Genomic DNA, 897985 nt, shown 5'->3' on the forward strand with positions numbered 1-897985 from the left:
GCCGGCGGTCATGCCCTTCAGGTCGGCAATGGCCATCTTGATGGCCTCGACACCGCCGGCGCCGTCGATGTCCGCGTAGACGCTGGACATGTCGGTCAGGAAGCCGATCTTGATGACGTCGCCCGAGATCTGCGCCTGGGCGCCAAAGCCGCAGGCGGCCAGTGTTGCGGCAATGAGGGTCTTCTTCATGATGTCTCCAGTTGAAGGTCGGGTTAGACGCTGAGCAGCTCGTCCATCTTGGCCTGGTGGGCCGGCAGGTCGGCTGCGGGGAAGGACAGCACGACTTCGCCGTGCTCGATGACGATGAAGTGGTCGGCCAGCGGGGCGGCGAAGCGGAAGTTCTGCTCCACCATGACGATGGTGAAGCCTTGGGCCTTCAGCGCGCGGATCATGCGGGCCAGGGCCTGGACGATGACGGGGGCCAGGCCTTCGGAGATCTCGTCCAGCAGCAGGATGTCGGCGCCGGTGCGCAAGATGCGCGCCACGGCCAGCATCTGCTGCTCGCCGCCCGACAGGCGCGTGCCGGGGCTGTGCTTGCGCTCGGCGAGGTTGGGGAACATCGCGTAGATCTCGGTCTCGCTCATGACCTTGCCGCGCTTGGCCTTCAACAGCGGCGGCAGGCGCAGGTTCTCTTCGGTCGACAGGCTGGCGAAGATGCCGCGCTCTTCCGGGCAGTAGCCGATGCCGAGGTTGGCGATGCGGTGGGTGGAGAGGTTGATGGTCTCTTCACCGTGGACCTTGATGGAGCCTTTTCTTGCTCCGGTCAAGCCCATGATGGCGCGCAGCGTCGTGGTGCGGCCGGCGCCGTTGCGGCCCAGCAGCGTGACGACCTGGCCGGGCTGCACGCTGAGGTTGATGCCGTGCAGGATGTGGCTTTCGCCGTACCAGGCGTTGAGGTTTTGGATTTCGAGGGCTGGGGTGGCCATGCTTGTCAGCTCGCTGGGCGAAGAGCGCGGCTCATCGTTGCATTGCCGGGAGTCCGTCCCGGCGGCCGGGTAACTTTCTTCTGCGGGGCCAGAAGAAAGTCACCAAAGAAGAGGCCCTGAACCGCACACCATCGCGACGACGCCATGAGAGGCGCGCGAAAACAGACAGCGGTATCTGCCCAGACGCGACCCGCTGCGCTCTCGCTGCTGTCCCTATCACCAGCACCAATCACCGCAACAGAGGGCCGCTGAACGCGCGGCTGCACGCCGGGCTCACCAGAAACCCCAATGCAGCGTCGCTCGGGCGACGCGGTATTTCCTGATGAGCTCAATGCGCCCCCACCAATTCAGTCGCCTCGGTGCCCATATAGGCCTCCAGCACGGCGGGGTGCTTGGACACGGTGGCGTAGTCGCCCTCGGCCAGCACGGCACCGCGCGCCAGCACGGTGATGCGATCGGCGATGCTGGCCACCACCTTCATGTTGTGTTCCACCATCAGCACGGTGCGGCCCTCGGCCACGCGCTTGATCAGCGCCGTCACGCGGTCCACGTCTTCATGGCCCATGCCTTGCGTCGGTTCATCCAGCAGCATCAGCTGCGGCTCCATGGCCATGGTGGTGGCGATCTCCAGCGCCCGCTTGCGGCCATAGGGCAGGTCGGCGGCCTTCACATTCGCCATGTCGCGCAGGTCGACGAGCTCCAGCAGCGACAGCACCTTGGCGTCCAGCGTCTTCAGGCCGGTCAGCCCCTTCCAGAAATGGAAGCTGGTGCCGGTGAAGCGCTGCAGGCCGATGCGCACGTTCTCCAGCACGGTGAGGTGGGGGAAGACGGCGGAGATCTGGAAAGACCGGATGACGCCGCGGCGCGCGATCTGGGCCGAGCTCTCGCCGGTGATGTCATTGCCGGCAAACACGATGCGCCCGCGCGTCGGCGTCAGGAATTTGGTCAGCAGGTTGAAGCAGGTGGTCTTGCCGGCGCCGTTGGGGCCGAGCAGGGCATGGATGTGACCGCGCTGCACGCGCAGGTTGACCGAGTCGACGGCGGTAAAGCCTTTGAACTCCTTGGTCAGGTCCTGGGTCTCGAGGATGAATTCGCTCATGGACTTCCGGGTTGGCTGCGCGACTCTAGGCCTTGAAGCCTGACGCTGGCTTACGGGCATTCACGGGGTCTGGTCCGCAGAGAGGAAACGTTCGATCAAACCGATCTGCTCGGGCGTGTTCAAGGCGGGTGCATGGCCGCAGCCGGGGATCAGGGCGACGGCTGCGCGCGGGCCGCGTTCGCGCATGGCCTGGGCGGTCTCGGCGGTCAGCAGCGTCGAGTCCTCGCCGCGCAGACAGAGCACGGGCAGGTCGAGCTGGTCCCAGGCCTCCCACAGGCTGTAGTCCTCGGGATGGTGATCGAATTGATCGGCCATGGCCGGGTCGTAATGCGTCGTCACCCGACCGTCGGGCAGCCGGCGCAGCGAGGTCTCGGTGAGGTGGCGCCACTGCGTGTCGCTCAGGTGACCAAAGCTGGCGTAGATCTCGCGGAAATAGGCCTCCAGTTCGCTCACCGTGGCAAAGCTCGGCGGCTGGCCGGCATAGCTCTTGATGCGCGCCAGGGCCGGCGCGGCCAGCTCGGGGCCGTTGTCGTTCAGCACCAGGCGCTTGATGCGGCCGCGCAGCCGGGTCGCCGCGCCGAGCGTCCCGATGGCCCCACCCATTGACGTGCCGACCCAATGCACCTTGGTCAGGCCGAGCTGGTCCATCAGGGCTTCCGCCTGCTCGACGTAGAAGCTCAGGCAGTATTCGCGCGCCGGGTCGACGGCCCATTGCGACAGGCCGCGGCCCAGGGTGTCGGGGCAAACGACATGCCAGCGATGGGCGATGGCGGACGCGAAGTCGTCGAAGTCGCGGCTGCTGCGCGCCAGGCCATGCCAGGCGATGACGGTGGGCGTGCGCGGGTCACCCCATTGCGTGACGTGGATCTCGCGACCCAGGCAGTTCAGGTAACGCGATCTCATGATGTTTTCTTTTCTCCCCTGGCGCGCGTCCACGCCGCGAGCCGCAGCCGCCCGACGATGCCGCCGGGGAAGTGGTAGACGGCCAGCACGAAGAGCAGGCCCAGCCACAGCAGCCAGCGGTCGGGCGAAACCAGCGTGCTCAAGACAGGCACGCCCTCGACCAGCAAGCCCGCGCCTTTCAGCAGGGCCTGCAGATAGTTCTGCGCGACGATGAAGAGCACGCTGCCGATGACGGCGCCGTAGATGGAGCCCATGCCGCCGATGACGACGATGAGCAGCAGGTCCAGCATGATTTCCATGCTCATGGCCGTCTCGGGGCCGGTGTAGCGCAGCCACAGGGCCAGCAGGGCGCCGCCACAGCAGGCCAGCAGGGCTGCGATGACATTGGCGCCGGTGCGATAGACGACGGTCCGATACCCGATGGCCTCGGCCCTGAACTCGTTCTCGCGGATGGCCTGCAGCACGCGGCCGAAGGGCGAGTTGACGATGCGCAGCAGCAGCGCGATCAAGGCGGCGACGGCGACGAAGAGCAGGTAGTAGGTCAGCAGCCGGCCGTCCAGCATGACACCCAGGACCGGGGCGTCCATGAACTCCGTCGACGGCTTCAGCGCCTCGGGCAGCTGGAAGTTCAGGCCGTCCTCGCCACCGGTGAAGTCGCTCAGCTGCGAGGCCAGGGTCATGAAGGCCGAAGCGACGGCGAGCGTGATCATGGCGAAGAAGATGGCCTTCACGCGCAGGCTGGCCAGGCCCATGGCCAGGGCCAGCACGGCGCTCAGCGCGAGGGCCGCGATGAAGCCCATGCCCAGCGACGTCCAGTCCGACCCCAGCCGTGTCGACGCGATGGCGATGCCGTAGGCGCCGATGCCGACGAACATCGTGTGGGCGAAGCTGACGATGCCGGTGTAGCCCAGCAGCAGGTCGTAGCTGGCGACGAGCAGGATGAAGACCAGGATCTTGGCTGCGACGTTCAGGGCCTGGGTGCCGGGGAAGATGAAGGGCGCACCGAGCAGGCCGAAGAAGCAGGCGATCAGCAACGCGCCGAGGATGCGGCTGCGCGGCAGGTCGTGGGAGAGCAGCGAGCGGATCATCACTTGGCTCCCACCGGGTAGAGGCCCTGGGGACGCCAGAGAAGAATGGCAACCATCAGCCCGATGTTGGAGAACAGCGCCGCCTTGGGGGCGATGAAGCCGACGTAGTTGGCCATCAGCCCGACCAGCAGCGCGCCGACCAGGCAGCCCACCGTCGAGCCCAGGCCGCCGATGATGATGACGATGAAGAGCAGCAGGTTGACCTGGGCGCCGATCTGCGGCGTGACGCCCTGCTGCACCAGGCCCCATAGCACACCGCCCAGGCCCGCCAGCGCGGCGCCGGCTACGAAGACGCCAACGAAGAGGCGGCGCACGCGATAGCCCAGGGCCTCGACCATCTCGCGGTCCTGCACGCCGGCGCGGATCAGCAGGCCGATCTTGGTGCGGTTCAGCACCAGCAGCAGTGCGATGAGCACGGCGATGCCGATGAGCATGGACAGCACGCGGAACTTCTCCACCGCCACGTCGCCCAGCAGGAAGATGCCGCGCAGCGCATCCGGCATCGGCAGCGGAATCAGCTGGGCGCCCCAGGTCGCCTTGATCAGCTCCTCGCCAATGATCATGCCGCCCATGGTGATGAGGATCTGCTTCAGGTGCTGGCCGTAGACGGGCCGTACCAGCACGCGCTCGAAGACCACGCCGACGGCAGCGGCGATGGCCATGCCGGCGAGGCAGGCTGTTGCCAGTGCAGCGAGGTTGGCGAAGACGTCTGGGCTGCTGGCCCACGGCGCCATCGCGGCGAGCACCGTGGTGGCCATGAAGGCACCGAGGGCGATGAAGACGCCGTGGCCGAAGTTCAGCACGTCCATCAGGCCGAAGACCAGGGTCAGGCCCGAGGTTATGACGAAGATGATCAAGCCCATGGCGATGCCGGCCAGGGTCAGGTTGAGCCAGGTGCTGGCGCTGCCGGTCAGGGGCAGGGCGAGCAGCATGATTGCTGCAAGAAGTGCGAGGGGGCGTGGGTCGAGTTTCATGGGGCGTCCGTCAAAAGGGTGCTCTTGCGAAGAGCCTTCTGACCCGGTGCAGTGCCGCGTCGCTGGGGCGACGTTCCGAACGGTGATGTTCGTCGCGTCGCCCGAGCGACGCTGTCTTTGGCTTTCTGGTGAGCCCGGCGTGCAGCCGCGCGTTCAGCGGCCTGGTGGTGCGATGGATGGCGTTGGTGATAGGGACAGCAGCGAGAGCGCAGCGGGTCGCGTGTGGGCATGGACCAATCCGAGCATCGCGAGCGCATGCCGCCACTCGAGTGCGGATTGCGTTGAGCGCTTCTCTTTTGGTGACTTTTCTCTGGCGCGTCAGAGAAAAGTTACCCGCCCTCGCGGGGCGGATTCCCGCGGCACTGCACCGGTTGGGGAGGCTCGTCGCAAAAGCAAACCCACTCATTGGTGCGCTCCCAAAGACAACCCCAGCAACCGTTGCTGCAACCCCGCATCCGCAATCAACTCAGCCATCGCCCCGCGATGCACCACCTTGCCGTCATCCATCACCGCCACCTGGTCGCCCAGCTCCGCGGCGACCCGAAAGTTCTGCTCCACCAGCAGCACCGTCGTGCCAGCGCTTGCTTTCACCGACCTCAGTGCTTCAATCAGATTCAGCACGATGGCCGGCGCCAGCCCCTTGCTCGGCTCGTCGATGACCAGCAACTCGCGGGGCTCGATCAGCGCGCGGGCGATGGCCAGCATCTGCTTCTGGCCGCCCGACAGCTTGCCGGCCGGATGGCCCCAGAAGGTCTTCAGCGCGGGGAAGAAGCCAAACAGCCAGTCCAGGCGCGACGCGTCCAGCTCGGCCAGCTTCTTCGCGCCGCGTGCCGCCAGCAGCAGGTTCTCCGCCACCGTCAGCTCGCCGAAGATGCCCATGGTCTCGGGCACATAGGCGATGCCGCGCGAGGCGATGTCGGGCGTGGCCATCTTGGTGATGTCCTGGCCCTTGAACGTCACCGAGCCGCTGCTCGCCGTCCACAGGCCCATCAACGTGCGCAGGGTGCTGGTCTTGCCGGCGCCATTGCGGCCCAGCAGCATCGTCACCTGACCCGCGGGCACGTCGAGGTCGACGCCGTGGAGGATGTGATACGCCCCGACGTGGGTGTGGACGCCCTTCAATTCAAGAAGGTTCATGCGGCCACCCCAAGATACGCCTCTTGCACGATGGGCGAGGCGATGACGGTGTCGGGGTCGCCGTCGGCCACCAGCTTGCCCTGGTGCAGCACGATGATGCGGTCGGCCAGTTCGCGCACCACGTCCATCTTGTGTTCCACCAAGAGCAGGGTGTGCTTCTTCTCGGCCTTCAGTGCGCGGATCAGGTCCAGCACGACGGGCACTTCGTCCACGCTCATGCCGGCGGTCGGTTCGTCGAAGAGATAGACCTTGGGGTCGAGGGCGATCAGCATGGCCACTTCCAGCTTGCGCTGGTCTCCATGCGGCAGGCTCGCGGCCAGGTCGTCGGCGCGCGAGGCCAGGCGCACGCGCTCAAGGATGGCGCGAGCCTCGGCTATCAGCTCCTTGTGCGACAGCCACACCGACAGCATGCGCAGCCCCTTGCCCTGGCGCGCCTGGACGGCCAGTCGCACGTTCTCCAGCACGCTCAGGTGGGCGAAGAGCTGGGTCAGCTGGAAGGCCCGACCCAGGCCGCGGCGGGTGCGCACCGGCGCGGGTTGGCCTGTCAGGTTCTCACCATCCAGCCAGACCTCGCCGCTGCTCGCCGGCAATTGGCCCGAGATCAGGTTGAAGTAGGTCGTCTTGCCTGCGCCATTGGGGCCGACGATGGCCGTCAGCGTGCCGGGCTGGAAGGCGCAGGACACGCCATCGACGGCCACATGGCCGCCGAAGCGGATGGTGAGATTCTTCGTTTCAAGCATCGGTGCTCATGGACAGGTGCCGATCACGTAGTAGGCTGGGCCGGTCTGCTTCAGCGTCGTCGTCGTGAAGGTATTCCACAGCCCCATGTTCTGGTTGCTGCCCTTGGCGTAGGTGTAGCCGCCGGACTGCGTCGCGCGGCCGGCGGTCGTGTGGGCGTAGTTGCTGGATGTGTAGCAGGTGGCCGCCGTGCCCGACGTCGTGCCGGTGGCGGGTGCGGAGGTCGTGCCCTCGGCGCCCGCGGAATCGACGGCGCGCACCGTCCAGCTGTAGGTGGTTGCCGCGGCCAGGCCGGTGTCCGTGAAGTTGGTCGCCGTCACCAGCGAGGCGTTGGCCTTGGTGCTGGCGCGATAGACGTTGTAGCCACTCGCACCGGTCACGGCAGCCCAGCTGACGACCATGCTGCTGGTGGTGGCGCCCGAGGTCGCCACGCCGGTCGGCGCCGGCAGCGTGGTGCCGCCACCTCCACCGCCGCCACCCGAACCGGTGCCGGAGGCGACGCGGTCCACCATGGCCTTGAGGGCCGTGATCTGCACGCCGCTCTTGCGGGCGAAGTCGGCGCCATACCAGCCTATCCAGTCCCAGCAGGCATTGGGGTTGGCGAGCGAGCCGCTGGCGGCGGTGCTGTGGCTGGTGTTGTCGACCTTGGTCTGCGGGAACAGGACCACGATCTTGTTGGTGTCGGCCCAGCGCGTGTAGCCGGTGTTCTTGATGAACTTGTCGCCGATGTTGCCGTAGCTCTGCTGGCAGCCGTGCAGGGCCACATGCAGCTTGCACTGGCTGGCGCCGCCCGAGCATGCGGCCGGCACATAGATCCAGCCGGTGGCGGCCATGCCGGGGTTGCCGGCGCTGTAGGCGGTCTGGTCAAACTCGATGTAGTTGGCCGCGGCCGGCGCATCGTTGCGGGCGTTCAGCGTGCCGTAGAACTGTGTGAGGGCGGCCTTGGCGCCGTCGTAGCCGCAGTTGCTGATGTAGGGCGAGGCGGCGGTCGAGCAGCTGTTGTTGCCGGTGGCGTCGAAATCGGTCGGGAAGACATGGGCCGTGCCGGCCCGCTTCACGTACTGAGGCGTGGCGCCGTTGTTGCCGTACTGCGTGTTGACCGCATCCATCGGGTTGGGGCCGACGGTGGTGTCGCTGCTGCCGACGAAGAGGTAGACCTTCTGTGCCGCGACATTGGCCTTGGCGTCGATGCTGCTGCCGCTCCAGTTGTTGATGTCGCCCTGCATGGTGCTGAGCTGGCTGGCGCTGATGCTGGCGTTGTACATGCAGGCCGTGTAGTTGCTGTGGCCCGCGCACATGTACGGGCCGCCGGCGAAGACGCCGACGCCCTTGAAGGTGGCCGAGTGGGCATAGCCCAGCTGGTTGGCCATGAAGCCGCCCGAGGACAGGCCCGACACCGAGATGCTGCTGGTGTCGATGTTGAGGGCGGGCAGGGTCACGGCGGCGTTCGCCGCGCCCGTGAGCGCAGCGGCCAACAGCCAGAGTGTTTTCTTGGGTCCGAACGACATGGGTTTGTCTCCTTCGAAGGCTTTGGATGGGTACAGCTCTTCTCAGGCCCCGTGATGTCCGGGGCTTCCTCGATGCGTCGTGTGGGGTGCGGGAGTGGGGCGGATCAGCGCTTGTTGCGGATCGGCACGTTCATCTCTTCCGGCTTGATCTCGCGCACCAGCTCCGGCACGCCCCAGGGGAAGGCGGGGTCGACCTTGATGCGGAAGTGGTACATGGACTGCAGGGCCTGGTGGTCCTCCGCGCGGAAGGTCATCTTGCCCTTGGGCGTCTCGAAGCTCATGCCTTCCATGGTCTTGATGAGCTTGTTGGTGGCCGTGTCGCCATTGGTCTTCTTCAGGGCCTCGACCAGGGCGATGGCCGCGCTCATGCCGCCAGCGGTGAAGAAGTCGGGCGGCTGCTTGAACTGCTTGTAGTGGTTGGCCACCAGCCATTCGTTGACCGGGTTCTTCGGGATGCCGAAGTAGTAGTAGGTGGCGCCTTCCATGCCGGGGAACTGCTTGTAGGCCGTCATGGCCGGCAGGATGTTGCCGCCCGAGCCGACGGCGATGCCGTAGCGCTTCTGCAGGTCCAGTGCGGCCAGCGCGCCGAAGGGCGGCGTGGCGCCGGCCCACACGACGGCGATGACCTTGGGGCCGGGTTTGTCCTTCAGCGCGTCCACCAGGCGCTGGATGCCGGCGGTGAAGTCGGTCGTCGCCGTGGGCAGGTATTCCTCGTGGACGATCTTGGCCTTCTTCAGCGCTTCCTTGTAGGCCTTCACGGCGTCGCGGCCGAAGGCGTAGTCCTGGGCCAGGATGCCAATGTTGAGACCCTGGATGTCTGACGCGACGGCATTGCCGATGGCATCCTGGCTGGAGTTGCGGCCGGTGCGGAAGATGTATTTGTTCCACTTGTCGCCGGTGATGGAGTCGGCGACGGCGGGCTCCACCAGCAGGATCTTCTTGTACTCCTCGGCGACTGGCAGCATGGCCAGGGCCACGCCGCTGGACGACGGCCCGACGGCGATGTCGGCCTTGTCGTCGCCATAGGCCGCGGCCAGCAGGCTCTTGCCCACATCGGGCTTGCCCTGGTCGTCCTTCTCGATGACGACGAGCTTCTTGCCCGCCACCGTCATGGTGCCGCCGGTGGCGTAGTCCAGGCCCATCATGAAGCCGGTCTGCGTCTGCTTGCCATAAGCCTCCAGCGGGCCGGTCTTGCTGTAGACGTGGGCGATGCGGATTTCGTTGCCGGCGGCCGGGGCCAGGGTCGGCAATGCGAGGGCAGCAAGGCTGATCGCAAGGGCAAAGCGGCGCATGGTGAAGCGCATGGGGCTTGTCTCCAGAAGTTCGTCAGGCCTGCTCTGTCGGCAGACGTTCAGCTTCCCTTTCTGCAAGGGCCGTGCCCGGCGGGGAAGGGTCGCAGGGGGCGGTTTCTCTACGGGTTCACCCGCGAATATGGCGGGTTTCGGCTCGACGGGGGTGTCTGAATGCCAGGCGGCGTCTGAAATGTAGACACGAATCAACGTGTCGTCCTGGTTCTGGTCAGAAGATGCCAAGCGAATTGAGAGATGAGCATCAGCAGCGCGATGGGCAGCACCAGAGTGGCGTAGAACAGCTGTGCAAAGTGGCGTTCAGTCTGGGGCACCCACCATTGCACCCAAGCGTGATAGGCCAGCAGCAGCACGCAAAGCGCCGTTAGCGGCCCCCACATCCACGGTCGAAGCCGAGGGCTCAAACCGCCAATCAACGCGAACGGTATCTGCGGTGTCGCCATCAGCAGCCAGTGCATGCTCACCTGCGCCGTCCAATCGGAGAGCGAAGACCAACTGATGCGGGTGATGGCCAACGCGAGAGGTAGAAGGAGGCCGGCGGCCGCGGCCCTGGAGAAGCGCGTACCTGGAAAGGCCCGCCTCATGTTTCGGCGGCCCGCTCCAGCTCCGGCCACCTCGCCAGCCTCTCATACAACGACGCCCGCGAAATCTGCAGCAACCGCGCGGCCGCCATGCGATTGCCGCCCGTCGCCTGCAGCGCGCGGGCAATCGCGTCGCGCTCCAGCGCTTCGATCAGCTCGGGCAGCGGCGCCACGGCCTGTGCCGTCGTGACGGCGGGTGCGACCGGTTGAGATGCCGGCGCGGCAGCGACTGCCGTCGCCATCGGCGCCACCGCTCCGCCCTGGAAATGCGCGGCCGTCAGCTGCATGTCGTCGCTCATCAGGCTGACCTGCTCCAGCGTGTTACGCAGCTCGCGGATATTGCCGGGCCAGGCCTGCTGCATCAGCCATTCGATGGCGTCGGGGCTGAGCAGCTTCTGCGGCATGCCGCTGCGGCGAGCGATGTCTTCGCCCAGGGCCTCGGCCAGGGCCTCGATGTCGTCCAGGCGCTCGCGCAGGGCCGGCACGCGGATGGGCAGCACGTTGAGGCGGTAGTAGAGGTCGGCGCGGAACTGCCCGGCGGCGACCATGGCGGCCAGGTCGCGGCTGGTGGCGGCAATCACGCGCACGTCCACGCGCATGACGGTGTTGCTGCCCAGCGGCTCCACCTCCTGCTCCTGCAGCACGCGCAGCAGCTTGCTTTGCAGCGCCAGCGGCATGTCGCCGATCTCGTCCAGGAACAGCGTGCCGCCGTCGGCCAGCTTGAACTTGCCGTCGCGGCCCTTGCGGTCGGCGCCGGTGTAGGCGCCGGGGGCGACGCCGAAGAACTCGGCCTCCAGCAAGGTCTCGGGCACGGCGGCGATGTTGACGCCCACCAGTGGCCGGTGGGCGCGGCGCGAGGCCGAGTGGATGGCGTGGGCCATCAGCTCCTTGCCGGTGCCGGTCTCGCCGAGCAGCAGCACGGTGGAGTCGGTCTGGGCCACGCGGCGGGCCTGGCGCTTCACTTCCAGCGCCGCTGGGCTGGCGCCGATGAAGCTGGCGATCGTGTACTTGGGCCGGCGCTGGGCGGCGAGCTGGCGGCGCGTGTCCTCCAGCTCCTGCTGCAGCCGCGCAAACTTCTGGATCAGCGGCTGCATGGTTGTCTCGGGGTGGTCGAGAAGCACGAGTCCGAGCGCTCCGATCACTTCGCCGTCGTCGTTGCGCAGCGGCAGCCGGCTGACCAGGAAGGTGCCGGCCTTGTTGGTCAGCAGGTCGACGAGGACGGGCTTGCCGTTCTCCAGCACCTGCAGCATCTGCGTGTTGGGGACGACGTCCTCCACCCGCTTGCCGACGAACTCGTGCTCGTCGTTGAAGCCCAGGGCCGGCAGGAAGCGCTTGTAGCCCTCGCTGATCCAGACGACGCGGTGGTTGCGGTCGATGACCATCATCCCTTCCGTCGACCGCGCCAGCACGTCGAACATGGACCGCGCGGCCAGGCGCAGCAGCCCGTTGACATCCTGGGGGATGCCGGCGGGCGCGGGTGTCTGGTTTTTGGACAGGGGCATGACGGCGGGAATGTAGCGCGGCGGGCGGTGGGCGCCACTTGGCGTATTGATGCTGGTGCTCGGTACTTCGGGCGGGTGGCGAGTGTGGCGCCGGGAGTCCGCCCCGGCAGGGCGGGTAACTTTTCTCTGACGCGCCAGAGAAAAGTCACCAAAAGAGGAGCGCTAACGCAATCCGCACTCGAGTGGTGTCTTGCGCTCGCGATGCTCGGAACTGGGCCATGCCCACACGCGACCCGCTGCGCTCTCGCTGCTGTCCCTGTGACGACCATCACTGATCGCCGCTTCACCACCGTTAACGCCGGCTGCACGCCGGGCTCATCAGGAAATACCGAACAGCCGCGTCGCCCGAGCGACGCTGCATTTGGCATTTCTCGTGAGCCCGGCGTGCAGCCGCGCGTTCATCGGACTGGTGGTTCGATCTTTGGTGCTGGTGATAGGGTCAGCAGCGAGAGCGAAGCGGGTCGCTTCTTGCCGCTACGCCAGCGGGTGTTTTCGCGCGCCGTTCATGGCGTTCTGGTGCTCGTGTGCGGTTCAGGGCCTCTTCTTTGGTGACTTTCTTCTGGCCCCGCAGAAGAAAGTTACCCGGCCGCCGGGACGGACTCCCGGCAATGCATCGAGTAACCACACTCTCCGAGAAGGCAACCCACTAACCCAACGTCAGAACTTGAAGGTGCCGCCAATCGTGAACGTCCGCGGCGGGCCGTAGAAGGCGTCCAGCACGCCCAGGGCGGCGATGTTGTAGCCGTCGGTCTTGTAGGCCTTGTTGGTCAGGTTGTTGCCCTGCAGGAAGAAGCTCAGCTTGGCATCCTTCTCCCAGATCAAGCCGGCGTTGACCAGGGTGTAGGCGTCCTGGGCCAGGGCCTCGGACAGGTCGGTGGTCGGGTAGACCTTGCTGCGGTGGCTGACGCCCAGGCGCGAGCGCAGCGTTCCGATGCCGAGCTTGGCGTTGTGTTCGACGTTCAGGCTGGCCTGGAACTTGGGCGTGTTGCTGAACTTCTTCTGGTCGGCCACGTTGACGCCGCGGTCGATGTACTCGTCGTACTTGGCGTTCAGCGTGGCCAGGTTGCCGCTCAGGCGCCAGGCCTGCGTCGGCATCCACAGGAACTCGAGTTCGGCGCCCTGCACCGTCGCCTTGCCGGCGTTGGTGAAGTCGCCGAAGAAGCCGGGCTGGCCGGTGGGCGTCGTGTAGCTGGTGAACACCGACAGCTGCACATTCTTGTACTTGTTGTGGAAGACGGCGGTGTTCAGCTCCAGCCGGCCGCCGTCCAGCACCATCTTGGCGCCGAGCTCCAGCGAGTCGAGCTTCTCGTCCTCGAAGGGCCGGCCCGACGACGGGAAGGAGACGGTGTTGGCGCGGATGTTGTAGCCGCCGCTCTTGAAGCCGCGCGAGGCCGTCGTGTAGAGCTTGATCTCCTTGCTGGCCTTGTATTCGAGGGACAGGCGCGGCGAGGTGTTGGTGACCGAACGCTCCTTGTCGAAGTTGGCCGGCACGGCGATGGGCGTGCCGCTGAACTGGTCGTTGGCGAAGGCCTGGTTCAGCACGACGGCGCGCTTGTCCTCGCGGGTGTAGCGCAGGCCGGCGCTGACCGAGAACACCGGGCCGAGGCGCCAGCTCCAGTCGCCGAAGATGGCCTTGCCCTGGGTGAAGACTTGGCCGTTGGTGGTGCCGAAGCTCAGGTTGAAGAAGTTGTTGCGTACCGTGCCGCCGGCGCGTCCGTCGAAGTAGTACAGGCCCACGACGCCCGAGCTGTTGTCGCCTTCGTAGACGGCCTGGAGCTCGTGGCTCTGCGAGCTGTCGTGGTACTCGGCGCGCACATCGGCGATCTTGGCCGGCAGGCCGTCGAAGTCGATGGAGGTGTTGGTGTCCGACTCGCGATGCGCCAGGATGTACTTCAGGCTCCAGTCGCCGCTGGCGCCCCAGTTCAGCGTCAGCGACTCGCCCTCGCTCTTGGTGCCGTTGGCGTTGGGCATGCCGCTGGCGATGTCGTAGCGGTTGGTGCCGGGCGGCGTCTTGGCGGGGTCGAAGGCGTTGACGGCCAGACGCTGGAAGCCGCGCATGTGCGAGTTGTCCTGGGTGCGATCCACCGACACCTGGGCATTGAAGCTGGAGCCGGTCGGGAACCAGCCCATGGACAAGCGGCCGCTCATGGTCGACTGGTCGCTGACCGGCGTGCCGTCGGTCGTGTCCCTGCCGTAGCCCTCGCGGTTCAGGCTGGCGCCGGCCACACGGAAGCGGATCTGGCCATCGTTGACCGCCGTGCCGACGCCGGCCTTGGCCGTCACCTGGCCGTAGTTGCCGATGGCCAGCGTCACCTGCCCCTCGGTCTGCGTGGGAAGCGGCTTGGACACGTATTTCACCGCGCCGCCGATGGTGTTCTTGCCGTACAGCGTGCCCTGCGGGCCGCGCAGCACTTCGACACGCTGCACGTCGTAGACATCCAGCAGCGCACCCTGCGGGCGAGCGATGTAGACGTCGTCGAAATAGATGCCCACGCCCGGGTCCACGCCCCACAGCGGGTCGGCCTGGCCGACGCCGCGGATGAAGGTCGTGATCGTCGTGTTGCTACCGCGGGCGGCGTAGATGGTCAGGTTGGGCACCTGGCCCTGCAGGTCGCCGAGGTCCTTGATGGCGAGCTTGTCGAGTTGATCGGCGGTCAGCGCCGTCACGGCCACGGGCACATCCTGCAGCGACTCCTCGCGCTTGCGTGCCGTGACCTTGACGACGTCCAGCGTCGTGATCGCGGGTTCGGCGGCGGTTTGCGCGGCAGCCGGCAGGGCGATCGTGGCACCGAGGGCGGCGAGGACGGCGAAATGCAGAGGCGAACGCGCAGGCTGGCGTCGGGTCATGGCTTGTCTCCTGGTTGTTGTGTGCGGAACCAGGAGCCCAAGCGCAAGAGGCATGCCCGCGCCAATTCGGGGCGAGTTACAGGCAAACCCTTGCGAGCTAACCCGCGATTTGGGCGTCTGAAGAGGCGGCACTGTCCGGATTCCAGTCATGGGCGCCGGCCACCGCTGTCCGGAAACCGGACGACAACCCCTGGGGGCTGCAGGGCCGCGCGGGCGCCGCTATCCTGCGCCGCACCCCATCCACCCCCCGGAGACAACGATGCTCAAACGCCTGCTTCCCGCTGCCCTCGCTCTTGGTTTCAGCGTCACGACGGCCCTCGCCGCCGGCCCGCAGCTCAAGGGCCAAGCGCCGGGCTGGTATCGCCTGCAGCTGGGCGATTTCGAGATCACCGCGCTGAACGACGGCACCCTGGACCTGCCCGTCGACAAGCTGCTGCAGCAGCCCGCGCCCAACACGGTCAAGGCCCTGCAGCACGCCTACCTCGGCGTGCCGCTGGAGACCTCGGTCAACGCCTACCTGATCAACACGGGCAGCAAGATCGTCCTCGTCGACACCGGCGCCTCCGGCCTGTTCGGCCCGACGCTGGGCCGCGTGCTGGCCAACCTGAAGGCCTCGGGCTACACGCCCGACCAGGTCGACGAGATCGTCATCACGCACATGCACGGCGACCACATCGGCGGCACCGGCGCCGACGGCAAGGCCAACTTCCCCAACGCCACGCTGCGTGTCGACAAGCGCGACGCCGATTTCTGGCTGGCGCCCGAACAGGTCGCCAAGGGCGACGGCGCCAAGGCCATCGCCGCCAATGTGAAGGCCTATGCCGACGCTGGCCGCTTCAAACCCTTCGAGGGCAGTGCCGCAGGCGTCGAGATCGTGCCCGGCGTCAAGGCCTATCCAGCCTACGGCCACACGCCCGGCCACAGCAACTACGTCGCCGAGAGCAAGGGCCAGAAGATGATGTTCTGGGGCGACCTGATGCACGTCGCCGCGGTGCAGTTCCCCGAGCCGGCCGTGACCATGAGCTTCGATTCCGACCCCAAGGCCGCTGCCCCCGCGCGAGAGAAGGCCTATGCCGCCGCCGCCAAGGACGGCTACTACGTGGCCGTGACCCATGTGTCTTTCCCCGGCATCGGCAAGCTGCGCGTGGATGGCAAGGGCTACGACTGGCTGCCGGTCAATTACTCGGCCAATCGTTAAGCCCCTCGCCCAAGGAATACCTTGGCCGGTCCCCCGAGGGGGACGGCGATGCAAGCGGCATCGGGCCGCTTGCACATCGCCAACGCGGGCCGGCTAGGGAGCGGCCCGGCGCTCGGCCCGAAAAGCAATTGCTCAGCCGGCCGAGACGCGGTCGCGGCCGGCGCGCTTGGCCGCGTAGAGGGCGGCGTCGGCGCGCGCCAGCAGGCCAGCCGCGTCGTCACCCTTGCGCCAGCTGGCCACGCCGATGGACACCGTGACTGCAACGCCGGGCACCAGCGGTGCACCGGCCACGGCCAGGCGCAGGCGCTCGGCGGTGTCCAGCGCCAGTGCGGCTGACGTGCCGGCCAGCACAACGGCGAATTCCTCACCACCGTAGCGCGAGCAGACGTCCGAGCGCCGCAGCTGGGCCTGCACGCGCTGGGCGAAGGCGCGCAGCACCGCATCACCCACCGCATGGCCGTGGGTGTCGTTGACGGTCTTGAAGTGATCCAGGTCCAGCATCAGCACGGCGAAGGGTCGGCCCTCGCGCTCGGCCATCGACAGCTGGGCGGCCAGGGTCTGGTCCAGCGAACGGCGGTTGGGCATGCCGGTCAGCGCGTCGGTCGCGGCCTGCTCGGCCATGGCGGCCAGCGCTTCGCCCAGCTGCGCGGCCAGCGCGGCATTGGCAAGTTGCAGGCGTATGCCTTCGACGACGCGGGCGCCGATGCCGTGCAGATAGAAGCACAGCAGCCCGAGCAGCAGGGCCAGGCCCAGGGCGGCCATGTCGATCAGCGCGGGCGTGGGCACGCGCAGCAGGGCCGTCAGCACCGCCAGCCACAGCCCGCCGCATTGCGCAAAGTAGACCGGGATGCGGGTGATGTAGACCGGCGCGTTGACGGCCGACACGCCGCACAGGATGGCCGCCAGCGAGGCATTGAGGATGGCGTTGGCCCCCATCAGCAGCGGCGCCATGGCGCCCCAGCAGGCACCGTCGATGACGGCCACGGCCAGCAGCAGCAGGTGGTGGCGTTTGACGTCGGTGCCCTGGCGCAGGATGCGCAACAGCAGCACATGGCCCGTCACCCATCCCGCCAGTGCGAGGCCCAGCCAGGCCAGCAGGGCGGGCTGCGAGACCTGACCCCAGCACACCCACACCACCAGCCCCCAGCCCAGCGGTGTTGTGAGCAGCGTGCGGCGCAGCGTCGCCACGCATTGCGCGAACGCGATGCGCTGCACTTCGGTGTCGTCGGGCTCGGCAGCTGAGGCGGAAGGCGGCGGCGATGCGCTCATGAGCCTCGAGTATCAGCCGGGATCAAGCCCCCAGCAGCTCACCGACGGGCTGCAAGCCCTCCACCCGGTCGCACACCGCCTTGGTGCTGGCCAGGATGGGCACGCCCAGCAGCAGTCCCCACAGTCCCCACAGCCAGCCGAAGGCCAGCACGCCGATGAAGACGGCGACCGGGTTCATGCGGCTGCTTCGGCTGCTCAGGTAAGGCATCAGCAGATTGCCCGACAGCGTGTGTACGCCCAGGGCAATGCCTGACACCAGCATGGCCATGTCGACGCTGCCGAACTGCACGAAGCTCATCAGCCCCGAACTGGTCGTCAGCAGGGCCGCGCCGATGTAGGGAATGAAGTCCCCGACGAAGGCGACCACGCCCCAGACCGCGGCGTGTTCCACGCCCACGGCCATGAAGGCCAGCCAGATGGTCAGGCCCACCATCGCGCTGGTGAAGGCCTGCACCATCAGATAGCGCTGGATCTGAGCGCCGATCTCGTCCAGGGTCTGGACCGTCAGGCGGCGCTTGGCAAAGGTCGGGCCGGCGAGGTGCACCAGCTTGCGCCGGAAGGTGTCGCCCGCCGACAGCAGGAAGAAGGCGATGAAGACCACCACGGTTGCCGCACCTGCCATGGCCAGCAGACCGACCGTGCCGGTCCAGAGATAGTCGTGCAGGTTGAAGCGCGGCCTCTCGACGACGACGCGGGTGATACCGCGCGAACTGGCGCTTGCCGGCGCCGGCGCGCTGGACTCGGCCGCCTGCTCCAGTTGCGTGGCGGCCTTCTGCACCTGGTCCAGCGCACTGCTGGCGCCGGGCCGGCGCGCCGCCAGGGCGGACTTGACCTTCTCTGCCGCGACCGGCAGCGATTCCAGCAGCTTGCTGGCGTCGTCGGACAGTGCATAGCCCGTCCAGCCCACGCCGCCCACCAGACCGAGCAGCAGCAGGGCCGAGGCCAGGGCGCGCGGCAGGCGCAGCTTCTGCAGCCGGTCGACCAGCGGATTCAGCGCATAGCTCAGCATCACGCCGAGCAGCACCGGCACGAAGAAGGCACCGGCCACATGCAGGGCGAACAGCACGGCCACCAGCGCCAGCAGTGCCAGCGACATGCTGCGCACGTCCACCGGCATGTGCAGGCGCAGCGGCTCGCCGGCGGGCAATGTCGTTTCAATGAGGGGCGGCTGGGTGCTCATGGCGCCACAGCGTACGCGCTGTTACACCCACTGGGGCGGACGCATCAGCGCGTCGAGGCGCCGTCCGACATGGGCGCGTTGTGGCCGCCGACAAGCCGCGACGCCGGCTCGGGCCGACCCTCACGGCATGAGTCGTTTCACCCACAGGTTTGCGCGCCAGACGGCCCGCCTGCTGCTCAACCCCTGGGCCTTTGCCTGGCAGACGCTGAAGGCTTTCCGCGCCAACCAGGGCCTGCTGCTGGCCGGTGCCGTGGCCTATTACGCGCTGCTGTCCATCGTGCCGCTGATGATCCTCAGCGTCATCGCGCTGTCGCACTGGGTCGAGCAGGCCCGGCTGCTGCAGACGGTGGGTCATTACCTGGAATGGCTGATCCCGGGCCAGTCGGCCGCCATCGTGGCCGAGCTGGCGCGCTTCCTGGACCACCGCGAGGTGATGGGCTGGGTGCTGCTGGCCAGCATGCTGTTCTTCAGCTCCCTGGCCTTCTCGGTGCTGGAAAGCGCGATGTCGGGGATCTTCCATCACCGTCGCCAGCAGCGGCGGCGCCACTTCCTGATGTCGGCCCTGATCCCCTACGTCTACATCCTCTGCCTGAGCCTGGGCCTGTTGCTGGTGACCCTGGTGGCCGGCCGCTTCCAGGCCCTGGGGCAGCGCGAAGTGGAGTTCCTCGGCTTCATCTGGTCGCTGGACGGCGTGTCCGGCGTCATGCTGTATCTGCTGGGCTTTGCCGGCGAGGTCTTCGTACTGGCCTCGGTCTACATGGTCATGCCCGGCGGGCGGCCTTCGCTGTCGTTGGCCCTGATCGGTGCGCTGGCCGCGGCCCTGCTGTGGGAGCTGTCGCGGCATGTGCTGGTCTGGTACTTCGGCACGCTGTCGCAGATCGGCACCGTCTACGGCTCACTGACGACGGCCATCGCCGTGCTGCTGAGCCTGGAAGTGGGCGCCACGCTGCTGCTGCTCGGCGCCCAGGTCATTGCGGAGTTTGAGCGGCTGGGGGAGGCGGTGGAGACCTGAGCATCCGCACGATGGTCGTCAGGTTGATGACCGCGATGACCACCTCCAGCGCCGTGCCGCCGATGGAGCCGACGATGACGTTGTTGGCGATCCACAGGCCTGTGCCGCACATCATCAGCAGCCGCATCGGCACGCCCTGCAGCGTGAACAAGGCGATAGTGCCCAGGCACGAGGCCGTCAACGGCAGCCAGTCGCTGGGTTGGTGAGCGATGGCCAGGCCGAAGCCGACATTGGCCGCCACGATGGCGACGGCCACCCACTTCGCGCGGGTGTAGAGCGACACCAGCGAGCGCAGCATGGACAGCGACGAACTCGCCACCGCCGTCGGGTTGCCCAGCAGCGCGAAGTGGGCGATGTAGGCGATGCATTCGCCCGTCATGAAGAGCTTGAAGCGGCGGTCGTCGGTCTGCAGGAAGCAGGCGACACCGAGCACGAAAGCGACATAGCCCAGCAGCTGGGCGAGGGAGAACCAGTCCGACATCGGGCGGGATTGTCGACGGGCCGCGCTGTTGCCGGATCAACAGCGAACTGTTGATTTCGCAGCAGTCTGCTGATTGGCGAGCAGCGAACAGGCGTCGCTTTCAGCCCTCTCTCAAGGCCCGTTTTCATGGGAGAAATGGCGCTGTTGAGCGGGTCGGCACAGCCCTTGCGATGTGAGCACCTGACATGACAGGTCAGGCCCTCTCACCCATGCTTGCTCCCATCCGCGCTGAAGCCCCGCTGCACCACGGCCCCGCCGCGGTGCGGCTGTACAGCCGCATCCGCGAGGACATCCGCGCCCGCATCGTCAGCGGTGCCTGGCAGCCCCACGACCGCCTGCCGTCCGAGAGCGAGCTGATGGGCCTGTACGGCGTCAGCCGCATCACCGTGCGCCAGGCGCTGAGCGACCTGCAGAAGGAGCGCGTCATCTTCAAGGTGGCGGGCAAGGGCAGCTTCGTGTCGCCCACCAAGCCCTTCCAGGAACTGGGCCGGCTGCAGGGATTTGCCGAGGCGATGGGCGCCCTGGGCCACGACACCTACAACCGCGTGCTGGCCGTGAGCACGGTGCCCGCGACTGAAGAAGTCGCCCAGCGCCTCTTGCTCACGGCCGGCGAACCCGTCACCGAGATCCGCCGCGTGCGCCATGTCGGCGCCCAGCCGGTGTCGCTGGACCTGACCTGGCTGCCGCTGGTGCTGGGCCAGCGCGTCGCCCGCGAGGACCTGGCCGTGCGCGACATCTTCGGCATCCTGGAGGCCGACTGCGCCACGCCGCTCGGCCATGCAGACCTTGTCATGGACGCGCAGCTCGCCGACGACGAACAAGCCGCCCTGCTGGATGTGGAGCGCGGCTCGCCCCTGCTGCATATCGAACGTCTGACCCACGGCGCCGATGGCCGACCGCTCGACTACGAGCACCTGTACTGCCGCGCCGACAACTTCCAGTACCGCTTGCGCCTGCAACGCAACGCCACATTCCGATGAACACCATAGAAACCGAAGTCGACGTCCTCGTCATCGGCGGCGGCACCGCCGGCCCGATGGCGGCCGTCAAGGCCAAGCAGGCCAACCCCAAGCTGCGCGTGCTGCTGCTGGAGAAGGCCAACGTCAAGCGCAGCGGCGCCATCAGCATGGGCATGGACGGCCTCAACAACGCCGTGCTGCCCGGCCATGCCACGCCCGAGCAGTATGTGCGCGAGATCACCGTCGCCAACGACGGCATCGTCAACCAGAAGGCCGTCATGGCCTATGCGGCCAACAGCCACGCCATGGTCGAGGAGCTGGACCGCTGGGGCGTCAAGTTCGAGAAGGACGAGACCGGCGACTACGCCGTCAAGAAGGTCCACCACATGGGCAGCTATGTGCTGCCCATGCCCGAGGGCCACGACATCAAGAAGGTGCTGTATCGCCAGCTCAAGCGCACGCGGGTCGAGATCACCAACCGCCTCGTCGCGACGCGCCTGCTGACGCATGAAGGCCGCATCGCAGGTGCCATGGCCTTCGACTGCCGCACGGCGGACTTCCACGTCATCCGTGCCAAGAGCGTCGTGCTGAGCTGCGGTGCGGCCGGGCGCCTCGGACTGCCGGCCAGCGGCTATCTGTTCGGCACCTACGAGAACCCGACGAACGCGGGTGATGGCTACAGCATGGCCTATCACGCAGGGGCCGAGCTGTCGGGCATCGAGTGCTTCCAGATCAACCCGTTGATCAAGGACTACAACGGCCCGGCCTGCGCCTATGTGACCGGGCCCTTCGGCGGCTATACGACCAACGCCCAGGGCCAGCGCTTCATCGAGTGCGACTACTGGTCGGGCCAGATGATGTGGGAGTTCTACCGCGAGCTGCAGGGCGGCAACGGTCCGGTCTTCCTGAAGCTGGACCACCTGGCGGAAGAAACGATCAGCCAGATCGAGACCATCCTGCACACCAACGAACGCCCCAGCCGCGGGCGCTTCCACGCCGGCCGCGGCACCGATTACCGCGAGCGCATGGTCGAGATGCACATCTCCGAAATCGGCCTGTGCAGCGGCCACTCCGCCTCGGGCGTGTGGGTCAACGAGCATGCGCAGACGACGGTGGCCGGCCTGCATGCCGCTGGTGACATGGCCAGCGTGCCGCACAACTACATGCTGGGTGCCTTCGTCTACGGCAAGCTGGCCGGCGAGAGCAGCGCCCGGTTCTGCGCCGAGCATGATTTCGCACCGGTGGATGCGGGCCAGGTGGAGGCCGAGCGTGCCCGTGTGCAGGCTCCGCTGCTGAGAGAGAACGGCCTGCCGCCCAACCAGGTCGAGTTCAAGCTACGCCGCATGGTCAACGACTATCTGCAGCCGCCCAAGGTCACGAAGAAGATGGAGCTGGGCCTGGAGCGCTTCGAGGGCATCCGCGAAGACCTCAAGCTGCTGCAAGCGCGCGACCCGCACGAGCTGATGCGGGCGATGGAAGTGCATTTCATCCGCGACTGCGCCGAGATGGCTGCGCGCGCGTCCCTCTTCCGCACGGAAAGCCGCTGGGGCCTGTACCACGCGCGGGTCGACTACCCCGAGCGCAACGACGCAGACTGGATGGTGCACGCGCAACTGCACAAGGGTGCGGACGGCCGCATGACCTGCTTCAAGCGCGCCATCGAGCCCTACATCGTGCCCATCGCCCAGGCCGAGAGCACCGCCTACAGCCGCCTGCGCATCCCTGACGCCGTCCCGGCTTGAGAGGACTTCCCATGACCACCATGACCATCCCCATCCGCCCCCAGGCGCTGACGCCCACGCAGGTGCCCGTCACCGTCGATGCCGACAAGTGCATAGCCCACAAGGGCTGCACCGTCTGCGTGGACGTCTGCCCGCTGGACGTGCTGGCCATCGACCTCAGCCAGGGCACGGCCTATATGAAGTTCGACGAGTGCTGGTACTGCATGCCTTGCGAGAAGGACTGCCCCACCGGCGCCGTCCACGTCGAGATTCCCTATCTGCTGCGCTGACCTCCACCACCATGAAGAAACTTGCTCTCCTCGCTCTGTCTCTCGCGCTGGCTTCCGGTGCCGATGCAGAAACCATCCGTGTTGCCATCGGCACCCAGGACACGACGATCAACTGCGCCACCGGCGGCCTGCTGATCCGCGAACTCCATCTGCTGGAGAAATACCTGCCCAAGGATGGCAAGTACAAGGGTGTCACCTACGACATCCAGTGGAAGAACTTCACCTCCGGCGCGCCGCTGACCAACGAGATGGTGGCGGACAAGCTGGACATCGGCTCCATGGCCGACTTCCCGGGCTCCAACAACGGCGCCGCCTTCCTGAAGGCTGGCAAAGCCAGCCTCTTCCTGACCGTGCTGTCGGGCAGCACCCTGGGCAGCGGCAACGGCGTCGTGGTGTCCAAGCAGTCCACCATCACCTCACTGTCCGAGCTGAAGGGCCGCACCATCTCCGTCCCCTTCGCGTCCACGTCGCACGGCATGCTGCTGCGCGCCATCGCGTCCCAGGGCTGGGACCCGCAGAAGGACGTCAACATCATCACGCAGGCGCCTGAGGTGGCCGGCCCTGCGCTGCAGGCCAACAAGATCGAGGCGCACGCCGACTTCGTGCCCTTTGTCGAACTCTTCGAGCATCGCGGCATCGCGCGCAAGATCTATGACGGCGCCCAGGCCAATGCGCCGACGTATCACGGCTCGCTGGTGGCTGCGGACTACGCGAAGAAGTACCCCGAGATCGTCGTCGCCTTCCTGCGCGCCGCGCTGGAGGCCGACAAGCTCATCGCCGCCGAGCCCGAGAAGTACAGCGAGCTGATCGAGAAGGTCACCGGCATCGAAGCCGCCGTGAACTATCTCTATCACGGGCCTCTCGGCCTGCAGACCCGCGACAACACCTGGAAGCCCGAGTACCGCAAGGCCCTGGCCACCTCCATCGAGACCCTGAAGCTGATGGGCCGCGAATCGCCGCTGAAGGCCGAGACCTTCATCGATGACAGCTACATCCGCGCCGCCTTCAAGGCCTCGGGCCTCGACTACGAAGCCAAGCTGAAGAACTACGACAAGCTGGCGTTGAAAGCCAACGACGCGGTGACCGGCAAACCCATCACCGACTTCCAGCGCGTGGCCGGCATCTGGCTGGTCGGCGAGCCCAAGGTGCGCCACTACGCCACCATCGAAGGCGCGTTGGCTGACCTGCGCAAGCTGGAAGCCGAAGGCAAGAAGGCTCGCGGTGTCTATGTGCACGACCTCGTGCATCGCATCAAGCTGCTGGCACCCAACGCCTCCTTCGTCGCCGACGCCAACGGCCAGCTGAGCGCCTTCCTGCAGAAGGACGCCGCCAATGCCTATGCCGCCGCGGTGAAGGGCAAGGCGCTGGACTTTGCGGGTGCCCAGGCTGTCGCCAAGGCGAAGTGATGCCATGAGCGCCGTCCTTCCCGCGCCTGCCGAGGCCGCACCTCGCCCGCTCTGGCGGCCGTCGTTGACGCGGCTGTCGCTGCAGCTGCTGTCCCTCGTCGGCTGCCTGCTGGCCTGGCAGCTGGCCTGCGCCTGGCGCATCAACCTCGGCTTCGTCACCTTCGCCAACACGCCGCGGCCGGCCGAGGTGCTGGAGGCGGCCTGGCAGCTGGCGCAGTCGCCCAAGCTCTGGCCGCATCTGTCCAGCAGCCTGATGCGCGTCGGGGCCGGCTTCGGCCTCGCCGCATTCTTGGGCATGGGCCTGGGTCTGCTGATCGGCCGTCTGCCGCTGGCCAACAAGCTGCTGCTGCCGCCGCTGGAGGTGCTGCGCCCCATCCCCGCCGTCGCGTGGATTCCGCTGGCCATCCTGATGTTCCCCTCGTCCGAGGGCAGCATGATCTTCATCACCTTCGTCGGCGCTCTCTTCCCCATCCTGCTCAACACCATCCACGGCGTGCAGCACGTGGACGCCCGCCTCATCGCTTCCGCAAGAGGCCTGGGCACGCGCGGCTGGCGGCTCTTCACCGAAGTCGTCGCGCCGGGTGCCGCGCCCAGCATCGTGACCGGCCTGTCCATCGGCATGGGCACTTGCTGGTTCTGCCTCGTCACCGCCGAGATGATCGCCGGGCAGTACGGCATCGGCTACTACACCTGGGAAAGCTATACCGTCCAGGCCTATCCCAACATCGTCGTCGGCATGCTGGTCATCGGCGCCCTGGGCATGGGCAGCAGCGCCCTCGTCATCTGGGCAGGCGCCAGGCTCATGCCCTGGCAGGGAGGCAAGCGATGAACGGGCGCATAACCGTCGAGCATCTGTCCATCGAGCTGGGCGAGGGCTCGGCCCGCTTCGAGGTGCTGCGCGACCTGTCGGTCACCATAGATCCCGGCGAGTTCGTCTGCCTGCTCGGCCCCTCGGGCTGCGGCAAGTCCACGCTGCTGGGCGCGCTCGCAGGCCATCTGTCGCCGTCGCACGGCCAGCTCTCGCTGGACGGCGAGGCCATCACCGGCCCCGATCCCGACCGTGGCCTGGTCTTCCAGCAGCACACGTTGTTCCCGTGGAAGACCGTCCTCGACAACGTCGGCTATGGCCTGAAGATGAAAGGTGTGCCGCGCGCCGAGCGCGAGCAGCGGGCGGCCGAGTTGGTTCAACTGGTCGGCCTGCAGGGCTTCGAGCGCCGCTACCCACGCGAGCTGTCGGGCGGCATGCAGCAGCGTGTGGAGATTGCCCGCGTACTCATCAACCACCCGCGCGTGCTGTTGATGGACGAGCCCTTCGGCGCGCTGGATGCGCTGACCCGCAGCCGCATGCAGGAGCTGCTGCTGGAGCTGTGGACGCGCATGCGCACCACGGTCGTCTTCGTCACCCACGACATCGACGAGGCCCTCTTCCTGGCCGACCGCGTCCTTGTCATTGGTCCGCGGCCCGGCCGCATCGTCGAGGAGCTGAAGCTGGACTTCGCCCGCCCGCGCAGCGCGGCGCTGCTGACCGAGCCCGAGTTCGTGCAGCTCAAGCGCCGTTGCCTGGCCCTGCTGCGCGAGGACGGCCACGCGCCGCCGCTGGAGCGGCTGACACCCCTTGGCACGCCACGCTGGCGCTTCGCGAACTGAGCCGACATGACTGATCTGATCGACCCCGAAGTGCAGGAGCTGCTCGAACGCCTGGCCGATGCCGACCCCGGTGTGCGCCGCGTCGCCGTGCTGGACTTTGCCGACATCGAGGACGCCGCCGTGCTGCCGGCACTCGCGCAACTGCTGCGAAACGACCCCGACCCCACGCTGCGCGCCGAGGCCGCTCGCGCGCTGGCCGGTTGGGACGAACCCGCTGTTGTCGACGCACTCGCTGCCGCCTTGAGCGACACCGCTGAAGTCTCGGGCGCCGCCGCCCAGGCCCTGACCGAGCTGAAGGACCCGCGCTCCGGCGAGCGCCTGCTGGCCCATGCCGCCTCGCCCGATGCCTTCATCAGCGCTTCTGCCTTGCGTGCCCTGCGCGAACTTCGCGTGCCTGCCGCGGCGACTCCCGCGTTCGCCGCCCTGCAACACGCCGACGCCAGCGTGCGCCGCGAGGCCGTCGCCGTGCTGGGTTGGCTCAAGCATGCGCCGGCCCTGCCGCTGTTGACCCGCGTCGTCATCGCCGATGCCGACACCGAGGTCCGCCGCGCCGCCGCCGGTGCCCTGGGCCTGGCGGCGCCTGAGCAGATCGCCAGCGTGCAGGCCGCGCTGTGCGAGTCGCTGCAGGATGCTGCCTGGACGGTGCGCGAGGAAGCAGCGTCGACGCTGGGCAAGCTGCGCGCCATGGCCGCTGCCGCCGCGCTGCGTGCTGCGATGGAAGACGACTACTGGCAGGTCCGCCTGCGCGCTGCCCGGGCGCTGGGCCGCATCGCCGACACGCAGGCCCTGCCCGTGCTGAGCCAAGCCCTCATCCACCCCGCCGGCAATCTGCGCAAGGAAGCGGCCATCGCCCTGGGCGACATCGGCGACGCTGCGGCCGTCCCGGTGCTTCAGGCCGCCGCTGCCGACCCCGACCCCGAGGTCCGCAAGGCCGTGCGGCTGTCGCTGCAGCGCCTGGGGGCGCCCGCGGGAGTGGACCGATGACCGAGCTGCCCGAAGCGGTCGACCTGACGCCCGCCATGCTGCGCCTGCGCTGGCGCGACGGCGCGACCGAACTGCCCGCTGCCCGTCTGCGCGCCGCCTGCCGCTGCGGTGACTGCCGCGCCGGCCGCAGCCGCAGCGATGAGCGTGCCGCGCAACTAGCCGACGCGCGGCCGGTGGGCCAGTACGCGCTTCAGCTCGTCTTCAGCGACGGCCACGACCGCGGCATCTATCCCTGGGTCTGGTTGCGCGAGCTGTCATCCGTCGACTCCACCGCTGCCGGCTTGTCCGGCCAGGCTCCGCCCTCGCTGAAAGCCTTCCAGGCCCAGTTCACCCACTTCAGCAGCGAGGCCGCCAGCCACAGCGCCCAGGCCAGCATCAGCACACGGTAGAGCCAGACCGGCGCGCTCAGCACCCAGGCGCCGGCCGTGCGGTCGGTGAAGCGGTCGTGCAGCCAGCTCAGCTCGTGGCTGGTGGAGTTCGGCCCGGCCACCAGCAGGTCGGGGTAGCCGAGCAGGCCGGTGCGCAGTACGTCCAGCAGGGCGCCGACGGCGAACAGCGTCCATAGCACCAGCAGCAGCTGCACGAGGATGCGCAGCCACCGCGCCGTGTTCGGCAGGGACTGCGTCCAGCGCCGGCGCGCCTCCAGTAGCGCGAACCAGCCGGCCAGCAGCACCAGGGCCCACAGCGATACCGGTGCCACGCCCAGGGCCAGGATCAGCCAGGCCGGCCGTGCCATCACGCCCGGCAGACCACGTGGCGCGAACCAGGCGATCACCAGCACGACGACCAGCACGCCCCAGATCAGCACAGCCGGGCCCATCAGCGGCCCGCCGACGGCCAGCACGATGCGGTCCTGGGGCACGTCCAGCGTCAGCGCGTCGTTGACGCCGGGCAGGCCCAGGGCCAGGCCCGAGTGCTGCCACCAGAAGCCCATGCCCTCGGGCGCGCGCCAGCGCAGCTGCACGTCCTGCGGGCCGGGCGTCAGCGGCAGGGTCACGGCGCCGTCGCGCAGTTGCAGCGGCAGGGTTTCGCCGCGCAGCTTCACCTCCAGCAGTTCGGCGCCGGCGGTCAGCTTGATGGCGTGCGGGCCGCCGAGACTGGCGCGCAGCTTCAGGCTCAGCTGCACATCGGTGCTGCGTTCGCCGGGGTCGAGGGTGGTGCGAACGCTGTCCAGCGTCAGTGTCTGGCCAGGAACGCCGGCGGGTTTGCGCACCGCCAGCTGCAGCGTCTCGCCGGGCCAGGGCCGCCACTCGGGTTGCCATTGGCCGCCCTGCTGCAGGGCCGTGGCGGGCAGACCGCTGGCCTCCACATGCCATTGCGTGGAGGCGTCCACCGTCCAGCGCTCGACCTGATTGGCCTCCTTGCCGGCCAGCAGCGTCAGCGCCTCGCTGGGCTTGAGGCTGCTGGCGACGTCGGCCTCTTCCTCACCGCCGAGCTGCAGGCTGGCCACGCCGCCGTCCACCGTCACGCGGGCATCGCTGACGGCCTCGCCGGGCAGCAGGGCCCAGCGCACGCGCAGCGGCGCGCGGCTGGGGGCCAGGCGCTGGATATGGGTCTGCACCTGCCAGCGCAGGCCCAGTTCCAGCAGGCGCTCGACGCGCACCAGGGGCGGCAGGGCGTCGCGCTGGGTGCCCGCATCCTCGCTGCGGGCGCTGCCGGCGCCGGCGGCGCGGCTCAGCGTGATGGCGCCGGTGCTCTCGCCGCGTGGGTCCAGGCCGGCCAGGGCCCAACCCTTGAGATCGCTCTGCAGCGCGCGTGGCGGCAGCGGCAGCGTGATGTCCAGGCTGCTGGCACCGCCCACGTCGGCGCTCAGCACCACCTGGTGAACGCCGGCCGGCACGGCCACCAGCAGCCGGCCTTCGTCGTCGCGTCGCGTCGCGGCGGGCTGGCCGTCCATCGTGACGCTGCCGGGCTGCCAGCCCGTGCCCTGGCCGGGCAGGGGCACGGCGACCAGGGCCTGGGCGTGGATCTCGGCGCGCAATTGCACCGTCGAGCCCGAGGCGCTGACGAAGAGGCGGGCCAGCTCGGCACAGCGCGGCAGGCAGTCGGGCGGCGCGGCGAGCTTGTCTTGCAGGAGTTTGAGCTGCTCGGCGCTGGGCCAGTTGGCGGCCTGGGCTTCGCTCGGTTGAGGCGTCAGGCCCAGGGCGAGCAGCAGGGCGGCCGCAACGGCGCCCGCTCGTGGTGAACGCAGTGGCGGCTTCAAGCCGGTGACGACGATGAGGGCCAGGGCCAGCAGGGCCAGGCCGCCGAGCTTCATCAGCGCTGTGGCCCACGGCGGCAGCAGCCACAGCCGCAGCGTCTGCTCGGGCGTGACGGGACCGCTCCAGCTCAGTGTGTGGACACGCCAGTTCCAGGTCGGCAGGCCGGGGCCGGTCTGCACGCGCGCATTGGGGTCGACGCGCTCCATCGGGGCGCGCTTCTGCACGAGGCTCTCGTACCTGCTCGGCGGCGCCGACTGGACGGAAACCTGGAACGCGGGCGGGGGCAGACGTTCTTCCACGATGCGCACCTCTCTCGGCCCCGTGACCGCCGCGACAGCACCCGCCGTCCAGGGGACCTGCTCCAGGCTGGGATAGATGGACTCCCTGACCTGCTGCACCGCGAAGGGCAGCAGCAGCAGGGCCAGCATGCCCGCCACCGCGAAGCGGCCGCGCGCAAACGCCATCTGCGCGCGGCCCGCGGGCAGCGCGCGGGCCAGGGCCGTCAAGGCCAGCAGGCCGAACCACAGCACGGCCGGCGGGCTGCCGGGCGTGTGCCAGGTCAGCACCAGGGACAGCCCGAGCAGCACGCCGACGCGCCAGCCCAGCAGGCGATAGGCCGCCAGCGCGGCCAGCAGCACGAAGAAGAAGTCCCACAGCGTCCACAGGCCGATCCAGGCGCCAGTGGCGCTGCTGGGCCCCTGGGCATGCAGCAGGCGCCAGCCGGGCGGCAGTTGCAGCTGGGCGCGCAGCTTGTCGACGCTGACGCTCCAGCCGCTGGCCGGCAGGGCGGTGTCGATAGGCCAGCGGCTGTCGGCTTCGATGGCGGTGTTGCGGTCGCGCACCTCGAAACCGGCGGGGCCGTCGGCGGCCAGGCGGGTGATGGGCTGGTCGGCACCGTTCAGGGCCGCGCGGCCGAGCTGGCCCGGCGCGGGCATGGCCAGGCGCGAGCTGGCCGACAGCTGGCCCTCGAACTTGTCGCTGGCGGTCAGGCCGTGTCCGTCGAAGTCCAGCCACAGCCGGCGCTCCAGCTTCAATGCATCCGGGGCCGGCTTGGCATTGCCGCGCTGCAGCTCGGTCAGCTTCAGCGTCTCGCCGGGCTTGAGGCGGAAGGCCGGCAGGGCGCGCCAGGCATCGGGCATCTCGACCTGGCGCGGGTCGACGCTCGTCGGCCCCTCGGGGCGGATCAGCCGCAGGGCCGGCGCCGCCTTGACGACCCAGACCTCCTCGTCGGACGCGCCCTCGGGCAGTTTCAACGCCTGCACCGGCGCCATCAACCGCGACCGCAGTTCGATGTGCCAGTTGCCCGGCCGGGCCTGCACGATGAGACGGCCGTCATCGGCCAGGCGGGCCGGCAGCGGGCTGTCGAGCTGCATGGCGCGCAGGCCCGGCAGCAGGGCCTGCGGCAGCTCCACCACGCGGGCGCGGCCGGCCACGCGCAGGTCGAAGGCGGTGGTCACGGTCAGCGGCAGCTCGTCGTCGATGAGGCGCACGGTCTGCACGCTGACGCTGTCGGTGGCCTCGGCGGGGCTGGCCACGGCGCGCAGCCAGATACGGCCTTCGCCATCAGGCGCGCGTGCTTGCGTGGCGCCGTCGCTGCTGACGACGATGGTGGCCAGGTTGGCCGGCACGGCCAGGTTCTGCGGCATCTCGGCCCAGGTGATGCGGCCTTCGACGACATGGGCACCAGGTGGCAGCCAGACGGCAGGGTGTTCGCTCGCCTCGACGACGGCCAGGGGCTTGCCGCCGGCCTTGACGTCCTGCGGCCAGGCGCCGGCCTCGCCGGGCAGCACGATGCGGGCCGGTGCGCCGTAGACCTGCACCTCCAGCTTGAACGTCGCCTCACGCGCGCCGGCGCCCAGTTGCAGCCGGCCGGGCCAGACGCAGACCGGTGTCTCGCCTTCGGCGCTGCCCGCCGGGCAGCCCAGCGGCGGCTGGCCTTGCTGGGCCCAGGGCAGCCAGTCGCGCGTGGCGGCGGGCAGCTCGGCGGGCGTCAGCGGCGCGGCCTGGGCGACGGTGGCGGCCACAGCCAAGGCCATGGCAAGGCGGCGGATCAGGCGAGTCGGCATCGGCATCTCCCCTTTTGGCGACGGGTGTCAGTCGGCTTGCAGTGTCAGCGCCAACAGCATCCAGGAGTCGGCATTGCTTGCGGTCCCATCGGTATCGAACACCACCGGCCCATGCTGCATCACCCAGACGGTGTCGCCGACGCGCAGCAGCGGCTGCCATTCGCGCTGCTGCCAAAGCGTGCAGGCACCCTGGCCGGGCAGCGGCTGGTAGATGCTGCAGTTGGCCTCGTAGCTGCGCACCGCCTCCAGGCGCCCATCGGCCAGCAGGCGCCACTCGCGGCGGCTGAAGTCGAAGGCGGTGGGCGGCTGGCCTGCTTCGGTGTACTGGAGCCCGAAGCGGCCGTCGCTGCGCGGCTGGTAGTAGGTGCCCGGGCTGTAGCTGGCAGTGACGTTGGACGCGAAGCTGTGCTGCCAGAAGGCGCGGTCCAGCGTCGGAATGGCCACCGGGATGACGCTCACTTCCACGGCCGTCTGCGGGCTGCCGTCCGCTCCCAGGTCCTGGATCAGCCAGCGCGCATCGCCGTGGGCGCCCTTGCCCAGCAAGGTGTACAGATAGGAGTTGCGCGCGAAGTCCACGCGCAGCTTGCCGTCCACCAGGCGCCAATTGCCCTTCAGGCCCGAGCGCGACAGCGTCAGCTCGGTGGCCGAAGTGATGGTCGCGATGTCCTGATGGGACTCCACCGCGTCCATCAGGAGGCTCAGCGACGAGGGCACACCGGCCCACTGGGTGCCGACCGCGAAGTCCTCTGCCTTGAAGGCCGGCGTGGCGGTCTGCCGGCGCATGAGGTCGCTGCTGTCGACTTGCCGCACGCCGAGCACCTGACCGGGCGCCCCCCGCATCACCCGCCCCAGCCGCGTGACCCTGGCGAGCGACGCGCCCTGCGGGCCGCCGACATCGCTGAGGACCAAGCCCGTGCGGATGAGCTGGAAGGGGACATCTTCGGAGATCTGCAACTGGCCCAGGTAGGTGTAGTCGTAGGGGCGGTAGCTCTCGACCGGGTACTGGTCGTAGGTGACGGTCGTCGAGTGAGCGCCAGCGGTCCAGTGCACGGCGCGCGGCCGGTCGGTGACGTCGGTGCCGGTGCCGTCGGCGCGCAACGTCAGCGTGCGCACGGCCTGGGACCCGGCCTCGTCGCCATAGCTGTAGATCAGCGTCACCGGGGCGCCGCTGGCTGCCGGTGAAGGCGGTGGCGCGTTGAGGGCGGTGTCGCCCAGCGTGGCCTGGCGGGCGGCTTCGAAATCGACGGCCTTGTCCCGTCGCAGGCTGTTGCGCAAACCGTTCAGTGCCGTGGCGCTGTTCAGCAGCGCGCGGGTGTCGGCCACGCCGGCCGGCAGGGCGACACCGCCGTCGATGACGAGCTTGGCCGTGGCGGCCACGTCCAGCACGGTCTGCGGCCCGAGGCGCTCCAGTGCCGCCGTCAGCTCGGCATTGGTCTTGGGCTGTGCGCCTGCTTGAGCGATGAGGCCGGCCTGGGCCGCGCTCAGGTGCGTCAGGTTCAGGGCGGCGTTCTGCTCGGCGGCCAGCTTGCCATCCTTGGCCGCGGCGGCGAGGCCGCCGATCTCACCGGGCAGGCTGGTCAGCACGACCTTGGACTGGGTGCCGGCGCCCGTCGCGGTGAGCGTGACGAAATCGCCGGGCTGGCTGCTCCTGACGGCGATGGTGTAGCGGCCATTGGCATCGGCGGTGGCCGTGAAGCTCTGCGCGCCGACATCGGCCTTGACTGTGGCGTTGGCGACCGGCGCATCGGTGACCTGGCCCTGCAAGGTCAGCGCGGCCTCCACCGTCACCTTGACCGTGGCCGACTGGCTGGCCGTGCCGACGCTGAGCTTGTAGCTGAAGCTGTCGGAGCCGAAGAAGCCGGGGCTGGGCGTGTAGGTGATCTTGCTGCCGTCGACGGTGGCCGTGCCGTGCGCGGGCGCACTGTCCACGGCCACGCTGGCGCTGCCATTGCTGACAGTGTCGTTGTCGGTCACGCCCAGCGCGGTGCCGGCGTTCCAGGCCACGGTGTAGGCATCCGCTGCCGCCACGGCAGCGGGCGCGGGGGCTGGCGCCGGCGAGGGGGCCGGAGCCGGTGCGGGTGCGTCGGACCCACCGCCGCCGCAGGCGGCCAGGGTCGAGATCAGCGCGGCGCCGAGGGCGTGGCGGAACAGGGCGCCATCACGGCGCCCGAACTCGTTGGACATGCGGGACTCCCTGATTCATCGGTTTTTTGCGCCGCGATTGAACCAGAAATGTCCCGAGCCTCAGATCAGGGCTTCACCCGCACGATGCGGCCGTGGGCTTCCAGCACCAGGTAGAGCAGGCCGTCCGGGCCCTCGCGCACATCGCGCATGCGGCCGGCGTCGACGAAGAGCTTCTCCTGCTCCATGGGCCGGTTGTCGGCGTCGAGCTTGACGCGCTCCAGATAGCCGAACTTCAGCGAGCCGATGAAGAAGTTGCCCTGCCAGGCCGGGCCGTACTTGGCGCTCTTCAGCCGCACCAGGCCCGAGGGCGCGATGGACGGCACCCATTTGACGATGGGCTGCTCCATGCCGGCCTTGGCGAAGATGCCGTCGCCGACCTTGGTGCCGTCGTAGTTCAGGCCGTAGCTGATGACGGGCCAGCCGTAGTTCAGCTTGGGCTTGATCAGGTTGAGCTCGTCGCCGCCCATCGGGCCGTGTTCGTGCTCCCAGAGCTGGCCCTTGTCGTCCAGGGTCAGGCCTTGCGAATTGCGATGGCCGTAGCTCCAGATCTCGGGCAGGGCGCCGGGCGTGTTCACGAAGGGGTTGTCGGCCGGCACGCTGCCGTCCTTGCCGACGCGCACGATCTTGCCGAGGTGATTGTCCAGGGTCTGGGCGCTGTCCCGCTGGCTGAAGCGCTCGCCCATGCTCAGCATCAGCTTGCCGTCGGGCATCTCGACGATGCGGCAGCCGAAGTGATGCCTGCTCTCAATCTTGGGCTTCTGGCTGAAGATGACCTTGACGTCGGTCAGGCGCTTGCTGTCTTCGCTGAGGCGGGCGCGGGCCAGGGCCGTGCTGTTGGTCTTGTTGGCACCGGGCTCCGAGAAGCAGAAGTAGATGGTGCGGTTGCGGGCGAAGTCGCTGTCGGTGACGACATCCAGCAGGCCGCCCTGCACGACGGCATCGACGGCGGGCACGCCGGTGATGGGGGCGCTGGGCTTGCCGCCGGCCTTGGCCGTGCGCATGGTGCCATCACGCTCGGTGATGAGGAACTGGCCGTCGGGCAGGAAGGCCACGGCCCATGGGGTCTTGAGGCCTTCGACGACGGTTTCGAGTTCGGGGGCGGCCTGGGCGAGGCTGGCTCCCAGGGCGAGGAGAAGGGGGAGGAGACGCTGGCTCATCGGAGTCGGGGGCGTGGGCGCGGGGGACGCGCATCATCGCAGTTGATGGCACGGCATGCCGTTTGCCGGGCATGCCGCCATGCAGCGCTACCTCAACCGCAACGGTGACTCCGGCGTCGTCGCCTATGAACTCGGCCCGGCCAGCATTGCGGTGCGTTTTGTCGACGGCTCGGTCTATGTCTACGACGCCGGGAGGCCGGGTGCCGAACAGGTCGACGAGATGAAACGACTCGCCCAGGCCGGGCGGGGCTTGAGCGGCTATATCAGCCGTTGCGTGCAGCAGAACTTCGCGAAGAAGCTGCGCTAGGCGCGCTTCATCACCACCAGCAGGCCATCGACGGCCTCGTCGCTTTCCTTGCGGATGGCGCAGCGCGTGGACGATTCCGTCGTGAAGCCGTGGGCCGCAGCCAGACGTTGAAGATAGGTCAGCGAATGGGCATAGCGCCGCTTGGCGCCCAGGGCGAAGTCGCTGCCGTCCTCGCAGGCCTCGACGGAGAAAGCGAACAGGCCACCCGGGCGCAGCGCGGCCGCAGTCGCGGCGAAGACGGCCTCGAGGTCGCCGATATAGACGAAGACATCGGCGGCGACGGCGATGTCGAAGCGCCGCGGCTGACCCTCCAGCGCCGCGACGATGTCGCCCTGCACCAGCTCGTCGTACAGGCCCAGCTCCCGCGCCTTGGCCAGCATCAGGCCGGACAGGTCGACGCCGGTCAGGCGGCCCGCGAGAGGTTGGAGCAGCGGCCCGCACAGGCCGGTGCCGCAGCCGAGGTCGATGACCTCGCCTCCGGTCGGCGGATGGGCGCGCTGCAGTTCCGCGCACAGCAACTCGGGCGTGCGATAGCCCAGGGTCTTGACGAGGTGGTCGTCGAAGTTGTGGGCATACATGTCGAACAGGGCCTCGACATAGCCGGCCGGCGCTGTCGACGGCGCGCTGCCGACGCCGAGGGCGGCGAGGGCGTACTGGATCTGATCGACGTCCTTGCCCAGGGCCAGGGCCTGCTGGAAGGCCGCGATGGCCTGCGAGCGGCGGTGCAGGGTCAGCAGGCATTCGGCGCGGCCGATCAGGGCCTCGGGGTAGGCGGGCTGCAGGGCCAGGGCGGCGTCGAAGCTGGCCAGGGCTTCCTCGGGCCGCTCCAGCGCGCGCAGGCTGGTGCCGCGGTTGCGCAGGGCCTTGGCGTCGCCGGGCCGCACCGCCAGGGCGCGCTCGAAGGCCTGCACCGCTTCCTGGTGGCGGCCCAGGCTGCCCAGGGTGTTGCCGAGATTGGTCAGGGCGGGGGCGCTGTCGGGGCGCTGGGCCAGGGCGCGTTTCAGCAGGACCAGGGCTTCATCGAAGCGGTCGGTCTGGCCGCAGATGACGCCTTGCAGGTGCAGGGCGTCGAAATGCGTCGGCGCCGTGCGCAGCACGCGGCGGTAGAGCTGCTCGGCCTCGGCGAGGCGGCCTTGCTGGTGCAGGGCCAGGCCCCGGTCGAAGTCGCTGGGTTTGGCGGCCATCGCGCTTCAGTCGTCCCAGAGCGTGCTGATCAGGCCCAGGCCGACCGCTACCAGATCCACCGCATAGACGCTGCCGATCTCCGGGCGGTAGCCGCTCTGGCGCGACTCGCGCTCGGCGCGTGCACGGTCGCGCGCGAGCATGGCCAGCGCATCGGCCACGCCCTCGGGTGTCGGGCCCTTGGCCGCCGCCTTGGCATAGCCGGCCAGCGCCTGTTCAACGGCCTGCGGGTCCAGCAGCGACAGCGCCGAGCGGCAATGCGAGCAGGCGTCTTCCTTGCGCAGGTCGACCGGCGCTCCGCAGTTGCTGCAGTTGATGGTGCCGACCTTGGCCGCGATGTCGGCGATCTCGGGTCGGGTCAGCTGGCGCACAAAGCCCTTCTCGATCATGAAGGACGAGAAGCTGCTGAAGCGGCCGTGCTGCTGGGGGCAACGGTGGGTGATGTAGCGGCCGCTGCGCACGATGTCGAAGCCCTGCACGAGGGTGCTGCGGCATTGCGCGCAACTCAGCCTGGCCTTGAGCGGATGGCGCGGCTCGCCCTGGTGGCGGTGCATCTCCCTGAACACCGTCGCGATCGCCTCCGGCGCGAGCTTGAGGTTCTCCTGGTGATCGAACCAGATGCCGTGGCAGGCGAAGCAGAAGTCGATGTCGACGCTCGCGCCATGGTGGGCGGGCAAGGTGCGCAGCTGCATCGCGTCGCCGCAGGAGGGGCAGGGTCGGGAAGAGGCCATGGACATGGCGGCATGGTAGCGAGCCGTTACATGCGCAAGCGATCAAGGGATTCCGCTGCGGGGAAGGGACTGCTGCAATGCGCGCCGTTTGGAGCTCTTCACCTCAACATGCCTCGCCTGTCTTGTCTTGGTCTCTTCATGGTCCTGTCCGCATCCGCGTTGCCGGCCGTCGCCTCACCCGTCTTGGAGGTCAACCCCGGCCTGTGGGCCTCGGACAGTGAGATCTGGATCAACGGCCAGTCCATGAAGCCTGGCCTGACGGCCTTGCGGGCCAAGCTGCGCAGCCGCCTCGCCGACGCCCAGAAGGCCGAGATGGACAAGCAGCAGGCGGCCGAGAAGCAGGCCTGCCTGACGCCCCAGCAATCCAGGATCGACCTGGCGGCCTATCTGGAATCGGCCCTCAGCGGCTCCGGCCCCTGGAAATGCGAGACGACCGCCAGCAAGCTCAACACCAGCGAGGCTGCCGGCAGCTATGTCTGCCGCACCGGCGGCGGCGGGCTGACCCAGGGCAAGTTCAACGCCACCTACGGGCCCACCAGCTACCGCATCGAGCTCAACGGCCGTGGCAATGCCGTGGACGGCCGCAACGGCAATGCGCTCAGCAGCGACGAGGTGGACCAGCGCATGCTGTCCACCGGCCGCTGGCTGGGCTCGTCCTGCTGAGGGCTCAGAGGCGGCTGCGCCGTTTGCGCCAGGAGATGGCGCCCAGGCCGACGAGCATCAGCGCGACCGTGCCGGGCTCGGGTACCGGCGAAGTCGAGAAGCGGTAGTCGGCGCCTGAAGCCGAGGTCAGCGCATAGCCGCTGAGTTCGACGCCATCGACGGTCAGGATGGTGATGCCGCCCCAGTACAGGGTGTGGCCGAAGGCGGCGGCCGCGCGAGCGTCAGCGCTGATGAGGGGTGAGGCCGATGTCTGCTGGTAAGGCCGTGCCGCCGACTCGGCCTGCGTGATGGCTGTCATCGTGATCGCACCGATGGCCCAGCCGTCGTTGCCGAAGCTGATGGGCGCCGTGACCGTGAAGGCGCCGCCCGCCGGGTTGCTGCTGTTCGACGTGCCGTTGGTGGCCTGCAGCACGCCGCCGCTCAGGCCCACGTTCTGGCCGAAGAAGCTCGCGCTGAAGTTGTAGCTGGCACCGGCGTTGGTCGAGCTGTTCGCCGAACCGTTGGCCGACGCGCCCAGGCCGCCGGAGAAATAGAGGGTGCCCGTCAGCACGCCGGTCTTGCCGGCCGGTCCGGCAATCGCCATCCAGTCGACAAAGCCCGCGCTGGACCAGCCGTTGCCGGCGTGGCTGTCGAGGCCGGTGCTCTGGGTGTCGGCGTTGGACGTGATGCGCACGCTGCCGGAGCCGGCGGTGGCCAGGCTGCCGGCGTTGACGCCGGTCGAGACGGAGGCGCAACCCGCCGAGGCGCTGCTGGCGCCGACCAGCAGGCCGCTGTCGCAGGCATTGCCGGCGAAGTCGGTGCTGGTGGCCTGGGCATAGGCCTGGGCGGCCGGCAGGGCGGGCAGGGCCTGGACGGCGCCGGCCGCTGCCAGCGCGACGGCGACAAGGGTTGGGCGGGCGAAGGGGGATGCAAGGCCGGGCATGGGCGCCTCCCTGGGTTGGGGTCGCCCAGCAAACCACGGCCGCCCGCCGCCGCCAATCCCGACGCTCGCCTATGCCCTCAAGGCAGAGGAAGAAAGGGCGTGCGATCGGGGGGCGGGATGTCCGGTTTTTCGAAAACCGACCGCCGTGGCCGCGGGCCAAGTCCGCGGCGCCCAGCTACCGGCTCACCATTCACCGCCTCGAGCTCCTCGGCCGACGTTCGGGTGACACGGCGCGCGTGGCTATCCAAGACGCGTTGGCAATGGCTGTTTTGCTGGACTCAATCCAGGCCTTAGCATCGCCGCCCGATGTGTATTGACGGGCAAGTGGTGAGCGAATGAAGTGGCGTTGCTGGCTTGCAGCGATGATGTGCGTGTTGTGCTTGGCTGCGCCTGTCTTGGCGGAGGTCGATGACCGTAACGTCGTCGTCGGGCGGGCCGACGCAGATGCCAGTGGTGCCTGGCCGGTGGGCTTGTGGGTGCGTGATGGGCGGCATTCGCACTTCATCGTGCGAGCGCCTCGCTCACTGCTCGGTGAGTTTCCGGGCCAACATTGGCAGTCCGTCGATGCCGAAGCATTGATGGACCTGGAACGGTTTGGCGCCCCGCGGTTGGAAAAACACCAGGGATTCGATCTATGTCCCGCGGGTCAGAAATGGGGGCGAATCGGGCCTTCACCGTCATTCCATTGGCCTGGCGAACGAACGGAACTGCGGCATGCCTTCTGTGCGGCTTCGAGTTGCGCGCTGCCGGCCTGGCGCATCGACTTGCCGAGCAGTGATCAGCTGCCGTTGCGGCGCTTGCTGCCCGGCATCGCAGCCCACCAGACCGACTGGCTTGTACTCTACGTGGCGGGCGCCGACAAGGGTTTCGCAGTCAGCGGCGCGAGTGCTTTGCGGGCGTTGGAGTTCCCCATCGAGGTTCCTGCTGACGCAGGTCGTCACTTTCCTGCCATCGTCACGGCGATCGTGGAGGAGGCGGCCAAGCGTGAGAGAAGGCAGAGTTCGTCGCTGCTGATCGCGACGAACACAATCGCCTACCAGCAGGTGGTGAAGTACGCGCGCGGATGGAGCCCCAGCGATGCGCAGATTGAATCGCTAGGACTTGCAAGGCACTTGAGGCATCAGGGCTTGTTGGTCAGGACGCTGCTGCGCTTGCAGCCTCATGATCGACCCGTCGAGTTGCGGGTGCGCCCTGCTGCTGATGTGGCGGGGAATCTGGATGTGCTGTTGGCGATCAATTCGCAGCCCATCACCCCTGAGCGCTGCCGCAACCAGTTGCGTGATTTGAGCTGCACTTCCGCATGTGCAGATGGCAGGCTGGACGGACCCTATGGTTCAGGATTGGACCTCGACGCCTTGCCTCCAGCCGAGCGCCTGCGCGCCTGCATGCAGCGTTGTGCGCAGATGAAGGCTGGCGTGTTCGATGCAGCCATGCGCGGCCTGATCGACGACTTAGCCGCGCAGCAGCGGAGCGTCTGGAGCGATCTGGAGAAACTGACCGGTCGCTCGGCCGGCAGCTGGCAGGCCCGCTAGCCTCAGCCATCCAGCCTTTGCTGGAACACCAGGCCCGCGTGCTCGCGCAGCGCGTGGAACTTGATCTTGGGCCAGTTGGCTTCGATGGCACGCAGCTCCGGCGCGTACTCGACCAGCACGGTCGGCGCGTCCACCGCGTCGTAGGCCATGCGGTGGTCGTTGGCGTCGATGAAGCGCTTCAGCTCGGCCGGCTCGTCGCAGGTGACCCAGCGCGCCACCTGGAAGCGGCTGGGCATGATGCGGGCCTTGCAGCCGTATTCGTGCTCCAGGCGGTGGGCGACGACTTCGAACTGCAGCTGGCCGACGGCGCCGAGCAGCAGCACGCTGCCGGCGATGGGCCGGAACACCTGGATGGCGCCTTCTTCGCCGAGCTGCTGCAGGCCGGCCTTGAGCTGCTTGGTCTTCAGCGGGTCGGCCACTTCGACGGCGCGGAACATTTCCGGCGCGAAGAAGGGCAGGCCGGTGTACTGCAGGGCCTCGCCTTCGGTGATGGTGTCGCCCAGCTGCAGCACGCCGTGGTTGGGGATGCCGATGATGTCGCCGGCGAAGGCTTCGTCCAGCAGCTCGCGCTTCTGGCTCATGAAGGTCACGACGCTGTTCGGGCGCAGGCTCTTGCCGGAACGCACCACCTTCAGGTTCATGCCGCGTTCGAACCGGCCCGAGGCCACGCGCACGAAGGCGATGCGATCGCGGTGGGCGGGGTCCATGTTGGCCTGGATCTTGAAGACCACGCCGGTGAACTTGGGCTCCTCCGGCTGCACGGTGCGCTGCATGGCCTGGCGCGAATCCGGCGGCGGCGCCAGCTCGACGAGAGCGTCCAGCACCTCCTGCACGCCGAAGTTGTTGACGGCCGAGCCGAAGAACATCGGCGTCTGCTTGCCCGTCAGGAAGTCGTCGTGGCTGAACTCGGGCGCGGCTTCGCGCACCAGCTCGATCTCGCCCTTGGCGTTGTCGTACTGCATGCCGAAGCGCTCGGCATAGGCGGGGTTGTCCAGGCCTTCCAGCACTTCTTCCGTGCCGGCGGCGCGGTCCTCGCCGGGGGCGAAGACGCGCATGCGCTGCTGGCGCAGGTCCATGACGCCGTGGAACTGCTTGCCCATGCCGACCGGCCAGGTGAAGGGCACGACCGTCATGCCCAGCTCGCGCTCGATCTCGTCCATCAGCGCCAGCGGCTCCTGCACCTCGCGGTCCATCTTGTTGACGAAGGTCAGGATGGGCGTGTTGCGGGCGCGGCAGACCTGCAGCAGGCGGCGGGTCTGCGGCTCGACGCCGTTGGCCGCGTCGATGACCATCAACGCCGCGTCCACGGCGGTCAGCACGCGGTAGGTGTCTTCCGAGAAGTCCTGGTGGCCCGGGGTGTCCAGCAGGTTGATGACGCAGTCGCGGTATTCCATCTGCATGACCGACGAGGCCACCGAGATGCCGCGCTGCTTTTCAATCTCCATCCAGTCCGAGGTCGCATGGCGGCTGGCCTTGCGCGCCTTCACCGAGCCGGCGATCTGGATCGCGCCCGAGAACAGCAGCAGCTTCTCCGTCAGCGTGGTCTTGCCGGCGTCGGGGTGGCTGATGATGGCGAAGGTGCGGCGGCGGCGGACTTCCGTCTCGATGCGGCTGGCGATGGGTTCGGACATAGAGGCTGGAGCGGGACTAACCGGCAATTATCGTTGCCAGCCTCCACGGCCACCCTTCAGGCGGCAAACAGGGCCGGCCAGCGGGCGCGCAGCGCACCCGGCGCGTGCTGCCAGGCCAGGCACAGGAAGCAGATGATCATCAGCGTGGGGTATTCGCAGCCGTCGTCGCTGCCCGACGAGAACCAGCCGTTGGGCCAGTGGTAGACCGGGATGCCGACCATGTAGATGGCGGCAAAGCCCAGGCTCAGCGGGAAGACGAAGCGCCCGCTGGCCAGCACGATGGAGGCCAGCATCTCGTAGGCGGTGACCGCCGGCCCCAGCCAGCGGCCCAGCGGCACCCCATGCTGTTCGACATAGACGCCGAAGCCCAGCGCGTCGCCATGGACGAAGCGCACCCAGCCGTGCAGGGCGACGAAGAGCGCCACCGTCAGGCGCAGCAGGGTCAGCGGGGCGATGGGAAAACGCGAGCGGAAGTCGGACATGACAGACCTTTCAGGAGTCGGGGTGAGGCAGGGCCGGACCCTCTCTAAGCGATGGCCGGCTGGCCCGCATGCTGTGGATTGCCCCCTGTTTTGTCCTGAATCGGTTCTGAATCAGTCTGATTCAGCTTGCGCGGCCGGGTTTTGGGCGCCTACATCCCGCGAAAACGCCCCCGGTGGGCGCGGCTGACCGGCAGCGGCTGGTTCAAGCCCTTCAAGTGCACCCACAGTTCGCCGTCGTCGCGGCGCTCGATGCGTTCGATGGCGCGGGCGTTGACGACCGAGCCGCGGTGGATCTGCCAGAACAGCTGGGGGTCCAGCTGCTCCATCAGCTCGCCCAGCGAGGTGCGCAGCAGCAGGTTCTCGCCATCCTGGCTGAGTGCCCGGGTGTGGCGCAGCTCGGAGCGCAGCGCGGCCAGCTGGTCGACGTCCAGCAGCTTCATCGTGTTGCCCGTCCAGGCCTGCAGGAAGCGCAGCCGGCCCGCGTCCGCGCCGGCCTGTAATCGCTGCACGGTGGCGGCCAAGCGGGCGGGCGTGACCGGCTTGCGCAGATAGTCGACAGCGGCGTGCTCGAAGGCTTCCAGCGCATGCTCGGCATGGGCTGTCACGAAGACCAGCCGCGTGCCAGCGGGCGCCAGGCCGGCGAGCGAGATGCCGTCGATGCCCGGCATGCGGATGTCGAGGAAGGCGATGTCGGGGCGCAGCTCATCGAGCAGCCGGCGCGCCTCGGTGCCGTTGCGGGCGCGGCCGACGATGTCCAGCTCGGGCCAGGCCTCGGCCAGCAGCTGCTGCAGCTCGTCGAGCAGCTGGGGTTCGTCGTCGGCGATGAGGGCGGTGGTCATGGCAGGGTCAGCGTGGCTTCGGTCAGGCCGTCGGCGTTGGTGGCGAGGGTCAGCGCGGCGTGGTCGCCGTGCAAGGCCTGCAGGCGCTGGCGCAGATTGGCCAGGGCCAGGCCATGGCCGGCCGGCTCGCCAGGGTTCAGGGGGCAGCCGCTGTTGATGACGCGCAGCTGCAGATGGCCGTCCTGCCGCAGGGCCTGCACCCGCACCTCGCCGCCGCTCTCGCTGGGCTCGATGCCATGCTGGATGGCGTTCTCCACCAGCGGCTGCAGCATCAGCGGCGGCAGGGGCAGGCCGCGCAATGCCTCGTCGACCTCGACGCGCCAGCTCAGCCGCCCGCCCAGGCGCAGGGCCATGATGGCCAGGTAGTGCTCGACGATCTGGCATTCCTCGCCCAGCGTCGACTCGGTGCGGCGCACGCGCTCCAGGGCGGTGTCCAGGAAGCCCGTGACGGCGTCCAGCAGCGGCAGGGCGCGGTCCGAGCCCTGGCGCACGAAGCTGCGCAGCGTGGCCAGGGTGTTGAACAGGAAATGGGGCTCGATCTGGGCCTGCAGCATCTGCAGCTCGGCCCGCAGTCGCGCCCTTTCCTGTTCGACGCGCCGCACCGCGCGCAGCCGGCGCAGGCCCTGCAGCAGGGGCAGGCCCAGCAGCAGCGTGCCAAAGCCCAGGTGCAGCCAGGCGCGGATGAGGCGGGCCTCGGCGCTCAGTGGCAGCGGCGTCAGCACCTGTTCGACGGCCCAACCCAGGGCCGCGCCCAGCAGCAGGGCCAGCGGCAGCAGGCTGGGCAGCTCACGGCGATGACGCGCCAGCAGGCCGCTCAGCCCGTCGGTCGCTGCATGGCCCAGCCACAGGCCCAGGGACAGAGCCCAGGCCGGGTGGCCGCGCCACCAGACCGCGGCCAGGCTGAACAGGACCAAGCCGGCCAGCAATGGGCCGGGCCGCTGCCAGCCCAGGCCTTCCTCGCGCAGGGCCTGGGCCAGCTCGCCCCCCTGCCAGCTCAGGTCGCGGCTCAAGAGGGCGTCAGGTTGCTGGGCTGGCGCGGCAGCACTGGGGCGCCGCTCTGGCCCGTCGTCGGCACATCGCTGGCGACGACGTCGATGGCGAACTGCGTGGCCTGCAGCTGGCCGGCGCCGTTGAGCAGGAAGCCGAAGCTCAAAGCCGTGGCATCGGCCGGGATGTCCAGCACGACCTGGGCCGTCTGCCAGCCGAAGCTGCCGCGCAGCGGCCGGTCGTTCATGTTGTCGAAGGCCGTGCCGGCGCGCTGGCCGCTGTCGGCGCGCATCCACAGGCCGCCCCAGGCCTCGAGCTGCTCGCCATGCAGGCGGGCGCTGAGGCGCACGCGCTTGCCGGCGTAATCGGCGCCGGAAATCTGCTGCATCAGCGTCGAGTAGCCCTCGGTGCCGGCCTTGCAGCTCAGCGTGAAGGCCTTGGCGCTGGGGCCGCCGGAGGCCGGCAGCACCTGGCCGCGGCAGGTCTTGGCATCGCCGGTCTGCAGCCAGCCGGCCGGCAGTTCCGGCGTGACGGCCAGGGCGGTGGCCAGGGTTCCCACCGCGGTCGCGGCGGCCAGTGCATAGGTCTTCATCGATCAATCTCCCGTTGCAGACCCGGATCGGTCTGAACGCAGGCTAGGGCCGCCGGGGGCTGCCGCCGAGGCGATGGGGCGAACGGTCGTTGAGCGTGCAGCAAGGGTCAAAAAGCCGACATCAAGACGGGGGATGAGCCGCGCAAAGCGCTGGAGCGCCGAAGCCTGCTGAATTATCGTTGCCGGGTCTAGCCAGGTCGGGGGGCGCGATGGACAAACAGGTCGACATGAAGCGGGTCCAGGAACTGGTGGCCGACCTGCGCGAGCCGCGGCCAGCCATCTTCTTCACGGACCTGCTGCTCTGCGCGGTGCTCGGCTGGGCCTGCTTTGCCGTCGCCGTGTTGCCGGGGCTGACCGGGGTGCGGGCGCTGGCCTTCGTCGCGGCGGTGCTGCTGCTCTACCGCAGCCTGGCCTTCATCCACGAGATCTTCCATCAACAGGGCATGAAGGGATTTCGCCTGACCTGGCATGCGCTGTCGGGCGTGCCGCTGCTGATCCCCTTCATGCTCTATCTGCCCATCCACCAGGGCCACCACAACAAGGCGACCTACGGCACGAAGGAAGACGGTGAGTACGACCAGTTCCACAACCGCGCCGGCAGCGCCAGCGCCAAGCTGTTCGCGCTGAACCTGGCGCTGCCGCTGGCCCTGTGGGTGCGCTTTGGCCTCCTGACGCCGCTGGCCGCCGTGCTGCCGCCCATCCGCGAGAAGATTATCCCGGAGTTCGTCCACATGGCCCTGCGCATGCCCTTCCGGGCACCGGCCATCAAGGAGAGCGCCCGCGCCGAGGCGCTGAAGATCGAGTGGTGGTGCTGCGCCTGGGCCTGGACGCTGGTGGCCGTCGGGTTGTTTGCCGGTTGGGCCTGGGTCGCGGCCTGGGCACTGCTGGTGATCGCCATCGCGACGCTGAACACCATCCGCGCCATGGGCGGCACCCATCTCTACGTCGAGGAAGCCGAGGGGCGCGATGCGCGCGGCCAGCTGCTGGACTCGCTGAACGTCGATTCCAACGGGCCGATCTCGGTGCTGCTCTGCCCCGTCGGCCTGCGCTTTCATGCGCTGCACCATGTGGCGCCCTATCTGCCCTATCACGCCATGCCCACGGCCCACCGCCGGCTGATGGAGCAGCTGCCGGCCGGCTCGGAGTACCACCAGGTGACGGTGGGCTCCGTGGCCGAGGGCGTTGGCCGGCTGCGCCAGGCCACCCGCGCGGTCAGGCCGTCGGCAGGAAAGGCTTGACGACGCCGAGCACGCGCTCGACGTAGGCCTCCTTCTCGCCCACCGGCGCCGCATAGGTCAGCGCGCTGCGGGCGGCGTCCAGGCCGGCACGCGAGGCCATGACCCAGGCGGCCAGGTATTGCGAGGCCAGGCAGCCCCCGGCCGTGGCGATGGGGCCGCGGGCGTGGAAGGGCTCCTCGACAACGCGCACGCCGGCTTCCACCACCCAGGGCTTGGTGGTCGAGTCGGTGCAGGCGGGCATGTCGGCCAACAGTCCCAGCCGGGCCATCAGCAGCGTGCCCGAGCACTGGCCGCCGATGAGCTGGCGCACCGGGTCGAGCTGCAGCCGGTCCAGCAGCACGCGGTCGTTGGCGATGGCGCGGGTGTGGATGCCGCTGCCGAACAGCACGACATCGGCCTCGTTGGCGAACTCCAGCGGCTGCTGGGCCGTGACGGTGACGCCGTTCATCGACGTCACCTGGGCGCTCGGGCTGGTGATGGCGGCCGACCAGCCCTGGGCGAAGAGCCGGTTGATCAGGCCCAGCGCGATGAAGCTGTCGAGCTCGTTGAAGCCGTCGAAGGTGAGGACGGCGACCTTCATCACTCCTCCAGCAGGCTCCTGAGCATCCAGGCAGTCTGCTCGTGGACGGTCAGGCGCTGCGTCAGCAGATCGGCGCTGGGCTCGTCACCGGCCTTGTCGACGAGAGGGAAGAGGGCGCGCGCCGTGCGGGCGACGGCCTCGTGGCCCTGCATCAGCACCTCAACCATCTTCATGGCCTTGGGCGGCGTGGCTGGTGCGTCGGGCAGGCCGCTGAGCTTGGCGAACTGGGCATAGCTGCCGGGCGCCGGGAAGCCCAGGGAGCGGATGCGCTCGGCGACGGGGTCGACGGCGTTCCACAGCTCGGTGTACTGGGCCATGAACATCGCATGCAGGCTGTTGAACATCGGCCCCGTGACGTTCCAGTGGAAGTTGTGCGTCGTCAGATAGAGGGTGTAGGTCTCGGCCAGCAGCTTGGACAGGCCGGCGGCGATGGCTGCGCGGTCCTTCTCGTTGATGCCGATGCTGATGGATGGGGCGGCGGATTTCTTGGCCATGGGCGACTCCGTGAACGTGATGCGGCGAGCCTAACGGATTCAAGCGTTGCCGGTGTGTACAGGGGTGGATGGACGGCGCGCGGGGCCGTCGATAGAGTCGGCGCCAGGGTGAGGCAACGGCGCCGCAAGACCTGGCAGCCGGCAACTGGAGGGATCCCATGCTTGCAAAGTTCAAGTCCCTGCGCGCGCAGCTCGTCACGCTCGCTGTGGGCGCCATGATGCTGGGCCTGCTGGCCCTGGCGGTCGCCAACTACCTGACGGCGCGCAGCCAGGTGCTGGGCGACCTGCAGAAGAACACCCTGGGCCTCGCCCAGGCCCAGGCCCAGGCGATCTCGGACTGGGCCGCGTCCAAGGCGGCCGTCGTGAAATCCACCATGCCGGTGGCCGCGGTGCCCGAGGGCGATGCGGTCAAGTTCCTCGTGCAGGCGCACGACTCCGGCGGCTTCGACAACAGCTACGTCGCCTTCGCCGACAAGCGCATCCTCTTCAATGCGCCCCAGACCCTGCCCGAGGGCTATGACCCGACCGGCCGGCCCTGGTATCTGCTGGCCGCCGGCGCCAGCGGCGCGGTGCTGACCTCGCCCTACAAGGACGCCGCGACCCAGCGCATGGTGGTGACCTTCGCCGTCGCGGTGAAGGAGGGCGGCAAGGCGACGGCCGTGGCAGCGGGCGACGTCTTCCTCGACAACGTCGTCAACATCGTCAAGTCCATCCGGCCGACGCCGAGCAGCTTTGCCTTCCTGACCGACAAGGACGGCAATTTCATCGCCCACCCCGACCTCAAGCGCGGTGGCACGCCGGCCAAGGATGCAGTGGCCGGCCTGACGGCGGAGCGGCTGCACCAGCTGGCCGGCGGCGCCAAGCTGGAGTCCGCCGACATCGACGGCGTCAGCCATGAGCTGCTGGCCACCGAGGTCAAGGGCACCGACTGGGTGCTGGTCATCGCCTTGAACAAGTCCGAAGCCCTGGCCGGCCTGCGCGGCCTGGCGATCAGCTCCCTGCTGGCGGCGGTGGTCGTGCTGGTGCTGGCGGGCCTGGCCATCGGTGGCCTGGTGGCTGCACGGCTGAAGCGGCTGGCGCAGCTGAACGAGGTCATGCAGGACATTGCCTCCGGCGACGGCGACCTGACGCGGCGCGTCAGCACGGCCGGCGAGGACGAGCTGGCCGAGATCGCCGGCAGCTTCAACACCTTCGTCGACAAGCTCAGCGGCGTGCTGCGCGAGATCCGCGACAGCAGCGAGTCGGTGCGCACGGCCTCGCAGGAGATCGCCGTCGGCAACCAGGACCTGTCGGCCCGCACCGAGCAGACCGCCAGCAGCCTGGAGCAGACCTCCAGTTCCACCGAGCAGCTGACCGACACGGTCAAGCTCAACGCGGAGCGTGCGCAACAGGCCAACCAGCTGGTGGTGGCGGCGTCGATGGTGGCGCAGCGCGGCGGCGACGTGGTGTCGCGAGTCGTGACGACCATGCAGGAGATCAGCAGCAGCTCCAGCCGCATCGCCGACATCATCGGCGTCATCGACGGCATCGCCTTCCAGACCAACATCCTGGCCCTGAATGCTGCGGTGGAAGCGGCGCGGGCCGGCGAGCAGGGCCGCGGCTTTGCCGTGGTGGCCTCGGAGGTGCGCTCGCTGGCGCAGCGCTCGGCCGATGCGGCCAAGGAGATCAAGACGCTGATCTCGGCGTCGGTGGAGCGTGTGGAGAGTGGTTCGCGCCTGGTGGCCGACGCCGGCGCGACGATGACCGAGATCGTCACCTCGGTCGGTCAGGTCACCGGCATCATGCAGGAGATCGCCGCCGCCAGCAGCGAGCAGAGCGGCAGCATCAGCGAGGTCAGCACGGCCGTCGGCCATCTGGACTCGCTGACGCAGCAGAACGCCGCCCTCGTCGAGGAATCTGCGGCCGCCGCGGAGGCGCTCAAGCAGCAGGCCGAGCGCCTCGCGGCAGCGGTGAGTGCGTTCCGGCTGGCGGGCTGAGACCCGGAGGGCCTCAGTGGCCCAGCCAGCGGCCGATCAAGGCCAGAGCGACGAGGCTGCCGCTGGCAAAGACAAACCAGCCGAAGCCGCGCTGAGCGGTGCGTGCGACTTGCTTCATCTTGTCGTTCTCCTTCAGGCGTGAATGTCGAAACGGTCCAGGTTCATGACCTTGTTCCAGGCGGCGACGAAGTCCTTGACGAACTTCTGCTTGGCGTCGGCACTGGCATAGACCTCGGCATAGGCGCGCAGCACCGAGTTGCTGCCGAAGATCAGGTCGGCGCGCGTGCCGGTGGCCTTGACGGCACCGGTCTTGCGGTCGCGTCCCTCGAAGACCTCGGTCGTCGCGTCGGTCGGCTTCCAGACCGTGCCCATGTCCAGCAGCTTGACGAAGAAGTCATTGCTCAGCGTGCCGGGCTTGTCAGTGAACTGGCCGTGCTTGCTGCCGTCGGTGTTGGCGCCGAGCACGCGCAGGCCGCCGACGAGGACGGTCAGCTCGGGGGCGGTCAGCGTCAGCAGCTGGGCGCGGTCGATCAGCAGGGCCTCGGTGGAGGCGCCCAGATTGCCCTTGCTGTAGTTGCGGAAGCCGTCGGCCAGGGGCTCGAGCGGGGCAAAGGATTCGACGTCGGTCTGGGCCTGGGTCGCATCGACGCGGCCCGGCGTGAAGGGCACTTCGACGGCCACGCCGGCCGCCTTGGCGGCCTGCTCGACGCCGACGACGCCGGCCAGCACGATGACATCGGCCAGCGACGCCTTGCCTGAGGCCTTCTGGATCTCGGCCAACCGGGCCACGGCCTGGGCGACCGGCTGGTTGACGGCCCAGTCCTTCTGCGGCGCGAGAGCGATGCGGGCGCCATTGGCCCCGCCGCGCTTGTCGCCACCGCGGAAGGTCGAGGCCGAGGCCCAGGCCACCGAGACCAGCTCGCCAACGGACAGGCCCGAGGCGGCGATCTTCGCCTTCAGGTCGGCGATGTCGCCGGGCGTGGGGTGATGGATGGCGGCCGGCAGCGGGTCCTGCCAGATCAGGTCTTCCTGGGGCACTTCGGGGCCGAGGTAGCGCGCCTTGGGGCCCATGTCGCGGTGGGTCAGCTTGAACCAGGCGCGGGCGAAGGCATTGGCGAAGGCCTGTGGGTCGTCGCGGAAGCGCTGCGAGATCTTGCCGAACTCGGGGTCGAAGCGCAGCGTGAGGTCCGTCGTCAGCATGGTGGGCTTGTGGAACTTGCCCGGGATGTGCGCGTCGGGGATGTCCTCGGGCGCGTTCTTGGCCACCCATTGCTTGGCGCCGGCGGGTGAGGTCATCGGCTCCCACTCGAACTTGAACAGGTTGTCGAAGAAGTGGTTGCTCCACTGCGCCGGCGTCTGGGTCCAGGTGACTTCCAGGCCGCTGGAGATGGTGTCCTTGCCATGGCCGCCGCCGAAGCCGCTGGTCCAGCCCAGGCCCTGCGATTCGATGCTGGCGCCCTCGGGTTCGGCGGTCTTGTGGTGCTCGGGTGCGGCGCCGTGGGCCTTGCCGAAGGTGTGGCCGCCGGCGATCAGCGCGACGGTCTCTTCGTCGTCCATGGCCATGCGGCCGAAGGTGGCGCGGATGTCCTTGGCTGCGGCCAGGTAGTCGCCGCTGGCGTTGGGGCCTTCGGGGTTCACGTAGATCAAACCCATATGAGTCGCGCCGACGCTGGCAATCAGGCTGCGCTCGCCCTCGAAGCGCTTGTCGTCGGCCAACCATTTCGTCTCGGCGCCCCAGGCGACGTCCATGTCCGGTTCCCAGACGTCCTCACGGCCGCCGGCGAAACCGAAGGTGCGAAAGCCCATGGACTCCAGGGCCACATTGCCGGCAAGGATGAAGAGGTCGGCCCAGGAGATGGCCTGGCCGTACTTCTGCTTGATGGGCCACAGCAGGCGGCGGCTCTTGTCGATGTTGACGTTGTCGGGCCAGGAGTTCAGCGGCGCGAAGCGCTGCTGGCCGCGCCCGCCGCCGCCGCGGCCGTCGGTGGTGCGGTAGGTGCCGGCGGCGTGCCAGGCCATGCGCACCATCTGCGGGCCGTAGTGGCCGAAGTCGGCGGGCCACCAGTCCTGGCTGTCGGTCATCAGCTGGACCAGGTCGGCCTTGAGCGCTGCGTAGTCGAGCTTGGCAAAGGCCTCTGCGTAGTTGAAGTCCTCACCCAGTGGGTCGGACTTGCTCGAATGCTGGTTCAGCAGGTCGACGCGGAGCTGTTGGGGCCACCAATCGCGGTTGCTGGTGCCGCTGCCGGCGGCGTGGTGGAAGGGGCACTTGCCCGCGGTGGTGTCTCCGGCTTGCGTCATGTCAGCTCCTTTGGGGGTCAGGGAAGGAGAAGCTTAGTGACGGCTATTCGGTCCGTGGGTTGAATAGACCTAAGCTACCGATAGCCAAAATTGAGTGGCGCTCTACACACCCAGGCGCGTCAACTCGCTCTCCACCTGCGCCAGCCACACGCGCAGGCGCTGGCGCTCCAGCAGGCCCAGCTTGGCGCCTTCGCTGCTGGTGGCGTTGCGGGCCGACCAGAAGCTCGCGTCGGCTGCGTCGATCTTGCGCAGCACGGCGTCCTGCAGATGCTTGAGCGGCATGGTGCGGGCGCCCAGCGCCAGCGCGCGCTCGAGTTGGCCGGAGCGCTCCAACTGCGAGAAGTCGTCGCCGCGCAACTGGTTCAGCACCAGCACATAGCGCAGGCGGTCGCCGAAGCGGTCGAGCAGGCGGGCCAGCAGGTCCACCGAATCGCGTCCGGCGTCCATCACATGCCAGTACTGCACGGCCACGCCGGACTCGGCGGCCAGGTCCAGCACGCCGGATTCATCCATCCAGCGCGCCAGCGGCGCATGCGTCTGCGCGGCCAGGTCCACCAGCACGCGCCGGCCCGGCTCGGCCAGGGCGCTCTCGACGATGGCGTCCAGCGCCTCGAAGCTGTCGACCAGCGCGGCCGAGGCGTAGTCGGCATAGAAGCGCAGCAGCGCGCCGTGCGAGCGGTCGGTGTCAAAGCCCGTGAACGGGATGCCCTTGTCGATGAAGTACTGCGCCAGCAGGCGCGACAGCAGCGACTTGCCCACGCCGCCTTTTTCACCGCCGACGAAGTGGATGGCACCGGCCGTGGTGTCGACAGGAGGGTGGCTCATGGCGGGAGGCGCGCGGGGGCGCGAGGGTGAGGACCCGTGCAGTAGAACATTGTGCGGCGCAGCATTGCCACCGCAGCGCTTACTGGGACAGCCGGGCTACGCCTTCGAGCTGGCAGGCGTAGATGGCGTTGCGCAGGGCCGCGATGGCTTCGTAGCGCGTGAAGCTGCGCCGCCAGGCCAGCACGACGCGACGCGTCGGGATGGGATCGCTGAAGGGCACGAAGCGCAGATGCGGCGTCGGGTCGCGCGGCACCGACAGCTGGGGGACGACGGTCACGCCCATGCCCGAGGCCACCATGTGCTTGATGGTTTCCAGTGACGAGCCCTCGAAGCTGCGGCGTATGCCCTCGGCGTCGCTGCTGAAGCGGGCGAACTCGGGGCAGACCTCCAGCACATGGTCGCGGAAGCAGTGGCCGGTGCCCAGCAGCAGCATGGTCTCGCGCTTGAGCTCCTCGGCCGAGATGGTCTCGCGCGTGGCCAGCGGGTGCACGGCCGGCAGGGCGACGACGAAGGGCTCGTCGTAGAGCTGAGCCGTGGCCAGGCCCGCCTCGGGAAAGGGCTCGGCCATGATGGCGCAGTCCAGTTCGCCGGTGCGCAGCATGTCCAGCAGCTTGACCGTGAAGTTCTCCTGCAGCATCAGCGGCATCTGCGGGTACTGCTCGATGGTGTGCTTGACCAGCTCGGGCAGCAGATAGGGGCCGATGGTGTAGATGATCCCGAGGCGCAGGGCGCCGGCCAGCGGGTCCTTGCCGCGCTTGGCGATCTCCTTGATGGCGCCGGCCTGGTCCAGCACCGACTGGGCCTGTCGCACGATCTCCTCGCCCAGCAGCGTCACCGACACCTCGCTGCCGCCCCGCTCGAAGATCTTCAGGTCGAGTTCTTCCTCCAGCTTCTTGATGGCGACCGACAGCGTCGGCTGCGACACGAAGCAGGCCTCCGCCGCGCGGCCGAAATGACGCTCGCGGGCAACCGCGACGATGTAGCGCAACTCTGTGAGGGTCATAGGCCCGAACGCTACACTGCGGCCGCCTCGGGGGGTGCCCCAGGGTTTTCCAGGAGACGCCAGCCATGACAGACCGCAAGCCCATGACCCTGCCGCGCCTGGCGCAGATGCACGCCAGCGGCGAGAAGATCGCCATGCTGACCTGCTATGACGCGGCCTTTGCCAGCCTGCTGGACGAAGCCGGCGTGGACATCCTGCTGATTGGGGACTCCCTCGGCAATGTGCTGCAGGGCCGCGGCTCCACGGCCCCGGTCAGCCTGGAGGACATGGTCTATCACACCTTCTGCGTGTCGCGCGGCCACAAATGGGCCTGGATCATTGCCGACCTGCCCTTCGACAGCTATCACGTCAGCAAGGAAGAGGCCTGGAAGAGCGCCGCGGCCCTGGTCAAGGCCGGCGCCCACATGGTCAAGCTCGAAGGCGGCGGCTGGACGGCCGAGACCGTGCGCTTCCTGAGCGAGCGCGGCATCCCGGTCTGCGTGCACCTGGGATTCACGCCGCAGACGGTCAACGCCCTGGGTGGTTTCAAGGTGCAGGGCCGCGACGAGGAAAGCGCCGCCCGCATGAAGCGCGAGTCCTGGGAGGCCGTCGAGGCCGGCGCCGCCATGCTGCTCTACGAGATGGTGCCGGCAGCGCTGGCTGCCGAGATCACGGCCGAGTCGCCCGTGCCCGTCATCGGCATCGGCGCCGGCGTGGGCACCTCGGGCCAGGTGCTGGTGCTGCACGACATGCTCAACATCACGCCCGGCCGCAAGCCGCGCTTCGTCAAGGACTTCATGACCGGCAAGGACTCGGTGCTGGCCGCGGTGAAGGGCTATGTCGAAGAAGTGAAGGCCAAGACCTTCCCGGTGAACGAAGTGCACGGGTTCTGAAATGAAACTGCCCCTCGCCCAATCTCGCCACGCTGAACGCGGGCGAGCCTGGTCGGTCCCCCGAGGGGACGGCGATGCTCGCGGCATCGAGCCGCAAGCACATCGCCAGCGCGGGCCGGCTCGGGAGCGGCCCAGCGCTCGGCCCGCAATACCGGAAAACTGATATGCAAGTGATCCACACCATCCCCGAACTGCGCGAAGCCCTGGCCCTCCACCGCCAGCGCGGCTTCGTGCCCACCATGGGCAATCTGCATGAGGGTCATCTGCAGCTGGTGCGTCAGGCGCGTGAGCTGGTCGGCCCGGCCGGCGCCGTGGTGTCCAGCATCTTCGTGAACCGGCTGCAGTTCGCGCCCCACGAAGACTTCGACACCTATCCGCGCACGCTGGAGCGCGACTGCCAGCTGCTGGAAGGCGCGGGCTGCGACATCGTCTTCGCGCCCAGCGAGAAGGAGCTCTACCCCGAGCCCCAGGGCTACAAGGTCAGCCCGCCGACCGAGCTGGCCGACGTCCTCGAAGGCCATTTCCGCCCCGGCTTCTTCACGGGCGTCTGCACCGTCGTGCACAAGCTCTTCAACATCGTGCAGCCGACGCTGGCCGTGTTCGGCAAGAAGGACTACCAGCAGCTGATGGTGCTGCGCCGCATGACGGCGCAGATGGCACTGCCCATAGCGATCCACGGCGGTGAGACGCGCCGCAGCGCCGAGGGCCTGGCGCTTTCGTCGCGCAACGGCTATCTGAGCGAAGCCGAGAAGGTGGAGGCGCTGCGCCTGTCGCGCACGCTGAAGGCACTCATCGCCCGCTGGCAGGCCGGCGAGCGCGACTTGGCGGCCATCGAGGCCGATGCCATGCAAGCGATGCGTGATGCCGGCTGGGCGCCGGACTATCTGACGCTGCGTCGCCAGCACGACCTCGGGGCCGCCGTCGAAGGCCAGCCCCTGGTCGCTCTGGGCGCCGCGCGGCTCGGGACCACGCGGCTGATCGACAACCTCGAGGTCAGTTGACCGCGGTCAGCTCGACGTCGAAGACCAAGGCGGCGTTCGGCGGCACCGCGCCTCCCGCACCCGCGCTGCCATAGGCCATCGCGGCCGGGATGGTGATGGTGCGCTTGCCACCGACCTTCATGCCCGCGATGCCCTGGTCGAAGCCCGGGATCACCGCGCCGGTGCCGAGCGTGAAGGTGAATGGCGACTTGCCGACCGAGGTGTCGAACTGCGTGCCCTTGCTGTCGGCCGTTGCGCGCACGTCGAAGAGATAGCCGGTGTAGTTCACCGACACGGTCTTGGTCGCGTCGGCTTGCGCGCCGCTGCCCACTGCGGTGTCCGTGACCTTCAGCGCGGTCACGGTATTCCAGCCCATGGCGTTGGCGTTGGCGCCGTTGTCACCGCGGCTGCACGCCGCGAGACCGAGGCTGGCGCTCAGGGCGAGCAGGAGGGCGGAGCGGCGCAAAAGCAGCAGGGGCATCGACAACCTCGTGATCAGTTGATGGCGGTCAGCTCGATGTCGAAGACCAGGGCGGCGCCGCCGGGGATGCTGCCCTGGCCCAGGTTGCCATAGGCCAGGCTGGCCGGGATGGTGATGGTGCGCTTGCCGCCGACACGCATGCCCTGGATGCCCTGGTCAAAGCCGGTGATGACGCTGCCTGCGGTGCCGCCAGTGCCGAGCTTGACCTGCAGGCCCGTCTTGCCGACGTTGCTGTCGAACTGGGTGCCCTTGGTGTTGGCAACGCGCTTGTCGTAGATGTAGCCGGTGTAGGTCACGGTCGCGGTCTTGCCCGCGTCAGCCGAGGCGCCGGCACCCATGAGGGTGTCCTGCTTTGCCAGTGCGGTGACGGTCGTCCAGCTGTTCGGGTCCACGGCGACCAGTTCGATGTCGAAGACCAGCGCGGCATTGGGCGGCACAGCCGTGCCAGAGCCGGTGCTGCCGTAAGCCATGGCGGCGGGCACGGTCACGGTGCGCTTTCCGCCCACCTTCATGCCCTGCGTGCCCTGATCAAAACCAGAGATGACGGCGTTGGCGCCGATGACGAAGGGATAAGGCGTGCCACCGACGTTGGTGTCGATCTTGGTGCCCTTGGTGTCGGCGACACGCACGTCATACACATAGCCGGTATAGGTCACCTGCACGGGTTTGCCGGTGTCGGCCGAGGCGCCGGTGCCGACGGTGTTGTCCGTCGTCTTCAACGTGGTCACTGCAGCCCAGCCGTTCGGGTCGCTGTTGGCGGGCGTGCCGGAGCTGCCGCCACCACCGCCACAGGCGGTGAGACCAAGGCTGGCGCTCAGGGCGAGCAGAAGGGCGAGGCGGCGGGTGCGAAGCAGGGACATGGGGAATACGACCAAAGGGTGGAACAAAGCGCCGCTCGTGGCGGCGGCGCGGACTATAGCCAGCACAGGTAAAGGCTTGTAAGCAGAGTCAACATGACGCGAAGCCTGGCGTTGATCCCATCGAATAGACCGTCACCGGAGAAGTCCATGCGCCTGCCCACCCGATTCTTGAGCCTCGTCCTTGCCCTGGGCACGGCAGCCGCGCTGAGCGCCTGCGGTGGCGGCGTCGAGATCGATGTCGGCGGGGGTGGTGGAGGTGGGGGCGGCGGCGGTGGCACGCAGTACCCGCGCCCCAATCCCAACCCCAATCCGCCCACGCTGTCCTGCAGCGCGGCGGGCCTGGCCGCGTCGGCCGCGAGCAAATGGGGCACGGTCTGCATGCTGACCAGCAGCGGCGAGATCGTCGTTGAGCTCTACGACACCTACTCGCCGCAGACGGTCGCCAACTTCTACAAATACGTGTCCGCGGGCTTCTACACGAACACGCTGATCCACCGCGTCGACCGCGACTTCGTCATCCAGGGCGGTGGCTACACCAGCGGCATGTTCACCAAGACGCCGCTGTACGCACCCATCAAGCTGGAGAGCAACAACGGGCTGTCCAATCTGCGCGGCACCATCGCCATGGCCCGCCGCAGCGATGCCGATTCGGCGACCAGCCAGTTCTTCTTCAACGTCAACGACAACACCAGCCTGGACTACCAGAGCCCGGCCAACCCGGGCTATGCCGTGTTCGGCCGCATCATCTCCGGGCTGAACACCATGGATGCCATCAATGTCGTGCCGACCTACACCTACAGCCCGACCGACATCCAGCCGCGCACCGAGGTGCTGGTGTATTGGGCACAGAGGCTGAAATAACGGAAGTGAGCCCCTCGTCCAAGGAGTACCTTGGCCGATCCCCCGAGGGGATGGCGATGTTTGCCGGATCGACCGGCAAGCACATCACCTGAGCAGGCCGGCTAGGGAGCGGCCCGGCGCTCGCCCCGCAAGAAGGCACGACGGCCGGGTGATGAGGTGCCACCCATCTTGGCGGCTCGCCATTCGTCAGCGCGGCTCGCCGTTCGTCCTTTGACGCCGGCGGGCTTGGCGCGGTCTCGCCAACATGGCTTCCATCGCAACCTTGATGGAGAAGACGCCATGATCCGCAAGACCTCCTGGACCGGCCTGTTCGCCGCCGCCGTCGGCATCGCCACCGCCCTGTGGGTGAGCCACAGCCAGGCCGCGACGGTCGAATATCGCGATCTGCGCGTGGACGTCGTCGGCCAGGGCCGGCCGGTGCTGATGATCCCGGGTCTGAACAGCGCTGCGTCCACCTGGACCGAAACCTGCGCCGCCCTGCAGCCCGGCGTGCAATGCCATATCGTGCAGCTGCCCGGCTTTGCGGGTGCCCCGGCCGTCGCGACGGACAACTTCCTGAACGGCATGCGGGACCGCCTGCTGGCCTATGTCGACGACCGCAAGCTCGACAAGCCCATCGTCATGGGCCACAGCCTGGGCGGCGTGCTGGCCCTGCAGATGGCCGCCGAGAGACCCGGCCGCATCGAGCGCCTGGTCATCGTCGATTCCCTGCCGTTCCTGGCCGGCATCCGTGGCATGACGCCCGAGGCCGCGCGGGGCATGGTCGCCGGCATGCGCCAGCAGATGCTGGCCGGCAACAAGGAACAGTGGGAAGCCGGCGTGCGCCAGGGTGCGGGCGGCATGAGCCGCAGCCCGGCCAATGCCGAGCGCATCGTCGCTTGGGGCCTGGCCAGCGACCGCAACACCACGGCGCAGGCCATGTCCGAGCTGTGGGGCGAGGACCTGCGTCCCCTGCTGCCCAAGATCACCGCGCCGACCCTGGTGCTGGGCGCCTGGGCCGCCTTCGAGCCCATGGGCTCGACGCTGGACAGCACCAAGAAGATCTTCGAGACCCAATACGCCGGCCTGAACGGCGCCCGGGTGGCCATGAGCCAGCGCGGCTACCACTTCCTCATGTGGGACGATGCCGACTGGCTGGTCGGCGAGGTCAAGGGCTTCCTGGCTTTTGCCAAGTAAAAGCACAGGACAGCGGAGGCCCATGAACATGCGCAGGCGCAGCGTCATCCAGGCGCTGGTGTGGAGTGGCTATGCCGGCCTCTCGATGGCGATGATCGCCAGCTTCGGCGCGCTGAGCGGCTCCCTGACCTTCGTCATGATCTTCGTCGCCGCCGGGCTGTGGGCCTGCAGCGAAGCCCTGCGCGCCCTGGCCCTGCGCCGCGGCTGGCTGGACCTGCCGGTCCACAGCCTGCTGCTGCGGCTGTTCCTGCTGCCGCCGCTGTTCGCCTTCGGGCTGCAGGTCCTGACCTATCTCGTCAACTGGGCGGGCCTGTCGCTGGGCCTGCTGGAGTTCCCGCCCGGCATGCCGCGCGGCGGCGTGGTGATGGTGAGCTACACCATGAACACCAGCGTGCTGCTGTGGCTGTGGCTGGCGGTCTGGATGGGGGTGCAGATGCTCAATCGCTGGCGATCCGGCGAGATCGCCAAGTGGCAGGCCGAGACCGCCGCGCGCGAGCTGGAGCTGCAGGTGCTGCGCGCCCAGATCAACCCGCATTTCCTGTTCAACGCGCTGAACAACCTGCGCGCCCTCATCAACGAAGACCCGGCCCGCGCCCGCGAGATGCTGAGCCGCCTGTCCAACACCCTGCGCCACACGCTGCAGCACAGCGCCAAGGAGCGGGTGCCCCTGGCCGATGAGCTGGCCGTCGTGCGCGATTACGTGGCGCTTGAGCAGCTCCACCACGAGGAGAGGCTGCGCGTGGATTGGCAGGTCGACCCGGCAACGGACGGCGCCAGCGTGCCGCCCATGCTGCTGCAGCTGCTGGTGGAGAACGCCATCAAGCATGGCATCGCGCGCACCGCCGGCGGCGGTGTTGTCGACATTGGCCTGAAGCGCGATGGTGCGCGGCTCGCCGTGGCGGTCAGCAATCCCGGGCAATGGGCGCCGGGCTCGTCGGACGGTACCGGCCTGGGCCTGGCCCATCTGCGCGAGCGACTGGCGCGTGCCGGCGGCGATGGGGCCGACTGCCGCATCGCCGCGGCGGATGGCCGCGTGACGGTCACGGTGGAGCTGGCGGCATGAGCGCCGCGCCGGGCCGTCCCAAGCAAGCTCGCTCCCGCTTGGCGGGACAGCGCGTAGCGCGAAGGGTGCATCAGTGAGGATCTATATCGTCGAAGACTCGCGCCTGGCCCGCCAGGAGCTGCGCACCCTGCTCGCAGCCATCCCCGACGCCGACATCGTCGGCGAGGCCGCCGAACTGGCGCCGGCGCGCGAAGCCATCGACACGCTGCAGCCTGAACTGCTGCTGCTTGATGTCGAACTGCCTGGCGCCACCGGCTTCGATCTGCTGGACCAGCTGGAGCACCTGCCCCTCGTCGTCTTCACGACGGCCTACGACCAGCATGCCCTGGCCGCCTTCGAGCGCAATGCGCTGGACTATCTGCTCAAGCCCATCGACCCGCTGCGTCTGGAGGCGGCACTGGCCAAGGCGCGCGAGCGGCTGCGGCCGACACCGGTCGTTGCGGTGGCGCCGGGGGCCTTCAAGGGCGCCGACGACATGGTCTTCCTGCGCGATGGCGAGCGCTGCTGGTTCGTGCGCCTGGGCGACATCGCCGGCTTCGAGTCCTGCGGCAACTACGCCCAGGCCTGGTTCGACGGCCAGCGCCCGCTGATCAACCGCACGCTGACCAGCCTGGAGGAGAAGCTGGACCCCCAGCTCTTCTTCCGCGCCAGCCGCAGCCATCTGATCAATCTGCGCTGGATCCAGGGCATCGAGCCCTGGAGCAACGACGGCTATCGGGTGCTGCTGCGTGACGGCCACCAGGTCGAAGTGTCGCGGCGCCAGGCCAAGCTGCTGCGGGAGAAGCTGGAGCTGTAGCGCCATCGGTCTGTTGTGCAGCCTGTCCCCGGCGATCTGCAGTCCGTCGTTCAATGCGTGACCGCGTCGAGGGCGTCGGGAAGGATGAGGGCTTCTTCACACCTGACCCTGAGAACTCGAATGTTCCGTCTCGCTTCCTTTGTCGCCGCTTCGATCACCGCCGCCCTGCTCAGCGCCTGCGTCTTCGCGCCGCCCTCCAACACGCCGGCCGACACCAACGCCGTCGCGCGCATGAGCGAGCATGCCGTCTCCGCCTGCGGTGCCGGCAATGTCAAGGAGGTGAATGCGAAGAGCTTCACTTGCAAGTGAAGCCGCGCCTTCCTAGGCTTTAAGGAACTCCGCCTTGGTCCCGAGCCAGCGCGCGACCTGGCGCCGCGCCGCCTCGGGGTGCTGGTCCAGCAGCCGCGGCGCCAGCGCGCGTGCGGCGACCAGCAGCGGCGCGTCCTCCTGCAGGTCGGCGAAGCGCAGCAGCTCGGCGCCGCTCTGGCGCGAGCCCATGAACTCGCCGGGGCCGCGGATGTCGAGGTCGCGCCGCGCGATCTCGAAGCCATCGGTCGTCTCGGCCATGGCCTTGAGCCGCGACTTGCCGGTGTCGGACAGCGGCGGGCTGTAGATCAGCACGCAGACGCTGGCCTTGGCGCCGCGCCCGACGCGGCCGCGCAGCTGGTGCAGCTGGGCCAGTCCGAAGCGCTCGGCATGCTCGATGACCATCAGGCTGGCATTGGGCACATCCACGCCCACCTCGATGACCGTCGTCGCCACCAGCACGCTCATGCGGCCGCTGGAGAACTCGGCCATGACGGCCGCCTTGTCGCTGGGCGACATGCGGCCGTGCAGCAGGCCCACCGATGTGCCCGGCAGCTGTTCGCTCAGCTCGGCATGCGTCTCGGTCGCGTTGCGCAGGTCGACGGCTTCACTCTCCTCCACCAGCGGACAGACCCAATAGACCTGGGCCCCATCGGCCACCGCCATGCGGATCTTGTCGACCACGTCGTGGCGCTTGGACTCGGTGAACACCTTGGTCACGATGGGGCTGCGGCCGGGCGGCAGCTCGTCGATGGTGGACACGTCCAGATCGGCGAAATAGGTCATCGCCAGCGTGCGCGGGATGGGCGTGGCGCTCATCATCAGCAAGTGCGGCTCGAGGTCCATGGCCTTGAGCTTGTTGCGCAAGGCCAGGCGCTGGGCCACGCCGAAGCGGTGCTGCTCGTCGATGATGGCCAGGCCCAGTTTCGCGAAGCGCACCTTGTCCTCGATGACGGCATGTGTGCCGACGATGAGCTGGGCCTCGCCCGAGGCGGCGGCGTCCAGCATCTTCTGCCTGGCCTTGCCCTTCACGCTGCCGGTGATCCAGGCCACCTTCAGCCCCAGCGGCTCCAGCCAGCCGATCAGCTTGCGGAAATGCTGCTCGGCCAGGATCTCGGTCGGGGCCATCAACGCGCATTGCCAGCCGGCATCGATGGCCACGGCGGCGGCCAGGGCGGCGACCACGGTCTTGCCTGAGCCGACATCGCCCTGCAGCAGGCGGTGCGTGGGCTGCGGCCGCGCCAGGTCCTGGGCAATTTCCTCGGATACGCGCTGCTGGGCAGCGGTCAACTGGAAGGGCAGGACGGCGAGCAGCTTCTCGTGCAAGCCGCCCGGCCTTGCGCGCAGTGCGGGCGCAACCAGCAAGGCCCGTTCGCGCTGGGCCTGGAGCTGCGACAGCTGCTGGGCCAGCAGCTCCTCGAACTTGAGCCGGTGCCAGGCGGGGTGGTGGTGCTCGTGCAGGGCCTCCTGCGAGGCGCTGGGTGGCGGGTGGTGCAGGTAGTTGAGGGCCTCCTTCAGCGAAGGCAGCTCCTTTGGCACCACGCCGGCCGGCAGGATCTCACGCAGGTCGGCGCGCGCCAGGCCCGAGGCCACGGCCTTGCGCAGATAGGCCTGGGGCAGCTGGGCCGACGACGGATAGACCGGCGTCAGCGATTGCGCGAGCGGCGTGCCTTCCTCCACCACCTTGACGACGGGATGCACCATCTCGCGGCCGAAGAAGCCCACGCGCGCCTCGCCGCGCACACGCAGCCGCGAGGCGGCGGACATCTGCTTCTGCTGCGACGGATAGAAATGCAGGAAGCGCAGCAGCAGCGAGCCGGTGTCGTCCTTGACCCGCACCAGCAGCTGCCGGCGACTGCGCAGCTCCACCTGGCAGTCGACGACGACGCCCTCTACCTGGGCCGCCTCACCCTCGCGCAGTGCGCCGATGGGCGTGAGCTGGGTCTCGTCCTCGTAGCGCATCGGCAGGTGCAGGGCCAGGTCGATGTCGCGCAAAAGGCCGAGCTTTTCCATCGCCTTCTGGGGCGCTGACTTGGTGGCGGGCTGGGGCGTGGCGGCGGCCTCGGACATGGGCGGCATTTTGCGTGCGCGCGGCCTCGGATTTATCGGAAGGGACCTGCCCCCTCGTCTGAGCGGGTTGCAGGGCAACACCGGGGTTTTGCACCACAATCCGACCCCACACAAAAACGGCCCGAATCAGGGCAGGGAGGATCTGCGATGCAGAAGGTGACGCCGCGCTTGCGCGCTTTGGGAATGGGAATGCTGGCTGCAGCGGTGCTGACGGCCTGCGGTGGTGGAGGTGGTGGCAGCGAAGCGCCGCCGCCGGTGGTCCAGCCGACAGCCATTCCCGACAACCTGGCGATCACCGCTCCTGCCGTCGTTGAGACGTCGGGTGCTACCGCCTTCACCAGTTCGGCCGCCGGTCTCAGCGGCTTGACCTTCGCGTGGACCTTTGGCGACGGCACGAGCAGCACGGATGCCAGTCCCAAGCACGACTACACCAAGGCCGGCGACTTCGAGGTCAGCCTCAAGGTCAGCAATTCGGCAGGCACCAGCAAGGAAGTCAAGTTCAAGGTGGCCGTCAACAACCGCGCTCTGGTCAAGAGCCTGAGCTGCAGCGCCGAGAACCAGGGCGGCTGGTGCTGGCAGGCACCCCGTCCGAGCGGCAACTCGATCAGCGACTTCTACTTCCTGTCCAGCCAGCTGGGCTGGACGACCGGCGACGCCGGCGAGATCCTCAAGACCACGGACGGTGGCAAGAACTGGACGCGCCAGTCATCGGGCATCTCCGCGATGATGACTACCGTGCGTTTTGCTGACGCCAACAACGGCTGGGCTTTGGGTGGCTATGGCGCCGTGCTGCACACCACCGACGGCGGCGCCCACTGGAGCATGCAGAGCGTGAGCCCGGCGGACGGCTTTGCTCCCGGCCTGATGGTGGTGAACGCCTCGACGGCGGTCCTCACCTCGCCCAGCAGCGTGATCACCGCCACGACCGACGGCGGGGCCAGTTGGTCGCAGGTCAACCTGAGCGGCTATTCGACGAGCGTGACACCGGACGGCACAGTGTGGGCTGTCAACTACGCGGGTCTGCGCAAGTCCACGGACATGGGCAAGAGCTGGACGACCGTACGCGACTACCCCAGCCAGGGCACACCAACCCTGATCGTGAAGGGATCGCTGGTCCTGGTCATCCAGCAGATCTATGCCTATGACCCGGTCAAGGGCCCGACCTACACCCCCGTCGTCCATCGCAGTACCGATGCGGGGGCGACTTGGGAGCTGCTGACAGCCCAGGGCCTGCCGTCCAGCAACTATGGGGTCTACGGTGCCGATTTCTTCGATGCCAACAACGGCGTCATGTGGATGTACTCGGCGCTCTACCGCACGACGGACGGCGGCCGGACATGGGCGCCAATGGACGTGCCGGCGGGGGCGCAGACCTACAGCATCGATATTCGCGCCCTGCTGCCCGGGGTGCTCTATCGGCGCTTCTACGATCAGAATTCCCAATACGTCCATCAGGTCAGCGAGGATGCTGGCACCACCTGGCGCAATATCGCCGTGCCGACACGCTACAGCTCCAGCTCCGGCTGGCCCGCTCAGCAGCTCCAACGCCTGGATGCCAAGAACTGGGTCGCCCTGGCTGAGAACAACGTCTGGGTCAGCTCAGACGGGATGGCGAGCTGGAGCATCGTGCGGGGCCAGTCCTCGTCGACATCGCCCCGCAACTACAACGCACTGTGGTTCCAGGACGCCAACCGCGGGCTGGCTCTGACCCAGTACGGCGAACTGCTGGAAACCAAGAACGGGGGCTTGGACTGGGCCGTCAAGCTGGCGGGTTTGCAAGGCTATGGCCAGGGTGCGCGCATCCAGTTCGTCGATGCCAACAAGGGCTGGCTGCTCTCGGGCGATGGCAGGCTCTACATGAGCACGGATGGCGGCGAGCGTTGGAGCGCGCCGCTGACCTCCCTGGCCTACACCTTCCGCAGCGTCCATTTTGTCGATGCCAGCAACGGTTTCGCCGTAGGCGCCGACAACAACAGCTACCAGAGGCGCTTGCTGGCCACGACGGATGGCGGCCAGAACTGGACGATGGTTGCGCCGCTGACCGAGGATTTCGCAGCACTGCATTTCACCAGCGCATTGCAGGGCGTGATGGTGGGTGGCAACGGGCGCATCGTCTCCACGGCGGACGGGGGCAAGACATGGGTCGGTCGCTACAGCGGTACCAACACGCCGCTGACCAGCATCGCGGCCAGTGAAGCGGGTCTGTGGGTGGTCGGCCAGTACGGCGCCATGCTGAATTCCAAGGACGGCGGTGTGACCTGGACCTTGTCCACGCCGTTGACGACGGCCAGCCTTCAGAAGATCCGCTTCCTCGACAGCCGCCAGGGCTGGATCGTCGGTACGGGTGGCACCGTGCTGTCCACGCAGGACGGTGGCAAAACCTGGAAGAGTCAGGAGGCGGGGACCCGCGTCACCCTAACCGACGTGTTCTTCGCGGACTCCCGCTCGGGTTGGATCAGCGGTGAAAACGGCACCCTGCTGGTGACCGGCACCGGCGGCAACTGACGCCACCGGCAGCGCTGCTTCAGCGGAAATAGCGCTGCCTCAGCTGCTCATAGCGCCCGTCGCGCTTCATCGCGTCCAGCGCGGCCTGCAGGCGTCTGGCCACCGCCGGGTCGGCCTCGGGGCGCAGGCCGTACCAATAGGCGCGCGCGACGTCCAGTTCCATCACGGGCTGCAGCGTCGCGTAGTCCAGCTTGTGCTGGCGCATGGCCCAGGCGGCGGCCCAGTCCAGCAGCACGACGAACTCCATGCGGCTGGCCAGCAGCTTGCGCACATTGGTGGCGTCGTCCAGCCCGTGTTCGAGCTCGATGCCCGGCTTCAGCCCGGCAGCCTGCAGCAGGCGGTCGGCGGCCGAATCGCGCACCACACCGATGCGGCGCTCGCCGAGGTCGCTGAGCTGGGGCAGGCTCAGATCGCCACGTTTGGCCAGCCGGTAGATCAGCACGCGTCGCGGCGCGATCGGCCCCACCCACTGGTACTGGGCTTCGCGCTCGGGCGTGCGCGTCAGCGAGAACAGCACGCTCGTCGACTGGGTCTCGGCCATCTGCACGGCGCGCTGCCAGGGCAGCACCTGCAGCTCCAGCGGCAGGCCGGCAGCGGCCGCCATCTTGCGCAGCAGCTCGACGCTGAAGCCGCGCACCTCGCCGCCGTCCTGGTAGTTCAGCGGCGCCAGGTTCTCGGTGAAGCCCACCAGGGCGCGCTCGGCCGGCCCCGCGGCCGCCGCGGCGGGCAGGCCGAGCAGCATGGGTAGAGCGGGCAGGGCAAGACAACGACGGCGCTTCACGGGGCCGCGAGTCTAGGATGACAACGCTGACGTCCGTATGACGTGGCGGGCACTGCCGTGGAAAAAGGCGCGGCCAGGGCCGATGGGACAATGCCTGTCTTCCTTGGCACGGGTCTGTCCGGCCCTCCAACGCGTCCATGAGCCTCTCTTCTCCCGCCGCGGCCTACACGGTCGCCGATTTCGATTTCGACCTCCCCCCCGAGCTGATCGCCCAGCATCCCGCCGCCGAGCGCAGCGCCTCGCGGCTGCTGGACGCGAGCCGTGCCGAGCTGGTGGACCGCGTGTTCCGCGAGCTGCCCGGCCTGCTGAACGCGGGCGACCTGCTGATCTTCAACAACACCCAGGTCATCAAGGCGCGCCTGTTCGGCGTCAAGTCGACCGGCGGCAATGTCGAAGCCCTGGTCGAGCGGGTGCTGCCCGGCACCCAGGAAGTCTGGATGCATCTGCGTGCCAGCAAGAGCCCCAAGCCGGGCAGCCGCGTGCGCTTTGCCGACGCCTTCGAAGCGGAGGTGCTCGGCCGCTGCGGGCCGGACAACGGCCTCTTTCACCTGCGCTTTGCGGGCGACCCCTTCGCGCTGCTCGAGGCCCACGGCCATGTGCCGCTGCCGCCCTATATCGCCCATGCCGACGGCGAGGACGATGTGCGCCGTTACCAGACGGTGTTCGCCAAGGAACCCGGCGCCGTGGCGGCGCCGACCGCGGCCCTGCACTTCGACGAAGCCCTGCTGGCGCGCCTGGCCGAGCGCGGTGTCGAGCAGGCCCACGTGACCCTGCATGTGGGCGCCGGCACCTTCCAGCCGGTGCGCGTCGAGGCCCTGGCCGACCACAAGATGCACAGCGAATGGTTCGAGGTGCCGCAGGCGACGGTGGAAGCCGTGGCCGCCTGCCGCGCGCGTGGCGGCCAGGTCGTCGCCGTCGGCACGACGACGCTGCGTGCGCTGGAGTCGGCCGCACACAGCGGCCAGCTCGAATCCGGTGCCCGCGAGACCGACATCTTCATCACGCCGGGCTTCAATTTCCGCGTCGTGGATCGTCTCGTCACCAACTTCCATCTGCCCAAGAGCACGCTGATGATGCTGGTCAGCGCCTTCGCCGGCTACGAGCACATCCGCGCCGTCTACGCGCATGCCATCGCGCAGCGCTACCGCTTCTTCAGCTATGGCGACGCGATGCTGATTTCGCGCGCCCAGGCCACGCGGCCCTGAGCCGCTTCATCGACGGCGGCCGTGAAGGCCGTCCGTGCCGTGACGGGCAGCGAGAAGCGCATGTGCACGCGCGCCTCGTGCCTCACGTCGGCGAGCACGGCGCCATGCTGCTCGGCCAGCCGGCGCAGCCGGCCCTCCAGCTCGTAAGGCAGCTCGCAGCCCACTTCGACCTGGGCCACGCGCTCTACCTTGTCGGCCGTCAGCAGGGCCTGGGCGATACAGTCGGTGTAGGCTCGCACCAGGCCGCCGGCGCCAAGCTTGACGCCGCCCCAGTAGCGCACCGCCGTCGCCAGCACGCCGTCCAGCCCCTGGTGGCGCAGCACGTCCAGCATCGGTCGGCCCGCGGTGCCGCCGGGCTCGCCGTCGTCGTTGGCGGCCGAGTGGCCACCGGCCAGCAGGGCCCAGCAGACATGGGCTGCGCCGGGGTGGGCGGCGCGCAGTTCGGCGACGCGGGCCAGCGCCGACGCGCGGTCGGCGCAGGGCTCGACGCGGCCGAGGAAGCGGCTCTTCTTGACGATGACTTCGTGTTCGGCCGGCGCGGCCAGGGTCAGGGGCATGGCGCGGGATTGTCCCGCCGCCTTCAGTCTCCGGTGTAGACCGCTGCCTTGGCGCCTTTTTCGCCGAGATGACGCTTCAGGGTCTCGTGGACATTGCCGTCTGCCAGCATGGACTGCAGCGCGCGTCGCAGCCGCAATCGATCCGCCTCGGGCAGGGTCCGCAGCATGGCCAGGGCGACGGCATTGCGCTCGTTGGGCGTGACGTCCACGGGCACGAGTTCATCCGGGTCGTCGAAGGCGGCCTGGGCGATGCCCCAGCCGCTGGGCAGGGCCAGCAGGGCGTCGGCACGGCCAGCCTTGAGCATGCGCGCGGCGGTCTTGAAGTCGCCGGTCTCGACCAGACGCCCCTGGCTGCGCATGCGCGCGACCCAGGCGTCGATGGTCGGGCCGTGGGCATAGCCGCGCACGTCCAGCAGGCGCAACTTGGGGTCGGCCTCGAAGGCGGCGATGCTGGGAATGCGTGCCGCCAGTTCGCGACTCATCAGCACCTGGTAGCGGCCCTGGGCATAAGGCACCAGCTCGGCGATCTCGAGACGTTCCGGACTCAGCAGCGCCGACAGCGTCAGCTGCACCCGTCCACGCCGCATCTGGTCCCAGATGCGCACGCGCGACTCCACCACCATGCGCAGCTGGCAGCCCGAGCGGCGCGCCAGCTCGTCGAACATGTCCTTGTCGATGCCGGTCGGCCCCGTCTGCGGGTCTTCGTAATAGAAGCGGGCGTAGGGATAGAGAGCCGCGGTATACGGGCCGCAGGCTTGCGCAGCCAGGCCTGTGCAGGCCAGCATCAACCCTGCGAGCAGGGTGGGGATCGGCGCGTGAGTCATGGGCCGCCGGCTGGTGGTGTGGCTGCAGACTAAGGCGGTCATGGATTGCCTGGCATCGATCGCAACCCTGATGGCGAGGCTGCTAGGGGGGGCTGGCCGGCAGGCCATAGGCCTGCCGCAGCTTCTCCAGCGCGCCATTGCGGCGCAGCTGGTCGAGGGCGCGCTGCAGGGCCTCGGCCGGCGCGGGGTCGCTGTCCGTGCGCAGGCCGAAGCAGTAGTCGGCGCTGGTGTCGAGCACGGCCACCTCGCGGATCCGGTCCGCCGGCTCCTTCATCTGGTGCAGCTGCCAGTAGATGTTGAGGTCGCCGATGACCAGCAGGTCCATGCGGCCGGCCATCAACTTGCGCACGCTGGCCTCGTAGCTGGGCGAGACCTCCAGCTCCTTGCCCGGCTTCAGGCCTTCGGCCAGCAGCTGTTCCAGCGTGGCCGTGCCGGCGGTGGCGCCCACATGCAGTCCGTCCAGCTGGTGCAGGCCGCGGAAGTGGATGTCGCTGCGGCTGCTCAGGCTGTAGATGCCGACCCGGCGCGGCAGGATGGGGCCGACCCAGCGGTAGCGGTTCTCGCGTTCGGGCAGCCGGGCCAGCGGGAAGAGCAGGCTGCCCGGCGTTTCGAGAAAGGACTTCTCGGCACGCATGCGGGGTTGCAGGGCCAGATTGAGCTCCAGACCGGCCAGATCGGCCATGCGGCGCAGCAGGTCGACGGCCAGGCCGGCCGCCTGGCCATCCTGCTCGAAGCTCAGGGGTGGCAGGGCGTGGCAGAAGGCCGGCAGCGGCGGCCGTGCGGCCAGAGCAGGCAAAGGCAGGGTCGTGGCGAGTGTGAGCAGGGGCCGACGGCGCAGCATCTGGGGTGTCCTCTACGTGACCGTGGCGGAGATCCTCATCGCGGTCCAGTGTAGGCGGGGCTTTTGAGCGCTGCGACAATCCCCGTCCCATGCTGAAGTTCGACCTCCTCAAGACCGAAGGCCGCGCCCGCCGCGGCACGCTCACGCTCAACCATGGCGTCGTGCAGACGCCCATCTTCATGCCCGTGGGCACCTATGGCACGGTCAAGGGCGTCACGCCGCGCTCGCTGGAAGAGATGGGCGCCCAGATCATCCTGGGCAACACCTTCCACCTGTGGATGCGGCCGGGCCTGGACGTCGTCAAGCAGTTCGGCGGCCTGCACCGCTTCGAGAGCTGGAACAAGCCCATCCTGACCGACTCCGGCGGCTTCCAGGTCTGGAGCCTGGGCGCCATGCGCAAGATCAGCGAAGAGGGCGTCAAGTTCGCCTCGCCCGTCAACGGCGACAAGCTGCTGCTGACCCCCGAGGTCAGCATGCAGATCCAGACCATCCTCAACTCCGACATCGTCATGCAGTTCGACGAGTGCACGCCCTACGAGAGCAAGGGCGTGCTGACGACGGAGCGCGAGGCCAAGTCGTCCATGGAGCTGAGCCTGCGCTGGGCCAAGCGCTGCATCAGCGAGTTCGATCGCCTGGAGAACCCCAACGCGCTGTTCGGCATCGTGCAGGGCGGCATGTACACGAATCTGCGCGACGCTTCCCTGGCCGGCCTGGCCGAGCTGGACCTGCCCGGCTATGCCATCGGCGGCCTGTCGGTCGGCGAGCCCAAGGCCGAGATGCAGCGCATCCTGCAGCACACCGGCCACCAGCTGCCGGCCAACAAGCCGCGCTATCTGATGGGCGTCGGCACGCCGGAAGATCTGGTCGAGGGCGTGTCTCAGGGCATCGACATGTTCGACTGCGTCATGCCCACGCGCAATGCGCGCAACGGCCATCTGTTCACCCGCTTCGGTGACCTGCGCCTGCGCAATGCCCGCTACAAGGCCGACGAGAAGCCCGTCGATGAGACCTGCACCTGCGAATGCTGCAAGGGCTTCAGCCGCGCCTATCTGCACCACCTGGACCGCTGTGGCGAGATGCTGGGCCCCATGCTGACCAGCGTGCACAACCTGCACTATTACCTGGCCCTGATGCAGGAGATGCGCGACGCGCTGGATGCCGGCCGCTTCGAGGCCTGGCGGGCGCAGTTCCATGCGGATCGGGCAAGGGGAATCTGACCCCTTGGTGAAACGCGGCGCGGCCCCAAGATAGCGGCATGCTGAAAACCCTGTTCGCCCCGCTGCGCTGGTTGATCAAGGTCGTCCTCGCCCTGCTCATCCTGTTCGAGGAATGGGGCTGGGAGCCGCTGCGGCGCGTCTTTGCGCTGATCGCCAAGCTGCCGGTCATCCGCCAGTTCGAGGCCCTGCTCAAGCGCCTGCCGCCGCGCTGGGCCTTTGTCGTGCTGATCCTGCCCAGCCTGCTGATCCTGCCCATCAAGCTGCTGGCCGTCTGGCTGGTGGCCCAGGGCCGCTACGGCCTGGGCGTGGTCCTCGTCATCGGCGCCAAGCTGGTGGGCACGGCCCTGCTGGCCTGGCTGTTCCAGCTCATCCAGCCGGCGCTGATGCAGCTGCCCTGGTTCGCCCGCTTTTATGCGCGCTGGACGCGCTGGAAGGCCGACCTGCTGGTCTGGATTCGCAGCAGTGGCGTCTGGCGCACGGCGCGGGCCATCAAGCTGAGGGTGAAGCGGCTGTTCAGGCGCGGACGACAGACGCCGCAGGCTTGACGAAGCGCAGGCGCTGCTCGCGCTGGGCATCGATCTCGGCGCGAATCTGTTCCAGCTCCGCTTGGCGCTCATCGCGATAGAACAGGTTGTAGGCCTCGAAGGGGATGAGGCACCCGTCGGGCCGCGCGATGTGGATGCAGCTCTTTTTCAGCGCGCGGATGTCCAGCGACTGGGCGTCCATGAACTGCACGATCAGCACGCGGAAGACGTCGCGGTAGCTGAGCTGGGGCGCGTCAATCTTGGGCAGGCAGCACAGCAGCTCCGACAGGCAGTTGGACTGGCTCTCGGGCGAATGGTTGGTCGAGAACAGCTTGAAGACCGAGGCCTTCAGCGCCGGGTCGCCCTCGAAGACGATGGTGCTGCGGTCGCCGGACAGCAGCGTGGCGGCGTCCAGATAGCGTGTCAGCGGTGCCAGGCCCTCGGGCGTGCGCAGGGCGTAGGCCATGGCCAGCGTGTCCGGGTTGCAGGGCACGGGCAGCACATCGGCCGGCGTGAAGATGCCGCTCTGTTCGGCGATGCGCCGGCGCAGTTCGCTGACGGTCAGGCGATGCTTGGCCGCGTCGTAGGCCTCGACGCGGCCGGCATTCTGGATGGGCTGCAGCGTCACACCGCGCACGCAGGCGTAGCTTTGCCCGTGGCGGATGACGTCGCCGATCTCGTCGTCGTTGACGCCCCGCTTGACCGTCATGACCAGCGTCGTCGACAGGCCCAGCGCGTTCAGTCGCGCCAGCGCTGCCTCATGCGGCCCTCGCAGATCGGCGCCGCGCAGGTCCATCAGGGCCTCGCGCCGGAGCGAATCGAATTGCAGATAGACCTCGAGGCCGGGCGCATAGCCCGCCAGCCGCTCGGCAAAGGCCGCGTCCTGGGCGATCCGCAAGCCGTTGGTGTTGACCATCAGGTGCTTGATGGGCCGGGCCTTGGCGGCGTCGAGGATGTCGAAGAACTGCGGGTGCAGCGTCGGCTCTCCGCCGGAGATCTGCACGACGTCGGCCTCGCCCTCGCTGGCGACGATGGCGTCCAGCATGGCGATGACCTCTTCCATGGAACGGTGCGTCAGCCGCTCGGGGCCCGAGGCGGCGTAGCAGGTGGGGCAGCGCAGATTGCAGTGGTCGCTGATCTCGACGATGGACAGGCAGCTGTGCTGCATGTGGTCGGGGCAGAGGCCGCAGTCGTAGGGGCAGCCGTACTTCATCGGCGTCGCGAAGCGCTGCGGCATCTCGGGCGGCTTGATGAAGACCTCGCGGCATTGGCGGTACCAGGCCGCGTCGTCGCTGACGAGGACGCGCTCGGTGCCGTGAGCCGGGCACCATTTGTCCATGTAGACGTGGTCGTCCTTGATGACGATCTTGGCTTCCACGTGGCGCAGACAGGTCGTGCAGACCGACTGTGTCGTGTCGTAGAACAGATAGGGGCGGTTCTTGCGGTTCATGGCGTGGCCAGGGCGGGTTGGCGCCAGGCGCGGGCGACGAGGGGGGTGTAGACGATCAGCGCGACCAGGCAGGTCCACTGGATGCCGGACAGGCCCAGCGGGTACACGACGGGCACGGGCTTGAGGAACTCGACGGCGAAGCGCCAGAGCAGATAGCTGCTGAGGAAGAGCTTGAAGGCCAGGCCGGGCGTCGCGAAGCGGCTGCGGTGCAGCGAGATTCCCAGGGCGAGAACGACGACGATTTCGTAGAGCTGGGTGGGATGGCGCGGCATGCCGTCGCCGAAATCCACGCCCCAGGGTAGCGAAGTAGGGAGCCCATAGGTGTCGTCATGCAGGCCGGCGAGGAAGCAGCCGACGCGGCCGATGGCGAGACCGAGGGCGATGGGCAGCACCATGGCGTCGCCGGTGCTTCGCGTCTGGCCGGTCAGTTTCTTGGCCAGTTCGACGCCGATGAGGCCGCCGACCAGGCCGCCGACGATGCTCTGGCCCGGCCAGATCAGCGTGCCGCTTTGCCACAGGGCTTGGGCGACGTCGGGGCGCTCGATGAGGAAGACCAGCTTGTTGCCCAGGGCCGCGCCGAGCAGCAGGCCGACGAGGACGCCGAAATTGCCTGGTGCCAGTGCGCCGCCGCGGGAATGCTGGCGCAGCGTGCTGCGCCACATCGCGGCGCCGAGGGCCATGCCGGCATAGGCGAAGGCGCTGTGGACCCAGGCGGCCGTGGCGGCGTCGTTGATCAAGGTTTGCCGCGCAGCGCGCGGGCCAGCTGGCGCCCGATCGTGCTGGCGGTGTCGTCACTCATGTTTGGCAATTCCCGTTTCACGCGGCGGCGGGGTCAATCGTCGCTGCTGGACATGCGGATCAGCTTTCGTACGCACAGCCACGCCAGCCCGCCGCCGATCAATAGGCTGGGCAGGGAGATGAAAAGAATGGCGCCCGCAAAACTGCCGTGCTTCGGCGGCGAAATCGTTTCGGGGATGGCCATCACCGTGAAGACGCCGCCGCACAGGCCAGCCAGTCCGAAGCCCAGGGTGGCGATGATCAGCAGGACGACCAGGACGACGCGGCCGAAAGGCGTGCGTGCGTCGCTCACGACGCCGTCCCCGCCAGCAGCCCTTGCACCCGGGTTTGCAAGCCTTCAGGCGACACCGCGGCCGGCGCCATGGACTCACCCACCGTCAGGCTGACCGGGCTCCAGACGCCCCGCCGCATCGGCTTGACCATGGCCTTGCCGCCCTCGACGCGCGAGAAGAAGCTGCCCCACAGATTGCCCAGGGCCATGGGGATGACGGGCACCTCCGGCAGGCCTTCGATGAGCTTCATGACGCCGCCCTTGAAGGGCTGCAGCTCGCCGTCGCGGGTCAGGCCGCCCTCGGGGAAGATGCAGACCATCTCGCCGTCTTCCAGCACCGCGCGGGCGGCGGCGAAGGCGGCTTCGTAGGTGGCCGGGTCGGCCTTCTGCGACGCGATGGGGATGGCCTTGGCCAGCTTGAACATCCAGCCCAGCACCGGGATCTTGAAGATCTGGTGGTCCATCAGGAAGCGGATGGGGCGGGGGCTGGCGGCCATCAGCAGCACGGCGTCGACGAAGCTGACGTGGTTGCAGACCAGCACGGCCGGTCCGGCGGTGGGCAGGCGCTCGTCGTGGACGACCTTGAAGCGGTAGACCAGGCGCGTCAGCACGAAGGCGGCGAAGCGCAGCAGGTACTCCGGCACGATGAGGAAGATGTAGAAGGCCACCACGGCGTTGGCGATGCCGACGGCCAGGAAGATCTGCGGAATCGTCAGGCCCGCGCCCAGCATGGCGCCGGCGATGACTGAGCTGGCGATCATGAAGACCGCGTTCAGGATGTTGTTGGCCGCGATGATGCGGGCGCGGTGACTGGGCTGGGCGCGCAGCTGGATCAGCGCATACATGGGCACGCTGTACAGGCCGGCGAACAGGGCCAGCAGCGTCAGGTCGGCCAGCACGCGCCAGTGGGCCGTCACCGCCAGAAAGGCGCTGACGCTGTAGGGCTCGCTGGCCGGCAGGCCCGTGGCGGCGAAATAGAGGTCGATGGCGAACACGCTCATGCCGATGGCGCCCAGCGGCACCAGGCCGATCTCGACATGGCGCTTGGACAGCATCTCGCACATCAGCGACCCGATGCCGATGCCGATGGAGAACACCGCCAGCAGCAGCGACGCGACCTGCGGGCTGCCGTGCAACACCTCCTTGGCGAAGGCCGGGAAATTGCTCAGGAAGACGGCGCCGAAGAACCACATCCACGAGATGCCCAGCAGCGAGCGGAACACGGCCAGGCCCTCGTGCGCCAGCTTGAGGTTGCGCCAGGTCTCGGTGAAGGGGTTCCAGTTGATGACCAGACCCGGGTCGGTCGACGGGCTGGCGGGAATCGCCTGCGCCGTCACGCGGCCGGCGACGGCGAGGGCCAGGCAGGCCCAGGCCACGTGCTGGGGGCCCACGACGGGCGTGTCGACCAGGATGCCGCCCAGCAACTGGCCCAGCAGGATGGCCACGAAGGTGCCCATCTCCACCATGCCGTTGCCACCTGTCAGCTCGCGCTCGTTGAGCTGCTGCGGCATGTAGGCGTACTTGACCGGGCCGAACAGCGTCGAGTGCAGGCCCATCAGGAAGACGCACAGCAGCAGGGCCGGCACATTGGCCGCGTAGAAGCCCCAGGCGGCAATCACCATGATGGCGATTTCCAGGCTCTTCACCAGCTGCATCAGCCGCGCCTTGTCGTGCTTGTCGGCGAGCTGGCCGCTGGTGGCCGAGAACAGCACATAGGGCAGGATGAACAAGGCCCCGATGACCAGGCCGGCCATCTTGGACGGCAGCCAGTCCAGCTGCAGCTGGTAGGTGATCATCAGCGTGAACGCGAACTTGAAGACGTTGTCGTTCGCGGCGCCGAGGAATTGCGTCCAGAAGAAGGGCGCGAAGCGGCGTTGCTTCAACAGCGCGAACTGATTCGGATGTTCTTGGCTCATGGCTTGACCAGTTGCGGAGAGTCGGACAGGTTGGCGCGCGCCAGCCACGCGAACATCGAGTCCACGGTCACCGTGTCGATATGGCTGGTGAAACGGCGCGCGCTCGGATGATCGTCGAAAGCGATGTTGGCCTGGGTCATGCGGCCGCCCAGGCGGGTCAGCGTGGACAGGTGCAGGTCGGTGGGCTGGTAGCCCTGGGCCTTCAGCCAGGCCTGGGCGTCGCGGCGGGTGTAGATGGCAGATCCGGCGCTGCCGGCCAGCGTCTCCAGCACCCACTGGTTGCTCTGCTGGTAGGTGGTGCCGAAGGCGTAGGCCACCATGCTGTAGCGGCGCTCGTTGAAACGCGCGACGAGGCCGTTGTCCGTCAGCACAGGCAGCAGGGCCTGCTGCAGCTGGGGCTTGAGCACGACGAAGGCTGCCTCATAGCGCTTGGGGTTGTCCATGAAGAACTCGCCCAGGCCCTGGCGGTACAGGGCCGCGTGGTCGGTGCCGCAGTGGTTGAGCTTGTGCATGACGCGCCAAACTCCACCATTCGGGGCGGGCTGCTGCGAGCTGTCCTTGTAGACAAAGCCGAGGTGGGACCACTGCAGGCCGTATTTGGACAGGTCCTGCCCCGCGCGGGCCAGCAGCACGACCTGGGCGCCGCTGGCATCGAGCTGGCGGGCCGTGGCCTGGGCCAGGTTGAGCCCTTGCTCGATCTGGCGCGCCGTCGGCTGCTTTTCATCGCAGGGCCGGCCGGCTTGGGCCGCCGTGGCCACAGCCAGCACGGCGATGGCAGCAGCTGTTCTCAACGACTGACCTGCTCGTTGTAGAGCAGGGCCTTGCCGATCTCGTTGGGGATGAAGGCGATGACATCGCCGGCCACCGACAGCACCGTGCCCGCGCCGATGACCGAGACCGTGACGGCGGCACCGGTGGACACGACCACACCCTCGGCCAGCTTGCCCGCGGCCCTGATGCTGATGCGCGCGCCGTCGGAGGCGCGCTCCAGCACCCAGACCGTGGCCCCGCCGACGACCTCGACGCTGACGACGACCAGGGTCACGCCGGCCGACAGGATGCCCACGGGCAGGGCGCTCAGCGCGACACCGGTGGCGCTGACCGCGCCCACCGACAGCACGACGGGGGCGATCGACAGCACGGCGCTGGCCTCGGACGGGGATCCAGCGTGGGCCGGCAGGCTCAGCGCCATGCAAAGGGTGGTGACGGCGAACAGCTGCTTCATGGTTTGCTCCCGGGTTTACTGGCTGGTGCTGGCGTCGCCGGCCTGCATGGCGTCGCGGCGGCCCTGCATGCGGGCTTCCATCATGTCGGCTTCGTGGGCGTCGCGCAGCATCTTGGCCAGCGTGAAGACGTTGGAGATCAGATAGAGCCAGCAGACGCCGAGATAGGCCTTCCAGACGGGCTGGATCTCCATGCGCCACAGGCCCCAGCCGGTCAGGCTCATGGCCAGCACGAAGCCGGACCAGACGACCAGGCGCCACATCGGCGTGTCGACCTGACGCTCCTGGTTGTCGCGGATGAACTTGGCCAGGGCGAAGGCCGTGGACAGGCAGAACACATAGCCCATGACCATGAAGGCGCGGTCCAGGTCCTGGCCCGGCAGCCAGGCCAGGCCGGATCCGCACAGCATCACGCTGAGGCCGAATGAAACCCAGACCTGCAGGCGCCAGGCGCTGGTGTCACGTCGGATGTAGGGGGTTTGGGCCATGGTGAGGTCTGCTTGTGAACGAATGTTGCGATGGCCGCGATCTTGCGCGATGCCGGGAGTGCCGGCCTCGGGAATAGTTCCAAGGCGCGTGGCAAGCGCCGCAAAGTAGCGCTTCATGACACCGCCGGGCGCTCGAAGTGGGGTCGAGTCGCAAAAATCGATGCCGACAGCCGGGCGCCGCGCCAGCTCGCGAGGCGCTTCAGGGCCAGGTCGAAGAGCAGCGGGTTGTGCTCGCGCAGTCGCTCCAGCGGGGCGGCGTCGGAGGCTGCAATCAGGCCGGCGCTGACCAGGGCCGGCAGGCGGATGGCCGCCGGAATGCCGGGCAGGGGGTAGTCGGAGCCATGCAGCAGGCGCGAGTGCCAAGCCTCGCGCATCATCAACGTGCGTGCCACCTCGGGCTTGCGGTTGGCCTGCAGCACGACGGAGATGTCGCCCATCAGCAGCCCACCCCAGTCCTCGTCCATCAACCGCTCGAAGAGGGAAAAGGCCGGCACCTCGTGGGGGCGGTTGCGATCCAGGTCCAGCGCCAGGCCGAGCGACGCGCAATGCGCGATGACGACGCGCACGCCCTGCTCCAGCGCCGCGCGCACCAGCAGCGGGTTGCCCAGCTCGTCGCGCCTGGCGCCGGGCACGGCGTGCTCCTCGCCGCAATGCACGATGACGGGCAGGCGGCTGGCGGCCAGGCGCTCGTAGAAGGGGCGCAGCCGGCGGTCGCGCAGGTCGATGTTCATGCTGGACGGCAACCACTTCAGCGCCACGGCGCCGTGGGCCAGGGCGTGGTCCAGCCGTGCCAGTGCATCGGGCCGGTAGGGGTGGATGGAGGCCACCCAGGCAAAGCGATCCGCATGGGCCGCGGCGACGCCGGCGGCATAGGCATCGGGCACATGGAAGGTGGTGTGGGCGGCTTTCGGCTGCCCCGCCTGGTCGCAGGCCTGGTCGAAGGCGAACAGCATCCAGCGCGCGCCGGCCGGGAAGTCGTCGGCCAGGGCCTTCAGCCGCTCGACATAGGCGCGGTCGACGCTGGGCGCATCGGCCGGAACGCAGGCCGCGTTCAGGATGAAGCGCTTGCGCAGCATCTCCACCGGGTGCCACCACTGGCTGAGCTGGGCGTTGACGGTGCAGCCCGAACCCGAGTCGCCGGTGCCGAGCAGATGGGTGTGTACGTCCCAGAGCTGGGTGGGGTCCAGGCCGTCGAAGGTGCGGGCCAGCAACGGCTTCAAGTCTTCAGGGATGCCGTTGCGGCAGGCATTGAGCAGGCCGGCGCGGGCCGGGCCGGCGAGGGAGGTGAACAGGCCGGCGGCGGCGCCGCAGCACAGGAGATGGCGTCGGGTGAGCATGGGATTTCAGCCGCTGATGCGTTCGTGATGCAGCAGTGCCTTGCCCGACGCGTTGGGAATGAAGCCCACCACGCGCTCCCCGACGGACAGCAGGCCGCCGGCGCTGCAGGCCGTGAGGAACACGACGCCCATTGGGGCCAGGGCGGTGCCTTCAGCCAGGCGGCCGGACATGCGCACGCTGAAGCGGGCGCCATCTGCGGGCCGTTCCAGCAGCCAGCTGAAGCCATGGCCCTCTTCGTAGATCCCCAACACGGTCAGCACGGTGCTCGTGGCGAGCAGCCCTTGCGGCGTCAGTTGCATGGGCACACCGCTGGCGTCGATGATCGTCGCGGACAGGACGAAGGTGGGTAGCGACCAGGCCATGTAGTCGGAGCCGGTGGGCGCTTGCGCGCTCGCGGCGGATGTCAGGGCGGCGAGGACAAGGGCAGACAGGGTCTTCATCGGCGTGCAGAGGTGTTGAGGGCCGCGATGCTCGAGGCCTGCGGGCCGCCAACCGCCGGAAATCGCATGCAGTAGCGCGCCACGATCTGCGCCGGTTCGTCATGCGCTACCGTTGGCACCCATGTCGAGCACGCAATCCCTCGTGGCCCTGATCAAGGCCGAGTTGAAGACGCGCGGCCTCAGCTATGCCGAGCTGGCGCGTGAGCTGGAGTTGTCGGAGTCCAGCGTCAAGCGCATGCTGGCGCCGGGTGGCGAGATGCCGCTGTCACGCGTGGACGAGATCTGCCGCGTGCTGGGCCTGGAGTTCGCCGAGCTGGCCGCCCGCCTGGTGCGCGAGACGCCGACCCAGCGCGAGCTGAGCCTGGAGCAGGAGAAGGCGGTGGTGGCCGACCCCAAGCTGCTGCTGGTGGCCATCTGCTGCCTGAGCCAGTGGCCGCTGGAGAACATGCTGACGCGCTACCGCATGGCCGAGGCCGAGATCGTCGCGGCGCTGGCCAAGCTGGACCGCCTGGGCGTCATCGAGCTGCGCCCGCACAACCGCTACAAGCTCAAGGTCGCCAAGACCCTGCGCTGGCGGGCGCAGGGGCCGGTCATGCAGTTCTTCAGAGAGCGCGTGATGGCCGACTTCTTCGCCGGCGGCTTCGACGGCGACGGCGAGTTGCTGACCCTGGTGCACGGCGAGTTCGGCGCCGGCCATGCGCGCGAGCTGGCCGAGCGGCTGCAGCGCGCGGCCGACGACTTTGCCCGCCAGCATCTGCTGGACCAGAAGCTGCCGCCGTCCGAGAAGCGGCCCTACAGCGTCGTCATCGGCCTGAGGTCGTGGATCTTCGAGGCCTTCCGCGACCTGGAGAGAACCGGTTTGGGCCGGCGGCGAAGCTGAACCGGGTTCAGCGCATCACGCGCCCCCGTGCCGTCGCGAACGGCTGCACGTGCCCGCTGACCTCGATCTGCAGGCCGCCGTTGCCGAAGTACAGCCGGCCCACCTTGGCGCCACTGCTGAACAGCGTGATCTCGCCGTTGCCGTTGCTCAGCGCACCGTTGGCGCCGTTGAAAACCAGGGCCAGGCTGCCCGCCGCCACGTAGGGGGTGCCGGCCACGTCGAAGGCGAGGTTGACGTAGCTGAAGTGCGTCTCCGTGAGGCGCTGGTCGCTGCTGCGCGTCGTGGTGGTGACCGAGAGGCTGCCCCCCGTCACGGTCGCGCTCAGTGCCAGCAGGTTGTTGACGATGCGACTGCCGGCGACCGGCGTGAGGATGACCGTCTGCACGACGCTGCCGCCGTCCACCAGGCCGGCCAGCTTGACGCCCGCGCTGCCCGTCACCGTGTAGTCGCTGCCGGCACTGGCATCGGCCATGCGCAGATCGCTCAGGGTGACGGTGGCGGAGCCATTGATCGGCGAGCCCAGGCTGGTCAGGCTGTAGTCGGCGCTGGCGCTGCCGTTGTAGCGGGTGCCGTCGTCTACGCAGTCGGTGAAGCGGGTGGCCAGCACGCCGCCGGCCGGCAGGGCCTGCCCCACGGCGGGCGTCACGCCGCCCAGCGTCGTGCTGACACTGCCGCTCTGGCAGACGGCGGCGCTGCTGCGCACACGGCCCTGGTCGTCGCTCACTTCCAGCGGCGCGCTGGCGGCCTGCAGCCAGATGCCGCTGGTGCCCAGCAGGCGCATCAGGTTGGCCTGGTCGGCTTCGGTGCTGCTGGGCGCCTGCACCGTCAGCTGCGCGGTCGTGCTGACGACCTCGCCCTGGGAATTGCTGACCCGCACGCTGTACAGAGTGCCGCTGTCGCCCAGCGCCAGCACGGGTGTGGTGTAGCTGGCCGAGGTGGCGCCGCCGATGGCCGTGCCGTTCTTCAGCCACTGGTAGGTGGGCGCGGGGTTGCCGCTGGCGAGCACGACGAAGCTCGCCGTCTGGCCGGGTGCCGTGGTGACCGCGGCGGGCTGGCTGCTGATGCTGGGCGCGGCCAGCACCGAGGCGGTGACGCTGAGCGTGGCCTCGGCGCTGGTGGCGCTGCCGTAGGCGTTGCGCACCACCAGGCGGTAGCGGGCGCCCTGGTCGGCCAGCGTCAGCGCGGGCGTGGTGTAGGTCGCCGCCGTGGCCCCGGCGATGTCCGCGCCGTTGCGCTGCCACTGATAGCTGAGCGGCGCGCTGCCGGCGACCGTGGCGGTGAAGCTGGCGGTGGCGCCCACGAGGGCGCTGGCGCTGTGCGGCGCTTCGGTGATGACCGGCAGCGTGGCGGGGTCGACGTGCAACAGGGCCGCTGCGCTGGTGACCTGGCCGAGGCCGTTGCGCACCACGCAGCTGTAGCGGGCGCCATCGTCTGCCAGGCGCGCGGTGACGCTCAAGGTGTCGAAGGTCTCGCCGGGCAGGTCGGCGCCATTGCGTTGCCACTGGTAGCGCAATGCGCTGCCGCTGGCATTGACGCGGAAATTGGCGCGTTGGCCGGCCACCACGGTGCGATCCGCCAGCGTGCCGAGCAGCTTGGGCGCTGCGGCGTCGGTGAGCACGAGGCAGTTGGGCAGCGTGACATCGGTGGCCGACGGGCCGACCGCCAGCGCGGAGCTGTTGCGTTCACCCGCGATGGCCACCAGTTCGGCCAGCGAGCTTTTGCGGATGGCGACGCGGAACTTGCCGGCGGCGTCGGTCACGGCGGCATCCATGCCGGAATAGTCCAGGCCCGTGGCCTGCACATACGCCCAGGCAGTCGGCTTGCCGGCGCTGTCGTTGACGCAGCCGTTCACGAAGATGGTGTCCATCTCCATGTCGGCATTCCAGCTGCTGAAGTGGCTGACCGTGCCTTCGTAGTAGCTGCCGTCCACGGTCGTCTTCAGCGTGGCCTGGCCGTCCTGCACCCACTGGCCGGTGGCTTCGTCGAGATGGAACAGCGGCACGCTGGCCGGCGGCGTGGCCGAGCGGCTGGCCAGCGGGATGCGCACGGTGGCGGTGGCGCCGGCCTTGAGGTTGAGCTTGTTGCCGGCGGCGTCGCGCAGGTCCACGTTGATGGCGCCGAAGCTCTCGATCGCGCGGCCGCTGCTGGCTACATAACGGCCTGGCATGGCGGCGGGGTCGCGGGCGGGGTCGATGACGCTGAGCCGTGCGCTGAGGGTGCCGGTGGCCGCAGTGCTGCTGCCGTCGATGACGAAGGCGTTGGCCGGCAGGTCCACGCTGGCCAGCGAGTTCGCGGCGCGCAAGGTGCCGGGTGCCTCGGCGCTGAAGGTCTGCGCCTTGCCGGCGGCAACCAGGCGCTGGGTGATGTTGGTGCTCTGGTCGGCCGTGACGGGCAGCGGCAGCACCGCGTCGAGATGGCCGTCGGCCTGGATGCGCAGCACCACGGCGCTGGCGGGCGCGAGAGTGCCGAGCGTGAAGCGGCCCTGGGCATCGCTGACCGTGCTGGTGCCGGCGGCGGTGATGCGCGCGCCGGGCACCGGGCTGGCATCAGTGGCGCTGAGCACCTGGCCGCTGATCTGGCCGGTGGCTGCCGGGGCAGTGGGCGTGGGCGCTGCTGGGCTGCTGCCGCCACCGCCGCAACCGCTCAACAAGGCGGTCAGGCAAAGGCTGGCCAAAGCGCCGCGCAGGCGCTGGGAACTGAAAGGCATGGAACTCCCTGGTCTGGACTGCACCGGCGCTGTTTCGCACCTGACGGCTCCGCGTTGACGCAGGGCGGGCGCAGTGTAGGAAGCGCCCCGGTGGGATTTCAGGGTTCTCCCTAGAACCGCAGGCCCCGCGATCCAGGGGGCATGCCGGGGGTCACCAGAACTCCCAACGCCCGGTCGAAATGACCCAGATGCCCAGCAGGCCGTTGGTCACCGCGTGGGCGATGACGGCCGTCCACAGCTTGCCGGTCTTTCGGTAGAGCAGGGCGTAGGCGAGCCCCGCGACGACGGCGGCCAGCCACAGCGTGTGGGCCAGCGTGAAGACGAAGGTGGAGATGACGATGGCCTTCATGCCGACGGCCTGCGGGTCGACGCGCTCGAAGCCAGGATGCTGTACCCAGCGCATCAAAAAACTGCGCCAGAACAGCTCTTCCATCACCGGCACGACCAGGGCCGCGCCAATGAGTCGCAGCACGATCAGCGGCCAGATCAGCCGGCCATCGGCATCCAGCGGCACGAAGCTGGCCGTCGCCGAGCCGAGCTGCATCCACGGTGCGTCCAGCTGCACCCAGATGGCGAAGACGGCGATGCCGACGACGACGGCCCAGCCGGTCTCGCGGGCCTCGGGCAGGTTCTGGCGCGCCAGCTCGCCATAGCCTTTCCAGTAGTACGCCAGCAGGCCGGCGACGACGAGGGTCTGGGCGCCGTAGATCCAGCGCGAGTCCAGGCCGAGGTCCGCCGGCAGATAGCCGCGCAGGGCCAGGAAGGCCATGAAAACGAAGAAGGGAATGCAGCGGGCGAGGGCAGCGGGGCTGAGTGCGGGCGAGTCGGCAGGCATGTCGGGGCCCAGCTTAGCCCGAGGTCACGGTGGTCCGGTGACCCGGCCCCCCCAAGGCTCAGGGGGCTGCCGTCGATTTGAGCAATCCATCCTTGAAGGCCACGAAGACGCCATTGGTCCAGCCGAAGCCGTCCTGGGTCTCGTACTCGCCGCCGCCGCCGGGCCTGTCCTCGGCGACGTCGTATTTCTCCAGCAGCCGGCCGGTGGCGAGATAGACGCGGTGCACGCTGGCGCACCAGCGCGCGGCGATGTCGCGGGCCAGGGCGGCATGGCCATAGCGCTGCAGGCCCTGGGCCGCCATCCATTGCAAAGGCGCCCAGCCATTGGGGGCGTCCCACTGCTGGCCGGTGACAAGGGCCGTCGTCAGCAGGCCGTTGGCGCCCAGCAGATGGCGCTGCACCTGGGCGGCCGTGGCGTCGGCTTGGGGCGGTGTGGCCATGCCGAGGTAGAGGGGCACGAGGGCGGCGGCGGTCAGCGGGCGCGGGTCGGCGGCATTGCGCCAGTTCAGATCCGAGAAATGGCCGGTGTCGGCGCGCCAGAAGCGCGTCTGCAGCAGCTGGCGGCGTGTGCCCGAGCGCGCCTCGAAGGCGCGAGCCGTGGCGGTGTCGCCGCTGCGGGCGGCGCCCAGCGCGATGGCGTTCTCCAGGCCGGCCAGCAGCGCGTTCAGGTCGACGGGTGCCAGCGCTGTCGTCTCGATCGTCGCGATGTCGGCGGGGTCGGCGCACCAGCGGCCGGAGAAATCCCAGCCGCTTTCGGCGCCGGCGCGCAGGTCACGCCAGACGTCGGCGGGAGGTCGGCCGGGAGCGGCATCGGCCGTCAGCACGTCCTCGCGCCAGCTCTCCTCGCGCGGTGTGCAGCGGTCGTCCCAGTAGCGGTTGAGCAGGGCGCCATCGGTCGTGCGCACGACGCGGCGGTGGGCCTTGCCCGGCACCAGCGCGGCCTCGCCGGCCATCCAGAAGGCGTGTTCGGTCTTCAGCGCATCCAGATGCGCGGCGAAGCCGGCGGCCGGGTCGTCCGCATGCAGCAGTTCGACCATGCGAAAGAAGAACGGCGGTTGGCTGCGGCTCAGCATGTAGCTGCGGCTGCTGTTGGGAATGAAGCCGTGGGTCGCGATCAGGTGGGCGAAGTTGGCGAGCATATGCTCGGCCAGGTTGCGCCGGCCATCGGCCACCAGGCCCAGCATCGTGAAGTAGCTGTCCCAGTAGTACAGCTCGCGGAAGCGCCCGCCGGGCACCACATAGGGCCGGGGCAGGGCCAGCAGGGTCTCGCCTTCCTGGGCCTGGGCATGCTCGCGCACCAGCAGCGGCCACAGGGCCTGGATGTGCTCGCGGACGCCCAGGCGCGGGCCGACCGGCGCGTCATGCCCGGGCAGCTCGAAATGGGCGTGCACGAAGTCGGACAGCGAGAAGCCGGGCAGGCGGCGCTCGGCCTCGAAGCGGGCGCGGATCAGCGAGGGCGAAGTCTTGGGCCGTGCGTCGACAAAGCTCTTGCCATCGCCGAAGACGCGCGTCATCTGCACGGCGACGAAGAGCTCGCCATAGAGTTCGTGAGGCGTCGCGGCTGCCGCTTGGGCGGGGGCGACGGCATGGGTGGGCGCGATGGCGAACAAGTCGCCCGGGCGCTGCGAACGGGAAGTCATGTGGACGAAGCGAGATGCCGGCGCAGCCGGGTGAGCGAGACCGCCAGCGCCGCGACGGGCACCAACAGCAGGCCGAAGGCGGTGGTGCCGTCGAAGGCGACGAAGAGGCGGCCGGTGATGAAGCTGCCGAGCGTGCCGCCGAGTGCCGAGAAGACGACGATGAGGCCGGTCATGGCCGCGTGCTGGCGCTGCGGCAGGGCGCTCAGCATGGCGGAGTTGATGGCCGGGTAGATGGGTGCCAGCAGCAGGCCGGTCAGCGGCAGCAGATAGGCGGCGGGCGGGGCGTTGAACCAGCCGACGTCGCCGGTCAGCGGCTGCGCACCTCGGGCCATCGGCAGCGCGACGAGGATCAGGCCTGCAATGCCGACCAGGCAGGCGATGACGACGGCAAACCAGCCCAGGCGGCCGATGACGGCGGCACTGGTCAGGCGGCCTAACGCAGTCGTCGCCGGCATGATGACCGCGAGGCCCACGCTCATCGCCGCCGGCAGGTGCAGCACCTCATTGTTGAAGCTGGGCAGCCAGGTCGAGATGCCCTGCTCGATCAGCACGTACAAGAATGCCGACAGCAGGAAGACGACGACCAGGGCCAGCTTCAGCAGCGGTGCCATCGCGACGAGGTCTTGGCGCAGCGTCGTGTTGGGCGACCGGATGGGGCCTTCGTCCAGCGGGCTGACCAGCAGCAGCAGGAAGGCGCCAGCGGCAAATGCCGCCAGCAGCCAATAGACCTGCAGCCAGCCCTGGCCTTCGGCATGAGCCGCCTGGCTGAACAGCAGAAAGCCGCCCAGCACGCCGACCATGAACAGGCCTTCGAGCAGGTTGGTGAAGCGCGCGTGGCCGGCGCGGTCCTGGGTGACCAGGCCGATCATGGAATAGGCCGAGACCTTGACCAGGGCGAAGCCCGCGCCCAGGGTGCAGAACATCAGCTTGATGGCCCAGAAGGCCGACAGCACCGGCATGGCGAGGCAGGCCGCGCCGACGGCGGCCAGGGCCAGCAGCATGGACTTCTTGAGCCCGAGCCGCGGCAGCAGCGAGGCAACGAGGAAAGACGTCAGCGCAATCGGCAGGTCCTTCCACGCGTCCAGCAATGCTGCCTCGGCGCGCGCCACGCCCAGGGTCTGCACGACCAGCAGGTTGACCGCGCCCACGCTGTTCAGCAGGGCGCCGAACAGCATGTAGGTCAGGATGATGGCGAGCTTGATGCGCAGGCCGCCGCTCGACAGGGAGACTGCAGGTGTGGTGGTCATGTCGAGTGGGGCTTGGAGTTCAGGCGTCGCCATCTTGGCGCGTCCTCAGAACTGGAAGCCGACGCTCAGCTCATAGGCCCGTCCGAAGAGCGGCCGCGCGAGGAAGACGCCGTCCTGGCCCACGCCCTGGCCCGGCACGCGGAAGTTGCCTTCCGTCAGGCCGACCTTGTTGGTCAGGTTGGTGCCGGTCAGGCGTACTTCCAGGCCGTTGTCCATGGAGAACACGGCGCCTGCGTCGATCGTCCGGTAGGCCGGCAGCTTCAGCGTGTTGGTCTGGTCGGCGAAGCGCTCGCCCACATGGCTGAAGGTGGCGAAGGTGCGCAGCTGGCCGAAGCCGGTCTGGGTCTGCCAGCTCGGCGTCAGGCGGGCCTGGAACTTGGGCGCGCGCTCGACGCGGTTGCCGCTGAACTGCTGGAAGTCCTTGTACTTGGCATCCTGCACATTGCCGGTGGCCGCGATCTCGAAGCCATAGCCGGGGCGCAGGGCCAGCTCGAACTCGACGCCCGTGGCCTTGCTGTTGGGACGCAGCACGACGTTGCCGGCGTTGGTGAACTGCTGGGTCTGGGAGTTGGTCAGCTTGTTGGCGTAGGCCGTCAGGAAGGCGCTGTAGAGCTTGGTGGCCGTCTTCAGGCCGATCTCGAACTGGGTGATGTCCTCGACCGAGTCCTTGGTCTCGTTGGCGCCGCGGCCGCGCAGCACGTCGAAGTCGGGCAGGCGATGGCCCTTGTTGACGCGCACGAAGGCGCTGAAGTCGCGCGTGAAGGCGTAGTTGGCGCCACCGGTGAAGGACGAACGGCTGAGCTTGCTGTCGATCAACGTGTTGGTGCCGTTGAAGTAGGACAGGTTGTTGTTGTAGATCGTCGTCGGGTCGGCATCGAGGTCGCCGCTGCTGACGTTGGCAATCGTGCCGGTGATGCGCTGGGTCTCGCGGCGGGCGCCGAGGTCCACGCGCAGCTCCTTGGTCAGCTGCCACTCGTCGGCGATGAAGAAGGCGCGGGTGTTGCCGCTGTAGTTCGCGTCAAGGTCGAAGGAGAAGGGCGGCGTGACATAGCCGTTGCGCGAGGCCTTGACGCCGTTGTCCAGGGCCACGTCGATGAGGCGGGCATGGGACTGCACCGTCATCAGCTGGGCCTGGCCCAGGGTCCACACGTCGTGCGAGCTGTAGCTGGCGAGGTAGAGGCCCAGGGTCAGGTTGTTGCCCGGGGCGATCTCGCGCGACAGGCGGGTCTCGTTGCTGGTCGAGCGCAGCGCCTTGTCGACGGCCCACATGCCGTTGACGATGACGGGCGTGTTGCCGGCGACGGTGCCGCCGCCATTGGTGAAGGTGGCGGTGCCCGTGACGGCGGCCTTGCCTGCAGCGGCCACGACGGCTGCATCGCCGTTGGCGGCCGTCACCTGCGAGGCGATGTAGCTGGACAGGGTCTGCGGATTCGCACCCGAGAACAGCGCGTAGGTCGGCGTGTCGCCGGTCGTGTGGCTGAGCTTGTTGGTCAGCGTCCAGTCGCCCAGCTTGGTGTCGAAGTTGGCACCATAGGTCTGCACATCGGCACCGCGGCCGTCGGCCAGGTCCTTGGTGACGGTCGTGCGCTGGATCTCGGGCTTGCCGTTGGGAAGGGTGCGGCCGGTGGCGCGGCCCGTCTCCAACACGATGTTGCGCAGCTCGTTGCCGTAGAAATAGTCCTTCAACGCATCGAAGCCGGGATAGCTGGACGCGCTCTTGCCGTCCGCCGAGCCGACGACCGGAATGGCCGTGAAGAAGGCGTTGCGGTCGCGCAGGGCGCGGGCATAGAGCTGCAGGCTGCCGTTGTCGAGCTTGCGGCTCAGCACCACGCTGGCCTGGCCGCCGCTGTCGGCGGGGAACTGGGTGTCGCGCACGCCGTCGCTTTCGCGCCAGAAGCCGCCCACCATGATGTTCCACTGGTCGCTGAGCTTGCCGGCATAGACGCCGTCGACGCGCTTGAGGTTGCCCGTGCCGGTGGTGACGCGCAGGCTGGCCTCAGGGTTGCGGCCGTCCTTCTGGATGAAGTTGACCGTCACGCCGGGCTGGCCGCTGCCGAAGATGGGGCTGGGGCCGCCGCGCAGCACTTCCATGCGGTCGATGGTGTCGTCCAGGCGGAACAGCTGCGAGTGCTCGAAGAAGCTCAGCGTGGGCAGGTGATATAGCGGCGCGCCATTGAGCTGGAAGGTCGAGTAGGGGCCGTCGCCCGGCGTCGGGAAGCCGCGCACGCGGATGTTGGCGCCGGCCTGGCCGCCGGACGTTTCCACGAACACGCCAGGCACGGTCTTCAGGATGTCGGCAGTGCTGGTGGGCGCGGCCTGCTTGATCTGTTCTTCCGTCGCGGTCGTGATCGAGAAGCCGGCTTCCAGCTTGCGCACGCCTTCGCGGCGGGCCGTGCCGGTCACGACGACGGCTTCGAGTTCCTTGACCTCGGGGGCCTCAGCGGCAGTTTTTGCGGCGGGCTTGGCCGCTTCCTGAGCGAAGGCGGCACCGCACAGGCTGGCGGTGGCGAGGGCGATCAGCTGCAGGCGGAACAGCGGGGCGCGGTTGCGCGCCACGGCGTGGGAGCTGGGCATGGTTGTCTCCGGTGATGGTTGTTTGTTCTGCGTCCCGAAAGCCGTCGCGGCCGTCGCCGACTTTCGATGGAGTGGACTTTGATGGCAAATGTTATCGATGTCATTTGGGTTTTTACCAATGTGGCTTGGCGCTGACATCGATGACATCGATTGCGATCGGACCCGCCCGTCGTTTTTGATGCGGTGGCTTGTTGGACCGGGGCAAACCCCGACAATCCGCGCCCATGAGCACCCAAGACCTCACCGACGCCGAGTTCGCCGAACTCGACGAACTCCTCGCCGCCACGCCTGAGCCCCTGCAGCCGCTGGACGCCTCCATGCTGGACGGCTACCTCTGCGGCGTCATCGTGCAACCCCGCCTCATCGAGTCCGACGAATGGCTGCCCAACATCTTTGACTACGACGGCGGCCTGCTGCCCGAGACCGTGGATGCCGGCTGGCTGGACAAGCTGACCCAACTCGTCGAGCGCCGCCACGCCGCCCTGAACCGCGGCCTGGTCGAGGACGGCTGGTTCGACCCCGTCATCCTGGAGGTCGATGAAGAGCAGGAGCCCGATCCCCTGCCCGAGGACGCCACCGACGAGGAGCGTTCGGCCCGCGCCAGCTACGACGAGCTGGGCCCGATCTCGCGCGCCCTGATGCCCTGGGTCGCCGGCTTCCAGCATGCGGCCCTGTGCTTCCCCGAGCTGGCCGACATGCCCAACGAAGACGTCAGCGCGGCCATGGCCCGCCTGTACCGCCACCTGCCGGCCGAGACGGCGGAGGAGAAGGAAGTCGTCGCGACCCTGAACCGCGAGCATCCGCTGAAGGACCTGGACGACGCCATCGAGGAACTCGTCGTCACGGTGGCCGACCTGGCCGACCTGACCGAGGCCGAGCGCTACCGCGTGGACACCATCAAGCGCGACACGCCCAAGGTGGGGCGCAATGATCCTTGCCCTTGCGGCTCGGGGCGCAAGTACAAGGTTTGCCACGGTAGCAACTGATGCGCTTCCAATTGCTCTCGGATCTCCACCTGGAGACTGAGAGCTACGTTCCCACGCCCGCGCCGGGCGCCGAGTTGCTGATCCTGGCGGGTGACATCGACACGACCTGGCGCAGCTTCGAGCTGTTTCGCGGCTGGCCGGTGCCCGTGCTCTTCGTGCCGGGCAACCACGAGTACGACCGCCGCGACGTGGACGAGGCGCGCGAGGCATTGCGTGCCCACGTGAAGGAAGTCGGCCTGCGCATGCTCGACGACGAGTCCGTCGTCATGACGGACGCGCAAGGCCGGCGCGTGCGCTTTGTCGGCTGCACGCGCTGGTGCGACTTCGACGCCTTCGGCCCCTCGGGCCGCGATCGCGCGATGCGGGCGGGGGGCTATTTCCAGAACGTCATGCAGTCGACTCGCTTTGGGGAGCCCTTCGGTGTTGATGCTGTGCGCGTGCTGGCGCTGGAGCAGCGTGCCTGGCTGGCCGACGAACTCCAGCGCACGGGAGATTGGGACGCGACGGTGGCCATCACCCATTTCGCGCCCAGCCTGAAAAGCGCCGACCCGCGCTACGGTCGTCAGCCCGGCACGGCCAGTTTCTGCAACGACGACGAAGACCTGCTGCCGCACGCCAGCCTGTGGATCCACGGACATCTGCACTGCCGCCACAACTACCGCATTGGCGACACGCGCGTCATCAGCAACGCGCGCGGCCACAGCAAACGCGGCGAGGCCGATGGCTTCGATGGGCAGAGGGTGTTCGAGGTGTTCCCGGCTTGAGGTTCAACGGCTAGGTAGCTGATTTCTCAGAGGCCAAGCCCGGAATGCGAAAGCAGGGGTAGTCAATTCAAACCAACTGCTGCTTCAGGCTGAAAGCCGGTATCGCCATTAAGCTGGAGACGAGCAAGGGCCTGCTTGACCTTCTTGGTAGTCAGCCTCGGTTCGAAGCTGCCGAACATTGGAGAATGTTCCAATCAATCTACGAATCAGTATGCCGCCAAGATCACTTCCCACTAACGTTGGCGCGTGTGTGATGCTATTGCCTCTGGCCCTGTGCGCCCTCACCGCCTGCGGCAAGAGTCAGGCCACCAAGGCGGCAGAAGCTAATGAGGCGGCCTACCGTGAGAAGTACGCCAAGGCCGAGGCTCTGTTCAAAGAGCGCTGTAAGACCGCCGGCGTAGTCATCAAGCGCACCGTCAAAGACGTGGAAGGCATTGAGCTGACCAAGGTCAAGAAGCCGATTCCCTGGGGCGGGACGGAGTACTTCGATCCGATGTATCCCGAGGCAGCAATGGCGGGCGAGTCTGGAGGGGACGACTACATCAAAGAGTTCTTGATGACAGAGGTGCGGGACCGGTTGATTCCGGACCGGCGGGGGATGCTGACTCCCGACAACGGACCGAACTGCGAGCGTTGTATGCCGCTGATCCTGGGCTATAAGTTCGTCGAGTACAGGGACCGTGCCACTGGCAGGCTGTTTCGGGCGTCATTTCCGGGAGGCGCGCGCCGCGCCGACTGGCGGGTTGACTTCAAGCGCGACCACATTCCAGCATCTAGTACGCGATATGCCCTTGATTACGAAGACTTGGTCGACCCCGAAGACCGTGAACTCTGGATCTCCGGCACGAGGCTTAAAGTAATTGATAAACAGTCAGGTGAAATGATCGCTGAGTTGACCAAGTTCGTGTGGGATGCGGGCTTTGGGGGAGGCGCCACGGGCCGATGGCCATGGGCACACGCCGCGAGTACTCTCAGTACGGTATGCCCCAGCTATCCAAACAGACCGGACCATTGGGACAACCGCTATTTCGTGGACACAATTCTTCATCCGAAGCAGGAAGATTGATCTCGGCGGCGGAAGAGGTTAGGTGACGCTGAACCGGCATTGCCGACGACAACTGCCAGCCGTCGGTGCGGGCTCTTGGCCGACAGCCTACATCGGCCGGAGTCAATCCGAACGACAGCTGCCGCTGCAAAGCGGGCGGCCACCGCACTTAGCCTGCTCAATGACCGTGGTGCGTGTACTTGCCAATCAGGCCCACCACAAAGACCACCCAACCGATACCGAAGACGAGCCATCCGATCTTGGCCCACGGCGGCGGCTGGATGATCTGATCCCGCCTGGTGAAGGGCAGAAGGCGCCAAATCCAGTTCACGGGGTCGAAGCAGGCCCCGAAGAAAAGGATGGCGGCCCCTGCGGCTTCGATGGCCCGAAACGGCTTGCCGTTTGCCTGATCGGCGATGGCAAAGTGGACGGCGAACAGGCTAGCGCCAAAAAGCAGCGCCGCGGCAATGATCTCTAGGGCGACGGAGCGAGGGGGCAGGTCGGAGGGCATGGGCGGGCCGGCGATTCTTGCCCAACTTCAAAGCTTGCGGCCGTGCCGCCTGGCTATGGGTGCTGCCAGCCGCTCCAGGCTGGAAGCGGACTGTCTCGTCTTACGTCAGCTGCTTTAGGCGGTTTCGACGCTCCAACAGGCAAGCCGCGATGGTTGTTGCAAGTCCCGCCAGGAAGAGCCCGATCGTCATTTCGTTGTCGCTGCCGCGCTGGCAGGCAACGAATGCCGAGGCAGAGGCTCCGGCAAATAGGAATATCCAACTCGTCCATCTTTCCAGACGTCTAAGCAGACATAGAACGTACATCGGTAGACCGACCAAGAGCGTTGCCGCATACGCATACGGCAATGTAATGAGGCCGAAGACGACGCCAACCTGAAATTTGTGGTTCAGGTCGTGCTGCGAAACGACGCAGGCCGCAATGAAAAGCGCAACGGGAAAAGCCACCACCCAAACTAGAGGCGCGAAGACAAATACCTTCCATGGGAAGACGTACTCGTTGACTGTCATGGCATCGATTCTGCCTAGGTGGGGGTGTCCGCTTGCGCTGCATCGCCGACATCCAACGGCGTCGCTGCTTGTCCTATCCGCCGTTTCTCTTGGCGGGTCGGGGCGTGCATCGCGGCTGGATGTGGCCGCATCGGTGAATATCCTCGGGTCGCGTTACCAGTCGTCGTCTACGCCCGGAGACGACTGCGTCAGCGTCCTCGCCGCCTATGGCGAATCTGAAGCCAGCCTGAAGCCTTCCCAAGGTTTTGAAGCTTCAGGCCTTGCGCCCCGCCGGGGCATCGCCAATGGGGTGGTTGTCGTCCCTAGAGTGGTTTTCGGCCCGCGCTAGACGGGTCTCGTGACGACTACTACGGAGACAACCCCATGCAAACGACACCGGCGCTGCGTCGCCTGATTTCCTGCCTGCCGTTCTTGATGCTGGCAACCACTGTTCACGCCGCCACCTTCCAGGCCGAAAGCGCCGCCCTCAGCGGCGGCGCGTCCACCGCGACCGACCACACTGGCTACACCGGCAGCGGCTTTGTCGGCGGCTTCGTCGATGGCAACAAGGGCAATGCCCAGACGAACTTCACCGTCAACGCGGCCACGGCCGGCAACTACACGCTGAAGCTGCGCTATGCCAACGGCACCGGCTCGGCCAAGACCTTGACGCTGTATGTGGACGGCGTGTCCAAGGGCCAGGTCAGCCTGGGCGCCACCGCCAACTGGGACGACTGGCTGGTACAGACGACCACCGTCGCGCTGACCGCCGGCAACCACAGCATCGCCTACAAGTTCACCGGCGCCGACAGCGGCAACGTCAACCTGGACAAGCTCGATGTCGACGCCGTCGTCACCGGCAGCGGCGGCCGCGAGGCAGAGAACGCCACGCTGAGCGGCGGCGCCGTCGTGGCGACCGATCACACCGGCTACCAGGGCAGCGGCTTTGTCGGCGGCTTCACCGATGGCAACAAGGGCAACGCCCAGGTCGCCTTCGCCGTGACGGCGGCGAGCGCCAGCAGCCATTCGCTGAGCCTGCGCTATGCCAATGGCACGGGCGCGGCCAAGACCTTGACCGTCTATGTCGACGGCGCCTCCGCCGGCCAGGTCACGCTGCCCGCCACGGCGAATTGGGACACCTGGGCCACGCAGACGTCCACCGTCACGCTGAGTGCTGGCGCCCATACGGTCGCCTACAAGTTCACGACCAGCGATAGCGGCAACGTCAACCTCGACGCGCTGGACGTCGCGGCCGTCACCGGTGGCGGCAACCCCAATGTCACGCCAGCCGAGGCCGAGACCTGGTTCATGTCCGGCGGCGCCGCGGTGTCGACCTCGGTCAGCGGCTACAACGGCAGCGGCTATGCGGCCGGCTTCTCCAGCAGCGGCGCGCGCGCCATCCGCACCGTCTTCATGAGCGGCGACGGCAGCGCCACCGCCAGCCTGCGCTACCTCAACACCAGCGGCAGCGCTCGCACTCTGGATGTCATCGTCAATGCCGCCAAGGTCGGTACGGTCAGCATCCCGGCCAGCAGCACGTGGGCGACGCTCAGCCTGCCGCTGACGCTGCGCACCGGTCACAACACCGTGGGGCTGCAGTCTGCATCGGCCGGCGCTGACGTCGGCATCGACAGCCTCAGCGTGGCCGGCGAGCTGACGGCCGCCGCGCGCGGCGCCACCGTGCGCACGACGCTGTATGAAGCCGAGGCCGCGTCGACCAACGCCACCGTGATGACCGCCGGCCGTACGCCCTTCACCGTGCAGTCCGAGTCCAGCGGCCGCAGCCTGGTGCGACTGTCCAACACCGGCCATCAGGTCAGCTTCACGACCACCCAGCCCACCAACTCCCTGGTGCTGCGCTATTCCATCCCCGACGCGCCGGGCGGCGGTGGTCAGTCGGCGACGCTGGCGCTGTACGCCAACGGCACCAAGGTGCAGGACCTCACCCTGACGTCGACCTATGCCTGGGTCTACGGCGCCTACCCCTTCCGCGACGTGCCGTCGGACGGCACGCCGCGCCACTTCTACGACGAGATCCATGTGCCGCTGGCGAGTTACCCGGCCGGCACCGTGTTCAAGCTGCAGAAGGACGGCGGCAATACCGCGGCCTACTACGACATCGACTTCATCGAGACCGAGGTCGTGCCGGCCGCCTATGCCATGCCGGCTGGCGCCTTCTCCATCACCAGCTACGGCGCGGTGTCCGGCGGCGGCGACGCGACCTCGGCCTTCCAGCAGGCCATCGCAGCGGCGCAGCCGAGCGGCGGCGTGGTGTGGATTCCCGCCGGGACCTTCAAGCTGAGCTCCCGCATCAACATCTCCGGCGTGACCATGCGTGGCGCCGGTCCCTGGTACTCGACGGTGGAGCTGGGCAACGACGGCCACGGCGGCCTCTACGGCACCGGCAACAACGTCAAGCTGGCCGACTTCCTGATGCTGGGCAAGGTCACGCTGCGCGATCCCGACGGCCAGGTCATGACCGACGCGCCGCTGGAAGGCAACTTCGGCACCGGCTCGATGTTCCAGAACCTCTGGTTCGAGCACACCAAGGTCGGCATGTGGATCGACTCGGGCACCAACGGCCTCTACGCCAGCGGCCTGCGCATCCGCAACACCTTTGCCGACGGCGTCAACATCCACGCCAATGTGCAGAACGTGGTGATGGACCAGAGCGTCGTGCGCAACACCGGTGACGACGCGCTGGCGATGTTCTCGGAGGGCGCCGCGGTGACCAACTCGGCCTATCTGCGCAACACCGTGCAGTCGCCGGTGCTGGCCAATGGCATCGGCATCTACGGCGGCTACGGCAACCGCGCCGAGTACAACGTCATCAGCGACACGGTCGTCGGTTCTTCCGGCATCACGGTCAGCTCGCGCTTCAGCCCCGTGCCCTTCAGCGGCACCACGCGCATCACCGGCAACACGCTGGTGCGCACGGGCGGCTTCGAGCCCAACTGGAACGACCAGTTCGGCGCGCTCTTCCTGTTCGCCGACACGTCCAGCATCACCGCGCCCCTGGTCATCAAGGACCTCGTCATCCAGGACAGCACCTACTCGGGCATCTACATCAGTGGACCGAACCAGGTGCAGGGCGCGTTGTTCGACGGCGTGACGATCACGGGGGCCGGCACCTACGGCATCCAGATCAAGTCAGGCGGCAATGCGACCTTCCAGAACGTGACGGTCAGCGGTGCAGCCCAAGGCGGCTTGAGCAACACGGGCGGCTTCACGCTGAACCGCGGCTCCGGCAACTCCGGGTTCTAAGCGTGCTTAACCGGCTTGATCCTTAGAGCCCAAACCACGCCGGCGATCAACAGCAGCACGCCTGCCAAGGTCGCCGGCGGCGGGGTGCGCCGGTTCCATGCGAAGGCATAGGCCAGCGCCGCCAGGGTCTCGAAGACGATCAACTGGCCCGATAACGAGGTCGGCAGCCGCTGGCTGGCCTCGTTCCAGCACAGCGTGCCCAGCCACGAAGAGCACAGGCCGATGGCCGCCATCAGGCCCACGTAGGCCAACGGCCTGTCGCCGAGGGGGAAGGTGTAGTCGGCCGGGATCAGCGTCCCTGGCGCCAGCAGGCAGACAAGGGCGAGCAGCAGCACGCCCACCAACGCCATCGGCAGCGTGACCAGGCCTTGCGCCGTCGCCCACGCGCGCGGGCTCCGATCGGCATGTGCCCTAAGCCAGTCGGCATTGCGAATGGGATACCAGGTCCAGCAGGCCACGGCGGCGATGGCCAGCAGCGCGCCCTCGGCATAGCGGCGCGGGTCGCCGGCCTCGGCCTGCAGCGTGGCCAGCTCATCGCGGTTGACGCAGGCCAGGCCCGCCGCGATCAGCAGCAGCGATGGCGCCAGCCTGGCCCACGGCAGATGGCCGTCGCGCACGCGGTTGCGGTGGTTGGCGCAGATGGCGATGACGACCGGCAGCGTGCCGATGATCATGGTCGGCAGCGGCGCGCCGGCGCGCTGGATGGCGGCCGACAGGCACAGGTAGTAGAGGAAGTTGCCCACCAGGCTGAGCTTGGCGGCTTCCCACCAGTCGCTGCGGGGCAGTTCGCGCAGCGCGCGGCGGTCCAGCAGCAGGGCCAGGGGCAGGGCAATCAGTCCGAAGGCCAGGTAACGGCCCACCGTCAGCAAGGCGGGGGCATAGCCGGGCAACATGATGGGCGCGACAAACACCAGCCCCCACATCAACCCCGCGGCGAGGGCAAACAGCAATCCAAACAACATGCCGGCATCTTCCCCCATGCCGGCGTCACATCCGGGCGCTAGGCTCTTTCAACGATGCGCCATGCCTTCGTCTTCAGTCTCGTTCTCGTCACCTGTGCCGCAGAGGCCGGCCGGCCTCTGCAGGCCGACGACGCCGCCGTCATGGACCCGCACGCCTGCGAACTGGAGGGCGCGCATGGCGACTGGCGCCTGGACGGTGGCGGCCAGCGCCAGACCAGCCTGCAGCTGGGCTGCGGCATCGGCTGGGGCAGTGAGGTGGCGTTGAACGCCATCCGCCCCCGCGAGCTGGCGCTGAACGGCAAGACGATGCTGGCCAGCACGGCCTGGGCCGATGGCGATGCCCAGCTCACCCTGGGCTGGAGCCTGTCGCACCGTCATGTCGAGACGGCCTGGCGGCGCAGCAGCGCGGGCTTGACCCTCATCGGCAGCGCGCCGCTGACGCGTGACCTGACCCTGCATGCCAACTTCGGACACCAGCGCGACGAGCTGCTGCAACGGCGCAGCACCACCTGGGCCCTGGCCGTCGAGCATGGCGGCTTCGGCGAAGGTGGGCGTTGGCAGCCCATGGCCGAGGTCTTCGGCGACGACCGCGGCAAGCCCTGGGCCAATGCGGCCCTGCGTGTCGCCGTGTTGCCCGATCGCCTGTTTGTCGATGCGTCCTATGGCCGCCAGTTCGCCGGCGCGCGGGCCCGCCTGAAGACGGCTGGGTTCAAGCTGGCGTTCTAGGTCCTGAACCAGTTCATCACGGCTTCGCGCTGCTCGGTCGTGTAGTGCAGGCCCAGCTTGCTGCGCCGCCACAGCACATCCTCGGCGCTGCGGGCCCATTCGAACTCCACCAGATGGCGCAGTTCGGACTCGAACAGGCCCGGTGCGATCTCGGCGCCCGGCGGCGCCGCCAGCAGCTCGCGCGCCACGCTGCCATAGCTGCGGGCCACGCGGCGCACACCGTCCCGGGGATAGGCCGCCTGCAGCTCGGCGGCAAAACCGTCGATGTCGACGCCGTGCGCCCCCAGGTCGCCACCGGGCAGGGTGGCGCCGGCCGTCCAGGGCTTGCGGGCCTGAACGTTGTGGGGTGCCAGCATCTCGCTCACCTGGGTTGCGCCGTCCTCGGCCAGCTTGCGATAGGTGGTCAGCTTGCCGCCCCAGACATTGAGCAGCGGCGCGCCGCCGTCCTTGTCGGCCTCCAGCAGATAGTCGCGCGTGACGGCCGAGGCCGAGCCGCCTTCGTCCAGCAGCGGGCGCACGCCGGCATAGGTCCACAGCACGTCGGCCGGCTGCACCGGCTGGGCCAGGTAGCGGCTGGCCTGCTCGCAGAGATAGGCCACCTCGTCCTCGGCGATGGTCGCGCGCGACGGCGGCTCCTCGTGCTCGGGCAGCTCCACATCGGTCGTGCCGATCAGCGTGAAGCGGCCCTGGTAGGGAATGGCGAAGATGATGCGGCCGTCGGCGTTCTGGAAGATGTAGGCGTGGTCGTGGGTGAAGCGCTGGTTCACGACGATATGGCTGCCCTTGACCAGGCGCAGGCCGCGCGCCGGCAGGGGCTGGCCATCGGTCTTCCGGGTGTGGTCGCGCAGAAAGCGCTCGGCCCAGGGGCCGGCCGCGTTGATGAGGGCGCGGGCTTGGAGCCGGCGGCCGTTTTGCAGCGCGATCTGCCAGCCCTGCGCACCGCGCACGGCCTCGGTCACGGCGCAGCGCGTCAGCACCTCGGCGCCACGCGTTCTGGCGTCCTGGGCGTTCAGCACGACGAGGCGGGCGTCGTCCACCCAGCCGTCGGAATAGACAAAGCCGCGCGTGAACTCGGGCTTCAGCGGCGCGCCATAGACGCTGCCGGCCAGGCGCAGACCGTGCGAGCCCGGCAGCAGCTCGCGGCGCGCCAGGTGGTCGTAGAGGAAGAGGCCGATGCGGATCATCCAGGCCGGGCGCAGATGTGGCGCATGCGGCAAGACAAAGCGCAGTGGCTGGATCAGATGCGGCGCACTGCGCAGCAGCACCTCGCGCTCCTGCAGGGCCTTGCGCACCAGCGAGAACTCATAGGTCTCCAGATAGCGCAGCCCGCCATGCACGAGCTTGGTGGACGCCGACGAGGTGTGCGAAGCCAGGTCGTCGCGCTCGGCCAGCAGCACGCGCCAACCCCGGCCGGCCAGGTCGCGGGCCAGGCCCGTGCCGTTGATGCCGCCTCCCACCACCACGACGTCAAAATGATCCATGCAACCACTCTAAGTGAATGACGGCCATGGACGCACTGCTCGCGTTGGATCAGGGGACTTCTAGTTCGCGTGCTCTAGTCTTCGGGCGCGACGGGCGCCTGCTGGCGGTCGCCCAGCGCGAGCTGCCGCAGCATTTCCCCCAGCCGGGCTGGGTGGAGCACGATGCCGAAGAGATCTGGACCCACCAGGTCGAGTGCGCCCGCGAGGCCGTGGCCAAGGCCGGGGTCAAGGTGGCGGCCATCGGCATCACCAACCAGCGCGAGACCGTCGTGCTGTGGGACCGCAAGACCGGCCAGCCCCTGCACAAGGCCCTGGTCTGGCAGGACCGGCGCACGGCGGCCTTCTGCGAGCAGCTCAAGAGCCAGGGCCTGGAGCCCCGCGTGCGCGAGCTGACGGGTCTGGTGCTGGACCCGTATTTCTCGGCCACCAAGCTGCGCTGGTTGCTGGACAACGTGCCCGGTGCCCGCGAGCGCGCTGCCCGCGGCGAGCTGGCCTTCGGCACCATCGACAGCTGGCTGCTGTGGAAGCTGACCGACGGCAAGGTGCACGCCACCGACGCCAGCAATGCCTCGCGCACGCTGATCTACGACATCCATCGCGGTGAGTGGAGCGACGAGCTCCTGGCGGCCTTCGACATTCCGAAGAGCCTGTTGCCCGAGGTGAAGCCTTCGTCCGGCGTCTTCGGCCAGGCGACCGAATTTGGTGTCCCCATCGCCGGCATCGCGGGCGACCAGCAGGCCGCGTTGTTTGGACAGGCAGCGTTGACCCCGGGCCAGGCCAAGAACACCTATGGCACCGGCTGCTTCCTGCTGATGCACACCGGCACCCAGGCGCGCACCTCCACGCAGGGCCTCATCACGACGCGCGCGGCGCAGGTCGATGGCACGGCGCAGTACGCGCTGGAGGGCAGCGTCTTTGTCGGCGGTGCCGTCGTGCAATGGCTGCGCGACGGGCTCAAGGCCATCGGCGGCAGCGGCGAGGTGCAGGCGCTCGCCAGCAGCGTGGCGGATGCCGGCGGCGTCATGTTCGTGCCCGCCTTCGCCGGCCTCGGCGCGCCCTATTGGCGGCCCGATGCGCGCGGTGCGCTGCTCGGCCTGACGCGCGGCACCACACAGGCCCATATCGCCCGCGCCGCGCTGGAGAGCATCGCGTTCCAGAGCGCGGCGGTGCTGACGGCGATGAACGCCGATGTCGATGCGGCGGACCGGCTGACCGAGTTGCGCGTCGACGGCGGCGCGAGTGCCAACGATCTGCTGATGCAGTTCCAGGCCGACCTGCTCGGCATTCCGGTGCTGAGGCCCAAGGTCATCGAGACGACGGCCTTGGGTGCAGCGCTGCTGGCTGGGCTGGGGACCGGTGTCTACGAGTCCACCGAGCAGATCGGCGCCATCTGGCAGCTCGACCGCGCCTTCGAGCCGCGCATGTCGCGGGATGAAGCGGGGGCGAGGCTGGCGGAGTGGGACAAGGCGGTGAGGCAGGTGTTGGCGGAATGATGAGGGCTTGGGGAGAACGACGTGCTTGAATGGCTTAGGCGACTGGGTGCGCCGAAAACGGGCCCGGACTATCGGCACGTCGATTCCCGCCACAAGGCCGAGGCGTTGTACAAGCGAGGCGAACTCAAGAAATTGCTCCTTCTCCCCATGGAATTTGGCGGGCAGGACGAGCCGCCGAATGTCGTCTACGTTCCAGCGTTTGCGGTCGAGTTGAAGAGCCGCCTGGATCTGAGCACCATCCGACCGATGGCCGAAAAGGGCTTGGTTCGCAAATACACCGCAACGCCAGCGTACGAGGGCAAGAGCGTTGTTCCGAGCGCCATACGCATCTCTGCGACTGAACCGGGGCGCTTTGAAGGCGTCGTCAGCATTTGGGGAAAGGCACTTCAGCAGGAATCGGAGCCGGTTTCAGAAGATCGGGCGCTGGAGCAACGCGCGTTCTGCTTGCCGGAAGTGGCTGTCGAAGGCCTTGGACCCGACGAGTTTGTCCGCGCCTACATCGCTGACTATGAACACTGGAACAGCTTCGCCAACGACGCTTACACCCAGGATCCCGATGCCGGCTTCGACTTGGCGGAGTCTGCCTATGCCTCGCTGATAGCGAAGTATTGCCCTCCAGGTTTTCAGCACCAGCCCGTTGCCTTTGGCAGTGACGCATCTCATGACAACAGCCGAGAGGTCGTGCTTGGCGTTGAACTCACGCCGCAAGGGTGTGTTGTCAGGACGAAAAACACCAAGCTCATCGGAACGCTCGCCATCGCGAACGACTACGAATATCACCTCAAGAAAACAGCCGAGCGGTGGTTTCTTGTCAGCCTTCTCTACGTTGATCAGGAGGGCAAATATGAAGGGCTCTGACCAGGAGTTCCGGGCGGGCCGAGGCAGGACGAGGCTGGTGTGGAGCAGGGACTGTGCGAGGCTTGCGGCGCTTGCTGCGGCGATGTTGGCCAGCTCCGATGCCGCCGATGCCGTCACGAACACCGGCTCCTGGGGCAAGAACCGGTTGAACCAGACGGTCGTGGTCAATATCGGCGACATCATCACGTTCAAGAACGATGCCAAGGGGCACGCTACCAACAAGCAGGTGGCGGCTGTCGCATTCGAAGGGGAATGTGCCTGGGTCGGTGAATCACCGGTGACCGGTGGCCCGGAAGCTCTGGATTGCCGGCAAGGTAAATCATCACCCCTGACCGGTGCCTACTTCAGGATCCGTTTCAGTGAGACGCACAGCAATATGTGCAGGCGCGGGACCGTCATCTACGAATGCGTGCAGGGTTGTGAGCCTCGACGGGTTCCGCGGCTGTTCGTGGAAGAGCCCGAAGAGTGTTGAAAGGCACGCGAGGGTGTCGACGTATTGAATGACCACCAACAAGCGCTGACGATATGGAATTACCGTTTGATTTTCGCGAGGCGGAGAAGTCGTTTGCCTGTTTCAACCAGCCGTCGAGTTACATCGATCCGGATCTCTATGAGCCCGAGCGAATCGACTACGAAGAGATGCTGGGCGGCAAGCCGCGTGAGCAACTCACCGCATTCGACTTTGGTACTAGCGCGTGGGGGCCACTGTGCTATCTGACGCCGGCAGCGAAGGCCTACCTGCTTCCCCGCCTGATGGAATTGGCTGCACCAGACTCCAGAGACAAGGCGGGAGATCTCTTCATGATGCAGTTCATCAACCATTTCTCCGAAGGACCTCGACATCCAAGCCTCTCATTGCTCGATGCAAGCCAACGTGCGGTCGTTGCCCACTTCCTGGAGCATTTGGCCAGTGAGTACGGTGAGTTCGTTGCGCAAGAGTGCTGGGACGACGTCCTTGCCGAGGGCATTCGCAATTGGCGCGGTGTGTAGCTCCTGCACTTTCCGCCGGCACACCTTCCGGTTCAGTTTGCTCGGCGATCTTCAATAGCTCCTCATGCGCCATATTGCTTCGCTCACCTTCAGCGATTCCCTCGTCAGGAAAGCCACCTTTGCTTTCTGGCGCCGAACGGTCGGAGTTGGTTTTCCTTTGGTGCTTGCCGTCTTGGCTGCATACGTCGTCTGGCTTGGTGCGAATGGAGACCGCAGCTGGGGCGTTGGCGCGCTGGGTGCCGCCGTGTCGATCGGCGTCGTGTTTTCAGCAGCGCTCTATGTCTTGCATTACAGGAATGGGCGGCAGAAGCTCCGCGATATGGGGCGGCCGATGGCTGAGATCGCAGCAGACGACGAGGGCTTCACCGTCAGCTCTGGCATGGGAAGCTCGACGCTCAAGTGGTCAGCCGTTCAAGCGGTGTGGCGCTTCGAAGGGTTCTGGCTGGTGCTTTTTTCCAAAGCGCATTTCATGACACTGCCTCTCGGTGAATTGGCGCCAGAGATGCAGGCCTACATCCTTGAACGCGTCACGGCCAGCGGTGGAAAGGTCGACGCCTGACCTCCGTCAGCGCGACTCAGACATCCAATGCGGTCGCGCGCCCCACACCCTCCCACGCCGCCAGATCCTTCAGCAACTGCTCGCTGTGCGCCCGCACCGCGTCAATCGCATCCGCGCCCAACTGCAGCCGCAGCGGCGTGACCTTGGCCTTCAGCGCCGCATCGATGGCCGCTGCCGCTTTGTCCGGGTCACCGGCCTGGGTGCCGTCCATGCCCTTGGCAAAGCTGCGCGTGCCGCCCACGATGTCGTCATAGGCCGGCAGCACGGGCATCTGGCGCAGCACGTCGGCGCCGGCAAAGCCGGTGCGGAAGGCGCCGGGTTCGACGATGAGGACCTGGATGCCGAAGGGTGCGACCTCCTGGGCCAGGGCCTCGGACAGGCCTTCCAGCGCGAACTTGGAGGCCGAGTAGGCGCCGAAGCCGCCGAAGGACATCTGGCCGCCCATGCTGGACAGGTTGACGATGGCGCCGCTGCGCTGCTCGCGCATCGTCGGCAGCACGGCGCGGGTCACGGCCACGGCGCCGAAGAAGTTGGTTTCCATCTGGGCGCGCAGCTCGGCGTCGGGCGTCTCCTCGACGGCGCCGACGAGCCCAAAGCCGGCGTTGTTGAGCAGCACATCGATGCGGCCGAAGCGCTCCAGCGTGGCGGCGACGGCCCGTTCGGCGTCGCCAGCGGCGGTCACGTCCAGTGGCAGCACGAGGACGCGCTCGGGGTTGCTTTCGGCCAGCGCCGCCAGGCGGGCCGGCTGACGGGCGGTGGCGACGACGTTGTAGCCCTGGCTCAGCGCGTATTTGGCGAAGGACAGGCCGAAGCCGGACGAGGCGCCGGTGATGAACCAGGTGGGGCGTTGGGTTGCAGTCATGGGGGCTCCGTGGGGTGGTGGGTTGCGACGGAGTCCAGTGTCTTGAAACGATGTGATCGGATAAAGACGTCGAAATTGCATGGGTCATGCGATATGGTTCATGAATGAACCGTGAGCTGCTGGCCCATCTGCCCATCGTTGTCGCCGTGGCCGAGAAGCGCGGCTTTGCGGCTGCCGCTCAGGCCCTGGGTCTGAGCGCGTCGGCCGTCAGCCATGCGGTGCGGGTGGTGGAGGACGCACTCGGCGAGCCGCTGTTCGCGCGCACGACGCGCAGCGTGGCGCTGACCGAGGCGGGGCAGCGCTTTCTCGCCAGCGTCGGGCCGGCGCTGGAGGACATTGGCGCGGCCGTCGAGGGCTTGAGCGCTGCGCGTGGCGAGGTGAGCGGCGTGCTGAAGCTGAACTCCTCGCGCGTGGCCTCGCAGATGGTGCTGCCGCCGCTGCTCGCGAAGCTGGCCGTGGAGCACCCGAAGTTGATGGTGGAGGTGCACGATAACGACGCCCTCGTCGACATCGTCGCTCAGGGTTTCGATGCCGGCATCCGCCTGGGCGAGCAGGTGGCGCAGGACATGGTCAGCGTGCGCCTGACGCCGCCCTTCCAGGCCATCCTGGTGGCCTCGCCGGATTACGTCGCCCGCCGGGGCGTGCCGTCTCGTGTGGCGGAACTGGCGGTGCACAACTGCATCGGCTTTCGCCTGCTGGCGGCCGGCAGCCTTTACGACTGGGAACTGCGTGAGGCCGGCGACACGCTGGCGGTGCGTACGACGGGCAGCGCCGTCATCACCGACGCCAGCTTTGCGCGCGATCTGGCCCTGGCGGGCGTCGGCATCGCCTATATCTTCGAGCCCCTGGTGCGGGAGCAACTGCGCAGCGGAGCGCTGCAGCAGTTGCTGCCCGCGTCGGCCTTCGAGGAGCCGGGGCTGTTTCTCTACTTCCCGCGGCGTGCGTCGCTGGCGCCCAAGCTGCGCGCCTTCATCGACGCCGCCCGCTCAGGCGGGCTCTGAAGCTTCGCCGCTTTCCTGGGCCAGGAAGACGATGAGGATGATCCAGCCGATCAGCGGGACGAAGGCGATCAGCTGCCACCAGCCGCTGCGGCCGGTGTCATGCAGGCGGCGCGTGGCGGCGGCCAGCTGGGGCAGCAGGCAGGCGAGCACGAAGACGAGGCCTGCCCAATGGCTGACCATGCCCAGCACGACATTGCCGATGAAGACGAACAGTGCGAACCACCAGTATTCCGAGCGGCTGGCGCGGCCCGAGAAGTCGACGTATTTGTTGAAGCAGACTTTGATGGAGTCCTGGAAGGTCATGACAGCCTCTCCCCGAGGTGGTGTTGAGTCGCCGGCATGCTAGGTCACCTGGTGACCTTCCTCACCCCTCAGAAACCCAGGCTTTCGCCCAGGCCGGCCAGCGTCGCGATGCCCAGCAGCGCAAAGATGACGGCGGCCACCGTGTGCACCAGCTTGACCGGCAGCTTCTGGGCCAGCTTGCCGCCGACCAGGACGGCGGGCACATTCGCCAGCATCATGCCGGCCGTCGTGCCGGCGACGACGCCGATGAAGTCGGCCGGGAAGCGCGCCGCCAGGGCCACGGTGGCGATCTGGGTCTTGTCGCCCATCTCGGCCAGGAAGAAGGCGACGACCGTCGTCACGAAGACGCCATGGCCGGGCTTGGGCGTGTCGTCCTCGTCGAGCTTGTCAGGGATCAGCATCCAGCCCGCCATGGCCAGGAAGGACAGGCCGAGGATCCAGCGCAGCACCACCGGGCCGATGATGCCGGTCAGCCAGGAGCCCAGGGCGCCGGCCGCGGCATGGTTGAAGATGGTCGCGACGAAGATGCCCAGCACGATGGGCACGGGCCGCTTGAAGCGGGCCGCGAGCATGAAGGCCAGGAGCTGGGTCTTGTCGCCGATCTCGGCGAGGGCCACCAGGCCGGTGGCGATGAGGAAGGCTTGCATTGAGCGGGATTTTCCCAGGTGCTCCTGACATGCGCTGACAGCCAACCCGGCGCAGCATGAGGACATTGCACTTCAAGAGGTCGCCATGAACTTTGCCTACACCCTCGTCTACGTGCCCGACGTCGCCGCATCGCTGGCCTTCTTCGACAAGGCCTTTGGCCTGAAGGCGCGCTTTCTGCACGAGAGCGGCGCCTATGGCGAGGTGGACACCGGCGCCTCCGGCACCAAGCTGGCCTTCGTCGACCACGCCACCGCGCGCGACAGCGTGCAGCACGACTACGTGGCTGCCGATTCCAGCACCCAGCCCCTGGGCATGGAGATCGGCTTCACGGTGAACGATGTGCAGGCGGCCTACGACCGGGCCATCGCCGCCGGTGCACGCGCCCTGGCCGCACCCGTCACCAAGCCCTGGGGCCAGACCGTGGCCTATGTGCGCTGCCCGGACGGCACGCTGGTCGAGCTCTGCACGGCCATGGGCTGACTCCGCCCTTTCGCAGGGCGGCTTCGCCCCGTCGCGGCGCGTGCGACGAAAAGCTGGTCTTGAGCCAGGGATGCCAGCGGAGCACTGATGGTGCCCAGGGTGGCCAGTTCAGCCTGCGGGGTGCCGCGGGCCTGGAAGGAAGCATAGATGGCCATGATGATGTTCGACGTCGTTGTCGCTGACCCCTGTCTTCTGCAAGGGTCGTGCCCGCTGCCACACAATGCCTGGTTATGCGCCGCGCCGACCGCCTCTTCCAGATCGTCCAGCTCATCCGCGGACGCCGTCTCACGACGGCCGACTACCTTGCGAGCCGCCTCGAGGTGTCGATGCGCACGGTCTACCGCGACATCGCGGCCCTGGGCCAGCAGGGCGTGCCCATCGAGGGCGAAGCGGGCGTCGGCTATCGCATGCGGGCGGGCTTCGACCTGCCGCCGCTGATGTTCAGCAAGCAGGAAGCCCAGGCCCTGGTCGCGACGGTGCGCATGGCCGAGTCGCGCCTGGACGCGGCCCTGGCCCGGCAGGCCGAGAACGCGCTGTCCAAGATCCTCGCCGTGCTGCCGCTGGACGCCCGTGCCGCGGCGGAGAGCCTGGCCCTGTACGCGCCGCTGCCGGCCCTGGACCCCGCCACCAGCGCCCACCTGACCGCCATGCGCGAGGCCACCGAGGCGCGGCGCAAGCTCAAGGTCGGCTATCTGGACCTGGGCGGCGTCAAGAGCGAGCGCATCGTGCGCCCGCTGGCCTGCCTGTTCTGGGGCCCGGTCTGGACCCTGGCTGCCTGGTGTGAGCTGCGCAACGATTTCCGCAGCTTCCGCGTCGACCGCGTTGAGACGCTGGAAGTGCTGGAGGAGCCCTTCCGCGACGAGCCGGGCAAGACGCTGGCGGACATGAACCGCAAGCGCGAGGCGCAGGACAACGGCGGGGCCTGAGCCGCTACGCGGGCTGGCCCGCCAATCGGCGTGCGATGGCCTGAGCCTGCTCCAGGGTCTTGCCCGGCAGGCAAAGCGAGAGCCGGTCGCTGAGCTTGCTCGCCACCTTGGCGTAGGTGACGACCTCGCCGTCCAGGACCACGGCAAGCATGGCGCCGACGTTCCCGGCACTCCAGCGCTCGAGCCTTGCGGCCGCGGCCTTGCTGAAGCGCAAGCGCACGGCCGCATCTTCCGCGCCTTGTTCCGACGGCTGGCAGTCCCAGTAGGCTGAAACGCCATTCAGATCCTTCGCCGACAGCAGGGGTGCATCGGCCACCCAGATGGGATCCCCCATGCTGCCCGGCGTGCTGAATCGAGTCGATGCGGGAAATGCGGCCGCCGAAGCGGGCGCAACGTGCAACGCCAGTCGAGGTGCTTTGCCCGCAAGGAACTGCGGATCGACGCGCGACTCCTTGAGAAAGCTTGCCAATTGCTCCAGCCGCGCTCGCGCCTCCAGAGGCACGTTCATCTGCCAGCATCCTTGGTCATTCGACAGGTGGTAGGTGCGCTCCTGCGCCACCTCGCGACCTTGTGCAGCAAGCCGGTAACGGACCGTGACGACCTCGCCCAAATACCGGTCCTCCCGTCGTTCGGTGACCGCAAGGTCCAGCAGTGAAGCAGGAGCCGCTCTTGCTGCGCCGGCGACAAAGTACGCGCCGACGAACTCGGCATCCGTCATCTGCGTGGCGGCTGCCGAAGCCAGGTCTTCGATATGGAGTCGCCGCCTGAGTTCTCCCGAACTTGGCGCGTATCGGTCATCCAGCAACTGAGCCAGGCGTGTGCGAAAGGATGCCAGCGACTTTGGCGCCAGCAGGGGGATGCCTTCCTTTGGCGCCTGAATGGACGATTGCACGAAAGCCGTTGCTGCAGCTTCCGCTGTTGCAGCGCATGGCACTTCCGCCGCACCAGCCCAACCTGCAAAGCCCAAGGCCAAAACAGTGACGGAACGGTGCATCAAGGACATCTGGGGCACAGGTTGCATGAGGCTGATCGATCTACGTGTGGTCCAACAGCGCGCCCTTGTCGGCCAGCAGTTCGCGCAGCAGCGACCGATGGCATCTCGCCTCGTCCTCGCAATAGCAGCCCACCGAGAAATTCGTCTGCGCCGACAGTGTCGCCAGCAGCGACAGGGCGTGCTGGGCTTCGGGCTCGGCCATCTCGGCGGTGTATTTCTTCTTGAACGCCTTCCACTCGGCCTCGCTCACGGCCGCCTGGCCCAGCTTCATGGTCTCGACGCTGGGTGCGAGATTGGGAAACCAGACGTCGTAGAAATCGCGCGCTGCGAACTCGGCCTTGGGCACGCCGCGCGGCGGGCGGCGCACGGTGCCGATGCGCGTGCCTTCGCCTTCAGCGCGGGGGCTGCCGAGTCTGACGATGCGGATGGGCATGAGAAGCTCTTTCAGGGCTGGCGTCCGAGGACGCGGATGACCTCGTCCTCGGAGATGGGCTTGGCGATGAAGCCGTTCATGCCCGCCGTCAGCGCCGCATGCCGTTCCTGGTCGAGCACGGCGGCGGTGAAAGCGTGGATGGGCAGCTTGGCCGTCGCCGGATCGGCGCGCAGCAGCTGGGTCGCCTTCAGGCCATCGACCTTGGGCATGTGCAGGTCCATCAGCACGCCGTCCAGCCGGCCAGCCTGCTCGCGCGCCAGGCGCACGGCCTGCTCGCCGTCCTCGGCCTCGACGACCTCGGCGCCCAGGCGCTGCAGCAGGGCCGTGATGATGAGGCGGTTGACGGGGTTGTCCTCGGCGACGAGCAGTCGCTGGCCGGCCAGTGGGTAGCGCGGCGGCAGCGGGATGCGCTTGCGCGTCGCCGTGTCGTCGATGGTGTGGCTGGTGGGCAGGGCCAGCTCGGCCCAGAAGCTGGAGCCGCTGGCGCCGTCGCTCTGCACGCCGACCCGGCCTTCCATGCGCGTGGCCAGCTCGCGGCAGATGGACAGGCCCAGGCCGGTGCCGCCGAAGCGCCGCGTTGTCGAATCGTCGGCCTGGGCGAAGGGGCGGAAGAGCCGGCCCTGCAGCTCGGCCGGCACACCGATGCCGCTGTCCTGCACGACGATGCGCACGCGATTGGCATCGGCCGCCGCCAGCTTCAGGCGGATGTGGCCGCGCTCGGTGAACTTCAGCGCGTTGACCAGGAAGTTGGCCATGATCTGGCGCACCCGCAGCGGGTCGCCGACGACGAGGCGGGGCAGGCCGGGCGCGAGCTCGATCTGCATGTCCAGGCCGCGCTCACGGCCCAGGGCCGCGCAGCCTTCGAAGCTGGCCTGGGCCAGCGCATGCAGGTCGAACTCGATCTTCTCCAGCTCCAGATGACCCGCCTCGATCTTGGACAGGTCCAGCACGTTGGAGACGATCTCGTTGAGGGACTCGGCCGCGCCAACGAGGTGGGTGAGGTATTTGTCGCGATGGGTGTCGTCGGGACTGCCGTGCTGCAGCAGCCGCGCCAGGCCCAGCACGCCGTTCAGCGGCGTGCGGATCTCGTGGCTCATGGTGGCAAGGAAGGCGCTCTTGGCATGGCTGGCGGTCTCGGCCTGCTGCTTGGCGGCGCGCAGCTCGCCCTCCTGCTGGCGGCGTGTCGTCACGTCCTCGGCCACCCACAGCGTGGCGTGCTCGGCGCTGCTGTCGTCGCGGGCGGCCAGCGTGGTGGGCAGGCCGCGGGCATTGAACTGCACCGTGATGCGCCGGCCGTCGGGGCGGATGCAATCGCGCTCGAAGGCGAGGGCGCTGCTGGCGATCTCGTGGGCCGAGGGCAGGCACAGGGCGCCCGCCACCAGTTGCGGCTCGATGCCGCCGAAGATTTCCTGCCAATGACGGTTGACGCGCCCGAAGCGCTCGCCGCGCGTCAGCGCGATGCCGACGCTGGCGTGGTCGAGGATGGCGTCGGCCTCGATGCGGGCGCGCTCACGCTCCGTGATGTCGCGGGCGATCAGCATGGTGGCGGGCTCGCCCTCCCAGTCCAGGGTGGCGGCCGACACCAGCACGTCGCGCCATTCGCCATCCACCAGCAGGGCCGAGCGGAAGTCGCGCACGATGCCCGAGGCCGCCAGCTCGGCGGCCAGGCGCTGGGGTTCGCTGCTGTCGGGCCACAGGCCCAGTTCGCGGCCCGAGCGGCCCATCAGCTCGTCGCGGGTCATGCCCACCAGGGCGCAGAACCCGGAATTGGCGAAGCGGATGCGTCCGTCCTCCATATGGGCCACGCAGATGGCGTCGGGGCTGGCGCGCAGCACGCGGTCCAGCATGTTGGCGGTGCGCTGGTGCTGTTGCAGGGCCAGACGCTCGCCGGTGATGTTGTGACTGACGCCGCGCCAGCCGATATGCGTGCCGTCGGCATCGAAGACCGGCTCGCCCGAGGTCAGCGCCCACAGGATGCGGCCGTCGGGCGTGCGAAAGGCGTTGACGCGGTCGCGGTAGGCGCGCTTGGCGCGGATGTCTTCCAGCAGGCCTGGATAGTCGGCGTCGCGCACCAGCACGACGCCGCCGGGTTCGCCCATGCGCAGGAAGGCCTCGCGCTGGTGGCCCGACAGGGTCTCGAACTCGTCGGACAGCATCGTCACGCGGAACTTGGCATCGGCTTCCCAGGCCCAGTTGTGCGCGGCCTGCACGAGGTGGCTCAGGCGCGCTTCCTCGTTCAAGGCCTTGCGCAGTGCGGCACCGAGCACGCGGTTGATGAGCAGCGCCGAGAGCAGGGCCGTGGAGGCATAGAGGCCATGGGCAGCGATGCGGTCCCCGAGCGTCACCCGCAGCGGCGCGCCAGCGCCGGGGATGCGGCCGCTGGCCTCCAGCCAGGCCAGCACGCCGACGGCGCTCAGGTACAGGGCGGTCAGCGCCATGGCCGCGCGGCTGCCCGCCAAGCCGCCGCCCAGCGTGATGGCCATGCAGGCGACGGCCAGCGACACGGTGTGCACGCCCAGGCCGACCTGCACGGCATGCACGGCGATGGTGGCCATGGCCGTGGCCAGCGTGACGACGCAGGCTGCGTTGGGATGGCTGGCGCGGCGCAGCAGATGGCCCAGGCCGGCGGCAGCCAGCATGCCCAGGGCAATCATCAGCCGCTGGCCCGACAGGGCCGTGGTGCGGCCGGCGGCGAATTCGAAGGCGGCCAGTGCCGTCATCGCGCCGCCCAGGCAGGCCAGCACCGTCGTCAGCACGCGCGCGGCGAGGTCGTGCGGCGACTCGCGTGGGCGCGCCGGGGCGTCCAGCGTGGAGTCGAAGGTACTAGGGGGCGCTGAAGCCATTGCGGGCGTGGGTGCCGTCGCAGAAGGGTTTGGTCTGGCTGCCACCGCAGCGGCACAGCCGCGCCTGCGCGACGCGGCACACCATGCGGCCGGTGCCGCTCAGCACTTCGATGGGGCCGCGCACCTGCAGCGGACCGTTGGGCTCGGGCTCGATGTCGATGCGGCCGTCGCGTACTGCCGGCATGTCGGTGGGCAGGCCCAGCAGGCCGGTCTCTGGCTCGCCCGTCGCAGCGAAATGGATGTCGTGGTGGCTGCCGTCGCAGAAGGGCTTGTTCTTGCTGGCGCCGCAGCGGCACAGCGTGGCGCGTGTGCCGATGGACTGGCCGCGCAGCAGCAGCTCGCCGCGAATGCCGTAGGGCCCGGACTCGCGCACCGACAGCAGATTGACAGGCGGCGGCGTCTCGTCCGCCTCGCCGTCCTTGCGGCGGTACTGGATGGCGCCCGAGGGGCAGGCATGCGCGATGTCGACGAGGCGCTCGACGGGCATGGCGTCGGGATAGAGCCACGCCCCCTTCACATTGGCGAGGAAGACCTTGGGTGCGCCGGTCACGCAGAAGCGTGCATGGATGCAGCGCTGGGCCTCGAAGCGCAGCTCCAGTTTTTCACCCTGCACAACTTCGACGCCGTCGACGGTCTCGGTCGGCGGGGCTGCAGGTGCGGGCGCTGCGGCCGGTGCCGGCGCAGCGGCCCGGGGGGCAGGGGCGTTCAGGTCCAGCCCGCGCTCGGCGCGCTCGTACAGCGTCTGCAAATGGCGGGCCGCGCGGCCGGTGCGTTCGGCGCCGAGCTCGGCATGCAGGGCGGCACCGGCCTCGGCCAGCTGGCCCAGGCGCTCGATGAAGAAGCGCCGCGCCGACGGGCCCGGCGGCAGGGCGGCCGCGTCGCGCAGGGCCGTGAAGCTGGCGCCGGCATGGCAGCCCGGGTTGCTGGGGCCGGCGGGCAGGCGCGCGGCATGCTCGGCCAGCGGCGTGAAGGCACGCATCAGGCCGAGCCCGAGGTCGATGCACAGGGCCTTCTCGGCCGACGGGCCGGGCAGCAGATAGGCCTGGGCCAGCAGGCGCAGCATCAGGCCATAGCTGGCATTGGCGATGTCGACCGTGGTGGCGGCGGCCGGGTTTTCCAGCCAGACCCGGCCCTCGGGCCGCGGCGGGCGGCGCAGCACCGGGTTGGTGGCGGCCGGCCAGGCGGGCTCGAAGTCCGGGTTGGCCTGGCGCAGCGCGGCCAGCTCAGTGCGGATGGCGGCGAAGCGGTGGTAGTGCGAGGTGTCGCTGTCGCTGGGCGCGCCTTCGCCCTGGCGCACGATGGCATCAAACGCCGCCAGCGCCGTCTTGCTGCACAGCACGTGGCGGGCGCCGCCGAGGTTGAGCTCGTTGGGCCCGAGCTGCAGCCAGCGGTCGCCGCAGAAGGCCGTGCCTTCGCCATGCAGCTCGACGAAGGCCGCCAGGTCCTCGCTGAGCTGCTGGTAGAAGTGGCCCACGGTCTCGTAGTCGCAGGCCATGGGTGTGACGCGCGGCACCGTCGAGCCGCGCACGAACAGGCGCTCGGCGGCAAAGCCCTCGCCGTCCTGCTCGGTGCTGCCCTCGGGGCGCTCCAGGAAGATGAAGTGCTGCAGCGTCGCGTCGTTGAAGGGCGCGAGCTTGACGACGACGCGGGCCGGCAGGTTGCCGGGGTCCAGCGGGAAGTTGCCGCGGCCGATGCGCGGCGCGCCGCCCAGGGCCGCCGTGATGTTCCAGACCGCGACGAGGTGGCCCATCTCCTCGATGGCCACGGCGGTGATCTCGCGCCGCCAGCGTTCCACGGCCTCGGCCTCGTGAGGCTTGAGCCCTTCGGCTTCACCCTGCTTCAGGCTGAAGGCCGCATAGAGGTAGGTGCACATCAGGTTGTGCTCCAGCTCGGCGGCCTCGTACAGGCAATGCAGGAGTTGTTCGCGGCTGGGGGCCGCGGTGGGCGTCGTCATGGAAGCGCATCCTCGGGCTGGCTGCGCCAGACATTAGCACGCGCCGTGCGGGCCGAGCGCCGGGCCGCTCCCTAGCCGGCCCGCTCCGGCGATGTGCTTGCCGGTCGATCCGGCAAGCATTGCCGGCCCCTCGGGGGACCGACCACACACGCCCGCGTTCAGCGAGGCGAGGGTGGGCGAGGGGCGTCTGGTCAGGCTGTGCGCAGGCGGGGAAGCCAGGCCAAGGGATCGAAGCGCGCGGCCGGTGCCTCCACCCAGCGGTGGAAGGGCAGGGCCAGGCCGTTGGCCAGCAGCCAGGTGCCGACCAGCAGCACCACGCCGGCTTCGGGCGTCGCGCCCGGCAGATGGGCCAGCAACGCATTGCCCAGCAGCAGCACCGGGAAGTGCAGCAGGAAGAGGGCGTAGGACGGTGTTGCGGCGCGGGCGAAGGCTTCGGCCCAGGCGGCCGGCAGCAGCGGCACCCCGCGGGCGTGGCGGGCCTGGGCCCAGGACAGCCACAGCGCGGTGGCCAGGGCCAGGGCGAGGCGGTCGCGCCAGTCCAGCATCAGCGACGCGAGGATGGCGACGGCCAGCAGCCACAGGCCGGCGCGGCGGTGGCGCCACAGGCCCAGCCAGTGCACCAGGGCGCCCAGGCCATAGGCCGCGAAGAAATAGAGGCCATAGGCGTCCAGGTCGGGCTGGCGGTTGAAGACCCAGGCCGAGGCCAGTGCCAGCACGGCGACGAGGAGGGGACCGACGACGAGACGGCTGGGGTGGCGCCAGCCGCGGCGCGCCAGCCACATCAAGCCGACGAGCAGGGCGAACAGCTGCAGGTCGATGGCCACATACCAGGCGCCTACCGTCAGGGCTTCGTAGCCCAGCACGTCGTGCAGCAGCAGGGCATGGGCCAGCAGCTGGCCCAGGCTGATGTCGGTCGGCACCAGTTCGGGCCAGGACGAGGCGATGAGGCCGGAGATGCCCAGCGTCAGGGCCAGGGCCGCCAGGAAGGGCAGCACCAGGCGCAGATAGCGCCGCCACAGCAGCTCGGGCACGCCGGCCTGCAGGGCCTGACCGCGCGGCGACAGGCCGCGCGCGCTGAGGTAGCCGCCGACGACCAGGAAGATCTGCACCGCCATGCGGCCGTACTGATGCATCGCACTGGCCAGCAGGGGCAGGGCGGCATGGGCGGCGCGGGCGATCGGGCCGTAGCTGACCAGGTGGTGCAGCACGATGATCTGGGCTGCAACCGCCTTCAGGACGTCGATGTGCGGCAGTCGTCGGGACGGGTTGGACATAAAAAGAACGGGCCTGCTGGGGGCAGGCCCGTTGTTTCGGACTTGTGAAATTGTACCGGCGTCACACCGGGGAAAACCCGCTTGTTTCAGGCCGTCACGAACGTGACCTGGAAATTTGCAATATCTCGTCAGCTCAAGCGGCATCGCGAGCGGGCCCCGCGGCCAGTGCGGCGTGGAAGCGCGCGAGGAAGTCCTGGGCCAGTTGTTGCGAGGCGGTGTCGACGAATGGAGCTCCGATCAGCGCTAGCGCGCCACCGACACTGGCGGTCACGTCATAGCTGAGCACGGTGTCCCGCGCTGCCACGGCCTGCAGCTGGACCAGGGCCTGGCCCTTGCCATGGCCGGCGGCGTCGCCCGCCCCTTCAAAGCTCAGGCGGTAGCTCTGCGGCGGCATCAGCTCCGACAGCTGCAGCCGGCCCTGGAACCTTGCCTTGACCGGGCCGACCGCCACGGTCATCAGCACGTCGAAGGCGTTGTCACCGGCGGGCGTGATGGCTTCGCAGCCCGGCAGGGCGGCTTGCAGCAAGGCGGTGTCGTGCAGCGCGGCCCAGGCCTGGGCCTGGGAGACGGGCAGGTGCTGCTGGCCGGTCAGGTTCATGTGTCGATCCGGGTGGTGGGCCACCAAAAGGCGCGGCCCGCCGAGGGGTGTCGGCGGGCCGCGCGCGAGAGGCCGGGGGGCTTGTTACTTGCCGACGGTCAGCTGGTTGTCGACCGACTTGACGCCGTCGACGGCCTTGGCGATGGCCTCGGCGCGATCCTTCTCGGCCTGGGTCGCGACCTTGCCGGTCAGCTCCACCCAGCCGTTGGCATCGGTCTCGACGTGGACCTTGGCCAGCGACGAGATCTTGGCCGTGGCCAGCTGGGTCTTGATCTTGGTCGTCACGACCGAGTCCTTGACCCAGACCTTGGCGGTACCGGCGGGCTTGTCGTCCGCGAAGCTGGCCAGGGGGACAACGAGGGCGCCGACGACGACGAGGGAGGCGAGTTTCGAGATCTTCATGGCTGGGGTTCCTTTCATCGGAAGCGGCAACACCCGATGCGCACCGCTGAAACCGAAATCTAAGCAGCAGCCCACCGCACGCGGGGCGGACGCGGTGCCGCCCGCCTGTAGGACGGCGGCTATCGCTTCGGCGCGGCCCGCAGTCGGGCTATGTCGTCGCCCTAGGTCCGGCGGGGCAGCAGCAGGCGGCGCAGCGTGACACTGCCGAGCGTGACCCCCGCGAGGGCGATGCCCCATTGCGTGGGCGACAGGGCGTCCGTGTTCAGGTCGAGACTGAGGGTGGTGTTGTAGGCCGCGTGCAGCAGGATGCCGGGCCACAGCGAGCGCGTCCTCTCGTACAGCCAGCCGATGACGAGGCCGACGACGGAGGCCGCCACGCATTGGTAGATGTTCATGTGCGACAGGCCGAACAGCAGGGCCGAGCCCAGGATGGCCGGCCAGCGCTCGTACTGGCGCAGAAAGCTGCGCAGGATGATGCCGCGGAACAGCATCTCCTCGACCAGCGGCGCAATGAGGCAGGCCGTCAACGTGGAGATCCAGCCACCCGCGGCCATGCGCTCGAACATGGCGGCATCCGCGGCGGACATCGGGAACAAGGCGACCACCAGCGTGCCCAGGGCGATGTTGCCCAGGGCGAGCGCCGGCACCACGCAGAAGATGGGCAGGGCCAGCAGGCCCACGACCGCCGACGGCGAGCTGCGCGATTCGTGGAAGACGGCGGCATAGCCCAGGCCGGCCCATTGCATGACGGCCGTCAGCACCAGGCCGTTGGCCAGCACGACGACGACGCTCATCAGTTCGTCGGGCTCGATGCCGAGGACGGCCTTGGCGTCGTAGAAGGCGGCGCCGATGAGGAACTCGGCGGCAAACAGGCAGGCCACCAGGAAGGCGGCCTCGAAGGCGTTGGGAAAGGTGTCGCGCGGCTGCGGCATGCATGGCGGGGGGCGGCACGGGGCAGCCTCTTCCCTCTCCCTCGTTATCGGTTGGCGGCCGCGCACTCTAGCGCCCGCCTTTCGGGCGGCGAGGCGGCCGCCGCCACTGTTTGCAGCTCTTTACACGCGGATGGGAAGGATTGGGCGTGCGGCGCCGTTGTCGGGTTGAAGGGCCGGATCGGCCGGCCCGCACCACTCGACGAGAGCGCCATGAAATCGCCCTGCCTCCTCCTCACGACCCTGCTGCTGGCCGGCCTGGCCCATGCCGAAGAGACCGCCCCCAACGCCGACAAACGCGCACTGAACCTGGCCGTGCAGCGGGATGGCCAGCGCAACCAGAGCACCGCGGCGGCGGTCAGCCTGCCGGTGGGGCAGAACGCCTGGTTGCAGGCCGGCGTTGGCCAGTCGCGCAGCCGCGACGTGGTCAGCGACACGACCTACCGACCGAAGCAGGCGTCGGTCGGCGGCGGCGTGGCCGGCAAAGCCTGGCAGGCCGGTGTCAATGTCAGCCAGCGACGTGATGGCGATCGGCTGCGCCAGAACGATGTCGCCGTCACGGCCGACTGGAAGCCGGCCGACGGCGTCAATGTCGGCGTGGACGGGGTCAGGCGCAATGCCCGCGCGCGTGGCACGACAACATCCGGCGGCGGCACCACACCGGTCGAGCAGCGCCTCAAGGGCCACGGCGTGGGCGTGCACGCTGCCGTGGCGGTGACGCCGCGCCTGAGCGTCTACGGCGCCACCCTGCGCAATCGCTACACGACGACCACGACGCAGACGACGGGCGGTGGCGGCCTGCTGTCCGGCGTGCCTCTGCTGGGCCAGCGCGTCACGGCCGTCAACCGCGACGAGGCGGCGCTAGACCGCAGCCACCAGCTCGGTGCGACGTATCGCGTCAGCGAACGCGTCGCCTTGAATGGCGAGCTCTTGCAGGACCGCCTGCACGACGGCGGCAACGTGCGCAGCCTGCAGATGAAGGCTGCCGTTGCGGCCGGCGCGGGCTGGACGATCACGCCCGGCATCGGTCGCAGCCATGGAGCGCAGGGCGGTGGCAACTACGGGTTGCTGGGGGCGAGCTACGCGTGGTGAAGCGCTTAAGCTGGCCGCTTCGAACTCGGGAAGCGGATATGAATTTCACCAAGATCATTGGCGTGCTGCTGCTCGTCGCCGGCGCGGCCAGCCTGGCCATGGGCAGCTTCAGCTACACCAAGGACAGCACCGTCGTGAAGCTGGGGCCGCTGGAACTGACCGCCAAGAAGAAGGAGGAGGTCAACCTGCCGGTCTGGCTGGGCGTCGGAGCCATTGCGGTGGGTGGCCTGCTGTTGCTGCTGGGTGGCCGCAAGTGATGGTCTCGCCGCAAGACGTCCTGCGCTTCTGGTTCGAGGAGATCCAGCCCGCCCAATGGTGGAAGGTCGATCCGGCCTTTGACGAGTGGGTGCGCAGCCGCTTTGGCGAGCTGCATGAGCAGGCCGGGCGTTGCGAATTGTTCGGCTGGCGCACGACGCCCGAAGGCCGGTTGGCCGAGGTCATCGCCCTGGACCAGTTCGCCCGCAACATCCATCGCGGCACGCCGGGTGCCTTTGCGGCCGATCCGTTGGCCCTGGCGCTGGCGCAGGAGGCCGTCGCCGCGGGCGACGACCTGAAGCTGCCCGTCGAGCAGCGCGCCTTCCTCTACATGCCCTATATGCACAGCGAGTCCGTCGCCATCCATGCGGCGGCCGAACCGCTGATGCGCGAGCGGGCGCCGGCGCATACACACGAGTTCGAACTCAAGCACAAAACAATAGTCGACCGCTTCGGGCGCTATCCGCACCGCAACGCCATCCTGGGCCGCGCGTCGACGGCCGAGGAGAGCGAATTTCTCAAGCAGCCCGGGTCGAGCTTCTAGACATCGAGCAGATAGACAGTTGCGGCCGCGCGCTCCTGCCCACTGTGGCCGGACAAGGCCTTGTCCCATTCAGTGCCGCTGGCGCCCGTGGACGACGTGGCGCTGCGTGTCATGACGGCGACCTCTTCGGTGCCGGCGTCGAACTCCCCCACCTGCTCGCGGCTGTCGAGAAACAGCTTGGCGACCGGGCCGGCGCTGGACCCGATGACGAACAGGTAGCGGGAAACCTTGCGGTGATCCTGCTGCACATGTCGTGCCGGCAATTCATGACCAAAGCCTTGACTCATCGGGTCTCCTTGCGCAAGTCGAGCCATTGTGCGCCGCTCCGCGCCGGAGTAACCCTGAAGGCCGGGCTTCGTCGGGCGTGATCCAATCCGGAAATTGGAACCGATTCCAAACAAGCGACGGCCAGCAGCCCTGGCGAGGAAAAGACATGCAGTGCAAGCGAGTGGTGATGGGGGCGCTGGCCGCCGGCCTGGCGACGGCGGTCCTGGCGGGAGGTACGCCCGACTTCGGTCCCAACGTCCACATCTTCGACCCGTCGACGCCCGGCATGCAGCAGCGCATCGACGAGATCTACGCCGCCCAGCAACCCAACCATTTCGGCCCTCGCCGCGATGCCATCCTGCTCAAGCCGGGCACCTATCAGGACCTGCGCATCCCGGTGGGTTTCTACACCCAGGTGCTGGGCCTGGGTGCGCATCCGGACGATGTCCATGTCATCGGCGACCTGCGCTCGACGGCCTTGCTGGACAACGACAACGCGACGCAGAACTTCTGGCGTGGCGCCGAGAACTTCGCCGTCACGCCGACGCTGGGCATCGGCGACAACACGATGCAATGGGCGGTGTCCCAGGCCATCCCGTTCCGGCGCATGCATGTGCGCGGCAATATCCGCCTGAACCAGAACAAGGGCTGGGCCAGCGGCGGCTGGTTCTCGGACGTGCTGGTGGACGGCCAGGTCAATTCGGCGACGCAGCAGCAATGGTTGTCGCGCAACAGCCAGTGGGCCTGCTGGACGGGCTCGAACTGGAACATGGTCTTCGTCGGCGTCAGGGGCGAGCCCGCCGGCGAGTTCCCGACGCCGGGCCAGCGCTACACCAAGGTCGCGCAAGTGCCCCTGGTGCGCGAGAAGCCTTATCTCTTCATCGATGCCCAGGGCGGCTACGCGGTGCGCCTGCCGGCCCTGCGACGCGACAGCGTCGGCATCTCCTGGGCCGATGGTGCCGTCGCCCCGGGCAAGACCCTGCCCATCGCGAAGTTCTTCATCGCGAAGCCCGGCCACACGGCAGCCCAGTTGAATGTCCAATTGGCCGCCGGCAGGCATCTGCTGTTCACGCCGGGCGAGTACCTGCTGACCGAGACTCTGCAGGTCAAGCGCGCCGGCACCGTGGTGCTGGGCATCGGCTTCCCGACGCTGCGCTCGGACAACGGCCAGCCGCTGGTGAAGACGGCCGATGTCGACGGGTTGACCATTTCGGGACTGTTCCTGGACGCCGGCAAGCAGGATTCGGGCGTGTTGATGGAAGTGGCGCCCGTGGGCGCCAAGGCTCGCCACAAGCGTGACCCCATCATGCTGCACGACCTGTTCTTCCGCATCGGCGGCGCCGCCGCCGGCCAGGTCGACACGGCGCTGCGCATCAATGCCCACGACACCCTGGTCGACCACACCTGGATCTGGCGCGCCGACCATGGCGAGGGCGTCAGCTGGACGAGCAACCCTTCCGCCCATGGCCTGTGGGTCAACGGCGAGGACGTGACCATCTACGGCCTCTTCGTCGAGCATTTCCAGAAGGAGCAGGTCGTCTGGCAGGGCAATGGCGGGCGGGTCTATTTCTACCAGTCCGAGATCCCCTACGACCCGCCCACGCAGGCCGAATGGACGGGCCCGACGGGCCGCGGCTATGCCGCCTACAAGGTGGCCGACACGGTGACCCGCCACGAGGCCTGGGGCCTGGGTGCCTACAGCGTCTTCCTGAAGCCCGACGTGGTGCTGGACCGTGCCTTCGAAGTGCCTGATCCAGTGAAATCGCCGGGCGTGCGCATGCACCACATGATCACGGTCTGCCTGGTGGACAAGGGCAGCATCGAGCATGTCATCAACGACGCGGGCGACGCGGCGCGCTGCCGCGGTGGCAGCAACACGGCGACGCTGAAGAACTATCCGTGAAACGACACGCTGTCGGCTTCGTCCGACAGCGGCTTGCGCCGTCGACAACTTTTGGTAACGCCCTGCCGCCCTGAGACTGAGCGCACCTCAAACAAGGAGAGCGCCATGGGTGCCACCAAGATCATTGCCATCCTGCTGCTCGTCGTCGGCGCAGCCAGCCTCGCGATGGGCGGTTTCAGCTACACCAAGGACAAGACCGTCGTGAAGCTGGGTTCGCTGGAGGTCTCGGCCAAGGAGAAGGAGCAGGTCAACATCCCGATGTGGCTGGGCGTGGGCGCCATCGCCATCGGTGGCCTGTTGCTGGTGTTCGGCAGCCGCCGCTGACCCCCCAAAAAAGCGGGCGCCCGAAGGCGCCCGTCAAGGTGTCATTACCGGAACGTTCAAAGGAACAGGGTCAGCCAGCCTCTCGGGCGAGGCGCTCTTCGATGCGCGCCTTGACGGCGGGCAACGCGGCGGGCAAGTGGAAGGCGAGCTGAGCGAACAGCTCGTCGTGCAGCTTCATCTCGGCCTGCCATTCGGAGGCGTCGATGCGGGTGACGGTGTCGAACTTCTCCTGCGAGAAATCGAGCCCGTCCCAGTTCAGGTCACCGTAGCCGGGCGATACGCCGAAGACATGCTCCTGGCCACCGCCCGTGCCTTCCAGGCGGTCCAGCATCCACTTCAGCACGCGCATGTTCTCGCCATAGCCGGGCCAGACGAACTTGCCGTCGGCGCCCTTGCGGAACCAGTTGACGCAGTAGATGGCGGGCAGCTTGGCGCCCGAGGCTTCAAGCTTGGCGCCCAGGTCCAGCCAGTGCTGGAAATAGTCGGCCATGTTGTAGCCCATGAAGGGCAGCATGGCGAAGGGGTCGCGGCGCACGATGCCCTGCTGGCCGGCAGCGGCGGCGGTCGTCTCCGAGCCCATGGTGGCGGCCATGTAGACGCCTTCGGTCCAGTCGCGTGCTTCGGTCACCAGCGGCACGGTCGTCGAGCGGCGGCCGCCGAAGATGAAGGCATCGATGGCCACGCCGGCGGGGTTGTCCCAGTTGGCGTCCAGGGCCGGGTTGTTGGTCGCGGCAACCGTGAAGCGCGCGTTGGGGTGGGCGGCCTTGGCGCCGGTTGCCTTGGCGATCTCGGGCGTCCAGTCCTTGCCCTGCCAGTCAATGGCGTGGGCCGGCGGCGTGTCGCTCATGCCTTCCCACCAGACGTCGCCGTCGTCGGTCAGCGCCACGTTCGTGAAGATCACGTCGCGCTGCAGGCTGTCCATGCAGTTGGGGTTGGTGTGCGAGTTGGTGCCCGGGGCGACGCCGAAATAGCCGGCCTCGGGGTTGATCGCGTACAGGCGGCCATCAGCGCCCGGCTTGATCCAGGCGATGTCGTCGCCGATGGTGGTGATCTTCCAGCCGTTGAAGGCGGCCGGCGGGATCAGCATCGCGAAGTTGGTCTTGCCGCAGGCGCTGGGGAAGGCGGCGGCGACGTGCATCTTCTTGCCGGCGGGGCTCTCGACGCCCAGCACCAGCATGTGCTCGGCCAGCCAGCCCTGGTCACGCCCCATCGTCGAGGCGATGCGCAGCGCGAAGCACTTCTTGCCCAGCAGGGCGTTGCCGCCATAGCCCGAGCCGTAGCTCCAGATCTCGCGCGTCTCGGGGTAGTGGACGATGTACTTGGTCTTGTTGCAGGGCCAGGACACATCGGCCTGGCCGGCTTGCAGCGGCGCGCCGACGGTATGCACGCAAGGGACGAAGTCGCCGTCGGTGCCGAGCAGCTCGATGACTGCACGGCCCATGCGGGTCATGGTGCGCATGTTGACGGCCACATAGGGGCTGTCGCTCAGCTCGACGCCGATGTGGGCGATCGGGCTGCCCAGCGGGCCCATGCTGAAGGGCACGACGTACAGGGTGCGGCCGCGCATGCAGCCCTTGAACAGGGCCTGCTCGCCGGTCTGCAGCAGCCCGCGCATCTCGGCCGGGGCCATCCAGTTGTTGGTCGGGCCGGCGTCTTCCTTGTTGGCCGTGCAGATGTAGGTGCGGTCCTCGACGCGGGCGACGTCGCTGGGATCGGAGTTGGCCAGATAGCTGCCGGGGCGCAGGGTCGGGTTCAGCTTCTTGAAGGTGCCGGCGGCGACGAGCTGGTCGCACAGGCGCTGGTATTCCTCGGCGCTGCCGTCACACCAGTAGACGTCGGCGGCCTCGGTGAGGGCGGCGATCTCGGCGACCCAGGCGATCAGCCGGGCGTTCTTGACATAGGCAGGCAGGTTCAGCCGCAGCCCCTGCATGGCGGGTTGGTTCATGGCGAAAGCTCCAATCATGGGAATGTGTTTGGGGCAGCCTGCAAGCTGGCCCAAGCACACCGAACCTGAGGAGGTGGATTGTCGAATCCAATGTAATCACGCCGTAACCACCCGGGTCGGTGGGGTCATGCAAAACAGGAATAACGCCATGCTGCCATGGGCGCAAAGCTCACGGCGGTGGCGAAGCGGGCCTAGGGTTTGCGCGAAGGCGGCGTGAAACTTCGTGCAACTTTGGCGTGGCTAGCGCTGTCATCGCGACGCTGATTCAGGCGGCTGGATGGCTGCGGTGCTGGCGAAAGCCCGCTCTTATCATTCGGCACAAAGACAAGCCTCCGCGCGCCCCCGGCCAGCGCGGACGGCAGCCAGGGAGGGTGCCACTCGGTCTGATCCGCTGCGCGGGTCGGGCAGACGCGTGTTCCGCCCGGCCTTCAAGCCTTGGACGACCGCGATGACCGATCACCTCCCTGCCTTCGACATTTCGCCTCGCGCCTTGCGACCGGGGCTGACGCGCGGACTCATGGCTGCCCTGCTGGCCTTGCTGACGGCGTGCGGTGGTGGCGGTGGTGGCAACACGGGTGGCGGTGGCAATACCGGAGGTGGCGGCAATACCGGAGGTGGCGGCAGCATCAACACCGCGCCAACCGCCGTCATCACGCAGTCCGGTACCGCCGAGGTCGGCAAGACACTCAGCTTCGATGCCGCCAAGAGTTCAGACGCCGAGGGCGACAGCCTGCGCTACGCCTGGACGCTGACGACCGCGCCGGCCAACAGCAAGGCCGTGCTGGATGCACCCGACGGCGCGAAGACCAACCTCGTGCCCGACCGCGGCGGCATCTACGAGGTGAGCCTGGTGGTCAGCGACGGCAAGGCCGACAGCGCGCGCGTGCGCCAGAGCGTGACCGTCGCCAGCAACAACCACGCGCCGGTGGCCGACTACCTGATCTTCCAGCCGCTCATTCCCGGCGAGTCCATGCTGCTCGATGCGAGCCGCAGCCACGACGCCGACGGCGACGCGCTGACCTTCAAGTGGACGGTGCTGAGCACGCCGCCCGGCGCCTCGGCCAGCTTCACCGACGCCACCAGCGCCAAGCCCGAATTGGTGGCGCAGCAGGCGGGAGACTATCTGCTCAAGCTGGAAGTCAGCGACGGCGAGTCGACAGACACCCGCACCATCCCGGTCATCGTCAACCACCGCCCGATCGTGCGAGTCGCCAGCGTGCCCCTCGCCGTTCCTGGGCGCGAGGTGGTGCTGGACGCCAGCGCCAGCTCCGACCCCGACGGTGACCCCCTGACCTTCCAGTGGGGAATCGCCTCCGTACCGCGCGGCAGCCAGGTCACACTCAGCAGCGCCAGCAGCAGCAAGGCCCGGTTCACCCCCGATGTCGGAGGCACCTACGCCTTCTGGGTGGACGTCAAGGACAAGTACACCGGCAACCGCTCGTCGAATCTGTATTTCGTGACCGCCAACAACCCGCCGGTGGCGCGCATCACCGCACCGGCTTCGGCGCGCTTGAACAGCACGGTGACGCTGGACGCGGGCAAGAGCAGCGACGTGGAAAACAGCCCGCTGGCCTATGCGTGGCGCCTGACCTCCCAGCCCGCCGGCAGCCAGGCGCGACTGGACGACCCCGCCGCGCGCCAGCCCAGGTTCAACGTGGATGTGGCCGGCAGCTACGGCGTGTCGCTGGTGGTCAACGACGGCCTGTCCGACAGCGAGTCGGACAGCGCCACCATCACCGTCGCGGCTGCAGGCGAAACGCCGATTGCCTCCGCCGTGACGATGACACCGCAACCGGCCCTGCCGGGCCAGGACGTCCAGTTCACCGCCCGCATGACCGATCCCAAGGGCCTGGCCCTGAGCTACCGCTGGCAGTTCAGCGATGGCACCACGGCAAGCGGTGCCAGCGTCACGCGTCGCTTTGCCAGCGCCGGCAGCTACGACGTCAGCGTCGTCGCCACCAACAGCCAGGGGCTGAGCGCCGATCCCGTGCGCGTGACGGCGCGGGTCGTGGGCCAGATCCTCGGCAGCCTGTCTCCCGCCTGCACGGGTGCCAACTGCGGCGCGGTCGGCGTGAACCGCTACACCGGCTCGGGCACCGGCATCTGGGCACAGACCAACACCACGGCCGAGGACCAGGGTTTCAACCTGGACATCGACAACGTCGCGCCGGGGCGCTCCATCATGCTGCTGATCTCCAATGGCAGCTCGCGTGCCGCGCCCAGCCTGCCCGACTTCGGTCAGGCTGCCGCCGGTGCTGTTGCTGCCAAGGCCAGCCTGCGGCGAACGCAGGCGGCACCCGGTCCCGCGCAAAGCCGGCGCGATGAGGCGCACGGCAAGCTGCAGCAGCGCAACGAGGCGCTGTTGAAGGCCTACGCCAGATCCGCGGCGCCGCTGCGCAAGGCCCTGGGCGCCAAGGCGCTGGCGACCGGGCGTGCAGGCGCGCCTCCAGCGCTGCACAGCCGCCGCACCTGGCAAGGCAGCCTGGGCGAACCGGCCTACGACGCCAGCGTCGAAGCCACATGCGCGCTGCCTGGCGGCCGCAATGCGGTGTTCTGGGTGGACACCACGTCGCTGACCAACGGCCTGGTCAGTGCCACGACGATCAGCGACTTTTCCAATTTCTACTGCGGCAACTCGGGCGCCTACGCGCAATTGACCGCGCTGACAGGCGACGTGTGGGGCGCCAGCGCCGACGCCACCCTGATCGGCGACGACACGCTGCAGGACGTCAACATCCTGCTGGGCGATCCCAAGAGCGATGTCGGCTGGGGTGGCTATTTCTCCTTTGCCAACAACTTCCGCAAGAGCCAGGAACCCAGCTCCAACGAGGCGCTGGTGTTCGTCCTCAACATGCGCATGCTCGCCACGTCCAGGAACTACCTGATGTCGTCGCTGGTGCACGAGAGCATGCACATGGTCAACGCCTTCCAGCGCACGGTGAAGCTGGGCATCACGCACGAGTCATGGCTGGAGGAAACCACGGCCATGATGAGCGAGGACATCGTCGTCCCCGGCCTGCTGAAGAATGAGCATGGCCAGCCCTATGACGACATGGCTTCGGGCCGCCTGCCCTTCTTCATGTGGATGGCTGGCGGCGTCAGCTACACCGCCGACCCGAACGGCACCAACCTCTACACCTATGCCCATGGCGGCGTCCTCGGCGCCTTCGTCACCCGCCGCTACGGCACCGGCCTGTTCAAGCGCCTGCTGACGGATTGCAGCGACTACGCCCCGGGCCAGGACAGCTACACCTGCTTCGATACCGCCATCAAGAACTCAGGAGGCACGAACCTGGCGACCGAGATCGTCCAGATGGCGGCCAGCGTCATGTCGCCACTGTCGCCGGCGCAGTCGCCCGCGGGCTACGGCTTTGCGCAGCGCTCGGACGGCATCTATCTGCTGCCGACGCTGGACCCCACCTACATCCAGGGCGTCCACCAGGACCATTCGCCCGCGCTGAGCGGCACTTTCGGGGCCACGACCTTCGTCTATATCAGCGACGCGGTGCCGGCCGGGTCGACCCGCTATCGCCGCAGCGGCGTCATCGTCCCGCCGGGAGCGACCTTGCAGCTCGTCATCCGCTAGGCCTGGAGCCGCGCGGCCAGCCGGCCCAGCACCAGCAGCGCCAGGGCCGCCGTGAAGGCGGCCAGGCCCGCCAGGCCCGCCAGGCCGAACCGGTCCGCCAAGGCGGCGAACAGCGGTGGGCCGCTGACCGAGCCCAGATTGCCCAGCTGCACCAGCACGCCCGAGGCGCGGGCTTGCTGGGCCGGGGCCGGGTTGAGCTGCGGGATCAGAGTCGAGGCCGCGCCGCCGCCCAGGCCCGCACAGGTCAGCGTCAGCAGGGCCAGGGCTTCGGTGGGGATGCCGGCCGCTGCGGCCACGGCCAACATCAGCGCCGAAGCGGCGAAGGCCAGATAGGCCCAGCGCACCAGGCCCGGCCCACCCTGGAAGCGTCGCGCGGCCCAGCCCGCCGCGAGCGTACCGGCCGTGGCCATCAGTGGCAGGGCGGCCTGGAAGCCGGCCTGGCCCTGGCCGCTGAAGCGCGGCACGAAGGTGATCAGCGCGATGGTCGGGAAGGCATAGAAGAAAAAGGCCAGGCCGGGCAACGCCGTGTGCAGGTCGGCATAGACCTCGCGGTGCAGGGTCAGCACGCTGAATCGCGCGGACGGCGATGCAGCTGGCGTGGCGACGTCGGCGACCCAGAACCGCACGGCTGCAGCCGCGAGCAGCAGCAGCGCGGTGTGGCCGGCGAGGGCCGCACGTGGCGCCAGGCCTTCGGGCAGCGATCGGTCGAGGGCAGCCAACAGGGCGAAGGACAGGCCCACCACCGTCGCCCACAGGCCCATCACGCCCGTGCGGTGCGCCGGCGCGCTGGCGTGGATGAGCAGGGTGGGCGTGGCCACCATGATGGCCAGATGGGCCGCGCCCTCGGGGATGCGGCTGGCCCAGAACAGGCCGAAGGGCGGCAGCAGGGCCTGCAGGCCGGACAGCAGGGCGCCACCGACCAGGCCGATCAGCAGCAGGCGTCGGTAGCCCACCCGCGGCGCCAGCAGGCCCGTCACGACGCCGCAAAGCAGGCCCACCACACCGACGGTCGACAGCAGCAGGCCCATGCCGGCCGGCGAGGCGGCATAGACGGCCTGCAGGCGGGTGAATTCGATGGAGATCTTGGCGAACTGGCCGCCGGCCAGCACGCCGCAGGCGCACAGCAGCAGCACGATGGCCCAGCGGGTGCGGGCGGGGATTTCAGTCATGGGGGTGGCGGGGAACAACACGCGATGTTGCCAGCAGTCCTGGGGAATACTCGACCCTGACGCACCAATTCAGCGGCAGCACCTGTCGCGTTCACCGGAGAAAAGATGAAGTCCGCCTTGCTTGCACTCGTGCTGCTGCTGATTCAAGGTGCAGCCATCGGCCAGCAGAAGACATTCGACTCGCATGTCCATCTGTGGGCGGGTGAAGCCTCGATCCGCGACTACGAGGCCCAGCTGAAGGCGGCCGGCCAGTCGGTGGACGGCTTCGGAGCCATGTGGTTTGGTGGGCCCAACCAGGCGCCGGCGGGCGAAATCGAGAAAACCCGCGCCAGCAATGACGGTCTGATCGCACTCGCCGCGCGGCATCCGGGCATGCTGCCGATCGCGACGGTGCATCCCTATGACGGCCCCGCCGCCGTGACCGAGCTGGAGCGGGTCGCGTCGCGCGGCATCAAGGTGTTGAAGCTGCATGCCCACACGCAGAAGTTCGACGTCACCGACCCGCGCGTGCTGACCCTGGTCAGGCGAGCCGGCGACCTGGGCATCGTCGTGCTGATGGACAACGCCAGCATCCTGCCGGGCGACTGCGAGAACCTCTTCAACCTGGCGCTGAAGAGCCCGAAGACCCGGTTCATCTTTGCCCACCTGGGTGGCCTGAACTTCCGCTTCTGGAACATCCTGGCCCTGGCTCGCACGGCCGAAGGCCTGTTCGCGGACAACATCTATTTCGACATCTCGGCCAGCGTGGTCATCGCAGCGGGTTCACCCATCCAGGACGAATTCGTCTGGACCCTCCGCAATGTCGGCGTCGACCATGTGCTGCTGGGCTCGGACTTTCCGCAGCTGTCCCTGCCGCGCACGCTGGCCGCCTTCGATCGCCTGGGCCTGAGCGAGCAGGAAAAGGCGCAGATCCGCTACGGCAACGCGCGCAAGCTGTTCGGGCTGAAGTAGGGGCGCGGTGGCCTAGCGTCCGTGCCAGCGCATGGAGGCGCGCCGGATCACTTCGGGCAGCAGGTGGTTCTCTTCCTCGACGCGCCTCAGCCAGGACGCGTCGTTGCCGATGCCGTTGATCTCGCGGCGCACGTACTGCAGGGCGGCTTCGGCATGCAGGTCGCCGGCATGGGTGTCCAGGCGACTCAGCACGGCGATGAGGTCGTCGCGCAGCACGCGGTGTTCGCCGCTCTCGGGGTCGACGAAGGTGCCGTCCAGGCCGAAGCGGCAGGCCTGGAAGCGGTTGAAGGTGTAGGGCAGGTAGTCGTCCTCGCTGAGCTTGAAGGGCTTCTCGACCGTGATCCAGCGCGCCAGGCACTGGATGAAGCCGGCAATGGCCGCGGCCTTCTCGATGGTCAGCGGCGTGTCCAGCACGCGGACCTCGATGGTGCCGAACTCGGGCTTGGGGCGGATGTCCCAGTAGAAGTCCTTCATGCCGGAGACGACGCCGGTGCGGGTCATCTTGGTGAAGTAGGTCTCGAAGTCATCCCAGGTCTGCACAAAGGGCGCGCGGCCCGACAGCGGGAAGGCGAACACCGAGTTCAGCCGCGCCGAGTCGAAGCCGGTGTCCTCGCCCTGCACGAAGGGCGACGAGGCCGCCAGCGCGATCAGGTGCGGGATGAAGCGGCTCATGCCGTGCAGCAGCACCAGGGCCTCGTCGGCGCTCGGGCAACCGATGTGCACATGCTGGCCGAAGATGGTGAACTGCTTGGACAGATAGCCGTACAGCGACGACAGCTCGTGGAAGCGCGGCGTCTCGAAGATGCGCTGGCGCTTCCAGTGCTGGAAGGGGTGGGTGCCGCCGCCCACCAGGCAGACGTCCAGGCGCTCGGCGCAGTCCACCAGCGCATCGCGGATCTGGCCCAGCTCCGACAGCACCTGGCCGAAGCCGGTGCACACGCCGGTCGCCAGCTCGATCATGCTGCTGGTGATTTCCGGCTTCACGTCGCCGGGGATGCTGCGCTTTTCCATCAGCCGCAGCAGGTCCCCCGAGACCGGCGCGAGGTCGTAGTCGTTGGTGTTGACGATCTGCAGTTCCAGCTCGACGCCCAGCGTCAGCGGCTGCGATTTGGAGAATTCACCCAGGCTCATTCGCCGGCCTCCTTGTTGTTGTTCTTGCGGCGCTTGGGCGCCGGCGGCAGTTCACCGGCCAGGCGAAGCGCGAACTGCACGGCGATGGGGCCGATCAGCTCCAGCACCGCGATGGCCGCCAGGATGATGGGCACGGCACCGGCGGCCAGCTCGGGCTCGGCGCGCATCAGCTCACTGAGCATGACCAGGGCCGTGGCCGACAGCGGCGTCATCGTGATGGACAGGGCCAGGCCCTGACGCCAGCTGGCCTTGGCCATGGGCGCCAGCGCGACGATGGCGATGGTCTTGGCGATGAAGCGCGCGGCCAGCAGGGCCAGGGCCGCAAAGCCGCCGGCGACCAGGATCTTGGGCGACCAGGCCGAGCCGACGATGACGAAGAGCATCAGCACCAGGGCTCCGCCTGAAGTGCCGAAGTGACGCGGCCAGACCCAGGGGCGCTCGCTGGTGTTGCGCAGCAGCAGGCCGGCCAGCAGCGGCATCAGCAGTGTCGACACGCCGATGGCGCGTGCCGCGACGATGGCGAAGGCGACGAGGCCGAACAGCAGCAGGGCCGCACTCTGGTTGCGCAGGTCCAGGCGGCGTGCCGCCAGATAGGTCGCCCCGGCCAGCAGGGCTGCTACGCCCAGGGTCGTCAGCAGCGAGATGGCCAGGCCTGCCAAGGCCTGTGGCAGGCTGCCGCCGTCGTCGGCCGCCCACCAGGTGCGCATCAGCGTCAGCGCGATGACGGCATACAGGGTGTTCAGCGCCGTCAGCACCGTGGCGCGCTGCGTGACCTGACCCTCGGCGCCCAGTTCGAGCGCGACGCGGCCCGACACGGCGGCCGGTGCCGGCATGGCCAGGATGGCGCAGGCCACGGCGGTCTGCCAGCCGACGTCGAAGAGGCGCAGCACCAGCGCCACCGCGATCGCGCTGAACAAGGCCTCGGCCAGGCTGGTCAGGGCCAGGCCGGGGTTGCGCACCAGCCAGCGCAGATGCACGCGGCAGCCGATTTCGAACAGCAGCAGGCCCAGGGCCAGGTCGGTGACGGTCTGGGCGGCACCGGCCAGCGGCATCGCGACGCCATGGCCGAAGGCGGCCGCGACGCAACCCGCCAGCGTGTAGCCGACCACGCGCGGCAGCCGCGTGGTGGCGGCAATGAATTCGCCGGCCAGGGCCCCGGCGAGCAGCACACCGACGACGAACATCAGCGCGCTGGACGGGGGCACGGCCAGCCCGGCCCAGACCCTGGCGCCGCTGTCGAGTGCATTCATAAGTCTCCCTTTGGAGGTTTTTGCGTAAGCCTAGATCGGCGGCCTGTCCGCCCTTGTAGGCCAACACGCCGAAAGCCTCCTGGACAATGCCCGCCATGCAAGTCTTCAGCGTGAACACCGCCCGCGTCGAACATTTCGTCGCCACTTCCGGCCAGGCCCTGGACTCGGCCATTCGCAAGCGCCAGCGTGAGGGTCGCGTGGCCGTGGGGTCGCTGTCGCTGGAGGGCGACGAGCAGGCCGACCTCAGCGTCCATGGGGGGTTGAGCAAGGCGGTCTATGCCTATCCGCAGGAGCACTACGCCTTCTGGCAGACGGTGCGCGGCCAGGCCAAGGTCGAGGGTGCGCTGCAGCCGGGCGATTGCGGCGAGAACCTGACGCTGTCGGGCCTGCTCGAAACCAAGGTCTGGATCGGCGACGTGCTGCGCTTCCCGGACTGCGAGCTCGTCGTCTCCGAGCCGCGCTATCCCTGCTTCAAGTTCAATGCCCACATGGGCTTCAACCAGGCGGCCAAGCTGATGACCCAGAGCGGCTATTGCGGCTTCTATCTGGCGGTCAAGAACGAGGGTTCGATTGCCGCGGGCGAAGGCTTCCAACTGATTGCAGGTCCGCGCGAAGTCGGCATCGTCGAGCTGTTCAAGGCCAAGATGAAAAAGGCCGGCTGATGCAGCGTCGCGCGCTGCTTGTCGCGGCAAGCCTGGCGCCGATGGCCGTCCACGCCGGACCAGTGCTGCAGGTCGGACCGCGGCGCGCCGTCAGGACGCTGGCCGCCGCGGCGCGGCAGGCGCGGGACGGCATGGTCGTCGAGGTCGATGCGGGCGAATACGTCGGCGACGCCGCCACCTGGCCCCAGCAGGGCCTGACGTTGCGCGCCGTGGGCGGCCGCGTGAGCCTGGTTGCGGCGGGCGCCCATGCCCAGGGCAAGGGCCTGTTTGTCATGACAGGCCGGCGCCAGCGCATCGAGGGTTTCGACTTCATCGGCGCCACGGTGCCGGACCGCAACGGCGCCGGCATCCGCCTCGAGGCCGGCTCGCTGACGCTGGTGGACTGCGGCTTTCGCGACAACGAGAACGGCTTGTTGACGGCCAACGACGACAGCATCGAGCTCGACATCGTCGATTGCGACTTCGGTGCCATCGCGGCGCGCGGCGGGCAGACGCACAACGTCTATGTCGGGGCCATCAAGCGCCTGGCGGTGATGGGCAGCTACTTCCATCACGGTCAGTTGGGGCATCTGCTGAAGAGCCGCGCGGCGGTCAACCACATCCTCTACAACCGGCTCTCCGACGAGATCGGCGGCCGTGCGAGCTATGAGCTGGAGTTTCCCAATGGCGGCGTCGCCGTCGTGATGGGCAATCTCATCATGCAGAGCTCGACAACGGAGAACCCGCATGTGATCTCCTTCGGCGTCGAGGGCGCGAAGTGGGAGAAGCAGGCCCTCTACCTCGTCAACAACACGCTGGTGGACCAGAAGCCCAGCGGCGGCATCTGGCTGCGCGTGACGCCGCCCCAGGCTGAGGTGGTGCTGGCCAACAACCTGCTCGTCGGCGCGCCCAAGCTGGCGGCCGAGGGGCATTGGACGCGGCGCGCCAACTTCAGCGCTGACTGGGACGAGTTTGTGCGCGCGGCGCGTGACGACTACCGGCTCAAGCCCGAGTCATCGCTGCGTGGCAGGGCGGCCGACGCGGGCGAGGGCGGTGGCCTCAAGCTCTCGCCGACGCGCGAGTACCGCCATCCGCACACCAGCGTGGCCCTCAGCGGGCCGGCGCGCCACCCCGGCGCCTTCCAGTCCTGAGGGCGATGACGCCCAGACCCGCCAGCAGCAGGGCCAGGCTCTGCGGTTCGGGAACGGCCGTCGTGAAGCCGAGCTGCTGGCTGGCCACGCGCTGCAGGGCGCGTGCCGTCGTCGCATCGATGCCGAGGTCGATGGCGGCCTGCTCGCTCGCGCCCAGGCTCAGCGGGTCGTGGCCGGTGATGCTGCCGAACAGCGTCAGCGCCGACAGATAGGAGCCGTATTTGCTCGCGTGGGTGCGTTCTAGCCACCACAGGTTCAGCGCGCCCGCCGTCTCGGCAAAGCTGCCGCTGGCGTTGTAGAAGCCGCCGCCCTGGGCCAGGCCCTGGTTGACGGCCAGCTGGAAGGCGTCGCCCACCGGCACGACGCCGGCAAAGCCCGGATTGGAGGCGGCCTTGGCGTAGAAGGAGTTGTGCAGATCGGCCGTCATGTCGGCCAGGCTGCCGTAGTAGAGCGTGGCGTTGCCACCTGCGGCGCTGGTATCGACGATGGGGCGGCCGTCGACACTCGTGATGTCGGGCGTCGTGATCTTGTGGGCCTCGACCATGTCGGGCCGGGCCCAGCTCTGCTCCAGATAGATCTTGGTGCCGCTGCTGGCGTTGGGGTTGGCCGCGATATTGCGCGTGGTGTTGCAGCTGCCCGAGGACAGGCCCGTCGCCGTGCAGGCCGCCAGGCTGCCGAACAGCGTGGACTCCTTGTAGCTCTGCGCCGCGCCGTTGTGGATGAAGCGCTCGAACTGGTCGGCGTAGGCGTTGAAGGTGGCGAGGTTGGCGTTCTTGCCCTTGCCGGCCGGCAGGGCGGCGTCGCTCTGCTCCTGCAGCACGACGCTGTCCCATTTCTGCGTGGCGACGTTCTCGCGCAGCTTCCAGTCGCTGTTGGCCGTGTCCAGGAATTGGCCGCGCAGCGAAGCCGCGTTGCGCGTGGACAGCGACACGTCGTAGGCCATGCCGGCCTCGTCGGTCATCTTCTTGAAGATGCCCGGCACGCCGCCCCAGGGGTGGGGCTCGAAGCTGCCCTGGCCAGCGGTGCCCAGGGGGTAGCTGTTGGTGCCCGCGGGGTTGATGGCGTTGAAGCCGGCCGTCAGGTCGTGCACGGCGGCGGCGTTGTAGCTCAGCACCGGGTCGACGCGGCCGAAGGTGTAGCTGTTGCCGACGAAGAGGATCTTGATGGGGTCGGCCGCGAGGGCGGGCCCGGCGAGGCTGGCCGTCAGGGCCAGCGCCAGAAAGCGGTTCATGCGTGTCTCCAGTTCTTATGGGGTCGTCCCAAGGACGGGTCCCAGTCTGGAGAGCACGCAGTCAGTCGTCAAATATCTGAAACATCGCGCCGCCATATCGACGGCGTATGAATCAAGCCCGCTTCAGCGCCGGGTAGTCGGTGTAGCCCTGGGCGCCGCCGCCGTAGAAGGTTTCCTTCTGCGGCGCTGCCCAGGGCAGGTCGTCGCGGATGCGCTCGACGAGATCCGGGTTGCTGATGAAGGGCCGGCCGATCGCCACCGCGTCGGCCTTGCCTTGAGCGACGGCGTCCAGGGCCATGGCGCGGTCATAGCCGTTGTTGGCGATGTAGGGGCCGTTGAAGCGGCGGCGCAGCTCGGCGTAGTCGAAGGGGGCGATGTCGCGCGCACCGCCGGTGGCGCCTTCCACCACTTCCAGGAAGGCGAGCTTCAGCGGCGCCAGTTGCTCGGCCACGTAGTTGAAGAGGGCCTGCGGGTTGCTGTCCTGGCCGATGTCGTTGCTGGGCGTGACCGGGCTAAGACGCAGCGCCGTGCGGCCCGCGCCGATGGTGGCGGCCACGGCCGTCATGACCTCGATCAGCAGGCGGGCGCGGTTCTCGATGCTGCCGCCGTACTCGTCGTTGCGGTCGTTGGCGCTGTCGCGCAGGAACTGGTCGAGCAGATAGCCGTTGGCGCTGTGGATCTCGACGCCGTCGAAGCCCGCCGCGATGGCGTTTTTGGCCGCCTGCACATAGTCGGCGATCAGCTGCGGGATCTCATGCGTCTCGAGGGCGCGCGGCTCGGCCGTCGGCACCAGCTCGCCATGGGCCGCATAGGTCTTGGTCTTGGCGGCGCGGTTGGTGGACGACACCGGCGGCTGGCCGCCCGGCTGCAGGCTGTTGACCGAGATGCGGCCCACATGCCAGAGCTGCACGACGATCTTGCCGCCCTCGGCGTGCACGGCGTCGGTGACCTGCTTCCAGCCGGCGATCTGCTCGGGCGAGTGGATGCCGGGGGTGTCGAAATAGCCCTGGCCGTCGGGACGGATCTGGGTCGCCTCGGTGATCAGCAGGCCGGCGCCGGCGCGCTGCCGGTAGTACTCGACATGCAGGGCGTGCGGGATCTGCTGGGTGGCGCGGTTGCGCGTCAGCGGCGCCATGACGACGCGGTTGGCCAGCTGGATGTCGCCGAAGCGGACGGGGTCGAAGAGGGTAGGCATGGCGGGGAGATAGGGACGAGATGGATGGTTGCAAGTCTGGCTTTCGTTGCCTTTCCCCGTCCCGGCGGGGTTGATCCCGGATGTGTTAGCGACAATCGCCCCATGCTCGCCTACCGCCACGCCTTCCATGCCGGCAACCATGCCGACGTCCTCAAGCACCTCGTGCTGACCCGCGTGCTGCGCTACATGGCCGAAAAGGACAAGCCCTACACGCTGATCGACACCCACGCCGGCGCCGGTGGCTACTCGGTCGAGGGCCGCTATGCGCAGAAGAAGGCCGAGTATTCGGACGGCGTCGCCAAGCTCTATGACCGCAAGGACCTGCCCGCGCCGCTGGCTGACTACATGAGCCTGGTGCGTGCCTTCAACCCCGACGGCCAGTTGCGCCAATACCCGGGTTCGCCGGCGATCGCCAACTTCCTGCTGCGCGAGACCGACCGCCTGCGCGTCTACGAGCTGCACTCGACCGACCACCGCATCCTGACCAGCTATCTCGAGGCCCGGCCCAACACCCAGGTCAGCGACCGCGACGGCTTCTCGGCCATCAAGGCCGAACTGCCGTCGCCGACGCGCCGCGCGGCCCTGCTGATGGACCCGTCCTACGAGATCAAGACCGACTACGCCAAGGTGCTGTCGGCCCTGCGTGAGGCGCTGGAGCGCGCGGCCGACACGGTCACCATGATCTGGTACCCGCAGCTGCAGCTGCTCGAGTCCACCCAGCTGGTGCAGCGCTTGAAGGCCAGCGCCGACGCCGCGGCCAAGAAGGGCTGGCTGCATGTGCGCCTGACCGTGGCCCAGGCCGATGAGCGCGGCTTCGGCATGATGGGCAGCGGCATGTTCATCGCCAACCCGCCTTTCACGCTGCACGACGAGCTGGCCGAATGCCTGCCTCTGCTGGTCGAACGCCTGGGCCAATACGACGGCGCGAACTACGTGCTGGAGCAAAAGGCAGCATGACGGAGTCCAAGCCGGTCACGATGGAGCAGATCGCCGCTCTCGCCGGCGTGTCGACCATCACCGTCTCGCGCGCGCTGCGCGACAGCCCCTCGGTCACGCCGGCCACGCGCGAGCGCATCAAGACCCTGGCCGAAGCCGCGGGCTACCGCTTCAACCACCATGCGCGCAATCTGCGCCTGCGCCGCAGCCACATGGTGGCCGTCATGCTGGAGATGCAGCCCGACACCGACCGGCCCATGACCGATGCCTACCCGCTGCAACTGCTGGGCGGCATCACCCAGGAGCTGACCTCGCGCGGCTACAGCGTGCTGCTGTCGGCCCTGCAGAGCCCGGGCCAGGGCATGGCGGCCTCGGCCGACGGCCTCATCCTGCTCGGCCAGGGCGCCAACGGCTCGGCGGTCAAGTCGGCCGCGGCCATGGGCCTGCCCATGGTGGTCTGGGGCGCCGAGCATGGACGCAGTGATTCCGTCGTCGTCGGCGGTGACAACGCCCATGGCGGCGCATGCGCGGCCGAACGCATGATTGCGCTGGAGCGGCGCGAGCTGCTCTTCCTCGGCGATGTGCGCCATGCCGAGATCCGCGACCGCCAGCAGGGCTTTGCCAAGGCGCTGAAGAAGGCCAACCTGAAGTGCCAGACGCTGACGCCGGCGGCCTTCACCTTCGGCGCCGGCTTCACGGCCGTGCAGGCCCATCTGGCGAAAGGTGGCAAGGCGCCGGACGGTCTGTTTGCCGCCAGCGACCTGCTGGCCATGGGCGCGGTGCGCGCCTTCACCGACGCAGGCCTGGCCGTGCCCGACGCGGTCTCGGTCATCGGCTACGACGACTCGCCGGCCGCCCAGAGCTTTGCGCCGCCGCTGACCAGCGTGCGCCAGGACTGGCACCACGGTGGCGTGCTGCTGGCGCGCAAGGTGCTGGACCTCATCGGCGGCCAGGATGCGGCCAGCGAGATCATGCCGACGGAACTGGTGGTTCGGGCGACCTGAGGGGCCGGTGTTGCAGCGGCATCGCATCGCCATCGTCGCGTTGCTCCTCGCAAGCAGCGGGTGCGCTACGAAGAACTTGTCCGTTGAACAGCGAGGCTCCTGCTCCATTCTCAAGCAGGCAGGCTACAGCGCATCCGTTCGAATTGAAGCCTCCAGCATCAAGTGGCTGAATGCAGGTCCATCTGCAATGACGCGCGTCTCCAGCATCGCACTTGCCCCATCTGATCAGGACAAAGAGGCTGGCATCGTCGCCATGTACCTGGACCTTGATTCGACGGCAGTCGTTGAATCGTGCCAACGAATACTGGCTGACAAGAGCAGTTGTGTTTTCAGAGACGGTTCACTTGTTGCGTCGGGCTTCAGCTTCCGTGCAGTGGGTGAATCCAGGGCTGAGCCTCAAGCTGTTCTGGCACGCAGCAAGGTGTATTGGTCGATGGTTTCTGCCTGCAAGTAGGAGCCTTCCCTCGCGAGCGTCACGTCCGTCATGAAAGCGCGCGAAGGCCCGCCGGCCGACCCGCTCAGTCCAGCACAACCTCAGTGCGAATGACGCCGGCCCGCTCCGCGCTGGCCGACAGTGCCAGCCGCGTGCCCACCGGGGCGCGCACCACCCACTCGGCCACCGCGCGGTCGCCCGTGGGCTGCTTGTTGGGCAGGAAGGCGAGCTGGCTCTGCTTGGGCGCGTGGCCCTCGAGCTGCGGGCCTTCCATGCGCTCCTTGCCATTGACCAGGCTGATGGCCGGGTCGCCGCTGGGCATGTGGAGTTCGAACATGATGCCGCGCACCGTCTTGCGCTCCAGCGCGCGCTGTGTCACATAGGCCGGCAGATAGCCCGCATTGGCCACGGCCATGCGCACCCGCCACATGTCGGGACCCAGGGCGCGCACCTCGGTGCGGATCAGCTCCAGCTTGGGCAGGCTCATCGCGATCTGCGTCATCCAGGCCGGGAAGCGCGCGGCTTCACGCTCGCGCAGGGCCGGCGGCGGGTTGCGCCAGAAGTTCATCTTGTCCCAGCCGCCGATCTCCACGGAGCCGAGCTGCGGATGCTGGAAGGGCGTCCACGCGACGTGGGCCTGGCCGCCGCACTTCTCGTCGCTCCACTTCAGCAGCTTGAGGTCATCCTCGACCGGATGCTCGCGGTACCAGTCGATGAACTTCTCGACCTCGACGCCGGCCTCCTTGCTCGGCGACCACAGCTCGACCACCCAGAACAGCGCACCCAGGTGCTCGTAGACCCAGTCCTGGGTGCCGGTGATGACGTCCTTGGGGTGGTAGCGGAAGTCCTCGTAGATGCTGACGGCCGGGTAGCCGGTGTGCTTCTCGCCCAGGGCCGAGAAGTTCTTGATCAGCCACAGGTCCTCCGGCGTCATGTCCTTGTCGCTGCGCGTGCCGCAGGGGCGCAGGATGACGCCGCTGTGGGTGTGATAGCTGATGGCCGCGCCGATGTTGGGATGCTGGGTGATGAAGTCCACCATGGCGCGCACCTCGGGCTCGCTGGTGGGGTAGGGGCCGGCGCCCAGCTGCTCGTACTCCTGGCGCCATTCGCCGGGGAAGTTGCGGTTCAGGTCCAGGCCTTCGCGGTCGGGGTTGACCTTGATGGTCAGCCCGTCGTGGTTCTTGATGAAGCCTTCGGGGATGAGGCGGTAGTACTCGCCGCCCTGCTCGCCCGGTTCACGCGCCACCATCAGCCGCGGATCGCTGGCGTGCTTTTTGTAGCCGCCATGCGGGTCGGGCACGCGCATGGTCAGGATGCGGCCGTCGCCGTCCACGTCCTCGATGGTCAGGCCGTCGACTGCTTCCTCGGTGTAGGGGTAGGGGCGGGTCGAGCTGCGGATGTGGCGCGGCCGATCCGCCAGGGCCAGCTCGGCGCCATCGGGGTTCAGGCGCGGCACGATGTAGAGGGTGCGCGAGTCCAGCAGGCGGTTCACCTGCTGGGCCTCGGCCGAGCTGCCGCCGTGCAGGTTCAGCAGGTGGTGCACGTAGTACAGGCAGGTCGTCGACGCGGTCAGCTCGGCCGCGTGGATGTTCCCGTCGATCCACATCGCCGGCTTGTCGATGTCCATGCCGCTGGCGAGATTGGTGATGACGATGACCCAGATGTCGCGGCCTTCGTAGCTCTTGCCGATGGAGCGCACCGACACCAGGTTGGGGCGGGCCTCGGCGTAGGCGAACAGCAGGGCCGTCAGCTCGTCATAGCGGTAGAAATGGTCGAAGCGTGGGTTGGGCAGGGCGGTGGGCATGGCGCGGCGTGTCTCTGGGTGTGGCCCCAAGAACTAGGGGTCTGTGGAATGCCGCGGATTGTCTGAAGCCGGCCGACGCGCTCGCCCAAGGGTTTGCCCTTCATTGACCTTTGAACAAGGCCTGGAATTGCCGCGACACCGGCAGCTTGTCGTCGCGCCCGCGCAGGGTGACGACCATGGTGCCCTCGTCGACACGGATGGCCTTGGCGATGCAGCGGCTGTTGACCAGCACCGAGCGGTGGATCTGCCAGAACTGCTCCGGGTCGAGCTGGGTCAGCAGTTCGCGCAGCGGCGTGCGGATCAGTGCGTCGCCGCCCTGGTGGACGACGCGGGTGTAGCGCTGGTCGGCCTCGAAGTAGATGATCTCGTCGGGCTGGATCAGCTGCACCTCGCGGCCGACGCTGGCCTGGATGGGACGCATGACAGGCCGAGCCTGGGGCAGGCTGGCCAGCAGGCGCTGCAGGGCCGATGTGTCCGTGGCCGGCTGCGTCAGCCGGGCGCGCAACCGGGTGAGCGTCTGGCCGAGGCGTGCGTCATCGACGGGCTTGAGCACATAGTCGACCGCGCCGGTATCGAAAGCCGCCAGGGCCTGATCGTCGAAGGCCGTCACAAACACGATCAACGGCGGTGTTGCCAGGGCTGACAGGCGGCGCGCCACTTCCAGGCCGGTGAGGCCAGGCATGCGGATGTCGAGGAAGGCCATGGCGGGCTCGTGCGCCAGGCAGTCGTCCCAGGCCTCGGCGCCGTTGCTGCTGGCGGCGACGATGTCGAGTTCGGGCCAGAGGCGGGCGAGGGCGGCGCGCAGTTGTTCGCGAGGCGCTTCCTCGTCGTCGGCGATCAGAGCGGTGATGGCATTCATGCGGTCAGGGTGGCGATGCAGCCGGGATGCGCATCGGCCAGCGTCAGCGTGGCGTGAGGGAAGGCGGCAGCCAGACGGCGCCGCGTGTTGGACAGGCCGACGCCTTCGGTCCAGCCGGGCGTCAGGCCCGGGCCGTCGTCGCTGACGGTCAGCACGAAGCGGCCGTCTTCCTGGCGTGCGGCGATGTCGAGACGGCCGCCGCGCAACTGGGGCTCGATGCCGTGGGCGATGGCGTTCTCCACCAGGGTCAGCACGATGCCCGGAGGCAGCTCGACGTCGAGACCACCGGGCACGTCGATGCGGAAGACCAGGCGCGACCCCAGCCGGGCCTGCATGATGGCCAGGTAGCGCCTGACCATCTCGATCTCGTCGTCCAGCGACTGCAGCTCGCGTTCGAACATCGGCAGCGTGGCGCGCAGATAGGCCGTGAAGTCGCGCAGCAGCTGCGCGGCGCGGGCATCGCCCGTGTCCACCCAGTGCTGCAGCGAGGCCAGGGTGTTGAACAGGAAATGGGGCTGGATCTGGGCTGCGGCCAGGCGGGTCTGCAGGCGCAGGGCGGCTTCCTGGTCGGCCAGTTCGCGCAGCCGGGCCTCGATCTGCTGCACGCGAAAGACCGTCAGCATCCACCAGGCGCTCAGCACGCCCACCAGCGCGACGACGATGCTGACGTTCTCGCGGACCAGCCAGTCCTTGTGCCCCTCGCGGATCAGCAAGGCGATCAACGCCAGGACGACCAGGGTCGCGCCATAACAATACAGGTTCAGCCTCGCGCGGGTCGGCCGCTTCCAAAGCGAGCGTGCGACGAACAGCGTCGAGACCGACAAGGCGCACAACATCCCCCACCACAGGGCCTGCGTGAGCCAGCCCCTGCCGTGCTGGGTCCACACCATGGCCGGCAGCAGCACCAGCAGGTTGACGGCCACATAGCTGTCCACGGCCACCGGCCAGGGCTGCGTGCCGGCCTTGGCCATTTCCTCGGTCGTGAAGACGCGCATCGGGCCGGGGTAGAACCACTGGCGGATGTGCTGGGGGCTGAGCAGGGAGGACATGGCAGACGAGTCTAGGCGCGCCCGCCCCCCGGCCTGCGCAGGCGGGCGGCGAATGGCGGACTGGGCCGCTTGAACTGCAGAGTCGACCGATCGGTCGGGAAAAGAGCAGAATGCCGCCCATGCCTTCCTGGACCTCCCTCGAACTGCAGCGCGGCGACACCGGCGTGGCCACGCTGACCATGAACCGGCCGGCCGTCTTCAACGCCTTCGACGAGACGCTGATCGCCGAACTGGACGACGCCTTTGCCCTTCTCGGCGACGACGCCGGCGTGCGTGCCATCGTGCTGGCGGGTGCCGGCAAGCACTTCAGCGCCGGCGCCGACCTGCAGTGGATGCAGCGCGCCGCAGCCGCCTTGCAGGAAGACAACCTGGCCGATGCACGCCGCTTCTCGGCCATGCTGGCGCGCATCGCCGAGTGCCCCAAGCCGACGATCGCCCGCGTGCAGGGCGCGGCCCTGGGTGGCGGGGTCGGCCTGGTGGCCGCCTGCGACATGGCCGTCGCGTCCGAGGCGGCGAGCTTTTCGGTCAGCGAGGCCCGCATGGGTATCCTGCCGGCCGTCATCGGCCCGCATCTCGTCAATGCCGTCGGTCTGCGCGAGGCGCGCCGCCTGGCGCTGACGGCCAGCCGCATCGATGCCGCCGAGGCCCAGCGCGTCGGCCTCGTGCAGCGCGTCGTGCCAGCCGAGGGCCTGGACGCCGCCGTCGAAGCCTTCATCGCCGACCTGCTGGCCTGCGGCCCCGCCGCCCAGGCGGAGATCAAGCAGCTCTACGCCCGTCTCGCGCCCGGCCCCGTGACTGGCGAGGTGCGCGAGCTGACCGCGCAAACCATCGCCCGCGTGCGCAAGACGCCCGAGGCCCGCGAAGGTTTCGACGCCTTCCTCGGCAAACGCAAGCCCAACTGGACATAGCACGCATGACTTCCCTGAACGACTCCCGCATCCTCGTCGTCGGCGCCGGCCTGATGGGTGCCGGCATTGCGCAGGTGGCCGCCCAGGCCGGCCATCGGGTGGCTCTCTTCGACGCCCGCGTCGGTGCCGCCGAGGCGGCCAAGGCCAAGCTCGCGCAGACGCTGGAAGGCCTGGCCGCCAAGGGCAAGCTGACGGCCGAGGCCGCCCAGGCGACGCTGGCGCGCATCACGCCGGTGGAGGCCCTGGGCAGTGCCGACCTCGTCATCGAAGCCATCGTCGAGAACCTCGACATCAAGCGTGCGCTGTTCGCCGAGCTGGAGGCTTTGCTGCCCGCGGACGCCGTCATCGCGACCAACACCTCGTCCATCTCGGTGACGGCGCTGGCGCGCGGCATGAAGCATCCCGAGCGTCTGGTGGGCATGCATTTCTTCAACCCCGTGCCGCTGATGAAGCTGGTCGAAGTCGTGTCGGGCCTGGGCACCTCGCCCGAGGTGGCGCAGGCCATCCACGAGCTGTCGGCGCGCTGGGGCAAGACGCCGGTGCGCACCCGCTCCACGCCCGGCTTCATCGTCAACCGGATTGCCCGGCCCTATTACGCCGAAACGCTGATGCTGCTGCAGGATCGCGCCGCGGCGCCTGAACTCATCGACGCCTGTCTTCGCGCCGCAGGCTTTCGCATGGGCCCCTGCGAGTTGATGGATCTGATCGGCCACGACACCAATTTCGCCGTGACCAATTCGGTCTTTGCGGCCAACTTCTTCGACCGCCGCTTCACGCCCTCGCTGGTGCAGCAGGAACTGGTGGACGCCGGTTTCTTCGGCCGCAAGAGCGGGCGCGGCTTCTACCGCTATCCCGAAGGCGCACCGGCCCTGCTGCCTGCCATCAGCACGCCGCCGCGCGCCGCCCGCCTCGTCGTGCATGGCCGTGGCGCCCTGGCCGAGCGCTTCGTCGCCAACCTGCCCGAGGCCGTGCGCGAACTGGACAGCGACTGGGTCGGCCTGGCTGTCGACGGCCGAGAGCTGCGCCTGACCGACGGCCGCCGCGCGCGCGACTTCGGCCCCGGCACGGCCGTCTTCGACCTGCCGCTGGCGCCGAGTGGCGACATCGCCTACGCAGGCGATGCCCAGACGGCCGAATGGCTGACCCGCCTGGGCCTGGTGCCGCGCCAGGTGGCCGACATGCCGGGGCTGGTCGTGGCCCGCACCATCGCCATGCTGATCAACGAGGCGGCCGACGCGGTGGCCCAGGGCGTCTGCGACGAAGCCGGCGCCGACGCGGCCATGAAACTGGGCGTCAACTATCCCGCCGGCCCCTTCGAATGGCTGGCCTTCTGGGGCGCCGCGCCCGTCGTCGCGCTGCTGGACCGACTCGATCAACACTACCGAGGCGAGCGTTACCGCGTTTCGCCATATCTCCGATGAGCACACAAGCCTTCATCTGCGACGCGATTCGCACCCCCTTCGGCCGCTACGGCGGCGCCCTGTCTTCCATCCGCACCGACGACCTCGGCGCCCTGCCCATCAAGGCCCTGATGGCGCGCAATGCCCATGTCGACTGGGCCCAGGTGGCCGACGTCCTCTACGGCTGCGCCAACCAGGCCGGCGAAGACAACCGCAACGTCGCCCGCATGGCCGCGCTGCTGGCGGGGTTGCCGGTCGATGTGCCGGGCAGCACCATCAATCGCCTCTGCGGATCGGGCCTGGATGCCATCGGCACCGCGGCCCGCGCCATCCGCGCCGGCGAGGCCGGGTTGATGATTGCCGGCGGCGTCGAGAGCATGAGCCGCGCGCCCTTCGTCATGCCCAAGGCTGAGTCGGCCTTCAGCCGCGCCAACGCGGTCTATGACACCACCATCGGCTGGCGCTTCATCAACAAGCAGATGAAGGCCCAGTACGGCGTGGACTCCATGCCGGAGACGGCCGAGAACGTGGCGGGCGATTTCGGCATCGAGCGCGAGGCCCAGGACCGCATGGCCCTGGCCTCGCAGATGAAGGCCATCGCCGCGCAGAAGCGCGGCTTCTTCGAGCGCGAGATCGTGCCCGTTGAAGTACCGCAGAAGAAGGGCGATCCGCTGCGCGTGCTGCTGGACGAGCATCCGCGCGAGACCAGCCTCGAGGCCCTGGCCAAGCTCAAGGGCGTCGTCAAGCCCGAGGGCAGCGTGACGGCAGGCAATGCCAGCGGTGTCAACGACGGCGCCTGCGCCCTGCTACTGGCCAGCGAAGCCGAAGCCGCCCGCCACGGCCTGAAGCCCCGCGCCCGCGTCGTCGGCATGGCGACTGCCGGCGTCGCGCCGCGCATCATGGGCATCGGCCCCGCGCCGGCGACGCGCAAGGTGATGGCGCTGACCGGCCTCACGCTGGCGCAGATGGACGTCATCGAACTGAACGAGGCGTTCGCTGCACAAGGCCTGGCCGTACTGCGTGATCTGGGCCTGGCCGACGACGACGCCCGCGTGAACCCCAACGGCGGCGCCATCGCCCTGGGCCACCCGCTGGGCGCCAGTGGTGCGCGCCTGGTCACGACGGCCATCAACCAACTGGAAGTGATCGGTGGGCGTTATGCGCTGTGCACGATGTGCATTGGCGTTGGCCAGGGGATCGCGCTCGTGATTGAGCGCGTCTAAGGCGGCTCTCTGGATCAGCCACAGAGGCACTGAGACACAGAGAGCATTCGGCCGGGATTCCTCCGTGCCTCTGTGCCTCTGTGGCGGTGATCCTGCTACTCGAAGAACAGCCTGGAGATGCCCTTCAGGCTGACCAGGTTGCCCGGGTTGCTGGTCTCGTTGAGCACGCCGCTCATGCGGGCCAGCAGGCGCGGGCTCTTCTTGGCGCGCCAGATCAGCAGATCGGCCAGCCAGGGATGGTCGTTCACGCGGTTGGCGCGTTCGTATAGGTCGAACTTGGGCTTGAGGGCCTTGAGTCCGGCCTCGTAGGCGGCACGCGTGGCGGCGTCGTCCTCGTGATGCCTGATCAGCGCGTCGGCGGCCAGCATGCCGGTCTCCAGGGCCTTGCCAATGCCCTCGCCGGTGAAGGAATACGTGCTGCCCGCGGCCTCGCCGGTGACGAGCAGGCCGGGCCGCGTCCACTTCGCACCCGTCAGCGTGCAGCGCAGCGGCGCCCCCTTGAGCTCGCCGACGAGTTCGCCAACGCGCATCAGTTCCGCCGCGGGCGCGTACTTGGCCACGAAGGCGTCGAAGATGGCGCGCAGGTTGACGTCTTTCTTCTGGCCCTTGCCGCCCAGGTCCTTGTGCGAGTCGGTCACGCCGACACCGATGTTGAAGTGGCCGTCCGGCGCCGGGAAGATCCAGCCGTAGCCCGGCTGCACCGACTTGTCCCAGACGACTTCCAGCGCCTTGATCTTGCCGACCATCTGCGGCGCCTTCACATAACCGCGCAAAGCCACGCCACTGGGTGTGTGGCGCTCGCACATGCCGGCGGCCGTCAGCGCCTTGGGCACGGCGCCGGTCGCCAGCACGACCCAGCGCGCCGCCACCTCGACGATCGCGTCACCGCGCTTCAGCCTGGCGCCGACGACGCGGCCGTCGGCCTCCAGCGGCGCCTCAAAGCGCGCCTGCTCGAAGCGCGCGCCGGCTTCCTGCGCGGCCCGCAGCAGCAGGGCGTCGAGTTCCTTGCGCGGCAGTACGGCCAGCGAGCCCGGCACGTCGATGCGCCCGCCGCGCGGTCCGATGCAGCCGACATGCGAAAGGGGCTGGGCGCGGCGCATCACCTCGTCCAGCAGGCCGAGCCGGGCGAGGGCCTGGTGGGCGTCGGGGATCAGGCCGTCGCCGCAGGTCTTGTCGCGACCCGGCGGCTGCTGGTCGACCAGCAGCACGGCGACGCCGGCGCGGGCCAGCGTGCGTGCGCAGGCGCTGCCGGCGGGGCCGGCTCCGATGATCAGGACCTCGCAGTCCGGCAGGGGAGCAGGGCTGGCGTCCTCGTTTGCAGCAGTCAATTCGGTCGGCAATTTGCTAGGGTCGGCGATTCTAGAAGTCGCCGGTGGTGCACATAACACCCTGACCCACCGCCTGACCGTTGGCCCAGCAGGGAATTTGTGTGGTCATGTGACAACGCCCGTGAGGACCTACACCCCTCGCCAGGGGCAGTAAAACCCCTAGGTTTCTGTTGTGTAAAGCACAAGGAACGCCGCCTTGCCGAGTCTATTGGGGCCTACCCGGATCGGCCCGACTGCCGGCAGTCGCCAGACTCGCGCCGCGAAAAGGCGTTTCTCCGCGAGGGATTCGCGTTTCCATTTCACCTGCAACACACGCGTTGAGAACGTCCTCACGAAGGAGTAGTCATGTTTAAACGAAACGCCCGAAGCGCCGCAGCGCTGGCGATGATCGGCACGCTGAGCGCTGTCTCGGCAATGGCCCAAGAAGCCACGGCCGAAAAGCTCGAGCGCATCGAAATCACGGGTTCGCGCATCAAGTCCGTCGGCGCCGAATCCAGCAGCCCGATCACTTCGGTCGGCAAGGAAGACATCAGCATCAAGCAGCCGGTTGCGGTTGAAGAACTGGTGCGCGGCCTGCCCGCTGCCTACCCCGCCATCGGCCCGAACGTGAACAACGGTTCGAACGGCACGGCCTCGATCGACCTGCGCGGCATGGGTTCCAACCGCACCCTGGTCCTGATCAACAGCAAGCGCATCGTCCCCGCGACGCTGGGCGGCGTCGTCGACACCAACACCATCCCGGTCTCGCTGCTTGAGCGCGTCGACCTGGTGACCGGTGGCGCATCGGCCGTGTACGGCGCCGACGCCGTGGCCGGCGTGGTGAACTTCATCACCAAGCGCAATTTCTCGGGCGTCGAAGCGACGGCCCTGTACAGCGCCTCCGAAAAGGGCGACGCCCAGCGCTACAAGAACGACCTGACCGTCGGTGCCAACCTGGCCGACGGCAAGGGCAACGTCGTGGTCCACATCGGCACCACCCGCACCAGCCCGCTGACCCTGGCCCAGCGCGACTTCTCGCCGGTGGTCATCTCGTCGGCCAGCGGCAACCCCGGCGGCTACTCCGGCACGTCCGTGCCGGCAGTCTGGGGCGGCATGCCCTCGCCCATCAACGGCTCGCGAGTGATCGACTCGGGCAGTGGCCTGCTGCGCGCCGCCGCCACGGGTGGCCCGCCGGACGGCTACAACACCAACCCGCCGAACTACTTCGAGACCCCGCTGACCCGTACCCAGGTCACGGCTCTGGGCCGTTACCAGGTCAACGAGAACGCCGAGTTCTATTCGGAAATCTTCCACACCCGCTCCAACGTGACGCTGAATCTGGCGCCGTCGGGCACCTTCGGTGTTGGCCTGGACATTCCCATCGGCAACCCCTACATCACGCCGGCCGTCCGCAACCAGCTGTGCGCCGCCTACGGCATCTCGGCTGCCAACTGCGTGCCGGGCAACGCGACGACCTTCCGTGCCACGATCGCCCGCCGCTTCGTCGAAGCCGGCCCGCGTATCTACAGCTACGACAACACGACGACCCAGTACACCGCGGGTCTGCGTGGCGACATCCCGATGTTCGACGGCTGGAGCTACGACGCCTACTACCAGTCGGGTCGTTCGGACCAGATCCAGCGCACCGGCAACGGCTTCTCCTTCTCGAAGCTGCAGCAGGCGGTGAAGGCCACCAACACGACCACCTGCACGGTCAACACAAACGGTTGCGTGCCGATCAACCTGTTCGGCGCCGCGGGCACCATCACCCCGGAAATGCTGGCGTTCATCTCCACGCCGACCTTCCAGACCACCCGCGTTGACCAGACCGTCATCGCCGGCTCGGCCAGCGGTGAAGTCGCCTTCGCCAAGAGCCCCTGGGCCAAGAACCCGCTGGGCATGGCCGTCGGTTACGAAGACCGCAAGGTCTTCGGCGGCAACGCCTCCGACGCCGTCGTGCAGACGCAGGGCGAACTGCTGGGTTCCGGCGCTCCGACGCCTGACCGCAGCGGTACCCTGAAGTTCCGCGAGCTGTACGGCGAAGCCACGATGCCCATCGTGCAGAACAAGCCCGGCATCCACGCCATCAACCTGGGCTATGGCTATCGCCACACCGAGTTCGACTCCATCGGTGGCGTGAAGAGCTACGGCAGCTGGAAGAAGTCCATGGACTACTCGCCCATGAAGGGCCTGCGTTTCCGTGGTGAGAGCCAGCGCGCGACCCGCGCCCCGAACGTGAACGAGCTCTACGCTCCGGTCACCACGGGCCTGTCGACGCTGTCGGTCGACCCCTGCCAGGGCAATCGCATCGTCGCGGGTGACGCTGGCAAGGCCGGCTCGCTGACCAACCTGTGCCAACTGACCGGCGTTCCGACGTCGCAGATCGGCGCGGTGGCGGCTCCGTCGTCCAACCAGATCAACAACACCGGTGGCGGCAACCCCAACCTCGGCCCTGAAAAGGCCAACACGACCACCCTGGGTATCGTGTGGGAGCCCGAGTTCGTCGAAAGCCTGTCGCTGACGGTCGACTACTGGAAGATCAAGATCAACGGCGCCGTGTCCAACCCGACGTCGGCCCAGGTCATGAGCGGCTGCTATGACGCCACCCAGAACCCTGGTCTGACCTACAACTCGTTCTGCCAGCTGATCCAGCGTGATGCGCTGAACGGCGGCCTGAACGGCACGGGCAGCAAGGGTGTCAGCACCCAGTCGTCCAACCTCGGCTACTACGACTTCTCCGGCGTCGACCTCGGTGCCGCTTATCGCCTGCCCATGGCCAAGATCGGCATGCCCAATGCCGGTCGTCTGGACCTGAGCTTCCAGATGAGCTACATCAAGAAGGCCGACATCAAGACGCTGCCGAACGTCGCCACCATCGAGCAAGCCGGCCACTACGGCATCGACGTGGGTACGCCCTACTCCAAGGTGCGCTTCAACTCGCGCGCTTCCTGGACCATGGGTGACTACGCCGTCGGCCTGAGCTGGCGTCATATCGGCGGCGCTACGGTGCAGCAGGACCTGGCCGGCAGCTACGTCGCAGCCTACGAGAAGATCAAGGCGTTCGACTACTTCGACCTGAACGGTTCCTGGCAGCTGACCAAGAACGTGAAGCTGTCGATGACGGTCAACAACCTGTTCGACAAGCAGCCCCCGTTCATCGGTACCGGCATCGGCCCCGGCGCGTCCAACTTCGGCAACACCTTCCCGGGTGTCTACGACATCATTGGCCGTCGCTACACCGCTACCGTGCAAGCCAACTTCTAAAAAGCCTTCGGGCTCAGCCACTCCTCGAGGTGGCTGCATCGAACGGGCCCCTCGGGGCCCGTTTTTTTATGGCCACCGACAATGCGGTCTCTCCTTTCTCCATCTCTCCATGGCATCCATCCATCCGGCTTCCGCGCTGGGCCAGGGCCTGCGCGCCCTGGCTTCCGGTCAGACGGCCGCCGCCCAGGCCTTCCTCGAACGCGCGCTGCGCGAGACGCCGGGCGCACCCGAGACACCCGCTGCCCTGGGCCAGATCGCCGCCCAGCGCCGGCAATGGGCCGAGGCCGAGGCCTGGTTCCTGCGCTCGCTGCAGTTGCACGCCATCCAGCCGCGCGTGTGGCTGGCGCGGGGCCAGATGCTGGAGATGCTGCAGCGCCCGGCCGATGCCGCCGAGGCCTTTGTCCAGGCCACGCTGCACCAGCCGGGCTGGGCGGCGGCCCACTATGAACTCGCGCGCATCCGGCGCGAACTGGGCCAGCGCCCCGTCGCCCTGCAGGCGGCTGCGCAGGCCGCGCATCTGGCGCCCCAGGATGCCAACACGCTGCAGTTGCTGGCCATGCTGCAGGAGGAGGACGGCGCGCTGCCCGCCTCTCTGGCGACCCTGGACGCGGCCTTGCTCCTGGCGCCTGAGCGCGCAGCCCTGCATCACAACCGCGGCGTCGTGCTGCACCGCCTGGGTCGCCATGCCGAAGCCCTGGCTGCCTACGAGCGTGCTGTCCTGCAGGGCCTGGACGTGGCCGAGGCGCACTACAACCAGGGCAACACGCTGCAGGCCCTGGGCCGCGCGGACGATGCCCTGGCGGCCTATCGTCGCGCGCTCGCCCGGTCGCCTTTGCACGGCCTGAGCCTCTACGACCTGGCGAAGTTGCGTTGGGTCCTCGGCCATGCCGATTTCACCGCCGAACTCGATGCCGCCGAACTCGCCGCGCCGGCGTCCGCCGTGCCGCCCAGCCTGTTGGGCTTGCTGCTGCTGCGCGCCGAGCGGGGCGAAGCGGCCGTGGCCGCGTTCCGCCGCGCGGCTGCGCTGGAGCCCGGCAACGGCGCCTTTGCGGACGGGGAGGGGCAGGCGCTGTGCCTGCTCGGCCGGCATGACGAGTCCTGCGTGGCGCACCGGCTGGCCGTGTCGCTGGCACCCGAGGACGTGAACGTGCTCGGCAATGCCGCACGCAGCTTCTACGCAGCCGGCCGTGCCGCCGAGGGCCTGGCCCTGGCCGAACGCGCGCTCGCGCTGGCACCGCAGCACCAGCACGCGCTGGCCCTGGTCGGCACCGGCTGGCGGCTGACCGGTGACGCACGCGCCGACTGGCTGAATGACCTGGAGCGCTGCGTCGCCGTCCTCGACGTCGAGCCGCCCTCCGGCTGGGCCGACATGGCCAGCTTCAACACGGCCCTGGCCGAGGAGCTGACGCGGCTGCACACCGATGCCGAGGCGCCCATCGACCAGACCCTGCGCCACGGCACGCAGACGCGCGGCAATCTCTTCGACCTGGACCTGCCGCTGGTGCAGGCGCTCAAGGCCCAGATCGGCCGGGCCATCACGGCCTGGCTGGCGACGCGGCCTGCCGAGCCGGGCCACCCTTTCCTCGGCCGTCGCAGCGCGGGCTGGCATTTCACCGACAGTTGGAGTTCGCGACTGCGCAGCAGCGGCTTTCACACCAACCATGTGCACGGCCATGGCTGGCTGAGCAGCAGCTACTACGTGGCCACGCCGCCCAGCGCGCTGCGCGAGGGCAGCCGCGACGGTTGGATCAAGTTCGATGAGCCCGACCTGCCCGAGTCGGTGCGCTCAAGCCTGCGGCCGCGTCGCATGGAAGCGCCGCAGCCGGGTCGCCTGGTGCTGTTCCCGTCCTATCTCTGGCATGGCACGACGCCTTTCCAGGACGAGGCCTACCGCCTGACCGTGGCCTTCGACGTGCTGCCGGACTAGTCGACGCGGCGCACGCGCGGCGAGGTGTTCAGGCCCTCGATGTCGAGGTAGTAGGAGCCCAGCATGCCGCGCTTGACGCTGACCTTGCGGGCCTTGGGCGGCAGGGCGACGGAGGTGCCGTCGATGACCAGCCAGGTCTGGCCGTTGTCCAGCTTGATGCGCGAGTTGGGACCCCAGCCGGCGAAGCTGGGGCTGAGCATGCTGTCGACCGACGCCACCGCATCGGGGCGCTTGGACTCGGGCAGGCCGAAGGCGGCTTCGCCGCTGCGGGCCGGCGCCGGCGCAGCCACGGCTGCTGCGGCGACCACGGGCTGGGCCGGGCGAGCCACGGCGGCTGCCGGGACGGGCGGTTGCGGCGGCACCGGCGGCGTCTTGAGGGCCGCATCGGCCAGTGCGTCATAGCAGGCCAGGCGCGCGCCGCTGTCAGTCATGGCGCGGCAGCGCTGCAGGCCGTCCTGGGCCAGGGCCGGCAGGGCGGCGATTGAAAGGGCAATCAGGGTGAAGGTACGCATGAGCCAAGCCTAGCAGTTGCAGGCTCGGCTCAGGAACGGGCAAAGCCCGGGCGCTCAGTGCGCCTGCTTCACCTTCAGGCGCCAGGCATGCAGCAGCGGCTCGGTGTAGCCGCTGGGCTGTGCCTCGCCCTTGAAGACCAGGTCCAGGGCCGCCTGCATGGCCGCGCCGTTGGGGTTGGCGGCCAGCGGCTGGTAGGCCGCGTCGCCAGCGTTCTGGCCGTCCACCACCTTGGCCATGCGGGCGAAGGTCTCGCGCACCTGCTCGGCCGTCACGACGCCATGGCGCAGCCAGTTGGCGATGTGCTGGCTGGAGATGCGCAGCGTGGCGCGGTCTTCCATCAGGCCGACGCCATTGATGTCGGGCACCTTGGAGCAGCCCACGCCCTGGTCGATCCAGCGCACCACATAGCCCAGGATGCCCTGCACGTTGTTGTCCAGCTCCTGCTGGCGCTGCTCGGGCGTCCAGTCGACCTTGGGGGCGACGGGAATGGTCAGCAGCGCGTTCAGGATGCTCTCGCGCTCGGCAGCGAGGTCGACCTTCTCCAGCTCCTGCTGCACGGCCGCCACGCTGACCTGGTGGTAGTGCAGGGCATGCAGGGTCGCGGCAGTCGGCGACGGCACCCAGGCCGTGTTGGCGCCGGCCTTGGGATGGCCGATCTTCTGCTCCAGCATGGCCGCCATCAGGTCGGGCATGGCCCACATGCCCTTGCCGATCTGGGCCCGGCCGCGCAGGCCGCAGGCCAGGCCAGTCAGCACATTGCTGCGCTCATAGGCCTGGATCCAGCTCGAGGTCTTCATGTCGCCCTTGCGCAGCATGGGGCCGGCGCGCATGGCGGTGTGCATCTCGTCGCCGGTGCGGTCCAGGAAGCCGGTGTTGATGAAGGCGACGCGGCTGGCGGCCGCGGCGATGCAGGCCTTCAGGTTGACCGAGGTGCGGCGCTCCTCGTCCATGATGCCCAGCTTGACGGTGCTGTCCGGCAGGCCCAGCAGCTGCTCGACGCGGCTGAACAGCTCGGCAGCGAAGGCCACTTCGGCCGGGCCGTGCATCTTGGGCTTCACGATGTAGACCGAGCCGGTGCGGCTGTTGCCGCGGCGCTTGAGGTCGTGCATCGCGATCGTTGTCGTGACGACGGCGTCCATGATGCCCTCGGGGATCTCGCTGCCGTCGTCCAGCAGCATGGCCGGGTTGGTCATCAGGTGGCCGACATTGCGCACGAACATCAGCGAGCGACCATGCAGAGTCAGCGTACCGCCGCCGGGCGCCGTGTAGACGCGGTCGGCATTGAGGCGGCGCGTGAAGCTCTTGCCACCCTTGGCGACTTCCTCGGTCAGCGTGCCGAGCTGGATACCCAGCCAGTTGCGGTAGGCCAGCAGCTTGTCCTCGGCGTCGACGGCGGCGACCGAGTCTTCCAGGTCGAGGATGGTGGACAGGGCCGACTCCAGCACCACGTCGGCCACGCCGGCCGCGTCGCTCTTGCCGATGGCCGTCGAGCGGTCGATGCGGATGTCCAGGTGCAGGCCGTGGTGGACCAGCAGCACGCTGCTCGGCGCGGCGGAATCGCCCTGGTAGCCGGCGAAGGCGGCCGGGTTCTGCAGGCCCGTGGCGGCCCCAGAGGCGAGGGCGACGACGAGCTGGCCGTTCTCGACGCGGTAGCCGGTGGCCTGGGCATGGGTGCCGGTGGCCAGCGGCGCGGCCTGGTCCAGCACCTGGCGGGCAAAGGCGATGACCTTGGCGCCGCGCACGGGGTTGTAGCCGCCGTCACGCGTGGCGCCATCGGCTTCGGAGATGGCATCGGTGCCGTACAGGGCGTCGTAGAGCGAGCCCCAGCGCGCATTGGCCGCGTTCAGCGCATAGCGGGCGTTCAGGATGGGCACGACGAGCTGGGGGCCGGCCTGCAGGGCCAGCTCGGCGTCGACATTGGCGGTGGTGGCCTGCACCTGGGCGGGCGGCTGGACGAGGTAGCCGATGCGTTCCAGGTGGGCGCGGTAGGCCGGCATGTCGGCGATGGGGCCGGGGTGGGCCTCGTGCCAGGCGTCCAGCTCGGACTGCAGGCGGTCGCGCTCGGCCAGCAGGGCGCGGTTCATCGGGGCCAGTTCATGGGCCAGCTTGCTGAAGCCGGCCCAGAAGGCGTCGGCGGCGATGCCGGTGCCGGGCAGCACTTCGGTGTCGATGAAGCGGGCCAGGTCGGCATCGACCTGCAGGCGGTGAAGGGTGGTGCGGGGCATGGCGAACAACTCCTGCGAGAGGCAACAACGAATGCTCGCAATCTAGCTGCGTCGCGTGTCGGGATTCGCTGCAGGCCACACCATTCATCTGTGACAAAAACGCAAAGATCTTTCCTGAAACCGCTGTCTTTGTGTTGTCGCGCCAGCACAATCTGGGCATGGACAAGCTCAAGCAGATCGAGTCCTTCGTCCTCGTCGCCGCCAAAGGCAGCCTGACCGCGGCGGCGCAGGCGGAAGGGTTGGCGCCTGCCGTCATGGGCCGCCGGCTGGACGCGCTGGAGGCCCGGCTGGGCGTCAAGCTGATGCTGCGCACCACGCGGCGGCTGACGCTGACGCCCGAGGGCCAGGCCTTCCTGGAGGACTGCCAGCGCCTCATCGCCTCGTTGGCGGATGCGGAAGCCGCGGTCAGTGCCGGTGGGCTCAAGGCCAGCGGCCATCTGCGCGTGACGGCGCCGGCCGGCTTCGGCCGCCGCCATGTCGCGCCGCTGGTGCCGGGCTTCCTGGCCGAGCATGCCGACCTCAGCCTGTCGCTGAACCTGAGCGACCGCGTCGTCGACATCGTCCATGAGGGCTTCGACTGCGCCGTGCGCGTCGGCGATCTGCCCGACTCCAGCCTGGTCAGCACGCGCCTGGCCGACAACCGGCGCCAATGCGTCGCGGCGCCCGGCTATCTGAAGCGCGCCGGCACGCCCAGGCACCCGGACGAACTCGGCCGCCATGCTTGCCTGACCCTGAGTTCCGAGGCCAGCCAGGTGCGCGGCTGGGCTTTCCAGATCGACGGTGCCGTCCAGCATCTGCGGCCTGAAACCCGAGTCCAGGGCCGCCTGGACTGCAGCGACGGCCAGGTGCTGCACGACTGGTGCGTGGCCGGGCTGGGCATCGCCTGGCGCAGCACCTGGGAGGTCGAGGCCGACCTCGCGGCCGGGCGGCTGGTCAGCGTGCTGGACGCTTTCGCGGCGCCGCCCAACGGCATCTATGCGGTCTTCCCGCAGTCACGCCATCTGCCACTGCGCACACGGCTGTGGGTGGAGCATCTGCGCGCCCATTACGGGCGAGCGGACTACTGGCGCTCTTGAATTTGCGGGCCGAGCGCCGAGCCGCTCCGGTCGGGACTTCATACCGGTCGCAGGGCCTGTTCTCGGTCGGGTCTCAGTCCCCCAACTGCACCTTGGCCCGCTTGCCCGCCCACGCATCGAATTTGCCCGCATAGGCCTCCTCGATGCGGTTGCGCTTGACCTTGAAGGTGGGCGTGATGAAGCCGTTGTCGACCGTCCAGGGCGTCTTGATCAGCACCAGGGTGTCGAGTTGCTCGTGCGGGTCCAGGCGGGCGTTGACGTCGTCCAGGTGCTTGCTCAGCTCGGCCATCAGTGCGGCCTTGTCGGCTTCGCTGGTGGCGCGCTGGATGCCCTGCGGCGACAGCATGGCGATGCCCAGCGGCTGGCCCATGTTGGCGCCGGCCACGCAGCAGGCCTCGATGTTGGGGTTCATGCCCAGCTTGTCTTCGATGGGCGCGGGGGCGACGTATTTGCCCTTGCTGGTCTTGAACAGGTCCTTGACGCGACCGGTGATGCGCACGCAGCCATCGGCGTCCTGCGTCACCTTGTCGCCGGTGTGCAGCCAGCCGTCGGCGGTCAACGCGTCGGCGGTCAGGCCGGGTTCCTTGTAGTAGCCCAGCATCAAGGCCGGGCTGCGCATCTGCAACTCGCCATTGGCGGGGTCGATGCGGGTCTGCACGCCGGCATAGGCCGGGCCGACGGTGCCGCGCTGGTTCTTGCCCGGCAGGGTCATGTGCGACAGCGCCAGGTTCTCGGTCATGCCATAACCCTCGTTGACCGGCAGGCCCAGCGTGCCGTACCACTCGAGCAGCGCCAGCGGCATGGGTGCCGCGCCGCCGACGGCGATGCGGCATTGGTCCAGGCCCAGGGCCTTCAGCACCTTCTTGCGCACCAGGCCGCCGATGATGGGCAGGCGCAGCAGCTTGTTCATCTTCTGCGGCGGCATCTTGGCCTGCACGCCCTGCTGGAACTTGACCCACAGGCGCGGCACGCTGAAGAAGATGGTCGGGCGGGCGCGCTGCAGGTCGGCCGTGAAGGTGTCCAGCGACTCGGCGAACCACAGCCGCATGCCGGTCTTCAGCCAGCCATGCTCGACGAGGACGCGCTCGGCGACGTGGGCCAGCGGCAGATAGGACAGCATGCGGTCTTCGGCCGTCATCGGGAAGCGCGCCAGGCCCTCGGCCACGGCCCAGGCGAAGCCGCCGAAGTTGTGCATGACGCCCTTGGGGTTGCCCGTCGTGCCCGAGGTGTAGATCAGCGTGCAGAGCTCGTCGGCATTGCGCGTGACCTCGCCCTTCATCGGCTCGGTGCGGGCGCAGATGGCGTCCCAGCTTTCATAGGTCTTCTTGGCGTCGTCGGGCGACAGCGCATAGCTCACGCCGGGCAGGCTGGGCAGCACGCCGGGCTTCATGCCTTCCCAGCCGTCGAGCTTGCCGACGAAGATGAACTTGGCCTCGCTGTGCGTCAGGATCTGCGCGATGGTGTCGGCGGCCAGCGTGGGATACAGCGGCACCGAGACATAACCGGCCATCCAGATGGCGAGGTCGGTCATCAGCCACCAGGCGCAGTTCTTGGACAACATCGCCACCTTGGCGTCGGCCGGCCAGCCCTCGGCCTGGCCCTTGGCCTTCAGGAAGGCCGCCATGCGGCGCACCTGGTCACCGACCTGGGCCCAGGTGAAGTCTTTCACCTCGGGGCCACCCATGGGCTGGGTCAGGGCGATCTTGCCGCCTGACGTGCGCTCCCAGTGGTACAGGCGTTGCAGGGCGAGCGTGTCGGCGGCGATGGTGGCCATGGGTGCGTCTCCTCGGACATTCTTTTCGGGAAGCGCAAAGTTAACCGCGTGTAAACGCCGCCCCACCCCGGGTAAACACCTTGCGGCGTGACAGCCTGCCCAGAGGGCCTAGAGGCAAGGCTCTAGAACTGCCCGTCCCAATGGCCGGGCTTGCCGCCTGCGTCCAGTTCGCGGCGCAGCTTGTCCAGCGGATGGCTGGTGATCCAGGCGGGGCGCAGCGCGTCGGCGCGGGCCAGCGTGGCCTCGGCGGGCTGGCCGGCCAGGCGCTGGCTCAGGGCCAGGTCGAGCTGGGCGGCCCAGTGGGGCAGGGGTTCGGGTTGGGCCAGGGCATCGAAATAGGCGACACGCCGGCGCAGCGGCTCGATGCTGGCCAGGGCCGCGCCGCGCTGTCGGGCCAGTTCGCCCTGCCATTGGGAGATCAGGCTTTGCAGGGCGGCATGGCGTTGCAGCCAGGGCTGGGCTTCGCCGTCCTGCAGTGGCGCCAGGGCCATGCCGGCGAGGTCGGGGCGCTGCAGGGCCAGGGCCGCGCGCACGACGTTGCCGGTGGCCTCGACCCAGTTCGGACCGGTCAGCACGGGCGAGGGCTTGAGGGCGTCGGTCAGGCGCTTGATTTCGTCAGCGGCGCCTTGGGTCTGACCGGCGTTGACGCGGGCGAGCAGGGCCGCGGCGGCCAGCGGCAGGCGCAGCGTGGGATGGTCGGCGCTGTGCAGGCTGGCGGCCAGGGCCTCGTGCACGGGCAGGGCCTCCGCCCACTGGCCGCGCTCGGCCAGCTGGCGGGCCAGGTCGCTGCGCATGCGCTGGGCGCTGACGTTGCCAGGCCCGAGCAGGGCGTCGGCGTCGGCCACGATCTGCTGTGCCACCTCGACGGTGGCCGCGGGCCGGCCCAGGCGCGCCTGCGCATTCCACAGATGGCGGCGCAGCTGCAGCGCAAAGCGCGCGCGGTGGGGTGGCGGGTTGGCGATGGCCGGGGCGACATCCAGCATCAGCTTCTCGGCGTCCTGCAGCCGACCCTGGGCCAGGCGCAGGTGGTAGACATAGGTGTTGAAGTACTGCGCGTCGAAGGATTCGGGCGCATGCAGCTTCAGCATCAGTGGATACGCCTCGGCGCGCACGCGCTCGGCGTCCTCGGGCCGCCCGGCCTGGGCGTAGGCGACGATGAGCTGGTAGAGCAGCTCCAGCCTGTCGTTGGTCTCGGCACCCTGGCGTTCCAGCGCTGCCAGCAGGGGTTCGCCGCGTTCGATGACGCCCAGCGGTGAACTCAGCGAGGTGTCCAGCCGCAGCCGCAGGCGCAGCGCGCGCAGGCTGGCCGGCGCGTCGTCGCCCCACAGCTTCTGGGTCAGCGCGACCAGTTCGTCCGCCAGCGGGATGGCGATGTCGAAGCGGTTCATGTCCGCATAGGTGTCGCCCATGACCTCGAGCACGCGGGCATGGGTGACCGGATCGTCAGCAAAGCGCGTCGCCAGTTCGGCGCGGCTCTTGTCCAGCAGCTCCAGCACATTGGGGATGTGGCCGCCGTGCTTGTCGGGGTTGGCGCTGGACAGCAGCTCGGTCAGGAAGCGCGTGACGGCCTCGCTCTGGCGCGCAGCGGCCTGCGCCTCGCGGCGCTGCCACAGGCTGACCGCCAGACCGGCGCTGAGGGCCGCGAACACCAGCGTGGCGCCCACGGCCAGGGCGGCGTTGCGGCGCAGCCAGAGCCAGACGCGATGCCGCCAGTCCTCGGCGCGCACGCTGACGGGGCGCTGGCCCAGCCAGCGCTCGAGGTCGTCGATGAAGCTGCCGACGCTGGCATAGCGCTCGGCCGGGTTCTTGCGCAGGGCCTTGGCGGCGACGGCCTCCAGGTCGCCTGCGGCGCGGTCGGCGTCGAGGGGGCGGCCGGGACCGGCCTCGTCGGGGGCGCCGTCGACCGAGCCGGTGGTGCGTGTGGAGCGCGTGATGCGCTGGGCCTCGCTGTGCAGTACCGCGTGCTCCAGCGCCGTGCGGCCCAGGCCGCGCTTGCCGAAGGGCAGGTCGCCGCTGGCCAGCTCGTAAAGCATGACGCCCAGGGAATAGATGTCGCTGGCCACGCCCACCGTCTCGCCGGTGATCTGCTCGGGTGCGGCATAGGCGGGCGTCAGGCGCCGGCCGGTGATCTGGGTCAGCTGGTGGTCGGACTGGTGGCCGGAATCGTCCAGCAGGCCGGCAATGCCGAAGTCCAGCAGCTTGGCTCGCCCCTGCTCGTCCACCATGACATTGCCGGGCTTGAGGTCGCGGTGCAGGATGAGCTGGGCATGGGCATGCTCGACGGCCCGCGCCACGTCCAGCAGCAGCTTGACGCGCTCCGCCAGCCCGAGGTTATGGGCGCGCACATGCTCGGACAGCGTCTGGCCGGGCACGTACTCCAGCACCAGGTAGGCGCGGCCGTCCTGCTCGCCGGCGTCCAGCATGCGGGCGATGCCCGGGTGGGTCAGGCGGCCGAGCAGGGCGCGTTCGCGGGCGAAGCGGGCGGCCAGGCCGGGGCTGGCGCGGTCGGCGCGCAGCAGCTTGATGGCCGCCTCGCCCTGGTAGAGGCCATCGGCCCGTTCGGCCCGCCAGACCTGGCCCATGCCGCCTTCACCCAGTTGCTCGGCCAGGCACCAGGAGCCCAGGCGGTCGCCCGGCTGGGGCGGCGTGGTCGAGGTCGTCGTCGTCTCGCTCAGCGCCGCGACCAGGCGGGTGTTGTAACCCGGCACGTCGACGAGGACGGTGGCGTCGGTGTCTTCGTCCTCGGGCAGGGAGGCCAGCATGCGCGCGAGCCGCGCGGCCAGCGCCGGCGGCTGCAGGCCGGCCAGGCGCAAGGTGCGTTCGGCGGCCGGCAGCTCGGCGAGCTCGTCGAACAGCGCCGACAGCTGCTGCCAGTCCGAGGCCTGCAAGCCCGAATTCATCAGTAGACGGAGTTGGGCGGGTCGCCGAGCAGTTCCTGCAGCAGGGCGCGCGCCTTCAGCAGCTCGCGGTTGATGCTGCGCGTGGACAGGCCGCGCACGGCCGCCACCTCGGCGATGGACAGGCCGGCGAAGCCCACCATCTCGATGAGCTCGTAGAGGCTGTTGTCCAGGGCCTTCATTCGCTCCAGGGCCTGGTCCAGGCCGAGCATGTCGACGGCCTGACTCTGCACCGCAGCCACGTCGCTGGCGGCCGACAGCGTGACCATGACGGCATCGCCGCCGCGCTTGTCGCGGCCCTCGGTGCGCAGATGGTCGATGACGACCGAGCGCAGCACCCGGCCGACATAGGCGAAGAACTGGCCGCGCGTCTCGCCCTGCAGGCCCTGCTGGTCGGCCATGCGCAGAAAGCCCTCGTGCACCAGGGCCGTCGTGTCCAGGCCGGCCATGCGGCCATTGGGGCCGCTCTGCGCCAGGCGGATGCGGGCGACGCGCTTGATCTCGGGGTAGAGCAGGGCGTAGAGCTGCTGCAGCGCCGCGGGGTCGCCCTTTGACGTGCCGATCAGCAGTTCGGTGACGTCAGCCACGTCAGTCTTCCTGGAAGGCCGCCAGGGCGGCGGTGATGTCAGCTTCGCTGGCTTCGCGCTGCACCGGCGCATCCGCCACCCAGCCTTCGCGCTTCAGGCGGGCCACCCACTGGCCGGCGTCGCGGCCCTGGTCGAAGCCGCTGCTCTGCAGCAGCAGCTCGCCGCCGGCCGACAGCAGCTTGAAATAGAACTTTCCATCGGCCTCGCGGTACTGCTTGAAGACCGGCAGGGCCGCCTTCTCCGTCTTGGCCACGGCCGTCGTCGCGGTGCTCGTGTAGGGCCGCAGGCCACAGGCTTCGCGCAATGTCTTCAGGAAAGGCACGGCGATGGCGCGCGCCTTGGCGGCGCCGGCCTGCAGCGTGGCTTCCAGCTTCTCGGGGTGGGCCATCAGCTCGGCATAGCGCTCGCGCATCGGGCCGATCTGGCCTTCGATGAGGGCGACCAGCTGCTGCTTGGCCTCGCCCCAGCCCAGGCCGCCGCGCAGGGCGGCGCGGAAGGCGGCGCGCTGCTCCGTCGTCGCAAAGGCGTCGTAGATGGTGACGATGGCCTGGCCCTGCGGGTCCTTGGGTTCGCCGGGCAGCTTGCTGTCGGTGACGATGCGAGCCACCGCGTCCTTCAGCGCCGCGCTGCCGCCTTCGAAGAGCGGAATGACGTTGTCATAGCTCTTGCTCATCTTGCGGCCGTCCAGGCCGGGCAGCAGCTCCATCTCGGCGTCGGTCACGGCCTCGGGCAGCACGAACATCTCCTTGCCCTGGCCGAAGAGGTGGTTGAAGCGCTGGGCCACGTCGCGCGCCATCTCGATGTGCTGGACCTGGTCCTTGCCCACGGGCACCTTGTGGGCGTTGAACATCAGGATGTCGGCCGCCATCAGCACCGGGTAGCTGAACAGGCCCATGCTGACGTTGGCGTCGGGCTCCTCGCCGGCGGCCACGGCGGCGTCCACCGCAGCCTTGTAGGCGTGAGCACGGTTCATCTGACCCTTGGCCGTCACGCAGATCAACAGCCAGGTCAGCTCCGGGATTTCGGGCACGTCGCTCTGGCGGTAGAAGGTGACGCGCTCGGGGTCGAGGCCAGCGGCCAGCCAGGTGGCGGCGATGGCGCGGCTGGAATGGGCGAGGCGGTCCGGCTCGTCGCACTTGATCAGCGCGTGGAAGTCGGCCATGAAGAAAAAGCTCTCCACGCCGGGCTTGCGGCTGGCTTCAATCGCCGGGCGGATGGCGCCGACGTAATTGCCGAGATGCAGGGTGCCGGTGGTGGTGATGCCGGTCAGGACGCGTTGGGCGGACATGGTTTGGTGAAAAGTAACCAAACCGGATTGTGGCCTCAGCTGCGCTTGCGCGAAGGTGGGGCCGCCACGGAGGCGCGCCAGGTCACGGAAATGTCGAACTGGCGCGAGACCGGCAGCTCCTGGCCATAGCAGCGGTTGAGCAGCCAGTTCAGGCCGGCCAGCGTCACCTCATGGCTGGGGATGTGCACCGAGGTGAGGCGGGGCGCGGCGAATTCGGCGCTGGGAGAGTCGTCATAGCCCAGCACCGAAACCTCGTGAGGCACGGACACGCCGCGCTCCTGGAAATGCGCCAGCAGGCCGATGGCCATCTCGTCGTTGGCGCAGAACACGGCCGTGGGCAGGCGCTTGAGCTTGAGCAGGGCCTCGGCGGCGTCCCAGCCGGCCTGGTTGGAGAAGTCGCCGGGCACGGTGGTGATCTTGGACGTGTCCAGGCCGCGCAGGGCCAGCCCGCCCATGAAGCCGTTCAGGCGCGCCACGTTGTCGGGCGAGGTCGTCGGCCCGGAGACGATGGCAATGTCCTTGTGCTTGTGCTGCAGCAGGGCGCGCGCCGCCTGCACGCCGCCCTGCACGTGGTCGGCCGTGAAGCACTGGTCCTTGATGCGGTCGAAGTGGCGGTTCAGCACGACGACCTGGCGGGCCGCCGGCCCGAGGGCCTTGAGGTCTTCGTCCTGCATGGCGTTGGACAGCACGATGAGGCCATCGCAGTCGCGGTCCAGCAGGAAGCGCATGCCGTCGTTGGTCTCGACGCGCTCGTCCTCGATGCCCTCGCCGAAGGCCACCACCATGTGCAGGCCCTGGGTGCGCAGCACGGTGTCGATGACGCGCAGGATGGGCGTGTAGTAGGTGCCGCGCAGGAAGGGGATGTAGACGCCGATCAGCTTGGACGTGCCGGCGCCCAGCGAACGCGCCGTTTGCGAGGGCCGGAACTTCAGCTGGGCGATGACCTTGCGCACCCGCTCGGCCGTGGCCGGCGCGACGGAACCGTTTCCGCTGATGACGCGTGAGGCGGTGCCCACACCCACGCCGGCCAGCCGCGCTACATCCTTGATCGTTGCCATTCGCCCTCTGCTCTTGTGGGGCTGGATTGAATCACAAGGGGCAGATGGGTTGAGGGTCGGCAGGCTCGGGCAAACGCGCGGTTGGCACAGCGGTTTCCTTGCCGCTCAGGCCGCCGCCGACCGGCCACCAGGGCTTGGTCTCGTGGGCGCTGAACTGGCAGGGGCCGGCGGGCCAGGGGAAGGACAGGCGGCCGGTGAAGCCCGCCCAGGGCTTGCCGTCGGCCGCCGCGACGAGCACGTCGGTCAGGCCGGCGCCCTCGGTACCGGGCTGCCAGGCCGCGATGAAGGCATCGCTCTTGTTGGCCAGGTCGTTCACATAGAGCGGCCGGCCCGAGTACAGCAGCGTGATGACGGGCTTGCCGCGGCCGGTGACGCGCTGCAGCACTTCGGCGTCCTGGGGGTGGCGGCGGCTGTGGCGCAGGTTCTCGGTGATGCGCACATCGCCTTCGCCCTCGGCATAGGGCGTCTCGGCCAGCACGGCGATGACGGCGTCGAAGCCCTTCGGATCGCTCTTGCTGCCGTCGGCGTCGAAGGTGACGTTGGTGGTGCCGAGACGCTGGCGCAGTGCGGCCAGCAGCGTCGTGCCCTGCGGGTAGTCGACATTGGTCGTGTCCCGGCCCTGCCAGGTCACGCTCCAGCCACCGCTCTGGTGGGACAGGCTGTCGGCCGCTGCACCGACGACGAGGACCTTGGCGCTGGCCTTCAGCGGCAGCAGGCCGGGCTTGTTCTTCAGCAGCACCAGCGACTCGCGCACCGCGCGGCGCGCCAGCTCGGGCGCCTGCATGGCCTCCATCGTGGCCGGCACGGGGCTCGGCACCGACATGCTGAACTTCACGCGCAGGATGCGGCGGACTGCATCGTCGATGCGGGCCATGGGAATGCGGCCCTGCTCGACGTCGTGCAGCGTGTTGGCGTAGAAGGCCTTCCACTTGAAGGGCACCATGACGACGTCGATGCCGGCGTTGATGGCTTCGGGGCAATGCTCGGGTGTGCAGCCGGGTATCTGGCCGACGCCGTCCCAGTCGCTGACGATGAGGCCGTCGAAGGCCAGGCGCTGCTTCAGCACGTCGGTCAGCAGGGTCTTGTTGCCATGCATCTTGCCGTGCTCGACATAGCCGGCGCTGTCGGTCCAGCTGCTGAAGGAGGCCATGGCCGTCAGCACGCCGGCATCCAGCGCGCCGATGTAGCCGGCGCCATGCACGTTCGCCAGATCGCCCGGCGAAGCCTGGGTCACGCCCTGGTCGATGCCGCGGCGCGTGCCGCCGTCGCCGACGTAATGCTTGGCCGTCGCCAACACGCCGCGGCCCTCCTTCAGGCCTTCCTGCAGACCTTCCACCGAGGCCTGGCCGAGCTTTTTCACCAACGCCGGGTCGACGCTGAAGCTCTCATAAGCGCGGCCCCAGCGCACGTCCTGCACGACGGCCAGCGTCGGCGCAAAGACCCAGTGCAGGCCCGAGGCGCGCACGGCACGGGCGGTGGCGCGACCGATGTCCCGCACCAGATCGGCGTCGCGCGTCGCACCCAGCGCGAGGTTGTGCGGGAACAGGGTGGCGCCGCGCACATTGTTGTGGCCGTGGACGGCGTCCGTGCCCCAGATCAGCGGGATGCCCGGCGTGGCCTCCAGGGCCGCGGCCTGGAATTTCTCCGACAGCGCGCGCCACTGCGCCGGCGTTGCGGCGCGGTCCTCACCCGGCCAGGCGCCGCCACCGTTCAGGAGGGTGCCGATGGCGTACTCGCGCACTTCGTCGGGCGTGATGGCGCGGATCTCGGGCTGCACGATTTGGCCGAGCTTCTGGCGCAGGTTCAGGCCCTTCAGCGCCGCCTCGACCCGGGCTTCCACGGCCGCGTCGCGCACCGGCTTGCGTGCTGGCCAGGCCTGCACGATGGAATCGGTTTCGCTGGCGCCCGCGGCGGTGGCCGTCAACAGGGCCGCGGTGAGCAGAAGGGGCAGGGGTTTGCGCATCGTCATCTTCGGTTGGGGCCGCGACGGTAGTGGGTGAAGCAAAAAAACGTCAACCCCCGGGCCGACGAGATTGACAGCCCCGACTGTGCCGCATTAGATTTGCGCCGCGTTTGGAACCGGTTCCAAAATTGATGACCACAGTGCCACAGAGCACGAGGCATCAAGAGCAAAAAGGCCGGCCGAGCAGCGAACAAGACGAACCAGGAGACCCAAGATGAGCAAGCAATCGCAGCGCGCCACGACGCGCGCCCTCACGCCCCAGCGGCGCCTCCCCCTCACGCCCGTGGCCGCCGTCTGCGCCGGCCTGCTCAGCGTGCCGCTGCTGGCCGCGGCCCAGACTGCGCCGGCCGCCGACCCGAAGCTGGAGACGGTCACCGTCACGGGCTTCCGTGCCAGCCTCGAGAACTCCATCAGCACCAAGCGCAATGCCGACGCCATCGTCGAAGCCATCTCGGCCGAAGACATCGGCAAGCTGCCCGACGTGTCCATCGCCGACGCCATCTCGCGCCTGCCCGGCCTGACGGCCCAGCGCGTGGCCGGCCGTTCGTCGGTCATCAGCATCCGCGGCATGTCGCCGAGCTATGGCGTGACGCTGCTGAACGGCCGCGAGATCGTCTCCACCGGCGACAACCGCTCGGTGGAATACGACCAGTTCCCGTCGGAGCTGATCAATGCCGCCACGGTCTACAAGACGCCCGATGCCAGCCTGTCGGCGCAAGGCCTGTCCGGCACCATCAACATGAAGACGCTGCGCCCGCTGGACTTCTCCAAGTCGCAGATGGTGGTGGGCGCCCGCATGGAGCGCAATTCCAATGGCTCGCTGAACCCGGAGATCTCCGGCACCGGCAATCGCCTCAGCGCCTCGTGGGTGACGCAGTCGGCCGACCGCACCTTCGGCGCGGCCATCGGCTTCGCCCACCTCGATTCGCCCAACCAGGAGAAGCACTACAAGAGCTGGTGGTGGGCCAACACCAACAACTGGGGCGCACCGCTGCCCGGCGCGCCGCTGGACGCCGTGGCCCTGCAGGGTTTCGAGCTGGGCGCCGCCTCGTCGCGCCAGAAGCGTGACGGCCTGATGGGCGTGCTCGAGTACAAGCCCGGCAACGGCTTCCACAGCACGCTGGACCTCTACTACTCCAAGTTCGACCAGACCGAGGCGCGCCGCACGGTGATGTCGGACATGGCGACCTGGTCGGGTGCGGGCTGGACCAACGCCCAGACGAGCATCGTCAACGGCGACAAGCTCATCACCAGCGGCAACGTCGTGAACACGACGCCGGTGGCGCTGACGACCTACAACAAGCGCAAGGACGACATCCGCGCCGTCGGCTGGAACAACGAGCTGAAGCTGGGCGACTGGAAGCTGGTGGGCGACCTCAGCATGTCCAAGGCCAAGCGCGACGAGCAGAACGGCGAGGTGCAGGCCGGCTCCAAGAACCGCGTCACGCTGAACAACGCCAACATCGTCACCGGAGACGGTCGTTCGACCTTCCAGCCCAACTTCGACTTCTCCGATCCCAAGAATGTCTACCTGACCGACCCGGCCAACTGGGGTCGCGATGGCCGCAGCCAGTTCCCCAAGGTGCGCGACGAGATCAAGGCCTTGAAGCTGAGCGCCGGCCGCAACTTCGACAGCTGGCTCAACAGCGTCGAGGGCGGCGTGGACTACTCCGAGCGCGACAAGTCCATGAATCGCACCGAGGTCTACTACAACCTCAAGAACAACCGCACGCCGGTGTTGATCCCGTCCAACCTGCTGCGCGATCCGACCGACCTCAGCTTCGCGGGCAGCAACATCCGCATGGTCAATTTCGACCTGCCGAGCGTGCTCAACCTCTACGACGCCGTGCCGGCCTCGGCCGACCAGGCGCCCGGCCGCGTCTGGTCGGTGCATGAGAAGGTGACGGCGGCCTACGGCAAGCTGGGCATGGAGTTCGACTGGGGCATTCCCGTCCATGGCAGCCTGGGCCTGCGCATCGTGCACGCCAAGCAGTTCAGCAACGGCCTGCTGTGGAACCCCAACACCAAGGCCAGCGATCCCACGACCGGCGGCACCAGCTACACCGACACCCTGCCCAGCATCAACCTGTCGGCTGACCTGACCCAGGACACCATCCTGCGCTTCGGCCTGGCCAAGGTGCTGGCGCGCCCGAACATGGAGGACATGCGCGCCGGCTTCTCGGGCATCAACGTCAGCAGCACCGACCGCACCTGGTCGGCCAGCGGCGGCAATGCCAACCTGGAGCCCTGGCGCGCCGATGCGGCGGACCTGTCCGTCGAGCATTACTTCAGCAAGCGCAGCTATGTGGCGGCGGCGGCCTTCCACAAGCACATCAAGAACTTCGTCTACTCGCAGAGCGTCCTCTTCGACTTTTCCGGCTTCCCCAACCCGACGACCTACACGCCGATCAGCAACATCGGCCTGCTGAACACCAAGGCCAACGGCCATGGCGGCATGGTGGCGGGAACGGAGCTGAGCGGATCGCTGGACGCAGGCCTGGTGAGCCCGTCGCTGGACGGCATCGGCGTGACGCTGAGCTACTCCAACACGCGCAGCTCGCTGCATGAGGACAACAACCTCAACAACCCGCTGGACGGCCTGTCGGGCGTGGCGACGAACTTCGTCGTCTATTACGAGCGCGACGGCATCTCCGCCCGCATCGGCAGCCGCCATCGCTCGGCCTTCGTGACGACGGTGCGTGGCACCTTTGGCGAGAACGTGCCCAGCATGATTTCCGCCGAAACCATCCTGGATGCGCAGCTCGGCTATTCCTTCGAGAGTGGCGCTTTCAAGGGCTTGTCGCTGACACTGCAGGTCAACAATCTGCGTGACCGGCCGTACCGGACCCGCGTCGGTATCTCCACCGGCGCCGTGGATCCGACGGCCACCCTGCCCGAGCGCTACACGTCCTACGGCCGCCAATACCTGCTCGGCGGCACGTACAAGTTCTAAGACTGTTTCCTGTTCCCGAACCCGCGCCGGCCCCCGTGGCCGGCGCCCTCACATCCGAAGCATGAGCTCCAACAACGCCCCGATCCGCAAAGACTTCCCCGCCGACTTCCGTTGGGGCGTGTCCACCTCATCCTTCCAGATCGAAGGCGCTGGCCAGGAAGACGGCAAGGGCGAGTCCATCTGGGACCGCTTCTGCAAGCAGCCCGGCCGCATCCGCGACGGCAGCAATGGCAACGTCGCCTGCGACCACTACCACCTCTGGCCCCAGGACCTGGACATGGCCAAGGGCCTGGGCGTCAACGCCTACCGCTTCTCCGTTGCCTGGCCGCGCATCCTGCCTAATGGGAGTCTTGGCCGCGGCGCCGTGAACGAGGCCGGTCTGGCCTTCTACGACCGGCTGGTCGACGGCATGCTGGAACGTGGCCTCGACCCTTGGTGCACGCTGTATCACTGGGACCTGCCCCAGGTGTTGCAGGAGCAGGGCGGCTGGACGTCGCGCGAGACGGTGGCCGCCTTCCTCGAATACACCGACATCGTCACCCGCCGCCTGGGCGACCGCGTCAAGCACTGGATCACCCACAACGAACCCTGGTGCTCCTGCATGATGGGCTACTGGGAGAACATCCACGCGCCCGGCGGCACCAGCTTCGCCGACGCGCTGCAGGCCAACCACCATGTGGTGCTGTCCCACGGCCAGGCCATTCCGGTCATCCGCAAGAACTCGGCCGACGCCAAGGTCGGCATCACGCTGAGCCTGCACCCCATCACGGCGGCCTCGGACAGCGCCGAAGACCTCGCCGCGCTGAAGCGCCACGACGGCCTGCGCAACCGCTGGTTCCTCGACCCGCTGTTCGGCCGCGGCTATCCGGCCGACACGCTGGAGTTGGTCGGCGACGCCGCGCCCGAGATCGTCGAAGGCGACCTGGCCGCCATCGCCACGCCGACCGATTTCCTCGGCGTCAACTACTACTTCCCCGAGATGGTCAAGGACGACCAAGACCCGAAGACAGGCGGCCCGATGCGCGCCAGCCTCGTCGAGAAGGAAGGCGTCGAGCGCACCGGCTTCGGCTGGGAGGTTTCGCCCCAGGGCCTGGTCGACCTGCTGACCCGCCTCCAGCGCGACTACAACCCGCCCGTCATCCAGCTGACCGAGAACGGTTCCACTTTCGAGGACGTGCTGACGCCCGACGGACGCGTCCACGACAAGGAGCGCCTGTCCTATCTGCAGCGCCACCTGGCCGCGCTGAAGCAGGCCATAGCCGCCGGCGTGCCGGTCAAGGGCTACTTCGCCTGGAGCCTGCTGGACAACTTCGAATGGGCCGAGGGCTATCTGCGCCGCTTCGGCATCGCCTATGTCGACTACGCCTCCCAGAGGCGCATCCTGAAGGACAGCGGCCTTTGGTACGGCCGGTTTCTGAACGAATAATTAACGCGCAAGCGGCCGTTTGTTCAAGGGTACAGGCGGTTTCTAAATGAAATATTACAGGGTCAACACTCAGGCGCGCCAGACCGCGCCGGGGCAAACTGCGCAAGCTGCCCCACAAGATCCGGAGACAAGATGAAGTTCCCCTGCCATGCCCTGGCCGCCGTTGCGCTGCTTGTTGCAACCGCTTCCAACGCCGCCGAACCCCTCAAGGCCGAGGTCATCCACTGGTGGACCTCGGGTGGCGAATCCGCCGCCGCCAAGACCCTGGCCGAGGCCTACAAGGCCCAGGGCGGCATCTGGGTGGACACAGCTGTCGCCCTGGGCGAGCAGGCCCGCTCCGTCGCCATCAACCGCATTGCCGGCGGCAACCCGCCGACGGCCGCGCAGTTCAACACCACCCAGCAGTTCCGCGACATCGTCGACCAGGGCCTGCTGAACAACGTCGACGCCGTGGCCCAGCGCGACGGCTGGGACAAGTTCCTGCCCGAGACCGTGCTGCAGGCCATCCGCGTCAACGGCCACTACTACGCCGCGCCGGTCAACATCCACAACATGAGCTGGTTCTGGTTCTCCAAGGCCGCCTTCAAGAAGGCCGGCATTGCGGAAGAGCCCAAGAACTTCGACGAGCTGTTCGCGGCCCTGGACAAGCTCAAGGCCGCCGGCCTCGTGCCCCTGGCCCATGGCGGCCAGCCCTGGCAGGACGGCATCGTCTTCACCGCCACGCTGGCCCACTTCGGCGGCCGCGACCTCTACCTGAAGATCTTCCGCGACCGCGACCCCAAGGCCATCCAGGGCGAAGAGTTCAAGAAGGTGCTGCTGGCCTTCAAGCGCCTGCAGAGCTACACCGACAAGGGATCGCCGGGCCGCAACTGGAACGACGCGACCGCCATGCTGATCAGTGGCCGCGCCGGCGTGCAGATCATGGGCGACTGGGCCAAGGGTGAGTTCGCCCAGGCCAAGCAGGAGGCCGGCAAGGACTACGGCTGCGCGCCCGGCTTCGGCCCCAAGGCGCCCTACATCATCCAGGGCGACGTGATGGTCTTCCCCAAGACCGACAAGCCCGACCAGGTCAAGGCCCAGCAGCTGCTGGCCAGCGTCATCACCCAGCCCGCCACCCAGGTCGCCTTCAGCATCAAGAAGGGTTCCATCCCCATCCGCACCGACGTCGACGTCAGCAAGATGGACATGTGCGCCCAGATGGGCGTGGCGGCCATGAAGGACAAGTCGCGCCATCTGGCCAACGGCGAGATCTACATCACGCCCGACCAGAACGGCGCCCTGCAGGATGTGCTGACCAGCTACTGGAACCGCAACATCCCCGTCGAGAAGGTCCAGAAGGACATCGTCTCCGCGTTGCGCTAGACCACCCCCTAGGCCTGACGGCCGCCCCCTCAAGGGGGCACTGCCAGCGGCCCGGCAAAGCCGGTTCCGCGGCAGTCGCTGGAGGGACGGCGCGGCTGAGCCGCAGCCTTGCAAGACAGGTTCCTATGACATCCAAGTTCTTCAAACGATGGTCTGCCTGGACAGCGCTGCTGCCCCTGGCTCTCATCGTCTGTGTCGGCTACATCGGCACGGTGCTGTGGACGCTGAGGACTTCGGTCTCCAGCTCCCGCACCTTCCCGAGCAGCGACTTCGTCGGCCTGCAGCAGTTCGAGCGCCTGCTCGACAACGACCGCTGGCAGCACGCCATCCATAACCTCGCGGTCTATGGCGTGCTCTACATCGTCGCCGCCATGGCCATCGGCTTTTTGCTGGCCGTCTTCATCGACCAGAAGGTGCGTGGCGAGGGCGTACTGCGCACGGCTTTCCTGTACCCGTATGCGATGTCATTCGTCGCGACGGGTCTCGTCTGGCAATGGGTGCTCAACCCCGACAGCGGCCTGCAGAACGCGCTGCAGCAGATGGGCTGGAAGGACTTCAGCTTCGACTGGATCGTCGACCAGGACATGGTCATCTACACCGTCGTCATCGCCGGCACCTGGCAAGGCGCGGGGCTTGTCATGGCGCTGATGCTCGCCGGCCTGCGCGGCATCGACGAGGAGATCTGGAAGGCCGCCAAGCTGGACGGCATCCCGACCTGGCGCGTCTACCTGTCCATCGTGCTGCCCATGATGGGCCCGACGCTGGCGACCGTCTTCACGCTGCTGGCCACCGGTGTCGTCAAGGTCTTCGACACCGTCGTCGCCATGACCCAGGGTGGTCCCGGCACGGCCAGCGATGTGCCGGCCAAATTCATCATGGACCATCTGTTCGGCCGCGCGAATCTGGCACTCGCCTCGGCGGGCGCCGTGATGCTGCTGTTGACGGTCCTCGCCCTCGTCGCGCCGCTCGCCTATGTGCGCAGCCGCAAGCAAGCACAGGGAGGCCACTGATGAGCACGCGCAAGAAAGCGACCGCCAAGATGACGCAGATCTGGGCCCGCATCGGCGTCTACGCCTTCCTGATCTTCGCCGCGGCCTTCTTCCTGCTGCCGCTGTACGTGATGCTGACGACCTCGTTCAAGAGCATGGACGAGATCCGCCTCGGCCAGATCTTTGCGCTGCCCTCCAGCATCACCTTCGACGCCTGGCGCGCCGCCTGGAGCGAGGCCTGCACCGGCGTCAGCTGCGAAGGCGTGCGCGGCGGCTTCTGGAACTCCGTCACCATCGCCGTGCCATCCGTCGTGCTGCCCATCCTGCTGGGCGCCATCAACGGCTATGCGCTGAGTTGGTGGAAGCCCAAGGGCAGCCAGTGGCTGTTCGGCGTGCTGATGATGGGCGCCTTCATCCCCATCCAGGTGATGATCTATCCCCTCGTCAAGCTGGAAGCGGCCATCGGCATCTACAGCAGCCTGCCCGGCATCGTCGTCGTGCACCTGGTGTTCGCCATGCCCATCATGACGCTGCTGTTCCGCAACTACTACGCGGGCCTGCCGGCCGAGCTGTTCAAGGCGGCGCGGGTGGACGGCGGCGGCTTCTGGCGCATCTTCATCCAGCTTGTGCTGCCGATGTCGACGCCCATGCTGATCGTCGCGGCCATCATGCAGATCACCGGCGTGTGGAACGACTACATCCTGGGCCTGACCTTCGCCGGCCGCGACAACCTGCCGATGACGGTGCAGCTGAACAACGTCATCAACACGACGACCGGCGAGCGTCTCTACAACCTCAACATGGCCGCGACGATCCTCACGTCTGCCGTGCCCCTGTTGGTCTATCTGATTTCCGGCCGCTGGTTCGTCCGCGGCATTGCGGCAGGAGCCGTCAAATGAGTGGCGTGAACATCCAGGGCCTGAGCATCAAGTTCGGCGCCAACGAAGTCATCAAGGGCCTGGACCTGCAGGTCCATGAAGGCGAATTCCTCGTGCTGCTCGGCCCCTCGGGCTGCGGCAAGTCGACGCTGCTGCACAGCATCGCCGGCCTCATCGACGTCAGCGGCGGCAGCATCCACATCGGCGGCACCGACATGACCGATGCCGAGCCGTCGGAGCGTGGCATCGGCATGGTCTTCCAGAGCTATGCGCTGTACCCGACCATGACGGTGGAGCGCAACATGTCCTTCGGCCCGCGCGTGGCCGGCGTGCCCAAGGCCGAGATCGAGAAGCGCGTCAACCGCGCTGCCGAGATGCTGCAGCTGACACCGCTGCTGAGCCGCAAGCCGGCCCAGCTGTCCGGCGGCCAGCGCCAGCGCGTCGCCATCGGCCGCGCCCTGGTGCGCGAGGCCGGCGTCTTCCTGTTCGACGAGCCCCTGTCCAACCTCGACGCCAAGCTGCGCGCCGAGTTGCGCCGCGAGCTCAAGCTGCTGCACCAGAACCTGGGCAACACCATGATCTACGTGACCCACGACCAGGTCGAGGCCATGACCCTGGCCTCGCGCATCGTCGTCATGAAGAGCGGCGTCATCCAGCAGATCGGCACGCCGGCCGAGGTCTACGAGACGCCGGCCAATCTCTTCGTCGCCGGCTTCCTCGGCGCGCCGGCCATCAACTTCGTGCCGGCCACGGTCAGCGCTGACGGCCGTTCTCTGCAGGGCGTGCTGCCGCTGCAGCTGGCCGAGGGCTGCGTGAAGGCGGGCCAGAAGCTCGTGCTGGGCATCCGCCCCGAGCATGTGCGCCTGCAGTCCGACGGCCGCTGGCGCGCGACGGTGCAGCTGGTCGAGCCCATGGGCAACCACCAGGTGGTGTGGATGAAGCTGGGCGAGCAGGGCTTCTCCGTGCTGGTGCACGACGGCCGCCGCATCACGGCGGGCGAGGAGCTGGCCTTCGACATCGACAAGACCGCGCTGAATATCTTCGACGCGGGCACCGAGCAACGGCTGTGACCGCGCTGCGCCGCATCGTCATCGTGGGCGGCGGCAGCGCCGGCTGGATGTGCGCGGCGGCGCTGGCGGCGCGCCTGGGGCCACAAGGGCCCTGGCAGATCACGCTGGTCGAGTCCGACGACATCGGCATCGTCGGCGTCGGCGAGGCCACCATCCCGCCCATCCGCGGCTTCAATGCGCGCATCGGCCTGGACGAAGACGAGTTCCTGCGCGAGACCGGCGGGACTTTCAAGCTCGGCATCGAGTTCGTCAGCTGGGGTGCCGTCGGCGAGCGCTATATGCACGCCTTCGGTGATGTCGGTCGGTCGCTGGACGAGCTGCCCTTTCACCAGCACTGGCTGCGCCTGGGGGCCAAGCTGCCGCTGGCCGAGTTCTCCATCAACAACCAGGCCGCGCTGGCCGGCCGCTTCATGCGCCCGCGGGCCGACATGGCGGGCTCGCCGCTGGCCGAGATTGCCTACGCCTTCCACTTCGATGCTTCGCGCTATGCGGCCCTGTTGCGCCGGCATGCCGAGAAGCAGGGCGTACGGCGCATCGAAGGCCGCATTGACCATGTCGAACGCAACGACGCCGGCATTCGCAGGCTGTATCTGCACGACGGCAGCGAGCTCGAAGGCGACTTCTTCCTCGACTGCTCCGGCTTGCATGCCCTGTTGATCGGCAAGACCCTGGGCGTCCCGTTCGAGGACTGGTCCAACTGGCTGCCCTGCGATCGCGCCTGGGCGGTGCCGACGGCCAACCACGGCCCGCTGCTGCCTTACACGCGGGCCACGGCGCATGAGGCCGGCTGGCAATGGCGCATCCCGCTGCAGCACCGCACCGGCAACGGCCATGTGTTTGCGAGCGCCTTCACCGACGAGGCCGCGGCGCGCGACACGCTGATGCGCAACCTCGACAGCGAGCCTGTCGCCGAGCCCCGTCTCATCAAGTTCCGCACCGGCCGCCGCCAGCAGGCCTGGGTCGGCAACTGCGTCGCCATCGGTCTCTCGAGCGGCTTCCTGGAGCCGCTGGAGTCCACCAGCATCCACCTGATCCAGAGCGCCGTGCTGCGGCTGATTGACCTCTTCCCGAGCGAAGGGCTGGAGGCGGCCGACATCGCCGAGTACAACCGCCAGACCGCGGCCGAGATGGCGGCGGTGCGCGACTTCATCATCCTGCACTACAAGCTGACACGCCGCGACGACTCGCCCTTCTGGCGCCACTGCCGCGCCATGGCCGTGCCCGAGTCGCTGCAGGCCCGCATGGACCTCTTCGCCAGCCACGGCCGCCTGTTCCGCCACGGCCAGGAGCTGTTCTCCGAGCCCAGCTGGCTGCACGTGCTGATCGGCCAGGGGCTGATGCCGCGCAGCCACCATCCGCTCGCCGCGACCCGACCGCGTGAGCAGGCCCAGCAATTCGTGGACGACGTGCATCGCGTCGTGCGCCGCTGCGTGGACGTGATGCCCGCGCATGCCGATTTCCTCGCCGACATCAACGCCGTGAACCAGCGGCACTCATAAACAAACGAGACATGAAGACACTGCTTTTGACGCTGACAGCCGCGCTCGCCGGCATTGCTAACGCTGCTCCTGTACGGGCCTTTCTGACCACGGCCGACCAGCAGCAACTGCTGGCACCGAGCGCCGTCGACAAGGCTGCGAAGGCGGGCGATGTCATCCGCGTCGATCCCAAGCGCCAGCACCAGCGCATCGCCGGCTTTGGCGCCGCCATCACCGAGGGCTCGGCCTGGCTGATCCGCCATGGCATGAGCGACACGCAGCGCGACGCCCTGATGCGTGAACTGTTCACCCGCGAAGGGAATGACGGCAAGGGCCTGGGCTTCGAGTTCACGCGGCTGACCATCGGCGCCTCGGACTTCTCGCGCCGCCACTACAGCCTGGACGACATGCCGCCGGGCCAGACCGACCCTTCACTGGCCCACTTCTCGCTGGCGCCCGAGCGCGAGGACGTCATCCCTGCCGTCAAACAGGCCCTGGCGCTGAATCCCAAGCTGCAGGTCATGGCCTCGCCCTGGAGCGCGCCGGGCTGGATGAAGACCACCGACAGCCTGGTTCAGGGCCAGCTCAAGCCCGAACACTACGCCTCCTTTGCGAAGTACATGGTGCGCTACGTCGAGGAAATGAAGGCCGAAGGCGTGCCCATCTTCGCGCTGACGCTGCAGAACGAGCCCCACTTCGAGCCCGGCGACTACCCCGGCATGCGCATGACGCCGCGTACCCGTGCCACCGTCGTCGGCCAGCATCTCGGCCCGCTGCTCCAGGCCAAGGGCATGAAGACCCAGCTGCTGGAGTGGGACCACAACTGGGACGAGCCCTGGAGCCCGCTGTCCATGCTGTCCGACGCGACGGCGCGCCAGTACGTGTCGGGCGTGGCCTGGCATTGCTATGCGGGCGATGTGTCGGCGCAGTCGCAGGTGGCGCAGCAGTTCCCCAAGCTCGACGTCTGGTTCACCGAATGCTCGGGCGGCGAATGGAAGCCGCAGTGGGCCGAGACCCTGCCCTGGATCACGCGCAACCTCGTCATCGGCAGCACCCGCCATGGCGCGCGCGGCGTGCTGATGTGGAACCTGGCCCTGGACCCGCAGTACGGCCCGCATCTGGGCGGCTGCAAGGACTGCCGCGGCGTCGTCACCATCGACCCCAAGGACGGCAAGGTCACGCGCAACATCGAGTACTACGCCTTCGGCCACGCCAGCCGCTTCGTGCAGCAGGGTGCGCGGCGTGTGGACTCGGACGGTGGAGCCAAAGGGCTGGACCACGTCGCCTTCACCAACCCCGACGGCAGCACCGCCCTCATCGTCAGCAACTCCGCCGCCGAGGCACGCCGCTTCACGGTGCAGGCGCCGGGCCAGCGCTTCAGCTACGAGCTGCCGGCCAGCGGCGTCGTGACCTTCACCTGGTGATGCGCACCGCCCTGTTTGCGGCCCTGCTGGCCGCCGTCTCGAATGTCCAGGCGCTGGAACTGGCCGGCGTGTTTGCCGATCACATGGTGCTGCAGCGTGACATGCTGCTGCGGGTCTGGGGCCAGGCCGAGCCGGGTCAGAAGGTCCACGTGCAGATCGCCGGCCGAGCCGCCGATGCGGTGACCGGCCGGGATGGCCGCTGGCAGGCCAGCCTTGCGCCGCTGAAGGCGGGTGGACCGCACGAGCTGCAGGTCAGTGCCGGCTCAGAGCAGCGCAAGCTCTCCGACGTGCTGATCGGTGATGTCTGGATTGCCGCTGGGCAGTCCAACATGGAGTGGCGCCTGGCCGACTCCAATGGCGCAGCCGCAGAGATCGCCGCCGCCGGCGAACACCCGCAGATCCGCCACGCCAAGATGCCGCATCGCGTCAGCCTTGCGCCTCTGCGCGATGCACCGTCGCTGCGATGGGATGTCGCCAGCCCTGCCACGGCCGGTGACTTCAGTGCGGTGGCCTGGCATTTCGCCCGCCGCGTACAGGCTGACGCCAAGGTCCCCATCGGCATCCTCAACCTCAGCTGGGGCGGCACCCATGTCGAGACCTGGACCAGCCCGCGCGCCAATGCCGGTGATCCCGAACTGGTGGACGTGATGCGGGCTATGCCGGCTGACACGGCGAGCTTTGTGAGGGACCGCCAAGCCCAGATGCTGGAGCGCGTGCGCGCCTTCCAGGGCGGGACGCCCGCTGTCGTGGCGGGTGCCGATCCTCGCTTGGACGACACCGCCTGGCCCACGCTGAACACGCCCCAGGTCTGGGAAACCCAGGGCCTGCGCGGCCTGGACGGCCGGGTCTGGATGCGTCGCCACGTCAACTTGACGGCTGCCGAAGCTGCCGGCACCGCGACGCTCCACCTCGGCCCCGTCGACGACTGCGACGAGACCTTCGTCAATGGCCAACCGGTTGGCAAGACCTGCGGCTGGGAAGCGCCGCGCACGTATCCGCTCGCAGCCGGGCTGCTGCGCGAGGGTGACAACCTCATCGCCGTGCGCGTCACCGACACCGGCGGCGATGGAGGCATCCACGGCGCCCCGGCGAATCTGCGGCTGGAAACGGCAGCCGGCTCCAAGCCTCTCGCCGGCCGCTGGCGGGCCCGTGTCGAAGCCTTGCAGGCCATCGAGGAGATCGGCCCCAACGACCTGCCCAGCCTGCTCTTCAACGGCATGGTCCAGGCCTTCACACCTTTCGCGGCCAGGGGCGTGATCTGGTACCAGGGTGAGACCAACGCGCCGCGCGCGGCCCGCTATGCCCAGGCCTTCCCGCGCCTCATCAACGACTGGCGCCTGCAGTGGCACGAGCAGGGCCAGCGTGGAGCGCTGCCGTTCTATTTCGTGCAGCTCTCGTCCTACGGCCCACGCCCACCCCTGCCCGAGGGCAGTGCCTTCGCCGAGCTGCGCGACGCCCAGCGCCAGACGCTGAAGCTGCCCGCCACCGGCATGGCCGTCAGCATCGACGTGGGCGACGCCAACGACATCCACCCGCGCGACAAGAAGACGGTTGGCGAACGCCTGGCCCGCATTGCCCTGGCCAACAGCTACGGCCAGCCCATGCCGTTCAAGGGGCCGACGCTGCGCGCCAGCCGGAAGCTGCCTGACGGCAGTTTCGAGCTGAGCTTCAACGACGTGGCCGGCGGCCTGGCCACGCGGGGCGGAGGCCCGCTGCTGGGCTTTGCCGTCGCCGGCACCGACCAGCGCTTTGTGGCCGCCCGCGCGGAGATCACCGGCCCCGACCGCGTGCGCGTCTGGAGCCAAGCTGTCGCCAAGCCTTCAGCGCTGCGCTATGCCTGGGGCGACACGCCGCTGGAGGCCAATCTCGTCGACGGTGCCGGCCTGCCCGCGACGCCCTGGCGCAGCGACCGCTGGCCGTTGGTCACGCGTGACATCCGTCCTGAGTTCTAACGACCCGGCGCGTGGCTGAGTCCACGCCGGGAGGCCCATCCTGGCTAGGATGGGTCGATGACGGGATCCCTGCTGATCAGCACCAGCTTGATCGCCCTGCTGGGCGTGGCGCTGCTGGTGCTGGCCCGTCTGGAGCCCGGCCACCCCCACATCAGCGACTGGGGCTGGAGCCATGTCTTGCTGGCTGCGGGCCTGACGCTGGGTATCGCCCTGGTGCCGCCGGATCAGGAGTCCTTGCATTACAAGCTCCAGGCCACGGTGGCGACGGCCGCCATCATCGCGTCGCTGGCTTTGCAGCTGGCGGGTGCGGCGCGCTACCGCGGCCGGGTCTGGCGCTGGCGCCTCCATGCGCCTCTCTTCCTGGCCCTGCTGGGCTTCATCCTGGGGCTGGCCCTGGTGCAGCAGCGCTATGCCGTCGTCGTCGCGGCCTTGACCCTGACCGGTGGCGCCTGGCTGGCCGCGGCCTGGCTGTGGCAGGGCGGGGCGCGCGGTGAGCGCTTTGTCGCCATCTGCTTCGCCGCCTCGGGGCTGGTCCATCTCAGCGGCCCGCTGCTGGACCCGCTGGCGCGCTCGCCCATCACCCACATCCTGGGCACCTATGTGCAGGCCGTGCTGGCCATGGCCCTCATCCTGCTGTCGGTGCGCCGGGCCCATCACGAGACCCAGCTCGTCAACGCCCGCCTGCGCCAGCTCTACGAGCAGTCCATGCAGGGCCTGGTCGTGCTGCGTGACGGCCGCGCCGTCTACGCCAATCCGGCCGCCCTGGAGATGTTTGGCTTCGACCGCATCGACGGCGTTCTGCCGGTCGATGTCCTGATCGCCCCTCATGAACTCGAAGCCTCGCGAGCCCGCTATGCCCAGCTGATCCAGCAGCGCGCGGGTCATCTCATGTGGGAGGGCGAACGCTACCGCCGCGACGGCAGCGCCATCTATCTGCGCGGCAGTTCCAGCTATATCGAGTGGGAAGGCGGCCCGGCCCTGCTGGTGCTGATGCTGGACGACACCGCCCGCCAGCGCGCCACCGAGGCCCTGCGCCGCCAGGCCCTGCACGATGAGCTGACCGACCTGCCGAATCGCCATGCGGCCCTGGCCCGCCTGGCCGAGCTGACGGCCCCCGGCAGCCCGGGCTTCGTGCTGTTGTCGGCCGACCTGGACCGCTTCCAGCTCGTCAACGAGAGTCTGGGCCACGAGACCGGCGATGCGCTGCTGCAGGCCATCGCCACGCGCCTGCGCGAGGCCCTGCCGCCCGATGCCGTGCTGGCGCGCCTGGGCGAGGACCAGTTCCTGCTGCTGCAGCCCGGTGTCGACGACGACGCGGCGGCGGTGCTGGTCGGTCAGCGCCTGCTGGCGCTGATGAACCAGCCCTTTGCAGTGGCGCACCGCGCCCTGTATGTGCACCTGTCGGTCGGCATGGCGCGTTTCCCGGTCCATGGCCGGGATGGGGCCGCCCTGCTGGGCGCAGCCGACATCGCCATGCACCAGGCCAAGCAGCAGGCGGGTGCGGCCGTCGTCGCCTTCCGGCCCGGCATGGCCGCGGCTGCCGGCGGCCTGCTGGAGATCGAGCAGGCCTTGGCCGCGGCCATCGAGCGCGAGGAATTCCAGCTCGACTACCAGCCCAAGTTCGAGGCCGGCACGCGCCGCCTGGCCGGTTTCGAGGCCCTGGTGCGCTGGCAGCGGCCCGGGCGGGGGCGCGTCAGCCCGGTGGATTTCATCCCGGCTGCCGAACGCACCGGCCAGATCGTGCCCCTGGGGGTGCTGATCCTGCGCCAGGCCGCCCAGCAATTGCGCACCTGGCAGCAGCAGGGCCTGGCGCCCCGGCCGGTGGCGGTCAATGTGTCGCCGCTGCAGTTCGAGGACGCCGGCTTTGCCGACTGGCTGCTGGACCTGGTGCGGGCCCATGGCGTGGATCCGGCGCTGATCGAGGTCGAGATCACCGAGACCGCGGCGATGACGCATATGGACCGTGTGCTGCCCCAGCTCGCGCGGCTGCGCGAGGCGGGCGTGGGCGTGGCCTTTGACGACTTCGGCACCGGACAGAGCTCCCTGACCCTGCTGCGCCGCCTGCCCATCACGACGCTGAAGCTGGACCGCAGCATGATCGACCCGCTGCCCGAGCCTTCGGCGGGCGCCGTTGTGCGCGCCGCCTGTGTGCTGGCCCAGGCCCTGGGCCTGGCCATCGTTGCGGAAGGCGTGGAGACCGAGGCCCAGGCGGCCGAGGTCGAGGCCCTGGGCTGCACCCACATCCAGGGCTGGCTGCTGTCCAAGCCCCTGGGGCCAGATGCCGCGGCGGCCCTGCTCAGCGAGCCGTCACTGAGCCATTAGCTCGCCCATGCGGATCGAGCCCCCCGGCTGCCAGGCCGGGTTGAACTGCAGGCCGCTCTTCTCGAACAGCATGACGACGGTGGAGCCGAGCAGGAAGCGGCCCATCTCGTCGCCCTGGGCCAGCGTCACCTGACCCGGTGTGTAGTCCCATTCGCGCACCGGGCCTTCGCGCTTGATCTGGCCCTGCCAGACGGTGGCCATGCTGCCCACGATGGTCGCGCCGACCAGCACCAGCACCCAGCGGCCCAGGGTGTCGTCGTCGAAGACGCAGACCAGGCGCTCGTTGCGCGCGAACAGGCCCGGCACGCCGCGCGCCGTCGTCGGGTTCACCGAGAACAGCTCGCCCGGCACGTGCACCATGCGCACCAGTTGGCCGGCGGCCGGCATGTGGATGCGGTGGTAGTCCTTGGGGCTGAGGTAGAGATTGGCGAACAGGCCGTCCTTGAAGCGCGCCGCCAGCTGGGCGTCGCCGCCGACCAGGGCGGTGGTTGTGAAGTTCTGGCCCTTGGCTTGGTAGATCTGGTCGCCCTGGACGTGGCCGACCTGGCTGATGGCGCCGTCCACCGGGCAGATCAGCGGTGCCTGGGCGAGCGGCCGTGCGCCGGGCTTCAGCGCCCGGGTGAAGAAGTCGTTGAAGGTCTTGTAGGCGTTGATGTCCGGGTCGGCCGCCTCGGCCATGTTGACGCCGTATTTGGCGACGAAACGGCGGATGGTCGAGGTCGTGATGCCCCCCATGGGCTTGGACGCGTAATGCCCGGCCAGGCGGGTCATGGCCAGCTTGGGCATCAGGTACTGCGGCAGGACTTTCAGGCGATCGGACATGGGCTTGGGGCCGTGTGGGGTCGCGGATTCTAGGAGTCGGCCTGCCCGAGCTGCCCTAGGGAGAGCGCCAGGGCGCCACCACGCGGCGCAGCGGTGCGCTGGTGGTGGCCTGCACGTCGCCGTCCAGCAGGCCGCGGCGTTTCAGGTGGCGGATGGCGGCCTGCACCGTGGACTTGGCCAGGCCGGTGCGCGTCGCGATCTCCTGCAGGCTCAGCGCCACGGCGTCGTGCTGGCGGCGCTGGGCTTCGCAGGCCAGGCAGAGGTAGACGAGGAAGGCCGAGGGCCGACGGTCATGGCCGCAGAGGTCGGCCATCAGCGTGTCGACGACATAGGCGTCGAGCAGATGGTCGCTGGGCGGTGGGGCCTTGCGCATGGTGATGAATGCTATAGCAGCCATCGAACGGCCGGGTCCGGCGCGCTTCCAGAATGTGCACACCTGCAACCGCCCTTCGCCACCATGATCACCCACGTCAAGTTCATCGGCGTCCCCGTCGCCGACCCGGCCCGCGCCCTGGCCTTCTACCGCGACCAGCTCGGCTTCGCCGTCGCCACCGACCAGCCCATGGGGCCGGGCAAGCGCTGGATCGAGCTGCGCATCGCCCACTCGGCCACCCGCGTCGTGCTGTTCACGCCCGAGGGCCACGAGGACCGCATCGGCACCTTCTTCAACGGCTCCATCGCCTGCGACGACGTCGAGGCCACCTACCGCCAGCTGCAGCAGCGCGGCGTCGAATTCGTCGAGCCGCCGACGGCCCAGCCCTGGGGGACGTTCGCCAAGTTCAAGGATTCGGAGGGCAATGTCTTCGTGCTGTCGTCCAGCTGATCGCTGACGAAAGGCGGCGCATCTTCCGGGCGTGCGCTGCGGGAAAACACAGACGCTGGACAGGGTGCCGTGCGGTCATGATGCGCGCCGCCGCGCCTGTGCCGGGCGGCGGCGAACCCCAATGTCGCCACGGAGAAAAGTTGATGCGTTCACGCCTTGCGCTCGTCGTGCTGCTGGGCCTGGCCTTGCTCGCCGGCTGCGCCGCCAAATCGCAACGGCGCTTGAACATGATGGACGGCGCGCTGGGCGCCGGAGCGGGCCGCATCCTGGTCGCGATGACGGATGTGCCCCCGGTCGACACGCGGTTTCCAGGCGCGGAGTGCCTGGAGTGCGGGTCGGTGCCGGCGGCCAATGCCAGCCTGACCCATCACGTGCGCGCGCTGCCGCGCGAAGGCGTGGCTGAACTCAAGGACCGCGCGGCGGAGCTGGTCCAGGCCAGGGGGGCAACGCCCCTCGTGCTCATCGAGGCGCTGCAAACCAAGTCATTCCCCGACATTCCCGGCCCGGCGCGCCACATGGCGCCAAAGGACTTCCGCGGGCTGCGCGACAAGCTGAATGTGGACAAGCTGCTGCTGATCCAGGTGGACGCCCTGGGCGTGCACCGCAACTATTCGCGCTCGGCGAATGCTGAGCCCAAGGCCGTCTTCGAGGGGCACGTGCTGCTGGTGAACCTGCACACCAACCAGCTGGAGTGGTATCACACCATCAAGATCGCGAAGGCGGCAGAGGGTGCCTGGGCCGAGCCCCCGAAATTTCCGCGCCTGACGAAGGCCTATTTGCAGGCCTTGGAGCTTGGCAAGGAAGAAGTCCTGCGGCTGCTGCGTTGACACGCGGACGAGGGCGCAACCCGAAAGGTCTTCGTGCCGTCATCCCGTCGAGGTCTCGGCGGGAGACGTGAATTTTGCTGGTCGGCTCTGCGGGAAAACACAGGCGCTGAACCCGACGCGCAGCGGCCATCATGCGCGCCGCCACGCCGTCGTGGGGTGATGGCGAACAAAATTTTCCCAGGGAGAAGAACTCATGCGATCACGTCTCGCGCTCGTCGCGCTGCTCGGCATTGCCTTGCTTGCGGGTTGTGCCGCCAAGCCGCAAAAGCGCGTTTCCATGGCCGAAGGGGCGTTGGGCGCCTCGGCGGGCCGCATCGGCGTCGTGATGACGGCCCTGCCCAAGGTCGATACCCAGTTTCCGGGTGCCGGCTGCCTGCTGTGCCTCGCCACGGCATCGGCGATGAACTCCAGCCTGACCGACCACGTCCGGACTTTGCCGCCCGAGGATGTGGCCGGACTGAAGGACCGTGCGGCGGCCTTGATCAAGGCCAAGGGTGCGACGCCTGTCGTGTTCCCCGATGCGCTGCAAGTGCAGTCCTTGCCCGACTTCTCCGGTACCGACCCCAACGCGGCGCAGAAGGACTTCCGTGGGCTGCGCGACAAGCTGAATGTGGACAAGCTGCTGCTGATCCAGGTGGACACCATCGGCGTGCACCGCACCTATTCGGCCTATGTGCCGACCGCCGAACCCAAGGCCGTCTTCGAGGGCAAGGCGCTGCTGGTGGACCTGAAGACCAACTCACTGGAGTGGTATCACACCTACAAGTTCGTGAAGGCGGCCGACGGCCCCTGGGACGAGCCGCCGAAGTTCCCGCGCCTGACCAACGCCTATTTCCAGGCCCTGGAACTGGGCAAGGACGAAGTGCTGCAGCCGCTGCAATGAGGTCGTTGCGTCAAGCAGTACTGGCCTGCCTGCTGGCCGGTTCGGCGGGCTTGGCGAGCGCGCAGGGGGCTGTCGACGCTGCCAACCTGCGCTGGTCCGTCGGCGTGGCGCAGCAGCCGGAATTCCATGGCGTGCTCAACAAGGATGGCGCCGGCATGAAGGGCGGGCAGATCCTGTACCCCGGCGGAGCGGGTCTGGCGGGCCTCTTCGTTGCGGTGCTGACGCATGCGGCGATCAATTCGTCCGTGCAGACCGCCGAGATGAAACGCCTGCAGGACAAGGCCGATGCAGTGCTCGTGCCCTATGCGCAGGCGCTGCAGTCGCTGTCCACCGACGACCTGATGATGCGTACGCAGGAGGAGGTGTCGCAGCGAGGGTGGTTGCCCGCGAACGCCTCGCTGGAGTTGAGGCCGGTGTTCCTGATGACGCAGGACCGCCGGGCCGTGCTGATGGATGTCGCGGCGCAATTCAACGATGGCAGCGGCGCCCCGACCAGCACGCTGGGCATGCGGGTCGTTTCGGACCCGCGCGCCGTGACGCAGGAAGCCGATGACTGGGCCGAGGCCGATGGCTACGGCCTGCGTCGCGTCTGCGTCGCGCTGCTGACCCGCGCGGTGCAGCACCTGATCGGGCATTTGGGCAACGCGAACCGGGCGGGCGACGCGAATGCACCGGCGGCGGCGGAGCGCACCGTGCGTTTCGTCGAGGGCGGAGCCCAGCGCATGGAGCGCGCCACCGTGCTGGAGCAGCGCTGCGGCCGCGCGCTGCTGCGCACGCTGTCGAACACGCTGATGTCGGTGCCGCTGGCGGCAACGACGTCCGCCGACGCCGGCTGCGAAACGACGCCGGCGGCCGCGCCCGCTCCGGCGGCCACGGCATCGGCGCCCGCGCCGGGCGCCTGACGGGCCCGGGCGGACAATCCCGGCCATGCCGGATGTCTCCCCGATGCCCTCCCACTGCGTCCACAGCTCCTTCTATCGCTTCACGCCCGTCAGCGATCCGACGGCCCTTGCCGAGTGGCTGCGTGCTGCCGCTGCAGGACTGGGCGGTGTCGTCCTGGTCGCGCAAGAGGGCCTGAGCGCCGCCGTTGCCGGCCCGGCCGGGGTGCTGGAGCGCTTCGAGGCCGAACTGCAGCGGCAGCCCGGCTTTGCCAGCCTGCATTTCAAGCACAACGCCTGTGAACGCCCGCCCTTCAGCCTGCTCAAGGTCTCGGTCAAACGCGAGATCGTCGCCTTTGGCGTGCCGGGCATCAGCGGCGAGGACACGGGCACCCATGTCAGCCCGCAGCGCTGGCGCGAGCTGCTGGACGACCCCGACACCGTCGTGCTGGACAACCGCAATACGTTTGAGTTCAAGCTGGGGCGCTTTCGCGGCGCCATCGACCCCGGCGTGGCGCACTTCCGCGATTTCCCGGCCTATGTCGAGGCCCATAGAGACGAGTGGCAGGGCAAGACCGTCGCCATGTACTGCACCGGCGGCATCCGCTGCGAGAAGACGGCGGCCTGGATGCAGGCTCAGGGCCTGCGGGTGGCGCAGCTCGATGGCGGCATCCTGAACTATCTCGAAACGTTTCCGGACGCGGCTGCCGACTGGCAGGGCGAGTGCTACGTCTTCGACAAGCGCATCGCCATCGACGCCCAGGCCCGCGAGACGGGCACGACGGCCGAGCAGGTCTTCACCGACCCGGCTGACGCCTGGCGCCTGGCGCGGGCCCGGCGCCTGGACCCGGGGGCGGAGGAATGATTCCCACAGCTCGGAACAAAGCTTCCGGGCCCCGGCCGATACGCCTGGCCGCAAACGCCGACAATGCGACCGCGCGCCGCTTGCGCGCACCGCAAACTGTCACTCGATGTCCCACCTGATCGTCCACGGCGGCACGCCCCTCTCGGGCCGCATCACCCCCTCGGCCAACAAGAACGCCGTCCTGCCCATCCTCTGCGCGACGCTGCTGACCAAGCAGCCGGTGCGCCTGCGCGGCGTGCCCGAGATCACCGACGTGAAGAAGATCGTCGAGGTCTTCCGCAAGCTCGGCTCCCAGGTCGAGCTGGACTTCAAGACCGGCATCCTCGACGTCCACCACGAGCACACCCGCTTCGACCCCAACGTCGACCGCCTGCCCGAGGAGATGCGCTCCTCCATCATGCTGGTGCCCGGCCTGATGGCCCGTTTCGGCGCCGCCCGCATCGAGGACGACGTCAAGGGCTGCACCCTGGGCGCGCGCGAAATCGATCCGCACGTCGAGGTTTTCGAGCGTTTCGGCGCCCAGGTCGAACGCCTGCCCGACGGCCTCATCCTGCGTGTGCACCGGCCGCTGACGGCCAATGCCCACTGGACCGACTACGCCTCGGTGACGACGACCGAGAACTTCGTGCTGTGCGCGGCCCTGGCCGACGGCGTCTCCACGCTGACCAATGCCGCCAGCGAGCCCCATGTGCAGGAGTTCTGCAACTTCATGTCGCTGCTGGGCGCCAAGATCGAAGGCCACGGCACGTCCAAGCTGAAGATCTCCGGCGTCGACCAGCTCGGTGGTGCCGACTACACCTTCACCGAAGACTTCCACGAGATCGTCACCTTCCTGGCCCTGGGCGCCATCACCGGCGGCAATGTGCAGGTCAAGAACGGCGCGCCGGAGATGTTCCCGCTGCTGGACCGCACCTTCGCCAAGTTCGGCGTGCAGATCGTGCACGAGGACGGCTGGAGCCGCTGCGTGACCAACGGCCCGCTCAAGGTCAAGGAGCCCTTCACGCGCAACATCCTGCAGAAGGTGGAAGCCGCGCCCTGGCCCTATGTGCCGGTGGACCTGCTGCCCATCTTCGTCGCCCTGGGCGTCAAGGCCGAGGGCAGCGTGATGTTCTGGAACAAGGTCTATGACGGCGCCATGGGCTGGACCTCGGAGCTGGCCAAGTTCGGCGCCCACGCCTTCCTCAGCGACCCGCACCGCATGATCACCTTTGGCGGCAAGCCGCTGAGCCCGACCGAGGTCGAAAGCCCATACATCATCCGCGTCGCCATCGCGCTGCTGATGGTGGCGGCCAGCATCCCCGGCAAGAGCGTGATCAAGAACGCGACGCCCATCCGCCGCGCCCATCCCAATTTTGTCGAGCACATCTGCGAACTGGGAGCACGGATCGAGTGGGTCGAAGGCGACTGATGCGCCGGACGCTGGCGCTCGCGGCCATGCTGGCGGCGACCGCCGCACAGGCCGCGCCGTCCGCTGACACCATCCGCTGGGTGGCCCAGGATGTGCCGCCTCACTTCAGCTTCGTGCAGGGCCGCCCGCCGCGCTCCGTGGCCGAGCTGGGCCGTGGCGAGGTGGACGGCTTCATGCGCGTGCTGCTGGCGCGTATGCCCGAGTTCAAGCACGAGTTCGTCGAGGCCAGCACGGCCCGCTACGAGGCCGAGAGCCGGCGCGGCGAGACCCTGTGCTCGACCATGCATGTGCGCACGCCGGCGCGCGCGGACTGGCTCTACTTCTCGCATCTCTACCCGCCGCTGATCTCGCGCGAGATCCATGTCGTCGTCAGGCGCGAGTCCATGGACAAGGTGACGCGGGGCCGACCGCCGGATGGCCGCCTGGTCCTCGCCGATCTGCTCAAGCGCCCGGATCTGAGCGTGCTGCTGGCCCGCGATCGCGCCTTCGGCACCCATCTCGACAACCCGCTGGCCCAGCATGTCGTGCCGCGCCTGGCCGTGGGGGCCAAGCTCAGCGGCCAGCTGCTGGACATGCTGCGCGCCGGCCGCATGGACTACACGCTGGAGTACCCGACCGTGGTCAAGGACTACCTCGACCGTGTCGGCGACCCTGGCGCCCTCATCGCCCTGCCCGTCGTCGAAGGGCTGAGCACGCCGCTGGCGACGGTGTCCTGCAGCCGCACGCCCGAGGGCAAGCGCCATATCGAGGCCATCGACGCCGCCGTGCGCAAGCTGGCCAGCGAACCCAACCGCGAGGCCTGGGTGCGCGAGTGGCGTGGCGATCGCGCCGAGCCCCAGGACATGAAGCGGCTGAACGCCTACATGGACGAGCGCGCCCGCGGCGGGCCGCGCATCGAGTAGTGGCCCGGCCGCCCAAGCCGGCGCTGCCGCTGCGCGAGGGTGTGGCCGCCAGCGCCGTCTTCTGTCCGCCCGGCCACTGGGCGACGACGACCGCCTTCCTCGTCGAACGCCTGCCGCGCGTGGACGACTGGCCCGAGCGCGTGGCGCGTGGCGACGTGGTGGATGACGACGGCCAGCCCGTCGCCGATACGCCCTACCGCGGCAACCGGCGCGTCTACTACTGGCGCCATCTGGACGTCGAGCCCGACATCCCCGGTCAGGCCCGCATCGTCTTCCAGGACGAGCATCTGCTGGTCGCCGACAAGCCCCACTTTCTGCCCGTCACACCCAGCGGCCTCTATGCGCGCCAGACGCTGATGGCGCGGTTGCGCCAGGCCACCGGCCTGGCCGACCTCAATCCCGTGCACCGGCTGGACCGCGAGACGGCCGGCCTGGTCGTCTTCAACCTGAAGCGCGAGGAACGCGACGCCTACCACCGGCTGTTCCGCGACCGCGCCGTCACCAAGGTGTACGACGCCATCGCACCCGTCGGCCCCGGCCCCTGGCCGCGCGTCCTGCGTCATCGCCTCGAGGAGCCCGACGGCGAGGGCTTCATGCAGATGCAGGTGGTCGAGGGCGAGCCCAATGCCGAGACCTGGGCCGATCTCGTCGAGGTCTTGCCCGGCGGTCTGGCACGCTACGAACTGCGGCCCCACACCGGCCTGCGCCACCAGTTGCGCGCGCAGATGAATGCCCTCGGCCTGCCGCTGGTGGGCGACCGCATCTACCCGCTGCTGCAGCCCCACGAGAACCCGCCGCGCTTCGACGCGCCGCTGCAATTGGTTGCACGCGCAATCTCTTTCACAGACCCTGTCACCGGGCTGCCACGACGCTTCGAACGCGCGCCCTGACAATCGCGCCTTCATGAACGCGCCCAACCCTCAAGCCCAGGTCCAGGAACTGCGTCGCCAGCTGCAGTCCCTGCTCGACGCCGCCAAGGCCAATGAGCGCAAGCTGGACCGCTTCGATGCGCTGGAGCGCCGCCTGATCGCGGTGAGCTCGATGGAGGAGCTGGTCAACCTGCTGCTCGTCGACTGCCGCGACGACTTTGGCCTGGACGCGGCCGAGCTCTGGCTGCTCGACCCCGACGAGGAGCTGCGCCGCGCCTTGCCGGCCCTGCCCATGATCAAGGCGCCCCAGCTGCTGGACAGCCACGGCCCGCTGAAGGATTTGTTCGGTGCCGTGCGCACCACCCGCCTCGTCAACCCGGGCCCGGACGGGGGCTTGCTGATCAAGGCCTTCCCGCCCGAGGCCGGCGTGCGCTCGGCGGCCCTGCTGCCGCTGATCCGCCAGGGCCTCTTGATCGGCAGCCTGCATTTCGGCTCGTGTGACCCCGAGCGCTACGACGCCGCCTCGGGTACCAAATTCCTCGACCGGCTCTCGGCCATCGCCGCCATTGCCATCGAGAGCATGCTCAACCGCGAGCGCCTGCGCCGCGCCGGCATGACGGACGGCCTGACCGGCGTGCACAACCGCCGCTACTTCGACCACCGCAGCCTCATCGAGTTCAGCCAGGCCGTGCGCCACCGCTACCCGCTGGCCTGCCTGTTCCTGGACATCGACCACTTCAAGGCCATCAACGACCGCCATGGCCACCCGGCCGGCGACGAGGTGCTGCGCCAGGTGGGTGGGCTCATCCTGCGCTCGCTGCGCACCGGCGACCTGGCGGCGCGCTATGGCGGCGAGGAGTTCGTCGTGCTGCTGCCGCGCACCGACCTGGCCGGCGCCTGCGAGGTGGCCGAGCGCATCCGCCTGATGGTGCAGGAGGCGCCCTTCGTGACGCCCGAGGGCGGCACCGTCAGCGCCACACTGTCGGCCGGCCTGGCCATGCTGAGCCCCGGCGCGACGAGCTTTGCCGAACTGCTGTCGGCCGCCGACCGCGCCCTCTACGAAGCCAAGCGCGGCGGGCGCAACCGCACCGTGGCCGAGGGCGGCGAAGACCTCAGCGCAGCCATTGCAGCTGCATCGTGAACATGTCGCCGCGGCTGCCGTAGGTCTTGCCCCACAGATAAGCCGCGTTCAGCGTCACCGTGTCGGGCCCTTCGTCCCACAGCGTGGCGAGCAGGGCCGGCCCGGCGCGGTGCGACTGCCGCGACCGCGGCGCCCAGTCGTTCCACTGCCCGACCTCGCTGAAGCCTTCGACGCCGACCCGCCAGCCCGGCGCCACGCGGTAGACGCCGCGCCATTGCAGCTTGAGGCGCGTGTCGCGCTTGTCGCTGTCGTACTCCCAGAAGGCGTTGGCATTGAGCTTGAGCCGGCCGAGGTCGGTCTGCCAGACGGGCCCCAGCTCCAGCGCATGGGTCTTGTCCTCGCGGTTGTGCACCAGCTGGGCGTGAAGGGCCAGGTCATAGGGCTTCTCGCCCTGGGTCAGCATGAATTCGTTGATCCAGTTCCAGGTTTCCAGCTTGGAACCCCGCAGCGTCTCGCCCTCCCAGCTGGCCAGCAGCCGCGTCGTCCAGCGCGTGTTGACGCCATAGCTCAGCCCCAGTTCGGGCCAGAGGGTGGCTTTCTCGTCCGGTGCCTTCACGGTCCAGTAGCGCAGCTCGGCGCCGATGCGCCCCGCCTGGTCGTAAGGGGTGACGACGTAGTAGCCCGGGTCGGCCATGACCGGGCCGGCCAGTGTCAAAAGCAACGGCCAGGGCCAACTTCGTATGGACATGATGCGCACACTCTAGGGGGCTGAATCACAATGGCCGGACTATGAAAACCCTGCTGCCGCTCCTGCTCGCCCTCGGTCTCACCGCCACCGCCCAGGCCGGCCCCGCGTTGGAGCGCATGCAGTCCACCGGACGCATCGTGCTGGCCCACCGCGAGTCGTCCGTGCCCTTCAGCTATCTGCTGCCCGACGGCCGGCCCGTCGGCTATGCGGTGGACCTCTGCCTGAAGGTCGCCGAGGCGGTGCGCCAGAAGCTGAAGATGAAGACGCTGAGCCCGCAGTTCCTGCTGGTGACGCCGGCCAACCGCATCCAGATGGTGGTGGACGGCAAGGCCGACATGGAGTGCGGCTCGACGACCAACAACGCCGAGCGCCGCGAGAAGGTCAACTTCACCGTGCCCCACTACATCACCGGCGCCCGCTACCTCGTCAAGGTCGACAGTGGCATCACCGACCTGGCCCAGTTCGAGAACAAGATCCTGGTCTCGACCAAGGGCACGACGCCGATGAAGTCCATCAGCCAGGCCAACAACGAGCGCGCCCTGCACATCAACCTCGTCGAGGCGCCGGACCACGCCAAGGCCATGGAAATGCTGGCGGCCGGCCAGGCCGACGGCTTTGTCATGGACGACGTGCTGCTCTATGGCCTGGCCGCGGCGCGGCCCGACGCCGCCAAGTACCGCGTCGTCGGCAAATTCCTGACCATCGAGCCCCTGTCCATCGTGCTGCCCAAGAACGACCCGGAGCTCAAGGTCATCGTCGACGAGGAGATGAAGCGCCTCATCACCAGCCACGAGGCGAATGCCATCTACGAGCGCTGGTTCATGAAGCCCATCCCGCCCAAGAACACGGCCATGAACCTGCCGATGAACTATCTGCTCAAGGACTTCTGGAAATACCCCTCGGACCAGGTCCCTTACTAGCCCACCCCTACCGGCTGACGCCGGCCCCTCGAGGGGGCTGAGCCCGGACATAAACAGTCCTGAGGACTGTTTGTGCCTGGCGAAGGACAAAGCCTCTGGCTTTGGCAGCTGCCAGTGGCCTGGCAAAGCCAGTTCCACGGCAGCCGCTTGAGAACGCGCCAGCTTCGCGGCGCGGCATGGAGTACTCCCTGCAGATAAACCCCGAGCGGATGTCTCAAGGGCGGCCGTGACAATTTGTGCGCAGTCACCGCCGACCCATGAGTACCGATTCCCCTGCCGACAACCTGGACCGCGTCAGCCCGCGGCGGCTGGGTTCGCTGCGGCTGAGGCTGGGCCTGGGCGTGCCGCTGCTGACGGTTCTCATCGTGGCGGCCTTCGAGTGGAGCCTGGGCAGCTTCGAAGCGCCCGCCGAGGGCATGGCCCGCGCGGCCTGGCTGGTGCTGCTGCTCAGCGCCGCCCAGCTGCTGCTCATCGAGGCCTTGCTGCTGCGCCCGCTGCGCCAGCTGGCTGCGGGTTGCGAGGCCATGGAATCGGCGCCCATACCCCTGACGCCGGATGCCCCCGCGACGCCCCGCATGACGGCCGAGCTGGACCGCATCGGCCACGCCATGCTGCGCGTGCGCGGCTCGCTGTGGCAGCAGGACCAGGATGCCCGCGAACTGCGCCGCGAGCTGGCCCAGCAGCGCCGGCTGCTGGAGGAGGCCCATTCAGCCCTGGAGGCCAACCAGCGCGAGCTGGCCAGCCTGGCGCGTGTCGACGCGTTGACGGGCATCGCCAACCAGCGTGCCTTCGACGAGGCGCTGCGGCGTGAATTCAAGCGCGCCCAGCGCCTGCGTGGCCTGCTGGCCGTGGCCGTGCTGGACCTGGACCAGTTCAAGCAGTTCAACCTGACCCACGGCACGGCCGTGGGTGACGTGGCGCTGCAGCGCGTCGCGGCCCTGCTGAGCGAGCGCTTCAAGCGCGACACCGATGTCGTCGCGCGCCTGGGCGGCGAGGAGTTCGTCGCCCTGCTGCCGGGCTTCGGCATGGCCGAGGCCCAGGGCGTGCTGGAGTCGCTGCGGGACGAGTTGCGTGCGCTGCGCCTGCCCGATGGCCAGGGCAGCCTGACGCTGAGCGTGGGCCTGGCCGCGGCGAGCCCGGCTCACCCCTATCTGAGCGCGCAGGCCCTGCTGCAGGCGGCCGACGAGGCCCTCTATATCGCCAAGCACGCCGGGCGGGACCGGCTCAGCCTGGCCGCCTGACCTCCCGCCTCACTTGCGGGCGGCATCGATGCGCAGATAGCGCGACAGGATGCGGTCGTAGTCGCTGGCGCCGCCCTTGACCTTCTTGGCCGCGTCCACCCCCTGCTGCAGGCGTTTGAGGTAGTCGGCATTGACGGCGGCATTGCAGGAGAAATAGTTGTCGCTGCCGCGGATCTGGCCGTCGAAGCGGTAGCGGTCCGGCGCGATCTCCAGGCTGTTCAGCGTCCAGCGCATGACGGCCTCGCCGTAGACCCAGCCGTCCACGCGGCCGGCCAGCATCATGCGCGCCGCGATGACGGGGTCGCTGACGCGGTGGATGCGGGCTTCATCGGCGCCCAGTGTGCGCGCCGTCTCTTCGGAGAAGTCGCCGCGGATGACGACGACATCGCTGCCGGCCAGCGGCTTGTCACCGGCCGGCCAGGGCGGCGCCGGAGTCCTGCGCCCCACGGCGAGGTCGGCCGACAGGAAGGGCCCCACCCATTGGTATTGCTTTTCGCGTGCCGGGGTGCGCGTCATCGCCGTCACGCAGGCGGGGGCCGGGCCGGCCAGCACCTGCAGCACGCGGCCCCACGGCAGGAAGAGCGGTGTGCCTTCGGGCAGGTTGGCCTGGGCCTGCGCGGCCTTCATCAGGTCCACCGCGACACCGGCCGGCCCGCTGGGGCCGACAAAGCTGAAGGGAGGGTAGGGCTCGCTCAGCCACTGCACCGTCTGGGCGGCGTCGGGTGAGGCAGGCGTTGCGGTCGTTGGAATTGGCTGGGCCGTGGCGCTGCCCGCAGCCACGGCGCAGACTCCCGCACACAGGATCGGGGCGTTCCGCATGCAGCCTCCTCGTTGTTCTGGCTGATGCGTCGATGCTAAGGGCCTGCCGGCCCGCCGGGAAGGGACTTCAGCGGCCGTGCTCTTGAGCGGCCAGCAGCTGCTCGTTGACGCGGCGCGCGGCGCGCAGCACCAGGGTTTCGTCCAGCTGGGCCTGCGGCGCGATCTGGCTGGCGATGTCGTCGAGCTGATCGGGGTGGTTCAGCAGGGCCCAGGCCACCGTCGAGATGGCAGCGACGCTGCGGCGGGCCAGGCTCTCGGGCATGGTCAGCGAGGCCTGGATCTCGACGTGATGGCGCACGCTGGCGACGGCGGCCGGGGCCAGGCCCCAGCTTTCGCACAGGGCGGCACCGAGGGCGTCATGGCTGACGCCGAAGGCGGTCTTTTCCAGCTCCACCAGCTCGGCGTCGCGCGTTGCCGCACGCAGCATGGCCGGGTAGTGGGTGGGGGCGTGGCGGTACAGCACCGCCTTGCCGCACTCCTCGAACAGGCCGGCCGAGTGGGCCGCCCAGGGGTCCACGCCCAGCATCTGGCCCATGCGGCCCATCAGCAGGCCGCGCTGCGAGGCGCGTGTCCACACGGCGTCCAGTTCGGCCGCGGCCGGGAAAGCGGCGCGCAGGCCCATTTCGAAGGTGATGGCGGCCACCTCGCGCATGCCCAGGTAGGTCAGGGCCTGATGCACGGTCTGCACGCGGCCGCGCAGGCCGTACAGCGAGGAGTTGACCGCCTTCATGACGGCGGCCGCCAGGGCCATGTCGGTCTCGACCAGGGAGGACATGGCCTGCAGGTCGATGTCCTCGGCCGCCATCAGCAGCGAGAGCTTGACCAGGACCTCGGGCTGGGTCGGGATCTCGATGTCCAGATTGCGCAGTTGAGGATCGACGGGCATGGTGAGTGGGGGTTCTTCTGGGGAATGCCCGATGGTAGATCAGCGGAAGAAGGCGTCCCAGGCTGTTTTGAGGATGAGGGCCCCGACGACGATGACGAAAACACCGCGCACGAAGCCGGCGCCATGCTTCAGCGCGAGCCTGGTGCCCAGCAGGCTGCCGGCCACATTGGTCACCGCCATCACCGCCGCCACATGCCACCAGATGTGGCCCTTGCTGACGAAAAGGGCGATGGCGAACGCGTTCGTCAGCAGATTCATCAGCTTGGCCGTCGCCGACGCGTGCAGGAAGTCGTAGCCCAGCAGGCGCACGAACAGGAAGACGAAGAAGCTGCCCGTGCCGGGGCCGAAGAAACCGTCGTAGAAGCCCACGCCCAGCGCGATGCCGCCGGCCACCAGCGCCTCGGCTCGCCCCGTGAAGCGCGGCTTGTGCTCGCGCCCCAGTTCCTTCTTGGCCAGGGTGTAGACCAGCACGGCCAGCAGCACCAGCGGCAGGGCCTTGCGCAGGCCGTCGGGGCTGACCAGGGTCAGGGCCCAGGCGCCGGCAAAGCTGCCGGCTCCCGCCAGCACCGCCGCCGGCATCAGCCGCTTCCACGGCAGGTCCACCCGCTTCACATACTGCAGCGTCGCCCAGCCCGTCCCCCACACCGATGCGCCCTTGTTCGTGCCCAGCAGCGTCGCCGGTGCCGCACCCGGGTAGGTGCTGAACAGGGCAGGCACCAGCACCAGCCCACCGCCGCCCGCAACTGCATCGATGAAACCTGCGAGCAGGGAGGCGAGGGCGACTGTGGCGAGTTCAAGCATGTATGAATTTGATCATCCGCGGCCGTAGTGCATTGATCGGGCCGCGCGCTGGGCCGCTCCCGAGCCGGCCCGTCAGGCGATGTTGACCGGGCTCGATGCCCGGTCAATCGCCGTCCCCTCGGGGGATCGACCAGACAGGCCCGCGTTCAGCGCGGTCTGCTGGGCGAGGGGCCTTCGGCCGGCCCAAAGAAAACGGCCACCAAGGGGTGCCTTGGTGGCCGGTGGGATTGTCTTCGGGGTTACGAAGCAACCTTGTGCGCTTGGCGCTTGATTTGTCTCCTCACAACCCGCCCGGCGGCCCTGGACCAAGCCCGGAACCGCGTCGAGTGGCGAAAATGTATTGCCCCGCGACGGTGCATGACACTGGGGTTAGCCCGGGTTGGTTGGCCGCGAAAGGTGCGAAGAGGCACCAAAACTGTGCGCCGCCCCTCTGTGACCTGGCTGTGTGACAGGCGTGTGGCGGCATCGGGCGACCCAGCAGCTTTGTCGCTGGTGAACAACGCAGCATCCGTCCCGCGAGCCGAGCCGGCGCCCGGACGCCGATGGCACGTCGTTTTCTTCAACGACGACACCCCGTCAGGGGCTGAAGCCGCGACGCCAGAGGCTTTACATCGCCCCCTGAGAATGCGGGTCGGTCAAATCCCGATTGCCCGCCTGCAACCTCCCGATGAACAGTCGCCCTCCCGCTGTACCTTGCCCGACCATGTTCCGACCCCGTCCCGACCGCGCGCGCGGCTTCACCTTGCTAGAACTGCTGGTCGTCATGGTCATCATCGGCCTGCTGGCCGGATATGTCGGGCCCAAGTTCTTCGGTCAGATCGGCAAGAGCGAGGTCAAGGCGGCCCGTGCCCAGATCGACGCGCTGACCAAGTCGCTGGACCAATACCGCCTGGACGTCGGCCGCTACCCCAGCACCGACCAGGGCCTGGCCGTGCTGGTCACCAAGCCGGCCGACGAACCCAAATGGGCCGGCCCCTATCTGTCCAAGGCCGTGCCCAAGGATCCCTGGGGCAATGAATACCAGTACCGCAGCCCCGGCGAGCATGGCGAATACGACCTGCTGAGCCTGGGCAAGGACGGCCGCCCCGGCGGCGAGGGTGAGGACGCCGACCTCACCAGTTGGTAAGCACCATCGTGCCGCAGTTCCAGACTCGCGTGCTGCGCGCGGGCGCCGTCGTTGCGGAGCGCGTCGAAGCGCCCGACCGCGCCGCCGTGGCCGCCGTGCTGGGCGTTGCGCCCCAGCATGTGCTGGAGGTGCGCGAGGTCGCGGCTGCCGAAGCGGCCCGACCCTGGCGCCGCACGGTCAAGTTCCCGCTGCAGCTCTTCAGCCAGGAGCTGGCCGTGCTGCTGGATGCCGGCATTGCGCTGCTGGAAGCGCTGAACACCTTGCGCGAGAAGGAAGGCCAGCCCGGCGTGCGTGCGGCCCTCGATGCCGTCATCGCCCAGATCGAACAGGGCCAGCCGCTGTCCGTCGCCTTGCGCCAGCAGCCGCAGGCTTTTGATGAACTGATCTGCGCCATCGTCGCCGCCAACGAGAAGACCGGCCAGCTGTCCACGGCCCTGGCCCAGCATTCGCGCTATCTGGCCTGGGTTGACGCGCTGCGCTCGCGTCTCGTCGCGGCCATGGTCTACCCACTGATGCTGCTTGGCGTCGGCGGCGCCGTCATCCTCTTCCTGCTGCTCTATGTGCTGCCGCGCTTTGCCGGCATCCTGGAGCAGACCAGCGCCGACCTGCCCTGGGCCTCGCGCGTGCTGATCGAATTCGGCCAGACGGCCGGCGCGCATCCCGGCCTCGTCATCGGCGGTATCGCGGCTTTCGGCTTTGCGGTCTTCGCGCTGCTGCGTCAGCCCATCGTGCGCCAGCGCGCCCAGGCCGCACTGTGGACGCTTCCCGGCCTCGGCCCGCGGCTGCGCGTGCTGGCACTGGCGCGGCTCTACCGGTCGCTGGCCATGCTGCTGGCGTCCGGCGTGCCGGCCCTGGCGGCGCTGAAGATCGTCGTCGACGTGGTCGCCGCCCCCTGGCGCGCCGCGGTGCAGGCCGCCGCCGCCCAGATCGAGCGCGGCGAGCGCCTGTCCGCCGCCTTCGATTCACAAGACCTGGCCACGCCGGTTGCGCGCCGCATGCTGCGCGTGGGCGAGCGCAGCGGCGAGGTGGCTTCGATGCTGGAGCGCGCCGCCGCCTTCCATGACGAGGAGGCCGCGCGCCTGACCGACCTGCTGTCGCGCCTCGTCAACCCGGCGCTGATGCTGATCATGGGCGTCTTGATCGGCGGGATCATCGTGCTGATGTATCTGCCCATCTTCCAGCTGGTGGAGCAGGTGCAATGAGCGCGATCTCGCTCACCGACTGGCTGCCGGCCGAACAGGGCCCCTGGCATCTCGATTTCGAGCAATGGCCGCAGGCGCAGGCCCAGCGCTGGCGCGCCGTGCTGGCAATCGGAGCCGACGGCAAGCGCGTGCTGCTGGCCGAGCGCGACGAAGACGCCATGCTGCTGCAGAGCGTCGAGACGCGACTGAACGCGCCGGTGGGCTGGCAGCGTGCCTCGGCCGAGGCGGTGACGCATTTCCTGGGTGCCGGCGAGGCCGACTTCCGCGCCCTGTCCGACGTTGAAGACGCGCTGACCGCCGTCGAGGACCACACCGAGGAGCTGTCGGCCCTGGCCCTCAGCGAGCAGGCCAGCCCCGTCGTGCGCCTGCTCAACGCCACCATCTACGACGCGCTGCAGGACACCGCCTCCGACATCCACATCGAGTGCACGGCCCGCGGCGCGGTGATCCGCTTCCGCGTCGACGGCGTCATGGCCGTGGTGCGCCAGGTCGAGAGCCCCCAGGTGGCCGAGCAACTGGTGTCGCGCCTCAAGGTCATGGCCGAGCTGGACATCGGCGAGCGCCGCCTGCCGCAGGACGGCCGCTTCAAGCTGCGCGTGCAGGGCCGCGAGATCGACTTCCGCCTCAGCGTCATGCCCAGCGTGTTCGGTGAGGACGCCGTCATCCGTATCCTGGACCGCGCGGCCATCGCGCGTGCCGGCACGCTGACGCTGGACGCCCTGGGCTTTGGCGACGACGAGCGCGCCGCCATCCGCCACCAGGCGCGCCAGCCCCACGGCATGCTGCTGGTGACCGGCCCGACCGGCTCCGGCAAGACGACGACGCTGTACGCGACGCTGGCCGAGATCCACACCGGCGCCGACAAGATCATCACCATCGAGGATCCGGTCGAGTACCAGCTCAGCGGCGTCGTGCAGATCCCCGTCAACGAGAAGAAAGGGCTGACCTTCTCGCGCGGCCTGCGCTCCATCCTGCGCCACGACCCGGATCGCGTCATGGTCGGCGAGATCCGCGATGCCGAGACGGCCCAGATCGCCGTGCAGGCCGCGCTGACGGGCCACCTGGTCTTCAGCACGGTCCACGCCAACAACGCCTTCGACGTCATCGGCCGCTTCATGCACATGGGCCTGGACCTCTACAACGTCGTCTCGGCCCTGAACGCCGTGCTGGCCCAGCGCCTGGTGCGCTTGACGTGCAAGCACTGCGCCCAGCCATTCACACCCGACGCCGCCACGCTCGCAAGGCATGGCGTCATCAATGGCAACTTCATGAAGGGCGAGGGCTGCGGCCACTGCCGCGGCACCGGCTACAAGGGCCGCCGCGCCGTGGCCGAGCTGCTCAAGCTCGACGACGGCCTGCGCGACCTGATCGCCGCCCGCGCGCCCATGTCCGAGATCAAGGCCGCGGCCAAGGCGCGTGGCATGAAGTCGCTGCGCGAGATGGCGCTGGCGTCGGTCTGCCGCGGTGAGACCACCTTCGAGGAGCTGGAACGTGTCACCCTCGATGAGTGAGCGTCTGCGCCAGCAACTGAGCGCGCGCCTGGCCAAGCCGCGGCGCGTCTTCGTCACGCCCGGCGGGGATGAGTTCGCGGCCTGGTGCCGCGACATGCCCGGCACGGCTGTCGAACTGGTCGTCAGCGCACGTGCCCTGCACGAGCTGGTCGTCGAACCCGGCCTGCCGCTGGCCGACCTGGATGCCGTGCAGGCCTATGCCCAGCAGCAGTTCGCCCACTACTTCGGCGCTGCCGCGCAGCGCTATGCCATCGCGCCCTGGCGCCTCGGTGAAGCCGCGGGCGCCTCGGCCCTGCATGGCCTGGACCTGGCTGCTTTGCAAACCCAGGCCGAGACCGCCCGCGTGCGCCTTGCCGCCGTGCGCCCGGCATGGAGCGCGTGGCTGGCGTCCTTGCCCGCCGCGACGCGCGCCGGCACCGGTCGCGTGGTCTGGCATGAGGGCGAGATCGCCGTCCTGGTCCAGCTCGACCGGGGTCGCATCATCGGCCTGCAGTCGCGCCGCGTGCAGCAGATCGCCGATCTCGGCGGCGATGCGCCGCTGGCCGTCGGCACGCCCGCCGACGAATTCATCCCGCAGCCCGGCCCCGCGACGCCCCAGCCCGACTTCCTGCCGCGCAGCGGCCGCTCGCCCATGGCCTGGCCGCTGGCCGCCACCGGTGCTCTGGTGCTGGCGACCGCAGCCTGGAGTGCCGTCGACAGCCATCGCGCCCTCGACACGGCTCAGGCTGCGCGCGATCGCGTCGCCTCGTTGCGCCCAGCACCCGCCCCCAAGCCCGCCGCGCGCGGCCGCGCCGAGCCCGCTGAAAACCGTTCCGCCATCGAAGCCCGTGCCTTGCTGGCCATGCCCTGGGAGCCACTGCTGACGCGCGTGGAGACGGCTGGCGCCGAGGCCAAGACCATTGCCTGGCTGGGCCTGGATGCCAGCGCCGGCCGTGGCGAGCTGCGCCTGGAAGGCCTGACCCCCGACAAGCTGCTGGCCCTGCAGCTGGCCGAGCAGCTCGGCACGACGCCGGGCTGGCGCCAGGTCGTGCTGTCGCGTTTCTCGGCCGCCGAGACCGGCCTGGTCGGCCAGCGCTTCGAGATCAATGCCCGTGTGACGACCGGAGGCGGCTCATGAAGCGTACCGCCCTGATCAAGTCCCTGGGCTGGCCCGGCCTGGCCGGCCTTGCAGCCTTGGCGCTGGCCATCGCCGCCGTCGTGCTCGGCCAACGCTGGGACGCGCAGGCCGTCAAGCTGCAGGCCGAGGCCCGCGAGTTGCGCGCCAAGGCCAGGCCGGCCGCGGCGGCGGCTTCCGCGCCCGTCAGCGTGCAGCAATGGCAGGCCTCGCTGCCGCCTTCCAGCGACCGCCAGCAGCGCCTGGCCGACCTGCTGGAACTCGGCATCCGCCTCGACCTCAATGGCGCGCGTACCGAGCACCGCCTGTCCACCAGCGAGGGCCTGGAGAGGCTGCGCGTGACCATGCCCGTGACCGGCAGCTATGCCCAGGTGCGCCGCTTCATCGCAGCGGCTTTGGCGCATGACCCGGCCCTGAGCCTGGACGCCGTCAAGCTGCGCCGCGTCAGCCCGATGACGGCCGACGTCGATGCAGAACTGCAATGGTCTCTGCACGGGAGGGCCGCGCCATGACGCAGCGTCGTCAGCTCGTGCTCGGCGGCGCCCTGGTGGCGACGTTGGCCGCAACGGCCTGGTTCGCGACCCGCCCCGAAGAAGAGGTTGCGGCCGTCGCCGCGGCACCCGCGCGCCGCCCGGCCGCCGCTGCATCGGCCGTCGTCGCCAAGGCTGCGCCGACCGTGGACGGCCGCCTGCCCTGGGCCGAGGCGCCAGCCTCCCAGCTGGCTGCCTGGCAACCCCCGCCTCCGCCGCCTCCGCCTCCCGCGCCGCCGCCCGTAGCGGCCGCGCCACCGCCGCCTCCTGTCGCACCGCCGGCGCCTTACCAGATGATCGGCCGCGTCGTTGAAGGCGAGGGCGCCAAGGCCGTCGAGGTCGCGCTGCTGACCAGCCCGAACAAGGCTTTGAGCGCCAGACGCGGCGACGTCCTCGACGGCCAGTGGCGTGTCGAGCAGGTCTCCGACAGCGGCGTGCGCCTGACCTGGCTGCCCGGCCAGCTTCCCCAGAACATCGTTTTCAAGGCTGTGCCATGAAGCAGCTCCTTCTTCTCCTGTGCAGCGTCGCGTTGCTGACGGCTTGTGCCAACCCGGCGCTGCGCCAGGCCGAAGACCTCGGCCGCAGCAACCAGTGGCCCGCCGCCCTGCGCGTGCTGGACGACGCCCTCGTCAAGGACCCGACCGACCCGCAGCTGCGCGCCGCCCAGGTGCGCGCCCGCGAGCAGGCGTCGGCCCGCCTCATCCTGCAGATCGAGGCCCTGCGCAGCGCCGGCCGCTGGGACGAGGCCTCGGCACTGCTGAGCCAGCTCGCCCTGGCCGACAGCCGGCATCCGCGCCTGGCCGCCTTGACGACCGAGATCGAACGCAGCCGCCGCCACGATGCTCAGCTCGCCACCGGCCGTGCCGCACTGAAGGAAGGGCGCCTGGAGCGCGCCGAAGCAGTGGCCCGCGAGATCCTGGCCGAGTCGCCCCAACACCCGGGCGCCCGCCTGCTGGCCAGCCAGGTCGCGCAGGCGCGGCCGCTGGAGACGGCCGTCGGTGAACTGGGCCCGGCCTTCCAGAAGCCGGTCACGCTGGAGTTCCGCGAAGCGCCGCTGCGCCAGGTCTTCGAGGCGCTGTCGCGCAGCAGCGGCGTCAACTTCGTCTTCGACAGGGACGTGCGCGCCGATTCCCGCGTGACGGTCTTCCTGCGCAACGTGTCGATGGACGAGGCCATGCGCGTCATCCTCAACACCCAGCAGCTGGACCGCAAGCTGCTCAACGACACCTCGGTGCTGATCTTCCCGAACACATCGGCCAAGCAGCGCGAGCACCAGGAGCTGATCACCCGCACGCTCTACCTGACCAATGCCGACGTGAAGCAGGTCCAGGCCATGGTGCGCACCATCGCCAAGGTGCGCGACATCCACATCGACGAGCGCCTGAACCTGCTCATCGTGCGCGACACGCCCGAGGTGCTGCGCCTGGTCGAGAAGCTGATCGCCTCGGTCGACCTGCCCGAACCCGAGGTCATGCTGGAGGTGGAGGTCATGGAGCTGGCCACCGACCAGGTCGACAGCCTGGGCCTGCAGTGGCCAGAGGAAATGCAGCTGGGCATCAGCGACGCCGCGGGCAACATCCCGTCGCGCGTCTTCATCGGCGGCAAGAACCCCATCAACTTCCGCGCCAGCATCGCCAACCCGACCATCGTCGCCACGCTGCGTGGCACGGCGGGCAACTCCAACATCCTGGCCAATCCCAAGATCCGCGTGCGCAACCGCGACAAGGCCAAGGTCCACATCGGCCAGAAGCTGCCAGTGTTCACGACGACGACCAACTTCACTGGCTCCACGTCCGTCGCGGCCTCGGTCAGCTATCTCGACGTGGGTCTCAAGCTCGACGTCGAACCCACCATCCAGCTCGACAACGACGTCGTCATCAAGATCGGCCTGGAGGTCAGCAACCTGATCCGCCAGGTGACCGGCCCCGGCGGCACGACGGCCTACGAGATCGGCACGCGCAACACCTCCACCGTGCTGCGCCTGGCCGACGGCGAGACCCAGGTGCTGGCCGGCCTCATCAACGACGAGGACCGCAAGAGCGGCACGGGCATCCCGGGGCTGTCGCGCATCCCCGTGCTGGGCCGCCTGTTCGGCACGCAGACCGACACCCGCAACAAGACCGAGGTGGTGCTGCTGATCACGCCGCGCGTGGTGCGCAACCTGGCCGTGCCCGATGCGTCGCTGACGCGCCTGGCCAGCGGCACCGACGCCAGTCCCGGCGCCTTCAGCAGCCTGCTGCGGCGCGAGGCCAAGGTCGGCGTGGCGCCCAGCAGCGGTGCGGCGCCTGCCGCGGCCGCCCCTGCCACCCCCTCGCAGTCTGTGGCCGTTCCAGCCGAGGCCATGCTGAAGATGGACGTCACGCCGCAGATCCCGGCCGGTGGCACGGTTTCCGTCGCGCTGAAGAACGAGAGCGGCCTGCAGATCAAGGGCGAACTGGAGTACGACGCCAGCCGCCTGACGCCGGCCCAGCCCATCCAGGGCAGCACGCCGGGCCGCTATCCCATCGAGCTGCAGCCGCGCGGCGATCGTGTCGTCGCCTTCCGCGCGCTGCCGCCAGCGGCCGGCCAGGTGCTCAACTTCAGCGTCGGTTCGCTGTCGGCCAGCGGCTTGAACGGTGAGTCGGCGCCCGTGCGGCTGGAAGGGTCCGGCCTGCTCACCGTGGATCCGGTGAAGTAAGACCCGGCCATGCGAGCGCGCGGCTTCACCCTCATCGAGATGCTGGTCGTGCTGGCCATGCTGGGCGTGCTCGCGTCTGCGGCGCGGCCCCTGCTCGAGATGTCGGTGCAGCGCAGCCGCGAGCATGAGCTGCGCCAGGCGCTGCGCACGGTGCGCGAGGCGCTGGATGCCTACAAGCATGCCGTCGAGTCCGGCAGCATCGTGCTGAGCCCCGAGGACAGCGGCTATCCGAAGAGCCTGCAACTGCTGGTCGACGGCGTCGCCGACGTCAAGTCGCCCAACGGCCGCAAGATCTATTTCCTGCGCCGCCTGCCGCGCGATCCTTTCGCGCCGGCCGAGTTGGGGGCGGCCGAGACCTGGGGCCTGCGGTCCTACGACAGCCCGCCCGACGACCCGCGTGCCGGCAAGGATGTCTTCGACGTCTACTCGCGCTCGGAGCGCAAGGCGCTGGATGGCTCCAAGTTGAAGGACTGGTGAAGTGATGTTGGCCCCCCGCCTGCGAGTACACAGCCGGCCCCCCGAGGGGGCGCGAGCCGGCCTTGGGACGGCCCAGCGCCCGGCTCAGCAGCGCGGCTTCACCCTCATCGAGCTCATCGTCGTCATGGCCATCGTGGCCCTGCTCGCGTCTATTGCCGCGCCGCGCTATTTCGCGTCGTTGCACAAGAGCAAGGAGACGGCCCTGCTGCATTCGCTGACGACGATGCGCGATGCCATCGACCAGTACGCCGCTGACAAAGGTCGTTATCCCGAGTCGCTGCAGGAGCTGGCCGCGGCGCGCTATATCCGCGACGTGCCAGAGGATCCGCTGACGTCCAGCCGCGAGACCTGGGTCGAGCTGCCGCCGCCCACCGAGATGCAGGCCAACGGCCGTGTCTGGGATGTGCGCAGCGGGGCCGCGGGCCGCAGCGCCGACGGGCGGCTCTACGCAGATTGGTGAGCCCCATGAAGCGGGCCCAGCGCGGCTACAGCTATCTCGCCGTCCTCTTCCTCGTCGCGCTGACGGCCGCCGGCCTCGCCGCCCTGGGCCAGGCCTGGAGCACGGCGGCGCAGCGCGAGCGCGAACGCGAGCTGCTGTTCCGTGGCGGCGAGATCGCGCGGGCCATCGCGGCCTATGCCAAGGCCACGCCCAATCCACCCGAGCAATACCCCAAGAGCCTGGACGACCTGCTCTCGGACAACCGCGCTCTGAAGCCGCTGCGGCATCTGCGGCGCGCCTACGAGGATCCCTTCACCGGCAAGGCCGACTGGGAGCTCGTGCCCGAGCCTGGCCAGCTCGGCGCCTTCAGCGCGGTGCGCAGCCGCTCCGAGCAGCCGCTGTTGCGTGAGACCGGGCCGGACGGCGTGCCGATCAAGCTGGCGCGCGACCTGCTGTTCTCGTCGCGCAACTCTGCGGGTAACCCCCAAGTTCCCGCCGACCCCGCTTCTGCTGCATCGGCAGCGAGCGGCGTGTCAAGGTGATTAGTGCTATGGAATTTCGTACTACCCCGTCAAGTCCACGGACTCGGTGAATACCCCCTCCCCCCTTGCTTGGATGCCGGGCAACTGGGGATGGTCGTGGAATTTTGCTCAAACAGAATCGGCCGCCTAGTTGGGCTTGGTGGCCTTTCTACGCGCAGGCACTCTGACAACCAGACCTTGGTCGATCGGAGTGAAGACAGTGCTTATGCACCGCGGGCTTGCGCAGCATTGATCAACTTTGCAAAGAAAGTGGGTAGTTATGAAGAAGACTTTGACGTCGATCGCTTTCGCAGCGGTGGCCCTTGCCGCTTCGGTCGGCGCCCAGGCGAACGTGGTGCGCGCGACTCTCGATTTCGAGACGCCCATCGACGGCTCGCCCTTTCTGACTTACGCGGGTACGCCGCTGCTGGGCAATGGTGACGAGTTCTATCAGCCGGGTATCGCCGGCCACACGATGTTCTTTGATCCGTTCTCGAACAGCGCTTTGGCCCAGCCCGGCGATCTCGTCGGCGCCATGATCACCGGCACCGACTCCTGCAGCGGCGTGCAGTGCCCGGCGAATAACGCCAGCACCTATGTCGGCGTGGTGGACGATGCCGTGTTGCTGTTCGGCGCCAACGACGGCTTCCGCTTCTCGATCAAGAGCTTCAAGGCCAGCTTCATCGGCAATACCGACCCCGTGGCCGCCACCCCCGGCTTCGTGCGCCTGCAGGGCATGCGCAACGGTGTGTCTACCACGGCCACCTTCGCGCTGACCGGCCTGGACGCCAACAACAACCTGAACTTCGCCACCATCGACACCGGTGCGTTCGGCAACATCGAGTGGGACTACGTCTACGCCTACGGCTTCGCTTGCCCCGCGCCGGGCAGCCCGGGCAGCCCGGGCACCTGCACGGCCTTCGGCACTGATCGCGCCCAGTTCGCGCTGGACGATGTAGTCATCGAGCACGTGCCCGAGCCGGGCAGCCTCGCTCTGCTGGCCGTCGCCGGCCTGGCCGCCGGCCGTGTCACCCGCCGCCGCGCTGCCTAATCGTCTACCCGCCGAAAGGATCATTCAATGAAGATGAAGATGAAGCCCGCCGCACTGGCGACGCTGGTCCTGCTCTCTGGTTTGGCCACGAGCTCCTTTGCCCAGGACCGCAAGACCTACATCGTCCAGCTGAAGGACGAGCCCGCTGCCTCCTACCAGGGCTCGGTCTCCGGTCTGGCAGCCACTCAGCCCGCCGCCGGCGAGACGTTCAAGTACGGCAGCGCTGCCGTGCAGGCCTATGTGAACTACCTTGGCCAGCAGCAGAGCAACGTCATCTCCCTGGTCGGCAACGCCCCCGTGCTGGCCAAGTACAACACGGTGTTCAACGGCTTTGCCGCCAGCCTGACTGAGGATGAGGCCCGTGCGCTGGTCGCCAGCCCGCAAGTGGTCGGCATCTGGCAGGACGAAGCCCGCCAGCTCGACACCATCTCGACCTCCAAGTTCCTCAAGCTGACCGAACCCGGCGGCCTGTGGTCCAAGACCGTCGCCGGCAATGCCCTGAAGGGCGAGAACATGGTGATCGGCGTGGTCGACCTGGGCATCTGGCCCGAGAACCCCGCTTTCTTTGACCGTGTCGACGCCAACGGCGTGCCGAGCAACAACCCGGCCGACACCCTGGCCTACGGTCCCAAGCCGGCCACCTATCTCGGCGGCTGCGTGGCTGGCGAAGGCATCGACCCCGCCAAGCACTGCAACAACAAGCTGATCGGCATCCAGCATTTCAACGCCGGCTTCATCGCTTCGGGCAACACCCCGCACTGGACGTCCTTCGCCTCGGGTCGTGACGACCTGGGCGGCGCCACCGGCCACGGCGGTCACGGTGACCACACCGCGTCCACCGCAGCGGGCAATTCCAACGTCACGGCCATCGTCAACGGTCTCGCCCTGGGCCAGGCTTCCGGCATGGCGCCGCGCGCCCGCGTCGCGGCCTACAAGGTCTGCTACACCTATGTGAATGCCGCCGCGACCGACGGCACCGGCAGCCAGAACTCCTGCTTCAACTCCGACTCGGTGGCCGCCATCGACAAGGCAGTGGCCGACGGCGTCAACGTCATCAACTACTCGATCAGCGGCTCGCAGACCTCGGTCAACGATCCCGTCGAGCAGGCTTTCTACCGCGCTTCGCTGGCCGGCGTGTTCGTCGCAGCCTCGGCCGGCAACAGCGGCCCCGGCCAGGCTGTCGCCCACATCAGCCCCTGGCTGACGACGGTCGCCGCCTCCACGCATGACCGCGCCTTCTCGGCCGATGCCACGCTGGGCAATGCCGTCAAGTACACCGGCGCCTCGGTCAACCCCAACCCGCTGGGCAGCGCCTCGCTAATCCGCGCGGAAGACGCAGGCATTGCCGGCGCCAGCGGCAACCTGAACCTGTGCTTCAGCAACCCGCTCGAGCTGGACCCCGCCAAGGTGGCCGGCAAGATCGTCATCTGCACGCGCGGCAACAACGCCCGTGTCGACAAGAGCCTGGCCGTGCTGAACGCCGGCGGCGTCGGCATGATCATGGCCGACAACGGCGGCGGCCTGGTTGCCGAAGCCCACTCGGTGCCCACCGTGCACGTCACGGCCGCCGATGGCACTGCCATCAAGGCTTATGCCCAGACGGCCGGCGCCACCGCCAGCATCAGCAAGTTCTACATCGGCAGCGTCCCTGCGCCGATGATGGCCAACTTCTCGTCGCGTGGCCCGAACGGCGGTGACAGCAATGTCCTCAAGCCCGACGTGACGGCGCCCGGCGTGGACGTCATCGCCCAGGTGACCCCGGCGCTGACCCAGACCCAACGCGATGGCGTGGCCGCTGGCACCTTCGTGCCCGGACCGGAATGGGCGTCCTACCAGGGCACGTCGATGTCCAGCCCGCACGTGGCCGGCATCGCCCTGCTGCTGAAGCAGGCCAACCCGACCTGGGGCCCTGGCGCCATCAAGTCGGCACTGATGACCACGGCCTATTCGACGCTGGACGACGGCGTGGCTGGTGCTTCCAATGGGCTGCTGCCCTGGTCGCAAGGCGCGGGCCACATCGATCCGCAGAAGGCCAACGATCCGGGCCTGGTCTACAACGCCGGCAAGAACGACTGGGTCAAGTACCAGTGCAAGGTCAACAAGGCCGCGGTCACCCCGGCCAGCGACTGCACCACCATCGGCACGCTGGACGAGACCTACAACCTGAACCTGCCGTCCATCACGGTCAGCACGGTCACGGGCAGCACCATCGTCAGCCGCAACGTCACCAACGTCGGCGCCTCGACCGCCACCTACACGGCTAACGTCACGACGCCTGCTGGCTTCACGACGACGGTCGCGCCGAACACGCTGACGCTGGCGCCGGGTGAAACCAAGTCCTTCACGGTCACCATCGCTACGGCTGGTGCCGCCGAAGGTGTCTGGCAGTTCGGCCAACTGGTCTGGAACGACGGTACGCACGCCGTGCGCGCCCCCATCCAGGCCAAGGCCGGCAAGGCGATCTCGGCCCCGGCCGAGTTCACCGACACCAAGGCCTCGGGAAGCAAGCTGTTCACGGTTCGCACCGGCTTCAGCGGCCGCATGACCGCGCTCAAGGGCGGCATGAAGGATGTGACCATGGGTGCCGAGACGTCGCTGACGCCGCTGGCCACCTCGTCGGCCACGCTGCTGAGCCGTTGCCGCAGCAACACGAACTACGCCTCCATCGCGAAGTACAACTTCACGGTGCCGGCGGGTGCGATCGTTGCGCGCTGGGCGCTGCGCCAAGCCGACACGGGCGGCCCGAACGACGACAACGACATGGTCGTGTCGTTCCCGAACGGCACCACCTCGCTGTATTCGGGCAATGACGGCTCCAACGAAGTGCTGCAAGTCGTCGCTCCTGCTGCCGGCAACTATCGCGTCTGCGTGCTGGCCTATGGCGGTGCTGCGGCCCCGATGAAGCACAAGCTGTCCAGCTGGATCGTCAGCCCGGGCGATGCCGGCGGCCTGAACGCCGTCGTGCCGAGCCAGGTCTACGCGGGCAGCACGGCCACGGTGGGTTTGAGCTGGTCGGGTGTGACTGCCGGCAAGCGCACCGTCGGTGGCGCTCAGTGGCTCGACACTGCGGGCAAGGTGCAAGCCACCACGATCCTGCGCATCTCGACCGACGGTGCCCTGCCGATCCAGAACGAGCCGACCAACATGCCCTCCAAGCTGGTCGACGCCGTCGCTGCGGAGTAAACAGCGCCCAGGCGCTGCGGGGCTTCGGCCCCGAGCAAGGCCACATGCCGCAAGGCGTGTGGCCTTTTTCTTTCTAGATCTTCAGCGGGCGCTGTTGGGCCCGGTCAGTTCGCAGCGCCCGGCCACGCAGGCCGCACCCGGGTCGGCCACGAACATGCAGTTGGACCGCATGCCGCTGGCGTCGACCTCGCGCCGCTGTGCGTCGGTCTGGCGCACGGCCAGCGCCGCCACCTTTTGCGCGTCGGTGCCCTGCGTGGACCAGGCCAGATAGCCGGCGGGGCCGCCGCAGGCCTTGGCCCCCACGGCGACGGTGCGGCATTGCGAGTCGGCGGTGCAGGTGGCGGGGCCGATGAGGGCGCGCAGTTCGCGTCCCAGCTTGGCCGATTCGGGCTCGGCCACGGCCGGCGTCGGTGCTGCTGGTGCGGGCGTTGGGGTCTGCGCGCAGCTGGCCAGGGCGGCACCGGCGAGCAGGGCGGCGAGCAATCGATGAGGTTTCATGTCCCCATGTTGGGCCGCAGGCGGGCGCTTGGCAACAACTAGGATGTCAGCATGCGAGCTTTGTCATTCCTGTTGCTTGGCTTTACCGCGCTGGCGCCAGCCGTGGCCCAGGAGGGCTGCCAGCCCAAGGATGCTGCGGTGCTGGCTGCACTGAATGCCTTGCGTGCCCAGCCCCAGGTCTGTGGCGAGCGCGCCTGGCCGGCCGTGGCCGCTCTGCGTGCCAACGCGGTGCTGGCGCAGTCGGCGCGCCGCTACGCCGTCGAGCTGGCCGGGCGCGACCGCATCGACCACGTCGGCGCTGCCGGCACCTCGCTGCGCACGCGGCTGCGTGAGTCCGGCTATCTGATGCGTTCCGCTGGCGAGAACCTGGCCGGCGGCCCCGAGACGCTGGAAGAGGCCGTTGCCCAATGGCTGGCCAGCCCGGCCCATTGCGAAAACCTGATGGCGGCCGAATTCCTGGACTACGGCCTGGCCTGTGTGGTCGGTTCCGGCAAGTTCCAGCGCTACTGGGTGTTGCACCTGGCGGCGCCCGCGAAGGCGGCGCAGCCGCCTAGATCCAGCCCAGATCAATCGCCCTGAGGACGGCCTGCGTGCGATCGCGCACGCCCATCTTGGAGAAGATGGCCGAGCAGTGGTTCTTGATGACGCCTTCGCTGTTGCCCAGCAGGCCGGCAATCTCGGTGTTGCTGCGGCCGCTGGCCACCAGGCGCAGCACCTGCAGCTCCTTGGGCGACAGCGGATCGGGATGATCGGCCGCCGTGAAGGCACGCTCGCCGCCCTTGGCTTCCATGCGCGTGGTGAGCGACGGCCGCAGCGCCGTGCCGCCGCCGTGCACATCGCGCAGGGCCTGGGCCAGGGTCTCGGGGCTGATGGCCTTGAGCAGGAAACCGCGGGCGCCAGCACGCACCGCCTCGTCGAAGGCGGCGGTGTCGTCGAAGGTCGTCAGCAGGATGACCGGCAGGCGCAGGGCCCGGGCGGCCAGGGCGCGGATCAGGCCGACACCATCCAGGCGCGGCATGCGCATGTCGGACAGGATGACGTCGGGCATGTCTTCGGCCGCGGCGGCAGACAGCCATTCCAGCGCTTCGGCGCCGTCGCTGGCCTCGCCGACGACCTGCAGCTCGTCGTGCAGCGCGAGCAGGCCCTTGAGGCCTTCGCGCACCAGTTGCTGGTCTTCGACCAGCAGGATCTTGATCACACCCATCGCGGACATCTCAGCTCGATTCGAAACCCGGGGCTGGTGCGGGTCACGCACATCTGCCCCCCCAGCTCGGTCATGCGCTCGGTCATGCCCGAGAGACCGTTGCCAAAGCCCTCGGCGCGGCCGTCGCGCCAGCTCGGCGCGCCGCGCCCATCATCGTCGATGCTGACCGCGATCTCATCGCCTTCGCCGCGCAATTCGACGTGAACGCGACGCGCATTGGCATGACGAACGCTATTCGTCACGCCTTCCTGCACGCAACGCAGCAGGGCATGGGCGGCGCGCGGGCCGAGGTCGCGGGCGGCGTCGTCCAGGGCCAGCTCGATGCGCGTGCTGGCAATGCCTTCGGCCAGGGCCTGCAGGGCGGCGGACAGGTCGATGCGCTGCGAGCTGCGCTGCTGCGACACCGCCTCGCGCACATCGGACAGCAGCTGGGCCGCGACGCCTTCGGCCCGCCCCATGGCCTGGCCGGCGCCGGGGGTGTCCTGGCGCGCCAGCAGGGCGCCGCCCAGCTGCAGCTGCAGGTTCAGCGCCGTCAGGTGGTGGCCCATCAGGTCATGCAGTTCGCGGGCGATCTGCATGCGCTCGCTGTAGCGCATCTGCTCGACCAGCAGATGCTCGCCGGCCATCTGCTCGGCCAGCACGGCCTGCAGCCAGCGGCGCTTCTCGGCCTCGGCAGCGGCCATGCGCCCCAGGCCGAAGGCCAGGCCGTGCAGGGCCAGCATGGACGACAGCAGGCCGAACTGGTCCAGCCAGGCGGTGGCCTGCGGCGCCGCATAGATGCCGGTGTTCAGCAGCACCTGGGCAAAGCCGAAGCCCAGGGCCAGGCGCGCCGGCAGCAGCACGGCGGCCAGGGCCGTGACGAGGAAAGGCAGGCCGGGCGTCACGCCAAAGGCCAGCAGGTCGACCAGCAGCAGCCAGGCCAGACGGCGGTTCACATCAGCGACGCCGCCGCCCTGGCTGGCCAGGCGCCACATCAGCGCGACGAAAGCCAGCAGCAGGCCGACGCAGAGCAGCAGCAGGCCGCGGTCATTGGCACCGCCACCGGCCGAGCGCCAGACCCAGGCGACCAGACCGTCATAGGGCTCGGTGCGCGCGCCGAGCAGGGCCGCGCCGGCGCTGACCAGTTCCATCGCGCAGACCACCAGGGCCGCCAGGCGCAGCACGACGCCAGGCTCGGCGAGCCGCGCGAGCAGGCGGTCGAATTTCGTCATGCCGGCAGAGCGGCGGAAATCACCCCGCCGCCCAGGCAGACCTCGCCGTCGTACAGCACCGCGCTCTGACCCGGCGTCACCGCCCATTGCGGGTCGGGGAAGCGCAGCATCAGCTGGCCGCCGGCGTCAAAGCCGACGCTGCAGGGCGCGTCGGCCTGGCGGTAGCGCGTCTTGGCGGCGGCCTGGCCCACGGCCGGCGAGCGGCCGGCGATCCAGCTCAGGTCGTCGGCGACCAGGGCCGGGCTCTGCAGCAGCGGGTGGCCATGGCCCTGCACGGCGATCAGCGTGTTGTTCGGGATGTCCTTGGCGGCGACGAACCAGGGCTCGTGCTCGCCACCACCGCGCTGCGCGCCCTTGTCCTTGAGGCCGCCGATGCCCAGGCCCTGGCGCTGACCCAGCGTGTAGAAGGACAGGCCCACATGCTCGCCCAGCTTGCGGCCGCGCTCATCCTTGATGGGGCCGGGCTGGTGCGACAGGTATTTGTTCAGGAACTCGCGGAAGGGCCGCTCGCCGATGAAGCAGATGCCGGTCGAGTCCTTCTTCTTCGCGTTGGGCAGGCCGATCTCGGCCGCGATGCGGCGCACCTCGGTCTTGGGCAGATGGCCGACCGGGAACATGGCCTTGCTCATCTGCGCCTGGCTGAGCCGGTGCAGGAAATAGCTCTGGTCCTTCAGCGGATCCAGGCCCTTGAGCAGCTGGAACTCGCTGTCGACTTCGCGCACCCGCGCGTAGTGACCGGTAGCGATCTTCTCGGCGCCCAGGCGCATGGCATGGTCGAGGAAGGCCTTGAACTTGATCTCGGCATTGCACAGCACGTCGGGGTTGGGCGTGCGGCCGGCCTGGTATTCGCGCAGAAAGCTCTCGAAGACGCGGTCCTTGTACTCGGCGGCGAAGTTGACGTGCTCGATGTCGATGCCCAGCACGTCGGCCACGGACGCGGCGTCCAGGAAGTCCTGGCGCGTCGAGCAGTACTCGTCGTCGTCATCGTCTTCCCAGTTCTTCATGAAGATGCCGATGACCTCGTGGCCCTGCTGCTTGAGCAGGTGGGCGGTCACGGCCGAGTCCACGCCGCCGGACAGGCCGACGACGACGCGGTGTTTCTTGGGGGAACTCATGGGCCGATTGTCCCAAAGCCCCCTTCAACCCTGGCCGAACAGGCTTTCCGCGCGCTGGTAGAGCACCCAGGAGGTCGCAATGAACTTGTCGCCGCCCCGGGGCCGGTTGCCGCGATGGGTGTGGGTGAAGCCGCCCGGCGCGATCAGCAGGCTGCCGGTGCGCGGGACGATCTTGCGGCCCTGATAGAGGAATTCGGTCTCGCCCTCGGCGAAGTCGTCGTTCAGGTAGATCGTCCACAGCACCGCCCGGTGCAGGGCCTCGCCCTGGTCCAGCTTGGGGTATTGCTCGCAATGCCAGTAGGGGTAGCCGCCCTGGTCGGCCGTGTAGCGCTGCAGATTGATGGCGCCGGGGCGGAAAACCTTGGCAACCAGGCCCATCAGCATGTCGTCGTTCAGCGCGGCGACACCGTCGGCGTCCAGCAGGGCCAGCGTGCCGTCGGGCCTTTGCATCTGCAGCTTCAGCGGCGCCAGGGCCAGGTGGGCGTAGCGGCGCAGATAGTGGCGAAAGCCCTGGATGACGGCATCGTTGAGCTGGGTGCAGGCATCCGCCCACTCGGGGTGGCGGCTGATGGCGATATCCCAGCTGTCCTTCATCGCCACGTCAACACCGCTGCCGGTCTCGCCGCGCTGCAGGCGGTTGCTGGCCTGGAAGCGCTCCACCAGCGCGCGGCAGGCTTCGGGGCTCAGGGCCTGGTCGTAGACCTCGATGAAATCAGGCGTCGTCGTCATGCTGGCATTCTCAGCCGCCGCCCTGGCGCTTCAGCAGGGTCTGCAGCGTCGACTGGCGCAGCATTTCGAGCTCGCCGCTGGCCTGCAGGCGCAGCAGGGCCGCATTGAGCTTCTGGGCCAGCACCGCATGCCGGGCGGCCAGCACGTGGTGGACGGTGTGCTCGTCCAGCACGATGTCCAGGCGCTGCAGGCCGGGGACGCCGGCGGGCCGCTGGGCCGGGCTGCCGGCCAGTTCGCTGAGGATGGCGACGTCGGCCGCGTCGGTGGCCAGCAGCCGCCACAGCTCGCGCAGGCTGCCGGCCTCGACCCGGTGCACGCCGGCGGGCATCAGCTGCTCCACGCGCACGATGCCGCGCAGATGGGCGACGCGCCAGCGCGGCAGGTCGGCCCAGCCCGAGAGCCTCAACGTCGGGTCGCGGGTGTAGGCGCGCAGCTGGACCTGGCCCAGCGCCGTGGCCACGGCGACGACGCCGGGATTGGCTTCGAGATAGTCGCGCGCCCGGTGGGTGTTGGCATCCATCTCGCCGCTGGCCAGCATCAGGCCGGCGCGGCGGGCCGGCAGGTCGACGAACTGCATGGGCTGGCCGACGTCGGCATAGAGCCGCGTCAGCACGGCCTCGCTGATGCCGATCAGCGGATTGGTCGTGCGGTCCCAACTGCCGATCTGCAGCGGCAACGGCTGGGCCTTCGCTCCCAGGCCCCAGCACAGCAGCGCCAGGCAGGCGGCCACGCGCTGGCGGTGGAAGCGGGAGGGCGTGTGGGGCATCCGGTTCGAGGAAGGGCGGAGGATTGTGACGCCCCGGCCTTCAGCCCAGCCGGCGCGGATCGCCCAGCGATGCGTCGGAACTCACGCGTCAGGGCGCCGGCTTGAACAGCTGGCGCAGCGCCAGCAGCGCCGCCGGGTGGTAGATCGTCGCGTGGGTTTCCTGCGGCATGGGCAGATAGGTCCAGGCGACGCCGGGCGCCAGTTCGCGCTTGAGCATGTCGACGAAGCCTTGCGCGGGCGCGACGATGCCGGGCTCCGAGCTGGTGGCCATGAACAGGCGTGGCGCCGCGCCCTTGCGCAGCTGCAGCGCGGCCTGGGCCTGCGCGGTCAGCCCCGCGGCGTTCCACCACAGGCTGGGGTCGAAGGCGATGTAGGTGCTGAAGAGCTCGGGCTCCAGCGCCCAGGTCTCGACGACGAACAGCCCGGCGAGCGACTCGCCCATCAGCACGCGTTCGGAGGTCACGCGATAACGCGTGGCGATGGCCGGCAGCAATTCGTCGCGGATGAAGGCACGGAAGGCCGCCGAGCCACCGACGAGCGGCGCGATCTTGCGATCGCTTTCCTGGGTGGTCGGACCGGTCAGGTCGCGGCGGCGCTGGGTGTTCTCGATACCCACCAGCAAGAAGGGGCGCACGGTGCCGTTGGCGAAGCCGACCTGCAGCAGGCCGGCCACATGCAGGAAGTCCTCGGCCATGCCGCCGTCAGGCATGACCAGCACCGGCAGGCGTGCGGTCGCGCTTTCGGCATAGCCGGGTGGGGCGTAGACGTTGATGCGGCGGGTCTCGGCCAGCACGCGGGATTCCAGCATCAGCGTGTCGCCGATCACCAGCGGCTGGCGGGCGCCGCCGAAGTCGACGGCCCAGGCCGCATGGGCGGCAAAGGCCAGCAGGGCCGCGATGACGCAGCGCAGCAACAGATGGGGCATGGGTGTCAGTCCTTGATCCAGGGCTGGGTCAGCGAGGGGTGGGCGAAGACAGTATCCAGCGGCAGGCGCCGCCCGCTGGCATGGTCGCGCACGCACTGCAGCACCAGCGGGCTGCGGTGGCGGTCCACACAGGCGGCCAGTTCCGTCTCGCTCATCCACAACGTGCGCTGGATGCCTTCGTCCAGCGTGCGGCCGGCGATCTCCTCGCCGACTGCACCACTGAAGGCCAGCCGCACATAGGTGACATCCTCTAATCGAGCCGGGCGGACGAAGCGGGCGAGGTAGACGCCCAGAAAAGCCTCGGGCGTGAAGGCCCGCATCGTCTCCTCCAGCGCCTCGCGCACAACGGCCTCGATGGGGCTTTCGCCCAGCTCCAGATGGCCTGCCGGGTTGTTCAGCATCAGGCCCTCGGGGGTGTCTTCCTCGACCAAAAGGTAGCGGTCCCCCCGCGCAATCACCGCCGCGACAGTGACGCTGGGGCGAAACCTATCTGTACCAGCCATGAAACTTCCTCTCGAATTCCCGCACCAGGGTGGCGCATCCATTGTGTAAGCTGCCGCGCACCCCTGCCCCAGGAGGAGATTCCATGCAGATCGGCGTACCGCGCGAACGCGCGGCCGGAGAGACCCGCGTGGCCGTCACGCCCGAGACGGCCAAGAAGCTGAAGGCCGCTGGCCACACGCTGCGCATCGAAAGTGGAGCGGGCGTCGCCGCCAGCGTCACCGATGCCGCCTACGAGGCCGTCGGCTGCGAGATCGTCGACCAGGCCGCGGCCCTCGGCAGCGAATTGGTGCTGAAGGTGCGTGCACCGGCGGCCGACGAGCTGGCGCTGATGAAGCCGGGCACTGCTCTCGTCGGCATGCTCAACCCCTTCGACCGCGACGGTCTCACGGCCATGGCCGGTGCAGGGCTGACGAGCTTCGCGCTCGAAGCCGCGCCGCGCACCACGCGGGCCCAGAGCATGGACGTGCTGTCCAGCCAGGCCAACATCGCCGGCTACAAGGCCGTCATGATCGCGGCCGACCGCTACCAGCGCTTCTTCCCCATGCTGATGACGGCGGCCGGCACCGTGAAGGCGGCACGCGTCGTCATCCTGGGCGTCGGCGTGGCTGGCCTGCAGGCCATCGCCACGGCCAAGCGCCTGGGCGCCGTCATCGAGGCCAGCGATGTGCGGCCCTCGGTGAAGGAGCAGGTCGAGTCCCTGGGCGGCAAGTTCATCGACGTGCCTTACGAGACGGCCGAGGAGAAGGAAGCGGCCGAGGGCGTGGGCGGCTACGCCCGGCCCATGCCGCAGAGCTGGCTGGAGCGCCAGAAGGTCGAGGTGGCCAAGCGCGTGGCGGCGGCCGATGTCGTCATCACGACGGCACTGATCCCGGGCCGCGCCGCGCCGGTGCTGGTCACCGAGGACATGGTCAAGGCCATGAAGCCGGGCTCGGTCATCGTCGACATTGCCGCCCCCGCGGGAGGCAACTGCCCGCTGACCGAGGCCGGCAAGACGGTCACCAAGCATGGTGTCGTCATCGTCGGCGAGACCAATCTGCCGGCGCTCGTTGCGGCCGATGCGTCCGCGCTGTACGCGCGCAATGTGCTGGACTTCCTGAAGCTCGTCATCACCAAGGAAGGCACGTTCAACGTGCCCCTGGATGACGACATCGTCGCGGCCTGCCGCGTCACCCAAGACGGACAAGTCACGAGGAGCTGAGCATGGAAGTCGTCGACCACACCATCATCAACCTGATCATCTTCGTGCTGGCCATCTACGTGGGCTACCACGTGGTCTGGACGGTCACGCCGGCCCTGCACACGCCGCTGATGGCCGTCACCAATGCCATCTCGGCCATCGTCATCGTCGGCGCCATGCTGGCCGCGGCCATGACCGAGACGCCTTTTGCCAAGGGCATGGGCGTGCTGGCCGTGGCCCTGGCCGCGGTCAACATCTTCGGCGGCTTCCTCGTCACGCGGCGGATGCTGGAGATGTTCAAGAAGAAAGAGAAGAAGGCTCCGGCCGTGGAGGCCAAGCAATGAGCTACAACTTCGTCGCGCTGCTCTATCTGATCGCCAGCGTCTGCTTCATCCAGGCGCTCAAGGGCCTGTCGCATCCGACGACCTCCATCCGCGGCAATCTCTTCGGCATGGTCGGCATGACCATCGCCGTGCTGACGACGGGCGCCCTCATCGTCAAGCAGGCCGGCCACGGCATGGGCCTGGTCTGGGTGCTGCTGGGCCTGGTCGTCGGTGGCGGTTACGGCGCCTGGCGGGCCAAGACGGTCGAGATGACCAAGATGCCCGAGCTGGTGGCCTTCTTCCACAGCATGATCGGCCTGGCCGCCGTGGCCATCGCGGTCGCGGCCGTCGCCGAGCCGGCGGCCTTTGGCATCACGCCGGCCATGGATGCGGCCCTGGCCGCCATCCCGCCGGAAGACGGTGTGGCGCCGCGCACGCTGGCGCCCATCCCGGGCGGCAACCGCATCGAGCTGGCCCTGGGCGCCTTCATCGGCGCCATCACCTTCACGGGCTCCGTCATCGCCTGGGGCAAGCTGTCGGGTGGCAGCAAGTTCCGCCTCTTCCAGGGCGCGCCGGTCACCTTCAAGGGCCAGCATGCGCTGAATGCGGTGCTGGGCCTCGCCTCGGCCTTCTTCGTGTTCGGCTTCTGGCATTCGCAGTCGCCCATCGACTTCGGCCTGATCGTGGCCCTGGGCTTCCTGCTCGGCGTGCTGCTCATCATCCCGATCGGCGGCGCCGACATGCCGGTCGTCGTGTCCATGCTGAACAGCTATTCCGGCTGGGCGGCGGCGGGCATCGGCTTCAGCCTGAACAACGCGATGCTGATCATTGCCGGCTCGCTGGTGGGCAGCTCGGGCGCCATCCTGAGCTACATCATGTGCAAGGCGATGAACCGCAGCTTCTTCAACGTGATCCTGGGCGGCTTCGGTGGCGAGACCGGCGGCCCGGCGGCGGGGGCGGCCCAGCAGCGCAACGTCAAGAGCGGCAGCGCCGACGACGCGGCTTTCGTGCTCGGCAATGCCGAAAGCGTCGTCATCGTGCCGGGCTACGGCCTGGCCGTGGCGCGCGCCCAGCATGCCGTGAAGGAGCTGGCCGCCAAGCTCACCGAGAAGGGCATCACCGTCAAATACGCCATCCACCCGGTGGCCGGCCGCATGCCCGGCCACATGAACGTGCTGCTGGCCGAGGCCGAGGTGCCCTACGACCAGGTCTTCGAGATGGAAGACATCAACGGCGAGTTCGGCCAGGTCGACGTGGCCATCATCCTGGGTGCCAACGACGTGGTGAACCCGGCTGCCCATGTGAAGGGCAGCGCCATCTACGGCATGCCCATCCTGGAGGCCTACAAGGCCAAGACCATCATCGTCAACAAGCGCTCGATGGCGGCCGGCTACGCGGGCCTGGACAACGAACTCTTCTACATGGACAAGACCATGATGGTCTTCGGCGACGCCAAGAAGGTCGTCGAGGACATGCTGAAGGCGGTGGAGTAGCCGGCCCTCAGTGGGCCAGCCAGAGCAGGGCGCCGAACAGCGCGGCGCAGCCGAGGCTGTAGCGGTCGGTCGCGGCAAAGATAAGCGGGTCGTCGTGCAGCCTGCCGCGCTGGGCCTGCATCCACATGCGACTGATCCAGTACAGCACGACGGGCAGGGTCAGCCACAGCCGCTGCGGCTGCGCATAGCGCTGCACGACGACGTCGCTGTTGAGATAGAGGGCCAGCAGCAGCACGGCGCTGAAACCGGACGCCACGCCCATGGCCATGACGACCGGCGCATCGCCCGCGACATAGCCGCGGCCGGGAGCCTCGTCACGACCTGAGGACTGCAGGTCCTGCAGTTCCGAGTAGCGCTTCACGAAGGCCAGGCTCAGGAACAGGAACAGCGAGAAGGCCAGCAGCCAGAAGGAATAGGGCACGCCGGTCGCCGCCACGCCGGCGACGACGCGCAGGGTGTACAGCATGCCCAGGGTGATGCAATCCACGAGCACCAGCGACTTCAGCGCAAACGTGTAGGCCAGCGTGAAGGCGTAGTAGACGGCCAGCGTCATGCCGAAGGCCGGCGGCAGCTGCATCGTGATCAGGGCCGATCCCAGCAGCAGGCCCGTCGCAACGGTCAGGCCGCGTGGCACGCCGATCAGCCCGGCGGCGAAGGGGCGCAATCGCTTGCGTGGGTGGGTGCGGTCGCTCTCCATGTCCATCAGGTCGTTGAGGACGTAGACGGACGACGCGCACAGGCCATAGGCCAGGAAGGCCAGCACCGCCATCAGCACCAGGTAGGGGTCGTCGAAGCGGAAGGCGCCGAACAGCGGCACGAAGACCAGCAGGTTCTTCAGCCATTGATGCAGACGCAGCGCACGCAGCCAGACGCCCAGCGAGGCGCCGGGCGCGGGAAATTCATGCGTGGTCCGTCCGGCGTTCTGATCGCGTGCGGCGGAGGCGACGGCCGGGCTGGCCGAGACGATGACGACGTCGCGTGCGCGCCGCCAGACGGGCAGGTCGTCGCGCGAATTGCCGGCGTAGTCGAAACCGGCTTCGCCAAAGCGCTGCACCAGCCGCGCCGCCTTGGCTTCGCCCGACAGATTGATCAGGCCATCGCTGGCCATGACCTCGTCGAACAGACCCAGATGAGCCGCGACGCCATCGGCAATGCGCTGATCGGCTGCCGTGCAGAGCACGAGGCGGCGGCCGCTGGCTCGTTGCTCGCGCAGCCAAGCCAGCAACTCGGGGGGATAGGGCAGGCCGGCAAAGTCCGGCACCACGCGTTCGGCAATGCGTTGCTTGGTCCAGGCCTTGCCGCGCGCCAGCCATAGCGGCAGGGCGGCCAGCGCCAAGGGGTCGCGCCGGGCGAGCAGCAGCGTGGTCTCGTGCAGCAGGTCCGTCTGGACCAGGGTGCCGTCAAGATCCACCACCAGGGGAGGTTGGGGCATAGGGTGCACAGGGCTGGAAGGGGCGGGGTCTTGCCCGCGGGGGGCGAACTTCTAGGTTGGGCATTCTAGAAACCCGCCTTCGGACGCCTGAAGATGGATCTCTATCGAATCCCCTGACCCAATCGGCGTCAGCCTTCGGTCAGAATCGCCGCAACAAAGAAGGAGACAAGGCATGGAGCCGATCTGGCTGAAGCATTACCCGGCCGCCGTGCCGCGCGACATCAATGTGTCGCTCTACCCCAGCCTGGTCGACCTGCTGGACACCTCGTTCAAGAAGAACGCCGCCAAGCCCGCCTATCTGATGATGGGCAAGAGCATGAGCTTCGGCCAGGTGGACGAGGCCTCGCGTGCGCTGGCCGCCTATCTGCAGAGCCTGGGCCTGGAGAAGGGCGACCGCGTCGCCATCATGATGCCCAACCTCTTCCAGTACCCGGTCGCCGTGGCTGCCGTGCTGAGGGCGGGTTATGTGGTGGTCAACGTCAACCCGCTGTACACGCCGCGCGAGCTGGAGCACCAGCTCAAGGACTCGGGCGCCAAGGCCATCGTCATCATCGAGAACTTCGCCTCGGTGCTGCAGCAGGTCATCCAGAACGTGCCCACCAAGCACGTCATCCTGGCCGCCATGGGCGACATGCTGGGCCTCAAGGGCCTGCTGGTGAACTACGTCGTCCGCAAGGTCAAGAAGATGGTGCCGGCCTTCCAGCTGCCGGGCGCCGTCAAGTTCAACGACGCGCTGTCCAAGGGCCGTGGCCTGACCTACAAGGCGCCCAAGCTGGGTCCGGACGACATCGCCGTGCTGCAGTACACCGGCGGCACGACCGGCGTGTCCAAGGGCGCCGTGCTGCTGCACCGCAACCTGGTCGCCAACATCCTGCAAAGCGAGGCCTGGTACCAGCCCGCGCTGAAGAAGATCCCGGCCGGCGAGCAGGTCACGACCATCTGCGCGCTGCCGCTGTATCACATCTTCGGTTTCAACACGAACATGATGCTGTCCATGCACATGGGCGGCGCCAATGTGCTGATTCCGAATCCGCGCGATCTGCCGGCCGTGTTCAAGGAACTGGCCAACCACCGCTTCCACAGCTTCCCGGCCGTCAACACGCTGTTCATGGCCATGGCCAACCATGCCGACTTCGGCACGGTGGACTGGAGCCGCCTCGTCATCTCGGTGGGCGGCGGCATGGCCGTGCAGCAGGCCACGGCCAAGCTGTGGCTGGAGAAGACCGGCTGCCCCATCGTCGAGGGCTATGGCCTGTCCGAGACCTCGCCTTCGGCCAGCTGCAACCCGACCGACAGCACGGCCTACAGCGGAACCATCGGCCTGCCCATGCCGCTGACCGATCTGCAGCTGCTGGACGACGACGGCAACGAAGTGCCCATGGGCCAGCCCGGCGAGATCGCCATCAAGGGCCCGCAAGTCATGGCCGGCTACTGGCAGCGTCCCGACGAGACGGCCAAGGTCATGACGGCCGATGGCTTCTTCCGCACCGGCGACATCGGCACCGTCGATGAACGCGGTTATTTCAAGATCGTCGACCGCAAGAAGGACATGATCCTCGTCAGTGGCTTCAATGTGTATCCGAACGAAGTCGAGGACGTCATCACCCAAATGCCCGGCGTGCTGGAATGCGCTGCCGTGGGCGTGCCGGACAGCAAGGCCGGCGAGGCGGTGAAGGTCGTCATCGTGAAGAAAGACCCGAATGTCACGGAAGCTGACGTTCGCGCCTATTGCGAAGCCAACCTGACGGGCTACAAACGTCCGAAGATCGTGGAGTTCCGTACCGAACTGCCCAAGACGCCGGTCGGCAAGATCCTGCGCAGGGAATTGCGGGACAAGAGCTGATTGCTTTTTCCCATGGCCTGCGAGCGGTGATGCCGCCCGCAGGCGAGGCCCGATAACGTGCTCGACCTGTTGTATTCCAAGACCGAGGCTGGCCGCGCAGAGATTCGCGCGCGGACCCTGCCGTTGTCGCGCACTGCGCGCAATCTCCTGCTGGTGCTCGATGCGAGCAAGCCTGGCAGCGAGTGGGTGCGCCTGGTTGCCGGCGCCACCGAAGCCGATTTCGAGACCCTGCGCCAGCATGGGCTGATCGCGGCCCAGAACGCCGCCGGCCAGCCCATCGCCGCCCCGCCGCCTGTGGCGGCGCCGGCGCCTGCGGTGACTGCACCTGCGCCCCAGGCTGACGCGGCACCGGCTGCGGCCGGCCATTCACCGCTGCTGGACCGCGCGGCCCTGTACACCTATCTGAGCGGCGCGGCGACCAAGCTGCTTGGACCCTTCAAGGGCTATGCCTTCGCCCTCGAGGTCGAGCGCGCCGACAGCCTTGCCGCACTGCAGGGCCTGGCTCTGCAGCTCGTCGAGCGTGTGCAGAAGGCCAAGGGCGAAGACGCCGCGCAGGCCGTGCGCGACGCCTTGGGTTTGCGTTGATCCTGCGCTGATCTGGGACACTGACGGGTCCCGTCACGTACCGTCCCGCCTTGCCCCGCTTCTTCGTCGACACCCCGCTCGCCGCGACCGATGGCGATCTCGCCCTGCCGCCCGGCGCCGCCCGCCATGTGCAGGTGCGGCGCCTGCAACCCGGCGACGCGCTGAACCTTTTCGATGGCAGCGGCCCCGAATGGCAGGCCGAGGTGACGGCGATGGGCCGCAGCGAGGTGCGCGTGCGCCTCATCGCGTCAGAGCAGCCGCAGCGTGAGCTGGCCCGGCAGGTGACGCTGGCCGTCGTCATGCCGGCCAATGACCGCATGGACTTCCTCGTCGAGAAGGCGACCGAGCTCGGCGCCGTGGCCGTGCAGCCGCTGATGAGCGAGCGCTCGGTGCTGCGCCTGAACGGTGAGCGCGCCGACAAGAAGCGCAGCCACTGGCAGGGCGTGGCCGTCGCCGCGGCCGAGCAGTGCGGGCGCACGGTGCCGACGCGCATCGAGCCCGTCATGACGCTGGTGGCATGGCTCGCCGCGCTGACGCCGGCCGGCGACGACGAATGGCGCGGCCTGCTGAGCCCGCGCGCGGCGTCGCCTCTGGCGCCCTTCCCGCAGCAGCGAGCCCTGTTCCTGAGCGGCCCCGAAGGCGGCCTCAGCGATGCCGAAGAGGATGCCGCCCGCGCCCGCGGCTTCGCCGCCGTGACGCTGGGCCCGCGCGTACTGCGCGCCGACACCGCGCCGCTCGCTGTGCTGTCCTGGCTGGCCCTTTCATGAGGCCCCCACGCGCGCACCTGCGCGCTGCCCCCCGAGGGGGCGCTCCATCGCCTACGGGCGGCCGGGCGGCGCTGGCTTGAACCGCAAGCTCGCCCTGCTGGTCCTGGCTCAGGGCCTGTTCCTGACCAACAACATCTGCTTCATGGCCATCAATGGCCTGGTGGGCCTGGCGCTGGCGCCACGGCCGTGGATGGCGACCCTGCCCATCTGCGCCTATGTGGCCGGCGGCGCGCTGATGGCCCGCCTGGTCGGCCGCCACCAGCTGCGCTTTGGCCGCCGGCGGGCTTTTCAGATCGGCCTGCTGGTGGCCATCGCCAGCTGCAGCATCGCGCTGTGGAGCGTGACGCAGCAGCAGTTCTGGGGCGTCGTCCTCGCGACCCTGGTCGCGGGCTACTACAACGCCGGCGCGGCCCTCTACCGCTTCGCGTCGACCGAGATCGTCGCACCCGAGAAGCGCGAGGTGGCCATCTCCTGGGTGTTGGCCGGCGGCTGCCTGGGCGCCATCCTCGGGCCGTGGCTGGCGGGCGCCAGCAGGAACCTGCTGGTGACGCCCTTTGCCGGCGCCTATCTGATGCTGATCGGCGTCGCGCTGGCCGGCCTGGTGCTGATTTCGCTGATCGACTTCCCGCCGCTGACGCAGCCCGCGCCCGGCGCCGGTGGCCGCCCCAGCGGCGAGCTGCTGCGCCAGCCGGTCTTCATGGTTGCGCTGGCGGCGAGTGCGCTCGGTTATGGCGTCATGAACCTGCTGATGGCGGCCACGCCCATCGCCATGGGCCAGTGCGGCCTGCCCTTCACCGATGCCGGCAAGGTGCTGCAATGGCATGTGCTGGGCATGTTCGTGCCGAGCTTCTTCACCGGCCCGCTGATCAAGCGCGTCGGCGTGCTGCCCGTCATGACGGTGGGCGTGCTGCTGAATCTCGGCTGCGTGGCCTTCGCGCTGTCCGGCCAGGACCTGGACCATTTCCTCGGCGCCCTGCTGCTGCTGGGTGTCGGCTGGAACTTCCTCTACATCGGCGGGACTTCGCTGTTCACCCAGGCCTACCGTCCCGACGAGAAGACGCGTGCCCAGGGCCTGCTGGACACCGGCGTGTACGCGACCATGACGCTGACCTCTTTCTCGTCAGGCGCCCTGGTCACGACGGGTGGCTGGCAGTGGATGAACTGGGCCAGCCTGGTGCCTATCGCGTTGTGCGCGGCGGCCCTGGCCGGTCTCGCTGTCTTTCAACGGCGGTCGTGCTGAAGGTATTCCGTCGCCATCTGCTGGCCGAGCAGGTCGGGCTTGAGGCGCGGCAGTGACTTGATGTCCAGGTCGCGCTGGGTCACGAACAACGGCGTGCCGATGCGCAGGCCGTTGATGACGCCGCCTTCGCCGAAGGTGGGCAGCAGCGGGTAGACGCGCAGGCGCAGCACCAGAGTGCCGCCCTCGTCCTGGAACAGCGCCGTTTCGATCAACGTCTGGCAGCCGAGGTTGTCGGCCTGTTCGAGCAGCGCGGCGCCGGCCGCGGCCGGGTCGGCCTGCACGGCCGGCATGGCCATGGGGACGATGTGCCGGCCCTCGACATCGAGGGTGTTGGCGACGGCGGCATTGAAGCTCTGGTTCAGTCCATCCCAGTCAGGTCCGCCCTCGGTCGGCGGATTGCGGCCCTGGCCGAACACCAGGGTGCAGGGCCCGGCCTGGGCAGTGGCCGTGGCCGTGGCCAGCGCCAGCAACAGGGTGGCGATCAGCTCACGCGGCCGCATCGCCTTCAGCCGGCTTGCGCGCCGAGCCCTTGACGAGGTCGAAGCGGAACAGCCGGCATTCGATGGGACCGTTCCACATCGGTACGCGGCGCGATTCCTTCAGCCGCATCTTGGTCGGCAGCTTCATGTCGGGGCTCAGCATCCAGGCCGTCCAGCCGGCCGGGTTCTCGGTGTACTGGCGTTTCCAGTGCGCCGCCAGGCGCGGGAAGAAGTCGTCACCGGCGTCGCGCTCCTCGCTGCCGCCGGCGTCACGCGTCATGGCCGCCTTGCCGCGCACCTCGATGCGCTCGCCATAGGGCGGGTTCATGACGATGGCACCCGGCACGCCTTCGGGCAGCTGGGGGGCGGGGCGCTCCAGCGCGTCGCCGCCGTTGAACTGGATGTACTGGGCGACACCGGCACGCTCGGCATTGCGGCGTGCGAAGTCGACCATGCGGAAGGCCACGTCGCTGGCGTAGATGGGCACGGCGGGCGGCCGGATGCGGGCGCGGGCGGCCTGGGCCATCTCGCCCCACACGGCCTTCAGCGCCGGGGTGGAGAAGGGGATCTGGCGTTCGAAGGCGAAACGGCGCAGCAGGCCTGGCGCCGAGTCGCAGGCGATCAGCGCGGCCTCGATGGGGATGGTGCCGGAGCCGCAGCAGGGGTCGTGCAGGGCGCTCTCACCGCGCCAGCCGGCGGCGGCCAGCATGGCGGCGGCAAGCGTCTCCTTCAGCGGTGCATCGCCCTTGTCAACGCGCCAGCCGCGCTTGAACAGCGGCTCGCCCGAGGTGTCGACATAGAGCGCTGCGCGCTCGGGGCCGACGTGCAGCAGCACCGGCAGGTCGGGCGAATGGGTGTCCACACTGGGGCGCTCGCCGGTGTGCTCGCGCAACTGGTCGCAGATGGCGTCCTTGATGCGCAGCGTCGTGAAGTTCAGGCTCTTCAGCGGCGAGCGCTGGGCGACGGTGTCGACGCGAATCGTGTGCCGCGGCGTGATCCAGTCGCGCCAGTCGACGCGGCGGGCCAGGGCATAGAGGTCTTCCTCGTGGCGGTAGGGGCCCTCGATCAGCTCGACCAGCACGCGCTGCGCGAGCCGGCTCTCGAGGTTGATGCGCAGCACGTCCTCGGCCGTGCCCAGCACGCCGCAGCCACCACGCAGGACTTCGACCTTGCTGCGCACGCCGGGCGGCAGGAAGCGTTTCAGCTCTTCCTCCAGCAGCGGCTCGACGCCGCCGGCACAGGACACGAACAGGGAAAGTTTGTTGGGCAGGCTCACCGGCGCATTGTCGCCGCGCCATAAACTGACAGCGTTGCCATCAGCGCCTTCCGCCCGCCATGAAGCGATTTGTCCTGATCCTGGGTCTGATACTGAGCCCCATGACCCAAGCCGACACCGCGCCGACGGCCTATCCGCCGCACACGATGCCCGACACCTTGCTGCGGGCGCTGCCGGTCAACGACGACGGGCGCAGCTATCAGCTGCACATCCACCTGCCGGCCTCGTTCGCGAAGGAGCCCAGGCGCCGCTATCCGGTCCTCTACGTGACCGACGGCTACTGGGACTTCGCCACGGTCGTGGCTTCGTACAACAACCTGAACTACGACCGCGTCGTGCCCGAGTTCATCGTCGTCGGCCTGGGCTATGCCGGCGACAAGCCCGACTACGACAAGCTGCGCGGCTGGGAGCTGTCGCCGGTGCGCATGGGCGATGGCGACGGTGGCCATGCCGACCAGTTCATCGCCGCGTTGCAGAAGGACGTCTTCCCGCTGGTGGAGCGCGACTACCGCGGTGACCCGGCCCAGCGCTATCTGGCCGGCAGCTCGCTAGGTGGCCTGTTCACCCTGCATGCGATGTATGCCCACCCCGAGCTCTTCAAGGGCTATATCGCGGCCAGCCCGGCCGTCGTGGTGGGCGGTGACTGGATCATCGGCCGGGCCAAGGCCTATGCCGCGACCGGCAAACCCATCAAGGCGCGGCTCTACGTGACCGGTGCGGAGTACGAGTGGCCGGGCTTCCTGGCCGGCATCCAGCGCTACCAGGCGCTGCTGCCAGAGCTGAAGCATCCGGAGCTGGTCTGGCAGAACCGCACCATCGACGGTGAGCGCCACGCCGGCACCAAGGCCGAGAGCTACACGCGCGGCATGCGCTTCGTGTTCGAGCCGCTGGCGCCGGAGAAGGGGCCGTCGAAAGACTAGGCGCCCGTCGCCGGCTTCTCCGTCGTTGCCGTCTGGCTGGGCTTGGTGGCGGTGATGCGGCAGTGGGCGGCCACCGCGTTGTTGACCGCCGAGATGCTGTTCTCGCTGACGGTGTAGGCCACTTCCTTGCCGTGGGCCTTGAAGAGCTTGTCGGCCGCTTCGCTGACGCAGGCCTGCTTCACCTCGGCCGTGGTCTGGCTGTCCTGGCCGACAAAGGTGTTGGAGATGCTGTTGCCGGCCTCGGCGGCGGGCTTGGCGGCTTCCGGCGGATTCTTCTTGGCCGTGACCGACTTGTAGGTGTCCTTTGCCACCTTGACGGTGTCGGTGACCACGCCCGGCAGTTCGATGCTGACGCAGGCGCTCAAGGCGGGCAGGACCAGGGCGGCGGCGAATACGGCTTTCATTCTTCTGGTGGGCGAAGGCGTCAAACCGGGCATTGTCCCAGCAGGCCATCCGGCGTTCAGGCCGGATGGCTGCGGGCAAACGCTTACTGGCGCACGAAGTCCAGCAGGTCCTGGTTGAGGCGGTCCTTGTGCGTGTCGGTGATGCCGTGCGGGCCGCCGGCGTACTCGATCAGGCGTGCGCCCTTGACCAGTTGGACCGTCGCGCGGCCGGTGGTCTCGATGGGCACGATCTGGTCGTCGCTGCCGTGGATGACCAGGGTCGGCACATCGACTTTTTTCAGGTCGTCGCGGAAGTCGGAGTGGAAGAAGGCCTCGATGCTGTCGTAGGTGGCCTTGGAGCCGGCCTGCATGCCCTGCACGTAGAAGCTGTCGACCAGGCCGGTCGACGGCTTGGCGCCCGGGCGGTTGAAGCCGAAGAAGGGGCCGCCGGCGATGTCCTTGTAGAGCTGGGCGCGGTTGTCCAGCGACGCCTTGCGCAGGCCGTCGAAGACGGCTTCGGGCACGCCATTCGGGTTGGTGGGACTGGCGCCCATGATGGGCACGACCGAGCTCACGAACACCACCTTGGCGACGCGCGCCGTGCCGTGGCGGCCGATGTAGCGGGCCACCTCGCCGCCGCCGGTGGAAAAGCCCACCAGCGTGGCGCGCTTGACGTCCAGGGCCGTCAGCACGGCGCCGAGATCGTCGGCGTACTGGTCCATGGTGTTGCCGACCCAGGGCTGGCCCGAGCGGCCGTGGCCGCGGCGGTCATGGGCGATGACGCGGTAGCCGCGCTCGGCCAGGAACTGCATCTGCGATTCCCAGCTGTCGGCATTCAGCGGCCAGCCGTGGCTGAATACGACGACCGCGCCGTTCTTCGGACCCCAGTCCTTGACGTACAGCGGCGTGCCGTCGGCGGCCGCCACGTACTGGCTGGCCACCGCGGTGGCGGCGCTGGGCGCGGCGGTGGCCTGGGTCTGCACGGCGAAACCGCCGAGGGCGATGGAAGCGGCGAGGGCGAGGCGGGTGATGGCGTTCATGAGGGTTCTCCGAATGGGTTCTTGATCAGGCCTTGGCAGCGGGGCGGACGACTTCGCCACGGCGTGCCGCGTACTCGGCCACCAAGGCGGCATAGCGCTCACCGTGGCGCAGCGCGGCATAGCGCTCGCGGGCGACCTGCAGGGCCGGGGTGTTGGACTGGCCGGTCTCTTCGGCCACGCGCTCGGCGGCGGCCAGGCCCGACTCTTGGTAGACCTTCAGATCGGCCAGCACCTCGGCGCGCGACACGGTGGACTGCACGCTGACGCTCTGGCCCGACTCCGGGTCGGTCACATAGAACAGCTGGGCCTGGGCAGCGGACGCGCCGATGAAGACGGCGGCGCCGACCATCAGTTGCAGAACGGCACGGTTGAGGGCGGGTTGGCGGATCATGTTGGGCTCCTGTCGGTGGGGGGGATGTGTCTGTCGACGGGATGAACTGTGCCCGTGACAGGCGTACCGTAGATGCCATAAAGTACGTTTGACTTTGCAATTCGTACTTCCATGGCCGACCGACTTGCCGCCCTGTTTGCCCATTTCGCCGTCCGCGCCGAGACCTTCCAGTCCGGTCCGCTGTGCGGCGTCAACAGCCTGGAGCCCCAGGCGGGGCGCGGCCAGCTGCACCTGATCCGCGAGGCTGGCGTGGAGGTGCACAACGAAGGCACGCCCGAGCCGCTGCGCGTTGACGAGCCCAGCCTGCTGCTCTACCCGCGCCCGCTGGCCCACCGCTTCGTCACCGACCCGTCCTGCGGCGCCCAGTTCCTCTGCGCCCACATGGCCTTCGAGGGCGGCGCCAGCCACCCCATCGCCGCGGCCCTGCCGCCCTGGGTCTGCCTGCCGCTGGCCTCGGTGCCCGGCTGCGCGCCGGTGCTGGGCCAGCTGTTCGCCGAGGCCGAGTCCAGCCATTGCGGGCGCCAGCTGATGCTGGACCGGCTGTTCGAGGTGCTGATGATCTGGGTGCTGCGCGAGCTGATGACCCAGGGCCAGGTCGAGTCCGGCATGCTGGCCGGCCTGTCCCACCCCAAGCTGCGCGGCGCCCTGGTGGCCATGCACGACACGCCGCAGCGCGACTGGCCGCTGGAAGAGCTGGCCCTGGCGGCCGGCATGTCACGCACCGTGTTTGCCAACAGCTTCCGCGACGTGGTCGGCTGCACGCCGGGCGTCTATCTGCAGCGCTGGCGCATCGGCCTGGCGCAGAAGGGGCTGCGCGAAGGGCGCTCGCTCAAGCACATCGCGATGGATGTGGGTTATGGCGGCGAGGCGGCGCTGTCACGCGCCTTCCGGGCGCATACGGGGCAGTCGCCGAGGGAGTGGCGCAAGGCGGAGATGCTGGGGGGCTAGGGCGATACCGTCTTGTCCACGGGCTCGAAGCGCAATTCCCGGGCATAGCCCAGCAACTGCTCTAGCACCGAGGTACCCAGCGCATTCTTGGCCGGCGGATGCAGCAGCACGAGGCGCACGCCCAGCTCGGGCCTGGCCTTGGGGAAGCGTTCGACCAGTTGCCGCTGGACGAAGACCCATTGGTGATACGCCAGCATCTTGCTGCGCACCTTGGGCTTGGTGACGCCATCCTCCAGCGGACGGTCGATGCTCAAGGCGAGCGTCGCAATGCCGGTAGCGGCATCGACCTGGACGGCATCGACGAAGCCGTAGTCGTTGACGCCCAGTCCGGCCGCGAGAGCCGGACCCACCGGCATTGCAAGTGCGAAGAGGGCGGTGCGCCGCCTCACAGCGCCTTGCGCAAATTCGCCGGCGCGATCTTCATCGCCTCGCGGTACTTGGCCACCGTGCGTCGCGCGCACTGGATGCCCTGTTCCTCGAGCATGCCCGCCAGCGCACTGTCGGACAGTGGCTTCTTGATGTCCTCGGCGGCGACGAACTGCTTGATGAGGGCGCGCACGGCCGTGCTGGAGGCCTCGCCGCCGGTCTCGGTGGACAGGCCCGAGCCGAAGAAATACTTCAGCTCGAAGGTGCCCCAGCTCGTGGCCATGTACTTGGCCGTCGTCACGCGTGAGATGGTGGACTCGTGCAGGCCCAGTTCGTCGGCGATCTCGCGCAGCACCAGCGGCTTCATGGCCAGCTCGCCATGGGTGAAGAAGCCGCGCTGGCGCTCGACGATGGCCTGGCTGACGCGCAGGATGGTGTCGAAGCGCTGCTGGATGTTCTTGATGAACCAGCGCGCCTCCTGCAGCTGGCCGCCCAGCGGTGAGTTGCTGATGCCGCCGCGCGTGGCGCGCAGCGCATTCGCGTAGAGCTCGTTGATGCGCAGCTTGGGGGCGACCTCGGGGTTGAGCAGCACGCGGAACTCGCGGCCGCTCTTGCGCACGATGACATCGGGCACGATGGCCGCGGCGGCACCCTGGGCGAAGCGCCGGCCCGGCTTGGGTTCGAGCTGGGTGATCAGCGTCTGCGCCTCGCGCAGCAGCACCTCGTCGGCACCGGTCTCGCTCATCAGCCGGCGCATGTCGCGGCGAGCCAGCAATTCCAGATGACCCTTGCAGATGAGGATGGCGATGACCTGGCAGGGGCTCTTGGGCAGTGCGCGCAGTTGCAGCGTCAGGCACTCGGACAGGTCGCGCGCGCCGATGCCCGCCGGCTCCAGGCTCTGCAGCAGTCGCAGTGCGATGCGCAGCCGGTCCAGCAGGTCTTCGAGTTCTTCGGCGTCTTCGGTGAAGGCGGCAGCGATCTCCTCCAGCGCGTCCTCGAGGTAGCCGTCCTCGTTCAGCGACTCGATCAGCACATGCAGGGCCGCACGGTCCTCGGCCGACAGGTGGTGGCCGGCGAGCTGCTGCACCAGGTGCTCGGCCAACGTGGTCTCGGCCGATTCCTGGCTCTCGCGTTCGCCGTCTTCGCTGCCACTGCCGGAACTGCTGGGCAGCTCGCGGATGCCGTCGAAGTCGTCGCCCTCGGTGCCGTTTTCCCAGTCTTCGCGCTCGGTGCCGCCGAAGTCCTCGGCATTCAGCTCGGGGGCTTCGGGGGCGTCGCCGCCCTCGGCACCGCTTTCATTGCCGCTTTCGGCGGACGACTCGGCGGGCGCATTGGCGGCCAGCTCGGGCGCGCTGACGGTGAACTCCTCTTCGGTCTCGAGCAGCGGGTTGCTGGCCAGCATCTGCTCGACCTCCTGGTGCAGCTCCAGTGTCGACAGCTGCAGCAGGCGGATGGATTGCTGCAGCTGGGGCGTCAGCGCGAGATGCTGACTGAGGCGTACCTGGAGGGTCTGCTTCATCAACAGCCCTACATGCGGAAATTCTCACCGAGGTACACCTTGCGCACGTCGGCGTTGGCCACGATCTCGTCGGGCGTGCCTTCGGCGAGCACGGCGCCCTCGCTGATGATGTAGGCGCGGTCGCAGATGCCCAGGGTCTCGCGGACGTTGTGATCCGTGATCAGCACGCCGATGCCGCGCGCCTTCAGGAAGCTGATGATGCGCTGGATCTCCAGCACCGCGATGGGGTCGACGCCGGCAAAGGGCTCGTCCAGCAGGATGAAGCGCGGCTGGGTCGCCAGGGCGCGGGCAATCTCGACGCGGCGGCGCTCGCCGCCCGACAGGGCCGGCGCCGGGCTGTCGCGCAGGCTCTCGATGGACAGGTCGTGCAGCAGGCCGTTCAGCAGCTCGTCGATGCGGCCCTTGGACAGGCCCTTGCCGCGGTCGTCCTGCTGCAGTTCCAGCACGGCGCGGATGTTCTGCTCGACGGTCAGCTTGCGGAAGATCGAGGCTTCCTGCGGCAGATAGCTCAGACCCAGGCGGGCGCGCTGATGGATGGGCAGGCGCTGCACCTCGGCGCCGTCGATGCGGATGACGCCGGCGTCGGAGCGCACCAGGCCGACGATCATGTAGAAGCTGGTCGTCTTGCCCGCGCCGTTGGGGCCCAGCAGGCCGACGACTTCGCCGCAGTCCACACGCACATGGACGTTCTTGACCACCTTGCGCACGCCATAGGTCTTGGCCAGCGCCTCGGCCTCGAGGCGGCTGCCGCATTCCGCGGCGGGGCGGCTGGTGACAGGCTCGGCCGCAGTCATGAAGGCTTCTTGGGCGGCGTGAGCGTCGTGGACGGCTGCAGCGGCAGCACGGCCGGCGGTGCCGAGGCGGGCGCGTCGGGCTGGGCGCGCGGCATCAGCACCATGCGCACGCGGCCGTTCGGGTTGGGCGAGGCGCTGCCGCCTTCCAGCGCGAAGACCTCGGTGCGGCTGTCGTAGACGATGACGGCGCCGGTGACTTCGTCGGCCACCGTCGAACCGCGCGTGCGGCGCACACTGGCATTGCCGATGAAGCGCACGGTTTCGTTCTTGGTGTCGTATTCGAGCTGGTCGGCGTGGCCCTCGATGGCTTCGCCGGGGGTGTCGCGGGCCTGGCGGAAGCTGACCGGCTGGCCGGTGGCGCCGCTGGCATAGGCCTGGTGGTAGCCGTCGCGGGTCTCGCGCACGTCCACCTTCTCGGCCTTCAGCATCAGGGTGCCCTTGGTGATGATGACGTTGCCAAACAGCTCGGTGCGCTGGTTGACGCTGTCGATCCGGCCCTCCTTGTCGGCCGTGAAGACCATGGGCTTGAGCCGGTCGGCCTTCTCGGCCTGGGCGGCGGAGAAGGCAAGCACGAGAGCGAGCGGGATCAGGTGGCGGGACATGGCGGCACGGAAGTTGCAGGCCATTCTAGGGGCCGCCAACGGCCCCCAGCCTTTCCCAGGCGACAAGTGCGTCAGGAAACCTTGCCGGACCGTGCCGTCTTGACGAGGAAGTCGGCCACGGCCAGGGCCTGCTGGCCCTGTGCCACCTCGCTCTGGCCCGGTGTGCCGGCCTGGCTGGGCCCGGTGCGCCAGCGACCGGCCACGATGAGTGCCGGCACGCTTTCGACGCCGGCCAGTTCGGCCAGCCTGCCACCCTGCTGAATCTTGGCCTGGATGCCGAAGGAGTTGAAGGCCTGCTTGAACTGGGCCGCATCGACGCCCAGGCGGCTGACCAGGGCGACGATGGCGGCCTCGTCATCGGCATCGACGTGCTCACGATGGAAGGCGTTGAAGATGCCGCTGTGCACGGCCGGCGTCAGCGCACCCATGGCTTCCAGCGCGTAGAACATGCGCTGGTGCTGCTTGAGCACCAGCTGCGCCCCCACCGGCACGCGGCGGAAGCTCACGTCCGCCGGCAACTGGTGCACCCAGGCTTCCAGCAGCGGGTCAAAGGCGTTGCAGTGCGGGCACTTGTAGAAGAAGAACTCGATGACCTCGATCTTGCCGGGCGTGCCGGGCAGGGTCTGGCCCAGGCGCGCGTACTGCTTGCCTTCGATCGGGCCGCCCTGGGCGAGCACGGCAGGCGCGAAGCTCGCGGCCATCAGGGCCGCGGTGGCGTCACGACGCTTCATGCTTTCGTCCTGGCGCGCTGGATCAGGAAGTCGGTGATCTGCAGGGCCTTCTGGCCGAGTTCGAGCTCGGGCAGGCGTTGGCCCGCGGCGGCCTGGCTGGGCGAGGTCAGGAAGCGGCCGGCGACGCCGATGCTGGGCACGCCGTCGATGCGGTAGGCCTCGGACAGCTTCTCGGCCTGGGTGCACTTGGTAACCACGCCGAAGGAGTTGAAGGCCTCCTGGTACTTGACCGGGTCGATGCCCAGCGGGCTCAGGAACTTGGCCTGGCTCTTGGCATCGTCCAGGGCCTGGCCCTGCTGGTGCATGGCATTGAAGATGGCCGGGCGGGCCGCGGCTTCCTTGCCCATGGCTTCCAACGCATAGAACATGCGCTGGTGGATCTTGACGTTGGCGCGGAAGGCCACGTGAACCTTGCGGAAGGCGACGTCGGCCGGCAGCTGTTTGGCCCAGGCCTCGATGGCGGGCTCGAAGGCATAGCAGTGCGGGCAGCCGTACCAGAAGAACTCGACGACCTCGATCTTGCCCGGCGTGCCGGGCAGCGGGGGGTTCAGCACCAGGTACTGGCGGCCCTCGATGGGACCCCCCTGGGCGAGGGCGTTGCTGGCGGCGCCCAGGGCGGGGGCGGTGGCGAGCAGGGCGGAGAAATCGCGGCGCTTCATGGCGGCAGTCATCCTTGAGAAGGGTTTGCGGTCAGCGTTGTACACGAACGAGATTGGCCTCGAAGCCAGCCCCTTCAATCTTGCGTTGCAGGTCCTCGGCGGCCTCGCGGGTGTCGCTGGGGCCCAGGCGCACGCGGAACACGGTGCGACCGTTCTGCTCGCGCTCCATGACCTTGGCGGTGAAGCCCTGGATGGCCAGCTTGGCCTTCTGGGATTCGGCCTCCTCGGGGCGGGTGAAGGCGCCGGCCTGCACGAAGTAGACATAGCCGTCGGCACCCGCGTTGGCGGTCGGCGCCGGGGCCGAGGCGGCCGCGACGGCGGGAGCTTCGGCCTTGGTGGCGGCGGGCTTGGTCGGCGGCAGGGCGGCGGTGGCCGCGGCGCTGGCCGTCGCGGCAGCTGTGCTGGCGGTCGTGGTGGCCGGCGGCGGTGTGCTGGCCACCGGCGCGTTGACGACGCCGCTGGCGCTGCGTGCGGCCTTGCCGGCCAGCGGCGCGTTCGGGTCCCAGTTCTTGTTGCGCTCGGCCTCCTGCGCATCCTGCTCGGCGGTGCGCTGCGGCACCTTGTTCACGAAGGGGATGGGTACCTTGGTGATGTAGAGAGCCACGCCGAGGGCCACGGCCAGGCCGACCAGCAGGCCCACGATGAGGCCGAGGACGAAGCCGCCTTTCTGGTTTTTCTGGCCGGCGGGTTTGGAAGCAGAACTCATTCAGACTCCGTGGTGTCGGGGATATCGCGGCTCATCTGCTCGGGCGCGCTGACGCCCAGCATGCCCAGGGCATTGGCCAGTACCTGGCGGGTGGCGGCCAGCAGGGCCACGCGGGCGCGGCTCAGCTCGGGTGCCTGGCCCATGACGCGCTCGGCGGCATAGTAGGAGTGATAGGCGCCGGCCAGGTCGCGGGCGTAGAAGGCCACGTCGTGCGGCGCGATGCCGGCGGCGGCGCCGGTCAGCATGTCTGGGTAGGCGGCCAGCTTCAGCATCAGCGCCTCTTCGGTCGGCGCGGTCAGCAGGCTGAGGTCGGCCGGACTGGAGAGGTCGCCGCCCCACTTGCGGATCACCGAGCAGATGCGCGCGTGCGCCATCTGTACGTAGAAGACAGGGTTCTCGTCGTTCTGCTTCAAGGCGAGATCGACGTCGAAGACAAACTCAGTATCAGCCTTGCGGCTGACCAGGAAGAAGCGCACCGCGTCGCGGCCGGTCCAGGCTATCAGGTCGCGCAGCGTCACATAGGAGCCGGCGCGCTTGGAGATCTTGACCTCCTCGCCGTTCTTCATGACGGTGACCATCTTGTGCAGCACGTAGTCGGGGAAGCCCTGCGGGATGCCCAGGTTCTGGGCCTGCAGGCCGCCGCGCACGCGGGCGATGGTGCCGTGGTGGTCGGTGCCCTGGATGTTGATGCACTGGGTGTAGCCGCGCTCGAACTTGTTGACGTGGTAGGCCACGTCGGGCACGAAATAGGTGTAGCCGCCCTCGGACTTGCGCATCACGCGGTCCTGGTCGTCACCGTAGTCGGTGGACTTGAACCACAGCGCGCCGTCCTTCTCGTAGGTCTTGCCGGCGGCGACCATGCGCTGCACGGCGGCGTCGAGCTGGCCGCCCTGGTAGACGCTGGTCTCGAGGAAGTAGTTGTCGAACTTCAGGCCGAAGGCCTGCAGGTCCAGGTCCTGCTCATGGCGCAGATAGGCCACGGCGAACTGGCGGATGCTGTCCAGGTCGTCGATGTCGCCGGAAGCCGTGAACTCGCGGTCGTCGGCCTTGACGGTTTCCTTCTTCAGGAAGGCATCGGCGATGTCCTGGATGTAGTCGCCGTTGTAGAACTTCTTGCTTTCTGGGTTGTCCGGGTCGGTCGGCCAGCAGTCGTCGCCGGGCTTGAAGCCCTTCAGGCGCAGCTGCGTGGACTTGGCCAGCGTCGCGATCTGCACGCCGGCGTCGTTGTAATAGAACTCCCGGGTCACGTCGTGGCCCTGGCTCTGGAAGACCGAGCACAGTGAATCGCCCAGGGCCGCCTGGCGGGCGTGGCCGACGTGCAAGGGGCCGGTCGGGTTGGCCGACACGAACTCGATCATCACGTGCTTGTCCGTCGCCGGGCGGTGGCCGAATTTGGCACCGGCGGCCAGCACCTCGGCCACGACGGCCTGCTTGGCTTCGGGCTTGAGGCGGATGTTGATGAAGCCGGGGCCGGCGATTTCCAGGGCCTGAACCCAGGTCTGGAAGGCCGGCTTGGCCTCCAGGGCAGCGATCAGGCGGGTCGCCAGTTCGCGCGGGTTGGCCTTCAGCGGCTTGGCCAGCTGCATGGCAGACGTGCAGGCAAAGTCGCCATGGGCGGCCTGCTTGGGGGATTCGAAAGCCGCCACGGCGTTGGAGCCGGGGGCGATTTCCTGGAGAGAGTCGGTGAGTGCGGCGAGCAGCGCCTGCTTGGCTTGGATCATGGGGGCGATTTTAGGAGGCGGGCCTCGTGCAGCCAGAACGCATGGGGAAGCCGGCCCGCTGACCTAGGGTGCGGGCGAGTCGTGACAGGCCACGCAGAGCTTGTTGCCGTCGAGGTCGCGGAAGTAGGCGCCGTAGTAGTTCGGGTGGTAGTGGGGCCGCAGGCCGGGCGGGCCTTCGCAGCGGCCGCCCTGGGCCAGGGCCAGGGCATGGGCCTCGTCCACCTGGGCGCGGCTGGCCGCGAGCAGGGCCACCATCTGGCCGTTGCCGGGCTCGTGCTCGCCGTCGAAAGGCTTGCCCAGCACCAGCAGCGGGCGCGGCCCGGGGGTGCTCTGCCAGCCGGCCCAGCTGTTGGACGGGTCGCAGAAACGTTCGGTTGCACCTAGCAGCGCCAGCAAGGGCCGATAGAAGGCCAATGCGCGCTCGAAGTCACGGGTGCCGAGAAATATGTGGGAGAACAAGGGCCTTCACCTCCGCTGGGCGGCCCGTATCATGCCCCGCGATGACCGCATCCGCCGACGATCTGCCTGGCCATATCGGCCGCTACCAGGTGCTCAAGCGCCTGGGCGAAGGGGCGACCAGTGACGTCTTCCTGGCGCGCGACCCCTTCCAGGAGCAGGACGTCGCCATCAAGCGCATGCGCGCCTGGGCGGCGCCGCCGGACTCGCCGAGCAGCGATTTCAGCAACCGCTTCTTCAGCGCCGAGGCGGCCCTGGCCGGGCGCCTGCACCATCCCAATGTCGTCGCCATCCTCGATGCCGTGTCCGAGGAGGCCGCGCCCTACCTCGTCATGGAGTACGTGCCCGGCGTCACGCTGAAGCACTTCTGCCGCACCGACCGGTTGCTGCCGCTGGACCAGGTGGTCGAGCTGGGCTTCAAGTGCGCCATGGCCCTGGGCTATGTCTACCGCCAGGGCGTCATCCATCGCGACGTCAAGCCGGCCAACCTGCTGGCCGTGCTGGATGCCGGCGGCCAGGTCGTCGACGTCAAGGTCAGCGACTTCGGCTCGGCCCTGAACCTGCATGCCGACTCCACCCAGATCCACCGCGTCGGCTCGCTCGCCTATATGCCGCCCGAGCAGATCGAGGGGGGCGACGTCGATTGCCGCGCCGACATCTATGCCCTGGGCGCCGTGCTTTACCACCTGATCAGCGGCCGCCCGCCCTTCGATGCGCCGCACCAGATGGCGCTGATGCACCAGATCTACCACCAGCCGCCGCTGCCGCTGATGGGCCAGCGCCAGGGCGTCACCGACGGACTGGACGCCGTCGTGCTGCGTGCGCTGGCCAAGAACCCCAAGGAGCGCTTTGCCGACTGGGAGAGCTTTGCCCAGGCGCTGTCGGCCCTGGTGGCCAGCCAGCAGGTGCCGCTGAACCGGCTCGGCGAGGTGCGCGACTCCGAGCGCTTCAACCTGCTGCGCTCGCTGGAGTTCTTTGCCGAGTTCGGCGATGTGCAGCTGTGGGAAGTGGTGCGGCGGGCACGCTGGAAGCGCTACCCCGTCGGCCACGCGCTGTTCCGGCGCGGCCAGGAGGGCAACAGCTTCCACATCATTGCCCAGGGCGAGGTCCAGGTCTATCGCGAAGGCCGCCTGGTGGCCTCGCTGGGCCAGGGCACGTCGGTGGGCGAGATGGCCTATCTGGCGCCCAACCCCGACCTGCGCCGCCACAGCGCCGAGATCCGCGTCAGCCAGGAGTGCACGACGATCTGCTTCACGCCGGAGTCCGTGGGTCAATTGAGCCCCGAATGCCAGCACCGCTTCGACCGCGGCTTCATCCGCGTGCTGGTGCGCCGCCTGCACGCCGCCCACGAGGCCCTGCACCATCCGCGCCGGATTTTGTGACGGCGATGAAACACGGCTTGGCAGTGTCATGGGCCCATGCTTGAATTGACTCGCCTATCCACCTCCCGAAGAAGGGGTTCCCGATGAAACGAATCGCCATCCTGATCGCCTGTGCCGCTGTCGCCTTTGGGGCCCAGGCCACGCCGCAGCAGGACAAGATGAAGGCCTGCAACGCCGAGGCCAAGACGAATGGCAAGACGGGCGACGACCGCAAGGCCTTCATGAAGGAATGCCTGGCCGCCAAGCCGGCCGCCGACCCGGCCACGGCAGCCTGCGAGAAGTCCGCCGCCGACAAGAAGCTGCATGGCGCGGCCGCCAAGTCCCACATCAAGAAGTGCACGGCCGACGCGGCCGCCTCGGCGCCCAAGTCCTGAGCGGCGCTGACAACAAGCTCCGACAGGAGCTGTAGGACGAGAGCCACCTTCGGGTGGCTCTTTGCTTCTGCGCGGTAGGTTGACTCCCACAGGGGATTGGCCCGCCGGCCGGTTCCGCGCGGGGCCGCCAGCGCCGAAAGTTGGCTCACGTGATTGCCATCCCTTCAGGAGCAAACCATGAGCACGATTGAAATGATTTCCAGCCCCGCCACCGCCTACTGGCGCATCACCCTGCTGTCCGTTGCCGCGGCGGCCACCCTGGCCCTGACGACGGGCTGCGCGGGCATGTCGTCGCGTGAGACCAGCACCGTCGTGGGCGCCACCGCTGGCGCCGTTGTCGGCGGTGTGGTGACCGGCACCACGGCCGGTGCGGCCGTTGGCGCTGCGGCCGGCGGCGTCGTCGGCAACGAAGTCGCCAAGAAGCGCAACCGCTGAGGCGTGAACGACAAAGGCCGGCATCGGCCGGCCTTTGGATGGCGCCGCGAGTTCGCTCATGCCCGCCGACTCGTAGGTCGGCGGTCCTTCGGCAGGCGTCAGACAGGCCGCAGTGGCCTGTCTTCGGTCCGGCCTCAGAACTTGTAGCGCGCCTCGACGTAGTACTGGCGGCCCGATGAGTCGACCTTCTGCGGTTCCAGTTCGCTGTAGCGGTACTGGCCCCGTGCGGGATTGGTCAGGTTGGTGCCGCTGAACGACAGCTCCAGTCCCGGCAGCACCGTGTAGTTGACGCTCAGCGCGACATTGGTGACGGGGGCCTGGATGGTGGGCGCGGTGGGCATGGTGATGCCCTGCACCACCGACAGGCCCTGGCTGTTGGCCGTGGGCGCCGGCGCCGTCGTGCTGTTGACGTAGGCGCTGCGGTAGTTCCAGGCCAGCCGGATGCTGAAGGTGTCCGTCTCGAAATAGCCCACCAGGTTGGCGCTCTTGCGTGAGGCGCCCGGCAGCGGCCGGCCATCCTCGACCTTGGTGTCGGCATAGCTGAGGTTGGACTGGAAGCCGAATCCGCCCCAGATGGGTTGTTCCCAGCTCAGCTCGGCCCCCTGGATGCGCGCGCTCTGGTTGGTGGTCGTGTTGATGGCATAGGTGTGGACGACGTTCTGGTTGTCCAGCAGGTCCACCGTCACGCCGTCCTGGCGCACGGCGCCGGTCTTGGCGTAGTTGCGCAACCGGGAGTCGAACAGGCTCAGCACGACGGCCGAACGCTTGGCGTAGTACCAGCCCAGCGACAGGTCGGTGTTGTCGGCCGTCATCGGCTCCAGTTGCGCGTTGGGACCGTTGACCTGGCAGCCCTGGGCCGTGCAGGTCTGGCTGGTGAAGCCCGCGCCGTAGATGTTGTAGTTCTGGCGGCCGAGGGTGCGCGACAGGCCCAGGCGGGCGATCCACGCGGGTGCCAATTGCCAGCGCAGGTTGAAGCTGGGCAGGATGTGGTCGAAGACCTTGTGCGTGGGCACCTTGTAGTAGATGGTGCCGGTGTTGGCGTTCCACGGCGCGCCGTCGTAGTAGGCGGCGCCGTCGCCCGCCGTCACGATGGCCGTCGGGAAGGCCGCGCAGGGCACCACGGCCTTGCCCGGCTCGATGCGCTGGCACAGGCCGGTGGGCACCGGCGTGGCAATCTGGGCGTCGACAACGGTGCGCGCATAGCGCAGGCCGACGTTGCCGCTCCACTTGCCATCGGCCGTTTCCAGGTTCTGCTGCAGATAGAGGGCGCCCTGGCGCTCGCGCATCTCGATCTCGGCAGCCACGCGGCGCTCGAACTCGGGCGTCGTGGTCTTGGTCTGGCCGTCGTAGAAGGAGCGCAGCACCTCGCGGGGGTAGTAGAAGCCGGTGTTCTCGAAGCCGCTGCCCAGGTCGGCGCCGAAGTCACCGGGATAGCCCACCGCCAGGGACGGGTCCGGCGCGGCCACCGCGGAGGACTTCATCGCCGGTTGCCAGCGGCGGTGGTCGCGATGGTGGTCGGCGTAGCGCGCGCCGAACTCCATGCTCTGGAAGACACCGTTGTTCTGCAGGTATTCCGCGTCCAGCGACAGGCTGTTCTCGCGGTCGACGGTCTTGTAGTGCGTCGGCGTGGCACGGGCAATCAGGCTGTAGCCGCTGCCATCGGCATTGCGCACCGGCTTGGTCCCGTCGCCGGCGCCCTGGTAGGCCCAGGTGGGCGCCTCATTGACTCCCTGCAGTGCGAAGGTGATGCCGGTGCCGTAGCGGGCGAAGGTGATGCCGCGGTCCTGGTCGGTTTCGCCCACGCCGCGCGTGCTGCTGAACAGGCCCTTCACCGTCAGCTCGTTGCTGAGCTTGAGCTTGGCATCCAGGTCCAGGAAGCCGCTGCTGGCACTGGCACCGCTGCGAAAGAAGCCTTCCGAATTGCCGATGTATTGCGGTGTCGTGCCCGGTGCGAAAGCGATGGTGCCGCCGCGCAGCACCTTGATCTTGTCGCCGTAGATGGTGGTCTCTTCGGCGATCACGGGGTTCTTGATGGATGCGAACACCTGCTGGCCGTTGGAGCTGGTGTTCTGCGACGTGGCCGTGATCGCGCCGAAGGGTTCGGCCTTGCCCACCAGCATGGAGTACATCGCGCCCGCGGTCAGCCGGCCGAAGTTGTCCGAATTCATCTTCGACTGGAAGGCCGTGATGCCGAGGTCCACGTTCTGCGTCGGCCGCCACTGGGCCGAGAACATGCCGCCCTTGCGATCACGCACACCCTCGACGAACTCGGTCGACATGCTGCCTGGCAGGCGCACGCCGTTCAGGTCGGCGGCCGTGTAGCCGCTGCCGGCCAGCGACGCATCGGTGATGCCCTTCATCGTCGCCGTGTTGATGACGTCCCAGCCGCTGCTGGCGCCATAGGCGAAGCGCGAGGCCGAGTCGCGGCGCACATAGCGCTTCTCGGCGAAGACCTGGCCGATGATGCCCAAGCGGTCATCCGCGCTTTTCCAGTTCAGGCTGGCGTTGAGCTGGGGGCTGGTCTTGTCCGGCAGGTCGGCATAGACACCGCCCACGCTGACAAGGCCGCCGAAGCGCTGCTTCTCGTCCAGGGGCTTGCGCGTCGTCACGTTGACCGTGCCGGCGAGGCCGCCGTCGAGGATGTTGGCCTGTGAGGTCTTGTAGACGGTCGCCGCGTTCAACACCGAGCTCGGCATCAGGCTCAGCGAGGTGGAGCGGCTGCTGGAGGTCTGGTCGGAGATGTACCAGTCGCCGCCGCTGACCGTGTGGCCGTTGAACAGGATCAGCGTCATGTCCGGGTTGGTGCCGCGCATGGCCACCTTCTCGGCCTCGTCGTAGTCGGTACGCACCGCCACGCCGGGCAGGCGCTGCAGGGAGTCCGCCAAGTTCTTGTCGGGCATCTTGCCCACGTCCACCGCCGTGATGACTTCGACATTGGCCGCCGCATCTCGCTTGGCGTTCAGCGAGGCCTCGGTCGACGCGCGAATGCCGGTGATGACGACCTTCTCCAGCGCCTGCGCGTCGGCCTTGGCCTTGGCGCTGTCGTTGGTCTGCTGGGCCTGCAGCTGCAAACTGAGCAGCAGGCTGGCCAGGCCGACGGCGACAGGGGTGGGCTGGAATCTCATGGTTGTTTCTCCGCGTTGCTGAACGCAAAGATTCTTGCGACGCCAGCCGCGTCGCATCAGGGTCCAAGCCCGCGAAATCGGCACCACAGCAACACTCCTTGCATGACGGAATGACTCAGTGGCATGTGTGCCGGTTATGCCCGGCGGGTCATCTCATCCAACCACGTGGCAGGCGACGCGTCGGCCATCCACCTCGCGCAGCTGCGGCACCTCTTCGCTGCAGCGTGGCACGGCCAGCGGGCAGCGCTTGTGGAAGCTGCAGCCGCTGGGCGGATTCAGCGGGCTGGGCAGCTCGCCGTGGATGACGATGCGTTCGCGCCGGTCGGCCTTGCGCAGGGCCGGCGTGGCGCTCATCAGCGCCCGCGTGTAGGGGTGCAGCGGCTGCGCGAACAGCGTCTTCTTGTCACCGACCTCCACCGCCGCGCCGAGGTACATGACCATGACCTCGTCGGCCACATGCTCGACGACGCTGAGGTTGTGCGAGATGAAGACATAGCCCGTGCCGAACTCGTCCTGCAGGTCCATGAAGAGGTTCAGGATCTGGGCCTGGATGGACACATCGAGTGCTGACACCGGTTCGTCGGCGACGACGATGCCGGGGTTCAGGATCATGGCCCGCGCGATGGCGATGCGCTGACGCTGTCCGCCCGAGAACATGTGGGGATAGCGGCGCAGATGCTCGGGCCTCAGGCCCACCTTGGCGGCCAGGGCGGCGACACGTTCGCGCCGCTCCAGCGTCGTCATGGTCGTGTTGATCAGCAGCGGCTCGGCCAGCGTGGTCTCGACGGTCTTGCGCGGGTTCAGCGATGCAAACGGGTTCTGGAACACCATCTGCACATCGCGGCGCAGGGCTTTCACGTCGGCACTGGCCGTGTCCACGCCGCGGATCTTCAACGCGCCACGCGTCGGCGGCTCGATCAGCGTCAGCTGGCGCGCCAGCGTGCTCTTGCCGCAGCCCGATTCGCCGACGACGGCCAGCGTCTTCCTGGCGGCGAGCGTGAAGCTGACGCCATTGAGCGCCTTCACCGTCGCCTTCGGTTTGAAGAGGCCGCGGCTGACCGTGTAGTGCCGGGCAAGGTCGGTGGCTTCGAGAAGGAGCTCAGACATGGGCCGCGGCCTCGACGGGGAAGAAGCAGCGCACGCCAGCTTCCAGCGCCGGGCGCTCGACGCGGCAGCGGTCCTGCACACGCGGGCAGCGCGGGCTCAGCAGGCAGCCCTCCGGGCGGTCCAGCGCACCGGGCACGATGCCGGGCAGGGCCGACAGGCGCGTCGCGCCCTTGTTGTGCTCTGGGATCGCGGCCAGCAGCGCGTTCGTGTACGGATGGCGTGGCGCGTCGAAGAGCGCAGGCACGGGGCCGGTCTCGACGATCTGGCCGGCGTACATGACGGCCACGCGCTGGGCCATCTCGGCCACCACCGCGAGGTCGTGGGTGATCATGATCAGGCCCATGCCCTGCTCGCGCTGCAGCTTCAGCAGCAGGGCCATGATCTGGGCCTGGATGGTCACGTCCAGGGCCGTCGTCGGCTCGTCGGCGATCAGCAGCTTGGGCCCGCAGGCAATCGCCATGGCGATCATCACGCGCTGGTTCATGCCGCCCGACAGCTGGTGCGGATAGGCGCTGGCGCGGTTGGCCGCGTCGGGAATCTCCACCAGCTCCAGCAGCTCGACGACGCGCTTCCTGGCGGCCGACCCGCGCAGGCCCAGATGCGCGCGCAAAACCTCGGCGATCTGCGCGCCGACGGTGTAGCTGGGGTTGAGGCTGGTCAGCGCATCCTGGAACACCATGGCCACGTCGCGGCCGATCAGCGCGCGGCGCTCACGGGGCGACAGCTTCAACAGGTCGCGGCCTTCGAACTCGATGGCGTCTGCCGTGACCTTGCCGGGCGCGTCAATGAGGCCCATCAGCGCCAGCATGGTCACCGACTTGCCGGAGCCCGACTCGCCGACGATGCCGAGCAGCTCGCCCTTGTCCAGCGTCAGGTCCACGCCGTCGACGGCGGGGAAGTTGCCGAACTGGACGCGCAGATTGCGGATGTTCAGAAGGCTCATCAAGCCACCTTCTTCAGCTTGGGGTCCAGCGCATCGCGCAGCCCGTCGCCCATCAGGTTGATGGCCAGCACGGTCACGAGGATGGTCAGGCCCGGCAGCGTGACGACCCAGGGCGCGCGGGTGATGTAGTCCCGGGCGGACGACAGCATGGTGCCCCACTCGGGCGTGGGTGCCTGCACGCCCAGGCCCAGGAAGCCCAGGCCGGCGGTCTCGAGGATGGCCGAGGAGAAGCTCAGCGTCGCGTTGACGATCAGCGGTGCCATGCAGTTGGGCAGCACGGTGATGAACATCAGCCGCCACACGCTGGCGCCGGCGACGCGGCTGGCCGTCACATAGTCGCGGCCAATCTCGCCCAGGGCCGCGGCCCGCGTCAACCGCACATAGCCGGGCAGGGCGCCGATGGCGATGGCGATGACGGTGTTGACGAGGCCGGGGCCCAGGATGGTGATGACGCAGATGGCCAGCAGCAGGGCCGGCAGGGCCAGCACGATGTCCATCACGCGCATGATGGCCGGCGACAGCCAGCGCTGGAAGAAGGCCGCCAGCAGGCCCAGCAGCACGCCGGGCAGCAGCGACATGGCGACCGCCGCCAGGCCGATGCCCAGCGACACGCGGCCGCCGTGCAGCAGCCGGCTCAGCATGTCGCGGCCCAGCTCATCGGTGCCGAGCAGGAAGCGCGTGCTGCCGCCCTCGGCCCACACCGGCGGCGTCAGCATGAAGTCGCGGTACTGCTCGATGGGGTCGTGGGGTGCGATCAGCGGGGCGAACAGCGAGGCCAGGGCGATGGCCGCGAAGACGATCAGCGCGATCAGGGCGCCACGGTTGGCGGCAAAGCCCTGCCAGAACTCGCGCAAGGGGCCGGGTGGTTCAAGGGGTTTGTCGAGGACGGCGCTCACGCTGAGACTCCGAACACGGCGTCATGCCAATACATCTCAGGCGCCGCGAACCAACTCTCATTGGCGGGACTCAGAAAAATAGCGAGATTGCGCATAGGGAGCTGGTAGCGCCGGTGCAGCGCGAGCATTTCCCTCAAAGCGTCTTCGTTCAGCTGCACCGAGTTCAAATTGACTTCCAAACTGCGCCCCACTCCGGTGACGCTGGATACGCCTGGAATGCTCTCCAGCCAGGAAAAGAAGCTGGCTTCGTCCTGCGATGAATAAAACGTGGGGCCAGCGATCATCAGCTGCGGCACGTTCAATGCCCCCCGCCTCGAATCCTTGGATTCACCACCCCATACAGCACGTCCACGATCAGGTTCACCCCGATGAAGGTCAGGGCCGAGATCAGGATGCCGGCCTGCACGACCGGGTAGTCGCGCCGGCCGATGGAGTCGATCAGCCATTTGCCGATGCCGGGCCAGGAGAAGATGGTCTCGGTCAGCACGGCGCCGGCCAGCAGGCTGCCGGTCTGCAGGCCCACCACCGTCAGCACCGGGATCAGCGCGTTGCGCAGCGCATGCACGACGACCACGCGCGTCGGTGACAGGCCCTTGGCGCGGGCGGTGCGCACATAGTCCTCGCGCAGCACCTCGAGCATGGACGAGCGCGTCATGCGCGCCACCACGGCCAGCGTGCTGGTGCCCAGCACCAGGGCCGGCAGGATGAGGTGCATCAGGGCTGACTTGAAGGCGCCTTCCTCGGTGCTCAGCCAGGCGTCGATCAGCATGAAGCCGGTGACGCGCTCGGGGTCGAATTCGATGCCGATGCGGCCGCTCACGGGCGTCCAGCCCAGCTGCACCGAGAAGAACATGATGAGGATCAGGCCCCACCAGAACACCGGCATGGAATAGCCCACCGTGGCGAGGCCCATGACGCCCTGGTCCAGCAGCGAGCCGCGCTTGAGCCCGGCGCTGACGCCCAGCAGCAGGCCGAAGCCGACGGCGAAGATCAGCGCCGCCGTGGCCAGCTCGACGGTGGCCGGAAACAGCGCCGCGAATTCCTTGCTCACGGGCTCGCGGCTGACCAGGCTCTGACCCAGGTCGCCGTGCAGCAGCTTGCCCACATAGTCCGCGTACTGCACCGGCAGGGGCCGGTCCAGGCCCATGCGCTTGACCAGGGCCGCGTGGGCCTCGGGGTCCAGGCGCCGCTCACCCATCATGACCTCGACGGGGTCGCCGGGCACCAGGCGGATCAGTCCGAAGGCGACGATGGTGATGCCGATCAGCGTCGGCACCAGCGTCGCCAGGCGTTTGAGCAGGAAGCCGAGCACGTCTTACCAGCGCGAGGTGTAGGGGCGGGTCTCGCCCTCGGCAGCGCCGGCCACGCGCATGGAGGAAGGCGTGGACGCGACCTCGATCAGTGCCGCCGTCTCGGCGTCCGGCGTGCCGGAGATGTCGCGCGGCCGGTACTTCATCTGGAAGGTGGCGATGACTTCCTTGGTCATCACGTCCAGCTGACCCGAGCGCGACACGTTGTAGCCGATGCGGGCCAGGCGGTCCTGCAGCCAGGCCACGTCGCGCGGGGCCACCTCGTGCTCCAGCGTCTTGACGACGACCGAGGGGCCGTCGGGCCAGGGGATGAGGCCGGCCTCGGCCAGCTGCTTCCATGGGAACTGCGGGCCGGGGTCCTGCTTGCGACCCGGGGCGATGTCGGCGTGGCCGATGATGCGCTCGGGCCTCACCTGGTGGCGCTTCTGGATGTCGCGCACCAGGGCGATGACCTCGTCGACCTGGGCCTGGGGGAAGGGCGCGTAGACGCGGCCGCCGGGGCCGTCGACATAGCCGGGGTTGACGATCTCGATGCCGATGGAGGCCGAGTTCAGGTTGGTGTTGCCGGCCCAGAAGCTGGCGCCGGCATGCCAGGAACGGCGGTTCTCGTCGACCAGGGCATAGCTGGCCACCGGGTTGTCGCGCACCAGGTAATGGGCCGAGACCTGGCCGCCCGTCGTCAGCACCTTCAGCGACTTCTCCCAGTCCAGCACGGTGTAGTGCAGCACGATGTAGAGGGCGCGGCTGTCCTGGTTCTGCGAGGTGTAGCTGCGGTCGATGTTGGGGGCTCGCACCGGCGCGACAGGCGCGGCGACGGCCACGGGCGAGGTGCTGGCGGGCTGGGCGGCCGGCTTGGAAGCGGCGGGCTGCGTGGGCGGCACGCTGGCGCAGGCGCTGAGCAGCAGGGCCAGGGTGGCGGCAACGAGGGAGGTGGACTTCATGCGTGGGAGGGCGTGGCCAAGCCCGGATTGTTGCAGCGCACTCGCGCGGGCGGCTCCGGGCCAGCCCGCAGGGGCCATGTCGGAGCACGATGCGGGTATGCCTGCAGGTGATGGTTGAATGCGCGCCATGAGCTACGAGACGCTGCACGCCACGCCCACGGCCGACACCTACCGCCACTTGCGCGTGGCTTCGGGGCTGAGCCCCAAGTCGGCCGAGGCCGCCGCGCGTGGCCTGCCCAACACGCTGTTCGGCGTGCAGGTTATCCACGGCGGGGAGCCCGTGGGCATGGGCCGCGTCATTGGCGACGGCGGCACGGCCTTCCAGGTCGTCGACATCGCCGTGCTGCCCGAGCACCAGGGCAAGGGCCTGGGCAAGCTCATCATGGGCGAGATCGCCGCCTGGCTGCGGGACCACGTGCCCGAGGGCGGCTATGTCAGCCTGCTGGCCGATGTGCCGGCCGATGCGCTCTACGCCCAGTTTGGCTTCGTCCACACGGCACCGCGCACCCTGGGCATGGCTTGGAGGAGGCCCAAGCCATGAAGCTGCTGCTCGCTGCCCTGGCCCTGGCTGCCGCCACCGCCGCCCCGGCCAAGACCCTCACCGTCTGCACCGAGGCCAGCCCCGATGGCTTCGACTATTCCCTCTTCCACGCCAACTCGACGGCCGATGCCTCGTCCGAGGCCCTCTACAACCGCCTGGTCGAGTTCGAGCCCGGCACGACGAAACTCATGCCCGCCCTGGCCGAGCGCTGGGAGCTCAGCGCCGACGGCAAGACCTACACCTTCCATCTGCGCGCCGGCGTGGCCTTCCACACCACGCCCTGGTTCAAGCCGACGCGGCCGATGACGGCCGACGACGTGGTCTACAGCTTCAATCGCCAGATCGACCCCAGGCACCCCTGGCATGGCCAGCCCCGCCAGGGCTGGTATTACGCGACGGCGATGCAGTTCGGCCAGTTGGTCAAGAGCGTCACCGCGGTGGACGCGCGCACCGTGCGCATCGAGCTGACGCGGCCCGAGGCGCCCTTCCTGGCCGATGTGGCCATGGGCTTCTTGAGCGTGCTGTCGGCCGAGTACGCCCAGCAGCTGCAGGCCGCCGGCCGCATGGAGGACATGAACCTCAAGCCGGTCGGCACCGGGCCTTTCGTCTTCCGCAGCTATGTGAAGGACGCGGTCGTCCGCTACGACGCTCACCCGGGCTACTTCCGCGGCAAGGTGCAGCTCGACAAGCTGATCTTCTCGATCTCGCCCGACCCCGCCACGCGGCTGCAGCGCCTGAAGGCCGGCGAATGCGATATCGGCCTCTATCCCATGCCCCAGACCTGGGACGAGATCCGCCGCGACCCCAAGCTGCAACTGCTGACCGGCCCCGGCCTGGTCACGACCTTTGTCGGCCTGAACGTCGAGCACAAGCCGCTGGACGATCGCCGCGTGCGCCAGGCCCTGGGGCTGGCGACGGACCGCGCCGCCATCGCCAAGGCCGTCTACGGCGGTGCCGCCAGCCCGGCCGGCAACCCCTATCCGCCCTCGCAGTGGAGCTATGACGACAAGGCCGGCCCGCCACCTCAGGACCTGGCCAAGGCCCGCGAGCTGCTGAAGGCCGCGGGGCTCGCCAATGGTTTTGCGCTCAAGCTGTGGATACGGGCCGGCGCGGGCGCCACCAACCCCAATCCCAAGGCGACGGCCGAGCTGTTGCAGGCCGACTGGGCCCGCATCGGCGTCAAGGTCGAGATCGTCACGCTGGAGTTCGGCGAGCTGCTCAAACGCACCCGCGCCGGCGAACATGATGCGACCCTGCTGGCCTGGGCCTCCGACAACGGCGACCCCGACAACTTCCTGACCCCCAACTTCGCCTGCGCGGCCGTGGCTGGCGGCAGCAATGTGGCGCGCTGGTGCCGCAAGGACTTCGACGCCCTGCTGGCCGAGGCGCGCGAGGTGGCCGACCCGGCCAGGCGCGAAGCCCTCTACCGCCGCGCCCAGGCCCTCTACCGCGACGACGCGCCCTGGGTGCCGCTGACCTATCCGACGACGGCCATCGCGACCTCGAAGCGCGTCGGCAACATGAAGGTCAGCCCCTTTGGCCTCAACAACTACGCCAACGTGGATGTGAAATGAAAAAGCCCCCACGCGAGCTTCGCTCACTGCCCCCCGAGGGGGCGCGTCATCGCCTGCGGGCGGCCGGGCGGCGCTGACATGAAGATCGCCGACATGAACTGGATGCAGGTCGAGGCCTATCTGAAGGCCGACGACCGCTGCCTGCTGCCCATTGGCTGCACCGAGCAGCATGCCTATCTGAGCCTTGCCGTCGATGCCATCCTGGCCGAGCGTGTCGCGGTCGAGGCGGCCGAGCCACTGGGCGTGCCGGTCTTCCCGGTGCTGCCCTTCGGCATCACGCCCAGCTTCATGAGCTACCCGGGCACCGTCACGCTGAAGGTGGAGACCATGGTGCGTGTCGTGCAGGACCTGCTCGACAGCCTGGACCACCAGGGCTTCCGGCGCATCCTCATCGTCAACGGCCATGGCGGCAACCAGCCTGTGGCCGCGGTCATCGGTGAGTGGATGGCCGCGCATCCGCGCACGCGCGTGCGCATGCACAACTGGTGGAGCGCGCCCAAGACCATGGGCTATGTGAAGGCCCAGGACCCGCAGTCGGCCCATGCCTCGTGGATGGAGAACCTGCCGTGGACGCGGCTGGCCGGCGTCACCCAGCCTGAAGGGCGCAAGGCCCCGGTGGACTACCAGCGCTATGCCGTGCTGCCGCCCGATGCGGCGCGCGATCTGGCGGGCGACGGCAACTTCGGCGGCGCCTACGAGAGGCCCGACGCCGAGGTGCTGGAGATGTGGCGCATCGCGGTCGAGGAGACGCGGGCCCTCATCGAAGGGCCTTGGGCTTAGGGGCCGGTCGCAGCGATTGCGAACGCTCGACATGCCCACGGCTTGAAGGCGTCAGGCCGGCGGTGAGCCCGGTCGAAGGCGAGAAGTCCTGAAGGCAAGGCTCTGTTACGGATTGAACGGAGCATCTGAACCAGAATCCGCTCGTCACAAGGGATGGAGAGCTCGATGAGCCCATGGTTGCGCGCGGCAGCTTCGTTATTGCTAACGGTTTTTCTGGCGGCATGTGGTGGGGGTGGCGGTGACAGCACGCCACCCAAGCCCAACACCGCGCCGACGGTCACGGTGGGCGCGGCGCAGACGGTGCTTCTGGGTACCGCCGTGCAGGTCACCGGCACGGGAATGGACGCCGACGGCGACGCCATCACCTATGCGTGGACAGTCAGTTCCAAGCCCGACGGCAGCGCGGTCACGTCCGCTTCGCTCACCGCGGCAGCCACCGACAAGGCCGGCTTCGTGCCCGACGTGGCCGGGAACTATGCGCTCAGCCTCGTCGTCAGCGACGGCAAGGCCAGCAGTGCACCCGCGCTCGTGACGGTCACGGCCCAGGGCGCGGACAAGCTGGCCATCAGCATCAGCGCCGCCGAACCGCTGTCCGGAGCGGTCACGCTGTCGCTCACGGGCCCTGCGACGGGCCCGCAGGTCAGCTGGTACGCCGACCTCAAGGCGATCGGCAACGGCGCCAGCGTGACCTGGGACAGCAGCACGGCCACCAACGGCCAGGTCCAGTTGCTCGCGCGCGTGCCGCTCGCGGGCGGCGGCAGCGTTGACGTGAAGCGCAACGTGATGGTGTCCAACGCCAACATCACGCTGAGGACGCTCAACGTGCTTGACGGGCCTTTCTCGGGGCCGTTCGATATCTACATCCGCGCCGATTCCCCCAATGGCATCGCCAGCGTCACCGGTCGTGTGGACGCTACGGTCATCGGCACACTGACCGCGCCCAATGCCTGCTTTGACGGCGGCGGATGTACCGGTGCCAACAATGCCTACCGTTTCCGGATCGACACCAACGCGCTGGGCTCGGGAGCGCACACGGTGACCTTCGTTGCGGTGGACGGGCAGGGGTTCGGCAAGCAGGTCGTCTTGAACCTGCAGTTCGACAACGTCCCGGTTCTCACGCTGACCGAGCCGCTGGATGGCAGCTTCGTCTACGACACGCTGAAGATTTCCGGCCAGGCCACGTCCGACAAGCCAGGTGCCGTCAAGGTCGATGTCAAGCTGGGCGACCTCCCCATCATCCAGGCCACGGGCCCGACCTTCAGCAGCAACTACGACGTGTCGGGGCTGACGCCGGGCACTTACAAGGTGACCGTGACGGCCACGGACAGCGCGGGCAAGCCCACAACGGCAGAGCGGCAGATCGTGAAGTCATCCAGCGCTGCGCTGGTCTACTCACCCATCCTTTCGATCGGCGCGGGCGGGCGCCTGCTGGCGGCGGATGGCGATCGGGTGCTTTACAAGACCAGCGACAGGGCCGTCCATCTTCGCGACACGGCGGCGGGTACCGACGTGGCCCTGCAAGGGGTGCCGGACGATCCCACCAACTCGGCCAAGTGGTGGTTCGTCGATGGACGTGCCTACACGACGATCACCGTCAGCGCCGCCTGCCCGAAGGGCTGCGTCTATCAGTGGGACACCGATGCAGCAGTGAAGGAGCTCAACGCGGGCAATCCGTGGGCCATGGTCGCTGGATACCCGTACAACCTGGTGGTGCGTTCGGGCTATGTGCTGTGGGCGAACGGGACGAGCAGCTTCACGCTCTATAACGTCGCTGCTGGGACCTACCGGCAGGTCAAGCCGGACCCCGCAACGTCGATCAACCCCTCGGGCTTCGACATGACCATGGTCGGTGGCGTGCCCAACGTGTTCTATTCGGGCAACTCGGGCGACGCTGCCAAGGGGTTCGACACCTACCGCTGGTCCGCCAACACCGGCACGGCCGTCGACCTGTCTTCGGGCGGCCAGAACGATCTCGAACTCGCGTCCGATGGGGTGAGGGTGGCCTGGATACAGGCGCCGCTGGGCAACGCCTCGAGCCGCCAGACCCTGGTGGCCGCGCCGGTGGCCGGAGGCAGCATCACGACGATGTCGACCAAGCTCACCGACCTTCCGACACTGAAGGACGGGGTGCTTGCCTGGCGCGAGGCTTCGCAAGGGGGCGATGCCGACACCCTCAAGGTGGCGACGGCTTCCGCGACGAGCACGTTGAAAGCTGGGGTTCCCGGTACGTACCTCTGGGCCAACGAGGCCGGCTACGTTTTCTACGAGACCGCGGGCAAGCTCTACTACTGGAGCGCCCAGCAGGGCACATCGACGCTGCTTGCGGACACGTCCGCCTATGGGGCCGTGTCATCGGGCAAGACCTTCTACTTCCTGTCCGGCCCTTCGAACCTGCTCTTCAAGGTGAAAGCGAACTGAAGCCCACGCAATCCGCCTGGCCCCGACAACCGTCGCCGACCCGAAGCCGACGCCGTCAACGACGCGCCTGAGCCGCGTTGTTGACGATCATCCAGAGCCTTACTTCGAGAACCAGCCCGCAATGCGCTGGCGCAGGCGCTCGAAGAAGCCGGCGCGCTCGACATCGGCGAGCGCAATGACGGGGGCCTCACCCAGGGGCTTGCCGTTGGCCGTGGCGACGATCTTGCCGATCACGGTGCCCTTGGCAATCGGCGCCTCGAGCACGGGGTTCAGGGAGACCGACGTCTGCACGGCGGCCGCCTGGCCCTTGGGCACCACCAGCGTCCAGGCCTGTGCAAGGCCGGCATTCACCGTCGGCGCCACGCCGTAGGTGACCTTGGCGCTCGCCAGCGTCGCACCGGCCTGCGCAGGGGACGCTTCCTCGAAGTTGGCGTAGCCCCAGTTGAACAGCACGCGGGTCTGGTCGGCGCGGGCCTGCTTGCTGTCGGCGTTCATGATGACCGAGATCAGGCGCATGCCGTTGCGCTTGGCCGATGCCGTCAGGCAATAGCCGGCTTCGTCCGTGTGCCCGGTCTTCAGGCCGTCGACCGTGGAGTCGGTGTACAGCAGGGCATTGCGGTTGCCTTGCTTGATGCCGTTGTAGGTGAACTCGCGCTCGGCGTAGATCGGGTAGTACTCGGCGCTGTTGCGGATGATGGCGGCCGCCAGCACGGCCAGGTCGCGGGCCGAGGCCTTGTTGTTGGGATCGGGCAGGCCGGCCGCGTTCGCGAACTGGGTCTTGCTCATGCCCAGCTTCTTGGCCTCGGTGTTCATCATCGCGACGAAGCCGGACTCCGAGCCGCCGATGTGCTCGGCCAGGGCCTTGGAAGCGTCGTTGCCGCTGGCGATGACCACGCCGCGCAGCATGTCCATCAGGGACGCCTGCGCGTTCAGGGGCACGAACATGCAGCTGTCACCGTCCTTGCCGCCGCGGCACCAGGCGCTCTCGCTCATGGTGACCTTGTCGTCGGGCTTGAGCTTGCCGTTCTTGAGTCCCTGCTCCACCAGGTAGCTGGTCATCATCTTGGTCAACGACGCCGGCGGCAGCGGCTCGTCGGGGTTGGACGAGGCCAGCAGCTGCCCGGTGTTGAAGTCCATCAGCACCCAGGCCTTGTTGGCGAGGACCGGCACCGATTGCCCGTTGGCGTCGGTGGTCATCGCGGGTTCGGCGGCGGCGGCCTTGTCCTTGTGTTTGTGTGCAGCGGCACGCGGCTTGGCGTGCGGGGCGCTGATGGCCGCAGTGGGCGCGGTGACGAGGAGGGCGCTGGCCAGGGCGACGGGAAGCAGGGCGGCAGAGGAGAAGCGGGAAATCATGGAGAAAGATGCGTTTTCAGGGGGCGACAGCCGGACGCATGTTAGGCCCCGGGCCCGTCGGCCTCGTAAGCGCAGCTTTACAACCAGTCAATACCGGCTAGGGAATGGGCGGCAGCTCCGGCGCCGCCAGCCCTTCGAAGGGGTCGGCCCAGGCCGGCAAGGCCATCAGCCTGTCATGCCAGGCCTGCAGGGCTGGGTAGTCGCTCAGCGGCAGGCGGGCCACGTCGTTGTAGGGCAGGAAGACGCCCATGCGGAAGTCGGCGTACGACAGGCCGCTGGCCAGCAGCCAGTCCTGTTGACTCAGGTGGGCATTGAGGATGGAAGCGGTCTCGTGGAAGCGCTCGATGCCGCGCGCCACCGTGCCTTCGTTCAGGGCGCCCAGGCTGTAGCGCAGCTTGGTGCCGCGCTCGAAATGCACCATGTCGCAGGCATGCATGAAGTTGTCGCGGCTCCAGCTGACCCAGCGGATCATGTCCGGCAGCTCCGCTCCCGCGCGCCAGAAGTCCGAGCCCACCAGCTGCGACAGCCGGCAGGCGATGGCATCGGCCTCCCACAACGAGCGACCATCGGTCTCGACCAGGATGGGCACGCGCAGCGAAGGGTTCAGCGGCTTGAACTTGTCCGCCTGACCGGGGGCCAGCGGTGCGGCGAACTCATACGTCACCGGCGCGTTCAGATGTTTCGCCGCGGCGACGGCCAGGCGGGGGTTGGGGTTGCGCGAGAAGTAGAGGGTGGGCTTCATGGCTGGCAGCGTTGTCATCGGGCGCTGCGCAGTGTCTTCAAACTCGCCCTGCAATTCAACCGGCGAGTTAGGCCCGTCGGGTCGCACGCTCCGCATGACTTTGGGACGGCCGCCCCGGTCTGCTTAGCATCGCCGCTGGTCGAACAGGCGCACAGAGGACGCATGATTTCTGGAATCGCTCTGCGCTGCAGAAGTTGGATGGTGTGGGCCTTGCTCCTGGCCGCCGCGAATGGCGCCCTGGCCCAGGCCAAGGTGCCTGCCATCGGGGACGCGCGCTTTCCAGGCGTGATCGGCCTGGCGGTCGATGCCACCGACCTGACCCACAAGGTCTTCCATGTCACGCAGCGGATTCCTTTGCAGGCCGCGGGACCCGTCACCCTGCTGTACCCGCAATGGCAGGTCGCCAGCCATGCGCCCACCGGGCAGGTCGGGCGCGTCGCGGGTCTCGTGGTGCGATGCGATGGGCAGCCCCTCGCGTGGACCCGTGATCCTGCGAACCCCTTTGCCTTCCACGTGCGTCCCCCCGCCGGCGCCAAGGCCCTGGACGTCACGTTCACCTATCTGTCGCCACGCGCCGGCAATCTGGCCATGAGCCGCCACATCGTCAACGTGGGCTGGTCCAACCTGCTGCTCTATCCGGCCGGGTTTGCAGCGCAGCTGATGGCGGTCGCGGCCCAGGTCAGGCTGCCGGCCGGCATGCAGTTCGCGTCCAGCCTGGACGTGGAGGGCCGTGACGGTGACGTCGTGCGGCTCAAGGCCACGTCGCTGGACGCGCTGGTCGACTCGCCGTTGATCGCGGGCTTGCACATGCGCTCCCTGTCGCTGTTGGATCGCCCCGGCGCGCCGGTCATGCTGGACGTGTTTGCGAACCAGGCCGAGGACCTGGCGCTCACCGACACCGCCATCTCCCCCTTCCGCCATGCGGTCGCGGAGGTGCAGAAGATGTTCGGCGCCAACCGGCGCGAGCCCTACCGCTTCCTGCTGGTGCTCGACGAGCGCATGGGCGGTCCCGGTGGCATCGAGCACCGGCGTTCCACCGAGGCCTTCATGCCGGCCAACTATTTCGCCCGGCCCCAGGACAACCTGCGCAACCTGGACCTGGCCGTGCACGAGTACATCCATTCGTGGAATGGCACCCAGTTCCTGCCCGCCGGCATGCACCAGCGCAACTTCAACGAGCCGCTGCAGAACTCGCTGCTCTGGGTGGATGAGGGGCTGACCCAATACCTGGGCAAGGTTGCCGCCGCGCGTGGCGGCATGCGCACGCTGGAACAGGCCCTCGACGATCTCGCCATCGATGCCGCACGAACGCAGCAGCAGCCGTCGCGGGCCTGGAAGCCCCTGCGCGACAGCGTCTACGACCCCATCACCATTTCCGGGCGCGGCATTGAATGGCCGGACTTCACCGGCAAGAAGGACTACTACGTCGACGGCGTGCTGCTCTGGCTCGCCGTCGACCTGGAGATCCGCGCGCAGACGGCCGGTCGCAAGAGCCTTGATGACTTCCTGCGGCTGTTCTTCGCGCCGCGTGCGGACGCTTCTGCAGCGGTTCACACCTACACCGAAGCCGATCTCTACGCCGCGCTCAACCAGGTATCGCCCGGCGACTGGAAGCGCTTCTTCGACGCGCGCCTGGACGCACGGGATGGCGCCGCGCTGGTCAGTGCCCTGGAGCGCGGCGGCTACCGGCTGGTCTACACCGACGCGCCGACCGAGACCTACAGCCAGGATGCGCTGGACCGTGGCGTCGACGACCATGTGTTCTCGCTCGGCCTGTCCGTCGGAAAGGCCGGCCTGTTGCGTGCCGTGCGCTGGGACGGCCCGGCGTTTCGCGCGGGGCTGACGACGGGCGCAAGGCTGCTGCGCGTGAATGGCCAGCCCTATGACGCGCCGGGCTTGAAGGCTGCCGTCGCGTCCGGCAAGCCGGTGGATCTTGAAGCCGAGATCGAGGGGGAGCGCGTCGAGGTTCGCATCGAAGCCAACCCGGGCCTGCGCTACCCGAGGCTGGAGCGCATCCAGCCGGGATCCGCCGTCATCGAGGCGATCTTCACCGCAGCGCCGGCACCCCGCTAGCGCTTGCGAGCGGCTGGCTTCTTGGCCGCCGGCCGCGCCGGCTTCTCTGCATCGGCCGCCACCTGCAGCGGCGCCAGGGCCGCCAGGGCCTCCATCTGCGTCAGCAGGTGCTGCAGATAGTCGGGCGACAGGCCCTGCACCTGTTGCAGCGCACGCGCCACCAGCACCTGGCTGTTCAACGGACCCAGGTGTTCGGGCACCGGCGCGCTGACCTCGGCCAGGCGGCGCGTCAGCCGCAGGGCGGTCCAGGTGCGGCGGTGGACCTGCACATTGCGCAGCTCGGGGTGGGCTTGCAGTTCAGCGAGCAACGCTGTCAGTGGGCTTGTGGTGTTCGCCACCCGGCGCACGGGCAGAGGCGCGGGGTTGGCCTCGGCGCGCTGCAGCAGCTTTGCAACGAGCCGCTCTCGTAGCGGACCCGGTGCCTGGGCGGACGCGCGCCGCGCCAGCGCCTCCAGCACGCGGCGGCGTACCGGATCGACTTCGGCGCGGGCCTGCACCCAGGCGACCGGATCGACCATCACGGCGCGGAGGCGGCCATGGCCCGCTTGGGCCGCGGCGTGGGGGCGATCTCGACGCGGCGGTTCAGGGCCCGGCCGGCCGCGTCGTCGTTGGAGGCCACCGGCTGCTGCGGCCCGAAGGCGGCGGCGAAGACGGCGTCGGGCGGCAGGCCCTCGGCCATCAGCGTGCGCGTGACGGTCAGGGCGCGCTGGGCCGACAGCTCCCAGTTGTCGCTGAACTTGGTCCCGCCCTTGCCGCTCAGCATGCCGCGGTCGTCGGTGAAGCCGCTGACCATCAGGATCTCGTCGCGCTGGCTCAGATAGGTGCGCAGCGGCAGGGCCAGGCTCTTGATCAGCGCGCGGCCGTCGGCGTGCAGTTGGTCCGACCCGATGGCGAACAGCACCGCGCCGCTGATGCCGATGCGGCCGTCCGACAGCGTGATGCGGCCGTCCGCCAAGGGCCCGGCTAGGGCGCGCTCCAGCGCCTCGCGGCGGGCCTGCTCGGCCTGGCGCTGGGCCACCTCGGCCTCCAGCTTGTTGGCCAGGTCCAGCTGCCCGACCAGGGCTGCGGCCAGCACCAGCACGAAGGCGCCCAGCACGCCGGCCATCAGGTCGCCGAAGGCGGCCCAGGCGGGCGCACCCACGCCTTCCTGTTCGATCTCCAGCGGCTCATCCATGGGCGGTGGCCCCCTGCAGCGCGTCCAGCATCTGCTTCTGCGAACCCAGGCAGAGGTCGATGACCTCACGCGCCTGGGCCACGTAATAGCCCAGCTGCTCGTCGCTGCGCGACATGGCGGCGCCCAGGCGCTCTTCCAGCGCAGCCAGGTGCTGCACGAGCTGCGCGTTGGCGCCCTGGAACTGTTCGACGGCGACGCCGAAGCCTTCGCCCAGGCTGCCCATCTCGGCGGCGCTGGCGGCCATCGTCGTCGCGGCTTCGGAGAGGGTCTGGCCGGTGGCGCCGGCCTGCTCCGAGAAGCGCTGGCCCAGCGCTTCCAGCTGCGTGGCGGAGTGGCCCACCAGGGTCTGCACCTGTTGGGCGGCGCCGGTGGTCAGCGCGTTCACATGGGAGGCCGTGCCGTCCAGCAGCGCGGTCACCTGGGTTGCCGCACCGCCGATCAACGCCTCGACCTGCGAGCCGGCGCTGCCCAGCAGCGTGTCCAGCGCGGCGCGCTGTTCGCCGGCCGCCTGCTGCAGCGAGGCCAGCAGCGTCGACACCGTCTGCATCAGCTCGGCGCGCTCGGCCAGGGCCGCGCGGTCCTGGGCCTGGCTCTGCGCCAGCTGCTCGCGCAGCGCGGCGACCACCTCGACGGCGGCGCGCGGCGCTTCACCCGCGGCCTGCAGCAGGGCGCCGGCTTCGCTCAGCGTGGTCTTGGCCTGGGCCTCGGTCTGGGCGACCAGCTCGCGGGTGTGGCTCAGCAGGCCGTCGGCCAGCTGCTGCTGTTGCGCCAGCTGGGTGGCACCGGCCGATTGCAGCTCGCTGCGCCAGGTGGCCAGGCGTTCGGCGTCGTGGGCGGCGTGGGCCGATTGCAGCTGCGTGTGGGCTTCGGCCAGGGCCGTGACGGCGGCCTGGGTCTGCGCAGCGAAACCGGCGGTCAGCTCGGTCAGCGCTTCCTGGGCGCGTTGGCCGCTGGCGGCCAGCAACTGCTGGGCGGCTTCGCGCTGGGCCACCAGCAGTTGCTCGTTGGCGGTGCGTTGCTGGGCCAGGGCCTCGGCCTCGGCGCGGGCCTCGGCACGTGCCTGCGCGTCCAGCTCGGCCTGCAGGGCGGCATGGCGGGTCTGGGTGTCGGCAATGCGGTCCAGCAGGTCGCGGGTCTGGGCGGCGAAGCCGGTGGTCAGCTCGGTCAGCGCGTTCTGGGCGCGGACGCCGCTGTCGGCCAGCAGCTGTTGCGCGGCCTCGCGCTGCGTGGACAGCAGGGCTTCGTTGGCGGCGCGCTGCTGGTGCAGGGCTTCGGTGTCGGTGCGCGCTTCGCTGCGGGCCTGGGCATGCTGCTCGGCGATGCGGTCCAGCAGGGCCCGCGACTGGGCGGCAAAGCGATCGGCGGCGTCAGCCACGGCCTGCTGGGCGGCCGCGCGCTGTTCTGCCAGCGCGTCGATCTGGCCGCGCAGCGTCGCCGCGCGGGCCTTGTCGGCCTCGGCCTGGGCGGCGAGCAGGGCCTGGGCTTCGGTGGCCCAGCGTTCCCCCAGCCGGTCTACGGCCTGCTGCGTGCTGGCAGAGGTGTCAGCCAGCAGCTTCAGTGCCGCTTCGCGCTGCTGGGCCAGGCCTTCGGTCTGGGCCTTGGCGGTGACCTCGCCCTGTTGGGCGATCTGGGCCACGCCGGCCTCGAAGCGCTGGCTCAGCGCGCCGAGCTGGTCGGCCACCTGCGTGCCCACGCGCTCATGCAGGGCCGCGGCCTCGCGGGCGATGCCGGCCATGGCGGCTTCGGCGGCGGGCTGGATGGCGGCGCCGGCCAGGCGGGCGCTCTCGGCCAGGCTGTTGCGCAGCGTGGTGTCCACGCTGGCGGCGAGGGCCGTGTAGGCCTTGCTCGTTTCGCCATGGAATTTGTCGTTCTGCGCGGCGAGCTGGTCTGCCATCTGCTTCGCGTACTGCTGCAGCTGGGCGACGAGTTCGAGCTGGCGCTGCTGGGCCGCTTCGGTGGCCGCAGCCTCGGCGGCCTGCTGCTCCAGCGCGCGGCGGTGCGCGGCCGTCAGCGGGCGCAGCTTGCCGAGCAGGGCGGTGTCCAGATGCGCGGCCACGGCGGCGCGTTCGCGGCGAGCCAGGGCCACCATCAGGCCCAGCATGGCCGAGCCCGTCACGCCGGCCACGCTGGCGCTGAAGGCCAGGCCCAGGCCTTGCACGGGCGCGCCCAGTGCGTTGCGCAGCGCAGCCAGGTCGGCCGTCTGGCCCAGGGCGCTGGCCGTGCTGCTCAGCGTGATGACCAGGCCGATGAAGGTGCCCAGCATGCCCAGCAGCACCAGCAGGCCGGCCAGGGCCGGCGCCAGCGACAGGCCCGGCAGGGCCACGCGCAGGCCGTCCAGGCGCTGCTGCACGGCGGCGCGCAACGTGACAGGCAGCTTGGCGATGACGTCATCGGCGTCCAGCGCCGCATCCAGCTCGCGGCTGGCGCGGCGGAAGGCTGTCAGCTCCCATACGCCAACGGCAAAGAAGGCCGCGATCAGCAGCGTCATCGCCAGCGCCACCGGGTGGTGGCGCGAGGCGGCCACGGCCGCGCCGGCGATGCCCGCGAGGCCGGCGGCCAGGGCGAGGGGGTAGAGGGCGTTCAGGAAGCGATTCATCAGCATTCAGCTTGATGCAGGGCCTGGATCAGGCCCTGCACCGGTTGCAGTCTCAGGTCCAGCTCGGCCCGCAGTGCGCGCTGCAGGTCGGCCCAGAAGCGGGCGCGCCAGCGGCGCGGGTCGGCGGCGTGGTGGGTCTCGGCGCGTTTCGTCAGCAGCGCGGGCAGGCCGGCCAGCAGGGAACGCTCCTGTTCGACGATGGCGCGCTCGAACACGGCGTCCAACTGGGCCAGGCGGTTCAGAGCGCCCGAGGCCTCGGCCAGGCGCGGCCGCAGCCGCTCGCGCAGTGTGGCGACGCGGGCGGCCATGCTGCGCTGCTGTTGGGCGTGGTGCAGGCGAAAAGGGGCCAGCAGATCGGCCAGCGGCATGCCTTCGGGCGCCATCTCGGCGGCGTCGCGCGCCAGCAGCGCGTCGTCGAAGGCGGCCGTCAGCTCGGATTGCAGGCGATCCAGGGCCGCGTCGGCCCAGTCACGGGCCTCGCGGCCGGCCGCGGCGTTGGCGCCAGCGGCCACGGGTGTGGCCAGCAGCTGCGACAGGCCGATGGCCTCGGCCCAGCCCAGCCAGCCGCCCAGGCGCTCCGCCACGGGGCGGGCCGGCGGCGGCGCGACGCCCCATTGCAGCAGCAGCCGGGCCAGGGGCTCGGCGGCGGGAAGCTGCATGGGGAGGACTTGCATGGAGGCGAGTGCCTGCGCGGGCGCGCGAGGCAAAAGGGCGAGATTTTAGTGAAGCCCGCTGTAACGAGCCATGTCGCCCGCTCCGGCGTCGGCGCCGGTGTCGTCACAAGCCCGGCGCAGAATGTCCGGCATGCATTCCCATGACCTGTCCCAATGGCGGCACGACCACGTCTTCGACAGCGGCAACGCGGCCGCCGAGCGCGGCGCACGGGTGGTGATGTGGATCACCGCCGCGACCATGGGGGTCGAGATTGCGGCGGGCTGGTTCTTCAACTCCATGGCCCTGCTGGCCGACGGCTTCCACATGAGCAGCCACGCCGTCGCCATCGGCCTCAGTGCCTACGCCTACGCGACCGCACGCCGCCATGCCCAGGACCCGCGCTATGCCTTCGGCACCTGGAAGATCGAGATCCTGGGCGGCTTCGCCAGTGCCATCTTCCTGCTCGTCGTTGTCGCGCTGATGGCCTATGGCTCCATCGAGCGCCTGTTCAAGCCCGAGCCCATCCACTACCCCGAGGCCATGACCATCGCGGTGCTGGGCCTGCTGGTCAACCTGGTGTGCGCGCTGATCCTCGGCAAGGCGCATGACCACGGGCATCACCACCATGGCCACGACCACGGCCATGCGCACGACGACCACCACCATCACCACGATCTCAACCTGAAGTCGGCCTATCTGCACGTCGTCGCCGATGCCGCGACCTCGGTGGCGGCCATCGCGGCCCTGGCCGGTGGCTGGTGGCTGGGCTGGGCCTGGCTGGACCCGGCGATGGGCCTGATCGGCGCCGTCATCGTGGCGATCTGGGCCAAGGGCCTGGTCGGCGAGACCAGCAAGGTGCTGCTGGACCGCGAGATGGACCATCCCGTCGTCGACGAGATCCGCGAAGTCATCGCCCAGCAGGGCGCGGCCAGCGAGACTGAACTCACCGACCTGCACGTCTGGCGCGTCGGCCGTGCCAGCTATTCATGCGCCCTCAGCGTCGTCACCCACGATGCCCACCTGACGCCCGGTCAGGTGCGCGAATGGCTGGCCGTGCACGAGGAGATCGCGCATGCCACCATTGAAATCCATCGCTGTACCGCTTCCCACTGACCCATGCCCGCTGCCAGCTACTCCAACCTTCCCGCCAACGCCGATATCGAACTGCGCAACCGCTGCACACGCTGGCTCAACGGCCACCGACCGATCAAGTCCATGCGCGACTCCCTGCTCGCGCTGGCCGAGCTGCCCGAAGCCGAACTGCCGCTGGACGTCTACGGCCAGGGCCAGGCCCTGCAGGCGCTGGAGGCCGAGGTGGCGGCCCTGCTCGGCAAGCCGGCGGCGCGCTTCATGCACAAGGGCGTGGCGGCCCAACTCGCCGCCCTGCGTGTGCATTGCGGTGACGGCGACGGCCCGGTGGCCCTGCATCCGCAAAGCCATATCGCCATCGACGAGGCCGAGGCCTACGAGAAGCTGATGGGCCTGCGCGGCCTGCGCATCGGCCGCACGGACCGGCCCATCCGCATCGAGGAGGTGATGGCAGCGCCCGAGCAGCCGGCCGTCCTCACCGTGGAGCTGCCACTGCGCCGCGGTGGCTATGTGCTGCCCGATTGGAACGACCTGGTAGCCCTCAGCCAGTGGTGCCGCGAGCGCGGCGTGCCGCTGCACTTCGACGGCGCCCGGCTCTGGGAAGCCTCGGCCCATTACGGCCGCTCGCTGGCCGAGATCGCCGCGCTGGCCGACTCCATCTATGTGTCCTTCTACAAGGGCGTCGGTGGCCTGACCGGCTGCGTGCTGGCGGGCAGCGAAGACTTCATCGCCGGGATCACACCCTGGCAGAGCCGCCTGGGCGGCAATCTCTTCACCGCCTATCCCTTTGTGCTGAGCGCCCTGCAGGGCCTGCGCACCCAGCTGCAGCACATGCCCGCCTACCGCGAGCGTGCGCAAGGCCTGGCCGCCTCGCTGGCGGCCGAACCCGGCTGGCGCGTGTCGCCCGAGCGGCCTCAGGTCAATGCCTTCCAGCTGCATCTGCCCGTGGCGCCCGAGGCGCTGCGCGAAGGGCTGCTGGCCGTGGCCAGGCGCGATGGCTTCTGGCTGGGCGCGCGGGCCGTGGCCTCGCATCTGCTGGAAGGCGGCGCCATGGTCGAGGTCGTCATCGGCGATGCGGCCGCGGGCTGGCGTGATGACGAGGCCCTGGAGGCGCTGCGCGCTGCCGTGGCCGGCTGATCAGGCCCCGGGCGGGCCGTTGACGAAGTCCGCCACGTCGGCCAGGGCCGGCGCCAGCCAGCGCAGCGGCGCGCCAAAGGCGGCGATCAACGTCATGTGGCCGACGCGGTCGTAGAACTTCACGGTCACCGGTACGCCCAGAGACTGCAGCTTGGTCGCCAGCCCCTGCGTGTTGCGCTGCGGGTTGACCAGCGAGTCCTCGCGCGCCGCGGCCAGGAAGCTGCGCGGCGCGGCCTTGCCGGCATGTTCCAGCGGCTGGGTGCCGGGCGGGTAGTCGGGGTGGAAGAACACCGGCTGGGCGTCGGGGTTGGTCATGGGCAGGAAGTCGTAGGGCCCGGCCAGGCCGATGAAGCCGGCCAGCTCGCGCGGCTTGTGGCCGGTCGGTTGCAGCCAGCGCGCATCCAGCGCCAGCATGGCCGCGTTGTAGGCCCCGGCGCTGTGGCCCATGACGAAGACCCGCTGCGGGTTGCCGCCCAGCTCACCCGCATGGACAAGACCCCAGGCCAGGGCTGCGGCGCAGTCGCGCAGGAAGTCGGGGTAGCGCACCTGCGGATAAAGGCGATAGTCGGCCACCAGCGTCAGGATGCCGCGCGAGGCCAGGGCTTCGCCGACGAAGGCGTAGTCGGCCCGCTGGCCGCGGTTCCAGGAGCCGCCGTAGAAGAACACCACCACCGGCCAGCCGCCCCGCGGTGCGGCACGTGCCGGCTTGTAGACGTCCAGCTGCTGGCGCGGGCCCGTGCCATAGGCGACGCCGGCCGTGACCGTGTGGGTGTTGCCGGGCGCCAGCGCATTCAGCGTCGCCACCGGCGCGCAGGCAACGAGCAGGCCCGCCAGCAGCAGGGCGACAAGCAGGAAGAGGCCGGCTTTCATCATGGGCATGGCCAGCCTACGCGGCCGCAAGGCCTTTGGATGTCGGACGGCACCAAAAGAAACGGCCGCCAGGCATGCCATGGCGGCCGATTCGAGAGGCTGCGAGCCGTCAGGCCCGCTGGCGCTCAGCGGCGCTGACCGGCGCCGGTGGGCGCGGGGCGCGGTCCGCCGAGGTGACGGAAGGTGATGCGGCCCTTGCTCAGGTCATAGGGCGACATCTCCAGCGACACGTTGTCGCCGGCCAGAATGCGGATGTGATGCTTGCGCATCTTGCCGCCCGTGTAGGCGATGACCTTGTGGCCATTCGTCAGCGTCACGCGAAAGCGCGAGTCCGGCAGGATTTCGTCGACGACGCCTTGCATTTCAATCAGTTCTTCCTTGGCCAAATCTGAAGCTCCTTGGTGAGTTGATAAACGAGGGCGAGGCCCCCGGCGGGATGAACCGCCGTCAGTGGGTGCTCGCCCAGGCGAGGCCCTCGGCCCGCGCATAGCGCAAGGCAGCCTGCGGGCTGTTGAACTGCGGCGTGAAGCGCATGACGCGATCCACGCTGGCCATGCCGCGACCGGAGCGGATCGACACCAAAGCGTCGAAGCCGCCGCCCGCGCGGGCCTGGCTCATGGGGGAAACCAGAAAGCGTCCCACCTCGATGTTCTTGTTGTTGTGCATATTGTTCTTCTTTGGGTGGTTGCCGCGCCAGCCCTGCTGGTCGCGGCGGTTGGGCGCGCTGAGCGCCCGTGCACGTATTAGAGCGTGCGAATGTTGGAAGCCTGCGGGCCCTTGGCGCCCTGCGTGGCTTCGAATTCGACCTTGGCGCCTTCGGCCAGCGAGCGGAAGCCGCCGGCGTTCTTGATTTCGCTGTGGTGGGCGAACAGGTCCTTGCCGCCGCCATCAGGCGTGATGAAGCCGAAGCCCTTGCCGTCGTCGAACCACTTCACGGTGCCGGTTTGCGTAGTCATGATGTTTCCTTTGGAAATGTAGAGATGGATAAAAACCCTCCGTCGGCTTCACGCCGTGCGGAGACAGAAACACTCAAGAACACTCACCGGGGGAGTTGCTGAAGCGAGCCGCTCGCGAGAACAGGCCAGAGGGTGGCCGGCGGGGCTGCAGATAAGACCTTGAGGAAACGGTCTTGTGCGAATCTATGACGCCGAATGTACCACGGCGCGCCAAAGCCCTTGTAGGACAGGGTGGAGACAACCCTTGTGCGGCGTCGTTAGGTCACGGTTGTGGCCCGAACGTGCGCGCGCAGGCGGTTTGCCCCTCGTCAAGCGGGCTGTGGCCCGTCGTAGCCCTCGACGATGACGATGTCGGCCGTTGCCGAGCCCTGGCGCAGCGTGATCTGCGGTGCGTATTCGGGCGAGCGATAGCAGGCCAGCGCCACCTCGTAGCTCGGGAACTCGATCACCACATTGCGGCCGCGGCTCGTGCCCTCGGGGTTCTCGAACTGGCCGGCGCGCACCAGGAAGCGGCCGCCGAACTTGGCGAACACCGCGTCGTTGCGTTGCACATAGAGCTTGTATTGCTCGGGCTCGGTCACATCGACGCGGGCGATCCAGTAGGCCTTGGGCATGGGGCTCTCCAGCTGGGGATGGGGTCAGGCGGCAGTGTGCCCCCGAGCGCGTTGTCGGCGCACGGCCGGGTCTTTCGTGTCGTCGTCGCTGGCGGTCCCGGGCAGCAAGCGGTTGGTGTTCCGGCGTGCCCCGGGCCTGGCCAGGGAAGCCGGTGCCACGCAGCGGCCGGCCGCCCAGTGGTCGCGCAGCGTGTCGTGCACCTCGCGCAGTTCCTGGCGCTGAACCTGGAGCCCGCGGATCAGCGCGTCGATCTCGCCGAGGCGCTCGCCCAGCCTGGACAGCATCATTGCTTTCGAGAAGCCCTGCTGCATGTCGAACACCGTGCGCAGGCTGTCGAGCGACAGGCCGAACGATTGCGACAGCGTGACGATCTGCAGGCGCTGCACCGCGTCTTCGCCGTAGACGCGATAGCCATTGCCCGCGCGTCTGGCCGGTGGCAGCAGACCCTGGCTTTCGTAGAAGCGGATCGCCGAGGGGGCGAGACCGGTGCGGGTCGCGAGTTCGCCGATTTTCATGTGTGCCCTGCTTGACCTTCAAGTCGCCTTGAAACCGAGCATAGGCAGCCGCATGACCCTTTCACGTCAGGAGACCCATGAATTCCCACCCCGCCAGCCTGGACAGCTACTTCGCCGCATGGAATGCGCGCGACGCGGCTTCCATCCGCCGCCACCTCGGTGAAGCCTTCGGCGCCAACACCCGTTACCTGGATCCGCACCGCAGCGCGACCGGCATCGACGAGTTCGCGGCCTGCCTGCAGGCCTTCCGCGCCGAATCCCCAGACGCCGTCATCAGCTGGGCCTCGGGCGTCGACTCCCACCACCAGCTGCACCGCTATGCCTGGGAGTTGCACGTCGGCGAGCGCAGGCTCAGCGGCTACGACGTCGTCGAGCTGGATGAAAACGGGCGCATGGCCGCGGTGCTGAGCTTCTTCGGGCCGCTGCCGCCACTGCCATCACTGGCGCCGGCCGCTCAGCCGTAGGCGTAGAACAGTGCCGCGAAGAAGTGGCAGACGCTGCCGCCCAGCACGAAGAGATGCCACACGAAGTGGGCATAGCGCAGCCTGTTGTCGAGCAGGAAGACGACCGCGCCCAGCGTGTAGCTCAAGCCGCCAGCCACCAGCAGGGCCAGGCCGGGGCCGGGCATGCGCTCCACCAGCGGCCCCAGCGCGAACACCACCACCCAGCCCATGGCGAGGTAGATGGCCGTGGACACCAGCGGGTGGCGCAGGCGGTTCAGCAGCTTGATGGTCACGCCGAAGGCCGCCGCGGCCCAGACCGTGATCAGCAGCGCCAGGCCCGGCCCCTCGCGGTGCAGCACGCCCAGCGTGAAGGGGGTGTAGCTGCCGGCGATGAAGACGTAGATGGCGGCATGGTCCAGACGCACCAGCCAGGCCTTGATGCGGCCGTTGGCCAGCGAGGCGGGCAGGGCGTGATACAGCGTGGAAATGCCGTACAGCAGGATGGCCGTGGCCGCGAAGATGGCCGCCGCGGCCACGTCGGCCGCGCCGCCATGGTTCATGGCGCGGATGACGAGGATGGGCAGGGCGGCGATGGCCAGCGCGGTGCCCAGGCCGTGGCTGATGGCGTTGGCGATCTCTTCGCCCAGGGTCTGCGGGCGGTCGCCGGTGACGGAAACGGTGGAATTCATGAGAGCCTCTTACTGCCGAGGATATGTCACCAGCATGCCAGCCCCGCGTGACGGTGCCGACCCAAGGTTTGAGGGGTGCCGGGTGGTAAGAATTCCGGCGGTTCCGCCGCGGCCAGGCCCGTCCTTAAACTGCCCGCCGTGATCGACGATGCCCTCCTGGCCAAAATCAACCAGCATTGCGATGTGGTGCTGTCGTCCGCCAGTGCGGCCGGCGTGCCCAGCCTGTGCTGGGGCATGGCGGGCCGCCTGCTGGACGACCGCCGCACGGTGGAGGCCTGGGTGCGCGAAGACCAGGCCCGCCAGTTCCTCGCCGACGTGCGCGCCACCGGCCGCGTGGCGGCCGTGTTCAGCGAGCCCTACACCAGCGTCGCCGTGCAGATGAAGGGCAGTGGCGCCAGCGTGCGCGCCGCCACGCGCGACGACGAGGCCTTTCTGCGCCACCACGTCGGCAACATGGTGCGCGAGCTGGCGCTGCTCTACATCCCCGAGCAGTTCGCGCGCAACTTCTTCGAGCAGCCCTGGACGGCGCTGGCCGTGGTGCGCTTCGAGGCCGCCGACGCCTTTGTGCAGACGCCCGGCCCGCGTGCCGGCCAGCCGCTGGGCGCCCGCGCGCCGGAGGCCGGCCGTGCGGCTTGACCAGATCCGCGCCGCGCTGGAAGGCGCCATCCCCGCCACCATGGCCACCTGCTCGCCCGAGGGTGAGCCCAACGTCGCCTTCCTGTCCCAGGTGCATTACGTGGACGGCGAGCACGTCGCGCTGTCCTACCAGTTCTTCAACAAGACGCGCCGCAACATCCTCGCCAACCCGCAGGGCCAGCTGAGCGTCATCGACCCCTTCACCGGCCGGCTCTACCGCATGCGGCTGCGCTATCTGCGCACCGAGTCCGAAGGCGCGCTGTTCGAGCGCATGAAGGCCCACCTGGAGGGCATCGCCTCGCACACCGGCATGGCCGGCGTGTTCCGCCTGCTCGGCTCCGACATCTACCGCGTCGAGGAGCTCGAGGCCCTGCCCGGCAACACCGCCGTGCCGGCGCCGCCCTCGCTGCAGCCGCTGGCCGCGCTGCGCAGCATGTGCGAGAAGGTGGCGGCCTGCAGCGACTTCGGCGCGCTGGTTGACACGGCCCTGGACACGCTGGTGGCCGACCTGCAGGTGCGCCATGCGATGTTCCTCGTCATGGACGAGCCGGGCCGGCGCCTCTACACCGTGGGCAGCCGCGGCTATGCGCGCTCGGGCATCGGCTCGGAGATTGCGCTGGGCGAGGGCGTCATCGGCGTCTGCGCCCAGGCGCGCACGCCCATCCGCATCAGCTGGCTGACCCAGGCCTACCGCTACAGCCGCGCCATGCGCGAGGTCGTCAGGCTGGAAGGCTCACCCGCCGAGCTGTCCATCGAGATCCCCTACCCGGGCCTGGCCGACCCGCACAGCCAGCTCGGCGTGCCGCTGCTGCACGGCGGGCGCGTGCTGGGCGTGCTGCTGGTGGAGAGCGAGCAGGACCTGCACTTCACCTACGACCACGAGGACGCCCTGGTCGCCTTCGCCCACCTCGTGGCGGCCACCATGCGCACCCTGGGCGACACGGTCGCCGCTGCCGCCGAGACCGCGCCGGCCGAAACCCGCCCGGCCGAGCTGGACTGCCCCATGGGTGGCCAGCCGCAGGAGCCGCTGCAGCTGCGCTATCACGCGGCCTCGCACAGCGTCTTCTGCAACCAGGACTACGTCATCAAGGGCGTGGCCGGCGCCATCCTGTGGCGGCTGTTGAGCGAACATGCCGCCACCGGCCGCACCGAGTTCAGCAACCGCGAGATCCGGCTCGACCCCGCCATCAAGCTGCCCGACGTCGTCGACAACCTCGAGGCCCGCCTCATCCTGCTGCGCCGCCGCCTGGACGAGCAGAAGCTCGGCATCGCCCTGCACAAGAGCGGCCGCGGCCGGCTCAAGCTGCAGGTCTGCGGCGAACTTCAGCTCACGCAGCTCTGAGCTTGACCCCGGTGCCGCGCCACACATTGGTGGCGAAGCACAGCACCGCCACGCCCACCGTCGCCGAGCCCAGGCCGATCAGCGGCTCCACCGCCGGGTTGCCGCGCATCAGCGCCGCCAGCGCCGACAGCATCACCGGCAGGGCCACCTGGTGCAGCCAGAACTGAATGGCCACCAGCCGCGCGCTCAGGGTGTCGGCCAGGTGCTGCACCACCAGGCCGAAGCCCAGCATGCTGGCCCAGCCCAGCAGGTTGATGTGGGCGTGCACGGAGCGCAGCGAGAAGTCGTGCGTGGCGCCCATGAAGTTGCCCAGGGCGACGCCCGCGACGAGATAGATCGCGGCCATGCGCAGCCACCAGGCGGCGTAACGTTTGTTGGAGTTGTTCATCGCGTGCTCCCTTCAGGCCGTCAGGCCCGTTGCCACCGGGATGCCCAGGCCGCGGGCGAGTTGGCCCCAGGCCTCGTCGTTCAGCCGCTCGCGGGCCAGCGCCAGCACGACGTGGAAGACCGGCGCCGGGGCCTTGGCCTTCATGCCGGCCAGCAGGCCCAGGCGCTCTGCCGGCGCCAGTGCGGGCAGCATCCAGCGCAGCGACATCGTCATCTCGGCCGGCGTCAGCGAGGCCAGCAGCTGGCCGTGGATGGCCATGATGCCGGCGTCGTCCAGATGGGCCCACAGCACCGCGTTGTGCTCGGTCTCTTCCAGGTGCATATGCGCCAGGTTGTGGGCCGAGAACAGGCACACCGCGTGGTACAGCGCATGGCAGGCCGCGGGCCTCTCCTCGGCCGTGCAGCCGGGCAGGGCGCGGGCGTGGTGGCGCAGCGCCTCGATGTCCTGTTCGTGGTCCACATGCTCGGTCGCGATGCGCTGGCTGGCGCCGGGCTGCACGCGCTCCAGCGCGGTGTGCAGGAAGGTGTTCTCGTGCTCCAGGTGCGACAGGCAGAAGTCGGCCGCGGCCTCGACCTTGTCGACGAGCTGCTGCACCGAGGCCGGGTCCTGCGGGTCGACGCCGCCGGCGCTGGTGATGAGGTCGGTCAGCATCAGGCGCACGCCCTTGTGGATGCTGGCGTAGATGTCGAACCGCGGCGCCGTGGCCGTGCCGCGGACGGCGAGGAGTTCCTGGAGTGAGGTGTGCATATCGATCCCTGTGGGTGTGGTGAAGAGGTCGGTCGCTTGTTCTCGTCGACCGTGCAGCCACTGTAGGAATCGGGGCGCCAGCGCGCCGCTAAATGCTTGCTAGCGGAACCTTAAGAGTTTGCTAAGTGGTTGTGGATATTGGTATTTTTTTACATCGCGCAGGTGCCGGAGGTCATGGCGCCCGGGCTGCCGGCGTTCAGCGCCGCCTCAGCCTGGCGCTCTTGCGGGTGGCGACGAAGAAGTCGTCGGGCTTGGTCTTCACCCAGTCCACGAAGCTGCGGATCTGCGGGTGGGCCAGCAGCGCCTCGACGGTGGCGTAATGGCGCGCCAGCTCGGTCTCGGACAGCAAGGCGTGGATCTGCCGGTGGCAGACCCGGTGCAGGAACTGCGTGTGCCGTCCACCCTTGCTCTTGGGCACCAGGTGATGCGCATCGCGCTGCGCGGGCGGGATGGCGCGCTCGCACAAGGGGCAAACGGTGAGCTCGTGTTCAGCGGGGCGGCTGGGCATGCCGATCAGCTCGTTGAATGCGGCGCCGCCGCGGGCCAGGGAAAGCAGGAGAGCATGGGCCATCTTCGGCCGCCGCGCCTGTCACTGCACGGCGGCCCGGCAATCCCGAGCGCGGCAGGGGGACGGCAGGAGCCAGGTCTTGGGACCGCGCCCCGCCCCCTTCATTTCAGCATCAGCGCTTCCAATTCATGGCGATGCCGGTCGGGGCCATCTCGGCGGCCTTGCTGTCAAGTCCAAGCCGAACAGCACCGACTGCAACGCGACCCGCCTGGTTTCAACCTTGTCGAGCTGCTTGCAGGGCAGCTCCTACCGGATTGGGCGCTTGGTACGATGAGCGACGGCTTGCCAATCAAGCTGAAGCAAGGCGAAGCAGCGCGCTCGTTTTGTCCTCTCAGTCCTATGAAAGTTGATCGATGTTCGGACGACGCCGGTTGGCGATAGGCGTTGGCGCAGGCCTGACCATCGGCTTTCTGGCATTGCTCGTGATCGTCGGCACGACCATGTGGCTGGTGGAGCGCGGCAACAGCCTGTTGGAGCAGTCGGCGTTGCAGCGCACGATCCGCATCGCAGCGGTGGATCTGCGCGACCATCTGCGCACTGCGGAGTCGAGCCAGCGCGGCTTCCTGTTGACCGGAAACCAGATCTATCTAGCCCCTTACGACACGGCCAAGACGCAGGCACGGCAGGAGCTCGATGATCTTGGCCGGTTGATTCCGTCGGATGCCCCCAACCGCGCCATGCTTCCTAGGTTGTCGGAATCGGTGGCTGAAAAGATCGCCGACATGGATTCCAGCATTGCTCTGAAAAGCAGCGGTCGCGATGCCGAGGCCATGGCCTTGATCCAGCGCCATCGCGGCAAGGCGTTGATGGACGAAATCAATGTCTTCCTCCTCGGCGCGATATTGATGGCCGACGAAAACGGCACGCTGAACAGCGCAGAACAGCAACGCAATGCATCGCGGCTGCGGTGGATCTCGGCGGGCGCCGCCGTGGTCATCATCCTGGTGGTGCTGGTGGTGGCCTTCACCGTCTACCGCAACGGGCAGGCGCTGAAACTGGCTCGCGACGAAGTGCGGGCTATCAACCTGACCCTGGAAGAACGGGTGCAGACACGCACCGCCGACCTGGCCATGGCGCGGGAACGCGCCGAAGTCTTGCTGGCGGAGGTCAATCACCGCGTGGCGAACAGCCTGCAGTTGGTCGCCGTGCTGGTACGCATGCAATTGCGGGCCGTCACCGACAAGGCGGCCCAAGATGCATTGCGCGAGACGCAGTCGCGGATCAACGCCATCTCGCTGATCCACAAGAGCCTCTACACCTCGGGAGATGTGACCAACGTGGCGCTGAACGATTACCTGGGCGCCATGCTGGGCAACCTGGAAACGGCGATGAAGAAGGACGGCCATACCGCCATCCTGAAATGCTATCTGGAACCCATCTCTCTACACACGGATGCCAGCGTCAGTCTGGGAGTCGCAGTCCAGGAATTGGTCACCAACGCCTTCAAATACGCCTATCCAGAAGACAAGCCCGGCGAGGTGCGGGTCCGGCTGACTCGCTTGGAAGATGGCAAGGCCGAGCTGATGGTCGAGGATGATGGCGTAGGGATGGCGCAGAACGGCGTGGCGGCGGGCACCGGGCTGGGCAGCAAGATCATCCAGACGATGGCGTCGGCACTGAAGACCCATGTGGAATACATCAACCGCAGGCCGGGGACGGCGGCGCGGCTGGTGCTGACGACGGCGAACGCGTGATGGCATGGCGATGAAATTCAGAATGTCTGCGCTGGCGCTGCTGTGGTTCAGCGGCGCGTCGTTTGCCGCCGGCGGCGAGGGGCTGACCGTGCCGGTCAAATTGCCTGCCTACGACCCGGCGCGCGCAGCCTGCAGGGCGCCCACGGGTTTGCAGAAAAACCTGGTCTTCGTCCAGGACAACAAGCGCGAATTTATGCAAGGCGCGGGGCGCGGGCTGGAAGCGGCGGCGCGGGCACGCGGGCTCAGCTACCGCGTTGCCTTTGCCGACAACGACCCCGCGCTGATGATCAAGCAGTTGGGCGACCTCACGACCGACAGAACGGGCGCCATCGTGGTCGCGCCGATCGATCCGCCGTCGCTGGCGCCGGCCTTGAAAAAGGTCATCGGCGCCGGCGCCTATGTGGGCGCCATCGTGCCGCCGCCCGCCACGTCGGTGCTGAACGCGCCGCAATACCTGACCGGCAAGGTCCTGGCCGAAGCCGCCGCCAACTACATCCGCACGCGGCTGGGCGGCAAGGCCAAGGTCGTGCTGCTGACGCATGACGGCCTGCAATTCCTGGCGCCGCGCTTCACCGCCATGCGCGATACCCTGCGGTCACTGCCGGGCGTGACCATCGTGGCCGACATTTCGCCGGCCACGGTCGACAAGCAGGGGGGCTATCGAACCATGAAGACCATCCTGCTCGCGCAACCGAACATCGACGTCGTGCTGGGCGCGGACACGGTGGTGCTGGGCGCATTGATGGCCTTGCGAGAGGCGGGCAAGGCGCGGCCGGACCAGTTCCTGGGCGGTATCGACGGCGAGCAGGAAGCGGTCGTCGAAATCAGGAAGAGTGGCAGCCCCTACAAGGCGAGCATCAGCCTGGCGTCGTCCATCTTCGGATATGCGATGGGACAGCATGCCGCCGATTGGCTGGAAGGAAAATCCATCCCGCAGGCCATGGACATCCTGCCCAGGGCCCTCACCAGCGGCAACATCGCGGACTATGAGCGCGACGCGGCCCACCCCGGCGAGGTCTACGCCGACCCCGCACGCCGCGCGTCTTACCTGACGATGTACGGCAACATCTGTTTCGATACCCGCGACAACTACATCAACTTCCCTTGGTCGTCAGAAACCAGATAGCCTGCGATCTTTCGCAGCATCGCGCAGCCCGCCCGACATGACCGCCCGCCCTTTCGTCATCCTCTACGTCGAAGACAACGAGTACATCCGCGAGTCCTTCGTCGAGCTGCTGGCCACCGACGAGCGCCCTTTCTTGTGTGCGGCTGACGGTGCCAGCGCGCGCAAGGTGCTGCGCGAGCAGCACGTGGACCTGCTGCTCACCGACATCAACCTGCCCGACGGCTCGGGCCTGGATGTGGCCCGCGAAGCCCTGCTGCAGAACCCGACCCTGCCCGTCATCATCTGCTCCGGGCATGACCTGCGGGAAGTCGCCCGCTCGCTCGGCCCCACCGCTTTTGCGCTGAGGAAGCCCTTCGAGTTGGATGAACTCGAGGCGCTGCTCGAGCGGCTTGCCGATGAGCGGGTGGATGGCGGGGCGGGATGACGCCGGCTGCCAGATTTGATCGCGGCGGGTGCTGCCTGCGCCGTTGACGCAGCGAGGACATCCGCTGGGCCGTGAACAGCGCCGGCTCAGGCCTCGGCCACCAGCACGAAGGCTGGGGCCCAGAAGTAGTCGCTGATGTGCTCCAAGCGCGTCACGCGCCAGCCCAGGTTTTCAAGCTTCTCGCGCCACACCGACGCCGGATGCTCCCAGTTCGTCGCGGCGGTCTGGGCATCGAGCTGGCCGAGGAACATCGGGATCAGGAAGCCCTGCGCGACGAGGTCGCGCGTGGCGCCTTCGTACTCGCCCAGGGCGCGCTCGTAGCGGGCCGCGAGCGAGGCCACGTAGGCGTCTGAGCCGCGCACGAGGTCGGGGATGTCAAACTCGACGATGACGAGCTTGCGCACGTGCTCGCGCAGCCGCGCGAGGCCGGCCCAGCGTTCGGGCTCGGGAATGGCCTGCAGCGCGAAGCTGGCCTGGGCGAGGTCCCAGCGGTCATCGGGTTGGAGCTTGGCGGCGAAGGCGCCGAGGCCCTCGTTCAGCGCCTGCACGGGCAGCGCGGGCTGCTCGGCTTGGGCGCGGGCCACGGCGCTGGTCAGCAGGGCGCTGGCGGGCTCCACCAAGGTCAGGCGCTGCAGGGTTTGCGGGTTGGCGGTGGCGGCCAGCGCCGGAAACAGCGCATGGCCGTCGCCGCAGCCGATGTCGAGCAGCGAGTGGGTTTCTGTCGTGTAGTGACTCGCCAACTCCGCGCTGACGCGCTCATACAGCGGCACATTGCCGCCGCCGCGGATGAAGGCTTCGAAGGCGGCGGGGGAGGTGTAGACGTGGGTGTTTTTGGCGCTAGTGGCGTGCTGACGGAGGGCTGTGCTCAGCAGCGGGAGGTCAGTGATGGCGCTCTGCAGCGCAGTACCCGGTTGGATGGCCATGCGGGACTATAGATTTGAGACCTGACCCCGAACCCGGTCGCAGCAGCGGCAGGTCAGTGGTGATGCGTTGCAGCGCGGCGCCCGGTTGAATTGTCATGCTGGACTATAGGTTTGAGACCTGATCCCGCACCGCGCATCACCGGCGCTTTTCGCGCCATGAGTAGGGGCCTTCGGCGTTGTGCGCGCTCCCGAGCTCAACTTTCATTTCAGGAAGCTCGTGGAGGCTCGGTTCTTCCGGATTGGAACTTTTGACCACCAGGTGCAGCTGCATGCGCAGATCCCGGTGCGCAAACATGTTTGGTTCGAGCATCGGCAAAGTGACCGCGCCTCCTGCGCGCGCGACAAGCTTATGAGACAGATGATTTAAGAGCGCAGCGCGAGCCACGTGCCCAATGTTGTCGACTAGCTTGCCGATCTCGACCTTGTGCCTGCTCTCGACGGCGCTCAAATCCTCGCCATGGGCTATCGCGTTGCGGAAGTCGTTCCCTATCTCGTAGAGCTTGGTGTGATCCCCTTTGACCAGCTTTTGAAACAGCAGCTGAATTGCTTGCTTCGCGTACGGACGGTGAGTCGGAACAAGATCGCAGGTCGGGCAGAACAGGTCTCCCTTGCACTTGCTGCAACTGTCCGGGACCTTCGTGGTTGGTTTCTCAACCTGCGCCACGAGCTCGATGGATTGCCAGAAGTACTGAAACTGGTCGTCTGGGTATTGGCTGCTGACGCCGTTCGAAAACCACCTTATGGCTCTTTTGATGGCGATGTCGGAGTTCGCCTCCAAAGCGTTACGCGCCGACTCGACCAGCTCCTCGGTCAGGCATTTGTAAGGCCGATCGTCGACAACAAAGTTGCTCACGTCGATGCAGTCACGGTCCGCTAGCCCTGCGGTCCAATCAACGATGCGGCGCAGTCGGTGAATCCGAAATGTCATGCTCGTGATCAGGCTGAGGTGCGTAAGGTACTCACGAAGCAACTCCGTGCTTGGCGATTCCGCCTGATCGATGTGTTCCCCAGCCATGATCACAATGGCTCGCAACAGTGGCTCGTCAAGCCCTTTTTCTACCTTTAGGTCGCTCAGCTGGATTTCAGCGCCTCTGATCTCAATGCGTAGAAGGCTGCCCGGAATCTCGTCTGCTAAGCATCCGTGAGCCAGTACCTCGAATTCGACTAGAACCCTGTTCATATGAATGCCCCTGATTTACCTAGAGATCAGGCCCGGCAATGGGTCATCGCAGAGCCGTGTTCGCGGTTCGGGGGCAGATCTCAAATCTTTAGCCCTGCCGCCGCTGCCTGCTCTGCCGTCACCTCTTCCTCCGCATCCCGATACCTCGAGTGCCACGCATAGGTTGCCCTCATGGCTGTCAGATAGAACAGGAAGAAAACGATGGTCAGCAACACACCGGAGGCCTTTCCCATCTCGTACCACATCAGCAACTTGCCAATAGTGAAGTAGATGAAGAGGAGCGTGGCGGCCACGCGGCTCTTGCGGAACACGAAGATTGCCAGCACTGCGAATATGGCGGCGTCGACAAGAACGGCAGGGTCCAGCATGTAGGCGAGGTCTTTGTTCGTCGAGGTGGTCACGAAGCCCGCGACACCGAACGCCACAGTGATGCCCGCCGAGATCAGGGCGGCAATGCCCCCGCTCTTGATCGCCTTCGCACAGGACGCCCTGTCGTGAAAGCTGAAGCTGTCCAGGAACGATTTCTTCTCGCCGTATGTGGCCATTGGAGACTCCCTTGTCGATGTGGATAACAGTCGTCCAGGGCGAGTCGTTCGATAGACGGCTCTTGTCGCGTGCTGGACGGGTTTATGTTGCCAGTCCGACTTTTTGCCGGGGCCCCGGCAAACCCGCAAGCAGAGGATCAAACCCTATAGGCCAACCTATCGCTTCAAAACCGATAGCTCCCATTCACGCTCGCCAACCACGTCCTTCCCGGCGCTGACTCAAAGAACCGCCCATTCCCATCGTTGACGATGACCGACCCGGCATAGCGGCGGCCCGTCAGGTTGTCCACACGCAGCAAGGCGCCCAAGTCCCAGGGGCCGAGGCTGAGCTGGTATCCGGCACTTGCCGCCAACGTTGCATAGCCCGGCGCCGCATCGCTGTTGAGGTCGTTGACATACACCTTGCTCAACGCCCGCGCCTCAGCGCCCAGGCGCCAGCCCCCGCTCGACTGCCACGTCAGCGCGCCATAAACCGAAGTGCGCGCAATGCCGGGAATGCGGTTGTCGGCATTGACCTGTTGGTTGGCCGCGGCACAGGGTGTGGCGGTGCAGGTCAAAAAGCCGTCGCGGTAGCGCGCGTCCAGCCAGGTGGCCGCGACTTGTGCCTGCAGCGTGGTGGCGAGATGAAACGAGCCCGACGCCTCCAGCCCACGCCGGCGGGTGGCGCCGGCGTTTTGATAGGTGGCGCGGCCGCCGACATTGGTCTGGGTGACGATCTCGTGCTCGGTGCCAGTCTGGAACAGGGCCAGCGTGATCTCGCTGCCGTCCCAGGGCCGGGCCTTGAGGCCGGCTTCGACGCTGCGGCTGACCGAAGCCTGCAGGCCGAAGTTCAAGCCGGTGGCGCCGTTGGGTCGGTAGGCCAGCTCGTTCAGCGTCGGCGTCTCGAAGCCCTTGCCGGCGGTGGCGTAGACATGCAGGCCCTCGCTGACGGCATAGCTCGCGCCCAGCACCGGCAGCGTGGCCGAGTAGCTGGCGGCGCCGCTGTCGTCAGGGTTGGTGCGGGTGATGTAGGCATCCGTGGACGTGAAGCTGACCTTGGCGCGGCGCACGCCGGCATTCAGCAGCCAGGCCGGCGTGGGCCGCCATTCGGCTTGCAAGTACGGGTCGGCATTGCTGACGTGGTTGGTCTCGTCGCGGCGCAGGGCCCCTTGCACGCCGAGCGTCGTGCCGACGAAGTTCTGGTAGCCCAGGCGGTGCTCGCTCAACTCATCGGCGGCCACGCCGGCGATGACGCTGGCCGTGGCTCCCTTCCAGCGCCAACGCACATCGGCCCCCTGGTAGTCGCGCGACAGGTCGATGACGCCACCGGGGTGCAGGGCGCTCGCCTGCGTGGCGACCGGGATGGACTGGAACTGCGTCGTCGTGCGGTGGCCTTGGTAGACCATCACCCGCAGCGTGTTGCTCGCATCGATGCCGTGCTCCAGCACCAGGCCGCCCTGGGTCTGCTGCATGGTCTTGCGGGTGTCGAAGCTCAGCGCGGACGGGTCGACGCTGCGCGGGTCGGCCTGCCATTGCGCACGCGTCAGGCCCAGCGGGTCCTGCGCCTCGGGCAGCTCGACGCTGTTGGCGATGACGGTGAGCTGGGTGTCGGCGCCGAGCTTGAAGTGGAGCCGCGCATTGCCCAGGCGCCTCTCGGTGGCGCTGTGCTGGCGGTAGCCGTCGGTCTCGAAGCGGCTGGCGCCGAGGGTGTAGCCGATGGCGCCTGCGGTGCCGCTGGCCGACGCAGCCACGCGCTTCAGGCCGTCGCTGCCCAAGCCCACGCTGGCGTCCGCGCGCGTCGTGCCCGTGGGCGCTGCGGAGTAGATGCTGATGACGCCGCCCGAGGAGTTGCCGTACAGGGCCGAGAACGGCCCGCGCAGCACCTCGACGCGGCCGACGGTGCCGAGTTCGACATTGGTGATCTGGCCCTGGCCGTCGGGCAGGGTGGCGGGGATGTCGTCCACATAGACGCGCACGCCGCGGATACCGAAGCTGGCCCTTGCGCCGAAGCCGCGCACCGAGATCTGCCCGTCCTGGGCGTAGTTCTGGCGGTCGCGGGCCAGCAGGCCGGGCACGCCGCCCAGGCCTTCGGAGAGGTTGACCTGGGCGCGGCCGGCGCGCAGTTCCTCGCCGGTGATGCGGTCGATGGAGGCGGGCACGTCGAAGGGCGGGGCCTCGCTGCGCGTGGCGGTGACGACGACGGGGGCCAGGCGCTCGGTCTCCGCGGCATGGGCGGCGAGCACCGGAAGCGCGAGGGCCAGGGCCGCGGCCAGGCGGGTGGAGCAGGGAGCGGAGGAACTGCGGAGCATGGCTCGCCGGCAGGCGGTCGGTGAAAAAGGGCGAAGCATGCCAGGGGCGGCATGCCCCCGGCCGCGGGCCGGGCACGCCGCGCAAGGCGTCAACGCTCAGTGCCCCGAGAGCGCAGCGACCAGGGCCTGGGCGACGGCTTCACTGGAATTCGGGTTCTGGCCCGTGATCAGCTTGCCGTCCTGCTCGACGTGGCTCAGCAGGGGCAGCAGCGCGGAATGGAAGTCGGCACCGCTGGCCTCCATCTCGTCCTGCAGCAGGAAGGGAACGACATCCTTCAAGCGCGCCAGGAACTCCTCGGCATTGGTGAAGCCGGTGGCGCGGCGGCCCTTGAAAAAGGGTTGGCCGTCGGTGCGGCTGGCATGCACCAGCGCGGCCGGGCCGTGGCAGACGGCCGCGATCACCTTGCCGGCCGCATCGTGGCGCGACACCAGGGCGTGCAGGGTCGCATTGCGCGCCAGGTCCACCATGGGGCCGTGGCCGCCGGGGATGAAGATGGCGTCATAGGTTTCGTCCTTGACGGATGCGAGCGTGGCGCTGTGCTGCAGCGCTTCCAGCGGCCGGGCCCAGGTGTCGCGTTGCTCGTCGGTCGGGGCCGTCTTGGGGTCCAGCGGCACGGGGCCACCCAGCGGCGAGGAAACCGTGACGGTGATGCCGGCCTCGGTGACTGCGAGGTAGGGCACGGCGAACTCCTCCAGCCACAGGCCGGTCGGATGGCCGGGTGCGAGTTGCGAGGCACTGGTGGTGACGAAGAGGGCGCGCATGGGAGGCTTTCAGGGTGGCTGCGCCCAATTTAGGCCGTCATCCGCCCGCGCCTTGTAGGCGGCAATGCCGCGCGCAGCGCGACTCAACGCACTCTGCGGTACAGCGTGTTCCGGCTGATGCCCAGGCGCCGGGCCGCCTCCGACACATTGCCCCCCACGGCCGCCAGCGTGGCACGGATGCGGGCATCGGTGAGTTGGCGCAGGTCGTCGGGGCTGGGCCCGACGTTGGCCACGTCGGCCAGGGCCGCCAGTTCGGCCCGCAAGTCCTCGGGCAGCTCGGCGTCGGTCAGTCGTGTGGCGCCGTCGTCCAGCAGGGCCACGGCCGTCCTCAGCGCATGGGCCAGCTGGCGCACATTGCCCGGCCAGCGCAGCCGCGAGAAGGCGGCCATCAGGGCGTCGTCCACCCGCAGCGCGCGGTCCGGCGCTTCGGCCTGCAGCAGCCGGCCCACCAGGGCGGCCAGGTCGCTGCGCTCGCGCAGCGGCGGCAGCGTGAGCATCAGGCCGTTGAGGCGGTAGTAGAGGTCCTCGCGGAAGCGGCCGGCGGCCACTTCGTCCTTCAGGCTGCGATGGCTGGCGCAGACGAGGCGAAAGTCCACCGTCACCGCGGCGCCGCCGCCCAGCGGCGTGACCTCGTGCGTCTCCAGCACCCGCAGCAGGCGGGCCTGCATGGCGAGCGGCATGTCGCCGATCTCGTCAAGAAACAGCGTGCCGCCGTCGGCCTCGCGGATGCGGCCCGGCGCGCCCTGGCGGCTGGCGCCGGTGAAGGCCCCGGAGCGGTAGCCGAAGAGTTCGGCCTCGATCAGCGTCTCGGGCAGGGCGGCGCAATTGACGGCCACGAAGGGCCGGCGAGCGCGCGCGCTGCTGGCATGCAGGGCGCGGGCGAACACATCCTTGCCGGTGCCGGTTTCGCCGCACAGCAGCAGCGGGATGGCAGGCTTGTCGAGCACGCGGCGGGCGCGGGCCACGGTGCCGCGCAGGGCCGTGTCGCCGGTGTCCAGGGCGGCCAGGGCATCCATGGGGCGCCAGTCGGCGTCGGCCACCGCAGGCCGCGGCGCGGCCGGTGCGGCGCGCTGGCGCAGCGTGTGGCCGGGCTCCAGGCGCATCCACAGTGGCGTGGCAGCGGGGCTCCCCTGCACGATGCGGGGCGCGGCGCCCTGGGCCAGCAGGCGGTCCAGTTCGGTGCCGAACACGCGCTCCACGGTGGCGGCGCCAATGTCGCGGCGGGCCAGGCCCAGCAGCTCCAGCGCGGCCGTGGTGGCGCCGACGATCCAGCCGTCCTCGCTCAGCGCGACCAGGCCTTCGGTGATGGTGCCCAGGCCTTCGGCTTGCGCGTGCAGGCGCACGACGATGCCGGCGGCGTGCCGCGCGGTAAAGAGCTGGTGCTCGATCATGCGGGCGCCGGAGCGCGCCAGCGCCAGGGTGTGGCGGTGGTAGCCGCGGCGGTCGCCGGAGATGTCCAACACACCGACCAGCTGGCCGGCGGCGTCGGCGATGGGCGCGGCGGCGCAGGTCAGGAAGCCGTTGCGCTCCAGGTAGTGCTCGCCGCCGTGAACGACCAGGGGCGCGCCCTCGGCCAGGGCCGTGCCGATGGCGTTGGTGCCGCGCCATTGCTCGCTCCATACGGCGCCGGGGCGCAGGGCCACGCGGGCGGCGCGGTCGGCGAACTGGGGCTCGCCGGTGGCGTGCAGCAGCAGGCCCTGGGCGTCGGCCAGCAGCACCAGGCTGTCGCTGCCCTGGACCTGCTCATTCAGGAAGGCCATCACCGGCCGGGCGTGGGCCATCAGCACATGGCGGTGCTCCAGCGCGTGGGCCAGCTGGGCGGCGCTGGCATGCGGCGCACCTTGCGGGCGGCCCAGGGGCTGCAGGCCGAAATCGCGGCAGCGCGCCCAGCTGGCCTGCAGCGGGCCGGCGATGAGGCCGTCGGCGACGGCGCCCGTATCCAGCCATTGGCGGCGGGCCTGGCGGATGCGATCCGGTGGCGTGGGGCTGGGCATGCGGCTTGTCTCCTGGCGGCCCGTCGAAGGCTCTGCACAACTCTGGCGGATGGGACGCTAGCTCGGCGCCCGGGCCCGTCAAGCGATTAAACCGCCCGGGCGGGTGCTGTGCCAATCCGGGGCGGTGTAACAGCGCGGCTGTTCCGTTTCGTGACAGTCGCCGCTGCTTTCGCGCGGTCGGGTGCGCCGCCGCAAGGACTTGGCGCTCCAACCGCGCTGGCATGGGCCTTGCGCTGTAGGCAGTGACCCGCGCAATTGACGCGGGCAATCCATTGCCCACTGGAGACAGCCCATGACCGTTTATGCCGCCCCCGGCCAAGCCGGCGCCAAGATCGCCTACAAGCCCAAGTACGACAACTTCATCGGTGGCAAGTTCCAGCCGCCGGTGGAGGGCCAGTATTTCGATGTCATCTCGCCGATCAACGGCAAGGTCTACACCCAGGCCGCGCGCTCGGGCGCCAAGGACATCGAGCTGGCCCTGGACGCCGCCCATGCCGTCGCCGCCAAGTGGGGGGCCACCCCGCCCGGCGAGCGCGCCAACATCCTGCTGAAGATCGCCGACCGCATCGAGCAGAACCTGGAGCTGCTGGCCTATGCCGAGAGCGTGGACAACGGCAAGCCCATCCGCGAGACGCTGAATGCCGACATCCCGCTGGCGGTGGACCACTTCCGCTATTTCGCCGGCTGCGTGCGCGCCCAGGAAGGCGCGTTGAGCGAGATCGACGGCAACACCATCGCGTATCACTTCCATGAGCCGCTGGGCGTCGTCGGCCAGATCATTCCCTGGAACTTCCCCATCCTGATGGCGGCCTGGAAGCTGGCGCCCGCACTGGGTGCCGGCAATTGCGTTGTGCTCAAGCCCGCCGAGAGCACGCCCATCGGCATCCTGCTGATGGCCGAGCTGATCGCCGACCTGCTGCCTCCCGGTGTGCTGAACATCGTCAACGGCTTCGGCCGCGAGGCCGGCATGCCGCTGGCCAACAGCAAGCGCATCGCCAAGATCGCCTTCACCGGCTCCACGGCCACCGGCAAGGTCATTGCCCAGGCGGCGGCCAGCAACCTGATCCCGGCCACGCTGGAACTGGGCGGCAAGAGCCCCAACCTCTTCTTCGAGGACGTGATGGCGCAGGACGACGCCTTCCTGGACAAGGCCATCGAGGGCCTGGTGCTGTTCGCCTTCAACCAGGGCGAGGTCTGCACCTGCCCCAGCCGCGCGCTGATCCAGGAGAGCATCTACGACAAGTTCATGGAGCGGGCGCTGAAGCGCGTGGCGGCCATCAAGCAGGGCAATCCTCTCGACACCGACACCATGATGGGCGCCCAGGCCTCGTCGATGCAGATGGACAAGATCCAGACCTACCTGGCCCTGGGCAAGGAAGAGGGCGCCAAGGTGCTGATCGGCGGCGACCGCGCCCAGCTGGGCGGCGACCTGGCGGGCGGCTATTACATCCAGCCGACGCTGTTCCAGGGCAACAACAACATGCGCATCTTCCGCGAGGAGATCTTCGGCCCGGTGCTGGCCGTGACCACCTTCAAGGACGAGGCCGAGGCGCTGCAGATCGCCAATGACACGCCCTATGGCCTGGGCGCCGGCGTGTGGAGCCGCGACGGCAGCCGCGCCTACCGCCTGGGCCGCGCCATCCAGGCCGGCCGCGTGTGGACGAATTGCTATCACGCCTATCCGGCGCATGCCGCCTTTGGCGGCTACAAGGAATCGGGCATCGGCCGCGAGACCCACAAGGCCATGCTGGACCACTACCAGCAGACCAAGAACCTGCTGGTCAGCTACTCGCCCAACGCATTGGGCTTCTTCTGAAGCCGCGGTGGCCACGCCCATCCCCCGCGTGCAGGCCACCGCTGCCGCGCAGGCGCTCATCGAGCAACTGCGCGGCCAGCATGGCGAGCTGCTGTTCTACCAGTCGCATGGCTGCTGCGCCGGCAGCGCGCCGATGTGCTTCACGGTCAGTGAGTTGAAGCTGGGTGCCGACGACCAGCGGCTGGGTGAAGCGGCCGGTGTGCCGGTCTACGCCAGCCAGTCCCAGTGCGACTACCTGGCCGGCCTGCAGATGACGCTGGATGTGGCGCCGGGCAACAGCGGCAGCTTCGGCCTGGAGGACGGCTCGGGCCAGCATTTCGTCGCCCACTTCCGGCTGTGGACGGATGAGGAGGTGCCGCGGCTGGCGGCGATCCGTGCCGTGTGAATCAGCGCCGGCGACCGCGCACCAACGGCAGCACGCCCATCGCCAACAGGGCCAGCGGCAGCGTGCCCGGCAGCGGCAGCTGGTTGACGGCCAGCGCCACGCGCAGGTTGTCCAGGCCGGTTTCCTCGTTGCCGCCGCTGGCCTCGTGCGCCTCGTTCCAGGTGAAGGAGGCGATGGACACGTCCGACACGATGCCGATGAAGATCGGCCCGATGACAGGTAGGCCGGCGACGTTCATGCTGTAGCTGCTGCCGTCGCTGAAGAGGAAGTCCAGCACGCCTTCGTCCACGGCCGTGGAGCCGTTGCCCGGGACGGCCTCGAAGCTCATGATGTCCAGCGCGACGGCCCGGTAGGGCAGGGTGTAGTTGCCCTTGTAGTAGCCGTCGCCCTGGGCACGCTGCGGGCCGAAGGCGCTGGCGCGGCGGTCGGTCGCGTTGAAGGCCTCGACGGCGCCGATATTGCTGCTCAGCGTGACACCGGGCAGCAGCTGCACGCCGGTGAGATCGGTGTTCAACGCGTAGCCGGAAAAGTCTTGCGTCTGCACCGGGCCGCTCACGGCGGCCTGCCAGTCGGCCAGCGTGGCGTAGACGGACACGGTCGCGGCCTGGGCCACGCCGAGGACAGAGAGGGCAAGGGCGGTGAAGATGCGGCGCATGGCGGGTCTCCTGGTGGCGGATGGGCCATTGGCTGCCTGTGGCTGCGCCGCGCACACCCCAAAGACTTGGGGGCGCCCCGCGGATGGAGGGGGCGTCATGGCGCGAAGACGTAAAGCCTGTCGCAGCAATCAGTGCCTGCGGCTTCGCAGCAGCGGCATCAGGCCCGATGCCATCAATGCGAGCAAGGCCAGCGGCAGCGAACCCGGCAGAGGCAGGCGATTGGCCGGCGCCCGCATGGCCACGCGCAGGTTGTCCAGGCCGCTCTCCTCGTTGCCGCCATTGCCTTCATGGGCCTCGGTCCAGCGGAAGGACGCGATGGCGCTGCTCGAAATGATGCCGACAAAGATGGGCGCGCCGCTGCCGCCCGAGATGGCGATGTTCTGGGTCGTGCCGTCGGCGAACAGCAAGGACAGCAGGCCGGGGTCGATGGCGGTGCTGGGCACGCCGGGGATGGCTTCGAAGCCCGTGATGTCCAGGGCCACGGCGAGGAAGGGCAGGGCGTAGTTCGCCTCGTAGAAGGCATTGCCGTTGGCGCGCGGCCCGAAGGCCATGGCCGTCTGCGCAAAGGCCTGCACGGGGCCGAGGTTGCTCGTCAGCGTGACGCCGGGCAGCACGGCCACGCCGGTCAGGTCGGTGCCGGGCGCGTAGCCGGTGAAATCCTGCGCCTGCGCCGACCCGCTGATGGCGGCCTGCCAGGTGGCGAGGCTGGAATAGACGGACACGGTGGCGGCCTGGGCCAGCCCAGCGGCGGACAGGGCAAGGACAGCAAGGGTGCGGCGCATGGGGCTCTCCCGAAAGGCGACACGCCATTGAGCGCCCGCGGCCGGGCCCGCGCCCACCCCGAGGTCGTGGGGATGCCCCGCGGATGCAGGGGGAATCGTCCGCAGCCATCATGCGGCCTCGTTCACCTCCGTTCTTGCGTCATGACCGATTCCACCGCCCGCCGCGTCCTGGTCCTGCTGGCCAGCACGCGCGCCGATGGCAATGCCGAGCTGATGGCCCGTGCGGCCGTGGCCGCCCTGCCGGCCGATGTCGAGGTGCGCTGGCTGCGCCTGGCCGAGCTGGACCTGCCGTCCTTCGCGGACATCCGCCACGAGGGCAGCGGTCAGTACCCCGAGCCCGAAGGCGACCTGGGCCGGGTGCTGAAGGACACGCTGTGGGCGACCGACCTGCTCGTTGCCGCGCCGCTGTACTGGTACAGCGTGCCGGCGCCGCTGAAGCTCTACCTTGACCACTGGAGCGGCTTCATGCGCGTGCCGGGCGCCGACTTCAAGCCGCAGATGGCCGGCAAGGCCCTGTACGTGCTGTGCGCCACCAGCAGCGGCGAGGAGCCGCACCTGGCCCGGCCGCTGCTGGACTGTCTGCGCTTCAGCGGCGACTACATGAAGATGCGCTGGGGCGGCAGCGTGCTGGGCGATGGCAGCAAGCCGGGTGACGTGCTGAAGGACGAGGCCGCCGTGGCCGCGGCGGCGCGGCTGCTGGTGGGCTGAGCGACCGCGTTCAGGGGCGGCGCTGCGCCGCCAGCGGCGGGTGCAGGAACTGGGTCTCCAGGCGCTTCAACGTGCCATCGCGCTGCAGAGCCTGCAGGGCTGCGTTGAAACGCTCGACAAGCTCGGGCTTCACCTGCTGCCGCGAGAAGGCAAATACCGGCGCGTCGTCGTCGATGACGATGGGGGTGGCCTGCATCACCGCAGCGAGGCCGAGCTGGCGGGCCAGGAAGGTGGTCGAGTACTCATCGGCAACGAAGGCATCGATGCGACGCATCTGCAGCATGCGCAGCAGGCCTTCGAGGCTGGTGGCCTCTTCCAGGCGGCGCTCGGGGCCGGGTCGCGCCAGCAGGGTTTTCAGTTCGGCGAGATAGGCCGTGCCGCGCTCCAGGCCGAGGCGCAGGTTGGACGCGCGCAGCTCGGCCAGCGTGGTGACGCGCTGGCCAGGCTCCAGGTCGCTGCGCAGGAACACCAGGTTGCGCGTGCGCAGGCCCGGCAGCGAGAAGCGGGCATAGCGCTCGCGGTCGGGCCGGGGCAGCACGCCAGGGACGAGGTCGACGCGGCCCGCTTCGAGCTCGGCCATCGCACGCGCGAAGGGCAGTTCCACGGGCGTCAGGCGGCAGTCGATGCGTGCCAGGGCCGCGCGCGCCACCTCGATCTCCAGGCCGGTCAGGCGATGCTGCTCGTCCTCGTACTGGTAGGGCGGGTCGTGCTTCCAGGTCGTGCGCAGCTCGCAGGCCGACGCGATGGCGGCGGGCAGCAGCCAAAGGCACAGGGTGCGGACGACGGAGCGCATGCCGGAGGGAGCGAGGGGCAGGTCTGACGCAATGTAGCCCTTCGGCCCGCCGTCACCAACGGCCGGCAGGCGTACCTCGCTGGTAACCCGGGCCGCATCCCGCCTGCCTACACTGCCCCGCGGCCTGCAGAGCCGCCCCCGGTGCGTCGCGCTGCGGGACCACACGGATGGATGGAGACAGGGAATGGCCAAGAACAACAACCCGTGGCTGGCCGCGCTGGCCGCTGGTGTGATCGTCGTGGGTTGTGGAGGCGGCGGCGGTTCTGCGGCGCCGGCTCCTGCCCCCGCCCCAGCGCCTGCACCTGCACCTGCACCTGCACCTGCACCAGCTCCTGCCCCGGCTCCAGCGCCGACCCCTGCGCCGGCTCCGGCACCCAATCCCGCCTGGTTTCCGACCGGCACGGCCGAGTCCTTCGCCCAGCTCGAGATCAAGACCACCAATGCCGCGCCCATCCTGACCCGCGAGGACTATGTGACGGGCAGCTACAAGTTCTCCGGCGCCGGCCTGACAACGGCGGAAGGGGTGCTGGAGATCAAGGGCCGCGGCAACTCGACGTGGGACTGGCCCAAGAAGCCCTATCGCCTCAAGCTGGGCAATGCCACCGCGCTGGCGGGCATGCCGTCAAGCAAGCATTGGGTGCTGCTGGCCAACTACGCCGACAAGACGCTGGTCCGCAACGACATGGCGTTCACGCTGAGCCGCCAGCTGGGCATGGCCTACACGGCGCGCGACCAGGTCGTGGAGGTGACGCTGAACGGCGAGTACCGCGGCCTGTACCAGCTGGCCGAGCACATCCGCGTGGCCAAGGACCGGGTCGACATCCCGGAGCTGAAGGCCACCGACACCGGCGCCGACAAGATCTCCGGCGGCTACCTCATCGAGGTCGACTTCCGCATGCACAAGGACTTCTGCAAGGACCCGGACGCGGCGGCCTTCTCGACCTTCTGCGTGAACGGCGTCAACACCCTGCGCGACACGCAGTACTGCGTCGACTCCAAGCGCGGCATGGCGCCCTTCTGCGTGAAGGAGCCCGAGGACATGTTCAAGCCCGAGTGGGCGGCGCAGCGCACCTATCTGGAGAAGTATTTCGCCGACGCGGAAAGCGCGCTGTTCGGTGACGGCTTCAAGGACCCGGCGACGGGCTATGCCCAATACATCGATGTGGACTCAGTGATCGACTACTACCTGATCAACGAGTTCGCCAAGAACGTCGATGGCGCGACCGCCAGCTTCTTCATGGCCAAGAAGCGTGACGGCAAGCTCCACTTCGGGCCCATCTGGGACTTCGACCTCGCCTTCGGCAACGCCGGCTACAACGGCGTGGATAAAGCCACGGGCTGGCACATCCGCCTCTACCCCTGGTTCGCCCGCCTGTTCGAGGACCCGGCCTTCGCCGCCAAGGTCAAGGCCCGCTGGCAGGTGCTGAAGGCCGACGGCAAGTTCGAGCAGATCCTGAGATACGCCGAGGCCCGCGCGACGTGGATGACCCAGGGCCAGCAGAAGAACTTCGTGAAGTGGCCCATCTTCGCCTGGACGACCTGGTACACCCGGGTGGTCCCAGGCAGCTACGACGGCGAGGTCAAGGAGATGCTGCGCTGGCAGCGCGAGCGGCTGAACTGGATGGATGCCGAACTGAGCAAGTGAGCGGCACCCTGCCGCTCAGGGTCGCTCAAGGCCGGGTCGCGTAGCTCTGGGCGCGCAGCGCGTCGGCAATGCCACGGCGGTTCTGCGCCAGCGCGGCCATGCTGAAGTGGATGTGGCCGCTGCCCGGCGACAGGCGGCGGATGCTGTCGATCTGGCCCAGCACCTCGTCGGGCTGCCAGCTCTTGTCGCTGGCGTCGATGCGGCTGGTGAACAGGCCCGGGTGGATGGGCCGGCCCAGCGGGTTGGAGGCGCGCCAGGCCTGCAGCAGTGGCTCGAAAGCCTGGGCGGTCTGCGCGCGTGGCCAGTAGAGCTGGGGCGCGAGGTAGTCCAGCCAGCCCTCGCGCAGCCACAGCTCGACGTCGGCATAGAGCTTGTCGTACTGGCTGAAGCCGGCAATGCCCGCGGGGCGTGCCGAAGGCTTGGGAATGCCGAAGGGGCTGATGCCGACGCGCGTGCCGGGGCGCACCTCGTGGGCCAGGGTGTACAGGCGCTGCACCAGGCTGTTGACGTTGTAGCGGCGCCAGTCGGCACGGCTCAGGCTGCCACCCTGGCTGACATAGCGCTGCCAGCTCGGCTCGTCGGGGAAGTCGATCTCCTGCTTGGTCGCCGGATCCTGGATGGGATAGGGGTAGAAATAGTCGTCGATGTGGATGCCATCGACGGCATAGCGGCTCAGGATGTCGCGCGCGACGGCCAAGGTCTGCTCGGCGGCGGCGGGCTCGCCGGGGTCCATCCAGAGCTGGTCGCCGTAGCGCTTGACCCAGTCATGGTTGCGGCCGATGTGGCTGTCGGCCAGGGCCGACTTGGCCGTGCTGTGGCGGGCACGGTAGGGGTTGATCCAGGCGTGCAGCTCCAGGCCGCGCGCGCGCGCCTCGGCCAGCCAGACGGCCAGCGGGTCGTAGCCGGGATGCTGGCCCTGGGTGCCCGTCAGGTACTCGCTCCAGGGCTCCAGCTTGGATTCGTAGAGCGCATCGGCGCTGGTGCGCACCTGCAGGATCAGCGCATTGAGGCCGATGCTGACGGCGGTGTCGCACAGGGCCTTGATCTCGGCCTGCTGGGCCTCGGCGCTGAGGCCGGGCTTGCTGGGCCAGTCGATGTTGGCGACGGTGGCGATCCAGGCGGCCCGCCATTCGCGGGGGGGCGGCGAGGCCGGGTCGGCGGCGACTGGCGCGGAGGCGGACGGTGCGGGCGCCGGTGCGGCTTCGCCGGGTGGCGTGGGCACTGGCGGCGTGGCGCAGGCGGCGAGCAGGGGGACGCTGGCGAGGCTCAGCAGATCACGACGTTTCATGGCATCAGACTTTCACAAACCACTGCTTGCGATACATCAGCCAGGCGACGGCATACATGACGAGCACGAAGACGACGGCGTGCAGCAGGGAGGCATTCATCGGCGTGAGGCCTGAGTCGCGCAGCGGCGCATACAGCACGCGGCCCAGCGTGCGGCCATCGGCGAACTTGACCGTGTAGAGCAGCTTGGCGACCAGGCCCGACAGCGCGAACAGGAAGAGGGCGTTCATGCCGAAGACGACCAGCGGGTGGAGCACACGTGCCCAGCGCTCGCGGGCCAGCGGCTGCGGCATGGCGTCCAGCAGCCAGTGGAAGACGGCAAAGACCAGCAGGGCCCAGCCCGCCATCGCGAAGACATAGGACGGTGTCCACAGTGACTTGTTGATGGGCATCAGCACGCCATCCAGCACCTGGCCCAGCCACAGTGAGGCCAGGCCGGCGACGACCCAGGTCATGGTCTTCTCGGCGGGTTGGCGGTTGGAAGCCAGCACATAGCCGGCCAGCACGCCCAGCAGCTGCGATGCAACGGCGGGCAATGTCGACAGCAGGCCCTCAGGGTCCCAGGTCTTGGCGGACTTCCACAGATGGCCGTCCAGCAGCAGGCGGTCCAACCAGGCACCGGCATCCTTGCCGGGTTCCAGCAGGCCGACGTGGACGATGCCTTCCGCGTCGGGCACGGGCAGCAGGAGTTGCACGGCCGAGTAGACGGCCATCAGCAGCAGCGCCCACAGTGCGACGCCGCGCTGGCCGCACCAGATGACGATGGGCGCCGCCGCCAGCGTGCACAGGCCCAGGCGCTGCAGCACGCCGGGAATGCGCAGGGTCTCGAAGTTGAAGTTCGGGATCAGGTTGAGAGCCAGGCCGATGCCGATGATGACCAAGGCTCGGCGTGCGGTGGTCATCAGCAGGGCGGTCTTGTCGGCCCCGGCCTGCGCGCGGCGCGCCAGGCTGATCGTCATGGCCATGCCGCTGATGAAGACGAAGAAGGGGAAGACCCAGTCCGTGAAGGTCCAGCCGTTCCAGTGGGCGTGCAGCAGTGGCGCGTAGACGTTGCCCCAGTCGCCCGGGTTGTTGACGAGCAGCATGGACGCGATGGCGAAACCGCGGAAGGCGTCGAGGCTCAGGATGCGCTGCTTCACGTGTCCGCCTTCTTGCCGAAGTTGTCCGGCACCTTGATGAGGGCCGCCATCGCGAAGCTGGGCAGCGTGGCCACCAGCACCCAGGCGAAGAAGGGCACATAGCCGATGTGATCCTGCAGCCAGCCGCTCCACATGCCCGGGATCATCATGCCCAGAGCCATGAAGCCGGTGCAGATGGCGTAATGCGCCGTCTTCTGCGGGCCGTCGGCGACGTGAATCATGTACATCAGATAGGCCGTGAAGCCGAGGCCATAGCCGAACTGCTCGACGGCCAGCGCACTGCTGATGACGGCGAGGCTGGTGGGGTGGGTCATGGCCAGCAACAGGAAGGCGACGTTGGGCACATGCATGGCCAGCACCAGCGGCCACAACGCGCGCTTGAGGCCGAAGCGGGAGATGACCCAGCCGCCAAACAGGCCGCCCAGCGTCAGCGCGGTCAGGCCCACCGTGCCGTAGGCGATGCCCACGGCCTTGGTCGTCAGGCCCAGGCCGCCCTTGTCGACGGGGTCGAGCAGAAAGGGCGAGGCGAGCTTGAGCAGCTGCGCTTCGGGGAAGCGGTAGAGCAGCAGAAAGCCCAGGGTGACGGCGATGCCGGGCTTCCTGAAGAAGCTGGCGAAAACGGCGAAGAAGTCGGCCAGCAGGCCACGCGCTGCGCCGCGGCCCGGGCCACGCACATCGGCCGCGGGGCGGGGCAGCACGACCGCATGCCACAGGGCCAGTAGCACGAACAGGCAGGCCAGCAGCCAGAACACGACGGTCCAGGCCTTCACGACGCTGCCGGTGCGCTCGGTCAGCTCACCGGCCAGATAGACCAGGCCGCCCTGGCCACCGATATTGGCCAGGCGGTAGAAGGTCGAGCGCACGCCGACAAAGGCCGCCTGCTGGTGCTGGGGCAGGGCCAGCATGTAATAGCCGTCGGCCGCGATGTCGTGCGAGGCCGAGGCGAAGGCCATCAGCCAGAACACGGCCAGCGACAGCTGGAAGACATGGTCGGTCGGAATCGTCAGCGCCACGCCGGCCAGGGCCGCGCCGACAAAGAACTGCAGTACCGCCACCCAGGACCGCTTGGTGCCGAACAGCTCGGCCAGCGGCGACCACAGCGGCTTGATGACCCAGGGCAGGTAGAGCCAGCTGGTGTAGAGGGCGATGTCGGTGTTGGAGATACCCAGGTTCTTGTAGAGCACCACCGACAGCGTCATCACGACGACGTACGGAATCCCCTGAGCGAAGTAGAGCGTGGGAATCCACGCCCACGGGGAGCGGTTCATGCCGCCAACGCTTTGCTCACGCTGCCATCGGCGGCATCCAGCAGCGTCCGCGCAGCGTCGGCACCCACGCCGCGCTTGAGCATGACCAGGGCCGTCTTCACATGGTGATCGCATTGCGCCAGGGCCGCCTGGGCGTCGGCTTCGCTGGCGCCACTGGCGCGCATGGTCAGGGCCACGGCGCGCTTGACGAGCTTCACATTGGTGGCCTTCAGGTCCACCATCAAGTTGCCATAGACCTTGTTCAGCCTGACCATCAGGGCCGACGAGAAGGTGTTGAGCGCGATCTTCTGCGAGGTGCCGGCCTTGAGCCGGGTGCTGCCGGAGATGACTTCGGGGCCGGTGTCCAGTGTGATGCCGATGTCGGCCTGGGCCGTGACCGGCGCGCCCGGGTTGTTGGCGAAGCCTATGGTCAGCGCGCCGGCCGCGCGCGCGGCTTCGATGGCACCGAGAACATAGGGGGTGCCGCCCGAGGCCGCCAGCAGCAGGGCGACGTCGTTGGGGCCGGGGTTGAGTGCTGCCATCTCGGCGGCGCCCTGGGCGCGGTCGTCCTCGGCGCCTTCGACGGCGACAAACATCGCGCCCTGGCCGCCGGCGATGACGGCCACGGCCCGCTCGCGAGGCCAGGAGAAGGTGGGATAGAGCTCCACGCTGTCCAGCACGCCCAGGCGGCCGGACGTGCCGGCGCCGGCATAGAGCAGGCGGCCGCCCGCGCGGATGCGCGGCACGGCAGCGTCCACGGCGGCGGCCAGCTGGGGCAGGGCGGCCTTCACGGCGGCGACGGCGGCGGTCTGATCGTCGACAAATGCATCCAGCAGGGCCGGCGTGGCGTAGGTGTCCAGGTCGGGATGCCGAGTGCTCGGTGTTTCGGTGTTCAGCATGGGAGAGGTTGGCAGCAAGCTGCCGGACTCTAGCGGCTCACATTAGGGCATGACGAATGCCACGCGCCATTGCAGTCATAACGGTAGGTAATCAGAATCTGCCGGCTGGCTGTAAGGACTCGAAGCTTCATCCCGACACAAGCTGGCAAGTCGGTTCCGGCAGTTCAGGGCCCGACCTGTGGTGATTACCCGATCTCATCCACTTATCTTTTCTGGAGACCTCCATGAACGCATCCCTGAAGACCGGCCTGGGCATTGCTGCCGCCGCTGCCGCCCTGTTCGCCACCACCGCCATCCCGACGACGGCCGCTGCCGCCGACGGCATGGTCAAGTGCTCCGGCGTGAACAGCTGCAAGGGCACCTCCGAGTGCAAGACCGCCAAGAGCGACTGCAAGGGCCACAACGGCTGCAAGGGCCAGGGCTGGGTCAGCAAGAAGTCGGCCGACGAGTGCACCAAGGCCGGCGGCAAGGTTGAAAAGTAAAGAGTAAACCCACCACCCCCGAGACGCTCACGCGTCTCCCCCTCAAGGGGGCGCAGCCAGTGGCCTGGCAAAGCCAGTTCCACGGCTGCCGCTTGATGGCGTGCGAGCCTGTGGCCGCACGTCAATTCTTTCTGTCGTTATGACTCGTATTCAAGGCTTTGGCCTCGGCTTGCGGACCGAGAATTACGCCGCCTTCGAGGCTGGCGTCGACGCCGCCGTGAGGCCCGACTGGCTGGAGATCATTTCCGAGAACTACCTGGTGCCGGGCGGCCCGCCGCTGGCGCATCTGGAGCGCATCCGCGCTGACTATCCGCTGGTCATGCACGGCGTGTCGCTGTCCGTGGCCGGGCCGGCGCCGCTGGACCTCGGCTATCTGAAGGAACTCAAGGCCCTGGCCGACCGCCTGCAGCCCGGCTGGGTCTCCGACCATCTCTGCTGGAGCGCCGATGCCCACAGCCAGCTGCATGACCTGCTGCCCGTGCCGCTGACGCGTGCGGCGCTGGACCACGTGGGCGGGCGCATCGCCCAGGTGCAAGACGTCCTTGGCCGGCCGCTGGTGCTGGAGAACGTGTCCAGCTATGTACGCTTTGCGGCCGACGAGATGAGCGAGTGGGACTTCATCGCCCAGCTGCTGAAGGCCACCGGCGCCCAGCTGCTGCTGGACGTCAACAACGTCTATGTCTCGGGCCGCAACCATGGCTTCGACCCCGTCACCTATCTGGACGCCATTCCCGTCGAGCCGGTGCGCCAGATCCATCTCGCCGGCCACGAGGACCGCGGTGACATCGTCATCGACACCCACGACCATCCGGTGCGTGACGAGGTCTGGGCCCTGTACCAGCACGCGGTGAAGCGCTTCGGCACCGTACCGACCATGATCGAGCGCGACGATCACATCCCGCCGCTGGAGTCGCTGCTGGCCGAGCTGGCTGTGGCCCGCCGCCTGGCGGCTGAAGCATGAGCGTCATCCAGCAACAGCAGCGCCTCGCCGCCGCCATCCGCGACGGCGCCGACGCGGTCGATCTGCTGGCCGGCGACCATGCACTCGGTCTCGAGGTCTACCGCCATGCCTACCGCGCCCGCCTCGTCGCGGCGCTGACCGACAACTACACCGTGCTGGCCCGGGCCCTGGGTGATGAGGCCTTCGAGGCCCTGGGCCAGGCCTATCTGGCCGCCAGGCCCAGCCAGCACCCGTCCATCCGCTGGTTCGGCCATGAGCTGGCGGCCTTCATGGCCGCGGCCGACGACGAACTCGTGCCCCACGCCAGTCTGGTCGACTTTGCCCGCATGGACTGGGCCCTGCGCGGCGCCTTCGACGCGGCCGAGGCGCTGCCGCTCGACCCCGTGACGCTGGCCGCGCTGGGCCCCGACGACTGGGCCGGCCTGGTCCTGCATCTGCAGCCCAGCGCCCAGCGCGTGGTGCTCTCGCATGCCATCGAGCCCGCCTGGCGCGTGCTGCGCGAGTGGGATCCCGAGTCCGGTGACGATCAACCCGAGCTGCCCGAGCCGGTGCCGCATGAGCATGTGCTGCTGACCTGGCGCCAGGACGGCGAGACCCGCTGGCGTTCGCTGGAGCCGCTGGAGGCGGTGCTGCTGCAGGCGGTGGCTGACGGTGCCCCCTTTGCACTACTTTGCGAACGCGCCGCCACCGAGTTGGGCGATACCGAGGCTGCGGCCCCGGCTGTGATTGGCGCCCTGCAGCGTTGGCTGGCCGACGGGTTGTTGCGAGCGACTTGACCGACCTGGGTGATGGGTCATGGGAGCTTGGCTATCCTGCGCCCATCCGACCACCGAGGTTCACCACCATGTCCCGACTGCTGCTGACGGCCCTGCTGGCCGCCGCCTTCCTCCCGACCGCCCAGGCCGCCCTCAGCGTCGGTGCTCCGGCGCCCGACTTCAGTGCCGACGCCGCCGTCGGTGGCGAGGCCTTCAAGTTCAAGCTGGCCGAGGCGCTGAAGAAGGGTCCGGTGGTGCTGTACTTCTATCCCAAGGCCTTCACCAGCGGCTGCACGGTTGAGGCCCATGAGTTCGCCGAGGCGACCGACAAGTTCAAGGCGCTGAACACGACGGTCATCGGCATGTCCAACGACGACATCGCCACGCTGAAGAAGTTCAGCGTCGAGGCCTGCCGCAACAAGTTCGCCGTCGCGGCCGATGCCGGTGGCAAGGTCATCAAGGACTATGACGTCACGCTGAAGATGGTGCCCGGCACCATGGCCGATCGCGTCTCCTACCTGATCGGCACCGACGGCAAGGTCGCCGCCGTGCATGCCAGCATGAACCCCGACGGCCACATCGACGCGATGTTGAAGGCCGCCGAGAAGCTGAAGAAGTGATCGCCGGCCTCAGCGCGGCCGAGCTGCTGGCGGCCTACCGTTCCGGCGGCCTGTCGCCCGTCGAGGTCATGCGGGCCGTGCTCGCCCACGCGCAGTCGCGCGAAGGCGAACTGCATGCGCTGTGTGCCGTCGAGGCCGAAGCGGCTCTTGCTGCCGCCGCCGAGAGTGAGGCGCGTTGGCGCGCCGGCACACCGCTGGCGCTCGACGGCATCCCGGTCACGCTGAAGGAAAACATCGCCGTGCCCGGCGCGGCCTATCGCATGGGCACCGCGGCGACGGCCGATGACGCGGCGGCCGACTTCGAGGCGCCACCGGCCGCACGGCTGCGTGAGGCCGGCGCTGTCCGCTGGGCGCGCACCACCATGCCCGACTACGGCATGCTGAGCTCGGGCCTGTCCAGCCTCTACGCCGAGCCGGCCCGCAATCCCTGGGACGTCGCGATGACGCCGGGCGGGTCGAGCGCAGGCGCCGCGTCTGCCGGTGCCGCGGGCTATGGCCCCTTGCACCTGGGCACCGACATCGGTGGCTCCATCCGCCTGCCGGCCGGCTGGTGCGGCCTGGTCGGCCTCAAGCCCAGCCATGGCCGCGTGCCCATCAAGCCGGGCTATGCCGGCCGCGTGGCAGGCCCGCTGACGCGCACGGTGGCGGATGCGGCGCTGATGCTGGGTGTGTTGGCGCAGCCCGATGCGCGAGACCCGACGCAGCTGCCGCCGGTCGACTTCATGGTGCGCCCGCTCGATGTGCGCGGCTTGCGTATCGGCCTGCTGATTGACGCGGGCTGGGGTGAAGCCGTGCAGCCCGAAGTAGCCGCCGCCATCCACGCTGCTGCGAAGGCCTTCGAGCGAGCGGGGGCCATCGTCGAGCCGCTGGCCGCCTTCCAGACCCGCGAGATGGCCGATGGCATCGACCGTTTCTGGCGCATGCGCTCCTGGCTGGACATTTCGGCCCTGGCGCCCGAGCGGCGTGCCAGGGTGCTGCCCTACATCCTCGACTGGGTGGCGCCCGCCGCGGGCTATGACGGCGGCACGGTGTTCCGCGGTTATGGCCAGATGCAGGCCTTGCGCGAGGCCGCCAATGCGGCCTGCGAGCCGTTTGACTTCGTGCTGTCGCCGGTGGCGCCCATGCCGGCCTACCCGGCCCATCTCGCCAGCCCGCTGCACGACCCGGCCCGGCCCTTCGAGCACATCGCCTTCACCCTGCCCTACAACATGAGCGAGCAGCCGGCCCTGTCCATCAACGCGGGCTACACGTCGGCGGGCCTGCCGATCGGGCTGCAGATCATCGGCCGCCGCTTCGACGACGCCGGCGTGCTGGCCCTGGGCGCGGTCTGGGAGCAGCTGCGGCCCGCCCAGCGTCCCTGGCCGGCCTGACCGACCTCGACCCTTCCCTAGTCTGACGCGGCCTGCCGCGGGGATCCGTGGCTAGACTGCCTCCGCTGGAGGACACCGCGATGCCACGAGTCCCAAGGACTGCTGCCGCTGTCCGCTGCGGAGTGCGCGCCTGGATGGCGTTAGGGCTCGGTGTGGCCCAGGCCCAGGCGCCCGCCCCCGACTTCCAATGCCCCTCGCTGGTTGCCAGCACGGCACGCCAGCCGGCCTACGGCCCGGTGCCCGGCCAGGCGCGCTGCGAGGGCTTCTACGTGAAGAACGTGTCCCAGCCCTTCATCGAGTTGGTGTCGCTGACGCTGGCCGCACCGGGCAGCTGGGCGGCCGGCGGCGCCGGCCCGTTGACGCTGAGCGCCAGCCGGCGGCTGGACACGCATCTGCTGATCCAGCCCTTGCGATCCAGCCCGTTGTACCGCGTGGATGCCCGGCTCCCGCACGATGCCGGCCTGGCCTGGGACAGCGCGCCCATGCTGCAGGCCAGCGGGCTGGGCCTGCGCGATCTGGGCTTCCTGGCGCTGGCCGGTGGCGATGCCACGCTGCCCAGCCTGGTGCCGGTGTCGACGCAGGCGGGCACGTCCGCCGGCAACAGGGCCTATGCGGTGCTGAGGCCTTCGGTGGCGGTGTCGTCCATCGCCTGGCGCGGCTATCGCATGGCCGGGCCGGAGCTGCCCGACCCGGGCTGGCATGAGCTGAGCGGCCCGCCGCTGTTCGCTTGGGAGCGCATCGCGCTGCCCATCCCCTTGCCGCCCGATGGCCACGGCCTGCGCATCGACGTGCGCGCCCTCGACGGCCAGGGCCAGGCCTTGCCGCTGCTGCAGTTCAGGCTGGTGGGGGCCGACGATGAAGCCCGGCCCTGAACGCGCCGCCCTGCTGGCCCAGCGCGAGGCCCTCGCCGAGCGCCTGTCGCAGGGTCTGCGCGACGAGGCGCCGCTGGCCGCCTTGCAAGAGCTGCAGACACGCCTGCAGTTGATCGATGCGCGGCTGGGCACGCTGGACGACGGCCGGGCCCACGCGTTGCGCCGCCACGGCATCGCGCTGCTGATCGTGGCCGCCCTGGTCTCCCTGGCCGCCTGGGTGCGCGTGCCACGCGTGCCGTTCTCGCTGGAGCTGGAGGCGGGCGCCGCCCAGCTGGCGCTGCCGCAAGCCGGCGCGCTGGCCGGCCAGGCCATCGCTGGTGAACTGCATGCCGAGGGGTTCACGGCCCTCGAGTCGGCCGATGCCGCGCTGATGAGGCGCAGCCGCGCCGATGGTGCCAGCCCGTTGGCGCTGCGTGCCGAGCGGCTGCAGCTCGGCCGCGTCAGCTTCGCTGCCGGCACCGAGCTGTCCGTCGAGGCAGGCTCGCCCGCGGTGCGTCTGGGCCTGGAGGGCGCGCCGCATGCCGTCGAGCTGACCCTGGGTGGGCAGGTGTCGAGCAGCCTGGGCGGTGCGCCGGCCGAGTCTGGCAGCTTTGCGGTGGCCGAGTGGCTCAAGCTCTCTGCCGGCACGACGGCCACGGCCTTGTGGCTGCAACGCGGGGGTGACACGTCTTACCAATGGCACGGGCTGCAGCCTGCGTCGCTGCGCCTTGTCGAGCGGCAGGCGAGCGCCGACGGCCAGGTGAGGCTGGCGTCCTCGCTGCACCGTGGCGCACTGCACCTGCCGGCCACCGAACGCGACCTGCAGCTCGCCGCCGGCAACGGCCTGGTGCTGGAGGGCTTGAAGCTGGATCAATGCGAAGTCGCCGTCGGCGACGCGGTGGTGCTCAAGCTCAGCGGTTCGGCCCGGCACATCGGTGTGCAGACCGGCGACTTCGAGCAGGCGCTCGAGCCCAGCTGGCTGGAGTACGCCGCCCACAACCACCGGCTGGGGCTGCTGTGGAGCGCCGGCGGTCTGCTCTGGGGCATCAGCACATGGCTGCGCAAGCTGCTTGGCGACAAGTCCTGAACGCCGCTGTGCGGGGGCTGGCCGCGCTGTTGTGGCTGGCTGTGCTCGGGGCGGGCCAGGCGTGGGCACAGCCGACGAGCTTTCTGAGCGGCCAGGAACTGGGCGAGCGCCTGCGCGGCCATCTGGTGTGGATCGCTGCGCAAGACGTCGACGAGCATGGTTTCGGCCTCATCGTCGGTGCCGATGAACAGCGCCTGTGGATCGTCACCGCCCGCCATGTCATCGTGCGCACCGGCATGCTGGGCAGCGGCGAAGCCGAGCAGCTCAGCGCGCGCATCCGGCTGCGGCTGTGCAGCGGCGACGGCGCGGCGCTGGAGGCCAGTCTCTGGCCGGCCTGGGACGCACGCGGGGCCGACCTGGCGCTGCTGACCGCGCCCCGGCCAGCAGGCTGGCAGCTGGACCCGCGCGCGCTGGCGGCGCAGCCGGCCGGCGTCGGTGAGCCGGTCTGGTTGCTGGGCAGCAACGACGAATGCGGTCTGGTGCCGGCGCGTGGCCAGGTGCGTGCCGCGGCGGACGCCGGCCATAACCTGCGCATCGACTTCGCCGGCGTGCGCGGCGGCAGCTCCGGCGGGCCGGTGCTGAGCGGCAGTGGCGTCATCGGGCTGATGAAGTCGGCCGAGGACCTGACGACGACGGTGCACGACATTGCTGACGTTCGCCAGCGCGTGCAGGCGACCGCCGGCGCGCCCTGGGGGCTGGAGGCAGCGCGCAACATCGCGCCCACCGATCCCCAGGCGGCCCAGGTCGACCTGGCCGAGACGCTGAACGGCTATCTGCTGGTGCTGAACAACGCCTGGATGCTGCTGCAGCAGCCGACCGTGGCGCGTCCGACGCTGACGGACTATGTCGAGCGCTACAACGTCGCGCTGCGCCGCTTCCTGCGTGCCCGCGAGTCGCACGATGGCAGCCTGGCCCGCCACTGGCCCGAGCCCGTGCTGCCGGCCTGGCGGGCGCTGCGCGAAGAGTTGTGGGCCGTGCACCAGCACTTCTGGCGCATCGACCCGCAGATGGCTGCCATCTTCACGAACCAGCGCACCAGCCCCGAGCTGCGCGCCCAACTGGCCGAGCTCGCGCCCGAGCTGCAGCGACTGGAAAAAGACACCGCGCAATTCCTGCGCCTTCTGGCCAAGGAGCCTTGAACATGTCCACCCACCCCCAGCGACTTTCCCGTGCCGGCGCCGCTGCCGGTGCGGCCCTGCTCAGCCTGTCCCTGCTGTCGTCCTGCGGCGGCGGCGCCGAGGTGCTGCTGATCCCGCTGTTCGAGTTCGGTTTCTCCGGCGTCAGCGGCGCCACGACGGTGCAGGTTTTCTTTCTGCCCGACACGCCCACCACCAGCAGCGGCACTTTCAGCGGCGTCAACATGAACGTCGATGCGTTGCCACAGCTGCACTACGACGGCAGCTATTCGGGCTGCACCTTCAAGCTGACGCTGCAGGCGGGCAGCGTGGCCGCGGCGCCGATTGCGGCGGGCTACCAGGGCCGCTTCCTGACCAACGACAGCATCGAGTTGGCGCCCACCACGGGCGCGGGCCTGCCGACGTTGACGCTCAAGCGCCAGGGCACGAGCGTGCGCCAGATCGGCTGCTGAATCGGCTGCTGAATTCGGGGCATCATGCGGGCCAAGGAGGCCGCCCCATGATCCTCGTCCTTGGCCATGTCACCGCCCGCCCCGAGCACTTCGACGAGGTGTTGAAGCTCAGCCAGCAGCATGTCGAGCGCTCGCGCGCCGAGCCGGGCTGCATCGCGCATGCGGTCCATCGCGACACCGAGAACCCGCTGCGCCTGGTGTTCGTCGAGAAGTGGAGCGACATGGCGGCCCTGCAGGTCCACTTCCGCGTGCCGGCCTCGCGCGAGTTCGGCAAGGCGCTGGCGACGCTGGCGACGGAGGCACCTGGGTTGGAGATTTTTGAGGCCGCCGAGCTCAGGCCGGCGGGCTGAAATCAGCCCCGCGCCAGACTCGGGGGAAACGGCTGCTCCGGCAGGCCGGCCTCACGCAGCACGCGATTGACCTCCGTCCAAGCGGCAGCGGCGTCCGTGCAGACCTGGAAGGGGCGGCTCTGCCGGTAGATGGCCGCCATGTCGAGCACCATCGGGGCGTCTTCGTCGCCCGGCGCGACGAGCAGGATGGTGGCCAGCGGCACCGTCTGGCGCTCCACGAAGCCGCCCACTGTCTCCTTGAATTCGCGCAGGCCCTCGTCGTCCATGCCAAGCGGCCGGCGAAATTCCATCAGGCTGACGTAGCGTTTGTCTGTCGGGATGCGCTCTGCCGCGATATTGGTGCCCCGCTTGGCGGCTGCCATCAGCGCTGCGTCGAACGGGCCCTGGGCGATGTAATGCATGACCCGACCCAGGAAACCCACTGTGACGCGCCCGAAGCCGTGGCTGTCGGGCTGTTCGTGCAGGGGGGCGTTACCTGGGGCGTTCATGGACGTGGGGACCGGCAGATTTTGCGCCGGGCCTCGTCGACCGAGCTTACCGCCGCTTGACGAAGCCCAGCAGCGCCGCCATCGGCAGCACCGAGCGCGGCCGGTAGGGCAGGCGCCACAGCCCGCCGTGGTTGGCGGTGTGCACCAGCAGCTTGAGGGGATGGGCGAAGTCGCGCGCCGGGGTGCGCAACTGGTGCACCCACATCGCGGCCATCAGCGCATTCGTCGTTGCCGGCGCAAAGACTTCGACGCCAAAGGCCTTGGCACCCCGAAAGCCCGCGGCCAGCAGGGGGTTGGAGACGACCGAGGCGGTGGTGGTGCTGGGCGCCACATTGAAGGCGATGCGGTGGCCGTCGGCGCGCGCGACCAGGGCCCGCCATTGCTGCAGCCGCTTGGCCAGTGCGTAGTTGGGACCCTGCTCGACAACGAGGGCGTCCACCAGGCCCCAGTGGCCGAAGTCGCCCGCGTCGATCAGCGTTTCGATATGCGGCGCAAAACCGCGCCCACCACTGGACAGGCGGGCGCCGAACTGGGCCAGCTTCTTCACGACGCCGCGCTCGGCATAGCGGCGCATCACGTCGCGGGCCAGTTCCTCCGGCACGGCGAAGACATCGGTCGGCGTCGCCATATAGGCGAGCTGGGTGCGGGCGTCGGCAGCGCACAGGGCGCCGCTGATGGCGTCCATGGCGAGCGACACGCGCACATGGCGCTCGCCGTCCAGGTAGGCCAGGTTGGCGATGGACAGCGGCTGGCCCAGCGACGCCAGCCAGGCGGCGATCTCGGGCGTGTCGGCCAGCAGGTCGGCGCCGGCGTGCGCCACGTCCAGCGGCTGGCCCTGGGCAACGGGTGCCGTCAGCGTGGCATTGCCGGCGGCAACGGCGGCGGCGATGCGCTTCCACGTGGCGGCGCGGGCCAGGTCGATGCCAACCAGGTTGGCCCGCCATTTGGCCAGCCAGGCCAGCGGCCCGGCCTCGCTGCCGGCGCCGAGCAGCACGAGGTCCTGGTCGGACAGGTCAAACCATTCCGGATGGGCCAGGCAGTCGCGCAGTGCGCTGGCATGCGCGGCCTCGCAGACGCCGGCCTTTTCCCAGCGGTCGATCTGCTTGGCCAGGGCGTCACCCGACAGCTCTCGGCCCTGATGAGGCACGGTCCAGGGCGCCGGGGCCGAATCACCGCCGCCGCGCAAATGCAGGGTCTGGAAGCGGCGCTGGGGTGCGCGCATCGCGTCGGCCAGCGCGAGCGACTTGCCGCCGCGCATAAAGGGCAGCTCGCTCCAGGCTGCGGCCAGGCCGGCGCGTGCCGAGGCGACCACGCCGACGGGTTTGGCCGCCTGAGTCTGCACGAGAGCGAGCCAGTGGGCCGGATAGGCATGGCGCCAGTCGCGTGCGGCGACCGCGGCATCGGCGGCGCCGACATCCAGGCCTCGCAACGCCGCCGCCACGATGCGCTGGCCCGGCGCCCCGGTGGAGCGCTTGCCCTTGGCATCGAGGGGCCATTGCAGGCCGACGGGTTCCGTCATCAGCGGGGTGGCGGTTCTTGGGGGGGCAGGCCGGCCGCGGCCAGGTCGGCGTTGACCAGGGCCCAGGCGGATTCGAAGTTGTCGGCGCGGCGCACCGGCCGGCTGGCCCGCCAGATGTCCATCAGGGCTGGCAGGCGCTCGATGCCGGGGATGCCCGGGCGCACCAGGAAAACGGTGGATACGGCGACGATGCCGCGCGAACCGAAGGCGTCGATGCTGCGGCGCAGCTCCTGCAGCGCATCCGAGTCCATCTGCAGGCTGCCGCGGATCTCCAGCAGGTCGCCGAAGCGGCGGTCGGCCGGCAGGCGCTTGCCGGCCAGGGCAATGGCGCGCTTGACGGCCGCCATCAGCGGCGCGTCGAAAGGCCCCTCGGCCATGGACACCATGACGCGGCCGTGCACGCCCACGCTGACGCGGCCGAAGCTGGGCTTGACCACCGGATGGCGCGAGGGAGGAAGAACGGGGGCCGGGCTCATGATGTGAGACGATTTTGCACGCTTGAAAGCACGCTCGACAAAGGAGTCATGGCAATGTTGACCTTGTACGGCACCAAGGGTTCGGGATCGGCCGCCATCGAGGCGGCGCTGACGCGGGCCGGCCTGGCTTACACCGGCGTCGACGCGGCGTCCTGGAACCCTGGCCCGGAGCGGGATGAACTGTTGAAGGTGAACCCGCTGGGGCAAATTCCGACCCTGGTTCTGGCCGACGGCACCGTGTTGACGGAAAGCGCGGCCATCCTCATCCATCTGGGCCTGACGGCATCACCCGGCCTGCTGCTGCCGCTGGACGCGAGCGCCCGGGCGCGGGCCATCCGCGGCCTGGTCTATGTGGCGTCCAACTGCTATGCGGCCATCAGCGTCATCGACTACCCCGAGCGCTGGTGCGAGCCCTGCGACGACACCATGAAGGCGCAGATCCGCGCCGGCACGCGGGCTCGCCTGCACGAGCACTGGCGGCTGTTTGCCGACCAGTTCGAGATCGGCTTCGACGCCGGCTCGCCCGGCGCCCTGGAGCTGCTGGCGACGGTGGTCTCCAAGTGGTCGGGTTCGCGGCCTATGCTGCAGGCCGACAGGCCGAGCTTCTACGCCCAGCTGCTGCGCGTGGAACAGCACCCGGAAGTCGCGGCCGTCTTCCAGCGCCATTGGCCATAAATTGAGGCCCCTCGCCCAATCCCGCGTCGCTGCACGCGAGCGGGTCTGGTCGGTCTTGCAGACCGCGCTGCGGCAGTGCCGCAGCCCTTCGGCAGGCACATGCCGCCCACTGGGCGCCCTGTGTCCGGCCTCAGCCCCCGAGGGGACGACGATGCTTGCGGCATCTAGCCGCAAGCACATCGCCAACCCGGGCCGGCTAGGGAGCGGCCCGGCGCTCGGCCCGAAACTCCGATTCATCGACCAACAACTACGGAACAGGTATGACCCATCCCATCGACGCCTGGCACGAGCTGGCGAAAGCCCGCAACCCCCGCGCCCTGGCCGCCCTGCTGGCCGACGACGTCGTCTTCCATTCGCCCGTCGTGCACACGCCGCAGCGCGGCAAGCTGCTGGCTTCGCAATACCTCGGCGCCGCGCTGATGATCCTGGGCAACGACAGCTTCCGCTACGTCCGCGAGATCCGCGGCGAGCGCGATGCGCTGCTGGAGTTCGAGCTGGAGCTGGAAGGCGTGGCCGTCAACGGCGTCGACCTGATCCGCTGGAACGGCAACGGCCAGATCGATGACTTCAAGGTCATGATCCGGCCGTTGAAGGCCATCCAGGCCGTGCAGCAGAAGATGGCCGAGCTGCTGGCGAAGATGCAGCAGCAGTCTCAGTAGCGGATCAAGGCACAGCGCACAGGCAGTGCACCGCCGCGACCTTGTCCCACTGGCCGCGGGCGGAGTGCTGGGCCAGCTCCTTCAGGACCGCGAGTTCCTCGCGCACCGGCACGGGCAGGGCATCCAGGCCGAGTGAGGCACTGATGGAGGCGCTGAGGGAGGGTGCCAGCGTGTCGGTCAGCGAGGCCAGCAGGCGCTCGCCGCGGCTGAGGTCGCGCTCGACATAGGCCAGGCGCGGCTTCTCGCCGGCCTTCACTTCCAGCTTGGCCAGCTGCACGGCCGTCTGCACGGCGTCGTCGAACGTGCCCAGGCGGTCCACCAGGCCGCGCTCCTTGGCCTGGCTGCCGGTCCAGATGCGGCCCTGGGCCACGGTGTCGATCTTCTCGGGCGTGCTCTTGCGCGCCTGCGCCGCCAGCGTCGTGAAGCGGCTGTAGGTGTTGTCGATGCTGGCCTGCACGGCAGCCTTCAGGCGCGGGTCCAGCGGGCGGCGCGGGTCGTAGCCGCCGGCCAGCCAGGTCGTCGTGACGCCGCCGGTGTGCAGGGACAGCTTGTCCATCAGGCCTTCGGCCGTGGGCAGCATGCCGAACACGCCGATGCTGCCGGTGATGGTGCCGGCATCGGCGATGACGGCGTCGCTGGCCATGGAGATCCAGTAGCCGCCCGAGGCCGCCACGTCGCCCATGGAGACGACGATGGGCTTGCCGGCCTTGCGCGTCAGCTCCAGCTCGCGGCGCACGATCTCGGAGGCGAAGGCGCTGCCACCGGGCGAGTTCACGCGCAGCACGACGGCCTTGATGGCGTCGTCCTCGCGGGCCTTGCGGATCAGGCGGGCGGTGGAGTCGCCGCCGATGCGGCCCGGGCCGGCATCGCCATCGACGATCTCGCCCTCGGCCACGACGATGCCGATGCCTGGCTGAAGCTTGTTGGGCGTGCCGGCGTCCTTCAGATAGGCCATGTACTGGCCAGCGGACACCTGGCGGAAGCTCTTGCTTTCCTCGTCCTTGGCGCCCTTGGCGATCAGCAGCTCACGCATCTCGTCACGGTTCTTCAGGCCGTCGACGAGCTTGGTCTGCACGGCCAGCTTGGCGACGTCGCCCTGGGCGGCAGCGATCTGCGCGGGCAGGTCGGCAATGGTCTTGGCGATGCTGCCGGCCTCGAGCTTGCGGGCGGCCTCGATGCTGCCCGTGAAACCGGTCCACAGCTCGCCATAGACCAGGCCTTCGGCCTCCAGCGTCGCGGGGCTGGGGCCGTTGGCGGTGTAGGGCTCGGCAAAGCTCTTGTAGGTGCCGACCTTGAGGACGTTGGGCGTCACGCCGATGCGGTCCAGGGCGTCCTTGTAATAGGTGCGGTAGCGGCCGAAGCCTTCGATGCTGACCATGCCCATGGGATGCAGATAGACCTCGTTGGCCTGGGCGGCCAGGAAGTAGGCGCGCTGGCTGTAGCTGTCGGCATAGACCAGCACCGGCTTGCCGCTCTTCTTGAAGCGCTGCAGCGCGCCGGCGACCTCGTGCAGGCCGGCCAGGCCCGCGCCCTGCAGTTCCTCGACGTCCAGCAGCAGGGTGCTGATCTTGTCGTCCTTGGCGGCTTGGTCCAGCACGGCCAGCACGTCGCGCAGCCGGGTCTGGTGCGGCACGCTCTGACCGCGGGCCTGAGCCGTCAGCTGCTCGCGCGGGCTGCCGGAGAACTGCTCGACGAGATTGCCTTCGAGCTTGAGGACCAGCGTCGTCTTGTCGGCCAGCGGCTTGGGGCCGCGCGTCATGATGGCCATGACGACGATGAGGATGAGCGACAGCACCATCAGGTTCATCAGCGCGCGGCGCGTGCCGTCCAGCAGCCACCAGGCCTTGGAGAACAGCCAACCGAGCGTGGAGAAAAAGGACTTCATCGGCAACTACCTTGAGGGTTGATGCGGGCGATTGTGAGGGTCTTCGGCCTTAGCATCCGCCGGTCACGGTTTGTGAGGATTGCCCATGCTTGCTTGGCCCGGCTGGACGCGACGCATCAACGAGCACTTTCCACTGCGCTATCTGACGTGGATGGTCTGCGGCCTGCTGGCCCTGGTCTTTGCCATCGGCTGGATGGGAGGGCTCATCGACGGCGTGCTGGCCATCGTCTTCCTGGGGCTGACGCTGCTGGGCCTGCGCGATTCGCGCCAGACGCGTCATTCCATTCTGCGCAACTACCCCGTCATCGGGCATCTGCGCTTCCTGCTGGAGTTCATCCGGCCCGAGATCCGCCAGTACTTCCTGGAAGGCGACAACGACGCCGCGCCCTTCTCGCGCGCTCAGCGGTCCATCGTCTACCAGCGCGCCAAGGGCGATCCGGACCAGCGGCCTTTCGGCACCCAGCTCGACGTCAGTGCGCGCGGCTATGAGTGGATCAACCATTCGCTGGCCCCGACACATCTGACCAGCCACGACTTCCGCATCACCATCGGTGCCGGCCGCGCCCAGCCCTATTCGGCCAGCGTCTTCAACATCTCGGCGATGAGCTTCGGCGCGCTGAGCGCCAATGCCATCCTGTCGCTGAACAAGGGCGCCAAGCAGGGCGGCTTTGCCCACGACACCGGCGAGGGCTCGATCAGCGCCCACCACCGCGTGCATGGCGGCGACCTGATCTGGGAGATCGGCTCGGGCTATTTCGGCTGCCGCAACGAGGACGGGTCCTTCAGCCCGGAGCGCTTCGAGGCCAGCGCCCGCGACCCCCAAGTCAAGATGATCGAGCTCAAGCTCAGCCAGGGCGCCAAGCCGGGCCATGGCGGCGTGCTGCCCGGCCCCAAGGTGACGGCCGAGATTGCCGCTGCGCGCGGCGTGCCCGAGGGCGTGGCCTGCATCTCGCCGGCCCGTCACAGCGCCTTCTCGACGCCGGTCGAGATGATGCAGTTCATCGAGAAATTGCGCACCCTGTCCGGCGGCAAGCCGACCGGCTTCAAGCTCTGCATCGGCCATCCCTGGGAATGGTTCGCGCTGTGCAAGGCCATGCTGGAAACCGGCATCACGCCGGACTTCATCGTCGTCGACGGTGCCGAAGGCGGCACGGGCGCGGCGCCGCTGGAGTTCACCAACTACGTCGGCGCGCCGCTGCAGGAGGGTCTGCTGCTGGTGCACAACAGCCTGGTCGGGCTGAATTTGCGCGACAAGATCAAGATCGGCTGCGCCGGCAAGGTCACGACGGCCTTCGACATCGTGCGCCTGATGGCCCTGGGCGCCGACTGGTGCAATGCCGGCCGGGGCTTCATGTTCGCCCTCGGTTGCATCCAGGCCCAGGCCTGCCACACCGGCCACTGCCCGACCGGCGTGACGACGCAGGATGCGCACCGCCAGCGCGCCCTGGTCGTGCCGGACAAGGCCCAGCGTGTCGCCAACTTCCACCAGAACACGCTGAAGGCACTGAAGGAGCTGGTCGAGGCCGCCGGCCTGTGCCACCCGCAGGAGATCACGGCCCAGCACATCGTGCACCGCCTGGACAAGCACGAGGTGCGCCTGCTGGCCAATCTGCTGCCCTTCGTCGAGCCCGGCTCCGTGCTGCGTGGCGAGCTGCCGCACAACACCTTCCGCGTCTACTGGCCGCTGGCCAGTGCCCACAGTTTTGCGCCGCAGGGCAGCATCGAGCGAGCGGCCTGACCCCCAATCCAGTGCCGCCGGGTCGCGGGGGAACAGGCCTACAAATTAGGGGTGTGGCGGCCAAAACGCGCACAATGCGGGCGGTTACATCTGCGCCACATGCCGACCGTCTATCTCCTCCGCCTCAGCGAGCCCACGCTGCAGCGCACCCGCTCGCTGCTGCTGCAAGCCAAGGGCGTGGAACTGGCGGGCAGCAGCACCGTGCTGGCCGATGCGCTGGCCGAGCTGGCAGCGCTGCAGCCCGACATCGTCGCCAGCGACCTGCGCCTCGTTGACAGCCACGCGATGCGCGTTGCCCATGAATTGGGCCGTTTGCCGGTGCGACCCCAACTGCTGCTGCTGACGCCGACGGCCGACGATCTGCAGTTGTTCGCTGCCCTGGCCGCCGGGGCCAATGCCTATCACATCGACGATGGCAGCGGTGCCGGCCTGGTCGAGGCCTTGACGCGTCTGCACGGCCGTCGCGCCATGCTCAGCCCCCAGTTGGCCCGTCAGGCCATGGCGGCCTTCGGCATCGAGCGCAGCCCCTTGACGATTGCCCGCCAGGCGGCCGCGCCGCTGGACGCCAGTCCCGCCGGTCGCCAGATCGACCAGGCCAGCCGTCATCTGCTGACGCTGTTGGCCCAGGGCCTGCTGCTGGCCGAGATCGCGACGCTGTGGAAGCTGCAGATCGCCGAGATCGAAGGCCGCGTCTGGCGCCTGGTGCGCCTGCTGCACGTGCGCTCGCGCGAGCTGCTGATCGCTTAGGCCGGAACCGTGTCCGCGAAGCTCTGGCGCTGCGAGAGCTTGTCCATGTGACGCGCCAGGTTGGGGTGGGTCTCGCGCCAGTTGATCTCCGGGAAGCGGAACTCCAGCCAGCCCAGGGCGCAGCCCAGCGAGATGTCGGCCAGCGAGAAATGGTTGCCCGAGCACCAGGCCTTCTCGCCCAGGCCCTGGCTCATCGCGGCCAGCGCGGCGTGGACCTTGGTCATGTTGCGGTCGATCCAGGCCGGGCTGCGCTGCTCCGGCGTGCGATGCACCCAGGTGCGCTCCAGGCGCACCAGGATGCCGGCGTCCATGATGCCGTCGGCCAGGGCTTCCCAGGTGCGCACCTCGCAGCGCTCGCGGCCGCGCTCGGGGATGAGCTTGCCCACGGGCGACAGGGTGTCGACGTACTCGACGATGACGCGCGAGTCGAAGACGGCACCGGTGATGGAGTCCTGGCCTTCCATGACCAAGCAGGGCACCTTGCCCAGCGGGTTCATCTTCAGGATGGCGTCGCTGCCCCAGACATCTTCAAGCACCAGTTGGTAATCGAGCTTCTTCTCGGCCATCACGATGCGCACCTTGCGCACATAAGGGCTGGCGAGAGAACCGATCAACTTCATCGCGGTCATAGGGCAAATACGGGGATCACAAGTCGAAACGATTCTAGCCAGCGCCCCTGGGCGATCCGCCCGTGAAAAAGGCCTGTCGGCTGGGACCGACAGCCACGCAAGCGGGGGTTGCCAGCCCGGCTCGCGGTCGCCAGAGTGTCGGCCGGCCCACCGCGCAGACGGTGATTCGTTCCCAGGGAGATTCCATGCCAGAGCCTGATGCCGCCCCCGCCGCGGCTGCCGAAGCGTCGCCGCCCGTGCCGCGTGTCCTCGAAATCCGCTTCACGGGATCAGGCAGCGAGTACTTCCGCATCTGGTCGGTCAATCTGCTGCTCATCCTCGTCACGCTGGGGCTCTACCTGCCCTTTGCCAAGGCCAGGCGCATCCGCTACTTCTATGCCAACACCCTGGTCGACGGCCAGGCGCTGAGCTTTCACGGCGACCCCTGGAAGATGTTCCGCGGCTTCCTGCTGCTGGTGCTGCTGATGGCGGTCTACAGCGCCGCGGGCCATCTCTCCGGCACCGCGGCCTTCGTCGCCTTCCTGATCCTGTGCGCCGTCTGGCCGGCCCTGTGGCGGGCCTCGCTGCAGTTCCGCCTCGGCAACACCAGCTGGCGCGGCCTGCGCATGCGCTTCGACGGCTCGCTGCGGGACGCCTATCTGGCCTGTGCACCCAGTTACCTGCCGGCCATCTGCCTGGTGGGCGGCGCCACATCGCTGGACCCGGAGGCCCTCAAGGCGGCCGAGGGCTTCACGCCCGGCATGGCCATCTACTCGATCGGCGCGATGTGCATGACGTTGTTTGCCCCTTGGTCGCTGACGCTGTTCAAGCGCTACCAGCACAACGGTTATCGCATTGCCGGACAGCACAGCCGCATCAAGCTGTCGGTGGCCAAGCTGTATCTGCTGTCGCTGAAGACCATGGGCGTGGGCTTCCTGCCTCTGCTGCTGGGCGGCGTGGTGGTCGTGTGCATCGGCGCCGCGGGCGTGCTGGGAGGGGGCCAGAAGACCCTGCTGGCCGGCGTGCTGGTGGGCGTGGGCATCGGCCTGATGTATCTGCTGATGTTCGTCGTCGTGCTGCCCTATGGCGCGGCGCGCATGCAGAACCTGGCCTGGAACGGCACGCGCAGCGAGGCCCTGGCGTTCAGGAGCCGGCTGAAGTTCCGCGCGCTGTTCGGCCTGACGCTGAAGAACTGGCTGCTGACGGCGCTGACGCTGAGCCTGTACCGCCCCTTTGCCGCCGTGTCCACCGCGCGCCTGCGGCTGGAGGCCGTCAGCATCGGCTGCGACGAAGACCCGGCCGACTGGGTCGCCTCTGCCCATGCCGGGCATGCGGATGCGACCGGCGACATCGCCGGCGACTTCTTCGGTATCGACATGGGCCTGTGATGGACGTCGGCCCGCGTCTCACCGCCGACTGGTTCGACGGCCGCAGCGCCCGCGCGCGGCCGGTGGAGGTCTGGCTGGAGGGCGCAACCCTGCACTACGGCGAGCACAGTGTGGCGGTGTCCGCCCTGACCTGGCCCGAGCGCCAGCGCCATGGCCAGCGCCAGATCCTGCTGCCCGCCGGCGGGCTGCTGAGCTTTGCCGATGCGCCGGCCTTCGACGTCTGGGCCAAAGCCTCGGGCCGTGGCGACAGCGTCGTCGTGCAATGGCAGCAGAGCTGGCGCCTGGCCCTGATGTCCGTGGTGCTGCTCGTTGCCGGCCTGACCGCGGCCTATCGCTGGGGCCTGCCCTGGGCCGTGGACAAGGCCGTCGATGCCACGCCGCTGTCGGCCGAGCGGGCCTTCGGCGAGCAGGTGTTGAGCAGGCTGGACGGCGACTGGCTCAAGCACAGCAAGCTCGATGCCGAACAGCAGCAGGGCTGGCGGCAGCGCTGGGCCGATGCGTTGACGCGCGCCCGTGCCGAAGTGCCCGTGCCGCAGCGCTTCGAGATCCACTTCCGCGCTGGCGGCAAGGCCCTGGGCCCGAACGCCTTTGCGCTGCCGGGCGGCGACATCGTCATCACGGACGAACTGCTGGAGCTGCTGGCCGACGAGCCCGACGCCGTCATGACGGTGCTGGCCCACGAGATCGGCCATGTGCAGCATCGCCACGGCCTGCGGCTGATGCTGCGGGCCGGCGCGGTCAGCATCGTCGCCTCGGTCATCATCGGTGACTTCTCGGCGCTGCTGGCCTCGGCCCCGGCGGTGCTGGCGGGCAACGCCTATTCGCGTGATAACGAGCGTGAGGCCGACCAGTACGGACGCAGCCTGGCGCGTGCCGGCGGCGCCGACACCTCGCGCATGGCGGTGTTCTTCGAACGTCTGGCCGAGAAGCACAAGGCGACGGTGGAGAACAGCCCTCTGGCCATCGCGATCTCCACCCATCCGGCTGACGAAGAGCGGGTTCGCTTCTTCAGCGAGCGCTGAAGGGGAGGGGCTGCGAGGCCCCGGGGCGCCGCAGACCCTCCCTAGAATTGCGGGTTTTCCACGATCCGCCGGCCCGCCATGACCACAACCGACTTCAACCCGATCAGCGCCCTCTCGCCGCTGGACGGCCGCTACGCCGCCAAGGTGGCTGCCCTGCGCCCGCTGCTGTCCGAGTACGGCCTGATGCACCGCCGCGTGCAGGTCGAGGTCGAGTGGTTCATCGCACTGAGCGACGCGGGCTTCAAGGAATTCAAGCCGCTGTCGGCCGCCGCCCGTTCGCGCCTGCGCCGCCTGGTGAAGAAGTTCAGCGAGGCCGACGCCGAAGAGATCAAGGCCATCGAGCGGACGACCAACCACGACGTCAAGGCCGTCGAGTACTGGATCAAGCGCAGCTTCGAAGGCCAGCCCGAACTGCTCGCCGCGAGCGAGTTCGTGCACTTCGCCTGCACCAGCGAGGACATCAACAACACCAGCCACGCGCTGATGCTGAAGGCGGCGCGCGACGAGGTCATGCTGCCGGCCCTGGACGGCATCGTCGAGACCCTGCGCAAGATGGCCCACCAGTTCGCCGCCGTGCCCATGCTGAGCCGCACCCATGGCCAGACGGCCAGCCCGACGACGGTGGGCAAGGAGATCGCCAACGTCGTGGCCCGCCTCGTGGCAGCCCGCGCGCGCATCGCCGCGGTCAAGCCGCTGGCCAAGATGAATGGCGCCGTCGGCAACTTCAATGCCCATCTGTCGGCCTGGCCCAAGCATGACTGGGAGAAGTTCTCCAAGACCGTCATCGAGAAGCAGCTCAAGCTGACGTTCAACCCGTACACCATCCAGATCGAGCCGCACGACTACATGGCCGAGCTGTTCGATGCCTTCACGCGTGCCAACACCATCCTGATCGACTGGTCGCGCGACGTCTGGGGCTACATCAGCCTGGGCTATTTCAAGCAGCGCACCAAGGCGGGCGAGATCGGCAGCTCGACGATGCCGCACAAGGTCAACCCCATCGACTTCGAGAACGCGGAAGGCAACTTCGGCCTGGCCAGCGCGGTGCTGACCCATCTGAGCCAGAAGCTGCCCGTCAGCCGCTGGCAGCGCGACCTGACCGACTCCACCGTGCTGCGCAACATGGGCGTAGGCCTGGGCTATGCGCTGCTGGGCTACGACTCGCTGGCCAAGGGCCTGGGCAAGCTGGAGGTCAATGAAGCGGCCCTCGCCGCCGACCTCGACGCCGCCTGGGAAGTGCTGGCCGAGCCCATCCAGACCGTCATGCGCCGCTTCGGCCTGCCCAACCCCTACGAGCAGCTCAAGGAGCTGACCCGCGGCAAGGCCATCACCGAGCAATCCATCCGCGCCTTCATCGAGGGCCTGGACCTGCCCAAGGCCGAGAAGGCGCGGCTGCTGAAGATGACGCCGGGCAGCTATACCGGCCTGGCAGCGGACCTGGCGAAGAAGGTCTGAGGCCTTGCGGGGCAGACCGGGCGTGCGCCAGCAAGCCGCTCTGCCCCCAACTGGCTAGAGATCCAGTCTGAACACGCGAGAGGGCTCGTTGTAGCCCTCGAGCTGTTCCTGGCCCAGCTCGACGAAGCCCAGCTTGCCCAGCAAGGCGACGCTGGGCGCGTTGTCGACGGCGGTGATGGCCATCAGCACCGGCCAGCCCCAGGCGGCCTTGGCATGGGCCACGCAGGCCCGCGCCGCCTCCACCGCATAGCCCTGGCCCTCGTGCTCGGCCAGCAGTGCGTAGCCGAGGTCGGGCTCGGGCAGGGCGGGGCGCTTGAACAGGCCGCACATGCCGACCAGCACGCCGTCCGCGCGCCGCTCCAGGGCCCAGAAACCGTGACCGAGTTCTCGGTAGGCCTTGAACAAACGCCCCTCGGCCCAGGCCAGGGCGTCGTCGACGCTGCGCACGCCGGGGTCGTTGATGTTGCGGATCCAGCCCGGCTCGTTGACGAGGCGCAGCAGGAAGGGGGCGTCAAGCGGTGTGAATTCACGCAGTGACAGGCGTTCGGTATCCAGGATATGCATGAGACAAGACAATAACCGGTCATGCTCCGTTCCCCGAACAGCTGCCAGACCGCCGCCTCGTAGACCCTTCATGAGCCTTGCGCCCGATTCCAGCGACAACCCCGCGCTCAGCCAGGCTTTGCGCGAGCTGGATGTCATCCTGGCCAACGCGGGCGTGGGCGTGGTCTTCGTCAAGGCGAGGACGCTGGTGCGCTGCAATCAGCGCTATGCCGAGATCTACGGCTTCGACAGCCCGGAAGCGGCCGTCGGCACCAGCAGCCTGGAGCTCTATCGGAGCGAGCAGGATGCGCGTGGCCTCGGCGCCCGCGCCTACCCCGTGCTGGCCACCGGCGAGACCTTCCGCGGCGAGCAATTCATGCGGCGCCAGAACGGCGAGCTGTTCTGGGCCCACCTGACCGGCCGTCTCATCAACGTCGAAGAACCGGCCGACGGCTCGATCTGGATCGTCGACGACATCAGCGAGCGCAAGCAGGCCGACGCGGCCCTGCAGGACTTGCACGCCGAGCAGCAGCTCATCTTCGATCACGCCATGGTCGGCATCGTCTTCCTGCGCGGCCGCCGCGTGACGCGCTGCAACCGCGCCTTCGAGCAGCTGTTCGGCTACGAGCCGGGCGAGCTCGATGGCCAGTTCTCGCGGGCCTGGTACCTCAGCGACGAAGACTGGAAGGCCGCCGGCGACGCCTGCTACGAGCCGCTGTCGCGTGGCGACTCCTTCCATGCCGAGATGCTGCTGGGCAAGAAGGACGGCACGCCCGTCTGGTGCGAAGTGCGCAGCAAGGCCATCGACCGCAGCGACCTGTCGCGCGGCTCGATCTGGATCACCCAGGACATCACCGCCCGCAAGAAGGCCGAGCTGGAGCTGGTGCAGGCCAAGGCCCAGCTCGAGGCCCTGGTGGAGCAGCGCACCGAGCAGCTCAGCCAGACCGTCGAAGCGCTGGAGCTCAAGGTCGCCGAGCAGCAGGCCGCCGAGGCCCGCGCCGAGCGCCTGGCCCTGTTCGACGGCCTGACCGGCCTGCCCAACCGCCATCTGCTGGCCGACCGCGCCAGTCAGGCCATCGACATCGCCCGCCGCAACGACGAGCCGCTGGCCGTGCTCTTCCTGGACCTGGACCACTTCAAGAACGTCAATGACTCCCTCGGCCACCGCGTCGGCGACAGCCTGCTGAACCAGCTCGCCGGCCGCCTGCGCGGTGCCGTGCGCGAGCAGGACACCGTGGCCCGCATGGGCGGCGACGAGTTCGTGCTGGTGCTGCCGCTGACCGATATCGCCGGCGCCGCCCACCTGGCCACCAAGCTGATGGGCCTGGCCAGCGCGCCCTTCCATGTCGACCAGCAGGAACTCACCGTCACGCCGTCCATGGGCATCGCGATGTTCCCGACCGACGGCGACGACTTCGACACGCTGTGCAAATGCGCCGACGCCGCCATGTACCGCGCCAAGAAGGACGGCCGCAATGCCTACCGCTTCTTCACGAGCGAGATGCAGGCCCAGTCGGCCCGCGCCCTTCAGCTCGAAAACGCGCTGCGCCGCGCGCTGGAGCGCAACCAGCTCAGCCTGCACTACCAGCCGCAGTTCGCCCTGGATGCCGACGGCGAAAGCCATATCGTCGGCGCCGAGGCCCTGCTGCGCTGGAACCATCCCGAACTCGGCTGGGTCTCGCCGGGCGAGTTCATCCCGGTGGCCGAAACCTCCGGCCTCATCCTGCCCATCGGCGAATGGGTGCTGCGCGAGGCCCTGACCCAGCTGGGCCGCTGGGACGCTGCCGGCCTGCCCGAGCTGACCATGGCCGTCAACCTGTCGGCCGTGCAGTTCCGCCACGACGACCTGCCGGAACTCGTCGGCCGTGTGCTGGACGAGGTCGGCATGCCGGCCGAACGCCTGGAGCTGGAGCTGACCGAAGGCGCCGCCATGGACAACCCGGCCATGGCCATCACCGTCATGAACGAGCTGCATGCACGCGGCGTGCATCTGTCCATCGACGACTTCGGCACCGGTTACTCCTCGCTGAGCTATCTGAAGAAGTTCCGCGTCAGCAAGCTCAAGATCGACCAGTCCTTCGTGCGTGACCTGACCGACGATGCCGAAGACCGCGCCATCGTCGACGCCGTCATCCGCATGGCCAGCGCCCTGGGCCTGCAGACCCTGGCCGAAGGCGTCGAGACCGAAGGCCAGCTGGCCTTCCTGCGCCGCCAGGGCTGCCAGGCCGTGCAGGGCTATCTGTTCAGCCGCCCGCTGCCTGCCGAGGCCTTCGAGCTCTTCGTGCAGAGCCGCCAGTTGACCAGCGTGCTCTGATCCATGAGACAGCCGTCGCTTCAGCCCGGCTGCCAGCGGTGCCTGCACCTGCTGACCGAAAGGCGGGTCGCATCCCGCAATGCCCGGCCTTCGGATGACCCTGGACAATCCGCGGCATGAGTTTTCTTTCCCAACTTCAAGCCTGTTCCCACTCGCGCCTGTGCGTCGGCCTCGACCCCGAGCCGTCCAAGCTGCCGGGGGCCTGGGCCGGCGATGTCTCGAAGTTCTATGACTTCTGCGCGGCCATCGTCGATGCCACCAAGGACCTCGCCTGCGCCTTCAAGCCGCAGATCGCCTACTTCGCCGCCCACCGCGCCGAAGACCAGCTCGAGCGCCTGATCGCCCACATCCACGAGGTCGCGCCCGGCGTGCCGGTCATCCTCGACGCCAAGCGCGGCGACATCGGCTCTACCGCCGAGCAGTACGCCCGCGAGGCCTTCGTGCGCTACCAGGCCGACGCCGTGACCCTGTCGCCCTTCATGGGCTTCGACTCCGTCGAGCCCTACCTCGCCTATGAAGGCAAGGGTGCCATCCTGCTTTGCCGCACCTCCAACAAGGGCGGCGACGACTGGCAGATGCAGCGCCTGGCCGACGTGCCCGGCCAGCCGAGGCTGTTCGAGCACCTGGCCCATCTGGCCGAGACGCAGTGGAACCGCAACGGCCAGCTCGGCCTGGTTGTCGGTGCGACGTATCCGGGCGAGATCGCCCGTGTGCGGGAGCTCGCGCCCACGCTGCCCCTGCTGGTGCCGGGTGTGGGCGCCCAGGGCGGCGATGCCGCCGCCGTCGTCCAGGCCGCCGGCCGCACGGCGCCCCTGGCCGTCAACTCCTCGCGCGCCATCCTCTACGCCAGCAGCGGCGCCGACTTCGCGGCGCGTGCCCGCGCCGTGGCGGAAGCCACCAGACTGTCGCTCGTCTGAACATGGGGCGGACCGGCGAAGAACTCAGCAGCCTCGTCGGGCACGCCGAACCGCCCGAAGAGCAGCACGAGCGCTTGCAGACCAGCATGCGGCTGCAGGCCTCGCGGGTCTTCCTGATGGCCTGCGCGCCGGTCTTCGTGCCGGTGGCTGCCTTGTTCTGGTGGACGCGCCAGCCACATGAGTGGCTGGATGGCTGGCTGCCGCCGGCCCTGTCGCTGGTCATTTCAGTGCTGGCCCTGCTGCGCCTGGCCGTGCTGTCGCGCGCGCCGCGCCGCAAGGAGCAGCCCCTCATCGCCCTGGGCATGATGACGCTGGTGCTGGCACTGCCGGTGGCCGCCGCGGTGTCGCGCGACCTCGGCCTGTGGTCGCTGAGCCTGCCGTTGATGAGCCTGGTCGTCGCCTTCGCGACCGGCTTGCTGGGCCTGTTCGCCGGCATCGTGCTGACCCTGCTCGGCGCGGCCGCTCTGGCCGGCCTGGGTGCGGGTGAAGCCATGGGCTGGGCCACGCATCCCACCGCCTCGTCCAGCCTGGCGCTGCGCGCCATCATCCAGTTCAGCTTGCTGGGCTCGGGCCTGGTGGCCGGCGTCGGCCTGTTGAAGATGGTCAAGCGGTCCCTCGCCGAGGCCGACGAACGCACTGCGCGCTTTCGCGGCCTGCTCGGCATGGCGGTGGACTGGTACTGGGAGATGGACCGCGAGTTCCGCTTCACCCATGTGGCCGAAGAAAGGCCGGGCAGCTCGGGCCTGGACCTGAGCAGCCGCATCGGCAAGACGCCCTGGGAAATCGACGCCATGGGCCTGTCCGATGACGAACTCGACGCCCATCGCGCCGACCTCGAATCGCACCGGCCCTTCCACGGCATGGTGGCGCGCCGTGTCGGTCTGGATGGCAGTTCGCGCTGGGTTTCCATCAGCGGCGAGCCGCGCTTCGATGCGCAGGGCAATTTCCGCGGCTATTGGGGCGTCGGCCGCGACGTGACCGGCGAAGTGGCTGCCGAGCAGACCGTGCAGGCCACCGAGACGCGCTACCGCGAGCTGTTCCGCCGCTCGCCCAGCCCGCTGGTGCTGCACCGCTGGGGGCGCGTCGTCGACGCCAACCCCGCGGCCATGGCCATGTTCGGCTATGCACAGCGCTCCAGCATGATCGGCCAGGACCTGTTCAGCCACTACGAGCCCGGCGACGACGAGACCGCCCGCCAGCAGGCCGCGCGGCTCGAGGGCCTGGCCCCCGGCGCCATGCAGCCCATGGCCGAGTACCGGCTGCGCACGCTGTCGCGCCGCCGCCGCCTGGTGCAGGCCACCAGCGTGCGCGTCGAGACGGCGTCGGGCCCCGCCACGCTGACCTTCTTCACCGACCAGACCGAGCAGAGCCGCGCCCAGGACGCGCTGCGCCGCAGCGAAGGCCTGCTGTCGCACCTGGTCGCCACCAGTCCCGACGTCATCACGCTGACCGAGGCCGAGAGCGGCCGCTATGCGATGGTCAACAAGGCCTTCGAGCAGCTCAGCGGCTGGAACAGCTCGGAGATCCTGGGCCGCACCGCCGACGACATCGGCATCTGGCACAACACGGCCGATCGCACCGCCGTGCGCGACGCCATCCGCCGTGACGGCGTTGCCAGCAATGTGCCCATCAGCTTCCGGCGCAAGGACGGCAGCGCCATCTCCATGCTGGTGTCGGTCGCGCCCTTCGAGATGGACGGCCAGAACTATCTGGTGCTGTATGCCCGCGACGTGTCGGAGAGCGAGCGCACCCGCCTCGTGCACGGCGCCATCCTGGAGAACGCGTCCATCGGCATTGCCCTGACGCGCGACCAGCAGTTCGTGCTGGCCAACCCGCGTGTCGAGGCCATGTTCGGCTGGGAGCGCGGCGCCCTGATCGGCCAGCATGGCAGCGTCGTCTGGCCCAGCGTGGAGGACTGGCAGTCCGTGGGCCGCGACCTCGGGCCGCGCCTGGCCAATGGCGAGCAGGTCGAGGCCGAGCGCACCATGCGCCGCCGCGACGGCTCGACCTTCCTGGCCCGCCTGCTGGCCCAGGTGGTCGATACCGCCCACCCCAGCCGCGGCGGCACCATCTGGATCATCGAGGACGTCACCGAGAGACGTCGCGTCGAGGACCAGCTCGCCCATGCCAAGGACGAGGCCCAGGCCGCCAGCCGCGCCAAGAGCGCCTTCCTGGCCAACACCAGCCACGAGATCCGCACGCCGCTGAACGGCCTGCTGGGCCTGGGCCGCCTGGCCCAGCAGCCCGACATCTCCGACACCCAGAGGCGCGACTACCTCAACCAGATGATGGACAGCGCCGAGAGCCTGTCCGGCCTGATCTCCGACATCCTGGACCTGTCCAAGATCGAGGCCGGCCGCCTGACGCTGGAGAGCCAGCCCTTCTCGCTGCGCGAGCTGCTGGCCTCCATCCGCCTGGCCTATCTGACGCTGGCCCAGGCGCGCGGCCTGACCTTTGCCGTCGAGATCGACCCGGCCCTGCCGAGCTGGGTCTTCGGCGACCCACTGCGCACCCGCCAGATCCTGTCCAACTACCTGACCAATGCGCTGAAGTTCACCGAGTCCGGGGGCATCACCGTCGCCGTGCGCGCCCTGCCCGCCAATGCCCGCGGCAGCGCCGGCGAGTGGGTGCACATCGAGGTGCGCGACACCGGTCCGGGCATCGCGCCGGATCAGCAGGCCCGTCTCTTCCAGCCCTTCACCCAGGCCGACGAATCGACGACGCGCCGCTTCGGCGGCACCGGCCTGGGCCTGTCCATCTGCCGCGAACTCGCGACGCTGATGGGCGGCGAGGTCGGCGTCAACAGCGCACCGGGCGAGGGCTCGGCCTTCTGGGCCGAGCTGCCCCTGCCGGGCGCACCGGCCCCCATGGCCCACCAGCCGCGCGAGACCCGCGCTGCCGGCCATGCCCACGACGCCCTGCACGGCCGGCGCGTGCTGATCGCCGAGGACCATCCGGTCAACATGCTGATCGCCGTGGCCCAGCTCGAGCAATGGGGCATGGAGGTGGCCCAGGCCAGCGACGGCCGCCAGGCCATCGAGGCCGTGCTGGCGGCGGCCAGCGTCGGCAAGCCCTTCGACATCGTGCTGATGGATGTGCAGATGCCCGTCATGGGCGGCCACGACGCCACCCGCGAGCTGCGCAAGCATTTCAAGGCGGGCGAGCTGCCCATCGTCGCGCTGACGGCGGCGGCCCTGGTCTCGGAGCGTGACGACGCCTTCGCGGCCGGCATGAACGACTTCCTGACCAAGCCCATCGACACGCCCAAGCTGCACCAGACGCTGTTACGTTTGACGTCGGCGCGTTGACAATGCCGGCTCCAACAGGAGGAGCCCATGACCGCACCCGCACCCCGCAGCTTCAAGTACTACGACTTGATCATGGCGGCTTTCGTCTGCGTGCTGCTGTGCTCCAACCTGATCGGTGCGGCCAAGGCGGCCCAGCTGACGCTGCCGGTGATTGGCACGGTCACCTTCGGCGCCGACCTGTTCTTCTTCCCGATCAGCTACATCTTTGGCGACATCCTGACCGAGGTCTACGGCTATGGCCGCGACCGCCGCGTCGTCTGGGCCGGCTTCGGCGCCCTGGTGTTCTCGGCCTTCATGGCCTATGTCGTCGTGCACCTGCCGCCGGCCCAGAACGACTTCATGGCGGCCTACCAGCCGCATCTGGATGCCGTGTTCGGCAACACCTGGCGCATCGTCGCCGGCTCCATGATCGCCTTCGCCTGCGGCAGTTTCGCCAACAGCTTCGTGCTGGCCAAGATGAAGATCGCGACCCAGGGCAGGTTCCTGTGGGCGCGCATCGTCGGCTCCACCATCGTCGGCCAGCTCGTCGACACCGGCGTCTTCTTCCTGATCGCCTTCTACGGCATCTGGCCCAACGAGCAGCTGTTCGCCGTCATCGTCACCCAGTACCTGTTCAAGACCATCTGGGAAGCGGTGATGTATCCGCTGACGGCCAAGGTCGTGGCCTTTCTGAAGCGCGTCGAAGGCGAAGACCATTACGACCGCGGCACCAACTTCAACCCCTTCTCCATGAAGGTCTGAGCTTCAGGCGCTAGAGTCCGCCCATGCTGCGCCGTCTCGCTCTCGTGCTGATGCTGCTCGCCGGCCTGGCCTTGGGGCCGCTGGCGCGCGCGGCCCAGCCCTGCTGCGATCAGGGCGGTTGCGACGCCATGCCGGCCTGCGTGGCTGTCTGCGCGCTGTGTTCCGCCAGCCCCGCTGCGCTGCCCGCGCCCGAGCCGGCGCAGTTCACCGCTGTGCCAGCCTTGCTCGGCCCGATGGCCCTGGCCATGGCCTTTGACGATTGGATTGACGAGATCTGGACGCCACCCGACTAGGGACGCGCGCCTCCACCCCGTTGTTTTTCCAACTTCAAAGGACTTCCATGAAATCCAAACTGATGATCCGCGCCGCTGCCGCGGTCGCCCTGCTGTCGGCCTCGGCCGTCGCCTTTGCCGCCCAGAACTGCTGCGGCGACCTGGCCTGCTGCGTCCAGCAGCTGATGGCCTGCTGCCTGTAATCCAGGCCTGAAGCAAAACGGCGGCCTCGAAGGCCGCCGTTTTCATTCGAGACCGCCGTTCTGTCAGCCGCCCAGCGGCAGGCTGCGCCGCCTTTCGCCGGTCAGCGCGAACCAGGCATTGGCCAGGGCCGGTGCCACAGGCGGCAGGCCGGGCTCGCCGACGCCGGTGGGTGGGGCGTCGCTGGGCATGAGATGGGTCTCGATGACGGGGCATTGCGCCATCGTCATCAGCGGGTGGTCGGGGAAGCTCTTCTGCTGCACCTCGCCGTCGATGATGTCGATGCGCCCCCACAGCGCCGCCGTCAGGCCGAAGACGATGCAGCTCTCCATCTGGCGCACCACGATGCCGGGGTTGACCACGGTGCCGCAGTCGATGGCGCAGACGACACGCTTCACGCGCGGCTTGCCGTTTTCCTTCGTCACCTCCAGCACCTGGGCCACCACGCTGCCGAAGCTTTCGTGAACGGCCACGCCGCGCGCCACGCCGGCGGGCAGGGGCTGGCCCCAGCCGGCGGCCTCGGCCGCGCGTTTGAGCACGGCTTGGTGGCGCGGCAGGCCTTCCAGCAACTGCATGCGGAAGGCCACCGGATCGGCCTTGGCGGCGTGGGCCAGTTCGTCGATGAAGCCTTCCTTGAAGAAGGCGTGGTGGGAATGGCCGACGCCGCGCCACATGCCCACCGGCACGCCGCTGCGCGTGGGGCGGTGGGCGATGCGCGCGTTCGGGATGGCATAGGCCAGCTCGAACAGGCCTTCGGAGGCCGTCTTGTCCGGCGCGTCGCCACGCAGCATCAGGGCGGCCGGCGCGCGGCCGTCGGGGAAGGCGTTGCGGTTCAGCACATCCAGTGTTGGCGCCAGGCCTGGCATGACGCGCTCAGCCCAGCGCGGCACGATGGCGTCGGACGCATTCGTGATGGCCAGGGCCAGCGGCTGGCCCTGCGCGTCCAGGCCGGCCTGCAGCACCGCCACTTCGGCCGGGCGGTAGAAGTCGTGCGTCATGTCCTCCTCGCGCGACCAGACCAGCTGCACCGGCAGCCCGCCCATCTCCAGCGCGATGCGCACGGCCTGGGCGATGAAGTCGACGTCCAGGCGCCGGCCGAACCCGCCGCCGAGATAGGTCACGTGTACGGTCACGGCTTCGAGCGACACGCCGGCGACATGGGCCGCCACGTCGCGCGCGAAGCCCGGCACCTGGGTGGGCGCCCAGACGGTGACGTGGCCGTCCAGCACCTGGGCCGTGCAGTTCATCGGCTCCATCGTCGTGTGCGACAGATAGGGCGCGCTGTAGACGGCCTCCAGCTTGGTCGCGGCGCCGGCGAGCGCGCCCTGCACATCGCCCTGCTTCAGGAAGGCAAAGCCCTCCCCGCCTTGATGGGCTCGCCTGGCCTCGGCCTCCAGCGCGGCCAGGATGTCCTTGGAGTCGAGCCGGCCATTGGGCGGCGGCTGCCAATCGACCTCCAGCGCCCGGGCCGCCTCGCGGGCATGCCAGGTGGTGCGCGCGACGACGGCATAGGCCGCGGTCGAGCCGGCCAGGGGGCCGAGTGAAACGACCCGCAGCACGCCGGGCCGGGCGCGGATGGCGTCGACATTGGCCGGGCCGATGCCACCGCCCAGCATGGGGCAGTGGCGGATGGCGGCGAAGACCTGGCCCTGCTCACGCACGTCCAGGCCGAAGCGGGCGCTGCCGTTCACCTTGGCCGCGAGGTCGGTGCGCGGCAGGGCCTGGCCGATCTGCGTCCATTGCTTGCGGTCCTTGAGCCTGACCTCGCCGGGGGGCGTCAGCGCGGCCTGCGCGGCCAGCTCGCCATAGTGGCTGAGGGCCCCGCTGGCGTGGTGGATGGTGCCGGCCTTGACCGTCAGCTCGTCCACCGGCAGCTTGTGCTTCAGGGCGGCAGCGCCCAGCAGCTGCGCGCGCGCGGTGGCGGCGGCCAGCCGCAGCGTGTCCCAGGCGTCGGCGATGGAGGATGAACCGCCGGTCAGGTTCAGCCCCAGCTCGCGCCCCACCTTGGCCGTGATCCAGTGGGCGAACCTGTAGCCGGTGCGTCCCTGGTCGCGCGGGCCGAAGGGGACGCCGCCGACCAGGGCTGCGATATTGCCGTAGATGGCCTCATGGCCGGCTTCCGTCAGCCGCACCGTGTGCAGCGGCACGTCCAGCTCCTCGGCCACCAGCTGGGCCAGCGACGTGTGCACACCCTGGCCCATCTCGCTGCGGTTCATGGCCAGCACGACGGCGCCGTCGCGGGCGATCTTGATCCAGCCGTTCAGCCCGACTTCGCCGTCGACCGCGGGCAGGGTGTGAGCGCCGCCCAGGCGCGCGCGCGGCGGCATGAAGCCCCAGCCGACGACGAGGGCGCCGAGCGCGCCGGCGCCGGTCAGCAACCAGGTACGCCGCTTCATTTCTTCAGGCCCCTGGTCGCTTGCTTGATGGCTGCACGCACGCGGGGATAGGTGCCGCAGCGGCACAGATTGGTCATGGCCGCGTCGATGTCGGCGTCGCTCGGGTTCCTGTTCTTCGCCAGCAGGGCGGCCGCCGCCATCAGCATGCCGCTCTGGCAATAGCCGCATTGCGGCACCTGCTCGGCCAGCCAGGCCAGCTGCAGGGCGTGGGGGTGGTCCTTGTCTCCGAGCCCTTCGATGGTCGTGATGGCCTTGCCCTGGCAGGCGCCGAGGGGCGTCACGCAGGAGCGCGTGGCCTGGCCGTCCACATGCACGGTGCAGGCGCCACAGGCGGCGATGCCGCAGCCGAACTTGGTGCCCGTCAGGTTGAGGCCGTCGCGCAGCGCCCACAGCAGCGGCATGGCCGGGTCGCTGGCGATTTCGGGCAGGCTCATGGCCTGACCGTTGACTTTCAGTTCCATCGGGCGGGCCTGGGAGTGGGAGGAAACATCAACAGAGCGCCCCAGGATAGCGGCGAAGGCCGAAAATACCGGCATGAGCCTCCCTCAAGATGCAACAGCGCCCGATCTGCTGTTTGCCCTGCTGCCCGACGGCGGCATCGCCCCCGATGGCCCCGACACGCTGGCGCCGCTGGCTGCCGCCCTGCACGCCCAATACCCCAAGGCGCTGACGCTGAACCTGCACCCGCCGCTGCGCGATGCCGAAGGCCGCTGCCGCTGGTGGCCGGAGTCGGAGCCCAGCCCGGAGGGCGTCAGCGCGGCCCTGCCGCATCTGCTCGAGCGCCTGCGCATGGAAGCCAAGAAACTGGACCTGCCCTGGCAGCGCGTCGCCCTGGCCGGCGTCGGCGACGGCGCCTTGCTCGCCCTGGAGGCGGTGCAGGCTGAGAGCCAGTTGGTGGGTCGTGTGCTGGCCTTTGCCGGCGGCTATCTGGCCCGGCCCGAGCATGCGCCCCAGGATGTCTGCGTGCACCTGCTGCACGGCCTGGCCGACCAGCGCTTCCCCTACCGCCATGTCGTCGACGCGGCCCAGGCCCTGGTCGACCTCGGCGCCGACGTGACGGCCGACCTGCTGCCCCACATCGACCACAGCCTGCACCCGGCCCTCATCGAGAAGGCCATGGAGCAGCTGCGCACCTTCATCCCGGCGCGGCTGTGGCGCGAGGCCGTCATCGCCGCGCGAGAGAACGAAAGGCCGGGGGCCTAGTGCTGCGCGAGCCGGCCCTGGCCGCCATCGGCATCTACCAGCGCTATGTCTCGCCCTACAAGGGCTTCTGCTGCGCCTATCGCGCCCATACGGGCGGCCCCAGCTGCTCGGCGCTGGGCACACGCGTGATCCGGCGCCATGGCCTGCTGGCCGGCACAGTGCTGCTGCGCCGGCGGCTGAGGCGCTGTGGCGAGGTGTACCGGCACTTTCACCCGACAGGCCCGCGGCCGTTGGCGGCTCAGCGCGGCGACTGTGACGCCAGTTGTGATGGGCCGGGAGATGGTTGCGATGGCTGGGACTGTGATGTCTGTGATGGCTGCGATGCCTGTGACTGGCCGGATCGCAAGCGCAAGGACAAGCCGACCGCCAGCAGGCGGCGCCACAGCGCCAGTTCACGCTGGGACGAGTCGGCCGACAGCGACGCCAGCCGCCGCCGCGATGGCTGATCGGGCGACGGCGGTCATTGCTTGTTGTCCGGATCCCAATGCTCGGCAAGCTTGCCGTTCTCGATGCGGAACATGTCGAACCAGGTGGTCGTGTAGGTCTTCTTCGCGTCCTTGGGGTCGGGCAGTTCACTGACAAAGCTGAGCACGACGAGGTCGCCTTCGGCGGTGATGGCCACCAGCGGCGCCTTCACGCGGTCTTCGATGGGCTTGGGCTTGGCCACTTTGGGGAACACGGCAACGAAGCCGGCACGCCCCGTGGGCACCTGCGGGTTGTGCTGGATATAGGACTCGGCCAGGTAGCGGTCCGCCAGTTCCATATGCCCGCCCTCGAAGACTTCGCGCCAGAAATCGTAGACCAGGCGCTTGTTGGCCGCCAGCTTGGGGTCGGCGCTGGCCAGCAGCCGGGCGTGGTCGGGCTGGGCCTGGACGGGCAGCTGGGCGAGGACCGGTGACGCCAGTGTGGCGGCCACCAGGCCGGCGAGAAAGGCTTTCTTCATGAAGGGCTTTCGACGAGGGGCAGCCAGTCTAGGCAGGGCGCTGGGCGGAGCCGCAGGTCATGGTCCCTGCAGGTGAATGCCGTTCGCGGTATGGTCGCGGCGGATCACGAACAGGCACATGGACAACCTCGATCTCAATGTTCTGCGCACGGCCGCCGGCTGGCGGGCCGAGGCACGCGGCGTCGTGCTGGGCACGATCACCCGCACTTGGGGTTCGGCACCGCGGCCGGTCGGTTCGCTGGTGGCGGTGCGGGACGATGGCCAGATCGCCGGCTCGGTGTCGGGCGGCTGCATCGAGGACGATCTCGTCGCGCAATTGCGCGCCGGCAGCCTGCAGATCGACAGGCCGACGCCGCTGCGTTATGGCGTTGGCGCCGAGGAGGCGCGCCGCTTCGGTCTGCCCTGTGGCGGCACGCTGGAGCTGATGCTGGAGCCGCTCGGGCCGCAGTCCGGTGTCGACGCCCTGCTGGCGCGGCTGGAGCGCGGCGAGCGTGTGCGTCGCACCCTGGACCTGGCCACGGGCAGCGCCACCCTGACCGATGCCGAGCCCGGTGCCGATACCTTGACGCTGTCCGAGACCCATCTCGTCAGCCACCACGGCCCGCAGTGGCGGCTGCTCGTCATCGGCGCCGGCCAGATGACCGACTACCTGGCCAAGATGGCCCTGGCCCTGGACTACGGCGTCACCGTCTGCGACCCGCGCGCCGAATACGCCGACGGCTTCGACATCGCCGGCGTGACGCTGACGCGCGACATGCCCGACGATGTCGTCATCGCCTTCAAGGCCGATGGGGCGACCGCCATCGTGGCCCTGACCCACGACCCCAAGCTCGACGACCTGGCGCTGATGGAGGCGCTGAAGGGCGCGGCGTTCTATGTTGGCGCCATCGGCTCGCGCGTCAACCAGGGCAAGCGCCGCGCGCGGCTGAGCGAGCATTTCGGCCTGACCGAGGCCGAGCTCGACCGCCTGCACGGCCCGGTCGGCCTGGACATCGGCGCACGCACGCCGCCCGAGATCGCGCTCAGCATCCTGGCCGAGATGACGGCGGTGCGCTACCGCGCTGCAGGAGCCAAGGCCGAAGCGGGATGCAGGCTTTGAGGTGGGCCGTCGCCGCCCTGCTGGGCCTGGGGGTCTGGTGGAGCACCGCAGCGCTGGCCGCGGCCGTGCAGCCTCTGGACCTGGGGCCGGTCTCGGCCTATCCGGGCGCGCTGGCTGTGTCGCGTGACGGGCGCTTGGCAGCGCATGTCGACGCCAGCGGCGGCGTGCGGGTGTGGGATGCCGTGACGACACGCCCCGTCGAAGGCCTGCCCGTGGGCCAGCCGCCGGCCAGCAGCGTGGCGCTGAGCGCTGACGGCGAGCTGTTGGTGGTGGGGCATCCTGATGGCCGCGTTGTGCTGTGGCAGCGCGGCCGCGCGGCACCGCTGCGCGAATTCCGCGGTCATGCCGGCCGCATCCTGGCGCTCGACATCTCGGCGGACGGGCGCAGGCTGGCCAGCGGCAGTGAAGACGGCACAACGCAGCTCTTCGACCTGCAGACGGCGCGGCGCCTGCAGGTGCTGGATTCCGTCTACAGCGGCCATCCTGGCGAAGGTGTGGCCGTGCCCGTCGCGGTTGCGTTCGCCGCACAAGGCCGGCTGCTGCTGACCCACGACTGGCAGCGCCGCCACTATGACGTCGGCCGCGTCACGTCGCTGTGGGACGCCGAGCAGGGCGTGGAGCTGGCGACGCAGGAGGTGGCGCCGCCGAACGGCGACGAGGCGTTGCAGTCGGGGCAGGCCCTGGGGGCAGGGGGCTGGTTGCTGGCCTACACCGGCCAGAAGCAGCTGATGGCCCAGCGGCTGGACGGCTGCTCGGCGGCGCGGCCGATTGCCCCCGCCGTCGAAGAGCCCGCGGCCGCGGGCCGCTACGCTGATGCAGTGGTGGTCGACCCGCTGGGGCGCTGGGTGGCCACGACGCACGGCGCCGACGCGAAGTTCTTCGCCGCGGCAGGCGGCCGAGCCGGCATCTCCTTGCCGCTGCCCGGTCGTGCCCTGGCACTGGCCCCGCTCGCGGATGGCCGCTCCCTGCTCGCGGTGCTGGACACGGCGGCGGCCAGCGGCTCAGGCATGACGCTGCTGCGCGCCGATGCGCCTGCGCCCAAGCCGGCACGGCTGTATCGCATCGCCGTACCCGCCGCATTGCTGGCCTTGCCGGCCCTGCAGGTGGCCGCCGATGCGCAGCCCTGCGCGGTCAGCGATGCCGTGCGTCGCCGCCAGCAGTTCAGCATCCCGGAGGGCCTGGTGCCACTTGCCGTGGCCCAGAAGCTCACGCCCAACCTGCCGCCCCCGCCCGGCGCCGAGCCCCGGCCGCTGGGGGCGGTGCAGCGCCTGCATTTCAATGGGCAGGGACAGTTGCTCGCCCTTTACTCGGATCGCGGCGACACGCGGCCCGGTGTCAACGTCTGGAGCCTGTCCAGCGGGCGCACGGTGCTGGCGCGCGACATCGCCCGACAGAGCGAGTCCCAGCCCCTGTGGCTGGGTGTGGATTGGGTGGTGGTCGACACGCAGAACCACCTGGTGCGCGCGATCACGGGCCAGCGGCTGCTCGCCTCAATCCACGGCGATGGCTGGCTGGACGCGCAGGTGACGGCGGACCCCGAGACCGGCCGGCTCTACCGCATCGCCGGCGCCGGCGTCGAACAGGTGGCGGCCGATGGCCAGCGGCTGCCCTCGGTGCGCGCCCGTGGCGCCATCGCCGCCCTGAGCGCGCGCAACGGGCGCTTGCTGGTCATCTACCGCAACGGCGGCGTCGAGCTGTTTGGCGGCTCGCCGCTGGCCTCGGTGCTGTTCCGGCCGGCCAGGCCGCGCGCACCGGATGCCGACGACGAGCGCTGGGTGCAGCTGATGCTGTCGGCCGACGGGCGCTTTGCGCAGGCCACGATCGATGCGTCGAACTCGGAGACGTGGCCCTACGACCTGGCCTGGCGCCTGGCTGACGGCAAGCCGCTGGGCAGCGGCATCGCGCTGGCGGAACTGCCGCGGGGCGCGAACCGTGTCGCCGCCGCCGACCTGCGAGCGCATCGGCTGGCGGTCTGGGACCTGGACCGCGAGGAGGCCGTTGCGCGCCTGCCGCGCCACCGCAGCCGTGACGCCCAAGGCAACGCGGTGCTGCTGCAGACGGCCCTCAGCGACGACGGCCGGCGCGTCGCCAGCGCGTCGCCGGATGGCCTGGTGCGCATCTGGGACATCGACACCCATCTGCTGCTCGGTGAAGCCCGGGTAGGCGCCGAGGTCACGGCCCTGGCCTTCGACGCCGCCGGCCGCCAGCTGGCCGTGGGCCGGGCCGGCGGTCAGGTCTGGGTGCTGGTCGTCCCCTGAGGCTTCACTTCATCGTGTAGCCGCGCCCGTCCATGCAGGCCTCGACGGCGCGGTTGAACACGCTGACGTCGGCCTGGGCGTTCGGCTGCGTCGTCGCCCAGCGGTTGCAGTCGCGGCGGTCGTTTTCCAGCTGTTCGGGCGGCTGGCCGTTGCGCGGGTAGATGATGGGTTCGGCCTTGGGCGCGGGCGGCGGCGGGGCCGGCATGACCTGGGCCGTGGCAGCCTCGGGCGGCGGCGTGACGACGGCATAGCCCTCGGGCACGGCGCGGTAGTAGACGCCGCCGGCGTAGTAGTAGGGCAGGCCGCCCAGGGTCAGGGTCACATAGGCCGGTGGCAGCAGCGGGATGACCAGGCCGACCGGCGGCAGCACGACGCGGTAGCTGCCGCCGTAGGGGCGGTACCAGACACCGCCATGGAACCAGTAGCGGCCCGGGCCGGCACCGATCATGACGGCGCCATAAGGCACATGCGGCGCCACATAGCCGGGGGCGGGGTAGTAGTGGTCGTGGTGGTAGCGGTTGTCGAACACCATGCCGATGTTGGCGCGCACGCGCACGTCGGCGTGGGCGCTCGGGGCCGAGAAGGCGGCGCACAGCGCAAGGACAGCCGCGGCGGAGGTGTGGAGCAGGGTCTTGGTCATCGTCTTCAACCCGAAGTCAGGGGTGGATTGCCAACGCCATCAGATTGGCGTGGGTGGACTGCCGCGGCATTGCGGCAACGTAAAGTTCCGCGCTTCCTCCTGTCGCCACGCTGTCCCGCCATGATCGAACTGTTTTACTACCCCAGCAACGCCAGCTTTGCGCCCCATATCCTGCTCGAGGAAATGGGCATTCCCTACACGCTGCGCCAGGTCGACCGGGCCAACAACGAGCACAAGTCGCCGGCCTATCTGAAGCTCAATCCGAACGGCGTGATCCCGGTATTGATCGATGGCGACCTGGTGCTCTACGAGACGGCCGCCATCCTGATGCATCTGGCCGACTGCCACCCTGGGTTTGCGCCAGCGCCCGGCACGGCCGAGCGGGCCCAGTACTACAAGTGGATGGTCTGGCTGACCAACACGCTGCAGGCCATGCTGATCCATTACTTCTACCCGGATCGCATGGCTGCCAACGCAGACGAGGTCAAGGCTCGCGCCGAAGCCCAGATCGCGCCGCTGCTGGACCAGATGGACGCCGAACTGGCCCGCCACGGTGGCGACTGGTTCCTCGGCCAGCAGTTCACCGCCGTCGACCCGCTGGCCTTCATGCTGTGCCGCTGGACGCGCATGCAAGCCAATCCGGCCAAGACGCGACCGGCCCTGGGGGCCTATCTGAAGCGGGTCTTCGAGCGCGCGGCGGTGCAGCGCGTGGTGGCCAAGGAAAAGCTGCCTGACCCGGTCTACTGAGTCGGGACCGAGAGCAGTCCACTGCGGACTGCTAGACGCCTGACGAAGGACTAACGCCTTGCAAGGCGTTAGGCATGACCAAGGGCGGCTTCAATGCCTGCTGCGACGTAGGTTGCCAATCCGGGAGCAACGCGGTCGAAGTGCGCCGCAAAGCGCTCGTCGCCCGTGTAGAGCAAGGCGAGTTGCGCATGCATCTCGCGGCTGCAGGGGTAATGCCAGCGGTCGATGTGGCTGCGGTGGGCTTCGACCATGGCCAGGGCCGGCGCCGCAGCGGCGGCCACGCCGGCCTTCAGCAGCACAGCCCAGTCGGCCAGGATGGCGGCTTCCTCGGCGTCCATGATGGCGACGTCGGCCGGCGTGCGGGCGCGGCGGCGCTGCTCGGAGGTCTTCCAATGCGAGGTGTTGCCCCAGCGCGCTTGCGCTTCGTCGGCAAAGGGCGGGGCGCCCGGTTCGGGTTGGGGCGGGGCGATGTTTTTCAGGCTCATGGTGGATGTCAGTTGTTGGACGTCGGCAAGGGCCCGATCCAGGGCGGCCAGACGTGCCTGCATCGCCTGGCTTTCAGCCAGCAGGACTTCGCGCTGGTCCTGCATCTCGGCCTGCAGCGTGGCGGCGTCGGCGGCCAGCAGGTCCGTGATGCGCTCCAGCGCAAAGCCCAGTTGACGCAGCCAGACGATGCGCAGCAGCTTCTCGACATCCGCCTCGCGGTAGCGCCGGTGTCCGGCCTCGCTGCGCGCGGGGGCGAGCAGGCCGAGGCTTTCGTAGTGGTGCAGGGTGCGGACGGTGACGCCCGCGCGTTGCGCGAGTTCGCCGGGGTTGAGCAGGGCTGTCATGGTCGTCTTGTATCGAACGCCGTGAAGTCTGAGACCTGACGCAACGTCAGATGCAAGCACTCAATCCAAGGTTTGACGGTAACGGAGCAAGGCGACGCCACCGGCGACCGTCAGAAAGGCCAGCATCGGCCACAGCTCCGGCAGCAGCTCGGCCGCCCCCGAGCCCTTCAGCATGACGCCGCGCACGATGCGCAGGAAGTGGGTCAGCGGCAGCACCTCGCCCACGTATTGGGCCCACTGCGGCATGCCGCGGAAAGGGAACATGAAGCCTGACAGCAGCATGGACGGCAGGAAAAAGAAGAAGGTCAGCTGCAGGGCCTGGAGCTGGTTCTTGGCCAACGTCGAGAAGGTGAAGCCCACGCCCAGGTTGGCCAGCATGAAGACGCCGATCATGGCCAGCAGCAACGTCACGCTGCCCACCATGGGCACGTTGAAGAGCAAAAAGGCCGCACCAAGGATGACGCCCAGCTGCACATAGCCCAGCACCACGTAGGGCAGGATCTTGCCGGCCATGACCTCGAAGGGGCGCACCGGCGTGGCCAGCAGGTTTTCCATCGTGCCGCGCTCGCGCTCGCGTGTCATGGCCAGGGCGGTCAGCATGACCATGGTCATCGTCAGGATGGTGCCCACCAGCCCGGGCACGATGTTGTAGCGGCTCAGGCCCTCGGGGTTGTAGCGACGCTGGATGCGCACCTCAAAGGGCAGGGCTTGTGGCGCGCGTGAAGCCAGGGCGCCGCGCAGATCGCGGTTGAGTGCGGTCTGGCCCAGCTGGCTCAGCGCCGCGATGGCATTGCCGGCCGCCGACGGGTCGGTCGCATCGGCCGCGATCAGCACGGCGGGCTTCTCCCCGCGCACGACGCGGGCGCCGAAGTCGTCCGGCACGACGACGAGGAACTGGATATCACCGCTCTGCAGCAGCGCGTCGCCGCGTGACTCCGCGATGCCGCTTTCGACGACGCGGAAATAGCCGCTCGTCTGCAGGGCCGCGACCAGGCTGCGTGCCATCGGGCTGCTGTCCTGCGACACGACCGCCGTCGGCAGGCCCTTGGGGTCGGTGTTGATGGCATAGCCGAACAGCACCAGCTGCATGATGGGCACGCCCGCCGCCATCGCGAAGGTCAGCTTGTCGCGCAGCATCTGCTGCACTTCCTTGAGCGCGATGGCGAACATGCGGGCCAGGGCTTGCATCAGGCGGCTTCGCTGAAGTTGTCGGTGGCCTGGCCGACGAGCTTGACGAAGGCGTCTTCGAGATCCTTGGCGCCCGCTTCCTTGACGATGGATGCCGCGCTGCCGCGCGCCAGCACGCGGCCGTAGGCGATATAGACCAGCTCGTCGCAGCGCTCGGCCTCGTCCATGTAGTGGGTGGAGACCAGCACCGTGATGCCCTCCTGGGCCAGCAGGTGGATCTGGTCCCAGAACTCGCGCCGCGCCTTGGGGTCGACGCCGGCGGTGGGTTCGTCCAGCAGCAACAACTTCGGCTTGTGCAGCAGGCAGGCCGCCAGGGCCAGGCGCTGCTTCCAGCCGCCCGACAGTGCGCCGGCGAGCTGCTTCTGGCGCGTCACCAGGCCCAGGCGCTCGAGCGCGGCATCGACGGCTTCCTTGCGGTTCTCCATCGAGAACAGCCGCGCGATGAAGTCGAGGTTCTCGCGGATGGACAGGTCTTCGTAGAGGCCGAACTTCTGCGTCATGTAGCCGACCTGGCGCTTGACTTCGGCGGCCTGGTGGCGGAAGTCCAGGCCCAGCACCTTCCCCTCACCCGCATCGGGCGTCAGCAGGCCGCAGAGCATGCGCAGCGAGGTTGTCTTGCCGCTGCCGTTGGGGCCGAGGAAGCCGACGATACGGCCGGTGGCGACCTGCATGTCGACGTTGTCGACCACCTTGCGGTTGCCGTAGGACTTGGACAGCCCTTTGACGTCGATGGCGAGGTCGGTCATTGCGTCACGTCCAGAGGCTGGCCGGGGTGCAGCTTCTCGGCGTCCTCGGCCTTGATCGGCCGCGCCTCGACGAGGAAGACCAGCTTGTCGCGCTGTTGGTTGGAGTAGATGACCGGCGGCGTGTACTCGGGCCCCGCGGCGATGAAGCTGATACGCGCCGTGATGGCCGTTCCGCAGCCGTCGCAATGCAGGTTGACGGTCGCGTCGAGCTTCAGCGAACCGACGACCGATTGCGGCACATAGAAGCGCGCCTTGCGGTTGGCCGGCGGCAGCAGGGCCAGCACCGGCTGGCCGGCGCCCACCCATTCGCCGGGGCGCATGAAGACGTCCTGCACACGGGCCGGCATGGGCGCGCTCTGGCGCTTCTGCTCGACGCGCCAGGCCGTCTGCGCGCGGCCGCTCTCGGCCGCCTGCGCGAGGGCGCGCGCCGCGTTGCGCTCGTCTTCGCGCGCCGGCAGCCGGCCCACCTGCAGCGCAGCGTCCAGCTCCATCACGCGGGCGCGGGCCTGGGCCAGCACCGTGGCGGCATCGTCCACGCGGGCCTGGGCGACAAAGCCCTTGGCCAGCAGCTCCTGCTGGCGGGTCAGGTCGATGCTGGCCAGGCGCTCGGCGGCGCGGGCCTGATCGAGCTGGGCCTGGGTGACGGCCAGCTCGGGCTGGCGCCGGCCCTTGTCGGCGTCCTGCGCCTGGGCCTGGGCGCTCTGGGCACGCGCGCTGGCCTCGGCGTCGGCCGCGATCTCCGGCGTCGCATCCAGCGCGAACAAGGCCTGGCCGGCGGCCACGGCCTGGCCCGAACGCACGGCCAGGTCGGTGAGCCGGCCGGCGACCGGCGGCGCGATATAGACCAGCTCGGCCTCGGCATAGCCCGTCCAGCCCTGGGGCGGCTTGTCGCTGCAGCCGGCCAGCAGGGCGGGGATCAGGAGCAGGGTGGTTCTCATCATCATCTCCATCAGACGCCGCTCGCGAGCCCGAGCAGCGCCCATTCGATGCGGCGCTGCAGGGCAGCGTCAGACAGCACTTCCTCGTCCACCGCGGCCAGCAGCGCAGGCGGCACGGCGCCGATGGACTTCATGCCGCCGACCAGGATCAGCGGCGCAATGACGGCGCCCATCAGGAAGGAAAAGCGTGTCAGCAGGGGCCGCTGCGGCAGCCGGCTCTGGGCTTCGGCTTCCTGCAGCAGGGCCAGCAGCACGCCCAGATGGCGCGGTGCATTGGCGCGCAGGAAATCCTGGGCAACGACCTCGCCGGCCTGGGCATCGGCCCAGACGCGGGCGATCAGCGGCCGGTGCTCACGCACGAAGCGGGCCACGCCCATCAGCGCGGCGGCCAGGCGTTCCATGACGTCGGCATCGCCCTGCACGTTCAGCGACAGCGCGCTGAACATCTCCTCGTAGTGCTGCTGCAGCAGGGCGCGCAGGAAGGCGTCCTTGCTGCCGAAGTGGTAGTGCACCATGGCCGGGTTGACGCCTGCGGCTTCGGCGACGCGGCGCACCGAAAGGCCAGCGCAGCCCAGCTGCGGATACAGCGCAGCGCCGGCGGCGAGCAAGGCCTGGTCCTGATCCTGGCTGGGGCGGGGCATGACGGCGATTATTAGTCGGTCGTTCAGTAACTGCAAGCCGTCGATGCCGCTAGACTTCGTACCCATCAAGCGCCGATTTGTTCCGGATTGCGGGCGCTCAATAAATGCCGCTAAACAGGGCTCCGATCAACCGGCGTCCCGCAACAGTGGCCGCCGGTTTTTTGTTTTTGGAGTGGGCCATGACGGGCCGTAGCGTCGGCGACGTATCGCCGCAGAGTTTTCATTTCGACGAGCCGCTGCCGCTGCGCAGCGGGGCCAGCCTGCCGGCCTATGACCTGATGGTCGAGACCTATGGCCAGCTGAATGCCGAGCGCAGCAATGCGGTGCTGGTCTGCCATGCGCTGAACGCCAGCCACCACGTCGCCGGCACCTACGCGGGTGAGGCCAAGAGCGAAGGCTGGTGGGACAACCTCATCGGCCCCGGCAAGGCCCTGGACACCGACAAGTTCTTCGTCATTGGCGTCAACAACCTCGGCTCCTGCTTCGGGTCCACAGGTCCGATGCATGTCAACCCGGCGACCGGCCGCGCCTGGGGCGCAGACTTCCCCGTCGTCACCGTGCAGGACTGGGTCGACGCCCAGGCCCGCGTCGTCGAGCGCTTCGGCATCCTGAAGCTGGCGGCCGTGCTGGGCGGCAGCCTCGGCGGCATGCAGGCCCTGGACTGGGCGCTGCGCTACCCCGAGCGCGTCGGCCACTGCATCGCCATCGCGACGGCGCCCAATCTGTCGGCCCAGAACATCGCCTTCAACGAGGTCGCTCGCCGCGCCATCGTCACCGACCCCGACTTCCACGGCGGCCACTTCTACGCCCACGGCGTGGTGCCCAAGCGCGGCCTGCGCGTGGCGCGCATGATCGGCCACATCACCTACCTCAGCGACGACGTCATGGCCGAGAAGTTCGGCCGCGAATTGAAGGGTGGAAAGGATGGAGCTCTGGGCTATTCGACCCAGGACATCGAGTTCCAGATCGAGAGCTATCTGCGCTACCAGGGCGACAAGTTCAGCGACTACTTCGACGCCAACACCTATCTGCTCATCACGCGGGCACTGGACTATTTCGACCCGGCGGCCGAGCATGGGGGTGACCTGACGCGCGCCTTCGCCTCGGCGCGGGCCAAGTTCCTCATCGCCAGCTTCACGACCGACTGGCGCTTCTCGCCCGACCGCTCGCGCGAGATCGTCAAGGCCCTGCTCGACAACCGGCTGGATGTGAGCTACGCCGAGATCGACGCCCCGCACGGCCACGATGCCTTCCTGCTCGACGACCCGCGCTACCACGGCGTGCTGGGCGCCTATTTCGAGCGTATCGCCGGCAACCTATGCCCCGCCGCCCGGCCTCTGGCCATCAAGGGGGTGGCCGTATGAGCTTCGACCCCGCCATCGCGGCCCTGGTGCCGCCGGGCTCGCGCGTGCTCGACCTCGGCTGCGGCACCGGCGAGCTGCTGGAGCACCTCATCAAGCACAAGGGCTGCACGGGCTATGGCGTGGAGCTGGACGACGCCAACCTGCTGGCCTGCATGAAGCGCGGCGTCAACGTCATCCAGCGCAATCTGGAAGAGGGCTTGTCCATCTTCGAGGACCAGAGCTTCGACGTCGTGCTGCAGCTGGAGACCCTGCAGCATCTGCGCAATGCCGAGCAGATGCTCAAGGAGACGGCCCGTGTCGGCAAGCTGGGCATCGTCAGTTTCCCCAACTTCGCCCATTGGCCCAACCGCCTGCAGGTGCTGTTCGGCCGCATGCCCGTCACGCGGGCCCTGCCTTACGAGTGGTACGACACGCCCAACATCCGCGTCGGCACCTTCGCCGACTTTGGCGTGCTGGCCCGCAAGAACCGCCTCAAGATCCTCGACAGCTTCGGCCTGCAGGACGGCGGCGTGGTGCGTTCCATGCCCAATCTGCGGGCCAGCGTGGCGGTGTTCAAGTTCGAGCGCGAGTGAGGTCGGTTCAGCGCGGCTTCAGGATGTCGGCCAGCCGGTCCGGCGTGCCGTCGACGCGTTCCAGCCGCGGATAGCGCGGGCCGCTGCGGCCGTCGAAGCTGACGACGCGGTAGTCGTCGTCGCGCTTGACCAGCCACTCCATCGCCGTGCCGTCATCACGCGCGGCCTTCAGCGCGGCCTCGGCGCGCTCGGGGGTGTAGGCGCGGCCTTGCACGGCCAGCAGCTGGTCACCCGGCGCCAGGCCCTGGCGGAAGGCGGGTGAGTCCCAGGACACCTGCTGCAGCTTGCCGTCGCTGGCGACCGTGACGCCGACCGAGTACAGCATCGAGAAGCTCGGCTTCTTGGGGTGGACGGAAGCGAGATCGAGGGCGCTGCGGGCATCGGCGAAGGCCAGGCGCCAGCCGGTGTGCTCCAGGCCGCTGGGCGCGGGTGCGCCGGTGGCGGGCCGCAGGCCGTCCAGGCGCTCGCGCAGCAGGCCGCGCCAGTCCAGCGGCTGCACCTGGTTCAGCGCGGCGACGACATCGTCGAAGCCATAGGGGCGGGGCCGGCGCTCGCCGTCGCGGGCGGCGACGAAGACGCGGGCGAAATCGTCCAGCGAGCGCCGGCCCTCGCTGCGCTCGCGAATCAAGGCGTCGATGCCCAGCCACAGCCGCAGCGCCGACTCGGGATAGTAGTCGAAGCCGCCGAACCAGTCGCCCCAGCGCAAGTCGTCGGGCCGCGGCAGCATGGCGTCGTTCACCGTGTCCTGCAGCGGCCGCCAGCTGCGGCGCGGCTGCTGGGCCTGGTAGGCGGCCATCAGCGCCAGCGCGCGCTGCACCTGGGCAGGTGTGCTCACGCCGCTGCGCGCGGACAGCACATGGCCCCAGTAGGTGGTCAACCCCTCATAGACCCACAGCAGTTCGTTGCTGGTCGGCGTGTTGAGGTCGTCGCGCAGCAGCGTGGCCGGCCGGCGCAGCTTGCCGTTCCAGGCGTGCACGAACTCGTGGGCGACGAGGTTGCGCATGCGCTCGGCGGTGGCCCAGTCCTCCAGGAAATTGCCGGGCAGCTGCATCTCGGTGGACTCGTGATGCTCGAGGCCGTCGATGGGCAGGGCCTCGGCATTGGCGAGCAGCATGTCGTAGTGGCGCCAGGGCCGCGCGCCGAACAGCGCATCGGCCTGCCGCACGAGTTGGCGCAGCGCCTCGACCTGCGCGTCGCTGGCGGCGATGCGGGCGGGCTCGTCGCCGAACAGGTGCAGCGTCACCGGCCGTGGCGTGCCCGGCGCATCGAGTTCGATGCGGCGGTGGAAGGCGCCGGCGTAGACCGGCGAGTCCATCAGCGTGTCCAGTGGCTCCGGCTCGAAGGCGATCCAGCCTGTCGGCGTGGTGGGCGCGGGGCGCTCGCGCAGCGCGCTGCCCCAGCCCCAACCGGCGGGCAGGCGCAGTCGTGCGTCGACCGTGTAGTCGCGCATGGGCCGGCCGGCCGGATAGAGCAGCAGGCTGGTCCAGGCGACGCCGAGCAGGTCGCGGCCACGCAGCGGTGCCACAGGGCCGCTATCCGCGCCCAGCCACTGGTAGCTGATGTCCAGCGTCGTGGCACCCCGAGGCACGTCGATGTCGAAGGCCTGGGGCTGGTTCGGCGCGCGGCGCCACGGCAGGCGCTGAGCCCCGAGCATGACGACCAGTCCGCCGATCTGGGCCACATGCCCGACCGGCCCGTGATAGCCGGGCAGCCAGAGCGGGTAGAGCAGGCGCAGCCGGCCCTCGTGCACCGGCAGCGTCAGCCCGACCTGGACGATGCCCTGGCCTGTGTTGCTGGCATCGACGTTGACGGTCAGGGTCTCGGCGGCCCGGGCGCCGGCCGTGCCGGCTGCAGCCAGGGCGATCCACATGGCGGTGGTCGCGATCCAGTGCGAGATGGGCTTCATGGCAATCCTCGTGGCAGATGCGGAGTCGAGGCGTTCTCCCCGACACCTGCTCATTCAGACGGAATCCCTGCACCAACCGGACATGGCCGATGCCGCGTAGAGTCGTCTGCCATGCGCCGCGCCCGCTTCCTCGCCTCAGTCCTGGCCGCCGGCATGGCGCCCTGGGTGCGGGCGGCGCCGGCGCCGTTGCGCTTCATCTACCCCAATCTCAACGATATGGGCGAGGCCGGCTTCGGGTATCGAGCCCTGCAGCTGGCGCTGCGCCACTGGGGCCAGCCCTTTGAGCTGCAGCTGGCGCCGGCGGCCACCAACATCCCGCGCTCGCTGCGCGCGCTGGCGCAGGGCGAAGTGAGCGTGATGGACCTGGGCACCAGTTCCGCCTTCGAACGGCAGTTCCAGCCCATTCACCTGCCCATCGATCGCGGCCTCAGCGGTTGGCGGCTGCTCGTCATCCGCGCCGATGCCGCGCCGCGGTTTTCGACGCTGGGCAGCCTGGAGCAACTGGCTGGCATGCGCGCCGGCCAGGGTGCGAACTGGCCGGACGCCGCGCTGCTGCGCGGCAGCGGCCTGCCGGTCGTCACGGCCGATCACATCAGCCTGTTGTTCAAGCTGCTGCAGGCCGGTCGCTTCGATTACCTGCCGCTGGGCCTGAACGAAGTGCACACCCTGGTGCGACGCTACCGTGCCAGCGCGCCCGATGTGCTCGTCGAGCCGCATCTGGCCCTGGTCTATCCCTTTGCACGGCTGTTCTTCGTGCGCCGTGGTGACGAAGCGCGCCGGGCGGCGATTGCCGAGGGCCTGGGCCGCGCTTTCGACGACGGCAGCTTTCAGGCGCTGTTCGCCAACGACCCCGTCACGCGGGGCTCGCTGGCGCAAGCCCGGCTGGCCGAGCGGCGCGTGCTGCAGATTGCCAACGCCGATCTCAGCGAGGCGACGCGCGCTATTCCCGCGCGCTATTTCATCAAGCCCTGATCAGGCCGACTTCTTGTGGCCCTTCTTGGCCGCCTTCTTGTGCTTGGCCTTGGCAGGCTTCTTGGCGCCGGTCTTGACCATGGCGCCCGAGCTGGCGTGGCTGGCCTTGTGGTGCTGGGCCACGCGTGCCTCGGCGGCGGGGGCGGCGAAGGCGGCGGTCAGGGCGATGGCGAGGGCGGCAGCAGTGGTCTGGATCTTCATGGCGAAACCTTTCGGGAGCGGATGCCGTCAGCCTAACTCAGGGCCGGGGCGGCGCCTGTGAGAAGTCCGTCAGTCGGCGCTCGCCGATGCGGCGCGGCCACAGCTAGCTGCCCTTGCGGATGACCTGGCCGTCGTCGGTGCGCTCGTCGTCCTTGAACACGCCCTCCCAGCGGTCGCCGCTGGGCCAGAAGAAGGTGCCCTGGCCATGCTTGAGGCCGCGCGCCCAGGCGCCGTCGTAGCGCTCGCCGCTCTTCCAGGCGTATTTGCCCTGGCCGTTGGCCTTGCCGGCCTCGAACTGGCCCTCGTAGATGTCACCGTTGGGAAAGACCATGCGGCCCGCGCCCTGGGGCAGGCCAGCCGCCATCTGGCCTTCGTACTGGTTGCCATTGGCGAAGCGCATCTTGCCCTGGCCCTGGGGCTTGTCGTTGACCCAGTCGCCCTCGTAGCGCTGGCCGCTCATCCAGACATAGCTGCCCTTGCCATGCGGCAGGCCCTGGCGAATCTGGCCGCTGTAGACATCGCCCGAGGAATAGGTCAGCTTGCCTTCGCCTTCGGGCTGCCCGTCCACCACCGTGCCTTCGTAGTGGTTGCCGTTGGCGAAGGTCATCGCGCCGCGGCCGGTGGCGCGGTCGGCCGCCCAGTCGCCCTTGTAGCGCTGACCACCCACCCAGCGGATCTCGCCGACGCCCTGGCGCTGGCTGTGCGTCAGCGGGCCTTCGTAGACATCGCCGTTCTTCCATTCGACGCGGCCGGTGCCGGACACGGTGTCATCGTCGTTGCGCGTGAATTGGCCGATGTAGTGGGTGTCGCCGGCGACGCGGTCGAAGAGCTTGGGTTCGGGGGGGGGCGCGGCCACCGGTGCGGCAGCGACGGCGATGGGCGTGATCGGCGTGGCGGCGGCCTGGCGCAGCGGTGTCGTGGCGGTCGCAGCGGCAGCGGCCGGCGGTGCGTTGGCGGAGGGCTTGCCGGTGGTGGTCGCCGCCGGCTTGGGCGCCGCAGCCACCACGGTTGCCGGCGCCGCCGTGGGAGCACCCGGCAGCGGCGTGGCCACCCAGGGCGTGCCGCGTTCGCGGGCCAGGGCCTGGGCGTTGTTCAGGGCCAGCTCCTGGGCGCTGCCCTTGCAGAGCCTCGCCGTGTCGCGCCACAGCGTCTCGCCGATCTGGCTCTGGGTCTGGCGCTCGGCCAGCGGCAGGGCGGCGCCGCTGTTGCGTAGCTTGCCGGAGAACTCGCGGGCGCGCTCGAAGGGCGGGGCGCAGAACTCGGCGTTGTGGCCGTCGATCTCGCTTTGTTCGCGGCGGCGCTGGGCGGTCTGCTGCTGGCTGCCGTTGCATTGCTCGGCGGCCAGCTCCCACATGCCCTCGGCCTTGCGGTAGAGGCTGGCGGCGTCGGAGAAACGGCGCTCGCCAAAGGCCGCGCGAGCCAGGTCCTGCAGCGAGGCCGCGTCACGGTGGGCGGTCTCGCACTGGCTGCCGGCCTGCAGCTTCTCAGCCAGGGCGTCGCGGCTCTTCTGGCTGTCGGCCAGGTTGCGCTGGGCGCGCTCGCGGGCCCGGCCGTCGCAGGTGGCGATGGCCGCCCCCCACTCGGCCACGGCTTCGTCATGGAGCTTGACCAGGGCCTGCAACGGTTGGTTCTGCGACTGTGCCGTGGCGGCGCGCAGGTCCGATGACAGCGCGCGGCTGGTCAGCTGGGCGCAACTGGGCGGCGGCGGTGCGGGGGCCGCCTCGGGCTCGGACGCAGCCGGCTCGGGCGCCGACGCTGCACTGGCGGCGGGCTCGGGGGGCGTCTGGGCCTGGGCCAGCGCAGCCGCGAAAACCAGCAGGACTGCGGCCCGCCTCATTTCTTCTTGGCTCCCGATTCGGCCGGCATCTCGAGCATGGCGTCGACCAGGCCGCGCGAGAAGCGGTTGGCACCGGGGTCGTCGGCGCTTTCGAAGCTGAAGCTGCCCTGGGCCGAGGCCAGCGGCATGACGCCGATCTCACGGGCCAGGGATTCGGCCTTGAAGCCGCCGAGCAGGGCGACGACCTCGGCCTCGAAGCCGCGTGCTGCCGCGACCTTGTTCAGCGCCGCGAGACGCTCGGCGTCGAAGAGGAAGGCATTCATGGCCAGGCTGCGCTCGATGAGCTTCTGGTGCAGGGAGAAGCCGGCCAGCGGCGGCGCGCCCAGGGCCGCCATGCGGGTGAAGGCCCAGGCGTCGGCACGCTCGAAGGCGGTGGCGGCGATGCGCGAGATGCCCGACAGCGAACCGCGGTTGGCGGCCGCGGCCTGCATGACGTTGACGACCTGCTGGCGCGTCAGCTGCTGGGCGGCGTCGACCAGGCCTTCGCGGATCTTCTGCGCGGCCAGGGCCTTGCCCTGCTCGATGAGCTGCTGCTTGAGGATTTCGCTGGCCACGTTGGCGGCGGCGCTCTTGGCCGCGCTGATGGCGGCATCGGCCGCCAGCGCGGCCGCCTTGACGCCTGAGGCCAGCGTCACGAGGTTGTAGAGGGTGCCGCCGATCTTCAGGGCGTAGTGGTAGGTCTTCATGCGGGCCCCGCCTTCTTCGGACAGGCCCTGGGTCCACAGCACCATCCACAGCGCCTCGTCGGGCGTGGGTTCGGCCTGGGTCAATTCCAGCGGATGCAGGCTGAGCAGCCAGTGGTAGTCCTGCAGCTCGGGCGTGTTGGGCGGCGCGAAGCGGGTGTAGCCGCGGCAGACCTCGAAGGGCTTGATCTGCACCGCCTTGCCCGCCGTGGTGCCGACGGTGAAGGGCTTGCCTTCGTCCCGCGCCGCAGCCAGCCACTCCAGCAGCTTCTCGCCGTCGTCGCTGTTCTGGCCCGCGACATGGTTGACGCGCGTGCCCATGGGCAGGGGCGAGTCCTGGGTGACGGCGATGACGGTCAAGCGTTCGTCCACCTGCAGGGCGCGAACCCAGGCGACGCGGTCGTTCTCGCTCCATCCGGCGCTGGTGGCCACGGCGAAGGGCAGTTCCCACTGCTTGTCGCACTCCTTGTCCTTCAGCGCCGCGCTGCGGGCGATGGCGGGGCGGATCAGGCGCTCACCGGCGCCATAGGCGCGCATGCCGGCCAGCAGCGTCTCGTCGACCTTGCGGCCGTCGTCGACGGTGAACTTGGGGCCAGAGGCGCAGCCGGTCAGCAGCGCAAGCAGAACAATCAGTAACAGGCGCATGGCGGCGAGCCTAAGCGGTGACCCTGTGGGACGTCGCCCGTAGTTCTACGTAAGCCGCGTGATGCCTTGCCCACAAGCCTAAACTGGCGGATCGCGCCACAAGCGCCAGGAGTACGCCATGAATGCACGTGATCCCAACCTGCCCCTGCAAGCCGACGAGGCGACCGCCCTGGGCAGTTTTGCCGCCCGCGTCTGGGACGAAGAGATCGTTCCCGCCCTGACCGACTACATCGCCATCCCGGCCAAGAGCCCGATGTTCGACGCCGACTGGGAGAAGAACGGCCACATCGAGAAGGTGCTGACCCAGGCCGCCGCCTGGGTGGAGAGCAAGAAGGTTGCCGGCCTGAAGCTGGAGGTCATCCGCATTCCCGGCCGCACCCCGGTCATCTTCTTCGAGGTGCCGGCCACCAAGGCCGGTTCGCAAGACACCGTCGTCGTCTATGGCCACCTGGACAAGCAGCCCGAGTTCAGCGGCTGGCGCAGCGACCTCGGCCCCTGGACGCCCAAGTACGAGAACGGGCTGCTCTATGGCCGCGGCGGCGCCGACGACGGCTATGCGGTCTATGCGTCCCTGACGGCCATCATGGCCCTGGACAAGCAGGGCATCCCGCGGCCGCGCTGCGTCGGTCTCATCGAGACCTGCGAGGAGAGCGGCAGCTTCGACCTGCCGGCCTATCTCGACATCCTCAAGCCCCGCCTGGGCAATGTGTCCCTCGTCGTCTGCCTGGACTCCGGCGCCGGCAACTACGACCAGCTCTGGCTGACCACCTCGCTGCGCGGCATGGTGTCGGGCGTGCTCAAGGTCGAGGTGCTGACCGAAGGCATCCACAGCGGCGACGCCTCGGGCGTCGTGCCGTCCAGCTTCCGCATCCTGCGCCAGGTGCTGGACCGCCTGGAGGACAGCAAGACCGGCCGCCTGTTGCCGGAGAGCTTCCACTGCGAGATCCCCGGCGCCCGCCTGGAGCAGGCGCAGCTGACGGCCGCCATCCTGAAGGAAGAGGTCTACAAGCGCATGCCCTGGGCCTGCGGCGCGGACGGCGGCCCGGTGCTGCCGGTGACGACCGATCCGGTCGAGGTGCTGCTGAACCGCACCTGGCGGCCGACGCTGTCGGTGGTCGGCGCCGACGGCTTCCCCGAGCTGAAGAACGCCGGCAATGTGCTCCGCCCCTACACGGCCTTCAAGCTCAGCCTGCGCCTGCCGCCGCTGGTGGATGGCAACGAGGCCGCGCTGCGCCTGAAGACCCTGCTGGAGGACAACGCGCCCTACAACGCCAAGGTGACTTTCACGCCTGATGGCCGTGCCGGGGCCTATGGCGCCACCGGCTGGAACACGCCCGAGCTGTCGCCCTGGCTCAGCCAGGCGCTGAATGACGCCAGCCAGGCCCAGTTCGGCGCGCCGGTCGGCTATATCGGCCAAGGCGGCACCATCCCGCTGATGAGCATGCTGCAGAAGGGCTTCCCGGCCGCGCAGATGATGGTCTGTGGCGTGCTGGGCCCCAAGAGCAATGCCCATGGCCCCAACGAGTTCCTGCATGTGCCCTATGGCAAACGGCTGACCGCGGCCGTCGCGCAAGTGATGGCAGCGCACCCCTGACCGGATGGACCAGCTCCGCGCCATCAAGGTTTTTGTCCGCGTCATCGACGAGGGCAGCTTCGCCGCCGCGGCGCGGGCGCTGGACCTGGCGCCGGCCGTTGTCACGCGCCTGGTGGCCGAGCTGGAGGAGCATCTCGGCACCCGGCTGCTGAACCGCACGACGCGGCGGCTGTCGCTGACCGAGATCGGCGAGGCCTACCTCGAGCGGGCGCGGCGCATCCTGGCCGACGTGGACGAGGCCGCGGCCCTGGCCGCGTCGGCGACCCAGGAGGTGCGCGGCCTGCTGCGTGTGCTGTGCCCGCCGGCCATCGCCGTGCACCAGCTCGCCAAGCACCTGCCCAAGTTCCACCGCGAATACCCGCTGGTGACGCTGGAGCTGACCTCGCCCGGCCCTGTCGAGACGGTGGACGACGCCTACGACCTGACCATTTTCCTGTCGCGCGAGACGCTGGACGGCGATTTCATCGCCCGGCGCCTGGCGCGCAGCGAATTCATCATGTGCGCCTCGCCGGACTACCTCGACCAGCGGGGTCGCCCCCAGCATCCAGCCGATCTGAAGCAGCACGACGCTCTGCTGCCGCCCACGCCTGCCCTGATGCGCGGCCTGACGCTGCAGCGCGGCGACGGCAAGGAAGAGATCACCTTGCCGATCGTGCCCTCGCGCGCGACGCTGTCGACCACGCACATGGACACCAACTACGCCGCTGCCCTGCACGGCCTGGGCGTGGCGGGCCTGCCCAGTTTCATGGTCGAGGACGCGCTGCTGGAACAGGCCCTGGAGCGCGTCATGCCGCAGTGGCGCCTGTTCGGCACGACGCTGTGGGCCGGCATGCCGACGCGCAAATACGTGCCGGCGCGCACGCGGGCCTTCCTCGACTTCCTGCTGGAAATCTTCGGCGGCGAGGACAAGGATCCCTGGCTGGTGGCCGCGGGTTGCGCCACCTGTCCTTGAGCCGCTCGCCCAGCCTGGCACCGCTGAACGCGGGCCCGTCTGGTCGGTCCCCCTGGGGGACGGTGATGCTTGCGGCATCGAGCCGCAAGCACATCAACTGCGGGCCGGCTTGGGACGGCCCGGCGCCGGTCCGCGCTGAACGCCGGGCAGCTATCTCAGACTGAAGCCGAGTTCGAAGAATTCAGGGCAGCGCGCTTCCAGCGTCCGTTTCAGCGCCCCGAAAGCAACATAGCGGCTGGACGTCTTGGCGATGTGCGCCAGCAGCCGGCGCTCCTCGGCGTGGTGCTGGCTGATCAGCACCAGATGCTGGCGCAGGGCGCTCCATTCGAGCTCGCGCCAGTATTCGCCGAAGTCCGCCGCCAGCTCTTCTTCGAGCAAGCCCTCCTTGCGGCATTCCTCCCAGTGGCGCACGGCCCAGTCGATCTCGCGGGCTTCTTCCCAGGCCAGCTCCGGCGGGCGCAGCAGGGCGGCCAGTTCATCCGTCACGCTGCCCCTGGGGGCGTCGTCGATGAGGCGGTGCAGCACCTTGTCCAGGCCGCTGTCGATGCCGTCCTGGGTGATGCGGGCCAGGCCGGCGCGCAGGGCGGTCGGGTCGGGCGGCGTCAGCGGGGCGGGATGGGCGCGCAGCTCGGCGCAGGCCTCGCGCATCAGGCGGTCGGCGTCTTCGGGGCGGGCGAGCAGGTCGGCAATCAGCTGGGATGTCATGGAGAGGAAGTCCCTCGTGGATAATGAAATTCTAAGAACCGCCGGCCCCGGCATCCTCACCGACTTCGAGCTTTTGCCGCTCTCGCCGCCCGTGCCGCGCTCGCCGACCTCCCCCATCCAAGCCCAGCTGTCCACCCTTGTCGCCCTGGCCCTGTGCGCCTGGGGGCAGGCGTCGGCCCAGCAGGCCGGCACCGAAGAGGCGCTGCCGCTGCGGGGCAGCCGGGTGCTGGGCCCGGCCTCCAAGGGGGCGACCAAGCCGGCCCTGGTCATCAGCGCCGACAAGGTCTCGGCCCAGATGGATCAGAAAGCCGAAGGCCAGGGCAATGTCGAGCTGCGCTACGGCGAGCTGGTGCTGAACGCCGACAAGCTGGACTACGGCGTCATCGATGACCTGGCCAAGGCCGAAGGCCAGGTGCGCATCAACCACAACGGCAATGTCTTCACCGGCCCGCTGCTGCAGCTCTATGTGAGCCGTTTCGAGGGCGAGTTCCTGACGCCGCGCTTCTTCCTGGCCGCCACTGGCGGCGCCGGCAAGGCCCGGGTGCTCAAGTTCCAGGACAGCGAGCACATGAGCGCCTCCGAGGGCAGCTACACCAGCTGCCCGGCCGAGGAGAACCAGGAGCCGGCGTGGCAGATCACGGCCAGGAATCTGCGCCTGGACCTGGCCGCCAACGAAGGCCAGGCCGACGGCGCCGTGCTGCATTTCCTGGGCGTGCCCATCCTGGCCGCGCCCTCGCTGAGCTTCCCGCTCAGCTCGGCGCGCAAGTCGGGCTGGCTGCCGCCCAACATCTTCCTGGACAACCGCAGCGGCTTCGAGTTCGGCGTGCCCTACTACTGGAACATCGCGCCGCAGCGCGATGCGACCGTCACGCCCTTCGTCATGACCAAGCGCGGCGTGGGCCTGGACAGCGAGTTCCGCTACATCGAGCCCAACCACGCCGGCCGCATCAACGTCGACCTGCTGCCCAGCGACCGCGTCTTCGGCAGCTCGCGCTGGAGCCTCAAGCTCAACAACGACGGCCACGTCTTCGGCGACTGGCGCTACCGGCTCAAGAGCGAGCGGGTGTCCGACGACGACTACTGGAAAGACATGTCGCGCCGCGTCGAGAGCCAGACGCCGCGCCTGCTGTCCAGCGACTTCACGCTGAACCGCCAGCGCGAGTTGTCCTGGGGCGTCATCGACACCTATGCCCGCATGCAGCGCTGGCAGGTCCTGCAGGGTGTCGACGCGCCCTTCGACACGCCTTTCCAGCGCAGCCCCCAGGTCGGCGTGCGCGTGACGACGGCGGCCGACGAGGCCGTGCTGGACAGCTTCCGTCCCTGGGGCCGCAAGGCGCGCCTGGAGGGCGGGCTGGAGCTGGAATACAACCGCTTCGACCTGCCGAGCTCGGCCCTTGCCGGCCAGCAGCGCGGCGGCCAGCGCGTCCACGCACTGGGCCATGTGGCCGCGCCGCTGGGCGGCGAGGCCTGGTGGTTCATTCCGCGCTTGTCGGTCAATGCGGCGGCCTACGACCTGGACCGTGCCCAGCCGGATGGCAGCACGCGCATGCACCGCGTCATCCCGACACTGAGCATCGACCACGGCTGGGTGTTCGAGCGCGACACCACGCTGCTGGGCCGCGACTACCGCCAAAGCCTGGAGCCGCGGCTGCTCTACGTCAACACGCCCTACCGCAATCAGCTCAATCTGCCCAACTTTGATTCGGCGCCGAAGGACTTCAACTTCGACTCCATCTACACGGACAACCAGTTCTCGGGCGTGGACCGGGTGTCGGACCTGCACGCCCTGAGTGCCGGCGTGACCAGTCGCTGGATCAGCGCGAACTCGGGCGAGGAGATCCTGCGCCTGGGCGCCGTGCAGCGCTTCCTGTTCCGCGATCAGCAGATCACGACCGAGGGCCCGCCCGTCACCCAGCGTTTCTCCGACCTGCTGCTGGCTGCCGCCGCCCATCTGGACGAGAAGTGGTGGGCCGACGGCACGCTGGAGTTCAACCCTGAGACCAACCGCTCGGTGCGTTCGGTGTTGCGGGCGCGCTATTCGCCGGGGCCGTACAAGACCATCAGCGTCGCCTACCGCCTGGCGCGTGCCCAGAGCGAGCAGGTCGAGGTGGCCTGGCAATGGCCCCTCTGGGGCACGCCCGTCACCTCGCGCGGCGCCGACAGCAAGGCCTGCGGCGGTGCCTGGTACAGCGCCGGCCGCGTGCAGTACTCGCTGCGCGACCGTCGCCTGACGGATTCCGTGGCCGGTTTTGAATACGACGCCGGCTGCTGGGTGCTGCGCTGGGGGGTCGAGCGCCTGTCCACCGGCCGGGCCGAAACCAACACGCGCCTGATGCTGCAACTGGAGCTGGTCGGTCTGTCACAGCTCGGTTCGAACGCCCTCAAGGTCTTGAAGGACAATGTGCCCGGTTACCGAAGGCTGAGCTCCGACCGCTCGCCGAGTTCAGATTTCCAACCATGATGCATCGCCTAGTTCCCCTTGTTCTGGCTCTGGCCGCTTTCACCGCCTCGGCCCAGACGCCCACGCTGCAGCCGGGGGACTACATCGCCGCCGTCGTCAACCAGGACGTCGTGGCCGCCAGCGAGGTCATCCAGCGCACCGAAAGACTGCGCCAGGAAGCCCGCCAGCGCGGCGAGGTCATGCCCGAGACGGCCGGCCTGCGCAAGCAGGCCCTGGAAGCGCTGATCGAGGACCGGGTGCTCGTCACCTACGCCCGCGAGAACGGCAACAAGATCGACGAGGCCGAGTTGGACCGCGTCGTTGCCAACGTGGCCGCGCAGAACAAGCTGACCATGGCCCAGCTGCGCGACCGGCTCAAGCAGGACGGCACCGACTACAAGAGCTTCCGCGAAAACCTGCGCGACCAGATGATGACGGAGCGCGTGCGCGAACGCGAGGTGCAGGGCCGCATCAAGGTGACCGACGCCGAGATCGACGCCTATCTCGACAAGAAGCGCGCCGAGCTTGCCGGCGGTGGCCAGATCAACATCGCCCAGGTGCTGGTGCCCGTGCCCGAGGGCGCGTCGGAAAGCGTTGTCGCCGAGCGCCGTGCCCGTGCCGAAGCGGCGCTGGCCCGCATCAAGGGCGGCGAAGACTTTGCCCGCGTGGCGCGTGAAGTCTCGGAGGACGGCAACAAGGCCCGCGGCGGCGAAATCGGCATGCGTCCGGCCGACCGCCTGCCCGACGTCTTCGTCAATGCCACCAAGGGCCTGAAGAGCGGCGAGGTCGCTCTCGAGATGCTGCGCACCGGCGCGGGCTTCCACATCCTCAAGGTCGTCGAGCGCCAGGGCGGCTCGTCCCTGACGCAGAGCACGCAAACCCATGCCCGCCACATCCTGCTGCGCCCCTCGGCCCAGCTGACGGCCGAGGTCGCGGCCCGCCGCCTGGCCGAATACAAGCGCCAGATCGAGACCGGCCAGGCCAGGTTTGAGCAGATCGCCAAGGACAACTCCGAGGACGGCAGCGCCCCTGAAGGTGGCGACCTGGGCTGGATGGGCGCTGGCGGTTTCGTGCCCGAGTTCGAGGAAGCCATGAATGCGCTGCCGCTGAACGGCATCTCGGGCCCGGTCGTGTCGCGCTTCGGTGTCCACCTGATCCAGGTGCTGGAGCGCCGCACCGTCGAGGTCGAGATGCGCCAGCTGCGCGATCAGGCCCGCAATGCGCTGCGCGAGCAGAAGTACGACGAGGCCTACCAGGACTGGGTCAAGGACCTGCGCACCAAAGCGTTCGTCGAAGTGCGCGAATGGCTGGATTGACCCACCCCGTACCGGCTTCGCCGGCCCCCTCAAGGGGGCACTGCCAGCGGCCCGGCAAAGCCGGCTCCGCGGCAGTCGCTGGGTAATTCATGAAATCTCACATTCCGAGAAAGCGCTTCGGGCAGCATTTCCTGACCGACAAGGCGCTGATCGACGCCATCGTCGACATCATCGATCCGCAATCTGGCGAGACCCTGGTCGAGATCGGTCCCGGCCTGGGCGCGATGACGCTGCCGCTGCTGGCGCGCATTCCCAAGGGTTCGGTGCCCTTGACCGTCATCGAGCTGGATCGTGACCTGGCGGCGCGTTTGCGCAAGCGCGACGACGTCGAGGTCATCGAGAGCGATGTGCTCAAGGTCGACTTCAAGGCCCTGGCTGTGACCAAGGGCGCGAAGTTGCGCGTCGTCGGCAATCTGCCCTACAACATCTCGACGCCCATCCTCTTTCATCTGCTGGAGGCAGTGGACGATGTGGTCGACCAGCACTTCATGCTGCAGAAGGAAGTCGTCGACCGGATGGCCGCCGGGCCGGGTGGCAAGGATTATGGGCGTCTCAGCGTCATGCTGCAGTGGCGCTATGACATCGAGTCGGTGCTGGACGTGCCGCCCGAGGCCTTCGACCCGCCGCCGCGGGTGGATTCGGCCATCGTGCGCATGCTGCCCCTGAAGACGCCGCCGGCCGTGGACCCGGCCCTGCTGGGGGCGCTGGTCGCCAGCGCCTTCTCGCAGCGCCGCAAGCTGCTGCGCCACAGCCTGGGCCACTGGCTGGCCGAGCGCGGCTATGCGGGCCACTTCGACCTGCAGCGCCGGGCCGAGGAGGTGCCGGTCGACGAGTTCGTCGCGCTGGCGCTGGAAGTGCCGCAGCAAAAATGAAAAACGGGACCCGAGGGTCCCGTTTTTGCATCGAGGGTTCAGCGCATCAAGCTGCGTTCAACCACATCGACGTGTCAAAGGCGCTGCACATCATCGGCATGTTCATGCCGAAGTTGGGGTTGCCAATCGTCGCCTTGGCGCTCTTCGGCGCAGGCTTCTCAATAACCGGGGCCACCTCAGCAGCCCGCTCCCATGACCCGTTTTCTTGGGAGCGGGCTACTGAAAAGAATAGAAACAGCGGAAGGCTATTTTCCGGTCGGCCCAGTAGTCGGCCGTATCGCGGAAGACATCGAGCAACTGCTCGCGGGCTTCGCGATCGAATCGCACGTTATCAGGCAACTGCTCCAGCACCACGACAAAGCCCGGCTGGCTGCCGGCCTTGTGGACCAGGTCGGTCATGCAGTCATGCAGGGCGTCCAGGTTCTTGCCGAAGTGAGCGGGAAAGAGGAAGGCCTGCGCGATGCCGTCGAGCACGTCCTGCTTGGACTGCGCCTCCGACAGATTGGCGTACAGGAAATGCTGGCCCGCTTCATGGGCGGCCTGCATCAAGTCCTCGACCCGGTAGGCCCGTATGGCCTGCACGATATTGGGACGGACGGTCTGCAAAAGCATGGTCGCGTTCCTCCTTTCAAGTCACAAAACTGCTGAATCCTCGACCTTCACCGGGCCGCTGCGGCGCGGATGCGCTTGAAGCTGGCATAGTGATCGTCGGTGTAGTAACAGACCTCGGGCGCTGTGGGCGGTGTGCCGCCGCAGATGAGGCGGCGGGCACCCCGCGTGCGGGCGCCAGGAGTCTTGACCGTGTATTCGCGATAGAAGCCGCGAGCCTTGCGGGGAAGCAGGCGCTCGCGATTGCCGAACACCACGCCGTCCTTGGCATGCGGGAACGGGCCTCCGGCGAGAATGAGCCGGTGGGTTTCCTGCGCCTGGGCGGGCAGCTCGCTCAGCTGAATTTCAGCCAGAGCGGGCGTTGTGGTGGGTTGCCTATCGTCGGCAGCCCCCTTGGCTTGCGCACCTCCGGCCAAGCCGGAAAGCAACAGGGCGGTGGTGACCGCCGTGGCGCCGGAGCGCGCCAGCCGCGAGAGCAAAAACACGGGTTAACCCTGAATTCGAAACCACAATGGTACCGAAGCGACCCCAAAAGCTCAAGCCAGACCCCGCCGCCGGACTCTGGAATTGGGTCATGTGAGCTTGCGCTCACATGTGTCTAAGCTATTGTTTTTACTGGGGTCGTGACGGCCGCATGACAAAGTTTTCGAGGGTGAAAACTTCTGTCAATTGAAGGAGTCAGGGCGGTTTTGCCCTGTTCCTCCGTGGAACCGACCGGCACTTCAGCTGCGCGCCGCGTTGGCGTCGGCGACCGTCAGGGCCGTCATGTTGACGATGCGGCGCACGGTGGCCGAGGGGGTCAGCACATGCACCGGCTTGGCCGCGCCGAGCAGCACCGGGCCGATGGCGATGCCACCGCCGGCGGCCGTCTTCAGCAGGTTGTAGGAGATGTTGGCCGCATCGATGTTGGGCAGCACCAGCAGGTTGGCCTCACCCGTCAGCGGGCTGTGCGGCATGATCTGCTTGCGGTAGCCGGCATCCAGGGCGGTGTCGCCGTGCATCTCGCCGTCGACCTCCAGCCAGGGTGCGAGCTGCTGGACCAGGGCCAGGGTGTCGCGCATCTTGATGGCCGACGGGCAGTTGCTGGTGCCGTAGTTGCTGTGCGAGAGCAGGGCCGCCTTGGGTGTCAGGCCGAAACGGCACATCTCCTGGGCGGCCATGATGGTGATCTCGGCCAGCTGCTCGGCGGTCGGGTCGTAGTTGACGTGGGTGTCGACCAGCATGACCTGGCGGCCCGGCAGGATCAGCCCGTTCATGCAGGCATAGGTCTTCACGCCGGCGCGCTTGCCGATGACTTGGTCGATGTACTGCAGATGCGTGGCCGTCGTGCCCCAGGTGCCGCAGAGCATGCCGTCGACTTCGCCCTTGTGCAGCAGCATGGCGCTGATCAGCGTGAGCCGGCGGCGCATCTCGATCTTGGCGAGCTGCTGGGTCACGCCCTTGCGCTCGGTCATGCTGAGATAGGTCTGCCAGTAGTCGCGATAGCGGTGGTCGTTCTCGACGTTGACGATGTCGTAGTCGCGGCCCTGCTGCAGGCGCAGGCCGAAGCGCTCGCAGCGCTCGGCGATGACCTCGGGGCGGCCGATCAGCGTCGGGCGGGCCAGGTTCTCGTCGACGACGACCTGGGCCGCGCGCAGGATGCGCTCCTCCTCGCCCTCTGCGTACGCGACACGCTTGTTGGGCGCTCGCTTGGCCGCGGAGAAGATGGGCTTCATCGTGTTGCCCGAGGCGTAGACGAAGCTCTGCAGCTTCTCGCGGTAGGCGTCCCAGTCGGTGATGGGACGGGCCGCGACGCCCGAGTCCATCGCCGCCTGGGCCACCGCCGGCGCGATGCGCATCATCAGCCGCGGGTCGAAAGGCTTGGGAATCAGGTACTCGGCGCCGAAGGACAGCGTCGCGCCGACATAGGCCGCGGCCACCACCTCGCTCTGCTCGGCCTGGGCCAGGTCAGCGATGGCGTGGACGGCCGCGATCTCCATCTCGATGTTGATGGTCGTCGCGCCCGAGTCCAGGGCGCCGCGGAAGATGTAGGGGAAGCACAGGACGTTGTTGACCTGGTTGGGATAGTCCGTGCGGCCCGTGGCCATGATGGCGTCGCCGCGCACGGCCTGGACTTCCTCCGGCAGGATCTCCGGCGTCGGGTTGGCCAGCGCAAAGATCAGCGGCTTGTCGGCCATGGTGGCCACCATGTCGGACTTCAGCACGCCGCCGGCCGACAGACCCAGGAAGACGTCGGCGCCGGCGATGACCTCGCGCAGCGAGCGCTTGTCGGTCTTCTGCGCGAACTCGGCCTTGTCCGGGTCCATCAGCTCGGTGCGGCCCTCGTAGACGACGCCGGCCAGGTCGGTCACGAAGATGTTCTCGCGCGGCAGGCCCAGCTTGAGCAGCAGGTTCAGGCAGGCCAGGGCCGCAGCACCCGCGCCCGAGGTGACCAGCTTGACGTCCTTGACGCTCTTGCCGACGACCTTGAGGCCGTTCAGGAAGGCCGCGCCGACGACGATGGCCGTGCCGTGCTGGTCGTCGTGGAAGACGGGGATCTTCATTCGCTCGCGCAGCTTGCGCTCGACGTAGAAGCAGTCCGGCGCCTTGATGTCTTCGAGGTTGATGCCGCCAAAAGTCGGCTCCAGCGCGGCAATGCAGTCGACCAGCTTGTCGAGATCGTTCTCGGCCACTTCGAGGTCGAAGACGTCGATGCCGGCGAACTTCTTGAACAGCACGCCCTTGCCTTCCATGACGGGCTTGGACGCCAGCGGGCCGATATTGCCCAGGCCCAGCACGGCCGTGCCGTTGGAGACCACGGCGACAAGGTTGCCGCGCGAGGTGTAGCGGAAGGCGTTGGCCGGGTCGGCCACGATCTCTTCACACGCTGCGGCGACGCCCGGCGAATAGGCCAGGGCCAGGTCGCGCTGGTTCACCAGGGACTTGGTCGCGGCGATGGCGATCTTGCCCGGCGTCGGGAACTCGTGATATTCGAGGGCGGCCTGGCGGAGTTGGGCGCGTTTTTCTTCTGAGCTGGGCATGGCGGACATCACAAAGGCCGACGGGGGGCTGGAATCATGCCACCGCAAGCCGGCCTGGGTCGCTGCGGATGTCCACATGGCGACAATCGCCCGCATGGGTGAATTCGATCTGATCCGGCGCTACTTCCAGCGCCCCGCGGCTTCCGGCGTGGAGGTCGGCGTGGGCGATGACTGCGCCGTCCTCGTGCCCACGCCGGGCGCGCGCTGGCTCATCTCCAGCGACATGCTGGTCGAAGGCCGGCATTTCCTGTCCACGGTCGATCCGGCCCGGCTGGGTCATAAGGCCCTGGCCGTCAACCTCAGCGACCTGGCCGCCTGCGGCGCGACACCCCGAGGCTTCACATTGGCCCTGGCCCTGCCGCGTGTTGACGAAGCCTGGCTGGCCGGCTTTGCGCGCGGCCTGTGGGCCCTGGCCGACGCCAGCGGCATCCCGTTGATCGGCGGCGACACGACGCAGGGGCCGCTCAACATCTGCATCACCGTCTTCGGCGAGGCGCCGCCCGGGCAGGTCCTGCTGCGCAGCGGCGCGCGCCTCGGCGACGAGATCTGGGTGTCGGGGCGGCTGGGCGATGCGCGGCTGGCCCTGGAGGTCTTCCGCGGCACGGTGGCCTTGGACGGCGCGGGCTTCGACATCGTGCGAGCCGCGATGGAATACCCGACGCCGCGCCTCGCTCTTGGCCAGGCCCTGCGCGGCATCGCGACGGCGGCCATCGACATCTCCGATGGTCTGCTCGGCGACCTCGGCCACATCCTCGCGGCCTCGGGTGTGGGCGCCCAACTGGATATCGACGCGCTGCCGCGCAGCAGCGTGCTGGCCTCTCAGCCCATGGCCCTGCAGCAGGAATGCCTGCTGGCCGGCGGCGATGACTACGAACTGGTCTTCACGGCCCCACCCGGCGTGGCGCTGCCCGATGTCGGCGTGCCGCTGACGCGCATCGGCGTCATCGAGGCCGAGCCCGGCCTGCGTGTCGTCGATGCCCAGGGCCTGGACGTCGAGCATGGTTTGCGTAGCTTCGACCATTTCGCCTCATGAGCGGCGCACCGATTCGTCCGACCCCGATCTTCATGCTGCGCCATCCGGCGCGCTGGATTGCGCTGGGCTTTGGCAGTGGCCTGAGTCCCAAGGCGCCCGGCACCGTCGGCACGCTGTGGGCCTGGCTGGTCTTCGTCGTCATCGCGCCGTGGATGAATGACCTCGCCTGGGGGCTGCTGATCGGTCTCGGCACTGTCGTCGGCTGGTGGGCCTGCACGGTCACCGCCCGCGCCCTGAACACCCCCGATCCCGGCTCCATCGTCTGGGACGAGGTGTTGGCCTTCTGGCTCATCCTGTGGCTGATCGGGCCCGTCGGCTGGCTGGGCCAGCTCATCGCTTTCGGCCTGTTCCGCTACTTCGACGCGGCCAAGCCGGGGCCGGTGGGCTGGGCCGACCGCCTCTTCAAGGGCGAGCGGGGGGCGCCGGTCAGCTGGGCCCAGGGTTGGGGCATCCTGTTCGACGACTTCGTTGCCGCCGGCTGCACGCTGGCGGTTTGGGCGTTGTCCCTGGCTATCTGGCGCGCGCTCTTCTGAACGATCATCGGGGCCATGAACACGGACTGGCCCCTGTTCGCGACCGGCGCCGAGCGCGCCGCCAGCCGCGCCGCGCAGGCGTGTGAGCCTGACAGCGCCGAGGCCGCGCTGCGCCTGGCCTGGGACCTGCGGCAGTGCGAGCCGCAGGCCGCGCGCGAACTGCTGGCGCTGTGCCCCGAAGCCGCGCTGGCTCCCTGGCTGCAGGCCCGCCGCGCCCTGGTGGAAGGCGAGCTGGCGCTGGCTGCCTTGCAGCTCGACACAGCCAGCGCCTGGGCCCGGCGCGCTCTGGCGGCCATGCCCGACGACGCGGCGGTGCAGGCCGACGTCGCTTTCCTGCGCTACTGGATCAGTGACGATGGCGGTGACGGTCAGGTGCAGGTCTGGGCCGAGGCCATGCGCGAGGCCGCGCGTGACGAGCCGCGCCGGCGGCTGCTGGCCCTGTGCCTGCTGGCCAACCGGGCGCTGTTGATGGACAACGTGCGCGCCGATGCCGAATGGGCGCCGCTGCTGCCGACGGACACCGCCGGCCTGACCAGCGACTGCGTGGCGGCGGTGGCGGCCTACCACGGCCTGCGCGCCGCCATCGGCGCCGACTTCGACGGCCACCAGGCCTGGCTGCCGCAGGCCTACGAAGCCGCCGTGGACGCCGGCCATGCGCGCCGCGCGCTGACGGTGATCAGCAACATGGCCTATGCGCTGATCCAGGCCAACCAGTACGACCTCGCCCTCAGCTGGCTGCAGCGTGGCCTGCAGCAGTTGCACGGCACCGGCCTGCCGCTGCAGCGGGCCTTGTTGCAAGCGCGCTCCGCCGACGTGCTGCGTCATCTCGGCCAGCTCGATGCCGCCAGCGACCAGATCCGCCAAGCCCTGGAATGCTTCGCCGACGGCGGCAGCCAGCGCGGCCTGGCCATCTGCCTGAACGTGCTGGGCAGCATCGAACTCGACCGCGGCGACCTGGCCGCCAGCCTCGCGGCCCACCAGCGCCTGGGCGAGCTGGCGCGCCTCTCACAGGCGACCGAGCTGATCATCGTGGCCGGCAACGGCATGGCGCGCACGCTGCTGGCGCTGGCGCGCGCGCCCGAGGCGCTTGTCGAGATCGACGCGGTGCTGGAGGTCGCGCGCCGGCAGGCCGCCCATATGCATGTGGCCGTGGCGCTGGGCGTGCGGGCCGAAGTTCTGGCCGCCCTGCCGCAGCGCCAGCACGAGGCGCTGGAGGCCTTCGAACAGGCGCTGGCCCTGGGCCGCAGCCTGCCCAATTTCCAGACCGAGGCGCGGTTGCTGGAAGCCGCTGCCCGCACCCACGCGGCCGTGGGGCACTACGAGCAGGCCTATGGCCTCGCCGCCGACGCGCTGGCCGCGCGCGAGCGCAACTTCAACAACGAGATCGCCAAGAGCACGCGCGGCCTGCGCGAGCAGCACGAGCTGGAGCGCGCGGCGGCGGAGAACGAGCACCTGCGCCGCCAGGGCGAGCTGCTGAAGCGGCATCTGGAGGAGCTGCAGGGGCTGTCCGTCATCGGCCAGGAGATCGCGACGGCGGCCGAGGCGGCCCGCGTGCTGACGGTGCTGGCCCGGCACGTCTTCCAGGCGCTGCAGCCGGCGGGCCTGGCGGTCAGCCTGCTGGACGAGCGCCGCCAGCTGCGCTGTGCGCATGCTGAACCGCCTTCGCGAGCGGACGATGGCCAGACGGCGCAGGCCCAGGCGCTTCGCGAAGCGCGCGAGCTGCATGAAGGCGTGCAGTCAGGGCGTGCGCGGGCCTGCCATCTGCCGCTGTGCGTGGCCGGCCAGGCGCTGGGCGTGCTGTCGGTCTGGGCGGGCGAGGCCGGGTTGGGTGAGCGCGAGCTGTTGGTACTGCGTGCCCTGGCGGGCTACGGTGCCATCGCGCTGGCCAATGTGCAGACCTACCAGCACCTCAGCCAGGTGCAGCAGCGGTTGATGCAGCAGGAGCGCCACGCGGCGCTGGGCGCGCTGGTGGCGGGCGTGTCGCACGAGCTCAACACGCCCATCGGCAACTGCCTGCTGGTGTCCGACAGCCTCATCGACGAGCTGCGCAAGACCGGTGCTGCGCTGGAAGGCGGCACGCTGGGAAGGCGCGCGCTGAACGCGGCGCTGGCGCAGCAGAACGATGGCTTGCAGATCGTGCGCGCCGGCATGCAGACGGCGGCCCGCCTGATCAGCAGCTTCAAGCAGGTGGCGGTGGACCAGGGCTCCGAGGCGCGCCGTCGCTTTGCGCTGGCCCAGGTGGTGGACAGCACCGTGCAGACCTTGCAGGTGGCCTTGCGCCGCGCGGGCGTGTCTGTCGAACAGGTTGTGCCGGCGGAGCTGGCGCTGGACGGCTTTCCGGGCTCCTTGAGCCAGGCGCTGATGATCCTCGTCAACAACGCGATGGCCCATGCCTTCGACGGGCGCACTGGCGGCCGCGTGCGCATTGACGCCGAGGCCGCCGAGCCGGGCTGGATGCTGCTGCGTGTCAGCGACGATGGCTGCGGCATGAACGATGCGGTGCGGCGCCGCGTCTTCGAGCCCTTCTTCACGACCAAGTTCGGCCAGGGCGGCAGCGGTCTGGGCCTGAGCATTTGCCACAATCTCGTCAACCGGGTGCTGGGCGGCGAGATCGACGTGCAGAGCCGCCCTGGCGAAGGCAGCCGTTTCCTGCTGCGCCTGCCCGCCCAAGCCCCCCCATGACCCCGCCGGAGCCCGCCATGTTTGCCGACGACCTCGAGCTGATCGACCGCATCGCGGTGGCCCTGATCCAGCGGCGCGAGCGCATCGGCACGGCGGAGAGCTGCACCGGCGGCCTCATCGCGGCCGCCTGCACCAGCCTGGCCGGCTCCAGCCAGTGGTTCGAGCGCGGTGTCGTCAGCTACAGCAACGAGGCCAAGGCCGAGCTGCTCGGCGTGCCCAAGGGCTTGATTGCGCTGCACGGCGCCGTCAGCGCCGAGGTGGCCGAGCACATGGCGCGCGGCCTGCTGGCCCACGCCCCCATCGACTGGGCCCTGGCCGTCACCGGTGTGGCCGGTCCCACGGGCGGCAGCGAGGCCAAGCCGGTCGGCACGGTCTGGCTGGCCCTGGTGCATGCCGGCCGGCCGGCGCGGGTCTGGCGCGAGAACTTTGGGGGCGACCGCCAGGCGGTGCGGCTGCAGACCGTGACCGCCGGGCTGACGGCGCTGTGTGAAGCGCTGGAAGACCGGGACAACTAACCCAGCTTTGCTATCACGCTCTCGGTCGTGACCGCCGAGGTGTCCGGCGGCTGCCAGCTCTTGGCCCAGGTGATGAACTGCTCCTGCGGCATGGGCTTGCAGATGTAGTAGCCCTGGCCTTCGTCGCAGCCGAGCTTGGCCAGCATGGCCCAGGCCTTGACCGTCTCCAGCCCCTCGGCGACGACGGTCAGGTCGAGGTTGTGGGCCAGCTCGATGGTCGAGCGCACGATGCGGGCGTCGTCGAGGTCGCGCTCCATGGCCATGACGAAGCTCTTGTCGATCTTCAGCTCATCCACCGGCAGCCGCTTCAGATAGGCCAGCGACGAATAGCCGGTGCCGAAGTCGTCGATGGACAGCTTGAAGCCCATGGCATGCAGATGCTCCAGCGTGGACAGGGCCCGTTCGGGGTCGTCCATGATGGCGCTTTCGGTGATCTCCAGGCACAGCGCCGTTGGCGGGACCGACAGGGGCGTCAGCATGGCCTCGATCTTGGCGGGCAGATCCTGGTCCATCAGGTCGCGGGTGGACAGGTTGACCGACAGCCGCAGCGTGAGGCCGGCATCCGCCGCCTGGCGCGCGAACCTGGCCGCGTTGGACAGCACCCAGGCGCTCAACAGGCGGATGAAGCCAGTCTGCTCCGCGAAGGGAATGAACTGCATCGGCGGCACCAGGCCGCGCGTCGGGTGCTGCCAGCGCACCAAGGCCTCGGCGCCGAGGATCTTGCCATGCTGCAGGTCGACCTTGGGCTGCAGGTACAGGCGCAGCTCGTTGTCTTCAACGGCATGGCGCAGCTCGGTCAGCAGCGACAGCGACTCCTGGCTGCCGGCGTCCAGCTGGGCGTGATAGATCAGGCTGCCGCACTGGCGGGCCTTGGCGGCATACATGGCCAGCTCGGCCCGGCCCAGCAGCAGGTTGACGTCGTGACCATGCTCGGGGAAGAGGGCGATGCCGATGCCGGCGCCCAGGTCGATGGTCTCGTTGTCGATCTGCAGCGGGTGCTCGAAATCCTTCAGGATGGCCAGGGCCGCCTCGCTGGCGGCATGCGCATCCGTGTGCGCCAGCAGGATGGCGAACTCGTCGCCCGACAGCCGCGCCAGCACCGAATGGGCCGGCGCGCACAGGGCCTGCAGGCGCTCGGCCACGCTTTGCAGCAGGCGGTCACCGACGTCATGGCCCAGCACATCGTTGACATGCTTGAAGCGGTCCAGGTCCAGCATCAGCACGGCGCCAGGCGTGTCGCTGTTGACGAGGTGGTGCTGCAGGAACTCGGCAAAGCGGGCGCGGTTGGGCAGCAGGGTCAGCTGGTCGACATAGGCCAGGTTGTTGACCAGGGCGTCGCGGCGGCGGATGCCCTCGCGCATGCTCTCCAGCGCCAGGGCCAGCTTGTGCACTTCCTCCAGGCGCGCGGTGGCCGGCACGGGGGTGTCGTAGTCGCCGCCTTCCAGCCGTCGCGCTGAGGCCGACAGGGCCTTGATCGGGTTGCTGATGCCGCGCGCCAGCAGCACGCTGACGAGGGCGAAGACGACGACGCCCAGCACCGTCAGGCCGAGCAGCACGAGCTGCAATTGCTGATAGGGGGCCAGGGCCACGTCCAGCGAACGCAGCAGCATCACGCCCAGGTGCTGCTCGCCCAGCAGCAGCGGCACGAAGCGCGCGCGCATGCGTTCGCCGGCGAGCTCCTGCACGCCGCCGGACGGCACTGCCGTGCCGAGGCTGGCCTGCAGCGCGGCGGTGGGGGCCGCGTCGAGGTTGCCCACCATGGCCTGCCAAGGCTTGCCGGCGGCCTGCTGCAGCACGACGCTGTCCAGTTCGGACAGTGCCTTGAGGTCGTCCAGCACTTCGCGGTCCAGCGAGAAGGCCATCAGCACCCAGCCGACAGGCGCCGGCGTGCGCACCTGGACGGCGACGACCTGGTAGGTCTGGTTGCCCTGCACGGCCAGCACAGCGCCGTCCTTGCTCTGCACCAGCTGGCCCAGGGCCTTGCCGAAGGCGGCGGCGCCATCGCGCGTGGCGGCCACCAGCTGCTGCTGGTCGTCGAAATAGGCGACGACTGAAGCGCCGACGCGCTCGCCCTGGTTGACCAGGGCATCCTTGATGGTCTCTACCGTGCCGGCCTCGGCCAGGGACAGGCCGACCGTGCTGCGAAACCCGTAGTCCTTGGCCAGCAGCTCGGCGGCGTCGCGCAGCTTGCCGGCGCGCTGGTCGAGCAGGCGGCGCAGCACGCGCTCGCCGGTCTGCAGCTCGGCGGCCAGCGAGTCTTCGGCGTTGTGCGTGATGCTGGCGTGGATGGCGCCGAAGCTGATCAGCTGCACGACCAGCAACAGGGCCAGGAAGAGGGCGACGATGCGCCCCTCGAGGCGGCGCAGATTCAGCCAGGCTGGCCAGCGCATCTTGGTGGCGTTACTCGGTGAGAGTCAGGGCGACCGTGCCCCCGCCCGCCGGCACGTCGAGCTTGACGCTCTGCAGATTGGGCGACTTCTGGGCGCCATGCCAGGCCTTGACGATGTGCTCGCCCGCCGGCAGGTCGAAGGCCACCTGGCCCTTGTCGTCGGTGCGGCCGAAGGTGGGCGTGTCGACGACGACGATGTGGGCGCTCATGCGGTCGTGGATGTTGCAGCCCAGGGTCGCGACACCGGGCTTGTCGAAGACGACCGGCTCGGCCGGCGTGCCGGAATAGAGCTTGATGTCGATGACCTTGATCGGCGAGAACGAGTAGACGTGATGCCGCACGGTGTCGAAGTTCGGGAAGTTGACCGACGTGCCCGTCTGCACGACCAGCAGCTGGGGCGTGAACTGGCGATCGCGCTGGCCCATCTCGGCCTTGGCGGTGGTGGTCTTGCCGGTGCGGCCCTTGACTTCGACGGCGACCGCGGCGCTGGCCAGCGGCTGGCCGGCGGGCCCGCGCAACTGCAAGGTCACGGGGACCGCCGATGCAGCGAGCGGGCTCAGCGCAAGGGCAAGAAGGCAGAGGCGGCGTACGGTCGTCATGTCGGCGGGGCTCCAACCCCCACGATAGCCGAATCGCGCCCGACGGGCAGCCAGAACAGCCCCAGTTTTAACGCTTGCGGCTTCGGCGTGCGCGGGCGGCGGCCGGCGCTAGAGAAACCGTCCGGGCGCAAAGGCTGCGGGTGGCCGGACCTGGGTAGTGGCCCAGGCCGTGGCCAACCTGGCCGTCGCCGCCGCCTGCGTCAGCCCCAGATGCCCATGGCCGAAGGCATAGAACAGCCGCTCGTCCGCCGGGGAGGGGCCGATGACCGGCAGCGAGTCGGGCAGCGATGGGCGGCAGCCCATCCATTGCGTGCCGCCTTCGGTGCGCAGGCCGGGCAGGTAGCGTCGGGCGCGGGTCAGCATGGCGTCGGCGCGGGCGTAGTTCGGTGCTGCCTCCAGGCCGGCGAACTCCACAGCCCCGCCCACACGCACGCCGCCCGCGATGGGCGTGACAACGAAGCCCTGGCCCGGGAAGGTCAACTGCCGCTGCAGCGCAAACGCGCCAGGGGGCAGCGTCGTGTTGTAGCCGCGCTCGGTTTCGAGCGGAAAACGCTCACCCAGGCTGGCCGCCAGCCGGTGTGACCAGGGTCCGGCGCACAGCAACACCCGCTGGGCCAGCAGCGGTGAGCCATCGGCCAGCCGCAGCAGCAGGCCGCGGGCTTCGGGCAGCAGCGCCTGGCCCTCGGCGCGGGCCAGCCGGCCACCGCGCGCGAGGAAGGCCTGGGCCAGGCTGTGGCACAGGCGCAGCGGGTCGTTGACGGTCTGCCAATGCGGCACGAACACCCCATGCCGCAGTGCCGGGTTCAGGCCGGGCTGCAGTGCTGCGAGGGCATCGCTGCCCTGGAGGTTCTGAAAGGCGATGCCGTGGGCGGCCCGCTGCGTCCAGCCCGCCTGTGCGGCCCGCCATTGCGCCTCGGATTCGTAGAGATGCAGGTTCCCGCCATCGCGCAATTGATCTTCAGCGCCGGCCAGGCGCAGCAGCGCCGGCCATTCGGCGGCCGATTGCGCCAGCAGGGCGGCCTGGGCCTCGGTGCTGGCGGCCACGCGGGCCGGCCGGCTGGCCCGCCAGAACTGCCACAGCCAGGGCAGCAGGGCGGGCGCATACGAAGGCCGCAGGCTGAGCGGTCCCAGCGGGTCCAGCAGCCAGCGCGGCGCCTGGCGCAGGATGCCGGGCGAGGCCAGCGGCAGCACGTCCGAGAAGGCCAGGGCGCCGGCATTGCCGCGGCTGGCGCCGGCGGCCAGGCGTTCGCGCTCGATCAGCAGCACCTGCTGGCCGGCGGCCTGCAGGCGCAGTGCGCAGGCCAGGCCGACGATGCCGCCGCCGATCACCAGCGTCTGCACCGCGCGTAGGCCGCCCTCCAGCGGCGGCAGCTGCTCCCAGTCTTCGTCCGTCATGCCTGCAGATAGCCCGTCTTGACCGTCGTGTAGAACTCGGCCGCCAGGCTGCCCTGTTCACGGGAGCCCAGGCTGCTGGCCTTGCGGCCGCCGAAGGGTACGTGATAGTCGACACCGGCCGTGGGCAGATTGACCATCACGAGCCCGGCCTGGGCGCGGCGGCGGAAGGCCTCGGCGTGCTTCAGCGACTGCGTGCAGATGCCGGCGGCCAAGCCGAACTCGCTGTCGTTGGCCAGGGCCAGGCCGGCTTCGAAGTCGGGTACGACCGTCAGGCTGGCCAGCGGGCCGAAGGCCTCGACGCGATCCAGCCGCGTACCGGCCCGCGCGGGCATCAACAAGGCTGGCGCGAGGAAATGTCCGGCGGTCGGCCGCGCCGGGCGCTCGCCGCCGCAAAGCACCTCGGCGCCCTCGGCCAGCGCGGCTTCGATCTCGCGCTCGACATTGGTGCGCTGCGCGGCGTCCACGCAGGGGCCGATCTGCGTCTGCGCCTCCAGGGCATGGCCAACGCGCAGTGCGCGTGTCGCGGCCACGAGGGCCTCGCGAAAGCGTGCCGCGATACCGGCCGTGACGATGAGGCGGCTCGACGCCGTGCAGCGCTGGCCGGTCGAATAGAAGGCGCCCTGCACGGCGCAGTTGACGGCCTGATCGAGTTCGGCGTCGTCCAGCACCAGCAGCGGGTTCTTGCCGCCCATTTCCAGCTGCAGCTTCTTCAGCCGCAGGCCGCAGTCGGCCGCCAGCTGCCGTCCCACGGCCTGTGACCCCGTGAAGCTGATGGCCGCGACCTGCGGGCTGTCCACCAGCAGCGGGCCCGCCACGGCACCGCGCGCCAGCACCAGGTTGAAGACACCTGGCGGCAGGCCCGAGCGCTGCACGATGTCGGCCAGGGCCCAGGCACTGGCCGGCGTGCGCTCGGCGGGCTTGAGCACCACGGCATTGCCGTATGCCAGGGCCGGCGCAAGCTTCCAGGCGGGGATGGCGATGGGAAAGTTGAACGGCGTGATCAGGCCCACGACGCCGAGCGGTTCGCGCGTGACCTCGACGCGCACGCCCGGCCGCACCGAGTCGAGCAGCTGGCCGGCCTGGCGCAGCGCCTCGCCGGCGAAGAACCTGAAGATCTGGCCGGCGCGGCCGACTTCGGCGATGGACTCGGGCAGGGTCTTGCCCAGCTCGCGCGCCAGCAGCCGGCCGAGCTCCTCGCGGCGGGCCAGGATCTCGGTGGCGATGCGATCCAGCACCTCGGCGCGCTGCTGCGGCCCGCTGGCGGCCCAGATGGGCGCGGCCTCGGCGGCTGCATCGATGGCGGCCTGCACGCCGGCGGCGTCGGTTTCGAAGGCAGTGCCGACGGGATCGGCTGCGTCAGAGGGGTTCTCGTTGGGCACGGCTGTGCCCCCCTGCCACCACTGGCCGGCTATCAAGCTGCGAAATTGCATGCTCAGAGGGCAGGCAGGCTCGGGCGGGTTGCCAGGGCGTGACGGATGACGGCCTCGACCTGGGCGCGGCGCTCACCGGCCAGCGGCAGGCGCGGAGCGCGCACGCGCTCGTTGGACTGGATGGCCAGGGCTTCGGCAAGCTTGATGTTCTGCACCAGGTAGCTCGACACGTCCAGGTCCAGCAGCGGGCGGAACCAGCGGTAGATGGCCAGGGCCTCGGCCAGGCGGCCGGCCTTGACGAGGCGGTAGACCGCCACCGTCTCGGCCGGGAAGGCCACCACCAGGCCCGCCACCCAACCCTGCACACCGGCGCACAGGGCTTCGAAGGCGAGGTTGTCGACGCCGGTGAAGACGGCGTAGCGGTCACCCAGGCGGGTCAGGATCTCGGTGGCGCGGCGGATGTCGTCGCTGCTTTCCTTGACGGCAACGAAGCGGCGGTCGTCGGCCAGTTCTTCCAGCAAGTCGGTCGTCACGTCGACGCGGTAGGCGATGCGGTTGGAATAGATCATCACCGGCAGGTCGCCCGCCGCCGCGATGGCGCGCAGATTGGCGGCGGTCTCGCGCACATCGGTGTGATAGATGGTGCTGGGCACCACCATCAGGCCATCGGCGCCGGCGCGGGCCGCCTTTTCGGCCAGGGCGCAGGCCTCGCGCGTGCCCGCCTCGGCCACGGTCAGCAGCGCGGGCTTGTTGCCCGCCACTTCCTTGGCCAGGCGGAACACCTGCAGGCGCTCGTCATGGCTGAGCATGGGCCCTTCGCCCAGCGAGCCGCAGGCGATCAGGCCGTCGCAGCCGGCCGCCGTCTGCAGCGCAAAGCAGCGCTGCATCTCGGCGGCATCCAGGCTGCCGTCTGCGTTGAACTTGGTGGTGACTGCGGGAAAGACGCCTTGCCACATGGTCGGGGTGCTCCGGTTCGGTTGAAACTGGCGCGCAGCATATTGCATATTGGATCCAATCTGCAAGATTTTGGATCCAATCCAGTGAACGCCTGGGGTGCCTGGTTCAAAATGATGGCCCATTCGCCCGCACCTTGCCCGCGCCACGCCATGCCCGACACGCCTCCCACGCTCGCCCGCACCACCCCCGGTCCTTCCGCGGGTGACCAGGTCTACGAGGCCCTGCACCGCGCCATCATCACGGGCCAGTTCAAGGACGGCGAGCCCTTGCGCCAGGAAGAGCTGGCGCGCCAGCTGCACACCAGCCGCATCCCCGTTCGTGAGGCCCTCAACCGCCTGGAGCAGCATGGCCTGGTGCAGATCAAGCGCTATCACGGCTACACCGTGGCGGGGCACAGCCGCGCCGAGGTCGAGGAGCTGTGTCGCTTTCGCGCCCTGCTGGAGGGCGAGCTGATCCTGAACGCCGTGCCGCGACTGCAGGCCGGCGCACTGGCCGAGGCCAAGAAGCGCTGCCAGGCCTTCTCCAAGGAGACCGACCCGGTGCGCTGGGGCGAGCTGAACCGCGACTTCCACTGCGCCCTCTATGCCGAGGCCGACATGCCGCATCACCTGCAGGCCGCCGTGGCGGCGCTGGACCGCACCGAGCGCTACCTCGTCGACCAGCTGCAGCTGACCGACGGCCGCGCTCAGGCGCGCGCCGAGCATCTGGCCATCCTGGAGGCCTGCGTGGCCGGCGACGCCAAGGCCGCGGCGCGGCTGACGCGCCAGCACATCCTGGGCGCCTGCGAGCGCTTCTCGGCCTATATGCAGGCGCAGGAGGCGCAGGCCGCCACACCGAAGCGGCGGGGCCGCAAAGCCTGAGTAGAAATCCGCCACAGAGGCACAGAGGCACGGAGGAATACAGAGAGGCAACTTCTTGCTTTCCCTGTGTCTCTGTGCCTCTGTGGCTAGTTTCCGTATTGGCCTGAGGCATCCCGACGCGTCGGGGACTTCCCGAGGTCCCGGGCCCTTGTGCCGATTTCCGCGCCGCGGCTGCGCTGCGCTTCAAGACGTTTGCGCGACGGATTTCTAACGTCCGGTGTGTCGGCTGCCAGGGGGTTTTCTGGTGGCACTTCGACCCACCAGACATAGAGGTCCTCTTGAAGACACTGCCCAAGACAACACTGCTGCTGGCGCGCAGCACCATCGCCGTCACCCTCGCCCTGCAGGCCCTGGCCAGCCAGGCCCAGCAGGCGCCCACCGATGCCAAGGACAGCAAGGAGAAGCTGGACCGCATCGTCGTCACCGGCTCCAACATCAAGCGCACCGACGCCGAGACCTCGCAGCCGCTGCTGACGATCTCGCGCGACGAGATCAAGTCGTCCGGCGCACTGACCGTCGGCGACATCCTGGGCAACCTGACCGACAACGACGGCCGCGCCATCAGCGACCTGAGCGGCGCCAACTCCTGGGCCAGCGGCGCCTCCGGCGTGTCACTGCGCAACCTCGGCACCGGCGGCACGCTGACCCTGCTCAACGGGCGGCGCCTGACGAGCTATGGCTTTGCCGACGGCCTGCAGCTGAACTTCAGCAACATCGACGCCATCCCCGCCAACCTCATCGAGCGCGTCGAAGTGCTGAAGGACGGCGCCTCGGCCATCTACGGCTCCGACGCCATTGGCGGCGTCATCAACATCATCACGACCAAGGACTTCCGTGGCGTGGGCATGGCCGTCAGCGCCCAGCAGTCGCTGCGGCACAGCTTCCTGGCCAAGGACAAGTCGGGATCGGTCACGGTGGGCCACGGCAGCCTGGACGACGACGGCTACAACGTCTACGGCCACCTGGAGATGTACCAGCGCGGCAGCTACAAGGACAGCGACGTGCGCCCGCTGCTGCCCGCCTGGTATGTCGAGCAGAACCCGGCCCGCCTGCAGCTGTCGTCGGGTTCTTTCCCCGGCAACTACAGCGGCCGCTACCCGGCCAACTACAAGGACCCGGCCCTGGCGGGAAAAAGCTTCACGACGCCGGCGCCGGGCTGCGCGCCGGAGAAGCTGGTCGGCGGCGTCTGCATGTACGACTACTGGAAAGACAGCGACGCCCGCCCGGCCACTGACCGCCTGACCGGCATGCTGGGCGGCCGCTACAAGCTCAGCAACGAGCTGACGGCCTTCACCGAGCTGCAGTTCGCCGACATCAAGGCCAAGTACTACACCAATGTGCCGCGCAGCCAGGCCGCAGGCACCGTGTCGACCTGGTACGACTCGCTGAAGGGCGAACTGCAGAGCTTCAGCCACCCGGCCCTGCCGGTGGGCCATCCACAGAACCCGTATGACTTCCCGGTCACGCTGGCCTACCGCTATGTCGACGATCCCGAGATGTTCAAGAACGTCGGTGCGTCCTTCGATCACCGCCTGGTGATGGGCGTGGAAGGCACCCTGGCCGGCTGGGACATCGACACCGCCATCGGCGACATGGGCTCGCGCGCCACCCAGCGCCAGCACCTCTACCTGGACCGCTACGGCTATGCCGACGCCGTCACCAGCGGTGCCTACAAGTTCGGCCAGGTCAACTCGGCCGACGTGCTGAACAAGATGTTCCCGGAGATGGGCTCGACCGGCCACTACCGCCAGCAGTTCGCCGACTTCAAGGGCTCACGCGAGATCTACCAGCTGCCGGCCGGCCCGCTGATGATGGCCGTGGGTGCGGAGCTGCGCCACGAGCAGTTCTTCCATCGCAGCACCGACAACATCCTGCAGGCGCGCATCGTCGGCTTCTCGGGCGTCAACATCGATGGCAGTCGCAACACGGCCGCCGTGTTCACCGAGTTCGCTGCGCCCATCACCAAGGAGCTGGAAGCCACGCTGGCGCTGCGCGGCGACAAGGTGCTCAACGGCTTCGGCGCCGTCACACCCAAGCTGCAGCTGGCCTACCGGCCCGTCAAGACGGTGCTGCTGCGCGGCACGCTGACCCAGGGCTTCCGCGCGCCCAGCCTGCCGGAGACCGGCAATGGGGGCGCCTCCTGGTTCAACAACAGCATCAATGACCCCAAGCGCTGCGACACGGCCCGTGCGCTGCGCGACGCGCTCAAGACCGGCAACGCCGCCGACCAGATCGAAGCCAACCTGGCCTTCAACTCCGGCTGCTCGGTCAGCTTCCCGTCCGCCGTCACGCCCAACCCCGACTTGAAGCCCGAGCGCTCCAACAACGCGTCCATTGGCCTGGTCGTGCAGGCGCTGGACAACCTCAGCGTCTCCATCGACTACTACAACATCAAGCGCCGCGACGAGATCGGCACGCCCGACATCACGCAGATCCTGCAGAACGAGGACAACAACCCTGGCCTGGTTCCGCGCGATGCCGTCTCGGTGCAGGACGGGTTGTGGTCGGCCCGCGCCAAAGAGCTGACCGGCCAGACCATCGCCTTCCAGACCGGCGCCGTCCGCACCATGCGGCTGCAATACCGCAACCTCTACAGGACCCAGGTCAGCGGCTTCGATGTCGACCTGCGCAGCCGCTGGGCGCTGGGCGACTGGGGCAAGCTGGACCTCAACCTGGAGGCCAACGTCCAGTCCAAGCTGCTGTACTGGGACACGGATGCGCAGGCCTGGCGCGTCAACCGCATCGGCTACAACGGCGTGCCGCGCGAGCGCGCCGTGCTCAAGGCCAACTGGAGCCGGGGAGACTGGAAGCTGGGCAGCCGCGTCAACTACAGCAGTTCCACCAAACTGGCCTGGGATGAGTGGGACGACAGCTACTACCAATCCCAGGGTTGCGCCGACCGCGGCGAGCCCGAGAGCAATTGCCGCGTCAGCAGCTGGACCAGCACCGACATGTGGCTGCAGTACAGCGGCCTGAAAGGCTGGACGCTGTCCGCCAACCTCTTCAACGCCTTCAACGAGCAGCCGGCCGTGTTCCGCCGCCCGGCCGGCCTGCCCAACCTGAATGGTCGGGTGCTCAAGCTCAGCGCCGAGGTGAAGTTCTGATGCGCGCGCTTGCCTTGTTCTTTGCGGCGCACGTCGCCGCGGCGGCAACGCCGCCGGCAGACATGCCAGACCCCTACCGCTGGCTGGAAGACGTCGACGGCGACCGCGCCCTGAACTGGGTGCGCGGCCAGCAGCCCACGCTCACGCCCGTGCTGCAGTCGCCCGGCTTTGCCAAGCTGGAGGCCGAGCTGGCCGAGGTGATGGCCTCGCCGGCGCGGCTGGCGCCCGGCGAACAGCTCGGCCGCCATGTCTACAACTTCTGGCGCGACGCGGAGCACCCGCGCGGCATCTGGCGCCGCAGCGCGCCCGAGGACTATTTGAAAGGCCAGCCACGGTGGGAAACCGTGCTGGACGTGGACCGGCTCGCCAAAAGCGAGGACGAGCGCTGGGTCTGGGCCGGGGCGAACTGCCTCGCGCCCCAGGCCCGGCGCTGCCTCGTCTCCTTGAGCCGGGGCGGCGGCGATGCCCACGTGCTGCGCGAGTTCGACACCGTCGAGCGTCGCTTCATCACCGAAGGCGAGGGGGGCTTCACCCTGCCCGAGGCCAAGGGCGGCGCGGGCTGGGCGGACGCCGACACCCTGGGCGTCTACACCGACTTCGGCGCCGGCAGCCTGACGCGCTCGGGCTATCCGCGCCAGTTGAAGCTGTGGAAGCGCGGCACGCCGCTGGCCGCGGCGAAGCCGCTGCTGGAAGGCGGTGTCGACGAGGTGGGCCTCTGGGCCTGGGGCGAGCATCTGAACGGTCGCCAGCAGTTCGTGCTGGAGCGCCGCACCAGCTTCTTCGCCGGCAAGCAGTACCTGCTGCGCGACGGCAGGCTGGTCGAGTTGCCCAAGCCCGACGATGCCCAGGCCAGCGTGTTCGGCAAGCAGGCCTTGATCGAGCTGCGCTCGGACTGGGGTGCCTACCCGGCGGGGGCGGTGATCGCCACGCCGCTGCAGGGCTGGCTGGACGGTCGACCGAAGTTCACGCTGCTGCACGACCCGGCGCGCGACGGCGCCCTGCAAAGCCTGGTGCCACTGCGCGATGCGCTGCTCGTCGTCAGCATGCAGGACGTGCGCCAGCACCTGAGCGAGTGGCGCCCCGCGGGCCAGCAATGGCAGCGCCGCGCCGTGCCCACCGGCGAGCTGGAGAGCCTGTCGGTCCTGGCCCTGGCGGGTCAGACGTCCAACCGCTATCTGCTGACGCGCAGCAGCTTCCTGCAGCCGGCAACCCTCGAAGCGGCCGAGGTCGGCCGGGCGAAGCGGCGCACCCTGCAGCAGCTGCCGGCTTTCTTCGACACCCAGGGCATGGAAGTGCGCCAGTTGCATGCCAGGTCGGCCGACGGGACCTTGATCCCGTACTTCATCGTCGCCCCGAGCGGCCCCCTGCCCGAGGGCGGCCGGCCGACGCTGCTCTATGGCTATGGCGGTTTCGAGATCTCGATGCGGCCGGCCTACAACGGCATCCTGGGCCGGGCCTGGCTGGCGCGCGGGGGCGTCTATGTTCTGGCCAATCTGCGCGGCGGCGGCGAGTTCGGCCCGCGCTGGCACCAGGCGGCCCTGCGCGAGCAGCGCCAGCGCAGCTTCGACGACTTCATCGCCGTCGCCGAGGACCTGCAGCGCCGCGGCATCACGCGGCCCGACAAGCTGGGCATCATGGGCGGCAGCCTGGGGGGCCTGCTGACCTCGGTGGCCCTGGTGCAGCGGCCGGAACTGTTCGGCGCCGTCGTCAGCCAAGTGCCGCTGACCGACATGCGCCGCTATCACGAGATGCTGGCGGGCGCGTCGTGGATCGAGGAGTACGGCAACCCCGACATCCCGGAGCAGTGGGACTACATCGGCAAGTACTCGCCGTATCACAACGCCGTGGCCGACAAGCGCTACCCGCCGGTGCTCTACACCAGCTCCACGCGCGACGACCGCGTCCACCCCGGCCACGCCCGCAAGATGGTGGCGCGGCTGCAGGAGCAGGGCCATGAGGTACTGTACTGGGAGAACACCGAGGGCGGTCACGCCGGTGCGTCGACGCCGGCTCAGCAGGCGCGCTTGTGGGCCTTGAGCTACGGCTTTCTGCAGCGGCGTTTGATGCCGCCGACACCCTAACGCGGGGCGTGGAGCTGGCGGTAGTGCGACGGTGTCAAACCGACTGTGGCCTTGAACTGGCGCGTGAAGGCGCTCTGGTCGGCATAGCCGCAGTCCAGCGCCAGCTCCGCCATGCTGGCGACCTCAGGCGCCGCCAGCCGCGCCCGCGCCGCGTTCACCCGCACCTGCACCAGCATCTCGCGCGGCGTCAGTTGGAAGACGCGGTGGAACATGCGCTCCACGCGGTCCGGGCTCAGCCCCGCCTCGCGCCCCAGCTCGCCCAGCTGCAGTGGCTCGGCAAAGCGCGTGCGGATGCAGGCGGCTATGTGGGCGATGCACTGGTACTGCGGATGGCTGTGGTCGGGCAGGCCGAGGTCGCGCGACAACCCCGCCACGCCGGCCACGTGGCCCGCCGCGTCGCGGATGGGCAGCTTGTGCGTCAGGCACCAGCCGGCGCGCAGGTCCGGGTAGACATGCAGCTCCAGCTGCCGGTGCAGGGCCTGGCCGCTGGCCATGACCTGGCGGTCCTGGTCGAGGAAGGCCTCGCCCATGGTCGCGGGGAAGAGGTCGCGCGCGGTGCGGCCCAGCAGCTCCTCGCGGCCGCCCAAGCCACAGCGCCGCCACAGGCTGCGGTTGGCGCTGCGGTAGCGTCCGTCGCCGTCCTTCACGAAATACACCACGTCGTCGAGCGGCTCGAACAGGTGCTCGAGCAGGCGCAGCGCGTCCTGGCCCAGGTAGGCCACTTCATCGAGCGTCGGTATCTCGGCGATTTCACTCATCTCACCACCCCACCCCCACCATGACTTCCTTCGATGCGGCGCTGAGCGCCCTGCCCGATCTGCGCCCCGGTGTGCAGCCCATCCAGCCCGAGGAATACCGCCAACGCCTGCAGCGGCTGCAGTCCCTGCTGCGCGCCGAAGGCCTGCAGGCCCTCTATCTGCACGCCGGCAGTTCGTTGCGCTATTTCATGGGCACGCCCTGGTATCCCAGCGAGCGCCTGCTCGGCGCGTTGGTGCCTGCGGAGGGCGAGCCGTTCTACATCGCCCCCGGCTTCGAGCGTGATGCGCTGATGGACCGCTGGGGCCTGGCGGCACCTCTGCAGCTCTGGGACGAGCACGAAGACCCCTGGGCCCTGCTGGCGCGTTTGACGAGTGCGCTGCCCTGTGGGGGCCACGGTCTCGCACTGGACGGCAGCCTGCCGTTCAACTTCGCCTGGCGGTTGCAGCGGGCTGCGCCGGGGCTGCCGCTGGTCGACGGCAGCGACCTCATCGCCGCGCTTCGCATGCGCAAGTCGCCGGCGGAGATTGCGCTGCTGCAGCGCGCTTTCGACATGACGCTGCGGGTGCAGCAGGCCGCGCGCTCGGTGTTGCGCGCGGGCATGGATACGCGCGAGGTCGAAGACTTCATCGACAGAGCGCACAAGCGCATCGGCGGTGGCGGCTCGCGCTTCTGCATCGTGCTGTTCGGCACCGCCACCAGCTACCCGCATGGCGTCAAGCACGCCCAGACCCTGGCCGACGACGACGTGGTGCTGATCGACTGCGGCTGTTCCGTCGAGGGCTATGCCTCGGACCTGACGCGCACCTATGTGCATGGCCAGGCCAACGCCGAGGTGAGGCGCATCTGGGCCATCGAGCAGGAAGCCCAGGCCGCGGCCTTTGCGGCGGCCCAGCTCGGCACGCCTTGCGAGGCCGTGGACGATGCGGCCCGCGCCGTATTGGAAAGCCATGGCCTGGGGCCGGGCTATGAGCTGCCCGGGCTGCCGCATCGCACCGGCCATGGCGTCGGGCTGGACCTGCACGAGCATCCCTATCTCGTCCGCGGCAACGGCCAGCCGCTGGAGATCGGCATGTGCTGCAGCAACGAACCCATGATCGTCGTGCCCGGCGCCTTTGGTGTGAGGCTGGAAGACCACTTCTACATGACGGGGCAGGGGCCGCGCTGGTTCACCCTGCCGAGCCCGAGTCTGGAGCGCCCCTTCGGTTGACATGTCGGCGCTCAGAAGCCCCAGCGCATGGGGTCGGCCGGGTCGAACACGACCCAGGCGTCCAGCGTCACATGGGCGCGGCCGCGGATGAAGGGGTGGATGCTGCCGTCCTCGGCGGGCTCGTAGCGGGCCTCGAACACCGAGCCGATGACCGACTCCTGGCGCCACACGGCGCCCGGGGCCAGGTCGCCGTCGGCCGCCAGGCAGGCCAGCTTGGCGCTGGTGCCGGTGCCGCAGGGCGAGCGGTCGTAGGCGGCGCCGGGGCAGAGCACGAAGTTGCGGCCGTCGTTGGCGTCGTCGGCCGGCGGGCCCAGCAGCTCGATGTGGTCGATCTCGGCGCCATCCGTGCCGGTGATGCCGGCCTGTTGCAGCGCTGAACGCAGGGCCAGCGCGTAGGCAGTCAGTGCCTGCGTGCGCTTCGAGCTCAGCGCCTGGCCATGGTCGCTGCAGAGAAAAAACCAGTTGCCGCCCCAGGCGATGTCGCCATGCACGGTCTGGCCGTCGTCCAGCGTCACGGCCACCTGCCGCGCCAGGCGGTAGGAGGGCACGTTGGCCACCGTCACCGTGCCGTCGTCATGCAGCGTGGCCTGCACGGGGCCGACCGGTGTGGCCAGCCGCAGCGTGCCCGGCTTGATGAGGCCCAGGTGGCGCAGCGTCTCGACGACGCCGATGGTGCCGTGGCCGCACATGCCGAGATAGCCGGCGTTGTTGAAGAAGATGACGCCCCAGGCGTCATCGGGTTGGCGGGGTGGGCACAGCCAGGCCCCCACCAACACCTCGGAGCCGCGGGGTTCCAGGATAAGCGCGCGGCGCCAGGCGTCGTGCTCGTTGCGCAGCATGGCCAACCTGTCGGCCATGGAGCCCGAGCCGAGGTCGGGGCCGCCGCTGACGAGGACGCGAGTGGGCTCGCCGCCGGTGTGGGAATCGATGATGCGCGCGCTGTCGTCCATGCCAAGCTTGATTGGATCCAAATATTGGATCCAATATACAAGCATTGACGTCTGCATTCACCCGGGCCGATTCCCAGGTGAGGAAAGTGAGGGTTGTGCGGGCGCCGGGCGACGCCCGGTGCCGCGCTCAGCGCGCGGTGAGGACGGTGCCGCTCTTGCCGCTGGCCGTCTCGGCCAGCATCAGCGCCAGCCGGCGCAGCGCGGCCCAGGGATCGCTGGGCCAGTCGGGGTGGCGCAGGCCCTTGACCAGGCCGTCGCAGACCTGGGCGGCCTGCACCAGCGCGCCGGCCTGGGCGCTGTCCAGGCGTGGCGCGATGCGCTCGATCAAGCGCTCCTTGGCGCCCCAGACGCGGGCCTCGCGCATCGCCATCGGCAGGGGCCGTCCGGCATCCAGCGCATTGCGCACGCGGGCCAGGGCCCGGGCGTCCTCGGCCAGGTTCCAGTGCACCAGCACGGCGGCCTCGCCCTCGGCCTCCAGGCCGTCGAGCATGCGCAGGATGCGCGGCACGGCGCCCGACAGCACCGCCTCGCTGAGCTTGAAGACGTCAAAGCGCGCCACGTCCAGCACGGCGGCTTCGATATCGGCCAGGCTCAGTTCGCCCTTGGGGTGCAGCAGGGCGAGCTTCTGCAGCTCCTGGTGGGCTGCCAGCAGATTGCCTTCGACGCGGTCGGCGAAGAAGGCCAGGGCCTTCTGACCGTCCTCGCCCTCGGGCACCGATTGCCCTTGGGTTTTCAGGCGCTGGGCCAGCCACGCCGGCAGCAGGCGGCGCTCGATTGGCTCGACGCGCAGGGACACGCCATTGCCATCCAGGGCCGTGAACCAGGCGCTGGACAGCTGGGTCTTGTCCAGGCGCGGCAGGGTGACCAGCGTCAGCACATCATCGGGTGCGGCCTCGGCATAGCGCTGCAGGGCCTCGGAGCCGTCCTTGCCGGGCTTGCCGCCGGGGATGCGGATCTCGATGAACTGGCGGTCGGCAAACAGGCTCATGGCCTGTGCCGCGGCCAGCACCGGAGCCCAGTCGAAATAGGCGCCGGCGACCGTGAAGATCTGGCGCTCGCCAAAGCCCTGGGCCTTGGCGGCGGCGCGGATCTGGTCGGCGGCTTCCTGGGCGAGCAGGGGCTCGTCGCCGTGGACGGTGTAGATGCGGGCCAGGCCCTTGCTCAGGTGGGCTTGCAGGCCCTCGGCTCGCAGCTGCATGTCAGGCCGGAAGCTTGACGGCGGCGAGGCGGCGCATCACCTGGGCGATGGCGTCGGAATGCATGGCGCCGTACAGATTGGCGGCCTCCTGCTCCTTGGCCAGGGCCGTGGTCTCGGTGAAGTTCATGTCGCGCGACAGGCGCAGCTCGACCTTGGGCACCAGCAGTTCGCCGGCGGCCGTCCGGATCAGGTAGTCGAACTGCAGGCGCAGCGACCATTCACGGACCTGGCCGACGCTGGTGGACGCGACGACGGTGCGGTCGCGGTACTCGCGCAGGGCTTCCAGCACGACCTGGGCGCGTGCCGGGTCCTCGACGAGTTGCACCGGCGTGCGCTTGATCTGGCGCTTGAGGCCGGCGGCCAGCGGCGATTCCGGCGGGAAGCCGGTCAGCGCCAGCGTCTGGAAGGACAGCACGGGCTCGTGGCGCAGCTCGAAGCCGCAGCCGGTGAGGGCGGTCAGCCCGAGAAGGACGGCGCGACGCTGCATCATCATCAGACGACGATGTTCACCAGGCGACCCGGCACGATGACGACCTTCTTGGGCGCCTTGCCTTCGCTGAACTTGATGAACTCGGGGTTGGCCAGCGCAGCGGCCTCGATGGCGGCCTTGTCGGCGGCGGCCGGCACCTTGACCGAACCGCGCAGCTTGCCGTTGACCTGCAGCATCAGCTCGATCTCGTCCTGAACGAGGGCGGCCTCGTCGACCGTCGGCCACGGCGCGTCCAGCAGGTCGCCCAGTTCAGCGGCAAAGCCAAGGTCCTGCCAGAGCTGGTGGGCGATGTGGGGCGTGGCGGGGTAGAGCACGCGCAGCAGCACCGAGAAGCCATCGCGCACCGCGGCGGCCTGGCCCTCGGCCTTGAAGCCTTCCAGCGCATTCAGCAGCTTCATCGCGCCGGAGACGACGGTGTTGTACTGCATGCGCTCGTAGTCGTAGCTGACCTGCTTGAGCACGTTGTGCACCTCGCGGCGCAGGGCCTTGCCATCACCGCTCAATGCGGCGTAGTCGGTGCCGCCGGTCTTGATGGCGTCGGCATTGCGCGCGCCGAAGTTCCACACGCGCTTCAGGAAGCGGTGAGCGCCTTCGACGGCCGCGTCGTTCCACTCCAGCGTCTGCTCTGGCGGCGACGCGAACATGACGAACAGGCGGGCCGTGTCGGCGCCGTACTGGTCGATCAGAGCCTGCGGGTCCACGCCGTTGTTCTTCGACTTGGACATGGTCGTCATCTCGTACTCGAGCGGTGTGCCGTCCTTCTTCAGCTTGGCGCCGACGATGCCACCCTTGTCGTCGTGGATGACGTCGATCTCGTGGTCCCAGTAGTAGTCCTTGCCACCGCCCTCGGGCTTGTGGAAGAAGGCCCCTTTGAGCACCATGCCCTGGGTCAGCAGCTTCTCGAAAGGCTCGCTGATCGTGACCAGGCCGAGGTCGCGCATCGCCTTGGTCCAGAAGCGCGCGTACAGCAGGTGCAGGATGGCGTGCTCGATGCCGCCGATGTACTGGTTCATGCCAACCCGGCCAGGGTTGGCCTTGTCAGCCCCCATCCAGTACTCGGTGCCGTCCGCGACCATGGCCTGGTCGTTGGTCGGGTCGCAATAGCGCATGAAGTACCAGGACGAATCGACGAAGGTGTCCATCGTGTCCGTCTCGCGCTTGGCCGGCTTGCCGCATTTCGGGCAGCCGACGTTCAGGAAGGCGGCGTGCTTGTTCAGCGGGTTGCCGCTGCCGTCCGGGATCAGGTCATCTGGCAGCACGACGGGCAGGTCCTTCTCGGGCACCGGCACCACGCCACAGGCATCGCAGTGGATGATGGGAATCGGCGTGCCCCAGTAGCGCTGGCGGCTGACGCCCCAGTCGCGCAGGCGCCAGGTGGTCTTCTTCTCGCCCAGGCCCTTGTCGGCCAGCAGCTCGGCGACCTTGTTGACGGCGTCGACATGGCCGAGGCCATCCAGCACGCCGGAGTTGATGCAGCGCGCCTTGGGCTTGTCGCCATACCACTCGGCCCACTTCTTGTCGTCGTAGGCCTGGCCGTCGACGTCGATGACCTGCTTGATGGGCAAGCCGTACTTCAGCGCGAAGGCGAAGTCGCGCTCGTCATGCGCCGGCACGCCCATGACGGCGCCGTCGCCATAGCTCATCAGCACGTAGTTGCCGACCCAGACCTCGACCTGCGCGCCGGTGATGGGGTGGGTGACGAACAGGCCCGTGGGCACGCCCTTCTTGTCTTGCGTGGCCAGCTCGGCCTCGGTCGTGCCGCCGGCCTTGCATTCCTCGATGAAGGCGGCCACCTCGGGCCTGGTCTTGGCCGCGACGGTGGCCAGCGGATGCTCGGGTGCCACGGCGCAGAAGGTCACGCCCATGATGGTGTCGGCGCGGGTCGTGAAGACCCACAGGCGGTCGCCGCCGCCTTCGATGGAATGCGGGAAGGCAAAGCGCACGCCCTGGCTCTTGCCGATCCAGTTCTCCTGCATCAGGCGCACGCGTTCGGGCCAGCCGCTCAGGTAGTTGGGGTCTTCAGGGTTGGCGACCGCCGACAGCAGCTCCTCGGCGTACTGCGTGATCTTCAGGTAGTAGCCCGGGATCTCGCGCTTCTCGACCAGGGCGCCGGAGCGCCAGCCGCGGCCGTCGATGACCTGCTCGTTGGCCAGCACGGTCTGGTCCACCGGGTCCCAGTTGACGACCTGGGTGCGGCGCTCCGCGATGCCCTTTTCCAACATCTTCAGGAACAGCCACTGGTTCCACTTGTAGTAGCTGGGCTGGCAGGTCGCGACCTCGCGGCTCCAGTCGATGGCCAGGCCCATGGCCTGCATCTGGCCCTTCATGTGGGCGATGTTGGAATAGGTCCACTGCGCCGGCGGCACCTTGCCCTTCATGGCGGCGTTCTCGGCCGGCAGGCCAAAGGCGTCCCAGCCCATGGGCATGAGGACGTTGTAGCCCTTCATGCGCAGCTGGCGGGCCAGCATGTCGTTGATCGTGTAATTGCGCACATGGCCCATGTGCAGCTTGCCCGAGGGGTAGGGCAGCATGGAGCAGGCGTAGAAGTGCGGCTTGCTCGCGTCTTCCGTCACGCGGTAGGCGTCGCGCTCCGTCCAGTAGGCACGGGCGGCGGCTTCGATCTCGTTGGGGTTGTAGCTGGGCGCTTCGGTCTTGGCGTTCATACGCCAAATTGTAGGTGGCGCTCTTCGCGCCACCCTTCGGTCACGGTGCCGATGCAGCGGCCTGGGCGACGAAGGCGATGCGGTTCATGCCGGCGGCCTGCACCCAGCCGATCAGCTCGGCCACCTGGCCATAGGGCACGCTGCGATCGGCGCGCAGCTGCACTTCCATCTGCGCGTTGGCACGGCCCAGCTCTGCGATGCGCTTCTGGAAGGCGTCGGGTGTCAGCTCCTCCTCGCGGAGGTAGAGCTTGCCGTCCGGCGTGATGGCCACGGCGATGAAGCCGGGCGCGTCGCTGGGCGTCGCGGCTTCGCTCTTGGGCAGGTCCAGGCGCAGCGACGCCGTCATCAGCGGCGCCGTGATCATGAAGATGACCAGCAGCACCAGCATGACGTCGATCAGCGGCGTCATGTTGATGTCGCTCATCGGGCGCGAGCCCTCCGGTTTTTCCAGCCGGCCGAACGCCATGATCAGTCGTGGTCGAGGAGTTCGCGCAGGTCGTGCGCGAAACCTTCCAGGTCGGCCTCGCAGGCGGCCACCATCTTGCCGAAGACGTTGTAGGCCAGCACGGCGGGAATGGCCACGCCCAGGCCTGCGGCCGTCATGACGAGCGCCTCGCCGACCGGGCCCGAGATCTTCTCGATGGTGATGTTGCCGGCCGCCGAGATGCTGGCCAGCGCGTGATAGATGCCCCAGACGGTGCCGAACAGGCCCACGAAGGGCGCCGTGGCGCCGACCGAAGCCAGCAGCACCTGGCCGAACTGCAGTCGGGCCAGCACCGCATGCAGGGCGTCGCGCAGGCGGCGGGTCAGGCGGGATTCGCGCTTGCCGGCGGCCTCCAGCGTGGCGCCGCGGGTCTCGGCCGTGGCGGCGTCCAGCAGGGGCAGCAGCAGGCCTTCGGTGTCGAAGCTCTGCAGGGCGCTGCGGCCCTCGGGCACGCCGGCGGCGCTCCAGAAGGCCGGCACGGCGCGCACCAAGCCCTTGCGGGCGCGACGCAGCAGCCAGGTCTTCCACAGGATCAGCGCCCAGGCGCTGACCGACATGGCCAGCAGCAGCAGTGCGACCGCGCGGCCGACCAGGTCGCTTTGGGCCCAGAAGTCCGCAACCATGTCAGCCCCTCGCCCGGTGGGTACACCGGACGATCCCCCGAGGGGATGCGGGCCGGCTAGGGGCGGCCCGGCGCTCGGCCCGCTGGCGCCCCATCATGAATTGAATCCGAGCACGTCGTTCATGCCGAACAGGCCGTTGCCCTTGATGACGCCCGCCAGGAAGCGCGCGCAGCGCAGGCTGCCCTGGGCGTAGATGGTGCGGTTGGTGGCCTTGTGGCTGACCTCGATGCGCTCGCCGATGCCGGCGAACAGCACGGTGTGGTCGCCGATGATGTCGCCGCCGCGCACGGTGGCGAAGCCGATGGTGGACGGGTCGCGCGCGCCGGTGACGCCTTCGCGGCCGTAGACGGCGCATGCCTTGAGGTCGCGGCCGACGGCGTCGGCGACCACCTGGCCCATCTGCAGGGCCGTGCCGCTGGGGGCATCCACCTTCATGCGGTGGTGGGCCTCGACGATCTCGATGTCATAGCCCTCGGCCAGCGCGCGGGCGGCCATGTCCAGCAGCTTGAGCACGACGTTGACGCCCACGCTCATGTTCGGCGCGAAGACGATGGCCGTGCGCTCGGCGTGCCTGGCGATCTCGGCCTTCTGGGTCTCGTCGAAGCCGGTCGTGCCGATGACGGCCTTGACGCCCAGGTCGGCGCAGACGGCCAGATGGGCCAGCGTCGCCTCGGGGCGGGTGAAGTCGATCATCACGTCGGCGCCGGCCAGGCCCGCGCGGACGTCGTCGCCCTTGTCCAGGGTGACGTGCAGCGCACAGTCATCTGCCGCCTCGACGGCCTCGATCAGCATCTTGCCCATGCGCCCGGAGGCGCCCATGACGGCGACCTTGATCACGAACCCGACCCAGTCTTGGCGTCCAGCGGCGGGTAGGTGCGGCCCGGGGCCGGGCCTTCGGCGGCGGCCGTGGGAGCGGCGTCGGCGCTCTTCTTGGGCGGCGGCAGGGCGCCGCGCTCGGCTTCGCTCAGCTCCAGCTTGGGCGTCTTGCTGTCGGGCTTGAAGGTGTTGACGGCGGCGACGAACTCGTTCTCGGCCGGCAGATCGTCCGGCACCGTCAGTTCCTTGAGCTTGTCTTCGTCGAAGGTGGCGACGACCAAGCGCTGCTGATAGGCGGCGCCCTGGCGGCGGATGGTGAAGACGTAGTCCCAGCGCGACTCGTGGAAGACGTCGGTCAGCAGCGGCGAACCGAGCAGGTCGCGCACCTGGGCCTTGGACATGCCAGGCTTGACGCGGGCCACCATTTCCTTGGTCAGCACATTGCCCTGCACGACCTCGACGCGATAGGGCGTCACGAAGCCGAGCACCTTTTCACCGGTGACGGTGGGCAGGGAATCCCAGGTGGGCAGATAGGAGCAGCCGCCGAGCAGCGCAAGCAGCGCAAGCAGCGGGAGAGAGGCAAGCAGGGGACGCATCGGGCGGCTGGCTGAAGGGCGGCAAGGGGACGGGAAGCGCCGGCCGGAAGACCGGCTGGCTATGATCGGCGGATTCTAGCGGGGCCCTTTCCGGCTCCGCCGCCCGCCTGCCATGCCCAGCTCCTCCCCCAAGAACCAGACCAGCGACATCAAGAACAGCGGCCTCAAGGCGACGCTGCCACGCATCAAGATCCTCGAGATCTTCCAGCGCGCGGCGCAGCGACACATGACCGCCGAAGATGTTTACAAGGCTTTGCTCGGCGAAGGCGCCGACATCGGCCTGGCGACGGTCTACCGCGTGCTGCAGCAGTTCGAGCAGGCCGGCCTGCTGAGCCGCAACCATTTCGAGACCGGCAAGGCCGTCTACGAGCTCAACGAGGGCCACCACCACGACCACCTGGTCTGCCTGAACTGCGGCAAGGTCGAGGAGTTCTTCGACTCCGGTATCGAGGAGCGCCAGCACGCCATCGCGAGCCAGCGCGGCTTCCAGCTGCAGGAGCACTCACTGGCGCTCTACGCCACCTGCATCAAGACCGACTGCCCCAACAAGAGCTGATCAGTCCAGGGAGCCGTTGTCGATGGCGCGCTGGTGGCGCTCGACGAATTCCTTGTAGGTGTCGATACCGCGCAGCTGCAGGATGGTGTTGCGCACCGCGGCCTCCACCAGCACGGCGAGGTTGCGGCCCGCGTCCACGGCGATGACGACCTTGCGCACCGGCATGCCCAGCACGTCCTCGTACAGGGGCTCGTAGGGCAGGCGCTCGAAGTCGCGCTCCATCGTCTCCTTGCGCACCAGGTGGACGATGAGCTTCAAGCGCATCTTGCGGCGCACGGCCGTCTCGCCAAAGATGGACTTGATGTCCAGCAGGCCGATGCCGCGCACTTCCAGCAGGTTGAGCAGCAGCTCGGGGCAGCGGCCTTCGATGGCGGTCTGGGCGATGCGGAAGAAGTCGACCGCGTCGTCGGCCACCAGGCCGTGGCCGCGCGAGATCAGCTCCAGGCCGAGTTCGCTCTTGCCCAGGCCCGATTCGCCGGTCAGCAGCACGCCCAGGCCCAGGATGTCCATGAAGACGCCGTGGCGGGTGGTGCGGTTGGCGAACAGCTGGGACAGATAGCCGCGCACCAGGTCAATGACGTGGCCGGCGGATTCGTTGGTGCGGAACAGCGGGATCTCGGCGCGGTCGCACATGGCCACCAGGCGCGGCGGCGGCACGGTGTCGTCGGCAATGATGATGACCGGCGGCTCCAGCGTGACGATGCGCGAGATGCGCCGGTCCTGGATCTCGGTGCTTTCCTGGCTCAAATAGGCCACCTCGCGGCGGCCGACGATCTGCACCCGGTAGGGGTGGATGTAGTTCAGGTAGCCGACAAGGTCGGCGGCGCTCTGCGCATCGCGCACGGCGGCTTCGTCGAAGCGGCGCTCGGGGTGGGCGTGCCCGGCGATCCACTCCCATCGAAGGGCTTCGCGGTGCTCTTCAAACAGCCGCTCGGCGCTGATCGAGGTGGGTTTCAATTCAGATCAGGGTAAACGCGAAGCGGCGATCGGCGGCTCAAGCGACGGACTTCAGCGGCTCCCAGGCCGCGATCAGCTTGTGCAGGGTGGCGGCGTCGGGCTCGGCCTTGAGCTGCTCGCGCAGTTCGCGGTCGGACAGCATCTCGGCGATCTCGGACAGGATCTCCAGATGACGCTGGGTGGCCGCCTCAGGCACCAGCAAAAAGATCAGCAGGCCGACCGGCTCGTCGTCCGGTGCGTCGAAGCCGATGGGCTGGGCCAAGCGCAGCACGGCGGCCAGCGGGTTCTTCAGGCCCTTGACGCGTCCATGCGGGATGGCGACGCCATGGCCGAGGCCGGTCGAGCCCAGGCGCTCGCGGGCGAAGAGGTTGTCGGTGACCAGCGCACGGCCCATCTGGTGATGGTTTTCGAACAGCAAACCTGCGTGTTCAAAGGCGCGTTTCTTGCTAGACGCATCCACATTCACCAACACGTTGTCGGCGGGCAGGATGGCGGCGAGACGGTTCATGGGTTGAGGCTCAGCGTTGGGGGCGCTTTCAAAGCGCGGCGTCTGCCGGGCGGGTGGGTCAATCAGAGCGTCAGATTATGGAACCCAGCGCCGTTTTGGGGTGGGCGGTAGACCCTAGACCCGTGGAAAACGCCCCTGCACACCCATGAATGCGGGTTTTTGCGGCACTGCAGCAACAACCGATTGCCCCTGAGCGGCGCTCTATTGCGCATCGCAAAAACAAAAGCGGCCCGAAGGCCGCCGTGAGATGAGTTGGCAGGCTCAGCGTGCCGGCACCTCGAGGCGCTTGGCCGAGGCGTGGTGGTGATCCTGCACCTTGTCCTTGTGGCGGCAGACCTGGCGGTCCAGCTTGTCCATCAGTTGGTCAATGGCGGCGTATAGATCCTCGTGGGACTGTTCCACGAAGATGTCGCGGCCCTTCACGTGCAGCGTGACTTCAGCGCGCTGGCGTCGTTCCTTCTCCTTTTGCTTCTCTACGGTCAGCAGGACGTTGATATCAACAACCTGGTCGAAGTGGCGAGTCACACGGTCCAGCTTGGTTAGCACGTACTCGCGCAGCGCCGGGGTGACTTCGAGATGATGGCCACTGATCGTCAGATTCATAAAGCCTCCTTTCAGAGGGATGGGACGGAAAACAAACCAGAAAACTAAGACGAAGGGGAGGAGGGAGAGGAGGGGTCTTTCGGGTAGCGGAGGTGGGTGGGAGTGGGGGAATCGACGAGCCCAGTTTGCTCGCGAAGCCGCTGCGTGACAAGGGGATGACGGTGACCGTTTGTCGGCTGGAGGGCCTCGTTTTTGCGGCTTCTTTCACGTCTTGCGCGGGTGCAATAATCCTCGGATTCCCCCTACGGAGAGCTTCTTGGACAGCGATCACCCTCGGTGACCGTCCACTCCCGCCGCCGGCCTGTCTGAGGCCCGCCCGCCCGGAGTGAGACGGTTGACTGAATCCCGCCACCCCGGACGGCGCCAGCCGTCGTCCCCCTTCGCCAGCCTTGCTGGAGACGATGCATGCTGAATGTGTTCACGCTGGACAACGGGCGCCTGAAGGGCGGCCTGTTCCAGGAAGAAATCGAAACTGCCGAGGACCTGGCCCAGTCGCGCCCGGTCTGGGTTGACCTGGAGAGCCCGAGCGCCGAGGAAAAGGGCTGGATCCGCGATCGCTTCGGCCTGACCATCCCTGAAGACATCGTCGACGAGGATCTGGAGGAGTCGGCCCGCTTCTACGAGGAAGACAACGGCGAGCTGCACATCCGCTCAGACTTTCTGATCGAGGGCGATGACAGCCAGGATGGCAAGCCCGCACGCAATGTGCGCGTCGCCTTCATCCTCTTCAACAACGTGCTGTTCTCCATCCACAACGAGGACCTGCCGGTGTTCCGCCTGCTGCGCCTGCGCGCGCGTCGCATCCCGGCCCTCATCGAAGACGCCAAGGATGTGCTGCTCAAGCTCTACGACGCCGACGCCGAGTACTCGGCGGACGTGCTGGAAGGCATCTACGACAAGCTGGAGCTTGTCAGCGCCCGCGTGCTGAAGAGCGACGTGACCGATGCCGAGGCCGGCGAAGTGCTGGGATCAATAGCCCGCGAGGAAGACTTGAACGGCCGCATCCGCCGCAACGTCATGGACACGCGCCGCGCGGTCAGCTTCATGATGCGCAGCCGCATGCTGAACGCCGAGCAGTTCGAGGAGTCGCGCCAGATCCTGCGCGACATCGACTCGCTGGACTCGCACACGGCCTTCCTGTTCGACAAGATCAACTTCCTGATGGACGCCACCGTCGGCTTCATCAACATCAACCAGAACAAGATCATCAAGATCTTCTCGGTGGCCAGTGTCGCCCTGCTGCCGCCCACGCTGATCGCGTCCATCTACGGCATGAACTTCAAGAACATGCCCGAGCTGGAGTCGGCCTGGGGCTATCCGTTCGCCCTCGTGTTGATGCTGATCTCCGTCGCCGCACCCTTCATCTACTTCCGTCGCAAAGGATGGCTGAAGTAGTCACTCCCGGCCGTGCATGAAAAAGGCCCGCGTCGTGATGGCGCGGGCCCTGGTCATAAAAGCGGTCGCAGAACGCCTCGAAGCCAACGAGGGAGGGAGGGAGGAGGAGGAGAACGGCTTGCGAGATTGCTGCTCTGATTCAGAGAGGTTGCGCGACCTAAATTCCTGGTTGAACGGAGAGTGCGGCGTCGAGCCGGACTCGGGTTTTCACTGGTGTGTAGCTTGAGAGTGGATGCCGAACGCGGAATTCCAAGGGGCTGTACCGGGTTCCTGTGACGATTGTTGTCCTCGTCTTGGGCTGTCTCACATCACCCCGCGCCGCGGCAGCAGGAATACAAACAGTAGGACGTGTAAGCCGCTTTGTCGAATATTTCCAGGCGTGTTCCGCACGGCCCGACCCGTCGCGGCAGGAATCGACTACCGTCCCCACCTTGTCCAGGGCGAGCCATGAGCGATTCGAGGGCCTGAGATGACTGACCCCGCCAGCGGCATCGGCATCGCCGCCGTCGAGCGCGATACCGGCATCCACAAGGAGACGCTGCGTGTCTGGGAGCGCCGCTACGGCTTCCCGTCGCCCCAGCGCGATGCCTCCGGCGAACGCCTCTACCCGCCCGAGCAGGTGCAGCGCCTGCGCCTGCTGAAGCGGCTGCTGGATGCGGGTCATCGCCCCGGCCGCGTTGTCCCGGCGCCGGCTCAGGAGCTGTCGGTCCTGTTGCAGCCGCCGGTCCCGCCTGATCCGGGCGCCGCACCTCAGGCGCCGGAGATCGCCGCCTGCGTCGCCCTGCTGCAAGTCCATGACGCGGCCGGGCTGCGGAACGCCCTGTCGCAGGCCCTGCTGCGCCGCGGCCTGTCAGGCGCCGTCCTCGAGGTCTTCGCGCCGCTGACCGTCCGCGTTGGCGAGTTGTGGATGGGCGGCCGCCTGCAGGTCTTCCAGGCGCATCTTTTCGGCGAAGCCCTGCAGACCGTGCTGCGGCAGGCTCTGCACACGCTGCCGTGCGCCCAGGGCCGCCAGCCGCGGGCGCTGCTGACGACGCTGCCGGGTGAGGGCCATGCCCTGGGCCTGCTGATGGTCGAGGCGCTGCTGGGCCTGGAGGGGGCGGTCTGCCTGCCGCTGGGCCCGCAGACGCCGCTGACCCAGTTGCCGGTCGCAGCGCAGGCCTACCAGGCCGACGTGGTCGTGCTGAGCTTCAGCGGCCAACTGCCGCAGCGGGCCGTGCTGGACGGCTTGTCCAGCCTGCGGACGCAACTGCCCGCCACCGTTGAAATCTGGGCCAGCAGCAGCAGCCGGGCACTGCGTTTGCCGGGGTGTCCGGAGGGCGTTCGCTGCCTTGACGGGCTGGCCGCCATCGCTGCAGAAATGACACGCTGCCGCGAACTTTTAGAATGCCGCCTCTAGACGAGGATTTCTCATGCTTTACCCCGAACTGTTCAAGCAACTCGAAGCCGTGCGCTGGAACATGGACCGCGACATTCCGTGGGACAAGTTCGACGCATCCCTGCTGAGCGACGAACAGGCCCAGACCATCAAGATGAACGCCATCACCGAGTGGTCGGCACTGCCGGCCACCGAGATGTTCCTGCGCGACAACCGCGAGGACAGCGACTTCTCGGCCTTCATGTCGGTCTGGTTCTTCGAGGAACAGAAGCACAGCCTGGTGCTGATCGAATACCTCAAGCGCTTCCGCCCCGACCTCGTGCCCACCGAGCAGGAGCTGCACGAGGTGCGTTTCGACTTCGACCCGGCGCCGGCGCTGGAAACGCTGATGATGCATTTCTGCGGCGAGATCCGCCTCAACCACTGGTACCGCCGTGCGTCCGAGTGGCACAACGAGCCTGTCATCAAGGCCATCTACGAAACCCTGTCGCGCGACGAGGCCCGCCATGGCGGCGCCTATCTGCGCTACATGAAGCGTGCCATGGCCAAGTTCGGCGACGAGGCCCGCGCCGCTTTCGCCAAGGTCGGCGTGCTGATGGCGAGCGCGCGCCGCACCGCCCAGGCCCTGCACCCGACCAATCTGCACGTCAACGCCAAGCTGTTCCCGCGCGACACCATCCAGAGCCGCCTGCCCGACCCCGAGTGGCTGGAGCGCTGGCTGGACACGCAGATCCAGTTCGACTCGGTCTGGGAGAACAAGGTTGTCGAGCGCATCCTGCACAACATGAGCCTGCTGATGGACCGCAGCTTCGCCACCGTGCAGGAGCTCAACCGCTTCCGCAAGGAAATGGCGGCCCGCATCGTCAATCCGTCTTCGGGCGAAGGCCTGGCACCCGCCTGACACCGCGCGGCGCCAACAAGAAACGGGGCCGCGGCCCCGTTTTGCTTTTGGACGAGCAACCGATCAGGCGCCACGCGCCCGCTTCATCACCACCAGGGCGAAGCCGGCGGCTGCCACGGCGGTCCAGCCCAGGAACTGCAGCGAGGCCAGCTCGGCCAGCGTGCGGCCCAGGTCCTGGGCCATCCACGCCCACAGGTTCTCGCCCGAGGACATCAGCGCCGCCTTCAGGCCATGTTCGTCGCCCACCAGGGTGTGGTTGAGGCGATTGTTCCAGTCGCCCAGCACTTCCAGCGGCCAGTCGATGCTGTAGACCTTGTGCAGCACCAGGGTGACGACGAAACCGCCGACGAAGACCAGGGGCACGCCCAGGCGCTTGAGCCAGGCGGAGGCTGCCATCAGCACGAAGATCATCGGCGCCAGCCACAGCAGCAGCGGCACGGTGCCGATCAGGCCACGCACCAGCAGCGGCAGGGCGGCAGAGATGACTTCGCCCCAGTTCAACGAGAGCGCTTCGCTGAAGCCCACCTTGCTGCCCAGCACCGACATTGCGATCGGGATGCCGAACAGCGCGCCGATGACGGCGCCGCCCAGGGGTGCCAGCCAGGCATGGGCCAGCACCGTTGCGGCTACGCTTTCGCTCGGGCGTCCCGGCAGGGACAGCCAGAACTCGATGGAGCGATCCTGGGCGTCGCGCCGTGCCAGGCCCGGCAGCTGGAACAGCGCCACCAGCAGGCAGACGACAAAGACCGTGGCAGCGCTCAGCAGCAGCATGGCCAGGGCCAGCAGCTCCATGTGCTCGGTCGGCAGGCCCTGCACCTGGCCGAAGGGCAGCATGGCCAGGAACAGCACGGGCGGTGCGAAGGCGGCGATCAGCCAGCCGCGCTTGTGCTGCATCCATTCGCGCAGCAGCAGGGTGGGGAGGTGGGAACTCATGACGGCATCTCCTTGGGGTTTAGGCGGCCTGCTTGCCGTTCAGCGCCGGGTTGCGGGTCAGCGCCATGAAGAGGTCGACGAGGCTGGGGCGCACGCGCTGACCCAGGCTCGCCACATGCTCGGGCGGGGCGCCGTCGAACAGCGAGGTCGTGCGGCCCTGCTCGCGATAGCGCAGCAGCGGGTGGGCGGCGGCCATGGCATCGGCGGCGGCCGGGTCGTGGTTCAGGGCCACGAAGCGGCGGTCGATGTCCTCCAGGCTGATGGACAGCGCCACACGGCCCTCGTCCAGCATGATCACGTCGCTCAGCAGGGCCTCGACCTCCTCGACCTGGTGGGTCGAGATCAGCACGCTGCGCTCACCGTCGCACCATTCGTCGATGAGCATCTCGTAGAAGCTCTTGCGCGACACCACATCCAGGCCCAGCGTCGGCTCGTCCAGGATCATCAGCTTGGCGTCGATGGCGGCGATCAGCGCCAGGTGGGTCTGGGCCACCATGCCCTTGGACAGGCTCTTGATCTTGTCCGTTTCGCTGACGCTGGTGCGCTTGAGCAGGGCGCGGGCGCGCTCGGCCGAGAACTTGGGCTGCAGCCGCGCCATCAGCGTGATCAGCTCATGCACACGGGCCCAGCGCGGCAGCACCGCCACATCGGGGATGTAGCTCAGCTCTGTCAGCAGCTGCTGGCGGTTCTTGGTCGGTTGCAGACCCAGCACGTTCAGCTCGCCCTGCACCGGCAGCAGGCCGACCAGGGCCTTCATCAGCGAGGTCTTGCCGGCGCCGTTGTGGCCCAGCAGGCCGACGACGCGGCCCTTGGGCACGGTGATGGAAACGTCATTCAGCGCCGTCTTCTTGCCGTAGCTCAGCGTGACGTTCTTGACTTCGATGAGGTTCATGTCGACTCCCAGTTCAGATCCTTGGCGGTCAGCCCGAGGCGCTTGAGCTTGGCGCGCAGGGCCGGCCAGTCCTTCTGCAGGAACTGTTCGCGCTCCTGGCGCAGCAGCCGTTCACGGGCTCCCGTCGTCACATACATGCCCAGGCCGCGGCGCGACTCGATCAGGCCGTGGTCGCTGAGCGCTTGCAGGGCCCGCGTGACCGTCAGCGGATTGATGACGTACTGGCTGGCGAGAACGCGCACCGAGGGCAGGGCCTCGCCTTCCGGGGGGCTGCCGTCGAGCAGTTGCACCGCCAGGCGGTCGGCCAGCTGCTGGTAGATCGGCGCCTGGTCAGTCCAGGTGGGAGTCATGGGAGCTCCGAGGTGTGTTGCTGATGTAGCACACCATATCTCCCCGCCCGGTCGGGACCTAGCGGGGCGCGACAAACTGCAGATTCGGGGGGATGAGCCGTACGGGGTGACTGTCGGTTCTCACTCAAGGTGGAACTTTTCTCACCGAAGATGGAACTGCCACGGCCTCCCCGCTCGGCTGCTCCGACCGTCGGCGCTGGTGCGGCACTTAGGTGAGCTGGCTGATCGGTATGCGGCGGCGGCTGCCAGCCGGCGGGCAGCTCGTATCACTGCCGGGATTTCGCTCCGGGCCGAGATGGCTGCGCACTCACTACTTACGCCGCAAGTCTCTTTAAGCCGTCCAGACGGCGTCGCATGCTCAGTTTTTAGAGCTGACGCGTGAGGGAATTAGCCGAAGGCCCAGAGGTGCCGCGCGAGTTGACACGTTAAATCACGGAGTATTAGTTGTGTGCTTCGCAGCACCTCTCGCACTCTTATCTTTTGGCGCAACATTCAGAACTATGCCAATATGACGCACCGACATCGGGAGACCAGAATTCTGATGTTTATGGCTGGAGTAAAAAGAGAAGCTCGGGCGTGTGGGGCAATTTGCTAGAGTCAATTCAGGCGGAGGGTTGTCCTTAAGATAATCACGCCAGGTAGTGATTTTGTCGTTGGCATCCCCAGCTTTAACATAGATGAATGCACCGCCACGAGCATCCTGCCAGTCGAACGGCGAATATCGCGTTGTGAACTGCAAGAAGCCTTCGCGCATGTCGTCGAGCTTTCTATAAACCTTTGCCTCGCTGGTCCAGAACCATTTCTTTGTCGTTGAGCGTATTGTTATGTCGACGCTTCCGCCATGTTGTTCGCCAAACGTCGCCAGGTATCCCATTGATTCAAGATTGCTACCAATGAAATAAGAAATATCGTCTTCGCTTTGATTTTCGAAGCGATGGGGGTTCTGCTCCATACGCTGCACCAACTCATCGATGTCTCTGTGCAGGGTGTCAACAAATTGTGGATAGTTTGAAGCGTTGATGCGTTCAAGCATCCGATCACCACCGGGAGCAAGGCGCATCATTGCTATCAGCTCATGTGCCGACCCGCTCATGAGCCTTCCCGTCCGCTATCAACAGGTTGAATCCAGTCGGCTGGCCTGAACAAAACAGTTATCTGGCTTAGAACGGCCTCGTCCCTAAGCCCAGTCAACGGGTGCGTCAGGTCACTTCTGGCTTCCGCCATTTGATCTGCACTTACATCGACCGGAAAGCCATCCTCTCCAACAATTTCAAAGCGCATCTCCAGTGGGGCGAAAGTGGAAAGTAAGAAATACTGAAGAACGGACGCAAACTGCGCCTCCCCCTCTGATCCAGACTGTGCCGATTTGATGCCCGCCCCATCTTTGAGCATTCCCAGCGTGAGGTTGTGCTTGGTCGGCGGCGTCGAAAGATAAGAAATCAGCCGCAGGCATAGCGTGTACTCTTGCGGGCGCTGTTTCCAGACCCGCTCAACACTCTCGCGAAGTTCGTCGAGCGCGGACATGTGCGTCTCTTTCTAGCAAAAGGACATTGCCTTCGAGGTGGCTCGTAATATGTCGGTCTGAGTTGCAGCTCCCATGACTTCGAAGCCCCCTACGAACTTGTCATTCGAGGCAAGCATTGAGACCGATGATGATATTGCTACAGTTACTTTGCCCCCGGGGTTTTTGAATTCTAATTCCGTTAGAACCTCAAATGGTTCGACTTTATTGCCTACCGCTTCAGTAGCATTGGTGTGATATTTATTTATGCGCAGATCCTCGCCATCTACCAAGGTGCGCAGATGATCGATTAACCCCGTTGCGGTCCGAAGCTTCAGGCTCTTTAATTTGCCCCCGTTGCGAGCGTCGCTGTAAATTTCCCCGATTGCGGGAAACATATTCACAGGCCGCGTCAGCGGTCCAATAAAGGTCAAGGGAGGCAAGCACAAAGTAGCGGTCTGCAGTAGCAACCGGGTCTGCGTCTCCTTTTGCCCTTCGCGGGCTTGGCCCGGTGGCAGATCAATTTGAAACTCCACCCGTTTGAGTTTTGGCCTTATGGCGACTATGTCGAACGCCTGAAAGTATTTGGCTTTAAGGCCTAAGATTCGATCGAACCCGGCGAGGGATGGGGTCGATGCCCCAATTGCTGCTGCTGCGCTTCCCTCAAACAACTGCCGTTCAATATATTCTCGCCTTGAGCAGAACACCAAAATATAGTCGGCGCCCTGTTGGGTGATTTCGCACAATTCCATCTGGTTCCCGACGGCGTGCAGCGATGCCGCAGGGAGAATGAAAGGATAGTGGGTATGAAAAGCGTTTCTTGCCACCTGCGCTGATGCAAGGGCTTTCAGCAAATCGACGATGGCGGAATCATCCAAGTCGTACTGCTGGATGTACCGGTCGCCCGCTAAATTTATGCCTGCATAGTATTGCTGCAAAGCAGCGAGCAGTTCGGGCGCCTGCTTCTTGCCATTGAGAGCGTCATCTATGGCGCTCCAGCCCGTACGGGGGCGTAAATCTTTGGAGCCGAGATACTCGCGCACCGATGGCCATTTTGCCCGTAGTTTCAACGAGCGAAGCAACTCTCCGGTCAGTAGAGCTGGTACCGGCTTAGGTGTTCCTTGATTCATTATTTTCTTCCCTGTATCGCGGTGCGCAACTGCAGAACATGTGCGTTTAAAGACCGCACCAAGCGCATCGCGTAGCAGATCGTACGACTTGCAGTCGTCAACGCCTACCTAGCGTTACCCAGGGATGCCCAATAACAGCGGCGATAGGACGAACGTCTGTGCGTTGGCGCTTACCGCTAGCCACGTCAAGTTGCCGTCACGGAGCGCAGTGGCCAGCTAACGCGTCCACTGGGCTATGTTGAGTTGAACGACCGCTTATGAGGACCGTCAGTCGTGTCGGCGCGTCCTCATGTGGACGCAAGTTGCCGGGCCCTTCGCCCTGATGCACGTGATGTTGCGCGTGTCGCAGCTCGCTCGTGGGATGCGACCGCACTGCGATCGTTCGCTGACAGCGAAAAATTCTGTTCGCTGACAGCGAACTTGGTGTACGCTACGTCCCGTGTTCAGTTGAGAAGATGAATCCAGTGTTGTTCCCGGACCAGCAATGGTCTGCGGAGGTCTTCGGCCTCCAAACTTCTCCCCGGAAGCGGGTCGCGGTACGCGGCCGGTCTCCGCGGGTAGGCCACCGGCGGCTGGACCGCCGGTGGCAGTTAGGTAGAGCAGGGTAAAAGTCGTCCCTCTTCTTTAGTTGCGGGCTGGACCCTTCGGCATGTGGATCGAAGGGGCAACTGAGAAAGGATCGTATGGACAAAGACCATACCGCTGAACATGGACGACCGTTGAAAGTTGGGTTTTGGACGCAGGCCCGGGCAAGACTTTTGCCCCTGCTGAAGAACCCGTTGGTGTTGAAAGCTATCTGGTGGATGTTTCGAGGGGCCTACTGGCTCGTGCGGAAATGGCTGGATGAAGATTAATACCGAAGACGATCAACCCCTGCTTTTTCCTTATGGTGCTATATGCTTCATTCAGCTTTAAGACATCTGCGTAGGTATCACGGCTTAAAGCAGCAAGAAATGGCGAGCAAGCTTCAGATTTCGAAATCATATTTAAGTGAAATCGAATCTGGTGCAAAGGCCCATGCAATAACTGTTGAGCTGCTCAGCAAATACGCTGACATCTTCAATGTGCCCGTTTCTACATTGATGCTGTTTTCCGAGCAGCTTGATTCTGGTAAGCGTAGCGATAAACTGCGTGTAGCTATGGCGGCCAAGGTGATCAAGATGCTGGATTGGATTGACCAGCATGAGCACGACGAACAAGCCGCATAAACTTCAAAAGAAGCGACTCAAAAAAGAGATTCGGCGCGAGCGCAGCGCAAAATACTCTATTTCCGCGTCTCCACTTTATGCTTTAAAGAGTATCCATCGGCTTGCGGCGTTGTTGCGCATGACGGTGGAGGAAGTGCGCAACGTAGGAGAGAACCCAACGTACCGGCACTTTGTAGATGAATCTGTAGCTGGAAAGGTCCGCAAAATCCAGGAGCCTACTGGGCTAACACTGACTTTGCACTACCGGTTCTTGAGACTGCTGGACAGAATTCAACGTCCCGAATTTTTGCATTCTGCGACAAAAGACAGATCCCATCTCTCTAACTCATCACAGCATATTGGTGTGCGCGCAATGGCGGCGACCGATATAGCAAGTTTTTACGAGAATACTACGACGCAGCATCTGAAGAACTTCTTCCTGGGCTTGGGGTGGGCGCGTGACATATCAACTTTGATGTCCACGGCGCTTACGGTCGAAGGCCACTTGGCTACCGGAAGTGCCTGTAGCCCTTTGATGTCTTACTTCGTTCATCTGAAGTTGTTCGAGCGGATTGAAAATCTCTGCGATCAAGCTCAGGTGACGATGACGCTGTATGTGGACGATCTCACCATCTCGGGGAACCACGCAACAAAAACGCTGCTTCATCAGATAAAGGGTGAGTTCAAGCGTGCTGGACTCCGTAGTCACAAGGATCGGTTCGCTCCACCGGGGCGGCCAATGGTGGTGACTGGAGCAACGCCGTCACAAGATCGACTGCTCTTGCGAAATAAGCACCGTAAATCGATATGTGGTCTGCTGAGGGATCTAGCCGACGGCGATGCTTCTGGCCGGTCGGCCCTTGAAGGAAAACTGGCCTCAGCGCTGCAAACCGATCCGATTGGCGCGGCCCCTCTGATGGCCTCGTTTAAGACTACGCTTTCACGGCTCGATGAGGCCGCGAGTTGAAATTGATCAACCACGCGCAATAGTCACTTCTGGCATGCGTCGTTCGAACGCACTACTGATTTGGCGGGCCGCCGAAAGTTGTTAGCCGTGCTGGGTTGAATATCCAGGCGTAGGCGCTGCCGAAAGCGCCATTCAGGATGCCCTGTCCTGTCGCATGTAGGCGGTCATCAAGCGTCCCGGGCGGAAGGCGGAGGACTTGATAAATCGTGGCGACGTACTGCCAAACCAACGAGTTGAAGCTGCCCGACGGGAAGCCGAAGCGTTCGTCCCGCACCGTCGCCATTGGCATGATCCGTTCTTCCAACAGATCTGCCAGCGCCTGGGCTATTCCACCTTCAACGAAGCTGGGGCCAAGGAGCAGCATCATCCGCCAGATGTACTTGCCCCAGTAGAAGGCGGCGTGGGCTTCCCCACGGAGCGCCGAATACCGAAGCATCAGGATCTCGTCACCGCATTCCGAGCTGATGCGGTTCGCCCAAAACGCGGTCATCAAGGCGTCGGCGATGTCGCGCCGCGGCTTGCGAATCCATCGTCGCGCGGACGGGAAACCAGCGCGCTCCTTGAACGCCGCCAGAGAAAGCTCTGCAGATTCAATAGCTTGCATGCGCCATCCCGCCAGGCTCACCGCAAATAACCACCTTAACGTTACCTTGGACGAGGAGGTTGCGCCGCGGCGTGCCTGGCCGTCTGGGAGTGCCTTGAGCCGGAAGGTGACGAGCCATGCTGGCTCGTTGAGACGGATCGGGGCGCCTTTCTCGACAGCTTGTTTGGCACTCAGCCCGGCCGCGCCAGAAGGCTGCGGCAGTTGTGGGCAACTGGCGGCGCTTGCCGCGCCGGCGACGGTCTGCATTCCCTGAGGTTGTCGTCGTGAGCGACATTGCGAAGATCCGCCGCCGCTCGGCGCACGAGCAAGCGCTGGCGAGCACCCGCATCGAGGGCCACCAGCCCAGTGCGGAGTTTTTGCGCGACTGCGAAGCGGTGATCAACGGCGCGATGACGCGCGATCAGGCGCGTGCGGCCAGCTTGGCGCGAGCGTTGTCCAAGGATCGGGAAGCGGCAGCAGACTTGGCGGAAAGTCATCGCTGGGACGCGTCGGACGCCAACTCTGGATAGAGTCGGAACAGGTTTCAGGGGCGGCTATGGCAGACACGTTCGAGGACTTCGTTCGCAGCGGGCGCTTGCAGAAGAACTTCGACGACGCGGTTGAAAAAGCCGCCGACGAAGCTCGGCAGCGAGGTCTGCACAGACCAGTTGAGCCAACGCCGGCCGAGTCACAAGGTGATGAGCGCAAGCAGCGCGAAACGGATCGCGACGCAAAGGGCGGCCTGCTGCGTGACGACATCGATGGTGGGTATCAGGCCGGCTAGGTGTCATGGCGATCACGACATACAACGTGGACCGGAAACTCGATCAGACGCTTGAAGACCTGCGGCGGCACTACGGTGCGGCGTCGAAGGCCGAGGTGCTTCGCAAGGCGGTCGCCATCCTCAAGCTTGCACAAGAACACGAGCGCGCCGATGGATCACTATGGATTCGAGGTGTAGGCGTGCGTACCGTGCGAGTCATCATGCGCTAACTGCGCAATCACTTGCGTCGCCTGATGGATCGACCATCGAGAGCTGACTACATCGTTATCGCGAGATCAAGTTGGCCGGCGACCGCTTCAGGCTGGTCAGAGCCATTTGCGGAGGGCGGGCTAAGCGACCGCTGTGTTCAGCAGCCGAAGTCCGACGGTCAACGGCTCGACTGACCACTGCCTGCGTGCTGGACGGGCGCGTACACAAGGCAATAGCAGCGGGCTGCTTGGCTCTGCGCGCCGTCAACAGCTTCCAGCTATACCTTCCGATGTGATGGCTCTCATCAATCTTGTTGACGTGGCTCTGCGAAGGGATCGGCAGTCGTACCGATCAGGGTGTCGCGATGAGCGGGAAGGAGCCAAACTGGCACCACTTGGACGAGGCGAACAACGCTTCATTAGCCATGTTTCGATCCAAACCTCTACCCGCTAGCCAGGAACAAAAATGGAAAGAAATCGCTGTGAGGCCTTGATCACGGAAAGTACAAGGCAATACCTTGTGCAACGCTACTACCAAGAACCAGCGCTTTTGATGCGGCACCTTGATGCAAGCGCAAGGTTCAGCGCTGGAATGGGCGGATTACCCGCAGACGACACGTATAGCCCACCACTCTTCACTCAGATTAAGAGGGAGGCAGCCGCGTTTGGGGCTCAATTGGGTGTTGCAGGTAATGTTGCTAATATTTTATTTAAATCTTCGGCCAATACTGCAACTGGTCTTGCAGTCGCCTCATCAGCTATCGCCGCTTTCACTGCGGCGGTGGAAGTGCAGGAAGAACAGTATGAGCAGAGAGGGCGACAACTGCTTAACGGTGATCCTCGTCTAGCTGGCGAGGTTGCACGCCGTTTGATCGATCAAACCCGCTTCGCTTGGGGTTTCTTGAAGGAACCTTTCGGAGATCAGTACCCAATGGCCCAATTGCAGGGGAGTAGCAAAGCGTTTTTGGACGCTACTCGCGACGGCTTGCCACCTATTGGACAATTCAATGATGCTTGGTTGTCACCGAAGGCAATAGAGACTTGCCTTGAACAGGCTGGTAATGAAAATCCGATAACCGCCCCACTTCGAAAGATGCACGAGGCTGCTGTGATGGCGGCAGAAGGCGCGGAGCACGTCGATGAAGCCTACTCGCTTGGACTAGAAGATAAGTTGAACGCCTACTACGCTCAATGGCAGCGTTACGGCGCTGATCTCGTAGCCGGCGCAAAGAGCTTGGATGCGGAACAAATAACAAGCCAGGAGCGTGCTGATCGAGAAGAGGCGTGGAAGGCGGGTTGCGGACTAGTCGTTGCGATTGTTGGAGTCGGAAATGCTCCGCTGGCTCGGAAGTTAGATGCTATTGCGACAAACGGCTTGACGATTTCCAAACTCGTCGGGGGCTTGGCGAATGGGTCAATCACCGGGGCTGCCGGGGTCGTGGCGTACTGCAATGTGGTTACTGCTGTCTTCGCAATAGCGAGTGCCGTGATGGCGAATGAGGAGGAGAACCAAGCAATGGCCGGCCTCTTCAATGCCATTCGCGCCCTCGATGAGAAGCTCGAGCGAATATTAAAGGAGCTTGGCGAGATTCGGGGCGGAATTGAAGCGATTCGCAATGAGATCAGAGATGTACACGGCCTCGTTCGCAACGGTGTTGCGGCGATTGCGCGTCTACTTGGAGACCAAGCGCGTATCACATATGTGAATGCGCGGCACGAAGACTTCACAAAACTGGTGGTGCAGGGTGACAAGCTATCTGACCCGAATCTTAATGCCAAAGAGTTTGACGACGCCTTGTCAATATTCGTGGGGATGCTTTATGAGGTGGGTACTGCGCCGCGCCACACGGCGTGGGACATTTTCGATCATGCCAGCCCCCCAAGTCCTGAACTGATCGTGAGAAATCTCCAGCCTGAGATATACAACAGGCCTGGAGCATTCGATGATGACTTTGGTCCAGATGCAAGCAATTGCTTTGCCGGACTGCTCAATAGCCTACAGGGCCATTTCGTCGGCATCCCGCCAATAGAGGGCAATGTTCGATTTGCAGACGAGTTTTTAAGGATGGGGCTAAGTCCCGCAGTTTGGAGTTTGGGCGTCGAAAAAATTGTGATTGCATTTCATGAGCGTCGACGTCGATTCAAGCTTGGTGAAAATACTAATGGCAGATTTTGGGCGTCAGCGAGAGGGAAGACGTTCCTCGATCTGATTTCCGTGGGGAGATGGTTGCAGTCCATATCCAAACAGGCTGCGAGTGAAGACCACTGGAACTGGCTTCTCTCGAATCATGAGAAAAAAGTTCTCGATCTGATGGAGCACTTGAAGGATGTTGTGCGGCGGGGTCTTATAGAAAAAGGCTACCGCGCGTTGGATAGAAGCTGGACTCCACTTAATTCCCCGCGCGGCCAATGTACTGCCAAGGCGTATCTCGACATTCCGATCAGTCTGTTCTTTGGGTTCGGTATAGATTACGAATGGAGATTTCGCCAATTTTCGGCGCTTGTGGATGGTGAACCGGCTCCCAAACCTTCCAATATTGCAATGCTGGGTCCACAAGAGTGGACCTCCGAAACTTACACCTCCGAGACATTTTTGTCTCTCTTTCGCTTGGCGCTTAGTCTGGGAGTGATAGGTGAGGAAAGTGAAAGCCAAATGCTTCAAGGCTTAGATGCCGAGCAGACGGTTTGGATGGGAGGCGGGCTTGGACAACCAACATTTCGGGCCGACGAGCCAGTAGGTGTTAATACGCCGGCAATTACCCCTATCAAAGAAACGCTCAGGTACTTTTTCAAGACGGACCGAGGGTCACTACTTCTCGCGACGGCCTCTACATGCGAGTCTCGACTAAAAATAGTTAGTCAGGCGCCATTCGATTCATCCTTTTTGGAGCAGCTAACAGAGTTCGATCAGATCCAAGTGGCGAGAACAAGGTTCTCGACTTTCCTCGGAGAGGTGACGAAAAATGGCCCCTATTGGAATAACAGCACCAATATTCGCACTGGAAGGCAAATTTCTTACCAGCCGACTGTGGTGTCTGGGTATAAATTCATCGGCGTTGAAGATGAAAATGGGCATATTCGTGGCGCCGGCTTGGCGGTTGCTGAGAACGACAAACCCTTTGTCAAGCCTGCTTATGAGCTGATGCAGCCTGCAACGGTTGCGTGGAATGCAGCATTTGTTGACGATAATGCCTACCGATGTATGCGGCACAAGATTTCCCTGGGTCAGCCGGTGCGGCCTCTTGATGAGCCTGCATTGCTGGAAGCAATTTTAGAAGATGCACCGTTGAAGAGGGCAGAGTACCGGCTTGACAACGGCGGGCGATTCGTATGGTCAGGTTGGAATTGGGATTTATCCGTTGTCTTAATGAACTTATCGGAAAAGGCGATCGACGGATTGCTAACAGTCCATTATGTCGCCGGCGACTCTAATCACAGGCTTTTTGCTCGAGACCTGCGACGAAAAACAGCAGAGAAAGCTAGTGCTCTCAGGAAGGAAATAATCCTTGCGTATGTCGACAAATACGGGAGTGAACTGTTTACAGACTATGTTGTCCCAGTGATGCGTAGCTGGGCTGCCTGTTTTGTCGCCGCATCGAATCGTTACGGAGCATCAACGGGTTTGTCACTAGTTGCTGTGCAAAAGATGTACAGCAAGCGGCCTAAATACTTTAATCAGGCGGAGCTGGCACAGATTGCGGACCTTTGGGGAGTCGGCATCCTTGATCTCGCCTTCTTGGAAACGCAGCAAGTTTTTAATGAGGATGACTGGTTGCCATGGGCGCTGACCAAGCGCTATTGCAGCAATCAGCCTGCGCTGCAGTTTGATTCAGATCCCACTTACTTCGGTGGACTACAGCAAGACTTAGCGATTCTGGGCGATGGTGGTGTCGAGAAATGGGCAAAGGACGCGATGAGCATTTTCTCAACCTTAGACACGGCGAATCGGTTCCCCGCTGACTCTCTCCTCGCGCCGTGTGGAATTTCTTGCGTTGAAAGGTCTCTTGCAGGTATGTTTGAGTTTGTTGCGCCGTACCTTCAACGCCGCGTTGCGAACTGACACGTAATCCCTGATATCGGAATCGGCCGTATAAGCTCCGGAGCGCGAATCCAACTTCATGTGGCGGATGACGCAATCGCTACATGTTGTCAGCCACCCGCCGCCGAGGCATCGTCCAGCCGTCTGGGATGCACCAGTCAGCCGCGGCATGGCTCATTCCATGAGCTAAGCGGTGCCTATCCTCGATGCGCCAGATCCATGGCACATCAGGGTAAGCAGATGAGCGAAACACCACCGGTAGCTGACGACCAAACAAATGAAGCTGGGCATCGGGCGCCGAGCCCAATGGATGCCGAAATCAGGACGGTCGCGCTGGGCCTGAAGCAGGAGCTTCTCAAAGATCTGCCCTTCTTCGGCGCGTGTGGCGTTGCCGTGGGGTGGCCGATGCTTATTCAGTACCGGCTCACGCAGAACGGCATGGGGCCGAAGGATTCGTTGGCGGACGCGCTCTTTTCCGACTTCGTGTCGTTCAACGCTTTCGGGCTTGTGTTCCTCGGCTTGCTGGCCCTCGGCTCAGCCGTCACATGCCTGGCGGCGCTGAACGTCCGCTGGCTTGGATTAGAGCGGGTGGTGGACCACCTGCAGGTAAGGCTGGCTCAATTGGCCAGCTCGATCATCGCGTTCACGTTGGGGCTCTCCGTCACGGCGTTTTTCCATTCCCTGCTCACCGTCACCGCCGGTGGCATCGGGCTGGTCTTGATGATCGCGCTGTTCGTCGCCTTGCTGGTGGTCGGCTTCATCTCGGCCATGCTGGTGGCTAGGCGCCGGCCGCCGTTTAATCGGTGGTGGGTCGGCGTGATGTTCCTTGTTGTCGCCCTCGCCGCCGCGCTCTCGCTCATCTTCTGGGGCGTCAAGTAGGCGCAGACGCTGACCATTGAAGCCGGGCGTGCCCAAGTTTCATCTTGAACGAAACGGATTCCGGAAAGTTCAATCTTCAGTGAGACGGCGGTTCAAGGTGCTGTGAGGTGGTCGCGGCTAAGCCCACGATCCCCGGGGCAGCCACTTTTGGCATGAGTGAGAACCGACAGTGACGAACCGTCGGCGAGCGCACCGACGTTTGAATGTCTCTGCGCGACGCTCGTCCATACTTACAAAATAAGGTTAGTAGAATCCAAGTGGATGGTAGATGATGGCGCCATGCCCGCCACGCCTCTGCTCTCGCCGAAGACCGCCAAGCCCGTCGACGAAAAGCTGACCCTCAACATCGGCTGCGTTGACCTGGGCCAGATCGACCTGTTGGTGCAGGAAGGGTTCTATGCCAATCGCAGCGACCTGATCCGCACCGCCATCCGCAACCAGATTGCAACGCATGCCGACGTGGTGCGCCAGGTCGTCACGCGCAAAAGCATCGTGCTGGGCATCCAGCAGTTCAGCGCGGCGGACCTGGAGCAGGTGCGCGAGGCCGGGCAGAAGCTGCAGATCCGCGTGCTGGGCCTCGCCGTCATCGCGCCCGAGGTCACGCCCGAACTGGCCCTGGCCACCATCGAATCGCTGACCGTGCTCGGCGCCCTCCATGCAAGTCCCGCCGTGAAGACGGCCCTCGTCGGGCGGCTGCTGTAGCGGCGCCTGGCCTCTGAAAGCCCCCATGCACCCCCAGTTCGGCCAGTTGATGAAAGACGCGACCGCGCTCACGCGCGCCGGCGACCTCCAGGCCGCCATGGCGGCCATCACCTCGGCGCTCAACGGCAATGCCGTTGCGGCCGGCACGGCGCTTGAGGCCGCAAGGCACAACGTCATCGACGTCGTCGCCCGCGTTGTCGAAGAAGCCGTGCCAGCACCGGCCGCCACGGGTGTCGAGCAGTTCATCTCCGGTCACTACGTCCATCGCGCCGGCAAGCGCGACTACCGCCTCTTCATCCCGGCAACGCGCTCCGACAAGCCGCGTGCGCTGGTTCTCATGCTGCACGGCTGTACGCAGAACCCCGACGACTTCGCCCGCGGCACGCGCATGAACGCCCTCGGCGCGGAGCACAACGCCCTGGTGCTCTACCCGGCGCAGACGCGCCAGGCCAATGCGCAAGGCTGCTGGAACTGGTTCAAGCACAACCACCAGGGCCGCGGCCGCGGCGAGCCCGCCCTGCTCGCCGACCTGACGCGGCACATCGCCGAAAGCCACAGTGTCGACCCTCAGCATGTCTATGTCGCCGGCCTCTCCGCGGGTGGCGCGATGGCGGCGATCCTGGCCGCGACCCATCCCGATGTCTTCGCCGCAGCCGGCGTTCACTCGGGGCTGCCAGCGGGCGCGGCCCGCGATCTGCCGGGTGCATTGGCGGCGATGCAGGGCCAGGTCAGCAGTGGCCTTGCCGGCGCGGCCAAGCCTGGTGTGCGCATGATCGTCTTCCACGGCGACGCCGACGCGACGGTTCATCCGGGCAATGGCGAGCGGGTGGCGACTGCGCATGGCGCGGCCGTCAGCGTCGATGAACAGACCGGCCTCCAGCATGGCGGCCGTGCCTGCACGCGGCGCCTGCACAGGGACGCACAAGGCCGCGTCGTGGCCGAACAGTGGCGGTTGCATGGCGCCGGCCATGCCTGGTCGGGTGGCGACCCATCGGGCTCCTACACGGATGCGCGTGGCCCCGATGCCAGCGCGGAGATGATGCGGTTCTTCCTGCAGGCCTGACGCATCGCGCGTCCGGCGCTCCAGTTCATAGGCGTTACTGACCGGTCCGCGCTCGCAAGGCCGGGCCCCGGGAGACATGCATGGCGTCGTACACGGCTGGCAGGCTGGGTCTCATTGCCCTCGGGTTCGGGTTTGCCATGCTGGGCTGCCTGCTGGTCGTGAACTTCATGACCGGCGAGAAGAAGATCGAACGACACGTCCAACGCCTTTACGCCCTGGCCGATCCGCAGTTCGCGCGCGAACTGGGCGCCTTGCTGGGACCGCCGTTCATCGAAGGCAACGCAGTGGCCGCGAGGCTCAATGGCGACGAGATTTTTCCGCCCATGCTGAAGGCCATTCGCGAGGCCAAGAAGTCCATCACCTTCGAGACCTACATCTACTGGTCGGGCGACATCGGGCTGGAGTTTGCCAACGCGCTGTCCGATGCGGCCCGGCGCGGCGTGAAATGCCATGTGCTGCTGGACTGGCTGGGCAGCGCCAAGATGGACGAGGCCTTGATCCGGCAGATGACGGAGGCCGGCGTCGAGGTCAAGCGCTTCCATCCGCCGCACTGGTCGCACCTGGCCCGCATGAACAACCGCACCCACCGCAAGCTGCTGGTCGTTGACGGCCAACTCGGATTCACCGGCGGTGTGGGGATCGCGCCCGAATGGACCGGCCACGCCCAGGATGCCTCGCACTGGCGCGATACCCACTTCGAGGTCAGCGGCCCGGTGGTGGCGCAGATGCAGGCCATCTTCCTGGACAACTGGATCAAGGTCACCGGCCGCGTCCTGCATGGCGAGGCCTATTTCCCGGTGCTGCAGGCACGCGGCGGCGTGGCCGCGCAAATGTTCAGCAGTTCGCCGACAGGCGGCAGCGAGAGCATGCAGCTGCTCTACCTGTTCTCCATCACGGCGGCCGAGACCGCCATCGACCTGTCGGCCGCCTACTTCGTCCCTGACGCGCTGACCCACCAGGCCCTGCTGGAAGCCATGGCCCGCGGCGTCAAGGTCAGGATCATCGTGCCGGGCCCTCACATCGACAGCGACACCGTGCGCAGCGCTTCCCGCGCGAGCTGGGGGCCGTTGTTACAGGCGGGTGCGGTGATCGCCGAGTACCAGCCCACGATGTTTCACTGCAAGGTGCTGATCGTGGATGGGCTGCTGACGTCGGTCGGTTCCACCAACTTCGACAACCGCTCCTTCCGCCTCAATGACGAGGCGACGCTGAACGTCCTGGACGCCGACTTCGCGCGCCAGCAGCGCCAGGTGTTCGAGGCGGACCTGCTCAGGTCCAAGGCCGTCACCTTCGCCGAGTGGCAGAACAGGCCGTGGACGGAGAAGCTCGCCGAACGCTGGAGCCGCTTGCTCGCATCGCAGCTTTAAACCCGTGCACGCAAGCGTGTAACGGCGAGCCGCAGTTGCTCGCGCGGTCCTACGCCTGGACTTCGTGAGGCCCCACGCCCTGGACGGATGGCGCGGCGCACCATGCAGAGCCTCCTGGCAGCAGGGCACGGGCTGAGCGCCTGTCACCTTGAACTGCCCTCTTTTCCTCCACCAAGGGTTCTTCATGAACATCACCTCGCGCTTTATTGCGGGTTTCGCGCTGGCCGCCGCCTGCGTCGCTGCCTTCGCGCAAACCTCGCCGGCAGTTCCTGCCTCTCAGCCGACCGCCGTGGGCGTGACGCCCGATACCGCGAGGGCTGCCAACGAGAAGGCCGTCCCGCGCTCCGACGTCGCGACCGTGGTCCGTACCGGCCCGACGGTGGCCGACAAGGCCCGTCAGGCCAAGCCTGACGCGGCGAACGCGCCGTCGAACACGATGGCCAATGGCGGCACGACGGTGGCGGCCAACGCCTCGGTGAATGAGAGCCGTGCGCCACGCGTGGACCGCCACTGATTCCCACTTCTTTTCAATCCTGGAGATTCCATGACCACGACCAATGACCGCCGCCTTGTGACCGGCCTTTTCCCTGACCGCGCCAGCGCCGAAGCCGCTTACGACTCCGCCAGCCAGCGTGGCTACAGCAACGATGACGTGGACGTCGTCATGTCCGACGAGACGCGCAAGCGCCACTTCGTGCCGGCCGGCACCGAGACGGAGCTCGGCAACAAGGCGGCCGAGGGCGCCGGCATCGGTGGCGCCATCGGCGGCACGCTGGGCGCCATCGCCGCGGCGGTCGCTGCCATCGGCACCAGCATCGCGATCCCTGGCCTCGGCCTGGTGGTGGCGGGCCCGCTCGCGGCCGCCATCGCCGGTGCCGGCGCCGGCGCCGCCAGCGGCGGCCTGGTGGGTGCGCTGGTCGGCTGGAGCATGCCGGAGGAGCGCGTCAAGCACTACGAAGAAGGCATCAAGAAGGGCGGCATCCTGATGGGCGTACGCGCCAAGTCGGACGAGGACGCGGAGCACTTCGAGCGCAACTGGACCGAAGCGAAGGGCCAGCACGTCTATCGCTGATCGACGCGCACCCAAGAAAGGCGGCCATGGCCGCCTTTTTTCATGCCGATGGCGGTATCGCGATGTGTGCCGCACCGTCGCAGACGCTGGACCGGTAGAGGTTCCATGTAGGGGAGGCAGTTGAGCTGCGAGTCGTCCTACACTCGTCACCCTAACCCCCTACTTCTTTCGCCCATGGACAGTCGAGAGAGCAGCCGGTTGACGGCGCCTCTTGCACTCCGTGTGGGTGAAGGGGCCGACTCCCGGCAGATCACCGACGCGATCGGCGCGATGTGGGCGGACATCGAGTCCGCGCTGCAGCCCGTTTTCGGTCGTCGCGGCGTAGAGGCCCTGTTCAAGCGTGCCTTGCACCTCACGGCATCCCGGCATGCCTGGCTGGAACCTGCCAAGGCCGGTGGTGATGGCGCGGCATGCGATCTGACTGAGCTGAAGGCGCGGATTGCCGCCCAGCCGCCCGCGGTGGCGGCGGAGGCGGGCAGTGCGCTGTTCACGAATTTCCGAGACTTGCTCGCGTCGCTGATCGGGGCACGGTTGAGCGAACAACTGCTGCAGACCGCCTGGTCAACCTCTTCAAGCGCTCCTGCAGCGCAGGACTCCAAGCCATGACATCCAAAGTAAAGATCAACAGCCTGGCGACCGGGGTCCCGGGGCTGGATGACTTGCTGGGCGGGGGGCTGCCGGAGTTTTCCTTCAATCTCATTGCCGGCCAGCCGGGCTGCGGCAAGACCACGCTGGCCCACCAGATCATGTTCGCGCTGGCCACGCAGCAGCGGCCTGCGCTGTATTTCACCGTGCTGGGCGAGCCGCCGCTGAAGATGCTGCGCTACCAGCAACAGTTCTCCTTCTTCGATCCCGCCGCCATCAACCGCAGCGTGCGCTTCGTCAACCTCTGCGATGAGGCGATGGCCGGCGACCTGGATTTGGTGCTGGCCCGCATCACCGAAGAGGTGGCCGCGCACGAGCCGGCTTTCGTCTTCGTCGACTCCTTCCGCTCGGTGGTGCTGGCGAGCAAGGACGATGGCAACGCGCACGCCCACCTGCAGCGCTTCATGCAGCAGCTGGGCATGCTGATGACGAGCTGGCAGGCCACCACCTTCCTGATCGGCGAGTACTTCACCGACACCGATGCCAACCCGGTGTTCACCGTCGCCGACGGCCTGATCTGGATGCGCCAGAACGTGCAGCGCAACGCCATGGTGCGCAAGATGGAAATCATGAAGATGCGCGGCCAGCCTTCGTTGCCGGGGTTGCATGCGTTTCGCATCACCGGCGACGGGCTGCAGATCTTCGTGCCGAGCAAGGTGGGCACGCCGCCTTCGGATGGCGGCGCGGCGACGCGTGCCCACATGGGCGTGGCGGGCCTGGACGAGATGATGGGCGGCGGCTTGCCGCGCGGCTATTCGCTGCTGGTGGCCGGGCCGTCGGGTTCTGGCAAGAGCATCATGGCCGCGGCCTTCCTGCATGCAGGGGTGGCTGCCGGCGAGACCGGCGTCATCGCCGCCTTCGAGCGCCGGCCCACGCGGATGCACAACCAGGCGCTGGCGCAGGCCATCGCCCAGGATCGAATCGGCCTGGTGGAAAGCCACGCGCCCGACATCTCCATCGAGGAAGTCATGCAGTTGCTCACCGCGGAGGTCAAGCGCCTCAAGGCCAGCCGCGTGGTCATCGATTCGCTGTCGGGGTTCGAACTGGCGCTGGGTCCGTCGTTCCGGGAGGACTTTCGCGAGTCGCTGTTGCGGCTGGTGACGTCGCTGACGGGACTGGGCGTCACCGTGCTGATGACCTCCGAGCTGGAGGATCGCTACACCGACCTGCGCTTCAGCCCTTACGGCACGGCCTTCATGACCGATGCCATCATCGTGCAGCGCTATATCGAGGTGGAAAGCCGTCTGCGCCGCGTGATGGCGGTGGTCAAGGTGCGGGACAGTGCGCATTCCGATGAGTTGCGGGAATACGGCATCGACGACGACGGCCTGAGGATAGGCGACACGCTGACCGGGCAGGAAGGCCTGTTGGGCGGACGGCCATCGACGCGACGCCGAAGTCCATCGATCGACGGGACCTAGGCACGGGCCGTGTATGGGTCCCGAGCACGAGCCTGATCCGTCCCGGCGCATGGCGCTGGTCGCGGAGATCGCTGTGCTCGAGCGCGAAGCCGCCGTCGCGCGCGCCGAGCTTGCCGGCCTGCACGCGGATCTGGCCGAGGCTCACGCTCAGGTCGGCGGCCATCAGATGCACCAGTTGCTGGCGGCCAACGAGCAGCTGGTGCTGGACGCGATGCGCTCCCGCGGCGCGGCGGAATCGGCTGCGCAACTGGTCGCCGAGCTGACACGCTCCAGCGAGCTCGATGCCCTGACCAGCCTGCCCAACCGGCTGCTGCTGATCGACCGCATGGCCCAGGCTTTGACGCATGCCAGGCGCAACGAGAGCCGGCTCGCCTTGCTGTTCCTGGACCTGGACGGATTCAAGGACATCAACGACAGCCGGGGCCACCAGGTGGGCGACGAGGTGCTGCGCGCAGTCGGTCAGTGCCTCACCGCCTGCGTGCGCGGCGTCGACACGGTCTGCCGCCTGGGCGGCGATGAATTCGTTTTGCTGCTGACCGAAATTGCCGAAGCCGCCGACGCCGGCCTCGTGGCCGAAAAACTGCTCTTGTCCCTGTCCGAACTGGCGGTGGCGGGGCTGGCGCCCTTGCCGGTGTCCGCCAGCATCGGTATCAGCGTGTTTCCCGATGACGCGACCGAGGCCGAGGGCCTGGTCGACTGCGCCGATCGCGCGATGTATGACAGCAAGCGTGCGGGCGGTGGTTGCTACCGCTTCTTCTCGACCTTGGAAGGCCACCCGGGCGATGTCCATCCTGGCCCGCAGGATCAGACGACCCGGCGCAAAGCCCCCAACGTCCCCCTGCGTGATGCCAATGAACAGCTCGTGTTGTCGGCCATGATGGCATCGGCGGCTGTGGAGCAGCAGGATCGGCTGCTGACCGAACTGCAGGATGCGGCCAGGAACAAGGACGAGTTTCTGAGCGTGCTCGGACACGAACTGCGCAACCCGTTGGCGCCTCTGCTGACGACGCTGGACGTGCTGCGCATGCGAGGCGGCGGCTACGAGACGATGGAGCACGCCACCATGCGCCGCCACGTGAGCCACATGGTGCGCCTCGTGGACGATCTGCAGGACGTCGCCAAGATCGCTTCCGGCAAGGTCGACTTGCGCGTCGAGCGCGTGCCCATCGAGCACATGGCGCTTCAAGCCATTGCTTTGGCCAAGCCGCTGATGGAGCAGCGCCAGCAGCGCTTCGCGTTTGACAGCAGCCCCGAACGGCTGGACTGCTGGGGCGACCCGGTTCGACTCACGCAGTGCGTCTCCAACCTGCTGATCAATGCCGCCAAGTACACCCCGCCCGGCGGCAGCATTGCCCTCAGGACACGCCGGGATGGCGAGCATGTCGTTCTCGCCGTGAAGGACGACGGGCGAGGCATTTCCGCAGCGGCCCTGCCCGATGTGTTCAACCTGTTCTTCCAGGAGCGCGTGGATGCGGGCGCGCTCACGGGTGGGCTCGGGGTCGGACTGGCCTTGGTGCGCAGCCTGGTCGCTCTGCATTCGGGCACCGTGGCGGCAAGAAGCGCGGGCATAGGGCTCGGCAGCGAGTTCGTCATCCGCCTGCCGCTTGCCCGCGACGAGGACGGGCCGCAGCGGCCGGCAGCGCCGGGCCAGCCCTTCATCGCAGCCCTGCATCCGCCGCGTCGTGTGCTCATCGTCGACGACAACTACGACGCAGCGGATTCGCTGGCCGAGTTGCTGCGCATGTACGGGCACGAGGTGTGGGTTGCCACCCATCCGGTCGCCGCCTTGCAGATGATCGGCGCCGCCGCGCCGGACGTCGCACTGCTGGATATTGGCTTGCCCGGCATGGACGGGTACGAACTGGCGGCGTTGATTCGCCGGCAGAACCCCGAGTTGCAGGTGGCCCTGGTGGCTCTCAGCGGCTACGGGCGCGCAGCCGACCAGCACAGGAGCGAACAGGCCGGGTTTTACGCGCATCTGGTCAAGCCGGTCGACATCGGGGCGCTGGAACAGGTCCTCCAGTCGGTTCATCCCGCCTCCAGCATCGACGCCGCGCCATCCGGCAAGTCCTGAGCCGGCCCGCAGCGGACGACCGCCTGGGCGTGACATCGGCGCCAGCACCTACGCCCGTGCGACGTGGTGTCTTTCATGGCCGGTTCGAGCCAGCGCGCACCATCCGCCATCGCTTCTGAAACGCCCCCGATCGACGCATCGCCGGCCTAAAGAGCCGGGCCAAGGAGGCCCTTGTCCATGTTCATTGAAGCACCGGCCCTTGCCAACGCCACCGGCCTTCGCCCCCGGCCGCCTGCCGGTTCGCCCGTTCTCGAGCCCGCCTCGCTGGCGCTGAACGTCACGCAGTCTTGCCTGGCCGCGCCGTTTGAAGCCCTGCGGTCCCAATATGCCAGCGCCGTGACGGCGGGCGTCGTGCCCAGGTCACTGCTCGCATCCGGCCAGCTGGAACGCTGCCTCGACAACCTCGAAAAGCTATGTCTTGGGCCTTTGGCCCGGCGGCGCTAATCGCGTCTCCGGCAAACGAAAAGGCCCCCATCCACGCCGATGAGGGCACGCCGCTTGCCGTGATCCCAGTCCGGAATCCTCCGGGACCTTTCAAGCAAGCCTGACGCGACTGGGACGCTCTTCCCAGCGCATCTCCCGCCACTTCCCTTTCGCCATCAGCCAGCAGGAATCCCCATGCCCACCACCACCAAGACCTCCGCCAAGGCGTCCAAGGACGCATCCACCCCCAAGCCGGCCGCCCGCAAGACTTCGACCCGGTCGAAGGCCGACGCGACGCCCAACGCCATCGATCTCCTCATCGCTGACCACAAGGAGGTGAAGGCGCTGTTCAAGGACTACGACAAGCTCGTCAAGTCCGAGGCACAGACCGAGGACAAGCAGACCATTGCCTTGCAGATCTGCACCATGCTGACAGCCCACGCCACGGTCGAGGAAGAGTTGTTCTACCCGGCTGCGCGCCGCGTGCTGGGCAAGGACGAAGACCTGGTGGACGAGGCCGACGTGGAACACGCCAGCTGCAAGGAGCTGATCGCCCAGATCGAGGAAGGTGCGCCGGACGACCCGCTGTACGACGCCAAGGTCAAGGTGCTGGGGGAGTACATCGATCACCACGTCAAGGAAGAGGAAGGCGAGATGTTTCCCAAGGTCCGCAAGTCGGACCTGGACCTCGACGCGCTCGGTGAAGACATGGCAGACCGCAAGGCCGAACTGCTGGGCGAAGACGCCGAGAAGCATTGAGAGCCGCAAGGCCAGGCCGACGACAGGCCTGGCTTCAGTCAAGCCACACCATGACCGATTCTTCCGACACCGCACAGGGCCTGGGCGCGATGCCCAGTTCGAACAGCTCAGCCTACGCAGCGCGATCCGGGCTCCTGACGGCGTTCGACCGCTTTGCGTCGACGGTGACGCGCTGGTGCGGCAGCCCGGTTGCCTTTTGCCTGGCTCTGGCCACGGTTGCACTCTGGGCCGCCGTGGGACCGCTGTTCGGCTTTTCCGAGAACTGGCAGCTCGTCATCAACACCGGAACCACCATCGTCACGTTTCTGATGGTGTTCCTCATCCAGCAGAGCCAGAACAAGGACAGCGTGGCACTGCACCTGAAGCTCAACGAACTGCTGGCCGCGCACAAGACGGCCAGCAACCGCATGATCGGCATCGAGACCCTGGACGAGCAGGACCTGCAGGAAGTGGCGGCCTTCTACGCCCGGCTGTCGGAACGCGCCAAGACCGCGGGGCCCGTCAAGGAAGTGCATTCCATTGACGAGGACGGCATGCCCGTCGCCAGACCGCCTTCGCAAGCGACGGTCACGGCGGCCGAACGCAGTTCATCACTCGCCCACCTGGAGACGCCATGATCAATCCCTGGCTCAAGAAGAATCCATTCATGAGCATGTGGCTCAGTGCCGCCAGCACGGTCGCCGGCAAGGCACGTGGCCACGCGACTGCCGTCGTGAGGCGTCAGTCTGGTGCTGCTCTCACACAAGTCAATCAAGCGGTGACCGATTTCTGGATGAGTGCGTGGGATGCCAAGCCCAAGCCGAGTTCCAGGCGCAAGGCGAAACGTTGACGACCATGACCTGCCATCGGATCGTCGTGACTTTGCTGCTGGTGCTGGCGACTCTGCTGGCGTTGCTCTACGTGTCGACATTCGCGCCCGAAGCCGCCTCAGCCCCGGTACCGATGCCCGCGGTCGAACGCGCGCCGTACCGGCCCGTGGGCGCGCCCGGCAACCGGCTTGCCGTCGTCCGGCTGCCGAACGTGAGTTGAAGGCCGATGAAAACCTTCTGCTGCGAACGCTGCACGACGCGCGTGTTCTTCGAAAACGTCTCCTGCGGTGCATGCGACGCTGAGTTGGGTTTCATCCCGGCGGAACTGGCGATGGGGTCGTTCGAACCGGATGGCGAGCACGGCCTGACGCGGCTCTCCGGGCAGCAGGGCCTCAGCTTTCAACGCTGTGCGAATCATGAAGGGCCGGTGGGCTGCAACTGGATGGTGAATGCCGCGCTCGGCGGGCTGTGCCTGGCCTGCCGCACCACCCGTGTGCATCCGGTGCTCACCAAGTCGCAGAACGGCGCCTATTGGTGCCGCATCGAGGCCGCCAAGCGGCTGATGGCGTACAGCCTGGTGTCGTGGGGCCTGCCGTTCCCATGCAAGGACGAAGACCCGAGGCATGGCATTGCATTCGATTTTCTGGAGCAGACAGATCCCGGGAAGAAGGTGCTGACCGGGCACGGCGATGGGATCATCACCCTCAACATCGCCGAAGCGGACGATGCGCGCCGGGAAGAAGTGCGAATACAGCTGCACGAGCCCTATCGCACATTGCTGGGACATCTGCGCCATGAGATTGGTCACTACTACTGGGACCGGTTGGTGCGTGACACCGCCTGGTCGGACAGATTCCGGGCGCTGTTCGGGGACGAACGCGCGGACTATGAAAAGGCGTTGAAGCAGCACTACGCACGCCCGGTCGCCCACTGGCAAACGCAGTTTGTCAGCGCCTACGCCAGCTCCCATCCTTGGGAGGATTGGGCTGAGTGCTGGGCTCACTACATGCATCTGCAGGATGGATTGGAAACCGCGGCGTCGTGGGGGTTGCGGCTGGACCAGGCCGTCCCGGGCAAGGCATCCGTCCAGGCTCGGCCCATCGCCAGCGATGAACCCGATGTGCCGACCCGGGTCGTGAAGACCTGGCTGCCCATTTCCCAGTTCATCAACGCCATGTCCAGAAGTCTGGGCGGGCGGGACAGCTACCCCTTCGTGATGACCGATGCCGTGCTGGACAAGCTCGCGTTCATTCATCAAGTGATCGACGCAGGCGTGAAGGGCGACGTGCCGATGAACTTCGGCCGCAGCACCGCATCGCCTGACGGCAGCGCGGCAGGCCAGCGCGCTTGCCTTGAAAGCATGTCGGCATGATCCGCATCGACCTTCAGGTTCAGCTCAAGTACGAGGTCAGCGCGCCGGGCGCGGACTTCATCTTCAACATCCACCCGGCGTACACCCCCTGCCAAAAGGTGTCCGCCGAGAACCTGCAGATCAGCCAGGACCTCGAGTGGCACATCCAGACCGACCCTGGCACCGGCAATCGGCATCTGCGACTTCAGGCTGCGGCCGGTGAGCTCGAGATCCGCTATGAGGCGACGGTGGAGCTGCTGCATCGCCGCGATCAGCCCGAGGAGCTGCGTGAAGTCCCTGTCCACCTGTTGCCTCTCGACGTGCTGCAGTACATCTATCCGAGCAGGTACTGCCAGTCCGATCGACTGATCAAGCTGGCCACGGCGGAGTTCGGCGACATACCCGCGGGCTATGGGCGTGTGCAGGCCATCGCGAAGTGGATTCAAAGCCGGGTGTCGTTCACGTCGAACACGTCGACCTCGACGACGTCGGCGGTCGACACCTTGATCGAGCGCACCGGCGTCTGCCGCGATTTCACCCATCTGATGGTCGCCCTGTGCCGGGCGCTCAACATCCCCGCGCGGTTCGCGACGGGCACCGACTATGGCGCGGATCCGGCGCTCGGGCCGCCAGACTTCCATGCCTATGCTGAGGTTTACCTCAGTGGCCGCTGGTACATCTTTGATCCCTCCGGCACCGCGATCCCGATGGGCTTCGTCCGCTTCGGCACGGGCCGAGATGCTGCTGACGTCGCCTTCGCAACGATCTTCGGCACCGTCACATCGTGGGCGCCGTGGATACGCACGACAGCGGTTGAAGACAAGGCGGCAGGTTTGGAAGTCCCGCATCACTGTGAAATGGCGCTCTCCACCGACACTGACGCCAGCGTGTCGTGACCACCACCGGCGACACAGGCATCGAGATCGGCACGATGCTTGCTGAGTAAAAGGGCCTGCTGGGCGGTCGTCCAGCGACCCGGCCTCGCGGCATCGCCGCCGGCGAGGCCTAGCATCGCGCTGCCATCCGGGCAGTGCAATACATCAGGGGCGGGGCATGGCCACGATTCCCGACACACTGGACGCACTGCGCGCGGAGCTGGCTTCATTGCAGTCGCAAGCCGTGAACGCACGGGCAGAACTGGCGCGCCTGCGGGCCGACCTTGCCCAGGCACGGACGCAACTGGATGGCGACACCATGCACCGATTGCTGGCAGCCAACGAGCAACTGGTGGTGGACGCCATGCGCGCGCGCGACATGGCCGACTCCACGGCGCTGCTGATGGCCGAGCTGTCGCGTTCCAGCGAACTCGACTCGCTGACCCAGCTGCCCAATCGCCTGCTGCTGGTCGATCGTTTCTCGCAGGGGCTGACCCACGCCAGGCGCCAGGGTGGGCGGCTGGCGCTGCTCTTCCTGGATCTGGATGGCTTCAAACAGATCAATGACAAGCTGGGTCATCGGGTCGGCGACGAGGTGCTGCGTGCCGTCAGCCTGTGCCTCGTCAGCAGTGTGCGGCAGATCGACACGGTGTGCCGCCTGGGCGGCGATGAGTTCATCGTGCTGCTGCCCGAGATCATGGACGCGGCGGACCCGGGCCTGGTGGCGCAGAAGCTGATGGATTCGCTGGCTTCGCTGATGCACGCTGGAGGCGTCCCCGTCCGGGTGTCTGCCAGCATCGGCATCAGCGTCTACCCCGATGACGCCGAGGACATCGAAGCGTTGGTGGATTGCGCCGATCAGGCGATGTACCGCAGCAAACGCGCCGGGGGCGGCTGCTACAGCTTCTTCTCGACTCTCGGCTCCGGCGCCAGCGCATGTTGACCGCGCTTGCCGATCATCGGTAAGCGGGGCCGGTGGCGAGAAGGGATCGGTCTCGTTTACCGAGGGCGGCCTGGCGCTCCTGGCCGAGGGCCGAACGGTTCTTCGCCGCGGAGCTGCGTGCTACGCCCGGTACACCGTCCTTGCAAGCCGGAAAACGCAGAGCAGGTTCTGGGATTGCCGCTTCAGCTGCACCGGATCTCCCGGGGCACGAGAGTTTGAGATGAACAGCAATCAGTCGCAAGGACAGCGTCCGCAGCAGCAGTCCGGTCAAGCCAACGACACGCCGGTGCCGGCCGACGGCAGCGAAGGCAATGTGCCGAACCTGGGCGACAGCAACCGCTCGCCACGACAGCCGCCGCCCGCACCCGGTCGGCCGCCACAGCGCCAGCAGGGCGGCGACCCATGGAGCCGGTCGTTCGCCGAGGACGCGGACGACGAGGGCGACACCCGACCCAACGCCAGCGTCGACGACGGCTCCGCGAGTCGTACCTGAGCGCCGACGATGCCCGCCCGCCGCATCGCGGGCGCCTTCTGCAACCCGCCGCCCCGCGGGACGCCTCGCCGAGGAAAGCACCGTGTCCACAGCCACCCGCACAGCCACGACGTCGACTGACGCCATCCAACTCCTGATCACCGACCACCAGCAGGTCAAGAAGCTGTTCAAGGCTTACCAGCAGCTCATCCACGCCGAGGGTGGGGATGACGAGAGGCAGCTGCTGGCGCAGGAGATCTGCGCCAAGTTGACCGTGCATGCCATGATCGAGGAAGAGCTCTTCTACCCTGCCGCGCGCCAGATGCTGACGGGTGACGAGGATCTCGTCGACGAGGCAGACGTGGAGCATGCCAGCGCCAAGGAGCTGATCAGGCAGATCATCCAGTCGGCGCCGGGTGACCCGCTGTACGACGCCAAGGTCAAGGTGCTGGGCGAATACATCGACCACCACGTCAGGGAAGAGGAAGACGAGATGTTCCCCAAGGTCAGGAAGAGTGGCCTTGACGTCCGCGCGCTCGGTGAAGAGATGGCTGCGCGCAAGGACGATCTTCTGGCCGACATGGCGGGCGCCGAATAGGGCGGCGGTGACTTCAGCGCCGGCCACCCGCTGCTGTGGTCACGTCACCGTAGCTGCGCGGCAGCAGGATGCGAAACACCGTCCCGACGCCGATCTCCGATTCGAGCTCGGTGGTGGCGTTCAACAGATCGCACAGGCGCTTGACGATGGACAGTCCGATGCCCTCGCCCACCTGCTGACTCACCGGGCGCGGATCCTCGGAAGATGGATAGGTTCCGGTGAGATCCACGTTCACATGCGTCACCGCGCCTGTGGCGTGGTCGGTCGCGACCTGTCGCGCCTGTTCGGTGGCCTCTTCGATCGCACCTGCCAGCTGCGAACCCGGGCCCGCGTGAAAGCCCGGCCCGGTATCCCTCACTTCGAAGAACCAGCGATCGAGGTCACTGGACGCACCGTCCCCACACCTGATCGTGACGCCCCCCGTGCGGGTGTATTTGATCGCATTGATGACCAGGTTCTGCGCGATGCGCCGCATCTTCACGGCGTCGCCCTCGACGGGCAGCGCGGCTGGCCCCTCGAAGCGAAGGTAGAGGCCCCGTTCCTGCGCATGGGGCTGCAGGTCCTCGCACAGCACGCCCAGCAGCGTGACGACATCGATGACCTCCAGCTGGAGGTGCTCCAGGCCGCCTTGCAGACGCGCAAGGCTTGTCACGTCATTCAGCAGATGGCTCAGCGAGCCGACGTTGCGATCCAGCAGGCGCAGGAAGCCGTTGCGCATGGGCTCGGAAGCCTTCGGCGAAGCCAGCCCGGCCGTCGCCGTGGCCACGACACCGAGGTTGCCGCGCAGGTCATGCGCCGCCTGCTGCCACAGCCGCGCACGCTCCCTTTCCAGCTCGCGCAGGGATTGCAGGGCCTGCTCGAGGTCACGGATATGGCTGGTCGCCTCGATCTGCTGCAGCTGGAAATACTGCGACACGCTGGCGCCGACGGCGTCGCCGCACTGCTGCGCCCAGATCCTGCGTGCCTCGGCCATGGCCGACGGGCTGATGTTGTGAGTCGCGACCGCGTATTCCTCCAGCTCCACCACCACACATTCGTTCAACCGTCCGAGCTCCCGGGTCACCTCGGCCAGGTCGAAGCCCTGTTGCCAGCGGTGCAGCCCGTGGGCCGCCGCGTCCCCCTGCTGGCGCTTCTGGTCGGCCGCCGCCAGCCCGCCGCCGGCAAGCCTGCGCTCAAAGTCGACCAGCAGCGCCGGAATATGGTCATGCAACTGCGCGCGGGGCAGTGCCGCGCCCGTGGTGAGCGTCGGATCAGACGTCACGGCGATGCGCCACGCCTGCAGAACGGCGCCACGCCGCCGCTTCAGGTATGCGCTGAGTGCCAAATGCTCGGCGGCTTGCATCGGCGCATCCTTGTCCAACGAATTGAGAGCCCATTCTGGGCGCAAACGCCGCGCAATGGTAAAGCCCCTGTTTTGCGGCGGCTGCGTACGCAATCGCACCGACGCTCATCCACCGCTGCGTCACGATCTCGCCGTATTCCAGGAGCCCCATGTTCAACAGCGTCAGCCATGTCTCCATGGCCCATGTGAAGGCCGTAGATGGCGACATCGGCCCCATCGAAGATTTGCTGTTCGATGACCGTGACTGGGTCATCCGCTATCTCGTCGTGGATGCGGGCAGCTGGCTGGCCGAACGCGATGTGCTGATCTCGCCGTATTCCATCAAGCAGCCGCTGGGGCACGACCGGGTGATCGACGTCGCGCTGACGCGCCGGCTGATACACAGCAGCCCGCCCCTGGACATCGAACGAACCGTCTCGCGCCAGCAGGAGCTGGCGTTCGAGCGCCACTATCACTACCCGGCCTATTGGGATGGTGGCGGGCTCTGGGCTCTGGGCGCCAGGCCTTTTCCTTCGGTTGCGCCGCGGCCACTGGCCGATCGCGAGGCGGCCAGCGTCTACCCGGCAGACATGCAGTTGCGCAGTGCCGAGCAGGTATGTGGCTACGAGCTGCAGGCCGCCGGCCGTGGCATCGGCCAGGTGCAGGACTTTGTTTTCGACGACGAGAGCTGGCAGATCCGCTATCTGGTCGTCGACACCCAGAGCTGGTGGCCTCGCGGGAGAAAGGTGCTGATCGCGCTGCCTTGGGTGGACCGTATCGACTGGGCCAGACAGGAGATCCATGTGTCGCTGACGCGGGAGCAGGTCAAGTGCAGCCCCGTCTACCAGGATGTCGCCTCCATCCATCGCGACTACGAGATCCTTCTGCATGCGAACTATCAACGCGCGGGCTATTGGGCCTGAGCCTCAACGCCATTGAAAGGCCGACCATGACCGCACGCGAAACCTATATCGAGAACATCAAGCTCGAGCTCGATGAGCTCAACGATCAGCTCAACTCCTTCGAAACCAAGGTGACCCACGCCAGGCAGGACGCGCGCGAGCGCTATGCCGCGGAGCTGGCCAAGCTGCGCGTGCATTCACGGGAGGCACGGGTGAAGTGGGAGGCGCTGCAGACGTCCGGCGAAGCCTCCTGGCACCAGTGGGTATCCGACATGGACCGCACGCGCGACGCCTTCATCCACGCCTTCCACGATTTCAAAGCGCGCCTTTGACGCCGGAGCCTGCTGTTCCGAGTCGCTGGACGCGGGGCATGCGGATGGGTGGCTGCGATGGCGTTCATGGTGGGCCTCAGCGCAAAGCCATGTGCCGAGATTGCGCGCCGGTACCACCGGCGTCTATGCGACGACAGACCGCGCACATGACCTGGCGTGCGCTGCCGCACCGTCAAGAGGATGCGATCGGTCTAAGGTCGAGTTCGTCTCGGCCGTGCAGTCCCCGATGACCGGACATTGATCCAGGAGATGCCATGAAGAAGTCGATGAAGTCCAAGAGCAAACCCGCAGAACCCGCGGGCCACCCGCCGGTGCTGGACATCAAGCCAGAGGGCCCCAAGGTGTCGGCTCCCATGCCCGAGCGCCACAAGCAATCCGGCCGCAAGGGTCACAAGGGCGGACGATGAGCGTCCTCAACTGCTGAAGCGGTAGCGCAGCTTGCCCAGGCGACCGCGCCAGTAGGTGCGGCGCCCGTCCAGCAGCAGCCAGGCGGCCTCGCCGGCCAGCGGCACGCGCATGCCATCGCGTATCGCCCAGTCTTTCCAACGCCCCTCCCAGCGCGTCATCACGATGGCCCTGCCCACCCTGCGGGCGCGCGCCTCGGACCTCACGGTCTCCACCAGGCCCGCGTCGCCGAAACTGAAGCGCAGCGTCACCGACACCGCACCGTCCGTCAGCGTGGCATCGGCACGTCGAGCGTCCACCGCCACCCACTGCACGCCCTGGCTGGGCAGCAGCGCCGTGGGGTACCAGGGCGCCTCGGCTAGAAAATGCATCAGCTCCGCGCGCGCCAGCTCGCCGCCGCCATCGCGCTGCCGACGGGCCATGTCGATGAAATCCAGCAGCAACGCGTGCAACAGGCCCGCACCGGCCAGGTAGCCATCGTGCAGGCGCACGCTCAGCCCGGCGAACACATCCACGCGGGCGTTCCACAGGAAACCCGGTCCGCGTGTCGCCACATGCTGATCCGCCGTGAAGGGCCGCGAGCGCGCGCTCGCCGGCGACAGGCTGAGGAAGCCGCTCTGCGTCAGGTGCACGCCGCTCACCATGGGCTGGCCGGCGGTCAGTGCTGCGCGGAGGTAGCGCTGGACGGGTGCCGGCAGGTTGTTCAGCTCGGCAGGGTCGAAATGCGACACGCCTGCCGGACCGGGTTCGGCGCCCAGCTTGGCCGTCAACGCAGTGGATCGCTCGCACCAGAGTCGATGGCCTCGCGCACGCAGCCGGGCGATCACGGCAACCGGGGCTGCCACAAGAAGTAAAGCAGCGAGCAGCCAGAGCATGCGGGTGGCCGGTTTCGTTGAGTGAAAGGTCGCGCAGGCTCGCCGGTCCTGCGGACACCGTCTGTGCGTTGGCGAACGCAGGCACCGCACAGACCGCCGCGAGCATCAAGTGCAGCATGGGCGGCGCCGCCTCCCGTCCGTGACACCGTCAAGGCGCCGGGGAACGCACTCTGAAAGCTTTCATGACCTCCGCCACGATCACCGCCACTGCCTCGGCCATTCCGAGCTTCACGCCCGCCGGTTCGGCCCAGCCCGCACCGCTCGAGAACCTGATGGACACGCTGCACAGGACCGGGCACTTCAAATACCTCATCAAGGCCATCACGGCCACCGGCCTGACCAGCCCGTTCCAGGCATCCGGGCCCCACACCGTGTTCGCCCCCAATGACTACGCGTTCGGCAGGCTGGCCATAGAGGTGCTGACCGACTTGTTCAAGCCCGAAGCGAAGGCTCGGCTGACCGCCATCCTGAGGCTGCACCTGGTGCCCCGCCGCGTGACGGCCGCGGTCTCAGGCAGCGGGTCCAACCTGCTGAAGTCGCTGCAAGGCGAGGATCTCGCCATGAACACGACCCAGGGCCTGAGGGTGAACGAGGCCCGCATCGTCGAGAGCGATGTTCAGGCCTCCAACGGCGTGATCCACGTGATCGATACGGTGCTGATGCCTGCCGCAGGCTGAGCCCGAAGGCGGTCAGTGCACCCCGCCATCCAGAGCGGCGTCGGGTGCGAACTTCATGACCAGGCGGTAGCTCGCACGGTCCTGCGCATAGCAAACGCAGGAGGCAGCCTCCAGGCCGGCCCGGTCGCTGACCGTGATCCATCCCCGGTGGTAGCGGATCAACCCGGCTGCCTGCAGGCTGCCAGCCGCCACCGTGACGCCGACACGGCGCGCGCCCAGCAGCTGAGCCATGCCTTCCTGCGTGGCCGCGAAGCCCTCGCTTCGGGACCGATCCTGCCCCATCAGCAACCAGCGAGCCAGCCGCGCCCTCAAGGCGTGGAAATGCAGGCAGGCCGACGTGGTGGTGGATTGCCGCCATTGCACCTGCAGATAGCCCATCAGCAGCCGGCGCAGACCTGGGCTGGCGGGCAGCTCCCGGCGCAAGACCGCGGCGGGCATGTCCCAGGCCTGTCCGTCCTGCTGCACCAGCACGGTCACGGGGCTGGCGGCCACGCCCAGCACCAACTGGGCGCCCAGCACGCCCTCGCTGCCCATCATGCCGACCTGCAGCAGGGGATGGGCCTCCAGCGGGGTGACAAGGGACAGGCAGCCCTGCATCGGGAACAGCAGCGACGGCACCGGCCGATCCTGGACGGCCAGTTGCTGGCCGCGGAGCAGCGGCACCTGGATGCTCTGCTTCAGCAGCCGTCGCTGCTCTGAGGCAGGCAGGCGGTGGAGCAACTGGTTGGTGGGCATGCGCCAGTCTGGGCGCGACCCGATCGCGGCGCTGTGCGCCAGCGCACGCTGGCTAGTGGGTCGGCAGCGGTCGATTCAGCAGGCGGTCGTATTCATCCTTGACGACGCCGTAGCACTCACAGCTGCGCTTCTCCAGGCCCGGTCGGTCGATGACGTTGATGCGCCCGCGCGCATACTCGATCAGCCCGAGCTTCTGCAGCTTCAGCGCCGCCTCGGTGACGCCTTCCCGGCGCACGCCCAGCATGTTGGCGATCAGCTCCTGCGTCATCACCAGCTCATCACCCGCGATGCGGTCCAGGCTCAGCAGCAGCCAGCGGCACAGCTGCTGCTCCAGCAGATGGTGGCGGTTGCAGACGGCCGTCTGCGCCATCTGCGTCAACAGTGCCTGGGTATAGCGCAGCAGCAGATGCATGCCGACGCCATAACGGTTGAACTCGGCCTTGATGGTTGCGGCGCTGAGCCGGAAGCAGCCGCCCGCGCTCTGCACGACGGCGCGGCTGGGCGTGGTTTCGCCACCCATGAAGAGGGACACCCCGACGACGCCTTCGTAGCCCACCACCGCGATCTCGGCCGAGCCGCCATCCTCCAGCACGTAGAGCAGCGACACGATGGCCGTCGTCGGGAAGTAGACATGGCTTTGCGGCCGGCCGGACTCGTACAGCACCTGGCCCAGCTCCAGCGGCACGCACTCCAGCTGGCCCGACCAGCGCGCCCACTCTTCGTCCGGCAAGGCCGCCAGCAGGCGGTTGTTGCGGGGGGCAAGGGCATCCAGCGGTGCAGGCATCAATCCGTTGTGGTGGTCGGGGCTAGGCGTTCACTTTAGCCAGCCTGCAGGCATTCGTGTGTTCGGTAGCGCACATACACGCAGGCACGGTGCAAGTGGTTGCCTGCGTCACTGGGTCAGCGCCAGCAGGACATCGGCATACCAGGCCAGATTGAGCCCCGGGGATGCGTCTGCCGTGGCGTCCCGGGACTTCATGTCCATGCGCGGCGCATGCACGCCCAGCAGCTGCCAAGGCAGGCTGGGGTCGCCGTCGGGGTCGTGGCGCACCACCGGCGCACCACTGCTGCCGTGCTGTAGCGGCGCGTCGGTCACGAAACAGCCCTGGCCCTCGAAGCGCACGCCAAAGGCCGAGGCCACCACGGCGCTGCGCACCACGGGCAGGTGGTGCAGCGTGTCGTGAAAGCCCAGAGGGAACCCCGCGACCAGCAGAGCCTGGCCCAGGCTTACCGCGTGCATATGCACCTGGATGTGGCGGGTGCCAAAGGCGCAGAACTGCGCGCCCCGCGGCATGGCCATGGCAGGGATCTCCAGGGTCGCGACATCGACGTCGCCGCCGCTGTCGCCGGCCTGGCGCCATTGCGGTATGCCGTCGTCGTACAGCGGCAGCGAGATGCGGTGCTGGTGTGTCAGGTCGATACCGGCCGCATGCAGACAGAACTCGAGGCGCTGCGGGCGATGGTCCGCGGCGAGATCGAGCAGTACATGTCGACTGGTGACCAGGAAGAGATGTTGACCGCGCTGGAAGAAGAACCCGCTGGCCGCTGTCAGCGCGCGTGGACCGATGAAGGTCTCGACCTGCGTGCAGGCGAGCAGCAACGGATCCACACTGGTGGCGCGGGACTGGACGGCATACATGGCGGCTCCGGCAAGGTGGCGCCGCCGACCCGCGCAAGCCGGCCCGGGCAGACCGGGCACAGTTCCCGGGCTTTCGATTCGCGGGGCCGACGGCGGCGCCATGCTGCGGGCGGGAACGCCCAGGGTCTGTGCGGTGGCGCACAGGCGCGGGCCTGTTCGGATGAGCACCTGCTTGGTGCGCTATCGAACCGACACCGTGGTGCCAGGCCTCCAAGCTGCCCTGCCAAGGTGGGCATTCAAAGGAGCCGGCATGAAGACATCTTCAACGAAGGGCTTGCCGCCGCCGGCGCGCCACGTCGCCTGGCTTCTCCTGGCTTGCGTTTTCGCCGTGCTGTGGGGCACGCCTGCCAATGCGGAACTGATCAGCACTGCCGACCTCAATGCGGGCCTCGCTCGCGCGGCAGCCGACCTGATTGCGGACAAGACTGCCTGCGACCAATGGACCGGCACCCCGCGCGACGTCTGCCGCGAACGGGCGCTAGCCAAGGAAAGGGTGACCCGGGCCGAGCTCGTGGTTGCAAGCACCGGCACTCGGATGGCGCATGACCACCTGGCTGCCGTCAAGGTGGATACCGCCTACGACATTGCTCGCACGCAGTGCAACGACAAGACCGCAGATGCCAAGCATGCCTGCACCAGGCAAGCCCAAACCCTGCGTACCCAGGGCCAGGCCGACCTGAAACGTCACCAGCACAAGAGCGAGGGTGCGGTCGATAGAGGCCGCGTGAGCGATGACAAGCCGGCCGCGGACAAATGCGACCCGCTGGCGTCAGACGCTGCGGCCAACTGCCCGCCGACGGCAAAGCCGAACAAGGGGGGCAAGAACTGAGCCGCCATGCAGACCGCATGCGGCGCGCCTCATCCGATGGCATCCGGCATGCCGTCAGGAAGGCTATCGAGGGTCGCCACTCATGATTCGCATCGAACTGGAAGTCCAGCTCAAGTACGGCTGTGGCCTTCCAGCAGCTGCAGCTGGCGCACCCGTTCCGCTCGTTGTGCGTGTGCGCGGCAGCGGTCTGGGCGATGTGGGAGTGCAGGCGCTCACGAGACGGGCTGCCCGCAGGGTTTCATGCAAGCTGAAGCGCCCCGCAGCGTCTGCCGCGGGGCGCTTGCAGATGCGGCGGGGCGCTGACCGGGATCAGCGGCGGTGCGGATCGTTCGGCCGGCGGTCGGCGCCGTTGGGCACGCCGTCATGGTCGGCGTCACCGCGAGCCCAGGCGCCGCGCCTGAACTCCCAGCGGCCATCGTGCTCGGCCCATGCGGGGGCGTTGTAGGAATAACCGTGGCGCTCCCTCATCCAGACGCCGCGTTGCCAGACGTGGCGGCGGCCGTTCCAGTTCCAGTAGCCGGGCACCCAGAAGTAGCCCGGACGCGCGGCCGGCACGACTTCCTGCCGCGGCGGCGGCGGGGCCGTGCGAACCCAGATGGTCGTATCGGCCATCGCGGCGGTCGGCACGATGGCCGCGCCGAAGGCGCAGCTGGCGGCCAGGCATGAAGCGAGAAGGGTCTTGCTGAGCATCGCAGATCTCCTGGTTTGAGGAGTTCATTCAACGCCGGCGTGCGGCCGTCCGTGGTCGGAAGACCGCCCATCGCCTTGTCAGCCGTTTCCTGCCGCTCCCAGGCTTCTCCTCCTTTTGGAGGCCCCTGATCCAGGGACAGGCCGACCCCGGTTGTTGCCGACGCGCTGCCGCCCGAGCATCCACGCGCTCGCTGGTTATGCAGTTTGCGAGCACGCGTTCGGGACCGCTTTTCAGGCACCCGGCGGCCACGAACCGGCCGGGCCGTGATCCCGAGTTCATCCACCCGATCAGGGAACCCCATGATGCGTTTTCAATCCAAGCCCCTGGCCCTCGCCGGCCTGCTGGCGCTGTGCTCCTTCGCCCACGCCGGCGACAAAGTCTGGATCAGCCTCGGCGATGCAGCGCTCGCGCAATTGCAGAAACACACGACCGTGACGCCGAGCGCCAGCGTCGCGCCCACGGCGCAACTGGCCGGCGTTGAAGCCACGACGGCCGCCAGCCGCCGTGCCGAAGGCATCCACCTCGTGCAGGTGGACGAGGACGACCTGCTGCACCTGTCGGCCGCGGTGCACAGCGAGCTGCGCCGCTGCGGCGGCTTCATGTTCCACCCCAGCCAGGCCGAGGGCCTGGCCACGCTGCAGCGCCAGTCGGGTGCCGCCAAGCTGGCCGCCGTGGCCGCCGTCACGCGGCCCAGCTATGTCATCGACCAGCAGGCCGTGGTCACGCCGCTGCTCAACCAGATGCAGGCCAGCAATATCGGCCAGACCATCATCGACCTGTCCGGCAACGTCAACCGCTACTACCAGACCAGTGCCGGCGTCGCCGCTTCGGACTGGCTGAAGCAGCGCTGGACGGCGCTGGCCGGTGGCCGCAGCGACATCACGGTGGAGCAATTCACCCATGCGAGCTGGAAGCAGAAGTCGGTGATCGCCACCATCAAGGGCACAGACAACGCGAGCGAAGTGGTGGTGCTGGGCGGCCATCTGGACTCGATCAACCAGGCCGGCACGACCGAAACCACCCGGGCGCCGGGCGCCGACGACGACGCATCGGGTGTGGCCAGCATCACCGAGGTGTTCCGCACCCTGGTCGCCAACGGCTACAAGCCGCGCCGCACGCTGAAGTTCATGGCTTACGCGGCCGAGGAAGTGGGGCTGCGCGGCTCGCAGGAGATCGCCAACAGCTACGCCAATGCCGGCACCAACGTGGTGGGCGTGATGCAGCTGGACATGACCAACTACAAGGGGTCGGTGAATGACATCTACATGTACACCGACTACACCGACAGCGGGCAGAACGCCTTCGTCACCAACCTCATCAAGACCTATCTGCCGACGCTGAAGATCGGCACCGACAAGTGTGGCTATGCCTGCTCCGACCACGCGTCGTGGACGGCCAAGGGCTATTACGCCTCCATGCCCTTCGAGGCGGCCATGGGTCAGGATGACCCCTACATCCACACCGCCAACGACACCTATGCCAACACCGGCAGCCAGGCCGACAACTCGCTGAAGTTCGCCCGCATGGCGCTGGCCTACATGGTGGAACTGGGCAGCGACGGCAGCACCGGCATCCCCGACAAGACCGAGACCTTCAGCGGCAGCCTGACGAAAAACCAGACGCGCAGCTTCGGCCCGTACAAGGCCGGCGTGGGCACGTTCAAGGCCAGCACCACCGGCACCGGCGACATCGACCTGTATGCCAGGCGCAGCACGGTGCCCACCACCAGCAGCTACGACTGCAAGTCGGACGGCAGCACCGCCACCGAGAGCTGCAGCATCAACGTCACCGCCAACGGCGATGTCTATGTGCTGCTCAAGGGCTACAGCGCCGGCAACTACAACCTGACGGTAACCTACAAGCCGCAGTGAGCAAAGGTGGGCGCAGCGCCGCGGCCGTGGCTGCGGCGGGTGCTGCCCACCGGCCAGGACTGCTGCGCCGTCAGCTCTCCAGCGTCTCGTGAAAGGCCATGGCGCCGGCCTTCCAGTAGGCCGCCACCTTCATGGCCTCCTTGGGCAGGCGCTTGTCGACCAGGACCTGGCGCACCCGCGCCATCACCGAAGCCTCGCCCGCCGCCCAGGCAAAGCCTTCGCCGTCGGGAAGGGCCAGCGCGGCGATGGCCGACACCAGCTCGTCGGCGGTCTGCACCCACTCGACTTGCAGGTTGGCACGGCTGGTCAGCAGGCGGCGGTCGCCGGCATCGCCGAGCTGCAGCATGACGATGGCGCGGCTGCCCTCGGGCAGCTCCTCCAGGCGGCGGTGCACGGCGGGCAGGGCCGAGTCGTCACCGATCAGCAGATGCCAGTCATAGTCGGTCGGGATGATCATGGAGCCGCGCGGGCCCCCCAGTGTCAGCTGCTGGCCGGCCGTGGCCTGGCGTGCCCAGTCGGAGGCCGCGCCGCTGCCGTGCAGGGCGAACTCCAGGGTCAGTTCGCGGGTCTCGGTGTCGAAGCGGCGCGGCGTGTAATCGCGGCGGGCGGGCTCGGCGCCGGTCTCATCGAAGAAGACCTTCACATGGTCGTCGAAGGAGTCGGAGCGGAAGCTGGCCAGCGACTCGCCTTTCAGCGTGACGGCGATGAAGTTGGGGCTTAGCTGCTCGACCTGCCGGACCTCGAGCTCGCGGCGCAGCAGTTCATGGCGCACGCGCTGGATGCGGCGCACCGGGGTGGTGGGTTCGGACATGGTGGATGGGTGTTGGTTGATAATGTCATCCATCATGCGCAAACAAGTTGATATTGTCAACCATAAGCCCGAGCTCGCCGAGGAGGTCGTGGAGAGCGTGCACACGGTCATGCACCTGTTCCGCTCCCTGCAGTTCCAGGCGCTGAAGGAGGCGGCGCATGACTTGAGCCATATGGAGGCCAAGACCCTGGGCTTTTTCGCCTCACGGCCCGGCGCCACGCAGAGCGAGCTGGTGCAGCACTCGGGGCGCGACAAGGGCCAGGTGGCGCGACTGATTGCGGGCCTGCGCGAGCGTGGCCTGCTGGAGGCCAGTGCCGACGCAGCCGACAAGCGCAGCGTGCGCCTGCAGGTCAGTGCCGCCGGCAAGGCCTTGCAGCAGCAGGTGCGCAAGCAGGGGCAGAAGGTGGCGGCCCAGGCCGTGGGTGGGCTGGACGAGGCGGAGTGCCGGCAGCTGCTGGACCTGCTGGCCAAGCTGCGCGAAAACCTGGAACGAACCGACTAGCGTTGACGCTTGGCGTGGGCCGCTTCCAGCGCCTGCACCAGCAGGCCGGCGGCGCGCGTCGGCGTCGGATCGTTGCGGTAGATGCAGGCGAAGCTGCAGTCATAGCCCAGCTCGGCGGTGGACACGGCGCGCATGCGGCCGGCCTCGACAAAGGGCCGGGCGTAGTGGTCGGGCAGGAAGCCGACAAAGCGGCCGCTCAGGATCAGCGTGGCCACGCCTTCCTGGTCGGACGCCGTGGCCGCCCGCTCGAGCTTGCGCTGGTGGGTCAAGCGCAGATTGGGTGAGTGATAGCCCAGGCCGGCCAGTTTCTGGCGGCGCAGGTCGCCCCATTTCCACGGCCTGTCGGCGCTGAACCAGGCGTGGCCGGCGCCGGCATAGAGGTGCATCTGCTCGCCGAACAGCGGCCGGTAGGCCAGGCTGTCCGAGCGGCGGTGCTCGGGAATGACGCCGACCTGGAACTGGCCCGACAGCACGCCCTGCTCGATGTCGGTGATGGTGCCGACGTGGATGTGCAGTTGCACGCCGGGTGCCGCCTGGTGGAACTGGGCCAACGCCAGGTCGACATGGCAGGCCGGGTTGCTGACCGTCTTCTCGAACAGCGCCAGATGCAGGTCGCCGGCGATCTGCTGGTGGATGCCCTCGAGCCGGGCGCGGAAATCGGTCGTCGCAGCCAGCAGCTGCAGGGCGGCCGAGTACAGCTCGGCCCCCTCGGCCGTCAGCGCGAAGCCGGCCCGTCCGCGGCGGCACAGCACCAGGCCCAGGCGCTCCTCCAGATCCTTGATCTGCCGGCTGATGGTCGGCATGCCGACGTTCAGCTCCAGCTCCGCCGCCGCCATGCCGCCGCATTCGACAACGGCCTTGAAGACGCGCAGCAGGCGCAGGTCGACGTCGGCAATCTGGCCCGGCAGCAGTGCGCTCTTTGGTTTCATATCAAGTCAAGTGAACATTGATATCTTGCCATTTTCTGAAATAGACGCGACGGGCAGTATGCCGGCATCGTTCGCAGGAGCCTTTGACCATGTCTGACACCACAAGCCACCGCCCCGACGGCTGGATGGACGCCCACTGGATGCCCTTCACGGGCAACCGCGAGTTCAAGGCCAACCCGCGCCTGCTGGTCGGCGCCGAAGGCGCCTACTACCGGACCGACGACGGTCGCAGGATCTTCGACGGCCTCTCCGGCCTGTGGTGCACGGGCCTGGGCCATGGGCGCACCGAGATCGTCGACGCCATCAGCCGCCAGGTGCGCGAGCTGGACTATTCGCCGGCCTTCCAGTTCGGTCACCCGCTGTCCTTCGAGCTGGCCAACAAGGTCGTCGAGAAGCTGCCCGCCGGCCTCAATCGCGTCTTCTTCACCGGCTCGGGCTCGGAGTCGGCCGACACGGCGCTGAAGATGGCGCGGGCCTATTGGCGTGCCAAGGGCCACGCCGGCAAGACGCGGCTGATCGGCCGTGCCAAGGGCTATCACGGTGTCAACTTCGGCGGCATCTCGGTCGGCGGCATGGTGGGCAATCGCAAGACCTTCGGCCAGGGCGTCGAGGCCGACCACCTGCCCCACACCCAGCCGCCCAACGGCAGCTTCTTCAAGGGCATGCCGCCGGGCGAAGGCCCCCACGGCGCGGCGCTGGCGGATGAACTGCTGCAACTCATCGCCCTGCACGACGCGAGCAATATCGCCGCCGTCATCGTCGAGCCCTTCTCGGGTTCGGCCGGCGTCGTCATCCCGCCCGTGGGCTATCTGCAGCGGCTGCGCGAGATCTGCACGGCCCACAACATCCTGCTGATCTTCGACGAGGTCATCACCGGCTTTGGCCGCACCGGCTCGTGGACGGGGGCCGAGGCCTTTGGCGTGACGCCCGACATCCTGACCGCCGCCAAGCAGATCACCAACGGCGTGCAGCCCCTGGGTGTCGTCGTCGCGAAGCAGGAGATCCACGATGTCTTCATGCAGCAGGGTGGGCCCGACTACATGCTGGAGTTCCCCCACGGCTACACCTACTCGGCCCATCCGGTGGCCTGCGCGGCCGGCATTGCCTCGCTGGACCTGCTGGAGCGCGAGCACTCGCTGGAGCGCGTGAAGGCGCTGGCGCCGGTGTTCGAGAACGCCGTGCATGGCCTCAAGGGCGTCAAGCATGTCGCCGACATCCGCAACTTCGGCCTGGCCGCGGGCATCACCGTCGCGCCGCTGCCCGGCGAGCCCGCCAAGCGCCCCTTCGACATCGCCATGGCCATGTACCGCAAAGGTTTTTACGTGCGCTACGGCGGCGACACCATCCAGCTGGCGCCGCCCTTCATCAGCACCGCGGCCGAGATCGACACCCTGGTGTCGGCGCTTGGCGATTGCTTCAACACCACCGCCTGATTTCATTGTGATCACCCATCTCATCAACGGCCAATCCGTCGACGGCGGCAGCCGCTCGGCCGACGTCTTCAACCCCGCCACCGGCAAGGTCGGCGGGCAGGTCCGCCTGGCCGACCGTGCCACCGTCGAATCGGCCATCACAGCCGCCCAGACCGCCTTCCCGGCCTGGCGCAACACGCCGCCGCTCAAGCGCGCCCGCGTCATGAGCCGCTTGAAGGAGCTGCTCGAAGCCCATGCCGACACCCTCTGCCGCCTCATCACCGATGAGCATGGCAAGGTGTTGGCCGACAGCCTGGGCGAGCTGCAGCGCGGCATCGAGAACGTCGAGTACGCCAGCTATGCGCCAGAACTGCTGAAGGGCGAGCACAGCCGCAATGTCGGCCCGGGCATCGACGCCTGGTCGGAGTTCCAGGCGCTGGGCGTCTGCGCCGGCATCACGCCCTTCAACTTCCCGGCCATGGTGCCGCTGTGGATGTGGCCCATGGCCATCGCCTGCGGCAACACCTTCATCCTCAAGCCCTCCGAGCGCGACCCGAGCAGCACGCTGTTCATCGCCCAGCTGGCCCAGGAGGCCGGCCTGCCACCGGGCGTGCTCAATGTCGTCAACGGCGACAAGGAGGCGGTGGACACGCTGCTGACCGACCCGCGCGTGCAGGCCATCAGCTTTGTCGGCTCGACGTCGGTAGCCGAGTACATCTACTCGACCGGCACCAGGCACGGCAAGCGCGTGCAGGCGCTGGGCGGCGCGAAGAACCACGCCGTCGTCATGCCCGATGCCGATCTCGACAACGCCGTCAGCGCGTTGATGGGCGCCGCCTTCGGTTCCTGCGGCGAGCGCTGCATGGCCATCCCGCTGGTGGTGGCCGTGGGCGATGCAACGGCCGACGCGGTGCGCGACAAGCTCGTCGCCGAGATGGCGCGCATGAAGATCGGCTCGGGCCGGGAGTCCGGCTGCGACATGGGCCCGCTGGTCACGAAGCCGCATCTGGACAAGGTGCGCGGCTATGTGGACCAGGGCGTGGAAGAGGGCGCCGAGCTGGTCGTCGATGGCCGCAGTTTGACAGTGGCCGGGCATGAGGGCGGCTACTTCCTCGGCCCCTGCCTGTTTGACCGCGTGCGGCCGGGCATGCGCATCTACGAGGAAGAGATCTTCGGCCCCGTGCTGGGCATCGTGCGCGTGGAAAGCCTGGCCCAGGCCATGGAGATGATCAACGCCCACGAGTACGGCAACGGCACCTGCATCTTCACGCGCGACGGCGAGACGGCCCGCCACTTCACCGACCACATCCTGGTCGGCATGGTGGGTGTCAATGTGCCCCTGCCGGTGCCGGTGGCCTATCACTCCTTCGGTGGCTGGAAGCGCTCGCTGTTCGGCGACCTGAACGCCTATGGCCCTGATGCGGTGCGCTTCTATACGCGGCGCAAGCAGATCACGCAGCGCTGGCCGTCCGCTGGCGTGCGCGAAGGGACGGTTTTCAGCTTTCCGTCCAGCCGCTGACGCCGAAAGAGGCTTCAAGCCAGGCAGGCTCACTTGGTGAGCCTGCCTGGAGACACGATAGGGGCATGACTGAAGCCCTCGACCCCAGTGCGCCACCACGATTGACCCCTGTCGACCACGGCATCCTGGCCCGCGTGCCCGGCCAGGACGTGGCCAGGGCCAGCAAATCCCTGCCCGATCCGGCCTGTGCCATCGCCGATGAAATCTGTGTCGAGATCGATGCTGCACGGGTGGGGCGCGTGCGCCTGACATTCAGGAAGCAGCGCTACAGCAGGCCGCGCGGCAACATCGCCTATTTTTCATGGCTCTGCCGGCATGCCGAACATGTCGTGCCGAGTTGAGCCGGCGGTCCTGGCCACTGACGAATCCACACAAGATTCACCGAGCCCTCGGCGTATCCTGAAGGCCGATTCCAGCCTCCGCCATGAACGCGCCGTTGTTGCCGCAAATCCTGCTCCGGCAGGATTGCCCCCCGCAAACCGATCTGGATCTCGCCACCGAGGGCGTGCTGCGCTATGTGTGGAGCAGCGAGTGGGGCGACATGCTCATTGAAGTGAGAGACGGCGCGGTCTACGTCAATGGCGGACGGGTCGAAGCGGCGCCGGCGTCAAAGCCGCAACGTTGAGGGCAGGGCGCTTGGCGCCACTGTGCCGCGAAGAAGCCGGCGACCTGACGCTCCAGCCGCGACAGCAAGGCGGCACGTCCGCTGAGGTGGCCTTGCAGTTCGGCTTCTCGGAGCCCAGCGACTTCACGCGGGCCTGAGCTCCACATCCACCACCAGCGGAAAGTGGTCGCTCAGCCGCCGCCAGGGCTCGTCGTTGACGAGGTGCACGGCCAGGCCCTGCTCGGCCCAGGCCTGCGGCACGAAGCAGAAGTCGATGTGGAAGGGGCGCTCCGGCTTGCGCAGGAAGTGATGCGTCGCATGGGCCTCGCCGCCATAGGCCACCTGATGATGGCGGTGGTAGGCGCTGACGAGGCCGGCTGCGTGGAGCTGCTCGAAACCCGTTGCCCAGCGCTTGATGCGCGCCGTGGGGCGGTCGAAGAAGGGGCTGCCGTTGAAGTCCCCGGCCACAATGGCCGGGCCGCGCTTGAGCAGGCGCGCATAGGCCGCCAGCCCGTTCAGAAAGGCCCGGCTGTAGCTGGGTGCGGGCCAGGTCCATACGGCCAGCAGGTGGAACTCCGCGCCGCTTTCGCCGTGCGTCACGCGCACGGGTGACACGCAGTTGGGCAGCGCGGCCGATGCCTTGCGCACCGGCGCCAACCGATAGCCGTTGAACGCGCGCACCTGGATGCCCAGGCGCGAGGCGTTCGACGGAAACCAACGCAGGCTGTCCGTCTGCGCAGCGGGCGCCATCGCCTCGGGAATGATGGCGACGTCGGGTTGCAGGCTTTCCAGCGCGGCCATCTTCTTGTCGAAGGGGCCGCGGCAGCAGTTCCACGTGACGATGCGCATGGGCCGACTTTAGGCACGGCCCGTGCCAGAACTGGCAGCAGGGAGTCGCGGTCGATACCGCGAAGGCCTACTTCTTGGGCGCGACGCTCAGGGCCTGTGCCATTTCCAGATGGTGGCGCAGGCCGGGCAGCGTCTTTTCCGCCCAGGCCTTGACCTCGGGGTCCTTGGCGTTCTTGGCGGCGTCTTCGAAGAGCTTGATGGTGTCCTTGTGGGCGTTGACGCCGAAGTGCTTGGCATAGCGCGCGTCGAACTTGTCGTTGTCGCCGGCGTCGATCAGCTTGATTTCGGCCTTCTGCTTGACCGAGGGGCCGTCCGGCAGCTTGACGTTCTTGGTCGCGGCCAGCGCCTTCAGCTCATCGGCCACCTTGGTGTGGTCCGTGACCATCGAGTCGGCAAAGGACTTCACATCGGCGCTCTTGGCCTTGCTCTGGGCCAGCTTGCTCGCTTCGATCTCGGCCGCGCCCGCATGCGCTGCGTCCTTCATGAAAGATGCGTCGGACTTGGCGTGAGCCGGAACGGCGGCCATGGCCGCGATGCAGACGAGCGAGGTGGCGAGCAGGGATTGAAGACGACGCATGGATGACTCCTGGGGTGAAGGGGCCGCGCGGGATGCGCAACCACCCCGATCGGCAAGCCCTGTTCCCGACGGCCCGCGGGCATGTCCATTGCCGTCTGGCATTCGATTGACAGGAACATTCATGCATCACACCCATTACGCCATCCGGGGGCTTCGCGCCTGCATGGGCCTCGGCCTGCTTTGCGCTGCCTTCGCCGCTCGCGCCGATGAAAGCAAATTGCCCGCGAATGCGGACGTCGGCCCCAACCCCACCCTGGTCAAGCCGGTCAAATCCGCAATTCCTACGGTCAATGTTGCACCGGCCGAGCCCTGGAGCGACAAGCAGGCGCCGAGGGCGGCGGCCGGCCTGCAGGTCAGCGCATTTGCCAGCGGGCTCGACCACCCGCGCTGGCTCCATGTGCTGCCCAATGGCGACGTGCTCGTCGCGGAGACCAACGGGCCGGAACGCCCCGACGACGGCAAGGGCATCAAGGGTGCCGCGATGAAGATCTTCCAGAAGCGCGCCGGCGCCGGGCCGAAAAGCGCCAACCAGATCTCGCTGCTGCGTGACACGGACGGAGACGGCACCGCCGACCAGCGGGTCGTCTTCCTGTCGGGCCTGAACTCACCATTCGGCATGGCCCTGGTCGGCGACCAGTTCTATGTCGCGAACACCGATGCCGTCATGGTGTTTCCCTACAAGCAAGGCCAGACGCAGCTGAATGCCGCCGAGGGCAAAAAGCTGACGGATCTGCCGGCGGGCACCATCAATCACCACTGGACCAAGTCGCTGATTGCCAGCCCCGATGGCAGCAAGCTTTACGCGACGGTGGGCTCCAACAGCAATGTGGCCGAGAACGGCATCGAAGCCGAGGAAGGCCGTGCTGCGATCTGGGAGATCGACCGCGCGACCGGCAACAAGCGCCTGTATGCGACCGGGCTGCGCAACCCCAATGGCATGGCCTGGATGAAGACGGGCAGTGCCCAGGTCCTGTGGACCGTGGCCAATGAGCGCGATGAACTCGGCAGCGATCTGGTCCCCGACTACCTGACGTCGGTGCGGGACGGCGGCTTCTATGGCTGGCCCTACAGCTACTACGGCCCGCATGTGGACGAGCGGGTCAAGGCGCAGCGGCCCGATCTGGTCGCGAAGGCCTTGAAGCCCGACTACGCCTTGGGGGCACATGTGGCAGCGCTGGGCCTGACATCAGCGGGCGGCAAACTCCCGGGCGTGCTTGCTGCCGGCAAGGGCGACGCTGGCGTGTTCATCGGCATGCATGGCTCCTGGAACCGCAAGCCCCTGTCGGGCTACAAGGTGGTGTATCTGCCCTTCGCCGATGGCCAACCCGTCGGCCTGCCCATTGACGTGCTGACCGGCTTTGTCGACCAGGACGGCAAGGCCCGCGGCAGGCCGGTCGGCGTGGCGATGGACACGCGCGGCGGGCTGCTTGTCGCCGATGACGTGGGCAACGTCGTCTGGCGTGTCTCGCCGCGGTGAAGCGGGCGAGCCCATCGCCAGCGTCGCGCGCTACCTGAACGGGCACCGGCCGGCGCCCGCCACGCCGGGCTCCTCGAAAGCCACGCCATTGCGCTCGGCGCGCGCCCGCCCGGACAGCTCGTAAGCCGAGCGCCGCGCCCGGTTCACCGATCCCAGCGGCTGGTGGGCCGCCAGGCCGTGCCAGGGGTTGAAGAAGAGCGCGTCCTCCTCGCGGTGGCGCGCCTCCGACGTCATGGGTGCGTGGGCGGCCACGGTCAACTGCGCCACCGGCAGATAGGGGCTGTGCTCCTGTGGCCATTCGACGGAGGCGTCCTCGACGGGCATGGTGTCCAGGTCCCGGCAGAGCTGCACGCGCAGCTCCCAGAACGCGGCGTTGCGGTTGAAGAAGTCCTCGACCGCCAGGCGCAGTCCATCCGGTTGGTCTTTCAGGTCCACCGCCACCCCTTCAAGGGCTTCAAGCTCGGGCGAGACCGGCGCCAGAGAGAACTTGGCGATGTAGTCGCCGAAGCGGAACGGGACGGCGCTGAAATAGGTCTCGCCGAGCGGATGGTGCAGGGGGTGGCCGCCCAGGCCCTTCAACGTTGCACTTTCCGTCCCCATGGCCTCGAGCAGCTTCTCGGTGCCGCGAAGCAGCGCCGACAGCAGCTTCTTCGCGCCTTCGGCCTTGTCGGTCGTCGAGGCCAGCAGCTTCAGGGCTCCGGCGAACTTCTGCGCGTTGGGCTTGTTGAAGGCCGGCGCATTGACCATCAGGAAGTCCTGCGTCGTGGCCTGCTCCGAACCGGCGAGGCGCTCCCCCTGGACGCCGAGCACCTTGAGGGCGATGCCACGGGGCGTGGACACCTTGTCGTCCAGCAGATCACCGGGCGAGGTGGAGATGCGCAGCACCGCCGGGTAGGTGCCCGGCTGCGCGAACAGCCCCTGGGCCAGCAAGGGCGGCAGGTTGTCCAGCACGTGCAGCTTGCCGTACAGCAGGGCGTGACTCTTGGCGTGCACGGCGCGCAGCCCCCGGCCTTCGTCGCGGTAGGTGATGTCGGCGATCTTCTGCAGGCTTTGCTCGATGTCGGCGATCGCGTCCGCCTCGTCGGGTTCCACGCGCTCGACCGACGGCGAATAGGCCACGGGCGGCTGCGCATCGACGTTCAGGTAGACCGGGGCGGCCGAGGCTTCGGGCAGGACTTCGTTCATGGGGCTCTCCAGGGCATGACCCCGCTCAGGGGCATGCGGCGCTCCCGCTCAGGCAGGCGCGGCGGCATGGCGCTTGCCCGCTGTGGGCATCTCCAGCTTTGAAAGAGCACCATGCCCCGAGGCGACAAATCTTCCTACACGGACAAGCAAAAACGTCAGGCCGAGCACATCGAGAGCGGCTACGAGGACCGTGGCGTGCCCAAGGACGAGGCCGAGCGCCGCGCCTGGGCCACGGTCAACAAGGAGACCGGTGGCGGCAAGAAGTCCGGCTCGGGCCGCGGCAAGCCGGAGAACCACGAGCCTTCGCGCAAGGGCGGCCGCATCGGCGGCGCCACGGCGGCCAGCCGCACGGCCGCGGAGCGCTCGGCCTCCGCCAGGAAGGGCGCCGAGACCCGCAAGCGCAACGCTGCGGCGCGCGCCCACCACTGAAGCGTTGCGATGACGGCGCCAGCCGTGGCTCTCACGTGCAAGCGCCCGCTGCAGGCCATACTGGAGAACCGGTAATCCGTACGACATTGACCTCCAAGACTCCGCCCCCCGACCTCTCAGGCTTTGTGCGTGTGCGCGGCGCGCGCGAGCACAACCTGAAGAACGTCGATGTCAACGTGCCGCGCGACGCGCTGGTGGTGTTCAGCGGCGTGTCGGGCTCGGGCAAGTCGTCGCTGGCCTTCGCCACCATCTACGCCGAGGCGCAGCGGCGTTATTTCGAGTCCGTCGCGCCCTATGCCCGCCGGCTGATCGACCAGGTCGGCGTGCCGGCCGTTGACAGCATCGACGGCCTGCCGCCGGCCGTCGCCCTGCAGCAGCAGCGCGGCACACCCAGTGCGCGTTCGTCGGTCGGCAGCGCGACCTCGCTGTCCAGCCTGTTGCGCATGCTGTATTCGCGCGCCGGCCGCTACCCGGCCGGGCAGCCCATGCTGTACGCGGAGGACTTTTCCCCCAACACGCCGCAGGGCGCCTGCCCCACCTGCCATGGCCTGGGCCGCGTCTACGAGGTCACCGAGGCGTCCATGGTGCCCGACCCGTCGCTGACCATCCGCGAGCGCGCCGTGGCCGCCTGGCCGCCGGCCTGGCACGGGCAGAACCTGCGCGACATCCTCGTCACGCTGGGCCATGACGTCGACAAGCCCTGGCGGGACCTGCCGAAGAAGCTGCGCGACTGGATTCTCTTCACCGAGGAGCAGCCCACCGTGCCCGTCTACGCGGGCTTCACGCCGGCCGAGACCCGCGCCGCGCTGAAAAGCAAGACGGAGCCCAGCTACCAGGGCACCTTCATGGGCGCACGCAAGTATGTGCTGCACACCTTTGCGACGACGCAGAGCGCGCTGATGAAGCGCCGCGTGTCCCGCTACATGATTGCCAGCGACTGCCCGACCTGCGACGGCAAGCGGCTCAAGCGCGAGGCGCTGTCGGTGACCTTCGCCGGGCTGGACATCGGCGAGATGGCGCGCATGCCTTTGCGCGAGCTGGCCGAAGCCCTGGGCCCGGCTGCGCGCGGTGACGCCCGCTCGAGCCAGGCCGCCGGCATCAGCAAGACCACGTCCCGCGCCCATGCGGCGCAGCGCGTGGCCGCCGGCGGCAAGGCGCATGCGGCCGCCCCGGACGTCAGGCGCACGCCGGAGCAGTCCGAGGAGAAGCGCATCGCGGCCCAGCGGCTCGCGCACGACATGTTGGAGCGCATCACCACGCTGAACGAGCTGGGCCTGGGCTATCTGTCGCTGGACCGCGGCACGCCGACGCTGTCCTCCGGCGAGCTGCAGCGGCTGCGCCTGGCCACGCAGATCCGCTCCAATCTGTTCGGCGTCATCTATGTGCTGGACGAACCCTCGGCCGGCCTGCACCCTGCCGATGGTGAGGCCCTGCTGGGCGCGTTGAAGGCGTTGAAGAGCGGCGGCAACTCCCTCTTCATCGTCGAGCACGATGTCGAGCTGATGCGCGAGGCCGACTGGCTGGTCGACGTGGGCCCCGAGGCCGGCGAGCGCGGCGGCGAGGTGCTGTACAGCGGCCCGCCGGCCGGGCTGGCCGCGGTGGCGGCCTCGCGGACGGCGGCCTATCTGTTTCCCAAGATCAGGCCTGTTCGGCCGCGGCGCCGCGAACCGCGCGACTGGCTGGAGCTGGCCGGCGTCACGCGCAACAACCTGCGCGGGCTGGGCGTCGAGTTCCCGCTCGGCTGCTTCGTCGCCGTCACCGGCATCTCGGGCTCGGGCAAGTCCAGCCTGGTCAGCCAGGCGCTGGTGGATCTCGTCGGCCAGGCCCTGGGCCACGAGCCGCCGCTGCCCGAGGCCGAAGAGGACGAAGACGGCGATGTCGCCGCGCGGGAAGTGACCCATGGCCACATCGTCCGCGGCGCCGAGCACATCCGCCGCCTCGTCAAGGTGGACCAGAAACCCATCGGCCGAACGCCGCGCTCTAACCTGGCGACCTACACCGGCCTGTTCGACCACGTGCGCAAGCTCTTTGCCGCCACGCCGGCCGCCAAGTCCAAGCGCTATGACGCCGGCCGCTTCTCGTTCAACGTCGCCAAGGGCCGCTGCGACACCTGCGAGGGCGAGGGCTTCGTCAGCGTGGAGCTGCTCTTCATGCCCAGCGTCTATGCACCTTGCCCGACCTGCCACGGCGCTCGCTACAACGAGGCCACGCTGAAGGTGCGCCTGCGCGAGCACAGCATCGCCGACGTGCTGCGCATGACAGTGGACGAAGCCGCGACCTTCTTCGCGCAAGACGCGGCGCTGGCGCGACCGCTGACGCTGCTGCAGCAGATCGGCCTGGGCTATCTGCGGCTGGGCCAGCCTGCCACCGAGCTGTCCGGCGGCGAGGCGCAGCGCATCAAGCTTGCCACCGAACTGCAGCGTGCCCAACGCGGCAGCACCCTCTATGTGCTGGACGAGCCCACCACTGGCCTGCATCCGTCGGACGTGGACAAGCTGCTCGCCCAGCTCAACAGCCTCGTGGACGCCGGCAACACCGTCGTCGTCGTCGAGCACGAGATGCGCGTCGTGGCCGCCAGCGACTGGGTCATCGACGTGGGCCCCGGCGCCGGCGCCGAGGGCGGCCGCATCGTCTGCGCCGGGCCGCCGGAGAGGGTGGCGGCGGAGCCGGCGAGCCGCACGGCGCGGTTCATTGCGCGGGCATTGGGATAGCGTCCGTCACCAGCCGATGATGGCTGCTTGTCGCCGTCCGCCATCAGTGCCGGCGTGTTCAAACCCACAGCCCCCTCTGAGTCGTGCCATGACCTCGATTGCCTCCGACATGCTCGACATGTCCAGCCCCGACCTGAAGCGCCAAGGCTATGAGCTGCTGAACCGCCAGCTGCAGGCTTTGCTGGAAGGCGAGCGCGACGGCATTGCCAACCTGGCGCAGTTCTCGGCCCTGGTCTACCAGGCCGTGCCCGACCTGAACTGGGCGGGCTTCTATCTGCTGCGTGATACGACGCTGGTGCTCGGCCCTTTCCAGGGCAAGGTGGCCTGCGTGCGCATCCCTGTCGGCCGCGGCGTTTGCGGCGCTTGTGCCGCAACGACGGCGGTGCAGATCGTGCCCGACGTGCACGCATTTCCCGGCCATATCGCCTGCGACAGCGCGTCGAACGCCGAGCTGGTGCTGCCGGTGCTGGTGGACGGGAAGCTGGTAGCCGTGTTCGACCTGGACAGCCCGCTGCTGGGTCGCTTTGACGAACACGACGCCGCGGGCTTCACGGCCCTGGTGGCCACCCTGGTCGCCGGGACCGACTGGCCCTAGAAGGCGGCCGGCAGCGAGAAGCGGAAGCTGGCGCCTCGTCCCGGCGCGTCGACCAGGGTGATGCGCTGGCCGTGCAGTTCCAGGATGCGGTGCACGATGCGCAGGCCCAGCCCGCCGTCGCGGCGCGCGCCGCCGACCGTGAAGGGGCGTTGGAACAGCCCTTCGCGCAGTTCGGGCGCAATGCCCGGGCCGGTGTCGGCCACCGTCACGTCCAGCGCCTCGCCGGCCGGCGCCAGCGTGACTTCGATGACGCCGCCCTCGGGCGTGTGGCGCAGGGCGTTGTCCAGCAGATTGCTCAGGGCCCGCTCGATCAGCCCGAGGTCGGCGCGCACTGGCGCCAGTTGCGGCGGAAAGCTGGCTTTCAGCGCGACGCTGCGGGCTTGGGCGCGCAGCTCGAACTTCTGGAACACATCCTGCACCAGGTCAGGCATCGAGAAGGCTTCGGGGTCGGGCTGCACGAAGCCGTACTCCAGCCGCGCCAGTTCGAACAGGCTTTGCGCCAGCTCGCCCACGCGGCGGCTCTGGTCGATGGCGATCTGCAGATAGCGGCGCCGCTCGCCGGCCTCCAGCGTGGCGTCCTTCAGCAGCAGGGTCTCCAGATAGCCGTGCAGCGAGGACAGCGGCGTGCGCAGGTCGTGAGACACATTGGCGATCAGCTCGCGTCTCTCCTGGTCCTGGCGGGTCAGCGCCTGCCATTGCTCGGTCATGCGCGCCACCATCTGGCGGTAGGCGCCGTCCAGCACGGCGATCTCGTCGCTGCTGTGGGTTGCAACCGGCGGTGGCAGCTCGGGCGGCGGGCCGTGGATGTCGAAGCCGCGCACGGCCTCGGTCAGCCGCCGCAGCGGCCGCGTGATGAGGGTGAAGGCCACCAGGCCCGCGGCTAGGCAGAGCAGGGCCACCATGGCGATGGACCACAGCGCCGTCTTCAGCACCGACTGCGTGGAGCCGCGGGCCGCCAGCTGGTCGTGCGCCTCGCCCAGCAGCACCACATAGATGAAGCCGACGTCGCGGTCGCCCACACGCAGCGGCGCGGCGCTGAAGACCTTGCGGCCCGAAGCGCTGCGCGGGTCGTCGCCGAGGATGGGCAGGGCCTCGTCGGCCAGCAGGCGGCGCACGGGCGCCAGGTCGATGCGGTCGCGCTTGACCCGGCCCTCGGGCGCGGCATGGCCGGCGATGCGGCCATCGGGCTCCAGCAGATAGACCTCGACGCTGGGGTTGACCACCATCAACCGGCCGAACAGGCGGCGCACCGCGTCGGGCATCAGGCCGTTGGCGTCGGTAAGCTGGGTGTCGCGCGCAATGCTGGCGGCGAGATCGCGCGACAGGCCCTGCACCACCTCCAGCTCGTGCATGCGGCTGGAGCGCAGCTGCAGCCAGGCCGAGGTGCCGCTGCACAGCAGCAGCAGCACGGCAAAGACGAGCGACAGGCGCTGCGTGACGGTCAGCCTCATGTCGCGGCTCCGCCTTCAGCGAATTTGTAGCCCCGGCCCCAGACCGTCAGGATGCGTTTCGGGTTGGCCGGGTCGGCCTCGACCTTGGCGCGCAGCCGGTTGATGTGGGTGTTGACGGTGTGCTCATAGCCCTCGTGCTGGTAGCCCCAGACGGCATTCAGCAGGTCCATGCGCGAGAACACCTTGCCGGGCTGGCGGGCGAAGAAATACAGCAGATCGAACTCGCGCGGCGTCAGCTCCAGCGCGGCGCCGTCCAGCCTGGCTTCGCGCGCGATGGGGTCGATCTCCAGGCCGGCGATGGCCAGGCTGCCGGCATCCAGTCTTGCGTTCTGCGCCAGCGCATCGACGCGGCGCAACAGGGCGCGCAGGCGGGCCACCAGCTCCAGCACCGAGAAGGGCTTGGCGAGATAGTCGTCGGCGCCGATCTCCAGCCCCAGGATGCGGTGCACCTCGCTGGAGCGGGCGCTGATGATGATGATGGGCGTGTAGCGCGTCATCGCGCGGGCGCGGCGGCAGATCTCCAGCCCATCCACGCCCGGCAGCATGATGTCCAGCACCAGGGCGTCCCAGCCGCCACGCTCCAGCTGGGCTAGGCCGTCGTCGCCGCGGGCGCAGTGGACGACTTCCAGCCCCTCGTCGCGCAGGTGCAGGGTCAGCAGGTCGGCGATATGGGCGTCGTCCTCGACGAGGAGGATGCGGCGTGGGGCGGTCATGCCCGCATTGTGGGCAGGCTTGGCGCTTTCGAGAGTTCACGAATCGTTGAACTCTTCGTGAGGACTTGCTGACCGCCCCGGCGCACCATCACGTCATCGCCTTTTCCAAGGAGTCGCCCGTGATGCCTCGACGTAACCTGCTGGCCCTGGCCGCTGCCCTGCTGACCGGGAGCCGTGTGCAGGCGGCCGAGACCTTCGAGGTCAATCTCACCGACGCGCAGTGGCGCGAGAAGCTGACGCCGCAGGCCTATGCCGTGCTGCGCCACGAAGGCACCGAGCGCGCCGGCACCAGTCCGCTGAACAACGAGCACCGCGCCGGCACCTTTTCCTGCGCGGGTTGCGCACTGCCGCTGTTTTCGTCCAAGACCAAGTTCGACAGCGGCACCGGCTGGCCCAGTTTCTGGAAGCCGCTGGACAACGCGGTCGCCCAGCGCCAGGACCGCCTGTTCGGCATGGTGCGTACCGAGGTGCACTGCCGCCGCTGCGGCGGCCACCTGGGCCATGTCTTCGACGACGGCCCGCGCCCCACCGGCCTGCGCTACTGCATGAACGGCGTGTCGCTGAGCTTCTCCCCTCAATCTGCCTGAGCCTTCCATGCTGCTGATCCTGCTGGCCTATCTGGGTGGCGTGCTGACCATCCTCAGCCCCTGCGTGCTGCCCGTCCTGCCCTTCGTGTTCGCCCGCGCCGGCCAACCCTTCACCCGCAGCGTGCTGCCCCTGCTGGCCGGCATGGCGCTGACGTTTGCGCTCGTCGCTTCGCTGGCCGCAGTCGGCGGCGGCTGGGTGGTGGCCGCCAACCAGTGGGGCCGTTGGATCGCACTGGCCCTGGTGGCCCTGTTCTCGCTGACGCTGCTGTGGCCCAGCCTGGCCGAGCGGTTGACGAAACCCTTCGTCGCGGTGGGCGCACGTCTGACCGAGCGCGCAGGCCATCAGCCCAGCGTCGGCGGCTCGCTGCTGCTGGGCGTGGCCACCGGCCTGCTGTGGGCACCGTGCGCCGGCCCCATCCTCGGGCTGATCCTGACCGGCGCGGCGCTGGAAGGCGCCAGTGCGCAATCGACGCTGCTGCTGCTGGCCTACGCGGCCGGTGCTGCCACATCGCTGGCCGCGGCCTTGCTGCTGGGTGGCCGCGTGGCCGCGGCGCTGAAGCGCTCGCTGGGCGCCGGAGAATGGCTGCGTCGCGGCCTGGGCTTGGCCATGCTGGCCGGCGTGGCCGCGATTGCCCTGGGTGCCGACACCGGCGTGCTGGCCGAGCTGTCGCTGGCCTCGACGAGCAAGCTGGAGCAACGCCTGGTCGAGCGTTTCTCCGGCGAGCGTCAGCCCGAGGGCGCCATGGCCATGAGCGGCGGACCGGCGATGGCGATGCAAGGCAATGAGGCCATGCAGGGCGGCGCCATGATGGCCATGAGTGGCGGGTCCCACGGCGACGCGGCCCTGCCCATCGAGGGCGTGGCCCCTGGCTTCGACGGCGCGACCCAGTGGCTGAACTCCGCGCCGCTGACGGCAGCCCAGCTGCGCGGCAAGGTCGTGCTGGTCGACTTCTGGACTTATTCCTGCATCAACTGCCTGCGTTCCCTGCCCTATGTGAAGGCCTGGGCCGAGAAATACCGTGACCAGGGTCTGGTCGTCATCGGCGTGCATGCCCCCGAGTTCGCCTTCGAGCGCGATATCGGCAACGTGACCCAGGCCACCAGGAGCCTGGGGCTGAGCTACCCGGTCGCCGTCGACAACGAGTACGCCATCTGGCGCGCCTTCAAGAATCGCTACTGGCCGGCCCATTACCTCATTGATGCCCAGGGCCGGCTGCGCCACCACCACTTCGGCGAGGGCGAATACGCCGAGACCGAGCGCGTCATCCAGCAGCTGCTGCGCGAGACCGGCGCGGCCCAGGGCGCGCAAGGCCTGGTGGAGGTGGATGCCAAGGGCGTGCAGCAAGCCGCGGGCGATGCCGGTGCAGTCGCCTCGCCCGAAACCTATGTCGGCTACCAGCGCGCCGAGAACTTCGCTTCCTCGCCCAAGGCGGTGCCCGACCAGGCGGCGGCCTACACGCTGCCGGCCCAGTTGCCGCTGAACGCCTGGGGCCTGGCCGGCCGATGGACGGTGGGCGAGGAGAAGGCGACGCTCGCCGCACCGGCCGGCCGCATCGTCTACCGCTTCAAGGCGCGCGACCTGCACCTGGTGCTCGGCCCGGATGCCGACGGCAAGCCGGTGCGCTTCAAGGTGCTGCTGGACGGCCAGCCGCCCGGTGCCGCCCACGGCATGGATGTCGCGGCCGACGGCAGCGGCACGGTCACCGAGCAACGCCTCTACCAGCTGATCCGCCAGCCCGGTGACGCGGCCGGCGAACGCAGCTTCAGCATCGAATTCCTGGATCCGGCCGTGTCGGCCTATGCCTTCACCTTCGGTTGAAACCCCTCACTTTGGATCACACGCCATGAACCGCCTTCTGTCCCGTCGATGGATCTGCAACTTCGCTGCCAGTGCGCTCGTGCTCGGCACGGCCAGCGCCTGCGTGGCCGCCGAAGAGCCCGTGCGCATCCCGCCACCGGTCAAGGATCCTGCGCCTGCCAATGCCGGCCCGCAGAAGGCGGTGTTTGCCGGCGGCTGCTTCTGGGGCGTGCAGGGCGTGTTCCAGCACGTCAAGGGCGTGCAGCGCGCCGTGTCAGGCTATGCCGGCGGTTCGGCGGCCATGGCCTCTTACCAGCTGGTCAGCAGCGGCCTCACCGGCCATGCCGAGGCGGTCGAGGTGACCTTCGACCCGGCCCAGGTCAGCTACGGAACGCTGCTGCAGATCTTCTTCTCGGTCGCCCACGACCCGACGCAGCTGAACCGCCAGGGCCCGGACAGCGGCACGCAGTACCGCTCGGCCCTGTTCCCGGCCAACCCGGCCCAGCGCGAAACCGCCCAGGCCTACATCGCCCAGCTGGACGCCGCCAAGCTCTACCCCAGGCCCATCGTGACCAAGCTGGAAGACAAGCTCAGCTTCTTCCCCGCCGAGACCTACCACCAGGACTACCTGACCGAGAACCCGCGCCAGCCCTATATCGTCTTCAACGACCTGCCCAAGGTGGCGGCACTGAAGCGGCTGTTCCCCGAGCGCTACCGGGTCGATCCGGTGCTGGTCAAGCGGGCCGGGTGACGGCCTCTCGCAGGCGCTGATGCGCCTCGCCATCCCAGGCGACGGGCAACTGGTTCTTCGCCTGCAGATAGTGGTGGGTGAAGACGCCCAGATAGGCCTGCAGCGCTTCTTCGGCGGCGGCGTCGCCTGCCAGGTACAGGCAGCGTGCGGCGACTTCGCTGGTGCAGAAATGCTGGCTGCAACGGGAGCGGCGCAGCTTGTACTGCGAGGCTTCGCCGGGCACCAGGCTGAGCACAGGCATGTGGTTCAGGTAGGGGCTGCGGCCGAACATCTTGCGCGCCTCGGACCAGGTGCCGTCCAGCAGGATGAACAGCGGTCGCTTGGGGACGCCGCCCGGGCCGGTGGCCGGCGGCTGGACGGCGTGCACCACGCGCTCCGGCGCGGCGTACTCGCCAGGGAAGACGACGTAGCAATCCCAGGTCGGGTCGCTCAACAGGGCCAGCAGCGCCGGGTCCGGCGTCGTTCGTGACCAGCAGAAGGCGAAGGTGTCCGCCACCAGGTCGGCGATCAGCCAGCCGGTGTTGGTCGGCTTGAGCGGCTCGATGTCGGCCATCAGCAGGCACACGGCCGCGCGCGTGTCGACCGGCGTGCGCAGGGCGCACATGCAATGCGTCGGCGCCAGCCGGCAGCCCTGGCAACGCTCGCTCTTGAAGCCGCCGTGGGCAGAAAAGTACTGGGTGGAATTCGCCAGGCGCGCGGCGCGCAGCAGTGACACGGCATGAGACATGCGTTGATTGTCGGAGCAGCCGAGCAGGGCCCGGCGAAGGCGGTCCTGCGGCTGTGCATGGAGTTTCTTCACCCTGTTTGTGCCCGGGCCACGTACAAAATGACCTGAGAAGCCAAACAGGGAGACGGCATTGGGTCATACGGCATGCGCGGGCTGGGTTCGCAGGGTGGTTGGCGGCGCGCTGGCGCTGGGGGCGTTGGCCGCGCAGGCCGCCGAGCCCATGGCGCGGGTGATCAGCTTCAACCCCCAGGGCTTGGTGCCCGCGGTGCAGCAGATCCGGGCGACCTTCAGCGAGCCCATGCTGCCGCTGGGCAAGGTAGCCGGGCCGGACCCCTTCGAGGAGGCCTGCGAGCTCGAGGGTGACAGCCATTGGGTGGACGACCGCACCTGGGTGATGGACCTGAAGGAGCAGGAGCTGGCGGGCCAGTCCTGCGAGTTCCGCGTCAGGGCGGATCTGCGCTCGCTGGCCGGGCGTGCGGTGGCGGAGCCACGGGTGTTCCGCTTCCAGGTGCCGGTGCTGACGGATGACGTCAAGCGCACCATCGCGGAGATCTTTCCCCAGGGCGGCGCCGACTGGGTCACCGAGGACCAGGTCTTCCTGCTGCGCTATTCGCACCCGCTGGGCCGCACCCCGCCCGATGTGCGCTGCGAAGTGCCGGGCCGCCCCGAGGCGCCCGTGCTGCGCGCGTCTGCCGAGGAGCGCGACGCGCAGAAGAAGCGGATCTCCTGGATGCACCTGCCGGACAACGCGTCTGAGGCCGTGCGCTGCCCCTTCGCCCTGCCTTCGGGCGGCAAGGTGACGCTGCGTCTGGTGCGCGGCGCCTTGAAGCCGCAGTTGCTGGAGTTCAAGGTGCGGCCGGCACCCGCCGTGACGGTGGACTGCCGTCGCGTGGCGCCGCAGGGTGATTGCGCGGCCGGTTTTCCCGTCAGCCTGCGTTTCAACACGGTGATGCCGCAAGCGCTGCTGCAGGCCATCCAGGTGCAGGGGGAGGGCGGCTGGCGCGCCGGCAAGTTGTCGGTGCAGCCCGCCAACGCCTACTCCAGCGGCAGCAGCGAGGTGAGCTTTGCGGCCGACACGTTCAAGCCGGCGGCCGAACACCGCATCCGCTGGCCGGCCCCGGCCCTGGCCGACACGGCAGGTCGGCCGCTGCCGCGCCAGCGTGTGCCGACCAGCATCAGGACCCTGCCTGTGCTGGGCATGGCTTATTTTTCGGCACCGGACATGGCGATACGGCCGTTGCAGGCGGACAACCCGGTGCCGCTCCATCTGCAAGGCTTGGGCTTCGAGACGGTGGTGCGCGAAGCGCGGCTCGGCAATGGCGACGACGTCGCGGCGGACAGCGAATTGCTGCGCTGGATCGGTGTGCAGCAGACCAGCGTGGGCGTGGGCCGCTTCTTCTGGGCTGGCGGCCGGGGGTCTTCGCGAAGGTATTTCAGCCCGCACGAGGCGGCACTGCCGAGCACCGCCGCCGTGCTCGCGCAACAGCCCCTCGGGCCCGCGATGCCGCCGGACGCCCGTCGCGCCCAGGTGAATCTCAAGGGCGCGGGCCTGCATGTGCTGGAGCTGCGGGCTTTTGCAGGCCGGGGCGGCGACGCGAGCGTGGAGCCGGTGTATGACAGCGTCGCCGTGTTGCTGACGCGGCTGGCCGTGCACCTGAAGGCCGCCGAGGAGAGCAGCGCCGTCTGGGTCACGCAGGTGGACAGCGGCGCCCCGGTGCCCGGCGTGTCGCTCCGGGTCTACGACTGTGCGGGCCAACTGGCCTGGCAGGGCGTCAGCGACGCGCGCGGCCTGGCGATGGTCGGTCGCAAGCTGAGCTTGAGATGCGGCGACGGCCACTACGGAGGCGATGTGGGCGTGACCGTCGTGGCCCGCCATAACTGGCCCAATGGTGAGCGCGATGTCTCCCTCGCCAACAGCCGATGGGGCGACGGGCTGCTGGATACCGGTAGCTACCGTGTCGCCGACACCTGGGGGCCGGCGGCCATCCAGGCCCACACGGTGCTGGACCGCACGCTGTTCAAGCCCGGCGAGACGGTGGCCATGCGCCATCTGCTGCGCCGCGAGACGGACACCGGCCTGGCGCTGCCGGCCGCGGCCGAACTGCCGACGCATACCAAGATCCTGCACAACGGCTCGGGCAAGGAATGGACGGTGCCTATCAGCTGGGGCCAGCCGGGCGACGGCACGGCCAGCTTTCCCCTGCCGGCCGACGCGCCGCTGGGCGGCTACCGCGTGATGCTCAAGCTCGACGAACCCGCGCCCCACTACGGGTCGTCGGGGCGCACCACCGGGCAGTTCTCCGTCGAGGCTTTCCGGCTGCCCGCCATGCTCGGCCGCATCGACGCGCCTGCGCGCAAGCTCATCTTTGGCAGCACGCCGGCACTGCAGCTGGCCCTGCACTACGCCGATGGCGGCGCTGCGAAGAACTGGCCCGCCACGCTGAACGTCTACGCGCAAAACCAGAGGCGCTCCACCGCGCCGGAAGGTTATGACGGGAGCGGAGAAATGACGGGGTCGCACAACTACATGCCCCCGCCGCAGCCCGTCCAGCTGCTGTTGCACACCCAGGCGCTGCAGCTCGACGCCCAGGGCCGCGCGCAGGTGGCCCTGCCCGTGTTGCCGACGCTCGGGCAGCCTTATCTGTTGCATGCCGAGCTGAGCTACCAGGACCCCAACGGCGAAGCGCAGACGCTGTCACAGGACTTCGACGTGCAAGCCAGCTCGTGGACGGCCGGTGTGCGCACGGTGGGCCCCGCGGTCGTGCAGCGGCCCCTGGAATTGCAGGGCCTGTTGCTGGACGAGAACGGTGCCCGCCTGGCCGGCCAGACGGTGCGCATCACCGCGGTTCACAAGGCGCGCTGGGACTCCGACCAGGTGCAATCCCTGGGCGAGGTCTGCCAGGGCGTCACCGACGCGAATGGCGAGCTGCGGTGCAGCTTCGTGCCGCCCGAGGGTGGCCAGTACCAGTTCACGCTGACGGCGGCGGACACGGCGGGCCGCTTGGCCATGGCGCGCAGCGCCGTCGCGGCTCCGAACGATCGCACCCCGCCGGCCCAGCCGCTGTTCGCTCACGCGAACAAGCCGCTGTATCGCGTGGGCGAGGTGGCGGAGCTCAGCATCACGAGTCCGTTCCGGCGCTCACGCCTGTGGCTGACCATCGAGCGCCAGGGCATCCTGGAATCCCGTCTGCTGGAGCTGGACGCCGCGCAGAGCCGCATCCAGCTGCCCATCCCGCGCGAGTGGTCGGGCAATGTGGCGGTGTCCCTGCTGGCCCTCGATGCCAGCGATGTCGACCGGCCATCGGGCGTCACCGCCATGGCCACCGGCATCGTGCCGCTGGTGGTGTCCACCGATGCGCATGCGCTGCGCATCACCGTCAAGCCCGACCGCCCGCGCTACCAGCCGCGCGACAACGCCAGCGTGCGCATCCACGTCGCCAGCCCCGACAGCAGTCCGCTGCCGGCCGTGCGCCGGCTCAGCTTCGTGGCCGTCGACGAGGCCCTGCTGAGCCTGAAGGACAACCCGACCTGGGACTTGCTGGCCCGCATGCTGCGGCCGCGCCTGCATGGCGTGCAGACGGCCAGCAGCCTGCCCATGAATCCGCCGGTGGATGCCGCCGCCATGCGGCCGTCGGCGGAGACGGCGCTGATGGACATGCTGCTGCGAGCGGCGGAACGCGCGCGGGACCCACTGCGCCTGGAGTCCGCGCCGGCGCCTGTCGCCGCGCGTGCCGCGATGGCAGGAGAAGCCCGGCTGGAAAGCGTGCAGGTGACAGGCAGCCGTGTTGCCGGAGCCGACGAGGCACCGGCGCCCAGCCGCAAGCTGCTCGAGTCGTTGCTGATCTGGCAGGCCGATGTGCCGCTGGACGACAACGGCGACGCCGTGGTGAGCATCCCCATCAAGGACGCCCTGAGCCGCTTCCGCCTCGTCGCCGTGGCCAGCGCGGGCACGGACGACTTCGGCACCGGCAGCGCCGTGCTGGACGTCGTCAAGGACATCCAGCTCACGGCCGGTCTGCCGCCGCAGGTCCGCAATGGCGACCGCTTTGCGGCCCTCGTGACCGTGCGCAACACGTCCGGCGGCGTCATCGCGCTGCAGGCCACGGCACGCCTTGCGGGCCAGGCGGCGCTGCCGGCCCAGCCGCTGCGCCTGGCCGCCGGCGAATCGCGCCAGATCAGCTGGATGGTGCGCGTGCCCAAGGACGTCAAGGCCCTGGACTGGACCTTCGCGGCCCGTGAGAGCGGCGGTGCGAAGCGGCAGGATGTGCTCGAGGTCTCGCAGCAGGTCGAGCCCGCCGTGCCCGTCACGGTGCAGGCCGCCACGCTGTCCCAGGTCGAGGGCAGCTTCGATGTACCGGCCTTCGGCTTCGACAGCGCCCAGGCCAGCTCCGCCCGCGTGTCCGTGCAACTGCTGCCCTCCCTGGCCGGCAACCTGGGCGGTGTGCGGGACTGGTTGACCGCCTACCCCTACCGCTGCCTGGAGCAGAGCGCCTCGCGCGCCATCGGCATGCACGACCGCGCGGCCTGGGATGCGGCCATGGCCAGCCTGCCCCTCTACCTGGACGGCGACGGCCTCGCCAACTACTTCCCTCGCGACCAGTCGACGAACTGGCAGGGTAGCGACACGCTGACGGCCTATCTGTTGAACGTGGCCGACATCTCGGGCTGGTCCATTCCCGACGCCGAGCGCGACCGCATGCTGAAGGCGCTGGAGGGCTTTGCCGCGGGCAGGCTGCAGCGAGCTTTCTGGGCACCACGCGACGACGCCCTGGCCCGCAGGGTCACCGCGATGGCGACGCTGGCCCGCTACCAGCGCCTCACCGCCGCCCAGGTCGAGGCCGTGCGCATCGACCCCGACGAGTGGACCACCGGCATGCTGATCGACTGGCTCACCGTGCTGAGGAAGACCAACGCCACGCCGGCCGCACAGGACGCCGCGCAGCACGCGCTGCGCGCCCGCCTGAGCTACCAGGGCCGCCGCATGGTCTTCTCCACCGAGGCGCGCGACTACTGGTGGTGGCTGATGAGCCATGGCGACGTCGATGCCGCCCGCCTGCTGCTGGCGGTGGCCGACCTGCCCGACTGGAAGCCCGACCTGCCGCGCCTGCTCAGCGGCCTGCTCAGCCGCCAGCAGAAGAACGGCGCCTGGGCCACCACCACGGCCAATGCCTGGGGCACCCTGGCCGTCGATGCCTTCGCGCGGGCGCTGGAGCCCGTGCCGGTGGCGGGCGAGACGCGCATCAGCCTGGGCCGGCAGCAGCAGACCTTCAGCTGGAGCGACGGGGGCAGCAAGTCCCTGGACGCCGGACTGGACAAGGCCAGCGATGCCTTGCACATCCAGCACCAGGGCCCAGGCGCGCCCTGGGCTTCGGTGGAGGTGAGGGCCGCCGTGCCGCTGACGCAGGCCCGCTTTGCCGGCTATCGTGTCAGCCGCAGCATCAGCCCGGTGCAGCAGAAGGTGGCCGGCCAATGGCATGTGGGCGACATCCTGCGCGTGCGCCTGGACATCCGTGCCCAGGCCGACATGAGCTGGGTGGTGGTCAACGACCCGGTGCCTGCCGGCGCCAGCATCCTCGGCGCCGGCCTGGGCCGTGATTCCGCCGCCGCCGTGGCGGGCGAGGAGGGCAGGCTCGGGGCCTGGCCGCTCTACCAGGCGCGCGACTTCACGTCCTTCAAGTCCTTCTACCGCTATGTGCCGCGGGGCGAGTTCAGCCTCGAGTACACGGTGCGCCTGAACAACCCGGGCCAGTTCGTGCTGCCGCCCACCCGCGTGGAGGCCATGTATGCGCCCGAGGTCTTTGGCGAGGTGCCGAATGCCGTGTTCGCCGTCGAGCCCTAGTCCACGATGAACTCGTCGCTGCCGGGGCGATGGCTGCCGTGGAAGACCTGATGCCCCGTGCCGCGCTGCTGCGCTTCGGCCTGGGCCTCGGCCGCGTGGGCGTGGAAGCTGACGAAATCGCCGGGCAGTGCCTCCTTGACCCTCAGCACCATCCAGCCCTTGACCCAACCCGGATGCAATGCATCTGCCTGCAAGCTTTCCATGTTTTCTCCTGACGCGGCTCAGTGCCGCTTGAAATATTGCACCTCTCGCTCGTGCTTCTCCGCCTGTTCGCGCGTGTCAAAGGTGCCCAGATTCCTGCGCTTGCCCGTCTTGGGATCGGGCTTGCGGGAATAGAGGCGGTACTGACCGCTGACGAGCTTGCGGATCACGGCTTGCTCCTTGAGGGACAAGCCCAGTTTTCGCTGCCTCGGCAGCTTTGTGTGTAGGACGAGGCCGCCGGCCGCGCTTCAGCCCAGGTGCAGGCGGGGGCCCTGCGGCCCCGCGGTCGTGACCGCGCCGATGTCGGCCGCGGCGCCAAAGCCATGGCGGCGGAAGACCTCCAGCACCTCAGCCACCGCGCCGGCATCGCAGGACACCAGCAGCCCGCCGCTGGTCTGGGGGTCGGTCAGCAGCGCGCGGTCGACGGCCGCAAAGCCGTCGGGCAGCACCACCTCGGCGCCATAGCCCGCCCAGTTGCGCCCCGACGCGCCGGTGACCATGCCGCGCTCGGCGAGTTCACGCACTTCGGGCAGCAGGGGCACGCGGGCCCATTCGATATCGACATTGGCGCCAGCGCCGCGGGCCAGTTCCAGCGCATGGCCGGCCAGGCCAAAGCCCGTCACATCGGTCATGGCATGAACGCCGTCCAGCGCAGCCAGGTCCGGCCCCGGCGTGTTGAGCTGGGTCGTGGTCGCCACCATCCGCGCATAGCCCTCGGCCGACAGTGCCTCCTTCTTCAGCGCCGCCGACAGCACGCCCACGCCCAGCGGCTTGCCCAGCACCAGCCGGTCGCCCACGCGCGCATCCGCATTGCGCTTGATGCGCTTGGGATGCACCACGCCCAGGGCGACGAGGCCGTAGATGGCCTCGACCGAATCGATGGTGTGGCCGCCCGCGATCGGGATGCCCGCCGCGCTGCAGACCGACTCGCCACCCGCCAGGATGCGGCCGATGACGTCGACCGGCAGCACATTGATGGGCATGCCGACCAGGGCCAGGGCCATGATGGGCTTGCCGCCCATGGCATAGACGTCGCTGATGGCATTGGTCGCGGCGATGCGCCCGAAGTCGAAGGGGTCGTCGACGATGGGCATGAAGAAGTCCGTCGTCGCGATCAGCGCGATGTCGTCGGTCAGCTGGTAGACGGCGGCGTCGTCGGCCGTCTCGATGCCCACCAGCAGCTGCGGCGGTGCCGGGAAGTTGCGCGTGTTCTTCAGGATCTCGCTGAGCACGCCGGGCGCGATCTTGCAGCCGCAGCCGCCACCGTGGGACAGTGAGGTCAGGCGGGGTACGGTGGGAGAGTTTTGATTCATGGTGGCCACCTAAGGCATTGAAGCGATGCGCCGTGCCAGGCCTTGGATGCCGGCATCCGACAGGTCCTCGCACGGCAGGCGCTGGGCGTCGGGCAGGCCGGCGAGATGGCGGCCCTGCGAGCGGGCATAGAGGGGGTCGTAGTGCCGGGCCATCAGGGCCTCGAACAGCGGCGGCAGGGCGCCTTCCAGCGCCCAGGCCTGCCACTGCGCCAGCACCTCCTTGGGCAGCAGCTCGCGCAGCGTGCCCAGCTTGTCGGCCAGGCCCTGCGGGTCGTCACCCAGCCAGGCGTAGTCGCGCAGCAGATAGGCCAGCCGCGCCGCGGGCGTGGCGGCGATCTCGACGACGGGGCTTTCGCGCAGACGCTGCAGCAGCGGCTCGGGCACGGTGATGCGGCCGATGCGCCGGCTCTCGGCCTCGACCCAGACACGGCGCTTCAGGTCCAGGCCGGCGAGGCGGTGCATCAACTGGGTCTCGAAGCCCTTCTGCGACGGTTGCGGCCGGCCCGGCACCGCACCCAGCACCGAGCCGCGATGGGCGGCCAGATCTTCGAGGTCGAGGACCTGCTCACCCTCGACGGCAAGCGCCTGCAGCACCCGCGTCTTGGCGCTGCCGGTGGGGCCGCACAGCACGTGCAACTGCAACTGCGGCGCGCGCTGGGCGATCTGCTCGATGACATGGGCCCGCCAGGCCTTGTAGCCGCCCTTGAGCTGCTGGGCGTCCCAGCCCACCAGCCTCAGCCAGTTGACGAAGCTGCCGCTGCGCAGGCCGCCGCGCCAGCAATAGACGAGGGGGCGCCAGTCCCGGGTCTTGTCATGGAAGAGGCTGTCGAGATGGCGGGCGATGTTGCGCGCCACCATGGCGCCGCCGATCTTGCGCGCTTCGAAGGCCGAGACCTGCACATAGGTCGTGCCGACGATGCGGCGCTCGTCGTCATCCAGCACCGGGCAGTTGATGGCGCCGGGGATGTGGTCCAGCGCGTACTCCGCCGGCGAGCGCGCGTCGATGAGGACGTTGAACTCGCCCAGCTCCTGGACTGTCGTCGGCTTGTGGCTCATGGGCGCAAGCGTAAGCCAACCCCATCGGGCCCTGGAGATCCGGGTCCGGCCAGAATCGCGTCGAGGTATTGCTGAAGGAAGAAAGCAGATGGCCTGGATCGTTCTCGTCATTGCCGGCCTGCTCGAGGTCGGCTGGGCCATCGGCCTGAAATACACCGAGGGCTTCACCAAGCCCTGGCCCAGCGTGGCGACGGCCGCCTGCATGATCGCCAGCCTGTGGCTGCTCGGCATCGCGATGAAGACGCTGCCGGTGGGCACGGCCTATGGCGTCTGGGTGGGCGTCGGCGCGGTCGGTACCGTCGTGCTGGGCATCTTCCTGCTCGGCGAGCCGGCCAACCCGGCACGGCTGATCAGCGTCGGGCTCATCGTGGCCGGCATCGTGGGGCTGAAGCTGTCGTCATGAAGCTCACCGTGCATGCGCTGACGCCCGAGCGCTGGCCCGACCTGGAGGCCGTGTTTGAGGCCCGGGGCTGCTCGGTGGCGCGCGGCTGCTGGTGCATGTACTACCGCGTGACGGGCAAGGGCGCCTACACGCGGCCCAGCGAGGCGCAGCGCCAGCTGGCCCATGACGCGTTGAAGCAACTGGCCGCGCAGGACCCGCCGCCCGGCCTGCTCGGCTATCACGGCGACACGCCCGTGGGCTGGGTGTCGCTGGGGCCGCGCGAGGACTACGCCAAGCTGCGCCGCTCGCCGGCCATGAAGGCGGTGGACGACCGGCCGGTCTGGTCCATCGTCTGCCTTGTCGTGCCGTCGGCCTGCCGCGGGCAGGGCGTCGCGACGGCCCTGCTGAAAGGCGCCGTCGCCTATGCCCGCAAGCGCGGCGTGAAGCTGGTGGAGGCCTACCCGGTCGACAAGGCCAAAGAAGGGGCGCCGGACGCGCCCTGGTTCGGCTCGCTGGCCATGTTCGACGCACTGGGTTTCGAGGAAGTGGCGCGGCACCAGCCGGCGCGGCCCATCGTCAGGTTGAAGCTAGCGAGGTAGGTTCTCGACGGCGGCCAGATGGTCGAGCTCGTCGCGCGCCTTTTCGCGCGCTTCGGCCAGCCGTGCCGTCAGCCAGCCGACGGCAAACCAGGCAGCCGGGTCGCTCGCCACCAGGGCCTGGTAGCGGTCGCGGGCGACGACGAGGTCGTTGATCTCGCCCAGGGCCTGCTGGGCCCCGGCCAGGGCCTGCAGATGGCGGGCGGTGGCCTTGTGCGGCAGCAGCGGTGCGAAGAACTCCAGGGCATAGCGCTGGCGCTTGGCGTGCTTGCGCAAGCTGTGCAGGGCCGTGGGCTCGAGTTCGTCGAAGCGGTGGCAGCCGTCCACCAGGGCCTTGTGCCAGCGGCGCAACCGCTTGCGGGCCAGGCGCTTCAGTGGGTCCGGCGGCGCGTCCAGGGGCGTGTGCAGAGGTTGAAGGCCGGCGCGCCAGGTGATCCAGGCCAGCAGCAGACGCTGGATGGCGTCGCTGCGGATCAAGGCGCAGAGGTCGGTAGCGCCGGCGTCGCCGGGCAGGACCAGCGGCGGAGCACCGGCGCGCTGAAGTTCGGCGGCGACGCCGCTGCCCAGCACATCGCGGTCGCGCGCCTTGCCGAGTTCGGCAAACAGTTGTCGCAAGCCGTCCACCAGGTCCGCGGGCGGCTCGGCCACCCAGCCGCGGAAGGCGCGCAGCGCGCTGCGCAGCCGGCGGATGGCGACGCGCATTTGATGCACATGCCCGGTACGCAGCTCGGGGTCGCCCTCGGCCAGGCCGATGGCATTGCGGCCGACATGGGCCAGGCATTCGTCGACCACGGCACCGAAGGCCTCGAGGGGGCTGGCGTCTTCGTCATAGCGCGGCGTCCTGGCCTTGCGCAGTGGCGGGTGGGCCGAGCCTGCCGCCAGGGCGTGGCCGCGTTCGGCCTTGTTGTGCGGGTCGTAGAGCAGGCCGAAGCGGTGGCGCCAGCGCTCGACCAGGCCGAGCATGGCAACCGGTGAGCCCGACACCAGCTCGAACTCGATTTCGCAGAGCTTGTGCACCACCGTGCCGGCCGTCAGCCGGCCCTCATCCAACGCGATGTCGACCGCGGCGCCGCGCGTGCGCACACAGCGCATCAGGCGGCGCTGCTGGAGCTGGAAGCGCAGGCCCACGGCCTCGGAGTGCAACTCCAGCAGCCGCCGCCCCGGCGCTGTCTCCGCGTGGGCCTGCGGGTCGAGACTGGCGTCGGGGCGTTCGACCTCGTGCTCGAAGCGCTCCAGCGCGCCGGCGCCAGCCGACTTCAACCCCTGCACCCAACGCCGGCCTTCGCGGCGCATGCGCCAGGCCAGGCCGGCACGCGCGAGCTGCCGGTCCGGCGTGTCGAAATAGGCGTCGATCAGCGAGACGCGCCGCGGCGTGCCCCGCGCCGTCAGCTCGGCCACCAGCGCGGCCCGCGCAGCGGCAGGGACGAGGAACTTCAGTTCGATCTCGACGTGTTCAGCCATCGAGGTCATTGTCGGCGGCGTGCGGGCCGAGCGCCGGGCCGCTCCCTAGCCGGCCCGCGTTGGCGATGTGCTTGCTTGTCAACCCGGCAAGCATCGCCGTCCCCTCGGGCGAGGGGCTTCAGGTTCTTCCGAGCGACCGCTCCTGGTCGGCCTTGCGGTCGGCGGCGACTTTCAGGGCGTGCGGGCGCTCGCCGATCAGCTTGGCATAGGGCTTCCAGTCGATGCCGGCGGCGGCCAGGAAGTCTTCGCCATAGATGATCTTGGTCGTCATGCCCACCAGCGGCAGGCTGACCCAACCGGCGCAGTCGGCCAGCGTGAAGGTGTCGCCGGCCAGATAGGGGCCGAACTTGGCCAGGCGCTTGAAGGCCTGGATGTGCTCGGGCAGCACGCGGGCGACGCGCTTCTTGGTGCCGTCGCTGACCTGGCCGCCGAAATAGGCCTCGGCATACAGCTCGCGCACGACCAGCTCCAGGTGCAGCTCCACATAGGTGATCAGTTCGCGCACCTTGGCCGCTTCATACGGGTGGGCGGGGATCAGCTTGGGCGTCTCGGGGTAGGCCGACTCCAGGTATTCGACGATGGCCTGGCTCTCGCACAGCGGGCCGTGGGGCGTCTTGATGAAGGGCACCTTGCCCAGCGGTGAGCAGCTCAGCACGGCCTCTTCGTGGGAATGCGTCTTCACGTATTCCTCGGTGAAGGGAATGCCTTTCTCCAGCAGGACCAGCTTGGCCTTGTTGTAGTAGTTCGAGAGCGGAATGCCGCAGAGGGTGATCATCGAAAGTCTCCTGGTTTGCCGTGTCTGGCTGGGGCTCAGCCGAGCTGAAGCTGGTTGCGGCCCGCGTGCTTGGCAGCGTAGCAGGCAGCATCCACGCGCTGCAGCCAGCGTGGCGGGTCGGCGTCCCGCGTGAGGTCGGCGCGGCCCAGGCCCAGGCTGACGGTCAGCGCGATGCGCTGGCCTTCATGGGTACAGGACGAAGCCTCCACGTGGGCGCGGAACTGTTCGGCATGGGCCTGCGCTTCGGCCAGCTCGCAGTCCAGCATCAGCACGACGAATTCTTCACCGCCGATCCGCGCCGGATGGTCACCTGCGCGACGGAAGTGCTCGCGCAGCAGTTGCGCGAAATGACGCAGGCAGGCGTCGCCGGCCGCGTGGCCGTAGTGGTCGTTGACGCGCTTGAAGTGGTCCAGGTCGGCCGCGACCAGGCACATCGGTGCGTCCACACGCCGTGCGCGTTGCCAGGCCTCGGCCACACGCAGCTCGTAGTCGCGCCGGTTGGGCAGGCCCGTCAGGTCGTCCTCGCGCGTCAGCCTCTCGATGACGGCACGGCTCTCGCGCAGCTGCTGCTCCCCTTCCAGCTGCGCCGCAAAGCCGCGCGCCGAACGCAGCAGGGCCAGCAGCAGGTAGAGGCCATAGATCAGCAGGGTCACGGCCAGCGGGCGCAGCGGCGCCAGCGTCAGCAGCCAGGCACAGGCCGGCAGCAGCAGCAGGGCCAGCGAGACCAGGGCCTGGAGCGGCATCAGGCCCAGGGCCTCGCTGATGGCGGTGCCATAGGCCACCGTGCACAGCAGGCCCGTCAGCATCGCGGTGCTGCTGCCGCCTTCGAGGCTGCCCGTGCGTGCCAGCACGAGGGACCACAGCAGGCAGCCGGCGTGGATCAGCAGCCAGTGGTGGCGCTGCCAGGCTGCCAGCGACCCGTTGTCGGGCACGCGGTGCCGCCGCCGCAGCCACAGCATCAGCACGAACGCCGGCAGCGCCACGGCGTGCAGCACGGCGGCAGGCCAGCTGTAGCCGCCCAGCCCCATCAGCAGCCCGCAGCCGGCCGCATAGAAGGCCGGCCCGATGGCCGAACGCTGATAGAGCTCGGTGCACAGCCGCCGTTCGCGGTAGCTGCTGGCGTCGACGGCGATCATGGGCATGCGCTCAGCCTATCAGCGGTTCACCAGCACGATGCCCACCGCGAGGGCCACCAGGGCGGCCACCAGCCGTGGGCTGATGCCCTCGCCCAGCAGCAGGGCGCCGGCCACCAGGCCAAACAGCGGCGTGCTCAGCGTGAAGACGGACAGCTTGGTGGCGGCGTAGTGGCGCACCAGCCAGAACCAGGCCAGGTAGCTGGCGAAGCTGACGACGACGGCCTGGAAGCCGAACAGGCCGATGAGGCGCGGCGACCAGTGCAGCGGCAGGGGCTCGCCGGCCCACAACGCGGCGGCGCACAGGGCCAGGGCGGAAATGCCCAGCTGGTAGAGCAGGGTCTTCTCGGCCGGCGCCGAGCTGAGCTTGGTTGCGCGGATGGCCAGCGTCGTGCCGCCCCACAGCACGGCAGCGGCCACGCCCAGGGCGTCGCCCCACCATTGCAGGGGCGTGCCGGGCGCCGAGAAGCCTTCCGCGAAGGCAAAGGCCATGGCGCCGAAGGCCAGCACCAGCCCACCCCATTGCCGCATTGACAGCGCCTCGCCGCGTGCAATCCAGGGCATGCCCAGGGCGACGACAAAGGGCGCCAGATAGATGAAGACCACCATGCGCGAGGCGCTGGTGTATTGCAGGCCGACAAAGATGCAGCCGAACTCGGCCGCGAACAGCAGGCCGGCCAGCACGCCGCCGAACAGGCTGCCGTCGCGCTCGAACAGCTGGATTCCGCGCGACATCGACCACAGCCAGACCAGCAGCCCCGCGACGACCGAGCGCAGCCCCGCCTGCCACAACGGCGTGATCTCGGTCAGTGCCGCCTTGGCGGCGACCTGGTTGATGCCCCAGAGCAGGCAGCACAGCAGCAGCAGGGCGATGGCACGGGAGTCCAGTTGGGTCTGACGGGTCATGGCCTCTATGCTGCCAGCATGTTGAAGGTGATCATCATCGGCGGGGGCGTCATGGGCGCGGCGACGGCCTGCTTCCTGGCCCGCGACCACGGCGCGGCAGTGACCGTCATCGAGCGCGACCCGTCCTATGCGCGGGCGTCCAGCTCGCTGTCGTTGAGCTCCATCCGCCAGCAGTTCTCGCAGCCGGTCAACATGGCGTTGTCGAGATGGAGCCTCGGGTTCCTGCGTCGCGTGGCGGAGGAGCTGACCGTGGCCGACGACATGCCGGCGATAGCCCTGGTCGAGCCCGGCTATCTCTATCTCGCCACCGGGCAAGGCGCATCGACACTGCGCGAAGTGAATGCCATGCAGCGGGCCGAGGGCGTCGACGTGGCGCTGCTGAGCCCGGCCGAGCTGGCGGCGCGCTTCCCCTGGCTGGCCGTCGAGGATCTCGCCTTGGGTTCGCTGGGGCTGAGTGGCGAGGGCTGGTTCGATGGCCCGGCCCTGCATCGCGCCTTCCGGCGCAAGGCCAGGGCCTGCGGCGTGGCTTTCGTCGAAGCCGAGGCGACGGGCTTTGAGACAGCGGGTGATCGCGTGACGGCCGTGCGCTGCGCCGACGGTTCAAGCGTCGGTGGCGATGCCTTCGTCATCGCAGCCGGCGCGTGGAGCGCGCCTCTGGGTTCAGCGCTCGACGTTGAGCTGCCCATTCACGCCAAGAAGCGCGATGTCTTTGTGTTGGAGACACCGGCTTCGCTGCCCGGTTGCCCCCTGGTCATCGACCCGAGCGGCTTCTGGTTCCGTACCGAGGGGGCATTGGTCCTGGCGGGCGGCCCGCCGCGCGGCGACGATGCCGACGAGGCGCCGCTGCACGACATCGACCACGGCCTCTTCGACGAGCTGCTGTGGCCCACGCTCGCGGCGCGTGTGCCGCAGCTCGAAGCACTTCGCGTGCGTTCGGCCTGGGCCGGCTATTACGAGATGAATGCCTTCGACCACAACGGCCTGGCCGGCCGGCTGCCGGGGTATGCGAATGCCTTCACCGCCTGTGGCTTCTCGGGCCACGGCATGCAGCAGTCGCCCGCGGTCGGGCATTCGATGGCCCGGCTGATCGCGGGCCTGGAGGCGCCGCTGATCGAGGCGCTGGCGCCGCAGCGCTTGCTGGACGGTCGGCCTCTCCTCGAGGCCAACGTCATTTAACGGTTGCGCACCCGCTTCTTGGGCGGCGGCGGTTCGCTGCGCACCCAGCGGGTGGCCGTCAGCGCAGCCGACACGGCACTGGTCTTGTTGTCCACATAGCCCCAGCCACGCATGGCGATGCGGACCACGGCGTCCGACGGGTCGGCGTCCGGGCCCTTGGGGTGCACGACCCAGACGGTCTTGCAGATCATGTCGGCATGGAACTCGGCCATGCGCGGCAGCTCCGACGCCTGGCTCAGCACGGCCACCAGCATGCGCGCCTCGCGCAGATTGGTCGTAATGCCGCCGGCCAGGGCCTCGGCCAGGGCCGGGTCCAGGGTGCCGACGGTGGGACCGATGAGCAGGGCGGGGTTGTCGGCGCTGACGCCGAGCTTGGCGGCCAGCGTGGGCGGCGGCGTCTGCAGCTTCTTCAGCCACTTGCCGGCTTCCTTCTCGCCAAGCACCAGGGCCACGGCCTCCTCGCCGATCTCGAAGCGCAGCTCCTCGCCGTCGACGCGCAGGTTCTGCAGCGCGGCGATCTCCCATTTGCGCTTGATCGCGCCGCGCAGCACGACGGTGGTCGACTCCAGCAGGGCGTTGACCTCTTCGGTCTCGGAGCCCACTCGGGCGGTGCAAAGGGCTTCACGTCCCATGGTCGTTCTCTCTTTCCAATTCAAAACTGCCCTGCAGGGCGGCCAGCACCTGCTGCAGGCGCGCAGGGTCGGTGCGGTACATCCAGAACCTGCCGCGCACCTCCAGCGTCAGCAGGCCGGTCTTGCGCAGCACCTTCAGGTGCTCGGACACGCTGGCCAGGGCCAGGGACGAAATCTCGGCCAGTTCACCGGCAGCGCATTCTCGGTTGAGGCATTCGCGCACAAAGCCGCGGCGCTCGGCATGGGCCAGCGCGCGCAGGGCCTCGTCGAGTTCCGCTTCAGTCACCCTGGATCAACGTCAGCAGATTGCCCGCCGGGTCGCGCACCTGGGCCTTGCGCACCCAGCCATTGTCGGTGACCGGCATCTCGACCCGGCCGCCGGTCGCTTCGGCCTGATTCAGGGCCTTGGCCAGGTCGGGCACGACGATGCCTATCGTGATGGCGGCGTCGGGTTGTTCGACCAGGGCGCCGTTGGGGCTGCCGGCGGGCGTCTGCAGCTGCGCGTAGCCCGGGCCGCGTGGCGCGATCTGCCAGCCGAACACCTCGGCGTAGAAGGGCCCCAGGCGTTCGAGATCGGGGCCGGCGACGTCGAAATGGCCGATGCCGAAGGCGGTGTGTGGGTGCTGCGTCATCGCGATCCTCCTTGCTGGAGTCGCGATTATTTCGGTGTTGTCCGAAATGTCAACCAGGCCAGGGCGCCGGCGACCACGCCGCTCAGGTGGGCGAAGGGGGCGACAGGGAAATCGAAGCCGGGTGTGTCGCGCAGCACCGGGCCGAGGGGATGCTCCAGGGCGAGCTTGATGACGAGGCCGACGAGCACGGCGGCGCCGATGTAGTGCTCACGGCTGCGGCGCGTGAACAGCGTCAGCGCGGCAATGGCGGCCAGGGCGTGCAGAGCACCCGACAGGCCGGCGTAGTGCTGCAGCTCAGGGCGCAGACACAGGCCGAGCTGGGTGAAGGGCAGGGCGACCCCGCCGGCGAGTGCTTCACGCGGGCCGAGCTGGGCGCGCCAGCCCAGCAGCGCCAGCACCGCGCAGCCGGCGAGATTGGCGGCGAGGTGAATCGGCGTCCAGTGCACGAAGGCGGCCGTGATGGCGCGCCAGGGCTGGGTTGCCACGAGGATGGGCTGCCAGTCCAGCACCTCACGCGGCAGCGGCCATGCCAGCAGGGACAGCGCGGCCAGGGCCGCGCAGAGCATCAGCCAAACACGGCTTGCCATAGGGCGCGCACGGCGTCACGGTGCGCGGCCAGCGGCGCGGCGGCGGCTTCGTCCAAGGCAGTGGACTGCTCGTCCAGCCGGGCCTTGTGCTGCACGCGGCGCAGCTCGCGATAGGCATTGGCAGCGCTGACGCCGACGCCGGCCGGCAGCAGCCCGGCCGCTTCCGCCATGCGCAGCAGCGCGATGTTGCCGAGGTCGTCCTGCAGCTGCGGGTGGGTGGCCGAATGCGCCAGCACCAGGAACTGCACGGCGAACTCGGCGTCCATCATGCCGCCCTCGCTGTGCTTCACATCGAAGAGCTCCGCCTTCACCGGCCGGGCCGCGCGCACCTTCTCGCGCATGGCCTGCACCTCGCGCCGGAGTGCTTCGGCATCGCGCGGCGCCGTCAGCACCTGGCGGCGCACGCCCTCGCAGCGCTCGGCCAGGGCGGCCTCGCCGGCGCAGAAGCGCGCCCGCGTGATGGCCTGGTGTTCCCAGGTCCAGGCGGTGTTGCTGCCGCGGCCGGTCTGGTAGGCCTCGAAATGGGCCAGCGATGTGACCAGCAGGCCCGAGTTGCCGTTGGGCCGCAGCGCGGTGTCGATGTCGAACAGCTCGCCGGCGGCGGTGCGCAGCGTCAGCCAGGTGATGAGGCGGCGCACGAAGGCGCCGTAGATCTCGCTGGCGTTCTCGTCCTCGTCGTCGAAGACGAAGACCACGTCCAGGTCGCCGCCATAGCCCAGCTCCTTGCCGCCCAGCTTGCCGTAGGCGATGACGGCCAGGCGCGGGTCCTTGCGGTGGGCCTTGGCGAAGCGCGCCCAGGCCCAGTGGATGGCGATCTGCAGCACGGCATCGGCCAGCAGCGACAGGTCGTCGGCCACCTGCTCGACGGTGATGCGGCCTTCGACGTCACGCACCAGCGTGCGGAAGACCTCGGCGTGGTGGGCGCGGCGCAGCGTGTCCAGCAGGGCCTCCTCGTCGGCCTCGCCGCTGCGCTCCCATCCCTGCTCGCGCTCCAGCAGGTCGGCGATGAAGGCCTCGCGATCGAAGCGGGCGTTCAGCAGCAACGGGTCGGCGAGCTCGTCGATGACGCCCGGGTGCTGCATCAGATAGCGCATCGGCCAGCGCGCCAGGCCCAACAGGCGCAGCAGGCGCTGCTGCACGGCCGGGCGCTCGACCAGCAAGGCCAGGTAACTCTCACGACGCAGCAGCGGGCCGACCCAGTCGACAAAGCGCAGGGCGGCATCCAGCGAGCATTCCTCGGCCGCCACGGCCTGGGCCGCGCGGTGGAAGAGCTTGGCCAGGCGCTGGCGCGATTCCTCGCGCAGGCCCTGCACGCGCGGCGTCTCGGCGAGGGCGCGCACGGCCGTCGCCAGTTCGGGCGGCAGGCCATTGAGGAAGTCCTCGCCATCCACAGCCGGCTTCGGCCCGCCGCACTGGCCGCCCTTGCAGCCGCCTTGCGGCTTGCCGCCCTCGTGCAGCAGCGAATCGAATTCGGTCGCCACCAGCTCGCGCACCTCGCCCAACTGCTCGAACAGCTCGCAGGCCTCGCGGCTGCATTTCAGGCCGAGAGACGCGGCAATCCAGGCCAAGTCGGCATCGCCCTGCGGCAGGCAATGGGTCTGCTGGTCGTCCAGGAACTGGATGCGGTGCTCGACGCGGCGCAGGAAGACATAGGCCTCGCTGAGCCTGGCCGCCGTCTCGGCCTTCATCAGCCCGCCGGCGGCCAGCTGGGCCAGGGCCTTGACGGTGGAGCGGGTGCGGATCTCGGGGAACTGGCCGCCGCGCACCACCTGCAGCAGCTGCACGATGAACTCGATCTCGCGGATGCCGCCGCGCGACAGCTTGACGTCGTTGGCGCGCTCGGGCCGGCCGGCAGCGCGGGCCTTGGCCTCGCTGCGGATCTTGCCGTGCAGCTGGCGCAGGCCTTCGAAGACGCCGTAGTCCAGGTATCGTCGGTAGACAAAGGGCGTGACGAGGTGGCGCAGCTGCTGGGTGCGCGGGTCGCCCGGGGCGCCCATGCCCGACAGCGGCGCGACGACGCGGCTCTTCAGCCAGGCAAAGCGCTCCCACTCGCGGCCCTGCACGAGGAAATACTCCTCCAGCATGGCCAGGCTGACGACCGGCGGGCCGCTCTTGCCATTGGGGCGCAGGGCCAGGTCGACGCGGAAGACCTGGCCGTCGTCGGAGACGTCGCCGATCAGCGTGTAGAGGCGCTTCGCGACGCTGGAGAAGTATTCGTGGGCGGTGACAGGGCGTGAACCTTGCGTCTGGCCGTCATCTTCGTAAACGTAGATGAGGTCGATGTCCGACGAGACATTGAGCTCGCGCGCGCCCAGCTTGCCCATGCCGAGCACCCAGAAGGCGATGTCGCCGCCCTCGGCGGTGCGGGGTTCGCCGTGGATGGCGTCCAGCTCGGCGCGGGCCGCGGCCAGGGCCTTGTCAAGGGTCACCTCGGCCAGATGGGTCATGGCCAGCGTGACATCCTCCACGCTGGCGGCCTGTTCGATGTCCAGCACCGCCAGGCGCTCCAGCACCAGATGGCGGGCCACGCGCAGGGCGCTGGCCAGCGGGCGGCTGCCGGCCAGTTCCTCGATCAGCGTACCAATGACGGCGCGGTCGGGCAGGCCCGCCGGCAGCAGCGGCAGTTCGGCCGCATAACGGCGGCGAACCCGCTGCACATAGCGGCTGTGCTCAGCAGATGCGGGAAACGTTTGGCTCATGACCCTGTGCTAGATTGCCTGCCGGCCGGTTCTTCACGTGCCCCAAGACAACGTGTCTGACTTCTTCTCGGCCGCCCTCCATCGCTGCAACCGCGCCTCGCGCTGGCCCTTGCGCCTGTGCTGGCACGCCTTGCGCTGGGCGTTGCTGATCCTGGCCCTGCTGTGGGCTTTGGGGGTGACGGCCTGGGCTGTATTGCACTGGGCCATTCTCCCGCACGCCAATGACTGGCGTCCCTGGCTGGAAAAGGAAGCCTCAAAGGCTTTGGGGTTGGAATTGCGCATCGGCCGCATCACGGTCGAATCCAGTGGCTGGCTGCCGCGCATGGAACTGAGCGACGTGCAGGTGCTGGACGCCGCCGGCCGCCCGGCCCTGCGCCTGCCCCGCGTGGCCGCCGTGCTGTCGGCGCATTCCATGCTGGCCCTGGAGCCGCGCTTCTCTCAACTGCTGGTCGACAAGCCCGAGCTGACCATCCGCCGCGATGCCCAGGGGCGCATCTTCATCGCCGGCCTGGGCCTGGACGACACGGACAAGACCGATGCCGGCACCACCGAGGCCGGCATGGACTGGCTGTTCAGCCAGCCCGAACTCGCCATCGTCAACGGCCGCGTGCGCTGGGTGGACGAAAAGCGTGCCGACGCCCGGCCGCTGGAGCTGTCCGAGCTGAACTTTGTCATGCGCAACGGCCTGCGCCGCCACCAGCTGCGCCTGGACGCCACGCCGCCGCCGGACTGGGGCCGTCGCTTCACGCTGCGCGGCCAGTTCACGCAGAGCCTGCTGAAGCGGCCGGGGGAGTTCCAGCACTGGAGCGGCCAGGCCTATGCCGAGCTGCCGCGGGCCGACCTCAGCCAGCTGCGCCGCCATGTCGACCTGCCTTTCCAGTTGAGCGAAGGCGACGGCGCCGTGCGCGCCTGGGCCGACATCAAGAACGGCAGCCCCACGGCGGCCACGCTGGACCTGGCCCTGCGCTCGGTGCGCCTGAAGGTGCTGGATTCGGCCCCCGAGCTCAACCTGGACCACATCGAAGGCCGGCTGGACCTGGCGCGGGCCAAGGACCGCTTGAGCTTCCAGGCTCGCCAGCTCGGTTTTGTCAGCGGCGATGGCGTCACGTGGCCGCGCTCGGACTGGGGCGTGACCCTGCAGCTTGGCAAGGACGACGAGGTGCTGGGCGGCGAGGTCAATGCCCAGCGCCTGGACTTTGCGCTGATGGCCCAGATCGCCCAGCGCCTGCCGCTGGGTGAGCGCAGCCACAAGCTGCTGACGGAACTGGAGCCGCGCGGCGTGCTGACGGCGTTGACCGGCCAGTGGCAGGGCACGCTGGAGGCGCCGCGCAGCTACCGCGTCCGGGCCCAGATCGACGGCCTGGCGATTGCGGCCAAGCCCAGCGAACAGGAAGGCCATATCGGCCGCCCGGGCTTGCGCGGTGCCAGCCTGGAGTTGGACGCCAGCGAGCGCGGCGGCTCCGCCCGGCTGGCCGTGCACGACGGCGAGATCGAGCTGCCGGGCCTGTTCGAGGACAGCCATCTGCCCGTCACGCGGCTGTCCACGCAGATGCTTTGGCAGTTGGCCCAGCCTGCTGGCAAGACCCCCGGCGATGTCGAGCTGAAACTGCGCGAGCTGCAACTGCAGACGCCCGACTTCAGCGGCGACTTCGACGTCAGCTGGAAGCGCGCGGCCGGCGCCACGACGCCCGGCTTCCTGGACCTGAGCGGCAAGCTGCAGCGGGTGGAAGCGACGCGCGTGGCGCGCTACATCCCGGCGCGGCTGGTCAATACGCGCAGCTATGTGTCGCGCGCCGTGCTCGGTGGCGAGGCCCATGGCACCACCGTCAGGCTCAAGGGCGAGCTGGCCGATTTCCCCTTCGACGCGCCCAGGTCCACCGGCATCTTCAAGGTCGTGACCCAGGCCCAGGGTGTCAACCTGGCCTATGTGCCGCCCAGCGACAACGGCGGCAACTGGCCGGCCATGGAGAACGTCGACGCCGAGCTGGTCTTCGACCGCGCCGGCATGTTCATCAAGGACGGCCGCGCCAAGGTGCTGGGCTATGAACTCAGCGACGTCAACGGCGGCATCAAGGACCTGCACCATGGCCGGCTGCTGCAGCTCGACGGCAATGGCCGCGGCGCCGGCGCCGACCTGCTGCGCTTCGTGCGCGCCTCGCCGCTGGATGAATGGCTGGGCCATGCGCTGAGCACCACCACGGCCCAGGGCCCGGTCGGGCTCAAGCTCGGCATCGCCATCCCGCTGGACGACGTCAAGGAGACCACGGTCAAGGGGCAGCTGCAGCCCGGTGGCGTCGACGTCAAGCTGCGTCCCGAACTGCCGCCGCTGGCCGGCGTGCGCGGCCGCATCGACTTCGACCGCAAGGGCCTGCAGCTGGTTGGCGTGACGGCGCGGCTGCTGGGCGGCGACGCCGGCATCGAAGGCGGCAGCCAGCCGGGCGGCGGCATGCGCTTCGCCGTGCAGGGCCAGGCCACCGCCGAGGGCCTGCGCCGCGCCACCGAGCTGGGCGCCGTGGCCCGCCTGGCCCAGGCCGCCAGCGGCCAGGCCGCCTACCGCTTCCAGCTCGCCATTCCCAAAGACGGCCAGAGCGAACTCAGCGTCGCCAGCAATCTGCAGGGCCTGGCCCTGGACCTGCCGGCGCCCGGCCGCAAGGAAGCCGACGCGGTGCTGCCGCTGCGCCTGCTGATGACGCCGACGACCGCCGGCCACGACGAGCTGCGCCTGGAAGTGGGCGCGCCCGCGGCACCGCTGCTGCAGGCCCAGCTGCAGCGTGACATCTCCGGCCCCGGCTCCCAGGTGCTGCGTGGCGCCCTGGCCGTGCAGGACAAGCTGCCGGCCCTGCCGGCCAGCGGCGTGCTGCTGCAGGTCAATGTCGCGGCCCTGGACCTGGACGCCTGGCAGCAGCGCCTGGGCGGCCTGGCCGGCGGTGGTGGCAACGGCGGCGCTGGCGACAGCGACGACGCCGGCCTGCTGCCCAGCCAGATCTCCATGCGCAGCCAGGCGCTGAAGGTTGGCGGCCGCCAGCTCGGCCGCGCCAGCGCCGTGGTGGCGCGCGAGGGCGCCAACTGGCGCGTCAATGTCGACGCCGAGCAGATCTCCGGCCGCATCGAGTTGAAAGGTGTCAAGGGCGGCCAGATCGATGCCGTGCAGGCACGGCTGTCGCGGCTGTCGCTGCCGCGCCAGGAGGCCGATTCGGTCAGCGATCTCATCGATCCCGGCAAGGGCGACGCCGGCAGCAGCCCGCTGCCGTCGCTGGACATCGCGGTCGACGACTTCGAACTGCGCGGCAAGCGCCTGGGCCGGCTGGAGGTGCTCGCGCAGGCGCCGGCGGCCGCGCGCGATTGGAAGCTGGAGAAGCTGCAGATCACCTCGCCCGAGTCCACGCTGACGGCCACCGGCCGCTGGGGTGGCGAGCCCGGCGCCAAGCGCCGCACCCAGCTCGACTGGAAGCTGGACATCGCCGACGCCGGCAAGCTGCTGGAGCGTCTCGGCCAGGGCCAGAAGGACTCCCCCGTCTTGCGCGGCGGCAAGGGCGTGCTGGCCGGCCAGGTGGGCTGGGACGGCTCGCCGCTGGCCCCCCACTTCCCGAGCATGGCCGGCGCGTTGAATGTGCAGCTGGACACCGGCACCTTCCTGAAGGCCGAGCCCGGCGTCGGACGCCTGCTGGGCGTGCTCAGCCTGCAATCCCTGCCGCGCCGCTTCCTGCTGGACTTCCGCGATGTCTTTGCCGAGGGTTTCACCTTCGACGGCGTGACCGGTGACGTGAAGATCGCTGCCGGCGTGGCCCGCAGCGACAACATCCGCATCCGCGGTCTGCAGGCCTCGGTGCTGGTGGACGGCAGCACCGACCTGGCCGCCGAGACGCAGAAGCTGCGCGTCGTTGTCGTTCCCGAGGTGTCGGCCGGCGGTGCCTCGTTGGCCTATGCCGCCATCAACCCGGCCATCGCCTTGGGCGCCTTCCTGGCCCAGCTCATCCTGAGCCGCCCGGTGGCTGCGGCCAACACGCGCGAGTTCCACATCACCGGCACCTGGGACGACCCCAAGGTGGAGAAGGTCGAGGCACTGCCGGGCAGGGCGGCAAGCGCGGCAAGCGCTCCTTAACGAGAAGCTGCTGAGGCGGCGGCCTCCGCCTCCAACGCCTTCAACTGCAACCTCACCCCCGTGTAGCCGCGCAGCTGCGCCCACGCCGATCTCAGCTCGGGCTGGGCCATGAAGAGGGCATCGAAGCTGCCGTCGGCCGCCGCCAGGTTGAGCCCGCGCAGCAGGCGCTCGGCCAGCTGCGGCTTGTCGCGTGCGACGAAGAAATACAGCGGCTGCTTGTATTGCAGGGCCACGCCGGGCAGCTCGGCAAAGCCCAGTTCGGCATGCTGGATCAGCTCGGCATCGATCTCGTCGCGGGTGCGCGGGATGAAGTCGAAGCGGCCGGCCTTGAGCATGCGGAACAGCAGGTCGAACTTGGGCGTCGTCTCGACGGCAAAGCCGTTGGCCTGCAGGATCTGGGTGTCGCTCCAGTAGGTGCCGGCGCCGGCCCGGAAGTGCCGCAGCGCCTGCAATGTGCGCGCCGAGCGCAGCGTCGGCAGGTCCGCCGCCCGCACGAGCAGGAAGCGCAGCTCGTTGGTGCCCTTGAGCAGGTTGAAGCGCACCGGCAGGGCCTGCGCCTCGCGCTCCGGCGTCGTCGTGCTCCAGATGATGTCGAGCTGACCGTCCTGCAGCATCTGGCGCAGGCGTGGCCGCGGCAGATCGGGCGGGGCGTGGACCAAGGCAGGCACCGGCTCGCGGTCTGCGGTCTTGCTCAAAGCCAGCTTCAGCACCTCGATATAGAAGCCGCCGTGGGCGCTGTAGGCATTGGGGTCGGGCAGGCGCAGTGTCTGCGGCACGGCGCCGCCACGGGCCACCGGCAGGGCGGCGGCAAGGGGCAGGCTCAGCAATTGACGGCGCAGGGCTGACAGGGGCGGCATGACCCTCCGATTCTGATCCCGCGACCCGGAGCGACGTGAGTTATCGGCGGGCGGTCCTGAAGGTGATGGACCAGCGCAGCGCATCCACCGGCGCGACGCTGTGCTGCCAGCCCCAGCGCGCCTCGCCCTGCAGCGCGTAGAGGGAGCGCGGTGCGACGTTCAGCTTGACGATGTCTTCGCGCCTGGGGCTGTCCGGTGGATAGGGCCTGAAGCGCAGCAGGGCCTCGTGGCCCAGCGACACGCCGAAGACGTCCTCGAAGTCCGGCACATCGCGATGCCAGCCCAGCGGCGTGCCGGGCGTGTACTCGGCGACCAGCACATGCACGAGGGCATCTGCAGCGATGCCGGCCCAGCGCGCGACGCGTTCGCGCAGCGGATGCAGCTCCGCGATCAGTGGTGCCGACGGCCTCAGTTCGTTGCTGTCGTAGTCGAACTGCCCGCCGAAGCTGACGACGCGGCGACGGGCGGTATAGCTCTTGTACTTCGCCTCTTTCAACGGCAACCGCTTCACGAGTTCGATCAGCCCGGCCTTCCCGGCCGCCGACAGCCAGCCTGCCTCGTAGCGCAGGCCAGCTGGCAATGCGCCCGGCGAGGGCGGGAGGTCGTCGAACAGGCCGGCTTGCATCCGAGGCAGTTCAGGCCGGCGCCCAGGCTTTCAAGTCGGCCGCCGTCGCCTTGGCCTCCTGGCGCACCCAGGTCGCGAAGCGCTTCACGACGGGCAGGGCGGCGGCGTCCTCGCGGATGACGAGCAGGTTGGCGCGCGGCGAGGGCAGCAGCAGCGGGTGGGCCTGCACCAGCGTGCCCGCCTGCAGCCGCGGCAGCGCCAGGGACAGTCGCGTCACCGCGATGCCGAGACCCGCCTCGGCGGCGTCCAACGTGACGGCCGCGTCGTTGAAGGCCGGGCCTTCGGCCGGGGCGGTGATGCCCGCTGCGGCCTGCCACAGCGGCGCGTCGCCGGTCACAAGGCTGAGCAGGCGGGTGGCCGGCCAGCGTGCGGCGTCCGCCCCCAGCTCGCGCGCCAAGGCCGGCGTGGCGACGGCCAGCAGGCGGTCGCCGAACAGCATCTCGCCGCCATCCTCGGGCCGGCCATGGCGCAGGGCCACCAGGGCCAGGCGCGGCGGCGGGCGCACCAGGGCGTAGTCGGTCTGCACGATGAGTCTCACCGTCGGCACGGCCGCGATGAAGCGGTCCAGCCGCGGCAACAGCCAGGCGCGCGCCAGTGAGCCCAGGGTGGCGATCTGCAGCGTCGTGCGCGCCTCTTCCGGCTCGGGGTAGACGGCCTCGTGCAGGGCGGCCAGCGGACCACCCAGGCGGGCCAGCAAGTCGCGGCCTTCGACCGTCAGCCGCATCTGGTTGCCGACGCGCTGGAACAGGGTCTGGCCACACCAGTCCTCCAGCTGGCGCACCTGGCGGCTGATGGCGCCGGGCGTCAGGTGCAACTCGTCCGCCGCGCGGCTGAAGTTGCCCAGGCGGGCGGCGGCCTCGAAGACTTGCAGGGAGAACAGCGGCGGCAGGCGGTCACGCATGGTGTTGAGAAAAACGCAAAGCGGGTGTGTCAAAGCCTCGCTGGTGCGCGGGCGCCGCGAGGCTGACATTGGCGAGACGTTAACGCTTGAGGTTCAACCCATGTCCACGCAGGCCATCCTTGTCCATCAGTTCGGCGGCCCCGAGGTGCTGGAGCTGCAATCTGTTCCCCTGCCTCAGGCCGCCCCCGGCCGGGCCGTCGTCCGCATCGACTACGCCGGCATCAACTTCGTCGACCTCTACCAGCGCGAGGGCCGCTACCCCGGCATCACGCTGCCTTGGCGTCTGGGCCTCGAAGGGGCGGGCGAGCTCGTCGAGGCGGCGCCTGGCGCGGAGTTCAACGTCGGCGACCGCGTCGCCTTCACGACCGGCGTGCAGGGCGCCTATGCCAGCCATCTGGCCGTGCCGCTGGAGCACCTGGTGCGCGTGCCCGATGCGCTGTCCCTGCGCGACGCCGCCGCGACCCTGGAGCATGGCCTGACGGCGGCCATGCTGCTCGACGACGTCGCGCGCCTGCCGGCCGGCGAGCCGGTACTGGTGCACGCGGCGGCCGGCGGCGTGGGCGGCTGGTTGGTGCAGTGGCTGATCGCGCGCGGCCATCCCGTCTTCGGCACGGTGTCCAGCGACGCCAAGGCCGACTGGCTGCGCGGCCTGGGCGCCGTGCCGCTGCTGACGAGCAGCGACTGGGTGTCGGCCGCGCGCGGCGTCGCCGTCGTCTTCGACTCGGTCGGTCGCTCCACCTTCGCCGGCAGCCTGGAGGCCCTGCGCATGGGCGGCCATCTCATCCTCTTCGGCGCAGCCAGCGGCCAGCCCGAACCGGTCGACGTATTGTCGCTGCAGAAGAAGAGCCTGACGCTGACCCGGCCGGTGCTGCCCCACTTTCTGCCCGACGCCGCCAAGCGCCGCGCGCGGGCCGCGACGGTCTTCGAGGCCGTGCTGAGCGGCGCCGTGCAGCTGCGCATCCACGCCGAATTCCCGCTGGCCGACGTGGCCGGCGCCCATGACCTGCTGGCGTCGCGTGCGACGCAAGGCAAGCTCCTGCTCAAGCCATGACATCCAACCTCAAAGACCGCCTGGCCAGCCTCGGCCACACCCTGCCGGAACTCGGCGCTCCGGCCGCCAACTACCTCCACTACCGCGAGGGGAAGGGGTTGCTCGTCATCGCCGGCCAGATCGGCACGCCGGGCCGCGGCGCCCTCGATGCGCAGGCCGGTCGCGCCGAAGCCGAAGTGGCCGCCTTGAAGCTGCTTGCCGTGCTGGATGCTGCCATCGGTGGCGACCTCGGCCGCGTGCGCCAGGTGCTGCGCCTGGGCATCTTTGTCGCCGCGGCGCCGGGCTTCACGGAGCACAGCGCGGTGGCCGACGGCGCGTCCAATCTCGTCGTGGCTGTGTTGGGCGAGCGCGGCCGGCATGCCCGCGCGGCCGTCGGCGTGGCCAGCCTGCCGGCCGGCGCGGCGGTGGAGGTCGAGGCCCTGGTGGAGCTGGTGTCGTGATCGAGCCGCTGCTGCTCAACCATGCCGGCGCCTCGCCGATGTCGGCGGCGTCCCTGGCTGCCCTGCAGGAGCATCTGGCGCTGGAGACCCGCCTGGGGCCCATGGAGGCGGGCGACAGGGTCGCGCCGCAGCTGCAGCGACTGCGCGAAGACGCCGCCCGGTTGTTGAACGCCGGCAGCGACGAGATCGCTTTTCACGGCAGTGGCTCGGCAGCCTTTGGCACGGCCTGGTCGGCCTTCGTGCATGCAAAACCGCTGCGAGCGGGCGACCGCATCCTCGTGGGCCGCCAGGAATGGGGTGGCAATCTGGCGACCTACCGGCGCAGCGGCGCGACCGTGGAGGTGCTGCCCTGCCGTGCCGACGGCAGCGTCGACGCCGAGGCCAGCGCGGCACTGATCGACAAACGCGTGCGCTGGATCTCGCTGACCTGGCTGCCCGCCAATGGCGGCCTCATCAACGACGCGGCCGCGCTGGGACGCGTGGCGCGGGCGGCCGGCGTACCCTATTTCATCGATGCGGGGCAGGCCGTTGGCCAGCTGCCGGTGGATGTGCAGGCCCTGGGCTGCGATGTGCTGAAGAGCGCCGGCCGCAAGCATCTGCGCGGGCCGCGCGGCACGGCTCTGCTCTATGTGCGCAAGGGGTTCAGTGAGCAACTGGAGCCGTCCTGGGTGGATGTCTCGGGCGCTCGCTTCGAGACGGCGGAGCAGCCGGTGGCACTGCGACTGGCCCTGCAGGTGGCGACTGCCGAAGCGCTGGAGATCGGCATCGACGCCATCGCCGCCCACGTGCAGGGCCTGGCCGTGCTGTTGCGTGAGCGTCTGGCTGAGTTGCCGCATGTGCGCCTGCACGACCTCGGCAGCGGTACCCGCTCGGGCCTGGTCAGCTTCACCGTCGAAGGTGAAGCCGCGCCTGAGACCCGGGCCCGGCTGGCCGGCCAGGGCATCCATGTCGGGGCCAATGGCGTGCCCTACACGCCGCTGGACATGCAGGCCCGCGGGCTGGCAGGCATTGTCCGTGCCTCGTTTTCCTGGCTTAACAACTCAACGGACATCGAGCGGCTAGCATCGGCGCTATGAAAGTCGCTGCAGTTCAAATGGTCTCCGGCCCCGACGTGGCCGCCAATCTTTCGGCCGCACGCCTCCTGCTGGAGGACGCCGCCAAGCGCGGTGCCCAGCTGGCGGCCCTGCCGGAGTACTTCTGCCTGATGGGCATGCACGACAGCGACAAGCTGGCTCTTGCCGAGACCGAGGGCGAAGGCCCGATCCAGGCCATGCTGGCCAGCGCGGCGCGCGACCTGGGGCTGTGGATCATTGGCGGCACCTTGCCGATCAAGTCGACCACGGCCGAGAAGGTGCGCAACACGACGCTGGTGTTCTCGCCCGACGGCGAGCGCGTCGCGCGCTACGACAAGATCCACCTCTTCGCCTTCGACAACGGCCGCGAGAGCTATGACGAGGGCCGGGTGCTGGAGCCCGGCAGCCAGCCGACGAGTTTCGAGGCGGGCGGCATCAAGGTGGGCCTGTCGGTCTGCTACGACCTGCGCTTTCCCGAGCTCTACCGCGGCTATGCCGGCGTCGACCTGCTGGCCGTGCCGGCCGCCTTCACCTACACCACCGGCCAGGCCCATTGGGAGCTGCTGCTGCGCGCCCGTGCGGTCGAGAACCAGTGCTATGTCATCGCGCCGGCCCAGGGCGGCCAGCACCCCAACGGCCGCCGCACCTGGGGTCACAGCATGGTCATCGACCCCTGGGGCCAGGTGCTCAGCGTGCTTGCCGAAGGCGAGGGCGTCGTCGTGGCGGACGTGGACCCGGCCCGCCTGACCCAGGTGCGCCAGCAATTGCCGGCCCTGGCGCATCGCAAACTGGGGTAATCCCAGGGCGGTGACTTTCCGCTCGGCGAAGCGGGGCTTCTAGACTCGTCCGCTTCAGTCTTTCCGAGCCCTGCCATGCGTTTCAAACTCGCGGGCGCCGTTCTGGCGCTGTCGACCGCTCTGTCTGCCCTTGCCGCGCCGAGCGCGCCGCTGGGTCCCGTGACGAATCCGCTGTGGCTGCGCCAGTCCAGCATCTCGCCTGACGGCAAGCAGATCGCCTTCACCTTCCAGGGCAATCTTTACCTCGTGCCGGCCGGCGGCGGCACGGCGCGCCTGCTGGTGGCCAATGGCAACCATGTGACGGCGCCGGTCTGGTCGCCCGACGGCAAGCTGCTGGCCTATGCGGCCGACTTGTACGGCAACAACGACGTCTTTCTGGTCGCCGCCGAGGGCGGCCCCTCGCGGCGGTTGACGGCCCACTCGGTCGGTGAGACACCCATCGCCTTCACGCCCGATGGCAAGTCGGTGCTGTTCTCGGCCACGCGCCAGGACGCCCGCGCCAGCATGGCCTTCCCGTCGCCGGCCCTGGGCGAGCTCTACCAGGTCGGCATCGAGGGCGGTCGCCGTCCCGAGCAGATCTTCAGCGAGCCGGCCATGGCGGGACGCTACAACAAGGCCGGCAGCCAGCTCGTCTACGAAGACTGGAAGGGCTATGAGAACGCCTCGCGCAAACACCACATCTCGCCGGTGGCGCGCGACATCTGGCTGTGGGATGCCAAGACCGGCCAGCACCGCAAGCTGACCACGACCGGCGGCGAGAACCGCAACCCGGTCTGGTCGGCCGACGAGAAGTCGGTCTACTACCTCAGCGAGAAGAGCGGCTCCTTCAACGTCTGGAAGATGCCGCTGGACAACCCCGCGGCGACGCGCCAGATCACGAACTTCACCAAGAACCCGGTGCGCTTCCTCAGCGTCGCCGGTGACGGCACGCTGAGCTTCGGCTTCGACGGCGAGCTCTACACCATGGCCGGCGACACGGCCACGCCGCAGAAAGTCGGCATCGCCGTCGCGGCCGATGCCATGGTGCCGCGCGTCGAGAACCTGAAGCTGTCCGAGGGCGCGACCGACATGGCCGCCAGCCCCGATGGCAGCGAGGTGGCCGTCATCGTGCGCGGCCAGGTCTTCGTCACGTCGGCCGAGTTCGGCAACACCCGCCGCATCACCGAAGGCCCGGGCCAGAAGCGCTCGGTCAGCTTCAGCCCCGACGGCCGCAAGCTGCTGTACGCCTGCGAGGTCAACGGCCAGTGGAGCCTTTGCGAGGCGGCCATCGCCGGTGACAAGAAGGCCGTGCCCAGCTTCTTCAACGCGCCGCGCGTGACGACCAAGGTGCTGCTGCAGGACGCCCACCAGAACTTCCAGCCGCGCTATTCGCCCGACGGCAAGCAGGTCGCCTATCTGCAGGACCGCGCGGCCCTGCATGTGCTGGACATCGCCAGCGGCAAGCACCGCCAGGTGCTCTCCAGCGAATTCAACTACTCGTACGAGGACGGCGACCAGTGGTTCGACTGGGCACCCGACGGCAAGAGCCTGGTGGTGCAGTTCGTCGACCGCAACCGCTGGAGCGCCGAGGTGGGCGTGGTGCCGGCCGACGGCAGCGGCAAGCTGGTCAACCTGACCAACAGCGGCTACGAGGACGTGCATCCCCTCTTCGCGCGCCAGGGCCAGATGCTGATCTGGGCCTCCGACCGCCACGGCCTGCACGGCAACGGCGGCGGCGCGCGTACCGACGCCGACGTCTATGCGATGTTCCTGACCCGTGCCGCCTTCGACCGCTACCAGCTCGACAAGGCCGAGTTCGCGCAGCTGAAGCAGCGTGAGGAGGACGAGAAGAAGGACAAGAAGGACGAGGACAAGAAGGACGAGAAGAAGGACGACAAGAAGGCGGTCGACAAGAAAGACGACAAGAAGGACGAAGGCAAGAAGGACGAGAAAAAGCCCGAGCCGGCCAAGCCCGTCGTCATCGAGCAGGAGGGCCTGGAGAGCCGCATGGCGCGTATCTCCACCGTGTCGGGCGACATCAAGGACTTCGCGATGACGCCCGACGGCGAGCAGCTCTTCTACGTCGTCAAGACCGAAGACGGCCATGAGCTGTGGCAGGTGCGCCTGCGCGAGAAGGAAGGCAAGCGTGTTGCCTCGCTGCCCGGCGGGCGCATCGAGGCCGTCAGCCTGGTGCTGGATGCCAAGGGCGCCAACGGTTTCGTCATGACCGGCGGCAAGGTGCAGAAGTTCAAGGTGCCCGGCGACGACGGCAAGGGCGATGTGAAGACCGAAGGCGTCAAGTTCTCGGCCGAGCTGCGCATCGACCATGCCGCCGAGCGTGCCCAGATGTTCGACCACGTCTGGCGCCAGACCTACGAGAAGCTCTATGTCAGCGACATGGGCGGCGTGGACTGGGCCGGCTACCGCAAGGTCTACGAGCGCCAGCTGCCTTTCGTGGCCGACGGCGCCGACTTCGCCGAGCTGCTGAGCGAGATGCTGGGCGAGCTGAATGTCTCGCACACCGGCAGCAGCTACCGCCCCGCCTCGCGCGGTGACGCGACGGCATCCCTGGGCCTGTTCTACGACCCGGCCCACAAGGGTGCCGGCGTCAAGGTGGGCGAGGTCATCGAGGGTGGCCCGCTGGACCTGGCCTCGGCGAAGCTGAAGGCCGGCATGGTCATCGAGTCCATCGACGGCGAGGCCATCGCGGCCGGTGCCGAGTTCGACTCCATGCTGAACCTGAAGTCCGGCAAGCAGGTCGTGCTGGAGGTGCTGGACCCGGCCACGGGCAAGCACTTCGAGCAGACGGCCCGGGCCATCAGCCTGGGCGCCGAGCGCGAGCTGCTCTACAAGCGCTGGGTGCGCCAGGAGCGCGCCCTGGTGGACAAGCTCTCGGGCGGCCGCCTGGGCTATGTGCATGTGCGCGGCATGGACGACGGCAGCTACCGCCAGACCTTCTCCGACGCCATGGGCCGCGCCAGCGGCAAGGAAGCCCTCATCGTCGACACCCGCTTCAACGGCGGCGGCAATCTGCACGACGAGCTGGCGACGCTGCTGTCGGGCAAGCAATACCTGGAGTTCATGCCGCGCGGCCAGAGCCTGGGCTGGGAGCCCGTCGGCAAATGGATCAAGCCCTCGGCCGTGCTGATCAGCGAGAGCAACTACTCCGACGCCCATCTGTTCCCGTGGACCTACAAACATCTCGGCATCGGCAAGCTCATCGGCATGCCGGTGGCCGGCACCGGCACGGCCGTGTGGTGGGAAACCATGCAGGACGGCGCCACCGTCTTTGGCATCCCGCAGGTGGGCTTCCGCGCCCAGAACGGCGACTTCATGGAGCGCGCCCTGGTCACGCCGGACGTCGTCGTGCCGCATGACAAGGCCAAGCTGGATGCCGGCCAGGACCTGCAGCTGGAGGCGGCCGTCAAGTCGCTGTTGAACAAGTGAGCACTGCTGCCGTGATGCCGGTGGCCCAGCCGGGCCGCACCGTGGCCTGGGTCGTGGCCGTGCTGGTGGCGGTCTCGCTGTTCGGCAACTTCTACGTCTACGACTCCATCGGCCCGGTGGCCGATCTGCTGCAGCAGCAGCGCGGTTTTGCGGATACGCAGATCGCGCTGCTGAACGCCATCTACAGCCTGCCAAACGTCGTCCTCATCCTGGTGGGCGGCGTGCTGGTGGACCGTTTCGGCGCGGCGCGCATGACGCTGATCACGGCCGGCATCTGCGCCCTCGGTGCGGCGCTCACGGCCTTCAGCCCCAGCTTCGCGGGCATAGCGGCGGGCCGGCTGCTGTTCGGCATCGGCGCCGAGACCTTCAACATCGCGACGCTGGCCGCCGTGGCCGACTACTTCGGCGGCCGCAGCCTGGCCCTGGCCATGGGTGCCGAACTGGCCGTGGGCCGCATGGGCTCCTATGGCGCCGACATGTCGCCGACCTGGTTCGCCAACGCCTACGCCCAGGGCTGGCAGCCGCCGCTGGTCATCGCCGCCGTCATCGCGGCCACGTCCTTCGTGGCGGCTTTCGCCTACTGGTGGGTGGACCGCGGCCCGCGCAATGCCGGCCTGCTGCCCACGGCCAAGTCTTCCGCCGAGAAGTTCGTCTGGCGCGACCTGCTGCACTTCGGCAAGGCCTACTGGTATCTGCTGCTGCTGTGCGTGCTCTGGTACTCGGTCATCTTGGCCTTTCGCAGCACCTTCTCGATCAAGTATTTCCAGCACGCCCACGGACTGGACCTGGCCGCGGCCGGGGAGATGAACAGCTATGTCTTCCTGGCGGCCATCTTCGCGACGCCGGCCTTTGGCTGGATGTGCGACCGCTTGGGCCGCTATGCGCCCTTCCTGGCCTTCGGCGCATTTCTGCTGCCGGTGTCCCTGGCCGTGCTGGCGCTGACGCACTGGAGCCTGTGGGTGCCGACGGCCCTGATCGGCGTCAGCTACTCCCTGGTGCCCGCCGTCATGTGGCCGCTGACCAGCCGCCTCGTCGCCCCCAATCGCTTCGGCACGGCCATCGGCCTGATGTGGGTGGTGCAGAACGCCGGCATCAGCGGCGCCAACCTCGTCGCCGGCTGGCTCAACGACCGGGCCGGCGCCAGCGCCGCCAACCCGGCGGGCTACAGCGACATGATGTGGTTCTTCGGGTTGACCAGCGTGGCGGGTTGCGTGTTTGCGCTGCTGCTGTGGGCGACGGCGGGGCGGGCGCGGCATGAGCGGGTGGCAAGGCGATGAATCGCCTTGCAGTTGCCTTCATGACCACCTTCGCCTTTGCGACCTGCGCGGAGGCGCTGGAAATCCGCTGCCCCGAAAAGATCCTGACCACGCAGCGCCTGGACAAGCAGGAGGCCGGTTGGCAGGAGTTTGTGCGGCCTAATGGTGACGGCGGCGTCGATGCGTATGCCTACGTGTCTGGAATTTCCATCTATTCCGACGATCCCAAGCTGCTCCAAGAATTGAAGCCTGACAACGAAACGGCCAGGGATCCCAGCTGGAGTTTCATAAAGCCTCCGCCGGGAACCCCGCCGCTGCACATGGCGTGTTACTACTCCCAGACGCGCATCGAGTTCGTCAGGGCCCTTCCCGCGAACGTCAAGAAGTGCACCGCCAAGCGTGGCGGTGTCCTTCAGTGCGATGTATTCAAGCCCTGAGACGTCGCTGCAGTCGAAGCGGACGGGGCGAATTCGAACCTTGGGTGGACTCAAGTGCATCCCAGCGCGATCATGAAAGCGATCCGTCGCTTCCTGCTGCTTTCGCCGCTTCTGTTTGTCGCCTTCTTCTACGTCGGCGGTGTTCTGGGTGTCGTCGTTCAGGAGCTCTTGTTGACCACCTCGACGGAGATGAACCCACTGGTCAGTCGCATTGCGCTTGCCGTTTTTGCTTTGCCCGCCTTCGTGGCGCCGGCGTGGGGCATCTCTCGCTCAGTCTGGCTTCTTTCGCGCAACAGGAGCAAGGTTGAAAGCCTGTGTGCACTCCTGCTTTCCTTGCCGTTCATGCTGGTCGTCATGGGTTCAATTCAGCGGGCCTCAGCAGCATCGCTGATCAGCCAGACCAGCACCGAGGCGGCACTGTGCATTTCTCAGTCGCAGGGGCAGCAGCGCGACTGCAAGCAATCTATGGCCTCAGCGTGACCGGAGCCGAGCACACCATGGGACTTCTGACCTTCACCATCAACCTCACCCTCGACGGCTGCGTCGACCACCAGGAAGGAATCGCCGACGACGAGACCCATGCCTTCTTCACCCGCTTGATGGACCAGGCCGGGGCGATGCTGTGGGGCCGCGTCACCTACGAGATGATGGAGAGCCACTGGCCAGCGGTCGCGCGTGGCGACGTGGCGGCGCCACCGGCGATGCACGATTGGGCGGTCAAGCTGGAGGCCAAGCCGAAGTACGTGGTGTCGTCGACGCGCACGACCTTCCCGTGGACTCACAGCCATCTCATCGGCGGCGACGATCTGCGCGCGGGCGTGCAGAAGCTCAAGGACGCGACCCCGGACGGCGTGCTGCTGGGCAGCGGCAAGCTGGCGGCCGAGCTGGACCGGCTGGATCTGATCGACGAGTACAAGCTTCTCGTCCACCCGAGGATCGCCGGCCACGGGCCGACGCTGTATGCCAGCGGGCTGCCCGCCACGCGACGGCTTGAACTGGTCTCGGCGAAACCGCTGCGATGCGGTTCAGTCGCTATGCACTACCGGCGCGCGCGCTGACCTGGCGGTCTACGGCCGCAGCGTGACCAGATCCCGCAGCAGCAGATCGATATTCGCCCGCAGCGCGCGTTCGTTGGCGATGCGCAGCCTCTCGTTGGGCGAGAGGATGGCCTCGCTGAAGCGGGCCTCGTCGGTGTTGGCGATGCGGCGCTGGTAGACGGTCTTGCCGCTGGCCTTGTCGACCAGGGTGTAGCGCACGGCGGTGCCGACGGTCACGCCCAGGGCGGGCACCATGGGTTGGTCGAGTGGCTCGAGTTCGGCCTGCAGTTCGAAACGCGGCGCCGGCTCGGGCGACAGCGGCTTCATGCCGACGGCCAGCAGCGATTCCTCCAGCGCCTGCTGCAGGGCATCCGCGCTGACCTTGGAGCCCCACCAGCGGCCGGTTTGCTGGCCGCCCTTGACGGTGGCGACGCCGACCTGGCGTTGCAGCGCGTCCGGCACCCAGCTGCGGATCTGCAGCGCATTGGCCGGCGTGACGGCCATGGGCAGGGGCTGGCTGGGCGTGCCGCAGCCGGCCAGCATCAGGGCCAGCAGGGCGGCGGGAAGCAGGGCATGGCGAGACATGGGTGGGCCATGCTAGGCCGAAGCGGTGGGCTCGATGGGCTTAAAAGCGGCGGCCGAGCTGGCCTGTTCAATGTTCAGACAGCGGTTCCGGGGCGCCCAGCGCGGAAATCACCTCCAGCATGCCCTTCACCTTGAAGGGCTTGAGCAGCAGGCGGCAGACATCCAGCTGCTTGAGCCGCAAGGCCAGTTCGACGTCGCAGCTCGACGCGGTCGCTGCCACAAGCACATTGGCCGGATGCGAGGACTCGCCGGCGCGCAGGCGGCGCAGCAGCTCCAGGGCTTCGCCGTCCTCGTCGATGGCGATCAGCAGCGCGTCGTAGCGGTGTTCGAACAGCAGCTTCTCGGCCACGGCCGTGCTGGTGGCCTCCTGTACATCAGCCAAGCCCATCTCGCGGGCCATGGTCGACACGGTGCGGCGCAGCACGAACTGGGGCTCGACGAGCAGCAGGCGGCCGTGGGGCGTGGCCGCAGTCACTGGCGCACCCTTCGGCCTGCGGCCTGTCCCGCCAAGCGGGAACGAGCTTGCTTGGGGCGGCCCGGCGCGGCGCTCATTCGCCACCTTCCTTCTCGCCCTGGCCCATCAATTCAGCCACGACCAGGTCACGCAGGGTGCCGAAGATGGCCCGGTCCAGCATGTCGAAATGGCGCGGCTTGGTGTCGATGAGGCAGAGGGTGCCGATGGCGGCGCCGCCGGGCAGGGCCAGGGGCGCGCCGATGTAGAAGCGGATGAAGGGTGCGCCGGTGACCAGGGGGTTGTCGGCAAAGCGCGGGTCCAGGGCCGCATCCAGCACCTCGAACAGCTCGGGCTGCAGAATGGCGTGGCCGCAGAAGGAGATCTCGCGCGAAGTCTCGCAGGCGTCCAGGCCGACGCGGGCCTTGAACCACTGGCGCTTTTCGTCGACCAGGCTGATCAGCACGATCGGCATGTCGAACTCTTCGGCGGCGAAGCCGACGATGCGGTCGAAGCGCTCCTCGGGCGGAGTGTCGAGGATGAGCAGCTCGCGCAGCACGCGCAAACGCTCGGCGTCGTTGGCGGGGATGGGGGCGGGCAGCATGCGATGGGCAGAAAGGTTAGGTGGAGTCTAGGCCGCCAGAACGACCGTGTGGGCTTGCAGCTGGCCGTCATCAGCGATCAGCAGCTCGCCCGCCGCGATCGGCAGCCGGAAACGCCGCGGGCCTGCGCTGCCCGGGTTGACGAAGAGCACGCCGTCCCTGTGCTCGATGCGCGGCTGGTGGGAATGGCCGGTGATGACGGCGGCGACGCCGGCCGCGCGCGGGTCGATGGCCAGTTCTGCCAGGTCGTGCAGCACCTGCAGGGTCACGCCGCCGGCCTGCAGCTGCGTCGCCTCCGGCAGGGCCCGTCCCCAGGGCGCGTTGTCGTTGTTGCCGCGCACGGCGGTCAGTGGTGCGATGGCGCGGAGCTGGTCCAGGATGACCGGGTCGCCAATGTCTCCGGCATGCACGATGAAGTTGCTGCCTTGCAGCCAGGCCAGGGCTTCGGGGCGCAGCAGGCCATGGGTGTCGGAGATCAGCCCGACCCGAATCACTTCACGTCCAGCGTGTAGGTCACGGCCTGCGACATGCTGGGCAGGATGGCGCCGAAGTTCAGCGTGTAGCGGCCACGCTTGAGCGGGCCCAGGGCCACGTAGTAGCCATTGCCGGCGGCCGGGGCGTCATCGTCAGGCGCGACGAGGAAGCAACCCTTGGTGGCCTGGCGATGTGCGTCCAGGCCTGAGAAGCGTTTGCCGTTGAGGTCCAGCACCAGGGCGGCGGGTGCCTCGGTGGCGGACTCGGCGCGCAGCATCAGCGAAGCGCAGGCCTCGCGCTCGTCGTCGGGCGGGAAGGCGATGAAGTTGGCCAGCGGGAAGAACAGCGTCTTGCCGGCCGGGATGCTGCAGCTGCGCACCGTGCGTTTGGTTCCGTAGGTGCCGGCCAGGAACCACACCGGCCCGGACTGGCCGCTGGCGCACAGGCTGCCGTCGCTGTCGGCTACCGGGCTGTCCTCGTCCTCGAAGGACATGGCCCAGTGCCACCAGCGCTTGGACCATTCCTCCTGGGAGGCGCCAGCGATCGCCTTGTCCGGCGGGATGAGCTGGGCCTGGGCAGGCAGGGCAGCGGCCAGCAGCAGGGCCAGCATGAGGGCGTGTCGCATCGGGTCTCGATTCAGGATTTTCGTTTGCGTTCCATGGCCACTTGCGAGACCTGGAAGCCGAGCTTCTCGTAAAAGGCCGCCACGCCGTCGCGGCCGGCACGCAGCACCCAGGTCATCTCGTCGTTGTCGCCCAGGGCGGCCTGGACTAGGGATCGGCCAACGCCGCGCCCGCGGTGGGATTCGGCAACGACGACCATGGAGATATAGCCATTGAAGAGGCCGTCGGTGATGGCGCGCAGAAAGCCGACGACCTGGCCGTTGTCGACTGCGACGAGGGCGATTTGAGACCGGGATATGAGTTCGGCAAAGACGCCGGCGTCGGCGACGCGATGACCCCAGTGGTTGGCGGCCAGCAGATGCCGCGCCGTCTCGATCTCGTCGTGCTGGATGGGACGGACCTCCACCTCAGCCTCCGAACATCATGCGGTGGGCGAGGGCTTTCTTGAGCGGTGTCGCCATCTCAAGACCGGCCAAGGCCAGACCCCGCAACCCCGGCAGCCCGGGCAGCCGCCAGGCGAAGCTGCGAGCCAGGAAATCCGTCGCGGCGATCATGGGCCAGCGGTCGGGGGCGCGCGCCCAGTCGATGCGGGCCAGCACGGCACCCAGGCCCTGACCGGTTTCAGCCGCTTCCCGCAACGCATCGACCAGGGCCTGGGCATCGCGCAGGCCGAGGTTGAGCCCCTGGCCGGCCACCGGATGCAGGGTCTGGGCCGCGTTGCCGATGCGCAGGGCACGCCCCTGCAGCAGCCGCGTCTCGGCGTTCAGGCCCAGGGGGAAACACTTCAGCGCCGAGATGCCGGTCAGCGTCCCGGCCACGTCGGGCAGCTGCTGCTGGATGACGACCAGGCGCTGGGCATCGTTCAGCGCGGCGATGTCGTCCTCGGCTTGGGGCAGGCACCAGACCAGGGCCGCGCGCGCGCCTTGGGCGTCGTCGGGCAGGGGCAGCAGGGCCAGCGGGCCGTTGCGTGTGAAGCGCTCGATGGCCAGGCCCCGCAGGCCGGGAGCCGCCAGGCGCACCTGGCCGACCCAGGCGTTCTGCTGGTAGTCGCTGGTGATGGACTTGCGCTCCTGCTCGGCAAACACGCCGCCCTCGGCGACGACGGCCAGGTCGAAGCGGTCGACAACCGGGCCTTCACCGCAGTCCAGCTCGACACCGCTGGCGTCGGACCGGATGGCGTACACAGGCGTCGCAAAGCGCGTGAACAGCCTTTCGCGCTGTTGCTCCGCCAACGCCAGCCAGCGCTGCTGCAGCGGCGCGACCAGGGCGCCATAGGGCAGCACGGCGCCGAGCTGGGGCACGCCTTGCTCGGCCGCGCTGATGCGCACCGCGCCGGCGATGGGGGAGGGCGGTGCCTGGCTGACGTGCACGGTCTGGATGGCCTGGGCGGTTTCGGACCGCCAGGCCTGCAGGCGCTGCAGCAGGCGGATGCTGCCCAGGTTCAGCGCCAGCGTGCGGGCGTCGCCGCTGATGTCGCGGTCCAGCGGGCGGGTGTCGAAGAGATGGATTTCGGCGGAGGCCAGGCGCTCGGCGGCGAGCAGGGCGAGGGCCAGGCCAGCAGGGCCTGCGCCAATGACAGCTAACTTCATGGCCTCAACGATACCTGTCGACGATGCGTGCCAGCGTTCCGTCCGCTTGCAGGGCGGCCAGGGCGGCGTCCAGCTCGACCAGCGTGAGCGGCGCATGCGGTGACAGCGCACAGGAGGTGCGCCAGTGCGTGACGACCAGGGGCGGGTGCAGGGCCACCGGTACCTCGCCGCGGCGCAGCAGATATTCCAGGCTGGCCTGGCCGACCAGGGCGTGGTCGATGCGGCCGAGGGCGAGCTTGCGCAGCAGGCTCTCCAGGCTGGGCCCGTCGTCGCGCTTGAAGCCGGTGCCCAGCGCCGCGGCGGCCTGGGTGTACTCAAAGCCGGCAATCGTGCCGATGCGCTGGCCGGCCACGTCCTGCAGCCGCAGCGGCGCGGGGTGGCGCCTGGCCGTGACCAGCAGCTCGCCGTCGTCCAGGAAGGGGTGGCTCCATTGCAGCGGACCGGGCAGCCAGGCGGGCAGATAGGTGCAGATCAGGTCGGCCTCATCACCCGCGATCAGCAGCGGGCCGACGCGGCGGCGCGGCACGACGCGAAAGCGCAGCGGGCGGCCCAGGCGGCGGCCGAGCTCGACGGCGATGTCATGCTGCAGGCCGTCGACGACCTGGCCGTCGCGGATCAGGGCCTGGGGCATCTGCACGCTGCTGTCGACCAGCACGATCAGCGGCGCCTCGGCCGCGGCCGCCAGCCCGGGCGCGCCCAGGGCCAGCAGCAGGTGGCGCCTTGTCAGCCCCAAGGCCGGCCCTTCAGCGGAAGCGCTCGACGATGCGCGCCAGGCTGCCGTCGGCCTGCATGGCGGCAATCGTCGCGTCGAGCTGGGCCAGCGAGACGCTGCTGCGCGGCGACAGCGCGCAGGCGGTGCGCAGCCTGGCGATGACCAGGGGCGGGTGCAACTCCAGCGGCAGCTCGCCGCGGCGCTGCAGATAGTCGAAGGTGACACGGCCGACGAGGGCGTGGTCCATGCGTCCCGAGGCCAGCTTGCGCAGATTGGTGATGACGTTGGGGGCGTCGTCGCGCACAAAGCCCGAGCCCAGGGCCGTCTCGGCCTCGGGGTAGAGGAAGCCCGCCACCGTGCCGATGCGCTGGCCCGTCACGTCCTGCAGCTGGGCCGGGGCCGGGCGGCGCGCGGCGGTGATCAGCAGATCGGCATCGTCCAGGTAGGGGCGGCTCCATTGCAGCGGGCCGGGCAGCCAGCCGGGGATGTAGTTGCAGGCCAGGTCGGCTTCCTGGCCCTGGTCCAGCAGCTGGGCGAGGCGGCGGCGCGGCACCAGGCGAAAGCGCACGGGGCGACCCAGGCGCTGGCCGATTTCCTGGGTGATCAGGACCTGCAGGCCGTCGACGGGGCGGCCGTCCTTGAACAGGGCCTGGGGCATCTCGAGGCTGCCGTCGATGAGGACGTGCAGGGGCGCTTCGTCGGCGCGCGCGGTGCACGTGCCGGCCAGGGCCATCAGAAGCAGGCTGCGCCTTGTCGGGCGTCCCACCATGGTTCTCCGTCGTGCGCCCCGCCCCCGGCGCGCTCGGGGGCATTGTGGCCATGCGCCGCCTCGACCGGCCAGCCCCCGATAAGCTGTGGCTTTTCCGCACCGCCTTCCCCCCCCAAGGATTTCCCATGCAATACCGCCGTCTCGGCCGCGCCGGCCTCCAGGTCTCCGAACTCTCGCTCGGTTCCTGGGTCACGTATCACAACCAGGTCGACACCAAGGCCGCCACCGAGATGCTGGCCGCCGCCTTCGACGCCGGCATCAACTTCTTCGACAACGCCGAGGTCTATGCCCAGGGCGAGAGCGAAGTCGTCATGGGCCAGGCCTTCAAGGCCCTGGGCTGGAACCGCCTGGACTACGTCGTCTCCAGCAAGTTCTTCTGGGGTCTGCAGCGCGACGGCGTGACGACCACCAACCGCAAGGACACGCTGAACCGCAAATACCTGATGCAGGCCGTCGACGGCTCGCTCAAGCGCATGCAGCTGGAGCACCTGGACCTCATCTACTGCCACCGCCCCGACCCCAACACGCCCATCGAGGAAACCGTCTGGGCCATGAGCGACATCATTCGCCAGGGCAAGGCGCTGTACTGGGGCACCAGCGAGTGGAGCGCCAGCGACATCCGCGCTGCGTGGGAGATCGCCGAGCGCCACCATCTGCACAAGCCGGTCGTCGAGCAGCCGCAGTACCACCTCTTCCATCGCCGCAAGGTCGAGCAGGAATACGCCCGCCTCTACGAAGACATCGGCCTGGGCCTGACCACCTGGAGCCCGCTGGCCTCGGGCCTGCTGACCGGCAAATACCGTGGCGGCATCCCCGCTGGCAGCCGTGGCGCGCTGGAGAACATGAGCTGGATGCGCGAGCAGCTGCAGGACAAGGCCAAGAACGACGCCGTCGGCAAGCTGTCCGAGATCGCCGCCGAACTGGGCTGCAACACCGCCCAGCTGGCCATCGCCTGGATCAACCGCAACCCGCGCGTATCCACCGTCATCCTGGGCGCCAGCCGCATCGAGCAGCTGCACGACAACCTGGGCGCTCTGGCCGTCACGCCCAAGCTGACGCCAGACGTTGTCGAACGCATCGACGCCATCGCCAAGCCCCTGGCGGGCTGAAGTAAGGACCCTCGTCCAGTCGCGCCACGCTGCACGCGGGCGCGCCTGACCGGTCCCCGAGGGGACGGCGATGCCTGCCGGATCGACCGGCAAGCACATCGCCCGGGGCGGGCCGGCTAGGGAGCGGCCCGGCGCTCGGCCCGCAAACCACCTGCGATTCAGCACACAGCCGGCCCGGTGCGTGGGAATCATTCACGTTCCCTGAGGGCAAGACCCGGCAAGCCGGGCCTGTTTGCTGACTGAGAATGCCGGCATGAGGGTCTTGACAACAAAAGGGTGCGCTGCAGCCTTGCTGATCGTCCTGGGGCTGCTGGCCACCGCGGCGCAGGCCGTCGTGCCGCGCTTCGAATCCATCGGCGAACCTGGCGCGGTACGGGACAACGTTGTCTCGGCCTTGGCGCTCGACGCCCGCGGCCTGCTTTGGGCCGGCTCGCCCGAGGGCCTGCTGCGCTTTGATGGCTATGTCTTCCGCCGCTATCCCCTCAGCGGCCCCGACGGCCAGCTGCTGCCCGAGCAGTTCGTGCGCGCCATGCTGCCCGACCCGCGCGGCTGGATGTGGGTGGCCGCCGGCAACAGCGGCCTGGTGCGCCTGGACCTGGCCACCGGCCGTTGGGACCGCTGGGCCCGTGACGGCAAGTCGGCCGACGAGACCGCCCCCGCCGCCAACACCGTGCGCACTTTTGCGCTGGAGAAGGACGGCACGCTGTGGATTGGCGGCAGCGGCGGCCTGGACCGCTTCGACGTCAAGGGCCAGCGCTTCACCCACCAGCGCGGCAAGGAAGACGGCCTGCCCGACCCTCGCGTGCAGACCCTGCTGGTCGACAAGCAGGGCACGCTGTGGATAGGCACCTGGCGCGGCCTGGCCCGCAAGGCCGTCGACGGCCCCATCGAGACGCTGGATGTGGGCCTGGGCGACCAGCTCATCACCATGATCAGCGAGTCACTTGACGGCCGCATCATCATTGGCACGGCCCAGGGCCGGCTGCGCGCGCTGTCGCCCAATGGCCAGCCTTTGCCTTTCAGCCCCGGCGCCCAGCCCGGTGCCACGTCGGGCGTCTGGCCCGTCATGGCCATGGCCCAGCCCGACGCCGACGAACTCTGGTTCGGCGACGCCTCGGGCGTGTCGCGCCGCCGCGCCACCGATGGCGCCCTGATCGAGCGCCTGCCCGCCACCGGCGCCGGCAGCGCGCCCCGCAGCGATGTGCGCGCGCTGATGCGCGACCCCTCCGGCACCGTATGGGCCGGCAGCTATGGCGGCGGCCTGATGCGCCATGTGCCTTCGCTGCCGGGCCTGTCCATGGTGCGCGAAGCCATCGGCTCCGTGTCCGGCGGCCTGGATGTGCGCAGCATCCTGCAGCTGGACAACGGCGAGATCTGGCTGGGCACGCTGGCCGGTGGCATCGAGCGCCGCGACCGCGAGCTGAATCCCCTCGGCCTCGTCGCTCAAGGCGGCGGCGGCCTGCCGCCGGGCCGCGTCAATGCGCTGGGCCAGAGCAAGGACGGCTCGGTCTGGGTCGCCATCGACACCCAGCTGCTGCGCTTTGACACGCAAGGCCGCTGGAAGGAAACCCTGCGCAGCGGCAATGCCGTGCCGCGGCGCTTCCAGGCCACCGAGGATGGCGCGCTGTGGATCGCCACGCTGGACGGGCTGATGCGCTGGACGCCCGAGCATCCGCAGATGCGCGCCATCCCGACGGCCGGCCTCGTCGGCGGTACCGGCGAGGTCAATGCCTTTGCCGTGCTGCCCGACGGCAGCCTGTGGGCCGGCGGCGCGGCCGGCCTGTTCCGTGTTGCCAAGCCCGGCGCCGACGACCCGGTCGCCGAATGGGTGGAGCCCAAGGGCCTGACCGGCCAGACCGTGCTCGGCATGGCCGTCGACCTGGCCGGCCGCCTGTGGGTGGACACCGGCACCGGCCTGCACCGCCTCATCGACAGCGACGGCAAGAAGGCGCGCTTCGAGGTCGTCGGGGCCTCCGATGTCGGCGGCGCCTTCGGGGCCAACCTGCTGTTCGACAAGCAGGGCCGCATCTGGTCGCAGCGCAATATGTACGACCCGCACAGTGGCGAGCGCCGTGAGCTGGGGGCGGCCGACGGCGCCGACCTCGGCACCGGCTGGTTCCGCGCCTACGCCAAGCTCGACGACGGCCGCATGCTGTTCGGCGGCGCCCGCGGCCTGCTCGTCGTCGACCCCAACCGCTTCTCGCCCTGGACCTACAAGCCGCCGCTGGTTGTTTCGGAACTGCGCGTCGACGGCGAAGAGCGCGCCCTGCCCATGGGCGGCACCGACATCGTGCTGGCCCCCGGCGAGCGCGGCCTGAGCCTGGTCTTCGCGTCGCTGGACTACAGCCAGCCCAGCCGCAACCGCTACCGCTACCGCCTGCAGGGCCTGGACGCCGGCTGGATCGATGCCGGCACTCTGGGGCGCACGGCCACCTACACCAATCTGTCGCCCGGCCACTACCAGCTGCTGATGCAGGGCAGCAACCGCGACGGCGCCTGGAGCGCCAACGAACTCAAGATCGGCGTCGACGTGCGCGCCGCCTGGTGGCAGACGCGCTGGGCCCTGGCCCTCGCCGTCGTCGCCGCCGTGCTGCTGGTGGCGGCCATCGTCAGCATGCGCACCCGCCTGCTGCTGCGCCACCGCCGCGTGCTCGAGCTGCGCGTGCAGGAGCGCACCGAGGCGCTGGAGGCTGCCAAGGCCGCGCTGACGGCCAAGTCTGTCGAGCTCGAGGAAGCCAGCCTCACCGACCCGCTGACCGGCCTGCGCAACCGCCGCTTCCTGGATCGCCAGATGCCGGCCGACGTGGCCCTGGCCCTGCGCCACTATGAGGCTTCGGCGACCGGCGGCGACGAGGTCGAGAGCGAGCAGGACCTGCTGTTCTTCCTCATCGACATCGACCATTTCAAGCGCATCAACGACGCCCACGGCCACATGGCCGGCGATGCCGTGCTGATGCAGATGCGCGGCCGCCTGGAGCAGGTCTTCCGCGCCACCGACTACCTGGTGCGCTGGGGTGGCGAGGAGTTCCTCATCGTCGCCCGCGGCACGCCGCGCCGCCGCGCGGCCGAGCTGGCCGAGCGCGCCCGCCAGGCCATCATGGCCCAGCCCTTCGAACTGGGCGGCGAGCTGCGCCTGCCGCTGACCTGCTCGGTCGGCTTCTCGGCCTTCCCGCTGTGCACCAGCCTGCCGCGCGCGCTGGACTGGCATGCCGCCATCGACCTGGCCGACGCCGCGCTCTACGACGCCAAGGACACCGGCCGCAACGCCTGGGTGGGCCTGCTGGACGCCACGGCCGACAGCGAGGACGAGCTGCGCCAGGACATCCGGCGGCCGCTGGACAGCTGGGCTTCCAGCGGGCGGCTGACGCTGCTGCGCTCCAGCCGCAGCTAGGGCTGGATTCGAGCGGCGGCGCTTCCTACCATCGCCGCCATGCAAGCGCCCGCCGCCGCCCATCCGCCGCTGTCCTTCGGCCATGCGGCCCTGGTCGGGCGGCTGGTCGACGAACTGCAGGCCAGCCTGCGGCCCGGCGCCGGCAGCAGCACCGAGCCGGCCCTGGTGGTCGGCGTCTTCGGTGAATGGGGTGCGGGCAAGAGCCGGCTGCTGCAGACGGTGGCGGACGCGCTGCCGCCCGGCGATGGCGAGCAGGAGCTGACCGTCGTCGTGCCCTTCAACGCCTGGCGCTACGAGCGCGAGGAGCACCTCCTCGTGCCGCTGCTGAAGGTGGCCCAGCAATGCCTGCGCAAGCGGCTGGAGGACAGCCTGGGCGAGGACATCGGCCGCAACGAGCGCCTGTCCGACCGCTTCGAGCTGCTGGGCGACCTGGCCCAGACCGTCTACCAGCATGGCGGCCGCGACCTGCTGCAGGCAGCGCTGGCGAGCCAGGGTGTCGTGTTCAAGCTGCCCGAGCTCAAGCCCGACACCGACAAGCCCAAACCCTCGACCTGGGCGCGCTGGCGGCAGCGCCGCGAGGCCCTCAAGCTGGCCCGCCGCCTGGCCCTGCCGGCCGACGGACTGAACAGCCTTTACTACGACTTCCTCGAACACCTGAAGTCCGTCACCGGCCGCAACCCGCGTGCCCTGGCCCTGCACCGTGAACGGCTCAAGTACCGCGGCCTGGGCTGGTGGCCGCGGCTGCGCTGGCAGGTCCGCGTCGGCTGGCATTGGCTGGGCTTGGGCGAGTTGCCGGCCGAGCCCGACTTCCGCCTCAACTTCGTCTTTCTCGTCGACGACCTCGACCGCTGCCTGCCCGACAAGGCCGTCGAGGTGCTGGAGGCCGTCAAGCTCTTCCTGGAGGTCGAGGGTTGTGCCTTCGTGCTGGCCCTGGACGAGGAGGTCGTCGAGCGCGGCATCGCGCACCGCTACCGCGACTACGCCCTGCAGGGCAAGGAAGGCATGACGCCCATCACCGGCGCCGAATACCTCGAGAAGCTCGTGCACCTGCCGGTGCGCCTGCCGCGCCCGACGAGGGCCGAGGCCGAGGACTTCCTGCTGCTCAAGCACCCGGCCCTGTTCGGCGCGGAGGGCAAGCCCAACGAGCTGGCCCGCCTGGTGGCGGCCATCACGCCCTCGGTGCCGCGCAAGCTGCACCGCATGATCACGCTGCTGGAGATGGCCGACCGGCTCGGCACCCCGGTCGGCGGCCAAGGGACCGAGCGCCGCCACTGGCTGGCCATCGTCTGCGCATTGCAGCTGTTCACGCCCTCGCTCTACCGCTATGTGCGCCTGCGCGGCCCGACGCTGCTGCTGACGCTGGCCGACTGGCGAGCCGACGCCCGCCTGCGCGATCTGGATGCCCTGCGCGGGGAGCTGGCCAACGACGTGCGTGCAGTGACCTCGCCCGCCGAGCTGAACTACCGACTGGTGCTGCTGCGCCTGCCCGACCTCTGCGCAGCCATCCTGCAGAACCGTTCGGGCTTCGACCTGCTGGAGCTGCTGGCCCAGGTGGGCGAGCTGAGGCAGAAGGCGCCGCTGACGGCGACACAGCTCGGCGCCCTGCTGGCCTTCACCGAGATCAAGGCGGAAGACAAGGCGCCGGAGCCCGCGGCGATGCCGCCCGTGGCCGGCGCTGCCGTCGTGGCTGCGCCAGTGCCCGCCATGCCACCACAACCCCCCGTGGCCGAGAAACCGGCGGCGTCGGACCCCGTGCGAGCCCCTGCGGCCGCAGCCCAGCCCGCGCCGGCGCCTCCTGCTGCCGAGCCCGCGCCCGCCCCGCCCGTCAGGGCCGAGGTGAGGCTGGAGGACGAGCGCGGCCTGCTGGAGGCCCTGGTCTCGGGCGATCTGGAGGTCGTGCGCTTCGCGCTGTCGAAGGAGGGCGAGGCCCTGCGCGGCCGCAGCCTGCCGACGGGCTTCTGGGAGCTGCTGCGCAACTCGCCCTGGTTCACGCGCATCGGCGGCTGGATGGTCGACGGCATGCCGCCCGGTCCTGTCGAGCAGGTGCTGCGCGAGCTGCGCCCCCATCTGTCCCAGGCCATGGCCATCGATCTGCTGCGCACCTATGGCGCGCCGCTGCATGCGGTGCTGCGCCGCCCGAGCTGGGCGAGCCGGGTCAAGGTCGATGAGGATGGCCATTCACCCTTTGTGCTGGCGCCTGCGCTGGACACCGATCTGCGCATCTCGCTGGCGACGCGCGAGGCCGCCTCGGCGGCCGACTGGCAGGTGCCGCGGGGATGGCTGTGCCCGACCGAAGATGTGCTGTCCCACCGCGTGGCGGACTGCCAGGTGATGCTGAAGGTGGGCGCGGACGCACGCTTTGGTGTCTTTGCCCTGCTGACCCTCATTCGTGAAGGCGGTGCCCGCCCGGCGACGCAGCGTCTGCGGTGGATGGAGGCAGGCCACTTCACGGCGGGGTCGCCTTCCAGTGAGCCTGGGCGTTCGCCCGACGAGCGCGCGCCCTTGTCCATCCAGGTGCACACGGGCTTCTGGATGGCCGACACGGCCTGCACCTGGGGTCTGTGGTGGGCCGTCATGCCGGAAGGCATGCCGCCCGGCTGGGACAGTGACCACGATCACGACCCGGTGATGGGGCTTTCTCCGGATCAGGTGCTGGATTTCCTGCGCCGCTTGGAGCTGCTCCTGCCGCCCTGCCAGGCCGCGCTGCCCGACGCCGTCGAATGGGAATATGCCTGCCGCGCAGGCACGAACACGCCCTGGGCCTTCGGCATGGATGTCAATTCGGGGCAGGTGCGCATGCTGAGCTCCGGGCCCGTACCGGTGGCCAGCCTGCCGCCCAACCCCTGGGGCCTGTACGAGATGCACGGCAACGTGGCCGAGATCTGTGCCGACGGGGCCAGCTACCCGGGGTTGGACGGTTCGTTCGCCGGGCCAATGCGGGCCGATCGCTTTGTGCTGCGCGGCGGCTCTTTCGCCGACCCGCCGGCAGCGACTCGATCCGCGGCTGTCCAGATGCTGGAGAGGAACGAGGGTGCGGGCTTTCGCTTCACGCTGCGGGCACGCGAGAAGCCACCCATCGTCGGCTCCTCGGCCGCTGTCTAGGCGCCCGGCGCCGGCCCCCAGCCGAAAGGCGCCGGCAGCACCGCCAGGATGCGTTGGCGCAGCGGCGCATAGGCTTCGTCCACCGCTTGCCCCGCTCGCGGTGCCAACGGGTCCTGGTGGCTGCCGAAAGCCTCGTCCAGCTCGGCCCAGTCTTCGGCGCTGAACGCGCGTGCCGCGTGCGGCAGGATCTCGGTTTCCTCGCGCTTCATGTGGCGCAGATAGCGTGCCGAGTACACGTGCAGCTGCTGCTCGAACTTGTCACGCCGCGCCTCGCCCATCTGCTCCCAGGCCAGCAGGCTGTGCTGCAGCTCGCGGATGGCGCGCTCGCCCTGGGCATGGTCGACCTCCAGGTCGTCCAGCGTGTCGCGCAGCCCGGGCGCCAGCGCCCTCAGCTTGGGAAAGAGCAGCTCGCTTTCCTTTTTGTGATGCAAGCGTTCGGGAAATTCGTCGACATAGAACAGCATGGCCCGCAGTGCGCCGAAGTCGGGCAGCGTGCCGGCCCGGCGCTGCGCCGCCAGCAGCAGCGGCAGCGTGCGCAGCATGGCCGCGAGGGCGTCGTGCTCGGCGCGGATGACGCGCACGGCCAGGGGCATGGGCGTGGGAGACATGCTTCAAGCGTCGCGCCGGAAAGGGCAACTGGTATTGCGCTGGATCAAGCCACGTCCAGGCACCCCCGTAAAATCCCGCGTTTTGCCCTTCCAGCCCAAGAAAGCCCCGGCCATGACCGCAACGACCGCCTCCCCCACCCTCATGGCCAACGCGATCCGCGCGCTGGCGATGGACGCCGTGCAGGCGGCCAATTCCGGCCACCCGGGCGCCCCGATGGGCATGGCCGACATCGCCGTGGCGCTGTGGGCGCGTCACCTCAAGCACAACCCGGCCAACCCGCACTGGGCCGACCGCGACCGCTTCGTGCTGTCCAACGGCCACGGCTCCATGCTGATCTACGCCCTGCTGCACCTGACGGGCTATGAGCTGCCCATCGAGGAGCTGAAGGCCTTCCGCCAGCTGCACAGCAAGACGCCGGGCCACCCCGAAGTGGGCATCACCGTCGGCATCGAGACGACGACGGGCCCGCTGGGCCAGGGCGTCACCAACGCCGTCGGCCTGGCCCTGGCCGAGAAGCTGATGGCGCGCGACTTCAACCGCGAAGGCCACACGGTCGTCGACCACCACACCTATGTCTTCCTGGGCGACGGCTGTCTGATGGAAGGCATCTCGCACGAAGCGGCCGCCCTGGCTGCGTCGTGGAAGCTGAACAAGCTGATCGCCATCTACGACGACAACGGCATCTCCATCGACGGCCAGGTCGCGCCCTGGTTCGGCGACGACACCGCCAAGCGCTTCCAGGCTTATGGCTGGAACGTCATCGGCCCGGTGGACGGCCATGAGGTCGATGCCGTCGACGACGCCATCGGCCAGGCCAAGAAGAGCCAGGACAAGCCGACGCTGATCATTGCCAAGACCCACATCGGCAAGGGCTCGCCCAACCGCGCCAACACCAGCAAGGCCCACGGCGAGCCCCTGGGTGCCGAAGAGATCAAGCTGACCCGCGAGGCCCTCGGCTGGACGCACGAGCCCTTCGTCGTGCCGCCCGAGGTCTACACCGCCTGGGACCACAAGTCCGCCGGCGACCGCGCCGAGAGCGAATGGGACGTGCGCTTCGACAGCTATGCCGAAGCCCACCCGGAGCTGGCTGCCGAGTTCCAGCGCCGCATGGCCGGCGTGCTGCCCGCCGACTTCGCGCAGATCGCTGTCGATGCCGTCGTCAAGGCCCATGCCGAAGCCCAGACCGTTGCCAGCCGAAAGGCGAGCCAGCTGGCCCTGGAAGCCTTCACGCTGAAGCTGCCCGAGATGCTGGGCGGCAGCGCCGACCTGACCGGCTCCAACCTGACCAACACGTCCAGCACGCCCGCCCTGCGCGTGGCCGCCGACGGCACCGTCAACAACGGCCGCCACATCAACTACGGCGTGCGCGAATTCGGCATGGCCGCCATCATGAACGGCATCGCCCTGCACGGCGGCTTCATCCCCTATGGCGGCACCTTCCTGACCTTCAGCGACTACAGCCGCAACGCCATCCGCATGGCCGCGCTGATGAAGACCCGCGTCATCCACGTGATGACGCACGACTCCATCGGCCTGGGCGAAGACGGCCCGACCCACCAGTCCATCGAGCATGTCGCTTCGCTGCGCCTGATCCCGGGCCTGGACGTCTGGCGCCCGGCCGACACGACCGAAACGGTCGTCGCCTGGACCATGGCCCTGGGCAATGCCCAGCGCCCCAGCCTGCTGGCCCTGAGCCGCCAGAACCTGACCTACTCGCCCAAGACCAATGTCGACGAGATCGCCAAGGGTGCCTATGTGCTGGCCGAGCCGGCCAAGGGCAAGGCCCAGGCCGTCATCATCGCCACCGGCTCCGAAGTGCAGCTGGCCATGGCCGCCAAGGCCCTGCTGGCCGAGCAGGGCGTCAAGGTGCGCGTGGTCTCCATGCCGTCGACCAATGTGTTCGACCGCCAGGACAAGGACTACAAGAAGAGCGTGCTGCCCAAGGGCCTGCCGCGCGTGGCCGTCGAGATGGGCGTCAGCGACTTCTGGTGGAAGTACGGTGTGGACGCCGTCGTCGGCATCGATACATTCGGCGAATCCGCGCCGGCCGGCGTGCTGTTCAAGCACTTCGGCTTCACGCCGGAGAACGTCGCCGCCACCGTCAAGGCGGTGCTGAAGAAGAAGTAATGCCGCTGCTCCCTCCTGGCCGGGCACGGCCAGGGAGTGAGTGATGTGGAAATGCCGGGCCGCGCTTGTCGCGGCCTTTTTCTTGTGGACCGGCAGCGCACGGGCCGAGCACGTCATCGGCGTGTCCTATACCTCGAGCGCCTGCCTGAAATACCCCGGTTTCAATCCTTTCTTCCTGCGCGGTGGCGGCATGCCCGACGTGCGCAAGTTCTTCGCCGATTTCCGGTTCCAGGCCGATCCCGCGCTGCCGCCCCAGGTCGATGTCGTGTATTCGAACCTGCATCCGGCGGCGCAGGCCTTCTTCGTCCAGCACCTGGAAGCCGTCCGTTGGACCTGTACCGAGCCGCCCGTGGACACGCAGACCCGTTTCGAATGGTCCTCGGTCAGCGGTCCGCCCGGCGGCCAGCTGCGGCAGACGAAATTCGGCGAGGCCCAGGTGACGCTGAGCCGTTTCCTGGCCTTGATGAAGGAAGTGCCCGAAGAGAGGGTCAGCTTCAACCTCGACGAGATGGGTTGTCCCTTCGTCGTGCGCTGGACGACCTTCCGGCCGGCCGCAGCGAACCGGGCCCGACCGCTCAGCGGCAAGCCCGACCCGCGGCAGGCCGCCTTGCTGCAATGGCTGGCCAGCCTGGAGGTCGATGTGGCCGACGCCCTGCGCGACAAGCTGATCGGCGAGTCCATGGACATCAAGATTCCCTGCGGGCGCATCAATCTCGCGCCGCCGTCAGCAACCGCTGCCAGTTCGGCGGGCTGAAGCCGTCATCCGTGCGACCGTTCATCCCTGAATCGCGGGACAGGCTGCCCTTTCCGCGACGGGATACTCGCGGCCAACATTAAAAAGCCGGGGCAGGCAGCATGCGCCGGTCGACTGGGTTGGCATCGGCGCCCTGATCCCGTTCAGCAGCCGAAAGCGCTGAAATCGCCCTGAAACCACCCCTGGGCGCGAATCACCGAGAATCGCGGCCGCACAGAATTTTTATCCTCCTGGAGACTTTTCCATGACCATCAAGATCGGCATCAACGGCTTCGGCCGCATCGGGCGCATGGTGTTCCGTGCCGCCGTCGCGAATTTCAAGGACATCGAGGTCGTCGCGATCAACGACCTGCTCGAGCCTGACTACCTGGCCTACATGCTCAAGTACGACAGCGTGCACGGCAAGTTCGACGGCGAAGTCTCCGTGGACGGCAACACCCTGGTCGTCAACGGCAAGAAGATCCGCCTGACCGCCGTCAAGGATCCGTCCGAGCTGCAATGGTCGGCCGTCGGCGCCGACATCGTCGTCGAAGCCACCGGCATCTTCCTGGACAAGGCCGGCGGCGAGAAGCACCTGGCCGCGGGCGCCAAGAAGGTCATCTTCTCGGCCCCCTCCAAGGATGAAACGCCGATGTTCGTCTTCGGTGTCAACCACACCAAGTACGCCGGCGAAGCCATCATCTCCAACGCCTCCTGCACGACCAACTGCCTGGCCCCGCTGGCCAAGGTGCTGAACGACAAGTGGGGCATCAAGCGCGGCCTGATGACCACCGTGCACGCCGCCACCGCCACGCAGAAGACCGTGGACGGCCCGAGCAACAAGGACTGGCGCGGCGGCCGCGGCATCCTCGAGAACATCATCCCCAGCAGCACCGGCGCCGCCAAGGCCGTCGGCAAGGTCATCCCCGAGCTGAACAAGAAGCTGACCGGCATGGCCTTCCGCGTGCCGACCAGCGATGTCTCTGTCGTTGACCTGACCGTCGAACTGAACAACGAAGCCAGCTACGCCGACATCTGCGCCGAGTTCAAGGCCCAGAGCCAGGGCGCGCTGAAGGGCGTGCTGGGCTACACGGAAGACAAGGTCGTCGCGACCGACTTCCGCGGCGACGCCCGCACCTCCATCTTCGACGCCGAAGCCGGCATCGCCCTGGACGGCACCTTCGTCAAGCTGGTGTCCTGGTATGACAACGAGTGGGGCTATTCGAACAAGGTCCTCGAGATGGTCCGCGTTGTCGCCGGCTGATCGATAGCCGTTTCGACCTGATGAAACCCCGCAAGACATCATGTCTTGCGGGGTTTCTGCTTTCTTGCGCGCCACATTTGTTTGCGATTGCTTCCCGGGCTCACACATAAACTGGCAGCCCGTCCCGTACGAGCTCGCCGTCATGAAGTCCATGCGTCTGCTGTCGATCGTTGTCCTGGCCGCGCTGGCCTTCCCGGTCCTGGCCCAGACGGCCGACACGGAAGCCCGCGTCATCGTTCGCTTCAAGCCCCAGGCCGACAGCGTGCGCGCCAAGGCCCTGGCCCTGCGGGCGACGCGGACCGAGGCGCGCGAGATCGCGCAGACGCGCGCCACGGCCCTGGGCTTGCGCACCGGCCACCGCCTGGCCGCCGGCATCAGCCTGGACGAACGCACCCATGTGATGGTCGCCAAGGGCATGACCAGCGCCCAGCTGGCCAGGAGGCTGGCGGCGGACGGCGAAGTCGAACTGGTGGCCGTGGACCAGCGCCGCAAGATCAGCAAGCTGCCCAACGACCCGCTGTTCGGCGGTGCCGACGTGAACCCCGAGTCGACGGTCGGCGCGGTCCAGGCCCGCACCATCGACCAGTGGTATTTGAAGAAGCCCGCGGGCCAGGTCGTCTCCAGCATCAACGCGCCGGCCGCCTGGGACACGACGACCGGCACTTCCACCACCATCGTCGCCGTGCTGGACACCGGCGTGCGCATGGACCACCCGGACCTGGTGGGTCAATTCGTCACCGGCTACGACATGATCGGCTTCGGCAGCCCCGGCGCGACGTCGACGGCCATCGCCAATGACGGCGGCGGCGCCGATGCCGACCCCTCGGACCCGGGCGATTGGGTCGAGCAGGCGGACCTGAACGGCGTGCTGGGCAACAGCGGCTGCGACAGCAGCGACATCGGCAACAGCTCCTGGCACGGCACCCGGGTGTCCGGCCTGATTGCAGCGCTGAGCAACAACGGCCTGGGCATGGCCGGCGTCGGCTGGGGCCTGAAGATCATGCCGGTGCGCGTGCTCGGCAAGTGCGGCGGCTATGACAGCGACATCATGGCCGGCATGAAGTGGGCTGCCGGCATTGCGGTGCCCGGTCTCCCTGCCAATGCCAACAAGGCCAAGGTGCTCAATCTGAGCCTGGGTGGCAGCGGCAGCTGCAGCGACCTCTACAAGCAGACCATCTCGGCGGTCAACGCCGCCGGCGCCACCGTCGTCATTGCGGCGGGAAACTCAGAAGGGCTGGCCGTCGGCTCGCCGGGTAACTGCCCCGGCGTCGTCACGGTGGCGGCCCTGCGCCACGTCGGCACCAAGGTTGGCTTCTCCAGCCTCGGTACCGAGGTCACCATCGCGGCGCCTGGCGGCAACTGCATCAACACGGGTCTCAACGACGCCTGCCTCTACCCGATGATCAGCACGACCAACTCCGGCTCGAAGGGGCCGGTGGCCGCTGACAACGCCTACACCGGCAGCTCGGCCTCGGTCGGCACCAGCTTCTCGGCCCCCATCGTCAGCGGCATCGTCGGCTTGATGGCCTCGGTGCGGCCAAGCCTGACCTCGGTCGAGGCCACGCAGATCCTCAAGTCCACGGCGCGCGCCTTCCCGACGACGGGGGGCGGCAGCGCCGCGGACGGCAACCCGCCCCAGTGCAAGGCGCCCAGCGCCACGGCCCAGGACGAGTGCTATTGCACGACCACCACCTGCGGCGCCGGCATGGTGGACGCGGCTGCAGCCGTGGCCGCCACGGTGGCGCTGAACGGCACGACGGTGGCCATCACCCAGAACCCCGCCAGCGGCCTGACCGCCGGCCAGACGCTGACGCTGACAGCCGCGGCGAGCGGGCTGCCGGGTGGCCGCACGGTCGCGTCGACGGCCTGGGTGCTGGTGGACGGCGGCGGCATCGTGACGGCCTTCGCCTCGGGGGCCAACACGGCCACGGCAACGGCCACGCCCTCGGCAGCGGGCACGTTCACGGTGCGCGCCGATGTGACGGACAGCGCCGGTGCGGTCTACAGCCAGTCGTCGACGATCAGCGTGGCAGCGGTGGTGGTGACGCCACCGGCCACCAGCGGTGGTGGTGGTGGTGGTGGCGGTGCAGCCAGCGCCCTGTGGCTGGCCGGTCTGCTGCTGGCTGCGTTGGCGCTGAGGCGCTCAGCTGCTGGCCGCTGAAGCGGCAGGCGCTGCACTGCAGGGCCTGAAGCCGGCGGCCAGTGCCGAGTCCTTGGAGGCCTTGAGGCGGGCCGCCAGCAGGCCGTCGGCCTGGGCGATGACCAGGGTGTGGCGGCTCACCGGCTTCTTCAACTCCAGCACGCGCAGGCCCTTGAGGCCGCGCTTGTCCATGGCCTCGGACTGGGCCGTCGCCTCGGCCTGGGTCGCATGCTTGCTCAGCACGAAGGCCGGCTGCTCGGCCGGCAGGCCTTCCAGCGGCTCGAAATTGATGTGCAGCCCCTTGTAGGTGGCTTCCTTGCGGGCGCGGAACTCCGGGTCGGCCAGCTTGATGGTGGCCACCACCCAGACACCCGCCTGTTCGCTGCTGCGCACCTGGGCGTCGGCGCCTGCCGTCTTCAGCGCGGCCTGGGCGGCGGCCAGGGCGGCTTCGCCTTCGAGCGGGCCCAGCTCCAGGCAACTGCGCTGGGCCGCGGCCACGGCGGCGCTGGCGGCCAGGGGCTGGATGCGTTCGGGATGCTGCTGGGCCGCGACGCGCTGCGGCTCGCGGCCGCCTTGGGCCGGCAGGCCGGTGACGGTATCCAGCCAGCCGCGCGACCAGATGAAGAAGAGGGCGTTCACCGCCAGCAGCACGAGCACGACGATGCGCATCACAAGCGAGTCTCCAGTCTCAGGCTCAGTTCACCGCCGCTCATGGGCAGCAGGCCGGTGGCAGTTTCGAGCAGCAGCTCGCCGCGCTCGCTGACGCCGCGTGCGATGCCGGGCTGCTCGCCGACGCGTACGCGCTGATCAACGGCCAGGTCGCGCCGCGCGAAGGCGGGCTGCCAGGGCGCAAAGCCCAGGGAAGCAAAGTCGGCCAGCAGGGCCTGCAGGGCCGGGGCGAGGCGGTCCAGCGTGGCGACAGCCGTGACCGTGGGGTCCAGGGTCTGCAGGGCTGCGTGGCCGCTGGCGAAGGCGGCTCGGTCGGCGTCGGCGGGCAGGGGCTGCAGATTCAGGCCGATGCCGATGACGACACCGCGGCGCTCTCCCGCCAAAGGCACCGTCTCGATGAGGATGCCGCCGAGCTTGGCGCCGTCCAGGAAGAGGTCATTGGGCCACTTGAGCCGGATGCGCCCGCCGCCGGGGTCCAGCACATCGGCCACCGTGCAGCCGACGGCCAGGGAGAGACCGGCCAGGTCGAGTTCGGTCGGGAAGCTGCGGGCGACCGAAAAGGTCAGGGCAGCATCGTCGCTCTGCCAGGCCCGGCCCAGGCGACCGCGGCCGGCGGTCTGGCGCGAGGCCGAAATGATCAGGGGCCCGCCGCCGTCGCGCAGATGGGCCAGCGCCTCGGTGTTGGTCGAGCCGCATTCGGCGAGATGGCGCCGCTCCATGGGTTCAGCGTCCCGATCGACGCGTCTTGGGTGCCAGCATGGTGCCGCGGCAGGTGAGCGCGCCGCACCAGCAGGCGAACTGCTTCTTGACCTTGGCCGTGTGGCGGTCGTCCAGCACCAGGCCGTAGTCGTAGAACAGCTCCTCGCCGGGCTCCAGGTCGCGCAGGGCCTTGATGAAGACGCGGCCATCGACCTCGTCGGCCTCGCAATTGGGCTCGCAGGCGTGGTTGATCCAGCGCGCGTTGTTGCCGCCGTACAGCGCATCGATGACAAGGCCGCCATCGAGGTGGAAATAGAAGGTGTGGTTGGGCTGGGCCGGGTCGTGCGGGTGGCGTTCGACGGCCTGCTCCCAGGTGATGCGCTCGCCGGTGTACTCGATGATGCGGGCACCCGCCTCGATCGGGGCCACCGCGTAGACCCCGCGGCCGTGCACGCCGGAATCACGAACTTCGATCTTGCGGCGTGGGGTTTTGGCGGTCATCGGCGCTGTGGTACGGTGATTTCATGGGTGCGCGCGTGCGTAGGCGTGCGCGCGAGGCCCGGATTGTAGGCAGGGGATTTGGAGTCCCCCGCCTTTAGGGAAGACCTAGAGAAAGACCGATGAGCAAGACTCTGATCATTGCCGAGAAGCCCTCCGTTGCGCAGGACATCGTCCGCGCGCTGACGCCCGTGGCTGGCAAGTTCGACAAGCACGACGACCACTTCGAGAACGAGCAGTACGTCGTCAGCTCGGCGGTGGGCCACTTGGTGGAGATCGCGGCGCCCGAGGAATTCGACGTCAAGCGCGGCAAATGGAGCTTCGCCAACCTGCCCGTCATCCCGCCGCATTTCGACCTGAACCCGATCGACAAGAACAAGGGTCGGCTGAACGCATTGGCCAAGCTGATCCGCCGCAAGGACGTGACGGCCCTGATCAACGCCTGTGACGCGGGGCGCGAGGGCGAACTGATCTTTCGCCTCATCGAGCAGTACGCCCAGCCGGCCAAGGGCAAGCTGAACAAGCCCATCCAGCGCCTGTGGCTGCAGTCCATGACGCCCGCGGCCATCCGCGAAGGCTTCGAGAAGCTGCGCAGCGACGCCCAGATGCTGCCGCTGGCCGACGCCGCGCGCTGCCGCTCCGAGGCCGACTGGCTGGTCGGCATCAACGGCACGCGGGCCATGACGGCCTTCAACTCGCGTGACGGCGGCTTCTTCCTGACCACGGTCGGCCGCGTCCAGACGCCGACGCTGTCGGTGGTTGTCGAGCGCGAAGAAAAGATCCGCAAGCACATCGCCCGCGACTACTGGGAGCTGCGCGCCAACTTCGACGCCCAGGCCGGCCAGTACGAAGGCAAGTGGTTCGACCCGGCCTGGAAGAAGAACGACGACCTGGAGCGCCGCGCGGACCGGCTGTGGACCCAGGCCGAGGCCGACGAGATCGCCAAGGCCGTGCTCGGCAAGCCGGCCGTCGTCACCGAGGAAAGCAAGCCCAGCACCACCAGCTGCGGCGGCCTCTACGACCTGACGACGCTGCAGCGTGAGGCCAACTCGCGCTTCGGCTTCTCGGCCAAGACGACGCTGTCCATCGCCCAGGCCCTGTACGAGAAGCACAAGGTGCTGACCTATCCGCGGACGGACTCGCGCTTCCTGCCCGAGGACTATCTGGCTGTGGCCAAGGACACGGCCAAGATGCTGGCGACCGAGGACCTGCCCGGTCCGCTGGCCGCGCTGTCCCAGCACGCCGCCACGTCGCTGAAGGAGGGCTATATCAAGCCGACGAAGAAGGTCTTCGACAACGCCAAGGTGTCGGACCACTTCGCCATCATCCCGACGCTGCAGGCGCCCAAGGCCCTGACCGAGGTCGAGGCCAAGCTCTACGACATGGTCGTCAAGCGCTTCCTGGCGGTGTTCTTCCCGCCGGCCGAGTTCCTGGTCACGACCCGCATCAGCAAGGTCGACAACAAGCATCACTTCCAGACCAACGGCAAGGTGCTGGTCAAGCCGGGCTGGCTGGCCGTCTATGGCAAGGACGTCGACGACGAGGACGCCAACCTGGTGCCGGTGCAGCCCAATGAGGTGGTGCGCACCGAGAGTGTCGACGTGAAGGCCCTGCAGACCAAGCCGCCGGCGCGCTACACCGAAGCGACGCTGCTGAGCGCCATGGAAGGCGCCGGCAAGCTCATCGACGATGACGAGTTGCGCGAAGCCATGGCCGAGAAGGGCCTGGGTACGCCAGCGACGCGCGCCGCGACCATCGAAGGCCTGATCAGCGAGAAATACATGCTGCGCGAGGGCCGCGAGCTGATCCCGACGGCCAAGGCCTTCCAGCTGATGACGCTGCTGCGCGGCCTGGACGTGGAAGACCTGACCCGGCCCGAACTGACCGGCGACTGGGAGTTCAAGCTCTCGGAGATGGAGAAGGGCCGCCTCAAGCGCGAGGTCTTCATGGCCGAGATCGCGGCCATGACCGAGAAGATGGTCGCCAAGGCCAAGGGCTATGACCGCGACACCATCCCCGGCGACTACGCGACGCTGAAGACGCCTTGCCCCAAGTGCGGCGGCATCGTGAAAGAGAACTACCGCCGCTTCACCTGCACCGGCAAGAACGGCGATGGCAGCGACGCCTGCGGCTTCTCCATCGGCAAGATCCCGGGCGGCCGCAGCTTCGAGCTGCACGAGGTCGAGGCCTTTCTGCGCGACAAGAAGATCGGCCCGCTGGAAGGCTTCCGCTCCAAGGCGGGCTGGCCCTTCACGGCCGAGCTGGCCCTGGTCTATGACGAGGAAATCCAGAACTGGAAGCTGGAGTTCGACTTCGGCGAGGACGCCAAGAAGGCCGAGAACGACGGCGAGCCGGTGGACTTCTCCGGCCAGGCCTCGCTCGGCGCCTGCCCCAAGTGCAAGGGCCATGTCTATGAACACGGCGCCAACTACGTCTGCGAGCACTCGGTCGGCGCCCACGTGACCTGCGACTTCAAGACCGGCAAGGTCATCCTGACCCAGCCCATCGAGCCGGCCCAGGTGACCAAGCTGCTGGCCGACGGCAAGACCGACCTGCTGGAGAACTTCGTCTCCAACAAGACGCGCCGCAAGTTCAAGGCCTTCCTGGCCTATGACAAGAAGGAAGGCAAGGTCGTCTTCGAGTTCGAGCCGCGCGCCGCGAAGGCGCCGGCTGCCAAGAAGGCTCCTGCAAAAAAGGCTGCAGCCAAGGCCTGAGCCCACTGTTGCGAAGCAACCCCGTCGCGAGCCGACGGGTCGGTTGACAGGACTTATGCTCGCCGCATGGGCCTGAAAGGGCCGAATCGGGAGAGCGGGGGATGGCGTTGACGCCGATCAACCTCGGAATACAGACGCGCCTCACGGCGGGCATCGCGCTGGTCGCGAGCCTGCTGGTGCTGGCCGTGGGTTGGTACTGGACGACGCACGAAGAGGCCGAGCTGATGGCCGGGTTGCGCCAGCGCGAGGCGCGCATGGCCGGCCTCATCGAACGCGGCTTTGCCGGTCCGATCTGGAATCTCGATCACGTCGCCATCGAGAACCTGCTTGATGCCGTCATGGCCGACCCCGAGGTGCATGCCATCGAGCTCAAGGGCCTGGGTCTGCGCGGCGGCCAGGCCAAGCGCAGCCGCGACACCACGACCAGCACACCGTCGCCGGGGCAGCTCAGGCGCGAGTTCACCATCACCTACCAGCCGGCCGCGGACACCGCCGGCACCCAGGTCGCTTCGGCCGTCCTCGTCTTCACCAGCGATCTGGTCGACGGGCAGATCCAGCGCACCCGCCTCTTCGTCGTCGAACTGCTGGCCGTCGTTGTCGTCGGCATCGTCATCGCCAGCTCCCTGCTCGTGCACTGGCTGGTTCGCAGGCCGGTGCTGAAGCTGGGCGCCCTGGCCCAGCGCGTTGCCAAGGGCGATCTCGGCGCGCAGGAGACGGTGGAGCGCAACGACGAGATCGGCGAGCTGATCATGCGCTTCAACGCCATGAGCCTGAAGCTGCGCAGCGCCGCCGACCAGGTGCAGCTCAGCTCCGAAGGCCTGCGCGCCAGCGAGGCGCGCTATCGCAGCCTGTTCGAGAACGCGACCGAGGGCGTGTTCCAGGCCGATGCCGATGGCCGCGTGCTCAGCATGAACCGCGCCTTCACGCAGATGCTGGGCCTGGGCTCGCAAAGCCCGGTGGGGCGGCTGCTGCGCGACCTGACCGGCATCGAGCGCAGCGAGATGCGGCGCGTGGCCGCCGTCATGAACGAGCAGGGCAAGATCCAGCAATGCCAGCTGCAGCTGCGCAGCGCTGGCGGCCGGCCGCTGTGGGTGGAGCTGAATGCGCATTGGGTGGCGGCCGAAGGGGCTGGAGGCGGGGGCGGCCAGCGCCGCATCGAAGGCATGGTCAGCGACATCTCGCTGCGCCGCCAGGCCGAGGCCGAGCTGACGCGCCACCGCGACCATCTGGAAGAGCTCGTCAACGAGCGCACCGCCGAACTCAGCGAGGCCAAGCTGCGCGCCGAAAGCGCCAACCAGGCCAAGGGCCGCTTCCTGGCGACCATGAGCCACGAGTTCCGCACGCCGTTGAATGCCATCCTCGGCTTCACCCAGTTGCTGCAGATGGATGCCGCCATTCCCGCCGGTCAGCAGGCCAAGCTGCAGCTGATGCGCGATTCCGGCCTGCATCTGCTGGAGCTCATCAACGACGTGCTGGACATGGCCAGCATCGAGGCCGGCAAGGTGTCGCTGAAGGCCGCGCCGGTGGACCTGCGGGCCCTGGTCGACATGGCCTGCGACAGCGTGCGCCTGCGCGCCGAGCAGAAGGGCCTGGCCTTTGCGGTGGACGTCGATGCGCGCTTGCCGACCACGGTCGTGGCCGACGGCCAGCGCCTGCGCCAGGTGCTGCTCAACCTGCTGTCCAACGCCGTCAAGTTCACCGACAGCGGCAGCGTGCAGCTGGCCGCCCGCGTCGTCGAACTCGACGCGGCGCACACGCGGCTGCGCTTCGAGGTCAACGACAGCGGCATCGGCATGACGCCGGCCCAGCAGGCGCGGCTGTTCCAGGCCTTCGAGCAGGTCTCCGACGCCTCGCGTCATCTCGGCGGCACGGGCCTGGGCCTGTCCATCAGCCAGCAGCTGGTGCGGCTGATGGGCAGCCAGATCCTGGTGCAGAGCACGGCAGGGCAGGGCAGCAGTTTTGTCTTCGAGCTGAGGCTCCCGCTAGCGTGACCTGGGCAATCGCGGCCAAGCTGCTCGCCATCCTTGTTGCCGTGGCCATTGGCTGGGCCGTCGGCCGCATGCGCTGGCTGGGCGGCGGTGCGGCCGGCAGCGATAGCGACCCCGCCCGCGTGCTGGCCAATGCGGCCTTCTACATCTTCGTGCCGGCCCTGCTGTTCCGCACCACGGCGCGGCTGGACACCTCGACCCTGCCCTGGGCCTTCCTGTTCGCCTTCTTCGTGCCGGTGCTGGCCGTCGTCGCGCTGATCTATCTGTTCGAACGCTGGCGCCGCAAGCCGGGCGAGCCGGTCACCACGCCCAGCGTCAAGGCCATCACGGCGGGCTTCGGCAACACCCTGCAGGTGGGTGTGCCGGTGGCGGCCGGCGTGTTCGGCGAGCGGGGTCTCGCCATCCACATCGCCGTCGTCAGCCTGCACTCGCTGACCATCCTGACCCTGTTGACGGCCCTGGTCGAGCTGGACGTGGCGCGCGGCCGCGATTCGCGCAGCTTCCGCTCGACGCTGGCCCAGACGGTGCGCAACACCGTCATCCACCCCGTCGTGCTGCCGGTGCTGGCCGGCCTGACCTGGCATGCCACCGGCTGGGGCATCCCCACGGTCTTCGACGAGGTGCTGCAGAACCTCGGCACGGCCGTCGTGCCGCTGTGCCTGACGCTGATCGGCATGTCGCTGGCCTATTACGGCTGGCCCAAGTCCTGGCGCGGCCTGTCCGGCCTGGTGACGGCCAAGCTGCTGCTGATCCCGGCCGTCGTGCTGGGCATCGCGCACTGGGGGCTGGGCCTGAACGGCATGCCGCTGGCCGTCATCGTCATGCTGGCGGCCCTGCCCACCGGCTCCAACGCGCTGATCTTTGCCCAGCGCTATCGCACCATGGAGCCCGAGGTCACGGCCGCCACCGTCCTCTCCACCATTCTTTACGTCGCCACGGCGCCGCTGTGGCTGGCCTTGCTGGCATGGTTGTCACCTTGGTAAGCCTCACGGTGACTCCCGGCACTTCTGCCGCGCGCTGAACGCATCGCCCAATCTCCCTTGCACTGCCTGCCCTTCGAGGACCGAACCGCATGAAAGCTCCCGCCCCCCGCCGTCTCGTCGCGCTGCTGGCCCTGGCCGGCGCGCTGTCTGCGGTGCTGCCCGTGAATGCTGCACCGGTCGGCGCCGTCAGCACCGAGGCCGGCCGGCTTGCCGTGCACCAGGAGAAGGTCACGCTGGCCAATGGCTTCGAGGTCATCCTCGTCGAGGACCATCGCCTGCCGCTGGTCGCCTTCAACCTGTGGGTGCATGCCGGCCCGCGCAACGAGGCCCAGGGCCAGACGGGCTTTGCCCACCTGTTCGAACATCTGATGTTTGCCGGCAGCCGGCATGTGCCGCGCGGCGAGTTCGACAAGTTTGTCGATGCCGCTGGCGGCACCGACAGCAACGGCTCGACCAACTTCGACCGCACCAACTATTTCTTCACGCTGCCGTCCAACCAGCTCGAACTGGGCTTGTGGCTGAAGGCCGACATGCTGGGCTACATGATCGACGAGGTCGATTCGGTGTCCCTGGCCAACCAGCAGGACGTGGTGCGCAACGAGCGCCGCCAGAGCTTCGAGAACCGGCCCTACGGCATCGTCGAAGAGGCCCTCTACCAGGCCCTTTACCCGGAAGGCCACCCCTATCGTGCCGCCGTCATCGGCTCGCATGCCGACATCCAGAGCATCAAGCTCAAGGACGTCAAGGACTTCGCCCGCACCTATTACCGACCCAACAACGCGACGCTGGTGCTGGCCGGTGACTTCGACCCCCAGCAGGCCAAGGCCCTGGTGCAGAAGTATTTCGGCTCGCTGAAGGCCGGTGACAAGCTGCCGAAGGTCAAGGTCGCCACGCCCGAGATCACCCAGGAGCGCCGCCTCGTCGTCACCGACCGCATCGAGCTGTCGCGCCTGAACCTGGCCTGGCACACGCCTCCCATGTTTGCGGCCGGCGACGCCGAGCTGGACGTTGCCGCCCATGTGCTGGGTGGCGGCAAGGCCAGCCGCCTCTACGGCCTGCTGGTGCGCGACAAGCAGCTCGCCCAGAGCGTGCAGGTCTCGCAGGACTCGCAGTCGCTGAGCTCGGTGTTCAACATCGAGATCGTGGCCCGCCCCGGCGCCTCGCTGGACGAGATCGAGAAGCTGACGGATGCCGAGCTTGCCAAGCTGGCCACCACGCCGCCTTCTGAAGCCGAACTGAACCAGGCCCGCGCCACCATCGAGACCCAGCTGCTGCAGCGCATGGAGAAGGTCACGACGCTGGCCGATCTCGTCAACCACTACAACCAGATGGCCGGCGACCCTGACTTCGTCGGCAAGGACCTGGCGCGCTATGGCGCCACGACGCCGGCCGCCGTCAGCGCCACCGTGGCGCAGTGGCTGAAGAAGGACCGCCGCGTCGTCGTGCTGGCCCAGCCGGGCGAGCAGGTGCTGGCCGCCGAGGTGGCAACTCCGCCTGCGCCGACCAAGGCCGCCAAGGGGGAGCGTGAGTCGCTGAACGCTCTGGAGTCCTGGCGCAACAAGGCGCCCGGCGCCGGCAAGGCCAAGCCGCTGACGCTGCCGGCCGCGCAGAGCTTCACGCTGGCCAACGGCCTGACCGTCATCTTCTCGCCCAAGCCCGGCCTGCCGCTGGTGAGCGCCAGCCTCACGGTGCGCGCCGGCCAGGGCGCCAACCCGGCGGGCCAGCCGGGCCTGGCCGGCTTTGTGTCGGCCATGCTGCCCGAGGGCACGACGACACGCAGCGCCCAGCAGATTGCCGAGGCCGCCGCGGCCCTGGGCGCGACGCTGAACGCCCAGGCCGGCAGCGAGGAGGCGCGCGTCGAGTTCTCCGGCCTCAAGGCCAGCGCCAAGGAGGGCCTGGCCCTGCTGGCCGATGTCGCCCTGAACCCGGCCTTTGCCGCCCCCGAGATCGAGCGCCAGAAGGCCCAGCGCCTGGCTGCGCTGGCCCAGACGCGCGAGGAAGCCGCGCTGCTGGCCAATGTCGTGGGCAACCGCGTCGTCTATGGCGAGGGCCACCCGCTGGCGGCCAATGCCCTGGGCACCGAGGCCAGCATCAAGGCCGTCGACGCTGCGGCGCTGCGCGGCTTCTGGCAGGGCCATTACCGCCCTGAGCGCGCGGCCCTGGTGGTCGCCGGCGACCTGACCGAGGCCGAACTGCGCGGCCTCATCGAGCCGCTGTTCGGGGCCTGGAAGGCCGCGGGCGAAGCTGCGCCGGCCACGCCGCTGCCGGCGGCCCAGCCCATTGCCGCGCGCACCGTCGTCGTCGACAAGCCCGGTGCGCCGCAGACCGCCCTGGCCGTCGTTGCGCCCGGGCCTTTCGCCTCGACGCCCGACTGGGCGCCGGTCGAGGTCATGAACGCTGCCCTGGGCGGCCTGTTCACCTCGCGCATCAACAACCAGCTGCGCGAGGTCAAGGGCTACACCTACGGCATCTTCTCGGGCTATGCCATGGGTCGCGAGCGCGGCCAGTTCGGCATCCGCGGCAGCGTGCGCACCGACGTGACCGGTGCGTCGCTGACCGACATGTGGAAGGAGATCCAGGGCATGCGCGCCAAGCCCATGGGGGCGGCCGAGCTGAAGCGGGTGCGCAATGCCCGCCTGCTGTCCCTGCCGGGCTCCTTCGACACCAACCAGGCCGTCGTCGGCGCCTATGCCGCCAACTGGACCGTGGGCCGGCCGCTGAGCGCCGTGGCCGACGAGCCCAAGCAGCTGGCCGCCGTCACGGCCGCCACGGCACAGAAGGCCGCGCGCGATCACCTCGATCCGAACCAGCTCATCGTCGTCGCCGTGGGCGACAAGGCCAAGATCCTGCCCCAGCTGCAGGCGATCGGCCGCAAGGCCGAGTTGCGCGATACCGAGGGCAAGCCCCAGCCCTAGTCTGGCCGATTGCGCGCCGGCAGGGCCGGTGCGAGCATGCCTGCTTGGCCCCCGCCGGGCCTGGAGGTTGAATGCGTGCTCGCTCCTTCTCCGCCACCCGCCTGCTGCAAGCCCTGGCCGCCATCGGCCTCGTGGCCTTGGGAGGCAGCGCCGATCGCGCCGCTGCCTTCGATCCGCTGCTGAACAGCGTCGGCGGTGTCTGCGCGCCAACCGCGGCCGGCCAGCCGGCGCTGCTGCAGGCCTTGCTGGCCTCGGCTGCCACCCAGCCCAAGACCGAGACGGCACCCTTCCAGCCGGCGCCCATGAAGGCCGCCGCGGGCGATGTGCCTCTCTACAAGGACCTGGGCCGCATGAGCTTCAAGCTCGGCGCCGCCTCGCCCAGGGTGCAGGCCTATTTCGACCAGGGCCTGCGCCTGTCCTTCGCCTTCAACCATGCCGAGGCCCAGCGCGCCTTCCAGGCCGCGCAGAAGCTCGACCCCGGCTGCGGCCTGTGTTTCTGGGGCGAGGCGCTGATCCTCGGGCCCAACATCAATGTGCCCATGCAGGCCGAGGCCAATGCGCCGGCATGGGCCGCCCTGCAGCGTGCCGTCGCGCTGAAGGACAAGCTGCCGCCGCGTGAGCGCCTGCTGATCGAGGCCCTGCAGAAGCGCTATGCGGCCGAGCCGCCGCAGGACCGCACGCCGCTGGACGCCGCCTATGCCGACGCGATAAAACAGCTGGCGACCCGGTTCCCGGGCGAAGACCTGATGCAGGTGCTGGCCGCCGAGGCCGCCATGGACACCCAGCCCTGGGACTACTGGGAGGCCGCGGGTGCCAAGCCCAAGGGGCGCACGGCGGACATCCTGGCGGGGCTGGAGACCGTGCTCAAGCGCAACCCCAACCACGCCGGCGCCATCCACCTCTACATCCACGCCGTCGAGGCCTCGACGACACCCGACCGGGCCTTGGCGCCCGCGCGCCGCCTGGCCGCGCAGATGCCCGGCGCCGGCCACATCGTGCACATGCCGGCCCACATCTACTACCGCGTGGGCCTGTACCGTGAATCGCTGGAGGCCAACCGCGTGGCCATCGCCGTCGACGAGGCCTATTTCAAGCGCTCGCCGTCCGATCCCCTCTACCGCTCGGCATACTACCCGCACAACATCCACTTCCTGATGGTGTCGGCCCAGATGGGCGGCGCCGCCCAGACGGCCATCGACGCGGCGGCCAAGCTCGACGCCTCCATGCCCGATGACGTGGTGAAGGCCTTCCCCATCATGCAGCCCGTCAAGGCGGCGCCCTACACGACGCATGCCCAGTTCAGCCCGCCCGACGTCATCCTCAAGCTGGCCGCGCCGCCCGAAGACCTGGTGCTGGTGCGCGTCATGTACCACTACGCCCGTGCCCTGGCCCAGGCCGCGCGCAAGGACGCCTCCGCCGCCGAGCAGGAGATCGCGGCCCTGACCACGCTGGAGTCGGCCGACTTCAGCGCCTTCGACGCCTGGGGCATCCCGGCCAAGGCCATTGCGCAGACGGCCCGCCTCGTCGCCACGGCGCGGCTGGCCGATGCCCAGGGCGACCTCAATGGCGCCGCCGCGGCGCTGGAGCAGGCTGTTGCCCTCGAAGAGGGCCTGGCCTACACCGAGCCGGCCTACTGGTACTACCCGGTGCGCCAGTCCCTGGGCGCGATGCGCCTGCGCCAGGGCCGGCTGGACGAGGCCGAGAAGGCCCTGCGCGAGTCGCTGGTGCGGGTGCGCAACAACGGCTGGGCCCTGGCCGGCCTGGCCGAGGTCTACAGGCGCAAGGGCGACGCGGCCGGTGAGAAGAGCGCTCGCCAGGCGTTGAGCAAGACTTGGTTCGGCACGGAGGGCGGTCCCGACCTCACCAAGCTCTAGGTCAAGGCGCCTCGACGAAAATGGCGGCCATGAGCCTGACCGCCTACATGGACGACCTCGGCCGCGCCGCCCGCGCCGCCGCCACGCAGATGGCCGCCGCCTCGACGGCCGCCAAGAACACCGCGCTGCTGGCCCTGGCCCGCCGCCTGCGCGAGGCCGGCCCAGCCCTGGCCGAAGCCAATGCCCGCGATCTGGCCGGCGCTGCCGAGCTCAGCGGCCCGCTGCGCGACCGCCTCAAGCTCGATGCCAAGACCCTGGCCACGGTGGCTGAGGGCTGCGAGCAGATCGCCGCCATGCCCGACCCGGTCGGCGAGATCACCGGTGTGAAGCGCCGCCCCACCGGCATCAGCGTCGGCCAGATGCGCGTGCCCCTGGGCGTCTTCGGCATGATCTACGAGAGCCGCCCCAACGTGACCATCGAGGCCGCGTCGCTGGCCATCAAGAGCGGCAACGCCTGCATCCTGCGCGGCGGCTCCGAGGCCATCCACTCCAACCTGGCCCTGGCCGAGATCGTCGCTGCCTCGCTCGAGGAGGCCGGCCTGCCGCGTGCGGCTGTGCAGCTCGTCAACACGACCGACCGCGCCGCCGTCGGCCTGCTGATCAGCGCGCCGCAATGGGTGGACGTCATCATCCCGCGCGGCGGCAAGGGCCTGATCGAGCGCATCAGCGCCGAGGCCAAGGTGCCGGTCATCAAGCACCTGGACGGCAACTGCCACAGCTATGTCGATGCCGAGGTGGACCTGGAGCAGGCGCTCAAGGTCGTCGACAACGCCAAGACGCAGAAGTACAGCCCCTGCAATGCGACCGAGTCGCTGCTGGTGCATGCGGCCCAGGCCAGAGCCTTCCTGCCGCGCATTGCCGAGATCTTCCACGCCAAGGGCGTGGAGATGCGTGGCTGCGGCCGCACCCGCGCCCTGCTTCCCGCGGCGGTGCCGGCGACCGAGGAAGACTGGTCCACCGAATACCTGGCGCCCACCATCAGCATCAAGGTGGTGGACTCGCTGGACGAGGCCATTGCCCACATCAACCGCTATGGCTCGCATCACACGGATGCCATCCTGACGACCAACCACCCGAACGCGATGCGCTTCCTGCGCGAGGTCGATTCGGCCAGCGTCATGGTCAACGCCAGCACCCGCTTTGCCGACGGCTTCGAGTACGGCCTGGGCGCCGAGATCGGCATCTCGACGGACAAGTTCCACGCCCGCGGCCCGGTGGGGCTGGAGGGGCTGACGTCGATGAAGTGGGTGGTGTTGGGGCAGGGCGAGGTGAGGGGTTGAGCGCTGACCTGGCGGGTTGTTTCGGCGGAAGTGCGTAGCTGCTCGCTGCATTGCCGGGAGTCCGTCCCGGCGGCCGGGTAACTTTCTTCTGCGGCGCCAGAAGAAAGTCACCAAAGAAGAGGCGCTGAGTTCACACCAGCACCACAGGCCTTCCCTGCGCATGGCAACAGCCGCTTGTAGAGAGGGAAGAGGCGACCCGCTCCGCTCTCGCTGCTGACCCTATGGAGAGCACCACGCATCGCAACAGCGGGCCGCTGAACGCGCGGCTGCACGCCGGGCTCACGAGAATGCCAAATACAGCGTCGCTCGGGCGACGCGACCACTGCCACCACCCTCGCCGTCGCCCCAGCGACTCAATACACCGAGCACAGAGGCTCTTCGCAAGAGCTGCCCGAACCGATTCGCTCGCGTATCCTGCGCCAGCACTGATCAGTCCAACTCAGCCCATCACGATGAAGCCCCTGCTCGCGCTGCTGCTGCTCCCCGTCTTCGCCCACGCCGATCCTCTCTACATCACCGTCCCCGGCGAAGCCTTCAGTCTGAAGCTGGACACGCCGGCGCTGACGCGCATCCAGGGCCAGGGCCAGGGCGAGGGCCGGCGCTTCAAGTACATGGCCAGCGGTGGCAGCTCGGGCATCACCATCAGCCTGTTCTCGGAAACCGCCGGCAGCGGCAGCAACGAGGAATGCCGCAGCACCTATTGGAAGAAGACGCAGGACGCGCCCATCCAGTTCAGCGACGTCAAGCTCTATGGCGGCGATGCGGCGCTGTTCGTCAGCAGTGTCATGGAAGCCACCTTGCAGGGCGCCAAGCAGAAGGCGGCCGACGGCCACGCCTATTTCGCCCGCAACGGCCTGTGCATGGACCTGCATGTCTCGCACTACCCCTACCAGCCCGGCAGCGAGAAGCGGGTGGAGGCCGTGTTGCAGTCGCTGGCGCTGGTCCAGTAGATCCCGTCGGGCGCCCTTGTACTGTCGCGCTGCCACCCCCGCTGACGCCGCTGCCTGCGTGACCCTGCGCGGCCTCACGCGCGAGAACGCCATCTCGGTCGCGCAGTTGGCGGCCATGGGCATCACGGCCGAGTCCTGGTCCGCTGCAGTTGCCTCCGGTGAGCTACCCGGTTTTGTCTGCATCGACGACCAGGGCACCCTCGTCGGCTACTGCTTCGGTGACAAGTCCACGGGTGAGGTCGTCGTGCTGGCCCTGCTGCCGGCCTGTGAAGGCCAGGGCCTTGGCAAGCGCCTGCTGAACCTGGTGGTGGGTGCCCTCGTCGAAGCGGGCCATCGTCGCCTCTTCCTGGGCTGCTCACCCGACCCCTCCGTGCGCTCCTACAGCTTCTATCGTCAGCAGGGCTGGAAATCGACCGGCCGCTTCGACAAGAACGGGGACGAGGAACTCGAACTTCTGGTCGCCAGCCCCTAGCTGCGCGCCTCGATACGGGGGGCTGCCCGGGTAGCATCCCGCCCATGACCGACAACCGCAAGGCCCTGGTGCTGTTTTCCGGCGGCCAGGACTCCACCACCTGCCTGGCCTGGGCCCTGGACCGTTATGCCGAGGTCGAGACCCTGGCCTTCGACTACGGCCAGCGCCACCGCATCGAGTTGGACTGCCGCAACACCGTGCGTGCCCAGATCGCGGCCCAGTTCCCGGCCTGGGCCGGCAAGCTTGGCGCTGACCATCTGCTGGACCTGTCCCTGCTCGGCCAGATCAGCGACACCGCCCTGACCAGCGAGCGCGCCATCGAGCTGCAGGCCAACGGCCTGCCCAACACCTTCGTCCCCGGCCGCAACCTGCTCTTCCTGACCTTTGCAGCGACGCTGGCCTATCGCCGCGGCGCGAGCGTGCTGGTCGGCGGCATGTGCGAGACCGATTTCTCCGGCTACCCCGACTGCCGCGACAACACCATGAAGGCCCTGCAGGTGGCCCTCAGCCTGGGACTGGACTCTCCCATGACGCTGGAGACGCCACTGATGTTCATCGACAAGGCCGCCACCTGGCGCCTGGCCGAGAGCCTGGGCGGCGCCGGCCTGGTCAAGCTCATCGTCGAGGACACCCACACCTGCTACCTCGGCGAGCGCGGCGAGTTGCATGCCTGGGGCCATGGCTGCGGCCGCTGCCCGGCCTGCGAGCTGCGTGCCCGCGGCTTCGCGCAGTACCGGGACCAGGCATGACCGCCTGGCAGTGGTTCGGCATCGCCGCCGCGGCGCTGCTGTTCTTCTGGGGCGTGGGCGCCTACAACCGCCTGATGTCGCTGCGCAATGTCATCGGCGAAGCCTTTGTGCAACTCGACGCCCATCTGAAGGACCGCAGCGAGGTCTGCGACAAGTTGTTGGCCGCCGTCGCGCCGCGCCTGCCCAGCGAGCAGGCGACGTTTGACGCACTCACCAGCGCTCAGGCCGAATCCCAGTCAGCGGCGACCGCCTCGCGCGCCAAGCCCTGGGCGCCCGACCCTGTCGGCACCCTGGCCGTCGCCAGCGCCCTGCATGCGGCGGCGCTGACGCGCCTGCTGTCCCTGCTGGACCATCAGGCCGAGCTGCGCAGCGAGACCGAGATCGACGGTCTGGTCAGTGAGTTGAAGCTCATCGAACGCCAGCGTGCCTTTGCCCGCCAGGTCTTCAACCAGGCCGTGTCGCAATACAACGAGGCCCTGCACCAGTTCCCGACGCGGGTGCTGGCGAATCTCTACGGTTTTGGCGAGGCGCGCTCGCTGTAAGGCCGGACGGGGCTGGCGCGACTGCGCCTCATGCGCACCCTGCTCGCCACCCTTCTGGTCTCCCTCAGCCTGTCAGCCACGGCCCAGCCGGCCACACTGAATGGCAACACCCTGGACGGCCAGCCCTTCAGCCTCGATGCCCTGCGCGGCAAGGTCGTCATGCTGTTCTTCTGGAACACCGACTGCGCGCCCTGCATCCAGAAGATGCCGGAGTTGCGCGCCAACGCGGCCGGCTGGCGCGGCAAGCCGTTCGAGCTGGTGCTGATCAGCACCGACCGCGATCGCACGGCGGCCTTGGCCTATCTGCAGACCTTGAAGCAAATCGAGAAGAACGGCCCGGCCATGCCGGCGCTGTGGGCGGGTGACCTGAAGTTCGCGGCGCCGCTGGCGGCACCTGCGGCCGTGCCGTTGACGCTGGTCATCGACACCAAGGGCGCCATCGTCGCGCGCCACGCCGGGCGCATCGCGCCCGAAGCCTGGGATGACGTCGCGGGGCTGCTGCCTTAGCTGACCGCGATCGCGCCCGAGTCGCACATCTCGCGGAACAGCGCGCTCATCGCCGCACCGCTCATGGCGTAGGGGTCGAGCTTGCCGGTCTCGGAATACTTCAGAAGCAGGGCCGGGTTCAAGCGGTGCAGATTGACCTGGCCCATGGTCCAACCGGCGAAGGCGCGCTCGGCGATTTCTTCGTAGCCCAGCAGGATCACGTCGCGGTGGCGGGTGTCCTCGACGATGCGCTTGTAGCGTGCGTTGACGGCATTGCGGCCGCCTTCGAGCACCTGCACGAAGACGCCATCGGTGAAGCACAGCAGGCCGGTGATGCCTTCCGCCGGGTTGTGCTCGCGCGAGGCCTTGAGGATGGCGGCGAGGTCGCCGTCGGCGGGCGCCGCGGTGGCGCGGCTGGCGTACATGAGTCGAACCAGCATGGTGATCAGCCTTTGGAAATCAGGGACAGGAACTCGCGGCGCAGGTTGGCGTCCTTGAGGAAGGCGCCGCGCATGACGCTGTTGGTCATCTTGGACTCGCTGTCCTTCACGCCGCGCCAGTGCATGCAGAAGTGGTCTGCTTCCATGACCAGGGCCAGTCCGTCGGGCTGCACGCGTTCCTGCAACTCGTTGGCCAGCATCGTGACGGCCTCTTCCTGGATCTGCGGGCGGCTCATGATCCAGTCGGTCAGCCGCACATACTTCGACAGCCCGATGAGGTTGGAGTGCTCGTTGGGCAGCAGGCCGATCCACACCTTGCCCATGATGGGGCAGAGGTGGTGGGAGCAGGCGCTGCGCACGGTGATGGGCCCCACGATCATCAGCTCGTTGAGGCGGCTGAAGTTCGGGAATTCGGTGACCGGAGGCGCCGCGGCATAGCGGCCGGCGAAGACCTCGCGCAGGAACATCTTGGCGACGCGCTTGGCCGTGTCCTGGGTGTTGTGGTCGCTGTCGGTGTCGATGACGAGGCTTTTGAGCACCTCCTGCATCTTGGCCTGCACCTCGGTCTGCAACGCATCCAGCTCGCCGGGCTCGATGTAGGCGGCGATGTTGTCGTTGGCGTGGTGGCGGCAGCCGGCCGACACGAGGCGGTAGCGGATGCGTTCGGAAACCGGGGCGTCAGAGGCGGGGGCATTCATGGGCGCGGATTCTCGGCCGAAAGCGTCCTCCTACACTGGCGCGATGTCCCAAAGCCCCCAATCGACCGGTCACAGCGCCCCGCTGCACCGGCTGCTCTCCCAGGCCGCCGACGCGGTCCAGGGCGTGCGCGAGGGCAAGTCCCTGACCGATCTGCTGGCCAAGGCGCCCGCTGATCTGCGCCCCGGCACCCAGGCCCTGGCCTTCACGGCGCTGCGCCGCCTGGGCGCGGCCGAGGCCGCCCGCCAGCAACTGGCCCCCAAGGCGCCGCCGCCCCGCGTCGATGCCCTGCTGCTGGTCGCCCTGGCCCTGCTCTGGCCCGACCCCGAGCCGGCCTACACCGATCACACCCTGGTCGACCAGGCCGTCAACGCCGCCAAGCAGCGCGCGCCGGCCAGCGCCGCCTTCATCAACGCGGTGCTGCGCCGCTTCCTGCGCGAGCGCGAAGCCATCGTCGCGGCCGCCGAACGCAGCCCGCAAGGCGCCTTCAACCATCCCGCCTGGTGGATAGAGAAGCTGCGCCAGGACTGGCCGTCGCAGTGGCAGGCCATCCTGGCCGCCAACAACCGCCCGCCGCCGATGACGCTGCGCGTGCACGCCCAGCGCGCCACGGCGGCCGAGTATGTGGAGCGCCTGGCCGCCGCCGGCATCGCCGCACGGGCCTTGGGCGCCCCCACGCCTCAGGCCGTCGTGCTGGACAAGCCCGTGCCGGTGTCGGCCTTGCCTGGCTTTGCCGAGGGCCTGGTCTCGGTCCAGGACGCCGCCGCCCAGCTCGCTGCGCCCCTGACCCTGGGCGCCGGATTGAAGCCCGGCGCGCGCGTGCTGGACGCCTGCTCCGCCCCCGGCGGCAAGACGGCCCACCTGCTCGAGTTGCAGTCCGACCTGCAGCTGACGGCCTTGGATGCCGACGCCCAGCGCCTGACGCGCGTGCAGGACAACCTCAACCGTCTCGGCCAGCAGGCCACGCTCAAGGCGGCCGATGCCCGCCAGACCGCCACCTGGTGGGACGGATCACCCTTCGACGCCATCCTGCTCGACGCCCCCTGCAGCGCCTCGGGCATCGTGCGCCGCCATCCCGACGTGCGCTGGCTGCGCCGCCCCGACGACATCGGCGCCCTGGCCCAGATCCAGGCCGAGCTGCTGGACGCCCTGTGGCCGCTGCTGGCGCCGGGCGGCCGCCTCGTCTACGCGACCTGTTCGGTCTTCCGTGCCGAAGGTCAGGCCCAGCTCGACGCGTTTTTGCAACGCCATCCCGACGCTATCTCCCACGCCGTGGCCGGGTTCACGGGCCACCTGCTCCCCCTGGCTGACAATGGTCTGCAACCCCAGCCGCCCCTGGACGGCTTCTTCTACGCCCTGTTGACCCGCTCCTGATTTGTTCGCCCGGATCGCCATCGCCGCCTTCTTTGCCGCGCTGCTCGCCCTGCTTCCCGGGCCGGCGCGGGCCGACGGCATCGAACTGTCGCAGCTGGCCACGCGCAAGGCGGATGACGGCCTGGACCTCAGCTTCACGACTCATTTCGAGCTGAGCCATGCCGCCGAAGACGCGCTGCACAAGGGCGTGCCCCTGTATTTCGTCGTCGAGGCCGCCGTGCTGCGCAACCGCTGGTACTGGCGCGACGCCCGCATCGCCCGTGCCGAGCGCACCTGGCGGCTGGCCTGGCAGCCGCTGACCCGGCAGTACCGGGTCTCCAACGGCGGCCTGCACCAGAGCTTCGCCACGCTGGAAGAGGCCATGACCGTGCTGCGCGGCCAGAGCGCCTGGCATATCGCCGAGCCCAAGGACATCGAGGACAGCGGCAGCTACTACCTCGAGTTCAGCTACAAGCTCGACGTCAGCCAGCTGCCGCGCCCCATGCAGATCGGCCTGCAGTCGGGCTTTGCCCTCAGCATCGAGCAGAAGCGCAATTTCGCGCCCGACTTTTCACTGAAATGACCAAGGCCGTGCGCAGGGCCGCGCCAAGCCGGCCTGCATCCCCTCGGGGAATCGACCGGTGTATTCGCCGGGCGAGGGGCCATGACTAAAGTTGCTCGATGGGGCTGGGTCATCACCCTGGTGACCCTCACCGGCGTTGCCGGCGTGCTGGCCTTCGTGCTTATCGTCGGCACCACCTCCGACCGCCGCTTCTTCGAGAAGCACTACCACTGGCTGTACTGGGTCAATGTCGGCGTTGCCGTCGTGCTGACGCTGGTCATCCTGACCGCCGCCGTGCGCCTGGTCGTGCGGGTGCGGCGCGGGCGCTTCGGCAGCCGGCTGCTGCTGAAGCTGGCCGGCATCTTCGCGCTGGTCGGCGTGGTGCCGGGCGTGATGATCTACGCGGTCTCCTACCAGTTCGTGAACCGCAGCATCGAGACCTGGTTCGACGTCAAGCTGGCCAGCGCGCTGGAGGCCGGCCTCAACCTGGGCCGCGGCACGCTGGACGCCCTGGTGGCCGACCTCGGCACCAAGACGCGTGACGCCGCCGACCAGCTCGCCGAGAGCAACACGCCCCAGCTGATCGGCCTGGAACGCGTGCGCGACAAGCTCGGCGCCCGCACCGTCGCCCTCGTCGGCGGCAATGGCCAGATCCTGCTGGAAACCGGTGGCGATACCCGCCAGCTGACGCCCGACCGCCCCAGCGGCGCCATGCTGCGCCAGGCCCGCGGCGGCGCCGTCGCCAGCCAGCTCGAAGGCCTGGAGGACGAGGCTGCGGCCCTGCAGGGCGGTGCCCAGATCCGCGCCCTGGCCCTGCTGCCCAGCACCGAGCTGCGCCTGGGCCTGGGCGAACGCTATCTGATGGTCGTGCAGCGCATCCCGCCCAGCATGCTGACCAATGCGCTGGCCGTGCAGACGGCCAACAGCGAGTACCAGCAGCGCTCGCTGGAGCGCGGTGGCCTGCGCAGCATGTATCTGGGCACGCTGACGCTGGTGCTCATCCTGGCCGTGTTCGCGGCGCTGCTGCTGGCCGTCGCCCTGGGCAACCAGCTGGCGCGGCCGCTGCTGATGCTGGCCGATGGCGTGCGCCAGGTGGCCCAGGGCGATCTCTCGGTGCGGCCGGTGCTGGCCTCGCGCGACGAGCTCGGCGGCCTGACGCGTTCCTTCGCCGACATGACCGGCCAGCTCGCCGATGCGCGCGCCCAGGTTTCGCGCACCGTGGCCGAGCTGGACGCCGCCCGCACCCACCTGCAGACCATCCTCGACAACCTGACTGCCGGCGTTCTCGTCTTCGATGCCGACGCCTGCATCGAGACCGTCAACCCCGGCGCGACGCGCATCCTGCGCCTGCCGCTGTCGGCCTATGTGGGCCGCCCGCTGGCCGACGTCCCCGGCCTGGCCGAGTTCTCCGCCTCGCTGGACCGCCGCTTCGAGCAAAGCCTCAGCGCCGAGGGCGAGCGCGACATGGATCGCGAGCTCTGGCAGGACTCCTTCGAGCTCCAGCTCGACCCCAAGCAGGACCCGCTGAGCCTGCTGGTGCGCGGCGCACCCCTGCCGCATGGCGCCCGCCTGGTCGTCTTCGACGACATCTCCGAGGTCGTCTCCGCCCAGCGCTCGGCCGCCTGGAGCGAGGTGGCCCGCCGCCTGGCCCACGAGATCAAGAACCCCTTGACGCCCATCCAGCTGTCGGCCGAGCGCCTGCAGCACAAGCTCGAAGCCAAGCTGGAAGGCACCGACCAGGCCATGCTGGTGCGCTCGGTGGCCACCATCGTCAACCAGGTGCAGGCCATGAAGCAGCTCGTCAACGAGTTCCGCGACTACGCCCGCCTGCCCTCGGCCCAGCTCACGCCCCTGGACCTGAACGCCCTCATCCACGAGGTGCTCAGCCTGTATGCCGAGCCCCAGGACAAGGGCCGCTTGACTGCCGAGCTGGCGCCGCAGCTGCCGGCCATCAAGGGCGACGCCAGCCAGCTGCGCCAGGTCATCCACAACCTCGTGCAGAACGCACTGGACGCCGTGCACGACCGCGCCGACGGCCACGTCACCGTGCGCTCCTCGCTGTCACTGACCGACACCGGCAAGCCGCGCTCGGTGCGCCTGCACATCGTCGACAACGGCCCCGGCTTCGCCGAGAAAGTGCTCAAGCGCGCCTTCGAGCCCTATGTGACGACCAAGGCCAAAGGTACCGGTCTGGGCCTGGCTGTCGTGAAGAAAATCGCCGACGAACATGGGGCCCGCATCACCCTGCGCAACCTGCATCCCGCTTCCGATGCGGGTTCTCCCCCTGAAACCGGTCAGGAGGGTCTCGTGACCGGCGCGCAAGTTTCGCTATCATTTTCGAATCTGGTTGCCGCCACCGAGCCCGGTGTGCAAGGCGCCAAGACCTAAGGATTCATGGCCACCATTCTTGTTGTCGACGACGAGCTGGGCATTCGAGCCCTGCTGTCCGAAATCCTCAGCGACGAGGGACACACCATCGAGCTTGCCGAGAACGCCACCCAGGCGCGGGCGGTGCGCGAGCGCATGCGTCCCGACCTTGTGCTTCTCGACATCTGGATGCCCGACGTCGACGGCGTCACCCTGCTTAAGGAGTGGGGCAGCGCCGGCCTGCTGACCATGCCCGTCATCATGATGAGCGGTCACGGCACCATCGACACGGCGGTCGAGGCCACCAAGTTCGGCGCCATCGCCTTCCTGGAAAAGCCCATCACGCTGCAGAAGTTGCTGCGCGCGGTGGAGCAGGCCCTGGTCAAGACGGCACCGCCGCGCCCCGCGCCCGCCAGCCCCGGCATGCCCAGCTACGCCCGCCCCGAGATGAGCCCGATGCAGGCCGCGCCGGCCAGCATCTCCGGCAACAGCCACATGCCCGGCAACTCGCTGGCGTCCGAGCAGAGCTTCGAGCTTGACCGCCCGCTGCGCGAGGCCCGCGACGCCTTCGAGAAGAGCTACTTCGAGTTCCACCTCGCCAAGGAAAACGGCTCCATGACCCGCGTCGCCGAGAAGACCGGCCTGGAGCGCACCCATCTCTACCGCAAGCTCAAGCAGCTGGGCGTCGACCTCAGCCGCAACAAGCGGGGTGGGTCTGCGTGACATAGAGCCCCTCGTCCAGCCGCACGCCGCTGAACGCGTGTGCGTCTGACCGGGACCGCGCTGCGGCCTGAGCCCGCAACGCTTCGGCAGGCATGGCGAGTCCTCAGGACTCACCATGTCCGGCCTCAGCCCCCGAGGGGACGGCGCCGTTTGCGGCATTGAGCCGCAAGCGTCGCCAGGCGGGCCGGCTCGGGAGCGGCCCAGCGCTCGACCCGAAGACACCAAGCTTCATCGACTAGGTTGGCGCCCGTTTTCGGTGTGCTATAGTCGCGGACTTCGCTGAACGGCCGTATGGTCGTTTCGGTGAGCAAGACAAGGCCTGGTAGCTCAGTTGGTAGAGCAGCGGATTGAAAATCCGCGTGTCGGTGGTTCGATTCCGCCCCAGGCCACCATCGCTTCATTCCAGACGGTCCCAAGTTAGCCAAAAAGCCCTTGAACATCAAGGACTTAGCCTGAAAAAGGCGGCTCAAGCGGTGCCGTAGGATCCCACAAAGTCTTGTCATTGCGTGTACCCATCGGTGTACCCCAGACTGCTTTTCAACTGCAGTCAATTTTGGGTACACCATGGGGCAACTCAACGAGCTTCAGATCAAGGCTGCGCAGCCGCGCAACACCGAATACCTGCTCGCCGACGGCGACGGTCTGTACCTGCGCGTACGGCCAACCGCCAAGGTGTGGGTCTATCGCTACAAGCGTGACGGCAAGGAAGCCAAGCTAAGCCTTGGGCACTATCCGGCGCTGTCCCTGGCGGCTGCGCGTAAGCGGTCGCGTGCGGAGGCGGAAAAGCTGGCTGGCGGGGTCGACCCGCGGCTAGCGCGACGCGAAGAGCAAGAGCGCGATCGCGTGGCGCGTCTCAACACCTTTGAACTCACCGCGCGCGCCTGGCATGCCCAGGCCTGGAAAGACCGCCAGTGGTCCGCTGGCTATGCGGGGAAGGTGATGCGGCACCTGGAACTCCATATCTTCCCGTGGATCGGCTCATCGGCCATGGAAGCCGTCGCCCCGACAGAGTTGGTCCGTTGCCTTCACCGAATCAAGGACCGCGGCCATTTGGAGACGGCGCAGCGAGTGCGAGAAGCAGTTCTGCACGTCTACCAATACGCAGTAGACGTCGGTACGTTGCCGCCGGCCCAGAACTTCGTCAACAACCGCACTGGCGGCCTGCCAGCCCCTCGAGCACGCCACTACGCGGCGATCACGGATCCGGCGAAGCTCGGGCAGTTGCTACGCGATATCGCGGCGTATCAAGGCAACGTCATCACCCGAGCTGCGCTGCGCCTCTCACCGATGCTGTTCCAGCGACCTGGCCAATTGCGTCTGGCGCATTGGGAAGACATCGACTTCGAGCAGAGGCTTTGGCGTTGTCCGGCTGAGAAGATGAAGATGCGCGAGTGGATGAAGCGTGATCCGCGTACGCCTGCTCACTATGTCCCGCTGCCCACGCAGGCTATCGAGATCCTGCGCGATCTCTTGCCTCTGACCGGACCAACTGGCCCGATCTTTCGAAGCATGGCCAAACGCTCCGAATCTACGCGCTACATGAGCGAAAACACCATCAACGCAGCGCTGCGCACGCTCGGATACGACACGAAAGAGCAGGTCACCGGCCATGGCTTTCGAGCCACGGCGCGGACGCTGATTCGCGAGTTACTAGGCTGGGATCGTGAGGTCATCGAGCGACATCTTGCCCATGTGTCCGACGAGGAGCTGGGCGGCAGCTACGACCGAGCTACTCACTTGAACCAAAGGCGCCAGATGGTCCAAGCGTGGGCCGATCTTCTCGATAATTTGGAAAGTGGCAAGGTACTTGGTCTCAGCGAGAGTTCCTGGGCGCCGGGCAGTCGCGCGGCCGCGCCGATGCCTCGGAAGCGAGGCGCGGAGGCGGCTAGGCGTGTTCCTTAGGGTGTACGGTGATGGCTCGGCTAAAGTCGGTGCCGAGTCTGATGCCGCTGGACCCACCGTGGATTTTCGATGCCTCGCGCATCGGCACGCGTGGGATCGCAAATTCATGTATCTCTAAGCAATCGACGTGCTCGGTGAACCAGAAAACAAGCGCAAGGACCGCGTGCCACGGGTGACCCGACGGTCAGCATTGATGGACGGTGATCTCGGTCCAGAACCGGCCGTCTTGAAGCCCTGTCTTGCTCCGGTGCGCGTTCTTCGTCTCAACCGGGGCGCGATTCGCGTCAAGAGGCGAAACGCGAGTCGGCGCAGCGACGAATTGTGGGTGGGGACGGGCTACAGCGAGGTAGGTTCGGACGACGACGTTCCTCTGTACATTCGTATCGGCGCAGCGAGGCATATCGTTGCTGAATTGGTGTGTTCAGTGATCGGCCGTGCGATTGGCTTGCCAGTGCCAGAACCGTTAATCGTGAGAATTCGCAAAGGCGACCTCCCGTCTTCACGACTTCTCGATCAACAAGCAGAAGAGACGCTTGCCTTTGCTAGTGCCTCGGTCGGTGGCGACAGCTGTGCGCAGCTCCTGCGAGAGGACAGTGAACATGCGCTTCGCTTGGTGATGACATGGCGCCACCTGCTGCCAACGACGGCATTCGACGAGTGGATGGCCAATCCCGACCGGAACTTGGGGAACATAGTCTTCGCCGCGCAGAACCTCTGGCTTATAGACCATGCGCAGGCCCTCGGTGGGAAGGCGGCCGATGTCTCGTCATTGAAATCGCTCCAACAGAAAGCGTTCCCGAATGTTCTGGCGCAGCTGATCGAAGTGGGTTTCCCGCTAGCGACGCGCGCGGGCCACTTGAAGCAGGTTCAGCGTTGGCTCAATGACAGCACGCTCGCCCTCGATCTTGAGGACGCACTTGCCGCGACGGGTGTGCGACGTTGGCACACAAAGCGTGAACGGACCCAGTTACTGGAATTCGTTCGAAACCGACTTCTCATCACCCATTCACTACTGTGCAGCCGCTTGGGACACCCACAATTGAACTTGCAGAATCAGGGCGAGTGAGCGGGCGACGGGCGCTGATTCAGTTCAGCCCTGGCCTAGTCTCTAGCGAGCGTCTCACGGCGGGTGTGGTGCTCCAACTGACCGATGGTTCGGTTCACGTTCGTTCTGCACTGGATGCAGAGAAGGCCGAGCATGCTTTTGGCGGCGCTGGCGTTGCCATGTCGACCTTGGCGCAGGCGATGTGCAGGTCGTTGGCGGAGCACTGGGCGACCATGAATGCGAAGCCATGGGTTCCACCGTTCGAGACGGCTGAACTCGTGCGCGAGGATGCTTTCACTGCTCAAAGCGTTGATGCTGCTGCGGCATTCCTGCTTCAGGAGCAGAGCGCGCTGCATCAGCTGATAAGCGCCTATGCGTTGCCCGCGCAGCAACGAGCGTCGAACATCGTTCGTCGAGTTAGGCAGCAGGTGAAAGGCAACCCACGCACGGAGTACTTGGTGCCGAGGTTCAACAGGCCACTGAACATCGTCGACAACGGGCAACCGCTTCGCGTCGACTTCCTTGGACAGAACCTGGCGTGCTACTTCATGCAGTTGACCGAGAGCCAGCGGGGCATCGAAGGGAGTGCGGAGCGGGCGTTCGGCAAACTCTACGAACTTCAAGCTCTTCGCCGCTTCGTGGATCAGCGACCAAAGGTCATCGGCCTACTGCCAGAGGAGCGTCCCGGGGCGTTCGAGCTGGTTCTCGTGGGAGACCATCGCCACCCGGTGCGGCGCCAAGTTCTGGCTCAAGTCGAAGCGCTTGCAGATCAGAAAGACGTCCGCATGCGGCCTGTGACTGATGTGAGCGCGGCGGCGGCTCACGTCGCCCGAGTCGAGCGGAAGTCCGCCTAGTCCGGGATCGGGCGAAAGTATCCGCGGATGCACCGCTCGTCGCGGACGACGAGCTGGATGTGGCTCTTCTCTGTGAACGTAGTCCCAGGATACAGACTGCCGCCTTCGCTGAACACCGATCGGATGGTGTCGTACTTGTCCAAGTTCTGCGCTTCGCGGACGGTATGCAGGTACTCAATCACTGCACAGTCCAGGAGGCGACGGGCTTTGTCTGGGCCTCCCTGGTTCGCCGGCACTGAAACGTTGGCGGATGAAAGGGCATCGATCAAGAGGTTGTGAGCTTCGCGTAGCTCTTCCAGGAAGGCGCGATCGTGAAGCATGCCGCAGTAGCCAAGATCGATGATCGCGCCCACTACTGCGGGGTCCTCGATTTTTCCGCTCGAAACCGACGGGTTGTCGCGAACGAACTTCGCCCATTCCATCGCCCGCTGCGGGCTGGATTCCCAGAAGTAGATGCCGTTGCCTAGCCAGTCGTAAGGGTTGGTGCTCTTCTTGAGGTGCTGCTTCCCGGCTCCGGCTAGCACGCGCTCGGCGACTGTCTTGTCGCAACCATGGAAGCCGAGGACAAAACTCGGCTGGAACTTATACAGATCCCACATACAGCCAAGCCTAAGAACTCAGCCCTTGAACCGCTTGCTCAGCTTCCCGCCGGTTGTGGCGATACCCGCGCTCTGCAGCGTTGCGAGCGCGAACTTTGGATCACTGCGAAGCTTGTCCTTGAGTTTGTCAATATTAGGCTTCAACGCGGGATCGCTAAGACGAAGCACGCCATGACCCGCCGACGCCTGCAGCGCCATGGCGGACACACCAGCAGCGCCTCTGCTGGCTGGCACCTTGGTTCGGGTCTTCGTCGGGGACTTGGTTGCGGTCGTCATTGTCATCGGCCCAGATGATTCCTTCGCTGCGGCGCAGCATTCTTGGGCACATGGAGTGTCACACGAACGCAAATGCTGTGGCGATCCCCTGGTTAACCGGATGGGCAGTCCGCACGGCTTCGTCGTAGCACTGCGATACACATACTACGAGCGGATCATCGCCGCCCGCCGCCCGCCGCCCGCCGCCCGCCGCCCGCCGCCCGCCGCCCGCCGCCCGGCTGTGCTGGCGCCGCGGACACCAACCTTCAGGCGCATAGATCACGGTTATGGCTACAGCGTGCCCCTGTGGACGGCCCGAGCCACCACCAATGGCGAAAAGCGCAGGTCGTCAGAGGAACTCGCCGTTTATCGTGGCGGCGGCTTCGGCGAGCTTGGTCAGCCGTGCGGCCTGTGCCACGATGAAGCTGCTCAGCTGCCTCGCGAAGGCTCGTTCGTTGTCGTCGATGTAGTCTGCTGCTTGAGCCAGCTGTGGTGCGTGCTCTGTGGCCAGTTTGGCCATCCGCTTCGCATCGCGTCTGAGCAGTTGCCGGTCGATGCCGCAGCGCCGTGCGAAGGTCGCCAGCTCGAATGCGGTTACCTCTTCGAGGGTGAACGCATCACCCCATGCCATGGCAAGTTCGTGGTCTATGCCCGGGTATTGCACGACGCTGACCAAGTCGTACCAAGGAGCCGGCTCCAGCCCCTCGCGATAGACGAAGAACGAGAAGTTCTTGCCATGGGCGTCGCAGTTGCCGATCAGGAACTGGAAAAGCGCCCACCTGAGCAGCGTCATGCGCGCTACGGCTTTGTTGGCCGTCTGCTCGACTCGGTCGAACAGCACTTGAAAGCTCACGCCGTCGCGGATGTTTCGCACGTGCTCGCCATTGCCGAAATTGCGCTCGTACTTATAGGTCACGGGCAGGTCCGAAGCTTGGCAGGCGTCGATGATGTGGAGCCGCTGAACCGTGCCACCGCTGGCATCCTGACGGGCGACGCGGTCGAAGCGGCGGATGACCAGCACGGGTCGGGGCGTCCGGTAGATGCTGACGTCCGCGACAGGCAGCTTCATGCGCCGAGCGAGCGTCATGCAGTAGTGCTCGTTGACGACCAAGTGAGGTGTCAGTGCGCGGCTGGGCTCGGGTTTGAGGATGTGTGTCGAGGCCAGCGGCGGCTCAACCAGGAATAGGCGACCACCTTCGTCCAACGGCTGGTGGGCGTAGACCATCAATTTGTCCTGGACCCCTGCGATAGACATGCGGACCTTGCCATCCCAGACCGCCAGCGGGATCTCGTCGCGTTCGGCCAGCCGCTTGTCCAGCTCTTCGCGAGTCACTTCCCGCGGCGGCATGGCTGCAATGGCCGGCGGGGCTTCGTCCGCACGCCAGAACCGAAAGGCGCCGGTGGTCTCCGTCCCGAGCGCGCTTATGAGCGCATAGATATTGGCCTTCGACACCCGGTAGGTCGTGGCCGTGATGTCGAGTGCGCGTCCCTCGGGCAGCAGGTTTTCAACAAAGCGCTTCACAGCGCCAACGGCGTAGCCGTTGGCTGGAGCCTGAAGGGACAGGGCAGGGGATAGCGGAAACGCGCCCGGCGCTTTGACCCAAGCTGCGTCGTAGTCCAGCGACCAAAGGTCGTTTTTTGGCTCGTGACCCAATGTGGCCACCTTCTGGCCATCCGCCCACAGCACGAGGGCGTGTGGCGGGGGGGGAGAGACAGCGATCTGGGCGCCGGCATCACTCATGGCTGCTCCTACCGGTCGCCATCAATCGACGCAGACTGCATCATTGGATGGCTCTTTGGACCGAGCATCAGAGCGAGACCCAGGCTGTCCAACACCGTTAACAGCTTGTCCACGCGCACGGAGCCCTTGCCGTTCTCCAGCCGAGATAGGAGGTCGACAGACACGCCGCTCAACGAGGCGGCATCGTCAATCCGAAGGGATTGCTCGCGGCGCCGAGCGCGGATGACTGGCCCCAGATCCGTAGGAGAACTGATGCGCAGAAGGTCGCTCGGCAAGGAGGTTTGCGTCATTTCGGATTTCCAGAAATTTGCGTCTTTCATTGTGGTTGAAAAATACCATTAATGGAATTCCGAAATAATAGGCCTTCTTTCGGCTGCCAGCAGTGTTGTATCGGAACTCCGAAACTTGTCTCTTTGGCGGTGCCTGCAGTTCAGAGGACCTCAAATTCCGAAACAGCTTGAAGAGACTGCCTTACCGCATTGCATTTGGCGCGATCCGGTGCCACGGGGGGCTGCTTGCAAGCGTGCCTGCTGCACTCACGCGTGATGACAATCTGGCCACCTCCTCGCGTCGCATCTGACGGAGGGTGTATTGGTTAGCTCGTGGCGTGGAGATCATTCGCGGGGCGCGACTGGCCGCTTCTACGGCTTTCAGCCAGTCCGTGCCACCAATATCAAGGATGCAGGCTCTTCTGCGATGAGCGTCTTGGTATATGAAAGGCCGTTGAAGTCGACCCGCTCACGCAGCATCACCTGGCTGGCCTTGGCGTACCAGAGCCGCTTGATCGGGCCTTCGGGTCGGTTGACGCGCAGGCTTGGAACTCGACCAAGGTATGCAACTTAGGGCTGAAGCATGCGAGCTGACATCATTGCCATCTGGTTGGCTGCAGCACGTAGGCGAGTTGTTGACGATTGATTTCTGGCGACGCCAAGCGTGCTCAGTGCAGCCATCATTAGTATCCCAGCTGCATGTAGAGCAGTACTGCGCATGTTGTGACGGCCGTGCAGTCGGCTAGGAGCGAGCAATGAGCCGATCACGAAGTGCGCCGTATAGAGGTGAGCGGCTAAAGGCGCTACTTGGCGAATGAGTGCTGTTGGGCTCGAGTGATCACCTGGTCGAACATTGCGGCAACACTCTCATCAAGTTGCGCGGAACCCCTGATTAGCGCGGCAACCCTTCTGCGAAGCCTCCAGGAATGATTGCCCGCCAGGCCGATCAAGGCTGCGTCAAGTGCAGGAATGCTGGCAGAAAGAAGAGCAGTTTCAAACGCTTCGAACTCCGCGAGTTCTACGTTTTGCGTGACTGCAGCGGTGCGGATTGCGTGCAGAAGACTCGGCACGGTGTTCTTTGACCTCAGGCTGTAGCTGAGCAAAGGATCGACTGCTGCGAGTGTTGTCAACGCTTCGCTGTAGCGCTCGTTTAGCCCTGCATCGATAGGGCTCATGCTTTCGACAATGTTGCGAAGGTGGGGTAGGAGCGCATCGGGCGCTAGCTTCCGCTGGCGCACAAGCGTCGTGAGGCCATTCATGCGGATGAGGTGGAATCGCACTTCAAGCAAATCAGCCAGCGTCGATGCGATCAAGCGCTGCCGCTCTGCGCGTGCTTTGCGAAGTGCACTGAAGCCTGTCAATGCGCCCCCAAGCACCACGCCTACGAGCGGGCCTACGACACTAAGCAGGTCTTTCAATGCAGCAATGGTTGCTGTGTCCATGGTCCCTCCCTAAGTTTTATTGGGGAGCGAGCATACCGATGGCCGGCACCGATGCGACGAGTGATCAGAGGCGTGCCGCTATGTCGGCGACCACTCTGACGCAAGGCCTCCTCCTTTGTCGCTGCTCGTCGACTCCACCATTTGCTATCAATCCGCGCCGGAAGACAGGCGCTGCATAGGGATGGGCTTTGCGCCTGGGCGCGACTACCGGTTCATCGAGATCAACCGGACACTTCGACGCATACATCCCAGCGTTGTGGTCGATAAGGAGCTGCGAATCGTCGCTTTGGGCGGCCGAGTAGGCGATAACCTTCGTGAAGCAGTTTCTGGCCAAGCGCCTTGGGGCGAAGCCGGCGCCGTGTTGGCCAGCGGGTGTGGGCTGCTGAGTGACCTGGGTGTCGGCCGAGCGTTCATGAATTGGATAGCCAGCGGTGCGCATCGCCGCTGTCACGCTGCCTGCAGCGCCAATCGTCGATTGAGACCAGCACATGGGTCACTACGCAACGTTTGAGTTTCTCGAAGCCGTCAAGTCCGCCCTCTCTTTGCCAATGCGTGGTCGCAATTGGAAGATGCAGCCATGGGCAGAGAAGGCCGTTTCCGACGGCTGGGTGTTCTTGGGGGACCTTGGCGACGCGATGGAGTCTCAGGACCCGCGGGTCTACAACGTTGCGCGGTACATGACGGCGGCTTGCGAAGCGTTTGAACTGCCCATTCGCTACACGATGTCAAAACCGCGCAATCGGCACAGTGATGGAATGCTCTCTCAAAGCCTGTCGACCATAGACGCTGCTGCGCTCATGATCCAGTTTCAAAGCCTCGGCGTCTACTGCTTCAGCGGTCGTGAGCAGTGCGATAGCGTCCGTGGACCGAACAAGAGTCGCGTCCAAACTGACTGCGCGGCTACGGACCTTACGGGGCAGGAGACTCTTCTTCGGCTGCGCGGCTTTGGTGGATCTTGGTACGCAAAACGCAGCACGCCTTTTGGTGCACCGTATCCGCAAAGTCCGCGAATCTCGGGAGACCCAATTGATGAACTCAGCAAAAGCGACTACGCCATTCAACGTGGAATAGACAACACCGTACCTCCGCCAGTCAAGCCTGCACTGCAGCACTTGCAGACCGCCATTCTGCTGCCGGCGACTAAGCGTTTTGGTCCGTTGCGCGTGCTTTCCGGCTACAGATCTCCCGCGCTGTCAGAGGCGATCGGTATTGCAGCGGAAGGCAGCAGTCACGTCAGGGGAGAGGCCGTGGACTTCCAGCCTCCAGACGGCGTCACCTTGATGGAAGTCGCCTGCTGGATCAAGGAAAACCTGCAGTACGACACATTGCTATTGGAACCTGTCAGGAGCGGTCCGGGTGGGGAACTCGGGCCAAAGTGGATCCACGTCGCCGCCGCTGCTGGATCCAACAAGCGCAAGCAATCGCAAATCGATTGCCCCGCTTCCGACCCCTAGCAAGAGATGGCAAGCGCGCGGAATGGCTACGTCGAGCTCTTGAAGCCGGCTACGTGGCCTCGTTGTTTAACGGGCTATCACGAAGAGCACTTGATCTGTTGGCGTTCACCCCGACCGCTGGCCCCGGATTTTGGGTTGCGGCACGAGAGCTGGTCTATCCGCTGCCTAGCTTGGAGCGCGGCTCGTACTCGTGAAGCAGGCGATTCACGCGATTCAACGCATCCGAGATTGCGGCTTCGCTCTCTTCTTTTCCAGTTCGCTGCCACATCGGACGTATCCGAGGGTCTTGAATTACTTTGAGTGCCGACGCGAATGCGTTGAGAGAGGCTCGCAGATCTTCTACACGAGCGGCACTGCTTTTTGATTGGGCGCGACGTTCGAATACTCGACCCAAGTCGGCCAGTGCGCTGGCATAAAGTGACATAGAGGCAACCAGGTTGCGACTGCTTGCGGGCTGGTGCTCGTAGATCTGAATAACCTCGTTCAGGCGCGCGATTCCCAAGTCCCATTCGCCCAGCGCGAGGTGGACCGATCCGAGCACAGCAAGTGGTTCCTCCAAATGATTGAGGCTTTCCACGTTGGCGGGCTCGAGCTGTACCTGCTGTCGCCAGTATGCAATTGCCTTCTCTAGAGGCTGCAGTGCCTCCTTGGCGCGACCCAGTGCAAGCAGAGCTGCTCCATCGGAGGCGTAGCCCTGCGCCATCGCGCCTTCTGCTGATGACGCTTTGCCGGGATCTGCGCGGATGATCTCGTTAAAGACCTTGCGAGCTTCCGCTTGATAGCCGAGCGCCTGCGCCAGGCCTGCCGGTGAGCCATCCGCCTCGGTCATGTACCAGCTCAGGTTCTGATAAACGCTCGCCAGGGAACGCAACGCGGAGCGATTGCCACGGTCCGACTGAAGGACTTCTTTGTAGAGGGTCATCGCACTCTGCATATCCTCAACAAAGCCCTCCGTCGTTCCTGTGAGCGTCAGCGTCTGAGCATGGCTCATCCTAGTCTTCGCCAAAGTCATCCGATCGGTCATGTCTGACGCGGGATTGCGGGCGGCGCGCTCCGCGGCAGCAGACGCCTTAATGAGCCTTTGCAGTGCTTCCTTGGAGCGCCCTTGGGTGAAGTCGACAGTCGAGACTGCCAGATGCAACGCTGCGAGCTGTCGCAGGGCTTCAAGGCTATCGTCAGGATCGAGCAGCGCGATACCAATGTCATATTGGCGAATTGCCTCGGCGGGGTCGCCGAGGTTTGGATAGTTGGGGCGCCCCAGCGCGTCGCCGATTCGCTTGTAGCCTTTGGCCAACTCAAGTCTCAAGCTTGCGTCGAGTTTGGCCTCGTTGCGAATCTTCTCTAGCTGTCGGATAGCACTCTTGACGATGTAGGCACGCGCTTCGGTCGTGCCAGGTATCTCTGCGATCTTGTCATTCACATCAAATAGCAGCGTGTTGGCAACGCCTCGCAATTCCGCTGCGTTTTGCTCCGCTCGATCTCGTTGATGGGTCGCCTCCCGAGCCCAATAGACAGCGACTACCGCACCAGCCAGCAGCAGCACGTTGAAGACGGCAATTGCACCGAGCGTCACCTTCTGTTGGCGCGCAACCGTTCGAACGAGCCGGTAGCTGCGTGATCCCGATCTCGCCGCAACTGCGAGGCCTTCAAGGTATCTGAAGAGATCATCCGCCATGGCCTGAGCGGAGGCGTAGCGTAGCTGGGGTTGCTTACGCAGCGCCAGCAGCACGACAGCATCGAGATCCCCCTGCACGTCGCGCCACTCCGGTGCTCCCCGCGTCTTGAGCACGAAGCTCGGCTTTGCCGGATCAGTTTCACAAATGGCCTCTTGGAGCTTTAACCAAGAAGACGCCGAGGCATACGGACTTTGCTTGGCGAGCAGACGATACAAAACCAGTCCCAGCGCGTAGATGTCGGTGGCGACTCCGATCGGTTCACCCAACACTTGCTCCGGACTTGCGTAGTCCGGCGTCAGCGCTTGCGCCTGCGTCACCGTGCGCCCCGCTCCACTCCCTTCAACGTCAATACGCTTGGCGATACCAAAATCAAGCAGCTTGGGGATCCCGGCGGCAGTGACCAGGATGTTGCTCGGTTTCAGGTCTCGATGTATCACCCCTTGTTGATGCGCGTACTCGACCGTCGTGCATACCGATCGCATCAGCTCGACCCGTTGTCGAAGCGAGATGCCCTCTTGCTGGCAGTAGATATCGATCGGCTGCCCCTCGACAAGCTCCATCACGAAATATGGACGCTCTTCGTCTATCACTCCTGCATCGAGGAGCCTGGCTATGTTGGGGTGATCGAGCGTCGCAAGAATCTTTTTCTCGGCATCTAAACGAGCTGATAACGCCGCATGATCGATGCCGATGGCGTCACGCACAACTTTGATGGCCACACGCTGCTCGTACTGACCATCATCGCGGGTGGCCTCGTAAACCTCTCCCATGCCGCCGTGACCGAGCAGGCGAATCACACGGTAAGCACCGATCCGCCGCCCTTTCCATGCCTGAGAGTTGATCGCAATCGCTTGCTCGGACAGGGCTTTGAGTGATCCATGTTCGAGCAGTCTGCTGGTCACCTCCGCATGTTGCAGCAAAGACACCAGCTCGCGACGGACGCTGGGGTCGTCCGAGCACTCTTCGTCCAAGAACGTAGCTCGCTCAGCCTCCGGAAGCTCAGTGATTCGCTCGAGCAATTTCTTCAGGAGCTGCCACCGTGAGCGACTCTGAGCCAAGTCTTCGTCGTCTTTCGCCATGTGGTCGTCTAGCATCTTCCAAGCTCACGGAGTGGTCGAGTCAGCGCTGGCGCATTCGTTGAAAGTGCAGCCGAGGCGTAGCCGCTGCTGATGCGGCTTGAGTGCCGGTCAGTGAGGCACCTCGCCAAATTTCGTGTTCAGAGTACCACTTACGAAATAGCGTAGTTCCTTATGCTGTAGTCGCCTCCGGGTCCTGATGGGCAACGCCAACGCCGCCATCAAGAAGGACTCGCCTGGATCTAGGCCCTATCAGCAGGGGATGCTGCCATGGTGACTCTTGACGAGGAGAGCGGGGAGAAGGTTGGGGTCAGCGGCTTGCCCACCGGATTCCAGACTTGGCAATCGGGTGTCGGGCGACGTCGTATCTCGCTGCCATCTTCGCCACTGACGCTGCCGAGGCGGATACGGTGAGAGCTTGAGTCGGTGACAGGAAGAGGGCGCGGCCCTATCGCTAGGCCACCGCGCTTCTTTTTGATCGAGTCGGCGCTAGGAAGCGACCGCGATTGCCTGTGTCCGTTTCAGCAATAGGATCATCAAACGGACCAACTGAAGGGACTAATCTTGACGAGCTTGCCTCCACCCCATGCGCCCGTCCACGCTCCTGGAGGCGGCAGCCATGGCTTAGAGGGGTATTACTACCAGGCTCTCGTCTCGGTGTGGGTTGCAGTAGATCTGCTGCTGGTCACAGAGGCTGCCGAGCGGGTTCAGCTGGAACCTGTGAGCCAGGAAGATCTGGAAGCAGACCTCACCAGCCCTAGCGCGCCGGTTGTTGGCGTCGCGGCAAGCGCTCAAGGATATCGGCTCAAAGTTCAGGTCAAGTCCACCACCGGAGAGCCGTGGAACATGAAGACTTTCCGCGCAATCATGCAGCACGGTGGCACGCAGCGACAAGCTGCACGAGATGTCCTACTCAATGACGCGCAGTCTCGCTATCTGCTCATCACGAACAATGTGGCTGTTAACACGCTGCGGTCGATCGTCGTGCCTTCCATTGGTGTTTGGCCGACAGATGCTGAACTGCCTTCGCTGTGGTCCAGCGAAGCACCCGCCGGTGCAGAGGAGGTAAGCAAGCGTGTGGCCATGATCACGGGGGCCGATGAAGAACGAGTGATTTGGAAGCTTCAGCAGCACCTCACCAGTGTTTGCCATATTCCGATGTCCCGTTGGAAAGAATGTCTGAAGGCACTGCATCTTGAAGCCCTGCGACGGATGCGACCAAACTCGGATCACGACTGGCGCCGTTCAGACCTTGAAGAGATCATCAGGGAATTCGGCGGCTATCTGAGTTCCTCTCTCCTGGACTCGCAGTTCGTGAAGCCGCAGACCTGGCTGCGCATGGTGGATCAGCTGACGAACCAATACGTCATCCTCATCAAGGGCGAGTCCGGCACGGGAAAGACTACTTCGGCGCGCGCGTTGATCGCCCACCTGAGGGAGAAAGTTGGCGGCATCGAGGAAGTGCTTGCGACGACGCCGAGTGCAGTCCGCGATTTCAAACGGCGGCCTGTGGTTTTCTATTTGGATGATCCCTGGGGAAAAAGTCGATTTGAGCCTGATGCGGAACCTTGGCGCAATGAACTGCCAAGCCTCCTTCAGATGGCCGGACCAGACACCTTCTTTGTCGTCACCACACGCTCGGACGTGTTTCAGAGCGCCGGTCTTGAGTCCAAGCACACCAGATGGATCGTCCCCCTGGAGAGTTCCGACTACGCACCTCATGATCGATTCGACATGTATCGCAATCGACTTCCGACGCTCAACGAGGTCTTCAGGCCCCTTGTCGCCGCAAGACGAGGAACAGTTCTCGAGAAATTGAAGTCGCCCTACGAGATTGACCAATTCTTCTCAGGTCTCATAGGCATCAACCCTGCTGCAACCGCGGAGGAGCGTGAGGAGCAGATATCGGACGCTGTCCAGTCTGCTCACATCGACGCCATCCAGGGAAATATCAAGAAGCAGATCGGCGCTAGGAACGCGGGCCGATGGGCCATCGTCTTATGGGCTGCGTTGCAAGTGTCGGAAAGCGTCAGCCGTGAGATGGTGAGACGCTTGCAAAACCTGCTGGCTCGGCGGGACAAGTCATTTGAAGACGATCACTTGGATGAGCTGATTAGCTTCCTGGGCGCAGGGAAGACACTGCGACTGAGTCAGGGCATTGTGAGCTTCGGTCATCCGCAGGCCGCGGCGGCGCTTCGCAGCATTGTCATTGCGTCCCCGGTTGTGGCGCAGTCAACATTGAGGTCGATCAGCGATGCGCTGGTCGCAATGGACGATCGCGAAGATCGCCCCTGGGCCGCAGAGGCGCTGGCCAAACTGTCTGCCTCGCTGCCAAAGTCCATCGACAAGCTTGAAGTCTTTGAGGCTACCAACAAGGCCTTGATGAACCAATGGCTCGAGCGGCAATGCCTGACGGGGACTCAAGATTTCGAAGATGCGCTTCGAACTCTTGCAAGAGCTGGAACCCAAGACTTTGTTCCCTCCAACGTTGCGCGATTTCTCGTCGACCTGGGCGTTTACTCGCATTTCAACGATGCATTTGTCCCTTTCCAGCCCGACGAAGACTGGCTCAAGGCTGCGGCTTCTCATCGTTCCACGCAATCGCTGTGCCATAGATACATCGCCTCTGTACTTCCGTTCGCCAACGAGGCCCAGCAAGACGACTTCATTGAGATCCTGGAGCGGATCGCAGGCGACCTGACCAGTGCATTCCTTGAGCCTCTTCAAAGCAACCTTGGGAATGGTCTGCCGTTCCCCTGCCGACAGCAGGTGATAGAGGCAAGCTGCAGGAATCTCGATCTGATGAAGCCGATAGCGGCTGATTGTCTTCAGCGATACCAGCGCGTCGACACGTCGATCTCACCAGAAGAGGAATTCGGAATCGCGGACTGTTGGTATGGCGGAGACTATGCTGCCGACATCGCATTCGATGCCTGGGAGTACGCGTCATTCTTGAGTGACTGCCTGGAGCACTATGTGGGACGTGCTCGAGAAGTTCATGGCTGGAGGGCGTTCTCAGAGGATGAGACTTCGCGAGGGATGGAGCGGTGGTGGCTGGAAGCCTTAAGCAAGCAAGCCGGGGCCGGCGTCTCCAAAGCGGATCCGGAGGAAGTCGTCGCCCTGTGGGTGAGAACTGAGAATACGCCGAGCGAAGCGAGGTTCTGGAGTCTGGCAGAGCCCTTCTGGACGGACCACTTCGCCGGCGCGCTCGTCGATCGCCTCGTCGATCGAGAAATCGGCGAATCCGTCAGGCGCGAAGCTCTGCATCTTGCCTGCAGTCTCGACAGAGAGCCGCTTCTTGAAAACGCGGTCCGAGAGCTGCAGACTCAATGCAATTGGTCGGGACTCCTTGACTTCTTGACCGAGATCAAGCGTGTCAAGGGCGAGTTCCCGCTCGAGGAACCGTTGGCTCGCGCATTGAACGCAATTGAGGCTCCACATCGTGAGCTGTTCAGCACGATCTTGTCGTCTGCATCCGGAAGGCCGGAGGCCGACCATACCCTTCCTCAATTCATTGGCAAGCTTTCTCCCAAGTCAGACTTTGGTCTGCTTGCACTGATTCAGGCGAAGGTGGATTCAGGGCTTGATCCCGCCGAGGAAGTCCGCGGGCTTCTCAATCGATGCCAGACTGGCGATGCGCCGAGCGAGGCCATCAGATACGCTGGACGTTGCCTCCCGTTGGAGCAACTTCATGCCGCTACTCGCCACAAATTTGGAAAGGTGAAATCGGCGGCTGCGAACGCGCTGGAGGCACGGGGCGTCAAAGTCGACAACGAGACGCTGTTGATGTTCGCCGAGAACCGCAGTCAGTATGCCAAAGAGGCAGCCCTCGAGATTGCAAGGTCTCGCCCTGAAGAGGCAAAGTGCGTACTGCAGAAACTGCTCTATGACGTTTGGACAGAAGATCATTGGGACTTCTTTGATCACTCCGTTTTCTTCCCTTTCGCGGAAGGTGCTGCGAACGCGCTGTATAGCCATGGGCTGATGTCGGGGGACGACGAGAGGAGTTACCTCGAGGCCGCGTTCGCGACGAGGTCAAGAAGGGTGCGGCTTCAACTGTTCGAATTCTTGGTCTGCAAGGGGAGCCGAGATTCCCGGATGCGCCTGATGGAAGTTGCAGTTGAGAGGCAGCCTGTTGTCGGCAAGATTGAGGCCGCATCAGCAATTGCCCTTCATGTGGCCGCCATTGAGCTGGATGTTGCGAACGTGATTCAGATTGCACATCTCATTGAACTCGACGCTGCAGTTTCAACTCGCCTTGCCAAGATCGCGGGGAGGCACATCGATGAGCCCAAGGCTCGAGAGTTGGCAGAAGCACTTCGTGCCGATCCCGAGCGCCGAATACTTCTGTTGCCGATGGGGATCGGAGCAGCTGCTAGGCCGACATTGAAAGCGGCAATTGCTGGGATGCTTCCGACCAAACATCCTGCGCATGGCGTGTTCGGGCCAGCTCGCAAAGACATTCCTCCTCAGTGCCTTGCGAGTCTCGGTGGCCATGCGGAAGTTCGCGCGATACGCGGCGCGTTGTCGGATTGGTTCGAACCAGAACAAGACCGGATTTCGCCATATCGGTAGAGCCAGTCCCACACGCTCCGATGTCACGGTAACCGGCGCACCGCTTTGGCTCGTTCCGCTTTCGACCCCTCCACGGCATCCAGCTGCTTTGCTTGGGCTGGCGCCATATCGCGAAGCGCCTTTACATCGATAGCGTCGAATGGCTCGATTTGATGCTCGTTGAGCAGTCGGTGGCCGACTTGACTCCTTGCGAGCGTGTAGATGCGTTGGATCTTGCTGCCAATTCTTTCGGCAGATGCAGAATCAGACGCCAAGCGATGAAGCGCGCGTTTTGCAACTTCTATGGCCTGTTGGCCTACATGAGGCGGGCTGCGGTTCGGACGGAGCGATTTCAGGTTTTCTTTGCCATTACCGAGCGCACTAATAGGGCGCATCAATGACTTTCGAGCGACGTGCCGTCCCTCCAGAAAGCGAACTCAATCTGTTCTGAGCGGTTTGCTCGCCGCCGCCACCTTTGATATCCGCCTTCTGTTGGGCTCTCTTGAACTTCCATAGGTTGGCATCGCCGCGACCTGCCAGACGATCTGGTAGAGAGGCCACCTGGGCAACGGTGAGGCAGCACGGCTCCAGGGAGGCTCCTATCTTGGCCCAGTGTTCGATCTGCCAAGCCGCCGACTTGGATATCAGCAAGCCTTCCTTTCGAGCTGCCTCGAACAGTCCGGCCTTGTTGCGGATTGAGTTGGACGCCATGGTGAACCCTTTGTGGCAGATTACCAACCTGCGCAGGGCATCACTTGGATGGGCGCAACAAGGGGCAACCGAGGAGGCAGTAGACGTGTCAGCCTGGAACGCTTTGGATATCTGCTACGGCGTATTTTTGTAGGAGAGCATCTCAGCGACACGCGCATGCTTGCGCAGCTACGCGGCGCTCAGCAGAACTTCCGAGGCGAAGCGCTTGCGTCACGCCGGCAGGACGCCGTGCTGAAACAGCAGGTGCAGACCTCAAGCAAAGGAGATGTAACTCTGCACGCCGCCTGGCAGGACGGACCTTTCAGTCGACACCTTGGCTGGCGTCGTGGGCTGGCCTGACGCGGGCCTGGTGATCCAGTATTCAGTCGATGTCGACGAGACCAAGGCGCCCAGTTCGTTGATTCGATCAGCTTTCACCACAAGCAGCACGGTGCCGGCCGCTACACCCGCATGCACCTCGTACGTAACGGTCGTCGTCCCGACGATGACGGTCTTGGCGCTGCTGGAGTAATGAGTCAGCACGTGCCAGGTGCCGGTCTCCGCACCGAGCGCTGACGCCGGCAACGGCGTGAGACTGCTGACGACGGCGTAGTCGGGCACGCCGCCGCCGGAGCCGTCGTCGTAGCTTCCTCGCGGATTGAAGGTGCTATCGAAATAGATCTTCTTTGCACGGTGGTAGGTCTCAGACCCGCCGCCACTGTTGTAGGTCAGGTCGACAGTCAGGATGCTGCTCTGTCCCGAAGTGCCTTCGAACGAATCGGAGGTTGGTTGAGAGCGTGTCATGCTCCCTACAATCGTCTGAGCAAGGCCCGCTGCGGTCCGCGTTCCTTGGGCTGCGAGAGAAGTTTGCGCCGCCAAGAAAGCTGCCATCGCCGCAGCTACCGGATAACCATTGGTTGAATGTGTTGGGTCGCCATCGCCCCCGCCCTGCGGGTGAGAGTTTGGCGTTTCGCTGGCGCCTCCACCACCACCGCAGGCCGTCAGAGCGGCGGCCGTAAGACTAGAAGCCAGGCACAAAAGCGCCTCGCGGCGCCCGGGTCTGAAAGTAGACATCTCGGTTCTCCTTGGTCCGGTGGACGGGGTGGAATAGGCCAAGCGGTCGGCTCATCGATAGATGAGTGGCAATCCGCGTGTTTTGGAGGTTATTCCTAGCGATCACCCATGCGGACTACGAAATCTAGTAGGCGAATGGATGGCGCTGATGTATTTGCCGGTTGCCGCCGCCGCCAAAGCCTGCAAGAGAGGATTGCAGACTCCTGGTGTAGTCAGCGGATGAATAGGAGTTCTAGCCGGCTGGTCAGTCGGTGCGGCGCTTGCTGCCGCTGAGTGGCACGAATCAGAAAAATGAGGCGACTGCTCTGCCCGCCAGGCGCTCGGGGAGGGTGGCCTTGGCCGAGGAAAACGGGGTGCAATCCCCAGGGCCATCAGCGAAATGGAGCTGACCTAGGCAGTGACTTGGGAGCTAAGTTGCTGGAAAAGAACTTCAGCGCGAGTTCAGCCACGTGCGCATGAACAGCGGCTCGATCGACATCAGGTGCGTCATGGCAAACGATCATCTCGGGCATATTCTGGCCCTCTGCAGAGCAGAGGCTTCCAAACACGAAATGTCCTACATTGCCCGGCAAGGTCTCGAGAGCTGATCGTCGGATGATCGATGCATAGTGAGCTGCATTTGTCTTTGAAGGCGTGATCTCGTCGCCTGCTCCGACGACGATCCTCACGGGGACCTCAACTTCGTCAACATCCGCCTTAGAGTAAGCAACACCGAGAGCAGGCGCCATAGCAAAGACGGCCTTAATGCGCTGGTCTTTTGCCGACGTGCCCGCCCTCGCCAGAGACTCTCGTGCGACTGGATCCGTGCGTCGCAATTCATCAATTTGCGCAGAATTTTGGTCCTGATAGTCGCATACAGGATCAGTTACTGGTGACCGGCACGCGACTTTCAGCTTTTCAGAATCGAATATCGCTCCTGCAAGCATGATCACCGTGTGTCCGCCCGCTGAATGTCCGGCCGCACCCATGCGACTTTGATCAATGTGCGCACCCATTTCAGGGTCCACAAGAAGCTGATCAACGACGGCGCTCAGATCGCGAGCCCGTTCCCAGGAGAACAAAAAGCCTTGAGGTGCTAGTGAGGGTTCGGTCACTGTGTCGCCGTGGTGATCGACGGCCGCGACGATGTAGCCGCGTGAAGCAAGTGCATACGCGAACCATGCCAAGGAGAGAGATAGGCTTTTTGTCCCGTGCGACAACACCACCAGCGGATACTTTCGCCGAGAGTCGGCGAGCTTGGCATATGAGGCCACAGGCACCGCTTCAAAGAGACGCTTCACCTCTGCGGCCGTCTCGAACGCGGCGTCATCTAAGACAGACCCGCTCGCAGCGGGGTACCAGATGACGGTCCTCAGGAGCCGCGGTCCACTACCCGACCAATTCCTGCGGTTCACGTCGACCCAATTGCGACGAGACATCCCGACGATCTGAGCTGATCCAAGACCCGTTGACTCGCGAGCAGCCAGAGTTTGGATGCCATGCCCGTCCTGACCGTCAGCTCTCGCACTCGGCACCCACGTTGAAGAAGCAAGCACGAACGCTGCGCAGGCGAAATAGATTGGCTTCATCTTCTGAGAAACAACCAGGATGGTCCTTATGGGATGGCTGCCTTGACAGCAACACCTTCTTGCTACGGGCGACAGCTAGCTTTGCTGGTCACGAACAAGACGCGGCGAGCGAGCCGAAGCATCTTCACCGCGACGCAAGGCCGCCTCGACCACGGGAACTCGTAGCGAATCGTGCTGAGGCTTACTCAGAAGATTTCGGCCTCCACTCACAACGAATCGGTCATGTTTTCCAAAATATGCACTCTGTTTTCGGTCTTAGGAACAATGCGATGGAGGGGTAAGGGGGCGAGCTGCGGACGTCGATCACACACTGCAGGCAGGTGGTGGTCTCGAAGTCCGCTTGCTGTAGTGGAGCTGCTATTCGCCGTGCATTCAGCTTGGGCGGGGTGCTCGCTAGACAAACTGGAGATCCCGATCCGTATCGTCGATCACAGACCCGTTGGGACTCTGAACCTGAACGGTACGGACGTGTCTATGCTGATCGACAGCGGCGCCTCCTACAGTTTCCTCACGCCTTCGGTGGCTGCTCAGCTCAACCTTCGGCTCAGGAACCTGCCGGACGGCGTACGCCTATATGGCTACACCGGCGCCATCGAGGCGCGAAGGACTCGGGTTGAGAAAGTGATCTTCCAGGGCAGCACGCTGAACAACGTCGAGTTCATCGTCGGCGGCAACGAACTGGGCTCGGGTATTCAGGGCATTCTGGGCCGCAACTTCCTCGCCATGGCCGATACCGAATATGACCTGGTCCATGGCGTCGTGCGGCTGATGTTTCCCAAGGGCGATTGCGACAAGACCAACTTCGCCTACTGGGCCGGTGAGGCGCCCGTCATCGTGGCTCCCCTGGATATAGACAACCGTGGCCAAGACACAGCCATTCGCGTGATGGCCCACATCAATGACAAGGACACGCGCGCCCTGCTGGACACCGGCGCACCGCTCACGTACATCAACCTCCCGGCTGCCAAGCGCGCCGGTGTGAACGAGTCCGACCTCGCGGAGCAAGGCCGTGTCGGCGGCGTCGGGAAGGGGCGAGTCAACAGCTGGACGGTGCAAATCGCCGCTTTCGAACTGGGAGGCGAGAAGATCAGCAACAGCAAGTTCCGCGTTGGCGATGTCGATGCCCGGCACGAGGACATGCTGATTGGCCTGGACTGGTTTCTTTCCCATCGCGTCTATGTGTCGCGGCTGCAGCGCAAGCTCTACGCCACCTGGAACGGTGGTCAGGTATTCGCCCGCGGGGACGCCACCGGTGAATACGACGCGCGCTACGCGGCTGCACCAACAGAGGTCGCCATCGACGATGCCGATGCGCTGGCGCGCCGCGGCCAGGCATTCGCTGCCCGTGGCGAATATGCCCGAGCACTTGAGGACCTTGATCAGGCTTGCAAATTGGCGCCCACATCAGCAGAAAACTTCCTGGCGCGTGCGCGAGTGCATCTAGCCACAAGGCAGTCGGTCCAGGCGCAAACGGATCTTGACGAGGCGATTCGCTTGAATCCGGGCCTGAGCGATGCGTTGGTCATCCGCGCCTCGCTTTCGGCGGCTCGAGGTAATCGCACTGTTGCGCAGGCAGATTTGCTGTCCTTGGACAAGGCGCTACCACCTTCGTCTCATTTACGCGAGCAGATGGCGCGGACTTATGTGACGTTGGGTCAAGTAACGGAAGCGCTGCGTCAATGGGATATGTGGGTTGCCACGCATGAAACTGATGCCGAATTCGCACGAGTTCTCAACAGCCGCTGCTGGTTGCGTACCCGCCACAACATCGACCTCTCACTGGCGTTGGAAGACTGCAAGTCGGCTGTGAGCCAGGTTCGCGACGAACCGGCTTATCGTCACAACCTGGGTTGGACATATCTTCGACTGAACGATGCGTCGCGCGCCATCAAGGCATTCGATGGGGCCATTGAAATCAAATCCATGCCGACGGCTCTGTATGGCCGTGCATTGGCGCAGCACCGCCAAGGCAACGAGGAAGCCGCCAGACGCGACATTGAAGCCGCGCGCAAGCAAAGACGCCGCATAGACGAGGAGGTCAGGAAGTTAGGGCTTCCTGTTTCAGATGATGCACCGCCAGCGAAGGACTCATAAGTCGCGGTAGCCCGCTTTTGCCTAAGGGGCAATAGCGGGATCTGGTTGAGACCCGCGGCTCAAGCCAATCAGTGGCTGGCTGCACAAGCGTCGTTGAGTGTCATCCTCATTGTTGAGGGACAGCTCACACGTGTTTACACGCATTTTCCACCCTTCGCTGGAAGGCTGAAGATCCAAAGCGGCCGTACGAGATGGGAGTTAGGCGGACTCCGCGCTCCCGGCGATTTCGCCTTATGGAGGAAGCCATGCCTTTGAGTAGCCCCCTCAAGAAGGGGTCGCAAGACCCGTTCGTCAAGATCTTACAGAGCCAGTTAATCGCCTTGGGATACATCCTCCCGCGTTTTGGTGCAGATGGAAGTCTGGGTGACGAAACGCTTCGGGCGTATGGCGAGTTCATGGTGTTGGAAGGGATGCGTGCGGCAACCGACGAGATGCCCAAGGCCATCAGCGTGGCTGGCGCCGCAGCGATAGAACGCGCGTTCGCCGCGATACCGCCTATTGCCAAAGACGAGAAGTTCTTCGACGAGCGGAACAACCATCCGCATGACGGCCGCTCGAAGTCCATGCCATACAGAACCTGGTCCAAGGTGACCGCCATCGTTCTTCACCAGACGGCTACACAGCTTGGAGAGAAGCCGGCGCGTTGGCACTCAGTCCCCATTCACTTTGGCGTGACGCGAGCAGGCAAGACCATTCAGCTCTACGACTTGACGGAGGTCTGCAATCACGCAGGAAACTTCAATCGATGGACGGTAGGTATAGAAATAGACGGATGGTTCGCTGGCATCGAGGGCGACCCTGAAACACTCTGGCAACCTAAACCTCCGGCCGCAAAGAGAACACCCATGGATCTGCCCGCCGTCCAGGCCGAGGCGGCAAAGGCTTGCGTGAAGCGCATCATCGACACGGTGGCAGTGAACGGGGGCAAGATAACGCGCATTCATCCGCACCGTCAGTCGAGCATCGAGCGTCAGTCAGACCCCGGCTCGCTGATCTGGCAGACCGTAGGTTTGTGGGCTCAGCAAAACTTCGGTCTTTCCGATGGCGGGAAGAACTACAAGATCGACGACGGTCGCACCATTCCAGAGGCCTGGGATTCCAGGTATGTCGGCAATCAATACTGACGGCATTGGCTGCGCCCAATTGCCGCTGCCGCTGCCGTTGTCAGTCTTGATCGTGCCTTGCACGCCGGCGTTGCCGGCTGACATTTGTCGAATGCGCCAAGCCGACCGCCGGGGCGTTGCGGTAGAGGTCCATGCGCGTCAGCAAATTTGATGAGGCGCTTCCTGTGCATCCCGTTAGGCTGACTGAACGGCTGTTTGCACAGGAAGAAGCTAGGGAGGGGCCATATGCTTCAAAAGACTTGCCTGAAGTGGATGGCCTTGCTTGCTTGGGGCTTGTCTACGCTTGTTCACGCGGTCGCCGCGGAGGTCGCGCCGCAAGGTGTGCCGCCAACGCTGAGCGTGCAATTGGAGATTCGCGGCGGAAAGGCCGCTATCGCCTCGACAGGGACAACACTTTCGCAGCCGCTTCCCGAGGTCTATAGGCAGTGCGGTATGGCCGCGGACTCGTTGCAGCGGGAGCTGACGAGTCATTTGGAGCCGCTGCTTTTGGGCGGCGACAAGCTGCTGACCCGGCTGGTGCTGCAGTCGCTCTCCGGAGGTGGAACGTCCCCTGATAGTCGCGCCATCGTGCGCGCCCTGGACGCGCTGGCAAAAACCGACGCGGCGACCGACAAGCTGTGGAATGGCGACTTCAGGTGGGTGGAAGGACCGCAACTGGTGCAGGCCTGGGAAGCCGCCCAACGCAAGGCTGGCTCGTCACTGGTCAATGCCACGCTCATGTTTAGCGATGCCTACACCTGGGCGCTGCAGAACCCAGCCTACGCCGATGGCCCGTTGTTGCCGAAGTCTGTCAATGTGGACGAGAGCCCAGGGCGAGAACGTGCGCGCCGGGGGATCGTGGCCTTCGAGGTCGCGCCGCCACTGGTCGACGCGGTGAATAAGCTCAGGCCTACCTACAACGTGGCGCAATGGGATGCAGTGCGGTCCAAGCTCAGCCACAGCGCGTTGGCCCAGTTCGACTGCAAGCTCTGGTACCGCCCCCGCATCGAGACCGCGGTGCGCGACTACCTGGAAGTGCGCGGCATCAGCCTGCAGCTCTATCGCACTGACAAGGATGTGGCGGATGCGGCCGGCTTGGGTGTGGCCTCGGAACCACCAAATGACCAGGCCGCACTGCGCGTGTTGCGCCCGAGGTTCGGCAAGAAGAATTTTGGCGGACGCATCCTTCTGGACCCCGACCCGCTGTTGGCGGCCGTCTATGTGCAGGCGGGAGACCGTGACGGCGAGCGGGTGATGCGGGCACTCAACCGGCTGCTTCCTTCGGCAGACTTCGACCGTATCCGCGCCGCACCTCGCGACTACCTGTGCCGAGGCAAGGCCGTATGGGTGCCGAGCGAAAGTCAGCCTGACGCCATTCAGTTGCCGCTGGACGGCAGCATGGACACGCTCAAAGGCGAGCAGTTGGAAGTGAGGCGCGTCTTCATGACCCGTGCCATGCTGGCGCAGCGGCTGCAGCAATTGAATGGCATCGGACTGAATGCAAGCATCGTGATGGCTGAGGACGTCGCACCGCCAAAAGGCACTCCCAAAGGGGTCAATCTGATGCGAAGGCTGGCGGTGCTGGCCGTAGAACCGCGCGCCGGTGCGGCTGACCTGGCTCCGCTGTCCGTTCCTTCGCTGCGCGCTTGCAGCACGCCGCGCGACGCGAAGCCTCCTGCATCGACTGCCCCGGTCGCCCCTGTCGTGCCGGTCGCGCCAGTCGCGCCCGCCGGTTCCGGCGGAGATGAAGACGATGTGCCCGGCGAGCCGAGTGCGGGCAGCCCTGCGCACCTCTGCCGCGCCAATGACAAGCAGAGCCGCTGCGCAAAGACGCCGATTGCTCCAGCCGTTTCGACGCCGTTGCAGCCGCGCACGGCGCGCGAGGAGCCTGAAGACGCCATACGCAGGAACCACCTGGACTTCAGTGTCGAGCGCCGGCCCGGCAAGCCGTGGCGGCTGGGCACGGCATATCGGCATGAGGGCAAGACGGCGGATGACACCTTTGCACTCGGCTTTGGCCTCCAGAAGCAGGCCTCTGGGGACTTCTCCTACTCGGGCGATTTCGCCAACTTCGCTGGCTGGGGCAGGCGGGTGCAGTGGACGGCCCGCGCTTTCTCGGCCTTCGACCCCGAGGTGGGTATTGACCCCACCCGACCCGACGAGCGGCGCGAGGGCACCGAGCTGCGCGTCACGGCCGACCTGTGGCGCGACATGCGCTACAGCTCGGCGCAACTGGAGGTGGCGCTGCGCCGGGTTGAGATCACGTTTGATGCGACAGGCAGTCAGCGTCAGCGCGTCAGCGCGGTCGATGTCTCGCTGGTGCTGACGCGTTCGCACGAGGGCACGCCGGCCTCGGAGCGTCAGGAGCTGGTGCTCAACGCCAGCGCCGGGCGTGCGGATGGGGAGTATTTCGGCAAGGCCGGGATGACGCTTGCAGTGCGGCGTTTCGTGGGTGCGTTTTCGCAGTGGGATCTGCGCGCGCGCGCGCACGCCGTCAGCACGCACACGCCGCTGGAGGAATGGGTGCGATTCGGCGGCGAGGACACGGTGCGCGGCTACAAGGCCGACAACACGGTCGCGCGCCAAGCATGGGCGCTGCAAAACGAGTACTGGATGCCACTGCCCTGGACGCCGGCATCGCCGGAGTTCGCGAGTAACCTGCGCCGCCACGTGGCATTGGCAGCGTTTCTCGACATGGGCGGCGTGCGTCACGCCAACACTCCGCTCTCGGGAGCGTCCGGGTTCAAGGCCGGCGCCGGCCTCGGCCTGCGCTATCGGCCCTATCCCAGCACAGCCTTAAGGCTGGACGTGGCACGCCCCGTTGGCAATGTTGCTGACAACGACCGCCGCACCCGCATCTATTTCACCGTGACCACGTTCACCTCCATCTGACCCACCCCTTGCGAGGACCATCCCCATGAGAAGCTTTGCTCTTCAGATCGCCGGCCAGCAGCTGAATTTCGACACGGACGGCGACGTACAAGACTCGGCCAAGAACGTGCTGGGCCGCTGGAAGACGGCAGCCAATCGCATCGTCTACACGCCGACCGGCGGCAGTCCCCAGAACATTGATGTGGACTGGGCTTTCAACGACAGGAACCAGCTCACCATCGCCCAGAACGGCACCACGGTGTGCACGCTGGTCAATACGCTGGACGGGTTGGTGGGCTACCACCTTGAGAAGAATGTCCTGTTTGTGGATCCGGATGGGGATCTCGACTTCGTGTTCCAGCTGGACTGCCTGTTTGGCCTCAACGGCGACGGCAACCTCATCGTCTCGATCAACGGCAAGACCTCAGTGCTGGACGGATTCATCGAAGACACGAAATCGCGTTTTCGCTTCCGTTTCGACGACAAGGAAATGCCCAGCTTCCCCAGCAGCCTTGTGTTCTCAGGTATCTGGGAGCGGTTGACAGATCCTACGCTGGCCGACCAGATCCGCCTGCACTTTGCACTGGACGACAAGAAGCTGGAGATCGCGGCCAACCCATTGAACCTGCCCGCGCAGGTACAGGTCAGCCGTGCTCGCAACCACTTGGAGATGGTCTATCAGTCCAAGAGCAGTGGAGAACGGCGCCTGCAGTTCCAGGGCAGCCTGGAGATCAAGACCGGCTTCACGCTGTTTTTCAGCATCGATGACGTGAAGGACGGCGGCGTTCGCCGCTCCGTCATCAAGGTGGAAACGACCTTCGACATGGACATCGCCACCGGCTTCCTACGCCTCAGCGTGGGCCGCAACGTGGCAGGCACAGCGGGCCAAACCATCGAGCTGGGCGGATCCATCAAGACCACGCTGAAGAACGGCACGCTGAGCTTCGACTTTAACTACCGCAAGGATTCTGCTGGCGGACAGTCGACAAAGACCATCGCCGCGGGGCTCAGCTTCGAGTCCAAATCGGGTAACAAACTATTCGTCAATTTCACGCAGGAAGGCAATGCCCGCACCGTCGACGTCACCGGCAAGATCAGCACGGCCAAGTTCACTTTCGATGGCCGAGTGCAGATCAAAAATGACGCGCAGGGCCGCAGCCTCAGCGGGTTTTTCGGTCTGTCCTGGTAAGTCGGGGCAGCTATTACCGACGACGTGCTTTGGTTGTGGAATTGCAGTTCTACACAGCTTCCTGGCTCGGCATACCTATGACGCCTGGAGCCGCGCTGTCATGCGCGGCTGATCGCTAGCGGGGCCGCAAATCCCCGAACGCTAGTGGCGTCGCATCGCGACCACTTAATTTGGCAGTGCAACGATGGCTTCCACCTCGAAGAGCATGGGGTCGATGGCAAGCTTGGGCACTGGAACCAAGGTCTGAGCGGGCAGGGCCTCGCCAAACAACTCCTTCACGTTGGAGGTCAACACGGCAAGCTTGGACATGTCGTGATCGACGACAAAGACTGTGAGTTTCGCGACGTGTCGAGGTTCGGCACCGATTGCGGAGAGCGCGGTACTTAGATTTGCGTAGGCCTGCCTTACCTGCGTGGCGAAGTCTGCAGAGAGCTCACCCCTTGCGTCTTGGCCGCCTTGCCCGGAGATGTAGGCCAGGCGCGATGCGGCAGGCGTGATGACCACCGTGCTGTAGCCGTTTGGCGTCGGGTCGTACAAGTGTTGCGGATTGACGATGGCCAGGCCGAAGTCGGCCGCTGCGGCCTCGTTGATTCCAGTGCTCATGTTGGGGTGACTCATTCGATGGTTATGAATTTGCTCGTACGCTGTACGAGCCGATGCCACGATACAGTCGTACAACGTACCAGTCAACTACATTTATGAAGGTTCAGGTCTTGCCAGAATCGAGCCAGACCATCGTGGACCAGCTATGAATGACAAGAGCAGAACTCGAGGCGGCCTGGCGAAGCGCCAGCACCGCGCGGCGGCCGCACCGCAGGAACCCGACGCCGAGCAACCGTTGTCCAGAGAGCGAATCGGCGCTGTCGCCGTTGAGTTGCTCGATCAACATGGGGTCGAGCGGATGACGATGCGATTGCTGGCCGACAAGTTGAAATGCGGCGTCATGAGCTTGTATTGGCATGTCGCGAAGAAGGACGACGTTCTTGACCTGGCTCTTGACAGCGTTCTGGCGTACGAAGGGCCTAGCCTGGGCCGCTCACAGGACTGGCGCAGATCCGTGCTTCTTGTCTTAGAGGACTGGAGAGCTGCCATGCTGCGCCACCCCTGGTCGGCGCCGCTACTGCCCCGCAGAACACTTGGACCCAGCATATTGGGGAGACTGGAGCTGCTTGCAAGCGCGCTGTCGTCGGCAGGTGTGAGCGACGCCGAGCTGAATCCCGCGATTTGGTCCCTTTGGAACTATGTGATGGGGGCAACCATCACAAGGGCCAGCTTCGGACTGACGGAGGAGGAAATGGCCGACGGTCAGGCTCGGTTGCTCGAGCAGGCTAAGCAGTACCCAACGATTGAACGTTCACGCCTGCTGTTGGACAGCGACTGGGATGGGGCGTTCAAAAGTGGAATCAACTTCCTCCTCGATGGGCTGTTGCCCAACCAGGCACATGCGCAGGGGCGCCAGACCCCCGAGCTTGACAAGGCGGCGGAACCCGAAACAAGCGTCGTCGATGACTCCCCCCAAGCAGCCGCGCGAGCAATGAAGGCGGCGCTGCGTAGAAAAGGGCTTGGGTAGAACGATCCGACGATTAATAGATGCTCAGTGCGCAGGGGCGTTGTGCTTTGAGCAACCCGGAGGCAGTGACCGATGGCGAGAGTTCGGCAATCATTGGGCTTGTGCGTAAACCAATGAGATTGACACTAACGCGCTCTGCCGCAGGCGGTGATCGAGAACCGCCTCTTCGGGCAGGCTGAGCGAGCCGAACCAACGCCAGCTGGCCATCTGTTCCCTAAGACCAGTAGGCTCTCAGGTAGTTGATGGGGGCGTGGTCTGCCAGGTCACGGGTCAGCACGGTGCCGAACCGAAAGGCGTATTGGGCGAGGTAGATGGCGCGGCCGGCTTGTCGATCGTCATCCATCAGCGCCTGCGCCGGTGCGGAATGCCGCACGCCTGATCGATCGATGTACTCGAAACCACCGTCGAGGTGATGAAAGTCAAAGGCAGGTGGGGGAATTTGGGTAACCAGATCACAACAGTCCACGATGCGAGTGTTCTGCACGCCGGCGCTGCCGACGTGGGCTGTGAATTCCGCGTTGCCCACCCGTGGGGATCCGATCGTGACTAACCGGCTGGCTCTTGCGGGAACGGCGAGCAACGTCGCGATAGCCGCACCCAGGCTGTGACCGCAAATGATCAGCTTCTTGGGCTTGGTTGCATCGAGCCACGGCTTGACTTGTGCCCACATGCCCAAAGCAGTATTTTTGAAACCCACATGTACCTCGCCCCGACTGGTGCCGTCCAGATTCCATGGCACCAGGAGGACATGGGCGTCCGTCACCAGATCGCAGATGCGGTCCGGTTGGGTGCCGCGAAAGGCAAGGACTCCCAGGCCCTTCGCGTCGACTGCGCCAAACCCCTGCCCGTCGCTGCCTGCATGCTGAAAGCATGTCGGCGCGCCAAAGCCAGCTAGTGCCAAGGCTTGCGAAAGCCGACGGCCCTCGTCGGCATCTTCGTCATAGCGGTAGTAGGACAGACGCGCGGCTTCGATGGCGAACTGCACCTCTCGAGCTTCGTCCTCGACTCGAAAGCCGTCGGTGAGCAACGTTCCCCGTGATTCGGGTTGGAGTAGAGCCTTGCGGCTGGAATCGTAGGAGATGGTGGGCATGGTCAGCGCGTCGTCCGGCTGGTTGGATCCAGCTTGTATAGCTGCGCGCGATGGGCGGCACATCCTTCAATTTGTGGAGCACGGCGCGGCAGCGTTGGCGTACAAGCGGCAAGCTGTCCACCGAACTCCAGCGAGCTTGGTGCTTACCAACCTACCCGAACATCTCGAGGGACGTATTCATGATGGCTGCCGCGTATTCGCTCGCCGCGCCTTCGGGTGAGCTACGAATCTGGGTGGGTAGCGGCACTGGCGCCCTTCGATGGTTTTGACGCGCCCGACCCCGGGCCCAGAACCGGTTTCCCCACTTGATCACCGCCGCCGCCACATGCGGTCAAAACTGCGAATAGCGCCGTGCAAAGAAGGGCATAGGCCGCGCCGCGGCACGCGCCATCGATATTCAACACCACGGGTACTCCCAGAAGATCGTCACAGCAGTCCGAATCTAGTGCGAGTCCTGATCGCGAGCACACCGAACTTTCGTAACTCCCGCTGCTTCTCTGATGTGTGTTAAGTACTCCAGAGTGCGGCTGAGGGCAAGAACGCCGACTCATGCGGTAGAACTCTACGAACTCGACGTGAGGACCGGCGCATTCCTCAAACCTTTCACCGTCGCCTTGGCGACAGCTTGCTCCCTCATATGTGAAGCGCGTTCGCAATGGTCAGGGCGGGTTTGCAGACGCATGCGCGCATAAGGCAATTCAGCACAAGCATCGGCCGAAGCAGAAACGTCCTTCTTTAACGAACTCTGGTGAAGCCAGGTCAGCGGCGAACGAGACGACGATCCCAAACACAATCCACAGATATAGCCGCGGCGACGACCATTTGTCCTGCCATGCGCGCCATGACAGATGCGCTAGAAGCGCCCATTCGAAAAAGCGCACGGGCGCATAGACGGCCACGTAGGTTAGAGCGAACGAGCCGCCAAGTTCTTGGCGAACGATCAAAGCCACCACGATCCCGAAGCAGAATCCGAAGACACACCTCATAGCGCCCATAAGCAGGCTTGCGCGTAGCAGCTGCAAACCGCTCGGGCGCGCGCTACCCAAATCTGCAATCAATAGTCCGCAGTAACTCCATGCAGCGTAGGCGACTAGCTTCACTGCGGCATACGTAAAAAGCGTCTCACCCACAGGCTTCACCTCCATCTCACGACCTGTATTAATGTCAACGGCAGGGTCGGTAAGGCGTCCCATCCGAGCATCGGTACCAGCAACGGCATCGCCTGGGCGATAGCGTTAAAGCAGCGAGCGTCTCTGCAACCTCGCCTGAGCCTCGCGCACCGAGCCTGACGCCAATCATCGGCTGCATTAGCGTCAATCGCTGAGCGGCAATTGGCTTTGGTTCGTTCAATGGTTAAAGCGCCACTAGCGCATCTCGTGGGCGTCGCATTCATGCGCTCGGTCCACCGGCCGCGACTTTCCAGCCCATCGTCCGGCAAGAACGCAGGCAAAAGCTCCGATGCCCCCGACAACTCGTAGGCGCCAAAGAGTGTGCGCTCCCGGAAAGCGCGAAGTGTCGCCGTAGCATCAAGGGAGCATCCAAGACAGGGCATAGCGCCAATGCTGCAGCTACGACAAATCTCCATGATCGACATCATTGCCTTTACGGAGGGATATTCAGACGATGTGGCATCGTTGATTCTGCCGATCCAGCGGCACGAGTTCGGCCTTCCCATCACCCGCGCAGACCAGCCTGACCTGACCAACATCGCTGCCTTCTACCAACGCGATGCCGGCAACTTTTGGCTCGCTATGGACGGTGCCGATGTCGTCGGCACGATCGCGCTTCTGGACATCGGAAACGGTGCCGCAGCTTTGCGCAAGATGTTCGTCTCTCCTCCGTTTCGTGGTCGCAAGCCGGGGGTCGCCGCTCAGTTGCTCTCCACACTGATCACCTGGAGTCGCAACAGAGGTCTTAGATGCATCTATCTGGGAACGGCCGCGCAGTTCCACGCGGCCCATCGGTTCTATGAAAAGAACGGCTTCCAAGAGATCAAGCCGACGGCGCTACCTCAAAGCTTTCCGAGGATGGCGGTTGACTCTAAGTTCTACCTCAAAGGCCTTTGAGCATGACAGCTCCGCTGTGAATCATCATCTCAGGGATGAAGTTCGGTGCGGCGGATGAGCAGCTCTCGTTGCCGCACCTGAGCTGCGGCACTCACAGACGTTGTGGGAGTCACCGATCAGCGAGGAGGTCGCTTGCTTATCGGTAAGAGAGGGATTTCCTTGCCACCGACGTAGAAAGTACCTTCTGCGCAATACACGGTATAGCCTCCGACCTCAATCCGGTAGTTTTCTACCTGTAGCGAGCGAGACTCCCGCATGCCGCGCATCTTGACGCGAAGACTGCCGTCGACGGTGAAGATGGGTTCCCGAGCGAAGTTCATGGACCGATCCTTGTCTTTCAACGAGGAGCGGAACTCCCGTGTTTGTTCAGGCGACAGTCTTCCTTGACGTTGCATCAACGGGATGGCGGATTCAAAGTCGAAGTACCAAGTGCCGATCAACCTCTGCACATCAGGCTGAGAAATCGGTCGAATGTCTTTTCCATAGACCAGCGTCAGATAAAGAGCGAAGTGCGTATCGACTTGATCGCGCGTCTAGGCCGGCGTCGAAACCGAAGGAAGCAGCGCGAGTAGCAGGCAGACTATGCGAATCATTTGGAGCGCTCTCTTAGGTTGATGACAAATGGCCAAGCTGGATATGACCGACGCGCCGACGAGGCTTGTGCACAACGCAATTTGAGATCTGAGCGTTCGTTGGAGTTCCTACGAAATCTCGTACTCCGCCGATCGTCGTCAGCAACACTTCTCGGCCGGTGGCCGATCGACCTCACACCGATTGAATGGCTGATCAATTCATTTGCAAGATCGAAGCCGGGCATGGACGAAGTCCAGAATTTCCTCATTGTGCGAGGCCCAGCCGCAGAGCAGGGCGACTGGCTCGTGCAACTTCCGCCCCAGGTCCGTGAGGCAGTACTGCGTGCCAGGAGGGATCACCGGGAGAACGGTCCTTTCCACGACGCCGCCGCGTTCAAGCGTGCGCAGAACCTGAGCGAGCATCTTCTTCGAGATGTCTGGAATTTCCCGGCGAATTTCGCTGAACCTTTTGACATGTTCGGACAGGCTGTAAAGGACAACGGGTGTCCACTTGTCTCCGACTAGGGCGAGAAGCCGGCGAGCGGGATAGCGAGGAGGAAACTTTTCGACGTCTTCGTTCATGTGTGGGTTACCTAACGGTGCCTTCTTGCGCACTCAAAAACAAGAACTCAGACTGTCGACATCCTTCAAACACCAGGAGTCATTCCAATGTCGAACAAGCCTGAACTCTGGCCGAACGGAGCGCGACTATGCGTCTCGTTGGCAATGCAATTCGAAGCTGGAGGGCAGCCGATCTCCGGCGCAGGAGGACCGATTACAGAACCAATTGAAGAAGGATTCCCAGATCTCGGTACGAACAGCTGGTTCGACTACGGTGTGCGCGAAGGCATTCCGAGATTGCTGGACCTCTTCGACAAGCACGGCTTGAAAGTTACGTCCTTTATGGTCGCTAAGGCGGTCGAACGGGAGCCGGAATTGGCGCGGGAAATCGTCGAACGGGGGCATGAAGCCGCAGCGCACGGCTTCGAGTGGGCGCCCCAATACAACTTGCCCGAAGCCGACGAGCGGAAGCTCATCAGAGCGTGCATCGACAGCATCGAGCGGGCGACCGGGTCGCGACCCAGCGGGTACGACTGCTATTGGATGCGAGGCAGTGTCCGGACCTTGAGTCTGTTGCAAGAGCTGGCGTTCACTTATCACAACAATGACCTCAACATGGATGAGCCGTGGATACAAGATATCAACGGAAAACCTTTCGTTTCGGTGCCCTACACGGTGCATCTCAACGACATCGTTGCGTATGACCACGTCGGCTTTTCACCGATCGCGTACGAGCAGCAGCTCAAGGACGAATTCGATCAGCTCTACGAAGAAGGCGCTCGCAGGCGGCGCATGATGGTGGTCAGCCTGCACGACCGGTTGTCGGGCCACGCATCGCGTGTGAGATCGTTGGAACGATTTCTCGTCTATGCAAAGGGACACACCGGCGTCTGGTTCGCGCGTAAGGATGAGATCGCTCAGCACGCCCTCGCTACGCCCGATGTGACCCCCAAGCTTCAGCGGGGCCTTGCAGAGTCGACCGGATGGCCCGCCAACACCCTTGAACGAGCTTAGTCATGATCTCTCACATTGTCTTGGTCGGTTTCAATTCGCGCGCGACTGATGCGCAGCGCAAACATTTGCAGGACGCCGTGGAAGCATTTCTCGGTGTCGTGGATGGTCTGCTGCAGATTGCGCAAGGCGCCGACTTCGGTGGGCGGGCACAAGGCTTCGGCTATGCGATCACCATGATCTTCGACGACCGTGCTTCACTGACACGCTTCTACAGCAGCTCCACACACAAGGACTTCACCGCCGAGATACTGAAGCCGGTCGCTAAGAAAATTCTCGTCATTGATTTCGACCACGCGTCTTAACGAGTCGCAGCTTGCTAGTAGCTTCTTTGACGCCGGGATGATCTGTCGAATCTCTAATAATACGGCTACGAGATTACGTAGAAATGCCGTGCTAGCGTTATGGCACGGCAGGTGATCAGAGTCGAGTACGTTCGGCGATGACGGCGCAGGGCCTGCATGGCTTGAGTTCGGCGGTAGGTGCGGATAAAGCTTCCGTCCCACGCTCGGGACGGTGTAACCATGGGAGGCGTGAGCCCGAATAGCGGTCAAGCGTTACCGAGTGGCGGCACGGTCATGTCAAGGGGCGCAGTCGCGGCGATACGGGCTGCAGCTGCCCAATCGCACATGCCCGGGCATGCGCATCAACGCGACCGGCGATTTGAGATCAGGGCGTTCACTGACAACCCTTCGAAGCTCAGCCGTCCACTGGAGTCGCTGGTGAGGACTGGAAACCGGTAACTCTTCGAAGGCACTGTCTGAAGGGGCGCGCGCCGCCATAACTACGACAAGTCGTAGTTTGCGGATTGGCCGTGGTTGCTCATCACGTCATACGTCCCCATACGATTAGACAACTCAGGCCCTGAGGCGACGGGGCCGAGTGACCGAGGCAACAACCCTATCTATTGACATCACATGCCTGACACAGTCCTCATTCGTCCCATCGATCGTGAAGACTACGCTGGGTGGCGACCACTTTGGGACGATTACAACGCGTTCTACGGACGCATCGGTGAGACCGCGTTAGCCGAAGGCGTCACAGCTGCAACTTGGGAGCGATTCTTTGATCCTGAGCGGCCGGTCTGGGCGCTTGTCGCGTGTCACGAGGGGCAAGTCGTCGGCCTTGTGCACTACCTCTTCCATCCGAGTACGAATCGGCTGCGCGATGTCTGCTACTTGCACGATCTGTTCACTGCGCAGTCTTTCCGTGGCCAAGGCATTGGCCGCGAATTGATCTCGGCTGTCTATGACGCTGCTCGCGTGGCCGGTAGCTCACGGGTCTACTGGCACACGCAAATCTCAAACGCCAGCGGACGAGCGCTCTACGACAAAGTGGCCCAGCACAAGGAGTTCATCGTTTATACGCATGAACTCTAGTTTTCTCTTCGGCGTCTCGACACCCCCGCTCGGCTGCTAGTGGTACACGGAAAGCCGGCCAATCAGGAGTCCTTTGGCCTTGCGACTATCGCAGCGGCAGCACTCAGCGCGCGAGGTAATCGCAGCAAGCCTTGAGCATGCGCCGCGCAAAGGCCGCGTCCTTTGCGCTCAAGCCAGATAGCCAAGACTCGATCATCAGCGCGTCCGAGGATGGCTCCGGCGGAGCCTCTTCGAGCAACGCACCGCATGTCGTACCCAGTACCGCCGCCACTCGCTCAAGCGTCAGAAGCGATGGCACATGCTTGCCCCGCTCGAATCTCGAAAGAGTCTCGGTGTCCACCCCGAGTCTCTCAGCCACATCGGCTTGAGTAAGGCCGAGTCCTTTCCGACGGGCCGCTAGGTTGCGTCCCAGACGGCTCGGCAACTCACTTTGGGTCGCCTCGTCAGTTTTATGGCGAGAGCGTCGCTGTTCGGCCATTCTTGTTGGGTTGCTAGTCAACAGCAATGGTTGCCTTACCCGCGAGCGCACGCCAGAATGCAAAGCGTTGGCTATGTAGTCAACGAATTGCACCGATATGGCTTTGTTTTCCTCTGTCGGCGCTGACGGAAGGACTTATGGTCATGCAGTCAATGACACCCAAGGCGGGCGGAGCACGCACTACAGCGTTGTATCGACACGCGGAAGATTCGAGCTTTCTTGGAAGGCCGCTCTGTACCTGGTATGCATGCGCCACCTTCAAGACAGTCCGCTTTGCCATAGCGGACGATCGCGCAGTCAGAGTCACAGGATGGGTCTGGTCGCTTGGGCTACTCGAGCATGGCCAGTACGAGGTCCTTGGAGTCTGGCCCGCCGGCACCGCGTCTACCCGCGTTGCCCAGGACTTGCGTGAGCGCGGAGTCGAGTGGATTGAGGCGATTGCTGCCGAAAGCGACGCGGACATCGAGTCGCTGCTCCCGGATGCGGCGCCATGGCCTTCGGTTGCCGCAGTTTCGAGCGATGACCCATTCAACCGCCTGAGCACTTTTGATTTGCGGCACGCGGCAGCACTTGAAGCTGCCGTCGCCACTGCAGAGCGCTTGCAGAGGAGCGTCGTGCAGGCCGTCAAGCGCCGGGGGTGCTTCGCGGATGAGGCCGCCGCTGTGGCGTTCCTTGCGCGAACGCTTCAAAACATCGACCGAACGCTGTACTAGGAATGGCAGCGCTGCTTGTCAAGAACTGGCGCGATGTGTATGCGCGTGTCCGCGCCGCCTTGATGCGCCGCGGTCGCAGCGCCCATGAGGCCGAAGATCTCGTGCAGGAGGCCTGGGTGCGTTTGGCGTGCTATGAGCGCGAGCAAGAGGTTGCGGAGCCCGAGGCCTTCCTGATGCGGACTGCTCTGAACCTGTCGATTGACGCCCATCGCGCAAACCTGCGACGTGGAGAAGAGGTGGTTCTCGAGGAGGTGGTGCTCGTTGACACATCGCCGAATGCGGAGGAGGTGGCGTTGGCACGCGAGCGTCTGACTCGCTTGAGCGTCTGTCTCGGCCGGCTCACAGACAAGACTCGCGAGATCTTTTTGTCGCGCCGGGTGGATGGCATGACGTATCAGGAAATTGCTCGCCTGTACGGCATAAGTACCAGCACCGTAGAGAAGCATGTCGCCAAGGCCACGCTGCAAGTTACAAGTTGGATGGAGGGCTGGTAGCCTTCGGAAGCATCCGCTTGGATGGTTCAATTGCGCGTGCTTGGCCCACCTCCGTGATCAAGCGGAAGTGCGTGGATCCGGCAGACGCGCTCTGCTTCTTGCGTGACCGCCAGATCCTGGATCTCTCGATAGTCTCCCGTTCAGCGAGAGATGGGCAGGCTCTGCATATCATGAGCCGAGAGGAGAGCGTCTATGGGAACCATTGAGGCAGTGACGGACGCCAAAGTGGCGGTCCTTGTTGATTGCGAGAACACCCAGCCCGATATCCTGGAGCACGCACTGCGCGTCGGGGCCCAGTTTGGCCGCGTCGTCTTGCGCAGAGGCTATGGAAACCACGCAACGCTTGCCAACAAGTGGCAAGACGCATTGGTTCGCCTGGCATTCACACCCTGCCTCCAGTACCAGTACGCGGCCGGCAAGAACACTTCCGACATCGCTCTGGCTTTGGACGCCCTAGAAGCGTTGTTCGATCAGCGCGCAGAGACCTTCTGTCTGGTCACCAGCGACTCCGATTTCGCCTATTTATGTCGGAAGCTGCGGGAGCGCGGAGCGACGGTCCATATTGTTGGAGAGGCGAAGTCACCTGACGCCCTGCGCAATGCCAGTGACCAATTCTTCGAGTGGGCTCCTGCAGAGCCGGCCAGTCCCGTCGACGTGCAGGCGCAGGTCCCCAAGGCGGCGTCTGTGGTCAAGCCGAAACTGCGGCCCAAGTCGGTGATTGCTGCAGTGAGGCTGATGGCAAGCGGCACGGCTGATGGCCGGGTCTATGTCGGTACGCTGGGGTCGTATCTGCGACGGACGGATCCGGCGTTCTCGCCTCAGACGTTCGGGCATTCGGGACTGGTGAACATGCTGAAGACCTACGACTTACTCAATCTGCGCCAGGAGAGCGGCGGGCACTGGACCGTGGCGCTTGCAAGCCCTGAGGGTGCTGCCTCGGTGGTGGCTGGAGAGAGCGATGCATGATTAAGCGGGGAGAGGGCGTCATCCTGAACCTGGGCATTCAGCAGCTCGAATCGGGCTTCTATGAGTTTCACGTGGAGTTCGCAGGCCAGTTGGTGGAAAGCGCTGCTGGATTCAGTTCGATCAGCGAAGCGATCGAGTCAGCGGCAGGCGTGACCGGGGACATTCGAGGCTTCCAGATTTCCTATGGCGGCTTGGTCATAGGGACTTATCCGTTGGAGACATTACGTGCAGATGCAGGAGCGGTTGCACACCGCGCCGTCGAGACGGCGGCAGCCTTCCAGGACGACTGACGGGACCTCAGCGAGGCATTGCCGCGTAGTGCGGCCAAGTTAAGTTGATACAGGTGGTGACTGAGCGAGAGACGTCGTGAGATCGCTCGCGACGGCACGACGCCTCAATGGAAAGTCCGTTCCATACCCGCTGCGCGGCGGCCCTCTGGCGAGTCTCTTTTGTTGTCGTCACCATGCGTGCATGCGTATGACGCGGATGGCCGTGGAGTGTCTTCTGCAGGAGCTGCTCGAAGGGGCGGAGCCCGTGCCCGTCCGCGGCAGCATGGAGAGCACCGCAACCTTGGCTGCTGGCCCATCACAGTTATCTCCAAGGATGCGTTGTGCTGACGCGAGCAGCCCTGCGTCCCGCGATCGCGTGACGGTGGACCTTCGAGGCTTGGGTGATCGACTTCGATCAGCAGCGGCACAGCGCCAGATCCCGTCTGCAGCATGGGTAAGGAAGGCGATCGTGCAAATGCTTGACGACACCGCCGGCGGCAACAGCGGACCGATAGGCGGTGGATCGGGGGCTCAAGTAGTCGCTAAGGTCACGCTGCGCTTGACGCCAGCGCATGCCGCGGCACTTGCCGAGCGTGCTCACGCCTCGGATGTCTCGCAAGGCGCGTATGTCTGCGCGCTGATCGACGGTGAGCCGCCGTCTCCGCTTGCTGCCAATCATCACGCGGCAGTGGCGGCACTGAGCACCTCGACAGACCGGGTCGCGGCGATATCTGCCGATCTCAATGTGTTCATGCGGCTGCTGGGTCGAGGCTCATCAGCGGAACTCGATGCGTACAGAGCAGGCATCGTGTCGTTGGCCAGCGATGTGCGTCAGCATCTCAAGGTGGCAGCCGTACTGATCGCTGAGCTTCAGCCTGCACGGAGGCGGCGGCGATGACACCGAGCCAGCGGGTAGACGGCGTTCTCGTCCAGTGGGGCGAGAGACTGTTCTATCCCTCCAACCGCATCGTCAAGTCGTTGCCACCGCCGCGGCTGGAGACGTTGGTGCGGCGCAAGGCCGCTGTCATTCGGGCGCGCATTGAGGCAACGGTTCGTCGTGGCCCGCAGGTGATGGTCAAGGTGACCGGTGGTGGACGGGGTATGGCGGCCATCGCGGCGCACTTTCGCTACATCAGTAAGTACGGCCGGCTCGGCATCGAGGACGACCGCGGCACAGTGCGCAATGGCAAGGAGGCGGTGCGTGACGTGGTGGACCAGTGGCGATACGGCGGATCGCTGATCGAGAGCTACGGTCATCGGCGAGAAGCCTTCAACATCATGCTGTCGATGCCGGCGGGGACGAATGCCGCACTGTTGCAAAGGGCGGTTCGCGAGTTCGCGCAAGCGGAGTTGAGCGGGCACCGCTACGTCATGGTGTTGCATGAGCATCAGGCCAATCCACATGTTCACCTGAGCGTGAGGGCAGGGGCGGCCTCGGGAAAACGCCTCAATCCCCGCAAGACGGATCTTCACCGGTGGCGAGAGACGTTTGCTGAAAAGCTCCGAGGCTGGGGCATTGAGGCCGAGGCATCTCGCCAAGCCTCACGTGGTGAGCGCCACAGCTCTGATCCGTTGTGGCGATTAAAGGCCACGGGGGAAGGGCGTCTGCGGAATGTGGCCGCGCCGAAGAAGACCGCAAGGGCGTCCCAGGACAGTCGGCTGGATGCCATGCTGAGCTGGGCGCACCTCATGAAGGCGCTTGCGGGGTCCGAGATTGCAGAGGACCGAACGCTGGCCAAGCAAATCGGCGTTTTCATCCGAAGTGCACCCTTCATGAAAGAGCGGGCGCGACAAAGGACGGCGAGTGCGCAAGAGGTCAAGAAGCCGGTGCAGCAGCAGCTTGGTTTTGAACCATCTCAAACTCTTCCTGAGCACAGACGTTGAGACGCGCGTGCTCTGACATGTGCAGCCGAACCCGCGCTCGGGGATGCTCTCCATGCAAATTGGCGTGTCCGTGACGTCTGTGCGGGCCCGGCAGCAAATCAGGTGCTGAAAAATGCCCGGAGGTTAGAACGCTGGCTAAAGGCGAAGCCATAAGCAGATCGACTCGGTGTCAGAACTGCATGCGCCCCCCCTTGAACTCCGCAACCGAGTGAACGTCCCCAGTGGTCGCACAGCGTGCATAAAAATCGACGTAGCTCCCACTGGTAGGCCTCAGGTACAAAAGCTTGCCTTGCTTCGGAGACAAGAGCATTCGCGTTTGAAAAGAGATATAGCTATCATGATTGTGCTGACTCCATTCCACGGCATATGCGTAGTAGCTTCGAGTGCTGCTTGTATTGTGTAAAAAGACGGTATACCCGGAGCTGGTTTTTCCTGTTCCATACTTCACTGGGGCGATGCTGCATTCAAACTGCTTCGCAGCAGCGACGGACGCCGCAGATCGAGTTGGCACATCGGGGTCACTGAAAATCGCTGCGTCGATGGGCGTCATGTCCGGCTCCGCCATGGCCATTGACGTTGCGATCCCACCATCCTTGGGAATCAAGAAAAGCTGGTCACTTGACGCAGCAACGACGCCAGCCTTCTGACTTTCGGTGGTGATGCGCAGGACGCCGGCGTCTGAGTCACCCGCTTCCATGTGATAGCTTGTCGTGGTCACCTGTGTCGCGGTCTGCCCCCGCGCGAGGACACCTTCATCGCCTACGGCAGCGGACGCAGGGAGGAGGGATGCCAGATCGGCGCCAGGCTGGGTCAGTCCTGAAAAGCTCTGCGATGCAAGCAGAGGCTGCATGGCAGCTGCAACGGGAAAGGACGAGGCGTTTTCCGCCGGACTTTCGTTGCCCCCGCCACCGCAGGCCGTTAGCACGACGATGGTGGTGAGCGAAATCAACGCGCATGGGATCTTCAGGTGCTTCCTCATTTTGTCGCTCCATGATTGGTTTGCATTAGTCAGGCGGCATTTGCCCCACCGCCGCTGCAGCAAAAATTACTGCGGCGCCAACAGGATAATTTCAGGGGGGCTGGAGCGTCTCACCGAATATTCGTAGAAGCCGTTACGCCAACGCGTACGCTGTCGGCCAAATGGTGCGAAACGTAAATTCCCTGCAACTGAAGTTACCGTGGCGGGTATTTAGGCCTCGGGCGTCGCGTTTTCAGCGTTCAATTTTCTGGTGGGTCTTTGCTCATTGCCGCGGCGCACCGAGCGAAGGCGCTCCTAGCCGGGCGAATTGAGGTAACGCCCGCCAGTTCCGTCCTGAATTCGGTGATCGATGGAGGCGTCGATGGGTGTCGCAAGGAGTCGGAGTCGTCGCCGTCTGTTTGGCGCCCCTAACTTAGTTATTAATACTTCCGGCTGCGGTTGTGATTATTATTGGGGGGGCGAAATTGCATGCGCGACAATCTGTCCGCGCAGGTTATGCAGTGAACACTGGGCGGCACCAGAGTTTGTAGATATTTGCCCCGATACCGCTCGCCGCTCTAATCAAAAGTGCACTTCTTCTTCCTTCCCTTGTTCGTGCACTTGCGGGGTTACGACTCCAGCATGCCTCAGCAACGATCAAGCTAATGAGTGTGGGGCGGACGCCTTCGCCATAGCCCTCGTCGTCAGCAAAGTGAGCCTCTTGTGGCCTGTCGCTGCAGTGATGGCCATGGCCAATGTGGCCGGCACCCTGCTCGGCACCAAGGTGGCCTTCGAGCGCGGCGTGATGTCGGGGTAAGAGGCGGCGGGCCAGTCTCGACCCGCCGTCTTCGCCGATCCGGCGGAAAATCAGTCGTTGCGCAATGCCAGGGAGCTGGAGAGCATGGTCAAAGGGAGAGCCAACAAGGAGGGCGACGAGTTGGAGACCCTTGAGAGGATCAAAACGCTGGCTGTGCAGGCCATGTTCTCCGACGACGAGTTGATGGATGAATTGGTGCTGAAAGGCGGCAACGCCATGGCGCTCATCCATAGATTGACGTCGCGCCAGTCAGTGGATCTCGACTTCTCAATGCGCGATGACTTTGCCGGTGGCTTCGGCAGCGTCCAGCGCCGGATCGAACGGGCGCTGCAGAAGACCTTCAGGCCTGCTGGCTATGAACCCTTCGACTTCAAGATGGCGCAGAAGCCTTCACAGGTAACGGCAGATTTGGCGGACTTTTGGGGCGGCTACGGCTTGGAATTCAAGCTGGTGACTAACAAGCAGTTCGCGGAGCAAAAGGACGACCTTGAACGGATGCGGCGCTCGGCGCTCTCCATTGGTCAGGGCCGCAAGTTCCTCATCGACATCAGCCGGGTTGAATATGTCGAAGACAAGGAGGCGGTCGACTTGGATGGCTACCGCATCTATGTCTACTCGCCGACAATGATTGCGTGCGAGAAGCTGCGCGCCATTTGCCAACAAATGGAGGAGTACGCACCGGTTGTGAAGCGTAGCAACCGATCGGGCGCGGAGCGTGCGCGTGACTTCCTCGACGTCTTTGTACTCGTGGATGCGTTCGCGCTGGAAATGCTGTCACCGAAGGCTATTGAGATCACGCGTGAGATGTTCAGGCTCAAGCACGTTGAACTCGATTGGCTCTTCTCTTTCTGCCAGAGTCAGCGCACCTGTGCAGCGGCGGCGCTCGGGCGGTCGAATGCCGCCGCTGGCCGACAGGATCTTCTGGATCGATGTGTGCCCACGGTCAAACAGCTTGCCGATCTCATGAAGCGTCCAGCCGTCCTTCCAACGCTTCCACATCAATGCCTTCTGCGTGGCCGTGCAGTACGTTCGTGTCCGGTACTTCATTTGCAACACTCCTTCTGCCTGAGCAGTGGTCAGTGTGTTGCGTCGACCGGTTGAATCCGCCGCCGCTAACGGCGATTGACGGTGTGGAACTGATGTACTTTTGCGCGCTAGGCTGCATTGGTGGGAATGGGTGCTGCTTCCATTAGGCTTGGTGGCCGGGAGCTGGATGAGTTGGGACTACTACAGAACCCGCCGCCACTTGCCGCGCAGGGCAGACCAGTACGACAAATAGCATTGGTCGACAACGCCGTCGACTTCCGCTGCAGAGCTGCCCCCTTAACTCGCTGTCCAACTTCTGGGGAGCAGTTCACTGGTTTGGTGGACGCCATCCTGGCCGTCGTCGACGGTCCGTTCAAGATGAAGGTACTTCGCTTCGACTCAGAACTCAGTTGATGCCGAACTTCGCTTTCAGTTCGGCCAGGCGCTTGCGTTCTCGATCTCCGAAATCGGCGGCCGAGTAGAGCTTTTTGCCGTCAGGACCATCCAGCCGCACTACGGTGACCGTGAAGACAGCATCGTCCGGCACCTTCGCCGTGCCCCATTCGGAGAACATGTTCGGCGCGAGCTTCCAACTGGCCTGCTCACCACTTTCAATGCCCCCAGAGATGGAGTAGTTGAACGTGTCTTTGATCCACGGCACGCTGCGGCCAGTACTTGCCACAGTTCCCTCGAAGTAGGCGCGTGAGACGGGAGAGCCGGTACTGTTCTTGACCGTCAGTTCGATCACGGGCTCACTGCCGCCGATGAAGGCACGTGGGTGCTGATAGAACCGGGAGCGGATGACCTCGAACTTCTTCAACTGCTCGGCAGCCCGGGTAGCGGCAAGACGGCTGGCCTCAAGCTCCTTGATCTCCGCCAACGCCTGGGTTCTCTCACGGGCGAGGCGCTCCTCCTTGATCTTGGTCCCTGCCGAGATGACCTCTGCAGCGGTTTTTCCGTTGACGGCGGCGCGGACCTTCTCTTGCACGGTGGCGGGGCCGCTGCTGTCGCGCATGACCTCTCCTATGTCGATCTGACTGAACGCGAGCAGTTGAAGCGCCTCGTCGAACTCGCCCCGCTTAGCCTCCGGCAGCTTCTCTCGGACGCGCTGCACTGAAACCTTCATCGCCTCGTCGCTCGACGCGTCCAACTTCGGGTCGGAACACCCGGCGAGCAGGGCGGCCAGCGAAAGAGCGAAGACAAGTTTTTTCATATGAGCGAGTTCGTTGAGTTGTGTCGTCAGCGTTGCGGGCAAGAAGCCAGATAAAGAAGCTGCTCCTAATGCTCCGCGTCGCTTGACTGGCCCTGCGTCAAGATGACTTCACCGGCGAGATTGAGACGGCATCGTCAATGGAAAAAGTTACGCAAAGTTAAGGGATTAGCAAATTCTTGTCTTTGCGGATACAAGGCTGCCGCGCTCAGTCCACCAAATGGGAACCAATGATCCACGCTTCGTTTGTCTCGCTAAGAATCAAGGCGGCGCTGCCGCTCGCTTTGCTATTGATCGGAGGCTCCGACCACGTGGTCGCCGGCCTTCGCAAGACTGTCGTTTCGTATGAGCCAGACGCATCGCATCAGACAACTTACAGCTGGTATGACACCTCAACTGAGGCCAATACAGCCTGCGCAATATGGGCGCAATCCAAAGGCCTGGGTTCGAGTTGTGGTGGCATGGGTGGTCCGGGAGAGAACACGGGTGTGGCTGCGGCCGGTTGGGCGGGACGTGATCCCTTCGTCTACTTGGCCAACTACTACTGCGATGACGGCTATGAGTGGGACGAAGGCTTCGTAAATTGCCGCAAGCTGCAAAACGTCTTCAGCTTTTCGAGCAAGCTGCCGTCGTGTTCAGCAAAAGATCCGTATGGCAACCCCATCGAGCCGCTCAACGGCAAGAAGGCCGAAGTTCTCGATCTGGGTATTGGCGTTCGCTATATGCGGCTGTCCTTGGCCTACGACAGCTTGCGCATGGTGCTGGCCAAGCAGCTCTCACAGCCCGTCAACGCCATAGGCGCTATCCCCTCGGTGGGCGGCGAATGGACGCCCAGTTGGGCCGCCAGCATCTACCGCCGACCCGACCAAGAAGCCGGCAAATACGTCCTGCAGTACTTCAACAACCGCGGGAACATCACGACTTTCCAAGGCCCCTCTCTGGGGGTGGGCGCGACACTGACCTCGGCCTCCGATCCCGAGGCGAAGCTGACCATCACGGATGAGTACGGCGGCATCATGGTTCGTGACCCCGCCAATGGGGTCTTAGCCCTCTTCACGCGAGCCACGCCTGAGCGGTTTGCGATGAGCGAGCTGTGGCAACTGGATGGATCCAAGATCACGGTAACCCTCTCCGCGCCCTGGTCGCCCATGTATGTAGGCAACTCTATGGTGAACGGGCTGCCGATCTCCGTGGCGGACCCGTTCGGCCAGTACGCCGTTTTCCGGTACGGCTTGTTCCCGGAGTCGGGTGATCCCCAGATCGACGCCAAGGTCACCAAGATCCTCTCCACCTCCGGCTCGGTCGATCTCGGCTACAGCGCAGAGGGTAGGTTGGACAGCTTTACCTGGGCCGACGGAAAAGTTCAGACCCTCGTGCTCGAATCGACCACCGGCGGTGTGGGTCCGCTATGGACCGGCGTGAAGGACGAAGACGACAAGCGCTTCAGCACCTTCAGCTACGACGCCGACGGCTACGCCACCTCTACCGAAAGAGCCGGCGGTACCAACAAGTTCTCCAGCAGCTTCACGAGCCGCCCGCAGCTCAGTGCCGTGCGAGCGTACGACTCGACCAAAGGCATCTACACCCGCTCCTTCAATCTCACCCTGCCGTCAGTTGCCACTGTCACGGGCCCTAACGGGCAAAGCGTGTCGGTCACGTCCAAGAGCGTGCAGGGTCAAAACGTCCCTGCCTCCAAGTCACAGCCTGCCGGATCCGGCTGTGCTGCGAGCACCCGCTCTCAGGACTTTGACGCCAGCGGCAACTTGAACTGGCAAGAAGACTTCCGGGGCTACCGCAGCTGCTACGCCAATGACCTGACGCGAAACCTGACCAAGACGCGCGTTGAAGGCCTTCCCACGGGCACCGCTTGCGCCGCCTTGCTGGTCGACGGCGCCGCGCTGCCGGCCGGCTCGCGCAAGATCACTGCGGCCTGGCACCCCGTCTGGCGCTTGGAGACCAAGGTGGCCGAACCCCGCCGCCTCGTGACTAAGGTCTACAACGGTCAGCCCGACCCCTTCAACAGCAACACGATCGCGTCCTGTGCGCCCGCCACCGCATTGCTACCGGACGGCAGCCCGATCGTCGTGCTGTGCAAGCAAGTCGAACAAGCGACCACCGATGCCGACGGCAGCAAGGGCTTCAGTGCGACGCTGGATACGGCCCCGAGTGTCCCCAAACGCGAAGAGAAGTGGACCTATGACGCCTACGGCCGCGTCCTCACCTACAGCGACCCGCGCAGCAACGTCACGACTTATGCCTACTTCAGCGACACCACCGCTGACCACACCCCAGGTGATCTGGACAGCGTCACCAATGCTAAACAACAGGTGATTCACTACACCAAGTACAACACCGCAGGCCAGTGGCTGGAGATGACTGACGCCAACAACGTCCTGACGGTTCGCACTTTCGATGCGCGCCAACGCCTCAAGATCAGCACGACAAACGGCGCGCTGACAAGTTACGACTACTGGCCCACGGGGCTACTCAAGACAGTGACGCAGCCCGACCTGAGCAGCGTGAGCTATGGCTACGACGACGCCCATCGCCTCACCACCATCACCGACAACCGGGGCAACAGCATCACCTACACGCTGGACAACAGCGGCATCCGCACCGGCGAGGTCATCAAGGACCCAGCGAACCTCCTGACGCGATCCCTCACGCGCATCCCCGATGCGCTCAACCGGATTCAACAAGTGACCGGGAGGGAATGAGTCATGCGAACTGAACCGATCAAACCCTCCGTGAGCCGCTTGGACCGCCCGGCCACCTCGCTCAGACTGAGCGCGGCGCTGTTGGCTGTACTGTCCGGCGCCGCCGGTGCCCAGACGCTGCCGATCCCTCCGGTGTCGCCGACCCCGGTGGCCAATTACGAGTACGACGCCGAAGGCAACCCGACCAAGCGCGTGGTCGCGCCCAGCACCAAGGCCTGCGCCACCAAGGACGAGTACGACGCCCTCGGGCGGCGCAAGAAGTCCACCAACGCCAAGAATGGCGTGACCGACCTGGGCTACGACCTGAGAGATCAACTCACCTCCGTCACGGACCCCAAGCGACTGATTACCCAGTACAAGCCTACGGGCCTGGGAGACACCGAGCAGCTCATCAGCCCCGACACCGGGACGGCCAACAGCACGTTCGATGCGTCAGGCAATCTGAAGACTTTCACCGATGCCCGTGGCGTGCTGGCCACCTGGGCCTACGACGAACTCGATCGCCCCAAGCAAGTCGTCTACAGCAAGTCCGGCAGCACCAGCCGCACCTTTAGCTGGACCTATGACCAAACCGGGGCGAGCTTCGGCTCCGGCGTGGGGCGGCTCACCACGGCCGCCACGCCCGTTGCATGACAAATATTAAAAGACTTGGTGGGACACAGGCTCTTGAAGCCCTGGATGACCTCAAGCAAGCTTTGTCCTCTAGAGCTATTGATGGCTCACTCGGTTTGGCCTTTGACAAAGCTAGGCGTGAAATTGAACAAGAAATAAAATCTGGTAAAAATAAATAGCACCGGAACCAATGATCAGTTTTTATGGAAGCGCCATGACTAAGTATTTGGTTGCAAAAAGTTCTGTAATAGCAGTATTGACCGCATTGTCTCTTGCCGGTTGTGGCGGCGGCGGCTCCGAATCCGAAACCGCAGGCGGGCCTTGCAATGTTGAGGTCGACGAGCCCGTCCTCACTATTCAAAAGGCTACCAACGCTAGCGGCGGCGCAGCTATCGCGGAAATTCGCCTGACAAATATAAAAATAAACGACGTTGTCCCAGACCCATCACTGTTGGTGATCGAGTCAAAGGGGATGTCAGTGGATGGCGGCGCGCTTGTATGCAAGGCGCCCTGCGGCTTTTGGTCGGGCAAAGCAAAAATATCCTTTACTGCGGCTGCCAACGGATTTCAGTCCAAGAGTTTCATTGTCGACGCGGTCTATTCGACTCAAACGGGAAACTGCCCAGCCCGCTTGACTAATGGCACGAAGATCGAGGTGGCGTTGGCGCCAATTTAGTTTTTTCACGAAAGGGAGAGATGAAAAATAGAATTATTGCGGCTTTGATTGCCGCCAGTGCTATTGCGGCCAATTCAGCACCGATTGAAGATCAAACGGACCAGGTGCTTATAAAATTTGGTGACGCGAGTCCCTCGGCGAAAAGCCTAAAGGATCAAGAATTGGCCATCCTGAAATCGGCGCTGGGCACTTTGGGATTCAGCGCGCGTCATTTGAGAACAATGGATCGTGGTATCCATGTCCTAAAGCTTGATCGATTTACCTCGAGTCGAGCGTTGAGTGCCAGTTTGGCTGTAATCGCCAAAGCGCGTGGTGACGTTGCTTTCTTCGAGCCTGATTTGATCGGCGTGCCGGTAACTTCGGATCCAAAATATTGGGAGCAATGGAGCCTGTTTGACGGCTCTGCGGGAGCCAATGTCATACCCGCATGGTCGACTGGAGCGACAGGCTCGGGAGTCGTTATTGCTATTGTCGATACCGGCTTGACAGCACATGACGATCTGTTTGGACAGACCGTTTCTGGCGGGTATGACTTCGTAAGCAATGCTTCTCTGTCGCGAGACGGAGACAGTCGTGACGCAAACCCGACGGATCCCGGTAACTGGCGCACTGCCGGGCAGTGCACAGGCGATCTTTCCAATGCAGCCAATTCAAGCTGGCATGGAACGATGGTGGGAAGCATCGCGGCGGCGGGAACTGAGAACGGTCGCGGCATTGCAGGAGTCGCGCAGTTTGCAAAACTACTCTCTGTGAGAGTTAGTGGCGCGTGCGGTGCTTACCAAAGTGACTTGGCAGACGGCGTCCTTTGGGCGGCTGGCGGAGCGGTATCTGGCGTTCCGCAGAACAGTTATCCCGCTAGGGTAGTCAACGTTTCTATCGCTGGCGACGGCGCATGCCCCTCTGTATTGCAGTACGCCGTCAGCAGTGCTCGCGCATTCGGTGCGACGGTCGTGGCCGGGGCCGGAAATAAGGGTGTCGATGTAAGCTCAGCATGGCCAGCAAATTGCACTGGCGCTATTGCTGTCGCAGCAATCGATATGACCGGCCAGAGGTGGGTGGAGAGTGCGCAAACGGCCAGCAACTATGGAAGTGGTATCGCTCTGTCCGCCCCTGGAGTTAGTATGTGGGTAGCGACGAACGACGGCTCGACAACGCCTACAACCGATACCTATAAAATGCAGCAAGGCACTTCGCTTGCCGCTCCAGTTGTTTCGGGCTCGGCAGCATTGATGCTGTCGGTTAATCCAGGGCTGAATCCAGATGACGTGTCGATCATCTTGAAGGGAACTGCAAAGGCGTTCCCAGCAACCTGTTCAGGATGCGGCTCTGGCATTGTCAACGCGACGGCCGCTGTGAATGCGGTGCGAAGTGGAACTCCCCAAGGGGCCTTTACCCAGGCGTACATCACACGTACTGGTAGCATGTCCTCTACTCTCGTGCTTACAAATACAGGACCTGGGTGGATCACCGGCATTAAGGCAAGTTGCACGCAATCGGGCGCATCGATTACAACGCCCCCCCAGTCAGCGCTTGGGCCGAACAAGTCGACAACAATAATTTCGTCCAATAGCCCCTATAGCTATACCTGCGGATTCAGAGTCACAGGAAACAACGTAACCAATTCGCCATATCAGAACGGTGCGTTCTAGCCTGCAGGACTATCAATCGGTTGCATCGCGGAGCGCCTGGTAAGAGAGGGCCGGTCAAATTGGTCCATGCAGGCGCGAATGACCGGTCCAGGAAGCTCGAAGCTCGGGTGAGTTAGCGATGGCGAAGAAGCCCGGTCTGACGCAGAGCGCACCAGATCGAGCGCTTGCTCGTTGCGTCGAAACGCGCGATGAACAGCGACCAAGCAGAACCCTTGCAATTCAAGCGTTGAGAGGTTAGTCCGGCATGCAGTTGTCGGCAGCTAATGGAAGGGCTAGATCTTGGCCTCCGCCCGGAGTCGCCTGATGTGCGCAGTCAAGGCAAAAAATTACGCTTAGATGTGGGATTAGCACTCGTGAGGTTGGCGGTTACACATCGGTGTCCATCGCTGCCTCAGCGAGTCCAACGCGCGGGCGAAGACTCTGCGTTGCAAAAGACTTGAAGGTACTTCTTCGCTCCCTCCTGAGCGTCTTTTGCTGATGCCGGCGACCCCACTGGAAATGCGTTGAATCGTCTCGGAAATCAGCCCCGGCCGCTTGATCGACGTCGCGGCCTTTAGAAATTCTTGTAGGTAATTCGTGAGCTTAATGTCTGAACGATTTTTGAATCTCGCTTCGTTTTATTGGCGCGGCATTTCGGCACTGACTGCCTTCAGGAGCGTCTTGTTATTGGCGACTTTCACGTTGCTTTGCGTGGTGGAGGCCAGTGCTTTGATGCCGTCGCAGTACCGCTTAAACAGGCCAACTGGCGGCTTGGTAGCCGACCCTGGCGCGGCCTGTTCAATTTGGCTGAATGATTTCAATGCTGGCAATTCAAACCAATTAAGACTCATTGGTTTTCACTGGATAGGCTTTAAAACATTCCAGGATGCAAATGGAAATTGGCTCCATTTCGATGGGGCAACTACGTTGGACGTTACTTGCTCTGGAACGATGGAGACTTGTGACCACAAGGATGAAGCCGGAGTTTGCACCTCGTGGCGCCCGTATCAATACAACTCTACGAGTACTACCGCCTTTGGCGATTGCCCTGCTGGCACCGCGTGGTCTGAGGCTGCTAGTAGTTGTGTTTGCCCAATGACTTTCGAATGGGAGCCGACAGTAGGTGCCTGCAAATGGGTGCGCGAGAAAAGTCGTGACCGACCCCGTGCTGACACGTGCTATGGGAATCCCATTTATCCCTTGACAGGAGCCAAGTCCAGATCTGTGCATTTGACGACTCTAGCGGGGCTTGAGATCAGCTTGGACTACTCGACCCGTAAGGCACAAGCGCAGGGAACCAATTTCGATCCAGGCCAAGTGCTTCCTCCACCCGCTGGAGCTGGGCCGATGTGGTCGCTCAATATCCAAAAGGCCTTTTATCGCGGCGGCCCTAATCAACAGGTCTATTTGGGACGTGACAAATGGGACATGTTCAACGGCGTCGTCGATGCCGAGGGGGAGTCCAGCGAAAGTTTGGGGCCGGATCTCCGGATGCGCTTCAAAAACGGTCTGTATCTCGTGTCGGATAAGTTGGCTGGCTTGCAATATGCATTTTCAAGTTCCGCAGCCGGATATTCTGAATACGCCACCCCGTTGGTGAGCTTCCAGTCTGTCAACGGTGCGCGAGTTGATTTGCAGCAAGACGTGCCAATCGTGCACCACGATTGGCGCTCCGTCCCAGTGTTGAGAAAGATAACCGACGCATTTGGACGCGAGGTGCAGCTTGAATATGAGCCCCTGCCTACTTATGGAGCGATGCCGCGGCTTGCCAAAATCACAGACTCGAACGGCTCCATCACATTCGCATATAACGCAAAAGGTGTGCTCAGGCTCATCATGTGGCCGGACAACTCCTACCAAGAATTCTTCTATGCGCCTTCGGACGACAAGCCTTGGCTTCTCACCAGCGTGAAAGACGAAAACCATGTGGTCACGGCGTCGTATTCGTATGACGCGCAGGGGCGGGCACTGTCGACGGAGCTGGCTGGCGGCGTGAATCGATATGCCGTGACGCAGTGGCAGAGCACGCCGAGTGCAGTCGTCAGTCGGTCGTATGACGCAGCGGCCGGGATCATCTGGCGCGAAACCAGCTGGAGCGCGCCCGGTCAAGTGGACATGCAAGCAGAAGGTAAGGCAGTCACGATCCAGTCGCGACTGGTGGCCGGCATGCCGCGCATCACGTCGCAGTCTCAACCCGCAGGTTCCGGATGCGCGGCGTCCGTCGAGAAGCGGGACTACGACGCCAACGGCAACGTGGCGTGGAACGAGGACTTCAACGGCTACCGAACCTGCTACGCAAATGACCTGAGCCGCAACCTCGAAACGTCTCGAGTGGAGGGCTTGGCCGTCGGCACCGCCTGCAATGCGGTGTTGGCGGACAACGCGACATTGCCTGTGGGCGTCCGAAAGATCAGTTCGGCTTGGCATCCCATCTGGCGTGTTGAAACCCGCACGGCGGAGCCGCGCCGCCTGACCACGAAGGTCTACAACGGGCAGCCCGATCCCTTCAACGGGGGTGCTACTGCATCGTGTGCGCCGTCAAACGCAACGCTGCCGGACGACAGTCCACTCGTCGTGCTGTGCAAGCAGGTGGAGCAGGCAACCACTGACACCAACGGCTCCAAAGGATTGACCGCCGCCGTGGACAGCGCGGTGACGGCCCGTGTGCAGCAGTGGACGTACAACCAGTATGGACAGGTCCTCACCTACAAGGATCCTCGCAACAACACGACGACCTACGCGTACTACAGCGACACCACGGCGGATCACACCAAGGGCGATCTCAACACGGTCACCAACGCCAAGCAGCAGGTCACGACGTACACCAAGTACAACGCTGCGGGCCAGTGGTTGGAGCTGAAGGATGCCAACAACGTGCTCAGCACCCGCACCTTCGACCTGCGCCAGCGCTTGAAGACATTCCAAACCGGTACGGCGCTGACCAGCTACGACTATTGGCCGACGGGGCTGCTGCAAAAGCTGACCCTGCCGGACAACAGCAGCGTGAGCTATGGGTATGACGACGCCCACCGCCTGACGACCATTACTGACAACCTGGGCAACAGCATCACCTACACGCTCGACAACAACGGGATCCGGAAAGCAGAGACGGTCAAGGATCCTTCGGGAGTCCTGACGAAGTCGCTATCCCGTATCCCTGATGCCCTCAGCCGCGTCCAGCAAGTGACCGGGAGGGAATGATCCATGCCAATTCAACCGATTGCTGTTTCGATGCCGCTATCTACATCCTGGCGAACCCTGAGCACTGGCGGACTGCTTGCAGTCTGTGTGGGCGTTTCAGGAGCCCAGACACTGCCGGCGCCGCCGGTGTCGCCAACGCCGGTGAGCAAGTACGAATATGACGCCAACGGCAACCCGACCAAGCGGGTGGTCGCCCCCAGCACCAAGGCCTATGCCACAAAGGACGAATACGACGCCCTGGGCCGGCGCAAGAAGTCAACCAATGCCAAGAACGGCGTGACGGACCTGGGATATGACCTGCTGGACCAGCTCACTTCCGTCACAGATCCCAAGAGACTGATCACCCAGTACAAGCCCACGGGCCTGGGCGATGTGGAACAGCTGGTCAGTCCGGATACCGGAACGGCCAACGGCACGTTCGATGCAGCCGGGAACGTGAAGACCTCCACCGACGCCCGCGGAGTGCTGGCGACATGGGACTTCGACGAACTCAACAGACCCAAGCAGGTGGTCTACAGCAAAGCAGGAAACGCCAGCCGCACGATCATCTGGACCTACGACCAGACGGGCGCGAGCTTCGGCTACGGCGTGGGACGTCTCACGACGGCCGCGACACCGGATGCCAATACGACGTTCCGCTACGACGCGCTCGGTCATGTGACCATGACAGTGCAAACGGCGAATGGCTATGCGCTCGTCGTCAACTCCGAGTACGACCTGGCAGATCACCTGACCAAGCTGACCTACCCGTCCGGACGCGTCGTGGACTTCGGCTGGGCCAATGGCCAGCCTCAGTCCGTCAAGGTCACCGCTGGCACCACGGCCAAGACGGTGCTCAACCAGATTACCCAGAGCCCCTTCGGTCCTATCAAGAGCTGGGTGTGGCAGTTCGCGGGAACGCCCAAAACTCATACACGGGAGTTCGACACCAATGGCCGCATGGTTAGACACCCGCTGGGCCCCCTGGTCCGCGACCTCACCTACGACGATGCCGACCGCATCAGCCGCTACACCCACTACACCGCTGCCACAGCCGTTGCGGCGCCCGCGTACGACCAAGTTTTCGGCTACGACGAACTCAATCGCCTCACCAGCGTCACAGGCGGCAGCATCAACTACGGCTATACCTACGACGCCAACGGCACGCGGCTGACGACCCAGGCCGGCAGTACGACGCGCACCTTCACCGTCTCCGCTACCAGCAATCGCATAGACAGTCGGACCGATCCGGCGCGCAATTGGGGTTACGACCTCGCGGGCAACACGACCAGCGATATCCAAGCCGGAGCTAGCAGCAATCACACCTCTACCTACGGCCTGGAAGGGCGCTGGGCAGCGATGTCGCAGGGCAGTAGCCTGGGGGCGGTATTCGGCTACGACGCCATGGGGCGACGCGTCACGCGCGGGCAATGGGCGGGCAGCCCCAGCAATCCGAGGACGTACACGCTCTTCGCCTACGACGGCTCGAACCACTTGATCGGCGAGTACACCTCAACGGGAGCACCGATCAGCGAGTACGTCTGGCTCGGTGACATCCCTGTCGCCGTCATCAAGTCTGACGCGACAGCACCAGGCGGTTTTTTGATCTACGCCATCCACACCGATCACTTGGATACGCCGCGGGTTATCGTTGATGCACAGGGTAATGTGCGCTGGCGCTGGATGGGGGAGGCCTTTGGAGCGACACCAGCGGAAGAGCAGCCGACTGCGGGTCTTGCAGCGCTGCAGCAAAACTTGCGGTTTCCCGGCCAGCAGTACGAACCGCTTGGCGGCAGGCACTACAACCATTTCCGGGACTACGACCCGACAGTCGGGCGATACGTCCAAAGTGACCCGATTGGACTGGGCGGCGGCATCAATACGTATGCCTATGTCAGAGGCAATCCGTTGAGCCGTAGTGACTCTCTGGGCTTGCTTGACGTCTTCGTTGGGGGCGCTATGGACGGCACATCGAGAATTGTTGCGAGCTACCAAGAGGCCTACGCGGCCGCCTATGCCGATAGAGCGAGCAGTTATTTCGAGTGGGACCAAGGGAACATGGCTATCGAAGCGATATTGGCCGCAAGACTCAAGAATAAGTGCGAGCCAATAAACATCATCGGACACAGCTACGGTGGTTCGACGGCGGCTTCGATTTCTCGAGCACTGAGAGAAGCCGGAATTGACGTCAACCTGCTTGTCACGGTAGACCCAGTAAGCCGGGTTTGGTCCAGAGGAGCTGGAGCTGCCGGAACCTGGGCCAACGTGAACGCGACACCCAGCTCGTCGAACGGCTTCACGGGTGATGCCTGGGCAGCCTTGGGGGGCAAATGGGGAGACTGGCCGAAGGGCAAAGCAAACCCCTACTACCAAGCGCCGTTCCATCACAACGAGTTCGCCAGCATGCTTGAGTTCGTTCCACCGGGCGGCAAAAGTGCGTTACAGCTGCTGCTCGACGCGAATTCCTCGTCATGCACTTGCCCAGGGAACCAGTAGATATGCGTCGCTTGCTACTGCTTCCAGTGCTTCTTTTGGCGCTGACATCATGTCTAGCCGGCCCAAATGTGCGCGTGTCGACCGTCAGTTTGCTAACAGCAAAGACCGAGGTGGCGGACGATGCGGGCAATGCAATTTATGCCGTTGGCTACTTAAAGACGATATTGACCGCAGACGTTGACCTTGAAGGTCTCGCTGCAGAACATGGCGCGGAGCTTTGGTACGTCGCGGAGACGTGCGAGACGCATGTCAAATTAAGTGCATGGCCATACCTCTTAGCAAATGGCAAGAATGCATACACAGCGCTAGTTGCCTACAAGGATGTCAAGAACGGCTCGTACAACCTAGCGTCGCGTCCTGAAGACATCTGCATGACCGTGGGTATAGGCGGCATGAACCCATTGGCCAACGCTCGGTCGAACGTCATGCGGTATGCGCTTCCAAACGGCCTGACCGACTTGCTGCACTCATACGAATCGGATGGAGGGAGGGTCGACTTGAGGCTCTCTCCTTCGTGTCAAGCGCGAATGTGCCGGCCTACAGTCAAAGCCAAGAAGACGAAATGAGCCTATGACAGCTGGATGGCCTCTACGTCCAAAGTGACCCGATAGGCCTTGACGGAGGTATCAACACGTACGCTTACGTGGGTGGTAACTCACTAAGCAGCATTGCCCCTGCGACTAGCTCCCGACAAGGCTTGCGTTGCACGGGCCGCCAGTGGGACGCGCGCGGCCTGCTGCGCGAGGCCTGGTTGGAAGCGCGCAAGTGCGAGGCCACACATGCGTTGTCGCTGCGAGTGGACGAGGTGGGCCGCTGGTATGACGCTAGTGATCTTCATTTGCTTGACCTGGACGGCTGCGTGGACATCGACATCTGGCCGACTCCGCTGACCGACAGCTTTCCGCTATGGCGCGCCAAGCTGCAGGTTGGGCAGCGTCGCGAGTTCCACATGGCGTCGGTGTCGGCGCCCAAACTCAGTGTGCAGGCCAAGGCGCAGGCTTACACGCGGCTGGCGGACCGGCGTTATTGCTTCGAGCGCCTGGATGAAAGTGGATTCCGTGCAGAGCTGGCGCTAGATCAGGACGGCTTCGTTATTGACTACCCGGGGTTGTTCCGACGGGTGCGGGTTGGCAACACGTAGCGCGCTCAGCTTCCGGAAGCTCGGTGAGGCACATCGAAGAGTCCAAGGCTGGCGAGTTCGCAGAAGCACATCGCGCCGATCACGGGCGACGAATACTCCGTTGCGATGGGGATCGCCCGTTTCTGGCCCGCTCATGGTTCACTTCGGCCCACTAACGGCCCACTAACGGTTCAGTTTGATCCGCTCTCGGCTCAGTTCGACCCGCTGATGAGCTTCGGCTGCACGCTCAATCAGGGCCTAGGGTGAGGAATTCTGCTTAGTGCAGGATAGGCTAGCTGCCAGCGAATGGATGCTAGGTCTCGCGCGCACCGTTTGTTCGCGTCCGCTGCGCGCAGCGCGTAGATTGAGTTGATGTCCGAGCGCAACCTTCGGCTTCATTCGTTCCAGTGAACACGATCTGTCCGTAGCCTGCGGCGAACTTATCTTGAACCCTTCCTGGAACGTGGCGGAAGTTCGAGACCCGTCCTACATTCAACCCTAAGGAATACGGCCTTCAAAAGCAGCGAAGGTGGCAGGAGCGATGTTGAATGCCGCCTAGAACGTCGGCGCACAACACAAGAGTTAGCGCTCATCAGCTGCCATCAAGCACGTTCCTTGGGCCTGAGCCGCTTGTCCGCCTCAAAGGTGTGTGGGCCATTTGAGAGCCGACGGGCGCAGGATTGCTGTCAGGGGAGAAGGAATCATGGATCGATCCAGCCTCAACGGCGCATTGCTTCGGCTTGAACGCGCGTCTTCGCGGGCAAAGGCGAAACTCTGCATCCTCTCGCTATGCCTCCTGCTGCCCTTTAGCTATGGGCATGCCGCGTCAAACGAAGATTTGCAGGAAGCAATTCGGCTCGATGCTGCGGTAGTCCTACTTTATAGGCAGGGTAGGTTCGGCGACGCGATTCAGGAGGCTGAGCAATCGTTGGCGATACGTGAGCGAGTTCTTGACCCAGAGCATCGAGACACCGGCCGCAGTGTTAACAACCTAGCGGCGCTATATCAAGCCACAGCGCAGCATTCGAGGGCGTTGCCGCTATTTCAGCGCGCCGTCGCGATCAGCAAAAAGGCAAATGGGCTCAAGAACGGTGACACCGCCGGAAGTTTGAGCAACTTGGCGGTTGAGTATCGCCTGATCGGCCAATACGCAAAGGCTTTGCCCGTTCTAGAAGAGGCGTTATCCATCAGTGAAGAGGTGAACGGCCCCAACCACGAGAGAACAGGGACGATCGTCAACAACCTCGCGGTTCTCTATGAAGCGATGGGTCAATACGCCAAGGCGGTCTTGCTGCACAAGCGTGCCCTTGAAATTACCGTAAGCCGCAAGGGGATGCTTCATTCAGATACCAGCACTAGCTTGAGCAATCTGGCGGCGGCATATGCATCGATGGAAGACTATGGAAATTCGCTCCCACTGTATGAACAAGCGCTGGAAATTAGCGAGGAAGTCAGCGGCACAAATCATCCGGTCACCGGCTTGTGTCTCAACAATCTCGCGGCGCTATATCGAAGTATGGGGCTTCCAAAAAAATCGATCCCTCTATATGAGAGGGCACTGTCTATCGCTGAGGGAGTCGAGAGCACGGCGGGACAAGGTACAGCGATCGCCTTAGGCAACCTGGGTGGAGCGTATCAGGCGATGCGCCAATACGACACGGCTCTACCCCTGCTCGAGCGGGCTATATCTATTAGCGAGAAAACGTCCGGCGCAGAACACCCTATTACCGCCGTTCACCTGAACAACCTCGCCGTTCTATATCAGGAGATGAGTCAGTTCGGAAAGGCGCTGCCGCTCCTTGAGAGAGCGTTGGAAATCACCGAAAGATCTGTTGGTCCAGAGCATCCAGATATGGGGCGGCGCCTGAATAATATAGCAGGCGTCCACAAGGCAATGGGAAACGATCAGAAAGCGCTTTTGCTATTTCACCGGGCGCTTGTCGTGAGTGCTATGGTTGATTCCTCGGAAATGCGCTGGGTCGTCGCCGCAAATATTGCTGAAATATATTCCACGAGAAATTCCGAGGGAGATCGACGCTCTAAGCCCGAGCTTAGTGCATGGTATGGAAAGCTGGCGGTGAATACATTGCAGTCAACAAGAGGAAGGTTGACCAGCCTCAGCACACAGAATCAGCAAGCGTTTCTCACTTCGAAAGAGCGCTATTACAGCCGGCTATCAGGACTGTTGATTAGTTCTGGCCGGGTCAGCGAGGCATTGGAAGTGCTAAGCATGCTCAAAGAGCAGGACTACTACGACTTCCAGTCGCGCGGTTCCGAGGACGATTCACCTCGTACGCGCGCGAGTTGGAACGAACGCGAGGCGCCTCTCGCCTCAGAGTTTGACGATCTAATGACGCGCTTGGGGGCCGTAGCAGCAGAGTTCAATCCGTTGGAGCAACGGGCCCGCAACCCGAAACTCGCTGAGTTTCTCAGCCCCGCAGAGCGCACGCGCCTAGACGCCCTGCGCACCGAACGCGCCAGTTTGATTGCCGGTTATCAAGCCCTCGCACAGCGGCTCACGAGCGCACTGGCTCCACGTGACGCCGCTCCCGGTGCATTCAATGCGGCAGTCGTCACTGAGCAGTCTCAGCGCCTCCAGCGCGTGGTCACGCACCTACAGCGCAATAGCTCGCGCCCGATAGTTCTCTTGCACTATGTGGTCAATCCCGATCGCATCTGGATAGTCGTACAGCGCGCCCCTCAGGGCATGTCGGCTCCAAGCGATCAGCTCGCCGCGGTGCCAGTAGCAGTGAAGTCTGCTGACCTTCTCAAAGACATAGTTGCCTTTCGTCTTGCCCTTCAAAGCCCACGAGGCGAGCCGCTCGCATCCGCCAAAACGCTGCACAAAGTGCTCATTGCACCGATCAGAAACCGGCTGCCGGAAAACGCCGTTCTGATGCTTGCGCTGACGGGGGCGCTCCGTTATGTGCCCTTTGCTGCGCTTCACGATGGGGAGCACTACCTAGTTGAGCGCCACGCTACGGCGCAACTCAACGACGCCGCCCTGCAAAACCTGGAGCGCGACGTGGCGGAAATATGGAAGCTTGTGGGTTTTGGAATGACGCAGGCGACGGGCGGCTTCAAAGCCCTGCCAGCCGTTCGTGAGGAGCTGGAAGGCAGTCTGCAAGCGCTCAAGGGGCAGGGCACGACTTGGTTCGACGCAGAGTTCACCGAAGTCCGCCTGAATGCAGCGCTAGCGCTGCCCCAGCCGGTCCTCCATCTCGCAAGTCATTTCAAACTTGAACCCGGTGTGTCGCAGAACTCGTTCCTACTGTTGGGCGATGGCCAGCATTGGTCGCTGGACAAGGCGCGCCAGCAGAGCTTTAAAGGGATTGATCTGCTGGTGCTGTCGGCGTGCGAGACGGCCAAGCCCGGAGGTTGGGACGCAGAAGGTAAAGAGGTAGAAAGCTTTGGGATGCTAGCCCAGCTGCAGGGCGCCAACGCAGTGCTTGCCTCGCTATGGAAAGTCGCAGACCCGAGTACGGCGCAGTTGATGCAAGGGTTCTACCGAGTGCGTCAGAGCACGGCACAGATCAGCAAAGCTGAGGCGTTGCGGAAAGTACAACTAGCAATGCTTGGACGCCCCGTGCAACGCGGTACTCCTACCCTTCCTAGCCGTGGCGCGAGTCGTGCGGACTCAGGGCCTCAAAGGTCAGGCGCCAAGAGCGGCTCGGAGGTCCCTTTCGCGCACCCGTACTACTGGGCACCGTTTGTGTTGATGGGGAATTGGCTCTAGCAGCTGGAACTTTGAAGGATAGGCGTCTAAGTTGCCAGGCCTGCACTGGTAACCGGCAGTGGCATTCATGCCGGTTGAGCGATCTGCATTACGCGTTAGGTCGCATCACTGCCGAACCTGAGTCAGATTCGCCTCAGCATCGATCCATGATCTCCGCTGGTCAACACCAGGAAACAGGAAAAACCTTAGCTCCAAGGACAGTCGATCGCTGCTGAACTTGAAGCAGCTTCCATCGCTTTCAGTCTCACAAGCTCGATCGGGAATTGGTCCTTGAGGAGGGTTATGGCTGGCAACCAGGAGCCGGGGAGCCGAACCTTCGAATGCATACCCGGGGCTAGCACGGTACTGTCGGCGAACTTCGACACGTCTAACAACGGAGCCGCCCGCCCGCAGGACTTCGATTACGGCTTGCGCTGGCGAGCTCACCTGCCTTAAGTGACCTTGCTTATCGATTACAAAAGTTGGCAGTGCCGGATCCGCGCGGAGGCCTTGTTCAGTGATGGAGATCCCAAAAGTTGTTCGAACCAGTTGCCCCGGCTCTTCTCCCCTCTCAACAGGACGCGTAAGAAATGGCTGCAACCCCCCAGATTGTGAGGTGAATGCGACAAGGTCGAGTTCTCCCTTAGGAATTGCCGAGAGTGGAAGAACTCTCGCCCGGTTCTGAATCAAACGATCACGGTCATCAGGGTCGACCGGGCGGCTTAGAAACATGGCGACAACTGTGCCGTCGGCCAAGATGACGGGGCTACCGCTGCGCCCTTGGTTAAAGCCCTCACCTGTCAATGCCCAGCCGACCTTATCGTCCAAGGCGGTAGAGGAGATCTCTGCAAACGTGTTGTAGCTATCGATCTGCCCCGGATGAAAGCCTGCGAGCAGGATGCACTTGTTCTTGTACTGTTTCAGCTCGCCCCGCTTCGCAGTAAGTAGGAACTGACGAGCACTCGGCAGCGGTTTGCTAGGACGCAATGCGACAACGTCCAATGTGCTCCGTCCGACAACCTCTGCATCCACTGGCTCGCTTAGTTCGCTGCCTCCAGCAGTTGTGATCCAGCGCAGCTTCACAGACGTCGTCTGTAGTGGGCATTGCGAGGGAACAACGTGCCCCGCTGTGAGAACTAGGCCCGATTTACTGATTACGAAGCCGGTTCCTTCGCCTGTGCATTCGGCTGTGCCAACAGTAGAGACCTTCACAACCACGTCATCTGCCCACGACCGCAACTCGAGCAATGGATCACTCTTATCGATGACGCAGGCGCCTACCGCGGAGTGCAGTAGGACGGACGAAAGAAAGGCTGCTTGCAGGCGACTCATAGGAAACTTGCTGTTCGAAAGCCCTGCAGTTCCTTGTAGCGTGCAGGAGATTTTTGCGCCAAATACTTTGTTGGCATGGCCTTCTCAAACATCCCGTCGTTACGCGTTTCAACGACGTCCAAAGTGTCGCCCGACTGATTGCCACCCATTACAAGAAAGGGCCGATTTGGGTCTCCGCTGGAGCGAACGAAGAATCCAACGTGTCCCTTCCCAGGCTTGCATCCGTCGACTGTGCCGCCAAGAGCCCATACCGCAATGTCTCCCTCCCGCGGCTGTTTGTCAGAAGGCACTTGCTGCCCAAAACAGCGGAACGACCCCGACGACGCGCTCCTGGTTCCCCGCGCGATTTCGTCGCTGCCAATCTTGCCGTTCTTTGACGTGGCTCGTGCGATGCAGTAGTTAACGAAGGCCGCACACCACGCCGTCGCGTCGCCGTCTTGATCCGGATCCAGGGGGCGCACTTGTGTTGCCTTGAACAGTTCAATGATCACTGGGTTGTACATGCGAGGCCAGCCACGGGCGTAGGGCCGCCCCTCCTCTTTGAATTGCGTTTTACCTCGGCCCAAATCTCGGAAAAAATAGGCGACATCAATTGGACGGCAGTCTTTTGGCGCGGCATCAAGAATGGCGCGAGCGAATTCCCTTCTGGCGTCGCCCGGGTCGGCTGTGCCGAGCTTCACGTTCTCCAAATGAACGCTGAAGAAATCGCTCTCTTTGCAGCTGCCGGCGAGCTCCTTGGGAAGCGGTGGTAGCTCATCTTCGGTCTGAGCTAGGGCCTCATGTGGCAGCACTCCGAAAAGGTTGCCCATTACCGACATTCCGAACAAGCGCCGGGTCGTCATTCAGTGGCCTCGCAATAGGGAAATACGATTTTCATGACAAGACTCCTTAGTCTCTGCGCGCATCAACGGTAGCGGCTACCGCGCCTGGCGACAAGCTTTGGAGAGTTGGTCGCAAGGAGGCGCCATCCACAGTTTTGTGGATGCCCTCGCAGCGAAGGCGGGCTGAAATTGATCAGAGAGCGGGCGCTGTGCGTTGTCTATGTTGCGCAACACCCGCCATCGAACCAATAGCATCGATAGAGAGGGAGATGCTCATGAAGGTCTACACGCTCGTCATTGCTGTCCCTCTCATAGGCTGTGGCGCTGCTCAACCTACGAGCAGTGGTGCTCAGGAGCCTGTTCCGTCTGCGGCGACAATCGCGTCGACGCCGGCCAATTTATCGTTAGCGAATTCAACGCTCAGGCTAAGGACCGTACCTTTGCCTGCTCCTCGAAGCCTTGAGGACAAGTACGTGCAATTGGTGCTGTTTGTGCCGACGGCAGGATCCGTCGAGTCACTCGGCAATCAAGAAAGCTTGCTGCGGGTCGCGTCCGCAAATCTTCTAAAGTTCCTCTGGGACCGAAAGCAAACGCTTACGGTCACAGCTAAGCCGATCAACATGAGATCCGGCTCAGAGCTGCCAACAGTGCAGCTCATGCAGGCGAAGTCTGAGAACAACTCGCCCGTGTCTAAGGATCTGGAACCGATGGTCATCAGTCCGTACACGACGGAGATCGATTCCGACCTAACTTTGAAGATACAGGTGGCGCGCGCGGATTCCGTCAACTCCGGAGTTGCGAGTGTCGCAGCTCACGCATTTCAGCTGGCTTCGTCGCTTGCCTCGGGTGGGGTCCTGTCTCGCATTGCAGGCAAGGACTACTCGGCGCAGGCAAAGAAGATAGATGCTGACATCGACAAGTTGCTGGCATCGGGACGTGTTGATCCGTTTTTAATCGCCATAAATCCCTTCACAACTCAACAGCTCGATGTCGTTGCAAGCAATGGCGCAGATGAGCAGTTCTTGTTCTCTGTGAAGCTCGATGCAAAGGACACGTTGATAGGCAGAGGCTCCGGATCATTAGTTTTTCCAACTGACCCCAGCGACATCACAAAATTCAAAGTCGCTGTCACGCCCGCTGAGTCGACCGTGCGCACCGCCATGACATCGTCCGCGGCATCGATCAATGCTGCTACAGCCGACGCTGCTGCGTTTCAAGTCTTCTGCGCCAATGCCCAGGCTCAACTGGCAGACCTTGGCCTAAATCGCTATGACCGAGCGGCCGTCATGTATGCATACCTGTTGAATTCGACATGGAACCGAAGTGTTTCGGTCCGCCCGGCGTCAGATGATGAAGATCGATGTGTCATAGCCACGAGCGATCTTGCGAGCAAGACCAATCTAAAGCTGAAGTCTCATTCAGAGCTTGAGCGCAAGACGACAGATGATCGCGCCAGCTGGCTCTCAAGAGTCAAACAGCAGCTGTGGTCGTCAGCGCTTCCCCTAGCAATGCAAACGAAGAAAGCTGAAGACTGGGAAAAGGTTCTTGCCGATCCTGTCTCCATAAGTGTGACGGGAAAACCTTTCAAGCTTGTATCGACTGACGAGCCAATTGAGCCAGGTGGTGGCTTCTCTATCTCGAAGGAAGAGGCCGCGTCGGCGCTCGCAGCCTCAGATCTTGCTTTCGTGAAGCGATCATTCTGCTTCGCCCTTGACTCAAGCTCCAAGGCGAGCACGTTCCAGACTAGCTGTCTACAAATGACTTCTGACGCCGCAAAGTCGATGAAGATCGAATTCATGGTCAGCCCGTCCTTTGATCCGGCTGCGAATGCCCCTCCGACCATCTCCGGAGTTCGCTTCATCAACAACTGAACGCGGAGATGGAGGTTCACGAGTCCGGACGGAATGCACTACCGTCGGTGCGCCACCAAGTCTTCGCCGCTAAGCGCATCAGCACCTGCTAACAACATCAGCCTTAGCAGGCGGCGGTGCAGGTCTGGAGGATTCATGACGCTGCCGATTGACCCTTCAACCAGCTTCTGGCGGGCGCATCACCTTGTCTGCCGGCTGATAGTGCTGACGGGCATGCTGGCGTTTCTTGCTAGCTGCAGTTCGCAAGCAATCAGCAGACAAGATAACGTGCAGTGGCTTGGAGACCAGTGCGCCGCGTCGCTGGAAGCCGTCGTTCGAGAGCTGCTATCTGAGGCAGCGGTAGCGAGTGCCCGCGCGGATAAAAGTTCAGCCGACCTGCGCGCTGATGCTTATAACGCAGGTCTTAAGACCAGGTATCAGGAAGCCAGATTGCTCCTGGCGATGGCACTGCGCGAGGATTTGAACCGTAAGCCCGCTCCAGTCCAGTCGGATGTAGTTGAAGACCTATCCGCGATAGCTCGAATCGAGATCTGGCGATCAAAGCTGGGTGAAGCAAGCCATCTTGTGGACTGTGGCCTTAGGCTGTCCAAAGAGGAACAAGGCCCTCAGGTCGCTGGGCTACGAGCCCAAAAGGCCGAGATCGAGATCAGTGTCCGGCACCTTGAGCAAGCCGACTTCCTGCTTTGGCAGGCACTGCAGACTCTGCGTCATCCGGAGGCCAAAGCGGTAGGGAATCTTGTGTATGCGCTCAGTTTGCAAGCCAATCTGCGAATTCTGCAGTTGGAGTCGACCGCGTCAGTCGAGCGTTATGACAGCATCGCGGCAATCTATTTGGAAGCATTGACCGCCTTGGATAGGGACCCGGACTGCCCTGCACTGTGCAACACCCGGGCGATCTTGAAAACCGGCTTGGCCGAGGTGACGCGAGGTCCAAAGGAGCGCCTCGTTGAGGCTCATCGAATTGCCGAATCCGCGCTGCAAGAAAAGCTCAAATTAGTCGGACCCACCAACGACTCTATTGCGACGTCCTTTCAGATCCTGGCGCACATCAACGACCGCCTGGGCGAGCACAACAAATCATTGGTGCTCTACCGTCGCGCGCTTGGCCTCTTGCTGTCCGCAGAGAATGAGCGCCCAGAAGACGCTCAGGCAATTTTGTCCCGAATCGCCGAGATTTCGGAAGACGCAGCGGCATTCTGTGAGCGAGCGCGCGGTCCAGAAGGTGCGACTGAGGCAATCATTCTGTATGCGTTGTCGGTCGAGGCGCGTCAGCGAATGAGAAGAGCCGGAGAGGCGCTATCAGAGCGCTATCAGCGCGACCTCACCGTGGCCATTGAAGGGCCATACCGACGACTAGCCAACCTGCTAGTGCTGGCAGGAAGGCTTCCAGAGGCTGAGCAGGTGCTTAGATTGCTGAAAGAGGAAGAGCTGGCTGTAGTCCTTCGTTCCGGCTCGAGTGATCCAAGCCTCGTCAGTGGCACACATGAGCAGGCAGCAGAGTATTCCAAGCTCGCAGCAAAGTCGCTGAAGCAATGGGAGGACCAAGTACGCCTGCAAGCGAAAAGGGTGTCGGAGAGGTCCGCCAGCGATATCGCTCGGCTTGAAGACCTGCGTCGGATGGAAAACGAGGAAAGAGATGACTTTGCTCGATTCGTCGCCGCTCTTACGCCATCGCCTTCTTCGACGCTCTACGCATGGGTGAATCTGCAATCTTCCCGGCTCGGAAGGGCGACTGTTGAAGATCCAACATCATTCGGCATTCAATTCATCGTAGAAGAGTCAGGCCTGGGAATCGTTGTCGTAAGTAAAGGCCATGCGAAAGGGTTCGTACAACCAAACATCACCGCATCGAGCCTTGGCGATCACGTACGGCGCTTCCGCGCTGCACTTCAATACGGCGGCAATGCCGATGAACTTGCATGCGAGCTTTGGGCTGAACTGATTAAGCCGGTCTTGCCGTTTCTTGAGGAGGCGAAGCCGGACACACTAGTCATCTCGGCTACAGGGGTGCTTCGCTATCTTCCTTTCGCAGCGTTGAAGGATCCTGATGGAATGTATCTGGTTGAACGATACGCAGTAGTGAGCTGGGCGGACGCAGGGGATGGGAGAGCTGGCGCTCCCAGAAGTCCATGGTCAGTTGCCGCCTTGGGCCTCAAAACATCATGGGGAAGGTTCGCTTTGCTCCCCGGAGTCGAGCCCGAACTTCGCGCTATCGTTCGCAAGGACGAAAACCCGCAGGGCCTGATCCCTGGCAACTTTTGGTTCGATGAAGATTTCGACCGCAATCGGTTTGAGAGCGTCCTCGAAGGCGACTACAACATTGTCCATGTGGCAAGTCACTTTAAGTTCAATCCGGGTCATCAGGAGACGTCGGTTCTCGTCATGGGAAAAGTCGGGCAGATGCTCAGCATCAGGGACATGCGTGCGTTCGACTTCAGCAAGGTCGATCTTTTGACCCTATCTGCGTGCGAGACAGCACTTGGTGGTGGAGTCGCCAACGGGTTCGATGTCGAAGGACTATCTGCGGTTGTGCTGCAGAAGCAAGGCAGGCGCGTGATCGCGAGTCTTTGGAAGATTGGAGATGCCAGCGCATCCGCGTTCATGAAGCACTTTTACGCGAAGCTTGCTGCTAACCCGCAGATGTCTTTTGCCAGCGCCCTTCAGAAAACACAGCTTCAGTTCCTAAAGGCGGGAACATTGACATCTGAGTCCAATGAAGCAGATGGAGATCTCATTGGATGGACCGAGCCAAAGTACTGGGCTCCGTTCGTTTTGAGCGGTTCATGGCTGTAGGGAGTAGGCATGGCTTCCATGCGTTGCTATGAAGTAACGAGGCTTTTAAGCTGAATCCGATAGCATCGAATGCATGCCACGTCGTCGCCACCAACGCCCTAGTGAATTCAGGTTTCTTGCCCCGATAGTGGCGGTCGCACCGTTTGTGGCGGTCATCTGGTCCGCAGACCAAGCGATGGCCACCGTTTGCACTCAGCTGCTGCGCGCACCGACTTGCACGGCCAGCATGCTTGGCTGGATTTGGGCAGCAACGATCTTGGTGGTGACGGGGGCGACTCTTGCAAGCGCGAGACGCTACTGGCTAGACTTTCACCGAGGTGAGTACTACCTGGACTTGCAACACCCGGACTGGCGCCGCCAGGGGTGGTGAATCCGCTGCGTTGAAGGTACACGGGACTAGCCCGCGTGTATCGCGCCGAGCGCTTGCGCATCAGTGCCCATAGGAACTGTCACGTACATCTGTTGATCCTCCGTTGACCAGGGGCAGATCTGAACGGTCCAAAGCAGCCGCTCCACATGCCGGCTCAAGCCGTACAGCTTTGAATTCGGCAGCAATCCATCGCCTTCATGGAGCGCACGCAAATCCCTGCCTAGCAGGTCCAACCACTGATGGAGGCCGAGAATCCTGAGTTCCTCAGGAAGTCCGTCGCCTGGAAATGAGGCGTCCGCAGGCAAGCCGTCGCGATGCCCGAGCCACTGCGCTGCGTGATCAGCCACGCAGGCAAATTGGTGGAGGGCTACGCTCAGAAGCTCATCAAGATTCGCGTCGATGCGGTACTTCAGACGGGCTGCATCAACCGACGCCTTGGCCGCAGCCAGGCTGTCCATCGTGAGCTGCGCGTAGATTTCGCCGGCCCTTGGATACGCGAAGGCACTCACTTTGGCCCCGAAATACCTTACTGGTGCGCCTAACGCCGCTACGTGTAGTCGTGCTTCGGTGCAATCGACCTGCGCTCCATGCGCGTCATCTTGATGAACTTCATAAAGGGAGCTGTGCGCCGCCTGGGCCAGCATGGTTACCAGCGTGTGAAGCGCTTGCGCGTTGGCGTCTTCATCCTCATGCAGCAGGCCCGCGGCGATACCAGCGTGACAGACGATGTGAACTTTGGGTTCGCCCGCCCGCATGACGTCGACACACATTGCCACAGCTGTCCCATAGTCGCGAGGCGCGCTTGTCACAACGCTCATATTGGGATCGCCGCGGTCCACTTGAGCCAACGCAGCCGCATAGTCACCTGCAAATGTGATGCCGTCCAGGCGGGCCAACGGGATGCCACGAGCCAGTTCCTGGACCACTACCTGCACGACACGTCCCAGTCTCTCAACGGTTTCTGTATCGCCAAAGTCTTTGCAGCTCATGGAGAAGCTGAACGGACCAGCAGCCCCGGGTCCAGCGATCCGCATCGACTCCGCACCCACCGCTGTGCGTGAACTCTCGCGATGGCCAGCCTCGTTGATGGCATCTTGAACAGCAGCATCAATGACTTGAGAGCAGCGCTGCCCGATCAGATCGGACAGCCCGTCCTCGTCCCGAGCGCGATGCGAGATGAAGAAGTCATCGCTGCAGGAAGCGCTGGCGCGGTTGAGCGCGCCGATGTCAATTTCCGGCGTAGCGCCGCTTGATCCAACGAGCAGCCGGTTATGGGCGATAGGCACGACGACCAGATCCATTTGGCAGCCTTCTCGCAAGGTCAGCGGCGCAAATCCATTCTGACCTTCTCGGACCAGTACGACACAGTCTGGAAGGATCGCGCCTTCAACCGCACAAGCTCGCCACTCGAGCGAAGACAGGTCCTCCTCCCACTGACTATGGTCGAGCGCCATAAGCGACTTGTTATGGGCGTCACGAACCATCTTTGAAACGCCCGCTACCAAGAGCGCCATTGCTTGAGAGATCATTTCGCCCTGTTCCTCGTAGAAGGCATCAAAGCCTTCACGGATTAGGTACGCGAAGAGCCTGTCAAGAAGTCTTGGAGGAATTTCGTCAAACTGCGGGAACCCTTTCCGGGCCTCGTCGAAGAGCGCATCGCGAGCGCCTGAGAAACCGTTCTTGTCTATGCTGAGTAAGTCGCGCATGCGCCCGCCATCCGAGACCAGCTGAATAAGCTCATCAATGAGTGCCCCTACGCCCTGCTCGAAGACAGATCGAAGGTGCGCGGTCCTGAGCGCAAGGTGAGCAGTCAGGCGCGCAGCGGTCCTCGGATCAAGCAAGGCCCCCTCGGATGCATTGCGGATGGCAGACAGTTCAGCATTCAGGCCGCCTTCGATGTCGGTGATGAGGTTGTCGAGCGTCGCCGTGTTGCCTTCTGCGAGCTTCGAGTAGAAATATTCGCTGACGCCGACATCACGAATGCTGACGGATCTGGCCTTTCGGCCGTGTCGATGCAGCCAAGTCTTCTCGACGGCCTCTGGAGGGGTGACCAAGAAGCCTCGTTGTAAAAATCTTGGGACGTAATGCTGCCGCTTTCCTGCCATGTGGAACGAGCTGCCTGTTTGCGCTGTTTGAGAGGGAGTTCGGTTCGCTACGTCGCTCGGTCGCTTATCAACGAGACCTGTGGCTTTGGCGAGCTGTTAACTGCATGGTCGAGCTGCGCCTTATCAGCTGGCGTAATTCTCTGACAGTCGCTTTGCAGCATCTTGTAGGCCTGCAAATATCGAGTTAGCTAGATGGGCGGGGAAATCTTTCGGGAGCTGCGCGCTGACTCGTGCGATCACATCGGTGGTACCCGCTGCGACACCCTCTATCAGGTGATCAGCTTCTCGGCCGTCTTCGTCCAATACGCCGTGTCGCCTACCTAACGCGACCCAGTGCCGACGCAGGATGTCGCGCATCCTCCAATGTGCGTTCTTTGAACGCACGGCCATGGCCATCTTGACCCTGAACGATGAAAGCTTCGCCGGTCCCTCCCCAAGGACCGGATAGGCGGACAGCACGTCGTACAGCGGTGTGAGCTGGTAGCGCCCCCCTGGACGTAGGAAGAGGCTGAAATTCTTGGCATGACCGTCGGTTGCGCAGAGCATCCAAAAAAGCAACTGGGACTTGAAGAAGTCTCGTCTGTCTTGCTCGCGGCTCATCGAGCCGCCCAGCACATCGAGGATCCGATCCATGCCAGGCCCGCCATCCGCTTCGTACTTGGCCTCCGGCGGCACACCGGTGGCTTGGCATAAGTCTTCCTGCGGTAGCCTTAGCAGGCGGTTGTCTCCGGATGGATGCGTCCACCAGGCGCGGTCGAAGCGTTCAACGACCAGTGCCTTGACGTCCTCGAATTGCATCGGACGACAGGTTGCTACTGGCAGGCCAAACTCCTTCAGAATCAACGCGCACAGCCACTCGTTCTCGACCGAGTCGCGCATGTCGACTTTCATGCCACCGATCAGACCCAGCGGCAGCTTGAAGATGTGTGTCGTAGGCGTATTGCCGCGAGGGATGCACCATTGACCATCTCGCAGCAGTAAGGCTGTCTTCTCCTGGGCACCAGCGATCGAGATGCGGAAGTCGCCGTCTTCGGCGCCCCAGCCCATGGCGTTTGGGGTCGTTGCTCCCCGAAGGACTTGGGCGATTTGCGCCTCATTCACGGGTTCGGCCTGCAGGGGCGTCGTGCCAGGCGATACCGCCCCATCGGGGAGGATTTCTAGAGCACCTACACAGTCACGGCCGATTTCAGAGAGAAGTTCAAATGCGCCGGTTGATCCCGTGTTGAAGCGTCGGGCTAGTCTTTCCCGAATGTTCTTGCTGTCTGGCAGCAGGTTCTCGAAGTAGGCACGGACCTTGTTGCCTCTGTGTGGGGCGTTCCCTGGGGTGAATGGCAGGGACAGAGACAGTGGCCGTCCTTGCTCGGCCTCAGCCCAGCTCTGGTCGTACTGAAGCGCGTCGGCCGAGTTGGGTGCCAAGCTCCAGGTGCCGACGTAGGCCCCGTTCATCCAAAGACCCAGCGTGCGGGTATGAGAGTTGCGGCCCATGGCTCACCAGACTGGCTTGTCCGTTGAGGGAGGCTGGCTAGGGAGAACGGAGGGCTCGCTATGCGATGTGTTCCCGAGCGCCATTTCCACGCCCAGGATGCTGAACAGCTTCAGCAACTTTGCTGCGCCAACCTTTTCCGCGTTTCGCTCCATGGCCGAGTAGGTTTGTTGCCTTACGCCAAGGCGGAGTGCGACCTCGCTTTGTGTAAGACCGGCTTGCTTGCGGAAGGACTTGAGCAAAGGGGGCAGTTGCTCGGCAGTACGGACAGTGAAGCGAAACATACAAATCCTATGCTGTTAAAACGAATTACAGCTTTTGATGTGTATGTCAAGCTTACCAATGGCATGCTGTTTTTTCAACATACAGCATTGGAGCTGTATATTTAAAATACAGCTTTGGGGCTGTTTTTGGCGGACCTGCTTATGTGCGGCTGGCCAGCCGGCTACGTCAAAAAGGCACGGCGCCGGCCGCAGCAAAGGGACTCAGGCTTGTCGCCCACACGGGGCGGAAATCAAGCCATCCGCATCGACGACCTCAGGCCATCGAGCTGGCGCAGCCTATTAAATCAATGCAGCAATTGCCCACGCCTGAAGACCTCTACTCCGCGCTCGAATGCCTCGGACACGTGCTGGTTGACGAGCGGGCTTGCGGAAAGAGCTCGTGCCACGACCTCGTCTTCCAGAGCCCTTGACTCTTCCAACGTATCGGCATCGATGATGTGCCCGAAGGCTTGAACTTTGTAGGGACCTGTCCGGAATTCCATCGCGGCCAAGTCTCTGCCACGTACGGCGCCTCGCACGCCCTCCATCACGACTGCGGCCAGGCGCTTAGAAAGGCCGAGGCGTTGGGCAAGCCACGCTTCAGCTGCTACAACATCTTCGTTAAGGGATAGCGCCATAGCTTTCAACCACACACTCAACTCGAGCTGATTGCCAGCGAAGATGGTCCCGTCTCTGAGCGTAAATCCCAGGCCGCAGCTGCCGCACCTGTATTCCTCGCGGTGCTCAACGGCTGCGCCAGCTTTGCGGGCTTGATTGATGGCGCCGCAGTGTGCGCATATCGGCCCGTGGGGCCACACACGAGCCTGAACGTAGGCGACAGCCGCGCTCTCGCTCACAAATACCTCTGAAGGGGGAAGGGCGCTCGTACTCATGGGCAGATGGTAAGCCGTACACGCAGCTGACCGCCAACCCGTTCCTTGGGCAAGCCCACATCATTGGGTTGCCGCGTCCAGCGGATGCGGTGGGGGCCCGACGAAGATTAAGCGGGCTTGCCGTGCCGGACTACTGGCGTCGATCAGCCAGATCGGAAGCAGCCGCTGATGCGTCGTTGCACCATCAACGGCCTGCTGTGGCCGCTCGACCTTGCGTTGCAGTTCGCTAGTCAGGAGATCGAAGATCGCTGCGTCATTGATCCATGAGATGAAGGTTGCTCGATTGGTAATTTGCTAACTATTTAATTGAGATGACAAGCTCGTGCCCACCAAGCTCCCGCGTCGGGGATGCGGTAGAGTGTTGGAGAACGTGAGATACTGGCTAGCCACTAGAGGTTGTCTGTGGTTCGAATCCAAAGATCGCCTCTCGGGTCTGGTGTACCCAAAGGTGTACCCGCAAAAAAAGACGAATTGGCTTTTTTGAACGACGTTGTGGCCCTCGTGGAATCATGAGATTCCGCCCCAGGCCACCAAACGCAAACGGCGCCCCTTGTGGGCGCCGTTTTCGTTTGGGGTGGCCTGGGGCGGATGAGACCCGCCGCGTGGTTCGCTCAAGGCAGTCCAGTGGACTGCCTTGGACGTGGCCTTGGGCCACGGGCCGGAGCGCTTTGCGCGCAGGCCGAGGGATCGCTCCGGGCGATCCCGAGCATTTCGCCCCTTGGGCATGTCTTCTTCGGCAGCGGTCCGGTGCCAGCACCGGCTACCCCTGTCCCGGCCCGTTCGCCGGTGTTCGCCGGTCCGCCCATGGACTTGCGACAGTGCCATCCCCGTGGGTTGTTGATCGATCAAGGACCCCCTCGTGGCCGCTGCAAACACCCCCAAGCACGACGAACTGCTGGCGCTCGTCGCCCAGACCCTCTGCACCCGTCCGCTGATCCGATTCGCCGAAGAATCCCGGCTCGATGGCGAAAGCCTGAAGGACGCCGTCGAGCGTTACGAAGTCGATTACGCCTGGCAGGTGCTGGGCTCGGACCGGATGCGCAACGAGACCGTCGCGCTGCTGGAGGCCAAGCTCAAGCAGCCGGCGACCGACGCGCAAAAGGCCTGCGTGGCCGAAGTGCTCGGCGCCGCCGCTGCGGGCCAGGCTTCCGACCTGCTGATGAGCTTTGACAATGATGTGCCCGAACAGCTGGCGTCGATGCTGTGCGCCTGGCATGAGCGCCGGATGCAGGCTGAAGTGGAAGCCGTCAGCTGAGGCGCACCATGGGGTCGCGCATGTAGGTCGGCCATTGGGCCCACCGCGTCCAAGGATGCGGTCCTACACGTCAAGCGCAGCGCAGCTGTGACTATTCGTTTGCGCCTGCCGCGCAAGGGAGTACGCCATGACCCTGCACCGCCTCATCGTGTCGCTGATGCTTGCCTGGACCGTCGTCTGGGCCTTGCTCTACGTCTCGACCTTTCCGGTGGAGGGGGACGTCGCACCGAGCCAAGGGTTGTCAGGCCAACAGGCGGGTCCAGGGGACGCCTCCCCGGTACCGGCGCGAGATACGGACGGCCCGGTGAAGCGGGGTACGGACGTCGACACGCTTCGCCACCTCGCCTGAGGGCCGCTGACCGGCGGTGCCCTACCCCGTGTAATTCCCCTCAGAGACCTCGAAGCAGTTCCAGCATGGGCGCGAGAACCTGTTCGGGCCGCTCGCGATGCGGCAGGTGGCCAGCGTCCGCCAGCAGCTCGACCCGGGCCGGCCCCTGGACCAGGCTGCCGATCAGCTGCGGATGCTGTGCCGACCCGTATTCGTCCTGCGCCCCGTGAATGGCCAGCACCGGGCACGCCACCTTCGGCAGCACGCTCGCCAGCGACCACCCCGCGAACGCCGGGCTTAGCCACGTCCCCAGCCAGGCCTCCAGCACCCAGGCCGCCTTGTCGCCGTGATAGCGGGCCAGCCTTTGCATCTGTCCCGCCTCCTTGAACTGCTCCCGCGCTGCCAGCAAACCTGCAGCGTGCGGTCCTCGACAAAGGCCTGGGCTGATTCGGTGATCAGCGCCTCGCAGCGGCCACCCGGATCGGCCGCGCAGTTCACCGCCATGCCGCCGCCCACGCTGTGGCCGAAGACGACGAAGCGCGTGATGCCCAACTGCTCGAGCACGACAGGGAAGAAGCTGCGCGCCTCGTCGGCGATGAAGTCGAGCGGCATGGCGCCGTCACGCGCATCGGATCGTCCGAAGCCCAGACGGTCATAGGCGACGACGCGGCGGCCAGCGGCCTCGCAAAGCCGGGCAGGAAAGTCCCGCCACAACGCCACGCAACCCAGCGAGTCGTGCAGCAGCACGAGGGGCGCGCCGGTCGCGTTGCCCGCAGGTGACCAGGACCGAGCGAACAGCCGGCCGCGCGGGTGTGAGATCCAGTGATCATCAATTTGCATGGCCGGTCATCCTAGACCGGGGCTTGCGCGCGGCGGTGCCATGGTGCTAACGCTGCTTGTGAATGCAATCAGTTGTCTCTGAAACCTGGCCTCTTGTTTCAACGGATGCGCCGCTTGGGCGTTTGCCGAACATTTGAAACCAACGCCGCCATCGCGTGGAACGTGAGTGAAACGGCCGGCTTTGAAGATTCATCCCGTTCCTTCTGAACTTCAACGCGTCAAGCGACAGCAACGAGACGCAGCGAGTCCGGCGGGCACAACACCTTCTTATCCATCCTCATCAAGGAACTGAACCATGAACAAGCAACTGACCCTGTCCAACGCCGCCCGTTTCGACCTGAACAGCACGGGCCTGACCGAAGCCCAGCTGAAGGCCATCGCCGGCGCACGTCCCGCCGACAAGACCAACATGGTCACGTCCTCCGGCGTCACCAAGTGCTGCTGGGGCTTCTGAGCCCTGTGCTCAGGCCCCTCCCTTTTCACAACCGAGAGATCACCATGCAAAAGACCATCGCCCCCCGTTTCGACCTGCGCAGCACCGGCCTGTCCGAGGCTCAACTGAAGGCCATCGCCGGTGCCCGCCCTGCCGACAAGACCAACATGGTCACGTCGTCCGGCGTCACGAAGTGCTGCTGGGGTTTCTGAGCCCTGCGCTCAGGCCTTCCTCTTTTCACAACCTGGAGATCAACATGCAAAAGACCATCGCCCCCCGTTTCGACCTGCGCAGCACCGGCCTGTCCGAGGCTCAGCTGAAGGCCATCGCCGGCGCCCGCCCGGCCGACAAGACCAACATGGTCACGTCGTCCGGCGTCACGAAGTGCTGCTGGGGTTTCTGAGCTGACGCTCAGGCCCCTCTCACGCTCTCACCTCGAGATCCGCATGCAAAAGATCCTCACCCCGCGCTTTGACCTGCGCAGCCTCGGCCTGACCGACGCGCAATTGAAGGCCGTCGCTGGCGCGCGCCCGTCCGAGAAGACGATGACCGCCACGACGCGTGCGCTGACCCCCTGCTGCTGGGCTTGAGGAGGCGGGCGTGATGACGACAGGGACAGCCTCCACCATGGCCTCGCTGACGAACGCGGCTTGCGCCTTCGTCGCCAGTGCCCGGCGCCGCTGGCCCCTTCGCATCCGCCCGGTCCTGCAGATGGAACGCGCCGACTGCGGCGCGGCCTGTCTGAGCATGGTGCTGGCGGCGCATGGCAAGCATGTGCCGCTGGCCCAGATGCGCAGCGTGCTGGACGGTGGCCGCGACGGCGTGACCGCGCTGGACATCGTGCGTGCGGCGCGCGCCCAGGGGCTGGAGGGCGGCGGTTATGCCGTCCCCACAAAGCACCTGAGCGAGCTGCCCCGCGGCAGCATCCTGCACTGGGAGGGCGGCCATTTCGTCGTCCTGCTGCAAGCCGACGCGCAAGGCGCGCTGCTGCTCGACCCGGCCCGTGGCCGTTGTCGGGTGGGCGCGCAGGCGCTCGCCCATTCCTATTCCGGCATGGCCCTGGTGTTCGAGCCCGGGCCTGCCTTTGTCGCCGATGGCCGCCCGGGCCGCAGCGGCCTGTCCGGCCTGGTGCAACTGGCCTGGCAATCCGGCCAGTGGGGCCGCATCGGCGCCGCCTGCCTGGCGCTGCAGGCCCTGGGCCTGGGCCTGCCGCTGCTGACCGGCGCACTGGTTGACCGCGTGGTGCCGGCCGCCGACCGTGGCCTGGCCATGCTGCTGGCCCTGTCCGCCCTGGCCCTGGTGATCGCGCATCCGCTGGTGGGCCTGCTGCGTGGCCGCCTGTTGCTGGACCTGCGCGAGCGCCTGGACGCCGACCTCGGCCGTCGCCTCATGCAGCATCTGATGCGGCTGCCCTATGGCTATTTCGTGCGCCGCACGGCGGGCGACATGATGACGCGGCTGCAGGGCAACACGGTGATCCGCCAGATCCTCAGCGCCGCGGTGCTGTCCGGTCTCATGGACACCGCCCTGCTGCTCAGCTATGCCGCCTTGCTGGCCTGGCGCTCACCTGGCATGGCGATGGCCGTGGCTGCGATGGGCGCGATGCAGCTCGCCGTCTTCCTGCTGACGCGGCGACAGCGTCTGGAGCTGCTGAGCCGCGCACAGGCCGCGCAGTCGGCCCGTGCCGAATACGAGTCCCTGCTGCTGGCCAATATGGAGACGGTCAAGGCCTCGGGTGCCGAGAGCCGTGTGCAGGCGCACTGGCACGGCCTGTTCGACACCACGCTGGCGATCGAGCGCCGGCGCGGCTGGCTCGACGCCGTCACCGATGCCGCCAGCGCCGCCCTGCGCACCGCCGCGCCGCTGGCCCTGCTGTTCTACGGTGTCGACCAGGTGCTGCAGGGTGAGCTGTCGCTGGGCGAGATGCTGAGCCTGAACGCGCTGGCCGTGGGGGCGCTGGCACCCATAGCCAACCTCGCCGCCAGCGCGGCGCAACTGGGCCTGCTGGGCGCCTATGTCGAGCGCATCGACGATGTGCTGCAGGCCGTGCCCGAGCAGCCACTGGATCACCAGCGCCCCGCACCGGTGCTGAGCGGTGCCCTCAGCCTGCGCAACGTGAGCTTCCGCTTCACGCCGCTGCGCGACGACGTGCTGCACAACATCGACCTGCAGATTCCGGCCGGCAGCTTCGTCGCCATCGTCGGCGCATCCGGCGCCGGCAAGTCGACGCTGGCGCGCCTGATGTCGGGTCTGTACCTGCCGACGGCCGGTGAGCTGTGCTTCGACGGCCAGGACCTGCGCGGCCTGGACCTGGGGGCCGTACGCCGCCAGATCGGTGTCGTGCCGCAGCGGCCCGAACTGCTGGGCGCCAGCCTGCTGGACGCGCTGCGCCTGAGCGCACCCGAAGCCCCGCTGGCCGACGTCGAGCAGGCCTGCCGCCAGGCCGCCATCCACGACGAGATTGCCGCCCTGCCCATGGGCTACCAGACCGTCCTCCACAGCGGTGGCGCCACCTTCTCGGGTGGGCAGATCCAACGCCTGGCGCTGGCCCGTGCCCTGCTGGCCAAGCCGCGCATCGTCGTGCTGGACGAGGCCACCAGCGCGCTGGACAGCCTGTCCGAGCGCCACATCCAGCAGGCGCTGTCGGCGCTGCGCTGCACGCGCATCGTGCTGGCCCATCGGCTCAGCACCATCCGCCATGCCGACCAGATCATCGTGCTGGATGCCGGGCAGGTCGTCGAGGTCGGCCGCCACGAAGAGCTCATGCAGCGCCAGCGCTATTACGCCGACCTGATGACGGCCCAGATGGCCTCGCCCCTTCCCCATGTCGAACGCCGTGAACTGCAAGATGCCTGCCACTGACGAGACCCTGCGCGCCCTGTGGGCGCGGGCCAGCACGCTGGACGAACGCCTGTCGGGCGATTTCCTGCCTGCCCCCGGTGGCGAGGCCGAGGCCGAACAGCGCTGGGCGGCCTGGCAATCCCTGGCGGCCGAAGGCGATGCGTGCCGCATGGCCCGGCGTCTGGCTTTCGACGGCCTGGACGAGGCGCATGTGCGATCCCTGCTGGGCGCCGTGGTCGCGCGGTCCGATGCGGCGCTGCCGCCGGAGTTCGAGCTGCTGGCCGAGGCCCTGGCCGGCGTCGGGGCGACGGCAGATCCGCTGCTCGACGAGGTCCTGTCGCGCATGCCCTTTGGCGAAGTGCTGGAGCCTTTCCTGCGTGCTGCGCAGCGCCGTCTCGATGGGCTGCTCGGCGGCCAGGCCGCGGCGGCCCTGCGCCTGGGCTGCGCGCGTGGCCTGGCCGAGCGCCTGTGCGAGCAGGCCGGGCCGACGCTGGCCGCGCTGTTCGAGGCCGAGCGTGAGCGGCAGCTCGAAGGCTGCTACCAGCGCCTGATGCAGCACACCACCGGCGCAGCGGCCGCCGCCTTCTGGCACATGCATGCCGCGCTGGCCCGCGCTCTGGCACTGGCCGCCCACCACTGGGTGGCCGCCAGTGCCGAGATGTTGCAGCGCTGGCAAGCCGACGCCGACGCCCTCGTGCAGGCCTTCGGGCCGCGCGCTCAAGGGTTGCCCGTGGGGCTCAAGACCGGCCTGGGCGACCCGCATCGCGGTGGTCGCACCGTGGCGCGCCTGCGCTTCGAGAGTGGCCTGGAGCTGTACTACAAGCCGCGCAGCCTGGCCCTGGACCAGGCCTATGCCGACCTGTTGGAGCGGCTGCGCGCCAGCGACGTGCCTGAAGGTCTGCAGGTCGACCTGCAGGTGCCGGCCTTGCTGGCCCGCCCTGGCTATGGCTGGGTGGAAGGCGTGGCGCCGCTGCCGGCGCGAGACGCTGATGCGGTCGAGCGCCATTTCGAGCGTGGCGGTGCGCTGCTCTGCCTGGCCCATCTGCTGGACATCACCGACTGCCATTCGGGCAATGTCATCGCGGTGGGCGAGCACCCGGTCCTGATCGACCTGGAGACCGTCTGCCACCAGCGTGCCCGCGACCTGGACGAGCGCTATTCCGACGCTGAGCGCCGTGCGCGCCAGACGCTGGCGGCCTCGGTGCTGGGCTGCGGTCTGTTGCCCGAAGCGCGCATCGAGGGTGAGCTGCGCGTCGAGCTCGGCGGCCTGTCGCCGGGGCCGGATGCCGTGCTGCACACCGAGGTGACGCATTGGGTGGACCTGGGACAGGACAGCATGCGGCTGGAGGCGTCGCCGCAGGCCGTTGGCGAGGGGGCTCACCAGCTCATGCTGGACGGCTCGGTGGTGTCCGTGCGCGACCATGGCGCCGCGCTGCGTCGCGGCTTCACGCGCATGGCCTGCCAGGCGATGGCGAAGCGCGAGGCCTGGTGCACCCCCGGCGGGCCGCTCGACGCCTTGGCGGCCTGCGAGGCGCGCTTCGTGTTCCGCGGCACCCTGGTCTACGGCGCCTTGCTGAACCGCTTCACCGCGCCGGACTTTGCCCAGCAGGGCGTGGACCGCAGCCTGCTGCTGGAGGCCCTGTGCCGTCCGCTGCTGGACGCCGACATGGCGCCGTCGATCTGGCCGCTGCTGGCGGCCGAGCGGGCCGCGATGGCGCGGCTGGACGTGCCGCATTTCCACGCGCCGGTGGCGGAGGCGGTGCTGCATGTCGAGGGCGGTGGCGCCATCGCGGGTTATCTGCAGGACGCCGGCATCGACCGCCTGCGCGGCAGGCTGATGGGCTTCGGCGAAGCCGACCTGGCACGCGAGCTCGGCTTCATCGACAGCGCGCTGGTGCGCCCCTTGGCAGGCGCTGCCGTTGCGCCGCCGGTGCAGGCCGCGCCGCCTGTCGATGCCGCCGCGCTGCGCGCCGCGGCCATGGAGCTGGTCGAGCGACTGGAGGCCACGGCGGTCTGGGGTGATGACGGCTCCGCAACGTGGCTGGACGCGTCCCTGGATGCCCGCCACGACTGCCTGAGCTGGCGCACGCTGCCGCCCTGGCTGGGCGATGGCGTGGCCGGCCTGGCCTGTGTGCTGGCCGCGCTGGAGCGCAGCGCGGCAGTCGCCGAGCGGGTGCGCGTCCGCCGCCTGCGCCAGGGCGCGCAACGGCATCTGGCGCTGGGGCTGGCCCAGATCGCCTCGCAGCCCTTGGGTGGCGTCACGGGTGCCCCCTCCGTCGCCTATGCCCTGGCTCATGTCGCCGCGCTGACGGGCGACCGCTCGGCCCTGGAGCTTGCCGGCCGCGTGGTGGCCGGCATCCCGCTGCAGGCCATCGCGGCGGACGAGGTGCTCGACGTTGTCGGCGGCGTGGCGGGCACCCTGCTTTGCCTGGCCGCCGCACGCCGCCTCGCGGAGGAGGCAGGCGAAACCGCGCTGGTCCAGGCCGCGACGCTGCGCATCCGCGCCTGCGCTGCACGCCTGGCCGAGGCGGGCGCCGCGTCACCTGGCAGCCTGCTGCCCACCGTGGCCGGGCGGGTGCTGACCGGCCTTTCCCACGGCCAGTCGGGTTTCGCGCTGGCCATTGCCCGCCTGCGCGAGGACGACGGCGCCGCCGCCCTGCAGCCGCTGGCGCGGGCCGCGCTGGCCTTCGAGCGCGGGCAGCGCGATCTCGCCGCCGGCAACTGGTTCGACCTGCGTCCCGGCGTGCCCGATCCCTGCAGCTGCGCCTGGTGCCACGGTGCCCCAGGTATCGGTCTGGTGCGGGCCGTGCTGCGCGCCCAGGGTCGTGCCGATGCGGCCCTGGCCGAGGACCTGAGGATGGCGGCGCGCAGCACCGCCGCCGAGCCCGACGCGGTGCTGGATCACCTCTGCTGCGGCAACCTGGGTCTGGTGGCCTGCACACAGCAGCTGGCGGAAGCCCTGGATGACCCAGCGCTGATGGAAAGCGCCCGCCAGCGCGCTGGCCGCGTGATGGCGCGTGCGCAGGCGCGCGGTGGCTACGCCCTGTTGCTGGGGGCACCCGCGAGGCAGCAGGGCCTGGGCCTGTTCACTGGCCTGGCGGGCGCCAGCTATGCGCTGCTGCGCCTGGCCGAACCGGGCTTGCCGGCGGTGTTGACGCTCGATTGAGGCGACCGGCCATACTTGGGTCGATGCTTCCTGCGCGCGCTGTCTTCCCGCTGCTGGCACTGCTGGTCGCTGCCACGGCCCAGGCCGCCTGCGACCGCTCGCCGCTGCCTCGTGCGACGCCGCAGGCGCCGCACCGCATCCTCTTCGTCGGCAACAGCTTCCTGTACGGCCATATACCGCCGGTGCTGCGCTACAACGCGGCCCGCGTGACCGATCTGAACGGCATGGGCTATGGCGGCGTGCCGGCGCTGTTCAAGCAGCTTGCCGACGACGCCGGCCTTTCGGTCGAGGTGAGCAGCGAACTGGTCGGCGGCCAGACGCTGCAGTTCCACTTCAGCAGCAAGCGCGCCCTGATCACCAGCCGTCCCTGGGACGTCGTCGTGCTGCAGGAATACAGCACGCTGAACCCGCAGCGGCCGGGCGATGCGACGGCCTTCATCGCCGCAGCTGCGCAGCTGGAAGCCGCGGTGCATGGCGTGAATCCGGCCGCGCGGGTCTATCTGCTGGAGACCTGGGCGCGGGCCGACCAGGTCTATCGCACGCCCGGTGGCCGCTGGCATGGCAAGTCGCTGGAAGCCATGCAGGCCGACCTGCGCGCCGCCTACGTGCAGGCGATGGCGCGCGCCGCCTGCATCGCAGCCGTCGTGCCCGTCGGTGACGCCGCACTGCGCGCGGTGCAGGAAGGCGTGGCCGACCGCAACCCTTACGACGGCATCGACGCCGGCAAGTTCAATCTGTGGGGCGAGGACGGCTACCACCTCGGTGCCTGGGGCAGCTACCTCGAGGCCCTGGTGCTCTTCGGCCACCTCAGCGGGCTGGACCCCGCCAGCCTGGGCCCGGCGAGCCGCGCCGGCCGCGAGCTGGGGCTCAGTGCGGCGCAGATCGAGGCCGCGCAGACCATCGCTTCGCGCCAGCTGCGCTCACGTTAGAGAGGGATCGGCTAGGGCTTGCCCGGGGCGTGGACGGCGCCACAGATGGGCGCGGCGCGCCTACCATGCCAGGGCCGACAACGGCGTCGGATCGCCGACGTGCCCCACTCCCCGAGCATGCCTTCGAGAACGTTCCGGACCTCAAGCCTCGCCCGTCAGCTCTGGGCCTGCCTGGGCGGCTTGCTGCTGTCGCCGCTGGTGGGCGCGGCGCAGTTCCGGGTCGACATGATCCAGTTCACGCCCTGGGCCATGCCCAACCCCGACAAGGCGGCGGCCGCGCCCTATGTCGGCATCGTGGTGGACTTCCTGGACGAGTTCGAGCGCCGCAGCGGCCACACGACGCAGCGCGTGCTGACGCCCTATGGCCGCGTGGAGCTGGACCTGGAGTCCGGTGCCACGGATTTCTCGGTCATGGCCTGGGGCGATGCCCGCGCGCGCTATGCCAACAAGGGCACCTGCCTCGTGCCCATGGACTTTGGCGTGCGGGCCCGCAAGGGCGTCGTGGTCCAGGCCTACGCCGACCTCTACAAGATCACCACCAGCGCATCGCGCGGCCTCAAGATCGACCCGCACTTTGACGAGGACACCAAGGCCCGCAAGGACATGGTGCTGGACTACACCACCGGTGTGAGGAAGACCGCCTCCGGACGGGATTCAGATGCCGTGGGCGGCTCGCTGTCCACCATCAACTACCTGATTGCGACGCTGGGTCTGGAGGACAGCTTCGGCGACACCCTGGTGCTCAACACCACGCACCTGGCGGTGGCCTATTCCAAGCGCTCGCCCCAGGCCGGCCTGGAGGCCGAGGTGAACGCGGTGTTCAAGTCCATGGTGGACGACGGCACCGCCCGGCGCATCTACGGCAAGTGGCTGGGCCAGCACTTCGGCGGGCTCAAGAACGAGGGCCGTGCGCCCAGTTGCAGCAAGAACTGAAGCGCAGCGCGCCTACCGGCCTTGCAGCGCCCGCCGTGCCGACAAGGCCATGAAGACGGCGAACACGACGACGACGACCAGGCCGCTCGTCAGCGACGAGTGCTCGGCGATGAGGCCGATCAGCGGGGGGCCGGCCATCATGCCGAGATAGCCCACGCCCGACACGGCCGCAATGCCGTGGGCCGACGACACGCCCGGCACCTGCGAGGCCGCGCTGAACAGCACCGGCACGACGTTGGACAGGCCCAGGCCGACGAGGGCGAAACCGACCAAGGCGACGACAGGGGAGGGCACTGCCAGCGCCAGGGCCATGCCGGCGGCGCCGAGCACGCCGCTCGCGCGCATCAGCTGCGTGCCCGACAGGCGGGCGCGCACCCAGTCGCCACCGAAGCGGCCCGTCGCCATCGCACCACTGAAGCTGGCATAGGCCAGGGCCGCCGTGCTGGCCTCACTGGCGCGTTCCTGCTTCATGAAGAGCACGCTCCAGTCGTACATGGCACCCTCGGCGATCAAGCCCATGGAGGCAAGCACGCCCAGCAGCAGCAGCGGCCCGCGCGGCAAGCTGAGCGGATGCTTTTCCTCGGCGGCCTTCTCGGGCACCGGCAGCATGGCGCGGCTGCCCACCAGCACGACGACGGCACCGAGGCCGGTGGCCACCAGCAGATGGGCCTGGGGCGAGAGGCCCAGCGCCGGTGCGACGCTGCCCAGGCCGGCGCCGGCCATGCCGCCCAGGCTGAACATGCCGTGGAAGCCACTCATCAGCGGCTTGGCGGCCAGGCGCTCGATCTCGGTGGCCTCGGTGTTGATGGCCACGTCGACCAGGCTGCCGGTGATGCCGAACAGCAGCATGACGGCCAGCAGGGCGGCATAGGCCGACCCGGCCAGCAGGCAGGCGATGGAGGCGCAGCAGGCCACGCCCATGACGGCGGACACGGCGCGCGGACCCCAGCGTCCGACGACGCGGCCGGCCTGGGCCAGGGCCATCAGCGCGCCGACACCGCCGGCCAGCATGGCGATCGCCAGGGCCTGTTCACCGAGGCCGTAGTGGCCCTTGACCGTGGGCACGTGCACGCCCCAGGTCGCGAACATGACGCCCAGCACGAAGAACTGCGCGCGCAGGGCGCGCGACGCACCGACGACGGAGCTCACTTGGCGGCGCTCGTGCTGCTGATGCGGGCGAAGAAGTCGTAGACGCCCTGGTCGCCCATCTTGCGGGCGTCGGCCAGCTCGCCACCCTCGGTGGCGTAGAGCAGCTTGCCCTGGGGCGACAGCACGGCGACGGCCGGGATGCCCTTCTTCAGCGGCACGCGGTAGGCCTCGGCGATGTCGACATTGCGCTCGAAGCGGCCGACATCGACCTTGACGACCTTGAAGCTCTTGGCGATCAGCGGCGCGCTCGCGCCATGCTTGAAGCTGTTGTCCAGCATGCGGCAGTCGCCGCACCAGTTGGCGCCGAAGACGACCAGCACCGGCACCTTGGCCTTCTCAGCCTCGGCCAGCGTGGCCTTGATGGCGGCTTTGGCGCCCACCCCTTCGTCATAGATGGGCGGCGGGCCGCCGGCGCTGGCGGCGACGCTGGTGGCGAGGAGGAGGGAGGCGGTCAGGAAACGCATGGCGAGGCAGTATGGGGCAGGATTTTGGAAGCGATTCCAATGGGGCTATCGAGAGGCCTGCTCGAAGAAGCGCCAGATCACGTCGTTGGCGTCCAGGGCCTGCGAGGCGGCCTCCTTGCCGCGCCGCACGTTGGACGCGCCCGGCCAGGAATGGCCGCCGGTATCGGTCGCGCAGAGCTGCACGGTCACGCCGCCCGAGCAGCCACTGTGGGCTTCGCAGTACGCTCCATCTTTGGCGCCTGCGACCTCCAGCGTGCGCCGCGGCGGCGCGGCGCAGTGGTCGCGCTGCACCCAGCGCGAGATCGTCTCGGGCACGGAGATGAAATTCATCACCTTGCTCTCGTCGCGGAAGGCGCCTGCGCCCGCACCGCCATTGAAGAGCACATGGTCATCGTCCTTGGCGTGGATGTGCAGGACGGAGATGGGGCGGCTGGGCGTGCAGCTGGCCGTGGCATCGGTGCCGGCCACCGAGGCGACGGCGCGGAAGACGTCGGCGGCCTCGCAGGCCAGGCGGTGGCTCAGCATGCCGCCGTTGGACATGCCGGTGGCGAAGACGCGCGCGGCGTCGATGCTGTACTTGGCCTGGATGGCCGTAACGACGGCGCGGGCAAAGGCCACGTCGTCCACGTTCTTGTCCCGTGCATCTCCGCAGCAGCCGCCGGCATTCCAGGTGGCGAACTTGCCTGACATCGGACCCGGCAGCTTGCTGTAGCCGTTGGGGAAGGCGACCACGAAACCGGCCTCGTCGGCCTTCTTCTGCAGGCCGTATTTCGAGTCATCGGCCATGTACTCGGCGTGACCCCCACCTCCATGGAAGGCCAGCACCAGCGGCGCGGGCCGGCCGGCGTCATAGCCCGTCGGCAGGTGGACCAGCACCTTGCGCCCTTGCACCTGCAGTTCCTGCAGATCGCCTTTGCCGGCGCGGCGCTGTTCCATGCGTGCCTTGATGCGATCGCGCAGCGTCTCCTGGGCTTGCGCTGCGGGCAGCAGCACCAGGAGAGCGAGCGCGAGGGCACGCATGGGCTCAGCCTCCGCCGCCGAGCGCCCGGTAGAGCGCCACCAGGTTCTGCGCGCGCTGGCTCTGCACCTGCACCAGGGTCTGCTGGGCCGCGAACAGCGAGCGCTGCGCGTCCAGCTTGTCCAGGGCGTTGGAGACGCCCGCTGTGTAGCGCTGCTCGGCCGCGTTCAGGCGGCGCGTCTCGGCATCGACCTGCGCAGCCAGGGCCGCGCGCTGCTCGGCCAGCGTGGCGCGACCGGCCAGGCCGTCGGCGACCTCGCGGAAGGCGGTCTGGATGGCCTTCTCGTACTGGGCCAGGGCAATGTCGCGGTTGGCTCGCGCGCCCGCGAGGTTGGCGCGGTTGCGGCCAGCGTCGAAGAGGGGCTGCACCAGCGAAGGCGCGAAGCTCCAGGCCGAGTTCTTGAACAGGTCCGACAGATGGCCGCTGGCCGTGCCGACGCTGCCGGTCAGCGTGATGCGCGGCCAGAAGGCGGCACGGGCGGCGTCGATGTTGGCGTCGGTCGCGCCGAGCTGGAACTCGGCCTGGCGGATGTCCGGCCGGCGCGTCAGCACCTCGCTGGGCAGGCCGGCGGGCAGTTCGGCCAGGGGTTCGAAGTCGGCCAGGTCGCCGGTGGGCGCGGGCAGGTCGGCCGGCAGCGGGCCACCGATCAGCAGGGCCAGGGCGTTCTCGTCGAGCTGGCGCTGGCGCTGGGCCTGGGCATAGACGGCGCGCGCGGCCTGCCAGGAGGACTCGGCGGTGCGCAGATCGATCTCGGCCGATACGCCGCCTTCGAAGCGCTGGCGGGTCAGCGACAGCGACTGCTCGCGCGTGCCCAGGGTGTCGCGCGTGATCTTCAGCAGGGCCTCGTCGGCCTGCAGGGCGATCTCGGCATTGGCCACGCTGGCCACCAGGGCGGTGCGAACGGCCTGCTGGTTGGACTGGGCGGCCAGCACTTGCGCTGCGGCGGCCGCGCTCAGGCCGCGCAGGCGGCCGAACAGGTCCAGCTCATAGGCTGAGACCTGCAGGCCGGCCTGGTAGAGGCTGTTGATGCCGCCGGCTGCCGTCGGCGTGCGCGAGCCGCTGATGCCGGCATTGACCGTGGGCCAGAGGTCGGCGTCGCGGGCCGCGGCGCTGGCGCGGGCCGTCTCGATGTTGAGGGCCGCGATGCGCAGGTCGCGGTTGTTGGCCAGGGCCAGCGGGATCAGCTTCTGCAGCCGCTCGCCCTTGAAGGCCTGGGCCCAGGGCAGGTCGACGGCGGTGGTGTTGCCGGGGCCGCCGGCCTGCGGGAAGGCCTGCGGCACGGCCGCCGCGGCGGCTTCGGAAGCGACGGGACGCTTGGCCTCGGGTCCGGCACAGGCGGCCAGCAGGGCGGCCAGCGCGATCAGCGACAGGGAGTTCTTCATTTCTGGCTCCCCGATTCCTCTTCCACCTCGTGGGCATCGCGCTTGCGCTGCCGCTCGCTGCCGGGGAAGAACTTGCGCACGACGACGAAGAAGACCGGCACGAAGAACACGGCCAGCATGGTCGCGGAGATCATGCCGCCCATGACGCCGGTGCCGATGGCACGCTGGCTGGCCGAGCCGGCGCCGCTGGCGAGCACCAGCGGCAGCACGCCGAGGATGAAGGCCAGGGAGGTCATGACGATGGGGCGGAAGCGCAGGTGGGCGGCTTCGCGCACGGCGTCGTAGATGCTCTTGCCATGGGCCTGCAGGTCCTTGGCGAACTCGATGATGAGCACGGCGTTCTTGGCCGACAGGCCGATGATGGTGATCATGCCGACCTTGAAGTAGACATCGTTCTCCAGGCCGCGGAAGGTGGCACCGAGCACGACGCCCAGCACGCCCAGCGGCACGACGAGGACGACGGCGAGCGGGATGCTCCAGCTCTCGTACAGCGCGGCCAGGCACAGGAAGACGGCCAGCAGCGAGAAGCCGAACAGGATGAAGGCGGTGGAGCCCGAGAGCTTTTCCTCGCGCGACTGGCCGGTCCATTCGTAGCCGAAGCCGTCGGGCAGGGTGGCCGCGATCTTCTCCATCTCGGCGATGGCCACGCCGGTGGACACGCCCTTGGCCGGCTCACCCAGGATGCGCATGGCCGAGTAGCCGTTGTAGCGCACCGTCTGCATGGCGCCGGTGACCCATTTGCTGGTGGCGAAGGCGCTCAGCGGCACCGACTGGCCGGCACTGTTCAGCACGTTCAGGCGCAGCAGGTCTTCGGGCTGCATGCGTGCCGGCGCGTCGGCCTGCACGATGACGCGCTGCAGGCGGCCGGCGTTGGGGAAGTCGTTCACATAGCTGGAGCCCAGCGAGGTGCCCAGCACCGCGGTGACGGCACCGATGTTGACGCCCAGGGCCTGCGCGCGCTCGCGGTCGATGGCCAGCTCCAGCTGGGCGGCGTCTTCCAGGCCGTCGGGGCGCACGGCCGTCAGCAGCGGGTTCTTGGCCGCCGCGGCCAGCAGCTGGTTGCGCGCGGCCAGCAGTTCGGCCCGCGTGTGGCCGCTGCGGTCCTGCAGGCGGAAGGCGAAGCCGTTGGCGCGGCCCAGGTCGCGGATGGGCGGCGGGCTGGTCGGGAAGATGATGGCGTCGCGCACCTTGGCCAGGGCCGGGAAGGCGCGTGTTGCCAGGGCTTGCGCCGAGTGCTCGCTGCCATGGCGCTCATCCCAGGGCTTGAGCGTGACGAAGGCCAGGCCCGCGTTCTGGCCCGAGCCCGAGAAGCTGAAGCCGACGACGCCGACCATGCTCTCCACCTCGGGCTGCTTGAGCATGTAGCTCTCGACCTGCTTGACGACGTCCAGGGTGCGGGACTGCGTGGCACCGGGCGGCAGCTGGATGTTGACGAGGATGTTGCCCTGGTCTTCATTGGGCACGAAGGACGTCGGCAGCTTCTGGAACACCAGCACCGCCGCGGCGATGACGGCTGCGTAGACGATGGCCATGCGCGCGCCGCGGTAGATGAACTTCGAGACCCAGCCTTCGTAGCCCTTGGCCGTGCGCGAGAAGCCGCGGTTGAACCAGCCGAAGAAGCCGCGCTTCTCCAGGTGGTGGCCGGCCTCGACGGGCTTGAGCAGGGTGGCGCACAGGGCCGGCGTCAGCGACAGGGCCAGGAAGGCCGAGAACGCGATGGCGCTGACCATGACGGCCGCGAACTGGCGGTAGATGTTGCCGATGGAGCCGCTGAAGAAGGCCAGCGGCACGAACACCGAGATCAGCACCACGGTCACGCCGACGATGGCGCCGGAGATCTGGCCCATGGCCTTGCGCGTGGCCTTGAGGGGCGAGAGCCCCTCCTCGCTCATGATGCGCTCGACGTTCTCCACCACGACGATGGCATCGTCCACGACGATGCCGATGACCAGGACCATGCCGAACATGGTCAGCACGTTGATGGAGAAGCCCAGGGCCAGCAGCGTGGCGAAGCTGCCCAGCAGTGCGATGGGCACGACCAGGGTCGGGATGACGGTGTAGCGGATGTTCTGCAGGAACAGCAGCATCACCAGGAACACCAGGGCCACGGCCTCGATCAGGGTCTCGACGACCTGGGAGATGGAGATGTCGATGAACAGCGAGCTGTCGTAGGGGATGCTGGCCTTCACGCCCGACGGGAAGTAGGGCTCGAGCTGCTTCAGGCGCTGCTTGATCAGCTTGGCCGTCTGCAGCGCATTGGCCGACGGGGCCAGCTGCACGCCCACGCCGACCGACGGGTTGCCGTTCAGGCGCGTGGAGCGGCCGGTGTAGCTGTCGGCGCCCAGCTCGATGCGGGCCACGTCCTTGAGGCGCACGGTGGAGCCATCGGAATTGGCGCGCAGGATGATGTTGCCGAACTGCTCGACGCTGGTCAGCTGTCCGCGCACGACGACGGTGGCCGCGATGGGCTGGCTGGGCAGGTTGGGCAGGTCACCGATGGAGCCGGAGCTGACCTGGGCGTTCTGGGCCTGGATGGCCGCGTTGACGTCCGACGGCTGCAGGCGGTAGCCCACCAGCTTGGCCGGGTCCAGCCAGATGCGCATCGCGCGCTCGGTGCCGAACAGCAGGCCCTGGCCAACGCCGGGCACGCGCTGAATTTCGGGCAGCACGGTGCGCGAGGCGTAGTCACCCAGGGCGATGGGATCGAAGGCCGGGTTGTCGCTCGACAGGATGATGAAGAGCAGGAAGTTGGGGTTGGCCTTGTCGACCCGCACGCCCTGCTGGATGACGGCCTGCGGCAGGCGCGGCTGGGCGCGTGCGTAGCGGTTCTGCACGTCCACCTGGGCCAGGTCGGGGTTGGTGGCCGGGTCGAAGCTCATCGTGATGGAGCCGGTGCCGTCGGCTTGCGCGACGGCCTCCATGTAGATGAGGCCGGGCGAACCGTTCATCTCGCGTTCGATGACGCTGATGACCGAGTCCTCCAGCGTCTGCGCCGAGGCGCCGGGATAGGTCACCGACAGCACGATGGACGGCGGCGCCACGGGCGGGTACTGCGCGATCGGCAGCTGCGTGACCGCGACGGCGCCGATGACCGTGATGAAGAGGGCGATGACCCACGCGAAGATGGGCCGGTTGATGAAGAACTGCGCCATGGAGGATCAGCCCTTCGAGGCGGCCGAAGCAGGAGCAACGGGTGCGGCCGCCGGCGCCGAGCCTGCCGGCGACCACGGCACCGGCCGCGCCTTGCCGCCGGCCTTGGTCTTCTGCAGGCCGTCGACGATGACCTTCTCGCCGGCCTTCAGGCCGCTCAGCACCAGGGCCTTGCCGGCCTGGGCGGGGCCCAGCTTGACCGGCCGGGCGCTGACACTGCCGTCCTCGCCCACGACCAACACGCTCTCGCCGGTGGCGCTGCGCGCCACGGCCTGCTGCGGCAGCCAGACGCCGTCGGCGACCTCGGCCTGGGCCAGGCGCACACGCACATACAGACCCGGCAGCAGCACGCCCTTGGCATTGGGCAGCTCGGCGCGCAGCGTGATCTGGCCGGTGGCGGCGTCGACGCTGAGGTCGGAGAACAGCAGCTTGCCGGTCTCGGGGTAGACGCTGCCGTCTTCCAGCAGCACCTGCACGCTGGCGGCTTCCTTGCCGCTGGCGCGCTGCAGCCTGCCTTCGGCCAGGGCCTGGCGCAGGCGCATGACTTCGGCGGCCGACTGCGTGAAGTTCACATACAGCTTGTCGATCTGCTGCACGACGGCCAGCGGCGTGGCCTCGCCCTGGCCCACAAGGGCGCCTTCGGTGACGAGGGCGCGGCCGATGCGGCCAGAGATGGGCGAGGTGACGGCGGCATAGCCGAGGTTGATCTGGGCCGTCTGCACGGCGGCCTTGCCGGCGGCGACGTCGGCCTTGGCCTGCTGGGCGGCGGCCTGCGCGTTCAGGGCTTCCTGGGCGCTGACGGCCTGGGTCTTGGCCAGCGGCGCATAGCGGTCGGCCAGGGCCTGGGCCTGGGTCAGATTGGCTTCGGCGCGGGCCAGGGTCGCCTGGGCACTGGAGAGGGTCGCGCGGTAGGGGGCCGAGTCGATCTCGAACAGGGCCTGGCCGGCCTTGACGTCCGAGCCTTCGGTGAAGAGGCGCTTTTGCAGGATGCCGGCGGCGCGGGCCCGCACCTGGGCGACGCGGAAGGCTTCCAGGCGACCGGGGAGTTCGGTGGCCAGATCGGCGCGGCCCGGGGTGACGGTGACGACGCCCACTTCGGGCGGCGGCGGCGCGGCGGCCGCAGGCTTGTTGTCGCCCCCGCCGCAAGCCGTCATCCCCAGACCCGCGACCAGCGCGGCCAAGATGCTCAGACCCGCACTGTTACCCCATGCCAACTTCATCTTTGCGTCCTGTTCGATTGCTTCTCGACGGCCTGCCCGGCGCCGACGTTGGCGCTTTCGGGCAAAACCTTAGACTTTATCCATGCAATCGCTTTCACGCCGGTGAAGCAACGCAAAGCCCCGCGATCTCAGATGTTGGCGGTTTTCAGCGCCATCAGGCGGGCGCGCTGCACGGCGCGGCCGATGTCCGGCCCCTTGGCGCCGCGGGCGATGGCTTCGGCGCTGGCGGCGGCGAGGTCGACCCGCTGCGTCGCCGCCAGGTCGGCCGCGAGCCGCTTGCGCTGTGGGTAGTCGCGCGCCTCCAGGCCGAGACGGCCGCGGGCGTCGCATTCGCAGGCCCACAGCAGTTCGGCGAAGCGCTCGGGCCGGCGCCAGGCGTCGCAGCGCTCCATCAGGCGCAGCCGGGCCTCCGCGGTGAAGCCCTGGCTCTGGTGCACATGGGTGTGTTCGCGGGCGACCAGTTCGGCCAGTTCGCGGCAGTCGCTGGGCACCTTCCAGCGGGCGCTCACCTGCGCGGCCAGGTCTTCGCTGCGCTTCTCGTGGCCGATGTGGCGCGGCAGCTCTTCCTGGCGCGTCGTACCCTTGCCGAGGTCGTGGCAGAGGCAGGCGTAGCGCACCGTCAGCGGCGCGCCTTGCAGGGCGCATTGGTCCAGCACCATCAGCAGGTGGATGCCGGTGTCGATCTCGGGATGGTGGGCCTCGGGCTGGGGCACGCCGAACAGGGCGTCGACCTCGGGCAGCAATTTGGCCAAGGCGCCGGCCTGGCGCAACACCTCGAACATGCGCGAGGGCTTGTTCTCCATCAGGCCGCGCGACAGTTCCTGCCAGACGCGCTCGGCCACCAGGGCGTCCACCTCGCCGGCGGCCACCATGGCACGCATCAGCTCGATGGTCTCCGGCGCCACCGTGAAATCGGCAAAGCGCGCCGCGAAGCGGGCCAGGCGCAGGATGCGCACCGGGTCTTCCCCAAAGGCGGGCGACACGTGGCGCAGTACCTTGTCGGCGATGTCGCGCTGGCCGTCATAGGGGTCGATGACCTGGCCGGCCTCGTCCTGGGCCATCGCATTGATGGTCAGGTCGCGGCGCGCCAGGTCCTGCTCCAGCGTGACGTCGGGCGCCGCGTGAAAGGCGAAGCCGTGATAGCCGGCGGCCGTCTTGCGCTCGGTGCGGGCCAGGGCCACTTCCTCGTGGGTCTCGGGGTGCAGGAAGACGGGGAAATCCTTGCCCACCGGCTGGTAGCCGGCGGCGAGCAGGTCCTGGGGGGATGCGCCGACGACCACCCAGTCGCGGTCCTGCACGGGCAGGCCCAGCAGGCGGTCGCGCACGGCGCCGCCGACGAGATAGGTCTGGAAGGTCTTGGACATCGACCGCATTCTGCGGCCACACTCAGGGGCATGAAGCCCCCACGTCAACTTCGTTTCCTGCCCCCCGAGGGGGCGTCAGTGCCCTACGGGCGGCCGGGCGGACACCGATGAAGACCCTCAGCGAGCATGCCGCCTTCGGCGGCGCCCAGCGCTTCCACCAGCATGACTCGGCCGAGATCGGGCTGCCCATGCGCTTCGCCCTTTTCACGCCGCCCGAGCCCAGGGCCTTGCTGGTCTATCTGGCCGGCCTGACCTGCACGGAAGAGACCTTCACGATGAAGGCCGGCGCCCAGGCCGTGGCGGCCCAGCTCGGCCTGGCCCTGCTGATGCCCGACACCAGCCCCCGCGGCGCGGGTGTGCCGGGCGAGAGCGACAGCTGGGACTTCGGTGTCGGTGCGGGCTTCTATCTCGATGCGACCCGCGAGCCCTGGGCGAAGCACTGGCGCATGGAGAGTTGGCTGATGAAGGAGCTGCTGCCGCTGGCGCAGCGCGAGACGGGTCTCGATCGCGTCGGCATCTTCGGCCACTCCATGGGGGGCCATGGCGCCCTGACACTGGCGCTGCGCCACCCGGGCCGCTTCGGCTCGCTGTCGGCCTTCGCACCCATCTGCGCGCCCATGCAATGCCCCTGGGGGCAGAAGGCCTTCACGGGCTATCTGGGCGAGGACCGCGCCGCCTGGGCGGCCCACGACGCCAGCGAGCTGATGCGCCGGCAGGCGACGGCGCCCTTTCCGGGCGGCATCCTCATCGACCAGGGCCTGAACGACAAATTCCTGGCCGAGCAGCTGCATCCCGAGGCCTTCGAAGCCGCCTGCGCGGCCGTGGGCCAGCCGCTGACGCTGCGTCGCCAGGCCGACTACGACCACGGCTACTACTTCATCGCCAGCTTCGTCGACGACCACCTGCAGCACCACGCCAGCCAGCTGCTCCCCTAACTTCTTTGCAATTCATGTGGGAAGCCACAGTCCCCGCCAGGAGGCTTCCCACCTAAGCTGCCGCGCTATCCGGTTCCGTTCGAAGAACTGATGGAGACACGCATGCAGGCTGCCACCGGGCGTCCGCCCATCTACCGCTCCCTCTACGCCCAGGTCATCACGGCCATCGTCATCGGCGTGCTGGTGGGCCATTTCTTCCCGCAGACGGGCGAGGCCCTGAAGCCGCTGGGCGACGGCTTCATCAAGCTGATCAAGATGATCATCGCGCCCATCATCTTCTGCACGGTGGTGGTGGGCATCGCCGGCATGGAGGACATGAAGCGCGTCGGCAAGACCGGCGGCTATGCACTGCTCTACTTCGAGATCGTGTCGAGCATCGCCCTCGTCGTCGGCCTCATCGTCGTCAATGTGCTGCAGCCGGGCGACGGCATGCATGTCGACCCCAAGACCCTGGACACCAAGGGCATTGCTGCCTACACCGGCCCCGGCAAGCTGCAGGGCACGGTGGACTTCCTCCTCGCCATCATCCCGACCACGGTGGTCGACGCCTTCGCCAAGGGCGAGATGCTGCAGGTGCTGCTGTTCGCCCTGCTGTTCGGCTTCGCGCTGCACCGCTTCGGCGGTCGCGGCACGCTGGTCTTCGACGGCATCGAGAAGACGTCCCACGTGCTGTTCGCCATCGTCGGCATGATCATGAAGGTCGCGCCCATCGGCGCCTTCGGCGCGATGGCCTTCACCATCGGCAAATACGGCGTGGGCTCGCTGCTGTCCCTGGCCAAGCTGATGGGCGCCTTCTACGCCACCTGCCTGATCTTCATCTTCCTGGTGCTGGGCACCATCGCCAAGCTGCATGGCTTCTCGGTGTGGAAGTTCATCAAATACATCAAGGAAGAGCTTTTCATTGTGCTGGGCACCTCGTCCAGCGAGTCGGTGCTGCCGCGCATGATGGCCAAGCTCGAGAACCTCGGCGTGCGCAAGTCCACCGTCGGCCTCGTCATCCCCACCGGCTATTCCTTCAACCTCGACGGCACCTCCATCTACCTGACCATGGCCGCCGTCTTCATTGCCCAGGCGACCGACACGCCGATGACGCTGATGCAGCAACTGACCCTGCTGGGCGTGCTGCTGCTGACCAGCAAGGGTGCGGCCGGCGTGACGGGCAGCGGCTTCATCGTGCTGGCGGCCACGCTGTCGGCCGTGGGCGGCGTGCCGGTGGCGGGCCTGGCGCTGATCCTGGGCATCGACCGCTTCATGTCCGAGGCGCGGGCCCTGACCAACCTGATCGGCAACGGCGTCGCCACGGTCGTCGTCGGCAAGTGGACGGGCGACCTCGACCAGGCCCGGATGCAGGCCGTGCTGAACAACGAGACACCGGCCGAGTCTGACGAGCCCGAGGAAGTGCTGGATGCCAAGGACCAGCACATGGCCGGAGCAACAACCCCACGCTAGACAACTCGCACGACCGTGCTAAATTGCGGGCATGGAAACCCGCAGCGAACGCGCCGAGACCACGCTAACGGCAATAGTCGGCGCGGCCCTGGACATAGCCGTCACCGAGGGGCTGGAGAGCATCAGCATCGGTGAGGTCGCCAAGCGCCTGGACCTGTCCAAGAGCGGCGTGTTCTCGCGCATCGGCTCGCGCGAGCAACTGCAGGTGGCCGTGCTTCTGGAGTTCGACAAACGCTTCGTGCAGACCGTCTTCCTGCCGGCCATGGGCGAGGCACGCGGCCTGCCGCGGCTGCAGGCCGTCATGCGCCGCTGGCTGAACTGGGCCAGCGATGTCGACCGCCACAAGACCTGCCTCTACACGGCCGGTGCCTTCGAATACGACGACCGTGAAGGCCCGGTGCGCGAGCATCTGCTGGACGGCGTGCTGCGCTGGCGCGCCACGCTGCGCCGCACCGTGCTGCAGGCCGTCGAGGCCGGCCACCTGCGCGCCGACCTCGATGCCGAGCAGATGGTGTTCGAGATGGACGCCATCTTCACCCTGCTGCTGCATGACGCCCGCTTCCTGCGCGACCCGCGCGCGCCCGAGCGCGCCGAGCGGGCCTGGCAGCGGCTGCTGAAAGACTGTCAACCCGCCTGAGGCCGAGCGATGAACTGCCCGCCTTCCTTCATTTGTCGTGATGTCGCACGGTCGTGCGAAATTTGGAGAGTGCCGTGACCACCCACAACCCCGCCGCCGCCTTCTACGCCTCGCCCGCCGCCCGCGGTGTCGCTGCCCTGCTGCGTGGCCTGCATCGCCTCTCGCCTGATCTCGGTTCACGCGCGGCCCTCAGCCTTTTCTTCACGCCGGTGCCCACCAAGTTTCTGGCGCGTTCGCGAGACGTGCCGCGCCCCTGGGTGCAGCGCCAGCTGCCCTTCGAGGGCGGCCATATCAGCGTGTGGCAGCGCAGTGATATTGGAGTTGGCGAGCCGGCCCGGCCCAAGGTGTTGCTGACCCATGGCTGGGCCGGCGATGCCCAGCAGCTGCGTCCCCTGGCCGACACGCTCGCGGCTGCGGGCCTGGAGCCCGTGCTGCTGGACCTGCCGGCCCATGGCCGCAGCAGCGGCTGGCGCAGCAACCTGCTGCAGTGGGTGAGGGCGCTGTTCGCCGTCACTGCCCGCTTCGGCCCCTGGGACGGCGTCGTCGCCCATTCCCTGGGGGCGCTGGCGGTCTCCCATGCGCTGGCCCGCGGCCTGCCGGCGCGGCGTGCGGCCCTGATCGCGCTGGCGCCCCCGCCGGGCCAGTTCCTGCGCTGGTTCGCCCAGGCCATCGGCACCGACGAGGGCCTGGCCCAGCGCATGCGTGGCCATGTGGAGCAACGCGAGGGCGTGTCGCTGGGCCTGTTCGAGCCGGCCTGGCTGGGCGAGCGCATGGTGCAACCGACGCTGCTGGTGCACGACCGCGGCGACCTGACGGCGCCCTTGAGCGGCAGCGAGACCCTGCTCGCCGGCCTGGGCGCCGGTCGCCTGCATGTCACCGTGAACCTGGGCCACCGCCGCCTGCTCAACGACCCTGTCGTCATGGAGCAGGTGCTGGGCCACTTCCTGGCAGCCACATCGGCGGCGCCGGCGCTGCGGGTGGTCTAGGGCGCGGACGCCGCCCTCGCCGCGCGTGCGAGCTGGCGCGAGTCCTCGTCCAGCCAGCGCTCGTAGTAGCCGATCAGCGTGGCCTGCACCTCGGGCTGGGCCAGCACTTCGTTGATGCGGCGGATGACGCCTGCACCGAACGCTCCCTTGGCGCAGGCCGCATAGCCCAGCAGCTGGCGCGGCTGCTCGGCCAGGGGCACGAAGCGCAGGCTGCGCGTGTCCATGCCTTCGGCCTCCTGCAGATAGCGGGCTTCATAGGGCAGGCTGACGGCCATCTCGATGCGGCCCAGCATGACCATCTGCAGCAGATTGCGCACCGGCGCGTCCGCCGCGACGACGGGCACGCGGGCCGAGCCGCGCAGTGGCGTCAGCAGCTCGTCGACGGCGGCGCCATAGCTGCGGCCATCGGTCACGCCCAGGCGACCGCTGCCGCCGGCCAGCCAGCTTTTCAGCTGCAGCGCGCCATCGCGGTTCAGATAGGGCTGCAGGGCTTCGAACTCATTGCGGCGCACCACCACGCCCGGCGGCAGCTGCGGCAGGATGGGCGACGAGAGCAGCATGAAGCTCTCGCGCTCGGGGTTCTTCAGCAGGCCGAAGGCGCAGGCATTGGGTTGGGTCTTCAGCGCCAGCAGCAGGCGCTTGATGGGCACCTCGGTCATCTGGTGGCCGTACTGCGGCAGGCGGGGTAGCAGCAGCTTGTTGAGGCCAAGATTGAGCACGCCCTGGCCGCGGTTGGCGCCGTCCAGCATGGACAGCGGCGGCTGGTTGTAGAGATGCCAGTCGATGACGCCCTCGTCGGCCTGGGCCGCCGTGGCGGCCAGCAGCAGGGCGAGCAGCGGTGCACGCGACATGCGGCTCATGCTACCCGTCGGGGACAATCGGCGGATGGCAGTCCTCTCCCTCACAAACGCCCATCTCGCTTTCGGCCACGTGGCCCTGCTCGACGGTGCCGGCTTTTCCCTCGAAATCGGCGAGCGCGTCGGCCTCATCGGCCGCAACGGCACCGGCAAGTCCTCGCTGCTGAAGATCCTCGCCGGCCTGGAAAAACTCGACGACGGCCTGCTGCAGCAGCAACAGGGCCTGACCAACGTCTATGTGCCGCAGGAGCCCGAGCTGCGCGGTGACGCGACCATCTTCGACGTCGTCAGCGAGGGCGTGGCCGAGGCCAAGGCCCTGCGCGAGCGCTACGAGCGCCACGACGAGAACGACGATCTGGCCTGGGTGCAGGAGCGCATCGAGCACATCGGCGCCTGGAACTGGGAGCAGCGCGTCGACGAGACCCTGCACCGCCTGGGCCTGGACGGTTCGCGCCTGGTGGGCAGCCTGTCCGGCGGCCTGAAGAAGCGCGTTGCCCTGGGCCGCGCCCTGGTGGCCCAGCCCGACGTGCTGCTGCTGGACGAGCCCACCAACCACCTGGACCTGGACGCCATCACCTGGCTGGAAGGTCTGCTGAACGACTTCAAGGGCTCGCTGCTCTTGATCACCCACGACCGCGCCTTCCTGGACAACGTGGCCAACCGCATCGTCGAACTGGACCGCGGCCAGCTGCGTGGCTACCCCGGCAATTTCGCCGCCTTCCAGGCCGCCAAGGCCTATGAGCTGGAGAACGAGGCGCTGTTCAATGCCCGCTTCGACAAGCTGCTGGCCCAGGAGGAAATCTGGATCCGCAAGGGCGTCGAGGCCCGCCGCACGCGCTCGGTGGCGCGCATCCAGCGCCTGGAGGCCATGCGCCTGGCCCACGCCGCGCGGCGCGATGTGCAGGGCAAGGTCAGGCTGGACATCGACACCGGCGGCGCCAGCGGCAAGATCGTCGCCGAGCTGGAGGACGTGTCCAAGAGCTTTGGCGAGCGGCCCATCGTGCGCGGCTTCTCGTCCACCATCCTGCGCGGCGACAAGGTCGGCCTCATCGGCCCCAACGGCGCCGGCAAGACGACGCTGTTGAAGATGATCCTTGGCGAGTTGCCACCCGACAGCGGCACGGTGCGCCAGGGCTCGCGGCTGAGCGTGGCCTATTTCGACCAGATGCGCGACACGCTGAACCTGGACGCGACGCTGGCCGACACCATCAGCCCGGGCTCGGAGTGGATCGAGATCGGCTCGCAGAAGAAGCACGTGAAGAGCTATCTCGGCGACTTCCTGTTCTCGCCGGCACGAGCCAACTCGCCAGTGCGCACGCTGAGCGGCGGCGAGCGCAACCGCCTGCTGCTGGCTCGCCTGTTCGCCCGACCGGCCAATGTGCTGGTGCTGGACGAACCCACCAACGACCTCGACATCGAGACGCTGGAGCTGCTGGAGGAACTGCTGGCCGACTACGACGGCACCGTCTTCCTCGTCAGCCACGACCGCCGCTTCCTGGACAACGTCGTCACGTCGACCATCGTCTACGAGGGTGATGCGCGCTGGCGCGAGTACGAGGGCAGCGTGCAGGACTGGCTGACACAGTCCAAGCGCGCCGCGGCCCTGCAGGCCAAGGCCGCACCGGCTGCCGCCGCGCCCACGCCGACGCCCGCCCCCGAGCCGGCCCCGGTCGTCGCCACCAAGCGCAAGCTCAGCTACAAGGAACAGCGCGAGCTCGACGAGATCCCCAAGCAGATCGCCGCGCTGGAAGCCGAGCAGACGCAGCTGAACGCGCTGATTGCCGGCAGCGAGCTCTACACCCAGGGGGCCAAGCGCATCGCCGAGGTGACGGACCGTGCCGCCGACATCGATGCCGAGATGTTCACCCTCATGGAGCGCTGGGAAGTGCTGGAAGCCAAATGAACGCCTTGCATCAGGAATGGCTGGCCCTGCAGTCCCAGCACGAACGCTACGAGGCCCTGGCCCTGGGCGTGAAACTGGTGGCCTTCGCAGCCACCGTGCTGGTGCCGGACAACACGCTGGCCGTGGCGCTGCTGGCCTTGCTGTGGCTGCAGGAGGCCGTGCTCAAGACCTTCCAGGGTCGGCTGGGTGATCGCCTGCTGGTCGTCGAAGCGGGGCTGAAGGCGGGCGAGGGCGCGACGGCCATGCAGCTGCACAGCGACTGGCTTGCCAGCCGGCCGCGTGGCGCTGGCCTGGTCATGCAATACCTGAAGAGCGCCGCGCGCCCGACGGTGGCGCTGCCTTATCCGCTGTTGATGCTGCTGGTAGTGGTGATCTGAGCGTGCGGCCGTCGTGCCTTGTTCGGGCCGAGCGCCGGGCTGCTCCCTAGCCGGCCCGTCTGGCGATGTGCTTGCGGCTCAAGGCCGCGAGCATCGCCGTCCCCTCGGGGGCTGAGGCCGGACACATGGCGCCCAGTGGGCGGCATGTGCCTGCCGAAGAGCTGCGGCACCAGCCGCAGCGCGGTCTGCAAGACCGGCTGGGCAGCCCGCGTTCAGCGTGGCGGACCGGACGAGGGGCTTCGATGTCAGCCGGGCTGCAGCTTCTCGAGCGGCACAAAGCCGTTCTGCCCCTTGAGCTGCACCACGGTCTCGCCGTGGCGGTGCACGACGTACTGGGCCACGTGCACGGCGCCGTTGAAGCGCACCTTGTCGCCGGGCTTGACCACGGGCTGGGGCGCAATGACGGGCAGGGGCGGTCGCGGCGCCGGCCTGGCGCTGCGCATGACGTCGCGCACCTGGCCATGCAGGCCGGGCGAGTTCTTGGCAAGGGCTTCCAGCGAGCGCGTCATCTCGGCCTGCAACTGCTCGGCCGTGAAGGGCTTTTTCAGCAGGAAGTCGGCGCCGTGGGCCTCCGCCTCGAACTGGTGCTCGGGCGTCACCTCGAAGCTCAGCAGCGACAGGTGCAGGGTGGGTTGCACCTCGCGCAGGCGCTGGTAGAGCTGGATGCCGGTCAGCGGCGCCTTGGGGAACCAGTCGGTGATCAGGAAATGGGGCTTGAACAGCAGTCCCTGGGCCAGGGCCGCCTCGGTGTCGGCGCAGCAGAGGATGCTGTCCACCGCAAAGCCACGGCTTTGCAACAGTTGGCGCGCAAAGGTCTGCACCCCGGCGAGTGCATCTACAACGAGAAATTTCAAGGGGTCGGTCATGGCCGGGAAAGGGCCGCGGAAACGATTTCGCAGCGCCAGGATTTTGCCGCCCGCGACGCGCCGGACCCGTGACAAACCCCCGCTAGGCGGGAACTTTTACGGCAGTGTCGGTCGTCCGCCGAGGTCATCGACAGCGGCGCGCAACGTGCGCCAGAAGGCCGGGTCCTGCGAGGTGGCCATGTTGATGCGCATCAGCGAGCCGGGGCGGCGCGTGGCGCTGAAGAGGGCGCCGGGCGCGGTCAACCAGCCCGCGTCCAGCAGGGGCTGGGCGAGGCGCTCGGTATCGACGCCGACGTCCAGCCAGCCGAACAGGCCATCGGGCGGCGAGGCCCACTGGAAGCCCTGCTTTGTCGCCAGTGCTGCGATGCGCTGGCGCGCCGTGGCCAGGCGCTCGCGCAGGCGCTGGGCGTGGCGGCGCAGCCGCCCCTGCTCCAGGCAGAGCGCGACGGCGCGCTCCAGCACCGGCGAACTGGTCAGGCCGTCCAGCAGCTTGGTGTCGGTCAGTGCGCGCAGGCGCTCGGGCGAAGCAGCCAGGTAGCCGACGCGCCAGGCCGGCGTCAGCACCTTGGAAAAGCCCGACACATAGGTCACGCGGCGCAACCCGTCCAGGGCCGCCAGGCGCGGCAGATGCTCGGGGGCGAGGAAGCCGTAGCTGTCGTCCTCCACGATGAAGAAGTCGTGCTCGTCGGCCAGGCGCAGCAGTTGGTGGGCGCCGGCCAGGTTGAGGCTGTGGCCGGTCGGGTTGTGCAGCACCGACACGGTCAGGTAGGCGCGCGGCGCGTGGGCGGCGGCCAGCGCGTTCAGCACGTCCAGGTCGGGCCCATGCGCACCGCGCGGCACCGGCAGCAGGCGGATGCCGGCCTGGGTGAGGCGCGCAAACATGATGGCCCAGCCGGGGTCGTCGACGAGGACGGCGTCGCCCGGCTGCAGCTGGGTGCGGATGATGAGGTCCAGCGCGTGCGTGGCGCCATTGGTCGTCAGGATCTGGGCCGGCACCGCGTGGATGCCGAGGTCGTGCAGGCGCTGGCTGAGGGCTGCACGCAGGTGCAGATCGCCGCTGGGGTCACCGTAGCTGGTCTGCACGGCCAGGGCATCGGTCGCATTCAGGCGGCGCAGGGCCGACTGCAACAGCGTCGGGTCCAGCCAGTCGGCCGGCAGGGTGCCGAGACCCGGCGAGCGCGCCGCGTCGGCCTCGAACATGCCGCGGATCAGCGCGGTGGCATCCATGGGCGCCTGGCGCGGCATGGCCATGGCCGGCGCGCGGGCCGGGGTTCGGGTCGTGGCAGGGCGGCTTTCTCGCACGAAGAAGCCGCGTTGGCGGCGCGCCTCCAGCAGGCCGGCCGCCTGCAGCTGGTCGTAGGCGGCGACGACGGTGTGCGGGCTGACGCCATGCTGGCGGGCGCAATCGCGCACCGAGGGCAGGCGGGCGCCGGGCAGCAACAGGCGTTCGCGGATGCGCTGGGCATAGCGCTCGGCCAACTGGCCGGCAAGGGGCAGGCTGGCGCCGCGCTGCAGCGGGGGATGTGTACCGGTCGGCATGGCAGTACAGATTCGTAGTCTGGTGGGTTTACTGTACTGGTTCTGTATCGGTGTCATGCCTCAGACTGAGTCCATGTCAGGGTTTTCCGCCTCCACCGCCATCTCCACCACTTCGGCCTCCGACGCGACGCGTGGCCTGCTGCTCGGCGCCGCCGGCGTGCTGATGTTTGCCCTCAGCATCCCGATGACGCGCCTGGCCGGCGGCAGTGCCGCGGCGCCCCAGCTCGACCCGGCCTTTGTCGCCTTCGGCCGTGCCGTCGTCGCCGGTCTGCTGTCGGTGGCCTATCTGTGGCTGACCGGCGCGCGCCGGCCGCGCGGTGGCGAATGGCGCTTGCTGGCCTTCACGGCCGCGGGCGTCGTCTTCGGCTGGCCGCTGCTGCTGGGTGTGGCGGTGCGGCATGTGGACGCGGTGCATGCCTCGGTGGTGTCGGGCGTGTTGCCACTGGCGACGGCCGTCATCGCGGCTCTGGTGCTGAAGCAGCGGCCCAGCCTGGGTTTCTGGCTGTGTGCGCTGGCCGGTCTGGTCCTGGTGGTCGGCTTTGCGGCCTGGCGCGGCGCGGGTGGGCTGGAGATGGCCGATGGCCTGCTGCTGGGCGCCGTCGTCAGTGCGTCGGCCGGATATGTCAGCGGTGCGCGGCTGTCGGCGGGTCTGACGGCCGAGCAGGTGATCTGCTGGGTGCTGGTCATCAGCCTGCCCATCACCCTGCCGCTGGCCGTGCTGACGCGGCCGACGGCACCCGTCGCAGCTTCGGCCTGGGGCGGCTTTGCCTATGTATCTCTGTTCTCTATGTGGATCGGTTTCTTTGCCTGGTACCGCGGCCTGGCCCTGGGCGGCACGCTGCGTGTCAGCCAGGTGCAGGTGTTGCAACCCTTTCTGTCCATGCTGTTTGCCGTGCCCTTGCTGGGCGAGTCCTTGGATGCGATGACCGTGGTCTTCGCCGCCGCCGTGCTCGCCGTCGTGTGGCTGGGCAAGCGGCAACCGATCCACTGAAGGAGATGTTCATGAACGATAGATTCACGACCCGACTCGCACCCGGACAGGCCCTGACCCTGGCCGCCGCGCGCACGCCGCGCCGCCTCGTCGTCATGGGCGGCCGGGTGTGGTTGACCATTTCCGGCGGCACCGACGACCATTGGCTCGCGGCCGGCGAAGGCCTGACGCTGGTGGCTGGCCAGGAGGCCGTCGTCGAAGCCTGGCATGACGCCGAATTCCAATTGCTCCAACCCCTGCCGCAGCGCCGCGCCCAAGCCCGGCCGGCGCGCGGCTGGCGCATCAACTTGGCACCCGCATGAAGACACTCGGCATCCTCGGCGGCATGAGCTGGGAATCCACCCAGCATCTGTACGCCCTCATCAATCGCGGCGTCGCCGCCCGCTTGGGTGGCTTGCACAGCGCCCAGCTGGTGCTGCACAGCGTCGATTTCGCGCCTATTGCGGCCATGCAGTCGGCCGGCGACTGGGATGGCGCGGCCCGCGTGCTGGGCGACGCCGCCGCCGGCCTGAAGCGCGCTGGCGCCGAAGCCCTGCTGATTGCCACCAACACCATGCACCTGGTCGCCAGCGAGGTGGAGCGCGCCGCCGGCTTGCCCGTGCTGCACATCGTCGACGCCACGGCCGAAGCCCTGCGCGCCGCCGGCGTCAAGCGCGCCGGCCTGCTGGCCACCCGTTTCACGATGGAGCAGGGCTTCTACCGGGAGCGCATGTGGGCCCGTTTCGGCATCGAGGTCATCACGCCCGACGAGGCCGGCCGCACCGAGGTGCACCGGCTGATCTACGAGGAGCTGTGCCGCGGCCGCTTCGAGCCGGCCTCGCGGGAGGCCCTGCGCAGCCAGGTCGCGGCGCTGGCCGACCGTGGCGCCCAGGCGGCCATCCTGGGTTGCACCGAACTGGGCCTGCTGCTGCCGGCTGAAAGCGCTGCCGCCCTGCCGTTGTTCGACTCCACCGATTTGCAGGCCCGTGCCGCGGTCGAGTGGATGCTAGGCTGAGCGTCTTGAAATCCAACGTAACCGAGACCCCATGAGCACCGTCTGGACCCAAGCGCGCCGTGCCGCGCGGATGAACCCGTCCATCATTCGCGAGATCCTCAAGGTCACCGAGAAGCCGGGCATCCTGTCCATGGCCGGTGGCCTGCCGAGCGCGGACACCTTCCCTGTCGACGCACTGAAGGCCGCCTGCGACCGCGTGCTGAGCAAGACGCCGCGCGAGGCCCTGCAGTACGCCGCCAGCGAGGGCTACGCGCCGCTGCGCGAATGGGTGGCGGCGCGGGTCGCTTCACTGGGCATGCAGGTCAGTCCCGATCAGGTGCTGATCACCAGCGGCTCGCAGCAGGGGCTGGATCTGGTCGGCAAGATCCTCTGCGACGCCGGCGCGCCGGTGGCCGTCGAGACGCCGACCTATCTGGGCGCCCTGCAGGCCTTCACGCCCTTCGAGCCGCTGTTTGCCAGCCTGGCCAGCGACAGCGAAGGCCCGCGCCCCGAAGCGATTGCTGCGCTGCCGCATGACGCGCCCGGCACGCGCTTCAGCTATCTGCTGCCCAACTACCAGAACCCGACCGGCCGCGTCATGAGCGCCCAGCGCCGCGTCGAGGTCGTCGAGGCCTCGCGCCGTGCCGGCGTGCCCATCGTCGAGGACAACCCCTATGGCGACCTGTGGTTCGACGAACCGCCGCCGGCTTCCCTATCCAGCCTATGGCCCGAGGGTTCCCTCTATCTGGGATCGTTTTCCAAAGTGCTGACGCCGGGCTTCCGCCTTGGTTACATCGTCGCCCCCACCGAGCTTTACCCGAAGCTGCTGCAGGCCAAGCAGGCCGCCGATCTGCACACGCCGGGCTTCAACCAGCGCGTCGTCCACGAGGTCATCAAGGATGGCTTCCTGGACAACCACATCCCGTCCATCCGCGCCCTTTACAAAGCCAATCGCGACGCCATGGCCGAGGCCCTGCGCCAGCACCTGCCGGCGGGCTGTGACTATCTGTCCCCCAAGGGCGGCATGTTCTTCTGGATCCGCCTGCCCGAGGGCCTGGACGCCATGGCCCTGCTGCCCCAGGCCGTCGACGCCGGCATCGCCTATGTGCCGGGCGCGGCCTTCTATGCCCAGCAGCCCGATCCGCGCACGCTGCGCCTGAGCTTTGTGACGCTGACGCCCGACCTGATCCGCGAGGGTGTGGAGAAGCTGGGCCGCCTGCTGCACGAGGCGCTGGAGCCGGTGGCGGAGCACGCGCCCTAATCCTCGACCCTGACACGACGCTGAAGCCCGGGTCGGCAGCTGTCTCCCGGGTTTCCATATCCCCAAGTTGTTGTCGCTCTGGCATCGTATGCATCAGGCCCTGGCAAAGGCGCCAGGCTTTTCGCATAACGACAGACGAGGCAACGATGAAGCAAATCTGGACGGCCGTAGCCACGGCGGTATTCGCTTGGGGCGCGCAGGCAGCAGAGCCGATCAAGATCGGTGTGGCAGGGCCTTTCACCGGTGGTTCATCCTCGATGGGTGTCAGCATGCGGGACGGCGTGCGCCTGGCGGCTGACGAGATCAACAAGGCCGGCGGCGTGCTGGGCCGGCAGATCCAGCTCATCGAGCGCGACGACGAGGCCAAGAACGAGCGCGGCGTGCAGATCGCCCAGGAGCTCATCAACAAGGAAAAGGTGGCCGCCACCGTCGGTTACATCAACACCGGCGTGGCCCTGGCCTCGCAGCGCTTCTTCCAGGAAGCCAAGATCCCGGTCATGAACAACGTGGCCACGGGCTCCATCGTCACCAAGCAGTTCGAGACCCAGCCCGAGAACTACATCTTCCGCAACGCGGCGCATGACTCCATCCAGGCGCCGATGATCGTGGAAGAGGCCGTCACCAAGCGTGGTTTCAAGAAGGTCGCCATCCTGGCGGACAGCACCAACTACGGCCAGCTCGGCCGCGCCGACCTCGAAGCGGCGCTCAAGCTCAAGGGCATCACGCCGGTCGCCGTCGAGAAGTTCAACATCAAGGACGTCGACATGACGGCCCAGCTGCTGAAGGCCAAGGAAGCCGGCGCCGAAGCGGTGCTGACCTATGGCATCGGCCCCGAGCTGGCCCAGATCGCCAACGGCATGACCAAGCTGGGCTGGAAGGTGCCGATGATCGGTTCCTGGACCCTGTCCATGGCCAACTACATCGACAACGCCGGCCCGGGCGGCGAGGGTGCGCGCATGCCGCAGACCTTCATCCAGGAGCCCACGACGCCCAAGCGCCAGAGCTTCATCATCAATTACCTGAAGACCTTCAACCCGAAGAACTCGCGCATCGACTCGCCGGTGTCCGCGGCTCAAGGGTATGACTCGGTCTACCTGCTGGCCGCCGCCATCAAGCAGGCCGGCTCCACCGACGGCCCCAAGATCAAGGCCGCGCTGGAAGACCTGAAGACGCCGGTGGAAGGTGTCGTGACGACCTACAACAAGCCCTTCTCCAAGGGTGACCACGAGGCCATCACCGCCAACATCCCGGTGTTCGGCGAGGTCAAGGGCCAGCGCGTCGTCTATGCCTATCCCGACGACTTCAAGAAGGCCTCCGAGGTGCGCGTGAAGGACCTCAACGCCAAGGGCGCGCTGGAACAGAAGAAACGTCAATAAACGCGCCCACCCCCTACCGGCTTCGCCGGCCCCCTCAAGGGGCGCCGTCAGCGGCCCGGCAAAGCCGGTTCCGCGGCGGCCGCTGGGGAAGGCACTACGCATTGGATTGACATGCAGATATTGACCCAGCTCGTGTTCAGCGGCATCGCGCTGGGCATGATCTACGCCGTCATCGCCTTCGGCTACCAACTCACCTTCGCGACCAGCGACACCCTCAACTTCGGCCAGGGCGACGCGCTGATGCTCGGCGCCCTGGTGGGCTTGAGTCTGGTGGGCTTCGGCGTCAACTACTGGGCCATGATCCCGCTGGTCTGCCTGTTCGGCGCCGTGCAGGGCGCGGTCGTCGAGCGCATCGGCGTGCGCCCCGCGCTGAAGATCAAGAGCGAGTTCGGCTGGATCATGTCCACCATCGCGCTGGGCATCATCTTCAAGAACGTGGCCGAGAACGTCTGGGGCCGCGACGACCTGAAGTTCCCCTCGCCGCTGCCCGAGGCGCCGATGAAGTTCCTCGGCGCCAATGTGCTGCCGATGGAGATCCTCGTCATCGTCGGCGCCATCGGCATGATGCTGGCCGTCGAGCTCTTCAACCGCAAGAGCATCTACGGCAAGGCGGTGGTCGCGACCTTCAACGACCGCGACGCGGCCAAGCTGATGGGCATCAACACCGGCCTGGTCATCACCTTTTCGTATGCGCTCTCGTCGCTGACGGCGGCCTTCGCCGGCGTGCTGATCGCGCCGCTGACGCTGACCGGCGCCACCATGGGCGCGGTGCTCGGCCTCAAGGCCTTCGCCGTCGCCATCATCGGCGGCCTGACCAGCGGCATGGGCATCATCGTCGGCGGCATCATCCTGGGCGTGGCTGAGACGACGACGGGCTTTTATCTGTCCACCGGCTACAAGGACGTGCCGGGCCTGGTGCTGCTGCTGATCGTGCTGGCGGTGAAGCCCGCGGGCCTGTTCGGCAAGACCGCCATCAAGAAGGTCTGACGCGCGTGAACCTGAAGCAACTGATCCTCGGCGCTGCAGCCGTCGCGGCCCTCGCCGCATTCCCGGTCGCCTCCGGCAACCCGTACTACATCCACCTGGTCGAGACCATCATGATCTATGCGATCGTGCTGTTCGGCCTGGACATCGTCGTCGGCTACACCGGCCAGGTGTCGCTCGGCCATGCGGGCCTGTTTGGCATTGGGGCGTACACGGCCGGCGTCCTCATCCTCAAGCTGGACGCGCCGGTCTATCTGGTGCTGCCGGCCGCCATTGCCGTGGCCGCCGTGTTCGGCGCCATGCTGGCCCTGCCGGCCCTGCGCGTGACGGGGCCCTACCTGGCCATGGTGACGCTGGCCTTCGGCACCATCATCCAGATCCTCATCAACGAGATGTCCTTCCTGACCGAAGGTCCCATGGGCATCACGCTGACCAAGCCCACGCTGTTCGGCCATCAGCTCGACGAGACCGAGTACTACTGGCTGGTCATGGCCTGCCTGGTGGCTTCCCTTGTTTTCGTGCACCGTGTGCTGCGTTCCCAGCTGGGCCGCGCCTTCGAGGCCCTGCGCGGCAGCCCGGTGGCGTCGGATTGCATGGGCGTGTCGGTCTACCGCTACAAGGTCTACGCCTTCGTCATCTCGGCCGCGCTGGCGGGCCTGGCCGGCTCGCTGTACGCCTATTCCGAGCAGTACATCAGCCCCAACACCTACAACTTCGAGCTGACGGTGATGTTCCTGCTGGCCGTCATCATGGGCGGCCGCAAGACCCGCACCGGCGCGCTGCTGGGCGCCACCATCATCGTCATGCTGCCCAAGCTGCTGGACGACCTGGAGGTCTTCCGCATCGGGGCGGTCGTGCTGGCCATCATCGTCGCCGTGTCGGTCGCTGTGGGCTTGAAGCGCGGCAAGCTGACCCAGCAGGCCGCGGCCATCCCCGTCGTCGGCAGCATTGCGCTGGCAGCCATCTCCTTCAAGCTGCAGACGATGACCGACTGGCGCCTGTCCATCTTCGGCCTCATCACGCTGTTTGTCGTCTATTACCTGCAGGACGGCATCGTCGGCTTCGTTCGCAATGCCCTCAACCTCAAGGCCAAGGTCGATGCCGCGAGCGGCGAGGCGCCGGCCACCGCGCTGACGCGCGCCAGCAGCCAGGGCGATGCGGAGCTGCTGAAGGCCAGCGGTGTGCTGATGCAGTTCGGCGGCCTGAAGGCGCTGAACAACGTCGACCTGGTCGTGCAGCGCGGCAGCATCCACGGCCTCATCGGTCCCAACGGCTCGGGCAAGAGCACGATGATGAATGTGCTGACCGGCATCTACCAGCCGACCGCGGGCACGGTGGTGTTTGCCGGCCAGACGGTCAACGGCCGCACCTCGGCCGACATCGCGCTGTCGGGCATTGCGCGCACCTTCCAGAACGTGCAGCTCTTCGGCGAGATGACGGCGCTGCAGAACGTGCTGGTTGGCCTGCACCACAGCTTCAAGAGCAACCTCGTCGACGTGGCCCTGCACCTGCCGCGCTATCTGCGCGAGGACCGCGAGCAGCGCGCCCGCGCCCGCGCGCTGCTGGACTTCGTCGGCCTGGGCGGCTTCGCGGCCGAGGAGGCGCGCAACCTGCCCTATGGCAAGCAGCGCCTGCTGGAGATCGCCCGCGCCCTGGCCCTGGACCCGCAGCTGCTGCTGCTGGATGAGCCCGCCGCCGGCCTGACCGCGCCCGACATCAAGGAGTTGCTGGAGATCATCCGCAAGATCCGCGGTGCGGGTGTCACCGTCATCCTCATCGAGCACCACATGGACGTCGTCATGAGCCTGTGCGACCGCGTCTCGGTGCTGGACTTCGGCCAGAAGATCGCCGAAGGCCTGCCCGCCGAGGTGCAGGCCAATGAGAAGGTCATCGAGGCTTACCTCGGGGGAGGCGCCTGATGCTGTCCATCAAGAATCTGCAGGCCGGCTACGGCAAGGTGCAGGTGCTGCACGGCATCTCGCTGGAGGTCGCCAAGGGCCAGGTCGTCACGCTGATCGGCTCCAACGGCGCCGGTAAGACGACCACCATGCGCGCCGTGTCGGGAATGATCGCGCCCACTGGCGGCGAGATCACGCTGAACGGCAAGCGCATCGACGGCCTGGAGAGCTTCCACATCGCCCGCCAGGGTCTGGCGCATTCGCCCGAAGGCCGGCGTGTATTCGCGACCATGACGGTGACCGACAACCTGCGCCTGGGTGCCTTCCCGCGCTACACCGGCGCGCGGCCCAAGGGCGATGTCGAGGCCGACCTCGAGAAGGCCATGGAGCTGTTCCCGCGCCTGAAGGAGAGGCGCATGCAGCTGGCCGGCACGCTGTCCGGCGGCGAGCAGCAGATGCTGGCCATGGCGCGTGCCACCATGCTCAACCCCGAGGTGGTGCTGCTGGACGAACCCTCCATGGGCCTGGCGCCCATCCTCGTCGAGGAGGTCTTCCGCATCATCGAAAGCCTCAAGGCCCGTGGTGTGACCATGCTGCTGGTTGAGCAGTTCGCCGCCGCCGCGCTGAAGGTGGCGGACTACGGCTATGTGCTGGAGAACGGCCGCATCGCGGTGCATGGCGCGGCCGAGAAGCTGCGCAACGATCCCGCCGTGCAGGCCGCCTACCTGGGCGGTGGCCACTGACGTGGAGCGCGGCATCTACCGCCTCAGCTTCGCCGCCGAGGACATCGACACCGCCGCCGCTCATGCCTTTCTGACGAAGGCCTATTGGTGCGAAGGCATCCCGCTGGCGACCGTGCAGCGCGCGATCGCGAACTCGCTGTGCATCGCGCTCCACGCCGAAGGGCAGGGCCAGGTCGGCTTCGCGCGGGTGGTCACCGACCGCACCACCTTCGGCTATCTTTGTGACGTCTATGTGCTGGAAGCCCACAGGGGGCAGGGTCTTGCCGATTGGATGGTTCAATCGCTGCTCGCCCATCCCGACCTGCAAGGCCTGCGCCGCTTCATGCTGTTCACGCGAGACGCCCACCCGCTGTACGCCCGCCACGGCTTCAAGGCCCTGGCGACGCCGGACCGTGGCATGGAGGTCGTGAGGCCAGGCCTCTACCTCCAGCCATGACCCAGCTCCGCCGTTTTGCCCAAGTCGATGTCTTCACCGCCCTGCCGCTGAAGGGCAACCCGCTGGCTGTCGTTGTCGATGGTGACGGCCTGAGCGATGCCGAGATGCAGGCTTTTGCGAACTGGACCAACCTCAGCGAAACCACCTTCCTGCTGCCCCCGACCGATCCGGCCGCCGACTACCGGGTGCGCATCTTCACGACGGCGCGCGAGCTGCCCTTTGCCGGCCACCCGACGCTGGGCAGCTGCCACGCCTGGCTGGCGGCGGGTGGTCAGCCCCAGGGTGAAGCCGTCGTGCAGCAATGCGGCGTGGGCCTCGTGAAAGTGCGTCGCGACGGCGGCCGTCTCGCTTTTGCCGCGCCACCGTTGCTGCGCAGCGGGCCGCTGGAGGAGGGCAAGCTGAGCCAGATCTGCGCCGGCCTCGGGCTGAAGCGTGAAGACATCGTGAACCACCAGTGGGTGGACAACGGCCCCGGCTGGTGCGCCGTCATGCTGGCCTCCGCCGAGCAGGTGTTGGCCCTGAAGCCCGACTGGTCGCGCATGGCCGGGCTGGAGCTGGGCGTCGTCGGCCCGCACAAGGTGGGCGTGGTGGCATCGCGGCTGGATGAGCCGCAGTTCGAGGTGCGCGCCTTCATCTCCGGCGACGGCGTGCCGGAAGATCCGGTCACGGGCAGTCTCAACGCAGGTCTTGCGCAATGGCTGATTGGCGCGGGCCATGCGCCCGACAGCTATGTTGCCGCCCAGGGTGCGGCCCTGGGGCGCGCCGGCCGCGTCCACGTGCAGCGCGACGGCGATGTCATCTGGATAGGCGGCGACGTGACGCCGCTGGTGCAGGGGCAGGTGACGCTATGAGCATGGAGCTGGACCATCTCGTCGTCGGCGCGGCCACGCTGGAAGAGGGCGTCGCCTGGTGCGAGCGCGTGCTCGGCGTGACGCCCGGCCCCGGCGGCAAGCATGCGCTGATGGGCACGCACAACCGCCTGTTGAACATCAGCGGGCCTCTGCATCCACGCGCCTATCTGGAAATCATCGCCATCGACCCGGAAGCGCCGCCACCCGGCCGGGCACGCTGGTTTGACCTCGACCAGCCCGCGCTGCGCGAGCGCCTGTCCTCAGGGCCGGGGCTGATCCACTGGGTGTCGCGCGTGCCGAACCTGGATGCAGCGCTGGCCAACTGGCGCGGCGAGGGTGTCGATGCCGGCGAGCCGGTCGAGGCCTCGCGCGGCAATCTGCGCTGGCGCATTGCGTTGCGCGAGGACGGCCGCCGCCTGCGCCGCGAGGCTTTGCCGGTGCTGATTGAATGGGGCGAGGTGCATCCCGCCGACGGCATGCCGGTCTCGGGCGTGCAACTGCTGGGCTTCGAGGCCCGCGACGGCCTGCGTGCTCGCCTCGCGACGCCGCGCGGCGAGGTCGAACTGGAGGCCATCGGATGAAGACCGAAGACCTGTTCCGCGAGGACGCGACGCTGCTGGCCTGCGATGCCACGATCATGGCGCAAGGTGAGGGCGGCGTGCTGCTGGACCGCACCGTCTGCTATCCCCTGGGCGGCGGCCAGGCCGGCGACACCGGCTGGCTGATCGCGGGCGAGCAGCGCTGGCGCGTGACGGACACGCGCAAGAGCAAGGAGCACCCCGAGGCCATCGTGCACCTGATCGAAGGCGATCTGCCTGCTGTCGGCACGGCCGTGCATGTCGAGGTCGATGCTGCTCGCCGCCAGGCGCACCGGCGCTTTCACACCGCCACGCATCTGCTGTGCGCGCTGCTGCCCTATCCGGTCGACGGCTGCTCCATCACCGAGGGCTATGCGCGCCTGGACTTCCACACCGATGAACCTTTCGACAAGGAAGCCATCCAGGCGGGCCTGGATCGGCTGGTCGCCGAGGCGCATCCGGTGGGGCACCGCTGGATCAGCGAGGAAGAGCTGGATGCCAACCCGGGCCTGGTGCGCTCGATGAGCGTGCAGCCACCGCGCGGGCTGGGGCGCATCCGTGTGCTGGAGGTGGATGGCGTGGACCTGCAGCCATGCGGGGGTACGCACGTGGGCAACACGGCCGAGATCGGTCGCGTAGTGGTTACCAAGATCGAGAAAAAGAGTGCCAAGACCCGGCGCGTGGTCTTGGGATTTGCAGCCTGACCTCGCTGGCTAAACTGCGCCGCCTATGCCCGGCCCTGACATACAGCTCATCACACCCGAGTCCCCCGCTCACTGGCAAGAAACCCGCCTCGTGCTGCGCGAGTACGCCAACAGCCTGGACGTGGACCTCTGCTTCCAGGGGTTCGAAGAGGAGCTGGCCGACCTGCCTGGCGTCTATGCGCCGCCCGGCGGCCTGATGCTGCTGGCGACCGTCGACGGCGCCATCGCCGGCAGCGGCGCCTTCCGGCCCCTGCTGGATGCCGACTATCCCAACGCCTGCGAGATGAAGCGCCTGTTCGTGCGCCCCGCCTTCCGCCGCTTCGGCCTGGGCCGCATCCTGGCGCAGGCGCTGATGGACCGCGCCACCGAGGCCGGCTACTCGTCCATGCTGCTCGACACCCTGGACGACATGGAAGCCGCGCGCGGCCTTTATGAAAGCCTGGGCTTCGCCGAAGTGCCGCCGTTCTACTTCAATCCCATCCCCGGCGCCCACTACCTGAAGGCCGAGCTCGGCGCCTTCCGGCCGAGTTACTTCGGATAACCACCTAGAGTGGCGGGATGGCCTCCCAAGACATCCAAGCCCTCGGCTCCCATCGCTGCCTGCTCGGCGAATCGCCCCTCTGGCATCCCACGGAACAGCAGCTCCATGCGGTCGACATTCCTGGCCGCCAGGTGCTGCGCTGGCGCGCCAGCGCCGATGCGCCGGATGTCTGGCCGCAGGTTGCCGAGCCGGGCTGCATCGCGGCCCGGGCGGGCGGCGGCCTGCTGGTGGCGCGGCGTGACGGCCTCTGGTCGCTGGACACCGCAACGGGCGTTCAGGCGCTTGTCGCCGCACCGCCCTATGACCCGGCGCGGCTGCGCTTCAACGACGGCAAGGTCGACCCGGCCGGGCGTCTCTGGATCGGCAGCATCTCCGATGCGCGCGAACCCGAGGCGGCCCTCTACCGCTTCGATGGCCAGACCTTCACTGCCCAGGTGCCCGGCCTGACGACGTCCAACGGCCTGGCCTGGAGCCCGGACGGCCGTCGCATGCACTGGTCCGACACCAAGGCCCACCGCATCTACGCCGCCGATTTCGATGTGGCGGCCGGTGCGTTGTCCAACCCGCGTGTGTTCGCCGAGTTCAAGCCGCGCACGGCCGGCGAGGCCTACGGCGGCCGGCCGGATGGCGCGGCCATGGATGCCGAAGGTTGCTACTGGGCCGCCATGTTCGAAGGCGGCTGCGTCGTGCGCATCGCGCCGACCGGCGAAGTCCTGCAGCGCATCGAGCTGCCGGCCACCTGCCCGACCATGCCCACCTTCGGCGGTGCCGACCTGCGCACCCTCTTCATCACCACGGCCCGGGAAAAGCGCCCCGCCGACGAACTCGAGCGCGAGCCGCTGGCGGGCGCCGTGCTGCAGCTTCGCGTGGAGGTGCCGGGCTTGCCCGCGACGCTGACAAGCGCCTGAACAAGGCCTGAATCCTGGTGCGGCGAGGGGGCGTATTTACCCCGGTGTAACTCGTCACATATAATGAGGGGCTTTGTTGGGTGGCGCCTGTGCGTCATCCCGGTGCAATCGGCTTCCGGTAGGTTTGGAGGCTGAGCCGCCAACCCCAGGATCTGGCGCCATGACCGAGAACGGCCCCCGAAAGACCTGGCCCCCCGCTGTTTCGACGGCCGGCGGCTGGGACGACGACAACGAGGAGCCGCCCGTCAAGGCGCTGAGTCCCCAGGAGGCGGCAGCGCTGAAGTCCGCGTTGCCGATGTTGTCGCCCTGGCGTGTGCTGGGTTGGCAGCTGATGGCAGGTCTGCTGTGCGTGGCCGTGATCCGGCTGTGGACGGCGTCCGGCGTGGCCATGGCCTCGGCGCTCTACGGCGTTGCGGCGGTGGTGCTGCCGAACATGCTGCTGGCGCGGGGCATGACAAAGCGCGTGGATTCTGTGGTCGGAGCGGCCGCCGGATTCATGGGTTGGGAATTTTTGAAAATCGGTGCATCGATCGCGATGCTGGTGCTGGCGCCAAAGGTGGTGCCGGGCCTGAGCTGGCCAGCCCTGCTGGTCACCCTCGCGGTGTGCATCAAAGTGAACTGGCTTGCGCTCGCTTGGCGCAGCCGCAGATTGAACTGACGAGGCAGAACGAAACATGGCAGCAGAAGGCCACGAAGCAGCAGCCCCGACCGCTGGTGAATACATCATTCACCACTTGCACCATGCGCAAAGCGGCACCCAGAAGGGCATCGTCGACTTCTCCGTCGTCAACCTCGATTCCCTGTTCTTCAGCATCCTGCTCGGCGTGGTGGGTTGCTTCCTGCTGTGGCGCGCGGCCAAGTCCGCTACATCGGGCGTTCCAGGCCGTTTTCAAGCGGCCGTCGAGATCCTCGTCGAGATCGTTGCCGACCAGGCCAAGGGCATCGTCCACAACGCCAACAGCCGCAAGCTGGTGGCACCGCTGGCCCTGACCGTGTTCGTCTGGATCTTCTTGATGAATGCGATGGACCTGTTCCCGGTGGACCTGTTCCCCTGGGTCTGGCAGCAGATCACCGGTGACCACCACGCCTATCTGCGTGTCGTGCCCACGGCCGACCTGTCCATGACCATGGGCCTGTCCCTGGGCGTGCTGATCACCTGCCTCATCTACAACGTGAAGATGAAGGGCGCTGGCGGCTGGGCTCACGAGCTGGTGGCTGCACCCTTCGGCGACAAGGTCTACCTGTACCCGGTCAACTTCCTGATGCAGCTGATCGAGTTCGCCGCCAAGACCATCTCCCACGGCATGCGGCTGTTCGGCAATATGTATGCCGGCGAACTGATCTTCCTGCTGATCGCCCTGATGGGTGGCGCCTACGCCAGCATGGGTCCTGTCGGCTACGGCCTGCTGGCCCTGGGCCATGTGGTGGCCGGATTCGTCTGGGCCGCCTTCCACTTGATCATCATCACGCTGCAGGCCTTCGTCTTCATGATGCTGACGCTGGTCTACATCGGCCAGGCCCACGACGCGCACTGAGCGCCTGTCGCCCAAGTTTCCCAAGCAGTTTTTCTCCCTCAACCCTTTTCTCTAGTCCCTTTAAGGAGTCATCGTGGAAGTCATTAGCTTTGTTGCTCTCGCCGCTGGTCTGATCATTGGTCTGGGCGCCTTCGGTGCTTGTATCGGTATCGGCATCATGGGCAGCAAGTACCTTGAGTCCGCCGCTCGTCAGCCCGAGCTGATGAACGAACTGCAAACCAAGATGTTCCTGCTGGCCGGCCTGATCGACGCCGCCTTCATCATCGGCACCGGTATCGCCCTGTGGTTCGCCACGGCCAACCCGTTCCTGGGCCAGATCGCCCAAGTCGTCGCCAAGTAATTCGACGTTGCCGCCCCGCCCTCGGACTCCTGGGGGCGGCTTCAAGCACTCGAAACTTTGTGAGGCACCCAGGTGTTTATTAACGCATCGCTCATCGTTCAGATGATCGTGTTCCTGCTGTTGGTCGGGTTCACGATGAAGTTTGTGTGGCCGCCGATCACCAAGGCACTCGACGAGCGCGCCGCGAAGATCCGTGACGGTCTGTCCGCCGCCGACAAGGCCAAGGCCGAGCTGGCCGGCGCCGAAGCGCAGATCGCCAAGGAACTGGCCGCCACCAAGGCTGAGTCCGGCAAGCTGATCTCGGATGCCGAGAAGCGCGCCGCCGCCATCGTCGACGCTGCCAAGGGCCGCGCCGAAGAAGAAGGCGCCAAGATCCTGGCCGCCGCCAAGGCCGACGCCGAGCAGCAGGTTTCCCGCGCTCGCGAAGCCCTGCGCGAGCAGGTCGCCGCGCTGGCCGTCAAGGGCGCCGAGCAGATCCTGCAGAAGGAAGTCAACGCCGGCGTCCACGCCGAGCTGCTGGCTCGCCTGAAGACGGAGCTGTAAATGGCTGAACTCGCCACCATCGCCCGGCCCTACGCCGAAGCCCTGTTCCAGGTCGCCAAGTCGCAAGACCTCGCCGCCTGGGGCCGTCAACTCGACGCACTGGCCCAGGTGGCGCAGGACGCTGATCTGCGCCAGTTCGCCGATCACCCCAAGGCCCAGTCCGAGCAGGTTGTCGCGGTCATCACCGCGGCCACCAAGCAGACCCTGGCCGCGGGCGTGCAGAACTTCCTGCAGACCATCGTCGAGAACGGCCGCCTGGCCGCGCTGCCCGAGATCGTCGCCCAGTACCACGTGCTGGCCAACGCCGCTTCGGGCGTGTCCGACGCGCAGATCTACAGCGCCTACGAGATCAGCGACGCTCAGCTCGCCGAACTCAAGGTGTCGCTGGAGAAGCGCTTCGGCCGCAAGCTCGAAGCCCATGTGCAGCTGGAGCCTAGCCTGATCGGTGGCGTTCGCGTCGTCGTCGGCGACGAGGTGCTGGACACCTCCGTCAAGGCCCGCCTGGAGCGCATGAAGGTCGCACTGACTGCCTGATCCGCAGCCACGCCACGCAAGACATTCCGATTTACCCCGCGTCTGACCCCGCCCTTGATCCGGCGATGGTTCGGCAACCTGGGAGACCTAGCATGCAATTGAATCCCGCTGAAATTTCCGAACTGATCAAGAGCCGCATCGAGGGTCTTGGTGGCAGCACGGACATCCGCAACCAGGGCACCGTCGTGTCCGTTTCCGACGGCATCGTCCGCGTCCACGGCCTGTCCGATGTGATGCAGGGCGAAATGCTCGAATTCCCGCCGACCGCTGACGGCACGCAGACCTTCGGTCTGGCCCTGAACCTCGAGCGCGACTCCGTCGGCGCCGTGATTCTGGGTGCCTACGAGCACGTCTCGGAAGGCGACACCGTCAAGTGCACGGGCCGCATCCTGGAAGTGCCGGTCGGCCCCGAGCTGATCGGCCGCGTCGTCAACGCGCTGGGTCAGCCCATCGACGGCAAGGGCCCGATCAACGCCAAGATGACCGACGTCATCGAGAAGGTCGCCCCGGGCGTGATCGCCCGCAAGTCGGTCGACCAGCCCGTGCAGACCGGCCTGAAGTCCATCGACTCCATGGTTCCCGTCGGCCGCGGCCAGCGCGAACTGATCATTGGTGACCGTCAGACGGGCAAGACCGCCGTCGCCATCGACGCGATCATCAACCAGAAGGGTCAGAACATGACCTGCGTCTACGTCGCCATTGGCCAGAAGGCGTCGTCGATCAAGAACGTGGTGCGCTCGCTGGAGCAGGCCGGCGCGATGGAATACACCATCGTCGTGGCAGCCTCGGCGTCGGAATCCGCCGCCATGCAGTACGTGTCGGCCTACTCCGGCTGCACGATGGGCGAGTACTTCCGCGACCGCGGCCAAGACGCCCTGATCGTCTATGACGACCTGTCCAAGCAAGCCGTGGCCTACCGCCAGGTCTCGCTGTTGCTGCGCCGCCCGCCGGGCCGCGAAGCCTTCCCCGGCGACGTGTTCTATCTCCACAGCCGCCTGCTGGAGCGCGCCGCCCGCGTGAACGCCGACTACGTCGAAGCCTTCACCAAGGGTGAAGTCAAGGGCAAGACCGGTTCGCTGACGGCCCTGCCGATCATCGAAACGCAAGCCGGTGACGTGTCCGCCTTCGTGCCGACCAACGTGATCTCGATCACCGACGGCCAGATCTTCCTGGAAACCTCGCTGTTCAACGCCGGTATCCGCCCCGCCATCAATGCCGGTATCTCGGTGTCGCGCGTCGGTGGTGCCGCCCAGACCAAGCTGGTGAAGTCGCTGTCCGGCGGTATCCGTACCGACCTGGCCCAGTACCGTGAACTGGCTGCCTTCGCGCAGTTCGCTTCCGACCTGGACGAAGCCACCCGCAAGCAGCTGGATCGCGGTGCCCGCGTGACGGAACTGCTGAAGCAGGCCCAGTACTCGCCGCTGTCCATCTCGCTGATGGCTGCCTCGCTGTACGCCGCCAACAAGGGCTTCATGGACAGCATCGAAGTGAAGAAGGTCCTGGCCTTCGAACACGGCCTGCACCAGTTCCTGAAGACCAGCCACGCCGCCCTTCTCGCCAAGCTCGAGAACGACAAGGCGATGGACAAGGATGCTGAAGCCGAACTGAACGCCGCGATCGCTTCCTTCAAGAAGTCCTTCGCCTAAAGCCACGGAACACGCGGGGCCCAGCCTCAAAACTAGCCCCGCACTGAACTAGGAGTTCGAATGGCTTCAAGCAAAGAAATCCGCGGCAAGATCAAGTCGGTCGAGAACACCAAGAAGATCACCAAGGCGATGGAAATGGTCGCCGCGTCCAAGATGCGCAAGGCGCAGGAGCGGATGCGGTCGGCTCGCCCGTACGCTGAAAAGATCGGCAACATCGCGGCCGAACTGGCTCAGGCCAACCCCGAGTACCGTCATCCCTTCCTCGTCAAGAACGAGAACGCGAAGACGGTCGGCATGGTCGTCGTCACGACGGACAAGGGCCTGTGCGGTGGTCTGAACACCAACCTGCTGCGCGCCGCCACCACCAAGCTCCGCGAGCTGGAAGCGGCCGGTCAGGGTGCCGAGGTCGTCGCCATCGGCGGCAAGGGCCTGGGCTTCATGAACCGCGTCGGTGCCAAGGTCGTGGCCCACGCCACGCAGCTCGGTGACCAGCCCCATATCGAGGCCCTCATCGGCCCCGTGAAGGTGCTGCTCGACGCCTACGCCGCCGGCAAGCTGTCCGCCGTCTACCTCTGCTACACGCAGTTCATCAACACGATGAAGCAAGAGGTGAAGGTGCACCAGCTGCTGCCGCTGAAGGCTGCCGACATGGCCACCGACAAGGCCGGCCACTCGTGGGACTACCTCTACGAGCCGGACGCCGCCACCGTCATCAACGACCTGCTGGTGCGCTACACGGAAGCCCTGGTCTTCCAGGCCGTCGCCGAGAACATGGCCAGCGAGCAGTCCGCCCGCATGGTGGCCATGAAGGCCGCGACGGACAACGCCGGCACGCTGATCGGCGAGCTGAAGCTGGTCTACAACAAGACCCGCCAAGCCGCGATCACGAAGGAACTCTCCGAGATCGTCAGCGGCGCCGCCGCTGTGGGTTGATCGAGTTCGGCACGCACAAGATTTGAATTGAAGGAACGCAAAAATGGCTAACACTCAAGCAGTCGGCAAGATCGTTCAGTGCATTGGCGCCGTCGTTGACGTGGAATTCCCGCGCGACAAGATGCCCAAGGTCTACGACGCCCTGAAGATGGAAGGCGCCGCTCTGACGCTGGAAGTCCAGCAGCAGCTGGGCGACGGCGTGGTCCGCACCATTGCTCTGGGTTCGTCCGACGGCCTGCGCCGTGGCACCGAGGTCTACAACACCGGCGACACCATCCAGGTGCCGGTCGGCAAGGCCACCCTCGGCCGCATCATGGACGTGCTGGGCAACCCCATCGACGAGCGCGGCCCGGTCGCTTCGACGCTGACCGCCTCCATCCACCGTGCCGCCCCGGCCTACGACGAGCTGAGCCCGTCGCAGGACCTGCTGGAAACCGGCATCAAGGTGATCGACCTGATCTGCCCGTTCGCCAAGGGCGGCAAGGTGGGTCTGTTCGGTGGCGCCGGCGTCGGCAAGACCGTGAACATGATGGAGCTCATCAACAACATCGCCAAGGCGCACAGCGGTCTGTCCGTGTTCGCCGGCGTGGGTGAGCGCACCCGTGAGGGCAACGACTTCTATCACGAGATGTCGGACTCCGGCGTCGTCGTGCAGGACAAGCTCGAAGACTCCAAGGTCGCCATGGTCTACGGCCAGATGAACGAGCCCCCGGGCAACCGTCTGCGCGTCGCCCTGACCGGCCTGACCATCGCCGAGTCCTTCCGCGACGAAGGCAAGGACGTGCTGTTCTTCGTGGACAACATCTACCGCTACACCCTGGCCGGCACGGAAGTGTCCGCTCTGCTGGGCCGCATGCCTTCCGCCGTGGGCTACCAGCCGACGCTGGCCGAGGAAATGGGCCGCCTGCAAGAGCGCATCACGTCGACCAAGGTTGGCTCGATCACGTCCATCCAGGCCGTCTACGTCCCTGCGGACGACCTGACCGACCCGTCGCCTGCCACGACCTTCGCCCACTTGGACGCCACCGTCGTGCTGTCGCGTGACATCGCTTCGCTGGGCATCTACCCCGCCGTGGACCCGCTGGACTCGACCAGCCGCCAGATCGACCCCAACGTCGTCGGCGAAGACCACTACACGACGACCCGTGCCGTGCAGCAGGTGCTGCAGCGCTACAAGGAACTGCGCGACATCATCGCCATCCTGGGCATGGACGAACTGTCGCCGGAAGACAAGCTGTCGGTCGCTCGCGCCCGCAAGATCCAGCGCTTCCTGTCGCAGCCCTTCCACGTCGCCGAAGTGTTCACGGGCACCCCGGGCAAGTATGTGCCGCTGAAGGAAACCATCCGCGGCTTCAAGATGATCGTCAACGGCGAGTGCGACGCGCTGCCCGAGCAGGCCTTCTACATGGTCGGCACGATTGACGAAGCGTTTGAAAAGGCCAAGAAGATTCAATAAGACATTGCGGGACAGACCTGACGCTCAGCGGCAGCTCTGTCCTCAACTGATCAAGCATTGAATCTCTAACCCAGCCCAGGACGATTGATATGGCAACCCTCCACGTCGACGTGGTCTCCGCCGAAGAGCAGATCTTCTCCGGCGAGGCCAAGTTCGTCGCCCTGCCGGGCGAAAGTGGCGAGCTCGGCATCCTGCCCAAGCACACGCCGCTGATCACCCGCATCAAGCCGGGCGCCGTGCGCATCGAGCTGGCCGATGGCAGCGAAGAATTCGTCTTCGTCGCCGGTGGCATCCTCGAAGTGCAGCCGAACCGCGTGACCGTGCTGGCCGACACCGCCATTCGCGGCAAGGACCTCGACGAAGCCAAGGCCACCGAGGCCAAGAAGCAGGCCGAGGAAGCGCTGAAGAACGCCAAGAGCGAACTTGACCAAGCCGTCATCAAGAGCGAACTGGCCGTCCAGGCCGCTCAGATCGCCGCGCTGCGCAAGTTCCTCAAGAAGTGACCGCCTGAGGTCACCCGCTAGGCTACGGGCAATCCCTGCCTGAACCTCAAGCCCGCCTCTTGGCGGGTTTTCTACTTTCTGACCCAGCCATGAATTCGCCCACCACCGCTGCAGCCGTCGCCCCGGACGGGCCGGTCCTGCTCATCGAGCAGTGGGCGGCCTGGGCACCCGGTCTCGCGACCCAGGACGCCTGGCGGGACTGGCTGCGCAACCCGCAGCCCTTGCCCGCCGACGCGCCAGCGTCGCCGCCGCTGGCCGAAGTGCCGGCCATGGCGCGCCGCCGCATCGATCCCCTGGGCCGGGCCGCCCTGCAAGCGGCCTACTGGGCCCAGCAGGACGTTGACGCCGCGGCGCTGCCGGCCATGCCCCTGGTGTTCGCGTCGCGCTGGGGCGAGCTGGCACGGTCGATCTCGATGCTGCAGGAACTGGCCCAGGGCGAGGCCCTGTCGCCCACCGCCTTCAGCCATTCGGTGCACAACGCCATCGGCGCGCAGTACTCCATCCAGCGCGGCATCACGGCCAATGTCAGCGCCGTGGCCGCGGGGGAAGTCAGTGCCGCTGCCGGCTGGGTCGAGGCCCAGGCCCTGCTCGCCACCGGTGCGGCAACGGTGCTGCTGACCGTGTTCGATGCGCCGCTGCCGGGGCTCTATGCCTCTACCGGCCTGGACGCCCCGGTCGCGCCGCTGCATGCCTACGCCCTGCGTCTGCGCGCGGCGCGCGCCGGCGAGTCGGGCGTGCTGCTGGCGCGTCAGCCCTCGCTGGGGCCGGCGGCGCCCGCGACCCTGGCCCCCAACCTGCAGGTGCTGCAATTCCTGCTCGAGCCCGCGGCTGAGCTGCGCCAGCCCGACGGTGCTGCGGACTGGCAGTGGCGCCATGTCGTCGCTCGCTAAGCTGTCCTCGACCTGGTCGCGCGCCTGGCGCGTGCCGGCGACGGGTTTCAGCTTCGCCTGCTTTGGCATCGGCGGCCTGCTGATGGGCGTGCTGCTGTTTCCGCTGATCAATCTGCTGGTCTGGGAGCCGGCGCGCCGCATCCGCTGGTCGCGCGCGCTGGTCGGCGCGAGCTTTCGCGGCTTCATCGGGCTGATGACCTTGCTTGGTCTGGTGCGCGTGCGCTGGACGGGCGCGGAGCGCCTGCAGCGCCACGGCCTGTTGGTGCTGGCCAACCACCCGACGCTGATCGACGTGGTGGCCCTGATCGCCCGCACCCCCAATGCCGACTGCGTCGTGCGCGGCGGCCTGGGCAACAACCCCTTCACCTGGGGGCCGGTGCGCGCCTGCAACTACCTGCGCAATGACCGTGGCAGCGAGGTGTTGGGTGGATTCAACGCCAGCCTGGCTTCCGGCAGCAATCTGGTGATTTTTCCCGAAGGCACCCGAAGCGTGCCCGGGCATGCTTTGCAGTTGCAGCGCGGTGCGGCCCAATTGGCCCTGCGCAGCGGCGTGGCCATCACGCCGGTGCGCATCCGTTGCGAACCGCTGGGCTTGAGCAAGGGTTGGCCGTGGTGGAAAACCCACGACCGACCGTTACAGCTGAGTCTGGATGTGGGCGAGGACATCGCCGTGACACCCTTTCTAGAGGGGGCTCACGGAGAATTCCCGCTCGCTGCAAGGCGGCTCACGGGATACTTGCAAAGTTATTTTTCTAGGGAGAAAGGCGATGGAACAGAGCCTGGAACTTGAAATCAAGGCCTTGCTCATCGACGCCTTGAATCTCGAGGACATGAGCGCAGACGACATCGACGCCGAGCAGCCGCTCTTCGTCGAAGGCCTCGGCCTGGATTCCATCGACGCGCTCGAGCTGGGCCTGGCGCTGCAGAAGCGCTATGGCGTGACCATGTCGGCCGATTCGGAGGAAACCCGCCGGCATTTCCGCTCGATCCGGGCGCTGGCAGCCTTCGTGGCCACGAGCCGCAAGAGCTGAACAGCCAGGGGAGTACTTCATGACCGAACACGACATCTACACGCGCCTGTCGGCCATCCTGGTCGAGACCTTCGACATCGAGCCCGAGCGCATCCGCCCGGAAGCCCGGCTGTACGACGACCTGGACATCGACTCCATCGACGCGGTGGACCTCATCGTCAAGCTCAAGCCCCTGGTCGGCAAGCGCCTGCAGCCCGAGGCGTTCAAGTCGGTGCGCACGCTGCAGGACGTGGTCAACGCCCTGACCGCGCTGCTGCAGACCGAGGAAGCTCCCGGGGAAAACGAGGCAGCGCTGCCGCGCGCCGCCTGATCCCCCTTCCTTCTCCCGCCCCAGCGTGCGCAACATCCTCTGGGTGGCGCTGACCGCCCTCTATCCCGTTCTCGTCTACCTGGGGCTCGCTCATGCCGAACCCCGGGTCTTGGCGCTGCTGCTGCTGGCCCTGGCCCTGGCGCGTTATCTCGCGTCGCGCAGCCAGCAGGCCCTGGCCGTGGCCCTGGCCGGCCTGGTGCTGGCCGCGCTGACGGCCTGGTCCAACCAGCTGCTGCCGCTGAAGATCTACCCCGTTGCGATGAACGTGGCCATGCTGGTGCTGTTCGGCGCCAGCCTGCTCAAGGGCCAGACCGTGGTCGAGCGCCTGGCGCGTCTGCACGACCCCGAGCTCGACGCCCATGGCGTGGCCTACACGCGCAAGGTCACCATCGTCTGGTGCGGCTTTTTCATCTTCAACGGCGGCATCAGCCTGGCCACGGCCCTGTGGGGCAGCGAGCAGACCTGGGCCTTGTACAACGGCCTCATCACCTATGTGCTGATGGGCACCCTGATGGGCGGCGAGTGGCTGGTGCGCCGCCGTGTGCGAGCCGGCAAGCATGTGGCGTGAACTCCGACTCGGCCTCGCCGGTGCCTGGAGCCCGGCGCGGGCCGCCCAGCCCGTGGGCTTTCGCGCCGGCCGCGCCCTGCTGGCTGCCGAGTTCCTGGCCCAGGCGGCGGGCTGGTGCGCCCACTTCGAGGCCATGGCCGCCGTCGATGTCGCTCTCTACTTCAACGACACCCTGCACGCTGCAGCGGCCCTGTTCGGCGCCTGGCATGCGCGCAAGACGGTCTGGTGGCCGGGCGACGCCCTGCCCGCCACGGCCCAGCGCCTGGCCGGCCAGGTCGGCGCCTTCGCCGGCGACTGGCCCAGCCGCCCCGATGCGAAGGCCAGCGTGCCTGCTGCGGCCCTGCCCGACTGGCAGCCCCTGGACCCGCAGGCCACCCAGCTCATCGTCTTCACTTCCGGCAGCAGCGGCGAGCCCAGCGCGATACCGAAGCAGCTGCACCAGCTCTTCGACGAGGTGAGGGCGCTGGAGGCCGAGTTCGGTGCCCGCCTGGACGGCGCCACCGTGCATGCCACCGTCAGCCACCAGCACATCTACGGCCTGCTGTTCCGCGTGCTGTGGCCGCTGGCCGCCGGCCGCCCCACTGCGGCGAACCGTGTCGCCTATCTGGAAGACCTGCATGCCGAACCCGGCCGCATCGCGCTGATCGCCAGTCCGGCCCATCTGAAGCGCCTGCAGCTCGCCGTCACGGGTGATCTGCCTGATCGCCTGGCCGCCGTGTTCAGCTCTGGCGGTCCGCTGCCGGCCGATGCGCTGCCTGCATGCGCCGAGCGCCTGGGCCAGACGCCCATCGAGGTCTATGGCAGCAGCGAGACCGGCGGCGTGGCCTGGCGCCAGCGCCCGCCCGGCGCTGGCGATGCCGAGCCGTGGCGCGCCCTGCCGGGCGTCGAATGGCAGCTCAGCGAGGGTCAGCTGCAGTTGCGCTCGGTTCATATCGGTTGCACCCGGAACGGTGGCTGGTACACGGCCGCCGACCATGCCCGCGCCGAAGGCCCCGGCTTCGTGCTGCTGGGCCGCGCCGACCGCATCGTCAAGGTCGAAGAGAAGCGCGTGTCCCTCGCCGCCGTCGAGCAGGCCCTGCTGGCCAGCGGCCAGGTGCAGGAAGCCCGCGCGCTGTTGCTGCCGGGCTCGCGCCAGGAGCTGGGCGTCGTGCTGGTGCCCACGGCCGAGGCCTGGGTCGCCATCGAGCAGATCGGCCGTGCCGCCTGGCTGGCACCGCTGCGCGACCGCCTGGCCGCCGAGCTCGAGGCCACGGTGCGCCCGCGCCGTTGGCGCCTGGTCAGCGAGCTGCCGGCCAACACCCAGGGCAAGACCACGCAGGCCGCGCTGGAGGCCCTGTTCGACCCCATGCGCCCGCCGGCGCGGCTGCTGATCCGCGCGCCGCTTACCGCCCGGCTGCGCCTGGACGTCGAAGCCCGCCACCCCGGCTTCGAAGGCCATTTCGACGGCCAGCCCGTACTGCCCGGCGTCGTGCAGCTCGATTGGGCCGAGCGCTTCGGCCGCGAGCTGTTTGCGCTGCAGCCGGCCTTCGCCGGCCTGGACCAGCTGAAGTTCCAGCAAGTCATCCGCCCCGGCGGCAGCGTCGATCTCGAATTGACTGTCAACGCAGAAGGCAGCGAGCTGCGTTTTGCGCTGACCAGCGAGCGCGGCGCCCATGCCAGCGGCAAGCTGCGTTTTGGAATCCCGCCGTGAAGACCTGCGCCGTCATCCCCGTCTACAACCATGGCGGCACCGTCGGTGCCGTCGCGGCCAAGCTGCGCGCCCAGGGGCTGCCGGTGCTGCTGGTGGACGACGGCAGCGAGACCGCCACGGCCGCGCAGCTCGATGCGCTGGCGGGGCAGGAAGGCATCCAGCTGCTGCGCCTGCCCAATAACCAGGGCAAGGGCGCGGCCGTCATCGCCGGCATGCGGCGCGCGGCCGAGCAGGGCTACACCCATGGCCTGCAGATCGATGCCGACGGCCAGCATGACGCCCTCGATGCCTCACGCTTCGTTGCGGCGGCCGAGGCGGCCCCCACGGCCCTGATCTGCGGCTGCCCCGTCTACGACGAGTCGGTGCCGCGCGCGCGGCTATACGGCCGCTATGCCACCCACATCTGGGTCTGGATCAACACGCTGAGCTTCGCCGTGCGCGACTCGATGTGCGGCTTTCGCATCTACCCGCTGGCCACCACGCTGCCGCAGCTGGCGCATGCCTCCATGGGCCGGCGCATGGACTTCGACACCGAGATCGCCGTGCGCCTGGTCTGGGCCGGCGTGCCCGTCGTCAACCAGCCCACGCGCGTGCACTACCCCGTCGGCGGCATCTCGCATTTCCGCGTCTGGCGCGACAACGTGCTGATCTCGGCCATGCACACGCGGCTCTTCTTCGGCATGCTGCTGCGCAGCCCCATCCTGCTGGCGCGCAAGCTGCGGAGCCCGGGATGAGCGGCGCGCGCGCCCAGCACTGGGCCCATCTCGGCGAAACCACCTTCGTCAGCGGCATCTGGCTGCTGTACGGCGTGCACAAGCTGTTCGGCCGGCGCCTGGTGCGCTGGGCCATGTTCCCGGTTGTGCTGGTGCACTGGCTGACGCGCCCGGCGCTGCGCCGTTCTTCGCTGGAATACCTGCGCCATCTGCACCGCGCCGAGCCCGGCGTGTTCAGGCGCGAGCCCGACTGGCGCGAGGGCCTGCGCCACGTCGCCTGCTTCGCCGAGACCATGCTGGACAAGCTGCTGGCCATGGCCGGCCGCTATCCCGTCGAGGCGGTGCGCGAGAAGGACTTCTCCTTCGTCGACGCCATGCTGGCCCGCGGCCAGGGTGGCATCCTCATCACCGCCCACACGGGCTGCCTGGAGCTGTGCCGCATGATCGGCAAGTCCAAGCACGGGCTGAAGCTGACGGTGCTGGTGCACACCCGCCATGCCCAGGCCTTCAACCGCATCCTGAAGCGCCTGGACCCGAACTCAGCCGTCAACCTGCTGGAGGTGACCGACTTCGGTCCCAACATGGCCATGCAGCTCAAGGAGTTGGTGGACGCCGGCGGCTGGGTGGCCATTGCGGGCGACCGCGTGCCCATCCATTCGGCCCAGACCGTCACGGTCGATTTCCTTGGCGCCCCGGCGCCGCTGCCCGTCGGCGCCTATGTGCTGGCCGGCGTGCTGCACTGTCCGCTGGTGCTGCTGACCTGCCTGCACCAGGGTTCTGGTTACGAAATTCGTTTCGAGCTGCTGGCCGAAGAGGTCAAGCTGCCGCGTGCCGGCCGCCGCGAGGCTCTGGCCCAATACGCCCAAACCTACGCGCAGATCCTGCAGCGCCGCCTGCGCGAATCGCCTTATGACTGGTTCAACTTCTACGCTTTCTGGGACAGCCCCCATGTCGTCGCAAATGCCGTCTGAAATCCTGTTTGACGGCCGCCCGCTGAGCCTGGACGACATTGCCGCCATTTCGCGCCGCGAGGCCCGCGCCCGCCTGAGCGTCGCGCCCGAGTTCGTGCGCCGCATCGATGCCGGCGCCGAGTTCATCGCCCGCCTGCTGGCCGAGGACGGCGTCGTCTACGGCGTCACCACGGGCTACGGCGACTCCTGCACCGTCAGCATCCCACCCGCCCTGGTGGCCGAGCTGCCGCGCCATCTCTACACCTACCACGGCATCGGTGCCGGCCCCATGCTCGCGCCCGAGCAGGTGAGGGCGGTGCTGGCCGTGCGCCTGCAGTCCCTGGCCCAGGGCGTGTCGGGCGTCAGCTACGCCCTGCTGCAGCAACTGGCCGCGCTGATCGAGCACGACATCCTGCCGCTGATTCCCAGCGAAGGCTCGGTCGGCGCCAGTGGCGACCTGACACCGTTGAGCTATGTTGCCGCCGTGCTGTGCGGTGAGCGCGAAGTCTGGTTCCAGGGCCAGCAGATGCCCGCGGCGCAAGCCCTGGCGGCCGTCGGCCTCAAGCCGCACACGCTGCGCCCCAAGGAAGGCCTGGCCATCATGAACGGCACCGCCGTCATGACGGCCCTGGCCTGCCTGGCCTTCCAGCGCGCCGAGCGTCTGTCGCTGCTGGCCACGCGCATCACGGCGGCCAATGTCGTCGCCAGCGCCGGCAATGCCCATCACTTCGACGAGCGCCTGTTCGCCGTCAAGCCGCATGCCGGCCAGCAGCGCGTCGCCGCACGCCTGCGCGCCGACCTGGCGAGTGACCGCCCCTCGCGCAACGAGCAGCGCCTGCAGGACCGCTACTCGCTGCGCTGCGCCCCCCACGTCATCGGTGTGCTGGAAGACGCGCTGCCCTGGCTGCGCCAGCTGATCGAAAACGAACTCAACAGCGCCAACGACAACCCCCTGGTCGACGCCGAGGAAGAGCGCGTGCTGCACGGCGGCCATTTCTACGGCGGCCACATCGCCATGGCCATGGACACGCTGAAGACGGCCGTCGCCAACGTCGCCGACCTGCTGGACCGCCAGCTGGCCCTGCTGGTGGACACGCGCTTCAACCACGGCCTACCGTCGAATCTGAGCGGCGCCCTGGGCGAGCGCGCTGCCATCAACCATGGCCTGAAGGCGCTGCAGATCAGCGTCTCCGCCTGGACGGCCGAGGCCCTGAAGCAGACCATGCCGGCCTCGGTCTTCAGCCGCAGCACCGAATGCCACAACCAGGACAAGGTCAGCATGGGCAGCATCGCCGCGCGTGACGCGCTGCGCGTGCTGGACCTCAGCGAGCAGGTCGTCGCCGGCCTGCTGATCAGCGCCCGCCAGGGCCTGGGCCTGCGCCAGCGCCTGGGTGGCCTGCAGCTGAGCCCGTCGCTGTCGGCCTGGTACGAGCAGTTGTGCGAGCGCCTGCCGCTGATCGACGAAGACCGCGCGCTGGACGCCGAGCTGCAGATGTTGCTGCGCGAAATCCGCTTCGCCGCCGGAGCCTTGCATGCGCCTGCGTGAGGATCCCCGTCTCGCCCACGAGATCGTGATCACACCCGCCTTCCACGATCTCGACCCGATGGAGATCGTCTGGCACGGCCGCTATGTGCAGTACCTGGAGCAGGCGCGTTGCGCCCTGCTGCAGCGTTTCAACTACGACTACCCCGAGATGCGCGCCAGCGGCTATGCCTGGCCCATCATCCATCTGCAGCTGAAGTATGTGCGCTCGGCCGAATACGGCATGCGCCTGGGCGTGCGCGCCTGCATCACCGAGTGGGAGCACCGCCTGCGCATCGACTACAAGGTGCGCGACCTCGCCACCGGCGAGTGCCTGACCAAGGGCCACACGCTGATGGTGGCCGTGGACATGCGCACCAAGGAAATGCAGTTCGCCAGCCCGCCCATCCTGTTCGAACGCCTCGGTATTCCCCTGCCATGAAGCGCCGTACTCTTCTCCTCGCCGCCCTGCCGCTGCCCGCGCTGGCCGACACCATCGCCCAGGTCCAGCAACGCCTGGCCAGCGTGGCCGTCCAGCGAGGCGGCTTCCAGCAGGACAAGCAGCTCGCCGGCTTCGCCAAGCCGCTGAAGAGCCAGGGCGACTACCTGCTGGTGCGCGGCAAGGGCCTGATCTGGCGCACGACGGCACCCTTCGCCAGCCAACTGGTGCTGACTCGCGACCGCATCGCCGGTGGCGCCGGCATGCAGCTCGATGCCAGCAAGGAGCCCGGCATCCGCGTCGTGACCCAGCTGATGCTGTCGCTGCTGGACGGGGACCTCGGCGCGCTGCAGCAGGCTTTTGAGGTGCAGGCCAGCCTGGTGGGTGACAAGGCCTGGCGTGCGGCACTCAAGCCCAAAGCGGCTGCATTGGCCCAGCTCTTCAGCCGCATCGAGCTCGAAGGCGACCGCCAGCTGCGCCGCATCGTCATGACCGAAGCCCAGGGCGACACGACGACGCTGCGCTTCGACGAGCAGGCCCGCGAGCCCGCCGCCCCCAGCGCCGACGAGGCCAAGCAGCTTGGTTGATCGGCCCAGCCGTCTGGCGCCCTGGGCTTGGGCGCTCGCGCTGCTGCTGATGGCCGCCGGCCTGGCCCTGGCCGCCTGGAGCGGCCGCGTGCGCATCAACACCGATGTGCTGGCCATGCTGCCCAAGGACGAGCGCCGGCCCGAGGTCGAACAGGCCTTTGCCGCGCTTGCCAAGGCCGGGGAGGGGCGCGTCATCGTCATGCTGCGCGCGCCGAAGAGCAGCGAAGCGGCGATGGACCGCTTCATCACCAAACTGCAGGCCGAGGCGCCAGGCCTCAAGGTCAGGCATCACGTGTCCGACGCCCAGCAGGCCGATTGGCTGAAGTTCTTTGCTCCGCAGCGTGGCAGCCTGCTGACCGATGCCCAGCGCCGGTCCCTGCAGAACGACAGTTCGGAGGCCTTGGCCCAGCAGGCCCTGACCAGCCTGATGCAGCCCATGGGTCTGCCCCGTGTGGGTCGCTGGATCGATGACCCCTTCAACACGCTGGGTGCCTGGCTGGCCGAGCGCGCCCAGGCCAGCAAGGTGCGAGCCCTGGACGGCCGGCTCAAGCTGGCCGACGACAAGGGCGACTGGATGCTCGGGCTCATCGACAGCGGCGCCAGCGCCTTTGCGCTCAGCGACAACGAACGCATCGCCAACGCGCTGGCCGCCGCCCGCGCTGCCGTGCCCGAAGCACAAGTGCTGGCCGCAGGCGTGCCTTTGCATGCGCATGCCGCGGCGACGCAGGCCCAACGCGAAATGCACCTCATCGGCGTCGGCTCGCTGGTCGGCGTGTTTGCTTTGAGCTGGTTTGCCTTTGCCCGCATCCGGCCGCGCCTGCTGGTGCTGTTGTCGGTGGGCAGCGGCCTGCTGGTGGCCGTGGCGGCGACGCTGGCGGTGTTCGGCGAACTGCACCTCATCACGCTGGTCTTCGGCGCCAGCCTGGTCGGCGTGGCCGAGAACTACGCCAGCAGCCACTACAGCAGCCGCATAGCCCAGCCGCCCGCGCAGCGCTTTGCGCTGATGCGCGAGCAACTGCCAACCATGGCCCTGGCGCTGAGCACGACGCTGGCCGGCTATGCCCTGCTGGCGACCACGCCCTTCCCGGGCCTGCAGCAGGTGGCGCTGTTCTCCGCCGCCGGCCTCACTGCCGCCTTCATCACCACCTGCCTGTGGTTCCCGCATCTGGACGCCGGAGCGGTGCCCGAGCGGCCGCTGACGCGCGCCCTGGGTCGCGCCTGGCAGCGCTGGCCGCAATTGAGCTGGCGCACCGGCCTCATCGGCGCCCTCGTCATTGCGGTCCTGCTGGCGACGGCCGCCTGGCGCGGCCGGGCCAATGACGACATCCGCCTGTTGCAGAACACGCCGCCCGCGCTGCTGCAGGAGCAGATCGACATCGGCCGCCGCCTCGACCTGCCGAGTCCTGCCCAGTTCTACCTGCTCAGCGCCGGCAGCGAGGCCGTGCTGCTGGAGCGCGAGGAAGCGCTCAAGGCCAAGCTCGCCAATACACCCGGTGTGGCGGGCTGGCAGGCCGTGTCCGACTGGGTGCCGTCGCCCGCTCGCCAGGCCTCTGATGCGGCCCTGGTGCAGCGCCGCTGGGCCGAGGTGTCCTTGCTGGTGGCCGAGCAACTGGGCCAGCCCCTGCCGCAGCGCGAGGCCACCACGGCGCCGGCCTTGACCGTGGAAGCCTGGCATGCAGCTCCGGTCAGCGAGACGGCCCGCCACCAGTGGCTGGGCCGTGATGCCGGGGGCAACTGGCACAGCGTGCTGATGCTGCGCGGCGTGTCGCGCGAATCCCTGCCTCAGTTGGCTGCCTTGGCCGATGGGACGACGGTGCGCTGGGTCGACAAGGTGGCCGATGTGTCCGAGCTGCTGGCCCGCCAGCGCATCCGCATGCTGGGCGTGCTGGCCATCGCCATCGGCGCCGTCGCGGCCCTGCTGGCCTGGCGCCTGGGTGCGGCCTGGTGGCGGGCCCTGGTGCCGACGCTGATCGCCGGCTCCCTGTCGTTGGCCGCCACGGCCCTGCTCGGCCAGCCCTGGCAGCTCTTCCATGTGCTGGCCCTGCTGCTGCTGCTGGGCGTGGGCGTGGACTACGGCATCTTTCTGCTCGCTCAGCCCCACCGCAATGATCTGCGCGGCTTCGTCTCCATCACACTCGCGGCCGCCAGCACCTGGCTGTCGTTCGGGTTGCTGGCCCTGTCCGGTACACCGGCCTTGCGGGCCTTCGGCCTGACCCTGGGCCTGGGCATTGCCCTGGCCTGGCTCCTCACTCCCTTCTTCATCACCCACCATGACTCTCGAAAAGACTGACGTCTGCATCATCGGCGCAGGCCCTGCAGGCGCCGTCGCCGCGGCCTTGCTGCGTCGCCAGGGCCTGGCGGTGACGGTGCTGGAGCGCCAGACCTTCCCGCGCTTCTCGATCGGCGAGAGCTTGCTGCCCCAGTCCATGGCCTATATCGAGAAGGCGGGCCTGCTGCAGGACGTCGTCGAGGCGGGCTTCCAGTTCAAGAACGGCGCCGCCTTCTGCCGCGGCGAAAGGCGCACCGCCTTCGATTTCCGCGACAAGTTCACCGCCGGCTGGGGCACGACCTACCAGGTGCAGCGCGCGACCTTCGACAAGGTGCTGGCCGACGGTGCCGCCAAGGCCGGGGCCGACATCCGCTACCGCCACGAGGTGACGGCCGTGCGTGTCGCTGCAGGCCAGCGCCCGCAGCTGGACGTGCAGCCGCTGGACGGCGGCGAGGCCTACACCGTCGAGGCCGGTCATCTGCTGGACGCCAGCGGCTTCGGCCGCACCCTGCCGCGCCTGCTGGACCTGGAGACGCCTTCGGCCTTCCCCATCCGCGCCGCCACCTTCACCCATGTGCAGGACTGCATCAGCGACCCGACGTTCGACCGCACCAAGATCCTCGTCACCGTGCATCCGAACGATGTCGACGTGTGGTTCTGGACCATCCCCTTCAGCAACGGCCGCTGCTCGCTGGGCGTGGTCGCGCGGGCCGAGTACTTCGAGCGCTTCCCCGAGGACGCGACGGAGCGCCTGAAGGCCGTCGTCGCCGAGACGCCGACGCTGGCCACGCTGTTGAAGGACGCGGTCTGGGACACGCCGGCCAACCGCCTGCACGGCTATGCCGCCAATGTGAAGTCGTTGTGGGGCCCGGGCTTCGCACTGCTGGGCAATGCGGGCGAGTTCCTGGACCCGGTGTTCTCCAGCGGCGTGACCATCGCCGTGAAGTCCGCCGACCTGGCCGTGACGGCCTTGATGCGCGAGCGCGCCGGCGAGACGGTGGACTGGGAGAAGGACTACGCCAAGCCGCTGCGCGCCGGCGTGGACGCCTTCCGCGCATTTGTGGAGAGCTGGTACCGCGGCGGCTTCCAGGACGTCATCTTCCACCAGGACCAGAACCCCGACATCCGCCGCATGATCTCGTCCATCCTGGCCGGCTACGCCTGGGACCTGGCCAACCCCTATGTCGCTCAGCCCGAGCGCATGCGCACGCTGGAGCAGTTGTGCGCCCCCTGATCCTCCTCGCGGCGCTGCTGCTGTCAGCCTGCCAGACCCTGCCGCCGCCGGCCTCGCTGCCGGCGCTGCAGCTGGCGCCGGCCGCCTTCGGCGCCGAGCTGTCGCTGGCCCAGCGGCTGACGGTGACCGATGCGCCCGAGGACCCCAACGGTGCCGTCACCGAGCGCCAGCTCGACACCCTGCTGCAGGTCGATGCCCAGCAACTGCAGCTGGCCGGCCTGGCCTTCGGCCAGCGTGTGCTGACGCTGCAATGGGATGGCCGCGAGCTGCAGGTCAAGCGCCACCCCATGCTGCCCGCCGCTGTCGACCCGGCCCGCGTGCTGCGAGATGTGGCCCTGGTGTTCGCGCCGCTGCCCGCCCTGCAGGCGGCCCTGCCCCCGGGTTGGACGCTGGACGAGGCCGGCAATGAGCGCACGCTGCGCCAGGCCGGCGAAGCGCGGCTGACGGTGCGCTACCTGGATGGGCGCAAGCGCGTCGAGATCGACAATCGCGTCGAACACTATCAACTGCGCATTGAATCCCGCTCGCTGGAGGGCGGCTGATTGATGAACTTCTATCTGAACGCCTTGGGCGTCGTTTGTGCCGCTGGGCATGACGCTCCCACCGTCGCCACATCGCTGTGGGCCAGCTCGCCCAGCGGCGTCGAGCCTGAAGCCTGGCGCGGCCGTACCCTTCACCTGGGCCGCGTGCGCCAGGCCCTGCCCCTGCCCGACGCGGCGGCCCAGCGCAGCCGCAACAACGCTCTGCTGTTGACGGCGCTCCAACCCATCCGCGCTGCGGTCGATGCCGCCATCGCCCGCTTCGGACCGCTGCGTGTGGCCGTCGTGCTGGGCACCAGCACTTCGGGCGTCGGCGAAAGCGAGGCCGCCTGGAGCCACCATCAGGCCGAGGGCGGCCTGCCCGCCTGGCACGACGTGCGTCAGCAGGAGATCGGCTCGGGCGCCACGCTGCTGGCCGCCGAGCTCGGCACGCTGGGCCCGGCCTATGTCATCTCGACGGCCTGCTCGTCCAGCAGCAAGGCCCTGGCCAGCGCCGCGCGCCTGCTGCAGGCCGGCATGGCCGACGCCGTCGTCTGCGGCGGCGCCGACAGCCTGTGCGACTTCACCGTTGCCGGCTTTGCTGCGCTGGAAGCCGTCAGCGACGCCCGCTGCAACCCCATGAGCGCCCAGCGTTGCGGCATCAACATCGGCGAGGCCGGCGCGCTCTTCCTGATGACCCGCGAGAAGGGTGACGGCCCGGCCGTCCGCCTGGCCGGCTGGGGTGAGACCAGCGATGCCCACCACATCTCGGCACCCGAGCCCAGCGGCCGCGGCGCCGAGGCGGCGATGCGCGCAGCCCTCGACATGGCCGGGTTGACGCCTGCCGACATCGGCTACCTGAACCTGCACGGCACGGCCACGCCGCACAACGACGCCATGGAGAGCGAGGCCGTGGCCCGTGTCTTCGGCCTGGACACCCCCTGCAGTTCCACCAAGCCGCTGACCGGTCACACCCTGGGCGCCGCCGGCGCGCTGGAAGCGGCCATAGCCTGGCTGACCCTGCTGGGCGACGGCGCCCTGCCGGCCCATCATTTCGACGGCGAGCGCGACGCGGCCCTGCCGGCCATCCGCCTGGTGCAGCCCGGCGAGCGCCTGGACAGCGCGCCGCGCGCCGTGTTGTCCAATTCCTTTGCCTTCGGCGGCAGCAATGCCGCGCTGGTCCTCGCCCGTGAAGATTGAAGCCCCTCGCCCAGTCTGTGCCGCGCTGAACGCGGGCAAGCCCGGTCGGTCCCCCGCGGGGACGGCGATGCTCGCGGCATCGAGCCACGAGTACATCGCCTGCCGGGCCGGCTCGGGATCGGCCCAGCGCTCGGCCCGAAATCAGGGAGATCGATCCGATGGTTGATATGGACATCGCCGACCTGGTGCCGCATCGCGGCGCCATGAGCTGGCTCGACCGTGTCATCGAGGCCGATGCCGAGTCGCTGCTGGCCGAGGCCACGCTGCGTGCCGACCACCTGCTGGTGCAGGACGGCCAGCTCAGCGCGTCGGCGGGCGTCGAGTACATGGCGCAAGCGGCCGCTGCGTGGGCGGGCTATCAGCGCCATCTCAAGGCGGACGAAGGCGGCGCGGCGCGTATCGGCTTCCTGCTCGGCACGCGCCGCTACACCTGCGACCGAGCGGCCTTCCGCGTCGGCGATGTGCTGCGCGTCAAGGTGCAGCGCCTCTTCCAGGCCGACAACGGTCTCGGACAATTTGAATGCGTCATCGCCATCGATGGCGCCGAGGTGGCGCGAGCCAGCCTCAATGTCTTCGGGCCGGATGACCCGGAGGCTTTCCTGAACGGACAGACCCCATGAGCAGTACTCCCCACACCGTCCTGGTGACCGGCTCCAGCCGCGGCATCGGCCGCGCCATCGCACTGCGGCTGGCGCGCGACGGCTACGACGTCGTCATCCATTGCCGCAGCCGCCGCGACGAGGCCGAGGCCGTCGCCCAGGCCGCGCGCGAGCTTGGCCGCAACGCCCGCGTGCTGAGCTTCGACGTGGCCGACCGCGCCGCCACGGCCGCCGCGCTGGAGGCCGACATCGAGGCCCATGGCTGCTATTACGGCGTCGTCTGCAATGCCGGCATCGCCCGCGATGGCGCCTTCCCGGCGCTGACCGGCGAGGACTGGGACGCCGTCATCCACACCAACCTGGATGCGTTCTACAACGTGCTGCAGCCGCTGACCATGCCCCTGGTGCGCCGCCGCAAACCGGGCCGCATCGTCACGCTGGCCTCCGTATCGGGCCTGATGGGCAACCGCGGGCAGGTCAACTACAGTGCCGCCAAGGCGGGCATCATCGGCGCGACCAAGGCGCTGGCCGTCGAACTGGCCAGCCGCAAGATCACGGTCAACTGCGTGGCGCCCGGCCTCATCGAGACGGACATGATCGAGCCGCATGTGCTGGAGCACGCGATGCAGATCATCCCGGCCCAGCGCGTCGGACAACCCGAAGAGGTGGCGGCGCTGGTGGCCTTCTTGATGGGCGAAGACGCCGCGTACATCACGCGGCAAGTGATTTCGGTGAACGGGGGGATGGTCGGGTGAGCAATAGAAGAGTCGTCATCACCGGTATCGGCGCGCTGTCGCCGCTGGGCCATGACGTCGAGACCGTCATGGACAGCCTGCGCGCCGAGGCCAACAAGGTCCAGCGCATGGCCGACTGGGCCGATTACGAAGGCCTGAACACGCAGGTCGGCGTGCCCTGCGCCCACTTCGAGCTGCCCGCCGACCGCTACAACCGCAAGACCATGCGCAGCATGGGCCGCGTGGCCCAGATGGCGACACGCTCGGCCGAGCTGGCGCTGGAGCAGGCCGGCCTCATCGGCGACCCGCTGCTGACCAGCGGCCGTGTTGGCGTCAGCTTCGGCAGCTCCAGCGGCACGCCCAGCGCCATCGGCGACTTCGGCCGCATGATGACGGTCAAGAGCATCGAGGGCATCAACGCCAACACCTACGTGAAGATGATGTCGCACACCGCGACCGTCAACATCGCGGTGTTCTTCGGCATCACCGGCCGCATCATCACGACCAGCAGCGCCTGCACCTCGGGCAGCCAGGGTCTGGGCTATGCCTACGAAGCCATCAAGAGCGGCCGCCAGATCGCCATGCTGGCCGGCGGCGCCGAGGAGCTCGACCCGACGCAGGCGGCCGTCTTCGACACGCTGTTTGCCACCAGCACCAAGTACAACGACCAGCCGCGCCTGACGCCGCGTCCCTTCGACGCGGACCGCGACGGCCTGGTGCTGGGCGAGGGCGCCTGCACCTTCCTGCTGGAAGACTACGAACACGCCAAGGCGCGCGGCGCAAGGATGCTGGGCGAGATCGTCGGCTACGGCACCAACTGCGACGGCACCCACGTCACCCAGCCCCAGTCCGCCACCATGGCCCAGGCCATGCGCCTGGCGCTGGAGGACGCCGGGCTGCCCGCCAGCGCCATCCCCTACGTCAACGCCCACGGCACCAGCACCGACCAGGGCGACGTGGCCGAGAGCCAGGGCACGCACAGCGTCTTCGGCGCCGGCGTGGCCATCTCGTCGCTGAAGAGCTATATGGGCCACACCCTGGGCGCCTGCGGTGCGCTGGAGGCCTGGATGACGCTGGAGATGATGAACGCCGACTGGTTCGCGCCCACCATCAACCTCAAGCGCGTCGACCCGCGCTGCGGCGATCTCGACTACGTGCTCAGCGGTGGCCGCCAGCTGCAGACCGAGTACGCGATGACCAACAACTTCGCCTTCGGTGGCATCAACACGTCGCTGATCCTGCGGCGTCTTTGAATTCGACAACAGGCCTGGGAGGGCACCCGATGAAGCAGCACGTGTTGATGGTTGCATGGATGCTGGCAAGCGCTGCGGCGCAGGCCGGCACCACGCCCGAACAGGAACTCGCCGCCGGGCGCAAGATTGCCGCCAGCCTGTCGCAGGAGGGCCGCGACCTCTGCGTCTTCGACAACGGCGCGCCGTCGGACATGCCGCATCAGCGCGTCGGGGACCTGAAGGTGGCCAAGGAGTCCTATGGCGGCGTGAAGGAACTGCTGCCCAGGCTGGTGGAACAGGCCCTGGCACAGAAGGCCGACGCCATCGTCGACTACAACAGCTCGCAGCGTTTCGGCTTCTGGCCCTGGCGCCTGGTGCGTCCCGTCGTCACGGGCAAGGCCATCCGCTGGAGCGAGCCACCCCGCAAATCCTGCGAGGCCATGGGCGGTGTCCGCATGGAGACCATCCTGACCACCAACAAGAGCCCGGAGGCCATGGCGCAGGGCGCCGTGCCTCAGACGCCGGCGGCCGCCGGTTCGTCGGCCTCCGCGCCGCAATGACACTGAAGTCTGACAACCCCCGCTCAAGGAGCTCGTTCATGAAATCTCGTCTCGTGGCCCTGGCCGCCGCTTCGCTGCTGTCCCTGCCCGCTTTCGCGCGCGACACGGTGCTGTACATCCCGTTGGCCGACGTGCTGGCCATGCCCGAGGCCCAGGACAAGCTCGACCCCCAGATGCGGTTCCTGCTGGCCGGCCAACCCACGCCCAAGGTCATCAAGCGCTTCAGCACCGACACGAGCAACCCCAAGACGAACGGCTTCAACAAGAGCGATGAGTTCGGCTGCAAGTGGGCGGCGCTGAGCGCGCTGGTCAGTCTGCAGAACAGCGCCAAGCGCGAGGGTGCCAACGCCGTCATCGACATCGTCAGCTACTACAAGAAGGTCGAGTACAAGAGCACGACCGACTTCGAATGCCACGCGGGCGCCTTTGTCGTTGGCGTGGCGCTGCGCGGCACCTACGCCAAGGTCGCAGATTGATTCGACCGAGCAGGCGGGTGCCGCGGTGACGCTGCGCTGCCTGCTGGCTGCCGAGCCCGAACTGCGCGCCGGCATGCCGGCGCCTGAAGCCTGGCTGACGGCCTCCGAGCAAGCCCGCCTGCAGGCGCTGGGTACCGAGGCCCGACGCGGCACCTTCCTGGCAGGCCGCTGGCTGGCGCGCCTGGCGGTGCAGCAGTGGCTGGGATCCGATGAGCTGTCCGCGCTGGACGTGGCCGACAGCGGCGCCTGCCATGTTGTCGGTCGCGGCGATGTGTTCGTGTCGATCAGCCACAGCGCCGGCCACGTCGCCTGCGCGGCTGCCGGCGTGCCCGTCGGCGTCGACGTGGAAAGCCTGACCCGGCCGCGCGACCACCTCGCGCTGGCCGAGACCCTGCACAGCCCGGCGCAGCAGGCCGCGCTGGCCGCCTTGCCGGAAGAGGCGCGTGCCACGGCTTTTCTGCAGGCCTGGACGATCAAGGAAGCCTGGCTCAAGGCCCGCGAGCGGGGCCTGGATTTCGCGCTGATGCGCGGGCTGGAATTCGATGACGACGGCGCTCAAGGCGACGTGGCCGTGACGCAGTTGGGCAATCTCGTATTGGCCGTGGCCTGCAATCCCCTGTTGCCGGGCACCATCGAGGGTCCCACGAATGCAGTGTGGCGGCGCTGTCTGACCCGGACGGTCGACCTCTAAACTGCGCGGCCCGAGAAGTTGGATGGAGATGTGATGGCGCGGCAATGGCGCTCATGGTGGATGGTGGCGGGCCTGGCATGGTTCGCGGTGACAGGGGCGGCGGCCGATCCCTCTCCGCTGGGCGAGCATGTGTCGATCAGCGCGCCCGTGCCCATCCGCCTGCTGTTGAGCTTCGACGACGGCCCCAGCGCCCGCGAAGGCGACAACCCGACGGTGCAGATCCTCGATGGCCTGGCGCGCAACGCCATCCAGCCCGGCATCAAGGCGGTGTTCTTCGTGCAGACGGGCGCGTCCAATGGCGGCGCCACAGCGCTGGGCCGTGAGCTGATGCGCCGCACGCTGCAAGAGGGTCACGCGCTGGGCTTCCATACCGCCACGCCTGGCCACACCAGCCACACCCGGCTCAACGACGAGGTGCTCGAAGGCAGCCTGAGCCAGGGCCTGGCGGCGCATGTCGAGCTGGCCGGCCGGGCGCCGGTGCTGGTGCGTCCGCCGCATTGGGCCTATGACGCGCGCACCTTCGCGGCCTATCAGCGCCATGGCCTGAACCTGGTCATGACCGACCTGTCGGCCAACGACGGCAAGATCCCCTGGCCCAACGCCAGCCTGCGCCGGCGCTCCCATCTCGAGCACCAGATGCGCGTGCTGCGCCGTCATGTGAACGACCTGCCCGTGGTGGGCGGCGTGCGGCCGGTGGTGGTGACCTTCCACGATGCCAACCCCTTCACCGGCAGCCACATCAACGAATATCTGCAGATCCTCGTCGATGGCGCTCACAAGGCCGGGCTGACGCTGGCCGATCCGCCCTTCTACGACTCCGCCGAATCGGTGGAGGCCGCTGCGCAGGCGCGTGCGCTGACGGACCCGAGCGTGCAGGTCCGCATCCCGGGCTTCTGGACCTCGCTGCTGGCCTGGATCCTGCCCGAGCCGCCGCTGGACTGAGGCGTCAGGCGGGCTTCCTCGCCACCGCGTTCAACAAGGTTTCTTCGCGGTTTTTCGGCAGGCCGAAGCCCAGCCACTCGCGCGCACCCAGGTCGCTGCGGCTCCACCACAGATAGGGCGTGCTGATGCGGTCCTCGCGCAGCTCGAAGCCGGTCTCGCGCAGCAGGCCCAGGTATTCCTCGGCCGTGCGCTGCACATGCATGGGGTGGCGGAACAGCAGCCGGATGATCCAGCTGTAGATGTAGGCGCGGGTGCTCTCGGCCAGCAGCAGCAGGCCACCCGGCTTCAGCACGCGGTAGACCTCGGCCAGGGCTGCGTGCTGGTCGACGATGTGGTGCAGGGTCTGGTGGCAGAGCACCATGTCCACCGAGTTGTCGGGCAGCGGGATGCGCTCGGCGTGGGCGGCGTGCAGGGTGACGGGCACCGGGCAGGCCTTCACCATCGCGGCGCAGCGGGCCTCGAAGTCGGGCTCGGGGTCCAGCGCATGGATCTGGGTCGGTGCGAAGCGCGCGGCCATCTCGGGCAGGGAGTGGCCCTGGCCAGTGCCGATGTCGAGCATGACGCCGCCACGCGGCGCGTCCGGCGCCATGCGCTGCAGGTCGCTGAGGGCGCGGCCCAGCACATGCACCCGCCAGGTCGCCGTGGACAGGAACCACAGGCCGAAACGGGTTTCCGGCACAAAGGCCAGTTTCTTGGGAGAGGGGGCGCTGGCAGTGCTCATCGCGGCTCGGAAAGGGCGCCGCTGGGCGCCCGGAAAAACAAGTCGGCGATGATAGAGCGTTGATCGCCGCGCACCTGTCCGTTCCATGAGCACCGAATCCTCCAGCATCACCCTGCAAAGCCCCGACGGCGCCAGCGCGAAACTCAGCCTGCATGGCGGCCATCTGCTGTCCTGGAAACCCGCCGGGGCGCCCGAGCAGCTCTATCTGTCGCCGCGCAGCGAATTCGCGCCCGGCAAGGCCATCCGTGGCGGCGTGCCGGTGTGCTTCCCGCAGTTCTCCGACCGCGGCTCCCTGCCCAAACATGGCTTTGCGCGCACCCTGCCATGGGAGCTGGTGCAGCAGCAGCAGGGCAAGGACGATGCGCTGGCCGTCATGCGACTGCGCGACAGCGATGCGACGCGAGCCCTGTGGCCGCATGCCTTCGAGCTGGAGCTGAGCGTGCGCATCGGCGGCCGGACGCTGGACATCGAACTCGCCTGCGAGAACCTGGGCGACGCGCCATTGCAGTTCACCACCGCGCTGCACACCTATCTGCGCGTGGCCGACCTGGACGCCGTCAGCGTCGAGGGCCTGGCTGGCCTGCGCTACTGGGACAACATCAAGAAGGCCGACGCCCTGCAGCGCATGGACCTGCTGCTGACCGGCGAGAACGGCGTGCTCGACCTCGACCGCGTCTACTTCGGCGTCAAGGAGAGACCGCTGCTGGTGGCCGAAGACCGCCGCCAGGTGGCTTTCCGCCACCAGGGTTTCGACGACACGGTGGTCTGGAACCCCGGCCCCGAGCGTTGCGCCCAGTTGCCCGACATGCCGCCCGAGGGCTGGTCGGAGATGCTGTGCGTCGAAGCTGCCTGCATCGGCAGGCCCATCGAATTGCCGGCCGGTGAAAGCTGGGTGGGTCGGCAAAGCCTCGAGTTGCTCCGACCTCGATAATCCGGGGCATATGTTTGCCCCGCTTCAAAACGACACCTTCCTGCGCGCTTGCCTGCGCCAGCCCACCCAGCACACCCCCATCTGGCTGATGCGCCAGGCTGGCCGCTACCTGCCCGAGTACCGCGCCACGCGCGAGAAGGCCGGCAGCTTCATGGGCCTGGCCACCAACCGCGACTACGCCACCGAGGTGACGCTGCAGCCGTTGGAGCGCTTCCCGCTCGACGCGGCCATCCTGTTCAGCGACATCCTGACCGTGCCTGACGCGATGGGCCTGGGCCTGTCCTTCCAGCAGGGCGAGGGCCCGAAGTTCGCAAGGCAAGTGCGCGACGAGGCGGCCGTCGCGGCGCTGGAAGTGCCCGACATGGACAAGCTGCGCTATGTCTTTGACGCGGTCACGTCCATCCGCAAGGCCCTGAACGGCCGCGTGCCGCTGATCGGCTTCTCGGGCAGCCCCTGGACCCTGGCCTGCTACATGGTCGAAGGCGGCGGCTCCGACGACTACCGCCTCGTCAAGAGCCTGATGTACGCCCGCCCCGACCTGATGCACCGCATCCTGGACATCAACGCGCGCTCGGTGGCGGCCTATCTGAACGCCCAGATCGAGGCCGGTGCCCAGGCCGTCATGCTGTTCGACTCCTGGGGCGGTGTGCTCGCCGATGGCGCCTTCCAGCAGTTCAGCCTGGACTATTCGCGCCGGGTGCTCAGCGCCGTGAAGACCGAGCACGAGGGTGTGCGCATCCCGCGCATCCTGTTCACCAAGGGCGGTGGCCTGTGGCTGGACGAGATCGCCGCGGCCGGGGCCGACGTCGTGGGCCTGGACTGGACCATGAACCTCGCCAGCGCCCGTGCGCGTGTGGGCGACCGCGTGGCGCTGCAGGGCAATCTCGACCCCAATGTGCTGTTCGCGCCACCCGAAGCCGTGCGCGCCCAGGCTCGCGCCGTGCTGGACAGTTTCGGCAAGCCCGCGGCCGGCCAGGGGCACATCTTCAACCTCGGCCACGGCATCAGCCAGTTCACGCCGCCCGAGAGCGTGCAGGTCTTGGTGGACGAGGTGCACCAGCACTCGCGCCGCCTGCGTTCGGCGGCCTGACAGGGCCGTCAAATCTGTACTTGCAAGCTGACTTATCCCCAAAAATTGGGGGGCGGGGGCGCCGGATCGCGCTTGGTGCGGCGCACCTAAGAGTTTTCCCGAATCTGTGCTAAGTGCTTGATTTTCAAGGCGGCACACAAAACACCCTGATGAACGAATTTGGGGCGAGGCGATGCGCATTTGCCTTCTATCGGTCCTCGGCGGCTGAATTGCTCACAAACTTATCCACAGAAATTGTGGGCAACCCAAGAGCCCTTACGAATCATGCACTTGCAGCCAACTGCTGAGCCACTGCTTCACAAGAAGCGCGGAGCTGCGCGTGGCTGAAATCGCGGGCTCCCCCACGGTGCGTGTCGCCGTCGACGCGCCCCAACACAGTGGCCTGAATGGCCCGCTTGATTACGCCAGTGAGCAGGCGCTCGCATCGGGCACTTTGGTGAGGGTGCCGCTCGGCAAACGTGAGTTGTTGGGCATCGTCTGGCCGGGCGAGGCGGAACCGGCCCAGGGCTTGGCGCTGAAGCCCGTGGCGGCCGTTTTCGACGCGCTGCAACCGCTGGGCGAGGACTGGTGCCGGCTGCTGGATTTCGCCGCCGGTTATTACCAGCGCAGCGTCGGCGAGCTGGCCAGCGCCGTGCTGCCGCCGCAACTGCGCGAACTGTCGCCCGAGCAACTCGCCGCCCGCCTGCGCAAGCTGGAGCGCAAGACGGCCAAGGCCGTCGCCGTGCCCGAGCCGGTCAAGCCCGAACTGGCGCCTGAGCAGGCCCACGCGGTCGAACGCATCGCGGCCCAGATCGACGGCGGCGAGCGCAAGCCGGTGCTGCTGTTCGGCGTGACCGGCAGCGGCAAGACCGAGGTCTATCTGCGCGCCGCCGAGGCCGCGCTGGCGGCCGGCCGCCAGGTGCTGGTGCTGGTGCCCGAGATCAACCTGACGCCGCAACTCGAGGCCCGCTTCACCGAGCGCTTCGCGGCACTGCTGCCAGAGCCGCTGGCCATCGTCTCCCTGCACAGCGCCTTGACGCCGGCCCAGCGCCTGCAGAACTGGCTGGCCGCCCACCTCGGCCGCGCCCGCCTGGTGCTGGGCACGCGGCTGGCGGTGTTTGCCTCCCTGCCCGACCTCGGCCTCATCGTCGTCGACGAGGAGCACGACCCTTCCTACAAGCAGCAGGACGGCGCCCGCTATTCGGCGCGCGACCTGGCGATCTGGCGTGCGCACGATCGGCGCATCCCCGTCGTGCTGGGGTCGGCCACGCCGTCGCTGGAAAGCTGGCAGCACGCCGAATCCGGGCGTTATGAGCGGCTGACGCTGGCGGCCCGCATCGGCGGCGGCGCCTTGCCTCGCGTGAAGCTCTTCGACATGAAGGCCTTGCCGGCGACGGCGGGCGTGACGACGGCGCTGACCGCGCCGCTGCTGGCCGAACTGAAGGCGCGCCTGGACCGCGGCGAGCAGAGCCTGGTCTTCCTGAACCGCCGCGGCTATGCACCGGTGCTGCATTGCGGCGAATGCCAGTGGAAGAGCGACTGCCCGCATTGCAGCGCCTGGCGCGTCTTCCACAAGCGCGACCGCACCCTGCGCTGCCACCACTGCGGCTTCACCGAGCGCGTGCCGCGAGCCTGCCCCAACTGCGGCAATCACGACATCGCCCCCATCGGCCGTGGCACCGAGAAGCTGGAAGAGCAGCTGACGGAAGCCCTGCCGGGGGCGCGCGTGCTGCGCATCGACGCCGACTCGACGCGCCGCAAGGGCGAGCTGGAGGCCCAGCTGCAGGCCGTGCATGACGGCGAGGTCGACATCCTCGTCGGCACGCAGATGATCACCAAGGGCCACGACTTCCGGCGCATCCGCTTCGTCGCGGCCGTGAACCCGGACGGCGCCCTGTTCAGCAGCGACTTCCGCGCGCCCGAGCGCCTGTTCGCGCTGCTGATGCAGGCCGGCGGCCGCGCTGGCCGCGACGCCACAGGCGAGACGCCGGCCGAGATGTGGGTGCAGACCTGGCACCGCGACCATGCCCTCTACCAGGCCCTGGCGCGCCACGACTATGTGCGCTTTGCCGGCGACCAACTGGCCGAGCGCCGCTCCGCCAGCCTGCCCCCCTTCGCCCACCTGGCTCTGCTGCGCGCCGAGGCACGCACGGCCGAGGCCGCCAAGGCCTTCCTAGACGCGGCCGCGGAGCTGCTGCACGACGCTGAGGTGCTGGTCTACCCGCCGGTGCCGCATGCGGTCGCCCGCGTGGCCGATGTGGAGCGCATGCAGATGCTGGTGGAGGCCACGCAGCGTGTGCGGCTGCAGGCCTTTCTGCGTGCCTGGGTGCCGGCGCTGATTGCGCTGAAGCGCGAACACAAGGCGGTATTGCGCTGGGCTGTCGACGTCGATCCGTTGGCCATCTGATCGCCATCTGGCAGCGCCAGAATGCGGCGATGGACACCTCACGCCGCCACCTGCTGCAACTGTCACTGGCCGCCGGCCTGGCGCCTGGATTCCTGAGCCACGCCCGTGCCGACGTCGCACCACGCTTCGCTCTCGGCATCGCCTCCGGTCACCCGACCGCCGACGGCATGGTGCTGTGGACCCGACTGACCGGCACCGACCTGCCGGAGCGCGTCGAGGTGCGCTGGGAAGTGGCCGAGGACGAGGCCTTCAGGCAGCGTGTGGCCGCGGGCACCGAGACGGCCGAAGCGGGCTGGGGCCACAGCGTGCACGCCGAGCCTGCCGGGCTGAAGCCCGGGCGCTGGTACTGGTACCGCTTCGAGGCCCTGGGCCAGCGCAGCACCGTGGGCCGCACCCGAACCACGCCGGCGGCCGACGCGACGGAGCCGTTGCGCTTTGCCATCGCCAGCTGCCAGCGCTGGGACCACGGCTTCTTCGCGGCCTGGCGCCACATGCTGGCCGAGGAACTGGACCTCGTCATGTTCCTGGGCGACTACATCTACGAATACGGCGCCGCGCCGGGCCGCGTGCGCGCCCACGAAGGCGGCGCCACGGTGACGCTGGCCCATTACCGTGCGCGGTATGCGCAGTACAAGTCCGACCCGGCCCTGCAGGCCATGCATGCCGCCGTGCCCTGGCTGTTCGTCTGGGACGACCACGAGGTCGAGAACGACTACGCCGGCCTGCGCGGCGAGAAGATCGCCCAGGACTTCCCGGCCCGCCGCACCGCGGCCTACCAGGCCTACTGGGAGCACCAGCCCCTGCCCAAGGCCTGGCGCCCGCGCGGCGTGGACATGCGCATGCACGGCCGCCATGCCTGGGGGCGGCTGGCCGTCATCCACGCGCTGGACGACCGCCAGTACCGCGACCCGCAGCTGTGCACCAAGGCCGGCCAATACGGCAGCAACACGCTGCCGCTGCGCGAGTGCCCGGAACTGCTCGATCCGAAACGGACGCTGCTCGGTGCGGCCCAGGAGCGCTGGCTGGCCGAGGGCTGGGATGTGACGCCGGGGCGGTGGAATCTGGTCGCCCAGCAGACGCTGATGGCGCGCATGAACTGGAGTACCAAGGAACCCACCTACTGGACCGATGGCTGGGACGGCTATGCCCCCGCGCGCAACCGGCTGCTGGGCGTGGTGCGCGAGCGCCAGGTGCCCAATGTCGTCGTGCTGGGCGGCGATGTGCACAGCCATGTCGTGGCCGACCTGAAGGCGGACTTCGACGACGCGGACTCACCGGTCGTGGCCAGTGAGTTCTGCGGCAGCTCCATCACCAGCTGGGCCGGCAAGCACAACCTGGATGCGCTGCGGGCGGTGAACCCGCATCAGCATTACGCGCGCAACGACCAGCGCGGCTATATGGCGTTCACGCTGGATGCGCGCGAAGGGCTGCAGGCCTCGGTGCGGTCGCTGGAGGATGCGTTGAAGCCCGATAGTGGCATCAGCACGACCGGGCGTTTTGCTGTGGCGCCGGGGAGGCCCGGCGTGCTGACTGCTTAACGGCGTGTCGGGACGGGCGCGGCCAGCGCAGCAGCCAGGGCCGTGGCGCGGCGGGCTTCGGCCTGCTTGCGCAGCGAGCGCGGCAGCAGCAGGCAGCCGGCGAGAGCTGCAAAGGTCAGGGCCAGGCTGCTCGGCTCGGGAACGCTGTTCAGGCGCACGTTGTCGAGGTTGCCACCCAGGCTGTCGCTGGTGCCGACGGACGCGAAGCTCAGCAGATTGGTGCCGGCCTGGGCCGTCACGCTGAACTTGACCTCGGCCCACTGGTTGCCGCTGCCACCCAGGCCGCTCAGCGTGGCGCCGAGCTGCACGCCGTTCCAGAAGGCCTGCATGCCATTGGTCGAGGCGTCCTGGAACTCGCGCGGCGAATACCAGAAGCTCAGCTCGTAGCGGGCGCCGGCGCTGAGGTTGTTCAGGTACTGGCCGATGGTGGTGTTGCCGTTGGTGTCCAGCTCGAGGTAGTTGGCGCCGTCCTGGGCCTGGCCCGCGATGTTGTTGCGGATCTCGAAACCGGTGCCGGGGCCGGCCAGCCAGGTCCAACCCGGCGTGGTGGCGACGTTGACCCAGCTGCCGTTGCCGACGACGGTGCTCTCGAAGCTGCCGTTGACCAGCAGGTTGCCGGCCGGCACGGGAGCGGCCAGGGCAGCGGCGCTGAGGGCGATCGAGGCGAGCAGGGCGGCGACACGTTTCATGGGCGGGCAGGGTCTTGTGTTTGACTGGCCGCGATTCTTCGGCCTGCCCGCTCCGCCGCCGGGTGCAGAGTTCACACCCGTGAAAACACCCCCCTCAGACCGGTGTGCGGCGACGGGCAGCTCGTGAAACAAGTCACCGAAAACGTTTGTTGTGGGCTGAGGTATTCGGGCCGAGCGCTGGGCCTGCCATGGGCCAGAGGCCCATGGCCTTGCGTAGGCACAAGCAGTCCGCAGGGACTGCTTGTGTCCGACTCCAGTTCACCGAGCCGGCCCGCTTGGCGATGTGCTTGCGGCTCGATGCCGCAAGCATCGCCGTCCCCTCGGGGGCTGAGGCCGGACATGGTGCGCCCAGTGGGCGCGCCGTGCCTGCCGAAGAGCTGCAGCACTGCTGCAGCGCGGTCTGCAAGACCGATCAGGCACGCCTACGTTCAGTAGGGCGTGACTGAGCGAGGGGCAGCTTTACCGCGGCGTGTGGGCCAGGGCGCTGGCCAGCGCCGTGGCGCGGCGTTGCTGTTCCTGGCGGCGCAGGGCGCGGCTGATGGGGCGTGCGAGTGCCAGCGCGACCACACCCAGGCCGATGAGCAGGGTGCCCGTGTCGACCTGCGTGGCCAGGCCATCGAATTCCGACTCGGCCTTGTGGCTGGCCGGGGTCCAGTGAGCGTTGCCGTTCAGCGAGGTCAGGCTGGCCGAGCCCAGGCGGCTGGCGTCGGCGATGACGGCAGCCGTCGTCGTGTCGACAACGGGCTGATGCGAGTCACGTTTGGCGCCGGCGGGCGTCGACGAACTCAGGGCAGCGAGGGCAGCAGCAAGGACCAGGGCTTTCATGTGCAACTCACCGGAAAGAAGGACTGGAACGCATTGTTCGCAGCCTAGCGTGGCGGCGTTGTGAAGACTTCACGCGCTTGAGGGGTCCCCCCGCGAATGAGCGCCCTATCCTTGACTTGCTGAGGACGCCCGGGCGGCTGCCTTGGCGGCCAGCTCTTCGCGCATGCGCTTGAGCTTTTCCCGGGGATCCTCCCGGGTGCTGCCTTCATTGAGCTTCATTTCCGCCAGGAAGCGGCTGGGAATGCCCACAACGGTGTCGCGGCCTTTCTTGCGTCGGCGCAACGTCGACACGGCCAGCGTCGTGCGGGCGCGGGTGATGCCGACATACATCAGCCGCCGCTCTTCTTGCAGCGCCTCGGCTGTCATCTCTTCTTCATCCCGCTTGAAGGGCAGCAGGCCTTCGTTGACGCCGGCCAGCACGACATGGGGCCATTCCAGGCCCTTGGAGGCGTGCAGGGTGGTGAGTGTCACCTGGTCCTGCTCCTCGCCGCGTTCGGCCAGCGACAGGATGACGGAGATGGTCTGGGCCACGTCCAGCACGCTCTGCTTGGGTTCGGTGAAGCTGACGCCGTCTTCCTCGCTGTGCTGGCCGCCGCAGCGCTTGGCAATCCAGTCGACGAAGTCCAGCACATTGCCCCAGCGCGCCTGGGCCACCTTCTCGTTCTCCTCGTTGTCGATGAGGTGGGCTTCGTAGGCGATGTCCTTGAGCCACTCCATCAACATGGCGTGGGCGGCCGTGTGGCCTTCGGTGTGTCTGGCCTTGTATTGCAGCTCGTTCACATAGCGGCCGAACTCGTGCAACTGGGCCAGGGCCCGGGCCGTGACGGCGGTGGCCAGGCTCTCGGAGAACAGGGCCTCGAACATGCTGCATTTCCACTGCGCCGAGAAGCTGCCCAGTGCCCCCAGCGTCGTGTGGCCAATGCCGCGCTTGGGGGTGGTGACGGCGCGCAGGAAGGCGGGGTCGTCGTCCTGGTTCACCAGCAGGCGCAGCCAGGCGCACAGGTCCTTGATCTCGGCCTTGTCGAAGAAGCTCTGGCCGCCCGATACCTTGTAGGGGATCTGGGCGCGACGCAGGGCCTGCTCGAAGACGCGCGCCTGGTGGTTGGCGCGGTAGAGGATGGCGAAGTCCTTGAAGGCCGGACCCTGACCGTCGGCGCGCAATTGCTGGATGCGCGCGACGGCACGCTCGGCCTCATGCTCCTCGCCATCGGCCTCCAGCAGCGCAATGGGTTCGCCGTCGCCGTACTCGCTCCACAGCTTCTTCTCGAACAGCTTGGGGTTGCCGGCGATGACGTTGTTGGCGGCACGCAGGATGCTGCCGGTCGACCGGTAGTTCTGCTCCAGCGGGATGACCTTGAGCGCCGGGTAGTCGGTCGGCAGGCGCTTCAGGTTCTCGATGGTGGCGCCGCGCCAGCCGTAGATGGACTGGTCGTCGTCACCCACGGCCGTGAACATGCCGCGCTCGCCCACCAGGGCCTTGAGCAGCTCGTACTGCACGGCATTGGTGTCCTGGTATTCGTCCACCAGCACATAGCGCAGCTTGTTCTGCCACTTCTCGCGTGCCTCGGCGTCGGTCGTCAGCAGCTTCAGCGGCAGGGTGATGAGGTCGTCGAAGTCGACGGCCTGGTAGGCCGCGAGACGCTCCTGGTAGCGCACCATGACGGCGGCCGCCGAGCGCTCGTCCTCGTCCTGGGCCACCTGGGCCGCCTGCGCGGGTCCGAACCCCTGGTTCTTCCACAGCGAGATGGTCCATTGCCAGCGCTGCGCCTGCTTCACGTCCGTCGTGCCGCCGGCGTCCTTCAGCACATTGAGCACGTCGTCGCTGTCGAGGATGGAGAACTGCTCCTTCAGCCCGACGCGCGAGCCCTCCTCGCGCAGCAGGCGCACGCCCAGGGAGTGGAAGGTCGAGATCGCCAGGTCCTTGGCCGCCTTCTTGCCGACCAGGGCCTTGGCGCGCTCGCGCATTTCCTGCGCCGCCTTGTTCGTGAAGGTGATGGCCGCGATCTGGCTGGGCCGGTAGCCCGACACCAGCAGCTGGGCGATCTTGGTCGTGATGACCTTGGTCTTGCCCGAGCCGGCGCCGGCGATGACGAGGCAGGGCCCGCTCAGGTGGTAGACGGCTTCGAGCTGGGCCGGGTTGAGGCCGGCCGACGGTGAGCCGGATGGAGGTACTGCGGACATGGCGGGAGCGGGGCGGGGCCGCGCATCATGCCACTCGCGCCACCCCTTCCCCTGGCAGGGCCCTGAGGCCCAACCCCAGCAGCAGCAGCGTGAAGAAGATGAAACCGATGCGCGGTGCGTCCAGCAGGCTGTCGAAGGCGCCGACGGTGCCGAAACCGATCAGGGCCGCAACGATGGCCGGCGCCAGCGGATGGTCGCGGCCGCGGCCGAAGGACAGCCGCATCAGGGCCAGCAGGTAGGCGCCGCCCAGCAGCGCCAGGCCCACCAGGCCTTGCTCGAACAGCACATGCAGGGCGGCGTTCTTGATGTGCCAGGGCAGGTGGTTGCGGTCGCTGGAGAAGAACCAGCGCGCCATCTCGCGGTTGAAGTCGCCATTGGCGATCAACTGGCGTCCCTGGGCGTCCTGCATGGCGATGCGGGCGATGTCGACCCGTGCACCGCGCGTGTCCAGCGACATCGAGAAGGTCACGAAGCGCGGCGCCCACCAGTCGCCCCCCAGGGCCGGCACCGGGCCGAGCTTGAACTGGCTGGTCTGCCAGCCGCCCATGCCGGTGGCGGGCGTGGATGCGGCGGCGTCCACCGCCGACGCGGCCTCGGCCGGCGCTTCGGCGCGCAGCGGCTTCAGCGCCGGTTCGGTGCTCTGGCAGTTGTCCGGATAGATCAGGTTCTTCTCGCAGATCTGCATCACCAGGTTGGCGTCGGCGGCCGTGCGATGGACCAGGGTGATGGCGACGGGGCCGGGCGCCGGCGCGGGGATGCGCTGGCTGACGCGGAACTGCTCGCCGTGTCCCAGCAGATGCTTGCCGGCGGCCAGTGCCAGATAGGACTCGGTGGGGTCGTGGCGCAGCCGGTAGTCGCCGATCTGGCTGCTGACCGGGCCGTCGTAGAAATTGCTCGGCACGAAGCGCCCCGCGCCCTTGCCCAGCAGCCATTGGCGGCCGCCATGCAGCAGGCGCAGGCCTTCGCGCCAATGCGTCAGGCGGGTCTGGCCATCTTCCTTCCAGGTGGCGACCCGGTCGCGCAGATAGCCGCCTCCGCCCAGGGCCGCGACGATGGCCATGACCAGCATCAGCCCGGCCACCAGCAGGGCGCGCTTGCGCCAGCCGGCCTTGCCGGTGCTGCCCGCGCCTTGCAGGGGCCACAGCCGGCCTTCCAGCAGCATGGCCGCCCACAGCGCGGCCAGGGCCAGGCCCGCGGCGCCGGCGGTCCACCGGCCCGAGGTGCCGCCCCAGTAGTCGGCCACGATGACCATGGTGCTCAGCAGCCAGAACCAGCAGGTCGAGACCAGCAGCACATAGATGGGCCGCACCTGGCCGGGCTCGTCGCGCCAGCGCAGCGCAGCACAGCACAGCAGGGCGACGACGTTGAGCACATAGGCCGCCTTGGGCACGGCCAGGGACAGGGCCCAGCTCGCGCCCCCCAGCACCAGGGCCAGCAGGCCGCCCATGATGACGGCCGTCAGCCGCTGGCCGAAGGCCGGCAGCCACAGGCTGGCCGGCATAGTCAGCAGGATGACCATGACGAAGAACAGGGCCAGCAGGCCGCGGTAGCCGCCACCGCCGAAGACCAGGGCGGCCGCCAGCGCGAAGGCGCCGGCCATGGCCAGGGCGCCGATCTTGCCCAGGCGCGACAAGGGCGCGTCCACGGCGCCCAGGGTGCTGTCGATGCGGCTGCTGTCGGGCTCCGACGCCGCTGCGCGCCGGCGCTGGGCGTCGGCCAGCATGACCATGGGGATGAGGGCCAGCGGCAGCGCCAGGTAGACACCGCGCGAGAAGGTGGTCAGGCAGGCATAGGCCGCCAGCAGGGCGACGACCAGGCCGACGGCGAAGCGCCACGGCGAGCGCGTGCGCAGCAGAGCCAGCAGCGCGAAAGGCAGGGTCAGCACCAGGAAACCGTCCAGGGCCGCACCGCCGACATGCATCTCCCAGAACAGGGCCGTCGTGCGGTAGTCGGTGGAGAAGTCCAGCAGGCCGGTGTAGGCCAGGCGCTCCCACAGCGCCGCCGCGCTCCCGCCGGCCAGGGCCAGCACCAGGCCCAGCAGCAGGCCACGCGAGAAGCCCCGCGGACGCGCCGTCGCCGCGGCCGTCCACAGCGGCAGCATGGCCAGGGCCAGGAAGATGGCCTTGGCATTTCGCACCGAATTCATGGCCTCGTGATAGCCATGGAACCAGCCGAAGACGAAGCCGCCGGCGTCGGCGAAGCCGCGCTTGATGCTCCATGCCGCCGACAGCGCCAGCGCCACCAGCAGCACGACGACGACCGGTGAATAGACCAGGCCGTGGCGCCAGGCCGGTGCGCGGTCGCGGGCGTTCAGCTGCAGCGCGTAGGCGAGATAACCCCCGCAGCCGCAGGCCATGACGAGGAGGTCCATCTCCTCGAAGCTGATCCAGCCGGTCCACGGCGCCAGCCCCACCAGCGGCAGGGGCGCCAGCAGCAGCACCGGGGTCTTGACCCAGAACAGGGCCGCCAGCAGCACGACGGCACCCCAGGCGGCCAGCGCCAGCGGGCCCGACAGCGGGTGGTGCCAAGCCAGCTCGGCGCCGACAAGACCGAAGGCCGCGCCGGCCACGAGGGCCAGCCACTGGGTCTTGGTGGCAGGCAGCCTGAGCTGCAGCTCGCCCAGGCCCATCAGGCCCGGGGTGGCAGGGGCGGCCCCGACGGCAGCCATCAGCGCCTGCGGCGCAGGCCGGCCAGCAGGCCCAGCCCGCCCAGCAGCAGCGCCGCGCTCGCGGGCTCAGGCACGGCGGTGACCTGGATGTTGTCGAAGCCGACGATTTCGCCCGGGCCGGCGTGGAATTCACCGTTGATGGTCACGCTGGTCACGGTGGCGAGCACGCTGGCCAGCGACGGGCCCCAGCCGGCAGCGGGCGTCAGCGTTGCGCTGTAGTGGCGCCACTGGCCGTCAGGCGCGCCGGGCGCGAGGTCGAGCACCACGCTGCCGCCCGGGCCGCTGATGCGGACCTCGCCGAAGCCCGACCAGTCGACCGATGCGTTGTTGACGGTCTTCGCGTCGAAGGACAGCGTGCCGCCCGCGTAAGCCGACCAGTTGCCCAGCCAGGCTGCCGGTGCGGTGAACAGGATGTCGGTGTTGCCGTCGATGTCCTCGATCTGCACCCAGCCGCCGCCGTTGCCGCCACTGGCCTGCCAGGTCTGGGTGCCGCTGCCCGCGGGGATGGTCCAGCCTTCGTCACCGGTGGTGAAGCCGGCGGCCGAGACGGCCAGGGGCAGGGCGGAGCCAAGGGCGATCAGGGTCGCGCGCAGGGAAGGGGCCATGGGAACCTCCAGGGGGTGGGGGTCGCATTGTTGCCGAGGGCCGCATGCGGCGCACCCCCAAACAATCCCCGTGCCCCCGACTGCGGGGTCAGCCGTGCGGCTGGCTCTGCGAGCTGGCGGTGGAGGCGGGCGTCTCGGCGACGCGGGCCGCCGCCATCGCCAGCAGGCCCAGGCCGGCGGCAGCGCCCAGCCACAGCCAGCGCTTCCACCAGGCCGCGGGCTTGCGGGCCGGCGTGGCCTGGGTCGTGGCACTGGCGGAGCTGCGCGAGGGGCTCAGGCCCAGCCATTCACGCAATTCGTCGGCCAGGCTTTCGGCACCGCGCATGCGCAGCTCCGGCGAATCGGCCATGGCCGAACGCAGCACGGCGTCCAGCTTGATCTGCTGGGCTTCCTTCATCATTGGCCACTGGTCACCGGCACTGCCGCGCAGCGGCGCCAGGCCCTTGGGCGTGTCTTCCCAGCCGCAGACCAGCACGCGCGCCAGGGCACCCAGGCCGAAGACCTCGCTGGCCAGGCTGGGCGGCTCGCCATTGCGGCGCTCGGGGGCGATGAAGGCCGCCGAGGCGCCCAGGCTGAGGCCGCGGTCGAAAGGGTCGGTCGGATCGGGGATCTTGGTCAGGCCCAGGCCCATCAGGCGCACATCGCCTTCGGGGCCGAGCCAGATCATGGCGGGGTCGATCTCGGCCAGCAGCCAGCCTTGCTGGTGGGCCGAGCGCAGGGCTTCGCAGAGCTGCACCAGCAGCTCGACGCGCTGGCGCAGGTTCAGGCTGTGCAACTGGGGCAGCAGGGGCTCGCCATGCTGGCCCTCGATGATCAGATAGGGGTGGGCATCGGGCGTCACGCCGCTGTCGCTGGGCACGGCGATGTGGGCATGCTGGAGCTTGCCCAGGTCGCCGGCCTGGTCGGCATAGCGCAGCATGACGCCGGCGCCCTGGTCGCTGCGGTCCAGCACCAGCACGGCCGCCTTCTGCTCCTTGGCCAGGGCGTGATGGGCGCTGTACCACTGGCCGGCATGCGCCTGCTCGCCGTCCGGCAGGGGCTTTTCCAGCCGCCAGACGCCCAGGGCCTGCCCTTCGTCCAGCGGCGCGGCGGCGGCTGGCGGTGGCAGGGACAGATTGGGCATGCGCATGGCGCGGCATATTAGGGGTGACCCCAGGGGGCTCGCCATCCCCCGTTGTTACAAACGGCGACCGTCCGAGCATTCGCTCACGCCCCTGATACTCGCGCGCCAAGATGCTTGCGGTCCTCGCCACGACCTTTCCTTTCTTCGCCCTGGTGCTGTGCGGCTGGCTGGCCGCCGAGCGCGGCCTGTTGCCCGACAGCGCCATTCCGGGCCTGAACGGCTTCGTGCTGTTTTTCGCGCTGCCCTGCCTGCTGTTCCGCTTCGGTCGCGACACGCCGGTGCTGGAGCTGCTGAACCCGGCCTTGCTCGGCGTCTATGTCAGCTCGGCCCTGCTCATCGTCTTCTTCACGGTGGCGACGACGCTGTCCGAGCGCGTCGGCATGAAGGATGCCGCCTTCGGCGCGCTGGTGGCCGCCTTCCCCAACACCGGCTTCATGGGTGTGCCGCTGATCGTGGCGCTGCTGGGCAGCCCGGCCGGCGGGCCGGTCGTCAGCACCATCCTGGCCGACCTCTTCGTGACCAGTTCGCTGTGCATCGCCCTGGCCCAAGCCGGCGCCAGTGGCCATGCGGGCCGCGCCGCATTCGTGCAGGCTTTGAAGGCGGCGGCGTCCAACCCGCTGCCCTGGTCGATTGCCCTGGGTGCGCTGCTGGGCGCCAGCGGCCGGGTGCTGCCAGGCCCGCTGGCCAAGGTCATCGCCATGCTGGGCGATGCGGCCTCACCGGTGGCCCTGTTCACCATCGGCGCGGTGCTGAGCCGCTCGGGCCGCGCCAACCGCAAGGCCGGCCGCGTGACGCCGCCGGCCCTCTACCTGCCGGTGGCGGCCATCAAGCTGCTGCTGCATCCGGCCCTGGTCTTCGCGCTGGGCGCCGCGGCGCGCTGGCTCGGCGCGCCGCTGCCCTGGCCGCAGCTTGTCGCCCTGACGCTGGCGGCGGCCCTGCCGAGTGCCAGCAATGTGTCACTGCTGGCGGAGCGTTATGGGGCCGACAACGGTCGCGTGGCGCGCATCATCCTGGCGTCGACGGCGCTGGCCTTCCTGACGTTCAGCGCCCTCGCCACCGTCCTCATGTAGGCCCATTGCCGTGGCGTCAGCAGGGCCTCGCCTGCGGCAGGTTGATGACGATGCGCAGGCCGCCGCCATCGCGGTTGCTCAGCGCGACGCGGCCGTCGTGAGCCTCGGCGATCTCGCGCACCAGGGCCAGGCCCAGGCCCGTGCCGCCCTGGGATCCGGGCTCGGAGCGCTTGGTCGAATAGAAGGGCAGCAGAGCCTGGTGCAGCACGGCCTCGCTCATGCCGGGGCCGCGATCCGTCACCTCGATGCGCAGCTCGCTGCCGACCAGGGTCAGCCTGAGGGCGATCTCGTCCGGGTCGCTGCCCGATTCGTGGGCGTTCTTGATCAGGTTCAGCAGGGCCTGTTCGATCTGGGCTGGATCGAACCAGCCCGGCTGCGCCGGCACCTCGCCGTCGAGGTTGAACTCGCCCAGCGTGCCCAGGCGGTTCAGGAAGGCGGCCCAGTCGACGCTCTCGCGGCGTGGTGCCGGCAGCTTGGCAAAGCTGGCATAGCCCGACAGGAAGCCGTGCAGATGCGCCGCGCGCTCGCCGATGCTGGCCAGCACCTGGGGCAGGCGTTCGGTATTGCCGCGCCGCGCCAGCTCGGCGCCGCTGTGGGCCAGCGAGGAGATGGGCGCGAGCGAGTTGTTCAACTCATGGCTGAGCACGCGGATGACGCGCTTCCACGTCGCCACCTCGGCGCGCGACAGCTCGCGTGTCATGCGCCTGAGCAGCCGCAGCCGGTGCGGCTGACCTTGCAAGCGAAACGTTCGGGTGCTGTGGTGGAAGGTCTCCTCCGATCCGTCGGGCAGCGTCACGGCGAAGAGCCGGTCGCCGTCGCCCGCCAGCGCTTCGCGCAGCGTCTCGGGCAGGTTGGCGATGACGGTGGGAAAGTCCAGCCCGGTCAGGCTGCGGCCGTCGCCCAGCAGCTGGCGCGCGGCCAGGTTGGCGATGGCGATGCGCTCGCTCGGCGCCGTCAGCACCAGGGCCACGGGCGTGTTCTGCACCACGGTGTCCAGCAGCAGCTCGCGCTGGGCCAGATGCTGGCGCTGTTCGCGCAGGGCCAGGCCCAGCTCGGCATGCAGACGCATCAGCACGGCCAGTTCGGGCGGACCGTTCGGCGCGAGGTTGAAGCTGAAGTCGCCATCGCGGTAGCTCAGCACGGCGCCTTCGAGGGCGCGCGTGAGCTTCAGCAGCGGTGCCAGCCAGAAGGCCGCCAGCCAGCCGACCAACGGCAGCATCACCAGCACCGCCACGGCAAGTGCGATGCCGGCGTCCAGCCCCGCGCGGCGCACACCGAGAATGACGAGAGGTGGCACGACTGCCGCCGCGCCGAGGGCCAGCAGGGCGCGGGTGCGCAGGGACAGCAAGGGCGTCAAGGTTCTATTCCATAACGTTCCAGCCGCCGGTACAGCGCCTGGCGCGACAGGCCGAGCTGGCCGGCTGCGCGGCTGACGACGCCGCCGGCCGCGTTCAGCGCCGCGACAACGGTCTCGCGGCTGGGTTCGTCGAGGTTGCGCCAGGCGCCGCCGCCAATGCCGCTGGCCTCCTCCAGGCCCAACAGCGTCGGCGTGATCTCGCCGCCCTGGCAGAGCAGGGCCGCGCGTTCGACGGCGTTCTTCAGCTCGCGCACATTCCCCGGCCAGCGGTGGGCCAGCAAGGCCTCGCGCGCCGCTTCGCTCAGCCGCGCGCGGCCGGCCAGGAAGTGCTCGGCCAGCGGCAGCACATCGTCGCGCCGCTCGGCCAGCGGCGGCAGCTTGAGCTCGATGAGGTTGAGGCGGTAGAACAGGTCTTCGCGGAAGCTGCCTGACTTCACCATCGAGCGCAGGTCGGCGTTGGTGGCGCTGAGCACGCGCACCCTGACCTGGCGCGTCTTGCTCGAGCCCAGACGTTCGAACTGACCGGTCTCCAGCACCCGCAGCAGCTTGACCTGGCCGGCCAGCGGCAGGTTGCCGATCTCGTCCAGAAACAGCGTGCCGCCATCCGCCGCCTCGAAGCGGCCCACGCGTGCCTTGGCCGCGCCGGTGTAGGCGCCGCTATCGCTGCCGAACAGCTCGGCCTCGATGAGGTCGGCCGGCAGGGCGCCGCAGTTCAGCGCGACGAAGGGGCCTTCCTTGGCCGACGAGTTGGCATGCACAAAGGCCGCGACGCGCTCCTTGCCGGCGCCGTTGGGGCCGGTGATCAGCACGGGAACCGGCGCCGCGGCGATCTGGCCGGCCAGCTCCAGCAGATTGGCCGTGGCGTCGGAGCCGAACACCAGCCCGGCCAGGTCGTAGCGCCGCGCCAGCGCCGCGCGCCGTTCGCGCCGGGCCTCGCGCAGCCGAGCGATTTCGCGGTTAGCTTCGTCGAGCTCCAGCAGGTTCTCGACGGTGGCGATCAGCTTGGCGTCGTCCCAGGGCTTGGCGAGATAGTCGGCCGCGCCGGCCTTGACGAGGGCGACGGCGGCGTCCAGCCGCGTCCATGCGGTCAGCAGGATGACGGGGAGGTCCGGGCGGCGCGCGCGGATGGCGCGGAACAACTGCTCGCCTTCCTCGCCCGAGGTGGTGTCGGCCGTGAAGTTCATGTCCTGGATGACGAGGCCGTAGGCGCGCTGGTCCAGCAGGGCGAGGCCTTCCTCGGGACTGGCGGCGACGCTGGCCTCGATGTCGTGCAGGGACAGCAGCAGCTCCAGGGCCTGCCCCACGCCGGGATGGTCGTCGATGATCAGTACGCGTCGCATGGGCCGGGAGGATAGGGTGGATTCCGTCCCTCGCAGCTGCTACAGGTTTAACGCCTCGTTACCTCTGGCCTCACCGCTCTAGGTGTTTACCTAGGCGGTTTTACATGGCAGTGAAATGAGGCGCGTCGCATACTGCGCCGCTTCGCGCGCGTAGACGCGCAGTTCTCAAATGCCGCCACCGCGGCCTTGCAACGTCGAAGGGATTCAAGCCATGTCCTCTGTGGGAATTGATGCCGTGCCCGGTCCGGGCCGGAGTGCCGGTTTGCTCGATAAGGAGCGAACCATTGCCGGTGCCGGCTTCAACCGCTGGCTGGTACCGCCGGCAGCGTTGGCCATCCATCTTTGCATCGGCATGGCCTATGGCTTCTCGGTGTTCTGGCTGCCCTTGTCCAAGGCCCTGGGCATCAAGGAGGCCATCAAGTGCGGCCCCGAGGTTGGTTTCTTTCAGGAACTGTTTGTTTCCAACTGCGATTGGAAGGTTTCCACGCTGGGCTGGATGTACACCCTGTTCTTCGTCTTCCTCGGTTGCGCTGCGGCCATCTGGGGTGGCTGGCTGGAACGCTCCGGCCCGCGCAAGGCCGGCGTCGTGTCGGCCGTGTGCTGGTGCGGCGGCATGCTGATCTCGGCCCTGGGCATCCATCTGCACCAGTTCTGGCTGATGATCCTGGGCAGCGGGGTCATCGGCGGCATCGGCCTGGGCCTGGGCTATATCAGCCCGGTGTCGACGCTGATCAAGTGGTTCCCGGACAAGCGCGGCATGGCCACCGGCATGGCCATCATGGGCTTTGGCGGCGGCGCCATGATCGGCTCGCCGCTGGCGGCCGAGCTGATGAAGAACTTCGCCACGGCCAACGACGTCGGCGTGACGCAGACCTTCATCGTCATGGCCCTGGTTTATTTCGTATTCATGATCGGCGGCGCCTTCGGCTACCGCGTGCCGCCCACCGGCTGGAAGCCGGCTGGCTGGACCGCACCCGCCGCGCAGACGGCCAACGCCATGATCACGCAGCGCCATGTGCACGTGAAGAAGGTCTGGGGCATTCCGCAGTTCTGGCTGGTGTGGATCGTGCTGTGCATGAACGTGTCGGCCGGCATCGGCGTCATCGGCATGGCCAGCCCCATGCTGCAGGAAGTCTTCGGTGGCGCGCTGATCGGCATCCCAGCCAAGTTCGGTGAGCTCGACAAGGCCCAGCTGGCCAAGATCGCGGCCGTGGCCGCCGGCTTCACCGCCCTGCTGAGCCTGTTCAACATCGGCGGTCGCTTCTTCTGGGCCAGCCTGTCGGACAAGTTCGGCCGCAAGGTCACCTACGTCATCTTCTTCGTGCTGGGCGGCCTGATGTACGCCAGCATCCCGAGCAGCGCGGCTGCCGGCTCCAAGCTGGCCTTCGTCGGTGCGGTCTGCGTCATCCTGAGCATGTACGGCGGCGGTTTCGCCACCGTGCCGGCCTATCTGGCCGACCTGTTCGGCACGCAGATGGTGGGCGCCATCCACGGCCGCCTGCTGACGGCCTGGGCCTTCGCCGGCATCCTGGGCCCCATCGTCGTGAACTACATGCGCGATTACCAGCTGGGCCTGGGCATCCCGCGCGAGCAGGTCTACAACCAGACCATGTACATCCTGGTGGGCATGCTGGTCGTCGGCCTGATCGCCAACCTGATGATCAAGCCCGTGGCCGACAAGTACTTCATGACCGAAGCCGAACTGGCCGAGGAAAAGCGCCTGGCGCACGAGCGTGCGGCAGCGGCCGAAGTGGGTGCCGGCAGCGGCAGCACGGCTGCGACTTCCAGCGTCACCGTGATCCTTGCCTGGGCCGCCGTGGGCATCCCGCTGGCCTGGGGTGTGTACAAAACCCTGATCAACGTCGGCAAGTTCTTCAACTGATAGCGTTCGCGCTGTAGGCTGACAAGCCCCGCCGCCTATGCCAGGCGCGGGGCCTTTTTCTTGGTAGACGAGCAATGAGCGAACAGAAGATCGAGCTGTACGACGGTCCGGCCGGCGGCTGGGGTGCGTTGAAGAGCGTGGCCCGCCACCTGAACGAGCAGGGCGTGCCCGTGAAGGGCGCCAAGACCCTGCTGCATGCCAACCAGCCGGATGGGTTCGACTGCCCGGGCTGTGCCTGGCCCGACCGCGACCATCGCTCGACCTTCGAGTTCTGCGAAAACGGCGCCAAGGCCGTGGCCGCCGAAGCGACCGCGCGGCGCGCCACGCCCGAGGTCATCTCGGCCAAGACGCTGAAGGAATGGGCCGAGGTCTCCGACTTCGACCTGGAAGCCATGGGCCGCCTCACCGAGCCCATGCGCTATGACGCCGAGACCGACCGTTATCAGCGCACCAGCTGGGACGCTGCCTTCGCGCTGATTGCCCAGGAACTGCAGGCCCTGCCCAACCCCAACGAAGCCATCTTCTACACCTCGGGGCGCACCAGCAACGAGGCCGCCTTCCTCTACCAGCTGTTCGTGCGCGAGTACGGCACCAACAACTTCCCCGACTGCTCCAACATGTGCCACGAGCCCAGCGGCTCGGGCCTGCGGCCGACCATCGGCGTCGGCAAGGGCACGGTGACCCTGCACGACTTCGAGCAGGCCGACTGCATCCTGGTCTTCGGCCAGAACCCCGGCACCAACCATCCGCGCATGCTGGGCGAGCTGCGCGCCGCCCGCAAGCGCGGCGCCAGGATCGTCAGCTTCAACCCGCTGAAGGAACGCGGCCTGGAGCGCTTCGCCGATCCGCAGGACAAGCTGGAGATGATCACCTTCGGCTCGGCGCCGATCAGCAGCCACTACTTCCAGCTGCAGGTCGGTGGCGACTTCGCCCTGCTCAAGGGCATGTGCAAGCGCGTCGTCGAGCTGGACGATGTGGCCCAGGCGGAGGGCCGTCCGCGCGTGCTGGACGTGGCCTTCATCGCCGAGCACACGAAGGGCTTCGAGTCCTTCATCGCCGAGCTGCGCGAGCAGCCCTGGGAGCCGCTGGTGGCCGCCTCGGGCCTGACGCGCGAGCAGATCGTGCAGGCGGCCGACCTCTATGCGACGAGCGAGCGCGTCATCGCCTGCTGGGGCATGGGCATCACCCAGCACCGGCACTCGGTCAAGACCATCCAGATGATCGTCAACCTGCTGCTGCTGCGTGGCAACCTCGGCCGCGAAGGGGCCGGGGCCTGCCCGGTGCGCGGCCACAGCAATGTGCAGGGCGACCGCACCATGGGCATCTACGAGAAGCCCGCGCCGGCCTTCCTGGACAAGCTCGGCCAGGTCTTCGGCTTCGAGCCGCCGCGCGAGCATGGCTACGACACCGTGGGTGCCATCCAGGCCATGCTGGACGGCAAGGGCAAGGTCTTCATCGCCATGGGCGGCAACTTCGCCGCCGCCACGCCGGACACGGCGGCCACCTGGCGCGCCCTGCGCCAGTGCGAGCTGACCGTGCACGTGACCACCAAGTTCAACCGCAGCCATGTCGTGCATGGCCGCCAGGCCCTGGTGCTGCCGGTGCTGGGCCGCACCGAGATCGATGTGCAGGCCACCGGCCCGCAGGGCGTCACGGTGGAAGACTCCATGAGCATGGTGCATCTGTCGGCCGGCATGAACGCGCCGGCCTCCGAGCACCTGATCTCCGAGCCCATGCTGGTCGCGCGCATGGCCGCCGCCACGCTGAAAAACAGCCGCACGCCCTGGCTGGCCCTGGCCAGCGACTACGCCAGCATCCGCGACAAGATTGAAGCCGTGCTGCCCGATTTCGCCGGCTTCAACGAGAAGATCAAGAAGCCCGGCGGCTTCCGGCTGCGCAACACGGCCAGCGAACGCGTCTGGGTCACGCCCAGCGGCAAGGCCGAGTTCTCCACGCATGCCATGCCCACCGACCTGGCCGTGCAGCGGATTGCCGAGCGCCAGCGCGATGTACGTGTGTTCACGCTGACGACGCTGCGCTCCCACGACCAGTACAACACCACCATCTACGGCCACGACGACCGCTACCGCGGCGTCTACGGCCACCGCCGCGTCGTCTTCATCAATGCCGAGGACTTGAAGGATGTCGGCCTGAAGGCCGGCGACTGGGTGGACCTCACCAGCCTCTACGTCAGCGAGACCGGCAGCGAGGTGCAGCAGCGCCATGCCGAGCGCTTCCTGCTGGTCGAGTACGACATCCCGCGCGGCTGCCTGGCCAGCTACTACCCCGAGACCAACCCGCTGGTGCCGCTGGAGAGCTTCTCCCTCACGGCCCGCACGCCGACGTCCAAGTCCATTCCGGTGGTGCTGAAGAAGCATGCAGGAACAGCTGCTGCAAACGCTGCATGAGATCGCGCCCGGCGGTGAGCCGGTCGCCCTGACGCGTCTGGCCAAGCGGCTGGACGAGCGGGTCAGCGTGCTGCTGCGCGAGCTGAACCGCCTGACCGACGCCAGCATCGGCGGCGTGGTCGGTCCCGGCTGGTTGGCCGTGGAGGTGGACGAAAGCGGCCGCTGGACCGCGCGGCTGACCGAGGCCGGCCGCCGTTATCTGAGCGAAGGCTCCGTGAGCTAGTCTTGGCCCATGGGCCTGCGAGTCGCCATCGTCTATCCCGGCAGTGCTGAACAGCGCGACGCCGCCACGCCGCACAACAACCGCTTTGCGGCCTTGTTCGCCGCCTTCGCTGCGCAAGGCGCGGAGGCCGTCCCCATCGTCTATGCGGATGACTGGGCGGCAGAGCTGCTTGCGCCACTGAGCGCGCAGGATGCCGTCCTGGTCTGGGTCAACCCCATCGAGGCGGGTCGTTCGCGCGCGGTGCTGGATGCGTTGCTGCGCGAGGTCGCGGCGGCGGGCGTGCTGGTCAGCACCCATCCCGACGTCATCCTCCAGCTCGGCACCAAGGACGTGCTGGTCGAGACCCGCGACCTCGGCTGGGGCAGTGACTGCCACCGCGTCGACAGCCTGGCCCAGCTCGCTGTCGACCTGCCATCCCGGCTGGCCCAGGGGCCGCGCGTGCTCAAGCAATGGCGCGGCCATAGCGGCATCGGCATCTGGCGCGTCCAGGGGCTGGGCGACCGTCTCGTGAAGCTTCGCCATGCCCAGCGTGGCAGCGCCGAGGAGGTCGTCAGCCTGGATGAGGCCGTCGCTCGCATGGCACCGTATTTCGAACAGGGCGGCCATATGGTCGACCAGGCCTGGCAGCCCCGCCTGCCCGAGGGCATGCTGCGCGCCTATCTCGTGCAGGACCGCGTGGCCGGCTTCGGCGTGCAGGACGTCGTGGCCCTGCATCCGGCGGCAGAGCCGGTGCCGCGCGTCTACCACCCGGCCGATCTCGCCGCGGGACAGGTGCTGAAGCGCCGGCTCGAAACCGAATGGGTGCCCGCGTTGCAGGCGCGCTTCGGACTTGCCCGCCAGGCCCTGCCCCTGCTTTGGGACTGCGACTTCCTGCATGGCGCCGGTGGCGACTGGGTGCTGTGCGAGATCAACGTCAGCAGCGTCGCCCCCTTCCCGGACTCGGTCATCGCGCCGCTGGTGCAGGCGGTCATCGAGCAGGCGGGGCGTCGATGAACGCGCCGGCGCTTCGGGGCGGTCTGCTGGCCTTGCTGGCCGCCGTGCTCTTTGGTCTCAGCACGCCGCTGGTGCAACGTGCGGGGGCCGGTTGCGGGCCGTGGACGACGGCCGCGCTGCTCTACGCCGGCGCGGCGCTGCTGGGCGCCCTGTCGCGGCGGCCGGCGGAGCGGGAGGCACGTGTCGCGCGTGCGGACCTGCCGCGCTTGCTCGCCATGGCCCTGTTCGGCGCGGCCCTCGGTCCGGCGGCCCTGGCCTGGGGCCTGCAGCGCAGCAGCGCCACGGGTGCGTCCCTGCTGCTGACGCTGGAGGCTCTGTTCACGGCCTTGCTGGCGGCGGTGCTCTACCGCGAGCAGCTGGACGGGCGGGTGCGCATGGCCCTGGCGTTGCTGACGGCGGGCGGTGCGGCCCTGGTGCTGGATGCCGGTCGCGTCGGTGGCGGCCAGCTCAGCGGCTTGCTCGCCGTGCTGGGCGCGACCCTGGCCTGGGGCCTGGACAACACCCTGTCGCGCGGCCTGGCTGAGCGCGATCCCAGCCAGGTGGTTGCCGTCAAGGCCAGCCTGGGCGTGCTGATGAGCGCGCTGGCGGCCACGCTGGCAGGCGAGGGCTGGCCGACACCCACTGCGGCCGTGGCGCTGTTCCTCATCGGTGCGACCGGCTATGGCCTGAGCCTGCGTTTCTACCTGCTGGCCCAGCGCGTCTTCGGCGCTGCGCGCACCGGCTCGGTGTTCGCCTTCGCACCCTTCATGGGGGCGCTGGTGGCACTGCTGCTGGGCGACCTGTCGGGCGGGCCGTGGATGGCGGTCGGCGGGGTCTTGATGTTGGCGGGCGTGGTGCTGCACCTGGCGGAGTCGCACAGCCATGAGCATGTGCACGAGGCGCTGGCGCATGAGCACGCCCACCGGCATGACGATGGCCATCATGACGACCATGGGCACAACCCCCTGCCCGTGGGCGAGCACAGCCACCCGCACCGGCACGCCCCCACGCGGCACGCTCATCCGCATGTGCCGGATGCCCATCACCAGCACACGCACTGAGGTGGCTCAGTCTCCCAGCCTGTCCAGCAGGGCGGCGTCCACGATGTCTATGCTGCGATAGCCCAGCTTCAGCGCGCCGGCCTTGGCCAGCTCGCCCAGCTCCTTGCTGAGGGTCTGGCGCGTCAGGCCCAGCATCATGGCCAGGGCCTCCTGCGAGACCGGCAGCTGGCGACGCGGCTCGGTGGCCTGTGTCGCGTCACCACGCGCCAGCAGGGCCAGGCGGCGCGCCAGCCGTGCGCGCGTGGGCCGCAGCGTGGCGTCCTCGACGATGCCGAACAGCGTCCGCAGCCGGCCCGCCATCAGCCGCGCCAGGGCGGTGGCGAACACCGGGTTCTGCATGAAGCGCGCAAAGGCCTCGGCCGGCACGGCTAACACCGCCGTCGCGCCGACGGCGGTGGCGTCGTGCACGCGCGGACCCGCATCCAGCAGCGAGATCTCGCCGAACCAGTTGCCGGGCTCCAGCACGGCGAGGATGGATTCGGTGCCGTCCGCCGACACGCTGCTGGCCTTGATGGCGCCGCGGCAGACGGCATGCCAGTCACCCGGCGCGTCGCCCTGGCGGAACAGCACCTCGCCCGCGGCCAGCTTCTGCACGCGGCCGGCGGCCAGCACGGCGTCGGCCAGCGTGGGCGGCAGGGTGGCGAACCAGGGATTGGCGCGCAGGGCCTGGAGGTCGGACATGCCCTGAATTGTCCGGTTTCAGACAGAGCGTCACGCCCCTGGCATGCCCCAATCGCGGCACAACAAACCAGGAGACAAGCATGACCGCTACCGTGCGTGACCAGGTCAGCGCCGAAGAATGGAAGCTGCGCGAGGACCTCGCCGCCTGCTACCGGCTCGTTGCGTGGATGGGTTGGGACGACCTCGTCTTTACCCACATCAGCGCCCGCGTGCCCGGGCCTGAACACCATTTCCTGATCAACCCCTACGGCCTGATGTTCGACGAGATCACGGCGAGCAGCCTGGTCAAGGTCGATGCCGAATGCCGCAAGGTCATCGAGTCGCCCTACCCGGTCAACCCGGCCGGCTTCGTCATCCACAGCGCGGTGCATGCGGCCCGCCACGACGTGCAGTGCGTGCTGCACACCCACACGACGGCAGGCGTGGCCGTTAGCGCCCAGTCCGGCGGCGTGCTGCCGATCTCGCAGCAGTCCACCTTTGTGCTGGCGGCCCTGGGCACACATGAATACGAGGGCGTCGCCTTCCGCCCCGACGAGGGCCCGCGCCTGCAAGCCGACCTGGGTGCCAACACCTTCCTGCTGCTGAAGAACCATGGCCTGCTGACCGTCGGCGGCTCGGTGGCCGATGCCTTCCTGGCCATGCATGCCTTCGAGGCCACCTGCCGCATCCAGCTCGCCGCACAAAGCGGTGGCGGCACGCTGACGGAGGTGCACCCGGCCATCCTGCGTGGCACGGCCGAGGCCATGCGTGTGCAGACCGGCGGCATGGGCGGCGCCTTTGTGTGGCCGGCGCTGCTGCGCAAGCTGGACCGCATGGGCAGCAACTACAAAGACTGAGCCATGAGCACCATCGTGCTGACGAATGCGCTGCTCGTGGCGCTGGCCGTCGTCATGGCGGGCCTGGGCCTGTCGTTGACGGTCGACGACTTCCGCCGCCTGCGCGAGCACCCGCTCGCCGCCGTGCTGGCCCTCGGGCTGCAGCTCATCGTGCTGCCGCTGGTCTGCATCGGCGTCATCGCGGCCTTCCAGCTGCCGCCGCTCTATGCCGTCGGCCTGATGCTGCTGGCCGCTTCGCCCGGCGGCATCACGGCCAATCTGTTCAGCCATCTGTTCGGTGGTCACGTGGCGATGAATCTGTCGCTGACGGCGCTGAACACCTTGCTGTCCCTGGTCACGCTGCCGCTGATCGCCAACTGGGCCATCGCCCACTACGCCGGTGGCGGCCAGGTCGTGCCGCTGCCCTGGCAGAAGCTGGTGGAGGTCATTGGCGTCATCGCCGTGCCGGTGCTGATCGGCATGACGGTGCGACGCGCCAGGCCGTCACTCGCCGCGCGGCTGGAGAGGCCGGTGAAGGCGCTGTCGGCTGTGTTGCTGGTGGTGCTGACCGCACTCGCCATCGCCAAGGAGCGCGAGGCGCTGATGGGTGCCGCCGGCGAACTCGGCGGCGCGGTGCTGGTGTTCAACCTGCTGAGCCTGGCCGCGGGCTACGGCCTGGGCCGCATCGTCAAGTTGCCGCGGCCGCTGTGCATCGCCATCGGCTACGAGGTGGGCGTGCACAACTCGACGCTGGCCCTCTACCTCGCCCTCGGCGTGCTGCAGCAGTTCCCGGTCGCCCTGCCGGCAGCGCTCTACTCGGTCAGCATGTATGTGACGGCCCTGGCCTTCGGCTTCTGGCTGAAACGATCAGGCTGACCACATGCGGTGCAGGCTGGAGCTGATGTAGTTCAGCCGCGTGCGGTTCTCCCAGCTGATGTTGTAGCCCTCCAGCGCGTTGACCTCGTTCAGCGTCCACAGCAGCTCGCGCTGTTTCTCGTCGGGGATGTAGCTCTCGATGAAGGTGATGGCCACCAGGCGCTGGCCCGAGCGCACCGGCGTGACCTCGTGCAGGGTCGTCGACGGGTACAGGATCATCGAACCCGGCTCGCCCTTGATGGTGACGGCTTCGCTGCCGAGGTGGATGCGCAGCTCGCCGCCTTCATAGCTGGCCGGGTCGCCCAACCAGAGCGTGCCCGACACGTCGGAGCGCAGCGGGCCGCCCGGCACCGGCAGGAAGGCCGAGTCGGCATGCGCGCCATAGGTCATGCCGACGTCGTAGCGGGCCAGCGTCGGCGCCGCCACGCGCTTGGGGAAGACGAAGTTGCGAATCTCCTCGTTGCGCATGATGGCCTCGCCGGCGATCTGCGCCGCGCGCGCCGCCTCGGGCTGGGAGACATCCATCTGCAGATTGTTCTTGGCCAGGCTGTGCGGGTTGGACACGCGGCCGTCGACGAAGGGCAGCCCGCCGGCGATGCGCCTGAGCTCTTGGATCTCGGGGGCGGTCAGCACATCCTTGACCATCAGGAACATGGGGATACCTCTTCGCGGCTGCTGGGGCCGTGATTCTCGGCTGCCAGAATGACCTGCCCTGTCGACCTCCTGAACGCCACGATGAAACTGCTCGGCCGCCTCACTTCCATCAACGTTCGCAAGGTCACGTGGACCGCCGCGCAACTCGATCTGAAGCTGGATCGCGAAGACTGGGGCGCGGGCTTTCGCTCGCCCCAGGAGCCGGGCTATCTGGCCATGAATCCCAACGGCCTGATCCCGGTGCTCGTCGATGGCGACTTCACGCTGTGGGAGAGCAACAGCATCTGCCGCTACCTGGCCACCAAGGCAGGTGCCGCGGACCTGCTGCCCACCGAGCCGCAGGCACGCGCCCGGGTCGAGCAGTGGATGGACTGGCAGGCCGGTGAGCTGAACAACAGCTGGCGCGTCGCCTTCATGGCCCTGGTGCGAGGCCAGCCGGCCACGCCCGAGGCCATCGCGGCGGGCGTCGCCAGCTGGAACAAGCACATGAGCCTGCTGGACGCCCAGCTCGCGCGCACCCACGCCTTTGTGTGCGGCGAGACCTTCACGCTCGCCGACATCCTGCTGGGCCTGTCCACCCAGCGCTGGAAGAACGCCCCCATCGAGCGCGTGGCCCTGCCGGCCGTGGAGGCCTGGATGCAGCGCCTGAGCAGCCGGGCGGGATTTGCGGATTACGTGGACAACGGCATGCCCTGACGCGGCCTGCGTCGACTCCCCGGCTGAGGGGCCCTGGGATGCGGGGGCCGGCTGTCGAGGGCACCCAAGATAATTCGAGGCTTTTTGGCCCCGGGAGTCATCGCCGGGGCGGGAGGCTTGAAGATGAAACAGGTCGCATTGAACCTGACGGCAGTGCTTGCGGCACTGGGCTTGGTGGCTTGCGGTGGTGGGGGCGGTAGCAGCAGTGGCAGCCCCTCCAACGAGACACCTGCCCCCAGCTATCCCACCAGTGGCGCCTACGCCCCCGCCCTCAAGCTCAAGGGCTCGACGTCCAGCCCCACGGCCGGTCTGTCCCTGGTGCATGCCAGCGACCCCAGCGTGGAATACCTCATCGAGGACGGCGCCGCGTCGCTGACGGATACGCAGGTGGTCTATGCCGGCACGGTGAATGCCGGCGCCGGGCGGGTGGTCAACGTGACGCCCCATGCCCTGTTCTATGTGGTCGATGGCAGCCTGCGCCGCATCCCGCTCCAGGCCAACGGCAAGGCCCCCGCGACACAGGTCCGCAGCGCGACGCTGGACGGCGTCTGCAGCTTCGTGGCTGATACCGGCGCCAACGACTACGAGCACCCCGACGCGACGGTCATCGTCGTGAAGACCCGTGGCGCCGACAAGAGCTGCGGTACCGCCGATGACGGTCAGGCAGCGCTTCGCTACGACGCCACGGCCGCCGCCTTCGTCTCCGCCAGCTCGCCGGGCATGGGCACGATCCGCGATGCGGCGACCCTGGCGCCGGCCTATTGGGTGGACGGCTCCAACGTCTCCAGCGCCAGCAAGACCATCGTGTCGCTGGGGCATGCGATCGGCGGGCCGGTCACCCGGTTCCGGCGCGTGCTGGCCAGCGCGCCGGGCATGGCCCTCGTGGACTTCGGCAGCTCGGACGCCGAAAGCCAGCTGGGCGTCGTGGAGGTGGCGGGGCCGACTTTCACGGGGCTGGCCCAGGTCGTGACCGGTGGCGGCAACTGGCAGCTGCTGGGCCATGACGCCACCGCCTTCTACGTCTATCGCAACAGCGGCAGCTCGGTGCTGTCCACCTGGGCGCTCGTCAGGGTCACCAAGAGCCAGCCTGTGGCCACCCGCATGGCCAGCGGCAGCGGCCTGATCAACAGCGCCGCCATGGGCAGCGGCCTGCTCTATCTGACCGTGCAGCAGGCTTTCGGCAACAAGCTGTATTCGGTGTCCAAGAGCGGCGCCGGCGCATTGGTCGAGATGGAGTCGACGCCGGTCACCAGCCTGACGACGGTGCTGACCTCGGCCGGCGACACGCACCTGTTCCTGCGTGCCAGCACCTCGGGGGGCGTTCCCAACTATCGCGTGGACATGCAGGATGAAGGCGGTGTCGTGCGTGCCACGGCGGCCAACGCCCTGCCCACCGGGCTGATGGAACCTTCGTCCCTCCAGCTGACGCGCAGCGAGAACCGCAGCCGCTTCATCTACACGGCAGGCATGAGCAGCCTGGGCTTGTCGGACGCCAATCTTGTCAGCTTCGACGCCGGCACCGCCGCGGCCCAGCCGGTCGTGGTGGGCAAGCTGCCGAACGCCGCCAGCTTTGCAGGTAACCCCGTGCTCGCCAACGCGGCCATGGCCCTGGGCAACTTCGTCGCGGGCCAGGTCACGGCATCGAACAACGGCAGCTTTGTCACCAGCGGCGCCAAGGTGTTCTCGTTCAAGGCAGACACGGCGAACAGCCTGATCCTGACAAGCGCAACGCGCTGATCCGGTCGATGCTCAGGGCTGCTTCCCGGCGGCCTTGAGCCGGTCGAGGATGCGCTGGCCGTCGACCTTGGCCGCATCCATCTGCGCCTGCGTGGGTGGCGCCTTGAGCCGGAAACTGCCCTGCTTGGCAAGCGCCATCACCGTGGCCTGGGCGCCGGGCTGATTCATTTCGCCGTAGGCGTACATGAAGGCCAGGCGTTCGGCGTCGCTCAGGCCCCAGGCTTCGTTGGCCAGGGCGGCATTCAGCAGGCTCATGGGATGGCCCGCCTGGGCGTCGCGCCGCATGGCATCGGCCACCTCCTGCCTTTGCGGCGGCGTCAGGTCGCCGGCGGACACGGCCGCGGCGTAGACGGATGCCGCCTCGGGCACGCCCGCCCGCATGGCCCGCGAGGCCAGTTCGGGCAGCAGGGTGCGGTGCTGGGCCGTCACGGTCTGGCAGAGCCGCGCCTCGGCGTCCACCTCCTGCATCAGCTGGGTCATCATTTCGGGCACCGCGCCGTGGTCGCGCGCCAGCTCGTAGCTGGTGCGGCGCTGCTCTATCGAGGCACAGCCGCGCATCCATTGCACCGCTTCCCAGGCCGCGGCCACGTCGTTGCCGGCCTGGGCGCGTTCGATGTGCGGGCCGTAGCCCTCGGAGCCCACGCGCCGGGCGGGCGGCTTGGCCGCGGGAGGCGGCACGATCGTGGCCGATGCGGCCTGCGCGGCGGCGCCGCCGGCCGCGGATGCCGCCGAGGCTGCCGGAGGAAGATTCAAGGGCAAGGCGGCCACGGCGGGTGCGGGCGGCGTCGCGGCCGGGCTGGCCGCCGGTTCGCTAAGTGCAAGCCACAGTGCCACGGCAGCCGCGGCGCCGAGGGCGAGAAGGATGAAGGTCCGGCGGGAAGCAGTCGTCACGTGGCTCAGTTGGCGAAGTTGTAGCGCACGACGGCCACCGTCAGCGCGAACAGATAGCCGCAGGCAAAGCGGTCGATGCGCAGCACCGGGTCGCCGCGGCGGGCGCGCCACAGGCCCATCAGCGTCATCGCGAAGCCTGCCAGCACCGGCGTGACGACGAGATTCACCAGCCGCGGCCAGCCGTCGCGTGTCAGGTGGTGAGGCATCAGCCACACGCTGACCGCGCCGACGATGCCGCCCAGCAGCAGATAGCCGAGGACGGCCACCCAGATATTGGGCTGCTTGCGGAACGGTTCGGCCAGGGAGTGCAGGCCCAGCTCGACCAGCAGTTCGCCAAAGACCTGGAAGATCAGTTCGAGCAGCAGTTCAAGCAGGATTTCCAGGGGCGGCCTCCACGCGCATGCGAGGGGCGCAGCCTAGCCGAGGATTCGTCGGCATAGCACCCGAGCCTGAGGCTGGGTGAGTTTTCACGTGGACGAAAAAAGGCCCGCGGCGATGAAGCGCGCGGGCCAGGGCCGGATGGTGTGCGAGCCACCCGGCGGTCGATACGGGGCCTGTTGCCGCCGTGTGGACAGGCCTCAGCCGAGCCGCACCGGCACGAAGATCTGCTGGCCGTCGCGCGCCACCAGCAGGGCCACCGAGGCCGGCTTGCCCTTCAGCGCGTCGCGCACCTGCTCGACGCTCTCCACCGGCTTGCCGTTCATCGCCAGCAGCACGTCGCCGGGCTGCACGCCAGCCAGCTGGGCCGGGCCGGTCACGCGTTCGATCAGCAGGCCATGGTCCAGGCCGGAGCCACGCAGCTCTTGGCGCTCCAGCGGCCGCAGGGCCAGGCCCAGCGAGCCGCCCTGGGGCGATGCACTGGCCTCCTGCAGGTCCTTGTCGGCACGGCCCAGGCTGACGGTCTCGCTGACGCGAGACTTGTCGCGCCACAGCTCCAGCTTGAGCTTCTCGCCCGGGCGGGCCAGGCCGACGCGGCTGGACACATCACCCGCCACGCGCACCGGCTCGCCGTCGATGGCCGTGATGACGTCGCCCGCCTTCAGGCCGGCCTTGGCGGCGGCACTGTCGGGCATGACGCTGGACACCAGGGCGCCATCGGGCGCGCCCAGGCCGAAGGACGAGGCCAGCGGCGCTGACAGGTCCTGCAGCGTGACGCCCAGGCGTGCATGCTCGACCTTGCCGTGGGCGACGATCTGGTCCTTGACCTTCAGCGCCACGTCCACCGGGATCGAGAAGGCCAGGCCCTGGAAGCCGCCGTTCTGCGAATAGATCTGCGCGTTGACGCCGACGACGCGGCCGGCCGCATCGAACAGTGGGCCGCCCGAGTTGCCGGGATTGACGGCCGCGTCAGTCTGGATGAAGGGCACGACGCTGTCGCCCGGCAGCGAACGGCCCTTGGCGCTGACGATGCCCTGCGTGGCCGTCTGCTCGAAGCCATAGGGTGCGCCGATGGCCAGCACATAGTCGCCGACCTGCACCTGGCGCGGGTCGCCGAGCTGCACGGTGGGCAGGCCCTTGGCATCGAGCTTGAGCACGGCGATGTCGGTGGCCGGGTCGCTGCCCAGCACCTTGGCCGAGAACTCGCGGCGGTCGCTGAGCTTGACGGTGACCTGCTTGGCTTCGCGCACCACATGGGCATTGGTCAGCACCAGGCCATCGCTGCTGATGATGAAGCCCGAGCCCTGGCCGCGGAAGGGTTGCGGCCCCTGCTGCGGCATGCGCAGGCCCGGGATGCCGCGGAAGAAGCGGAAGAAGGGATCGCTGTCGTCGTCGCCTCGGCCACCGCGGGCGACGGGGGCCTCGTCGCCGTCGTCATTGCCGGCCTTGTGCAGGCCGGATACGGTGATGCCGACGACGGCTGGGCCCTGGGTCTGCACGATGGCGCGGTAGTTGGGCAGCTGGGCCGGCGGCAGGGCGACGGCGGGCGCGGCGAGCGTGGTGGCAGCAGCGGCGGTGGCGACGGTCGCCGCGGGTGCTGCTTCACCCGCCACTGGCGCATTGACCGGCGCCTTGCCCTGCAGCCAGGCCGGCGCCGTCCAGCCGGAGGCGGTGGTGGTCACGGTGACGCCGGCGGCCAGCAGCGCAGCGGCAGTGGCGATCAGCGTGGTCTTGGCGGTCTGGGTCATCGAAGGGCTCCTCAAGCAAGCTGCGGTGGTGCAGCCGATGCCGGGAGTCTGGAGAGGCCAGATGAGCGCTGGATGAGGCGAAGGTGAGGTGAAAGTTAGGGCGCCGTCGCACCAGGCGACGTGGGATTGCCGCGAGCACGGATCTCGGCCCTTTCCTTGATGCGACCCAGACGGACCAGCCGGGAAGCGATGCCGCCTCTGGAGCGGGCATGTGCCGCAGTGAGCGCCGCCAGGTCGGCGCCCTGATCGAAGGCCTTGAGCAGGCGCCGGTCTTCTTCCTGGGACCAGGGCTTGCCCGCCTGGCCGGGCTGCTCCTTGGTCGTGGCCGCTGCGCTGCCCGCGGTTTGCAAGGCCCGCGACGCCACGAACAGGGCCCGGATCACCGAGGGTTTCGCAAGGACGCTTTCTTCCGCAAAGAGTTCTCCGGTCTCCGGATCGACGCCATCTGCAAGGGCATCGATCACACGCTGGGCTTCATGAGGTGTCATGGCTTTGCTCCAGTTGATGCTGTTTATTTGTACAGTCAACCAGGTTGCGCTGCTAGCCCAGCCGTGCCGGCACATCCTCAAGTTGGACGATGCGCGCGAGCGGGACGGAACATCTCAAGCCTGCGGCCAGGCGATCTCCACTCTCAGCCCCCCAGCCGGCGAGGTGTCCAACGTCACGCTCGCCCCCTGCTGCCGCGCCGCCGCCTGCACGATGGCCAGCCCCAGGCCGCTGCCTTCGACATCGGCGTTCTCGCCGCGCTGGAAGCGGTCGAAGACGCGCTCGCGCGCCTCCAGCGGGATACCCGGGCCATCGTCGTCCACACGCAGCAGCGGTGCGCCGCGCGGGCCGCGCAGGGCGCTCACATGAACAGCCCGCGCGCCGTACTTCACCGCGTTGTCGATGAGGTTGCGCAGCGCGCCGCGCAGGGCCTGTGGGTCGCCGCTCAGCGGCAAGGCGTCGGGTGCGGTCAGCGACACGGCGACGCCGGCCTTGTCGGCCAGGGTTTGCACGTCGGCGATGGCCTGGCGGGCCAGGTCGGCGAGATCGAGGGGGAACTGTGCTGCCGCAGCGCCGGGCTCGGCACGGGCCAGGGCCAGCAACTGCTCGACGAGATGCACGGCGCGGTCGATGCCGCCACGCAGGCGGGCGATGGCCTGGTCCTGCTCTTCGCCCGGCGCCGAATCGCGCAACAGACCGAGCTGCAGCTTCAGCGCCGTCAGCGGCGAGCGCAGCTCATGCGCTGCATCGGCCACAAAGCTGCGCTGGGCCTGGAAGGCGGATGACAGCCGCCCGAGCAGATCGTTGAAGGCCTCGACCAGCGGCGCGACCTCGCCGGGCAGGTCGGCGGTGGGCAGGGGGTCCAGTGCATTCGCGCCACCGGCCTGGGCCGCGCGCGTCACGCGGGCCAGCGGCGCGAGCGACACGCCCAGCAGCCACCAGATGGCCATGGCGACCAGGGGCAGGGCGACGGCCACCGGCACGACGCTGCGAAGCGCGGCCACCGCGGCCAGGCGCTGGCGCACGGCCAGGGGCTGGGCCACCTGCACGACGCGCAGCGGCGTCGCCGCGCTGAACACGCGCCAGTCCTGGCCGGCGAGGTGCAGATTGGAATAGCCCAGCACCGCGCGCGCGGGCAGGGCTTCGGTCATGCCCTGGGGACGGCTGGAATAGATCTCCAGCCCCTGCACCGACCAGATCTGCACGAGATAGTCCAGGCTGGGGGCGGCCAGGGCGGTGGCCTCTTCGCTGGCGATACGGCCCTGGTCGCGCAGCGACAGCGCGGTCTGGCGCAGCTGGTAGTCGAACAGTTCGTCGGCCTCGGCGCGCACGCTGACATAGGTGGCGCCGGCCACGGCCACGGCCGTCACGGCACCCAGCACGGCCAGCAGTGCGAACAGCCGGCCGCGCAATGTGCTGAGCAGCTTCATGCCTTTTCAGGCCCGGCGTAGTAGCCGAGGCCGCGGACGGTGTGCAAAAGATCCGCCCCCAGCTTCTTGCGCAGCTGGTGCATGTAGACGCTGATGGCGTTGCTCTCCAGCTCTTCGCCCCAGCCGTAGAGGCGGTCCTCGAGCTGGGCGCGCGACACGATGGCGCCGGGGCGCTCCAGCAGGGCTTCCAGCAAGGCGAACTCGCGGGCCGACAGCAGGACGGGCTTGCCCGCGCGCGTGACCTCGCGCGTGGCCGGGTCCAGGCGCAGGTCGGCCACGGCCAACGCCGTGTCGGTGCGCCCGCTCTGGCGGCGTGTGACCGCGCGCAGCCGCGCGAGCAACTCATCCAGCTCGAAGGGCTTGACGAGGTAGTCGTCGGCGCCGGCATCCAGGCCCGCCACCTTGTCGGTCAGCGCGTCGCGCGCGGTCAGCACGATGACCGGCGTCGCATCGCCGCGGGCACGCAGGCTCTTCAGCACCTCGATGCCACCGCGCTTGGGCAGGCCCAGGTCCAGCAGCACGGCATCGAAGCGCTCGCCGCTGGCCAGCACGGCGTCGGCCGCCTGGCCGTCGCGCACCCAGTCGGCCGCGAAGCCCTGGCGGCGCAGGGCTTCGCGCAGGCTCTCGCCGATCATGGGGTCGTCCTCAACGAGCAGCAGGCGCATGGTTCAGCGGGCGACCAGCGCGGCGGCCGCTTCGGTATCGATGACGGTGGCGTATTCGCCGTGCAGATTGGCCAGGGCCATCTGGTGCACCTCCTCGGCGGGGTGGTCCACGCCGCGCAGATCGGTCTTGCCGAAGGCGAAGCAGGCGTCGCTCACCACCCGGGTCTGGAAGCCCAGATTGCCGGCGCTGCGGGCCGTGGCCTCGACCGAGTTGTTGGTGCTGACGCCCACGATGACCAGCGAGCGGTGGCCACGCGCATGCAGCCAGCGCTCCAGGCCGGTATGGGTGAAGGCGTCGGGCACGTTCTTCTCGACGACATGTTCGTCGTCGCGTGGCGCCAGAGCCGGCTGGAACTCCGCGCCCGGCTGGCCGGGCCAGAACGGCGAGCCCGGGGTGCGCGAGATGTGGCGAACGTGGACGACGGGCTCGCCCGCGTCACGCCAGGCGCCGAGCAGCCGCGCGACATGGGTCTCGGCCTGCAGGTTGTTGCGCATGCTGTCGTGGGGCCAGGTCATGCCGACCTGCATGTCGATGATGAGAAGAAGGGGCATGGGGTGAGGGTCGGAAAGCTGTCAGCTGAGCGCCTGGGCCAGGAGGGGCAGGCTGATGTCCATCCGGTAGTCGACGGCCGTGTGGTCGTCGTCGAATTCTTCGTAGACATGCGCGATCTCCAGCTCGGCCAGCCGCTTGTGCATGCGCCGGGCACCGTAGACCAGGTTGTACTGGTCGACGTCGCCGCAGTCGATGTACAGGGCCTTGAGGGCCGCCAACCCGCGCCCGTGCTTCTCGACGAGGCTCAGCGGGTCCCAGGCCAGCCAGTTCGCCCAGCGCTCGGGGATCAGCTCACAGGTGTCCAGCGTGACCGGCAGGCGAACCCCATAGGGCGCCGAAGGATCGGGGTCGAAGCTCGCCGCCTGGGCCAGCATCATCAGGATGTGGACGTCGCTGTCCTTGGGCTTCCTGGACTGCCAGAAGGTGTCGACCCATTGGCCGATGTCGGGCTCCTTGGCCAGCGCACGCAGCACCGGCACGAATTCATGCCGGTACAGCAGCTCGAAGCCCATGTCGCCGGAATGCACCGCCGCCGCACTCCAGAAGTCTGGGTGCAGCAGCGCATGGACCATCGCGCCGTAACCGCCGCTGGACTTGCCGAAGAGGCCGCGCCGGCCCGTGCCGCCGCAACCGAAGCGGGCTTCGACGAAGGGCACCGCCTCTTCCCGCAGGAAATCGTCCCAGCGTCCCATCGCGGCCGAGTTCACATACTGATTGCCGCCGAGGCGGGTGAAGCAGTCCGGGAAGGCCACGACGACGGGCGGCATGGCGCCGGTCGCCATCAAGCGGTCGAGCCGCTCGGGCACGTTTTCGCCAAAGTTCTTCCAATTGGTGTGGGCCGGCCCGCCCGCGGTGAATCCCACGATGTCGACCAGCAGCGGCAGGCCGCGGCCGTCATGTCCCGCCGGGACATAGACATCGATGGCCCGCAGCGTGGGATCGCCGAGCAGATTGCCGGCGAGCACCTGGCTGTCGATGGCCAGGCGGTGGACCGCGCCGACGGCGGTATCGAAGGTTTTGCGCATGGGGATGTTTCCTGCCTGAGGCTGGATTGTTGACCGAGGGGCCGGGTGCGCCGTTAACGTCGGCCACCGCACACCCCCTAGCCACGGTACTGCCATTGCGGTGCCACAAACGGCGCGCAGAATTTTTCCAACGGCGCGCCTTGCGCCCTTGGTTGAACAGGAAGACGGACATGACGAAGATCGACCGCCGCGCGCTGCTGCGCGGCATGGCCGGGGCAGGTGCCGCGGCTGCACTGCCCGACAGCATCCGCCAGGCGCTGGCCGTCACGGCCCAGGGCACGACCGGCACCATCGCCGACGTCAAGCACATCGTCGTGCTGATGCAGGAGAACCGGTCCTTCGACCATTACTTCGGCACGCTGCGCGGCGTGCGCGGCTTCAACGACCCGCGCGCGGTCAAGCAGTACGGCTCGGGCAAGTCCATCTTCGAGCAGCCCAACCTCAACGCGGCCGGCGTGACGCAGAACCCGCCGACCATCCTGCCCTTCCACCCCACCGCGGCCAACCTGGGCCAGCAGTTCCTGACCGGCCTGCCGCATGCCTGGGCGGATGCGCACAAGGCCTGGAACGACGGCCACAACGACCGCTGGGTGCCCGCCAAGGGCAAGGTCTCGATGGCCTATCTGCAGCGCGCCGACATCCCCTTCTATTACGCGCTGGCCGACGCCTTCACCATCTGCGACGCCTACCACTGCTCCATCATGGCGTCGACCGACCCCAACCGCTACTACCTGTGGAGCGGCTGGTGCGGCCAGAACGGCACGGCCCCTGGCGGCATCGGCGTGGCCAACACCGGCAGCACGCCGGGCGTGCTGGCGCTGAACAGCAGCGGTGCCAACGCCGGCAACGGCACGCCACCCCTTGGCCCGGTCGTCAACAACGCCGAGCAGGGCTACAACTGGACGACCTACCCCGAGCGCCTGCAGCAGGCCGGCGTCACGTGGAAGGTCTACCAGGACGTCGGCCACGGCCTGGACGCCACCGGTTCCTGGGGCTGGGACGGCGCCAACCCCTACATCGGCAACTACGGTGACAACGCGCTGCTGTACTTCAACCAGTACCGCACGGCCCAGGCCGGCAACCCGCTGTACGAGCGCGGCCGCACCGGCACCAACCTGCTCAATGGCGGCGCCTTCAACAACGGCACGCTGTTCGACCAGCTGCGCGCCGACGTGCTGAACGGCACGCTGCCCCAGGTGTCGTGGATCGCCGCGCCCGAGGCCTACAGCGAGCACAGCAACTGGCCCACCAGCTACGGCACCTGGTACATCCAGAACGTGCTGAATGCGCTGACCGCCAACCCCGAGGTCTGGGCCAGCACGGTCTTCATCATCTGCTTCGACGAGAACGACGGCTTCTTCGACCACGTCGTCGCGCCCACGCCACCGGCCACTGCTGCCCAGGGCAAGTCCACGGTCAGCACGGTCAACGAGATCTACCCCGGTGCCGGCAGCTACGCGGCCGGCCCCTACGGCCTGGGCGCGCGCGTGCCCATGCTGGTGATCTCGCCCTGGAGCAAGGGCGGCTGGGTCAACTCCGAGACCTTCGACCACACCTCCATCATCCGTTTCATCGAGAAGCGCTTCGGGGTCGCCGAGCCCAATATCTCGCCGTGGCGCCGCACGGTCTGCGGCGACCTGAGCTCGACGCTGGACTTCACCCTGCCCAATGCGACGGCCGCGCGCCTGCCCAGCACCGCGTCCTACGCGCCGCCGCAGGCCGACGTCGTCAGCGGCAAGAAGTACGCCACCTACACGCCGCCGGTGCCGGCCAACCAGACCATGCCGGTGCAGGAGAGCGGCACGCGCCTGGCCCGCGCACTGCCCTACGAGCTGCAGGCCGACTGGACGCCGTTGTCCAGCAGCGGTTTCAACCTGGACTTCACCAACACCGGCAGCGCCGGCGCCTGGCTGCATGTGCGCACGGCCAATGGCTGCGTCGCCGGTGGCGGCACGGGTCCCTGGGGCTACACGGTGGAGGCCGGCAAGACGCTGGCCGACACCTGGACGACGCCGGCCGGCGGCGCCTACGACGTCAGCGTGAACGGCCCCAACGGCTTCTTCCGCCGCTATGCCGGCAGCCTGGATGCGGGCGCGGCCAAGCTGACCGCGCGCGCCACCCCCAGCCGCACGACGGGCGGTCTTTCGCTGACGGTGACCAACGCCGGCAGCGCCGCCGTGACCGTCACCGTGACCGACCGCTACACCAATGCCAGCTCGCACCAGCTGCTGCAGCCTGGTGCCAGCTTCCGCTCCGACTGGTCGCTGCAGGCCAGCTCGCGCTGGTATGACCTGGCCGTCAGCGCCGACGGTGACGCGCGCTTCCTCGCCCACTTCGCCGGCCATGTCGAGACCGGCGCCGCCGGCACCAGCGACCCCTTGCTCTGACGCTCTGAGGATCCCCATGCCCCTGCTTCGCCCCCTGCTGATTGCGGCTATCGTCGCGGCCATGTCCGCCGCCGCTCCTGCCGCCCATGCCGCCACGCTGTTCGACAACCTCGCTGGCTCCCGTGACGGCGCGGACCCGCTGCTGAGCTTCGGCCCGCTGGCCGACTCCTTCAGCACCGGCGCCAACGCCGGCCTCGTGCTGACCCAGGTGACGGCCCTGCTGAAGAGCGACAACGCCGCCGTCGTCGGCGACGTGCTCGTCAGCCTGCGCGCCGACAGCGGCGCCGGCCCCGGCTCGCTGATCGCCACCCTGGGCACCCTGTCCAGCGCCGCGGTGTCGACGACCGATTTCGCCGCCTACACCTTCAAGCCGGCTGCCGGGGTGCAGCTCTCCGCCAACACCACCTACTGGGTCCAGCTGGAGGCCGTCGGCGCCAACGCGGTCGAATGGTCCTGGTCGCAGGACCTGAGCGGCACTGGCGTGGCCGGCGGTTCCAACTACAGCGCGACGCTGGGCCTCAGCAGCAACGCGGCCGCCGCGCCCTACCAGCTGTCGGTGAGCGTGCAGGCCGTGCCGGAGCCGGCTTCGGTGGCGCTGATGCTGGGCGGCGTCGGCCTTGTCGGACTCACTGCCGCCGCGCGCCGCCGCAAGGCCTAGAACGCGCTCTTGGTCGTGCCGCCGTCCACGCGCAGTGCCGCGCCGGTGGTGGCCGAGGCCAGCGGGCTGGCGACATAGGCCACCAGCGACGCCACTTCCTCGGGCGTCGAGAAGCGCTTGATCAGCGAGGTCGGGCGCACCTTCTCGAAGAACTCGGTCTCGAACTCGGCAAAGGACTTGCCGTTGGAGACCTGCTCGACGAAGTCGTTGACGCCGCGCGAGCGCGTCGGGCCGGGCAGCACGCTGTTGACGGTGATGCTGGTGCCGGCCAGCGACTCGGCCAGGCCGCGGGAGACGGCGAGCTGGGCCGTCTTGGTCATGCCGTAGTGAATCATCTCGGCCGGGATCTGCACGGCGCTCTCGCTGGAGATGAAGATGACGCGGCCCCAGTTGGCCGCCTTCATGGCCGGCAGTACCAGCCGCGCCAGACGCACGCCGCTGAGCACATTGATGTCGAAGAAGCGCTGCCAGTCGGCGTCGGGGATCTCCTCGAAGGGCTTGGCCTCGAAGATGCCGAGGTTGTTGACCAGGATCTCGATGCCGGGATGGGCGCGCACCAGGGCTTCGGCCACCTCGGGCTGGCTGAGGTCGCCGGCAAAGCCGAGCGCGTCCTGGCCGGTGGTGGTCCTGATCGACGTGACGGCCGCATCGACGGCCGGCTGCATGCGGCCATTGACGATGACGCGGGCGCCTTCGGCGGCCAGCGCCTGCGCGATGGCGAAGCCGATGCCGGCGGTGCTGCCGGAGACGAGGGCGAGACGGTTCTTCAGTTGCAGGTCCATGGCGAGTCCTTGCGGTTGGGGGGGCGGATGAACAGGGTGTAGCCGATGCGGAACGCCCCGATTCGCCTTGGGGCTGTTCGGCACCGTGATAGTGCGGCAGGGCCGCAGAGTTGTGCGCAGGGCTTGCATACAAGCCAGGTGAGCGCTGGCATGGAAGCTGCAAATGACCCGGCATGGGCATTTCGGCCACCGACATCAGCCAGCGCATCGTCGAAGCGGTGCTCGCGCAGAAGCTCGCGCCCGGCGCGCGCCTGGGCGAGCAGCAGCTCGCGATGCTGTTCGACTGCAGCCGCACCATCGTGCGCGAGGCACTGAACCGGCTGGCGGCGCGCGGCATCGTCACCGTCAGTGCGCGGCGCGGCTGGTATCTGATCGCGCCGGGCCCGGACGACGTGCGCGAGGCCTTCGAGGCGCGCCGCGTCATCGAGTTGGGGCTGATCCGCGGCCAGCCGCAACTGCCGGCCGAGGCCATCACGCGGCTTCAACAGCATCTGCAGCAGGAGCAGGCGGCGCTGCGCGGCGACGACGTCGGCACGCGCAGCTTCCTGCTCGGCGACTTCCATGTCTGCCTGGCCGAATGCCTGGGCAATGGCCTGCTGGCCGACACGCTGCGCGACTTCACGGCGCGCACGACGCTGATCGCGATGCGCTACCAGTCCTCCCACGACGCGGCCCTGTCCTGCCAGGACCATGTCGCCATCGTGTCCGCCCTGGCCGCCGGCGACAGCGCCCGCGCCGAGGCGCTGATGGCCGAGCACCTGTCCAGCGTGCAGGCCGCCCTGCGTCTGCCCGCCGATGACGACCCGCTGCAGCAATTGCGCGAGGCCCTCTCGCCGCTGCCGAGTCCGACTGCCGAACCCGCTGAACCTGCCTACCTAGGAGCCTTGCTATGACCTCTTCGCTTTCCCGTCGTCTCGTGCTCGCTGCCGGCCTGAGCCTGCTGGCCTTCGGCGCCCAGGCCCAGACAGCACTGGACACCATTGCCAAGAGCAAGACCATCAGAATAGCGATCCCGACCGACTACCCGCCCTATGGCTTCGTCGGCCCCGACATGGCGCCCCAGGGCCTGGACGTGGCGGTGGCCCAGCTGATCGCGGCCAAGCTCGGCGTCAAGGCCGAACTGGTGCCGGTGACCAGCGCCAACCGCATCCCCTACCTGCAGACCAAGAAGGCCGACCTGGTCATCTCGACACTGGGCAAGAACCCCGAGCGGGAGAAGGTCATCAACTTCAGCGCCGCCTATGCGCCCTTCTACCAGGCCGTGTTCGCGGCCAAGAGCCTGCCCATCAAGACGTGGGCCGATCTGGCCGGCAAGAGCGTGGCCGTGACACGCGGTGCCATGGAAGATCAGGAGCTGGCCAAGGTCGCGCCGGCTTCGCTGGAGTTCAAGCGCTTCGAGGACAACAACGCCACCATCGCCGCCTTCGCCGCCGGCCAGACCCAGGTGCTGGCCACCAGCGCCGCCGTGGCCGGCAATCTGATGCAGCGCAACCCGGGCCTGAACACCGAATACAAGCTGCTGCTGAAGGACAGCCCCTGCTTCGTCGGCGTGGCCAAGGGCGAGGACGCGCTGCTGGCCAAGGTCAACGAGATCATCGTGGCGGCCAAGGCGGCGGGTGAGCTGGAGGCCCTGTCCAAGAAGTGGCTGGGCCGCGGCACGGGTGACCTGCCCCTTTGACCATGGTCAGCTTTGACTTCCTCGCGGTGCTGGCCGAATGGCCGTTGCTGCTGAAGGGGCTGGCCTGGACGCTGGGGCTGACGCTGGTCGCGACGCCGTTGGGCCTGGCCATCGCCACGCTGGCCGCCTGGTCGCGTGCCCGCGGCCCGGCGTGGCTGCGCCGGCTGCTGGGCGTCTATGTCGAGCTGCTGCGCAACACGCCCTTCATCGTCCAGCTCTTCTTCATCTTCTTCGGTCTGCCGGCCGCGGGCGTGAAGCTGTCGCCCGAGGCGGCTTCGCTGATCGCCATGACGCTGAACCTCGGCGCCTATGGATGCGAGATTCTGCGCGCGGGCATCCAGGCCACGCCGCGCGGCCAGTGGGAAGCGGCGCAGAGCCTGGCGCTCAGCCCCGTGCAGGTCTTTACCCGCGTCGTGCTGCCGCCGGCCCTGCAGCGCGTCTGGCCGGCCATGACGAGCCAGATCATCATCGTCATGCTGGGCTCGGCCGTCTGCGGCCAGATCTCGACCGAGGAGCTGAGCTATGCGGCCAACCTGATCCAGAGCCGCAACTTCCGCGCCTTCGAGGCCTTCATCCTCGCGACGCTGACCTATCTGGCCCTGGCCGTCGCGGCGCGCCAGCTGCTGATGTGGGCCGGCCCGCGTTTCATCTTCGGCAGGGGGCGGCGCCATGGTTGAGTTCACGCTCTGGGACATCGTGCGCAACCTGCTGCTGGCCCTGCGCTGGACCGTGGCCCTGTCAGCCATCGCCTTCATCGGCGGCGGCCTCGTCGGTGGCCTGCTGCTGACGCTGCGCATCGGCCTGGGCGTGCGCACGCGCCGCGTCATCGCGCTTTATGTGCAGCTCTTCCAGGGCACGCCGCTGCTGATGCAGCTCTTCCTCGCCTATTTCGGCCTGGCCCTGCTGGGCATCGAGGTGTCGGCCTGGACGGCCGCGGCGCTGGCGCTGACCTTCTATACCAGCGCCTACCTCGTCGAGATCTGGCGCGGCTGCGTCGAGGCCGTGCCGCGCGGCCAGTGGGAGGCGGCGCGCAGCCTGGCGCTGAGCTTCGGCGAGCAGTTGCGCCACGTCATCCTGCCCCAGGCCGGCCGCCTGGCCATTGCACCGACGGTGGGCTTCCTGGTGCAGGTCATCAAAGGCACGGCACTTGCATCGGTGATCGGGTTTGTCGAGCTGACCAAGGCCGGCAGCATGATCTCCAACGCCAGCTTCAAGCCCTTCCTCGTCTTCGGCTGTGTGGCGCTGTTGTATTTCGCGCTGTGCTTCCCCGTCAGCCTCTTTGCTCAACATCTGGAAGGCAAAGTCCATGGCCGCCCAACTTGACGATCTGCAGCCGGCGCCGCGCGCCGCCATGGTGCGCATCACCGCGCTGCGCAAGTCCTACGGCACCCACGAGGTGCTCAAGGGCATCGACCTCGACGTCGCGCGTGGCGAGGTCATCGCCATCATCGGCAAGAGCGGCTCGGGCAAGAGCACGCTGCTGCGTTGCATCAACGGGCTGGAGCAGTTCCAGGACGGCTCGCTGACCGTCAATGGCAAGCCGCTGCTCTACGAGAGCGCCATGGCCATGCGCGAGCTGCGCCAGCAGGTCGGCATGATCTTCCAGGGCTTCAACCTGTTTCCCCATCTGAGCGTCGGCCGCAATGTGATGCTGGCACCCACGCTGGTGAAGCAGCGCAGCCCCACCGATGCCGCCGAACAGGCGCGCGAACTGCTGGCCCGCGTCGGCCTGGCCGAGAAGTTCGACGCCATGCCCGACCAGCTCTCCGGCGGCCAGCAGCAGCGCGTCGCCATCGCTCGCGCCCTGGCCATGGAGCCGGCCGTGCTGCTCTGCGACGAGATCACGTCGGCCCTGGACCCCGAACTGGTGGGCGAGGTGCTGCGCGTCGTCGAGGCCCTGGCCGACGACGGCATGACGCTGCTGATAGTCACCCACGAGATGGCCTTCGCCCGCAAGGTGGCCGACCGCGTCGTCTTCATGCACCAGGGCCGCGTGCACGAGATGGGGCATCCGGCCGAGCTGTTCGGTGCGCCGAAGACGCCGGAGCTGAAGCAGTTCCTGTCCTCACTGCACGACTAGGGCCTCGAGCAGCGCGGCGGCGCCGGGTGTGAGCTCGCCGAAGCACAGCAGCAGCTGTCGCCTGGCCCAGGCGTCGCTGAGCGCGCGGATGCGGACCTGGGGCGATGCCAGCCGCGCCGCCGTCAGGGCCGGCACGACGGCCACGCCGACGCCGTCGGCCACCAGGCGCAGCAGCGCGTCGAAGCCCTGCACCTGCACGCGGTGGTGCAGGCCGCGACCCTGCTGCAGCGCTCTGGCCTGCAGGAAGCGGCTCAGGCCCGCTTCTGCCGGCATTCCGACAAAGGGATGGGCCAGCAGCTCGGCAAAGGCGATCGCCCGCGGGCGACCCTTGGCCAGCGCGGCGGGCAGCACGGCGACGAGCTCGTCCTGGCGGAAGGGCCGTGTCGTCAATCCTTCGGTGTTGACGTAGTCGGCCACGATGCCGAGGTCGGCTCGCTCCTGGCGCATCGCGAACAGCGCGTCCTGGCTGTCCAGCTCGCGCAGCTCGATGTCGATGTCGGGATGGGCCGCCAGAAAGGGGCCGAGCAGCGGCGGCAGATGCTCGCTGAGGGCCGCGGTGTTGGACAGCAGCCGCACGGTGCTGCGCACGCCATGTGCATGCGCGGCCATACCGGCATGCAGGGCCTCCATCTCACGCTGCAGCCGCCCGGCATGGCGCAACAGCGTGCGGCCGGCATCGGTCAGCGTGATGCCGGTCTTGGCGCGTCGCATTAGCACGGCGCCCACCGCCTGCTCCAGGGCCTGCAGCCGCGCACTGGCGGCCGCCAACGACAGGTGCACCGCCCGAGCGCCGGCGGTGATGGTGCCGGTCTCGGCCACGGCGGCGAACAGGCGCAGGTCGAAGGGATCGATGCGGTAATGGGGGTTGCTTGCGCTCACGGGCCATCCTTCGGCATTGCCTGAGGATATGCGCGGCATAGCGCGATGGACGTGTCGCGCCACCGCGCCGACCATGCCGGCATGGATGACATCGAATGGCTGTCCGCCGGCCTGCTGGGCTGGGTGGCGTTGACCTTTGTGCTGGCCGGCTTCGTCAAGGGCGTGTCCGGCATGGGCCTGCCGACGCTGGCCATGGCGCTGCTGAGCTTGTGCCTGCCTGCAGCCTCCGCCGCCGCGCTGATGCTGCTGCCGGCGCTGCTGACCAATGTCGCCCAGTGCATGGGCCCGCATGCGGCCAAGCTGTGGCGGCGCCTCTGGCCGCTGTGGACGGGTCTGGTGCTGGGCACCTTGCTGGCGCCGGTGCCCAGCCTCGGGTCCGGCAGTGCGCGGCTGGCGCTCGGCGTCGTGCTGGCGGCTTATGGCGTGTTCGGCCTGTGCCGGCCGCGGCTGCCGGACCCGGGTCGCCATGCCGGCTGGCTGGGGGCACTGGCCGGCCTGCTCGGCGGTGCCGTCAGCGCGGCGACCGGCGTCTTCGTGCTGCCCATGGTGCCTTTCCTGCAATCCCTGCAACTGCGGCGCGGCGCCTTGATCCAGGCCCTGGGCATCAGTTTCATGCTGGCGTCGATCGCCCTGGCCGCGCGTCTGGGCGGCCTGGATGCGGCGGCGCCGCCCGACCCCTGGGCCAGCGGCGTGGCGCTGGGCGCCGCATTCGCCGGCATGGCCGTCGGCGCACGCCTGCGCGAGCGCCTGCCCGCCCTGGTGTTCCAGCGGGCGCTCTACGCCATCTTCCTGCTGCTGGGGCTGCTGATGCTGCGGGCCTGACTGCCGTGAAACCGTCAGGATTCAAGAAGCGCCCCCAATCGGCTGCCGTTAGGCTGCGAGCACCGCATGACAGCGAGCCACCCCATGAGCAGCAAGATCTCCTCGACCTCCACCCCGCCCGCCGCGGCCCTCATCGATGAACGCATCGAAAGCCTGGGCGGCTGGCGCGCCGAGATGCTGGCCGCCCTGCGCGCCCTCATCCACGAGGCCGACCCCGGCGTCGTCGAGGAGTGGAAGTGGAGCAACCCGGTCTGGTCGCACGACGGCATCCTGTGCACCGGCGAGGCCTACAAGAGCGCCGTGAAGATGACCTTTCCCAAGGGCGCCTCGCTGCCCGATCCCAAGGGCCTCTTCAACTCCAGCCTGGAAGGCAATGTGCGCCGCGCCATCGACTTCAAGGAGGGCGACAAGATCGACAAGGCCGGGCTGAAGGCGCTGATCAAGGCGGCCGTGAAGGCCAACCAGAAGGTTTAGGTCAGCCCACGTTCCGCGGCGGCCTGCCGGACGAAGTCCAGTGCCGTCTGGCGCAGCAGGGGCACGAAGATCTCGGGGTGGCTGGCCGGCACACCGCGCGCCTCGGCCTCGTCGCAACCGACCTGCAACCGATAGGCCAGCTTGGCCTGCCGCTGCCGGTCCTGGCCGCCGAGGTAGTCGGCGGCATTGCGCCAGGCACGCACGGCCCGCCCGGGCTGCTCGGCCAGCGCCAGGGCCACGCGGGCCTGATGCAAGGCGATAAGCCGGGGCAGGGGCAGGCTGGGGTCCACCTGCAGGATGTCGATCTGCGGGCCGCCGAAGAAGAAGTTGCGTCCGCGTCCCCGGGACGTGATGAGCTGTCGCCCGTCGTCCAGCTCGGTCTCGACCTCGGACACCTGCAGGGCGGCCACGGCGGTGCAGATCACGGTGGCGTCGCTGTTCGCGGTCGACCAGGAACCGCTGAGCGTCAACGCACCGAAGTGGCGGGTATAGGAGGGGGTCTCCACCCAGGCGACGTGGGCGAGGCCCAAGGCCTGTACCTCGGCTTCGAAGGCGAGCAGGCGCGGATCGATCTCGCTGCGAGGGCCATCCCAGGCCTGCGCGCCGGATGGCTCGAAGGCGAGCAAGCTCTTCAGGTTGCCGGAGATCTTGGTGGCCAGAGCCTGCATTTCAGCGACGGCCGCGGAGTCGGGGGCCAGGGCCGCCTCGCGGATGGCCGGGCGCGCGCGGTCCCATTCGGCACCGATGTCGTTCATGCGCTGCTGCATGTCGGCCTGCCAGTCCTTCAGGGCTTCGTGGCCCTCACCGCCCGGCAGTCGCTGGCTCCAGTTGGTCAGCGCGTCGTCCATGGCTTCGAGCTGGCTGCTGCTGATGGCGAGGCGGCCCTGGCGGCACAGCGCGGCTTCCTGCCGGGCCTGGGTGGCGTTCTCGCGGGCTTGTTCCGCGGCATCGACGTCGGCCTGGGCTGCTGCTTCGTGGTCGTGGACCCGCGCGGCCTGCTCAAAGGCTTCGGCCGCGTCGTCGAAGCGGCTGAGGCCCTTCAGCAGATGGGCCTTCACCGACGTCAATTCGGCATCGGCCAGGCCTTGGCGCGCCAGTTCGTCGATGCCGGCCAGCGCTCGGGAGGCGGCGCCAGCATCGTGCAGGGCGCCGTACACATCGACGGCGAAGCCCATGGGCTGTTTGCCGTCGGCCAGCTCGAAATCCGGCGCATGGCCGCTGAGGTCTGCCCAGGCCAGGGCGAGCTGGCGGCGCAGGCCCTGGTGATCAGCGTGCGCAGCGCAGGCACGCAGGGCCAGTGTGAGCCGGTCCCAGGGGGCGGTGATGAAGCTGTCCGCCCAGCACTGCAGCAGCTTCAGCTGAAAGGTTGCATCACCCGATGTGCGTTGACCCAGCGCCATCAAGCGCGCCAGCGCCGCCTGCCGTCCGGTTTCACCGGGATCCTCGTCGCTGTCCTCTGACGCTTCGTCGCCGTCATCGATCGACAGGAAGAGGGACCAACGGTGCTGCTTCAGCGCCAGGTCCAGCTCACGGTCCAGATTGTCGGGCTGCAGGCGTACCAGGGCTTCCAGGTCGGCCAGATGCTCGGCTCGCATGCCGAACGCTTCCGACACCCGCAGGCGCAATTCGCGTGATGCCGCGTCGTCCGGCGCTGCCGCCACGGCGTCGCAAAGTTGCTCCCAGAGGGCTTCGCCGTCGATTTCGGTGTCGTCGTCCGCGTCGAGCAGCAGCGCGACCCGGCGTTCAAGATCCTGATGCATGTGGGCTCCCGTTTCGGCCGTGCTGTCGCCGCAGGCGATTGCCCTGTCCCGACGTCATCAACCGCCAGGCATTGTGAGGGCGGCCCTCAGGCTTGCATCGCCGCCTTGTAGATGGACCGGCGCGGCTGGGCCATCAGCCGGCGCAGCATCGGCTCGAAGAACTCCAGCGGCAGGGCCTCGGCCGCGGGGTCGAAGGCCGGGTTGTCATAGCGCTCGACAAACTCGGCCGTGCGCTCGAAATGCGGGTGGTCGCGGAACTGCTCGCGCATGTCGCGATCCAGGCCGATGTGGTGGAAGAAGTTGTAGCCCTGGAAGATGCCGTGCTGCTGCACCATCCACAGGTTCTCTTCGGTCACGAAGGGCTTGAGGATGGCCGCGGCGATGTCGGGGTGGTTGAAGCTGCCCAGGGTGTCGCCGATGTCGTGCAGCAGGGCGCAGCAGACATATTCCTCGTCGCGGCCATCGCGGTGGGCCAGCGTCGCGGTCTGCAGGCAGTGCGTCAGCCGGTCGACCGGGAAGCCACCGAAGTCGCCGTCCAGCAGGCGCAGATGGTCGAGCACGCGGTCGGGCAGGGTGCGGGACATCTTCATCGCCTCGGGCACGATCAGGCCCCAGTCCTCGCGGGTGCTCTGGTCCATGCGGGTGAAGCGGGCGCGTGCGGTCATGGCGGTCTCGGGCGGGCGTGTGGCGATTCTGCGGCGTGCCGTCGGCGCCGGCTGTCGCGTACGGTACTTCAGAGCGGCGCCGGCGATGTGTCGCCGAACCGGGCCGCCGGCAGGGCCAGCGAGATGACGGCGCCGCCTTCCTTGCGGTTGGCGGCCCAGACGCGGCCGTCGTGGGCTTCGGCGATGCGCCGGCAGATGGCCAGGCCCAGGCCGGTGCCGCCGGCGGCGTTCTTGGTGGCGCTGGACTGCACGAAGGCTTCGAAGATGCTCTCCAGCTCGTCCGGGGGGATGCCAGGGCCGCGGTCGGCGACATCGACGCGCACCTCGTCGGCGGCTTCGTCCTGCCAGGCCGTCACCTCGATGTGGCCGCCCAGCGGCGAGAAGCGGATGGCGTTGGCCAGCAGGTTGCGCAGCAGCTGCTGCAGGCGCTGCGGGTCGACCAGCACGACCAGATCCTCGTCGCCCAGCACCATGCCCAGGCCGAGCTGGCGTGCGGTCAGCAGCGGTTCGAGCTCGCGGCCGACCTCGGCGGCCAGCGGGCGCAGGTCCAGGCGCTCGGGCTGGAAGGGCTCGGCGCCACGCTCGATCTTGCTGAGATCCAGCAGGTCGTTGACGAGGCTGAGCATGCGCCGGCCGGCACTGTGCACCTCGCCGAACAGGTCGGCCAGGCGCGGTTCGGCGCGGGCGCGCAGCGTGCCGATCTCCGAGAAGCCGAGGATGGATTGCAGCGGCGTGCGCAGCTCGTGGCTGACGTTGGCAATGAAATCGGACTTGGCCCGCGAGGCCATCAGCGCGGCGTCGCGTGCCGCCCGCGTGGCGCGCTCGGCCTCGCGGAACTCGCTGATGTCCATGAAGCAGACGACGACGCCCATGGGCTGGCCGTGGGCGTCGGGGAAGGTCGACTTGCTGATGTAGAGGTCGCGGCGGCGGCCATCGCTGCCGTGCCAGACGGACTCGTAGTTCATCTCGCCGCCGCGTGCCAGCAGCTCGGCATCACGGCCATCGTGCAATGCCCCCTCCTCGGGGCGCAGATAGCTGGAGGCCTTGCGGCCCAGCACCTCGTTGCGGCGCCGGCCGGTGAACTGCTCCCAGGCGCGGTTGACGTCGAGGTAGCGGCCGTCACTGTCCAGCACCGACATGGGCAGGGGGCTGCTGGCCAGCAGCGAGCGGGCGAGGCCGAGCTGGGCGCGCAGTTCGGCCTGGGCGCGCACCAGGCCGCTGACGTCGGCCGCGCTGCCCACCCATTCGAGGACACCGGCCTGGCGGCGCAGCGGCACCAGATGGATCTCGAAGCTGCGTGCCCGGCCATCGGCCGCGATCCAGTCGGCGCGCAGCTCATGGGGGCGGGCGTCGTGGACCTCGCCCACCGCGAACAACGCGGCCACGGCCGGCGAGCCGCCGAACAGGTCCTGCAGCGGCCGGCCCAGCACCTGGGCGACGGGGTGGCCGCTGAGGCGGGCATAGCCCTCGTTGATGAAGGTCACACGGCCCATGGCGTCGGTGCGGAACAACAGGTCCTGCACGCTGCCGAAGATGGCGCTCAGCTCCCGTTCGCGCTCGGCGACCTGGCGCTGGGCCTGGTCGAGCTGCAGCATGGAGCGCTCACGCCCGCGCAGTGCCGCCGCGCCGACGCCCGACAGCGCCAGCAGCGCCACCGCGATGCCGACGGCCGGCAGGCCGAGGTCGCGCATGGTGGCCAGCCACTGGGTGCGCAGTTCCTGCTGGGGCAGCTCGACGACCGCGACGAGGGGGCGCGCGCGCAGGGCGCGGTAGGCGCCGAGCTGCTCGCTGTCGCGCAGGCCCGGGCCTTCCCAGCGTCCGTACTCGCTGCCGGTGCGCACGCGGGCCAGCGGCCCCGTCGGCAGTTGCAGCGAGGCCAGGCGCTCGCCGGCCAGGTGGTCGGCGCCGGCGGTCACGGCGAGCAGCCGGCCGTCCAGGTCGACGAGGCCGGCCGCGGCGCGGGTGTCGTTCAGCGTCAGCTCCTGGAAGTTGGCCAGGGCGTCGGGGTTGAGCAGGGCGGTGATGAGGGCCGGCCGACCATCGGGCAGGTGCACGCCGCGCAGCAGCGGGATGAAGCCGACGCCGGGCGGCACGATGGCCGCGGTGTCGCCGGGGGCGAGGCCCACCAGGCTGCGTGCCGCGACAAAACCGTTGAGGCCGTCCTGACCCGGGGCCGGCCAGGTGCCCAGGCGGGCCGTAACGATCTGCGCGCCGCGGTCGGACGGGTCCGCGGCGGCCAGCACATGGCCGGCTTCGTCGAGCAGGGCGATGCCGCGCAGGAATCCGAGGCTGGCCTGGGTCTGTCCCAGCAGGGCCTGCAGCACCTCGGGCGGGGCGCCGCGCTCGACCACGTCGGCCAGGCCAGCGAGAGACAGCTGGATCGCGTCGAGGCTGCGGCTGGCGTGGTCCTCCAGCACGCGGGCCAGCAGGGCCTGGCGGGCGGCGGTCTCGCTCGCCTGTTCGCGCTTCTCGCGCCAGATGCTGTAGGCGGTGCCGGCGAGCAGCGTGGCCGCGAGCAGGACGCCGGCGCCGGCGGTGATGGTGCTTGGGCGCCAGCGACCGCGATGCGGCATCAGCGGTCCCGGACGATGGCGCTCAGGCCGTGACGTTTGGCGGCGGCCTGCAGCCGGCCATCGCGCTGGATGCGCGAGACGAAGTCGTCGACGGCGGTCAGCCAGGCGGCGTCGCCGGGCTTGACGGCATACGCATAGGGCAGCACGAAGAAGGGCGCGGGCGGCGCGACCAGGCGGGCCCAGTCGGCGTTGTCCAGCAGGCGGCGGCTGTAGGGGTAGTCGGTCATGAAGGCGTCCACGCGGCCGGCCTCGAGTTCACGCTCGCGCGTGTCGGGTGGCCGAACGACGACGAGGTTAGCCTGTTTGAGGGCACCCGCCATGACGGATTCCATGAAGGTGCCCGCCTGCACGGCGATGCGCACGCCGGGGCGGTCCAGGTCCTGCCAGCTCTTCACGACGCGGCTGCTGCGCGTCGTCACCGCATAGATGTCGCTTTCCAGGTAGGGGCGGCTGAAGCGCAGGGCCTGGGCACGCTGCGGCGTCATGCCGACGGCGAACATGGCGATGTCGCAGCGGTCGTGCAGCAGGTCGTCGACGAGGGTGGCGAAGGAGGAGTCGACATAGACCGGCTTGGCCTTCAGATCGGCGGCAAAGGCGGCCGACAGGTCGATGTCCAGGCCGGCGAGCTGGCCGGTGCGCGGGTTGCGCAGCGAGATGCCGTAGTACTCGGGCCAGATGCAGACGCGCAGTTCGCCGTTGTCCTGGATGCGTTGCACGGTGGGAGAGGCAGCCAGCGAGGTCGCCGCGGCCAGCAGGCCGAGCAGGGCGGCAGCCAGCCGCTTCATGCCTGGGGCCCCGGCCGCGTGGCGTTGATGTGGTCGCGCAGCGCGATCAGCTGTGGCGCGTGGGCCAGGAAGGTGGCAACGACGCCCGGGTCGAAGGCGCTGCCGGCCAGCTCGGCCAGCATGGCCAGGGCGCGGTCGTCGGCGCGGGCCGGGCGGTAGCTGCGGGGCATGGTCAGCGCGTCGAAATAGTCCACGACGGCAACGATACGCCCGGACAGCGGAATGGCCTCGCCCTGGAGTCCTGCGGGATAGCCGCTGCCGTCCCAGCGCTCCCTCAGGTTGAGGGCAATCTCGGCCGCCAGCGCGAACAGCGGCAGGCTGGAACCCCTGAGCAGGGCGGCGCCGCGCTGTGGCTGGGCGCGCCGGCGGTGGCGCTCCTGGTCGGCGGTCAGTGGCCAGGGTGGTTCGCTGCCGGTGTCGCAGGCGTCGAGCTCGCCGATGTCGTGCAGCGGCGCTGCCAGGCGCAACTGGCGGGCGCTGCCTGCGTCCATGCCCAGCTGCAGGGCGAGGGCCTCGGCCAGATGCCCGAGGCGGACGCGATGGGCACCCCGGTCTTCGCCGGCGACATCGGCCAGATCGGCGCGCGGCAGCACCAGCGGGGCAGCAGGCAGGGTGGCGGTGGTGAACATGCAGGACTCCATGGCAAGCTGAGTATTTTCCGATGCCATCATTTTTATCAAATAGGATGATTCGGCAGTCGCCGGCGAATTCGGCAAAATATCGCGGGTGAACCGCACCACAACCGTGCCCCCCGTGCCCGACACCTGCTCGACCACCGAAGCCGCCCAGCAGCTGGGCATGGCTGTGCGCTCGGTGCAGCTGATGGTGGACCGCGGCGAACTGCAGGCCTGGAAGACGCCCGGCGGCCACCGCCGCATCCTGCGCAGCTCGCTGGACAGCTGGCTCGCATCCCGCGCGGGCACGGTGGCGGCCGCCCCGTCGTCGGTGGGAGCCCAGCCGGATGAGCGGCCCGTCACGCTGCTGCTCATCGAAGACTCGGTGCACTTCCAGAACCTCATCAGCCTGGTCGTCAAGCGCGAGCTGCCCGACGCCGAGCTGCATGTGGCGTCCGACGGCATCGCCGGCCTGGCCATGGCGGGCCGCCTCGAGCCGGACGTGCTGCTCATCGACATCCTGCTGCCCGGCATCGACGGCGCCGCGCTGATCACCAGCCTGCGCTCCCACCCGCAGTTCGCGCGCAGCCGCCTCATCGTCGTGACCGCTCTCGACGCGGCGCAGCGGGCGCCCTATGCCTTCGCGCTGGAGGGCGTGCCCCTGGTCCACAAGACGGCGCTGGTGACCGAACTGCCGCCGCTGCTGGCCGAGGCCGTCGCGGCCCAGCCGGCCTGAGCGCACGCTGCATGACCGCACGGCTGCTGTTGATCGAGGACGATGCCTCGATCGCACGCTTCGTGCAGCTGGCACTCGAGGAATTGCCCAGCCATGACGCCGCCGCGCCGGCCGTGGAGCTGAGCGTCGTGCGCCGCCTGGCCGACGCGCGTGCCGCCCTGGCGGCCGGCGGCTGGCAGCTTGTCATCAGCGACCTGATGCTGCCCGACGGCTCGGCCGACGCCCTGCTGGCCGAGGGCCTGGCCCAGACCGCGGGAGCCCCTCCCTGGGTGGTGTTCAGCGCCGGGCTGAATCCCGAACGGCATGCGGAGCTGACCGCTCGTGGCGTCGTGCGCGCCCTGCGCAAGCCCGTGCCCCTCGCCGAGCTGCTGGACACGGTCAGCCAGCTGTTGCGTGGTGGTGCCGCGGTGGCACTGCCAAGGGCCGCGGGCGTTGACCCGGTGCTGCAGCATTTCGGCGGCGATCGCGGCCTTTACGAGAGCTTTCGCGCCGGCTGCCTCGAACGCTTCAGCGACGACCTGGCCCAGGGCAACGCCGCCGTCGCCAGTGGCGACGCACCCTCGTTGCGCCGCGTCGCCCATGGGCTGAAGGCGGTGCTTGAATTGCTGGGCCACCTCGAGCTCGCGGCTCAGGCGCGCGCGCTGGAAGAAGCCGCAGCGGCCTGGACGCCAGGCAGTGTCTTGCCCGAAGGCTGGCTGCCGCTGTCTCGCGGCCTGGCTGAGCTGCGCCGCGGCGCTTAAACGAATCCCGCGGCCGCGTCTCGCAATATTTGGCAAATCCGGCGCGACCCCACCCGTTCAGGGGCGGGTGCATTGATCGTGTGTATCAATAAATTTGATAATCGGCGCAAAATTCAGTGCCATGTTCCTATGCCTATCTCCCGCCGATGCCGCTCCGCCCGACCTGGACCTCGGTGGCCCTTCGCCCACGGCTGAGGAGGCATGCATGACGACGAGCCAGGTCCTCTATGTGGAGGACGACCCGGTCAACGCGATGCTGATGCAGGGCATCCTCGAATTGCATCCCGGCTGCAGCCTGCTGGTGGCGCGCAGTGGCGCCGAAGCCCGGCAACGCGTGACTCAGGAGCGCGTCGACCTGCTGCTGTGCGATCTGCGCCTGCCCGACATCGGCGGCGACGAGCTGCTGGCCCAGCTCCGTGCCGCCGGCCTGCCCGAGGGGGTTCCGGCCCTGCTGGTGACGGCCGAGTCCGAGTTCGTGGCCTCCCAACTGGCGCGCCGCCACGGGTTTGACGGCTATTGGAGCAAGCCGCTGGATGTGGCCGCTACGCTGCGCAGCCTCGAGCATTGGCTAGGGAAGCGCTGAAGCTGGAAACGGCCTCGGCCTGACACAAATCTTTGCGCGTTGGCCACAAGGCCTTGCGCGCCTGGCGGGATGCTTCGGTGACGACACCGGAGATCCCCATGAAGAACCGCCGCTTTGTGCTGAGCAGCGCCGCCGCCCTGGCGAGTGGTGTCATGCTGGCGGCGCGCCGCAGCCAGGCGGCTGTCGTGGCGAGTGGCCCGGCCCTGAGCGCCGACGAGCGCGCCCTGCATGCGCTCAACCGCCTGGGCTACGGCCCGCGCCCGGCCGACGCTGCGGCCATCGCCGCGCAGGGCGCCGACCCATGGCTGGAGCGCTACCTCACCGAACAGCTTGAACCGCGTCGCCTGCCGCAGCCGGAGGGCCTGAGCGCCCGTCTCGCCGGCCTGGACGCACTCAAGCTCGGCCAGGCCGAATTGCTGGGCCGCTACCGCGAGGCGGTCAAGGCGGCACGCGAGGCCCGGCGCGAAAAGGCCCAGGGCATGACGGCCGATGCCGACGCGCTGAACGCGGTGCGCGAGAAGGTCCGGCCCCTGGTGGCCCAGGCCGCGACGGCGCGGCTGTCGCGGGCCCTGGAAAGCCCGGCCCAGCTCGAAGAGGCGCTGACCGAGTTCTGGTTCAACCACTTCAATGTCTTTGCCGGCAAGCAGGCGGTCGGCGTTCTTGTCGCCGACTACGAGCAACGCGCCATCCGCCCCCATGTGCTGGGGCGCTTCCGCGACATGCTGGGTGCGACGGCCAGGCACCCGGCCATGCTCATCTATCTCGACAACGCCCAGAGCGTGGTCGCCGGCTACCAGCCGCCGCAGCGCGCCCGCCGCTTCCTGGCCGAGAGGCCGGAGCTGAAGGCCCGCGTGCCCAGCGGGCTCAACGAGAACTACGCCCGCGAGCTGATGGAGCTGCATACGCTTGGTGTCGACGGCGGCTACAGCCAACGCGACGTGACCGAACTGGCGCGCATGCTGACCGGCTGGGGCCTGGACTCGCGCAAGGCCCTGGTCGGTGGCACGGGCGACCTGTTCGCCTTCGATGCGCGCAAGCACGACAGCGGCACGAAGACATGGCTTGGCCAGACCGTCAAGGGTGCCGGCCAAGCCGAGGGCGAACATGCCCTGGACGTGCTGGCCACCCACCCGGCCACGGCCCGCCACCTGGCCTTCCAGTTCGCCCAGGCCTTTGTTGCCGACGAGCCGCCGCCCAGCCTGGTGCAGAAGCTCGCCGACAACTTCAAGGCCACGGGCGGCGACCTGCGCGAGTTCACGCGCACGCTGATCCGCGCCGACGAGTTCTGGAGCCGCGAGGCCTACCAGGCCAAGTTCAAGACGCCCTACCAATACCTGCTGTCCAGCCTGCGGGCCCTGGACCTGCAGCCGGCCAACCAGCAAAACCTGCTGGCCGCCCTGGCCCAGGCCGGCCAGCCCCTCTACGGCGCCCAGACGCCCGACGGCTACAAGAACGTGGCCGCGGCCTGGCGCAACCCCGAGGCCCTGACCCAGCGCGTGCAGCTGGCCACCACCCTGGGCCAGCGCAGCGGCGTCAGCCCCGAAAAACTGACCAGCACCCTCGGCGCCTCGGTCAGCGAGCCGACGCGCCGCACGCTGGCGACCGAGCCCGCCGGCCAGCAGGTGGCCCTGCTGCTCGCCAGCCCCGACTTCATGAAAAGGTGACCGCCATGTTGCGTCGTCAACTCCTCCACTTCGGCGCCTTCACCTTGGGCGGCCTGCCGGTGTCGCTGGTGCAGGCCCAGGGTGGCACGCAGAAGAAGCTCGTCGTCGTCATGCTGCGCGGCGCCGTGGACGGGCTGTCGGTTGTCGCGCCCTATGGCGAGCGCGAATACGCCGCCAGTCGCCCGCAGATCGCTCTTGGCCCGCCCGGCGCCGAAGACGGCCTCATCAAGCTGGATTCGCTGTTCGGCCTGCATCCATCCCTGAGCCCGCTGAAACGCCATTGGGATGGCGGCCAGCTCGCCTTCGTGCACGCCAGCGGCTCGCCCGACCCGACGCGCTCCCACTTCGATGCCCAGGACTATCTCGAGTCCGGCACGCCGGGCCGCAAGTCCACACCCGACGGCTGGATGAACCGGCTGTTGACGGCCCTGCCCGGTGAGCCGGCACCGACGCGTGCCATCAGCCAAGGCAGCACGCCGCCGCGCATCTTTGCCGGCACGGCCAGCGTGGCGACGCTGGGCCTCGGCCCCAACGCCATGCAGCGTCGCGCCATCGACGACCCGCAGATGCAGGCCGGCCTGGCCAAGCTCTATGCCAACGATGCCCAGCTCAGCGGCACCCTGCGCGACACGACCCAGGGCCGCGGTGAGATGAGTCGCAGCATGGCCAGCGGCGAGGGCGGCAAGTCCATGGACCCGAGCGCCGACGCCGGTGCACCGTCCGCCCGCAGTTTTGCCGCCGATGCACGCCGCCTGGGCACGCTGATCCGCAAGGACGCCCACACCCAGCTGGCCTTCACGGCCGTGGGTGGCTGGGACACCCACGTCAACCAGGGCGCCGCCCGCGGCCAGCTGGCCAACCGCCTGGCCAGCCTGGGCGAGGGCCTGGACGCGCTGAGCGCAGGTCTGGGCGACACCTACAAGGACACCGTCATCGTCGTCGTCAGCGAATTCGGCCGCACCCTGCGCCAGAACGGCAACGGCGGCACCGACCATGGCCACGGCAATGTCATCTGGCTGATGGGCGGCCCGATCGCCGGCGGCCAGATGCTGGGCGAATGGCCGGGCCTGGACAGCAGCGCCCTGGCCGACGGCCGCGATCTGGCCGTGCGCACGGACTTCCGCCAGGTGCTGTCGCCGCTGCTGCAGCGCCATCTGGGCTTGTCGGAAACCGCACTGGCAACAGTGTTTCCCCAAGCCCCGCAAACTTGGCGTTATGCAGACAAGCTGCTGCGTGTCTGAGGCATGCAGCAGCAGCGTTCAATCAGATGGGAGAACGACATGATGCGAAGCGCTTCCTCCTTGTTCGGGCTGTGCCTGTGGGGTGCCGTGCTGGCCTATTGCTTTCTCGTCGTGACGGGCGTGGCCTGAGGGCCGCCTGCCCCCCACGAACGAAGTCATCCCGCCGCGTGGCGGCGCGTTGAGGCTGGCAGCATCCCGCCACCTCACGCCTTCGCCCCCATGCGCCTCCTCGCTCTCGCCCTTCTGACCCTCGCCTGCAGCGCGCAAGCCGCTCCCCGCTGCGACAGCCTCAGCGTCGTCTACTCGGCGCCCCACCTCGTGCCCCTGGCCGGCCATGTGTCGATCAAGCGCCTCGCCGCGCGGCCGGTGCGCGAGCTGGACGACAGCGACCCCGAATACAAGCCGCGCTCGCCTCAGGAGACGGCCGCCTTCCACCGCCTTGTGACCAGCGACACGGTCAAGGGCGGGCCTCCGATCAATGTCATCGAGGTCTACACGACCCAGGGCCCGAAGTACGCCTGGCGGCTGGAATTCAACGAGCTGAAGGACAACGTCGAGATCCGGTGGCTGAACGATGACCTGCTCTTCCTGCGCGCCTGGTGGGGGCGCATCGTGTCGACCGACCTGCTGTTCGAGGTCAGCAGCGGCCGCTTCCTCTACGTCAAGGAGGCCAATCACGGCCGCATGATGGAGCCTTGCGAAGAGGCTCCGACGAAGTAGCCCTTCAGGGCACCTGCTTCGCCGCTACCAACTCCTGCGCCGACAGCACCTGAGGCTTGGCAACGGGAAGGCCGGTCTGAGCATCGAAGAAGGGGCTGGCCCGGTAGCTCCCGCGCAGTCGGCCGCCGACGATGAAGGCCAGGACCTTCACCATCCCGCCGATCAAGCCGGCCGACTTGGGTTTGTGGGCGCCCAGGGCGCTGTCGACGCCGACCCGCATCGTCACCGGGCCGAATGCCTGATCCAAGGAATGAGGGTCGGAGGCCAGTCCCGTGTGGATCAGCCCGACGAAATCGGCCTTGCGGTCCGCCATCGTGTTGCCGATCGGCGTGCGGCAGCAGCCGGCATACCAGCGCAGCATGCCCTTGCCGGTCAGGCGCAGGCAGGCCAGGTGTTGCTGCCCCTGCGTGAACCTCAGGTGGGATGCCGGGACCTGGACGATGTCGGTGCCGCCCTGGCCGTCCAGCGTGCCCGGCACGCCCAGGTGCCGCGCAAAGGCCTGGCAATCGGCGCAGTGGCAGATGCAGTGATTGGCCGGACGGATGGGCTGCAGCAGGCCGCTGAGCTGGGCGCAGCGGCACTGGATGGCTTGGTGTTCTGGCATGAGGCGGTTTTAACAGCCGCCTCATCCAGTTTTGTCATCAGCCGAAATAGCCGAGGTTCTTGACGCTGAAATTGGCCAGATGGGGGAAGAGGCCGCCGAGGTCGGCCGCGCCGACGCCGAACCAGCTCGACAGCGTCGCGCTCATCTGGTCGACCGACGTCGTCGGCAGCCAGCGGCCTTCGTCGCCGGAGTCGTCGGGCCCGCCCAGCACGAGTTGGGGCATGCGGCCATAGAGCCCGCCCTTGACGGCGCCACCCATGACGAAGTGGTGGTTGCCCCAGGCGTGGTCGGTGCCGCCGCCCGAGGCCGGTTGCAGGGTGCGGGCGAAGTCGCTGGCGGTGAAGGTCGTCACCGCGTTGGCGACGCCGAGCTGCTGCATCGCGTCGTAGAAGGCCTTCAGCGCCGGCGCGAGGTCGGCGAAAAGCTGGTTCTGCTGGTTGAGCTGGTCGTTGTGGGTGTCGAAGCCGCCCATGCTGACGAAGAAGAGCTGGCGCGTGACGCCCAGGCCGGAGCGGCCTTCGATCATCTTGGCCACCGTCAACAGCTGCTGGGCGACGCTGCTGGAGAGGCCGTTGAACAGGCCGGCCACGCTGCCGGTACCGGAGATGGCCGTGTTCAGCACATTGCTGGCCTTGATGGCCTGGTTCAGCACACTGGCGGCGGCGCGCTCCTCGGCATTGGCATAGGGCTGCTGCAACAGGCTCTGGTAGAGCTGGTAGAGCGGACTGGCACTCGGGTTGCTGCCAAAGCCCTTGATGGCGAAGCTGGTGCCCGAGCCCACGGTCAGGCCCTGGCTGGTCGCGCCGTTCATGAAGACGTTGTTGCCACTGACCGACAGGGCCATGGGCACGACACCGCCCGTGGCCTGCAGGTCGGCGATGCGGCCGCCCCAGCCGGCCGTCGAGGGCAGGGTGTTGCCGCTGTAAGACTGGCCGCGCTGCCACTGGTCCTGCTGGTCGTCGTGCGAGAACAGATTGCTGGGGCGCTGGGCATTGGCCGCGTTGAACTCGGCCTTGGTCATGGGCTTCACGAGCGGTCCGACATTGGCCTGCACGGCCAGGTGACCCTGATTCCAGATGTCGGCCAGCGGCGTCAGCGCCGGGTGCAGTCCCACATTGCCGCCGTTCAGCGGCGCCAGGGACGACTGCGGCAGCGTCAGCCCGCCGGCACCGGCCGTGCCGCGTGCCTTCGCGTAGGCCGCATAGCCGGCCGTGTCCATGGGGATGACCATGTTGTTGCCGTCGTTGCCGCCGTAGAGGAAGACGCAGACCAGGGCGCGGTAGTCGCTGCCGACGAGAGGCGCGGCCAGCGAGGGCAAGGCGGACGCGCCGGCCAGGGCGGCGGCGTGGGAGAGCAGATGGCGACGATTCAACATTTCAGTTCTCCACCAAATACTCGGGCGACATCGTGGCCAGGAAGAGCGCCGCCTTGGCCCGGTCCAGCGGCTTGGTGGCCGGCGCGATCTGCGCCGCCTTCAGCAGCGCGGCCTGCAGGTTGGCGCTGGCGCGGTCGGCGAAGAGGACGCGGTTGATCTCGGCGACGAGGCTGGCCGGCGTGGCCGCCAGCGTCTGCCAGCGGGTCAGGTCGATCTTGGTGCCGATCGAGCCGGCCACCGTGGTGTCTGCCGCGACGCCCTTGCCGTTCAGCGCCGTCTGCAGCACCCCGCTCAATTTGAAGGCGGCGCTGGCGTTGAAGACACCGAAGGCCGGGCCGTCCAGGCTGGGGTTGTCGGGCAGGTCGTAGTCCGGCGGGAAGAAGTTGAAGACGCTGGCCGGGCTGTAGACCGTCTGGCCCAGGCTGGCCGCCTGGCTGCGCAGCCAGACACCGTCGCTGGTGCCGCCCATGGCGCGCACCAGATGGGTCAGCTGCAGGATGGGCTCGCGCAGCTTGCCGAAGTTGGCCGGGGTCTGCGCAGAGGCCGCTTCGGGGTCGGTCAGGATGGCCGTCAGCACGGCCTTCATGTCGCCGCGCTTGCCGCGCTGGCCGCTGACGATGGCGCCGCCGTTGAAGGCGGTGGCCACGCGCTGCACGTAGGCGGGGCTGGGGTTGGCGGTGACCAGCTGCTGGATCAGCTGGCGGCCGATGAAGGGGCCGACATTGGGGTGGTTGAAGATGTTGTCGACGGCCGCTTCGAGGTCGGTCTGCGCCGTCTGGCCGCCGGGCAGCACGGTGCCGCTCAGCAGCTTCTTCGTGCCTTTGTCGTGATGGTCGTCGAAGGCGATCATCGGCGCGTCGTAATAGCTCGGGTTGCCGAACTTGTTCTTGGCGGCGCCCGGCCGGGGCGCATAGGTCCAGCCCGTGAAGACATGGGCGAAGCCCTCGACGGTCTCCTGGTCGTAGCTGGGAATGGGCTGGCCCTTCGCATCGAGCTGCACGCTGCCGTCCAGGTTGAGCTGGGACAGGCCGATGGAGAACAGCTGCAGCACCTCGCGGGCGTAGTTCTCGTTGGGCTCGATGCCCTTGGCCGGGTTGGGCTTGTCGTTGTTGGCCATGTTCAGGAAGCGTCCCATGGCCGGGCTCACCGTCACCTCCTTCAGCACGTCGCGGAAGTTGCCGAAGGCGTTGCGCAGGAAGATGCGCTGGTAGTTGGCCATCGCGTTGGGCAGCTTGATGACATTGCCCGACACGACCAGGATCTCCGACAGGGCCAGGGCGGTGCGCTGGCGCAGCTGGTCGGGCTGGTTGATGGCGTTGGCGAAGAACTGCACCTGCACCGGGAACAGCGTGTAGTTGTCGCGCTTGCAGGTGGCCGCCGAGCCCGCGGGGCAGCCCTTGCTGGAGTCGGGGTCGACATAGGGCACGCCGGTGAAGTCGGAGCTGGGCAGCGTGAATTGACCCGCCAGCCAGGCCGAGCGGCCCCGCGCCACCAGGTCGGTGACGCTGGCATCCGTCGGGCCAAAACTGGCCTGGGCGAGGAAGCGGCGCGCCTCCGATTCGCTCATCGCGGGCTGCAGGTTGGATGCCGCGAAAGCGGGCCAGGTGAAGCTGGCCGCCGCGGCCCACAAGACGAGTCGGGCGTAGGGCATAGGGTTCTCCGAAGCGGCGCGATCTTGGGCGTCGCGGCCGGTGTCGTCTCGCCACCAGTTGTGCACTTTCGTAAGCAAACGCTGCGGACGGTTGCTGACCTTGTACGGACTGTCCGCAAACTGTCCGCGGACAGTCTTGTCGCCGCCAAGCCGTTGATTTGTCACGGTTCAGGGGCTGGCACAGCGCTTGCGAAAACCAGGGCATGAACACCCGCTTTCGCGACACCACCGAGCAGGACCGACCCCTGGCGCCACAGTCCCGGCGCTGGCCCCTGATGCTGGGCGGCGCTGCCGCCGTCATTGCCGCCGTTGCCCTGCTGGGCGGCGGCCGCATCAAGCAGATGCTGTCGGCCGACCAGGCCGTCAGCGCCGCCCGCCTGTCCATCGCCACCGTCGAGGTGGCACCGCTGACGCGTGACGTGGCCGGCGAAGGCCGCGTCGTCGCCGCCCAGAGCCCCACGCTGTTCGCCCCCGGCGCCGGCACCGCGACCCTGGCCGTGCAGGCCGGCGACCCGGTCAAGCGCAACCAGGTGCTGGCCAAGGTCGATTCGCCCGAGCTGACCAACCGCCTGGCCCAGGAGCGCAGCAATGTCGACGCTTTGCGCGCCGATCTGGCCCGTGCCGAAGTCGAGGCCCGCCAGCAGTCGGCCGCCCTGCAGAGCGCCTACGAGAACGCCCGCATCGACCAGCAGACGGCCCAGAACGACCTGGCCCGTCAAACCCAGGCCTTCGAGGCCGGCGCCACGGCGCGCATGCAGGTCGAGCGCGCCCAGGACGCCCTGGCCAAGGCCAAGCTGGCCCTGGACCAGGCCCGCGACCTGCGCGGCCTGAAGACCGACAGCCTCAAGCTCGATGTGCAGGCCAAGCAGAGCGCGCTGGCCCGCCAGCAGCTGCTGGTGTCCGACCTGGAGCGCCAGGTGGCCGAGCTGCAGGTGCGCTCGCCGGTGGACGGCCAGGTCGGCCAGCTCTTCATCCCCGACCGCACCAACGTCGCCCGCGACGCCAAGCTGCTGTCGGTCATCGACCTGTCGGCCCTGGAAGTGCAGATGCAGGTGGCTGAGAGCTTCGCCCGCGAGCTGCAGCCCGGCATGCCCGGCGAGATCAGCGGCAACGGCCAGCGCTGGGCCGGCCAGGTCAGCTCGGTCTCGCCCGAGGTCGTCAACGGCGAGGTCGCGGCGCGGCTGCGCTTTGCCGGCACCCAGCCCGATCAGCTGCGCCAGAACCAGCGCCTGTCGGTACGCGTGCTGCTGGACAAGCGCGACAAGGTGCTGGGCGTGGCCCGCGGCAGCTTCGTCGACGAGGGCGGCGGCAGCTATGCCTATGTGGTTCGCAACGGCGTGGCCGAGAAGGTCGCCGTCAAGCTGGGCGCACGTTCGCTGGAAAGGGTCGAGGTCATCTCGGGCCTGTCGGCGGGTGACCGCGTCGTCATCTCCGGTTCGGACAACTTCAAGGGCGCGGACCGCGTCCTCATTGCGGATTAAGGAAGAGGAAGACAAGCCATGCTTCAAATGGAAAAACTGCAGAAGGTCTACCGCACCGAGATGGTCGAGACCTATGCGCTGCGCGACTTCAACCTGACCGTCAACGAGGGCGAGTTCGTCGCGGTGACCGGGCCCTCGGGCTCGGGCAAGACGACCTTCTTGACCATTGCCGGCCTGCTGGAGGCCTTCAGCGCCGGCCGCTACATGCTGGACGGCATCGACGTCAGCCGCATGGGCGATGGCGAGCGCTCGCGCATCCGCAACCAGAAGATCGGCTTCATCTTCCAGGCCTTCAACCTGATTCCCGACCTCAGCGTGCTCGACAACATCGAAGTGCCGCTGCGCTACCGCGGCATGAGCGGCGCCGAGCGCAAGAAGCGCGCCGCCGACGCCCTGGCCCGCGTCGGCCTGTCGGCCCGCGGCAAGCACTATCCCAACGAGCTGTCCGGCGGACAGCAGCAGCGTGTCGCCATCGCGCGAGCACTCGCGGGTGAACCGCGCCTGCTGCTCGCCGACGAACCGACCGGCAACCTGGACAGCGCGATGGCGCGCAGCGTCATGGAGCTGCTGGAAGAGCTGCACCGCGACGGCGCCACCATCGTCATGGTGACCCATGACCCGCAGCTCGCCGCCCGCGCCCAGCGCAATGTGCACGTCATCGACGGCCAGGTCGTCGACCTGACCGCCGAGTTGCAGGCGGCTGCACTGGCCGTGGCTTGAACTCCATGCGTCGATTGATCCTTGTCCTCGCGCTGCTGACCGCTCATGCGGCGCGGGCCGACGACCTGCTGCAGGTCTGGGCCCAGGCGCGCGCGGCCGACCCGCTGCTGCGCCAGGCTGCCGCCTACAACGGCGCGCAGGAAGCCGCTTCGCGCGAAGCCCGCGCCGCGCTGCTGCCGCAATGGAATGTGCAGAGCAGCGAAGAGCGCGAGAACGGCAGCGGTGCCCGCACGCGCACGACCACCAGCAGCCTGAGCCAGCCGCTGTTCGACCTGGCCGCTCTGCGTGCCTGGGATGCCAGCCGCAGCGACGCCTCGGCCCAGTCGGCCCGACTGGCCGCCGCCGAGCAGGCCGCACGCGAGCGGGTCGCCGAGGCCTATTTCGGCCTGCTGTCGGCCCAGGCCCAGCTGGCCACGGCCCGCGCCAACGAGGAAGCCTTCGACCGCCAGGTCAACGAGGCCGAGACCCGCTTCAAGTCCGGCCTGTCGGCCCAGGTCGAGGCCGACCAGTCGCGTGCCTATCGCGAACTGGCGCGTGGCAATACCCTGGCGGCCGAGGCCGCCGTCGCCGATGCCCGCGAGGCCCTGGCCCAGCTGACCGGTGCCGCGCCTGCGTCCCTGCAGCCGCTGCGCCGTGACCTGACTGCCCAGCCCCTGCCCGACGACGCCGAGGCCTGGGCCCAGCGCGCCCTGCAGGCCAATCCCGAGCTGCGCGCCCTGCAGCTGGATGTGCAGGCCAGCGAGCAGCGCATCTCCTCCGCCCGTGCCGGCCATCTGCCGACGCTGAGCGTGGGCGTGGACACCAACCGGCGCCGTGGTGACGGCGTCACCGCCTTCGACGCCAGCCGCACGCCGACGACGGTGGGTGTGCGCCTGACCGTGCCGCTGTTTGCCGGCGGCGCCGTGGCCGCTGCCACCGATCGCGCCGGCTTCCAGCGCGACGCCGCCCGCGAGCAGCTCGAAGCCGGTCGCCGCGCCGTGCTGCGCGATGTGCGTGCCCAGCATCTGGCCGTCGGCCAGGGCGCCGCGCAATTGCAGTCCACCCAGGTCGCCGTCCAGGCGGCCGAGCGCGCCCTGGAAGCCACGCGCACCGGCCTGACCCTGGGCACGCGCAGCACCACCGACCTGCTGCTCGCCATCCAGACCCTGGCCGGCGCGCAGAACGCCCAGACCCAGGCCCGCCACCGCCATGTGCTGGCCTTGCTGGCCCTGCACCAGGCAGCCGGCTCTCTCGGCGACACCGAACTCGCCACCGTCAACGCTTTGTTGGAGACACGCTGATGTTTCTTCATTACCTCGAACTTGCCTGGCGCAACACGCTGGCCGCCAAGGGCCTCTCCGCGTTGATGGTGCTGGCCCTGGCCCTGGGCATCGGCGCCTGCATGACGACGCTGACCGTCTATCACGTGCTGTCCGGCGACCCGATTCCGCACAAGAGTGCCAGGCTGTTCAATGTGCAGCTCGATGCCTCGGACATGGTGGGCTGGAAGGTCGGCGAGGAGCCCACCTTCGACCTGACCCGCTACGACGCGACGGCCCTGCTGCGCGACAAGAAGGCCCTGCGCCAGACCATGTCCAGCGGCTTCAACACCGCCGTCGGCCTGCCCGACGCCAACGTCAAGCCGATCTTCTCCGGCGTGCGCATGACCTCGGCCGACTTCTTCGCGATGTTCGACGCGCCCTGGCAGTACGGCAGTGGCTGGACGGCCGCGGAAGACGAGGGCGAGGGCCGTGTCGCCGTCATCTCGGCGTCGCTGAACGAGAAGCTTTTCGGCGGCGGCAACAGCGTCGGCAAGGAAGTGATCGTGCGCGGCCAGCCGCTGCGTGTCGTCGGCGTGCTCAAGCCCTGGAAGGTGCAGCCCCACTTCTGGGACCTGACCCTGGGCAGCTACACCGAGACCGAAGACTTCTACCTGCCCTTCTCCACGGCCATGTTCCTGAAGATGGGCCACTGGGGCAATATGGACTGCTGGGGCAAGGGCGCCAATGGCGGCAGTTCGCTGGACCTGAACGCCAGCTGCTCCTGGATCCAGTACTGGGTCGAGTTCGCCAAGCCCGAGGACGCCGCCGCCTACCGCGACTACCTCACCGCCTACTCCGAGGCCCAGCGCAAGGCCGGCCGTTTCGAGCGCCCGACCAATGTGCGCCTGCGCAGCGTGATGGACTGGCTGGGCGCCCAGAAGGTGCTGCCCGCCGACGTGCGCCTGCAGACCTGGCTGGCCTTCGGCTTCCTGGCCGTCTGCGTCGTCAACATGGTGGGCCTGCTGCTGGCCAAGACCCTGCGTCGCAGCGGCGAGATCGGCGTGCGCCGCGCCCTGGGGGCCCAGCGCAGCGACATCTTCCAGCAATTCGTCGTCGAGGCCGGCCTGCTCGGCCTGGCCGGCGCCCTGCTGGGCCTGCTGTTCGCTCAGGGCGGCCTGTGGCTGGTGCGCCAGAGCCCGAACGACTACGCCCGCCTGGCCGAGCTCGACGGCAGCATGTTGGCCCTGACCCTCGGCCTGGCCCTGCTGGCCAGCCTGATCGCCGGCCTGCTGCCCGCCTGGCGCGCCGCCCTCGTCACCCCCGCCGTCCAACTCAAGGTGCAGTGATGAAAGACCTGATGCCCATCCTGTCGACGCTGCGCCGCCACCGCATCGCAGCCGGCCTCATCGTGCTGGAGGTGGCGCTGTCCTGCGGCATCGTCACCAATGCCCTGCACCTCATCCAGACCCGCATCGAGGCGCTGAACGCCGACAGCGGCATGGCCGAGTCCGAGATCGCCGTGCTGACCCTGCGCGGCAGCAAGCCCCAGCTGCCCGAGCGCACCGCCAGCATCGTGGCCGAGGACCTGGCCCGCGTGCGAGCCGTGCCCGGCGTAAAGGCGGCGACGGTCGCCAACCAGATCGTCTACGGGAACAACAGCAACAACAGCGGCGCGTCGCTGGAGCCTGACAACAAGGGCGTGCGCATCAACGCGTCGCAGTACGCCGCCGACGAACAGCTGATCCCCACCTTCGGGCTCAAGCTGGTTGAAGGCCGCAACTTCACGACCGATGAGATCCTCGACAGCTTCCAGGCCTTCAGCGTCGCCGATCCCAAGATCCCCCAGCTCATCGTCAACAAGGTGATGGCCGAGAGGCTGTTCCCCGGGCAGTCGGCGGTGGGCAAGACCATCTATCTGTTCGGCAGCTCGCCGTCGACCATCATCGGCGTCGTCGAGACCCTGACCCACACCCAGCTGCACCGTGCGCGCAGCGATGGCCGGGGCGCCGCCATGATCCTGCCGCTGCGCGGCGGCGGCTCCTACGTCATCCGTGCCGAACCGGGCAAGCTCGATGCGCAGATCAAGGCCGTGACGGCCGTGCTGGAAGAGGGCGACAAGGGCCGCGTCGTGACCCAGGCGCGCTCGCTGACCGAGATGCGTTCGGCCTTCTATGCCCAGGACCGTGCCATGGCCTGGCTGATGGGCGGCGTCTGCGTGGCCCTGCTGCTGGTGACGGCCATGGGCATCGTCGGCCTGGCCAGCTTCTGGGTGCAGCAGCGCACCCGCATGATCGGCACGCGCCGCGCCCTGGGGGCGACCGAGAGCCAGATCCTGCGCTACTTCCAGCTCGAGAACCTGCTGCTGACGACGACCGGCATCCTCATCGGCCTGGTGGGCGCCTGGGCCCTGAGCCAGCTGCTGATGCAGAGCTACGAGTTGCCGCGCCTGCCCTGGCTCTACCTGCTTGCCGGCGCGCTGACGCTGTGGGTGCTGGGCCAGCTGGCGGTCTGGGTGCCGGCACGCCGGGCCGCGCGCCTGTCCGCGGTGGCGGCGTTGCGCTCTTGAAACTCAGTGCGCGGCCTGCAGGCTGCGCAGCTCGTTGGACCAGTCGGCCCAGTGCTTGCGCAGGGCCTCGCGCTGGGCGGTGTCCATGCCGTTGAGCAGCTTCAGCAGGCTGGTGATGATCTCTTCGCGATAGGGCATCTCCGCGGGCAGGGTTTGGCTGTCCTGCATCAGCATCGCGGTGCCGGTGGCGAAGTCCTGGTGCGACCAGGCGCGCAGGGCCTGAACCAGGCGCGTCTGGCGCTGGGTGCGGCCCTGGCTCATCAGGGCCAGATCGAAGTGCCAGCTTTTTGCATCGGCCGCCGCCTGGCGCCGCAGCGGCCGGTCCAGGTCGCCCAGCCAGCGTTCGAGGTTGGTCGTGTAGCGCTTGGCGCGTTCGTCCGCGCCGCGCGGGCCGCCAATCTTGTCGCGCCACTCCTCGGTCTTCTCGTCCATCTTCTTCTGCAGATGCTGCCATTGCTCGGGCCTGAGCCCGGCCAGCACCGGCGCGGCCAGCGGCGCGGCGTGCTGCAGGCAACGCTCGACGCTGGCGCGCGCGCCGCGCTCCAGGGCCAGCAGTTCGTCATGGGTCACGCCGTCGTCCAGGGCTGCGTTGGCCTGGCGCAGCAGGGCGATCCATTGCGGCAGCTCCTCGCGCCGGTGCCAGGCCTGCCAGGCTTGCAACTGCGTCTTCAGCTGGGCGCGCTGCCGGCTGTCCAGGTCCAGGTAGTTGTCGGCCCACAAGCCGGCCAGCAGGGGCAACTGGCCATAGGCCAGCGTCAGGCTGGAACAGCCGATCAGGCCCAGCAGGGCGGTCAGCGTGAGCAGGGTGGCGAGTCGTTTCAGCAGTTGCATGGTGGCCATGGTGGCAGGTCAATCCAGGCGGCGATAGGGCAGGGCGCCTTGGCGGCCCACCCGCACCAGGGCCAGGGCCTGCTGAACATTGGGCAATCCACGTGCCAGGGCCTCCAGTTCGGCGCCCTGCCCGGTGCGTTCGACGCAGCCTTCCAGGTAGACGACCCGGCCCTGCACCGTGAACCAGAGGCTGCTGGGCTTGGTGGCCGCGGCGCCTCGCAGACGTTCACGCAGCGCGGCCGCGATGCCGGCGTCGTAGCGGAAGGCATTGGGCTCGCTGCATTCACCCTGGAGCCAGCAGGTCGTGCCGCGTTCGGCGCGGTGGTGGGCCTGCACCCGCGCTTCGGCCGCCGTGACCCGCGGGCCGCGCGGCTCGGGGCAGTCGCCGATGTCGCTGGAGACGGCCTCGAAGGGATCGTTGAAACGGTTCAGCACGGCGTCGTCGGCGGCGCCGGCGAGTAGCAGGGCCAGCAGCAAGGCGTTCACGGGCAGGCCGTGCGCTGCATGGGGAAGTCGATGCCGCGCTCCTTGCCTTTCAGCGTGCCCTCGATGCGGGCCATCAGGCGGTCGGCAGCCTCGCGGCGGTAGATGACGCGCTGCGGGAAGTCGTGCGTGGCGTTCTCGAACACGGCCTCGGCATCGCCTTGACGCAGCAAGGCGAACTCCGTCGGCGGCCGGCCCTGGGGCTGGGCGATGAAGCTCAGCCGGCCCTCGGCATCGGCGCGGATCTGCATGAACTCGAACTCGACGACGCGGCCGTCCTTCAGCGTGCGCGCCATGCCCAGCATCAGGCCGCCGGCGGGCGCCATCCACTGCTCGACGGTGCCGGCCTCACGGCCGGCCTGCGCCCAGCAACCGGCCATCCATTCGACGGCCGCGAAGGGGTGTGCCTGGGCCGAGGCGCAGGCGGCGAGCAGCAGGGGCGGCAGCAGCTTCATGCCCGTGATTCTGAGCCGCGCGGTTATCGTTGACGCCCCGACAAACCCCACGCCCTTGTGTCTCACCAGGATTTGCCACACACCCTCAAGCTGCTGACCATCTGGCTGCTCATCGGCCTGGTCATCTTCCTGGGCTTCAAGTATTGGGAACGTGAGCGGCAGTCCAGCCGCTTCCAGCTGGCCGGCGAGGTCGTCGTGCTGACGCGTTCAGACGACGGCCATTTCCACTGGCCGGGGCGGGTGGATGGCGTCGCGGTGGACTTCCTGGTCGACACCGGCGCCACAACGACGGCCCTGCCGCAGGCGCTGGCGCAGCGCGTCGGGCTCAAGCCGCTGGGCAGCATCACGACACAGACGGCCGCCGGTACCGCCCAGGGCTTTGTGGCGCGCACCGACGTGACGCTGGAAGGCGGCGTGCGTGCCAACCGCCTGATGGTAGCCGTGCTGCCCGACCTGGCCGCGCCCCTGCTCGGCATGGACGTGCTGGGCCGCCTGCACTTCTCGCAAAAGCCCGGCGAGCTCCGCATCGAACCGAATCCATGATCCGCGCCCTCCTGTTCGTCTTCCTCATCGGCAGTGCCCAGGCCGCCTGCCCGCCCGTGCCGGCCCTGCCCACGGCCGACCAGGCCGCGACCTGGGCCGCCAAGGCGCCCGACCGCGGCGTGCTGTGGCGCATCAGCCGCGGCGGCCACAGCAGCTATCTCTACGGCAGCCTGCATGTCGGCAAGGCCGATTGGGCCTACCCGGGGCCGGCCCTGCGCGCGGCCTGGGCCGAGACCGAGGTGCTGGCCGTCGAGCTCGACCCGGCGGAGGTCGGCGCCGTGCTGGCCGCCCTGCCCAAGCCGGCCCCCTTGCCGGCGGCCCTCGCCCGGCGCCTGGACGCCCAGACCCGCATGGCCTGCCTGGCGCCGGGCAGCCTGAGCGCGGCGCCGGTCATGCTGCAGCTCAGCATGCTGTCGCTGCTGGAGGCCCGCCGCGACGGTTTCGATGCCGGCTTTGGCCAGGACGTCATGCTGCTGGCCTGGGCCAAGTCCGAAGGCCGGCCGGTGCAGTCGCTGGAGAGCGTGCAGGAGCAGTTGCAGGCCCTGGAGCCGCAGGCCGCCGAGTTGCCGGTCATCATCGACGGCGCGCTGCGCCAGTTGAACCAGGGCCAGATCAGGGAGCCGCTGCGCAAGCTCGCCCAGGCCTGGTCGCGCGGCGATCTGGCCACCCTGGCCAACTACCCGCGCTGGTGTGCCTGCGCCGACAGCCCGGCCGAACGCGCCTGGCTCCAGCGCGTCAACGACGACCGCAACGGCCCGCTGGCCGAGCGCATCGCGGCCCTGCATGGCGCCGGACAACGCCTGCTGGTGGCGGTGGGGGCGCTGCACATGAGCGGGCCGCGGGCCCTGCCGCGGTTGTTGGCGGAGCAGGGTTTTACCGTCGAGCCGCTGTTGCCCAGCAAGTAGGATCAAAGCGAACACAGGAGACAAGACATGAGCGACAACAGCTTCACCAAGTTCGTGCCCGGCTTCGAGTTCCTGCAAGGCCTCGTCAAGAACGCCGGTTCGGCCCTGCCGGGCATCGGCCAGTGGGTGGCGCCCACGCTGAACCCCGAGGAGCTGAGCAAGCGCATCGAGGAGCTGCGCACCGTGCAGTTCTGGCTGGAGCAAAACGCCCGCATGCTGGCCGCCACCATCCAGGCCCTGGAAGTGCAGCGCATGACGCTGTCCACGCTGAAGTCCATGAACGTGCCCCTGGCCGACCTGCGCGACAGCCTCAAGCTGCCCACCGGCGGCGACGGCTCACCCTGGCCGGCGATTCCGCCCGAAATCCTGGCTGCCGCGGCGCCAGTGGCCCAGGCCGCCGCCAAGACGGCCGTGAAGACAGCCGCCAAAACCGCCACGGTGGCGGCCAAGACCGCCGGCAATGCGGCCAAGGCCGTGGCCGACAACCCGGCCGCCGTCGTCGACCCGACACAGTGGTGGGCGGCCCTGAGCCAGCAGTTCACCCAGCTGGCAACATCAGCCATGAAGGACACGGCCACCGACGCGGCCAAGAACCTCGCCGGCAACCTGGTCAAGCAGAGCTTCGATGCCGCCAGCGAGACTCTCAAGCGTGCGGCCAGCGTGCCGGGTTCGGTGGTTGGCAGCGTCGCCAAGGGCTTTGCGGCCGGGGCCAACCCCAAGCCGGCCGCCAGGACCGCGGCCAAGACGGCTGTCAAGACGCCGGCCAAGACCGCCGCCAAGACGCCGCGGCGACGCAGCACTTGAGTCGACGCCGCCGGCTTCTGATCGCGGCCGCGGCCGCGGCTAAAGTCGTCGGCACGATGAACGCTCCCGTCGATCTCGCCGCCCGCCGCGCCGCCCTGGTCGCGGCCCTGGCGCCCTTGCTGCCGGCGCATGCGCTGCTGCACCAGGCCGAGCAGACCACGCCCTATGAATGCGACGGCCTGACCGCCTACCGCCAGCGACCGCTGGCCGTGGCCCTACCGGAGACCGAGGCCCAGGTGGCGGCGGTGCTCAAGGCCTGCCACCGCCTCGGTATTCCGGTCGTGGCGCGCGGCGCCGGCACCGGCCTGAGCGGCGGTGCGATGCCGCATGAACTGGGTGTCACGCTGGCCCTGGCCAAGTTCAACCGCATCCTGTCCATCGACCCGTTGTCGCGCACAGCCCGTGTGCAATGCGGCGTGCGCAATCTCGCCATCAGCGAGGCCGCGGCGGCGCATGGCCTTTATTACGCCCCCGACCCCAGCAGCCAGATCGCCTGCAGCATCGGCGGCAACATCGCCGAGAACAGCGGCGGCGTGCACTGCCTGAAGTACGGCCTGACCCTGCACAACGTGTTGCGCGTGCGTGGCTTCACGGCCGAAGGCGAGGCGGTCGAGTTCGGCAGCGAGGCCCTGGACGCGCCGGGCCTGGACCTGCTGGCCTTGGTCATCGGCAGCGAAGGCATGCTGGCCGTCGTCACCGAGGTCACCGTCAAGCTGGTGCCCAAGCCCCAGCTGGCGCGCTGCATCATGGCCAGCTTCGACGATGTGCGAAAGGCCGGCGACGCGGTCGCGGCCATCATCGCGGCCGGCATCATCCCGGCGGGCCTGGAGATGATGGACAAGCCCATGACGGCGGCCGTCGAGGACTTCGTGCATGCCGGCTACGACCTCGACGCCGAAGCCATCCTGCTGTGCGAGAGCGACGGCACGCCCGAGGAGGTGGCCGAGGAGGTCGCGCGCATGGAAGCCGTGTTGCAGGCCGCCGGCGCGACGCGCTGCCAGGTCAGCGAGAACGAGGCCCAGCGCCTGAAGTTCTGGAGCGGCCGCAAGAACGCCTTCCCGGCGTCGGGCCGCATCAGCCCCGACTACATGTGCATGGACTCGACCATCCCGCGCAAGCACCTGGCCACCATCCTGCTCGACATCCAGCAGATGGAGGTCAAGTACGACCTGCGCTGCGCGAACGTCTTCCATGCCGGCGACGGCAATCTGCATCCGCTGATCCTGTTCGACGCCAACGACCCCGACCAGTTGCACCGCTGCGAGCAGTTTGGCGCCGAGATCCTGGAGCGCAGCGTGGCCCTGGGCGGCACGGTGACGGGCGAGCATGGCGTGGGCGTGGAGAAGCTGAACTCCATGTGCGTGCAGTTCAGCGCCGAGGAGCGCGAGCAGATGCTGGCGCTCAAGCGCGCCTTCGACCCGGCCGGCACGCTCAACCCGGGCAAGCAGATCCCGAGCTTGAGCCGCTGCGCCGAGTACGGGCGCATGCATGTGAAACGCGGCCTGCTGGCCTTTCCGGAGCTGGAGCGGTTTTGAATTTCGCGGACCTTCAACAGCAGCTGCGCGATGCGCGCGCGCCCCTGCGTTTCACCGGCCACGGCAGCAAGGACTTCTACGGCGGGCCGCTGCAGGGCGAGCCGCTGTCGACGCTGGCCCTGAACGGCGTGACGGCCTATGAGCCCAGCGAGCTTTTCATCAGCGTGCTGGCGGGCACGCCGGTGTTCGACGTCGAGGCCCTGCTGGCCCAGCACCGCCAGCGCTTCGCCTTCGAGCCACCGCGCTTCGATGGCAAGGGCACCATCGGCGGCATGGTTGCGGCCGGCCTGTCCGGTCCGGCCCGCGCGGCCCTGGGTTCGGTGCGCGACCACCTGCTCGGCGCCGTGATGATCAATGGCGCCGGCGAGTTGCTGAGCTTTGGCGGCACCGTCATGAAGAACGTGGCCGGCTTTGACGTCAGCCGCGCCCTGGCCGGTTCCATGGGCCAGCTTGGACTCATCACCGAGGCCACGCTGAAGGTGATGCCGCTGCCGGCCGCCGTGACGACGCTGCGCTTCGAGTTCGAGCAGGCGCCCGCGCTGATGGCCATGAACCGCTGGGGCGGCGAGCCCCTGCCCATCGAGGCCAGTGCCTGGTGGGACGGTGCGCTGCTGCTGCGGCTGGCCGGCGCGCAGGCGGCGGTCGAGGCCGCCATGCGCAAGCTCGGCGGTGACGTCATCCCGCCCGAGATGGCCGGGGCTTTCTGGATGGGCCTGCGGGACCAGAGCGACGAGTTCTTCGTCGGTGCCGAGCGCGCGGTGGCGGGCGGCGCGCGGATGTGGCGGCTGAGCCTGCCCAGCATGGCGCCCGAGCTGAAACTGCACGGCGAGCAGCTCATCGACTGGGGCGGTGCCCAACGCTGGGTCGTCACGCCGATGGAGCCGGCGGCGGTGCGCGAGGCGGCTGCCAAGGTGGGTGGGCATGCGACGCTGTTCCGGTCCCGGGACAAGAGCGCCGGTGCGTTTGCACCGCTCAGCGCGCCGCTCGCGGCCATCCATAGCCGTCTCAAGGCCAGCTTCGACCCGCATGGCGTCTTCAACCCAGGCCGGCTCTACGCGGAGCTCTGATGAGTCAACCCATCCATGACGCCGCCCAGCGCGGCTACACCCTGGCCCCCGACAGCTACCAGCGGGGTCGGCCGGAGTATCCCCAGGCCCTGGGCGGCTGGTTGGGCGCCGTGCTCGGCGTGCGTCAGGGTGCGCAGGTGGTCGATCTCGGCGCGGGCACCGGCAAGTTCACCCAGCTGCTGGCCCGCACCGGCGCAACCGTGACGGCCGTGGAGCCGGTCGATGCCATGCGCGCCAAGCTGGCCGAAAGCCTGCCCGGGGTGCGGACCCTGGCGGGCACGGCGGAGGCGATGCCGCTGCCGGACGCCGAGGCCGACGTGCTGATCTGCGCCCAGGCCTTCCACTGGTTTGCCAATGCACAAGCCCTGCGAGAAATGCACCGCGTGCTGAAGCCCGGCGGTCGTCTCGGCATGGTCTGGAATGTGCGGGACGAGAGCTGCGACTGGGTGGCCGCCATCACCGACATCATCACGCCCTACGAGGGCGATGCACCGCGCTACTACACCGGGCAGTGGAAGCGCCCCTTCGAAGGGCAATCACTGTTCGCGCCGCTGCAGCTGACGGAGTTCCCGCACAGCCACGAGGGCAGCTTCGAGCAGGTCGTCATCGACCGCATCGCGTCGGTCAGCTTTATCGCGGCCCTGCCCGAGACCGAGCGCCAGGTCGTCGAAGCCAAGCTGCGTGCCTTGCAGCCCCGCTTTGCCGCCCTGCGCGAACCGCGCATCGCCTTTCCCTATGTGACGCAGGCCTGGCAGGCCGAGCGTCTGGCCTGACGACGACATGCAGACCACGCTCGCCCCCGAATTCGCCGGCACCCCCGAGGGCACGGAAGCCGAAGCCATCCTGCGGCGCTGCGTGCACTGCGGCTTCTGCACGGCCACCTGCCCGACCTACCAGCTGCTGGGCGACGAACTCGACGGCCCGCGCGGCCGCATCTACCTGATCAAGCAGGTCATGGAAGGCGTGGAGCCGACGCGCGAGACCCAGTTGCACCTGGACCGCTGCCTGACCTGCCGCAACTGCGAGACCACCTGCCCCTCGGGCGTCGAATACGGCCGCCTGGTCGACATCGGCCGGCGCGTCGTCGATGCCAAGGTCGAACGCCCCAGCGGCGAAAAGCGTGTGCGCTGGCTGCTGAAGGAAGGCCTGACCTCACCGCTGTTCAAGCCGGCCATGAAGCTGGGCCAGATGTTCCGGCCCTTGGTGCCGGCTTCGCTGAAGGACAAGGTGCCAGCCAGGCCGCCGGCCACGGCCCACGACTGGCCGACGCGCCAGCTCAATCGAAAGGTGGCCCTGCTGCTGGGCTGCGTGCAGCCGGCCATGGCGCCCAATATCAACTCGGCGACGGCGCGGGTGCTGGACGCCGCCGGCATCCAGACCGTGGTGGCCGATGGCGCCGGCTGCTGCGGTGCCATCCGCGAGCACCTCGGCGACCACGAGGCCGCGCTGAACGAGATGCGCCGCAATATCGACGCCTGGTGGCCGCTGGTGTCGGGCATGGGCGAACGCGTCGAGGCTCTGGTCATGAATGCTTCGGGCTGCGGCGTGACGGTCAAGGAGTACGCCCACGCGCTGGCTCACGACGGCGCCTATGCCGACAAGGCCAAACGCATCAGCGAGGTGACCAAGGACTTGAGCGAGCTGCTGCCTGAACTGGTGCCGGCGCTCAAGACTCGCCTGAAGGCCAAGCCGGGTTCGCTGGCCTATCACCCGCCCTGCACGCTGCAGCATGGGCAAAAGCTCAAAGGCGGTGTGGAGACGGCGCTGCGCGAACTGGGATTCAGGATCGACTGCGCGCCGCACGACAGCCATCTTTGCTGCGGCTCGGCCGGTACCTACTCGGTGCTGCAGCCCGAGCTGTCCAAGCAGCTGCGCGACCGCAAGCTCGCGGCCCTGGCGCCTTTGCAGGCCGAGCAGATCGTGTCAGCCAATGTCGGCTGCATCCAGCATCTGCAGAGCGGCACCACCCAGCCGGTCAGGCATTGGGTGGAGGTGCTGGATGATGCGTTGCGTGGGGTGAGCGCCTAGGTCCTGAAGGTCGAGACGAGCTTCACCAGCTCATCCGCCTGCGCCTTCAAGCTCTCCGCCGCCGCCGCGCTTTCCTCGACCAGCGCCGCGTTCTGCTGCGTCGCCTGGTCCATCTGAGTGATGGCCTGGCCGACCTGGCTGACGCCGGTGCTCTGTTCGCGGCTGGCCGAGCTGATCTCGCGCACGATCTGGGCGACGCGGCCGATCGCGGTGACAACCTGCTCCATGGTCTGGCCGGCCTTGTTTACCAGCACGGCGCCCTGCTCGACGCGCTCGACGCTGTCGCCGATCAGGCCCTTGATCTCCTTGGCCGCGTCGGCGCTGCGCTGGGCCAGCATGCGCACCTCACTGGCGACGACGGCAAAGCCGCGGCCCTGCTCGCCGGCGCGGGCGGCCTCGACGGCGGCGTTCAAGGCGAGGATATTGGTCTGGAAGGCGATGGCGTCGATGGTGCCGATGATGTCGGCGATCTTGCGCGAGCTCTCCTCGATGCCGCGCATGCGCTGCACCGCCTCGCCGACGACCTCGCCGCCCTGGCGGGCGACGTTGCTGGCGTCATGCGCGAGCTGGTCGGCCTCACCGGCGTTGTCGGCATTGAGCCTGACCGTGGCCGACAGCTCCTCCATCGATGCCGCCGTCTGCTGGATGGCGCTGGCCTGCTGTTCGGTGCGGGCCGACAGGTCGTTGCTGCCGTGGGAGATCTCGGTGCTGGCCGTGGCCACGCCGTTGGCGTTCTCGCGCACCGAGCCGACGAGATGACGCAGGGCCTGCTGCATCTGGCCCAGGGCCTGGGTCAGCTGGGCGGTCTCGTCGCTGCCAATGCTGCGGATGTCGCGTGAGAGGTCGCCGCGGCCGACCTCCTCAGCCTCCTGGATGGCCTCGCGCAACGGGCCGACGACGGAGCGCGTGATCAGCCAGGCGGCGGCCACGCCAACGCTGAGGCAGGCCACCGCAATGACGAGCATGATCATCTGCGTGCGCCGTGCCTCCTCCATGACCTGCCGGGTCTCCAGGCGCACGCGTTCGCCCTGGAAATCGGCCATGCGGCTGATGGCGGCGACATAGGACTCGGACGCCGGCCGCATCTTGCCCTCCAGCGTCTGCAGGGCCGTGTCGGCCTCGCCGGCCTTGAGCTGGGCAAAGACCTGGTTGCGGATGTCGACATAGGCCTTGCGGGCATTGCCGATGTCGGTGAGCAGGGCCTTGCCGCGTTCGGTGTCTTCCAGCTTGGTCAGGCTCTCCTGCAGTTCGGTGATCTTGGCGCTGGTGGTCTTGATGACGGGCGAGAAGAATTCGGCCACCGGGCCCGAGCCGCCGGCGCGGGCGACGGCGTCGGTGCGCGTGACATTGAGCTGGGTGGCGGTGCGCCAGTCCTGGGCGATGTCCTGGCGGTGTTGCAGCTCCACCAGCAGGTCGATATGGGGGCCGACGGAGCCGATCTGCCGGTAGCTCAGGCCCAGGGCCATGGCGAGCAGTAGAAGTACGAGGCCGAAGCCCAGGCCCAAACGGGTCCCGATTCGCAAGGACTGCATCTGCATCACCGCCTCCAGGTTGATGGAGCGGCAGGTGCGTCGAGCGCGCACCTGGCCGGTGCGCTGACTCTAACCGCCAGGGCGAGGGAAGGGCAGAAAGAAAAACACCGCCTCGAGGGGCGGTGTTGTCGGCAGCTTTGTGGTCTCCGCTCACGTTGCAAGCAACATGAGCTTCGCCCACGCACCGAACCGCGCTGGCGCGCGGCGGCCTTTACAGGCCGGCCGCAGCCCGCAGGGCAGCGGATTTATCGGTGCGTTCCCAAGTGAACTCCGGCTCTTCACGACCAAAGTGGCCATAAGCCGCCGTCTTGGAATAGATCGGACGCAGCAGGTCCAGCATCTGGATGATGCCCTTGGGGCGCAGGTCGAAGTGCTCGTTGACCAGCTTGGCGATCTGGTCGTCGGGGATGACGCCCGTGCCTTCGGTGTAGACGGTCACGTTCATCGGGCGGGCCACGCCGATGGCGTAGGCGACCTGGATCTGGCACTGGCGGGCCAGGCCGGCGGCGACGACGTTCTTGGCGACGTAGCGGGCGGCGTAGGCGGCCGAACGGTCGACCTTTGACGGGTCCTTGCCCGAGAAGGCGCCACCGCCGTGGGGGCAGGCGCCGCCGTAGGTGTCGACGATGATCTTGCGGCCGGTTAGGCCGCAGTCGCCTTGCGGGCCGCCGATGACGAAGCGGCCGGTCGGGTTGATCAGGTACTTCGTGTCGGCGTTCAGCCAGGCCTTGGGCAGCACCGGCTTGATCAGCTCTTCACGGATGGCTTCGTAGAACTCGTCCGTCATGCGGTCGCCCAGGGAGTATTCGGGCGAATGCTGGGTGGACAGCACCACGGTGTCGATGCTGTGGGGCTTGCCGTCCACATAGCGCATCGTGACCTGGCTCTTGGCGTCGGGGCGCAGGAAGGGCAGGCGGCCGTCCTTGCGCAGCTGGGCCTGGCGCTCGACGAGGCGGTGGGCGTAGTAGATGGGCGCCGGCATCAGCTCGGGCGTCTCGTCGCAGGCGTAGCCGAACATCAGGCCCTGGTCGCCGGCGCCGGTGTTCAGGTGGTCGTCGCTGGCGTGGTCCACGCCCTGGGCGATGTCGTTGGACTGCTTGTCGTAGGCGACCAGCACGGCGCAACCCTTGTAGTCGATGCCGTACTCGGTGTTGTCGTAGCCGATGCGCTTGATGGTGTCGCGCGCGACCTGGATGTAGTCGACGTGGGCGTTGGTGGTGATCTCGCCGGCGAGAACCACGAGGCCGGTGTTGCAAAGCGTCTCGGCGGCCACGCGGCTGCGCGGGTCCTGCTCGAAGATGGCGTCCAGGATGGCGTCCGAGATCTGGTCGGCCACCTTGTCGGGGTGTCCTTCCGAGACGGATTCAGACGTGAAGAGGAAATCGTTGGCCACTTTTAAACTCCGGTTGCTTTCTTGGCGGCGTCGCCGTCGCTCCTGGAGGTGCGGCGAACGCTTTAGCGGGATTTGTGAATCGCCCCGCAAGTAGTTCAGTAACTCGGCGATCTGCGAAGTATAAGAAACATGGGTTGGGTCTTTCGTTGCTTATCCCGCCTGCCGTTGGCGCTTTTGCACGCTTTGGGAGCGCTGCTGGGCTGGATCGTCTATCTGGCGTCGGGCGTCTATCGGCGCCGCTTCCAGGCCAATGTGGCCCAGGCCGGCCTGGACTGGAAAGACGCACGGCAGGCGATCGCGGCGGCGGGGCGCATGGCGGCTGAACTGCCCTGGCTCTGGGTCGGCACCAAAGGCAAGCCCCTGGGCGACAAGCTGCGTTGGGACGGCGGCGAGCTGATCGAGGCGGCGCTGGCCGAGAAGCGCGGCCTCGTCATGTTGACGCCGCACATGGGCTGCTTCGAGATCTGCGCCCAGGCCATTGCCGAGCGCTTCACGACGCCTGAATCGCCCATCACCGTGCTCTACCGCCCGGCTCGCCAGGCGGCCCTGCGCGACGTGATGGCGGGCTCGCGCGAGCGCCCAGGCCTGGCCACGGCGCCGGCGTCCCTGGCCGGCGTGCGCCAGATGATCCGGGCCCTGCGCAAGGGCGAAGTCATCGGCCTGCTGCCCGACCAGGTGCCGCCCGACGGCTTGGGCGTCTGGGCGCCTTTCTTCGGCAAGCCGGCCTACACGATGACGCTGGCCGCGCGGCTGGTGCAGCAGACCGGCGCGGCCCTGCTGCTGATCTGGGGCGAACGCCTGCCCGGCGGGCAGGGTTTCACGGTGCATGTGCTGCCGGCACCCGAGATCGCCAAGGACGCTTCGGCCGAAGACGCCGCCGCGACGATCAATGCGGCCATGGAGAGCGTCATCCGCCGCGCGCCGGGCCAGTACATGTGGGGCTATCACCGTTACAAGCAGCCGCGCGGGCTGGATATCGGGGCTGCACCCGATAATCCCTCCCCATGAGATTGCGCTTCACCAAGATGCACGGCGCGGGCAATGACTTCGTCGTCATCGATGCGACAAAGCAGCCCTTTGCGCTGACCCCCGAGCAGATGCGCCTGCTGGGCGACCGCCGCTTCGGTGTCGGCTGCGACCAGATCCTGGTCATCGAGCCCAGCCAGGACGCCGGCGCGGACTTCCGCTACCGCATCTTCAACAACACCGGCGACGAGGTGGAGCATTGCGGCAACGGCTCGCGCTGCTTCGTGCGCTATGTGGTGGATGCGGGCCTGACGACCAAGCGCGAGATCCAGGTCGACACCATGAACCGCCGCCTGCTGCTGAAGCTGCAGGACGATGGCCGCGTGACGGTCAACATGGGTGCGCCGGTCTTTGAGCACGCGGCCCTGCCTTTCGATGGCCGGGGCCTGACGCCCCGGCTGGTCAATGGCTTTGAGCTCTGGCCCTTGGAAGGTGCAGAGCTGGGCGTGGTCTCCATGGGCAACCCGCATGCGGTGCAGCGCGTCGACGATGTCGACACGGCGCCGGTGCTGACGCAGGGGCCGCTGATCGAGCAGGACCCGCATTTCCCGCGCCGGGTCAATGCCGGCTTCATGCAGATCCTGGGCCGCGACCGCATCAAGCTGCGCGTCTTCGAGCGCGACGCCGGCGAGACCCTGGCCTGCGGCACGGGCGCCTGCGCGGCTGTCGTCGTCGGCATCCGCGCCGGCTGGCTGGACCCGGCCGTGGAAGTGCAGACCCGTGGCGGCCTGCTGCGTATCGAATGGGCGGGTGGCGAGAACCCGGTGCTAATGACCGGCCCCGCAGTGAAAGTTTTTGACGGAGAGATCACGCTGTGAGTTCCAACCCGGCCGCAGACGCGGTGCAAGGCATCACCGAAACCGACATCGCCAACTACCTGGCGGCCACGCCCGGCTTCTTCGAGCGCCACGCGGCGCTGCTGGCCAGCGTGCAACTGCAGCACCCACATGGCGCCCGCGCCGTGTCGCTGCAGGAGCGCCAGGCCGAGATGCTGCGCGACAAGATCAAGGGCCTGGAGCTGCGCATCATCGACATGATCCGCAACGGCCAGGACAACGTCGCCATCGCCGACCGCCTGCACCGCTGGACCCTGGCCGTCATGCGCGCCGTCGGCACGCCCGAGCTGCCCCAGGTGCTGCTGAAGGAGCTGCGCCACCAGTTCATGATTCCCCAGGCCAGCCTGCGCCTGTGGGGCGTGGCGCCCGAGCATGAGGCCTCGGAGTTCGCCGCCTCGGTCAGCACCGATGTGCGCAGCTTCGCGTCCAGCCTGAGCCAGCCCTATTGCGGCGTCAACTCGGGCTTCGAAGCCGCGCGATGGCTGGGCCTGAGCGAGAGCGGCGGCACGGCGACCTCGCTGGCCCTGATCCCGCTGCACCAGCCCAGCGCCAACGAGGACAAGCCCTTCGGCCTGCTGGTGTTGGGTTCGCCCGACCCGACCCGCTACACGGCCGAGATGGGCACCGACTTCCTGACCCGCGTCGGCGAGATCGCCAGCGCCGGCCTGGCGGGGCTGTTGGCCACTGCATGACGGAGCTCATCGCAGACTTTGGCGATTTTCTGCAGCACGCTCGCGTGCAGCAGCGCCTGAGTCCGCGCACGCTGCGCATCTACACCGACGGCCTTGAGCGCCTGCAGGCCATGCTCGCCGAGGCGGCCATTGACGCGCGTCAACTCACGCTGGCCCAGGCACGTCGCCTGGCGGCCCTGCTGCACCGTGAAGGCCTGGCGCCCAAGTCCATCGCCCTGCTGTTGTCGGTCTGGCGCAGCGCCTACCGCTGGCTGGGCCTGCAGGGTCGCGTCACGCTGAACCCCTTCGACGGCCTGCGCGCGCCCAAGGCGCCCAAGCCCCTGCCCAAGGCCCTGGGCGTGGACGATGCGGTGCAGCTCGCCAGCCACGTGCCCGATGAGGTGGCCGATTCGCGCCTGGAGGCGCGCGACCGCGCCATGGTGGAGCTGCTCTACGGTGCCGGCCTGCGCTCGGCCGAGCTGATCGGGTTGGATGCCCAGGCCAGCGGCCAGGCGGCGGGCTGGGTCGATCTGCAGTCGGCGGAAGTGCATGTGCTGGGCAAGGGTGGCAAGCGCCGCAGCACCCCGCTGGGCAAGGCCGCAGCCGAAGCCTTGCGGGCCTGGCTGGTGGTGCGTCCGCAACTGGCGGCAGCCGGTGAACCGGCCCTCTTCGTCGGTGCCCGGGGCCATCGCGTTGCCGGCTCGACGCTGCGCGCCATGCTCAGCGCCCGTGCCGTCGCGGCCGGCAGCCCGGCGCATGTGCACCCGCACATGCTGCGCCACAGCTTTGCCTCCCATCTGCTGCAGTCCAGCGGCGACCTGCGTGCCGTGCAGGAGCTGCTGGGCCACGCCCACATCACGACGACCCAGGTCTACACCCAGCTGGACCACCAGCACCTGGCGCGCATCTACGACGCGGCCCACCCCCGAGCCAAAAAATGAGATTCCGAATCACGGCTTTGGCCGCGCTGGCCGCCCTGCTGCCGGCAACGACCTGGGCCACGCCCGACGACGCGCCCTTCGCCCGCGTCGACACCCTGCGGCCGGCTGCGATCGAAAGCAACTGGACCCGCATGAAGATGCCCGACGGCGGCCGCGCGGCCTTTGCGTCGATCAGCTACATGATGGCCCTGGACGACGACTGGGGCTTCGGCCCTGGCGTCTACGGCGCGGCCAAGGGCAATTACGGCGGCATCTTCACGGTCGGCTTCACGGGCCAGCGGCGCTGGCGGGTCAACAGCAACACCCATCTGGCGGCCAGCCTCTATGTCGGTGCGGGCGGTGGCCTGTCCAGCGAGCAGTTGCGCTTTGGCGGCGGCCTGATGCTGAGGCCCGAGCTGTCGCTGCGCACCGAGGTCGGCGCCTGGTACACGGGCGTCGGCCTGTCGCAGATCCGCTTCCCGAGCGGCAACGTGAAGAGCGGCGTTGGCCTGAGCCTGACCCTGGGCCGGGCCATGGGCTTTGCCAGCTTCTCGCCCGACGACGCCGGGCGGCCGGGCCATGCCAGCCAGCGCACGGGCCTGCAGTTCGACGAAATCTCGCTGACCGGTGGCTACGAGTCGCCGCGCTCCGTCAGCGTCGACCGCAATGGCGTGAAGCGCACGCAGCGTGTGGGCAAGGCCGGCGGCGAGCTGCGCCAGTACATCGCCGAGGGCAGTTGGTGGGGCATCGAAGCCGCGGGCGCGGCCCAGGGGGGCGCCGATGGTTATATGGAAGTGCTGGGCCAGATCGGCGAGGACTGGGCCCTGGGCTCACCGCGGCTGCGCGTTGGCGGTTTTGTGGGGGCGGGCCTGGCCGGCGGCGGCAACCTGAACACCGGCAGCGGCCTGCTGCTGCGTGCCGCGCCAAGCCTGCGCTGGATCACGCCCTGGGGCCCCAGCCTGCGGCTGGACGCCGGGCTGACCCATGCGCCCCGCGGCAGCTACAGCGCACGCTTCGTGCGGGCCGTCATCTCCATGCCGCTGGACAGCACGCCCGTGCTGCTGGCCGACGACCGCGGCGGCATCGTGCGCGTGCAGCAGCTCGGTACCAGCGTCATCTATGTGCCGCATATGCGCTTCAAGGACGGGCGGCGTGAGGCGGTCACTCATCTGGCCGTCAACATGTCGCGCGAGCTCACCGCCAACATCTACGGTACGGCGCAGGCGGGCAGCGCGGCAGCTGGTCACGCCGGCGCCTATTCCTTCGGCTTGATCGGCCTGGGCCTGCAGAGCGCGCCGCTGTGGAGCGGCATGCGCGTGGGCGCGGAATGGTTGGTCGGCGCGGCCGGCGGCGGTGGTGTGCAGGTGGGCGGCGGCGCCGTCACCCAGGCCGAGCTGTGGGCCCTGTGGCCCGTGGCTGAGCGGCTGCGGCTGCGCACCGGTATTGGTGAGTTCCGCACCATGCGCGGCAGCAGCCAGTCCACGCCGGTGGTCCACTTGGGCCTGAACTACGCCTTCGGGACCCTGCAGCGATGAAGAAAATCACTTTGCGCGCCGGCAAGGAGCGCTCGCTGTTGAAGCGCCACCCCTGGGTGTTCGAAAGTTCGATCGCGCGCGGCGGCGGCGACTCCGGCGAAACCGTGCGTGTCGAATCGGCCGATGGCGCCTTCCTGTGCTGGGCGGCCTTCAGCCCGCAGTCGCAGATCCGCCTGCGAGCCTGGAGCTTTGACGAGGCCGAACGCATCGACGCCGCCTTCTTCAAGCGCCGCATCGAGCAGGCCGTGGCCATGCGCATGCGGCTGGCGATCGCGTCGGATGCCTGGCGCCTGGTGCATGGCGAGGCCGACGGCCTGCCGGGCCTCGTTGTTGACCGTTACGGCGACACGCTGGTGGCCCAGTTCGGCAGCTCCGGCGCCGAGCGATGGAAGGGGGCAATAGCCGACGCGCTGCTGACCGCGACCGGTCTCACGCGCCTGTACGAGCGTTCCGACGCTCAGGCCCGCGAGTGGGAAGGCCTGCCCGCGCAAACCGGTTGGCTGCGCGGAGAAGGCGAGACCGCGCTGACCATCCGTGAGCACGACTGGCGGCTGACGCTGGACGTGGCCGAGGGCCACAAGACCGGCTACTACCTGGACCAGCGCGACAGCCGCCGCCGCTTTGCCGATGCGGTCAGGCAATACGGCATCAAGAGCGTGCTGAACTGCTTCAGCTACACCGGCGGCTTCTCCGTGGCGGCGCTGGCGGGTGGTGCAAGCGAGGTCGTCAGCGTGGACTCCTCAGGCCCGGCCCTGGAGCGCGCCAAGGCCCATGTCGAGCTGAACGGCTTTGACGCCAGCCGTCACCAGGCCTGGGATGCCGACGTCAACGCCACGCTGCGGCGCTGCCTGCAGGAGGGCCGGCGCTTCGATGCCATCGTGCTGGACCCGCCGAAGTTCGCGCCCACGGCCGCGCACGCGGAACGCGCCGCGCGAGCCTACAAGGACATCAACCGCCTGGCCTTCATGCTGCTGAACGATGGCGGTCTGCTCTACACCTTCTCCTGCTCCGGCGGCATCTCGCCCGACCTCTTCCACAAGATCGTCGCCGGTGCGGGCCTGGATGCGGGCGTGGACGGCTATATCGTCGAGCGGCTGTCGGCTGCTGCCGATCATCCGCAGACGGTGTGCTTCCCGGAAGGCGACTATATGAAGGGGCTGGGGCTGCTCAAGCGCTGAGCACCGGTCAAGAAAAAGAGGCCCCACGGGGCCTCTTTGCTTCGGGCTGCGCCGATTTCAACCGCGCTTGCGGCGGCGTGCCAGGCCAACGGCGGCCAGACCCGCCAGCAGCAGCGCGTACTGGCTGGGCTCGGGCACGGCGGCAGCCAGGTCCCAGCCGATGACGTCGAAGGCCATCAGGTCGCTGGCGGTGGCGTCATAGGACTGGCCATTGCCCACGAAGGGGCGCATCAGCGTGACCACGCCGGTGCCGAAGTGGCTGGCCTGCGAGCCGTTGCCATGCTCCTCGCCGGTCGAGAAGAGCTGGATGGAACTCGCACCACCATTCACCGAGAAATACGGCGAGCCGCCCACCGAGACGTCGCGCTTGCCGGTGCCGGTGTAGCGGAACATGTCCAGCGGCGAGTACCAGGCATTGGCCTCGAACTCGTTGGCCGAGCCGGAGAGGCCGCACTGGGACGTGTGGCCGACGCAGAAGTCGATGTCGTCCACCCCCGACACGAAGCCGAGGGCATGGCCGATCTCGTGCTCGGCCACGGTGATGAAGTCGATCTTGTTGGACGGCACGCCGCCGTTGACGCGGCTGTAGGCAAAACTGCTGGCGAAGCCGTTGGCGAACTCGATGCGCGCATCCGGGTCGCTGGCGTTCGTGCCCGGGTTCAGGCCCAGGGCCTTCATGTTGGCCGTGTTGATGACGAACTGTGTGTTGTTCTTCGAGCCGTCGTTGTCGAAGCGGCTTGTCAGGTCGCCCTGGGTGGCCCAGAAGCTGAGCGCGGCGCCGGTCGGCAGGCTGGCGACGGCCTGGGCATCGGTCGCCGACTTCGCATCGGTCGCGAGGCTGCTGCGCAGCGAGCTGTAGTTGATGAGCGACTGGGCGGAGTTGGTCGAGCCCAGCACGTTGGCGCCCAGGTCGCTGAAGGCGATGTTGACGTAGACGGTGGCGTTGTCTGTCAGCTTGCCCGACCAGTAGCTGGCGGCTGTCTGGAAGGCGCCCAGCTGTTCGGCCGACATCTTGGTCGCGCCGACGTCGGTCAGCACGATATTGAGGGCGTTGGCCGTCGGTGCCAGGCCGGCGAAGCCCAGGGCCAGGGCGAACGCGGCGGGGCGGAAGAACTTGCGGGGCAGCATGGGGGCTCCGGTCCAGGGGCGACAGATTAGGGATTCTGTCGGCCACGGGAGCGTGGCTTGCCCCCGGCTCGCGGGGGATTCTGCGAAGTTAGGGGGATGGCAGCGCGATGCGCGTCTCGAACTTGGCCCGCTTCACGCCGAAGAAGGCCTTGATATTGCGCACATTGGCGTCCTGGGTCAGCAGGCGTTGGGTGAAGGCCTGGTAGGCCGGCATGTCGGCCACCTGCACGATCAGCACAAAGTCCGGCCCGGGCGAGACACGCCAACATTGCTGCACGGCGGCCTCCTCTACCGCGCGCGTCTCGAACGCGTCCAGATGCTCGGCACCCTGGCGGTCCAGCGTGATCTCCAGAATGGCCGACAGGCCGGTGCCCAGCTTGTCGGGCGACAGCAGCGCCACCCGGCGCTCGACGACGCCGGCCTCGACCAGACGCTTGACGCGACGCAGGCAGGTGGCGGGCGACACCGCCACTTGCGCGGCCAGATCCTGGTTGCTCAGAGAGGCGTCGGTCTGCAGTGCGTCCAGCAGGCGCAGGTCGATGGCGTCGAATTCATTCATGATGAATTATGTTTCGAAAGAATATTTCACTCATCCTTAATGAGGAAATTTTCGTTCAATTCATATGTAATTTTGCAAACATCATCCATCGACGTCTGCCTAGGATGAAGACATTCCCAAACGGAGACTTCATCCATGTGCGGCATCGTCGGCGCGGTCAGTCAGCGCAACATCGTTCCCATCCTCGTCGAAGGCCTGAAGCGCCTCGAATACCGCGGCTATGACTCCTGCGGCGTGGCGGTGCACCAGGACGGCGGCCTGAAGCGCGCGCGCTCCACGTCACGCGTGGCCGAACTGCAGGCCGTGGCCGACCAGGACGGCATCTCGGCCGGCACCGGCATCGCCCACACCCGCTGGGCCACCCATGGCGCGCCGGCCGTGCACAACGCCCACCCGCATTTCTCGCCCGGCCCCAACGCCGGCGTGGAGAGCACGGGCCGCATCGCCTTGGTCCACAACGGCATCATCGAGAACCACGATGAACTGCGCGCCGAGCTGAAGGCCCGCGGCTACCAGTTCACCAGTCAGACCGACACCGAGGTCATCGCCCACCTGATCGACCACCTTTACAGCGGCGACCTGCTGGACGCCGTGCAGCAGGCCCTGCCGCGACTCAAGGGTGCCTATGCCGTGGCCGTGTTCTGCCGCGACGAACCGCACCGCGTCGTCGCCGCCCGCGAGGGCTCGCCGCTGGTGCTGGGCGTGGGCGAGCAGGAGAACTTCGTCGCCTCCGACGCCATGGCCCTGGCCGGCGTGACCGACCAGATCGTCTACCTGGAAGAGGGCGATGTCGTCGACCTGCAGCTGGGTCGCTACTGGCTCAGCCGCCTGGACACGAGCACTGGCCGCTACGGCGCCGTGCAGCGCGAGGTCAAGACCGTGCACGCCCACAGCGGCGCCGCCGAGCTCGGCCCCTACCGCCACTACATGCAGAAGGAAATCTTCGAGCAGCCGGTGGCCATCGCCAACACGCTGGACGCCGTGACCGGCATCAGCCCCGAGCTCTTCGGCGACGGCGCCTACCGCGTCTTCAAGGAGATCGACAACGTCCTGATCCTGGCCTGCGGCACCAGCTATTACTCGGGCTCCACGGCCAAGTACTGGCTGGAGAGCATCGCCAAGATCCCGACCTCGGTCGAGATCGCCAGCGAGTACCGCTACCGCGACAGCGTGCCCAATCCGCGCACCCTGGTCGTCACCATCAGCCAGAGCGGCGAGACCGCCGACACCATCGCCGCGTTGAAGCATGCCCGCAACCTGGGCATGAAGCACACGCTGACCATCTGCAATGTGTCCACCAGCGCCATGGTGCGCGAGTGCGAGCTGGCCTACATCACGCGCGCCGGCGCCGAGATCGGCGTCGCCTCCACCAAGGCCTTCACGACCCAGCTCGTCGGCCTTTTCCTGCTGACCCTGGCCCTGGCCCAGACGCGCGGCCATCTCAGCGACGCCGACGAAGCCGAGCACCTGAAGGACCTGCGCCACCTGCCCGTCGCCGTGCAGGCCGTGCTGGCCCTGGAGCCCCAGATCATTGCCTGGAGCGAAGAGTTCGCCCGCAAGGAGAACGCGCTGTTCCTCGGCCGCGGCCTGCACTACCCGATCGCCCTGGAAGGCGCGCTCAAGCTCAAGGAAATCAGCTACATCCACGCCGAGGCCTACCCGGCCGGCGAGCTCAAGCACGGCCCGCTAGCCCTGGTGACCGCCGAGATGCCGGTGGTGACCGTGGCGCCCAACGACGCGCTGCTGGAAAAGCTGAAGAGCAATATGCAGGAAGTCCGCGCCCGCGGCGGCCAGCTCTACGTCTTCGCCGACGGCGACACCGCCATCGAAAGCGAAGCTGGCCTGCACGTCATCCGCATGCCTGAACACTACGGTGCCCTGAGCCCCATCCTGCACGTCGTGCCGCTGCAGATGCTGGCGTATCACACGGCGTGTGCGAGGGGCACCGACGTCGACAAGCCGCGCAATCTGGCGAAGTCGGTGACGGTCGAATGACCGACGCCGCCATCGCCTGATTGTGTTCCGTGCCATTAGAGTCCGAGACATGCCATTAATGTCTGAGACGTGCCAATAAAGTCCGAGACACGGCAAACGAAGGGGCGCATCAGGCGCCCCTTTTTTAGTTGTACCAAGGCTGCCTGATTTCGCCTGCGCTCGACACTTGAACGTCGCTAGATCGACCAATGAACCAATAGGCGTTTGGAACTATTACGCCGGTTGACAGCAAGATCAAGGAGAAGGGGCGTGTGCCAGTGCTTGGTCGACCAATGCATCAGCGAGCGATGCCTGCGCGGTTCGAGTGCGGCCCAAGCGCTGGCGTAGGTCAGTGCAGAGTTGGCGCAGTTCCTCGACGCGAGCGACTATTCGTTCGTTTTCCCGCTTCGGCGGCAACGGCACCAACAACGACTCGAGAATTTCTAGGTTGGTATTTTTCTGGGCAGTTGCGGGCGCGAACTTGACCAGATCCGTCTTGGCGGTTTCAAGAAAGGCCTGGAAATAGACCGTTCCACCAAGACAGCTCGCCGGTACGAATCCGACGACGCTATCGGGGAAGCGCGCGTCAAAACCCAGCACGGCGGTGTCTGCAATGTTGGCCGCAATCGTGATGCACAAAGTGCCAGCTGGCCAAAGTCGGCTTTGGGCCAGACCGAGCTCGCTGTACTTGGAGTGGTACTCAAGTATTGTCCCTCTAGCTCTGGCGACCTCGCCTGTCTGCACCAATGGATAGATCGGTGGATTGAACAGCGCTGGATCGTTGCGTGGGCGATGTTTCGACTTGCCGCGGCCAAATTCGCCTAGTTCTGGAAATCGTGCCCAAGCCCATCCACGTGGAGGAGCAAACGGAGCCGCCTCAGCGTCGATCTCGGGAAGGAGCTTGTCACGCCTCACCTTGCCGCGGTATGCGCCTGGAGCGGCTGGCCGCATAGCAGCGACTGCTGTTTGACGTCGTGTTCGCCCAGCGGCAGGTCTCGGCCTTCCATAAAGACGGAAAGGGAACTGGCGCGTGAGCGCTCGGTAGCGAGAAGAGCGCGGAGAGTCGCGACGCCGCCTCGGAAGCTCCTTGAAGGCGTCTTCCATCGCACGCCACGACGCCCTTGTAGACTCCATCGGGTTCAGAAGCACAACAAGAATCAACCACCGGACGGGCAGTGCAGCCCAGGGATCGGCCGGCATTTTGCGCAGCCATGACCGTCCAACATGCCTCTTAGCGATCCTCAAGCCATCGTCGATGGCACTGCCCATCGGCGGCGACGCGCAGCCTTCTGGCTCGCCAGTGTCAACGTGGGTGTCGTGGTTCTGTTGGTCATCCTCGTTTGGCTGGCTGCTCAGAGTTCCCGCCGCGCCTTTGAAGCGCAGGCGAGAACTTTTGCCGAAGGCCTGGCTGGTGTTGCTCAGGTCAACATCCAGAGTGAGTTCGACAGGGTCGACAGCGTCATCAAGGTGACAGCCGGCGAGGTGGAGGACCTGCTGGCAGACCCGAGCCGAACGACAGACGCAGCAATCAACAAGCTGCTTGAGCGGCGGTTCAAGCTGCTCGCCGGTGTTGAGGCCTTCAGGTTGGCGGATGGCGAGGGGAAAGTCAGGTGGGGCACTGACTTGCCCGACGGTCCTCCCACAGACGTCGCTGACCGGGACTATTTTCTTGACGGCAAACGGCAGGAAACACCATCAACCTTCGTAAGTGGCCCGTTGAAGTCGAGGGTCTCCGGCAATTGGGTGGTGGCCTTCTTCTGCCCGGTTCGGGTGAATGGACAGTTTGCCGGCCTGCTGTACGTCAGTATTGCGGCCCATCACTTCCGCGAGGTGTTCGAGCAGTACGACCTCGAGCCCCACGATGCCGTGACCTTGAGGCGAGACGATCACCGCCTCGTCGCACGCTTCTCTCCCGAGAGCCAGTCGCAAGGCGAGCCGGGCGACGCAAAGGTCTCACAAGAGTACAAGCAGGCACATGCTGCCAACCATGAAACGGGGACCCTCGTGTCCCGAGTCGCAGTGGACGGGGAGCTGAGGACTACGGCTTACAAGGCCTTGAAACGTTGGCCGTTCGTCGTGCTGGCCGGCGTGAACACCGAACGCTTCCTCGAGCCTTGGCGCGAGCAAGTATGGAGCGTCGTGCTGCTCGCTGCGCTCACCTGGCTGCTGGTGTCTGCGGGAACATTACTGGTACTGCGCGCCAACCGGCTGGTCGAAAACGCGATGCAAAAGGTCGCCGATCAGGGCAAGCGAATGCAGGCTCTGCTGCGGACGGCCGGCGACGGCATCCACATCACCAACCATCTGGGCAACTTGGTGGAATTGAGCGACTCGTTTGCGCACATGCTGAAGTCTTCGCGCGACAAGCTGCTCGGGCGCCATATCTCGACGTGGGATGTGAATCAAGACCGAGACACCATCGACGCGTGGCTCGCGAAGGTCAAAACTGGCGACAAGCAGCGGGTCGACGTCCAGCACCGTCGAGACGATGGCCAGATCATCGATGTCGAGCTGCAACTGAGCGTCGCTGAGATCGCAGGAGAAAGGTTTGTCTTCGCGTCGTCCCGGGATGTCTCCGAGCAGCGCCGGCTGACGCGCGAGCAGACCGCGATGTTGAACTCGGACCTCGTCGGCATGGCCAAGGTAACGAACCGCGCCATCTCCTGGCGCAATCGAGCGGTGGAGCGCATCCTGGGCTACGGTCAGGGCGAGATGCAAGATCTGCCTGTGAGAGCGCTCTACTGGGACGAGGCCGACTACAAGCGAGTCGGCGTCGAGGCCTATGAGGGTCTGCGTGAGCGCGGCCAGTACCGCACTCAGCTTCGGATGCGCCGCAAGTCCGGCGAGGCAATCTGGGTGGATTTCGGTTCTGTGCCGCTGTCAGGCTCCGAGATTCTGGTGATGCTGGTTGACATCACGGCCACGAGGGACGCCATCGACAAGCTGGTCCACGCGGCGTCACACGATCCCCTGACGCAGTTGCCGAACAGGGTGCTCTTACATGACCGAATCGACCGCGCCCTTGCTGCCGCGAAGAGACAACAAAAGAAGACGGCCGTTTGCTACCTGGACTTGGACGGCTTCAAAGCGGTCAACGACGAGCACGGCCATGACGCCGGTGACCAGCTTCTCAAGACCATAGCCAATCGCCTCTTGTCGGCCATCAGACCGTCGGACACGGCTGCCCGTCTCGGCGGTGACGAGTTCGTGTTGGTGCTGGGCTGTATCGAAGACGAGGAATGGCGTCCCATCCTCGATCGTGTGGTGCAGCAGATAGGTGTGCCAATCGAACTGGAGCTGGCCAGGGTGGCTGTCAGAGTCGGCGTCACTGTGGGCGTCACGCTCGTGTCTACTGATGACGCGGCCACCGCGCAGGAGCTCATAGACCGTGCGGATCACGTCATGCTTGAAGGAAAGAGATCCGGAAAGGGCAGGGTGTTTTGGTAGGCCCGGACGATGCGACCACAGGCGCCATCCTCTGCGCGGACTGAGCGGTTGTGCTGGTTACAGCCGGCGCGGGCGCCGGGCCGCAAATCGTCCGGCCCAGGCGGGGAAGCGCGCGCACCAGCACAGTTGCGGCAGCCGTCGAGTCCACGCAAAGTTGGCGGCCGGCATTGAACTCGATGGATTCTGGGCGAGCGTTGCTTTCACGAGGGCGATTGGCCCATTGCAGTTGCCAGTGTGCCGACGCGCTTCAATGCCGCACGGTGCGGTTCGTCCCACTCTCCGCCCAGCCCCAGCCGGATGCAGTGGCGGAAGTGGTCCGTCGCGCTGAACATCGTCCCCGGCGCGATGACGATGCCTTCCTCCAGACAAGACTGAAAGAGCGCCAGCGCATCGACGCCGCGGGGCAGTTCCACCCACAGGATGAGGCCGCCGGCGGGGTTGGTGACGCGGGTACCGGCCGGGTAGTGGCGGGCGATGAGGCTGCGGGCCTCGTCAACGCGGGTGGCGAGCGCGGCTCGCAGGCGGCGGCGGGAGGCCTCGGCACCGGGCTGGGTGAGCAGGTCGGCCAGCGCATGTTCCAGCACGGCGGACTGGCTGCCGCTGGTGGCCTGCTTGAGGCGGGCGACGGGCGTGCTCCAGCGGCCGGCGTCCACCCACCCCAGGCGCAGCCCCGGCGCGACGGTCTTGGAGAAGGAGCCGCAAAGCATCACGTGGCCGGTCGGGTCGTAGGCGCGCACGGCACGGCGGGCCTCGTCATGTGCGGCGAGGTCGTTGCAGAGCACGTCCTCGATGAGGGGCACGCGCCGCTCGGCCACGAGTTGCGCCAGGCTCCGGCGCTCGGTCTGCGGCATCGTGGCGCCAATGGGGTTGGAGAGGGTCGGCACGGACAGCACCGCTTTGACCGGCTGTTTGTCGAAAGCCTGCTGCAGCGCGTCCACCGACAGGCCCGTGCGCGGGTGGGTGGGGATCTCCAGCGCGCGCAGGTGCAGGCTCTCCAAGATAACGAGGAAGCTGAACAGCGTGGGCGACTCCAGCGCGACCACGTCGCCTGGCTGCGTGACGGCGCGCAAGCAAAGCGCGATGGACTCCAGGCAGCTGTTGGTGACGACAAGGTCGTGCGGGTCGAGCTGGCAGCCCAGGGACAGCGCGTGGCGGGCGATGGCGCGGCGCAAGCTCTCATCCCCAGGGCCGATCGTGTACTCGGTGAGCGCGGCACGTTGGCGCAGCGCCGCGCGGGCCACGGCGCGGCGCACCCGCTCCTGCGAGAACAGCTCGGGGCTGGGGCAGGCGGCGCCGAATGACACATAGCCCGGTTCATGGGCCAGGCACATGACGCGTTCCGCCAAAGAGCTGACGTCCACCGCCAGCGAGCTGGCCGGCGGCCGTGACGCTTCGGGTTCCGGCAGCCCAGCCTGTTGCGCTGCCGGGGCCGCAACGAAATAGCCTGAGCGCGGCCGGGCCTCGATGAGGCGCGAATCCTCCAGCAGCCGGTAGGCCTGCACGACGGTGCCCAGGGCCACGCCATGGCGACGCGCCAGCTCGCGCACCGAGGGGATGCGCTCGCCGTGAGCCAGCGTGCCGGCGCGGATGGGCGCAGCGATGGCATCGGCGATCTGCAGGTAGAGCGTTCCGGGCGGGTCTGGCTCCGACATGACGGCATTCTGTTCTGCGCACACGCCGCGAGACCGACACAGATGGCGTCCGGTTCGATCGGCACAGCGCTTGCCGGCGCAATACAGGCCGCCATCTGTACCAGTTCACTTCGACCCAGGTTGTGCCTGTGCGGCCGCCGTCGACGTCGTTATCGTGCCGCCAGCTCAATGAAGAAAGGCTCTCATGCTCAAGGTCTACGGCTTCGCCAAGGTCAATGCTGGCGCCCGCACCCACACCCGTGACCTGCGTGTGCTGTGGGCGCTGGAGGAGATGCAACTGCCGTTTGAGATCGTCGGCATGGACCACCCCGCCGGCGAACTGAACACCCCGGCTTATCACCAGCTCAGCCCGTTCGACCAGATCCCCGCCATCGACGACGACGGCCTCGTGATGTCCGAGTCCGGAGCCATCCTGCTGCACTTGGCCAAGAAGTCGGGCCGCCTGATACCGGCAGAAGCCGCTGACGAAACCCAGGTTGTGCGCTGGTGCTTCGCCGCGCTGGACACCGTCGAGGCGCCGCTGCTCGCGCTGATGGTGCACGACTGGACGGCCGACGGCAGCTGCGCCAAGCCGCGCGAGTTCCTCGTCGGCTGGGTGCACCGCGTGTTCGGCAACCTGGAAGGCTGGCTGGCTGGCCGCCAGTTCGTCGCGACGGCCGAGTTCAGCATCGCCGACATCCTGATGGCCCACGTGCTGTCAGCGGGCGTGAAGGACGAGTCGCTCATCGAGGCCTACCCCGGCCTCGTGGCCTACCGCGACCGGTGCCTCGCTCGGCCGGCGTGGCAGCGGGCTTTCAAGGCCTATTGCGAGCGCGTGGAAGCGGCTTGACCCTCTTCAAAGCACCACCCCATCTGCCTAGGCCGCAAAGACGGGCTCGGCCGGGTTCCGGCCGGTTTGGATGTCAGACGGAAGGTGCGGCAAGCTAGCAAACTTCATTCGGCGTGGTCTGGCGACTTGCTCGCAAACGTCTGGCCATGGCAGCGACTCGCATTCGCGGAGCAGCGTTTTTCTACAGGATCGCCCGTTTCAACCGAGCCGCCATGTCCAGCGCCTGTTCCGGCTTCACGTGCGTGAAGCCGATCAGCAACCCTTGCCCGACGGGATGGGTGACAGCGTGCGCGGAGAGCGCCGACGGTGCTAGGCCCTGGCTGCGCGCCTGCTTCACCAAATCGGTGTCGGCCGCATGGCGAGGAAAGCGCGCGAGCAAGGTCAAACCGCCTTCGGGCGCTGCCAATTCGATTTGCGGCCCAAAGGTCTGCTTAAGGGCCAAGGTGAGCGCGGTGCTGCGCTCGGCATAGCTCAGTCGCATGCGCCGCAGATGGCGCGCGTAGTGGCCCTTGACCATGAACGCGGCCAATGTGGCCTGTTCATGCAGCGCGTGCCCGCGGTTGGACAGCTCGCAGGCGGCCGTGGTGGCCTCGATCCATGCGTCGGGCACGACGAGGCAGCCCAGCCGCAGGCCTGGAAACAACGTCTTGCTGAAGCTGCTGGCGTAGAACACGCGCCCATGCCGGTCCATGCTCTTCAGCGCGGCAGGCTTGCGGCCGACGTAGTGGAATTCACTGTCGTAGTCGTCCTCCAGCACCCAGGCCTCGGCGGCGTTCGCCCAGTCCAGCAGGCCCCTGCGGCGCTGCAGCGACAAGGGCACGCCGAGCGGGCTCTGGTGGCCCGGCGTGACGACCGCCAGGCGCGCGCCCGGATGCTCGCGCCGGGCATGGTCGACGTCCAGCCCCTGGGCATCGACCGGCACAAGGGCCAGCCGCAAGCCGGCGCTCATCAAGGCGCGCCGGGCAAATCGGTAGCCGGGATCCTCGAACCACACCTCGTCCTGGGGCCTCGCAACGAGGCCCACGACCAGCTGCAACGCGGCCTGGTAGCCGGCAGTGATGAACACCTGGGACGAATTGCAAGCAACCCCGCGCGAGACTTGCAAGTAGGCCGCAATGGCCGCGCGCAGCTCAGGCAGGCCGCGGGGGTCGGGGTAGCAGAAGCGTGCTGCGTCCAGGCGCCGCGCGGCCTGCGTGGCCAGGCTCGCCCACTGGGTGCGCGGGAACAGGTCCAGCGCGGGCATGCCACCCCGGAACGGCCACAGAAAGTCTTCCGGCACGGTGAAGGCCGACGCCGGTGCAGCGCTTGCAGGCCGCGGCGCCAGCGAGGCCGGGCGGAGATCGGGGGCGACCACCGTGCCAGCCGCGCCCCGACCCAGGATGCAGCCTTCGCCGGCCAGGCGCCCGTAGGCCATGTCCACCGTGCCGCGCGACACGTTGAGTTGCGCGGCGAGGCTGCGCGTGGATGGCAGGCGCTCGCCCGGTGCCAGTCGCCCGTCAGCGATGGCTTCGCGGATGCGCTGGTAGACCTGCTGCTGCAGCGGCAACGCCGATGCCAATTCAAGGCGGAGCGAACTGAGCAAGGAGTCAGCGGTCATGGATCATGGCCCAGTCGAATTGCAAGGATTTGGCTCTGTTGGACCGGGCCATTCTCCGGGACATTGGGGTCATGGCTGCGATGGTTCAACCTCCTTCCCGACGCCCAGGTGTGCTGACTCAGGCGGCCTCCCTCGCTCCCGCGCTGGCGGCGATGGCCTACCCGTTCTGGCTGCAGGCCTTCCACGCGGTGGCTGCGCCGCCCTTTCTGCTTGCCGCGTTTGCAATGCCGTTGCTGGCGGCGGCATGGTGGCTGCGCCAGGCTGGCCAAGAGCCGTGGTCGGCGTTCGATCACCGGACGCGGCGGCTGGCCTTGCTGGCGGCCGCAGCACCGCCGCTCTTCGTCTTCGTCGCCTTCCTGCTCGGCGCGCTGGGCCGGCCCGTGCCCGAGCCGATAGCCTGGGTGGCGGCGTGGGGTGCTGCCGCGCTGTGGACGTGGATGGGGCGGCGCGAGCTGCCGCCCGCTCAGGCACCGCAGGCGGACGTGACCGCCCGTGTGGCCCACGGCCTGATCGCAGCCGGGGTGCTGGCCTTCATCGTCTTTCACCTGGTCAACCACCTCTTCGGGCTGCTGGGCCCGGCGGCACATGCGGCGGTCATGAAGGCGGGCCGTAGTGTCTACCGTCTGCCGGCCGTGGAGGCCATGCTGGTGTCGTTGTTGTTGCTTCAGTTGGCGCTGGGCTCCTGGCTCGCGTGGCGCTGGAGCCGGTTGCGCATGGACGGCTACCGCGCGGTGCAGGTGGTGACGGGCGTGTACGTGGGCTTCTTTGCGATCACGCACATGAACTCGGCCTTGGTGTCGGCGCGCCTGCTGCACGGCACGGACACGAACTGGGCCTGGGCCTCGGGCGCACCAACGGGGCTGTTGGCAGACGCGTGGAGCGTGCGCCTCGTGCCGCACTACGCACTTGGCGCGTTCTGCACGCTGGGCCACCTGGCCTGCGGGCTGCGCGTGGTGCTGCTGGCGCATGGCTGGCGGCCGGCAGTCGTCAACCGGTCCTGGCGCGTGGGTCTGGCCGCATCGGCCGTCACCGCGGCCCTCATCGTGGCGGGCCTGTGCGGCCTGCAGCTGAGCTGGAGCACATGACATGACGCGATCCCCATTCAAACCTGGCCCCTTGCGGTGGTGGGCGGCCGGCGTGCTGTGCGCGCTGGCGGCCGCTGCGGCCCAGGTGGGCTGTACATCGACACAAGCACCGCTGGAGACCTCCAAGATGCCCACGACCAATGCCGCTGCAACCCTCACCCGCTCGGGGCACGAAGCCATCGGCGGCGTGGACTACCACTACGAGATCCACGGCGAAGGCGCTCCATTGCTGATGCTGCATGGCGGCCTGAACGACGTGCGATCGATGACGCCTGTCGTGCCGCTGTTCACGCGGCAGCGCCAGGTCATCCAAGTGGACCTGCAAGGCCATGGTCGCACGGCGCTCGGGCCACCGGACAGGAGGCCGCTGTCGCGCCAGGCGATGGCGGACGACATGGCCGAGCTGCTGGCGCGCCTCGGGGTGCCGCAGGCCGATGTGATGGGCTATTCGCTGGGCGGATGGGTAGCGCTGAGGCTGGCTGTGCAGCATCCTGAGCGGGTGCGCCGGCTGGCACTGGTGTCCACGCCATACGCGAACGACGGCTGGTTCCCGGACATCGTGGCGCAGCAAACCCACCTCGGCGCCGCGGCCGCACCAGCCATGCGCGGCACGCCGCTGTACTCGGCGTATGCCGAGGTGGCGCCGCGGCCCGAGGACTTTCCCGCGCTGCTGCAGGCCGTGGGTGACGTGCTGCGGGAGCCCTTCGATTGGCAGTCCGACATACGGCAGCTGCGCATGCCGGTGCTGCTCGTCTATGGCGATGGCGACATGATCCGGCCGGAGCACATGGTGGCCTTCTGGCACCTGCTGGGAGGCGGGCTGCAGGACGCCGGTTGGCAGCGCGAACACATGCCCACACATCGCCTCGCGGTTTTGCCTAACCTCACGCATTACGAGATCTGCGCGTCGCCGCAACTGGCGAATGTCGTGCTGCCCTTCCTGCAGGGCCGCGAAGCGCGTTGATGCATCCACTCACACAGGAGACTTCAAGATGTCCAAGGTCAGGGTCGCTGCCTTCAGCGTGTCCATCGACGGTTTCGGGGCGGGGCCGCGCCAGAGTCTGGAGGCGCCGCTGGGCGTGGGCGGCGAGCAGATGCACGAATGGATGTTTCCGACGCGCATCTTCAAGCGCATGTTCGGTGCCGAGGGCGGCAGCACGGGCACAGACGACCGCTACGCGGCGCGCAGTTTCGAGAACGTGGGCGCCTGGATCTTGGGCCGCAACATGTTCGGCCCGGTGCGCGGACCGTGGCCGGACGAAGAGTGGAAGGGCTGGTGGGGTGATGAGCCGCCGTACCACGTGCCTGTCTTCGTGCTGACCCACTACGCTCGGCCGTCGCTGGAGATGAAGGGCGGCACGGTCTTCCATTTCGTGACTGGCGGCGCCGAGGCTGCGCTCAAGCTCGCGAAGGCGGCTGCTGCTGCCAAGGACGTGCGCATTGGCGGGGGTGTTTCCACCATCCGTCAGTACCTGCAGGCCGGGCTCATCGACGAGATGCACCTGGCCGTCTCGCCCGTATTTCTGGGCCGCGGCGAATCGCTGCTGGGCGGCCTCGACATGCCCGCGCTGGGTTGGCGAGTTATCGAGCGAGAAGGCACGGCACAGGCACTGCACTTGTTGATGACGAGGGCGCGCTAGTCAGCGAACCGGACCGGGCCTAGGTTTGTGCTCGTTGATGACACTGTCTCGCCGCGGCTTCGTCTTCAGCCAGGCTAAAACTTGTGGACGCAACTGCGTCGACGGACTTTGTTTAACGGTGCTCTGGCACCAGCGCAGATTCCAGAGCTTCCGACGAACTTTCCAACGCGGCACTGGTCTAGGAAAGTCAACCACTTAGCCGAGCCAGTCCCGACGGACTTTATTTGTTGCAGTCATTGGTGTTCCGCGCCAATAAAGTCTGAGACACGGTAGACGAAGGGGCGCATCAGGCGCCCCTTTTAGTTCGTTGTGCCGTGGCAGCCTGATTTCGCGTGCGCGCGCCGGTCGAGCGTCGCTATACCGACCATTGACCGACACCGGCATCGCCTGATTGGGCCGCGTTGTCGGCCAAGCCGCGCGTTTTGAAGTGGCACCGAATGCGCGGACGGGTTCACGCGCGAAAGCATCCTTGGACCTGAGGGGTGCTGGCGTCGATCACGCCCTCACGCAGAACAGTAAGCCTTTGTTCACCCCGGTTAGCGCCGCAAGGATTGCTCACAGCTGGGTACGTTTTTCCGTGAAGTACTGCCTAGAGTCGCGCCTCTTGCTTACTTCACGGGTTCACCGATGACGAGACTTTCGCCCCTGATCGTTGCCAGCAGCGTCCTGTTGCTGAGCGCTTGCGCCACCAAGGATTTCGTCAAGGAGACCGTTGCTCCGGTACAGACCAGCGTGGACGGCCTGGGCACCCGTGTGCAGGCGCATGACGACGGCCTCAAGGCCCTGGATGGCCGGTTGCAGGGCAGCGAGACGCGCATTCAGACCCTGGAGCGGGAGGCCGCGGCACGGGCCCAGGCCGCCGCCAACCTGCCCAAGCCGCCCGGCCTGCTGATGAGCACCGTGCTGACCGACGACAAGATCAAGTTCAGCTCGGGCCGCGCCCAGCTCACCGAGCAGGCTGGCCAGGAACTCGATCAACTCGTCGCCAAGCTCAAGGCCGACGACAAGCCGGTGTACATCGAAATCCAGGGCCACACCGACGCCACCGGCAGCGACGCGATCAACCAGCAGCTGGGCCTGAAACGGGCCGAGGCCGTGCGCCTGCACCTGTCCCGCGCCGGCCTGCCGCTGGCGCGCATGGCGACGATCAGCTACGGCGAATCTGCGCCCCTGGCCGACAACAATACCCGCGAAGGCCGCAGCACCAACCGGCGGGTTCAGCTGATCGTGATGCGCTGAACTGGGGGAGGCTGCGTTCGCGTCGCATCCGGCGCGGTCTAGCCTTCCTGCTTCTTCGCCAAGCCATCCAGGCTCTTCAGGATGGCCTTCCAGTCCCCGGTGAGGACGGCGCCGGCGACGCCCACGAGCGCGCCCACGAACTCGATGGCCTTCTTGGCCTTCTTGATGCTCTCGAGCGTCTCCTGAGTCTTGGCCAAGGCGTCGTTGATCTGCTGGACCGCATCGTCCGGCGGGTCGCTGAAGAGCTCCACGGTGCCCCTCGTCAGCAAGGCGCCGGCTTGCTCGTTGGCGGTCTTGGCCTTGTTGCGCAGGGCTGCCCGGTCCGCCGCGGAGATGCCGTCGGCGGTTGACCGGATCGCCAGGTCTTCGGCGGCGCTGCCCAATGCGTTGATGAGCGCGAGGTCCCTCGCAACGATATCCAGCGTGTGGTCAGGGTCGGTGGCCATGTTCTATCTCCCGGGGGCGGTTACTGAAGGGCCGCCTTGATGGCGTCCACTTGATCCTTGAGGGCCGACAGCCGCGCCTGCAGCGCGCGAGGATCCTTGTCGAAGGCCGTTCGACGCAGTTCGTTGTTGGCTTCAAGCCAGCTGTCGATGAGCTTCACCCGCGCCGCCGCTGCGTCGGGGAAGGCGTTGTTCGCGCCCGGGGCACAAGCCTCGACCGGCCGGCTCTTCGCCTCGTTGGCGATGAGCCGGGTGCTGGCCGTGAGCGGCTCGCAAGGCGTGGCGGCGCCGGGCTTCTTGCGATCGCATCGGATGTAGTCCAGATACTCGCTGCGAACGAGGGTCCATTCGGTCTTGATGACCCGGCAGGCGTTGGAGTACAGCGACGTTGTCTTGCCGTCGGGCCCGCCGTACCAGTAGCGCAGCGGCCGAAGCACGCGCGGCCAGTCGAAATCCTGCTGCAGCAGGCGTTTGGCCTCCCGTTCCCGCAGGGCCGAGACCAGCAGGTCGGCAATGGCCGCGAAGGCCTTCTGGTACTTGTCGACATCATCGGCCGAAGCCAGCGCCTGCCCGTCCACCTTCACGTTCTTGACCGAGGTGCCGAGCGCCTCGATCTCCTTGGAGAGTGTCCAGTTGTCATCACCTGCCAGGGCGTTCAGTGTCTGGTGGTACTTGATGAGCAGTTGCACGGACATCGAGGCCGCCACGGTCTGCGCCGCGTCAACGGACGCCTGGCAGGCGGCGTTGCTCGGCGGCTTGGGATCGGCCTCGCCCCTCGCATAGGCCAGCAGGCGCTGCTCCGTCCTGAGGTCTGTGCAGGAGGTCGAATAGATGTCCACGTCCTTCTGCGCCGCAGCCGCAACGGACGAGCCGTCTTTGGCGAAGGCGCGGATGGTGTCGAAGTTCGCGCAGCCGCCCAGCGAAGCGAGGACCAGCGGCACGGCTATCAGTTGGGTCAGGAGTCGCATCGTGCTTCCTTGTCGTGTCTGCGTGCAGGACCATACGACGTGAAGCGGGCGCGCCATTCCTCAGCTTTGAGGATGCTGCCGCCGGACTGCTCACAAGCTGTATCAACCAGGGACGTCAACCGTGCCGGCACACTCACGTTCAAGGAAGACCGGGGGCCATGCCCTCGACCCTTGAAAGAAGACCATGACCACGCTGACCCTCACCTTCAACGGCCCTTCGAACCAGGCCCGCAAGGCGCTCGGAGGCTTGCTGCAGCGCTACCGCTCGGCCTATTTCGTGGAACGCAGCAGCAATGAATACGCGGTGACCGCCGATGAAGTCACCGCTGCGGAACTGGCCCGGCAGCCGCTGTGGTCGGCCCGGCCCATGCAAGCGCAGTCGCGGCGCTGAAATGCGTTGAACACGCAAGCCGGGAGTTCTTGACAGCCGCTGTAGGTGAGTTGCCTACAACGGTCGAAATGTCAATATGACCCAGTCGTGCACGCGCGGAAAATGCGTGAACAAAGCGGCATTCCATGCGGGTCTGTTGACCGATGGTGGTGACGCCAAAAAGAGCGTTTCGTACCATTTCTTCAGGACGTTAGCAAAGTTGCTGAAGTGGACAACGTACTCTTGTGGCGGGTCATCTATACCCGACGAGTCACTCTCTCGAGTGATGCCTTCTGTTCCGGCCCCTGGCATCCGGACAAGGGCTATGTCGAGCAGCTGGCCAAGAAGCTCAGCAAGACGACACCGGTCGGTTTGCAGAGCAACAAGCAGGCGTCGAACGGCGCCTGCACCTGGCTCACGCCGCGTTGACGCGCTTCGCGGGCGCGGGCCAGATCAACCAGTCGAGTTCCGCCGGCCGTGAGGCTGCGAGCGGCTCCAGCAGGGCTTGTTCCTGCTTCGTCGCGTGACGTGTCATCAGCAGGATGGGCAGCAGCTTGTCGGGCTCCAGGGTGGGCTCCGTGGGCGTGACGTACTTCCAGTTCGCGGGTGACAGTGCCGCCGCCTGCAGATAGGCGATGGCTTGCAGCAGGCGCGGTTCGCGCCACAGTGCGGGGTCGTATTGCGCGAGGCGCGTCGCCGCTTCCAGATTGAAAGCGCAGTAGTGGAAGGGCCGGGTGCGCGCTAGCTCGCGCGGCATGCGGCCGTCGGCCTCGATCTGCGGCCTGATGCGCCGCGCGACGACGCTTGCCAGCCTGGCCTTCGCCTTGTCGTTCTCACCGGTGAAGAGCAGGTAGTTCACCAGCTGCGCGTCGAAGAACATGCCGTGGTTGTTGCCGGCCTTGTCCTCGTCATGGGCGATGGGGCTGGTCTGCATCCATTGCGTGAACTCGGCAAACCATTGGCGCAGCGCGGCGAGGGCGGCATCGGGCAGCGCGCCGCGGGCGTTCAGCAGCAGGGCCGCGTCGATGACCATCCACAGATTGCGCGTGTCGATCAGCCCTTCGGCGCGGCCGTCGACGATGCCGGGAATGCCCTGGCCGTAGCGCAGATGCGGGGTCATGCGCGTCTCGGGCGCGAGGAACCAATGACGGATCGCGGCGGCGGCCTTGTCGGCATGGCTGTCGGGCGCGCCGAAGTGATGCGCCAGGGTCAGCTCGAAGACGTCGCGGCAGAAGGCCTGCATGCGGTCGGAGTCCAGGGCCTCGCCAGCCACCTGCGGGTTGCGCTGGCCGTCGCGGCGGATGTAGGGCAGCCCGTTGGGCGTGTCCGGGTTGGGCCACCAGTAGGGGCCCATGCTCATGTAGTCGTTGCGCGAGCCCGAGGGCGGCAGCAGCTTCTTGTCGGTGACGCTGCGCAGCGGCGTCTTCAGCGCCTTGGTGGCGCGCGCGAGCAGGGTGGCGTGGGCGGCGGTGAGTTGCGGATCACCGGCGGCGAGGCGACGGCGCGTCTCGTCGAGGGCGCTGCGGTCCAGCGTCAGCAGGGGCGTCTCTTGCGAAGCCGCATGCACCTGGCTGGCCATAGCCGCGAGCAGCAGGGCGCGGCGCTTCATGCGGCCTCCTGGCGCAGGCCGCTTTGCGTGTCGAAGAAATGCAGGCGCTCGCGCGGGGCCGACACGCTGATGCGATCGCCGGCGTTCAGGCCCGGGCGGTCTGCGACGTTGATGACGAGCGGGCCGGCCGCCGTCTGCAGGCTGAGCTGGGACTGGGCGCCCATGAACTCCACCGCCTCGACGGTGCCTTCGAACACCGCTGCCGCATCGGGCGTGCGGCCCAGCTGCAGATGCTCGGGTCTCACGCCGAGCTGCAACCGTGTCGCGTCCAGCGAAGTTGCGAAGCCGGCAGGCAGGGTGCAGAAGTTCATTGCCGGCGAGCCGATGAAGCCGGCCACGAAGCGATTCGCCGGCCGGTCGTAGAGCTCGGCCGGGCTGCCGCTCTGCTCGATGCGGCCGTCGCGCAGCACGACGATCTTGTCGCCCATGGTCATGGCTTCGACCTGGTCGTGGGTCACGTAGACGGATGTCGTGCGCAGGCGGGCGTGCAGGGATCGGATCTCCTGGCGCACGGCGCTGCGCAAGGCGGCGTCGAGGTTGGACAGCGGCTCGTCGAATAAAAAGGCCGCAGGTTCGCGCACCATGGCCCGGCCCATGGCCACGCGCTGGCGCTGGCCGCCGGACAGGGCCGCAGGCTTGCGCTCCATCAGGGCTTCCAGACTCAGCATGCGCGCGATCTCGTCGACGCGGCGGCGAATTTCCTCGGCGGGGCGCTTCATCAGCTTCAGCCCGAAGCCCATGTTCTCGCGCACCGTCATCTGCGGGTACAGCGCATAGCTCTGGAAGACCATGGCGATGTCGCGCGCCTTGGGCGGTTCATGCGTGACGTCGCGGCTGCCGATGAAGAGCTGGCCGCTGGTCGCTTCCTCCAGCCCCGCGATCATGCGCAGCAGCGTGGACTTGCCCGAGCCGCTGGGGCCGACGAGGACGCAGAACTCGCCGTCGGCGATGCAGAGGTCGACGTTCTTGATGACGTCGGTCTGGGCGAAACGTTTGCCGACGCCCTTCAGTTCAATGGCAGCCACTCTCACTAGCCTTTCACGGCACCGGCCAGCAGGCCGCGGTTGAAGGATTTCTGCAGGCCCAGGTAGACGAGGATGCTGGGCAGCATGGCGATGACGCTGATGGCGATGAAGACGGCGGGCTTCATGGTCTCGTCAGCGCGCACGGTGGCCAGCGCGACGGGCAGCGTGTAGAGGTTCTCGTCGTTGGTGACGAGCAGGGGCAGCAGGTACTGGTCCCAGATCATGATGAAGCCGAACACCGCGGCACTGCCCAGGGCCGGCTTGCACAGCGGCAGGATGACGTGCCAGAAAATCTGCCAGTCGCTGGCACCGTCCACGCGCGCGGCCTCTTCCAGGTCGGCCGGAATGGCGCGCATGAACTCGCTCAGCATGAAGATGGAGAAACCCCAGCCGACGACGGGCAGGATCATGCCGAGGTGGGTGTCGTGCAGGCTGGCACCGACGAGAGGCAGCTTGCCCAGCACGATGAAGAGCGGGATGGCGATGACCTCGTCGGGCATCATCATGGTCGACAGGATCAGGAAGCTGACCGCCGCCAGGCCGCGGAAGCGCTTGCGCGCCAGCGCATAGGCGGCGAAGGCGCTGACCGACAGCTGCAGCACCGTGCCCACCAGCACGACGATGCTGGAGTTCAGCAGATAGCGCCAGACCTTGGCCTCCACCCAGGCGTAGCGGAAGTTCTCCAGCGTGGGCTGCTCGGGCCACCACAGCAGCCGGCCCGGTGCGACGGTGACGCCGGAGAAGGCCGTCATCAGGAAGGCCCAGAAGGGGCCGGCGAAGACGATGAGGACGAGGCCATAGAGCAGGGCGCGCGGCGCGAGGGACAGCAGGGGCGATTTCATCGACGGCGGCGCCAGGCGAGGTAGACGGCGGTGAGGGCCGCGGTGAAGAGGAATAGCAGGGTGGAGGCGGCGGCGGCGAAGCCGTAGTCCAGCTCCTGGAAACCCTGCTTGTAGATCTGCGTCATGACGACCTCGGTGCTGCCGGCCGGGCCACCGCCCGTCGTTGCATAGACCTCGGTGAAGACGCGAAAGCCGCGGATGAAACCCAGAGTGCAGATGACGGTGATGGCGGGCGCCAAGCCAGGCAGCGTCACAGCTCTGAAGCGCTGCCATGCGTTGGCGCCGTCGACGGCTGCCGCGTCGTAGAGCTCGCTGTTGATGCCCGCCAGGCCCGCCACGAAGATGACGGTGTCATAGGGCACATGCTTCCAGACATGCATGCCCATCAGTGCGGCCAGGGCCTGCGACGGATCGGACCAGAAACCCTGCGGGCCGATGCCGACCAGGCCGAGCGCCGCGTTGATGACGCCGTCCGGCGTGGGCGCATAGAGGATGCGCCAGACCTCGGCGGCGACGGCGGCGCTGGTCACTGCCGGCAGGAACATGGCCGTGCGGATGAAGCGCATATGCCGCGCCGTGCCTTGCAGGGCCTGGGCCAGCAGCAGGGCGATGGAGGCCGACAACAGCACGGTGACGAAGACATAGAGCAGGGTGCGGCCAGCGGCGTCGCGCAGCGCCGCATCGGTCAGCGCGCGCTCGAAGTTGTGCCAGCCGACATAGGTGTCGGGGCTGCCGAAGTTGACCTTGTGGAAGCTCATCACCAAGCCCTTGGCCATGGGGATGAACTTGAACCAGGTGAAGACGATGAGGGCCGGTGCGAGGAAGAGCCAAGGCGTGAGCCGGCTGAAGTTGCGGCGCGGCGTCATTGCGCTTCCTGGCGAGCGAGTTCGGCGTTGAAGCGGGCATTCAGCGCGCGCAGATCGCCAGGGATGTCCTTGCTGCAATGCGCCAGGATGGCGTTGAAGCCGTCGGCCGCCAGTTGCTGCAGCCGCGACCAGTTGCGCGCCTGCGGCAGTGGGTGGCCGTGCTCTGCGTACTCCTGGGCCACCATGGCCCAGCGCTCGTCGCCATGGGCCTGGGCCGCGTCGACCTTGCGATTGACCGGAAGGCGCACGACGGGCAGGCCACCGGCCGGAGGCCGCGTGCCCAGGGCCTGGCCTTCGGGCGAGATCAGGAATTCGACAAACTGCTTCGCGCGTTCGGGCTGCGAGGTGTTGCGGGCGATGTAGGCCAGCTCGCCGCCGGCCAGGCTGGCGCGTTGGCCATTGGGGCCCGCGGGCAGGGGCACGACCTCGTAGTGGTCCTTGCCCGGCTCCTTGTCGAACAGTGCGATGTGATACGGGCCCGACAGATAGAGGCCGGCCTGGCCCGAGCTGAAGACCTTGTTGGTCTCCTGTGTCGTCGCGTTGATAGCATTGGGCTGCACGCTGTGCTCCTCGCACACCATGCGGCGGAACAGGCTGAGCGTGGCGACGGCCGTGGGTTCGTCCAGCGCGCCATGCATCTTGCCGTCAGGCCCGGCGCGCTGGAACTCGCCGCCAGCCTGGAACAGGAAGCTGCTCAGATACCAGGCCGCATAGCCGCGCGTTGCACCGCCGGGGAAGGCCAGGCCATAGGTGTCGCGGCGGCCGTTGCCGTCGGGGTCGCGCTCGGTGAAGGCGCGCGCGAGCTGGGCCAGGTCTTCCCAGTTGCGCGGCACCGGCAGGCCCAGCTTCTCGCGCCAGTCCTTGCGGATGAAGAGCACATGGGTCTGCACGGAGGTGGGTACGCCATAGACCTTGCCGTCGGGCAGGGTGGCGGCCTTCCACGCGCTGTCCAGCAGGTCTTCGCTGCCGGCAATGCGCGTGCGATCGATCTCGGTGGCCACGCCCATGTTGACGAGCTGACCCACCGTGCCCAGCTCGTTGACGATGACGTCGGGCATGTGGCCGCCGACGGCAGCGCGGGCCAGGCGCTGTTCGTAGTCGTTCAGCGCGTTGAAGTACTCGATGCGAATGCCGGTCTTCTTCGTGAAGGCCGCGGCGATGGCGTCATAGGTCTTGCGGCCGTCCTTGGAAGACCGTGTCCACACATGCAGGGGCGCGTCGGGCGAAGCGGATTGCGCCGCCATCGGCAGCAGCGCCAATGACAACGCAGTCAAGGTAAAGCGGTTAACCATCCAATCATTGTTGCGGCTGCAGGCGACCAAGTAAACAGCGGCGCGTCTAGCGAAAACCCTGGCAACAAAGGCGTGAAACGGCCTTCCATTTTGAAATCGCCTCACTATCATTCAGTTAAACGTTTTACTGAAATGACCAAAAAACGCCTCCCCACCCTCCGCGACGTGGCCGAAGCCGCCGGTGTCTCCGTGGCCACGGTCTCCAAATACTGCAGTGGCGGCCAGCGCTTTTCGCCGGCTGTCGAAGCCGCCATCCAGGCCGCCATCGACAGCCTGGGCTACCGCACCAATCACCTGGCCCGCTCCATGGCGACGGGCCGCAGCGGCGCGGTCGGCCTGGTGGTGCTGGACCTGGGCAACCCGCACTTCACCGGCATCGTCAAAGGGGCCAGCCGCGTGGCCCAGGCCAACGACTACAGCATGGCCTTCGTCGACACGGCCGAGAGCAAGGCGCCGGAGCGCCATCTGGTCGAGACGCTGTCGCGGCGTGTTGATGGCCTGGTCGTCAGCTCACGGCTCGCCGATGAATCCATCGAATGGCTGAAGGCCCTGGGCAAGCCGGTCGTCTTCTTCGGCCGCTACGGTCACGGCGGCGTGCACAGCGTTGGCGCCGACGGTTATCTGGCCGGGCTGATGATCGGCCGCCACCTGATGTCGCTGGAGCACAGCCGCGTGGCCTACGTGGGCTTTCCGTCCTCGCGCTGGAATGCCGAACGCATCCGCGGCCTCAGCGACGCATTGGTCGAGAAGGGCCGCCAGTTGGAGGTGCTGGATGTGGACGCGCCTTCGCCCGAGGCCGGCGAGTCGGCCGCATCGCGCCTGCTGCTGGGCGGCCAGCGGCCGGATGCCATCGTCACCTACAACGACCTGATGGCGCTGGGCCTGATGAACGAGGCGCGGGCCCTGGGCGTGGAGATTCCGCGCGATGTGTCCATCGCCAGCTTTGACGACATCGCCTACGGCCGCTACACCAGCCCCACGCTGACCTCGGTGGCGATGAACAGCGAGCAGATGGGCGAGGTGGCCATGCAGCGCCTGCTGCAGCTCATCAACGACGAGCTGGAGCACCCCTTCGACGAAGTGCTGGCGCCGCGCCTGGTTGTGCGCGAGTCCACCTGCCGGCGAGCGTCATGACCGCTCCGCTCCAATCAGGCGGCGGCTCGTGTCGAGCCCCGCACGACGAGTCGCGGCGTGAGGTCGTGGGCCTTGGCTGGCGCAGCCTCGCCGTCGATGGCGGCGATGAGGTCGCGCATGGCCCACTCGCCCAGGGCGTCGGCATGCAGGTCGACGCTGGTCAGCGGCGGGCTCAGGAAGCGGCCGAAGGGCATGTTCTCGATGCCGGCCACCGACACGTCCTGGGGCACGGTCAGGCCCAGGTGACGCGCTTCGGAAATCAGACCCATGGCGATCAGGTCGTTGCAGGTCGCAATCGCCTGCGGCCGCTTCTGGCCCAGCAGCAGGCTGGACGCCAGCTTGGCGCCATCCTCGGCCGTCGGGTTGGTCACCTGATGCACGGCCAGTTCGACGCCGGCCGCCTGCAGCGAACGCTTCATGCCCAGCAGCCGCTCGGCATTGCCGGGCTGGGCCTCGCAGGCGATGTAGGCGATGTCGCGATGGCCCAGGCTCAGCAGATAGCGGCCCAGCATGGCCGCGGCCTGCTCGTCGCCGCTGGGCGCTTCGGCGGGCGCGGCGCGGCCGAGGTCGACGAAGGGCCGGCCGTAGCTGGACAGCAGCTTGCGCGCGGCAGTCGGCAGCGCGGCGGCCAGCACGATGCCGTCCACCTGCATGCCAGTCACGCGGGCCAGCTCGCGCTCGGGCGATTCGCTTTGCAGCAGGTCGACGAAAAGCAGGTCGTAGCCCAAGGCCGTGGCGGCGCGGCTGGCGCCCTTGATGACGGCGGCCGTGTAGGGGTTCTCCACGCCGTAGACGAGTGCCGCGATGGCGCCCGAGCGGCCCGTGACCATGCTGCGCGCCGCCAGATTGGAGCGGTAGCCCACCTTCTCAATGGCTTCGGCGATGCGGGCCTCGACGGCCGGCGTGAAGCGCTGCTTGCCGTTGACGAACTTGGACACTGCCGCCGTCGACACCCCGGCCAGCTCGGCGACATCGCGCAGGGTGGCAGGAGACTTGGTGGAAGGCACGATGGGCAGGTGGGCGGCGCTGGACTGGCGCGGATTCTCTACCAAGGCCACAGCGATCGGAGCCGCCGTGCAAGCTGACCGCTATGAGCCGCCGCTCAAGGATATGCCGCTGAACGCGCTGGTGCGCGAGCAGCTGCTGCCCCAACTGGCCAGCTACTTCGCGCTGCTGGATGCCGACGGCCTCCAGACGCGCTTCAACGGTGCGCCGGTGTTCGAGCAGGGCGATGTCTTCCTGCCCGGCAAGGTCGCCATCGGCCTGGCGCATCTGCTGACGCTGACGCCGCGCGACGACGCGGCCTTCGCGGGCACGCTCGCCGGTGGCCGGCGCTTGATGGCGCTGATCAGCGAGATGCGCATCGACAGCTGGGGCATCTATTACGCGCTGATGGCGCTGAACCGCCTGCGCAAGGCCGGGTTGTTGGATGCCGCTGTCGACGCACAGAGTCAGGCGCGGCTGCGCGAGCGGCTGGACTGGCGCATCTTCGTCGACGAGAAGACGCTGCGATTGAAGGCCCTGCCGACCAACTACTACGGCGTCGCCTTCGGCATCGCGCGGCTGCGCATGCTGATGGGATGGGAGGACGCGACCGCCAGCGAGGCGCTGCTGGCCAAGACCCTGGACCATTACGAGCGCTATTCCGGCGAGTTCGGCTTCTCCGACGAGACCGAGGGCGAAGGCCGCTTCGACCGCTACAGCATCCTGCTGGCGGCCGAGTTCTGCGAGCGCTTCATCGAGACCGAGCTGCCGGTCACACCGCGGCTCAAGGAGTTGCTGGCCCAGTCCGCCCAACTGGCCCTGCAATGCGCCAGCGCGGCGGGCGACGGCTTCGGTTTCGGCCGCAGCATCGGCCCCTATGGCGACACCGGTGTCGTCGAGATCCTCGCCACCGCGGCCCGCCTGGGCGTGCTGGATGCCGAGGAGAGCCGCCAGGCCTATGCCTTCTGCGTGCGTGCAGCGGCCAAGTACGTCGACTTCTGGTTCGACCCGGCCATGAACTCGATCAACCTGTGGAAGCACGGCCGCAGCACCGACGGCTACCGCGGCCCGCACCGCATGCTGGGGGAGAACTTCTCCATCATTCATCAACTGCTGTCGACTTGCGAGCTGTGGGCGGAGGCGGGACTGGCCGACCAAGTGCCGCCCGACGACCTCGCTGCCTGGCTGGAGCGCAGCCAACCGGACTTCAAGCTGAACTGGTTTGCGCGTGGCAACTACGAGCGCGCGCTGGTCACGAGGCGCGACCGCGGCCTGGTCTTCACGCTGCCGCTGATCAACGGCGGCGTGGGCCAGCACGACAACGCGCCTTACTACCCGATTCCCTTCTCGCCCCGCCTCATTGAGGGCCGGCCGGAGAGCGGCGCTACCCATGCCCAGCTGCTGCCCCGGCTGACGCTGGCCGACGGCAGCATGCTGCTGCCGACCTCCTTCATCCAGCACATCGAGGCCTGGCGCGACGGCGAGGACCATGTCCTCAGCTACAGCCAGCCCGGCCTGAACCGCGTCGGCGGCCACCAGCCCCAGCTCGACACCCGGGTGACGCTGACGACCGAGTACCGCTTCGGCCCCGGCCGCATCAGCCGCACCGACGTGCTGCGCCCCACGGCGCCGCTGGACATCGCCGCGCTGAGCCTGGAGTTCGCCTGCTTCTCGTCGGGTGCAAGTACCCAGGGAGCTGGCGTGGATTTCGACACCGGCGTCGTCGCGCGCTTCGAGGCCGAGGGCTATGAGCGCCTCGATGTCCAGGAGCCGCCCACCAGCGCCTTGCGCGGCCTGACCAGCGGCCCTTCGCGCACGCATCTGCATTTCTCGGGAGCGCCCCCACAGAGGGACGCCCCGCTTCAAGTCCGGTGGACGTTGATCTACCGCTAGCCCACCAAACCATCAAATAAAACGGAGACAGGCAATGAACGAGGTCACATCCAGGCGCATGACGCCCATCGCCGCCGCCCTGCTGCTGCTGGCCGCCCAGGCCACGCTGGCGCAAGAGGCGGCCAAGCCCAAGGCCGACGCGACACCGGAGAAGAACCAGCTGGAGCGCGTCGAGGTCACGGCCAACAAGCGCGTGGAGAGGCTCGAGAACGTGCCGCTGGCCATCTCGGTCTTCACGGCTGAACGGCTGGAGCGCAGCAATGTGCGCTCGCTGGAGGACGTCATCGAGCTGACGCCGGCACTCTCCGTCACCTACGGCACGACACCGGCCAACAACGGCCTGAACATGCGCGGCATCGGCACCTCGTCCATCGGCATCGGTGTCGAGTCCGACGTGTCCGTCATCATCGACGACGTGCCCATGGGCGCCCAGTTCATGGCCTTCAAGGACCTGGCCGACACGCAGCGCGTCGAGGTGCTGAAGGGGCCGCAGAGCACGCTGTTCGGCAAGAGCGCCATCGCCGGCGCCCTGCTGATCACGACCAAGCCCATCGGCAGCGCCATCCGCGGCGACGCCAGCGCCTATGTCACCAATGACGGCGAGGAGCGCTTGCGCTTCTCCGTCGGCGGCGAGATCGCGCCCAAGCTCGGCCTGCGCGTCGCGGCCGCGGCCAGCCAGTTCGACGGCAACCTCAACAACCTCAGCACCGGCAAGAAGGTCAACGGCAGCCGCGACCGCACGCTGATGATGAAGCTGGCTTGGCACCCGACGGACGACATCGACGTCGAGTTCACGCCCACCTACAACAAGACCCGCAACGACTGCTGCACCTTCGCGCTGACCAGCTTCGGCACCAACAACCAGGTGGCCGGCTACCAGAACGGCGTCAAGGAACTGCCGGCCTCGCTGCTGCTGGCCGGCATCACGCCCAGCCCCACCAACCGCGACATCCGGATGGACTCGCCGACGGGCATCGAGTCCGAGATCAAGGGCGCCTCGCTGCGTGTGAACTGGGCCTTGCCCAACGGCATGTCGCTGACCTCCATCACCTCGGGCCAGCGCTACACGGCCAACGACTACCGCGACCAGGACTTCACCGACGTCCACACCCTGCTGTACTACCCCATCACCGCGGGCAAGTCCGTCGAAGGCCGCGACGCAGGCTATGTGCAGTACGGCACCTATGTCATCGACACCAAGACCCAGGAATTGCGCCTGACGTCGGCCGACCTGGGCAACTTCCGCTACGTGGCCGGCCTCTGGTGGGCCAAGAACAGCATCGACCGCTTCTTCAATCGCGGCTTCGACGGCATCGCGCTGTCCACGCCCATCGCCTACTACGGCGACACCAGCAACCGCAACACCGCTATCTACGGCCAGGCCACCTGGGAGTTCATACCCGGCACCACGCTCGTCGCCGGCCTGCGCCAGAACCGCCAGGTCTCGGGCTACTCCCTGACGCTGAGCAACCCGCTGCCGGCCGTCTTCACGCCCACGGCCACCTATTCCAGCCGCGACAACAAGGAAGACTCGACGACCGGCAAGCTCAGCCTGCAGCACCAGTTCACGCCGGGGCTGATGGCCTATGCGATGACGTCGACGGGCTACAAGGGCAAGGCCTACGACATCACCAGCGGCCTGACCGCCGCCACCGCCGCCCAGCAGCCGGTGGCGTCGGAGTCGGCCAAGCATTACGAGCTGGGCATGAAGGGCAATTTCTTCGACAACCGGCTGACGATGAACCTGGCCGTCTTCAACACCAAGTTCAAGGACTACCAGCAGAACTCCGGCAGCTTCCTGCCCGGCACGTCGACCTATGTGACGCGCTTGAACAGCATCGGTGGCGTGCAGACCCGCGGCGTGGAGCTGGATGTGGCGGCCCTGGTCACGCCCAACTTCATCGTCAACGCCGACATGGCCTACACCAAGGCCACCGTGACCGACTGGCCCAACGCGCCTTGCTACAACGTGGCGGGCTCGCCCAATGGCGGCTTCAACCTGGAGTGCGTGCGCAACAACCCGCTCTACGGCGGCCAGAACACCCAGGACGTGGCGGGCGGCCGCATGCCCAATGCGCCGAAGTGGAAGCTGGGCATGTCGGGCCGCTATGACCTGGCCCTGCCGGACGGCCCCTTCAACCTCTTCTTCAGCGGCAATCTGCGCCGCCGCACGGCGGTGCTGACCAATATCAACCAGGACCCGACGCTGGCTTCGCCGGCCGTGACCATCGTCAACATCGGCTTCGGCCTGAAGGACAAGTCCGGCAAATACCAGCTGGGCTTCTACGTCAACAACCTGTTCGACCACCACTACGCCAACACCGGCTACAGCGGCCTGGGCACCTGGCGCGTGAACCCCGTCAACAGCGGCTCTTCGTACGCGCACACCACGTGGACGCCGGCCCGCGACGCCTTCAGCTATTCGGCGGTCCGCCTCGATGTGAAGTTCTGAACGCCATGGATGCAGCAGCAGTATTCAGCCTGGAAGGGCGCACGGCCGTCGTCAGCGGCTGCAACACCGGCCTCGGCCGTGCCATGGCCGTGGCTCTGGCGGAGGCTGGGGCCGACATCGTCGGCCTCAACCGCAGCGAGGCCGCGGGCCTTGGCGAGGAGATCGCGCGTTGCGGCCGGAGCTTTCTGGACCTGCGCGCCGACCTGGCCCACGGCGCACCGGCCGAGCTGGTCGAGCAAGCCGCGGCGCTGACGGGTCGCGTCGACATCCTCGTCAACAACGCCGGCATCATCCGCCGCCGCAGCGCGCTGGAGTTCAGCGAGACCGACTGGGACGATGTCGTCGACCTGAACCTGCGCGCCGTCTTCCAGCTCAGCCAGGCGGCTGCGCGCCGCTTCATGAGCCAGGGCGGCGGCGGCAAGATCATCAACGTCGCCTCCATGCTGAGCTTCCAGGGCGGGCTGCGCGTGGCTTCCTACACGGCCAGCAAGAGCGGCGTGCTCGGCCTGACGCGGGCCCTGGCGAATGAATGGGCGCCGCTGGGCATCAACGTCAATGCCATCGCGCCCGGCTATATGAGCACCAACAACACGGCCGAGCTGCGTGCCGACGCGGACCGCAACGACGCCATCCTCGGCCGCATCCCGGCGGGCCGCTGGGGCCGGCCCGAGGACCTGTCGGGGGCGGTCGTCTTCCTGGCCTCGCGCGCGGCCGACTATGTGCATGGCCACACCCTGGCCGTCGACGGCGGCTGGCTGGCGCGGTGATGCCATGCTGGCCAGGGATTCGGTTGCTGCCGTCCAACAGGTCTTCGCGTTGCTGGAGGCCATCGGTCATCTGCGTGCGGCGACGCCGGCGCAACTGACGGCGCGAATCGGCCTGACCCCGCATATCGCGCAGCGCCTGCTGCAGACGATGGCAAGCCTCGGCTACGTGGCCGAACGCGAAGGGGCCTGGGTACTGACGGCCCACACCTTCGAGCTGGGCGCCAAGGCATTGCAGCTGCCGGAGCTTGTGGACGCTGCCAAGCCCGCCATGCGTGCCGTCGCGGATGCTCTCGGCGAAGCGGTGCAACTCGGTGCCCTGGAAGAGGGTGAGATCGTCTGCCTGCACAAGATTGACTCCATCCGACCCTTGGGGCTGTCGCTGCCCATTGGCCAGCGCCTGCCTCTGCGAGGCTCGGCCATCGGCCAGGCCTTGCTGGCTTGGCGCAGCGACGACGAGGAGTTCGCGCACATCCGTCAGCGTGGCTTCAGCGAACAGCGCGCCCTGCAGGTGCACAGCATCGCGACGCCCATCTTTGACTGCCGCGGCCAGGCCGTCGCCGGCCTGGCTGTGCATGTACCGGCGATGCGCTTTGAGGTGGCCGCCACCGCGCGCCTGGCGCATCAACTGCGTGCCGCGACCCACGCCATCTCGCAGGGCCTGGGCTGGGGATCGCCCCGATGACGCCCGAAATGATCGCGCTACCATTTTGGGATGAGCAAGTTCTTGAAGTCGGGCCTGCTGGCCGCCGTCCTGCTGCTGGCCGGTTGCGCCAGCGCGCCACGCGGGGATGGGCCATGGCGTGCGGCCTGGGGCAGCGCCCAGCTGGAGCAGGCACCGGTCGCTAACGCCACGCCGCTGTGGCGCCAGCCCATGCGTGACGTCAGCCTGCGCCAGATCGTGCGCGTGGATGCCGCCGGTCCGGCCCTGCGGGTGCGCATCAGCAATCTCTTCGGCGCCGAGCCGCTCAGCCTGGACGCGGTCACGGTGGCGCTGGCCGATGGCGCGACGGTGAACCCTGCCAGCCTGCGTGCTTTGAGCTTCGGTGGACTGCGCGGCGTTGACGTGCCGGCGCATGCCGAGATCTGGAGCGATGCCCTCGCGTTTGCCGTGCCGCGCCAGGCCGACCTCGCCGTGCAGATGCATGTGCGGGCCGGCCCGACTGTGGCCACCGTGCATCCCGGCTCGCGCATCCGCAGCTGGGCGGTCGACGGCAACCGCGTCGGCCTGGCCGACTGGCCCGAGGCGGTGGCCCTGGAGGGTTGGTGGCATCTGGCCGCCGTCGATGTGCGTGCCGCCAAGCCGCTGCCCGTTCTCGTTGCGACGGGCGACTCCATCACCGATGGCTATGGCGTGCCTTCGGGCAGCTTCCAGCGCTGGACCGATGCGCTGTCGCGCCGGCTGCTGGCCGAGCAGCGCGATGTGGCTGTCGTCAACACCGGCATCGGCGGTGGCCGACTGCTGCGGGATGGGCTGGGCCCCAATCTCCTGTCGCGCTTCGAACGCGATGCGCTGGCGCGCAGCGGGGTGACGCATGCCGTCGTGTTGATCGGCGTCAATGACCTCGGCGTCAGCCATCGCGGCAAGCCGACGACGCCCGAGTCACGTGCAGCGCTGCTGGCCGAACTGAAGGCGGGCTTCACCGATCTGGCGCAACGCGCCCGCGCGCGCGGCGTCTGCCTGATGGGCTCGACCGTCATGCCTTACTCGGGCAGCGGCTATTACTCACCGCAGCCCGAGAACGAGGCGGACCGCCAGGCGCTGAATGCCTGGCTGCGCGAGCCCGGGCGCTTCGATGCGCTGGTGGACTTCGATGCGCTGATGCGCGACCCGGCGCGGCCTGCCTTCCTGCGTGCCGAGGTCGACAACGACGGCCTGCATCCCTCGCTGGCCGGCTATCGCGTGATGGCCGAGGCCTTCCCGGTCGAGGTGCTCGACCGGCGTTGCGAAGCGAAGCTCAGCGCCCCTTGAGCTGGCGCCAGGCCGCGAAGTCCGCGGCCACGTCGGCGTCGGTCGGCGGATAGAGGCCGAGCACGCTGCGCCCGCCCATCACCTTGGCCTGCACATAGTCCTCGAAGACGGTCATCTCGACCGCTTCGCTCGCGATCTCGTCGGCGAGGTGGGCCGGGATGACGATGACGCCCTCGGCATCGCCGACGACGATGTCGCCGGGGAAGACCGGCGCATCGCCGCAACCGATGGGCTCGTTGATGGCGATGGCCTGGTGCAAGGTCAGGTTGGTCGGCGCGCTGGGCCGCGAGTGATAGGCCGGGAAGGCGTATTTGGCGATGTCGGGGCTGTCGCGGAAGCCGCCGTCGGTGACGACGCCGGCCACGCCGCGCACCATCAGCCGCGCGACCAGGATGCCGCCGGCCGAGGCGGCACGGGGGTCCTTGCGGCTGTCGATGACCAGCACCGCGCCCTCGGGGCATTCCTCGACGGCCTTGCGCTGCGGGTGCGCGCGGTCCTTGAAGACGCCGATGTCGTTCAGGTCTTCGCGCGCCGGGATGTAGCGCAGCGTGCAGGCCGGGCCGACCATGTTGGGCAAGCCGGGGTTGAGCGGCCGCACATCCTGGATGAACTGGTTGCGCAGGCCGCGCTTGAACAGGGCGGTGCACAGCGTGGCGGTGCTGACGCCCATCAGCTTCTTGCGGGTGTCTGGGTTCATGATGTGCTCAGTAGATGACGGGTTCCGGGACCGGCGCGCCAAATTGCGTTTCCAGGAAATCGAAGTCGCAGCCCTCGTGGGCCTGCAGGATGTGGCGGCCGAACATCCAGCCGTAGCCGCGTTCGTAGCGTGGTGGCGGTGGTGTCCAGGCAGTACGGCGTGCGGCCAGTTCCTCCTCGCTGACCTCGAGGTGGATGCGGCGAGCCGGCACGTCGACGGTGATGCGGTCGCCCGTCTTCACCAGGGCCAGCGGGCCGCCGATGAAGGCCTCGGGGCTGCAGTGCAGCAGGCAGCCGCCATAGCTGGTGCCGCTCATGCGCGCATCGGACAGACGCAGCATGTCGGTCACGCCGGCTTTCAGCAGTTTGGTCGGGATGGGCAGCATGCCCCATTCCGGCATGCCGGCGCCCTTGGGGCCGGCGTTGCGCAGCACGAGGATGTCGTCGCCGCTCATGTCGAGATCGGGGTCTTCCACCGCGGCCTTGAGGCTGGGGTAGTCGTCAAACACCAAGGCGCGTCCGGTGTGCTGCAGCAGATGCGGTGCGACGGCGCTGGGCTTGATGACGACGCCGTCGGGCGCGAGATTGCCTCGCAGCACGGCCAGAGCCCCTTCGGCGTAGATGGGGTTGTCCAGCGGGCGGATGACGTCGTGGTTGAAGACCTCGGCGTCGGCGATGTTCTCGCCCACCGCACGGCCGTTGACGGTCTGCGCCCTCAAGTCCAGCTTGTCACGCATGACATTCATCAACGCCGGCAGGCCGCCGGCGTAGAAGAAGTCTTCCATCAGATAGGCATCGCCGCTGGGCCGGATGTTGGCGATGACGCCGACATGCCGGCTGGCCGCATCGAAATCGTCCAGCGTGACGGCCAAGCCGGCGCGGCGGCTGATGGCGACGAGATGGATGATGGCGTTGGTGCTGCAGCCCATGGCCATGGCGACGGCGATGGCGTTGGCAAAGCTGCCCGCGCTCAGCATCCGGGCCGGCGTCAGGTCGTCCCACACCATCTGCACGATGCGCCGGCCACATTCGGCCGACATGCGGATGTGGTTGGCATCCGGCGCGGGGATGCTGCTGGCGCCCGGCAGCGTGAAGCCCAGGGCCTCGGCAATGCCCATCATGGTGGCAGCCGTGCCCATGGTCATGCAGGTGCCGTGGCTGCGCGCGATGCCGGCCTCCATCTCGGCCCAGGCCTGGTCGCTGAGGCGGCCGGCACGTCTCTCATCCCAGTACTTGAAGGCGTCGCTTCCCGAGCCCAGCACCTGGCCGCGCCAGTTGCCGCGCAGCATGGGGCCGGCCGGCAGATAGATGCAGGGCAGGCCCATGCTGATGGCGCCCATCAGCAGCCCGGGCGTGGTCTTGTCGCAGCCGCCCATCAGCACGGCGCCGTCCACCGGGTGACTGCGCAGCAGCTCCTCGGTCTCCATCGCCAGGAAGTTGCGATAGAGCATGGAGGTGGGCTTGACCATGCTTTCGCTCAAGGAGATGGCCGGCAACTCCAGCGGCCAGCCGCCGGCCTGCAGGATGCCGCGCTTGACGTCCTCCACCCGCTGCTTGAAGTGGGTGTGGCACTGGTTGGCATCGCTCCAGGTGTTGACGATGGCAATCACGGGTTTGCCGATGAAGTCCTCGGCGGCGTAGCCCATCTGCAGCACGCGGCTGCGGTGGCCGAAGGAGCGGAAGTCGTCCTTGGCAAACCAGCGCGCGCTGCGCAGGTCTTCTGCTTTCTTGCTCGTCATGCCTGGCCTCGACGCTGGATCAGCCAGGCCGGCGCGTCCTGCAGCGCGACGGGGCGCAGGAAGCGTTCCATGGCCGCATAGCCGACGCTGGTGCTGGCGGCGTTTGTCGACGAAGGCCAGGGCCCGCCGTGCTGCTGTGCGGCCGTCACCGCAACGCCAGTCGGCACGCCGCTGAACAGCACACGGCCGGCGAGCCGCTGCGCGGCGACAACGAGGCGGTGGTTGTCGGGCGTGTCCTCGTCCGCGCCCCACAGCGTGACGGTCAGGCTGCCCTGCACGGCGGCGAGCACGTCCAGGGTCTCGTCCAGGTCCTTGACGGTGACCACCAGGCAGCTCGGGCCGAAGACCTCTTCGCGCAGACCCTCGTCGGCGATGAAGCTGGTTGCGTCCGTCGCAAACAGGTGCGCACCCGGTGCCTCGCCGCCCGCGGGTGCGGCCACCAGTGTTTTCACGGCCGCATGGCCATGCAGGCGGGCCACGCCGGCATTGAAGCCGGCGCGGATGCCGGCATGCAGCATGGCGTGAGGGGTTGCGGCGGCCAGGCCTTCGGCGAGCTGGCGCACAAAGGCCTGGCCGAGGTCGTCGTCGCGCACGACGACAACGCCCGGGCAGGTGCAGAACTGGCCGCAGCCCAAAACGATGCTGCCGGCCAGCGCCGTGGCCAGGGCCGGCCCGTGGGCCTGCAGTGCGGCGGGCAAGGCGACGACGGGGTTGATGGAGCCCAGCTCGCCGTAAAAGGGGATGGGCCGGGGCCGCGCATTCGCTTCGCGCCACAGGGCCTGGCCACCGCGCAGGCTGCCGGTGAAGGCGACGGCCTCGATGTCGGGGTCGCGCACCAGGGCCAGGCCGACGTCGACGCCGCTGCCCTGCACCAGCTGCAGCACGCCTTCGGGCAGATGGAGCTCGGCCAGGCAGCCGGCGGCGAGATCGAAGACCGCGCGGGACAGCCCGGGGTGGCCCGGGTGGGCCTTGACGACGACGGGGCAGCCGGCGGCCAGGGCCGAGGCCGTGTCTCCGCCCAGCACGCTGAAGGCGAAGGGGAAATTGCTGGCCGCGAACATCGCGATCGGGCCAAGAGGTACGGCGATGCGCGTCAGCCGCTGCCGCCCCAGCGGCGGCGCGCCGGGGATGGCCGGGTCGTCTAGCAGGGGCTGGGCGGTGCCGTTCTCGACCTGGGTGGCGAAGCCGCGCAGCTGGAAGACGGTGCGGTCCAGTTCTCCGTTCAGCCGCGTCGTGCCCAGGCGGGTTTCGCGGTCGGCCAGGGGCACCAGGGTCTCACGCGCGCCGAGCAGGGCGTCGGCCAGGGCACGCAGCAGCGCGGCTCGGTGACTGATGGGCAGACGGGCGTAGACGGGTGCGGCTGACGCCGCTGCACTGCAGGCGGCCCGGATCTGGGTTGCCGTGCTGTCGGTGAGGTTCATGGATTGCGGCTCCGGGGAAGTGGACCAGCGGACCGCAAGGCGCGCAGCGCATCCGCGATGGCGGCGAGCAAGGACCCGTCATGGCATGACAGGCGCATGGCATATGTCTCCTGCTGATATATTTGTGAGCGCTATCATATCGACAGGAAAAGCGCCGTCACCGCGGGTTTTCCGCGGCTCAGCGACTCAGCGCGCGTCGAACTCCAGCCTCATCCAGCGCTGCAGCGGCAGGCCCGGTCTCAGCACGCAGCCCTGCTCGCGCCAGACTGGGTGGTTGGGTGCGTCGGGAAAGAACTGCGGTTCCAGTGCGATGCCGGCATGGCGCTCGAAAAGTTGGCCGTCGCGGCCGCGCGACTGGTGCACGAAGTTGCCGCTGCAGACCTGCAGGCCGGGGTAGTCGGTGAAGAGGCGCATGGACAAGCGCTCGTCAGTTGAGATGAGCTCGGCCGCGGCCAGTTCGCCCCGCGCCGCGGCGTCGTCGAGCACGAAGCAGTGGTCGTAGCCGCTGCCCCGCCGCTGCTGCTCGCCCTGGCCCAGGCCATCGCCGATGCGCCGCGCCTGACGCAGGTCGAAGGCGGTGTCGTCTACCGCAGCCAGCTCGCCCGTAGGGATCATGTCGGGCCGCACGGGCAGCATGCGGCCGGCGGCCACATGCAGGCGGTGGCCCAGCACCGGTGCCGTGCCGCCATCGAGGTTGAAGTAAGGATGGCTGGTCAGGCTGACAGGGCAGGGCGCCGAGGTGCGGGCACCGAAGTGCAGGGTGACGGCCGAGCGGACCGGGTCGATGCGGTACTCGACCTCGGCATCCACATCGCCTGGGAACCCCTGGTCGCCATGCGGTGAATGCAGGCTCAGGCGCAGATGCAGAGGGCCGTGGTCGACGACGCTCCAGTGGCGGCGATCAAAGCCGTCGGGGCCGCCGTGCAACTGGTTGGCGCCTTCGTTGGCGATGAGGCGGTGCTCCCTGCCGTCGAGCATGAAGGCGGCGCCGGCGATGCGGTTGGCGTAGCGGCCGACGACAGCGCCGAAGAAGCCGGGCTCGCTTTCATGATCGGCCAGGGTCGCATGGCCGAGGATGGCTTCGCGCCGGCTGCCGTCGGGCAGGGGGACGAGGCAGGACAGCCAGCGCGCACCGAAGTTGCTGACCTGGATCTGCAGGCCACCTGCCGGGCCCAGCGTGTAGACCTCCGCCCTCATCGCGGCAGGTAGTCGAAGCTGGTGAAGTCGGCCGCGCGCCCACCGCCGCTGGTGTCGAAGGCCAGCATGCCGATGAAGGCGCCGGTGAACGACCCGTGCTCGCCGCGGCCGCCTTCGTCGGAGATGACACTGGCGTCCAGCACCGGACCGACCTTCTGCCAGCCCAGGCCCCAGTCGGCGAAGAACTGCAGGGCCGCGCCATCGATGTCGGCCGCCAGGCGCACCGGACCGATGTCGGGCAGCTTGACCAGGTCGATGGCGGGGAACTGCAGCCGGTTGTCAGGCCAGTCGCCGGGGCAGGACAGCAGGCTCAGCGTACGGCCGATGCCGTCCTGCCAGGTCACGACCAGGGCGTGGAATTTATGGCGGTTGTAGTAGTGGGTGAGGCCCGCGGCCTGCTGGTAGCTGTCGGGCGCGAAGCTGGCCAGCGTGGTCTCGGCGCGCAGGCTGGCGTCCTCCTGGCGGCGCGCCACCAGGCTCTGCTCGAACCAGCTGCCGACCGACTCGCGACCCGTCAGCCGCAAGGCGCCGCCGGTCAGCCGGAACAGGCGCTCGGGCTCGGGTGTGCGCAGCCACTGGAACTCGGGCGGCAGGGTGGGGCAGTCGACAAAGCTGCGGCGCACGGGTTCGCGCGGCGCGGGCTCGATGTCTGCGACTGGCGACGGCACTTCCACCGCCGGCACCATGCCGCCGTGTTCCAGATAGAGCCAGTCGTCTGCGCCCCAGACGCATTTCTGGATGGCCGTCTCACGGCCGCGCGGCGAGCGCCGCGTGCCGGGCAGGGGGCGGCCGCAGAGATGGGCCAGGTAGACGCTGCCGTCGGCCAGTTCGACCACCTGACCATGGCCGGCGCGCTGCAGCGGCGCCTCGGGCGCGTCCTTGCTGCTGACCACATGCTGGTGGGGGTGGGTCTCGTAGGGCCCGAGCAGCTGGCGCGAGCGGGCCATCGTCACTGCGTGGCTGTAGCCCGTGCCTCCCTCGGCGGTGACCAGGTAGTACCAGCCCTGGCGCTTGAAGAGGTGCGGTCCTTCGACGAGGCCGAGCGACGTGCCCTTGTAGATGTTGGTGGCGGGGCCGACGAGCTTGCCGCTGGCGGCATCCCACTCCTGCAGCAGGATGCCGTCGAAGGCCGGTGCCTTGGGCTGGCCGCCGATGGAGGCGGTGCGGTGGTTCCACAGCATGTTGAGGAACCACTTGCGGCCATCGTCGTCATGGAAGAGCGAGGGGTCGAAGCCCGAGGAGTTCACATGGACCGGGTCGCTCCATGGCCCTTCGATGCTGGGCGCCATGACGATGTAGTTGTGCGCGTCCTTGAAGTTGCCCTCGAAACGCTTGACGTCGGTGTAGACCAGCCAGAACCTGCCGTCGGCGTACGAGAGGCAAGGCGCCCAGACGCCGCAGGAGTCGGGGTTGCCGCGCAGGTCGAGCTGGCTCTTGCGGTTCAGCGGGCGGCCCACCAGGGTCCAGTTGACGAGGTCGCGCGAGTGGTGGATCTGCACGCCGGGATACCACTCGAAGGTCGAGGTCGCGATGTAGAAGTCATCACCGACGCGGCAGAAGCTTGGGTCCGGATTGAAGCCGGGCAGCACGGGGTTGCGGATCATGGGCGGCGCGCCGAGAAGCGGGTCAACCCGCTGCGCTGAAGCAAAAAGATTGCGCTACCATAATTCAAAACCAGAATCTACGCACTCAGGGCAAGCATTCCTGATTGCGTAACCATTCAAACACAACCAGGTGACGCCGCTGGGCGCCCGATGGAACATCAGGACATGGACTTCCGACGCCTGGCCTGGCTGGCCGCAATGCTGTGTGCGGCGCTGGGTGCAATGCCGGCGAGGGCCTGCGAGGCGCCCATCTCGACCTGTACGCGCGACCCCGGCCGCGGCCTGGCCCTGGTGAAGGCGGGCCAGCCGGCAGCCGTTTATGTGGATGCGGGCGCGGATGCGGCACTGGGTCACGCCAGCCGCAATCTCGCGGCCGACCTGGAGCGCGTCTCCGGCCGACCCGCGGCGCTGCTGAACCGCCTGGCCGATGCCAAGGGCGAAGTCGTCGTCATCGGCGTGGCGGGCCAGAGTGCTGCCATCGACGGCCTGGTGAAGCGCGGCAAGCTCAAGCTGGATGGGCTGCAGGGCCAGTGGGAGGCCTATGTCCAGGCCGTCGTCGACCAGCCCTGGCCGGGCGTCGCCCGCGCTCTCGTCATCGCGGGCTCGGACCGGCGCGGCGCTGTGTTCGGCACCTATGAGTTGTCGGCCCGCATGGGCGTCAGTCCCTGGGCCTGGTGGGCCGACGTGCCGGTGCGCAAGCAACGCGACCTCTATCTGGCGGCCGGCCTGCGCCGCGACCAGCCGGCCGTCAAATACCGCGGCATCTTCATCAACGACGAAGCACCGGCGCTCAGCACCTGGGCGCAGACGAAATTCGGTGGCACCAACGCGGCCTTCTACGCCCACGTCTTCGAGCTGATCCTGCGCCTGCGCGGCAACTATCTGTGGCCGGCCATGTGGCAGCCGCGGGCCTTTGGCGCCGACGACCCGAGGAACATGGCCCTGGCCGACGAGATGGGCGTCGTCATGGGCACTTCCCATCACGAGCCCATGATGCGGGCCCACGACGAATGGACGCGCTTCAAGGGCGGCCGCTGGGACTACGCGAAGAATGGCGACAAGCTGCGCGAGTTCTGGCGCGGCGGGGCGCAGCGCATGATGGGCCGGCCGGATGGCGGCGCCTTCGACAGCCTGGTCACCATCGGCATGCGCGGCGACGGCGACGAAGCCATGAGCGAGGGCACGGCCATCGGCCTGCTCGAAGGCATCGTCAAGGACCAGCGCCAGATCCTGGCCGACGTGACGCACCGGCCGGCCGAGCAGACGCCGCAGATGTGGGCCCTCTACAAGGAGGTGCAGGACTACTACGACAAGGGCATGCAGGTGCCCGACGACGTGCTGCTGCTGTTCTGCGATGACAACTGGGGGCAGATCCGGCGCTTGCCGACAACCGATGCGAAGCGCAAGGGCGGCTACGGCGTCTACTACCACTTCGACTATGTCGGCGGGCCGCGCAACTACAAATGGCTCAACACCAACCAGATCGAGAAGACCTGGCAGCAGATGAACCTCGCCCACGAGCGCGGGGCCGATGCGCTGTGGATCGTCAACGTCGGCGACATCAAGCCGATGGAATTTCCGATCCACTTCTTCCTCGACATGGCCTGGTCGCCCCAGGCCATGACGCCGGCCAGGCTCGAGGCGTACCCGAAAGACTGGGCAGTGCAGACCTTCGGTGCGGCTCACGCGGCGGAAATTGGTGAGCTGGTCACGCGCTACAGCCAGTACGCGGCGCGGCGCAAGCCCGAGCTGATCGACCCGGAGAGCTTCCGCCTGGGCAGGGTCTCGCCCGATGCGCTGGACGGTGGCGACTTCGGCCGGCGCGTGGCCGAGTGGTCGGCGCTGGAATCGCGTGTCGCCAAGGTCAAGGCCGGGTTGCGGGCCGACCAGCTCGACGCCTACTTCCAGCTCGTCGAGCACCCGGTGCTGGCCATGGCCAACCTCTACCGCCTGCATTACGCGGCGGCCTGGAACCGCAAGCTGGCTGCTGCCGGCGATGCGCGGGCCAATGTCTTTGCCGATCGCGCCGAGGCCGCCTTCGCTCGCGATCAGGCGATCGCCGACCAGTACCACGCGATCCATGGCGGCCAATGGGCCGGCATGATGCTGCAGACCCATATCGGCTACACGAGCTGGCAGCAGCCGGACCAGAACATCATGCCGGCCGTCCAACGCGTGGCGGGCAGCGCGGATGCGGCCGAGGTGGAGAGGCAGCTGGCGCGTGGTGTGCCTGAGGCTTCGAAAGCGATCACGATCGAAGCGCCGCGCTTCAGCCGCGCCGTCAACGGGCGGGGCCTGACGTGGACAGCCATCCCCCATCTCGGCCAGAGCCTCGGCGCCGTGACGACCCTGCCGCAAGGCCGCGCGGCGACGACGCTGGCCGATGGCGTGAGGCTGGAATACGACGTCGAGACGTCATTTGGTGGCGATGCCCTGCTCAGCCTGCACATGGTGCCGACGCTGGACACGAGCAATGCGGGCGGTATCCGCCTGGCCGTGGCCATCGACGAGCAGCCAGCGCAGGAGTTGAAGCTCAACCTCGCCCCCACGGCCGGCCCCGAGCTGAGCCGGGTCGAGAAGGACTGGGCCCAGGCCGTCAAGGACAACGAGTTCGTGCTCCAGGCGAGCTTCAAGGGCCTGCAACCCGGCAGGCATGTCATCAAGGTCTGGCGCCTGGACGACAACGCGGTGCTGCAGCAGCTGGTGCTGGCGCCGCTGGCTTCTATCAATGCCGCGCCGCGCGGGGCAGCCATCACGGGGCAGTACCGCAACCTGTTGCGCGAGATCCGGCCTGACATCAAGGAAGCCGACATCGATGCCAAGCTGGCCGGCTACTGGAAGTCACTGTTCGAAGGCGGCGCTGAACAGCGCGTCGTCTACCCCGCAGCCGCCACGCCCGACGGACCCGCCGCCTATGTGCTGGACGTCGGCAACGCCGATGTGCGCAGCGAAGGCATGTCCTACGGGATGATGATTGCCGTGCAGATGGGCCGCAAGGCCGAGTTCGATGCGCTGTGGAATTGGGCCGCGATGCATATGCGCTACCGCTCAGGTCCGCGTGCCGGCTACTTCCGCTGGCAATGCCAGCCCCAGGGCTGCGACAAGGACGCCGTGCCGGCCTCCGACGGCGAGGAGTACTTCGCGACGGCCCTGCTGATGGCCGCCGGTCGCTGGGGCAATGGCCAGGGGCTGTACGACTACAACGCCCAGGCCCAGGCGCTGCTGGCCACCATGCTGCACAAGGAGGCCATGAACGGCGGCATCGTCGATGGCGTGCGTTCGATGTTCTCGCCCGATCGCGGCCAGGTTGTCTTTGTGCCGATCGGCGAGGCCGCCGACTTCAGCGACCCGTCCTACCACCTGCCGGCCTTCTACGAGATCTGGGCGCGTCGCGCCGACAAGCCCGAGGACCGCAAGCGCTGGGCCGAGATCGCCGACATCAGCCGCGCCTATTTCTCCGTCGCGGCGCATCCCAGGACGGGCCTGACGCCCGACTACGCCGAGTTCGACGGCCGCCCCCACAAGCACGAAGGCCACGAGGACTTCCGCTATGACGCCTTCCGCACCGCGGTGAACTGGAGCGTCGACCAGGCCTGGTGGGACAGGAACCCCGAGGCCGCGGGCTTGAGCCGCAAGCTGCTGAGCTTCTTCGCCTCACAAGGCAAGGGCGGCAAGCCCTATCCCCACCTCTACAAGCTGGACGGCAAGTCGCTGAACGACGAGGCGTCCAAGGGCTTGATGGCCAGCAATGCGGTCGCGGCCCTGCTCGTCGACAAGCCGCTGGCCACGCGATTCGTCAACGACCTCTGGGCGCTGGAAGCGCCGTCAGGCAAATGGCGCTATTACGACGGGCTGCTGCAGTTCCTGGCGATGCTGCATGTGACGGGGCGATTCAGGGCTTGGTGATGGTGATTGCGTTGATGCGAGAACGCTTCCACCAAAGAGGCAATCAACGCGAATGGGTGAACCAAGTCTTGGTCGCTGGATCGCGAGCAACAGACCAAAGAATGATGCAGCTGGAAGCCATGATCGCTGTGATCAGCAGTTGTGCTGCAGCCCTGTAGGCGCCGTGATAAAGCAGGCTGGGGAAGAACAAGGCGTTGATCGCAATCTCGGTGAAGGCGATCCACGGCATGAACTTCCACGTCCATTTAAATCGGCGCATGAAGAGCACCGAGACGGCGATGAACGCAAGCATCAAGATCGGAGATGTGAGCCGCGCGATGCCTGTCTCATACATCGGCGCCAATGCTGTCATCGCACTGCGAGAGGCGATGTAGATCAGGCAGGCAATAAGCAAATGCTTCGGCATGGTCCGGTGCGGCTTGATTCGTCGAACATTCTTGCGCACCGTTTGTAGTAAAGGGCATGACACTGCGGCCGCCAATCGACGGCCCCTCATTTCCAAATGCATCGCGTAAGGCGCGCGAGCTGGCTGCCGCCGCTTTCATCGCCCATCCCATCGCGCTCATGCCAGTGCCATCTCAGGCCGCCTCGGCAACCGCATGAACATCAGTGCGCACAGGAATGAACCCATGCCCATGGCAAAGGCGCCGATGAAGAGCCAGGTGTAGCTGGACATCGAGTCGTAGATCAGCCCGCCCAGCACCGGCCCCAGCGCCATGCCGATGCTGCTGGCCATGGCGGTGCCACCGATGACGGTGCCCATCATGCGCAGCGGGAAGTTGTCACGGGCGATGACGGCGAACAGCGGCATCACGCCGGCATAGGTGAAGCCGAACAGCGCGGCCACGGTGTAGAAGCTCTTCAGCTCGCGGGCATAGATGTAGCCGAGCACGACGATGGCCTGAGCTAGCAGGGCCAGCACCAGGGTGCGCGCCGCGCCGAAGCGGTCGCCCAGCAGGCCGAAGACGATGCGGCCACCCATGCCGGCCAGGCCTTCCAGGCTGTAGATGGACACCGCTGCCATCAACGGGATGCCGCAGGTGACGGCATAGCTGACGGTGTGAAAGATCGGCCCCGAGTGCGTGGCGCAGGTCAGGAAGCTGGTCAGCACCAGGATGATGAAAGGTGCCGAGCGCACGACCTGGCCAACGGAGGGGCCGGCCTCCTGCGGCGTATCGGGTGAGGCCATGGCCTGGATCAGCGCCGGCGGGCGGCGGATCAGCATCGCGGCCGGCAGCATCAGCAGTGCCACGAGGGCGGCGAGGATCTGCAGCGTGCCGCGCCAGTCGTGGCCCTGGATCAGCCAGGCGACCAGGGGCGACATGGTCATGGGCGCCATGCCCATGCCGGCCGACACCAGGGACACGGCCAGGCTGCGGTGGGTGTCGAACCAGCCGGTGACGCAGGCCATCAACGGCGCAAAGATGGCCGCCGCGCTGACGCCGACGATGGCGCCGAAGCAGAGCTGGAAGACCAGCAGTGAAGAGGCGAGGCTGGCCAGCACGAGGCCGGCGATCAGCAGCAGGGTGCCCACCACGATGACGGGGCGCGGCCCGATGCGGTCGGACAGGGCGCCCCAGAACATGCTGCCAGCGGCCATGGCCACGAAGGCGACGGTCATGGCGGTGGAGATGCCGGTGGTGGACCAGCCGGTGTCCAGCGCGATGGGGCGCAGCAGCACCGGCAGGGAGAAGAGGGCGCCGATGGCGACGCAGCCGAGCAGGCCGCCGGCGGCGACGATGATCCAGCGGTAGTGCTCGGGCAGGGAGTGGGTCAGGGCGGTCATGGCTTGTCCTCGGTGATCAGGAGGCGGTGCAGCCGGCTTCGGGGCCGTAGATCTGGCGCAGTTCGCACTCGAGATTCCACTCCGTGCCGTGCAGCCTCAGGAAGCGCTTCGTCAGTTCCAGGGCCTCTTCGCGCGATGCCGCCTCGAAGATGGCGTAGCCGGCAATGACCTCCTTGGTCTCGGTGAAGGGACCGTCCACCACCGACAGCTGGCCGCCGCGGTGCAACCGCACCCGCGCGCCTTCCGACGTGGGCCGCAGGCCGGCGGTGCTGACGAGCTGGCCGCTGCGGGTCAGCTCGTCGATCAACTGTCCCATGTCGGCCATCAGCTGCTCGCTGGGGGCCTGGGCCGCGCTTTCGTCGCCGCGGATCATCGAAAGGAATCGCATCTCATGTCTCCCGCTTGTGGCGGAGCCATTCCGCCACTTCAGCTCCACGACGAACGACGGTCCGGCAAATCGACAAGCCGGTTTTTCGCCCCACGGCTTGCTCGATTCCCAATCTTGATGCACGATTGTGGGCAGTCTGACAGCGTTGTCATTTCGTTCGGTTTCATGAAAAGCCATTCCTCTTCCTCCTCCCAGGCTGCCACCCTGCGCATGGTGGCCGACGCGTCCGGCGTGTCGACGACGACGGCCTCGCGTGTGATCAACAACGCCCCGCATGTGCGGCCCGAGAAGCGCGAAGCCGTGCTGGCGGCCATCGCGCGGCTGGGCTTCGTGCCCAACACGATTGCACGCGCGCTGGCCGACGGGCGCTCGCGCACCGTCGGCATCGTCGTGCAGCATTTCGAGAGCCCCTGCTATGCCTGGACGCTGCGCGGCGTCGAGGAGGCGCTGTCCAAGGCCGGGTACGGTCTGGTCGTCGCCAGCGGGCATTGGGACCGGCGCGAGGAGGAGCGCTGCGTGCAGTCGCTGAAGGCGCGGCGTGTGGACGGCATCATCGTGCTGACGGGCATGCTGGAAGACCGTTTCCTGACCGAGCTGGCCGAGGAGCTGCCGGTCGTGGCGACCGGCCGCCAGCTGCGCGCGCCGGGCCTGCACTGCCTGCATTCCAATGATTTCGAAGGCGGCCGTGCGGCGACGCGCCATCTGATCCAGCGCGGCCACCGGCGCATCGCCCACATCACCGGCGACCCCAGCCACCCCGATGCCGTCGAGCGCGAGCAGGGCTACCGCGCCGCGCTGGAGGAGGCCGGCATCCCGCTGGACCGGGCCCTGGTGGTGCGCGGCAACTACCAGGAGTTCAGCGGCGAGCGCGCGGCGGAAGACCTGCTGCGCCGCGGCATCGAGTTCTCGGCCCTGTTTGCCGCCAACGACCAGATGGCCGCCGGCGCCGCCCAGGCGCTGTGCCGGCATGGCCTGCGCATTCCCCAGGACGTGTCCGTCGTCGGCTTCGACGACCTGCTGGCGTCGGAACATGCCTGTCCGCCGCGCACCACGGTCAATCTGTCGCCGGCCGAACTGGGCCGCCGCGCCGCCGCGGCCATGCTGGACCTCATCGCCCACCGCCGGCCGCGCGCCGTGGCGCCCGAACCCGAGCTGGTGGTGAGGCTGTCGACGCGCTTCGTTTGAACCGCGCTGCGGGCAGGCTCGCCCGGCTCAGCGAGCCATCGGCAGCCTGACCTCGAAGCGCGACCCCGCGCCCGGCTCGCTCTTCACCGTCAAGCTGCCGCCGTGGGCCTGCACGAAGTAACGGCTGATGAAGAGGCCCAGGCCCATGCCTGGCGAGCCTTCGGCCCCGGTGCCGCGCTCGAACTGCTCGAAGATGCGCTGCTGCTCCTCGACAGGAATGCCCGCGCCCTGGTCGGTCACGGCCAGCAGGGCCATGCCGTCGTCTCCGCGGGCCACCTCGACCTGCACCGGCTTGCCGTCGCCGTAGCGCAGCGCATTGCTGAGCAGATTGACGAGGACCTGGCCGATGCGGCTGTCGTCCCAATTGCCGACGATGCCATCCGCGACTTGCACCTGCAAGGGCACCTTGCGGTAATGGGTGTCGAAGTCGGCGACGATGTGGCGGGCCAGTTCGCCGAGGTCGGTGTGCTCCGGGCGGATGGACAGCTTGCCGTGCTGGATGCGCGAGATGTCCAACATGTCGTCGATGAGGCGGGTCATGCTGCGCAGCTGGCGCGCGTCGCGGCCCACCATGGACTGCAGGCGCTCGGGGCTGAACCAGGCGAGGTCGCCCTTCTTCAGTTTCTCCTGGCGCATCACCGAATCCAGGCTCATCACGCTCAGCGGCGTGCGCAGCTCGTGGGAAACCATGGACATGAACTCGTCGCGCATGGTCAGCGAGCGCTGCAGTTCGGCCTGGGTCTGGGTCAGCGTGGCGAGCAGGCGCTCCTGCTCGACGCGCGCCGTTTCCAGCTCGAGCAGCTGGCGGCGCAGCTCGCGGCTCTTCAGGTGCAGCTCGGTGAAGACGCGCACCTTGCTCTTCACCGCATGGCTGTCCAGCGGCTTGTAGAGGAAATCGACGGCGCCGTTCTCGTAGCCGCGGAAGGTGTAGGAAGGCTCGCGATCGGCCGCGCTGACGAAGACGATGGGCAGGTGCATGGTGCGCGAGCTGCCGCGGATCAGCTCGGCCAGCTCGAAGCCCGTCATGCCGGGCATCTGCACGTCCAGCAGGGCCAGCGCGAACTCATGCTCCAGCAGCAGGGACAGGGCTTCCTCGCCCGAGGTGGCGGTGTGCACCTCAAGGCGGTCGATGTCGCGCAGCAGGGCCTTCAGCGCGAGCAGGTTCTCGGGCAGGTCGTCGACCAGCAGGATCTTGGCGATGTCGTCGGTCATGCGCGCGTTCATGTCGCGGCTTCCTGCTTGCCCAGTCTGAGCAGCATCTGGTGGATGTCCTTCAAGGGCAGGATGTGGTCGGGCCGGCAGCGGGCTATTGCTGCCTCGGGCATGGTCGGTACGTCGGCATCGCCCGGCTGCTGGACGAGGGTCAGGCCGCCGAGGGCATGGATGGCCGCCATGCCCTCGGCGCCGTCCATGTTGGCACCGGTCAGCAGCACACCGGCAAGCGACGGGCCATAGGCGTCGGCCGCCGAAGCCATCAGCACATCGATGGAGGGACGGGCAAAGCTGACCGGCCCCTCGCTGCTGAAGCCGAAACTGCGGTCGGCCTCGACGAGCAGGTGATAGTCGGCGCTGGCGACATAGACGGTGCCGGCGCGGATGGCCTCCTTGTCACCGGGCTCGCGCACCGGCAGGGCCAGGCGGTGGGCCAGCACGTTCTCGAGCCGGCTCTTGTGGCGCGGCAGCAGATGCAGCACGGCGATGATGGGCAGGGCATAGCCGGCCGGCAGCGGTGCCAGCAGGGCCAGCAGTGCCGCCACGCCCCCGGCGGAGGCGCCGATGACGATGAGTTCGATGGAGGCGGGGCGGCGCATCTCAGCGTTTCCTGAAGAGGCGCTCGCGCAGCACCACGGGTTCGAATTCGGCGCCGTGGGCCGAGAAATCGAGGCTTTCCTTGCTGCCGATGCCCAGGAAGCCGCGGTGGCACAGCGACTGCGAGAACAGGCCGATGGCGCGATCCTGCAGCTTGCGGTTGAAATAGATCAGCACATTGCGGCAGCAGATCAGATGGGTCTCGGCGAAGACATGGTCGGTGGCCAGGCTGTGGTCGGCGAAGGTGACGTGGCGGCACAGCTCGCGGTCGAAGCGGGCGGCGTCGTAGGCGGCCGTGTAGTAGTTGGAGAAGCTCTCCTTGCCGCCGGCAGCCTGGTAGTTACGCGTGTACTGCTGCAGGTCGCCGATGGGAAAGATGCCCTGGCGGGCGCGCTCCAGCGCGGCGGGGTTGATGTCGGTGGCGTAGATGAGGCTGCGTTCCAGCAGGCCCTCTTCCTGAAGCAGGATGGCCAGGGAATAGACCTCCTCGCCGCTGGCGCAGCCGGCCACCCAGATCTTCAGCGAGGGGTAGGTGTGCAGCACCGGCATGACATGCTGGCGCAGCGCGAGGAAGAACTCGGGCTCGCGGAACATCTCCGTGAAGGGGACGGTCAGCATCTCCAGCAGCTGGGCGAAGGCCTGAGCGTCGCGCAGCACCAGGCCCTGCAAGGCCGAGATGGAGTCGCACTTCAGCTGCTGCATCGCATGCAGCACGCGGCGCTTCTGCGAGGCGCCCGAGTACTCGCGGAAGTCGTGGTTGTAGCGCGAGTAGACGGCCTCCATCAGCAGGCGTACTTCCAGATCAACGACAGCTTGCGGCATCAGCGCCCTCCCCGATTTGCGGGCCGAGCGCCGGGCCGCTCCCTAGCCGGCCCGCGTTGGCGATGTGCTTGCGGCTCGATGCCGCAAGCATCGCCGTCCCCTGGGGGGACAGGCCAAGGTACTCCTTGGACGAGGGGCATCAATGTCTCTCCAGGCTGGGCAGCCACACGCGCAGCAGCGACATCAGGCGGTCGGGGTCCAGTGGCTTGGCCAGGTAGTCGTTGGCGCCGGCGCGGCGGCATTGCTCCTGGTCGTCGCGCATGGCCTTGGCGGTGATGGCGATGACGGGCAGCTTCTGCCAGCGCGCGTCGGCGCGGATGCGGCGGGTGGCCTCCAGGCCGTCCATGACCGGCATCATGACGTCCATCAGCACGATGTCGATGTCCTCATGGGCCTCCAGCTTCTGCAGGGCCTCCATGCCATTGCGCGCCGGTTCCACCGTCAGGCCACGCTGCTCCAGCACGCTGGTCAGCGCGAAGATGTTGCGCGCGTCATCGTCCACCAGCAGCACCTTGCGGCCCTCGAACACCAGCTCGCGGTTGCGTGCCGTGCGCAGCATGTCGCGGTGCTCGCCGGACATGCGGGACTCGACCTTGTGCAGGAACAGCGTCACCTCGTCCAGCAGGCGCTCGGGCGAGCGGGCGCCCTTGATGATGATGGAGCGCGAGTAGCGGTTCAGCTCGGCCTCTTCCTCGCGGCTGAGGTTGCGGCCGGTGTAGACGATGACGGGTGGCGGCGTCTTCTCGACACTTCTCGCAGCCATGCGCGACAGCAGCTCGTGGCCGTCCATGTCGGGCAGCTTGAGGTCGATGATCATGCAGTCGAAATGCTGCTCGTCCAGCAGCTTCAGCGCCTCTTCGCCGCGCTCAACGGCGACGACCTCGACATCGTCGTCGGCGATCAGGTGCGCGACGCTCTCACGCTGGCGCTGGTCGTCCTCGACGAGCAGCAGGCGGCGGACCTGCTCGGCACCGTGGCGCTCCAGCTTGCGGAAGATGTCGACCAGCTCGTCGCGCGTCGTCGGCTTGATGGCGGTGCCGACAGCCCCCATGGGCAGGGCCACTTCGCGGAAGTCCTCGCCCGCGATGATGTGCACGGGGATGTGGCGGGTGCGCGGGTCTTCCTTGAGCCGCTGCAGCACCGACAGGCCCGAGCCGTCAGGCAGGCGCACGTCCAGCAGGATGGCCTGGGGCAGGTGGGTGGAGGCCAGCTCGAGAGCTTCGCGGCCGTGGGTCGCGACGAGGCAGCGGTACTGCATCTCGTGGGCCAGGTCGTAGAGGATGCCGGCGAAATGCTCGTCGTCCTCCACCACCAGGGCCAGGCGGCGCGGCGATGCGTCGGGCGTCAACTCGGCGCGGTCATCGTCGAAGGCGGGTGTGGGAGGCGTCTGATCGGTGGCGGGTGAGGCGGCCGGCGCCAGCCAGGAGGCCGGCGGTGGCGGTGCGACCGGCGGTGGCTCGACCGGTGCGGCCGCGGCCAGCTCGGCCGGCAGGATCAGCGTGAACTGGCTGCCCTGGCCCTCGACGCTGCTGAGATGAAGCTCGCCGCCGAGCAGGTTGGCCAGCTGGCGCGAGATGGACAGGCCAAGGCCGGTGCCGCCGAAGCGCCGGTTCAGCGCGCCATCGGCCTGCTGGAAGGCCTCGAAGACGCGCTGCTGGTCGCTCGCCGGGATGCCGATGCCGGTGTCGGTCACGACGAAGCCGACGCGGCCTCCAGACGATTCACCACGCGACTCGATGGTCAGCGTCACCGAGCCCTTCTCGGTGAACTTGATGGCGTTGGACAGCAGATTGCGCAGGATCTGCTCGACGCGCTGGCCGTCGCTGACGATGGATGCCGGCAGGCCCTGCGCGAGCTGGATGTCGAAGCGCAGCTGCTTGTCCTGGGCCAGGGGCTGGAACATGCGGCGCAGCCCGTCGGCGAGGGCGCGCAGGTCCAGCGCGCGCGGCGCGATCTCCAGCTTGCCGGCCTCGACCTTGGACAGGTCCAGGATGTCGTTGATCAGCGTCAGCAGGTCCTGGCCGGCCGAGTGGATGGTGGTGGCGAACTTGAGCTGCTCGCCGCTCAGGTTGCCCGGGCGGTTCTCCATCAGCAGCTTGGACAGGATCAGCGAGCTGTTCAGCGGCGTGCGCAGTTCGTGCGACATATTGGCCAGGAACTCGCTCTTGTAGCGGCTGGCGCGCTGCAGTTCCTGGGCGCGCTCCTTCAGGTCGGCCTGGGCCTGGCCGAGGGCCGCGTTGCGGCGCGACAGGGTCTCGGCCTGCTCGCCGAGCTGCACATTGGTCTGCTCCAGTTCGGCGCGCTGCTCCTCCAGGTTGAGCTGCGATTCGCTGAGCACGCGGGCCTGCTCGCTGAGCTCCTCGTTGGCCGAGCGCAGCTCTTCCTGCTGCACCTGCAGCTCTTCGTTGAGCTGGCGGGTCTCCTCGATGGACAGCTGCAGGCGGTGACGGAAATGGGCGGCTTCCAGCACGGCACCCAGCATGGGTTGCAACTGCTCCAGCAAGGCCAGGGTGCGCGTGTCGGGCGTCTGCATGAAGCCCAGCTCCAGCACGCCGTTGGCACGGCCCTCGCTGATGGCGGGAACCAGCATGATTTCCTGCGGGACAGCGTCGCCGAGGGTGGTCGCCACCTTCAGGAAATCTGCCTTGAGGCCCGGCAGCCGCATCGATCGTGCATCGCGCCAGACCTGGGCCAGCAGGCCTTGCTCCGCGTCCAGCGGCTCGGCGCCGTCGGCTGCCAGGCCATGCGCGGCCACGCGTTGCAGATGGCCATCCTCGCCGCGCACGAAGGCCGCCGACACGATGGCGCCGATGCGTTCGGCCAGGAAGGCCAGGGTGCGGCTGCCGATGCCGGCCAGCGCGGGTTCACCCGCCAGCTGCTGGCTCAACTCGGCCTGGGCGCCGCGCAGCCAGGCGCGGTCCTCGTTGTCCTGGGCAGTCTGGCGCGCATCGGCCAGTGCATCGCCATACTCGCGCGACAGCGCCGTCACGTCGCGCCGGCCGGCCCAGGCGATGGCGCCGCTCGCCACCAGCAGCAGGGCGATGTAGCCGGCCACGGCCGTCCAGGTGCCGTTCTGGGCTTCTTCGTTGCGCTCCCGCAGCAGTCGCAATTCGTTGTCGCCAAAGGCGCGCAGCTCGCGGCGCATCTCGTCCATCAACAGCTTGCCGGTCTGCTGGCGGATGGAGGTCTCGACGGCTTCGCCCTGGCGACGCATCTCGATGACCTTCAGGGCGAACTCGTTCCAGCGCTGGGCCAGGGCCGACACGCGGCGCAGCCTGTCCACCTGAATGGGGTTGTCGGCCACCAGCTGCTGGGCCGCCTGCAACTCCGAGTTGAACTTGGACGTCCCCATCAGATAGGGTGCGAGAAAGCTCTCCTCGCCCGCGATCAGGAAGCCGCGCATGCCGCTTTCCTGGTCCACGATCAACGTCGACAGCTCCTGGCCCTTGGCGATCACGCGGTGGGTGTGGTCCACCCAGTTCAACAGCCCGACGAGGTGCCACAGCAGGCCCACGAAAACGATGATGCTGCCCAGGCCCATCGCCAGCGGAATGGCCAGGTTGCGCGTGAGGATGCGGTTGAATTGACTCGTGTCTTCAGCGCGGATGTCGGTCATCGCCTGCCTTTGAGTGTTTCTAGAGCGCCGCGTCGGCCCCTGCAAACTGGCGAAACGCAAGAGGCATGCCGTCTCGCGCTCGCAACTCGGTTCAAGGAGGGAGGGGCCCGGGGATGGACCTGCGGTCAGAGGAAGGATGGCAATCGGAAAATTTTGCCGTCAACTCATCCGCGAGGGGGAAAGAATCGCCTCAGTCTTTCTACCGACAGGGGCTTGCTCAACACATGGTCGATGCCGGCTTCCATGGCCTCGTCGTGGGCCTTGGCGCCACTGCGCCCGGTCACGGCGATGAGGACAAGGTCGGCGCCATAGCGCGCCCGCAGGCGCTTGGACAGCTCGACACCGTCGAGGTCCGGGAGGCCGAGGTCAAGCAGGGCGCAGACGGGCTGGTACTCGTCCACAGCGGTGATGGCGTCCTCCGCCGTGGTGGCGAAACGCACGCTGTAGCCGTCGTCCTTGAGCAGCTCGCTCAGCGCTTCGCAGGCGTCCAGGTCGTCATCGACCAGAACGACGCGGATGTCCTCCTTTGCCATGGTGTCTCTCCTCTTGCTTCCGTCTGCGGGCGCTTCTTTGTAACGCCCTGATAGCCGGTTTAAGCAAGTGTGATGCCACCGCAAGGAGGTGGCCGCCAACGGCTGGTGCCGTCAAGCCATAACGGCACACGGCGAGCCCGCGGCCTGGGTCAGAACTCGCTGCGCAGAACCTGGTAGAGGCGCTGGAAGCGCTCAAAGCGAGGCCGCAGTTGCGCGGCCAGGGCGGCGTCGGGTTCGGCGATGCGGGCGACCTCGGGTGTGCGGCAGACCTCGTCAACGCTGCCGCCGCAAGCCAGCCAGGCCAGGCGCGCGGCGCCGAGAGCTCCCCCAGCTTCGGCACCGACGCCGTTGACGAGGCGAACGTTCAGCAGCGAGGCGAGCAATTTCGCCCACCACTCACTGCGGGCACCACCGCCCACCAGCCACAGCGACTCCGCAGCGCCGCCGCCGGCTTGCAGGGCCTGCCAGCCATCGAGCAGGCCAAAGCCCACGCCTTCCAGCACGGCATAGCCCAGAGCCGCGGCGTCATGCTCATGCGTGAGGCCGAAGAACACGCCTTGCGCATGGGCGTTGTTGTGCGGGGTGCGTTCACCGCTGAGGTAGGGCAGGAAGAGCGGCGCCTGCTGGCGCTGGGTGTCACTCAGCGCCGCGACCTTCGCTATCAGTTCGGCCTCGCCCGGTTCGCCCAGCAGCTGCGTGACCCAGCGCAGCGCGCTTGCCGCGCTGAGCATGACGCTCATCTGGTGCCAGGTGTTCGGCAGGGCATGGCAGAAGGCGTGGACGGCCCGCGCCGGGTTGGGGCTGAAGGCCTTGTTGCACAGGAAGATGACGCCCGAGGTGCCAAGAGACAGAAAGCCCTGGCCCGGCTTGACCACGCCCATGCCGACGGCGCTGGCCGCGTTGTCGCCGCCACCACCCGCGATCGGGATGCCGGCCTTGAGGCCCCAGCGTTCGGCCAGCTCATGCTTGAGGCCAGCGCTGGGTTCGCTGCCCTCGACCAGGCGCGGCATATGGCTTTCGTTCAGCCCCGTCAGCGCCAGCGCCTCGGGCGACCAGCGGCGTTTGGCCACGTCCAGCCACAGCGTGCCGGCGGCGTCGCTCATCTCGCTGACATAGGAGCCGCTGAGCTGCAGACGCAGCCAGTCCTTGGGCAGCAGCACCTTGGCGACGCGGGCGAACAGCTCGGGCTCATGCTGGCGCATCCACGCCAGCTTGGGGGCCGTGAAGCCCGGCATGGCCAGGTTGCCGGTGATGGCCGGCAGCTCGGGACAGGCGGCCGTCATCTCCGCGCACTGCGCGCTGCTGCGGCCGTCGTTCCACAAGATGGCTGGCCGCAGCACGTGGTCGGCGGCATCCAGCGTGACGGCCCCATGCATCTGCCCCGACAAGCCGATGCCGCGCACACGGGCCAGCGCCGACGCATGGCTGCTGGCCAGCTTGGCCATGCCTTGGTCAAGGGCCTCCCACCAGGCGGCGGGGTCCTGCTCGCTCCACAGCGGTTGGGGCCGCTGCACGGTCAGCGCGACGCCGTTGGTCGCGACGATGTGGTGCTGCTCATCGAGCAGCAGCAGCTTCAGCTCGGAGGTGCCGAGGTCGATGCCGAGGAACATGGATCGGTCAGACGAAGTTGTTGACGATGTTTTCGAGACGTTCCTGGCGGCCGGAACGCGGCTGGGGCGAGATGTTCTGGCTGTGAACAACGGCCGCGAGATCGTCGAGGCTGGCGCCGCCGTGGATCTTCTTGCCGAGGTCGCCCTCCCAGCCGGCATAGCGGTCGGCCACCACCTTCTCCAGCTGGCCGCTTTCGAACAGCGCCGCGGCGCTGAGGAAGGCGCGGGCCATGGTGTCCATGCCGCCGATATGGCCCTCGAGCTGGTCGACGGGGTCGATGGACTGGCGGCGCACCTTGGCGTCGAAGTTGGTGCCACCGGTGGTGTAGCCGCCGGCGCGGATCATCTCCAGCATGGCGGGCACCAGGGCGGCGTGGTTGTTGGGGAACTGGTCGGTGTCCCAGCCCAGCTGCTCGTCGCCGCGGTTGGCGTCCAGCGAACCGAAGATGCCCAGAGCGCAGGCGGTGGCGACTTCGTGCTCGAAGCTGTGGCCGGCCAGCGTGGCGTGGTTGACTTCGATGTTGACCTTGACCTCGTTCTCCAGGCCATAGGTCTTCAGGAAGCCGTAGACCGTGGCGCTGTCGTAGTCGTACTGGTGCTTGGTGGGCTCCTGGGGCTTGGGTTCAATGAGGATGGTGCCCTTGAAGCCGATCTTGTGCTTGTGCTCGACGACGGAGGCGAGGAAGCGGCCGTACTGGGCCAGCTCGCGCTTGAGGTCGGTGTTCAGCAGAGTCTCGTAGCCTTCGCGGCCGCCCCACAGCACATAGTTGGCGCCGCCCAGGCGGTTCGTCCACTCCAGCACATGCTTCACTTGAGCTGCGGCATAGGCATAGACCTCGGGGTCGGGGTTGGTGGCCGCGCCGCTCATGAAGCGGCCGTTGGAGAACAGGTTGGCCGTGCCCCACAGCAAGCCCACCTTGCCGTCCTGCATCTTCCTGGCGGCGGCTTCGAGCAGGCCGTCGAGGATGCGGTTGGACTCGGCGAGGTTGGCGCCTTCGGGGGCCACGTCGCGGTCATGGAAGCACCAGTAGGGCAGGCCCAGCTTGCCGAAGAAGTCGAAGGCCGCGTCCAGCTTCATGTACGCCGCCTTGACCGGGTCGGCCTCGTTGAACCAGGGGCGCTGGAACACGGTGTTGCCCAGGCCGAAGACGTCCTCGCCCTTCCAGCAGAAGTTGTGCCAGTAGCAGACGGCCGGACGCAGATGCTCGGCCAGGGTCTTGCCCATCACGACGCGCTTGGCGTCGTACCAGCGGTAGGCCAGCGGGTTGGTGGACGAGGGGCCTTCGTATTGAACGGTGGGGAGGTCGGAATAGGCGGTGCTCATGGCGGGGTCCTTACTGCGGGAAAGATGTGGAGAGGAATGGGGTCAAGCAGTCGCGGGGACGGCGTGGGCCGAACCGCTGTCGTTGGGTGAGCCGGCGCTGGCCTTGCTGCGGCGCTGGGCGAGTTCGTCGGACATGCGCAGCGTGGTCTGCTTGTCCAGCTTGTTGACGAGCAGGCACAGGGTGCAGGCGGCGAACAGGCCGCCGACGACGAAACTGGAGGCAATGCGGTAGCCGTCGACGGCGTTGGGCGCCGAGGGCAGCTGGGTGTCGTAGCCAAAGAAGCCGGCCAGGATCCACAGCAGGCCGGCACCGCCCAGGGCCAGGCCCACCTTCAGCGAGAAGCCGATGGTGGCGAACACCATGCCGGTGAAGCGCCGCCCGGTCTGCCATTCGGAGTAGTCGGCGGCGTCGGCATACATCGACCACATGACGGCCACGCTGGGCGCGTAGACGATGGCGCCAAGCACGTGCAGGGCCAGCATGAGCCAGACGGCGTCGGGCGGCAGGAAGTACAGCGCGCAGGCGGTCAGCGTCGACAGGCCGAAGCTGGCGATGCCGATGGCGCGGCGGCCGTAGCGGGCCGACAGGCCCATGGACGCCATGATGACGACGATGGTCGTCGCGAAGCCGGCCATGTTGATGATGCTGTTGAACACGTCGGCGGCGTTGGAGCCGGCGATGTTGTCGCGCGTGCCGTGCACGATGTAGCCCAACGTGTCGGCCAGGCTGCCGGTAGCGGCCGCATCCGGCGTCGTCAGGCCCAGGGCAGCGACGAAGTCGAACATCGCCGCCTTGTCGGCGTAGTGGTGGTAGTAGTTGTAGTGGGCGCCGCCGCGCAGGGCCAGCATGCCGAACTGGAACAGCGTGTAGAGGACCAGCGTGATCCAGGGGCCGTTCTTCAACAGGTCGGCGAAGTCCTGCTTGGGCGAGGTGTGCGTCTCGACGAGGGGCTTGACGCGCTCCCGGGTCGTGAAGAAGGTGACGAGGAAGAGCACCAGGCAGGCCACGGCCCAGATGGTCATGGTCATCTGCCAGCCGTGGGCGCGGTCATGGCCCTGCGCGAACTTGGCCACCAGCGGCAAGGTGAAGCCGCCGACGATGAACTGCGCCGCGTTGACCGACACGAAGCGGTAGGAGTTCAGCTTGGTGCGCTCGTTCAGGTCCGCCGTCATGACCCCGCTCATGGCCGAGTAGGGCATGTTGTTCATGCTGTACAGCGTCATCAGCAGCGTGTTGGTGATGCCTGCATACGCGATGACCATGCCGGTGCTCCAGCCCCAGCTCGGATCGGGTGCCGTGTAGGCCAGCACCATGACGATGGCCCAGGGCACCGAGGTCCACAACACCCAGGGGCGGAACTTGCCCCAGCGCGTGTTGGTGCGATCGGCCAGCACGCCCATGATGGGATCGAAGAAGGCGTCCCACAGCTTGGGCCACAACAGGATGGCCGCGGCCGTGTTGGCGCTGAGGCCGAACACGTCCGTGTAGAAGTTCAGCTGGAACAGGATCATGGACATGAAGACCAGATTGGCTGCAGCATCGCCGCAGCTGTAACCGGCCTTCTCCACGAAGGACAGGGGCTGATGGGTGGTGGCCATGTTTGTCTCGTCTTTTGTTATGGATGAGTCAGGCGTCAAGGCCTGGCTTCATAGCTGAAGGAGTCGAAGTCAGCGGCAAGCCGCTGGCCCGACAGATCCTGGCAGGCGATGCCGATGAAGTTGCCCGTGAAGCCGAAGCTGCGCGCAAAGCCGTTGACGAACTGCGTCGCGAACTCGTCGCTGAGCATGGCGGCATCCAGCGCCGGGCCGAAGTCTTGCCAGGCGCCACCCGCTTGGGCGAACTGGAACTGGTAGCGGTCATGCTTGAACTCGACGGCCAGGTCGACGGGGCCGTCCTTCAACTCGACAGCCGTGGCCGGCTCGCTCAGTGCCGCGTCGCGGTTGACGGTCAGGCGCAGCACGCGCTTGCCCGAGTCCACATCGCGGCTGATGTGCAGATAGGCGTGGTTGCTGGTGTTGTAGTACGCGACCAGGCCGGCCATCTGCTGGAAGAGGTCGGGCGCGAACTCCAGGCGCGTCTCGACGCGGCAATTGAAATGCTGCTGGCGGCGCGCGACCAGGCTCTGGTCGAACAGGCTCATCAGCGACTCGCGGCCCTTGAGGCGCAGGAAGCCGGGGCGCTCGGTCAGCGAGACCCAGCTTTCATCGAAGGGCACGCGCAGTGAATTGAGGTGATGGTTGAGCGTCTTGCCATCGAAGTCGTCGCGCGCCGCCTCGGCCGCGAACATATGCTCGGGCAGGCCCGGCTCGGCCGTCTGCAGGCGCGGTGCATTGCCGCCGCCCTCGATCTCGGGCCAGTCGTCGTCACGCCAGTGGAGGCGCTGGATGGCGGTCTCGCGGCCGAGCGGGCAGTGCAGCTTCTCGTAGACGCCGTTCTGCTTGTCCGCGTTCGGGCCGCTCCATTCCAGCGGGCGGCCGCAGAGGTGTGCGAGATACCAGTCGCCATTCTGCGTCTGCACCAGGCTGGCGTGGCCGCTGCGCTGCAGGCCGTCGGTGGGCTGCTTCCAGGCCGTCAGCAGCGGGTTGCCGGGCAGGGTCTCGTAGGGGCCGTCGATGTTGCGCGAGCGAGCCAGCGTGACGGCATGCTCGTAGAAGGTGCCGCCTTCGGCCGTCAGCAGGTAGTACCAGCCCTTGCGGCGATACAGGTGCGGCCCTTCGACGACCTGCAGCTCGGTGCCGGCGTAGATGTTCTTGACCGTGCCGACCAGCCGCTTGGCTTCATGGTCGTACTCCTGCAGCAGGATGCCGTTGAAGTGGTGCTTGCCGGGTTGGTGGATCCATTGCTGGTTGACCAGCCAGTGGCGCCCGTCCTCGTCATGGAAGAGGCTGGGGTCGAAGCCCGAGCTGTTCAGATAGACGGGCTCGCTCCACGGTCCGTCGATGCTGGGCGCGGTGATGAGGTAGTTGTGCGTGTCCTTGAAGGCGCCGATGGTGGAGCGCACGTCGGTATAGATCAGCCAGAACTGGCCGCCGGCATAGCTCAGGCAGGGCGCCCAGACGCCGGCCGAGTCGGGATGGCCGGTCAGGTCGAGCTGGCTTTTTCGCGTGCAGGCATAGCTGTGGTGGCGCCAGTTTTTGAGGTCGCGCGAATGGTGGATGCGCACACCGGGCCACCACTCGAAGGTGGAGGTGGCGATGTAGTAGTCGTCGCCGACGCGGCAGATCGAGGGGTCGGCGTGAAAGCCCGGCAGGATGGGATTGGTGATCATGGGTTCAGGCCGCCGCAGCGAGGCGGCGAGCAGCAATCAAGGGACGAGTGAGTCGGTAGCGGGCCAGGGCCGCGGCGCCGACGGGAACGGCGTCGTGGCCGAAGCGGGTGAGGGTGACAGTGGGCGTGGCCACATTCGCGGCGGCCGCAAAGCCTTCCAGGGTCTGGAAGGCCGCATGAAGAAAGGGGGCGCCGAGTTCGACGGCCGGGCCACCGAGCACGATGCGTCCTGGGTCGTAGGCGGCGCAGAGATTGGCCAGCAGCATGCCGAGATAGCGGCCGGCCTGGTCGACGGCGTCGACGCTGCCGGCTGCCTTGGCGTGCAGCCGGCGCTGCACCTCGGCAAGGCCACCGCTGGCATCGCCCTCAGGCAGCATGGCGCGAAAGCCGATCATGGCTTCGGCGCAGCCGCGGCGGCCGCAGCTGCAGCGCGGCCCGACGATGTCCAGCGTCGTGTGGCCGACCTCGCCGGCCAGACCATGGGCGCCGGTCAGCAGGCGGTCCTCGACGACGATGCCCGCGCCCACGCCCAGACCCAGGCTAAGGAAGATCAGCGGATCGGGCGTGGCTTCGTTGGCGGCGCCGAATTCCAGCTCGCCCATGACGGCCATGTCGGCGTCGTTCTGCACGAACAGCGGGACGCCCTGCAGCGGTGTGGCGCGCAGATGTTCGGCCAGCAGGCGGCCCGCGGGCAGGTCGCGCCAGCCGAGGTTGTGGGCGAAGTGGAGATGGCCACGGGCTTCATCCACGGCGCCGGGCAGGCCGATGCCGATGCCGATGACGCGCTGGGCCGGCGTGTCCAGCCGCGCGTGCAGCTGCAGCAGCAGCTTGGCGGCGCGAACCAGCGCGAGATGGGCGTCACGGCTGGCGTCCAGCGGCGAGCGGGCGCGAGCCAGCACGTCGCCGGTCAGCGAGGTGGCGACGACATTGACGCCGTCCACGCCCAGCTCGGCGCCCAGCAGCACGAGGCGTCCGGGGTCGACGAAGAGGGGTGTCGGTCGACGTCCCAGTTCGCCGGTGGCGACGACCTCGCGTTCCAGCAGCCAGCCTTCGGCGATCAACTCCCGGGTCAGGGAGCTGACGGTGGACTTGGTCAGCTGCAGGGCCTCGGCCAGGGCCGCGCGCGACTGGCCCGGCCAGGCACTCAGCTGGCGCACGATGGCCATGCGGTTGAGGTCCTTGAGCAGGTGCTGGTCGGCGGTCAGCTGCATGCCAGCACCTCCGCGGTGGCGCGCGGGCGGCCCGCATGCAGCAGGGCGCCGCCGATCAGCGTCACGCCAATGGCGGCCGTCAGCGCTTGCGCAGCGCCCGAGAACTTGGCGGCGGCGACGCAGGCTTCCCAGTTCGCGGCGATCAGCCAGGCCAGCAGGGCACCGAGGGTGGCCAGCAACCCGCCCGCCGTCAGCAGGCCGCGATGGGCTCCGCGCAGGTTCACGCCGGCACCGACGGCCACGCGCTCGAAGCGGCCGCGGAACCACAGCCAGAACAGCCCCAGGCTGGTCAGGTGCATCAACCCGGCGAACATGAACACCCATTGCTGGGTGCCCGTCCATTGCACGGCCAGGGCTGCCAGCAGCGCGATGAACATGCCCCCGATGCCGCCGGCCGTGGCGCCCAGGCCGATGACGGCGCCCGACACATGGGTGGGAAAGAGGTCGGTGGCCGAGGTCAGCAGATTCGCCGACCAGGCCTGGTGGCAGGCGGTGGCCAGCGTGATCAGTGCGATGCACAGCGCAAAGCTGTCGCTCGTGTAGGCCAGGATGGCGCCCGGCATGCAGGCCGCGGCGATGCCCATGGCCGTCATGCGGGCACGGCCGACGGGCCAGCCGCGTTGGACCAGCGTGCTCGACAGCCAGCCACCGGCGATGGAGCCGACGCTGGAGCCGAGATAGATCAGCGCGACCAGGCCGGCGCTCTTCAGCGGGTTCTGGCCGCGCTCGCGCTCCAGATAGGACGGCAGCCAGAACAGGAAGAACCACCAGACCGGATCGGTCAGCAGCTTGCCGATCAAAAAGGGCCAGATGGCCTTGAAGCGCAGCAGGGCCGTCCAGGGCAGCCGGACCGTCGCGGCTTGCGGTGGCTGGCCCGCCTGGATGTAGGCCAGCTCTTGCGCTGAAACCTTGGCGTGCCGCTCCGGTGCGTTGAAGCCGTGCTCCCAGAACACCAGCCAGAGCAGGCCGACACCGCCAATGGCGACGAAGGCGAACTGCCAGCCAAACGTGACGGCCAGCCACACGGTGATGGGCGAGGCGATGACGCCCAGGGCCGTGCCCGAATTGAAGATGCCGGTCGCCAGGGCCCGCTCCTGCTGCGGGAACCACGTCGCCACCGCCTTGATGGCGGCCGGGAAGTGGGCGGCTTCGGCCATGCCGAGCAGGAAGCGCACGACGACGAGACCGAGCACCGACGCGACGATGCCATGGGCCGCGGCGGCAGCCGACCACAGCAGCAAGGCAGCGCTCAGGCTGCGCTTGACGCCGAAGCGGTCGATGGCTGCGCCGATCAGCGGCGGGAAGGCCGCATAGGCGGCCGTGAAGGCGAAGGTGATCCAGCCGTAGTCGGCATCGGTCAGAGCCAGGCCGCCGGATTCGAGGGGCTGCTGCAGGCTGGTCTTCAGCACCGACAGCGCATTGCGGTCGATGTAGTTGATGGTGGTCGCGACGAAGAGCAGGGCACAGACGACCCAGCGCTGGCGGCCCAGCGGCTTGGCGACCGACCCGACCATCACGCCACCCTGAACGCAGCCGCCTGGGGCGCAAAGGCCCGGGCGGAGGTCGCGGGAGCCGGGATGGCGAGGTCAAGGTTCAACGGACTGTCTCCAGGGCAATGAGCGCTCGACGGCGCTTGCTGTGGACTCAAATGTAGCGCTACCATTTTGCTTTGCGCAAGCGAGAAATACCTAACATTCCCGCAATTCCGGGGTTCCAGGCCCCGGGTCGGGCCCGATCACAGGAGACCAAATGAAGACATGGGCCCGAGGCTTGGCCGGCTGGCTGCTGGCGGCTTTGCTGCTGCCTGCGTGGAGTGCGCCGGTGGAAGACGGCTACGACTTGTGGCTGCGCTACCGCGCGGTGCCGGCGGGCGGCCAGCAACGGGTGCTGGACCAGGCGCGCAGCATCGTCCATGCGGAGCCCGCCTCGCCGACGTTGCAGGCCGCGGTCGCCGAGCTGAAGCGCGGCGTGGCCGGGCTGACAGGGCGCGAACCCTCGGCGCGGCCGGCGGACGGGACGTTGATGCTGGTGACGCCGGCCAACGCACCCCTCGGCGTCGAGTTGCCTTGGACCGAACTGGGCCGCGAGGGTTATGCGCTGCGCAGCCTGAAGCGGGGCGGCCGCGCCGTGACGCTGATCGCGGCCAACACCGACATCGGCCTTCTTTACGGCAGCTTTGCCTGGCTGCGTGCGGCCCAGACCGGCGTCGACCTGTCCAAGCTCGACCAGCGCTCGGCGCCCCAGGTCGGCCTGCGCCTGCTCAATCACTGGGACAACCTGGACCGCACGGTCGAGCGCGGCTATGCGGGCGCGTCGATCTGGGACTGGTGGAAGCTGCCCGACATCCGCGATGCCCGCTATGTCGACTACGCCCGCGCCAATGCCTCGCTGGGCATCACCGCCACGGTGCTGAACAACGTCAACGCCAAGGCCGATTCGCTGACCGCGCCCTTCATCGCCAAGGCCGCGGCCCTGGCCGACGTGCTGCGGCCCTATGGCATCAAGGTCTGGCTGTCGGCGCGCTTCTCGTCACCCAGGGAGCTGGGCGGGCTGAAGACGGCCGACCCGCTGGACCCGGCGGTGCGCGCCTGGTGGCAGGCCAAGGCCGACGAGATCTACCGGGCCATCCCCGACTTCGGCGGCTTTCTCATCAAGGCCAATTCCGAAGGCCAGCCGGGGCCGCAGGACTATGGGCGGAATCATGCCGATGGCGCCAACATGCTGGCCGAAGCCCTCGCACCGCATGGCGGCCTCGTCATGTGGCGGGCCTTCGTCTACGCGCCCGATGCTAGCGATCGGGCCATGCAGGGCTACGCTGACTTCAAACCGCTGGACGGCCGGTTCGCACCCAACGTCATCGTCCAGGTCAAGAACGGTGCCATCGACTTCCAGCCGCGCGAGCCCTTCCATCCGCTGTTCGGTGCCATGCCCAAGACGCCGCTGGCATTGGAGCTGCAGATCACCAAGGAATACCTGGGCTTCTCGACCCACCTGGTCTACCTCGGCCCGCTGTTCGAGGAGGTGCTGCGCGCCAAGCCCGACGACATGATGGTGGCCCGGCACATCCAGGCCATCGCCGGCGTTGCCAATATCGGCAGTGACCGCAACTGGAGCGGCTCCCACTTCGACACCGCCAACTGGTACGCCTTCGGCCGCATGGCCTGGAACCCCGAGCTGGCCTCGGCCGACGTGGCCCGTGAATGGGTGCAGCAGACCTTCACGACCGCGCCGCGCGCCGTCGACGGCATCGTGTCCATGATGCTGGCCTCGCGCGAGGCCGTGGTCGACTACATGACGCCGCTGGGGCTGCATCACCTGATGGGCACGGGCCATCATCATGGGCCGGCGCCCTGGGTCGACAACCTGGAGCGGGCCGATTGGAACCCTGTTTACTTTCATCGCGCCGGCCGTGATGGCATCGGCTTCGATCGCAGCCCCAGAGGCAGCAATGCCGTGGCCCAGTACGCGCCGGCATGGGCGAATCGCTTGAGCCAACCCGAGACCACGCCCGAGGACTGGCTGCTGTGGTTCCATCACCTGCCCTGGGACTACCGCATGGCCTCGGGCCGCACCCTGTGGGCCGAGCTGATCGCCCGCTACGACCGCGGCGTGGCCAGCGTCGTCGACGTGCGCGCGCGCTGGGCCGCACTGAAGGGGGACATCGACCCGGCCCGCCACGCCGACGTCGCCGCCTATATCGCCGTGCAGGAGGCCGAAGCCCGCTGGTGGCGCGATGCCTGCATCGCCTATTTTCAGTCTGCTTCGGGCCTGCCCTTGCCGGTCGGCACACGGCCGCCGGCTCGCAGCTTGGACGAGTACAAAGCCCGGCATTTCAATTTCGCCCCAGGGCGCGGTGGCTAGGGCCTCACCAAATATGATTGCGCAAACAGCCCCACCATCACTCGAGGGACCCCTTTGAAGCCATCCGCACGTGCTGGACGCAGCACCAAGGTCGCCACCATCGCCGACGTGGCCCAGCTCGCGGGCGTGTCACCGATGACGGTGTCGCGGGTCATCAACGGTGAGCAGAACGTCCGCCCCGGCACCCGTGAGAAGGTGCAGGCCGCCGTCGCCGAGCTGAACTACGTGCCCAACCAGGCGGCTCGCCACCTGGCCGGGTCCGAGCCCATCCGCATCGGCATGCTCTACATCGACCCGACGGCCGGCTACCTCAACGAGTTCCTCATCGGCCTGCTCAACAAGGCCAGCATGCGCCATGTGCAGCTGGTCGTGCAGCGCTGCGAAGCGGCGCGCGAGGGCGAGGAGAAGCCGGTCGCCGAGATGATCGCCAACGGCATCGACGGGCTGATCCTGCCGCCGCCCTTCTGCGACTCGCAACCTTTGCTCAAGCTCGTCGCCGAAACCGACACGCCGGCCGTCGTCGTCTCCGCCGGCCAGCCGCCGGAGGATGTCTGCGCGGTCGGCATCGACGACTACCAGGCCGCCTACGAGATGACGCGTCACCTGCTGAACCTGGGCCACCACCGCCTGGGCTTCATCATCGGCGACCCCTACCAGAGCAGCAGCGCGCGCCGGCTGGCGGGCTTCCATGCCGCCATGAGCGACGCCGGCCTCAACATCGCCGAGGAAGAAGTCGTCGCCCAGGGCATGTTCACCTACCGCTCGGGCCTGGACGCGGCGGAGTTCCTGCTGGCCCAGGAGCAGCGTCCCACGGCCATCTTCGCCAGCAATGACGACATGGCCGCGGCCACCGTCGCCATCGCCCACCGCATGGGCCTGGACGTGCCCAGCGACCTGACCGTCGTCGGCTTCGACGATGCGCCGCTGGCCACGACGATCTGGCCCGAACTGACCACCGTGCGCCAGCCCATCATGGACATGGCCGGCGCTGCGGTGGACCTGCTGGTGCGCCACATCCGCGCGCGCCGCACCGGAGAGCCTCTGCCCTGCGAGCATGAGCTCAAGGACTTCGAACTGGTCCGACGCCAGTCCGACGCGGCCCCTCGGCTGCGCCCTCCCTTGCGCAAGGCATGACCCCACCCTCCGCCCCCCGCTTCAAGCGCCTGTTGCTGACCGGCGCCGCCGGCAATCTGGGCCGCGTCTTGCGGCCGCGCATGAAGGCCTATTGCGACGTGCTGCGCGTCTCCGACCTCGCTGCGATGGAACCTGCGGGCGATGGCGAAGAGGTGGTGCAGGCACCGCTCGAAGACCTGGCCGCGATGCAGTCCCTGCTGAAGGATGTGGACGCCGTGCTGCACTTCGGTGGCGTGTCCATCGAGAAGCCCTTCGATGTCGTGCTGCCGGCCAATATCGTCGGCGCCTACAACGTCTATGAGGCGGCTCGCCAGCGCGGCGTCAGGCGCATCGTCTTCGCCAGTTCCAACCACGTGACCGGCTTCTACAGCCAGGGCGAGACGCTGACGCCCGACGCTGCGCCGCGGCCCGACAGCTATTACGGCCTGTCCAAGGCCTTCGGCGAGAACCTGGCCCAGTTCTACTTCGACCGCTACGGCCTGGAGACGGTGTCGGTGCGCATCGGCTCGAGCTGGCCGGTGCCGACCGATCGCCGCATGCTGTCGAGCTGGCTGAGCTTTGACGATCTCGAACGCCTGATGGTCGCCGCCTTGAGCGCGCCCGTCGTCGGCCACAGCGTCATCTACGGCATGAGCGACAACCGCTCGGTGTGGTGGAACAACGCACCGTCCAGCCACATCGGCTTCAAGCCCCAGGACAGCTCCGAACCCTGGCGCGCCGAGGTCGAAGCGGCCCAACCCCGTCTCGACCCCAGCAAGCCCGAGGTGCGCTGCCAGGGCGGCGGCTTTGTCGTGCTCGGCCCGTTCGAGAAAGATCCCCAGGAATGAAGATCGCGTTCGCGCCGAATGCGCGCCGGCCCGACCCGGCCATCGAGGTGCTGGACGAGGCCTTTTTGCCACTGCGCCTGTTCGCCGCCGGTGTCGAGCAGCTCGCCACCGGCCTCGCCTGGGCCGAGGGCCCGGTGTGGTTTGGCGATGGCCGCTATCTGCTGGTCTCCGACATTCCCAACAACCGCATCCTGCGCTGGGACGAAACGACGGGGGCCGTCAGCGATTTCCGCAACCCGAGCAACAACGCCAACGGCCATGTGCGCGACGCGCAGGGCCGGCTGGTCAGCTGCGAGCATCTGACACGCCGCATCACGCGCACCGAATACGACGGCCGCATCACCGTGCTGGCCGACCGCTTCAGCGGCAAGCGCCTGAACTCGCCCAATGACATCACCTGCGGGCCTGACGGCAGCCTGTGGTTCAGCGACCCGCTGTTCGGCATCCTGAGCGACTTCGAGGGCGAGAAGGCCGAGCCCGAGCTGGCCCAGGGCGTCTACCGCATCGACGGCGTGACTGGCGCTCTGACGCTGCAGCTCGACGATCTCAATGGCCCCAACGGCCTGGCCTTCAGCCCGGACGGCCGGGTGCTCTACGTCATCGAGAGCCGCGCCAGGCCGCATCGCTGCATCTGGGCCTATAACGCCGATGGTGCCCGCTTGAGCAACAAGCGCCTCTTCATCGACGCCGGCGGCCCGGGTGCCTTCGACGGCATGGCCGTCGATGTGCAGGGCAATCTCTGGTGCGGCTTCGGCAGCGATGGCAGCGCGGGCGCGGATGCGTCGCGGCTGGATGGCGTCAAGGTCTATGACGCGGCGGGCAAGCCCCTGGCCCACATCCACCTGCCCGAGCGCTGCGCCAACCTGTGCTTCGGCGGCGCCAAGGGCAACCGTCTCTTCATGGCCAGCACGCATTCGCTGTATGCGCTGTATGTGAACACGCGCGGTGCGGTGGCCTAACGGCTCACCCCTTCAGGACTCGACTTCGAACTGCATCTTGAAGGTCGGCTCGTTGACGACCACGACCTGAAACGATCCGCCGCGCATCATGCTGTCCAGCGTCGTGACCATGGCGCCGGGCCGCTTGTCAAAGGCGATCAGCAAACCGACGAGGGCCGTGGGGTGGGGGTTGGAGACGAGCCCGACAGCGCCCGGCATCAGGGTGGTGACCGCCTGCGTGTTGTTGACGGGGTCGTACAGCCCCAGCTGCATCGCGACCTTGGCTCTGACCTTGCGGCCCTTGAACTGCTGGATTTGCGCAGTTCCTCCCGTGAATACGGCCGATGCGTTCTTCCAGGTTGCCATGGGGTTCTCCGGGTCAGGGGCGGACCGCCTCTTATACCGACAAGAGGCCCGTTCCGTGGCATTGGCCTCCTCAAAATTCAGGGGACGCCGCCCCCGTGTCGTGATCAGGAGGGCCGTGAACTTCAGCCCAGCACCCGGCGCAATGCCAGGCCCAGCAGCCGCAGCCCTTCGTCGAGTTCGGCGGCGTCGATGTTCAGCGCCGGCATGAAGCGCAGCAGATGGGGGCGCGGCGCGTTCAGCAGCAGGCCGACGGGTTGCAGCTCCCGCGCGGCGGTGACGACCTCCTCGGCCTGATCGGTGGGCAGGATGAGGGCGCGCAGCAGGCCCACGCCGCGTTCGCCGACAAGGCCGTGCTCTCGGACGATGGCCTGCAGCCCTTGCGAGAGTTGCTGCCCGCGCTGCCGCACCGTGGCCAGGAAGTCGGGGCGGCAGATCTCGTTGACCACCGCCAGTCCCACCGCCGTCATCAGCGGATTGCCGCAATAGGTGCCGCCCTGGTCGCCGGGCTCGAAGCAGTTGAACTCTTCCTTGCACAGCAGGGCCGACAGCGGCAGGCCGGCACCGATGCCCTTGGCCAGCGTCATCAGGTCCGGCTCGATGTCGTACACCTGGTGGGCGAAGGCGTGGCCGCAGCGGCCCATGCCGGTCTGCACCTCGTCCACGATGAGCAGCAGGCGGCGCTCGGTGCACAGGGCCCGCAGTTCGCGCACGAAACCCGGGTCAGCAGGGACGACGCCGGCTTCGCCCTGCACCAGCTCGATCATGACGGCGACGCTGTCGGGCGTGATCGCGCCCGCCACCGAGGCGATGTCGTTCAGCCTGGCCTTGGCGAAGCCTTGAGGCATGGGCGCATAGATGCTGTCCCATCCCGGCTTGCCCGAGGCGCTCATCATGGCCAGGGTGCGGCCATGGAAGCCCTGCTCGAAGCTGATGATCTCGTGGGCGCCGCCGCGCGCCTTGCGGCCCCAGCGCCGCGCCAGCTTGACGGCGCATTCGTTGGCCTCGGCGCCCGAGCTCATGAAGAAGGCGCGATCGAAGCAGCTCAGCTCGACGAGGCGCTGCGCCAGATCGAGGGCCGGCCGGTTGTAGAAGGCCGGCCCCGGATTCCACAGCCGCTGCGCCTGCGCCGCCAGCGCCTGGGCCACCACGGCCGGGCTGTGTCCGAGGCTGTTGACGGCCCAGCCCTGGATCAGGTCGAGGTAGCGTCGGCCGCCCTCGTCGACCAGCCAGGAGCCCTGGCCCTGGGCCATGACGGCGTCCGGGCGGCTGTTGATGGTGATGAGGGTGTGGCCGGGATCGGTCTTCATGGGCGAGCGGCCTCCTTGCCGCGGTGGGACATTCAGGGTTCGCAGCTTGCGGCACGGGTGCCCTGGCCGCCATGACGCTGTTCCCACCTTTTCTGCCATGCATGGCCGACGCCCGCGCTGACAGAATCCAGCATGGCCTGCCGCATCGTCTTCGTCGTCTTTCCTGGCTTCCAGCAGCTCGACCTGGCCGGGCCCATGGCCGTTTTCGAGGTGGCTCGGCTGGCCCAGCCCGACAGCTACACCTGGCGCCTGGTCGCGAGCGCGGCGGGCACGGCACGCAGCTCGGCGGGCATTGCCTGGCCGGTGCAGCCGCTGCCGCGCCTGCTCGGTGATGTGGACCTGGTGATGACGATTGGCGGTGACGGCATCGATGCCGCCTGCCGCGACGCCCGCCTCATCGCCTGGCTGCAGCGTGCCAGCCGCTCTGGTGCGCGCGTGGCCAGCATCTGCAGCGGCAGCTTGCTGCTGGCGGCGGCGGGCCTGCTCGACGACCGCACGGCCACCACCCACTGGTCGCGCAGCCGGCAGTTCGCCAGTGACTTCCCGGCGGTGCGTCTGCAGCCCGACCGCATCTTCGTGCGCGAGCCCGCCGTGCGCCGCCGCTCACGCCGCCTGCCCGAGCTCTGGACCAGCGCCGGCATGACGGCCGGCATTGACCTCTGCCTGGCCCTGGTCGCGCATGATTGCGGCGAGGAGGTCGCCCGCGAGGCCGCGCGCCAGCTGGTGGTGGAGAGGCGACGCTCGGGTGGGCAGTCGCAGTTCTCGCCGCTGCTGGACCTGCAGAAGCCCGAAGGGCGTTTCGGCGAATTGCTCGAGCATGTGAGGCGCAACCTCACCCTCGACCACCGCGTGGACGAGCTGGCCGCGCGCGCCTGCATGAGCCCTCGGCATTTCGCACGCAGTTTCCTGGCCGAGACCGGCACCACGCCCGCCCACGCCATCGAGAGGCTGCGCGTGGACGCGGCGCGCGCCGCGCTGGAAGGCGGGCTGCCGTCGGTGCAGCGCATTGCCGAGGACTGCGGCTTTGGCAGCACCGAGCGCATGCGGCGCTCCTTCCAGCGCCTGCTGGGCCGGCCGCCCGCAGCCTTTCGCAAGGCTCAGGCGCAGAAGCCGGGCGATTGATTCAAGCCTGCCACACCGCGTAGCCCGCTTCGCGCAGGCCGATGGCGAGTTCGACCTCCATGTCGCGCGCCGCGTCGTAGGGCATGGGGTTGTAGAACTCGTAGAGCTCGGGCATCAGGCGCACGCCGTACTTCAGCACGAAGCGGTTGGCCTGCACGCCGGCCATGTGGCGGTCAAAGCGCAGGTCGGGGTCCAGGCCGGTCATGCCGACATAGACGCAGGGCTTGACGATGTCGTGCTCGGGGTTGGCCTTGCGGAAGGATGGCTCGTTCCAGACCTGCTCGGACAGCAGCACGACATAGACGTGATGGTGGTCGGTGCGGGTTCGGCGTGGCATGGCGGCGGCATTGTCTGCCGCCGTCGTCATGAGGCGGACAGGCGCCGCCTCAGGGCTCGCATCAGCACGCCCAGCAGGGGCAGCTTGGCATACAGCTCCTCGGCGGCGTCCCAGTAGTCGCGGTGCAGGCTGACGAGGCCGGTGGACGAATAGCGCAGATGGCTGGCGCCGCGGATGGTCATGGTCTGGCCGCCGGCCTGGCGCAGGAAGTGCAGCTCCCAGGTCAGGAAGGCATCGTCGCCCTCGGTCGCCGTGCTGAGCACCACGAAGCGCGGCTCGCGCAGCTCCTCGAACATCTGGCTGAAGATGTTCTCGATGGCGGCGCGGCCCATCACCTCGTTGAAGGGGTCCTTGAAACTGGCCTGCGCGTCGTACAGCGCCAGCAGGGCGGGCAGGCTGTGCCGCGTCAGCTGCTCGTAGGCCGCTACCAGCCGGGCGGTGCGCGCGTCGGACGAAAGAGCGGTCATGCTCAGGTTCCCGTCGCGCGGCGCACCGCGGCGAAATACCAGGCATCCGGCAGGCAGCGCAGCAGCCGCATCCAGGCCGTGAAGCGGCGTGGGAAGTTCATCTCGAAGTGGCCGCTGGCCCAGCCTTTCAGGATCTGTTGCGCGGCCTCTTCGGGCGAGATCAGGGCCGGCATGTGGAAGCGGTTCTGCGCGGTCAACGGCGTCTCGACAAATCCGGGGTTGACGATGGACACGCCCAGGCCGAGGGGCCGCAGGTCCAGGTAAAGGTTTTCGGCCAGGTTGTTCAGCGCCGCCTTGGTGGGGCCGTAGGCGAGGGACATCGGCAGGCCGCGGTAGCCGGCCACGCTGCCGACCAGGCAGAGGTGGCCTTGGCCCGCCGCCATCAACACCGGCAGCACGACTTCCAGCAGATGCAGCACGCCGGTGTAGTTGACGGCCAGGTGCTTCTCCATCTCGGCACGGTCGAAGGCCGTGGCCTGCTGGGCCCGGTAGTGACCGGCGCAATACATCACCAGGGCCGGTGCGCCCTGCGCGTACCGCTGCACCGACTGGGCCGCGGCTGCCATGTCGTCGGGCCGGGTCACGTCCAGCGGCAGGGCGACGCTGCCCGGATGCTCGAGGACGAAGGCGTCGAGGGCTTCTGCCTGGCGTGCCGACACGACGACGTGCGCGCCTTGCTGGCACAGTGCTGCGGCCGTGGCACGGCCGATGCCCGAGGACGCGCCGATGACCCACACCCAGCGGCCTTGCCAGTCTCGCAGTGGCGGGTTCAGCGGCATGGCCTTCAATCCTTGGTGATGACCAGGGTCACGTCGCCGACGTGCAGGCCGAACTTGCTCATGGACGAGCGGTTCAGCACCGTGCGCTCGTCGAGCAGGAACATCCAGTCGTCCAGTGCCACGTCCCAGACGCGGCCGTCCACCGGCAGGGCCAGCGTGTAGGCCCAGCGGAAGGCATTGCCGGCGCTCTCGCCCGCAGCTTCGCCGACGACATCGTCGGCCGTGCCGACATAGCGCCCCTGGCCCGTGGCGCGCAGCCGCCAGACGCGCCGCTGCGTCGTGCCGTCGCTGTACTGGAAACGCTCATCCAGAACACCAGCATCACCATCCCAGCGCGCCACCATCTGGACGCTGAAGCGCTTCACGACGCGGCCGGCGCGGTCCGTGAACATGCCCTTGGCGGTCAGCGGGCCGTTGAAGAAGCTGCGCAGGTCGAAGCGGGGCTCTTCCTTGGCGTAGTCCCGGACTTCGGGGCCGGCGCAGGCAGTCAGTGCCATGGCAGCGGCTGCGGTCAGCAATGTGCGGCGGTTCATGCGCTTTCCTTCCAGTTCGGGTTCAGGCTTTCGGCGCGCCACAGGGCGGCGAGCGCGGCCAGCTTCAGCAGACAGGGCAGGCCGCCGTAGGTCCAGGCCAGGGCCCGCAGGCCGGCTTCGTCCCGGCCACCGCTCTGGTAGCCGGCGGCGGCCAGCAGGGGCAGGGCCAGGCCGGCGGCCAGGGCGAGGTTGAGCTTGGTGGCACAGGTCCACCAGCCGAGAAAGACACCTTCGTCGCGCCCGCCGGCACCGCCGTGGTGGATGACGCCGGTCAGCAGCGCGCCGGGCAGTGCCAGGTCGGCGCCCAGGGCCAGGCCGCTGAACAGGCAGACGGCGGCAAAGCCGGCGCCGTCGCCCGCGTCAAGCCAGGGTGTGGCAGCGAAGGCGAGCACGCTGGCCGCCATGCCGAAGCGCCAGGTCGGCGCCAGGCCCCAGCGACCGGCGGCGCGCACCCAAAGCGGCAGGCCCAGCACGGCCGCACCGAAATAGGCCAGCAGCAGTGGCGCCTGCCATTGCGGCAACTGCAGCCTGTCAGCGATAAAAAATGGCAGCAGCGTGGCCGGGACAGCGCTGGCGATGCCGTTCAGCATGAAGACGGCCAGAAGTTGTCGAAATGCCGGCAACTGCCAGGGCGAGGGGCCGGAGTGAGCATGGTCAGCCGGGCGCACAGAGGCCGTGGCGGGCAGTCGGCTCAGGCCGATCAGTCCCACGATGAGCAGGATGGCGAGGGCAGCGCTGGTGGCATGCCACCCCGCCAGCGCGGGCAGGGCGCTGGCCAGCAGCACGCCCAGCAGCGTTCCGGCCTCGCGCCAGCCTGTCACCCTCGCGCGCAGCTCCGGGCCGCCACCCCAGCGCGTGCCCCAGCTCTGGTGCAGGATGCTGACGCCGCTGTAGGCCAGGGTGGACAGCAGCAGGGCCACCACCAGCCAGGCAGTCAGGGCGCCGGACTCCGTGGACGGTGGCCGCCACAACGCGGCAAAGGCCAGGGCGAGCACCGCGCTGCCGAGGGCGGCCGTCCAACGCACCCTGGTCGTGCCGTGGCGGAACAGGGCATCCGCGACGCGGCCGAGGGCTGGGTCGACGACGGCGTCGAACAGGCGCACGCCCAGCATCACCGCGCCCAGCACCGACAGCGGCAGGCCGAACACCGAGGCGTAGTGATAGGGCAGGTTGACGTAGAGGGGCAGGGAGACGAAGGCCAGCGGCACGGCCAGGCTTGCGTAGGCCAGACCGCGGGGCCAGCCGAGGGTGATGGGCAGAGCGCCGGTGGCGGACATGGCCTTTGGCCTCAGCGCCCCAGCCCGAGCAGGGACTCGCGCAGGGCCGGTGCCGAGGATTGGCGGGCCAGCCAGATGCCGAAGAAGAGGCGGGCGTAGTCGGCGTCCACGATGCGTGCGGTGAGCTTGCCGTTGTGGAAGAAGCTGACATCGCCCTGGCCGTTGTTGAGGCCGAGCAGGCGGTCCGTGGCGACGACGTCGGGAAAGGCTTGCGTCATCAGCCCCAGCCAGCGTTTGCCCTGGGCTTCGTCGAAGCTGCCGACGCGCCGCATCTCGGCGACCGAGCGTTCGGCGATGGCCTGGCCTTCCAGGCGGCGGTCGTAGATCAGCTCGAGCGCGAAAGGATGGCGCGAATAGCTGTCGGCTTCGAAGCCGGGGGCCGTCCACAGCCGGGCTTCGTAGACGCGCAGGCCGAAGAAGCGCAGCACGCCCGAGCCCTGCAGGCGTGCCTGGGGCAGGGTGTCGCGCAGTTCGGCGGGGGCAGGGGTGTCGGCGATGGCTTGCAGCATGGCGAGTGGGTTCAGGGTGGCGGCCGCTGCCAGGCGGACCCAGGGACGGCGCCTGATCATGGGCCCGGCTTTCTCAACGTGAACTGGACGACGTCGGTGTTGCCGGTGTCGAAGGCGGCTTCGCAGTAGGCCAGATAGAAGGCCCAGATGCGCTGGAAGCGGCGGTCGAAGCCCTGGCGCTGCACGGTCTCGAGATTGGCCTCGAAGGCATCGCGCCAGCGGCGCAGAGTCTCGGCGTAGTCGGGCCCGAAGGCGAGGCGGTTCTCGACGACGAAGCCGGCGCGGCGCGCTTCGGCCTCGAAGGCCGAGGGGCTGGGCAGCAGGCCGCCGGGGAAGATGTACTGCTGGATGAAGTCGGTCGAACGCAGATAGCGCGGGAACAGGTCGTCGCGGATGGTGATGGTCTGGATGCAGGCATGGCCGCCGGGCTTGAGGCAGGCGTTCAGGGTCTGGAAGTAGCCGGCCCAATACTCGTGGCCGACGGCTTCGAACATCTCGATGGAGACGACGGCGTCGAAGGGCTCGCTGGCGTGACGCGCCGGCAAGTCGCGGTAGTCGAGATAGAGCATCTGCGCCCGTTCGGCCAGGCCGGCGTCCTGCAGGCGCTGCTGCGCCCATTGCAGCTGTTCGGACGACAGAGTCACACCTGTCACCTGCGCGCCGAAGTCGCGTGCCGCCGTCTCCGCCAAGCCGCCCCAGCCGCAGCCGATCTCCAGCACGCGCGCGCCGGGCTCGACGCGGGCCTCGCGCAGGGCGCGGCGGTACTTGGCCTGCTGGGCCTGCAGCAGATCAGCGCCGCGCGCGTCGCGGCCTTCGAACCAGGCCGCGCTGTAGCTCATGCTGGGGTCCAGCCAGAGGCGGTAGAAGTCGTTGCCGAGGTCGTAGTGGGCGTGGATGTTGCGCGCACTGCCCGCCTTGGAGTTGCGCCTGAGTAGATGGCGCAGGCGATAGCCGAGGCGCCCCCACCAGCTGCCGTAGAGGATGCCTTCCACGTGCTCGCGGTTCAGCAGGCACAGGCGCAGCAGCCCGGGCAGGTCGGGGCTGTCCCAGTCACCGGCGATGAAGCTCTCGGCGAAGCCGATGTCGCCGGACTTCAGCGTGCGTCCGAACATGTCCCAGTTGGCCAGCGACAGCGCGGCGCGAGGGCCTGAGCTCCCCAGCAGTTGTACCGAGCCATCGGGCAGGCGCAACTCCAGTTGGCCGATGGGCAGGCGCTCCAGCAGCTTGAGCAGGCGGCGTGCGGCTGCGGGAGGTGAAGCGGGACGGGCAGTGGGCGTGAGGGCGGTCGGGGTACTCATGCTTATCGGCTCACGAAGTTCTGAGGCGCTGGTGGTTTGCTGAAGAAGGGCACGCGCTTGATCCACAGCCGGGCGGCCTGCCAGTGGATGCGCAGGATGACGCCCAGGGTCATGAAGGGCATGCCGAAGACGGCGCGGCGGACCGTGGCCGCCGTCAGGGTCGCCAGGGTGCCGGCGACGCTGGTCTGCAGCAGCGGTCCCTGGGCATCGTGCAGGTCGACGCGTGCCAGCGTGTGGGCGGGCCAGCCTTCGGTCGTCACCTGGCGCTCGAAGCGGAAGCTGTATTCGCCGCTGACGCCACAGAAGGGCGACACATGGAAGACCTTGCGGGCGCAGCTGGGCTCGCCCCAGGCCAGCCCCGGGCCGGCCAGCAGATAGGCGTGGCGCTCGCCGAAGGTGTTGTTGACCTCGGCCAGCACGGCCGCCAGCGAGCCGTCGGCGCGGTGGGCATGCCAGAAGCTCACCGGCTTGAAGGCATAGCCCAAGACGCGCGGGAAGGTCTGCAGCCAGACCTCGCCGTCTGCATCGGTGATGCCTTCGCTGGCCAGCAGTTGCTCGAACCAGGCCAGGGCGTCGCCGCCGCCGTTGCCGTGGTCGCGATCGTGGAAGCTCAGCCAGCCCCAGCGGTTGCGGTTCAGCGGCGCCCAGGCCTGTTGGCGCAAGCTGCGCAGCGGTAGCAGCAGGAAATAGGTCGGGTAGCGGAACTCATGCTCGACCGGCCGCAGGCGCCGGTGCCAGACGGCACCGAAGCCAATGCGCGGCGATGCGGTCTCGCTCACGCCGCGCTCCTCTCGTCCTGCGGCAGGCAGGTGCTGAGCGACTGCAGCACGCCGTCGGCCGCCTGCAGGCCGGCGTGCAGGCCGTCCTCGTGGAAGCCATAGCCGCACCAGGCACCGGCAAACCAGGTGCGCTGCCGGCCCTGCAGTTCGCCGACCTGGCCTTGGGCCTGCAGGGCGGCAAGGTCGAAGACGGGATGGCTGTACTCGATGCGCTGGTGCACGAGATGCTCGGCAATCGGCCGGGCCGGATTCAGCGACACGATGACCGGCTGCTGCCAGGGCAGGGGCTGCAGGCGGTTGATCAGATAGTGCAGGCAGACCTGGGACTGCTCCGTGGCGGTGTCGCTGGCGCGCTCGTAGTTCCAAGAAGCCCAGGCGGCCTGGCGTTGCGGCAGCGCGCTGACGTCGCCATGCAGCACCGCTGTGTTGGGCTGGTAGCGGATGGCACCGAGCACGGCGCGCTCGTTGGCGCTGGCACCGTCGCCCAGCAGGGCCAGGGCCTGGTCGCTGTGGCAGGCGAGGACGACGGCGTCGAAGGATTCGCTGCCTTGGCGGGTCAACAGGCGCACCTGCTGGCCGGCGCGCTGCAGGCCCAGTACTGGGGTGTGCAGGCGGGCGTCGGGGATGCGAGCCAGCATGCGCCGCACATACTCGCGCGAGCCGCCGCGCACGGTGCGCCACTGCGGCCGGTCGCTGACCTGGATCAGGCCATGGTTGTGGCAGAAGCGGATCAGCGTGGCGAGGGGGAACCTCAACATCTGGTCGGTCGGGCAGGACCAGATGCAGCCGATCATGGGCAGCAGATAGTGCTCGCGAAAGCGCGCCGTGAAGCCGTGCTTGTCGAGGAAGTCGCCGATGGAGCCCTGCAGCGTGGCGTCTGGCGCGGTCTCGGCCAGCGCCGTCGTCATGCGGTTGAAGCGCAGGATCTCAGCCAGCATGCGCCAGAAGCCGGGCCGCAGCAGGTTGCGGCGCTGGGCGAACACGCTGCGCAGAGAGCTGCCGCTCCACTCCAGGCCGGCGCGGCCGTCGGCCTTGGGGACCTGGACCGAGAAGGACATGTCGGACTCGGCCGTCTCGACGCCGAGGTCGGCGAAGAGCTGGATCAGCAGCGGGTAGGTGCGGCTGTTGAAGACCAGGAAGCCCGTGTCCACGCCATGCGTGACGCCGTCGAGCTCCAGGTCGACGGTGTTGGCATGGCCCCCGAAATGCCCGCCGGCCTCGAACAGCGCGACGCTATGCCCGCCGGGCGCCGTGGCAATGCGGTGGGCCGCGGCCAGGCCTGCAATGCCGGATCCGATCACGGCGACACGATGCATGGCAACTCCCGGATGAACTGAATAGGTCATGATGTGAACTCGTCAGTTCACACAATAACTCATCGGTCTCAAAAATGCACCAAGAAGTTTTTTGGACAGCCTTGTCGGTCTAGAATCCGGTCATGGGTGCCCGTCCTTCGATCAAAGACCAGCTTCTGCGTGTGCGCCAGGACGCCATCGTCGGCGCCGTGAACCGGCTGCTGGCGACCAAGGGCTATGACGCGATGACGGTGGACGAGGTGGCCGCCGAGGCCGGCCTGGCCAAGGCCAGCCTGTACAAGCTCTTCCCGTCCAAGGAAGAGCTGGCCGGCGCCGCCATGGTGGGCGTGCTGGATCGGGCGCTGGCCTTTGTCGAGGAGCTGCGCGGCCAGACGGTTGAAGGCGACCGGCCGGTTGCGGCTCTGGACCAGTTGAAGGCCGTGACCCGCTGGGCCATGGTGACGCAACTGGAAGGCGAGATGCCCTCGCTGCCGGCCCACAACTCCAGCCTGAGCGCCTCGCTGCAGTCCAACGAGGCCTATATGGACCGGCTGATCTCGCTGAGCAACCGCCTCAGCATCTGGATCACCGAGGCGCAGACCGGCGGGCAGCTCAATTCATCGCTGCCGCCCGAACTCGTGCTCTACACGCTGTTCGCCCGCGCCTGCGATCCCGTCGTCGCCCTGCTGAAGGAATCGGGTCAGTACACCCACGAGCAGATCCTCGACTGGGTCACGTCGACGACCTTCGACGGCATGGCCTGCCGCTAGGGCTGCAGGCTCACCCACCGGCCTTGTGAGGCCACGGCGGCTTCGATGAAGCGAACGCCGCGCGCGCCATCCTCGACGCGCGGGTAGTCGCCGCTGCGCGTGCCGGCATGCAGGTCGGCCGCCAGCTCGGTGTAGAGATTGGCGAAGGCCTCAATGAAGCCCTCCGGATGTCCCGGCGGCAGGCGGCAGGCGCGGCGGGCCGCTTCGCTCAAGACGGCAGAGCCACGCGTCAGCCGGCGCGGCGCTTCGTCCAGCGGTGAATGGATCAATGTGTTGGGTTCTTCCTGGCGCCAGTCCAGGCTGCCTCGTTCGCCGAAGACGCGCAGGCGCAAATCGTTCTCGTGGCCGACGGCCATCTGCGAGGCCAGCAGCACGCCGCGCGCGCCGCCTGTGAGGCGCAGCAGCAGGCTGGCGTCGTCATCCAGCTGGCGGCCGGGGCCGAAGCTGCTGAGCTCGGCACACAGCTCCTCGAGGCCCAAGCCGGTGACCGTGTGCAGCAGGTTCTCGGCATGGGTGCCGATGTCGCCCAGCGCGCCGCCCGGGCCGCTCCGCGCGGGGTCGGTGCGCCAGGCGGACTGCTTGTTGCTGCCGCTTTCCAGTGCGCCGGCCAGCCAGCCCTGGTGGTACTCGACGACGACCTTGCGGACCTTGCCGATGACACCCGAACGCACCAGCTCGCGGGCCTCGCGCACCATCGGGTAGCCGGTGTAGTTGTAGGTCACGGCGAAGGCCGTGCCGCGCGCGCTGACGAGCTGCACCAGTTCATCGGCCTGGGCGCTGCTGGTCACCAGCGGCTTGTCGCAGGCGACATGGAAGCCCGCGTCGACGAAGGCGCGCGCCACCTCGAAGTGCAGGTGGTTGGGTGTGACGATGACGACGAGGTCGACGCGCTCGTCGGCCGGGCGGCGCAGCTCGTCGGTGAGCAGGGCCTGCCAGTCGGCGTGGACGCGTGCCAGTCCGAGATCGCGACCCGAGGCCAGAGATTTCTCAGGTGTCGATGACAGCGCACCAGCCACCAGCTCGTAGCGCCCGTCGAGCGCCATCGCATGGCGATGCACGGCGCCGATGAAGGCATCGCGCCCGCCGCCCACCATCGCGACTCTGAGCTTGCTTGTCATCCCGCCATGCCTTTCGAGAAGGCCGCGTCGAAGGCGCCATGCGCCGGCGGAAAGTCCAGGCGCCGGCAGTAGGCCGCGCTCTCGGTCGCGCCATGCACGCGGTCCATGCGGCTGTCTTCCCATTCGACCGACAGCGGGCCGGCATAGCCCACGTCGTTCAGCGCGACGATGATGGACTCGAAGTCGATCATGCCGCGGCCGACGCTGCGGAAATCCCAGCCGCGCCGCGGGTCGCCGAACGAGGTGTTGCCGCCGAAGGTGCCCACCGTGCCGTCGCCGCGGCCCCACCAGACGTCCTTCATGTGCACATGGAAGATGCGCGGGCCGAACTGGCGGATGAAGCGCACATAGTCCACGCCCTGGTAGGCCAGGTGGCTGGGGTCGAAGTTGAAGCCGAAGCGCGGGTGGCCATCCAGCGCGGCGACGGCGCGCTCCGACGTCGCGATATCGAAGGCGATCTCGGTGGGATGCACTTCCAGCGCGAAGTTGACATCCTGCTCCGCGAACACATCGAGGATGGGTGTGAAGCGGCGCGCGAAGTCTTCAAAGCCGGCGTCCCAGTAGGCCTGCGACGTCGGCGGGAAGGCATAGGCGGCATGCCAGATGGAGGAGCCGGTGAAGCCGGTCACCCGTTGCACGCCCAGCAGCCTGGCCGCGCGCGCCGTGTCGGCCAGCTCGGCCGCCGCGCGCTGGCGCACGCCTTCGGGCTCGCCGTCGCCCCACACATGCGCGGGCAGGATGGCCTGGTGGCGCGAGTCGATGAGGTCGCACACCGCCTGACCGATCAGGTGGTTACCGATGGCGAAGACCTGCAGTCCGTGCTCCGCCAGCAGGGCGCGCTGACCGGCGGCATAGCCCGGCTCCTTCAGCGCACGCTGCACATGGAAGTGGTCACCGCCGCAGGCCAGCTCCAGGCCGTCATAGCCCATGCGCTTGGCCAGCGGCGCCAGCTCGGCCAGCGGCAGATCGGTCCATTGGCCGGTGAAGAGGGTCAAAGGTCTCATGTCAGTGATCCGTTCCGCATGGGCGGTGCAGGGTATTACGGGCCGAGCGCTGGGCCGCTCCCGAGCCGGCCCGTCTGGCGATGCTTGCGGCTCAATGCCGCAAGCATCGCCGTCCCCTCGGGGGACCGGTCAGACGCACCGCGTTCAGCGGTGTGCGGCTGGACGAGGGGCTTCAAAACGGACTGTCGGGGAAGTAGAAGTCTTTCGCGTTGTCCTTGGTGATCAGCACCGAAGGCACGATGGTCTTGGCCGGCAGCTTCTGGCCCTTGAGCCGCGCCTCGGCCGTCAGCTTGATGGCGTCGTAGATGAACTTGGGCGAGTAGGACACATTGGCCTGAATGCGCGGGTCGCTGGCGTCCTTCAGGATCTTGACCATGCCCTTGGCGCCGGCGCCGCCGAAGACCAGCTTGATGTCGGTGCGCTTGGCCTGGTCGATGGCGCGCAACACGCCGAAAGCCATGTCGTCGTCGGCGGCCCAGACGGCGTCGAGCTTCTTGAAGCGGGTCAGGAAGTCCTGCATGACCTTGAAAGCGTCGTCGCGGTTCCAGTTGCCGTGCTTGGCATCCAGCAGCTTGACTTCCGGGCTCTTGGCCAGCACGGCCTTGAAGGCGTCCATGCGCTCGTTGTCGATGGTGGTGGGGATGCCGCGCAGCGCCACGATGTCGCCTTTGCCGCCGAGCTGCTTGGCGATGAACTCCGCCGGCACGGCGCCGAAGGCGGTGTTGTCGCCCGCCACATAGGCGTCCTGCGCGGAAGGGTCGGTCAGGCCGCGGTCCACCACCGTCACGTAGACGCCCTTGTTGTGCAGCTGCTGCACGGGCTTGGTCAGCGCGGCGGACTCCTGAGGCAGGATGACCAGGGCATTGATCTTGTTCGTCGTCAGCAGGTCCTGCAGCTGGTTGGCCTGCTCGCCGGCCGAGGCCGCGGCCTTGACGGTGATCTTGAGGCCCGGGTTGGCGGCCTCCAGCTCCTTCTTGGCCTGGTTGGCCCACCAGACGATGCCGGCGGTGAAGCCATGGTCGGCCGCGGGAATGGCCACGCCGACATGGACGGGTGTCTGGGCCTGGACCGTGAAAGCGCCGGTCAAGGCCAGCGCGGTGACGAGTCTGCGGGTCAACATCAACATGCGGGAGTCTCCTTAGCGTTGCCGGCGCTGCATGAAGGCGACGGCGATGATGACGGTGCCCTGCACCGCGGCATTCAGGTGGATGCTGATGAAGCTGGTCAGGTTGAGCACATTGCCGATGACCGACAGCAGCAGGGCTCCCACCACCGTGCCGGCGATGCTGCCCGAACCGCCCTTGAGCGCCGTGCCGCCGATGATGACGGCGGCGATGGCCTCCAGCTCCCAGAGCAATCCCGTGGTGGGCGAGGCCGACCCCAGGCGCGGCACATAGAGCAGGGTGGCGACGCCGACCATGGCGCCCAGCACCACATAGCTTCCCAGCTTGACGGCATCGACCTTGACGGCTGCATAACGCGCCACCTGCTCGTTGGAGCCTATGGCCTGCACATGCCGGCCATAGGCGGTGCGCTGCAGCACCGCCGCGGCGCCGATGGCGACGAGGGCGAACACCCACACCGGCACCGGCACGCCCAGCAGGGTGCCGTAATAGGCCGGCGCGTAGGCATCGGCCAGCTCGTTGTCCAAGGTAATGGCGCCACCGTCGGCCAGCCAGGTGAGCACCGCGCGGAAGATGCCCAGGGTGCCCAGCGTCACGATGAAAGGCTCGATGCGGCCGCGCGTGATCAGCCAACCATGGGTCAGCCCCAGCAGGCTGCCCAGCACGACGGCGCCGCCGGCACCGGCGACAACGGCCAGGCCCGGCGCCACGCCGTGGGCGCCGAGGCTGTTCATCAGCAGGATGACGCAACCCGCGATCAGCGCCGCCATCGAGCCCACCGACAGGTCGATGCCACCGCCGACGATGACGAAGCACATGCCCACCGCGATGATGCCGGTGAAGGTGGTGCGGGTCAGCACATTGAGGGCGTTGTCGACCGTCGCGAACTCGGGATTGAGGAAGGATGCGATCAGGCACAGCAGGATCAGGCCGGCGAGGGGCCCGAGGCCATGCAGGCGCGAGGCGATGGAGTCAGTGCGTACCGGTGGCATGGGCGATCAGCAGGTCTTCGGTGGCCTCGGCAGCGTCGAGGATGGTTTGCAGGCGGCCGCCGCGCATGACGGCGATGCGGTGGCACAGGCCGATGAGTTCCATCAGCTCGGAGGACACGACGATGACGGCCAGGCCATCGGCCGCCAGGCGCTGAATGAGGCCGTAGAGCTCGCGCTTGGCGCCGACGTCCACGCCCCGCGTGGGTTCGTCGAGCACGACGACGCGCGGCCCCGGATGCAGCACCTTGGCCAGGGCCAGCTTCTGCTGGTTGCCGCCGGACAGCGAGCGCGCGGCAACGTCCAGCGCGCCGGCGCGGATGCCGAATTCGTCGACGGCGCGCTTCAAGGCCTCGGTCTCGTCGGCGGGCTTGAGCCAGGGCCTGGCATAGCGCGACAAGGCCATCAGCGTCAGGTTCTGGCGCAGGCCGAAGTCCAGGTGCAGGCCCTTGCCCTTGCGGTCTTCGCTCAGATAGGTCAGGCCCAGCGCGGCGGCCTCGCCGGGGCTGGCGATGCGCACCGGCCGGCCGTCGATCTCGACCTGTCCGGTGGTGCCCGGCCGCAGACCGACCAGGCCTTCGAAGGTCTCGGTGCGACCGGCGCCGACCAGCCCGGCAAAGCCCAGGATCTCGCCCGGTGCGACCTCGAAGCTGATGTCCTGGGCCCAGTCCGGCACGCTCAAGCCCCGCACCTTCAGCAACGGCTGTGCATGCGGACGCGCGACCTTGGGCGGGAACAGGTCGCTGAGTTCACGGCCCACCATCAGGCTGGCCATCTGCGACCGGCTGAGGCTGGTCGTCGGCGCGCGGGTCACGAAGCGGCCGTCGCGCATGACGACGACCTCGTCGGTCAGGCGTTCGATCTCTTCCAACTTGTGGGAGATATAGACCAGGGTCACGCCTTCGGCCTTGAGCCTGTCCACCAGCGAGAAGAGCTGCTCGGCCTCGGCCCGCGTCAACGTGGCCGTCGGCTCGTCCATCACCAGCACGCGGGCGCGCCGCTGCAGGGCCTTGGCGATCTCGACGCGCTGCTTCTGCGCCAGGCTCAGCGCGCGCACGGGCGTGTCGGGCGAGCAGTCCAGGCCGACCTGGGCCAGCAGTTGCACGGAGGTGGCGCGCATGGCACGGTCGTCCAGCCACCAGCCGCGCTTGATCTCGTGCCCGAGGAAGATGTTCTGGGCGATGGTCAGCGCCTCGGCCAGGGCGAACTCCTGGTGGATCATCGCGATGCCGCTGGCCTCGGCCGCGCGCGGGCCGTCGAAACGCACCGCCGTACCGTCCAGTTGCAGCTCGCCGCCGCTCGGCGCTTCGTAGCCCGCCAAGATCTTCATCAGCGTGCTTTTTCCCGCGCCGTTCTCGCCCAGCAGGCCGACGGCGCGCCCCGCGGTCAGCTCGAAACTGACGTCATGCAGCACGGCGACGGGCCCGAAGGACTTGGCAATGGCATGGAAGCCCAGCGTCTTCATGCGCGGGCTTTCCGATCCCTCTTCCTGTGGCGATGTAGGGTCTCCATACGGCGGCCTCTGGGTTTGGCCCCGGAGTATGCCGATGAAGTCGGGTGGTCAGGCAGTCATCGGCGCATGGCCACCGGCGGCCGGCGCTGCCAGCCCTCCACCGCGTTGACGACCTGGTCCCAGGCGTTGCGGTCGTACGTGACGGCAGCGAAGAGGTTGTCCTTGCTGGGTTGCTGCCGGGCGGCATGGCGTGCCAGGCGCTCCAGCGTGTCACGTGCGGCGGCGACGCAGCCTGCCAGGTCTGTGAAGGCCGAGCTGACGCGGTGAAAGAGCACGCCGCGCTGCAGCTCGGTGGCCTTCAGCGATGGCGCCTCCACGGCCCGCAGGAAGATGCGCGCCTGGCCGTCGCCCAGCAGCTCGACGCAGAACTCGCGGCGCCAGCCGGTCAGCGTCTGTTCGGAGGTCAAAGCCGTCGGGTTCTCTTCGATTTGCAGGGTCATTCCACCAGTCTGCAACAGGCGATGTGACGGTCCGCCGCCGGATGTATCGCGATGCTTCGAAGCCGGCCCGCTTGATGAGCTTGCTAACCCGCACTTGCGACAAGTTGCGCGTTGTTTCCTAGTGGTTGTGGCGCGGCGGCGTGTCGACGATGCCGCGATAGGGCAGGGCCAGCTCCATGCAGGCGCCGGTCGACAGCGGGCCGACCGTCGAGCGGTAGATCTGCTGCCAGGGCGTCTGGCTCACGGGCACGGCGGGCGGGCCTTCGGCGCGGCGGCGCGACAGTTCCTCATCGTCGAGCAGCACGTCGCAGCGGCCGGCGTTCAGGTCGATGCGGATGACGTCGCCCGTGCGCAGCCAGGCCAGGCCGCCGCCGACAGCGCTCTCGGGCGAGGCATGCACGATGGAGGGACTGTCGGACGTGCCCGACTGGCGGCCGTCGCCCAGCGTCGGCAGGCTCATCACGCCGCGTCGGATCAGCGCATCCGGTGGCTGCATGTTGACGACCTCGGCCGAGCCCGGCCAGCCCACCGGGCCGGCGCCGCGCATGACGAGGATGCAGTCCTCGTCGATGTTCAGCGCCGGGTCGTTGATGCGTGCGTGATAGTCGTCGGCGCCGTCGAAGACGATGGCGCGAGCCTCGAAGGCGCCGTCCTGCAGATAGCGTTCACGGAAGGCCGGCGAGATGACGCTGGCCTTCAGGATGGCGAAGTCGAAGAGGTTGCCGCTCAGCACGACAAAGCCAGCGTCGGGCTTCAGCGGTGCGCTGACGGGGAAGATGACCTCGCGGTCGCGCGTCTCGCGGCCCTCGACGTTGGCGGCCATGGTCCGGCCCGTCACCGTCGGGCGCGCCGTGCGCAGCAGGCCGGCCTGGTGCAGCTCCCACATGATGGCCGGCACGCCGCCGGCGCGGTGGAAGCGCTCGCCGAGGAACTGGCCCGCCGGCTGCATGTTCAGCAGCAGCGGTACGCGCTGGCCGACCTCGGTCCAGTCGGTGGCCGTCAGCTCGATGCCGGCATGCCGCGCCATCGCCGTCAGATGCGGCTGGGCGTTGGTTGAGCCGCCGATGGCGGCGTTGACGACGATGGCGTCGAGAAAGGCGTCGCGGCTGAGGATGCGCGAGGGCCGCAGGTCTTCGCGTGCCATCTCGACGATGCGCCGGCCCGTCTCGTAGGCCATCTGGCCGCGCTCGCGATAGGGCGCGGGGATGGCCGAGCAGCCGGTCAGTGACAGGCCCAGGGTCTCGGCGAGGGCGTTCATCGTCGACGCCGTGCCCATGGTGTTGCAGTGGCCGGCCGAGGGCGCGGACGCCGCGGCGATCTGGATGAAGGTCTCCTCGTCGATCTCGCCTGCGGCCAGGCGCCGGCGCCCGGCCCAGATGGCGGCGCCGGAGCCGACGAGCTGGCCTTCGAACCAGCCGTCCAGCATGGGCCCGCCGGACAGCACGATGGCGGGGATGTCGACGGTGGAGGCCGCCATCACCTGGGCCGGCGTCGTCTTGTCGCAGCCCGTCGTCAGCACGACGGCGTCCAGCGGATAGCCGTGCAGGATCTCGACCAGGCCGAGGTAGGCCAGGTTGCGGTCCAGGGCCGCGGTGGGGCGGCGGCAGTTCTCGAAAATGGGGTGCAGCGGGAACTCCATCGCGATGCCGCCGGCGTCGCGGATGCCGTCACGCACGCGTTTCGCCAGCTCGAGATGGATGCGGTTGCAGGGGCTGAGGTCGCTGCCGCTCTGGGCAATGCCGATGATGGGTCGGCCCGAGCGCAGCTCGTCGGGCGTGAGGCCGTAGTTCATGAAGCGCTCCAGGTAGAGCGCTGTCATGTCGACATGGTCGGGGTTGTCGAACCAGTCCTGGGAACGCAGGCGGCGCGTCATGCCGCGCGCCTGTTCAGATGCTTCATCAGCGCGCCGACGCCATAGGTCCAGGGCGGCAGCGCGTCGCTGCGCTGCACGGTGTTGACGAGGGCGCCGAGAGCCGGGCTGGCGATGGTCACGCGGTCGCCCAGGCGATGCGTGAATCCCGCGCCGGGTGCGCCGCGGTCCTGGATGGGCGAGAACATGGTGCCGAGGAAGAGCATGAAGCCGTCGGGGTATTGGTGATGCCGGCCGCAGGCATGGCCCACCAGCTCCAGCGGGTCGCGGCTGATCTGCTGCATGCGGCTGAGGCCTTCGAGCACGAAACCGTCGTCGGCACCTTCGATGCGCAGGCTGACCTCGGCCCGGCGCACCGTGTCCAGCGTGAAGTGCTCGTCAAAGAGGCGGATGAAGGGGCCGATGGCGCAGGAGGCGTTGTTGTCCTTGGCCTTGCCCAGCAGCAGGGCGCTGCGGCCCTCGATGTCGCGCAGGTTGACGTCATTGCCCAGCGTGGCGCCGACCACCTCGGCACGGCCGTTGACGGCCAGCACGACCTCGGGCTCGGGGTTGTTCCACTGCGAGTCGGGATGCAGGCCGACCGCCGCGCCGTGGCCGACGGCCGACATGGGCTGGGCCTTGGTGAAGACCTCGGCATCCGGCCCCAGGCCCACTTCCAGATAGGGCGACCAGGCACCGCGCGCGACGAACTCGGCCTTGAGGCGTTGCGCCGCCTCCGAACCGGGGCGGATGCTGGACAGATCACTGCCGATGCTGTCGTGCAATTGGGCGCGCAGCTCGTGGGCGCGCGCCGCGTCGCCGCCGGCCTGGGCCTCGATGACGCGCTCCAGCAGGCTGACCGCAAAGGTCACGCCGCAGGCCTTGATGGCTTGCAGATCGCAGGGGGCGAGCAGTTGGGCTTCGGCGTCCAGGGCCTGGGCCAGCGTGGGGCCTTGGGCGTGGCGGACGAGGTGGAGCAGTTCGGGATGGTCCAGCAGCTCCGCCATCGTGGCGGCATGGGCGGAGAGGTCGACCAGGCGGCCGTCCCGCACAGTGACCAGGGCCGGGCCGCCGCTGTCGGGGCGCCAGATGCGACCGAGCAGCAGGGCGCGCTCAGCGTCGATGGGAAGCAAGGAAGGGAGCATGCCCAAATTGTGAGCGCTACCTAAATCGCTGCCAAGCGGGAGTGACCCGCCCTGCACGGCCTCAGACGATGAGGTACTCGGGGTATTTCTGCTGGATCTCGTCCACCGAAGCCAGCGTGCCGGACAGGTGATCGCGCACCGCATGCTGGGCCGCCTCGGCGTCGCCCGAGGCGATGGCTTCCAGGATGGCCAGGTGGGCGTCCAGGATGGACTCGGTCTTGCCGCTGCTGGGGATGTGCAGCAGGCGCAGGCGGTCGACATGGCCGGACATGCGCATGACCACCGACCACAGCCGCGGCAGGCCGGCCGCCACATACATCAGCCGGTGGAATTCCTTGTCGGCCGCGATGAAGCCCAGCCAATCCTGCCGGGCCGCGAGTTCCTGCTGGCGCGACAGCTGGGTGCGCAGGTTGTCGATGACGGCCTGGTCATGCGACAGGGCCAGCAGGCGCGCGATCTCGATCTCGATGGAGCGGCGCAGGAAATGGGCCTCGCGGGCTGCCGGCACGTCGATGCGCGTGACCTGGGTGGTGTATTGCGCCCGGATCAGCACCAGACCCTCTTCAGCCAGGCGCATCAGCGCATCGCGCACCGGCGTCTGGCTGACGCCGAAGCGCTGGGCCAGCACGCCGCGGTCGAGGGCGCAGCCCGGCGTCAGCTCCAGGGAAATGATGGCCGCCCGCAGCGCTTCGACGACCTGGGGTGCCGCGTGGCGGGTGGGATCCAGCGTGGTGTTCATCTCGGGTTGAAAGCCAAATCTGCCGCGCGGGCGCAAGGACAAGCCGTCATTGTCATCGCGGGCCGGCGCAGGCGTGGAGGCGGGCGAGGCATCTGAGAGCGCTATCCAGACTTCAGCAAAGTGGCAACGGGCAGCTCAATTTCGCCGCTGAATTTCACTAATACATTAGTACACACCCTCGTTGACGGCGGATGTCTCGACTCGTAAATTGAAAAATGTGCGCGCTACCATTTGATGCTGGAAACACTTCCGCCGGGGTCGCAGCGCTGGATCCAAGAACCATACGGAGACATCCATGAGCAAGCTTCCCCTGCGGCCGACGCGTCGCGCCCCTCCGCGCCTGGCCCTGGGCACGACGCTGCTGGCAGGCCTGGTCGCCCAGGCCTACGCCCAGACGCCCGCCGTGCCGCCGGCGCAGGACAACAAGCTCGACACCGTCGTCGTGACCGGCATCCGCGCCTCGCTGGAGAGCTCGGCCAATGCCAAGAAGAATGCCGTCGGCTTCATCGACTCGATCAGCTCCGAGGACATGGGCAAGTTCCCGGACAGCAACATCGCCGAGTCGATCTCGCGCATCCCCGGTGTCACGCTGACGCGCGAAATCACCGGTGAAGGCCTGCAGATCCAGATCCGCGGCCTGGGCACCAACTTCACCCGCGTGCTGCTGAATGGCGCGCCGGTGGCCTCGGCCTCGACCGGCCGCGTCGACTCGGGCAGCGCCAACCGCGAAGTCGACATGGACTTCCTGCCCGGCGAGTTGTTCAGCAACGTGACCGTCATCAAGAGCCCGACGGCCTCGATGATCGAAGGCGGCGCCGCCGGCATCGTCGACATGCGCAGCGCCCGGCCCTTCGACCGCAAGGGCTTTCGCACCGCCTTCACGCTGACCGGCACCAAGAACCAGCAGGCCGACGACTGGGGCAACCGCGGCTCGGCCCTGGTCAGCAACACCTGGGGCAATACCTTCGGCGTGCTGGCCGGCGTGGCCTGGTCGACCAACAAGGTCAAGACCACCGGCTTTGAATCCATCGGCTGGACCAATGCCAACCTGCTGGCCTCGCAGAGCAACAGCGCCACGCGCAACAGCACCGGCGGTGGCAACTGGACCATCCCGGGCACGGTGCCGGCCAATGCCGGCAACGGCCTGACCACCGGCGCGGCCATCGACCAGGCCTTCCTGCTGGCCAAGAACCCCGGCCTGACCATCGACCAGATCGACAACGCCATCATCCCGCGCCTGGGCCGCGCCATGGTGGCCGAGGGCAACCGCGACCGCCGCAACGCCATCCTGTCGCTGGAGGCCCGGCCCAACAGCTCGGTGTCGATGTTCCTGGACGCCATATACGGCCGCAAGAAGAACGAGTTCGAGCGCAGCGACATGAACTGGGTCGGCCGCAACGGCTCGTCCATTCCGCTCAACATGACGGTGGACCGCACGGACTGCTCAGGAGGCTGCGTCGTCACCAAGGGCACCTTCGCCAACTCGCAGTACTTCCTGGAATACCGGCCCTACACCGAGGACACCCAGTTCCACAGCATCAACCCCGGCATCAACCTGAAGATCATCGACGGCCTGAGCCTGGATGTGCAGGCCAACATGACGCGCAGCGACTTCCATCGCCAGTCGCCGACGGTGCTGTTCCAGACCGCGCTGGGCTCAGGCATCACGACCGAGTACGACAACACCACCGGCATCCCGACGCTGAAGGCCACCAACACCCTGACCGGCGCGACCGACCTCCTGAACACGCCGGCCGCCTTCGGCTGGAACGGCGGCCGCGTCAACGTGCAGGAGGAGAAGCGCCAGGTCCGCACCTCGGGCCTGCGCGGTGCCATCGACATCGACGCCAACATCATGGACATCAAGGTGGGCGGCGCCTATGACAACGTGTCGCGCCGCATCGAGTCGCTGAACAACGACAACTACTGGTCCAACATCGTCTGCGGCCGCAACCTCAACGTCTTCCTGCCGGCGCCCAACACCACCAACAAGAACGGCTGCAACGGCACGGGCGCCGCCGGCTCGGCCGCGGCCGACTACCCGGGCTTCGGCACCGGCTACACGGCCGGCCAGACCGGCCTGCAATACCTGGGCTCGGCCATTCCGAACTCGGCCGTGCCCAGCTATCTGGTGCCCAACTCGCGTGGCTTCGTCGCGCTGGACTGGGGCAAGTTCGCCAAGGACGCCAACTACGCCGCCGCCCACGAGACCGCCGTGCCCGGCACCGGCGGCACCAACACCGGCGTCAACCCCGGCTACTTCCAGGAGAAGGTGACTTCGATCTTCGTCGAAGGCAATGGCGAGACCTCGGTGTTTGGCAACAACCTGCGCTACAACGGCGGTGTGCGCTACGCGACGACGCAGCAGACCTTCGCCTCGCTGAGCGCGCCGGCCGACCCGCGCAATGCCACCCTGCTGGACGGCGGCCGCTATCCGACGCCCATCGTCGAAGCCCTGACGACGACGACCTACAGCAATGTCCTGCCTTCAGGCAGCGTGGCCTACAACCTGCGCTCCAATGTGCTGGCCCGCGCCTCGGTGTCCAAGACCATCACGCGCGCGGACCCCACGTCGCTGCGCGCGCTGACGGCCAGCTTCACCGATCCGGCAGCCCAGAACGGCACGCTGACCAACCCGGACCTCAAGCCCTACGAGTCCAAGAACACCGACCTGGGCCTGGAGTGGTACACGGGCCGCGAGGGCTATCTGGCGCTGGCCTATTTCAAGAAGGGCATCAAGGGCTTCACGGCCAACCGCAGCTTCAACGTGCCCTTCAGCGACCTGAACCAGTACGGCGTCAACTGGACCAGCGGCCTGACCCGCGACCAGCGCCGCGCCCTCTATCTGCGCGCCGGCTACGCCAACCCGCCGGCCGACCTGGACGCCCTGCCCACCGGCCAAGCCCTGACCGACATCAACAACCTGCCCATCACGCTGCAGCAGACGCAGAACACGGCCGACAAGCTCTTCATCAAGGGCTGGGAGTTCACGGTGCAGCAGCCGCTGGACATCGTGACCTCATACCTGAAGGGCTTCGGCGTCAGCGCCAACTACACCAAGGTCAAGCAGTCAGGGGCCAACGTCGCCATCGGCGTGCCGCCCTACACCTACAACCTGGCGGCCTATTACGAAGGCACCTATGGCGGCTTTCGCGTGACCAAGAACTTCACCAAGGGTTCGCAGTCCAGCGGCACCGGCCAGAACGGCATCACGGCCGCCGCCTTCTATGGCCTGGACTATGCCCAGGTGGACTTCACCTCGCGGCTGAACATCGGCGAGATCCTCGGCGCGGCCATCGGCTGGAAGAAGGACCTGCAGGCCACCTTCGACGTCTTCAACGTCAACAAGGCCTCGCAGCGCACCAACTTCCAGTTCGCCAACGCGCCCTATGCCATCTACGAGCCGGGTCGCACCTACCAGGTGGGCCTGCGCGCCAGCTTCTGATCCTTTCGAGTGTGTCTCCGCCAGCGGTCCGGGTGTGGCCCGCTGGCGGTTCGGTGAGAGCGACTGCCGGCCAGGCAGGCTCTCACCTTTTTATTGCGGCCGCCGCCTGCTCGCGCCTGAGCTCGGTGACGGTCTGGCCGGCGACGCCCCAGTTGTCGGTGTCTATCTCGTCGATGACGACAAAGGTGGCGGCCGGGTCCTTGTTCAGCACGCGGACCATCATCTCCGTCGCCTCGGCGATCAGTTGCTGCTTCTGCGCCAGCGTCACACCTTCGCGCGTGACCTCGATGCGGATATAGGGCATGGCCGTCTCACCACTTGCCGGCGCTCATGCCGCCGTCCACGGGCAGCACGACGCCGGTCGTGAAGGCTGCGCCGGCGAGGTAGAGCACCGCGTCGGCAATCTCCTGTGTCGTCGCGATGCGGCCAGCCGGCTGCAGCGTGTTCAGGAAGCCGTGCATGTCGGCCGTGTACATCGGCGTGTCGACGATGCCGGGTGCGACGGCCGCCACCTGCACATTGTGCGGCGCCAGCTCCAGCGCCAGGGCGCGCGTGGCCTGGTTGATGCCGCCCTTGATCAGCACCGGCAGCACGGCCGGCACACCCTGGATGGGCTGGGCTGCGATGGCCGCCGTGATGTTGATGATGTGGCCGGCCTTGCGCTCGATCATGTGCCTGGCCGCGGCCTGTGACGGGTAGACGAAGCCCTTCAGATTCGTGTCGACCAGAGCGTCCAGCTCGGCCGGTGTGTAGTCGACAAAGGGCTTGGCGTTGAAGATGCCGGCGTTGTTGACCAGGACGTCAACGCGACCGAAGCGTTCGACGGCGTTTTGCACGAGGCGGATCCCGGTGGCCGGGTCGGCCACGTCGCCGGCCACGGCAAGGAAGTTGTCGGCGTGAGCGCCCAGGCCGGTGGCAGCCTGCTGCAGGCGCTCGGCGTTGCGAGCGTTGCCGACGACGCGGTCGCCCAGCTTCAGGAAGGCGGCGGTAACGGCGAGGCCGATGCCGCTGGAGGCGCCGGTGACGATGACGGTTCGGGGAGAGCGGCTGTTCATGGATGACTCCAGGGTGTTGCGGGTGGAGTCAATTTATTGGCGATGTCGAAATCAATAAATAAGATCGAAGCCACTTCAGTATTTACTTCATGTAATTCATGAACCGGCAATTCGACGACTTGATGCTGGGCAGCCTGGAGCTCTTCTGCACTGCGGCGGAGCTGGGTGGCTTCACGGCTGCGGCCACCGCGGCAGGTGTGACACCGGCGGCCGTCAGCCGCACGGTAGCGCGGCTGGAGGAGAGGTTGGGTGTGCGCCTCTTTGTGCGCACGACAAGGCAGATCCGCCTCACCGACGCCGGCCAGGCCTACTACGAGCAATGCCGCCAGGTGCTGAACCAGCTGATGGAGGCCGAGCGCGAGGTCAGTGGCCGGCAGGTGGCACCCAGCGGCCTGCTGCGCATCAGCGTGCCGACGACCTACGGCCACCACCGCCTCCTGCCACGCCTGCCGGCGTTTCGCGAGCGCTACCCGGACATCCGCGTGGATGTGCACGTCAGCAACCGCAATATCGACTTTGCGGCCGAGGGCTATGACCTTGCGGTGCGCGTGCGCGCGCCGGCCGACTCGACGCTGATCGCCCGCCATCTGGAAGACGCCGAGCTGGTGCTGGTTGCCGCGCCCGACTATCTGCGCCGGCGCGGCGAGCCGCAGTCGCTCGACGACCTCGAGACGCACGACTGCATCCAGTTCGAACTGCCCAGCAGCGGCCGCACCATCCCCTGGCTGTTCCGTGAGGCCGGCCAGGATGTCGAGCGACAGACCATCGGCGGCACCAGTTGCTCCGATGATGTGCTGGCCGGCGTGACGCTTGCGCGCCATGGTGCCGGCGTCTTCCAGGCCTACCGCTTCACGGTGGAGGAAGAGTTGGGCCAGGGCCGCCTCGTCGAGTTGCTCAAGCCCTTCGGCGGCCGTTCGCGGCCCTTCAACCTGCTCTACCCGCATCAGCGGCATGTGCCGCTGCGGGTGAGGTGTTTTGTCGACTTCCTGGTGGGCGGGGTTGGCAGGCCCTAGAGGATCTCGAAGCGCACGTCGATATTCCCGCGCGTCGCATGCGAGTAAGGGCAGAGCTGGTGAGCGCCGTCGACCAACTGCTGCTTCTGCGTGGCGTCCAGGCCAGGCAGGCTGACGGTCAGCTTGACCGCCAGCGCAAAGCCCTGGTCGGCCGTCGTGCCCAGCGACACGTCCGCGTCGATGCTGACGTCATCGGGCACGCGGATGCCCAGCGGTGTGCCGGCACGGCGCATGGCGCCCATGAAGCAGGCCGAGTAGCCGATGCCGAAGAGCTGCTCGGGGTTGGTGCCGGGCTTGTTGGAGCCGGGCGGGCTGAGCTTGACGTCCAGCTGGTCGTCGCTGGACTTGCCCCAGCCCTCGCGGCCTCCGGCGGTGTGGGTGTGGGCGGTGTAGACAATTTTCTCGATGGTGCGCATGGTGGGCTTCCTTGTGGCGGATCAGGTATCGGGTTGTGCGTGACGCAGGGCCGCCAGGGCCATGCGGGCGACGTTGCGCGTCTCGCTGACGGGCGCTCCGCCCTTGGCGCTGACGCGCAGGCCACGCATGACGGTCAGCACGAATTCGGCAGCGGTCTGGGCGTCGAGGTGGGCGGGCAACTCGCCCTGAGCCTTGGCCGCCTCGACAGCGGCGCTCAGGTCGGCTTTGGACTGCTGGGCGCCGCGGCGCAGGATGTCGGCCACCTCGTCGTCGCTGACACCGATCTCGGTGGCCGTGTTGACCGACAGGCAGCCGCGCGTGCGGGCCACGCCGGTCGACGTCGCAATGGAGATCAGCAGGGTCTCGATGCCGGCCAGCGGCGTGGGCGCCGAGGTCAACACCTTCTGCAATGACTTGGCGCGTTCGCCCTGGTAGACCTTGAGGGCCTCCAGGAAGAGACCGCGCTTGCTCTCGAAGGCGTTGTAGAGGCTTTGGCGGCCGATGCCCATGGCCTCGACGAGGGTCGGCATGCCGGTGGCCTCGTAGCCGTTGCACCAGAACACCTCCATCGCACGGAGGAGGACTTCGTCCCTGTCGAATTCAGAAGGTCTTGCCATGGATCAAATTAAACTTGTTTTTGAACGATCAGTCAAGAATAATGACCTCCAACGATTTCGCCACCCCGCCGTCCCCGACATGAACCTCCATCGCCGAAGCTTCCTCACCGCCGCAACTGCCGTTGCCGGCGCTTCTTCCCTGCCGACCTGGGCTGCGGCCGCACCGCGCGGGTTTGGCGAACTGCGCCAGATCGAAGCCGGCGTCTTGAACGTGGGCTACGCCGACCTCGGTCCGCGCAACGGCCCGCCGGTGCTGCTGCTGCACGGCTGGCCCTATGACATCCACACCTATGAAGAGGTGGCGCCGCGCCTGGCCGAACAGGGCTATCGCGTGGTGGTGCCCTGGCTGCGCGGCTATGGCACGACGCGCTTCCTGTCCGAGGCGACGCCGCGCAACGCCCAGCAGACGGCCATCGCCGCCGATGCCATCGCCCTGCTGGATGCGCTCGGCATCCAGCAGGCCACGGTGGCCGGCTGCGACTGGGGCGCGCGCACCGCCTGCGTGATGGCGGCGCTGTGGCCGCAGCGCGTCAAGGCCCTGGTGTCGGTCAGCGGCTACCTCGTCACCAACGTCAAGACCGGCCCCCAGCCGCTGGCTCCGGCCGATGAGCTGGCCTGGTGGTACCAGTTCTATCTGGCCACCGACCGCGGCCGCGCCGGCTACGAGAAGAACCACCGCGACTTCGCCCGCCTGATCTGGCGCCAGGCCTCGCCCGATTGGCGTTTCGACGACGCCACCTTCGAGCGCTCGGCGCCCGCCTTCGACAACCCCGACCACGTCGCGATCACCGTCCACAACTACCGCTGGCGCCTGGGCCTCGCGGAGGGCGAGTCGCGCTATGACGCGCTGGAGGCCAGGCTGGCCACGGTGCAGAGTGTGGCCATGCCGGCCATCACGCTGGAAGGCGACGCCAATGGTGCACCCCATCCGCCGGCAGCGGCCTACGCCAGGCGCTTCACCGGCCACTACGAGCACCGCGAGCTGAAGGGCGGCATCGGCCACAACCTGCCGCAGGAGGCTCCGGCCGCCTTCGCCCAGGCCGTCATCGACGTCAGCAAGGCAGCCTGATCGGACATTCGTCCAATGTTCGCCAGGGCGGGGAAAAGAGACAGTTCGTTCTGTCCCAACCCATCCAGGAAACCACCATGACCTTCGCCAAGCTCTCCATCGCCGCCGCTGCTCTCGCCATCGGCTTCGCTGCTCAAGCCGCTGAACCGCAGCAACCTTCCGTCGTCATCGTCCACGGCGCCTTTGCCGACGGCTCCGACTGGGCCAAGGTCATCCCGCTGCTGCAGGCCAAGGGCGTGCGCGTGACGGCCGTGCAGAACCCGTTGACTTCGCTGGACGACGACGTGGCCGCCGCCAAGCGCGCCATCGACGCCGCGCCCGGCAAGGTCGTCCTCGTCGGCCACTCCTGGGGGGGCACCGTCATCACGCAAGCCGGCGCCAACGACAAGGTCGCCAGCCTGGTCTACATCGCCGCCTTCGCCCCCGATGTCGGCCAGGCCGTTGGTGAACTGGGCAAGGCCTATCCCGCGCCCGTCGGCCTGTCCCACCTGGTGCCCGACGCCGCCGGCTTCCTGCGCCTGTCCGACGAAGGCATGAGCAAGCACTTCGCCCAGGACCTGCCGGCCGCCCAGACCGCCGTCATGGCCGCCACCCAAGGCCCCATCGCCGGCAAGGCGTTCGGCGAGAAGGTCAGCGTCGCTGCCTGGAAGAGCAAGCCGAGCTGGTACCTCGTCGCCGGTAACGACCACATGATCCAGCCCGCCCTGCAGCGCGACTTCGCCAAGGCCATGGGCGCCAAGGTCAGCGAGGTCAAGACCAGCCATGTGCCTCAGCAGTCCGCCCCGGCCCAAGTCGCGGCGACCATCCTGGACGCCGTGAAGCACTCTCAATAACGATGAACCTCAGCAGCGCCTCCATCCCCGTCTTCGACGTCATCTGCGCGCTGGCCTTTGTCGGCGACCTCAGCATGGGCCAGCCCGTGGATCACTCCGCGCGCACGGCCTGGCTGGCGGCTCGCCTGGCCGAGGCCAGTGGCTGCGGGCCCCAGGCCCGCGTCGATGCGGCCTGGGCGGCGCTGCTGCGCTGGTCGGGTTGCACGGCCAATGCGCCGGAGTTCGCCGACCTGATGGGCGACGACGTCGGCGGCCGGCGCGCCATGCTGGCCCTGACCTCGCCGACCGAGATCGCCCGTGTCATCGGCAGCGTCGGCCCCATGGCCCGCATCCACTGCGAAGTCGCCGAGGACATCGCCCGCACCCTGGCCCTGCCCGACGAGGTCAGGGCCACGCTGCGCCACTGCTTCGAGGCCTTCGACGGCACGGGCCAGCCCATGGGCCTGAGCGGCGAGGCCGTGCCGCCGACGGTCTATCTCGTCGCCCTGGCCAGCGATCTGGAAATCCTGTCGCGCACCTATGGCCTGCACAGCGCGCTGCAGACCATCGCCGAGCGTGCCGACCACCGCTACCCGTCCCGCCTCGTCGAACTCGCGCGCGAACAGGGGGCCGACTGGATGGACGCCCTGGACCGCGGTGCCGCGAGCACCGAGGCGCTGAAGGCCGCCTTCGGCGACACCGGGCGCACCGCGGCGTTGGAACTGGTGGCCGATGTCATCGACCTGAAGCTGCCCTGGATGCTGGGCTTGTCGCGGCGCGTGGCCGACACGGCGCGACGTTGTGCCGCCCACCTGGGCCTGGACGAAGCCGCCCAGGGCCGCATCTACCGTGCCGGCCTCATTCACGGCATCGGCCGCTCGTCGGTGCCCAACAACGTGATCGAGGCGATCCGCCCCGTCGGCGAGGCCGATCAGGAAAAGCTGCGCCTCGTGCCCTACTGGGCCGAGCGTGCCGGCCGCCGCATCGAGGCCCTGCGCGACGAAGCCCTGCTGGCCTCCTTCATCGAGGAGCGCCTGGACGGCACGGGTTACTACCGCGGCGTCAGCGGCGAGGCCATCCCGCAGGAAGCGCGCATCCTCGCGACCGCGGCCTGCGCGGTGATGCTGCAGACGGCAAGACCCGGTGCCGCGGCGCTTGACGAGGCCACCGCGCTGCAACGCCTGCGCGCCGAAGCGGGCCGGCTCGACGTCACCACGGTCGAGGCCCTGACCGGTGCGCCCTTGCCCACCCGTGCCCTGCCTGCCGCCTCGCCGCTGACCGATCGCGAGGTTCAGGTGCTGAGCCGCATCGCCCAGGGCGAGAGCAACAAGGAGGCCGCCCGCGTGCTGGGCATCAGCCCGAGCACGGTGCGCGCCCACCTGGAAAGCGTCTTCCGCAAGCTCGAATGCTCGACGCGCGCCGCGGCGACGCTGAAGGCCATGACGCTGCGACTGATCTGACCGCCATGAAAAGACTTGTCGCCTTCCTGCTGGCCCTTTTCATGACGGCACTCGCCTCGGCTCAACCCAGCCTGCAAGGCGGCGGCGAATGGCTCAACTCGCCACCGCTGACACTCGCCGGCCTGCGCGGCAAGGTCGTGCTGGTCGACTTCTGGACCTATTCCTGCATCAACTGCCAGCGCACCCTGCCTTATCTGCGCGCCTGGTCGCAGAAGTACGGCCCCCAGGGCCTGGTCGTCATCGGCGTGCATGCGCCGGAGTTCGGCTTCGAGCGCGATGTGAAGCGCGTGCGCCAGGCGGCCATGGACGGGCGCCTGGACTACCCCATCGTGCTGGACAACGACTTCAGCATCTGGCGCGCCTTCAACAACCAGGCCTGGCCGGGCCTGTACTTCCTCGACGCCCAGGGCCGGGTGCGCCACCAGCAGTTCGGCGAAGGCGACTATGACCGCGCCGAGCACGTGATCCGCGAGCTGCTGCGCGAGGCCGGCAAGGCGCCGGATGCTGGCATGGCCCAGGTCGTGGCCAGCGGTGTGGGCGCCACGCCTGACCTCTCCAACGTTCGCTCACCCGAGACCTATCTGGGCCACGCCCATGGCGCCGCCCGCGGCATCCTGCCCGACCGCGTCAAGCGCTACGGCGGCGGCAGCCCGCGCCTCAACGAGTGGCTGCTGTCCGGCGACTGGACCGTGAAGGCCGAGTACGCCGAGCTGTCGGACGACGGCGGCGGCGTGGCGCTGCGCTTCCATGCCCGCGACCTGCACCTGGTGCTGGGCCCCGGCACGGAGGGCAAGCCGCTGGCCTTCCGCATCACCGTCGACGGCAAGCCGCCCGGCGCCGACGCGGGCGTCGATGTCGACGCCGAAGGGCGCGGTGTCGTCAACGGCGATCGCCTCTACCAACTCGTGCGCCAGCGCGGTCCGGTGAAGGAGCGGACCTTCGAGATCCGCTTCGACAAGCCCGGCGCGCGGGCCTATGCCTTCACTTTCGGTTGACCTCCAGGAGGACTTCATGAACACCTTGCCTCAATCGACAACGCCGATGCCGCCCGCACCGCGGCCCGCCGTCTCCTTCGCCCGCATGCTGGTGTTGGCCCAGCGGCGCTTTCGCGCCAACCAGCCCAACCCGGCCGCGGCCTGAGCTCAGAAAGAGATCGGTGGCTTGCCGCCACGCGGGCGCACCGTGGTCAGCGCGCTGTCCAGCGCCTCCAGCAATCGCCGCGGGTCCAGAGGCTTGGTCAGGTAGCGGTAGAAGCCGGCGGCCATGCCCGACGCCGCCGCCTCGGGCATGGCGTTGGCCGTCAGCGCGATGACGGGAATATGGGCCGTGCGCGGGTCGCGCTTCAGGATGGCCTGGGCTTCGCGGCCCGTCATCGTCGGCATGTTGTTGTCCATCAGGATGACGTCGGGCTGGTGTTCGCGCGCCATGTCGACGCCGAGCTGGCCGTTGCCCGCCGACAGCAGCCGGATGCCGCCGCGTGCCGCCAGCAGTTCCTCGACGAGCTTGAGGCTGGCCGGGTTGTCCTCGACATAGAGCACCGTGGCCGGGCCGCGCCGGGCCGGCTCGGCGGGCAACTGGGTGAGGGCGCCCCAGTCCGTCGCCTCGCGCGGCAGGGCCGGCTGGTCGGATGCCTGCAGGTCGACCCAGAACACGCTGCCTTCGCCGGGCGTGCTGTCCACGCCGATGCGGCCGCCCATCAGCTCCACCAGCCGCTGGGTGACGACCAGGCCGATGCCCGTGCCCTGTTCGGGGCCACCCTCCTGGCCGAGGCGGTTGAAGGGCTGGAACAGCGCCTCGACCTGGGCCGGCTGCAGACCCTGGCCGCTGTCCTGCACGGCCAGGCGCACATGGTTGGCGTCGCGGGCGCTGCAGCTGACATGCACCCAGCCCCGCTGGCGGTTGTACTTGATGGCATTGCTGACCAGGTTGAGCAGCACCTGCTTGAGCCGCATGCGGTCGGCCAGGGCCACCTCGCGGCAATCCGGCGTGAACTCCACGGTGATGCCGCGCTGGTCCGCCATCGGCTCGATCATGCGGCGGCATTCCTCCAGCACCTCGGCCATCAGCACCGGCTCGACCGACAGCTCCACATGGCCGCTCTCGATGCGGGCGAGGTTGAGGATCTCGTTGATCAGCGTCAGCAGATGCTTGCCTGCGCCGACGATGTGGTCGACGAACTCCTGGCGCCTCTCGGGCTTGGCGTCGGCGATGTTGGTGCCCAGCAGCTGGCCGAAGCCGATGATGGCGTTCAGCGGCGTGCGCAGCTCGTGGCTCATGCTGGACAGGAACTCCGACTTGGCGCGGTTGGCTTTCTCGGCCGTGGCCGTGGCCAGCCTGAGCTCCTCGTTGGAGCTTTCGAGCTGGGCCGTACGCTCGCGCACGCGGGCTTCCAGCTTCTCGTTCAGCCGCATGACCTCCTGGGCATGTTTCTCGATCTCGACCAGCATGCCGTTGAAGGAATCGGCCAGCACGCCGACCTCGTCGTCGGTCAGCTTGGGTGCGCGGCGCGAGTAGTCCTGGCGCTGCATGACGTCGCGGGCCACGTCGCTGATGCCGAGGATGGGCCGCACGACGGCGCGCTGCAGCCGCAGTGTCAGCAGGAAGGCGATGCCGAGGGCGACGATGGCGACGATGGCGGCGATGCCGAGGTAGGTCAGCACCCGGTCGAAGAGGGCGTATTCGGCGCGCAGATAGACGCTGCCGATGGTGCGCCCGTCCTGCACGATGGGCAGGGAGATGGCGATGTCGCGGTCGATGCGATGCACGCCACGCATCTCGACGCGGCCCGGCAGAGTGCCTTCCGCACCCTTGGCCGTGTAGGACGCGAAGCGCTCGCCCTCGGCACCGTAGAGGGCAGCCGCCCGCACGCGCGGCTGCAGGCGCAGCAGGGCCAGGTTCTCTCTGGCGACCTTGACGTCGTCGAACTCCAGGGCCGGCGCCGTCGATTGGCCCAGCAACTCGGCCTGGGCCTTCAGTTCTGCCACCCAGCCCTCGTGATAGGACTTGAGGTCATAGGCCACCATGGCGCCCAGTGCGACGAGCAGGGCGATCAGCGACGTCAGCATCGTGACGCCGAGCAGTCTGTGTTGCAGCGAGAGCCTGAACATCTATGACCTGCCTTCAACCCGTCGTGCCACGCCAAGCAGGCGCACGCTGATCTTGAGGCCGCTTTGCGTGGACAGCGGCAACAGGATGTCAAAACGCACCTTGTCGTCCACGACCACGAAATTGATCATGCCCGTTGCGGCACCAGGGTCAAGTTCCGTGACGGTCAGCACCGGCCGGCCTGACAGCGCGGTGAGCAGCCCGGGCGCCTGGGCGGCCATGCTGCGTGACACGAAGACGGCATGGACGCCTTCGGGCACCTCGCCGCGAGCGAGCCGGCGCACCTCCACGGGTCGGCCTGCCACCGAGCTGACCGCTGCCGTGCGGCGGAATTCCTCCACGACCGCCTCGCTGGCCAGCACGCCGATGCGAAAGGGCTCACCCGCGGCGCCCAGCACCTGGGGCGGCCAGTCGATGTAGTTACCGAACTTGCAGACGAAGGCCGCCTTGACCTGGTACTCGACCAGGGCGTCGTCGTCACCCGCCCGCGCCGCGGCCGCGCAGGCCAGCGTCGCAATCAGCAGCGTGCGGCGGGCGAGGGGGCCGTTCGCCATCACTGCCAACGCATTCGGACTTGAAGCTGGATGGTGCGACCGAACTCGGTACGCGTCTGGAGGTCCGTGAACTCGCCATGGCTGCCGGACAGGTTGCGAGCGGTCAGCGCGATGTCGACATCAGCCGACAGCCGCCCGCCCAGGCGCAGGTCCACCGCCGTATAGGCCGGCACGCTGGGAGCGCTCAGCGCACCGACATGGCGCAGCACCAGATCCAGCTCGCCTTCGCGCGGCAGGTTGAGGGCGGCGCGCAGCCGCCAGGTCCGGCGCGGCATCGCCCCTTCGGCCGCCGCCACCGAGTCGGCGGTGTCGATGCTGCCCGGCTTGAGCTCCAGGCGGGGCCGCAGCAGCGTCAGGCCGCCATGCAGGCGCAGCCAGGGGGCGGCCTGCAGGCTGCCCCAGGCTTCCAGCCCGCTGACCCGGCCTCTCATGCCATTGCCGAAATAGACCGTGGTGCCGCTGGGCGCCAGCTCCTGGGTGTGCAGATGGTCGTAGTCGCCATGAAAGGCGGTGGCCGACAGTGTCACGGCCGGGCTCAGCTGGCCGCGGTAGCCCAGCTCCAGCACATTGGCCGTCTCGGAGCGGAAGTCCGGGCCGCCGTTGAGGATGAAGGGCGGTTGCGCCGGGATGTAGACGTCGCGGTCCAGCCGGGTCGGCGCCCGCACCGTATGGGCGGCCGAGGCCCACCACAGTTGGCCGGGCACGGGCTGCCAGGCCAGGCGCAGATTGGGCAGGAACTCGTTGCCCGTGTAGTCATTGCGTTCGACGCGGGCGCCCAGCGTCAGGCGCAGGGACTCGGCCAGTGCCATCTCGTCCTGCGCGTAGAGGCTGGTCCAGGCCTGGTCCAGGCGCGCGGGCAGGAAGGCGAACTCCGGCGCGCCATGGCCGACCTGATCGCGCGAGCGGCGGTGGTTGGCGCCCAGCACCAGGGTGTGCTCGGGCGTGGGCCGCAGTGTGTACTGCAGCTCGAGGTCGGCGATGCTCAGCCTCTCGTCAAAGGTGGGTGGGTTGGCGCGCACGGTGCGGTCCAGATAGCCCTGCACGCTGAGCTCGCCGCCACCCAGCGGCTGCTCCCAGCGCGCCAGCAGATTGGCGCCAGACACGGTGATGGTGTCCAGCGCGAAGTCCACGCCCGTGATGTTGATGCTGCCCGGCAGCGGCTGGCCGTGATTGCCGCGGTAGCCATTGCCCTGCAGCGTGAAGCGCTCGGCACCGCTGCGGCCCCAGTCGGCGCGAAAGCCGCCGCGCAGCAGGTGGCCGGCATCCTCCACGCGGGTGCCGGCCGCCGTCTCGCTGCGCTCCTGGGTCGTGTGCTTGATGAAGAGCCGCATGTCGCCGCCGCCGCCCAGGGTCCAGCCCTGGCGCAGCATCTGGGCGCTCTCCTGGTTGCCGACGACCACCGAGGCCAGCGTGCCGCGCGTGGCCGTGGCGCTCCTGGTGATGATGTTGATGACGCCGTTGACGGCATTGACGCCCCACAGCGTGCTGCCCGGGCCGCTGCTGACCTCGATGCGCTCGATGTCTTCCAGGGCCACGTCCTGCACGTCCCAGAACACGCCGGCGAACAGCGGCGTGTAGACCGAGCGCCCGTCGATGAGGACGAGCAGCTTGTTGGCCGAATTGGCATTGAAGCCGCGCGCGCTGATGGCATAGCCGCCGGTGTAGACCTCGGCGACTTGCAGATTGGGCGCCAGGCGCAGGGCCTCGGGCAGGCGGGTCACGCCGGAGCGGCGGATATCGTCGGCTGAGATGACGAACAGCGAGGCCGGCGCGTCGGCCAGGCGCTGCTCGCGCTTGGCGGTGGACGTGATCGTGACATTGCCCAGCTCTTCCAGGCTGAGGTCGACCAGGGCTGTCTGGGCTGCGGCGGGCTGCGCCCATAGCGCGGCTGCTGCAATGCAACACGCCCCGCGCGGTGACAGTCCCATGCACCCTCCCAACGGTGACCTGGTTGGCCCACGATAACGCAGCAATCGGGCGGCGGCAACGCGTTCGTCCGTGACGAATGGCCGTTGGTCGTCCCCCTGGTTAGCCTGGGGTGATATTTCGCTGGATGGTGCCGTCATGTCTCGCCTGTTGCTGCTGGGCCTGGGTCTCGCCTGTGCCGTCCTTGCCCATGCCCAGACGCCGCCACCGCCCCGGGCGGGTGAAGCGGCGCTGAGCTGGCCGAGTGCCAGCGCCGCCCTGCGCAGCGAGGGCAAGGCGCCGGAGCTGCGCGCCCTGGTCTGGTATCCGGCCCGGTCCGACGCCCGCGAGGTCGACGTGGCAGCCGGCCCGGTCTTCAACGCCGGCCGGGTCGCACCCCGCGCGCCCTGGGCCGATGAGGCCCGTCATCCGCTGGTGCTGCTGTCGCATGGCTTTGGCGGCGCCGCACGCCAGATGACCTGGCTGGGCGAGGCGCTGGCGCGGGCGGGTTATGTGGCCGTCGCCGTCGATCACCCCGGCACCAATGGCGTCGACGGCGTGACGCCGGCCGGCGCCTATGCGCCCTGGGAGCGCGCAGCCGATCTGCGCCTGGCGCTGGAGCGCGTGCTGAACGACGCCTTCATCGGCTCACGCATCGACCGCGAGTGGGTGGGGGTCGTGGGTTTTTCCATCGGCGGCTGGACAGCGGCGCTGCTGCTCGGCGCCAAGGCCGACTTCGAGCGCTTTCGCGCCTTCTGCCGCAGCGCCCAGCGTGACGCCATCTGTGACCCTCAGGTCGAGTTCGACCTGAACTACGCGCGCCAGCGCGAGGAGCTGCAGCGGGTCGGCGCCGAACGCCTGCTGCTGGGCGAAGCCGGTGACTACCGCGAGCCGCGCCTCAAGGCCGGCGTGCTGCTGGCGCCGGCCCTGGCCCAGGCCATCGTGCCGGACAGCCTGGCGCGCATCGGCGTGCCGGTCCTGCTGATGGCGGGCGATGCCGATGCGGTCGTGCCGACGCCGAGCAACGCGGCCTGGCTGCAGCCGCAGATCCAGGGCTCGCGCCTGCAGGTCCTGCCCGGCGTGGGCCACTACGACTTCCTGTCGCTGTGCACGCCGGCCGGGCGCGGCATGCTGCCGCTACTGTGCGCGGAGCCCGGCCCTGCGCGGCGGGCGGTTCACGATCAGACCGTCGAGGCCGTGCTGGGCTTCCTCGCGCGGACGTTGCGGCCGGCGCCTTGATGCCGCCACGTCGGCCAGCAGCAGTTGCAAGGCCAGCGTCGCCAGCAGGGCCGGCGCCAGTTCGGCCTCGGCGCCGGTGACCAGCTGCAGCGGCGTGCCGCCGGCCTGGGCGCTCTCGGTGATCCACACGCCGCAGCTGCCGGGAAGGGGCGCAACGGTGCTGCCCAGGGCCAGGCAGACGCCCGGCGAGGTCGATGGCAGGTCGCCCGGCAGCAAGGGCCGCGCTGGAATGCCGGCCCGCCACAGCGACTGCAGGGCCATGTCGCGCAGTGGCGCGTGAGCCGTGTCGGCCAGCACATCCACCTGACGGGCGCCGGCCAGCGTTTCGGCAGCGAGGGCCAGCGTCGCGCCGTCCAGGCCGCGCAGGGCCTGGGTGCTGCGCATCAGCAGCGGGTGGCCGGCGGGGGCCTCGCTGGCGCCGCTGGCCAGGCTTTCTGCCAGCGCGCGCTTCAGGCTCTTGACGCCGTCGAAGCCCAGGGCGCGACAGAAGCGGATGACCTGGGGCTGGCTGACATCGGCCGCCTCCGCCAGGCGGGCGGTGGCCATCTCCAGCGCCGCCCGGGGGTTGGCGAGCACGACGTCGGCGACGCGGCGTTCGCAGCGGGTCAGATGCGCATAGGCGGCGCGGATCTGGCTGCTGATGGCGCCGCCGCTGACCTGCGTGTGCAGGGCCAGGTCCAGGGCGCGGGCGGCCCCGGTCCAGCCGGCCTCGTCTTCGGGTGCCAGGCGCAGGGCGCGCGCCCACGACACCGTGCACAGCGTGGCCAGGCCCAGGCGCCGGCTCAGCGTGTCGGTGGCCAGCTCGGTGTCCGTCATCAGCACGGCGTGGTGGACGGAGCGGTGCAGGGCGGCGAGGGTGTCGGCCAGGGCGGGCGCCAGCTGTGCGCCGTCGGCGACGCGCTCGTCGGTCGCATGGGCGCGGCGCCCGTCGGCGTGCAGCAGCAGGGTGTGCAGCCGCCCGTCCTGCCAGCGGGCGAGCAACCGGGGCCAGGGCTGGTGGTCCATGTCAGTCGAAGAGTCGGGCGTTGAACCAGCCATAGGCCGCAATGCCGGCATAGCAAAGCGCCGGCACGCCGAAGGAGGCCTGCAGGCCGATGACGTCGGCCGCATGGCCCTGCACGAGGGGCAGCAGCGCACCGCCGACGATGGCCATGCACAGCAGGCCCGAGCCCTGCGCCGTCTGCGCGCCCAGGCGATGCACGGCCATGCTGAAGATGGTCGGGAACATGATGGAGTTGCACAGGCCGACGGCCAGCAGGGCCCACATGGCGATGGCGCCGTAGGTGGTCACGCCGACCGCGATCAGGGCCACGGCCAGGGCCGCGTGCACGGCCAGCAGCCGGCCCGGTGCCATCAGGCGCATCAGGCCCACGCCGACGAAGCGGCCCACCATGGCGCCGCCCCAGTAGAGGCTCAGATAGGGCGCGGCCGCCGCCGCGCTCAGGCCAGCGGCTTCCTGCATGAAGTTGATCAGCAGGCTGCCGATACTGACCTCGGCACCGACGTAGAGAAAGATGGCCACGACGCCCCACAGCAGATGCGGGTGGGTGCGGGCGACCTGGACGGCCGATGTCGTTGCCGGTACGGCCTCGTCGGCGATGCGCGGCAGGCGGGCCAGCGCGAAGAAGCCGGCCAGGGCCAGCAGCGCGAGGGCCAGTGCCAGATAGGGGCCCTGCACATTGCCACTCCCGCCCGCCGGCAGGATCAGCACGCCCAGGGCCGGTGCGACGGCCGTGCCGAGCGAGTTGAAGGCCTGGGTCAAGGTCAGTCGGCTGGATGCGGTGCGCGGATCGCCCAGGGCCGCCACGTAAGGATTGGCCGCAACCTGCAGCACCGTGATGCCGGCCGCCAGCACGAAGAAGGCGGTCAGGAAGAGGGCATAGCCGGCGCTGACCGCAGGCAGGAAGAGCAGGCAGCCCGCCGCTGCGACAACGAGACCGAAGACGGCACCTCGCTGGTAGCCCAGGCGTTGGATCAGTCGGCCTGCCGGCAGCGAGACGAGGAAGTAGGCGCCGAAGAAGCAGAACTGCACCAGCATGGCCTGCAGATAGCTCAGCGTGTAGAGCGCTTTCAGGTGCGGGATCAGCACGTCGTTCAGCGCCGTCAGCAGGCCCCACATGAAGAACAGCAGGGTGACGATGGCGAGTGGCGCGCGGCTCTGGACCGGCAAGGGCAGGGCGGATGACGGGACGGACATGGGCTTACTGGGGAAGAGCGACGAATCGGATGGCCTGGCCGCCGCCAGGGGCCAGGCGCAAGGGCAGGGTGTCGGTGGACTTGACGGTGAGCTGCTCGGTCACGAGGTCGAAACGATGCTGGGCATCGCGGTAGTCGGCCTGGTCGCCGTCGCGGTAGATCTCGGCGCGGTAGCGGCGCCTGGGGTCGAGGAAATTGAGCGACAGCGTCAGCCGCCGGCCGTCGCCATTGGTGATGGCGCCGACATACCAGTCCTCGCTGCGCCTGTCCTTGCGCGCGATCGTCGCGACCTCGCCGAGTTCGCCGTGGATGACACGCGTGGTTTCCCAGTCGGTCGGTACGTCCCTGATGAACTGGAAGGCGGCGGGCCAGCGCTCGTAGTGCTCGATGAGGTCGGGCACCATGACGACGGGCGAATACAGCACCACGTAGAGGGCCAGCTGCTTGGCCTGGGTGGAGTTCAGCTTGCGGTCGCCGGCGCCGTTGAGGCTGACGATGCCGGGCGTGTAGTCCATGGGGCCGCTGAGCATGCGCGTGAAGACGAGATTGACCTCGTGGTCCACCGGATTGATGGGATCGCCCCAGGCATTGAACTCCTGGCCGCGCGCGCCTTCGCGCGAGACCCAGTTCGGATACGTGCGGCGCAGGCCGGTGTCCTTCACAGGCTCGTGGGTATCGACGGCGATCTTGTGTTTCGCCGCCTGCTGCACTGCCTTGAGGTAGTGGCGCACGCCCTCCTGCGACTCGGTGAAGCCGAAGTGGGTGCCGCTGCCATTGGCGTTCGCGAACTGGGCCGTGCCGGCATCGGTCACATAGCCCGACTTGACGACATCGACGCCGTGCTTGGCATACAGAGCGTAGGCCGCCTCCATCTGCGCCTCGTAGCGCGCGACATTGCCGCCGGTTTCATGGTGGCCGACGAGGTGCACGCCCTTGGCCTGGGCATAGGCCGTCACGGCCTCGAGGTCGAAGTCGGGCATGGACTTCAGGTAGTCGAAGGCGGAGGCGCTGCCGACCCAGTTGCCGTCCCAGCCGAGGTTCCAGCCTTCCACCAGCACGCCGCGAAAGCCGTTCTTGGCGGCGAAGTCGATGTGGCGCTTGGTGTTGGCCGTCGTCGCGCCATGCGTGGGGCCGCTGGACCAGCTCGACTTGTTCAGATGCATCTCCCACCAGACGCCGACGAATTTGCCCGGCTGGAACCAGCTGACGTCGCCGAGCCTGTTGGGCTCGTTGAGGTTGAGCTCGAGGTTGGACTCGTAGAGGGCAGCGGCCGAGTCGGCCACGCGCAGCGTGCGCCAGGGCGTGGCGAAGGCGCCCTGCTTGAAGACCGTGGCGCCGCTGGCACTCGGTGCGAGCTGGGCGCGCAGCTTCTGGCCGCCGACCTTGCGCACCCACATCGACGCGTAGTCCACCAGGGCCGCCTCGTGCAGGGCCAGATGAACGCCGCTTCTCGTGCGCATCGTCAGCGGCGTGTTGGCCAAGCCGACTTCGGCCAGCGGCGTGCGCTGCACCGGGTACTCCAGCACCAGGGCCTCGCCGGCCGGGATCCACCAGGCCGTGGCCGGCTCGGCGATGTCGAACTCGGTCAGCTCGTCGCTGATGCGGATGATGGGCAGTTGGGCCTGCTCCGGCAGTTCGTAGCGAAAGCCGAAGCCGTCGTCGAAGACGCGAAAGCGCAGGCCCATGGCGCGGCCGCCCTGGCCCAGCTGGGACAGCTCCACCATCAGCTCGCGGTAGTGGCTGCGCACGCGCCGGCTCTCGCCCCAGGGCTGCTCCCAGGTCTCGTCGTGCTCGGTGGTCTGCTGGCCGACCAGCTTGAAGCCGCCGTCCAGCTGATGCGCATTGGTCAGCAGCAGGCCCAGGCGCGAGGCATTGACCAGGGGCTTGCCGGCGCGGTCGACGCGGTAGGCCAGGCGGCCTTCGCCGGTCAGCTGCAGCGTGACGACGAGCTGCTTGTCGGGCGAAGTGACGGTGGCCAGCGTCTCATCGGCGCGGGCGGTCGTGCAGAGGACGAGGGCGAGGAGTGCGAACAGGCGGCGGGTCAGCATGTCTCGAGGTCCTTGGCGGCGGCGCAGTGAGCCTGGATGAAGTCCGCATGGCTGGGCATCTGCGCGACGCAGCGCTGGATGACGGCCCGGGTGTCCTCCAGATAGTCGTTGATTTCGCTTTCCGACAGGGCATCGGCGAGTGGATGGTGGGCGGCGGGTCGAATGCCTTGGCCATGCAGCACCTGCAGCCAGCCGACCTCGGAGAACAGCTCGTCGCCATGGCGCACGATGCGGCCACTGGCCCGCCACAGGTCGAGCTTGTTCTGCAGCGTGTCGGGCACGTCCATGGTGCGGACGTGGTTCCAGAAGCTGGTGTCGCTGCGCGTGGTCGCGTGGTAGTGCAGGATCAGGAAATCGCGGATGCGTTCGGTCTCGAAGTCGCTCTGGCGGTTGAACTCGGCGACGTCGGCGGCGTTGAAGCCCTGGTCGGGGAAGAACTGGATCAGCCGCGAGATGGCCGACTGCACGAGATGGAGGGAGGTCGACTCCAGCGGCTCCATGAAGCCCGAGGCCAGGCCGATGGCGACGACGTTGCGGTTCCAGACCTTGCGGCGGCGGCCGCTCTCGAAGCGCAGCACGCGGGGTTCGGCCAGGGCCTCGCCGTCGAGGTTGCGCATCAGCAGGGCTGCGGCCTCGTCGTCGCCCATGGCCTGGCTGCTGTAGACATGGCCGTTGCCGGTGCGGTGCTGCAGGCCGATGCGCCATTGCCAGCCGGCGGGCCGTGCGGTGGCGCGGGTGAAGGGCAGCAGGTCGGGGCCGCTGGCGCTCGGTACGACGACGGCGCGGTCGCAGGGCAGCCAGTGGTTCCAGGGCTCGTAGCCGGTCTTCAGGGTCTGCTCGATGAGCAGGCCGCGAAAGCCCGAGCAGTCGATGAAGAGGTCGCCTTCGATCAGTGCGCCGCCAGCCATGCGAACGCTGCGCACATGGCCGGTCTCGGCATGCAGTTGCGCGTCCAGCACACGGCCCTCGGTGCGTTGCACGCCCAGCTTTTCGGCGTAGCGCCGCAGGTGGCGCGCATAGAGGCCGGCGTCGATATGGAAGGCGTGCACGATCTCGGCCAGCGGCGAGGGGCCATGGCTGCTGTCGGCCCGCATGAAGCGCTGGGCGCGGGCGGCCGCACCGTTGATGGAATGGGCCCACAGGTCCGGCGCCAGGCCGGCCCGGTGCATGCGCAGCCAGTAGTGGTGGAAGGCCAGCGTGGTGGAGCGGTGGCCGATCTGGCCGAAGGCATGCAGATAGCGGTCGCCCAGGGCGCCCCAGTCGCACAGCTCAATGCCCAGCTTGAACGTGGCCTGCGTCTCGCGCATGAACTCGTTCTCGGCGATGCCGAGCAACTGGTTGAAGTGCCGGATCATCGGGATGGTCGACTCGCCGACGCCGACGGTCCCGATCTCCTCGGACTCGACCAGTTGGATGGTCACGCGGCCATGGGTCACCTTGGCGAGGGCCGCGGCCGTCATCCAGCCGGCCGTGCCGCCGCCGACGATGACAACGGTGTTCAGGTTGTTCTGCTGCATCACTGCACCAGCACGCGCCAGCCCCAGGCGGGCAGGGGCAGCGAGCTGCCGTCTTCGAGCTGCACGGCCGCGCCATCGTTGAAGTCCAGGTAGCGGCCGGCATGGCGGCCGCCCTTCAGCACGACGTCGACCGGCTTGGCGGAGAGGTTGAAGACGGCGACGACCTTGTCCTTGCCATTGCCGCGCACAAAGCTGAACACCTGCTTGGGCGCGCTGTTGGCCACCGGCTCCATGACGGCGCCGTCAGCACCGTTCCACAGCGCGGTGTTGCGCTTCTTCAGCGCGATGAGTTGCTTCAGCAGCTCGCCTTCGGGCGCGTCCTTCCACAGGATCGGGTCGCGCTCGAAGAAGGCCAGCCGCCGGCTGTTGCCGGCCTCCTGGCCGTTGTAGATCAGCGGCATGCCTTCGCTGATGAAGCTCAGCACGGTGGCTGCTTCCGCGCCGGCGCCGAAGATCTCGTGCTCGGTGCCTTCCCAGGCGTTCTTGTCGTGGTTGGTGGTGTAGAGCAGGCGATAGGCCTCGCGCGGGAAGAACTTGCGGTTCCACGCGTAGTAGGGGTAGAGGGAAGTCGCGTCGGCGCGGCCCTCGGCGATCAGCTTCATTGCATCCCACCAGGTCCAGGAGTAGGTCGCGTCGAAGGCCTTGGCGTGCAGGTCGCGGCTCTCCCATTCGGCGAGCAGGAAGACGGGCTTGATGGCACGCAGTTCCCTGGCAGTCTGTTCCCAGAAGTCCAGCGGCGACAGACCGGCCGCGTCGACGCGGTAGCCATCGACACCGGCCTCGCGCACCCAGTACTTCATGGCGTCGGTCATGTAGCGACGCAGACCCGGCTGGTCGTAGTCGAGGTCGATGATGTCGTCCCAGTCGTACCAGGGCGTGGGGCGGAAATGGCCCTGCTCGTCGCGGTCGTACCAGTCGGGGTGGCTCTGGACGAGCACGTTGTCCCAGGCGGTGTGGTTGCCGACCCAGTCGAGGATGACCTTCAGCCCGAGCGAGTGAGCGGTGGCGACGAAGCGCTTCAGGTCGGCCAGCGTGCCCAGCTCGGGGTTGACGGCGAGGTAGTCGCTCACGGCGTAGGGGCTGCCCAGTGCGCCCTTGCGGTGCTTCTCGCCGATGGGGTGGATGGGCATCAGCCACAGGATGTCCACGCCCAGGGTCTTCAGCCGCGGCAGCTGGGCTTCGGCGGCGCGCAGCGTGCCCTCGGGCGTGAACTGGCGCGTGTTGATCTGGTAGAGCGTCGCGTTGCGCGCCCAGGCCGGGTGCTGGATGTGCACATAGGGCTTGGGCTGGTCGACGGCGAGAGGCGCGGCAAAGGCAGTGCCGGCGCATGCCAGCAGGGCAGCGGCAACCACTTGGAGAAGTTTTGTCACGATGTCAGGCGGTGAATGCCACGCCCGGATGTGGATCCGGGCGTGGCATGGACTGAAGGGTCATGCCCAGCCGCTTGCAAGCGGCTGGTCCTTCGGTAGGCGTCGGGCAGCCCGCAGTGGGCTGCCCTCGGCCCGACCTCAGAACCTGTAGTTCAGCCCGAGGCGATACGTCTTCCCGTACACCACCTTGTTGGTGATGATGCTGCGGTCCGTCGTGAACTCCTGGAAGGGCGTGTTGGTCATGTTGTGGCCCTGCAGCAGCACCGACAGACCCTTGAGCCAACCTTCCTGGAACTCATAGCCCACCTGCGCGTCGACGATGGTTTCCCCCTTGATGAAGGTGAACTGCGAGTCGCTGCGGTAGTCCAGGATCTGGCCGATGAAGTCCGAGCGCTTGTGCGCCGCCCAGGCGAGCTGGAAGCCGTGCTTCTCGTAGTACAGGCGCAGCGTCGTCACGTTCTTGGACAGGCCCGGCAGGCCGATCTCGTTGACGACACCCGCGAACACCGGTCCGTTCTGCGGCGACACGAAGCCGCTGGTGGGCAGGCGCACCGAGCTCGACGTGTAGGAGTGGTTCAACTGCGCACCGAAGCCGTCCAGCCAGTCGAAGGCCATGCGCCCCGGCAGGTTGATGGCCAGCTCGAAGCCGTGCATGTTGCCGCCCTGGCCGTTGACGGGCTGGGTCAGGAAGCCCACCGTCGAGCCCTTGTAGGGGCCGTGGTCGGGCAGCGGCGTCGTCGCGCTGGTGTAGGGCGCGAAGTCGAACTCGCGCGGCGCGTTGATGACGTAGTTGTCCAGCTTCTTGAAGAAGGCCGCCAGGCTGATGTAGCCGTATTTGTCGAAGTACTTCTCGTAGGACAGGTCCAGGGCCTTGGCCGCATAGGGCTTGAGCTTGGGGTTGCCGGAGAAGCCCGTCAGCGCCGGCTGAACGGCCGTCGCGTTCTGCACGCCGAAGTCCAGGCTGGCCTTCATGTTGTCGAGGTTGGCGCGCGCCACCTGCTTGCCGGCCCCGAGGCGCAGCAGCTGCTGGTTGCCGAGCTCGAAGGTCAGGTTCAGCGAGGGCAGCAGGTGGTAGTAGCTGGTGCCGTCGGTGCGCACGACATAGGGGCAGGTGTCGACGGTGATGCCCGTGCACTTGGCCAGGTCGACCTGGTTGCCGCTGGAGGTCTGGTTGGTGTGCACCAGCTGCAGGCCGATATTGCCGCTGTAGGGTAGGCCGCCGAGGTCGCCGCTCAGGTCGGCCTGGGCAAAGGCGGTGGCCACCTTCTCACCCACCGTCCAGTTGCGCGACAGCACGGTCGCGTCCACCCAGCGATTGATGGCGTAGACGCTGCCCAGCGAGCCGGTCGGGTCCCAGGAGGCGACCTCGATGCCCGAGGCGCCGGCGAGTGCCGTGGACGCGCCGGGAATCTTGGCGGTGGCGTAGCCGTCGGCACCGTTCAGGATGGACAGCCGGCCTTCATCGCCCAGGCGTGCCTTGTCGCGCTTGTTGAGATTGATGCCGAACCGGGTGCCGACAACGGGCCCCCATTCGACATCGTGGTGGGCCGTCAGGCGCACGCTGGTCAGCTTGTCGTCGATGGTGGGCAGGGCGGCATAGCCGGCCTGCGGGGTGGCGGGGCCCCCGCCCCAGCCGTCGACGTCGGTCAGCAGTGCGAAGTTGCGGTCGGCGAAGTTGCCGCTGGTCGTGTACTTCACGTCGGCGAAGTTGCTGCCGTTGAAGCCCGTCCAGCTGATGCTGGCGAGCTGGTTGGCCGGCGTGTTGCCGGGCTGGCCTGCCGTCGTCTCGAAGTTGCTGATGTTCTTGACGCCGTGGGAGCGCGACAGGTCGGCCTCCCAGCGCCAGTCGCCGGTCTTCAGTTCGCTGTTCACGCCCAGGGCCAGCAGGCGGTCCTTGTTCGAGAACATGTGGTTGCGCACCACGCCCTTGTAGTTGTTCATGGTGCCGCTGGTGGCGACGCCATTGGCGATGGTCGCGTTGCTCAGCACGCCATTGGGGTCGTAGCCGCCGGCGCCGAAGGCGATGGCGCCTTCCAGGCCGGTCTGCTTGGTCTTCTCGGTGCCGGCGCCGTAGAAGACGTCGGCCGTGGTCTTGAACTCGCTGTTGGGCTTGTACTGCAGCGTCAGCGTCGCGCCGTCGCGGGTGCTCTGGCGGCGCTGGGTCTCGTACTTGAAGCCACCGGGCACGGCGACCTGCTGGCCGTTGTAGTCGACCTGTGGTGCCCAGCCGCCCCAGCTGTCGAAGCGCTGCTCGCCGCCGTTGTCCTCACGCGAGCGGCTCAGCGCCACGGCGACGCCCAGGGTCTTGTTGGCGAACTGGTCCACATAGACCAGGCTGGTGCGGTTGCCCGAACCGACCTCGACGCCGGAGTCTTCGCCGATGCGCTCCTTGCGTGCGCTGACAGCGATGGTGCGCCTGCCGTAGTCCAGCGGGCGGATGGTGCGCATGTCGACCGTGGCCGACAGACCCTGGCCCACCAGGCTGGCGTCGGGCGTCTTGTAGATCAGCAGGCTGGCCAACAGTTCGGCCGGGAAGAGATCGAACTCGGGGCTGCGCGCATCGCTGGTGGAGGCCACTTCGCGGCCGTTGAACAGCGAGCCGCCGAAGGCCGGGGCCATGCCGCGCACGCTGACGCCGGCGGCCTTGCCGTTGACCTTGCTGCGCTGCACGGCGATGCCGCTGACGCGACCCAGGGACTCGGCCACCGTCACGTCGGGCAGCTTGCCGATGTCCTCGGCCGAGATGGCTTCGACGATGGAGGAGTTGTTGCGCTTGACGGCGATGGAGTCCTCGACGCTCTTGCGGATGCCCGTCACGACGACAGTCTCCAGCGATTGCGGCGCGGCCTCCTGGGCCTGGGCGGCGGAGCTGCCCAACAGCAGCAGGGCGCAGGCACGCGTGATCGGAAGGACAGCGGGGAGGGTGGTGTGGAGCCCGCGCGCTCGCGGCTGGCGCGGCGCTCGTGCGGCTGGCAGATGAGCCATGGGTTTGCCTCTCGAATGTTGTAGTGGTCGGGTCCGGTTCTGCCAACGGCCACCAGGTCGCGAGTCCGGTGTGTCGGGTGAACGGCCGCCATGCTCCCGATTGTGGGAAGGCCGCGCAATCCGGAGCGTGAGCCGCTGAAGAATCTCTATAGACAACTTTCAAACGGCGCTGAAGGAATCCTGAAGATTCCGGTTTTGGCCTTTATCCATCGGCGTTCTCGCGCGTTTTCCGGGGCTTGTGCGCGTTTCGCCCAAGCCACATTCAGGGCATGCGTCGCTAGACTTTCGGCCGTGAAGATCTATCTGATCGAAGACGACCTCAACATCGGCCAGGCCCTGCTGACGGTGTTCAAGGACGAGGGCCACGAAGTGGTCTGGGTGCGCATGGCCCATGACGCTGTCGAGCGGCTGCAGGCCGAGGATTTCGACGCCGTGCTGCTCGATCTCGGCCTGCCCGACGGCGACGGCAACGAGGTGCTGAAGCGCCTGCGCGCGGCCGGCCTGACCGTGCCCGTCCTCATCATCACGGCGCGCGACGGCCTGCAGGACCGGCTCAAGGGCTTCGACAACGGCGCCGACGACTACCTCATCAAGCCCTTCGAGATTCCCGAACTGCTGGTGAGGCTGCGCGCCATCCTGCGCCGCAGCGGCGCCCACGGCGAGGCCGAGGCGCTGTGGAACTTCGGCAACCTGGCGCTGGAGGAAAAGCGCATGCGGGTGACGCTGGACGGTGCGGCCATCACCCTGTCCAAGACCGAGTACGCGCTGCTGCTGACGCTGATGAAGCAGAGCGACCGCGTGCTGACGCGCGCCGAGCTGGAGCGCCGCGTGCTGCCCTTCAGCGACGGCGCGACGCTGGACGTGCACATCTCCAATCTGCGCAAGAAGATCGGTGACGGCCACATCCGCACGGTGCGCGGCGTGGGCTACATGATGCAGAGCGGCCGTGCCTCCTGAACAGTCGCTGTTCCGGCGGCTGCTGTTCGGCTTCAGTGCGGTCACGCTTTTCGTGGCGCTGGCGGGGTTTCTGTACGTGGCCTGGGAGGCGCGTGAGACCCAGCGCTCGCGCACGGCCAGCGAGAACTCGGCCCACACGCGCGAGCTGCTGATGCATCTGGCCGACATCGGCGACCAGCCGCAGCGCGTGCGCCTGGCCGCCGAGGCGCTGGAAGCCGTGCGGGCCGAGATGTTCCGCCAGCTCGACTACCACTCCCAGGTGCGGGTGCGCGTCTGGCAGCGCGGTGAGCTGGTCTACAACTCCAGGCCGGCCCTGCCCGAGAGCCTGCCCCTGCCGGGGACCGAGCATGAAGGCAATGCCTGGGTGCAGGCCGTCGAGCGTGATGCGGCCAGTGGCCTCGTCGTGGAGCGCAGCCACGAGGTCGACGACCGCTGGATGCTGAGCTTCTCGGGCGTCAGCTTTCTGCTGCGCTCCACCATCTTCAGCCTGCCGCTGCTGCTGCTGCCGGCCTGGTTCATCATCGGCATGGGCCTGAAACCGCTGCGCACCTTTGCCTCGGCCATCGAGAACCGCTCGGCCCAGGATCTGACGCCCCTGCCCGACACGACCTACCGTGAGCTGTCACCGCTGGTCACGGCCATCAACCACCTGATGGCGCGCTTGAGGCGGCGCATCGAGCATGAGCACGAGTTCTTGTCCGACGCCGCGCATGAACTGAAGACGCCGCTGGCCGCCATCCAGATCAATGCTCATCTGCTGCAGAGCCCCAATGGCGATGTGCAGCGCCGTGCCGAGGTCAGCGCCGGCCTGCGCGACGGCGTGGCGCGGGCCAACCACCTGGTGCAGCAGCTGCTGTCGCTGGAGCGGGCGCGTTCGGATGCGGAGGAGGCCCTGCCGCTGCTGTCGCTGGAGACCCTGGTGTGCGACCGCCTGGCCGCCGCCGCGCCTCTGGCGGTACAACGCGGCATCGAGATCGACTTCCACGCCGACTCGGCCTGCGAGCGGCCCCTGCACCAGGAGACGGTCTGGGCCCTGGTGGACAACCTGATCAGCAACGCGATCAAGTACTCGCCGGAGAACGGCCGCATCGCCGTGCGCCTCACGGCGCGGGAGGGTGGCGGCTGCCGCTTGAGCTTCAGCGACCAGGGCCCCGGCATTGCCGAAGCCCTGCGCCAGCGCGTGTTCGAGCGCTTCTACCGCATCCCTGGCCAGGAACAGAGCGGCAGCGGCCTGGGGCTGGCGATTGCGGAACGGGCGGCGGCGCGCAACGGCGCCGGCATCCGCCTGGACGCCGGGCCCGAAGGCCGCGGCCTGCTGGTCACCGTGGAGTTTGCTTAGGGCTGTTTTTTTGCAGCAGCCACAGCAGCACGCAGACGATCAGCGTGGTGCCGATGAGCACATTGCCCACCCAGGGGAAATGCGCCAGCTTGCCGTCGGTGCCAATGGTCACGATATGGCCTGACACCAGGGCCGCGAGGCCGCCGGCCAGCTGCTGAAGCGCAGCGTTGATGGCCGTGAAGGCGCCGCGCTGCTCGGGCGCCGGGATGCCGGTGACGACGACCTGCCAGGGCACCATGCGCGAGAAGATGCCGGCGAACAGCACGACGTTGACGATGACCAGCGTCGTCAGCGACGAGGGGCCCAGCCGCGTGTAGATGGCCACCATGGCGATGGTGACGGCGCTGCCCGTGAAGAAGACGGGCAGGGGGCCGAGGCGGTCGACAAGGCGCCCCACCAGCGGCGCGACGAACATCGTGCTGATGCCGGTGACGAGGTAGACGATGGGCAGGTGGGCCAGGTCGATGCCGACGTTGTTCACCGAGAAGGCGCTGGCGAAGGGCATGATCATGAAGCCGCCCGTCGTCAGCAGGGCCGTGATCAGGAAGGCATGCAGATGGCGTTTGACGGCCACGGTGTGCCAGAGGTGGGCGAAGGCGCTGCGGTCGTTTTGCAGCTTCAGGTGTGCGTCGACCGGTTGCATGCGCCAGGCGATCAGCAGGCCTCCGACGGCGCCGAAGGCCACCAGGGCCAGGAAGGGCGCATGCCAGCTCCAGTGGGTGGCGAGATACAGGCCGAAGGGCAGGCCCAGCACCTGGCTGGCCGCGAAGCCGCCTTGCAGCAGGCCCATGACGCGGCCGCGCAAGGCCGGCTCGAACAGGTCGGCCGCGATGGCCATGACGATGGAGCCGATGACGCCGCCGAACAGGCCGGTGACGATGCGCGCCAGCAGCAGCGATTCGAAGCTGCCCGCGAGGCCGCACCACAGCGTGCCGAGCAGGAAGCCGCCGAAGAAGAACAGCAACAGCTTCTTGCGGTCGAAGCGGTCGGCAAAGCCGGCGGTCAGGATGCCGGAGATGCCGGCGCTGAAGGCATAGGCCGACACGACAAGGCCGAACTGCTGGGCCGACATCGACATGGCCGGCATGATCATGGCGCCCAGCGGCGACATGATCATGAAGTCCAGGATGACGGCGAACTGCAGCAGCGTCAGCAGGCCGGTGGCGAAACGCTGATAGGGCGTGAAACTGGGCGGCGCGGCGGCGCCGGGGGCGGTGGTACTGGCTTGGGGCATGGGTGGGCTCGGTGGGCAGCGGCGGGAAGGGCGGCTGCAGTGTCCTCAAGGCACCGGCCCAGACGTGACAGCAGGGCGGGCGTAGATGAATAGGTTCCTATTGATATTAAGATAGGGGCCTATGTAAAGTCAAGGGCTGTTCATCGGTCCTTTCCGAGCGTTCAACAGCAACCGCCATGCCCGAGTCCCGTCCTTCCATGCCGCCGCTGAAGCTGATCGGCCATGTGCACCGCGGCTTCCAGCGCATGGCCGACCAGTTGCTGCGCGACCAGGGTTTTGCCCTCGGACAGCTGCCCGTGCTGATGGCGCTGAAGGACGGCCGGCCGCGCTCCCAGGCCGAACTGGCTCGCCTGGCCAATGTCGAGCAGCCCAGCATGGCCCAGCTGCTCAACCGCATGGAGAGGGACGGCCTGGTTGAACGCCTGCCCGACCCCGAGGACGGCCGCAGCCGCCTCATTTCGTTGACGGCGGCCTGCGTGGAGCGCATGCCCAAGGCCAAGGGTGTCATGCAGGCCCTGGGCACCGAGGCCCTGCAGGGTTTCAGCACCGAGGAGGTGCAGCTGCTGGCCGACCTGCTGGCGCGTCTGGCGGACAACGTCGACGACATGGTGGAGAGGCGCCTGGGGCCCTAGGCGCTGTCCTACAAGGCATCGCGCCGGGGGCTCACGCCGCGCCGGCGGCGTCGGCGCGAGAGTTGCAGCATCCCTCAATCCGGAGCCGCACCATGAACGCCATCAGCGACTGCCCGCCCGAACTCCAAAAGACCACCTCCCAGGCGTCCGATGTGCTGATCTGCGTCGTCGGCACGGCCGACGTGGTGCAGGCCAGCGAGGACGATCTCGCCGTGCTGGCCACCGACCGGCGCGTGCACCGCCTGGATTGGCGCCTGGACGACGAGTTCGGCGAGCCACCGGTCGAGGCCGACTGGGCCGACGGCCTCATCGTGCTGAACTCCGACGCCTGGGCCGCACCCACGGGTTGCGCCAAGCTGCAGGCCCTGCTGAAGATGGCCTGGCGCTGTGGCCGCACGGTGGCCCTGTGCGGCGATGCCGTGAATTCGCTGCGGACCCTGGGTTTCCCGGCCGATGTGCCGGCAGAAGCCGAGGGCCTCTTCATCTGCCCGCAGGGCCCTTGCAATGGCACGCTGCGCGAGTTCCTGGATGCGGTGCAAGAGCAGCCGCATCGCGGCCGCTGATCGGTACAGACCAAAAAAAAAGGCGCGGCCCGATGAGGGCCGCGCCTTTTTCTACGTCTACCTGCGGATCAGGCCGACCACCAGGCTGACGACAGCCAGGATGATGAAGCCGTAGAACAGCAGTTGGGCAATGCCTGCGGCGCTGGCGGCAATGCCGCCAAAGCCGAACAGGGCCGCCACGAGGGCGACAACGAAAAAGATGATCGCGTAACGCAGCATGAGATTTCTCCTTGGGCTGTTGGCATCGCTAATCTATTGCTGGCCTTGAAGCCGGGGTGCCGGCCCCCGCCGCGCGCCGGGGTAGGAAGCCGCCGACGCGGTTACAGGCGGCTTGGCTGCCTCGGCACGTGGGCTGGGCGCCGGGCCGTCGCAGCTGACCGGCGGCAGGTCCTCGCCCGGGTCGATGAAGGCCAGCAGCGCAGCCGGTGGCGCCAGTGCACCCAGCGCAATCGCCGCGATGGCCTTGCCGCCCAGGGCCTTGCCCTCCAGCGCGATGCGCGGGTCGCCCAGCGTGCCCTGCACGCGCACTGGTGAGCGCAAGGTCAGCAGCGAGAAGTCCTTGGGCTTGGCGACGAGGCGCACGTCCAGGGTTTCATCGCTCAGGCTGACGCGGCCGTCGATGTCGATGCGGCTGTCGCGGTTGTCGATGACGGCCGAGCGCGGCCTCAGCACGCCGGCCTTGAAGCTGCCGTCCACGCGTGCACAGTTCAGCTCCAGGTTCTTGTCGCCGCGCAGCAGGATGCCCAGGCCCTGGGCCACGTCCAGGCCGGTGGCTTCGGTCAGCAGATGCGAGATGCTGCCCTTGTCCAGTTGCAGGTGCACCGGCCCGTTCAGGCTGCCCAGCAGCTCGGCCGTGCTGCGGCCCTGGCCCTGCACGTCGACGTCGGCACGCACCCGGCCCGTCACCGGGTGGGCGCTCAGGCTCTTGGCCTCGAACTTGAACCACTGCTCGATGGCGACGCCGCGGACGTCGGCATGCACCTTCCATTGCGGTGGGCTGGGATGGGTGTCCAGATTCAGCGAGCCGGCGATCTCGCCGCCGGCCACGCCGGCGTTGAAGTTTTCCAGTCTCAGCACGCCGTTCTCCAGCACGATGCTGGTGTTGACCGGCGCCAGCGGCGCGAGCTTGGGCGTGCCGAGGTCGAGCTGGTTCAGCGCCACGGCCACGCGGGCGTCCATGGTGTTCAGCGATGGCATGTCCAGCGGGCGGTCGGGCAGCACACGGCCAGAGCGGCTGGGCGCTGCGTCGGTGCCGACGGCCGGGCCCAGATCGGCCAGGCGCAGCGGGCCGCCGCGCAGCATGCCGCTCAGCTGGGGGCGCTTCTGGCGCATGTCGTAGCTGAAGTCGCCGGCCAGATGGCTTTGGCCCACCCGGGCCTTGGCGTTGCCCAGCTGCCAGACGCCCGAGGCGTGCTGCAGCCGGCCCGACAGCTCCAGCGGCGGTGTACTGGGCAGGGCGATGCCGAAGGGGCGGCCGACGTCGGCCAGGGAGTTGCCGCGCACCTGCAGCTGGCCGTCCAGGGCCCGCGCGTCCAGCAATGAGGCGGCCGTGCCGTCGAAGGCGATGCGGCCGTCGCGCTGGGTCAGCTCGGCGCGCAGCTTGACGGGCGGCAGGCCGGATTCAGCGGGTGCCAGCAGCGCCAGGCCGGCGCCGGCCTCGGCCTTCAGTGCGAGCGCCTGGCCGCGCAGCTGGCCCTTCAGGTCCGCGGTCCAGTGGCCGTCCGCCTGGGTGGCGAAACGGGCGTCGCCCTTCAGCAGCATGGGGGCGTCGTCCAGGCTGGCGGTGCCGTGGCGGATGATGAGGTGGTCGATCTGCGGCAGCTCGGCCGGCTCGTCCTTGGCGCCCGACGATTGCACGGGCCAGGCGGTGTGCCCCGCGGCATCGCGCTGCCAGTTCAGCGACAGCGACTCGGCCTGCACGAGGCGCAGCCGCAGCGGCGCACCATGGCGCCATTCCCAGATGTCGCCCCATTGCCAGTTCAGCAACACGCCCTGCGCCTCGGCCAGGGCCTGCCCGCCGGTACCGGTGACGCGCAGCCGGTCGGCCTGCAGGCGCGGCTTGAACAGCAGGTGCAGCCGGGCGTTGCCGTCCATGTCGAGGCCGCGATCGGCCCGGGCAGCCAGCCAGGGCGCAAGCCCGGGCCAACCGGCCAGGTCCATGCCCACAGCGGCAACGATGACCAGCACGACGGCGCCGGCAATGGTGACGGCGACTCTCATGCGGACATGCTCGCGGCCAACGGCGCTGCTCCGCGTGGGACTGCGGCCCCCGTGCCTGTAGGACGCCGGCCCTGTCGGTCCGGTCCCACACGCGATCGGCGCGTGGACCGAAGCCCACATCGCTCGGCAGCGCCCAAAGTTGGTGGACCGGTCTTCAAGGCCTTGCACCGAAAGGATTCCCCATGCTTACCTTTAGCCGAATGCCTCTGCTGGCCTCGCTTGCGCTGGTCACCGCTCTGGCCGCTTGCAGCAAGCAGCAGCCCGACGATGAATTGAGCGCCGGCCAGCGCGTCGAGAACGCGACCGCCGACGCCAAGCGCGAAAGCCGCGAGCTGATGGCCGACGCCCGCATGTCTGCTCACGAGGCCGCCGACAAGACGGCCCAGGTGACGTCGGACATGGGCATCACCGCCAAGGTCAATGCGGCCCTGGTGGCTGATGACCAGCTCAAGGCAACGCAGATCAACGTCGACACCCGCGACGGCCAGGTGACGCTGTCCGGCCAGGCGCCCGATGCGAAGGCCCGCGAACGTGCCACGACGCTGGCCCAGGCGGTCGACGGCGTGAAGCAGGTGAACAACCAGCTGACCGTCACGCGCAACGGCTGACCGTCGTCTTCTTCTAGCGCAAAGGCGCCCTCACGAGGGCGCCTTTGCTTTGCCTGCCGCGGCATGCCGTCCGACAGGCCCGCCGTCGGGCGCTCGCTAGCCTTGATACATAACTCACAGCTTCTCTCATGGCCGCCGCTCAAGCCTCAGCGCTGCAACGTTTCCTGACCGTGGCCAAGCCCTACTGGAAGGGCGATCGCAAGGTCTGGGCCTGGACCTTCCTGGCCGGCATCATCGTGCTGATGCTGGCCGACACCCAGCTCGCCGTGCTGCTGAACAACCAGACCGGCGAGCTGACTTCGGCGCTGGCCGCGCGCAATGAAGATCGCTTCTGGGCCGCCGTGCGCGCCATGCTGTGGGTCATCGCCTTCGCAGTGCCGGTCTTCGCCACCTACTACTACGCCCGCGACGCCTATGCCAACGATTGGCGGCGCTGGTTGACGCACCGCTTCCTGGACGGCTATCTGCGCGAGCGCCGCTATTTCCACCTGGCCGGCGACGACATCGACAACCCCGACCAGCGCATCACCGAGGACGTCAACACCTTCACCGGCCGCTCGCTGAACTTCCTGCTCATCATGCTGGGATCGCTGATGCAGCTGGTGGCCTTCAGCGCGGTGCTGTGGTCGCTGTCGCACATGCTGGTGGGCTTTCTCGTCGTCTATGCGCTGGCCGGCACGCTGCTGTCGCTGGGCCTTTTCGGTCGGCCGCTGATCCGCCTCAACTACTGGCAGCTCAAGCGCGAGGCGGACTTCCGCTTCCGACTGATGCGGGTGCGCGAGAACGCCGAGTCCATCGCCTTCTACGGCGGCGAAAAGCAGGAACGGCACCAGTTGGATCAGCGCCTGCGCGCCGCGTTGCTGAACACCCGCAAGCTGATCCGGGCGCAGTTCGGCCTCAACCTTTTCCAGCGCGGCTTCAGTCAGGTCAGCCTCTTGGTGCCCTGTGTCGTGCTGGCCGGCGATGTGCTGGCCGGGCGGCTCGAGGTGGGCCAGGCGGTGCAGGCCGGCGGCGCCTTTGCGGCCGTGCTGGGCGCGGTGTCGCTGATCATCGACAACTTCGAAAGCCTGTCGCGCTTCGTCGCCGGCATCGACCGCCTGCATGCCATGGCTGCGGTGCTGGACGCCGCACCGCCAGAAGCGGGCATCGCCCGCGAGGAGGGCAGCGAACTGGACATCAAGGACCTGACCGTGCACGCGCCGGGCAGCGAGCGCGTGCTGGTCGAAAAGCTCAATCTGCGCGTGCCCGAGGGCGGTTCGCTGCTGATCACGGGCGCCAGCGGCACGGGCAAGAGTTCCCTGCTGCGCGCCATCGCCGGCCTGTGGACGCAGGGCAGCGGCCAGGTCTCGCATCCGCCGCGCGAGGACGTCTTCTTCCTGCCGCAGCGGCCTTATCTGCAGGTCGGCACCTTGCGCAGCCAGCTCATCTACCCCAGCACCCAGACCGAGCTGGAGGACGAGGCCTTGTTCAAGATCCTCGACGAGGTGCAGCTGCGCCATCTGGCCGAAGGCGACAGCGGCCTGGACCGCAATGAGGATTGGGAGAAGCTGCTCAGCGGCGGCGAGCAGCAGCGCCTGGCCTTTGCCCGCCTGCTGGTGCATGCGCCGCGCGTGGCCATCCTGGACGAGGCCACCAGCGCCCTGGACGACGCCAACCAGAAGCGCCTCTACCAGCGGCTGGCCCAGCGCGGCACGACGATGATCAGCATCGCCCACCGCGCCGCCGTGGCCGGCTTCCACCGACATGTGCTGAAGCTGACCGGCGGTGGCCGCTGGACCCTGGCCAAGACGCCCAAGGAGAGCGCCGACAAGCCGGGCGATTGACGCGCTCTGAGTGATTTCCCGACCGTTCGGTCGGTAAATCACCGATACCATGGGCAGGCCTTCACGACCCAGCCGCCATGGACTTCACCATTGCCGCCATCCTCGGCCTCGACGGCCTGACCAACGGGGCCATCTACGCCCTCGTCGCCCTGGCCCTGGTGCTGGTGTTCTCGGTCACCCGCGTCATCTTCATTCCGCAGGGCGAATTCGTCGCCTTTGGCGCGCTGACGCTGGCGGCCATGCAGATGGGCAAGGTGCCTGGCACCTTGTGGCTGCTGCTGATGATGGCCGTCGCGGTGGCGGTGCTGGATGTGGTGCAGGGCCTGCGGGAGCGCTGGCCGGTGGCGCGCTTCAAGAATGCCCTGGTCATGACGTTGGGCCTGCCCGTGGCGCTCGCGATCGCCGTGCCCTGGCTGCTGCAGCGCCAGCCCGGGCTGTGGCTGCAGGTCATCTTGGCGCTCGCCATCGTCACCGCCATGGGCCCGCTGCTCTACCGCCTGGCCTACCGCGCCCTGTCCGGCGCCAGCGTGCTGACCCTGCTCATCGTCTCCGTCGGCGTGCACTTCGCGCTGACCGGCGTGGGCCTGGTCTTCTTCGGCGCGGAAGGCTATCGCACGCCGGCCTTCTGGGAGGTGCGTTTTGATGTCGGTCCGCTGAGCCTGACGGGCCAGACGCTGATCATCTTCGCCGCGTCCATCGCACTCATCGTGGCGCTGTTCGTCTTCTTCGAGCGCACGCTGACCGGCAAGGCCTTGCGCGCCACATCCGTCAACCGCACCGGCGCACGGCTGATGGGCATCTCGGGCGACGCCGCCGGCAGCCAGACCTTCACGATGGCTGCTTTCATCGGCGCGCTGTCGGGGCTGCTGATCTCGCCGTCGACCACCATCTATTACGACACCGGCTTCCTGATCGGCCTCAAGGGCTTCGTCGCCGCCGTCTTCGGCGGCCTGGCCAGCTTCCCCATGGCCCTGGCCGGTGCCCTCGGTGTCGGGCTGATCGAGAGCTTCGGCTCCTTCTGGGCCAGCGCCTTCAAGGAGGTCATCGTCTTCACGGTGATCCTGCCCATCCTCCTCTGGCGGTCCTTCGTGGACCCGCATCACGAGGAGCATTGATGGCGGAAATGGAACACAGCCACAGAGGCACAGAGGCACAGAGTTTTGACGTCAGTCAAGCGGTGATAGCTGCAGCTATCGAAGTGCATCGGGAACTGGGGCCGGGGCTGCTGGAAAGCATCTATGAAGCTGCGATGGACGTCGAACTGGCGTCGCGCGGCTTGCGCGTTGAGCGGCAGATTGAGGTGCCGATCGTCTACAAAGGCGAGCCATTGGGCGCAGCCTATCGAGTGGATCTACTGGTGGAGCGGCAATTGGTGGTCGAGCTCAAGGCGGTTGACAGCTTGGCGCCGGTCCATACCGCGCAACTGCTCACCTACTTGCGCCTCCTGAAGGTGCCGGCTGGATTGCTCATCAATTTCAACCACGCCCAGCTCAAGCAGGGCCTGAAACGCGTCGTGCTATGACCGATGACCCTCTGTGCCTCTGGGCCTCTGTGGCCAAGTTCCGATCGGGGCGAAGCGCATGAACCGCACGCATCTTTCGCTTGCCGCCACCGTCGTGCTGCTGGTGCTGCCCTTCGCACCCGTGCCCGACTTCTGGATCACCCAGCTCAACTACATCGGCCTGTTCTCCCTCGTCGTGCTCGGCCTGGTGCTGCTGACCGGCGTCGGCGGCCTCACGTCCTTCGGCCAGGCGGCCTTTGCCGGCGTCGGCGCCTATGCCACCGGCTATCTGTGCAATGCCATGGGCCTGTCGCCGTGGCTGGGCCTGGTGGCGGGGCTGGCCATCACGTTGGTGCTAGCCCTTGTCATCGGCCTGCTGACGTTGCGCATGTCGGGCCACTACCTGCCGCTGGCCACCATCTGCTGGTGTCTGGCCCTGTACTACCTGATCGGCAACCTGGAGGTGCTGGGCAAGTACGACGGCCTGCTGGGCCTGCCGGCTATTCACCTCGGCGATTTCAGCTTCCAGAGCGAGCGTCGCATCTATCTGCTGATCTGGCTGGCGGCCCTGCTCGCGGCACTAGGTGTCACGCGCCTGCTGGACTCGCGGCCCGGTCGCATCATGCGGGCGCTGAACACCAACCGCGGCGGCGGCGCGACCATGCCCGAGGCCATGGGCGCGAGCACCTTCCGCTACAAGCTCATCATGTTCGTCGTCGCGGCCCTGCTGGCCTCGGTGTCGGGCTGGCTGTATGCCCATATGCAGCGCAGCGTGAACCCCTCGCCCTTCGGCATCAAGTTCGGCATCGAATACCTCTTCATGGCCGTCATCGGCGGCATCGGCACGGTGGGTGGTGCATTCACGGGGGCGGCCCTCGTGAAGCTCGCAGAAGACCAGCTCAAGGTCTGGCTGCCGATGATCTTCGGCGGCTCGGGCAATTACGAAATCATCGTCTTCGGCATCGTGCTGGTGCTCGTGTTGCGCTTTGCGCCGGATGGCCTGTGGCCGCTGATCGCGCGCTGGCTGCCGGCTCGCGGTAGCAAGGCCGTGGACGAAAACGCACCATGCCTGAGCGCTCGCAGCCACCCGCAGCCCGGTGCGGCGCTGCTGGACGTGCGCAGGATCAGGAAGACCTTCGGCGGCCTGGTCGCCGTCAACGACATCAGCTTCACCATCCGCGCCGGCGACATCGTCGGCCTCATCGGCCCCAACGGCGCTGGCAAGAGCACGACCTTCAACCTCGTCTCCGGCGTACTGCCGCTCACAAGCGGCGAGGTCGAGCTGCTGGGCCAGCGCGTCGACCGCCGCGAAAGCCGCGACATCGCCCGCGCTGGCCTCTCCCGCACCTTCCAGCATGTGAAGCTGGTGCCCGACATGACGGTGCTGGAGAACGTCGCGCTGGGCTGCTATCTGCGCACCCGAAGCGGCACCGTGGCCGCCATGCTGGGCCTGGATCGCGCCGAAGAGGCGCAGGCCCGCGCCGAGGCCCTGCGCCAGCTGCGCCGCATCGGCTTGGGCGACCAAGCCCATGAGCTGGCCGGCAACCTGGCCCTCGGTCCGCAGCGTCTCGTCGAGATTGCGCGTGCCCTGGCCAGCGACCCTTCGCTGCTGCTGCTGGACGAACCCGCCGCCGGCCTGCGCCACAAGGAAAAGCAAGCCCTGGCCGAGGTGCTGAAGCAGCTGAAGGCTGAGGGCCTGTCGCTGCTGCTGGTCGAGCACGACATGGACTTCGTCATGAAGCTGACCGACCGCATCGTCGTCATGGAGTTCGGCCGCTATCTGATGGACGGCACGCCCGCCGAAGTGCAGGCCAGCCCGGCGGTGCGTGCGGCCTATCTGGGAGCGGACGAATGAGCGCTCTCCTCGAAGTTGCTGATCTGCACGCCGGCTATGGCCGCGCCGAGGTGCTGCACGGCTTGAGCTTCACGGCCGAAGAGAAGAGCGTCGTCACCGTCATCGGCCCCAACGGCGCCGGCAAGTCGACGCTGCTCGGCACACTGATGGGCTTGATCCCGTCGCGCAGCGCGGTTCTGCGCTTTGCGGGCGAAGACATTGCCAAGCTGACGCTGGAAGAGCGCGTGCTCGCCGGCCTCGCCCTGGTGCCCGAGAAACGGGAGCTCTTCGGCACCATGACGGTCGAGGACAACCTGCTGCTCGGTGGCTGGCGGCCCAGGAAACTGGGCGACCGGCGCTGGCGCGATGGGCTGGACAGCGTCTATGCTCGTTTCCCGCGCCTGAAGGAACGCAGCAGGCAGGCGGCCGGCACGCTGTCCGGCGGCGAGCGCCAGATGCTGGCCCTGGGCCGCGCGCTGATGGGCCAGCCCAAGCTGCTGATGCTGGACGAGCCCAGCCTGGGCCTGGCGCCGCTGATCGTTCGCGAGATCTTCACCATCGTCGAAGACCTGCGCGCCACCGGCGTCAGCATCCTGCTCGTCGAACAAAACGCTCGCGCTGCGCTACGCGTGGCGGATCACGGGCATGTGCTGGAGACGGGTGAATTCGGGCTCAGCGGGCCGGCGGATCAGCTGGCGGCGGATCCGCGGGTGATTGAGACGTATCTGGGTGCGGCGCACAAGGACTAACTCATCGAATGACCCGAGAACCGGAAGGCATGGAATGGCGTGGGCGTATCGTTGAGATGTGCAAAGCCTCACTGCTGGATGGCGCATTTCATTCGCTGGTCTTCAATCAGAACCGATTGCGTTCGGGTTTCGCTTGTCCCCCACCGCCAATAGATCTCAGTGAGTTGTACCCGGAAGCTAGCGACGCGCAGCTCACTCACGCGTTGCGGGCGGCGGAGCGCTTGGAGTCTTCCGGTGCACACTTCGCTGAGCTTTTCTATGGCGGCCAAGGCCAGATTGCGTCCGAAGTGATTCGAACCTTGCATCCTGGTTTCAGCGATACCTGCTATTCGTCGGTGCTTCATCGTGCGCAGGTAGGTGCCCGCTAGCCCTCGCTGAGCGGCTAAGGCCTGACCAGCATCGTCGGCGCAATGCCGAACATCCGCCGACACGTCCGGCTGAGATGGGCCGAATCCGCAAAGCCCCAATCCTGGGCCGCGTCCGTCCACGACTGCCCGCCCATGGCCGCGCCGACGGCGGCTTCGACGCGGGCCCACAGCAGATAGGTCCGCAGGGACATGCCGGTCTGCGCGACGAAAAGGTGGCGGAAGCGGCTGGGTGACAGATGCGCAGCGGCGGCGGCTTGCGCCAGCGTCACGGGCTCGCCCAGGCGAGCGCGCATGAACTCGATGGCGCGGCTGATGCGCGGATCAACGCTCAATGCCGGTGGTGTCTGGCCGCACAGCGTGTCGACGATTTGGCGACTGATGGCCACGAGGGCTTCGTCCGACGCGTCCTCGTTGAAAGCCTGGAGCAAATCGTCCAGCTGGCCTTCAATGGATTCGACGGGCAGGTCGGTGATGGGCTCAGCGCCATACGACTGCAGCAGGGTGTGGCCTTGCGCCGTCTCGGGCTCCACAAAGATTTGCGCCACGGTTTCGCCGCTGCCATCGAACTGGTGGCGCTGATGGGGCTGGACCATGGCGACGGCGTGTTCCCGCCACGGCTGATCGTCTTCGCCGCACAGCCGCAGCCGCCCCGTCAGACCCATCGAGATCTGGATGGCGTGATGGGCGTGAGCCTGTGCATGGCCCGTGGCGCGGCCTATCCAGAGACTGCCGCCGCTCCACAGCAGCACGCGGCCAATGCCAACGATGGGCTTGTTGCTCAAGGCGTTCTCCGTCCTTGCAGATCAGCCGTTTCGTTCAAGCCGGCAACGCCTGCGATGAACAGAATTCTCTTCACGGGCCGACCGGTCCGCATCCCTGTCACCTCACGGAGTTAACCATGCAAAACCCCACGACCCCCGCCTGCAACTGCACCAACTGTCCCGGCGCCTCCTGCACCTGCGGCTGTCAGTCGCTTGCGACTCAACTGGCTGCCGCGGCAGCCGCCGTTGGCTGTGCCTGCGGACCGGACTGCGCCTGCCAGCCCGTCTGCCGCTGCATCTGAGTTCAGGCCCTGCGGTGCAGGCTAACACCCGCACCGCACGACTGCGACGCTCACTGCGCCGTCATGCCCCCTTTTGCCGTTGTCTTCATGACTCGCGTGCAGTGCCGCGGGAGTCCTGCCTTGCCGCTTGCAAGCGGCAAGTCCTTCGCCAGGCACAAGACAGTCCGCAGTGGACTGTCTTGTGTCCGGGCTCAGCCCCGCGAGGGCGGGTAACTTTTGGCGAAGCCTTCGGCTTTCTCTGACGCACCAGAGAAAAGTCACCAAAAGAGGAGCGCTCAATGCAATCCGCACTCGAGCGGGATGAAGCGCTCGCGATGCTCGGACTGGCCCGTGCCTACACGCGACCCGCTGCGCTCTCGCTGCTGTCCCTGTGACGAGCATCATTGACCGCCGCTTCACCACCGTTAACGCCGGCTGCACGCCGGGCTCATCAGGAAATACCGAACAACCGCGTCGCCCGAGCGACGCTGCATTTGGTATTTCTCGTGAGCCCGGCGTGCAGCCGCGCGTTCACCGGCCCGCTGTTGCGATGCGTGGTGCTCTGCATAGGGACAGCAGCGAGAGCGAAGCGGGTCGCTTCTTCCCGCAACGCCAGCGGGTGTTTTCGCGCGCCGTTCACGGCGTCTTGGCGCTGGTGTGCGATTCAGGGCCTCTTCTTTGGTGACTTTCTTCTGGCCCCGCAGAAGAAAGTTACCCGGCCGCCGGGACGGACTCCCGGCAATGCAGCGATGAGGCGCGAGCTCAGCCGGGCCTCCCATACTGGCTTGAACCGTGTCACCGACGCCCGGTCGCTCACTGCGCCGTCATCCCCCCATCCACCGCCAGCGACTGCCCCGTCAGATAGCGGGCCTTGTCGCCGGCCAGGAAAACGATGGTCTGGGCGATCTCGTCGACGGTGCCGAAGCGCTGCGTCGGGTTGCCGGCGCGCATGCCGGCCTTGGCATCCTCGCTGCGGCCGACGAAGCGTTCCAGCATGTCGGTCTGCACGGGTCCGGGCGCCACGGCGTTCACGCGCACGCCGGCTGAGGCGCCTTCCAACGCCGCGCTCTTGGTCAGGCCTTCGACCGCGTGCTTGCTGGCCACATAGACCGATGCGCCTGCAAAGCCGACCTGGCCGGCGACCGACGACACATTGACGATGGCACCACGGCCCTGGGCCAGCATGGTGCGCATCTGGTGCTTCAGCGAGAACAGCACGCCGCGCACATTGGTGTCGAAGATGGCCTCGTAGTTCTCGGCGCTCTGCTCGGTGAGAGGGCCTGTGGCGCCCTCCGTGCCGGCGTTGTTGACGGCCACATCGAGTCGGCCGAAGCGTTCGACGGTCTGCTCGATGAGTGAGCGCACCTCGGCCTCGTGGCGAACGTCGGCGCGGATGAAGGCGGCTTGCACGCCCAGGCCTTGCAGCTCGGTTGCCAGAGCCTGGCCCTCAGACTCGCGGCGGCCACTGACGACGACGGTGGCGCCTTCCTTGGCAAAGGCGAGGGCGGTGGCGCGGCCGATGCCGGTCAGGGCGCCGGTGATGAGGACGATGGGAGAAGAAGAGGAACACATGAGCAAAAGCTCCAGTGGTTGAGTGAACTCACTGTGATTGCTGCCTCCCCGATGCAGAAGACGGTCTGTCTGCCTAAGATTTATTCCATCCAAGACTGAAAGTGTGGCGATGGCAGACCGTTTGCAGTCCATGCAGACCCTGGTGCGGGTTGTCGAACTGGGCAGCTTCTCGGCCGCGGCGCGCGAGCTGGGCAGCACCCAGAGCGCCGTCAGCAAGCAGGTGGCAGCGCTGGAGAAGCTTCTCGGCGCCCAGCTGCTGGCGCGCAGCACGCGGGCCCTCAAGCTCACCGAAGCGGGCGAGCGCTATGTGGAACAGGCGCGGCGGCTGGTGGCCGAGATTGCCGAGGCGGAGAGCGAGTTGCGCGCGGGCGAACACCGGCTGCAGGGCTGGCTGCGCGTGGCGGCCTCGGGCAGTTTCGGGCGGCTCAAGCTGATGCCGCTGGTGCAGAGCTTCATGGTCGCCCATCCGGGCGTGAAGATCGACCTGCGCCTGAACGACGGCTTCATCGACCTTGTCGAGCAGGGCATCGACCTCGCAGTGCGCATCGGCGAGCAGCCGGACTCCAGCCTGGTGGCGCGCCGCATCGGTACCGTGCGCCGGGCCGTCGTCGCGCGGCGCGGCTATTTCGAGCAGATCGACCAACCGCCGCCGGCCAGCCCGGCGGCCCTGCAGCAGCATGACTGCATCGTCTACAGCGAGCTGCGCACCGGGCCGACCTGGACCTTCGAGGCTGGGCCCGACGCCGATGCGCCGCCGGGCAGCCTCGTCAGCGTGCGTGTGTCGGGCAGTCTGCGCACCAACAGCGGCGAGGCGGTGCGCGAGGCGGTGCTGGCCGGCATGGGCCTGGCCTATGCACCGCACTGGCTGGTGGAGAAGGAACTGGCCAGCGGCGAGATGGTGCTGGCCATGCCGCATTGGCAGGGCCAGGCCTTGCCCATGCAGCTGGTCAGCCCGCCGCAGCGGCGGCTGTCGGGCAAGGTCAAGGCCTTTGGCGACCACCTGGCCGCCGGCCTCGCTGAGGGTTAGATCGGCCGCAGGAAGAGGCCGATCGTCAGTGCCACGCCGAGGCCGACGATGGCGATGCGCAAGGCCTTCTCGTTGACGTGATGCAGAGCCCAGGCGCCGGCCAGGCCGCCCACGATGGCGCTGGCCCCGAGGACGGCGGCCTGCAGCCAATGCACTTCGGGCGACGTCACGAACAGGGCCACGGCCGACGCATTCATGATGCCGGCCAGCACGTTCTTGGTTGCGCCGGCATTGCGCGTGGACATGCCCGCGATGGTCAGCGCCGCCAGCATCAGGAAGCCGATGCCGCCGCCGAAATAGCCGCCGTAGATGGCGATGCAGAACTGCATGACGGCGGTGGTGCGGGCGCTCAGGTGATGGCCTTCCGCCACCGGCTTGCGCAAAAAGCTGCCCCAGGCGAACACGCTGGTGGCGAACAGCACCAGCCAGGGCACCAGGTGCGCGAACACCGACGGTGGCGTGTTCAGCAGCAGCCAGGCGCCGACCGCGCCGCCGAGCAGGCTGATGATGACGAGGGCGCGGAAGGACAGCGTCGGCGTGCCGACGACGAGGCGCCGCCCCGCCCAGCCCGAGCTGAGCTGGCCCGGGAACAGGGCCACGGTCGAGGTGATGTTGGCGGCCAGCGGCGACATGCCCGACAGGATCAGGGCCGGCAGCGTGACGAAGGAGCCGCCACCGGCGAGCGAGTTCTGCAGGCCGGCCCAGAGGCCGGCGAGCACCAGAAGTCCAAGAAGCATGTCGAGAAAAGCAGATCAGGCGCCGCGGTCGCGCGCCCAGACCAGCAGCATATTGTTGGCGGGCATGGCCAGTTTTTCGCGCAGGCAAAGACCCGCCTGGCCGGCCTCGGTCGCCACATCGGCCAGGCGGCGGATGCCCCAGGCCGGGTTGCGCTGCCGCAGGTCGGCATCGAAGGCGAGATTGCTGGGCGCCGTGGGCATGTCGTCGAGCAGATAGGGGCCGTAGGTGATCAGCAGACCCTCGGGCGCCAGATGCCGCGCGGCCCCCTGCATCAGCCCGGTCGTGCAGGCCCAGGGCGCAATGTGGATCATGTTGGCGCAGTAGATGGCATCGAGCTGCGCGGGTACGCCAGCCCAGATGGTGTCCAGCACGTTCAGCGTGATCGGCGGGTTCACGCGGGTTAGGCCCTCGCACCAGGCCGCGATCGACGGCAGCGCGCCGGGCTCGTAGTCGCTGGGCTGCCATTGCCAACCGGGCAGGCCCTCGCTGCAGAAGGCCGCATGCTGGCCGGTACCGCTGGCGATTTCCAGCAACTGGCCCGAGGCGGGCAGCAGGCGCTGCAGCGCCGCGAGGATGGGCGGGCCGTTGCGTTCGGCGGCGGGGCTGTGGCGGCGTTCGTTCATCGCTCCAATCTTGCCAGCCGTGGAAAGAATGACTTGCGGCGCGCGCCGTTTCTCGCTCGTCGCCGGCTCGGCAAAGTGGCGTCATTGTTTTCAAGGAGCCTCGCATGACCCTCAAGCTGTACCGCCACGCCCTGTCCGGCCACGCCCACCGCGCCGAACTCGCCCTGTCCCTGCTGGGCCTGCCGCACGAGCTGATCGATGTGGACTTCGCGACCCGGGCGCACAAGACGCCCGAGTTCATCGCCCGCCACCCCTTCGGCCAGCTGCCGCTGCTGGAAGACGATGGCCATCACGTCTGGGACAGCACGGCCATCCTGGTCTATCTGGCCAGCAAGTACGACAGCACCGGCCGCTGGTTGCCCCAGGACCCCGCCGGCCGCGCGGCGGTGCAGGCCTGGCTGTCGGTGGCTTCCAGCCTGATCGCCTACGGCCCCGCCGCGGCCCGCATGGTCACGGTGTTCGGAGCCCCCTTCAATGCCGACGAGGTGATCAATCGCGCTCACGGTCTGTTCAAGGTCATGCAGAGCGAGCTGTCGCAACGGCCCTTCCTGGTCGGCGACCATGCCACGCTGGCGGACATCGCCGGCTACAGCTATATCGTCAACGCACCGGAGGGCAATGTGGATCTGGCGCCGTATCCGGCCTTGCGAGCCTGGCTGGCGCGCATCGAAGCGCTGCCCGGCTTCGTGCCGTTCAAGACCACCCCTGCCGGTCTGCGTGCCGCGGCCTGACCACCATGGACGCCGCCCCTTTCCACGCCGGTGAGGTCGCCGTGCAGGCGCGCCTGGGTGTCGCCGAGCGCATGGACGAGATTGGCCGTCGCGTCGTGCGCGACCACATGCCCGAGCAGCACCAGCGCTTCTACGAGCAACTGCCGCTGATGCTGGCCGGCAGCGTCGACCCGACGGGCCGGCCCTGGGCCACGATGCTGGTGGGCCAGCCGGGCTTTGTGCAGGCGCCGGACGCCTGGCATCTGACCTTCGCCGCTCAGCCCATCCCGGGCGACCCGGCGGCGGCCGGCATGACGCCGGGTGCACCGCTGGGCCTGCTGGGCATCGAGCTGCACACGCGGCGGCGCAACCGCGTCAATGGCGAGCTGGAGGTGGTCGGCCCGGAGGGGTTGCGCCTGCATGTGAGCCAGACGGTGGGCAATTGCCCGCAGTACATCCAGGGGCGCGAGGTCGAATGGGTGCGCGATGCGGCGGACACGCGGCCGCGCGCCATCGAGCGCATTGATGACCTGGACGGCGATGCGGCCTGGTTGATCGCTGCCGCCGACACCTTGTTTGTCGCCACGCATGCCGGCGCGGCGGGGGCGGATGTGTCGCATCGCGGCGGTCCGGCGGGCTTTGTCGTGCAGGAGGACGAGCGCACGCTGCTGATCCCCGACTACTCGGGCAACCGCATGTACATGACCCTGGGCAATCTGCAGCTCGATGGCCGCGCGGGCCTGCTCTTCATCGACTTCGAGCGCGGCGACCTGCTGACGCTGACGGGCCGCGCCGACATCGTCTGGGACGGACCAGCACTGACGGCACTCGACAACGCCGAGCGCGCCTGGCGCTTCCATCTCGACGAGGGCTGGTGGCTGCGTGATGCGCTGCCCTTGCGCTGGCGCTTCCGCGACTGGGCGCCGCAGAACCGTTAGCGCAACGCAGGGTTGGCGCGCAGCATCTCCACCGCGAGGTCGACAAAGGCGCGCACCTTCTGCGTGGCGTGCCGGCCTTCGTGGTGCACCACATGCACGGGCACAGGGGGCAGCTCGAAGTCTTCCAGCAGCGGCAGCAGGGCGCCACTGGCCAGTGCGTCGGCGGCTTGGTAGCTGATGAGGCGGGTGATGCCCAGTCCCGCCACCGCGAAGGAGCGGGCCGCATCATTGGTCGTGGTGCGCAATCGTGGCCGGATGCGTTGCACGAGCGGCCGGCCACCTTCGGCGAAGCGCCACTCCGGGTAGGGCGCGACCTGGGTGGGCTGGATCAGCACATGACGGGCCAGGTCCTCCGGGCGCTGCGGGCGGCCGTGCGCGGCCAGATAGGCGGGTGAGGCGACCAGCATGCGGCGCACGCGGCCGACGGCCACGGCCTTCAGCGAGGAGTCCGGCAATTCGCCGATGCGCACGGCCACGTCCAATCCTTCATCGACGAGGTTGACGACGCGGTCGACGAAGAGGCACTGCGCGTCGACGTCGGGGTAGCGGCGCAGGTAGTCGGTGACGATGGGCGTCACATGCAGGTTGCCGAACAGCACCGGCGCCGTGACGCTGAGAAGGCCCTGGATCTGCCGGCTGGCGCCACGGGTCGCGCTCTCGGAGTCGCTCACGTCGGCCAGGATGCGCCGGCAGTCTTCGGCATAGCGGGCGCCGGCCTCGGTCACGCGCACGCTGCGGGTGGTGCGCGTCAGCAGGCGCAGGCCGAGCCGTTCTTCCAGCTCCGCCACGGCCCGCGTGACGACGGGGGCCGACAGGTCCAGCTTGCGCGCTGCGCTGGCAAAGCCGCCGCTGTCGACGACGGCGACGAAGACTTCCATGGCTTGCAGGCGATCCATGCCCGCGGACTATGCCGCACGAATTGGAGCATTCGGGCCGAGCGACGGGCCGCTCCCTAGCCGGCCCGGTTGGCGATGTGCTTGCGGCTCGATGCCGCAAGCGTCGCCGTCCCCTCGGGGGACCGGCTGGGCGCGCCCGCGTGCAGCGGGGCGCGGTCGGACGAGGGGCTCATCAAGCCAGGCGGCCAGACTGGAAGTCGCGCACCGCCTGCACCAGCTCGGCCTCGGTGTTCATGACAAACGGGCCGTACTGGGCGATGGGTTCCCCCAGCGGCTTGCCGGCGATCAACAAGGCCTTGGTCGGCTCGTCGCCGGCCTGCAGGCGCACGCCATCGCTGCCCGCCGTGTTGGCCAGGATGGCCATGCGGCCCGACAGCACCTGGCAGCCGGTCTGGAACTTCAGTCCGCCCTCGTAGACGTAGACGAAGGCATTGAAGTCGGCCGGCAGCAGTTGCTCAAAGCGGGCGCCGGGCTCGAAGTGCAGGTCCAGGTACAGCGGCTCGGTGTTGTCGCGCTGCACCGCACCGGCCACGCCATGGCTGGCGCCGGCGATGACGCGAGCCTTCACGCCGTCGCGCTCGAATTCCGGCACCTCCGGGCTGGTGACGTCGCGGTACCAGGGCTCGCGCATCTTGTCCTTGGCGGCCAGGTTGAGCCAGAGCTGGAAGCCGGCCATGCGGCCCGCGTTCTGCTCGGGCGTCTCGCTGTGGATGACGCCGCGGCCGGCCGTCATCCATTGCACGCCGCCGTCGCTGATCAAGCCTTCATTGCCGGCCGAATCGCGGTGGCGCATGCGGCCCTTGAGCATGTAGGTGATGGTCTCGAAGCCGCGGTGCGGATGGTCGGGGAAGCCGGCGATGTAGTCGTCGGGGTTGTCCGTGCCGAATGCGTCCAGCATTAGGAAGGGGTCCAGGCGCTTCTGCAGGTTCTGCGTCAGCACGCGGTTCAACTTGACGCCCGCACCGTCGCTGGTCGGCTGACCGGCGACGAGGCGTTCGACCTCGCGCGGTTGGGTGAGTTGGGAGGTAGCGACGGTGCTCATGGCTTTCTTTCTGGTTCAGGCTGCGAGGAGTTGGGTGATTTGCGAACGGGCGTTGGCCAGGCCTTGCTCGGCGGCGAAGGCCATGCCTTCGGCGTAGACGAACTCGACATCGGTCATGCCCAGGAAGGCCAGCACGGTGCGCAGATACGGTGTCATCTGGTCGCTGGGCTGGTCGCGGTGGATACCGCCGCGGCTGGTGACGATGAAGACCTTCTTGCCGGTCAGCAGGCCGACGGGGCCCTTCTCGGTGTACTTGAAGGTGACACCGGCACGGGCCACCGCGTCGATCCAGTTCTTGAACTGGGCGGTGACGTTGAAGTTGTACATGGGCACGCCGATGACGACAGTGTCGGCGGCCTGCAGTTCGGCGATCAGGGCGTCGTCCAGGGCGACGCGGGCGGCTTGTTCAGGCGTGCGCTTGTCGGCCGGCGTGAAGAGGGCACCCAGGGCGACTTCGTCCAGCACGGGCTGGGGCGTCAGCGTCAGGTCGCGCACGGTGACGGTCGCGGTCGGGGTGGCAGCGCGCAGGCCGGCGGTCAGTTCGTTGGCCAGGCGGGTGGAGACCGAGCCTTGGTTATCGGTGGCACGGCGGGCGCTGGCGTTGATTTGCAGGATGTTCATCTGGGGCTCCGTTAAGGGTCGGTTGCGATGGGATGAACTCTAGGATTGCTGATGCAGCATCGGAAGTCGCCGATTTGCATAAGATTGTTCTACTGATGGAACGATGAGGGCAAAACCATGGAATCCGATGCCGACGACCTGCTGCTGTTTGCCCGCGTCATGGAGGCCGGCAGCTTCAGCCGGGCGGCCGAGCGGGTGCACTGGCCCAAGAGCACGGTGTCGCGGCGCATGGCGGCGCTGGAGGCCAGGCTGGGTGAGAAGCTGCTGCAGCGCACGACGCGCAAGCTGGCGTTGACCGACTTCGGCGCCGGCGTGCTGGAGCATGCGCGGGTGGTGGCGGCGGAAGTGGATGGGGCGCTGGCCCTGGCCTTGCACCGCCAGCAGAAACCCAGCGGCCGGCTGCGCGTCAGCATGCCGGCGGATTTCGCCCAGCAGGTGGCGGCGGGAATGCTGGCCGAGTTCGCGCTGGCCTATCCGGAGGTACAACTGGAGCTGGACCTGACGCCGCGGCGCGTGGACATCGTCGGCGAGGGTTTCGATCTCGCCATCCGCATGGGGGCGCTCGATCAGGAGAGCCAGCTGGCCGCGCGCAAGCTGGCGACGACGCACTGGGGGCTGTACGCGTCGCCGGCCTATGTGGAGCGGGTCGGCGAGCCGCTGCTGCCCCAAGCCCTGGACAGCATGCATGGGCTGATGCTGCTGAGCCGCACCGGTGAGCCGGTGCCTTGGCGGCTGCAGAAGGAAGGGGCCGAGCCCTATCTGGCCCGGCCGACCCAGCGCAGCTCGGCGAATGCGCCCAGCCTGCTGGCCCAGCTGGCGGAGAGCGGTGTCGGCATCGCCGGCATCGACCGCCTCATCGTCAGGGATGCGCTGGCCGTGGGCCGGCTGCAGCGCCTGCTGCCCGACTGGCACCTGCCCGGCTCGACGGCCTGGGCGGTATTCCCGGAGCGCCGGCTGATGCCGCTGCGCACCCGGGTGTTTCTGGAGGCGATGTCAGCCCTGCTGGAGACCTGCCCGACGCCGAGCCCTTGAACGGGCCAGTGCCACGACGACGAGGCCAGCGGCCAGCAGCGCAACCGTGTCGGGCTCGGGCACGGCCACCGCGAACACGGCGGCAGCCAGCTGCTGGTGAGCCGCCGTGGTCGGGTGGATGCCGTCCCAGAACAGCGAGGTGCTGACATCGCAGCTGCTGCCGTTGGCGGCGCAGGCGTTGGTCCAGTTGCTGAAGCCCAGCTGTGCGGCGTTGTTCACGGCATTCGTCATGAAGCCGTACATGTCGAAGACGGTGGCGCCGCTGCCGGCCAGCGCGCCGTTCAGGACGGCATCCATCGCGAAGCTGAGCCCCGAGGCCTGGGTGCTGACACCCATGGCATTGGCCAGCGGCGTCAGGCCGAAATTGGGCGTGTTCAGCACCAGCACGTGCTGGGCACCGGCGAGCTTGAGGTTGCCGACGATGCCTGCCATGTCGGCGGCATACCCGGCCACCGTGGCGGCCGCCGTGGCGTTGGGGTCAGCGCCGCGGCCGATGGCCTCGAGAGCCTCGCGGATGTTGTTGCCACCACCCGCCACGACATAAAGGGCGTTGGGGTCGGCGGCGCCGTGGGTGGCGTTGAAGTACATGCCCAGCTGGGTCTTCATGCTGAACGGGAAGCCTTGCGGCGTCTCCGTGCCGTCAATGCCGGTCTGGGCACCGCCGAAGGCGAAGTTGGTGCCGCCGGCCAGCGAAGGCGCCAGCGGCAAGCCCAGGGATTGGGCGAAGTACTGGGTCCAGACGGCGCCGTTGGAGTAGGTGCCGGCCACCGACGGGATCTTGCTGTAGTAACCGTCGCCCTGGATGTCCACCGGCGGCAGTCCGCCCAGGGCCTGGGTCAGCAGGATGGCGTTGTTGCCGCTGTCGGAGAGGCTGTCGCCGAAGACGACGAGGTTGGAGTAGGGGCCGGTGGCCGATGCCGCAAATGCGGCGGCACAAAGACCAATGCCCGCGAGCATGCGGGCGAGCAAACGGATGGACATGGGAACTCCCTGATTGTGGCCGCAGGACTTCTAACGGCTCGACAACAGCATTCCCAACCCTTGGCTCAGCGTCAACCCGTAGACGCCCGAGACTGATATCAGTCGCTGTCGCCTTTGAAGGCGACTTCGACGGCGGCTTCTCGTGCTTTACGGATGGGCGCGAAGCGCCATTGCTTGACGGCCTCGACGGCGGCCGTGCCCAGGCGTGAGTGGCTGGCCTTGATGACGGAGGCCTGCTGGACCTTGCCGTCCGGGCCCACGGTGAACTGCACCTGGGCGTAGCCATCGCGGGCACTGCTGCTCTGCTGCATGTTGCGCGGCAGGGTCGGGTCGACCTTGGCCAGCAGCCGCAGCGGCTCTTCGATCTCTTCTTCTTGCGCCTTGGGCGGCGGCTCTGCGGCCCGGGCGGCCGCGGCCAGCGGGGCTGCGGGAGCGGGTGTGGGCGCCGCGGAGGCGAGCACGACAGGGGTGCGGTCGGGTTCGGGTTCGGGCGCCGCGGCGACGGCGACCGGAGCAGGTTCAGGGGCGGCTGCCACCGCAGTGGCGGTCGGCTGAGGCGCAGCGCTTGGGGTCGCCGCGGGGGCGGGCTTGGGGGCGGCCGCCACCGGTGTTGGCGCGGGTGCCGCCTTGCGGGCTACCGGTGCAGGGGCCGGAGCGGGCGCCGGTGCAGCGGCGGGCTTGTCGCGGTTCGCACCCTTGTCGGCGTTGAGCTTGATCCAATGGAAGACGGCATCGGCAGCCTTCTGCGCACGCTCCAGGCTCTCAGCCTTGGGCGCTTCTTGTTGGGCGCTGGCCGTTTGAGCCAGCATCATCAGGGCGCCCGCGATGGCGGGCAGGGCGAGCGCCAGGGCAGGGCGCGGTCCGAGTGTCATGACAACTCCACAAAGACGGTGTCGGCCGGTGGTCCGAGCGGCGGACTCTAGACAGGCTTTTGAAAGCCGTCAGCGGGGTTTGCCCCTCAAGCAACGCGATTAGAGGCCGCTCCCGGCAAAGCGTCACACTTGACCCGGGCTCAGGTCGTGCCGAGCAGGGCGCGGCAGCGCTTCTCGTGTTGCTGGATCTCGGCCAGCGTGACCTCGATGTCGTGGCGCTGCTGCTCGAGCTGCTCGCGGTGCTGCGCCAGGATGGTGAGGAAGGCCCGCAATTGGGGCGCCGCGCTGGCCTGGCTGTCGTACATGTCGACCAGCTGCTTGATCTCCTGCAGGGCCAGGCCCAGGCGCTTGCCGCGCAGCGTCAGCTTCAGCCGCGTGCGGTCGCGTGGCGTGTAGACGCGGTTGCGGCCCTTGCGGCCGGGCTCCAGCAGGCCGGCCTCTTCGTAGAAGCGAATGGCGCGCGGCGTGATGTCGAACTCGGCAGCCAGCTCGGTGATCGTGAAGGTCGGCTGAGGGGCTTCGGTCGCGGCGGAGACAGACTTGCGGGGGGGCATCGCTACACTCGATTGACGTTAACGTCAGTCTAAGTCCAGCAGGGCAGCAACATGGGCAATCCACGCGAATCCGAACTCCATTACCCCTTGGGCGATACCCTGCCCCAGCCCGGCGAGGCCCTGGACCTGGCGCCGGGCGTGCGCTGGGTGCGCATGGGCCTGCCCTTTGCGCTGGACCACATCAACCTGTGGCTGCTGCGCGACCGCATCGAGGGCCGCGAGGGCTGGACCATCGTCGACTGCGGCATCGCCAGCGACGACACCAAGGCCAACTGGGACCAGGTCTTTGCCGCTCACCTGGACGATTTGCCGGTGCTGCGCGTCATCGCCACCCACTTCCACCCCGACCACCTTGGCCTGGCCCACTGGCTGACCGAGCGCTGGGGCTGCCGGCTGTGGATGAGCGCGACCGACTTCAACCTGGCACGCCTGGCCAGCAGCTCCACGGTCGGCATGGGCGGCGCGTCGGCCGCGGCCTTCTTCGGCAGCCACGGGCTGACCGACCCGGAGTCGCTGGACAAGATCCGCGCCCGCGCTGACTACTACCCCAAGATGGTCCCGGTCGTGCCGGCCAGCTACCGCCGGCTGATGGACGGCAGCGTCATCGACATCGGCGGCCGCTCGTGGCGCTGCATCGCCGGCTACGGCCATGCGCCCGAGCACATCAGCCTGTTCTGTGAAGAGGCGAAGCTGCTGATCAGTGGCGACATGGTGCTGCCGCGCATCTCGACCAATGTCTCCGTCGTCGACGTCGAGCCCGAGGCCGATCCGCTGACGCTGTATCTGGACTCGCTGAAGCGCTATCTGGAGCTGCCGGCCGACACCCTGGTGCTGCCGTCGCACGGCAAGCCCTTCACCGGCCTGCACGAGCGCATCGACCAGCTGCAGGAGCACCACGACGAACGCCTGGCCGAGGTCATGGCCGCCTGCCGCGCCGAGGCCACGCATGCGGCTGGCCTGCTGCCCGTGCTGTTCAAGCGCAAGCTCGACCTGCACCAGACCACCTTCGCCATGGGCGAGGCCATCGCCCATCTGCACGCACTGTGGCTGAAGGGTGAGCTCAAGCGCGAGCTCGGCGCCGACGGCGTGTATCGCTTCCTGCCCGGCTGACCGGTCCAAAGAGAAACGCCGCCGACGATTTGCATCGTGCGGCGGCGGTCTTGCTTAGCTTGGTACCTTCACTCCCTCCGGCTGGGCCGGTCCCGGGTACCTTGTGTGACAGCGTCGGACGGAGTGTTGCTCTTTGTGAAGACGCCGGGATGGCAATGCCTGGGTAGTATTCACATGCAATCCATTGCAGTGAGATCTCCCGGCTTGCCGACTCACTGAACGACGATCGATTCCTCGCGCAGCGCGTCTCGCGAGCGCTCGAAATCGGGCAGCACGGAGCGCACCGTGTCCCAGAAGGCGGGGCTGTGGTTCATCTCGCGCAGATGGGCCAGTTCGTGCGCAACGACGTAGTCGATGATGGCCGGCGCGAAGTGGATGAGGCGCCAGTTCAGGCGGATGCTGCCGTCGGCGCTGGCGCTGCCCCAGCGGGTCTGGGCCGAGGACAGGCGCAGCGTCTTCATCGACACGCCCAGCATGTCGGCGAAATGGTGGCAGCGCGGCAGGAAGTCTTCCTTGGCGCGGGCCTGCAGCCAGGACTGGGCCAGGTCGCGGATCTGCTCGGCCGAGGCGCCGCCGGGCAGGGGCAGGCGCAGCTGACGCGTTTCAGCGTCCCACACGACCTCGCGTTCGGACGGCGCCAGTGCCAGGGTCAGGGCCTCGCCCAGATAGGGCAGGCGGCCGCCGTCCAGCCATTCGATGCGCGAGGCCTGGATGCGCTGCTGGCGCTCGCGCTGCTCGACCAGCTTGCGCAGGATCCAGTCGCCCTTGTGGTGCAGGGCGCGCTCGATCTCGTTGATGGGCACCCAGCGCGGCGCGCTGACGCGCAGGCCCTGCGGCCCGACGACAAAGCCGATGCTGCGCCGGCGCGCGCGCTTGAGCTCGTAGCCGATGCGGTGCTGGCCCAGCAGCAGCTCACGCCGCGCGCGCGGCGCGCCGGGTTCGGCGGGCGTGATCTCCGGCTCCACGTCGAACAGCGACAGCTGGCTGTCCTGCAGGAGTGGGGCCGGACGCTTGGCGGGCATGTTGCTCAGTGTTGGTTGGC

General features: G+C 67.8%; 827 protein-coding genes, 1 tRNA gene, 4 pseudogenes and 1 riboswitch (2 of these 833 cut by a window edge). Of the genes and pseudogenes, 437 read left to right on the forward strand and 395 right to left on the reverse strand.

Translation table 11 applies throughout. From position 1 onward, the window contains the following. The 12 genes from ACS5PN_RS14590 to ACS5PN_RS14645 all read right to left on the reverse strand — a co-directional run. A protein-coding gene (locus ACS5PN_RS14590) for an ABC transporter substrate-binding protein (protein WP_439464692.1) crosses the window boundary here: on the reverse strand, window positions 1-189 show its 5' portion. The gene continues 1008 nt to the left of window position 1, outside the view; only the first 189 of its 1197 coding nucleotides appear in the window; it begins with the start codon at window positions 187-189; the stop codon falls past the left edge of the window. Between the two features lie 23 nt (window positions 190-212). Then, entirely contained in the window at window positions 213-926 is a 714-nt protein-coding gene (locus ACS5PN_RS14595; protein WP_439464693.1) for an ABC transporter ATP-binding protein, read from the reverse strand. Window positions 927-1254: 328 nt separating this feature from the next. Further along, entirely contained in the window at window positions 1255-2025 is a 771-nt protein-coding gene (locus ACS5PN_RS14600) for an ABC transporter ATP-binding protein (RefSeq protein ID WP_439464694.1), read from the reverse strand. Between the two features lie 60 nt (window positions 2026-2085). Next, the gene (locus tag ACS5PN_RS14605) at window positions 2086-2928 is read right to left on the reverse strand and encodes an alpha/beta fold hydrolase (protein ID WP_439464695.1); all 843 of its coding nucleotides are present in this window, start codon (window positions 2926-2928) and stop codon (window positions 2086-2088) included. Then, a complete protein-coding gene (locus ACS5PN_RS14610; protein ID WP_439464696.1) occupies window positions 2925-4016 on the reverse strand; it encodes a branched-chain amino acid ABC transporter permease in 1092 nt (363 codons plus the stop codon). Before ACS5PN_RS14610 ends, ACS5PN_RS14605 begins: the two co-directional genes overlap by 4 nt. Further along, window positions 4016-4990 carry a branched-chain amino acid ABC transporter permease gene (locus tag ACS5PN_RS14615; protein WP_439464697.1) on the reverse strand — a complete coding sequence of 325 codons (975 nt, stop codon included), beginning with the start codon at window positions 4988-4990 and terminating at the stop codon, window positions 4016-4018. The genes ACS5PN_RS14610 and ACS5PN_RS14615 overlap by 1 nt, the downstream gene beginning before the upstream one ends. Window positions 4991-5392: 402 nt before the next feature. Beyond that, window positions 5393-6127, reverse strand: coding sequence for an ABC transporter ATP-binding protein (locus ACS5PN_RS14620; protein ID WP_439464698.1), 735 nt, complete (start codon window positions 6125-6127; stop codon window positions 5393-5395). Then, window positions 6124-6867 carry an ABC transporter ATP-binding protein gene (locus ACS5PN_RS14625; protein WP_439464699.1) on the reverse strand — a complete coding sequence of 248 codons (744 nt, stop codon included), beginning with the start codon at window positions 6865-6867 and terminating at the stop codon, window positions 6124-6126. The genes ACS5PN_RS14620 and ACS5PN_RS14625 overlap by 4 nt, the downstream gene beginning before the upstream one ends. A gap of 6 nt (window positions 6868-6873) precedes the next feature. Continuing rightward, window positions 6874-8373, reverse strand: coding sequence for an extracellular catalytic domain type 2 short-chain-length polyhydroxyalkanoate depolymerase (locus tag ACS5PN_RS14630; RefSeq protein WP_439464700.1), 1500 nt, complete (start codon window positions 8371-8373; stop codon window positions 6874-6876). A 104-nt stretch (window positions 8374-8477) separates the two neighbouring features. Next, window positions 8478-9677 (reverse strand): substrate-binding domain-containing protein, encoded by a 1200-nt coding sequence (locus tag ACS5PN_RS14635; protein ID WP_439464701.1) that lies wholly within the window; start codon window positions 9675-9677, stop codon window positions 8478-8480. Between the two features lie 191 nt (window positions 9678-9868). Next, window positions 9869-10195, reverse strand: a complete 327-nt coding sequence (locus tag ACS5PN_RS14640) for a hypothetical protein (RefSeq protein WP_439464702.1) — start codon at window positions 10193-10195, stop codon at window positions 9869-9871. Window positions 10196-10260: 65 nt separating this feature from the next. Beyond that, window positions 10261-11763 carry a sigma-54 interaction domain-containing protein gene (locus tag ACS5PN_RS14645; protein WP_439464703.1) on the reverse strand — a complete coding sequence of 501 codons (1503 nt, stop codon included), beginning with the start codon at window positions 11761-11763 and terminating at the stop codon, window positions 10261-10263. 258 nt (window positions 11764-12021) lie between these two features. Here ACS5PN_RS14645 and ACS5PN_RS14650 point away from each other — a divergent pair, with 258 nt between their 5' ends. Then, on the forward strand, window positions 12022-12315 hold the full coding sequence (locus tag ACS5PN_RS14650; RefSeq protein WP_439464704.1) for a hypothetical protein: 294 nt from the start codon (window positions 12022-12024) through the stop codon (window positions 12313-12315). 105 nt (window positions 12316-12420) lie between these two features. Here the strand turns inward: ACS5PN_RS14650 and ACS5PN_RS14655 are convergent, their stop codons facing one another. Continuing rightward, a complete protein-coding gene (locus tag ACS5PN_RS14655; RefSeq protein ID WP_439464705.1) occupies window positions 12421-14610 on the reverse strand; it encodes a TonB-dependent receptor in 2190 nt (729 codons plus the stop codon). A 259-nt stretch (window positions 14611-14869) separates the two neighbouring features. Here ACS5PN_RS14655 and ACS5PN_RS14660 point away from each other — a divergent pair, with 259 nt between their 5' ends. Then, window positions 14870-15808, forward strand: coding sequence for an MBL fold metallo-hydrolase (locus ACS5PN_RS14660; protein WP_439464706.1), 939 nt, complete (start codon window positions 14870-14872; stop codon window positions 15806-15808). 132 nt (window positions 15809-15940) lie between these two features. Here ACS5PN_RS14660 and ACS5PN_RS14665 read toward each other — a convergent pair whose 3' ends face one another. Together ACS5PN_RS14665 and ACS5PN_RS14670 are read right to left on the reverse strand one after the other, a co-directional pair. After that, entirely contained in the window at window positions 15941-17077 is a 1137-nt protein-coding gene (locus ACS5PN_RS14665; protein ID WP_439464707.1) for a diguanylate cyclase, read from the reverse strand. Between the two features lie 22 nt (window positions 17078-17099). Next, the gene (locus ACS5PN_RS14670; RefSeq protein ID WP_439464708.1) at window positions 17100-18257 is read right to left on the reverse strand and encodes an AI-2E family transporter; all 1158 of its coding nucleotides are present in this window, start codon (window positions 18255-18257) and stop codon (window positions 17100-17102) included. A gap of 127 nt (window positions 18258-18384) precedes the next feature. On the opposite strand from ACS5PN_RS14670, the gene ACS5PN_RS14675 reads away from it, so the two are divergent. Beyond that, on the forward strand, window positions 18385-19269 hold the full coding sequence (locus ACS5PN_RS14675; RefSeq protein WP_439464709.1) for a YihY/virulence factor BrkB family protein: 885 nt from the start codon (window positions 18385-18387) through the stop codon (window positions 19267-19269). On the opposite strand, the gene ACS5PN_RS14680 is transcribed toward ACS5PN_RS14675, so the two are convergent. After that, entirely contained in the window at window positions 19226-19750 is a 525-nt protein-coding gene (locus ACS5PN_RS14680; RefSeq protein ID WP_439464710.1) for a YgjV family protein, read from the reverse strand. The genes ACS5PN_RS14675 and ACS5PN_RS14680 overlap by 44 nt on opposite strands. A gap of 209 nt (window positions 19751-19959) precedes the next feature. Here ACS5PN_RS14680 and ACS5PN_RS14685 point away from each other — a divergent pair, with 209 nt between their 5' ends. From ACS5PN_RS14685 to ACS5PN_RS14720, 8 genes are read left to right on the forward strand one after another with little or no spacing between them, the layout of a single operon-like run. Beyond that, on the forward strand, window positions 19960-20730 hold the full coding sequence (locus ACS5PN_RS14685; RefSeq protein ID WP_439464711.1) for a GntR family transcriptional regulator: 771 nt from the start codon (window positions 19960-19962) through the stop codon (window positions 20728-20730). Beyond that, on the forward strand, window positions 20727-22451 hold the full coding sequence (locus ACS5PN_RS14690; RefSeq protein ID WP_439464712.1) for a fumarate reductase/succinate dehydrogenase flavoprotein subunit: 1725 nt from the start codon (window positions 20727-20729) through the stop codon (window positions 22449-22451). The genes ACS5PN_RS14685 and ACS5PN_RS14690 overlap by 4 nt, the downstream gene beginning before the upstream one ends. An 11-nt stretch (window positions 22452-22462) precedes the next feature. Further along, window positions 22463-22720 (forward strand): 4Fe-4S dicluster domain-containing protein, encoded by a 258-nt coding sequence (locus ACS5PN_RS14695; protein ID WP_439464713.1) that lies wholly within the window; start codon window positions 22463-22465, stop codon window positions 22718-22720. An 11-nt stretch (window positions 22721-22731) separates the two neighbouring features. Then, window positions 22732-24126, forward strand: coding sequence for an ABC transporter substrate-binding protein (locus tag ACS5PN_RS14700; protein ID WP_439464714.1), 1395 nt, complete (start codon window positions 22732-22734; stop codon window positions 24124-24126). A gap of 4 nt (window positions 24127-24130) precedes the next feature. Then, window positions 24131-24955 (forward strand): ABC transporter permease, encoded by an 825-nt coding sequence (locus ACS5PN_RS14705; protein ID WP_439464715.1) that lies wholly within the window; start codon window positions 24131-24133, stop codon window positions 24953-24955. Then, entirely contained in the window at window positions 24952-25773 is an 822-nt protein-coding gene (locus tag ACS5PN_RS14710; RefSeq protein WP_439464716.1) for an ABC transporter ATP-binding protein, read from the forward strand. Before ACS5PN_RS14705 ends, ACS5PN_RS14710 begins: the two co-directional genes overlap by 4 nt. A gap of 6 nt (window positions 25774-25779) precedes the next feature. After that, the gene (locus ACS5PN_RS14715) at window positions 25780-26757 is read left to right on the forward strand and encodes a HEAT repeat domain-containing protein (RefSeq protein WP_439464717.1); all 978 of its coding nucleotides are present in this window, start codon (window positions 25780-25782) and stop codon (window positions 26755-26757) included. Continuing rightward, the gene (locus ACS5PN_RS14720) at window positions 26754-27146 is read left to right on the forward strand and encodes a DUF971 domain-containing protein (protein ID WP_439464718.1); all 393 of its coding nucleotides are present in this window, start codon (window positions 26754-26756) and stop codon (window positions 27144-27146) included. Before ACS5PN_RS14715 ends, ACS5PN_RS14720 begins: the two co-directional genes overlap by 4 nt. Before the next feature lie 3905 nt (window positions 27147-31051). On the opposite strand, the gene ACS5PN_RS14725 is transcribed toward ACS5PN_RS14720, so the two are convergent. Together ACS5PN_RS14725 and ACS5PN_RS14730 are read right to left on the reverse strand one after the other, a co-directional pair. Continuing rightward, entirely contained in the window at window positions 31052-33208 is a 2157-nt protein-coding gene (locus ACS5PN_RS14725) for an Ig-like domain-containing protein (protein ID WP_439464719.1), read from the reverse strand. A gap of 65 nt (window positions 33209-33273) precedes the next feature. Next, window positions 33274-34365 carry a PQQ-dependent sugar dehydrogenase gene (locus tag ACS5PN_RS14730; RefSeq protein ID WP_439464720.1) on the reverse strand — a complete coding sequence of 364 codons (1092 nt, stop codon included), beginning with the start codon at window positions 34363-34365 and terminating at the stop codon, window positions 33274-33276. Between the two features lie 55 nt (window positions 34366-34420). On the opposite strand from ACS5PN_RS14730, the gene ACS5PN_RS14735 reads away from it, so the two are divergent. Further along, window positions 34421-34672 carry a hypothetical protein gene (locus ACS5PN_RS14735; RefSeq protein ID WP_439464721.1) on the forward strand — a complete coding sequence of 84 codons (252 nt, stop codon included), beginning with the start codon at window positions 34421-34423 and terminating at the stop codon, window positions 34670-34672. On the opposite strand, the gene ACS5PN_RS14740 is transcribed toward ACS5PN_RS14735, so the two are convergent. Together ACS5PN_RS14740 and ACS5PN_RS14745 are read right to left on the reverse strand one after the other, a co-directional pair. Beyond that, entirely contained in the window at window positions 34669-35856 is a 1188-nt protein-coding gene (locus tag ACS5PN_RS14740; RefSeq protein ID WP_439464722.1) for a tetratricopeptide repeat protein, read from the reverse strand. The two genes, ACS5PN_RS14735 and ACS5PN_RS14740, sit on opposite strands and share 4 nt — an antisense overlap. Before the next feature lie 6 nt (window positions 35857-35862). After that, window positions 35863-36591 carry a zf-TFIIB domain-containing protein gene (locus ACS5PN_RS14745; protein ID WP_439464723.1) on the reverse strand — a complete coding sequence of 243 codons (729 nt, stop codon included), beginning with the start codon at window positions 36589-36591 and terminating at the stop codon, window positions 35863-35865. A gap of 132 nt (window positions 36592-36723) precedes the next feature. On the opposite strand from ACS5PN_RS14745, the gene ACS5PN_RS14750 reads away from it, so the two are divergent. Further along, complete coding sequence (locus tag ACS5PN_RS14750; RefSeq protein ID WP_439464724.1) at window positions 36724-37248, forward strand: DUF3617 domain-containing protein; 525 nt, start codon at window positions 36724-36726, stop codon at window positions 37246-37248. A gap of 4 nt (window positions 37249-37252) precedes the next feature. Here the strand turns inward: ACS5PN_RS14750 and ACS5PN_RS14755 are convergent, their stop codons facing one another. Continuing rightward, the gene (locus ACS5PN_RS14755; RefSeq protein ID WP_439464725.1) at window positions 37253-38170 is read right to left on the reverse strand and encodes a PEP-CTERM sorting domain-containing protein; all 918 of its coding nucleotides are present in this window, start codon (window positions 38168-38170) and stop codon (window positions 37253-37255) included. A 335-nt stretch (window positions 38171-38505) separates the two neighbouring features. Between ACS5PN_RS14755 and ACS5PN_RS14760 the strand changes: the two genes are divergently transcribed. Continuing rightward, window positions 38506-39702: a hypothetical protein gene (locus ACS5PN_RS14760; protein WP_439464726.1), complete on the forward strand. Its 1197-nt coding sequence runs from the start codon at window positions 38506-38508 to the stop codon at window positions 39700-39702. A 2-nt stretch (window positions 39703-39704) separates the two neighbouring features. Here ACS5PN_RS14760 and ACS5PN_RS14765 read toward each other — a convergent pair whose 3' ends face one another. From ACS5PN_RS14765 to ACS5PN_RS14785, 5 genes are all read right to left on the reverse strand, one after another. Continuing rightward, window positions 39705-41333, reverse strand: a complete 1629-nt coding sequence (locus ACS5PN_RS14765) for a peptide chain release factor 3 (protein ID WP_310267540.1) — start codon at window positions 41331-41333, stop codon at window positions 39705-39707. Window positions 41334-41389: 56 nt separating this feature from the next. Further along, complete coding sequence (locus tag ACS5PN_RS14770) at window positions 41390-41815, reverse strand: DoxX family protein (RefSeq protein WP_439464727.1); 426 nt, start codon at window positions 41813-41815, stop codon at window positions 41390-41392. A 149-nt stretch (window positions 41816-41964) separates the two neighbouring features. After that, the gene (locus ACS5PN_RS14775) at window positions 41965-42654 is read right to left on the reverse strand and encodes a LytR/AlgR family response regulator transcription factor (protein WP_439464728.1); all 690 of its coding nucleotides are present in this window, start codon (window positions 42652-42654) and stop codon (window positions 41965-41967) included. Then, the gene (locus ACS5PN_RS14780) at window positions 42651-43664 is read right to left on the reverse strand and encodes a sensor histidine kinase (RefSeq protein ID WP_439464729.1); all 1014 of its coding nucleotides are present in this window, start codon (window positions 43662-43664) and stop codon (window positions 42651-42653) included. Before ACS5PN_RS14780 ends, ACS5PN_RS14775 begins: the two co-directional genes overlap by 4 nt. Next, window positions 43661-44233: a hypothetical protein gene (locus ACS5PN_RS14785; protein WP_439464730.1), complete on the reverse strand. Its 573-nt coding sequence runs from the start codon at window positions 44231-44233 to the stop codon at window positions 43661-43663. The genes ACS5PN_RS14780 and ACS5PN_RS14785 overlap by 4 nt, the downstream gene beginning before the upstream one ends. Before the next feature lie 227 nt (window positions 44234-44460). Here ACS5PN_RS14785 and ACS5PN_RS14790 point away from each other — a divergent pair, with 227 nt between their 5' ends. After that, the gene (locus tag ACS5PN_RS14790) at window positions 44461-45471 is read left to right on the forward strand and encodes a fatty acid desaturase (protein ID WP_439464731.1); all 1011 of its coding nucleotides are present in this window, start codon (window positions 44461-44463) and stop codon (window positions 45469-45471) included. On the opposite strand, the gene ACS5PN_RS14795 is transcribed toward ACS5PN_RS14790, so the two are convergent. Together ACS5PN_RS14795 and ACS5PN_RS14800 are read right to left on the reverse strand one after the other, a co-directional pair. Continuing rightward, window positions 45446-46051 (reverse strand): AraC family transcriptional regulator, encoded by a 606-nt coding sequence (locus tag ACS5PN_RS14795; protein ID WP_439464732.1) that lies wholly within the window; start codon window positions 46049-46051, stop codon window positions 45446-45448. The two genes, ACS5PN_RS14790 and ACS5PN_RS14795, sit on opposite strands and share 26 nt — an antisense overlap. Further along, window positions 46051-46545 (reverse strand): Dps family protein, encoded by a 495-nt coding sequence (locus tag ACS5PN_RS14800; protein ID WP_439464733.1) that lies wholly within the window; start codon window positions 46543-46545, stop codon window positions 46051-46053. Before ACS5PN_RS14800 ends, ACS5PN_RS14795 begins: the two co-directional genes overlap by 1 nt. A gap of 158 nt (window positions 46546-46703) precedes the next feature. Between ACS5PN_RS14800 and ACS5PN_RS14805 the strand changes: the two genes are divergently transcribed. After that, a complete protein-coding gene (locus ACS5PN_RS14805) occupies window positions 46704-48521 on the forward strand; it encodes a methyl-accepting chemotaxis protein (protein WP_439464734.1) in 1818 nt (605 codons plus the stop codon). Between the two features lie 132 nt (window positions 48522-48653). On the opposite strand, the gene katG is transcribed toward ACS5PN_RS14805, so the two are convergent. The 3 genes from katG to ACS5PN_RS14820 form a co-directional block, all read right to left on the reverse strand. After that, on the reverse strand, window positions 48654-50819 hold the full coding sequence (gene katG, locus ACS5PN_RS14810) for a catalase/peroxidase HPI (protein WP_439464735.1): 2166 nt from the start codon (window positions 50817-50819) through the stop codon (window positions 48654-48656). 102 nt (window positions 50820-50921) lie between these two features. Then, complete coding sequence (locus ACS5PN_RS14815) at window positions 50922-51644, reverse strand: mobilization protein (RefSeq protein WP_439464736.1); 723 nt, start codon at window positions 51642-51644, stop codon at window positions 50922-50924. A 79-nt stretch (window positions 51645-51723) separates the two neighbouring features. Next, window positions 51724-52647 carry a hydrogen peroxide-inducible genes activator gene (locus tag ACS5PN_RS14820; protein ID WP_439464737.1) on the reverse strand — a complete coding sequence of 308 codons (924 nt, stop codon included), beginning with the start codon at window positions 52645-52647 and terminating at the stop codon, window positions 51724-51726. 65 nt (window positions 52648-52712) lie between these two features. On the opposite strand from ACS5PN_RS14820, the gene panB reads away from it, so the two are divergent. Next, on the forward strand, window positions 52713-53519 hold the full coding sequence (panB, locus tag ACS5PN_RS14825; RefSeq protein ID WP_439464738.1) for a 3-methyl-2-oxobutanoate hydroxymethyltransferase: 807 nt from the start codon (window positions 52713-52715) through the stop codon (window positions 53517-53519). A gap of 164 nt (window positions 53520-53683) precedes the next feature. Continuing rightward, window positions 53684-54520, forward strand: a complete 837-nt coding sequence (gene panC, locus ACS5PN_RS14830) for a pantoate--beta-alanine ligase (protein WP_439464739.1) — start codon at window positions 53684-53686, stop codon at window positions 54518-54520. Here the strand turns inward: panC and ACS5PN_RS14835 are convergent. Both ACS5PN_RS14835 and ACS5PN_RS14840 read right to left on the reverse strand, forming a co-directional pair. Continuing rightward, window positions 54513-54980 carry an FKBP-type peptidyl-prolyl cis-trans isomerase gene (locus tag ACS5PN_RS14835; protein WP_439464740.1) on the reverse strand — a complete coding sequence of 156 codons (468 nt, stop codon included), beginning with the start codon at window positions 54978-54980 and terminating at the stop codon, window positions 54513-54515. The two genes, panC and ACS5PN_RS14835, sit on opposite strands and share 8 nt — an antisense overlap. 14 nt (window positions 54981-54994) lie before the next feature. Continuing rightward, the gene (locus tag ACS5PN_RS14840; RefSeq protein ID WP_439464741.1) at window positions 54995-55840 is read right to left on the reverse strand and encodes an FKBP-type peptidyl-prolyl cis-trans isomerase; all 846 of its coding nucleotides are present in this window, start codon (window positions 55838-55840) and stop codon (window positions 54995-54997) included. Window positions 55841-55987: 147 nt separating this feature from the next. Here ACS5PN_RS14840 and ACS5PN_RS14845 point away from each other — a divergent pair, with 147 nt between their 5' ends. The 5 genes from ACS5PN_RS14845 (at window position 55988) to ACS5PN_RS14865 (ending at window position 60045) form a co-directional block, all read left to right on the forward strand. Beyond that, window positions 55988-56701, forward strand: coding sequence for a peptidylprolyl isomerase (locus ACS5PN_RS14845; RefSeq protein ID WP_439464742.1), 714 nt, complete (start codon window positions 55988-55990; stop codon window positions 56699-56701). A gap of 279 nt (window positions 56702-56980) precedes the next feature. Continuing rightward, on the forward strand, window positions 56981-57877 hold the full coding sequence (locus ACS5PN_RS14850) for an alpha/beta fold hydrolase (RefSeq protein ID WP_439464743.1): 897 nt from the start codon (window positions 56981-56983) through the stop codon (window positions 57875-57877). Window positions 57878-57899: 22 nt separating this feature from the next. Then, complete coding sequence (locus ACS5PN_RS14855; protein ID WP_439464744.1) at window positions 57900-58940, forward strand: sensor histidine kinase; 1041 nt, start codon at window positions 57900-57902, stop codon at window positions 58938-58940. Between the two features lie 73 nt (window positions 58941-59013). After that, a complete protein-coding gene (locus tag ACS5PN_RS14860; RefSeq protein WP_439464745.1) occupies window positions 59014-59736 on the forward strand; it encodes a LytR/AlgR family response regulator transcription factor in 723 nt (240 codons plus the stop codon). A 120-nt stretch (window positions 59737-59856) separates the two neighbouring features. Then, window positions 59857-60045 (forward strand): hypothetical protein, encoded by a 189-nt coding sequence (locus ACS5PN_RS14865; RefSeq protein ID WP_439464746.1) that lies wholly within the window; start codon window positions 59857-59859, stop codon window positions 60043-60045. A gap of 12 nt (window positions 60046-60057) precedes the next feature. Here ACS5PN_RS14865 and recG read toward each other — a convergent pair whose 3' ends face one another. Beyond that, on the reverse strand, window positions 60058-62112 hold the full coding sequence (gene recG, locus ACS5PN_RS14870) for an ATP-dependent DNA helicase RecG (protein ID WP_439464747.1): 2055 nt from the start codon (window positions 62110-62112) through the stop codon (window positions 60058-60060). A 147-nt stretch (window positions 62113-62259) separates the two neighbouring features. Between recG and ACS5PN_RS14875 the strand changes: the two genes are divergently transcribed. Then, a complete protein-coding gene (locus ACS5PN_RS14875) occupies window positions 62260-64617 on the forward strand; it encodes a YCF48-related protein (protein WP_439464748.1) in 2358 nt (785 codons plus the stop codon). A gap of 19 nt (window positions 64618-64636) precedes the next feature. On the opposite strand, the gene ACS5PN_RS14880 is transcribed toward ACS5PN_RS14875, so the two are convergent. Then, window positions 64637-65398: a substrate-binding periplasmic protein gene (locus tag ACS5PN_RS14880; protein ID WP_439464749.1), complete on the reverse strand. Its 762-nt coding sequence runs from the start codon at window positions 65396-65398 to the stop codon at window positions 64637-64639. A 137-nt stretch (window positions 65399-65535) separates the two neighbouring features. Between ACS5PN_RS14880 and queA the strand changes: the two genes are divergently transcribed. After that, complete coding sequence (queA, locus tag ACS5PN_RS14885; RefSeq protein ID WP_439464750.1) at window positions 65536-66603, forward strand: tRNA preQ1(34) S-adenosylmethionine ribosyltransferase-isomerase QueA; 1068 nt, start codon at window positions 65536-65538, stop codon at window positions 66601-66603. Here the strand turns inward: queA and ACS5PN_RS14890 are convergent. From ACS5PN_RS14890 to ACS5PN_RS14900, 3 genes are all read right to left on the reverse strand, one after another. After that, window positions 66555-67160 (reverse strand): IMPACT family protein, encoded by a 606-nt coding sequence (locus tag ACS5PN_RS14890; protein ID WP_439464751.1) that lies wholly within the window; start codon window positions 67158-67160, stop codon window positions 66555-66557. The genes queA and ACS5PN_RS14890 overlap by 49 nt on opposite strands. A 23-nt stretch (window positions 67161-67183) precedes the next feature. Beyond that, window positions 67184-67984, reverse strand: a complete 801-nt coding sequence (locus ACS5PN_RS14895; protein ID WP_439464752.1) for a substrate-binding periplasmic protein — start codon at window positions 67982-67984, stop codon at window positions 67184-67186. 82 nt (window positions 67985-68066) lie between these two features. Next, window positions 68067-68825, reverse strand: coding sequence for a substrate-binding periplasmic protein (locus ACS5PN_RS14900; RefSeq protein WP_439464753.1), 759 nt, complete (start codon window positions 68823-68825; stop codon window positions 68067-68069). 89 nt (window positions 68826-68914) lie between these two features. On the opposite strand from ACS5PN_RS14900, the gene tgt reads away from it, so the two are divergent. Continuing rightward, complete coding sequence (gene tgt, locus ACS5PN_RS14905; protein ID WP_439464754.1) at window positions 68915-70042, forward strand: tRNA guanosine(34) transglycosylase Tgt; 1128 nt, start codon at window positions 68915-68917, stop codon at window positions 70040-70042. A 38-nt stretch (window positions 70043-70080) separates the two neighbouring features. Beyond that, the gene (locus ACS5PN_RS14910) at window positions 70081-70587 is read left to right on the forward strand and encodes a hypothetical protein (protein WP_439464755.1); all 507 of its coding nucleotides are present in this window, start codon (window positions 70081-70083) and stop codon (window positions 70585-70587) included. Here the strand turns inward: ACS5PN_RS14910 and ACS5PN_RS14915 are convergent. From ACS5PN_RS14915 to ACS5PN_RS14955, 9 genes are all read right to left on the reverse strand, one after another. Beyond that, entirely contained in the window at window positions 70556-72016 is a 1461-nt protein-coding gene (locus ACS5PN_RS14915) for a radical SAM protein (protein ID WP_439464756.1), read from the reverse strand. The two genes, ACS5PN_RS14910 and ACS5PN_RS14915, sit on opposite strands and share 32 nt — an antisense overlap. Continuing rightward, the gene (locus tag ACS5PN_RS14920) at window positions 72013-72753 is read right to left on the reverse strand and encodes a prolipoprotein diacylglyceryl transferase (protein ID WP_439464757.1); all 741 of its coding nucleotides are present in this window, start codon (window positions 72751-72753) and stop codon (window positions 72013-72015) included. The genes ACS5PN_RS14915 and ACS5PN_RS14920 overlap by 4 nt, the downstream gene beginning before the upstream one ends. Before the next feature lie 95 nt (window positions 72754-72848). Next, the gene (locus tag ACS5PN_RS14925) at window positions 72849-73106 is read right to left on the reverse strand and encodes a hypothetical protein (protein ID WP_439464758.1); all 258 of its coding nucleotides are present in this window, start codon (window positions 73104-73106) and stop codon (window positions 72849-72851) included. Then, window positions 73103-75001, reverse strand: coding sequence for an MFS transporter (locus ACS5PN_RS14930; protein ID WP_439464759.1), 1899 nt, complete (start codon window positions 74999-75001; stop codon window positions 73103-73105). The genes ACS5PN_RS14925 and ACS5PN_RS14930 overlap by 4 nt, the downstream gene beginning before the upstream one ends. Then, window positions 74998-75792, reverse strand: a complete 795-nt coding sequence (locus ACS5PN_RS14935) for a DUF2145 domain-containing protein (RefSeq protein WP_439464760.1) — start codon at window positions 75790-75792, stop codon at window positions 74998-75000. The genes ACS5PN_RS14930 and ACS5PN_RS14935 overlap by 4 nt, the downstream gene beginning before the upstream one ends. Next, the gene (locus ACS5PN_RS14940) at window positions 75789-76226 is read right to left on the reverse strand and encodes a hypothetical protein (protein WP_439464761.1); all 438 of its coding nucleotides are present in this window, start codon (window positions 76224-76226) and stop codon (window positions 75789-75791) included. The genes ACS5PN_RS14935 and ACS5PN_RS14940 overlap by 4 nt, the downstream gene beginning before the upstream one ends. 15 nt (window positions 76227-76241) lie before the next feature. After that, complete coding sequence (locus ACS5PN_RS14945) at window positions 76242-76712, reverse strand: YiaA/YiaB family inner membrane protein (RefSeq protein ID WP_439464762.1); 471 nt, start codon at window positions 76710-76712, stop codon at window positions 76242-76244. Window positions 76713-76825: 113 nt separating this feature from the next. Further along, entirely contained in the window at window positions 76826-78049 is a 1224-nt protein-coding gene (locus ACS5PN_RS14950; protein ID WP_439464763.1) for an amidohydrolase family protein, read from the reverse strand. A gap of 6 nt (window positions 78050-78055) precedes the next feature. Then, window positions 78056-78490 carry a hypothetical protein gene (locus ACS5PN_RS14955; RefSeq protein WP_439464764.1) on the reverse strand — a complete coding sequence of 145 codons (435 nt, stop codon included), beginning with the start codon at window positions 78488-78490 and terminating at the stop codon, window positions 78056-78058. Between the two features lie 121 nt (window positions 78491-78611). Between ACS5PN_RS14955 and ACS5PN_RS14960 the strand changes: the two genes are divergently transcribed. Beyond that, complete coding sequence (locus ACS5PN_RS14960; RefSeq protein WP_439464765.1) at window positions 78612-79370, forward strand: helix-turn-helix domain-containing protein; 759 nt, start codon at window positions 78612-78614, stop codon at window positions 79368-79370. 7 nt (window positions 79371-79377) lie between these two features. On the opposite strand, the gene ACS5PN_RS14965 is transcribed toward ACS5PN_RS14960, so the two are convergent. From ACS5PN_RS14965 to ACS5PN_RS14985, 5 genes are all read right to left on the reverse strand, one after another. After that, complete coding sequence (locus tag ACS5PN_RS14965; RefSeq protein WP_439464766.1) at window positions 79378-82077, reverse strand: immunoglobulin domain-containing protein; 2700 nt, start codon at window positions 82075-82077, stop codon at window positions 79378-79380. 151 nt (window positions 82078-82228) lie between these two features. Then, window positions 82229-82912 carry a CAAX prenyl protease-related protein gene (locus ACS5PN_RS14970; protein WP_439464767.1) on the reverse strand — a complete coding sequence of 228 codons (684 nt, stop codon included), beginning with the start codon at window positions 82910-82912 and terminating at the stop codon, window positions 82229-82231. Between the two features lie 58 nt (window positions 82913-82970). Next, complete coding sequence (treF, locus tag ACS5PN_RS14975; RefSeq protein ID WP_439464768.1) at window positions 82971-84551, reverse strand: alpha,alpha-trehalase TreF; 1581 nt, start codon at window positions 84549-84551, stop codon at window positions 82971-82973. Beyond that, a complete protein-coding gene (locus tag ACS5PN_RS14980) occupies window positions 84548-85798 on the reverse strand; it encodes an MFS transporter (RefSeq protein WP_439464769.1) in 1251 nt (416 codons plus the stop codon). Before ACS5PN_RS14980 ends, treF begins: the two co-directional genes overlap by 4 nt. Before the next feature lie 45 nt (window positions 85799-85843). Then, complete coding sequence (locus ACS5PN_RS14985; RefSeq protein ID WP_439464770.1) at window positions 85844-88372, reverse strand: TonB-dependent receptor; 2529 nt, start codon at window positions 88370-88372, stop codon at window positions 85844-85846. A 224-nt stretch (window positions 88373-88596) separates the two neighbouring features. Here ACS5PN_RS14985 and ACS5PN_RS14990 point away from each other — a divergent pair, with 224 nt between their 5' ends. From ACS5PN_RS14990 to ACS5PN_RS15000, 3 genes are all read left to right on the forward strand, one after another. After that, the gene (locus ACS5PN_RS14990) at window positions 88597-89358 is read left to right on the forward strand and encodes a UPF0149 family protein (RefSeq protein ID WP_439464771.1); all 762 of its coding nucleotides are present in this window, start codon (window positions 88597-88599) and stop codon (window positions 89356-89358) included. Continuing rightward, a complete protein-coding gene (locus ACS5PN_RS14995) occupies window positions 89358-90122 on the forward strand; it encodes a metallophosphoesterase (protein WP_439464772.1) in 765 nt (254 codons plus the stop codon). Before ACS5PN_RS14990 ends, ACS5PN_RS14995 begins: the two co-directional genes overlap by 1 nt. 253 nt (window positions 90123-90375) lie before the next feature. Continuing rightward, complete coding sequence (locus ACS5PN_RS15000) at window positions 90376-91188, forward strand: hypothetical protein (protein ID WP_439464773.1); 813 nt, start codon at window positions 90376-90378, stop codon at window positions 91186-91188. Window positions 91189-91345: 157 nt separating this feature from the next. On the opposite strand, the gene ACS5PN_RS15005 is transcribed toward ACS5PN_RS15000, so the two are convergent. Both ACS5PN_RS15005 and ACS5PN_RS15010 read right to left on the reverse strand, forming a co-directional pair. Then, on the reverse strand, window positions 91346-91678 hold the full coding sequence (locus ACS5PN_RS15005) for a hypothetical protein (protein ID WP_439464774.1): 333 nt from the start codon (window positions 91676-91678) through the stop codon (window positions 91346-91348). A gap of 100 nt (window positions 91679-91778) precedes the next feature. Then, a complete protein-coding gene (locus ACS5PN_RS15010; RefSeq protein ID WP_439464775.1) occupies window positions 91779-92186 on the reverse strand; it encodes a hypothetical protein in 408 nt (135 codons plus the stop codon). 363 nt (window positions 92187-92549) lie between these two features. Between ACS5PN_RS15010 and ACS5PN_RS15015 the strand changes: the two genes are divergently transcribed. Next, window positions 92550-95429, forward strand: coding sequence for a carbohydrate-binding protein (locus ACS5PN_RS15015; RefSeq protein ID WP_439464776.1), 2880 nt, complete (start codon window positions 92550-92552; stop codon window positions 95427-95429). Here ACS5PN_RS15015 and ACS5PN_RS15020 read toward each other — a convergent pair. Beyond that, on the reverse strand, window positions 95426-96391 hold the full coding sequence (locus ACS5PN_RS15020) for a DMT family transporter (protein ID WP_439464777.1): 966 nt from the start codon (window positions 96389-96391) through the stop codon (window positions 95426-95428). The two genes, ACS5PN_RS15015 and ACS5PN_RS15020, sit on opposite strands and share 4 nt — an antisense overlap. 54 nt (window positions 96392-96445) lie before the next feature. Here ACS5PN_RS15020 and ACS5PN_RS15025 point away from each other — a divergent pair, with 54 nt between their 5' ends. Continuing rightward, window positions 96446-97117: a hypothetical protein gene (locus tag ACS5PN_RS15025; RefSeq protein ID WP_439464778.1), complete on the forward strand. Its 672-nt coding sequence runs from the start codon at window positions 96446-96448 to the stop codon at window positions 97115-97117. Here ACS5PN_RS15025 and glpD read toward each other — a convergent pair. After that, window positions 97114-98598: a glycerol-3-phosphate dehydrogenase gene (glpD, locus tag ACS5PN_RS15030; RefSeq protein WP_439464779.1), complete on the reverse strand. Its 1485-nt coding sequence runs from the start codon at window positions 98596-98598 to the stop codon at window positions 97114-97116. The genes ACS5PN_RS15025 and glpD overlap by 4 nt on opposite strands. Before the next feature lie 26 nt (window positions 98599-98624). On the opposite strand from glpD, the gene glpK reads away from it, so the two are divergent. From glpK to ACS5PN_RS15055, 5 genes are all read left to right on the forward strand, one after another. Next, a complete protein-coding gene (glpK, locus tag ACS5PN_RS15035) occupies window positions 98625-100091 on the forward strand; it encodes a glycerol kinase GlpK (RefSeq protein WP_439464780.1) in 1467 nt (488 codons plus the stop codon). 21 nt (window positions 100092-100112) lie between these two features. Next, window positions 100113-100949: a hypothetical protein gene (locus ACS5PN_RS15040; RefSeq protein ID WP_439464781.1), complete on the forward strand. Its 837-nt coding sequence runs from the start codon at window positions 100113-100115 to the stop codon at window positions 100947-100949. Next, window positions 100936-101421 carry a hypothetical protein gene (locus ACS5PN_RS15045; RefSeq protein WP_439464782.1) on the forward strand — a complete coding sequence of 162 codons (486 nt, stop codon included), beginning with the start codon at window positions 100936-100938 and terminating at the stop codon, window positions 101419-101421. The genes ACS5PN_RS15040 and ACS5PN_RS15045 overlap by 14 nt, the downstream gene beginning before the upstream one ends. 53 nt (window positions 101422-101474) lie before the next feature. Beyond that, complete coding sequence (locus ACS5PN_RS15050; protein ID WP_439464783.1) at window positions 101475-101939, forward strand: hypothetical protein; 465 nt, start codon at window positions 101475-101477, stop codon at window positions 101937-101939. A gap of 64 nt (window positions 101940-102003) precedes the next feature. Then, window positions 102004-102498, forward strand: a complete 495-nt coding sequence (locus tag ACS5PN_RS15055) for a YcxB family protein (RefSeq protein ID WP_439464784.1) — start codon at window positions 102004-102006, stop codon at window positions 102496-102498. A 16-nt stretch (window positions 102499-102514) separates the two neighbouring features. On the opposite strand, the gene ACS5PN_RS15060 is transcribed toward ACS5PN_RS15055, so the two are convergent. Next, window positions 102515-103360: an oxidoreductase gene (locus ACS5PN_RS15060; protein ID WP_439464785.1), complete on the reverse strand. Its 846-nt coding sequence runs from the start codon at window positions 103358-103360 to the stop codon at window positions 102515-102517. Between the two features lie 104 nt (window positions 103361-103464). Here ACS5PN_RS15060 and ACS5PN_RS15065 point away from each other — a divergent pair, with 104 nt between their 5' ends. Beyond that, window positions 103465-104361: a LysR family transcriptional regulator gene (locus ACS5PN_RS15065; RefSeq protein WP_439464786.1), complete on the forward strand. Its 897-nt coding sequence runs from the start codon at window positions 103465-103467 to the stop codon at window positions 104359-104361. Here the strand turns inward: ACS5PN_RS15065 and ACS5PN_RS15070 are convergent. Together ACS5PN_RS15070 and ACS5PN_RS15075 are read right to left on the reverse strand one after the other, a co-directional pair. Next, entirely contained in the window at window positions 104347-104664 is a 318-nt protein-coding gene (locus ACS5PN_RS15070; RefSeq protein WP_439464787.1) for a DUF805 domain-containing protein, read from the reverse strand. The genes ACS5PN_RS15065 and ACS5PN_RS15070 overlap by 15 nt on opposite strands. A gap of 68 nt (window positions 104665-104732) precedes the next feature. Further along, window positions 104733-105311 (reverse strand): TMEM165/GDT1 family protein, encoded by a 579-nt coding sequence (locus ACS5PN_RS15075; protein ID WP_439464788.1) that lies wholly within the window; start codon window positions 105309-105311, stop codon window positions 104733-104735. 85 nt (window positions 105312-105396) lie between these two features. Between ACS5PN_RS15075 and ACS5PN_RS15080 the strand changes: the two genes are divergently transcribed. After that, the gene (locus ACS5PN_RS15080; protein ID WP_439464789.1) at window positions 105397-105792 is read left to right on the forward strand and encodes a VOC family protein; all 396 of its coding nucleotides are present in this window, start codon (window positions 105397-105399) and stop codon (window positions 105790-105792) included. Window positions 105793-106022: 230 nt separating this feature from the next. After that, window positions 106023-106718 (forward strand): helix-turn-helix transcriptional regulator, encoded by a 696-nt coding sequence (locus tag ACS5PN_RS15085; RefSeq protein ID WP_439464790.1) that lies wholly within the window; start codon window positions 106023-106025, stop codon window positions 106716-106718. 4 nt (window positions 106719-106722) lie between these two features. Here the strand turns inward: ACS5PN_RS15085 and ACS5PN_RS15090 are convergent, their stop codons facing one another. The 8 genes from ACS5PN_RS15090 to ACS5PN_RS15125 form a co-directional block, all read right to left on the reverse strand. Continuing rightward, window positions 106723-107712, reverse strand: a complete 990-nt coding sequence (locus ACS5PN_RS15090; protein ID WP_439464791.1) for a SecDF P1 head subdomain-containing protein — start codon at window positions 107710-107712, stop codon at window positions 106723-106725. A gap of 40 nt (window positions 107713-107752) precedes the next feature. After that, window positions 107753-108145 (reverse strand): DUF488 domain-containing protein, encoded by a 393-nt coding sequence (locus tag ACS5PN_RS15095; protein ID WP_439464792.1) that lies wholly within the window; start codon window positions 108143-108145, stop codon window positions 107753-107755. 11 nt (window positions 108146-108156) lie between these two features. After that, window positions 108157-110988, reverse strand: coding sequence for a PAS domain S-box protein (locus tag ACS5PN_RS15100; RefSeq protein WP_439464793.1), 2832 nt, complete (start codon window positions 110986-110988; stop codon window positions 108157-108159). Then, window positions 110969-112942, reverse strand: coding sequence for a ferritin-like domain-containing protein (locus ACS5PN_RS15105; protein ID WP_439464794.1), 1974 nt, complete (start codon window positions 112940-112942; stop codon window positions 110969-110971). Before ACS5PN_RS15105 ends, ACS5PN_RS15100 begins: the two co-directional genes overlap by 20 nt. A gap of 191 nt (window positions 112943-113133) precedes the next feature. Then, entirely contained in the window at window positions 113134-114216 is a 1083-nt protein-coding gene (locus tag ACS5PN_RS15110; protein ID WP_439464795.1) for an acyltransferase family protein, read from the reverse strand. Between the two features lie 133 nt (window positions 114217-114349). Further along, complete coding sequence (locus ACS5PN_RS15115; protein ID WP_439464796.1) at window positions 114350-114814, reverse strand: CoxG family protein; 465 nt, start codon at window positions 114812-114814, stop codon at window positions 114350-114352. Between the two features lie 84 nt (window positions 114815-114898). Continuing rightward, window positions 114899-115216 (reverse strand): BON domain-containing protein, encoded by a 318-nt coding sequence (locus ACS5PN_RS15120; RefSeq protein ID WP_439464797.1) that lies wholly within the window; start codon window positions 115214-115216, stop codon window positions 114899-114901. 161 nt (window positions 115217-115377) lie between these two features. Then, window positions 115378-116148 carry a lysostaphin resistance A-like protein gene (locus tag ACS5PN_RS15125; RefSeq protein ID WP_439464798.1) on the reverse strand — a complete coding sequence of 257 codons (771 nt, stop codon included), beginning with the start codon at window positions 116146-116148 and terminating at the stop codon, window positions 115378-115380. A gap of 210 nt (window positions 116149-116358) precedes the next feature. On the opposite strand from ACS5PN_RS15125, the gene ACS5PN_RS15130 reads away from it, so the two are divergent. Genes ACS5PN_RS15130 through ACS5PN_RS15140 form a run of 3 tightly spaced genes read left to right on the forward strand, consistent with a single transcriptional unit; the run spans window position 116359 to window position 118036 of the window. After that, window positions 116359-117237 (forward strand): hypothetical protein, encoded by an 879-nt coding sequence (locus ACS5PN_RS15130; RefSeq protein ID WP_439464799.1) that lies wholly within the window; start codon window positions 116359-116361, stop codon window positions 117235-117237. Window positions 117238-117275: 38 nt separating this feature from the next. Next, the gene (locus ACS5PN_RS15135; protein WP_439464800.1) at window positions 117276-117494 is read left to right on the forward strand and encodes a hypothetical protein; all 219 of its coding nucleotides are present in this window, start codon (window positions 117276-117278) and stop codon (window positions 117492-117494) included. Continuing rightward, entirely contained in the window at window positions 117494-118036 is a 543-nt protein-coding gene (locus ACS5PN_RS15140; RefSeq protein WP_439464801.1) for a DUF924 family protein, read from the forward strand. The genes ACS5PN_RS15135 and ACS5PN_RS15140 overlap by 1 nt, the downstream gene beginning before the upstream one ends. Here ACS5PN_RS15140 and ACS5PN_RS15145 read toward each other — a convergent pair. Beyond that, on the reverse strand, window positions 118033-118323 hold the full coding sequence (locus ACS5PN_RS15145; RefSeq protein ID WP_439464802.1) for a hypothetical protein: 291 nt from the start codon (window positions 118321-118323) through the stop codon (window positions 118033-118035). The two genes, ACS5PN_RS15140 and ACS5PN_RS15145, sit on opposite strands and share 4 nt — an antisense overlap. 146 nt (window positions 118324-118469) lie before the next feature. On the opposite strand from ACS5PN_RS15145, the gene ACS5PN_RS15150 reads away from it, so the two are divergent. Next, window positions 118470-120206: a hypothetical protein gene (locus tag ACS5PN_RS15150; RefSeq protein ID WP_439464803.1), complete on the forward strand. Its 1737-nt coding sequence runs from the start codon at window positions 118470-118472 to the stop codon at window positions 120204-120206. Window positions 120207-120311: 105 nt separating this feature from the next. Beyond that, window positions 120312-120530 (forward strand): hypothetical protein, encoded by a 219-nt coding sequence (locus tag ACS5PN_RS15155; RefSeq protein WP_439464804.1) that lies wholly within the window; start codon window positions 120312-120314, stop codon window positions 120528-120530. A gap of 70 nt (window positions 120531-120600) precedes the next feature. On the opposite strand, the gene ACS5PN_RS15160 is transcribed toward ACS5PN_RS15155, so the two are convergent. Next, a complete protein-coding gene (locus ACS5PN_RS15160; protein ID WP_439464805.1) occupies window positions 120601-122475 on the reverse strand; it encodes a phosphoenolpyruvate carboxykinase (GTP) in 1875 nt (624 codons plus the stop codon). A gap of 517 nt (window positions 122476-122992) precedes the next feature. Here ACS5PN_RS15160 and ACS5PN_RS15165 point away from each other — a divergent pair. Beyond that, the gene (locus ACS5PN_RS15165) at window positions 122993-126061 is read left to right on the forward strand and encodes a PKD domain-containing protein (RefSeq protein ID WP_439464806.1); all 3069 of its coding nucleotides are present in this window, start codon (window positions 122993-122995) and stop codon (window positions 126059-126061) included. On the opposite strand, the gene ACS5PN_RS15170 is transcribed toward ACS5PN_RS15165, so the two are convergent. Beyond that, a complete protein-coding gene (locus ACS5PN_RS15170) occupies window positions 126058-127230 on the reverse strand; it encodes an MFS transporter (RefSeq protein WP_439464807.1) in 1173 nt (390 codons plus the stop codon). The two genes, ACS5PN_RS15165 and ACS5PN_RS15170, sit on opposite strands and share 4 nt — an antisense overlap. A gap of 105 nt (window positions 127231-127335) precedes the next feature. Here ACS5PN_RS15170 and ACS5PN_RS15175 point away from each other — a divergent pair, with 105 nt between their 5' ends. Continuing rightward, window positions 127336-128181: an amidohydrolase family protein gene (locus ACS5PN_RS15175; RefSeq protein WP_439464808.1), complete on the forward strand. Its 846-nt coding sequence runs from the start codon at window positions 127336-127338 to the stop codon at window positions 128179-128181. 12 nt (window positions 128182-128193) lie between these two features. Here ACS5PN_RS15175 and ACS5PN_RS15180 read toward each other — a convergent pair whose 3' ends face one another. Continuing rightward, the gene (locus ACS5PN_RS15180; protein ID WP_439464809.1) at window positions 128194-129312 is read right to left on the reverse strand and encodes a YbdK family carboxylate-amine ligase; all 1119 of its coding nucleotides are present in this window, start codon (window positions 129310-129312) and stop codon (window positions 128194-128196) included. After that, window positions 129309-130562, reverse strand: a complete 1254-nt coding sequence (locus ACS5PN_RS15185) for a cation:proton antiporter (RefSeq protein ID WP_439464810.1) — start codon at window positions 130560-130562, stop codon at window positions 129309-129311. Before ACS5PN_RS15185 ends, ACS5PN_RS15180 begins: the two co-directional genes overlap by 4 nt. 95 nt (window positions 130563-130657) lie before the next feature. On the opposite strand from ACS5PN_RS15185, the gene ACS5PN_RS15190 reads away from it, so the two are divergent. Together ACS5PN_RS15190 and ACS5PN_RS15195 are read left to right on the forward strand one after the other, a co-directional pair. Further along, entirely contained in the window at window positions 130658-131224 is a 567-nt protein-coding gene (locus tag ACS5PN_RS15190; protein ID WP_439464811.1) for an MOSC domain-containing protein, read from the forward strand. After that, the gene (locus ACS5PN_RS15195) at window positions 131224-132354 is read left to right on the forward strand and encodes a hypothetical protein (protein ID WP_439464812.1); all 1131 of its coding nucleotides are present in this window, start codon (window positions 131224-131226) and stop codon (window positions 132352-132354) included. Before ACS5PN_RS15190 ends, ACS5PN_RS15195 begins: the two co-directional genes overlap by 1 nt. On the opposite strand, the gene ACS5PN_RS15200 is transcribed toward ACS5PN_RS15195, so the two are convergent. Both ACS5PN_RS15200 and ACS5PN_RS15205 read right to left on the reverse strand, forming a co-directional pair. Beyond that, window positions 132314-133585 (reverse strand): PEP-CTERM sorting domain-containing protein, encoded by a 1272-nt coding sequence (locus ACS5PN_RS15200; RefSeq protein WP_439464813.1) that lies wholly within the window; start codon window positions 133583-133585, stop codon window positions 132314-132316. The two genes, ACS5PN_RS15195 and ACS5PN_RS15200, sit on opposite strands and share 41 nt — an antisense overlap. A gap of 112 nt (window positions 133586-133697) precedes the next feature. Next, window positions 133698-134780, reverse strand: a complete 1083-nt coding sequence (locus tag ACS5PN_RS15205) for an alkene reductase (RefSeq protein WP_439464814.1) — start codon at window positions 134778-134780, stop codon at window positions 133698-133700. Window positions 134781-134882: 102 nt separating this feature from the next. Between ACS5PN_RS15205 and ACS5PN_RS15210 the strand changes: the two genes are divergently transcribed. Genes ACS5PN_RS15210 through ACS5PN_RS15220 form a run of 3 tightly spaced genes read left to right on the forward strand, consistent with a single transcriptional unit; the run spans window position 134883 to window position 137174 of the window. Then, window positions 134883-135737, forward strand: a complete 855-nt coding sequence (locus ACS5PN_RS15210) for a 23S rRNA (adenine(2030)-N(6))-methyltransferase RlmJ (RefSeq protein ID WP_439464815.1) — start codon at window positions 134883-134885, stop codon at window positions 135735-135737. Next, window positions 135734-136720, forward strand: a complete 987-nt coding sequence (locus ACS5PN_RS15215; RefSeq protein ID WP_439464816.1) for a substrate-binding domain-containing protein — start codon at window positions 135734-135736, stop codon at window positions 136718-136720. The genes ACS5PN_RS15210 and ACS5PN_RS15215 overlap by 4 nt, the downstream gene beginning before the upstream one ends. 10 nt (window positions 136721-136730) lie before the next feature. Next, window positions 136731-137174, forward strand: coding sequence for a hypothetical protein (locus ACS5PN_RS15220; protein ID WP_439464817.1), 444 nt, complete (start codon window positions 136731-136733; stop codon window positions 137172-137174). A gap of 64 nt (window positions 137175-137238) precedes the next feature. On the opposite strand, the gene ACS5PN_RS15225 is transcribed toward ACS5PN_RS15220, so the two are convergent. The 3 genes from ACS5PN_RS15225 to ACS5PN_RS15235 all read right to left on the reverse strand — a co-directional run bounded on the left by ACS5PN_RS15225 (window position 137239) and on the right by ACS5PN_RS15235 (window position 140865). Beyond that, window positions 137239-138957 (reverse strand): M14 family metallopeptidase, encoded by a 1719-nt coding sequence (locus ACS5PN_RS15225; protein ID WP_439464818.1) that lies wholly within the window; start codon window positions 138955-138957, stop codon window positions 137239-137241. 100 nt (window positions 138958-139057) lie between these two features. Further along, entirely contained in the window at window positions 139058-139816 is a 759-nt protein-coding gene (locus ACS5PN_RS15230; RefSeq protein WP_439464819.1) for a LytR/AlgR family response regulator transcription factor, read from the reverse strand. Further along, the gene (locus ACS5PN_RS15235) at window positions 139813-140865 is read right to left on the reverse strand and encodes a sensor histidine kinase (RefSeq protein ID WP_439464820.1); all 1053 of its coding nucleotides are present in this window, start codon (window positions 140863-140865) and stop codon (window positions 139813-139815) included. Before ACS5PN_RS15235 ends, ACS5PN_RS15230 begins: the two co-directional genes overlap by 4 nt. Before the next feature lie 119 nt (window positions 140866-140984). Between ACS5PN_RS15235 and ACS5PN_RS15240 the strand changes: the two genes are divergently transcribed. From ACS5PN_RS15240 to pcaF, 3 genes are read left to right on the forward strand one after another with little or no spacing between them, the layout of a single operon-like run. Further along, a complete protein-coding gene (locus tag ACS5PN_RS15240; protein ID WP_439464821.1) occupies window positions 140985-141773 on the forward strand; it encodes an enoyl-CoA hydratase-related protein in 789 nt (262 codons plus the stop codon). 5 nt (window positions 141774-141778) lie between these two features. Next, window positions 141779-143194: a 3-hydroxyacyl-CoA dehydrogenase NAD-binding domain-containing protein gene (locus ACS5PN_RS15245; protein ID WP_439464822.1), complete on the forward strand. Its 1416-nt coding sequence runs from the start codon at window positions 141779-141781 to the stop codon at window positions 143192-143194. After that, window positions 143191-144396: a 3-oxoadipyl-CoA thiolase gene (pcaF, locus tag ACS5PN_RS15250; protein WP_439464823.1), complete on the forward strand. Its 1206-nt coding sequence runs from the start codon at window positions 143191-143193 to the stop codon at window positions 144394-144396. The genes ACS5PN_RS15245 and pcaF overlap by 4 nt, the downstream gene beginning before the upstream one ends. 95 nt (window positions 144397-144491) lie before the next feature. Here the strand turns inward: pcaF and ACS5PN_RS15255 are convergent, their stop codons facing one another. Further along, window positions 144492-145724 carry an NAD(P)/FAD-dependent oxidoreductase gene (locus ACS5PN_RS15255; protein ID WP_439464824.1) on the reverse strand — a complete coding sequence of 411 codons (1233 nt, stop codon included), beginning with the start codon at window positions 145722-145724 and terminating at the stop codon, window positions 144492-144494. Window positions 145725-146069: 345 nt separating this feature from the next. On the opposite strand from ACS5PN_RS15255, the gene ACS5PN_RS15260 reads away from it, so the two are divergent. After that, on the forward strand, window positions 146070-148967 hold the full coding sequence (locus tag ACS5PN_RS15260; protein ID WP_439464825.1) for a TonB-dependent receptor domain-containing protein: 2898 nt from the start codon (window positions 146070-146072) through the stop codon (window positions 148965-148967). Window positions 148968-149076: 109 nt separating this feature from the next. Beyond that, complete coding sequence (locus ACS5PN_RS15265) at window positions 149077-150894, forward strand: tetratricopeptide repeat protein (RefSeq protein ID WP_439464826.1); 1818 nt, start codon at window positions 149077-149079, stop codon at window positions 150892-150894. Here the strand turns inward: ACS5PN_RS15265 and ACS5PN_RS15270 are convergent. Together ACS5PN_RS15270 and ACS5PN_RS15275 are read right to left on the reverse strand one after the other, a co-directional pair. Further along, window positions 150891-151406 carry a hypothetical protein gene (locus ACS5PN_RS15270; protein WP_439464827.1) on the reverse strand — a complete coding sequence of 172 codons (516 nt, stop codon included), beginning with the start codon at window positions 151404-151406 and terminating at the stop codon, window positions 150891-150893. The two genes, ACS5PN_RS15265 and ACS5PN_RS15270, sit on opposite strands and share 4 nt — an antisense overlap. Before the next feature lie 54 nt (window positions 151407-151460). Further along, window positions 151461-153632, reverse strand: a complete 2172-nt coding sequence (locus tag ACS5PN_RS15275) for a malate synthase G (protein WP_439464828.1) — start codon at window positions 153630-153632, stop codon at window positions 151461-151463. A gap of 158 nt (window positions 153633-153790) precedes the next feature. Between ACS5PN_RS15275 and ACS5PN_RS15280 the strand changes: the two genes are divergently transcribed. Next, entirely contained in the window at window positions 153791-154708 is a 918-nt protein-coding gene (locus ACS5PN_RS15280) for a LysR family transcriptional regulator (RefSeq protein ID WP_439464829.1), read from the forward strand. Window positions 154709-154781: 73 nt separating this feature from the next. Here ACS5PN_RS15280 and ACS5PN_RS15285 read toward each other — a convergent pair whose 3' ends face one another. The 6 genes from ACS5PN_RS15285 to ACS5PN_RS15310 all read right to left on the reverse strand — a co-directional run bounded on the left by ACS5PN_RS15285 (window position 154782) and on the right by ACS5PN_RS15310 (window position 164275). After that, window positions 154782-156482, reverse strand: coding sequence for an AMP-binding protein (locus ACS5PN_RS15285; protein ID WP_439464830.1), 1701 nt, complete (start codon window positions 156480-156482; stop codon window positions 154782-154784). A gap of 122 nt (window positions 156483-156604) precedes the next feature. Then, a complete protein-coding gene (locus tag ACS5PN_RS15290; protein WP_439464831.1) occupies window positions 156605-159382 on the reverse strand; it encodes a protein kinase domain-containing protein in 2778 nt (925 codons plus the stop codon). Then, window positions 159382-159966, reverse strand: coding sequence for an ECF-type sigma factor (locus ACS5PN_RS15295; RefSeq protein ID WP_439464832.1), 585 nt, complete (start codon window positions 159964-159966; stop codon window positions 159382-159384). The genes ACS5PN_RS15290 and ACS5PN_RS15295 overlap by 1 nt, the downstream gene beginning before the upstream one ends. 1 nt (window position 159967) lies before the next feature. After that, window positions 159968-161254, reverse strand: a complete 1287-nt coding sequence (locus ACS5PN_RS15300) for a tryptophan--tRNA ligase (RefSeq protein WP_439464833.1) — start codon at window positions 161252-161254, stop codon at window positions 159968-159970. Between the two features lie 35 nt (window positions 161255-161289). Beyond that, window positions 161290-162312 (reverse strand): LacI family DNA-binding transcriptional regulator, encoded by a 1023-nt coding sequence (locus ACS5PN_RS15305; protein WP_439464834.1) that lies wholly within the window; start codon window positions 162310-162312, stop codon window positions 161290-161292. A 31-nt stretch (window positions 162313-162343) separates the two neighbouring features. Beyond that, window positions 162344-164275, reverse strand: coding sequence for a glycoside hydrolase family 3 protein (locus tag ACS5PN_RS15310; protein WP_439464835.1), 1932 nt, complete (start codon window positions 164273-164275; stop codon window positions 162344-162346). A gap of 214 nt (window positions 164276-164489) precedes the next feature. On the opposite strand from ACS5PN_RS15310, the gene ACS5PN_RS15315 reads away from it, so the two are divergent. The 10 genes from ACS5PN_RS15315 to ACS5PN_RS15360 all read left to right on the forward strand — a co-directional run bounded on the left by ACS5PN_RS15315 (window position 164490) and on the right by ACS5PN_RS15360 (window position 180129). After that, window positions 164490-167228, forward strand: a complete 2739-nt coding sequence (locus ACS5PN_RS15315; protein ID WP_439464836.1) for a TonB-dependent receptor — start codon at window positions 164490-164492, stop codon at window positions 167226-167228. A gap of 61 nt (window positions 167229-167289) precedes the next feature. Continuing rightward, window positions 167290-168654 carry a GH1 family beta-glucosidase gene (locus tag ACS5PN_RS15320; protein WP_439464837.1) on the forward strand — a complete coding sequence of 455 codons (1365 nt, stop codon included), beginning with the start codon at window positions 167290-167292 and terminating at the stop codon, window positions 168652-168654. A gap of 132 nt (window positions 168655-168786) precedes the next feature. Further along, entirely contained in the window at window positions 168787-170016 is a 1230-nt protein-coding gene (locus ACS5PN_RS15325; protein WP_439464838.1) for an ABC transporter substrate-binding protein, read from the forward strand. A 125-nt stretch (window positions 170017-170141) separates the two neighbouring features. Beyond that, on the forward strand, window positions 170142-171026 hold the full coding sequence (locus ACS5PN_RS15330; RefSeq protein ID WP_439464839.1) for a carbohydrate ABC transporter permease: 885 nt from the start codon (window positions 170142-170144) through the stop codon (window positions 171024-171026). Continuing rightward, a complete protein-coding gene (locus tag ACS5PN_RS15335; RefSeq protein WP_439464840.1) occupies window positions 171026-171904 on the forward strand; it encodes a carbohydrate ABC transporter permease in 879 nt (292 codons plus the stop codon). The genes ACS5PN_RS15330 and ACS5PN_RS15335 overlap by 1 nt, the downstream gene beginning before the upstream one ends. Next, window positions 171901-172953: an ABC transporter ATP-binding protein gene (locus ACS5PN_RS15340; RefSeq protein WP_439464841.1), complete on the forward strand. Its 1053-nt coding sequence runs from the start codon at window positions 171901-171903 to the stop codon at window positions 172951-172953. Before ACS5PN_RS15335 ends, ACS5PN_RS15340 begins: the two co-directional genes overlap by 4 nt. Beyond that, complete coding sequence (locus tag ACS5PN_RS15345; RefSeq protein WP_439464842.1) at window positions 172950-174452, forward strand: tryptophan halogenase family protein; 1503 nt, start codon at window positions 172950-172952, stop codon at window positions 174450-174452. The genes ACS5PN_RS15340 and ACS5PN_RS15345 overlap by 4 nt, the downstream gene beginning before the upstream one ends. Before the next feature lie 11 nt (window positions 174453-174463). Continuing rightward, on the forward strand, window positions 174464-175855 hold the full coding sequence (locus ACS5PN_RS15350) for a glycoside hydrolase family 30 protein (protein ID WP_439464843.1): 1392 nt from the start codon (window positions 174464-174466) through the stop codon (window positions 175853-175855). Continuing rightward, entirely contained in the window at window positions 175855-177807 is a 1953-nt protein-coding gene (locus ACS5PN_RS15355; RefSeq protein WP_439464844.1) for a sialate O-acetylesterase, read from the forward strand. The genes ACS5PN_RS15350 and ACS5PN_RS15355 overlap by 1 nt, the downstream gene beginning before the upstream one ends. Window positions 177808-177864: 57 nt before the next feature. Beyond that, window positions 177865-180129, forward strand: a complete 2265-nt coding sequence (locus ACS5PN_RS15360) for a putative bifunctional diguanylate cyclase/phosphodiesterase (protein ID WP_439464845.1) — start codon at window positions 177865-177867, stop codon at window positions 180127-180129. On the opposite strand, the gene asd is transcribed toward ACS5PN_RS15360, so the two are convergent. After that, a complete protein-coding gene (asd, locus tag ACS5PN_RS15365; protein ID WP_439464846.1) occupies window positions 180115-180951 on the reverse strand; it encodes an archaetidylserine decarboxylase in 837 nt (278 codons plus the stop codon). The two genes, ACS5PN_RS15360 and asd, sit on opposite strands and share 15 nt — an antisense overlap. 55 nt (window positions 180952-181006) lie before the next feature. Further along, entirely contained in the window at window positions 181007-181324 is a 318-nt protein-coding gene (locus tag ACS5PN_RS15370) for a helix-turn-helix domain-containing protein (protein WP_439464847.1), read from the reverse strand. A gap of 84 nt (window positions 181325-181408) precedes the next feature. Between ACS5PN_RS15370 and ACS5PN_RS15375 the strand changes: the two genes are divergently transcribed. From ACS5PN_RS15375 to ACS5PN_RS15415, 9 genes are all read left to right on the forward strand, one after another. Continuing rightward, window positions 181409-181774, forward strand: coding sequence for a VOC family protein (locus tag ACS5PN_RS15375; protein ID WP_439464848.1), 366 nt, complete (start codon window positions 181409-181411; stop codon window positions 181772-181774). Between the two features lie 77 nt (window positions 181775-181851). Next, window positions 181852-182601, forward strand: a complete 750-nt coding sequence (locus ACS5PN_RS15380) for a hypothetical protein (protein WP_439464849.1) — start codon at window positions 181852-181854, stop codon at window positions 182599-182601. A 193-nt stretch (window positions 182602-182794) separates the two neighbouring features. Continuing rightward, on the forward strand, window positions 182795-183484 hold the full coding sequence (locus ACS5PN_RS15385) for a hypothetical protein (RefSeq protein ID WP_439464850.1): 690 nt from the start codon (window positions 182795-182797) through the stop codon (window positions 183482-183484). 50 nt (window positions 183485-183534) lie between these two features. Further along, window positions 183535-184386 carry a hypothetical protein gene (locus tag ACS5PN_RS15390; RefSeq protein ID WP_439464851.1) on the forward strand — a complete coding sequence of 284 codons (852 nt, stop codon included), beginning with the start codon at window positions 183535-183537 and terminating at the stop codon, window positions 184384-184386. 43 nt (window positions 184387-184429) lie between these two features. Beyond that, window positions 184430-185227, forward strand: coding sequence for an oxygen-dependent tRNA uridine(34) hydroxylase TrhO (gene trhO, locus ACS5PN_RS15395; RefSeq protein ID WP_439464852.1), 798 nt, complete (start codon window positions 184430-184432; stop codon window positions 185225-185227). Window positions 185228-185333: 106 nt separating this feature from the next. Next, window positions 185334-186635: a UDP-N-acetylglucosamine 1-carboxyvinyltransferase gene (locus tag ACS5PN_RS15400; RefSeq protein WP_439464853.1), complete on the forward strand. Its 1302-nt coding sequence runs from the start codon at window positions 185334-185336 to the stop codon at window positions 186633-186635. Then, window positions 186635-187537 carry a hypothetical protein gene (locus tag ACS5PN_RS15405; RefSeq protein ID WP_439464854.1) on the forward strand — a complete coding sequence of 301 codons (903 nt, stop codon included), beginning with the start codon at window positions 186635-186637 and terminating at the stop codon, window positions 187535-187537. Before ACS5PN_RS15400 ends, ACS5PN_RS15405 begins: the two co-directional genes overlap by 1 nt. Then, window positions 187537-188427, forward strand: a complete 891-nt coding sequence (locus tag ACS5PN_RS15410) for a pseudouridine synthase (protein WP_439464855.1) — start codon at window positions 187537-187539, stop codon at window positions 188425-188427. The genes ACS5PN_RS15405 and ACS5PN_RS15410 overlap by 1 nt, the downstream gene beginning before the upstream one ends. Before the next feature lie 13 nt (window positions 188428-188440). After that, complete coding sequence (locus ACS5PN_RS15415; protein ID WP_439464856.1) at window positions 188441-189547, forward strand: DUF484 family protein; 1107 nt, start codon at window positions 188441-188443, stop codon at window positions 189545-189547. On the opposite strand, the gene ACS5PN_RS15420 is transcribed toward ACS5PN_RS15415, so the two are convergent. Further along, window positions 189519-190208 (reverse strand): hypothetical protein, encoded by a 690-nt coding sequence (locus tag ACS5PN_RS15420; protein WP_439464857.1) that lies wholly within the window; start codon window positions 190206-190208, stop codon window positions 189519-189521. The two genes, ACS5PN_RS15415 and ACS5PN_RS15420, sit on opposite strands and share 29 nt — an antisense overlap. Window positions 190209-190276: 68 nt before the next feature. Here ACS5PN_RS15420 and ACS5PN_RS15425 point away from each other — a divergent pair, with 68 nt between their 5' ends. Next, window positions 190277-191155 (forward strand): amino acid ABC transporter substrate-binding protein, encoded by an 879-nt coding sequence (locus ACS5PN_RS15425; protein WP_439464858.1) that lies wholly within the window; start codon window positions 190277-190279, stop codon window positions 191153-191155. A 257-nt stretch (window positions 191156-191412) separates the two neighbouring features. Then, window positions 191413-192396 carry a GGDEF domain-containing protein gene (locus ACS5PN_RS15430; protein WP_439464859.1) on the forward strand — a complete coding sequence of 328 codons (984 nt, stop codon included), beginning with the start codon at window positions 191413-191415 and terminating at the stop codon, window positions 192394-192396. A 9-nt stretch (window positions 192397-192405) separates the two neighbouring features. Here ACS5PN_RS15430 and ACS5PN_RS15435 read toward each other — a convergent pair whose 3' ends face one another. From ACS5PN_RS15435 to ACS5PN_RS15445, 3 genes are all read right to left on the reverse strand, one after another. Beyond that, a complete protein-coding gene (locus ACS5PN_RS15435; RefSeq protein WP_439464860.1) occupies window positions 192406-193215 on the reverse strand; it encodes a substrate-binding periplasmic protein in 810 nt (269 codons plus the stop codon). Between the two features lie 67 nt (window positions 193216-193282). Beyond that, window positions 193283-194101 carry an HDOD domain-containing protein gene (locus tag ACS5PN_RS15440; RefSeq protein ID WP_439464861.1) on the reverse strand — a complete coding sequence of 273 codons (819 nt, stop codon included), beginning with the start codon at window positions 194099-194101 and terminating at the stop codon, window positions 193283-193285. A 39-nt stretch (window positions 194102-194140) separates the two neighbouring features. After that, window positions 194141-194902, reverse strand: a complete 762-nt coding sequence (locus ACS5PN_RS15445; protein WP_439464862.1) for a TSUP family transporter — start codon at window positions 194900-194902, stop codon at window positions 194141-194143. 703 nt (window positions 194903-195605) lie between these two features. On the opposite strand from ACS5PN_RS15445, the gene gspG reads away from it, so the two are divergent. The 12 genes from gspG (at window position 195606) to ACS5PN_RS15505 (ending at window position 208733) form a co-directional block, all read left to right on the forward strand. Beyond that, window positions 195606-196028 (forward strand): type II secretion system major pseudopilin GspG, encoded by a 423-nt coding sequence (gspG, locus tag ACS5PN_RS15450; protein WP_439464863.1) that lies wholly within the window; start codon window positions 195606-195608, stop codon window positions 196026-196028. After that, window positions 196022-197230 (forward strand): type II secretion system F family protein, encoded by a 1209-nt coding sequence (locus tag ACS5PN_RS15455; protein ID WP_439464864.1) that lies wholly within the window; start codon window positions 196022-196024, stop codon window positions 197228-197230. The genes gspG and ACS5PN_RS15455 overlap by 7 nt, the downstream gene beginning before the upstream one ends. Beyond that, window positions 197227-198741 carry a GspE/PulE family protein gene (locus ACS5PN_RS15460; RefSeq protein WP_439464865.1) on the forward strand — a complete coding sequence of 505 codons (1515 nt, stop codon included), beginning with the start codon at window positions 197227-197229 and terminating at the stop codon, window positions 198739-198741. The genes ACS5PN_RS15455 and ACS5PN_RS15460 overlap by 4 nt, the downstream gene beginning before the upstream one ends. Then, window positions 198734-199858, forward strand: a complete 1125-nt coding sequence (locus ACS5PN_RS15465; RefSeq protein ID WP_439464866.1) for a hypothetical protein — start codon at window positions 198734-198736, stop codon at window positions 199856-199858. Before ACS5PN_RS15460 ends, ACS5PN_RS15465 begins: the two co-directional genes overlap by 8 nt. Then, entirely contained in the window at window positions 199855-200367 is a 513-nt protein-coding gene (locus ACS5PN_RS15470) for a hypothetical protein (protein WP_439464867.1), read from the forward strand. The genes ACS5PN_RS15465 and ACS5PN_RS15470 overlap by 4 nt, the downstream gene beginning before the upstream one ends. Next, on the forward strand, window positions 200364-200882 hold the full coding sequence (locus ACS5PN_RS15475; protein ID WP_439464868.1) for a hypothetical protein: 519 nt from the start codon (window positions 200364-200366) through the stop codon (window positions 200880-200882). Before ACS5PN_RS15470 ends, ACS5PN_RS15475 begins: the two co-directional genes overlap by 4 nt. Continuing rightward, window positions 200879-203062 (forward strand): secretin N-terminal domain-containing protein, encoded by a 2184-nt coding sequence (locus tag ACS5PN_RS15480; RefSeq protein WP_439464869.1) that lies wholly within the window; start codon window positions 200879-200881, stop codon window positions 203060-203062. Before ACS5PN_RS15475 ends, ACS5PN_RS15480 begins: the two co-directional genes overlap by 4 nt. A gap of 9 nt (window positions 203063-203071) precedes the next feature. After that, complete coding sequence (locus tag ACS5PN_RS15485; RefSeq protein WP_439464870.1) at window positions 203072-203539, forward strand: type II secretion system protein; 468 nt, start codon at window positions 203072-203074, stop codon at window positions 203537-203539. A gap of 4 nt (window positions 203540-203543) precedes the next feature. Next, window positions 203544-203999, forward strand: a complete 456-nt coding sequence (locus tag ACS5PN_RS15490; protein WP_439464871.1) for a type II secretion system protein — start codon at window positions 203544-203546, stop codon at window positions 203997-203999. A 5-nt stretch (window positions 204000-204004) separates the two neighbouring features. Further along, window positions 204005-204520 (forward strand): type II secretion system protein, encoded by a 516-nt coding sequence (locus tag ACS5PN_RS15495; RefSeq protein WP_439464872.1) that lies wholly within the window; start codon window positions 204005-204007, stop codon window positions 204518-204520. A 259-nt stretch (window positions 204521-204779) separates the two neighbouring features. Continuing rightward, window positions 204780-205550 carry an NF038120 family PEP-CTERM protein gene (locus tag ACS5PN_RS15500; RefSeq protein ID WP_439464873.1) on the forward strand — a complete coding sequence of 257 codons (771 nt, stop codon included), beginning with the start codon at window positions 204780-204782 and terminating at the stop codon, window positions 205548-205550. A gap of 27 nt (window positions 205551-205577) precedes the next feature. Beyond that, window positions 205578-208733, forward strand: coding sequence for a S8 family serine peptidase (locus ACS5PN_RS15505; RefSeq protein WP_439464874.1), 3156 nt, complete (start codon window positions 205578-205580; stop codon window positions 208731-208733). Between the two features lie 81 nt (window positions 208734-208814). On the opposite strand, the gene ACS5PN_RS15510 is transcribed toward ACS5PN_RS15505, so the two are convergent. Continuing rightward, window positions 208815-209231 carry a hypothetical protein gene (locus tag ACS5PN_RS15510; RefSeq protein ID WP_439464875.1) on the reverse strand — a complete coding sequence of 139 codons (417 nt, stop codon included), beginning with the start codon at window positions 209229-209231 and terminating at the stop codon, window positions 208815-208817. Between the two features lie 51 nt (window positions 209232-209282). Between ACS5PN_RS15510 and ACS5PN_RS15515 the strand changes: the two genes are divergently transcribed. Continuing rightward, the gene (locus ACS5PN_RS15515) at window positions 209283-209810 is read left to right on the forward strand and encodes a CAP domain-containing protein (protein WP_439464876.1); all 528 of its coding nucleotides are present in this window, start codon (window positions 209283-209285) and stop codon (window positions 209808-209810) included. Here the strand turns inward: ACS5PN_RS15515 and ACS5PN_RS15520 are convergent. From ACS5PN_RS15520 to ACS5PN_RS15550, 7 genes are all read right to left on the reverse strand, one after another. Then, window positions 209782-210435 carry a response regulator gene (locus ACS5PN_RS15520; protein ID WP_439464877.1) on the reverse strand — a complete coding sequence of 218 codons (654 nt, stop codon included), beginning with the start codon at window positions 210433-210435 and terminating at the stop codon, window positions 209782-209784. The genes ACS5PN_RS15515 and ACS5PN_RS15520 overlap by 29 nt on opposite strands. Next, window positions 210426-211646, reverse strand: a complete 1221-nt coding sequence (locus ACS5PN_RS15525; RefSeq protein ID WP_439464878.1) for a sensor histidine kinase — start codon at window positions 211644-211646, stop codon at window positions 210426-210428. Before ACS5PN_RS15525 ends, ACS5PN_RS15520 begins: the two co-directional genes overlap by 10 nt. Continuing rightward, complete coding sequence (gene mnmA / locus ACS5PN_RS15530; RefSeq protein WP_439464879.1) at window positions 211643-212761, reverse strand: tRNA 2-thiouridine(34) synthase MnmA; 1119 nt, start codon at window positions 212759-212761, stop codon at window positions 211643-211645. The genes ACS5PN_RS15525 and mnmA overlap by 4 nt, the downstream gene beginning before the upstream one ends. Before the next feature lie 24 nt (window positions 212762-212785). After that, window positions 212786-213490, reverse strand: a complete 705-nt coding sequence (locus tag ACS5PN_RS15535) for a 2OG-Fe(II) oxygenase (RefSeq protein WP_439464880.1) — start codon at window positions 213488-213490, stop codon at window positions 212786-212788. 10 nt (window positions 213491-213500) lie between these two features. Beyond that, window positions 213501-214256 (reverse strand): substrate-binding periplasmic protein, encoded by a 756-nt coding sequence (locus tag ACS5PN_RS15540; protein WP_439464881.1) that lies wholly within the window; start codon window positions 214254-214256, stop codon window positions 213501-213503. Window positions 214257-214344: 88 nt separating this feature from the next. Next, on the reverse strand, window positions 214345-215181 hold the full coding sequence (locus tag ACS5PN_RS15545) for an alpha/beta hydrolase (RefSeq protein WP_439464882.1): 837 nt from the start codon (window positions 215179-215181) through the stop codon (window positions 214345-214347). A gap of 5 nt (window positions 215182-215186) precedes the next feature. After that, window positions 215187-215684, reverse strand: coding sequence for an NUDIX domain-containing protein (locus ACS5PN_RS15550; protein WP_439464883.1), 498 nt, complete (start codon window positions 215682-215684; stop codon window positions 215187-215189). Window positions 215685-215767: 83 nt separating this feature from the next. On the opposite strand from ACS5PN_RS15550, the gene ACS5PN_RS15555 reads away from it, so the two are divergent. From ACS5PN_RS15555 to ACS5PN_RS15565, 3 genes are read left to right on the forward strand one after another with little or no spacing between them, the layout of a single operon-like run. After that, on the forward strand, window positions 215768-216883 hold the full coding sequence (locus ACS5PN_RS15555; RefSeq protein ID WP_439464884.1) for a Re/Si-specific NAD(P)(+) transhydrogenase subunit alpha: 1116 nt from the start codon (window positions 215768-215770) through the stop codon (window positions 216881-216883). A gap of 2 nt (window positions 216884-216885) precedes the next feature. Beyond that, window positions 216886-217206, forward strand: a complete 321-nt coding sequence (locus ACS5PN_RS15560; protein ID WP_439464885.1) for an NAD(P) transhydrogenase subunit alpha — start codon at window positions 216886-216888, stop codon at window positions 217204-217206. Next, window positions 217203-218678: an NAD(P)(+) transhydrogenase (Re/Si-specific) subunit beta gene (locus ACS5PN_RS15565; RefSeq protein ID WP_439464886.1), complete on the forward strand. Its 1476-nt coding sequence runs from the start codon at window positions 217203-217205 to the stop codon at window positions 218676-218678. The genes ACS5PN_RS15560 and ACS5PN_RS15565 overlap by 4 nt, the downstream gene beginning before the upstream one ends. Window positions 218679-218685: 7 nt before the next feature. Here the strand turns inward: ACS5PN_RS15565 and ACS5PN_RS15570 are convergent, their stop codons facing one another. Then, on the reverse strand, window positions 218686-220110 hold the full coding sequence (locus ACS5PN_RS15570) for a UbiA family prenyltransferase (protein WP_439464887.1): 1425 nt from the start codon (window positions 220108-220110) through the stop codon (window positions 218686-218688). A gap of 172 nt (window positions 220111-220282) precedes the next feature. Between ACS5PN_RS15570 and ACS5PN_RS15575 the strand changes: the two genes are divergently transcribed. The 4 genes from ACS5PN_RS15575 to ACS5PN_RS15590 all read left to right on the forward strand — a co-directional run bounded on the left by ACS5PN_RS15575 (window position 220283) and on the right by ACS5PN_RS15590 (window position 224545). Continuing rightward, window positions 220283-221953, forward strand: coding sequence for a long-chain-fatty-acid--CoA ligase (locus ACS5PN_RS15575; RefSeq protein WP_439464888.1), 1671 nt, complete (start codon window positions 220283-220285; stop codon window positions 221951-221953). Window positions 221954-222010: 57 nt separating this feature from the next. Further along, a complete protein-coding gene (locus ACS5PN_RS15580) occupies window positions 222011-222538 on the forward strand; it encodes a hypothetical protein (protein ID WP_439464889.1) in 528 nt (175 codons plus the stop codon). A 50-nt stretch (window positions 222539-222588) separates the two neighbouring features. Then, the gene (locus ACS5PN_RS15585) at window positions 222589-223305 is read left to right on the forward strand and encodes a 16S rRNA (uracil(1498)-N(3))-methyltransferase (RefSeq protein ID WP_439464890.1); all 717 of its coding nucleotides are present in this window, start codon (window positions 222589-222591) and stop codon (window positions 223303-223305) included. A gap of 76 nt (window positions 223306-223381) precedes the next feature. Continuing rightward, complete coding sequence (locus tag ACS5PN_RS15590) at window positions 223382-224545, forward strand: MFS transporter (RefSeq protein WP_439464891.1); 1164 nt, start codon at window positions 223382-223384, stop codon at window positions 224543-224545. On the opposite strand, the gene ACS5PN_RS15595 is transcribed toward ACS5PN_RS15590, so the two are convergent. Together ACS5PN_RS15595 and ACS5PN_RS15600 are read right to left on the reverse strand one after the other, a co-directional pair. Further along, window positions 224527-225045: a hypothetical protein gene (locus ACS5PN_RS15595; protein ID WP_439464892.1), complete on the reverse strand. Its 519-nt coding sequence runs from the start codon at window positions 225043-225045 to the stop codon at window positions 224527-224529. The genes ACS5PN_RS15590 and ACS5PN_RS15595 overlap by 19 nt on opposite strands. Next, window positions 225032-226300 carry a THUMP domain-containing class I SAM-dependent RNA methyltransferase gene (locus tag ACS5PN_RS15600; protein ID WP_439464893.1) on the reverse strand — a complete coding sequence of 423 codons (1269 nt, stop codon included), beginning with the start codon at window positions 226298-226300 and terminating at the stop codon, window positions 225032-225034. The genes ACS5PN_RS15595 and ACS5PN_RS15600 overlap by 14 nt, the downstream gene beginning before the upstream one ends. A gap of 59 nt (window positions 226301-226359) precedes the next feature. Between ACS5PN_RS15600 and ACS5PN_RS15605 the strand changes: the two genes are divergently transcribed. Next, window positions 226360-227220, forward strand: coding sequence for an alpha/beta hydrolase (locus tag ACS5PN_RS15605; RefSeq protein ID WP_439464894.1), 861 nt, complete (start codon window positions 226360-226362; stop codon window positions 227218-227220). Here ACS5PN_RS15605 and ACS5PN_RS15610 read toward each other — a convergent pair. The 3 genes from ACS5PN_RS15610 to ACS5PN_RS15620 form a co-directional block, all read right to left on the reverse strand. Next, a complete protein-coding gene (locus ACS5PN_RS15610) occupies window positions 227217-227624 on the reverse strand; it encodes a hypothetical protein (protein WP_439464895.1) in 408 nt (135 codons plus the stop codon). The two genes, ACS5PN_RS15605 and ACS5PN_RS15610, sit on opposite strands and share 4 nt — an antisense overlap. Window positions 227625-227707: 83 nt before the next feature. Beyond that, window positions 227708-228643 carry an alpha/beta fold hydrolase gene (locus ACS5PN_RS15615; RefSeq protein WP_439464896.1) on the reverse strand — a complete coding sequence of 312 codons (936 nt, stop codon included), beginning with the start codon at window positions 228641-228643 and terminating at the stop codon, window positions 227708-227710. A gap of 25 nt (window positions 228644-228668) precedes the next feature. Continuing rightward, window positions 228669-229034 (reverse strand): hypothetical protein, encoded by a 366-nt coding sequence (locus ACS5PN_RS15620; protein ID WP_439464897.1) that lies wholly within the window; start codon window positions 229032-229034, stop codon window positions 228669-228671. Window positions 229035-229145: 111 nt separating this feature from the next. Between ACS5PN_RS15620 and ACS5PN_RS15625 the strand changes: the two genes are divergently transcribed. Continuing rightward, window positions 229146-229982, forward strand: a complete 837-nt coding sequence (locus ACS5PN_RS15625; protein WP_439464898.1) for a cupin domain-containing protein — start codon at window positions 229146-229148, stop codon at window positions 229980-229982. On the opposite strand, the gene ACS5PN_RS15630 is transcribed toward ACS5PN_RS15625, so the two are convergent. The 9 genes from ACS5PN_RS15630 to ACS5PN_RS15670 all read right to left on the reverse strand — a co-directional run bounded on the left by ACS5PN_RS15630 (window position 229979) and on the right by ACS5PN_RS15670 (window position 237539). Beyond that, window positions 229979-230371, reverse strand: coding sequence for a hypothetical protein (locus tag ACS5PN_RS15630; RefSeq protein ID WP_439464899.1), 393 nt, complete (start codon window positions 230369-230371; stop codon window positions 229979-229981). The two genes, ACS5PN_RS15625 and ACS5PN_RS15630, sit on opposite strands and share 4 nt — an antisense overlap. Continuing rightward, window positions 230368-231867: an RNA polymerase factor sigma-54 gene (locus tag ACS5PN_RS15635; protein ID WP_439464900.1), complete on the reverse strand. Its 1500-nt coding sequence runs from the start codon at window positions 231865-231867 to the stop codon at window positions 230368-230370. Before ACS5PN_RS15635 ends, ACS5PN_RS15630 begins: the two co-directional genes overlap by 4 nt. Window positions 231868-231875: 8 nt before the next feature. Next, window positions 231876-232661 (reverse strand): LPS export ABC transporter ATP-binding protein, encoded by a 786-nt coding sequence (gene lptB, locus ACS5PN_RS15640; RefSeq protein ID WP_439464901.1) that lies wholly within the window; start codon window positions 232659-232661, stop codon window positions 231876-231878. After that, the gene (lptA, locus tag ACS5PN_RS15645; RefSeq protein ID WP_439464902.1) at window positions 232658-233263 is read right to left on the reverse strand and encodes a lipopolysaccharide transport periplasmic protein LptA; all 606 of its coding nucleotides are present in this window, start codon (window positions 233261-233263) and stop codon (window positions 232658-232660) included. Before lptA ends, lptB begins: the two co-directional genes overlap by 4 nt. 71 nt (window positions 233264-233334) lie before the next feature. Beyond that, the gene (locus ACS5PN_RS15650; RefSeq protein ID WP_439464903.1) at window positions 233335-233994 is read right to left on the reverse strand and encodes a thiol:disulfide interchange protein DsbA/DsbL; all 660 of its coding nucleotides are present in this window, start codon (window positions 233992-233994) and stop codon (window positions 233335-233337) included. Further along, on the reverse strand, window positions 233991-234653 hold the full coding sequence (locus ACS5PN_RS15655; RefSeq protein ID WP_439464904.1) for a thiol:disulfide interchange protein DsbA/DsbL: 663 nt from the start codon (window positions 234651-234653) through the stop codon (window positions 233991-233993). The genes ACS5PN_RS15650 and ACS5PN_RS15655 overlap by 4 nt, the downstream gene beginning before the upstream one ends. A 31-nt stretch (window positions 234654-234684) precedes the next feature. Next, the gene (locus tag ACS5PN_RS15660; protein ID WP_439464905.1) at window positions 234685-235359 is read right to left on the reverse strand and encodes an SPOR domain-containing protein; all 675 of its coding nucleotides are present in this window, start codon (window positions 235357-235359) and stop codon (window positions 234685-234687) included. Beyond that, the gene (argS, locus tag ACS5PN_RS15665) at window positions 235356-237080 is read right to left on the reverse strand and encodes an arginine--tRNA ligase (protein WP_439464906.1); all 1725 of its coding nucleotides are present in this window, start codon (window positions 237078-237080) and stop codon (window positions 235356-235358) included. Before argS ends, ACS5PN_RS15660 begins: the two co-directional genes overlap by 4 nt. Window positions 237081-237143: 63 nt before the next feature. Beyond that, window positions 237144-237539 carry a VOC family protein gene (locus ACS5PN_RS15670; protein ID WP_439464907.1) on the reverse strand — a complete coding sequence of 132 codons (396 nt, stop codon included), beginning with the start codon at window positions 237537-237539 and terminating at the stop codon, window positions 237144-237146. A 41-nt stretch (window positions 237540-237580) separates the two neighbouring features. Here ACS5PN_RS15670 and ACS5PN_RS15675 point away from each other — a divergent pair, with 41 nt between their 5' ends. From ACS5PN_RS15675 to ACS5PN_RS15685, 3 genes are all read left to right on the forward strand, one after another. Beyond that, window positions 237581-238918: a serine/threonine-protein kinase gene (locus ACS5PN_RS15675; protein ID WP_439464908.1), complete on the forward strand. Its 1338-nt coding sequence runs from the start codon at window positions 237581-237583 to the stop codon at window positions 238916-238918. Between the two features lie 83 nt (window positions 238919-239001). Next, window positions 239002-239292, forward strand: coding sequence for a PsiF family protein (locus tag ACS5PN_RS15680; RefSeq protein ID WP_439464909.1), 291 nt, complete (start codon window positions 239002-239004; stop codon window positions 239290-239292). Between the two features lie 177 nt (window positions 239293-239469). After that, the gene (locus ACS5PN_RS15685; RefSeq protein ID WP_439464910.1) at window positions 239470-239727 is read left to right on the forward strand and encodes a glycine zipper domain-containing protein; all 258 of its coding nucleotides are present in this window, start codon (window positions 239470-239472) and stop codon (window positions 239725-239727) included. A 134-nt stretch (window positions 239728-239861) separates the two neighbouring features. On the opposite strand, the gene ACS5PN_RS15690 is transcribed toward ACS5PN_RS15685, so the two are convergent. From ACS5PN_RS15690 to ACS5PN_RS15720, 7 genes are all read right to left on the reverse strand, one after another. Beyond that, window positions 239862-242852 (reverse strand): TonB-dependent receptor, encoded by a 2991-nt coding sequence (locus ACS5PN_RS15690; protein ID WP_439464911.1) that lies wholly within the window; start codon window positions 242850-242852, stop codon window positions 239862-239864. Window positions 242853-243005: 153 nt separating this feature from the next. Then, the gene (locus ACS5PN_RS15695; RefSeq protein ID WP_439464912.1) at window positions 243006-243959 is read right to left on the reverse strand and encodes a peptide ABC transporter ATP-binding protein; all 954 of its coding nucleotides are present in this window, start codon (window positions 243957-243959) and stop codon (window positions 243006-243008) included. Next, window positions 243952-244902 (reverse strand): ABC transporter ATP-binding protein, encoded by a 951-nt coding sequence (locus tag ACS5PN_RS15700; protein WP_439464913.1) that lies wholly within the window; start codon window positions 244900-244902, stop codon window positions 243952-243954. The genes ACS5PN_RS15695 and ACS5PN_RS15700 overlap by 8 nt, the downstream gene beginning before the upstream one ends. Further along, window positions 244902-245798 carry an ABC transporter permease subunit gene (locus tag ACS5PN_RS15705; RefSeq protein ID WP_439464914.1) on the reverse strand — a complete coding sequence of 299 codons (897 nt, stop codon included), beginning with the start codon at window positions 245796-245798 and terminating at the stop codon, window positions 244902-244904. The genes ACS5PN_RS15700 and ACS5PN_RS15705 overlap by 1 nt, the downstream gene beginning before the upstream one ends. Then, window positions 245795-246100: a hypothetical protein gene (locus tag ACS5PN_RS15710; protein WP_439464915.1), complete on the reverse strand. Its 306-nt coding sequence runs from the start codon at window positions 246098-246100 to the stop codon at window positions 245795-245797. The genes ACS5PN_RS15705 and ACS5PN_RS15710 overlap by 4 nt, the downstream gene beginning before the upstream one ends. Beyond that, window positions 246097-247110 carry an ABC transporter permease gene (locus ACS5PN_RS15715; RefSeq protein WP_439464916.1) on the reverse strand — a complete coding sequence of 338 codons (1014 nt, stop codon included), beginning with the start codon at window positions 247108-247110 and terminating at the stop codon, window positions 246097-246099. The genes ACS5PN_RS15710 and ACS5PN_RS15715 overlap by 4 nt, the downstream gene beginning before the upstream one ends. A gap of 3 nt (window positions 247111-247113) precedes the next feature. After that, window positions 247114-248049, reverse strand: coding sequence for an N-acetylmuramoyl-L-alanine amidase (locus ACS5PN_RS15720; protein WP_439464917.1), 936 nt, complete (start codon window positions 248047-248049; stop codon window positions 247114-247116). Between the two features lie 127 nt (window positions 248050-248176). Here ACS5PN_RS15720 and ACS5PN_RS15725 point away from each other — a divergent pair, with 127 nt between their 5' ends. The 4 genes from ACS5PN_RS15725 to ACS5PN_RS15740 all read left to right on the forward strand — a co-directional run bounded on the left by ACS5PN_RS15725 (window position 248177) and on the right by ACS5PN_RS15740 (window position 253362). Beyond that, entirely contained in the window at window positions 248177-248590 is a 414-nt protein-coding gene (locus ACS5PN_RS15725) for a GNAT family N-acetyltransferase (RefSeq protein ID WP_439464918.1), read from the forward strand. Next, the gene (locus ACS5PN_RS15730) at window positions 248587-250164 is read left to right on the forward strand and encodes an ABC transporter substrate-binding protein (RefSeq protein ID WP_439464919.1); all 1578 of its coding nucleotides are present in this window, start codon (window positions 248587-248589) and stop codon (window positions 250162-250164) included. Before ACS5PN_RS15725 ends, ACS5PN_RS15730 begins: the two co-directional genes overlap by 4 nt. Before the next feature lie 78 nt (window positions 250165-250242). Next, window positions 250243-250944 carry a creatininase family protein gene (locus tag ACS5PN_RS15735; RefSeq protein ID WP_439464920.1) on the forward strand — a complete coding sequence of 234 codons (702 nt, stop codon included), beginning with the start codon at window positions 250243-250245 and terminating at the stop codon, window positions 250942-250944. Between the two features lie 165 nt (window positions 250945-251109). Then, window positions 251110-253362, forward strand: a complete 2253-nt coding sequence (locus ACS5PN_RS15740; RefSeq protein ID WP_439464921.1) for an Ig-like domain-containing protein — start codon at window positions 251110-251112, stop codon at window positions 253360-253362. 99 nt (window positions 253363-253461) lie between these two features. On the opposite strand, the gene ACS5PN_RS15745 is transcribed toward ACS5PN_RS15740, so the two are convergent. Continuing rightward, the gene (locus ACS5PN_RS15745; protein WP_439464922.1) at window positions 253462-254715 is read right to left on the reverse strand and encodes a D-alanyl-D-alanine carboxypeptidase family protein; all 1254 of its coding nucleotides are present in this window, start codon (window positions 254713-254715) and stop codon (window positions 253462-253464) included. 97 nt (window positions 254716-254812) lie between these two features. Beyond that, window positions 254813-255457, reverse strand: a complete 645-nt coding sequence (locus tag ACS5PN_RS15750; RefSeq protein ID WP_439464923.1) for a glutathione S-transferase family protein — start codon at window positions 255455-255457, stop codon at window positions 254813-254815. Window positions 255458-255658: 201 nt separating this feature from the next. On the opposite strand from ACS5PN_RS15750, the gene ACS5PN_RS15755 reads away from it, so the two are divergent. Next, on the forward strand, window positions 255659-257530 hold the full coding sequence (locus ACS5PN_RS15755) for a M61 family metallopeptidase (RefSeq protein WP_439464924.1): 1872 nt from the start codon (window positions 255659-255661) through the stop codon (window positions 257528-257530). Here ACS5PN_RS15755 and ACS5PN_RS15760 read toward each other — a convergent pair. The 4 genes from ACS5PN_RS15760 to ACS5PN_RS15775 are packed head-to-tail and all read right to left on the reverse strand — an operon-like array spanning window position 257527 to window position 261974. Continuing rightward, entirely contained in the window at window positions 257527-258048 is a 522-nt protein-coding gene (locus ACS5PN_RS15760) for a DUF2894 domain-containing protein (RefSeq protein ID WP_439465569.1), read from the reverse strand. The genes ACS5PN_RS15755 and ACS5PN_RS15760 overlap by 4 nt on opposite strands. Beyond that, entirely contained in the window at window positions 258048-258704 is a 657-nt protein-coding gene (locus ACS5PN_RS15765; protein WP_439464925.1) for an OmpA family protein, read from the reverse strand. The genes ACS5PN_RS15760 and ACS5PN_RS15765 overlap by 1 nt, the downstream gene beginning before the upstream one ends. Then, window positions 258697-261300 carry a hypothetical protein gene (locus ACS5PN_RS15770; RefSeq protein WP_439464926.1) on the reverse strand — a complete coding sequence of 868 codons (2604 nt, stop codon included), beginning with the start codon at window positions 261298-261300 and terminating at the stop codon, window positions 258697-258699. Before ACS5PN_RS15770 ends, ACS5PN_RS15765 begins: the two co-directional genes overlap by 8 nt. Then, window positions 261300-261974: a DUF3348 family protein gene (locus ACS5PN_RS15775; protein ID WP_439464927.1), complete on the reverse strand. Its 675-nt coding sequence runs from the start codon at window positions 261972-261974 to the stop codon at window positions 261300-261302. The genes ACS5PN_RS15770 and ACS5PN_RS15775 overlap by 1 nt, the downstream gene beginning before the upstream one ends. Before the next feature lie 130 nt (window positions 261975-262104). Here ACS5PN_RS15775 and dmeF point away from each other — a divergent pair, with 130 nt between their 5' ends. Both dmeF and ACS5PN_RS15785 read left to right on the forward strand, forming a co-directional pair. Further along, entirely contained in the window at window positions 262105-263067 is a 963-nt protein-coding gene (dmeF, locus tag ACS5PN_RS15780) for a CDF family Co(II)/Ni(II) efflux transporter DmeF (RefSeq protein WP_439464928.1), read from the forward strand. Window positions 263068-263070: 3 nt separating this feature from the next. Beyond that, on the forward strand, window positions 263071-264180 hold the full coding sequence (locus ACS5PN_RS15785; RefSeq protein WP_439464929.1) for a threonine aldolase family protein: 1110 nt from the start codon (window positions 263071-263073) through the stop codon (window positions 264178-264180). On the opposite strand, the gene ACS5PN_RS15790 is transcribed toward ACS5PN_RS15785, so the two are convergent. From ACS5PN_RS15790 to ACS5PN_RS15815, 6 genes are all read right to left on the reverse strand, one after another. Then, window positions 264181-265050 carry an alpha/beta hydrolase gene (locus ACS5PN_RS15790; RefSeq protein ID WP_439465570.1) on the reverse strand — a complete coding sequence of 290 codons (870 nt, stop codon included), beginning with the start codon at window positions 265048-265050 and terminating at the stop codon, window positions 264181-264183. A 125-nt stretch (window positions 265051-265175) separates the two neighbouring features. Then, window positions 265176-265436, reverse strand: a complete 261-nt coding sequence (gene infA, locus ACS5PN_RS15795) for a translation initiation factor IF-1 (RefSeq protein WP_439464930.1) — start codon at window positions 265434-265436, stop codon at window positions 265176-265178. Between the two features lie 61 nt (window positions 265437-265497). Then, window positions 265498-265716, reverse strand: coding sequence for a hypothetical protein (locus ACS5PN_RS15800; RefSeq protein ID WP_439464931.1), 219 nt, complete (start codon window positions 265714-265716; stop codon window positions 265498-265500). A gap of 77 nt (window positions 265717-265793) precedes the next feature. Continuing rightward, window positions 265794-266006 carry a cold-shock protein gene (locus ACS5PN_RS15805; RefSeq protein ID WP_439464932.1) on the reverse strand — a complete coding sequence of 71 codons (213 nt, stop codon included), beginning with the start codon at window positions 266004-266006 and terminating at the stop codon, window positions 265794-265796. 308 nt (window positions 266007-266314) lie between these two features. After that, the gene (locus ACS5PN_RS15810) at window positions 266315-266620 is read right to left on the reverse strand and encodes a DUF1330 domain-containing protein (protein ID WP_439464933.1); all 306 of its coding nucleotides are present in this window, start codon (window positions 266618-266620) and stop codon (window positions 266315-266317) included. A 24-nt stretch (window positions 266621-266644) separates the two neighbouring features. Beyond that, window positions 266645-267136, reverse strand: coding sequence for a MerR family transcriptional regulator (locus ACS5PN_RS15815; protein ID WP_439464934.1), 492 nt, complete (start codon window positions 267134-267136; stop codon window positions 266645-266647). A 77-nt stretch (window positions 267137-267213) separates the two neighbouring features. On the opposite strand from ACS5PN_RS15815, the gene ACS5PN_RS15820 reads away from it, so the two are divergent. Beyond that, a complete protein-coding gene (locus ACS5PN_RS15820; RefSeq protein WP_439464935.1) occupies window positions 267214-267600 on the forward strand; it encodes a hypothetical protein in 387 nt (128 codons plus the stop codon). On the opposite strand, the gene trhA is transcribed toward ACS5PN_RS15820, so the two are convergent. After that, entirely contained in the window at window positions 267591-268268 is a 678-nt protein-coding gene (trhA, locus tag ACS5PN_RS15825) for a PAQR family membrane homeostasis protein TrhA (RefSeq protein WP_439464936.1), read from the reverse strand. The genes ACS5PN_RS15820 and trhA overlap by 10 nt on opposite strands. Window positions 268269-268406: 138 nt before the next feature. Between trhA and ACS5PN_RS15830 the strand changes: the two genes are divergently transcribed. Next, entirely contained in the window at window positions 268407-268904 is a 498-nt protein-coding gene (locus tag ACS5PN_RS15830) for a hypothetical protein (protein WP_439464937.1), read from the forward strand. Continuing rightward, a complete protein-coding gene (locus ACS5PN_RS15835) occupies window positions 268894-270246 on the forward strand; it encodes a GAF domain-containing protein (RefSeq protein ID WP_439464938.1) in 1353 nt (450 codons plus the stop codon). Before ACS5PN_RS15830 ends, ACS5PN_RS15835 begins: the two co-directional genes overlap by 11 nt. On the opposite strand, the gene ACS5PN_RS15840 is transcribed toward ACS5PN_RS15835, so the two are convergent. From ACS5PN_RS15840 to ACS5PN_RS15850, 3 genes are all read right to left on the reverse strand, one after another. After that, window positions 270233-270634: a hypothetical protein gene (locus ACS5PN_RS15840; RefSeq protein ID WP_439464939.1), complete on the reverse strand. Its 402-nt coding sequence runs from the start codon at window positions 270632-270634 to the stop codon at window positions 270233-270235. The two genes, ACS5PN_RS15835 and ACS5PN_RS15840, sit on opposite strands and share 14 nt — an antisense overlap. 12 nt (window positions 270635-270646) lie before the next feature. Further along, entirely contained in the window at window positions 270647-271381 is a 735-nt protein-coding gene (locus ACS5PN_RS15845; protein WP_439464940.1) for a hypothetical protein, read from the reverse strand. A 196-nt stretch (window positions 271382-271577) separates the two neighbouring features. After that, window positions 271578-271889: an HNH endonuclease gene (locus ACS5PN_RS15850; RefSeq protein ID WP_439465571.1), complete on the reverse strand. Its 312-nt coding sequence runs from the start codon at window positions 271887-271889 to the stop codon at window positions 271578-271580. 413 nt (window positions 271890-272302) lie between these two features. Here ACS5PN_RS15850 and ACS5PN_RS15855 point away from each other — a divergent pair, with 413 nt between their 5' ends. From ACS5PN_RS15855 to ACS5PN_RS15865, 3 genes are read left to right on the forward strand one after another with little or no spacing between them, the layout of a single operon-like run. Next, on the forward strand, window positions 272303-273643 hold the full coding sequence (locus ACS5PN_RS15855; protein WP_439464941.1) for a sensor histidine kinase: 1341 nt from the start codon (window positions 272303-272305) through the stop codon (window positions 273641-273643). Window positions 273644-273647: 4 nt separating this feature from the next. Then, window positions 273648-274769, forward strand: coding sequence for a sugar ABC transporter substrate-binding protein (locus ACS5PN_RS15860; protein WP_439464942.1), 1122 nt, complete (start codon window positions 273648-273650; stop codon window positions 274767-274769). A gap of 37 nt (window positions 274770-274806) precedes the next feature. After that, entirely contained in the window at window positions 274807-275193 is a 387-nt protein-coding gene (locus ACS5PN_RS15865) for a response regulator (protein ID WP_439464943.1), read from the forward strand. 86 nt (window positions 275194-275279) lie between these two features. Here the strand turns inward: ACS5PN_RS15865 and ACS5PN_RS15870 are convergent, their stop codons facing one another. The 6 genes from ACS5PN_RS15870 to ACS5PN_RS15895 form a co-directional block, all read right to left on the reverse strand. After that, the gene (locus tag ACS5PN_RS15870; RefSeq protein WP_439464944.1) at window positions 275280-276116 is read right to left on the reverse strand and encodes a class I SAM-dependent methyltransferase; all 837 of its coding nucleotides are present in this window, start codon (window positions 276114-276116) and stop codon (window positions 275280-275282) included. Window positions 276117-276252: 136 nt separating this feature from the next. Continuing rightward, window positions 276253-277296 (reverse strand): methylamine utilization protein MauJ, encoded by a 1044-nt coding sequence (mauJ, locus tag ACS5PN_RS15875; RefSeq protein ID WP_439464945.1) that lies wholly within the window; start codon window positions 277294-277296, stop codon window positions 276253-276255. Between the two features lie 80 nt (window positions 277297-277376). Then, entirely contained in the window at window positions 277377-277841 is a 465-nt protein-coding gene (locus ACS5PN_RS15880; protein ID WP_439464946.1) for a hypothetical protein, read from the reverse strand. Window positions 277842-278005: 164 nt separating this feature from the next. After that, window positions 278006-280129: a TonB-dependent receptor family protein gene (locus tag ACS5PN_RS15885; RefSeq protein WP_439464947.1), complete on the reverse strand. Its 2124-nt coding sequence runs from the start codon at window positions 280127-280129 to the stop codon at window positions 278006-278008. A 96-nt stretch (window positions 280130-280225) separates the two neighbouring features. Beyond that, window positions 280226-280891: a type 1 glutamine amidotransferase domain-containing protein gene (locus ACS5PN_RS15890; protein WP_439464948.1), complete on the reverse strand. Its 666-nt coding sequence runs from the start codon at window positions 280889-280891 to the stop codon at window positions 280226-280228. A gap of 83 nt (window positions 280892-280974) precedes the next feature. Continuing rightward, window positions 280975-282885 carry a sigma-54-dependent Fis family transcriptional regulator gene (locus ACS5PN_RS15895; protein WP_439464949.1) on the reverse strand — a complete coding sequence of 637 codons (1911 nt, stop codon included), beginning with the start codon at window positions 282883-282885 and terminating at the stop codon, window positions 280975-280977. A 292-nt stretch (window positions 282886-283177) separates the two neighbouring features. Between ACS5PN_RS15895 and exaC the strand changes: the two genes are divergently transcribed. Continuing rightward, window positions 283178-284701, forward strand: coding sequence for an acetaldehyde dehydrogenase ExaC (gene exaC, locus ACS5PN_RS15900; RefSeq protein ID WP_439464950.1), 1524 nt, complete (start codon window positions 283178-283180; stop codon window positions 284699-284701). Between the two features lie 7 nt (window positions 284702-284708). Then, a complete protein-coding gene (locus tag ACS5PN_RS15905; RefSeq protein WP_439464951.1) occupies window positions 284709-285086 on the forward strand; it encodes a DUF779 domain-containing protein in 378 nt (125 codons plus the stop codon). 1 nt (window position 285087) lies between these two features. Here the strand turns inward: ACS5PN_RS15905 and ACS5PN_RS15910 are convergent, their stop codons facing one another. Together ACS5PN_RS15910 and ACS5PN_RS15915 are read right to left on the reverse strand one after the other, a co-directional pair. Continuing rightward, a complete protein-coding gene (locus tag ACS5PN_RS15910) occupies window positions 285088-285741 on the reverse strand; it encodes a hypothetical protein (RefSeq protein ID WP_439464952.1) in 654 nt (217 codons plus the stop codon). 129 nt (window positions 285742-285870) lie between these two features. Continuing rightward, on the reverse strand, window positions 285871-286524 hold the full coding sequence (locus ACS5PN_RS15915) for a hypothetical protein (protein WP_439464953.1): 654 nt from the start codon (window positions 286522-286524) through the stop codon (window positions 285871-285873). 141 nt (window positions 286525-286665) lie between these two features. On the opposite strand from ACS5PN_RS15915, the gene ACS5PN_RS15920 reads away from it, so the two are divergent. Further along, window positions 286666-287232, forward strand: coding sequence for a flavodoxin family protein (locus ACS5PN_RS15920; protein WP_439464954.1), 567 nt, complete (start codon window positions 286666-286668; stop codon window positions 287230-287232). Window positions 287233-287242: 10 nt separating this feature from the next. On the opposite strand, the gene ACS5PN_RS15925 is transcribed toward ACS5PN_RS15920, so the two are convergent. Beyond that, window positions 287243-288025: a substrate-binding periplasmic protein gene (locus tag ACS5PN_RS15925; RefSeq protein WP_439464955.1), complete on the reverse strand. Its 783-nt coding sequence runs from the start codon at window positions 288023-288025 to the stop codon at window positions 287243-287245. A 184-nt stretch (window positions 288026-288209) separates the two neighbouring features. On the opposite strand from ACS5PN_RS15925, the gene ACS5PN_RS15930 reads away from it, so the two are divergent. Next, window positions 288210-289670: a CotH kinase family protein gene (locus ACS5PN_RS15930; RefSeq protein ID WP_439464956.1), complete on the forward strand. Its 1461-nt coding sequence runs from the start codon at window positions 288210-288212 to the stop codon at window positions 289668-289670. A gap of 25 nt (window positions 289671-289695) precedes the next feature. Here the strand turns inward: ACS5PN_RS15930 and ACS5PN_RS15935 are convergent, their stop codons facing one another. From ACS5PN_RS15935 to murQ, 4 genes are read right to left on the reverse strand one after another with little or no spacing between them, the layout of a single operon-like run. Next, window positions 289696-290958 carry a glycoside hydrolase family 10 protein gene (locus tag ACS5PN_RS15935; RefSeq protein ID WP_439464957.1) on the reverse strand — a complete coding sequence of 421 codons (1263 nt, stop codon included), beginning with the start codon at window positions 290956-290958 and terminating at the stop codon, window positions 289696-289698. A gap of 4 nt (window positions 290959-290962) precedes the next feature. Then, complete coding sequence (locus ACS5PN_RS15940; RefSeq protein WP_439464958.1) at window positions 290963-292096, reverse strand: acyltransferase family protein; 1134 nt, start codon at window positions 292094-292096, stop codon at window positions 290963-290965. Continuing rightward, window positions 292093-293364, reverse strand: coding sequence for an MFS transporter (locus tag ACS5PN_RS15945; RefSeq protein WP_439464959.1), 1272 nt, complete (start codon window positions 293362-293364; stop codon window positions 292093-292095). The genes ACS5PN_RS15940 and ACS5PN_RS15945 overlap by 4 nt, the downstream gene beginning before the upstream one ends. Further along, window positions 293361-294242, reverse strand: a complete 882-nt coding sequence (gene murQ, locus ACS5PN_RS15950; RefSeq protein ID WP_439464960.1) for an N-acetylmuramic acid 6-phosphate etherase — start codon at window positions 294240-294242, stop codon at window positions 293361-293363. The genes ACS5PN_RS15945 and murQ overlap by 4 nt, the downstream gene beginning before the upstream one ends. Before the next feature lie 224 nt (window positions 294243-294466). Here murQ and bufA2 point away from each other — a divergent pair, with 224 nt between their 5' ends. The 10 genes from bufA2 (at window position 294467) to ACS5PN_RS16000 (ending at window position 302306) form a co-directional block, all read left to right on the forward strand. Continuing rightward, complete coding sequence (bufA2, locus tag ACS5PN_RS15955) at window positions 294467-294724, forward strand: BufA2 family periplasmic bufferin-type metallophore (RefSeq protein ID WP_439464961.1); 258 nt, start codon at window positions 294467-294469, stop codon at window positions 294722-294724. A 139-nt stretch (window positions 294725-294863) separates the two neighbouring features. Beyond that, window positions 294864-295685 (forward strand): MNIO family bufferin maturase, encoded by an 822-nt coding sequence (gene bufB / locus ACS5PN_RS15960; protein WP_439464962.1) that lies wholly within the window; start codon window positions 294864-294866, stop codon window positions 295683-295685. After that, the gene (locus tag ACS5PN_RS15965; protein WP_439464963.1) at window positions 295682-296461 is read left to right on the forward strand and encodes an HvfC/BufC family peptide modification chaperone; all 780 of its coding nucleotides are present in this window, start codon (window positions 295682-295684) and stop codon (window positions 296459-296461) included. The genes bufB and ACS5PN_RS15965 overlap by 4 nt, the downstream gene beginning before the upstream one ends. A gap of 68 nt (window positions 296462-296529) precedes the next feature. Further along, a complete protein-coding gene (locus ACS5PN_RS15970; protein WP_439464964.1) occupies window positions 296530-297060 on the forward strand; it encodes a peroxiredoxin in 531 nt (176 codons plus the stop codon). Further along, window positions 297060-298430, forward strand: a complete 1371-nt coding sequence (locus tag ACS5PN_RS15975; RefSeq protein ID WP_439465572.1) for an amidase — start codon at window positions 297060-297062, stop codon at window positions 298428-298430. Before ACS5PN_RS15970 ends, ACS5PN_RS15975 begins: the two co-directional genes overlap by 1 nt. 134 nt (window positions 298431-298564) lie before the next feature. Continuing rightward, on the forward strand, window positions 298565-299302 hold the full coding sequence (locus ACS5PN_RS15980; protein ID WP_439464965.1) for a hypothetical protein: 738 nt from the start codon (window positions 298565-298567) through the stop codon (window positions 299300-299302). Next, complete coding sequence (locus tag ACS5PN_RS15985) at window positions 299286-300368, forward strand: hypothetical protein (protein ID WP_439464966.1); 1083 nt, start codon at window positions 299286-299288, stop codon at window positions 300366-300368. Before ACS5PN_RS15980 ends, ACS5PN_RS15985 begins: the two co-directional genes overlap by 17 nt. Then, window positions 300335-301507 (forward strand): S1 family peptidase, encoded by a 1173-nt coding sequence (locus ACS5PN_RS15990; RefSeq protein WP_439464967.1) that lies wholly within the window; start codon window positions 300335-300337, stop codon window positions 301505-301507. The genes ACS5PN_RS15985 and ACS5PN_RS15990 overlap by 34 nt, the downstream gene beginning before the upstream one ends. Window positions 301508-301509: 2 nt before the next feature. After that, window positions 301510-301956: a hypothetical protein gene (locus ACS5PN_RS15995; protein WP_439464968.1), complete on the forward strand. Its 447-nt coding sequence runs from the start codon at window positions 301510-301512 to the stop codon at window positions 301954-301956. Window positions 301957-302003: 47 nt separating this feature from the next. Further along, window positions 302004-302306, forward strand: coding sequence for a putative quinol monooxygenase (locus tag ACS5PN_RS16000; RefSeq protein ID WP_439464969.1), 303 nt, complete (start codon window positions 302004-302006; stop codon window positions 302304-302306). Between the two features lie 2 nt (window positions 302307-302308). Here the strand turns inward: ACS5PN_RS16000 and ACS5PN_RS16005 are convergent, their stop codons facing one another. The 3 genes from ACS5PN_RS16005 to ACS5PN_RS16015 all read right to left on the reverse strand — a co-directional run bounded on the left by ACS5PN_RS16005 (window position 302309) and on the right by ACS5PN_RS16015 (window position 304789). Beyond that, the gene (locus ACS5PN_RS16005) at window positions 302309-302707 is read right to left on the reverse strand and encodes a hypothetical protein (protein WP_439464970.1); all 399 of its coding nucleotides are present in this window, start codon (window positions 302705-302707) and stop codon (window positions 302309-302311) included. A 133-nt stretch (window positions 302708-302840) separates the two neighbouring features. After that, window positions 302841-304313, reverse strand: a complete 1473-nt coding sequence (locus ACS5PN_RS16010) for a hypothetical protein (RefSeq protein WP_439464971.1) — start codon at window positions 304311-304313, stop codon at window positions 302841-302843. Continuing rightward, the gene (locus ACS5PN_RS16015) at window positions 304313-304789 is read right to left on the reverse strand and encodes a hypothetical protein (RefSeq protein ID WP_439464972.1); all 477 of its coding nucleotides are present in this window, start codon (window positions 304787-304789) and stop codon (window positions 304313-304315) included. Before ACS5PN_RS16015 ends, ACS5PN_RS16010 begins: the two co-directional genes overlap by 1 nt. 54 nt (window positions 304790-304843) lie before the next feature. On the opposite strand from ACS5PN_RS16015, the gene ACS5PN_RS16020 reads away from it, so the two are divergent. Further along, on the forward strand, window positions 304844-305464 hold the full coding sequence (locus tag ACS5PN_RS16020; RefSeq protein ID WP_439464973.1) for a glutathione S-transferase: 621 nt from the start codon (window positions 304844-304846) through the stop codon (window positions 305462-305464). 260 nt (window positions 305465-305724) lie between these two features. After that, window positions 305725-306123, forward strand: a complete 399-nt coding sequence (locus tag ACS5PN_RS16025) for a nuclear transport factor 2 family protein (RefSeq protein WP_439464974.1) — start codon at window positions 305725-305727, stop codon at window positions 306121-306123. A 4-nt stretch (window positions 306124-306127) separates the two neighbouring features. Here the strand turns inward: ACS5PN_RS16025 and sppA are convergent, their stop codons facing one another. Next, window positions 306128-308008: a signal peptide peptidase SppA gene (gene sppA / locus ACS5PN_RS16030; RefSeq protein WP_439464975.1), complete on the reverse strand. Its 1881-nt coding sequence runs from the start codon at window positions 308006-308008 to the stop codon at window positions 306128-306130. Window positions 308009-308093: 85 nt separating this feature from the next. Between sppA and ACS5PN_RS16035 the strand changes: the two genes are divergently transcribed. Continuing rightward, a complete protein-coding gene (locus ACS5PN_RS16035) occupies window positions 308094-309746 on the forward strand; it encodes an FMN-binding glutamate synthase family protein (RefSeq protein WP_439464976.1) in 1653 nt (550 codons plus the stop codon). Between the two features lie 99 nt (window positions 309747-309845). Then, window positions 309846-310493, forward strand: coding sequence for a hypothetical protein (locus tag ACS5PN_RS16040; RefSeq protein WP_439464977.1), 648 nt, complete (start codon window positions 309846-309848; stop codon window positions 310491-310493). Here ACS5PN_RS16040 and ACS5PN_RS16045 read toward each other — a convergent pair. Then, window positions 310490-311113 carry a glutathione S-transferase family protein gene (locus ACS5PN_RS16045; protein ID WP_439464978.1) on the reverse strand — a complete coding sequence of 208 codons (624 nt, stop codon included), beginning with the start codon at window positions 311111-311113 and terminating at the stop codon, window positions 310490-310492. The two genes, ACS5PN_RS16040 and ACS5PN_RS16045, sit on opposite strands and share 4 nt — an antisense overlap. Window positions 311114-311307: 194 nt before the next feature. Between ACS5PN_RS16045 and ACS5PN_RS16050 the strand changes: the two genes are divergently transcribed. The 3 genes from ACS5PN_RS16050 to purB all read left to right on the forward strand — a co-directional run bounded on the left by ACS5PN_RS16050 (window position 311308) and on the right by purB (window position 314966). Further along, complete coding sequence (locus tag ACS5PN_RS16050; protein WP_439464979.1) at window positions 311308-312489, forward strand: YjgN family protein; 1182 nt, start codon at window positions 311308-311310, stop codon at window positions 312487-312489. Then, window positions 312489-313511 carry a M48 family metallopeptidase gene (locus ACS5PN_RS16055; protein WP_439464980.1) on the forward strand — a complete coding sequence of 341 codons (1023 nt, stop codon included), beginning with the start codon at window positions 312489-312491 and terminating at the stop codon, window positions 313509-313511. Before ACS5PN_RS16050 ends, ACS5PN_RS16055 begins: the two co-directional genes overlap by 1 nt. A 78-nt stretch (window positions 313512-313589) precedes the next feature. Then, the gene (gene purB / locus ACS5PN_RS16060) at window positions 313590-314966 is read left to right on the forward strand and encodes an adenylosuccinate lyase (RefSeq protein WP_439464981.1); all 1377 of its coding nucleotides are present in this window, start codon (window positions 313590-313592) and stop codon (window positions 314964-314966) included. A 54-nt stretch (window positions 314967-315020) separates the two neighbouring features. Here the strand turns inward: purB and ACS5PN_RS16065 are convergent, their stop codons facing one another. After that, window positions 315021-315530, reverse strand: coding sequence for a GNAT family N-acetyltransferase (locus ACS5PN_RS16065; protein WP_439464982.1), 510 nt, complete (start codon window positions 315528-315530; stop codon window positions 315021-315023). 70 nt (window positions 315531-315600) lie between these two features. Between ACS5PN_RS16065 and ACS5PN_RS16070 the strand changes: the two genes are divergently transcribed. The 6 genes from ACS5PN_RS16070 to ACS5PN_RS16095 all read left to right on the forward strand — a co-directional run bounded on the left by ACS5PN_RS16070 (window position 315601) and on the right by ACS5PN_RS16095 (window position 323264). Further along, window positions 315601-317823: a putative bifunctional diguanylate cyclase/phosphodiesterase gene (locus ACS5PN_RS16070; protein ID WP_439464983.1), complete on the forward strand. Its 2223-nt coding sequence runs from the start codon at window positions 315601-315603 to the stop codon at window positions 317821-317823. A 116-nt stretch (window positions 317824-317939) separates the two neighbouring features. Then, window positions 317940-318740 (forward strand): orotidine-5'-phosphate decarboxylase, encoded by an 801-nt coding sequence (gene pyrF, locus ACS5PN_RS16075; protein ID WP_439464984.1) that lies wholly within the window; start codon window positions 317940-317942, stop codon window positions 318738-318740. Window positions 318741-318742: 2 nt separating this feature from the next. After that, window positions 318743-322048, forward strand: coding sequence for a PAS domain S-box protein (locus ACS5PN_RS16080; RefSeq protein WP_439464985.1), 3306 nt, complete (start codon window positions 318743-318745; stop codon window positions 322046-322048). Window positions 322049-322075: 27 nt separating this feature from the next. Further along, window positions 322076-322789 carry a queuosine precursor transporter gene (locus ACS5PN_RS16085; RefSeq protein ID WP_439464986.1) on the forward strand — a complete coding sequence of 238 codons (714 nt, stop codon included), beginning with the start codon at window positions 322076-322078 and terminating at the stop codon, window positions 322787-322789. Window positions 322790-322812: 23 nt separating this feature from the next. Continuing rightward, window positions 322813-323082 carry a hypothetical protein gene (locus ACS5PN_RS16090; protein WP_439464987.1) on the forward strand — a complete coding sequence of 90 codons (270 nt, stop codon included), beginning with the start codon at window positions 322813-322815 and terminating at the stop codon, window positions 323080-323082. A 47-nt stretch (window positions 323083-323129) separates the two neighbouring features. Next, window positions 323130-323264, forward strand: coding sequence for a hypothetical protein (locus ACS5PN_RS16095; protein ID WP_439464988.1), 135 nt, complete (start codon window positions 323130-323132; stop codon window positions 323262-323264). 63 nt (window positions 323265-323327) lie between these two features. Here the strand turns inward: ACS5PN_RS16095 and ACS5PN_RS16100 are convergent, their stop codons facing one another. Then, on the reverse strand, window positions 323328-325658 hold the full coding sequence (locus ACS5PN_RS16100) for a molybdopterin cofactor-binding domain-containing protein (protein WP_439464989.1): 2331 nt from the start codon (window positions 325656-325658) through the stop codon (window positions 323328-323330). Further along, on the reverse strand, window positions 325655-326119 hold the full coding sequence (locus ACS5PN_RS16105; protein ID WP_439464990.1) for a (2Fe-2S)-binding protein: 465 nt from the start codon (window positions 326117-326119) through the stop codon (window positions 325655-325657). Before ACS5PN_RS16105 ends, ACS5PN_RS16100 begins: the two co-directional genes overlap by 4 nt. A 73-nt stretch (window positions 326120-326192) precedes the next feature. Here ACS5PN_RS16105 and ACS5PN_RS16110 point away from each other — a divergent pair, with 73 nt between their 5' ends. Both ACS5PN_RS16110 and yidD read left to right on the forward strand, forming a co-directional pair. After that, on the forward strand, window positions 326193-326861 hold the full coding sequence (locus ACS5PN_RS16110) for an esterase (RefSeq protein WP_439464991.1): 669 nt from the start codon (window positions 326193-326195) through the stop codon (window positions 326859-326861). After that, entirely contained in the window at window positions 326861-327307 is a 447-nt protein-coding gene (gene yidD / locus ACS5PN_RS16115) for a membrane protein insertion efficiency factor YidD (protein ID WP_439464992.1), read from the forward strand. Before ACS5PN_RS16110 ends, yidD begins: the two co-directional genes overlap by 1 nt. Window positions 327308-327321: 14 nt before the next feature. Here yidD and ACS5PN_RS16120 read toward each other — a convergent pair whose 3' ends face one another. Then, window positions 327322-327804: a nuclear transport factor 2 family protein gene (locus ACS5PN_RS16120; RefSeq protein ID WP_439464993.1), complete on the reverse strand. Its 483-nt coding sequence runs from the start codon at window positions 327802-327804 to the stop codon at window positions 327322-327324. Between the two features lie 118 nt (window positions 327805-327922). Between ACS5PN_RS16120 and ACS5PN_RS16125 the strand changes: the two genes are divergently transcribed. Beyond that, a complete protein-coding gene (locus tag ACS5PN_RS16125; protein ID WP_439464994.1) occupies window positions 327923-328903 on the forward strand; it encodes an XdhC family protein in 981 nt (326 codons plus the stop codon). Beyond that, window positions 328900-331161 carry a WD40 repeat domain-containing protein gene (locus tag ACS5PN_RS16130; RefSeq protein WP_439464995.1) on the forward strand — a complete coding sequence of 754 codons (2262 nt, stop codon included), beginning with the start codon at window positions 328900-328902 and terminating at the stop codon, window positions 331159-331161. The genes ACS5PN_RS16125 and ACS5PN_RS16130 overlap by 4 nt, the downstream gene beginning before the upstream one ends. A gap of 4 nt (window positions 331162-331165) precedes the next feature. On the opposite strand, the gene ACS5PN_RS16135 is transcribed toward ACS5PN_RS16130, so the two are convergent. Then, on the reverse strand, window positions 331166-331801 hold the full coding sequence (locus ACS5PN_RS16135) for a DUF6515 family protein (RefSeq protein ID WP_439464996.1): 636 nt from the start codon (window positions 331799-331801) through the stop codon (window positions 331166-331168). 120 nt (window positions 331802-331921) lie between these two features. Between ACS5PN_RS16135 and ACS5PN_RS16140 the strand changes: the two genes are divergently transcribed. Beyond that, window positions 331922-332548, forward strand: coding sequence for a glutathione S-transferase family protein (locus ACS5PN_RS16140; RefSeq protein ID WP_439464997.1), 627 nt, complete (start codon window positions 331922-331924; stop codon window positions 332546-332548). 68 nt (window positions 332549-332616) lie between these two features. Here the strand turns inward: ACS5PN_RS16140 and ACS5PN_RS16145 are convergent, their stop codons facing one another. The 5 genes and pseudogenes from ACS5PN_RS16145 to ACS5PN_RS16165 form a co-directional block, all read right to left on the reverse strand. Then, entirely contained in the window at window positions 332617-333378 is a 762-nt protein-coding gene (locus ACS5PN_RS16145; protein WP_439464998.1) for a MerR family transcriptional regulator, read from the reverse strand. A gap of 60 nt (window positions 333379-333438) precedes the next feature. Further along, on the reverse strand, window positions 333439-334566 hold the full coding sequence (locus ACS5PN_RS16150; RefSeq protein ID WP_439464999.1) for an ABC transporter permease: 1128 nt from the start codon (window positions 334564-334566) through the stop codon (window positions 333439-333441). 83 nt (window positions 334567-334649) lie between these two features. Then, window positions 334650-335312: pseudogene (gene ccmA, locus ACS5PN_RS16155) on the reverse strand (heme ABC exporter ATP-binding protein CcmA); the annotation flags it as partial. Further along, complete coding sequence (locus tag ACS5PN_RS16160; protein ID WP_439465000.1) at window positions 335309-336250, reverse strand: HlyD family secretion protein; 942 nt, start codon at window positions 336248-336250, stop codon at window positions 335309-335311. The pseudogene ccmA and the gene ACS5PN_RS16160, both read right to left, overlap by 4 nt. A gap of 11 nt (window positions 336251-336261) precedes the next feature. Next, on the reverse strand, window positions 336262-336891 hold the full coding sequence (locus ACS5PN_RS16165) for a TetR/AcrR family transcriptional regulator (protein ID WP_439465001.1): 630 nt from the start codon (window positions 336889-336891) through the stop codon (window positions 336262-336264). A gap of 59 nt (window positions 336892-336950) precedes the next feature. After that, window positions 336951-337026, forward strand: a riboswitch (SAM riboswitch). Between the two features lie 44 nt (window positions 337027-337070). Between ACS5PN_RS16165 and metX the strand changes: the two genes are divergently transcribed. Together metX and metW are read left to right on the forward strand one after the other, a co-directional pair. Further along, complete coding sequence (gene metX, locus ACS5PN_RS16170; RefSeq protein WP_439465002.1) at window positions 337071-338255, forward strand: homoserine O-succinyltransferase MetX; 1185 nt, start codon at window positions 337071-337073, stop codon at window positions 338253-338255. After that, window positions 338252-338827 carry a methionine biosynthesis protein MetW gene (metW, locus tag ACS5PN_RS16175; RefSeq protein WP_439465003.1) on the forward strand — a complete coding sequence of 192 codons (576 nt, stop codon included), beginning with the start codon at window positions 338252-338254 and terminating at the stop codon, window positions 338825-338827. Before metX ends, metW begins: the two co-directional genes overlap by 4 nt. Window positions 338828-338834: 7 nt before the next feature. Here the strand turns inward: metW and ACS5PN_RS16180 are convergent, their stop codons facing one another. After that, entirely contained in the window at window positions 338835-340733 is a 1899-nt protein-coding gene (locus ACS5PN_RS16180) for a M61 family metallopeptidase (protein WP_439465004.1), read from the reverse strand. Window positions 340734-340844: 111 nt separating this feature from the next. Here ACS5PN_RS16180 and ACS5PN_RS16185 point away from each other — a divergent pair, with 111 nt between their 5' ends. Then, window positions 340845-341705 (forward strand): hypothetical protein, encoded by an 861-nt coding sequence (locus ACS5PN_RS16185; protein ID WP_439465005.1) that lies wholly within the window; start codon window positions 340845-340847, stop codon window positions 341703-341705. On the opposite strand, the gene ACS5PN_RS16190 is transcribed toward ACS5PN_RS16185, so the two are convergent. From ACS5PN_RS16190 to ACS5PN_RS16200, 3 genes are all read right to left on the reverse strand, one after another. After that, window positions 341706-341906, reverse strand: coding sequence for a hypothetical protein (locus ACS5PN_RS16190; protein ID WP_439465006.1), 201 nt, complete (start codon window positions 341904-341906; stop codon window positions 341706-341708). It abuts the gene before it with no gap. A 103-nt stretch (window positions 341907-342009) separates the two neighbouring features. Next, the gene (locus ACS5PN_RS16195; RefSeq protein ID WP_439465007.1) at window positions 342010-343743 is read right to left on the reverse strand and encodes an MORN repeat-containing protein; all 1734 of its coding nucleotides are present in this window, start codon (window positions 343741-343743) and stop codon (window positions 342010-342012) included. After that, window positions 343740-345071, reverse strand: coding sequence for a hypothetical protein (locus ACS5PN_RS16200; RefSeq protein ID WP_439465008.1), 1332 nt, complete (start codon window positions 345069-345071; stop codon window positions 343740-343742). Before ACS5PN_RS16200 ends, ACS5PN_RS16195 begins: the two co-directional genes overlap by 4 nt. Window positions 345072-345189: 118 nt before the next feature. Between ACS5PN_RS16200 and ACS5PN_RS16205 the strand changes: the two genes are divergently transcribed. Further along, entirely contained in the window at window positions 345190-346665 is a 1476-nt protein-coding gene (locus ACS5PN_RS16205; protein ID WP_439465009.1) for a M20 family metallopeptidase, read from the forward strand. Between the two features lie 4 nt (window positions 346666-346669). Continuing rightward, window positions 346670-347617, forward strand: coding sequence for a LysR substrate-binding domain-containing protein (locus tag ACS5PN_RS16210; RefSeq protein ID WP_439465010.1), 948 nt, complete (start codon window positions 346670-346672; stop codon window positions 347615-347617). 150 nt (window positions 347618-347767) lie between these two features. Here the strand turns inward: ACS5PN_RS16210 and ACS5PN_RS16215 are convergent, their stop codons facing one another. Next, entirely contained in the window at window positions 347768-348322 is a 555-nt protein-coding gene (locus tag ACS5PN_RS16215; RefSeq protein WP_439465011.1) for a hypothetical protein, read from the reverse strand. A gap of 16 nt (window positions 348323-348338) precedes the next feature. On the opposite strand from ACS5PN_RS16215, the gene ACS5PN_RS16220 reads away from it, so the two are divergent. The 3 genes from ACS5PN_RS16220 (at window position 348339) to rsmA (ending at window position 352950) form a co-directional block, all read left to right on the forward strand. Then, a complete protein-coding gene (locus ACS5PN_RS16220; RefSeq protein ID WP_439465012.1) occupies window positions 348339-350783 on the forward strand; it encodes an LPS-assembly protein LptD in 2445 nt (814 codons plus the stop codon). After that, on the forward strand, window positions 350783-352078 hold the full coding sequence (locus ACS5PN_RS16225) for a peptidylprolyl isomerase (RefSeq protein WP_439465013.1): 1296 nt from the start codon (window positions 350783-350785) through the stop codon (window positions 352076-352078). The genes ACS5PN_RS16220 and ACS5PN_RS16225 overlap by 1 nt, the downstream gene beginning before the upstream one ends. An 89-nt stretch (window positions 352079-352167) precedes the next feature. Beyond that, the gene (rsmA, locus tag ACS5PN_RS16230; RefSeq protein WP_439465014.1) at window positions 352168-352950 is read left to right on the forward strand and encodes a 16S rRNA (adenine(1518)-N(6)/adenine(1519)-N(6))-dimethyltransferase RsmA; all 783 of its coding nucleotides are present in this window, start codon (window positions 352168-352170) and stop codon (window positions 352948-352950) included. Window positions 352951-353166: 216 nt separating this feature from the next. On the opposite strand, the gene ACS5PN_RS16235 is transcribed toward rsmA, so the two are convergent. The 3 genes from ACS5PN_RS16235 to ACS5PN_RS16245 form a co-directional block, all read right to left on the reverse strand. Beyond that, the gene (locus ACS5PN_RS16235) at window positions 353167-353562 is read right to left on the reverse strand and encodes a barstar family protein (RefSeq protein WP_293500580.1); all 396 of its coding nucleotides are present in this window, start codon (window positions 353560-353562) and stop codon (window positions 353167-353169) included. A 47-nt stretch (window positions 353563-353609) separates the two neighbouring features. Continuing rightward, on the reverse strand, window positions 353610-354044 hold the full coding sequence (locus tag ACS5PN_RS16240; protein ID WP_439465015.1) for a ribonuclease domain-containing protein: 435 nt from the start codon (window positions 354042-354044) through the stop codon (window positions 353610-353612). 237 nt (window positions 354045-354281) lie between these two features. Then, the gene (locus ACS5PN_RS16245) at window positions 354282-356579 is read right to left on the reverse strand and encodes an NADP-dependent malic enzyme (RefSeq protein WP_439465016.1); all 2298 of its coding nucleotides are present in this window, start codon (window positions 356577-356579) and stop codon (window positions 354282-354284) included. 94 nt (window positions 356580-356673) lie between these two features. Between ACS5PN_RS16245 and thiL the strand changes: the two genes are divergently transcribed. The 4 genes from thiL to ACS5PN_RS16265 are packed head-to-tail and all read left to right on the forward strand — an operon-like array spanning window position 356674 to window position 361342. Then, window positions 356674-357612, forward strand: coding sequence for a thiamine-phosphate kinase (gene thiL, locus ACS5PN_RS16250; RefSeq protein WP_439465573.1), 939 nt, complete (start codon window positions 356674-356676; stop codon window positions 357610-357612). Further along, on the forward strand, window positions 357609-358145 hold the full coding sequence (locus tag ACS5PN_RS16255; RefSeq protein WP_439465017.1) for a phosphatidylglycerophosphatase A family protein: 537 nt from the start codon (window positions 357609-357611) through the stop codon (window positions 358143-358145). Before thiL ends, ACS5PN_RS16255 begins: the two co-directional genes overlap by 4 nt. A 15-nt stretch (window positions 358146-358160) precedes the next feature. Further along, window positions 358161-360827 (forward strand): ATP-binding protein, encoded by a 2667-nt coding sequence (locus tag ACS5PN_RS16260; protein WP_439465018.1) that lies wholly within the window; start codon window positions 358161-358163, stop codon window positions 360825-360827. Window positions 360828-360844: 17 nt separating this feature from the next. Continuing rightward, entirely contained in the window at window positions 360845-361342 is a 498-nt protein-coding gene (locus ACS5PN_RS16265) for a CinA family protein (protein ID WP_439465019.1), read from the forward strand. Here ACS5PN_RS16265 and ACS5PN_RS16270 read toward each other — a convergent pair. From ACS5PN_RS16270 to ACS5PN_RS16290, 5 genes are all read right to left on the reverse strand, one after another. Further along, window positions 361339-363732, reverse strand: a complete 2394-nt coding sequence (locus tag ACS5PN_RS16270; RefSeq protein WP_439465020.1) for a putative bifunctional diguanylate cyclase/phosphodiesterase — start codon at window positions 363730-363732, stop codon at window positions 361339-361341. The two genes, ACS5PN_RS16265 and ACS5PN_RS16270, sit on opposite strands and share 4 nt — an antisense overlap. Before the next feature lie 10 nt (window positions 363733-363742). Continuing rightward, entirely contained in the window at window positions 363743-364330 is a 588-nt protein-coding gene (locus tag ACS5PN_RS16275; protein ID WP_439465021.1) for a methylamine utilization protein, read from the reverse strand. Window positions 364331-364438: 108 nt separating this feature from the next. Next, window positions 364439-365725 (reverse strand): NAD(P)/FAD-dependent oxidoreductase, encoded by a 1287-nt coding sequence (locus ACS5PN_RS16280; RefSeq protein WP_439465022.1) that lies wholly within the window; start codon window positions 365723-365725, stop codon window positions 364439-364441. Further along, a complete protein-coding gene (locus tag ACS5PN_RS16285) occupies window positions 365722-367155 on the reverse strand; it encodes an aldehyde dehydrogenase family protein (protein ID WP_439465023.1) in 1434 nt (477 codons plus the stop codon). The genes ACS5PN_RS16280 and ACS5PN_RS16285 overlap by 4 nt, the downstream gene beginning before the upstream one ends. A gap of 2 nt (window positions 367156-367157) precedes the next feature. Then, window positions 367158-368051, reverse strand: coding sequence for a dihydrodipicolinate synthase family protein (locus ACS5PN_RS16290; RefSeq protein ID WP_439465024.1), 894 nt, complete (start codon window positions 368049-368051; stop codon window positions 367158-367160). A 150-nt stretch (window positions 368052-368201) separates the two neighbouring features. Between ACS5PN_RS16290 and ACS5PN_RS16295 the strand changes: the two genes are divergently transcribed. The 3 genes from ACS5PN_RS16295 to ACS5PN_RS16305 all read left to right on the forward strand — a co-directional run bounded on the left by ACS5PN_RS16295 (window position 368202) and on the right by ACS5PN_RS16305 (window position 374097). After that, window positions 368202-368912 carry a GntR family transcriptional regulator gene (locus ACS5PN_RS16295; RefSeq protein WP_439465025.1) on the forward strand — a complete coding sequence of 237 codons (711 nt, stop codon included), beginning with the start codon at window positions 368202-368204 and terminating at the stop codon, window positions 368910-368912. Between the two features lie 278 nt (window positions 368913-369190). Further along, window positions 369191-372016: a TonB-dependent receptor plug domain-containing protein gene (locus ACS5PN_RS16300; RefSeq protein ID WP_439465026.1), complete on the forward strand. Its 2826-nt coding sequence runs from the start codon at window positions 369191-369193 to the stop codon at window positions 372014-372016. After that, window positions 372016-374097: a prolyl oligopeptidase family serine peptidase gene (locus tag ACS5PN_RS16305; RefSeq protein ID WP_439465027.1), complete on the forward strand. Its 2082-nt coding sequence runs from the start codon at window positions 372016-372018 to the stop codon at window positions 374095-374097. Before ACS5PN_RS16300 ends, ACS5PN_RS16305 begins: the two co-directional genes overlap by 1 nt. Here the strand turns inward: ACS5PN_RS16305 and ACS5PN_RS16310 are convergent. Next, window positions 374094-374855 carry a helix-turn-helix domain-containing protein gene (locus ACS5PN_RS16310; protein ID WP_439465028.1) on the reverse strand — a complete coding sequence of 254 codons (762 nt, stop codon included), beginning with the start codon at window positions 374853-374855 and terminating at the stop codon, window positions 374094-374096. The two genes, ACS5PN_RS16305 and ACS5PN_RS16310, sit on opposite strands and share 4 nt — an antisense overlap. Before the next feature lie 20 nt (window positions 374856-374875). Between ACS5PN_RS16310 and ACS5PN_RS16315 the strand changes: the two genes are divergently transcribed. Further along, on the forward strand, window positions 374876-376063 hold the full coding sequence (locus ACS5PN_RS16315; protein ID WP_439465029.1) for a M24 family metallopeptidase: 1188 nt from the start codon (window positions 374876-374878) through the stop codon (window positions 376061-376063). A gap of 11 nt (window positions 376064-376074) precedes the next feature. Here ACS5PN_RS16315 and ACS5PN_RS16320 read toward each other — a convergent pair whose 3' ends face one another. The 8 genes from ACS5PN_RS16320 to ACS5PN_RS16355 form a co-directional block, all read right to left on the reverse strand. After that, the gene (locus ACS5PN_RS16320; protein WP_439465030.1) at window positions 376075-377013 is read right to left on the reverse strand and encodes a 4-hydroxyproline epimerase; all 939 of its coding nucleotides are present in this window, start codon (window positions 377011-377013) and stop codon (window positions 376075-376077) included. Window positions 377014-377140: 127 nt separating this feature from the next. Next, entirely contained in the window at window positions 377141-378211 is a 1071-nt protein-coding gene (gene holA / locus ACS5PN_RS16325; RefSeq protein WP_439465031.1) for a DNA polymerase III subunit delta, read from the reverse strand. Window position 378212: 1 nt separating this feature from the next. Beyond that, window positions 378213-378704, reverse strand: coding sequence for an LPS-assembly lipoprotein LptE (locus ACS5PN_RS16330; protein ID WP_439465032.1), 492 nt, complete (start codon window positions 378702-378704; stop codon window positions 378213-378215). Further along, window positions 378704-381364, reverse strand: coding sequence for a leucine--tRNA ligase (leuS, locus tag ACS5PN_RS16335; RefSeq protein ID WP_439465033.1), 2661 nt, complete (start codon window positions 381362-381364; stop codon window positions 378704-378706). Before leuS ends, ACS5PN_RS16330 begins: the two co-directional genes overlap by 1 nt. A 40-nt stretch (window positions 381365-381404) precedes the next feature. Further along, the gene (locus ACS5PN_RS16340; protein WP_439465034.1) at window positions 381405-381830 is read right to left on the reverse strand and encodes an ExbD/TolR family protein; all 426 of its coding nucleotides are present in this window, start codon (window positions 381828-381830) and stop codon (window positions 381405-381407) included. A gap of 2 nt (window positions 381831-381832) precedes the next feature. Then, on the reverse strand, window positions 381833-382471 hold the full coding sequence (locus tag ACS5PN_RS16345) for a MotA/TolQ/ExbB proton channel family protein (RefSeq protein WP_439465035.1): 639 nt from the start codon (window positions 382469-382471) through the stop codon (window positions 381833-381835). Between the two features lie 93 nt (window positions 382472-382564). Beyond that, window positions 382565-383308, reverse strand: a complete 744-nt coding sequence (gene dapB, locus ACS5PN_RS16350) for a 4-hydroxy-tetrahydrodipicolinate reductase (RefSeq protein ID WP_439465036.1) — start codon at window positions 383306-383308, stop codon at window positions 382565-382567. Continuing rightward, window positions 383305-383883, reverse strand: coding sequence for an outer membrane protein assembly factor BamE (locus ACS5PN_RS16355; protein WP_439465037.1), 579 nt, complete (start codon window positions 383881-383883; stop codon window positions 383305-383307). The genes dapB and ACS5PN_RS16355 overlap by 4 nt, the downstream gene beginning before the upstream one ends. Window positions 383884-383995: 112 nt before the next feature. Between ACS5PN_RS16355 and fur the strand changes: the two genes are divergently transcribed. After that, window positions 383996-384439: a ferric iron uptake transcriptional regulator gene (gene fur, locus ACS5PN_RS16360; RefSeq protein ID WP_119038997.1), complete on the forward strand. Its 444-nt coding sequence runs from the start codon at window positions 383996-383998 to the stop codon at window positions 384437-384439. Here the strand turns inward: fur and hprK are convergent, their stop codons facing one another. The 3 genes from hprK to hpf form a co-directional block, all read right to left on the reverse strand. Further along, the gene (gene hprK, locus ACS5PN_RS16365) at window positions 384440-385396 is read right to left on the reverse strand and encodes an HPr(Ser) kinase/phosphatase (protein ID WP_439465038.1); all 957 of its coding nucleotides are present in this window, start codon (window positions 385394-385396) and stop codon (window positions 384440-384442) included. It lies immediately after the preceding gene. Window positions 385397-385433: 37 nt separating this feature from the next. Further along, complete coding sequence (locus tag ACS5PN_RS16370; protein WP_056200063.1) at window positions 385434-385904, reverse strand: PTS sugar transporter subunit IIA; 471 nt, start codon at window positions 385902-385904, stop codon at window positions 385434-385436. A 261-nt stretch (window positions 385905-386165) separates the two neighbouring features. After that, the gene (gene hpf, locus ACS5PN_RS16375) at window positions 386166-386507 is read right to left on the reverse strand and encodes a ribosome hibernation-promoting factor, HPF/YfiA family (protein ID WP_056200061.1); all 342 of its coding nucleotides are present in this window, start codon (window positions 386505-386507) and stop codon (window positions 386166-386168) included. A gap of 405 nt (window positions 386508-386912) precedes the next feature. Between hpf and corA the strand changes: the two genes are divergently transcribed. The 3 genes from corA to ACS5PN_RS16390 all read left to right on the forward strand — a co-directional run bounded on the left by corA (window position 386913) and on the right by ACS5PN_RS16390 (window position 390178). Then, entirely contained in the window at window positions 386913-387902 is a 990-nt protein-coding gene (corA, locus tag ACS5PN_RS16380; protein ID WP_439465039.1) for a magnesium/cobalt transporter CorA, read from the forward strand. Between the two features lie 469 nt (window positions 387903-388371). Next, window positions 388372-389298 (forward strand): MerR family transcriptional regulator, encoded by a 927-nt coding sequence (locus tag ACS5PN_RS16385; RefSeq protein ID WP_439465040.1) that lies wholly within the window; start codon window positions 388372-388374, stop codon window positions 389296-389298. A 13-nt stretch (window positions 389299-389311) separates the two neighbouring features. Then, the gene (locus tag ACS5PN_RS16390; RefSeq protein ID WP_439465041.1) at window positions 389312-390178 is read left to right on the forward strand and encodes a ferritin-like domain-containing protein; all 867 of its coding nucleotides are present in this window, start codon (window positions 389312-389314) and stop codon (window positions 390176-390178) included. Window positions 390179-390241: 63 nt separating this feature from the next. On the opposite strand, the gene ACS5PN_RS16395 is transcribed toward ACS5PN_RS16390, so the two are convergent. The 6 genes from ACS5PN_RS16395 to ACS5PN_RS16420 all read right to left on the reverse strand — a co-directional run bounded on the left by ACS5PN_RS16395 (window position 390242) and on the right by ACS5PN_RS16420 (window position 394984). Further along, entirely contained in the window at window positions 390242-391111 is an 870-nt protein-coding gene (locus tag ACS5PN_RS16395; RefSeq protein WP_439465042.1) for a hypothetical protein, read from the reverse strand. A 19-nt stretch (window positions 391112-391130) separates the two neighbouring features. Further along, window positions 391131-392003: an ABC transporter ATP-binding protein gene (locus ACS5PN_RS16400; protein ID WP_439465043.1), complete on the reverse strand. Its 873-nt coding sequence runs from the start codon at window positions 392001-392003 to the stop codon at window positions 391131-391133. Beyond that, on the reverse strand, window positions 392000-392353 hold the full coding sequence (locus tag ACS5PN_RS16405; protein ID WP_439465044.1) for a GntR family transcriptional regulator: 354 nt from the start codon (window positions 392351-392353) through the stop codon (window positions 392000-392002). The genes ACS5PN_RS16400 and ACS5PN_RS16405 overlap by 4 nt, the downstream gene beginning before the upstream one ends. 430 nt (window positions 392354-392783) lie before the next feature. Next, window positions 392784-393386, reverse strand: coding sequence for a hypothetical protein (locus tag ACS5PN_RS16410; RefSeq protein ID WP_439465045.1), 603 nt, complete (start codon window positions 393384-393386; stop codon window positions 392784-392786). A 56-nt stretch (window positions 393387-393442) separates the two neighbouring features. Then, window positions 393443-393877, reverse strand: coding sequence for a hypothetical protein (locus tag ACS5PN_RS16415; protein WP_439465046.1), 435 nt, complete (start codon window positions 393875-393877; stop codon window positions 393443-393445). A gap of 12 nt (window positions 393878-393889) precedes the next feature. Continuing rightward, entirely contained in the window at window positions 393890-394984 is a 1095-nt protein-coding gene (locus ACS5PN_RS16420; protein WP_439465047.1) for a hypothetical protein, read from the reverse strand. An 896-nt stretch (window positions 394985-395880) separates the two neighbouring features. Between ACS5PN_RS16420 and ACS5PN_RS16425 the strand changes: the two genes are divergently transcribed. Together ACS5PN_RS16425 and ACS5PN_RS16430 are read left to right on the forward strand one after the other, a co-directional pair. Then, window positions 395881-396192, forward strand: a complete 312-nt coding sequence (locus ACS5PN_RS16425; RefSeq protein ID WP_439465048.1) for a helix-turn-helix domain-containing protein — start codon at window positions 395881-395883, stop codon at window positions 396190-396192. Beyond that, entirely contained in the window at window positions 396167-397138 is a 972-nt protein-coding gene (locus ACS5PN_RS16430; protein WP_439465049.1) for a reverse transcriptase family protein, read from the forward strand. The genes ACS5PN_RS16425 and ACS5PN_RS16430 overlap by 26 nt, the downstream gene beginning before the upstream one ends. Before the next feature lie 52 nt (window positions 397139-397190). On the opposite strand, the gene ACS5PN_RS16435 is transcribed toward ACS5PN_RS16430, so the two are convergent. Then, window positions 397191-397988: a hypothetical protein gene (locus tag ACS5PN_RS16435; RefSeq protein ID WP_439465050.1), complete on the reverse strand. Its 798-nt coding sequence runs from the start codon at window positions 397986-397988 to the stop codon at window positions 397191-397193. A gap of 17 nt (window positions 397989-398005) precedes the next feature. On the opposite strand from ACS5PN_RS16435, the gene ACS5PN_RS16440 reads away from it, so the two are divergent. From ACS5PN_RS16440 to ACS5PN_RS16550, 23 genes are all read left to right on the forward strand, one after another. Further along, window positions 398006-398251 carry an antitoxin VbhA family protein gene (locus ACS5PN_RS16440; RefSeq protein WP_439465051.1) on the forward strand — a complete coding sequence of 82 codons (246 nt, stop codon included), beginning with the start codon at window positions 398006-398008 and terminating at the stop codon, window positions 398249-398251. Window positions 398252-398277: 26 nt separating this feature from the next. Then, the gene (locus tag ACS5PN_RS16445; protein ID WP_439465052.1) at window positions 398278-398505 is read left to right on the forward strand and encodes a hypothetical protein; all 228 of its coding nucleotides are present in this window, start codon (window positions 398278-398280) and stop codon (window positions 398503-398505) included. A 5-nt stretch (window positions 398506-398510) separates the two neighbouring features. Beyond that, window positions 398511-398714: a hypothetical protein gene (locus tag ACS5PN_RS16450; RefSeq protein WP_439465053.1), complete on the forward strand. Its 204-nt coding sequence runs from the start codon at window positions 398511-398513 to the stop codon at window positions 398712-398714. Window positions 398715-399213: 499 nt separating this feature from the next. Then, window positions 399214-402753 (forward strand): hypothetical protein, encoded by a 3540-nt coding sequence (locus ACS5PN_RS16455; protein ID WP_439465054.1) that lies wholly within the window; start codon window positions 399214-399216, stop codon window positions 402751-402753. A gap of 285 nt (window positions 402754-403038) precedes the next feature. Further along, window positions 403039-403611, forward strand: coding sequence for a hypothetical protein (locus ACS5PN_RS16460; protein ID WP_439465055.1), 573 nt, complete (start codon window positions 403039-403041; stop codon window positions 403609-403611). A gap of 279 nt (window positions 403612-403890) precedes the next feature. Next, window positions 403891-404313, forward strand: a complete 423-nt coding sequence (locus ACS5PN_RS16465) for a CopG family transcriptional regulator (RefSeq protein ID WP_439465056.1) — start codon at window positions 403891-403893, stop codon at window positions 404311-404313. A gap of 25 nt (window positions 404314-404338) precedes the next feature. Next, on the forward strand, window positions 404339-405376 hold the full coding sequence (locus tag ACS5PN_RS16470) for an extracellular catalytic domain type 1 short-chain-length polyhydroxyalkanoate depolymerase (RefSeq protein ID WP_439465057.1): 1038 nt from the start codon (window positions 404339-404341) through the stop codon (window positions 405374-405376). Window positions 405377-405513: 137 nt separating this feature from the next. Then, window positions 405514-406743 (forward strand): phospholipase D-like domain-containing protein, encoded by a 1230-nt coding sequence (locus ACS5PN_RS16475; protein ID WP_439465574.1) that lies wholly within the window; start codon window positions 405514-405516, stop codon window positions 406741-406743. 184 nt (window positions 406744-406927) lie between these two features. After that, window positions 406928-407257: a hypothetical protein gene (locus tag ACS5PN_RS16480; RefSeq protein WP_439465058.1), complete on the forward strand. Its 330-nt coding sequence runs from the start codon at window positions 406928-406930 to the stop codon at window positions 407255-407257. Between the two features lie 30 nt (window positions 407258-407287). Then, window positions 407288-407815, forward strand: a complete 528-nt coding sequence (locus tag ACS5PN_RS16485; RefSeq protein WP_439465059.1) for a hypothetical protein — start codon at window positions 407288-407290, stop codon at window positions 407813-407815. 174 nt (window positions 407816-407989) lie between these two features. Next, entirely contained in the window at window positions 407990-408421 is a 432-nt protein-coding gene (locus ACS5PN_RS16490; protein WP_439465060.1) for a hypothetical protein, read from the forward strand. Further along, window positions 408418-409881 (forward strand): RAD55 family ATPase, encoded by a 1464-nt coding sequence (locus ACS5PN_RS16495; protein WP_439465061.1) that lies wholly within the window; start codon window positions 408418-408420, stop codon window positions 409879-409881. The genes ACS5PN_RS16490 and ACS5PN_RS16495 overlap by 4 nt, the downstream gene beginning before the upstream one ends. Before the next feature lie 49 nt (window positions 409882-409930). Continuing rightward, a complete protein-coding gene (locus tag ACS5PN_RS16500) occupies window positions 409931-411955 on the forward strand; it encodes a diguanylate cyclase domain-containing protein (protein ID WP_439465062.1) in 2025 nt (674 codons plus the stop codon). Between the two features lie 177 nt (window positions 411956-412132). Next, complete coding sequence (locus ACS5PN_RS16505) at window positions 412133-412399, forward strand: hypothetical protein (RefSeq protein WP_439465063.1); 267 nt, start codon at window positions 412133-412135, stop codon at window positions 412397-412399. Window positions 412400-412573: 174 nt separating this feature from the next. Further along, window positions 412574-413137, forward strand: a complete 564-nt coding sequence (locus tag ACS5PN_RS16510; protein ID WP_439465064.1) for a hemerythrin domain-containing protein — start codon at window positions 412574-412576, stop codon at window positions 413135-413137. A gap of 50 nt (window positions 413138-413187) precedes the next feature. Further along, window positions 413188-413754: a low affinity iron permease family protein gene (locus tag ACS5PN_RS16515; RefSeq protein ID WP_439465065.1), complete on the forward strand. Its 567-nt coding sequence runs from the start codon at window positions 413188-413190 to the stop codon at window positions 413752-413754. Next, window positions 413751-413966 (forward strand): hypothetical protein, encoded by a 216-nt coding sequence (locus ACS5PN_RS16520; protein ID WP_439465066.1) that lies wholly within the window; start codon window positions 413751-413753, stop codon window positions 413964-413966. Before ACS5PN_RS16515 ends, ACS5PN_RS16520 begins: the two co-directional genes overlap by 4 nt. Continuing rightward, window positions 413963-414166, forward strand: a complete 204-nt coding sequence (locus ACS5PN_RS16525) for a hypothetical protein (protein WP_439465067.1) — start codon at window positions 413963-413965, stop codon at window positions 414164-414166. The genes ACS5PN_RS16520 and ACS5PN_RS16525 overlap by 4 nt, the downstream gene beginning before the upstream one ends. 6 nt (window positions 414167-414172) lie before the next feature. Then, complete coding sequence (locus ACS5PN_RS16530; RefSeq protein ID WP_439465068.1) at window positions 414173-415318, forward strand: zinc-binding metallopeptidase family protein; 1146 nt, start codon at window positions 414173-414175, stop codon at window positions 415316-415318. Then, window positions 415315-416193, forward strand: a complete 879-nt coding sequence (locus tag ACS5PN_RS16535; RefSeq protein WP_439465069.1) for a transglutaminase-like domain-containing protein — start codon at window positions 415315-415317, stop codon at window positions 416191-416193. Before ACS5PN_RS16530 ends, ACS5PN_RS16535 begins: the two co-directional genes overlap by 4 nt. Window positions 416194-416350: 157 nt before the next feature. After that, window positions 416351-417115, forward strand: coding sequence for a diguanylate cyclase domain-containing protein (locus ACS5PN_RS16540; RefSeq protein WP_439465070.1), 765 nt, complete (start codon window positions 416351-416353; stop codon window positions 417113-417115). Window positions 417116-417335: 220 nt separating this feature from the next. Then, entirely contained in the window at window positions 417336-417608 is a 273-nt protein-coding gene (locus ACS5PN_RS16545; RefSeq protein WP_439465071.1) for a hypothetical protein, read from the forward strand. An 82-nt stretch (window positions 417609-417690) separates the two neighbouring features. Further along, a complete protein-coding gene (locus tag ACS5PN_RS16550; RefSeq protein WP_439465072.1) occupies window positions 417691-418185 on the forward strand; it encodes a hemerythrin domain-containing protein in 495 nt (164 codons plus the stop codon). Window positions 418186-418198: 13 nt separating this feature from the next. Here ACS5PN_RS16550 and ACS5PN_RS16555 read toward each other — a convergent pair whose 3' ends face one another. Beyond that, window positions 418199-419527 (reverse strand): sensor histidine kinase, encoded by a 1329-nt coding sequence (locus ACS5PN_RS16555; protein ID WP_439465073.1) that lies wholly within the window; start codon window positions 419525-419527, stop codon window positions 418199-418201. 149 nt (window positions 419528-419676) lie between these two features. On the opposite strand from ACS5PN_RS16555, the gene ACS5PN_RS16560 reads away from it, so the two are divergent. The 3 genes from ACS5PN_RS16560 (at window position 419677) to ACS5PN_RS16570 (ending at window position 421147) form a co-directional block, all read left to right on the forward strand. Continuing rightward, the gene (locus ACS5PN_RS16560; RefSeq protein WP_439465074.1) at window positions 419677-420429 is read left to right on the forward strand and encodes a PRC-barrel domain-containing protein; all 753 of its coding nucleotides are present in this window, start codon (window positions 419677-419679) and stop codon (window positions 420427-420429) included. Window positions 420430-420455: 26 nt separating this feature from the next. Further along, window positions 420456-420740, forward strand: a complete 285-nt coding sequence (locus ACS5PN_RS16565) for a hypothetical protein (RefSeq protein ID WP_439465075.1) — start codon at window positions 420456-420458, stop codon at window positions 420738-420740. Window positions 420741-420994: 254 nt separating this feature from the next. Continuing rightward, a complete protein-coding gene (locus ACS5PN_RS16570) occupies window positions 420995-421147 on the forward strand; it encodes a hypothetical protein (protein ID WP_439465076.1) in 153 nt (50 codons plus the stop codon). A gap of 6 nt (window positions 421148-421153) precedes the next feature. On the opposite strand, the gene ACS5PN_RS16575 is transcribed toward ACS5PN_RS16570, so the two are convergent. After that, window positions 421154-421915, reverse strand: coding sequence for a DUF6920 family protein (locus ACS5PN_RS16575; RefSeq protein WP_439465077.1), 762 nt, complete (start codon window positions 421913-421915; stop codon window positions 421154-421156). Between the two features lie 287 nt (window positions 421916-422202). Here ACS5PN_RS16575 and ACS5PN_RS16580 point away from each other — a divergent pair, with 287 nt between their 5' ends. Continuing rightward, window positions 422203-422697, forward strand: a complete 495-nt coding sequence (locus ACS5PN_RS16580; protein ID WP_439465078.1) for a fasciclin domain-containing protein — start codon at window positions 422203-422205, stop codon at window positions 422695-422697. A 12-nt stretch (window positions 422698-422709) separates the two neighbouring features. Here ACS5PN_RS16580 and ACS5PN_RS16585 read toward each other — a convergent pair whose 3' ends face one another. The 3 genes from ACS5PN_RS16585 to ACS5PN_RS16595 all read right to left on the reverse strand — a co-directional run bounded on the left by ACS5PN_RS16585 (window position 422710) and on the right by ACS5PN_RS16595 (window position 425071). Beyond that, on the reverse strand, window positions 422710-423432 hold the full coding sequence (locus ACS5PN_RS16585; RefSeq protein ID WP_439465079.1) for a Crp/Fnr family transcriptional regulator: 723 nt from the start codon (window positions 423430-423432) through the stop codon (window positions 422710-422712). A 52-nt stretch (window positions 423433-423484) separates the two neighbouring features. Continuing rightward, complete coding sequence (locus ACS5PN_RS16590; RefSeq protein ID WP_439465080.1) at window positions 423485-424216, reverse strand: Crp/Fnr family transcriptional regulator; 732 nt, start codon at window positions 424214-424216, stop codon at window positions 423485-423487. A gap of 108 nt (window positions 424217-424324) precedes the next feature. Continuing rightward, entirely contained in the window at window positions 424325-425071 is a 747-nt protein-coding gene (locus tag ACS5PN_RS16595) for a trypsin-like peptidase domain-containing protein (protein WP_439465081.1), read from the reverse strand. 250 nt (window positions 425072-425321) lie between these two features. Here ACS5PN_RS16595 and ACS5PN_RS16600 point away from each other — a divergent pair, with 250 nt between their 5' ends. Further along, the gene (locus ACS5PN_RS16600) at window positions 425322-425900 is read left to right on the forward strand and encodes a hypothetical protein (RefSeq protein WP_439465082.1); all 579 of its coding nucleotides are present in this window, start codon (window positions 425322-425324) and stop codon (window positions 425898-425900) included. A 309-nt stretch (window positions 425901-426209) separates the two neighbouring features. Here ACS5PN_RS16600 and ACS5PN_RS16605 read toward each other — a convergent pair whose 3' ends face one another. Next, window positions 426210-426590 (reverse strand): YXWGXW repeat-containing protein, encoded by a 381-nt coding sequence (locus ACS5PN_RS16605; protein ID WP_439465083.1) that lies wholly within the window; start codon window positions 426588-426590, stop codon window positions 426210-426212. A 300-nt stretch (window positions 426591-426890) separates the two neighbouring features. Between ACS5PN_RS16605 and ACS5PN_RS16610 the strand changes: the two genes are divergently transcribed. Continuing rightward, a complete protein-coding gene (locus ACS5PN_RS16610; protein ID WP_439465084.1) occupies window positions 426891-428462 on the forward strand; it encodes a M20/M25/M40 family metallo-hydrolase in 1572 nt (523 codons plus the stop codon). A 70-nt stretch (window positions 428463-428532) separates the two neighbouring features. Here the strand turns inward: ACS5PN_RS16610 and ACS5PN_RS16615 are convergent, their stop codons facing one another. Continuing rightward, a complete protein-coding gene (locus ACS5PN_RS16615; protein WP_439465085.1) occupies window positions 428533-429273 on the reverse strand; it encodes a siderophore-interacting protein in 741 nt (246 codons plus the stop codon). A gap of 34 nt (window positions 429274-429307) precedes the next feature. Between ACS5PN_RS16615 and ACS5PN_RS16620 the strand changes: the two genes are divergently transcribed. After that, window positions 429308-429775: a MarR family winged helix-turn-helix transcriptional regulator gene (locus ACS5PN_RS16620; RefSeq protein ID WP_439465086.1), complete on the forward strand. Its 468-nt coding sequence runs from the start codon at window positions 429308-429310 to the stop codon at window positions 429773-429775. Here the strand turns inward: ACS5PN_RS16620 and ACS5PN_RS16625 are convergent. Next, window positions 429772-430704 carry a LysR family transcriptional regulator gene (locus tag ACS5PN_RS16625; protein WP_439465087.1) on the reverse strand — a complete coding sequence of 311 codons (933 nt, stop codon included), beginning with the start codon at window positions 430702-430704 and terminating at the stop codon, window positions 429772-429774. The two genes, ACS5PN_RS16620 and ACS5PN_RS16625, sit on opposite strands and share 4 nt — an antisense overlap. An 89-nt stretch (window positions 430705-430793) precedes the next feature. On the opposite strand from ACS5PN_RS16625, the gene ACS5PN_RS16630 reads away from it, so the two are divergent. The 4 genes from ACS5PN_RS16630 to ACS5PN_RS16645 all read left to right on the forward strand — a co-directional run bounded on the left by ACS5PN_RS16630 (window position 430794) and on the right by ACS5PN_RS16645 (window position 434260). Then, on the forward strand, window positions 430794-432137 hold the full coding sequence (locus tag ACS5PN_RS16630) for an aspartate aminotransferase family protein (protein ID WP_439465088.1): 1344 nt from the start codon (window positions 430794-430796) through the stop codon (window positions 432135-432137). A 7-nt stretch (window positions 432138-432144) separates the two neighbouring features. After that, the gene (locus ACS5PN_RS16635; protein ID WP_439465089.1) at window positions 432145-433635 is read left to right on the forward strand and encodes a CoA-acylating methylmalonate-semialdehyde dehydrogenase; all 1491 of its coding nucleotides are present in this window, start codon (window positions 432145-432147) and stop codon (window positions 433633-433635) included. A 65-nt stretch (window positions 433636-433700) separates the two neighbouring features. Beyond that, complete coding sequence (locus tag ACS5PN_RS16640) at window positions 433701-433976, forward strand: hypothetical protein (RefSeq protein WP_439465090.1); 276 nt, start codon at window positions 433701-433703, stop codon at window positions 433974-433976. Window positions 433977-434059: 83 nt separating this feature from the next. After that, entirely contained in the window at window positions 434060-434260 is a 201-nt protein-coding gene (locus ACS5PN_RS16645) for a hypothetical protein (protein ID WP_439465091.1), read from the forward strand. A 123-nt stretch (window positions 434261-434383) separates the two neighbouring features. Here the strand turns inward: ACS5PN_RS16645 and ACS5PN_RS16650 are convergent, their stop codons facing one another. Together ACS5PN_RS16650 and ACS5PN_RS16655 are read right to left on the reverse strand one after the other, a co-directional pair. Further along, window positions 434384-435088, reverse strand: coding sequence for an endonuclease/exonuclease/phosphatase family protein (locus tag ACS5PN_RS16650; protein WP_439465092.1), 705 nt, complete (start codon window positions 435086-435088; stop codon window positions 434384-434386). Between the two features lie 67 nt (window positions 435089-435155). Then, window positions 435156-435665: a DUF4142 domain-containing protein gene (locus ACS5PN_RS16655; protein ID WP_439465093.1), complete on the reverse strand. Its 510-nt coding sequence runs from the start codon at window positions 435663-435665 to the stop codon at window positions 435156-435158. Window positions 435666-435786: 121 nt separating this feature from the next. Between ACS5PN_RS16655 and ACS5PN_RS16660 the strand changes: the two genes are divergently transcribed. Beyond that, window positions 435787-437142 (forward strand): PQQ-dependent sugar dehydrogenase, encoded by a 1356-nt coding sequence (locus ACS5PN_RS16660; protein ID WP_439465094.1) that lies wholly within the window; start codon window positions 435787-435789, stop codon window positions 437140-437142. 30 nt (window positions 437143-437172) lie between these two features. On the opposite strand, the gene ACS5PN_RS16665 is transcribed toward ACS5PN_RS16660, so the two are convergent. Next, entirely contained in the window at window positions 437173-438327 is a 1155-nt protein-coding gene (locus tag ACS5PN_RS16665) for a catalase family protein (RefSeq protein WP_439465095.1), read from the reverse strand. Window positions 438328-438438: 111 nt separating this feature from the next. On the opposite strand from ACS5PN_RS16665, the gene ACS5PN_RS16670 reads away from it, so the two are divergent. From ACS5PN_RS16670 to ACS5PN_RS16680, 3 genes are all read left to right on the forward strand, one after another. After that, window positions 438439-438756 carry a plasmid stabilization protein gene (locus tag ACS5PN_RS16670; RefSeq protein ID WP_439465096.1) on the forward strand — a complete coding sequence of 106 codons (318 nt, stop codon included), beginning with the start codon at window positions 438439-438441 and terminating at the stop codon, window positions 438754-438756. A gap of 86 nt (window positions 438757-438842) precedes the next feature. Next, the gene (locus tag ACS5PN_RS16675; protein WP_439465097.1) at window positions 438843-441467 is read left to right on the forward strand and encodes an excinuclease ABC subunit A; all 2625 of its coding nucleotides are present in this window, start codon (window positions 438843-438845) and stop codon (window positions 441465-441467) included. Between the two features lie 88 nt (window positions 441468-441555). After that, complete coding sequence (locus ACS5PN_RS16680; RefSeq protein WP_439465098.1) at window positions 441556-442062, forward strand: GAF domain-containing protein; 507 nt, start codon at window positions 441556-441558, stop codon at window positions 442060-442062. On the opposite strand, the gene ACS5PN_RS16685 is transcribed toward ACS5PN_RS16680, so the two are convergent. Both ACS5PN_RS16685 and ACS5PN_RS16690 read right to left on the reverse strand, forming a co-directional pair. After that, entirely contained in the window at window positions 442059-443513 is a 1455-nt protein-coding gene (locus tag ACS5PN_RS16685) for a sensor histidine kinase (protein ID WP_439465099.1), read from the reverse strand. The genes ACS5PN_RS16680 and ACS5PN_RS16685 overlap by 4 nt on opposite strands. Continuing rightward, complete coding sequence (locus tag ACS5PN_RS16690; RefSeq protein WP_439465100.1) at window positions 443510-444226, reverse strand: winged helix-turn-helix domain-containing protein; 717 nt, start codon at window positions 444224-444226, stop codon at window positions 443510-443512. Before ACS5PN_RS16690 ends, ACS5PN_RS16685 begins: the two co-directional genes overlap by 4 nt. Before the next feature lie 119 nt (window positions 444227-444345). Between ACS5PN_RS16690 and msrB the strand changes: the two genes are divergently transcribed. From msrB to msrA, 3 genes are read left to right on the forward strand one after another with little or no spacing between them, the layout of a single operon-like run. Then, window positions 444346-444813, forward strand: coding sequence for a peptide-methionine (R)-S-oxide reductase MsrB (gene msrB / locus ACS5PN_RS16695; RefSeq protein WP_439465101.1), 468 nt, complete (start codon window positions 444346-444348; stop codon window positions 444811-444813). A gap of 7 nt (window positions 444814-444820) precedes the next feature. Next, the gene (locus tag ACS5PN_RS16700; RefSeq protein WP_439465102.1) at window positions 444821-446632 is read left to right on the forward strand and encodes a cytochrome c biogenesis protein DipZ; all 1812 of its coding nucleotides are present in this window, start codon (window positions 444821-444823) and stop codon (window positions 446630-446632) included. Between the two features lie 25 nt (window positions 446633-446657). After that, entirely contained in the window at window positions 446658-447362 is a 705-nt protein-coding gene (gene msrA, locus ACS5PN_RS16705) for a peptide-methionine (S)-S-oxide reductase MsrA (protein WP_439465103.1), read from the forward strand. On the opposite strand, the gene ACS5PN_RS16710 is transcribed toward msrA, so the two are convergent. Further along, on the reverse strand, window positions 447346-448089 hold the full coding sequence (locus ACS5PN_RS16710; protein WP_439465104.1) for a tRNA-uridine aminocarboxypropyltransferase: 744 nt from the start codon (window positions 448087-448089) through the stop codon (window positions 447346-447348). The genes msrA and ACS5PN_RS16710 overlap by 17 nt on opposite strands. 130 nt (window positions 448090-448219) lie before the next feature. Between ACS5PN_RS16710 and ACS5PN_RS16715 the strand changes: the two genes are divergently transcribed. After that, window positions 448220-453928: an alpha-2-macroglobulin family protein gene (locus ACS5PN_RS16715; protein WP_439465105.1), complete on the forward strand. Its 5709-nt coding sequence runs from the start codon at window positions 448220-448222 to the stop codon at window positions 453926-453928. Here ACS5PN_RS16715 and ACS5PN_RS16720 read toward each other — a convergent pair. The 4 genes from ACS5PN_RS16720 to mnmH all read right to left on the reverse strand — a co-directional run bounded on the left by ACS5PN_RS16720 (window position 453925) and on the right by mnmH (window position 456498). Next, entirely contained in the window at window positions 453925-454131 is a 207-nt protein-coding gene (locus tag ACS5PN_RS16720; RefSeq protein WP_439465106.1) for a hypothetical protein, read from the reverse strand. The two genes, ACS5PN_RS16715 and ACS5PN_RS16720, sit on opposite strands and share 4 nt — an antisense overlap. Window positions 454132-454149: 18 nt before the next feature. Beyond that, a complete protein-coding gene (locus ACS5PN_RS16725; protein WP_439465107.1) occupies window positions 454150-454299 on the reverse strand; it encodes a hypothetical protein in 150 nt (49 codons plus the stop codon). Window positions 454300-454377: 78 nt separating this feature from the next. Continuing rightward, on the reverse strand, window positions 454378-455442 hold the full coding sequence (selD, locus tag ACS5PN_RS16730; protein WP_439465108.1) for a selenide, water dikinase SelD: 1065 nt from the start codon (window positions 455440-455442) through the stop codon (window positions 454378-454380). 9 nt (window positions 455443-455451) lie between these two features. Further along, entirely contained in the window at window positions 455452-456498 is a 1047-nt protein-coding gene (mnmH, locus tag ACS5PN_RS16735; protein WP_439465109.1) for a tRNA 2-selenouridine(34) synthase MnmH, read from the reverse strand. Window positions 456499-456586: 88 nt separating this feature from the next. Between mnmH and sugE the strand changes: the two genes are divergently transcribed. Both sugE and ACS5PN_RS16745 read left to right on the forward strand, forming a co-directional pair. Next, window positions 456587-456901 (forward strand): quaternary ammonium compound efflux SMR transporter SugE, encoded by a 315-nt coding sequence (gene sugE / locus ACS5PN_RS16740; RefSeq protein WP_439465110.1) that lies wholly within the window; start codon window positions 456587-456589, stop codon window positions 456899-456901. Beyond that, on the forward strand, window positions 456898-457479 hold the full coding sequence (locus tag ACS5PN_RS16745; RefSeq protein ID WP_439465111.1) for a GNAT family N-acetyltransferase: 582 nt from the start codon (window positions 456898-456900) through the stop codon (window positions 457477-457479). The genes sugE and ACS5PN_RS16745 overlap by 4 nt, the downstream gene beginning before the upstream one ends. Here ACS5PN_RS16745 and ACS5PN_RS16750 read toward each other — a convergent pair. From ACS5PN_RS16750 to ACS5PN_RS16765, 4 genes are all read right to left on the reverse strand, one after another. Then, complete coding sequence (locus tag ACS5PN_RS16750) at window positions 457468-458937, reverse strand: CYTH and CHAD domain-containing protein (RefSeq protein ID WP_439465112.1); 1470 nt, start codon at window positions 458935-458937, stop codon at window positions 457468-457470. The two genes, ACS5PN_RS16745 and ACS5PN_RS16750, sit on opposite strands and share 12 nt — an antisense overlap. A 118-nt stretch (window positions 458938-459055) precedes the next feature. Further along, on the reverse strand, window positions 459056-459712 hold the full coding sequence (locus tag ACS5PN_RS16755; RefSeq protein WP_439465113.1) for a glutathione S-transferase: 657 nt from the start codon (window positions 459710-459712) through the stop codon (window positions 459056-459058). A 35-nt stretch (window positions 459713-459747) separates the two neighbouring features. Next, entirely contained in the window at window positions 459748-460854 is a 1107-nt protein-coding gene (locus tag ACS5PN_RS16760; protein ID WP_439465114.1) for a GGDEF domain-containing protein, read from the reverse strand. Window positions 460855-460866: 12 nt separating this feature from the next. Then, window positions 460867-461751, reverse strand: a complete 885-nt coding sequence (locus ACS5PN_RS16765) for a DMT family transporter (RefSeq protein ID WP_439465115.1) — start codon at window positions 461749-461751, stop codon at window positions 460867-460869. An 18-nt stretch (window positions 461752-461769) separates the two neighbouring features. On the opposite strand from ACS5PN_RS16765, the gene ACS5PN_RS16770 reads away from it, so the two are divergent. Further along, a complete protein-coding gene (locus tag ACS5PN_RS16770; RefSeq protein ID WP_439465116.1) occupies window positions 461770-462927 on the forward strand; it encodes an NAD(P)/FAD-dependent oxidoreductase in 1158 nt (385 codons plus the stop codon). On the opposite strand, the gene ACS5PN_RS16775 is transcribed toward ACS5PN_RS16770, so the two are convergent. The 5 genes from ACS5PN_RS16775 to glnE are packed head-to-tail and all read right to left on the reverse strand — an operon-like array spanning window position 462924 to window position 467477. Further along, entirely contained in the window at window positions 462924-463559 is a 636-nt protein-coding gene (locus ACS5PN_RS16775) for a hypothetical protein (RefSeq protein WP_439465117.1), read from the reverse strand. The genes ACS5PN_RS16770 and ACS5PN_RS16775 overlap by 4 nt on opposite strands. Continuing rightward, window positions 463549-463845 carry an ArsR/SmtB family transcription factor gene (locus tag ACS5PN_RS16780; protein WP_439465118.1) on the reverse strand — a complete coding sequence of 99 codons (297 nt, stop codon included), beginning with the start codon at window positions 463843-463845 and terminating at the stop codon, window positions 463549-463551. Before ACS5PN_RS16780 ends, ACS5PN_RS16775 begins: the two co-directional genes overlap by 11 nt. Continuing rightward, window positions 463838-464191, reverse strand: coding sequence for a VOC family protein (locus tag ACS5PN_RS16785; RefSeq protein ID WP_439465119.1), 354 nt, complete (start codon window positions 464189-464191; stop codon window positions 463838-463840). Before ACS5PN_RS16785 ends, ACS5PN_RS16780 begins: the two co-directional genes overlap by 8 nt. A 26-nt stretch (window positions 464192-464217) precedes the next feature. Then, entirely contained in the window at window positions 464218-464778 is a 561-nt protein-coding gene (gene rrtA, locus ACS5PN_RS16790) for a rhombosortase (RefSeq protein WP_439465120.1), read from the reverse strand. Further along, entirely contained in the window at window positions 464757-467477 is a 2721-nt protein-coding gene (gene glnE, locus ACS5PN_RS16795; RefSeq protein WP_439465121.1) for a bifunctional [glutamate--ammonia ligase]-adenylyl-L-tyrosine phosphorylase/[glutamate--ammonia-ligase] adenylyltransferase, read from the reverse strand. Before glnE ends, rrtA begins: the two co-directional genes overlap by 22 nt. Window positions 467478-467514: 37 nt before the next feature. Between glnE and ACS5PN_RS16800 the strand changes: the two genes are divergently transcribed. Further along, window positions 467515-471579, forward strand: coding sequence for a YhdP family protein (locus ACS5PN_RS16800; protein WP_439465122.1), 4065 nt, complete (start codon window positions 467515-467517; stop codon window positions 471577-471579). On the opposite strand, the gene ACS5PN_RS16805 is transcribed toward ACS5PN_RS16800, so the two are convergent. From ACS5PN_RS16805 to ACS5PN_RS16815, 3 genes are read right to left on the reverse strand one after another with little or no spacing between them, the layout of a single operon-like run. Next, window positions 471576-472436 (reverse strand): substrate-binding periplasmic protein, encoded by an 861-nt coding sequence (locus ACS5PN_RS16805; protein WP_439465123.1) that lies wholly within the window; start codon window positions 472434-472436, stop codon window positions 471576-471578. The genes ACS5PN_RS16800 and ACS5PN_RS16805 overlap by 4 nt on opposite strands. Window positions 472437-472476: 40 nt before the next feature. Next, complete coding sequence (locus ACS5PN_RS16810) at window positions 472477-473061, reverse strand: alpha-ketoglutarate-dependent dioxygenase AlkB (RefSeq protein ID WP_439465124.1); 585 nt, start codon at window positions 473059-473061, stop codon at window positions 472477-472479. 10 nt (window positions 473062-473071) lie between these two features. Then, window positions 473072-473962 carry a LysR family transcriptional regulator gene (locus ACS5PN_RS16815; protein ID WP_439465125.1) on the reverse strand — a complete coding sequence of 297 codons (891 nt, stop codon included), beginning with the start codon at window positions 473960-473962 and terminating at the stop codon, window positions 473072-473074. Window positions 473963-474062: 100 nt separating this feature from the next. On the opposite strand from ACS5PN_RS16815, the gene ACS5PN_RS16820 reads away from it, so the two are divergent. The 9 genes from ACS5PN_RS16820 (at window position 474063) to ACS5PN_RS16860 (ending at window position 483500) form a co-directional block, all read left to right on the forward strand. Then, complete coding sequence (locus ACS5PN_RS16820) at window positions 474063-475013, forward strand: quinone oxidoreductase family protein (RefSeq protein ID WP_439465126.1); 951 nt, start codon at window positions 474063-474065, stop codon at window positions 475011-475013. Continuing rightward, window positions 475010-475453, forward strand: coding sequence for a RidA family protein (locus ACS5PN_RS16825; protein ID WP_439465127.1), 444 nt, complete (start codon window positions 475010-475012; stop codon window positions 475451-475453). Before ACS5PN_RS16820 ends, ACS5PN_RS16825 begins: the two co-directional genes overlap by 4 nt. After that, complete coding sequence (locus tag ACS5PN_RS16830) at window positions 475450-476529, forward strand: aminotransferase class V-fold PLP-dependent enzyme (RefSeq protein ID WP_439465128.1); 1080 nt, start codon at window positions 475450-475452, stop codon at window positions 476527-476529. The genes ACS5PN_RS16825 and ACS5PN_RS16830 overlap by 4 nt, the downstream gene beginning before the upstream one ends. Continuing rightward, a complete protein-coding gene (locus tag ACS5PN_RS16835) occupies window positions 476526-477323 on the forward strand; it encodes a carbon-nitrogen hydrolase family protein (protein ID WP_439465129.1) in 798 nt (265 codons plus the stop codon). Before ACS5PN_RS16830 ends, ACS5PN_RS16835 begins: the two co-directional genes overlap by 4 nt. A gap of 75 nt (window positions 477324-477398) precedes the next feature. Further along, entirely contained in the window at window positions 477399-480749 is a 3351-nt protein-coding gene (locus ACS5PN_RS16840) for a S41 family peptidase (RefSeq protein WP_439465130.1), read from the forward strand. After that, entirely contained in the window at window positions 480746-482026 is a 1281-nt protein-coding gene (locus ACS5PN_RS16845; RefSeq protein ID WP_439465131.1) for an MFS transporter, read from the forward strand. Before ACS5PN_RS16840 ends, ACS5PN_RS16845 begins: the two co-directional genes overlap by 4 nt. Beyond that, the gene (locus ACS5PN_RS16850) at window positions 482023-482442 is read left to right on the forward strand and encodes an STY0301 family protein (protein WP_439465132.1); all 420 of its coding nucleotides are present in this window, start codon (window positions 482023-482025) and stop codon (window positions 482440-482442) included. The genes ACS5PN_RS16845 and ACS5PN_RS16850 overlap by 4 nt, the downstream gene beginning before the upstream one ends. A 72-nt stretch (window positions 482443-482514) precedes the next feature. After that, window positions 482515-482922, forward strand: coding sequence for a hypothetical protein (locus ACS5PN_RS16855; RefSeq protein ID WP_439465133.1), 408 nt, complete (start codon window positions 482515-482517; stop codon window positions 482920-482922). 17 nt (window positions 482923-482939) lie between these two features. Then, window positions 482940-483500, forward strand: a complete 561-nt coding sequence (locus ACS5PN_RS16860) for a dihydrofolate reductase family protein (protein ID WP_439465134.1) — start codon at window positions 482940-482942, stop codon at window positions 483498-483500. Window positions 483501-483509: 9 nt separating this feature from the next. Here ACS5PN_RS16860 and ACS5PN_RS16865 read toward each other — a convergent pair whose 3' ends face one another. The 9 genes from ACS5PN_RS16865 to ACS5PN_RS16905 form a co-directional block, all read right to left on the reverse strand. Continuing rightward, complete coding sequence (locus ACS5PN_RS16865; RefSeq protein WP_439465135.1) at window positions 483510-484064, reverse strand: hypothetical protein; 555 nt, start codon at window positions 484062-484064, stop codon at window positions 483510-483512. Window positions 484065-484131: 67 nt separating this feature from the next. Beyond that, window positions 484132-484539: a response regulator gene (locus tag ACS5PN_RS16870; protein WP_439465136.1), complete on the reverse strand. Its 408-nt coding sequence runs from the start codon at window positions 484537-484539 to the stop codon at window positions 484132-484134. Window positions 484540-484612: 73 nt separating this feature from the next. Next, window positions 484613-485119: a GAF domain-containing protein gene (locus ACS5PN_RS16875; RefSeq protein WP_439465137.1), complete on the reverse strand. Its 507-nt coding sequence runs from the start codon at window positions 485117-485119 to the stop codon at window positions 484613-484615. A gap of 27 nt (window positions 485120-485146) precedes the next feature. Further along, the gene (locus tag ACS5PN_RS16880; protein WP_439465138.1) at window positions 485147-485611 is read right to left on the reverse strand and encodes a metallophosphoesterase family protein; all 465 of its coding nucleotides are present in this window, start codon (window positions 485609-485611) and stop codon (window positions 485147-485149) included. Continuing rightward, window positions 485608-486216 (reverse strand): hypothetical protein, encoded by a 609-nt coding sequence (locus ACS5PN_RS16885; RefSeq protein ID WP_439465139.1) that lies wholly within the window; start codon window positions 486214-486216, stop codon window positions 485608-485610. Before ACS5PN_RS16885 ends, ACS5PN_RS16880 begins: the two co-directional genes overlap by 4 nt. An 11-nt stretch (window positions 486217-486227) precedes the next feature. After that, complete coding sequence (locus ACS5PN_RS16890; RefSeq protein ID WP_439465140.1) at window positions 486228-486620, reverse strand: GNAT family N-acetyltransferase; 393 nt, start codon at window positions 486618-486620, stop codon at window positions 486228-486230. A gap of 1 nt (window position 486621) precedes the next feature. Further along, the gene (locus ACS5PN_RS16895; RefSeq protein WP_439465141.1) at window positions 486622-487803 is read right to left on the reverse strand and encodes an FAD-dependent monooxygenase; all 1182 of its coding nucleotides are present in this window, start codon (window positions 487801-487803) and stop codon (window positions 486622-486624) included. Between the two features lie 4 nt (window positions 487804-487807). Next, on the reverse strand, window positions 487808-488536 hold the full coding sequence (locus ACS5PN_RS16900) for a substrate-binding periplasmic protein (RefSeq protein WP_439465142.1): 729 nt from the start codon (window positions 488534-488536) through the stop codon (window positions 487808-487810). 10 nt (window positions 488537-488546) lie between these two features. Next, window positions 488547-489281 (reverse strand): substrate-binding periplasmic protein, encoded by a 735-nt coding sequence (locus ACS5PN_RS16905; protein ID WP_439465143.1) that lies wholly within the window; start codon window positions 489279-489281, stop codon window positions 488547-488549. A 128-nt stretch (window positions 489282-489409) separates the two neighbouring features. Here ACS5PN_RS16905 and ACS5PN_RS16910 point away from each other — a divergent pair, with 128 nt between their 5' ends. The 3 genes from ACS5PN_RS16910 (at window position 489410) to ACS5PN_RS16920 (ending at window position 496886) form a co-directional block, all read left to right on the forward strand. After that, window positions 489410-490393, forward strand: a complete 984-nt coding sequence (locus ACS5PN_RS16910; RefSeq protein WP_439465144.1) for a potassium channel beta subunit family protein — start codon at window positions 489410-489412, stop codon at window positions 490391-490393. Between the two features lie 289 nt (window positions 490394-490682). Next, complete coding sequence (locus tag ACS5PN_RS16915) at window positions 490683-493784, forward strand: diguanylate cyclase (protein WP_439465145.1); 3102 nt, start codon at window positions 490683-490685, stop codon at window positions 493782-493784. Window positions 493785-493823: 39 nt separating this feature from the next. Further along, the gene (locus tag ACS5PN_RS16920; protein ID WP_439465146.1) at window positions 493824-496886 is read left to right on the forward strand and encodes a P-loop NTPase fold protein; all 3063 of its coding nucleotides are present in this window, start codon (window positions 493824-493826) and stop codon (window positions 496884-496886) included. Here the strand turns inward: ACS5PN_RS16920 and ACS5PN_RS16925 are convergent. Next, a complete protein-coding gene (locus ACS5PN_RS16925) occupies window positions 496883-497494 on the reverse strand; it encodes a hemerythrin domain-containing protein (RefSeq protein WP_439465147.1) in 612 nt (203 codons plus the stop codon). The two genes, ACS5PN_RS16920 and ACS5PN_RS16925, sit on opposite strands and share 4 nt — an antisense overlap. Window positions 497495-497606: 112 nt before the next feature. Between ACS5PN_RS16925 and tkt the strand changes: the two genes are divergently transcribed. The 4 genes from tkt to ACS5PN_RS16945 all read left to right on the forward strand — a co-directional run bounded on the left by tkt (window position 497607) and on the right by ACS5PN_RS16945 (window position 503780). Beyond that, the gene (tkt, locus tag ACS5PN_RS16930) at window positions 497607-499622 is read left to right on the forward strand and encodes a transketolase (protein WP_439465148.1); all 2016 of its coding nucleotides are present in this window, start codon (window positions 497607-497609) and stop codon (window positions 499620-499622) included. Window positions 499623-499743: 121 nt separating this feature from the next. After that, complete coding sequence (locus ACS5PN_RS16935; protein ID WP_439465149.1) at window positions 499744-500376, forward strand: hypothetical protein; 633 nt, start codon at window positions 499744-499746, stop codon at window positions 500374-500376. Window positions 500377-500620: 244 nt separating this feature from the next. Next, a complete protein-coding gene (gene gap / locus ACS5PN_RS16940; RefSeq protein ID WP_439465150.1) occupies window positions 500621-501619 on the forward strand; it encodes a type I glyceraldehyde-3-phosphate dehydrogenase in 999 nt (332 codons plus the stop codon). A 142-nt stretch (window positions 501620-501761) separates the two neighbouring features. Continuing rightward, window positions 501762-503780, forward strand: coding sequence for a S8 family peptidase (locus ACS5PN_RS16945; protein WP_439465151.1), 2019 nt, complete (start codon window positions 501762-501764; stop codon window positions 503778-503780). On the opposite strand, the gene ACS5PN_RS16950 is transcribed toward ACS5PN_RS16945, so the two are convergent. From ACS5PN_RS16950 to ACS5PN_RS16960, 3 genes are read right to left on the reverse strand one after another with little or no spacing between them, the layout of a single operon-like run. Then, window positions 503763-504428 carry a hypothetical protein gene (locus ACS5PN_RS16950; RefSeq protein ID WP_439465152.1) on the reverse strand — a complete coding sequence of 222 codons (666 nt, stop codon included), beginning with the start codon at window positions 504426-504428 and terminating at the stop codon, window positions 503763-503765. The two genes, ACS5PN_RS16945 and ACS5PN_RS16950, sit on opposite strands and share 18 nt — an antisense overlap. Further along, window positions 504428-505147, reverse strand: a complete 720-nt coding sequence (locus ACS5PN_RS16955) for a biotin--[acetyl-CoA-carboxylase] ligase (RefSeq protein ID WP_439465153.1) — start codon at window positions 505145-505147, stop codon at window positions 504428-504430. The genes ACS5PN_RS16950 and ACS5PN_RS16955 overlap by 1 nt, the downstream gene beginning before the upstream one ends. Window positions 505148-505151: 4 nt before the next feature. Beyond that, window positions 505152-505628: an SET domain-containing protein gene (locus ACS5PN_RS16960; protein ID WP_439465154.1), complete on the reverse strand. Its 477-nt coding sequence runs from the start codon at window positions 505626-505628 to the stop codon at window positions 505152-505154. Window positions 505629-505747: 119 nt separating this feature from the next. On the opposite strand from ACS5PN_RS16960, the gene ACS5PN_RS16965 reads away from it, so the two are divergent. From ACS5PN_RS16965 to ACS5PN_RS17015, 11 genes are all read left to right on the forward strand, one after another. Next, complete coding sequence (locus tag ACS5PN_RS16965; protein WP_439465155.1) at window positions 505748-508339, forward strand: DNA topoisomerase III; 2592 nt, start codon at window positions 505748-505750, stop codon at window positions 508337-508339. Window positions 508340-508440: 101 nt separating this feature from the next. Next, complete coding sequence (locus ACS5PN_RS16970; protein ID WP_439465156.1) at window positions 508441-510330, forward strand: ATP-binding protein; 1890 nt, start codon at window positions 508441-508443, stop codon at window positions 510328-510330. Beyond that, a complete protein-coding gene (locus ACS5PN_RS16975) occupies window positions 510327-511310 on the forward strand; it encodes an AEC family transporter (RefSeq protein WP_439465157.1) in 984 nt (327 codons plus the stop codon). The genes ACS5PN_RS16970 and ACS5PN_RS16975 overlap by 4 nt, the downstream gene beginning before the upstream one ends. 89 nt (window positions 511311-511399) lie before the next feature. Further along, window positions 511400-514225, forward strand: a complete 2826-nt coding sequence (locus ACS5PN_RS16980) for a M16 family metallopeptidase (protein ID WP_439465158.1) — start codon at window positions 511400-511402, stop codon at window positions 514223-514225. Between the two features lie 71 nt (window positions 514226-514296). Further along, window positions 514297-516099 carry a hypothetical protein gene (locus tag ACS5PN_RS16985; protein ID WP_439465159.1) on the forward strand — a complete coding sequence of 601 codons (1803 nt, stop codon included), beginning with the start codon at window positions 514297-514299 and terminating at the stop codon, window positions 516097-516099. Between the two features lie 20 nt (window positions 516100-516119). Continuing rightward, the gene (locus ACS5PN_RS16990; RefSeq protein WP_439465160.1) at window positions 516120-517379 is read left to right on the forward strand and encodes a glutamate-5-semialdehyde dehydrogenase; all 1260 of its coding nucleotides are present in this window, start codon (window positions 516120-516122) and stop codon (window positions 517377-517379) included. A gap of 452 nt (window positions 517380-517831) precedes the next feature. After that, window positions 517832-518329, forward strand: coding sequence for a hypothetical protein (locus ACS5PN_RS16995; RefSeq protein WP_439465161.1), 498 nt, complete (start codon window positions 517832-517834; stop codon window positions 518327-518329). Between the two features lie 58 nt (window positions 518330-518387). Further along, a complete protein-coding gene (locus ACS5PN_RS17000) occupies window positions 518388-518801 on the forward strand; it encodes a GNAT family N-acetyltransferase (RefSeq protein WP_439465162.1) in 414 nt (137 codons plus the stop codon). A gap of 44 nt (window positions 518802-518845) precedes the next feature. After that, a complete protein-coding gene (gene queC, locus ACS5PN_RS17005) occupies window positions 518846-519550 on the forward strand; it encodes a 7-cyano-7-deazaguanine synthase QueC (protein ID WP_439465163.1) in 705 nt (234 codons plus the stop codon). Continuing rightward, complete coding sequence (locus ACS5PN_RS17010; RefSeq protein ID WP_439465164.1) at window positions 519547-520092, forward strand: LemA family protein; 546 nt, start codon at window positions 519547-519549, stop codon at window positions 520090-520092. The genes queC and ACS5PN_RS17010 overlap by 4 nt, the downstream gene beginning before the upstream one ends. Before the next feature lie 30 nt (window positions 520093-520122). Further along, window positions 520123-520599 (forward strand): TlpA family protein disulfide reductase, encoded by a 477-nt coding sequence (locus ACS5PN_RS17015; protein ID WP_439465165.1) that lies wholly within the window; start codon window positions 520123-520125, stop codon window positions 520597-520599. On the opposite strand, the gene ACS5PN_RS17020 is transcribed toward ACS5PN_RS17015, so the two are convergent. Further along, on the reverse strand, window positions 520596-521018 hold the full coding sequence (locus ACS5PN_RS17020; RefSeq protein WP_439465166.1) for a BLUF domain-containing protein: 423 nt from the start codon (window positions 521016-521018) through the stop codon (window positions 520596-520598). The genes ACS5PN_RS17015 and ACS5PN_RS17020 overlap by 4 nt on opposite strands. Before the next feature lie 5 nt (window positions 521019-521023). Continuing rightward, window positions 521024-521716 carry a GTP cyclohydrolase I gene (folE, locus tag ACS5PN_RS17025; protein WP_439465167.1) on the reverse strand — a complete coding sequence of 231 codons (693 nt, stop codon included), beginning with the start codon at window positions 521714-521716 and terminating at the stop codon, window positions 521024-521026. Between the two features lie 43 nt (window positions 521717-521759). On the opposite strand from folE, the gene rsmB reads away from it, so the two are divergent. The 8 genes from rsmB (at window position 521760) to ACS5PN_RS17065 (ending at window position 530520) form a co-directional block, all read left to right on the forward strand. Continuing rightward, window positions 521760-523088: a 16S rRNA (cytosine(967)-C(5))-methyltransferase RsmB gene (gene rsmB, locus ACS5PN_RS17030; protein ID WP_439465168.1), complete on the forward strand. Its 1329-nt coding sequence runs from the start codon at window positions 521760-521762 to the stop codon at window positions 523086-523088. A 1-nt stretch (window position 523089) separates the two neighbouring features. Further along, window positions 523090-523650, forward strand: a complete 561-nt coding sequence (locus tag ACS5PN_RS17035) for a DUF4390 domain-containing protein (RefSeq protein ID WP_439465169.1) — start codon at window positions 523090-523092, stop codon at window positions 523648-523650. 81 nt (window positions 523651-523731) lie between these two features. After that, window positions 523732-526017, forward strand: coding sequence for an ATP-binding protein (locus ACS5PN_RS17040; protein ID WP_439465170.1), 2286 nt, complete (start codon window positions 523732-523734; stop codon window positions 526015-526017). Window positions 526018-526023: 6 nt separating this feature from the next. Next, on the forward strand, window positions 526024-526719 hold the full coding sequence (locus tag ACS5PN_RS17045; RefSeq protein WP_439465171.1) for a response regulator: 696 nt from the start codon (window positions 526024-526026) through the stop codon (window positions 526717-526719). Between the two features lie 316 nt (window positions 526720-527035). Continuing rightward, window positions 527036-527111 (forward strand) — tRNA-Phe (locus ACS5PN_RS17050). A 172-nt stretch (window positions 527112-527283) separates the two neighbouring features. Then, entirely contained in the window at window positions 527284-528621 is a 1338-nt protein-coding gene (locus tag ACS5PN_RS17055) for a tyrosine-type recombinase/integrase (RefSeq protein WP_439465172.1), read from the forward strand. Window positions 528622-528748: 127 nt separating this feature from the next. After that, window positions 528749-529687 carry a HipA family kinase gene (locus ACS5PN_RS17060; protein WP_439465173.1) on the forward strand — a complete coding sequence of 313 codons (939 nt, stop codon included), beginning with the start codon at window positions 528749-528751 and terminating at the stop codon, window positions 529685-529687. Window positions 529688-529755: 68 nt separating this feature from the next. Beyond that, a complete protein-coding gene (locus tag ACS5PN_RS17065) occupies window positions 529756-530520 on the forward strand; it encodes a hypothetical protein (RefSeq protein ID WP_439465174.1) in 765 nt (254 codons plus the stop codon). Here ACS5PN_RS17065 and ACS5PN_RS17070 read toward each other — a convergent pair. The 5 genes from ACS5PN_RS17070 to ACS5PN_RS17090 form a co-directional block, all read right to left on the reverse strand. After that, window positions 530517-531119: a hypothetical protein gene (locus ACS5PN_RS17070; protein WP_439465175.1), complete on the reverse strand. Its 603-nt coding sequence runs from the start codon at window positions 531117-531119 to the stop codon at window positions 530517-530519. The genes ACS5PN_RS17065 and ACS5PN_RS17070 overlap by 4 nt on opposite strands. A gap of 18 nt (window positions 531120-531137) precedes the next feature. Next, the gene (locus tag ACS5PN_RS17075) at window positions 531138-531395 is read right to left on the reverse strand and encodes a hypothetical protein (protein WP_439465176.1); all 258 of its coding nucleotides are present in this window, start codon (window positions 531393-531395) and stop codon (window positions 531138-531140) included. A 328-nt stretch (window positions 531396-531723) separates the two neighbouring features. After that, window positions 531724-533115, reverse strand: a complete 1392-nt coding sequence (locus ACS5PN_RS17080; protein ID WP_439465177.1) for a HipA domain-containing protein — start codon at window positions 533113-533115, stop codon at window positions 531724-531726. Between the two features lie 8 nt (window positions 533116-533123). Beyond that, window positions 533124-533405, reverse strand: coding sequence for a helix-turn-helix domain-containing protein (locus ACS5PN_RS17085; protein WP_439465178.1), 282 nt, complete (start codon window positions 533403-533405; stop codon window positions 533124-533126). Between the two features lie 782 nt (window positions 533406-534187). Next, window positions 534188-534826, reverse strand: a complete 639-nt coding sequence (locus ACS5PN_RS17090) for a hypothetical protein (RefSeq protein WP_439465179.1) — start codon at window positions 534824-534826, stop codon at window positions 534188-534190. Window positions 534827-535314: 488 nt separating this feature from the next. Here ACS5PN_RS17090 and ACS5PN_RS17095 point away from each other — a divergent pair, with 488 nt between their 5' ends. Beyond that, the gene (locus ACS5PN_RS17095) at window positions 535315-536280 is read left to right on the forward strand and encodes a D-Ala-D-Ala carboxypeptidase family metallohydrolase (protein ID WP_439465180.1); all 966 of its coding nucleotides are present in this window, start codon (window positions 535315-535317) and stop codon (window positions 536278-536280) included. A 154-nt stretch (window positions 536281-536434) separates the two neighbouring features. On the opposite strand, the gene ACS5PN_RS17100 is transcribed toward ACS5PN_RS17095, so the two are convergent. Then, window positions 536435-539035, reverse strand: coding sequence for a protein kinase domain-containing protein (locus ACS5PN_RS17100; RefSeq protein ID WP_439465181.1), 2601 nt, complete (start codon window positions 539033-539035; stop codon window positions 536435-536437). Between the two features lie 561 nt (window positions 539036-539596). Between ACS5PN_RS17100 and ACS5PN_RS17105 the strand changes: the two genes are divergently transcribed. Beyond that, a complete protein-coding gene (locus ACS5PN_RS17105; RefSeq protein WP_439465182.1) occupies window positions 539597-543607 on the forward strand; it encodes a hypothetical protein in 4011 nt (1336 codons plus the stop codon). A gap of 23 nt (window positions 543608-543630) precedes the next feature. Here ACS5PN_RS17105 and ACS5PN_RS17110 read toward each other — a convergent pair whose 3' ends face one another. From ACS5PN_RS17110 to ACS5PN_RS17125, 4 genes are all read right to left on the reverse strand, one after another. Beyond that, window positions 543631-543981 carry a hypothetical protein gene (locus ACS5PN_RS17110; protein ID WP_439465183.1) on the reverse strand — a complete coding sequence of 117 codons (351 nt, stop codon included), beginning with the start codon at window positions 543979-543981 and terminating at the stop codon, window positions 543631-543633. Next, a complete protein-coding gene (locus ACS5PN_RS17115; RefSeq protein ID WP_439465184.1) occupies window positions 543968-544297 on the reverse strand; it encodes a TA system antitoxin ParD family protein in 330 nt (109 codons plus the stop codon). Before ACS5PN_RS17115 ends, ACS5PN_RS17110 begins: the two co-directional genes overlap by 14 nt. Before the next feature lie 252 nt (window positions 544298-544549). Next, on the reverse strand, window positions 544550-545080 hold the full coding sequence (locus ACS5PN_RS17120) for a hypothetical protein (protein WP_439465185.1): 531 nt from the start codon (window positions 545078-545080) through the stop codon (window positions 544550-544552). A 641-nt stretch (window positions 545081-545721) separates the two neighbouring features. Further along, complete coding sequence (locus ACS5PN_RS17125) at window positions 545722-546630, reverse strand: alpha/beta hydrolase family protein (protein ID WP_439465186.1); 909 nt, start codon at window positions 546628-546630, stop codon at window positions 545722-545724. 552 nt (window positions 546631-547182) lie between these two features. On the opposite strand from ACS5PN_RS17125, the gene ACS5PN_RS17130 reads away from it, so the two are divergent. The 4 genes from ACS5PN_RS17130 to ACS5PN_RS17145 all read left to right on the forward strand — a co-directional run bounded on the left by ACS5PN_RS17130 (window position 547183) and on the right by ACS5PN_RS17145 (window position 554175). Then, the gene (locus tag ACS5PN_RS17130; protein ID WP_439465575.1) at window positions 547183-549012 is read left to right on the forward strand and encodes an aspartyl protease family protein; all 1830 of its coding nucleotides are present in this window, start codon (window positions 547183-547185) and stop codon (window positions 549010-549012) included. Window positions 549013-549257: 245 nt separating this feature from the next. After that, entirely contained in the window at window positions 549258-550136 is an 879-nt protein-coding gene (locus ACS5PN_RS17135) for a peptidoglycan recognition protein family protein (protein WP_439465187.1), read from the forward strand. Window positions 550137-550361: 225 nt separating this feature from the next. Next, window positions 550362-553007, forward strand: coding sequence for a ShlB/FhaC/HecB family hemolysin secretion/activation protein (locus tag ACS5PN_RS17140; RefSeq protein ID WP_439465188.1), 2646 nt, complete (start codon window positions 550362-550364; stop codon window positions 553005-553007). A gap of 25 nt (window positions 553008-553032) precedes the next feature. Next, the gene (locus tag ACS5PN_RS17145; RefSeq protein WP_439465189.1) at window positions 553033-554175 is read left to right on the forward strand and encodes a hypothetical protein; all 1143 of its coding nucleotides are present in this window, start codon (window positions 553033-553035) and stop codon (window positions 554173-554175) included. Window positions 554176-554340: 165 nt separating this feature from the next. Here the strand turns inward: ACS5PN_RS17145 and ACS5PN_RS17150 are convergent, their stop codons facing one another. Then, window positions 554341-554778, reverse strand: a complete 438-nt coding sequence (locus tag ACS5PN_RS17150) for a RidA family protein (RefSeq protein WP_439465190.1) — start codon at window positions 554776-554778, stop codon at window positions 554341-554343. 145 nt (window positions 554779-554923) lie between these two features. Here ACS5PN_RS17150 and ACS5PN_RS17155 point away from each other — a divergent pair, with 145 nt between their 5' ends. After that, window positions 554924-555745, forward strand: coding sequence for a TetR/AcrR family transcriptional regulator (locus ACS5PN_RS17155; RefSeq protein ID WP_439465191.1), 822 nt, complete (start codon window positions 554924-554926; stop codon window positions 555743-555745). Window positions 555746-555959: 214 nt separating this feature from the next. Here ACS5PN_RS17155 and ACS5PN_RS17160 read toward each other — a convergent pair whose 3' ends face one another. Together ACS5PN_RS17160 and ACS5PN_RS17165 are read right to left on the reverse strand one after the other, a co-directional pair. Continuing rightward, window positions 555960-556835 (reverse strand): lipase family protein, encoded by an 876-nt coding sequence (locus tag ACS5PN_RS17160; protein WP_439465192.1) that lies wholly within the window; start codon window positions 556833-556835, stop codon window positions 555960-555962. Between the two features lie 698 nt (window positions 556836-557533). Continuing rightward, entirely contained in the window at window positions 557534-557980 is a 447-nt protein-coding gene (locus ACS5PN_RS17165; RefSeq protein ID WP_439465193.1) for a hypothetical protein, read from the reverse strand. Between the two features lie 438 nt (window positions 557981-558418). Here ACS5PN_RS17165 and ACS5PN_RS17170 point away from each other — a divergent pair, with 438 nt between their 5' ends. After that, entirely contained in the window at window positions 558419-558901 is a 483-nt protein-coding gene (locus ACS5PN_RS17170) for a GNAT family N-acetyltransferase (protein ID WP_439465194.1), read from the forward strand. A gap of 116 nt (window positions 558902-559017) precedes the next feature. Here ACS5PN_RS17170 and ACS5PN_RS17175 read toward each other — a convergent pair whose 3' ends face one another. Further along, window positions 559018-559350 (reverse strand): hypothetical protein, encoded by a 333-nt coding sequence (locus tag ACS5PN_RS17175; protein ID WP_439465195.1) that lies wholly within the window; start codon window positions 559348-559350, stop codon window positions 559018-559020. A 342-nt stretch (window positions 559351-559692) separates the two neighbouring features. Beyond that, entirely contained in the window at window positions 559693-560055 is a 363-nt protein-coding gene (locus ACS5PN_RS17180; RefSeq protein ID WP_439465196.1) for a winged helix-turn-helix transcriptional regulator, read from the reverse strand. A gap of 87 nt (window positions 560056-560142) precedes the next feature. On the opposite strand from ACS5PN_RS17180, the gene ACS5PN_RS17185 reads away from it, so the two are divergent. The 3 genes from ACS5PN_RS17185 to ACS5PN_RS17195 all read left to right on the forward strand — a co-directional run bounded on the left by ACS5PN_RS17185 (window position 560143) and on the right by ACS5PN_RS17195 (window position 562424). Continuing rightward, window positions 560143-561048: a polysaccharide deacetylase family protein gene (locus ACS5PN_RS17185; RefSeq protein ID WP_439465197.1), complete on the forward strand. Its 906-nt coding sequence runs from the start codon at window positions 560143-560145 to the stop codon at window positions 561046-561048. A gap of 2 nt (window positions 561049-561050) precedes the next feature. Continuing rightward, window positions 561051-561350 (forward strand): Dabb family protein, encoded by a 300-nt coding sequence (locus ACS5PN_RS17190; RefSeq protein WP_439465198.1) that lies wholly within the window; start codon window positions 561051-561053, stop codon window positions 561348-561350. Window positions 561351-561962: 612 nt separating this feature from the next. Beyond that, the gene (locus ACS5PN_RS17195) at window positions 561963-562424 is read left to right on the forward strand and encodes a GNAT family N-acetyltransferase (protein ID WP_439465199.1); all 462 of its coding nucleotides are present in this window, start codon (window positions 561963-561965) and stop codon (window positions 562422-562424) included. 103 nt (window positions 562425-562527) lie between these two features. On the opposite strand, the gene ACS5PN_RS17200 is transcribed toward ACS5PN_RS17195, so the two are convergent. Then, window positions 562528-562902, reverse strand: coding sequence for a helix-turn-helix domain-containing protein (locus ACS5PN_RS17200; protein ID WP_439465576.1), 375 nt, complete (start codon window positions 562900-562902; stop codon window positions 562528-562530). 329 nt (window positions 562903-563231) lie between these two features. After that, the gene (locus ACS5PN_RS17205) at window positions 563232-563591 is read right to left on the reverse strand and encodes a hypothetical protein (protein WP_439465200.1); all 360 of its coding nucleotides are present in this window, start codon (window positions 563589-563591) and stop codon (window positions 563232-563234) included. Window positions 563592-563617: 26 nt separating this feature from the next. On the opposite strand from ACS5PN_RS17205, the gene ACS5PN_RS17210 reads away from it, so the two are divergent. The 5 genes from ACS5PN_RS17210 to ACS5PN_RS17230 all read left to right on the forward strand — a co-directional run bounded on the left by ACS5PN_RS17210 (window position 563618) and on the right by ACS5PN_RS17230 (window position 567228). Then, window positions 563618-564109 (forward strand): RNA polymerase sigma factor, encoded by a 492-nt coding sequence (locus tag ACS5PN_RS17210; protein ID WP_439465201.1) that lies wholly within the window; start codon window positions 563618-563620, stop codon window positions 564107-564109. 192 nt (window positions 564110-564301) lie between these two features. Continuing rightward, window positions 564302-565075, forward strand: a complete 774-nt coding sequence (locus ACS5PN_RS17215; protein WP_439465202.1) for an NYN domain-containing protein — start codon at window positions 564302-564304, stop codon at window positions 565073-565075. Continuing rightward, window positions 565072-565365 carry a hypothetical protein gene (locus tag ACS5PN_RS17220; RefSeq protein WP_439465203.1) on the forward strand — a complete coding sequence of 98 codons (294 nt, stop codon included), beginning with the start codon at window positions 565072-565074 and terminating at the stop codon, window positions 565363-565365. The genes ACS5PN_RS17215 and ACS5PN_RS17220 overlap by 4 nt, the downstream gene beginning before the upstream one ends. A 454-nt stretch (window positions 565366-565819) precedes the next feature. Beyond that, a complete protein-coding gene (locus tag ACS5PN_RS17225; RefSeq protein WP_439465204.1) occupies window positions 565820-566242 on the forward strand; it encodes a hypothetical protein in 423 nt (140 codons plus the stop codon). Continuing rightward, complete coding sequence (locus ACS5PN_RS17230; RefSeq protein ID WP_439465205.1) at window positions 566239-567228, forward strand: relaxase/mobilization nuclease domain-containing protein; 990 nt, start codon at window positions 566239-566241, stop codon at window positions 567226-567228. The genes ACS5PN_RS17225 and ACS5PN_RS17230 overlap by 4 nt, the downstream gene beginning before the upstream one ends. A 169-nt stretch (window positions 567229-567397) precedes the next feature. Here the strand turns inward: ACS5PN_RS17230 and ACS5PN_RS17235 are convergent, their stop codons facing one another. Further along, the gene (locus tag ACS5PN_RS17235) at window positions 567398-568207 is read right to left on the reverse strand and encodes a hypothetical protein (protein WP_439465206.1); all 810 of its coding nucleotides are present in this window, start codon (window positions 568205-568207) and stop codon (window positions 567398-567400) included. A gap of 958 nt (window positions 568208-569165) precedes the next feature. Between ACS5PN_RS17235 and ACS5PN_RS17240 the strand changes: the two are divergent. Beyond that, a pseudogene (locus ACS5PN_RS17240) lies at window positions 569166-569789 on the forward strand (nucleotidyl transferase AbiEii/AbiGii toxin family protein); the annotation flags it as partial. A 51-nt stretch (window positions 569790-569840) separates the two neighbouring features. Here ACS5PN_RS17240 and ACS5PN_RS17245 read toward each other — a convergent pair. Together ACS5PN_RS17245 and ACS5PN_RS17250 are read right to left on the reverse strand one after the other, a co-directional pair. After that, a pseudogene (locus ACS5PN_RS17245) lies at window positions 569841-570050 on the reverse strand (IS30 family transposase); the annotation flags it as partial. Window positions 570051-570435: 385 nt separating this feature from the next. Beyond that, window positions 570436-571284: a DUF6694 family lipoprotein gene (locus ACS5PN_RS17250; protein ID WP_439465207.1), complete on the reverse strand. Its 849-nt coding sequence runs from the start codon at window positions 571282-571284 to the stop codon at window positions 570436-570438. A 185-nt stretch (window positions 571285-571469) separates the two neighbouring features. Between ACS5PN_RS17250 and ACS5PN_RS17255 the strand changes: the two genes are divergently transcribed. Genes ACS5PN_RS17255 through ACS5PN_RS17275 form a run of 5 tightly spaced genes read left to right on the forward strand, consistent with a single transcriptional unit; the run spans window position 571470 to window position 576893 of the window. Beyond that, a complete protein-coding gene (locus tag ACS5PN_RS17255) occupies window positions 571470-573956 on the forward strand; it encodes a hypothetical protein (protein ID WP_439465208.1) in 2487 nt (828 codons plus the stop codon). 30 nt (window positions 573957-573986) lie between these two features. After that, the gene (locus ACS5PN_RS17260; protein ID WP_439465209.1) at window positions 573987-574589 is read left to right on the forward strand and encodes a hypothetical protein; all 603 of its coding nucleotides are present in this window, start codon (window positions 573987-573989) and stop codon (window positions 574587-574589) included. Continuing rightward, the gene (locus ACS5PN_RS17265) at window positions 574586-574747 is read left to right on the forward strand and encodes a hypothetical protein (RefSeq protein WP_439465210.1); all 162 of its coding nucleotides are present in this window, start codon (window positions 574586-574588) and stop codon (window positions 574745-574747) included. The genes ACS5PN_RS17260 and ACS5PN_RS17265 overlap by 4 nt, the downstream gene beginning before the upstream one ends. Window positions 574748-574782: 35 nt before the next feature. Further along, a complete protein-coding gene (locus tag ACS5PN_RS17270) occupies window positions 574783-575244 on the forward strand; it encodes a hypothetical protein (protein ID WP_439465211.1) in 462 nt (153 codons plus the stop codon). Window positions 575245-575264: 20 nt separating this feature from the next. Then, the gene (locus ACS5PN_RS17275; protein ID WP_439465212.1) at window positions 575265-576893 is read left to right on the forward strand and encodes a S8 family serine peptidase; all 1629 of its coding nucleotides are present in this window, start codon (window positions 575265-575267) and stop codon (window positions 576891-576893) included. Between the two features lie 617 nt (window positions 576894-577510). Here ACS5PN_RS17275 and ACS5PN_RS17280 read toward each other — a convergent pair. Further along, entirely contained in the window at window positions 577511-577693 is a 183-nt protein-coding gene (locus ACS5PN_RS17280) for a hypothetical protein (RefSeq protein ID WP_439465213.1), read from the reverse strand. A gap of 526 nt (window positions 577694-578219) precedes the next feature. Here ACS5PN_RS17280 and ACS5PN_RS17285 point away from each other — a divergent pair. From ACS5PN_RS17285 to ACS5PN_RS17305, 5 genes are all read left to right on the forward strand, one after another. Next, entirely contained in the window at window positions 578220-580073 is a 1854-nt protein-coding gene (locus tag ACS5PN_RS17285; protein WP_439465214.1) for a hypothetical protein, read from the forward strand. Between the two features lie 141 nt (window positions 580074-580214). Continuing rightward, window positions 580215-582548, forward strand: a complete 2334-nt coding sequence (locus ACS5PN_RS17290; protein ID WP_439465215.1) for an RHS repeat-associated core domain-containing protein — start codon at window positions 580215-580217, stop codon at window positions 582546-582548. 74 nt (window positions 582549-582622) lie between these two features. After that, a complete protein-coding gene (locus ACS5PN_RS17295) occupies window positions 582623-583114 on the forward strand; it encodes a hypothetical protein (RefSeq protein ID WP_439465216.1) in 492 nt (163 codons plus the stop codon). Between the two features lie 131 nt (window positions 583115-583245). After that, entirely contained in the window at window positions 583246-583689 is a 444-nt protein-coding gene (locus ACS5PN_RS17300; protein ID WP_439465217.1) for a putative glycolipid-binding domain-containing protein, read from the forward strand. Window positions 583690-584371: 682 nt separating this feature from the next. Continuing rightward, window positions 584372-587404: a tetratricopeptide repeat protein gene (locus tag ACS5PN_RS17305; protein ID WP_439465218.1), complete on the forward strand. Its 3033-nt coding sequence runs from the start codon at window positions 584372-584374 to the stop codon at window positions 587402-587404. A 105-nt stretch (window positions 587405-587509) separates the two neighbouring features. On the opposite strand, the gene ACS5PN_RS17310 is transcribed toward ACS5PN_RS17305, so the two are convergent. Together ACS5PN_RS17310 and ACS5PN_RS17315 are read right to left on the reverse strand one after the other, a co-directional pair. Next, window positions 587510-588715 (reverse strand): S1 family peptidase, encoded by a 1206-nt coding sequence (locus ACS5PN_RS17310; protein ID WP_439465219.1) that lies wholly within the window; start codon window positions 588713-588715, stop codon window positions 587510-587512. Further along, complete coding sequence (locus ACS5PN_RS17315; protein WP_439465220.1) at window positions 588712-589524, reverse strand: CHAP domain-containing protein; 813 nt, start codon at window positions 589522-589524, stop codon at window positions 588712-588714. Before ACS5PN_RS17315 ends, ACS5PN_RS17310 begins: the two co-directional genes overlap by 4 nt. A gap of 287 nt (window positions 589525-589811) precedes the next feature. Here ACS5PN_RS17315 and ACS5PN_RS17320 point away from each other — a divergent pair, with 287 nt between their 5' ends. Both ACS5PN_RS17320 and ACS5PN_RS17325 read left to right on the forward strand, forming a co-directional pair. After that, entirely contained in the window at window positions 589812-591407 is a 1596-nt protein-coding gene (locus ACS5PN_RS17320; RefSeq protein WP_439465221.1) for a hypothetical protein, read from the forward strand. 135 nt (window positions 591408-591542) lie between these two features. Next, window positions 591543-594200, forward strand: a complete 2658-nt coding sequence (locus tag ACS5PN_RS17325) for a CHAT domain-containing protein (protein ID WP_439465222.1) — start codon at window positions 591543-591545, stop codon at window positions 594198-594200. 396 nt (window positions 594201-594596) lie between these two features. On the opposite strand, the gene ACS5PN_RS17330 is transcribed toward ACS5PN_RS17325, so the two are convergent. The 4 genes from ACS5PN_RS17330 to ACS5PN_RS17345 all read right to left on the reverse strand — a co-directional run bounded on the left by ACS5PN_RS17330 (window position 594597) and on the right by ACS5PN_RS17345 (window position 599314). Then, window positions 594597-596675 carry a DUF4238 domain-containing protein gene (locus ACS5PN_RS17330; protein WP_439465223.1) on the reverse strand — a complete coding sequence of 693 codons (2079 nt, stop codon included), beginning with the start codon at window positions 596673-596675 and terminating at the stop codon, window positions 594597-594599. 123 nt (window positions 596676-596798) lie between these two features. After that, the gene (locus tag ACS5PN_RS17335; RefSeq protein WP_439465224.1) at window positions 596799-598160 is read right to left on the reverse strand and encodes a type II toxin-antitoxin system HipA family toxin; all 1362 of its coding nucleotides are present in this window, start codon (window positions 598158-598160) and stop codon (window positions 596799-596801) included. Between the two features lie 3 nt (window positions 598161-598163). Next, window positions 598164-598442: a helix-turn-helix domain-containing protein gene (locus ACS5PN_RS17340; RefSeq protein WP_439465225.1), complete on the reverse strand. Its 279-nt coding sequence runs from the start codon at window positions 598440-598442 to the stop codon at window positions 598164-598166. Between the two features lie 284 nt (window positions 598443-598726). Continuing rightward, a complete protein-coding gene (locus ACS5PN_RS17345; RefSeq protein WP_439465226.1) occupies window positions 598727-599314 on the reverse strand; it encodes a transposase in 588 nt (195 codons plus the stop codon). A gap of 859 nt (window positions 599315-600173) precedes the next feature. Here ACS5PN_RS17345 and ACS5PN_RS17350 point away from each other — a divergent pair. Beyond that, window positions 600174-600569 carry a hypothetical protein gene (locus ACS5PN_RS17350; RefSeq protein ID WP_439465227.1) on the forward strand — a complete coding sequence of 132 codons (396 nt, stop codon included), beginning with the start codon at window positions 600174-600176 and terminating at the stop codon, window positions 600567-600569. A gap of 127 nt (window positions 600570-600696) precedes the next feature. Continuing rightward, the gene (locus ACS5PN_RS17355) at window positions 600697-600918 is read left to right on the forward strand and encodes a hypothetical protein (RefSeq protein ID WP_439465228.1); all 222 of its coding nucleotides are present in this window, start codon (window positions 600697-600699) and stop codon (window positions 600916-600918) included. A 40-nt stretch (window positions 600919-600958) separates the two neighbouring features. Here the strand turns inward: ACS5PN_RS17355 and ACS5PN_RS17360 are convergent. Next, window positions 600959-601737 (reverse strand): annotated as a pseudogene (locus ACS5PN_RS17360) (alpha/beta fold hydrolase). A 295-nt stretch (window positions 601738-602032) separates the two neighbouring features. Here ACS5PN_RS17360 and ACS5PN_RS17365 point away from each other — a divergent pair. From ACS5PN_RS17365 to ACS5PN_RS17400, 8 genes are all read left to right on the forward strand, one after another. Then, complete coding sequence (locus ACS5PN_RS17365) at window positions 602033-602191, forward strand: hypothetical protein (RefSeq protein ID WP_439465229.1); 159 nt, start codon at window positions 602033-602035, stop codon at window positions 602189-602191. A 44-nt stretch (window positions 602192-602235) separates the two neighbouring features. Next, window positions 602236-602382, forward strand: a complete 147-nt coding sequence (locus ACS5PN_RS17370) for a hypothetical protein (RefSeq protein WP_439465230.1) — start codon at window positions 602236-602238, stop codon at window positions 602380-602382. Between the two features lie 44 nt (window positions 602383-602426). Further along, entirely contained in the window at window positions 602427-602573 is a 147-nt protein-coding gene (locus ACS5PN_RS17375; protein WP_439465230.1) for a hypothetical protein, read from the forward strand. A gap of 43 nt (window positions 602574-602616) precedes the next feature. Next, window positions 602617-602760, forward strand: a complete 144-nt coding sequence (locus ACS5PN_RS17380; RefSeq protein WP_439465231.1) for a hypothetical protein — start codon at window positions 602617-602619, stop codon at window positions 602758-602760. 13 nt (window positions 602761-602773) lie between these two features. Then, a complete protein-coding gene (locus tag ACS5PN_RS17385) occupies window positions 602774-605032 on the forward strand; it encodes a peptidase domain-containing ABC transporter (protein WP_439465232.1) in 2259 nt (752 codons plus the stop codon). Continuing rightward, on the forward strand, window positions 605019-608177 hold the full coding sequence (lanM, locus tag ACS5PN_RS17390) for a type 2 lanthipeptide synthetase LanM (protein ID WP_439465233.1): 3159 nt from the start codon (window positions 605019-605021) through the stop codon (window positions 608175-608177). The genes ACS5PN_RS17385 and lanM overlap by 14 nt, the downstream gene beginning before the upstream one ends. Before the next feature lie 23 nt (window positions 608178-608200). Continuing rightward, a complete protein-coding gene (locus ACS5PN_RS17395; RefSeq protein ID WP_439465234.1) occupies window positions 608201-609106 on the forward strand; it encodes a DUF4886 domain-containing protein in 906 nt (301 codons plus the stop codon). A gap of 117 nt (window positions 609107-609223) precedes the next feature. Then, window positions 609224-610039, forward strand: coding sequence for a substrate-binding periplasmic protein (locus ACS5PN_RS17400; RefSeq protein ID WP_439465235.1), 816 nt, complete (start codon window positions 609224-609226; stop codon window positions 610037-610039). 12 nt (window positions 610040-610051) lie between these two features. Here the strand turns inward: ACS5PN_RS17400 and ACS5PN_RS17405 are convergent, their stop codons facing one another. The 7 genes from ACS5PN_RS17405 to ACS5PN_RS17435 all read right to left on the reverse strand — a co-directional run bounded on the left by ACS5PN_RS17405 (window position 610052) and on the right by ACS5PN_RS17435 (window position 619787). Beyond that, entirely contained in the window at window positions 610052-611188 is a 1137-nt protein-coding gene (locus ACS5PN_RS17405; RefSeq protein WP_439465236.1) for an MFS transporter, read from the reverse strand. Then, entirely contained in the window at window positions 611185-611652 is a 468-nt protein-coding gene (locus tag ACS5PN_RS17410) for a thioredoxin family protein (RefSeq protein WP_439465237.1), read from the reverse strand. Before ACS5PN_RS17410 ends, ACS5PN_RS17405 begins: the two co-directional genes overlap by 4 nt. A gap of 45 nt (window positions 611653-611697) precedes the next feature. Beyond that, window positions 611698-612672, reverse strand: a complete 975-nt coding sequence (locus ACS5PN_RS17415; protein WP_439465238.1) for an extracellular catalytic domain type 1 short-chain-length polyhydroxyalkanoate depolymerase — start codon at window positions 612670-612672, stop codon at window positions 611698-611700. 4 nt (window positions 612673-612676) lie between these two features. After that, on the reverse strand, window positions 612677-614053 hold the full coding sequence (locus tag ACS5PN_RS17420; RefSeq protein WP_439465239.1) for an efflux transporter outer membrane subunit: 1377 nt from the start codon (window positions 614051-614053) through the stop codon (window positions 612677-612679). Next, complete coding sequence (locus ACS5PN_RS17425; protein ID WP_439465240.1) at window positions 614050-617205, reverse strand: efflux RND transporter permease subunit; 3156 nt, start codon at window positions 617203-617205, stop codon at window positions 614050-614052. The genes ACS5PN_RS17420 and ACS5PN_RS17425 overlap by 4 nt, the downstream gene beginning before the upstream one ends. Window positions 617206-617211: 6 nt before the next feature. Further along, window positions 617212-618423 carry an efflux RND transporter periplasmic adaptor subunit gene (locus ACS5PN_RS17430; protein WP_439465241.1) on the reverse strand — a complete coding sequence of 404 codons (1212 nt, stop codon included), beginning with the start codon at window positions 618421-618423 and terminating at the stop codon, window positions 617212-617214. A 128-nt stretch (window positions 618424-618551) separates the two neighbouring features. Further along, a complete protein-coding gene (locus ACS5PN_RS17435; RefSeq protein ID WP_439465242.1) occupies window positions 618552-619787 on the reverse strand; it encodes a multifunctional CCA addition/repair protein in 1236 nt (411 codons plus the stop codon). A gap of 107 nt (window positions 619788-619894) precedes the next feature. Between ACS5PN_RS17435 and fghA the strand changes: the two genes are divergently transcribed. From fghA to ACS5PN_RS17455, 4 genes are all read left to right on the forward strand, one after another. Continuing rightward, window positions 619895-620722 (forward strand): S-formylglutathione hydrolase, encoded by an 828-nt coding sequence (gene fghA, locus ACS5PN_RS17440; protein WP_439465243.1) that lies wholly within the window; start codon window positions 619895-619897, stop codon window positions 620720-620722. A 102-nt stretch (window positions 620723-620824) separates the two neighbouring features. Next, a complete protein-coding gene (locus ACS5PN_RS17445) occupies window positions 620825-622171 on the forward strand; it encodes a dicarboxylate/amino acid:cation symporter (RefSeq protein WP_439465244.1) in 1347 nt (448 codons plus the stop codon). Between the two features lie 31 nt (window positions 622172-622202). Continuing rightward, on the forward strand, window positions 622203-622808 hold the full coding sequence (locus ACS5PN_RS17450) for a TetR/AcrR family transcriptional regulator (RefSeq protein ID WP_439465245.1): 606 nt from the start codon (window positions 622203-622205) through the stop codon (window positions 622806-622808). Between the two features lie 74 nt (window positions 622809-622882). Next, window positions 622883-623794, forward strand: coding sequence for an alpha/beta hydrolase (locus ACS5PN_RS17455; protein ID WP_439465246.1), 912 nt, complete (start codon window positions 622883-622885; stop codon window positions 623792-623794). Here ACS5PN_RS17455 and ACS5PN_RS17460 read toward each other — a convergent pair. Then, a complete protein-coding gene (locus ACS5PN_RS17460) occupies window positions 623791-624654 on the reverse strand; it encodes a TIGR02285 family protein (protein ID WP_439465247.1) in 864 nt (287 codons plus the stop codon). The two genes, ACS5PN_RS17455 and ACS5PN_RS17460, sit on opposite strands and share 4 nt — an antisense overlap. 25 nt (window positions 624655-624679) lie before the next feature. Here ACS5PN_RS17460 and abc-f point away from each other — a divergent pair, with 25 nt between their 5' ends. Next, entirely contained in the window at window positions 624680-626554 is a 1875-nt protein-coding gene (abc-f, locus tag ACS5PN_RS17465; protein ID WP_439465248.1) for a ribosomal protection-like ABC-F family protein, read from the forward strand. After that, window positions 626551-626931: a hypothetical protein gene (locus ACS5PN_RS17470; protein ID WP_439465249.1), complete on the forward strand. Its 381-nt coding sequence runs from the start codon at window positions 626551-626553 to the stop codon at window positions 626929-626931. The genes abc-f and ACS5PN_RS17470 overlap by 4 nt, the downstream gene beginning before the upstream one ends. Before the next feature lie 245 nt (window positions 626932-627176). Here ACS5PN_RS17470 and ACS5PN_RS17475 read toward each other — a convergent pair whose 3' ends face one another. After that, complete coding sequence (locus tag ACS5PN_RS17475; protein ID WP_439465250.1) at window positions 627177-627797, reverse strand: response regulator; 621 nt, start codon at window positions 627795-627797, stop codon at window positions 627177-627179. A 96-nt stretch (window positions 627798-627893) separates the two neighbouring features. Then, window positions 627894-629336, reverse strand: coding sequence for a PLP-dependent aminotransferase family protein (locus tag ACS5PN_RS17480; RefSeq protein WP_439465251.1), 1443 nt, complete (start codon window positions 629334-629336; stop codon window positions 627894-627896). A gap of 73 nt (window positions 629337-629409) precedes the next feature. Between ACS5PN_RS17480 and ACS5PN_RS17485 the strand changes: the two genes are divergently transcribed. The 45 genes from ACS5PN_RS17485 (at window position 629410) to ACS5PN_RS17705 (ending at window position 668225) form a co-directional block, all read left to right on the forward strand. Further along, entirely contained in the window at window positions 629410-630327 is a 918-nt protein-coding gene (locus tag ACS5PN_RS17485; protein ID WP_439465252.1) for a DMT family transporter, read from the forward strand. Window positions 630328-630338: 11 nt separating this feature from the next. Beyond that, a complete protein-coding gene (locus ACS5PN_RS17490) occupies window positions 630339-630629 on the forward strand; it encodes a DUF2917 domain-containing protein (RefSeq protein ID WP_439465253.1) in 291 nt (96 codons plus the stop codon). After that, entirely contained in the window at window positions 630626-631321 is a 696-nt protein-coding gene (locus tag ACS5PN_RS17495; protein ID WP_439465254.1) for an aspartate/glutamate racemase family protein, read from the forward strand. Before ACS5PN_RS17490 ends, ACS5PN_RS17495 begins: the two co-directional genes overlap by 4 nt. Before the next feature lie 31 nt (window positions 631322-631352). Beyond that, window positions 631353-632561 (forward strand): PLP-dependent aminotransferase family protein, encoded by a 1209-nt coding sequence (locus ACS5PN_RS17500; RefSeq protein WP_439465255.1) that lies wholly within the window; start codon window positions 631353-631355, stop codon window positions 632559-632561. A 146-nt stretch (window positions 632562-632707) separates the two neighbouring features. After that, a complete protein-coding gene (locus ACS5PN_RS17505; protein ID WP_439465256.1) occupies window positions 632708-633937 on the forward strand; it encodes an ABC transporter substrate-binding protein in 1230 nt (409 codons plus the stop codon). A gap of 111 nt (window positions 633938-634048) precedes the next feature. Next, a complete protein-coding gene (locus tag ACS5PN_RS17510) occupies window positions 634049-634924 on the forward strand; it encodes a branched-chain amino acid ABC transporter permease (RefSeq protein ID WP_439465257.1) in 876 nt (291 codons plus the stop codon). 5 nt (window positions 634925-634929) lie between these two features. Continuing rightward, window positions 634930-636840 carry a branched-chain amino acid ABC transporter ATP-binding protein/permease gene (locus ACS5PN_RS17515; RefSeq protein ID WP_439465258.1) on the forward strand — a complete coding sequence of 637 codons (1911 nt, stop codon included), beginning with the start codon at window positions 634930-634932 and terminating at the stop codon, window positions 636838-636840. Continuing rightward, window positions 636840-637562, forward strand: coding sequence for an ABC transporter ATP-binding protein (locus ACS5PN_RS17520; RefSeq protein WP_439465259.1), 723 nt, complete (start codon window positions 636840-636842; stop codon window positions 637560-637562). The genes ACS5PN_RS17515 and ACS5PN_RS17520 overlap by 1 nt, the downstream gene beginning before the upstream one ends. Beyond that, window positions 637552-637998, forward strand: a complete 447-nt coding sequence (locus ACS5PN_RS17525; protein ID WP_439465260.1) for a GNAT family N-acetyltransferase — start codon at window positions 637552-637554, stop codon at window positions 637996-637998. Before ACS5PN_RS17520 ends, ACS5PN_RS17525 begins: the two co-directional genes overlap by 11 nt. Next, complete coding sequence (locus ACS5PN_RS17530; RefSeq protein ID WP_439465261.1) at window positions 637995-638849, forward strand: PhzF family phenazine biosynthesis protein; 855 nt, start codon at window positions 637995-637997, stop codon at window positions 638847-638849. The genes ACS5PN_RS17525 and ACS5PN_RS17530 overlap by 4 nt, the downstream gene beginning before the upstream one ends. Beyond that, a complete protein-coding gene (locus tag ACS5PN_RS17535; RefSeq protein ID WP_439465262.1) occupies window positions 638846-639430 on the forward strand; it encodes a VOC family protein in 585 nt (194 codons plus the stop codon). The genes ACS5PN_RS17530 and ACS5PN_RS17535 overlap by 4 nt, the downstream gene beginning before the upstream one ends. Then, window positions 639427-640131: an alanyl-tRNA editing protein gene (locus ACS5PN_RS17540; RefSeq protein WP_439465263.1), complete on the forward strand. Its 705-nt coding sequence runs from the start codon at window positions 639427-639429 to the stop codon at window positions 640129-640131. Before ACS5PN_RS17535 ends, ACS5PN_RS17540 begins: the two co-directional genes overlap by 4 nt. A gap of 25 nt (window positions 640132-640156) precedes the next feature. After that, complete coding sequence (locus ACS5PN_RS17545) at window positions 640157-640672, forward strand: GNAT family N-acetyltransferase (RefSeq protein ID WP_439465264.1); 516 nt, start codon at window positions 640157-640159, stop codon at window positions 640670-640672. A gap of 17 nt (window positions 640673-640689) precedes the next feature. Beyond that, entirely contained in the window at window positions 640690-641580 is an 891-nt protein-coding gene (locus ACS5PN_RS17550) for an SMP-30/gluconolactonase/LRE family protein (protein ID WP_439465265.1), read from the forward strand. A 160-nt stretch (window positions 641581-641740) separates the two neighbouring features. Further along, the gene (locus ACS5PN_RS17555) at window positions 641741-642238 is read left to right on the forward strand and encodes an ATP synthase subunit I (RefSeq protein WP_439465266.1); all 498 of its coding nucleotides are present in this window, start codon (window positions 641741-641743) and stop codon (window positions 642236-642238) included. A gap of 16 nt (window positions 642239-642254) precedes the next feature. After that, window positions 642255-643115: a F0F1 ATP synthase subunit A gene (gene atpB / locus ACS5PN_RS17560; RefSeq protein ID WP_439465267.1), complete on the forward strand. Its 861-nt coding sequence runs from the start codon at window positions 642255-642257 to the stop codon at window positions 643113-643115. A 73-nt stretch (window positions 643116-643188) separates the two neighbouring features. Then, window positions 643189-643455, forward strand: coding sequence for a F0F1 ATP synthase subunit C (gene atpE / locus ACS5PN_RS17565; RefSeq protein ID WP_409983278.1), 267 nt, complete (start codon window positions 643189-643191; stop codon window positions 643453-643455). A gap of 72 nt (window positions 643456-643527) precedes the next feature. Next, on the forward strand, window positions 643528-643998 hold the full coding sequence (locus ACS5PN_RS17570) for a F0F1 ATP synthase subunit B (protein WP_439465268.1): 471 nt from the start codon (window positions 643528-643530) through the stop codon (window positions 643996-643998). Continuing rightward, the gene (locus tag ACS5PN_RS17575) at window positions 643999-644532 is read left to right on the forward strand and encodes a F0F1 ATP synthase subunit delta (RefSeq protein WP_439465269.1); all 534 of its coding nucleotides are present in this window, start codon (window positions 643999-644001) and stop codon (window positions 644530-644532) included. A gap of 92 nt (window positions 644533-644624) precedes the next feature. Next, window positions 644625-646178 (forward strand): F0F1 ATP synthase subunit alpha, encoded by a 1554-nt coding sequence (gene atpA, locus ACS5PN_RS17580; RefSeq protein ID WP_439465270.1) that lies wholly within the window; start codon window positions 644625-644627, stop codon window positions 646176-646178. Between the two features lie 60 nt (window positions 646179-646238). After that, the gene (gene atpG, locus ACS5PN_RS17585; protein WP_439465271.1) at window positions 646239-647111 is read left to right on the forward strand and encodes a F0F1 ATP synthase subunit gamma; all 873 of its coding nucleotides are present in this window, start codon (window positions 646239-646241) and stop codon (window positions 647109-647111) included. Between the two features lie 43 nt (window positions 647112-647154). Continuing rightward, a complete protein-coding gene (gene atpD, locus ACS5PN_RS17590) occupies window positions 647155-648567 on the forward strand; it encodes a F0F1 ATP synthase subunit beta (protein WP_439465272.1) in 1413 nt (470 codons plus the stop codon). An 89-nt stretch (window positions 648568-648656) separates the two neighbouring features. Next, window positions 648657-649070: a F0F1 ATP synthase subunit epsilon gene (locus tag ACS5PN_RS17595; RefSeq protein ID WP_119038743.1), complete on the forward strand. Its 414-nt coding sequence runs from the start codon at window positions 648657-648659 to the stop codon at window positions 649068-649070. 89 nt (window positions 649071-649159) lie between these two features. Continuing rightward, window positions 649160-649960, forward strand: a complete 801-nt coding sequence (locus tag ACS5PN_RS17600) for a beta-ketoacyl synthase chain length factor (RefSeq protein ID WP_439465273.1) — start codon at window positions 649160-649162, stop codon at window positions 649958-649960. Next, complete coding sequence (locus tag ACS5PN_RS17605) at window positions 649944-650750, forward strand: lysophospholipid acyltransferase family protein (RefSeq protein ID WP_439465274.1); 807 nt, start codon at window positions 649944-649946, stop codon at window positions 650748-650750. Before ACS5PN_RS17600 ends, ACS5PN_RS17605 begins: the two co-directional genes overlap by 17 nt. Then, entirely contained in the window at window positions 650728-650991 is a 264-nt protein-coding gene (locus ACS5PN_RS17610) for a phosphopantetheine-binding protein (protein WP_439465275.1), read from the forward strand. Before ACS5PN_RS17605 ends, ACS5PN_RS17610 begins: the two co-directional genes overlap by 23 nt. A gap of 19 nt (window positions 650992-651010) precedes the next feature. Continuing rightward, complete coding sequence (locus ACS5PN_RS17615) at window positions 651011-651301, forward strand: acyl carrier protein (RefSeq protein ID WP_439465276.1); 291 nt, start codon at window positions 651011-651013, stop codon at window positions 651299-651301. A gap of 25 nt (window positions 651302-651326) precedes the next feature. Then, window positions 651327-651869: a hypothetical protein gene (locus tag ACS5PN_RS17620; protein WP_439465277.1), complete on the forward strand. Its 543-nt coding sequence runs from the start codon at window positions 651327-651329 to the stop codon at window positions 651867-651869. Next, window positions 651859-653559, forward strand: a complete 1701-nt coding sequence (locus ACS5PN_RS17625) for an AMP-binding protein (RefSeq protein ID WP_439465278.1) — start codon at window positions 651859-651861, stop codon at window positions 653557-653559. The genes ACS5PN_RS17620 and ACS5PN_RS17625 overlap by 11 nt, the downstream gene beginning before the upstream one ends. Next, window positions 653556-654293 (forward strand): glycosyltransferase family 2 protein, encoded by a 738-nt coding sequence (locus ACS5PN_RS17630; protein WP_439465279.1) that lies wholly within the window; start codon window positions 653556-653558, stop codon window positions 654291-654293. Before ACS5PN_RS17625 ends, ACS5PN_RS17630 begins: the two co-directional genes overlap by 4 nt. Next, window positions 654290-655243, forward strand: coding sequence for an LpxL/LpxP family acyltransferase (locus ACS5PN_RS17635; protein ID WP_439465280.1), 954 nt, complete (start codon window positions 654290-654292; stop codon window positions 655241-655243). The genes ACS5PN_RS17630 and ACS5PN_RS17635 overlap by 4 nt, the downstream gene beginning before the upstream one ends. Continuing rightward, window positions 655221-656768 carry an HAL/PAL/TAL family ammonia-lyase gene (locus tag ACS5PN_RS17640; protein ID WP_439465281.1) on the forward strand — a complete coding sequence of 516 codons (1548 nt, stop codon included), beginning with the start codon at window positions 655221-655223 and terminating at the stop codon, window positions 656766-656768. Before ACS5PN_RS17635 ends, ACS5PN_RS17640 begins: the two co-directional genes overlap by 23 nt. Next, entirely contained in the window at window positions 656755-657186 is a 432-nt protein-coding gene (locus ACS5PN_RS17645; RefSeq protein WP_439465282.1) for an acyl-CoA thioesterase, read from the forward strand. The genes ACS5PN_RS17640 and ACS5PN_RS17645 overlap by 14 nt, the downstream gene beginning before the upstream one ends. Then, on the forward strand, window positions 657183-657770 hold the full coding sequence (locus ACS5PN_RS17650; RefSeq protein WP_439465283.1) for an outer membrane lipoprotein carrier protein LolA: 588 nt from the start codon (window positions 657183-657185) through the stop codon (window positions 657768-657770). Before ACS5PN_RS17645 ends, ACS5PN_RS17650 begins: the two co-directional genes overlap by 4 nt. Then, window positions 657763-660060, forward strand: a complete 2298-nt coding sequence (locus ACS5PN_RS17655) for an MMPL family transporter (protein ID WP_439465284.1) — start codon at window positions 657763-657765, stop codon at window positions 660058-660060. Before ACS5PN_RS17650 ends, ACS5PN_RS17655 begins: the two co-directional genes overlap by 8 nt. After that, window positions 660041-661273 carry an NAD(P)/FAD-dependent oxidoreductase gene (locus ACS5PN_RS17660; RefSeq protein WP_439465285.1) on the forward strand — a complete coding sequence of 411 codons (1233 nt, stop codon included), beginning with the start codon at window positions 660041-660043 and terminating at the stop codon, window positions 661271-661273. The genes ACS5PN_RS17655 and ACS5PN_RS17660 overlap by 20 nt, the downstream gene beginning before the upstream one ends. Then, the gene (locus ACS5PN_RS17665; RefSeq protein WP_439465286.1) at window positions 661261-661815 is read left to right on the forward strand and encodes a DUF3261 domain-containing protein; all 555 of its coding nucleotides are present in this window, start codon (window positions 661261-661263) and stop codon (window positions 661813-661815) included. Before ACS5PN_RS17660 ends, ACS5PN_RS17665 begins: the two co-directional genes overlap by 13 nt. 3 nt (window positions 661816-661818) lie before the next feature. Beyond that, window positions 661819-662991, forward strand: coding sequence for a beta-ketoacyl-ACP synthase (locus ACS5PN_RS17670; protein WP_439465287.1), 1173 nt, complete (start codon window positions 661819-661821; stop codon window positions 662989-662991). Between the two features lie 167 nt (window positions 662992-663158). Further along, window positions 663159-663611: an ApeP family dehydratase gene (locus tag ACS5PN_RS17675; RefSeq protein WP_439465288.1), complete on the forward strand. Its 453-nt coding sequence runs from the start codon at window positions 663159-663161 to the stop codon at window positions 663609-663611. Continuing rightward, entirely contained in the window at window positions 663608-664345 is a 738-nt protein-coding gene (locus ACS5PN_RS17680; RefSeq protein WP_439465289.1) for a 3-ketoacyl-ACP reductase FabG2, read from the forward strand. The genes ACS5PN_RS17675 and ACS5PN_RS17680 overlap by 4 nt, the downstream gene beginning before the upstream one ends. After that, window positions 664342-665577 (forward strand): beta-ketoacyl-ACP synthase, encoded by a 1236-nt coding sequence (locus tag ACS5PN_RS17685; RefSeq protein ID WP_439465290.1) that lies wholly within the window; start codon window positions 664342-664344, stop codon window positions 665575-665577. Before ACS5PN_RS17680 ends, ACS5PN_RS17685 begins: the two co-directional genes overlap by 4 nt. 29 nt (window positions 665578-665606) lie before the next feature. Then, window positions 665607-666116 carry a hypothetical protein gene (locus ACS5PN_RS17690; RefSeq protein WP_439465291.1) on the forward strand — a complete coding sequence of 170 codons (510 nt, stop codon included), beginning with the start codon at window positions 665607-665609 and terminating at the stop codon, window positions 666114-666116. Window positions 666117-666154: 38 nt separating this feature from the next. Beyond that, window positions 666155-666592, forward strand: coding sequence for an excinuclease ATPase subunit (locus ACS5PN_RS17695; RefSeq protein ID WP_439465292.1), 438 nt, complete (start codon window positions 666155-666157; stop codon window positions 666590-666592). Window positions 666593-666617: 25 nt separating this feature from the next. Then, a complete protein-coding gene (locus tag ACS5PN_RS17700) occupies window positions 666618-667283 on the forward strand; it encodes a 4'-phosphopantetheinyl transferase family protein (protein WP_439465293.1) in 666 nt (221 codons plus the stop codon). 33 nt (window positions 667284-667316) lie between these two features. Continuing rightward, window positions 667317-668225 (forward strand): polysaccharide deacetylase family protein, encoded by a 909-nt coding sequence (locus ACS5PN_RS17705; protein ID WP_439465294.1) that lies wholly within the window; start codon window positions 667317-667319, stop codon window positions 668223-668225. Window positions 668226-668229: 4 nt separating this feature from the next. On the opposite strand, the gene ACS5PN_RS17710 is transcribed toward ACS5PN_RS17705, so the two are convergent. Further along, window positions 668230-668946: a class I SAM-dependent methyltransferase gene (locus ACS5PN_RS17710; RefSeq protein WP_439465295.1), complete on the reverse strand. Its 717-nt coding sequence runs from the start codon at window positions 668944-668946 to the stop codon at window positions 668230-668232. An 85-nt stretch (window positions 668947-669031) separates the two neighbouring features. Between ACS5PN_RS17710 and ACS5PN_RS17715 the strand changes: the two genes are divergently transcribed. The 4 genes from ACS5PN_RS17715 to ACS5PN_RS17730 all read left to right on the forward strand — a co-directional run bounded on the left by ACS5PN_RS17715 (window position 669032) and on the right by ACS5PN_RS17730 (window position 674891). Further along, complete coding sequence (locus tag ACS5PN_RS17715; RefSeq protein ID WP_439465296.1) at window positions 669032-669877, forward strand: D-hexose-6-phosphate mutarotase; 846 nt, start codon at window positions 669032-669034, stop codon at window positions 669875-669877. 10 nt (window positions 669878-669887) lie between these two features. Beyond that, on the forward strand, window positions 669888-670967 hold the full coding sequence (gene hemE, locus ACS5PN_RS17720; protein WP_439465297.1) for a uroporphyrinogen decarboxylase: 1080 nt from the start codon (window positions 669888-669890) through the stop codon (window positions 670965-670967). A gap of 319 nt (window positions 670968-671286) precedes the next feature. Beyond that, on the forward strand, window positions 671287-673353 hold the full coding sequence (locus tag ACS5PN_RS17725) for a primosomal protein N' (RefSeq protein ID WP_439465298.1): 2067 nt from the start codon (window positions 671287-671289) through the stop codon (window positions 673351-673353). A gap of 29 nt (window positions 673354-673382) precedes the next feature. Continuing rightward, window positions 673383-674891, forward strand: coding sequence for an alkaline phosphatase D family protein (locus ACS5PN_RS17730; protein ID WP_439465299.1), 1509 nt, complete (start codon window positions 673383-673385; stop codon window positions 674889-674891). On the opposite strand, the gene ACS5PN_RS17735 is transcribed toward ACS5PN_RS17730, so the two are convergent. From ACS5PN_RS17735 to ACS5PN_RS17760, 6 genes are all read right to left on the reverse strand, one after another. Then, window positions 674888-675580 (reverse strand): PEP-CTERM sorting domain-containing protein, encoded by a 693-nt coding sequence (locus ACS5PN_RS17735; RefSeq protein ID WP_439465300.1) that lies wholly within the window; start codon window positions 675578-675580, stop codon window positions 674888-674890. The genes ACS5PN_RS17730 and ACS5PN_RS17735 overlap by 4 nt on opposite strands. A gap of 459 nt (window positions 675581-676039) precedes the next feature. Then, complete coding sequence (locus tag ACS5PN_RS17740; protein ID WP_439465301.1) at window positions 676040-676405, reverse strand: hypothetical protein; 366 nt, start codon at window positions 676403-676405, stop codon at window positions 676040-676042. A 105-nt stretch (window positions 676406-676510) separates the two neighbouring features. Continuing rightward, complete coding sequence (locus tag ACS5PN_RS17745) at window positions 676511-678586, reverse strand: UvrD-helicase domain-containing protein (RefSeq protein WP_439465302.1); 2076 nt, start codon at window positions 678584-678586, stop codon at window positions 676511-676513. 25 nt (window positions 678587-678611) lie between these two features. Further along, window positions 678612-681254: a hypothetical protein gene (locus tag ACS5PN_RS17750; RefSeq protein WP_439465303.1), complete on the reverse strand. Its 2643-nt coding sequence runs from the start codon at window positions 681252-681254 to the stop codon at window positions 678612-678614. After that, window positions 681254-681859 carry a PEP-CTERM sorting domain-containing protein gene (locus ACS5PN_RS17755; RefSeq protein WP_439465304.1) on the reverse strand — a complete coding sequence of 202 codons (606 nt, stop codon included), beginning with the start codon at window positions 681857-681859 and terminating at the stop codon, window positions 681254-681256. Before ACS5PN_RS17755 ends, ACS5PN_RS17750 begins: the two co-directional genes overlap by 1 nt. Window positions 681860-681947: 88 nt before the next feature. Next, on the reverse strand, window positions 681948-682988 hold the full coding sequence (locus ACS5PN_RS17760) for a hypothetical protein (RefSeq protein WP_439465305.1): 1041 nt from the start codon (window positions 682986-682988) through the stop codon (window positions 681948-681950). 104 nt (window positions 682989-683092) lie between these two features. On the opposite strand from ACS5PN_RS17760, the gene ACS5PN_RS17765 reads away from it, so the two are divergent. Continuing rightward, window positions 683093-684052, forward strand: coding sequence for an AEC family transporter (locus ACS5PN_RS17765; RefSeq protein WP_439465306.1), 960 nt, complete (start codon window positions 683093-683095; stop codon window positions 684050-684052). A 16-nt stretch (window positions 684053-684068) separates the two neighbouring features. Here ACS5PN_RS17765 and ACS5PN_RS17770 read toward each other — a convergent pair whose 3' ends face one another. Further along, window positions 684069-685409, reverse strand: coding sequence for a sensor histidine kinase (locus ACS5PN_RS17770; protein WP_439465307.1), 1341 nt, complete (start codon window positions 685407-685409; stop codon window positions 684069-684071). Then, window positions 685406-686749, reverse strand: a complete 1344-nt coding sequence (locus ACS5PN_RS17775) for a sigma-54-dependent transcriptional regulator (protein ID WP_439465308.1) — start codon at window positions 686747-686749, stop codon at window positions 685406-685408. Before ACS5PN_RS17775 ends, ACS5PN_RS17770 begins: the two co-directional genes overlap by 4 nt. A gap of 211 nt (window positions 686750-686960) precedes the next feature. Here ACS5PN_RS17775 and ACS5PN_RS17780 point away from each other — a divergent pair, with 211 nt between their 5' ends. From ACS5PN_RS17780 to ACS5PN_RS17800, 5 genes are all read left to right on the forward strand, one after another. Beyond that, complete coding sequence (locus tag ACS5PN_RS17780; protein ID WP_439465309.1) at window positions 686961-688631, forward strand: OFA family MFS transporter; 1671 nt, start codon at window positions 686961-686963, stop codon at window positions 688629-688631. Window positions 688632-688705: 74 nt separating this feature from the next. Further along, window positions 688706-691039 (forward strand): FdhF/YdeP family oxidoreductase, encoded by a 2334-nt coding sequence (locus ACS5PN_RS17785; protein WP_439465310.1) that lies wholly within the window; start codon window positions 688706-688708, stop codon window positions 691037-691039. Then, window positions 691008-691262 carry a hypothetical protein gene (locus ACS5PN_RS17790; RefSeq protein WP_439465311.1) on the forward strand — a complete coding sequence of 85 codons (255 nt, stop codon included), beginning with the start codon at window positions 691008-691010 and terminating at the stop codon, window positions 691260-691262. Before ACS5PN_RS17785 ends, ACS5PN_RS17790 begins: the two co-directional genes overlap by 32 nt. A gap of 9 nt (window positions 691263-691271) precedes the next feature. After that, window positions 691272-692255, forward strand: a complete 984-nt coding sequence (locus ACS5PN_RS17795; RefSeq protein ID WP_439465312.1) for a Cj0069 family protein — start codon at window positions 691272-691274, stop codon at window positions 692253-692255. Continuing rightward, a complete protein-coding gene (locus ACS5PN_RS17800; protein ID WP_439465313.1) occupies window positions 692252-693295 on the forward strand; it encodes a DMT family transporter in 1044 nt (347 codons plus the stop codon). The genes ACS5PN_RS17795 and ACS5PN_RS17800 overlap by 4 nt, the downstream gene beginning before the upstream one ends. Before the next feature lie 6 nt (window positions 693296-693301). Here the strand turns inward: ACS5PN_RS17800 and ACS5PN_RS17805 are convergent, their stop codons facing one another. Next, window positions 693302-693976 (reverse strand): Crp/Fnr family transcriptional regulator, encoded by a 675-nt coding sequence (locus tag ACS5PN_RS17805; RefSeq protein ID WP_439465314.1) that lies wholly within the window; start codon window positions 693974-693976, stop codon window positions 693302-693304. Window positions 693977-694056: 80 nt separating this feature from the next. On the opposite strand from ACS5PN_RS17805, the gene ACS5PN_RS17810 reads away from it, so the two are divergent. Next, a complete protein-coding gene (locus tag ACS5PN_RS17810; RefSeq protein WP_439465315.1) occupies window positions 694057-694812 on the forward strand; it encodes a class II aldolase/adducin family protein in 756 nt (251 codons plus the stop codon). A 3-nt stretch (window positions 694813-694815) separates the two neighbouring features. Then, entirely contained in the window at window positions 694816-695667 is an 852-nt protein-coding gene (locus ACS5PN_RS17815; protein WP_439465316.1) for a bile acid:sodium symporter family protein, read from the forward strand. On the opposite strand, the gene ACS5PN_RS17820 is transcribed toward ACS5PN_RS17815, so the two are convergent. Beyond that, on the reverse strand, window positions 695659-696321 hold the full coding sequence (locus tag ACS5PN_RS17820; protein ID WP_439465317.1) for a Fe2+-dependent dioxygenase: 663 nt from the start codon (window positions 696319-696321) through the stop codon (window positions 695659-695661). The genes ACS5PN_RS17815 and ACS5PN_RS17820 overlap by 9 nt on opposite strands. A gap of 81 nt (window positions 696322-696402) precedes the next feature. Between ACS5PN_RS17820 and ACS5PN_RS17825 the strand changes: the two genes are divergently transcribed. Both ACS5PN_RS17825 and ACS5PN_RS17830 read left to right on the forward strand, forming a co-directional pair. Further along, window positions 696403-697017, forward strand: coding sequence for a glutathione S-transferase family protein (locus ACS5PN_RS17825; protein ID WP_439465318.1), 615 nt, complete (start codon window positions 696403-696405; stop codon window positions 697015-697017). 123 nt (window positions 697018-697140) lie between these two features. Then, on the forward strand, window positions 697141-698754 hold the full coding sequence (locus ACS5PN_RS17830; protein WP_439465319.1) for a hypothetical protein: 1614 nt from the start codon (window positions 697141-697143) through the stop codon (window positions 698752-698754). A gap of 12 nt (window positions 698755-698766) precedes the next feature. Here the strand turns inward: ACS5PN_RS17830 and ACS5PN_RS17835 are convergent, their stop codons facing one another. The 8 genes from ACS5PN_RS17835 to ACS5PN_RS17870 all read right to left on the reverse strand — a co-directional run bounded on the left by ACS5PN_RS17835 (window position 698767) and on the right by ACS5PN_RS17870 (window position 705930). Continuing rightward, window positions 698767-699645, reverse strand: a complete 879-nt coding sequence (locus ACS5PN_RS17835; protein ID WP_439465320.1) for a hypothetical protein — start codon at window positions 699643-699645, stop codon at window positions 698767-698769. Window positions 699646-699650: 5 nt separating this feature from the next. Next, a complete protein-coding gene (locus ACS5PN_RS17840) occupies window positions 699651-699911 on the reverse strand; it encodes a hypothetical protein (RefSeq protein WP_439465321.1) in 261 nt (86 codons plus the stop codon). A 312-nt stretch (window positions 699912-700223) separates the two neighbouring features. Continuing rightward, entirely contained in the window at window positions 700224-701771 is a 1548-nt protein-coding gene (locus ACS5PN_RS17845; protein ID WP_439465322.1) for a Do family serine endopeptidase, read from the reverse strand. A gap of 95 nt (window positions 701772-701866) precedes the next feature. Continuing rightward, on the reverse strand, window positions 701867-702259 hold the full coding sequence (locus ACS5PN_RS17850) for a hypothetical protein (protein WP_439465323.1): 393 nt from the start codon (window positions 702257-702259) through the stop codon (window positions 701867-701869). A 114-nt stretch (window positions 702260-702373) separates the two neighbouring features. Further along, window positions 702374-703687, reverse strand: a complete 1314-nt coding sequence (locus ACS5PN_RS17855) for an ATP-binding protein (protein WP_439465324.1) — start codon at window positions 703685-703687, stop codon at window positions 702374-702376. After that, on the reverse strand, window positions 703684-704352 hold the full coding sequence (locus ACS5PN_RS17860; protein WP_439465325.1) for a response regulator: 669 nt from the start codon (window positions 704350-704352) through the stop codon (window positions 703684-703686). Before ACS5PN_RS17860 ends, ACS5PN_RS17855 begins: the two co-directional genes overlap by 4 nt. 3 nt (window positions 704353-704355) lie before the next feature. Further along, a complete protein-coding gene (locus ACS5PN_RS17865; protein WP_439465326.1) occupies window positions 704356-704904 on the reverse strand; it encodes a cysteine hydrolase family protein in 549 nt (182 codons plus the stop codon). Between the two features lie 21 nt (window positions 704905-704925). Then, window positions 704926-705930 carry an alpha/beta hydrolase gene (locus ACS5PN_RS17870; RefSeq protein ID WP_439465327.1) on the reverse strand — a complete coding sequence of 335 codons (1005 nt, stop codon included), beginning with the start codon at window positions 705928-705930 and terminating at the stop codon, window positions 704926-704928. Between the two features lie 170 nt (window positions 705931-706100). Here ACS5PN_RS17870 and ACS5PN_RS17875 point away from each other — a divergent pair, with 170 nt between their 5' ends. Continuing rightward, on the forward strand, window positions 706101-708317 hold the full coding sequence (locus ACS5PN_RS17875; protein WP_439465328.1) for a phosphocholine-specific phospholipase C: 2217 nt from the start codon (window positions 706101-706103) through the stop codon (window positions 708315-708317). Window positions 708318-708333: 16 nt separating this feature from the next. Further along, window positions 708334-708975, forward strand: coding sequence for a choice-of-anchor R domain-containing protein (locus tag ACS5PN_RS17880; protein WP_439465329.1), 642 nt, complete (start codon window positions 708334-708336; stop codon window positions 708973-708975). Here the strand turns inward: ACS5PN_RS17880 and ACS5PN_RS17885 are convergent. Then, the gene (locus tag ACS5PN_RS17885; protein WP_439465330.1) at window positions 708972-709757 is read right to left on the reverse strand and encodes an SDR family NAD(P)-dependent oxidoreductase; all 786 of its coding nucleotides are present in this window, start codon (window positions 709755-709757) and stop codon (window positions 708972-708974) included. The genes ACS5PN_RS17880 and ACS5PN_RS17885 overlap by 4 nt on opposite strands. A 173-nt stretch (window positions 709758-709930) precedes the next feature. On the opposite strand from ACS5PN_RS17885, the gene ACS5PN_RS17890 reads away from it, so the two are divergent. Genes ACS5PN_RS17890 through ACS5PN_RS17910 form a run of 5 tightly spaced genes read left to right on the forward strand, consistent with a single transcriptional unit; the run spans window position 709931 to window position 713515 of the window. Continuing rightward, a complete protein-coding gene (locus tag ACS5PN_RS17890) occupies window positions 709931-710650 on the forward strand; it encodes a GntR family transcriptional regulator (RefSeq protein ID WP_439465331.1) in 720 nt (239 codons plus the stop codon). Then, window positions 710647-711435 carry a transporter substrate-binding domain-containing protein gene (locus ACS5PN_RS17895; RefSeq protein WP_439465332.1) on the forward strand — a complete coding sequence of 263 codons (789 nt, stop codon included), beginning with the start codon at window positions 710647-710649 and terminating at the stop codon, window positions 711433-711435. The genes ACS5PN_RS17890 and ACS5PN_RS17895 overlap by 4 nt, the downstream gene beginning before the upstream one ends. A 2-nt stretch (window positions 711436-711437) precedes the next feature. Continuing rightward, window positions 711438-712112 (forward strand): amino acid ABC transporter permease, encoded by a 675-nt coding sequence (locus ACS5PN_RS17900; RefSeq protein ID WP_439465333.1) that lies wholly within the window; start codon window positions 711438-711440, stop codon window positions 712110-712112. After that, window positions 712105-712758, forward strand: coding sequence for an amino acid ABC transporter permease (locus ACS5PN_RS17905; protein WP_439465334.1), 654 nt, complete (start codon window positions 712105-712107; stop codon window positions 712756-712758). Before ACS5PN_RS17900 ends, ACS5PN_RS17905 begins: the two co-directional genes overlap by 8 nt. Continuing rightward, window positions 712742-713515 (forward strand): amino acid ABC transporter ATP-binding protein, encoded by a 774-nt coding sequence (locus tag ACS5PN_RS17910; protein WP_439465335.1) that lies wholly within the window; start codon window positions 712742-712744, stop codon window positions 713513-713515. The genes ACS5PN_RS17905 and ACS5PN_RS17910 overlap by 17 nt, the downstream gene beginning before the upstream one ends. Here the strand turns inward: ACS5PN_RS17910 and ACS5PN_RS17915 are convergent. Further along, a complete protein-coding gene (locus ACS5PN_RS17915) occupies window positions 713501-714394 on the reverse strand; it encodes a LysR substrate-binding domain-containing protein (RefSeq protein ID WP_439465336.1) in 894 nt (297 codons plus the stop codon). The two genes, ACS5PN_RS17910 and ACS5PN_RS17915, sit on opposite strands and share 15 nt — an antisense overlap. Before the next feature lie 45 nt (window positions 714395-714439). On the opposite strand from ACS5PN_RS17915, the gene ACS5PN_RS17920 reads away from it, so the two are divergent. Then, complete coding sequence (locus ACS5PN_RS17920; RefSeq protein WP_439465337.1) at window positions 714440-715216, forward strand: sulfite exporter TauE/SafE family protein; 777 nt, start codon at window positions 714440-714442, stop codon at window positions 715214-715216. An 84-nt stretch (window positions 715217-715300) separates the two neighbouring features. Beyond that, entirely contained in the window at window positions 715301-715690 is a 390-nt protein-coding gene (locus tag ACS5PN_RS17925) for a DUF1801 domain-containing protein (RefSeq protein WP_439465338.1), read from the forward strand. On the opposite strand, the gene ACS5PN_RS17930 is transcribed toward ACS5PN_RS17925, so the two are convergent. The 5 genes from ACS5PN_RS17930 to ACS5PN_RS17950 all read right to left on the reverse strand — a co-directional run bounded on the left by ACS5PN_RS17930 (window position 715687) and on the right by ACS5PN_RS17950 (window position 722102). After that, window positions 715687-717450 (reverse strand): hypothetical protein, encoded by a 1764-nt coding sequence (locus ACS5PN_RS17930; RefSeq protein WP_439465339.1) that lies wholly within the window; start codon window positions 717448-717450, stop codon window positions 715687-715689. The two genes, ACS5PN_RS17925 and ACS5PN_RS17930, sit on opposite strands and share 4 nt — an antisense overlap. A gap of 86 nt (window positions 717451-717536) precedes the next feature. Further along, entirely contained in the window at window positions 717537-718115 is a 579-nt protein-coding gene (locus ACS5PN_RS17935) for an HD domain-containing protein (RefSeq protein WP_439465340.1), read from the reverse strand. Between the two features lie 68 nt (window positions 718116-718183). Further along, the gene (locus tag ACS5PN_RS17940; protein WP_439465341.1) at window positions 718184-720688 is read right to left on the reverse strand and encodes an ATP-binding protein; all 2505 of its coding nucleotides are present in this window, start codon (window positions 720686-720688) and stop codon (window positions 718184-718186) included. Continuing rightward, window positions 720688-721473 carry an ABC transporter substrate-binding protein gene (locus tag ACS5PN_RS17945; protein WP_439465342.1) on the reverse strand — a complete coding sequence of 262 codons (786 nt, stop codon included), beginning with the start codon at window positions 721471-721473 and terminating at the stop codon, window positions 720688-720690. The genes ACS5PN_RS17940 and ACS5PN_RS17945 overlap by 1 nt, the downstream gene beginning before the upstream one ends. Further along, window positions 721470-722102, reverse strand: coding sequence for an HD-GYP domain-containing protein (locus ACS5PN_RS17950; protein WP_439465343.1), 633 nt, complete (start codon window positions 722100-722102; stop codon window positions 721470-721472). Before ACS5PN_RS17950 ends, ACS5PN_RS17945 begins: the two co-directional genes overlap by 4 nt. A 97-nt stretch (window positions 722103-722199) precedes the next feature. Here ACS5PN_RS17950 and ACS5PN_RS17955 point away from each other — a divergent pair, with 97 nt between their 5' ends. The 6 genes from ACS5PN_RS17955 (at window position 722200) to ACS5PN_RS17980 (ending at window position 727771) form a co-directional block, all read left to right on the forward strand. Then, window positions 722200-722823, forward strand: coding sequence for a helix-turn-helix domain-containing protein (locus ACS5PN_RS17955; protein WP_439465344.1), 624 nt, complete (start codon window positions 722200-722202; stop codon window positions 722821-722823). An 11-nt stretch (window positions 722824-722834) separates the two neighbouring features. Further along, a complete protein-coding gene (locus ACS5PN_RS17960) occupies window positions 722835-723563 on the forward strand; it encodes a response regulator (RefSeq protein ID WP_439465345.1) in 729 nt (242 codons plus the stop codon). A 205-nt stretch (window positions 723564-723768) separates the two neighbouring features. Beyond that, complete coding sequence (locus tag ACS5PN_RS17965; protein WP_439465346.1) at window positions 723769-724146, forward strand: response regulator; 378 nt, start codon at window positions 723769-723771, stop codon at window positions 724144-724146. A 98-nt stretch (window positions 724147-724244) separates the two neighbouring features. Next, on the forward strand, window positions 724245-725810 hold the full coding sequence (locus tag ACS5PN_RS17970; protein ID WP_439465347.1) for a DUF1800 domain-containing protein: 1566 nt from the start codon (window positions 724245-724247) through the stop codon (window positions 725808-725810). Window positions 725811-725815: 5 nt separating this feature from the next. After that, window positions 725816-727051 carry a DUF1501 domain-containing protein gene (locus tag ACS5PN_RS17975; RefSeq protein WP_439465348.1) on the forward strand — a complete coding sequence of 412 codons (1236 nt, stop codon included), beginning with the start codon at window positions 725816-725818 and terminating at the stop codon, window positions 727049-727051. A 219-nt stretch (window positions 727052-727270) separates the two neighbouring features. Next, entirely contained in the window at window positions 727271-727771 is a 501-nt protein-coding gene (locus ACS5PN_RS17980; RefSeq protein ID WP_439465349.1) for a hypothetical protein, read from the forward strand. Between the two features lie 4 nt (window positions 727772-727775). Here ACS5PN_RS17980 and ACS5PN_RS17985 read toward each other — a convergent pair whose 3' ends face one another. From ACS5PN_RS17985 to ACS5PN_RS17995, 3 genes are read right to left on the reverse strand one after another with little or no spacing between them, the layout of a single operon-like run. After that, the gene (locus tag ACS5PN_RS17985) at window positions 727776-728375 is read right to left on the reverse strand and encodes a DUF6151 family protein (protein WP_439465350.1); all 600 of its coding nucleotides are present in this window, start codon (window positions 728373-728375) and stop codon (window positions 727776-727778) included. Window positions 728376-728412: 37 nt separating this feature from the next. Then, a complete protein-coding gene (locus tag ACS5PN_RS17990) occupies window positions 728413-729750 on the reverse strand; it encodes a DUF1501 domain-containing protein (RefSeq protein WP_439465351.1) in 1338 nt (445 codons plus the stop codon). 1 nt (window position 729751) lies between these two features. Then, on the reverse strand, window positions 729752-731401 hold the full coding sequence (locus tag ACS5PN_RS17995) for a DUF1800 domain-containing protein (RefSeq protein WP_439465352.1): 1650 nt from the start codon (window positions 731399-731401) through the stop codon (window positions 729752-729754). Between the two features lie 203 nt (window positions 731402-731604). Here ACS5PN_RS17995 and ACS5PN_RS18000 point away from each other — a divergent pair, with 203 nt between their 5' ends. From ACS5PN_RS18000 to ACS5PN_RS18020, 5 genes are read left to right on the forward strand one after another with little or no spacing between them, the layout of a single operon-like run. Next, entirely contained in the window at window positions 731605-732882 is a 1278-nt protein-coding gene (locus ACS5PN_RS18000; protein ID WP_439465353.1) for an efflux RND transporter periplasmic adaptor subunit, read from the forward strand. 18 nt (window positions 732883-732900) lie between these two features. Continuing rightward, a complete protein-coding gene (locus tag ACS5PN_RS18005; protein WP_439465354.1) occupies window positions 732901-733602 on the forward strand; it encodes an ABC transporter ATP-binding protein in 702 nt (233 codons plus the stop codon). Window positions 733603-733607: 5 nt separating this feature from the next. Next, window positions 733608-734882, forward strand: a complete 1275-nt coding sequence (locus ACS5PN_RS18010) for a TolC family outer membrane protein (protein WP_439465355.1) — start codon at window positions 733608-733610, stop codon at window positions 734880-734882. Continuing rightward, a complete protein-coding gene (locus tag ACS5PN_RS18015) occupies window positions 734882-736189 on the forward strand; it encodes an ABC transporter permease (RefSeq protein WP_439465356.1) in 1308 nt (435 codons plus the stop codon). The genes ACS5PN_RS18010 and ACS5PN_RS18015 overlap by 1 nt, the downstream gene beginning before the upstream one ends. After that, complete coding sequence (locus tag ACS5PN_RS18020) at window positions 736189-737409, forward strand: ABC transporter permease (protein ID WP_439465357.1); 1221 nt, start codon at window positions 736189-736191, stop codon at window positions 737407-737409. The genes ACS5PN_RS18015 and ACS5PN_RS18020 overlap by 1 nt, the downstream gene beginning before the upstream one ends. Window positions 737410-737412: 3 nt before the next feature. Here the strand turns inward: ACS5PN_RS18020 and ACS5PN_RS18025 are convergent, their stop codons facing one another. Genes ACS5PN_RS18025 through ACS5PN_RS18035 form a run of 3 tightly spaced genes read right to left on the reverse strand, consistent with a single transcriptional unit; the run spans window position 737413 to window position 739178 of the window. Next, window positions 737413-738249: a DUF6279 family lipoprotein gene (locus tag ACS5PN_RS18025; RefSeq protein WP_439465358.1), complete on the reverse strand. Its 837-nt coding sequence runs from the start codon at window positions 738247-738249 to the stop codon at window positions 737413-737415. Window positions 738250-738258: 9 nt separating this feature from the next. Then, a complete protein-coding gene (locus ACS5PN_RS18030) occupies window positions 738259-738726 on the reverse strand; it encodes a BON domain-containing protein (RefSeq protein ID WP_439465359.1) in 468 nt (155 codons plus the stop codon). Next, window positions 738723-739178 (reverse strand): DUF6265 family protein, encoded by a 456-nt coding sequence (locus ACS5PN_RS18035; protein WP_439465360.1) that lies wholly within the window; start codon window positions 739176-739178, stop codon window positions 738723-738725. The genes ACS5PN_RS18030 and ACS5PN_RS18035 overlap by 4 nt, the downstream gene beginning before the upstream one ends. A gap of 72 nt (window positions 739179-739250) precedes the next feature. Here ACS5PN_RS18035 and ACS5PN_RS18040 point away from each other — a divergent pair, with 72 nt between their 5' ends. The 7 genes from ACS5PN_RS18040 to glcF are packed head-to-tail and all read left to right on the forward strand — an operon-like array spanning window position 739251 to window position 746060. Beyond that, window positions 739251-739721 (forward strand): retropepsin-like aspartic protease family protein, encoded by a 471-nt coding sequence (locus ACS5PN_RS18040; protein ID WP_439465361.1) that lies wholly within the window; start codon window positions 739251-739253, stop codon window positions 739719-739721. Then, entirely contained in the window at window positions 739718-740626 is a 909-nt protein-coding gene (locus tag ACS5PN_RS18045; RefSeq protein WP_439465362.1) for a TraB/GumN family protein, read from the forward strand. Before ACS5PN_RS18040 ends, ACS5PN_RS18045 begins: the two co-directional genes overlap by 4 nt. Window positions 740627-740653: 27 nt before the next feature. Continuing rightward, window positions 740654-741430, forward strand: a complete 777-nt coding sequence (locus ACS5PN_RS18050; protein ID WP_439465363.1) for a PhaM family polyhydroxyalkanoate granule multifunctional regulatory protein — start codon at window positions 740654-740656, stop codon at window positions 741428-741430. Between the two features lie 56 nt (window positions 741431-741486). Next, window positions 741487-742965 (forward strand): FAD-linked oxidase C-terminal domain-containing protein, encoded by a 1479-nt coding sequence (locus ACS5PN_RS18055; protein ID WP_439465364.1) that lies wholly within the window; start codon window positions 741487-741489, stop codon window positions 742963-742965. Further along, window positions 742962-744032, forward strand: coding sequence for a glycolate oxidase subunit GlcE (gene glcE / locus ACS5PN_RS18060; RefSeq protein WP_439465365.1), 1071 nt, complete (start codon window positions 742962-742964; stop codon window positions 744030-744032). Before ACS5PN_RS18055 ends, glcE begins: the two co-directional genes overlap by 4 nt. After that, the gene (locus ACS5PN_RS18065; protein ID WP_439465366.1) at window positions 744032-744805 is read left to right on the forward strand and encodes a class I SAM-dependent methyltransferase; all 774 of its coding nucleotides are present in this window, start codon (window positions 744032-744034) and stop codon (window positions 744803-744805) included. Before glcE ends, ACS5PN_RS18065 begins: the two co-directional genes overlap by 1 nt. A gap of 7 nt (window positions 744806-744812) precedes the next feature. Beyond that, window positions 744813-746060, forward strand: coding sequence for a glycolate oxidase subunit GlcF (glcF, locus tag ACS5PN_RS18070; RefSeq protein ID WP_439465367.1), 1248 nt, complete (start codon window positions 744813-744815; stop codon window positions 746058-746060). On the opposite strand, the gene ACS5PN_RS18075 is transcribed toward glcF, so the two are convergent. Continuing rightward, window positions 746057-747643 (reverse strand): methyl-accepting chemotaxis protein, encoded by a 1587-nt coding sequence (locus ACS5PN_RS18075; RefSeq protein WP_439465368.1) that lies wholly within the window; start codon window positions 747641-747643, stop codon window positions 746057-746059. The genes glcF and ACS5PN_RS18075 overlap by 4 nt on opposite strands. Before the next feature lie 160 nt (window positions 747644-747803). Continuing rightward, complete coding sequence (gene metK / locus ACS5PN_RS18080; RefSeq protein ID WP_439465369.1) at window positions 747804-748985, reverse strand: methionine adenosyltransferase; 1182 nt, start codon at window positions 748983-748985, stop codon at window positions 747804-747806. A 129-nt stretch (window positions 748986-749114) separates the two neighbouring features. Here metK and ACS5PN_RS18085 point away from each other — a divergent pair, with 129 nt between their 5' ends. The 6 genes from ACS5PN_RS18085 to ACS5PN_RS18110 are packed head-to-tail and all read left to right on the forward strand — an operon-like array spanning window position 749115 to window position 755151. Beyond that, window positions 749115-749993: a lysophospholipid acyltransferase family protein gene (locus tag ACS5PN_RS18085; RefSeq protein ID WP_439465370.1), complete on the forward strand. Its 879-nt coding sequence runs from the start codon at window positions 749115-749117 to the stop codon at window positions 749991-749993. After that, window positions 749990-750829 carry a diaminopimelate epimerase gene (dapF, locus tag ACS5PN_RS18090; RefSeq protein ID WP_439465371.1) on the forward strand — a complete coding sequence of 280 codons (840 nt, stop codon included), beginning with the start codon at window positions 749990-749992 and terminating at the stop codon, window positions 750827-750829. Before ACS5PN_RS18085 ends, dapF begins: the two co-directional genes overlap by 4 nt. Continuing rightward, complete coding sequence (locus tag ACS5PN_RS18095; protein ID WP_439465372.1) at window positions 750826-751539, forward strand: DUF484 family protein; 714 nt, start codon at window positions 750826-750828, stop codon at window positions 751537-751539. The genes dapF and ACS5PN_RS18095 overlap by 4 nt, the downstream gene beginning before the upstream one ends. Next, complete coding sequence (locus ACS5PN_RS18100; protein ID WP_439465373.1) at window positions 751536-752459, forward strand: tyrosine-type recombinase/integrase; 924 nt, start codon at window positions 751536-751538, stop codon at window positions 752457-752459. The genes ACS5PN_RS18095 and ACS5PN_RS18100 overlap by 4 nt, the downstream gene beginning before the upstream one ends. Beyond that, window positions 752456-753973: a hypothetical protein gene (locus tag ACS5PN_RS18105; RefSeq protein WP_439465374.1), complete on the forward strand. Its 1518-nt coding sequence runs from the start codon at window positions 752456-752458 to the stop codon at window positions 753971-753973. Before ACS5PN_RS18100 ends, ACS5PN_RS18105 begins: the two co-directional genes overlap by 4 nt. Beyond that, window positions 753970-755151, forward strand: a complete 1182-nt coding sequence (locus ACS5PN_RS18110) for a class I SAM-dependent rRNA methyltransferase (RefSeq protein ID WP_439465375.1) — start codon at window positions 753970-753972, stop codon at window positions 755149-755151. The genes ACS5PN_RS18105 and ACS5PN_RS18110 overlap by 4 nt, the downstream gene beginning before the upstream one ends. 57 nt (window positions 755152-755208) lie before the next feature. On the opposite strand, the gene ACS5PN_RS18115 is transcribed toward ACS5PN_RS18110, so the two are convergent. Beyond that, complete coding sequence (locus ACS5PN_RS18115) at window positions 755209-756279, reverse strand: NF038122 family metalloprotease (protein WP_439465376.1); 1071 nt, start codon at window positions 756277-756279, stop codon at window positions 755209-755211. 88 nt (window positions 756280-756367) lie between these two features. Then, window positions 756368-756838: an Lrp/AsnC family transcriptional regulator gene (locus ACS5PN_RS18120; RefSeq protein WP_439465377.1), complete on the reverse strand. Its 471-nt coding sequence runs from the start codon at window positions 756836-756838 to the stop codon at window positions 756368-756370. Window positions 756839-756973: 135 nt separating this feature from the next. On the opposite strand from ACS5PN_RS18120, the gene glmS reads away from it, so the two are divergent. Then, a complete protein-coding gene (gene glmS, locus ACS5PN_RS18125; RefSeq protein WP_439465378.1) occupies window positions 756974-758833 on the forward strand; it encodes a glutamine--fructose-6-phosphate transaminase (isomerizing) in 1860 nt (619 codons plus the stop codon). 234 nt (window positions 758834-759067) lie between these two features. Here glmS and ACS5PN_RS18130 read toward each other — a convergent pair whose 3' ends face one another. After that, window positions 759068-760081 (reverse strand): restriction endonuclease subunit S, encoded by a 1014-nt coding sequence (locus ACS5PN_RS18130; protein ID WP_439465379.1) that lies wholly within the window; start codon window positions 760079-760081, stop codon window positions 759068-759070. On the opposite strand from ACS5PN_RS18130, the gene ACS5PN_RS18135 reads away from it, so the two are divergent. Continuing rightward, entirely contained in the window at window positions 760037-762259 is a 2223-nt protein-coding gene (locus tag ACS5PN_RS18135; protein ID WP_439465380.1) for a diguanylate cyclase domain-containing protein, read from the forward strand. The genes ACS5PN_RS18130 and ACS5PN_RS18135 overlap by 45 nt on opposite strands. Window positions 762260-762459: 200 nt before the next feature. On the opposite strand, the gene ACS5PN_RS18140 is transcribed toward ACS5PN_RS18135, so the two are convergent. Further along, complete coding sequence (locus tag ACS5PN_RS18140; protein ID WP_439465381.1) at window positions 762460-763911, reverse strand: PLP-dependent aminotransferase family protein; 1452 nt, start codon at window positions 763909-763911, stop codon at window positions 762460-762462. A gap of 184 nt (window positions 763912-764095) precedes the next feature. Here ACS5PN_RS18140 and ACS5PN_RS18145 point away from each other — a divergent pair, with 184 nt between their 5' ends. Next, on the forward strand, window positions 764096-764740 hold the full coding sequence (locus ACS5PN_RS18145; protein ID WP_439465382.1) for a glutathione S-transferase family protein: 645 nt from the start codon (window positions 764096-764098) through the stop codon (window positions 764738-764740). A gap of 181 nt (window positions 764741-764921) precedes the next feature. On the opposite strand, the gene ACS5PN_RS18150 is transcribed toward ACS5PN_RS18145, so the two are convergent. Further along, complete coding sequence (locus ACS5PN_RS18150; RefSeq protein ID WP_439465383.1) at window positions 764922-766337, reverse strand: PLP-dependent aminotransferase family protein; 1416 nt, start codon at window positions 766335-766337, stop codon at window positions 764922-764924. Window positions 766338-766489: 152 nt separating this feature from the next. On the opposite strand from ACS5PN_RS18150, the gene ACS5PN_RS18155 reads away from it, so the two are divergent. The 4 genes from ACS5PN_RS18155 (at window position 766490) to ACS5PN_RS18170 (ending at window position 770301) form a co-directional block, all read left to right on the forward strand. After that, entirely contained in the window at window positions 766490-767422 is a 933-nt protein-coding gene (locus ACS5PN_RS18155) for a hypothetical protein (RefSeq protein ID WP_439465384.1), read from the forward strand. Between the two features lies 1 nt (window position 767423). Then, window positions 767424-768386: an alpha/beta fold hydrolase gene (locus tag ACS5PN_RS18160; RefSeq protein WP_439465385.1), complete on the forward strand. Its 963-nt coding sequence runs from the start codon at window positions 767424-767426 to the stop codon at window positions 768384-768386. Between the two features lie 28 nt (window positions 768387-768414). Further along, window positions 768415-769062: a dihydrofolate reductase family protein gene (locus ACS5PN_RS18165; protein ID WP_439465386.1), complete on the forward strand. Its 648-nt coding sequence runs from the start codon at window positions 768415-768417 to the stop codon at window positions 769060-769062. Window positions 769063-769689: 627 nt separating this feature from the next. Beyond that, window positions 769690-770301, forward strand: coding sequence for an OmpA family protein (locus ACS5PN_RS18170; protein WP_439465387.1), 612 nt, complete (start codon window positions 769690-769692; stop codon window positions 770299-770301). Window positions 770302-770339: 38 nt separating this feature from the next. Here the strand turns inward: ACS5PN_RS18170 and ACS5PN_RS18175 are convergent, their stop codons facing one another. Together ACS5PN_RS18175 and ACS5PN_RS18180 are read right to left on the reverse strand one after the other, a co-directional pair. Beyond that, complete coding sequence (locus ACS5PN_RS18175) at window positions 770340-770747, reverse strand: hypothetical protein (RefSeq protein WP_439465388.1); 408 nt, start codon at window positions 770745-770747, stop codon at window positions 770340-770342. A gap of 20 nt (window positions 770748-770767) precedes the next feature. Continuing rightward, on the reverse strand, window positions 770768-771712 hold the full coding sequence (locus tag ACS5PN_RS18180) for a hypothetical protein (RefSeq protein ID WP_439465389.1): 945 nt from the start codon (window positions 771710-771712) through the stop codon (window positions 770768-770770). A gap of 184 nt (window positions 771713-771896) precedes the next feature. On the opposite strand from ACS5PN_RS18180, the gene ACS5PN_RS18185 reads away from it, so the two are divergent. Together ACS5PN_RS18185 and ACS5PN_RS18190 are read left to right on the forward strand one after the other, a co-directional pair. Beyond that, window positions 771897-772103 (forward strand): hypothetical protein, encoded by a 207-nt coding sequence (locus ACS5PN_RS18185; protein ID WP_439465390.1) that lies wholly within the window; start codon window positions 771897-771899, stop codon window positions 772101-772103. A 207-nt stretch (window positions 772104-772310) separates the two neighbouring features. Then, window positions 772311-772511, forward strand: a complete 201-nt coding sequence (locus ACS5PN_RS18190; protein ID WP_439465391.1) for a hypothetical protein — start codon at window positions 772311-772313, stop codon at window positions 772509-772511. On the opposite strand, the gene ACS5PN_RS18195 is transcribed toward ACS5PN_RS18190, so the two are convergent. Genes ACS5PN_RS18195 through ACS5PN_RS18215 form a run of 5 tightly spaced genes read right to left on the reverse strand, consistent with a single transcriptional unit; the run spans window position 772498 to window position 777716 of the window. Next, window positions 772498-773691, reverse strand: a complete 1194-nt coding sequence (locus ACS5PN_RS18195) for an alginate lyase family protein (protein WP_439465392.1) — start codon at window positions 773689-773691, stop codon at window positions 772498-772500. The two genes, ACS5PN_RS18190 and ACS5PN_RS18195, sit on opposite strands and share 14 nt — an antisense overlap. Continuing rightward, on the reverse strand, window positions 773688-774716 hold the full coding sequence (locus ACS5PN_RS18200; protein ID WP_439465393.1) for an ABC transporter ATP-binding protein: 1029 nt from the start codon (window positions 774714-774716) through the stop codon (window positions 773688-773690). Before ACS5PN_RS18200 ends, ACS5PN_RS18195 begins: the two co-directional genes overlap by 4 nt. Window positions 774717-774721: 5 nt before the next feature. After that, complete coding sequence (locus ACS5PN_RS18205) at window positions 774722-775558, reverse strand: carbohydrate ABC transporter permease (protein WP_439465394.1); 837 nt, start codon at window positions 775556-775558, stop codon at window positions 774722-774724. Continuing rightward, complete coding sequence (locus tag ACS5PN_RS18210; protein WP_439465395.1) at window positions 775555-776424, reverse strand: carbohydrate ABC transporter permease; 870 nt, start codon at window positions 776422-776424, stop codon at window positions 775555-775557. The genes ACS5PN_RS18205 and ACS5PN_RS18210 overlap by 4 nt, the downstream gene beginning before the upstream one ends. Then, window positions 776421-777716: an ABC transporter substrate-binding protein gene (locus ACS5PN_RS18215; RefSeq protein ID WP_439465396.1), complete on the reverse strand. Its 1296-nt coding sequence runs from the start codon at window positions 777714-777716 to the stop codon at window positions 776421-776423. The genes ACS5PN_RS18210 and ACS5PN_RS18215 overlap by 4 nt, the downstream gene beginning before the upstream one ends. Window positions 777717-777848: 132 nt before the next feature. Between ACS5PN_RS18215 and ACS5PN_RS18220 the strand changes: the two genes are divergently transcribed. Next, window positions 777849-778850, forward strand: coding sequence for a LacI family DNA-binding transcriptional regulator (locus tag ACS5PN_RS18220; protein ID WP_439465397.1), 1002 nt, complete (start codon window positions 777849-777851; stop codon window positions 778848-778850). A 14-nt stretch (window positions 778851-778864) separates the two neighbouring features. On the opposite strand, the gene ACS5PN_RS18225 is transcribed toward ACS5PN_RS18220, so the two are convergent. Continuing rightward, a complete protein-coding gene (locus ACS5PN_RS18225) occupies window positions 778865-779857 on the reverse strand; it encodes a LacI family DNA-binding transcriptional regulator (RefSeq protein ID WP_439465398.1) in 993 nt (330 codons plus the stop codon). 67 nt (window positions 779858-779924) lie between these two features. Here ACS5PN_RS18225 and ACS5PN_RS18230 point away from each other — a divergent pair, with 67 nt between their 5' ends. From ACS5PN_RS18230 to ACS5PN_RS18250, 5 genes are read left to right on the forward strand one after another with little or no spacing between them, the layout of a single operon-like run. After that, window positions 779925-781727: a hypothetical protein gene (locus ACS5PN_RS18230; protein WP_439465399.1), complete on the forward strand. Its 1803-nt coding sequence runs from the start codon at window positions 779925-779927 to the stop codon at window positions 781725-781727. 34 nt (window positions 781728-781761) lie between these two features. Then, window positions 781762-784179: a TonB-dependent receptor gene (locus ACS5PN_RS18235; protein ID WP_439465400.1), complete on the forward strand. Its 2418-nt coding sequence runs from the start codon at window positions 781762-781764 to the stop codon at window positions 784177-784179. A 5-nt stretch (window positions 784180-784184) separates the two neighbouring features. Continuing rightward, entirely contained in the window at window positions 784185-784946 is a 762-nt protein-coding gene (gene kduD, locus ACS5PN_RS18240) for a 2-dehydro-3-deoxy-D-gluconate 5-dehydrogenase KduD (RefSeq protein ID WP_439465401.1), read from the forward strand. Beyond that, window positions 784903-785628, forward strand: a complete 726-nt coding sequence (locus tag ACS5PN_RS18245; RefSeq protein ID WP_439465402.1) for an IclR family transcriptional regulator domain-containing protein — start codon at window positions 784903-784905, stop codon at window positions 785626-785628. Before kduD ends, ACS5PN_RS18245 begins: the two co-directional genes overlap by 44 nt. A 30-nt stretch (window positions 785629-785658) precedes the next feature. Then, window positions 785659-786915 carry an SGNH/GDSL hydrolase family protein gene (locus ACS5PN_RS18250; protein ID WP_439465403.1) on the forward strand — a complete coding sequence of 419 codons (1257 nt, stop codon included), beginning with the start codon at window positions 785659-785661 and terminating at the stop codon, window positions 786913-786915. On the opposite strand, the gene ACS5PN_RS18255 is transcribed toward ACS5PN_RS18250, so the two are convergent. From ACS5PN_RS18255 to ACS5PN_RS18275, 5 genes are all read right to left on the reverse strand, one after another. Further along, window positions 786902-787612 (reverse strand): ribonuclease activity regulator RraA, encoded by a 711-nt coding sequence (locus tag ACS5PN_RS18255; RefSeq protein WP_439465404.1) that lies wholly within the window; start codon window positions 787610-787612, stop codon window positions 786902-786904. The genes ACS5PN_RS18250 and ACS5PN_RS18255 overlap by 14 nt on opposite strands. Before the next feature lie 7 nt (window positions 787613-787619). Next, a complete protein-coding gene (araD, locus tag ACS5PN_RS18260; RefSeq protein ID WP_439465405.1) occupies window positions 787620-789350 on the reverse strand; it encodes an L-arabinonate dehydratase in 1731 nt (576 codons plus the stop codon). Continuing rightward, window positions 789347-790771 carry an aldehyde dehydrogenase (NADP(+)) gene (locus ACS5PN_RS18265; RefSeq protein ID WP_439465406.1) on the reverse strand — a complete coding sequence of 475 codons (1425 nt, stop codon included), beginning with the start codon at window positions 790769-790771 and terminating at the stop codon, window positions 789347-789349. The genes araD and ACS5PN_RS18265 overlap by 4 nt, the downstream gene beginning before the upstream one ends. 186 nt (window positions 790772-790957) lie before the next feature. Continuing rightward, entirely contained in the window at window positions 790958-791968 is a 1011-nt protein-coding gene (locus tag ACS5PN_RS18270; protein ID WP_439465407.1) for an aldose epimerase family protein, read from the reverse strand. Next, window positions 791965-793572, reverse strand: a complete 1608-nt coding sequence (locus tag ACS5PN_RS18275; protein ID WP_439465408.1) for a glycoside hydrolase family 43 protein — start codon at window positions 793570-793572, stop codon at window positions 791965-791967. Before ACS5PN_RS18275 ends, ACS5PN_RS18270 begins: the two co-directional genes overlap by 4 nt. Window positions 793573-793737: 165 nt before the next feature. Here ACS5PN_RS18275 and ACS5PN_RS18280 point away from each other — a divergent pair, with 165 nt between their 5' ends. Further along, a complete protein-coding gene (locus ACS5PN_RS18280; protein ID WP_439465409.1) occupies window positions 793738-797478 on the forward strand; it encodes a glycosyl hydrolase family 8 in 3741 nt (1246 codons plus the stop codon). Between the two features lie 43 nt (window positions 797479-797521). Here ACS5PN_RS18280 and ACS5PN_RS18285 read toward each other — a convergent pair whose 3' ends face one another. The 3 genes from ACS5PN_RS18285 to ACS5PN_RS18295 all read right to left on the reverse strand — a co-directional run bounded on the left by ACS5PN_RS18285 (window position 797522) and on the right by ACS5PN_RS18295 (window position 799652). Then, the gene (locus ACS5PN_RS18285; protein WP_439465410.1) at window positions 797522-797884 is read right to left on the reverse strand and encodes a hypothetical protein; all 363 of its coding nucleotides are present in this window, start codon (window positions 797882-797884) and stop codon (window positions 797522-797524) included. A gap of 156 nt (window positions 797885-798040) precedes the next feature. Then, entirely contained in the window at window positions 798041-799264 is a 1224-nt protein-coding gene (locus ACS5PN_RS18290) for an MFS transporter (protein WP_439465411.1), read from the reverse strand. A 16-nt stretch (window positions 799265-799280) separates the two neighbouring features. Then, on the reverse strand, window positions 799281-799652 hold the full coding sequence (locus ACS5PN_RS18295; RefSeq protein ID WP_439465412.1) for a YciI family protein: 372 nt from the start codon (window positions 799650-799652) through the stop codon (window positions 799281-799283). A gap of 165 nt (window positions 799653-799817) precedes the next feature. On the opposite strand from ACS5PN_RS18295, the gene ACS5PN_RS18300 reads away from it, so the two are divergent. Further along, window positions 799818-800837: a LacI family DNA-binding transcriptional regulator gene (locus ACS5PN_RS18300; protein WP_439465413.1), complete on the forward strand. Its 1020-nt coding sequence runs from the start codon at window positions 799818-799820 to the stop codon at window positions 800835-800837. Window positions 800838-800864: 27 nt separating this feature from the next. Here the strand turns inward: ACS5PN_RS18300 and ACS5PN_RS18305 are convergent, their stop codons facing one another. From ACS5PN_RS18305 to ACS5PN_RS18355, 11 genes are all read right to left on the reverse strand, one after another. Further along, window positions 800865-802061, reverse strand: coding sequence for a hybrid sensor histidine kinase/response regulator (locus ACS5PN_RS18305; RefSeq protein ID WP_439465414.1), 1197 nt, complete (start codon window positions 802059-802061; stop codon window positions 800865-800867). Further along, window positions 802058-802648: a chemotaxis protein CheB gene (locus ACS5PN_RS18310; protein WP_439465415.1), complete on the reverse strand. Its 591-nt coding sequence runs from the start codon at window positions 802646-802648 to the stop codon at window positions 802058-802060. The genes ACS5PN_RS18305 and ACS5PN_RS18310 overlap by 4 nt, the downstream gene beginning before the upstream one ends. Window position 802649: 1 nt before the next feature. After that, window positions 802650-803468 carry a CheR family methyltransferase gene (locus ACS5PN_RS18315; protein ID WP_439465416.1) on the reverse strand — a complete coding sequence of 273 codons (819 nt, stop codon included), beginning with the start codon at window positions 803466-803468 and terminating at the stop codon, window positions 802650-802652. 139 nt (window positions 803469-803607) lie between these two features. Then, window positions 803608-807084 (reverse strand): response regulator, encoded by a 3477-nt coding sequence (locus tag ACS5PN_RS18320; protein WP_439465417.1) that lies wholly within the window; start codon window positions 807082-807084, stop codon window positions 803608-803610. 164 nt (window positions 807085-807248) lie between these two features. Continuing rightward, the gene (locus tag ACS5PN_RS18325) at window positions 807249-807617 is read right to left on the reverse strand and encodes a response regulator (RefSeq protein WP_439465418.1); all 369 of its coding nucleotides are present in this window, start codon (window positions 807615-807617) and stop codon (window positions 807249-807251) included. A gap of 149 nt (window positions 807618-807766) precedes the next feature. After that, window positions 807767-809227, reverse strand: a complete 1461-nt coding sequence (gene xylB, locus ACS5PN_RS18330) for a xylulokinase (RefSeq protein WP_439465419.1) — start codon at window positions 809225-809227, stop codon at window positions 807767-807769. Window positions 809228-809234: 7 nt separating this feature from the next. After that, on the reverse strand, window positions 809235-810551 hold the full coding sequence (gene xylA, locus ACS5PN_RS18335; RefSeq protein ID WP_439465420.1) for a xylose isomerase: 1317 nt from the start codon (window positions 810549-810551) through the stop codon (window positions 809235-809237). Between the two features lie 42 nt (window positions 810552-810593). Beyond that, on the reverse strand, window positions 810594-812150 hold the full coding sequence (locus ACS5PN_RS18340; protein WP_439465421.1) for an MFS transporter: 1557 nt from the start codon (window positions 812148-812150) through the stop codon (window positions 810594-810596). A gap of 35 nt (window positions 812151-812185) precedes the next feature. Further along, window positions 812186-813820 carry a glycoside hydrolase family 43 protein gene (locus ACS5PN_RS18345; protein ID WP_439465422.1) on the reverse strand — a complete coding sequence of 545 codons (1635 nt, stop codon included), beginning with the start codon at window positions 813818-813820 and terminating at the stop codon, window positions 812186-812188. Between the two features lie 4 nt (window positions 813821-813824). Continuing rightward, window positions 813825-815030 carry an ROK family transcriptional regulator gene (locus tag ACS5PN_RS18350; RefSeq protein WP_439465423.1) on the reverse strand — a complete coding sequence of 402 codons (1206 nt, stop codon included), beginning with the start codon at window positions 815028-815030 and terminating at the stop codon, window positions 813825-813827. Further along, window positions 815021-816544: an MFS transporter gene (locus ACS5PN_RS18355; RefSeq protein WP_439465424.1), complete on the reverse strand. Its 1524-nt coding sequence runs from the start codon at window positions 816542-816544 to the stop codon at window positions 815021-815023. The genes ACS5PN_RS18350 and ACS5PN_RS18355 overlap by 10 nt, the downstream gene beginning before the upstream one ends. A gap of 235 nt (window positions 816545-816779) precedes the next feature. Between ACS5PN_RS18355 and ACS5PN_RS18360 the strand changes: the two genes are divergently transcribed. The 4 genes from ACS5PN_RS18360 to ACS5PN_RS18375 are packed head-to-tail and all read left to right on the forward strand — an operon-like array spanning window position 816780 to window position 821811. Next, window positions 816780-818891 carry an alpha-glucuronidase family glycosyl hydrolase gene (locus tag ACS5PN_RS18360; RefSeq protein ID WP_439465425.1) on the forward strand — a complete coding sequence of 704 codons (2112 nt, stop codon included), beginning with the start codon at window positions 816780-816782 and terminating at the stop codon, window positions 818889-818891. Between the two features lie 54 nt (window positions 818892-818945). After that, on the forward strand, window positions 818946-820025 hold the full coding sequence (locus ACS5PN_RS18365) for a LacI family DNA-binding transcriptional regulator (RefSeq protein WP_439465426.1): 1080 nt from the start codon (window positions 818946-818948) through the stop codon (window positions 820023-820025). Then, window positions 820022-820852, forward strand: coding sequence for an NAD-dependent epimerase/dehydratase family protein (locus ACS5PN_RS18370; RefSeq protein ID WP_439465427.1), 831 nt, complete (start codon window positions 820022-820024; stop codon window positions 820850-820852). Before ACS5PN_RS18365 ends, ACS5PN_RS18370 begins: the two co-directional genes overlap by 4 nt. Next, window positions 820849-821811 carry an SMP-30/gluconolactonase/LRE family protein gene (locus ACS5PN_RS18375; RefSeq protein ID WP_439465428.1) on the forward strand — a complete coding sequence of 321 codons (963 nt, stop codon included), beginning with the start codon at window positions 820849-820851 and terminating at the stop codon, window positions 821809-821811. Before ACS5PN_RS18370 ends, ACS5PN_RS18375 begins: the two co-directional genes overlap by 4 nt. 12 nt (window positions 821812-821823) lie before the next feature. Here the strand turns inward: ACS5PN_RS18375 and ACS5PN_RS18380 are convergent, their stop codons facing one another. Beyond that, on the reverse strand, window positions 821824-822156 hold the full coding sequence (locus tag ACS5PN_RS18380; RefSeq protein ID WP_439465429.1) for a hypothetical protein: 333 nt from the start codon (window positions 822154-822156) through the stop codon (window positions 821824-821826). Window positions 822157-822278: 122 nt separating this feature from the next. Then, window positions 822279-823463, reverse strand: a complete 1185-nt coding sequence (locus tag ACS5PN_RS18385; RefSeq protein ID WP_439465430.1) for an acetylornithine transaminase — start codon at window positions 823461-823463, stop codon at window positions 822279-822281. 132 nt (window positions 823464-823595) lie between these two features. Between ACS5PN_RS18385 and ACS5PN_RS18390 the strand changes: the two genes are divergently transcribed. Further along, window positions 823596-824585 (forward strand): GlxA family transcriptional regulator, encoded by a 990-nt coding sequence (locus ACS5PN_RS18390; RefSeq protein WP_439465431.1) that lies wholly within the window; start codon window positions 823596-823598, stop codon window positions 824583-824585. Window position 824586: 1 nt separating this feature from the next. Here ACS5PN_RS18390 and ACS5PN_RS18395 read toward each other — a convergent pair whose 3' ends face one another. Genes ACS5PN_RS18395 through ACS5PN_RS18435 form a run of 9 tightly spaced genes read right to left on the reverse strand, consistent with a single transcriptional unit; the run spans window position 824587 to window position 831880 of the window. Next, entirely contained in the window at window positions 824587-824922 is a 336-nt protein-coding gene (locus ACS5PN_RS18395; protein WP_439465432.1) for a hypothetical protein, read from the reverse strand. 26 nt (window positions 824923-824948) lie between these two features. Further along, window positions 824949-825389 (reverse strand): nuclear transport factor 2 family protein, encoded by a 441-nt coding sequence (locus ACS5PN_RS18400; RefSeq protein WP_439465433.1) that lies wholly within the window; start codon window positions 825387-825389, stop codon window positions 824949-824951. A gap of 2 nt (window positions 825390-825391) precedes the next feature. Next, window positions 825392-826168, reverse strand: a complete 777-nt coding sequence (locus ACS5PN_RS18405; RefSeq protein ID WP_439465434.1) for an SDR family NAD(P)-dependent oxidoreductase — start codon at window positions 826166-826168, stop codon at window positions 825392-825394. A gap of 5 nt (window positions 826169-826173) precedes the next feature. Continuing rightward, window positions 826174-826701 (reverse strand): DUF3833 domain-containing protein, encoded by a 528-nt coding sequence (locus tag ACS5PN_RS18410; RefSeq protein ID WP_439465435.1) that lies wholly within the window; start codon window positions 826699-826701, stop codon window positions 826174-826176. Beyond that, window positions 826698-827978, reverse strand: coding sequence for an MFS transporter (locus ACS5PN_RS18415; RefSeq protein WP_439465436.1), 1281 nt, complete (start codon window positions 827976-827978; stop codon window positions 826698-826700). Before ACS5PN_RS18415 ends, ACS5PN_RS18410 begins: the two co-directional genes overlap by 4 nt. An 11-nt stretch (window positions 827979-827989) precedes the next feature. After that, window positions 827990-828547, reverse strand: coding sequence for a chalcone isomerase family protein (locus tag ACS5PN_RS18420; RefSeq protein WP_439465437.1), 558 nt, complete (start codon window positions 828545-828547; stop codon window positions 827990-827992). Next, window positions 828544-829785 (reverse strand): class I SAM-dependent methyltransferase, encoded by a 1242-nt coding sequence (locus tag ACS5PN_RS18425; RefSeq protein WP_439465438.1) that lies wholly within the window; start codon window positions 829783-829785, stop codon window positions 828544-828546. The genes ACS5PN_RS18420 and ACS5PN_RS18425 overlap by 4 nt, the downstream gene beginning before the upstream one ends. 2 nt (window positions 829786-829787) lie before the next feature. Next, on the reverse strand, window positions 829788-830564 hold the full coding sequence (locus tag ACS5PN_RS18430; RefSeq protein WP_439465439.1) for a DUF1365 domain-containing protein: 777 nt from the start codon (window positions 830562-830564) through the stop codon (window positions 829788-829790). Further along, entirely contained in the window at window positions 830561-831880 is a 1320-nt protein-coding gene (locus ACS5PN_RS18435) for an NAD(P)/FAD-dependent oxidoreductase (RefSeq protein WP_439465440.1), read from the reverse strand. The genes ACS5PN_RS18430 and ACS5PN_RS18435 overlap by 4 nt, the downstream gene beginning before the upstream one ends. 122 nt (window positions 831881-832002) lie before the next feature. On the opposite strand from ACS5PN_RS18435, the gene ACS5PN_RS18440 reads away from it, so the two are divergent. Next, a complete protein-coding gene (locus tag ACS5PN_RS18440) occupies window positions 832003-832629 on the forward strand; it encodes a TetR/AcrR family transcriptional regulator (RefSeq protein ID WP_439465441.1) in 627 nt (208 codons plus the stop codon). Here ACS5PN_RS18440 and ACS5PN_RS18445 read toward each other — a convergent pair. The 9 genes from ACS5PN_RS18445 to ACS5PN_RS18485 form a co-directional block, all read right to left on the reverse strand. Then, on the reverse strand, window positions 832626-833747 hold the full coding sequence (locus ACS5PN_RS18445) for a Gfo/Idh/MocA family protein (protein WP_439465442.1): 1122 nt from the start codon (window positions 833745-833747) through the stop codon (window positions 832626-832628). The two genes, ACS5PN_RS18440 and ACS5PN_RS18445, sit on opposite strands and share 4 nt — an antisense overlap. Beyond that, complete coding sequence (locus ACS5PN_RS18450; protein WP_439465443.1) at window positions 833744-834751, reverse strand: sugar phosphate isomerase/epimerase family protein; 1008 nt, start codon at window positions 834749-834751, stop codon at window positions 833744-833746. The genes ACS5PN_RS18445 and ACS5PN_RS18450 overlap by 4 nt, the downstream gene beginning before the upstream one ends. A 172-nt stretch (window positions 834752-834923) precedes the next feature. Further along, window positions 834924-835877: a substrate-binding domain-containing protein gene (locus tag ACS5PN_RS18455; protein WP_439465444.1), complete on the reverse strand. Its 954-nt coding sequence runs from the start codon at window positions 835875-835877 to the stop codon at window positions 834924-834926. A 12-nt stretch (window positions 835878-835889) separates the two neighbouring features. Further along, window positions 835890-836867, reverse strand: a complete 978-nt coding sequence (locus ACS5PN_RS18460) for an ABC transporter permease (protein WP_439465445.1) — start codon at window positions 836865-836867, stop codon at window positions 835890-835892. Next, window positions 836848-838329, reverse strand: coding sequence for a sugar ABC transporter ATP-binding protein (locus ACS5PN_RS18465; RefSeq protein WP_439465446.1), 1482 nt, complete (start codon window positions 838327-838329; stop codon window positions 836848-836850). The genes ACS5PN_RS18460 and ACS5PN_RS18465 overlap by 20 nt, the downstream gene beginning before the upstream one ends. Window positions 838330-838433: 104 nt before the next feature. Then, window positions 838434-838817 carry a hypothetical protein gene (locus ACS5PN_RS18470; protein ID WP_439465447.1) on the reverse strand — a complete coding sequence of 128 codons (384 nt, stop codon included), beginning with the start codon at window positions 838815-838817 and terminating at the stop codon, window positions 838434-838436. 118 nt (window positions 838818-838935) lie between these two features. Beyond that, a complete protein-coding gene (locus ACS5PN_RS18475) occupies window positions 838936-840690 on the reverse strand; it encodes an IlvD/Edd family dehydratase (protein WP_439465448.1) in 1755 nt (584 codons plus the stop codon). After that, the gene (locus ACS5PN_RS18480) at window positions 840687-841811 is read right to left on the reverse strand and encodes a fumarylacetoacetate hydrolase family protein (protein WP_439465449.1); all 1125 of its coding nucleotides are present in this window, start codon (window positions 841809-841811) and stop codon (window positions 840687-840689) included. Before ACS5PN_RS18480 ends, ACS5PN_RS18475 begins: the two co-directional genes overlap by 4 nt. Before the next feature lie 61 nt (window positions 841812-841872). Continuing rightward, on the reverse strand, window positions 841873-842550 hold the full coding sequence (locus ACS5PN_RS18485; protein WP_439465450.1) for a GntR family transcriptional regulator: 678 nt from the start codon (window positions 842548-842550) through the stop codon (window positions 841873-841875). A gap of 295 nt (window positions 842551-842845) precedes the next feature. On the opposite strand from ACS5PN_RS18485, the gene ACS5PN_RS18490 reads away from it, so the two are divergent. After that, on the forward strand, window positions 842846-845995 hold the full coding sequence (locus tag ACS5PN_RS18490) for a TonB-dependent receptor (protein ID WP_439465451.1): 3150 nt from the start codon (window positions 842846-842848) through the stop codon (window positions 845993-845995). Between the two features lie 82 nt (window positions 845996-846077). Here the strand turns inward: ACS5PN_RS18490 and ACS5PN_RS18495 are convergent, their stop codons facing one another. Beyond that, window positions 846078-846299, reverse strand: a complete 222-nt coding sequence (locus ACS5PN_RS18495; protein WP_439465452.1) for a tautomerase family protein — start codon at window positions 846297-846299, stop codon at window positions 846078-846080. A 7-nt stretch (window positions 846300-846306) separates the two neighbouring features. Then, on the reverse strand, window positions 846307-847050 hold the full coding sequence (locus tag ACS5PN_RS18500; protein ID WP_439465453.1) for an SDR family NAD(P)-dependent oxidoreductase: 744 nt from the start codon (window positions 847048-847050) through the stop codon (window positions 846307-846309). A gap of 98 nt (window positions 847051-847148) precedes the next feature. Between ACS5PN_RS18500 and ACS5PN_RS18505 the strand changes: the two genes are divergently transcribed. Continuing rightward, window positions 847149-848063 carry a LysR substrate-binding domain-containing protein gene (locus ACS5PN_RS18505; RefSeq protein WP_439465454.1) on the forward strand — a complete coding sequence of 305 codons (915 nt, stop codon included), beginning with the start codon at window positions 847149-847151 and terminating at the stop codon, window positions 848061-848063. On the opposite strand, the gene ACS5PN_RS18510 is transcribed toward ACS5PN_RS18505, so the two are convergent. Then, complete coding sequence (locus ACS5PN_RS18510; RefSeq protein ID WP_439465455.1) at window positions 848060-848479, reverse strand: organic hydroperoxide resistance protein; 420 nt, start codon at window positions 848477-848479, stop codon at window positions 848060-848062. The genes ACS5PN_RS18505 and ACS5PN_RS18510 overlap by 4 nt on opposite strands. A 21-nt stretch (window positions 848480-848500) precedes the next feature. Continuing rightward, entirely contained in the window at window positions 848501-849097 is a 597-nt protein-coding gene (locus ACS5PN_RS18515) for a TetR/AcrR family transcriptional regulator (RefSeq protein ID WP_439465456.1), read from the reverse strand. A 79-nt stretch (window positions 849098-849176) separates the two neighbouring features. Between ACS5PN_RS18515 and ACS5PN_RS18520 the strand changes: the two genes are divergently transcribed. The 5 genes from ACS5PN_RS18520 (at window position 849177) to ACS5PN_RS18540 (ending at window position 853578) form a co-directional block, all read left to right on the forward strand. Continuing rightward, window positions 849177-850166 carry an alpha/beta fold hydrolase gene (locus ACS5PN_RS18520; RefSeq protein ID WP_439465457.1) on the forward strand — a complete coding sequence of 330 codons (990 nt, stop codon included), beginning with the start codon at window positions 849177-849179 and terminating at the stop codon, window positions 850164-850166. A gap of 77 nt (window positions 850167-850243) precedes the next feature. Next, window positions 850244-850999 (forward strand): alpha/beta fold hydrolase, encoded by a 756-nt coding sequence (locus ACS5PN_RS18525; RefSeq protein WP_439465458.1) that lies wholly within the window; start codon window positions 850244-850246, stop codon window positions 850997-850999. A 2-nt stretch (window positions 851000-851001) separates the two neighbouring features. Beyond that, window positions 851002-852438, forward strand: coding sequence for an HD domain-containing phosphohydrolase (locus tag ACS5PN_RS18530; RefSeq protein WP_439465459.1), 1437 nt, complete (start codon window positions 851002-851004; stop codon window positions 852436-852438). A 5-nt stretch (window positions 852439-852443) separates the two neighbouring features. After that, window positions 852444-853433, forward strand: a complete 990-nt coding sequence (locus ACS5PN_RS18535) for a thioredoxin family protein (RefSeq protein WP_439465460.1) — start codon at window positions 852444-852446, stop codon at window positions 853431-853433. A gap of 16 nt (window positions 853434-853449) precedes the next feature. Further along, window positions 853450-853578: a hypothetical protein gene (locus ACS5PN_RS18540; protein ID WP_439465461.1), complete on the forward strand. Its 129-nt coding sequence runs from the start codon at window positions 853450-853452 to the stop codon at window positions 853576-853578. A 2-nt stretch (window positions 853579-853580) separates the two neighbouring features. Here the strand turns inward: ACS5PN_RS18540 and ACS5PN_RS18545 are convergent, their stop codons facing one another. The 3 genes from ACS5PN_RS18545 to ACS5PN_RS18555 are packed head-to-tail and all read right to left on the reverse strand — an operon-like array spanning window position 853581 to window position 858025. Beyond that, on the reverse strand, window positions 853581-855545 hold the full coding sequence (locus ACS5PN_RS18545) for an ATP-binding protein (protein ID WP_439465462.1): 1965 nt from the start codon (window positions 855543-855545) through the stop codon (window positions 853581-853583). After that, the gene (locus ACS5PN_RS18550) at window positions 855546-856097 is read right to left on the reverse strand and encodes a YfiR family protein (protein ID WP_439465463.1); all 552 of its coding nucleotides are present in this window, start codon (window positions 856095-856097) and stop codon (window positions 855546-855548) included. Then, window positions 856097-858025 (reverse strand): TonB-dependent receptor plug domain-containing protein, encoded by a 1929-nt coding sequence (locus tag ACS5PN_RS18555; protein ID WP_439465464.1) that lies wholly within the window; start codon window positions 858023-858025, stop codon window positions 856097-856099. The genes ACS5PN_RS18550 and ACS5PN_RS18555 overlap by 1 nt, the downstream gene beginning before the upstream one ends. 136 nt (window positions 858026-858161) lie before the next feature. Here ACS5PN_RS18555 and ACS5PN_RS18560 point away from each other — a divergent pair, with 136 nt between their 5' ends. Then, on the forward strand, window positions 858162-859241 hold the full coding sequence (locus tag ACS5PN_RS18560; protein ID WP_439465465.1) for an alpha/beta hydrolase family protein: 1080 nt from the start codon (window positions 858162-858164) through the stop codon (window positions 859239-859241). Here ACS5PN_RS18560 and ACS5PN_RS18565 read toward each other — a convergent pair. The 6 genes from ACS5PN_RS18565 to ACS5PN_RS18590 form a co-directional block, all read right to left on the reverse strand. Further along, entirely contained in the window at window positions 859140-860246 is a 1107-nt protein-coding gene (locus tag ACS5PN_RS18565; RefSeq protein WP_439465466.1) for a MurR/RpiR family transcriptional regulator, read from the reverse strand. The two genes, ACS5PN_RS18560 and ACS5PN_RS18565, sit on opposite strands and share 102 nt — an antisense overlap. 1 nt (window position 860247) lies before the next feature. Further along, window positions 860248-861438 (reverse strand): sugar MFS transporter, encoded by a 1191-nt coding sequence (locus ACS5PN_RS18570; RefSeq protein ID WP_439465467.1) that lies wholly within the window; start codon window positions 861436-861438, stop codon window positions 860248-860250. A gap of 4 nt (window positions 861439-861442) precedes the next feature. After that, on the reverse strand, window positions 861443-863485 hold the full coding sequence (locus tag ACS5PN_RS18575) for a glycoside hydrolase family 97 protein (protein WP_439465468.1): 2043 nt from the start codon (window positions 863483-863485) through the stop codon (window positions 861443-861445). After that, window positions 863479-865002: a tryptophan halogenase family protein gene (locus tag ACS5PN_RS18580; RefSeq protein WP_439465469.1), complete on the reverse strand. Its 1524-nt coding sequence runs from the start codon at window positions 865000-865002 to the stop codon at window positions 863479-863481. Before ACS5PN_RS18580 ends, ACS5PN_RS18575 begins: the two co-directional genes overlap by 7 nt. Then, window positions 865002-866372 carry an alpha-amylase family glycosyl hydrolase gene (locus ACS5PN_RS18585; RefSeq protein WP_439465470.1) on the reverse strand — a complete coding sequence of 457 codons (1371 nt, stop codon included), beginning with the start codon at window positions 866370-866372 and terminating at the stop codon, window positions 865002-865004. Before ACS5PN_RS18585 ends, ACS5PN_RS18580 begins: the two co-directional genes overlap by 1 nt. A 138-nt stretch (window positions 866373-866510) precedes the next feature. Next, window positions 866511-869357 carry a TonB-dependent receptor gene (locus ACS5PN_RS18590; RefSeq protein WP_439465471.1) on the reverse strand — a complete coding sequence of 949 codons (2847 nt, stop codon included), beginning with the start codon at window positions 869355-869357 and terminating at the stop codon, window positions 866511-866513. 291 nt (window positions 869358-869648) lie between these two features. Here ACS5PN_RS18590 and ACS5PN_RS18595 point away from each other — a divergent pair, with 291 nt between their 5' ends. After that, window positions 869649-870314, forward strand: a complete 666-nt coding sequence (locus ACS5PN_RS18595) for a response regulator transcription factor (protein ID WP_439465472.1) — start codon at window positions 869649-869651, stop codon at window positions 870312-870314. Next, on the forward strand, window positions 870304-871653 hold the full coding sequence (locus ACS5PN_RS18600) for an ATP-binding protein (RefSeq protein ID WP_439465473.1): 1350 nt from the start codon (window positions 870304-870306) through the stop codon (window positions 871651-871653). The genes ACS5PN_RS18595 and ACS5PN_RS18600 overlap by 11 nt, the downstream gene beginning before the upstream one ends. Here the strand turns inward: ACS5PN_RS18600 and ACS5PN_RS18605 are convergent. Then, complete coding sequence (locus tag ACS5PN_RS18605; RefSeq protein ID WP_439465474.1) at window positions 871634-872887, reverse strand: MFS transporter; 1254 nt, start codon at window positions 872885-872887, stop codon at window positions 871634-871636. The two genes, ACS5PN_RS18600 and ACS5PN_RS18605, sit on opposite strands and share 20 nt — an antisense overlap. A 176-nt stretch (window positions 872888-873063) precedes the next feature. On the opposite strand from ACS5PN_RS18605, the gene ACS5PN_RS18610 reads away from it, so the two are divergent. After that, window positions 873064-873519, forward strand: coding sequence for a MarR family winged helix-turn-helix transcriptional regulator (locus ACS5PN_RS18610; RefSeq protein ID WP_439465475.1), 456 nt, complete (start codon window positions 873064-873066; stop codon window positions 873517-873519). Between the two features lie 92 nt (window positions 873520-873611). Next, the gene (locus ACS5PN_RS18615; RefSeq protein ID WP_439465476.1) at window positions 873612-874082 is read left to right on the forward strand and encodes a hypothetical protein; all 471 of its coding nucleotides are present in this window, start codon (window positions 873612-873614) and stop codon (window positions 874080-874082) included. Between the two features lie 57 nt (window positions 874083-874139). Here ACS5PN_RS18615 and ACS5PN_RS18620 read toward each other — a convergent pair whose 3' ends face one another. Further along, window positions 874140-874301, reverse strand: coding sequence for a DUF1328 domain-containing protein (locus ACS5PN_RS18620; RefSeq protein WP_439465477.1), 162 nt, complete (start codon window positions 874299-874301; stop codon window positions 874140-874142). A 33-nt stretch (window positions 874302-874334) separates the two neighbouring features. After that, window positions 874335-876302, reverse strand: a complete 1968-nt coding sequence (locus ACS5PN_RS18625) for an AsmA family protein (RefSeq protein WP_439465478.1) — start codon at window positions 876300-876302, stop codon at window positions 874335-874337. 182 nt (window positions 876303-876484) lie between these two features. On the opposite strand from ACS5PN_RS18625, the gene ACS5PN_RS18630 reads away from it, so the two are divergent. From ACS5PN_RS18630 to ACS5PN_RS18660, 7 genes are all read left to right on the forward strand, one after another. After that, window positions 876485-876910 carry a BON domain-containing protein gene (locus ACS5PN_RS18630; protein WP_439465479.1) on the forward strand — a complete coding sequence of 142 codons (426 nt, stop codon included), beginning with the start codon at window positions 876485-876487 and terminating at the stop codon, window positions 876908-876910. Window positions 876911-877038: 128 nt separating this feature from the next. Further along, entirely contained in the window at window positions 877039-878733 is a 1695-nt protein-coding gene (locus ACS5PN_RS18635; protein WP_439465480.1) for an ABC transporter ATP-binding protein/permease, read from the forward strand. 77 nt (window positions 878734-878810) lie between these two features. After that, on the forward strand, window positions 878811-879848 hold the full coding sequence (locus ACS5PN_RS18640; RefSeq protein ID WP_439465481.1) for a branched-chain amino acid ABC transporter permease: 1038 nt from the start codon (window positions 878811-878813) through the stop codon (window positions 879846-879848). Next, entirely contained in the window at window positions 879848-880255 is a 408-nt protein-coding gene (locus ACS5PN_RS18645; RefSeq protein ID WP_439465482.1) for a GxxExxY protein, read from the forward strand. The genes ACS5PN_RS18640 and ACS5PN_RS18645 overlap by 1 nt, the downstream gene beginning before the upstream one ends. A 58-nt stretch (window positions 880256-880313) precedes the next feature. Next, complete coding sequence (locus tag ACS5PN_RS18650) at window positions 880314-882089, forward strand: branched-chain amino acid ABC transporter ATP-binding protein/permease (protein ID WP_439465483.1); 1776 nt, start codon at window positions 880314-880316, stop codon at window positions 882087-882089. Next, window positions 882086-882817 carry an ABC transporter ATP-binding protein gene (locus tag ACS5PN_RS18655; RefSeq protein WP_439465484.1) on the forward strand — a complete coding sequence of 244 codons (732 nt, stop codon included), beginning with the start codon at window positions 882086-882088 and terminating at the stop codon, window positions 882815-882817. Before ACS5PN_RS18650 ends, ACS5PN_RS18655 begins: the two co-directional genes overlap by 4 nt. A gap of 8 nt (window positions 882818-882825) precedes the next feature. After that, window positions 882826-883185, forward strand: a complete 360-nt coding sequence (locus ACS5PN_RS18660; protein WP_439465485.1) for a hypothetical protein — start codon at window positions 882826-882828, stop codon at window positions 883183-883185. A gap of 14 nt (window positions 883186-883199) precedes the next feature. Here the strand turns inward: ACS5PN_RS18660 and ACS5PN_RS18665 are convergent, their stop codons facing one another. Then, on the reverse strand, window positions 883200-883967 hold the full coding sequence (locus ACS5PN_RS18665) for a helix-turn-helix transcriptional regulator (RefSeq protein WP_439465486.1): 768 nt from the start codon (window positions 883965-883967) through the stop codon (window positions 883200-883202). 1073 nt (window positions 883968-885040) lie between these two features. After that, window positions 885041-885799 carry a glucose 1-dehydrogenase gene (locus ACS5PN_RS18670; RefSeq protein WP_439465487.1) on the reverse strand — a complete coding sequence of 253 codons (759 nt, stop codon included), beginning with the start codon at window positions 885797-885799 and terminating at the stop codon, window positions 885041-885043. Between the two features lie 109 nt (window positions 885800-885908). On the opposite strand from ACS5PN_RS18670, the gene ACS5PN_RS18675 reads away from it, so the two are divergent. Continuing rightward, the gene (locus ACS5PN_RS18675) at window positions 885909-886826 is read left to right on the forward strand and encodes a LysR family transcriptional regulator (RefSeq protein WP_439465488.1); all 918 of its coding nucleotides are present in this window, start codon (window positions 885909-885911) and stop codon (window positions 886824-886826) included. Here the strand turns inward: ACS5PN_RS18675 and ACS5PN_RS18680 are convergent. Both ACS5PN_RS18680 and ACS5PN_RS18685 read right to left on the reverse strand, forming a co-directional pair. Continuing rightward, entirely contained in the window at window positions 886823-887563 is a 741-nt protein-coding gene (locus ACS5PN_RS18680; RefSeq protein WP_439465489.1) for a sulfite exporter TauE/SafE family protein, read from the reverse strand. The genes ACS5PN_RS18675 and ACS5PN_RS18680 overlap by 4 nt on opposite strands. 15 nt (window positions 887564-887578) lie before the next feature. Further along, window positions 887579-888187 (reverse strand): DUF938 domain-containing protein, encoded by a 609-nt coding sequence (locus ACS5PN_RS18685; RefSeq protein ID WP_439465490.1) that lies wholly within the window; start codon window positions 888185-888187, stop codon window positions 887579-887581. 104 nt (window positions 888188-888291) lie between these two features. Between ACS5PN_RS18685 and ACS5PN_RS18690 the strand changes: the two genes are divergently transcribed. After that, the gene (locus ACS5PN_RS18690) at window positions 888292-888918 is read left to right on the forward strand and encodes a glutathione S-transferase family protein (RefSeq protein WP_439465491.1); all 627 of its coding nucleotides are present in this window, start codon (window positions 888292-888294) and stop codon (window positions 888916-888918) included. Window positions 888919-888923: 5 nt separating this feature from the next. Further along, a complete protein-coding gene (locus ACS5PN_RS18695; RefSeq protein ID WP_439465492.1) occupies window positions 888924-889835 on the forward strand; it encodes a pyridoxamine 5'-phosphate oxidase family protein in 912 nt (303 codons plus the stop codon). Here ACS5PN_RS18695 and ACS5PN_RS18700 read toward each other — a convergent pair. The 3 genes from ACS5PN_RS18700 to ACS5PN_RS18710 form a co-directional block, all read right to left on the reverse strand. Beyond that, window positions 889832-890731 (reverse strand): LysR family transcriptional regulator, encoded by a 900-nt coding sequence (locus tag ACS5PN_RS18700; RefSeq protein ID WP_439465493.1) that lies wholly within the window; start codon window positions 890729-890731, stop codon window positions 889832-889834. The genes ACS5PN_RS18695 and ACS5PN_RS18700 overlap by 4 nt on opposite strands. A 172-nt stretch (window positions 890732-890903) precedes the next feature. Next, window positions 890904-891773, reverse strand: a complete 870-nt coding sequence (locus ACS5PN_RS18705) for a pirin family protein (protein ID WP_439465494.1) — start codon at window positions 891771-891773, stop codon at window positions 890904-890906. Between the two features lie 15 nt (window positions 891774-891788). Next, a complete protein-coding gene (locus ACS5PN_RS18710; protein WP_439465495.1) occupies window positions 891789-892394 on the reverse strand; it encodes an FMN-dependent NADH-azoreductase in 606 nt (201 codons plus the stop codon). A gap of 117 nt (window positions 892395-892511) precedes the next feature. On the opposite strand from ACS5PN_RS18710, the gene ACS5PN_RS18715 reads away from it, so the two are divergent. Further along, on the forward strand, window positions 892512-893426 hold the full coding sequence (locus tag ACS5PN_RS18715) for a LysR family transcriptional regulator (RefSeq protein ID WP_439465496.1): 915 nt from the start codon (window positions 892512-892514) through the stop codon (window positions 893424-893426). Here the strand turns inward: ACS5PN_RS18715 and ACS5PN_RS18720 are convergent. The 3 genes from ACS5PN_RS18720 to ACS5PN_RS18730 all read right to left on the reverse strand — a co-directional run bounded on the left by ACS5PN_RS18720 (window position 893388) and on the right by ACS5PN_RS18730 (window position 895833). Next, the gene (locus tag ACS5PN_RS18720; protein WP_439465497.1) at window positions 893388-894407 is read right to left on the reverse strand and encodes an SGNH/GDSL hydrolase family protein; all 1020 of its coding nucleotides are present in this window, start codon (window positions 894405-894407) and stop codon (window positions 893388-893390) included. The genes ACS5PN_RS18715 and ACS5PN_RS18720 overlap by 39 nt on opposite strands. 98 nt (window positions 894408-894505) lie before the next feature. Further along, entirely contained in the window at window positions 894506-895279 is a 774-nt protein-coding gene (locus tag ACS5PN_RS18725; protein ID WP_439465498.1) for an energy transducer TonB, read from the reverse strand. A 140-nt stretch (window positions 895280-895419) separates the two neighbouring features. Continuing rightward, window positions 895420-895833, reverse strand: a complete 414-nt coding sequence (locus tag ACS5PN_RS18730) for a MerR family transcriptional regulator (protein ID WP_439465499.1) — start codon at window positions 895831-895833, stop codon at window positions 895420-895422. Window positions 895834-895884: 51 nt separating this feature from the next. On the opposite strand from ACS5PN_RS18730, the gene ACS5PN_RS18735 reads away from it, so the two are divergent. Next, window positions 895885-896943 (forward strand): MBL fold metallo-hydrolase, encoded by a 1059-nt coding sequence (locus ACS5PN_RS18735; RefSeq protein WP_439465500.1) that lies wholly within the window; start codon window positions 895885-895887, stop codon window positions 896941-896943. 212 nt (window positions 896944-897155) lie between these two features. On the opposite strand, the gene ACS5PN_RS18740 is transcribed toward ACS5PN_RS18735, so the two are convergent. Together ACS5PN_RS18740 and ACS5PN_RS18745 are read right to left on the reverse strand one after the other, a co-directional pair. Next, a complete protein-coding gene (locus tag ACS5PN_RS18740) occupies window positions 897156-897965 on the reverse strand; it encodes a M48 family metallopeptidase (protein WP_439465501.1) in 810 nt (269 codons plus the stop codon). 5 nt (window positions 897966-897970) lie between these two features. Then, window positions 897971-897985: the end of a lysophospholipid acyltransferase family protein gene (locus tag ACS5PN_RS18745; RefSeq protein ID WP_439465502.1), read on the reverse strand. The gene runs 780 nt beyond the window's last position; the window shows 15 of its 795 coding nt (coding positions 781-795); the start codon falls outside the window, past its right edge; it ends in the stop codon at window positions 897971-897973.

The organism is Roseateles sp. NT4 (assembly GCF_051857475.1).
Lineage (GTDB): Bacteria > Pseudomonadota > Gammaproteobacteria > Burkholderiales > Burkholderiaceae_C > Pelomonas.

Excerpts from the sequence above, each read along its gene's own strand:
- ACS5PN_RS14595 (WP_439464693.1), bottom strand. The coding sequence starts at position 926 with ATGGCCACCCCAGCCCTCGAAATCCAAAACCTCAACGCCTGGTACGGC.
- ACS5PN_RS14600 (WP_439464694.1), bottom strand. The coding sequence starts at position 2,025 with ATGAGCGAATTCATCCTCGAGACCCAGGACCTGACCAAGGAGTTCAAA.
- ACS5PN_RS14605 (WP_439464695.1), bottom strand. The coding sequence starts at position 2,928 with ATGAGATCGCGTTACCTGAACTGCCTGGGTCGCGAGATCCACGTCACG.
- ACS5PN_RS14610 (WP_439464696.1), bottom strand. The coding sequence starts at position 4,016 with ATGATCCGCTCGCTGCTCTCCCACGACCTGCCGCGCAGCCGCATCCTC.
- ACS5PN_RS14615 (WP_439464697.1), bottom strand. The coding sequence starts at position 4,990 with ATGAAACTCGACCCACGCCCCCTCGCACTTCTTGCAGCAATCATGCTG.
- ACS5PN_RS14620 (WP_439464698.1), bottom strand. The coding sequence starts at position 6,127 with ATGAACCTTCTTGAATTGAAGGGCGTCCACACCCACGTCGGGGCGTAT.
- ACS5PN_RS14625 (WP_439464699.1), bottom strand. The coding sequence starts at position 6,867 with ATGCTTGAAACGAAGAATCTCACCATCCGCTTCGGCGGCCATGTGGCC.
- ACS5PN_RS14630 (WP_439464700.1), bottom strand. The coding sequence starts at position 8,373 with ATGTCGTTCGGACCCAAGAAAACACTCTGGCTGTTGGCCGCTGCGCTC.
- ACS5PN_RS14635 (WP_439464701.1), bottom strand. The coding sequence starts at position 9,677 with ATGCGCTTCACCATGCGCCGCTTTGCCCTTGCGATCAGCCTTGCTGCC.
- ACS5PN_RS14645 (WP_439464703.1), bottom strand. The coding sequence starts at position 11,763 with ATGCCCCTGTCCAAAAACCAGACACCCGCGCCCGCCGGCATCCCCCAG.
- ACS5PN_RS14655 (WP_439464705.1), bottom strand. The coding sequence starts at position 14,610 with ATGACCCGACGCCAGCCTGCGCGTTCGCCTCTGCATTTCGCCGTCCTC.
- ACS5PN_RS14660 (WP_439464706.1), top strand. The coding sequence starts at position 14,870 with ATGCTCAAACGCCTGCTTCCCGCTGCCCTCGCTCTTGGTTTCAGCGTC.
- ACS5PN_RS14665 (WP_439464707.1), bottom strand. The coding sequence starts at position 17,077 with ATGAGCGCATCGCCGCCGCCTTCCGCCTCAGCTGCCGAGCCCGACGAC.
- ACS5PN_RS14670 (WP_439464708.1), bottom strand. The coding sequence starts at position 18,257 with ATGAGCACCCAGCCGCCCCTCATTGAAACGACATTGCCCGCCGGCGAG.
- ACS5PN_RS14675 (WP_439464709.1), top strand. The coding sequence starts at position 18,385 with ATGAGTCGTTTCACCCACAGGTTTGCGCGCCAGACGGCCCGCCTGCTG.
- ACS5PN_RS14680 (WP_439464710.1), bottom strand. The coding sequence starts at position 19,750 with ATGTCGGACTGGTTCTCCCTCGCCCAGCTGCTGGGCTATGTCGCTTTC.
- ACS5PN_RS14685 (WP_439464711.1), top strand. The coding sequence starts at position 19,960 with ATGCTTGCTCCCATCCGCGCTGAAGCCCCGCTGCACCACGGCCCCGCC.
- ACS5PN_RS14690 (WP_439464712.1), top strand. The coding sequence starts at position 20,727 with ATGAACACCATAGAAACCGAAGTCGACGTCCTCGTCATCGGCGGCGGC.
- ACS5PN_RS14695 (WP_439464713.1), top strand. The coding sequence starts at position 22,463 with ATGACCACCATGACCATCCCCATCCGCCCCCAGGCGCTGACGCCCACG.
- ACS5PN_RS14700 (WP_439464714.1), top strand. The coding sequence starts at position 22,732 with ATGAAGAAACTTGCTCTCCTCGCTCTGTCTCTCGCGCTGGCTTCCGGT.
- ACS5PN_RS14705 (WP_439464715.1), top strand. The coding sequence starts at position 24,131 with ATGAGCGCCGTCCTTCCCGCGCCTGCCGAGGCCGCACCTCGCCCGCTC.
- ACS5PN_RS14710 (WP_439464716.1), top strand. The coding sequence starts at position 24,952 with ATGAACGGGCGCATAACCGTCGAGCATCTGTCCATCGAGCTGGGCGAG.
- ACS5PN_RS14715 (WP_439464717.1), top strand. The coding sequence starts at position 25,780 with ATGACTGATCTGATCGACCCCGAAGTGCAGGAGCTGCTCGAACGCCTG.
- ACS5PN_RS14720 (WP_439464718.1), top strand. The coding sequence starts at position 26,754 with ATGACCGAGCTGCCCGAAGCGGTCGACCTGACGCCCGCCATGCTGCGC.
- ACS5PN_RS14725 (WP_439464719.1), bottom strand. The coding sequence starts at position 33,208 with ATGTCCAACGAGTTCGGGCGCCGTGATGGCGCCCTGTTCCGCCACGCC.
- ACS5PN_RS14730 (WP_439464720.1), bottom strand. The coding sequence starts at position 34,365 with ATGAGCCAGCGTCTCCTCCCCCTTCTCCTCGCCCTGGGAGCCAGCCTC.
- ACS5PN_RS14735 (WP_439464721.1), top strand. The coding sequence starts at position 34,421 with ATGCCGTTTGCCGGGCATGCCGCCATGCAGCGCTACCTCAACCGCAAC.
- ACS5PN_RS14740 (WP_439464722.1), bottom strand. The coding sequence starts at position 35,856 with ATGGCCGCCAAACCCAGCGACTTCGACCGGGGCCTGGCCCTGCACCAG.
- ACS5PN_RS14745 (WP_439464723.1), bottom strand. The coding sequence starts at position 36,591 with ATGTCCATGGCCTCTTCCCGACCCTGCCCCTCCTGCGGCGACGCGATG.
- ACS5PN_RS14750 (WP_439464724.1), top strand. The coding sequence starts at position 36,724 with ATGGTCCTGTCCGCATCCGCGTTGCCGGCCGTCGCCTCACCCGTCTTG.
- ACS5PN_RS14755 (WP_439464725.1), bottom strand. The coding sequence starts at position 38,170 with ATGCCCGGCCTTGCATCCCCCTTCGCCCGCCCAACCCTTGTCGCCGTC.
- ACS5PN_RS14760 (WP_439464726.1), top strand. The coding sequence starts at position 38,506 with ATGAAGTGGCGTTGCTGGCTTGCAGCGATGATGTGCGTGTTGTGCTTG.
- ACS5PN_RS14765 (WP_310267540.1), bottom strand. The coding sequence starts at position 41,333 with ATGTCCGAACCCATCGCCAGCCGCATCGAGACGGAAGTCCGCCGCCGC.
- ACS5PN_RS14770 (WP_439464727.1), bottom strand. The coding sequence starts at position 41,815 with ATGTCCGACTTCCGCTCGCGTTTTCCCATCGCCCCGCTGACCCTGCTG.
- ACS5PN_RS14775 (WP_439464728.1), bottom strand. The coding sequence starts at position 42,654 with ATGACCACCGCCCTCATCGCCGACGACGAACCCCAGCTGCTCGACGAG.
- ACS5PN_RS14785 (WP_439464730.1), bottom strand. The coding sequence starts at position 44,233 with ATGAAGACCTATGCACTGGCCGCCGCGACCGCGGTGGGAACCCTGGCC.
- ACS5PN_RS14790 (WP_439464731.1), top strand. The coding sequence starts at position 44,461 with ATGAAGCGGGTCCAGGAACTGGTGGCCGACCTGCGCGAGCCGCGGCCA.
- ACS5PN_RS14795 (WP_439464732.1), bottom strand. The coding sequence starts at position 46,051 with ATGAAGGTCGCCGTCCTCACCTTCGACGGCTTCAACGAGCTCGACAGC.
- ACS5PN_RS14800 (WP_439464733.1), bottom strand. The coding sequence starts at position 46,545 with ATGGCCAAGAAATCCGCCGCCCCATCCATCAGCATCGGCATCAACGAG.
- ACS5PN_RS14805 (WP_439464734.1), top strand. The coding sequence starts at position 46,704 with ATGCTTGCAAAGTTCAAGTCCCTGCGCGCGCAGCTCGTCACGCTCGCT.
- katG (WP_439464735.1), bottom strand. The coding sequence starts at position 50,819 with ATGACGCAAGCCGGAGACACCACCGCGGGCAAGTGCCCCTTCCACCAC.
- ACS5PN_RS14815 (WP_439464736.1), bottom strand. The coding sequence starts at position 51,644 with ATGAGCCACCCTCCTGTCGACACCACGGCCGGTGCCATCCACTTCGTC.
- ACS5PN_RS14820 (WP_439464737.1), bottom strand. The coding sequence starts at position 52,647 with ATGACCCTCACAGAGTTGCGCTACATCGTCGCGGTTGCCCGCGAGCGT.
- panB (WP_439464738.1), top strand. The coding sequence starts at position 52,713 with ATGACAGACCGCAAGCCCATGACCCTGCCGCGCCTGGCGCAGATGCAC.
- panC (WP_439464739.1), top strand. The coding sequence starts at position 53,684 with ATGCAAGTGATCCACACCATCCCCGAACTGCGCGAAGCCCTGGCCCTC.
- ACS5PN_RS14835 (WP_439464740.1), bottom strand. The coding sequence starts at position 54,980 with ATGCCCCTGCTGCTTTTGCGCCGCTCCGCCCTCCTGCTCGCCCTGAGC.
- ACS5PN_RS14840 (WP_439464741.1), bottom strand. The coding sequence starts at position 55,840 with ATGTCCCTGCTTCGCACCCGCCGCCTCGCCCTTCTGCTCGCCCTGAGC.
- ACS5PN_RS14845 (WP_439464742.1), top strand. The coding sequence starts at position 55,988 with ATGCGCCTGCCCACCCGATTCTTGAGCCTCGTCCTTGCCCTGGGCACG.
- ACS5PN_RS14850 (WP_439464743.1), top strand. The coding sequence starts at position 56,981 with ATGATCCGCAAGACCTCCTGGACCGGCCTGTTCGCCGCCGCCGTCGGC.
- ACS5PN_RS14855 (WP_439464744.1), top strand. The coding sequence starts at position 57,900 with ATGAACATGCGCAGGCGCAGCGTCATCCAGGCGCTGGTGTGGAGTGGC.
- ACS5PN_RS14865 (WP_439464746.1), top strand. The coding sequence starts at position 59,857 with ATGTTCCGTCTCGCTTCCTTTGTCGCCGCTTCGATCACCGCCGCCCTG.
- recG (WP_439464747.1), bottom strand. The coding sequence starts at position 62,112 with ATGTCCGAGGCCGCCGCCACGCCCCAGCCCGCCACCAAGTCAGCGCCC.
- ACS5PN_RS14875 (WP_439464748.1), top strand. The coding sequence starts at position 62,260 with ATGCAGAAGGTGACGCCGCGCTTGCGCGCTTTGGGAATGGGAATGCTG.
- queA (WP_439464750.1), top strand. The coding sequence starts at position 65,536 with ATGAGCCTCTCTTCTCCCGCCGCGGCCTACACGGTCGCCGATTTCGAT.
- ACS5PN_RS14890 (WP_439464751.1), bottom strand. The coding sequence starts at position 67,160 with ATGCCCCTGACCCTGGCCGCGCCGGCCGAACACGAAGTCATCGTCAAG.
- ACS5PN_RS14895 (WP_439464752.1), bottom strand. The coding sequence starts at position 67,984 with ATGACTCACGCGCCGATCCCCACCCTGCTCGCAGGGTTGATGCTGGCC.
- ACS5PN_RS14900 (WP_439464753.1), bottom strand. The coding sequence starts at position 68,825 with ATGCTGCGCCGTCGGCCCCTGCTCACACTCGCCACGACCCTGCCTTTG.
- tgt (WP_439464754.1), top strand. The coding sequence starts at position 68,915 with ATGCTGAAGTTCGACCTCCTCAAGACCGAAGGCCGCGCCCGCCGCGGC.
- ACS5PN_RS14910 (WP_439464755.1), top strand. The coding sequence starts at position 70,081 with ATGCTGAAAACCCTGTTCGCCCCGCTGCGCTGGTTGATCAAGGTCGTC.
- ACS5PN_RS14915 (WP_439464756.1), bottom strand. The coding sequence starts at position 72,016 with ATGAACCGCAAGAACCGCCCCTATCTGTTCTACGACACGACACAGTCG.
- ACS5PN_RS14930 (WP_439464759.1), bottom strand. The coding sequence starts at position 75,001 with ATGAGCCAAGAACATCCGAATCAGTTCGCGCTGTTGAAGCAACGCCGC.
- ACS5PN_RS14940 (WP_439464761.1), bottom strand. The coding sequence starts at position 76,226 with ATGAAGCAGCTGTTCGCCGTCACCACCCTTTGCATGGCGCTGAGCCTG.
- ACS5PN_RS14945 (WP_439464762.1), bottom strand. The coding sequence starts at position 76,712 with ATGGCCCAAACCCCCTACATCCGACGTGACACCAGCGCCTGGCGCCTG.
- ACS5PN_RS14950 (WP_439464763.1), bottom strand. The coding sequence starts at position 78,049 with ATGCTCACCCGACGCCATCTCCTGTGCTGCGGCGCCGCCGCCGGCCTG.
- ACS5PN_RS14955 (WP_439464764.1), bottom strand. The coding sequence starts at position 78,490 with ATGAAGACCCTGTCTGCCCTTGTCCTCGCCGCCCTGACATCCGCCGCG.
- ACS5PN_RS14960 (WP_439464765.1), top strand. The coding sequence starts at position 78,612 with ATGTCGAGCACGCAATCCCTCGTGGCCCTGATCAAGGCCGAGTTGAAG.
- ACS5PN_RS14965 (WP_439464766.1), bottom strand. The coding sequence starts at position 82,077 with ATGCCTTTCAGTTCCCAGCGCCTGCGCGGCGCTTTGGCCAGCCTTTGC.
- ACS5PN_RS14970 (WP_439464767.1), bottom strand. The coding sequence starts at position 82,912 with ATGCCTGCCGACTCGCCCGCACTCAGCCCCGCTGCCCTCGCCCGCTGC.
- treF (WP_439464768.1), bottom strand. The coding sequence starts at position 84,551 with ATGACTTCCCGTTCGCAGCGCCCGGGCGACTTGTTCGCCATCGCGCCC.
- ACS5PN_RS14980 (WP_439464769.1), bottom strand. The coding sequence starts at position 85,798 with ATGACCACCACACCTGCAGTCTCCCTGTCGAGCGGCGGCCTGCGCATC.
- ACS5PN_RS14985 (WP_439464770.1), bottom strand. The coding sequence starts at position 88,372 with ATGCCCAGCTCCCACGCCGTGGCGCGCAACCGCGCCCCGCTGTTCCGC.
- ACS5PN_RS14990 (WP_439464771.1), top strand. The coding sequence starts at position 88,597 with ATGAGCACCCAAGACCTCACCGACGCCGAGTTCGCCGAACTCGACGAA.
- ACS5PN_RS14995 (WP_439464772.1), top strand. The coding sequence starts at position 89,358 with ATGCGCTTCCAATTGCTCTCGGATCTCCACCTGGAGACTGAGAGCTAC.
- ACS5PN_RS15000 (WP_439464773.1), top strand. The coding sequence starts at position 90,376 with ATGCTATTGCCTCTGGCCCTGTGCGCCCTCACCGCCTGCGGCAAGAGT.
- ACS5PN_RS15005 (WP_439464774.1), bottom strand. The coding sequence starts at position 91,678 with ATGCCCTCCGACCTGCCCCCTCGCTCCGTCGCCCTAGAGATCATTGCC.
- ACS5PN_RS15010 (WP_439464775.1), bottom strand. The coding sequence starts at position 92,186 with ATGACAGTCAACGAGTACGTCTTCCCATGGAAGGTATTTGTCTTCGCG.
- ACS5PN_RS15015 (WP_439464776.1), top strand. The coding sequence starts at position 92,550 with ATGCAAACGACACCGGCGCTGCGTCGCCTGATTTCCTGCCTGCCGTTC.
- ACS5PN_RS15020 (WP_439464777.1), bottom strand. The coding sequence starts at position 96,391 with ATGTTGTTTGGATTGCTGTTTGCCCTCGCCGCGGGGTTGATGTGGGGG.
- ACS5PN_RS15025 (WP_439464778.1), top strand. The coding sequence starts at position 96,446 with ATGCGCCATGCCTTCGTCTTCAGTCTCGTTCTCGTCACCTGTGCCGCA.
- glpD (WP_439464779.1), bottom strand. The coding sequence starts at position 98,598 with ATGGATCATTTTGACGTCGTGGTGGTGGGAGGCGGCATCAACGGCACG.
- glpK (WP_439464780.1), top strand. The coding sequence starts at position 98,625 with ATGGACGCACTGCTCGCGTTGGATCAGGGGACTTCTAGTTCGCGTGCT.
- ACS5PN_RS15045 (WP_439464782.1), top strand. The coding sequence starts at position 100,936 with ATGAAGGGCTCTGACCAGGAGTTCCGGGCGGGCCGAGGCAGGACGAGG.
- ACS5PN_RS15050 (WP_439464783.1), top strand. The coding sequence starts at position 101,475 with ATGGAATTACCGTTTGATTTTCGCGAGGCGGAGAAGTCGTTTGCCTGT.
- ACS5PN_RS15055 (WP_439464784.1), top strand. The coding sequence starts at position 102,004 with ATGCGCCATATTGCTTCGCTCACCTTCAGCGATTCCCTCGTCAGGAAA.
- ACS5PN_RS15060 (WP_439464785.1), bottom strand. The coding sequence starts at position 103,360 with ATGACTGCAACCCAACGCCCCACCTGGTTCATCACCGGCGCCTCGTCC.
- ACS5PN_RS15065 (WP_439464786.1), top strand. The coding sequence starts at position 103,465 with ATGAACCGTGAGCTGCTGGCCCATCTGCCCATCGTTGTCGCCGTGGCC.
- ACS5PN_RS15070 (WP_439464787.1), bottom strand. The coding sequence starts at position 104,664 with ATGACCTTCCAGGACTCCATCAAAGTCTGCTTCAACAAATACGTCGAC.
- ACS5PN_RS15075 (WP_439464788.1), bottom strand. The coding sequence starts at position 105,311 with ATGCAAGCCTTCCTCATCGCCACCGGCCTGGTGGCCCTCGCCGAGATC.
- ACS5PN_RS15080 (WP_439464789.1), top strand. The coding sequence starts at position 105,397 with ATGAACTTTGCCTACACCCTCGTCTACGTGCCCGACGTCGCCGCATCG.
- ACS5PN_RS15085 (WP_439464790.1), top strand. The coding sequence starts at position 106,023 with ATGCGCCGCGCCGACCGCCTCTTCCAGATCGTCCAGCTCATCCGCGGA.
- ACS5PN_RS15090 (WP_439464791.1), bottom strand. The coding sequence starts at position 107,712 with ATGCACCGTTCCGTCACTGTTTTGGCCTTGGGCTTTGCAGGTTGGGCT.
- ACS5PN_RS15095 (WP_439464792.1), bottom strand. The coding sequence starts at position 108,145 with ATGCCCATCCGCATCGTCAGACTCGGCAGCCCCCGCGCTGAAGGCGAA.
- ACS5PN_RS15100 (WP_439464793.1), bottom strand. The coding sequence starts at position 110,988 with ATGGCTTCAGCGCCCCCTAGTACCTTCGACTCCACGCTGGACGCCCCG.
- ACS5PN_RS15105 (WP_439464794.1), bottom strand. The coding sequence starts at position 112,942 with ATGACGACGCCCACCGCGGCCCCCAGCCGCGAACAACTCCTGCATTGC.
- ACS5PN_RS15110 (WP_439464795.1), bottom strand. The coding sequence starts at position 114,216 with ATGTCCAACCCGTCCCGACGACTGCCGCACATCGACGTCCTGAAGGCG.
- ACS5PN_RS15115 (WP_439464796.1), bottom strand. The coding sequence starts at position 114,814 with ATGAACCTGACCGGCCAGCAGCACCTGCCCGTCTCCCAGGCCCAGGCC.
- ACS5PN_RS15120 (WP_439464797.1), bottom strand. The coding sequence starts at position 115,216 with ATGAAGATCTCGAAACTCGCCTCCCTCGTCGTCGTCGGCGCCCTCGTT.
- ACS5PN_RS15125 (WP_439464798.1), bottom strand. The coding sequence starts at position 116,148 with ATGCCGCAGCCGCGCGACACCTTTCCCAACGCCTTCGAGGCCGCCTTC.
- ACS5PN_RS15130 (WP_439464799.1), top strand. The coding sequence starts at position 116,359 with ATGAAATCGCCCTGCCTCCTCCTCACGACCCTGCTGCTGGCCGGCCTG.
- ACS5PN_RS15135 (WP_439464800.1), top strand. The coding sequence starts at position 117,276 with ATGAATTTCACCAAGATCATTGGCGTGCTGCTGCTCGTCGCCGGCGCG.
- ACS5PN_RS15140 (WP_439464801.1), top strand. The coding sequence starts at position 117,494 with ATGGTCTCGCCGCAAGACGTCCTGCGCTTCTGGTTCGAGGAGATCCAG.
- ACS5PN_RS15145 (WP_439464802.1), bottom strand. The coding sequence starts at position 118,323 with ATGAGTCAAGGCTTTGGTCATGAATTGCCGGCACGACATGTGCAGCAG.
- ACS5PN_RS15150 (WP_439464803.1), top strand. The coding sequence starts at position 118,470 with ATGCAGTGCAAGCGAGTGGTGATGGGGGCGCTGGCCGCCGGCCTGGCG.
- ACS5PN_RS15155 (WP_439464804.1), top strand. The coding sequence starts at position 120,312 with ATGGGTGCCACCAAGATCATTGCCATCCTGCTGCTCGTCGTCGGCGCA.
- ACS5PN_RS15160 (WP_439464805.1), bottom strand. The coding sequence starts at position 122,475 with ATGAACCAACCCGCCATGCAGGGGCTGCGGCTGAACCTGCCTGCCTAT.
- ACS5PN_RS15165 (WP_439464806.1), top strand. The coding sequence starts at position 122,993 with ATGGCTGCCCTGCTGGCCTTGCTGACGGCGTGCGGTGGTGGCGGTGGT.
- ACS5PN_RS15170 (WP_439464807.1), bottom strand. The coding sequence starts at position 127,230 with ATGACTGAAATCCCCGCCCGCACCCGCTGGGCCATCGTGCTGCTGCTG.
- ACS5PN_RS15175 (WP_439464808.1), top strand. The coding sequence starts at position 127,336 with ATGAAGTCCGCCTTGCTTGCACTCGTGCTGCTGCTGATTCAAGGTGCA.
- ACS5PN_RS15180 (WP_439464809.1), bottom strand. The coding sequence starts at position 129,312 with ATGAGCCTGGGTGAATTCTCCAAATCGCAGCCGCTGACGCTGGGCGTC.
- ACS5PN_RS15185 (WP_439464810.1), bottom strand. The coding sequence starts at position 130,562 with ATGAATGCACTCGACAGCGGCGCCAGGGTCTGGGCCGGGCTGGCCGTG.
- ACS5PN_RS15190 (WP_439464811.1), top strand. The coding sequence starts at position 130,658 with ATGCAAGTCTTCAGCGTGAACACCGCCCGCGTCGAACATTTCGTCGCC.
- ACS5PN_RS15195 (WP_439464812.1), top strand. The coding sequence starts at position 131,224 with ATGCAGCGTCGCGCGCTGCTTGTCGCGGCAAGCCTGGCGCCGATGGCC.
- ACS5PN_RS15200 (WP_439464813.1), bottom strand. The coding sequence starts at position 133,585 with ATGAACCGCTTTCTGGCGCTGGCCCTGACGGCCAGCCTCGCCGGGCCC.
- ACS5PN_RS15205 (WP_439464814.1), bottom strand. The coding sequence starts at position 134,780 with ATGCCTACCCTCTTCGACCCCGTCCGCTTCGGCGACATCCAGCTGGCC.
- ACS5PN_RS15210 (WP_439464815.1), top strand. The coding sequence starts at position 134,883 with ATGCTCGCCTACCGCCACGCCTTCCATGCCGGCAACCATGCCGACGTC.
- ACS5PN_RS15215 (WP_439464816.1), top strand. The coding sequence starts at position 135,734 with ATGACGGAGTCCAAGCCGGTCACGATGGAGCAGATCGCCGCTCTCGCC.
- ACS5PN_RS15225 (WP_439464818.1), bottom strand. The coding sequence starts at position 138,957 with ATGCCCACCGCCCTGCCCAACCCACGCTTCGACCATTTCTACCGCTAT.
- ACS5PN_RS15230 (WP_439464819.1), bottom strand. The coding sequence starts at position 139,816 with ATGAATGCCATCACCGCTCTGATCGCCGACGACGAGGAAGCGCCTCGC.
- ACS5PN_RS15235 (WP_439464820.1), bottom strand. The coding sequence starts at position 140,865 with ATGTCCTCCCTGCTCAGCCCCCAGCACATCCGCCAGTGGTTCTACCCC.
- ACS5PN_RS15240 (WP_439464821.1), top strand. The coding sequence starts at position 140,985 with ATGCCTTCCTGGACCTCCCTCGAACTGCAGCGCGGCGACACCGGCGTG.
- ACS5PN_RS15245 (WP_439464822.1), top strand. The coding sequence starts at position 141,779 with ATGACTTCCCTGAACGACTCCCGCATCCTCGTCGTCGGCGCCGGCCTG.
- pcaF (WP_439464823.1), top strand. The coding sequence starts at position 143,191 with ATGAGCACACAAGCCTTCATCTGCGACGCGATTCGCACCCCCTTCGGC.
- ACS5PN_RS15260 (WP_439464825.1), top strand. The coding sequence starts at position 146,070 with ATGTTTAAACGAAACGCCCGAAGCGCCGCAGCGCTGGCGATGATCGGC.
- ACS5PN_RS15265 (WP_439464826.1), top strand. The coding sequence starts at position 149,077 with ATGGCATCCATCCATCCGGCTTCCGCGCTGGGCCAGGGCCTGCGCGCC.
- ACS5PN_RS15270 (WP_439464827.1), bottom strand. The coding sequence starts at position 151,406 with ATGCGTACCTTCACCCTGATTGCCCTTTCAATCGCCGCCCTGCCGGCC.
- ACS5PN_RS15275 (WP_439464828.1), bottom strand. The coding sequence starts at position 153,632 with ATGCCCCGCACCACCCTTCACCGCCTGCAGGTCGATGCCGACCTGGCC.
- ACS5PN_RS15280 (WP_439464829.1), top strand. The coding sequence starts at position 153,791 with ATGGACAAGCTCAAGCAGATCGAGTCCTTCGTCCTCGTCGCCGCCAAA.
- ACS5PN_RS15285 (WP_439464830.1), bottom strand. The coding sequence starts at position 156,482 with ATGGCCACCATCGCCGCCGACACGCTCGCCCTGCAACGCCTGTACCAC.
- ACS5PN_RS15290 (WP_439464831.1), bottom strand. The coding sequence starts at position 159,382 with ATGAATTCGGGCTTGCAGGCCTCGGACTGGCAGCAGCTGTCGGCGCTG.
- ACS5PN_RS15300 (WP_439464833.1), bottom strand. The coding sequence starts at position 161,254 with ATGTCCGCCCAACGCGTCCTGACCGGCATCACCACCACCGGCACCCTG.
- ACS5PN_RS15305 (WP_439464834.1), bottom strand. The coding sequence starts at position 162,312 with ATGGCAACGATCAAGGATGTAGCGCGGCTGGCCGGCGTGGGTGTGGGC.
- ACS5PN_RS15310 (WP_439464835.1), bottom strand. The coding sequence starts at position 164,275 with ATGCGCAAACCCCTGCCCCTTCTGCTCACCGCGGCCCTGTTGACGGCC.
- ACS5PN_RS15315 (WP_439464836.1), top strand. The coding sequence starts at position 164,490 with ATGAGCAAGCAATCGCAGCGCGCCACGACGCGCGCCCTCACGCCCCAG.
- ACS5PN_RS15320 (WP_439464837.1), top strand. The coding sequence starts at position 167,290 with ATGAGCTCCAACAACGCCCCGATCCGCAAAGACTTCCCCGCCGACTTC.
- ACS5PN_RS15325 (WP_439464838.1), top strand. The coding sequence starts at position 168,787 with ATGAAGTTCCCCTGCCATGCCCTGGCCGCCGTTGCGCTGCTTGTTGCA.
- ACS5PN_RS15330 (WP_439464839.1), top strand. The coding sequence starts at position 170,142 with ATGACATCCAAGTTCTTCAAACGATGGTCTGCCTGGACAGCGCTGCTG.
- ACS5PN_RS15335 (WP_439464840.1), top strand. The coding sequence starts at position 171,026 with ATGAGCACGCGCAAGAAAGCGACCGCCAAGATGACGCAGATCTGGGCC.
- ACS5PN_RS15340 (WP_439464841.1), top strand. The coding sequence starts at position 171,901 with ATGAGTGGCGTGAACATCCAGGGCCTGAGCATCAAGTTCGGCGCCAAC.
- ACS5PN_RS15350 (WP_439464843.1), top strand. The coding sequence starts at position 174,464 with ATGAAGACACTGCTTTTGACGCTGACAGCCGCGCTCGCCGGCATTGCT.
- ACS5PN_RS15355 (WP_439464844.1), top strand. The coding sequence starts at position 175,855 with ATGCGCACCGCCCTGTTTGCGGCCCTGCTGGCCGCCGTCTCGAATGTC.
- ACS5PN_RS15360 (WP_439464845.1), top strand. The coding sequence starts at position 177,865 with ATGACGGGATCCCTGCTGATCAGCACCAGCTTGATCGCCCTGCTGGGC.
- asd (WP_439464846.1), bottom strand. The coding sequence starts at position 180,951 with ATGTCCGATCGCCTGAAAGTCCTGCCGCAGTACCTGATGCCCAAGCTG.
- ACS5PN_RS15370 (WP_439464847.1), bottom strand. The coding sequence starts at position 181,324 with ATGCGCAAGGCCCCACCGCCCAGCGACCATCTGCTCGACGCCTATGTC.
- ACS5PN_RS15375 (WP_439464848.1), top strand. The coding sequence starts at position 181,409 with ATGATCACCCACGTCAAGTTCATCGGCGTCCCCGTCGCCGACCCGGCC.
- ACS5PN_RS15380 (WP_439464849.1), top strand. The coding sequence starts at position 181,852 with ATGATGCGCGCCGCCGCGCCTGTGCCGGGCGGCGGCGAACCCCAATGT.
- ACS5PN_RS15385 (WP_439464850.1), top strand. The coding sequence starts at position 182,795 with ATGCGATCACGTCTCGCGCTCGTCGCGCTGCTCGGCATTGCCTTGCTT.
- trhO (WP_439464852.1), top strand. The coding sequence starts at position 184,430 with ATGCCCTCCCACTGCGTCCACAGCTCCTTCTATCGCTTCACGCCCGTC.
- ACS5PN_RS15400 (WP_439464853.1), top strand. The coding sequence starts at position 185,334 with ATGTCCCACCTGATCGTCCACGGCGGCACGCCCCTCTCGGGCCGCATC.
- ACS5PN_RS15405 (WP_439464854.1), top strand. The coding sequence starts at position 186,635 with ATGCGCCGGACGCTGGCGCTCGCGGCCATGCTGGCGGCGACCGCCGCA.
- ACS5PN_RS15415 (WP_439464856.1), top strand. The coding sequence starts at position 188,441 with ATGAACGCGCCCAACCCTCAAGCCCAGGTCCAGGAACTGCGTCGCCAG.
- ACS5PN_RS15425 (WP_439464858.1), top strand. The coding sequence starts at position 190,277 with ATGAAAACCCTGCTGCCGCTCCTGCTCGCCCTCGGTCTCACCGCCACC.
- ACS5PN_RS15430 (WP_439464859.1), top strand. The coding sequence starts at position 191,413 with ATGAGTACCGATTCCCCTGCCGACAACCTGGACCGCGTCAGCCCGCGG.
- ACS5PN_RS15435 (WP_439464860.1), bottom strand. The coding sequence starts at position 193,215 with ATGCGGAACGCCCCGATCCTGTGTGCGGGAGTCTGCGCCGTGGCTGCG.
- ACS5PN_RS15440 (WP_439464861.1), bottom strand. The coding sequence starts at position 194,101 with ATGCCCGTCGATCCTCAACTGCGCAATCTGGACATCGAGATCCCGACC.
- ACS5PN_RS15445 (WP_439464862.1), bottom strand. The coding sequence starts at position 194,902 with ATGCTTGAACTCGCCACAGTCGCCCTCGCCTCCCTGCTCGCAGGTTTC.
- gspG (WP_439464863.1), top strand. The coding sequence starts at position 195,606 with ATGTTCCGACCCCGTCCCGACCGCGCGCGCGGCTTCACCTTGCTAGAA.
- ACS5PN_RS15460 (WP_439464865.1), top strand. The coding sequence starts at position 197,227 with ATGAGCGCGATCTCGCTCACCGACTGGCTGCCGGCCGAACAGGGCCCC.
- ACS5PN_RS15465 (WP_439464866.1), top strand. The coding sequence starts at position 198,734 with ATGAGTGAGCGTCTGCGCCAGCAACTGAGCGCGCGCCTGGCCAAGCCG.
- ACS5PN_RS15470 (WP_439464867.1), top strand. The coding sequence starts at position 199,855 with ATGAAGCGTACCGCCCTGATCAAGTCCCTGGGCTGGCCCGGCCTGGCC.
- ACS5PN_RS15475 (WP_439464868.1), top strand. The coding sequence starts at position 200,364 with ATGACGCAGCGTCGTCAGCTCGTGCTCGGCGGCGCCCTGGTGGCGACG.
- ACS5PN_RS15480 (WP_439464869.1), top strand. The coding sequence starts at position 200,879 with ATGAAGCAGCTCCTTCTTCTCCTGTGCAGCGTCGCGTTGCTGACGGCT.
- ACS5PN_RS15485 (WP_439464870.1), top strand. The coding sequence starts at position 203,072 with ATGCGAGCGCGCGGCTTCACCCTCATCGAGATGCTGGTCGTGCTGGCC.
- ACS5PN_RS15490 (WP_439464871.1), top strand. The coding sequence starts at position 203,544 with ATGTTGGCCCCCCGCCTGCGAGTACACAGCCGGCCCCCCGAGGGGGCG.
- ACS5PN_RS15495 (WP_439464872.1), top strand. The coding sequence starts at position 204,005 with ATGAAGCGGGCCCAGCGCGGCTACAGCTATCTCGCCGTCCTCTTCCTC.
- ACS5PN_RS15500 (WP_439464873.1), top strand. The coding sequence starts at position 204,780 with ATGAAGAAGACTTTGACGTCGATCGCTTTCGCAGCGGTGGCCCTTGCC.
- ACS5PN_RS15505 (WP_439464874.1), top strand. The coding sequence starts at position 205,578 with ATGAAGATGAAGATGAAGCCCGCCGCACTGGCGACGCTGGTCCTGCTC.
- ACS5PN_RS15510 (WP_439464875.1), bottom strand. The coding sequence starts at position 209,231 with ATGAAACCTCATCGATTGCTCGCCGCCCTGCTCGCCGGTGCCGCCCTG.
- ACS5PN_RS15515 (WP_439464876.1), top strand. The coding sequence starts at position 209,283 with ATGCGAGCTTTGTCATTCCTGTTGCTTGGCTTTACCGCGCTGGCGCCA.
- ACS5PN_RS15520 (WP_439464877.1), bottom strand. The coding sequence starts at position 210,435 with ATGGGTGTGATCAAGATCCTGCTGGTCGAAGACCAGCAACTGGTGCGC.
- ACS5PN_RS15525 (WP_439464878.1), bottom strand. The coding sequence starts at position 211,646 with ATGACGAAATTCGACCGCCTGCTCGCGCGGCTCGCCGAGCCTGGCGTC.
- mnmA (WP_439464879.1), bottom strand. The coding sequence starts at position 212,761 with ATGAGTTCCCCCAAGAAACACCGCGTCGTCGTCGGCCTGTCCGGCGGC.
- ACS5PN_RS15535 (WP_439464880.1), bottom strand. The coding sequence starts at position 213,490 with ATGACGACGACGCCTGATTTCATCGAGGTCTACGACCAGGCCCTGAGC.
- ACS5PN_RS15540 (WP_439464881.1), bottom strand. The coding sequence starts at position 214,256 with ATGCCCCACACGCCCTCCCGCTTCCACCGCCAGCGCGTGGCCGCCTGC.
- ACS5PN_RS15545 (WP_439464882.1), bottom strand. The coding sequence starts at position 215,181 with ATGCCCCATCTGTTGCTGCGCTGCGTCATCGCGGCCCTGCTGGCCTTT.
- ACS5PN_RS15550 (WP_439464883.1), bottom strand. The coding sequence starts at position 215,684 with ATGGCTGGTACAGATAGGTTTCGCCCCAGCGTCACTGTCGCGGCGGTG.
- ACS5PN_RS15555 (WP_439464884.1), top strand. The coding sequence starts at position 215,768 with ATGCAGATCGGCGTACCGCGCGAACGCGCGGCCGGAGAGACCCGCGTG.
- ACS5PN_RS15560 (WP_439464885.1), top strand. The coding sequence starts at position 216,886 with ATGGAAGTCGTCGACCACACCATCATCAACCTGATCATCTTCGTGCTG.
- ACS5PN_RS15565 (WP_439464886.1), top strand. The coding sequence starts at position 217,203 with ATGAGCTACAACTTCGTCGCGCTGCTCTATCTGATCGCCAGCGTCTGC.
- ACS5PN_RS15570 (WP_439464887.1), bottom strand. The coding sequence starts at position 220,110 with ATGCCCCAACCTCCCCTGGTGGTGGATCTTGACGGCACCCTGGTCCAG.
- ACS5PN_RS15575 (WP_439464888.1), top strand. The coding sequence starts at position 220,283 with ATGGAGCCGATCTGGCTGAAGCATTACCCGGCCGCCGTGCCGCGCGAC.
- ACS5PN_RS15595 (WP_439464892.1), bottom strand. The coding sequence starts at position 225,045 with ATGCGGCCGCGTGAGCTGATCGCCACCCTGTTGCTGGCGCTGGCCACG.
- ACS5PN_RS15605 (WP_439464894.1), top strand. The coding sequence starts at position 226,360 with ATGAAGCGATTTGTCCTGATCCTGGGTCTGATACTGAGCCCCATGACC.
- ACS5PN_RS15610 (WP_439464895.1), bottom strand. The coding sequence starts at position 227,624 with ATGAAAGCCGTATTCGCCGCCGCCCTGGTCCTGCCCGCCTTGAGCGCC.
- ACS5PN_RS15615 (WP_439464896.1), bottom strand. The coding sequence starts at position 228,643 with ATGAACGCCATCACCCGCCTCGCCCTCGCCGCTTCCATCGCCCTCGGC.
- ACS5PN_RS15620 (WP_439464897.1), bottom strand. The coding sequence starts at position 229,034 with ATGATCCGCCAACCCGCCCTCAACCGTGCCGTTCTGCAACTGATGGTC.
- ACS5PN_RS15625 (WP_439464898.1), top strand. The coding sequence starts at position 229,146 with ATGGCCGACCGACTTGCCGCCCTGTTTGCCCATTTCGCCGTCCGCGCC.
- ACS5PN_RS15635 (WP_439464900.1), bottom strand. The coding sequence starts at position 231,867 with ATGAAGCAGACCCTCCAGGTACGCCTCAGTCAGCATCTCGCGCTGACG.
- lptB (WP_439464901.1), bottom strand. The coding sequence starts at position 232,661 with ATGACTGCGGCCGAGCCTGTCACCAGCCGCCCCGCCGCGGAATGCGGC.
- lptA (WP_439464902.1), bottom strand. The coding sequence starts at position 233,263 with ATGTCCCGCCACCTGATCCCGCTCGCTCTCGTGCTTGCCTTCTCCGCC.
- ACS5PN_RS15650 (WP_439464903.1), bottom strand. The coding sequence starts at position 233,994 with ATGAAGCGTCGTGACGCCACCGCGGCCCTGATGGCCGCGAGCTTCGCG.
- ACS5PN_RS15655 (WP_439464904.1), bottom strand. The coding sequence starts at position 234,653 with ATGAAGCGCCGCGATTTCTCCGCCCTGCTCGCCACCGCCCCCGCCCTG.
- ACS5PN_RS15660 (WP_439464905.1), bottom strand. The coding sequence starts at position 235,359 with ATGAGTTCTGCTTCCAAACCCGCCGGCCAGAAAAACCAGAAAGGCGGC.
- argS (WP_439464906.1), bottom strand. The coding sequence starts at position 237,080 with ATGATCCAAGCCAAGCAGGCGCTGCTCGCCGCACTCACCGACTCTCTC.
- ACS5PN_RS15675 (WP_439464908.1), top strand. The coding sequence starts at position 237,581 with ATGACCGCATCCGCCGACGATCTGCCTGGCCATATCGGCCGCTACCAG.
- ACS5PN_RS15680 (WP_439464909.1), top strand. The coding sequence starts at position 239,002 with ATGAAACGAATCGCCATCCTGATCGCCTGTGCCGCTGTCGCCTTTGGG.
- ACS5PN_RS15685 (WP_439464910.1), top strand. The coding sequence starts at position 239,470 with ATGAGCACGATTGAAATGATTTCCAGCCCCGCCACCGCCTACTGGCGC.
- ACS5PN_RS15690 (WP_439464911.1), bottom strand. The coding sequence starts at position 242,852 with ATGAGATTCCAGCCCACCCCTGTCGCCGTCGGCCTGGCCAGCCTGCTG.
- ACS5PN_RS15695 (WP_439464912.1), bottom strand. The coding sequence starts at position 243,959 with ATGTCTGAGCTCCTTCTCGAAGCCACCGACCTTGCCCGGCACTACACG.
- ACS5PN_RS15700 (WP_439464913.1), bottom strand. The coding sequence starts at position 244,902 with ATGAGCCTTCTGAACATCCGCAATCTGCGCGTCCAGTTCGGCAACTTC.
- ACS5PN_RS15720 (WP_439464917.1), bottom strand. The coding sequence starts at position 248,049 with ATGAAGTCCACCTCCCTCGTTGCCGCCACCCTGGCCCTGCTGCTCAGC.
- ACS5PN_RS15725 (WP_439464918.1), top strand. The coding sequence starts at position 248,177 with ATGAGCTACGAGACGCTGCACGCCACGCCCACGGCCGACACCTACCGC.
- ACS5PN_RS15730 (WP_439464919.1), top strand. The coding sequence starts at position 248,587 with ATGAAGCTGCTGCTCGCTGCCCTGGCCCTGGCTGCCGCCACCGCCGCC.
- ACS5PN_RS15735 (WP_439464920.1), top strand. The coding sequence starts at position 250,243 with ATGAAGATCGCCGACATGAACTGGATGCAGGTCGAGGCCTATCTGAAG.
- ACS5PN_RS15740 (WP_439464921.1), top strand. The coding sequence starts at position 251,110 with ATGAGCCCATGGTTGCGCGCGGCAGCTTCGTTATTGCTAACGGTTTTT.
- ACS5PN_RS15745 (WP_439464922.1), bottom strand. The coding sequence starts at position 254,715 with ATGATTTCCCGCTTCTCCTCTGCCGCCCTGCTTCCCGTCGCCCTGGCC.
- ACS5PN_RS15750 (WP_439464923.1), bottom strand. The coding sequence starts at position 255,457 with ATGAAGCCCACCCTCTACTTCTCGCGCAACCCCAACCCCCGCCTGGCC.
- ACS5PN_RS15760 (WP_439465569.1), bottom strand. The coding sequence starts at position 258,048 with ATGGTCGATCCGGTCGCCTGGGTGCAGGCCCGCGCCGAAGTCGATCCG.
- ACS5PN_RS15765 (WP_439464925.1), bottom strand. The coding sequence starts at position 258,704 with ATGGATGAGCCGCTGGAGATCGAACAGGAAGGCGTGGGTGCGCCCGCC.
- ACS5PN_RS15770 (WP_439464926.1), bottom strand. The coding sequence starts at position 261,300 with ATGAATCGCTTCCTGAACGCCCTCTACCCCCTCGCCCTGGCCGCCGGC.
- ACS5PN_RS15775 (WP_439464927.1), bottom strand. The coding sequence starts at position 261,974 with ATGCAAGTCCTCCCCATGCAGCTTCCCGCCGCCGAGCCCCTGGCCCGG.
- dmeF (WP_439464928.1), top strand. The coding sequence starts at position 262,105 with ATGCATTCCCATGACCTGTCCCAATGGCGGCACGACCACGTCTTCGAC.
- ACS5PN_RS15785 (WP_439464929.1), top strand. The coding sequence starts at position 263,071 with ATGCCCGCTGCCAGCTACTCCAACCTTCCCGCCAACGCCGATATCGAA.
- ACS5PN_RS15790 (WP_439465570.1), bottom strand. The coding sequence starts at position 265,050 with ATGAAAGCCGGCCTCTTCCTGCTTGTCGCCCTGCTGCTGGCGGGCCTG.
- ACS5PN_RS15800 (WP_439464931.1), bottom strand. The coding sequence starts at position 265,716 with ATGCACAACAACAAGAACATCGAGGTGGGACGCTTTCTGGTTTCCCCC.
- ACS5PN_RS15805 (WP_439464932.1), bottom strand. The coding sequence starts at position 266,006 with ATGACTACGCAAACCGGCACCGTGAAGTGGTTCGACGACGGCAAGGGC.
- ACS5PN_RS15810 (WP_439464933.1), bottom strand. The coding sequence starts at position 266,620 with ATGCCCAAGGCCTACTGGATCGCCCGCGTCGATGTGACCGAGCCCGAG.
- ACS5PN_RS15815 (WP_439464934.1), bottom strand. The coding sequence starts at position 267,136 with ATGAAAATCGGCGAACTCGCGACCCGCACCGGTCTCGCCCCCTCGGCG.
- ACS5PN_RS15820 (WP_439464935.1), top strand. The coding sequence starts at position 267,214 with ATGAATTCCCACCCCGCCAGCCTGGACAGCTACTTCGCCGCATGGAAT.
- trhA (WP_439464936.1), bottom strand. The coding sequence starts at position 268,268 with ATGAATTCCACCGTTTCCGTCACCGGCGACCGCCCGCAGACCCTGGGC.
- ACS5PN_RS15840 (WP_439464939.1), bottom strand. The coding sequence starts at position 270,634 with ATGAACAACTCCAACAAACGTTACGCCGCCTGGTGGCTGCGCATGGCC.
- ACS5PN_RS15845 (WP_439464940.1), bottom strand. The coding sequence starts at position 271,381 with ATGCACACCTCACTCCAGGAACTCCTCGCCGTCCGCGGCACGGCCACG.
- ACS5PN_RS15850 (WP_439465571.1), bottom strand. The coding sequence starts at position 271,889 with ATGCCCAGCCGCCCCGCTGAACACGAGCTCACCGTTTGCCCCTTGTGC.
- ACS5PN_RS15855 (WP_439464941.1), top strand. The coding sequence starts at position 272,303 with ATGTTCGGACGACGCCGGTTGGCGATAGGCGTTGGCGCAGGCCTGACC.
- ACS5PN_RS15860 (WP_439464942.1), top strand. The coding sequence starts at position 273,648 with ATGGCGATGAAATTCAGAATGTCTGCGCTGGCGCTGCTGTGGTTCAGC.
- ACS5PN_RS15865 (WP_439464943.1), top strand. The coding sequence starts at position 274,807 with ATGACCGCCCGCCCTTTCGTCATCCTCTACGTCGAAGACAACGAGTAC.
- ACS5PN_RS15870 (WP_439464944.1), bottom strand. The coding sequence starts at position 276,116 with ATGGCCATCCAACCGGGTACTGCGCTGCAGAGCGCCATCACTGACCTC.
- mauJ (WP_439464945.1), bottom strand. The coding sequence starts at position 277,296 with ATGAACAGGGTTCTAGTCGAATTCGAGGTACTGGCTCACGGATGCTTA.
- ACS5PN_RS15880 (WP_439464946.1), bottom strand. The coding sequence starts at position 277,841 with ATGGCCACATACGGCGAGAAGAAATCGTTCCTGGACAGCTTCAGCTTT.
- ACS5PN_RS15885 (WP_439464947.1), bottom strand. The coding sequence starts at position 280,129 with ATGCTCCGCAGTTCCTCCGCTCCCTGCTCCACCCGCCTGGCCGCGGCC.
- ACS5PN_RS15890 (WP_439464948.1), bottom strand. The coding sequence starts at position 280,891 with ATGCGCGCCCTCTTCGTCACCACCAGTGCCTCGCAACTCGCACCCGGC.
- ACS5PN_RS15895 (WP_439464949.1), bottom strand. The coding sequence starts at position 282,885 with ATGCCCAGCCCCACGCCACCGGATCGCATCCGCCAGGCCCGCCGCCAA.
- exaC (WP_439464950.1), top strand. The coding sequence starts at position 283,178 with ATGACCGTTTATGCCGCCCCCGGCCAAGCCGGCGCCAAGATCGCCTAC.
- ACS5PN_RS15910 (WP_439464952.1), bottom strand. The coding sequence starts at position 285,741 with ATGCGCCGCATCTTCACCGCCCTTGCCCTCTCTGTCCTCGGCGTGGCC.
- ACS5PN_RS15915 (WP_439464953.1), bottom strand. The coding sequence starts at position 286,524 with ATGCGCCGCACCCTTGCTGTCCTTGCCCTGTCCGCCGCTGGGCTGGCC.
- ACS5PN_RS15920 (WP_439464954.1), top strand. The coding sequence starts at position 286,666 with ATGACCGATTCCACCGCCCGCCGCGTCCTGGTCCTGCTGGCCAGCACG.
- ACS5PN_RS15925 (WP_439464955.1), bottom strand. The coding sequence starts at position 288,025 with ATGCGCTCCGTCGTCCGCACCCTGTGCCTTTGGCTGCTGCCCGCCGCC.
- ACS5PN_RS15930 (WP_439464956.1), top strand. The coding sequence starts at position 288,210 with ATGGCCAAGAACAACAACCCGTGGCTGGCCGCGCTGGCCGCTGGTGTG.
- ACS5PN_RS15935 (WP_439464957.1), bottom strand. The coding sequence starts at position 290,958 with ATGAAACGTCGTGATCTGCTGAGCCTCGCCAGCGTCCCCCTGCTCGCC.
- ACS5PN_RS15945 (WP_439464959.1), bottom strand. The coding sequence starts at position 293,364 with ATGAACCGCTCCCCGTGGGCGTGGATTCCCACGCTCTACTTCGCTCAG.
- murQ (WP_439464960.1), bottom strand. The coding sequence starts at position 294,242 with ATGCTGAACACCGAAACACCGAGCACTCGGCATCCCGACCTGGACACC.
- bufA2 (WP_439464961.1), top strand. The coding sequence starts at position 294,467 with ATGAACGCATCCCTGAAGACCGGCCTGGGCATTGCTGCCGCCGCTGCC.
- bufB (WP_439464962.1), top strand. The coding sequence starts at position 294,864 with ATGACTCGTATTCAAGGCTTTGGCCTCGGCTTGCGGACCGAGAATTAC.
- ACS5PN_RS15965 (WP_439464963.1), top strand. The coding sequence starts at position 295,682 with ATGAGCGTCATCCAGCAACAGCAGCGCCTCGCCGCCGCCATCCGCGAC.
- ACS5PN_RS15970 (WP_439464964.1), top strand. The coding sequence starts at position 296,530 with ATGTCCCGACTGCTGCTGACGGCCCTGCTGGCCGCCGCCTTCCTCCCG.
- ACS5PN_RS15980 (WP_439464965.1), top strand. The coding sequence starts at position 298,565 with ATGGCGTTAGGGCTCGGTGTGGCCCAGGCCCAGGCGCCCGCCCCCGAC.
- ACS5PN_RS15985 (WP_439464966.1), top strand. The coding sequence starts at position 299,286 with ATGAAGCCCGGCCCTGAACGCGCCGCCCTGCTGGCCCAGCGCGAGGCC.
- ACS5PN_RS15990 (WP_439464967.1), top strand. The coding sequence starts at position 300,335 with ATGGCTGCGCAAGCTGCTTGGCGACAAGTCCTGAACGCCGCTGTGCGG.
- ACS5PN_RS15995 (WP_439464968.1), top strand. The coding sequence starts at position 301,510 with ATGTCCACCCACCCCCAGCGACTTTCCCGTGCCGGCGCCGCTGCCGGT.
- ACS5PN_RS16000 (WP_439464969.1), top strand. The coding sequence starts at position 302,004 with ATGATCCTCGTCCTTGGCCATGTCACCGCCCGCCCCGAGCACTTCGAC.
- ACS5PN_RS16005 (WP_439464970.1), bottom strand. The coding sequence starts at position 302,707 with ATGCATTACATCGCCCAGGGCCCGTTCGACGCAGCGCTGATGGCAGCC.
- ACS5PN_RS16010 (WP_439464971.1), bottom strand. The coding sequence starts at position 304,313 with ATGACGGAACCCGTCGGCCTGCAATGGCCCCTCGATGCCAAGGGCAAG.
- ACS5PN_RS16015 (WP_439464972.1), bottom strand. The coding sequence starts at position 304,789 with ATGAGCCCGGCCCCCGTTCTTCCTCCCTCGCGCCATCCGGTGGTCAAG.
- ACS5PN_RS16020 (WP_439464973.1), top strand. The coding sequence starts at position 304,844 with ATGTTGACCTTGTACGGCACCAAGGGTTCGGGATCGGCCGCCATCGAG.
- ACS5PN_RS16025 (WP_439464974.1), top strand. The coding sequence starts at position 305,725 with ATGACCCATCCCATCGACGCCTGGCACGAGCTGGCGAAAGCCCGCAAC.
- sppA (WP_439464975.1), bottom strand. The coding sequence starts at position 308,008 with ATGAAGTCCTTTTTCTCCACGCTCGGTTGGCTGTTCTCCAAGGCCTGG.
- ACS5PN_RS16035 (WP_439464976.1), top strand. The coding sequence starts at position 308,094 with ATGCTTGCTTGGCCCGGCTGGACGCGACGCATCAACGAGCACTTTCCA.
- ACS5PN_RS16040 (WP_439464977.1), top strand. The coding sequence starts at position 309,846 with ATGCCGACCGTCTATCTCCTCCGCCTCAGCGAGCCCACGCTGCAGCGC.
- ACS5PN_RS16045 (WP_439464978.1), bottom strand. The coding sequence starts at position 311,113 with ATGAAGTTGATCGGTTCTCTCGCCAGCCCTTATGTGCGCAAGGTGCGC.
- ACS5PN_RS16050 (WP_439464979.1), top strand. The coding sequence starts at position 311,308 with ATGCCAGAGCCTGATGCCGCCCCCGCCGCGGCTGCCGAAGCGTCGCCG.
- ACS5PN_RS16055 (WP_439464980.1), top strand. The coding sequence starts at position 312,489 with ATGGACGTCGGCCCGCGTCTCACCGCCGACTGGTTCGACGGCCGCAGC.
- purB (WP_439464981.1), top strand. The coding sequence starts at position 313,590 with ATGACCACAACCGACTTCAACCCGATCAGCGCCCTCTCGCCGCTGGAC.
- ACS5PN_RS16065 (WP_439464982.1), bottom strand. The coding sequence starts at position 315,530 with ATGCATATCCTGGATACCGAACGCCTGTCACTGCGTGAATTCACACCG.
- ACS5PN_RS16070 (WP_439464983.1), top strand. The coding sequence starts at position 315,601 with ATGAGCCTTGCGCCCGATTCCAGCGACAACCCCGCGCTCAGCCAGGCT.
- pyrF (WP_439464984.1), top strand. The coding sequence starts at position 317,940 with ATGAGTTTTCTTTCCCAACTTCAAGCCTGTTCCCACTCGCGCCTGTGC.
- ACS5PN_RS16080 (WP_439464985.1), top strand. The coding sequence starts at position 318,743 with ATGGGGCGGACCGGCGAAGAACTCAGCAGCCTCGTCGGGCACGCCGAA.
- ACS5PN_RS16085 (WP_439464986.1), top strand. The coding sequence starts at position 322,076 with ATGACCGCACCCGCACCCCGCAGCTTCAAGTACTACGACTTGATCATG.
- ACS5PN_RS16090 (WP_439464987.1), top strand. The coding sequence starts at position 322,813 with ATGCTGCGCCGTCTCGCTCTCGTGCTGATGCTGCTCGCCGGCCTGGCC.
- ACS5PN_RS16095 (WP_439464988.1), top strand. The coding sequence starts at position 323,130 with ATGAAATCCAAACTGATGATCCGCGCCGCTGCCGCGGTCGCCCTGCTG.
- ACS5PN_RS16100 (WP_439464989.1), bottom strand. The coding sequence starts at position 325,658 with ATGAAGCGGCGTACCTGGTTGCTGACCGGCGCCGGCGCGCTCGGCGCC.
- ACS5PN_RS16105 (WP_439464990.1), bottom strand. The coding sequence starts at position 326,119 with ATGGAACTGAAAGTCAACGGTCAGGCCATGAGCCTGCCCGAAATCGCC.
- ACS5PN_RS16110 (WP_439464991.1), top strand. The coding sequence starts at position 326,193 with ATGAGCCTCCCTCAAGATGCAACAGCGCCCGATCTGCTGTTTGCCCTG.
- ACS5PN_RS16120 (WP_439464993.1), bottom strand. The coding sequence starts at position 327,804 with ATGAAGAAAGCCTTTCTCGCCGGCCTGGTGGCCGCCACACTGGCGTCA.
- ACS5PN_RS16125 (WP_439464994.1), top strand. The coding sequence starts at position 327,923 with ATGGACAACCTCGATCTCAATGTTCTGCGCACGGCCGCCGGCTGGCGG.
- ACS5PN_RS16135 (WP_439464996.1), bottom strand. The coding sequence starts at position 331,801 with ATGACCAAGACCCTGCTCCACACCTCCGCCGCGGCTGTCCTTGCGCTG.
- ACS5PN_RS16140 (WP_439464997.1), top strand. The coding sequence starts at position 331,922 with ATGATCGAACTGTTTTACTACCCCAGCAACGCCAGCTTTGCGCCCCAT.
- ACS5PN_RS16145 (WP_439464998.1), bottom strand. The coding sequence starts at position 333,378 with ATGACAGCCCTGCTCAACCCCGGCGAACTCGCGCAACGCGCGGGCGTC.
- ACS5PN_RS16150 (WP_439464999.1), bottom strand. The coding sequence starts at position 334,566 with ATGCAAGCCCTGGCCCGCATGTTCGCCATCGCGCTCAAGGAAGTGCAG.
- ACS5PN_RS16160 (WP_439465000.1), bottom strand. The coding sequence starts at position 336,250 with ATGAGAACCACCCTGCTCCTGATCCCCGCCCTGCTGGCCGGCTGCAGC.
- ACS5PN_RS16165 (WP_439465001.1), bottom strand. The coding sequence starts at position 336,891 with ATGCCCCGCCCCAGCCAGGATCAGGACCAGGCCTTGCTCGCCGCCGGC.
- metX (WP_439465002.1), top strand. The coding sequence starts at position 337,071 with ATGACGGGCCGTAGCGTCGGCGACGTATCGCCGCAGAGTTTTCATTTC.
- metW (WP_439465003.1), top strand. The coding sequence starts at position 338,252 with ATGAGCTTCGACCCCGCCATCGCGGCCCTGGTGCCGCCGGGCTCGCGC.
- ACS5PN_RS16180 (WP_439465004.1), bottom strand. The coding sequence starts at position 340,733 with ATGAAGCCCATCTCGCACTGGATCGCGACCACCGCCATGTGGATCGCC.
- ACS5PN_RS16185 (WP_439465005.1), top strand. The coding sequence starts at position 340,845 with ATGCGCCGCGCCCGCTTCCTCGCCTCAGTCCTGGCCGCCGGCATGGCG.
- ACS5PN_RS16190 (WP_439465006.1), bottom strand. The coding sequence starts at position 341,906 with ATGAAGATCCAGACCACTGCTGCCGCCCTCGCCATCGCCCTGACCGCC.
- ACS5PN_RS16195 (WP_439465007.1), bottom strand. The coding sequence starts at position 343,743 with ATGAGGCGGGCCGCAGTCCTGCTGGTTTTCGCGGCTGCGCTGGCCCAG.
- ACS5PN_RS16200 (WP_439465008.1), bottom strand. The coding sequence starts at position 345,071 with ATGCGCCTGTTACTGATTGTTCTGCTTGCGCTGCTGACCGGCTGCGCC.
- ACS5PN_RS16205 (WP_439465009.1), top strand. The coding sequence starts at position 345,190 with ATGAATGCACGTGATCCCAACCTGCCCCTGCAAGCCGACGAGGCGACC.
- ACS5PN_RS16210 (WP_439465010.1), top strand. The coding sequence starts at position 346,670 with ATGGACCAGCTCCGCGCCATCAAGGTTTTTGTCCGCGTCATCGACGAG.
- ACS5PN_RS16215 (WP_439465011.1), bottom strand. The coding sequence starts at position 348,322 with ATGACATCCCAGCTGATTGCCGACCTGCTCGCCCGCCCCGAAGACGCC.
- ACS5PN_RS16225 (WP_439465013.1), top strand. The coding sequence starts at position 350,783 with ATGCATCGCCTAGTTCCCCTTGTTCTGGCTCTGGCCGCTTTCACCGCC.
- rsmA (WP_439465014.1), top strand. The coding sequence starts at position 352,168 with ATGAAATCTCACATTCCGAGAAAGCGCTTCGGGCAGCATTTCCTGACC.
- ACS5PN_RS16235 (WP_293500580.1), bottom strand. The coding sequence starts at position 353,562 with ATGCTTTTGCAGACCGTCCGTCCCAATATCGTGCAGGCCATACGGGCC.
- ACS5PN_RS16245 (WP_439465016.1), bottom strand. The coding sequence starts at position 356,579 with ATGCCCAGCTCAGAAGAAAAACGCGCCCAACTCCGCCAGGCCGCCCTC.
- thiL (WP_439465573.1), top strand. The coding sequence starts at position 356,674 with ATGGGTGAATTCGATCTGATCCGGCGCTACTTCCAGCGCCCCGCGGCT.
- ACS5PN_RS16255 (WP_439465017.1), top strand. The coding sequence starts at position 357,609 with ATGAGCGGCGCACCGATTCGTCCGACCCCGATCTTCATGCTGCGCCAT.
- ACS5PN_RS16260 (WP_439465018.1), top strand. The coding sequence starts at position 358,161 with ATGAACACGGACTGGCCCCTGTTCGCGACCGGCGCCGAGCGCGCCGCC.
- ACS5PN_RS16265 (WP_439465019.1), top strand. The coding sequence starts at position 360,845 with ATGTTTGCCGACGACCTCGAGCTGATCGACCGCATCGCGGTGGCCCTG.
- ACS5PN_RS16270 (WP_439465020.1), bottom strand. The coding sequence starts at position 363,732 with ATGCGCTGGCCAGCCTGGCTGAATCTGCGCCGCCTCGAGGGGCGCATC.
- ACS5PN_RS16275 (WP_439465021.1), bottom strand. The coding sequence starts at position 364,330 with ATGACGACCGTACGCCGCCTCTGCCTTCTTGCCCTTGCGCTGAGCCCG.
- ACS5PN_RS16280 (WP_439465022.1), bottom strand. The coding sequence starts at position 365,725 with ATGACGGACGAAGACTGGGAGCAGCTGCCGCCGCTGGAGGGCGGCCTA.
- ACS5PN_RS16285 (WP_439465023.1), bottom strand. The coding sequence starts at position 367,155 with ATGCAATTTCGCAGCTTGATAGCCGGCCAGTGGTGGCAGGGGGGCACA.
- ACS5PN_RS16290 (WP_439465024.1), bottom strand. The coding sequence starts at position 368,051 with ATGTGGCAAGGCGTCTTTCCCGCAGTCACCACCAAGTTCAACGCAGAC.
- ACS5PN_RS16295 (WP_439465025.1), top strand. The coding sequence starts at position 368,202 with ATGCCCGACACGCCTCCCACGCTCGCCCGCACCACCCCCGGTCCTTCC.
- ACS5PN_RS16305 (WP_439465027.1), top strand. The coding sequence starts at position 372,016 with ATGCGCGCGCTTGCCTTGTTCTTTGCGGCGCACGTCGCCGCGGCGGCA.
- ACS5PN_RS16310 (WP_439465028.1), bottom strand. The coding sequence starts at position 374,855 with ATGAGTGAAATCGCCGAGATACCGACGCTCGATGAAGTGGCCTACCTG.
- ACS5PN_RS16315 (WP_439465029.1), top strand. The coding sequence starts at position 374,876 with ATGACTTCCTTCGATGCGGCGCTGAGCGCCCTGCCCGATCTGCGCCCC.
- ACS5PN_RS16320 (WP_439465030.1), bottom strand. The coding sequence starts at position 377,013 with ATGGACGACAGCGCGCGCATCATCGATTCCCACACCGGCGGCGAGCCC.
- holA (WP_439465031.1), bottom strand. The coding sequence starts at position 378,211 with ATGCAGCTGCGAGCCGAGGGCCTGCAAGCCCACCTGAGCAAGGGCCTG.
- ACS5PN_RS16330 (WP_439465032.1), bottom strand. The coding sequence starts at position 378,704 with ATGATGATGCAGCGTCGCGCCGTCCTTCTCGGGCTGACCGCCCTCACC.
- leuS (WP_439465033.1), bottom strand. The coding sequence starts at position 381,364 with ATGAACGCCAAGACCGAAGCGCCCAGCTACAACCCCAACGAGATCGAA.
- ACS5PN_RS16340 (WP_439465034.1), bottom strand. The coding sequence starts at position 381,830 with ATGGCGTTCGGCCGGCTGGAAAAACCGGAGGGCTCGCGCCCGATGAGC.
- ACS5PN_RS16345 (WP_439465035.1), bottom strand. The coding sequence starts at position 382,471 with ATGGTTGCGGACTTCTGGGCCCAAAGCGACCTGGTCGGCCGCGCGGTC.
- ACS5PN_RS16355 (WP_439465037.1), bottom strand. The coding sequence starts at position 383,883 with ATGCGTCCCCTGCTTGCCTCTCTCCCGCTGCTTGCGCTGCTTGCGCTG.
- fur (WP_119038997.1), top strand. The coding sequence starts at position 383,996 with ATGCCCAGCTCCTCCCCCAAGAACCAGACCAGCGACATCAAGAACAGC.
- ACS5PN_RS16370 (WP_056200063.1), bottom strand. The coding sequence starts at position 385,904 with ATGAACCGTCTCGCCGCCATCCTGCCCGCCGACAACGTGTTGGTGAAT.
- hpf (WP_056200061.1), bottom strand. The coding sequence starts at position 386,507 with ATGAATCTGACGATCAGTGGCCATCATCTCGAAGTCACCCCGGCGCTG.
- corA (WP_439465039.1), top strand. The coding sequence starts at position 386,913 with ATGCTGAATGTGTTCACGCTGGACAACGGGCGCCTGAAGGGCGGCCTG.
- ACS5PN_RS16385 (WP_439465040.1), top strand. The coding sequence starts at position 388,372 with ATGACTGACCCCGCCAGCGGCATCGGCATCGCCGCCGTCGAGCGCGAT.
- ACS5PN_RS16390 (WP_439465041.1), top strand. The coding sequence starts at position 389,312 with ATGCTTTACCCCGAACTGTTCAAGCAACTCGAAGCCGTGCGCTGGAAC.
- ACS5PN_RS16395 (WP_439465042.1), bottom strand. The coding sequence starts at position 391,111 with ATGAGTTCCCACCTCCCCACCCTGCTGCTGCGCGAATGGATGCAGCAC.
- ACS5PN_RS16400 (WP_439465043.1), bottom strand. The coding sequence starts at position 392,003 with ATGAACCTCATCGAAGTCAAGAACGTCACGCTGAGCTACGGCAAGAAG.
- ACS5PN_RS16405 (WP_439465044.1), bottom strand. The coding sequence starts at position 392,353 with ATGACTCCCACCTGGACTGACCAGGCGCCGATCTACCAGCAGCTGGCC.
- ACS5PN_RS16410 (WP_439465045.1), bottom strand. The coding sequence starts at position 393,386 with ATGCTTGAACGCATCAACGCTTCAAACTATCCACAATTTGTTGACACC.
- ACS5PN_RS16415 (WP_439465046.1), bottom strand. The coding sequence starts at position 393,877 with ATGTCCGCGCTCGACGAACTTCGCGAGAGTGTTGAGCGGGTCTGGAAA.
- ACS5PN_RS16420 (WP_439465047.1), bottom strand. The coding sequence starts at position 394,984 with ATGAATCAAGGAACACCTAAGCCGGTACCAGCTCTACTGACCGGAGAG.
- ACS5PN_RS16425 (WP_439465048.1), top strand. The coding sequence starts at position 395,881 with ATGCTTCATTCAGCTTTAAGACATCTGCGTAGGTATCACGGCTTAAAG.
- ACS5PN_RS16430 (WP_439465049.1), top strand. The coding sequence starts at position 396,167 with ATGAGCACGACGAACAAGCCGCATAAACTTCAAAAGAAGCGACTCAAA.
- ACS5PN_RS16435 (WP_439465050.1), bottom strand. The coding sequence starts at position 397,988 with ATGCAGACCGTCGCCGGCGCGGCAAGCGCCGCCAGTTGCCCACAACTG.
- ACS5PN_RS16445 (WP_439465052.1), top strand. The coding sequence starts at position 398,278 with ATGGCAGACACGTTCGAGGACTTCGTTCGCAGCGGGCGCTTGCAGAAG.
- ACS5PN_RS16450 (WP_439465053.1), top strand. The coding sequence starts at position 398,511 with ATGGCGATCACGACATACAACGTGGACCGGAAACTCGATCAGACGCTT.
- ACS5PN_RS16460 (WP_439465055.1), top strand. The coding sequence starts at position 403,039 with ATGGATGCCGAAATCAGGACGGTCGCGCTGGGCCTGAAGCAGGAGCTT.
- ACS5PN_RS16465 (WP_439465056.1), top strand. The coding sequence starts at position 403,891 with ATGCCCGCCACGCCTCTGCTCTCGCCGAAGACCGCCAAGCCCGTCGAC.
- ACS5PN_RS16470 (WP_439465057.1), top strand. The coding sequence starts at position 404,339 with ATGCACCCCCAGTTCGGCCAGTTGATGAAAGACGCGACCGCGCTCACG.
- ACS5PN_RS16475 (WP_439465574.1), top strand. The coding sequence starts at position 405,514 with ATGCTGGGCTGCCTGCTGGTCGTGAACTTCATGACCGGCGAGAAGAAG.
- ACS5PN_RS16480 (WP_439465058.1), top strand. The coding sequence starts at position 406,928 with ATGAACATCACCTCGCGCTTTATTGCGGGTTTCGCGCTGGCCGCCGCC.
- ACS5PN_RS16485 (WP_439465059.1), top strand. The coding sequence starts at position 407,288 with ATGACCACGACCAATGACCGCCGCCTTGTGACCGGCCTTTTCCCTGAC.
- ACS5PN_RS16490 (WP_439465060.1), top strand. The coding sequence starts at position 407,990 with ATGGACAGTCGAGAGAGCAGCCGGTTGACGGCGCCTCTTGCACTCCGT.
- ACS5PN_RS16495 (WP_439465061.1), top strand. The coding sequence starts at position 408,418 with ATGACATCCAAAGTAAAGATCAACAGCCTGGCGACCGGGGTCCCGGGG.
- ACS5PN_RS16500 (WP_439465062.1), top strand. The coding sequence starts at position 409,931 with ATGGCGCTGGTCGCGGAGATCGCTGTGCTCGAGCGCGAAGCCGCCGTC.
- ACS5PN_RS16505 (WP_439465063.1), top strand. The coding sequence starts at position 412,133 with ATGTTCATTGAAGCACCGGCCCTTGCCAACGCCACCGGCCTTCGCCCC.
- ACS5PN_RS16510 (WP_439465064.1), top strand. The coding sequence starts at position 412,574 with ATGCCCACCACCACCAAGACCTCCGCCAAGGCGTCCAAGGACGCATCC.
- ACS5PN_RS16515 (WP_439465065.1), top strand. The coding sequence starts at position 413,188 with ATGACCGATTCTTCCGACACCGCACAGGGCCTGGGCGCGATGCCCAGT.
- ACS5PN_RS16520 (WP_439465066.1), top strand. The coding sequence starts at position 413,751 with ATGATCAATCCCTGGCTCAAGAAGAATCCATTCATGAGCATGTGGCTC.
- ACS5PN_RS16530 (WP_439465068.1), top strand. The coding sequence starts at position 414,173 with ATGAAAACCTTCTGCTGCGAACGCTGCACGACGCGCGTGTTCTTCGAA.
- ACS5PN_RS16535 (WP_439465069.1), top strand. The coding sequence starts at position 415,315 with ATGATCCGCATCGACCTTCAGGTTCAGCTCAAGTACGAGGTCAGCGCG.
- ACS5PN_RS16540 (WP_439465070.1), top strand. The coding sequence starts at position 416,351 with ATGGCCACGATTCCCGACACACTGGACGCACTGCGCGCGGAGCTGGCT.
- ACS5PN_RS16545 (WP_439465071.1), top strand. The coding sequence starts at position 417,336 with ATGAACAGCAATCAGTCGCAAGGACAGCGTCCGCAGCAGCAGTCCGGT.
- ACS5PN_RS16555 (WP_439465073.1), bottom strand. The coding sequence starts at position 419,527 with ATGCAAGCCGCCGAGCATTTGGCACTCAGCGCATACCTGAAGCGGCGG.
- ACS5PN_RS16560 (WP_439465074.1), top strand. The coding sequence starts at position 419,677 with ATGTTCAACAGCGTCAGCCATGTCTCCATGGCCCATGTGAAGGCCGTA.
- ACS5PN_RS16565 (WP_439465075.1), top strand. The coding sequence starts at position 420,456 with ATGACCGCACGCGAAACCTATATCGAGAACATCAAGCTCGAGCTCGAT.
- ACS5PN_RS16570 (WP_439465076.1), top strand. The coding sequence starts at position 420,995 with ATGAAGAAGTCGATGAAGTCCAAGAGCAAACCCGCAGAACCCGCGGGC.
- ACS5PN_RS16580 (WP_439465078.1), top strand. The coding sequence starts at position 422,203 with ATGACCTCCGCCACGATCACCGCCACTGCCTCGGCCATTCCGAGCTTC.
- ACS5PN_RS16585 (WP_439465079.1), bottom strand. The coding sequence starts at position 423,432 with ATGCCCACCAACCAGTTGCTCCACCGCCTGCCTGCCTCAGAGCAGCGA.
- ACS5PN_RS16590 (WP_439465080.1), bottom strand. The coding sequence starts at position 424,216 with ATGCCTGCACCGCTGGATGCCCTTGCCCCCCGCAACAACCGCCTGCTG.
- ACS5PN_RS16595 (WP_439465081.1), bottom strand. The coding sequence starts at position 425,071 with ATGTATGCCGTCCAGTCCCGCGCCACCAGTGTGGATCCGTTGCTGCTC.
- ACS5PN_RS16600 (WP_439465082.1), top strand. The coding sequence starts at position 425,322 with ATGAAGACATCTTCAACGAAGGGCTTGCCGCCGCCGGCGCGCCACGTC.
- ACS5PN_RS16605 (WP_439465083.1), bottom strand. The coding sequence starts at position 426,590 with ATGCTCAGCAAGACCCTTCTCGCTTCATGCCTGGCCGCCAGCTGCGCC.
- ACS5PN_RS16610 (WP_439465084.1), top strand. The coding sequence starts at position 426,891 with ATGATGCGTTTTCAATCCAAGCCCCTGGCCCTCGCCGGCCTGCTGGCG.
- ACS5PN_RS16615 (WP_439465085.1), bottom strand. The coding sequence starts at position 429,273 with ATGTCCGAACCCACCACCCCGGTGCGCCGCATCCAGCGCGTGCGCCAT.
- ACS5PN_RS16620 (WP_439465086.1), top strand. The coding sequence starts at position 429,308 with ATGCGCAAACAAGTTGATATTGTCAACCATAAGCCCGAGCTCGCCGAG.
- ACS5PN_RS16625 (WP_439465087.1), bottom strand. The coding sequence starts at position 430,704 with ATGAAACCAAAGAGCGCACTGCTGCCGGGCCAGATTGCCGACGTCGAC.
- ACS5PN_RS16630 (WP_439465088.1), top strand. The coding sequence starts at position 430,794 with ATGTCTGACACCACAAGCCACCGCCCCGACGGCTGGATGGACGCCCAC.
- ACS5PN_RS16640 (WP_439465090.1), top strand. The coding sequence starts at position 433,701 with ATGACTGAAGCCCTCGACCCCAGTGCGCCACCACGATTGACCCCTGTC.
- ACS5PN_RS16645 (WP_439465091.1), top strand. The coding sequence starts at position 434,060 with ATGAACGCGCCGTTGTTGCCGCAAATCCTGCTCCGGCAGGATTGCCCC.
- ACS5PN_RS16650 (WP_439465092.1), bottom strand. The coding sequence starts at position 435,088 with ATGCGCATCGTCACGTGGAACTGCTGCCGCGGCCCCTTCGACAAGAAG.
- ACS5PN_RS16655 (WP_439465093.1), bottom strand. The coding sequence starts at position 435,665 with ATGCGTCGTCTTCAATCCCTGCTCGCCACCTCGCTCGTCTGCATCGCG.
- ACS5PN_RS16660 (WP_439465094.1), top strand. The coding sequence starts at position 435,787 with ATGCATCACACCCATTACGCCATCCGGGGGCTTCGCGCCTGCATGGGC.
- ACS5PN_RS16665 (WP_439465095.1), bottom strand. The coding sequence starts at position 438,327 with ATGAACGAAGTCCTGCCCGAAGCCTCGGCCGCCCCGGTCTACCTGAAC.
- ACS5PN_RS16670 (WP_439465096.1), top strand. The coding sequence starts at position 438,439 with ATGCCCCGAGGCGACAAATCTTCCTACACGGACAAGCAAAAACGTCAG.
- ACS5PN_RS16680 (WP_439465098.1), top strand. The coding sequence starts at position 441,556 with ATGACCTCGATTGCCTCCGACATGCTCGACATGTCCAGCCCCGACCTG.
- ACS5PN_RS16685 (WP_439465099.1), bottom strand. The coding sequence starts at position 443,513 with ATGAGGCTGACCGTCACGCAGCGCCTGTCGCTCGTCTTTGCCGTGCTG.
- ACS5PN_RS16690 (WP_439465100.1), bottom strand. The coding sequence starts at position 444,226 with ATGACCGCCCCACGCCGCATCCTCCTCGTCGAGGACGACGCCCATATC.
- ACS5PN_RS16700 (WP_439465102.1), top strand. The coding sequence starts at position 444,821 with ATGCTGCTGATCCTGCTGGCCTATCTGGGTGGCGTGCTGACCATCCTC.
- msrA (WP_439465103.1), top strand. The coding sequence starts at position 446,658 with ATGAACCGCCTTCTGTCCCGTCGATGGATCTGCAACTTCGCTGCCAGT.
- ACS5PN_RS16710 (WP_439465104.1), bottom strand. The coding sequence starts at position 448,089 with ATGTCTCATGCCGTGTCACTGCTGCGCGCCGCGCGCCTGGCGAATTCC.
- ACS5PN_RS16720 (WP_439465106.1), bottom strand. The coding sequence starts at position 454,131 with ATGGAAAGCTTGCAGGCAGATGCATTGCATCCGGGTTGGGTCAAGGGC.
- selD (WP_439465108.1), bottom strand. The coding sequence starts at position 455,442 with ATGAATCAAAACTCTCCCACCGTACCCCGCCTGACCTCACTGTCCCAC.
- mnmH (WP_439465109.1), bottom strand. The coding sequence starts at position 456,498 with ATGAGCCACAAGCCGACGACAGTCCAGGAGCTGGGCGAGTTCAACGTC.
- sugE (WP_439465110.1), top strand. The coding sequence starts at position 456,587 with ATGGCCTGGATCGTTCTCGTCATTGCCGGCCTGCTCGAGGTCGGCTGG.
- ACS5PN_RS16745 (WP_439465111.1), top strand. The coding sequence starts at position 456,898 with ATGAAGCTCACCGTGCATGCGCTGACGCCCGAGCGCTGGCCCGACCTG.
- ACS5PN_RS16750 (WP_439465112.1), bottom strand. The coding sequence starts at position 458,937 with ATGGCTGAACACGTCGAGATCGAACTGAAGTTCCTCGTCCCTGCCGCT.
- ACS5PN_RS16755 (WP_439465113.1), bottom strand. The coding sequence starts at position 459,712 with ATGATCACCCTCTGCGGCATTCCGCTCTCGAACTACTACAACAAGGCC.
- ACS5PN_RS16760 (WP_439465114.1), bottom strand. The coding sequence starts at position 460,854 with ATGCCCATGATCGCCGTCGACGCCAGCAGCTACCGCGAACGGCGGCTG.
- ACS5PN_RS16765 (WP_439465115.1), bottom strand. The coding sequence starts at position 461,751 with ATGACCCGTCAGACCCAACTGGACTCCCGTGCCATCGCCCTGCTGCTG.
- ACS5PN_RS16770 (WP_439465116.1), top strand. The coding sequence starts at position 461,770 with ATGTTGAAGGTGATCATCATCGGCGGGGGCGTCATGGGCGCGGCGACG.
- ACS5PN_RS16775 (WP_439465117.1), bottom strand. The coding sequence starts at position 463,559 with ATGGGACGTGAAGCCCTTTGCACCGCCCGAGTGGGCTCCGAGACCGAA.
- ACS5PN_RS16785 (WP_439465119.1), bottom strand. The coding sequence starts at position 464,191 with ATGACGCAGCACCCACACACCGCCTTCGGCATCGGCCATTTCGACGTC.
- rrtA (WP_439465120.1), bottom strand. The coding sequence starts at position 464,778 with ATGGCAAGCCGTGTTTGGCTGATGCTCTGCGCGGCCCTGGCCGCGCTG.
- glnE (WP_439465121.1), bottom strand. The coding sequence starts at position 467,477 with ATGAGCCAAACGTTTCCCGCATCTGCTGAGCACAGCCGCTATGTGCAG.
- ACS5PN_RS16805 (WP_439465123.1), bottom strand. The coding sequence starts at position 472,436 with ATGCCGCCCCTGTCAGCCCTGCGCCGTCAATTGCTGAGCCTGCCCCTT.
- ACS5PN_RS16810 (WP_439465124.1), bottom strand. The coding sequence starts at position 473,061 with ATGCAAGCCGGCCTGTTCGACGACCTCCCGCCCTCGCCGGGCGCATTG.
- ACS5PN_RS16815 (WP_439465125.1), bottom strand. The coding sequence starts at position 473,962 with ATGCGTGACCGCCTGCCGCCGCTGTTCTCCCTGCAAGTCTTCGAGGCC.
- ACS5PN_RS16820 (WP_439465126.1), top strand. The coding sequence starts at position 474,063 with ATGTCCACGCAGGCCATCCTTGTCCATCAGTTCGGCGGCCCCGAGGTG.
- ACS5PN_RS16825 (WP_439465127.1), top strand. The coding sequence starts at position 475,010 with ATGACATCCAACCTCAAAGACCGCCTGGCCAGCCTCGGCCACACCCTG.
- ACS5PN_RS16835 (WP_439465129.1), top strand. The coding sequence starts at position 476,526 with ATGAAAGTCGCTGCAGTTCAAATGGTCTCCGGCCCCGACGTGGCCGCC.
- ACS5PN_RS16840 (WP_439465130.1), top strand. The coding sequence starts at position 477,399 with ATGCGTTTCAAACTCGCGGGCGCCGTTCTGGCGCTGTCGACCGCTCTG.
- ACS5PN_RS16850 (WP_439465132.1), top strand. The coding sequence starts at position 482,023 with ATGAATCGCCTTGCAGTTGCCTTCATGACCACCTTCGCCTTTGCGACC.
- ACS5PN_RS16855 (WP_439465133.1), top strand. The coding sequence starts at position 482,515 with ATGAAAGCGATCCGTCGCTTCCTGCTGCTTTCGCCGCTTCTGTTTGTC.
- ACS5PN_RS16860 (WP_439465134.1), top strand. The coding sequence starts at position 482,940 with ATGGGACTTCTGACCTTCACCATCAACCTCACCCTCGACGGCTGCGTC.
- ACS5PN_RS16865 (WP_439465135.1), bottom strand. The coding sequence starts at position 484,064 with ATGTCTCGCCATGCCCTGCTTCCCGCCGCCCTGCTGGCCCTGATGCTG.
- ACS5PN_RS16875 (WP_439465137.1), bottom strand. The coding sequence starts at position 485,119 with ATGCTGCCCGCCCCCATCCCCGCCAACGACGCCGAGCGTTTGCGCGTG.
- ACS5PN_RS16885 (WP_439465139.1), bottom strand. The coding sequence starts at position 486,216 with ATGCGACACGCCCTCATGCTGGCCCTGCTGCTGGCCGCTGCCCTGCCT.
- ACS5PN_RS16895 (WP_439465141.1), bottom strand. The coding sequence starts at position 487,803 with ATGAAGTTAGCTGTCATTGGCGCAGGCCCTGCTGGCCTGGCCCTCGCC.
- ACS5PN_RS16910 (WP_439465144.1), top strand. The coding sequence starts at position 489,410 with ATGCAATACCGCCGTCTCGGCCGCGCCGGCCTCCAGGTCTCCGAACTC.
- ACS5PN_RS16920 (WP_439465146.1), top strand. The coding sequence starts at position 493,824 with ATGCAAGCGCCCGCCGCCGCCCATCCGCCGCTGTCCTTCGGCCATGCG.
- ACS5PN_RS16925 (WP_439465147.1), bottom strand. The coding sequence starts at position 497,494 with ATGTCTCCCACGCCCATGCCCCTGGCCGTGCGCGTCATCCGCGCCGAG.
- tkt (WP_439465148.1), top strand. The coding sequence starts at position 497,607 with ATGACCGCAACGACCGCCTCCCCCACCCTCATGGCCAACGCGATCCGC.
- gap (WP_439465150.1), top strand. The coding sequence starts at position 500,621 with ATGACCATCAAGATCGGCATCAACGGCTTCGGCCGCATCGGGCGCATG.
- ACS5PN_RS16945 (WP_439465151.1), top strand. The coding sequence starts at position 501,762 with ATGAAGTCCATGCGTCTGCTGTCGATCGTTGTCCTGGCCGCGCTGGCC.
- ACS5PN_RS16950 (WP_439465152.1), bottom strand. The coding sequence starts at position 504,428 with ATGCGCATCGTCGTGCTCGTGCTGCTGGCGGTGAACGCCCTCTTCTTC.
- ACS5PN_RS16955 (WP_439465153.1), bottom strand. The coding sequence starts at position 505,147 with ATGGAGCGGCGCCATCTCGCCGAATGCGGCTCGACCAACACCGAGGCG.
- ACS5PN_RS16960 (WP_439465154.1), bottom strand. The coding sequence starts at position 505,628 with ATGACCGCCAAAACCCCACGCCGCAAGATCGAAGTTCGTGATTCCGGC.
- ACS5PN_RS16965 (WP_439465155.1), top strand. The coding sequence starts at position 505,748 with ATGAGCAAGACTCTGATCATTGCCGAGAAGCCCTCCGTTGCGCAGGAC.
- ACS5PN_RS16970 (WP_439465156.1), top strand. The coding sequence starts at position 508,441 with ATGGCGTTGACGCCGATCAACCTCGGAATACAGACGCGCCTCACGGCG.
- ACS5PN_RS16980 (WP_439465158.1), top strand. The coding sequence starts at position 511,400 with ATGAAAGCTCCCGCCCCCCGCCGTCTCGTCGCGCTGCTGGCCCTGGCC.
- ACS5PN_RS16985 (WP_439465159.1), top strand. The coding sequence starts at position 514,297 with ATGCGTGCTCGCTCCTTCTCCGCCACCCGCCTGCTGCAAGCCCTGGCC.
- ACS5PN_RS16990 (WP_439465160.1), top strand. The coding sequence starts at position 516,120 with ATGGCGGCCATGAGCCTGACCGCCTACATGGACGACCTCGGCCGCGCC.
- ACS5PN_RS16995 (WP_439465161.1), top strand. The coding sequence starts at position 517,832 with ATGAAGCCCCTGCTCGCGCTGCTGCTGCTCCCCGTCTTCGCCCACGCC.
- queC (WP_439465163.1), top strand. The coding sequence starts at position 518,846 with ATGACCGACAACCGCAAGGCCCTGGTGCTGTTTTCCGGCGGCCAGGAC.
- ACS5PN_RS17010 (WP_439465164.1), top strand. The coding sequence starts at position 519,547 with ATGACCGCCTGGCAGTGGTTCGGCATCGCCGCCGCGGCGCTGCTGTTC.
- ACS5PN_RS17015 (WP_439465165.1), top strand. The coding sequence starts at position 520,123 with ATGCGCACCCTGCTCGCCACCCTTCTGGTCTCCCTCAGCCTGTCAGCC.
- ACS5PN_RS17020 (WP_439465166.1), bottom strand. The coding sequence starts at position 521,018 with ATGCTGGTTCGACTCATGTACGCCAGCCGCGCCACCGCGGCGCCCGCC.
- folE (WP_439465167.1), bottom strand. The coding sequence starts at position 521,716 with ATGAATGCCCCCGCCTCTGACGCCCCGGTTTCCGAACGCATCCGCTAC.
- rsmB (WP_439465168.1), top strand. The coding sequence starts at position 521,760 with ATGTCCCAAAGCCCCCAATCGACCGGTCACAGCGCCCCGCTGCACCGG.
- ACS5PN_RS17040 (WP_439465170.1), top strand. The coding sequence starts at position 523,732 with ATGACTAAAGTTGCTCGATGGGGCTGGGTCATCACCCTGGTGACCCTC.
- ACS5PN_RS17045 (WP_439465171.1), top strand. The coding sequence starts at position 526,024 with ATGGCCACCATTCTTGTTGTCGACGACGAGCTGGGCATTCGAGCCCTG.
- ACS5PN_RS17055 (WP_439465172.1), top strand. The coding sequence starts at position 527,284 with ATGGGGCAACTCAACGAGCTTCAGATCAAGGCTGCGCAGCCGCGCAAC.
- ACS5PN_RS17070 (WP_439465175.1), bottom strand. The coding sequence starts at position 531,119 with ATGTGGGATCTGTATAAGTTCCAGCCGAGTTTTGTCCTCGGCTTCCAT.
- ACS5PN_RS17075 (WP_439465176.1), bottom strand. The coding sequence starts at position 531,395 with ATGACGACCGCAACCAAGTCCCCGACGAAGACCCGAACCAAGGTGCCA.
- ACS5PN_RS17080 (WP_439465177.1), bottom strand. The coding sequence starts at position 533,115 with ATGAGTGATGCCGGCGCCCAGATCGCTGTCTCTCCCCCCCCGCCACAC.
- ACS5PN_RS17085 (WP_439465178.1), bottom strand. The coding sequence starts at position 533,405 with ATGACGCAAACCTCCTTGCCGAGCGACCTTCTGCGCATCAGTTCTCCT.
- ACS5PN_RS17090 (WP_439465179.1), bottom strand. The coding sequence starts at position 534,826 with ATGGACACAGCAACCATTGCTGCATTGAAAGACCTGCTTAGTGTCGTA.
- ACS5PN_RS17095 (WP_439465180.1), top strand. The coding sequence starts at position 535,315 with ATGGGTCACTACGCAACGTTTGAGTTTCTCGAAGCCGTCAAGTCCGCC.
- ACS5PN_RS17100 (WP_439465181.1), bottom strand. The coding sequence starts at position 539,035 with ATGGCGAAAGACGACGAAGACTTGGCTCAGAGTCGCTCACGGTGGCAG.
- ACS5PN_RS17110 (WP_439465183.1), bottom strand. The coding sequence starts at position 543,981 with ATGCGCCCTATTAGTGCGCTCGGTAATGGCAAAGAAAACCTGAAATCG.
- ACS5PN_RS17115 (WP_439465184.1), bottom strand. The coding sequence starts at position 544,297 with ATGGCGTCCAACTCAATCCGCAACAAGGCCGGACTGTTCGAGGCAGCT.
- ACS5PN_RS17120 (WP_439465185.1), bottom strand. The coding sequence starts at position 545,080 with ATGACACGCTCTCAACCAACCTCCGATTCGTTCGAAGGCACTTCGGGA.
- ACS5PN_RS17130 (WP_439465575.1), top strand. The coding sequence starts at position 547,183 with ATGCGATGGAGGGGTAAGGGGGCGAGCTGCGGACGTCGATCACACACT.
- ACS5PN_RS17135 (WP_439465187.1), top strand. The coding sequence starts at position 549,258 with ATGCCTTTGAGTAGCCCCCTCAAGAAGGGGTCGCAAGACCCGTTCGTC.
- ACS5PN_RS17140 (WP_439465188.1), top strand. The coding sequence starts at position 550,362 with ATGCTTCAAAAGACTTGCCTGAAGTGGATGGCCTTGCTTGCTTGGGGC.
- ACS5PN_RS17145 (WP_439465189.1), top strand. The coding sequence starts at position 553,033 with ATGAGAAGCTTTGCTCTTCAGATCGCCGGCCAGCAGCTGAATTTCGAC.
- ACS5PN_RS17150 (WP_439465190.1), bottom strand. The coding sequence starts at position 554,778 with ATGAGCACTGGAATCAACGAGGCCGCAGCGGCCGACTTCGGCCTGGCC.
- ACS5PN_RS17155 (WP_439465191.1), top strand. The coding sequence starts at position 554,924 with ATGAATGACAAGAGCAGAACTCGAGGCGGCCTGGCGAAGCGCCAGCAC.
- ACS5PN_RS17160 (WP_439465192.1), bottom strand. The coding sequence starts at position 556,835 with ATGCCCACCATCTCCTACGATTCCAGCCGCAAGGCTCTACTCCAACCC.
- ACS5PN_RS17165 (WP_439465193.1), bottom strand. The coding sequence starts at position 557,980 with ATGGAGGTGAAGCCTGTGGGTGAGACGCTTTTTACGTATGCCGCAGTG.
- ACS5PN_RS17170 (WP_439465194.1), top strand. The coding sequence starts at position 558,419 with ATGATCGACATCATTGCCTTTACGGAGGGATATTCAGACGATGTGGCA.
- ACS5PN_RS17180 (WP_439465196.1), bottom strand. The coding sequence starts at position 560,055 with ATGAACGAAGACGTCGAAAAGTTTCCTCCTCGCTATCCCGCTCGCCGG.
- ACS5PN_RS17185 (WP_439465197.1), top strand. The coding sequence starts at position 560,143 with ATGTCGAACAAGCCTGAACTCTGGCCGAACGGAGCGCGACTATGCGTC.
- ACS5PN_RS17190 (WP_439465198.1), top strand. The coding sequence starts at position 561,051 with ATGATCTCTCACATTGTCTTGGTCGGTTTCAATTCGCGCGCGACTGAT.
- ACS5PN_RS17195 (WP_439465199.1), top strand. The coding sequence starts at position 561,963 with ATGCCTGACACAGTCCTCATTCGTCCCATCGATCGTGAAGACTACGCT.
- ACS5PN_RS17200 (WP_439465576.1), bottom strand. The coding sequence starts at position 562,902 with ATGGCCGAACAGCGACGCTCTCGCCATAAAACTGACGAGGCGACCCAA.
- ACS5PN_RS17210 (WP_439465201.1), top strand. The coding sequence starts at position 563,618 with ATGGCAGCGCTGCTTGTCAAGAACTGGCGCGATGTGTATGCGCGTGTC.
- ACS5PN_RS17215 (WP_439465202.1), top strand. The coding sequence starts at position 564,302 with ATGGGAACCATTGAGGCAGTGACGGACGCCAAAGTGGCGGTCCTTGTT.
- ACS5PN_RS17220 (WP_439465203.1), top strand. The coding sequence starts at position 565,072 with ATGATTAAGCGGGGAGAGGGCGTCATCCTGAACCTGGGCATTCAGCAG.
- ACS5PN_RS17225 (WP_439465204.1), top strand. The coding sequence starts at position 565,820 with ATGCTTGACGACACCGCCGGCGGCAACAGCGGACCGATAGGCGGTGGA.
- ACS5PN_RS17230 (WP_439465205.1), top strand. The coding sequence starts at position 566,239 with ATGACACCGAGCCAGCGGGTAGACGGCGTTCTCGTCCAGTGGGGCGAG.
- ACS5PN_RS17235 (WP_439465206.1), bottom strand. The coding sequence starts at position 568,207 with ATGAGGAAGCACCTGAAGATCCCATGCGCGTTGATTTCGCTCACCACC.
- ACS5PN_RS17255 (WP_439465208.1), top strand. The coding sequence starts at position 571,470 with ATGATCCACGCTTCGTTTGTCTCGCTAAGAATCAAGGCGGCGCTGCCG.
- ACS5PN_RS17265 (WP_439465210.1), top strand. The coding sequence starts at position 574,586 with ATGACAAATATTAAAAGACTTGGTGGGACACAGGCTCTTGAAGCCCTG.
- ACS5PN_RS17270 (WP_439465211.1), top strand. The coding sequence starts at position 574,783 with ATGACTAAGTATTTGGTTGCAAAAAGTTCTGTAATAGCAGTATTGACC.
- ACS5PN_RS17275 (WP_439465212.1), top strand. The coding sequence starts at position 575,265 with ATGAAAAATAGAATTATTGCGGCTTTGATTGCCGCCAGTGCTATTGCG.
- ACS5PN_RS17285 (WP_439465214.1), top strand. The coding sequence starts at position 578,220 with ATGTGGTCGCTCAATATCCAAAAGGCCTTTTATCGCGGCGGCCCTAAT.
- ACS5PN_RS17305 (WP_439465218.1), top strand. The coding sequence starts at position 584,372 with ATGGATCGATCCAGCCTCAACGGCGCATTGCTTCGGCTTGAACGCGCG.
- ACS5PN_RS17310 (WP_439465219.1), bottom strand. The coding sequence starts at position 588,715 with ATGAGTCGCCTGCAAGCAGCCTTTCTTTCGTCCGTCCTACTGCACTCC.
- ACS5PN_RS17315 (WP_439465220.1), bottom strand. The coding sequence starts at position 589,524 with ATGGGCAACCTTTTCGGAGTGCTGCCACATGAGGCCCTAGCTCAGACC.
- ACS5PN_RS17320 (WP_439465221.1), top strand. The coding sequence starts at position 589,812 with ATGAAGGTCTACACGCTCGTCATTGCTGTCCCTCTCATAGGCTGTGGC.
- ACS5PN_RS17325 (WP_439465222.1), top strand. The coding sequence starts at position 591,543 with ATGACGCTGCCGATTGACCCTTCAACCAGCTTCTGGCGGGCGCATCAC.
- ACS5PN_RS17330 (WP_439465223.1), bottom strand. The coding sequence starts at position 596,675 with ATGGCAGGAAAGCGGCAGCATTACGTCCCAAGATTTTTACAACGAGGC.
- ACS5PN_RS17335 (WP_439465224.1), bottom strand. The coding sequence starts at position 598,160 with ATGGGCCGCAACTCTCATACCCGCACGCTGGGTCTTTGGATGAACGGG.
- ACS5PN_RS17340 (WP_439465225.1), bottom strand. The coding sequence starts at position 598,442 with ATGTTTCGCTTCACTGTCCGTACTGCCGAGCAACTGCCCCCTTTGCTC.
- ACS5PN_RS17345 (WP_439465226.1), bottom strand. The coding sequence starts at position 599,314 with ATGAGTACGAGCGCCCTTCCCCCTTCAGAGGTATTTGTGAGCGAGAGC.
- ACS5PN_RS17355 (WP_439465228.1), top strand. The coding sequence starts at position 600,697 with ATGACCCTGCACCGCCTCATCGTGTCGCTGATGCTTGCCTGGACCGTC.
- ACS5PN_RS17365 (WP_439465229.1), top strand. The coding sequence starts at position 602,033 with ATGAACAAGCAACTGACCCTGTCCAACGCCGCCCGTTTCGACCTGAAC.
- ACS5PN_RS17370 (WP_439465230.1), top strand. The coding sequence starts at position 602,236 with ATGCAAAAGACCATCGCCCCCCGTTTCGACCTGCGCAGCACCGGCCTG.
- ACS5PN_RS17375 (WP_439465230.1), top strand. The coding sequence starts at position 602,427 with ATGCAAAAGACCATCGCCCCCCGTTTCGACCTGCGCAGCACCGGCCTG.
- ACS5PN_RS17380 (WP_439465231.1), top strand. The coding sequence starts at position 602,617 with ATGCAAAAGATCCTCACCCCGCGCTTTGACCTGCGCAGCCTCGGCCTG.
- ACS5PN_RS17385 (WP_439465232.1), top strand. The coding sequence starts at position 602,774 with ATGACGACAGGGACAGCCTCCACCATGGCCTCGCTGACGAACGCGGCT.
- lanM (WP_439465233.1), top strand. The coding sequence starts at position 605,019 with ATGCCTGCCACTGACGAGACCCTGCGCGCCCTGTGGGCGCGGGCCAGC.
- ACS5PN_RS17395 (WP_439465234.1), top strand. The coding sequence starts at position 608,201 with ATGCTTCCTGCGCGCGCTGTCTTCCCGCTGCTGGCACTGCTGGTCGCT.
- ACS5PN_RS17400 (WP_439465235.1), top strand. The coding sequence starts at position 609,224 with ATGCCTTCGAGAACGTTCCGGACCTCAAGCCTCGCCCGTCAGCTCTGG.
- ACS5PN_RS17410 (WP_439465237.1), bottom strand. The coding sequence starts at position 611,652 with ATGCGTTTCCTGACCGCCTCCCTCCTCCTCGCCACCAGCGTCGCCGCC.
- ACS5PN_RS17415 (WP_439465238.1), bottom strand. The coding sequence starts at position 612,672 with ATGCGTGCCCTCGCGCTCGCTCTCCTGGTGCTGCTGCCCGCAGCGCAA.
- ACS5PN_RS17420 (WP_439465239.1), bottom strand. The coding sequence starts at position 614,053 with ATGAAGAACTCCCTGTCGCTGATCGCGCTGGCCGCCCTGCTGGCCGCC.
- ACS5PN_RS17425 (WP_439465240.1), bottom strand. The coding sequence starts at position 617,205 with ATGGCGCAGTTCTTCATCAACCGGCCCATCTTCGCGTGGGTCATCGCC.
- ACS5PN_RS17430 (WP_439465241.1), bottom strand. The coding sequence starts at position 618,423 with ATGAAGTTGGCATGGGGTAACAGTGCGGGTCTGAGCATCTTGGCCGCG.
- ACS5PN_RS17435 (WP_439465242.1), bottom strand. The coding sequence starts at position 619,787 with ATGTCCAAGACCTTCCAGACCTATCTCGTCGGCGGCGCCGTGCGCGAC.
- fghA (WP_439465243.1), top strand. The coding sequence starts at position 619,895 with ATGAAGACCCTCAGCGAGCATGCCGCCTTCGGCGGCGCCCAGCGCTTC.
- ACS5PN_RS17445 (WP_439465244.1), top strand. The coding sequence starts at position 620,825 with ATGCAGGCTGCCACCGGGCGTCCGCCCATCTACCGCTCCCTCTACGCC.
- ACS5PN_RS17450 (WP_439465245.1), top strand. The coding sequence starts at position 622,203 with ATGGAAACCCGCAGCGAACGCGCCGAGACCACGCTAACGGCAATAGTC.
- ACS5PN_RS17460 (WP_439465247.1), bottom strand. The coding sequence starts at position 624,654 with ATGAGCCGCATGTCGCGTGCACCGCTGCTCGCCCTGCTGCTGGCCGCC.
- abc-f (WP_439465248.1), top strand. The coding sequence starts at position 624,680 with ATGGCAGTCCTCTCCCTCACAAACGCCCATCTCGCTTTCGGCCACGTG.
- ACS5PN_RS17470 (WP_439465249.1), top strand. The coding sequence starts at position 626,551 with ATGAACGCCTTGCATCAGGAATGGCTGGCCCTGCAGTCCCAGCACGAA.
- ACS5PN_RS17475 (WP_439465250.1), bottom strand. The coding sequence starts at position 627,797 with ATGACCGACCCCTTGAAATTTCTCGTTGTAGATGCACTCGCCGGGGTG.
- ACS5PN_RS17480 (WP_439465251.1), bottom strand. The coding sequence starts at position 629,336 with ATGCCGACCGGTACACATCCCCCGCTGCAGCGCGGCGCCAGCCTGCCC.
- ACS5PN_RS17485 (WP_439465252.1), top strand. The coding sequence starts at position 629,410 with ATGTCAGGGTTTTCCGCCTCCACCGCCATCTCCACCACTTCGGCCTCC.
- ACS5PN_RS17490 (WP_439465253.1), top strand. The coding sequence starts at position 630,339 with ATGAACGATAGATTCACGACCCGACTCGCACCCGGACAGGCCCTGACC.
- ACS5PN_RS17495 (WP_439465254.1), top strand. The coding sequence starts at position 630,626 with ATGAAGACACTCGGCATCCTCGGCGGCATGAGCTGGGAATCCACCCAG.
- ACS5PN_RS17500 (WP_439465255.1), top strand. The coding sequence starts at position 631,353 with ATGAGCACCGTCTGGACCCAAGCGCGCCGTGCCGCGCGGATGAACCCG.
- ACS5PN_RS17505 (WP_439465256.1), top strand. The coding sequence starts at position 632,708 with ATGAAGCAAATCTGGACGGCCGTAGCCACGGCGGTATTCGCTTGGGGC.
- ACS5PN_RS17510 (WP_439465257.1), top strand. The coding sequence starts at position 634,049 with ATGCAGATATTGACCCAGCTCGTGTTCAGCGGCATCGCGCTGGGCATG.
- ACS5PN_RS17520 (WP_439465259.1), top strand. The coding sequence starts at position 636,840 with ATGCTGTCCATCAAGAATCTGCAGGCCGGCTACGGCAAGGTGCAGGTG.
- ACS5PN_RS17530 (WP_439465261.1), top strand. The coding sequence starts at position 637,995 with ATGACCCAGCTCCGCCGTTTTGCCCAAGTCGATGTCTTCACCGCCCTG.
- ACS5PN_RS17535 (WP_439465262.1), top strand. The coding sequence starts at position 638,846 with ATGAGCATGGAGCTGGACCATCTCGTCGTCGGCGCGGCCACGCTGGAA.
- ACS5PN_RS17540 (WP_439465263.1), top strand. The coding sequence starts at position 639,427 with ATGAAGACCGAAGACCTGTTCCGCGAGGACGCGACGCTGCTGGCCTGC.
- ACS5PN_RS17545 (WP_439465264.1), top strand. The coding sequence starts at position 640,157 with ATGCCCGGCCCTGACATACAGCTCATCACACCCGAGTCCCCCGCTCAC.
- ACS5PN_RS17550 (WP_439465265.1), top strand. The coding sequence starts at position 640,690 with ATGGCCTCCCAAGACATCCAAGCCCTCGGCTCCCATCGCTGCCTGCTC.
- ACS5PN_RS17555 (WP_439465266.1), top strand. The coding sequence starts at position 641,741 with ATGACCGAGAACGGCCCCCGAAAGACCTGGCCCCCCGCTGTTTCGACG.
- atpB (WP_439465267.1), top strand. The coding sequence starts at position 642,255 with ATGGCAGCAGAAGGCCACGAAGCAGCAGCCCCGACCGCTGGTGAATAC.
- ACS5PN_RS17575 (WP_439465269.1), top strand. The coding sequence starts at position 643,999 with ATGGCTGAACTCGCCACCATCGCCCGGCCCTACGCCGAAGCCCTGTTC.
- atpA (WP_439465270.1), top strand. The coding sequence starts at position 644,625 with ATGCAATTGAATCCCGCTGAAATTTCCGAACTGATCAAGAGCCGCATC.
- atpG (WP_439465271.1), top strand. The coding sequence starts at position 646,239 with ATGGCTTCAAGCAAAGAAATCCGCGGCAAGATCAAGTCGGTCGAGAAC.
- atpD (WP_439465272.1), top strand. The coding sequence starts at position 647,155 with ATGGCTAACACTCAAGCAGTCGGCAAGATCGTTCAGTGCATTGGCGCC.
- ACS5PN_RS17595 (WP_119038743.1), top strand. The coding sequence starts at position 648,657 with ATGGCAACCCTCCACGTCGACGTGGTCTCCGCCGAAGAGCAGATCTTC.
- ACS5PN_RS17600 (WP_439465273.1), top strand. The coding sequence starts at position 649,160 with ATGAATTCGCCCACCACCGCTGCAGCCGTCGCCCCGGACGGGCCGGTC.
- ACS5PN_RS17605 (WP_439465274.1), top strand. The coding sequence starts at position 649,944 with ATGTCGTCGCTCGCTAAGCTGTCCTCGACCTGGTCGCGCGCCTGGCGC.
- ACS5PN_RS17610 (WP_439465275.1), top strand. The coding sequence starts at position 650,728 with ATGGAACAGAGCCTGGAACTTGAAATCAAGGCCTTGCTCATCGACGCC.
- ACS5PN_RS17615 (WP_439465276.1), top strand. The coding sequence starts at position 651,011 with ATGACCGAACACGACATCTACACGCGCCTGTCGGCCATCCTGGTCGAG.
- ACS5PN_RS17625 (WP_439465278.1), top strand. The coding sequence starts at position 651,859 with ATGTGGCGTGAACTCCGACTCGGCCTCGCCGGTGCCTGGAGCCCGGCG.
- ACS5PN_RS17635 (WP_439465280.1), top strand. The coding sequence starts at position 654,290 with ATGAGCGGCGCGCGCGCCCAGCACTGGGCCCATCTCGGCGAAACCACC.
- ACS5PN_RS17640 (WP_439465281.1), top strand. The coding sequence starts at position 655,221 with ATGTCGTCGCAAATGCCGTCTGAAATCCTGTTTGACGGCCGCCCGCTG.
- ACS5PN_RS17645 (WP_439465282.1), top strand. The coding sequence starts at position 656,755 with ATGCGCCTGCGTGAGGATCCCCGTCTCGCCCACGAGATCGTGATCACA.
- ACS5PN_RS17650 (WP_439465283.1), top strand. The coding sequence starts at position 657,183 with ATGAAGCGCCGTACTCTTCTCCTCGCCGCCCTGCCGCTGCCCGCGCTG.
- ACS5PN_RS17660 (WP_439465285.1), top strand. The coding sequence starts at position 660,041 with ATGACTCTCGAAAAGACTGACGTCTGCATCATCGGCGCAGGCCCTGCA.
- ACS5PN_RS17670 (WP_439465287.1), top strand. The coding sequence starts at position 661,819 with ATGAACTTCTATCTGAACGCCTTGGGCGTCGTTTGTGCCGCTGGGCAT.
- ACS5PN_RS17675 (WP_439465288.1), top strand. The coding sequence starts at position 663,159 with ATGGACATCGCCGACCTGGTGCCGCATCGCGGCGCCATGAGCTGGCTC.
- ACS5PN_RS17680 (WP_439465289.1), top strand. The coding sequence starts at position 663,608 with ATGAGCAGTACTCCCCACACCGTCCTGGTGACCGGCTCCAGCCGCGGC.
- ACS5PN_RS17690 (WP_439465291.1), top strand. The coding sequence starts at position 665,607 with ATGAAGCAGCACGTGTTGATGGTTGCATGGATGCTGGCAAGCGCTGCG.
- ACS5PN_RS17695 (WP_439465292.1), top strand. The coding sequence starts at position 666,155 with ATGAAATCTCGTCTCGTGGCCCTGGCCGCCGCTTCGCTGCTGTCCCTG.
- ACS5PN_RS17705 (WP_439465294.1), top strand. The coding sequence starts at position 667,317 with ATGGCGCGGCAATGGCGCTCATGGTGGATGGTGGCGGGCCTGGCATGG.
- ACS5PN_RS17710 (WP_439465295.1), bottom strand. The coding sequence starts at position 668,946 with ATGAGCACTGCCAGCGCCCCCTCTCCCAAGAAACTGGCCTTTGTGCCG.
- ACS5PN_RS17715 (WP_439465296.1), top strand. The coding sequence starts at position 669,032 with ATGAGCACCGAATCCTCCAGCATCACCCTGCAAAGCCCCGACGGCGCC.
- hemE (WP_439465297.1), top strand. The coding sequence starts at position 669,888 with ATGTTTGCCCCGCTTCAAAACGACACCTTCCTGCGCGCTTGCCTGCGC.
- ACS5PN_RS17730 (WP_439465299.1), top strand. The coding sequence starts at position 673,383 with ATGGACACCTCACGCCGCCACCTGCTGCAACTGTCACTGGCCGCCGGC.
- ACS5PN_RS17735 (WP_439465300.1), bottom strand. The coding sequence starts at position 675,580 with ATGAAACGTGTCGCCGCCCTGCTCGCCTCGATCGCCCTCAGCGCCGCT.
- ACS5PN_RS17740 (WP_439465301.1), bottom strand. The coding sequence starts at position 676,405 with ATGAAAGCCCTGGTCCTTGCTGCTGCCCTCGCTGCCCTGAGTTCGTCG.
- ACS5PN_RS17745 (WP_439465302.1), bottom strand. The coding sequence starts at position 678,586 with ATGTCCGCAGTACCTCCATCCGGCTCACCGTCGGCCGGCCTCAACCCG.
- ACS5PN_RS17750 (WP_439465303.1), bottom strand. The coding sequence starts at position 681,254 with ATGGCTGCCGTCGGGGCCGCCCCTGCCACCCCGGGCCTGATGGGCCTG.
- ACS5PN_RS17755 (WP_439465304.1), bottom strand. The coding sequence starts at position 681,859 with ATGGCCCCTTCCCTGCGCGCGACCCTGATCGCCCTTGGCTCCGCCCTG.
- ACS5PN_RS17760 (WP_439465305.1), bottom strand. The coding sequence starts at position 682,988 with ATGCGCATGCCCAATCTGTCCCTGCCACCGCCAGCCGCCGCCGCGCCG.
- ACS5PN_RS17765 (WP_439465306.1), top strand. The coding sequence starts at position 683,093 with ATGCTTGCGGTCCTCGCCACGACCTTTCCTTTCTTCGCCCTGGTGCTG.
- ACS5PN_RS17775 (WP_439465308.1), bottom strand. The coding sequence starts at position 686,749 with ATGCGACGCGTACTGATCATCGACGACCATCCCGGCGTGGGGCAGGCC.
- ACS5PN_RS17780 (WP_439465309.1), top strand. The coding sequence starts at position 686,961 with ATGTCCTCTGTGGGAATTGATGCCGTGCCCGGTCCGGGCCGGAGTGCC.
- ACS5PN_RS17785 (WP_439465310.1), top strand. The coding sequence starts at position 688,706 with ATGAGCGAACAGAAGATCGAGCTGTACGACGGTCCGGCCGGCGGCTGG.
- ACS5PN_RS17790 (WP_439465311.1), top strand. The coding sequence starts at position 691,008 with ATGCAGGAACAGCTGCTGCAAACGCTGCATGAGATCGCGCCCGGCGGT.
- ACS5PN_RS17795 (WP_439465312.1), top strand. The coding sequence starts at position 691,272 with ATGGGCCTGCGAGTCGCCATCGTCTATCCCGGCAGTGCTGAACAGCGC.
- ACS5PN_RS17800 (WP_439465313.1), top strand. The coding sequence starts at position 692,252 with ATGAACGCGCCGGCGCTTCGGGGCGGTCTGCTGGCCTTGCTGGCCGCC.
- ACS5PN_RS17805 (WP_439465314.1), bottom strand. The coding sequence starts at position 693,976 with ATGTCCGACCTCCAGGCCCTGCGCGCCAATCCCTGGTTCGCCACCCTG.
- ACS5PN_RS17810 (WP_439465315.1), top strand. The coding sequence starts at position 694,057 with ATGACCGCTACCGTGCGTGACCAGGTCAGCGCCGAAGAATGGAAGCTG.
- ACS5PN_RS17815 (WP_439465316.1), top strand. The coding sequence starts at position 694,816 with ATGAGCACCATCGTGCTGACGAATGCGCTGCTCGTGGCGCTGGCCGTC.
- ACS5PN_RS17820 (WP_439465317.1), bottom strand. The coding sequence starts at position 696,321 with ATGTTCCTGATGGTCAAGGATGTGCTGACCGCCCCCGAGATCCAAGAG.
- ACS5PN_RS17825 (WP_439465318.1), top strand. The coding sequence starts at position 696,403 with ATGAAACTGCTCGGCCGCCTCACTTCCATCAACGTTCGCAAGGTCACG.
- ACS5PN_RS17830 (WP_439465319.1), top strand. The coding sequence starts at position 697,141 with ATGAAACAGGTCGCATTGAACCTGACGGCAGTGCTTGCGGCACTGGGC.
- ACS5PN_RS17845 (WP_439465322.1), bottom strand. The coding sequence starts at position 701,771 with ATGACCCAGACCGCCAAGACCACGCTGATCGCCACTGCCGCTGCGCTG.
- ACS5PN_RS17850 (WP_439465323.1), bottom strand. The coding sequence starts at position 702,259 with ATGACACCTCATGAAGCCCAGCGTGTGATCGATGCCCTTGCAGATGGC.
- ACS5PN_RS17855 (WP_439465324.1), bottom strand. The coding sequence starts at position 703,687 with ATGAAGCTGCTCAGCACATTGCGCGGCCGGCTGTTCGCACTGCTGGCC.
- ACS5PN_RS17860 (WP_439465325.1), bottom strand. The coding sequence starts at position 704,352 with ATGCGCCTGCTGCTCGTTGAGGACGACCCCATGATCGGCGAGAGCCTG.
- ACS5PN_RS17865 (WP_439465326.1), bottom strand. The coding sequence starts at position 704,904 with ATGCCCCTTCTTCTCATCATCGACATGCAGGTCGGCATGACCTGGCCC.
- ACS5PN_RS17870 (WP_439465327.1), bottom strand. The coding sequence starts at position 705,930 with ATGCGCAAAACCTTCGATACCGCCGTCGGCGCGGTCCACCGCCTGGCC.
- ACS5PN_RS17875 (WP_439465328.1), top strand. The coding sequence starts at position 706,101 with ATGACGAAGATCGACCGCCGCGCGCTGCTGCGCGGCATGGCCGGGGCA.
- ACS5PN_RS17880 (WP_439465329.1), top strand. The coding sequence starts at position 708,334 with ATGCCCCTGCTTCGCCCCCTGCTGATTGCGGCTATCGTCGCGGCCATG.
- ACS5PN_RS17885 (WP_439465330.1), bottom strand. The coding sequence starts at position 709,757 with ATGGACCTGCAACTGAAGAACCGTCTCGCCCTCGTCTCCGGCAGCACC.
- ACS5PN_RS17890 (WP_439465331.1), top strand. The coding sequence starts at position 709,931 with ATGGGCATTTCGGCCACCGACATCAGCCAGCGCATCGTCGAAGCGGTG.
- ACS5PN_RS17895 (WP_439465332.1), top strand. The coding sequence starts at position 710,647 with ATGACCTCTTCGCTTTCCCGTCGTCTCGTGCTCGCTGCCGGCCTGAGC.
- ACS5PN_RS17900 (WP_439465333.1), top strand. The coding sequence starts at position 711,438 with ATGGTCAGCTTTGACTTCCTCGCGGTGCTGGCCGAATGGCCGTTGCTG.
- ACS5PN_RS17905 (WP_439465334.1), top strand. The coding sequence starts at position 712,105 with ATGGTTGAGTTCACGCTCTGGGACATCGTGCGCAACCTGCTGCTGGCC.
- ACS5PN_RS17910 (WP_439465335.1), top strand. The coding sequence starts at position 712,742 with ATGGCCGCCCAACTTGACGATCTGCAGCCGGCGCCGCGCGCCGCCATG.
- ACS5PN_RS17920 (WP_439465337.1), top strand. The coding sequence starts at position 714,440 with ATGGACGTGTCGCGCCACCGCGCCGACCATGCCGGCATGGATGACATC.
- ACS5PN_RS17925 (WP_439465338.1), top strand. The coding sequence starts at position 715,301 with ATGAGCAGCAAGATCTCCTCGACCTCCACCCCGCCCGCCGCGGCCCTC.
- ACS5PN_RS17930 (WP_439465339.1), bottom strand. The coding sequence starts at position 717,450 with ATGCATCAGGATCTTGAACGCCGGGTCGCGCTGCTGCTCGACGCGGAC.
- ACS5PN_RS17935 (WP_439465340.1), bottom strand. The coding sequence starts at position 718,115 with ATGACCGCACGCGCCCGCTTCACCCGCATGGACCAGAGCACCCGCGAG.
- ACS5PN_RS17940 (WP_439465341.1), bottom strand. The coding sequence starts at position 720,688 with ATGCCGCATCGCGGTCGCTGGCGCCCAAGCACCATCACCGCCGGCGCC.
- ACS5PN_RS17945 (WP_439465342.1), bottom strand. The coding sequence starts at position 721,473 with ATGAAGCGGCTGGCTGCCGCCCTGCTCGGCCTGCTGGCCGCGGCGACC.
- ACS5PN_RS17950 (WP_439465343.1), bottom strand. The coding sequence starts at position 722,102 with ATGTTCACCACCGCCACCCTGCCTGCTGCCCCGCTGGTGCTGCCGCGC.
- ACS5PN_RS17960 (WP_439465345.1), top strand. The coding sequence starts at position 722,835 with ATGACCGCACGGCTGCTGTTGATCGAGGACGATGCCTCGATCGCACGC.
- ACS5PN_RS17965 (WP_439465346.1), top strand. The coding sequence starts at position 723,769 with ATGACGACGAGCCAGGTCCTCTATGTGGAGGACGACCCGGTCAACGCG.
- ACS5PN_RS17970 (WP_439465347.1), top strand. The coding sequence starts at position 724,245 with ATGAAGAACCGCCGCTTTGTGCTGAGCAGCGCCGCCGCCCTGGCGAGT.
- ACS5PN_RS17975 (WP_439465348.1), top strand. The coding sequence starts at position 725,816 with ATGTTGCGTCGTCAACTCCTCCACTTCGGCGCCTTCACCTTGGGCGGC.
- ACS5PN_RS17980 (WP_439465349.1), top strand. The coding sequence starts at position 727,271 with ATGCGCCTCCTCGCTCTCGCCCTTCTGACCCTCGCCTGCAGCGCGCAA.
- ACS5PN_RS17985 (WP_439465350.1), bottom strand. The coding sequence starts at position 728,375 with ATGCCAGAACACCAAGCCATCCAGTGCCGCTGCGCCCAGCTCAGCGGC.
- ACS5PN_RS17990 (WP_439465351.1), bottom strand. The coding sequence starts at position 729,750 with ATGTTGAATCGTCGCCATCTGCTCTCCCACGCCGCCGCCCTGGCCGGC.
- ACS5PN_RS17995 (WP_439465352.1), bottom strand. The coding sequence starts at position 731,401 with ATGCCCTACGCCCGACTCGTCTTGTGGGCCGCGGCGGCCAGCTTCACC.
- ACS5PN_RS18000 (WP_439465353.1), top strand. The coding sequence starts at position 731,605 with ATGAACACCCGCTTTCGCGACACCACCGAGCAGGACCGACCCCTGGCG.
- ACS5PN_RS18005 (WP_439465354.1), top strand. The coding sequence starts at position 732,901 with ATGCTTCAAATGGAAAAACTGCAGAAGGTCTACCGCACCGAGATGGTC.
- ACS5PN_RS18010 (WP_439465355.1), top strand. The coding sequence starts at position 733,608 with ATGCGTCGATTGATCCTTGTCCTCGCGCTGCTGACCGCTCATGCGGCG.
- ACS5PN_RS18015 (WP_439465356.1), top strand. The coding sequence starts at position 734,882 with ATGTTTCTTCATTACCTCGAACTTGCCTGGCGCAACACGCTGGCCGCC.
- ACS5PN_RS18020 (WP_439465357.1), top strand. The coding sequence starts at position 736,189 with ATGAAAGACCTGATGCCCATCCTGTCGACGCTGCGCCGCCACCGCATC.
- ACS5PN_RS18025 (WP_439465358.1), bottom strand. The coding sequence starts at position 738,249 with ATGGCCACCATGCAACTGCTGAAACGACTCGCCACCCTGCTCACGCTG.
- ACS5PN_RS18035 (WP_439465360.1), bottom strand. The coding sequence starts at position 739,178 with ATGAAGCTGCTGCCGCCCCTGCTGCTCGCCGCCTGCGCCTCGGCCCAG.
- ACS5PN_RS18045 (WP_439465362.1), top strand. The coding sequence starts at position 739,718 with ATGATCCGCGCCCTCCTGTTCGTCTTCCTCATCGGCAGTGCCCAGGCC.
- ACS5PN_RS18050 (WP_439465363.1), top strand. The coding sequence starts at position 740,654 with ATGAGCGACAACAGCTTCACCAAGTTCGTGCCCGGCTTCGAGTTCCTG.
- ACS5PN_RS18055 (WP_439465364.1), top strand. The coding sequence starts at position 741,487 with ATGAACGCTCCCGTCGATCTCGCCGCCCGCCGCGCCGCCCTGGTCGCG.
- ACS5PN_RS18065 (WP_439465366.1), top strand. The coding sequence starts at position 744,032 with ATGAGTCAACCCATCCATGACGCCGCCCAGCGCGGCTACACCCTGGCC.
- glcF (WP_439465367.1), top strand. The coding sequence starts at position 744,813 with ATGCAGACCACGCTCGCCCCCGAATTCGCCGGCACCCCCGAGGGCACG.
- ACS5PN_RS18085 (WP_439465370.1), top strand. The coding sequence starts at position 749,115 with ATGGGTTGGGTCTTTCGTTGCTTATCCCGCCTGCCGTTGGCGCTTTTG.
- dapF (WP_439465371.1), top strand. The coding sequence starts at position 749,990 with ATGAGATTGCGCTTCACCAAGATGCACGGCGCGGGCAATGACTTCGTC.
- ACS5PN_RS18100 (WP_439465373.1), top strand. The coding sequence starts at position 751,536 with ATGACGGAGCTCATCGCAGACTTTGGCGATTTTCTGCAGCACGCTCGC.
- ACS5PN_RS18105 (WP_439465374.1), top strand. The coding sequence starts at position 752,456 with ATGAGATTCCGAATCACGGCTTTGGCCGCGCTGGCCGCCCTGCTGCCG.
- ACS5PN_RS18110 (WP_439465375.1), top strand. The coding sequence starts at position 753,970 with ATGAAGAAAATCACTTTGCGCGCCGGCAAGGAGCGCTCGCTGTTGAAG.
- ACS5PN_RS18115 (WP_439465376.1), bottom strand. The coding sequence starts at position 756,279 with ATGCTGCCCCGCAAGTTCTTCCGCCCCGCCGCGTTCGCCCTGGCCCTG.
- ACS5PN_RS18120 (WP_439465377.1), bottom strand. The coding sequence starts at position 756,838 with ATGAATGAATTCGACGCCATCGACCTGCGCCTGCTGGACGCACTGCAG.
- glmS (WP_439465378.1), top strand. The coding sequence starts at position 756,974 with ATGTGCGGCATCGTCGGCGCGGTCAGTCAGCGCAACATCGTTCCCATC.
- ACS5PN_RS18135 (WP_439465380.1), top strand. The coding sequence starts at position 760,037 with ATGCCTCTTAGCGATCCTCAAGCCATCGTCGATGGCACTGCCCATCGG.
- ACS5PN_RS18130 (WP_439465379.1), bottom strand. The coding sequence starts at position 760,081 with ATGGGCAGTGCCATCGACGATGGCTTGAGGATCGCTAAGAGGCATGTT.
- ACS5PN_RS18140 (WP_439465381.1), bottom strand. The coding sequence starts at position 763,911 with ATGTCGGAGCCAGACCCGCCCGGAACGCTCTACCTGCAGATCGCCGAT.
- ACS5PN_RS18145 (WP_439465382.1), top strand. The coding sequence starts at position 764,096 with ATGCTCAAGGTCTACGGCTTCGCCAAGGTCAATGCTGGCGCCCGCACC.
- ACS5PN_RS18150 (WP_439465383.1), bottom strand. The coding sequence starts at position 766,337 with ATGACCGCTGACTCCTTGCTCAGTTCGCTCCGCCTTGAATTGGCATCG.
- ACS5PN_RS18155 (WP_439465384.1), top strand. The coding sequence starts at position 766,490 with ATGGCCTACCCGTTCTGGCTGCAGGCCTTCCACGCGGTGGCTGCGCCG.
- ACS5PN_RS18160 (WP_439465385.1), top strand. The coding sequence starts at position 767,424 with ATGACGCGATCCCCATTCAAACCTGGCCCCTTGCGGTGGTGGGCGGCC.
- ACS5PN_RS18165 (WP_439465386.1), top strand. The coding sequence starts at position 768,415 with ATGTCCAAGGTCAGGGTCGCTGCCTTCAGCGTGTCCATCGACGGTTTC.
- ACS5PN_RS18170 (WP_439465387.1), top strand. The coding sequence starts at position 769,690 with ATGACGAGACTTTCGCCCCTGATCGTTGCCAGCAGCGTCCTGTTGCTG.
- ACS5PN_RS18175 (WP_439465388.1), bottom strand. The coding sequence starts at position 770,747 with ATGGCCACCGACCCTGACCACACGCTGGATATCGTTGCGAGGGACCTC.
- ACS5PN_RS18180 (WP_439465389.1), bottom strand. The coding sequence starts at position 771,712 with ATGCGACTCCTGACCCAACTGATAGCCGTGCCGCTGGTCCTCGCTTCG.
- ACS5PN_RS18185 (WP_439465390.1), top strand. The coding sequence starts at position 771,897 with ATGACCACGCTGACCCTCACCTTCAACGGCCCTTCGAACCAGGCCCGC.
- ACS5PN_RS18195 (WP_439465392.1), bottom strand. The coding sequence starts at position 773,691 with ATGAAGCGCCGCGCCCTGCTGCTCGCGGCTATGGCCAGCCAGGTGCAT.
- ACS5PN_RS18205 (WP_439465394.1), bottom strand. The coding sequence starts at position 775,558 with ATGAAATCGCCCCTGCTGTCCCTCGCGCCGCGCGCCCTGCTCTATGGC.
- ACS5PN_RS18210 (WP_439465395.1), bottom strand. The coding sequence starts at position 776,424 with ATGACGCCGCGCCGCAACTTCAGCCGGCTCACGCCTTGGCTCTTCCTC.
- ACS5PN_RS18215 (WP_439465396.1), bottom strand. The coding sequence starts at position 777,716 with ATGGTTAACCGCTTTACCTTGACTGCGTTGTCATTGGCGCTGCTGCCG.
- ACS5PN_RS18220 (WP_439465397.1), top strand. The coding sequence starts at position 777,849 with ATGACCAAAAAACGCCTCCCCACCCTCCGCGACGTGGCCGAAGCCGCC.
- ACS5PN_RS18235 (WP_439465400.1), top strand. The coding sequence starts at position 781,762 with ATGAACGAGGTCACATCCAGGCGCATGACGCCCATCGCCGCCGCCCTG.
- kduD (WP_439465401.1), top strand. The coding sequence starts at position 784,185 with ATGGATGCAGCAGCAGTATTCAGCCTGGAAGGGCGCACGGCCGTCGTC.
- ACS5PN_RS18245 (WP_439465402.1), top strand. The coding sequence starts at position 784,903 with ATGGCCACACCCTGGCCGTCGACGGCGGCTGGCTGGCGCGGTGATGCC.
- ACS5PN_RS18250 (WP_439465403.1), top strand. The coding sequence starts at position 785,659 with ATGAGCAAGTTCTTGAAGTCGGGCCTGCTGGCCGCCGTCCTGCTGCTG.
- ACS5PN_RS18255 (WP_439465404.1), bottom strand. The coding sequence starts at position 787,612 with ATGAACCCAGACACCCGCAAGAAGCTGATGGGCGTCAGCACCGCCACG.
- araD (WP_439465405.1), bottom strand. The coding sequence starts at position 789,350 with ATGACGAGCAAGAAAGCAGAAGACCTGCGCAGCGCGCGCTGGTTTGCC.
- ACS5PN_RS18265 (WP_439465406.1), bottom strand. The coding sequence starts at position 790,771 with ATGAACCTCACCGACAGCACGGCAACCCAGATCCGGGCCGCCTGCAGT.
- ACS5PN_RS18270 (WP_439465407.1), bottom strand. The coding sequence starts at position 791,968 with ATGAGGGCGGAGGTCTACACGCTGGGCCCGGCAGGTGGCCTGCAGATC.
- ACS5PN_RS18275 (WP_439465408.1), bottom strand. The coding sequence starts at position 793,572 with ATGATCCGCAACCCCGTGCTGCCCGGCTTCAATCCGGACCCAAGCTTC.
- ACS5PN_RS18280 (WP_439465409.1), top strand. The coding sequence starts at position 793,738 with ATGGACTTCCGACGCCTGGCCTGGCTGGCCGCAATGCTGTGTGCGGCG.
- ACS5PN_RS18285 (WP_439465410.1), bottom strand. The coding sequence starts at position 797,884 with ATGCCGAAGCATTTGCTTATTGCCTGCCTGATCTACATCGCCTCTCGC.
- ACS5PN_RS18290 (WP_439465411.1), bottom strand. The coding sequence starts at position 799,264 with ATGACCGCCCTGACCCACTCCCTGCCCGAGCACTACCGCTGGATCATC.
- ACS5PN_RS18295 (WP_439465412.1), bottom strand. The coding sequence starts at position 799,652 with ATGCGATTCCTTTCGATGATCCGCGGCGACGAAAGCGCGGCCCAGGCC.
- ACS5PN_RS18300 (WP_439465413.1), top strand. The coding sequence starts at position 799,818 with ATGAAAAGCCATTCCTCTTCCTCCTCCCAGGCTGCCACCCTGCGCATG.
- ACS5PN_RS18305 (WP_439465414.1), bottom strand. The coding sequence starts at position 802,061 with ATGAACGCGCGCATGACCGACGACATCGCCAAGATCCTGCTGGTCGAC.
- ACS5PN_RS18310 (WP_439465415.1), bottom strand. The coding sequence starts at position 802,648 with ATGCGCCGCCCCGCCTCCATCGAACTCATCGTCATCGGCGCCTCCGCC.
- ACS5PN_RS18315 (WP_439465416.1), bottom strand. The coding sequence starts at position 803,468 with ATGCCGCAAGCTGTCGTTGATCTGGAAGTACGCCTGCTGATGGAGGCC.
- ACS5PN_RS18320 (WP_439465417.1), bottom strand. The coding sequence starts at position 807,084 with ATGACCGACATCCGCGCTGAAGACACGAGTCAATTCAACCGCATCCTC.
- ACS5PN_RS18325 (WP_439465418.1), bottom strand. The coding sequence starts at position 807,617 with ATGGCAAAGGAGGACATCCGCGTCGTTCTGGTCGATGACGACCTGGAC.
- xylB (WP_439465419.1), bottom strand. The coding sequence starts at position 809,227 with ATGTTCCTCGGCATCGACCTCGGCACCTCCGAGCTGAAGCTGCTGCTG.
- xylA (WP_439465420.1), bottom strand. The coding sequence starts at position 810,551 with ATGAGCACCGCCTATTCCGACCTCCCCACCGTTCAATACGAAGGCCCC.
- ACS5PN_RS18340 (WP_439465421.1), bottom strand. The coding sequence starts at position 812,150 with ATGGCCACCACCCATCAGCCCCTGTCCTTCGTGGAGAAGGCCGGTTAC.
- ACS5PN_RS18345 (WP_439465422.1), bottom strand. The coding sequence starts at position 813,820 with ATGATCACCAATCCCATCCTGCCGGGCTTTCACGCCGACCCCTCGATC.
- ACS5PN_RS18350 (WP_439465423.1), bottom strand. The coding sequence starts at position 815,030 with ATGCAGCTGACCGCCGACCAGCACCTGCTCAAGGACCTCAACCGCATG.
- ACS5PN_RS18355 (WP_439465424.1), bottom strand. The coding sequence starts at position 816,544 with ATGGTCGGGTCGGTCGCCAAGCCGCTGGGCCGCCAGCGCTGGGTCGTC.
- ACS5PN_RS18360 (WP_439465425.1), top strand. The coding sequence starts at position 816,780 with ATGAAGACATGGGCCCGAGGCTTGGCCGGCTGGCTGCTGGCGGCTTTG.
- ACS5PN_RS18370 (WP_439465427.1), top strand. The coding sequence starts at position 820,022 with ATGACCCCACCCTCCGCCCCCCGCTTCAAGCGCCTGTTGCTGACCGGC.
- ACS5PN_RS18375 (WP_439465428.1), top strand. The coding sequence starts at position 820,849 with ATGAAGATCGCGTTCGCGCCGAATGCGCGCCGGCCCGACCCGGCCATC.
- ACS5PN_RS18380 (WP_439465429.1), bottom strand. The coding sequence starts at position 822,156 with ATGGCAACCTGGAAGAACGCATCGGCCGTATTCACGGGAGGAACTGCG.
- ACS5PN_RS18385 (WP_439465430.1), bottom strand. The coding sequence starts at position 823,463 with ATGAAGACCGATCCCGGCCACACCCTCATCACCATCAACAGCCGCCCG.
- ACS5PN_RS18390 (WP_439465431.1), top strand. The coding sequence starts at position 823,596 with ATGGCCTGCCGCATCGTCTTCGTCGTCTTTCCTGGCTTCCAGCAGCTC.
- ACS5PN_RS18395 (WP_439465432.1), bottom strand. The coding sequence starts at position 824,922 with ATGCCACGCCGAACCCGCACCGACCACCATCACGTCTATGTCGTGCTG.
- ACS5PN_RS18400 (WP_439465433.1), bottom strand. The coding sequence starts at position 825,389 with ATGACCGCTCTTTCGTCCGACGCGCGCACCGCCCGGCTGGTAGCGGCC.
- ACS5PN_RS18405 (WP_439465434.1), bottom strand. The coding sequence starts at position 826,168 with ATGCCGCTGAACCCGCCACTGCGAGACTGGCAAGGCCGCTGGGTGTGG.
- ACS5PN_RS18410 (WP_439465435.1), bottom strand. The coding sequence starts at position 826,701 with ATGAACCGCCGCACATTGCTGACCGCAGCCGCTGCCATGGCACTGACT.
- ACS5PN_RS18415 (WP_439465436.1), bottom strand. The coding sequence starts at position 827,978 with ATGTCCGCCACCGGCGCTCTGCCCATCACCCTCGGCTGGCCCCGCGGT.
- ACS5PN_RS18420 (WP_439465437.1), bottom strand. The coding sequence starts at position 828,547 with ATGATCAGGCGCCGTCCCTGGGTCCGCCTGGCAGCGGCCGCCACCCTG.
- ACS5PN_RS18425 (WP_439465438.1), bottom strand. The coding sequence starts at position 829,785 with ATGAGTACCCCGACCGCCCTCACGCCCACTGCCCGTCCCGCTTCACCT.
- ACS5PN_RS18435 (WP_439465440.1), bottom strand. The coding sequence starts at position 831,880 with ATGCATCGTGTCGCCGTGATCGGATCCGGCATTGCAGGCCTGGCCGCG.
- ACS5PN_RS18440 (WP_439465441.1), top strand. The coding sequence starts at position 832,003 with ATGGGTGCCCGTCCTTCGATCAAAGACCAGCTTCTGCGTGTGCGCCAG.
- ACS5PN_RS18445 (WP_439465442.1), bottom strand. The coding sequence starts at position 833,747 with ATGACAAGCAAGCTCAGAGTCGCGATGGTGGGCGGCGGGCGCGATGCC.
- ACS5PN_RS18450 (WP_439465443.1), bottom strand. The coding sequence starts at position 834,751 with ATGAGACCTTTGACCCTCTTCACCGGCCAATGGACCGATCTGCCGCTG.
- ACS5PN_RS18455 (WP_439465444.1), bottom strand. The coding sequence starts at position 835,877 with ATGTTGATGTTGACCCGCAGACTCGTCACCGCGCTGGCCTTGACCGGC.
- ACS5PN_RS18460 (WP_439465445.1), bottom strand. The coding sequence starts at position 836,867 with ATGCCACCGGTACGCACTGACTCCATCGCCTCGCGCCTGCATGGCCTC.
- ACS5PN_RS18465 (WP_439465446.1), bottom strand. The coding sequence starts at position 838,329 with ATGAAGACGCTGGGCTTCCATGCCATTGCCAAGTCCTTCGGGCCCGTC.
- ACS5PN_RS18470 (WP_439465447.1), bottom strand. The coding sequence starts at position 838,817 with ATGACCCTGCAAATCGAAGAGAACCCGACGGCTTTGACCTCCGAACAG.
- ACS5PN_RS18475 (WP_439465448.1), bottom strand. The coding sequence starts at position 840,690 with ATGACGCGCCGCCTGCGTTCCCAGGACTGGTTCGACAACCCCGACCAT.
- ACS5PN_RS18480 (WP_439465449.1), bottom strand. The coding sequence starts at position 841,811 with ATGCTCCCTTCCTTGCTTCCCATCGACGCTGAGCGCGCCCTGCTGCTC.
- ACS5PN_RS18485 (WP_439465450.1), bottom strand. The coding sequence starts at position 842,550 with ATGAACACCACGCTGGATCCCACCCGCCACGCGGCACCCCAGGTCGTC.
- ACS5PN_RS18490 (WP_439465451.1), top strand. The coding sequence starts at position 842,846 with ATGAGCAAGCTTCCCCTGCGGCCGACGCGTCGCGCCCCTCCGCGCCTG.
- ACS5PN_RS18495 (WP_439465452.1), bottom strand. The coding sequence starts at position 846,299 with ATGCCCTATATCCGCATCGAGGTCACGCGCGAAGGTGTGACGCTGGCG.
- ACS5PN_RS18500 (WP_439465453.1), bottom strand. The coding sequence starts at position 847,050 with ATGAACAGCCGCTCTCCCCGAACCGTCATCGTCACCGGCGCCTCCAGC.
- ACS5PN_RS18505 (WP_439465454.1), top strand. The coding sequence starts at position 847,149 with ATGAACCGGCAATTCGACGACTTGATGCTGGGCAGCCTGGAGCTCTTC.
- ACS5PN_RS18510 (WP_439465455.1), bottom strand. The coding sequence starts at position 848,479 with ATGCGCACCATCGAGAAAATTGTCTACACCGCCCACACCCACACCGCC.
- ACS5PN_RS18515 (WP_439465456.1), bottom strand. The coding sequence starts at position 849,097 with ATGGCAAGACCTTCTGAATTCGACAGGGACGAAGTCCTCCTCCGTGCG.
- ACS5PN_RS18520 (WP_439465457.1), top strand. The coding sequence starts at position 849,177 with ATGAACCTCCATCGCCGAAGCTTCCTCACCGCCGCAACTGCCGTTGCC.
- ACS5PN_RS18525 (WP_439465458.1), top strand. The coding sequence starts at position 850,244 with ATGACCTTCGCCAAGCTCTCCATCGCCGCCGCTGCTCTCGCCATCGGC.
- ACS5PN_RS18530 (WP_439465459.1), top strand. The coding sequence starts at position 851,002 with ATGAACCTCAGCAGCGCCTCCATCCCCGTCTTCGACGTCATCTGCGCG.
- ACS5PN_RS18535 (WP_439465460.1), top strand. The coding sequence starts at position 852,444 with ATGAAAAGACTTGTCGCCTTCCTGCTGGCCCTTTTCATGACGGCACTC.
- ACS5PN_RS18540 (WP_439465461.1), top strand. The coding sequence starts at position 853,450 with ATGAACACCTTGCCTCAATCGACAACGCCGATGCCGCCCGCACCGCGG.
- ACS5PN_RS18545 (WP_439465462.1), bottom strand. The coding sequence starts at position 855,545 with ATGTTCAGGCTCTCGCTGCAACACAGACTGCTCGGCGTCACGATGCTG.
- ACS5PN_RS18550 (WP_439465463.1), bottom strand. The coding sequence starts at position 856,097 with ATGGCGAACGGCCCCCTCGCCCGCCGCACGCTGCTGATTGCGACGCTG.
- ACS5PN_RS18555 (WP_439465464.1), bottom strand. The coding sequence starts at position 858,025 with ATGGGACTGTCACCGCGCGGGGCGTGTTGCATTGCAGCAGCCGCGCTA.
- ACS5PN_RS18560 (WP_439465465.1), top strand. The coding sequence starts at position 858,162 with ATGTCTCGCCTGTTGCTGCTGGGCCTGGGTCTCGCCTGTGCCGTCCTT.
- ACS5PN_RS18565 (WP_439465466.1), bottom strand. The coding sequence starts at position 860,246 with ATGGACCACCAGCCCTGGCCCCGGTTGCTCGCCCGCTGGCAGGACGGG.
- ACS5PN_RS18570 (WP_439465467.1), bottom strand. The coding sequence starts at position 861,438 with ATGTCCGTCCCGTCATCCGCCCTGCCCTTGCCGGTCCAGAGCCGCGCG.
- ACS5PN_RS18575 (WP_439465468.1), bottom strand. The coding sequence starts at position 863,485 with ATGCTGACCCGCCGCCTGTTCGCACTCCTCGCCCTCGTCCTCTGCACG.
- ACS5PN_RS18580 (WP_439465469.1), bottom strand. The coding sequence starts at position 865,002 with ATGCAGCAGAACAACCTGAACACCGTTGTCATCGTCGGCGGCGGCACG.
- ACS5PN_RS18590 (WP_439465471.1), bottom strand. The coding sequence starts at position 869,357 with ATGGCTCATCTGCCAGCCGCACGAGCGCCGCGCCAGCCGCGAGCGCGC.
- ACS5PN_RS18605 (WP_439465474.1), bottom strand. The coding sequence starts at position 872,887 with ATGCCCCAAGCCAGTACCACCGCCCCCGGCGCCGCCGCGCCGCCCAGT.
- ACS5PN_RS18610 (WP_439465475.1), top strand. The coding sequence starts at position 873,064 with ATGCCCGAGTCCCGTCCTTCCATGCCGCCGCTGAAGCTGATCGGCCAT.
- ACS5PN_RS18615 (WP_439465476.1), top strand. The coding sequence starts at position 873,612 with ATGAACGCCATCAGCGACTGCCCGCCCGAACTCCAAAAGACCACCTCC.
- ACS5PN_RS18620 (WP_439465477.1), bottom strand. The coding sequence starts at position 874,301 with ATGCTGCGTTACGCGATCATCTTTTTCGTTGTCGCCCTCGTGGCGGCC.
- ACS5PN_RS18625 (WP_439465478.1), bottom strand. The coding sequence starts at position 876,302 with ATGAGAGTCGCCGTCACCATTGCCGGCGCCGTCGTGCTGGTCATCGTT.
- ACS5PN_RS18630 (WP_439465479.1), top strand. The coding sequence starts at position 876,485 with ATGCTTACCTTTAGCCGAATGCCTCTGCTGGCCTCGCTTGCGCTGGTC.
- ACS5PN_RS18635 (WP_439465480.1), top strand. The coding sequence starts at position 877,039 with ATGGCCGCCGCTCAAGCCTCAGCGCTGCAACGTTTCCTGACCGTGGCC.
- ACS5PN_RS18640 (WP_439465481.1), top strand. The coding sequence starts at position 878,811 with ATGGACTTCACCATTGCCGCCATCCTCGGCCTCGACGGCCTGACCAAC.
- ACS5PN_RS18645 (WP_439465482.1), top strand. The coding sequence starts at position 879,848 with ATGGCGGAAATGGAACACAGCCACAGAGGCACAGAGGCACAGAGTTTT.
- ACS5PN_RS18650 (WP_439465483.1), top strand. The coding sequence starts at position 880,314 with ATGAACCGCACGCATCTTTCGCTTGCCGCCACCGTCGTGCTGCTGGTG.
- ACS5PN_RS18655 (WP_439465484.1), top strand. The coding sequence starts at position 882,086 with ATGAGCGCTCTCCTCGAAGTTGCTGATCTGCACGCCGGCTATGGCCGC.
- ACS5PN_RS18660 (WP_439465485.1), top strand. The coding sequence starts at position 882,826 with ATGACCCGAGAACCGGAAGGCATGGAATGGCGTGGGCGTATCGTTGAG.
- ACS5PN_RS18670 (WP_439465487.1), bottom strand. The coding sequence starts at position 885,799 with ATGTGTTCCTCTTCTTCTCCCATCGTCCTCATCACCGGCGCCCTGACC.
- ACS5PN_RS18675 (WP_439465488.1), top strand. The coding sequence starts at position 885,909 with ATGGCAGACCGTTTGCAGTCCATGCAGACCCTGGTGCGGGTTGTCGAA.
- ACS5PN_RS18680 (WP_439465489.1), bottom strand. The coding sequence starts at position 887,563 with ATGCTTCTTGGACTTCTGGTGCTCGCCGGCCTCTGGGCCGGCCTGCAG.
- ACS5PN_RS18685 (WP_439465490.1), bottom strand. The coding sequence starts at position 888,187 with ATGAACGAACGCCGCCACAGCCCCGCCGCCGAACGCAACGGCCCGCCC.
- ACS5PN_RS18690 (WP_439465491.1), top strand. The coding sequence starts at position 888,292 with ATGACCCTCAAGCTGTACCGCCACGCCCTGTCCGGCCACGCCCACCGC.
- ACS5PN_RS18695 (WP_439465492.1), top strand. The coding sequence starts at position 888,924 with ATGGACGCCGCCCCTTTCCACGCCGGTGAGGTCGCCGTGCAGGCGCGC.
- ACS5PN_RS18700 (WP_439465493.1), bottom strand. The coding sequence starts at position 890,731 with ATGGATCGCCTGCAAGCCATGGAAGTCTTCGTCGCCGTCGTCGACAGC.
- ACS5PN_RS18705 (WP_439465494.1), bottom strand. The coding sequence starts at position 891,773 with ATGAGCACCGTCGCTACCTCCCAACTCACCCAACCGCGCGAGGTCGAA.
- ACS5PN_RS18710 (WP_439465495.1), bottom strand. The coding sequence starts at position 892,394 with ATGAACATCCTGCAAATCAACGCCAGCGCCCGCCGTGCCACCGATAAC.
- ACS5PN_RS18715 (WP_439465496.1), top strand. The coding sequence starts at position 892,512 with ATGGAATCCGATGCCGACGACCTGCTGCTGTTTGCCCGCGTCATGGAG.
- ACS5PN_RS18720 (WP_439465497.1), bottom strand. The coding sequence starts at position 894,407 with ATGTCCATCCGTTTGCTCGCCCGCATGCTCGCGGGCATTGGTCTTTGT.
- ACS5PN_RS18725 (WP_439465498.1), bottom strand. The coding sequence starts at position 895,279 with ATGACACTCGGACCGCGCCCTGCCCTGGCGCTCGCCCTGCCCGCCATC.
- ACS5PN_RS18730 (WP_439465499.1), bottom strand. The coding sequence starts at position 895,833 with ATGCCCCCCCGCAAGTCTGTCTCCGCCGCGACCGAAGCCCCTCAGCCG.
- ACS5PN_RS18735 (WP_439465500.1), top strand. The coding sequence starts at position 895,885 with ATGGGCAATCCACGCGAATCCGAACTCCATTACCCCTTGGGCGATACC.
- ACS5PN_RS18740 (WP_439465501.1), bottom strand. The coding sequence starts at position 897,965 with ATGCCCGCCAAGCGTCCGGCCCCACTCCTGCAGGACAGCCAGCTGTCG.